General features: G+C 38.5%; 792 protein-coding genes, 20 tRNA genes, 6 rRNA genes, 14 pseudogenes and 1 riboswitch. Of the genes and pseudogenes, 470 read left to right on the top strand and 362 right to left on the bottom strand.

The window, feature by feature from the left end; all coding sequences use genetic code 11:
• The first annotated feature begins 692 nt into the window (after positions 1-692).
• From rpmH to L3V46_RS21865, 6 genes are all read left to right on the top strand, one after another.
• Positions 693-827, top strand: coding sequence for a 50S ribosomal protein L34 (gene rpmH, locus L3V46_RS21890; RefSeq protein ID WP_000831329.1), 135 nt, complete (start codon positions 693-695; stop codon positions 825-827).
• Between the two features lie 33 nt (positions 828-860).
• Positions 861-1,253 (top strand): ribonuclease P protein component, encoded by a 393-nt coding sequence (rnpA, locus tag L3V46_RS21885; protein ID WP_004718937.1) that lies wholly within the window; start codon positions 861-863, stop codon positions 1,251-1,253.
• 9 nt (positions 1,254-1,262) lie between these two features.
• The gene (gene yidD / locus L3V46_RS21880; RefSeq protein ID WP_004718939.1) at positions 1,263-1,583 is read left to right on the top strand and encodes a membrane protein insertion efficiency factor YidD; all 321 of its coding nucleotides are present in this window, start codon (positions 1,263-1,265) and stop codon (positions 1,581-1,583) included.
• 5 nt (positions 1,584-1,588) lie between these two features.
• Entirely contained in the window at positions 1,589-3,328 is a 1,740-nt protein-coding gene (gene yidC, locus L3V46_RS21875; RefSeq protein ID WP_004718941.1) for a membrane protein insertase YidC, read from the top strand.
• 89 nt (positions 3,329-3,417) lie between these two features.
• Positions 3,418-4,782 carry a tRNA uridine-5-carboxymethylaminomethyl(34) synthesis GTPase MnmE gene (gene mnmE, locus L3V46_RS21870; RefSeq protein WP_034613331.1) on the top strand — a complete coding sequence of 455 codons (1,365 nt, stop codon included), beginning with the start codon at positions 3,418-3,420 and terminating at the stop codon, positions 4,780-4,782.
• Between the two features lie 139 nt (positions 4,783-4,921).
• Positions 4,922-5,284: a NirD/YgiW/YdeI family stress tolerance protein gene (locus tag L3V46_RS21865; protein WP_004818181.1), complete on the top strand. Its 363-nt coding sequence runs from the start codon at positions 4,922-4,924 to the stop codon at positions 5,282-5,284.
• A gap of 44 nt (positions 5,285-5,328) precedes the next feature.
• Here L3V46_RS21865 and L3V46_RS21860 read toward each other — a convergent pair whose 3' ends face one another.
• Complete coding sequence (locus L3V46_RS21860) at positions 5,329-6,498, bottom strand: MFS transporter (protein WP_096735459.1); 1,170 nt, start codon at positions 6,496-6,498, stop codon at positions 5,329-5,331.
• A 161-nt stretch (positions 6,499-6,659) separates the two neighbouring features.
• A complete protein-coding gene (locus tag L3V46_RS21855) occupies positions 6,660-6,926 on the bottom strand; it encodes a metal/formaldehyde-sensitive transcriptional repressor (RefSeq protein ID WP_034613324.1) in 267 nt (88 codons plus the stop codon).
• Between the two features lie 87 nt (positions 6,927-7,013).
• Here L3V46_RS21855 and dmeF point away from each other — a divergent pair, with 87 nt between their 5' ends.
• Together dmeF and L3V46_RS21845 are read left to right on the top strand one after the other, a co-directional pair.
• Positions 7,014-7,982, top strand: coding sequence for a CDF family Co(II)/Ni(II) efflux transporter DmeF (gene dmeF, locus L3V46_RS21850; RefSeq protein ID WP_239046738.1), 969 nt, complete (start codon positions 7,014-7,016; stop codon positions 7,980-7,982).
• A 157-nt stretch (positions 7,983-8,139) separates the two neighbouring features.
• Positions 8,140-8,841, top strand: coding sequence for a DsbC family protein (locus tag L3V46_RS21845; protein ID WP_239046737.1), 702 nt, complete (start codon positions 8,140-8,142; stop codon positions 8,839-8,841).
• A 68-nt stretch (positions 8,842-8,909) separates the two neighbouring features.
• Here the strand turns inward: L3V46_RS21845 and L3V46_RS21840 are convergent, their stop codons facing one another.
• The 3 genes from L3V46_RS21840 to guaD all read right to left on the bottom strand — a co-directional run bounded on the left by L3V46_RS21840 (position 8,910) and on the right by guaD (position 11,451).
• Complete coding sequence (locus L3V46_RS21840) at positions 8,910-9,161, bottom strand: GlsB/YeaQ/YmgE family stress response membrane protein (RefSeq protein ID WP_004718955.1); 252 nt, start codon at positions 9,159-9,161, stop codon at positions 8,910-8,912.
• A 198-nt stretch (positions 9,162-9,359) separates the two neighbouring features.
• Positions 9,360-9,887: a hypoxanthine phosphoribosyltransferase gene (gene hpt, locus L3V46_RS21835; RefSeq protein ID WP_004718958.1), complete on the bottom strand. Its 528-nt coding sequence runs from the start codon at positions 9,885-9,887 to the stop codon at positions 9,360-9,362.
• Between the two features lie 232 nt (positions 9,888-10,119).
• Entirely contained in the window at positions 10,120-11,451 is a 1,332-nt protein-coding gene (gene guaD, locus L3V46_RS21830; protein WP_239046736.1) for a guanine deaminase, read from the bottom strand.
• Positions 11,452-11,694: 243 nt separating this feature from the next.
• Between guaD and L3V46_RS21825 the strand changes: the two genes are divergently transcribed.
• Positions 11,695-12,261, top strand: a complete 567-nt coding sequence (locus L3V46_RS21825; RefSeq protein WP_239046735.1) for a nucleotidyltransferase family protein — start codon at positions 11,695-11,697, stop codon at positions 12,259-12,261.
• Positions 12,262-12,446: 185 nt separating this feature from the next.
• Here L3V46_RS21825 and L3V46_RS21820 read toward each other — a convergent pair whose 3' ends face one another.
• From L3V46_RS21820 to L3V46_RS21805, 4 genes are all read right to left on the bottom strand, one after another.
• Positions 12,447-13,412, bottom strand: coding sequence for a TerC family protein (locus L3V46_RS21820; protein WP_034613310.1), 966 nt, complete (start codon positions 13,410-13,412; stop codon positions 12,447-12,449).
• Positions 13,413-13,703: 291 nt separating this feature from the next.
• Positions 13,704-14,243 (bottom strand): cysteine hydrolase family protein, encoded by a 540-nt coding sequence (locus tag L3V46_RS21815; protein WP_239046734.1) that lies wholly within the window; start codon positions 14,241-14,243, stop codon positions 13,704-13,706.
• A 191-nt stretch (positions 14,244-14,434) separates the two neighbouring features.
• A complete protein-coding gene (locus tag L3V46_RS21810; protein ID WP_171501865.1) occupies positions 14,435-14,581 on the bottom strand; it encodes a hypothetical protein in 147 nt (48 codons plus the stop codon).
• 133 nt (positions 14,582-14,714) lie between these two features.
• Complete coding sequence (locus L3V46_RS21805) at positions 14,715-15,923, bottom strand: sugar transporter (RefSeq protein ID WP_239046733.1); 1,209 nt, start codon at positions 15,921-15,923, stop codon at positions 14,715-14,717.
• A 172-nt stretch (positions 15,924-16,095) separates the two neighbouring features.
• On the opposite strand from L3V46_RS21805, the gene L3V46_RS21800 reads away from it, so the two are divergent.
• From L3V46_RS21800 to L3V46_RS21790, 3 genes are all read left to right on the top strand, one after another.
• Entirely contained in the window at positions 16,096-16,383 is a 288-nt protein-coding gene (locus tag L3V46_RS21800; protein WP_004818159.1) for a GNAT family N-acetyltransferase, read from the top strand.
• A 53-nt stretch (positions 16,384-16,436) separates the two neighbouring features.
• Entirely contained in the window at positions 16,437-16,721 is a 285-nt protein-coding gene (locus L3V46_RS21795; RefSeq protein ID WP_004718976.1) for a GNAT family N-acetyltransferase, read from the top strand.
• A gap of 62 nt (positions 16,722-16,783) precedes the next feature.
• Positions 16,784-17,161: a hypothetical protein gene (locus L3V46_RS21790; RefSeq protein WP_004818156.1), complete on the top strand. Its 378-nt coding sequence runs from the start codon at positions 16,784-16,786 to the stop codon at positions 17,159-17,161.
• A gap of 44 nt (positions 17,162-17,205) precedes the next feature.
• On the opposite strand, the gene mpl is transcribed toward L3V46_RS21790, so the two are convergent.
• Positions 17,206-18,573, bottom strand: coding sequence for a UDP-N-acetylmuramate:L-alanyl-gamma-D-glutamyl-meso-diaminopimelate ligase (gene mpl / locus L3V46_RS21785; protein ID WP_239046732.1), 1,368 nt, complete (start codon positions 18,571-18,573; stop codon positions 17,206-17,208).
• A 224-nt stretch (positions 18,574-18,797) separates the two neighbouring features.
• Between mpl and L3V46_RS21780 the strand changes: the two genes are divergently transcribed.
• The 5 genes from L3V46_RS21780 to L3V46_RS21760 all read left to right on the top strand — a co-directional run bounded on the left by L3V46_RS21780 (position 18,798) and on the right by L3V46_RS21760 (position 23,502).
• Positions 18,798-19,184, top strand: coding sequence for a hypothetical protein (locus L3V46_RS21780; RefSeq protein ID WP_239046731.1), 387 nt, complete (start codon positions 18,798-18,800; stop codon positions 19,182-19,184).
• Between the two features lie 54 nt (positions 19,185-19,238).
• Positions 19,239-19,583 carry a DMT family protein gene (locus L3V46_RS21775; protein WP_034613299.1) on the top strand — a complete coding sequence of 115 codons (345 nt, stop codon included), beginning with the start codon at positions 19,239-19,241 and terminating at the stop codon, positions 19,581-19,583.
• 282 nt (positions 19,584-19,865) lie between these two features.
• Positions 19,866-20,378: a 5-(carboxyamino)imidazole ribonucleotide mutase gene (gene purE / locus L3V46_RS21770; protein WP_004718991.1), complete on the top strand. Its 513-nt coding sequence runs from the start codon at positions 19,866-19,868 to the stop codon at positions 20,376-20,378.
• Positions 20,379-20,394: 16 nt separating this feature from the next.
• On the top strand, positions 20,395-21,516 hold the full coding sequence (locus tag L3V46_RS21765) for a 5-(carboxyamino)imidazole ribonucleotide synthase (RefSeq protein ID WP_004718994.1): 1,122 nt from the start codon (positions 20,395-20,397) through the stop codon (positions 21,514-21,516).
• A gap of 696 nt (positions 21,517-22,212) precedes the next feature.
• Positions 22,213-23,502: a lytic murein transglycosylase gene (locus L3V46_RS21760; RefSeq protein WP_239046730.1), complete on the top strand. Its 1,290-nt coding sequence runs from the start codon at positions 22,213-22,215 to the stop codon at positions 23,500-23,502.
• A 52-nt stretch (positions 23,503-23,554) separates the two neighbouring features.
• Here the strand turns inward: L3V46_RS21760 and L3V46_RS21755 are convergent, their stop codons facing one another.
• On the bottom strand, positions 23,555-23,938 hold the full coding sequence (locus tag L3V46_RS21755) for a hypothetical protein (RefSeq protein WP_154130490.1): 384 nt from the start codon (positions 23,936-23,938) through the stop codon (positions 23,555-23,557).
• Positions 23,939-24,049: 111 nt separating this feature from the next.
• A complete protein-coding gene (locus L3V46_RS21750; RefSeq protein WP_239046729.1) occupies positions 24,050-24,970 on the bottom strand; it encodes a matrixin family metalloprotease in 921 nt (306 codons plus the stop codon).
• A gap of 152 nt (positions 24,971-25,122) precedes the next feature.
• Here L3V46_RS21750 and L3V46_RS21745 point away from each other — a divergent pair, with 152 nt between their 5' ends.
• Positions 25,123-25,722, top strand: coding sequence for a hypothetical protein (locus tag L3V46_RS21745; RefSeq protein WP_239046728.1), 600 nt, complete (start codon positions 25,123-25,125; stop codon positions 25,720-25,722).
• Positions 25,723-25,731: 9 nt separating this feature from the next.
• Here L3V46_RS21745 and L3V46_RS21740 read toward each other — a convergent pair whose 3' ends face one another.
• From L3V46_RS21740 to grpE, 6 genes are all read right to left on the bottom strand, one after another.
• Positions 25,732-26,244 carry a hypothetical protein gene (locus L3V46_RS21740; protein WP_034613280.1) on the bottom strand — a complete coding sequence of 171 codons (513 nt, stop codon included), beginning with the start codon at positions 26,242-26,244 and terminating at the stop codon, positions 25,732-25,734.
• A gap of 2 nt (positions 26,245-26,246) precedes the next feature.
• A complete protein-coding gene (locus tag L3V46_RS21735; protein ID WP_239046727.1) occupies positions 26,247-26,663 on the bottom strand; it encodes a hypothetical protein in 417 nt (138 codons plus the stop codon).
• Between the two features lie 108 nt (positions 26,664-26,771).
• Positions 26,772-27,068 (bottom strand): antibiotic biosynthesis monooxygenase, encoded by a 297-nt coding sequence (locus L3V46_RS21730; RefSeq protein ID WP_056515471.1) that lies wholly within the window; start codon positions 27,066-27,068, stop codon positions 26,772-26,774.
• A 49-nt stretch (positions 27,069-27,117) separates the two neighbouring features.
• On the bottom strand, positions 27,118-27,480 hold the full coding sequence (locus tag L3V46_RS21725) for a MerR family transcriptional regulator (RefSeq protein WP_004818140.1): 363 nt from the start codon (positions 27,478-27,480) through the stop codon (positions 27,118-27,120).
• Positions 27,481-27,569: 89 nt separating this feature from the next.
• Positions 27,570-29,513, bottom strand: coding sequence for a molecular chaperone DnaK (dnaK, locus tag L3V46_RS21720; protein ID WP_004719012.1), 1,944 nt, complete (start codon positions 29,511-29,513; stop codon positions 27,570-27,572).
• A 166-nt stretch (positions 29,514-29,679) separates the two neighbouring features.
• Entirely contained in the window at positions 29,680-30,219 is a 540-nt protein-coding gene (gene grpE / locus L3V46_RS21715) for a nucleotide exchange factor GrpE (protein WP_004719014.1), read from the bottom strand.
• A gap of 826 nt (positions 30,220-31,045) precedes the next feature.
• Between grpE and L3V46_RS21710 the strand changes: the two genes are divergently transcribed.
• Entirely contained in the window at positions 31,046-31,312 is a 267-nt protein-coding gene (locus L3V46_RS21710) for a hypothetical protein (RefSeq protein WP_004818138.1), read from the top strand.
• A 188-nt stretch (positions 31,313-31,500) separates the two neighbouring features.
• On the opposite strand, the gene L3V46_RS21705 is transcribed toward L3V46_RS21710, so the two are convergent.
• Entirely contained in the window at positions 31,501-32,373 is an 873-nt protein-coding gene (locus tag L3V46_RS21705; RefSeq protein WP_239046726.1) for a LysR family transcriptional regulator, read from the bottom strand.
• A gap of 210 nt (positions 32,374-32,583) precedes the next feature.
• Here L3V46_RS21705 and L3V46_RS21700 point away from each other — a divergent pair, with 210 nt between their 5' ends.
• Together L3V46_RS21700 and L3V46_RS21695 are read left to right on the top strand one after the other, a co-directional pair.
• The gene (locus L3V46_RS21700) at positions 32,584-32,787 is read left to right on the top strand and encodes a glutathione S-transferase family protein (protein ID WP_239046725.1); all 204 of its coding nucleotides are present in this window, start codon (positions 32,584-32,586) and stop codon (positions 32,785-32,787) included.
• A gap of 23 nt (positions 32,788-32,810) precedes the next feature.
• A complete protein-coding gene (locus L3V46_RS21695) occupies positions 32,811-33,248 on the top strand; it encodes a glutathione S-transferase C-terminal domain-containing protein (protein ID WP_239046724.1) in 438 nt (145 codons plus the stop codon).
• A gap of 127 nt (positions 33,249-33,375) precedes the next feature.
• Here L3V46_RS21695 and L3V46_RS21690 read toward each other — a convergent pair whose 3' ends face one another.
• Positions 33,376-34,383, bottom strand: a complete 1,008-nt coding sequence (locus tag L3V46_RS21690) for a putative solute-binding protein (protein ID WP_209828952.1) — start codon at positions 34,381-34,383, stop codon at positions 33,376-33,378.
• 362 nt (positions 34,384-34,745) lie between these two features.
• On the opposite strand from L3V46_RS21690, the gene tauA reads away from it, so the two are divergent.
• From tauA to L3V46_RS21630, 12 genes are all read left to right on the top strand, one after another.
• Positions 34,746-35,735: a taurine ABC transporter substrate-binding protein gene (gene tauA, locus L3V46_RS21685; protein WP_004818131.1), complete on the top strand. Its 990-nt coding sequence runs from the start codon at positions 34,746-34,748 to the stop codon at positions 35,733-35,735.
• Positions 35,736-35,753: 18 nt separating this feature from the next.
• Positions 35,754-36,578 carry a taurine ABC transporter ATP-binding subunit gene (gene tauB / locus L3V46_RS21680; RefSeq protein ID WP_239046723.1) on the top strand — a complete coding sequence of 275 codons (825 nt, stop codon included), beginning with the start codon at positions 35,754-35,756 and terminating at the stop codon, positions 36,576-36,578.
• Positions 36,578-37,420, top strand: a complete 843-nt coding sequence (tauC, locus tag L3V46_RS21675; RefSeq protein ID WP_234624359.1) for a taurine ABC transporter permease TauC — start codon at positions 36,578-36,580, stop codon at positions 37,418-37,420. Before tauB ends, tauC begins: the two co-directional genes overlap by 1 nt.
• A gap of 88 nt (positions 37,421-37,508) precedes the next feature.
• Complete coding sequence (tauD, locus tag L3V46_RS21670; protein ID WP_239046722.1) at positions 37,509-38,372, top strand: taurine dioxygenase; 864 nt, start codon at positions 37,509-37,511, stop codon at positions 38,370-38,372.
• A gap of 298 nt (positions 38,373-38,670) precedes the next feature.
• Entirely contained in the window at positions 38,671-40,572 is a 1,902-nt protein-coding gene (locus L3V46_RS21665; RefSeq protein ID WP_239046721.1) for a 5'-nucleotidase C-terminal domain-containing protein, read from the top strand.
• Positions 40,573-41,106: 534 nt separating this feature from the next.
• A complete protein-coding gene (locus L3V46_RS21660) occupies positions 41,107-43,230 on the top strand; it encodes an ATP-binding protein (RefSeq protein ID WP_239046720.1) in 2,124 nt (707 codons plus the stop codon).
• A 587-nt stretch (positions 43,231-43,817) separates the two neighbouring features.
• Positions 43,818-45,356 (top strand): 16S ribosomal RNA (locus L3V46_RS21655).
• 59 nt (positions 45,357-45,415) lie between these two features.
• Positions 45,416-45,492 (top strand) — tRNA-Ile (locus tag L3V46_RS21650).
• A 72-nt stretch (positions 45,493-45,564) separates the two neighbouring features.
• Positions 45,565-45,640, top strand: a tRNA-Ala gene (locus tag L3V46_RS21645).
• Between the two features lie 337 nt (positions 45,641-45,977).
• Positions 45,978-48,868: ribosomal RNA gene (locus tag L3V46_RS21640) — 23S ribosomal RNA — on the top strand.
• A gap of 167 nt (positions 48,869-49,035) precedes the next feature.
• A 5S ribosomal RNA gene (gene rrf / locus L3V46_RS21635) occupies positions 49,036-49,150 on the top strand.
• The 16S, 23S and 5S rRNA genes sit together here with 2 tRNA genes alongside, the layout of an rRNA operon.
• A 262-nt stretch (positions 49,151-49,412) precedes the next feature.
• Complete coding sequence (locus tag L3V46_RS21630) at positions 49,413-49,745, top strand: hypothetical protein (protein WP_034618067.1); 333 nt, start codon at positions 49,413-49,415, stop codon at positions 49,743-49,745.
• Positions 49,746-50,010: 265 nt separating this feature from the next.
• Here the strand turns inward: L3V46_RS21630 and L3V46_RS21625 are convergent, their stop codons facing one another.
• Entirely contained in the window at positions 50,011-50,757 is a 747-nt protein-coding gene (locus tag L3V46_RS21625) for a TIGR04219 family outer membrane beta-barrel protein (protein ID WP_239046719.1), read from the bottom strand.
• 137 nt (positions 50,758-50,894) lie between these two features.
• Between L3V46_RS21625 and L3V46_RS21620 the strand changes: the two genes are divergently transcribed.
• The 4 genes from L3V46_RS21620 (at position 50,895) to L3V46_RS21605 (ending at position 54,932) form a co-directional block, all read left to right on the top strand.
• Entirely contained in the window at positions 50,895-52,343 is a 1,449-nt protein-coding gene (locus L3V46_RS21620) for an aldehyde dehydrogenase family protein (RefSeq protein WP_239046718.1), read from the top strand.
• Between the two features lie 59 nt (positions 52,344-52,402).
• Complete coding sequence (locus L3V46_RS21615; RefSeq protein WP_239046717.1) at positions 52,403-52,990, top strand: DUF1287 domain-containing protein; 588 nt, start codon at positions 52,403-52,405, stop codon at positions 52,988-52,990.
• 309 nt (positions 52,991-53,299) lie between these two features.
• Positions 53,300-54,778 (top strand): sodium-dependent transporter, encoded by a 1,479-nt coding sequence (locus L3V46_RS21610; RefSeq protein ID WP_034618072.1) that lies wholly within the window; start codon positions 53,300-53,302, stop codon positions 54,776-54,778.
• A gap of 10 nt (positions 54,779-54,788) precedes the next feature.
• Positions 54,789-54,932, top strand: coding sequence for a methionine/alanine import family NSS transporter small subunit (locus L3V46_RS21605; protein WP_004718897.1), 144 nt, complete (start codon positions 54,789-54,791; stop codon positions 54,930-54,932).
• A gap of 50 nt (positions 54,933-54,982) precedes the next feature.
• Here L3V46_RS21605 and rsmB read toward each other — a convergent pair whose 3' ends face one another.
• Together rsmB and fmt are read right to left on the bottom strand one after the other, a co-directional pair.
• Positions 54,983-56,290, bottom strand: coding sequence for a 16S rRNA (cytosine(967)-C(5))-methyltransferase RsmB (gene rsmB, locus L3V46_RS21600; RefSeq protein ID WP_239046716.1), 1,308 nt, complete (start codon positions 56,288-56,290; stop codon positions 54,983-54,985).
• Positions 56,287-57,246 carry a methionyl-tRNA formyltransferase gene (gene fmt, locus L3V46_RS21595; protein ID WP_239046715.1) on the bottom strand — a complete coding sequence of 320 codons (960 nt, stop codon included), beginning with the start codon at positions 57,244-57,246 and terminating at the stop codon, positions 56,287-56,289. Before fmt ends, rsmB begins: the two co-directional genes overlap by 4 nt.
• A gap of 740 nt (positions 57,247-57,986) precedes the next feature.
• Here fmt and L3V46_RS22880 point away from each other — a divergent pair.
• From L3V46_RS22880 to L3V46_RS21560, 6 genes are all read left to right on the top strand, one after another.
• The gene (locus tag L3V46_RS22880; RefSeq protein WP_343212679.1) at positions 57,987-68,864 is read left to right on the top strand and encodes an ESPR-type extended signal peptide-containing protein; all 10,878 of its coding nucleotides are present in this window, start codon (positions 57,987-57,989) and stop codon (positions 68,862-68,864) included.
• Positions 68,865-68,927: 63 nt separating this feature from the next.
• Entirely contained in the window at positions 68,928-69,722 is a 795-nt protein-coding gene (locus L3V46_RS21580; protein ID WP_239046714.1) for an OmpA family protein, read from the top strand.
• Between the two features lie 582 nt (positions 69,723-70,304).
• Positions 70,305-72,134 (top strand): dihydroxy-acid dehydratase, encoded by a 1,830-nt coding sequence (gene ilvD / locus L3V46_RS21575; protein WP_239046713.1) that lies wholly within the window; start codon positions 70,305-70,307, stop codon positions 72,132-72,134.
• Between the two features lie 248 nt (positions 72,135-72,382).
• On the top strand, positions 72,383-73,723 hold the full coding sequence (locus L3V46_RS21570; protein WP_239046712.1) for a hypothetical protein: 1,341 nt from the start codon (positions 72,383-72,385) through the stop codon (positions 73,721-73,723).
• Complete coding sequence (locus tag L3V46_RS21565; RefSeq protein WP_016539541.1) at positions 73,716-74,006, top strand: chorismate mutase; 291 nt, start codon at positions 73,716-73,718, stop codon at positions 74,004-74,006. The genes L3V46_RS21570 and L3V46_RS21565 overlap by 8 nt, the downstream gene beginning before the upstream one ends.
• Before the next feature lie 52 nt (positions 74,007-74,058).
• Entirely contained in the window at positions 74,059-74,436 is a 378-nt protein-coding gene (locus tag L3V46_RS21560) for a surface-adhesin E family protein (protein ID WP_239046711.1), read from the top strand.
• A gap of 171 nt (positions 74,437-74,607) precedes the next feature.
• Here the strand turns inward: L3V46_RS21560 and L3V46_RS21555 are convergent, their stop codons facing one another.
• Positions 74,608-76,005: a glutamine synthetase family protein gene (locus L3V46_RS21555; RefSeq protein ID WP_239046710.1), complete on the bottom strand. Its 1,398-nt coding sequence runs from the start codon at positions 76,003-76,005 to the stop codon at positions 74,608-74,610.
• A gap of 208 nt (positions 76,006-76,213) precedes the next feature.
• Here L3V46_RS21555 and L3V46_RS21550 point away from each other — a divergent pair, with 208 nt between their 5' ends.
• Entirely contained in the window at positions 76,214-76,957 is a 744-nt protein-coding gene (locus tag L3V46_RS21550; protein WP_056516994.1) for a sulfite exporter TauE/SafE family protein, read from the top strand.
• A gap of 138 nt (positions 76,958-77,095) precedes the next feature.
• On the opposite strand, the gene L3V46_RS21545 is transcribed toward L3V46_RS21550, so the two are convergent.
• On the bottom strand, positions 77,096-78,001 hold the full coding sequence (locus tag L3V46_RS21545; protein ID WP_151957662.1) for a LysR family transcriptional regulator: 906 nt from the start codon (positions 77,999-78,001) through the stop codon (positions 77,096-77,098).
• 317 nt (positions 78,002-78,318) lie between these two features.
• On the opposite strand from L3V46_RS21545, the gene L3V46_RS21540 reads away from it, so the two are divergent.
• Positions 78,319-79,008, top strand: coding sequence for an aspartate/glutamate racemase family protein (locus L3V46_RS21540; RefSeq protein ID WP_239046709.1), 690 nt, complete (start codon positions 78,319-78,321; stop codon positions 79,006-79,008).
• A gap of 72 nt (positions 79,009-79,080) precedes the next feature.
• Here L3V46_RS21540 and L3V46_RS21535 read toward each other — a convergent pair whose 3' ends face one another.
• The 4 genes from L3V46_RS21535 to ribF all read right to left on the bottom strand — a co-directional run bounded on the left by L3V46_RS21535 (position 79,081) and on the right by ribF (position 83,994).
• Positions 79,081-79,566: a peptidylprolyl isomerase gene (locus tag L3V46_RS21535; RefSeq protein WP_004818226.1), complete on the bottom strand. Its 486-nt coding sequence runs from the start codon at positions 79,564-79,566 to the stop codon at positions 79,081-79,083.
• Positions 79,559-80,098, bottom strand: a complete 540-nt coding sequence (gene lspA, locus L3V46_RS21530) for a signal peptidase II (protein WP_004718873.1) — start codon at positions 80,096-80,098, stop codon at positions 79,559-79,561. Before lspA ends, L3V46_RS21535 begins: the two co-directional genes overlap by 8 nt.
• Positions 80,091-82,931, bottom strand: a complete 2,841-nt coding sequence (gene ileS / locus L3V46_RS21525) for an isoleucine--tRNA ligase (protein ID WP_034614654.1) — start codon at positions 82,929-82,931, stop codon at positions 80,091-80,093. The genes lspA and ileS overlap by 8 nt, the downstream gene beginning before the upstream one ends.
• 61 nt (positions 82,932-82,992) lie before the next feature.
• The gene (gene ribF / locus L3V46_RS21520; protein WP_034614658.1) at positions 82,993-83,994 is read right to left on the bottom strand and encodes a riboflavin biosynthesis protein RibF; all 1,002 of its coding nucleotides are present in this window, start codon (positions 83,992-83,994) and stop codon (positions 82,993-82,995) included.
• A 207-nt stretch (positions 83,995-84,201) separates the two neighbouring features.
• On the opposite strand from ribF, the gene L3V46_RS21515 reads away from it, so the two are divergent.
• Positions 84,202-85,332, top strand: a complete 1,131-nt coding sequence (locus L3V46_RS21515; protein WP_239046708.1) for a TDT family transporter — start codon at positions 84,202-84,204, stop codon at positions 85,330-85,332.
• 181 nt (positions 85,333-85,513) lie between these two features.
• The gene (locus tag L3V46_RS21510) at positions 85,514-86,230 is read left to right on the top strand and encodes a nucleotidyltransferase domain-containing protein (RefSeq protein WP_239046804.1); all 717 of its coding nucleotides are present in this window, start codon (positions 85,514-85,516) and stop codon (positions 86,228-86,230) included.
• Positions 86,231-86,279: 49 nt separating this feature from the next.
• Here L3V46_RS21510 and L3V46_RS21505 read toward each other — a convergent pair whose 3' ends face one another.
• From L3V46_RS21505 to L3V46_RS21490, 4 genes are all read right to left on the bottom strand, one after another.
• Entirely contained in the window at positions 86,280-87,581 is a 1,302-nt protein-coding gene (locus L3V46_RS21505) for a solute carrier family 23 protein (RefSeq protein WP_004718863.1), read from the bottom strand.
• Between the two features lie 371 nt (positions 87,582-87,952).
• Positions 87,953-88,408: a hypothetical protein gene (locus L3V46_RS21500; RefSeq protein WP_239046707.1), complete on the bottom strand. Its 456-nt coding sequence runs from the start codon at positions 88,406-88,408 to the stop codon at positions 87,953-87,955.
• A gap of 12 nt (positions 88,409-88,420) precedes the next feature.
• Positions 88,421-89,725 (bottom strand): M15 family metallopeptidase, encoded by a 1,305-nt coding sequence (locus tag L3V46_RS21495; protein ID WP_239046803.1) that lies wholly within the window; start codon positions 89,723-89,725, stop codon positions 88,421-88,423.
• A 2-nt stretch (positions 89,726-89,727) separates the two neighbouring features.
• A complete protein-coding gene (locus L3V46_RS21490) occupies positions 89,728-90,159 on the bottom strand; it encodes a hypothetical protein (protein WP_004718858.1) in 432 nt (143 codons plus the stop codon).
• 63 nt (positions 90,160-90,222) lie between these two features.
• Between L3V46_RS21490 and L3V46_RS21485 the strand changes: the two genes are divergently transcribed.
• Positions 90,223-90,888 carry a hypothetical protein gene (locus L3V46_RS21485; RefSeq protein ID WP_239046706.1) on the top strand — a complete coding sequence of 222 codons (666 nt, stop codon included), beginning with the start codon at positions 90,223-90,225 and terminating at the stop codon, positions 90,886-90,888.
• Positions 90,889-90,929: 41 nt separating this feature from the next.
• Here L3V46_RS21485 and ppc read toward each other — a convergent pair whose 3' ends face one another.
• Together ppc and L3V46_RS21475 are read right to left on the bottom strand one after the other, a co-directional pair.
• Positions 90,930-93,620, bottom strand: coding sequence for a phosphoenolpyruvate carboxylase (ppc, locus tag L3V46_RS21480; RefSeq protein WP_096732458.1), 2,691 nt, complete (start codon positions 93,618-93,620; stop codon positions 90,930-90,932).
• 226 nt (positions 93,621-93,846) lie between these two features.
• Positions 93,847-94,467, bottom strand: a complete 621-nt coding sequence (locus tag L3V46_RS21475) for a TetR/AcrR family transcriptional regulator (protein WP_004818238.1) — start codon at positions 94,465-94,467, stop codon at positions 93,847-93,849.
• Positions 94,468-94,612: 145 nt separating this feature from the next.
• Here L3V46_RS21475 and L3V46_RS21470 point away from each other — a divergent pair, with 145 nt between their 5' ends.
• The 4 genes from L3V46_RS21470 (at position 94,613) to dnaJ (ending at position 100,581) form a co-directional block, all read left to right on the top strand.
• Positions 94,613-95,713: an efflux RND transporter periplasmic adaptor subunit gene (locus L3V46_RS21470; RefSeq protein ID WP_239046705.1), complete on the top strand. Its 1,101-nt coding sequence runs from the start codon at positions 94,613-94,615 to the stop codon at positions 95,711-95,713.
• Between the two features lie 2 nt (positions 95,714-95,715).
• Entirely contained in the window at positions 95,716-98,862 is a 3,147-nt protein-coding gene (locus tag L3V46_RS21465) for an efflux RND transporter permease subunit (RefSeq protein ID WP_239046704.1), read from the top strand.
• Between the two features lie 136 nt (positions 98,863-98,998).
• Positions 98,999-99,376 carry a hypothetical protein gene (locus L3V46_RS21460; RefSeq protein WP_004818242.1) on the top strand — a complete coding sequence of 126 codons (378 nt, stop codon included), beginning with the start codon at positions 98,999-99,001 and terminating at the stop codon, positions 99,374-99,376.
• A 92-nt stretch (positions 99,377-99,468) separates the two neighbouring features.
• Positions 99,469-100,581, top strand: a complete 1,113-nt coding sequence (gene dnaJ / locus L3V46_RS21455) for a molecular chaperone DnaJ (RefSeq protein ID WP_004718844.1) — start codon at positions 99,469-99,471, stop codon at positions 100,579-100,581.
• A gap of 577 nt (positions 100,582-101,158) precedes the next feature.
• Here dnaJ and L3V46_RS21450 read toward each other — a convergent pair.
• Positions 101,159-101,350, bottom strand: coding sequence for a hypothetical protein (locus L3V46_RS21450; RefSeq protein WP_096732466.1), 192 nt, complete (start codon positions 101,348-101,350; stop codon positions 101,159-101,161).
• 289 nt (positions 101,351-101,639) lie between these two features.
• Here L3V46_RS21450 and dapB point away from each other — a divergent pair, with 289 nt between their 5' ends.
• Both dapB and L3V46_RS21440 read left to right on the top strand, forming a co-directional pair.
• On the top strand, positions 101,640-102,455 hold the full coding sequence (gene dapB, locus L3V46_RS21445) for a 4-hydroxy-tetrahydrodipicolinate reductase (RefSeq protein WP_004718838.1): 816 nt from the start codon (positions 101,640-101,642) through the stop codon (positions 102,453-102,455).
• Positions 102,456-102,512: 57 nt separating this feature from the next.
• Positions 102,513-103,163: an START domain-containing protein gene (locus tag L3V46_RS21440; protein WP_096732468.1), complete on the top strand. Its 651-nt coding sequence runs from the start codon at positions 102,513-102,515 to the stop codon at positions 103,161-103,163.
• A gap of 168 nt (positions 103,164-103,331) precedes the next feature.
• On the opposite strand, the gene L3V46_RS21435 is transcribed toward L3V46_RS21440, so the two are convergent.
• Positions 103,332-104,507 carry an MFS transporter gene (locus tag L3V46_RS21435; protein WP_004818249.1) on the bottom strand — a complete coding sequence of 392 codons (1,176 nt, stop codon included), beginning with the start codon at positions 104,505-104,507 and terminating at the stop codon, positions 103,332-103,334.
• A 276-nt stretch (positions 104,508-104,783) separates the two neighbouring features.
• Positions 104,784-105,596 (bottom strand): 2,5-didehydrogluconate reductase DkgB, encoded by an 813-nt coding sequence (dkgB, locus tag L3V46_RS21430; RefSeq protein WP_239046703.1) that lies wholly within the window; start codon positions 105,594-105,596, stop codon positions 104,784-104,786.
• Positions 105,597-105,719: 123 nt separating this feature from the next.
• Between dkgB and L3V46_RS21425 the strand changes: the two genes are divergently transcribed.
• Positions 105,720-106,610, top strand: coding sequence for a LysR family transcriptional regulator (locus tag L3V46_RS21425; protein WP_004718832.1), 891 nt, complete (start codon positions 105,720-105,722; stop codon positions 106,608-106,610).
• On the opposite strand, the gene L3V46_RS21420 is transcribed toward L3V46_RS21425, so the two are convergent.
• Positions 106,570-106,977: a hypothetical protein gene (locus L3V46_RS21420; protein ID WP_239046702.1), complete on the bottom strand. Its 408-nt coding sequence runs from the start codon at positions 106,975-106,977 to the stop codon at positions 106,570-106,572. The genes L3V46_RS21425 and L3V46_RS21420 overlap by 41 nt on opposite strands.
• 110 nt (positions 106,978-107,087) lie before the next feature.
• On the opposite strand from L3V46_RS21420, the gene L3V46_RS21415 reads away from it, so the two are divergent.
• Positions 107,088-108,524 (top strand): PLP-dependent aminotransferase family protein, encoded by a 1,437-nt coding sequence (locus tag L3V46_RS21415; RefSeq protein WP_239046701.1) that lies wholly within the window; start codon positions 107,088-107,090, stop codon positions 108,522-108,524.
• A gap of 84 nt (positions 108,525-108,608) precedes the next feature.
• Here L3V46_RS21415 and L3V46_RS21410 read toward each other — a convergent pair whose 3' ends face one another.
• The 8 genes from L3V46_RS21410 to L3V46_RS21375 all read right to left on the bottom strand — a co-directional run bounded on the left by L3V46_RS21410 (position 108,609) and on the right by L3V46_RS21375 (position 113,842).
• Complete coding sequence (locus L3V46_RS21410) at positions 108,609-109,631, bottom strand: NAD(P)-dependent alcohol dehydrogenase (RefSeq protein ID WP_239046700.1); 1,023 nt, start codon at positions 109,629-109,631, stop codon at positions 108,609-108,611.
• A gap of 31 nt (positions 109,632-109,662) precedes the next feature.
• Complete coding sequence (locus tag L3V46_RS21405) at positions 109,663-110,217, bottom strand: DNA-3-methyladenine glycosylase I (RefSeq protein ID WP_004818255.1); 555 nt, start codon at positions 110,215-110,217, stop codon at positions 109,663-109,665.
• 42 nt (positions 110,218-110,259) lie between these two features.
• Positions 110,260-110,505 carry a hypothetical protein gene (locus tag L3V46_RS21400; RefSeq protein ID WP_004818256.1) on the bottom strand — a complete coding sequence of 82 codons (246 nt, stop codon included), beginning with the start codon at positions 110,503-110,505 and terminating at the stop codon, positions 110,260-110,262.
• A 30-nt stretch (positions 110,506-110,535) separates the two neighbouring features.
• Positions 110,536-111,084: a M23 family metallopeptidase gene (locus L3V46_RS21395; RefSeq protein ID WP_239046699.1), complete on the bottom strand. Its 549-nt coding sequence runs from the start codon at positions 111,082-111,084 to the stop codon at positions 110,536-110,538.
• A 76-nt stretch (positions 111,085-111,160) separates the two neighbouring features.
• Positions 111,161-112,195 carry an A/G-specific adenine glycosylase gene (gene mutY, locus L3V46_RS21390; RefSeq protein ID WP_239046698.1) on the bottom strand — a complete coding sequence of 345 codons (1,035 nt, stop codon included), beginning with the start codon at positions 112,193-112,195 and terminating at the stop codon, positions 111,161-111,163.
• 135 nt (positions 112,196-112,330) lie between these two features.
• Positions 112,331-112,699, bottom strand: coding sequence for an HIT family protein (locus tag L3V46_RS21385; protein WP_239046697.1), 369 nt, complete (start codon positions 112,697-112,699; stop codon positions 112,331-112,333).
• 63 nt (positions 112,700-112,762) lie between these two features.
• Positions 112,763-113,500: a dienelactone hydrolase family protein gene (locus tag L3V46_RS21380; RefSeq protein WP_239046696.1), complete on the bottom strand. Its 738-nt coding sequence runs from the start codon at positions 113,498-113,500 to the stop codon at positions 112,763-112,765.
• A gap of 183 nt (positions 113,501-113,683) precedes the next feature.
• Positions 113,684-113,842 carry a DUF1328 domain-containing protein gene (locus L3V46_RS21375; protein WP_004718815.1) on the bottom strand — a complete coding sequence of 53 codons (159 nt, stop codon included), beginning with the start codon at positions 113,840-113,842 and terminating at the stop codon, positions 113,684-113,686.
• A 189-nt stretch (positions 113,843-114,031) separates the two neighbouring features.
• Here L3V46_RS21375 and L3V46_RS21370 point away from each other — a divergent pair, with 189 nt between their 5' ends.
• From L3V46_RS21370 to L3V46_RS21355, 4 genes are all read left to right on the top strand, one after another.
• On the top strand, positions 114,032-114,484 hold the full coding sequence (locus L3V46_RS21370) for a YcgN family cysteine cluster protein (RefSeq protein ID WP_154130164.1): 453 nt from the start codon (positions 114,032-114,034) through the stop codon (positions 114,482-114,484).
• 83 nt (positions 114,485-114,567) lie between these two features.
• The gene (locus L3V46_RS21365; RefSeq protein ID WP_239046695.1) at positions 114,568-115,497 is read left to right on the top strand and encodes an alpha/beta hydrolase-fold protein; all 930 of its coding nucleotides are present in this window, start codon (positions 114,568-114,570) and stop codon (positions 115,495-115,497) included.
• A 70-nt stretch (positions 115,498-115,567) separates the two neighbouring features.
• The gene (locus L3V46_RS21360) at positions 115,568-116,842 is read left to right on the top strand and encodes a replication-associated recombination protein A (RefSeq protein ID WP_004718810.1); all 1,275 of its coding nucleotides are present in this window, start codon (positions 115,568-115,570) and stop codon (positions 116,840-116,842) included.
• A 144-nt stretch (positions 116,843-116,986) separates the two neighbouring features.
• Positions 116,987-119,335, top strand: coding sequence for a glycerophosphodiester phosphodiesterase family protein (locus L3V46_RS21355; protein WP_239046694.1), 2,349 nt, complete (start codon positions 116,987-116,989; stop codon positions 119,333-119,335).
• A 1-nt stretch (position 119,336) separates the two neighbouring features.
• Here the strand turns inward: L3V46_RS21355 and L3V46_RS21350 are convergent, their stop codons facing one another.
• The gene (locus tag L3V46_RS21350) at positions 119,337-119,870 is read right to left on the bottom strand and encodes a hypothetical protein (RefSeq protein ID WP_239046693.1); all 534 of its coding nucleotides are present in this window, start codon (positions 119,868-119,870) and stop codon (positions 119,337-119,339) included.
• A gap of 299 nt (positions 119,871-120,169) precedes the next feature.
• Positions 120,170-121,348: pseudogene (locus L3V46_RS21345) on the bottom strand (TonB-dependent receptor); the annotation flags it as partial.
• A gap of 59 nt (positions 121,349-121,407) precedes the next feature.
• Here L3V46_RS21345 and L3V46_RS21340 point away from each other — a divergent pair.
• Positions 121,408-122,109: an IS1-like element ISPa14 family transposase gene (locus L3V46_RS21340; protein WP_001223318.1), complete on the top strand. Its 702-nt coding sequence runs from the start codon at positions 121,408-121,410 to the stop codon at positions 122,107-122,109.
• Positions 122,110-122,135: 26 nt separating this feature from the next.
• On the opposite strand, the pseudogene L3V46_RS21335 reads toward L3V46_RS21340, so the two are convergent.
• Both L3V46_RS21335 and L3V46_RS21330 read right to left on the bottom strand, forming a co-directional pair.
• Positions 122,136-123,368, bottom strand: a pseudogene (locus L3V46_RS21335) (TonB-dependent receptor plug domain-containing protein); the annotation flags it as partial.
• Positions 123,369-123,748: 380 nt separating this feature from the next.
• The gene (locus L3V46_RS21330; RefSeq protein ID WP_004818287.1) at positions 123,749-123,937 is read right to left on the bottom strand and encodes a heavy-metal-associated domain-containing protein; all 189 of its coding nucleotides are present in this window, start codon (positions 123,935-123,937) and stop codon (positions 123,749-123,751) included.
• 238 nt (positions 123,938-124,175) lie between these two features.
• On the opposite strand from L3V46_RS21330, the gene L3V46_RS21325 reads away from it, so the two are divergent.
• Positions 124,176-124,736, top strand: coding sequence for a DUF4303 domain-containing protein (locus L3V46_RS21325; RefSeq protein ID WP_239046692.1), 561 nt, complete (start codon positions 124,176-124,178; stop codon positions 124,734-124,736).
• A 52-nt stretch (positions 124,737-124,788) separates the two neighbouring features.
• On the opposite strand, the gene purC is transcribed toward L3V46_RS21325, so the two are convergent.
• The 3 genes from purC to dapA are packed head-to-tail and all read right to left on the bottom strand — an operon-like array spanning position 124,789 to position 127,066.
• Positions 124,789-125,508, bottom strand: a complete 720-nt coding sequence (gene purC / locus L3V46_RS21320; protein ID WP_004818291.1) for a phosphoribosylaminoimidazolesuccinocarboxamide synthase — start codon at positions 125,506-125,508, stop codon at positions 124,789-124,791.
• 37 nt (positions 125,509-125,545) lie between these two features.
• A complete protein-coding gene (locus tag L3V46_RS21315; protein WP_239046691.1) occupies positions 125,546-126,154 on the bottom strand; it encodes a lipoprotein-34 precursor (NlpB) in 609 nt (202 codons plus the stop codon).
• 15 nt (positions 126,155-126,169) lie between these two features.
• Positions 126,170-127,066: a 4-hydroxy-tetrahydrodipicolinate synthase gene (gene dapA / locus L3V46_RS21310; protein WP_004718795.1), complete on the bottom strand. Its 897-nt coding sequence runs from the start codon at positions 127,064-127,066 to the stop codon at positions 126,170-126,172.
• Positions 127,067-127,551: 485 nt separating this feature from the next.
• On the opposite strand from dapA, the gene pncA reads away from it, so the two are divergent.
• Both pncA and L3V46_RS21300 read left to right on the top strand, forming a co-directional pair.
• Positions 127,552-128,187: a bifunctional nicotinamidase/pyrazinamidase gene (gene pncA, locus L3V46_RS21305; protein WP_239046690.1), complete on the top strand. Its 636-nt coding sequence runs from the start codon at positions 127,552-127,554 to the stop codon at positions 128,185-128,187.
• Positions 128,188-128,280: 93 nt separating this feature from the next.
• Positions 128,281-129,234 carry a bile acid:sodium symporter family protein gene (locus L3V46_RS21300; protein ID WP_004718792.1) on the top strand — a complete coding sequence of 318 codons (954 nt, stop codon included), beginning with the start codon at positions 128,281-128,283 and terminating at the stop codon, positions 129,232-129,234.
• A gap of 60 nt (positions 129,235-129,294) precedes the next feature.
• Here L3V46_RS21300 and L3V46_RS21295 read toward each other — a convergent pair whose 3' ends face one another.
• From L3V46_RS21295 to L3V46_RS21285, 3 genes are all read right to left on the bottom strand, one after another.
• Positions 129,295-129,765 (bottom strand): DUF523 domain-containing protein, encoded by a 471-nt coding sequence (locus L3V46_RS21295; RefSeq protein WP_239046689.1) that lies wholly within the window; start codon positions 129,763-129,765, stop codon positions 129,295-129,297.
• Positions 129,765-130,283 (bottom strand): GNAT family N-acetyltransferase, encoded by a 519-nt coding sequence (locus L3V46_RS21290; protein ID WP_239046688.1) that lies wholly within the window; start codon positions 130,281-130,283, stop codon positions 129,765-129,767. The genes L3V46_RS21295 and L3V46_RS21290 overlap by 1 nt, the downstream gene beginning before the upstream one ends.
• 322 nt (positions 130,284-130,605) lie before the next feature.
• Entirely contained in the window at positions 130,606-131,223 is a 618-nt protein-coding gene (locus L3V46_RS21285) for a nitroreductase family protein (RefSeq protein WP_239046687.1), read from the bottom strand.
• A 138-nt stretch (positions 131,224-131,361) separates the two neighbouring features.
• Here L3V46_RS21285 and L3V46_RS21280 point away from each other — a divergent pair, with 138 nt between their 5' ends.
• From L3V46_RS21280 to L3V46_RS21270, 3 genes are all read left to right on the top strand, one after another.
• The gene (locus L3V46_RS21280) at positions 131,362-131,973 is read left to right on the top strand and encodes a TetR/AcrR family transcriptional regulator (RefSeq protein ID WP_239046686.1); all 612 of its coding nucleotides are present in this window, start codon (positions 131,362-131,364) and stop codon (positions 131,971-131,973) included.
• 122 nt (positions 131,974-132,095) lie between these two features.
• A complete protein-coding gene (locus tag L3V46_RS21275; protein WP_004718783.1) occupies positions 132,096-132,365 on the top strand; it encodes a DUF4031 domain-containing protein in 270 nt (89 codons plus the stop codon).
• 140 nt (positions 132,366-132,505) lie between these two features.
• Complete coding sequence (locus L3V46_RS21270; RefSeq protein WP_004718782.1) at positions 132,506-132,826, top strand: metalloregulator ArsR/SmtB family transcription factor; 321 nt, start codon at positions 132,506-132,508, stop codon at positions 132,824-132,826.
• A 99-nt stretch (positions 132,827-132,925) separates the two neighbouring features.
• Here the strand turns inward: L3V46_RS21270 and L3V46_RS21265 are convergent, their stop codons facing one another.
• The 9 genes from L3V46_RS21265 to L3V46_RS21225 all read right to left on the bottom strand — a co-directional run bounded on the left by L3V46_RS21265 (position 132,926) and on the right by L3V46_RS21225 (position 142,707).
• On the bottom strand, positions 132,926-133,897 hold the full coding sequence (locus L3V46_RS21265; protein ID WP_239046685.1) for a cation diffusion facilitator family transporter: 972 nt from the start codon (positions 133,895-133,897) through the stop codon (positions 132,926-132,928).
• A gap of 425 nt (positions 133,898-134,322) precedes the next feature.
• Entirely contained in the window at positions 134,323-136,161 is a 1,839-nt protein-coding gene (glmS, locus tag L3V46_RS21260) for a glutamine--fructose-6-phosphate transaminase (isomerizing) (RefSeq protein WP_239046684.1), read from the bottom strand.
• Positions 136,162-136,173: 12 nt separating this feature from the next.
• Entirely contained in the window at positions 136,174-137,538 is a 1,365-nt protein-coding gene (glmU, locus tag L3V46_RS21255; protein ID WP_239046683.1) for a bifunctional UDP-N-acetylglucosamine diphosphorylase/glucosamine-1-phosphate N-acetyltransferase GlmU, read from the bottom strand.
• Between the two features lie 21 nt (positions 137,539-137,559).
• Positions 137,560-138,036, bottom strand: coding sequence for a phosphatidylglycerophosphatase A (locus L3V46_RS21250; RefSeq protein WP_239046802.1), 477 nt, complete (start codon positions 138,034-138,036; stop codon positions 137,560-137,562).
• 22 nt (positions 138,037-138,058) lie between these two features.
• On the bottom strand, positions 138,059-138,976 hold the full coding sequence (gene thiL / locus L3V46_RS21245) for a thiamine-phosphate kinase (protein ID WP_004818314.1): 918 nt from the start codon (positions 138,974-138,976) through the stop codon (positions 138,059-138,061).
• 11 nt (positions 138,977-138,987) lie between these two features.
• Positions 138,988-139,437 (bottom strand): transcription antitermination factor NusB, encoded by a 450-nt coding sequence (gene nusB, locus L3V46_RS21240; protein ID WP_004718751.1) that lies wholly within the window; start codon positions 139,435-139,437, stop codon positions 138,988-138,990.
• 3 nt (positions 139,438-139,440) lie between these two features.
• A complete protein-coding gene (ribE, locus tag L3V46_RS21235) occupies positions 139,441-139,911 on the bottom strand; it encodes a 6,7-dimethyl-8-ribityllumazine synthase (RefSeq protein ID WP_004718750.1) in 471 nt (156 codons plus the stop codon).
• Positions 139,912-140,008: 97 nt separating this feature from the next.
• Positions 140,009-141,130 carry a bifunctional 3,4-dihydroxy-2-butanone-4-phosphate synthase/GTP cyclohydrolase II gene (ribBA, locus tag L3V46_RS21230; RefSeq protein WP_004818315.1) on the bottom strand — a complete coding sequence of 374 codons (1,122 nt, stop codon included), beginning with the start codon at positions 141,128-141,130 and terminating at the stop codon, positions 140,009-140,011.
• Positions 141,131-141,420: 290 nt separating this feature from the next.
• A complete protein-coding gene (locus L3V46_RS21225) occupies positions 141,421-142,707 on the bottom strand; it encodes a hypothetical protein (protein WP_096732514.1) in 1,287 nt (428 codons plus the stop codon).
• A gap of 77 nt (positions 142,708-142,784) precedes the next feature.
• On the opposite strand from L3V46_RS21225, the gene serB reads away from it, so the two are divergent.
• The 3 genes from serB (at position 142,785) to L3V46_RS21210 (ending at position 145,446) form a co-directional block, all read left to right on the top strand.
• The gene (gene serB, locus L3V46_RS21220; protein ID WP_004718743.1) at positions 142,785-144,005 is read left to right on the top strand and encodes a phosphoserine phosphatase SerB; all 1,221 of its coding nucleotides are present in this window, start codon (positions 142,785-142,787) and stop codon (positions 144,003-144,005) included.
• Between the two features lie 430 nt (positions 144,006-144,435).
• On the top strand, positions 144,436-144,750 hold the full coding sequence (aciT, locus tag L3V46_RS21215) for a ciprofloxacin tolerance protein AciT (RefSeq protein ID WP_004818318.1): 315 nt from the start codon (positions 144,436-144,438) through the stop codon (positions 144,748-144,750).
• 216 nt (positions 144,751-144,966) lie between these two features.
• Positions 144,967-145,446, top strand: a complete 480-nt coding sequence (locus L3V46_RS21210; RefSeq protein ID WP_004718739.1) for an SCP2 sterol-binding domain-containing protein — start codon at positions 144,967-144,969, stop codon at positions 145,444-145,446.
• 94 nt (positions 145,447-145,540) lie between these two features.
• Here L3V46_RS21210 and dtd read toward each other — a convergent pair whose 3' ends face one another.
• The gene (gene dtd, locus L3V46_RS21205; RefSeq protein WP_004818319.1) at positions 145,541-145,981 is read right to left on the bottom strand and encodes a D-aminoacyl-tRNA deacylase; all 441 of its coding nucleotides are present in this window, start codon (positions 145,979-145,981) and stop codon (positions 145,541-145,543) included.
• A gap of 279 nt (positions 145,982-146,260) precedes the next feature.
• On the opposite strand from dtd, the gene pncB reads away from it, so the two are divergent.
• From pncB to asd (L3V46_RS21190), 3 genes are all read left to right on the top strand, one after another.
• Positions 146,261-147,487: a nicotinate phosphoribosyltransferase gene (gene pncB, locus L3V46_RS21200; protein WP_004718736.1), complete on the top strand. Its 1,227-nt coding sequence runs from the start codon at positions 146,261-146,263 to the stop codon at positions 147,485-147,487.
• Between the two features lie 92 nt (positions 147,488-147,579).
• Positions 147,580-148,428, top strand: a complete 849-nt coding sequence (locus tag L3V46_RS21195) for a rhodanese-like domain-containing protein (protein WP_239046682.1) — start codon at positions 147,580-147,582, stop codon at positions 148,426-148,428.
• A complete protein-coding gene (asd, locus tag L3V46_RS21190; protein ID WP_004818322.1) occupies positions 148,425-149,276 on the top strand; it encodes an archaetidylserine decarboxylase in 852 nt (283 codons plus the stop codon). The genes L3V46_RS21195 and asd (L3V46_RS21190) overlap by 4 nt, the downstream gene beginning before the upstream one ends.
• 112 nt (positions 149,277-149,388) lie before the next feature.
• On the opposite strand, the gene L3V46_RS21185 is transcribed toward asd (L3V46_RS21190), so the two are convergent.
• The 5 genes from L3V46_RS21185 to L3V46_RS21165 form a co-directional block, all read right to left on the bottom strand.
• A complete protein-coding gene (locus L3V46_RS21185) occupies positions 149,389-149,787 on the bottom strand; it encodes a hypothetical protein (protein WP_239046681.1) in 399 nt (132 codons plus the stop codon).
• 425 nt (positions 149,788-150,212) lie between these two features.
• Positions 150,213-150,647, bottom strand: a complete 435-nt coding sequence (locus L3V46_RS21180; RefSeq protein WP_239046680.1) for a hypothetical protein — start codon at positions 150,645-150,647, stop codon at positions 150,213-150,215.
• A 24-nt stretch (positions 150,648-150,671) separates the two neighbouring features.
• Positions 150,672-152,030: a phosphate regulon sensor histidine kinase PhoR gene (phoR, locus tag L3V46_RS21175; protein WP_004718725.1), complete on the bottom strand. Its 1,359-nt coding sequence runs from the start codon at positions 152,028-152,030 to the stop codon at positions 150,672-150,674.
• A gap of 25 nt (positions 152,031-152,055) precedes the next feature.
• Positions 152,056-152,766 (bottom strand): phosphate regulon transcriptional regulator PhoB, encoded by a 711-nt coding sequence (gene phoB / locus L3V46_RS21170; RefSeq protein ID WP_004718724.1) that lies wholly within the window; start codon positions 152,764-152,766, stop codon positions 152,056-152,058.
• 273 nt (positions 152,767-153,039) lie between these two features.
• Complete coding sequence (locus L3V46_RS21165) at positions 153,040-153,714, bottom strand: TetR/AcrR family transcriptional regulator (protein ID WP_004718721.1); 675 nt, start codon at positions 153,712-153,714, stop codon at positions 153,040-153,042.
• A gap of 212 nt (positions 153,715-153,926) precedes the next feature.
• Between L3V46_RS21165 and L3V46_RS21160 the strand changes: the two genes are divergently transcribed.
• From L3V46_RS21160 to L3V46_RS21150, 3 genes are all read left to right on the top strand, one after another.
• Positions 153,927-154,772: an SDR family NAD(P)-dependent oxidoreductase gene (locus tag L3V46_RS21160; RefSeq protein WP_004818325.1), complete on the top strand. Its 846-nt coding sequence runs from the start codon at positions 153,927-153,929 to the stop codon at positions 154,770-154,772.
• Between the two features lie 75 nt (positions 154,773-154,847).
• A complete protein-coding gene (locus tag L3V46_RS21155) occupies positions 154,848-155,360 on the top strand; it encodes a helix-turn-helix domain-containing protein (RefSeq protein WP_239045450.1) in 513 nt (170 codons plus the stop codon).
• The gene (locus L3V46_RS21150; RefSeq protein ID WP_239045449.1) at positions 155,357-156,202 is read left to right on the top strand and encodes an IS3 family transposase; all 846 of its coding nucleotides are present in this window, start codon (positions 155,357-155,359) and stop codon (positions 156,200-156,202) included. The genes L3V46_RS21155 and L3V46_RS21150 overlap by 4 nt, the downstream gene beginning before the upstream one ends.
• A 95-nt stretch (positions 156,203-156,297) precedes the next feature.
• Here L3V46_RS21150 and L3V46_RS21145 read toward each other — a convergent pair whose 3' ends face one another.
• Both L3V46_RS21145 and L3V46_RS21140 read right to left on the bottom strand, forming a co-directional pair.
• On the bottom strand, positions 156,298-157,665 hold the full coding sequence (locus L3V46_RS21145) for an MATE family efflux transporter (RefSeq protein ID WP_154130178.1): 1,368 nt from the start codon (positions 157,663-157,665) through the stop codon (positions 156,298-156,300).
• Between the two features lie 127 nt (positions 157,666-157,792).
• Positions 157,793-158,947, bottom strand: coding sequence for a methionine aminotransferase (locus tag L3V46_RS21140; RefSeq protein WP_239046679.1), 1,155 nt, complete (start codon positions 158,945-158,947; stop codon positions 157,793-157,795).
• A 368-nt stretch (positions 158,948-159,315) separates the two neighbouring features.
• Between L3V46_RS21140 and L3V46_RS21135 the strand changes: the two genes are divergently transcribed.
• A complete protein-coding gene (locus L3V46_RS21135) occupies positions 159,316-160,125 on the top strand; it encodes a tetratricopeptide repeat protein (RefSeq protein ID WP_239046678.1) in 810 nt (269 codons plus the stop codon).
• A gap of 338 nt (positions 160,126-160,463) precedes the next feature.
• Here L3V46_RS21135 and L3V46_RS21130 read toward each other — a convergent pair whose 3' ends face one another.
• From L3V46_RS21130 to L3V46_RS21120, 3 genes are all read right to left on the bottom strand, one after another.
• Positions 160,464-160,778: a BrnA antitoxin family protein gene (locus tag L3V46_RS21130; protein ID WP_151802410.1), complete on the bottom strand. Its 315-nt coding sequence runs from the start codon at positions 160,776-160,778 to the stop codon at positions 160,464-160,466.
• Entirely contained in the window at positions 160,765-161,052 is a 288-nt protein-coding gene (locus tag L3V46_RS21125) for a BrnT family toxin (protein ID WP_239046677.1), read from the bottom strand. The genes L3V46_RS21130 and L3V46_RS21125 overlap by 14 nt, the downstream gene beginning before the upstream one ends.
• A 274-nt stretch (positions 161,053-161,326) precedes the next feature.
• On the bottom strand, positions 161,327-162,346 hold the full coding sequence (locus L3V46_RS21120; RefSeq protein ID WP_239046676.1) for a carbon-nitrogen hydrolase family protein: 1,020 nt from the start codon (positions 162,344-162,346) through the stop codon (positions 161,327-161,329).
• Between the two features lie 248 nt (positions 162,347-162,594).
• Here L3V46_RS21120 and L3V46_RS21115 point away from each other — a divergent pair, with 248 nt between their 5' ends.
• The 3 genes from L3V46_RS21115 (at position 162,595) to L3V46_RS21105 (ending at position 165,562) form a co-directional block, all read left to right on the top strand.
• A complete protein-coding gene (locus tag L3V46_RS21115) occupies positions 162,595-163,536 on the top strand; it encodes an AraC family transcriptional regulator (protein WP_004718695.1) in 942 nt (313 codons plus the stop codon).
• Between the two features lie 352 nt (positions 163,537-163,888).
• Positions 163,889-164,647: an SIMPL domain-containing protein gene (locus tag L3V46_RS21110; protein ID WP_004718693.1), complete on the top strand. Its 759-nt coding sequence runs from the start codon at positions 163,889-163,891 to the stop codon at positions 164,645-164,647.
• Positions 164,648-164,872: 225 nt separating this feature from the next.
• On the top strand, positions 164,873-165,562 hold the full coding sequence (locus tag L3V46_RS21105) for a hypothetical protein (protein WP_239046675.1): 690 nt from the start codon (positions 164,873-164,875) through the stop codon (positions 165,560-165,562).
• A 142-nt stretch (positions 165,563-165,704) separates the two neighbouring features.
• Here the strand turns inward: L3V46_RS21105 and L3V46_RS21100 are convergent, their stop codons facing one another.
• Together L3V46_RS21100 and L3V46_RS21095 are read right to left on the bottom strand one after the other, a co-directional pair.
• Positions 165,705-167,024, bottom strand: coding sequence for a DUF445 domain-containing protein (locus L3V46_RS21100; RefSeq protein ID WP_004718689.1), 1,320 nt, complete (start codon positions 167,022-167,024; stop codon positions 165,705-165,707).
• A 28-nt stretch (positions 167,025-167,052) separates the two neighbouring features.
• The gene (locus L3V46_RS21095; protein WP_004718687.1) at positions 167,053-167,619 is read right to left on the bottom strand and encodes a hypothetical protein; all 567 of its coding nucleotides are present in this window, start codon (positions 167,617-167,619) and stop codon (positions 167,053-167,055) included.
• 239 nt (positions 167,620-167,858) lie between these two features.
• On the opposite strand from L3V46_RS21095, the gene L3V46_RS21090 reads away from it, so the two are divergent.
• A complete protein-coding gene (locus L3V46_RS21090; RefSeq protein WP_004718685.1) occupies positions 167,859-168,386 on the top strand; it encodes a dihydrofolate reductase family protein in 528 nt (175 codons plus the stop codon).
• Positions 168,387-168,485: 99 nt separating this feature from the next.
• Here the strand turns inward: L3V46_RS21090 and L3V46_RS21085 are convergent, their stop codons facing one another.
• Positions 168,486-169,025 (bottom strand): DUF924 family protein, encoded by a 540-nt coding sequence (locus tag L3V46_RS21085; RefSeq protein ID WP_004718682.1) that lies wholly within the window; start codon positions 169,023-169,025, stop codon positions 168,486-168,488.
• A gap of 210 nt (positions 169,026-169,235) precedes the next feature.
• On the opposite strand from L3V46_RS21085, the gene gshA reads away from it, so the two are divergent.
• The 3 genes from gshA (at position 169,236) to L3V46_RS21070 (ending at position 171,929) form a co-directional block, all read left to right on the top strand.
• Complete coding sequence (gshA, locus tag L3V46_RS21080) at positions 169,236-170,813, top strand: glutamate--cysteine ligase (RefSeq protein ID WP_239046674.1); 1,578 nt, start codon at positions 169,236-169,238, stop codon at positions 170,811-170,813.
• 28 nt (positions 170,814-170,841) lie between these two features.
• A complete protein-coding gene (locus L3V46_RS21075) occupies positions 170,842-171,336 on the top strand; it encodes a disulfide bond formation protein B (protein WP_004818338.1) in 495 nt (164 codons plus the stop codon).
• Between the two features lie 77 nt (positions 171,337-171,413).
• Positions 171,414-171,929: a hypothetical protein gene (locus L3V46_RS21070; protein ID WP_239046673.1), complete on the top strand. Its 516-nt coding sequence runs from the start codon at positions 171,414-171,416 to the stop codon at positions 171,927-171,929.
• Between the two features lie 36 nt (positions 171,930-171,965).
• On the opposite strand, the gene L3V46_RS21065 is transcribed toward L3V46_RS21070, so the two are convergent.
• The gene (locus tag L3V46_RS21065) at positions 171,966-173,297 is read right to left on the bottom strand and encodes an alpha/beta hydrolase (RefSeq protein WP_004818342.1); all 1,332 of its coding nucleotides are present in this window, start codon (positions 173,295-173,297) and stop codon (positions 171,966-171,968) included.
• A 243-nt stretch (positions 173,298-173,540) separates the two neighbouring features.
• Here L3V46_RS21065 and L3V46_RS21060 point away from each other — a divergent pair, with 243 nt between their 5' ends.
• The 7 genes from L3V46_RS21060 to urtE all read left to right on the top strand — a co-directional run bounded on the left by L3V46_RS21060 (position 173,541) and on the right by urtE (position 182,250).
• Entirely contained in the window at positions 173,541-174,125 is a 585-nt protein-coding gene (locus tag L3V46_RS21060; protein WP_004818343.1) for a YqiA/YcfP family alpha/beta fold hydrolase, read from the top strand.
• Positions 174,126-174,141: 16 nt separating this feature from the next.
• Positions 174,142-176,022, top strand: a complete 1,881-nt coding sequence (parE, locus tag L3V46_RS21055; protein ID WP_004718669.1) for a DNA topoisomerase IV subunit B — start codon at positions 174,142-174,144, stop codon at positions 176,020-176,022.
• Between the two features lie 576 nt (positions 176,023-176,598).
• Complete coding sequence (gene urtA / locus L3V46_RS21050; protein ID WP_034611328.1) at positions 176,599-177,888, top strand: urea ABC transporter substrate-binding protein; 1,290 nt, start codon at positions 176,599-176,601, stop codon at positions 177,886-177,888.
• 101 nt (positions 177,889-177,989) lie between these two features.
• Positions 177,990-179,630: an urea ABC transporter permease subunit UrtB gene (gene urtB, locus L3V46_RS21045; protein WP_239046672.1), complete on the top strand. Its 1,641-nt coding sequence runs from the start codon at positions 177,990-177,992 to the stop codon at positions 179,628-179,630.
• A gap of 4 nt (positions 179,631-179,634) precedes the next feature.
• Positions 179,635-180,705, top strand: a complete 1,071-nt coding sequence (gene urtC, locus L3V46_RS21040) for an urea ABC transporter permease subunit UrtC (protein ID WP_004718664.1) — start codon at positions 179,635-179,637, stop codon at positions 180,703-180,705.
• 11 nt (positions 180,706-180,716) lie between these two features.
• The gene (gene urtD / locus L3V46_RS21035) at positions 180,717-181,541 is read left to right on the top strand and encodes an urea ABC transporter ATP-binding protein UrtD (protein WP_171066887.1); all 825 of its coding nucleotides are present in this window, start codon (positions 180,717-180,719) and stop codon (positions 181,539-181,541) included.
• Positions 181,542-181,551: 10 nt separating this feature from the next.
• Positions 181,552-182,250 (top strand): urea ABC transporter ATP-binding subunit UrtE, encoded by a 699-nt coding sequence (gene urtE, locus L3V46_RS21030; protein ID WP_004818357.1) that lies wholly within the window; start codon positions 181,552-181,554, stop codon positions 182,248-182,250.
• A 107-nt stretch (positions 182,251-182,357) separates the two neighbouring features.
• Here the strand turns inward: urtE and L3V46_RS21025 are convergent, their stop codons facing one another.
• The 4 genes from L3V46_RS21025 to L3V46_RS21010 all read right to left on the bottom strand — a co-directional run bounded on the left by L3V46_RS21025 (position 182,358) and on the right by L3V46_RS21010 (position 185,330).
• Positions 182,358-183,056: a phospholipase D family protein gene (locus L3V46_RS21025; RefSeq protein WP_154129934.1), complete on the bottom strand. Its 699-nt coding sequence runs from the start codon at positions 183,054-183,056 to the stop codon at positions 182,358-182,360.
• Between the two features lie 87 nt (positions 183,057-183,143).
• Positions 183,144-183,884 carry a hypothetical protein gene (locus L3V46_RS21020; RefSeq protein ID WP_239046671.1) on the bottom strand — a complete coding sequence of 247 codons (741 nt, stop codon included), beginning with the start codon at positions 183,882-183,884 and terminating at the stop codon, positions 183,144-183,146.
• A gap of 106 nt (positions 183,885-183,990) precedes the next feature.
• Positions 183,991-184,494 carry a GNAT family N-acetyltransferase gene (locus L3V46_RS21015; protein WP_096732573.1) on the bottom strand — a complete coding sequence of 168 codons (504 nt, stop codon included), beginning with the start codon at positions 184,492-184,494 and terminating at the stop codon, positions 183,991-183,993.
• 113 nt (positions 184,495-184,607) lie between these two features.
• Positions 184,608-185,330: an outer membrane protein OmpK gene (locus L3V46_RS21010; RefSeq protein WP_239046670.1), complete on the bottom strand. Its 723-nt coding sequence runs from the start codon at positions 185,328-185,330 to the stop codon at positions 184,608-184,610.
• Between the two features lie 503 nt (positions 185,331-185,833).
• On the opposite strand from L3V46_RS21010, the gene L3V46_RS21005 reads away from it, so the two are divergent.
• The 4 genes from L3V46_RS21005 (at position 185,834) to L3V46_RS20990 (ending at position 188,534) form a co-directional block, all read left to right on the top strand.
• The gene (locus tag L3V46_RS21005; RefSeq protein WP_004718651.1) at positions 185,834-186,187 is read left to right on the top strand and encodes an HPF/RaiA family ribosome-associated protein; all 354 of its coding nucleotides are present in this window, start codon (positions 185,834-185,836) and stop codon (positions 186,185-186,187) included.
• Positions 186,188-186,382: 195 nt separating this feature from the next.
• The gene (locus L3V46_RS21000) at positions 186,383-186,925 is read left to right on the top strand and encodes an ankyrin repeat domain-containing protein (protein WP_034611217.1); all 543 of its coding nucleotides are present in this window, start codon (positions 186,383-186,385) and stop codon (positions 186,923-186,925) included.
• Positions 186,926-186,940: 15 nt separating this feature from the next.
• Complete coding sequence (locus L3V46_RS20995) at positions 186,941-187,708, top strand: transporter (RefSeq protein ID WP_004818363.1); 768 nt, start codon at positions 186,941-186,943, stop codon at positions 187,706-187,708.
• 145 nt (positions 187,709-187,853) lie between these two features.
• Positions 187,854-188,534: a glutathione S-transferase family protein gene (locus L3V46_RS20990; protein WP_239046669.1), complete on the top strand. Its 681-nt coding sequence runs from the start codon at positions 187,854-187,856 to the stop codon at positions 188,532-188,534.
• A gap of 15 nt (positions 188,535-188,549) precedes the next feature.
• On the opposite strand, the gene L3V46_RS20985 is transcribed toward L3V46_RS20990, so the two are convergent.
• From L3V46_RS20985 to L3V46_RS20975, 3 genes are all read right to left on the bottom strand, one after another.
• Positions 188,550-189,737: a GGDEF domain-containing protein gene (locus L3V46_RS20985; RefSeq protein WP_239046668.1), complete on the bottom strand. Its 1,188-nt coding sequence runs from the start codon at positions 189,735-189,737 to the stop codon at positions 188,550-188,552.
• Between the two features lie 184 nt (positions 189,738-189,921).
• On the bottom strand, positions 189,922-190,524 hold the full coding sequence (locus tag L3V46_RS20980; protein ID WP_034611229.1) for a GGDEF domain-containing protein: 603 nt from the start codon (positions 190,522-190,524) through the stop codon (positions 189,922-189,924).
• A 332-nt stretch (positions 190,525-190,856) separates the two neighbouring features.
• On the bottom strand, positions 190,857-191,771 hold the full coding sequence (locus L3V46_RS20975) for an alpha/beta hydrolase (RefSeq protein WP_004818371.1): 915 nt from the start codon (positions 191,769-191,771) through the stop codon (positions 190,857-190,859).
• Positions 191,772-191,924: 153 nt separating this feature from the next.
• On the opposite strand from L3V46_RS20975, the gene L3V46_RS20970 reads away from it, so the two are divergent.
• Positions 191,925-192,356 carry a DUF2147 domain-containing protein gene (locus L3V46_RS20970; RefSeq protein WP_034611232.1) on the top strand — a complete coding sequence of 144 codons (432 nt, stop codon included), beginning with the start codon at positions 191,925-191,927 and terminating at the stop codon, positions 192,354-192,356.
• A gap of 65 nt (positions 192,357-192,421) precedes the next feature.
• Here the strand turns inward: L3V46_RS20970 and L3V46_RS20965 are convergent, their stop codons facing one another.
• Both L3V46_RS20965 and L3V46_RS20960 read right to left on the bottom strand, forming a co-directional pair.
• Complete coding sequence (locus L3V46_RS20965) at positions 192,422-192,778, bottom strand: Spx/MgsR family RNA polymerase-binding regulatory protein (RefSeq protein WP_239046667.1); 357 nt, start codon at positions 192,776-192,778, stop codon at positions 192,422-192,424.
• Positions 192,779-193,295: 517 nt separating this feature from the next.
• Complete coding sequence (locus tag L3V46_RS20960) at positions 193,296-194,114, bottom strand: exodeoxyribonuclease III (protein ID WP_239046666.1); 819 nt, start codon at positions 194,112-194,114, stop codon at positions 193,296-193,298.
• Positions 194,115-194,154: 40 nt separating this feature from the next.
• Between L3V46_RS20960 and pyrE the strand changes: the two genes are divergently transcribed.
• Together pyrE and L3V46_RS20950 are read left to right on the top strand one after the other, a co-directional pair.
• On the top strand, positions 194,155-194,805 hold the full coding sequence (gene pyrE, locus L3V46_RS20955; RefSeq protein WP_004718641.1) for an orotate phosphoribosyltransferase: 651 nt from the start codon (positions 194,155-194,157) through the stop codon (positions 194,803-194,805).
• A 75-nt stretch (positions 194,806-194,880) separates the two neighbouring features.
• Positions 194,881-195,414: a hypothetical protein gene (locus L3V46_RS20950; protein WP_004718640.1), complete on the top strand. Its 534-nt coding sequence runs from the start codon at positions 194,881-194,883 to the stop codon at positions 195,412-195,414.
• 2 nt (positions 195,415-195,416) lie between these two features.
• Here the strand turns inward: L3V46_RS20950 and L3V46_RS20945 are convergent, their stop codons facing one another.
• Genes L3V46_RS20945 through L3V46_RS20935 form a run of 3 tightly spaced genes read right to left on the bottom strand, consistent with a single transcriptional unit; the run spans position 195,417 to position 197,086 of the window.
• Positions 195,417-196,127: a VanW family protein gene (locus L3V46_RS20945; protein ID WP_239046665.1), complete on the bottom strand. Its 711-nt coding sequence runs from the start codon at positions 196,125-196,127 to the stop codon at positions 195,417-195,419.
• A gap of 16 nt (positions 196,128-196,143) precedes the next feature.
• Positions 196,144-196,845, bottom strand: coding sequence for a class I SAM-dependent methyltransferase (locus L3V46_RS20940; protein WP_239046664.1), 702 nt, complete (start codon positions 196,843-196,845; stop codon positions 196,144-196,146).
• A gap of 40 nt (positions 196,846-196,885) precedes the next feature.
• A complete protein-coding gene (locus tag L3V46_RS20935; RefSeq protein WP_035371079.1) occupies positions 196,886-197,086 on the bottom strand; it encodes a DUF3565 domain-containing protein in 201 nt (66 codons plus the stop codon).
• A gap of 110 nt (positions 197,087-197,196) precedes the next feature.
• Between L3V46_RS20935 and gshB the strand changes: the two genes are divergently transcribed.
• From gshB to lpxC, 8 genes are all read left to right on the top strand, one after another.
• Positions 197,197-198,141, top strand: coding sequence for a glutathione synthase (gene gshB, locus L3V46_RS20930; RefSeq protein ID WP_004818384.1), 945 nt, complete (start codon positions 197,197-197,199; stop codon positions 198,139-198,141).
• Between the two features lie 305 nt (positions 198,142-198,446).
• Positions 198,447-199,544, top strand: a complete 1,098-nt coding sequence (gene murG, locus L3V46_RS20925; protein ID WP_239046663.1) for an undecaprenyldiphospho-muramoylpentapeptide beta-N-acetylglucosaminyltransferase — start codon at positions 198,447-198,449, stop codon at positions 199,542-199,544.
• A 13-nt stretch (positions 199,545-199,557) separates the two neighbouring features.
• Positions 199,558-201,006, top strand: coding sequence for a UDP-N-acetylmuramate--L-alanine ligase (murC, locus tag L3V46_RS20920; protein WP_004818388.1), 1,449 nt, complete (start codon positions 199,558-199,560; stop codon positions 201,004-201,006).
• Between the two features lie 81 nt (positions 201,007-201,087).
• Entirely contained in the window at positions 201,088-202,017 is a 930-nt protein-coding gene (locus tag L3V46_RS20915; RefSeq protein WP_004818390.1) for a D-alanine--D-alanine ligase, read from the top strand.
• Between the two features lie 4 nt (positions 202,018-202,021).
• On the top strand, positions 202,022-202,876 hold the full coding sequence (locus L3V46_RS20910) for a cell division protein FtsQ/DivIB (protein ID WP_239046662.1): 855 nt from the start codon (positions 202,022-202,024) through the stop codon (positions 202,874-202,876).
• 63 nt (positions 202,877-202,939) lie between these two features.
• Positions 202,940-204,202 (top strand): cell division protein FtsA, encoded by a 1,263-nt coding sequence (gene ftsA, locus L3V46_RS20905; RefSeq protein ID WP_004718623.1) that lies wholly within the window; start codon positions 202,940-202,942, stop codon positions 204,200-204,202.
• A 163-nt stretch (positions 204,203-204,365) separates the two neighbouring features.
• Positions 204,366-205,559 (top strand): cell division protein FtsZ, encoded by a 1,194-nt coding sequence (gene ftsZ / locus L3V46_RS20900; RefSeq protein WP_004718620.1) that lies wholly within the window; start codon positions 204,366-204,368, stop codon positions 205,557-205,559.
• 125 nt (positions 205,560-205,684) lie between these two features.
• On the top strand, positions 205,685-206,587 hold the full coding sequence (gene lpxC / locus L3V46_RS20895; protein WP_016539103.1) for a UDP-3-O-acyl-N-acetylglucosamine deacetylase: 903 nt from the start codon (positions 205,685-205,687) through the stop codon (positions 206,585-206,587).
• Positions 206,588-206,684: 97 nt separating this feature from the next.
• On the opposite strand, the gene L3V46_RS20890 is transcribed toward lpxC, so the two are convergent.
• Positions 206,685-207,134 carry a hypothetical protein gene (locus tag L3V46_RS20890; protein WP_034611264.1) on the bottom strand — a complete coding sequence of 150 codons (450 nt, stop codon included), beginning with the start codon at positions 207,132-207,134 and terminating at the stop codon, positions 206,685-206,687.
• Between the two features lie 105 nt (positions 207,135-207,239).
• Here L3V46_RS20890 and L3V46_RS20885 point away from each other — a divergent pair, with 105 nt between their 5' ends.
• From L3V46_RS20885 to L3V46_RS20835, 11 genes are all read left to right on the top strand, one after another.
• Positions 207,240-207,917 carry a M23 family metallopeptidase gene (locus L3V46_RS20885; RefSeq protein WP_004718614.1) on the top strand — a complete coding sequence of 226 codons (678 nt, stop codon included), beginning with the start codon at positions 207,240-207,242 and terminating at the stop codon, positions 207,915-207,917.
• A gap of 288 nt (positions 207,918-208,205) precedes the next feature.
• Positions 208,206-210,914 carry a pyruvate dehydrogenase (acetyl-transferring), homodimeric type gene (gene aceE / locus L3V46_RS20880; protein WP_004818397.1) on the top strand — a complete coding sequence of 903 codons (2,709 nt, stop codon included), beginning with the start codon at positions 208,206-208,208 and terminating at the stop codon, positions 210,912-210,914.
• A gap of 2 nt (positions 210,915-210,916) precedes the next feature.
• Positions 210,917-212,902: a 2-oxo acid dehydrogenase subunit E2 gene (locus L3V46_RS20875; RefSeq protein ID WP_239046801.1), complete on the top strand. Its 1,986-nt coding sequence runs from the start codon at positions 210,917-210,919 to the stop codon at positions 212,900-212,902.
• A 363-nt stretch (positions 212,903-213,265) separates the two neighbouring features.
• A riboswitch (yybP-ykoY riboswitch) is annotated at positions 213,266-213,422 on the top strand.
• Between the two features lie 89 nt (positions 213,423-213,511).
• Positions 213,512-214,090, top strand: a complete 579-nt coding sequence (locus L3V46_RS20870) for a TMEM165/GDT1 family protein (RefSeq protein WP_004818402.1) — start codon at positions 213,512-213,514, stop codon at positions 214,088-214,090.
• Positions 214,091-214,304: 214 nt separating this feature from the next.
• The gene (locus tag L3V46_RS20865; RefSeq protein ID WP_239046661.1) at positions 214,305-215,102 is read left to right on the top strand and encodes an MBL fold metallo-hydrolase; all 798 of its coding nucleotides are present in this window, start codon (positions 214,305-214,307) and stop codon (positions 215,100-215,102) included.
• Positions 215,103-215,191: 89 nt separating this feature from the next.
• A complete protein-coding gene (locus L3V46_RS20860) occupies positions 215,192-215,557 on the top strand; it encodes a YkgJ family cysteine cluster protein (protein WP_081407361.1) in 366 nt (121 codons plus the stop codon).
• 223 nt (positions 215,558-215,780) lie between these two features.
• Positions 215,781-217,247, top strand: a complete 1,467-nt coding sequence (gene guaB, locus L3V46_RS20855; protein ID WP_004718605.1) for an IMP dehydrogenase — start codon at positions 215,781-215,783, stop codon at positions 217,245-217,247.
• A 118-nt stretch (positions 217,248-217,365) separates the two neighbouring features.
• A complete protein-coding gene (gene glmM / locus L3V46_RS20850; protein ID WP_004818404.1) occupies positions 217,366-218,697 on the top strand; it encodes a phosphoglucosamine mutase in 1,332 nt (443 codons plus the stop codon).
• Positions 218,698-218,729: 32 nt separating this feature from the next.
• Entirely contained in the window at positions 218,730-219,386 is a 657-nt protein-coding gene (pdxH, locus tag L3V46_RS20845; protein WP_239046660.1) for a pyridoxamine 5'-phosphate oxidase, read from the top strand.
• Positions 219,387-221,090, top strand: a complete 1,704-nt coding sequence (gene recJ / locus L3V46_RS20840; protein ID WP_239046659.1) for a single-stranded-DNA-specific exonuclease RecJ — start codon at positions 219,387-219,389, stop codon at positions 221,088-221,090.
• Between the two features lie 268 nt (positions 221,091-221,358).
• The gene (locus tag L3V46_RS20835) at positions 221,359-221,841 is read left to right on the top strand and encodes a thioredoxin family protein (RefSeq protein ID WP_051670978.1); all 483 of its coding nucleotides are present in this window, start codon (positions 221,359-221,361) and stop codon (positions 221,839-221,841) included.
• A gap of 71 nt (positions 221,842-221,912) precedes the next feature.
• On the opposite strand, the gene L3V46_RS20830 is transcribed toward L3V46_RS20835, so the two are convergent.
• Positions 221,913-222,674: a putative porin gene (locus tag L3V46_RS20830; RefSeq protein ID WP_004718597.1), complete on the bottom strand. Its 762-nt coding sequence runs from the start codon at positions 222,672-222,674 to the stop codon at positions 221,913-221,915.
• A 377-nt stretch (positions 222,675-223,051) separates the two neighbouring features.
• Here L3V46_RS20830 and L3V46_RS20825 point away from each other — a divergent pair, with 377 nt between their 5' ends.
• The 6 genes from L3V46_RS20825 (at position 223,052) to L3V46_RS20800 (ending at position 226,719) form a co-directional block, all read left to right on the top strand.
• Positions 223,052-223,594: a PadR family transcriptional regulator gene (locus L3V46_RS20825; protein WP_034611284.1), complete on the top strand. Its 543-nt coding sequence runs from the start codon at positions 223,052-223,054 to the stop codon at positions 223,592-223,594.
• A gap of 38 nt (positions 223,595-223,632) precedes the next feature.
• Complete coding sequence (locus L3V46_RS20820) at positions 223,633-224,022, top strand: transcriptional repressor (protein ID WP_239046658.1); 390 nt, start codon at positions 223,633-223,635, stop codon at positions 224,020-224,022.
• Positions 224,023-224,331: 309 nt separating this feature from the next.
• On the top strand, positions 224,332-224,634 hold the full coding sequence (locus L3V46_RS20815) for a DUF3861 domain-containing protein (protein ID WP_004718593.1): 303 nt from the start codon (positions 224,332-224,334) through the stop codon (positions 224,632-224,634).
• Between the two features lie 52 nt (positions 224,635-224,686).
• Positions 224,687-224,950: a DUF2798 domain-containing protein gene (locus L3V46_RS20810; RefSeq protein WP_034611342.1), complete on the top strand. Its 264-nt coding sequence runs from the start codon at positions 224,687-224,689 to the stop codon at positions 224,948-224,950.
• A 265-nt stretch (positions 224,951-225,215) separates the two neighbouring features.
• Positions 225,216-226,163, top strand: coding sequence for a pirin family protein (locus L3V46_RS20805; protein ID WP_154129944.1), 948 nt, complete (start codon positions 225,216-225,218; stop codon positions 226,161-226,163).
• 157 nt (positions 226,164-226,320) lie between these two features.
• Positions 226,321-226,719 (top strand): OsmC family protein, encoded by a 399-nt coding sequence (locus tag L3V46_RS20800; protein WP_004718587.1) that lies wholly within the window; start codon positions 226,321-226,323, stop codon positions 226,717-226,719.
• A gap of 112 nt (positions 226,720-226,831) precedes the next feature.
• On the opposite strand, the gene L3V46_RS20795 is transcribed toward L3V46_RS20800, so the two are convergent.
• Complete coding sequence (locus L3V46_RS20795; RefSeq protein WP_034611292.1) at positions 226,832-227,278, bottom strand: surface-adhesin E family protein; 447 nt, start codon at positions 227,276-227,278, stop codon at positions 226,832-226,834.
• 135 nt (positions 227,279-227,413) lie between these two features.
• Between L3V46_RS20795 and L3V46_RS20790 the strand changes: the two genes are divergently transcribed.
• Positions 227,414-228,055, top strand: coding sequence for a glutathione S-transferase (locus tag L3V46_RS20790; protein WP_239046657.1), 642 nt, complete (start codon positions 227,414-227,416; stop codon positions 228,053-228,055).
• 26 nt (positions 228,056-228,081) lie between these two features.
• Entirely contained in the window at positions 228,082-228,681 is a 600-nt protein-coding gene (locus L3V46_RS20785; protein ID WP_239046656.1) for an alpha/beta hydrolase, read from the top strand.
• 41 nt (positions 228,682-228,722) lie between these two features.
• On the opposite strand, the gene dinB is transcribed toward L3V46_RS20785, so the two are convergent.
• The 3 genes from dinB to mdtD all read right to left on the bottom strand — a co-directional run bounded on the left by dinB (position 228,723) and on the right by mdtD (position 232,130).
• On the bottom strand, positions 228,723-229,778 hold the full coding sequence (dinB, locus tag L3V46_RS20780) for a DNA polymerase IV (protein ID WP_239046655.1): 1,056 nt from the start codon (positions 229,776-229,778) through the stop codon (positions 228,723-228,725).
• A 122-nt stretch (positions 229,779-229,900) separates the two neighbouring features.
• A complete protein-coding gene (locus L3V46_RS20775) occupies positions 229,901-230,659 on the bottom strand; it encodes a glycoside hydrolase family 25 protein (RefSeq protein ID WP_239046654.1) in 759 nt (252 codons plus the stop codon).
• Positions 230,660-230,738: 79 nt separating this feature from the next.
• Positions 230,739-232,130 carry a multidrug transporter subunit MdtD gene (gene mdtD / locus L3V46_RS20770; RefSeq protein ID WP_151802467.1) on the bottom strand — a complete coding sequence of 464 codons (1,392 nt, stop codon included), beginning with the start codon at positions 232,128-232,130 and terminating at the stop codon, positions 230,739-230,741.
• Between the two features lie 201 nt (positions 232,131-232,331).
• Between mdtD and L3V46_RS20765 the strand changes: the two genes are divergently transcribed.
• The gene (locus tag L3V46_RS20765) at positions 232,332-234,161 is read left to right on the top strand and encodes a choice-of-anchor I family protein (RefSeq protein WP_239046653.1); all 1,830 of its coding nucleotides are present in this window, start codon (positions 232,332-232,334) and stop codon (positions 234,159-234,161) included.
• A 155-nt stretch (positions 234,162-234,316) separates the two neighbouring features.
• Here L3V46_RS20765 and tenA read toward each other — a convergent pair whose 3' ends face one another.
• Positions 234,317-234,988, bottom strand: a complete 672-nt coding sequence (gene tenA, locus L3V46_RS20760) for a thiaminase II (RefSeq protein ID WP_004818427.1) — start codon at positions 234,986-234,988, stop codon at positions 234,317-234,319.
• Between the two features lie 234 nt (positions 234,989-235,222).
• Here tenA and L3V46_RS20755 point away from each other — a divergent pair, with 234 nt between their 5' ends.
• The 11 genes from L3V46_RS20755 (at position 235,223) to L3V46_RS20705 (ending at position 253,648) form a co-directional block, all read left to right on the top strand.
• A complete protein-coding gene (locus L3V46_RS20755) occupies positions 235,223-236,305 on the top strand; it encodes a DUF475 domain-containing protein (RefSeq protein WP_171066888.1) in 1,083 nt (360 codons plus the stop codon).
• A gap of 139 nt (positions 236,306-236,444) precedes the next feature.
• Positions 236,445-237,809: an MFS transporter gene (locus tag L3V46_RS20750; RefSeq protein ID WP_016539108.1), complete on the top strand. Its 1,365-nt coding sequence runs from the start codon at positions 236,445-236,447 to the stop codon at positions 237,807-237,809.
• A 51-nt stretch (positions 237,810-237,860) separates the two neighbouring features.
• A complete protein-coding gene (gene ssb, locus L3V46_RS20745; protein ID WP_239046652.1) occupies positions 237,861-238,460 on the top strand; it encodes a single-stranded DNA-binding protein in 600 nt (199 codons plus the stop codon).
• A 155-nt stretch (positions 238,461-238,615) separates the two neighbouring features.
• On the top strand, positions 238,616-239,842 hold the full coding sequence (locus L3V46_RS20740) for a site-specific integrase (RefSeq protein WP_234623397.1): 1,227 nt from the start codon (positions 238,616-238,618) through the stop codon (positions 239,840-239,842).
• Positions 239,835-241,391: a site-specific integrase gene (locus L3V46_RS20735; RefSeq protein ID WP_234623396.1), complete on the top strand. Its 1,557-nt coding sequence runs from the start codon at positions 239,835-239,837 to the stop codon at positions 241,389-241,391. The genes L3V46_RS20740 and L3V46_RS20735 overlap by 8 nt, the downstream gene beginning before the upstream one ends.
• Positions 241,384-243,507 (top strand): integrase, encoded by a 2,124-nt coding sequence (locus tag L3V46_RS20730; protein ID WP_234623395.1) that lies wholly within the window; start codon positions 241,384-241,386, stop codon positions 243,505-243,507. Before L3V46_RS20735 ends, L3V46_RS20730 begins: the two co-directional genes overlap by 8 nt.
• Before the next feature lies 1 nt (position 243,508).
• A complete protein-coding gene (locus L3V46_RS20725; protein WP_234623394.1) occupies positions 243,509-243,925 on the top strand; it encodes a hypothetical protein in 417 nt (138 codons plus the stop codon).
• A gap of 566 nt (positions 243,926-244,491) precedes the next feature.
• On the top strand, positions 244,492-245,100 hold the full coding sequence (locus tag L3V46_RS20720) for a hypothetical protein (RefSeq protein WP_130066764.1): 609 nt from the start codon (positions 244,492-244,494) through the stop codon (positions 245,098-245,100).
• Between the two features lie 25 nt (positions 245,101-245,125).
• A complete protein-coding gene (locus L3V46_RS20715; RefSeq protein WP_234623393.1) occupies positions 245,126-246,364 on the top strand; it encodes a tetratricopeptide repeat protein in 1,239 nt (412 codons plus the stop codon).
• Between the two features lie 364 nt (positions 246,365-246,728).
• Positions 246,729-251,738 (top strand): type ISP restriction/modification enzyme, encoded by a 5,010-nt coding sequence (locus L3V46_RS20710; RefSeq protein WP_239046651.1) that lies wholly within the window; start codon positions 246,729-246,731, stop codon positions 251,736-251,738.
• Between the two features lie 710 nt (positions 251,739-252,448).
• Positions 252,449-253,648: a reverse transcriptase domain-containing protein gene (locus L3V46_RS20705; protein ID WP_008941070.1), complete on the top strand. Its 1,200-nt coding sequence runs from the start codon at positions 252,449-252,451 to the stop codon at positions 253,646-253,648.
• Between the two features lie 8 nt (positions 253,649-253,656).
• Here the strand turns inward: L3V46_RS20705 and L3V46_RS20700 are convergent, their stop codons facing one another.
• The gene (locus tag L3V46_RS20700) at positions 253,657-254,208 is read right to left on the bottom strand and encodes a recombinase family protein (protein ID WP_008941071.1); all 552 of its coding nucleotides are present in this window, start codon (positions 254,206-254,208) and stop codon (positions 253,657-253,659) included.
• Between the two features lie 364 nt (positions 254,209-254,572).
• Positions 254,573-255,037 (bottom strand): hotdog fold domain-containing protein, encoded by a 465-nt coding sequence (locus L3V46_RS20695; RefSeq protein ID WP_034611305.1) that lies wholly within the window; start codon positions 255,035-255,037, stop codon positions 254,573-254,575.
• Positions 255,038-255,187: 150 nt separating this feature from the next.
• Between L3V46_RS20695 and L3V46_RS20690 the strand changes: the two genes are divergently transcribed.
• Complete coding sequence (locus L3V46_RS20690) at positions 255,188-255,811, top strand: TetR/AcrR family transcriptional regulator (RefSeq protein ID WP_239046650.1); 624 nt, start codon at positions 255,188-255,190, stop codon at positions 255,809-255,811.
• A 45-nt stretch (positions 255,812-255,856) separates the two neighbouring features.
• On the opposite strand, the gene L3V46_RS20685 is transcribed toward L3V46_RS20690, so the two are convergent.
• On the bottom strand, positions 255,857-256,192 hold the full coding sequence (locus L3V46_RS20685; protein WP_239046649.1) for a hypothetical protein: 336 nt from the start codon (positions 256,190-256,192) through the stop codon (positions 255,857-255,859).
• A gap of 220 nt (positions 256,193-256,412) precedes the next feature.
• On the opposite strand from L3V46_RS20685, the gene ahpC reads away from it, so the two are divergent.
• Positions 256,413-256,976 (top strand): alkyl hydroperoxide reductase subunit C, encoded by a 564-nt coding sequence (ahpC, locus tag L3V46_RS20680; protein WP_004718560.1) that lies wholly within the window; start codon positions 256,413-256,415, stop codon positions 256,974-256,976.
• 68 nt (positions 256,977-257,044) lie between these two features.
• On the opposite strand, the gene L3V46_RS20675 is transcribed toward ahpC, so the two are convergent.
• On the bottom strand, positions 257,045-257,968 hold the full coding sequence (locus L3V46_RS20675; RefSeq protein ID WP_239046648.1) for a LysR substrate-binding domain-containing protein: 924 nt from the start codon (positions 257,966-257,968) through the stop codon (positions 257,045-257,047).
• Between the two features lie 130 nt (positions 257,969-258,098).
• The gene (gene ycaC, locus L3V46_RS20670; RefSeq protein WP_239046647.1) at positions 258,099-258,725 is read right to left on the bottom strand and encodes an isochorismate family cysteine hydrolase YcaC; all 627 of its coding nucleotides are present in this window, start codon (positions 258,723-258,725) and stop codon (positions 258,099-258,101) included.
• Between the two features lie 277 nt (positions 258,726-259,002).
• Between ycaC and L3V46_RS20665 the strand changes: the two genes are divergently transcribed.
• From L3V46_RS20665 to L3V46_RS20655, 3 genes are all read left to right on the top strand, one after another.
• Positions 259,003-259,878 carry a pirin family protein gene (locus L3V46_RS20665; RefSeq protein ID WP_239046646.1) on the top strand — a complete coding sequence of 292 codons (876 nt, stop codon included), beginning with the start codon at positions 259,003-259,005 and terminating at the stop codon, positions 259,876-259,878.
• An 814-nt stretch (positions 259,879-260,692) separates the two neighbouring features.
• Positions 260,693-261,991, top strand: a complete 1,299-nt coding sequence (locus L3V46_RS20660) for an FAD-dependent oxidoreductase (RefSeq protein WP_034611315.1) — start codon at positions 260,693-260,695, stop codon at positions 261,989-261,991.
• A gap of 60 nt (positions 261,992-262,051) precedes the next feature.
• Entirely contained in the window at positions 262,052-262,870 is an 819-nt protein-coding gene (locus tag L3V46_RS20655; protein ID WP_239046645.1) for a methyltransferase domain-containing protein, read from the top strand.
• Positions 262,871-262,971: 101 nt separating this feature from the next.
• On the opposite strand, the gene L3V46_RS20650 is transcribed toward L3V46_RS20655, so the two are convergent.
• Positions 262,972-263,047 (bottom strand) — tRNA-Thr (locus tag L3V46_RS20650).
• Positions 263,048-263,377: 330 nt separating this feature from the next.
• Entirely contained in the window at positions 263,378-263,605 is a 228-nt protein-coding gene (locus L3V46_RS20645) for a hypothetical protein (protein ID WP_004718547.1), read from the bottom strand.
• Between the two features lie 282 nt (positions 263,606-263,887).
• Between L3V46_RS20645 and L3V46_RS20640 the strand changes: the two genes are divergently transcribed.
• The 3 genes from L3V46_RS20640 (at position 263,888) to L3V46_RS20630 (ending at position 266,671) form a co-directional block, all read left to right on the top strand.
• Positions 263,888-264,208, top strand: coding sequence for a hypothetical protein (locus L3V46_RS20640; RefSeq protein ID WP_239046644.1), 321 nt, complete (start codon positions 263,888-263,890; stop codon positions 264,206-264,208).
• A 137-nt stretch (positions 264,209-264,345) separates the two neighbouring features.
• Entirely contained in the window at positions 264,346-265,347 is a 1,002-nt protein-coding gene (locus L3V46_RS20635) for a Fic family protein (protein WP_239046643.1), read from the top strand.
• A gap of 235 nt (positions 265,348-265,582) precedes the next feature.
• Positions 265,583-266,671, top strand: coding sequence for a hypothetical protein (locus L3V46_RS20630; RefSeq protein ID WP_239046642.1), 1,089 nt, complete (start codon positions 265,583-265,585; stop codon positions 266,669-266,671).
• A gap of 328 nt (positions 266,672-266,999) precedes the next feature.
• Here L3V46_RS20630 and L3V46_RS20625 read toward each other — a convergent pair whose 3' ends face one another.
• Together L3V46_RS20625 and L3V46_RS20620 are read right to left on the bottom strand one after the other, a co-directional pair.
• Complete coding sequence (locus L3V46_RS20625; RefSeq protein ID WP_239046641.1) at positions 267,000-267,569, bottom strand: hypothetical protein; 570 nt, start codon at positions 267,567-267,569, stop codon at positions 267,000-267,002.
• Positions 267,570-267,618: 49 nt separating this feature from the next.
• A pseudogene (locus L3V46_RS20620) lies at positions 267,619-268,035 on the bottom strand (hypothetical protein).
• Between the two features lie 851 nt (positions 268,036-268,886).
• On the opposite strand from L3V46_RS20620, the gene L3V46_RS20615 reads away from it, so the two are divergent.
• The gene (locus L3V46_RS20615; protein WP_239046640.1) at positions 268,887-271,727 is read left to right on the top strand and encodes an SNF2-related protein; all 2,841 of its coding nucleotides are present in this window, start codon (positions 268,887-268,889) and stop codon (positions 271,725-271,727) included.
• Positions 271,728-271,764: 37 nt separating this feature from the next.
• A complete protein-coding gene (locus L3V46_RS20610; RefSeq protein ID WP_239046639.1) occupies positions 271,765-272,037 on the top strand; it encodes a hypothetical protein in 273 nt (90 codons plus the stop codon).
• Positions 272,038-272,096: 59 nt separating this feature from the next.
• On the opposite strand, the gene L3V46_RS20605 is transcribed toward L3V46_RS20610, so the two are convergent.
• Positions 272,097-274,226 carry a nuclease-related domain-containing DEAD/DEAH box helicase gene (locus L3V46_RS20605; RefSeq protein WP_239046638.1) on the bottom strand — a complete coding sequence of 710 codons (2,130 nt, stop codon included), beginning with the start codon at positions 274,224-274,226 and terminating at the stop codon, positions 272,097-272,099.
• A 191-nt stretch (positions 274,227-274,417) separates the two neighbouring features.
• Between L3V46_RS20605 and L3V46_RS20600 the strand changes: the two genes are divergently transcribed.
• From L3V46_RS20600 to L3V46_RS20590, 3 genes are all read left to right on the top strand, one after another.
• The gene (locus tag L3V46_RS20600; protein WP_239046637.1) at positions 274,418-277,537 is read left to right on the top strand and encodes a DNA methyltransferase; all 3,120 of its coding nucleotides are present in this window, start codon (positions 274,418-274,420) and stop codon (positions 277,535-277,537) included.
• A gap of 6 nt (positions 277,538-277,543) precedes the next feature.
• Positions 277,544-280,969 carry a DEAD/DEAH box helicase family protein gene (locus tag L3V46_RS20595; RefSeq protein WP_239046636.1) on the top strand — a complete coding sequence of 1,142 codons (3,426 nt, stop codon included), beginning with the start codon at positions 277,544-277,546 and terminating at the stop codon, positions 280,967-280,969.
• 68 nt (positions 280,970-281,037) lie between these two features.
• Entirely contained in the window at positions 281,038-282,927 is a 1,890-nt protein-coding gene (locus L3V46_RS20590) for a DUF262 domain-containing protein (RefSeq protein WP_239046635.1), read from the top strand.
• Between the two features lie 221 nt (positions 282,928-283,148).
• Here L3V46_RS20590 and L3V46_RS20585 read toward each other — a convergent pair.
• From L3V46_RS20585 to L3V46_RS20570, 4 genes and pseudogenes are all read right to left on the bottom strand, one after another.
• A protein-coding gene (locus L3V46_RS20585) for an IS3 family transposase (RefSeq protein WP_223235881.1) occupies positions 283,149-284,281 on the bottom strand; the annotation gives its coding sequence in 2 pieces (ribosomal slippage) (positions 283,149-284,029 and positions 284,029-284,281; 1,134 coding nt in all).
• A gap of 53 nt (positions 284,282-284,334) precedes the next feature.
• Positions 284,335-284,871: a hypothetical protein gene (locus L3V46_RS20580; protein WP_239046634.1), complete on the bottom strand. Its 537-nt coding sequence runs from the start codon at positions 284,869-284,871 to the stop codon at positions 284,335-284,337.
• 107 nt (positions 284,872-284,978) lie between these two features.
• A pseudogene (locus L3V46_RS20575) lies at positions 284,979-286,153 on the bottom strand (integrase arm-type DNA-binding domain-containing protein).
• A 126-nt stretch (positions 286,154-286,279) separates the two neighbouring features.
• Positions 286,280-286,370: transfer RNA gene (locus L3V46_RS20570), tRNA-Ser, on the bottom strand.
• Positions 286,371-286,491: 121 nt separating this feature from the next.
• Between L3V46_RS20570 and L3V46_RS20565 the strand changes: the two genes are divergently transcribed.
• The 3 genes from L3V46_RS20565 to L3V46_RS20555 all read left to right on the top strand — a co-directional run bounded on the left by L3V46_RS20565 (position 286,492) and on the right by L3V46_RS20555 (position 290,315).
• Entirely contained in the window at positions 286,492-288,372 is a 1,881-nt protein-coding gene (locus L3V46_RS20565; RefSeq protein WP_004718533.1) for a potassium transporter Kup, read from the top strand.
• A gap of 595 nt (positions 288,373-288,967) precedes the next feature.
• Positions 288,968-289,990 carry a DNA/RNA non-specific endonuclease gene (locus L3V46_RS20560; RefSeq protein ID WP_239046800.1) on the top strand — a complete coding sequence of 341 codons (1,023 nt, stop codon included), beginning with the start codon at positions 288,968-288,970 and terminating at the stop codon, positions 289,988-289,990.
• A 79-nt stretch (positions 289,991-290,069) separates the two neighbouring features.
• Positions 290,070-290,315, top strand: coding sequence for a hypothetical protein (locus L3V46_RS20555; RefSeq protein WP_151802451.1), 246 nt, complete (start codon positions 290,070-290,072; stop codon positions 290,313-290,315).
• Between the two features lie 107 nt (positions 290,316-290,422).
• On the opposite strand, the gene aqpZ is transcribed toward L3V46_RS20555, so the two are convergent.
• Positions 290,423-291,115 carry an aquaporin Z gene (gene aqpZ / locus L3V46_RS20550; RefSeq protein ID WP_004718527.1) on the bottom strand — a complete coding sequence of 231 codons (693 nt, stop codon included), beginning with the start codon at positions 291,113-291,115 and terminating at the stop codon, positions 290,423-290,425.
• Positions 291,116-291,390: 275 nt separating this feature from the next.
• Positions 291,391-292,398 carry an AraC family transcriptional regulator gene (locus tag L3V46_RS20545; protein ID WP_239046633.1) on the bottom strand — a complete coding sequence of 336 codons (1,008 nt, stop codon included), beginning with the start codon at positions 292,396-292,398 and terminating at the stop codon, positions 291,391-291,393.
• A gap of 152 nt (positions 292,399-292,550) precedes the next feature.
• On the opposite strand from L3V46_RS20545, the gene L3V46_RS20540 reads away from it, so the two are divergent.
• Positions 292,551-293,189, top strand: coding sequence for a sterol desaturase family protein (locus tag L3V46_RS20540; RefSeq protein WP_034618016.1), 639 nt, complete (start codon positions 292,551-292,553; stop codon positions 293,187-293,189).
• A gap of 378 nt (positions 293,190-293,567) precedes the next feature.
• On the opposite strand, the gene L3V46_RS20535 is transcribed toward L3V46_RS20540, so the two are convergent.
• Together L3V46_RS20535 and argH are read right to left on the bottom strand one after the other, a co-directional pair.
• Complete coding sequence (locus tag L3V46_RS20535; RefSeq protein WP_004818487.1) at positions 293,568-293,837, bottom strand: oxidative damage protection protein; 270 nt, start codon at positions 293,835-293,837, stop codon at positions 293,568-293,570.
• Between the two features lie 11 nt (positions 293,838-293,848).
• Entirely contained in the window at positions 293,849-295,279 is a 1,431-nt protein-coding gene (gene argH / locus L3V46_RS20530) for an argininosuccinate lyase (protein WP_004718519.1), read from the bottom strand.
• Here argH and L3V46_RS20525 point away from each other — a divergent pair.
• The 30 genes from L3V46_RS20525 (at position 295,270) to L3V46_RS20380 (ending at position 325,082) form a co-directional block, all read left to right on the top strand.
• On the top strand, positions 295,270-296,430 hold the full coding sequence (locus L3V46_RS20525; RefSeq protein ID WP_239046632.1) for a histidine kinase: 1,161 nt from the start codon (positions 295,270-295,272) through the stop codon (positions 296,428-296,430). The two genes, argH and L3V46_RS20525, sit on opposite strands and share 10 nt — an antisense overlap.
• Positions 296,431-296,479: 49 nt before the next feature.
• Positions 296,480-297,217: a LytTR family DNA-binding domain-containing protein gene (locus tag L3V46_RS20520; RefSeq protein WP_004818489.1), complete on the top strand. Its 738-nt coding sequence runs from the start codon at positions 296,480-296,482 to the stop codon at positions 297,215-297,217.
• A gap of 96 nt (positions 297,218-297,313) precedes the next feature.
• The gene (hemC, locus tag L3V46_RS20515; RefSeq protein WP_056517319.1) at positions 297,314-298,237 is read left to right on the top strand and encodes a hydroxymethylbilane synthase; all 924 of its coding nucleotides are present in this window, start codon (positions 297,314-297,316) and stop codon (positions 298,235-298,237) included.
• A gap of 13 nt (positions 298,238-298,250) precedes the next feature.
• Entirely contained in the window at positions 298,251-299,033 is a 783-nt protein-coding gene (locus L3V46_RS20510; RefSeq protein WP_239046631.1) for a uroporphyrinogen-III synthase, read from the top strand.
• On the top strand, positions 299,030-299,860 hold the full coding sequence (locus tag L3V46_RS20505; protein WP_004818493.1) for a hypothetical protein: 831 nt from the start codon (positions 299,030-299,032) through the stop codon (positions 299,858-299,860). Before L3V46_RS20510 ends, L3V46_RS20505 begins: the two co-directional genes overlap by 4 nt.
• Before the next feature lie 4 nt (positions 299,861-299,864).
• The gene (locus tag L3V46_RS20500; RefSeq protein WP_239046630.1) at positions 299,865-301,058 is read left to right on the top strand and encodes a tetratricopeptide repeat protein; all 1,194 of its coding nucleotides are present in this window, start codon (positions 299,865-299,867) and stop codon (positions 301,056-301,058) included.
• A 9-nt stretch (positions 301,059-301,067) separates the two neighbouring features.
• The gene (locus tag L3V46_RS20495) at positions 301,068-301,505 is read left to right on the top strand and encodes an acyl-CoA thioesterase (RefSeq protein ID WP_034617650.1); all 438 of its coding nucleotides are present in this window, start codon (positions 301,068-301,070) and stop codon (positions 301,503-301,505) included.
• Between the two features lie 225 nt (positions 301,506-301,730).
• Positions 301,731-302,057 carry an H-NS histone family protein gene (locus L3V46_RS20490; RefSeq protein WP_004718506.1) on the top strand — a complete coding sequence of 109 codons (327 nt, stop codon included), beginning with the start codon at positions 301,731-301,733 and terminating at the stop codon, positions 302,055-302,057.
• A gap of 163 nt (positions 302,058-302,220) precedes the next feature.
• Positions 302,221-302,964, top strand: a complete 744-nt coding sequence (gene gspN / locus L3V46_RS20485) for a type II secretion system protein N (RefSeq protein ID WP_056517325.1) — start codon at positions 302,221-302,223, stop codon at positions 302,962-302,964.
• Positions 302,964-303,809: a type II secretion system protein N gene (locus tag L3V46_RS20480; RefSeq protein ID WP_004818497.1), complete on the top strand. Its 846-nt coding sequence runs from the start codon at positions 302,964-302,966 to the stop codon at positions 303,807-303,809. The genes gspN and L3V46_RS20480 overlap by 1 nt, the downstream gene beginning before the upstream one ends.
• 41 nt (positions 303,810-303,850) lie before the next feature.
• Positions 303,851-306,100, top strand: a complete 2,250-nt coding sequence (gene gspD, locus L3V46_RS20475) for a type II secretion system secretin GspD (protein ID WP_239046629.1) — start codon at positions 303,851-303,853, stop codon at positions 306,098-306,100.
• Between the two features lie 184 nt (positions 306,101-306,284).
• Positions 306,285-307,007 (top strand): FHA domain-containing protein, encoded by a 723-nt coding sequence (locus L3V46_RS20470; RefSeq protein ID WP_239046628.1) that lies wholly within the window; start codon positions 306,285-306,287, stop codon positions 307,005-307,007.
• 95 nt (positions 307,008-307,102) lie between these two features.
• Positions 307,103-307,771 (top strand): HAD-IA family hydrolase, encoded by a 669-nt coding sequence (locus L3V46_RS20465; protein ID WP_239046627.1) that lies wholly within the window; start codon positions 307,103-307,105, stop codon positions 307,769-307,771.
• Between the two features lie 130 nt (positions 307,772-307,901).
• A complete protein-coding gene (trpE, locus tag L3V46_RS20460; RefSeq protein WP_239046626.1) occupies positions 307,902-309,395 on the top strand; it encodes an anthranilate synthase component I in 1,494 nt (497 codons plus the stop codon).
• A 98-nt stretch (positions 309,396-309,493) separates the two neighbouring features.
• Positions 309,494-309,569 (top strand) — tRNA-Thr (locus L3V46_RS20455).
• Positions 309,570-309,622: 53 nt separating this feature from the next.
• Positions 309,623-309,706 (top strand) — tRNA-Tyr (locus tag L3V46_RS20450).
• A 32-nt stretch (positions 309,707-309,738) separates the two neighbouring features.
• Positions 309,739-309,814: transfer RNA gene (locus L3V46_RS20445), tRNA-Gly, on the top strand.
• 11 nt (positions 309,815-309,825) lie between these two features.
• Positions 309,826-309,900 (top strand) — tRNA-Thr (locus L3V46_RS20440).
• A gap of 144 nt (positions 309,901-310,044) precedes the next feature.
• Positions 310,045-311,235, top strand: a complete 1,191-nt coding sequence (gene tuf, locus L3V46_RS20435) for an elongation factor Tu (protein ID WP_004723653.1) — start codon at positions 310,045-310,047, stop codon at positions 311,233-311,235.
• A gap of 50 nt (positions 311,236-311,285) precedes the next feature.
• Positions 311,286-311,361: transfer RNA gene (locus L3V46_RS20430), tRNA-Trp, on the top strand.
• Positions 311,362-311,435: 74 nt separating this feature from the next.
• Complete coding sequence (secE, locus tag L3V46_RS20425) at positions 311,436-311,876, top strand: preprotein translocase subunit SecE (RefSeq protein WP_004718489.1); 441 nt, start codon at positions 311,436-311,438, stop codon at positions 311,874-311,876.
• 7 nt (positions 311,877-311,883) lie between these two features.
• Positions 311,884-312,417, top strand: a complete 534-nt coding sequence (gene nusG / locus L3V46_RS20420) for a transcription termination/antitermination protein NusG (RefSeq protein WP_004718486.1) — start codon at positions 311,884-311,886, stop codon at positions 312,415-312,417.
• Positions 312,418-312,534: 117 nt separating this feature from the next.
• Positions 312,535-312,963, top strand: a complete 429-nt coding sequence (gene rplK, locus L3V46_RS20415) for a 50S ribosomal protein L11 (protein WP_004718484.1) — start codon at positions 312,535-312,537, stop codon at positions 312,961-312,963.
• Positions 312,964-312,966: 3 nt separating this feature from the next.
• A complete protein-coding gene (rplA, locus tag L3V46_RS20410) occupies positions 312,967-313,662 on the top strand; it encodes a 50S ribosomal protein L1 (RefSeq protein WP_004718482.1) in 696 nt (231 codons plus the stop codon).
• Positions 313,663-314,023: 361 nt separating this feature from the next.
• Positions 314,024-314,530: a 50S ribosomal protein L10 gene (rplJ, locus tag L3V46_RS20405; RefSeq protein ID WP_004718479.1), complete on the top strand. Its 507-nt coding sequence runs from the start codon at positions 314,024-314,026 to the stop codon at positions 314,528-314,530.
• A gap of 48 nt (positions 314,531-314,578) precedes the next feature.
• Positions 314,579-314,944, top strand: a complete 366-nt coding sequence (gene rplL / locus L3V46_RS20400; protein WP_004718477.1) for a 50S ribosomal protein L7/L12 — start codon at positions 314,579-314,581, stop codon at positions 314,942-314,944.
• A gap of 304 nt (positions 314,945-315,248) precedes the next feature.
• Complete coding sequence (rpoB, locus tag L3V46_RS20395; protein WP_239046625.1) at positions 315,249-319,337, top strand: DNA-directed RNA polymerase subunit beta; 4,089 nt, start codon at positions 315,249-315,251, stop codon at positions 319,335-319,337.
• 154 nt (positions 319,338-319,491) lie between these two features.
• Positions 319,492-323,685, top strand: a complete 4,194-nt coding sequence (gene rpoC, locus L3V46_RS20390) for a DNA-directed RNA polymerase subunit beta' (RefSeq protein WP_004718473.1) — start codon at positions 319,492-319,494, stop codon at positions 323,683-323,685.
• Between the two features lie 83 nt (positions 323,686-323,768).
• Positions 323,769-324,332, top strand: coding sequence for a hypothetical protein (locus L3V46_RS20385; RefSeq protein ID WP_239046624.1), 564 nt, complete (start codon positions 323,769-323,771; stop codon positions 324,330-324,332).
• A gap of 393 nt (positions 324,333-324,725) precedes the next feature.
• Positions 324,726-325,082, top strand: a complete 357-nt coding sequence (locus L3V46_RS20380) for a hypothetical protein (RefSeq protein WP_004718470.1) — start codon at positions 324,726-324,728, stop codon at positions 325,080-325,082.
• Between the two features lie 174 nt (positions 325,083-325,256).
• Here the strand turns inward: L3V46_RS20380 and L3V46_RS20375 are convergent, their stop codons facing one another.
• Entirely contained in the window at positions 325,257-325,745 is a 489-nt protein-coding gene (locus tag L3V46_RS20375) for a DUF4442 domain-containing protein (protein WP_004818511.1), read from the bottom strand.
• Between the two features lie 119 nt (positions 325,746-325,864).
• Between L3V46_RS20375 and L3V46_RS20370 the strand changes: the two genes are divergently transcribed.
• From L3V46_RS20370 to L3V46_RS20345, 6 genes are all read left to right on the top strand, one after another.
• Positions 325,865-326,740 (top strand): alpha/beta fold hydrolase, encoded by an 876-nt coding sequence (locus tag L3V46_RS20370; protein ID WP_034617325.1) that lies wholly within the window; start codon positions 325,865-325,867, stop codon positions 326,738-326,740.
• Between the two features lie 144 nt (positions 326,741-326,884).
• Entirely contained in the window at positions 326,885-328,303 is a 1,419-nt protein-coding gene (locus L3V46_RS20365; protein ID WP_004818515.1) for a Na+/H+ antiporter family protein, read from the top strand.
• 380 nt (positions 328,304-328,683) lie between these two features.
• Positions 328,684-329,295 carry an OmpW family outer membrane protein gene (locus tag L3V46_RS20360; protein ID WP_034617314.1) on the top strand — a complete coding sequence of 204 codons (612 nt, stop codon included), beginning with the start codon at positions 328,684-328,686 and terminating at the stop codon, positions 329,293-329,295.
• A 167-nt stretch (positions 329,296-329,462) separates the two neighbouring features.
• Complete coding sequence (locus tag L3V46_RS20355) at positions 329,463-329,804, top strand: hypothetical protein (RefSeq protein ID WP_004818519.1); 342 nt, start codon at positions 329,463-329,465, stop codon at positions 329,802-329,804.
• Between the two features lie 92 nt (positions 329,805-329,896).
• Positions 329,897-331,828 (top strand): molecular chaperone HtpG, encoded by a 1,932-nt coding sequence (gene htpG, locus L3V46_RS20350; protein ID WP_239046623.1) that lies wholly within the window; start codon positions 329,897-329,899, stop codon positions 331,826-331,828.
• A gap of 60 nt (positions 331,829-331,888) precedes the next feature.
• Positions 331,889-332,299 (top strand): hypothetical protein, encoded by a 411-nt coding sequence (locus L3V46_RS20345; protein ID WP_239046622.1) that lies wholly within the window; start codon positions 331,889-331,891, stop codon positions 332,297-332,299.
• An 81-nt stretch (positions 332,300-332,380) separates the two neighbouring features.
• Here the strand turns inward: L3V46_RS20345 and L3V46_RS20340 are convergent, their stop codons facing one another.
• Positions 332,381-333,526, bottom strand: a complete 1,146-nt coding sequence (locus tag L3V46_RS20340) for a hypothetical protein (RefSeq protein ID WP_151802248.1) — start codon at positions 333,524-333,526, stop codon at positions 332,381-332,383.
• Positions 333,527-334,698: 1,172 nt separating this feature from the next.
• Positions 334,699-335,400, bottom strand: coding sequence for a DsbA family oxidoreductase (locus tag L3V46_RS20335; protein ID WP_004818526.1), 702 nt, complete (start codon positions 335,398-335,400; stop codon positions 334,699-334,701).
• Positions 335,401-335,591: 191 nt separating this feature from the next.
• On the opposite strand from L3V46_RS20335, the gene L3V46_RS20330 reads away from it, so the two are divergent.
• Together L3V46_RS20330 and L3V46_RS20325 are read left to right on the top strand one after the other, a co-directional pair.
• Positions 335,592-336,341: a hypothetical protein gene (locus tag L3V46_RS20330; protein ID WP_239046621.1), complete on the top strand. Its 750-nt coding sequence runs from the start codon at positions 335,592-335,594 to the stop codon at positions 336,339-336,341.
• 17 nt (positions 336,342-336,358) lie between these two features.
• Positions 336,359-337,207 (top strand): DKNYY domain-containing protein, encoded by an 849-nt coding sequence (locus tag L3V46_RS20325; protein ID WP_239046620.1) that lies wholly within the window; start codon positions 336,359-336,361, stop codon positions 337,205-337,207.
• Between the two features lie 12 nt (positions 337,208-337,219).
• On the opposite strand, the gene L3V46_RS20320 is transcribed toward L3V46_RS20325, so the two are convergent.
• Positions 337,220-337,585 carry a MerR family transcriptional regulator gene (locus tag L3V46_RS20320; protein WP_239046619.1) on the bottom strand — a complete coding sequence of 122 codons (366 nt, stop codon included), beginning with the start codon at positions 337,583-337,585 and terminating at the stop codon, positions 337,220-337,222.
• Positions 337,586-337,825: 240 nt separating this feature from the next.
• On the opposite strand from L3V46_RS20320, the gene L3V46_RS20315 reads away from it, so the two are divergent.
• Positions 337,826-338,335, top strand: a complete 510-nt coding sequence (locus L3V46_RS20315; protein WP_239046618.1) for a hypothetical protein — start codon at positions 337,826-337,828, stop codon at positions 338,333-338,335.
• Between the two features lie 163 nt (positions 338,336-338,498).
• Complete coding sequence (locus L3V46_RS20310; RefSeq protein WP_239046617.1) at positions 338,499-341,375, top strand: ATP-binding protein; 2,877 nt, start codon at positions 338,499-338,501, stop codon at positions 341,373-341,375.
• Between the two features lie 54 nt (positions 341,376-341,429).
• Here L3V46_RS20310 and fadA read toward each other — a convergent pair whose 3' ends face one another.
• Positions 341,430-342,602 carry an acetyl-CoA C-acyltransferase FadA gene (gene fadA / locus L3V46_RS20305; RefSeq protein ID WP_004718442.1) on the bottom strand — a complete coding sequence of 391 codons (1,173 nt, stop codon included), beginning with the start codon at positions 342,600-342,602 and terminating at the stop codon, positions 341,430-341,432.
• A gap of 12 nt (positions 342,603-342,614) precedes the next feature.
• A complete protein-coding gene (gene fadB, locus L3V46_RS20300; RefSeq protein ID WP_004818537.1) occupies positions 342,615-344,768 on the bottom strand; it encodes a fatty acid oxidation complex subunit alpha FadB in 2,154 nt (717 codons plus the stop codon).
• 432 nt (positions 344,769-345,200) lie between these two features.
• On the opposite strand from fadB, the gene L3V46_RS20295 reads away from it, so the two are divergent.
• The 7 genes from L3V46_RS20295 to uvrC all read left to right on the top strand — a co-directional run bounded on the left by L3V46_RS20295 (position 345,201) and on the right by uvrC (position 352,143).
• The gene (locus L3V46_RS20295) at positions 345,201-346,193 is read left to right on the top strand and encodes a hypothetical protein (protein ID WP_239046616.1); all 993 of its coding nucleotides are present in this window, start codon (positions 345,201-345,203) and stop codon (positions 346,191-346,193) included.
• 226 nt (positions 346,194-346,419) lie between these two features.
• The gene (lpxO, locus tag L3V46_RS20290; RefSeq protein ID WP_239046615.1) at positions 346,420-347,364 is read left to right on the top strand and encodes a lipid A hydroxylase LpxO; all 945 of its coding nucleotides are present in this window, start codon (positions 346,420-346,422) and stop codon (positions 347,362-347,364) included.
• Positions 347,365-347,474: 110 nt separating this feature from the next.
• Positions 347,475-348,098, top strand: coding sequence for a PH domain-containing protein (locus tag L3V46_RS20285; protein ID WP_239046614.1), 624 nt, complete (start codon positions 347,475-347,477; stop codon positions 348,096-348,098).
• Positions 348,099-348,233: 135 nt separating this feature from the next.
• A complete protein-coding gene (locus L3V46_RS20280; protein ID WP_239046613.1) occupies positions 348,234-348,653 on the top strand; it encodes a PH domain-containing protein in 420 nt (139 codons plus the stop codon).
• A gap of 62 nt (positions 348,654-348,715) precedes the next feature.
• Entirely contained in the window at positions 348,716-349,213 is a 498-nt protein-coding gene (locus L3V46_RS20275) for a hypothetical protein (protein ID WP_239046612.1), read from the top strand.
• A gap of 192 nt (positions 349,214-349,405) precedes the next feature.
• Complete coding sequence (locus tag L3V46_RS20270; protein ID WP_239046611.1) at positions 349,406-350,233, top strand: hypothetical protein; 828 nt, start codon at positions 349,406-349,408, stop codon at positions 350,231-350,233.
• Positions 350,234-350,343: 110 nt separating this feature from the next.
• Positions 350,344-352,143, top strand: coding sequence for an excinuclease ABC subunit UvrC (uvrC, locus tag L3V46_RS20265; RefSeq protein WP_004818546.1), 1,800 nt, complete (start codon positions 350,344-350,346; stop codon positions 352,141-352,143).
• Positions 352,144-352,287: 144 nt separating this feature from the next.
• Here the strand turns inward: uvrC and L3V46_RS20260 are convergent, their stop codons facing one another.
• The gene (locus L3V46_RS20260; protein ID WP_239046610.1) at positions 352,288-353,130 is read right to left on the bottom strand and encodes a tetratricopeptide repeat protein; all 843 of its coding nucleotides are present in this window, start codon (positions 353,128-353,130) and stop codon (positions 352,288-352,290) included.
• Positions 353,131-353,726: 596 nt separating this feature from the next.
• On the opposite strand from L3V46_RS20260, the gene L3V46_RS20255 reads away from it, so the two are divergent.
• From L3V46_RS20255 to L3V46_RS20245, 3 genes are all read left to right on the top strand, one after another.
• Positions 353,727-354,521: a thioesterase family protein gene (locus L3V46_RS20255; RefSeq protein WP_239046799.1), complete on the top strand. Its 795-nt coding sequence runs from the start codon at positions 353,727-353,729 to the stop codon at positions 354,519-354,521.
• Between the two features lie 105 nt (positions 354,522-354,626).
• Positions 354,627-355,214: a CDP-diacylglycerol--glycerol-3-phosphate 3-phosphatidyltransferase gene (gene pgsA, locus L3V46_RS20250; RefSeq protein ID WP_004718416.1), complete on the top strand. Its 588-nt coding sequence runs from the start codon at positions 354,627-354,629 to the stop codon at positions 355,212-355,214.
• A 214-nt stretch (positions 355,215-355,428) separates the two neighbouring features.
• Positions 355,429-356,589, top strand: coding sequence for a hypothetical protein (locus L3V46_RS20245; RefSeq protein ID WP_239046609.1), 1,161 nt, complete (start codon positions 355,429-355,431; stop codon positions 356,587-356,589).
• A gap of 103 nt (positions 356,590-356,692) precedes the next feature.
• Here the strand turns inward: L3V46_RS20245 and L3V46_RS20240 are convergent, their stop codons facing one another.
• The 4 genes from L3V46_RS20240 to L3V46_RS20225 form a co-directional block, all read right to left on the bottom strand.
• Entirely contained in the window at positions 356,693-356,911 is a 219-nt protein-coding gene (locus tag L3V46_RS20240; RefSeq protein ID WP_004818550.1) for a hypothetical protein, read from the bottom strand.
• Positions 356,912-357,099: 188 nt separating this feature from the next.
• Complete coding sequence (locus L3V46_RS20235) at positions 357,100-357,729, bottom strand: hypothetical protein (protein ID WP_239046608.1); 630 nt, start codon at positions 357,727-357,729, stop codon at positions 357,100-357,102.
• A gap of 32 nt (positions 357,730-357,761) precedes the next feature.
• The gene (locus tag L3V46_RS20230; protein WP_004818553.1) at positions 357,762-358,169 is read right to left on the bottom strand and encodes a DNA polymerase III subunit chi; all 408 of its coding nucleotides are present in this window, start codon (positions 358,167-358,169) and stop codon (positions 357,762-357,764) included.
• Positions 358,162-359,610 carry a leucyl aminopeptidase gene (locus L3V46_RS20225; protein ID WP_239046607.1) on the bottom strand — a complete coding sequence of 483 codons (1,449 nt, stop codon included), beginning with the start codon at positions 359,608-359,610 and terminating at the stop codon, positions 358,162-358,164. The genes L3V46_RS20230 and L3V46_RS20225 overlap by 8 nt, the downstream gene beginning before the upstream one ends.
• A 144-nt stretch (positions 359,611-359,754) precedes the next feature.
• Here L3V46_RS20225 and lptF point away from each other — a divergent pair, with 144 nt between their 5' ends.
• The 4 genes from lptF (at position 359,755) to L3V46_RS20205 (ending at position 364,836) form a co-directional block, all read left to right on the top strand.
• Complete coding sequence (gene lptF / locus L3V46_RS20220) at positions 359,755-360,855, top strand: LPS export ABC transporter permease LptF (protein WP_034613617.1); 1,101 nt, start codon at positions 359,755-359,757, stop codon at positions 360,853-360,855.
• Positions 360,855-361,925: an LPS export ABC transporter permease LptG gene (gene lptG / locus L3V46_RS20215; RefSeq protein ID WP_004818556.1), complete on the top strand. Its 1,071-nt coding sequence runs from the start codon at positions 360,855-360,857 to the stop codon at positions 361,923-361,925. The genes lptF and lptG overlap by 1 nt, the downstream gene beginning before the upstream one ends.
• Positions 361,926-362,079: 154 nt before the next feature.
• Positions 362,080-363,627, top strand: a complete 1,548-nt coding sequence (gpmI, locus tag L3V46_RS20210) for a 2,3-bisphosphoglycerate-independent phosphoglycerate mutase (protein WP_034613550.1) — start codon at positions 362,080-362,082, stop codon at positions 363,625-363,627.
• Between the two features lie 30 nt (positions 363,628-363,657).
• Positions 363,658-364,836 carry a S41 family peptidase gene (locus L3V46_RS20205; RefSeq protein ID WP_004818558.1) on the top strand — a complete coding sequence of 393 codons (1,179 nt, stop codon included), beginning with the start codon at positions 363,658-363,660 and terminating at the stop codon, positions 364,834-364,836.
• Positions 364,837-365,042: 206 nt separating this feature from the next.
• Here L3V46_RS20205 and L3V46_RS20200 read toward each other — a convergent pair whose 3' ends face one another.
• Genes L3V46_RS20200 through L3V46_RS20190 form a run of 3 tightly spaced genes read right to left on the bottom strand, consistent with a single transcriptional unit; the run spans position 365,043 to position 368,716 of the window.
• A complete protein-coding gene (locus L3V46_RS20200; protein ID WP_239046606.1) occupies positions 365,043-366,458 on the bottom strand; it encodes a sigma-54 dependent transcriptional regulator in 1,416 nt (471 codons plus the stop codon).
• A 17-nt stretch (positions 366,459-366,475) separates the two neighbouring features.
• Entirely contained in the window at positions 366,476-368,044 is a 1,569-nt protein-coding gene (locus L3V46_RS20195) for an ATP-binding protein (RefSeq protein ID WP_239046605.1), read from the bottom strand.
• A gap of 36 nt (positions 368,045-368,080) precedes the next feature.
• Positions 368,081-368,716, bottom strand: a complete 636-nt coding sequence (locus L3V46_RS20190; protein WP_004718392.1) for a response regulator — start codon at positions 368,714-368,716, stop codon at positions 368,081-368,083.
• 232 nt (positions 368,717-368,948) lie between these two features.
• On the opposite strand from L3V46_RS20190, the gene pbpG reads away from it, so the two are divergent.
• The 3 genes from pbpG to L3V46_RS20175 all read left to right on the top strand — a co-directional run bounded on the left by pbpG (position 368,949) and on the right by L3V46_RS20175 (position 371,573).
• The gene (pbpG, locus tag L3V46_RS20185; protein ID WP_004718389.1) at positions 368,949-370,004 is read left to right on the top strand and encodes a D-alanyl-D-alanine endopeptidase PBP7/8; all 1,056 of its coding nucleotides are present in this window, start codon (positions 368,949-368,951) and stop codon (positions 370,002-370,004) included.
• A 171-nt stretch (positions 370,005-370,175) separates the two neighbouring features.
• Entirely contained in the window at positions 370,176-370,805 is a 630-nt protein-coding gene (locus L3V46_RS20180; protein ID WP_239046604.1) for a hypothetical protein, read from the top strand.
• Positions 370,806-370,814: 9 nt separating this feature from the next.
• Positions 370,815-371,573 carry a hypothetical protein gene (locus L3V46_RS20175; protein ID WP_239046603.1) on the top strand — a complete coding sequence of 253 codons (759 nt, stop codon included), beginning with the start codon at positions 370,815-370,817 and terminating at the stop codon, positions 371,571-371,573.
• A gap of 78 nt (positions 371,574-371,651) precedes the next feature.
• Here the strand turns inward: L3V46_RS20175 and thrC are convergent, their stop codons facing one another.
• The 4 genes from thrC to xerD all read right to left on the bottom strand — a co-directional run bounded on the left by thrC (position 371,652) and on the right by xerD (position 376,209).
• Complete coding sequence (gene thrC / locus L3V46_RS20170) at positions 371,652-372,791, bottom strand: threonine synthase (RefSeq protein WP_004818568.1); 1,140 nt, start codon at positions 372,789-372,791, stop codon at positions 371,652-371,654.
• 135 nt (positions 372,792-372,926) lie between these two features.
• Entirely contained in the window at positions 372,927-374,231 is a 1,305-nt protein-coding gene (locus L3V46_RS20165) for a homoserine dehydrogenase (RefSeq protein ID WP_004718385.1), read from the bottom strand.
• 125 nt (positions 374,232-374,356) lie between these two features.
• Complete coding sequence (locus L3V46_RS20160; RefSeq protein ID WP_004818569.1) at positions 374,357-375,169, bottom strand: thioredoxin fold domain-containing protein; 813 nt, start codon at positions 375,167-375,169, stop codon at positions 374,357-374,359.
• Positions 375,170-375,291: 122 nt separating this feature from the next.
• Positions 375,292-376,209: a site-specific tyrosine recombinase XerD gene (gene xerD, locus L3V46_RS20155; RefSeq protein WP_096732730.1), complete on the bottom strand. Its 918-nt coding sequence runs from the start codon at positions 376,207-376,209 to the stop codon at positions 375,292-375,294.
• A 168-nt stretch (positions 376,210-376,377) separates the two neighbouring features.
• On the opposite strand from xerD, the gene L3V46_RS20150 reads away from it, so the two are divergent.
• The 3 genes from L3V46_RS20150 to L3V46_RS20140 are packed head-to-tail and all read left to right on the top strand — an operon-like array spanning position 376,378 to position 378,787.
• Positions 376,378-376,647: a FeoA family protein gene (locus L3V46_RS20150; RefSeq protein ID WP_004718380.1), complete on the top strand. Its 270-nt coding sequence runs from the start codon at positions 376,378-376,380 to the stop codon at positions 376,645-376,647.
• Positions 376,644-378,506, top strand: coding sequence for a ferrous iron transport protein B (gene feoB, locus L3V46_RS20145; protein ID WP_034613576.1), 1,863 nt, complete (start codon positions 376,644-376,646; stop codon positions 378,504-378,506). The genes L3V46_RS20150 and feoB overlap by 4 nt, the downstream gene beginning before the upstream one ends.
• A gap of 29 nt (positions 378,507-378,535) precedes the next feature.
• Entirely contained in the window at positions 378,536-378,787 is a 252-nt protein-coding gene (locus L3V46_RS20140) for a DUF6587 family protein (RefSeq protein ID WP_239046602.1), read from the top strand.
• Between the two features lie 198 nt (positions 378,788-378,985).
• On the opposite strand, the gene L3V46_RS20135 is transcribed toward L3V46_RS20140, so the two are convergent.
• Positions 378,986-380,788, bottom strand: a complete 1,803-nt coding sequence (locus L3V46_RS20135; RefSeq protein ID WP_239046601.1) for an ABC transporter ATP-binding protein — start codon at positions 380,786-380,788, stop codon at positions 378,986-378,988.
• Positions 380,789-380,893: 105 nt separating this feature from the next.
• Positions 380,894-381,283 carry a hypothetical protein gene (locus L3V46_RS20130; protein ID WP_239046600.1) on the bottom strand — a complete coding sequence of 130 codons (390 nt, stop codon included), beginning with the start codon at positions 381,281-381,283 and terminating at the stop codon, positions 380,894-380,896.
• Positions 381,284-381,394: 111 nt separating this feature from the next.
• On the opposite strand from L3V46_RS20130, the gene L3V46_RS20125 reads away from it, so the two are divergent.
• Entirely contained in the window at positions 381,395-382,018 is a 624-nt protein-coding gene (locus L3V46_RS20125) for an alpha-ketoglutarate-dependent dioxygenase AlkB (RefSeq protein WP_239046599.1), read from the top strand.
• Here L3V46_RS20125 and L3V46_RS20120 read toward each other — a convergent pair.
• On the bottom strand, positions 382,003-382,704 hold the full coding sequence (locus tag L3V46_RS20120) for an NAD(P)H-dependent oxidoreductase (RefSeq protein ID WP_034613588.1): 702 nt from the start codon (positions 382,702-382,704) through the stop codon (positions 382,003-382,005). The two genes, L3V46_RS20125 and L3V46_RS20120, sit on opposite strands and share 16 nt — an antisense overlap.
• 314 nt (positions 382,705-383,018) lie before the next feature.
• Positions 383,019-383,807, bottom strand: coding sequence for an IclR family transcriptional regulator C-terminal domain-containing protein (locus L3V46_RS20115; protein WP_004818582.1), 789 nt, complete (start codon positions 383,805-383,807; stop codon positions 383,019-383,021).
• Between the two features lie 545 nt (positions 383,808-384,352).
• Between L3V46_RS20115 and L3V46_RS20110 the strand changes: the two genes are divergently transcribed.
• Genes L3V46_RS20110 through L3V46_RS20100 form a run of 3 tightly spaced genes read left to right on the top strand, consistent with a single transcriptional unit; the run spans position 384,353 to position 387,708 of the window.
• A complete protein-coding gene (locus tag L3V46_RS20110; RefSeq protein WP_239046598.1) occupies positions 384,353-386,437 on the top strand; it encodes an FUSC family protein in 2,085 nt (694 codons plus the stop codon).
• A 2-nt stretch (positions 386,438-386,439) separates the two neighbouring features.
• On the top strand, positions 386,440-386,646 hold the full coding sequence (locus L3V46_RS20105) for a DUF1656 domain-containing protein (protein ID WP_151957579.1): 207 nt from the start codon (positions 386,440-386,442) through the stop codon (positions 386,644-386,646).
• 51 nt (positions 386,647-386,697) lie between these two features.
• Positions 386,698-387,708 (top strand): HlyD family secretion protein, encoded by a 1,011-nt coding sequence (locus L3V46_RS20100; protein WP_034613594.1) that lies wholly within the window; start codon positions 386,698-386,700, stop codon positions 387,706-387,708.
• A 54-nt stretch (positions 387,709-387,762) separates the two neighbouring features.
• On the opposite strand, the gene L3V46_RS20095 is transcribed toward L3V46_RS20100, so the two are convergent.
• The 4 genes from L3V46_RS20095 to recN all read right to left on the bottom strand — a co-directional run bounded on the left by L3V46_RS20095 (position 387,763) and on the right by recN (position 391,459).
• Positions 387,763-388,476, bottom strand: coding sequence for an SDR family oxidoreductase (locus L3V46_RS20095; RefSeq protein WP_239046597.1), 714 nt, complete (start codon positions 388,474-388,476; stop codon positions 387,763-387,765).
• Positions 388,477-388,490: 14 nt separating this feature from the next.
• Positions 388,491-388,934 (bottom strand): Holliday junction resolvase RuvX, encoded by a 444-nt coding sequence (gene ruvX, locus L3V46_RS20090; RefSeq protein ID WP_004818593.1) that lies wholly within the window; start codon positions 388,932-388,934, stop codon positions 388,491-388,493.
• Positions 388,927-389,481, bottom strand: coding sequence for a YqgE/AlgH family protein (locus L3V46_RS20085; RefSeq protein ID WP_105714632.1), 555 nt, complete (start codon positions 389,479-389,481; stop codon positions 388,927-388,929). Before L3V46_RS20085 ends, ruvX begins: the two co-directional genes overlap by 8 nt.
• Before the next feature lie 316 nt (positions 389,482-389,797).
• Positions 389,798-391,459 (bottom strand): DNA repair protein RecN, encoded by a 1,662-nt coding sequence (recN, locus tag L3V46_RS20080; RefSeq protein WP_224964604.1) that lies wholly within the window; start codon positions 391,457-391,459, stop codon positions 389,798-389,800.
• A 530-nt stretch (positions 391,460-391,989) separates the two neighbouring features.
• On the opposite strand from recN, the gene L3V46_RS20075 reads away from it, so the two are divergent.
• The 3 genes from L3V46_RS20075 to L3V46_RS20065 all read left to right on the top strand — a co-directional run bounded on the left by L3V46_RS20075 (position 391,990) and on the right by L3V46_RS20065 (position 394,165).
• Positions 391,990-392,313: a pyrimidine/purine nucleoside phosphorylase gene (locus L3V46_RS20075; protein WP_004718357.1), complete on the top strand. Its 324-nt coding sequence runs from the start codon at positions 391,990-391,992 to the stop codon at positions 392,311-392,313.
• Between the two features lie 146 nt (positions 392,314-392,459).
• Positions 392,460-393,215, top strand: a complete 756-nt coding sequence (gene rlmB, locus L3V46_RS20070) for a 23S rRNA (guanosine(2251)-2'-O)-methyltransferase RlmB (protein WP_004818598.1) — start codon at positions 392,460-392,462, stop codon at positions 393,213-393,215.
• 38 nt (positions 393,216-393,253) lie between these two features.
• Positions 393,254-394,165, top strand: coding sequence for a DMT family transporter (locus L3V46_RS20065; RefSeq protein WP_239046596.1), 912 nt, complete (start codon positions 393,254-393,256; stop codon positions 394,163-394,165).
• 68 nt (positions 394,166-394,233) lie between these two features.
• Here L3V46_RS20065 and coaE read toward each other — a convergent pair whose 3' ends face one another.
• From coaE to pilB, 4 genes are read right to left on the bottom strand one after another with little or no spacing between them, the layout of a single operon-like run.
• Positions 394,234-394,833, bottom strand: coding sequence for a dephospho-CoA kinase (gene coaE / locus L3V46_RS20060; RefSeq protein ID WP_239046595.1), 600 nt, complete (start codon positions 394,831-394,833; stop codon positions 394,234-394,236).
• Positions 394,834-394,859: 26 nt separating this feature from the next.
• The gene (locus tag L3V46_RS20055) at positions 394,860-395,732 is read right to left on the bottom strand and encodes an A24 family peptidase (protein ID WP_239046594.1); all 873 of its coding nucleotides are present in this window, start codon (positions 395,730-395,732) and stop codon (positions 394,860-394,862) included.
• Positions 395,732-396,958 (bottom strand): type II secretion system F family protein, encoded by a 1,227-nt coding sequence (locus tag L3V46_RS20050; RefSeq protein WP_239046593.1) that lies wholly within the window; start codon positions 396,956-396,958, stop codon positions 395,732-395,734. Before L3V46_RS20050 ends, L3V46_RS20055 begins: the two co-directional genes overlap by 1 nt.
• Positions 396,959-396,985: 27 nt before the next feature.
• Entirely contained in the window at positions 396,986-398,698 is a 1,713-nt protein-coding gene (gene pilB, locus L3V46_RS20045; RefSeq protein ID WP_239046592.1) for a type IV-A pilus assembly ATPase PilB, read from the bottom strand.
• A 277-nt stretch (positions 398,699-398,975) separates the two neighbouring features.
• Between pilB and tpiA the strand changes: the two genes are divergently transcribed.
• The 14 genes and pseudogenes from tpiA (at position 398,976) to L3V46_RS19975 (ending at position 409,559) form a co-directional block, all read left to right on the top strand.
• The gene (tpiA, locus tag L3V46_RS20040) at positions 398,976-399,770 is read left to right on the top strand and encodes a triose-phosphate isomerase (protein WP_151802276.1); all 795 of its coding nucleotides are present in this window, start codon (positions 398,976-398,978) and stop codon (positions 399,768-399,770) included.
• Between the two features lie 9 nt (positions 399,771-399,779).
• The gene (gene secG / locus L3V46_RS20035) at positions 399,780-400,121 is read left to right on the top strand and encodes a preprotein translocase subunit SecG (protein ID WP_034613616.1); all 342 of its coding nucleotides are present in this window, start codon (positions 399,780-399,782) and stop codon (positions 400,119-400,121) included.
• 53 nt (positions 400,122-400,174) lie between these two features.
• Positions 400,175-400,259 (top strand) — tRNA-Leu (locus tag L3V46_RS20030).
• Between the two features lie 44 nt (positions 400,260-400,303).
• Positions 400,304-400,380: transfer RNA gene (locus L3V46_RS20025), tRNA-Met, on the top strand.
• Between the two features lie 76 nt (positions 400,381-400,456).
• A tRNA-Met gene (locus L3V46_RS20020) sits at positions 400,457-400,533 on the top strand.
• A 100-nt stretch (positions 400,534-400,633) separates the two neighbouring features.
• Positions 400,634-400,710 (top strand) — tRNA-Met (locus L3V46_RS20015).
• Positions 400,711-400,912: 202 nt separating this feature from the next.
• Positions 400,913-401,437 (top strand): ribosome maturation factor RimP, encoded by a 525-nt coding sequence (rimP, locus tag L3V46_RS20010; protein ID WP_004818614.1) that lies wholly within the window; start codon positions 400,913-400,915, stop codon positions 401,435-401,437.
• 34 nt (positions 401,438-401,471) lie between these two features.
• Positions 401,472-402,956, top strand: coding sequence for a transcription termination factor NusA (nusA, locus tag L3V46_RS20005; RefSeq protein WP_004718337.1), 1,485 nt, complete (start codon positions 401,472-401,474; stop codon positions 402,954-402,956).
• Positions 402,957-402,966: 10 nt separating this feature from the next.
• On the top strand, positions 402,967-405,675 hold the full coding sequence (gene infB / locus L3V46_RS20000; protein WP_004718332.1) for a translation initiation factor IF-2: 2,709 nt from the start codon (positions 402,967-402,969) through the stop codon (positions 405,673-405,675).
• Positions 405,675-406,070, top strand: a complete 396-nt coding sequence (locus L3V46_RS19995; protein WP_004718330.1) for a ribosome-binding factor A — start codon at positions 405,675-405,677, stop codon at positions 406,068-406,070. Before infB ends, L3V46_RS19995 begins: the two co-directional genes overlap by 1 nt.
• Before the next feature lie 317 nt (positions 406,071-406,387).
• Positions 406,388-406,978, top strand: coding sequence for a LemA family protein (locus tag L3V46_RS19990; RefSeq protein ID WP_004718326.1), 591 nt, complete (start codon positions 406,388-406,390; stop codon positions 406,976-406,978).
• Between the two features lie 82 nt (positions 406,979-407,060).
• Positions 407,061-408,179 carry a TPM domain-containing protein gene (locus L3V46_RS19985; protein WP_239046591.1) on the top strand — a complete coding sequence of 373 codons (1,119 nt, stop codon included), beginning with the start codon at positions 407,061-407,063 and terminating at the stop codon, positions 408,177-408,179.
• Positions 408,173-408,739 (top strand): TPM domain-containing protein, encoded by a 567-nt coding sequence (locus L3V46_RS19980; RefSeq protein WP_239046590.1) that lies wholly within the window; start codon positions 408,173-408,175, stop codon positions 408,737-408,739. Before L3V46_RS19985 ends, L3V46_RS19980 begins: the two co-directional genes overlap by 7 nt.
• Positions 408,740-409,043: 304 nt before the next feature.
• Positions 409,044-409,559 (top strand): annotated as a pseudogene (locus L3V46_RS19975) (hypothetical protein).
• A 17-nt stretch (positions 409,560-409,576) separates the two neighbouring features.
• Here the strand turns inward: L3V46_RS19975 and L3V46_RS19970 are convergent.
• Positions 409,577-410,198: pseudogene (locus L3V46_RS19970) on the bottom strand (HAD family hydrolase).
• A gap of 225 nt (positions 410,199-410,423) precedes the next feature.
• Here L3V46_RS19970 and L3V46_RS19965 point away from each other — a divergent pair.
• The 3 genes and pseudogenes from L3V46_RS19965 to L3V46_RS19955 all read left to right on the top strand — a co-directional run bounded on the left by L3V46_RS19965 (position 410,424) and on the right by L3V46_RS19955 (position 412,275).
• A complete protein-coding gene (locus tag L3V46_RS19965) occupies positions 410,424-410,687 on the top strand; it encodes a hypothetical protein (protein ID WP_239046589.1) in 264 nt (87 codons plus the stop codon).
• Positions 410,688-410,822: 135 nt separating this feature from the next.
• A pseudogene (locus L3V46_RS19960) lies at positions 410,823-411,189 on the top strand (hypothetical protein).
• 639 nt (positions 411,190-411,828) lie between these two features.
• Positions 411,829-412,275 carry a pilin gene (locus L3V46_RS19955; protein WP_275424527.1) on the top strand — a complete coding sequence of 149 codons (447 nt, stop codon included), beginning with the start codon at positions 411,829-411,831 and terminating at the stop codon, positions 412,273-412,275.
• Here the strand turns inward: L3V46_RS19955 and L3V46_RS19950 are convergent, their stop codons facing one another.
• The 3 genes from L3V46_RS19950 to L3V46_RS19940 all read right to left on the bottom strand — a co-directional run bounded on the left by L3V46_RS19950 (position 412,276) and on the right by L3V46_RS19940 (position 415,608).
• On the bottom strand, positions 412,276-413,727 hold the full coding sequence (locus L3V46_RS19950; protein ID WP_239046588.1) for a phosphoethanolamine transferase: 1,452 nt from the start codon (positions 413,725-413,727) through the stop codon (positions 412,276-412,278).
• Positions 413,717-414,550 carry a sulfatase-like hydrolase/transferase gene (locus tag L3V46_RS19945; RefSeq protein WP_239046587.1) on the bottom strand — a complete coding sequence of 278 codons (834 nt, stop codon included), beginning with the start codon at positions 414,548-414,550 and terminating at the stop codon, positions 413,717-413,719. Before L3V46_RS19945 ends, L3V46_RS19950 begins: the two co-directional genes overlap by 11 nt.
• 605 nt (positions 414,551-415,155) lie before the next feature.
• Positions 415,156-415,608 (bottom strand): pilin, encoded by a 453-nt coding sequence (locus tag L3V46_RS19940; RefSeq protein WP_239046586.1) that lies wholly within the window; start codon positions 415,606-415,608, stop codon positions 415,156-415,158.
• Positions 415,609-416,144: 536 nt separating this feature from the next.
• On the opposite strand from L3V46_RS19940, the gene L3V46_RS19935 reads away from it, so the two are divergent.
• Positions 416,145-417,794, top strand: a complete 1,650-nt coding sequence (locus tag L3V46_RS19935; protein ID WP_239046585.1) for an O-antigen ligase family protein — start codon at positions 416,145-416,147, stop codon at positions 417,792-417,794.
• Positions 417,795-418,166: 372 nt separating this feature from the next.
• Here L3V46_RS19935 and bfr read toward each other — a convergent pair whose 3' ends face one another.
• The 6 genes from bfr to gmk all read right to left on the bottom strand — a co-directional run bounded on the left by bfr (position 418,167) and on the right by gmk (position 423,155).
• The gene (bfr, locus tag L3V46_RS19930) at positions 418,167-418,631 is read right to left on the bottom strand and encodes a bacterioferritin (RefSeq protein WP_004818630.1); all 465 of its coding nucleotides are present in this window, start codon (positions 418,629-418,631) and stop codon (positions 418,167-418,169) included.
• A 317-nt stretch (positions 418,632-418,948) separates the two neighbouring features.
• Positions 418,949-419,143, bottom strand: a complete 195-nt coding sequence (locus L3V46_RS19925; RefSeq protein ID WP_004718308.1) for a bacterioferritin-associated ferredoxin — start codon at positions 419,141-419,143, stop codon at positions 418,949-418,951.
• A 187-nt stretch (positions 419,144-419,330) separates the two neighbouring features.
• Positions 419,331-419,714 (bottom strand): RidA family protein, encoded by a 384-nt coding sequence (locus L3V46_RS19920; RefSeq protein ID WP_004718306.1) that lies wholly within the window; start codon positions 419,712-419,714, stop codon positions 419,331-419,333.
• Between the two features lie 93 nt (positions 419,715-419,807).
• A complete protein-coding gene (locus L3V46_RS19915; RefSeq protein ID WP_056516659.1) occupies positions 419,808-421,919 on the bottom strand; it encodes an HD domain-containing protein in 2,112 nt (703 codons plus the stop codon).
• A gap of 212 nt (positions 421,920-422,131) precedes the next feature.
• On the bottom strand, positions 422,132-422,413 hold the full coding sequence (gene rpoZ / locus L3V46_RS19910) for a DNA-directed RNA polymerase subunit omega (RefSeq protein ID WP_004718302.1): 282 nt from the start codon (positions 422,411-422,413) through the stop codon (positions 422,132-422,134).
• Positions 422,414-422,534: 121 nt separating this feature from the next.
• Positions 422,535-423,155, bottom strand: coding sequence for a guanylate kinase (gmk, locus tag L3V46_RS19905; protein ID WP_034617459.1), 621 nt, complete (start codon positions 423,153-423,155; stop codon positions 422,535-422,537).
• Between the two features lie 134 nt (positions 423,156-423,289).
• Here gmk and ispH point away from each other — a divergent pair, with 134 nt between their 5' ends.
• The 12 genes from ispH (at position 423,290) to rplS (ending at position 434,577) form a co-directional block, all read left to right on the top strand.
• The gene (ispH, locus tag L3V46_RS19900) at positions 423,290-424,240 is read left to right on the top strand and encodes a 4-hydroxy-3-methylbut-2-enyl diphosphate reductase (RefSeq protein ID WP_096732771.1); all 951 of its coding nucleotides are present in this window, start codon (positions 423,290-423,292) and stop codon (positions 424,238-424,240) included.
• A gap of 141 nt (positions 424,241-424,381) precedes the next feature.
• Positions 424,382-424,930 carry a prepilin-type N-terminal cleavage/methylation domain-containing protein gene (locus L3V46_RS19895; protein ID WP_239046584.1) on the top strand — a complete coding sequence of 183 codons (549 nt, stop codon included), beginning with the start codon at positions 424,382-424,384 and terminating at the stop codon, positions 424,928-424,930.
• Positions 424,927-425,448: a type IV pilus modification protein PilV gene (gene pilV, locus L3V46_RS19890; protein WP_239046583.1), complete on the top strand. Its 522-nt coding sequence runs from the start codon at positions 424,927-424,929 to the stop codon at positions 425,446-425,448. The genes L3V46_RS19895 and pilV overlap by 4 nt, the downstream gene beginning before the upstream one ends.
• 1 nt (position 425,449) lies before the next feature.
• Positions 425,450-426,463, top strand: coding sequence for a PilW family protein (locus L3V46_RS19885; protein WP_239046582.1), 1,014 nt, complete (start codon positions 425,450-425,452; stop codon positions 426,461-426,463).
• 9 nt (positions 426,464-426,472) lie between these two features.
• A complete protein-coding gene (locus L3V46_RS19880) occupies positions 426,473-427,225 on the top strand; it encodes a pilus assembly PilX N-terminal domain-containing protein (protein ID WP_239046581.1) in 753 nt (250 codons plus the stop codon).
• A gap of 14 nt (positions 427,226-427,239) precedes the next feature.
• Positions 427,240-431,235, top strand: coding sequence for a hypothetical protein (locus tag L3V46_RS19875; RefSeq protein ID WP_239046580.1), 3,996 nt, complete (start codon positions 427,240-427,242; stop codon positions 431,233-431,235).
• Position 431,236: 1 nt separating this feature from the next.
• A complete protein-coding gene (locus tag L3V46_RS19870) occupies positions 431,237-431,746 on the top strand; it encodes a prepilin-type N-terminal cleavage/methylation domain-containing protein (protein WP_239046579.1) in 510 nt (169 codons plus the stop codon).
• Positions 431,740-432,171, top strand: a complete 432-nt coding sequence (locus L3V46_RS19865) for a type IV pilin protein (protein WP_239046578.1) — start codon at positions 431,740-431,742, stop codon at positions 432,169-432,171. The genes L3V46_RS19870 and L3V46_RS19865 overlap by 7 nt, the downstream gene beginning before the upstream one ends.
• 145 nt (positions 432,172-432,316) lie before the next feature.
• Positions 432,317-432,574 (top strand): 30S ribosomal protein S16, encoded by a 258-nt coding sequence (gene rpsP, locus L3V46_RS19860; RefSeq protein WP_004718284.1) that lies wholly within the window; start codon positions 432,317-432,319, stop codon positions 432,572-432,574.
• A gap of 27 nt (positions 432,575-432,601) precedes the next feature.
• A complete protein-coding gene (gene rimM / locus L3V46_RS19855) occupies positions 432,602-433,150 on the top strand; it encodes a ribosome maturation factor RimM (protein WP_004718282.1) in 549 nt (182 codons plus the stop codon).
• A 42-nt stretch (positions 433,151-433,192) separates the two neighbouring features.
• Positions 433,193-433,933 carry a tRNA (guanosine(37)-N1)-methyltransferase TrmD gene (gene trmD / locus L3V46_RS19850; RefSeq protein ID WP_004818651.1) on the top strand — a complete coding sequence of 247 codons (741 nt, stop codon included), beginning with the start codon at positions 433,193-433,195 and terminating at the stop codon, positions 433,931-433,933.
• A gap of 272 nt (positions 433,934-434,205) precedes the next feature.
• Positions 434,206-434,577, top strand: coding sequence for a 50S ribosomal protein L19 (gene rplS / locus L3V46_RS19845; protein ID WP_004718278.1), 372 nt, complete (start codon positions 434,206-434,208; stop codon positions 434,575-434,577).
• Positions 434,578-434,647: 70 nt separating this feature from the next.
• Here the strand turns inward: rplS and L3V46_RS19840 are convergent, their stop codons facing one another.
• From L3V46_RS19840 to L3V46_RS19830, 3 genes are all read right to left on the bottom strand, one after another.
• Positions 434,648-435,616 (bottom strand): triacylglycerol lipase, encoded by a 969-nt coding sequence (locus L3V46_RS19840; protein WP_239046577.1) that lies wholly within the window; start codon positions 435,614-435,616, stop codon positions 434,648-434,650.
• 263 nt (positions 435,617-435,879) lie between these two features.
• Positions 435,880-436,854, bottom strand: a complete 975-nt coding sequence (locus L3V46_RS19835) for a triacylglycerol lipase (protein WP_239046576.1) — start codon at positions 436,852-436,854, stop codon at positions 435,880-435,882.
• Positions 436,855-437,242: 388 nt separating this feature from the next.
• Entirely contained in the window at positions 437,243-438,277 is a 1,035-nt protein-coding gene (locus L3V46_RS19830) for a lipase secretion chaperone (RefSeq protein WP_096732792.1), read from the bottom strand.
• A 138-nt stretch (positions 438,278-438,415) separates the two neighbouring features.
• On the opposite strand from L3V46_RS19830, the gene truB reads away from it, so the two are divergent.
• The 3 genes from truB to L3V46_RS19815 all read left to right on the top strand — a co-directional run bounded on the left by truB (position 438,416) and on the right by L3V46_RS19815 (position 440,841).
• Positions 438,416-439,321, top strand: coding sequence for a tRNA pseudouridine(55) synthase TruB (truB, locus tag L3V46_RS19825; protein ID WP_239046575.1), 906 nt, complete (start codon positions 438,416-438,418; stop codon positions 439,319-439,321).
• A 126-nt stretch (positions 439,322-439,447) separates the two neighbouring features.
• Positions 439,448-440,215 (top strand): TSUP family transporter, encoded by a 768-nt coding sequence (locus tag L3V46_RS19820; RefSeq protein WP_239046574.1) that lies wholly within the window; start codon positions 439,448-439,450, stop codon positions 440,213-440,215.
• A gap of 164 nt (positions 440,216-440,379) precedes the next feature.
• The gene (locus L3V46_RS19815) at positions 440,380-440,841 is read left to right on the top strand and encodes a hemerythrin domain-containing protein (RefSeq protein WP_151801912.1); all 462 of its coding nucleotides are present in this window, start codon (positions 440,380-440,382) and stop codon (positions 440,839-440,841) included.
• 231 nt (positions 440,842-441,072) lie between these two features.
• Here the strand turns inward: L3V46_RS19815 and L3V46_RS19810 are convergent, their stop codons facing one another.
• On the bottom strand, positions 441,073-441,942 hold the full coding sequence (locus L3V46_RS19810; RefSeq protein ID WP_239046573.1) for an EamA family transporter: 870 nt from the start codon (positions 441,940-441,942) through the stop codon (positions 441,073-441,075).
• Between the two features lie 169 nt (positions 441,943-442,111).
• On the opposite strand from L3V46_RS19810, the gene L3V46_RS19805 reads away from it, so the two are divergent.
• From L3V46_RS19805 to L3V46_RS19795, 3 genes are all read left to right on the top strand, one after another.
• Complete coding sequence (locus L3V46_RS19805; protein WP_239046572.1) at positions 442,112-443,548, top strand: sel1 repeat family protein; 1,437 nt, start codon at positions 442,112-442,114, stop codon at positions 443,546-443,548.
• Positions 443,549-443,562: 14 nt separating this feature from the next.
• A complete protein-coding gene (locus tag L3V46_RS19800) occupies positions 443,563-444,282 on the top strand; it encodes a metallophosphoesterase (protein WP_239046571.1) in 720 nt (239 codons plus the stop codon).
• A 400-nt stretch (positions 444,283-444,682) separates the two neighbouring features.
• The gene (locus L3V46_RS19795; RefSeq protein ID WP_239046570.1) at positions 444,683-446,719 is read left to right on the top strand and encodes a PKD domain-containing protein; all 2,037 of its coding nucleotides are present in this window, start codon (positions 444,683-444,685) and stop codon (positions 446,717-446,719) included.
• Between the two features lie 40 nt (positions 446,720-446,759).
• Here the strand turns inward: L3V46_RS19795 and L3V46_RS19790 are convergent, their stop codons facing one another.
• Complete coding sequence (locus L3V46_RS19790; RefSeq protein WP_239046569.1) at positions 446,760-447,632, bottom strand: EamA family transporter; 873 nt, start codon at positions 447,630-447,632, stop codon at positions 446,760-446,762.
• Positions 447,633-447,905: 273 nt separating this feature from the next.
• Complete coding sequence (gene serA, locus L3V46_RS19785; protein ID WP_239046568.1) at positions 447,906-449,138, bottom strand: phosphoglycerate dehydrogenase; 1,233 nt, start codon at positions 449,136-449,138, stop codon at positions 447,906-447,908.
• Between the two features lie 372 nt (positions 449,139-449,510).
• On the opposite strand from serA, the gene L3V46_RS19780 reads away from it, so the two are divergent.
• The 5 genes from L3V46_RS19780 (at position 449,511) to L3V46_RS19760 (ending at position 454,638) form a co-directional block, all read left to right on the top strand.
• The gene (locus L3V46_RS19780) at positions 449,511-450,920 is read left to right on the top strand and encodes an FAD-binding oxidoreductase (protein ID WP_004718247.1); all 1,410 of its coding nucleotides are present in this window, start codon (positions 449,511-449,513) and stop codon (positions 450,918-450,920) included.
• A 151-nt stretch (positions 450,921-451,071) separates the two neighbouring features.
• Complete coding sequence (locus L3V46_RS19775) at positions 451,072-451,887, top strand: DUF4375 domain-containing protein (protein ID WP_239046567.1); 816 nt, start codon at positions 451,072-451,074, stop codon at positions 451,885-451,887.
• Positions 451,888-451,964: 77 nt separating this feature from the next.
• On the top strand, positions 451,965-452,336 hold the full coding sequence (locus tag L3V46_RS19770; RefSeq protein WP_166783044.1) for a hypothetical protein: 372 nt from the start codon (positions 451,965-451,967) through the stop codon (positions 452,334-452,336).
• 624 nt (positions 452,337-452,960) lie between these two features.
• The gene (locus L3V46_RS19765) at positions 452,961-453,725 is read left to right on the top strand and encodes a nucleotidyltransferase domain-containing protein (protein WP_239046566.1); all 765 of its coding nucleotides are present in this window, start codon (positions 452,961-452,963) and stop codon (positions 453,723-453,725) included.
• 31 nt (positions 453,726-453,756) lie between these two features.
• Entirely contained in the window at positions 453,757-454,638 is an 882-nt protein-coding gene (locus L3V46_RS19760; protein ID WP_239046565.1) for a pirin family protein, read from the top strand.
• Positions 454,639-454,672: 34 nt separating this feature from the next.
• On the opposite strand, the gene L3V46_RS19755 is transcribed toward L3V46_RS19760, so the two are convergent.
• Positions 454,673-455,065, bottom strand: a complete 393-nt coding sequence (locus tag L3V46_RS19755; protein WP_239046564.1) for a hypothetical protein — start codon at positions 455,063-455,065, stop codon at positions 454,673-454,675.
• A gap of 344 nt (positions 455,066-455,409) precedes the next feature.
• Between L3V46_RS19755 and L3V46_RS19750 the strand changes: the two genes are divergently transcribed.
• Positions 455,410-456,651, top strand: a complete 1,242-nt coding sequence (locus tag L3V46_RS19750) for an MFS transporter (RefSeq protein WP_004818687.1) — start codon at positions 455,410-455,412, stop codon at positions 456,649-456,651.
• Between the two features lie 63 nt (positions 456,652-456,714).
• Here the strand turns inward: L3V46_RS19750 and L3V46_RS19745 are convergent, their stop codons facing one another.
• The 3 genes from L3V46_RS19745 to yccS form a co-directional block, all read right to left on the bottom strand.
• Positions 456,715-457,002 carry a DUF3817 domain-containing protein gene (locus L3V46_RS19745; protein WP_239046563.1) on the bottom strand — a complete coding sequence of 96 codons (288 nt, stop codon included), beginning with the start codon at positions 457,000-457,002 and terminating at the stop codon, positions 456,715-456,717.
• A gap of 162 nt (positions 457,003-457,164) precedes the next feature.
• Positions 457,165-457,719: a hypothetical protein gene (locus tag L3V46_RS19740; RefSeq protein WP_239046562.1), complete on the bottom strand. Its 555-nt coding sequence runs from the start codon at positions 457,717-457,719 to the stop codon at positions 457,165-457,167.
• Positions 457,720-457,749: 30 nt separating this feature from the next.
• A complete protein-coding gene (gene yccS / locus L3V46_RS19735) occupies positions 457,750-459,900 on the bottom strand; it encodes a YccS family putative transporter (RefSeq protein ID WP_239046561.1) in 2,151 nt (716 codons plus the stop codon).
• Positions 459,901-460,084: 184 nt separating this feature from the next.
• Here yccS and L3V46_RS19730 point away from each other — a divergent pair, with 184 nt between their 5' ends.
• Positions 460,085-461,308 (top strand): DUF2252 family protein, encoded by a 1,224-nt coding sequence (locus tag L3V46_RS19730; RefSeq protein ID WP_239046560.1) that lies wholly within the window; start codon positions 460,085-460,087, stop codon positions 461,306-461,308.
• Positions 461,309-461,622: 314 nt separating this feature from the next.
• Here L3V46_RS19730 and sodC read toward each other — a convergent pair whose 3' ends face one another.
• The 3 genes from sodC to L3V46_RS19715 form a co-directional block, all read right to left on the bottom strand.
• Positions 461,623-462,177, bottom strand: a complete 555-nt coding sequence (sodC, locus tag L3V46_RS19725; RefSeq protein ID WP_004718225.1) for a superoxide dismutase family protein — start codon at positions 462,175-462,177, stop codon at positions 461,623-461,625.
• 287 nt (positions 462,178-462,464) lie between these two features.
• Complete coding sequence (locus L3V46_RS19720) at positions 462,465-463,583, bottom strand: AI-2E family transporter (protein WP_004818697.1); 1,119 nt, start codon at positions 463,581-463,583, stop codon at positions 462,465-462,467.
• A gap of 100 nt (positions 463,584-463,683) precedes the next feature.
• The gene (locus tag L3V46_RS19715) at positions 463,684-464,328 is read right to left on the bottom strand and encodes a ParA family protein (RefSeq protein WP_004718222.1); all 645 of its coding nucleotides are present in this window, start codon (positions 464,326-464,328) and stop codon (positions 463,684-463,686) included.
• A gap of 129 nt (positions 464,329-464,457) precedes the next feature.
• Here L3V46_RS19715 and L3V46_RS19710 point away from each other — a divergent pair, with 129 nt between their 5' ends.
• Entirely contained in the window at positions 464,458-464,925 is a 468-nt protein-coding gene (locus L3V46_RS19710; RefSeq protein ID WP_034615380.1) for a Holliday junction resolvase-like protein, read from the top strand.
• A gap of 217 nt (positions 464,926-465,142) precedes the next feature.
• On the opposite strand, the gene L3V46_RS19705 is transcribed toward L3V46_RS19710, so the two are convergent.
• On the bottom strand, positions 465,143-465,766 hold the full coding sequence (locus tag L3V46_RS19705) for a class I SAM-dependent methyltransferase (protein WP_004818700.1): 624 nt from the start codon (positions 465,764-465,766) through the stop codon (positions 465,143-465,145).
• A 183-nt stretch (positions 465,767-465,949) separates the two neighbouring features.
• On the opposite strand from L3V46_RS19705, the gene L3V46_RS19700 reads away from it, so the two are divergent.
• Together L3V46_RS19700 and L3V46_RS19695 are read left to right on the top strand one after the other, a co-directional pair.
• Positions 465,950-466,540 carry a hypothetical protein gene (locus L3V46_RS19700; RefSeq protein ID WP_239046559.1) on the top strand — a complete coding sequence of 197 codons (591 nt, stop codon included), beginning with the start codon at positions 465,950-465,952 and terminating at the stop codon, positions 466,538-466,540.
• Between the two features lie 79 nt (positions 466,541-466,619).
• Complete coding sequence (locus L3V46_RS19695; protein WP_239046558.1) at positions 466,620-467,027, top strand: protease inhibitor I42 family protein; 408 nt, start codon at positions 466,620-466,622, stop codon at positions 467,025-467,027.
• Positions 467,028-467,122: 95 nt separating this feature from the next.
• Here the strand turns inward: L3V46_RS19695 and L3V46_RS19690 are convergent, their stop codons facing one another.
• Positions 467,123-467,680, bottom strand: coding sequence for a hypothetical protein (locus L3V46_RS19690; RefSeq protein ID WP_004818703.1), 558 nt, complete (start codon positions 467,678-467,680; stop codon positions 467,123-467,125).
• A gap of 29 nt (positions 467,681-467,709) precedes the next feature.
• Positions 467,710-468,486 (bottom strand): class I SAM-dependent methyltransferase, encoded by a 777-nt coding sequence (locus L3V46_RS19685; RefSeq protein ID WP_239046557.1) that lies wholly within the window; start codon positions 468,484-468,486, stop codon positions 467,710-467,712.
• An 89-nt stretch (positions 468,487-468,575) separates the two neighbouring features.
• On the opposite strand from L3V46_RS19685, the gene L3V46_RS19680 reads away from it, so the two are divergent.
• On the top strand, positions 468,576-469,865 hold the full coding sequence (locus tag L3V46_RS19680) for a hypothetical protein (RefSeq protein ID WP_209828168.1): 1,290 nt from the start codon (positions 468,576-468,578) through the stop codon (positions 469,863-469,865).
• A gap of 77 nt (positions 469,866-469,942) precedes the next feature.
• Here the strand turns inward: L3V46_RS19680 and L3V46_RS19675 are convergent, their stop codons facing one another.
• The 3 genes from L3V46_RS19675 to L3V46_RS19665 all read right to left on the bottom strand — a co-directional run bounded on the left by L3V46_RS19675 (position 469,943) and on the right by L3V46_RS19665 (position 471,611).
• A complete protein-coding gene (locus L3V46_RS19675) occupies positions 469,943-470,386 on the bottom strand; it encodes a hypothetical protein (RefSeq protein WP_239046556.1) in 444 nt (147 codons plus the stop codon).
• A 121-nt stretch (positions 470,387-470,507) separates the two neighbouring features.
• The gene (locus L3V46_RS19670; RefSeq protein ID WP_239046555.1) at positions 470,508-471,086 is read right to left on the bottom strand and encodes a fatty acid desaturase; all 579 of its coding nucleotides are present in this window, start codon (positions 471,084-471,086) and stop codon (positions 470,508-470,510) included.
• Positions 471,087-471,119: 33 nt separating this feature from the next.
• Positions 471,120-471,611, bottom strand: coding sequence for a fatty acid desaturase (locus L3V46_RS19665; protein ID WP_239046554.1), 492 nt, complete (start codon positions 471,609-471,611; stop codon positions 471,120-471,122).
• An 83-nt stretch (positions 471,612-471,694) separates the two neighbouring features.
• Between L3V46_RS19665 and L3V46_RS19660 the strand changes: the two genes are divergently transcribed.
• Positions 471,695-472,393, top strand: coding sequence for a TetR/AcrR family transcriptional regulator (locus L3V46_RS19660; protein WP_004818708.1), 699 nt, complete (start codon positions 471,695-471,697; stop codon positions 472,391-472,393).
• 35 nt (positions 472,394-472,428) lie between these two features.
• Complete coding sequence (locus L3V46_RS19655; protein WP_239046553.1) at positions 472,429-473,385, top strand: 2-hydroxyacid dehydrogenase; 957 nt, start codon at positions 472,429-472,431, stop codon at positions 473,383-473,385.
• A gap of 148 nt (positions 473,386-473,533) precedes the next feature.
• Here the strand turns inward: L3V46_RS19655 and L3V46_RS19650 are convergent, their stop codons facing one another.
• On the bottom strand, positions 473,534-474,187 hold the full coding sequence (locus L3V46_RS19650) for a hypothetical protein (RefSeq protein ID WP_239046552.1): 654 nt from the start codon (positions 474,185-474,187) through the stop codon (positions 473,534-473,536).
• Positions 474,188-474,392: 205 nt separating this feature from the next.
• Positions 474,393-475,106 (bottom strand): hypothetical protein, encoded by a 714-nt coding sequence (locus L3V46_RS19645; RefSeq protein ID WP_004818715.1) that lies wholly within the window; start codon positions 475,104-475,106, stop codon positions 474,393-474,395.
• Positions 475,107-475,521: 415 nt separating this feature from the next.
• Here L3V46_RS19645 and L3V46_RS19640 point away from each other — a divergent pair, with 415 nt between their 5' ends.
• A complete protein-coding gene (locus L3V46_RS19640; protein WP_239046551.1) occupies positions 475,522-475,812 on the top strand; it encodes a hypothetical protein in 291 nt (96 codons plus the stop codon).
• A 54-nt stretch (positions 475,813-475,866) separates the two neighbouring features.
• On the opposite strand, the gene L3V46_RS19635 is transcribed toward L3V46_RS19640, so the two are convergent.
• The 7 genes from L3V46_RS19635 to L3V46_RS19605 all read right to left on the bottom strand — a co-directional run bounded on the left by L3V46_RS19635 (position 475,867) and on the right by L3V46_RS19605 (position 481,870).
• The gene (locus L3V46_RS19635; protein WP_239046550.1) at positions 475,867-476,250 is read right to left on the bottom strand and encodes a hypothetical protein; all 384 of its coding nucleotides are present in this window, start codon (positions 476,248-476,250) and stop codon (positions 475,867-475,869) included.
• A 323-nt stretch (positions 476,251-476,573) separates the two neighbouring features.
• A complete protein-coding gene (locus L3V46_RS19630; RefSeq protein WP_004718187.1) occupies positions 476,574-476,963 on the bottom strand; it encodes a hypothetical protein in 390 nt (129 codons plus the stop codon).
• 5 nt (positions 476,964-476,968) lie between these two features.
• Positions 476,969-477,562: a DUF6036 family nucleotidyltransferase gene (locus L3V46_RS19625; RefSeq protein ID WP_239046549.1), complete on the bottom strand. Its 594-nt coding sequence runs from the start codon at positions 477,560-477,562 to the stop codon at positions 476,969-476,971.
• Between the two features lie 2 nt (positions 477,563-477,564).
• Positions 477,565-479,634, bottom strand: coding sequence for a glycine--tRNA ligase subunit beta (gene glyS, locus L3V46_RS19620; RefSeq protein WP_004818723.1), 2,070 nt, complete (start codon positions 479,632-479,634; stop codon positions 477,565-477,567).
• A complete protein-coding gene (gene glyQ / locus L3V46_RS19615; protein WP_004718182.1) occupies positions 479,634-480,611 on the bottom strand; it encodes a glycine--tRNA ligase subunit alpha in 978 nt (325 codons plus the stop codon). Before glyQ ends, glyS begins: the two co-directional genes overlap by 1 nt.
• A 106-nt stretch (positions 480,612-480,717) precedes the next feature.
• Complete coding sequence (locus L3V46_RS19610) at positions 480,718-481,110, bottom strand: hypothetical protein (RefSeq protein ID WP_004818725.1); 393 nt, start codon at positions 481,108-481,110, stop codon at positions 480,718-480,720.
• Positions 481,111-481,351: 241 nt separating this feature from the next.
• Positions 481,352-481,870, bottom strand: a complete 519-nt coding sequence (locus L3V46_RS19605; RefSeq protein ID WP_004818726.1) for a 3'-5' exoribonuclease — start codon at positions 481,868-481,870, stop codon at positions 481,352-481,354.
• Positions 481,871-482,022: 152 nt separating this feature from the next.
• Between L3V46_RS19605 and L3V46_RS19600 the strand changes: the two genes are divergently transcribed.
• The 3 genes from L3V46_RS19600 to L3V46_RS19590 all read left to right on the top strand — a co-directional run bounded on the left by L3V46_RS19600 (position 482,023) and on the right by L3V46_RS19590 (position 485,586).
• Positions 482,023-483,507 carry an FAD-binding oxidoreductase gene (locus L3V46_RS19600; protein ID WP_239046548.1) on the top strand — a complete coding sequence of 495 codons (1,485 nt, stop codon included), beginning with the start codon at positions 482,023-482,025 and terminating at the stop codon, positions 483,505-483,507.
• A 439-nt stretch (positions 483,508-483,946) separates the two neighbouring features.
• Positions 483,947-484,363: a lysozyme inhibitor LprI family protein gene (locus L3V46_RS19595; protein WP_239046547.1), complete on the top strand. Its 417-nt coding sequence runs from the start codon at positions 483,947-483,949 to the stop codon at positions 484,361-484,363.
• A 122-nt stretch (positions 484,364-484,485) separates the two neighbouring features.
• Positions 484,486-485,586 (top strand): HPP family protein, encoded by a 1,101-nt coding sequence (locus L3V46_RS19590; RefSeq protein ID WP_004818732.1) that lies wholly within the window; start codon positions 484,486-484,488, stop codon positions 485,584-485,586.
• A 141-nt stretch (positions 485,587-485,727) separates the two neighbouring features.
• On the opposite strand, the gene L3V46_RS19585 is transcribed toward L3V46_RS19590, so the two are convergent.
• Positions 485,728-485,988, bottom strand: coding sequence for a PspC domain-containing protein (locus L3V46_RS19585; RefSeq protein ID WP_004818733.1), 261 nt, complete (start codon positions 485,986-485,988; stop codon positions 485,728-485,730).
• A gap of 329 nt (positions 485,989-486,317) precedes the next feature.
• Between L3V46_RS19585 and L3V46_RS19580 the strand changes: the two genes are divergently transcribed.
• Entirely contained in the window at positions 486,318-486,989 is a 672-nt protein-coding gene (locus L3V46_RS19580; RefSeq protein ID WP_239046546.1) for a hypothetical protein, read from the top strand.
• Positions 486,990-487,210: 221 nt separating this feature from the next.
• On the opposite strand, the gene L3V46_RS19575 is transcribed toward L3V46_RS19580, so the two are convergent.
• Positions 487,211-487,981 carry a TorF family putative porin gene (locus L3V46_RS19575; RefSeq protein ID WP_239046545.1) on the bottom strand — a complete coding sequence of 257 codons (771 nt, stop codon included), beginning with the start codon at positions 487,979-487,981 and terminating at the stop codon, positions 487,211-487,213.
• 608 nt (positions 487,982-488,589) lie between these two features.
• Between L3V46_RS19575 and L3V46_RS19570 the strand changes: the two genes are divergently transcribed.
• A complete protein-coding gene (locus L3V46_RS19570) occupies positions 488,590-491,565 on the top strand; it encodes a cytosine permease (protein WP_239046544.1) in 2,976 nt (991 codons plus the stop codon).
• Positions 491,566-491,969: 404 nt separating this feature from the next.
• Here L3V46_RS19570 and L3V46_RS19565 read toward each other — a convergent pair.
• From L3V46_RS19565 to L3V46_RS19540, 6 genes are all read right to left on the bottom strand, one after another.
• A tRNA-Lys gene (locus L3V46_RS19565) sits at positions 491,970-492,042 on the bottom strand.
• Between the two features lie 160 nt (positions 492,043-492,202).
• A tRNA-Lys gene (locus L3V46_RS19560) sits at positions 492,203-492,278 on the bottom strand.
• Between the two features lie 93 nt (positions 492,279-492,371).
• Positions 492,372-492,447 (bottom strand) — tRNA-Lys (locus L3V46_RS19555).
• 92 nt (positions 492,448-492,539) lie between these two features.
• A tRNA-Lys gene (locus L3V46_RS19550) sits at positions 492,540-492,615 on the bottom strand.
• Between the two features lie 195 nt (positions 492,616-492,810).
• On the bottom strand, positions 492,811-494,652 hold the full coding sequence (locus L3V46_RS19545) for a long-chain-acyl-CoA synthetase (RefSeq protein ID WP_209828139.1): 1,842 nt from the start codon (positions 494,650-494,652) through the stop codon (positions 492,811-492,813).
• 207 nt (positions 494,653-494,859) lie between these two features.
• On the bottom strand, positions 494,860-498,282 hold the full coding sequence (locus tag L3V46_RS19540) for an Rne/Rng family ribonuclease (RefSeq protein WP_239046543.1): 3,423 nt from the start codon (positions 498,280-498,282) through the stop codon (positions 494,860-494,862).
• A 769-nt stretch (positions 498,283-499,051) separates the two neighbouring features.
• Between L3V46_RS19540 and L3V46_RS19535 the strand changes: the two genes are divergently transcribed.
• From L3V46_RS19535 to L3V46_RS19520, 4 genes are all read left to right on the top strand, one after another.
• Positions 499,052-499,990, top strand: coding sequence for an RluA family pseudouridine synthase (locus tag L3V46_RS19535; protein ID WP_004718156.1), 939 nt, complete (start codon positions 499,052-499,054; stop codon positions 499,988-499,990).
• A gap of 153 nt (positions 499,991-500,143) precedes the next feature.
• On the top strand, positions 500,144-500,812 hold the full coding sequence (locus L3V46_RS19530; protein ID WP_004718155.1) for an HAD-IA family hydrolase: 669 nt from the start codon (positions 500,144-500,146) through the stop codon (positions 500,810-500,812).
• 80 nt (positions 500,813-500,892) lie between these two features.
• Positions 500,893-501,594, top strand: coding sequence for a YafY family protein (locus L3V46_RS19525; protein WP_239046542.1), 702 nt, complete (start codon positions 500,893-500,895; stop codon positions 501,592-501,594).
• Between the two features lie 58 nt (positions 501,595-501,652).
• Positions 501,653-502,258, top strand: coding sequence for a glutathione S-transferase family protein (locus L3V46_RS19520; protein ID WP_096732858.1), 606 nt, complete (start codon positions 501,653-501,655; stop codon positions 502,256-502,258).
• Positions 502,259-502,396: 138 nt separating this feature from the next.
• Here L3V46_RS19520 and L3V46_RS19515 read toward each other — a convergent pair whose 3' ends face one another.
• From L3V46_RS19515 to L3V46_RS19505, 3 genes are all read right to left on the bottom strand, one after another.
• Entirely contained in the window at positions 502,397-503,068 is a 672-nt protein-coding gene (locus L3V46_RS19515; RefSeq protein ID WP_239046541.1) for a DUF1345 domain-containing protein, read from the bottom strand.
• A 124-nt stretch (positions 503,069-503,192) separates the two neighbouring features.
• Positions 503,193-504,101, bottom strand: coding sequence for a DNA-binding transcriptional regulator HcaR (gene hcaR / locus L3V46_RS19510; RefSeq protein ID WP_034611600.1), 909 nt, complete (start codon positions 504,099-504,101; stop codon positions 503,193-503,195).
• A gap of 543 nt (positions 504,102-504,644) precedes the next feature.
• The gene (locus L3V46_RS19505; RefSeq protein WP_239046540.1) at positions 504,645-505,103 is read right to left on the bottom strand and encodes a GNAT family N-acetyltransferase; all 459 of its coding nucleotides are present in this window, start codon (positions 505,101-505,103) and stop codon (positions 504,645-504,647) included.
• Positions 505,104-505,230: 127 nt separating this feature from the next.
• Between L3V46_RS19505 and L3V46_RS19500 the strand changes: the two genes are divergently transcribed.
• The 4 genes from L3V46_RS19500 (at position 505,231) to L3V46_RS19485 (ending at position 508,581) form a co-directional block, all read left to right on the top strand.
• Positions 505,231-506,169: a cation diffusion facilitator family transporter gene (locus L3V46_RS19500; protein ID WP_004818752.1), complete on the top strand. Its 939-nt coding sequence runs from the start codon at positions 505,231-505,233 to the stop codon at positions 506,167-506,169.
• 2 nt (positions 506,170-506,171) lie between these two features.
• Positions 506,172-507,302 carry an MBL fold metallo-hydrolase gene (locus L3V46_RS19495; RefSeq protein ID WP_004718147.1) on the top strand — a complete coding sequence of 377 codons (1,131 nt, stop codon included), beginning with the start codon at positions 506,172-506,174 and terminating at the stop codon, positions 507,300-507,302.
• Positions 507,303-507,341: 39 nt separating this feature from the next.
• Complete coding sequence (locus tag L3V46_RS19490) at positions 507,342-507,866, top strand: hypothetical protein (RefSeq protein WP_239046539.1); 525 nt, start codon at positions 507,342-507,344, stop codon at positions 507,864-507,866.
• Positions 507,867-507,930: 64 nt separating this feature from the next.
• The gene (locus L3V46_RS19485) at positions 507,931-508,581 is read left to right on the top strand and encodes a hypothetical protein (RefSeq protein WP_239046538.1); all 651 of its coding nucleotides are present in this window, start codon (positions 507,931-507,933) and stop codon (positions 508,579-508,581) included.
• Positions 508,582-508,583: 2 nt separating this feature from the next.
• Here the strand turns inward: L3V46_RS19485 and L3V46_RS19480 are convergent, their stop codons facing one another.
• The 3 genes and pseudogenes from L3V46_RS19480 to L3V46_RS19470 form a co-directional block, all read right to left on the bottom strand.
• Entirely contained in the window at positions 508,584-508,982 is a 399-nt protein-coding gene (locus L3V46_RS19480; protein ID WP_034611610.1) for a DoxX-like family protein, read from the bottom strand.
• Positions 508,969-509,338, bottom strand: a pseudogene (locus L3V46_RS19475) (DCC1-like thiol-disulfide oxidoreductase family protein). The gene L3V46_RS19480 and the pseudogene L3V46_RS19475 overlap by 14 nt, the downstream one beginning before the upstream one ends.
• Before the next feature lie 103 nt (positions 509,339-509,441).
• On the bottom strand, positions 509,442-510,962 hold the full coding sequence (locus L3V46_RS19470; RefSeq protein ID WP_239046537.1) for a catalase: 1,521 nt from the start codon (positions 510,960-510,962) through the stop codon (positions 509,442-509,444).
• A 686-nt stretch (positions 510,963-511,648) separates the two neighbouring features.
• Here L3V46_RS19470 and L3V46_RS19465 point away from each other — a divergent pair.
• Together L3V46_RS19465 and L3V46_RS19460 are read left to right on the top strand one after the other, a co-directional pair.
• Positions 511,649-512,080 carry a PAAR domain-containing protein gene (locus L3V46_RS19465; RefSeq protein ID WP_209828118.1) on the top strand — a complete coding sequence of 144 codons (432 nt, stop codon included), beginning with the start codon at positions 511,649-511,651 and terminating at the stop codon, positions 512,078-512,080.
• A gap of 18 nt (positions 512,081-512,098) precedes the next feature.
• On the top strand, positions 512,099-512,584 hold the full coding sequence (locus L3V46_RS19460) for a PAAR domain-containing protein (RefSeq protein WP_239046536.1): 486 nt from the start codon (positions 512,099-512,101) through the stop codon (positions 512,582-512,584).
• A gap of 17 nt (positions 512,585-512,601) precedes the next feature.
• Here the strand turns inward: L3V46_RS19460 and L3V46_RS19455 are convergent.
• Positions 512,602-513,734 (bottom strand): IS3 family transposase gene (locus L3V46_RS19455; protein WP_223235881.1). Its coding sequence is split into 2 segments (ribosomal slippage): positions 512,602-513,482 and positions 513,482-513,734, totalling 1,134 coding nucleotides; the frame shifts between segments, so codons are not numbered across the junction.
• A 250-nt stretch (positions 513,735-513,984) separates the two neighbouring features.
• Between L3V46_RS19455 and L3V46_RS19450 the strand changes: the two genes are divergently transcribed.
• On the top strand, positions 513,985-514,527 hold the full coding sequence (locus tag L3V46_RS19450) for a hypothetical protein (protein ID WP_239046535.1): 543 nt from the start codon (positions 513,985-513,987) through the stop codon (positions 514,525-514,527).
• Between the two features lie 28 nt (positions 514,528-514,555).
• Positions 514,556-515,137 carry a hypothetical protein gene (locus L3V46_RS19445; RefSeq protein WP_239046534.1) on the top strand — a complete coding sequence of 194 codons (582 nt, stop codon included), beginning with the start codon at positions 514,556-514,558 and terminating at the stop codon, positions 515,135-515,137.
• A 616-nt stretch (positions 515,138-515,753) separates the two neighbouring features.
• On the opposite strand, the gene L3V46_RS19440 is transcribed toward L3V46_RS19445, so the two are convergent.
• The gene (locus L3V46_RS19440) at positions 515,754-516,368 is read right to left on the bottom strand and encodes a TetR/AcrR family transcriptional regulator (protein WP_239046533.1); all 615 of its coding nucleotides are present in this window, start codon (positions 516,366-516,368) and stop codon (positions 515,754-515,756) included.
• An 80-nt stretch (positions 516,369-516,448) separates the two neighbouring features.
• Between L3V46_RS19440 and L3V46_RS19435 the strand changes: the two genes are divergently transcribed.
• Positions 516,449-518,107, top strand: coding sequence for an acyl-CoA dehydrogenase family protein (locus tag L3V46_RS19435; protein WP_239046532.1), 1,659 nt, complete (start codon positions 516,449-516,451; stop codon positions 518,105-518,107).
• A 213-nt stretch (positions 518,108-518,320) separates the two neighbouring features.
• Here the strand turns inward: L3V46_RS19435 and L3V46_RS19430 are convergent, their stop codons facing one another.
• Both L3V46_RS19430 and L3V46_RS19425 read right to left on the bottom strand, forming a co-directional pair.
• Entirely contained in the window at positions 518,321-518,515 is a 195-nt protein-coding gene (locus tag L3V46_RS19430) for a hypothetical protein (RefSeq protein ID WP_004718119.1), read from the bottom strand.
• A 430-nt stretch (positions 518,516-518,945) separates the two neighbouring features.
• Positions 518,946-519,971, bottom strand: coding sequence for an OmpA family protein (locus L3V46_RS19425; RefSeq protein ID WP_239046531.1), 1,026 nt, complete (start codon positions 519,969-519,971; stop codon positions 518,946-518,948).
• 327 nt (positions 519,972-520,298) lie between these two features.
• Here L3V46_RS19425 and L3V46_RS19420 point away from each other — a divergent pair, with 327 nt between their 5' ends.
• Positions 520,299-520,487 carry a hypothetical protein gene (locus tag L3V46_RS19420; protein ID WP_239046530.1) on the top strand — a complete coding sequence of 63 codons (189 nt, stop codon included), beginning with the start codon at positions 520,299-520,301 and terminating at the stop codon, positions 520,485-520,487.
• Positions 520,488-520,518: 31 nt separating this feature from the next.
• On the opposite strand, the gene ptsP is transcribed toward L3V46_RS19420, so the two are convergent.
• Both ptsP and L3V46_RS19410 read right to left on the bottom strand, forming a co-directional pair.
• Positions 520,519-522,813, bottom strand: a complete 2,295-nt coding sequence (gene ptsP / locus L3V46_RS19415; protein WP_004718112.1) for a phosphoenolpyruvate--protein phosphotransferase — start codon at positions 522,811-522,813, stop codon at positions 520,519-520,521.
• 77 nt (positions 522,814-522,890) lie between these two features.
• Positions 522,891-523,394, bottom strand: a complete 504-nt coding sequence (locus tag L3V46_RS19410) for an RNA pyrophosphohydrolase (protein ID WP_004718109.1) — start codon at positions 523,392-523,394, stop codon at positions 522,891-522,893.
• A gap of 185 nt (positions 523,395-523,579) precedes the next feature.
• Here L3V46_RS19410 and L3V46_RS19405 point away from each other — a divergent pair, with 185 nt between their 5' ends.
• Together L3V46_RS19405 and L3V46_RS19400 are read left to right on the top strand one after the other, a co-directional pair.
• On the top strand, positions 523,580-524,230 hold the full coding sequence (locus tag L3V46_RS19405; protein ID WP_004718108.1) for an HAD family hydrolase: 651 nt from the start codon (positions 523,580-523,582) through the stop codon (positions 524,228-524,230).
• Between the two features lie 178 nt (positions 524,231-524,408).
• Complete coding sequence (locus tag L3V46_RS19400; RefSeq protein WP_004718105.1) at positions 524,409-524,651, top strand: DUF2789 domain-containing protein; 243 nt, start codon at positions 524,409-524,411, stop codon at positions 524,649-524,651.
• 118 nt (positions 524,652-524,769) lie between these two features.
• Here L3V46_RS19400 and L3V46_RS19395 read toward each other — a convergent pair whose 3' ends face one another.
• Positions 524,770-525,627, bottom strand: a complete 858-nt coding sequence (locus L3V46_RS19395) for a LysR family transcriptional regulator (RefSeq protein ID WP_004718104.1) — start codon at positions 525,625-525,627, stop codon at positions 524,770-524,772.
• A gap of 574 nt (positions 525,628-526,201) precedes the next feature.
• On the opposite strand from L3V46_RS19395, the gene L3V46_RS19390 reads away from it, so the two are divergent.
• Positions 526,202-526,687, top strand: coding sequence for a hypothetical protein (locus L3V46_RS19390; protein WP_239046529.1), 486 nt, complete (start codon positions 526,202-526,204; stop codon positions 526,685-526,687).
• A gap of 29 nt (positions 526,688-526,716) precedes the next feature.
• Here the strand turns inward: L3V46_RS19390 and L3V46_RS19385 are convergent, their stop codons facing one another.
• A complete protein-coding gene (locus L3V46_RS19385; RefSeq protein ID WP_171066891.1) occupies positions 526,717-526,965 on the bottom strand; it encodes a DUF2061 domain-containing protein in 249 nt (82 codons plus the stop codon).
• Positions 526,966-527,388: 423 nt separating this feature from the next.
• Between L3V46_RS19385 and leuC the strand changes: the two genes are divergently transcribed.
• The 4 genes from leuC to leuB all read left to right on the top strand — a co-directional run bounded on the left by leuC (position 527,389) and on the right by leuB (position 531,306).
• Positions 527,389-528,837 (top strand): 3-isopropylmalate dehydratase large subunit, encoded by a 1,449-nt coding sequence (gene leuC / locus L3V46_RS19380; protein WP_004818782.1) that lies wholly within the window; start codon positions 527,389-527,391, stop codon positions 528,835-528,837.
• A gap of 21 nt (positions 528,838-528,858) precedes the next feature.
• Positions 528,859-529,509 (top strand): 3-isopropylmalate dehydratase small subunit, encoded by a 651-nt coding sequence (leuD, locus tag L3V46_RS19375; RefSeq protein ID WP_004718096.1) that lies wholly within the window; start codon positions 528,859-528,861, stop codon positions 529,507-529,509.
• 105 nt (positions 529,510-529,614) lie between these two features.
• A complete protein-coding gene (locus L3V46_RS19370; RefSeq protein WP_004718093.1) occupies positions 529,615-530,184 on the top strand; it encodes a hypothetical protein in 570 nt (189 codons plus the stop codon).
• A 42-nt stretch (positions 530,185-530,226) separates the two neighbouring features.
• Positions 530,227-531,306, top strand: coding sequence for a 3-isopropylmalate dehydrogenase (leuB, locus tag L3V46_RS19365; protein WP_004718091.1), 1,080 nt, complete (start codon positions 530,227-530,229; stop codon positions 531,304-531,306).
• A gap of 240 nt (positions 531,307-531,546) precedes the next feature.
• Here the strand turns inward: leuB and L3V46_RS19360 are convergent, their stop codons facing one another.
• Entirely contained in the window at positions 531,547-532,248 is a 702-nt protein-coding gene (locus L3V46_RS19360; protein WP_001223318.1) for an IS1-like element ISPa14 family transposase, read from the bottom strand.
• A gap of 162 nt (positions 532,249-532,410) precedes the next feature.
• Complete coding sequence (locus L3V46_RS19355) at positions 532,411-533,883, bottom strand: amidase family protein (protein ID WP_004986488.1); 1,473 nt, start codon at positions 533,881-533,883, stop codon at positions 532,411-532,413.
• 85 nt (positions 533,884-533,968) lie between these two features.
• Between L3V46_RS19355 and L3V46_RS19350 the strand changes: the two genes are divergently transcribed.
• Positions 533,969-534,670 (top strand): IS1-like element ISPa14 family transposase, encoded by a 702-nt coding sequence (locus L3V46_RS19350; protein ID WP_001223318.1) that lies wholly within the window; start codon positions 533,969-533,971, stop codon positions 534,668-534,670.
• Positions 534,671-534,672: 2 nt separating this feature from the next.
• Here L3V46_RS19350 and L3V46_RS19345 read toward each other — a convergent pair whose 3' ends face one another.
• Positions 534,673-535,002, bottom strand: coding sequence for a hypothetical protein (locus tag L3V46_RS19345; protein ID WP_239046528.1), 330 nt, complete (start codon positions 535,000-535,002; stop codon positions 534,673-534,675).
• Between the two features lie 360 nt (positions 535,003-535,362).
• Positions 535,363-535,584 (bottom strand): translation initiation factor IF-1, encoded by a 222-nt coding sequence (gene infA, locus L3V46_RS19340; protein WP_004718087.1) that lies wholly within the window; start codon positions 535,582-535,584, stop codon positions 535,363-535,365.
• 228 nt (positions 535,585-535,812) lie between these two features.
• Between infA and L3V46_RS19335 the strand changes: the two genes are divergently transcribed.
• A complete protein-coding gene (locus L3V46_RS19335) occupies positions 535,813-536,823 on the top strand; it encodes an AraC family transcriptional regulator (RefSeq protein WP_004818793.1) in 1,011 nt (336 codons plus the stop codon).
• A gap of 86 nt (positions 536,824-536,909) precedes the next feature.
• Here the strand turns inward: L3V46_RS19335 and truA are convergent, their stop codons facing one another.
• The 5 genes from truA to asd (L3V46_RS19310) all read right to left on the bottom strand — a co-directional run bounded on the left by truA (position 536,910) and on the right by asd (L3V46_RS19310) (position 542,867).
• Complete coding sequence (gene truA, locus L3V46_RS19330; protein ID WP_004718082.1) at positions 536,910-537,707, bottom strand: tRNA pseudouridine(38-40) synthase TruA; 798 nt, start codon at positions 537,705-537,707, stop codon at positions 536,910-536,912.
• 8 nt (positions 537,708-537,715) lie between these two features.
• Positions 537,716-538,690 (bottom strand): asparaginase domain-containing protein, encoded by a 975-nt coding sequence (locus L3V46_RS19325; protein WP_239046527.1) that lies wholly within the window; start codon positions 538,688-538,690, stop codon positions 537,716-537,718.
• A gap of 48 nt (positions 538,691-538,738) precedes the next feature.
• A complete protein-coding gene (locus tag L3V46_RS19320; RefSeq protein ID WP_239046526.1) occupies positions 538,739-540,037 on the bottom strand; it encodes a hypothetical protein in 1,299 nt (432 codons plus the stop codon).
• Positions 540,038-540,083: 46 nt separating this feature from the next.
• Positions 540,084-541,586 carry a hypothetical protein gene (locus L3V46_RS19315; RefSeq protein ID WP_239046525.1) on the bottom strand — a complete coding sequence of 501 codons (1,503 nt, stop codon included), beginning with the start codon at positions 541,584-541,586 and terminating at the stop codon, positions 540,084-540,086.
• A gap of 162 nt (positions 541,587-541,748) precedes the next feature.
• Positions 541,749-542,867, bottom strand: coding sequence for an aspartate-semialdehyde dehydrogenase (asd, locus tag L3V46_RS19310; RefSeq protein ID WP_004718072.1), 1,119 nt, complete (start codon positions 542,865-542,867; stop codon positions 541,749-541,751).
• 185 nt (positions 542,868-543,052) lie between these two features.
• Between asd (L3V46_RS19310) and L3V46_RS19305 the strand changes: the two genes are divergently transcribed.
• A complete protein-coding gene (locus tag L3V46_RS19305) occupies positions 543,053-544,171 on the top strand; it encodes an endonuclease/exonuclease/phosphatase family protein (RefSeq protein WP_034611639.1) in 1,119 nt (372 codons plus the stop codon).
• 331 nt (positions 544,172-544,502) lie between these two features.
• Complete coding sequence (locus L3V46_RS19300) at positions 544,503-544,820, top strand: hypothetical protein (RefSeq protein WP_004718064.1); 318 nt, start codon at positions 544,503-544,505, stop codon at positions 544,818-544,820.
• Between the two features lie 37 nt (positions 544,821-544,857).
• On the opposite strand, the gene L3V46_RS19295 is transcribed toward L3V46_RS19300, so the two are convergent.
• Both L3V46_RS19295 and L3V46_RS19290 read right to left on the bottom strand, forming a co-directional pair.
• Positions 544,858-545,421, bottom strand: a complete 564-nt coding sequence (locus tag L3V46_RS19295) for a hypothetical protein (RefSeq protein WP_239046524.1) — start codon at positions 545,419-545,421, stop codon at positions 544,858-544,860.
• Positions 545,422-545,614: 193 nt separating this feature from the next.
• Complete coding sequence (locus L3V46_RS19290) at positions 545,615-546,550, bottom strand: lauroyl acyltransferase (RefSeq protein WP_056516890.1); 936 nt, start codon at positions 546,548-546,550, stop codon at positions 545,615-545,617.
• Between the two features lie 117 nt (positions 546,551-546,667).
• Between L3V46_RS19290 and L3V46_RS19285 the strand changes: the two genes are divergently transcribed.
• Positions 546,668-547,219, top strand: a complete 552-nt coding sequence (locus L3V46_RS19285; RefSeq protein ID WP_004718057.1) for an O-acetyl-ADP-ribose deacetylase — start codon at positions 546,668-546,670, stop codon at positions 547,217-547,219.
• Positions 547,220-547,256: 37 nt separating this feature from the next.
• Entirely contained in the window at positions 547,257-548,234 is a 978-nt protein-coding gene (locus L3V46_RS19280; RefSeq protein ID WP_004718055.1) for an acyltransferase family protein, read from the top strand.
• A 126-nt stretch (positions 548,235-548,360) separates the two neighbouring features.
• On the opposite strand, the gene L3V46_RS19275 is transcribed toward L3V46_RS19280, so the two are convergent.
• The gene (locus L3V46_RS19275) at positions 548,361-548,576 is read right to left on the bottom strand and encodes a hypothetical protein (RefSeq protein WP_224964682.1); all 216 of its coding nucleotides are present in this window, start codon (positions 548,574-548,576) and stop codon (positions 548,361-548,363) included.
• 365 nt (positions 548,577-548,941) lie between these two features.
• On the opposite strand from L3V46_RS19275, the gene L3V46_RS19270 reads away from it, so the two are divergent.
• The gene (locus tag L3V46_RS19270; protein WP_239046523.1) at positions 548,942-549,391 is read left to right on the top strand and encodes a GNAT family N-acetyltransferase; all 450 of its coding nucleotides are present in this window, start codon (positions 548,942-548,944) and stop codon (positions 549,389-549,391) included.
• Between the two features lie 121 nt (positions 549,392-549,512).
• On the opposite strand, the gene L3V46_RS19265 is transcribed toward L3V46_RS19270, so the two are convergent.
• The gene (locus L3V46_RS19265) at positions 549,513-551,423 is read right to left on the bottom strand and encodes an ATP-binding cassette domain-containing protein (protein ID WP_239046522.1); all 1,911 of its coding nucleotides are present in this window, start codon (positions 551,421-551,423) and stop codon (positions 549,513-549,515) included.
• Between the two features lie 35 nt (positions 551,424-551,458).
• On the opposite strand from L3V46_RS19265, the gene L3V46_RS19260 reads away from it, so the two are divergent.
• From L3V46_RS19260 to L3V46_RS19225, 8 genes and pseudogenes are all read left to right on the top strand, one after another.
• Entirely contained in the window at positions 551,459-551,704 is a 246-nt protein-coding gene (locus tag L3V46_RS19260; protein ID WP_239046521.1) for a SlyX family protein, read from the top strand.
• Between the two features lie 123 nt (positions 551,705-551,827).
• On the top strand, positions 551,828-552,736 hold the full coding sequence (gene mumR, locus L3V46_RS19255; protein WP_004818810.1) for a LysR family transcriptional regulator MumR: 909 nt from the start codon (positions 551,828-551,830) through the stop codon (positions 552,734-552,736).
• 331 nt (positions 552,737-553,067) lie between these two features.
• Positions 553,068-554,319, top strand: a pseudogene (locus L3V46_RS19250) (NRAMP family divalent metal transporter).
• A 35-nt stretch (positions 554,320-554,354) separates the two neighbouring features.
• A complete protein-coding gene (locus L3V46_RS19245; protein ID WP_004718041.1) occupies positions 554,355-555,113 on the top strand; it encodes a 5-oxoprolinase subunit PxpA in 759 nt (252 codons plus the stop codon).
• A 19-nt stretch (positions 555,114-555,132) separates the two neighbouring features.
• Complete coding sequence (locus tag L3V46_RS19240) at positions 555,133-555,939, top strand: putative hydro-lyase (protein ID WP_239046520.1); 807 nt, start codon at positions 555,133-555,135, stop codon at positions 555,937-555,939.
• 19 nt (positions 555,940-555,958) lie between these two features.
• Positions 555,959-557,539 (top strand): urea amidolyase family protein, encoded by a 1,581-nt coding sequence (locus tag L3V46_RS19235; protein ID WP_239046519.1) that lies wholly within the window; start codon positions 555,959-555,961, stop codon positions 557,537-557,539.
• Between the two features lies 1 nt (position 557,540).
• Complete coding sequence (locus L3V46_RS19230) at positions 557,541-559,280, top strand: biotin carboxylase N-terminal domain-containing protein (protein WP_239046518.1); 1,740 nt, start codon at positions 557,541-557,543, stop codon at positions 559,278-559,280.
• A gap of 140 nt (positions 559,281-559,420) precedes the next feature.
• Entirely contained in the window at positions 559,421-560,458 is a 1,038-nt protein-coding gene (locus tag L3V46_RS19225; protein WP_239046517.1) for a hypothetical protein, read from the top strand.
• A 105-nt stretch (positions 560,459-560,563) separates the two neighbouring features.
• Here the strand turns inward: L3V46_RS19225 and L3V46_RS19220 are convergent, their stop codons facing one another.
• Positions 560,564-561,310 carry an SDR family oxidoreductase gene (locus L3V46_RS19220; protein WP_239046516.1) on the bottom strand — a complete coding sequence of 249 codons (747 nt, stop codon included), beginning with the start codon at positions 561,308-561,310 and terminating at the stop codon, positions 560,564-560,566.
• Positions 561,311-561,458: 148 nt separating this feature from the next.
• Between L3V46_RS19220 and L3V46_RS19215 the strand changes: the two genes are divergently transcribed.
• The 5 genes from L3V46_RS19215 to L3V46_RS19195 all read left to right on the top strand — a co-directional run bounded on the left by L3V46_RS19215 (position 561,459) and on the right by L3V46_RS19195 (position 566,552).
• Entirely contained in the window at positions 561,459-561,797 is a 339-nt protein-coding gene (locus L3V46_RS19215; protein ID WP_034611662.1) for a helix-turn-helix domain-containing protein, read from the top strand.
• A 106-nt stretch (positions 561,798-561,903) separates the two neighbouring features.
• Positions 561,904-562,353, top strand: coding sequence for an ammonium transporter (locus L3V46_RS19210; protein ID WP_004718027.1), 450 nt, complete (start codon positions 561,904-561,906; stop codon positions 562,351-562,353).
• Between the two features lie 26 nt (positions 562,354-562,379).
• Positions 562,380-565,022 (top strand): type I DNA topoisomerase, encoded by a 2,643-nt coding sequence (gene topA / locus L3V46_RS19205; RefSeq protein WP_004818820.1) that lies wholly within the window; start codon positions 562,380-562,382, stop codon positions 565,020-565,022.
• Between the two features lie 70 nt (positions 565,023-565,092).
• A complete protein-coding gene (locus tag L3V46_RS19200) occupies positions 565,093-565,851 on the top strand; it encodes a hypothetical protein (RefSeq protein WP_239046515.1) in 759 nt (252 codons plus the stop codon).
• A gap of 137 nt (positions 565,852-565,988) precedes the next feature.
• Positions 565,989-566,552, top strand: coding sequence for an HdeD family acid-resistance protein (locus L3V46_RS19195; protein WP_004718021.1), 564 nt, complete (start codon positions 565,989-565,991; stop codon positions 566,550-566,552).
• A gap of 187 nt (positions 566,553-566,739) precedes the next feature.
• Here the strand turns inward: L3V46_RS19195 and L3V46_RS19190 are convergent, their stop codons facing one another.
• Positions 566,740-567,189: a carboxymuconolactone decarboxylase family protein gene (locus L3V46_RS19190; protein ID WP_034611667.1), complete on the bottom strand. Its 450-nt coding sequence runs from the start codon at positions 567,187-567,189 to the stop codon at positions 566,740-566,742.
• Between the two features lie 99 nt (positions 567,190-567,288).
• Here L3V46_RS19190 and L3V46_RS19185 point away from each other — a divergent pair, with 99 nt between their 5' ends.
• From L3V46_RS19185 to L3V46_RS19165, 5 genes and pseudogenes are all read left to right on the top strand, one after another.
• Positions 567,289-568,425 carry a glycerate kinase gene (locus tag L3V46_RS19185; RefSeq protein ID WP_034611670.1) on the top strand — a complete coding sequence of 379 codons (1,137 nt, stop codon included), beginning with the start codon at positions 567,289-567,291 and terminating at the stop codon, positions 568,423-568,425.
• A 188-nt stretch (positions 568,426-568,613) separates the two neighbouring features.
• Positions 568,614-570,491: pseudogene (locus L3V46_RS19180) on the top strand (ATP-dependent helicase); the annotation flags it as partial.
• A 200-nt stretch (positions 570,492-570,691) separates the two neighbouring features.
• Positions 570,692-570,943: an RNA-binding protein gene (locus L3V46_RS19175; RefSeq protein WP_004718014.1), complete on the top strand. Its 252-nt coding sequence runs from the start codon at positions 570,692-570,694 to the stop codon at positions 570,941-570,943.
• 222 nt (positions 570,944-571,165) lie between these two features.
• Positions 571,166-571,669 carry a DUF6586 family protein gene (locus L3V46_RS19170; protein ID WP_004718012.1) on the top strand — a complete coding sequence of 168 codons (504 nt, stop codon included), beginning with the start codon at positions 571,166-571,168 and terminating at the stop codon, positions 571,667-571,669.
• A 108-nt stretch (positions 571,670-571,777) separates the two neighbouring features.
• Positions 571,778-572,056, top strand: a complete 279-nt coding sequence (locus L3V46_RS19165) for a hypothetical protein (RefSeq protein ID WP_004718010.1) — start codon at positions 571,778-571,780, stop codon at positions 572,054-572,056.
• Between the two features lie 263 nt (positions 572,057-572,319).
• Here the strand turns inward: L3V46_RS19165 and L3V46_RS19160 are convergent, their stop codons facing one another.
• From L3V46_RS19160 to L3V46_RS19145, 4 genes are all read right to left on the bottom strand, one after another.
• The gene (locus L3V46_RS19160) at positions 572,320-574,038 is read right to left on the bottom strand and encodes a cation:proton antiporter (RefSeq protein ID WP_004718008.1); all 1,719 of its coding nucleotides are present in this window, start codon (positions 574,036-574,038) and stop codon (positions 572,320-572,322) included.
• A gap of 182 nt (positions 574,039-574,220) precedes the next feature.
• Positions 574,221-574,376 carry a 50S ribosomal protein L33 gene (gene rpmG / locus L3V46_RS19155; protein ID WP_003654787.1) on the bottom strand — a complete coding sequence of 52 codons (156 nt, stop codon included), beginning with the start codon at positions 574,374-574,376 and terminating at the stop codon, positions 574,221-574,223.
• A 12-nt stretch (positions 574,377-574,388) separates the two neighbouring features.
• Positions 574,389-574,625 (bottom strand): 50S ribosomal protein L28, encoded by a 237-nt coding sequence (gene rpmB / locus L3V46_RS19150; protein ID WP_000048256.1) that lies wholly within the window; start codon positions 574,623-574,625, stop codon positions 574,389-574,391.
• Between the two features lie 165 nt (positions 574,626-574,790).
• Positions 574,791-576,239: a coniferyl aldehyde dehydrogenase gene (locus L3V46_RS19145; RefSeq protein ID WP_239046513.1), complete on the bottom strand. Its 1,449-nt coding sequence runs from the start codon at positions 576,237-576,239 to the stop codon at positions 574,791-574,793.
• 111 nt (positions 576,240-576,350) lie between these two features.
• Between L3V46_RS19145 and L3V46_RS19140 the strand changes: the two genes are divergently transcribed.
• The 5 genes from L3V46_RS19140 (at position 576,351) to L3V46_RS19120 (ending at position 580,100) form a co-directional block, all read left to right on the top strand.
• Positions 576,351-577,043, top strand: coding sequence for a TetR/AcrR family transcriptional regulator (locus L3V46_RS19140; protein WP_034611676.1), 693 nt, complete (start codon positions 576,351-576,353; stop codon positions 577,041-577,043).
• A gap of 85 nt (positions 577,044-577,128) precedes the next feature.
• Positions 577,129-577,995, top strand: coding sequence for a formyltetrahydrofolate deformylase (purU, locus tag L3V46_RS19135; protein WP_016539263.1), 867 nt, complete (start codon positions 577,129-577,131; stop codon positions 577,993-577,995).
• Between the two features lie 221 nt (positions 577,996-578,216).
• Positions 578,217-579,041: an energy transducer TonB gene (locus L3V46_RS19130; protein WP_004818828.1), complete on the top strand. Its 825-nt coding sequence runs from the start codon at positions 578,217-578,219 to the stop codon at positions 579,039-579,041.
• A gap of 31 nt (positions 579,042-579,072) precedes the next feature.
• A complete protein-coding gene (locus tag L3V46_RS19125; protein WP_239046512.1) occupies positions 579,073-579,696 on the top strand; it encodes a MotA/TolQ/ExbB proton channel family protein in 624 nt (207 codons plus the stop codon).
• Positions 579,696-580,100: a biopolymer transporter ExbD gene (locus L3V46_RS19120; protein ID WP_004717995.1), complete on the top strand. Its 405-nt coding sequence runs from the start codon at positions 579,696-579,698 to the stop codon at positions 580,098-580,100. Before L3V46_RS19125 ends, L3V46_RS19120 begins: the two co-directional genes overlap by 1 nt.
• Positions 580,101-580,214: 114 nt before the next feature.
• Here the strand turns inward: L3V46_RS19120 and msrA are convergent, their stop codons facing one another.
• Positions 580,215-580,736, bottom strand: coding sequence for a peptide-methionine (S)-S-oxide reductase MsrA (msrA, locus tag L3V46_RS19115; RefSeq protein ID WP_004818830.1), 522 nt, complete (start codon positions 580,734-580,736; stop codon positions 580,215-580,217).
• A gap of 254 nt (positions 580,737-580,990) precedes the next feature.
• On the bottom strand, positions 580,991-581,329 hold the full coding sequence (locus L3V46_RS19110) for a TIGR01244 family sulfur transferase (RefSeq protein WP_004818831.1): 339 nt from the start codon (positions 581,327-581,329) through the stop codon (positions 580,991-580,993).
• Positions 581,330-581,455: 126 nt separating this feature from the next.
• On the opposite strand from L3V46_RS19110, the gene L3V46_RS19105 reads away from it, so the two are divergent.
• Genes L3V46_RS19105 through L3V46_RS19095 form a run of 3 tightly spaced genes read left to right on the top strand, consistent with a single transcriptional unit; the run spans position 581,456 to position 583,227 of the window.
• Positions 581,456-582,352 carry an alpha/beta hydrolase gene (locus tag L3V46_RS19105; protein WP_004717989.1) on the top strand — a complete coding sequence of 299 codons (897 nt, stop codon included), beginning with the start codon at positions 581,456-581,458 and terminating at the stop codon, positions 582,350-582,352.
• Positions 582,353-582,784 carry a thioredoxin TrxC gene (trxC, locus tag L3V46_RS19100; RefSeq protein ID WP_004818833.1) on the top strand — a complete coding sequence of 144 codons (432 nt, stop codon included), beginning with the start codon at positions 582,353-582,355 and terminating at the stop codon, positions 582,782-582,784.
• A 20-nt stretch (positions 582,785-582,804) separates the two neighbouring features.
• Positions 582,805-583,227, top strand: coding sequence for an acyl-CoA thioesterase (locus L3V46_RS19095; RefSeq protein WP_004717987.1), 423 nt, complete (start codon positions 582,805-582,807; stop codon positions 583,225-583,227).
• Between the two features lie 81 nt (positions 583,228-583,308).
• Here L3V46_RS19095 and L3V46_RS19090 read toward each other — a convergent pair whose 3' ends face one another.
• From L3V46_RS19090 to L3V46_RS19080, 3 genes are all read right to left on the bottom strand, one after another.
• The gene (locus tag L3V46_RS19090) at positions 583,309-583,830 is read right to left on the bottom strand and encodes a nuclear transport factor 2 family protein (protein ID WP_239046511.1); all 522 of its coding nucleotides are present in this window, start codon (positions 583,828-583,830) and stop codon (positions 583,309-583,311) included.
• Positions 583,831-584,001: 171 nt separating this feature from the next.
• Positions 584,002-584,505 carry a DUF4442 domain-containing protein gene (locus tag L3V46_RS19085; protein WP_004717985.1) on the bottom strand — a complete coding sequence of 168 codons (504 nt, stop codon included), beginning with the start codon at positions 584,503-584,505 and terminating at the stop codon, positions 584,002-584,004.
• A gap of 28 nt (positions 584,506-584,533) precedes the next feature.
• Positions 584,534-585,022, bottom strand: a complete 489-nt coding sequence (locus tag L3V46_RS19080; RefSeq protein WP_004717983.1) for a YajQ family cyclic di-GMP-binding protein — start codon at positions 585,020-585,022, stop codon at positions 584,534-584,536.
• Between the two features lie 91 nt (positions 585,023-585,113).
• Here L3V46_RS19080 and L3V46_RS19075 point away from each other — a divergent pair, with 91 nt between their 5' ends.
• Positions 585,114-585,428, top strand: coding sequence for a rhodanese-like domain-containing protein (locus L3V46_RS19075; protein ID WP_004717980.1), 315 nt, complete (start codon positions 585,114-585,116; stop codon positions 585,426-585,428).
• Positions 585,429-585,477: 49 nt separating this feature from the next.
• On the opposite strand, the gene mnmC is transcribed toward L3V46_RS19075, so the two are convergent.
• The 4 genes from mnmC to L3V46_RS19055 form a co-directional block, all read right to left on the bottom strand.
• Positions 585,478-587,406, bottom strand: a complete 1,929-nt coding sequence (gene mnmC, locus L3V46_RS19070; protein WP_239046510.1) for an FAD-dependent 5-carboxymethylaminomethyl-2-thiouridine(34) oxidoreductase MnmC — start codon at positions 587,404-587,406, stop codon at positions 585,478-585,480.
• A gap of 98 nt (positions 587,407-587,504) precedes the next feature.
• Positions 587,505-588,026, bottom strand: a complete 522-nt coding sequence (locus L3V46_RS19065) for a hypothetical protein (RefSeq protein ID WP_004717976.1) — start codon at positions 588,024-588,026, stop codon at positions 587,505-587,507.
• A gap of 4 nt (positions 588,027-588,030) precedes the next feature.
• Positions 588,031-588,333 (bottom strand): YciI family protein, encoded by a 303-nt coding sequence (locus L3V46_RS19060; RefSeq protein ID WP_239046509.1) that lies wholly within the window; start codon positions 588,331-588,333, stop codon positions 588,031-588,033.
• A 26-nt stretch (positions 588,334-588,359) separates the two neighbouring features.
• Complete coding sequence (locus tag L3V46_RS19055) at positions 588,360-588,974, bottom strand: inner membrane-spanning protein YciB (RefSeq protein ID WP_004717972.1); 615 nt, start codon at positions 588,972-588,974, stop codon at positions 588,360-588,362.
• Positions 588,975-589,018: 44 nt separating this feature from the next.
• Between L3V46_RS19055 and L3V46_RS19050 the strand changes: the two genes are divergently transcribed.
• On the top strand, positions 589,019-589,870 hold the full coding sequence (locus L3V46_RS19050) for a PHP domain-containing protein (protein ID WP_034611696.1): 852 nt from the start codon (positions 589,019-589,021) through the stop codon (positions 589,868-589,870).
• Between the two features lie 122 nt (positions 589,871-589,992).
• Here L3V46_RS19050 and ybeY read toward each other — a convergent pair whose 3' ends face one another.
• From ybeY to miaB, 3 genes are read right to left on the bottom strand one after another with little or no spacing between them, the layout of a single operon-like run.
• A complete protein-coding gene (ybeY, locus tag L3V46_RS19045; RefSeq protein WP_004818840.1) occupies positions 589,993-590,478 on the bottom strand; it encodes an rRNA maturation RNase YbeY in 486 nt (161 codons plus the stop codon).
• A 9-nt stretch (positions 590,479-590,487) separates the two neighbouring features.
• On the bottom strand, positions 590,488-591,597 hold the full coding sequence (locus tag L3V46_RS19040; protein WP_004717967.1) for a PhoH family protein: 1,110 nt from the start codon (positions 591,595-591,597) through the stop codon (positions 590,488-590,490).
• Between the two features lie 38 nt (positions 591,598-591,635).
• The gene (gene miaB, locus L3V46_RS19035) at positions 591,636-593,090 is read right to left on the bottom strand and encodes a tRNA (N6-isopentenyl adenosine(37)-C2)-methylthiotransferase MiaB (RefSeq protein ID WP_004717965.1); all 1,455 of its coding nucleotides are present in this window, start codon (positions 593,088-593,090) and stop codon (positions 591,636-591,638) included.
• A gap of 289 nt (positions 593,091-593,379) precedes the next feature.
• Here miaB and L3V46_RS19030 point away from each other — a divergent pair, with 289 nt between their 5' ends.
• The 4 genes from L3V46_RS19030 (at position 593,380) to L3V46_RS19015 (ending at position 597,698) form a co-directional block, all read left to right on the top strand.
• Positions 593,380-595,353, top strand: coding sequence for a lytic transglycosylase domain-containing protein (locus tag L3V46_RS19030; RefSeq protein ID WP_034611701.1), 1,974 nt, complete (start codon positions 593,380-593,382; stop codon positions 595,351-595,353).
• 38 nt (positions 595,354-595,391) lie between these two features.
• The gene (locus L3V46_RS19025; protein ID WP_004717962.1) at positions 595,392-596,051 is read left to right on the top strand and encodes a hypothetical protein; all 660 of its coding nucleotides are present in this window, start codon (positions 595,392-595,394) and stop codon (positions 596,049-596,051) included.
• Positions 596,052-596,221: 170 nt separating this feature from the next.
• Entirely contained in the window at positions 596,222-597,208 is a 987-nt protein-coding gene (locus L3V46_RS19020; RefSeq protein ID WP_004717959.1) for a malate dehydrogenase, read from the top strand.
• 235 nt (positions 597,209-597,443) lie between these two features.
• On the top strand, positions 597,444-597,698 hold the full coding sequence (locus L3V46_RS19015; protein ID WP_004818847.1) for a DUF2789 family protein: 255 nt from the start codon (positions 597,444-597,446) through the stop codon (positions 597,696-597,698).
• Positions 597,699-597,827: 129 nt separating this feature from the next.
• On the opposite strand, the gene L3V46_RS19010 is transcribed toward L3V46_RS19015, so the two are convergent.
• Positions 597,828-598,355: a hypothetical protein gene (locus L3V46_RS19010; RefSeq protein ID WP_004818848.1), complete on the bottom strand. Its 528-nt coding sequence runs from the start codon at positions 598,353-598,355 to the stop codon at positions 597,828-597,830.
• A 104-nt stretch (positions 598,356-598,459) separates the two neighbouring features.
• The gene (locus L3V46_RS19005; protein WP_239046508.1) at positions 598,460-599,062 is read right to left on the bottom strand and encodes a 2OG-Fe(II) oxygenase; all 603 of its coding nucleotides are present in this window, start codon (positions 599,060-599,062) and stop codon (positions 598,460-598,462) included.
• Between the two features lie 116 nt (positions 599,063-599,178).
• On the opposite strand from L3V46_RS19005, the gene rlmJ reads away from it, so the two are divergent.
• The 8 genes from rlmJ (at position 599,179) to rrf (L3V46_RS18965) (ending at position 607,960) form a co-directional block, all read left to right on the top strand.
• Positions 599,179-600,036 carry a 23S rRNA (adenine(2030)-N(6))-methyltransferase RlmJ gene (rlmJ, locus tag L3V46_RS19000; protein WP_004717951.1) on the top strand — a complete coding sequence of 286 codons (858 nt, stop codon included), beginning with the start codon at positions 599,179-599,181 and terminating at the stop codon, positions 600,034-600,036.
• Between the two features lie 164 nt (positions 600,037-600,200).
• Positions 600,201-601,028 (top strand): CDP-diacylglycerol--serine O-phosphatidyltransferase, encoded by an 828-nt coding sequence (gene pssA / locus L3V46_RS18995; protein WP_004717950.1) that lies wholly within the window; start codon positions 600,201-600,203, stop codon positions 601,026-601,028.
• A gap of 42 nt (positions 601,029-601,070) precedes the next feature.
• Positions 601,071-602,156 (top strand): DUF6670 family protein, encoded by a 1,086-nt coding sequence (locus L3V46_RS18990; RefSeq protein ID WP_239046507.1) that lies wholly within the window; start codon positions 601,071-601,073, stop codon positions 602,154-602,156.
• A gap of 471 nt (positions 602,157-602,627) precedes the next feature.
• Positions 602,628-604,166, top strand: a 16S ribosomal RNA gene (locus L3V46_RS18985).
• A gap of 59 nt (positions 604,167-604,225) precedes the next feature.
• Positions 604,226-604,302 (top strand) — tRNA-Ile (locus L3V46_RS18980).
• 72 nt (positions 604,303-604,374) lie between these two features.
• Positions 604,375-604,450: transfer RNA gene (locus tag L3V46_RS18975), tRNA-Ala, on the top strand.
• Between the two features lie 337 nt (positions 604,451-604,787).
• Positions 604,788-607,678, top strand: a 23S ribosomal RNA gene (locus L3V46_RS18970).
• A gap of 167 nt (positions 607,679-607,845) precedes the next feature.
• A 5S ribosomal RNA gene (gene rrf / locus L3V46_RS18965) occupies positions 607,846-607,960 on the top strand.
• Between the two features lie 146 nt (positions 607,961-608,106).
• Here the strand turns inward: rrf (L3V46_RS18965) and L3V46_RS18960 are convergent.
• Positions 608,107-609,480: a dihydrolipoyl dehydrogenase gene (locus L3V46_RS18960; protein WP_239046506.1), complete on the bottom strand. Its 1,374-nt coding sequence runs from the start codon at positions 609,478-609,480 to the stop codon at positions 608,107-608,109.
• A gap of 216 nt (positions 609,481-609,696) precedes the next feature.
• Between L3V46_RS18960 and L3V46_RS18955 the strand changes: the two genes are divergently transcribed.
• A complete protein-coding gene (locus L3V46_RS18955) occupies positions 609,697-614,154 on the top strand; it encodes an Ig-like domain-containing protein (RefSeq protein WP_239046505.1) in 4,458 nt (1,485 codons plus the stop codon).
• Between the two features lie 350 nt (positions 614,155-614,504).
• Here L3V46_RS18955 and L3V46_RS18950 read toward each other — a convergent pair whose 3' ends face one another.
• The 4 genes from L3V46_RS18950 to thyA all read right to left on the bottom strand — a co-directional run bounded on the left by L3V46_RS18950 (position 614,505) and on the right by thyA (position 617,550).
• Complete coding sequence (locus L3V46_RS18950; protein WP_239046504.1) at positions 614,505-614,945, bottom strand: META domain-containing protein; 441 nt, start codon at positions 614,943-614,945, stop codon at positions 614,505-614,507.
• A 77-nt stretch (positions 614,946-615,022) separates the two neighbouring features.
• On the bottom strand, positions 615,023-616,084 hold the full coding sequence (locus tag L3V46_RS18945; protein ID WP_239046503.1) for a DUF4105 domain-containing protein: 1,062 nt from the start codon (positions 616,082-616,084) through the stop codon (positions 615,023-615,025).
• Positions 616,085-616,115: 31 nt separating this feature from the next.
• Positions 616,116-616,628, bottom strand: a complete 513-nt coding sequence (locus tag L3V46_RS18940) for a dihydrofolate reductase (protein ID WP_105713385.1) — start codon at positions 616,626-616,628, stop codon at positions 616,116-616,118.
• A gap of 79 nt (positions 616,629-616,707) precedes the next feature.
• The gene (thyA, locus tag L3V46_RS18935) at positions 616,708-617,550 is read right to left on the bottom strand and encodes a thymidylate synthase (RefSeq protein ID WP_151801587.1); all 843 of its coding nucleotides are present in this window, start codon (positions 617,548-617,550) and stop codon (positions 616,708-616,710) included.
• Between the two features lie 174 nt (positions 617,551-617,724).
• On the opposite strand from thyA, the gene L3V46_RS18930 reads away from it, so the two are divergent.
• Together L3V46_RS18930 and L3V46_RS18925 are read left to right on the top strand one after the other, a co-directional pair.
• The gene (locus L3V46_RS18930) at positions 617,725-618,522 is read left to right on the top strand and encodes a YwqG family protein (RefSeq protein ID WP_239046502.1); all 798 of its coding nucleotides are present in this window, start codon (positions 617,725-617,727) and stop codon (positions 618,520-618,522) included.
• Between the two features lie 407 nt (positions 618,523-618,929).
• Positions 618,930-619,457, top strand: a complete 528-nt coding sequence (locus tag L3V46_RS18925) for a hypothetical protein (protein ID WP_004726489.1) — start codon at positions 618,930-618,932, stop codon at positions 619,455-619,457.
• Positions 619,458-619,565: 108 nt separating this feature from the next.
• Here L3V46_RS18925 and L3V46_RS18920 read toward each other — a convergent pair whose 3' ends face one another.
• From L3V46_RS18920 to lgt, 3 genes are all read right to left on the bottom strand, one after another.
• Positions 619,566-619,937: a hypothetical protein gene (locus L3V46_RS18920; protein ID WP_239046501.1), complete on the bottom strand. Its 372-nt coding sequence runs from the start codon at positions 619,935-619,937 to the stop codon at positions 619,566-619,568.
• Positions 619,937-620,323, bottom strand: a complete 387-nt coding sequence (locus L3V46_RS18915; RefSeq protein ID WP_034609682.1) for a hypothetical protein — start codon at positions 620,321-620,323, stop codon at positions 619,937-619,939. The genes L3V46_RS18920 and L3V46_RS18915 overlap by 1 nt, the downstream gene beginning before the upstream one ends.
• 86 nt (positions 620,324-620,409) lie before the next feature.
• Positions 620,410-621,228 (bottom strand): prolipoprotein diacylglyceryl transferase, encoded by an 819-nt coding sequence (lgt, locus tag L3V46_RS18910; RefSeq protein ID WP_034609684.1) that lies wholly within the window; start codon positions 621,226-621,228, stop codon positions 620,410-620,412.
• 94 nt (positions 621,229-621,322) lie between these two features.
• Between lgt and L3V46_RS18905 the strand changes: the two genes are divergently transcribed.
• Positions 621,323-622,105 (top strand): NRDE family protein, encoded by a 783-nt coding sequence (locus L3V46_RS18905; protein WP_239046500.1) that lies wholly within the window; start codon positions 621,323-621,325, stop codon positions 622,103-622,105.
• A gap of 50 nt (positions 622,106-622,155) precedes the next feature.
• Here the strand turns inward: L3V46_RS18905 and L3V46_RS18900 are convergent, their stop codons facing one another.
• From L3V46_RS18900 to tatA, 4 genes are all read right to left on the bottom strand, one after another.
• Positions 622,156-624,321, bottom strand: a complete 2,166-nt coding sequence (locus L3V46_RS18900; protein ID WP_239046499.1) for a PhoX family phosphatase — start codon at positions 624,319-624,321, stop codon at positions 622,156-622,158.
• A gap of 583 nt (positions 624,322-624,904) precedes the next feature.
• Entirely contained in the window at positions 624,905-625,687 is a 783-nt protein-coding gene (tatC, locus tag L3V46_RS18895) for a twin-arginine translocase subunit TatC (protein WP_239046498.1), read from the bottom strand.
• Positions 625,684-626,139, bottom strand: coding sequence for a Sec-independent protein translocase protein TatB (gene tatB / locus L3V46_RS18890; protein ID WP_239046497.1), 456 nt, complete (start codon positions 626,137-626,139; stop codon positions 625,684-625,686). Before tatB ends, tatC begins: the two co-directional genes overlap by 4 nt.
• A 17-nt stretch (positions 626,140-626,156) precedes the next feature.
• Complete coding sequence (gene tatA, locus L3V46_RS18885; RefSeq protein ID WP_004726505.1) at positions 626,157-626,381, bottom strand: Sec-independent protein translocase subunit TatA; 225 nt, start codon at positions 626,379-626,381, stop codon at positions 626,157-626,159.
• Positions 626,382-626,555: 174 nt separating this feature from the next.
• Here tatA and L3V46_RS18880 point away from each other — a divergent pair, with 174 nt between their 5' ends.
• On the top strand, positions 626,556-627,431 hold the full coding sequence (locus L3V46_RS18880; protein WP_239046496.1) for a permease: 876 nt from the start codon (positions 626,556-626,558) through the stop codon (positions 627,429-627,431).
• Between the two features lie 125 nt (positions 627,432-627,556).
• Here the strand turns inward: L3V46_RS18880 and rdgB are convergent, their stop codons facing one another.
• From rdgB to L3V46_RS18825, 11 genes are all read right to left on the bottom strand, one after another.
• A complete protein-coding gene (rdgB, locus tag L3V46_RS18875) occupies positions 627,557-628,180 on the bottom strand; it encodes an RdgB/HAM1 family non-canonical purine NTP pyrophosphatase (protein ID WP_239046495.1) in 624 nt (207 codons plus the stop codon).
• A gap of 84 nt (positions 628,181-628,264) precedes the next feature.
• Positions 628,265-628,762, bottom strand: a complete 498-nt coding sequence (locus L3V46_RS18870; protein ID WP_239046494.1) for a hypothetical protein — start codon at positions 628,760-628,762, stop codon at positions 628,265-628,267.
• Positions 628,763-628,789: 27 nt separating this feature from the next.
• Complete coding sequence (locus tag L3V46_RS18865; protein ID WP_034609728.1) at positions 628,790-629,167, bottom strand: DUF4440 domain-containing protein; 378 nt, start codon at positions 629,165-629,167, stop codon at positions 628,790-628,792.
• 72 nt (positions 629,168-629,239) lie between these two features.
• Positions 629,240-629,836, bottom strand: coding sequence for a tetratricopeptide repeat protein (locus L3V46_RS18860; protein ID WP_004726515.1), 597 nt, complete (start codon positions 629,834-629,836; stop codon positions 629,240-629,242).
• Positions 629,833-630,426 carry a methionine biosynthesis protein MetW gene (gene metW, locus L3V46_RS18855; RefSeq protein WP_004726517.1) on the bottom strand — a complete coding sequence of 198 codons (594 nt, stop codon included), beginning with the start codon at positions 630,424-630,426 and terminating at the stop codon, positions 629,833-629,835. The genes L3V46_RS18860 and metW overlap by 4 nt, the downstream gene beginning before the upstream one ends.
• On the bottom strand, positions 630,426-631,586 hold the full coding sequence (locus L3V46_RS18850; RefSeq protein WP_004726519.1) for a homoserine O-acetyltransferase: 1,161 nt from the start codon (positions 631,584-631,586) through the stop codon (positions 630,426-630,428). The genes metW and L3V46_RS18850 overlap by 1 nt, the downstream gene beginning before the upstream one ends.
• Positions 631,587-632,051: 465 nt before the next feature.
• Positions 632,052-633,749, bottom strand: a complete 1,698-nt coding sequence (gene leuA, locus L3V46_RS18845; protein WP_239046493.1) for a 2-isopropylmalate synthase — start codon at positions 633,747-633,749, stop codon at positions 632,052-632,054.
• Positions 633,750-634,027: 278 nt separating this feature from the next.
• Positions 634,028-635,128 (bottom strand): alpha-hydroxy acid oxidase, encoded by a 1,101-nt coding sequence (locus tag L3V46_RS18840; RefSeq protein WP_239046492.1) that lies wholly within the window; start codon positions 635,126-635,128, stop codon positions 634,028-634,030.
• 62 nt (positions 635,129-635,190) lie between these two features.
• Positions 635,191-635,874, bottom strand: a complete 684-nt coding sequence (locus L3V46_RS18835; protein WP_239046491.1) for a Fe2+-dependent dioxygenase — start codon at positions 635,872-635,874, stop codon at positions 635,191-635,193.
• A 72-nt stretch (positions 635,875-635,946) separates the two neighbouring features.
• Entirely contained in the window at positions 635,947-638,286 is a 2,340-nt protein-coding gene (locus tag L3V46_RS18830; protein WP_239046490.1) for a TonB-dependent receptor, read from the bottom strand.
• Between the two features lie 419 nt (positions 638,287-638,705).
• Complete coding sequence (locus tag L3V46_RS18825; protein WP_239046489.1) at positions 638,706-640,931, bottom strand: TonB-dependent siderophore receptor; 2,226 nt, start codon at positions 640,929-640,931, stop codon at positions 638,706-638,708.
• 432 nt (positions 640,932-641,363) lie between these two features.
• Between L3V46_RS18825 and tig the strand changes: the two genes are divergently transcribed.
• The 4 genes from tig to L3V46_RS18805 all read left to right on the top strand — a co-directional run bounded on the left by tig (position 641,364) and on the right by L3V46_RS18805 (position 645,757).
• Positions 641,364-642,695, top strand: a complete 1,332-nt coding sequence (tig, locus tag L3V46_RS18820) for a trigger factor (protein WP_004726530.1) — start codon at positions 641,364-641,366, stop codon at positions 642,693-642,695.
• 189 nt (positions 642,696-642,884) lie between these two features.
• Positions 642,885-643,496, top strand: coding sequence for an ATP-dependent Clp endopeptidase proteolytic subunit ClpP (gene clpP, locus L3V46_RS18815; protein ID WP_004726532.1), 612 nt, complete (start codon positions 642,885-642,887; stop codon positions 643,494-643,496).
• Between the two features lie 36 nt (positions 643,497-643,532).
• Positions 643,533-644,843, top strand: coding sequence for an ATP-dependent Clp protease ATP-binding subunit ClpX (clpX, locus tag L3V46_RS18810; RefSeq protein ID WP_034609735.1), 1,311 nt, complete (start codon positions 643,533-643,535; stop codon positions 644,841-644,843).
• Between the two features lie 164 nt (positions 644,844-645,007).
• A complete protein-coding gene (locus tag L3V46_RS18805) occupies positions 645,008-645,757 on the top strand; it encodes a DUF2846 domain-containing protein (protein ID WP_004726536.1) in 750 nt (249 codons plus the stop codon).
• Between the two features lie 59 nt (positions 645,758-645,816).
• On the opposite strand, the gene L3V46_RS18800 is transcribed toward L3V46_RS18805, so the two are convergent.
• The 4 genes from L3V46_RS18800 to L3V46_RS18785 all read right to left on the bottom strand — a co-directional run bounded on the left by L3V46_RS18800 (position 645,817) and on the right by L3V46_RS18785 (position 649,109).
• Positions 645,817-646,350: a DUF2059 domain-containing protein gene (locus L3V46_RS18800; RefSeq protein ID WP_004818905.1), complete on the bottom strand. Its 534-nt coding sequence runs from the start codon at positions 646,348-646,350 to the stop codon at positions 645,817-645,819.
• 57 nt (positions 646,351-646,407) lie between these two features.
• A complete protein-coding gene (locus L3V46_RS18795; protein WP_004818906.1) occupies positions 646,408-646,941 on the bottom strand; it encodes a DUF2059 domain-containing protein in 534 nt (177 codons plus the stop codon).
• A 10-nt stretch (positions 646,942-646,951) separates the two neighbouring features.
• The gene (locus L3V46_RS18790; RefSeq protein WP_239046488.1) at positions 646,952-647,500 is read right to left on the bottom strand and encodes a hypothetical protein; all 549 of its coding nucleotides are present in this window, start codon (positions 647,498-647,500) and stop codon (positions 646,952-646,954) included.
• Between the two features lie 82 nt (positions 647,501-647,582).
• Complete coding sequence (locus tag L3V46_RS18785) at positions 647,583-649,109, bottom strand: fumarate hydratase (RefSeq protein WP_004726542.1); 1,527 nt, start codon at positions 649,107-649,109, stop codon at positions 647,583-647,585.
• Between the two features lie 263 nt (positions 649,110-649,372).
• Between L3V46_RS18785 and L3V46_RS18780 the strand changes: the two genes are divergently transcribed.
• Both L3V46_RS18780 and L3V46_RS18775 read left to right on the top strand, forming a co-directional pair.
• Positions 649,373-649,984, top strand: coding sequence for a class I SAM-dependent methyltransferase (locus L3V46_RS18780; RefSeq protein WP_239046487.1), 612 nt, complete (start codon positions 649,373-649,375; stop codon positions 649,982-649,984).
• Between the two features lie 281 nt (positions 649,985-650,265).
• Positions 650,266-652,452 (top strand): TonB-dependent receptor, encoded by a 2,187-nt coding sequence (locus L3V46_RS18775; RefSeq protein WP_239046486.1) that lies wholly within the window; start codon positions 650,266-650,268, stop codon positions 652,450-652,452.
• A 161-nt stretch (positions 652,453-652,613) separates the two neighbouring features.
• On the opposite strand, the gene pta is transcribed toward L3V46_RS18775, so the two are convergent.
• From pta to L3V46_RS18760, 3 genes are all read right to left on the bottom strand, one after another.
• Positions 652,614-654,755 (bottom strand): phosphate acetyltransferase, encoded by a 2,142-nt coding sequence (gene pta / locus L3V46_RS18770; protein ID WP_034609754.1) that lies wholly within the window; start codon positions 654,753-654,755, stop codon positions 652,614-652,616.
• Between the two features lie 275 nt (positions 654,756-655,030).
• Positions 655,031-656,248 (bottom strand): acetate kinase, encoded by a 1,218-nt coding sequence (locus L3V46_RS18765; protein ID WP_034610100.1) that lies wholly within the window; start codon positions 656,246-656,248, stop codon positions 655,031-655,033.
• 417 nt (positions 656,249-656,665) lie between these two features.
• The gene (locus tag L3V46_RS18760) at positions 656,666-657,931 is read right to left on the bottom strand and encodes a glutamate-5-semialdehyde dehydrogenase (RefSeq protein ID WP_004818916.1); all 1,266 of its coding nucleotides are present in this window, start codon (positions 657,929-657,931) and stop codon (positions 656,666-656,668) included.
• A 303-nt stretch (positions 657,932-658,234) separates the two neighbouring features.
• Between L3V46_RS18760 and L3V46_RS18755 the strand changes: the two genes are divergently transcribed.
• Positions 658,235-659,581: an alpha/beta hydrolase gene (locus L3V46_RS18755; RefSeq protein ID WP_239046485.1), complete on the top strand. Its 1,347-nt coding sequence runs from the start codon at positions 658,235-658,237 to the stop codon at positions 659,579-659,581.
• A gap of 135 nt (positions 659,582-659,716) precedes the next feature.
• Here L3V46_RS18755 and L3V46_RS18750 read toward each other — a convergent pair whose 3' ends face one another.
• Both L3V46_RS18750 and nagZ read right to left on the bottom strand, forming a co-directional pair.
• Positions 659,717-660,562, bottom strand: a complete 846-nt coding sequence (locus L3V46_RS18750; RefSeq protein WP_239046484.1) for a class I SAM-dependent methyltransferase — start codon at positions 660,560-660,562, stop codon at positions 659,717-659,719.
• Between the two features lie 256 nt (positions 660,563-660,818).
• A complete protein-coding gene (nagZ, locus tag L3V46_RS18745) occupies positions 660,819-661,838 on the bottom strand; it encodes a beta-N-acetylhexosaminidase (RefSeq protein ID WP_004818920.1) in 1,020 nt (339 codons plus the stop codon).
• 196 nt (positions 661,839-662,034) lie between these two features.
• Here nagZ and L3V46_RS18740 point away from each other — a divergent pair, with 196 nt between their 5' ends.
• From L3V46_RS18740 to L3V46_RS18695, 10 genes are all read left to right on the top strand, one after another.
• Positions 662,035-664,218 carry a carboxy terminal-processing peptidase gene (locus L3V46_RS18740; RefSeq protein ID WP_004818923.1) on the top strand — a complete coding sequence of 728 codons (2,184 nt, stop codon included), beginning with the start codon at positions 662,035-662,037 and terminating at the stop codon, positions 664,216-664,218.
• A gap of 211 nt (positions 664,219-664,429) precedes the next feature.
• Positions 664,430-666,505, top strand: coding sequence for an EAL domain-containing protein (locus tag L3V46_RS18735; RefSeq protein WP_034609768.1), 2,076 nt, complete (start codon positions 664,430-664,432; stop codon positions 666,503-666,505).
• Positions 666,506-666,831: 326 nt separating this feature from the next.
• On the top strand, positions 666,832-668,421 hold the full coding sequence (locus L3V46_RS18730; protein ID WP_239046483.1) for a peptide chain release factor 3: 1,590 nt from the start codon (positions 666,832-666,834) through the stop codon (positions 668,419-668,421).
• Between the two features lie 140 nt (positions 668,422-668,561).
• Positions 668,562-669,329, top strand: a complete 768-nt coding sequence (locus L3V46_RS18725; RefSeq protein WP_096732983.1) for a hypothetical protein — start codon at positions 668,562-668,564, stop codon at positions 669,327-669,329.
• Positions 669,330-669,555: 226 nt separating this feature from the next.
• Entirely contained in the window at positions 669,556-670,530 is a 975-nt protein-coding gene (locus L3V46_RS18720; protein WP_239046482.1) for an RsiV family protein, read from the top strand.
• Complete coding sequence (locus tag L3V46_RS18715; protein ID WP_239046481.1) at positions 670,530-671,351, top strand: TatD family hydrolase; 822 nt, start codon at positions 670,530-670,532, stop codon at positions 671,349-671,351. Before L3V46_RS18720 ends, L3V46_RS18715 begins: the two co-directional genes overlap by 1 nt.
• Positions 671,352-671,464: 113 nt before the next feature.
• Complete coding sequence (gene acnA / locus L3V46_RS18710) at positions 671,465-674,224, top strand: aconitate hydratase AcnA (RefSeq protein ID WP_034610101.1); 2,760 nt, start codon at positions 671,465-671,467, stop codon at positions 674,222-674,224.
• A 136-nt stretch (positions 674,225-674,360) separates the two neighbouring features.
• A complete protein-coding gene (locus L3V46_RS18705; protein WP_034609779.1) occupies positions 674,361-675,122 on the top strand; it encodes a tRNA threonylcarbamoyladenosine dehydratase in 762 nt (253 codons plus the stop codon).
• A gap of 99 nt (positions 675,123-675,221) precedes the next feature.
• Complete coding sequence (locus L3V46_RS18700; protein WP_239046480.1) at positions 675,222-676,331, top strand: DUF695 domain-containing protein; 1,110 nt, start codon at positions 675,222-675,224, stop codon at positions 676,329-676,331.
• 65 nt (positions 676,332-676,396) lie between these two features.
• Positions 676,397-676,906, top strand: a complete 510-nt coding sequence (locus L3V46_RS18695; RefSeq protein WP_239046479.1) for a hypothetical protein — start codon at positions 676,397-676,399, stop codon at positions 676,904-676,906.
• A gap of 27 nt (positions 676,907-676,933) precedes the next feature.
• On the opposite strand, the gene L3V46_RS18690 is transcribed toward L3V46_RS18695, so the two are convergent.
• Complete coding sequence (locus tag L3V46_RS18690) at positions 676,934-677,071, bottom strand: hypothetical protein (RefSeq protein WP_209826904.1); 138 nt, start codon at positions 677,069-677,071, stop codon at positions 676,934-676,936.
• A gap of 103 nt (positions 677,072-677,174) precedes the next feature.
• Between L3V46_RS18690 and L3V46_RS18685 the strand changes: the two genes are divergently transcribed.
• Positions 677,175-678,065 (top strand): LysR family transcriptional regulator, encoded by an 891-nt coding sequence (locus L3V46_RS18685; protein ID WP_239046478.1) that lies wholly within the window; start codon positions 677,175-677,177, stop codon positions 678,063-678,065.
• A 78-nt stretch (positions 678,066-678,143) separates the two neighbouring features.
• Here L3V46_RS18685 and dusA read toward each other — a convergent pair whose 3' ends face one another.
• The gene (gene dusA / locus L3V46_RS18680; protein ID WP_239046477.1) at positions 678,144-679,163 is read right to left on the bottom strand and encodes a tRNA dihydrouridine(20/20a) synthase DusA; all 1,020 of its coding nucleotides are present in this window, start codon (positions 679,161-679,163) and stop codon (positions 678,144-678,146) included.
• A 117-nt stretch (positions 679,164-679,280) separates the two neighbouring features.
• Between dusA and L3V46_RS18675 the strand changes: the two genes are divergently transcribed.
• From L3V46_RS18675 to L3V46_RS18665, 3 genes are all read left to right on the top strand, one after another.
• Complete coding sequence (locus tag L3V46_RS18675) at positions 679,281-680,393, top strand: tyrosine-type recombinase/integrase (RefSeq protein ID WP_239046476.1); 1,113 nt, start codon at positions 679,281-679,283, stop codon at positions 680,391-680,393.
• Positions 680,394-680,499: 106 nt separating this feature from the next.
• On the top strand, positions 680,500-681,234 hold the full coding sequence (locus L3V46_RS18670) for a phage portal protein (protein WP_239046475.1): 735 nt from the start codon (positions 680,500-680,502) through the stop codon (positions 681,232-681,234).
• A 368-nt stretch (positions 681,235-681,602) separates the two neighbouring features.
• The gene (locus tag L3V46_RS18665; RefSeq protein ID WP_239046474.1) at positions 681,603-682,898 is read left to right on the top strand and encodes a hypothetical protein; all 1,296 of its coding nucleotides are present in this window, start codon (positions 681,603-681,605) and stop codon (positions 682,896-682,898) included.
• Positions 682,899-683,057: 159 nt separating this feature from the next.
• Here L3V46_RS18665 and L3V46_RS18660 read toward each other — a convergent pair.
• Positions 683,058-683,664, bottom strand: a pseudogene (locus L3V46_RS18660) (glutathione binding-like protein).
• A gap of 1,237 nt (positions 683,665-684,901) precedes the next feature.
• The gene (locus L3V46_RS18655; protein ID WP_239046473.1) at positions 684,902-685,657 is read right to left on the bottom strand and encodes an SDR family oxidoreductase; all 756 of its coding nucleotides are present in this window, start codon (positions 685,655-685,657) and stop codon (positions 684,902-684,904) included.
• A 123-nt stretch (positions 685,658-685,780) separates the two neighbouring features.
• Here L3V46_RS18655 and L3V46_RS18650 point away from each other — a divergent pair, with 123 nt between their 5' ends.
• Positions 685,781-686,689 carry a LysR family transcriptional regulator gene (locus L3V46_RS18650; RefSeq protein ID WP_239046472.1) on the top strand — a complete coding sequence of 303 codons (909 nt, stop codon included), beginning with the start codon at positions 685,781-685,783 and terminating at the stop codon, positions 686,687-686,689.
• A 106-nt stretch (positions 686,690-686,795) separates the two neighbouring features.
• Here the strand turns inward: L3V46_RS18650 and L3V46_RS18645 are convergent, their stop codons facing one another.
• Entirely contained in the window at positions 686,796-687,110 is a 315-nt protein-coding gene (locus L3V46_RS18645) for an AzlD domain-containing protein (protein ID WP_004723188.1), read from the bottom strand.
• Positions 687,107-687,817: an AzlC family ABC transporter permease gene (locus L3V46_RS18640; RefSeq protein WP_239046471.1), complete on the bottom strand. Its 711-nt coding sequence runs from the start codon at positions 687,815-687,817 to the stop codon at positions 687,107-687,109. Before L3V46_RS18640 ends, L3V46_RS18645 begins: the two co-directional genes overlap by 4 nt.
• A gap of 173 nt (positions 687,818-687,990) precedes the next feature.
• On the opposite strand from L3V46_RS18640, the gene L3V46_RS18635 reads away from it, so the two are divergent.
• On the top strand, positions 687,991-688,860 hold the full coding sequence (locus L3V46_RS18635) for a LysR family transcriptional regulator (RefSeq protein WP_004723184.1): 870 nt from the start codon (positions 687,991-687,993) through the stop codon (positions 688,858-688,860).
• Positions 688,861-689,074: 214 nt separating this feature from the next.
• Here L3V46_RS18635 and L3V46_RS18630 read toward each other — a convergent pair whose 3' ends face one another.
• Entirely contained in the window at positions 689,075-689,647 is a 573-nt protein-coding gene (locus L3V46_RS18630) for an HD domain-containing protein (protein ID WP_239046470.1), read from the bottom strand.
• Between the two features lie 478 nt (positions 689,648-690,125).
• On the opposite strand from L3V46_RS18630, the gene L3V46_RS18625 reads away from it, so the two are divergent.
• The gene (locus L3V46_RS18625; RefSeq protein ID WP_234622429.1) at positions 690,126-690,809 is read left to right on the top strand and encodes a cyclic nucleotide-binding domain-containing protein; all 684 of its coding nucleotides are present in this window, start codon (positions 690,126-690,128) and stop codon (positions 690,807-690,809) included.
• Positions 690,810-690,976: 167 nt separating this feature from the next.
• On the opposite strand, the gene L3V46_RS18620 is transcribed toward L3V46_RS18625, so the two are convergent.
• The 7 genes from L3V46_RS18620 to L3V46_RS18590 all read right to left on the bottom strand — a co-directional run bounded on the left by L3V46_RS18620 (position 690,977) and on the right by L3V46_RS18590 (position 697,734).
• Entirely contained in the window at positions 690,977-692,239 is a 1,263-nt protein-coding gene (locus tag L3V46_RS18620) for a mechanosensitive ion channel domain-containing protein (RefSeq protein WP_239046469.1), read from the bottom strand.
• Between the two features lie 257 nt (positions 692,240-692,496).
• On the bottom strand, positions 692,497-692,844 hold the full coding sequence (locus tag L3V46_RS18615) for a hypothetical protein (protein WP_228270444.1): 348 nt from the start codon (positions 692,842-692,844) through the stop codon (positions 692,497-692,499).
• Positions 692,845-692,984: 140 nt separating this feature from the next.
• Positions 692,985-693,401 carry a lysozyme inhibitor LprI family protein gene (locus L3V46_RS18610; RefSeq protein WP_166783124.1) on the bottom strand — a complete coding sequence of 139 codons (417 nt, stop codon included), beginning with the start codon at positions 693,399-693,401 and terminating at the stop codon, positions 692,985-692,987.
• A gap of 494 nt (positions 693,402-693,895) precedes the next feature.
• Entirely contained in the window at positions 693,896-695,086 is a 1,191-nt protein-coding gene (locus tag L3V46_RS18605) for an MFS transporter (RefSeq protein WP_239046468.1), read from the bottom strand.
• Between the two features lie 22 nt (positions 695,087-695,108).
• Positions 695,109-695,540: a RidA family protein gene (locus L3V46_RS18600; protein WP_239046467.1), complete on the bottom strand. Its 432-nt coding sequence runs from the start codon at positions 695,538-695,540 to the stop codon at positions 695,109-695,111.
• Positions 695,541-695,910: 370 nt separating this feature from the next.
• Positions 695,911-696,783 (bottom strand): LD-carboxypeptidase, encoded by an 873-nt coding sequence (locus L3V46_RS18595; RefSeq protein ID WP_239046466.1) that lies wholly within the window; start codon positions 696,781-696,783, stop codon positions 695,911-695,913.
• Between the two features lie 24 nt (positions 696,784-696,807).
• On the bottom strand, positions 696,808-697,734 hold the full coding sequence (locus L3V46_RS18590; RefSeq protein ID WP_016539572.1) for a DMT family transporter: 927 nt from the start codon (positions 697,732-697,734) through the stop codon (positions 696,808-696,810).
• 930 nt (positions 697,735-698,664) lie between these two features.
• On the opposite strand from L3V46_RS18590, the gene L3V46_RS18585 reads away from it, so the two are divergent.
• The 4 genes from L3V46_RS18585 to L3V46_RS18570 all read left to right on the top strand — a co-directional run bounded on the left by L3V46_RS18585 (position 698,665) and on the right by L3V46_RS18570 (position 702,415).
• A complete protein-coding gene (locus L3V46_RS18585) occupies positions 698,665-699,792 on the top strand; it encodes a Re/Si-specific NAD(P)(+) transhydrogenase subunit alpha (RefSeq protein ID WP_004723168.1) in 1,128 nt (375 codons plus the stop codon).
• Between the two features lie 11 nt (positions 699,793-699,803).
• Positions 699,804-700,124 carry a proton-translocating transhydrogenase family protein gene (locus tag L3V46_RS18580; protein WP_004723166.1) on the top strand — a complete coding sequence of 107 codons (321 nt, stop codon included), beginning with the start codon at positions 699,804-699,806 and terminating at the stop codon, positions 700,122-700,124.
• Between the two features lie 3 nt (positions 700,125-700,127).
• The gene (locus L3V46_RS18575; RefSeq protein ID WP_151801647.1) at positions 700,128-701,582 is read left to right on the top strand and encodes an NAD(P)(+) transhydrogenase (Re/Si-specific) subunit beta; all 1,455 of its coding nucleotides are present in this window, start codon (positions 700,128-700,130) and stop codon (positions 701,580-701,582) included.
• Between the two features lie 125 nt (positions 701,583-701,707).
• Positions 701,708-702,415, top strand: coding sequence for an FG-GAP repeat protein (locus L3V46_RS18570; RefSeq protein ID WP_239046465.1), 708 nt, complete (start codon positions 701,708-701,710; stop codon positions 702,413-702,415).
• A gap of 181 nt (positions 702,416-702,596) precedes the next feature.
• Here the strand turns inward: L3V46_RS18570 and secF are convergent, their stop codons facing one another.
• The 11 genes from secF to queA all read right to left on the bottom strand — a co-directional run bounded on the left by secF (position 702,597) and on the right by queA (position 713,968).
• Entirely contained in the window at positions 702,597-703,565 is a 969-nt protein-coding gene (gene secF / locus L3V46_RS18565; RefSeq protein ID WP_004723159.1) for a protein translocase subunit SecF, read from the bottom strand.
• Positions 703,566-703,575: 10 nt separating this feature from the next.
• Positions 703,576-705,477: a protein translocase subunit SecD gene (gene secD / locus L3V46_RS18560; protein WP_004723158.1), complete on the bottom strand. Its 1,902-nt coding sequence runs from the start codon at positions 705,475-705,477 to the stop codon at positions 703,576-703,578.
• A 53-nt stretch (positions 705,478-705,530) separates the two neighbouring features.
• Positions 705,531-705,860: a preprotein translocase subunit YajC gene (gene yajC, locus L3V46_RS18555; protein WP_004723156.1), complete on the bottom strand. Its 330-nt coding sequence runs from the start codon at positions 705,858-705,860 to the stop codon at positions 705,531-705,533.
• A gap of 134 nt (positions 705,861-705,994) precedes the next feature.
• Positions 705,995-707,125, bottom strand: a complete 1,131-nt coding sequence (gene tgt / locus L3V46_RS18550; RefSeq protein ID WP_096733032.1) for a tRNA guanosine(34) transglycosylase Tgt — start codon at positions 707,123-707,125, stop codon at positions 705,995-705,997.
• A 275-nt stretch (positions 707,126-707,400) separates the two neighbouring features.
• Positions 707,401-707,817, bottom strand: coding sequence for a hypothetical protein (locus L3V46_RS18545; protein WP_239046464.1), 417 nt, complete (start codon positions 707,815-707,817; stop codon positions 707,401-707,403).
• Positions 707,818-708,056: 239 nt separating this feature from the next.
• Positions 708,057-709,070 (bottom strand): AAA family ATPase, encoded by a 1,014-nt coding sequence (locus tag L3V46_RS18540; RefSeq protein ID WP_239046463.1) that lies wholly within the window; start codon positions 709,068-709,070, stop codon positions 708,057-708,059.
• A gap of 11 nt (positions 709,071-709,081) precedes the next feature.
• Positions 709,082-709,798 carry a nicotinamide riboside transporter PnuC gene (gene pnuC, locus L3V46_RS18535; RefSeq protein ID WP_275424524.1) on the bottom strand — a complete coding sequence of 239 codons (717 nt, stop codon included), beginning with the start codon at positions 709,796-709,798 and terminating at the stop codon, positions 709,082-709,084.
• 259 nt (positions 709,799-710,057) lie between these two features.
• The gene (locus tag L3V46_RS18530; RefSeq protein WP_004723147.1) at positions 710,058-710,627 is read right to left on the bottom strand and encodes a LemA family protein; all 570 of its coding nucleotides are present in this window, start codon (positions 710,625-710,627) and stop codon (positions 710,058-710,060) included.
• Positions 710,628-710,646: 19 nt separating this feature from the next.
• Positions 710,647-711,672 carry a hypothetical protein gene (locus L3V46_RS18525; RefSeq protein WP_239046461.1) on the bottom strand — a complete coding sequence of 342 codons (1,026 nt, stop codon included), beginning with the start codon at positions 711,670-711,672 and terminating at the stop codon, positions 710,647-710,649.
• An 88-nt stretch (positions 711,673-711,760) separates the two neighbouring features.
• Entirely contained in the window at positions 711,761-712,783 is a 1,023-nt protein-coding gene (locus L3V46_RS18520) for a hypothetical protein (RefSeq protein ID WP_239046460.1), read from the bottom strand.
• 147 nt (positions 712,784-712,930) lie between these two features.
• Positions 712,931-713,968, bottom strand: a complete 1,038-nt coding sequence (gene queA / locus L3V46_RS18515; RefSeq protein WP_239046797.1) for a tRNA preQ1(34) S-adenosylmethionine ribosyltransferase-isomerase QueA — start codon at positions 713,966-713,968, stop codon at positions 712,931-712,933.
• Between the two features lie 184 nt (positions 713,969-714,152).
• On the opposite strand from queA, the gene L3V46_RS18510 reads away from it, so the two are divergent.
• From L3V46_RS18510 to L3V46_RS18490, 5 genes are all read left to right on the top strand, one after another.
• Positions 714,153-714,239: transfer RNA gene (locus tag L3V46_RS18510), tRNA-Leu, on the top strand.
• Between the two features lie 534 nt (positions 714,240-714,773).
• Positions 714,774-715,754, top strand: coding sequence for an aspartyl/asparaginyl beta-hydroxylase domain-containing protein (locus L3V46_RS18505; RefSeq protein WP_239046459.1), 981 nt, complete (start codon positions 714,774-714,776; stop codon positions 715,752-715,754).
• Positions 715,755-716,209: 455 nt separating this feature from the next.
• The gene (locus tag L3V46_RS18500; protein WP_209826843.1) at positions 716,210-717,487 is read left to right on the top strand and encodes a HAMP domain-containing sensor histidine kinase; all 1,278 of its coding nucleotides are present in this window, start codon (positions 716,210-716,212) and stop codon (positions 717,485-717,487) included.
• Between the two features lie 138 nt (positions 717,488-717,625).
• Complete coding sequence (gene glnE, locus L3V46_RS18495) at positions 717,626-720,376, top strand: bifunctional [glutamate--ammonia ligase]-adenylyl-L-tyrosine phosphorylase/[glutamate--ammonia-ligase] adenylyltransferase (protein ID WP_239046458.1); 2,751 nt, start codon at positions 717,626-717,628, stop codon at positions 720,374-720,376.
• A 26-nt stretch (positions 720,377-720,402) separates the two neighbouring features.
• Entirely contained in the window at positions 720,403-721,329 is a 927-nt protein-coding gene (locus tag L3V46_RS18490; RefSeq protein ID WP_239046457.1) for a branched-chain amino acid transaminase, read from the top strand.
• 125 nt (positions 721,330-721,454) lie between these two features.
• On the opposite strand, the gene L3V46_RS18485 is transcribed toward L3V46_RS18490, so the two are convergent.
• Entirely contained in the window at positions 721,455-722,477 is a 1,023-nt protein-coding gene (locus L3V46_RS18485; RefSeq protein ID WP_239046456.1) for an NAD-dependent epimerase, read from the bottom strand.
• Positions 722,474-723,643 carry a nucleotide sugar dehydrogenase gene (locus tag L3V46_RS18480; protein ID WP_004819043.1) on the bottom strand — a complete coding sequence of 390 codons (1,170 nt, stop codon included), beginning with the start codon at positions 723,641-723,643 and terminating at the stop codon, positions 722,474-722,476. The genes L3V46_RS18485 and L3V46_RS18480 overlap by 4 nt, the downstream gene beginning before the upstream one ends.
• Positions 723,644-723,877: 234 nt before the next feature.
• Between L3V46_RS18480 and L3V46_RS18475 the strand changes: the two genes are divergently transcribed.
• The 7 genes from L3V46_RS18475 to L3V46_RS18445 all read left to right on the top strand — a co-directional run bounded on the left by L3V46_RS18475 (position 723,878) and on the right by L3V46_RS18445 (position 729,977).
• On the top strand, positions 723,878-724,645 hold the full coding sequence (locus tag L3V46_RS18475) for a hypothetical protein (protein ID WP_004723130.1): 768 nt from the start codon (positions 723,878-723,880) through the stop codon (positions 724,643-724,645).
• Between the two features lie 30 nt (positions 724,646-724,675).
• Positions 724,676-725,662, top strand: a complete 987-nt coding sequence (locus tag L3V46_RS18470) for a Stealth CR1 domain-containing protein (protein ID WP_096733132.1) — start codon at positions 724,676-724,678, stop codon at positions 725,660-725,662.
• 10 nt (positions 725,663-725,672) lie between these two features.
• Positions 725,673-726,431, top strand: a complete 759-nt coding sequence (locus L3V46_RS18465) for a glycosyltransferase family 25 protein (RefSeq protein WP_239046455.1) — start codon at positions 725,673-725,675, stop codon at positions 726,429-726,431.
• Positions 726,432-726,535: 104 nt separating this feature from the next.
• The gene (locus L3V46_RS18460) at positions 726,536-727,465 is read left to right on the top strand and encodes a capsular polysaccharide synthesis protein (protein ID WP_239046454.1); all 930 of its coding nucleotides are present in this window, start codon (positions 726,536-726,538) and stop codon (positions 727,463-727,465) included.
• Positions 727,466-727,523: 58 nt separating this feature from the next.
• Entirely contained in the window at positions 727,524-728,303 is a 780-nt protein-coding gene (locus tag L3V46_RS18455) for a glycosyltransferase family 25 protein (protein WP_004819051.1), read from the top strand.
• A 12-nt stretch (positions 728,304-728,315) separates the two neighbouring features.
• Positions 728,316-729,089, top strand: coding sequence for a glycosyltransferase family 25 protein (locus tag L3V46_RS18450; RefSeq protein ID WP_239046453.1), 774 nt, complete (start codon positions 728,316-728,318; stop codon positions 729,087-729,089).
• A 93-nt stretch (positions 729,090-729,182) separates the two neighbouring features.
• Positions 729,183-729,977 (top strand): glycosyltransferase family 25 protein, encoded by a 795-nt coding sequence (locus L3V46_RS18445; protein ID WP_004819056.1) that lies wholly within the window; start codon positions 729,183-729,185, stop codon positions 729,975-729,977.
• A 536-nt stretch (positions 729,978-730,513) separates the two neighbouring features.
• Here the strand turns inward: L3V46_RS18445 and L3V46_RS18440 are convergent.
• The 4 genes from L3V46_RS18440 to L3V46_RS18425 all read right to left on the bottom strand — a co-directional run bounded on the left by L3V46_RS18440 (position 730,514) and on the right by L3V46_RS18425 (position 735,512).
• On the bottom strand, positions 730,514-732,451 hold the full coding sequence (locus tag L3V46_RS18440; protein WP_239046452.1) for an acyltransferase family protein: 1,938 nt from the start codon (positions 732,449-732,451) through the stop codon (positions 730,514-730,516).
• Between the two features lie 37 nt (positions 732,452-732,488).
• Entirely contained in the window at positions 732,489-733,382 is an 894-nt protein-coding gene (locus L3V46_RS18435) for a lipopolysaccharide biosynthesis protein (RefSeq protein WP_239046796.1), read from the bottom strand.
• A gap of 77 nt (positions 733,383-733,459) precedes the next feature.
• Positions 733,460-734,344, bottom strand: a complete 885-nt coding sequence (locus L3V46_RS18430; protein WP_239046451.1) for a glycosyltransferase — start codon at positions 734,342-734,344, stop codon at positions 733,460-733,462.
• Between the two features lie 35 nt (positions 734,345-734,379).
• Positions 734,380-735,512 (bottom strand): IS3 family transposase gene (locus tag L3V46_RS18425; protein ID WP_225367773.1). Its coding sequence is split into 2 segments (ribosomal slippage): positions 734,380-735,260 and positions 735,260-735,512, totalling 1,134 coding nucleotides; the frame shifts between segments, so codons are not numbered across the junction.
• A 280-nt stretch (positions 735,513-735,792) separates the two neighbouring features.
• Between L3V46_RS18425 and L3V46_RS18420 the strand changes: the two genes are divergently transcribed.
• Positions 735,793-736,599 carry a glycosyltransferase family 25 protein gene (locus L3V46_RS18420; protein ID WP_239046450.1) on the top strand — a complete coding sequence of 269 codons (807 nt, stop codon included), beginning with the start codon at positions 735,793-735,795 and terminating at the stop codon, positions 736,597-736,599.
• A 51-nt stretch (positions 736,600-736,650) separates the two neighbouring features.
• Here the strand turns inward: L3V46_RS18420 and L3V46_RS18415 are convergent, their stop codons facing one another.
• The 4 genes from L3V46_RS18415 to L3V46_RS18400 all read right to left on the bottom strand — a co-directional run bounded on the left by L3V46_RS18415 (position 736,651) and on the right by L3V46_RS18400 (position 740,621).
• Positions 736,651-737,514: a lysophospholipid acyltransferase family protein gene (locus L3V46_RS18415; RefSeq protein WP_239046449.1), complete on the bottom strand. Its 864-nt coding sequence runs from the start codon at positions 737,512-737,514 to the stop codon at positions 736,651-736,653.
• Between the two features lie 10 nt (positions 737,515-737,524).
• The gene (locus L3V46_RS18410) at positions 737,525-737,743 is read right to left on the bottom strand and encodes a hypothetical protein (RefSeq protein ID WP_004723114.1); all 219 of its coding nucleotides are present in this window, start codon (positions 737,741-737,743) and stop codon (positions 737,525-737,527) included.
• A gap of 138 nt (positions 737,744-737,881) precedes the next feature.
• A complete protein-coding gene (aspS, locus tag L3V46_RS18405) occupies positions 737,882-739,666 on the bottom strand; it encodes an aspartate--tRNA ligase (RefSeq protein ID WP_239046448.1) in 1,785 nt (594 codons plus the stop codon).
• Positions 739,667-739,856: 190 nt separating this feature from the next.
• On the bottom strand, positions 739,857-740,621 hold the full coding sequence (locus L3V46_RS18400) for a DUF4184 family protein (protein WP_239046447.1): 765 nt from the start codon (positions 740,619-740,621) through the stop codon (positions 739,857-739,859).
• A gap of 559 nt (positions 740,622-741,180) precedes the next feature.
• Here L3V46_RS18400 and L3V46_RS18395 point away from each other — a divergent pair.
• The 4 genes from L3V46_RS18395 to L3V46_RS18380 all read left to right on the top strand — a co-directional run bounded on the left by L3V46_RS18395 (position 741,181) and on the right by L3V46_RS18380 (position 747,550).
• A complete protein-coding gene (locus L3V46_RS18395) occupies positions 741,181-742,002 on the top strand; it encodes an O-antigen ligase family protein (RefSeq protein WP_239046446.1) in 822 nt (273 codons plus the stop codon).
• A 113-nt stretch (positions 742,003-742,115) separates the two neighbouring features.
• Positions 742,116-744,206 carry a zinc piracy TonB-dependent receptor ZnuD gene (gene znuD / locus L3V46_RS18390; protein WP_239046445.1) on the top strand — a complete coding sequence of 697 codons (2,091 nt, stop codon included), beginning with the start codon at positions 742,116-742,118 and terminating at the stop codon, positions 744,204-744,206.
• Between the two features lie 396 nt (positions 744,207-744,602).
• Positions 744,603-746,066 carry a phospholipase D family protein gene (locus L3V46_RS18385; protein WP_239046444.1) on the top strand — a complete coding sequence of 488 codons (1,464 nt, stop codon included), beginning with the start codon at positions 744,603-744,605 and terminating at the stop codon, positions 746,064-746,066.
• 89 nt (positions 746,067-746,155) lie between these two features.
• Positions 746,156-747,550 carry a tetratricopeptide repeat protein gene (locus L3V46_RS18380; RefSeq protein WP_239046443.1) on the top strand — a complete coding sequence of 465 codons (1,395 nt, stop codon included), beginning with the start codon at positions 746,156-746,158 and terminating at the stop codon, positions 747,548-747,550.
• A gap of 135 nt (positions 747,551-747,685) precedes the next feature.
• On the opposite strand, the gene L3V46_RS18375 is transcribed toward L3V46_RS18380, so the two are convergent.
• The gene (locus L3V46_RS18375; protein WP_004723101.1) at positions 747,686-748,138 is read right to left on the bottom strand and encodes a hypothetical protein; all 453 of its coding nucleotides are present in this window, start codon (positions 748,136-748,138) and stop codon (positions 747,686-747,688) included.
• A 169-nt stretch (positions 748,139-748,307) separates the two neighbouring features.
• Here L3V46_RS18375 and L3V46_RS18370 point away from each other — a divergent pair, with 169 nt between their 5' ends.
• Positions 748,308-748,805, top strand: a complete 498-nt coding sequence (locus L3V46_RS18370) for an RcnB family protein (RefSeq protein WP_239046442.1) — start codon at positions 748,308-748,310, stop codon at positions 748,803-748,805.
• A gap of 153 nt (positions 748,806-748,958) precedes the next feature.
• Here L3V46_RS18370 and L3V46_RS18365 read toward each other — a convergent pair whose 3' ends face one another.
• Positions 748,959-749,453 carry a phosphate-starvation-inducible PsiE family protein gene (locus L3V46_RS18365; protein ID WP_004723097.1) on the bottom strand — a complete coding sequence of 165 codons (495 nt, stop codon included), beginning with the start codon at positions 749,451-749,453 and terminating at the stop codon, positions 748,959-748,961.
• Between the two features lie 95 nt (positions 749,454-749,548).
• Positions 749,549-750,247: an HD domain-containing protein gene (locus tag L3V46_RS18360; RefSeq protein WP_239046441.1), complete on the bottom strand. Its 699-nt coding sequence runs from the start codon at positions 750,245-750,247 to the stop codon at positions 749,549-749,551.
• Between the two features lie 129 nt (positions 750,248-750,376).
• Here L3V46_RS18360 and L3V46_RS18355 point away from each other — a divergent pair, with 129 nt between their 5' ends.
• The 3 genes from L3V46_RS18355 to L3V46_RS18345 all read left to right on the top strand — a co-directional run bounded on the left by L3V46_RS18355 (position 750,377) and on the right by L3V46_RS18345 (position 752,587).
• Positions 750,377-750,970 (top strand): TetR/AcrR family transcriptional regulator, encoded by a 594-nt coding sequence (locus tag L3V46_RS18355; RefSeq protein WP_034609951.1) that lies wholly within the window; start codon positions 750,377-750,379, stop codon positions 750,968-750,970.
• A gap of 566 nt (positions 750,971-751,536) precedes the next feature.
• Complete coding sequence (locus tag L3V46_RS18350; RefSeq protein ID WP_239046440.1) at positions 751,537-751,950, top strand: ADP-ribosylation/crystallin J1; 414 nt, start codon at positions 751,537-751,539, stop codon at positions 751,948-751,950.
• Positions 751,951-751,960: 10 nt separating this feature from the next.
• Positions 751,961-752,587, top strand: a complete 627-nt coding sequence (locus L3V46_RS18345; protein ID WP_239046439.1) for an FMN-binding negative transcriptional regulator — start codon at positions 751,961-751,963, stop codon at positions 752,585-752,587.
• 219 nt (positions 752,588-752,806) lie between these two features.
• Here L3V46_RS18345 and L3V46_RS18340 read toward each other — a convergent pair whose 3' ends face one another.
• The 4 genes from L3V46_RS18340 to L3V46_RS18325 all read right to left on the bottom strand — a co-directional run bounded on the left by L3V46_RS18340 (position 752,807) and on the right by L3V46_RS18325 (position 761,037).
• Entirely contained in the window at positions 752,807-754,588 is a 1,782-nt protein-coding gene (locus L3V46_RS18340; protein WP_004723090.1) for an acyl-CoA dehydrogenase C-terminal domain-containing protein, read from the bottom strand.
• Between the two features lie 192 nt (positions 754,589-754,780).
• On the bottom strand, positions 754,781-756,583 hold the full coding sequence (locus L3V46_RS18335) for an acyl-CoA dehydrogenase C-terminal domain-containing protein (RefSeq protein WP_096735473.1): 1,803 nt from the start codon (positions 756,581-756,583) through the stop codon (positions 754,781-754,783).
• A 1,515-nt stretch (positions 756,584-758,098) separates the two neighbouring features.
• The gene (locus L3V46_RS18330; RefSeq protein ID WP_166783149.1) at positions 758,099-759,745 is read right to left on the bottom strand and encodes an acyl-CoA synthetase; all 1,647 of its coding nucleotides are present in this window, start codon (positions 759,743-759,745) and stop codon (positions 758,099-758,101) included.
• Positions 759,746-759,981: 236 nt separating this feature from the next.
• Positions 759,982-761,037, bottom strand: coding sequence for an AraC family transcriptional regulator (locus tag L3V46_RS18325; RefSeq protein ID WP_035371711.1), 1,056 nt, complete (start codon positions 761,035-761,037; stop codon positions 759,982-759,984).
• 136 nt (positions 761,038-761,173) lie between these two features.
• Here L3V46_RS18325 and L3V46_RS18320 point away from each other — a divergent pair.
• The 9 genes and pseudogenes from L3V46_RS18320 to L3V46_RS18280 all read left to right on the top strand — a co-directional run bounded on the left by L3V46_RS18320 (position 761,174) and on the right by L3V46_RS18280 (position 770,312).
• Positions 761,174-762,928: pseudogene (locus L3V46_RS18320) on the top strand (neutral/alkaline non-lysosomal ceramidase N-terminal domain-containing protein).
• A gap of 12 nt (positions 762,929-762,940) precedes the next feature.
• Complete coding sequence (locus L3V46_RS18315) at positions 762,941-764,254, top strand: D-arabinono-1,4-lactone oxidase (protein ID WP_239046438.1); 1,314 nt, start codon at positions 762,941-762,943, stop codon at positions 764,252-764,254.
• 52 nt (positions 764,255-764,306) lie between these two features.
• Positions 764,307-765,467, top strand: a complete 1,161-nt coding sequence (locus tag L3V46_RS18310) for an alanine racemase (RefSeq protein WP_239046437.1) — start codon at positions 764,307-764,309, stop codon at positions 765,465-765,467.
• Between the two features lie 219 nt (positions 765,468-765,686).
• Complete coding sequence (gene thrS, locus L3V46_RS18305) at positions 765,687-767,609, top strand: threonine--tRNA ligase (RefSeq protein WP_004723075.1); 1,923 nt, start codon at positions 765,687-765,689, stop codon at positions 767,607-767,609.
• 5 nt (positions 767,610-767,614) lie between these two features.
• Positions 767,615-768,166 (top strand): translation initiation factor IF-3, encoded by a 552-nt coding sequence (infC, locus tag L3V46_RS18300; RefSeq protein WP_081401514.1) that lies wholly within the window; start codon positions 767,615-767,617, stop codon positions 768,164-768,166.
• A gap of 88 nt (positions 768,167-768,254) precedes the next feature.
• Positions 768,255-768,587: a hypothetical protein gene (locus L3V46_RS18295; protein WP_239046436.1), complete on the top strand. Its 333-nt coding sequence runs from the start codon at positions 768,255-768,257 to the stop codon at positions 768,585-768,587.
• A gap of 180 nt (positions 768,588-768,767) precedes the next feature.
• The gene (locus L3V46_RS18290) at positions 768,768-769,385 is read left to right on the top strand and encodes a glutathione S-transferase N-terminal domain-containing protein (RefSeq protein ID WP_004819104.1); all 618 of its coding nucleotides are present in this window, start codon (positions 768,768-768,770) and stop codon (positions 769,383-769,385) included.
• An 89-nt stretch (positions 769,386-769,474) separates the two neighbouring features.
• On the top strand, positions 769,475-769,765 hold the full coding sequence (locus L3V46_RS18285; protein ID WP_004819106.1) for a hypothetical protein: 291 nt from the start codon (positions 769,475-769,477) through the stop codon (positions 769,763-769,765).
• A gap of 121 nt (positions 769,766-769,886) precedes the next feature.
• Positions 769,887-770,312, top strand: a complete 426-nt coding sequence (locus tag L3V46_RS18280) for a YqaA family protein (RefSeq protein WP_004819108.1) — start codon at positions 769,887-769,889, stop codon at positions 770,310-770,312.
• A 98-nt stretch (positions 770,313-770,410) separates the two neighbouring features.
• On the opposite strand, the gene L3V46_RS18275 is transcribed toward L3V46_RS18280, so the two are convergent.
• Both L3V46_RS18275 and L3V46_RS18270 read right to left on the bottom strand, forming a co-directional pair.
• Entirely contained in the window at positions 770,411-771,166 is a 756-nt protein-coding gene (locus tag L3V46_RS18275) for an energy transducer TonB (RefSeq protein ID WP_239046435.1), read from the bottom strand.
• A 137-nt stretch (positions 771,167-771,303) separates the two neighbouring features.
• Positions 771,304-772,554, bottom strand: coding sequence for an MFS transporter (locus L3V46_RS18270; RefSeq protein WP_004819112.1), 1,251 nt, complete (start codon positions 772,552-772,554; stop codon positions 771,304-771,306).
• A 224-nt stretch (positions 772,555-772,778) separates the two neighbouring features.
• Between L3V46_RS18270 and rpmI the strand changes: the two genes are divergently transcribed.
• The 6 genes from rpmI to L3V46_RS18240 all read left to right on the top strand — a co-directional run bounded on the left by rpmI (position 772,779) and on the right by L3V46_RS18240 (position 775,622).
• Positions 772,779-772,973, top strand: coding sequence for a 50S ribosomal protein L35 (rpmI, locus tag L3V46_RS18265; protein WP_002054552.1), 195 nt, complete (start codon positions 772,779-772,781; stop codon positions 772,971-772,973).
• Between the two features lie 11 nt (positions 772,974-772,984).
• Positions 772,985-773,344, top strand: a complete 360-nt coding sequence (rplT, locus tag L3V46_RS18260) for a 50S ribosomal protein L20 (RefSeq protein ID WP_004723060.1) — start codon at positions 772,985-772,987, stop codon at positions 773,342-773,344.
• Between the two features lie 226 nt (positions 773,345-773,570).
• A complete protein-coding gene (locus L3V46_RS18255) occupies positions 773,571-773,948 on the top strand; it encodes a hypothetical protein (protein WP_239046434.1) in 378 nt (125 codons plus the stop codon).
• Between the two features lie 135 nt (positions 773,949-774,083).
• Entirely contained in the window at positions 774,084-774,281 is a 198-nt protein-coding gene (locus L3V46_RS18250) for a hypothetical protein (RefSeq protein WP_004723056.1), read from the top strand.
• A 98-nt stretch (positions 774,282-774,379) separates the two neighbouring features.
• Positions 774,380-774,910, top strand: coding sequence for an adenylate kinase (locus tag L3V46_RS18245; RefSeq protein WP_239046433.1), 531 nt, complete (start codon positions 774,380-774,382; stop codon positions 774,908-774,910).
• Between the two features lie 163 nt (positions 774,911-775,073).
• Positions 775,074-775,622 carry an NADAR family protein gene (locus tag L3V46_RS18240; protein WP_239046432.1) on the top strand — a complete coding sequence of 183 codons (549 nt, stop codon included), beginning with the start codon at positions 775,074-775,076 and terminating at the stop codon, positions 775,620-775,622.
• Positions 775,623-775,666: 44 nt separating this feature from the next.
• Here the strand turns inward: L3V46_RS18240 and L3V46_RS18235 are convergent, their stop codons facing one another.
• Positions 775,667-776,695 (bottom strand): hypothetical protein, encoded by a 1,029-nt coding sequence (locus L3V46_RS18235; RefSeq protein ID WP_239046431.1) that lies wholly within the window; start codon positions 776,693-776,695, stop codon positions 775,667-775,669.
• 217 nt (positions 776,696-776,912) lie between these two features.
• Between L3V46_RS18235 and pheS the strand changes: the two genes are divergently transcribed.
• From pheS to L3V46_RS18220, 3 genes are all read left to right on the top strand, one after another.
• Entirely contained in the window at positions 776,913-777,893 is a 981-nt protein-coding gene (gene pheS, locus L3V46_RS18230) for a phenylalanine--tRNA ligase subunit alpha (protein WP_004723046.1), read from the top strand.
• A 130-nt stretch (positions 777,894-778,023) separates the two neighbouring features.
• Positions 778,024-780,405, top strand: coding sequence for a phenylalanine--tRNA ligase subunit beta (pheT, locus tag L3V46_RS18225; protein WP_239046430.1), 2,382 nt, complete (start codon positions 778,024-778,026; stop codon positions 780,403-780,405).
• Positions 780,402-780,698 (top strand): integration host factor subunit alpha, encoded by a 297-nt coding sequence (locus L3V46_RS18220; protein WP_004723042.1) that lies wholly within the window; start codon positions 780,402-780,404, stop codon positions 780,696-780,698. Before pheT ends, L3V46_RS18220 begins: the two co-directional genes overlap by 4 nt.
• Before the next feature lie 557 nt (positions 780,699-781,255).
• On the opposite strand, the gene L3V46_RS18215 is transcribed toward L3V46_RS18220, so the two are convergent.
• From L3V46_RS18215 to trxA, 3 genes are all read right to left on the bottom strand, one after another.
• Positions 781,256-781,516: a hypothetical protein gene (locus L3V46_RS18215; protein WP_034609976.1), complete on the bottom strand. Its 261-nt coding sequence runs from the start codon at positions 781,514-781,516 to the stop codon at positions 781,256-781,258.
• A 380-nt stretch (positions 781,517-781,896) separates the two neighbouring features.
• Complete coding sequence (rho, locus tag L3V46_RS18210) at positions 781,897-783,165, bottom strand: transcription termination factor Rho (RefSeq protein WP_004723038.1); 1,269 nt, start codon at positions 783,163-783,165, stop codon at positions 781,897-781,899.
• A 344-nt stretch (positions 783,166-783,509) separates the two neighbouring features.
• Positions 783,510-783,836, bottom strand: a complete 327-nt coding sequence (trxA, locus tag L3V46_RS18205; protein ID WP_004723035.1) for a thioredoxin — start codon at positions 783,834-783,836, stop codon at positions 783,510-783,512.
• A gap of 292 nt (positions 783,837-784,128) precedes the next feature.
• Between trxA and ppx the strand changes: the two genes are divergently transcribed.
• From ppx to L3V46_RS18180, 5 genes are all read left to right on the top strand, one after another.
• Positions 784,129-785,649 (top strand): exopolyphosphatase, encoded by a 1,521-nt coding sequence (gene ppx / locus L3V46_RS18200; RefSeq protein WP_096733198.1) that lies wholly within the window; start codon positions 784,129-784,131, stop codon positions 785,647-785,649.
• A gap of 102 nt (positions 785,650-785,751) precedes the next feature.
• Positions 785,752-786,576, top strand: a complete 825-nt coding sequence (locus tag L3V46_RS18195) for an acetyl-CoA carboxylase carboxyltransferase subunit alpha (protein ID WP_004819131.1) — start codon at positions 785,752-785,754, stop codon at positions 786,574-786,576.
• Positions 786,513-787,892 (top strand): tRNA lysidine(34) synthetase TilS, encoded by a 1,380-nt coding sequence (gene tilS / locus L3V46_RS18190; RefSeq protein WP_239046429.1) that lies wholly within the window; start codon positions 786,513-786,515, stop codon positions 787,890-787,892. Before L3V46_RS18195 ends, tilS begins: the two co-directional genes overlap by 64 nt.
• Positions 787,889-788,719, top strand: a complete 831-nt coding sequence (gene proC / locus L3V46_RS18185; protein WP_154129544.1) for a pyrroline-5-carboxylate reductase — start codon at positions 787,889-787,891, stop codon at positions 788,717-788,719. The genes tilS and proC overlap by 4 nt, the downstream gene beginning before the upstream one ends.
• Positions 788,720-788,745: 26 nt before the next feature.
• On the top strand, positions 788,746-789,315 hold the full coding sequence (locus tag L3V46_RS18180) for a YggT family protein (protein WP_004723028.1): 570 nt from the start codon (positions 788,746-788,748) through the stop codon (positions 789,313-789,315).
• Between the two features lie 138 nt (positions 789,316-789,453).
• Here L3V46_RS18180 and polA read toward each other — a convergent pair whose 3' ends face one another.
• Positions 789,454-792,216 carry a DNA polymerase I gene (gene polA, locus L3V46_RS18175; protein ID WP_239046428.1) on the bottom strand — a complete coding sequence of 921 codons (2,763 nt, stop codon included), beginning with the start codon at positions 792,214-792,216 and terminating at the stop codon, positions 789,454-789,456.
• Positions 792,217-792,378: 162 nt separating this feature from the next.
• On the opposite strand from polA, the gene L3V46_RS18170 reads away from it, so the two are divergent.
• Positions 792,379-795,096, top strand: coding sequence for a DUF2339 domain-containing protein (locus tag L3V46_RS18170; protein ID WP_239046427.1), 2,718 nt, complete (start codon positions 792,379-792,381; stop codon positions 795,094-795,096).
• A gap of 100 nt (positions 795,097-795,196) precedes the next feature.
• Here L3V46_RS18170 and L3V46_RS18165 read toward each other — a convergent pair whose 3' ends face one another.
• Positions 795,197-796,372: an acetyl-CoA C-acyltransferase gene (locus tag L3V46_RS18165; protein WP_239046426.1), complete on the bottom strand. Its 1,176-nt coding sequence runs from the start codon at positions 796,370-796,372 to the stop codon at positions 795,197-795,199.
• 117 nt (positions 796,373-796,489) lie between these two features.
• Positions 796,490-796,912: a GspH/FimT family protein gene (locus tag L3V46_RS18160; protein ID WP_239046425.1), complete on the bottom strand. Its 423-nt coding sequence runs from the start codon at positions 796,910-796,912 to the stop codon at positions 796,490-796,492.
• A 484-nt stretch (positions 796,913-797,396) separates the two neighbouring features.
• Here L3V46_RS18160 and omp38 point away from each other — a divergent pair, with 484 nt between their 5' ends.
• From omp38 to L3V46_RS18145, 3 genes are all read left to right on the top strand, one after another.
• Positions 797,397-798,428 carry an outer membrane protein Omp38 gene (gene omp38 / locus L3V46_RS18155; RefSeq protein WP_239046424.1) on the top strand — a complete coding sequence of 344 codons (1,032 nt, stop codon included), beginning with the start codon at positions 797,397-797,399 and terminating at the stop codon, positions 798,426-798,428.
• A 117-nt stretch (positions 798,429-798,545) separates the two neighbouring features.
• Positions 798,546-799,001: an OmpA family protein gene (locus tag L3V46_RS18150; protein WP_056514835.1), complete on the top strand. Its 456-nt coding sequence runs from the start codon at positions 798,546-798,548 to the stop codon at positions 798,999-799,001.
• Positions 799,002-799,076: 75 nt separating this feature from the next.
• Positions 799,077-799,607 carry a cysteine peptidase family C39 domain-containing protein gene (locus L3V46_RS18145; protein WP_239046423.1) on the top strand — a complete coding sequence of 177 codons (531 nt, stop codon included), beginning with the start codon at positions 799,077-799,079 and terminating at the stop codon, positions 799,605-799,607.
• Between the two features lie 75 nt (positions 799,608-799,682).
• Here L3V46_RS18145 and L3V46_RS18140 read toward each other — a convergent pair whose 3' ends face one another.
• The 4 genes from L3V46_RS18140 to L3V46_RS18125 all read right to left on the bottom strand — a co-directional run bounded on the left by L3V46_RS18140 (position 799,683) and on the right by L3V46_RS18125 (position 805,223).
• Positions 799,683-800,888, bottom strand: a complete 1,206-nt coding sequence (locus tag L3V46_RS18140; RefSeq protein ID WP_034609996.1) for an RtcB family protein — start codon at positions 800,886-800,888, stop codon at positions 799,683-799,685.
• A 394-nt stretch (positions 800,889-801,282) separates the two neighbouring features.
• The gene (locus L3V46_RS18135) at positions 801,283-802,746 is read right to left on the bottom strand and encodes an amino acid permease (RefSeq protein WP_004723010.1); all 1,464 of its coding nucleotides are present in this window, start codon (positions 802,744-802,746) and stop codon (positions 801,283-801,285) included.
• A 2-nt stretch (positions 802,747-802,748) separates the two neighbouring features.
• Complete coding sequence (locus L3V46_RS18130) at positions 802,749-803,780, bottom strand: class I SAM-dependent methyltransferase (RefSeq protein ID WP_239046422.1); 1,032 nt, start codon at positions 803,778-803,780, stop codon at positions 802,749-802,751.
• Between the two features lie 69 nt (positions 803,781-803,849).
• Positions 803,850-805,223 (bottom strand): uracil-xanthine permease family protein, encoded by a 1,374-nt coding sequence (locus L3V46_RS18125; protein ID WP_004819155.1) that lies wholly within the window; start codon positions 805,221-805,223, stop codon positions 803,850-803,852.
• A gap of 174 nt (positions 805,224-805,397) precedes the next feature.
• On the opposite strand from L3V46_RS18125, the gene typA reads away from it, so the two are divergent.
• From typA to L3V46_RS18110, 3 genes are all read left to right on the top strand, one after another.
• A complete protein-coding gene (gene typA, locus L3V46_RS18120; RefSeq protein ID WP_004723004.1) occupies positions 805,398-807,233 on the top strand; it encodes a translational GTPase TypA in 1,836 nt (611 codons plus the stop codon).
• Positions 807,234-807,425: 192 nt separating this feature from the next.
• On the top strand, positions 807,426-807,857 hold the full coding sequence (gene mscL, locus L3V46_RS18115) for a large conductance mechanosensitive channel protein MscL (RefSeq protein WP_004723003.1): 432 nt from the start codon (positions 807,426-807,428) through the stop codon (positions 807,855-807,857).
• Between the two features lie 141 nt (positions 807,858-807,998).
• A complete protein-coding gene (locus tag L3V46_RS18110) occupies positions 807,999-808,637 on the top strand; it encodes a hypothetical protein (RefSeq protein ID WP_004819158.1) in 639 nt (212 codons plus the stop codon).
• Between the two features lie 255 nt (positions 808,638-808,892).
• Here L3V46_RS18110 and L3V46_RS18105 read toward each other — a convergent pair whose 3' ends face one another.
• Together L3V46_RS18105 and mutM are read right to left on the bottom strand one after the other, a co-directional pair.
• Entirely contained in the window at positions 808,893-809,177 is a 285-nt protein-coding gene (locus tag L3V46_RS18105; protein ID WP_004819160.1) for a peptidylprolyl isomerase, read from the bottom strand.
• Positions 809,174-810,025, bottom strand: coding sequence for a bifunctional DNA-formamidopyrimidine glycosylase/DNA-(apurinic or apyrimidinic site) lyase (gene mutM, locus L3V46_RS18100; protein ID WP_004722995.1), 852 nt, complete (start codon positions 810,023-810,025; stop codon positions 809,174-809,176). The genes L3V46_RS18105 and mutM overlap by 4 nt, the downstream gene beginning before the upstream one ends.
• Positions 810,026-810,414: 389 nt before the next feature.
• Between mutM and L3V46_RS18095 the strand changes: the two genes are divergently transcribed.
• The 4 genes from L3V46_RS18095 to L3V46_RS18080 all read left to right on the top strand — a co-directional run bounded on the left by L3V46_RS18095 (position 810,415) and on the right by L3V46_RS18080 (position 816,053).
• Positions 810,415-811,713: a carbohydrate porin gene (locus L3V46_RS18095; protein ID WP_034610001.1), complete on the top strand. Its 1,299-nt coding sequence runs from the start codon at positions 810,415-810,417 to the stop codon at positions 811,711-811,713.
• Between the two features lie 20 nt (positions 811,714-811,733).
• A complete protein-coding gene (locus tag L3V46_RS18090) occupies positions 811,734-813,872 on the top strand; it encodes a TonB-dependent receptor (protein WP_239046421.1) in 2,139 nt (712 codons plus the stop codon).
• A 19-nt stretch (positions 813,873-813,891) separates the two neighbouring features.
• Positions 813,892-815,019, top strand: a complete 1,128-nt coding sequence (locus tag L3V46_RS18085) for an NADH:flavin oxidoreductase/NADH oxidase (protein WP_239046420.1) — start codon at positions 813,892-813,894, stop codon at positions 815,017-815,019.
• Between the two features lie 110 nt (positions 815,020-815,129).
• Positions 815,130-816,053, top strand: coding sequence for an AEC family transporter (locus tag L3V46_RS18080; protein WP_239046419.1), 924 nt, complete (start codon positions 815,130-815,132; stop codon positions 816,051-816,053).
• Positions 816,054-816,093: 40 nt separating this feature from the next.
• Here L3V46_RS18080 and L3V46_RS18075 read toward each other — a convergent pair whose 3' ends face one another.
• From L3V46_RS18075 to L3V46_RS18055, 5 genes are all read right to left on the bottom strand, one after another.
• Positions 816,094-816,906 carry a tetratricopeptide repeat protein gene (locus L3V46_RS18075; protein WP_004722989.1) on the bottom strand — a complete coding sequence of 271 codons (813 nt, stop codon included), beginning with the start codon at positions 816,904-816,906 and terminating at the stop codon, positions 816,094-816,096.
• A 222-nt stretch (positions 816,907-817,128) separates the two neighbouring features.
• Positions 817,129-817,836, bottom strand: coding sequence for a DsbC family protein (locus tag L3V46_RS18070; RefSeq protein ID WP_239046418.1), 708 nt, complete (start codon positions 817,834-817,836; stop codon positions 817,129-817,131).
• Between the two features lie 101 nt (positions 817,837-817,937).
• A complete protein-coding gene (locus L3V46_RS18065) occupies positions 817,938-819,677 on the bottom strand; it encodes a DKNYY domain-containing protein (protein WP_239046417.1) in 1,740 nt (579 codons plus the stop codon).
• A gap of 110 nt (positions 819,678-819,787) precedes the next feature.
• Positions 819,788-820,108, bottom strand: coding sequence for a protein tyrosine phosphatase (locus tag L3V46_RS18060; RefSeq protein ID WP_239046416.1), 321 nt, complete (start codon positions 820,106-820,108; stop codon positions 819,788-819,790).
• Positions 820,105-820,362, bottom strand: a complete 258-nt coding sequence (locus L3V46_RS18055) for a hypothetical protein (protein ID WP_239046415.1) — start codon at positions 820,360-820,362, stop codon at positions 820,105-820,107. The genes L3V46_RS18060 and L3V46_RS18055 overlap by 4 nt, the downstream gene beginning before the upstream one ends.
• A gap of 175 nt (positions 820,363-820,537) precedes the next feature.
• Between L3V46_RS18055 and L3V46_RS18050 the strand changes: the two genes are divergently transcribed.
• Positions 820,538-820,783 carry a hypothetical protein gene (locus L3V46_RS18050; protein WP_004722984.1) on the top strand — a complete coding sequence of 82 codons (246 nt, stop codon included), beginning with the start codon at positions 820,538-820,540 and terminating at the stop codon, positions 820,781-820,783.
• Between the two features lie 632 nt (positions 820,784-821,415).
• The gene (locus tag L3V46_RS18045; protein ID WP_004819183.1) at positions 821,416-822,600 is read left to right on the top strand and encodes a hypothetical protein; all 1,185 of its coding nucleotides are present in this window, start codon (positions 821,416-821,418) and stop codon (positions 822,598-822,600) included.
• Positions 822,601-822,849: 249 nt separating this feature from the next.
• Here the strand turns inward: L3V46_RS18045 and L3V46_RS18040 are convergent, their stop codons facing one another.
• Positions 822,850-823,572 carry a folate-binding Fe/S cluster repair protein gene (locus L3V46_RS18040; RefSeq protein WP_096733238.1) on the bottom strand — a complete coding sequence of 241 codons (723 nt, stop codon included), beginning with the start codon at positions 823,570-823,572 and terminating at the stop codon, positions 822,850-822,852.
• 238 nt (positions 823,573-823,810) lie between these two features.
• On the opposite strand from L3V46_RS18040, the gene acnD reads away from it, so the two are divergent.
• The 9 genes from acnD to L3V46_RS17995 all read left to right on the top strand — a co-directional run bounded on the left by acnD (position 823,811) and on the right by L3V46_RS17995 (position 831,953).
• On the top strand, positions 823,811-826,417 hold the full coding sequence (acnD, locus tag L3V46_RS18035; protein WP_239046414.1) for a Fe/S-dependent 2-methylisocitrate dehydratase AcnD: 2,607 nt from the start codon (positions 823,811-823,813) through the stop codon (positions 826,415-826,417).
• A gap of 152 nt (positions 826,418-826,569) precedes the next feature.
• Positions 826,570-826,722 (top strand): hypothetical protein, encoded by a 153-nt coding sequence (locus L3V46_RS18030; RefSeq protein ID WP_239046413.1) that lies wholly within the window; start codon positions 826,570-826,572, stop codon positions 826,720-826,722.
• A 169-nt stretch (positions 826,723-826,891) separates the two neighbouring features.
• Positions 826,892-827,026, top strand: a complete 135-nt coding sequence (locus L3V46_RS18025) for a hypothetical protein (protein WP_004722968.1) — start codon at positions 826,892-826,894, stop codon at positions 827,024-827,026.
• Between the two features lie 126 nt (positions 827,027-827,152).
• Positions 827,153-827,728: a DUF4126 domain-containing protein gene (locus tag L3V46_RS18020; protein WP_056514777.1), complete on the top strand. Its 576-nt coding sequence runs from the start codon at positions 827,153-827,155 to the stop codon at positions 827,726-827,728.
• Positions 827,729-828,020: 292 nt separating this feature from the next.
• On the top strand, positions 828,021-828,224 hold the full coding sequence (locus L3V46_RS18015) for a hypothetical protein (protein WP_081407350.1): 204 nt from the start codon (positions 828,021-828,023) through the stop codon (positions 828,222-828,224).
• Positions 828,225-828,612: 388 nt separating this feature from the next.
• Positions 828,613-829,062 (top strand): hypothetical protein, encoded by a 450-nt coding sequence (locus L3V46_RS18010; protein ID WP_239046412.1) that lies wholly within the window; start codon positions 828,613-828,615, stop codon positions 829,060-829,062.
• A gap of 248 nt (positions 829,063-829,310) precedes the next feature.
• Positions 829,311-829,775 carry a hypothetical protein gene (locus L3V46_RS18005; protein WP_239046411.1) on the top strand — a complete coding sequence of 155 codons (465 nt, stop codon included), beginning with the start codon at positions 829,311-829,313 and terminating at the stop codon, positions 829,773-829,775.
• A 592-nt stretch (positions 829,776-830,367) separates the two neighbouring features.
• Positions 830,368-831,084 carry a DUF1003 domain-containing protein gene (locus tag L3V46_RS18000; protein ID WP_004819201.1) on the top strand — a complete coding sequence of 239 codons (717 nt, stop codon included), beginning with the start codon at positions 830,368-830,370 and terminating at the stop codon, positions 831,082-831,084.
• 647 nt (positions 831,085-831,731) lie between these two features.
• Complete coding sequence (locus L3V46_RS17995) at positions 831,732-831,953, top strand: hypothetical protein (RefSeq protein WP_239046410.1); 222 nt, start codon at positions 831,732-831,734, stop codon at positions 831,951-831,953.
• A 551-nt stretch (positions 831,954-832,504) separates the two neighbouring features.
• Here L3V46_RS17995 and L3V46_RS17990 read toward each other — a convergent pair.
• The 5 genes from L3V46_RS17990 to L3V46_RS17970 all read right to left on the bottom strand — a co-directional run bounded on the left by L3V46_RS17990 (position 832,505) and on the right by L3V46_RS17970 (position 836,277).
• Positions 832,505-833,038 carry a GTP-binding protein gene (locus L3V46_RS17990; RefSeq protein ID WP_239046409.1) on the bottom strand — a complete coding sequence of 178 codons (534 nt, stop codon included), beginning with the start codon at positions 833,036-833,038 and terminating at the stop codon, positions 832,505-832,507.
• A 14-nt stretch (positions 833,039-833,052) separates the two neighbouring features.
• Complete coding sequence (locus L3V46_RS17985; protein WP_239046408.1) at positions 833,053-834,024, bottom strand: hypothetical protein; 972 nt, start codon at positions 834,022-834,024, stop codon at positions 833,053-833,055.
• A 457-nt stretch (positions 834,025-834,481) separates the two neighbouring features.
• The gene (locus L3V46_RS17980) at positions 834,482-835,141 is read right to left on the bottom strand and encodes a hypothetical protein (RefSeq protein ID WP_004819206.1); all 660 of its coding nucleotides are present in this window, start codon (positions 835,139-835,141) and stop codon (positions 834,482-834,484) included.
• Between the two features lie 15 nt (positions 835,142-835,156).
• Positions 835,157-835,597 (bottom strand): ClpXP protease specificity-enhancing factor, encoded by a 441-nt coding sequence (locus L3V46_RS17975; protein WP_239046407.1) that lies wholly within the window; start codon positions 835,595-835,597, stop codon positions 835,157-835,159.
• Between the two features lie 26 nt (positions 835,598-835,623).
• The gene (locus L3V46_RS17970; protein WP_004722947.1) at positions 835,624-836,277 is read right to left on the bottom strand and encodes a glutathione S-transferase N-terminal domain-containing protein; all 654 of its coding nucleotides are present in this window, start codon (positions 836,275-836,277) and stop codon (positions 835,624-835,626) included.
• Positions 836,278-836,447: 170 nt separating this feature from the next.
• On the opposite strand from L3V46_RS17970, the pseudogene L3V46_RS17965 reads away from it, so the two are divergent.
• A pseudogene (locus L3V46_RS17965) lies at positions 836,448-836,756 on the top strand (hypothetical protein); the annotation flags it as partial.
• Between the two features lie 177 nt (positions 836,757-836,933).
• Here the strand turns inward: L3V46_RS17965 and rpsI are convergent.
• Positions 836,934-837,320: a 30S ribosomal protein S9 gene (rpsI, locus tag L3V46_RS17960; RefSeq protein WP_004647927.1), complete on the bottom strand. Its 387-nt coding sequence runs from the start codon at positions 837,318-837,320 to the stop codon at positions 836,934-836,936.
• Positions 837,321-837,332: 12 nt separating this feature from the next.
• Entirely contained in the window at positions 837,333-837,761 is a 429-nt protein-coding gene (gene rplM, locus L3V46_RS17955) for a 50S ribosomal protein L13 (protein ID WP_004722943.1), read from the bottom strand.
• 251 nt (positions 837,762-838,012) lie between these two features.
• On the opposite strand from rplM, the gene L3V46_RS17950 reads away from it, so the two are divergent.
• The 5 genes from L3V46_RS17950 (at position 838,013) to L3V46_RS17930 (ending at position 842,571) form a co-directional block, all read left to right on the top strand.
• Complete coding sequence (locus tag L3V46_RS17950; RefSeq protein ID WP_239046406.1) at positions 838,013-838,582, top strand: hypothetical protein; 570 nt, start codon at positions 838,013-838,015, stop codon at positions 838,580-838,582.
• A 424-nt stretch (positions 838,583-839,006) separates the two neighbouring features.
• Positions 839,007-839,978 (top strand): 4-hydroxythreonine-4-phosphate dehydrogenase PdxA, encoded by a 972-nt coding sequence (gene pdxA / locus L3V46_RS17945; protein WP_004819213.1) that lies wholly within the window; start codon positions 839,007-839,009, stop codon positions 839,976-839,978.
• 49 nt (positions 839,979-840,027) lie between these two features.
• Positions 840,028-840,882: a hypothetical protein gene (locus L3V46_RS17940; protein ID WP_004819215.1), complete on the top strand. Its 855-nt coding sequence runs from the start codon at positions 840,028-840,030 to the stop codon at positions 840,880-840,882.
• 27 nt (positions 840,883-840,909) lie between these two features.
• Positions 840,910-841,722, top strand: coding sequence for a 16S rRNA (adenine(1518)-N(6)/adenine(1519)-N(6))-dimethyltransferase RsmA (gene rsmA, locus L3V46_RS17935; protein WP_239046405.1), 813 nt, complete (start codon positions 840,910-840,912; stop codon positions 841,720-841,722).
• Complete coding sequence (locus tag L3V46_RS17930) at positions 841,723-842,571, top strand: symmetrical bis(5'-nucleosyl)-tetraphosphatase (protein ID WP_239046404.1); 849 nt, start codon at positions 841,723-841,725, stop codon at positions 842,569-842,571.
• 130 nt (positions 842,572-842,701) lie between these two features.
• Here the strand turns inward: L3V46_RS17930 and L3V46_RS17925 are convergent, their stop codons facing one another.
• The 5 genes from L3V46_RS17925 to hflX all read right to left on the bottom strand — a co-directional run bounded on the left by L3V46_RS17925 (position 842,702) and on the right by hflX (position 846,181).
• Entirely contained in the window at positions 842,702-843,148 is a 447-nt protein-coding gene (locus L3V46_RS17925) for a DUF2147 domain-containing protein (RefSeq protein WP_004819219.1), read from the bottom strand.
• A gap of 70 nt (positions 843,149-843,218) precedes the next feature.
• Positions 843,219-843,662: a DUF2147 domain-containing protein gene (locus L3V46_RS17920; RefSeq protein WP_004819221.1), complete on the bottom strand. Its 444-nt coding sequence runs from the start codon at positions 843,660-843,662 to the stop codon at positions 843,219-843,221.
• A gap of 94 nt (positions 843,663-843,756) precedes the next feature.
• The gene (locus L3V46_RS17915) at positions 843,757-844,425 is read right to left on the bottom strand and encodes an LrgB family protein (protein WP_004722933.1); all 669 of its coding nucleotides are present in this window, start codon (positions 844,423-844,425) and stop codon (positions 843,757-843,759) included.
• Positions 844,426-844,434: 9 nt separating this feature from the next.
• Positions 844,435-844,806, bottom strand: coding sequence for a hypothetical protein (locus tag L3V46_RS17910; protein WP_034610058.1), 372 nt, complete (start codon positions 844,804-844,806; stop codon positions 844,435-844,437).
• A gap of 43 nt (positions 844,807-844,849) precedes the next feature.
• Positions 844,850-846,181 (bottom strand): ribosome rescue GTPase HflX, encoded by a 1,332-nt coding sequence (gene hflX, locus L3V46_RS17905; protein ID WP_239046403.1) that lies wholly within the window; start codon positions 846,179-846,181, stop codon positions 844,850-844,852.
• 349 nt (positions 846,182-846,530) lie between these two features.
• Between hflX and L3V46_RS17900 the strand changes: the two genes are divergently transcribed.
• Complete coding sequence (locus tag L3V46_RS17900; protein ID WP_105713267.1) at positions 846,531-847,343, top strand: lysophospholipid acyltransferase family protein; 813 nt, start codon at positions 846,531-846,533, stop codon at positions 847,341-847,343.
• 141 nt (positions 847,344-847,484) lie between these two features.
• On the opposite strand, the gene L3V46_RS17895 is transcribed toward L3V46_RS17900, so the two are convergent.
• On the bottom strand, positions 847,485-849,113 hold the full coding sequence (locus L3V46_RS17895) for a phospholipase D family protein (protein WP_209826772.1): 1,629 nt from the start codon (positions 849,111-849,113) through the stop codon (positions 847,485-847,487).
• A gap of 162 nt (positions 849,114-849,275) precedes the next feature.
• On the opposite strand from L3V46_RS17895, the gene L3V46_RS17890 reads away from it, so the two are divergent.
• Positions 849,276-850,286: a metallophosphoesterase gene (locus L3V46_RS17890; protein ID WP_239046402.1), complete on the top strand. Its 1,011-nt coding sequence runs from the start codon at positions 849,276-849,278 to the stop codon at positions 850,284-850,286.
• Between the two features lie 16 nt (positions 850,287-850,302).
• Here L3V46_RS17890 and L3V46_RS17885 read toward each other — a convergent pair whose 3' ends face one another.
• Positions 850,303-850,884: a DUF4366 domain-containing protein gene (locus tag L3V46_RS17885; protein ID WP_239046401.1), complete on the bottom strand. Its 582-nt coding sequence runs from the start codon at positions 850,882-850,884 to the stop codon at positions 850,303-850,305.
• A 141-nt stretch (positions 850,885-851,025) separates the two neighbouring features.
• The gene (locus tag L3V46_RS17880) at positions 851,026-851,784 is read right to left on the bottom strand and encodes a ribosomal protein L7/L12 (RefSeq protein ID WP_239046400.1); all 759 of its coding nucleotides are present in this window, start codon (positions 851,782-851,784) and stop codon (positions 851,026-851,028) included.
• Positions 851,785-851,995: 211 nt separating this feature from the next.
• On the opposite strand from L3V46_RS17880, the gene L3V46_RS17875 reads away from it, so the two are divergent.
• The 4 genes from L3V46_RS17875 to L3V46_RS17860 all read left to right on the top strand — a co-directional run bounded on the left by L3V46_RS17875 (position 851,996) and on the right by L3V46_RS17860 (position 854,018).
• Entirely contained in the window at positions 851,996-852,364 is a 369-nt protein-coding gene (locus L3V46_RS17875; protein WP_004722917.1) for a ribonuclease E inhibitor RraB, read from the top strand.
• Between the two features lie 148 nt (positions 852,365-852,512).
• Entirely contained in the window at positions 852,513-852,959 is a 447-nt protein-coding gene (locus L3V46_RS17870) for an SRPBCC family protein (RefSeq protein ID WP_004722915.1), read from the top strand.
• A 248-nt stretch (positions 852,960-853,207) separates the two neighbouring features.
• The gene (locus L3V46_RS17865) at positions 853,208-853,561 is read left to right on the top strand and encodes a DUF488 family protein (protein ID WP_004722913.1); all 354 of its coding nucleotides are present in this window, start codon (positions 853,208-853,210) and stop codon (positions 853,559-853,561) included.
• A gap of 112 nt (positions 853,562-853,673) precedes the next feature.
• Positions 853,674-854,018, top strand: coding sequence for a zinc ribbon domain-containing protein YjdM (locus L3V46_RS17860; protein WP_034610071.1), 345 nt, complete (start codon positions 853,674-853,676; stop codon positions 854,016-854,018).
• Positions 854,019-854,077: 59 nt separating this feature from the next.
• Here the strand turns inward: L3V46_RS17860 and L3V46_RS17855 are convergent, their stop codons facing one another.
• Positions 854,078-854,629: a LuxR C-terminal-related transcriptional regulator gene (locus tag L3V46_RS17855; RefSeq protein WP_004722910.1), complete on the bottom strand. Its 552-nt coding sequence runs from the start codon at positions 854,627-854,629 to the stop codon at positions 854,078-854,080.
• Between the two features lie 474 nt (positions 854,630-855,103).
• Between L3V46_RS17855 and L3V46_RS17850 the strand changes: the two genes are divergently transcribed.
• The gene (locus L3V46_RS17850) at positions 855,104-856,444 is read left to right on the top strand and encodes an MFS transporter (protein ID WP_034610073.1); all 1,341 of its coding nucleotides are present in this window, start codon (positions 855,104-855,106) and stop codon (positions 856,442-856,444) included.
• A gap of 195 nt (positions 856,445-856,639) precedes the next feature.
• Complete coding sequence (locus L3V46_RS17845) at positions 856,640-858,142, top strand: CoA-acylating methylmalonate-semialdehyde dehydrogenase (RefSeq protein WP_239046399.1); 1,503 nt, start codon at positions 856,640-856,642, stop codon at positions 858,140-858,142.
• A 187-nt stretch (positions 858,143-858,329) separates the two neighbouring features.
• Here L3V46_RS17845 and L3V46_RS17840 read toward each other — a convergent pair whose 3' ends face one another.
• The 5 genes from L3V46_RS17840 to L3V46_RS17820 form a co-directional block, all read right to left on the bottom strand.
• Complete coding sequence (locus L3V46_RS17840; protein WP_034610075.1) at positions 858,330-858,746, bottom strand: biopolymer transporter ExbD; 417 nt, start codon at positions 858,744-858,746, stop codon at positions 858,330-858,332.
• Between the two features lie 19 nt (positions 858,747-858,765).
• A complete protein-coding gene (locus tag L3V46_RS17835) occupies positions 858,766-859,191 on the bottom strand; it encodes a biopolymer transporter ExbD (RefSeq protein WP_034610077.1) in 426 nt (141 codons plus the stop codon).
• Between the two features lie 14 nt (positions 859,192-859,205).
• Positions 859,206-860,072, bottom strand: coding sequence for a MotA/TolQ/ExbB proton channel family protein (locus L3V46_RS17830; RefSeq protein ID WP_239046398.1), 867 nt, complete (start codon positions 860,070-860,072; stop codon positions 859,206-859,208).
• 26 nt (positions 860,073-860,098) lie between these two features.
• Positions 860,099-860,794 carry an energy transducer TonB gene (locus L3V46_RS17825; protein ID WP_239046397.1) on the bottom strand — a complete coding sequence of 232 codons (696 nt, stop codon included), beginning with the start codon at positions 860,792-860,794 and terminating at the stop codon, positions 860,099-860,101.
• A 151-nt stretch (positions 860,795-860,945) separates the two neighbouring features.
• The gene (locus tag L3V46_RS17820) at positions 860,946-863,621 is read right to left on the bottom strand and encodes a TonB-dependent receptor (protein ID WP_239046396.1); all 2,676 of its coding nucleotides are present in this window, start codon (positions 863,619-863,621) and stop codon (positions 860,946-860,948) included.
• A 723-nt stretch (positions 863,622-864,344) separates the two neighbouring features.
• Between L3V46_RS17820 and L3V46_RS17815 the strand changes: the two genes are divergently transcribed.
• From L3V46_RS17815 to L3V46_RS17790, 6 genes are all read left to right on the top strand, one after another.
• On the top strand, positions 864,345-866,135 hold the full coding sequence (locus tag L3V46_RS17815) for an ABC transporter substrate-binding protein (protein ID WP_239046795.1): 1,791 nt from the start codon (positions 864,345-864,347) through the stop codon (positions 866,133-866,135).
• Positions 866,136-866,157: 22 nt separating this feature from the next.
• On the top strand, positions 866,158-867,963 hold the full coding sequence (locus L3V46_RS17810; protein WP_239046794.1) for an ABC transporter substrate-binding protein: 1,806 nt from the start codon (positions 866,158-866,160) through the stop codon (positions 867,961-867,963).
• 67 nt (positions 867,964-868,030) lie between these two features.
• The gene (locus L3V46_RS17805; RefSeq protein ID WP_239046395.1) at positions 868,031-870,040 is read left to right on the top strand and encodes a M3 family metallopeptidase; all 2,010 of its coding nucleotides are present in this window, start codon (positions 868,031-868,033) and stop codon (positions 870,038-870,040) included.
• 14 nt (positions 870,041-870,054) lie between these two features.
• Complete coding sequence (locus tag L3V46_RS17800; protein ID WP_004722891.1) at positions 870,055-870,993, top strand: ABC transporter permease; 939 nt, start codon at positions 870,055-870,057, stop codon at positions 870,991-870,993.
• Positions 870,994-871,001: 8 nt separating this feature from the next.
• Positions 871,002-872,141: an ABC transporter permease gene (locus L3V46_RS17795; RefSeq protein ID WP_056515294.1), complete on the top strand. Its 1,140-nt coding sequence runs from the start codon at positions 871,002-871,004 to the stop codon at positions 872,139-872,141.
• Between the two features lie 11 nt (positions 872,142-872,152).
• Positions 872,153-873,889, top strand: a complete 1,737-nt coding sequence (locus L3V46_RS17790) for an ABC transporter ATP-binding protein (RefSeq protein ID WP_239046394.1) — start codon at positions 872,153-872,155, stop codon at positions 873,887-873,889.
• Positions 873,890-874,106: 217 nt separating this feature from the next.
• Here L3V46_RS17790 and L3V46_RS17785 read toward each other — a convergent pair whose 3' ends face one another.
• The 4 genes and pseudogenes from L3V46_RS17785 to L3V46_RS17770 all read right to left on the bottom strand — a co-directional run bounded on the left by L3V46_RS17785 (position 874,107) and on the right by L3V46_RS17770 (position 877,355).
• Positions 874,107-874,541: a hypothetical protein gene (locus L3V46_RS17785; RefSeq protein WP_239046393.1), complete on the bottom strand. Its 435-nt coding sequence runs from the start codon at positions 874,539-874,541 to the stop codon at positions 874,107-874,109.
• Between the two features lie 548 nt (positions 874,542-875,089).
• Positions 875,090-875,935, bottom strand: a pseudogene (rluB, locus tag L3V46_RS17780) (23S rRNA pseudouridine(2605) synthase RluB); the annotation flags it as partial.
• A gap of 41 nt (positions 875,936-875,976) precedes the next feature.
• Positions 875,977-876,567, bottom strand: a complete 591-nt coding sequence (gene scpB / locus L3V46_RS17775) for an SMC-Scp complex subunit ScpB (protein WP_004722881.1) — start codon at positions 876,565-876,567, stop codon at positions 875,977-875,979.
• Positions 876,564-877,355 (bottom strand): ScpA family protein, encoded by a 792-nt coding sequence (locus L3V46_RS17770; RefSeq protein ID WP_004819259.1) that lies wholly within the window; start codon positions 877,353-877,355, stop codon positions 876,564-876,566. Before L3V46_RS17770 ends, scpB begins: the two co-directional genes overlap by 4 nt.
• 1,047 nt (positions 877,356-878,402) lie before the next feature.
• Here L3V46_RS17770 and L3V46_RS17765 point away from each other — a divergent pair.
• A complete protein-coding gene (locus L3V46_RS17765) occupies positions 878,403-879,713 on the top strand; it encodes an MFS transporter (protein ID WP_239046392.1) in 1,311 nt (436 codons plus the stop codon).
• Between the two features lie 519 nt (positions 879,714-880,232).
• Here L3V46_RS17765 and L3V46_RS17760 read toward each other — a convergent pair.
• Positions 880,233-880,709, bottom strand: coding sequence for a MarR family transcriptional regulator (locus L3V46_RS17760; protein ID WP_239046391.1), 477 nt, complete (start codon positions 880,707-880,709; stop codon positions 880,233-880,235).
• Between the two features lie 707 nt (positions 880,710-881,416).
• Here L3V46_RS17760 and L3V46_RS17755 point away from each other — a divergent pair.
• From L3V46_RS17755 to L3V46_RS17730, 6 genes are all read left to right on the top strand, one after another.
• Positions 881,417-882,549 (top strand): IS3 family transposase gene (locus L3V46_RS17755; protein WP_225367773.1). Its coding sequence is split into 2 segments (ribosomal slippage): positions 881,417-881,669 and positions 881,669-882,549, totalling 1,134 coding nucleotides; the frame shifts between segments, so codons are not numbered across the junction.
• Positions 882,550-882,568: 19 nt separating this feature from the next.
• The gene (locus tag L3V46_RS17750; RefSeq protein ID WP_239046793.1) at positions 882,569-883,357 is read left to right on the top strand and encodes a glucose 1-dehydrogenase; all 789 of its coding nucleotides are present in this window, start codon (positions 882,569-882,571) and stop codon (positions 883,355-883,357) included.
• 70 nt (positions 883,358-883,427) lie between these two features.
• Positions 883,428-884,210: a 2-ketocyclohexanecarboxyl-CoA hydrolase gene (gene badI / locus L3V46_RS17745; protein ID WP_239046390.1), complete on the top strand. Its 783-nt coding sequence runs from the start codon at positions 883,428-883,430 to the stop codon at positions 884,208-884,210.
• A gap of 11 nt (positions 884,211-884,221) precedes the next feature.
• Positions 884,222-885,379, top strand: a complete 1,158-nt coding sequence (aliB, locus tag L3V46_RS17740; RefSeq protein ID WP_239046389.1) for a cyclohexanecarboxyl-CoA dehydrogenase — start codon at positions 884,222-884,224, stop codon at positions 885,377-885,379.
• A 150-nt stretch (positions 885,380-885,529) separates the two neighbouring features.
• The gene (gene aliA / locus L3V46_RS17735) at positions 885,530-887,179 is read left to right on the top strand and encodes a cyclohexanecarboxylate-CoA ligase (protein WP_239046388.1); all 1,650 of its coding nucleotides are present in this window, start codon (positions 885,530-885,532) and stop codon (positions 887,177-887,179) included.
• A 139-nt stretch (positions 887,180-887,318) separates the two neighbouring features.
• A complete protein-coding gene (locus tag L3V46_RS17730; RefSeq protein WP_239046387.1) occupies positions 887,319-888,650 on the top strand; it encodes a DcaP family trimeric outer membrane transporter in 1,332 nt (443 codons plus the stop codon).
• Positions 888,651-888,939 lie beyond the last annotated feature (289 nt).

The following is an 888,939-nucleotide window of genomic DNA, read 5'->3' as shown; positions in this document are numbered from 1 at the left end:
GTGAAACCCCTTCATTCAATTTTAAATTCAAAAAAGACTATTTACCCCTACCCTGTAGGTGAAGGGGTCGCCATTCTAACCAAGTTATCCACATCTGTCATGGTTAATTCAATCTAATTCGCTCAAAAAAGCAACCTTCTGTAAATAAATTCAAATTCAAAGCAGTTGTGGATAAGGTTTTCCACAAGCTGTGGATAAATTATCACAGAAAGTTATCCACAATCCATCAAATTAATAGAAACATGGATACTCACAGGGTAAGTTATTATTATTTATCTTAAAAAAGCGGTTTTCCACAGAAAAAATGCTCCCTAATAATAATAAATATAAATTTTAAATTTGAATTTATTTATAAGGATCAGGATTTCTGTGGATAAAGCTTAAGTTATGAATTTAAATTCAAAACAACACGATTTTTAAATTTAAAATTGAGAAATTAAATTTAAATTGTGAATCAGCCTATGGATAACTTTGAGGATATATCTGTGTGTAACTCTTATTTGCATTATAAAATAATAAGTTATGCTGTGAATATATATTTTTAATAATTTATTCAATTTAATCTATATAAAGTTGTTGTCTGGGTAAAAATAAAGCGTCTATATAAAAGAAATGTGTATATTTATTGACAGAATAAAGAATGCACAATACAATCGCGAACCTTTAGAAAAGATCAATTTTGGAGTTTCGATATGAAACGTACATTCCAACCATCTGAATTAAAGCGCAAGCGTGTTCATGGTTTCCGTGCTCGTATGGCTACTAAGGCTGGTCGTCAAGTATTAGCTCGCCGTCGTGCAAAAGGCCGTCATAGTTTAACTGTTTAATTTTTTAGACAGTTGATAGACGACTTGGGTGTTATGTCTCTTTATAGTTTCAGTCCAGAGGTGAGAATCCACTGCGCTGCTGATTACAAAGATGTATTTGATGGTGCGCTTTTTAAAGTGCATCAACCCCATTTTATATTCTTAGCAAAAGTCACCGAACAGCCTAAAAGCCGTTTGGGTATTGTTGTTGCAAAGAAGAAAGTGCGCCGTGCGCATGAAAGAAATCGAATAAAACGTTTAACGCGTGAAAGTTTTCGCTTAAACCAGCAAAATATAGATTTATTGGATATTGTGGTGATGCCTAAAGTTGGTATAGAAGCAGTTCCAAATGCTGAGCTTTTTCAGCAATTACAATTTGCTTGGTTGAAATTGCAGCGCATTGTTAAAAAGCACCATAAAATAGCTCAATCTTCCCCTCAAAAATAGAGGATACCAATGATTCGTTTATTGCATTGGTTGATTCGTTTCTATCAAATTGCGATTAGTCCTCTCATTGGACCTCGTTGTCGTTATATTCCGACTTGTTCTCAATATTCGTTAGAAGCGATCCATACGCACGGCGCATTAAAAGGTAGCTGGTTAGCGACCAAACGCGTGTGTCGTTGTCATCCTTGGGGTGGGTATGGTTATGATCCTGTGCCAAAAAAAACAATTCGTTTTATTTCATTTCAGCAAATAGATTCTCAAACGCTTCATGTTCCTGTACCCTTGCGTGAACGTTTATTGAACCAAAATCACTCTAACCACTTGGGGTAATAGATATGCAACAATGGGCCAGGTTTGCAATCCTTGGGGCCATGTTAGTCACCGCATATTTGCTCATTTTGGCTTGGCAAAAAGACTATGGTCATGACAATACATCGAAGGCTGCGACACCGCAGGCTGTTGTAGCGCATGATGTGTCTGCCGATCTGCCAAAAGGTCAAGCAACTGCGGCCACTAGCGATGTTCCACAAGCAAATATAGCTGCTGCACAACAGAATACAGCTGCACCAGCCACAGCAAATCAACAATTGATTTCAGTACAAACTGACCTTTATCATCTTTGGATTAGTCCTAAAGGTGGTGATATTGTTCGTATTGAATTACTGAATCATGACAAGAGCAAAGACAGTGATCAGCCTTTTGTTATGCTTGAAAGTGATGCAAAACGTACCTATGTTGCGCAATCTGGGTTAATTGGATTGAATGGTCCGGACAGTAAGCCAGATCGTCCAAACTATGCGTTTGAAAAAACTGCTTATACTATTGCAGATGCCAAAGCAGCCAAAGACAAAGATGGCAAGACATCGCAAGTTTTAGCTGTACCAATGGTATTTAAAACAGCAGATGGCGTTGAAATCATCAAAACATTTACCTTTAAACAAGGTCAATATCCAATCGATGTAAGCTATCAGGTTGTCAACCGTAGTGCGCAAAATTGGCAAGGACAAATGTTTGGTCAAATTAAGCGTGATAACTCAGATGATCCAGGAAAAACCTCTCAAGGGATTTTTACACTTGGAACATATTTGGGGGGCGCTTGGGGTACACCTGATGAGCATTATAACAAGCTAAAATTTGCAAACTTTACTGATGAAAAACTCAACACTGAAGCAAAAGGCGGATGGGTTGCGATTGTTCAGCATTATTTTGTAAGTGCTTGGATGCCTGGTCATTTTGGCGGTCAAGAATACACAGCAAAATTGGAATCTCGTAAATCTGCAGATGGTATGAATATCATCGGATTTACTTCTCCAACCATCAATGTTCCAGCTGGAAAAGCAATGAGCATTGATGCAACGTTCTACTCAGGTCCAAAAATTCAATCTGAATTAAAAGACTTGGCTGTTGGTTTAAACCAAACTGTAGACTATGGTTGGTTATGGCCAATTGCAAAATTATTATTTGCTGGCTTACAGTTCTTCCATAATCTTGTAGGTAACTGGGGCTGGTCAATTATCTTATTGACTGTATTGGTTAAGCTTATTCTTTGGCCATTGTCGTCTAAGAGCTATCGTTCTATGGCGAAAATGCGTGTGATTGCACCTGAAATGCAACGCATGAAAGAAGAGTTTGGTGAAGACCGCATGCGTTTCTCACAAGAAATGATGGCGCTTTACAAACGTGAGCAAGTCAATCCTCTTGCAGGTTGTTTACCATTGCTGTTGCAAATGCCAATCTTCTTAGCATTGTATTGGGTATTGATGGAATCTGTAGAGCTTCGTCATGCACCATGGATGCTTTGGATTCAAGATTTATCTGCAATGGATCCTTGGTTTATTTTGCCGTTGATCATGGGTGTAACGATGTTTGTTCAACAAATGTTGAACCCACAACCTACTGATCCAATGCAAGCTAAAGTCTTCAAAATCATGCCGATCATGTTTACAGTATTTATGCTGTTCTTCCCTTCTGGCTTGGTTTTATACTGGATTGTGAACAACTCGATCACGATTCTGCAACAATGGTTTATCAACAAAAATGTTGCTAAAGCCAAAGTCGCAAGCGAAGTGGTTTAATCTTCATAGATTAAGCAATAGCTGAAAAAATCCGCTTAAGATGGTAATCTTAGGCGGATTTTTTTATTGTCAAAGTTTGAGTAATTTAGATGAGCAACCCTGTAAGCCAAACCACAATTGCAGCAATTGCGACTCCACCTGGACGTGGTGGTGTAGGTGTGATTCGTCTATCTGGTCCTAAAGCTTATGCGATTGCACAAGCTTTAACTCAAAAAGCGCTTCCCCAAGCGCGCTTTGCTGGTTTTCGTCAGTTTTTTGATGAAAAAGGTGAGGTGATGGATGAGGGCCTAGCAATTTGCTTTCCAAATCCAAACTCGTTTACTGGTGAAGATGTGGTGGAATTGCAGGGACATGGTGGTCCTGTAATTCAAAATGCACTTCTTGCACGATTGTTCGAGCTGGGTGCTATTGCCGCCAAAGCAGGCGAGTTTTCCATGCGAGCCTTTGAAAATGGCAAAATGGACTTGGTTCAAGCTGAAGCGATTGCAGATTTAATTGATGCGACTTCACAAGCCGCTGCGCGTTCTGCAGTACGTTCTTTGCAAGGTGCATTTTCCAATAAAGTGAATACCGTGTTGGAAAAACTGATTCATTTACGTTTGCATGTTGAAGCGGCGATTGATTTTCCTGAAGAGGAAATCGACTTTTTGGCAGATGGAAAAATTCTTCATCTGCTTGAAGATGTGCAGGCTTCAGTCTCTGCTGTACAACACTCTGCGCGTCAGGGGCAGTTATTACGTGAAGGTCTGCAAGTGGTGATTGCAGGTAAGCCCAATGCGGGTAAATCTTCGTTATTGAATGCCTTGGCTGGAAATGACCGTGCCATTGTTACGGATATTGCAGGAACGACGCGTGATGTACTGCATGAGAAAATTACTTTAAATGGCTTACCCATCACACTCACCGATACTGCGGGCTTACGTGAGACAGGTGATGTGGTCGAAAAAGAAGGCATTCGCCGAGCAATCAAAGAAATTGAGCAAGCGGATTTATTACTTTTGGTTTATGACCTCAGCCAAGGTGAAAATCCTTTAGCACTTGCTCAGCGCTATTTTGAAGATCATTTAGAAACTAAACGCTTGATGTTGATTGGTAACAAATGTGATTTAACTGCGCAATCACCTGAATTAAGTGATTTTCAAGGTTTTCGCCATATTAGTGTGTCGGCCAAACAGGAAATGGGCGTACAAGCGCTTATAGATGCGATTACAGCGCATGCTGGCTTCCATCCTGAAGAAGATACCTTTATTGCACGTACACGCCATTTAGACGCAATGAAGCGCACTCAGCACTATCTTGCAGAAGCACATGAGCAACTTGAGGTCTATCATGCGGGTGAACTGGTCGCTGAATCGTTACGTTTAGCACAGAATGCCTTAGCTGAGATCACAGGCGATTTTAGTGCAGATGATCTGTTAGGGGTAATTTTTGGCTCGTTCTGTATTGGAAAGTAATCCTTTACTCTAACAGCTTAAAAGCGGACATTAGTCCGCTTTTTTTGATGAAAAGTTGTGCTTTTGTAAGCTGAATTTACATCAATCTTAGAATTGTTTACTGTAAGATCAATTACATATTCAACAAAGGCTTCTTTTCATGAAAAAAACTCCTTTATTGCTTGCGATTGCTGTTTTAGTGATGACATCAAATGTTTGGGCGGGTAAAGATGATCATGTGATTATTCAAGAAGCTGCCAAAAACAAGATCACCATTGGACAAGCAATACGTGCCAATGATGAAACAGCTGTCACCTTGACGGGGACAATTGTTCGTCAAATAAAACATGAACATTATGAGCTAAAAGACAGCACGGGCACCATTGGGATCGAAGTGGATGACGATCTTATCGATTTAAAAAAGTTAAAACCGGGTACCAAAGTTAAAGTTGTGGGGGAAGTCGATACCCATCGTTATAAACCCACAGATATAGAAGTGGTTAAAATTGAGATTATTCAATAATTGCTTTTAACCAACATCTAGGCGCACAGCGCCTAGATGTTTGATCAAGCTTTAATTTTTAAATGACTGATCAATAAATAAATACATAAGATACCAATTCCTGCACAAAAGCCTAAAACACCAACCATTAAACCGAAATGATCAGATAAAAAGCCTGCGCTAATGATCGGCACAATGGTGCCAAAATAGGCAATAAACAAATAAGTGGAAACCACAGCTGCCCGATTTTCAACATTGGTCATGTGGTGAATCAATGCAAAAGCACTCAGTAACGTTAAACCATGCCCCATTCCAACCAAAACCACACTCAAAAAGAATAAGAAACTCCAATGCATGGTCATACAGATCGATAAAATAATATAGCTGGAAATCAATAAGACTAAGCCAGTATTCAATGCTTTATGCATATCAAAAGACTTTGCGATAAATTGGACGATCGCAGAAACCATTAAGATACTGGCAATGGTTGCACCACTGACCAATGGCCCATGCCAAGGAATCACATCTCGAATAAAGGAGGGTGCCAATGAGGCAAATAAACTAAATGAGCCAAAAGCACAGAATGCGGTAAAACTGGCGATATAAAACAGTTTTTTAAATTGAGCTTCTGGCAGTTGTAAGTGGGGTGCAATAGAAAATGGCTGCCTTTCAAATCTCATGGTTTTAATCGTAAATAAACTCAACAAACTGATGATTGCTGCAACAATTACGGGTAAATAAGGTGTGACAAGTGGGCGATCAGAAAATTGTGCGATTGCACCACCAATAAAAGGACCCAGTCCAAAGCCAATGACGGTAATAATTGAACTTAACTGTGCGGCATTCTGTTTATGTGAGTCAGGAATGGTATAAATCAAACCTAACATTGCAGAGGTGCTGATCAACCCAGAGGCAATACCAATGATAAAGCGCCCAAATCCAAGCAAATAGGTGGTTGATGCAAACACCGACAGTGTTAGGCCAATCACAGCAAACAATAGCCCGATTTGTAAGGTACGAATAAAACCAAAACTATTACTGCTACGTCCTAAAAATAATAATGTGGTTAAACAACCAAACATATAGGCCACGAAAATATAGGTGATCTGACTTGGGAGTAATTGCCAAAGTTGTTGATAAATTGGATATAAGGGGCTAGCGAGCGCCGTACCAATCGTACCAATACATAAGGCTAGGCTGATCATTAAAAATGAACGCCATGATTGTTGATTCATAAATATAGGACTTCAAATGCAAATGTTTTGCAGATAAAAATGCCAAACCTGTTCAATACAAAGTTCGGCATGGAAGGAATTGAGTATGGAAAGATTAAAACTTAATCAGTAAAGGGTCAATGGAAACTTGAACATTCAAGCATAGATGACTGTGAATTGAGTTATGAATAGCGTTTTAGCAGCTTTAAAAATTCTTGTAATTCAGCTTCATCCACGGCTTGAGCGTCTTTAATCACATGCTCAGTTAAATGCTGCTCAATCAATTCATTCATTAAGCCATTCACGGCACCTTTAATTGCCGCAACTTGCTGTAAAACGCTGATACATGAGCTGCTTTGATCATTCAAAGCTTCTTCAATCGCATGAATTTGTCCTTTTAGTCGTTTCACACGATTGAGGACTTTTTTATCTTGATGTAAATGACTCATAAATTAATCCGCTATTTTATATACTCCCTTATAGTATATTTTAAATTGAAATTATATACTCGGGGAGAGTATATAGGATCATGCCTCATGCAATTCAAAACCATTCAGCGAAAGCATAGCCATCAATTTGATCAAGGTAATCCTTTAGCGCAAAAGAAAATCTTATGGGCGACTATTTTGACCGGATTAATGATGATTTTTGAGATTGCGGGAGGCTGGATTTTTAATTCTATGGCCTTACTCGCAGATGGTTGGCATATGAGTTCGCATATGCTGGCATTAGGTTTGGCTTATGCTGCTTATCGAGCTGCTCGTTATTATGCGCAGGATTCTCGTTTTAGTTTTGGCACATGGAAAATTGAAATTCTTGCTGGCTATAGCAGTGCAATTCTATTAATGGTGGTGGCCTTATTTATGGCCGTCCAGTCGCTAGTGCGTTTATTCCATCCTGTACAGATTCATTATAATGAAGCGATTTTGATTGCTATTTTAGGTTTACTGGTCAATTTGGTTTGTGCATGGTTATTACACGATCATGCTGACCATCACCATCACCATCACCATCACCATCATTCACATACGCATAATGACCATCATGGACATGATTTAAATCAAAAAGCTGCGTTTTTACATGTGGTTGCAGATGCACTGACCTCTGTCTTGGCGATTATTGCTCTTTTTGCTGCAAAGTATTTGGGGTGGGATTTTTTAGATGCTGTATTGGGGATTGTTGGGGCCATTTTAGTCGGGCGTTGGTCATATGGTTTAATCAAAGAAACGGCCCAAACATTGTTAGATGCGGAAATGGATCATCCTATAGTTGAAGACGTACATGAAGTGATTGAGCGTCTAAATGTTGAAGCCCAAATAACCGATATTCATGTGTGGAAAGTGGCTAAAGGCAAATTTTCAGTGATTTTGGCGCTTGAATCCAATGATAAAAATTTAAATGCAGATCAGATACGCCACGCTTTATCTATTCATAAACAATTGGTGCATATTTCTGTTGAAATCAACAAAACCGCGATGTTTAGTTGGGTTTCACGTGAAACCTGAGCAAGAATAAAGTACAGCTTTTTTTAACAGTTCAATGTGCTGTGAATGGTAGAGAACTATTGCAAACAGAGATAAGGATCAATCACAGTTTTTAAACAAGTCAGTTGATGAATTATGCTTTAATGCATCTCAATATTTATTTTGATTTTATCGATTTATGTTAAAGCAATTTATCGCATTGAGCTTAAGTCTGGCTTTTTGTACAGCTGGTTTTGCCAGTGTTGAGACTGTGAAAGCAAAATTAGTGCAGCAGTATCCCAATGTAAAAATTAATAATCTGCAAACAACAGAAATGCAGGGTTTATATAGTGGGACCTTGGATAATCAAATTGTTTATCTCAATGAGGATGCCCAGCATTTATTTATTGGTTCAATGATTCGTTTGAAAGATCAGCATAATTTAACCAAAGATTTAGCAGTTAAAGAAAATACGATAGATTTTAAAGCATTACCTTTGAATGATGCGGTAAAAACAGTCAGGGGGAATGGAAAGCGTCAGCTTGCAATCTTTTCTGACCCAAATTGCCCATATTGCAAGACGCTTGAAGGGAATTTAGCCAAGCTCAATGATGTGACAATTTATACATTTATCTATGCCATCAAAGCACAATCGATTTTGCCATCTAAGCAAGTATGGTGTTCTGCAAATAAAGAATATGCATGGAAAAATTTGATTCAAAATGGGATTAAACCGACAGCACCAGCAAATTGTGCAACGCCAATCGAACGTAATTTGGAATTGGGTAAAAAATTAGGTTTGCATGGAACACCAGCAATTATTTTCTCAAATGGTTATAAGGTGATGGGTGCCTACCCTGCCGAAGAAATTGAGAAAATATGGAAAAATTTTGGATTATAAACAGCACTTAGAATGCTGACAGCGTAAAAAAGCACCCATCGAGGGTGCTTTTATATTGAGGAGAAAATTTAAGTACGTTTGGCAATCATGTTATAGATAAAGAGTACCACTATTGCACCAATGACTGAGGCAATAAATCCAGCTGATGCACCTTTTGGATATAGGCCGAGTAATTGACCTCCATAGGTTGCAACCAATGAACCTACAATACCGAGTGCTGTTGTTACAATGAAGCCAGCTTTGTCATCACCTGGGTGAATTGCACGTGCAATTAAACCAGCAATAAAACCAATCACAATTGCACTAATCAGTGACATCATAATCTTTCTCCTTTTTCTTTATTTTGTCGTGAGTTACTGCATCGAATTAGTTTAATAATCAAATATTCTCTAGTGAAGTAAAAGCGCTTATTTGCTACAAGTTGTTGCATTTTTGTTCACTATGAAAGCTAAAAAAATAAAAAAAGCGACCGAAGTCGCTTAACTCATTTTAGTTAAAATGATGTGGTGAGGTCTCAATTAAAGACCAATTTCCCCGATAAACGGAATATGACGGTATTTTTGATCGTAGTCTAAGCCATAGCCCACAATGAATTTATCTTCAACTTCAAAGCCCAGAAATTTCACATCTAAATCGATTTCACGGCGAGACGGTTTGCTGACTAAAGTACACAGCTCGATCGAGTTGGGATGACGTGTGCTTAAAATTTCCAATACTTTGCTTAAGGTATTGCCAGAGTCAATAATATCTTCCACGACTAAGATATCTTTACCGCGAATTTCGCCGTCTAAATCTTTGAGGATTCTGACATCACGAGAAGATGTTGTACTGCCACCATAGCTTGAAACGGTCATAAAATCGAGTTCGTGAGTCTTGCTGATTGCACGACATAAATCAGCCATAAAAATCACTGAACCACGCAATAAACCAATTAAGACAAGCTCTTTATCGCTATTGGCATAATGTGCATCAATTTTTTTACCAAGTTCCTGAACTTTTGCATGAATTTCTTCAGCAGAAATCATCACTTTCATTTCAATAGTCATGGGAAATACCTAAAAACCTAAACATCAAATTCTAAAATTAAAAAAGGTGTTGACTAGCAACACCCTAAAAGATGACATAATTTTAAAACATATCAGATCAAGATGCATCTTTTTTGACATTTGAAAATGTAAATGCCCTAATTTAAGCCGAAATGATCAATGTGCATCACGTTTTAAAACGAATGCACAAATCACAAAAACTGTACCAATCAAAATCAGTTTTTTCTTTGATTTACGCGGTTTTTGTTTGGTTTTGCTCATAAGCTTTTTGTCCATAAATATAGGTGGCTTGAATATTGCGATCATCCCCCATGGTAAATAAGGCAAATAATGCATCGTCTATGTTTTTAGCACGTTCCTGACGCAGTTGTTGTAGCGCCGTTGCTTTTAAATCTAGCACAACAAAATCGGCTTCTTTACCGATATTGAAATTGCCCAATTGCGCATCCAAATGTAACGCTTTCGCTCCACCAAGCGTTGCATGATAAAGTGATTCCATCGCCGAAAGTTTATCACCTTGGAGTTGTTGCACTTTGTAGGCTTCATTGAGGGTTTGTAATTGGCAAAAGGCTGTTCCTGCACCAATGTCAGTTCCTAAGCCGACTTTGACCTGTTTTTCCCAGGATTTTTTTAATGGGAATAAACCACTTCCCAAAAATAAGTTTGATGTCGGGCAAAATGCAATTGCTGAATCAGTTGCATGCATGCAATCCCACTCATGCTCCTCTAAATGAACACAATGTGCGAAAACAGAACGCTCTCCTGTTAAACCATAGTGGTGATAGACATCCAGATAACCTTTCTGCTCTGGGAATAAGTCTTTGACCCATGCAATTTCATTTTTATTTTCACTAAGATGGGTATGCACATATACCGTTGGATACTCTGCTTTTAACTGCCCTGCTTTTGCCAATTGCTCAGGTGTAGAGGTTGGTGCAAAACGCGGAGTAATGGCATATAGGTTACGACCTTTATCATGCCATTTTTCAATCAGTGCTTTAGAGTCAATATATGCGCTTTCAGCAGTATCTGTGAGTGCTTCAGGTGCATGACGATCCATCATGGCTTTACCTGCGATTAAACGCATCTGATGCTGTTCTGCCGCTTCAAATAAGGCATCGACTGATTGGGGATGTACCGTACAAAAAACCAGTGCTGTCGTGGTGCCATTTTTAAGTAATTCTTGGACAAAAAACTGTGCGATTTTGTCGGCATAGTTTTTATCTGCAAACTGAATTTCTGTTGGAAAAGTATAGGTATTTAACCATTCTAAAAGTTGTTCACCATATGCACCCACCATTTCTGTTTGTGGAAAATGAATATGGGTGTCAATAAAACCAGGCACAATCAGTTGTTCTGGGTAGTGATCAATTTGAATATCATCTGTCAGGTGAGACTGTGCATCTTCCCAAGGGCCAAACCATGTGATTTTGCCTTGCTCTGTGATCAGTAAACCATCTTCGATATAACGAACTTGATCTAATATTTGAGCTGCTTGAGAAACGGTATTTTTAATATCAAGAAAACGCCCACGAACCGCTGTTTTCTGTACAACACAAGACATGTAGAACCTGCAATTTATCCTTTTTTCGATTGATTGTACCTGAAATTTGTATCAGGTGCTGTATGCAGTTTTGCGCGAAAGCATTCTAAAAAATTGAATAACGTTATTTTTTATTGTTTTAGCACAGTGAAGTTTTTATCGAAATATAACTAAAATTAGCGGCTAAAGGCATATTCTATATTGTAAGTTTATTTTGATAGCAACAATCACTACAGTCTTGGAAAATGGTGAAATAAGACAACAATGGATTATAACCGACAGTTAAAACAGCTTATCTATTCATGTCCTGAATTGATGCTTCGATTACAGTATTTGCGAGATATTCATGCACATGCATATTTGAGTGCAGGTGTAATTCGTAACTTGGTATGGTCTATTTTACATCATCAGTCTTATGGATTTGATCAGATTGAAATCGATGTGATTTTCTATGATTTAAATGATCAACAAGGCCTTAAAGAGCAACGTTTGACTGAATTGTTAAAGCAAAAATTTCCCAATAATGAATGGGATGTGGTTAATCAAGCCTATGTGCATTTGTGGTATAAAACAGATGATGGAAGCTCTATCTCTCAATACCAATCCGTATTCGATGCTTTATCCGTATGGGTTGAAACGGCAACCGCAATTGCAGTACGTTTACTTGAAAATGATGATATCGAAATTATTGCGCCGTTTGGGCTAAATGATTTGTTTGAATTAAAATTGAGATGGAATAAACGTTTGGTCAGTTATCCAGTTTTTTTAGCACGGATTCAGGCTAAACAGTTTTTAACCAGATGGGAAAAGCTGCTTGTTGTGGATGATTAGGCGATCAGATTTAAATTAATCAAACCATAGTGAAGATCATACTCCAAGACAACAGATGGCTATTACAACAGATGATTATGCTGATGGATAAAGATCTCATTTCAATACTGTCCATACAATTTAAATCGTTGAATATTATTGTTGATCATAAAAAAGCCTTCCAATTGGAAGGCTTGATCTAGTGTTTATAAGGTTGTTTCATGGTGTTTTTTGCTATGGCGAATAGAGAGCCAAGCGGTAATTGCCAAGACAATCACAATAAAACCTAACGAAATCCAAATCGGCATATGGAAGACATCCAGCATTAACATTTTAAAGCCAATGAAGACTAAGATGATGCCTAGGCCATAAGGCAAGTAATGCATTTTAGACGCGGCACCCGACAATAAGAAGAACATTGCACGTAGACCTAAGATTGCCATTAAATTCGCAGTTAAGACAATAAAGGGATCACTGGTCACCGCAAAAATCGCTGGAATAGAATCGACCGCGAAAATTACATCTGAAGCTTCAACTAAAATTAAGACAAGGAATAACGGGGTTGCCCACAACACACCATTTTGACGAACAAAGAATTGAGCACCTTCTAATTTTGGGGTGATTCGCATGTGTTTACGCAACCACTTGAGAATAGCCATATCTTCGATATTGGTTTCTTCATCATCCTGTCCTTTAAGGAATTTATAGCCTGTATAAACCAAGAAAGCACCAAAGAGATAAAGCACCCAAGAGAATTCTTGAACGAACCATGCACCAATAAAAATAAAGATGGTACGTAAAATAATTGCACCTAATACACCATAGAGCAGAATTTTACGTTGTAAGCCTTGTGGAATCGCAAATGCAGCAAAGATCATCAACCAGACAAAGACATTGTCGATCGCTAATGATTTTTCAAGTAGATAACCTGCAAAGTATTCCATGACTTTGCTATTGGCAATAGAAACACCCGCGGTTTGTTGTAGATACAGCCATAAACCACCACCAAATAACGCTGCAACACTGACCCATGCAATGCTCCAGTAGGCAGCAGTTTTAATTTTGACTTCTTGCCCTTCTTTTTGTTTAAAACCTAAAAAGTCGATCAGTAGCATGACAATAACAATAGCGAAGAACGCTAGATACAGCCATGGATTGCCAATAGTTTCCATAAAACTCTCCGAATCTGGCAATCAGGCATAAAAAAACCTTGACCTGTTGCCAGATGATTAAACATCTGTGTCAACATGATCAAGGTCTTGCCTACATTTGAGTTATGTACATCAATCTCAAATGCTCAGATACCGGCTTTTTTCAAAGCGTAATGACGATATTCTGATAAAGGAGGCTACTCCCCTTGTTCAATATACTGTGTAAGAAATCTTTCATTTCTTAATATCTAGTGAGAATCGCATATTTATTTAAAATGTGCAAATTTTGAATGTATTTTTATGTAGTTTATTTTATGTACAAAATTCTGCGCTGGTTTTTAGCGCAACAAAAGCTTGATTAAGCGTTGAATTATGATGCTGAATAATACGGTCAGCATTGAGAACCTTTGAATCGATTGTGCTATGCGCATCTGAAATTAATATCACTTTATAATTTAAGTCTTTTGCCGCACGGCTTGTGCTATCGATACAAAATTCAGTTTTTAAACCACAGATGATCACTTCTTCAACATTTAAAGACTCTAATTGTTGTGCTAAATCTGTTTGGAAAAAGCAATTTGGCCGTGTTTTTTCTAAAAGGTAATCTGTATTAGGATCAATATTTAATTCAGCGATCAGTTGAGTCATTGGACTATTTGGGGCGAGTCCTGTGTCTGCTAAACCAACATGACGTATCGCAAAAATCGGAATGTGTTTAACACGCGCATATTCAATGAGCTGATTAACGTTTTTCAACAATTGCTCAGCTTGAAATGGAGGATGTTGCGCATGAAATAGACCATTTTGTAGATCAATAACCAGTAAGGCTTGTTTATTGTGATACTCAGACATGAGTTTCTCCGTAAATATTGACCAAATCACGGAGCAAAAAATAACCCCGCTCATTGGCAGGGTTGGTTTCTACATTTTATTTTAAATGTATACGTCCACACTGCCGATGCAGTGTGGTGGTTAATAATTTAAATAAAATGATTGCTTGCATTGCAGTTATTGCCTATATCGGACTTTACGTCCGCACTGGGTTAGTTGTGTCGACGGCGCAGTTCAGCTTGTGCCCACGCAATTGACTGCTTCATGTCTTGTCGTAGTGCTGTGATCTCAGATTGGGTCAAGACTCGAGGCTTTTCTGAAGTGTTCGGTTTTTCCTTGGGTGAGGTGGTCAATGCCATCGAATTGCTCCTTGATACCTACATACACCTTGACTGTTCGCACGATGTCTTTTTTGACCTTAAAGCCAAGTTAACTTTTATCAAATTAAAGTTTTTAACTCAGCATGTCACTTTAAAACTTGTAAAAAGATATTTATATTTTTTGAATAAAATCTTTACGTTGTACAAGCACTAAAGCTAACAGGGTCCCAAGAACAGCGATTATACCGCCAACGATGCCGATATGATTGAGCCCATAATTGGTGGTCACTATGCCACCAAGCAAAGCGCCACCACCAATACCCACATTGTAAAGTCCTGAATAAATCGCCATGGCGACATCAGTGGCATCAGAAGCTAAAGCCAAGGTTTTGGCTTGTTGAGCTAAGCTAAAGCAAATAATCGCCATGCCCCAAAATAAACTCAGTAGACTAAAACTGGTAAAATCAGTGCTCAGTGAAGTCAACAATAACATCGAAACAGCCAGTACAGCACTACTTAACGGTATTGGAAATTTTGGATATTTTTTGGCAAATTTACCAAATAAATAAGAGCCAAAGAAACCCGCTGCGCCATAGATTAATAATAAGGTTGTGGTTTGTGTCGAGCTAAAATGCGCAACATTCAGAGCAAAAGGTTCGATATAACTGTATGCGGTAAATTGTGCGGTAATCACAATAATGGTCAGAGCAAAAACAATTATCAGGCTTGGGCGTTTTAAAAATACCTTTAAACTACTCAGAGAACCTGAATTGACGCTTGGTAAGCGTGGTAATGTTTTGGCTAAGATGACGCAAACTATAGCCGCACCAATTGCAATCAAAGCAAAAGTATTACGCCAACCATAAGATTCACCAATCATTCGTCCAAATGGAATACCTAAAACCATCGCCAATGCCGTACCTGTGGCCAATAGCCCCAAAGCTTGAAATTCTTTACCTTTGGGTGCGACTCGCACTGCCAGTGATGCAGTGATTGACCAAAATAAAGCATGAGAAAATGCGATACCAATTCGACTGATCAAGAGTACATCGAAACTCCATGCAAAATAAGATAATGCATGACTGGCCACAAAAACCATAAATAAGATGATCAGTAAAAAGCGCCGTTCAATATTTTTGGTCAATAACATGATCGGCAATGAAATGGGTGCAACAACCCATGCATATAGAGTAATCATGATGCCAACATCAGTTGCAGGCATCGCAAAGCTTTTTCCAATGTCGCTCAGCAAAGCAACAGGAACGAATTCTGTGGTATTGAAAATAAATGCTGCGAAAGCAAGGCTAATCACACTGATCCATTGCTGGGATTCACTGGGGGCAGATTGTGGTGCTGGAGTTTGGGGAGATAAGGCAGACATGGTCAATATTAAAAGAGGTTAGTGCTAAATTTTAGGCTGAATTGTGGATAAAGTTAAGCTAAGTTTGTTGTATCAAAAATAAAACTGTCAGACAAAATTTAACAATAATTCAAATATAGTTATGGCATTTTGAATAGGCCTATAAATTTAAACGTATATAAGAGTAAATAAAATGTTAGAAATCAGACATAAAGATGATGGTAAAAAAGGTGAATTTTATATTGGTGAAGAAGGTCACCATTTGGCTGAAATGGCGTACACATGGGCGGGTGAAAATATGTTGATTATTGACCATACACTTGTAGAAGATGAATTGCGTGGTCAAAGTGTAGGTCGAAAATTATTAGATCAAGTTGTAGAGATGGCTCGCTCAAAGAATGTGAAAATTATTCCACTCTGCCCTTTTTCAAAATCAGTATTTGATAAAGATCAATCGATTCATGATGTTTTGAAATCTTAAGTTTGCTTTGCTACAGTGGGATTGTGTTATAGAACATCCATGAGAAAGAATATATGCAATTCCAACATGTAGATAATCAACAAAAAGGTGAATTTTACTTTGATAATGAACAAGGTAAGCGAATTGCTGAGATCAGTTATTTATGGCATGGTGAGCATCAGATCATTGCGAACCATACTTGGGTAGATGACTCCTTGCGTGGTCAAGGAATTGCGCGTCAGTTGTTGGATACTTTGGTTGAGTTTGCACGTGAAAAGCAGCTTAAAATTGTACCCACTTGTTCCTATGTCGAAGTCATGTTTAGACGTGATAAAAGTTTTGTCGATGTGAAAGCTTAGCTTTATTGTGTGCCCAATACTCATTGGGCCGTTCAGATTCAGATTCGGTTAGAAGATTAAACATGTTTAAAAAAATGATAATCACTGTATTGTTATTGAGCAGTTCATCGTTCAGTTTAGCAATGAGTTGTTTTGAATTAAATTTACAAACCTATAAAAAAGAGCAAGAAATACAGCCACGTTGGGAGTTGTTAGGCAAATCTAAACATCGTATTTATTTTTATTCAGCGCCCAAAAACATCTGTAAGATGAATGATACTTTTGTGCTTCAAAATGATAATGTCACGGCTTATTCAATCTATAAAGACAGAAAAAAACAACACTGGGTTTATGTGATATTTAATGATCCAAATCAAAATATAGAAGATGATCTGGTTGAAGGTTGGGTCAAGCTTAAGGATTTTAAACTTATTGAAAGTACACCCTCAGTAAATCAATAAAAAAACCCACAAAATTTTGTGGGTTTTCTACACGTTATTTCGACTTATTTTGCTTTTAATGCTGCAATCAATTTTTGATGTAATCCACCAAAACCACCATTGGACATAATCACCACAGCATCGCCCTCACCTGCTTGTGTAACAACGGTACTGATAATGTCATCCAGTGTACGAGCCACAACGGCTTTATTGGTTGCAGCGTCAATGACAGGCTGTAAATCCCAGTCCAGACCTTCAGGTTGATACCACATCACTTCATCTGCAAGACGTGCAGAATGTGCCAAGCCATCTTTATGACTGCCCATACGCATGGTGTTTGAACGTGGTTCAATAATCGCCCAAAGCTTACGCTCACCTAAACGTTTACGTGCACCTTCAAGCGTTGTATCAATCGCAGTTGGGTGATGGGCAAAGTCATCATATATCTCAATACCATTCACTGTATCAAGTAATTCCATTCGGCGTTTCACCCCACCAAAATTCGATAAGGCTTCACATGCTGTTTCAATTGAAACGCCGACATGTTCAGCTGCTGCAATGGTTGCCAAAGCATTGGCAACACTGTGTTGACCTGTCATATTCCACTTCACTTCACCTTTTACTACGCCGTGTTGAAGCACTTTAAAATGTGAACCATCCGTAGAAAGCTGTTCAGCATAAACTTCAGCATTGTTATTGGCGTCAAGTGAAGTCCTTACGACAGGTGTCCAACAACCCATTTGCAACACTTCATCGATATTGGTTTCAGTGATCGGGGCAATAATACGACCTTCACTTGGAATGGTACGGACCAAATGATGGAATTGTTTTTGAATCGCTGCTAAATCATCAAAAATATCGGCATGGTCAAATTCAAGATTATTTAAAATCGCAGTTTTTGGATGGTAATGTACGAACTTAGAGCGTTTATCAAAAAAAGCAGAGTCATATTCATCTGCTTCTACACAGAAATATTTTCCACTACCTAAACGTGCGCTTTCACTAAAGCCTAAAGGTACACCACCAATTAAAAAGCCTGGATTTAAACCTGCTTGATCCAGTACCCAAGCCAGCATTGTTGTTGTTGTGGTTTTACCATGGGTACCTGCAACACCAAGCACATGTTTACCTTGCAAAACATGGTCAGCAAGGAATTGTGGACCTGAAATATATGCTAAACCTTCATTGAGCATATATTCCACCGCATCTATACCACGCTTCATTGCATTGCCTACAATGACAAGATCTGGATGTGGTTGTAAATGACTACGGTCATAGCCTTGCATTAAGGTAATGCCAGCATTTTCGAGTTGGGTCGACATCGGTGGATAAACGTTCGCATCTGAACCGGTGACCTTATGTCCTAAATCACGCGCCAATAGCGCCAATGAACCCATAAAGGTGCCGCAAATACCCAAAATATGCAGATGCATTCGTGTTAACTCCAGTGCTTTTATAGACACATCACTTTGTTGTTGTGGTGTAGCCGTTTCATTTGATTTGAAAGCAACGATAGCAAGGGTTAAGGCGAAAAGATAGTTTTTCTTGTTACGATTTTAAAGGTGGGTTTTTATTGAAAATAATGAACTCTCACTTGGTATTTTTATTCTTCTATCAATGCTAATATCGATTGAACACTCTGAATTATCTATTAAAAATGGATATACATGATTTTATCTTTCTGCTGATTAAAAATATCGCGTATTTTATTTTTTTGCTTATTGTTTCTGCTTTGATAGCAGGCATTGCAAAAATAATATCCATACCTTTAATGGTCGCAGCTGTAATTTTAATCTTCTTCCAATATTTTGCGTTTATTTGGATGGGATACCTCAATACAAAAGACTCAAAAGATCACAAATTAAAAAATGGATTAATTTTTCATCTCATTTGGGTTGCTTTAATTGGTCTATTAAGCTCATTTTATGATGATCAATCGCTATTGAAACAAGTATTCGATACTGTATTGTTGTTTGGTACTTTGGAAATAGGCTCGCTCATTTATTATTTCAAAAAACGTAAAAATATTGCCTTAGCGCTTTAATGTTCAGACATTGAATGTTCAAAAATATATCTTGATAATTTAATTGGTATCAATATGGCTTTATCTCTCCCCCTTTTATTACTAATTATCTCCAACTGTTTTATGACCTTGGCTTGGTATGGGCATTTAAAATTCTTACATGATGCACCTCTGTGGCAAGCGATCTTGTTTGGTTGGATCATTGCCTTACTTGAATACAGCTTTATGATTCCCGCAACACGTCTATTGGCACAACATGGTTGGTCGTTGGGGCAAATGAAAATCACCCAAGAAGTGGTCACACTGTTGGTGTTTGTTCCATTTATGATTTTCTTGTTTAAACAACCATTTAAATTAGATTATTTATGGGCGGGTTTATGTTTGATGGGATGCGTGTTTTTTGTGTTTAGAAGCCAGTAGATGAGCTGTGATGATGTGAATTAAAACGGATTTCACTCAGACAGCATATTCATCTCATGTCCCAATCTTTAGCAATTTTCCTGCTGCTTATGAGTTCGAGATCATATTTATTCTCAAATCAAACGGCTTTTAGGTTGTTCCCTTAAAAAAAATTGACTTCCTACGTCTGTTAAATTTTCGTGAGATGAAAAATCAGTCTATAATAGCGAGCTTCTTGATATTCATTTAAACACTGATCACCAGTATTTAAACTTCCTTACATTCGTTTATGGAATATATGCAATGAATGCGGCCGCTGTACAAGACGCTCCTCTCGTTGGAATTATTATGGGTTCTCAATCAGACTGGGCAACTCTCGAAAACACTGCCAATATGCTGAAACAGCTTGGTGTTCCTTTTGAAGCCGAAGTAGTTTCTGCGCATCGTACGCCAGACCGCTTATTTGAATATGCTGAAACAGCACGTGAACGTGGTATTCAGGTGATTATTGCTGGTGCTGGTGGTGCAGCACATTTACCAGGAATGTGCGCAGCAAAAACAGATTTGCCTGTATTGGGTGTTCCTGTGAAATCTTCAATTTTAAATGGCGTTGATTCTTTGTTGTCTATTGTACAAATGCCTGCAGGTATTGCAGTTGGCACATTGGCAATTGGCCCTGCTGGTGCAACCAATGCAGCAATCATGGCCGCTCAAATTTTAGGTTTAACTCGCCCTGAAATTGCAAAAAATGTTGCAGATTTCCGTGCCGCTCAAACCGATAAAGTGGCAAGTAAAAATATTCCGGGTCAAGCTTAAAAACGGGACACAGGTTATGAATAAAACCATCGGTATCTTTGGTGGTGGTCAACTCGGCCGTATGATGGCGCAAGCTGCGCTCCCATTAAATATCCAATGCACATTTTTTGAAGCTGATGCGGATTGTCCATCTGCAATATTGGGACACGTTTTTAGCACTAAAGCTGAAAATGGGTTACAAGATTTTATTGCCAGTGCAGATGTTTTTAGTCTGGAATTTGAAAATACGCCATTGATTGATGTTGATGTATTAACCAAGCAAAAAGATCTGTATCCGCCACGCCAAGCTTTAGCAATCGCACAACATCGCCTTTCTGAAAAGGCTTTATTTGATGAGCTGGAAATTCCTGTTGCGCCGTATAAAGCAGTCGATTCATTGGAGACGCTTAAGCTTGCAGTGAGTGAATTAGGCTTACCAATCGTACTTAAAACTGCGACAGGTGGTTATGATGGTAAAGGTCAATTTGTACTGCGTTCAGTCGATCAAATTGATCAGGCATGGGCTGAGTTAGGACCAGCAGGATCATTAATCGCTGAAAGTTTTGTGATTTTTTCTCGTGAAGTATCAATTATTGCGGTGCGTGGTATTGATGGTGATGTAAAAACTTGGCCTTTGGCTGAAAATCATCATCACAATGGTATTCTCTCGCATTCAATAGTTCCTGCTCCAAACAGTGCTGATTTACAGCCCGTTGCGCAGGAATACATCACCCGATTGTTAAACCATTTGAACTATGTTGGTGTGTTAACACTTGAATTGTTTGTGACTGAAAAAGGCTTATATGCCAATGAGATGGCACCACGTGTGCATAACTCTGGGCATTGGTCAATTGAAGGCGCAGTATGTTCGCAATTTGAAAATCACATTCGCGCTGTGGCAGGTTTACCACTGGGTTCAACCGAAGTGGTTCGACCAACAGTGATGGTAAATATCATCGGGCAACATCCTAAATCCGAAGATGTTTTAGCGTTAAAAGGTGCACATTTACACCTTTATAATAAAACAGAACGTGAAGGTCGTAAAATTGGTCATATCACCCTGATGCCAAATGATGCTGCTGAATTAACGACTTTATGTCGTCAATTGGCGAAGATTTTACCGAATCCATTGTCATTAAGTGAAGATATGAACATTTAAGCTTGATTTTGTATGTAAAAAAAGCGGTCAAACTCTTGCCCGCTTTTTTCTACTCTGCTGTTCTGTATCATGACGCTCCCCCTATTTTATCGTTAAGCAATGACCCAAAAATGGATCATTTTCTGGGGATATAAAAACAAGAATGATGATAAAAACAGCTTCAATAAACAGAAAAACAAGCATCTATTTTTAAATTCAAAGTTCAAATTTAAAGGGTTTAGAACATTTGAATTCAAAAGTATTAACAGCAAAACCCAAAAAGTTATCCACTTTGAATTTAAATTAACTTGAAGGTGTTTTTTGAATTTAAAACTTTAAATTTAAACTTTTGCTTGCTCGAAGTGAAAATAACGACTGTGGATAAGTTTTGATTCACCAATCCAAAATCCAAATTGTGGATAAAAATAAACACTTGAGCGAGTTTTTATGGGATTGAGTGGAATTTTAAATTTAAAGCTAAGGTTGCTAAAATAATGATGTTTTTTGAATTCAAATTTGTGTGAAAGTTTTGAATTTAAAAAATGATAAGTTTGCTGGGGTGTGGATAACTATATTTAAATTCAAAACAGTGAACTGTGGGTTATGAATTTAAAATCGAAAAATGAATTCAAAATTTACGTTTTTACATCTGTCATTTTATTCACAGACTGCTATGGTATTCACATAATTTAAATTTAAAACCATTTTGTGGATATTATGCGTCATTTAACTTTGATTTGTGGATCTGTTTTGTTGGCAGCATCGCATGCCAATGCTGAATTAATCATTAACGGTCAGGCTGTATCTAGCTCACCAATCACAACAACACCGAATACAAGCTATACACCCAATTCTAATTTTCAAAGCTGTATTGCAAATTTACGTTCGCAAGCAATCAGTTCAGGTGTTAGTGGCACAACCTTTGATCGTTATACGCAAAATCTAACGCCTGATTATTCAGTCATCAGCAAACTGGATTATCAACCTGAGTTTTCAACACCGATTTGGGATTATCTTTCAGGTTTGGTCGATGAAGAGCGGGTAGAGAAAGGCCGTCAAATGCTGGCTCAGCATCGTGAAGTTTTAAACCGTGTCTCAGCAGCTTACGGCGTTCCAGCAGAAACGGTTGTTGCTGTTTGGGGCGTGGAAAGTAATTTTGGTGACATTTCAGGAAAATATCCTTTATTACAAGCGTTGGGAACTTTAAGTTGTGAAGGGCGTCGACAAGGTTATTTCCGAGGTGAATTCTTTGCCACAATGCGTATTTTACAACGAAGTGATTTACGCGAAGAACAGTTAAAAGGTTCATGGGCAGGGGCATTTGGTCATACTCAATTTATGCCTTCAACGTATGAAGAGTTGGCCGTAGATTTTGATGGTGATGGTCGACGTGACTTGGTTTCAAGTACTTCGGATGCTTTGGCATCAACAGCAAACTTTTTGAAAAAACGTGGCTGGCAAACGGGAATGCCGTGGGGCTTTGAAGTAAAAATTCCAGCTGGCGCCTCTGTAGGTGGTGAAAGTCGTCGTAATAAAAAATCGTTGAGCACTTGGGTAAATCGTGGTTTTACTCGTGTTGACGGTACTCCAATCATTCAAGGCAATTTATCCGAAGGCGCTCAGGCCGGTTTAATGATGCCTGCGGGTGCAAATGGTCCAGCATTCTTGGTGTTTAAAAACTTTGATGCAATTTATTCGTATAATGCTGCGGAAAGTTATGCACTGGCAATTGCACATTTGTCTGATCGTTTACAAGGCAAGGGCAGTTTTCAAACCGCATGGCCAACTGACGATGCAGGAACATCTCGTACAGAACGTCGAGAAATTCAAAATTACTTATTGAAAAAAGGCTATGCGATTGGCGATGCAGATGGCTTGATTGGCGATAAAACGCGTCAGGCTATTCAGCAAGAACAAGTGAAGTTAGGGTTGAGCCCAACAGGTCGAGCAGGCCAACAGATTTTAAAAGCTTTTAGAAATGAAGCTGCAAAGAATATGATGCAATAAATATTTGATCTCATTTAAAAGGTCTGCATAAGCAGACCTTTTTTTATGTGGATTATTCAATTGCGAAAGGATCAATTTTGACCGCTTCTAGGACATCTAAAATAACAGCGGTAACATCCTGTGTATGATCACGATCATTAAAAATTTCATAGGCTGTAATGGTTACGTCGGTATCACTAGGTAACTGTTTTTGTTCTTCTTCAATTAAATGTTGAATTGGCAATAAGGTCTGTTTAATTTCAAGGTGTAGAACATCTTTAAACTCGACATTGTCGTCTTCTAGTTCAATGATCTGTTCGTTGAAATAAGGCAGCAGAATCGAATGGAGATAAGGTTGAAGTTCAGTAATATCAAAAATTTCAATATCACGAGTTTGCTCAATCGTGCTGATATGATCATTTACTTCTAAAATAATATGATAATAGCTCACAGTCATCTCCTCAATTTATTGCTTCAGGGATTCACAATAACATGATTTTGCATAAAACTGATTTAAATACATAAATAAATTATGGATTTAAAATTGATAATCATCGCTAAATTTTGCTTATCGTTGTCTTGAGTTTAGCATGGCTAAATCCGCTGTGGTTAATCTAAAATTTTTCAAATCTTGTTCTTTCATCATTGGGTACATGAGTGCTTTAGGATCATTATTGTGCGCTAAGCCCAAAGCATGCCCAAGCTCATGTGCAATCGTGACACGTAAATCTTCGTCCGATGTAAATTCATAGATATTAATGGTTTTACCATCGAATACGCCTTTATCAAATTGGCGCGGTTGGAAACGACTATTAAAGTGATCCACAGATTGATTGTATTGTTGATTGACAGCGTTGAGTTGTTCAACTTGGCGATTTAATTCATAGACTTTTTGATTATAAATATCTAACTGTTGTTTGAGTTGGTTCTGCTCGATGATCAGTTGATTTTTCTGCTGATCTAACTGCAATCTTGCTGTGGCATCTAAATTTTGATGGGATTGATTAAGGGTATTGATCAGCTGATTATACTGGTCAACTTTATGTTGATAATTGGTTTTTTGCAGATCAAGCTCATCATTGGTGCGATCTAATTCAGCGTGAAGTTGCTGAATTTTTTGCTTTTCACTTTGTGTATATTGTTGGGTATTTTGCAAAATACGCAACTCTTGGTTTCTGGCGCTAGATTCCGCTTGGCGTTCGTCATAAATTAAGTTAATCGTCAGTTTGGCATGATCATCATAAACAAAGAGACTTTTCATGGTCCCTTGATGCCAAATATCCGTGGCTTGTTGTGCCAAATTTTGTACTTGCTGTTTACTGACATGAAAACGTGGATCTACCTCGCCAATACGATAACGTAAGCGAGTATCTAAAGGATGCGTGATACGATCAATGGCAGAATTATGATTCAATTGCGGATACATCATGCGCTGTATCGCAAAATAAGCAGTAAAGGCAATTACACAGAGTAGAATCCAAAAACGCATGATTGATTTAAAAATAATTGTTGTTGTGGATAATTTATCTGAAAATATAAGAATCGCAAATGCTTAAGCAAGTAAAGCTTGCGTGATCAATACAAATATTGATTTCAATTGATGATGTTTTTAGCAGTCAGCTTTAGGTGGAAAGCAGCAATATGAATGGAACGCTGATTTTAGGCTGGATTTCTCTAATCCTTGGTATCGCTTGTTTGATAAAGGCTTTCTACAGCCTATTTCTTATATTTCGATCACGTTTAGTGCTGGACTTAGCCTTAAATCAAAAAATTAAAAATTTTAAAATCAGCAAAAAGGGCGGCTATGCAATTTGGCAAGAGGGTCCATTATTTAAACTTGCACCTATGCTATTGATTCATCCACAAATCACCAATACAGATCTTCAGCAGATTGTGAAGCTATCACCTAGTATTGCAAGAGCCAGTAAAAATGGTTTTTCTCGTGCTTCAATGCTGATGTTTTATTGTGAGTTGGATGTTGGACACTATTGTTTAGAGGTACTCGAGGGTTCGTCATTAAACCCAATCGAAGATAAGATTTCTCAGACCATCACCGATCATTTATCCATGCAAAAACAAGCTGACAGTCTATATAATTTACAGATACGTGAAAGCCTGAGCAAAAAGCAAAGAATCATCATGATCATTTGCATATTTGCAGGATTACTTTTGTTGATGAAAGGATTATTTACCATCATAACGCTAAGTTTGGGCATCGCGATGGAAGGTTCATTCACTTAATCAGTTTATTTAAGCGTTAAACAGGACTTGGATATCAATAAATAAGAGAATAAAAGCAAAAACACTAAGTAATCGATTCATCCAAACAGATCTTTTTAAATAGTCAGGGCTGATATATAAAGCTTTGAATTGTAAAGGATGCAGCATGATATAGCTGATTTTCTGTTTAAATACCGGAGTGACAGATTGTTGTTGCTTTAAAACCACTTGGCGCAGAATAAAAGCATTTAGCCACCAGAGTATAAATAGAATGAGTAAAATAATGCTGATACTCAATGTTAAACGAATCCAAGCATTCTGTTCAAAATAGGCAATTTCAGTATAAAAATGGCTCATCAATACAATGCTGACCAGTAACATGGTGCGATAAAAAGTTTGCCGTGTAAATTCAAGGTGCAAAGGATGATTGAGCTTTTGTTTATCCGCTTTACTCACTATTTTCCCTGCAAAAAATGCAAAACCATGACATAGAATCTCTAAAAAGAGATATAAGCCAATGCTGATGGCAAGCGTTTTATACATGATTAATCGTGTTCAAAAATAGGTCGATATAGTGATGGAGTCACTAAAATCATCAATAAAATTCCAGAACAAACAAAGGCCAGATCGTTAAATATCGCTGCATAACTGGTCATGTAAATCCAGTGCATAAAGGGCATAAAATAAATCAGAAATATTGGGAAAAATGTATAGAGATAAGCTTTTCTTGCCCATTCTTTTTTTAAACATAAACCAAATGTGATGATGAGGATGATTAAACCTGCAATCGACATCACTCCCAATTCCCAAGCTTGCGGGTCTTGGTAAAGTGTTTTATCCAGAAGTTCTAACTCGGGTTCAGTACTGTAAATATCGATGACTGCTGCAATGATAGGCAATATAAATTGCGCTATGATCAAGCTGTAATACACTATATTGGATACAGCAGGAGAGTTTTTCATCATTTGACTCATTATTATTGTGATAATTAAGATAAAAGATTTAGTGAAGATTGGCAATTGATCAATAAGAAAAACCACTCGATGACTGGAGTGATTTTTCGAGCTTTTTTATAGCACAATATCACTGACGAAATGTTGCACCACTTCGGTTAAATCTTTGGAAAGATAGTGTTGTGTATAGGGCTGTTTAAAATGCGCATGGTAAGCCTGTTCCGAGTCGAAGCGTTCCCAAAGTAGTAAACGGGTTGGCTCTTGTTGGCATTGATGCAGTTGAAATAAGCTACATCCCGGTTCTTGTTGAAGAGTGAGCTTACATAATGCTTGTAAGGCTTCACGGGTTTCTAAGATTCTGTCTTTATCTTTAATTTTTAATTCTGCGGTGATGTAAAAACCTGAACTTAACATTGTCTACTCCTAACTCAAATCGTGAGTCAAAAATATTAACTGCTCGAGTTCACTCTAGCTCAAGCATTTTTTGTGCATATATTTCAATTTTATAGTCGACAATACTTTGTTCTTGTTTGAGTCTTTGAATTTCTTGTTTTAATTGAACGGAATGCGCAATAAGAAGTTCTTGTCTTTGTTTTAAGGTTTGTTCTCCTTGTAGCCGAAATTGGGCAAAATCTTGCATTTTTTCTAAAGGCATGCCTGTTGATTTTAAGCGTTTTACCCATTCAAGCCATTCCAGATCAAGTTTGGTATATACACGTCGTCCTGACTGATTACGATGGATATTTTTCAGTAAGCCTATTTGTTCATAATAACGAAGGGTATGGATAGAGAGTCCAGTTTTTTTAGAGATATCAGAGATAAACAAAAGTGACTCCATAGCTTTACGGATAAAAATAGATCATATAAAAAAACCGCTCAATCTCTTGAGCGGTTTTCTAAGATTAAAGTGACAAATTATTTTTTGTCATCTTTAACTTCAGTGAATTCAGCATCTACAACGCCATCATCAGCTTTTTGCTGTTGTTGACCTGCATCACCACCGAATTGGTTAGGATCGAAGCCTTCAGCGCCGCCTTGACCTTGAGCTGCTTCATAAGCACGTTGAGTGATCGGCATAATGATGTTTTGTAAAGCTTCAGTTTTTGCTTTAATCGCATCAACATCATTTTCTTTTGCAGTCACTTCTAACTCAGAAACTGCTGCTTCAATTGCAGTTTTTTCATCAGCAGTGACTTGTTCGCCAAGATCTTTCACAGCTTTGTTTGCAGAAGCAACTAAAGCATCAGCTTCGTTACGTGCTTTTGCAAGCTCTTCAAACTTACGATCTTCTTCAGCATTTGCTTCAGCATCTTTGATCATTGCTTCGATTTCAGCATCAGACAAACCAGAGTTTGCTTTGATCTGGATCGATTGTTCTTTACCAGTGCTCTTGTCTTTTGCTGATACTTTTAAGATACCATCAGCATTGATGTCGAACGATACTTCAATTTGTGGCACACCACGTGGCGCAGGTGGAATATCGCCTAATTGGAAGTTACCCAACAATTTGTTTTGTTGAGCCATTTTACGTTCACCTTGGTAAACTGAAATATCTACCGCTGGTTGGTTATCTGCTGCTGTAGAGAACACTTGAGATTTCTTCGCAGGAATCGTAGTGTTTTTCTCAATAATTGCAGTTAATACACCACCCATGGTTTCGATACCAAGTGTTAATGGTGTTACGTCAAGTAAAAGTACGTCAGTTTTGTCACCAGACAATACCGCACCTTGAATTGCCGCACCAATCGCAACAGCTTCATCCGGGTTCACATCTTTACGAGGTTCTTTACCGAAGAACTCTTGTACTTTCTGTTGAACCATTGGCATACGTGATTGACCACCAACCAAGATCACGTCAGAGATGTCAGAAGTCGAAAGACCTGCATCTTTAAGTGCGATACGGCAAGGCTCAATTGTACGCGCAACTAAATCAGCAACTAAACCTTCTAGTTTGGCACGTGTTACATTCATCACTAAGTGTTTAGGACCAGTTGCATCCGCAGTGATGTATGGCAAGTTAATTTCAGTCGAATTAGATGAAGAAAGCTCAATTTTAGCTTTTTCAGCTGCTTCTTTTAAACGTTGTAATGCAAGTGGATCTTGTTTCAAGTTGAAGTTTTGCTCTTTCTTGAACTCTTCAACCAAATAGTCGATCAATGCATTATCAAAGTCTTCACCACCAAGGAATGTATCACCATTGGTTGACAATACTTCGATTTGTTGGTCGCCATCTAAGTCAGCGATTTCAATGATTGATACGTCAAATGTACCACCACCTAAGTCATATACAGCAACTTTACGGTCGCCTTCTTTTTTGTCCATACCGAACGCAAGTGCAGCAGCAGTTGGTTCGTTAATGATACGTTTAACTTCTAGACCAGCAATACGACCAGCATCTTTTGTTGCTTGACGTTGTGCATCATTGAAGTAAGCAGGAACTGTAATAACAGCTTCTGTTACTGTTTCACCTAAATAATCTTCCGCAGTTTTTTTCATTTTTTTCAAAATTTCTGCAGAGATCTGTTGCGGTGCAAGTTTTTTGTCGTTTACTTCAACCCAAGCATCACCATTATCAGCTTTGATGATTTTGAATGGTGCAATACCGATATCTTTTTGTACTGCTTGGTCTTGATACTTACGACCAATTAAACGCTTGATTGCGAATAATGTATTCTTAGGGTTAGTCACTGCTTGACGTTTAGCAGATTGACCCACAAGAATTTCGCCATCTTTATATGCAACGATAGAAGGTGTTGTACGGGTACCTTCAGCATTTTCAATTACTTTAACTTTATCGCCTTCAAGTACAGCAACACATGAATTCGTTGTACCTAAGTCAATACCAATAATTTTAGCCATAAATCAAATTCCTCTAAATTCTTTTGAATCCCTTGTTTCCTCTTTTTGCAAAGGGGAGTTAAAAGGGATTTTCTTGTTATCCGATATGAGAGCCATTCAAAAATTTTCAAGTCATGATTTGTGAAAATTCATGAAAATATTTTTAAAAAGCTCCTATTTATTACGCTTATTGACCAACCATCACCATTGCAGGGCGAAGTAGTCGACCATTTAAGGTGTAGCCTTTTTGCAAAACTGTGCCAATTTGGTTGGCTTGTGCATTTGGGTCGATCCCGACAGCTTGATGTAAGTCCGCGTTAAAACCATTGGTTGTGTCTGCTTCAACAACACCGAATTTTTCTAAAGTGGTGAGAAGTGATTTCAAGGTCAGTTTTACACCTTCGAGTACAGGTGTTTCTTCATCACCACCTGCGAGAATCGCACGCTCAAGGTTGTCGACAGAATTTAATAATTCTTTCGCAAACTTTTCTAACACGATGTCTTTATGCTTTTCAGCATCACGTTGAATACGTTCTACACTTTTTTGTGCTTCATAAACTGCATTTGCAGTACGTGCTTTTTCGAGTTTTAAGCTCTCTTCAAGATGACTGATTTGAGCCTGTAAAGCTTCAACGGTAACTTCAACCTGTTCATTTTCAGCCTGAGTTTGCTGTTCGGCTTGCTCGTTTTGAATATCTTGGGCTTCTTGATTCTGCTCAGTTGCCATTGATTTACTCCGTTTAAATGGGTTCTTAAACATGTACAGTCCTTATCGGCAGCAGTTTTGCACTGTGTTCATTTTTGAACTGCCATGATCGTTTAATTCATTAATGAATAAGAAATGTGGGCGAGCCGCTAAAATTCAAGCAGTTTTAGACATTATTTAGTAAAATTCAGTGAAAAAAGCTGATCTAAGAGAGAAATCCCAAAATTTAAAGATATTTTTGTTGGAATAATCATCAAATCAATGATTATTTTTTTAGATTAAAAATTTAAATTTATGGGGAATTGATGCGGTTATTGCTCAAAAATGATGAGTAAATTCAAAAATTAAAATTGAATGAATAGATTAAAATACTTAATTCATATGTAAAACCGATTAAACTTATTGAAAATAAGGCTTTGCGAAAAAGCAATAATTTAATTATCATGCTCCATAGATTCTATGGCTGTAGTTTCTTTTTTTAGTTTGAACAACGTTTTCATAGCTTATCCAATCTTCTTGGGTAAGCTTTTTTTTGTCTTGTTAAAAGCCATTAACAATGTAAGTAATGCGAAACTTTTATGGTAAAAGTATATCTTTTATCAGACTGACTTTTGCCTAACCACATTAAATCCCATCAAAAAATCCAGCGAAATGAAACAAGTATAATGAAAAATAAAATCGGTCAATCTAAATCATTGATTTAATAAACTTTGCATAACTTATACGGCAACACCTTAAAAGTCTAACCAAGCTTCAACGAAGTTTGCAGAAAAAATAGCAATCATAGTCAGCACGACAACGCAGTCCTGTGTTGCCGTTTTTTGATAGAGTGATAAAGGAATTTATGATGAAAAAATCAGGTCTTATTTTTATGCTATTGGCTGGTGTTGCGGTCATGAGTACGGCGTGTACATCAAGTGAAACAACCCAAGCACCTGAAACAACCCAATCAGCACCAATGGGTTCTGCAGATCAACAGCAATCAGCACAAACTGCGACTGTAGATCCGACTCAACAAGGTACTGCTGTTGAGGGCGATGCGACGATTCAGCAATCACAACCTGCTCAAGCAACCAATGACCCAAGTTTAGTTGAACAACCTTCAGCTCAGTAAATTTTAAAATAAAAAATCAGGCAATTTATGGATGCCTCCATTGCCTGATTTTTATCAATAATTTAAGCACGATGACAAATAAATTAGAATCCAAACAATAAGTTCTTGGTTGATAAAATAAAGCCATTTTTAGCTGCGCCAACATTGAGCAGAATAAACAGACGAATATCGTCGGAAACGTCTATGCATTATAGATTCAATGTCTTGCTCAGATGCCGAAATACTGTGGACACTCGCAGTAGATGCTTTGACTCGGGATGTGTGAGAAGCCACAATTCAGTCTGGCATTCATCGAGGGTGTCGGTCAAAGCGATCAGATCTCTGCGTTGCTGGGTAAGAAATACCGGCAGTACTCCTACACCCATACCAGCGGCCACCAACTCCATGACTGTGAGAATACTGTTAACGCGATAACGGAGTACGGCTTTGGGATGATGACGTTTGCGCCAGATTACCGAAGGATGCTCAGGTAAGCCATCGTCAGGGACGATCCAGTCGACGGCAGCCTCAACTTGTTGATCGTACTCGATACGATTACTGCCATATAACGCCATTCGGATTGGAGCGATGTGTTTGCCTACGAGATGGAGTGGGGGAGTGTTGGTTGCGCGCACTGCAATGTCGGCTTCACGTCGCGTCAGGCTCGTCAGTTCATTGCCAGTATGCAACTCATACTCCAACAAGGGATGAATATTCGCGAGTTTGTGTAGTGCGGGCGCGAGCAAACCATGTAGGAGGGTATCTGTGGTGGCGATGCGCACTGTACCGGATACCTGCTCTGGTGTGAGCTGTATGGCGGAACGGGCTTGCTCTAACTGTGTTTCCACTTGCTCGGCATGTTCGGCCAGTACTTGTGCTTGTTCAGATGGTAAATATCCTGCCCGTGAGCGTTCAAATAACGGATGCCCTAAGCCACGTTCGATACGACGAATTGCACGAAAAATCGTTGAAGCATCGACGTTTAATCGTTCACCAGCTTTCGCAAGATTAGCCGTTCGTACCAAAGCCAAAATGATTTCTAGATCACGAGCTTCTAGTTTGTATTGCGATTTTGCAATCATTGCTTTCTTATTTGCCTATTTTTATTGTGATATTGCAATCATATGATGAAAGCTATGCATTGGTAAATTGGAAGTTTTTATGGCAAATACAACTTCTTGCGCTCTCTATAGTAGTGCATTGCTACATATCCATTTAAGTATTAAGTGGATAGCCGTGTTGTGGTGCAGTGATTGTTTCTTACTGAGTAATGTTGAATGGAGGAACACACAATGAGCCCCCATCTGATCTTAATCAGCCATGTGCTGTGCCCATATGTGCAACGTGCTGTGATTGTGCTCAAGGAGAAAGGAGTCTGTTTCGAACGTCGTGATGTAGATTTGGCAAACAAGCCAGACTGGTTCAAGGCGTGCTCACCTTTGGGTAAGACACCCGTACTGTTGGTCGATGATGTGCGGATTTCGAGTCGGCCGTGATCTGCGAATATTTAGAAGATACATTGACACCACGTTTACATCCCAACGATGCCTTGATCCGTGCCCAGCATCGCGCATGGATGGCGTTTGGTTCATCAATGCTCAACAGCATTGGCGCCTTCTACAATGCCAAAAATGATACGGCACTGGATGTGCAAGCCGAGTTGATTCGTGCACAACTGGTGCAGGTTGAGGCGGAACTCGTCAACGGGCCTTGGTTTGCTGGAGAACACTTCAGCCTAGTGGATGCTGTATTTGGTCCAGTATTTCGCTACTTCGATGTATTTGATCGCCTCGGTGATTTTCACTTTTTTGATGATCTACCCAAGACAAAAGCTTGGCGCACGGCGCTGGCTGAACGTGCATCAGTGCGAGAAGCTGCACATCCAGACTATCAGGTACTTCTTCGAGAGTTTCTTTGCAAGCGAGATTCGGCCTTATCACGCAGAGTTGATATGTAGTTAGGGACGTGGCGAGATGTGTCACAGCAATCGGCGCAAAAAACCAAACTAAGCTATTGCGCCGTATCTAGTTTAGAGCTCACGTGATTTATACGTAAGCTTTGACAGCAGAAATTTTGATCAGACCTTATTCACCCGCCAATGAACATTCAAAGTTGGTTCGATCTACAGTACAACGCGCCCGTTTAAGCACTGACATCATGGTCGGATCGTAAATACCTTGTCGGGTTAAATCCATACGTCCATCTCGTAACAGCTTTTGATATTTTTCAGTATCTGCTTTACTTAAATTCAAACGATATTTGGCTGGGATGCCTTCTTCTAAACGTTTGACCATACTGAATTGACGCGGAAGCTGCTTAATAAACCAGGTTCTAGAGTCATTGCCAAAAGTAGCTGGGAATTTCTGAGATCTAAACACCAGATCAGCAGTGACATTGAGCACTGGGAAATTGATTAATGCACCTTTAGAGCCAAGCCCTTTTTCCATTTCTAAGGGTTTAAAGGCATAAGCTGGTGCACCCACCATCGGTACTTCACCGGTATTAAACTTCTTAATAAAATTGGAAATATCGGACGGAACAGGAATTGCTCCGACACGTTCAACCATTGCAATTTGCGCTTTGTCATACGCCAATACGGCGAATTTCTTGCCTTTACCTTTTTCAATGGTATTGATGGCTCGATCATTTACAAAGATATAGGCAGGGCCGATTTGACCGATTCCACCAATTTCTATTTCTTCATTGTCTATCGTGGTTTTTAAGCGTTTTACATTACGCTTATCCAAGACAAAGGTAATCGCCTTGAGCGCAATGGCATTGGTTGGAACACCCCCCAACGCGTCAATTGATCCTGCGAATTTATTGTATTGGCGTGCACGCATTGTGGTGATATAGGCCGCATCACATTTACCATTTTTAAAATCTTTATCAGCAAGCTCTTCATTTTGGTAAGCAATCAGCTGGACATCGGTATGCCATGTTTTTGCAGCGAGTGCCCACTCTTCCATCATTTTATAGGATTCACCAGCTTTCCCTAATAAATCAAAAACACAGATTTCTTGTTTAGCTTGAGAGGTGCTTGATATTCCTAATAATACGATTGTAGTAAGGGCAAGAAATTCCTTTTTCATGTTATATCCTTATACTTAAAACGCGTTTTATTTATACTAAATATAGTAATTTTATTTGAATAAAAATAGAGTTTTTACTCTATTTCCGATGAACAAACCATTGAATAGCTTAATTAATGTGATTTGTTTATCTTAGCAAGATATTATTGTGATATTGTTTTGCTTATTGGTGTGGGTTTAGTGGCTCCATTAAAATCTTGTTAATTTTGATCGATCTAGAAAAATAAAATAGATTTCAAGTTTTGTTAATCAATAAAACGTATAAGTAAATCTAAAAAACGTATTTTTAATAATATACAAAAAAACCGTACCATGAACCTGATTCCCATCTCTTTTTATTTATTCTAGTCCATACATTGATCATGAAATTTCAGCAACTGATTTTGCTTTGCTCAGCTATAAGCTTATATAGCTATAGTGGTTTGGCAAATGCTCGCCCTATCGTCATTGGTTATCAAACCAACATAGAACCTGCCAAAGTTGCACAGGCTGATGGCGTATATGACAAAGTGATTGGGGAAAAATTGGATTGGCGCTTATTTAATAGTGGTGCAGAGGTTTTAACTGCATTGGCTTCTGGTTCTGTAGATATCGCACTGATTGGTTCAAGTCCGTTAGGGGCAGCTGTTGCCAATAATTTGCCCATAGAGGTGTTTTTAATTTCTACCGATCTGAAAAGTGCGGAAGCCTTAGTAGTGAGAAATGGTTCAGGCATTAATAGTCCTCAGGACTTGATTGGGAAAAAGGTGGCCACCCCATTTGCTTCGACTTCCCATTACAGTTTATTGGGGGCTTTGCAGCATTGGAATATTAAAACCAATCAAATACGGTTGTTGAACCTAAAACCAGCTGAAATTAATGCAGCATGGCGCAGAGGCGATATAGATGCAGCTTTTGTCTGGTCACCTGCACTTGCCAATATTAAGAAAACTGGCAAGGTTATGACGGATGCAGGGCAGGTTGGGCAATGGGGTTCACCTACATTTGAAGTTTGGGTAGCACGTAAAGATTTTGCACAGAAGCATCCTGAGGTCTTAACAAAGTTTTCTACAGTGACACTGAACTATTACCAATCTTATAACCAGAATAAAAGTCGTTGGACGGCCAATTCAGCTGAAGTGCAAAAAATTGCCAAAATTACCGGCGTAGATGCTCAAGATGTGCCAGCGCTTCTTGCTGGTGCCGCCTATCCAGATCGTCAGGCGCAGTTAAGCACTCAATACCTTGGTGGGCGGACCACACAAAATATTGTCAACTCAGTGAACTTTTTAAAAGCACAAGGTTTGGTGAGAAAGGTTTCTCCAAATTATCAACAGTTTATTAACACGCGTTTTATTCAAACATCGAAATAGAGATCGGAAGTATTCATCATGGCTGTATTGACTGTAGAACATGTACAAGCACAGTATCCGGGTGCTGAACAACCGGTACTGAAAGATGTGTCATTTCAGCTGGGCTCTGAGCAACTGATGGTTGCATTAGGTGCTTCAGGCAGTGGTAAAACAACCTTATTAAATTTGATTGCTGGATTTACTCAGCCACAAGCAGGCACTTTAAAACTGGATGGTGAAGCAATCATTGCACCTAGCCGAGACCGTGGTGTGGTGTTCCAAGATGATGTTTTATTGCCTTGGCAAAATGTAGAAGACAATATTGCTTTTGGTTTAGAGCTTGCAGGGGTTGATAAAAAAACACGTCAAAACCGTGCACAAGCATTGCTTAAATTGGTGAATTTAGAAGGCTTTGGTCAACGCCATATCTGGGAACTTTCAGGCGGGCAGCGTCAACGGGTTGGTTTAGCACGTGCTTTGGCTTCTGACCCTAAAATATTATTGATGGATGAGCCTTTTGGTGCTTTGGATGCCTTTATTCGTGAACAAATGCAGTGCTTATTATTAGATGTTTGGAAGAGTACGTCCAAACCTACTTTCTTAATTACCCATGACATTGAAGAAGCTGTTTTTCTGGCAACAGATCTGATTATTCTTGCACCAAATCCTGGGCGAATTGTGGAAAAGCTGGAGTTGGATTTTGCTAAACGCTATGCCAATGGCGAGCCAGCACGAAGTATTAAATCAGATCCCAAGTTTATTGAAATGCGAGAGCATGTGTTGAGTTGTGTATTCATTCAAAATAATCAGGATCAATACCATGTTGCTCAGAGCGACCAAGCTCAACTGGAAAAGGTGGAGTAATGACAGCACAATTAGACCCTAAATTGATCCCTCGTACAGTTGAATCTCAGACTGTGGCGGTGAAGGTTCCACGTGAAGTCAATATTACTTTGATCAGTAGTATCACGATCATTACTTTGATTGCAATTTGGTGGCTGGTCACCACTTTAGGCTGGATTGATGCTTTATTCTTACCATCACCAACCGCCGTGTTGCAGCGTTTCAATGATTTGTTCAGCAATGGCTATATGAGTATTAGCTTGTGGAGTCATATTGGCGCAAGTTTGGGTCGTATCGGCACAGCGTTGATTGCTGCGGTTATCACTGCGATCCCAGTGGGGATTGCGATTGGTCGCAATAAAATTGTGCGGGGTATTTTAGATCCCATCATTGAGTTTTATCGTCCGATTCCGCCGTTGGCGTATTTACCCTTGATTGTAATTTGGTGTGGTATTGGTGAATTGTCCAAGGTGCTACTGATTTATCTGGCAATTTTTGCACCGATTGTTATCGCAACAGCAACTGGTGTCCGCTCAGTCGACCAAGCCAAAATTCGTGCTGCACAGTCTTTGGGTGCAAGCCCAATGCAAATTATTAAACATGTGGTTTTACCAAGCTCTTTACCGAGCATTTTAACTGGTATCCGTATTGGTCTTGGGGTGGGATGGTCGACTTTGGTGGCAGCAGAGTTGGTTGGCGCTTCAGAAGGTTTGGGCTTTATGGTGCAATCATCTTCACAGCTTTTGGCTACAGATGTGGTGATTGTCGGGATTTTAATTATCGCTGTGATTGCCTTTATTCTGGAAATTGGTTTACGTCGTTTGCAAAAGAAATTGGTCCCTTGGGATAAGCAATCTCAGTAAGTTATTTTCGCTACACTGTTCGATAGCGTGACGCTATATTTAGTTTTAACGATGGATTTTAATACATCGTGAGATGATCGAGGAAGAAATGAACGCTGTTGTTTCAAATATTTTTAAAGTTACCCCATTAAATCCAACGATTGGTGCGCTGATTGAAGGTGTGAATTTCAATCAGCCTTTAACACCTGAACAAAAGGCTTTGATTGAAGCAGCTTTATTGAAACATCAGGTGATCTTTTTTAGAAATCAGTCGATGACTGCACAGCAACATGCGACTTTGGCACGTCAATTTGGTCAGTTACACATCCACCCAATTTACCCAAATATTCCAGAACAACCCGAAATCATGGTTTTAGATACGGAATTAAATGATTTACGGGATAATGCATTGTGGCATACCGATGTGACTTTTCTTGAAGCACCAGCAATGGGCGCAATTTTAAGTGCAAAAAAAGTCCCTGCATGGGGTGGAGATACACTTTGGTCAAGTGGAACAGCGGCGTTTGAAGCATTATCCAAGCCGATGCAAGCGATGTTATCAGGTTTAACTGCAACACATGATATTGCACGTTCATTTCCAGTAGATCGTTTTGGTGGTGATCCTGCCGAATTAGAAAAGCTAGAACAGGCTAAGAAAAAACATCCTCCGATTAGCCACCCTGTGATTCGCACTCATCCTGTCACAGGTCGTAAAGCTTTATTTGTGAGTGAAGGGTTTACCACACGAATCAATGAACTCGAAGCCAAAGAAAGCGATGCTGTTTTGAAAATGTTGTTTGAACATATTCAGAAACCAGAGTTTGTAGTGCGTTGGTCGTGGCAGGCCAATGATGTGGCATTTTGGGATAATCGTTGTACTTTCCACTATGCTGTTGATGATTACCGTCCTCAGCACCGTGTTATGAATCGAGCCACTTTGATGGGTGATAAACCTTTTTATCAAGCAGATTAAGGTTTAACTTGTCGTAAAAACCAATCAAATTTGATTGGTTTTTTATTTTTGAAACAACTGAATCTGAATACAACTTTTTGAAACTTCAATATTTAAAAAATACATTAAAGAAAAAATCATAAAATGAGCTGTTGTTCAAAGTATCGGTATGCTGTGTTTGTCGGTGTTCACAAAATAATTTGAATATTCAAGCTCTGATGAAACTTTGTTGCTGAGCAATAATGTTTAATTATTCATCAAAATTAAACAAATGATCAACATACTAGGCCATAAATATTTATTGCTTGTTGGAAATATCATGTTGATTAATAATAAAAAGCAAATCATTTTGCTGAGTGTGCTGTCTACGCTGTTGGTTGCTTGTAATGATGATAATGATCATTCAAACACTGAAAAACCAGTAGAGGCAAAAGCTTTGGAACTGAATATCTTGCATATTAATGACCATCATTCACATTTAGATGAAGAAAGCATTAAATTTAAAAGCAATGTGGGGACAGGGGATGAAGAGTTTAGTGTTGCAAGTGGTGGATTTGCACGTGTTGCCAGCTTAATTAACCAACTTGCAGTAGAAAAGAAAAATGCTTTAAAAATACATGCAGGTGACGCGATCACTGGCGATTTGTACTATAACTTAACGGATGGGAAAGCAGACGCAGATGCAATGAACACCGTTTGTTTTGATACATTTACGCCTGGTAACCATGAGTTTGATTCTAAAGATGATGGATTAAATAAATTTATTGGTTTCTTGGATCAAAGTTCTTGTAAAGACAAAACCCAAATTTTAACGGCCAATGTCAGTTTTGGTGCATCATCACCACTGTATAAAACCAACCGTATTTTGAAGTCACAAGTGTTTGAAAAAGAGGGGGTGAAATTTGCAATCATTGGTTTAACGGTTGCCAAGAAAACCAAAAACTCTTCGCAACCGAATGCTGATACATTGTTTGCAGATGAAATTGAAACAGCGCAAAAAGAAATTAATCAATATAAAGCGCAAGGCATTAAAAATATTATTCTTCAAACCCATGTGGGATATGACTTAGACCAACAGTTGGCAAAATCACTTACCGATGTGGATGTGATTATTGGGGGTGATTCACATACATTATTGGGCCCTGACAGTCTTAAAAAATATGGCATGACACCAGAAGGTGCTTATCCAACACAGCTGAGAAACAAAGATGGTCAATTGGTCTGCGTTGCACAAGCTTGGCAGTACAGTTATATCGTGGGTGATTTAAATGTGAAGTTTGACAAAAACGGGAATGTCGAAAGCTGTAGTGGGACACCACATGTACTTATTGGCAATAACTTTACCCGTACCGCCAAAGACGCAAAAGCAGTCACCGAAACTGAAAAACAAGCAATACTGACGCAATTTAAAACCGATCAAGTTCCATTTACTGTTGTAACGCCACTACAAAAGACCTTGGATGTTTTAAAACCGTATCAGGAACAAAAGAAAAAATTTGCTCAGGAAATCGTAGGTCAAGCCACAGATAATCTCTGTTCACGTCGAGTCCCTGGTACACAACGTGATATAAATCGTTCAACACTTGGCGATATCTGTAATAAGAATACCCATGTCGATCAACATGGTGGAGATATTCAACAAATCATTGCTGAAGCGTTTTTACAACAAGGAAAGACCTTCTTTGGCGCTGATATCTCATTCCAAAATGGTGGTGGTGTCCGTGAAGATGTTGCTTTAGGGGATGTGACAGTTGGTAAAATTTATAATGTCTTACCGTTCAAGAATACATTGTTGCGTTTAGATCTGACGGGTGCTGAAGTTAAAGCCACCTTAGAGGATGCAATAGATGGTGTGATTACCCAGAATAATACGGGTAGTTACCCATATACCGGTGGTATGCGTTGGAATGTTGACTTTACCAAAGACAAAGGCCAGCGTCTTAACCAAATACAAGTACGTAATGCATCTGGGCAATATGAAAATCTTGATCTCAATAAGACTTACAAAGCGATCACGATTGATTTTCTTGCCAATGGTGGTGACTACTATACCACCTTGAAAACCATTACTGGTGAGCGCCGTGTGAATGTTGGCTTAGACTATGCTGAAGCTTTCCTCAAATATGCCCAAGGTTTGGCTGGTCAGACAGGTCAAAAGAAAATTAATAAATTAGCAACGGCTGAATACAGTACCCAGCTATTTATCGATAAAGCAAAATAAACTGAAACAGACAATCAAAATCCCGCTTCGGCGGGATTTTTTCGTTGGGTCGTTGATGAAAACTGACAAAATCCTATATTGGTGATGAATAAATAATTGCAAAAATCTATGCTTAACTTTAAAATGAGCCAAAATTTAGCCACGATGGCTTAAATAATCACAATGACAAAGCTAATTTTCTTTTCACTTGCCTCAATTTGATCTTGTAACGTTGCCTTTTGACAAGATTGTTTACAACCACTGACTGGTTGCAGGATAACCATAATATCTTGATTGAACCCATCATTTTAAGCAGGGTGCTTAAAATGTGATTTGAATCAGCTGTTAAATTCAATATTCGGGAGAAAAATCATGTTGTTTAACGTATTTCTCATTTTGGGCTTTGAATAGACCCTATACATTTTTAATCGTTTAAATTAAACGAAAATAAACCTTATTTTAAAGAATATACATGTTCTGAGGGATGACTTTGCTTGCAGAAAATGCAAATTGAAAAAAGTTTAGCCTTAGTCATGAAAAGAAAAAAGTGAATATATGAACGAATATATTAATCAACCTTTTGCACAAAATATGCATCAGGTTGACGTAGCGGATTTTGCTGAAATTTCTCCGATTGTAAAACTTTGGGCTTTTCGATTTTTGGTCGAGTTAGGCGGTGCAAAAGAATTTATTTCTGATCATTGCTTTAGTCATCAATGGATTGCAAAAAAGTTAGGTTTTTCTGAAGCATTACTTGCAGATAAGTTCGATGAGCAAGCTGCTTATCAGGAACTCAACCATTTGCATAAAAATAGCCAACAGCAAAATTTATTAAATAATTTTCAGTTCAATGCTGAGTTGCAATATAACCTAAAGTTAATACAGCAATTACTGGATTTAAATGCTGTTGAAAGTACGATTTTAGGTTTTATCGTGATGTTAAACAGTGAACAACTTCTAGATGATATTGCAGATACCATCGGTGAATTGACTGCGTCTAAAACCATACGTGCTTTGGCTGTGGTTTTAGATTTGCCTTATGAAGCAATTCGGCAGGCTTTGTCTGTACAAGGGCGTTTACATCGCAGTGGCTTAATCAGTGTTCAACAACACTATCGTAATTATTTACGTGGGAAATTGAATCTGGTGTCAAACCAATTGGCCGATAAGTTATTGGTGAAAACCAATGATGTGATGGATCTGTTTGTTGGAACCATTAATAAAAGTCAGCCTGCTGAATTAACCTTACAGGATTATCCTCATTTACACACTGAATTGAATTTACTCCTAGCTTACTTAAAGCAAGTCAAAATGAGTAAGCAACAGGGGGTAAATATCTTCCTTTATGGCAGTTCAGGCACAGGAAAGACACAACTGTGTAAGACCCTTGCAGATGAAATGGCGGTGCAACTTTTTGAAATCTCCTGTGAAGATGAAGATGGTGATGCAATTTCAGCCACAGGGCGTTTATGTGCGTATCGTGCAGCGCAGTGCATTTTCGACAGTCAATCTGCTTTATTGATGTTTGATGAAGTTGAGGATGTGTTTAATGACACCGAAAATGGCGTGGGGATGAAAAGCACTGCGCAAAGTCGTAAGGCTTGGGTCAATCGTATTTTAGAGCAAAATCGTACACCAACGATTTGGGTGTCTAATTCTGATCAGCTCGATCCTGCGTTTATACGCCGTTTTGATATGGTGCTTGAAATTAAAGTGCCACCTAAAAAGCAACGCAGAAGCTTTATCGAACAACATTGTGGTCAAGAACTTAATCCTTTGTATCAGGAAGCCTTGGCCAATGTTGAGCAATTATCTCCAGCAATTTTACGCCGTAGTTATCGTGTTGCCAAAGCGGCTCAAATGCACAATGCGCATTTAGTGGTTCAGGAAAGCATGACCAAATTGGTGTCCAATACCTTAAAAGCACAGGGCCATCAAGGCATTAAATTGCAAGATAGTAATGCTTTGCCCAAGTTCTATGATCTGAACTATATCAATTGTAAGCAGAATCTTGCGGAGATCGCATCAGGTATCCAGCAACATGGTTTTGGCCGTTTATGTTTATACGGAGCATCTGGAACAGGTAAAACTGCATTTGCACGATGGTTATCTGAAACCATCAATCGACCATTACTGATTAAGCGTGGTTCAGACTTAATTTCTGCTTGGGTTGGTGAAACAGAACAGAACCTTGCTAAAGCGTTTCATGAAGCCGAAGACTTACAGGCAATTTTATTGCTGGATGAAGTAGATGGTTTATTACAAGATCGCCGCCAAGCAACCCGCTCTTGGGAAGTTTCGCAGGTAAATGAGTTTTTGGTTCAAATGGAAAGCTTTAATGGCATCGTGGTGGCGACAACCAATCGCTTTGATGAACTTGATCAAGCTGCATTACGCCGTTTCGATTTTAAAATGCATTTTGATTTTCTAAATTATGCACAGCGTTTGGCTTTATTGGAAAATGTCTGTACACAACTCAAACTTGATGTTCATGAAGCTGATATAAAAGTAAAACTGCAATCTTTAGATCGTTTAAGTGCTGGAGACTTTGCGGTGATTGTACGACAGTCCTGTTTTCATCCTTTTGAAAATGTGGGTTCTATTCTGCAGCATTTAACAGATGAAATGACTGCAAAATATAAAAGTGCACAAAGTATAGGATTTACCGCATCAAATTGATGCGGTTTTTCTTTTTGAATCCTAATTCAGTTGAATAATGCTTAGATTTTGTGATTCGAGAGTGGAAAACAAAGCATAAAAATAACTTTAATATGAAAAAAATAATGAAAAATGCTTAAAAAATAGATAAAAAGCATAAAAAAATGCTGATTTTGAGGAAAAAACGCACATCCGATAAAAAAGTTTAAAAAAAGGGGTTGTGTTGGTTAGGGAATGCTGTAGAATGCACATCCATCGGCGGTGATGTTAAATAAAACTTCTGATAAATCAGGCACTTGATTAAGTTGTTAAGATTTCGAATTGAGATTTTAAGATGAGATTGGAGTTGGGTTTGTTAGAAAAAATAATTAACATTATTGATTGACTTTTTAGAGATAGAGAGTAGTATAGCCGACCTAGCTTGATGCTGACGAAGCATTGAGAAGATCATTAAGAGAATATGAAGAACAACTTGTGTGGATTTTTACTGATTGATTGATCGAAATATTATCATTGATTGATTGGTTTAAATTACTCGAAGTTTATTTGAGAGAATTTGTCAGTACATTGATGAGCCAGAATTGTGACCTTAAGTCACTAATGATTTTTAACTGAAGAGTTTGATCATGGCTCAGATTGAACGCTGGCGGCAGGCTTAACACATGCAAGTCGAGCGGGGGATGTTGCTTCGGTAACTGACCTAGCGGCGGACGGGTGAGTAATACTTAGGAATCTGCCTATTAATGGGGGACAACATCTCGAAAGGGATGCTAATACCGCATACGCCCTACGGGGGAAAGCAGGGGATCACTTGTGACCTTGCGTTAATAGATGAGCCTAAGTCGGATTAGCTAGTTGGTGGGGTAAAGGCCTACCAAGGCGACGATCTGTAGCGGGTCTGAGAGGATGATCCGCCACACTGGGACTGAGACACGGCCCAGACTCCTACGGGAGGCAGCAGTGGGGAATATTGGACAATGGGGGGAACCCTGATCCAGCCATGCCGCGTGTGTGAAGAAGGCCTTATGGTTGTAAAGCACTTTAAGCGAGGAGGAGGCTCTCTTGGTTAATACCCAAGAAGAGTGGACGTTACTCGCAGAATAAGCACCGGCTAACTCTGTGCCAGCAGCCGCGGTAATACAGAGGGTGCGAGCGTTAATCGGATTTACTGGGCGTAAAGCGTGCGTAGGCGGCTTTTTAAGTCGGATGTGAAATCCCCGAGCTTAACTTGGGAATTGCATTCGATACTGGGAAGCTAGAGTATGGGAGAGGATGGTAGAATTCCAGGTGTAGCGGTGAAATGCGTAGAGATCTGGAGGAATACCGATGGCGAAGGCAGCCATCTGGCCTAATACTGACGCTGAGGTACGAAAGCATGGGGAGCAAACAGGATTAGATACCCTGGTAGTCCATGCCGTAAACGATGTCTACTAGCCGTTGGGGCCTTTGAGGCTTTAGTGGCGCAGCTAACGCGATAAGTAGACCGCCTGGGGAGTACGGTCGCAAGACTAAAACTCAAATGAATTGACGGGGGCCCGCACAAGCGGTGGAGCATGTGGTTTAATTCGATGCAACGCGAAGAACCTTACCTGGTCTTGACATAGTAAGAACTTTCCAGAGATGGATTGGTGCCTTCGGGAACTTACATACAGGTGCTGCATGGCTGTCGTCAGCTCGTGTCGTGAGATGTTGGGTTAAGTCCCGCAACGAGCGCAACCCTTTTCCTTATTTGCCAGCACTTCGGGTGGGAACTTTAAGGATACTGCCAGTGACAAACTGGAGGAAGGCGGGGACGACGTCAAGTCATCATGGCCCTTACGACCAGGGCTACACACGTGCTACAATGGTCGGTACAAAGGGTTGCTACCTAGCGATAGGATGCTAATCTCAAAAAGCCGATCGTAGTCCGGATTGGAGTCTGCAACTCGACTCCATGAAGTCGGAATCGCTAGTAATCGCGGATCAGAATGCCGCGGTGAATACGTTCCCGGGCCTTGTACACACCGCCCGTCACACCATGGGAGTTTGTTGCACCAGAAGTAGGTAGTCTAACCGTAAGGAGGACGCTTACCACGGTGTGGCCGATGACTGGGGTGAAGTCGTAACAAGGTAGCCGTAGGGGAACCTGCGGCTGGATCACCTCCTTAACGAAAGATTGACGATTGGTAAGAATCCACAACAAGTTGTTCTTCATTGATGTATCTGAGGGTCTGTAGCTCAGTTGGTTAGAGCACACGCTTGATAAGCGTGGGGTCACAAGTTCAAGTCTTGTCAGACCCACCAAGTCTACTGATTGAGTTTGAATGAATTTGAAGTTCAAATTACAGAAGATCAGATATATTAAGATCTTAAGCTGGGGACTTAGCTTAGTTGGTAGAGCGCCTGCTTTGCACGCAGGAGGTCAACGGTTCGACTCCGTTAGTCTCCACCACTAATTAAAGACTAAGTGATTACAGAACTTAGTAAGCCGATAGCTTATTAAGTTCTGTGATTTATCACAGTTAACTACTCGCTGACGAGGCGGTAGTGAATCATTAACAGAATATATTTGAGTTGAAATAATTGTTTAAACTCGTTTTAGTTGATGTTAGCAAGTAATTGTTAATGTTGAATGAAATGAGCACTAGCGATAAAACTGAATCAAGCGTTTTGGTATATGAATTAAATTGAAGCTGTATAGTGATTAAATTCACAGGCAACAAATAGAAGTGATTAAGTTCACATTGTTGATCCTCCTTGTAGGGATTAACGACTGTTTGGGGTTGTATAGTCAAGTAATTAAGTGCATGTGGTGGATGCCTTGGCAGTCAGAGGCGATGAAAGACGTAATAGCCTGCGATAAGCTTCGGGGAGGCGGCAAATATCCTGTGATCCGGAGATTTCTGAATGGGGAAACCCACTTACCATAAGGTAGGTATCGCATGATGAATACATAGTCATGCGAGGCGAACGAGGGGAAGTGAAACATCTCAGTACCCTTAGGAAAAGAAATCAATTGAGATTCCCTCAGTAGCGGCGAGCGAACGGGGATCAGCCCATTAAGTTATATGTGTTTTAGCGGAAAGCTCTGGGAAGTGCTACCGTAGAGGGTGATAGTCCCGTACACGAAAGGGCACATATAATGATGACGAGTAGGGCGAGGCACGTGAAACCTTGTCTGAATATGGGGGGACCATCCTCCAAGGCTAAATACTCCTGACTGACCGATAGTGAACCAGTACCGTGAGGGAAAGGCGAAAAGAACCCCTGTGAGGGGAGTGAAATAGATCCTGAAACCGCATGCATACAAGCAGTGGGAGCCGACTTGTTCGGTGACTGCGTACCTTTTGTATAATGGGTCAGCGACTTATATTCAGTAGCAAGGTTAACCGTATAGGGGAGCCGTAGAGAAATCGAGTCTTAATAGGGCGTTTAGTTGCTGGGTATAGACCCGAAACCGGGTGATCTATCCATGAGCAGGTTGAAGGTTGGGTAACACTAACTGGAGGACCGAACCCACTGTCGTTGAAAAGCCAGGGGATGACTTGTGGATAGGGGTGAAAGGCTAATCAAACTCGGTGATAGCTGGTTCTCCCCGAAAGCTATTTAGGTAGCGCCTCGGACGAATACCATAGGGGGTAGAGCACTGTTTCGGCTAGGGGGTCATCCCGACTTACCAAACCGATGCAAACTCCGAATACCTATGAGTACTATCCGGGAGACAGACTGCGGGTGCTAACGTCCGTAGTCAAGAGGAAAACAATCCAGACCGCCAGCTAAGGCCCCCAAATTATAGTTAAGTGGGAAACGATGTGGGAAGGCATAGACAGCTAGGAGGTTGGCTTAGAAGCAGCCACCCTTTAAAGAAAGCGTAATAGCTCACTAGTCGAGTCGGCCTGCGCGGAAGATGTAACGGGGCTAAAACTATATGCCGAAGCTGCGGATGTGCACTATGTGCACGTGGTAGGGGAGCGTTCTGTAAGCCGATGAAGGTGTATTGAGAAGTATGCTGGAGGTATCAGAAGTGCGAATGCTGACGTGAGTAACGACAAAACGGGTGAAAAACCCGTTCGCTGAAAGACCAAGGGTTCCAGTCCAACGTTAATCGGGGCTGGGTGAGTCGACCCCTAAGGCGAGGCCGAGAGGCGTAGTCGATGGGAAATTGGTTAATATTCCAATACTTCTGTGTAATGCGATGAGAGGACGGAGAAAGTTAAGTCAGCCTGGCGTTGGTTGTCCAGGTGAAAGGCAGTAGGCATGCATCTTAGGCAAATCCGGGGTGCTCTATGCTGAGAGCTGATAGCAAGCTAGTTTACTAGCGAAGTGGCTGATACTATGCTTCCAGGAAAAGTCTCTAAGCTTCAGTTACACAGGAATCGTACCCTAAACCGACACAGGTGGTCAGGTCGAGTAGACCAAAGCGCTTGAGAGAACTCTGCTGAAGGAACTAGGCAAAATGGTACCGTAACTTCGGGAGAAGGTACGCTGCTGACGGTGATAGGACTTGCTCCTTGAGCTATTGGCAGCCACAGAAACCAGGCCCCTGCAACTGTTTATTAAAAACATAGCACTCTGCAAACACGAAAGTGGACGTATAGGGTGTGATGCCTGCCCGGTGCTGGAAGGTTAATTGATGGGGTTAGCGTAAGCGAAGCTCTTGATCGAAGCCCCAGTAAACGGCGGCCGTAACTATAACGGTCCTAAGGTAGCGAAATTCCTTGTCGGGTAAGTTCCGACCTGCACGAATGGCATAATGATGGGGGCGCTGTCTCCAGCAGAGGCTCAGTGAAATCGAAATCGCCGTGAAGATGCGGTGTACCCGCGGCTAGACGGAAAGACCCCGTGAACCTTTACTGCAGCTTGACATTGAACTTTGATCTTACTTGTGTAGGATAGGTGGGAGGCTTTGAAGTAGTGACGCCAGTTGCTATGGAGCCATCCTTGAAATACCACCCTGGTAATATTGAGGTTCTAACTCTGTCCCGTTATCCGGGACGAGGACCATGTCTGGTGGGTAGTTTGACTGGGGCGGTCTCCTCCTAAAGAGTAACGGAGGAGTACGAAGGTGCGCTCAGCGTGGTCGGAAATCACGCGTAGAGTATAAAGGCAAAAGCGCGCTTAACTGCGAGACCCACAAGTCGAGCAGGTACGAAAGTAGGTCTTAGTGATCCGGTGGTTCTGTATGGAAGGGCCATCGCTCAACGGATAAAAGGTACTCTGGGGATAACAGGCTGATACCGCCCAAGAGTTCATATCGACGGCGGTGTTTGGCACCTCGATGTCGGCTCATCTCATCCTGGGGCTGAAGCAGGTCCCAAGGGTATGGCTGTTCGCCATTTAAAGAGGTACGCGAGCTGGGTTTAGAACGTCGTGAGACAGTTCGGTCCCTATCTACCGTGGGCGTTGGAAATTTGAGAGGATCTGCTCCTAGTACGAGAGGACCAGAGTGGACGAACCTCTGGTGTACCGGTTGTGACGCCAGTCGCATCGCCGGGTAGCTATGTTCGGAAGGGATAACCGCTGAAAGCATCTAAGCGGGAAGCCTACCTCAAGATAAGATTTCCCTAGGACTTTATGTCCTCTAAAGAGCCGTTGAAGACTACGACGTTGATAGGTTGGATGTGGAAGTGCGGTGACGCATGAAGCTGACCAATACTAATTGCTCGTGAGGCTTGACTATACAACACCCAAGCAGTTGTATATGAAGCATCATTTGATTCATAAAAGATCAAACATACTTGATTTAGTTGTAAAGCTAGTTAAACTATTCAACTCAAATGTTCTGTTAAACTCATTTGGTACGAAGTAAGGCATTTAAATAAGACCCGAACAAGTCCATAACAGTTTGCTGGCGACAATAGCAAGAGTGAACCACCTGATCCCTTCCCGAACTCAGAAGTGAAACCTCTTAGCGCTGATGGTAGTGTGGGGTTACCCATGTGAGAGTAAGTCATCGCCAGCTTTTAAATCTAAAAACACCCCGATCTCTAGCGAGAGCGGGGTGTTTTTTTATGCGTGGTGTTGATTAGCGAAATGAAACAGATCTCGTTATATTAAGCTAATTGATCACTGCTTAAGCTTATGCATTGATGAAACTGAACTGATTTTCTGTATTCCTCATCATGATCATTATTGAAGTAAGGGATATAGAAAGAGTCGAGCTATTGAACCAGCCGTTTCTTTATGCTAAAAATTAAAGTATTACGATAAAAACAGTTAATAATATGTTGATTTTCCAATTTTTCTTTACAGATTATGATGGTGAAGAGGTTTTACCCACTCAAAATCAGTATGCATCTATCGATGAAATCATAGAAATAATGCAATCTGTGTTAATCAGGCCAGAAAACTTTTTAGGGATCGTTGATAAAAATGATCGTACTTTACAGTTTATCGTTAATGATGATTATTCATTAGATGCAGATATTCCTGTTCCTGATCAAAAAGGCTCTTATACAAAAACAATAAGTTTGCATGAAGCGGTTAAACTGGTTCAAAAACAAACTGAACTGATTCAAATTGATGCTATTGAAGGAATGGCTTTTATGAAGTGGTAAGTTTTTTACTTTAATTGTTTTTAGTGTATCCAAAATAAAAAACCTCAGACATCCATGCCTGAGGTTTTTTGTATTGGTTCTGAGGTATAACTCCTGTCGTACCTTTCGCTATCCTGCGTTATTGTCCTATCTTATTCTTGTTTTAATGGAAACTTCCTGTTTCCTGATGTGTTTATAGTATTAAAATTTAGCTGTTCTGCCTATACGCATAATTCGGCAGACCATGTAAGAAAAAGCTTACATGATCATAAACGGGTATTCTCTATTAAAAATGGGCATTTAAACCAATATAAGGCCCTTTAAAATTAAACTTCATATCACGGTTATCTAAATCACTGAGTTCGATATTTAAAACACGGTAACCCACTTTGGCACCAAGATCTAAAACAATAGATTTAACAAAATCATATTGAATTTCAGCCTGAGCATCCGTGATTTTTACATCATTGACATTGGTATAAGTCGCCTCAGCTTTTGCGCTTAAACCTGTAAATGGTAGTTTTGCGCCAGCTTCTGCATAAAGGATCGGTGCATATTCATCAACATCAACATTTTGTGAAAATTGCTTTACAGTACCGTTGAGTTTAGTTGCCCCTACACCGACATCAGCTTTTACAATGTTGTCTAAGATTTCATAGTAAAGAATAAGATCTGTATGGTCTAAATCAATTTTAGTTTTAGCAAACTCATTATTAGACTCAGTTTCAGTATCTAACTTGGTATATTTTAATTTTACATTGGGAATGATTGGGATCGGGTGCTCAAAAGCAACAGAGGCTTGAATCGTGCCTTTGGTATCTAAATCATGTTTTGCGTTTAGTCCAGTATAAGGATCTAATAATAAGTTATCTGTCCCCGTTTTGTTGGATAGACTGGTTGTTTTGTGGTTGATTTGAGAATCTCCACCAATACTCCAATAACTAATATCACCTTTAAAACCAATAAAATCAGCTTGAGCAAATGAACTTAGACCTAGGGCTGCGATAAATAAGGGTAATTGAATAGATTTCATATGTCCTTCTTGATGAAATGATTTTTCATCCTATATTTTTGTTACTTAAATACATTTCAATACTGTACCAACTGAAGGCATGATATAGGGGTTTATCAAATTTTGCATTATTAAAAAGATTAAATCGAGGGTGTAGGATGAGTGATTCTATTGATCAAGCAGTGATTGAATTCCCACTTTATGTCGCCAATAAAGCGATTAAATCAGGGCAATGGCTTGAAGTTCATGATAAATTTTCGGGGAAAATTTATGCAAAAGTGGCTTTAGCGGATGCAAAAATTTTAGAAAAAGCCATCAGTGCAGCTGTGAAAGCAGAGAAAGAAATGGCTGCTTTAAAACCATTTCAGAAGCAAAAAATACTGTTACATTGTGTTCAGCGTTTTAAAGAGCTCCGTGAAGAATTAACCCAAATTTTAATTATCGAAGGTGGAAAGCCTAAACTTGCTGCAGCAGCTGAGGTTGAAAGGCTGATTAATACTTTTCAACTAGCGGCAGATGCAGTCTCCACAATTAATGATGGTCATTTAATGCCCTTGGCTGTAACGGCTGCGGCTTCTGCATATCGGGGAATGGTACAACATGTACCGATTGGTGCAGTGTCTCTGATCAGTCCATTTAATTTTCCTTTGAATTTAACAGCACATAAAATTGCACCAGCAATTGCAGCGGGTTGTCCATTTGTATTGAAACCGGCAAGTTTGACGCCAATTTCCGCATTAAAAATCGCAGAAATTTTGGCTGAAACAGATTTACCAAAAGGCGCATTTTCAATTTTGCCTTGTCCACGAGAACATGCTGATGTGTTAGTGACGGATGATCGCTTTAAGCTGCTCAGCTTTACCGGTTCTGATCAAGTGGGTTGGGATATGAAAGCACGTGCTGGTCGTAAAAAAGTAACCCTCGAATTGGGGGGGAATGCAGCTGTTTTAATTGAACCTGATACAGAAATAAGTGATGCATTGATTGATCGAGTAATTGGTGGTGCATATGGTCATGCGGGACAGGTGTGTATTAGTGTGCAACGAATTTTAGTCCATGCTGATATTTATATAGAATTTAGAAAAAAAATCTTAGCAAAATTGAAAAAATTATCTGCGGCAGATCCACATGTAGAAACCACGATAGTGGGTCCAATGATCAAAGAGGCTGAAGCGATTCGTTTAAAAAAATGGGTAGATAAAGCGGAGAAAAAGGGTGCGAAAATCTTAATTGGTGGCACTTTAAAAGGGGTTTTATTCGAGCCAACTTTGCTTGAAAATGTCGATGAATCTCTTGAAATTTATCAAAATGAAGCATTTGGCCCTGTGGCAATTTTAGAAAAATATAAAACATTTGAGAAAGGTATCGAAGTGATTAACCAAGGTCGCTTTGGTTTACAAGCTGGTGTATATACTCAAAATCTCAATAAGATGCTTTATGCATGGGATCATTTACACGTGGGCGGGGTAATTATCAATGATATACCCACCTTCAGAGTTGATAATATGCCATATGGTGGTGTGAAAGATTCGGGTTTAGGTCGTGAGGGGATCCAGTCTGCAATTGGTGATATGCAGGAAGAGCGCTTACTTGTGATCAAACAATAAGTTAATATTCTAAGGAGCTACGGCTCCTTATTTCTTTGAATTTTATATAGAGTTAAAAAATGATAATAAAATTTTTCAATTCATTCTTTTTAATGGTTTTGCTTTGCTTACAGAGTGTGCAAATTTGGGCATTTCAATCTGAAAAACTGGTAAATGATGCACGCTCTCAGATTTTGAAAACACTTTATTATGATCCTGCTTATACTCAGTTGTCTTATCCAATGGGTGATGTTCCATTGATCAAAGGTGTATGTACAGACGTGGTTATTCGCGCCTTACGCCATCAAGGTATAGATCTGCAACAACGTATTCATGAAGATATGAAAGCCAATTTTAAAAAATATCCACAAAAGTGGGGTTTAAAAGCAACCGATCGAAATATTGATCATCGACGGGTTCCAAATATCATGACCTATTTTCAGCGTCAAAGTTATCAAGTGAATGATCAAAAGTATCAAGCAGGTGATATCGTGGCATGGGATTTAGGTAAAGGCTTAACCCACATTGGTATCATTTCAAATAAAACCACAATGTTGTCAAAAACACCTTTGGTTATTCATAACATTGGTTATGGAACACGTGAAAATGACATTTTGCATGAATATAAAATCATTGGGCATTATCGTTTACCCAAGACGGTCAATTAGAAATAGGCAATTCCAAGCAAAATAGCTAAAAATTAACCATGTGCAATAAAAAGTAAAAAAAACCTGAGAAAATAGACACAAATTACAGAAAAAGCGCTGCAAAACGAGTATTGTTACAACATTAAACAGTAATTTTGTTGATGCACTTTAACCGAGAAGTTTGCAAAGTTACTGGTTTGGAATAATAACAAAGCACCCAAAAGGTGCTGTTTTATTCAAACAACAAAATTTAAAATTGGTACTTCTTTTGCTCGCAGATCACAATGAAAAAAAGCAGCATTTGAGGACATCTACAGAATTAGGTGTTTTATGACAGAATCTCGTGAAAACTGGACATCACGATCAGGTTTTATTATCGCAGCTGTTGGATCGGCTGTCGGTTTAGGTAATATTTGGCGCTTTCCCTACATTGCTTATGAAAACGGTGGTGGCGCTTTTTTAATTCCATATTTAATTGCACTTATCACGGCAGGATTGCCACTGTTATTTTTAGACTATGCGACAGGGCATAAAAGTAATACTTCACCTCCTAAAGCCTATCGTGCTTTATTTAAAGGGGGCGAAACTTTAGGTTGGTGGCAAGTCTGTGTCTGTATCATTATTGGTTTGTACTATGCCAGCGTACTGACATGGGCCGGTAGTTATGTTTATTTTTCTGTAGGTCAATTGTGGGGAAGTGATCCTGAAAACTTTTTCTTCAATACCTATTTACAAACTTCAAAATCAACAAGTTTTGATTTTCAATTTGTTGGTCATTTATTTTGGCCAATTGTAGGAATCTGGGCATTAACGTTGATCATCTTATTTGGTGGTGTGAAAAAAGGGGTTGAATTATCCAATAAAATTTTCATGCCTTTACTGTTTATTCTGTTCACGATTCTTGTTATTCAAGCGTTGCGTTTACCCGGTGCAGTTCAAGGTTTAAATGCTTTCTTTACACCAAACTGGGCAGCGATGTGGGATTATAAAGTATGGCTTGCAGCATTTGGTCATACGTTCTTTTCACTCTCTGTTGGCTTTGGGATCATGGTGACTTATGCCTCGTATCTTAAACCAAAAACCAATTTAACAGGCTCGGGCCTTATCGTTGGTTTTGCCAATGCGTCTACTGAAATCCTTGCGGGGATTGGTATCTTCGCGGCGCTGGGCTTTATGGCATTTTCAGCTGGAAAACCTGTAGACCAAGTGGTCAGTGGTGGTATCGGCTTGGCATTCATTGCTTTCCCTAAAATCATTTCTAGTTTAGGGACTGGTGCGGATTTATTCGGTTTACTGTTCTTCTCTTCTTTATTTGTTGCGGGTATTTCTTCAATGGTGAGTATCCTTGAAGTGCCGATTGCAGCGATGCAAGACAAGTTAAAATGGGGGCGTAAAAAAGCCGTAAGCATCATTGGCGGTGGTAGTGCGCTGGTTTCAATTTTCTTATTCTCTAGCGTGAACTCGATTAAACTGGTAGATATCGTCGATCACTTTATCAATAACATTGGGATTATTGGCGGTGCATTATTGTCAATCATTTCGATAGCGTGGTTTAAACGTTCAGCATTGATGGAATTACGTGATCATGTGAATCGTATTTCAACTGTGCAGCTTGGTAAAGGTTGGGATTTCACTTTAACCGTAATCACTTCTTTAATTTTGCTGGTCACTTTATCTATGACCGTTTTTAGCTTGATTAAAAATGGATACGATACCTATAGTTCTAGTATGTTGATGTTCTTTGGTTGGGGCAGTGTGATTTTCTGTGCTGTTATTGCTTTAGTCCTTAGCAAAATGAAAGATCGATAGGAGCGTCAAAATGAATACTTCTGCAATCGTGATGATGATTATTTCAATGGTATTTTTATGGGGTGGGTTGATTTTATCGATCCTACATTTGATGAAAAATCCTGAAGAACTGGATGAAGTTCTGGAAGAAGTCAAAGATCACCATACCCTTTAAACTTGAGCCAAAAAAAGCAGGCGAATGAGCCTGCTTTTTTAATGCGTTTTTTAAGCTGTTTTTTGAATTCGACAATAATAGAAACCATCACCATGATGCGCTTCAGGCAACAATTGACGACCGTGAATTTGTTCTATTCCCCAGTTTGCGTCAATCTTGATTTCTTCAGCATCTGCATGTTCAGCAAAAAATTCGACCATCTGCTGTTCATTTTCAACTTTTAGAATTGAGCAGGTAATATAAAGTAGTGTTCCGCCAACTTTAAGCTGCTGCCACATATGCTTTAAAATTTGCTTTTGCAGATCGACCACTTGCTGAATATCTGTAGATTGACGCAATAAGCGAATATCAGGATGACGACGTAGAACACCAATAGCAGAACATGGTGCATCCAATACGATGCAATCGACCAATTCTTTAGGCACCCATGTTGTAGCATCTGCTGTGATGATCTCAACTGTTGCATCAACATTTAATTCAAGGCGTTCCAAGTTTTCTGAAACACGCAATAAGCGTTTAGCATCATGATCAAGTGCGATTAATTTTTTAGGATTGAAACGTTCTAAGATATGAGCTGCTTTACCACCCGGTGCTGCACAAGCATCGATAATGACCTTGTCATCTAAGTTGGGTAACAGTGTTGCACACAATTGAGCATGTTCATCTTGAACAGAAAACCCGCCTTCTTCAAAGCCAGGTAAATGAGTAATATTGCCCGTTTGTTCCAGAACTATACCAACATCTGAAAGTGTACAAGGACGAGCATCAATCTGTTCTTCATCTAAAATATCAAGATATTCATCACGACTAATTTGACGTTCATTGACACGCAGCGTTAGTGGGGCAACTTGTTTTAAATTTTGACAGATTTCAGGGAGTAGATCAGCCCAATCTTTTTTAAGTCGTTTGAACAGCCAGCTTGGTAAACCATGGGTATTATTCAAAGCCGTTTGAAACTCAGTTGTTTCACGTGAAACACGACGAAGGATGGCATTGACCAAACCACTCATCGGTTCAAAACCTAATTGCTTCGCTGCATTGACAGTTTCTGAAATCGCCGCATGTGCAGGAATACGGGTGCATAAAATCTGGTATAAACCCAAATATAAGCAACTTTCTAGTGCCTCATTGTCTAACGGTTTTGTGAGCAAGGGTAAGGTAATTGCTTTTAAAGAATACCACTGACGTAAACAGCCCAAAGTAAGCTCATGGTATAAACCACGATCACGTTCAGAAATAATATTGATATGTTGGTTTAAAACGGAAGCCAAAGACTGTCCATTTTGAACAGCTAAAAGTGTTTTAACCACTTGTGCGCGCAAATTCAAATTTTTTGCAGATGATTGAATTTGGCTCATGCGAATATATTTCCTACTGAAAGTTTATGGCTTTGTATAATTTGTACAGGGTTAATGGCTTTGCCACCTGGCCATTGTAGGCTAGTCAGACAAATCACACCATCTCCACACAGCACATGTACACCTTGTTTGTTCATTTCGATAATGGTTCCGGGTGCTTCGCCATTGGCTGTAAGGTCTGAAATTTGAGAATTCCACACACGTAAATTATTGCTTTCATCTATTGGTGTAAATGCGACTGGCCAAGGATTGAATGCCCGAATATTACGATCAAGTTCAACTGCTGATTTAGTCCAATCAATTTGTGCTTCAGCTTTTGTGAGTTTATGTGCATATACCGTAAATTGTTCATCTTGCACTTCACGTGCATCTAAATATTGTTGTAATTTTTGTTCTGACTCTAATACCACACAAATTGCTTCAGCGCCTTGGAGCGCAAGTTTGTCATATAAAGTCGCTGAGGTTTCTTGTGCTGTGATTGGGCAAACTGTTTTAAAGATCATATCGCCTGTATCTAGTCCAGCCGCCATTTTCATGATCGTTACTCCGGTTTCAGTGTCACCCGTTGCAATGGCACGCTGAATCGGAGCAGCACCACGCCAACGTGGTAGCAAAGAACCATGAATATTTAAACAACCATAGCGCGGTGTATCTAATATGGCCTGAGGCAAAATTAAACCATAAGCCGCAACCACCAGTACATCTGCACCCAAAGCTGCTAATTCTTGTTGAGCCGTTAAGCCTTCGTCTGTTGATGCTTTGAAATGAAGTGGTTGATAGACGGGTAAGTTATTTGCGAGCGCAAGTTGTTTCACGGCTGAAGCTGTCAATTTTTGTCCACGACCTGATTTACGGTCAGGTTGAGTATACACAGCGACGATTTCGTGATCAGTTTCAATGAGTGCTGCTAAAGCAGAAGCTGCAAATTCGGGTGTACCTGCAAAAATGATCTTCAAAGGTTATGCTCAGATTAAATTTTAAATTGAATTATAGCAAACCTGATTATACGGTGGCGTTTTCAAATGAAAATACGGGTTTTTCTATGTAAAAAATAAAATACGATCAATTGTATATTTTGTTCTGATCACCTATCTGGTTTGGAAATAGTCAGAAGATGTCTTTTACAGCACTCTTAAAATTCGCGTAAATCTAAATTAACCAACATTCATTTTTAAAATAAATATCACTTTTTTATATAAAATTTTTCACTTTAAATTGATAGAAATAGGTCTTATTTTTAACTTAATCTAAACAAACAGATGATTTAGAGATTTAAACTAGAATTATTGTGACCTATTACACAATAAAAAATTGTTAACTGAATAAGCATAGGCAGTTAATCGAAATTTAACAATATGTCAAATGTAAACTAAGTCTCACATTATTTTGTTAAATGTGACAAATTTTGTCACATGCTCGATTTAAGAACAATATGTATTTAATAAATCTTAATGTTTTTTGATTGGTATATAAATTGCTGATTTATAGCTATAAAAATTAAAAAATGTATGGTTATTTTACTTTTTATTTAAAAGTTTAGACCATGTGTTTAAAAAAATAAAATAAGTGAAATATATCTCAATTTTTCTATTGCTTTAAATGTATGTAAATTGTTAAATAAAAAAAATTGTACATTTTATATGCATTATTGAGGCGAAATCAGCGGCTGTAATGCACCTCCTAAAGGAAAAGTAATATGAATAAGATCTACAAAGTGATTTGGAATGCGACTTTGTCGGCATGGGTTGCAGTTTCTGAATTGGCAAAAGGGAAAACCAAGTCTTCAAAAGTCACTGGAATTATTGGGGCAGCAACAGTTAGCTTGATGGTAGCGTTTAGTCCAGAGGCTATGGCTAACACTATAGATATGCAAGCACAAGGAAATAAAAATGATGCAGATTGCGTATCTGGTGGAAATACAACAGTTTATAAAGCTCAAACCAATGGAACAACTGGGGCGATAACCGATGGTTCTGGTACGTACTCTACTGTTGCAGGTTGTAATGCTTCGGGTGGTGGAGTACTAGGTGCAACAGCATATGGGAGCTATGCGAAGGTTACAGGAAAAGGCGGTACTGCTTTAGGACATAATACTGAAGCTGCACAATGGGCACTTGCTGCAGGTGTTGATACTAAAGCAACAGGTGAGTCAAGTGTTGCTCTGGGTTCGGGAGCTGTAGCGTCTAATACTTCATCAATAGCGATAGGTACTGATTCGGGGACTTCTGGTATTGGTGCAATTGCTATTGGACGAAATGCTCAAACATCAGCTAGTGGTAGTATTGCAATAGGTGATGGAGCTACAGCTACTGGTGGCACAACTGATATCAATTCTATTGCAATTGGTAAAGGCGCACAAAGCTGGGGACAAAGCTTTGCATTGGGGACAGGTGCTTCGGCTGATTCATTTACATTTGATATCAATGATAGCGGTGTTGCTGTTGGTGCTCAATCTGTTACTGCTGCTGGAACAACAAAAGGTACAGCAATAGGTGTAAACGCTAAAGTAACTGGTTCAACTGTTGCGGGTACGGCAATAGGCTCTAATGCCGTTGCTTCTATCGATAACAGTGTGGCGTTAGGTTCAAACTCAATAACATCAGCTATTACTGGGACAGGATTTTTAACATCGCAAGCGGCTCCAACTGTTGGAGCCGTATCAGTTGGTAATGGTACAGCAGCTGGTAACCGTCGAATTCAAAACGTAGCAGATGGTTCAGCAGCATCAGATGCTGTGACAGTTGCTCAACTAGACAAAGCTTATGATGATACAAATGGTCGTTTGGCTGGTGCTTTAGGTGTAGGTAGTGGTGCTGCATATAATGCAGCAACCAATGCATATACAGCCCCAACTAATATTGGTGGAACGGGTAAAACAACAATTGATGACGCAATTAAAGCGACTCAACGAAGTGTTACAGGTGGTTCAAATATTGTTGTTACGCCTACAACAGCTGCCGATGGTTCAATATCGTATTCAGTTGCTACAAGTGCAACACCAACATTTACAACTGTTACGACTGGAAATAGTAAGTTAGATAATACTGGCTTAACAATTACAGGCGGTCCAAGTGTTACGAGTAGTGGCATCAATGCAGCTAACACTACGATTAATAATGTTGCTAATGCCACAACAGCTGATCAAGCCGTCAATAAAGGTCAACTTGATACTGTAAGCACACAAGCAAATAAAGCCATAACATTCACTGGAAATGCTAGAAAATCGGGCGATACGACAGATATTAATCGTAAGCTTGGAGATAGTATTGCAATTAGTGGAACAGCAACAACAACTGGTACTTATAGCGGTGCGAATGTTAAAACGGTAACAGATCAGAGCGGTGCAATTGCAATACAAATAGCAGATGCTCCTAACTTTGCAGGAACAGTGACTTCTACAGGTTTGCAGGTAAATGGCGCAAGTGCTGTTACAGGAAATAGTACGATAGGTGGAACTCAGACTGTTACAGGTATAAGTAATTTAAATGGTGGGGCAAATTTAAACAGTCAAAAAATTACAAATGTTGCTGCAGGGACAGCAACAGGTGATGCCGTTAACTTTGGTCAATTAACTACAACCAATCAAAACGTAAGTAATTTGACGACAACTGTTACCAATCAAGGTAATGATATCAGCACATTAAAAGGTGGTTTTAACTTACAAACTAATGGTAAGAATAGTGGTGCGATTAAAGCGGGTGACACAGTTGATATTGGTGTAGCAACACCAGCAGACACTAACCTTACCGCAACCAAGACAGGTAACAATGTCGCATTTGCTTTAAGCAAAGACTTGAACTTAACCAGCGTTACTACAGGTAATACCGTGATTAACAACGCTGGTGTAACCGCGGATAAAGTTACTGTTGGTACTGTGGTGGTTGATAAAACGACTGGGATCAATGCGGGCGGTAAAAAGATTACCAATGTAGCGGCAGGTGATATCAGTACAGCAGCATCAACAGATGCAGTGAATGGTGGTCAATTATTTACGACTAATCAAAACGTAAGTAATTTGACGACAACTGTTACCAATCAAGGTAATCAAATCACGACCAATACATCTGATATCAGTACATTAAAAGGCGGCTTTAACTTACAAACTAATGGTAAGAACAGTGGTGCGATTAAAGCGGGTGACACGGTTGATATTGGTGTAGCTACGCCAGCGGATACCAACCTTACAGCAACTAAGACAGGTAATAATGTTGCGTTTGCTTTAAGCAAAGACTTGAACTTAACCAGCGTTACTACAGGTAACACAGTGATTAACAACGCTGGTGTAACAGCGGATAAAGTGACTGTTGGTACTGTGGTGCTTGATAAAACGACTGGGATCAATGCAGGTGGTAAAAAGATTACCAATGTAGCGGCAGGTGATACCAGTACAGCAGCATCAACAGATGCTGTGAATGGTGGCCAATTATTTACGACTAATCAAAATGTTGCGAAAAACACATCAGACATTAGTACGTTAAATACTACTGTCACTAATCAAGGTAATCAAATCACGACCAATACGTCGAATATTGCAACCAATACATCTGATATCAGCACCTTAAAAGGTGGCTTTAATTTACAAACCAACGGTAAGAATAGTGGTGCGATTAAAGCGGGAGATACGGTTGATATTGGTGTAGCTACGCCAGCGGATACCAACCTTACCGCAACCAAGACAGGTAACAATGTTGCGTTTGCTTTAAGCAAAGACTTGAATTTAACCAGTGTTACCACAGGTAATACAGTGATAAACAACGCTGGTGTAACAGCGGATAAAGTGACTGTTGGTACTGTGGTGGTTGATAAAACGACTGGGATCAATGCGGGTGGTAAAAAGATTACCAATGTAGCGGCAGGTGATATCAGTACAGCAGGATCAACAGATGCTGTGAATGGTGGTCAATTATTTACGACTAATCAAAATGTAAGTAATTTGACGACAACTGTTACCAACCAAGGTACTGATATCAGTACATTAAAAGGTGGTTTTAACTTACAAACTAACGGTAAGAACAGTGGTGCGATTAAAGCGGGTGACACGGTTGATATTGGTGTAGCTACGCCAGCGGATACTAACCTTACCGCAACCAAGACAGGTAACAATGTTGCGTTTGCTTTAAGCAAAGACTTGAACTTAACCAGCGTTACCACAGGTAATACCGTGATTAACAATGCTGGTGTAACCGCAGATAAAGTGACTGTTGGTACTGTGGTGGTTGATAAAACGACTGGAATCAATGCGGGTGGTAAAAAGATTACCAATGTAGCGGCAGGTGATATCAGCTCAGCAACATCAACAGATGCTGTGAATGGTGGTCAATTATTTACGACTAATCAAAATGTTGCGAAAAACACATCAGACATTAGTACGTTAAATACCACTGTTACCAATCAAGGTAATCAAATTACGACCAATACGTCTGATATCAGTACCTTAAAAGGTGGTTTTAACTTACAAACTAACGGTAAGAATAGTGGTGCGATTAAAGCGGGTGACACGATTGATATTGGTGTAGCTACGCCAGCGGATACCAACCTTACCGCAACCAAGACAGGTAACAATGTTGCGTTTGCTTTAAGCAAAGACTTGAACTTAACCAGCGTTACTACAGGTAATACCGTGATTAACAACACTGGTGTAACCGCGGATAAAGTGACTGTTGGTACTGTGGTGGTTGATAAAACGACTGGGATCAATGCAGGTGGTAAAAAGATTACCAATGTAGCAGCAGGTGATATCAGTACAGCAGCATCAACAGATGCTGTGAATGGTGGCCAATTATTTACGACTAATCAAAATGTTGCGAAAAACACATCAGACATTAGTACGTTAAATACCACTGTCACTAATCAAGGTAATCAAATTACGACCAATACGTCGAATATCGCAACAAATACGTCTGATATCAGTACCTTAAAAGGTGGCTTTAATTTACAAACTAACGGTAAGAATAGTGGTGCGATCAAAGCGGGCGATACGGTTGATATTGGTGTAGCAACTCCAGCGGACACCAACCTTACCGCAACCAAGACAGGTAATAATGTCGCGTTTGCTTTAAGCAAAGACTTGAACTTAACCAGCGTTACTACAGGTAATACAGTGATTAACACTGCTGGTATAACCGCAGATAAAGTGACTGTTGGCAATGTTGTTATAGATAAAACAACCAACAAGATCAGTGGTGTAGAAGCAGGAACTGATACGAAAGATGTTGTAAACAAAGGTCAATTAGATGCTTTGGCGGGACAACAAACAGTAACAGATAATTCGGCAGTGAAATACGACAACGCCACAACTAAAGATAAAGTGACTTTAGGCGGTGGCGCTACAGGTACAACGCTGACAAATGTTAAAGCGGGTGATGTTTCTGCAAACTCAACAGATGCAATCAATGGTAGTCAGCTTTATACGACAAACCAGAATGTAGCTCAGAATAGCAAAGACATTGCAACCAATACATCAAATATTGCGACCAATACATCTGACATCACGACCTTAAAAGGTGGTTTTAACTTACAAACTAACGGTCAGAATAGTGGTGCGATTAAAGCGGGTGACACGATTGATATTGGTGTAGCAACTCCAGCGGACACTAACCTTACAGCGACCAAGACAGGTAACAATGTCGCGTTTGCTTTAAGTAAAGATTTGAACTTAACCAGCGTTACTACAGGTAATACAGTGATTAACACTGCTGGTATAACCGCAGATAAAGTGACAGTTGGTAATGTTGTTATAGATAAAACAACCAACAAGATCAGTGGTGTAGAAGCAGGAACTGATGCGAAAGATGTTGTAAACAAAGGTCAATTAGATGCTTTGGCGGGACAACAAACAGCAACAGATAATTCGGCAGTGAAATACGATAACGCCACAACTAAAGATAAAGTGACTTTAGGCGGTGGCGCTGCAGGTACAACGCTGACAAATGTTAAAGCGGGTGATGTTTCTGCAAACTCAACAGATGCAATCAATGGTAGTCAGCTTTATACGACAAACCAGAATGTAGCTCAGAATAGCAAAGACATTGCAACCAATACGTCGAATATCGCAACCAATACATCTGACATCACGACCTTAAAAGGTGGCTTTAACTTACAAACCAACGGTCAGAATACTGGTGCGATCAAAGCGGGAGATACGGTTGATATTGGTGTAGCTACGCCAGCGGATACTAACCTTACCGCAACCAAGACAGGTAACAATGTTGCGTTTGCTTTAAGCAAAGACTTGAACTTAACCAGCGTTACAGTGAACGATGGAACCAATGGTACAAATGGTTCTACAGTGATCGGTAAAGATGGTATCTCGGTTAAAGATGGCTCAGGCAATACTATTGCAGGTGTAGATAACACAGCGTTGACAGTGAAAGATGGTAGTGGCAACACAGAAACCAGCATTAACAAAGCGATCAATACTCTCAATGCATCGCAAGGTGAAACTGACAAGTTTGCAGTGAAGTACGACAAGAATGCTGATGGCAGTGCAAACTATAACAACATCACATTAGCAGGTAGTGCTTCAAGTAGTACTAAAGATGCAACGACAGGCAAGATCACCACAACAGGTGGTACAAGCTTAAACAATGTTGCGAGTGCGGGTGACTACACTAAAGAGGCCAATGCGAGCAAAGGTGTTAACGCTGGTGATTTGAACAATGCAGTTGTTGACGCGACTAATGCAGCGACCAGTAAAGGCTTTGCATTACAAGCAGCAGATGGCGCTAAAGTTCAGAAGAACCTAGGCGAAGCGGTTGAAGTTGTTGGTGCAGATAGCAACATCACTACGAAGGTTGCAAATGGTCAAGTTGCGATTGAGTTAAATAAAAACCTCAATAACTTAACTGGCATTACAGTGAACGATGGCACCAATGGTACAAATGGTTCTACAGTGATCGGTAAAGATGGTATCTCGGTTAAAGATGGCTCAGGCAATACCATTGCAGGTGTAGATAACACAGCGTTGACAGTGAAAGACGGTAGTGGCAACACAGAAACCAGCATTAACAAAGCGATCAATACCCTGAATGCATCGCAAGGTGAAACTGATAAGTTTGCAGTGAAGTACGACAAGAATGCTGATGGCAGTGCAAACTATAACAACATCACATTAGCAGGTAGTGCTTCAAGTAGTACTAAAGATGCAACGACAGGCAAGATCACCACAACAGGTGGTACAAGCTTAAACAATGTTGCGAGTGCGGGTGACTACACTAAAGAGGCCAATGCGAGCAAAGGTGTTAACGCTGGTGATTTGAACAATGCAGTTGTTGACGCGACTAATGCAGCGACCAGTAAAGGCTTTGCATTACAAGCAGCAGATGGCGCTAAAGTTCAGAAGAACCTAGGCGAAGCGGTTGAAGTTGTTGGTGCAGATAGCAACATCACTACGAAGGTTGCAAATGGTCAAGTTGCGATTGAGTTAAATAAAAACCTCAATAACTTAACTGGCATTACAGTGAACGATGGCACCAATGGTACAAATGGTTCTACAGTGATCGGTAAAGATGGTATCTCGGTTAAAGATGGCTCAGGCAATACCATTGCAGGTGTAGATAACACAGCGTTGACAGTGAAAGACGGTAGTGGCAACACAGAAACCAGCATTAACAAAGCGATCAATACCCTGAATGCATCGCAAGGTGAAACTGATAAGTTTGCAGTGAAGTACGACAAGAATGCTGATGGCAGTGCAAACTATAACAACATCACATTAGCAGGTAGTGCTTCAAGTAGTACTAAAGATGCAACGACAGGCAAGATCACCACAACAGGTGGTACAAGCTTAAACAATGTTGCGAGTGCGGGTGACTACACTAAAGAGGCCAATGCGAGCAAAGGTGTTAACGCTGGTGATTTGAACAATGCAGTTGTTGACGCGACTAATGCAGCGACCAGTAAAGGCTTTGCATTACAAGCAGCAGATGGCGCTAAAGTTCAGAAGAACCTAGGCGAAGCGGTTGAAGTTGTTGGTGCAGATAGCAACATCACTACGAAGGTTGCAAATGGTCAAGTTGCGATTGAGTTAAATAAAAACCTCAATAACTTAACTGGCATTACAGTGAACGATGGCACCAATGGTACAAATGGTTCTACAGTGATCGGTAAAGATGGTATCTCGGTTAAAGATGGCTCAGGCAATACCATTGCAGGTGTAGATAACACAGCGTTGACAGTGAAAGACGGTAGTGGCAACACAGAAACCAGCATTAACAAAGCGATCAATACCCTGAATGCATCGCAAGGTGAAACTGATAAGTTTGCAGTGAAGTACGACAAGAATGCTGATGGCAGTGCAAACTATAACAACATCACATTAGCAGGTAGTGCTTCAAGTAGTACTAAAGATGCAACGACAGGCAAGATCACCACAACAGGTGGTACAAGCTTAAACAATGTTGCGAGTGCGGGTGACTACACTAAAGAGGCCAATGCGAGCAAAGGTGTTAACGCTGGTGATTTGAACAATGCAGTTGTTGACGCGACTAATGCAGCGACCAGTAAAGGCTTTGCATTACAAGCAGCAGATGGCGCTAAAGTTCAGAAGAACCTAGGCGAAGCGGTTGAAGTTGTTGGTGCAGATAGCAACATCACTACGAAGGTTGCAAATGGTCAAGTTGCGATTGAGTTAAATAAAAACCTCAATAACTTAACTGGCATTACAGTGAACGATGGCACCAATGGTACAAATGGTTCTACAGTGATCGGTAAAGATGGTATCTCGGTTAAAGATGGCTCAGGCAATACCATTGCAGGTGTAGATAACACAGCGTTGACAGTGAAAGATGGTAGTGGCAACACAGAAACCAGCATTAACAAAGCGATCAATACCCTGAATGCATCGCAAGGTGAAACTGATAAGTTTGCAGTGAAGTACGACAAAAATGCTGATGGTAGTGCAAACTATGACAACGTAACCCTTGGAGGTACAGGTGGAACCACGATCACCAACGTTAAAGCAGGCGCTATTAACGCAACATCAACTGATGCGATCAACGGTAGTCAATTGTACGATGTTGGTAATAGTCTGAAAAATGCAATTGGCGGTTTGACCACGAGAGATGCAACGACTGGCATCATTACGACAAGCAACATTGGTGGCACGGGTTCAAACACAATTGATGGTGCAATCAACAGCATTAAAGATTCAGCAACCAAAGCGAAGACCACAGTTACAGCTGGAGACAACGTTGTTGTGACTGCAGGTACCAATGCAGATGGTTCAAGTAACTATCAAGTTGCGACAGCGAAAGACGTAAACTTCGACAAAGTGACAGTAGGTAATGTTGTTGTAAATAAAGCCAGCAATACAATCGAAGGCTTAAGTAATACTGACTTAAGAGCAAGTGATTTTGCGACTAAAGGTAGAGCCGCGACTGAAGAGCAATTGAAGCAAGCTGTCACGAAAAACATCACTGAAGTTGTAGATGGTAATGGCAACAAAGTGAATATTATTGATCAAGTTGTAAATACGAAACCTGACAATAAAAACCAAGACTCATTATTCTTAACCTACGATAAGCAAGGTCAAGAAACCACAGATCGTCTGACGATTGGCCAAACAGTACAGAAGATGAATACCGATGGTATTAAGTTCTTCCATACCAATGCAGATATGTCGAAAGGTGATTTAGGTACAACCAATGACTCAAGTGCGGGTGGTTTAAACTCTACAGCGATTGGTGTAAATGCAATTGTGGCAACGGGTGCAGATAGTGCTGTTGCATTAGGTCACAATACAAAAGCTGAGGGCAAACAATCCATTGCTATTGGTCAAGGTGCTGAGGCATTAGGTACACAATCAATCAGTATTGGTACGGGCAATAAAGTGAAAGGCAACCATTCTGGTGCGATTGGTGATCCGACCATTGTTGATGGTGCGAACAGTTATTCTGTAGGTAATAATAACCAAGTGCTTACAGATGATACGTTTGTACTTGGAAACAATGTGACTAAAACAGTTGCTGGTTCAGTTGTGTTAGGCAATGGCTCAGCGGCGACAACTAGTGCAGGTGTTGCAGGTTATGCGCTGTCAGCTGCAACAAGTGCAGACAAAACAGCGATTAGCAATACAACATCAACAACTGGTGCAGTAGCAGTTGGTGATGCGGCAAGCGGTATTTATCGTCAAATTACAGGTGTTGCAGCGGGTAGCGCAGATGCTGATGCTGTAAACGTAGCGCAGTTAAAAGCTGTTGGTAACCAAGTTGTTACCACTCAAAACGCACTTGTAAATGGTTTGGGCGGTAATGCGAAGGTCAATGCTGATGGCACCATTACTGGGCCAACCTATAATGTTGCACAAGGTAATCAGTCCAATGTTGGTGATGCTTTAACAGCATTGGATAAAGCCATTGGTTCTGCAGCAACAACATCTAAAACGACTGTTTCTAATGGTCAGAATATTGTTGTGAATAAGAGCAAAAATGCTGATGGTTCAGACAACTATGAAGTATCAACAGCAAAAGATTTAACAGTTGATTCTGTGAAAGCAGGTGATACGGTTCTCAATAATGCTGGAATCTCAATTGGTAATAATGCGGTTGTGATAAACAACACAGGATTAACCATTGCCGGTGGACCAAGTGTAACGGTGGCAGGTATTAACGCGGGTAATAAAACAATTACCAACGTGGCAAATGCTGTAAATGCTACAGATGCAGTTAATAAAGGGCAGTTAGATAGCGCAATTGGCACTGTGAATAACAATGTCAATGAGCTTGCCAATAATGCCGTTAAATATGACGATGCATCAAAAGATAAGATCACACTTGGTGGTGGTACAAATGGTACAACCATTAGCAATGTAAAAGATGGTGCAGTCACTCAAGGTTCTAAAGATGCTGTAAATGGCGGTCAATTGTGGAATGTTCAGCAACAAGTTGATCAAAACTCAACGGATATCAGCAATATCAAAAATGATATTAACAATGGTACTGTCGGCTTAGTTCAACAAGCAGGTAAAGACGCAACAGTTACAGTTGCGAAAGATACTGGTGGTACAAGTGTGAGTGTGGCGGGTACAGATGGCAACCGCGTTGTGACAGGTGTTAAAGATGGCGCAGTCAATGCAACATCAAAAGATGCAGTCAACGGCAGCCAATTGAACACGACCAACCAAGCAGTTGTGAATTATCTTGGCGGTGGTGCTGGCTATGACAACATTACGGGTAGCTTCACTGCACCAACTTACAATGTAGGTGATTCTAAGTATAACAATGTCGGTGGTGCAATCGATGCATTGAACCAAGCGGATCAAGCATTGAATAGCAAAATTGACAATGTCAGCAACAAGTTAGACAACGCTTTCCGTATTACCAATAACCGGATTGATGATGTTGAGAAAAAAGCCAATGCGGGTATTGCAGCAGCAATGGCACTTGAATCAGCACCATATATTCCTGGTAAATATACCTATGCAGCAGGTGCGGCATACCATGGTGGTGAGAATGCGGTAGGTGTGACCTTACGTAAAACTGCAGACAACGGACGTTGGTCGATTACAGGTGGTGTTGCAGCAGCATCTCAAGGCGACCCAAGTGTTCGTATCGGTATCAGTGGTGTAATTGACTAAATCACGAGACAAGGAAGATCGAACGGTCTTCCTTTTTCTTCGCAAATTTTTAAGAGAGAAAAAATGAAAGCATTTAACAAAAAAATTATGTTCAGTGTATTCAGTGGTCTTGTGATGTCATTGAGTCATGCAGCTGAAGTTGAAACATCAAATACCCAAGAAATTCATTTTCCTGAAGTGAAAGACAGTTATTTAAAGCAAGTGAATCGTTATGAATATGATGACGTGGCACGTTTAGATAAAGGTTTAAGCAAAGATCAGATTCGCCATGTTTTGGGGAATCCGCAATTTTCTGAGGGCCTTTTTGCTGTTAAAACTTGGAACTATGTATTGGATGTTCGAGAGCCGAGTTCAAATCAATATAAACGTTGCCAGTTGCGCATAGACTTTGATAAGCACTACCGTTCAGAAAACTTATATTGGAAAGGTGAACAATGCCAAGGTCTGATGGCTTGGGGTATCAATAACCAATCCGCGACAGAACAAACGGCTCTATCCGCTACAGGCCAATCAGCCAGTGTTTTATTCTATTTTGATCATTCAGGTAAAAGTGGGGTAAAAAATCCTGAAGTGATTAGCAAAATTGCTGATCAAATTAAGCAAACTGATGGGAATAGCAAGATTTTTGTTGCTGGTTATACTGACCGTTTAGGTTCATTTCCGTATAACCAAAGGTTATCAGCGGCGAGAGCCAATACCGTTGTAGATTTATTGAAACAACAGGGTATTCCTGCGGATCAAATTCAATTTTCAGCAGAAAATAAAACGGATGTGTATCAGAAATGCAATGGAATGAACAAAAAAATTCAATTGGTTGAGTGTTTAGCACCTAATCGCCGAGTAAACATCACTTGGTAAAACTGAATGCATAATCAAATAAATTCAGTTTAAAAGAAGGTGTTTATTCTTCAAATAGATTGAGCTTTATTGCATGCCAACGCCCGATGAAATTCATCGGGCGTTTTAAATTATTTACTGTTCTGGTTTATTTTGAATAAATCATACATCACCAAATAATATTGATTGCCAATTTAGCCCAGCAGAAACATCAGCAACAAAACATTTTGATTAAACAGAAATAATCTGTGCAAAATGAATGAACGGGCTTCTTTTTGATGCCTTTTATAAAATAAAATTTAGTGAATTTTGTTAAATGATAAATATTTTTTATTAAAAAATAAAAAATTATTCATAGAAGTTTTGTGTTTTATCCAACACGATAGCGTTATATTAAATTCTAATGTTTTATTTATCTATAAAGCTTGTTGGAATATCAATAGACACGTCTTGTTTAAAAAAAGATCATGCTCAAGATCATTGGTTATATGCTAAGTTATAGTATGATGTGTTCATATTTCGACTGATTTATTGCTATATCAGTTTTATTTAGCCAGAGTGAATTGATATTCATTTCAAGCTCAAACAATGTTGGAAATACAAATGCCTGACTATCGTTCAAAAACATCGACACATGGAAGAAATATGGCTGGTGCACGTGGCTTATGGCGTGCAACAGGAATGAAAGATGAAGATTTTGGTAAACCGATTATTGCGGTAGTCAACTCATTTACTCAGTTTGTCCCTGGTCATGTGCATTTAAAAGACTTAGGTCAGCTGGTTGCTGAACAGATTCAAGCAGCGGGTGGTGTGGCAAAAGAATTCAATACGATTGCAGTCGATGATGGTATTGCAATGGGGCATGACGGCATGCTGTATTCATTGCCTTCGCGTGATTTGATTGCTGATTCTGTTGAATACATGGTCAATGCGCATTGTGCAGATGCCATGGTATGTATTTCTAACTGTGACAAAATCACACCAGGAATGTTAATGGCGGCAATGCGTCTAAACATTCCTGTGGTATTTGTGTCTGGCGGCCCAATGGAAGCGGGTAAAGTTAAAATCCGTGGTACAGAACATGCGATTGATCTCGTTGATGCAATGGTGGTTGCTGCTGATGATAGTTTTACCGATGAAGAAGTAAAACAATACGAGCGTTCAGCTTGCCCAACTTGTGGTTCATGTTCAGGTATGTTTACAGCCAACTCAATGAACTGTTTGACAGAAGCCCTTGGTTTATCTTTACCGGGTAATGGTTCAACTTTAGCAACCCATGCAAATCGTCAAAAATTATTTGAAAAAGCCGGTCAATTGATTGTTAAGTTGGCAAAGCGCCATTATGAACAAGATGACTACACCATATTACCGCGTTCAATTGCGACCAAAGCGTCTTATGAAAATGCGATGACGCTAGATATTGCAATGGGTGGTTCAACCAATACCGTATTGCATTTATTGGCTGCGGCACATGAAGCAGGTGTTGATTTTACCATGGACGATATTGATCGTTTATCGCGTAAAGTGCCTGTGTTGTGTAAAGTTGCCCCTGCAAAACAAGATGTCCATATGGAAGATGTCCATCGTGCAGGCGGTATCATGTCAATTCTAGGTGAATTGGATCGTGCTGGTCTATTGGATACATCAGTCTATACCGTACATGAAAATACGTTGAAAGATGCTTTAGATAAATGGGATATTATTCGTACCGAAGATCCAGAGGTTTACGAGTTCTTCCGTTCAGCACCAGGCGGTGTTCCGACTCAAACAGCATTTTCACAAAACCGTTATTATCAAACTTTAGATGGTAACCGTGAAAAAGGTGTGATCCGTAATGCTGAACATGCATTCTCTAAAGACGGTGGTTTGGCTGTACTGTACGGAAACATCGCTGTAGATGGTTGTATTGTAAAAACTGCGGGTGTAGATGATTCGATCCTGAAATTTAATGGTACGGCTCGTGTCTTTGAAAGCCAAGACGCTGCTGTAGATTCAATTCTTGGTCATGAAATCAAAGCTGGTGATGTGGTTGTCATCCGTTATGAAGGTCCACGCGGTGGTCCGGGTATGCAAGAAATGCTTTACCCAACCAGCTATCTAAAATCGAAAGGCTTAGGTAAAGAATGTGCTTTACTTACAGATGGTCGTTTCTCTGGTGGTTCTTCAGGTCTTTCCATTGGTCACGTATCGCCAGAAGCTGCTGAGGGCGGTGTTATTGGATTGGTTGAAGATGGTGATTTGATTGAAATCGATATTCCAAATCGTACAATTCATCTCGCTGTTGATGATGCAACCTTAGCTGCACGCCGTAAAGTTCAAGACCAAAAAGGTTGGCAGCCAGCTGAAGAACGTCCACGTAAGGTTTCAAAAGCATTAAAAGCTTATGCTATGCATACCACCAGTGCGTCGAAAGGTGCGGTGCGTGAAATCTAAGCGTTAAAATAAGATTCCCAAACAAAATAAAAGCACTCATGGATTGGGTGCTTTTTATTGCATTGACCTAACGATTTAAATTTTATCGAGTTTTGGGATATTGATCATTCAGATTCAAATTGTTATAAGTTTTGTTATGACTGGTTAGAATTAATTTTCTCAGCATCACCCGTGAATGAATGGTATGCTTGAGCGAGTTTCAATCAGATTTTCTTTTATTTTTCAGTGCTTATTTCGAGGCTCTACGCATGTCACTGTTACGCCGTTGGTTTGATCCAATCCGATCGAGTTGGTTTTACCAAAAGCCGATTCGTCAAGAGGTGTTATCTACGGAACAGGGACTGAGTATTTATCTGCGTTTAGATGATGTTTATAGCTATCTTGCTGTACAGCAACTGACCCAATTGGAAGATCTTTTAAGTGATGATTTAAAGCCACTTAAAGTGATTATTTCCAATACCGCAGCAGAACCCCCCAATGGCATGACCATAGAAGAATGGCGCAATTATAGTTTAGAAGACGCCAAAATCTTAGCCAATCAACATCGTTTTAGTTATGATGATGAAAAACCAGAACAACCGACTCAAGAAGCATTACAACAAGCGGAAACAATTCTTAGAAATACACCGCTAACCGGTCAAAATTTTCTTTATTTACTCGAAGATGTATTTCATATGCTGTGGCAGCAGCAGTATGGCAAATTGCGTACTTTATTCGTGATGGCCAGTCAGCATCAAAAACCGCAAAATTTTCCAGAACGCGTGTTTGGTCAAAACCCAATTTTAGAAAGCTATTTTGAATTTGGTGGACGTAAATATCATGCAGTGGATGATTTATTACGGTTAACTCGTCGTTTAAAACAACAAAAATTATTGATTGATAACCCTATTTTTCTGATCAATCACATTGAATGGCGTGAGCATTTGATGAGTGATGCAGAAGAGCTTGCTGAAATTCAGGCCATGCATCCTGAACTTGATTTATATATTGCCTTAGAAGACCCGATCAGTTGGTTATTATTGGCATATATCAAAGAAGAACTCGCAAATTATTATAATATTCAGTTGAACTTATTTCCGCTGAGTTATCACGGTCGGGACTTTTTTGATTGGAGTTTGGCGACCCGTCTTTCCAAGCGTTCAGAAGTGAAATTTACCCCGTTCTGTCGTCCGACTGCTGAAAGCACCTTAAATATGGCAAAGCTTTATTACAGCGTAGCAGAAGAGCAACGTGTAGATGTGATGTATGACATTTTACAGGCGGTTTGGACCAAGGGGCGTGATTTATCATTCAAGCCGCATTTACAGCAAATGCAACATGATTTAGGGATTGAAAATCTAACAGATATTGACGTTGAAGCTTTATTAACAGCCAACGATCAGCAATGTGCAGAGAAACATCAGCCTGATTTTCCTGTTTTAGAATTGCGTATTGAAGGAAAGCGTTACGTTTTTAATAGCCTATATCGGGTTTGGATGATTGAAAGTATTTTTAGTAATGTGTTAGAACAGAAGTATAAAGCCGAGAATGAGTTGGAACGCGCTCAACATCATATAGAAGCACAGGATGCAGAAAAAACAGATGATTAAAAAAGAGAAATGTGAATCATTAGAACAAGTACGTGATCGAATCGATCAGTTGGATCAGGAACTGATTGAGCTGATTGCAACCCGCCAATTTTATGTTGATCAAGCTGTCCGATTTAAACGTAATGTAGATGACGTACAGTCTCCAGAGCGTGTACAACAAGTGATTAATAAAGTACGTCAGAAAGCCATAGATGTTGGCACCAACCCTGATTTGGTGGAAATGCTCTATCGGGAAATGATCCAGCATTTTATCCAAAGAGAATTAAAAGAAATCCGTCCATAACGGTGATGTGATTTTAATTTTGCCCATAAAAATATTTATTTTAGAGAACGGTATGAAAAAAATTATTCTAATCTGCATCACAACAATGTTGAGTCAGTATGCACTTGCAGAAAATTGGAAATTTATTGTCAAAGATGAGGATGGTAGTTTTTATCTAGATACCGATCGTATTGTGAAAAAAGACAAAACGGTTAATTATTGGGCTAAGTTTGTTGCTGATGCAGACAGTGAAGAACTGGATATGAAAAAAGGTGACTATACACTTTCTCATAATTTAGACCAATGTGCTGATCGTACGACAAATATCACCTTGGTTGAAGATTATAAAAAAAATGGTCAATTGATCAATAGCGATCCACAAGATTCAGATCCAAGTGATATCGATGATGATGAAATTAATCTGGCATTTTTTAAAGCCGTGTGTAAATAGTTTCTAAATTGTTATTTATTTCAATACTTAAAGCATAATCAGCTTTAAGGCAATTCAGTCTAAGCTGCTTAAAATCCCTTTTATATAAAAGGGATTTTTTTATTGATCACTGTTAATTTATGGCCATCATACTATTTTAATTTAAGGCATTAGAATTTTTAAATCAGCCCTTTATATGCCCCATTCCAATTCTGCATTTGTGATTTTATTGATGACAGTTTGATATTCAAATTTTTTACATGCACACCATAATTGGATAAAATCTGAACCAAAATATTGTTTAAAGACTGCATGTTTTTCAAATAATTGCAGCGCTTCAAGCTGATGAGAGGGTAAGAAATGCTGTGAGTTAATCACTTTTACTTGTTGGATTGATTGAGGTAAATCCAGTGCTGCATGTAAGCCATGCAGTACCCCCGTCAGAATGGTTGCAACACACAAATAAGGGTTGACGTCTGCACCCGCAACACGATATCCCAAGCGTTGATTGTCCTGATCTGAACAGGGGATACGAATCGCAACATTGCGATTATTGAAGCCCCAATTGGCTTCGAGTGGAACATGATTGCCAAGTTGGAATCTACGAAATGCGTTAATATTGGGTGCTAAAATAGCCATGGATGCGGGCATTAAGTCAAGTAAACCTGCAATCACTTTATGCATGATGGGGTTTGGATTTTTCAACTGATCTATTTTAAAAAGATTGTCTTGCCATTGATTGCGTATGCTCATATGAAAGTGCATGCCACTGCCTGCTATTGCCATATTTGGTTTCGCCATAAAACTGGCTTTTAAACCATGTTGCATCGCAATTTGACGAATCATTCGTTTAATACTCATGATGTCATCACACAGTTTTAAAATGTTGTCACTGTGCTGAATATTTAATTCAAATTGTCCAGAAGCACTTTCAGCTACAACACCTGTTAAATTAATATCTTGTCGTTTTGCTTCTAATTCAATTTGTTGAATGACAGTTTGAAAATTATGCGGAGTATCGACATCGAAACATTGGGTAGAAAGCGGATCAGATTGGGGAGAAAACGGGGCATCTTGGATATTTTTAGACAAATAAAACTCGATTTCACCGGCCATCATTGGAAAATAGTGCATCTGATGCAGTGTCAATAAAATTCTTTTTAATATATTGCGAGGCTCAATCACACAATCTGAACCATCATCGGATTTCATGGTTAATAGCAGCTGGGCATGCTGATTGGGTTGATCTGCACAAGGCTTTAGACTGCCCAAGACGGGCATACATAAGCGATCGGGTTCGCCAATATATTTTCCCAGCCCACTTTCTTCAACCACTTGACCATCCAAGCTCATCGCATAAATAGACAACGGAAAATAACAGCCTTTCTGCAATTGGTGGAGGGCATTTACTTCAATACGCTTACCACGAAGATGACCATTGAGATCATGTAAGCAGATATCAATAAACTGGGTCTCTGGATAATCTTCTAAATATTGTTGAATTTCTTTGTTGAAATCATGCATGCCCTGATTTTCTAAGATCAGTGCTGTGGGGAATATTTTTGTAGAATTGGCAAGTGACATATTCATTGTGAATAAATCCAAATGGGGTAAAAAAATTATAGAAAGCTTGTTTACTCTAGTAACGTAAAATGATCGTAAATTCTTTTCTTAGATACTTAGCCAAAACACTCAACATCAAGCCTCAATCATTGCTTGAGGCTCTATCCTAAAAACAGTGATATTTCAAAACAAAGCTTTGGCGTAGCATTGCCTCAGAATATTGAGGTAAAACGACATGATGGGATTTGTAATTGGTGTATTTGCAATTGCAGGCATGATTAAAGGCACAATTGGTCTCGGCTTACCTGCCGTTTCAATGGGACTTTTAAGCCTTGTGATTAGCCCATTCCAAGCCGCAACTTTATTGATCATTCCATCTATGGTGACCAACTTTTGGCAATTGTTTGCTGAAGGTCATGTATGGCGGTTAGTTCGCCGTTTTTATCCCTTACTGTTGGGGATTATTATCGGTTCAATTTGGAGTGTTTTCCCAACTTTAGGCCACTCTAGTGGTGGTTTTCATAGTGAAGCATTACTGGGTGGAATGCTGGCATTGTATGGACTCTATGGTTTATTTTCCAAACGTATGCCAAATCTTGCACCGCATGAAAAATGGCTTTCCCCAATCATTGGATATTTAGGCGGTGCTTTAACTGTTGCCACGGGAGTGGTGGTGATTCCTGTGGTCCCTTATTTACAATCTTTGCAGTTAAAGCGTGATGATTTGGTTCAATCTCTAGGTTTAGCTTTTACCGTTTCAACATTGTGTCTTGCTGTTTTCTTACATCAAAATCCTGTTGAAGATACGCCAATTGATTATCAGTTATCTCTTATTGCTTTGGTGCCTGCATTAATAGGAATGTGGGTGGGAACAAAAATTCGTTATCGTATTCCAGAGCAAAAATTTCGTAAAGTTTTCTTCTGTGGCTTGGTGATTTTTGGCTTATATTCAGTATTGCATCAATTTGGCGTGATCTAGTCTGAGGACAAATGGTCGTGTAATGGCTCTGTCCGCACATGTGAAGCTATGACCCTCTTGGGTAAACTGAAAAAATCAAAGCAGATGATAGCGATTTAGTTAGTTTTAAAAATCAATATCAGCGTGGTGCTTAAGTCTTTAAGCTAAAATCAGTTTCGATTTTTGTGAAATTAAGAATTGGGCAAAGTGTTGATATGCTGTTGGAAGTTCATCAAAATTTTGAGCAGCCAATTGTAGTTGACGTTTTGCCCATTCACCGACTAGTTCAATTTGATCAAATGCATAGAGTTGATTGAGTCGCATTGCTGCCCGTTTGGGCATAATGGCAATGCCGACACCACTCGCAACCACTTGAGCGATCGCAGCAAAATTTGGCAATCTTAAACGATACTGAATTGCACAATTGAGCAATTTGGCTTGGTTTTCAATCGACTGCTGTAGAGAGTGATATTGCATTAAACCCACAAAGGCATAGTTCAGAGTATCGACCAGTCTGAGCTCTGTTCGCTGGCTTAATTCATGATTTGATGGACAAATCAGCACTAACGGATCATCTGAAAAGGCTAAAGTTTGTAATTGATGTGCATTAAAAAAGCTCGAAATTAAGCCGAGTTTTGCATTGCCTTTTTCAAGGGTCTGAATAATTTCATTACTTTCAGCTTCCTGTAGATCAATCTGAATATGGGGGTTTTCAACTAAATACTGAGGAAGTAATAAGGGCAGATATTCACTTTGTGCAGATGAATTACACCACAAAGTCATCTGTGTGCTTAGACCTTTTGCGAAGGGTGACATCGCTTGTTCAAGCTGTTTACTTTGTTGTATTAGACGTAAAGCCTGTTCTGCAAAAGTTTGACCTGCAATTGTGAGTTTGACCCCAGAGGCATGGCGGGTAAAAAGGCTTGTGGCATATTGTTGTTCGAGTTTTTTAATACGTTCACTGGCTGCCTGTAGTGAAATCGACGAGCGTTCTGCACCTTTGGTGAGGCTCCCTGTGTCCACGATATTGATAAACAGTTGCAAATCGAAGAAGTCTAGGCGCATGCGAATCATTAAGAGCTGAAATGAGATCAAAGTATAGCTGAATAATCATACAAATATGCGATATCGTGTAGATTGTTTCAGCGATGAGTAAGACGAGATTTAAATTGAAACAATGAAGGCTTGATCACGACGATATCGTACGATAGTCACTGGATATTTAAAGTGCTTGTATTGGAAAATATATAGGTTTGAAACATAAGTAACTTGATTGATATTGATCATATGCCTGACTTGCCCAATTTGAGTCTAAAACGCAAACCATTGATGAAATCTCAAAACACCCTAGAAAAGATGAAAATTCTAAGCGAGTAAAAAAAGTGAAAACGATTGGTTTATTAGGTGGAATGAGTTGGGAATCTACAGACTTGTACTATCAACAGCTGAATAAAAGCGTTCAACAAAAATTAGGAAAATTACACTCTGCAAAAATTGTTTTAATCAGTGTTGATTTTGCTGAGATAGAAATATTACAGCGTCAAGGTTTATGGGACGATGCAGCACTGTATTTAACAGAGAAGGCAATTCAGTTGGAGAAAGCAGGGGCAGAAGGGATTTTACTGTGTACCAATACCATGCATAAAGTTGCTTCTGCTATTGAAAGCTCGGTCTCAGTTCCATTTATTCATATCGCTGATGCAACAGCAAAAGAAGTTTTAAAACAGAATATTGGCAAAGTCGGTTTGTTAGGTACTCAATTTACCATGGAACAAGACTTCTATAAGCATCGGTTAGAAGAACAAGGCATCAATGTACTGGTGCCTAACCAAGCGCATCGACAGATGGTTCACAATATTATTTATGATGAATTGTGTTTAGGTGTGATCAAGGAAGAATCTCGTCAGAAATACATCCATATTGTTGAGCAGCTAATATTAGAGGGTGCTGAAGGCGTTATTCTGGGATGTACAGAAATTTGTATGCTCATTGGAGATACTCAGTTTTCTGTTCCGCTGTTCGATACAACGTCGATCCATGTGCAAGCTGCTGTGGATTTTGCTTTGTCTTGACCTTTTTGACGCGGGTATTTGTATTAACAAAAAAGCTCCCGAAGGAGCTTTAAATATTATATAAGCAAAGGCTTACATAATTTTCACACCTTGTTGACCCGCAGGGGTAACTTTGAAGATTTCCACTTCAAAAGTGATATTTTTACCTGCGAGTGGGTGGTTGAAATCCACTTCAGTGATGTCTTCACCGACAGTTTTAACCACGCCAAATAGACTTTGTTTGGCTTTGTCTTCAAACTCAATCATATGGCCTTCAACAGGACGTTGTTCGAATTTTACTGTATCGAATTTTTGCACATTTTCAGAATTCCACGGACCGAAAGCATCTTCTGGTGGAAGGCTAACAGTACGACGGTCACCTGCACGAAGACCAAATAAGGCTTTTTCAAAACCTGGCAATAAACTGCCATCCCCGATCACTAAGCTTACAGGCTCTTCACGGCTACGTGTGTTATCAATTTCAACACCACTTTCGATGGCAACAGAAAAATGCAGTTCTACTTTTGAGCCATCCGCAACACGCGTTTCGTCATTGGGGTTAATCATTTGTTCAGTCATTTTGCGCTTCCGCACGTTGAATACGATGCTTTTCTAAAAAGAAGGTATCAATTAACAATAAAATCGTACCGAGAGTGATCGCACTATCGGCAATGTTGAATGCAGGGAAACTACTGCCTTGGTAATGCAAATGAATAAAATCGACCACATAACCTAATGTCACCCGATCAATTAAATTCCCCAATGCACCGCCAAGAATCAATGCGATTGCAGCAGGTAAGATCAGCGTGGTTTTTGGCATACGCATGAGCCAAAAAATAAAGATGATCGATACAACGCCTGCAAGACCTGTGAATAAATAATGCTGCCAACCACCCGCATCAGACAAGAAGCTAAATGCTGCGCCGTAATTATGCAGTAATGTCCAATTTAAGAAGGGCAATACAGGTACAGGCTGAGCATAAGTCAGCTCTGCACTTGCAATGTTTTTTGTCCATTGGTCAATGATAATGGCAAGGACAGAAAGTCCAAGCCACATCAAATTATGCGGATAAAACTGCAATAAGCCCTTTTTATTTTGCGGATTAGGCATATTTTCTCTCTTCGCCTTGACCTGTAGGAAGGTTAATAATACAACGAGAACAAAGCCCTGGATGTGCATGATGTGTATTCACATCTGGAAGAACATGCCAGCAACGTGCACATTTTTCGCCTTCAGCAGCAGAAACTTTAACACGTAGGCCTTCAAGTTCTGTTGCTTCACCTTGCTCAGCATAGTCATAAACAATCGCTTGAGAGGTGATCAAGACAAAACGAAGCTCATCGCCCAATTGCTTCAAGACGTTTTGTAGGTCTGTATTTGCCCAAAGTTCAACTTTAGCAGACAGGTTACTACCAACCAATTTAGCATTACGCGCTGTCTCAATCTGTTTATTAACCGCAGATTTGACTTCAATTAAGGTTTGCCAATCCGCTTCAGAGATCAAGTTGGTGCTTGATGCCACTGGAATATCATACCAATGCGCTGTAAATACATATTTTTCAGTTTGTTCTGGAATCAATGGCCACGCTTCTTGTGCTGTAAAGCTCAAGATAGGGCTCATCCAACGAACAAAGGCTTGAACCAAATGATACAACGCAGTTTGAGCAGAATGACGTGCTGTGGAGTCTGCTTTAGTCGTGTATTGGCGGTCTTTGATGATGTCTAAGTAGAAACCACCCAAATCATTGATACAGAAACTGGTCAAAGCATTGGTGACGACATGGAAGTTCATATCTTCATAAGCTTGTTGAATGGTTTTCTGTACGTCTGCTGCACGTTGTAAGATGTATTGATCCAATGCAATCAATTGATCTACAGGTAACGCATCTGTTGATGGTTTAAAGCCATTCAAGTTTGCCAATAAGAAACGTAAAGTATTACGAATACGACGATAGCTGTCACTTACACGGCTAAAAATTTCGTTACTTGCGGCAATTTCATAACGATAATCGCTTGATGCAACATATAAACGTAAACCATCAGCACCTAACTGCTTGATGATGTCTTCAAGTGGGATAAAGTTACCCAATGATTTTGATAATTTACGACCTTTTTCATCCACGGTAAAACCATGTGTAAGCAGGGCTTTATAAGGTGCGCGCTTATGGATCGCAATCGACGTGAGCAATGAAGACTGAAACCAGCCACGATGTTGGTCAGAACCTTCAAGATATAAATCAGCTGGATCTTGCAGTTCTGCACGTTCACGCAATACTGCATAGTGCGTTGTACCTGAGTCAAACCATACATCGAGCGTGTCACGAACAGCATTGTACTGCTCAGCATCATCACCGATAAACGCTTTGGCTTCACGATTATACCAACCATCAATGCCTTCTTTTTCGATGAGCTTCGCCACATCTTCAATGAGCTCTGCGGTACGAGGGTGCAATTCATTGGTATCTTTATGTACAAAGAATGGAATCGGCACACCCCAAGTCCGTTGACGAGAGATACACCAGTCTGGGCGACCTTCAATCATTGACTTGATACGGTTTTTACCCCAATCAGGGACAAAGTCGATGTCATTTTCAATTGCATTTAAAGCATCTTGGCGTAACCCATTCGCATCCATGCTGATAAACCACTGTGGGGTTGCACGGAAGATGATTGGTGTTTTATGACGCCAGCAATGCGGGTAACTGTGCTTAATTGGCAGATGCGCCCAGAGTTTGCCAGCATCTGTTAATGCTTCAATGATTTTTGGATTGGCTTTATAAATGTGCTCGCCTGCAAAAAGAGGCGCAGTCGGTAAATATACACCATTACCACTTACAGGGTTTTCAACTTTTAAGTTATAGATTAAGCCAACTTTATAATCGTCCACACCATGTCCAGGTGCAGTATGCACAGCACCTGTACCACTGGTTGCAATGACATGTTCACCTAAAATCACAGGCACTTGGCGATCTACAATCAATGGATGTTGTAATTGTAAGTTTTCGAGCGTCGCACCGACAAAGTCAGCCAATACTTTTGGTTGTTCAAGTTTGTAACGTTCACATGCAGATTCAACTAAATCTTTGGCTAAGATTAAGTTTTGTGTGCCACGCTCAGACTGAACTTCCACCAATTGATAGGCAATATCCGCATGTAAGGCAACCGCTTGGTTCGCAGGTAATGTCCAAGGTGTCGTTGTCCAAATCACGATATCTGTTGGATTGTTAACGTTGACACCCACTTTTGCAGACAAATCAGCAAGATCTACAACACCGAAACCCACATCAATTGCATCAGATTTTTTATCTTCATATTCCACTTCTGCTTCAGCAAGTGATGATCCACAATCCATACACCAGTTCACAGGTTTTAGACCGGGTTCGATATGACCTGCTTTGGCAATTTCACCGAGCGCGCGAACAATATCTGCTTCTTGTTTGAAGTTCATGGTGAGATATGGATTATCCCAGTCTCCAAACACGCCCATACGAACAAAGTCTTTTTTCTGTAATTCGACTTGAGTATATGCATATTCACGGCAGGCTTTACGGAAAGTCGATGCGTCAACTTTTACGCCAACTTTACCGATTTTTTCTTCGACTTTGAGTTCGATTGGTAGACCATGACAGTCCCAACCTGGAACATAAGGTGCGTCAAAATCATCTAAAGTGCGACTTTTAACAATAATGTCTTTTAAAACTTTATTGACGACATGACCTAAATGCAATGAACCATTTGCATATGGAGGACCGTCATGCAGAATATATTTTTTCTTGCCAATACGCGAAGCACGAATCTGCTGATAAATGTTGTCGGCATACCACTCTTCTAACCATTTTGCTTCACGTACTGCGAGATTTGCTTTCATTGCAAATTCAGTACCTGGTAGGTTTAGCGTGGCTTTATAATCCACTGCATTTTCAGAAGTTTGCTTATCGCTCATGCAAGTTGTCATCCAATATTATCAGCACCATTGCTGACGCGTTTTACAATAAAAGTTTAAGTTAAAAAGGAAATTTGGGGGTGTTTTTGCGAAACTCAAGCAAACGCTCGACATCATCATCAATTCCCGCCTGAAGCGCTTCAAGTGATGGGTAATTTAATTCACCATGTAAATAGTCGAGGAAAGTGACTCGCATTAACAGACCATACAGATTAGCAGAAACATTTGGAAAATGTACTTCTAATCGCCATTCTGGATGTTCTTGTTTGATTGCAGGGCGTGTTCCCACATGGCCCGCACCAAATAACGCATCTGTTTGATAGCCAGCAACACCTATTTTATCGGGGTTCTCAGCTTTGACTTTCTGTGTCAATGAGGTACTTTCGCAAATAACATCGACAGCATAAATACCACTTAAACAGGGTTTATGACGGCCAAGTCGAACATTGATGGTTGGAAAATTCAAAGTACGACCAATTTGATCACCATATTGCACACGACCAATCATGCTGTATGGGCGACCCAATAATTTTGCTGCAAGTGATAAGTCACCCGCTTGGAGAACTTGGCGAATACGGGTTGAACTGACACGTTCGCCATTAAATTCAATGGTATTGAGATTGGTGACATCAAAACCATATTGTTTTAAAAATTCACTATTGCCTTGACGGTCTTTACCGAAGTGAAAATCATCACCTAAGATCAAACTTTGCGCATTGAGTTTGTTTTTTAACAGGCTTGCAAAGTTTTCAGCACTTAAGCTACGGAATTGATTATCAAATTTAGCGATAGCAATATAATCAACACCCAATTCAGATAAATATTCTACTTTTTCTCTGAGTGATGAAATCCGTGGTGGTGCTTCATAACCTTTGAAAAACTCTAAAGGTTGCGGCTCAAAAATCATCACCAAGGTTTTTAAATTTTGGGCTTCAGCCACTTCTTTGAGTTGAGAAACCATCGCCTGATGTCCCAAATGGACACCATCAAAATTGCCAATCGTCACAGCGGTTTGGGGCAATTGAAAATTTGGTGCTAAGGCATTTAGACGTAACAGCTGCATGGTTTCAAAATAAGCTTAAAATTTGAAAGGACTATATATTGCCATAATCTCACAGTTTCGTCTTTGTTGTTGTGTTTTTATCCAGAAAAAAATGACTGAGAATACTTTTATATCAGTAAAATTGATTCATTTTATGAAATTAAATCAATTTTATTTATTAAAAGATGCTTTTATAATCAATTTATCTGCTGAAATGAGGATGAAGCGATGAAAAAGCCATTTTACCAACTTGAACAAACAGGTGATGTGATTCGACAGTTTACGCCAAACTGGTTCACCATGACCATGGGAACAGGGGTTGTTGCACTAATCTTGCCTGAATTTCCGTTTGCATCTGATTTTTTATGGCAGCTGGCAACTATTTTGTGGCAGTTTAACACGCTATTGTTTACTGTATTTATCCTACTGTATGTCTTACGCTGGCTCATCTATCCTCAAGAAGCGAAGCAGATTTTTTCCCATCCCGCAATGGCACTCTTTTTAGGTGCAATTCCAATGGGGTTGGCAACGGTATTAAATGGCTTTTTAAAATATGGCATACCCATTTATGGTGATGTTGCGTTCCAAATTGCGCAGTTGTTATGGTATGTCGATGTGGTTTTAGCGGTGGGTATTGGGGTGCTGGTACCGTTTTGTATGTTCCATAAACAAGATCATCAATTGCATACAATGACTGCAATGTGGCTATTGCCAATTGTGGCCTGTGAAGTTGCAGCAACATCAGGCGGCTTACTTTTAGCGCATATGCATGCGAGTCAACAGGCAGTGGCTATTTTATTCGCCAGTTATATGCTGTGGGGGATGTCTGTATTGCCTGCTTTTGGGATTCTCACCATTCTGATGTTACGTTTGGCTGTACATCAATTGCCGAGCAAAGAGTTGGCAATTACAAGCTGGTTAGCTTTAGGGCCAATTGGTACAGGTGCATTGGCACTCTTGGTTCTAGGTGCTCAGGCTCCTCAAGTTTTGGCATTGATTCAGTTAGAAAATTTAGGTGTGTTCTTTCAAAATGCTGGGATTGTGGCAAGTTTTATTTTGCTTGGCTTTGGTGTGTGGTGGGTTGCAATCGCAATTCTAACCACACTCAAACATGCGGCAACCGAGCTACCATTTAATCTCGGTTGGTGGGGGCTAACTTTCCCACTGGGTGTATTTACCTTGGCAATATTGAGTTTAGGTCACCAATTACATCTCAGTTTTATTGTAGATACAGGCTTAGCATTTGCTGTAATTTTAATGATGTTGTGGGTGATGGTGATGAGCAAAACTTTGCGGGGAATGTATCAAGGGAATTTGTTTTTCTCTCCTTGCTTAAAGACTTTTTTAGAACGTGAATAAACAGAAAACCTTATTAATCAGTCTATAAAACAATCATTAAGAACTAATGATAAAATCGCCCAAGCCCAATTGTCTATTGATTACAGTTGGGCTTTTTTAATATTGAAATACAAAATAAATCTTATATAAGCAGTATGATGTTGGTTTGAGAAAATTTAAAAATGGATGAATGTTGCAATCAATGAGGATTCAAAAAGCATTTCAGCCCGTGCTAAAAGAGGTGATTAACGCTTTTAGTCGCAGCTTTGCCGAAGATTTACATAGTATCTATGTTTATGGCAGTGTCGCTCAAGGCATTGCAATTATCGGTCAGTCAGATTTAGACCTTTGTGTTATTTTTAAAAATAAACCTAAAAATTTAAATGAAAAGATTGCTGAAATAAGCGCAAATCTTAAGGTTTTACACCCATTTCTGCCTAAAGTTGATGTCGATATTGGTTTTCTAGACGAGGTTTTAAATAAGCATTCCTTACAAAGTTGGGGAGCATGGATCAAATTCTTTTGTCAGCATATTTATGGAGAAGATTTATCTGCACTTTTTAACGATGTTCAAATTGATCGAGATGTAATTAAGGCGATAAATAGTGGTTATGATGCTGATATACAAGGGTATTTACGCATATTAGAGGCATCTGATCAAACAGCAAAAGAATTAATCAACCTTAAAAAATCTTTAATTAAACGGATAATACGATTGCTTCCTTTGACATTGAACAATATAGAAGGATGGCCATGCAATTTAAACGATACTGTGGCACAAGCGATAGATGTATATCCTGAACAAAAAGCAGCGTTTCAATACTTGTTAAAAGAACTTGATCACCCAAATGTATCGAGTGAGACCTCTCTCCAAGAAATAAAAAACGTTTATTTGTGGATAGATGCTCACATTATATAAAAATAAAAAAAGCAGCCTTTTGGCTGCTTAAAATAGGTTAAATTTATAATTATGATTTATCTTTTAAGCTAAAGAACCAGTTGAGAATCAATGCTGCAAACGTTGCCGTACCAATACCACCCAAGTTGAAATCACCAAATTGAAGGGCAAAGTCACCCGTTCCTAAAATGATTGTTACTGCGGCAACCATCAAGTTTTTATTTTGAGAAAAATCGACTTTGTTTTCAATCCAAATCTTCGCACCCGCAATGGTAATTAAACCAAAGACCACGATTGAAGCACCTGTTAAAATCGCCGTTGGAATGGTATGAATAACTGCGCCAAATTTAGGTGAAAACCCTAAGAAAATTGCAAAAATACCCGCAATAACAAAAACAATCGTAGAATAAACACGCGTAACGGCCATTACACCAATATTTTCACCATAGGTGGTCATACCAGGTGCGCCGACACCACCAGAAAGCGTGGTTGCAATACCATCTGCAACAAAAGCTTTACCAATTTGTGGATCTAGGTTTTCGCCAGTCATGGCACTGACTGCTTTGATGTGGCCCAAGTTTTCTGCCACCAAAATTAAAGCAATCGGCGCAATAATTAACATTGCATTGAGATCAAAAACAGGTGAATGGAAAGTGGGTGTACCAAACCATGCAGCTTGTTGAATCGGCGTGAAATTAATCGGTGTTCCATTTCCCATTACATTTGCAACAATGAAATAGATCAAATAAGCCAATAACAACCCGACCAAGAGCAATAAGCGTTGTAATAGCCCTTTCGTGAATACAGCAATTGAACCCATACACAGTACAGTGACCAATGCCATCCACATATTAAAGTCATTGCCAGCGACACCTTTCACCGTAACAGGCGCAAGGTTTAAACCAATGATCATGACCACTGCACCAGTCACCACTGGTGGCATGAGCTTTTCAATCCATTTGGTCCCCGTTGCCATCACGAGCAAGCCGAACATTGCATACAACACACCACATGCCATGATCCCACCAGCAGCAACAGCTAAATTTGCATTTGGTGTACCTGTGCCTGATGCAGCATAGCCAGTTGCAGCAATCACCACCCCAATAAAGGCAAAGCTTGAACCTAGGTAACTTGGAACACGACCACCCGTAACAATAAAGAATAAGATGGTACAAATCCCTGACATTAAAATGGCAAGGTTTGGGTCAAAGCCCATTAAAAAGGGTGCGAGTACAGTTGCGCCAAACATGGCAAATGCGTGTTGAATCCCTAAAACGACACTTTGCGCAGGAGGTAAATACTCATTGGTACCGACAGGTCTTGCATCAATGCTGCCAGAATAAGGACGCCATTTGGGAAACCAGTTGGACATAAATTGAGCACTCAAAAAACAAATTGGACACATCATACGCTTTCTTTTCGAGAGTTTTAATCATTTTAGTCAAACTAAGCACTTGCATTTATTAGGGAAAATTGATGTTTTGTACCATTCGGTCAAATATTTGAATAATGTTAGTGCGTAAAATCAAAGTATTAAAAAATATAAATATAAAAAAGAAGAATAATTCAGGATTTTGTAACTGCTTAAATTTTTTCCATTCAAATTGAGATTTTTTTGCAATTGTTGATGAATTAGGCATTTTATTTGTGTGAAGTTGCTTTTAAATTAATAGCGAGTTAATTAACATTAGTCAGTGTCAGCATAATTAAATAAGATTATTAATAGTTTGATCTTAATCATCCTTAACATTGATTTAATGTGTTTTTATTCATTTTTTTCCGATATAAAATGAAATCTTCTTTTAGGCCTTGTTGTACATCTTTACCATTTAAATAATCGCTATATTTGATTTTTTTAGATTTTATCTTTGCATCATCATCTAAAAAAATGGAAAAAAAACTTTGTTTTGAACTACGCAACATTATTCTTTTTTTAAAATATATGACATCCTCGTACCCACCAAAGTTAGATTCATTATCTAATCTAGAAACAACAATACATTCTCCACCATCTGCTTTATAAAAATTAGCATATTTAGTAAGTACCACTCCATTTTCATATATAGCGGGTATTGTGATTGACTGTAATAATTTATAAGTTTTTGCTATTTCTTCACCAGTATAGAGTTTTTGTTTTGCCTCGACATTTGTGCTTATCAGAAAGAAAACTATAGTTAAAAGTCTAAAAAATATATGCAAGAGTGTCTCCTTTTAAAAAATTAATTTCTTGTAATTACTCACACCCAGTTTTAACAGCTGTGGTTTCAAGTTACGCCATGTTTTTCCATTGGGATGTAATTCAAAATGTGGGTAATCTGGCCCGTTTTTTGTTTTAAATCGACCTCCCCATACTAAGCCTAATTGCTCCCCAATTAAACCTAATGCCTTACTATCAGCTATAGACTGTTTGCCGTCTGAAAGATAAGTGATTTTACTATTTCTCACGGATACAATATCTATAGCTAAACCATATTGGTGATAGCTTTGTAATGGCCCTGCATTTGTTACACCTCCAGACAAAGAACCTTGAGCAGCAGGGCTTCTGTATCCATCTGTAATAACCCAAGTGATGCCAAGCTGTTCATATGCTGTATTTATCAATTCAATAACATAGGGTTGGTAAGTAGCATGTAACTCAGCAATTCGCGCTAAAGTCCTTTTGTAATGCTTTTCTCCTCCACATGCCTCTGGTAATAAGCCACTAGTATTGACAGGATCAGGTGCTTCCACTTCAGCCACAGGAGATTCTTCTTTGTTTTGAGAAGCATTCTGTTTTACTTTTGGTGGCGTAGACGTCTTATCTTTCTTGCTCTCAACTTTGGCTTTTGCTTGAGTGAGCCCTACTTTACGCTCATAGACTTTTAACTTTTGGTTCTCACGGAGATGATCATCGCTTAGCCCATTAAGCTTTTTAATTTCATCGACCGTATTAGCTGTAAGCTTTGCAATTAAAGTTAATGTATCTTTGTACTGAACCACAATGATCGTGGTTTTTTCTTGCTGACGAGGTTTTGTTTCTACTGGCTTAGTTTTATTTTCAGATGTTGCTGTTTTTTTGGCAGGGATTTTTAGCACTTGCCCAGGATGAATATCTGTATCACTTTTTAAATTATTTATTTTGATCAATTCTGATGTCGTTGTTTGATTATCATTCGCTATTCGAGATAAATAATCACCTTCAGCCACAATATAGGTTGATCTTAGATAAGTACCAGTTGCCACATCCTTTGTAGAAAGATTCAAGCCTTTCAGTAAAACTTTTGGGCTACGAACAATAAAAATTGTTTTTTCTCCAACCAGCTGTATTTTGACTTTAGATTGATATTCCCCAGATGTACTACTCCTGATCCTCACATCAATCATTGTGCCTATTGGTCGTTTAAACCAAACAGATTCACCACTGGTAGGAGTAACATGATCAGATATAAGAGAAGCCCCCACCCAAAGTTGATGGACTAATCCTTGAATAGGTTGTTCTAATGCATCAAGAAATTTAATATTTGCTAAGCAATCCATCATTAAACCTCTTGATCATGCTGGTCATGTGAACGGCATAGGTATTCAAACGCGTCCTCATCGTCAAGACCATCATCTACAGACACGGTCCAATCTTCTTCTGTACCAATGAGAATATCGTAGTCATCATTATGGTCCGAGCTTAGTCTTTGGGTTCGTCCATGCTGATCCAGTGTCCCTGAAACATAGGTGTTATTTTTATTATTGATGAGTTTATATTTCACATTAGAAAAATCAGTCTGGTAAAAAAGATCATAAAAATCCCATTTATTACTAAATAGAGTCTCTTCTTTTAAGATAGGAAGTGTTGGAATTTCAGCTTTAACACGACTTCCCGTTTTAAACTGATGTTGCCCGGCAAAAACTTTAAAATCATTTGGTGTTTTAATTGTTATGCCATTTTTTGAAATGATGATTTGTGAACCACCAGCCATGACTATACCATTTATTAGTTTGTTGATATTATATGTTTAGCATATCTTACAAAAATGAACAATATGACTTTTATCATTGCTATACAACTTGAGGATGGTGTAGTGGTTGCTGTAGATAACAAAAACATTCAATTAAAAGATAAAAATATCAATGATTTTGAGGAATATGACGATGTAAAGTTGTATGGGTGGGATGGCGGTGTTATCACGGGAACGGGTGAAATGTATGTCATTGATAAAGCAATAAGACTTTTTATTAATAATGCTGAATCTGATCTTAAAAAATTACCAGAATGTTTAAATATATCCAGACAAATTCGTGAAATGGAGGTTGGTCAGCATGAGCAAATCCAATCATCCAAATTGCTCTATTCAAGCTTTAGTGATTCAGGTGCAAAAATTTTTGCGGTTGAATGTGATGAAACAGGCGTTTATCGAACTCGTGAATTTCAAAATAACGATGTAATCGTTTGGTTTTTTAACCAAAATATTCAGGAAATAACGCAAGATTTAAACAACTTGTATAGCAATGCACGAAGTTATAGTTCTTTTGAGCAACAAGCAGATGGGTTTAATTATTACCTTCATCCTATTGCAGAAATTTTCTATAAACAAAGTCAAGTCGATACTTGGATGAGTAGCAGTTTTAATATTTGCTTCCAAACAAGAAACCAATGCTTTTCTGCCTATATCCATAATCAAAGAAATGAATTTATCAAGGGTCACTAAGTTGAAGGGGTACCTATGTACCCCTTCAAAGAAACTTGAACTTAACCCGTATTACGTAAACCGGCCGCAATACCAGCAATACTGACCATCAGTGCATGATCTACAGGGGTATGCTCCGCCTGACATTCAGCCAAATATGCACGACGACGCTTCATCAATTCGGCTTGTAATAAATGCAAGGGTAATAAATACGGCTTACGTACTTTCATGGCTTGATCAAGCACATCATTGGAACTTAACAGCTGCGATTCACCTTTCATCGCCAACAGGGTTTGTACTGCATCATGCAAGCGTTGACGTAATTCAGCACCAAGTACTTTTAAGTCTTCATCATCGGTAAGATGAGATTCATAATACAGTGCAATATTTGAGTCGGCTTTAGAGAGAACCATTTCCAACATATCAATTAAGGTTTGGAAATAAGGCCATTCCGTTAACATTTCATCCAATACCGCTTTTTGACCTTGATCAATCACTTGGTTGATCGCTGCGCCAGTACCCAGCCAAGCAGGAAGCATTAAACGAATTTGGGTCCAGGCAAAAACCCAAGGAATGGCACGTAAAGATTCGATCCCACCACTGACTTTACGCTTCGCAGGGCGTGAACCAAGCGGCAACATTTGTAACTCAAGCTCAGGGGTGACGGTGCGTAAATATTTAACAAAATGAGGATTTTCACGCACGGTCTGACGATATACCTGAACAGATAAATCCGTCATGCTGTGCATCAAATCTCGCCATGCTTGTTTTGGCACAGGGGGTGGTAATAATGTCGCTTCTAAGGTCGCAGCAGCATAAATTTCCAAATTTTGTAAGGCAATTTCTTCTAGACCAAATTTAAAGCGAATCATTTCACCTTGTTCAGTCACACGGATTGCACCTGAAATTGAGCCCGGCGGTTGAGAAAATAATGCTTGTTGGGTTGGTGCACCACCACGACTGATTGAACCACCACGACCATGAAACAAGGTCAGTTGAACGCCATGTTGTTTGGCAATTGCAGTCAGCTCTTCTTGCGCACGATACTGGGCCCAGTTTGCGGACATAAAACCAGCATCTTTGGCAGAATCCGAATAGCCAATCATGACTTCGTGCTTAGCTTGGATATGCTGTTTATACCAGTGCATATTGAACAGGGTACTCATGGTACTTGCCGCACCATCCAAGTCTTTCAAGGTCTCAAATAAAGGAACAACGCGTAATGGATGCTCAATTCCCGCTTCTTTTTGCAGTAACAATACCGCCAAAACATCACTTGGATATTCCGCCATTGAAATGATATAAGCACCTAAGCTTTCTTTGGGTTGTTCAGCCAAAGTACGCATGGTTGCAAAGACTTCTTGAACATCTGGGTTTTCAATCAGACTACCTGAAGGCTCATTTAAATGTTTAGGCAATAATGGGCGTTTGCTTTGTAATTCTTGCAATAAGAAGTTCTGACGCGCTTGTTCTGTCCATGTCTCAAAATTACCCAAACCGAGATATTCGGTAATTGCTGAGATGGCTTGACGATGACGGCCTGACTCTTGGCGAATATCCAGTTTAAGCAATTCAATACCAAAACAATTTACTCGATAGATAAAGTCGAGCAATTTACCATTGGCAATCTCAGGTAAATTACATGCCATCAGTGAACGATAGCAAAGTAATAACGGTTGTAATAATTCATCTTTATGGCGAATGATTAAACTGCGATCTACATCTGAATGCTGACCACGTAATTTATCTGCTAACCATTGACGGGTTGCTTTGAGGCGTTCACGGGTCGCACGCAAATATTCACGGTAAGGTTCAGGATGGCTATAACCCAAAGCTTGAAGTAGCTCATTGGAATAGGCTTCAATCGAGAGTTCCCAACGAAGATCTTCAATATCACGCACATAAAGGTCAGCCGCTTTCCAGCGTGACAACCACAAAACTTCTTGAGTAATGTTATGGGTGACATTCGGATTACCATCACGGTCACCCCCCATCCAAGATGCAAAACGAATTGGAGAAATATCCAAAGGCAAAGCTTTTGCACAATTGTCCTGAACGAGGTCATCCAATTCACGGATGAATTTTGGAACCGCATTCCATAATGTCTGTTCAATCGTGGTAAAACCCCATTTTGCTTCATCTATCGGGGTTGGGCGATGCTGACGGATTTCGTCAGTTTGCCATGCAGAACAGATCAGTTGTTTTAAATCGGTTAACACATCTGCACGTTGCTTAGGTGTCAGTTTTTGCTGATCAAAAGTAGACAGGCAATGATTAATGCCATCATATTTTTGGATTAAAGTACGACGACTGACTTCGGTTGGATGCGCCGTGAGAACCAATTCAATTTTTAATTCACAAATTTGTTTATAGAGCGTTTCTGCTGAAATTTGCTGATCTTTGAATTTGCTAAATAAATGATCCAGCACATTGGGTGATGGTGAATTTTCATCGCACTCACTTTGACGACGACTACGCACAACGTGATATTGTTCAGCAATATTGGCAAAATTTAGAAAGTGTGAAAAGGCGCGGGTGAGTGGCAGAATTTCATCATCTTTTAAATTTAAAAATAATTGTTCAAGTTGTTTTTCTGCTTCAATTTGACCATCTCGAGCGCCTTTACCTAAAGCCCGAATTTGTTCAATTTGATTAAACAAATCTTGTCCTGCATGTTCCTTTAGCGTTTCGCCTAAAAGGTTTCCGAGTAAGCGTACATCTTCACGCAGCGGAGCATCAATTTGTTGAACCATTTGTTACTCTCCAGTTCTTGTTATCTCGAATATAACGTGATTCCACCACAATCCAAGTGACTCCCTACAAAAGTATGTAAATGACTGTGCAAGAAGTCGACTTTGACTTAATTTTAATTTGGATATTTAGCTTTAGTTTTTGCCCTTTTGATATCAACAAGCCTATGCGATATGCATTGAGTATGCCTTAAACAACACTTGGGCATTATTTTGGTTTTAAATAATTTCAGTTGGCTTTATATTTCATCATAAATAAATCAATACTTTCGGTGATGATTTGTTGTTTTTCATCTTCCGTAGGAATTTGGCGGATCCCCAATAAAACCTCGTGGTGTCGAACACCCAATAATAATGACAGAATCAGGTTGATTTGTTTTTCAATGTTATCTGCTTGAATAAATTTAAGCGTGCCCGCTTGTTGGAAAAAATCTTGCCAGACTGCACACATTCTTTGATGGGAAGAATTATAAAACTGTAAAGCCAAAGGATTTTTCTCTGCGGCAAGTTCTAACAACAAATGCTCAAGTTTAATGGCTTCAGGTAGGCTAATGACAGTGAGTGCCAACTCGCACGCCTGAAAAAAATGCGCATAAAAATCACTTTGAAGATTGAGTCGTAATGGTCGAGCATCGATAGACGCTTCACAGGTTGCTTCAATGGCGCAGCAAAATAAAGTTTCTTTATCTTGAAAATGGTTATATACCGTCAGCTTTGTGACGCCTGCTTCTTTGGCAATTTGGTTCATGCTTGAACCATGATAACCCAATTTTAGAAATAGCTTTTTGGCGGCTTCCAAAATGTGTTTCCGTTTTTCTAAGTCCTTTGGACGTCCAGCGGTTGTTTGCACAATAATTTCCAAAAAAAAATAGGTTAATTACTCTATACACGATTCACAATTACTGTACCATGCAGTATATTAATTAAAAAATGAGCAAATAAATATACTCATTCTATTTTGCCCGAAAAAATGCATTTGATTAAGAGCCTTGCCTATGCGTAGTTTAAATTTAATGATCACGAGCCTATTGGTATTGTGTAGTGTAACAATAGTGGGGTGTAGCAAACCAGCACCTGAAGCGGAACAAATTCCCTTGGTGATGGTCACCCAGCCTGCAACATCACATGAAGATCAAAAAAGTTATGCGGGGGATGTTCAAGCCCGACAGCAAACAGCATTGGCATTCCGTGTCGGGGGACAAATTACAGAACGCTATGTCGATGTTGGGGCTCGTGTCAAAGTAGGGCAAGTCTTAGCAAAGCTTGATGTGAAAGATGCCCAGCTACAGTTGAACTCAGCCAAAGCACAACTTGAAAGTGCGCAATCTGCGGCCAAGGCTGCAGCAGATGAATTTAAACGCTTTCAGCAGCTCTTACCGATCAATGCTGTGAGTCGCTCACAATATGATTCAGTCAAAAATCAATATGATGCTGCCCAGGCAAGTTTAAAACAAGCCCAATCTAATTATGATGTGAGCGCCAATCAAACAGGTTATAACCAATTGATTGCCAATAAAAATGGGGTGATTACCCAACGTAATATTGAAACTGGGCAAGTGATTTCAGCAGGGCAGGCGGCGTACCAACTGGCGATTGATGGTGATCGTGAAGTGGTGATAGGTGTACCTGAACAAGCCATTGCAGAGATTAAAGTCGGTCAAAATGCATGGGTGACTTTATGGTCTAAACCTCAAAATAGATTTGCTGCCTATGTTCGAGAAATTTCTCCAGCAGCCGATCAATCACGTACATTTATGGTTAAAGTGGCTTTAAAAGAAGGGCAGTCCGCAATTCAACTTGGGCAAAGTGCGCGGGTATTCTTTAATCAAAATATTCAAAATGTATTGAGTGTGCCTTTATCTAGCGTCTCAGCAAATAATAATCAAGCCTATATTTGGGTGGTGAATCCAGACCAAACGATTGCTAAAGTTTCAGTGACTCTGGGCAGCTATGGTCGTGACAGTGTTACTGTCGTGAAAGGGTTAAATCCTGGGCAATGGGTGGTTGTAGGAGGGGTACATTTACTTCGTGAAAAGCAAAAAATAAAACCGGTAGACCGTGAAAATCGTGCTGTAACTGTTCAAAAAGGAGCATGATCATGAGTCCATTTAACGCCTTTAACTTGTCAGAATGGGCACTCAAAAATAAAGGATTAGTACTTTATTTTATGATCCTATTGGGTATTGTTGGGCTATTTTCCTATTCAAAACTCTCTCAGAGTGAAGATCCACCCTTTACTTTTAAAGTCATGGTGGTACAAACCTATTGGCCTGGTGCAACAGCTCAAGAGGTTTCTTTACAAGTTACCGATAAAATTGAAAAAGAACTGATGAGCACAGGGCTCTATGACAAGATTATGGCTTACTCGCGTCCGGGTGAGTCTATGGTCATGTTTATGGCAAAAGACTCATTAAAGTCTAACCAAATTCCAGATGTTTGGTATCAAGTGCGTAAAAAAGTAGGCGATATCAAAACACAGTTACCTTCTGGTGTTCAGGGGCCGTTCTTTAATGATGAATTTGGTGACACCTTCGGCAATATCTATGTCTTAACAGGCAAAGATTTTGATTATGCAACGTTAAAAGAATATGCAGATCGTTTACAGCTTCGCTTACAACGGGTAAAAGATGTCAGTAAAGTCAATCTGGTGGGTCTACAAGATCAAAAAATCTGGATTGAGCTTTCCAACACCAAAGCTGTGCAAATGGGCGTACCAGTTACTGCAATTCAAGAAGCCTTGGCAAAGCAAAACAGTGTGACCAGTGCAGGCTTTTTTGAAACAGGCACTGACCGTATTCAAGTGCGAGTCAGTGGTGCTTTAAAAAGTGTCGATGATTTGAAAAAAATGCCCTTGTTGGTGGGAAATCGAACCATTCAACTGGGTGATGTTGCTGACGTTTATCGTGGATTTAGTGAGCCAGCACAACCTCGCATGCGTTTTATGGGCGAGAATGGAATTGGTTTAGCGGTTTCTATGCGTAAAGGTGGTGACATCATCGCATTGGGTAAAAACCTAGAAACTGAATTTAAAACCTTACAAAAATCACTGCCTTTAGGTATGGAACTGAAAAAAGTTTCAGATCAGCCAGTGGCTGTTCAACGCAGTATTCATGAATTTGTCAAAGTTCTTGCAGAAGCGGTCATTATTGTTTTATTGGTGAGCTTTTTTTCGCTGGGTTTCCGTACAGGTTTGGTGGTGGCATTTTCAATTCCACTGGTGCTTGCGATGACTTTTGCAGGCATGAATTTATTTGATGTTGGCTTGCATAAGATTTCTCTAGGGGCCTTGATTCTGGCCTTAGGGTTATTGGTCGATGATGCCATCATTGCCGTCGAAATGATGACCATCAAAATGGAGCAAGGCTATAGCAGGATGAAGGCAGCTGGTTTTGCATGGACCAGTACCGCATTTCCGATGCTGACAGGAACATTAATTACCGCAGCAGGTTTTTTACCTATAGCTACAGCCGCATCAAGCACAGGGGAATATACCCGTTCAATTTTCCAAGTGGTGACCATTGCCTTAATTGTTTCATGGATTGCTGCTGTGGTTTTTGTTCCTTATCTAGGCGATAAGTTACTTCCAGATTTTAACAAAGTGCCACAAAAAGCACCGTGGTATCAGCGTCTTCTCGCAAGATTACGAAAGCAACCAGAACCTCAGCCCGTGATTCATCATACTGGTGAGCATTTTGATCCATATCAATCTAAATTTTATCAAAGCTTTAGAAAATTGGTGAACTGGTGTGTGACTTATAGAAAAACCGTCATTTCAATTACGGTTGGGGTTTTTGTTCTGTCTGTGGTGATGTTTAAGTTTGTACCCCAACAATTTTTCCCGTCTTCAAACCGTGCCGAAATTTTGGTCGATTTAAAATTGGAAGAAGGTGCATCACTGACTGCAACTGAAGATGCCGTGAAGAAAGTCGAGGCATTTTTATCCAAGCAAAAGGGTATTGATAATTATGTAGCTTATGTAGGAACAGGGACACCACGTTTCTATCTGCCTTTAGATCAACAGATGCCACAAGCCAGTTTTGCACAATTTGTGGTTTTAGCATCGTCACTGGATGATCGTGATGAAATTCGTAAATCCTTAGATACGCAAATTCGCCAATTATTGCCACAGGTACGTATCCGTGTCTCTTTATTAGAGAATGGTCCTCCAGTCGGCTATCCATTGCAATTTCGTGTATCGGGTGAAGACATTGCAATTGTTCGTCAGAAGGCGCAAAAAGTTGCTCAACTGGTGAGTGAAAATCCAAATACCGCAAATGTTCATTTGGACTGGGGTGAGCAAAGTAAAATCATTTCGTTGGTGATTGATCAAGACCGTGCCCGTCAAATGGGTGTGACCTCAGAAGATTTGGCGAATTTTTTAAACAGTTCAATATCGGGTGCAATTATCAATCAATATCGTGAAAAACGTGAGCTGATTGATGTTCGTATCCGCGGTGATCAGGCTGAACGTGTCAATGTTGAAGCATTATCTAGTCTTGCTGTTCCAACAAGTAAAGGCACCACTGTATCTTTGGCGCAAATCGCTACACTTCAATATAAATTTGAAGATGGTTTGATTTGGCACCGCAATCGTTTACCGACCATTACTGTACGGGCAGATATTCGGACCAAGTTACAGCCTGCAACCGTGGTCAATGAGCTGGCTGAAAAAATGGATCAGCTTCGTACAACCTTACCAAGTGGTTATTTGTTAGAAGTTGGTGGCGCGGTAGAGGAGTCGGCAAAAGGGCAAACTTCTGTAAATGCAGGGATGCCATTATTCCTTGCGGTGGTATTTACTTTGCTGATGTTGCAGTTAAAGAGTATCTCGCGCTCATTCATTGTATTTTTGACAGCGCCGCTAGGTTTAATTGGGGTGGTATTATTCCTGCTCTTATTCAATAAGCCTTTTGGTTTTGTGGCGATGCTGGGCACCATTGCATTATCTGGAATGATTATGCGTAACTCACTGATTTTGATTGATCAGATCGAACAAGATATTCGAGCTGGGCAGAATCAATGGGATGCGATTTTGGATGCTACAGTTCGTCGATTCCGTCCCATTATTCTGACCGCCTTGGCAGCGGTATTGGCCATGATTCCGCTTTCTCGGAGTATTTTCTTTGGACCAATGGCAGTGGCTATTATGGGTGGTTTAATTATTGCGACACTTTTAACGTTATTTTTCTTGCCAGCGTTGTATGCGACTTGGTTTAAGATTAAAAAAACTACAGAAAATACATAAATTGTTGAGAATATTAGGTGCGAAAAATTGAAAACTTCAATATAGTAGCACTTAATCTTTAACAGAAAATAACATAGGAAATTTTATTGCATAATAAGTAAATCGGTATGCAATAAATTTGAGGTCAAAAACACCCATGGGGCAAACAAATCCAGAACAGCATCGTAAATTTATTACGAGCTCTTATTTGTTTATGTTTCTTGCATTGTTTACGGTGATTACAGCCGTGTTGGCTTATTGGTTAGCACGTAAAGTAGCAGTGGCAGATAATGCAGAGGTATGGATACATGCGCAAGCGTTGTGGATTATGCGCAATGCTCTCATTTTTTTGATTTTGGCAGCCTTTGCTGCGCTATGGTTTATTCCGTTAATCTTTTTCTATTGGGACAGTTTCATTTGGGTAAAAGCGTGCACTGTGGCTGGTGTGGTATTTAGTGCCATTGCATGGTTATATTTACTCAATATATGGCTCAAAGGTTTTACTAAATATTTACAGAAAAAAGCTGTTTTTTAAAAAAAACTACATTTCACGCTTGTAAAAAATAACATCGCCCCCAATTTACTCTGCATAGAAGTATTATCAAATTTTGTGGAGCATCGCCAATCATGGCTAAACGTGATTATTATGAGGTTTTAGGTGTTGCTAAAACCGCTAGTGATGATGAAATTAAAAAAGCCTACCGTAAGTTGGCGATGAAGTATCATCCAGATCGTAATCCTGACAACTCAGAAGCTGAAGAAAAGTTTAAAGAATGTGCGGAAGCATATGAAATTCTTTCTGACGGTGAAAAACGTAGCATGTACGACCGTATGGGTCATAACGCCTTTGAAGGTGGTATGGGCGGCGGTGGCTTTGGTGGTGGTTTCAGCGCCGAAGACATTTTCAGTCAGTTTGGTGACATCTTCGGTGGCGCTTTTGGCGGTGGTGGCCGTGGTCAGCAACGTGCGCGTCGTGGTTCCGACCTGCGTTATGTCATGGAATTAACACTCGAAGAAGCGGTGCGAGGCGTTAAGAAAACCATTACCTTTACTGCCCCAGCACCTTGTGATGTGTGTGATGGTAAAGGTTCAAAAAATCCAAATGATGTAGAAACCTGTAAGACTTGTCATGGTGCAGGTCAAGTGCGTATGCAACAGGGCTTCTTCTCTGTTCAGCAGACATGTAGTACCTGTCGTGGACAAGGTAAAATTATTAAAAATCCATGCAGCAAATGTCATGGTTCAGGTGTATCAGATCGTCAGCAGACCCTTGAAGTTACTATTCCTGCAGGTGTTGATAATGGTGATCGCGTTCGCTTAACAGGTAAAGGTGAAGCGATCCGTGATGGTCAATCTGGTGATTTATACGTTGAAGTCGTAGTGCGTGAGCACGATATCTTCCAACGTGATGGTGCAGACTTATATATGGATGTACCTGTTAGTATCGCAGATGCTGCTTTAGGTAAAGAACTTGAAATTCCAACATTGGATGGCCGTGTCAGTTTGAAAGTGCCTGAAGGTACACAAACCGGTAAAATGTTCCGACTACGTGGTAAAGGGGTAAAACCTGTACGTAGCAGTATGCAAGGTGACTTACTTTGCCGTATTGTGGTGGAAACACCTGTACATTTGACCAGCCGCCAACGTGAGCTATTGAAAGAACTTCAAGCCACGATGGAAAGTGATGACAATAAATCGTCTCCGAAGAAAAAATCTTTCTTCGATCGTTTATTTGACTAATTGAGTTTAGACCTTTTCATTTAGCAAGCTAAACATTGAAGATGTAAAAACGGAGCAACAGATCTTGTTGCTCCGTTTTTTTATTTTGATGCTTGATCTGATGGTGATAAATCAAATTCGTTGTCATCTGGGGCCGCATCTATTGAATTATCATCTTGGGGGAGTACACCGCGGGATGTGTTGCTGGTGTCGATGATTCCGATGTTGGGGCAGGAGTGGATGTAGGCGTTGTGTCTTCGGCCCAAACGAGTGAAACAGTTGTTGTCATCACCAATCCTAAAATGATTTTTTTGAGTTGCATGGTATTTCCTTTGATATTTGCTTTTTATGATTGCATCCAAGCGCTTTTAGTTTAATAGATCTGAAAAATTTAATTTTTACTTTTTAGTTATTTTTAGCTGTAATTTAATATACATTTCAATAAATTTTTAGATGATTTAAAAAATAATATAGCTGTTAATGTTTAGCGATAAAGCTTGATTTTTATGATGATGATTACAATTGAATTGAGTTATTTTTAAAAAAGACAGGTTGAAGATATTGGACATACCTTCAACCGCTGAAAAATAGGTGCTTATTACTCGATGATCGGTGCATCAATATCTTCAACACGAACTTCTGTTTGAGGTTCAGATGCTGTGCTGCTATTGGATTGAACAAGTGTTTTTTCTTCAGTTGTTGCTGATGTTGTTGTCGGCGCTGATTCAGCCCAAACATTTGTCATCATCATGCCGAGTACTAGAGCGAAAGCCATTTTATTCGAATGCATATTGATCTCCTTATAAGCCATATTCTTTTCATTCGTGGCATGTAGTCTGCTGTGGGATTCTTGCATTTTGATGAAATAAATTTGAAAAGTTGTAAATTTTTCAAAGTTTTACCGATATATTTTATAAAATTAATCTATTTATTCGTTCAGGCTATTCCGGACCAATGAGCGCATCAGATCCCAAAGCAAGCAAAAAGATCACAGTATTTTTTTATATTGAAACGTCGTCTTAGAACCGAGTTTTGTTATAGTAGAGCCAAATTTTCAAATTCAGATTTAGGAAGATCGTATGTCAGCAGCTCCGCGCATTGGTATTGTAGGTGCAGGTGGCCGTATGGGCCGTACATTGATTCAAGCTGTACAACAAGCAGGTTTTCAACTTGCTGCTGCAGTAGAGCGCCCAGAAAGCACATTAATTGGTGCAGATGCAGGAGAGCTTGCAGGAATTGGTGCTGTGGGGATTAAAGTGGTTGGCAACTTGGAAGAGATCCTCAAAGATGTGGATGTGGTAATTGATTTTACTGCGCCTGTTGCAACTGAACATAATTTAAAACTATGCAGTGCTGCTGGTGTTGCAATGGTGATTGGTACAACTGGTTTCTCGGATCAACAAAAAGAGCTATTAAATCAATCTGCGACTCAGACACCGATTGTTTATGCGGCAAATTATTCAGTGGGTGTGAATGTTTCGATTAAATTACTTGAGCTGGCAGCTAAAGTATTTGGCGATACTGTGGATATTGAAATTATTGAAGCACATCACCGTCATAAAGTAGATGCACCATCAGGTACTGCTCTGATGATGGGTGAAGCTGTTGCTGACACACTGGGTCGTGATTTAAAGAAAGTTGCTGTCTATGGTCGTGAGGGACATACAGGTCCACGTGAACGTGAAACCATTGGCTTTGAAACGATTCGTGGTGGTGATATTGTGGGCGAACATACAGTGATGTTTATTGGCGAAGGTGAGCGTGTAGAAGTGACACACAAAGCCACGAATCGTATGAATTTTGCTGCTGGTGCTGTACGTGCAGCCGCTTGGGTTGTCGGCAAAGATGCAAAAAAATACGATATGAAAGACGTTTTAGGCTTAAATGATATTTAAGCTTAAAATCTGATGCGATAGAATTAAAACAATTAGTCAAATTTTGAACATTCAAAAATGAAAAAAACAGTGATGTTATTTGCTTGTGTAATCAGTGCTTTTGGCCTGACTACACAAGCTGCTTTACCAAGCAATGCCAAATTGAGTTTGAATAAAAATAACATTCAGGTATGGACATACAAGGATGCCAGTAATTCTGTGTTGTCTTATAAAGCTGAAACAACATTAGACGTACCGATTGATCGTGCTGTTGCTTTGGTATTGGATGTCAAAAACTCACCGAAATGGGTCCCCAATGTTGCCAAAGCTGAAGTGTTATCTCGCGATGATAAAAAAGGTGAATTCAGCATTTATATGGTTTTAGATTTTCCCTTTCCGTTAAAAGATCGTGATATGGTGGTCAAAGGAACCATGTCTAAAGATGCAAATGGCAGTATTTTTATTAAAAATTCTGCGATTCAGCAAGGTAAAGCACTGAATCCTGATTATGTGCGTTTAAAAGATTATTCAGGTGATTGGACCTTTCAAAAACTGGGTGCCAATAAAGTCAAAGTCATTACCTCTGGACACGCCAATCCAGAAGGCTCTATTCCTGCAAGCTTAACCAATATTTTGGTCGAACAGCAGCCTTATCAGATGTTGCAGAAAATGAAAACAGAATTGGCAAAGAATAAACCCTTTGCAGCTTTGCCTGATATTTTAAAATAGACGTTGTTTGATCAATAATCCTGAAGCAGACCCTATTGACGAAACAACTTTATATTCGAAAAAATAATGCTTAGCAGATCTTTCCATTTAACTATTGAAAGTAACCTTTCTTAAGGTATTGATGTAGAAAGAAAGGTTACTTGCAGTCTTTGTCACGATTGTTAATCGCTAGGCTGAATGGCTATATTGTTGTACAGGTGCTTTATTCATTTTCATTTGAATAAAAACCAGCACTAGCCCTAAAGCTGTGAGTACCGCACCTGCAATAGACACCGCAGCATAACTCATGCCCATACTCAATACTGCGCCACCAGCTGTTGCACCTAAAGCATTGCCTAAATTAAATGCCCCAATATTCACAGAGGATGCCAATCCAGGTGCTTCATGTGCAACAGACATGACACGCATCTGTAAAGGTGGGACCACTGCAAAGGCTGCTGCTCCCCAGACAATCAGTGCCAATGCTGCACCAATTTGAGTTTGAGCCAGTATAGGGAACAGCAACATGCTCACCATCAGTAACAGCAAGAAACTGGTCAATGTTTTGGTCAGTGACAAGTCTGCAAATTTCCCACCTAAGTGATTACCAATTGAAAAACCAATTCCAATCAGTACCAGCATCAAGGTAATAAACATCGGGCTTGCATGGGTGATGTTTTGTAGGCTAGGCGCAATATAGGTATAGAGGGTAAACATTGCACCTGCACTCATCACCGTGGTGAGCAATGCAAGAACCACAGGCAGCCGAGTCAGCACTTTTAATTCTGCTTTGACATCAGGACGTTGACTTGCTTTATCTTCAGGCAAGGCTTTCCATAGTGACAGCATAGTAATCACGCCGAGTAAGGCGATTGCTGCAAATGACATACGCCAGCCAATATTCTGCCCAACCCATGTGGCTAAAGGCACACCACCGATGTTGGCAATGGTGAGGCCCATAAACATGGTGGCAACTGCACTGGCTTGTTTGTCTTTAGGTACGACGCTTGTTGCAACAATGGAACCAATCCCGAAAAATACCCCATGATTGAGACTGGTCAGGATTCGAGCGGCCATTAAGCCCCAGTAATTGGGGGCAATTGCAGCAAGAATATTGCCAATGGTAAAAATAATCATGGCTAAAATAAGCGCTTTACGTCGTGGAAACCGTCCAAACCATAAGGTCATAAACGGTGCACCAATCATGACACCAAGTGCATATGCGGTGATCAGCATACCTGCGGTTGGGATTGAAATATTCAAATTTTCTGCAATTTGGGGAAGAAAACCCATAGGAGAAAATTCTGTTGTTCCTATTGCAAAAGCACCAATCGCCAATGCGAGTAAGGGAAAATTTAATTTCATGAGAAATCTCAAATATACAGCATATTGAAAATGATGGGATGTAACAGTGTTCGGTCAATCATGAGGATGGTCATTTACTTTTCAGCCGCTATTTTAATGAAGTGACAAAATAAAGCTTCGCAAGAAAATAATCTTGCGAAGCAATCTAAGTCATGATCAAAAGGGGGTAAAGCCTGTTTCGAAGCCTAGTAAGTAAAACTTAGTACCCCAACTTTGCTAATCAAAGCCTAAGCCAAGATTTGCGCTGCTTTAAACCACTTTTACTCCAGCAGTGAATTAAACATCCCACTGAGGTGCTAAGTTTTCAGGATCAACCTCACGGCCATTACGTTCCAATTGCGCGATTAATTGCATTTCTTCAGCAGATAGCTGAATCTCTTGTGCTTTTAAGTTGGCGATTAAGTTTTCACGTTTAGTCGATGACGGAATGACAGCAAAGCCTTTCTGCAATGCCCATGCCAATGCAATTTGAGCGCTAGAAGCCTGATGCTGTTTGGCAATTTCAGTTAATGTTGGGTCATTTAAAACTTTGCCATATGCCAAGGTCATATAAGAGGTCACATCAATATTTTGTGACTGTAAAAAATTCACCAACTTATCATTTTGCAAATAAGGGCTAAGTTCAATTTGGTTGGTGGCAATATTTTCAAGTCCTACAGCAGCAATGGCTTGTTGCGATAAGTCGATATTAAAGTTTGAAATTCCAATATGTTCAGTTAGGCCAAGCTTTTTCGCTTCTAACAGGTTATGTATCATTTCTGCAACAGAAATTCCTAGACTTGGCGCTGGCCAGTGAATCAAGGTTAAGTTGACTGCATCAGTACCCAGTTTCTGTAAGCTCTGTTTGAGACTTGGAATAAGTTTGTCGGCTTGATAATGATCTGTCCATATCTTTGTTGTGATAAATAAATCATCACGATGGATATGGCTTTCTGCAATGGCCTGACCGACTTCTGCTTCGTTGCCATAGATTTGGGCAGTGTCTACAGCACGATAACCAACGTCTAAGGCTGTTTTGACCGAGTCAATCACAGTTTGTCCTGTTAAACGGAAAGTACCGACACCAAATTGAGGAACGATGTTTGTCATGCTGGATTTCACTTTATTTTCTGAGATTGAGTGTATTTTGCTACTTTAATTGTTGCGGAAAAATATAGGAATATGCAAAATATTGTTGACTAGAAATCAACAATAAGCAGAGCGCTGACAGCAATGAAATCTACACTCGAAGAATTACAGGCGTTTATTAATATTGTTGATAGTGGTTCGATTGTTGCAGCAGCAACGCATCTTGAACAAACCACTTCAGGTGTAAGTCGAGCCTTGCAACGACTTGAATCTAAACTGAATGTCACTTTATTAGAGCGGACAACACGTAAACTTAAGTTGACTCAAGAGGGGCAATTATTTTTAGCAAAAGCCCGAAAAATTGTGCATGACCTCAATGAAGCAGAAGATGCTTTATTAAAATCTGACAGTGATACATCTGGGCTGATTCGCGTGGATTCCGCGACACCTTTTGTATTGCATGTGATTGCACCGTTGATGCAAGAGTTTTCTCAGTTGTATCCTGAGATAGAAATAGAGTTAAACAGTAACGATCAGATCATCGATTTATTAGAACATAAGACAGATGTTGCAATACGTTTTGGGGATCTTAATGATTCGAGCTTACATGCGCGTTTGTTATGTAAAAGCCGATTATATATCGTTGCCAGTCCTGAGTATTTAGCCACACATGGTTATCCAGCAACACCGCAAGATATTTTAAATCATACGCAAATTGGCTTTAGCAAAGTCAGCCGTTTAAATACTTGGCCGATTCGAGTCAATGGAGAAAGGCTTACTGTCAAACCAAAAATCAAAGCATCCAGTGGTGAAACTGTCCGCCAACTGTGTTTACGCGGGCATGGAATTGCGAGATTGTCTGAGTTTGAGATTTTAAAAGATATAAAGCAAGGACGCTTGATCGCTCTATTTGAAGATCAAATAGAGCTTTATGAGCAACACATCCATGCGGTGTATTATCAACAGGAACATTTACCAAAGCGTGTCCGTTTATTTATTGAGTTTTTAACGCAAAAGCTGTCAAAGTTTCGATAGTCTTTTGTGGTGGTAAATCCAGACTCAGTAAAGTTTGGCTACTGGGTTGTTGTGGATTGACCAATTGGATTTCAAAATGATCAGTTGCTGTCTGAAGGCATTTGAACTGCAAGTCTTTTTGCACTGGGATATTAATTTTCATCCGTTGATCACTACTGGTATGGTAGCGGTAGTTTCGCACAGCAGCAGTCTGATGTAGGGTGGGTTCTAGATGATCAAGCTGATACTCAGCTAAATTTTGAGTTTTTAAAAAGCCTTCAATCAAAGATTTACATACAAAATGTTGTTTCTGAGCAGCTTGATTGGCCTGCTGAGGCTGACAAGCCGTTAATCCAAAGACAATACTGATTAAAGCGATCGTTCTCATTTTTTTCTCCTTTCAAATCAATTTGTTTGTAAAAATTGGCTGTGAATGAAGCATAAATCTGTTAACTTTATAGATACAGATACAACAAATATTAAAATTTGAGTACAGATATGGCGTTTCAATATCAAACATTAGCACAACAAATTGCACAGAAAATTTATTGTGGTGAGTTGGCCGTTGGGCAACGACTCAGTTCTTTGCGAAAATTTGCAGCATTGCAAAATATTAGTCTTAATACAGCAAAGAGTTGTTATGAATTGCTTGAAGCGCAAGGCTTGATTTACGTCAAAGAAAAGTCTGGCTATTTTGTTCAATCGCAGCAAAAAGCCCCGCAGATTGCTGTACCTGACCATCCTGATTTTAAGTCGAGAGCGCGTGAGGTTTCAAATCTAGACTTACAAATTCAAATTCATGAAGCAGCAATCAATAATAAGCTGATCCATTTAGGTTCGATTCAGTTATCGCCTAATCTAGTTCCTGTAGAGGCCTTACGCCGTTCAATACAACGTGCTTTAAAGCACAGTAAACCAGAAGACTTTTTATATAATGACCGCCAAGGGCACCTTCAGTTAAGAGAGGCTTTGTCAGCACATTGGGCTGAAGATGGTTTTTATATTGCCAAAGAAGATATTTATATCAGCAATGGTTGTATGCCAGCATTGTCTGTGATGATTCAAAGCCTGAGCCAAATTGGTGACAGTGTGATTGTGCCCACACCAAACTATAATGGTCAGTTGCAATTGTTGGCGTTGCTCAAACGAAAAATTATTGAAATCCCTGCCAATACCGAAGGTTTTGATCTGGATCGTTTAGAACAAGAGATGCAAAATTCAGCTGCAAAAGTCTGTTTATTAACCGCCAATTTTCAAAACCCTTTAGGCTTCTGTTTGACTAATGCCGAGAAAGAAAAAATCGCACAGCTGGCAGCGAAGTATCAGTGTTACGTGATTGAAGATGATATTTATGCTGAATGTAGCTTTAATGCCAAACGCCCTTTACCGATTAAATATTGGGATCAACAGGGCTATGTGGTTTATTGCGGATCGGTTTCCAAGTCGTTGTCGACCTCTTATCGGGTCGGTTGGTTCTGTTTACCACAACGTTTACAGCACTTACATGCCAAGTTGATTTTACAAAATGTTTCGGTCAATACACCATTGCAATTGGGGCTTGCTGATTTGATTTATAGCCGAGCCTATCGTCAGCATTTGAGTGAGTTACGCCCTAAGTTGATGGCTCAAGTTGCGCAATATTTACAGTTTATTCAACATGCTTTTTATGGGGTAGAGATCCGTTTAAATCAACCGCAAGGAAGTTATGCCTTGTGGTTACAGTTCCCAGAGCAGATTGATAGCTTGGCGTTGTATTATTATGCACAGCAATACAGTATCAATATTGTACCAGGGATTATTTTTGGTGAGGATCACCGTTATAACAACTGTATTCGTTTAAATGCAGGCCATGAATTGTCTCAGGAAATTCAGGATGCAATTATGTTATTGGCAGATTGGGTCAGGGGTGAATTGTTAGCCAAGAGTGTGGCTTAAACTGATTTGTGAGCAAACGCATACCACGACAGGCTTATTCCATTCACGGTTCTTGATAAACCGTGATGGATGGTCAGACTTAAATTAGAAATCCGCTTTTAATACGATACGATAACGGGCTTTTCCAGAATGAAGTCGCTCCAAAGCCTCATTAATTTTTGACATTGGATAAACTTCAATTTGTGGTGCAATATTTTTGCGTGCTGCAAATTGTAATAATTGGCGCAATGCAAAAGGGGAGCCTGTTGGTGAACCAGTCACTGATTTTGCACCGCCAATCAGTGCGCCCGCAGGAATCGGCATCGGTTCGAGGACTAAACCTAGCATATGAATTGTGCCATTTGGTGCCAGTGTATTGAGATATGCTTTCCAGTCCAAACTCACATTTACCGTACACAGCAATAAATCAAATTTGCCAAGTTGCGCTTTTAAAGCATTGACATCGCGACTATTGACCACATGGTCTGCACCCATCGCTTTAAGTTCATCTGTTTTGTCCAAACTTGATGTAAAGGCAGTGATCTCACAACCCCACGCTTTGAGTATTTTAATGGCCATATGACCTAAGCCACCAATCCCAATGACACCAACATGGTGAACTGCTTGAATTTGATGTTTTAAGATTGGGTCAAAAACAGTGATACCACCACACAATAAAGGGCCAGCACTTTCAGGATTTAAATCTTCAGGAAAAGGAATAATCCACTGCCAACCTGCACGAACCTTATCTGCAAACCCGCCTGCATGACCAACGATAGTTGCAACTGAACCCCCTGAGCAAAGCACTTGTTGACCACTAACACATGGATCACAGTGCTGACAACTTTCCGCAGTCCAGCCGATACCAACACGTTGACCGACTTTTAATCCTTTCGCCTCTGAACCCAGTTGAGTGATGGTACCGATAATTTCATGACCGCCAACCACTGGAAAAACTGAATTTCCCCATTCATTGTTAATCACTGAAACATCGGAATGGCATAAACCGCAATATTCAACTTTGACTTCGACTTGATGAGGCTGTAATTCACCTGCATCAAATTGATAGGGCACAAGTGCTGCACCTGCCTCTAAGGCAGCATAAGCATGAAACGTATTATTTGACATGTGAATCCTTCCTGTTTGCTCAGTTAAACTTTTAGCGGGATATACAATCATTTTCATGGTCATTGACCATACCCACTGCTTGCATAAAGGCATAGCAAGTGGTTGGACCAACAAATTTAAAACCATTCTTTTTTAACGCTTTGGAAAGCTTTTGACTGGTTTCGGTTTGTGCAGGCGCTAATTTATAATCAGGGACATCATTGAGTTGTACTTGCTGGTCGACGAAATCCCATAACCAGTTCACCATATCAATCTCTTGAGCTTTCATGTTTTGCCATGCAATAGCATTGTCACGAATTGCCGTTAATTTCCCAATATGGCGAATCAGCCCAGCATCCTGACATTTTAGCGCAAGCTCTTGTTCAGTAAAATTGGCGATGGTTTGAATCGGGTGGTTAAAAAATTGGGCGCGATAGCTTTCACGTTTTTTTAAAACAGTAATCCAAGATAAACCCGCTTGTTGCCCCTCTAGGCAAAGCATTTCAAATAAATGCTGTTCATCTCGATTGGACTTACCCCACTCTTGATCATGATATTCAATATAAAGAGGATCATCTGAACACCAACCACAGCGTTTATTTGTCATAAAAGATCTACCATTGTTCTGATTGATTTAAGTTTTAATTGTCTAAAGTTTAAATTCGACCCATTGATCTTGTTTGTTGTCCCAATAGGAAAGTTGCGCATGTTGTAAATCTTTAAAACTTACCCAAATATCTTTACCCGCTTTGTCTGCAAAGCCAGTACTGATCATTAATGCTTCATCGGTGATTTCCATAATCCAGCCTTGATGATTTTGTCCATTGAGGGCAATTTTTTGTTGATTGCCTGATTCTGCAAATTCAACTAAACGCTCAAGCAATGCTTCTGACATGGAATATTCCTAAATTGATTCAATCTAAAATTAACGTAAATAAGGGTAGGGGTTGACTGCACCTTGGCCTTTACCCCTTAAGTATAGTCCATAGTGCAAATGCGGTGCAGTATGTCGTGCATTTCCCGTATTGCCCACATAGCCGATTAACTGACCTTTTTTAACGTAATCGCCTTCTTGTAGACCACGTTTGTGATCGTTTAGATGAGCATAATAGTGATAAACCCCACCTGGTCCGATGAGCCAAATCACTTTACCCCCCAGATTATTGCTCTTTAAGCTGGCAATCACACCTTCAGTACTACTATAAACTTTGGTTCCACGTGAAGCCATGATGTCAATTCCTTCATGTGCTCGCCCAGCACTGCGAGATGCACCCCAAGTATCTGTGAGGTTTTGTGGTTTTACTCCATCTACAGGAATTGCCAATCGGGTTGGCATTGACATTGCTTTTAGGCGGTTAATTTGAGCTTGTGGAAGCTGAGGCTTAGATGAGCTTGGCTTTTTAGGTGCAGTAGTACATGCAGTTAAAATAATGGCAAGCAAGGCCATCAAGTAATATTGGATGCTACGTGACACGAGAAATCCTTTTTTTCAAGTTTCAAAAGGGCAAATTAAAATTGAAATATGCTTCGAATACCCGTGTCTGACTATGTCATATTTTTACTGCTGAGATCAATTTTTTCATGGCTGTAGGGATGCCCATTTGTGTAGCTTTTTGTGGTGTTAACCATTCGCCCCCAAGTTCAGCCTGGAGGTATTCTTTTTGGTCTGATTCAACTCGAACAATATGCGCATTTAAAATCCATGTGAAATGGGTAAAGCTATGCGAGATTTGGACAGGTTCAACAGTTGAAATAAGTTTTAGACTTTGACAAAGCTGTTGAAACGCGAGCTCATTTTCAAAAATCGGTAAACTCCATAAGCCTCCCCATAAGCCACTGTTGGGACGCTGTTCCCATAACCATTGTTGATCTGACTCAATTAATAACACTGTGGCTGTTCTAACGGGAACAGGCTTTTTAGCTTTCTTATAAGGCAGTTCAGTTTCTAGCCCTTGTTGATGGGCTTGGCAATGTTGTTGCATAGGGCAGTATAAGCAGAGTGGCTTTTTTGGCGTACAAATGGTTGCGCCCAAATCCATAATTGCTTGGGTATAGTCGTGGTTGCGTTCAATTGGGCATAAGCTTTCTGCCAGTTGCCACATGGCTCGTTCATGGATGGGTTTACTCAGGTCATCTTCAATGGCAAAGAAACGGGCCAAAACACGTTTTACATTGCCATCCATAATGACGCCATATTGGCGTAAGCCAAGCGACATCAGTGCGCCACCAGTAGAGCGACCAATACCTGAAAGTTCCACCCATTGTTCTAAGCTTTGTGGAAAATGCCCTTGCTGGCTGACCACGCCTGCTGCTTTATGCAAATTGCGTGCACGGGCGTAGTAGCCTAATCCTGCCCAATACGGGGCAACATCATCCCATGAGGCTTTACCCAAATCATCGACAGTTGGAAAGCGTTGGATAAATTTATCAAAATATTGCAGTACAGTTTTGACTTGTGTTTGTTGCAACATAATCTCAGACACCCAAACTTTGTATGGATCATCAGCCACTTGCCACGGTAAATCATGGCGCCCGTGTTGATCAAACCAAGTCAATAGCACATCTGAAAATGAAAATTGCGACATAACAATCTAGCGTAAAAATTGGATGCTCAGTATAACCAAGATAAATTTATTGCGGAAAATTATCTTAAACTTGAGCAGCAATCTGCATAAAAAAAGACGCCAAAGCGTCTTTTCAAAAGCGTTTATAGCCACAACTTAGTTTTCGTTGACGATACCCCAACGCTTATCCAGTTTAAGCGGTTCGTTTTTATAACGTGGGATAATGTGAATATGGAAATGTTCACTTTGATCTTCACCAAACACATGACCATCATTAAAGGCGATATGGAAACCTTCAGGTTGATGGCGAATCTTAAGCTCGTTACGTGCCAGTTCCAATAAAGAGGAAAGGCTTTTACGTTCTTTCTCTGAAACCTCAAAAAAAGAAGCAATATGGCGCAAAGGAATAATCACTGAATGACCTTTAGACAAAGGGTTATGTTCAGGCAAAATTGCACCAAATTCATTTTTATCAATGATATCAAATTCTTCAAAGTCACAATAAGGACATACTTTTTCAGTCATTTCTAATCCCTCGTTTTGTTGTCTTAATCAACGTAGAACATATTTTAATTAAGCCAGAGTAGGTTAAGCCAAGGTGCGATCTAATAAATCATACATTGCTGCTAATCCTGCTTTTTCTGCTTCGGCGTTATAACCTAGATCTACGCCATTGGCTTTTGCTTTTTCATCTGCTTGTGGGTTACTAAAGCCATGTTTAGCATCTTTCAGGATGATCACTTCATATTTTACCTGAGCATGCTGCATTTCTTGTTTAAACGATTCGACATCTGCCAAAGACACCATGCTGTCTTTTTCACCATGTAGCACTAACACTTGCGCTTTAAATTTTTCTGCTTCCGCTGCTTTTTGCGCAGATAAATTTGCATGGAAAGTAATCGCAGCTTTTAAGTCAGCACCTGAGCGTGCCAAATCTAATATTACTTTACCACCATAACAGAATCCAATCGCAGCCAAACGCGTTGCATCGACTTCTGGTTGTGCTGCTAAAGCAGCCAAAGCCGCGGCTGAACGCTCAACAATGGTTTGCTCATGTTGGAAGGTTTGCATCATCCACTCATGGGCTTGAGTCGCAACAGCCGTGGTTTTTTTATCGCCATACATATCAATTGCCAGCGCAGCAAAACCATGTTGTGCCAACTCTCGAGCACGTTGTTCAGAATACTCATTTCGGCCCCACCATTCTGGACCAACAATCACACCTGCAACTGGTTGTGCGGATTCAGGCGCAGCAAAATAACCGATTAAAGTTGTTCCATCTTTTGCTTGGTATTGAATTTCACGAGTTTTGATTGCAAGAGCCATCTGTTAATCCTTGTGTATCGGCGAGAATGAGATTGATTAAAGCATAAATATATAAGATTCAAATGACTAAATTTCGAATATTTACAATAGAAATGTGAAAATTTATGAATGAAAAAGGTCGTTTTCAAATGAAAAAGAGAAGAACCCAGGTTCTTCTCTTTCATGAAAATTGATCAGGAAAAGCTAAACTTTTCCTCTCGAAATAAAACCAACAATCGCGAGGATTACCGCGACAACGAGAAGAATGACTGCGAAGTCTTTAGACATTCCCGCAACACCACCAAAACCAAATAAACTTGCGATTAAGGCGATCACAGCGAAAATAATTGCCCAACGAAACATAAGATTCATCTCCATATTTTTGTTATGTATTTTCAGTATAGGCAGAAAAATCTGAGGGACTTGTGAAGTTGTGTTTAAAAAGTGTGATTAATAAAGCAATATGTAAAGGTTTGTTCTGTTTTAAATTTTCTAATTTCTGCTTATATACTGATATAATTATTTCGCCTTAAATGACTTTAATGTTATGCCATGACCTTTGAGATCCGCCCCCAGTTTTGGAAGAATTATACACTGTCTGAGTTAAATCCGACCGAGTGGGAAGCGTTGTGCGATGGTTGTGGGTTGTGCTGTTTGGTGAAATTAGAAGATGATGACACACATGAAATAGCCTATACCAAAGTGTCTTGTAAACTCCTCGATTGTGAAACAGCACAATGTTCTGACTATCCTAATCGTTTAGATTATGTACCCGACTGTATTCAATTAAGCCCTGAAAAATTAGCCAATATTCATTGGTTACCTTCAAGTTGTGCATATCGTCGGGTGAATGAAGGTAAAAATTTACCGGCATGGCACTATCTGATCACAGGCTCAAGAAGCAATGTGATTAAAGCCAGAAAATCTGCTGCTGGGCGTTGTATCTCCGAAACAGAAGTCAATGAAGAAGAAATTGATGAATACATTGTAAGATGGGTGCGGTAAATCATTTGAATCAATTATGAATTGATAATCATTATCAAATAGTAATATGATAACCAAGCCTTCCAGTTTGATGTGTTTTTAAAATGTTTGCTTTATCTTGGTTATTCAAAAAAAGTACATTCTGTTTATGTGCAATCAGCCTGAGTTTCGGTATTCACTCTAATGTTTATGCAAAACCAGATTTGCAAGCTTTAGGGCCAAATATTGCGGAACAAGGCTCCAGTTATTATCAATTTCAAGTAAAAAATTTTCAATCCGCAGATCAACAACGGCATTATAAAGTTTGGGTCGGTATCCCTAAACACATCAATAAAAATAAGATCTTACCCGCTGTTTATATGTTAGATGGCAACTCTGCTATGGCGCGTTTAGATGAGTCACTGTTAAAAAAACTATCCGAACAAGACAGCCCCGTGTTGGTGGCTATAGGCTATCAAACCCAGTTACCGTTTGAGTCCGCTTCACGGTCTGTAGACTACACACCTGCTGATGAATCTGGAAAAGTGGCGGCTGACCCACGTAATCCTGAACGTATGGCAGGCGGAAGTGCACAATTTAGACGGGTGCTGTTTGAAAAAATTATGCCGTGGGTCAATACGCAAGTAAAACTGGATAAGCAACGTACCGCATTGTGGGGACATTCTTATGGTGGTTTATTTGTTTTAGATACCCTTTTAAATAGTCAAAGTACAGATAATAAGTTTTCACACTATTTTTCAGCCAGTCCATCTCTCACATGGGCAGATTCTCGATTACTCAAAGCCGTTGAAAAAGCCCCGCCTGAGCAACTAAAACACAAAAAATTATGGGTGATGGAGGGTGACATCATTCAGTCTACAACGAGACCAATCAGCCCAAATGCAGATCGGGATATGATTCAAAATAACCGTCAATTGGTTTTAGATTTGGCCAGTAAAGGCGTAGATGGCAAATTAATGCTTTATCCACATCTTAGTCATGGTCAAGTATTTCAGGCATCATTAATGGATGTTTTGCAGAATCGATTATTTTAAAGCTGAAAGTGCAATATTGATGATTTTCCATAGTAGACTAAGGACAGCATTCATCAATTAAAAAAGCAGTATGTCAGACACTCAAATTCCGCTTCCAGAACGTTTACGTCCACGTGATTTGTCTGAAATTATTGGGCAAGATCATTTACTCGGTGTTGCAGCACCACTCCGTCAAATGATTGATCAAGGGCATTTACCCTCGATTATTTTTTGGGGGCCGCCTGGTGTTGGAAAAACCACCATCGCATTGTTATTGGCTCAAGCAGTCGATCGTACATTTATTAGCTTATCTGCCTTAAATACAGGGGTAAAAGAGCTCCGTGAGGTGATTGCTGACAGTGGTGACTTATTAACACCGGTGGTGTTTATTGATGAAATTCATCGTTTTAATAAGTCGCAACAAGATGCCTTATTGAATGCGGTTGAAAAAGGCAAAATTACCCTGATCGGTGCGACCACTGAAAACCCTTCATTTGAAGTCAACAGTGCTTTGCTGTCTCGTTGTCAGGTGTATACCTTAAATGGATTAAGTAATGAGGCGATTCAAGAACTCATTTTACGCGCGATTCAACAAGATAAATTTTTAAAAGACCGCCATATCCAGATTGAAGAATTTGATGCCTTGGTTCAGTTTGCTGCGGGTGATGCACGTAAGGCACTTAATTTAATCGATTTAATTGCCAGTACCTTTGAGTCCGATATTGAAAATATTGTGACCAATGCGATCGTGGTCAAAGTTGCGCAACAGAACATTGCACGCTATGACAAATCAGGTGAGCAGCATTATGATCTTGTGTCTGCATTTATTAAATCTATTCGAGGTAGTGATCCTGATGCAACGTTGTATTGGATGGCACGTATGCTTAAAGGCGGTGAAGATCCGGTTTTTATCGCTCGTCGTATGTTGATCGCTGCTTCAGAAGATATTGGAAACTCAAATCCAAATGCCTTGCTTTTAGCGGGCGAATGTTTCCGCTCGGTTCAAGCGATAGGCATGCCTGAGTGTCGAATTATTTTAGGCCAATGCGCAGTTTATCTGGCAACCAGTGCAAAGAGTAACAGCACTTATTTGGCGATCAATAAAGCCTTAGAACTTGCAGAAAAAACGTCCAACCTACCTGTGCCACTCCATTTACGTAATGCACCGACCAAGCTTATGAAACAACAAGGCTATGGTGTGGATTATCTTTATCCTCATAACTACCCTGAAAATTTTGTGCTACAGGAATATTTACCACCTGAATTGAAAGGCACAAAATTATATGAGTCTGCTCGTAATAAGCGTGAAGTTGAAGGTGAGCGTTTACAGCAACGTCGTTGGCAACAAGAACAGCAGCAACAGTAGTTGTGACGTTTATTTGCTTAGGCATCTTTTAAATAGATGTTCTATTTTATATAAAGGTTTAAAATATCGGCAAAATTTAAATTAGGCTGACACCATTTTAGAAATACGCTTAATCAAAGTGCTTCTAAATGGTTTAGAAATTTTATGAAATTATCCGTTTTATCTTTTGCTGTTTTAATTTCTTTACCGATGTTGAGCCATGCTGAACTTGCAAGTAAAATTTCGACCCAAAATCAGCCTAAACTTGCTTCGCAGCAGCTTAAAACACTTTATCAACAAAGTTTTGTTCAGCAAAAAACAATCCCTCAAGGCTGGCGTATTCCTGGCAACAATGCCGGCAACGTCTATGTTGAAAATGGGATACTTCATATTGATGGTCGAGCAAATTCAGTCAGTCCGACCTCAATTTTATTACCGCAAAATCTTGAAAAACAGCAAAATTATCGCATTGATCTCGAATTTACTTTAGACCAAGCTGTCAATAACTCGCGTTGGGGCAGTGTGATTTATGATGTCACAGAAACTCAGGGGGTGATTCCAAGCAGTTATTATCAATTTACCCTCAGAACAGACACCACTGCAAAAAATGGTACGGAGTTTGGTCGGCATAAAAGTAACGGGCAGTGGGAGGTCTCTGAAACGAAAGCGTTTTCGGAGAACATCAAAGCAAATCAATGGTATAAAGCCAGCATTGTGGTGTCTGGGCAACGGGTACAACACTATTTAAACCACCAGTTAATGCAAGATGTAGAACTTGACCAAGGATCTGCCAAAGGCGGCATCGGGCTTTCAGCAACAGGCCTAGTCTTAAAAGTTAAAAATATTCAAGTCTCTGAACAAACCAGTGCGTTGCCAGACTTAGCCAATAAAGTCACCCAAGTGCAAGAAATTCAAACTAATGTTGCTTTGGCACCGACGCTGATTCAAAAAGTTAAAACTACCAGCAGTCCATTAAATTCAACCAATCAGTTATATTATCAATTAGATGCCAATTTAAACTTGCTTGATCAGACAGGGCAGGTGGTTGAAACATTACAACAATATTTGGTGAATCCGCAGCGCAATACCATTCCTGTTTTAGAAATCAAAGATCCCAAAAGCATTGAAGCCTTAAAATTACTCTCTAAATCTCACGATATGAGCGATATTACTGTATTGTCCAAAAGTGATGATTTACTCAAGTCTGCGCATCAAATTGTACCTACGCTTCGAACAGCATTAGATTTAAGTCGCGAAAATTTAAAGGAGAGTCATGTCGGTCTTTCTGAAATTATGCGTCGTACTAATCAGGCTTATGCACGCATCGTGGTTCTTCCGCATCGCCTTGCCAACAAATCGAGTGTCAGCTTTATTCAACGTCATTTAATGACAGTGTGGGTTGATACACCAGCACATGATCCACAGGATGTCGCCAGTATTTTGACTTCAGGTGTGAATGGGATTATTACAACGCAAAGTACGCTATTTGCCAGTGTCTTAAAACAATTTCCAAAAAATACTTTATTGCGTAAACCCTTTATTATTGGGCATCGTGGTGTACCCAGTTTAGAAGATGAAAATACTTTAGAAAGTGCAAAACATGCAGTTGCTTTGGGAGCAGATATTGTTGAAAACGATATTTATTTAACCAAAGACCAGCATCTTGTGGTGATGCATGATGCAACAGTGGATCGTACTACGCGTTCAACAGGTAAAATTGAAGAAATGAGCCTTGCGCAGGTTCAGCAATTAAAATCTAAAAACAAAGCTTATCCAATACCGACCCTTGCAGAATATTTCACTACATTTAAGCACAATCCAAACTTTGTACTAATGATCGAAATGAAAAGTGCCAATCCAGCATTGGTTGCAAAAATGCAGGATGAAATTAAAAAGTACCAAGTTGAAAATCAAGTCGTCACGACCTCATTTAATGCAGATCAAGTTGCGCGTGCACAGTCACAATTGTCTGAGATACCACGAGGGTTATTGGTTGGAAGTATGCCCAATAGCCGCAATACTTTAATTGCCGCCAAACAAATCAATGCCGATGTTCAGAAATATAATTCAACGTATAACCCTGCTTATCGTGCTGATTTGATCAATCTTTTAGAAACGACCAAGCACCGTGGAATCAGTTTTTGGCCTTGGGCATTGAATGATGAAACATTTAAAAAATTATATATTGCAGGGACCTACGGGATAACCACCAATTCTGCGCAACTTTATGCAAAATACATCGTTGATATTCAAGCACCAAAAAATGTCAAAGTAAAAGTTGAACAGCCAGTATTACTCAATGCGCAATTGGTTCAGCAAGATGGTGTGAAACTCAATCAACAACTCAGTAATTTTGTGGTTTTATCAGGTTCTGCAAAACATGAGATTAAAAATGGTCAGTTGAGTTTCTCTGAAAAGGGTACTGCATATGTTTTGGCTGGTTATAAATATCAGATCGATGCACAAAACTACTATCAAATCTTTTCAGCCCCTATAAAGGTCATCATCCAATAGCTTATTTTATGGCATCTGTTTGAAATGGGAGTTTTACATCTTTGGGGAAATTTGGAAAAAGTGTAAACAGCATCTGAGGATTATTCTTTAGTCCTGCACCGTCCAGATAGGTCCATTGATGTGATTGTAGTGAACGAATGGCGACCATAAATGAGGGCGATGCTGCTTGAATTTGACCCGCAACTTTCATGGTGATGGTTTTGGGTACAAAGCAAATTTCTTCATGATCTACGATATAGCTATAAAGTGGTGGCTTTGATTGTACATTGACAATTTCTACCTGTGATTTGGCAAGCAGATTTTGAGCGTATTGAAGCAACTGCTGATAAGCTTCTGCACCACCAACATAATTGATCAGAGATGGATGGGTTTTTTGTTGCATAAATGAATAATCATTTTTCTTTAAATCTTGTCCTAATTGATCTAAGTCAGGCGCAATAATTTTAGGATAATCTTGCTGACAGCTTAACTCTTCCGCCTGTGCAGGATTTAAAATGATCAAGAATAAAATGACAGCATAAATTGTTTTTATCATGTTGGATTAAATCTGAATATCGTTTGTTTTGAGTATATAAGTTTCTTAAAAAAAGTTCATCAGCAATCCAAGCTTACCGATACTCGCTCATCCAACAGGAGATTTTGTCACTCGTCTCTGTTCATCTCTGAAAAGTTAGGTAGCGTCTACGCAAATTGATTTAATTAAAATTATGAATGAAGAAAAATTATATTCTAGTCTATGTGTTTCTAAACAGGTTGAGGATATACCCAATAACGATACACATAAAAAAACCGAGTCATTCAACTCGGTTTGAAGCCCTTGGTTAACTTTAACCTCTACCACTTATAATTAATTTTGCCGTAATAGAACGCACCATTAAAGCCAAACGGTGAGAACTGGCTGTATTGCAAACTTCCGCCAGTAGGTTTGTTGATGTCATAAACATCTTTATCAGGATAAACATTGGTAATGTTGTCTCCCCCAACAGTAAATTTCCAATTGTTTAATTGGTATGTCAGTGCTAAATCCAACAGCCATTTTGCAGAAAATTTCTGATCACTGGCAGCACCTGAGTTACTGTAAGTTTCGAAGCTTCCATAACGTGTGATATTGGTATTGATACCAAAATTTCCAATTTTATAATCATTGGCTAAACTGAACTTATGTTCAGGCGTGCTTCCTGCCAATAGACCATATTGTTCACGACGATCTAAACGGGTGAGGTTGACACCCAAGGCATTTAAAATCTCAGGGTTTTTATCGACATCGGTGACTTTATTGCGATTAAAATTATAAGCCAAAGATGTAGTTAACTCGCCATAAGGCAGGTTTTGCCATTGGTAATTGGCAACTAAATCTACACCACGAGTGCGGGTATTACTGGCATTATTAAAGAAACGAACCGTGCTGAAATTGGTATCGGTAATCCCTTTAGATACCAAATAAGCGCGAACAGCGGGGCTGCTGGCATTGATATTTGAAGATAAGCTAATGCGGTCATCAATATCAATTTGGTAGGCATCCAAAGTCACATATAGGTTTTTAGTCGGGGTAAATACCAAGCCAAGGCTATAGTTCTTTGATTTTTCAGCTTTTAAGTCTTCTGCGCCGAGCAATTGTGCAACTTGTGAAGAACTTGGAAATGTTCCAGCCTCAACAAACTGTCCATTGACCAATTGCGAAGAAGTTTGGGTGAAATATTGTTGTGCCAGACTCGGTGCTCGAAAGCCTGTAGAAACTGAGCCACGTACCGCAACCTGAGGTAAAAGCTTATAACGTAATGAAAGAGATGCATTATTTGTATCCCCGAAGTCATCATATTTCTCATAACGATAGGCTGTAGATGCTGAAAGTTTTTGGGTAATATCTGTTTCTAAATCGAGATATCCTGCATAACTGTCACGTGTCCATTTCCCAGCATCTGCTTGGCGAAAGCCTGATAAACCTGAAGAACCACTTTTATAATAAGAGGCCGGATTGCCTGCTTTAATTTGATATTGTTGATTTAAATATTGGGTGGTGTTTCAAAAAGTATGCTGAAACAAAGCAGGTTGAATTTTGATAAAATAGAGAAATGCGAATAACTCTAGAAATCAAATGTCCAACCTGCCTCAGTGACAGTATAAAGAAAAATGGCATCAAAGTAGATGGGAAACAAAACTATCAGTGCAAAGACTGTAAACGTCAGTTTATTGGTGACCATGCTCTGAGCTATCTAGGATGTAATTCAGGCATTACTCGAAAAATATTACAGTTGATGGTCAGAGGTAGTGGTATACGAGATATCGCTGAAGTTGAGCGAATCAGTATCGGTAAAGTTTTACGTACTTTAACCGAATCGACCTACCAAATTCAGCCTAAACAAAGTCATTATGAGTCTCTTGAAGTTGATGAGTTTTGGACTTTTGTGGGAAATAAAAATAATAAACAATGGCTTATTTACGCCTACCATCGAGAAACAGGTGAGATTGTTGCTTATGTTTGGGGTAAAAGAGACTTAGCTACAGTTCAACGATTGAAGACAAAGCTTAAACAATTAGGTATTCACTACACCCGAATTGCAAGTGATCATTGGGACAGTTTCATAACTGCTTTTAAAAACTGCAAGCAAAGTATTGGTAAATTTTTTACTGTAGGTATTGAAGGTAATAATTGCAAAATAAGGCATCGAATTAGGCGCGGTTTTAGAAGGAGTTGTAATTTTTCAAAAAAGATTGAAAACCATTTTAAAGCTTTCGACTTAACCTTTTTTTACATCAATAATGGCTTCATTTAATGTCAGCATACTTTTTGAAACACCACCAAATATTGAGCACCAAACGCCACATTTAATGGACTTGTAAAAGCAGAGATCTCAAATTCTTTTGACAGATCAATATTATAAACAGCTTGAGTATTCTTTAACTGTCCATTATGGAATGAATTTGGTGTTGAACCTGTATCTTTGTATAGATCGACATTGATGGTTTTTGTATTTACATCATATTGGTTTAAGCCATAATTGGCTGAAACATCATAGCGCCAATCTGCGACTTCCCCACGTAAGCCTGCAACGGCACTAAAGTCATCTAATTGACCGCGAATCAGCGGTAAATAACCATTTGGAAATAATGCAGGCACATTGTTCGAGGCATTACTCAAACGATAGAATCCAGCAGTTTCTGCATTACGATGGCTATAGGTTGAAAAGCCATATAATTCAACAGTATCACTGAGATCAAAACCAGCATTAACAGAAGCTTTTACCTCATCAGATTTTGGATCACCAAAACGAAAAGTTCTTTGTCCGTATGTAGTAGCGTTTGGATCACGAAGGTCTAAACCTGCGCGATTGGTTGCTTCATTGTCCTGCCATTCACCGGAAAAAATGGCATAACCATAATTGCCCAGTTGAGTACCGCCCGAGACATAGGATTGTTTTTGTTCACCATCACCTTTGTCATAAATATCGTAGCGAATACCTGCATCACCTGTTTTAGGATCAGACTTTAAGATAATGTTGACGACACCAGCAATTGCATCTGAACCATAGCGAGCAGATGCACCTTCTCTAAGTACTTCAATACGGCTGATGGCAGAAATCGGAATGGCATTTAAATCGGTCGGTGCTGAACCACGTCCAATGGTACCCCCAAGGTTAATAAATGCCCCAGTATGGCGACGTTTGCCATTCACTAAGACCAAAACTTGATCAGGAGAAAGCCCTTTTAGTTGCACTGGGCGAACGAGTTCTGTTCCATCGACAACGGTTGGACGAGGAAAGTTAATCGAGGGGATAATTTTAGCCAGCGCCGTACCTAACTCACTTGAACCTGTACGTTCTGTCAATTCCGCTGCACTAATCACATCAATCGGTTGTAAGGAATCTGTTTTAGAACGTTTTAGCGAACGTGTACCTGTGACAACAATGGTATCAAGTGTTTTAACTTCTTGGTTGGCTGGAATCTGTTCCGCAGCATAGGCGTGTGGATACAGAAATGTAAAAACTAAGCTGGCGGTCAGGCTTAATGAATATCGTTTTGATAATGTACGCATAACTCTATTTTGTAGCTCTTTTTGTAACGGTTTGTTGTGATCATAGTGAGCTTGAGATTATTTAGAAAACAACTTTTAAAAATATAAATAGAATAAAATCTGCAAAGTGCCTTGTTATTTAAAGTGATCTCAGTTTTGAAATCTAGATTTTAGCATGCGATGTTTTATAGGAAGTTTGATGCACAATCTTTTGAAATTATTGATAAACCATATAATTTTAAACGGCTCAGTGATGAGGCGATGATATTGAATCAAGTTGATGAAATATAGTGATGATCAACAATTTACATCAGCAAAAGCCCAGTTTGATCAGTTTATATTTGCTTTAATGCAAAAGGGCTACCTTAAATTGATAGCCCTTTTCACTTTATTCAATCAGCTTAGCGTGGAGGAAAACCCGCTTCTGATAATGCGTCAACCACTTGTTGCTGTGTTGCTGTTGTTTCAACTTTAACGCTGTGACTTGGTGGATCGGCAATCACCTTGGCATTTTCATCTACAGATTGAATTGCTTTGGTTACACCACGTGCACAACCACCACAGGTCATATTTTCAATATAAAATTCCATATCTCACCCTGCTCTAAGAAGACTTAAACTTAAGATAAACCTTACCATAATTGTAAGGTCAAGTTTTAATGTTTAAAGTTTCATCGCAACGCTTTTTCAAAAATAATTTACAGTATTTTTTAAGTCGTCGATTGCTGAATTTTTTACGAATGCTAAATGCCAACATAGGCGAATGGTTTATATACAGAATTTATGCTTTGATAGTAAACTCTGCATTGAAATTGTGAATGATAAGAACATGATGATGAATAAAGAGCATTTATATTCAGTGATTTACCAAGACATTCAAGATGCTTTCGCTGAGATTCAGCAGCTTACACAAGATCAGCATTTATGTGCTATTGGTTTGGGAATGGTTGAGGATTTCTGTGGTTTCTTTTATGTAGGATGCACATTAGAACAATTAAAAACCTTTGAAGACGTCTATGAAGCGTGGTGGATTTCAGAATGGAGTTGTTCAAGTACTGCCAATAATCGTGTTCACGATGCAATCACGGCTTTGTATCAGGACTTGGGAGAGGATTATACAGATGAGCAATATAGTGAATTGCAAGCGCACTATCAAAAGACCATTATTCAAGCATTACAAGATTTAAGAATACAAGGAAAATTAAAAAACCAACACGGTGAAGAAATTATTGTCATTATTCAATATGCAGACTCCTCCGATGAAGATTTTGAGGACATCAGTTTTCCACAAATTAATCCTGAGTTTTTAGTACCTTTGTTTGAAAACCGCTTTCAGAAAAAAGCTGGTGAAAATTTATATGATTACCTATTAGAAAAATCAGCATCTTAAAATAACAAACCGAGCTAAAAAGCTCGGTTTTTGAAGAATCAGTATCTAAAAATTAGATATCTGAAAGATCTACACCAATACGAGTAGCCACTTCTTCATAAGCTTCAACAACACCACCTAAACCTTGACGGAAACGGTCTTTGTCGAGTTTTTTCTTGGTGTCTTTATCCCATAGACGGCAACCGTCTGGAGAGAATTCGTCACCCAATACGATACGGTCATGGAACACGCCAAATTCAAGTTTAAAATCAACAAGAAGCATGTTGCCTTGAGCGAATAAGTCTTTCAGCACAACATTGACTTTTTGAGTCAATTCTTTCATTTGTGCCAATTGTTCAGCATTTGCCCAACCCAATGCAATTGCTTGAGACTCGTTCACCATAGGATCGCCTAAAGCGTCATCTTTGAAGAACAATTCAAATGTTGGTGGAACAAGCTCTAAACCTTCTTCGACACCCAAACGACGGCATAATGAACCTGCAGCATAATTACGCATTACACATTCAACAGGGATCATTTGCAATTTTTTCACTAAAACTTCAGTTGGAGAAAGAAGTTTTTCGAAGTGTGTTTCAATACCAGCTGCAGCCAGTTTTTCCATGATAAAGGCATTAAAACGGTTGTTCACCTTACCTTTACGGTCTAGTTGCTCTATTTTTTCGCCATTAAATGCAGAAGCATCGTCACGGAAAACTAGAATTAGATGATCCGCGCTATCTGTTTCATAAACAGATTTCGCTTTACCAGTATAGAGCAAGGTTTGTTTTAACATGGGGGAACCTTTTGCAAAAAAAAATTGCCTAGAACGACTAGGCTGGCCAGTTTTGGTAAATCTGGGTTAATAGTTCTGCAGCTTTTTCTTTGTCTGCAAAGCTATTATCGGCGTTAAACACAGCAAGTGTGTTACTTGAACCTACAGAATTAAGCTTCAATACATAAGTTGAATTATCGATTTTTACAGTTGCCTCATTGGCATTTTTGCTTTGGCCGATAACCTTATGATTTAAGCTACTGAGGGTCGCAAGTGCGTACTGCCAAATTGTAGCAGAATTTCCATCAATTTTGATCAGTGGATTGCCATTTCCATCAGTTAAAATTTGAGGACGACCAACACTTTCAGTTGATACAGAAACTTCATCAGCAGGTGCACTGATTTGAGCAACATCTGGACGAGGAACCTCGTAACGGTTGCCTCGTTTATTTTCAAATTTTGGTGCATGCTGAAGTGCAAGAGGGTCAACAATAGGAGCTGGATACATTGGCGTTGCAGGTCTAACTGTTGAACCTTCAGGGTAGCTAAGTGGCTCTACAGTGGTCGTGTTTTTATAATCTAAAGAACCATTGCTGATTCCAAGGGAACTACAACCCGCCAAGCTTAAAGCTGAAATGGCAAGAGTTAAACCTAAACGTAATTGCATAATACTAAGCTCTTATTAAATGAGACCCACTGCTTTGAGTTCTTCACGCAGTGGTGCACGGTATTGTTCTGCTAGGGGAGTTAATGGTAAGCGAATGCCAGTACCAATTAATTCCATTTCATGAAGTGCCCATTTCACTGGAATTGGGTTCGATTCGCAAAATAGAATATTGTTTAATTTTGCAACTTGGTCATCTTTGCTTTTCGCTGTTGCAGCATCACCTGCAATTGCAGCGGCACAAAGTTCGCTCATGATTTTTGGTGCAATATTTGCTGTCACTGAAATATTGCCGTGGGCGCCTAACTGAATCAATTCACTCGCAGTCGCATCATCACCTGAATACACCACCATGTTTTTGCCTTTTAAGCCATCAATCAGCTCTTTACCACGGGGAACATCGCCAGTCGCATCTTTAATTCCTACGATTTGAGGAATATCTGCTAAACGAATCGCGGTGTCGTTGTGCAGATCTACACCAGTACGACCAGGTACGTTGTAAAGAATGATAGGTAAATCAACAGCTTCAGCAACAGCCTTATAGTGTTGGAATAAACCTTCTTGCGTTGGTTTGTTATAATAAGGGGTAACTAAAAGTGCGGCATCTGCGCCGAGTTGTTTGGCTTCTTTGGTGAGTTCAATCGCTTCGTGTGTCGAGTTTGCACCAGTACCGGCAATAATTGGAATACGTTTATTGGCAACACGGATAATTTCTTTAATTACTTCTGTGTGTTCTGCCATGCTAAGAGTAGATGCTTCGCCAGTTGTACCGACAGCAACAATACTATTAGTGCCTTGTTCTATGTGCCACTCAACGAGCTTCTCGAGACCCTTCCAATCTACGCTGCCATCTTCAAACATAGGGGTGACGATTGCGACAATTGAGCCTTGAATGGTCTGTGCTTGCTGAGTCATTTTAAAAAAATATCCTATTTTTCCATCCACATGCGTTTGAGTAAACAAGGATTGGGATGGTTGCAGTATTTTGATTTGAGCGTGAAACAATCATCTTAAAGATTGCCTAATGCTTATGCAAATTATGACTGATTCAGCGTGTCAGAACAATATGCTTTAGTCAAAGCTTGGAAATTCTTTAACAAAAGCAACAAATCACTCACATTTCCAAGCAATTTTTTTTAATTTTCAGTTTTTTATCAAACTTGAACAGCGTGCAGTTTTAATCCCAATGCTGGGTAAAATCTATTCGCGCTAGAAAACAATTTTCTATTGGGCGGCGGAGTCTCGCCGTTTAGAATCTAGCGAACCGTTCTAGATGATTTCACGATTGATTTTGATAAGACGCTCGCAAATGTAGGCTTTTTTATTGTATGTTGAGTCATCGAGTGTTTAAATTTTTACGATTAAAATAATAGTCATTTGGCCAATATAAGGGTAGGGAAATGTTGCAATCTGAGCGTAGTGCCTTGATCGTTGTTGATGTACAAAATGGTTTCACTTCAGGGGGAAATTTAGAAGTTGCTCATGCTGAGCAAATCATTCCAACCATCAATCAATTGGCACTACATTTTGACAATATCGTACTGACCCAAGATTGGCATCCTGAAAACCATATTTCATTTGTTGAGAATCATCCCAACCGTAAAGCTTATGAGCTGATTCAATTAGATTACGGCCCGCAAGTATTGTGGCCATCACACTGTGTACAAGGGAGTAAAGATGCTGAATTTCATCCTGATCTAAACATACCAACTGCACAACTGATCATTCGTAAAGGCTTTCGTTCTCAAATTGACAGCTATTCAGCCTTTATGGAAGCCGATCATAAAACAACTACAGGTTTGGCGGGCTATCTTAAAGAGCGTGGTATAGATACGGTGTATATCGTGGGGATTGCAACAGATTTCTGTGTCGCATGGACGGCCATGGATGCCGCCAAATTAGGCTTTAAAGCCTTCGTGATTTCGGACGCGACCAAAGCGATTGATTTACATGGTTCTTTACAACACGCATGGCAGGAAATGCTGGCTGTCGGTGTAAAACGCGTGATCTCAAAAGAGATTTTCAACGCAGCATAAGCATCAAGACTTGCATCATTTGAGAAATATTACTGCTTTAGAACATCTTGTTTTAAGATAAGCCGAAATCCTCAATCTGCTTGGGTAGGGACAATGTCAGCAATTTTACGTTTTAGTCAGTTTGTACAAAAAACTTTTGCCCTATGGGTTGTGGTCTTTGCTTTTATTGCCTTATGTTTTCCAGCAGCATTTGTCTGGATGAAAGCATATATTCCATGGGTTTTAGGGATTATCATGCTGGGGATGGGCATGACCATGACCGTGGACGAATTTAAGAATGTCTTGTCAAATCCCAAAGCAGTTGTGATCGGTGTCGTTGCACATTTTGTGGTGATGCCTAGTGTGGCATTCTTTCTCTGTAAAGTTTTTAATTTACCACCCGAAATTGCGGTAGGGGTAATCCTTGTCGGCTGTTGCCCCGGAGGGACAGCATCCAATGTCATCACCTATATGGCCAAAGGAAATACTGCTTTATCCGTCACATGTACATCTGTTTCAACGTTTTTAGCGCCTATTTTGACACCTGCAATATTCTATGTGTTAGCCAGCCAGTGGATTCCGATTGATGCGGGTTCAATGTTTATCGATATTCTTAAAGTGGTGATTTTTCCAATTATTTTGGGCGTGATTTTAAGAAGCCTATTTAAACAAAAGACCGAGCAATATATTCAAGTGATGCCTTTGATCTCTGTGGTTGCCATTGTAGTGATCGTGGCAGCAATTATTGCAGCCAGTAAGGCTTCAATTTTGCAATCGGGCTTGCTGATTTTGGGTGTGGTGATTTTACATAATGGTTTAGGCTTTTTATTAGGGTATTGGGCAAGTCGTCTATTCAACTTATCTTATCCTGACTCCAAAGCTGTTGCGATTGAAGTGGGAATGCAAAATTCTGGTTTAGGTGTGACCTTAGCGGCGATACATTTTGCTGCATCTCCAATAACCGCAGTGCCAAGTGCTATTTTTAGTTTATGGCATAATATTTCTGGACCTGTTTTAGCCACCTATTGGGCAGCGAAAGCCGATAAAATGGCTGAAAATAAACAATAATACTATTTTAAAATTTACGTTTCATTTAGAGAGCCTTGGCTCTCTTTTTATTTATAGTGCTTATTCATGCGCTAACTGTTTTAAAAATTCATCCTCAGTGAGCACGCTAAAGCCATGTTGTTCGAGTAGGGCTGCAGTAACCCCTTTGCCTGATATTTTATGCCCTGAAAATGATCCATCATAAATCATCTGTGAACCACAAGAAGGACTGTTGGCTTTTAAAATAATATGTGTAACTTGATGGTATTGGGCGAGTTTTAGGGTTTTTTCTGCACCTAGAATAAATTCAGCCGAAACATCATCACCATTGGCGTCTTTTACTTTGGCTTGTCCCCTTAAAACCTGATAACCATCACCACCTACGATTTCAGCAGGCTGTCGAGGTGTACTTAAGCCGCCTGAAACTTCAGGACAAATCACCACGGCTTGTTGAGTGTCTAGCAGTTGTTTAAGCTTGTCTTGTAGGCAGTTCTTGGCATCGTAGCGAACATTTTCACCTACAAGACATGCACTAATCAGATATTTTTTCATTATCTTGAGGTTAATTCGAGTTGCATTAAATCCATACCAATATCATATAAATCTGTTTTAAAGTCGATGCTTAATTTCTCTGTAAAAGCAAAATTTTGATAGAATTTTTTTGCACGGGTATTGGTTGTTAATACTTCCAAAAATACAGAAGCTTGTTGATGTTCACGTGCAATATCAATCGCATTTTGCATAAGCGCAGATGCAAAATTTTTCCCAACCGCTTCTTTACGCAAGTAAATTTTCTGTAATTCTGCACCAATAATATCTAAATGTGGTTCATATTGGTTGAGCTTTAACTTGGCATATCCAATAATTTGCGCTTGTTCATTTTCAAGCAATAACCAAATTTGATCAGGATCTTGCAGAGATTCGGACAAATTTTCTAAACTAAAATTTTGATCGAGAAAATTTTGTAGGCCTTGTTCTGACCAAAGATCAGCAAAATGTTGGCGATATGTGGTGCAGGCAAGCTGATTGAGTTGCTTGAGATGGGTTGGTGTGGCTGGATAAATTTTCATTATATTTTGGCATCAAATGACGCTTTGCTATACCTTGAATTTGTATTCAATCATGGATGAATTTCATGGGATAATCTTAGCTGATTATTCGGCTTCAGGAAGTGTGACTAGCGCTTTCCAAGAAAGATCTATTTCGCAGAGCTTTCTACTATGACCAACCAAAACCATCTTATCGCTTAGATCTTAGAAGCTGGCTTCAATCCACGCTATCGCCCATTAGACTTACCATTTCATCTCACTGTATAGCAAAAGACCACAACCAAGATTATTAGTTTAGATACGTAATATATACATTATGGTAAATGGCATCTAAGCCGTGTGATTAAATAAAATCCAGCACTTCATTAACTGGGCGACGTGGTTTTTGTGGCCAGTTTTCGGGGAGGGCTTTACCTACAGAAAGAAGTAGAAGAGGGATTTCATTATCAGATAAGGAAAATTCTTTGGTCACAGCCTGAGCATCGAAACCGATCATGGGTGTTGAGCCTAGGCCTAGTGCATGAGCTGCATAAATGAGTGCTGTCGCACCAATACTCCCAGTACGTATGGCCTCATCACGTTGACGCTGCGGTTGCTCAAAATACAGACCACGTGAAGCATTTTCTAGCACGGATAGCATTTCTGCTGGCATGATCCCAGCTTCTACTGCTGGTGTTAGACGCTCTGGCAGTATGTGGTAATCAATTAATTGACCACAAATGATGAACGTCACAGCAGCATCAGTAATTTTAGGCTGATCCCAAGCAATTTTACGTAGCCGAGCTTTGGCTTCGGCTGTGCGTACTGCAATAAAATGCCAGTTCTGGAAATTAAAAGATGTGGGTGCAGTCGTGGCGATTTTTACCAGTTCATAAATTTGCTCATCACTCAAGGTGATGCTTGGGTCGTATAGGTTAGTTGTTGTACGACTCATGATAGATTTGATAATGTCGTTAGTCATGATGATTCCTCTCATTGGGGAGCTGAACATTTTTTAATTAATTATGTATCGAACGATATAAATGTAAGTGCGGTTGCTCAAGTTGTCAATAACTTTTATATCGATTAGTATATAAGTGGGTAGAAGTAGGAGCTTTTAATGGCTAAAATGGGCCGTCCCCGTGCGTTTGACCGAGATGAGGCGATTCTACAGGCGATGCATTTGTTTTGGGAGTATGGTTATGAATCGACTTCATTAGCTTTATTAAAAGAAAAGATTGGGGGGGGGATTACAGCTCCTAGTTTTTATGCAGCTTTTGGTTCAAAAGAGAAATTGTTTCAGGAAGTCGTTGAACGTTATACAACAACTTATGGTCAGGTCAATCTCAGCTTATGGGATCAACATCTACCACCTCGTGATGCGATTGAATTGGCTTTACGACGTTCTGCCAAAATGCAGACAGAGAAAACACATCCTAAAGGATGTTTTATTGTAATTGCAGCAAATACCTGTTCACCTGAACATCAGCATGTTCAAAGCTTATTGGCTGAACAACGTGCACTTACACGAGCGGGATTTGAACAATGTATTCAACGTGCAGTTGATTCAGGTGAGCTTGTAGCCCAAACCAAGGTTGAAGCCTTTGCTGCGGTATTTAATGGTTTTCTACAAGGGATTACGGTCTTGGCTCGTGATGGTTTATCTCATCAAGTACTCCATGATGCAATCACTGAAATCATGCGGAATTGGGAAGAGCACACAACTCGTTAGGTCTTCTAAAGTCCCAATTTACTTCAGTTTTATTGACCTATTATCCATATGAGTTGTCCTTATTCATTTATGGATGAGTTTCATGGGATAATCAATCCGAAATAGGGAAAATGAATCTTGTTATGAGTGTGTATGTCGATCGCGCAAAAGTTCCTTTTAAAGGCCAAGAATGGTGTCATTTGATGGCAGATACACTGGAGGAATTACATCACTTTGCGCAAATGTTGGAAATCGATGCCCGTTTATTTCATCGCTCAGCCTCTTATCCGCATTATGATATTACCCTGCAAATGCGTGTGATGGCGATTGCTTATGGCGCAATTGATGCCGATCGAAAAACCATTATTGCTTGTGGAAAGAAGCTGAAGTTACAACTCAACCAATCTTTATAAAGAATTGGTTTTTTATTTAAGCTTGATAAAACCGAACCTCCAGAAAAAGACTTTATCGCGATTAAGTCTTGTCCTTATGAGAAGCACCAGAGTAGAATCTTTTATGATGAAAAATTATGAACAACGATTGTGATTAATATATGACTTTTAAAGACGGCTCAACAGAAATATCGCAAGACGAGATTATTATTCTGGCTGAAACTTTTCGACTTTTAGGAGATGCCTCACGTCTCAGAATTCTTTTATTCTGTATGCGTGGACCTAGTCCAGTTGGCGATATTTGTGAAGCACTCGATTTGTCGCAATCTTTGGTTAGTCATCATTTACGTTTATTACGTTCAGCACGCTTGGTGAAAAGTGAGCGTCAGGCCAAACAAGTCTTATATGAAATCGCTGATACGCATGTCAGTCATGTTTTGTCTGATATGGCAAAACATATTGCAGAAGAGCAGTGTGGTTAAATTTTCTATTTTTTAAATCGATTATTAAAAGCAAAATGTGGATGCCACAAGGCAACAATCAATGACCTTGTGGCAATTTGTGCTTGATCCATATTGATCTTAATGACTATGTCCAGCATGAGGATCAATTTTTGTCTGTTTTTCAAGGCTACAGCTGCTATCACCTTGCCAATCAATCGCGACAGTTGGATGTTCAATATCAAATTTGGTTTTTAATTCATGTTCAATTTGTTCGGTGAGTGTCTTGATATCAACACCTGCTTCAGGTTGGACATGTAATGTTGCCATTGCTCTTCCTGAAGTAATCATCCATACATGAATATGGCTAATTTTCTGAATGCCTTGAACGGATTTTAATAAGTGAGTGGTGATATCTGTTGTATTCGCATTGGCAGGCGCACCTTCTAACAAAATATGAATGGTTTGTTTAAACAAAGACCATGCACTGCGCAATACAAGTAATGATACAAGTACAGACAAAATCGGATCAATCGGTGTCCAGCCTGAGTACCAGATGACGATTGCAGCAATAATTGCAGCAACAGAACCCAATAAGTCACCCATCACGTGCAGAATTGCACCTTTGATATTTACATGATCCGTATCATCTCGTGTGAGATACCATAAAACAAAGATATTCACCAACATACCAACAATTGCGACGATAAACATCGGTCCTGCAAGTACGGGTTGAGGTGATTGAAAGCGTACAATTGCTTCATAGACGATCCATCCAACAATTCCAAACAGGGTTAGAGAATTGATCAGGCCTGCAATTACTTCAAAGCGCATATAGCCGAAAGTACGTGATTTATCCGCAGTACGACGCCCAAAGCGAAACGCTGCATATGCTAATCCTAATGCAAGTGCATCCGTCATCATATGGCCTGCATCAGCTAACAGTGCCAGTGAACCAGATATGATTCCCCCAGCAGCTTCAACAAGCATAAAACTGAAAATAATGAAGAAAGAAATCAGAATTTTTCTTTCATTTCCTGTAGTTGCTTCTGGTACATGTGCGTGGTTGTGATCACTATGGCTATTATGGGGATGATTATGATTATGTCCCATAAGGACCTCTGAATTGGATTATTTACATATGAATATATGTTCATATGTTTGTTTTGTCAAATAACTTCATGTTAATTTTTTATTGCATTGTGAATCAAAATTTCAAAAAACTGATGCCATAAGGCACTTAGGTTTAATAAAACAGAATGAAGTTTTAAAGCGGACTGATTCAGTTTCGGGCTTATCTACTTTGATGCGAAGTAAAAAAGAAGGCTATTTTTCGCTCAGGGATTTTGTCAGTTCAAATTTAGAAGGATTGTTCTGGTTGAGGTTATTTAAATTGATGTTTCTATAAAAATTAGGCATAAAAAATCCACACATTCATGCAATTTTAGCGCATGCTTTGTGTGGATTACTTAAGCTATTGATATATGTATGAAACTTAATTTATTTCATACACATATGCTCAATGAGTAACTGATTGATTATTCAACCGTAACTGATTTTGCTAAATTACGAGGTTGGTCTACATCAGTACCACGTAATACCGCAACATGATAAGACAGTAACTGTACTGGGATACTGTAAGCAATCGGCGCTAACCAAGTATTGACCGTTGGAACATAGACAACATGTTGACGATCTTTAGCCACGATACCGCTATTTTCATCTGCGAAAACAAACAGCTCACCACCACGTGCTTGGACTTCTTCCATATTGGATTTAAGTTTATCCAGCATGTCATCATTCGGTGCAAGAATCACCACAGGCATATCATTGTCGACCAATGCCAGTGGGCCATGTTTCAATTCGCCTGCAGCATAACCTTCAGCATGAATATATGAAATTTCTTTAAGTTTTAATGCACCTTCAAGCGCAATTGGGAATTCTGTACCGCGACCCAAGAACAAGCAATGCTGTTTCTCTTTAAACAGAACAGACAAACGTAAAATTTCTGTATCATTTTGTAAGGTATCCAAAATGACTTTAGGGATATGCCACAGCGCCGAAGCGATTTCATCAAGACGTTCAGCTGAAATGGTTTGCTTAACCTGACCAAGTTTAAGGGTCAATAGCATCAAAGCTGCGAGCTGTGTGGTGAACGCTTTGGTTGATGCGACCCCAATTTCAGGACCAGCCAAGGTTAATAAATGATGATTTGTTTCACGAACCATAGACGAGGTCGCGACATTACAAATCGTCATGGTGTAGATATTTAAGCCTTTTGCTTTAGCACGCTTTTGTGTATCACGTAATGCAGCCAAGGTATCTGCAGTTTCACCTGATTGGGAAATACAGACATACAAGGTGTTATCTACAATCACAGGCGAGCGATAACGGAACTCGCTGGCAATTTCGACTTGGCAAGGCAGATCAATCAGCTGTTCAAACCAATATTTTGCAATCATTCCTGCATGGTAGCTGGTACCACAAGCAAGCACCTGAATTTGCTGAACATTTTTAAAATCTATGTTTGCATTTTGTAAGAAATCTTCTCGTAGTGTATTGCCATTTAAAGCTTGAGAAATCGTTTGTTGAATTGCTTCAGGTTGCTCAAAAATTTCTTTGAGCATGTAGTGTTTATACTCACCTTTAGAGGCATTACTCACGGTTGCATCCAGCTCTTTCACTGGACGATCAACCAATTGATCATTAACAAAAACTTCAATCGTTTCACGAGTTAAACGCGCAATATCACCTTCTTCAAGATAGATAAAACGGTTGGTCACAGGCAATAGTGCCAATTGGTCTGAACTAATAAAGTTCTCACCGATACCGACACCAATGACTAAAGGTGAGCCTTCACGAACAGCAATTAATTCATCTGGGTAATCGGTATGTACAATCCCCAGTGCATAAGCGCCTTTCAGTTGAGGTACGATTTCTTCAACGGCTTTTAATAAATTTGGTGATGATTTCAGTGCTTCAGTAATTAAGTGAGCAACGACTTCAGTATCGGTTTGTGATGTAAACACATAACCCAAAGCTTCAAGATCATCTTTAAGCTCTTGGTAGTTTTCAATAATACCGTTATGTACCACTGCAACATGGCCAGAAATATGCGGATGGGCATTATTTTCAGTTGGTTTACCATGGGTTGCCCAACGAGTGTGTGCAATACCCACAGAACCTAAAATATTCGACTCTGCAACCGCACCTTCTAAATTTGCAACTTTACCGACACGACGTTCACGTAAGATTTGCCCCTGATCAACCAGTGCAACACCCGCAGAGTCATAACCACGATATTCAAGACGTTTTAGGCCTTCAATTAAAATATTTGTAATGCTTCGTTCAGCAACGCCACCAACAATACCGCACATAATAATATCCTCTTATTTCTTGACCTTTTGGGGACGTTGATAATTTTCTTTCGAAATTTGTTTTGCACGTTCAAATGCAAGACTGTTGTCTGCTACATCATGGGTAATCACTGAACCCGCACCTGTGGTTGCGCCATGACCAATTTTAATCGGTGCAACCAGTGAGTTGTTGGTTCCAATAAAGGCATTATCACCAATGATGGTTTTGTGTTTATTGGCACCATCATAATTACAGGTAATTGTACCTGCACCGATATTTGAACCCGCACCAATTTCTGCATCACCTAAATAAGTGAAATGATTGGCTTTTGAACCGAGACCAACAGAAGAGTTTTTCACTTCAACAAAGTTACCGATATGAACTTCATCTGCCAATTTTGCACCTGGACGTAGTCGTGCAAAAGGACCAATGTGTACATCTGCACCAATTACTGCATCTTCAAAAACACTATACGGTTGAACTTTGGTTCCTGCCGCAATTTGGGTATTTTTAATAATACATCCCGCACCAATTTCAACGCCATTTCCGAAAGTACATTGACCTTCAATAATCACATTAATATCAATACGAACATCAGAACCCGCCGTGAGTTGACCACGTAAATCAAAACGTGAAGGGTCCATCAAATGCACGCCTTGTTGCATCAGTAATTTAGCTTGATAGTTTTGGAATTCACGTTCTAATGCTGCAAGTTGAATACGATCATTTACGCCTTCAACCTCAAAAGCCAATTCTGGTTGAATGGATGCGATTTCCATACCATCCGCTAAAGCCATTGCTACGATATCAGTGAGGTAGTACTCGCCTTGAGCATTGTCATTGCTGAGTTTCGGTAACCATTCATGTAATTTGGCATTGCTGACACAGTAAATACCTGTGTTGATTTCTTTAATTTGACGTTGTTCATCAGAAGCATCTTTATGTTCAACAATCGCTTGGATTTTTCCATCCTTACGTACGATACGACCGTAGCCTGTAGAATCTTCAAGCGTTAATGTGACTAAACCGATGCCTGTTTGACTGGATACATCAAGCAAACGTTGTAGGGTACTTTGTTGTACGCAAGGCACATCACCAGAAAGGATCAAAGAAATGCCGTCTTGGGGTAAAACAGGTAAAGTCACTTTAACGGCATGACCCGTACCAAGTTGTTCTGTTTGCTCTACCCATTGAATATTTTCATGTGCAAATGCATTTTGAACTAGATCACCACCGTGACCAAAGATTGTAATGATATTTTTTGCTTGTAATTGTTTTGCTGTTTCAATCACATGACCGAGTAGTGGGCGTCCTGCTAACGGTTGGAGTACCTTGGGTAAACTAGAACGCATACGTGTTCCTTTACCTGCAGCAAGAATGATCACAGTTGTAGACATATCACACCTAACAGATCTGGCTTAAGCCATTTTAAAATATAAATAAATCACGATACATATTGCTGCCCAGAGGCCTGCAATAATATCGTCAAGCATGATCCCAAAGCCACCATCAACTTTTTGGTCAATGACACGAATAGGCCATGGTTTCCAGACATCAAATAAACGGAACAGTGCAAATCCAACCAGTGCCCAAATCCAATTCATTTGCCCTAAATAAATCAAAGGCAGGAAGGTGATTGATTGCCCAGCAAATTCATCCCAAACAATACGCCCATCATCATGTACATGGATAATCTCTGCGGTTTTCCCACAAATCCAAATACCGACCAATGACATGATTATGATGGCCAATATGGAGCCATAAAAACCAATTGCAAGCCAAATCGGAATAAACAAAAGCGCAAACGCTGAGCCAAATGTACCTGGTGCTTTAGGTGCTAAGCCTGAACCAAAGCCCACACCGCATAACACAATAAAGCGTTCAGCCCATGTCATACTTTTAAAGACAATCGGAGGTTTATGCAAAGTGTTGGTACCCTTGAAGTTGAAGTGGATGGTCTAAGCCATCTTTCTCAAATACAATCCCAGATTTTTGTGTAACTTGGCCGATGATTGTAGTGGTTACATTTGGTTTTAATTGCAAAAGTTTAGCATAATTTTGCATAGTTATTGTAAAGCATAACTCATAATCATCTCCGCCCGCTAAAGCATATTTCCATTGCTCATTGTCGCTGAGTTGCCTTAAAGCTGGCTGAATCGGGAGTTGATTTAAATTTATTTTTGCACCGACACCAGAGGCGTCTAAGATATGCCCGAGATCTTGAGCAAGCCCATCTGAAACATCAATCATACTGGACGCCAAGTCTTTTAACATGGCGCCTAGTTCGCAGCGCGGTGTTGGGTAATCTAGACGTTGTTGTAGTGGATGTCCTAAATGTTTTAGCCCAAAAGCGGCATCACCAATCGAGCCACTGACTACAATTAAATCATCGACTTGTGCGCCAGAACGGGTAATGGCTTTGCCTGTTTCAATCCAGCCCAGTGCGGTGACGGTAATGGTGAGATGTGGACTTTGCGTGGTATCACCACCAATTAAACGTACGCCAAATTGATCGCAACAATCATATAAACCCTGACTAAATTGTTTTAGCCAGTCATGATCAATTTGGGATAGGCTCAATGCGAGTAAAATACTGTGGGGTTTTGCACCCATTGCAGCAATATCTGACAGATTGACAGCAACAGATTTCCAGCCAATGGCATGTGGAGAAGTTTCTAAGGGAAAATGTCGACCAGCGACAAGGGTATCTGTGCAAATCACCAATTGATGATTCAAAGGCGGGGAGAGCAGAGCTGAGTCGTCACCGACGCCTAAATCAACATCAGTTTGCTGCTGACGATTAAAATAGGTCTCAATAATTGAAAACTCAGCCATGTAAAAACAACTTATTTACTTTGTTGCTTTTCTGCTTCACGCAGGCTTGTTGCTAAACGATCTAATACACCATTGATGTATTTATGACTGTCAGCACCACCAAAGTGTTTTGCCAGCTCAATGGCTTCATCGAGTACAACTCGATAAGGGACTTCAAGATGGTCTTTGAGTTCGTATGCACCTAAACGTAATGTAGCAAGTTCTACACCGTCTAATGCACTCAGTTCACGATCCAGAACAGGAACAAGTAAAGCATCCAATGCTTCATGGTTTGCGATCACGGCTGTGAGCAACTCATGATAATAGCCGAGATCCACTTTATGCATTGCGTTTTCAACACGGGTACGTGCTTCAATTTCATGCACTGGGTTGTGGCTCATTTGCCATTCATAAATCCCTTGTACAGCAAAGCGACGTGCTTTACGTTTTGCTGCATAAGTAGCTTGGAGTGTTTGCGACATGCTTTAAATTGCCTTTAACAGGTTAACCATTTCAATAGCAGTAAGGGCAGCTTCACCACCTTTATTACCTGCTTTTGTACCAGAGCGTTCAATCGCCTGTTCAATACTATCCGTAGTCAATACACCATTGATTACAGGTAGGCCAGTATCTAAACCAACTACACCTAAACCTTTGGCACATTCACCTGCAACGAAGTCGAAATGTGGCGTACTACCACGAATCACTGCGCCAAGTGCAATCACTGCATCGAATTTACCAGAAGCTGCTAGTTTTTTAGCCACAACTGGAAGTTCCCATGCGCCCGGTGCATGAACGACAGTGATATTATCGTCGCTTACACCATGACGATGCAATGTATCAATTGCACCTTCTAATAAATGTTCAACAACAAAGCTGTTAAAACGACCAACTAAAATCGCGTAACGGTCTTCGCTCGCGAGATGTAATAAACCTTCAATTCGGCGAATCGCCATGGCAACCTCGATAATTTAACAGATAAGTGGTTGTACCGACTGCTTTTATTTCCCGACTAAAAACCTAATTGAGTAATAAATGCAGTCTGATTAAAAATTATTGACCAGTTTTTTGGTCAGCAGTGATGTATTCCACCACTTCTAAATTAAAGCCTGATAATGCATTGAAACGTAATGGTGAGCTGAGAAGTTTCATCTTTTCAACACCAAGATCACGTAAAATTTGTGCACCAACACCAATTGTTTGGTATTGCTGTGAAAGTGCAGCATTTGATTTTGTTGGTTTTGGCTTACCAAGTTCTGCCAAAGCAGGGCCTAAGTCAGATAGATGACGTTGACCAATCCAGACCAAAACCCCTCGATCACTGTCGGCAATCGTTTTGAGTGCTTTATCAAGGTTCCAAGCAGGCTCACCATCTTTTTTATTGAGTTTCAATAAATCACGTACAGGATTGAAACCATGTACACGGACAGTCGTCACCCCTTGTTTTGGTTCACCTTTGACCAAAGCCAAATGAATGTCTGGATTACCAATTTCACGGTAACGGTATAAATCAAAGGTACCGTATTCAGTATCTATACTTTGTTGATCCAAACGTTCTACAGTTTGTTCATTGGTCATACGATAATGAATCAGATCAGCAATTGTACCAATTTTTAAGCCATGTTTCTCAGCAAATACTTCAAGATCTGGACGACGTGCCATCGTGCCATCTTCATTGATAATTTCACAAATCACCGATGCCGGCTCTAAACCCGCTAAACGAGATAAGTCACAGCCAGCTTCTGTATGCCCAGCACGGTGTAATACACCACCTGGTTGTGCCATCAATGGGAAGATATGTCCAGGTTGTACAATATCAGCAGGTTTGGCATGAGCAGCAACTGCAGTTTGAATTGTATGGGCACGTTCTGCGGCAGAAATACCAGTGGTAATACCATTTGCAGCTTCAATAGAAAGCGTGAAGTTTGTACTGTGTTGTGCGCCATTATGGTCGACCATTAATGGTAGATCGAGTTGCTTACAGCGGTCACGACTTAGTGTTAGGCATACAAGACCACGAGCATGGGTGATCATAAAGTTGATGTCTTCAGGGCGTACGTGTGTTGCAGCAATGACTAAATCGCCTTCATTTTCACGATCTTCGTCATCCATGAGGATAACCATTTTACCTGCACGGATATCTGCTACAAGCTCTTCAACAGTATTGAGCGGCATCAACCTTCACCTTTTTGTTCTGTCGTATGACATTTTCATTGAGTACATTCGGAGCATAGTCTAACGTGTTTTTACGTATTTTGCCTATGCTTATCATCTTCCTTTGAGATAGATAGTTATACACAAGCTTGTAGGGCAATGAAAAGAGAAGAAAATTGATTTATCGTGATTTAGTATAAAGATCAGGCACTCATTTCGAAAAAAATAAGATTAACTTATCGGAAATTGAGCGTAATAAAAGAAAAACCCTCGCACTTTAAAAAAGAGGAGGGTTAATAGATGGTAAATACTTAATTCTCTGAGATTGCTTCAGAATTCGGTGTATTTTTCTTACCTTTTAAAATCTCAGTACGAATATTTTGTGCAAGTTCAGCGCAGTCATTATTCATACCATTGATCATAAATGAGTGACGGGTCAACACATTGGTTGGATTTGGTAAGGCAACCAATTGATAACAATCACCAATATGCTTGAGTTGATCATTGCTTAAATACAATGCCATTTCTTTGGCAATTAAATGATTCACCAAGCGTTCAGCCGCTTGAGATGCATCAAGTTGCATCGCTTCTACTGAGGTGGTAACCGCACAACGTGTCTGTAACACAAAGCGCTTGTCTTCACGGTAACGTTTATACAGAACTTCTGACAATAATTGAAATACCGAACCAACCATTAATATAGATTGTGCTGCATTGGGTTTTTCAGCATCAATACTCAGGATTGCACCATTCTGATTAAATTCTTGATGAATGGTGAAATCTTTTGCATTCAATTTGAAATGCTGTGCGCAAAGTTCAATACTTTTATTCAGAAAAATCTGACATAAATTAAAATAAGGCAGTGAAACCGACTGGTTGACCGTATTCATCAGTTGTTTTGGATCATAGTACTGAATATTCAGCGCCAAAATCTCTTGGTCATTTTCCAGTGTTGTGGTTACAGGCGTTTTGGGTTCAGGTTTTGCTTTGGCTTGCGCTTGTTGTTGAGCTTGGGCAATCGCAATCGTGCGGTTGGCTTTCTCCGCTTCAAGTGCTTCAGTCAGTTGTTGAATTTCGTGTTTTAAGCGGGCTTCATTGTTGATGCGAGCCAAAAATTCACTGCGCGTTGGGCGAGCGATGGCACGGTAGGCCAACCATAAAAAGGTATGAATTAATAAGGACACTAAAATAGCCAGCCATTGGGTCCGTAAAATTTCACCAATACTTGGCTTGATCAAGGTAATTTCAATTGTGCCGACTTTTTTCTCGTTCTGTAATGCATCACGAACAAAAACTTCACCTTGACGAGTTTTTGCCATACCACTGGTTGCCAGCACTTGTTTTTTAGCATCCAGTATTCGAATCGAAGCCACGCTTGGATTGGTCGCATAGCGATTTGCCAACAGCGCCAATGACACCGTATTTGCGGGTTCGAGTTCAGATAGGCTGTCCGTGACCAATTGGCTGGTCATGAGTTGGCCTTGGCTGGCACGGTTTTCATTTAACTGATGTGTTGTTGCAACTACCAATAAAAAGGTATGAAATGCAAAACTTACAATAAGTAGGCTAGCAAATAGCCCTTGTCTTGGCGCATTCAACGTAAACTTCCAAAGCAAAAAATTTCGATTTCGATTATGATTCTTCCAATTGTTGTAGCTCAGACCCGAGTCAATTCATGCGAGAAATCATTCTTATTTCATTTTTAGGACCTGACCAACCCAATCAGTTTACTCGATTAATGCAAGTGTTGTCCGTACATTCTTTGCAAATATTAGATGTAGGACAGGCGGTCATCCATAATCAATTGACTTTAGGTATTGTAGTGTCGTCAAACGATCAAACTGCAACAGCTTTAGCCATGAAAGACATCCTTATTTTAGCACATGATATTGGTTTAACTGTTCGTTTTAAGCCGATTTCAGGCGCAGAATATGACCAATGGGTGAGTGAAGGTGGGCGCACACGTTATATCGTGACCGCTTTAGCACCAGAGCTCACAGCCGAACATCTACAAGCGGTAACCAATATTGTTTCAAGTCAAGGTTTTAACATTGAAACAGTGACGCGCTTGTCGGGTCGTCCCGAACGTAATGGACACCAAGATGGGCTGAAACGTTCATGTGTTCAATTCGGTTTGAGTGGGCAAATGCTGGATGCACAGGCGATGCGTGCCGCATGTTTACGGCTTTCTGCTGAATTAAATATTGATGTCGCGGTGCAGGAAGACAATGCCTATCGCCGTAATCGTCGCTTAGTCTGCTTCGACATGGACTCAACTTTGATTGAGCAAGAAGTGATTGACGAACTTGCTAAAGAAGCAGGGGTGGGCGATAAAGTCGCTGAAATCACTGAACGTGCAATGCAAGGGGAGTTGGATTTTCAACAAAGTTTCCGTGCACGCGTTGCGTTACTTAAAGGCCTTGATGCCACAGTATTGCCTCAAATTGCTGAACGACTAACCGTGACAGAAGGTGCCGAGCGGTTAATCTCGACACTGAAATCATTGGGTTATAAAACTGCGATTTTATCTGGTGGTTTTCAGTACTTTGCTGAATATCTACAAGAAAAATTGGGCATTGATGAAGTGCATGCCAATATCCTCGATGTTGAAAATGGTGTCGTGACAGGTGAGGTTAAAGGCCATATCGTTGATGGCGCGCGCAAGGCGTATCTATTGACTGAGTTGGCTGGGAAAATGGGGATTTCACCTGAGCAAGCGATTGCGGTTGGAGATGGTGCAAACGATTTACCGATGCTTTCAATTGCAGGGCTCGGAGTCGCATTCCGTGCGAAACCTGTGGTTCGTCAAAATGCCAATCAAGCCATTTCAAGTGTAGGTCTAGATGGTGTGCTTTATCTTTTAGGCGTGCATGATAAAGATTTGTCCCGTGCTTAAATGACATGGGTTATATTGCAGAATCATGACAAATAGCGACTTTAAGTCGCTATTTTTTATTTGAAAATGAATCACTTTGCTGCCATTCGCGCTCAATAAAACAGCTTGATAAAAATATTCGTTTTAGAACTTAAAAAAAGTTTTTCAGGGATTAAAAGCTGTGTGTATTTTTTTGTAATGACACTGCATGATTGATGGTAATTAGATTGTGAGAAAAACAGGATTCTTAAAAAATGTAATGACAAATGAATGTTGCGACAAAGTGTGTCGTTTAAGCAGAAAACAGCGCTTTCCTTCTCTTAAAAACTATACATAATGCAAAGCATAAGCTTCTATAAGGTGATTTAAGAAAAATTATAAAGCTTGAAATTGTTGTGAAACACCTATTTAAACGGTTTTTTTATAAGGCATCATTTTGACGGAGGTTGTTATGGTATCAACAACATTTGCAACATTGATTGGATTCGGTCTAATTGCTGCAGCGTTGGCTACCGTTTTCTTTTCCCCTTATCGTCATTGGTTAGGGTTTATGTTTGCAGGCATGATCTTCTGGGGCACCTTGGAAGCAATGCGTTATAGTGTACAGAACATCTTTGATATTTCGGTCGCATATAGCTATTTAACCGCGATTATGTTGGCGATGTCAGCATTGATTGCACTCTTATTGCGTGAAGACAGTCGTGCACAAAAAGCATTGGCAAATCGCCAATATATTGAACATACCCCAGTCTATGAAGATGAATAAGTTTTGAGTGAAAACTTCAGTCAATATGAACGCTAAGATAACAATAGTGACTTTAATTACACGAAAAAAATCAATTTAGACATTCCAAGGTATATCATAATGGTATACCTTTTTTTCAGTTTATACTTTGCTCTGAAAGCCATGTCTACGCAATGACAAGTTATGTTAGGATGAGCAAATTCGAATCTAATTTAAAAAACAACAGGCTTAAATGTCATGAAACTTTCTGCAATTCCAGTTGTGAAGTTACCAATCGTTGATGCAAGTACAGATCCACTGGATTTGCTTGTATTGGGTTTAGCACTTCGTATGAAACAATTGGCTCGTACCAGTCCAAAATTTATTGAATTGACCCATGACCGTCAGTTCCGTATTCAGATTGGTACCGACTTGGGCGTGGCGCGCCAAATTATTGTGAACAATGGTCAAATTGATACAGTTTCAGGTGCTGAACAAAAAGCTGATTTTGTTTTACAGTTTGCTGACAGTGAGCAAGGTGTAAAAACTTTGGTAAAAGGCGATCCAACGGCTTTTATGACGGGTATGCAAAACGGCAGCATCAAAATGGAAGGCGATTTCAGTTTGTTGGTTTGGTTTAACCAAGTGGCCAAACTGATTCCACCAAAAGTTCCAAAACCAGTAAAAGACAAAATTAAATTGGCACGCCAATTCTTAAAAGAGAAGATTGGACGCTAAGCGAATCGAAAATCTTAAAAAGCCCGATCTGATCGGGCTTTTTAAGATTTAAACATTGGTGTTAAGCTCAAGCTTTTGATTATTCAGCTTTTAATTATTCAACTTCCAAGTTAAAGGTCACAGGCCCATCATTGACCAAATGCACTTTCATATCCGCTGCGAAAATACCCGTTTCAACATTTTTAAATTGTGATCGAGCATAATCAACCAATTGTTGATACAGTGCCTGAGCTTCAGCGGGCGGCATGGCTGGCCCAAAGTCTGGACGCAAGCCTTTTTGCGTTTGTGCCATTAAGGTGAATTGAGAGACCAATAAAATCCCGCCATTGGCTTGGCTGACATTCCAGCCCATTTTGCCTTGCTCATCATCAAAGAAACGATATTTCAAAATTTTATCAATTAATTTTTGACCTTTTTCAAAATTATCTTCCTTCGCTAAGCCTAGAAAAACCAAAATTCCTTTTTGAATTTCTCCCGTGGTTTCACCATCAACAACAACTTTGGCTTCTAACACTCTTTGTAATAATGCGCGCATATAAACAATAAGACTAAAATACGATAGCACTATTCTAACAGGGAAAACCCAGCAAGATGATGCGAGTACGCTATTGGTGAAAAGTTGAGGCTATTGGTAAGTTTTTGAATAAGAATAGAATTTATAAAACTATCATGTGAGTAGATAAATTGAAAAAATAATTCTGCTGAGATTTCTGTTCAGCCTAACTGAAAATATAGTTCATCACTTATAAATGATTACGTTATCTCAGTGAAAAATATGCTTTAATAAAAACAGCATAGCGAAATTAAAATAGATATGGCGCCAATCATCCAATCCTTGCTCGATACAGATTTATATAAATTTACCATGTTACAAGTGGTGCTACATAAATTTCCTCAAACGCACAGTGTGTATCATTTTCGCTGTCGTAATCTAGATGCTACGGTTTATCCCCTGACGGATATTCTGGATGATTTGAACGAGCAGCTCGATCATCTCTGCTTACTCAAATTCCAAGAAGATGAATTGCAATATTTACGCAGTATGCGTTTTATCAAAAGTGATTTTGTCGACTATTTAGAATTATTCCAACTCAAACGCCGTTTTATTAAAGCGGGTATTGATGAACAAGGCCGTTTAGACATTTGGGTTGAAGGCCCAATGGTTCAGGCGATGATGTTTGAAATTTTTGTTCTGGCGATTGTCAATGAACTTTATTTTAGCCGGATTCGTAATGATGACATTTATGTTGAAGGTGAACGTCGTCTACAAGCCAAAGTTGAATTATTAAAGAAATTTGAACAGCAACAAGGCACTCAAGCTCCTCCATTTTTAGTCTCAGATTTTGGTACTCGTCGTCGTTATAGTCTAGATTGGCAAAGACATGTAATCCAGACCTTCCATGCAGCTGTACCCAATGTGTTTAGAGGTACCAGTAATGTCCTCTTGGCAAAAGAATTAAATATTCATCCCATTGGAACCATGGCGCATGAGTTTCTACAAGCATTCCAAGCGCTAGATGTCCGTTTAAGAGATTTTCAAAAAGCAGCTTTAGAAACATGGGTACAAGAGTATCGTGGTGATCTGGGCATTGCCTTGACTGATGTGGTCGGTATGGATGCATTCTTACAAGATTTTGATTTGTATTTTGCCAAGTTATTCGATGGCTTACGTCATGACAGTGGTGACCCATTTGAATGGGGCGATAAAGCTTATCAACACTACCGAAAACTGAAAATTGATACCAAAACCAAGATGCTAACCTTTAGTGATGGATTAGACATTGAGCGTGCGTGGGCGTTATATCAATACTTTAAAGATCGTTTTCAAGTCAGTTTTGGTATTGGTACCAATTTGACCAATGATATGGGGCAAACGCCACTCAATATTGTGTTAAAACTGGTGGAGTGTAATGGTCAATCTGTGGCGAAAATTTCAGATAGTCCCGGAAAAACCATGACGGATAACGATACTTTCTTGGCTTACTTACGACAGGTCTTTGAAATACCTGAAGTTGTCGAAGCAGTGAAAATTGATATCTGAATTTTTGCTAAAAGAATGTGAAAAATCAGCATATTGGTAAAAAACACTGTGCTAAGATCATTTGTGCTCAAGGTCTTAAAATAGAAAAACGTATGACTACATCAGCCTTTAACTTCGAATTACTCATAGAAGCAGAACAACTTGTGCCATTTTTAGGGCATGACAAAATTCGTATTGTCGATCTAAGTCGTAGCTCTGTGTATGAACAATTACATATTCCACATGCCTTACATGTTAAACCACAACTGTTGGTTCGACAGGAAGAACAAGCTTCAGGGTTATTGCCTGATGAGGACGGTTTAAAAGCGCTGATTGAGTATTTAAACATCTCTCCCGAACATCATGTTGTGGTCTACGATGATGAAGGTGGTGCTTGGGCTGGGCGTTTGATTTGGAATTTACATTGCCTTGGTTTTTATAATACTAGCCTCCTCAATGGCGGAATTCATGCATGGTTGGCAGCAGGCTACCCGACTTCGGCTGAAGCGGAAAGCTTTAGCAAAGTTGAACCCTTAGTTACTGTCAATTTACAACATCTTGATCAACACCGAATTGAATATGCCAAACTGTTGCAAAAGGTTGAACAGCAAGCGATTCAAGTTTGGGATTGTCGAACTTCAGAAGAATATACGGGACAGCGTTTGGCAGCGCGACGCGGCGGTCACATTCCAAGTGCACAACATTTTGAATGGAGTACTGCAATTAATCGTCAAAATCATTTAAAATTGCATCCTCTAGAACGCACGCAACAACGTCTAGAACAATTAGGCTTTCAATTTGACCAGCCTGTGGTGGTGTACTGTCAGTCACATCATCGTTCTGGTCTGGCTTATATCTTGGGTCGGTTATTGGATTGGAATATTCAAGCCTATGATGGTGCGTGGAGCGAGTGGGGCAATCGCCTCGATAGTCCAATTATTACTGGAGAATCACCTGCGTGAGTCTTACATCAACGTTAAAAAAACAAATTTTTATCCAAGCACAAAAAGTCATTCCGCAACAGCAACTCAGCCGTGTTGTTGGTAAAGTTGCAGCCAGTGAAAATCCAATTGTTAAAAATTTAGCGATTCAAGCATTTAAAGCACAGTACGGGATAGACCTTTCTATTGCTGAGCAAAGTGATGCTTTAAAATATAAATCATTCAATGAATTTTTTACCCGTGCTTTAAAAGACGGCGTCCGAGAAATTGACACAGATCAGACCAGTATTGTCTCTCCAGCAGATGGTGCAATTTCTCAGTTGGGTAAAATTAAAGATGGTGATGTATTTCAGGCCAAAGGCCAAAGTTTTTCTGTAGACAAACTGATTGGCGATCCGCAATTGGCTGCACCATTTATCAATGGCGAATTTGCCACGGTTTATTTGTCACCACGTGATTATCACCGTGTTCATATGCCATTTGCAGGAACGTTGACCGAAACCTTGTATATCCCAGGTGAGTTATTTTCTGTAAACCAAACGACAGCAGAGAATATTCCAGGTTTATTTGCGCGTAATGAGCGTATGGTATGTTTGTTTGATACTGAATTGGGACGTATGGCGGTTGTTCTCGTGGGTGCAATGATCGTGGCAGGAATTGAAACTGTGGCGACTGGCAAAGTAAAACCAACAGGGCGTTTAGAGTTAAACCAGCATGATTTAGCCTTAGAAAAGGGTGCTGAGCTTGGACGTTTTTATTTAGGTTCAACCGCAGTTGTATTGTTTGAACAGAATAAAATCACTTGGGATGAACAGTTTAAAGCCAATTCTATTGTGGTGATGGGTGAAGCTTTAGGGCATCAAATATAATAGAGATCAATGGATTGTTATATTTTACAAATGGTTGATTGAGTTTGACTCTGTATCACTTTGAGTAACAGAGTCAAGTTCACAAAGCCGAATAAGATTTGATGTAAGCCAGTTATAAGCGGTTCTTTTCGGCCTTAAAAGAAACGACTTTCCATTCAGAGACTCGTCCATCTTGTCCAAATTTAATCTTCCATTCCTTCCACCAGATATTGGAATAACTACACATATATTGGATCACAACACCTGGATTCATTTCTTGTCCACATTGTTCGGTTGTTATTCCCATATCGGAACGTATCCAATAAAAAAATAATTGCCCTCCATCCTTGTCAACGCCAGTCGTATAAGGCTTTCCCCATACTGGTCCGTATTTTCCTTCACGAGTGGTATTCATCATCTCATTTGCGGTTTTACCTGTTAGATCGTTATAAGAGAGTTTTGCTATGGTTGTAGCACACCCACTCAGTAATAATCCTAAAACAGCTGCAATAGAAAATTTATATTTATTCATTGTAATGTCCATTTTTGGTGTGTTGATATTTATGAATAGATTTTTATAAAAATAGCCGATGATAAAATAATGCTTAAAATCAGATATATTTCTCAATATATTTCACGAGTGTGACTTGGTCAACATTAATATAAGTAGGATTTATTTTTATAATCTAAAGTCATTTATTCAACTTGATCTCGAATTTTATGATGAAGACATACAGCACACGTCTAAGAATAGATTTTCGTTATGGCATAAGTGCTTTTTGAGGAAAACGATTTTAAAAGTTGGACATCGATTTTTTAGTATTAATTTCCAAATATACTTTTGCCGAGTCAAAGCATCTTTCCAATGGTAAATACACAAGCAGTGTGAGCTATTTGGTGGTTCTTTCTATGTAATAGCAACCTGATAAAAATGTGCGGCTAAATCTGGAATAGATTTTAGATTAATTTCGATGCATTGAAATAAGACAGCTTTAAAGCTTGTGCATCTGCTAAAGCATTGTGTGGGTTTTCAGAGGCAACATGGGTTTCGATTGGATCCTGCATCCATAACTGCATGGTCAGCGGAGGTGTTCGGATACATTTTCCTGCAGAAAGTACCAGACTACGGGTAAACAAGGCAAAGTCTTCTGGCCAATCTGCCACAATTTCAAGACTAGAATATTGAGATAAATAAAGCTGTAAGTGACTTTGAAATTGCGCTAATGAAATCGGTTTTTGATTTAAACGAGGCATGACATGGTCTTTAACCCAAGTAATTGGGTCAGCGCATTCTAAAACTTCATAAAAATGTTGATTATTCTCGTCAACCAATGCCAGTGAAATTAATTCACCGCCAAAGCCATTAAACTCACAATCTAGAAATAGTTTCATTCGAATTAATCAAAAAATCAAATATTAACCTGCAAAATCAAGGCGCTCTTTGGGGAAAACCACTCTAAAAATAGACCCCCGATTTTCTTTAGAATCAATTTCTAAATACGCATTATGTTGCATTAAAACATGCTTCACAATGGCAAGCCCTAAACCTGTTCCACCTGTTTGGCGGCTTCGTGCACTGTCTACACGATAAAAGCGTTCGGTTAAACGTGGAATATGTTTTGGGTCAATCCCGATCCCAGTATCTTCAACAGTGAAATAACCATGTTCACTGTCATCATGCCAGCCGATTGTAACAGTGCCACCTTTAGGGGTGTATTTAATCGCATTGGTGATTAAATTACTAAACGCACTGGCAAGCTCTGCATCAGAACCAATTAAGTCACAATGACTGTCGATATCTAAATTTAAAGTATGGCCATAATCGACATTGTAGGCTTGGGCATCATCAAAAAGTTGATTCATCAAATTCGGCATATCGATGATTTGATTTTTTGCGACCTGTTTATTGCCTTCCAAACGTGAAAGCAAGAGTAAGTCATTGACCAAGGCATTCATTCGACGTGTTTGCGATTGCATCTGTTCAAAGGCACGTTTCCAGCGCGGATTTAAATCTTCTTGGTCGGTAAAGGTTTCGATATAGCCACTGAGTACAGTTAGCGGAGTACGAAGTTCATGTGAAATATTGTCGACAAAGTCTTTGCGCATTTGTTCCAGATTATGTACACGTGTGACATCGTAAGCGACGAGCAATCGGCTTTCACTGCCGAAGCGTGTCAGTTTAATCTGTACATAATGCTCTTCATAAACCGAAGATTTTATTTTAATGCCATCTGGAGATTGGTCGATATTATTAAAATATTCAATAAAGCTTGGCTGGCGGATAATGGTCAAGATATTACGACCACGATCTAGCGGTTGAATGCCCAACAGTCTTTCCGCAGCAGGATTCCACCATTCAATTTGATGTAATTCATCGGTTAAAACCACAGCTTCAGCTAAAGCTATCAGTGAGGATTGAGCACGGTCAATCAATCCGACCATTTCAGCTTGAACAACCCGTTCTTGGCGTTGAGCACGATAAACATTAAAAAGCAGTGCCCCCCAAATACCTTCTAGATTGGGCGGAGAATCGTAAGGACGATTTGAAATCCACTCATTGACCAAGTATAAAGAGCGTAATTGAAACAGAAAAAAAACAGCAAAACCGATGGAAATACAAATCCAAAAATACCCTATCCCTAAACCAATAAATCCGCCAATGATGAGTAAAAAACCAAGCAGGCGTAAATCTTGTTTTGCAAACTCCCATAAGCTACTGTAACGGAATTTTTTATGTTCTCGTGCAAGATCTGGGACGGGGTAGGGTTCATACATAGAAATTTATTTACCTTGAGAATGCTTAACCTAAAGCAACATCTGCACGGGTAGAGAAGCGATAACCCGTTCCACGTACAGTTTGTACGTAGCGATCAGCACCATAAGGTTCAAGCACTTTACGTAAGCGACGGATGTGTACGTCTATGGTACGGTCTTCAATATACACGTTACCACCCCATACCTGATCAAGTAACTGGGCACGTGTATAAGCACGTTCAGGATGTGTCATAAAGAATGCCAATAAGCGGTATTCTGTTGGACCCATTTCTAAAATATTATCACTAAAACTGACACGTTGGCTTACTGGATCAAGTATTAATCCATTGGCATCAATGGTTTTTTCGCCACTGAGTGCATTGGCACGACGAAGGACAGCTTTGATACGCGAAACCAATTCACGGGTAGAGAATGGTTTGGTCATATAGTCGTCTGCACCAGCATCAAGACCTTGAACTTTATGGTCTTCTTCGCCACGTGCTGTCAACATGATGACTGGAATTTCTGCCAAATTTTCATCACGTTTTAAGCGACGACATAAGTCTACACCGCTCACACCGCCAGGCATCATCCAATCGAGTAAAATCAAAGATGGTCGTTGGTCAACAATCATTTGATGGGCTTGTTTTGCATCTTCAGCTTGCAGGCATTGAAAACCTGCCATATCCAATGAGGTATGAATCATTTCTCGAATCGGAAGTTCGTCATCGACGATTAATATATAGTCATCTTTCACAACGCAATATCCTATGTATGAACGGTGTACCGTCTTTTATTTATGACAGGCTTATTACAAAGATTAATTATGACAGTATCATTGCAAAAAGAAGATGTTGACGAATTTTTGCAAAAAAATGTGACAAATAATCGTCGATATGATGAATAATCCATGACATTTTTAAATAAATGTTCCATTTTGAGAAAAGAAATTTATTTAAACTGAACATAAAAATACGCTATTTGACAGTTTTGTGACGATTTTATGACAAGATTGTTCAGGCTAAAAAGCTTATTTAGATGAAAATGAATCAATCAGCGATATAAATACAATTTCACATGCTGAGACAATTTCTTCAAGCGATTGTTTAAATCCACCCATGACCCAGCGCACTGCAATTTGAGTCACATAGCCATTTAAACCTGTGGCAACCAAGGAAATTTCTTGTTCACTGCGTTCAATATGCGGCATCATCAGGGTAACAAAAGAGTGAATTAATCGGTCAAAACGGCCCATCGTTTCATGGATCGTGGCATGATTATGCAGTTCTTGAACCAGCATGGCATCGATATAAATAATACGCGCCACACGTGGATCATTTTTTAACATGGTAAAAATTGCAGTTAAGCCACCACGGATCATATTTTTAGGATCAGGTGCTGCTTGCATGACCCCTTGCATCACGGTTTGTTGTAATTGTTCAATCAGTTGTAGAAAGATGACTTGGAACAGTTCTTCACTTTTTTTGAAGGACTCATAAAAATAACGTTCAGTCAGCTTGGCTTCATTACAAATATCTTTGACGGTGACAGAAAAAAAGCCATGCGTACCATAAGCTTCAATCCCTGCTTCGATTAACTTTTCTCGACGTGCAAGTTTCCGCTCAGATAAGGACATGCCTTTAAATTGACGCTCTTTGGCAGCTTTATTTATAGTTTTCTTTTCAGTGGAAAGTGGCTCATTCATTGTAAAAAATTACTCGTGTCATATTTGATTGTCACAAAGAAGCGCTTATTTTAGCAATAAAAGCCATTGAAACCTATTCTAGAATTTTTGTATAAAAAAACATCGGCTAAATCATAATATAATATTGACAATAATGATTGTCAAAATTATATTGAGCAAGTGAGCTGCACATCACTCTGAATGCTTTGTGCGGGTTTAAAAAAGGATAGACAATGAAAAATTTTAAAAACAAAGTCGCTGCAATTACTGGTGCTGGCTCTGGTATGGGACAACAACTTGCTATTTTATTGGCAAAAGCAGGTTGTCATTTATCCATTAGTGATGTGAATGAAAAAGGTTTAGCTGAAACCGTTGAACTGGTTAAACCATATAATGTTCGTGTGACCTCAAAGAAAGTGAACGTTGCCAAAGTTGAAGAAATGCGAGCTTGGGCTGCGGATACGGTGCAAAATCATGGTTCTGTAAACATGATTTTTAACAATGCTGGTGTGGCTTTAGGTTCTACCGTGGAAGGTGCATCTTATGACGAACTAGAATGGATTATGGATATCAATTTCTGGGGCGTTGTATACGGAACAAAAGAATTTTTGCCTTATATCAAAAAAACAGGTGATGGGCATATCATCAACATTTCGAGCTTGTTTGGTTTAACCGCGCAACCGACCCAGTCTGCATATAATGCATCTAAATTTGCGGTACGTGGTTTTACTGAATCATTACGTCAAGAATTAGATATCGAAAAGTGTGGTGTATCAGCGCTATGTGTTCACCCAGGCGGCATTCGTACCAATATTGCAAATGATGCGCGTATGAATGACAGCTTACGTTCTTTGGGAATGAACCCTGACAAATCAGCAAAAGCATTTAATAAACTATTACGTATGCCACCAGAAGATGCTGCTCAACAGATGTTGGATGCTGTCCTAAAAGACAAACGTCGTTTACTTATTGGAAATGATGCAAAAACTTTGGATTTAATTCAGCGTATTTTACCGACTGGATATCAAAAAATTACAGGTTTTGCGACCAAGTTTAGTAAAAAGCTAGAACCAAAATAATTGATTTATAAAATGAAAAAACCGTCAAAGCTGAACTGAACCCTATAAGTTGGACACAACTTATAGGGTATTTTTATGAAATACGATTTAAAGTTTAAACAAGCAGTCATTGCTTATTATGCTCAAGGTCATTCTAGCTTATCAACAGCCAAGCATTTTTCGATTAGTGATAAGGATGTCTCTAAATGGTTGGCTCAATTCGATTTAGGTGGAATTGATGCAATAAAGCCAAAACAGAATAAGACAATTTATACAGCTGAATTTAAATATTACGTATTAAAAACTATGCAGAATGAGCGATTAAGTTTATCTAATACTGCTCTTCGTTTTGGTATTTCTTCCCCGAGTTTGATCAGTGTATGGCGTAAAATCTATCAAACCGATGGTATGCTTGGACTAGAACCAAAGTCTAAAGGAAGAGTATCCATGTCTAAAAATAAACATAAATATATTGTTGATAAACCAGATCATGAAAAAACAACTGCTGAACTTCAACGGGAACTACTCTATTTACGTGCTGAGAATGCCTACTTAAAAAAGCTCGACGCCTTGCTGAATCCACCCAAAAAGGACAACAAGCAAGGTTGATTGATCAGATGAGTACTGAGTTTGCTTTGCCATTGCTTTTAGATATTGCTGAGTTATCGAGGAGTAGTTTCTACTATCATAAAGCCAAGCTAAATGCCGTAGATAAATATGCAGAACTCAAGCAACGGATTTGCCAAATTTATGATGAGCATAAAGGTAGATATGGTTATAGACGAATCACTTTAGCCTTGAAGCAACAAGGTCTTCATCATAACCATAAATTGATTGCTAGGTTGATGAGAGGCTTTGGTTTAATTTCACTGATTCGGCGTAAAAAGTACAATGCTTACAAAGGTACATCCAATAAAATAGTCAAAAATAAACTCAAACGTAACTTTGAAGCGAAGCGACCCAATAAGCGTTGGCTGACAGATATAACCGAATTTAAAGTTGCTGATACGAAGTTATATTTATCTCCGATCTTAGACTGCTATAACAATGAGATTGTGAGCTATACACTTTCAAGACGTCCAGTATTTCAACTTGTTAAAGATATGCTTGATCAAGCCATAAGTCATTTACCAAACTCACGAAAACACAAGCTTATGCTTCATTCAGATCAAGGTTGGCATTATCAAATGAGCCAATTTAGGAGTACGCTTAAAGCGAATAAGATTAAGCAAAGTATGAGTAGAAAAGGGAATTGTTGGGACAATGCTTTGATGGAGAGTTTCTTTGGTACATTAAAATCAGAGACGATTTATCTAGAGAAACCAGAAAACATTGAGGTCTTAGAGCAACAAATTCATGATTACATCCATTACTATAACCATGAGAGAATACAAATTAAACTAAAAGGATTGAGCCCTGTTCAATTCAGAACTCAATCCAGTGTTAACTAAACTGTCCAGGATTTGGGGTTCAGTTCAAGCTGACGGTTTTTTCATTTTATACATTGTGAAATAATCTGTTGAATTAAAACTCAATATCCATTCATTTAAATTAAAATCTCAATGGTTTTCTTTTTCCAAACAAATTGATAATACAAACCTTGCATAAGACATAGACTGAAAAAGGTCAGTGCAAGCGCATACCAAATGCCTTGTAAACCAAACCACTGGCTAAATAAATAAGCACATGGAACTTCAATGAGCAGAATGGATAAAATATTAAAAATCATAGGAACAGTTACAGTTCCGCTGGCCCGCATGATTGAGGCAAAAATTGCACTTGCACCAAAAAATATAATCGACCACAGCACGATAAATAGTAATTGTTGACCCAATTCAATCACTGATGGATCTGTAATAAACAACGCCATCAAATATTTTGAACAAATATAGGCCAAGAGTACCAATGAACCTGTAATCACAATATTACTCAGCAGCGCCGTTCGCGTCACTTTTGCCAACAGCTCAGATTTCCCAGCACCAATCGCTTGAGCGGCGAAGATGGAACCCGCAATGGCAATTGACAAAGCAGGGAATTGGATATAGTTGAGCACTTGGTTGACGGCGCCATAGGCCGCTGTCGCATGTGCACCATGTTGGTTAACCAGTCCAATCACCACCAGACCTGCGACCGAGTTGGTCACCATTTGAATACCTGTCGGCACACCCAAGCGCAAAATACTGCGACTAAATTGTGGGTGATAGCGGATATGTTGGATTAACGCTGAATCTGGTCTTAAAGCATGATCTTTTTTATTCAAATAGATATAGAGGAAAGTTAAGGTCGAAATAAAGCCTAAGCCACTGGCAATCGCTGGAGCAATAATGCCAAGCTTAGGTAGACCAAAGTAACCGCCAATCAAGGCTGGGGTTACAATGACGCCCACAATGATCGTCAGACTTGAGGCCATCAAGGGTGTAGTACTATCACCCACACCACGTAAAATAGAGGTGTAGGTGATATAGATGAATAGAAAAGGGCTACTCATTAACATCCATTGAACATAGGGCAGTGCAAGATGCATGATTTTGGGATCTATACCCAAAAGCAATAGAATTTCTTTGGCAAAAAACACCCCTAAAAAGGCAATGATTGATCCACCAATCAGGGTCATAAATAACAATGCGCCAACAATGGTACGCACTTTTTCGATATCTTTGGCGCCCCACGCTTGTCCAACCAAAACAGTTGCACCTGTAGATAGACCAATCACAAAAGCCAGCAATAAAAATAGAATCGGGAAAAATACCGAAATTGCGGCAATCGCTTCTACACCGAGCATCTGTCCAACAAAAATGGTATTAATTGTTCCAGACAGATTTTGCAGAATATTGGTTAGAATCAGTGGGCCAAGGAAGATTAAAAAAACCTTCCAGAATTTGGGTTGGTGAAGCATATCGGGACGAGCTGGCATCTTTTATTCTACTGTCTATTTCGAGTGTCTTTATCTTATTGATAATATAACAAACGCTGGGTAAAAAGCCTGCGTATTTGAGTAACTCAGGCTTTAATTTTACAGAGATGATCTGTATGGGTTGGGATTAAATTTGATTTAAAATTTCACAGGCCTGAATCAAAGTTTGCTCCTTTTTAGCAAAACAAAAACGTACTAAACGTAAGTTTTCAGGAGCTTGCTTATAAAAAACAGAAACTGGAATCGCCACAATTTTATGTTCTTCCGCTAAGAATTTACACATCTCAACATCATTTAAATCTGGGCGAATTTGGCTGTAGTCAACATTTTGAAAGAATGTGCCTTGAGAGGGAATTAAACTGAATTTTGAATCCGCAATACCTGAAATAAATAGGTCACGCTTTTGCTGATAAAAGCTTGATAGCCCGTCAATATGTTCAGGATGCTGTTGCATAAAATTGGCAAGTGCCATTTGCACGGGGGCTACCCCACAGAAGTTGGCAAATTGATAAATTTGACGAAATACTTTCATGAGCTCTGGTGTCGCAATGCAATAACCTGTTTTCCAACCCGTGACATGAAAGGTTTTACCAAAAGAACCGACTACAAAACTACGATCTCTGAGTTCTGGAAATGACAATGCCGAATAATGTTTTTCGCCGTCAAAAATTAGATGTTCATAGACTTCGTCTGAAAGCACAATAATATTTTTATCTTGAATCAGTTCAATTAAATTTAGCCAGTCTTGTTTAGACCAAATCGCCCCAGTTGGATTGTGTGGAGTATTTACAATGACCATACGGGTTTTATCTGTAATCGCAGATTTGACTTGATTCCAATCTACAGAAAACTCAGGCGCATTGAGTGGGATATGAATGGCTTTACCACCGACCAATTGCACGCTCGGAGCATAACTATCATAGCTTGGATCAAAAATAATCACTTCATCATCTTGGTGGATGATGGCTTGTATTACGCTAAAAATCCCGATCGTTGCCCCCGGGGTGATGGTGATTTCGGTTATGGGATCGAGTTGTAATTGATCCCGTTTTAAAAACAGTTGAGCCAGTTGTTCTCTTAGCGCTAATAAACCATCGCCAGCTGCGTATTGGTTAAAACCGTCCAATGTAGCTTGGCTCAGTGCTTGTAGTAACGCTGGTGGTGCATCAAAGTCTGGAAAACCTTGTGACAAGTTAAGGGCGTTAAGACGATGTGCCATAGCGGTCATGATGCTAAAAATGGTGACGCCTTGTGCAGGAAGTTTGGAGTGGATTTCGATCATGACCAGACTGATTTTATAAATGCATTGGTGGCAGTTTAGCAGGTCGTTTTAAGGAGCTGAATAGGATTAAGTAATCTATTGGTTAGGGGGCGATGGGTATTCAAGGAAGATAAGGTTAGATTTTTAGATGAATGTAATTTTTTATTACAAAATATATTGGGGGAGTTAAGTTGGGATTTTGGCTTTATAGCTCCTATTATATTGATAATGAGGGTAATGTTTGACTTCGCATAACGCCCATTATGTTAAATGGGGCTAAAATCATTTTAGCTACATTGCTATTCAAAATAATGAAAAAATATAAGATGCTGTAAATGAGGATTTGATAATCACTATAACTTTATACTAAATGAGGAAAGTTAAATAAAATGAATAATCGTATTTTATATGAAAATGGAATTCAAGCATTTGATAATGGAAACATTGCCTTAGCTAACGAAATTTGGAAATCACTAGCTTTAAATGGTGATGCTGATGCTCAGATTAAAATGGGAGATTTGTATTTTCGAGATCCTGGTCTTACAAAGGATCATGCAGAAGCATTGTTTTGGTATAGAAAAGCTGCCGCGCAAAAAAATGCTCAAGGCTTACTTATGATTGGTTACTTTTTCCAACATGGATTGGGAGTAGATCAAAATTTAGATCAAGCTATTGAATGGTATAAAAAAGCTGCTGAGTTTGATAGTGCAAAAGCCTGCTTTAATCTTGGAATAATTTACAATAATCGGCTTATTAAAATGGCACCATTCACATTTGGTAATCAAGAGGATGCTTTAGAAGCTGTAGCTTGGTTTCTTACAGGTGCAGAACTTGGACACCCTGAATCACAATCTATGATAGGGCTTCAATATTGTGGAGTTGGCCATTTAAAAGAAGATTTTGGAAAAGCATTACATTGGTTACGTCTAGCTGCACCGAAAGTTCCTGAAGCTATGGGAGCATTAGCAAATCTTTATGCTCATGGAAAAGGTGTATTAGTAAATAAGAAAATTGCATTTGTTTTATATAGGTTAGCTTTTTTTAATGCAAAATATCAACAATCTGCTGCTGGTCAAAGTAGTATTAATGACTATGAGATTTTAATGGCATCAATGTCAGAAGAAGAAATTGAATTAGGCATGCAACAATATCATTCAATAAAAAATGAAAAAAATGCACTTGAGACTCTAGGTATTTAAAAGTTTTGTATAACTAATATTCCCTAAAATTAACATAATACAGCTTATACGAAATACTTAAAGTTTTCCTTTTCGCATTAATATCTTAGCAAAAGCCGTTCCAGAATTCAGTGCACTGGAACGGCTTTTGTTTGATTTTTCACGTTCCACGCTTTTTTAATCAAAATCTAAAATTATAGACAATAAAAAGTCCGACACTCTGTCAGACTTTTCGTATTAATACTAATTATAAATAATCTAAAGATTTACTAGCTATTTCACTATATCGATCACTTAAAGTCATGCTATCTCATAAATTCGATCATTACATCACTTTCAAAAATACCGATTTAAAATATTTATTGATGATTCTTTAACTCTTTTAGCATCGCATCACGAAGAATCTCATTCATACGTGTTTGATAGCCTTTCCCTTGTGCTTTAAACCATGCAAGAACATCTGCATCTAGACGAATAGAGGTTTGTTGTTTCACTGGGCGATAAAACTTCCCATGACGGGCAGCATTACTCCAGTCAGTAATTTCAGGAATATCAGAAAGGTCTATTTGTTCATCAGAGATTTTGCCTCTTGCAACTAAACGTTGGATTTCTGCTTCACGTTTGTCTTTGAACTTTTCATTAAGTTCTTCTTTTGTATATCTAACCATGCTCATATTTTCTAATCTCCGCTTTAGTGGCATCTCTAGCACTGATTAAACGAATGATTTCAGTGTCATCTTCTAGCCTAATGGTATGGGCAACCAATACAAGCAATACACCATGAATCATACCTATAGTTTGCCAACGTTCTTCACCATCAACAAACCTTTCCTGCTGTTCAATTCGTAGAGGGTCATCAAAGACTAACGTTGCAACTTCAAAGGAAATACCATGTTTACGTTGATTCTTTTGATTTTTAACCTCATCCCATTCAAAAGATTGTTTCATATAAAACATTCAAATTTGTATATACACTAATGTATCATAAAATAAGACTTGAGAGTATAATTTTTAACCAAATTTGTTAGTGATAGGCTTCAAAATAGGAGAGGAAAGAGTAGAAGTGTTTCAATATTGATTTTTGATTCTATTTTAGAGAAGCATTTTTTTAACATTTCACATAAGATCATCTATTAAAGAAAGGCTCTTATAGACCCTTCCTTTAATTAAAAATTGACCAAGATTGAGTTCGCCTTCACAACCAAAAATAGCAAATCCTCACTTATTCTCCTTCAACCTCCAATTCTGCTGTCACATCTACATTTGTTGGCTCTATAGAGGAACGTACAGCGGGTGCTGAATAAATCACGTTGGGTTTATGTTGAGCATTAAAGACCAACTGAAAAACATCTGGACGAGAATAATGCCCAACAGGATCTGCAGCATTTTTGGCAAAAATAATATGATTAAGATCAATGTCAGCGATTAACAGGCCTTCTTCATCTTCGGCAAGTGGAGTGACAAGATCACCACCATCAGGGCCATAAATTCGTGATGCACCACCACCAGTTTTTAGTAACTGTTTCTTTGTTTCATCTGTACATAAAGCGTCAATCATTTCCTGAGAAACCATCGCACAAGATGCAAGCACAAAACATTGTCCTTCAGCTGCATACAGACGTGAAGCAGCATTGTTGACTTCTGCGCCGAGTGCGGCAGTCATATCAGTATATAAGCTAAAACTAGGCCATGCTGCGATATGGATTTGTTCGTGCTGCGAATACATTGCATAACGGTTTAAGGGCTGTAAATGTTCCCAGCAGCACAGCGCCCCAATGCGACCAAGTGCAGTGTCATAGACTTGCAGAGAACTACCATCACCTTCACCAAATAAGGTGCGCTCTACATGGGTGGCTTTTAATTTTCGACGTACAGCGATGGTTTCCCCATGATGATCAATAATCCATTGGGAAATATACAGACTGCCATGATCACGCTCACTCAAGCCTAAAACCACATGCATATTATGTTTTTTTGCAGCATCCGCAATTTGTTTGGCTTGGTCACTGTTAAGCTCAAGTGAGTTGAGATGGTATTGATATACCCATGGCATATTTGCAGCGGGAGAATCTAACCATAAAAACCATGGGTAACCAGGAATCCAAGTCTCTGGAAATGCGATAAGTTCAACCCCTTTTTCTGCTGCTTCGGCAATAATTTTGATGGTTTTGTCTACGCTTCCTTGTAAGTCGAGAAATGCAGGAACCGCTTGTACACAAGCGACTTTAATTGAAGTTTTCATGAGTAATCCTTTCTCAATAACTAAGCAATATTGCACTTTTGGTTATAAAGCCAAAGATTGATCAGGGGGTATGCTGAGCAGGCACAAAAAATAGATCTATACGGAACTAAAAATCCTAATAATGATTCCAAATTTAAAAGAGATAAATTTTGCTTGATCTCAAAATTAGGGGGTGCTGAGTTGAAGGTTTACAAATTATGCTAAACGGATTAGCTTTATTGTATAAGCGTCTAAGAATAAGAGAGACAATGATGTTTAACTATGACACAAGGCGTGTCAAAAATAAGCTGCAACGTGACTATTGGCAGGATGCGATTAGTCAAGTATTTGTACCATTAACCTGTAATGTTTCTGTGCAGGATGGCTTTTTTGGTGCTTTGTCTGCAAAACATATAGGCAATATTCAACTGGTTGAAATCAAAGGCTATGGTCAACATGTTGAACGGCATGCCTCCAATATCAGACATAGTCATCATGATGAGATTTTATTTATCTTCCTGATAGAAGGCCAAATGGGTGTTCAGTATCATGGTCGTGAACAATGCCTCAGCAAAGGGCAATTTATTTTTCATGATACCCAGCAGCCGTATGATTTGTATTTGAATGGACAATTCAATCAACTAGTGCTCATGTTCCCTCGTGAACAATTTCAACAGTATTTTGGGCGACCTGATCAGTTGTGTGGTCATGCTTTTGGTGATGGGCATCCACTGAAAATTTTATTATTAAATTACGCTCATGATTTATTTTGGTTCCCTGAGCAGGCTTCAACAGAACTTCAGCAGGTGGTACTGCATAAATTTTTTGATTTACTCCGTTATGTGGTTCTTGATCAGATCAAAGACAAAACGCCTCGATCCAGTAGCCACAGCATGCTCGTACAGGTCAAGCATTTAATTCTGGAGCACTTAGACAATAGTGGGCTTAGTATTCATGATATTGCTCAAGATCTTCGTATTAGTTCGCGATATATCAGTAAACTTTTTCAACAGAATGAAACCACATTTGGCCGTTATGTGATGCAAAGTCGTCTGCAATTAGCCAAGAAGATGTTGATACAGACCAATGAACATACGCATAAAATTAATCAAATTGCCTATCAATGTGGATTTGATGATATGTCGAAATTCTCACGTGAATTTAGAAAACATTATGGTATATCACCGAGCATGATGCGTAAGATTAACTAAATAGAACTACAAAAGAGTGAGAAGTAAAATTACCGGTAAGATGGTTACTAGACTTGTTATTTTTAAGCCCACAAGTTTAAGGCCATAAGGTCAAAACTGAAATTTCATTCATGCGTTTCAGAGCAATTTTAGATGGCTTAAACGCACTTTAGCAGTGATTTTAAGCGCTGAATCAGATCATGTAAATTTCATATAATGATTAGATGAATTATTTTGATTTTTATAAGGCGTTATTAATCTTTATCAGCAATGCAAACCATAAAGCAATATTGTTTATAGGGGCAAAGTGGGTTGACTTGTTGTAGGATCCTTACTATAACTTATTTATAATAATTTTAGCGATACTAAAATAATGGAAAATAAATCAATCACATATAAAACTTTATGGGTCTTTGCACTCATTCTAAGTTTAGGATTCATTATCTCAGCAAGTGTCATGGGCTATGCACTTAAGCAGTTTAATGGTGAAAAAAATTCAATAGTGGTCAAAGGGTTGGCTGAAAAACCCATACAAGCAGATCTAGCGCGCTGGGAGATTCATCTGCAAACCAGTCGTGCTTCAGACAGTGTTTCAGCGGCCTATCAATTGTTAGATCAAGAAGTAAAAGCACTACAAGATTTCTTTGTTGAGCACGGGTTTAAGGCAACAGAAATGAAACTGGGCAATAAAAGTTCTCAACCCTATTATGAAGAAGTGAATCAAGGCGAGGGAAAATTTACCCGCGAGTTTAGAGGCTATACTGCGATGCAATCGCTAGTGATAAATAGTCGTGATATTCAAAAGATTGAGAAAGCCGCAAAAGATGCGTATTTATTAGATGAAAAAGGCATCTCCATCGAGCAAAAACCACAGTATTTGGTGTCGAATCTAGAAGAAATAAAAATGTCATTGATTGCCAATGCAACTAAAAATGCGCATAGCCGTGCCAATGAGTTTGCAAAAGTCGGTGGGGTAAAAGTCGGTGCGATGCGTTCTGCAAGTCAGGGTGCGTTTTATATTTTACCTGAAAGTGGTTCTGATGATGATAGCGATTATGGCGGTGCTTATGACAAAGCCACCATTAATAAAATTGCGCGTGTTGTCGTGACCATCAATTATGCGATTGATTAAGAAGTAATTAATCATTTAAAAGGAGTGTTAATTTATATTGTTTAAATTTATTTCGGATGGCAGAGTTTAAGTAACGCAATTTTCCATAAAAATGGTTTGAGTTTTTGTTGGGATTCAATAATTTTAAATGGAAGAAATTCAATAAAATTTATTATATAATTTTAAGCGTTAATATAACTTGACTTCTAATATTCTTTAGGTTTTTTAATATTATTTAGGTTAAAAATGAATAAAATTTATTTATTTTTTTGGGTGCTTATTTTTTCTAGTCAGATATTTGCTTTAGATAAACTACCTATGACCCATTCTGGTTTAGAAAAATTAAAAATGCAGGAAATTGGATTCGTAATTAAGAGTTTTTTACCGAACTCGAATGTTTCTCGAATAGATTGGGATTATAAATCTAATGATCAATCTATAATTTGGCTTCATAAGCCTTACCTTGAGCAACGACTTTATGACGGGTCTATAGAGTCAGTACGCAAAGGGGTTTTTAGATCTCATGTAATTGGGGTTCAGACGACTTATTTACAGGATAGAAAGTATGAGTTACCGTGGTCAGTGATTTACATAGGTAGTATAGCTAAATTTGGTATAACAGAGATCCAGTTTCATCCTAACTTACCAAACATTGATATCATCGATTCTGGTCAATGCTTTGGAGTTGAATATACAAATTGTGATTTTAATCCAATACAATCTCTAAAGAATGTTGGTGTTAATAGTAAAATGATTTGTCGAGATGATAGTGCAAGCGGTTCAAACTTTAAAAAAGTATATTTACTAACAGCAAATGGTAAAAAGCCGACTTATGCTCTTTATTCAATGAGTACTGGTTCAGGAGGTTCTACTAATGATTTTAGTCTTATATTGCAGACAACAAAAGATGATGTATGCAATTTAGTGAACGACTGAAAAATAATATACTATGATGGATTGGAGCGCTTTGCTTAATTAAGCAGAAAGTTCGGATCCATTTTTTACGTGCCACATTTATTATTTCAAGAATATTCTACGATATTAATTAGAAAGTATAAATTATCCAATTTTTATATTCTTAAATCGCAAAATCAATCACAGCACGAATCACACCTAAACTTAGACCAATAAATGCACCCACCACAACACCATTAACACGGATCATATGTAAATCACCGCCTACCTCATTTTCAATCTTGGCGATCATTTCGGTAGAGTCCCATTCATGGATACGTTGACTAATAAACTTAATCACTTTCTCACTATATTGGTCACTTAAATTGATGGCAATTCCGCTGATTCGATCATTCAGTAATTCACGTACAGACTGATTTTGCATCAAGTTTTCACCAAGCTGTTGAATGGCGATACGTAAATTCATGGCAATACCCGAGTCTGCTTTAAGCAAGTCAGATTTAACCGCATCACATAAAATCACCACAGCACCAGTAATAAAGTTGAGTACGGGTTCGCTGTCTAAAAGGGCGTTCTTGGTTTCATTTAAACTTATGCTGGCATGACTATTGTTATCTGCCAATTGCAACATAAGCTCATGTGCAGCTTCTTCAATTTTTTGACGAATAGGATGCTCCTGATCAGCAAGCATGGATTCCACTTTTTCAATTACTGAATCAATGGTGCGTTGCTCAACATCAATCCCAATCCAGCTGGCACCTTTGGCAAGGCGTGAAACACCAAGTTCTTTAAACATAGTTTGGGTAATTTCACGGGTTTTTTCAGGATGGGTCATCATCCATTCATGAGCAATATCCAGTCCACGTTGTAATACATCTTGATGGAAATCATTTTCTAAAACTGCACGCAGCATTTCACTTGCCAATTGGTTCATTCGAGTATTTCGAACCCATTGCACACTGTTGTTTTGAATAAAGCGTCCAATTTGGTCTTGCCCGACAAATTCGAAAATTTTTGGAACCGTTTGCTGAATCACATCCACCACTTGACCGTTATTTTTAGGATTGGCCAGCCATTGACCCACAGCAAAACTAAGATCAATACTTTTTAAACTACGTTCAACAATTTGTGGGGAGAGAAAATTTTCTTGGACAAATTTACCCATCGATTCCGCAATACGTGCTTTATTACGTGGAATGATTTCGGTGTGATCTTTGAGGAATTTAGGAATGGGAATTTTCCCAAAGGGATTACGAAACAACACGGTAATCGCATACCAATCGGCTAAGCCACCGACCACGCCAGCTTCAGCACCCAGCATGAGAATATGAATAAACCAAGCATACTCAGGCATCAGTTTGGCGGAAATGATCAAAGCAAACCATGCGACAACAGCCACCACCAAGGCGATGGTCGCAAAGCGTTTGCTTCGATCTAAGTTTGGAATTTCATTGAGAACTTCACTTTGTTCAATTCCGCTCATTCATTTTCCTAAATCGATTTCTGCATTTTTATTTCGTTGATGTTACCGCATCAGGCTGTGGTTGCAGTACTTGTCCTGTCGGACTAACACCATATTTTTGTCCTAAAGATTGCAAAATCAGACGAGCGTCAAATGCATCATTCGGTGATGATTTTTTATCTTTATAACATTCTATCGTATAGGAAATTTGCACAGGGTCAATGGTCACCACTTGTGGCATATCATAAAATGGGTCATTCCAGAACACTGGATGACGACGATAGCCCCAGCCATATGGATAGTAGTTTGATGATGGGTAAACTACCGCTTTACGAGGCGGTTGCTGAGTGCGATTACTTGGGTCATCTAAAACCTTGAAGTACGTAAATCCATTTAAAAGCGTGGTTTGTGCGGCTTTAACAAGATTAATTTCTTCAGCTGTCCCAAAACTCATATTGCTATTGCCTTGGAAGCTGATGCGATAGCTATGATCGTTAAGTGGAACCGTAGTGTATTGCCCAAGTTGGTCAAAGGTACGTGGTTTGCTTGGTGTTGTCGCACAACCTGTGATGGTGAGCGCCGCTGCAATAGTTAGACCAATGAGTACTTTGTTCATGTGTCTCTCCTTTCCATTCTTCTGGATGGAATTTGATGAATTTATAATCCTCAGTATATTGTTCTAAATTGATGGACTGACAATGAATTTCAAGAAGAATTTTGTTAATTCAGGATGATACCCAGCAAGATAAATGACTGTTCACGTAAAATTTAAACAATAAGCACGGTATTATGCGTATTTGATCCATGATAAAAAATAAAGACTGTTAAGAGTGAAGGCTGTTGAGAGAGGGTTAAATGAGTATTCAAATCAAAGGTTATATTGCAACAAGCGCAGATGGCTATATCGCAACACCAGATGGTTCTGTAGCCTTTTTAGCACCATTTCAAAGTATTGACTGTGGATATGATGATTTTATCCAAGATATCGATATTGTGATTATGGGGCGTAAAACCTATGAAGTGATTTGTTCTTTTGCTGAGGCGTGGCCTTATCCAAACCAGAAAGGATTTATCGTCACTTCTAATCCTGATTTAGCTTTAACTCATGCCTCGCTTTCGCGGTGGAACTTAGCTGTGGATGAACTTGTTGAGCACCTTAAACAGAATTATAACGGCAATGTCTGGATTGTCGGTGGAACACAATTGCAGAATACCTTTATTGAACAGAAGCTGCTCAATACTTTAGAAGTTTTTATCATGCCTGTTCTTCTTGGAAAGGGCATACCGCTATTTCCAAGTTTTGACTCGCATGAACAGCAGTTAAAGTCCATACATGCAGAAATGATTGAAAATACCATTATTAAACACAGCTATGTTTTCTAACGCTTGTTGTTTCTGATGGATCAGCATGCTTTGATGCGCTGGTCAAACAGCTTATGCAAAATGTTTCTGCATAAGCTGTTTAGATAAAAATAAATAGGATTAAAAATGACTATTCGGCTGTTTTAAAAATTCAATTTCTTCTGCCGTTGAGCTTCGCCCTAAAATTTGATTACGGTGAGGATAACGCCCAAAACGATCAATAATCACTTTATGCTTTTTCTCAAAATCTAAATTGAGTGGATTGCCCAGCTCTTCAAAAAGTTGTAAAGCTTGGATATGGATAATTTTTGATTCACTATGCATAAATGGCATATACAGGAATGAACGCTGTTCGGGGCTTAATTGTTGATCTAAATTCAGCTGAATTGCTTCTTGTGCTAGCGCAAGTGCCAAGGCATCTTGTGCAAAAGATTCAGCATGATCTCGATACAAATTACGCGAGAATTGATCTAAAACAATAATTTCAGCCAAGCGACCTTCTGCTGTGGCACGCCAAGTCCATAGCTCACAATGTTTGGCTTGATCCAAGGTATGTGCAAATCTTTGGTGCAAAGTTTGATCGAATGCGTCACTTTTTGCGAACCAAAATGGTTGAGTTTCTTCACTAAACCAAAAATCGATAATTTCTTGATAATTCATAGTAGTTACAATTCTTTAGTGGTAATTTTTCTATAAAATCACAAATTTTAGATGTCTTGTAGAGGTAGTTTGTGTTAAAAACTTTTCCGAAATAAAGTGAATAATTCATTTAAAACAACGATGCTTATACGTGTATATCGATAAATAACGTTATACTGCGCGCATCAAAACATTTTATTTTAAAAAATTCTTTAAGATAAGCGAGTAAGTATGAGTCAACCCGAAACGATTTCCCAATCTTTAGTACCAAATTGGGTGGATTCTACCTTATTCAGAGGCATGTTACGTGGCATCGAACGTGAAAGCCTGCGTATGCAAAGTAATGGCTTTTTATCACAGGCTGATCATCCTCAGTCTTTAGGCTCAGCCCTAACACATCCGCATATCACCACAGATTATTCAGAAGCTTTGATGGAGTTTATTACACCTCCCAAAGAAAGCATTCCTGAAGCGTTAAGCTTTTTAACAGATGTGCATGCTGTTGTGCATCGCCATTTAGAAAATGGCGAAAAGCTGTGGACTTTGTCCATGCCATGTATGCTGGATGACAAAGAAGAAAATATCCGTTTGGCACAATATGGCACATCCAATATTGGTCAATTCAAAACCTTATACCGTCATGGTCTCGGCATTCGTTATGGGCGCCGTATGCAGACGATTTCGGGTGTACATTATAATGTGTCTTTCCCAGATACGTTATTTGAACAATTACAACAACACGAAAGCAATGAAGCGCTTAAAGCATTAAGCCTGCAAGATTATCGCAGTCATCGCTATCTTGGGTTGATCCGTAACTTTATTCGTTTAACTCCTCTTGTGATGTATTTGGTAGGTGCCAGCCCTTCAGTCTGTAAATGCTTTATGACAGGCCGTGAACATCAATTGTTGCCTTTAATCAAAGGCACATTATTTCTACCTTATGCCACAGCATTGCGTATGGGGCGTTTTGGTTATCAAAATTCTGCACAAAAACAATTGGGTATTCATTACAACAATTTAGAAAGTTATGTGGCTGAATTACAAAAAGCGGTCAATTCACCTTATGCGCAGTTTAGTCATTTAGGTTTAAACGATGCCAATGGTCAGCCGATTCAAATTAATGATCACGTCTTACAAATTGAAAATGAATACTACAGCTTAGTCCGTCCAAAACAAGTGCCACAAGCAGGGGAAACGCCATCTCAGGCCTTGTCAAATCGTGGGATTGGCTATGTTGAATTACGCGCGGTAGATGTAAATCCATACAGTGCGATTGGCATCGATGAGGATACAGCAGGCTTCTTGGAAGTGGTTGCGTTGTATTGCTTACTTAAAGAAAGCCCAGATTTATGGGATGAAGAACAAGATATTATTGAGCAAAATCAGGCTGAAGTGGTCAATCGTGGTCGTGCGCCAAATGCGAAAATCATTGAAGCGGGTGTTGAATATCCATTACTTGAGTGGATTCAACAGCATGTCACCGCCATGCAACCACTTGCAGATCTACTCAACCAATCCTATGCAACAGATTTATATCGTCAAGCATTGACGGTGATGCAAACACGTATTGATGATGTGGACGAAACACTATCAGCACATGTGATTGCCGATACTGTAGAGCAAGGTGGTACATGGAATTTTGGTGGCTATATGGCCAATCAACATATTCAAAGTTACGAACAACATGTATTAAGTCCGGAAACTTTAGCGTATTTTGAGGGACTTACTCGAACATCTCTCGCAGAACAACAGCAACTTGAACAAAATACAAGTATAAGTTTCGAGGATTATCTGAGTAAATTTAGATAAAGCATTGATTAGATAATGAGGAAGTTCCATGCAATGGCGTAGTTATCGCTTCGTAAGTGGTCTTTTATTTTTGGCAAGTGTGATTGGTATGTCATTTGCGCTCTATTTAGAGCATGTACAAGGGCTTGAGCCATGTCCACTATGTGTATTTCAACGTATTGGATTGATTGGTCTAGGGCTAATTTCATTGATTGCCTTTTTGCATAACCCAAAAACAAATGTATTTAAACGCATTTATAGCGTTTTGGGTTTAGCTGCGATTTCTTGGTCAGTTGGTGTTGCCGCTCGTCATGTATGGCTACAGAATCTACCCAAAGATCAGGTCCCGAGTTGTGGTCCCGGTCTGGACTATTGGGTCAACACTTTGCCTTTAAAGGCTGTGTTTGAAAATGTGCTTAAGGGTTCTGGCGAATGTGCCATGGTCGATTGGACTTTCTTAGGACAATCTTTACCTGTTTGGTCATTACTGTTTTTCAGTGTATTGGCATTGATCAGTCTGTGGCAGTTGTTTAGAAAGTACTAATTTAAAAACATTAAGAGCCAGTCTAAACTGGCTCTTTTTTCATATAAACTTCAATTATTTATAAATCAAGCAAAATCATGAATCATAAAATAAATTTAGCCGGGATCGGCATACTGGTCTGTTTGACTACAGCACAAGTCTCTGCAAAACCAGCCAGCAAAGTGGTCAGTAAAGATGTGTCTTGTCAGTTTAAATCTAAATTTGATGACACCATTCCAGCCGATGTTTCCTATATCAAATTGGGTGCTCAGCCATTTAAAAAATTTATTGTCGATCCAGATTATTTTTCAAGTCGAATTGAAGACTGTCAATTACATGGTGGCAGATACTACGTATTGTCTGTGTCGCAGAGCCATCCTGCTAGAACGCTTGCTCAGTCGTTGATTGAGGTGACGCAATTTGATTTAACAGGCAAAAAGCTCAGCCAAAAATTTTATAATAAAGCTTGGACTTGTGAATTAAAACAAGGTTTTATTGTAAAAAATCAACGCTTATTGATCGATACCCTATGTGCAGAAAAATCAAACTTTGATGAATATGGTGACATGGTTGATCCTCAGCAGAACAAGTCTTATCAAATTGAAGTGAAATAGCAAAAAAGGCTGATTGAAGATCAGCTTTTTTTACAATTAGGTCTCAACAATCCCTTGCATACTTTCTAATTTAATCAAATATTTGCGAATTTGTTCTTCTGCCAATTCGTCATGGTGCGGATAAAACCATTTGGCAATTTGTTCCGAAACCAAAGGATGATATTGAATCTCAAGATGGTTTAAGCCATAAAACACAGCTTTATGCGATTCAGGTAATTTCAACTGAAAACGTGGGTTTGGGTGTTCACCCAAGGCACTTTTAACACTGACCAGATAGTCGCCAATCACTTTTAAGGTGCGGTTTTTGCGGTTTTCAAATTCCAAGGTACCTGCAATTAAAAAGGTATTGATATGCGACGGTAGCGGAGCTGGTTTACGGTTGTCATCCATCAAACCAATACGGGCATTGTTATGCTCCCAGTCATCATCTCGAACACTTCCATAACGCAAGTCTAAGATGCCATTACTGCGGATATTGACGATATGGCTGATCATTTTAACAATCGGGAAATTACCCACTTTCTCTTGCATGGCAAATCCGAAACGTTCTAATAACGCACCATGATGCGGAGAACCAATACAAACCAGATTCTCAACCATGTGGAACCACTGGTGCATGTTTTGTTTGCCATAGAACAGCGCACTGCGAGAAACCAAGCCACCCATACTGTGCCCAATTAAATCAATACTGGTAATGCGAGGGTTACGTTTGATTAAATCTTCTAAAAGATTTGCCAATGAGCGTCCATTGGCTGAAATTCTACGTCCAGTATTGTAGTGAAAATACAACATGGTGTTGTGATCACGTTGCGCCAAGAGTTTCTCACCAATACCGCCATTGTTACGATTGGTCCAGTCTTGATAATTCATACATAAACCGTGAGAGAAAATCACCACACGGCCAGCCAAGTCGCCTTGCTGTAATGACCCATAATGATCATAGAGCACAGGTGACAGTGCGAGCGGATTATGGGTTGCCAACAAATAATCGCCCAACACCCCATTTAAAACACTGACTAAAAAGGTCATGTGAGAGGTCAATGGCTTATCATGTAAATTTGGGAAACGTTCAATGGTTTTACGTAAAATTGGGGCAATCAGGTGGCTACCATAATTTTGCAATGCGTGATAACCAAATTGATAGAATTTATCGACAATTGGACGGGATTGGAATCGTTTGGCTTTTTGTTTACTTAAGCCAAAAATACTCAGTAACATTTCACGTTGGATCGACTGGATGAAGTCTTGAACCATGCCACTGAGTGGCGTACTCACTAACTGCGCTAAACCTTCTAATACGTCGGCCTGACTTGGAGGCGAACGATCCCACTTACAATAGGTTTCGTGTAAAGGGGTTAAGCTTGGCATTGTTATTTCCTCATCCATATTGATCTGGAACAAAGACTTTATTTTTGCTGTAGATCAATGTATAAATCCCTAGGCAATCATCTTATCTTGTTCATCCTGAACGCTATTTAAAATACCGATAATTGCGATTAAGTTTTAGTTTTTTGTCGGACAATATCCTGACATATACAAATTAAAACAATAATGTGATTTGAATCACATTAAAAACTAAAACATTGGTGGTAAAAAAGCAAACTATTTTCAATGAATATTATTTATTTACATGGTTTTAAAAGTAGTCCTTTATCAATAAAAGGGCAACAACTAGATGATTATTGTCGATGTTATTCATCGCATAGTGTGTATTTGCCTGATTTAAACCAGCATCCGCAACAGGTTTTAGATCAAATTTCAGCGCTCATTGAAAAATTGCCTGATGTTGCACTGGTGGGGAGTAGCTTTGGTGGCTTTTATGCGACACAATTGGTCGCAAAATATGGTGTGCCTGCTGTTTTAATTAATCCAGCTATGCGACCATGGCAATTGTTCAGTAACTTATTTGGAATTGAACAGATTCCCTATAAGATCAATGAACAATGGACTTTAGATCGTTTACAACTTGACTATTTGGAAGCGATTGCCGTGCCATTTGTACAAGATGCAGACAAAATACTGGTCTTATTGCAACAAGGTGATGAAGTTTTAGATTATCGTGACGCTGAACGGTATTATAGTGCAGCTCCACACACATCATTGATCATGACAGAAATGCATGGTAATCATGCGATGGAAGATTTTGCAGATAAAATACCCATGATTCTGGAATTTTTATCATACTCCGTAAAATAAAAGGAAAAAACTCAACGTGTCTCAATATACGGCCCAATCACTTGAAGTATTATCTGGTCTAGATCCTGTACGTCGCCGTCCAGGTATGTATACCGATACCACTCGTCCAAACCATTTGGCGCAAGAAGTAATTGATAATGCTGTCGATGAGGCACTTGCAGGACATGCCAATAAAATTACTGTCACGGTATATAAAGATGGTTCGTTGTCGGTCGAAGACAATGGCCGTGGTATGCCAGTCGATATTCACCCTGAATACGGACAAAGCGGGATTGAAATTATCCTGACGAAACTGCATGCAGGCGGTAAATTTAGCACCGATAACTATCAGTTTTCGGGCGGTTTGCATGGTGTAGGGATTTCCGTGGTCAATGCCTTGTCTGATCGTGTTGAGGTTGAAGTTCAACGCCACGGCAATCTTTATAAAATGGCGTTTGAACATGGTGAACCTGTTGCGCCTTTAGAGGTTTTAGAAGGCAAAGCGCCAAAACGTGCTACGGGGACAACAGTACATTTTTGGCCAGAAGCGAAATATTTTGACTCACCTAAATTTGCTTTAAAAGCGTTAAAACATAATCTCAAAGCCAAAGCAGTATTGGCTGCTGGTCTACAAATTAATTATATTGACCAGATTAATGACGAAAAAATTGAATGGCAGTTTGAAAATGGTCTCGTCGACTATTTGATGGATGAATTACAAGATCGTGAAATCATTCCAGATCCTGCCTTTGTTGCAACGGGTGAAGCTGAACGCGCCAGCGCTGAGTTTGCAATTTGCTGGAATGCTGAGGGTGGCGAACAAATTCAGGAAAGTTATGTGAATTTGATCCCAACGGCACAAGGGGGAACCCATGTAAACGGGTTACGCTCAGGTGTTACCGATGCGATGCGTGAGTTTTGTGAGTTACGTAACTTGTTGCCACGTAATCTGAAATTATCTGCTGAAGATGTTTGGGACGGGGTCAATTATATTCTGTCGCTTAAATTCCAAGAGCCACAATTCTCAGGGCAAACCAAAGAACGTCTTTCAAGCCGAGAAGCATCCAACATTGTTTTAAATATTGCCAAAGATGCTTTTGCACTCTGGTTAAATCAAAACTCTGAAGTGGCCATGCAATTGGCTGAGATTGTGATTGCGAAAGCGGGTCGCCGTTTAAAAGCAGCCAAAAAAGTTGAACGTAAAAAGATTGTTGCCGGTCCTACCTTGCCCGGAAAACTATCAGATTGTGTGGGTCATACCCTTGAAGAATCTGAACTGTTTATCGTCGAAGGTGACTCTGCCGGTGGTTCCGCAAAACAAGCCCGTGATAAAAACTTCCAAGCGATCATGCCGATTCGTGGGAAAATTTTAAATACTTGGGAAGTGTCTTCTGACGAGGTGTTGGCCTCTCAAGAAGTGCATAATATTGCGATTGCGATCGGTGTAGATCCGGGCAGTGATGATCTTTCCGAATTACGTTATGGCAAAATTTGTATCCTTGCCGATGCCGATTCAGATGGTTTACATATCGCGACCTTGCTTTGTGCACTCTTCGTCAAGCATTTCCCTGCAATGGTCGATGCTGGGCACCTATATGTTGCAATGCCACCACTGTTTCGTATCGATGATGCCAAAGATGTTTATTACGCGCTTGATAACGAAGAGTTAGAAGCTATCTTAAAGAGAGTTAAATCTAAAAACCCGCAAATTACTCGATTTAAAGGTTTGGGTGAAATGAACGCCAGTCAATTGCGTGAAACCACCTTAGATCCAAATACACGCCGTTTAGTGCAGTTGGATTTGGATGACACGCATCACACAACAGGCTTACTGGATAAATTACTTGCCAAAAAAAGGTCAGGTGATCGTAAAGACTGGTTAGAGCAAAAAGGTAATTTAGCTGATTTGAGTGTTTGATTGCTGAACTTATGCATATTTAAAAAATGATGCCCCAGTGCATCATTTTTTTTGGTACCTCTTAAATATCGCATTGATGCAAACAGAATTATATTGATCGTAATACAAATTATTTTTGTATTGCCTTTCTATTTTTTCTCCTATTCTTTTACTTCTGCTCCATCCATCTTAGGGATTGGATCATCCTGCCAAAAGCGTTTGGTGCTTTAAAGCAGAATTTATCCCGAAAGCCCTAAAAATTTAATTTTGGGTAAATTTTTTGCACTCTCATCGCTCATTTTAAACAAAAAAAATCGCACTTAATTTGACCAGTGTGGCTTTTAATCTCGCATTTTCACTTGCTAAGTGCTGGCTATATCCAGTGATGGAAAGGCATTTAATGCCTATTAATGTATCTTCACCTTATATAAAAATAATAGCAGTTAATATTTTGATTTTATTATTTTTTATCAGGAAAAATATTCAACGATAAAATCACAAATTCTCCACTTGGCATAAAAATTGAATTAAGCCTGTCAGGTAAAAGCAAAATCGCGCATTCAAAAATGCACCAAAAGGTTTGGAGAGAAAAAGATGATGTTCCAACAAAAAATGTTTTCAAAAACACTTCTCGCTGTGGCAATGATGGGGAGCATTGCGCTGACGGCTTGCTCAAAACCCGCAGATAAAACGGAAGCGAAACCCGCAGCAGAAAATAAATCGGCAACTGCTACAGGCGGTGACACAATTAAAGTAGGCATCTTGCATTCATTGTCTGGAACCATGGCAATCTCTGAAACGTCGCTTAAAGATACGGCACTGATGGCAATCAATGAAATTAATGCCAAAGGTGGGGTGATGGGGAAAAAGCTTGAGCCCGTTGTCGTCGATCCTGCATCAGACTGGCCATTATTTGCTGAAAAAGCCCGCCAGTTAATAACTCAGGACAAAGTCGCTGTCATTTTTGGCTGCTGGACTTCAGTTTCTCGTAAATCAGTGTTACCAGTTGTAGAGGAGCTCAATGGTCTGTTGTTCTATCCAGTGCAATACGAAGGCCAAGAACAGTCTAAAAATATTTTCTATACAGGCGCAGCACCTAACCAACAAGCGATTCCTGCTGTTGAATACTTGATGGGTGAAGAGGGAGGTAAGGCACAACGTTTTGTCTTATTAGGTACTGACTACGTCTACCCGCGAACCACCAACAAAATTTTACGTGCATTCTTAAAGTCTAAAGGTGTTGCCGATGCAGACATCATGGAAGAATACACACCATTTGGACACAGTAATTATCAAACCATCGTCGGCAATATTAAGAAATTCGCCGCAGGTAAAAAGACTGCGGTTATTTCCACCATCAATGGCGATTCTAACGTACCGTTCTATCGTGAATTGGGTAACCAAGGCATAAAAGCTTCGGATATTCCTGTGATGGCTTTTTCAGTCGGTGAAGAAGAATTACGCGGGATCGACACCAAACCACTGGTCGGGCATTTGGCATCTTGGAACTACTTCATGTCTGTGAAAAATCCAGTGAATACCGAATTCGTCAATAAGATGAAGCAATATGCAGTGGAATATAAGCTACCCAATGCCAGTAAATTGGTGACCAATGACCCAATGGAAGCCACCTACGTTGGTATCAATATGTGGAAACAAGCCGTTGAAAAAGCGGGAACAACGGATGTGGACAAAGTCCGTGAAGCGATGGCAGGTCAAAGCTTTAAAGCACCGTCAGGCTATACCTTAAGTATGGATGCTACTAATCATCACTTACATAAGCCAGTGATGATTGGACAAATTCGTGGTGATGGGCAATTTGATGTGGTTTACAAGAGCCCGCAACCGATCAAAGCGGAACCATGGAGCCCGTACATTCCTAAATAAAGACTTTACGACCCCAAAAGCCCGCTATATGCATAGTGGGCTTAACTGATGACTCAACTTTAAAGGTCATTGTATTTAAACAAAAATAGGGGGAGTTGCACATGTCACTTAGACTGAAACTCGCAGCACTTTTTTTTACGATCTCTCAATTATTTCTTATTCAACAGATTTTTGCTGAATCTGTGCATAGTGCGCAATCGTCATCCGCTCAGCCAGCGGCAAGTCATGATGATGCCATTCAAAAATTTGTACGTGCAGATTTTGCAAAGCGTCGAGCGATGCTGAATCAATGGCCAGCAAGTATAGACGAGCTTGATAAGCTGGTGGCCTATGTCGAAAACGACGAACTTTATACCGACAGTTCGGGCAATACCTACATCATGAAAGCTGGCGATAAACTGTTCAGTTATCCAGATGAACAGGCAATTACTGATTGGCCAGGTGATTTAAATCAAGTGACGCTGGTCAACACTTTGCATAAAGCCTTGAGCTTTGGTCAGGCGAAGATCAAGTTACAGTCCCCAGATGCATCACAGCGATTGGCTGCGATTGATATTTTGGAAAATAATTTAGATGAACTGGATATCAAGGTCATCAACCAACTTTATCTCAATGAAAAAAATAATAAAGTGAAGGCACGTTTAGCCCAGTTAAAAGCACGAATTGATTTTAATAGTCCAGATACGCTCACCAAAATTCAGGCGGTTAAAACGCTAAAAGATTCTAGTCGTCCTGATGTTCTGGCGATTATCGAACAAACGTTAACACAGCCAAACTTAAATCCAGAATTAAAGGCTGCATTGGTCAGTGCGCAAAGTAGTATTAAAACCCGTATTCAAGCCAGTGAGTGGACAGGACATGTTTTTTCAGGCCTCAGTACCGCAAGTATTTTATTGCTCGCAGCATTAGGACTGGCAATTACTTATGGCTTACTCGGTGTGATCAATATGGCACATGGCGAGTTGATCATGATCGGTGCTTATACCACTTATGTGGTGCAAAGCTTCTTTAAAACCCATATGGGTGCTTATGTGGATTGGTACCTGATTGCAGCAATTCCAGCAGCATTTTTAGTCAGTGCTTTGATTGGCATGTTGATAGAACGAACCGTGATTCGCCCGTTGTATGGCCGTCAGTTAGAAACCCTGTTGGCGACCTTTGGTGTCAGCCTTATTTTGATGCAATTGGTACGGATGATTTTTGGTGCGCAGAATGTGGAAGTATCAAATATTTCATGGCTGTCAGGCGGGATTTCGCTTACACCTAGTTTGATGCTGCCGTATAACCGTATCGCGATCATCGTCTTCACCATCGCTGTATTACTTTTACTGGTTTACCTGCTTAATAAAACCCGATTTGGTCTATTCGTCCGTGCAGTCACGCAAAACCGTCAGATGGCGCGTGCTGTCGGTATTCGCTCTGCACGAATCGATATGATGGCCTTTGGACTGGGTTCAGGACTTGCAGGGCTGGCAGGCTGTGCCTTGGCACAAGTTGGCAATGTCGGACCTGATCTAGGGCAAAACTATATTATTGATGCTTTCCTTGTGGTTGTAGTGGGTGGTGTTGGTCAGGTTTGGGGCGCTGTGCTTGCTGCATTAGGTTTAGGTGTGAGTGGAACAATTCTCGAAATTGGTATGGGTGCAGTGCTCGCCAAAATTATTCTCTTGGTTCTTGTGATTCTGTTTATTCAAAAACGCCCACAAGGTTTATTTGCTATCAAAGGTCGTTTTGTGGAGTAAGCCTATGAAAATCACATCATTACTTTCAGATAAACCCTATAGTGCAATCGCCATTGCTGTATGTTTCGCTGTGATGCTGATTCTGCCGTGGTTTCATGTGTTGCCACAAGATTCCGCTTTACACCTCTCAGCATACTGGGTGACTTTGATTGGCAAAATCATGTGTCTCGCCTTGGTTGCACTGGCTTTGGATCTGGTCTGGGGTTATGCCGGCATTCTAAGTCTGGGGCATGGGTTATATTTTGCTTTGGGTGGTTATGCTTTCGGTATGTACCTGATGCGAGAGTCAGCAGGCGAGCAATTGCCTGACTTTATGCGCTTTCTCAGTTGGACTGAGCTGCCTTGGTATTGGGTCGGAACCCAGCATTTCTTATGGGCTTTGGCTTTGGTGATTTTGGTACCAGGCGTGATTGCCTTTATCTTTGGATTCTTTGCATTTCGTTCCAAAATTAAAGGTGTGTATTTTTCGATTATCACCCAAGCCATGACTTTTGCTGCTGCACTGTTGTTTTTCCGCAATGAAACAGGTTTTGGCGGGAACAATGGCTTTACTGGATTTAAAACCATTCTTGGGATGGATATTACCTCTGCTTCTATGCGAGCAACATTGTGTTTCCTTACTGCCTTAGTGTTGTTACTCAGCTTTATCGGCTTACGTAGTTTAATGAATAAGCCTTATGGTCGAGTGTTGGGGGCAATCCGTGATAGCGAAAACCGGTTGCAATATTTAGGCTATCGCACCCTGTGGTACAAACTCTCGGCATGGGTCCTTTCAGCGGTGATTGCCGGAATTGCAGGTGCATTGTATGTCCCACAAGCAGGCATCATTAATCCAAGCGAAATGAATCCTGTGAATTCGATTGAAATGGCGGTTTGGGTTGCAGCAGGTGGTCGTGGCACATTGATTGGCCCAATTCTAGGTGCAGGTCTGATCAATGGAGTTAAAACCTATTTTACCGTTGCATATCCTGAAATATGGTTATTGATCCTTGGTGCATTATTTATCGTTGTAACCATCTTCCTCCCTAAAGGGGTGATTGGATTGCTTGAGCGTTTTAAAAAGGAGGATCACTAATGTCAGAGCTATTGTCAGATTTGGGCTTAAATTCGCAACATGGTGGTCAAATCGGTGAGGGCTATGGTCGTCCTAAAGCTGAAGGTGCTGATTTCAGTCATGGTATTGCGCTTTACTTAGAGAAAGTCAGTGTATGGTTTGATTCTTTCCGTGCTTTAAATGATTTGTCTCTTTACATTGAAGAAGGAGAGTTGCGCTGCATTATTGGACCAAATGGTGCGGGAAAAACCACATTGATGGATGTGATCACTGGTAAAACACGTCCTACCGAAGGTTCTGCCTTTTTTGGTCAAAACTATGATCTTGCCAAAATGAGTACTGAACAAATTGCAGAAGCGGGTATTGGTCGTAAGTTTCAGAAACCGACTGTATTTGAAAATTTTACAGTGATGGAAAATCTGCTCCTTGCTGCACCAAAAGACAAAACCGTAAAAAAAAGTTTTTTTAGCAAGTTGAGTCCCGATGCACAGTTGGCTTTGGATGAATCTTTGCAACAGATTCGTTTACAAGAGTTTATTCAAAAGCCTGCGGGATTGTTATCACATGGACAAAAGCAGTGGCTTGAAATTGGCATGCTGTTGATGCAACGACCTAAACTGATCTTATTGGATGAGCCTGTAGCGGGAATGACTGATGCTGAAACTGAACGCACAGCAGAGTTATGTTTGGAATTAAAAAAGAATCATACCTTGGTTGTGGTCGAGCATGATATGAGCTTTATCGACACCATCAGTGAGAAAGTTACGGTTCTGGCACAAGGCGCCATTCTTGCAGAAGGAACCTTGGCGGAAGTACAAGCCAATGAAGATGTGATTGAAAAGTATTTAGGACGTTAAGGGGAGCAACATGTTAGAAATAAAAGACGTCAATCAATTTTATGGGGGCAGTCACATTCTCCGTGATGTGACTTTAACTGCGCCGATTGGAGAGTGTTCCGTAGTTTTAGGACGGAATGGTGTGGGTAAAACCACCTTATTAAAATGTTTGATGGGAATTTTACCGATTAAGTCTGGGCAAATCTTATTGGATGGCAAAGACATTGCTAAAATGAGCCCTGAACAGCGTGTACGCGCGGGTTTAGCCTATGTTCCTCAAGGGCGTGATATTTTCTCAACCCTGACTGTAGAGGAAAATATTTTGATCGGTATGGCAAAGTTTTCAGGTGCAAAAACCCGTAAAGTCCCCGAGCATTTATATGAAATTTTTCCTGTCTTAGATGAAATGAAACATCGCCGTGGAGGAGATTTGTCTGGTGGACAGCAACAGCAATTAGCCATTGCACGTGCTTTAGCTTCCGAACCGAAAGTTTTGATTTTAGATGAGCCGACCGAAGGAATTCAGCCTTCGATTATTAAAGATATTGGTCGAGTGATTCGCAAATTGGCAGATGGAGGTGAAATGGCAATTGTACTGGTCGAGCAATTTTACGATTTTGCTGAGGAATTGGCAGATAACTATACCGTCATGGCACGTGGTCAAGTGGTAGCACAAGGCATCGGTGGAGAAATGCCTGAAAAGGGGATTCGTGATTTAGTGGCGATTTGATGGTTAATGAGGAATGAAGCTCTCAACTCATAAAATGAATAGTGAGAACTTCATTCTTTTCAAGCCTTGTATTCGATTAAGCTTAAACGAATACACATGAAAATAGTCTAGATTTCTGTATTTTCATTCCACAGAAAATAACCACCATATTGGCTCGACCTGAATTCTCCACCCACAGTTTTACCTTGTTCAGTCAAATAATGTTTACCGCCATCGTTTAAAGTTAAAAAACCTTTTGCTACAAGTTTATCTAATAATTCAGGCGTTTTAAGCTTATGTTTAGCAGCAAGTTTTGAGGAAGTTAATTTACTCGAATTCTCTAATAGCTCTTTTGAATTATCTTCTACTTCTTCTGTTTTGACTTCATCAAGAGAAATTCGAACCTCATCACTAATACGAATGATACGTTGAGCTTCTTCATAGGCATCTTTATATACGTCAGTATCATCTTCTTTATTGATTAAGATCCCCATTTCATTATTATTTACTTGGCTAAATTCATATAAATTTAAGCTGGAAATAATGCAACTTGTTTCATTTAAATAACATTTAGCATGAAGATTTTTGCAGAAACTTACTCGAACATAATCTAATTTTTGCATCCATTTAATTTCATCAGGATGTAAATCGCTTTTCCCATAAATGATCCGAATATCAATTTTTAAACGATTTTTATCCTCTAATAATTCTTTGATACGGTCATTAAGCCGAAGATAAGGGCTAATTAAAATCAGTCTTTCTTTTGCATTTTTTATCAATTCTTCTAAGAAAAAATTTGTACCGCTCGTATTTAGAAATTTTGCCATTTTTCACCCAATTATTATGTATTAAGTAAAGGATATTAAAGCATATAATACAACAAACTAAACTATTTCGAATTCCGAATCAAAATTTTATTGAAGCTCAACTTTCTGATAAGAGCCTGTTGATGAAACATTCATCCCAAAACCACAATCGGCTTGTTCATTTAATTCTTCTACTTCAATAAAATTGCCTAAAGAGGCGTTATAAGTGAAATCGATGTCAATTTGACAATTTTCAAAACGATAGCTTGCTTTCTTGGCATGAAGAGGCATTTCTGTTTCAAACTCGCCAATATTTGGACCATAAATTAGGCTTCGAGCACCCATCCATAGACCAGTGAATTGAATGAGATATTTCTGATCACGTTTTTTAACGGTGATATTGTTCCATTCGCCAAAACCTGCATAACTGGCATATTCTCCTGTTAAGTCATTGTTTGGTTTTGGTATTACTAACTTTTTTAAATTAAATTGACTGGTTTTTGTGGGTTTAATTTGAAACCACGCTCTTGCCCATAAGGGTTGATTGAGTTTGCTATACGTTAAACCCACATTATTATTGGCAATGTCGATGTCATTATCTGAAACCCGAATGCCAGTGTCTTCTTCACCCACAGACTGACAAAAAGCACTCCAAGATGCTTGTCTTTGAAACTGATCAAGCGCTTTTTTATAGTTTCTCTGGTCGTAAAATTTTTGTCCCAATTTACGATATTGACTGAGTTTGGCACAACCCTGTTTTATATTTTGTTCATCGTAGTCAGCAGCATGGCTTGCTGTATTAAGTATCAATGCAAATGGTGCCAATAGACTGATTATCATTTTATTCATCGATATTCGCTCTGAAGTTCAGCAATATTGTTTATGGTTATACAACAGATTTTAAAAAAGCGACAAAAAATTTTTACGATGGATGCTGTATAAATACTGCTCTATTTTAATCAAAATTTAATTGCATCAACACCAAATCACGCCACTTCCCAAATTTTTGTCCGACTTGTGGCATATAACCTGTTTGTTTAAATCCGAGTTGTTGGTGGAGATAAATCGAACCAGTATTTTCGTGGTCAATTGCAGCAACCATAACGTGGATATTGTGCTGTTGAGCATGTTCAATCAATTTCAGCATTAAGCGTTTGCCGAGCCCTTGTCGAGTAAATTCTGGGTCGATATAAACAGAGTGCTCAACGGTATATAGATAACCGTTGATTGCTCTAAAGCTTGCATAATCAGCATAGCCTGCAATGGCATGAGTCGCTGTTTCTTCAGCAACAAAAAGTGGAAATTGCTGTTGTTGTAATTCTAGAAACCACTGCTGGTAATCTGCGAAAGTCTTTAATTGGCTGTTCCATGTTGCTAAACCTGTTGCAATTTCATGATTATAAATACGCATAATCTCAGTTAGGTCAGAAGCTTGAGCAGGGCGGATCTGAAAATTCATGGATACAGGTCAATGGAAAATTGATAGGGGTATTCTAAAAAGAATTATTTTTAAGGGCAATAAAAAAAGCAAAACCGAAGTTTTGCTTTCTAATCAATGGATTTAGCTCAGTCTTAGAAATGATACTTGATTAAAGCACTGACATTATTTTCATCTTTGCCTGGAACACCATATTTGTTGTGCCATACAGAGTGTTCAACACCAAGATATAGACGCGTATCTGGAGAAATGTGTTTACCCGCATTCCATTTCCATTGTGTCGTCCAGTTCAACTCGCTTGAGTGAGAAACTTGATCTTTTTCTGCAGTTGACCAATCAAGGAAACCATCTACAAGGAATTCTTCAGATGCAATTTTAAATGGAATTCCATAAGTAAATGTCAATTGATAGTCATCTTCTTGGATTTCATTATTGGCACGGTAGAAATTTAATTGCGCATATTGAAAATAAGGAATGGCTAAATCAACACCAACACCGTATAGGTAGTTGTTCATGTCTTTACCACCTTCCCAAGTGGTCGCGATTAATACGTCTTTAATTGGGCCTAATTCAAGTTTTTTCCCAGAAACAGCACCTAAGCTAAGACGTGGAGAAACCTCAAAATAAGTATCCGACTGACCATCACTGTTGGTACGGTCAGCAAAAGCAAAGAAATCACCGTATTTAAGTTTTGCAGCATACTCAAAAGTGATGGTAGATTGTTTCTCATCTGGTGTTAATTCATAGTTTTCACCATAAAGACCAGTAATACTAAAATCTTGCCAAACAGGCGCAGCTTGAGCCAAAGTTGCAGTTGAAGCGATTGCGCAGATAGCCGCAATTTGTGTAAGTTTCATGAATTCTTCCTTTCCCCCAAGAAAAGCGCTTCAAGAATACAGATTCTTAAATAAAAATAAAGCGAAAATTAGATGGAATGAAAATAAATATGTAAACATCAAGAGGTGAAATGTTTTAAAACGTGAGTCGCATATTTAAAGCAAAGATTTAAAATTTATATCGATTAAAAGCCTAATAATTAAACATAGTTGATGTTTTTAGTTGGAATTAGTCATTAAAAAATCAATTAAATCATTTAATTATAAAGTAACGTAACAAGATGTCATTTTTCATATTCTTTTCATAAAAAAGTTAAAAATCTACTTGCATATTTTCCAATATGGCCTGATATTGAATGTATAAGAACACCTATCTGCAGATCGTTAAAAGTGTTCATCTTTGCAATAGAGGAGTTACGGTTCCAATTTATTGTAGGTGAAAAGCTGTCTTATACAGCAGGCGCAAAGTGTGCCGTAAATATAAGTTTTGCACTCGTTTTTTGATTAGAAAGAGGATGTTTTTTATGAATATAGAAATCCGTACAGATAAAAATATTAGAAATAGTGATCGTTTAATTACTTACGTACGCGATGAGTTAAATCAAGAATTCCAACGTCATAGCGAACGTATTACCCAGTTTTCAGTTCATATCAGTGATGAGAACGGTGACAAAGGTGGGGCGGATGATATCCAGTGTATGATTGAGGTTAAAGCAGCGGGTTTGAAGCCAGTCGTGGTAAAACATCGAGCGAAAAACATTGATCTTTCATTACACGGTGCGATAGATCGCGTAAAACGTAGCCTAGAGCACGTATTAGAAAAAATTGAAAATCCACGTGGTGGAAAACTAGAACTTGCTGATGCAGATGAAGCATGATCTGATAAAAAGCCCTTCGGGGCTTTTTTATGGTCTTCAATTTTATTGTTCTAAAAGAGTTATGGATTGTCTTCTTTGTCATAAATGAACAATAAATGCCATTTATAAAATAAAAGCGACACGATTAAAATTTTTCAAAGCTATTTTAAAAATATTCGTCATAATGCTGTATAGGAATAGAATAGTGAGATCAACATGTTATCAGCACAACAACAAGTCTTTATACAGGCTTTAGAAGATTTAGACCTTGCTCAAGTCAAACGTTTGCTTGCAGATGGATTTGATCCTAACTTTATGGAGCCTGAAAAAGGGCCAGCTGTTTCAATTTGGTCAGACGGATTGTTTAAATGGTGGGAAAAAATTTGTGATGCTTATGAAGCAGGTGATCCTTTAACAGCAGAACAAAAAGCGCAAGATTTACAACCACATTTAGATATCTTGGATGCTCTAATAAATGCCAAAGCAAATTTTTATTTGTGGGATGCTGAAGAATGCTATGGTCCATTGTGGGATGCTGCAAGCGCAGCCTGTGTACCTGCAATTGACAAGCTTTTAGATCATAAGGTTGATCCGAATACCAAAGATGAAGAAGGTAAAACCATTTTATCTTCGATCAGTGATTTGTTCTTTGATTGTGAATTTGATCAAATAGATTGGTCTCAGGCTTTACCTGAAGAGAAAGAATCTTTAGAGTTACTACGTAGTCGCGGTGCGAAAATGTCCAAAGAATTATCGTAAATTTTGAGTCTTGATATGGCAATTTTAAATAGAATCACATTAGCCCTTGCTTCGAGTCTAAGTATAAGCGCAATGGCAGCAGAATTTTCTTTTGATCGTCCTGGAACAGGTTTCGGAACAGGAATCACGCCAGTGGGTCAATTGGCTTGGGAGCAAGGTCTTCCAAGTGCGACCTATACAGAAACTAAAGTAGATGGCGCAAAAGCAAAAACTGTAACCCTTAATGGCGATATGCTGCTCCGTACTGGTTTAACCTCAAGTATGGAATTACAGTTAGGCTGGCAGGGTCCAGCTTGGACACAAACCAAATACAAAGGCATGAAAGAGGATGACTCTGGCTTAGGTGATGTTTCTATTGGGATTAAAAAAGCCATCGACTTAAAAGATGATAAATTATCTATGGCGATTTTGGCTCAAGCCTTGATTGCAACGGGCAATGATGGTTTTAGTGAAGAAGATGATATTTATAGCATCGGCACATCATTAGCTTACCAGTATAACGATTTGGTCAATACTGGAATCACCATGAACTATGCTGTGCAAGATGGGCATTGGTCAGTTACCGCTGTACCAACTGTTGGTTATAAAATTGCAGGTAATCTTTCAGGGTTCTCTGAGTTTGTTTATTCAAAAACAGAAAGCCAAGACTATAAGTATGGTCTAGGCTCTGGTTTGATCTATGCAGTCAATGAACGTACCCAACTTGATGGAAGTGTGGGTGTCGATTTGGAAGGGCGAGATCGTAGTTATAAAGCTGGTTTAGGTGTGGCATTCTTATTCTAATCAATTCAGTCTGATACATCGTCAAGGAGTAGTTGATCTACTCCTTGATTTGTTTTAAAAGCGAACATTTTTTGAAATGCTTTTAGAACAGTCTTATCTTGTGTATGCTGAGTTTAAAATAAGTAATAAATACAGGAGTATTAGAATGTTAGAACTGTTTATTGGTGATAAAAATTATTCGACGTGGTCGATGCGACCTTGGTTAGTAATTCAGCATTTCAACATTCCATTTACAGAGCATCTTATTGCTTTCGATCACTTTGATGTCGATAGCCAATTTAAACAAAGTATTTTAAAAATAAACCCAACTGGCAAAGTCCCAGCCTTAGTGGACGATGGCTTTTTAATTTGGGATTCGTTGGCGATTTGTGAATATCTGGCAGAAAAGTTTCCTGAAAAACACTTGTGGCCTCAAGATGTAAAACAACGTGCACGTGCAAGATCGATGTCCGCTGAAATGCACAGTAGTTTTATGGCTTTGCGTAGTTGTTGTGATATGAATTTAGATGCTGATTTAAAGCATATTGGGGCACAGCTTTGGCAGGAAAATTTAAAACTACAGCACGATGTAAAACGGATTGAACAATTATGGTCGGAGCGACCACATCCTGACAGTTTTTTATGTGCTGATGAATTTACGATTGTCGATGCTTTTTATGCGCCAGTTGTGATGCGTTTCATCGGTTATGGCATTGCCGTATCAGCGAACAGTCAGCGTTATATCGACAAGATATTAGCGGTCCCTGCTGTACAACAATGGATAGCAGAAGCCCATGTAGAATTTCGATTTGTAGCGTGTGAAGAGCAATATCGTAGCCAAGTTTAATCTAGTGAATACCGCTTAAGCTATTTCATTGATTTGAGCATGATAGAGCTGGACTTGATTGCGCCCGGATTGTTTGGCCCGATATAGCGCTTTGTCTGCGAGATGAATAATTTTGCTGATATTGTCATCATCATTCGAGGTGGCAATACCAAAACTGGCGGTCAGCTGAACATAATGATGATCAAGCGATTCAAGCACTTGGTTTTGAATCGCCAATCGGCAGCGTTCAGCAAGTGCTTGAGCAATGTTTAAAGAAGTTTCAGGCATGGCAATAATAAATTCTTCACCGCCATAACGAGCCACAATATCTGACTGACGAATGTGAGATGATAATAATTTGGCAACCTGACACAATGCTTCATCACCAAAATGATGCCCATATAAATCATTGATTTCTTTGAAATGATCAATATCAATCAAGATAATGGCGTAGTGGGTTTGCTTATTTTGGATATCATCAAGCTTTTCATTAAAAAAACGACGATTATATAAATTGGTCAGTGGATCCGTTTCACTGAGTTTTTTAATTAATGATTCTCTATAGCGCCACTGAGACAGCAAAATTTCACATAAAATCAAACATACAATTAAAATAGTGACTATAAAATACAACATCGTTCCCACCCAGAAGGTATTGTCATGCCGATTATTTTCCAACAGATGTTCATTAAAAATTGGAGCGTACGGAATGATGCGCCAATAGGTACAGAACATCATTGCAATATAGAACAGCAGGGCGGTACTAATTTGCAGATAAATAATTTTTCTATTGAATAAGATTAAACCCACACCAGAAATACACACGAATGCAAAAACAGTGGCTGGACTATAGATACCGACAAGAAAGCCATCAGCAAGCATTAAGATAATAAAAATACTGATGACGATATGGGGGAGGATGGTATTTGCCCATTTTTTATTCTGAAAGAAATAACAAAATGCGATCAGGAAAAAAAGCAGTAGGGTGGAGCCAGCATTGACCATAAGTTGTGAACGAATCAAGGAGATATTGACCCATTGCCAAGTTTCTGGATTGAATAAAATAAAAACTTTCCACGCAATCCATGATAAATGAAGGGCAACAGTCAGGAACAGAATCAAGATACATTTATGTAAACTGCTCCAATTCATAATGATATTTGAATCTAATTGTTGTTTCAGCTTTTGCCAGTAATGATTAAGTCCTATATTCGATACCTTCATTCATAATTATTCCAGGTTTTTTCAGTTTGCTATTCATTAAGTACTGATTAATAATTTTTTAAATTATAGTGATTAAAATTTATTAAAACAAAGAATTGTTATCATTTATTTGTTAATAAAAGAATATTTTATTATTAATATAAAATAAATAGTAGTGTAATTAATTTTTAAATATATAGCTGTTTTAAGATAAAACACCTGTACCCGTATAACAAGCTTTGCGATTGGTTTTCGCAATATATAACGCTTGGTCTGCTTGCTGCAATACCGCATTACTCATGCTGTCATGTTTAGAAACAGATGCACCACAACTTGTTTGAAGTGGAATGACTTTGTTATTGATCTTTAAATCATAATGATTCATTAAAAGTGATAGACGATTTGCGATATGATGAGCTTGATCTTGAGTAACATCACTGAGAATTAAAATGAATTCAGATTCGCTATAACGACCAACAAGATCTGTTTCACGGATATTTTGCAATAACTCTTGGGCGATTGCGGCTAAAGCCTTATGTGCGATTTTTAGAGTGTATTTATTCTTGATTTCACACCAATTATCCACACTGAGTAAAACGATACCAAAATTTGATTCAGTCTGAGGATGTAACTCTTTTAAATAGGTATTAATTGCAAACTGATTATAAATACCTGTATGTGGGTCGATTTCCAGATTATTACTGAGTTGGTTTTTATGGATTAATTTGGCAATAAAAGAATGTTTCAATACTTGATTGAATAAGGAATGAATTTTACGTCGTTTTTCTGAATAAATTTTATTACGCATAATCTAATCCATCCACACTTGGATTTTTATTGTTGATACTTAGAATGTAGCAACTTATTGGCTTAAACTCAAACTAAAGTTGAAGTAAATACTTGAAGGATATATACATAATTTTAAAAAGTGTGATTAACTTTGTAGTATAGGTTAAGAGTCTATTCGGACTGGGAAAATCCCCTAAAAATAAATCTGACAAGAAATATAGTTCCAATGAATTGTATAATTATTATTCTAGTGAATGCTCATTTTGTTTAAATGGATGATTTTATTTTTAAAGGTGAACAACAGTTTGGCTTTTAAAGCGCTTGTTGTTCACCATTTGGTCAATATTGGGATTAATCTTTATCAATTTTATGCGCGAATTCAGCAATATCTGCTAAAGATTGTTTTGCTTCATCAAACCACGGGCTAAACATTTGGAAATTATGCCACATTCCCGTATACAGCTTGTAATTGACTTGCACGCCTGCAGCTTTGGCTTTTTCTTCGAAACGTTGCGCATCTGACAACAGAATCTCTTTAGAGCCAATTTGAACTAAAGTCGGTGGCAGCCCTGCAAAATCTCCAAATATAGGCGAAAGTGGGGGTAAAGAACGATCCATGTTTTTTGGTACGTAAAAATCAATACCAGATTCAAGGGCTTCGATTGACAGTAAAGCATCATGCTTCTGATTATAGCGTAGAGATTCACCTGTTAAAGTCAGGTCTAAGAAAGGTGACATCAGGATTAAGGCGCTTGGGAGTTGTTGCTTATTTTCTTGTTTGATGCGTAGAGCGAGTGCCAAAGCCAGATTTGCACCACAGGAATCACCAGAAACAATAATATCTTTCGCTTGCACACCTTGATCTAAAAGTTGCTGATAAATATCATAAATCGCATCACCTGCTTCAGGAAATTTGCTTTCAGGTGCGAGCGGATAATCTACATGTAAAACTTGCATTTGCGTACGTGCAGCAACTTCAGATAAAAACGCGCGATGGGTTTTGATAGAACCGACAAAAAACGCTCCACCATGAATATGAAAAATCATTTGAGTCGCATGCGCTTGCGGTTTAATTTCTTCTGCCCGAATCCCCGCGATGCGCAAAGAACGAATCTGTACATCTTTACGTTGTGGAAAAACACGTGCAAGTTGTTCTATTCCAAAACGTGCAGTTGCAGGAGGAAGATTGAAACGACTTGGAAATTTGAAGCTAGATTTAAGAATAGATTCTGTAAGATATTGTTTCAGAGCTGAGTTAATCTTCATGTTCCTTCCATATTGTTAAACTTTTGACTTTATTTTTGTTGATTTATCAACATTTGTTACAAGGGTACACTATATAGTCACATTCAAGAATTGCTAATTCGACGTAAATTTTTGATACTATAAAGTGTCAATTAGACTAGGGAAAACAAAACAATGAAAAAAATTGTACTTGCATTAGGCTTATTATCAGCAACAGTTCTTGCAAATGCTGCGGATCCACTCAATGGAACAGTTTGGAAAACAATTGATGACACAACGAAACAGCCCAAAGCAATTGTGAAATTCACTGAACAAAAAAATGGAACATTGACGGCAACGATTCAAAGTATTTTAACGCCAGGTGAAGAAAACTCTTGTACCAAATGTGAAGGTGCTTACCACAATAAATCATTGAAAGGTGTGACGATTGTCAATGGTCTAAAAAATGTTGGTGGTAAAAACTATGACAATGGTACGATTCTAGATCCTAAAAATGGCAAGACCTATAAGCTCAAAGGTGAACTTGCTGGTAACCAGTTAAAGTTACGTGGTTATATGGGTATTTCTGCTTTAGGTCGCAACCAAACTTGGGTGCGTGCAAACTAAGCAGATTGATTCACTACAACAAAAAGCCTGATCTATTGATCAGGCTTTTTGTTGCTCGATGATTTTTATACTGTAAGTTTTAAAGCTTTAATTTTATCTTCATCAAAACCAATTACATATTGGCCATTTTGATCAATCACGGGGCGTTTAATTAAACTGGTGTGTGTGGTAAGCGCTTGAATCAGTGCTTGTTCACTCGACAAAGCCAGTTGTTGTTCTTGCTCACTGAGTTTTTTCCACGTTGTACCTTTTTTATTGAGTACAAGATCTTGCCCAATATGATCGAGCCATTGTTTAACCGTCTCTGCATCTATGCCTTGTTTTTTATAATCATGAAACTCATAACTCAAGCCAAGTTCAGTCAGTAAATCAAAAGCTTTTTTCATGGAGTTACAATTTTTGATTCCATAAATTTTCAACATGTCTTAACCTACTATTCAATTGTTTGATTTGACAGAAAGAGTAGCAAAATTGCCAATATGTACAGTATAAGAATAGATAAAATATTTTAAAAGACATGATTGCTGTCATCAGAATTTAACAATTTGCGCTTAATATTTTATTGAAGCGAGCAGTAGACTGGCTGATTAAATGATTTGAATCTAAAAAATAAAAAAATTGAAACTAAAGAAAATTGAAACTAAAAAAAGAGAAAACCCGCATCTAATCATCCTGATTATGCGGGTCTCATTACAACGTCCAATGTCACATCCTTGAAAAATAAATATTCAAAATACTTATTTCCTTTTCTTCCTACGGCGTCCTATCCTTTTGCTGTCATCCTGACAATGTCCCTGTGCCGTGCGTGTATAATGCGCTTGTTGATATGAAGAAAATATAAGATAACACGACAAAATTTGTAAGTTATTGCCTTGTAATCAGTGAACACTTGTTCACAAAAATGCTCAATTTTTATTTAAAAATTGAGCATTTGGCTGTTTAAATTTGATAATCAATAATCACAGGGGCATGGTCGCTATACCATTCATCTTTATAGACCCAAGCATTGACTGTGCGATCTTTCCAGTCAGGTGAGCATGCTTGATAATCAATACGCCAACCGACATTTTTCGCACGCGCTTGTCCACGATTGGACCACCAAGAATACAGTTCCGCTTCTTTACGGACTTCACGAAATGTATCGACATAGCCCAGTTCATCATAAATATGATCTAACCAAGCACGTTCATGCGGTAAGCAACCTGACGATTTTTGGTTACCTGACCAGTTTTTAATATCGATTCGTTTATGCACGATGTTGTAATCGCCACATACAATGATTGACTTATCTTCATCACGCCATTGTTTTAAAATTTTTCGATATTCTTCTAAGAAGTGATCTTTACGGGCTTGTGCTTCATCACCTGATGAGCCTGAAGGTAAATACAGCGAACAGATGTGCACAGATTTGGCTAAACCGACATCAAATTCCGCGCTAATAAAACGACCTTGGCTATCGGCAAGTTCAAAACCCAAACCATTCTGGATCGATTTAAACGGCAAGCGACTGTAAATCGCTGTACCTGCATAGCCTGATTTTTCCGCAGGGAACAGATGGGTAAACCAACCTTCGGGTTTAAATTTATCGGTCCACTGTTCATGCGTAATACGGCTTTCTTGGATACAGATCACATCTGCATCTGACTTTTCCATCCATTCAAGTAGGCCTTTAGTGACGGATGAACGTAAGCCATTTACGTTAATTGAGACAACTCTTAAAATTTTTTGATCACTTGGATAGCTACTCTTTGGTATCATGCGCAGTCATAACCTCAATGTATGAATTTTGGAGCACCTCATGTCAACGCCAGCTCAGTTTAACCCGCAAGCTTTTATCGAACTCGCATTATCACGTGGTGTGCTTAAATTTGGTGAGTTTACTTTAAAATCAGGCCGTGTGAGCCCTTATTTTTTTAATGCAGGTTTACTCAACGATGGTGAAGCATTATCGCTTTTAGCTCAAGGTTATGCAGATAAATTAACACAATGTAACAACGTTGAAGTGATCTTTGGACCTGCATACAAAGGAATTCCTTTTGTTGCCGCAACAGCTGTGGCTTTGTCACAAGTACATGGTGTAAGTGTGCCTTGGGGCTTTAACCGTAAAGAAGCCAAAGACCATGGTGAAGGCGGTGTATTGGTCGGTGCTTCAGTAGAAGGCAAAAAAGTCTGGATTATTGATGACGTGATTACAGCGGGTACCGCAATTCGTGAAGTTGTCACAATTCTTAAAAATGCAGGTGCGACAATTGCAGGCGTATTGGTTGCGCTAGATCGTCAAGAAAAAGGGCAAGGTCAATTGTCTGCCATCCAAGAAGTTCAACAAGAACTTGAGATTCCAGTGCATGCTTTAATTAGCATGAAAGACTTAATGGATTATCTTGATGCCAAAGGTGAGCAAGATGCTTTAGCAAAAATGGAAGCTTACCGTGTGAAATATGGTATATAAGTTAAAAAAAAGGATAAGATAAGGAGCATAAGCTCCTTATTTTTATGGACTATAAAGGATTAGGTGCCATTTTTAATGTTCATTCTATTGATAATCGTCGTGGTTGCTGTACTTGGCATTATGTTGGTCAAACATATCGACCAACGACGTTGGCAACGTTACCAATTTGAGCGGGATATGTTTTTTCGGCAATATCCATTTCAATGGAAAGGTTTAGAACAGTTTGAGCTGGTTTTAAATATCAACGTGCACGCCCAGAAAAAATTAATCAATGAATTGATGTTAAGAGCATCTGAGAACAGTTATATCAAGAAATCACGTATTCAACGTGAACCTGAATGTTCGAGACAACAATACTCGATTAAAGTCATGATTCAAGATTTAACCATTGGTCACTTAGAAAAGAAATATGCAGACTTATTGGGAGAAAGTTTAGATCAAACCGATTTTGAAATTGGTCGTCCAATAGAGCTGGATGCTGAAATCATTGTGTTTGAAAAAGATGATATCGAGTTGGGCTGTCGTGTCAAACTGGCCTTACCGCGTGATCCACGGACTGCACATCAATACCTGATAGAAAATAGCCAACAACAATTTCAAGAAAAATAAGCTTAATCAGCAGGTGAATTGAGCAAGTAGATACTTTGCTCAATCTGTTTTTGATCTTGCAAGGTGCGGACAATTCGATGGGTTTTAGAATCTTCGACAATAAATTTGAGAGTATATTCCTTTAAATGCTGTTGAGCGACCAAGGTGGCGACCAGTTGGTCATGTTGTCTGAAAATTTGAATCTGTAGTGCCTGATCTAAACAATTTTGAAACTGTAAGTCCTTATAGCCATACACCACAGTTGCATCACTGCCTAAGGGGGTAAAGCGTTCATGTTCTCGGTAAATATCAATCGAATGTGAATGTCGTTCTATGATGGTTAAACCCGCTTTTAACGCATTGATATAGAGCAAACAAGAAATTTGACAGATCCCACCACCCAGATCTTCTGAAATTTTTCCATTGACCAGATTACGTCCTGTTTTATAGCCATTGTTTAACGTCGGGGCTGTTACCAAATGCCAAAATGAAAAGATTTGATTTGGCTCAATGACCAAACCGTTTAAGGCTTCAATCGCAAGATCAATGTTATGGGTTTTATTTTCAAAATAATGATTTATCTTGATGCTTTGTTGGGTTGAAATTTGCTGGTCTGCTTGCCACAGTGCTTGATGTTTTAAGGCAAACTTTAGCTTCGAGAAAAGGTGTTCACGACAATACCTGCGTAATAACTGATAAAGCAGTTTCCATGATTTGGGTAAATATTGCCGCATATTCCACCTGCTTATTCTAATTGTTTACTGACGGTTGTTTTTCTAAAACGACAACCAAGTATGATGCATATTCTTTTAAAAATGAACGGCACATCAAGTTGTCTAAGCTTCTAAACAGTGGGCGTAAAATCGTTGGAATACGATGGATAGGGAAAAATAAAAAGCCCTGACTTTCAACCAGCTTCCATTGAGTGCCAAGCAGCTTTTCAATCTCTGCCAATGTCATTTGATGAGCAGCATGCCAGCTTTGTTGTTGATGCTTTACAGCTTGTCGACGTTTGGCGGAGGGGAAATCAAAAATAAGCTTGCCATTGTGTTTTAATTTTTGCTGTGCCTGATTTAGAAATTGTTGTGTGGTTGCATGGTCTTGATGCATGATCACATGAAAGCTATAAATCACCTCAAGCTGATGATTTTCGATTGGAATTTCAGTCAGAGAGCCTTCAAGAAAAATTTTATGTGGATATTTTTCTCTAGCAACTTTCAGCATTTCAGGGCTGAAATCTACACCATAATCGGCATAATCGAGTAAACGACCTGTACCACAACCGATATCCATACAATGTGTAGGTGCTGTTTTACTGAGAATGCGCTTGAGAAAAGCACGCTCTTGTTGGTCTAAATATTGCCCATAACTGTTGTTAAAACGGTTGTTATCGTAGTCGTGCGCAAGTTTGTTATAGTAATTTTTAATCTCTGAGTCAGGTTGATTCGACATTGAATAACTCTTTTTATTGACGAATAGAAACTAATTCAACTTATAAACTATTTTTTTGAAGATCACACGTTTTACACGCTAAAAACATGCCTATTTTTTCCTGCCGTCCTTGTTCTGTCAACACCCACGGGCGATTCTGCCAAGGTGGAAGATGACGCACATGTTGTTGATGCCCACACGCAAGTTCAGCAACATAATGTTGCTCCTCATCCAAATGAAATCCCACAATGGCTTGTTGCATTTCGATCATCATATTCACAATAATTGCTAAGAGTTTAGCGAAATTTCGGAAAAGTACACCAGATTCTCCGCTATACTGCATTCAATCCAAAATTTTATAAGAGCATCAATATGCGCGTACTTGTTGTGATGGATCCCATCGAAAGTGTAAACCTGAAAAAAGACTCAACAATGGCAATGTTATGGGCGGCTGCACGTCGAGGGCATGAGTTAGGCTATGCATTACAACAAGATTTATATATTGACCAAGGCAAAGCCTTTGGTTTGATTTCACCGCTTCAGGTTTTTGAAGATTACGATCACTACTATGAGTTAGGTGAAAAAGCCAAAGAGTCGCTTGCAACGTATGATGTGGTGTTGATGCGTAAAGATCCGCCTTTTGACATGAATTTTGTTTATACCACTTATATTTTGGAACAGGCAGAGCGTGAAGGGGCGTGGATTATTAACAAACCACAAAGTTTGCGTGATTGTAATGAAAAACTATTTGCGACCCAATTTCCAGACCTACAAGTACCCACTTTAGTGACTTCACAGCAAAGTCTGATTCGTGAATTCTTAAAAGAACATGGTGACGTTATTGTTAAGCCACTGGATGGTATGGGGGGAATGGGGATCTTCCGTTTATATCAAGATGGGGTCAATATTGGTTCAACCATCGAAATTTTAACTGAAAATGGCACACAACCGATTATGGCACAACGTTATATCCCTGAAATTGTAGATGGTGATAAACGTATTTTGATGATTAATGGTGAGCCTGTACCTTATTGCTTGGCCCGTATTCCTCAAAATGGTGAGGTGCGTGGGAATTTGGCAGCAGGCGGTTTGGGTGAAGCTCGTCCATTGACTGAAAATGACAAAGCCATCGCCGCCAAAGTTGGGCCATTCTTAAAAGCCAAAGGCTTGGTTTTTGTCGGATTAGATGTGATTGGAAATTATGTCACTGAAATCAATGTTACCAGTCCAACCTGTATTCGTGAAATTGATGATCAATTTGGTACTTCAATTGCAGATGATTTGTTTAATGTACTAGAAGCAGGTCAGTCAGTTTAATTTAAGCTGGAATACTGCATTCTAAATCTCAACTAAAAAATAGAGTCGTTCGCGGCTCTATTTTTTTGCTGTCGATTGGCTATAAAAATGATAAATCATCGAGAAATATAAAAAAATAACGTTTAATTCCACTTTTTTTAACGGATTAATGATAAAAGTAGTTTAAACTTTCAAATCAGTAGAAAAAAACAATGAAAGGCTTGGTGAAAAAAAGTAAATAAACTTTTCCCCATAGCGGATTGTGATTACAATTGGTTGTTTAAGATATTCGTTAAATATTTATTTTTGCATTGAAGAATTAGACCGTGACCGAACATCAGCAAAGCACACCGAAACACATCATGATGATGGCGGCAGGTACAGGTGGACATGTATTCCCTGCACTGGCAGTTGCAAAAGAATTGCAACAACAAGGCAGCCAAGTGTCTTGGTTGGCGACTCCGACAGGTATGGAAAATCGACTTTTAAAACAACATGATATTCCAATCTATCAAATTGATATTCAAGGTGTACGTGGCAATGGTATTGTACGTAAATTAGCTGCACCCTTTAAAATTTTAAAAGCAACCTTGAGCGCAATGCGCTATATGAAACAGCTCAATGTCGATGCAGTGGCTGGTTTTGGGGGGTATGTTGCGGGGCCAGGTGGTTTGGCTGCACGTTTGTTGGGTATTCCTGTGATTATTCATGAACAAAATGCAGTGGCAGGCTTTACCAATACCCAGCTTTCAAGAATTGCTAAAAAAGTCTGCGAAGCATTTCCAGATACTTTTCCGAAAAGTCAAAAAATTGTGACGACAGGTAATCCTGTACGGTCAGAAATTACCGCAATTTATAATCCTTCTTTTCGTTATAAAGAACGCGAAAACGCGGCTGAACCCTTACATATTTTAATTGTTGGCGGTTCTTTGGGTGCGCAAGCTCTGAATGAATGTGTACCTCAAGCCTTAAAACAATTTGATGTTCCATTAAAAGTATTTCATCAGTGTGGGCAAAATAAACAAGAGACCACACAGGCTTTATATGCGGATGCGCCTGCAAATATACAGGTTGAGGTTCAGCAATTTATTGAAGATATGGCACTGGCCTATAGCAACGCAGATTTAATTATTTGTCGTGCAGGTGCCTTAACGGTCACTGAAGTGGCGACGGCTGGTGTGGCGGCTGTATTTGTGCCATTACCAAGTGCGGTGGATGATCACCAAACTGCCAATGCACGATTTTTGGAGAAAACAGGTGCTGCGAAAATCTGTCCGCAGCAGAGCATGACTCCAGATTCGTTAAAGGATTTACTAACACCGTTGATGAACCGCCAATTACTGATGGAAATGGCGGTAAAAGCTCGTCAACAAGCTCAACCAGATGCAACACAACGTGTGGTTGGTTTAATTCAAGATTTGTAAGTTAGAGTTGATTATGTCTCCAACAAGCCCTGCTGATAAAGCAAAAAACCTAATTAAAATTCCAGAGATGCGCCGTATTAAACATATCCATTTTGTGGGTATCGGTGGCGCTGGGATGTGTGGTATTGCAGAAGTATTGAAAAACCAAGGCTATAAGGTTTCTGGTTCTGACATTAAGGCATCAAAAACAACAGTTCAACTTGAAGAAAACGGTATTAAAGTTTTTATTGGACATACGGCAGACAATATCAAAGGTGCAAATGTACTGGTTGTTTCTACTGCAATTGACCCTGAAAATTTAGAAGTAAAAGCAGCAATTGAAAACCGTATACCCGTAGTCCGCCGTGCAGAAATGTTGGGTGAATTGATGCGTTATCGTCATGGTATTGCGGTTGCAGGAACCCATGGTAAAACCACCACAACCAGTTTAGTGACCTGCATGTTGGCAGAAGAAAACATGGATCCAACTTATGTGATCGGTGGTCTGTTAAACCGTACCGGTGTTAATGCTGCGTTGGGTGCTAGTCGTTTCATTGTCGCAGAAGCAGACGAATCAGATGCATCATTTTTACATCTAGAACCTATGGCGGCCATTGTTACCAATATTGATGCAGATCATATGGATACCTATGGCGGTAGTTTTGATGTACTTAAAGACACCTTTATCAAATTCTTACAGAAAATGCCGTTCTATGGCTTGGCTGTAGTTTGTGGTGATGATGCCAATATTCGTGAAATCATGCCACGTATTGGTCGCCCAGTGCTGACCTATGGTTTTAATGAAGACAATGATATTCGAGCAATTGACGTTGAACAAGTTGGTATGCAGTCAAGCTTTACGGTATTGCGTAAAGGTCGTGAACCATTACGTTTAACCATTAATCTTCCAGGTTTGCATAATATTCTAAACGCACTGGCTGCGATTGGTATTGCAACAGATGAAGGTGTTTCTGATGCTGCGATCGCACGTGCCTTAGAAAGCTTTAGTGGTGTAGGTCGCCGTTTCCAAGTTCAAGGTGAGTTTGAGTTGGATGAAGGCACTGTAAAACTTGTAGATGATTATGGGCATCACCCGAAAGAAGTTGAAGCGACCATTAAAGCTGCACGTGCCAGCCATCCAGATCGTCGTTTGGTGATGATGTTCCAGCCACATCGTTATAGTCGTACTCGTGATTGTTTTGATGATTTTGTAGATGTGTTGTCACAAGTCGATCAATTGTTGTTGTTAGAAGTATATCCTGCAGGTGAGAAACCGATTGTTGGTGCAGATAGTCGTTCATTAGCTCGGAGTATTCGCCTGCGTGGTGAAGTTGAGCCGATCTTGATTGACCCAGTGGAAGGCAATTTGCAGAACGCGATACAAAAAGTGTTACAAGCGAATGACTTGTTATTAACACAAGGTGCGGGTAACGTGGGAGCAATTTCTGTAGAATTGGCTCAAAACCAACTGTATTTAAAATAATTGATTTGGCTTTGTTTAAATTTGGATTTGAATAAAGCCTCGAAATTAAATTGACTAACTTATAAGTTTAAGGATTTAAACGTGTCAAATGCTTCTAAATTCGGCAAAGTAGCGGTGTTGCTTGGTGGGAAATCTGCTGAGCGTGAGGTGTCATTAGATAGTGGTAAAGCTGTTTTAGAAGCATTATTACGTTCGGGTGTGAATGCGGAAGGCTTCGATCCACAAGAACGTAGCGTGACGGAACTTGTGGGCTATGATCGCGCATTTATTGTATTGCATGGTCGTGGTGGTGAAGACGGTCAAATCCAAGGCGCGCTAGAATGGATGAATGTACCGTATACAGGTACAGGTGTTCAGGGTTCAGCAATTGGTATGGACAAAGTTAAAACCAAACAAATCTGGCAAGGTTCAGATTTACCGACAGCACCGTATCGTATTATTTCCAAAGATTCTGATTTAACTGAAGTGATTGAAAGCCTTGGCTTACCATTAATCATTAAGCCTGTACATGAAGGTTCTAGTGTTGGTATGAGCAAGGTTGAAAAAGCGGAAGACCTTGCTGCTGCAATTGAAAAAGCCACAGTACATGATGCTGTGGTGATGGCTGAAAAATGGATCACGGGGCGTGAATATACCATTTCTTTCCTCAATGGTTTGCCATTACCCGTGATTCGTTTGCAACCACCTGCTGATGTTGCATTCTATGATTATGAAGCAAAATATAACCGTAATGACGTGGAATATGGTATTCCATGTGGTTTAAGCGAGTCAGAAGAAAAGAACTTACAAGAATTGTGTTTACGTGCCTTCCAAGCAGTCGGTGCCAGTGGTTGGGGACGGATTGATGCGATGTTAGATGAACAAGGTCATTTCTGGTTGTTAGAAGTGAATACAGTGCCTGGCATGACCAGTCACTCGCTTGTGCCTAAAGCCGCAAAAGCTGTAGGTTATAGCTTTGATGAATTGTGTGTTGCGATTTTAGCGCAAACGCTCACGGAACAAGCACACTAAGTTTATGGCTCAACTTCCTGCTTCGATGCGTCGCAAACGTGCGGCAATTACATCAATACACGATAAGCCGCCAACACGTCAGGAAAAGCTTCTCAACGTGGGAAGCTGGTTGCTTATGGTCATTGCTATTGCTGTGCTATTTGCAGGAATCTATGGTCTGTATAAAGTGATTACCGATGCTCGGGTGGCCACACTTCAAGTGGTAGGTACCACCTCACCAGTAGAGTCACAAGCGATTACACAACATTTGGCGCCTGTTGTTAAAAATAATTATTTCACCTCGGATTTAGAACAGATTCGAGATAAAGCACTAGAAGTATCATGGGTGGATCGTGTTGTGGTTTCACGGGCATGGCCAAATGGTATTCGTGTGTGGATTATGCCGCGTCATGCAATCGCACGTTGGGGAACCGGGCGATTACTGAGTGATGCTGGAGATGTCTATACAGAAGCGGTGGCGAAGAATTATTCAAACTTGCCATTGCTTCATGGGCCGCTCAGCCAATCCAAAGTGATGATGCGTCGCTATAATGAAATTAATCAATTATTTCACCCAGTCAACTTACGTTTAAAAGAGCTTTATCTCACTGAACGTATGACTTGGTTTATGCAGTTTGATTCGGGACTACGGGTGATCGTAGATCAAGATCAAACCATGAGTAAGCTACAACGTTTAAGTCATCTGGCTCAAACTGATTTGAAACCCGCTTGGTCGAATATTTCCGCCATTGATTTGCGCTACCGAAATGGTTTGGCAATTCAATGGAGAAATTCTATTTCACCAAAGATTGTGAATGGTCAATTTGTTGTAACCAGTAATGACATAAGCGTTGCAGGTGGGATGGTTGCACAGCCATAATACGTGGCTTGAAAAAGAGGCATATAGCCAAACATAAACAATGAAGATAATGGTAGCAAAGTGATGAATGAAGCTGTTCCCTCAGTTGTTGCAATTGACATTGGGACACATAAAGTTTCAGTACTGATTGGTAAAGTACATGCCCCTGATAATATTCAGGTTATTGGCATGGCAAGCGCACGCAATAAAGGAATGAATAAAGGCAAAATTGTGAGCCTTGATAAAGTCACAAATGCAATTAAACAAGCCGTTCAAGAAGCTGAAGATATGGCTGAGTGTCGTATTCATTCAGCTTGGGTTTCAATTCCAAGCACCGAATTACAAAGCCATTATGCGATTGGTCGTACACCGATTTCAAATTCAGAACATACCATTACGACAACTGAAGTGGTGCGTGCATTAGAACTTGCTAAAGCCAGTCATATGACAGCCGATCATTACTTAGCAAGTGCAGTGCCTTTAGGTTTTGAGCTGGATGATTCAAGTGAGTGGGTACAGAACCCAATCAATTTATCTGCCAATAGTATGACAGCCCATTATCAATTGATGATGATGCCAATCAGCACTATGCAGAACTTGGATCGTGCAATGAAAGGCGCCAATATTTCGGTTGAAAAAATGGTGGTGTCTTGTTTAGCAACTGCAGAAGGCAGTTTGCTGAAAGATGAAAAAGAATATGGCGTTTGTTTACTCGATATCGGTGCTGGAACGACCAATATTGCAGTCTATATTGAAGGGCATTTGGCATTAGCTCATACCATTCAATGTGGTGGTGAAAATGTCACCCGTGATATTGCCACTGTATTGCAAACCACAACCGAAGAAGCTGAACGGATTAAGTTACTGCATGGTTGTGTCGACATTCACCAAGTTAAACCGGATCATATGATTCAGTTTGAGGCAATTGATGGCCCACAAACCATTAGTCGTATTGAGTTGACTGAAATTATTATCGCACGTTATGAAGATATCTTAGGTAAAGTACGATACGAATTAGAACAACGTAGTGCACTACAAAGTTTGTATCATGGTGTGGTACTGACAGGTGATGTTTGCCAGATTGAAGGCATGGTGACATTGGCTCGTCGTATGTTGGGTATCTCTGCACACTTAGGCAATCCACCGTTACAAGTGGTGACCGATGATCAGAATTTACCATCTTTACGTCGTTCAATGTATGCTACAGCAGCAGGGTTACTTTTGTTTAGTCAAAGTGACATGCAAGAGGCGATTGAAGAACCTGAAGTTCAAGGTGGAAGACCATTCTTTGATCGGATTGTGAATGGTTGGAATGCCTTAAATAACAAATTAAAAGGTATTTTTTAGGTGTGGTTTTTTGGGGAATATTGTTAGGAAGTTGTAAGTGTTCTGTCCAATACTTGACAAGCTCTGCAATGAACAGCATCCTAAAAACAATTTTTATTATTGAAGATCAAGGCAGTATACGGGCTTAAGTGACTGCCAAATTATATTAGGAAATCTAAAGGTCATGGCCTCATTTGAATTTTTAGACGATGGACAAACCGATAACAACGGTCAAGCCCGTTTTACTGTGTTTGGTGTTGGTGGCGGCGGTGGTAATGCCGTACAACACATGGTGCAATCTGACATTAAAGGTGTGAAATTTGTTTGTGCAAATACAGACAAGCAAGCCCTTGATCGCATGAATGCGCCTTTTAAAATGCAACTTGGTGAGCAAAGCACACGTGGTTTGGGTGCCGGTGCTAATCCAGATGTAGGTCAAATTGCTGCTGAAGAAAGCCGTGAGCAAATCCGTCAACACCTTGAAGGTGCCGATATGGTATTTGTGACTGCTGGAATGGGCGGTGGTACAGGTACAGGTGCTGCGCCCGTTGTTGCTGAGATTGCTCAAGAAATGGGTATTCTTACTGTAGGTGTGGTGACAACGCCATTTAACTTTGAAGGTCGTCGTCGTCAACGTTCGGCTGAAAAAGGGATTGAAGCATTAGAACAACATGTTGATTCTTTAATTATTATACCGAACCAACGTTTACTCAGCGTTTATGGTGACATCTCTATGCAAGATGCTTACCGTAAAGCAGATGACGTGTTGCTGAATGCGGTACGGAGTATTTTTGATCTGGTTGTTCGTCCGGGTCATATTAACCTTGACTTTGCTGACTTGAAAACTGCGATGAGTACACGTGGTTATGCAATGATGGGTGAAGGGAAGAGTAGCGGTCCAGACCGTGCTGAAGAAGCGGCACGTTTGGCGATCCGTAGTCCGTTATTGGATAATGTAAATATCATGAATGCCAAAGGGGTGTTGATTAACATCACTGGTGGTGCTGATGTGACTTTACGTGAAACTGAAGTGATTACAGATGTTGTGAACCAAATTGTTGACCTTGAAGAAGGTGAAGTGTTCTTTGGTACTGTATTTGATCCAGACGCACGTGATGAAATCCGTGTCACTGTGATTGCTACAGGTTTAACACGTAATGCCAGTGATGCAACTGAAGCAAAACGCAGAACCCATATCAGCAATGTTGCGCAATCATATAGCCAACAAGCCAGCCACAACACTGTGGTTGATGAAGATGATGTTCCTGCGATCAATAAACGTCAAGAAGATGGTGCACCTGTTGCAGCACCAAGTTCAAGTGGTCGTTCTACGCCAATGAGTATTCAAGATTATTTGAAAAATCAACAGCGTAAATGATTGATAATTATTAAAAATAATTAATATCAACGAAAAAGGTAGTGAGATTCATTACCTTTTTTGTTTTTTATCAATGGCTAAATGTGCTAACGTATAGCGGATTTGAGAATGAAGACCGAATTAGCATGTTGAAACAACGTACCCTGAAGCGAGTCGTTAAAGCGAGTGGCATCGGACTACATAGCGGACAAAAAGTCATGATTAACTTTTTGCCACATGTGGCGGACGGGGGTATTGTATTTCGCCGTATCGATTTAAATCCACCTGTCGATCTGCCAGCAGATGCTATGCTGATTCAAGAAGCATTCATGTGTTCCAATTTGGTCAGTCATGAAACCAAGGTTGGCACCATTGAACATGTCACCAGTGCAATCGCTGGCTTGGGTATAGATAACCTGATTATAGAAGTGTCTGCTTCTGAAATACCAATTATGGATGGTAGTGCAGGTCCATTTATATATTTACTCATGCAGGGCGAATTAGTAGAACAAGACGCACCGAAAAAATTTATTCGGATTCTCAAACCTGTTGAAGCACTCATAGAAGATAAGCGCGCAATTTTTACCCCTCACGATGGTTTTCAAATCAACTTCACCATCGACTTTGATCATCCTGCTTTTGCAAAAGAATACCAATCGGCGACCATTGATTTTTCAACAGAAACGTTTGTCTATGAAGTCAGCGGTGCACGTACTTTTGGTTTTATGAAAGATCTTGATTATTTAAAAGCCAATAATTTAGCCTTGGGTGCGAGCTTAGATAATGCTGTTGGTTTAGATGATACCGGCGTGGTCAATGAAGAAGGTCTACGTTTTGCAGATGAGTTTGTTCGACATAAAATTTTGGATGCAGTTGGTGACCTATACCTACTTGGACATCAAATTATTGCTAAATTCGATGGCTATAAATCGGGACATGCACTGAATAATCAACTTTTACGCAATGTTAAAAGTGATCCAAGCAGCTATGAAATTGTAACATTTGATGACGAGAAGCTGTGCCCAATTCATTTTGTCAACGTGACATAAGTCTTTGTCTTTTAGGCATTGTGTTATAGTGTAACAATAAAAAGTGTGATATCTGTCATATTTTGATCAGTTTTAATCTTAATTTAATCTAATCAGTTTACTTTTTATTGCTTGCCAAACGTAGTAAAGCTTGGCTAAGCTTAGGGTCGCTCACAAAACTAGCGGCATTTTGTAACATTTCAGATGTTGCAGGTTGTATGCTTTTTACAGTTTTATGGCGTTGTGGGGGTGTTTCAGTATTGCTGTTTTGAATACGTAAACGAACTTGCAGTTTTTGTAAATCACGAAGTTCGTTGATTTGTGATAATTGAGAAATATACTGTTTTTGAAGATAACCGAGTTGACTAATCATGGCTTGATTTTCACCGGTGATGGTCAAAATACCGTATTGATAACAGACAACTCGCCAATTCTCAGGTTGAGGAAGTAGCGGTTGAATTAATTTAGTAAGTTTTTGCCATTCGGCAACTTGCTTTGTAAGAAACGATAAGTTTCCTGTTTTTAAGTGTTGTCTTGTTGGTTGAAAGACGTTTTTTGGTTCAGACATACATGGTTCCTACATATTTATGTCCTATCTTAAGCGCTCATTTCGATAGATATCAAGGATGAGATCACTCAAGAAACTTGACTAAGAACAGTTAAAGAGGTTTTTATGCATACGCGACGTATTTTATTGGCTTTTACTTTAGCAGCTTCCGCTGCAACCGCTGCATTTGCAGACTTGGTTCAATCACCAGATCGTTTAGAACAATTATCCAAGACTTTATCTCAAGGCTCTTATAATCCAGATGATTTAGATCTTCCTGCTTCAGCAAAGATGAATATTACTTTACGTAGCCAGGATGCGCCAATCGAGTTAAACAATGCAAGTATCGCTAAAAAATACGGTTCTAGCGCAAACTCTGCTTCTCGTTATACTGCAAACTCTCCATATTCTTGGTTAGTCACTCATCCTCTTCCAGATATGAAGCGTGTAAGCTCTGATTTTGGTGGTCGTACAATGGGTGGTCGTGCCGAACATCATTCTGGTTTAGATCTTTCAGCACCAAGTGGTACACCAATTTATGCAACAGGTCCTGGTATTGTAACCAAGTCTGGTTGGGGTACTGGTTATGGTCAATATGTAGAAATTAACCATGGCAATGGCTATATTACACGTTATGCGCATGCTTCACGTCTAATTGCCCGTGTGGGTGATCAGGTGAAGGCTGGTGAACATATTGCCAACGTGGGTTGTACCGGTCGTTGCACAGGCCCACATTTGCATTACGAAGTAGTGAAAGATGGTCAACGTAAAAATCCATCTTCTTACTTAGCCATGTTGCCATAACGCTAAACATTTGATTGTTGAGCTTATGACTGATGCTCTGTATGCATGGTTGAATTCGTAGTCGCGATGAATTAAATACTGTATTCAGACTATCATCAAATAAAAAATTATTTTGTATAAAAAACCGCCTTTATTGGCGGTTTTTTGTTATTTTAAGTGTTAATTAGTCAACAACTATTTAGTTGCTAAATAATCCTTACAATCTGCATTTGGCTGTAACGATAACTTAACAGGCCTAAAACATGATACATATAATATATAGAAAACTATTCAAGGAGTAAGTGGGAAATGGCGTATTATGGTGATAGCGACGCTCAGGAAACACAAGAATGGCAAGATGCCTTTGATTCAGTGCTCCAGCATATGGGTACGGATCGTGCTGCGTTTTTATTAGAAAAATTATATCAACAAGCAATTTCGAAGCATGTACCTATTCAGCGTCTAAATACCCCTTATTTAAATACCATTCCAGTTGAAGAATCTCCAGCGATGCCAGGCGACCAAGATATGGAGCGTCGTATTCGAGCATTAATTCGTTGGAATGCTTTGGCAATGGTTCTACGTGCCAATAAAACAGGTGATGACTTAGGTGGTCACTTGGCAAGTTTCGCGTCTTCAGCAACCCTATATGATGTCGGCTTTAACCATTTCTTCCGTGCCAATAGCGATAGCTTTGGTGGCGACATGATCTATTACCAAGGTCACTGCGCCCCAGGTATTTACGCACGTTCATTTTTAGAAGGCCGTTTGACCGAAGATCAATTGAGTAATTTCCGTCGTGAAGTGGGTGGTCAGGGGCTTTCAAGTTATCCTCATCCTTACTTAATGCCAGATTACTGGCAGTTCCCAACTGTTTCGATGGGCCTTGGTCCAATCATGTCAATTTATCAAGCGCATATTCAAAAGTACTTGATGAATCGTGGTTTGATCAAAGAAGAAAACCGTAAGGTTTGGGCGTATCTTGGCGATGGTGAAATGGATGAGCCAGAAAGCTTAGGTGCAATCTCGCTTGCGGGTCGCGAAAAATTAGACAACTTAATCTGGGTGGTGAACTGTAACTTACAGCGTCTAGATGGTCCTGTACGTGGTAACGGTAAAATCATTCAAGAGCTAGAGTCACTGTTCCGTGGTGCAGGCTGGCGTGTGATTAAGGTGGTCTGGGGGCGTCATTGGGATCCTTTACTGGACAAAGACACATCAGGTGCTTTAAAAGCCCGTATGGATGAAACGCTAGATGGTGAATACCAACGCTACCAAGTAAAAGGTGGCGCTTATACCCGTGAAAAATTCTTTGGTAAATACCCTGAAGCTGCGGAGTTGGTAAAAGGCTTAAGTGATGAAGATATTGATAATCTGAATCGCGGTGGTCATGACCCATACAAAGTGTATGCCGCGTATGCTGCTGCAATGACCAGCAATGGTCAACCGACTGTAATCTTAGCGAAAACAGTGAAAGGTTATGGTTTGTCTGACGAAATTGAAGCTGTCAACAAAACCCACCAAATCAAGAAAATGCAACACGATTCATTGAAATATGTACGTGACCGTTTCAATTTGCCATTCTCTGATGAGCAACTTGAAGAGCTTCCATTTTATCGTCCAGGTGAAAACTCACCTGAATTGAAATATATGAAAGCACGTCGTGAAGCTTTAGGTGGTTATTTACCTGCACGTCGTAAAGACAGTGAAGTATTGGCGATTCCTGAGATTTCAGTATTTGATGGTGTGCTTAAAGGCAGTGGTGGTAAAGAACAATCAACCACGATGGTTATGGTGCGTTTGATTGCTGCATTGTTAAAAGAAAAAGCCATTAAAGACCGTGTTGTGCCTATCGTACCTGATGAAGCACGTACCTTTGGTCTAGAAGGCATGTTCCGTCAGTTGGGTATCTATGCTGCGCATGGACAAAACTATACCCCAGAAGACCAAGAACAGCTCATGAACTATCGTGAAGCAAAAGATGGTCACATGTTGCAAGAAGGGATCAATGAAGCAGGTGCAATGAGCGCTTGGTCAGCATTGGGTACCAGTTATTCAACCAATAACTTACCAATGATTCCGATGTATATGTATTACTCAATGTTTGGTTTCCAACGTATTGGGGATATTGCATGGGCAGCGGGTGATTCTCAGGCACAAGGCTTCTTGTGTGGTGCAACAGCTGGTCGTACAACATTAAATGGTGAAGGTTTACAACACCAAGATGGTCATTCTCATATCTTGGCAGGTACGATTCCAAACTGTGTAGCGTATGATCCTTGCTTTGGTTATGAGTTAGCTGTGATTGTGCATGATGGTTTACAACGTATGTATGTGAATCAGGAACGTGTGTTCTATTACTTGACGCTCATGAATGAAAACTATGACCAACCTGCATTGCCTGAAGGTGCTGAAGAAGGCATCAAACGTGGTATGTACTTGTTCAATAAAGATGAAAAAGCCACAGTTCAGTTATTGGGTTCAGGCGTGATTCTGCGTGAAGTGATTAAAGCTGGGCAAATTTTACGTGATGAATACCAAATCCATTCCAATGTATGGAGTGTAACAAGCTTCAATGAATTGGCACGTGATGGTATGGCTGTTGAAGAATACAATCGCCTACATCCACTTGAAGACGGTAAAGAGTCTTGGGTTTCTCAGCAATTACGTGACACGGATGGTATTGTTGTTTCAGCAACAGATCATATGCGTGCCTATAGCGAACAGATCCGTGCTTATCTTCCAGATAGCCGTCCATATGTAACATTGGGTACAGATGGTTATGGTCGTTCAGATACACGCAGTAATTTGCGTAGTTACTTTGGTGTAGATGCGGCACATATTGTGGTTGCAACATTGAAAAAACTTGCTGATGAAGGTGAAGTGGATCCACGTTTGGTGAAAGATGCAATCTCTTCATTTGAACTTGATGTTGATCGTCCAGTTGCATGGTTACCGCAAGCGCACCCATCTGTACAAGAAGTTGCTGCTTATACTGAAGTGACAGAGGAGAAATAATGATGCAAGTTAAAACTCCTGATATTGGCGTTGATAAGGCCACTGTTGCAGAAATCTTGGTGAAAGTCGGGGATACCATCGCTGTTGATGACAGTATCGTTCTACTTGAGTCAGACAAAGCCTCTGTTGAAGTGCCAAGCACTTCAGCAGGCGTGGTTAAAAGTATTGCTGTTACGGAAGGTGATGAAGTTTCAGAAGGTGCTGTGTTGATCGAAGTTGAATCTGCGGATGCAACTGCGACAGAAACAGCAGCACAGCCTGCTCAAGAAGCTGCAAAAACTGAACCTGCTGTAGAAACTAAAGCTGAACCTGTGGCATCTGCTGCACCTTCAGCATCTGCGCCAGCTTCATCTCAAACAGTTGAAGTTCAAGTGCCAGATATTGGTGTTGAAAAAGCTTTGGTCGGCGAAGTTCTGGTTAAAGTGGGCGACGAAATTGCGGTAGATGACAGCATCGTTGTAGTGGAATCGGATAAAGCAACGGTTGAAGTTCCAAGCACAGTTGCTGGCACGGTTGAAAGTGTTGTGGTCAAAGAAGGCGATAATGTTAAAGAAGGTGTGGTACTGATTACAGTGAAAACTGTAGGCGCTGCAACGACTTCGGCGGCAGCACCTGCTGAAGCGCCTCAACAAGCGTCAGCAACACCAACTCAAGCTGCTGCACCAGAAGCATCAGCACCAGCCCAATCGGGTAAAGTTGAAGTTGCTGTTCCTGATCTTGGTGTAGATAAAGCAACAATTTCTGAAATCTTGGTGAGCGTAGGCGATCAAGTTGAAAAAGACCAAAGCCTTTGCGTTGCTGAGTCGGATAAAGCCTCTGTAGAAGTGCCAAGTACGGTTGCAGGTACGGTAACGGCGATCCATGTGGAATTGAATCAGTCTGTAAGCCAGGGCAGTGCTTTGGTGACGATTGAAGCACAGGGTCAGACTGCATCAGCACCGCAAGAAAAACCAGCCGCTCAAGCATCACAAGCTGCATCAGCACCAGCCGCGAAAACGACAGCATCAGCGCCAAAAGCTGAAGTGGCCGTTGCTCAAGCGGGTACTGAAAAGTTATCTAAAGCGCAACAAGCTGAAAATGCCAAAGTTTATGCTGGTCCTGCTGTGCGTAAGCTTGCGCGTGAACTGGGTGTGGTTTTATCACAAGTCGAGGCCTCTGGCCCTCATGCACGTGTGATGAAAGATGATGTTTTTGCTTTTGTTAAAGCCAAATTGACTGCACCACAAGCAGCAGCTCAAACAACTGCTGCACCAGCCGCTTCAGGTTTGCCTGCATTACCAGATTTCAGTGCATTTGGTGGTAGTGAAATTGCACCAATGACGCGTTTACAGCAAGTGTCTGTACCGCAATTGTCATTAAACAATTTTATTCCGCAAGTGACACAATTTGATTTAGCAGATATTACTGAACTAGAAGCTTGGCGCGGTGAGTTAAAAGGGAAATTTAAGCAAGATGGTATTAGCTTAACGATCCTTGCTTTTATTGCAAAAGCGGTGGCGTTCTTACTCAAAGAAGAGCCTTATTTTGCAGGTCACTTGGCAGATGATCAAAAGTCTGTGTTGTTACGTAAAGAAATTCATATGGGAATCGCTGTGGCGACACCAGATGGTTTAACTGTTCCAGTATTGCGTAATCCTGATCAAAAATCGATTAAGCAAATTGCCATTGAATTGGGTGAGTTAAGTAAAAAAGCACGTGATAAGAAACTTTCTCCGAAAGACTTACAAGGTGCAAACTTTACCATTACCAGCCTAGGTTCAATTGGTGGTACAGCATTTACGCCATTGGTGAACTGGCCGCAAGTTGCGATTTTGGGTATCTCACCTGCAACCATGCAACCGGTATGGAATGGCTCAGGTTTTGATCCAAAACTGATGTTGCCATTGTCATTGTCTTATGACCATCGTGTGATTAATGGTGCGGATGCTGCGCGATTTACCAATAAATTGACCAAGTTGTTATCAGATATTCGGAACATCTTGCTTTAAGTTTTAAATTATAGAAGACCTCGCTTTAGGCGAGGTTTTTTTATATGCATCTGATTTTGTTTTATCAATAATTTTTAAATCTGCTTTAAAGTCATCATTCAATATAGTCAATCTGTCAAAAAACTCAGGCACAAGAATATAATTTCTCCTAATTAACATTTTCAACTAAATCAATCGGCGACATCCATGTCGCCCCACGATAGGATAACCATCTAGGGTTCGAAATTAGTGAAGAAACGAAATTGGATTCATCCTCTGCGGGCATTAAAAATGTTTCGGCACGATATTTTTTGAAATTTATCTGAGCTTTAAATTTTTTAATTTTTAAAAATTGAAAATGATTGATAAAGCGTTGTAGAATAGCTGTACTTCATTGGGGAGTAGCCGCTGTTTGTCATCTGCGAGATGATAAATGGGTGATGATCAACATAATTACTCAACAGAGTATGGTCATCATAGCAAAGAACCAATTTAGCTGAAGGTGTTTACTCAGCTATCTTTTGTTGGCAAGACCTTTGATTTATCACTCCGCGTTGAATAGGCGACTATTCATATTGGCTAGCAGGAGGGGTAAGTCATCGGTAAATATTGCTAGCCAGAGACTTTGAAATGTTAAATGCCTTCCTCATCTCTTTAGTGGTTGTCGCTTTATCCGAAATGGGCGATAAAACACAACTGCTCGCATTACTTCTTGCTGCACGTTTTCGTAAACCTATTCCTATTTTATTTGCAATTTTATTAGCAACTATTGTCAATCATGGCGTATCGGCTGTGCTTGGTCAATGGATTACCACAGTCCTTAGCCCGACAGTATTACTTTGGATTGTGTCACTTGGCTTTATTGGTATGGCTGGGTGGATGTTGATTCCAGATGAATTGGATGATGAATCTGAAAGTATTAATAAATGGCAAAAATATGGGGTCTTTGGTGCAACCTTTGTATTATTCTTCCTTGCAGAAATTGGGGATAAAACCCAAATCGCCACAGTGGCACTTGCTGCACGCTTTGACAGCATCGGTTGGGTAACTCTAGGTACGACATTGGGGATTATGTTGGTCAATGCACCTGCTGTATTTATTGGCAATAAATTGGCAGATAAATTACCTATTGCTCTGATTCATAAAATTGGAGCTGCAATCTTCTTTATTATTGGTGTCGCCGCTTTAGTTCAGCATTACTTTTTTTAAGCACAATTTTCCAAGCTGATTGAACATCAATAAAGGCATCTATTTTTAAAGCTGAAAACCCAACTTAATGTTGGGTTTTTTATTATTCTGAGAATGATGACACAAATAATCTTTAAACTTAGGTTGTAGATTTATTGTAACTTTGAAGAAAACCTTATATGTTGTATGGGATAACTAAAGATTTATTTTAAAAAAAGGTTTTGGGGTTTCTGGTATGGCTTTAGATCGCACCACGTCGCAAGTTTTGTTTGATAATGGCACTCATAAATGTATAAGTTTTACCAGTTTGGTGAAAGGTGAAGGTGTACAAGCCAATCAGTTTCTTATTTTAAATAATGAACGTGCAGCAGTATTAGATCCGGGCGGTGATTTGACCTATGTGCCCCTGACCATGGAGCTTAATAAATACACCCGATTACAAAATCTAGACTATGTCATGGCATCTCACCAAGACCCCGACATCATTACTTCAATGCCACGTTGGTTGGTCTATACCGATGCCAAAGTGGTCGCATCTAAATTATGGGCACGCTTTTTACCTCATTTAAACTCAGCATTTATGAGTGACCGTATGAAGGGGGGCTGGTTAGAACGTCTGATCGAATTGCCTGACCAAGGTGGCTCTATTCCATTGGGAGAAACGCACATCATCGTAGTTCCTGCGCATTTCTTACATTCCGTTGGAAATTTCCAGTTTTACGATCCAATTTCAAAAATTTTATTCTCAGGTGATATGGGTGCATCGATTGTTGATGATGCCTCGAAACCAATTGAAGATTTTGCAATGCACATTCCAACCATGCATGGTTTTCATCAGCGCTATATGTGTACCAATCGGGTGATCCGTTTATGGGTGAAAATGGTGCGTCAAATGGATATTGAAATGATTGTGCCGCAACATGGTAAGCCGTTTATTGGTAAAGAGATGATTCATCAGTTTTTAGACTGGATCGAAAATTTACAATGCGGTGTCGATTTGATGGATGAGTCCGTGTTTACCTGTCCGCAATAAAAAATTCAAAAAAGATATTGAGTTTGAGTGCGACTTTTTTTAGGATTTTCTTGCCAAAATTTTAAATTGATAACGAGAATCTTAAAAAAATGTTGTCACAAATCTCAGCACAGGATGCGTGCTTAAGTTGCGGGGCGTGTTGCGCCTTTTTCCGAGTCTCATTTTATTGGGCAGAAGGAGAAGCCATGCCGCCAGATTATGTCGAACCTTTGACAGCCGTGTATTCTTGTATGCAGGGCACCAATCAAAAGCAACCACGTTGTGTGGCATTAAAGGGTGAGATTGGACAGCAAGTCAGCTGTAGTATGTATGAGCAACGGAGTTCTTCATGCAAACAGGTACATGCTGGGGATTCACAATGTGCAAAAGCAAGACAAGGCTATGGTTTAATTCCCCTGATCGAAATAGAAGTCGCTACACCCAGCAATGATGAAGACTTTGATCAGGTGTGTTAACGCTTCATTGGGAAAATTTAGGATATTAAGGCAGAGACTGTAAGTCGACAGTCTACTGTGGTGTTAAATCCACGATAATTTTATATTCAAAGCCCATTTTTATTTCAATAAGATACTGAAAAATAAAGTGTGATCGAGAATAAGATAAATCGGCACAATAAAAAATGAAAATTGAACGGAAATTTGTATATAATAGCTCACGGAAATTACCAGCGAGACTGTTATGTTGACCATCGTTCAAGAAGCGCTAACCTTCGATGATGTCTTATTACTCCCTGCCTATTCTACTATCCTCCCAAAAGATGTCTCTCTAAAGACACGCCTCACACGCGGCATTCAACTGAACATCCCTATGGTTTCAGCAGCAATGGATACTGTGACTGAGTCACGTATGGCGATTGCAATGGCGCAAAACGGTGGTATTGGTATTTTACATAAAAACATGGATATTTCTGCACAAGCTGCAGAAGTTCGCCGTGTAAAAAAATTCGAAGCGGGAATGGTGAAAGATCCGATTACCGTGACACCTGAAACCACGATCCGTGATTTGATGGCTATTACACAAGCCAACAACATCAGCGGTGTACCTGTCGTTAAAGATGGCAAAGTGGTTGGGATTGTAACTGGCCGAGATACTCGTTTTGTAACGAACTTGGAACAACCAGTAAGCAATATCATGACAGGGCAAGATCGTCTTGTGACTGTTCGTGAAAATGAATCGAAAGAAAATATTCAAGCATTATTGCAAAAACACCGTATTGAAAAAGTATTGGTGGTTGATGAAAGCAATGCATTAAAAGGCTTAATTACAGTTACAGATTTCCGTAAAGCGGAATCTTATCCAAATAGCTGTAAAGATGAATTAGGTCGTTTACGTGTTGGTGCTGCAGTGGGTACTGGCGCTGAAACCCCAAGTCGTGTTGAAGCTTTGGTTGAAGCCGGCGTTGATGCGATTGTAGTGGATACGGCGCATGGTCATTCTGCGGGTGTGATCGAGCGTGTACGTTGGGTGAAAGCAAACTTCCCTCAAGTTCAAGTGATTGGCGGTAATATCGCAACGGGTGATGCTGCTTTGGCATTACTTGATGCGGGTGCAGATGCGGTGAAAGTGGGTATTGGTCCTGGTTCAATCTGTACGACACGTATCGTTGCAGGTATTGGTATGCCACAAATCTCTGCAATTGACAGTGTTGCCAACGCATTGAAAGACCAAATTCCATTGATTGCTGATGGTGGTATCCGTTTCTCTGGGGATATGGCAAAAGCGATTGGTGCTGGTGCAAGCACGATTATGGTGGGTTCACTTATGGCGGGTACTGAAGAAGCGCCTGGTGAAGTTGAATTCTTCCAAGGCCGTTATTACAAAGCATACCGTGGTATGGGTTCTTTGGGTGCAATGGCTGGCGCGACGGGTTCTGCCGATCGTTATTTCCAAGACTCGAAAGCAGGCGCTGAGAAATTGGTCCCAGAAGGGATTGAAGGTCGCGTACCGTACAAAGGTCCAATGGGCAATATCGTACATCAAATGATGGGTGGTTTACGTTCATCTATGGGCTATACCGGTTCTGCAACCATTGAAGATTTACGTCAAAATGCAAAATTTGTGAAAATTACCGCTGCAGGTATGCAAGAGTCACATGTGCATGATGTAACGATTACCAAAGAAGCACCGAACTATCGTGTAGGTTAATCTTTTGTAATATTTTGATTGGAAAAAGCCGTCAGTTTATGACGGCTTTTTTATTTTGGTGTAAAGTAGTAAACCTTAAAAATTGATTGTTATACAACACATAATAAGTGGGTAAAAGATGAGTTATTTTGGAACAGACGGGATTCGTGGAAAATTTGGTGAACTCCCAATTACCCCAGAATTTGCACTTAAACTCGGATTTGCGGCAGGGAAAGTATTAAAGCAAATTAGCCCAAAATCAAAACCGATTGTGGTTTTAGGTAAAGATACTCGTTTATCGGGTTATATTCTTGAAGCAGCTTTACAGGCGGGTCTCAATGCGGCAGGTGTTTATGTACATTTGCTTGGACCCTTACCGACCCCTGCAATTGCTCATTTAACCCGCGCATTGCATGCCAACTTAGGGATCGTGATTTCTGCTTCGCATAACCCTTATTTTGATAATGGGATTAAATTCTTTTCAGATGAAGGGAAAAAGCTCCCAGATACGATTCAAGATGCGATTAATCGAGAGCTTGAGAACGATATCATCATTGAAGACACCGCAAACTTAGGTAAGAGTGTACGTGTTAAAGATGCCAATGGTCGTTATATCGAATTTTGTAAATCGACATTCCCATATCATTTCAATTTACGCCATTTAAAAATTGTGGTGGATTGCGCCAATGGTGCAGCGTATAGCGTAGGTCCAGCAGTATTTCGTGAATTAGGCGCAAAAGTTATTGCGCTTTATAACGAACCAGATGGTTTAAATATCAATAAGGATTGTGGTTCAACACATCCTGAAAATTTACAAAAAGCCGTGATTGAGCATCAAGCAGATTTAGGTATTGCTTTTGATGGCGATGCAGATCGTGTGGTTTTGGTCGACCGTTTTGGTAAATTGATTGATGGCGACCATATTCTGTATATTTTAGCAACCCAAGCATCTCAAAAACCGGCGGGTATCGTGGGTACAGTGATGAGTAACATGGCATTAGAATTGGCACTTGAAAAAGCCAAAGTGCCTTTTGTGCGTGCTAAAGTGGGTGATCGCTATGTATTGCAAAATTTAGAAGAAAACAACTGGGTAACTGGTGGCGAACCATCTGGTCATATTTTGACTTTAGACAAGAGCACAACAGGTGATGCAATTATTGCAGCCCTGCAAGTGTTAACAGTATTGGTTGAACAGAATAAATCTTTAGATGAATTGGTTGCAGATTTTAAAACTTTACCCAATGTTTTGGTTAATGTTCGCCTTGAACAAATGTTTGACCCATTTGCGGTGCCAGCATTGGTTGCCGAGTTTGATAAAGTAGAAGCCACACTTAAAGGACGTGGGCGAATTTTAATTCGTAAGTCTGGGACGGAACCGATCATCCGTGTTATGGTAGAAGGCGATAATCTGCAAGAAGTAACTGATTTGGCAAATCATTTAGCAGATGCTGTTCGTCAAAATGCGGCTTAAAATATTGTATCGTCTGTAGAAGGTTTTGCTTCATGCGTGATGTAATTAAAGACTTAAGTGAGCTTCGTCTTACTTATCAAAAAGGTGAACTACATGAGGAGCAAGTGGATGCTCATCCTCATGCGCAGTTTCTCAATTGGTTTAATTTGGCTTTAGAAGCAAAACTGCATGAACCCTATGCAATGTCGTTGGCAACCGCAAATGCACAAGGGCGTCCACATGTGCGTACTGTGTTATTGCGTGGTGCTACCGAGGCTGGTTATGATTTTTATACCAATTATGACAGTCAAAAAGGCTTAGATTTAGCTGAAAACCCTTATGCAGAATTGCTATTCTATTGGCCTGAGTTAGAACGTCAGGTTCGTGTGGGTGGTCAAGTTCAGAAAATATCTGAACAAGAATCTACTGATTATTATCATAAACGTCCGCGTGATAGCCAAATTGCAGCACATATCAGCACCCCACAAAGTGGCGTGATTGAAAGTCGTGAACATTTACAACAGCGTTTTCAAGCGTTGTATGATCAAGTGGCTGAAAAGAATGAATTGGTTAAACCCGAATTTTGGGGAGGCTATCGTTTAGAGCCGACGTATTATGAATTCTGGCAAGGTCGCCCAAATCGCTTACATGATCGCCTCACTTATGAAAAAGTCGGTGGATCTTGGACAATACAACGTTTGATGCCATAAATGCAAAAATTACAAATTAAACAACGACCTTTGATTACACGCCCTGAAAACTTTCAGGGCGTGTTACCCTTTATTGCCGAAATTTTGGCTCGTCGTGGTGTGCAATCTGAACAAGAATTAGATTTAAAACTTAAATATTTACTTGCACCAGAAATGAAAGGTTTGGAGCAAGCCATTCAAATTATTGATCAAGCCTTAGATCAAGAAAAAAAAATTGTGATTGTCGGTGATTATGATGCAGATGGTGCCACCAGTACCGCACTGATGATGCTGGCTTTACGAGAAATGGGGGCCAATGTTGAATACCTCGTTCCAGATCGTTTTAAATATGGCTATGGCCTAACCCCTAAAATTGCTGACTTGGCTTTTGAAAAATATCAGCCTGATCTATTAATTACGGTCGACAATGGAATTTCCAGTCATGCAGGTGTAGCACAAGCGCAGTCACATGGAATGCAGGTGATTATCACCGATCACCATTTAACGACCAAGGAAACGCCTCAGGCTGAAGCGGTTGTTAACCCAAATCAGTTAGGGTGCGAATTTCCAAGTAAGGCTTTGGCTGGCGTTGGCGTGGCATTTTACCTATTGGCAAAGTTAAGTAGCCATCGGGCAAAACTGGGGAAATTGGCTGCAAAAATGCCGCAATATTTGGATTTGGTTGCTTTGGGCACTTATGCCGATGTTGCCAGCCTCGACCATAACAATCGTATCTTAGTGGATGCAGGGGTTAAACGGATTCAACAGAATCAATGTCGTGCTGGGATTAGTGCCTTATTAGACATTGCAGCGCGTGATCCTGTTGAGTTAAAAGCCTCTGATTTAGGTTTTGTGTTAGGCCCTCGTCTTAATGCCGCAGGGCGTATGGAAACCATGGACATCGGTATTGAATGTCTTTTGGCAACCGATACGCAGACAGCTCACGCTTTGGCACGCCAGCTCAATGAGTTAAACTTAGAACGCCGTCAAGTTGAGTCGGAGATCAAACAAGAGGCTTTGGCAGCGCTGGAAAATCTACAGCTTGATCAAGATCATTTACCCGCAGCGCTGGTCATGTTTGAAGAGCATTGGCATCAAGGGGTGATTGGTATTGTGGCAGGCCGTTTAAAAGAGCAATTTCATCGCCCCAGTATTGTATTTGCGGCAGATAAAGATGGGATTCATATCAAAGGTTCCGCACGTTCGATTGATGGTATTCATATTCGAGACAGTATTGAAAAAGTTGCCGAGCAATATCCTGATTTGATTAGTCATTTTGGTGGGCATGCGGCGGCGGCGGGTTTGACCATTCAAAAGCAACATTTTGAAGAATTTAAACAACGTTTTACTGAGTTGGTTGCTCAATCCGATGATGCACTATTCCAAGCGGTGTTGTGGACGGATGGTGAATTACCTGCTCAGGCATTTCAGCTACAAACTGTAGATACTTTGGCGCAATTGGGACCGTGGGGGCAAAAGTTTCCTGCACCGGTATTTGAAGGGCGTTTTAAAGTCATCGATTATCGTTGGTTAAAGGAAGTGCATCTGAAATTGCGCTTAGCTTTGGAAAATGGCCAACCGATTGATGCGATTGCCTTTAATGTACGTGATAAATTCAATTTTGATCCTATGCAAGATATGGTACGTATTGTTTATGAATTGGATAAAAATCAATTTAATGGCAATGTGAGTTTGCAGTTAAGAATGCTGCATTTAGAACAGTAAATTTAGGCGAAAGAAGCGCTTATATAAGCGCTTTATCTATTTGATACCCACTATAATAGTTAATACATCTCATTTTAGAGCGCGTATAGCCTTATCTTACATTCAAAATTTAAATACATTTGTGTAGTTAAGGCCTTTCTCTGCACTGTAAAAAGTAGTGCTTCTAACTAGATTTGCGGATTAAACATCAAAGAAAATTATCTCCCTTCTTTAAGTCATAGATTAATATAGGTTTAACGCTTTTTTATGCCTAAAAGAATCTAGAAAAATGAAAATATGGATTGCAGTGCTTTTTATTCTGATTTCAAATACAGCCTTTGCAAATGTAATTAAATGGAACGAAAATAATATTAATTGGCTGTCTTATGAAAAAGGCTTACAGATTGCTGAACAAGAGAAGAAACCCATTTTATTGGTGTTTTATGCTAACTGGTGTGGCGCTTCTAAGCGATATGGAAAAGTATTTTATGATGATGAGGTTGTAAATCTTTCGAAAAAATTCATCATGATTAAGGTCGATGTGAATGAGGATGAGGATTTAAGTTTAGAGTATGGTGTGCGCTATATTCCGATGACATTATTTTTGGATAGTAAATCAAATATTCAAACTGATATACGTAGTAGTACTTCAGAGCATCCGTTTAATTTAAATGAAGAAAATCCTAATGAATTACTAAGGTTGATGAAAAAAGTACAATACAAGTTAAATGAAGTCTCGATCAAACCTAAAGTTATTTTAATGAATCATTAATTGTTGATTTATTTAATTAGTGATAAAAAAAACCGCTTATACAAGAGCGGTTTTTTAAAGTTTACCAATAATTAGAAGCGGTAAGCAGCGCGAAGACCATAGATATTATCGTCATCTTCAAAATCAACAGAACCTTCTAAGCTGATTTGTTGAGTAAAGAATTTTTTTGCACGAATTGTAAAGCTGTCTTCATCAGTACCATCGGTGCGGCTACCTGAATAAGCCAATCCGACACTGAAAGTTTTATCTAGGTATAAATCTGTACCTACGCTGTAAGCATCGGTATCACCAAAGCTTGCACCACCTTCAAAATTCATGTCATAGCGACCCACTTGAGTGACATATTTAGCACGGATAGTTGGATCTATATCATCATTAAAATCATTGTCATAGCCCGCTAAACCAACCGCAATCAAAAGACCTGGGATTGGCAAGTAACCTACTTCAGCAGAGTAAGTTGTTGTGTCTAAATCATCGACATGATCGGCCTTAGCTGTAGAGCGTCCAATAGCAGCACTTGCATAAAAATCGGTATTTGGAACGAAATATTCAATACCAACACCATAAGCTGTTACATCGTAGGCATCATAATCGATATAGCTAATCCCAGCATTTACGTTGCTTGCGCGATCTAGAAAGGCAGCTTCGTTTAATGGGTTATTTTTAACTTGAACAGGGTTAAAATAATATGTTCCATCAATAGCAAAACCAGTAGATGTATCCCCTTTATCTGGATCAACAATACCGAGTGAACCACCGATTTCAGCTTGGTATGCATGTGCAGACCCAAAAGAACTAGCAAGTAATGCAGCAAATAAAGTTTTCTTAAACATTGTGTGACCCTTTTGTTATAAAAATATTAATTTTTTGTTACAAATCGCATTGTATGTAAATTAATCTCTATGTCAAGGCTAAAGATCTGAAAATTAAAAGTTTGCTGCGCCATGACATAAAAATAATGCTTAAAAAATGGATAACTGAGTCAAGCTTTAAGCAATCCATAACAACAATAAAAATAGCCAATAGATTCGGTTTAAAGGCTTTTAATCGGTCTTTTTTATGTCTTAATTTTTTAAGATAGATCGATTCAAAATTATTTAATTCATTATTTATCAAAATATTATAATTGATTTTGTTCTATCATCTTGCATTAAGACTTATTAAGACATATCTTAATATACATAAATTAATCAATTTGAGAAAAATAAAGATGAAATCAGAGCGACATGATCATTCACAACATGATTTTGAGCATCGTGAACAGCATACCGAACGGGGCTATGGTGGACGACGAGGTCGGTTGTTTGAATCGGGTAAAATGAAGCTTTTGGTTTTACATCTGATACAGCAACAGCCAAAGCATGGTTATGAAATTATCAAAGCCATCAGTGATCTGGTCGGTGGAGGCTATACTCCAAGTTCAGGCACAATCTATCCAACCCTGACCTATCTTGAAGAAATTGGTTTTGTGCATGCTGAAAATACAGAAGGTGATCGTAAGCAATATCACATTACTGATGCTGGAAAATTACATTTAAAAGAGCAGCATGCGCATATCCAACACTTATTAGAGCGTTTAGAAACTCGACGCGAAATTCATGAAAACGACCAATATTTGGATATTCATCGTGCGATGGAAAACTTAAAAACATCATTACGCCTAAAGCTCAAGGGTAAAGATTTTGATGCGGAGCAAGTTAGACAAGTCGCTGAAAAAATTGATCAAGCTGCAGTAGAAATTGGACGTTTATAACAGTGCAATAATGGGGCAATAGAAGGTTTAGGTGAGACATGAGTATTGAGGTACAACAAAAACTGCGTCATGCAAATTTAAAAGTGACCCAAGCAAGAGTGATTGTATTCAAAGCGCTGTTGGACCAAAAAACACAACTGACAGCAAAGCAGATTTATCAGCGGTTATATGTACAAAATAAGCAGATCAGCTTATCGACCATATATCGAGTGGTGAGTGATTTAGAGAAAGTGGGTTTGATTACGCAAAATCTGCATGGCAGAGATGAAGCCAAATATGCTTTGCCTTATTTATCCGAAGTGGAGTCACTCAATATCCAATGTGCCGACCTAACCCAGATCAATAAAGCGTCTTTGATCGCTTCACTGGAACAGGTTTTTCAAGCGTTTGATATTGATGTTTTGGATATTAAATTTAGTACGACATGAGGGTCTGTTGACATTTCATAAATGGCTTGCGTTGTAGGTTAAAATTGAGCAGGCAAGGCAGGAAACGAAGAGAATAGCGAGACTATTTTCGAGGTTCATAACGTAGGCTGAGATAATTTTAGCCACAACCCTTCGGGACTAGCGTGTTTTTTGCCGCTACGTCGTTTCGAAATACTCATTTAGAATGACTAAATTTCGTATCTCGCGCCTAGTATCGTCTAAAAAACACACGTAGTCGCAAACGTAGACGAATTGTCAACAGACCCTTCATTAAACCCAGCGGTATATTTAACAAGTTAGAGAAATCTTATGAAACAACATCAATATTATGTAACTGTTCAACATCTTGCAGATGCGCAAGGTCATCCGTCAACCTACAATGAAAATATCGAATTTAATGTGGGTAATCACGATGATATTTTCCAAATCGTAGAGCGCTTAAAAGCTGCTGAATTTTTTGATGAAGAAACCACTAAAGCGTTTGCGGTAGGATTAAAACTCTTTTTAGAGGTGATGATTACCCACCGTGATCATGTGCTATTTCAAGACTTTGAACCTGCAGTTAAACAATTTATGAAAAACCTAAAGCAGAACGTCAAGAAAAATGCCTGATTTAAAACCAGAGATCAAGATCGAAAATAGACGCGATCAACATAAACCTGCCATGATTTTTGCTGGAATTCCGAAATTACCAGCAAAATATGCAGGGTGGATTATGCCGTTGATACTCTCAGCTTTGATGAGTGCGACCATTTCCATGATTAATTTATGGAAAAATGTGGGGTGGTTCGATGGATTTTTTGCAAAATGGTTTAGCGTCTGGCTATTTTCATGGATGATTGCCTTTCCCACAGTATTAATTTTTTTACCTTTGGTTCGCCGTTTCACAGGCTTATTTGTAGATCTTACGCCACCACCTTCTGCTTAATTCGATCAAGGCTTTGAAGACATCATGATGCGATGACGGGCCTATAAACATTTCAAAGTGAATATTCAACTCGGTAAAGTATTGTTCCCAGATCTTGTAATCAGAAACTGCATAACAAAAACCAAACTATTATTGTCCTATTCATGGTATTCAGCGTATTAAGATAGCTATAGGTCGATGTATATAAAACCGATAAGCTAAATAAAATGAAATTGTAGATGTTGCAATAACGTCCTGAGCTGATGGACAAATTTAGGATAACAAAATGACCAATACCAACTATACCGAGATTTCTAACTCTGATGATTGTGAAAAATATGTGAATCAGTTTATTCAAGATTTTCCAATCCGTTCAGCAGAAATAGGCAAAGGCACCGTCATTAAACGTGCATTACCCAGTCGTCAAAAACGCATGATTGGCGCATGGTGCTTTTTAGATCACGCAGGTCCAGTCGTATTTCCTCAGGGAGATGGATTGGATGTCGGACCGCACCCACATATTGGATTACAAACCTTCACTTGGATGATCGAAGGGACGATGATGCATACAGACAGCATCGGCTCTAAACAATTGATTCGTCCTAAACAAGTGAATCTGATGACGGCGGGTTATGGAATCTCCCATACAGAAGTTGCTCCCGATACTGAAACGAGAATGCATGCTGCACAGCTTTGGATTGCATTGCCTGATGATAAGATCAATATGGCACCGCAGTTTGATCATTATCCAGAATTACCCATTGTAGAGCAGGACCATATTGAATTTACAGTTTTAGTCGGTGAATTCATGAATACCAAATCTCCTGTCAAAGTGCATACGGAATTAGTCGGGATCGATTTTTTTGCAAAAGAATCAACCAAGACACGTATTCCACTGAATCCTCATTTTGAATATGGATTTATGGCATTAGAAGGTGAAGCAACAGTAAATGGTCATGATTTAAATAGTGACAATATGGTGGTGATTGAACCTGGAATTTCACAGATTGAGGTTGAATTACCAAAAGGCTCGCGTTTACTGTTGATAGGTGGTGAACCTTTTGAGTCGCCTATATTACTGTGGTGGAATCTTGTTGGCAGAACACAGGAAGAACTAAAAGCGGCTACAGAACAATGGGCAAATCAGGACGCGCGTTTTGGAACGATCCCTGATTATGATGGTCCACGTTTAGAAGCACCGGCATTCCCAGACAAGATGCGAGCATCGAAGTGATGTGCTGCATTGCGCATTGTCGATTTTTAGACAGGGATTCAAACTAAATAATTTGCGTTAAAGGCGAGCTTGCTCATCCTTTAGCGCAAGTGTTGCGTTTACAAAGTTTTATTTAAACTGGCATTCACTAAAAATTTAAAGATTCAAGGAAAATAAAATGGCAATTATTGCAAATGCAAAGGTAAAAACCTATCCAGAACCATGGTCAGGTGAGGTGGTGAGTGGAAAACATCAACTGATTACCGACAAACCAGAATCATTCGGTGGGCAAGACAAGGGCTTAGCGCCTTATGATTTTATCTGTTCAGGTTTAATTTCTTGTACCATGATTACATTGCGTATGTATGCTCAACACAAAGGTCTTGATTTGGGTGAGTTTACAGTTGAAGCTGATTTTAATGCCAATAAAGAGGGGAAAGAATGGGTCGAGCGTCGCTTGTCTTTTGCCACTCCTTTGTCTGAAGAGTTGCATCAAAAAGTGTTAGACATTTGCCAAAAAACCCCAGTGACCAAGACTTTATTACGTAGTGTGGAAATCAATACCACGATTATATAAAAACGGCTATGTAAAAGATGACCGTTGTCGCTGATCCATAAAAGATATTTTGTATAAAAACAAAATATCTTTTTTTTCTGTCATTAAGATTATACAAAGTTGCTTTTATTGATTATTTACAGGTGTTTGCATAAATTTTGTTATAGAACTTATCTTGATTCAAGGCTTTAAACTCTAAGTCGTCAAAGGAATAAAAAGCAGCCCCCGTTTCACCATCATGGCTCAAGGTAAGGTCATCAAATTTTTTCACTAATTTACTGTTTGATGTTTTTCCTGCAAAGTAGTCAGCGCCCCGAATGGCGATGGTTTTTCCTGTGCAATCTACAATAAGCTGTTTAATAACCGATTGATATGTTGCACCTTGCTCATCTTTAATAGGGTTGGCATATTTTTCATAGATGACAGCTTGCTTAAACGAATCACGAATTTTTTGATGTGCATTTACATCAATAAAGGATTCACCCTTATTCTCAAGAGATCCCAATAACATAAGCTTGGGTTGATATGCATATAGATTTGAACAAATAAAGAAGAAAATTAACGGGATAAGTGACTTCATTTTTATTCTCAGAATAATCAATATTGAATCTAGAGTATAAACAAAGTTGATAAAAAAATGATTTAAATACAGTAATAGAATTGTTGAAAAGTTGAGATCAATTTATAGTCGAAGGATAAAAACTGAGGCAATACAATGATTACATTACATCACCTAGATCAATCTCGTTCACTCCGTATTATTTGGGCTTTAGAAGAGCTGGGGCTTGAATATCAGATTAAGCACTATAAACGCTTGCCTACTTTTGCTGCACCCCCTGAGTTAAAAGCAGTTCATCCGCTTGGAAAGTCACCTGTATTGACCGATGGTGATCTAACCATTGCAGAATCTGCTGTGATTTTGGATTATCTTCAAGCAACCTATGATACAAAAAATCAGTTTAAGCCTCAGAATCCTAAAGACTTAATGCAATATAACTACTGGATGCATTATGCCGAGGGTTCTTTAATGCCTTATTTGTTGATGACCTTGGTCATGACCAATATGCCAAAACATGTTCCTTTTTTAATTCGTCCGATTGCAAAGAAAATTTCAGAAGGCGTCCGTGGCGGCTTTAGCAATCCTCGTTTAAAAGAACATGCAGCCTTTTTGGAAGCTTATTTTAGTCAACATGACTATGCCGCAGGTGAGTTTTCGTTTGCCGACATTCAAATGAGTTTTCCCATGATTGCCATGCAGCAACGAACCAAAAATAAAACCCCTCGACTGGCTGCATATGCTGAACGAATTCAGCAGCGTCCTGCTTTTCAACGCGCTAAACTAAAGAGTGATGATTAAATTTTGTATATCAAGGTGATGGGTGAATGCATTTAATTTTTTTACCAGGTGCATCGGGAAGTACAGCGTTTTGGCAACCTGTTATGCAGCAGCTTTCAGCCGATCATCAAAAAACAGTGATGGCCTATCCAAGTTTTGCTGGGCATCCAGAGCATCCGCATATTGATAGTTTTGACGATTTACAGGGCTATATTCTCGACCAAATTCAACAGCCCTGTATTGTGATTGCTCAATCTATGGGAGGGGTTTTTGCAGTTCAAGCAGCATTACAAAAACCTGAATTGATCAAAGCTTTGGTTTTGGTTGCAAGCTCTGGTGGAATTGATTTAAGCCCCTTTCAGGTTGCCGATTGGCGAGGCGATTACCAGCAAACATTTGCGGTGCCCAATTGGTTTGTCGATCATCAATCCCATTTAGATGATTTATTATACAAAATAGCGTGCCCAGTCCTGTTGCTCTGGGGCGATGCAGATCCCATTAGCCCTGTGGGCGTGGGTAAATATTTGCATGAAAAAATCCAGCATTCCAGATTGCATATCATTGAACAAGGGGAACATGATTTGGCCAATGTACACGCCAATCGAGTGGCTAGATTAATTCACGATTTTATTTCTGATATAAAGTAAAAGATTTAAGCTAAAGTCGCACATGTCTTTTTCATTTATGTTTACCATAATGACAATTGTGCTTCATCTTGCTGATCTGTCAGTTGATATAAACCCACTCCGATTAAACGGAATTGGAAATGCTCAGGAATTTGCATTTCGCTTAATAATATTTGAATGACCTGAACCATTTCTTGTTGCGATTGAAGTGCGGTTTTAAAACTTTTACTGTGCTGTAAAACCTGAAAATTCTTGAGTTTTAACTTAACGGTGACACCGCGAGCCTGCATGTGTTTTTTTTCTAAACTGAGCCAAACACGTTCAATTAAATTGTCCCAATAGATTGAACACTGTTCAAGGCTGAGATCATCATCAAATGTGGTTTCTTTGGAAATTTGCTGACGTTGTCGTTCAGCTTGTATTGGACGATCATCAATACCTTGGGCATATAAAAACAACTGTCTGCCATATTTGCCAAAATGATGGATCAGTATATTTTCTTCAATTTTTTGCAAATCCCCCAAAGTCTCTAAGTTTAAGCTTTTCAGTTTTTCCTGAGTGACTTTACCGACACCGGGAATTTTTTTCAGGGGTAAATCATGGATAAAATGTTGAACTTGGGTCGGTTTAATGATGCAAATGCCATTGGGTTTATTCCAGTCTGAGGCAATTTTGGCAAGAAATTTATTCGGTGCGACACCTGCCGAAGCCGTAAGCCCTGTTTGTTGAAAAATATCGGCTCGAATTCGTTCCGCCACTTCAGTGGCACTGGGAATATTTTGTAAATTTTCAGTGACATCTAAATAAGCTTCATCTAAAGATAAAGGTTCGATAAGCGCAGTGTATTTTTGAAAGATTTCATGAATTTTTACAGAAACATCGCGATATTTTTCAAAATTCGGTTCAATCACATAGACTTGAGGGCAGAGTTTTTTTGCCTGTGACATCGACATGGCGGAGCGTAATCCAAACTGACGCGCTGGATAGGATGCAGCAGCAATCACAGCCCGAGGATGATGTGAGGAAATCACCACAGGTAAGTGTTTTAGTTCAGGACGGTCGAGTAACTCTACAGATGCATAGAATGCATCCATGTCAATATGGATGATTTTTCTCATGAATTACACAGTGTTGAAACGCTGTGTGATTATTCTAACCGATCTTGATTTGTTTCTATTGATGAATTTGAATTTTGTAAAGAATATGCGACAGCTTATGTCATGAATGATCTTGATTACGCTTAATTCAACTTATTTTTCTGTAAAAACTGCTGCCATTGTTCTGCATCACCATAGAACACATTTAAATCGACATTTTTTTCGATGCCTTGAATTTTGCCTTGGTTGCTCTGTTGCCAAAATGTCCATGCACGTTGGTCTTTTAAATCTGGCTTATCTTTATATTCACGAATCCAAATCGGTGTATCTTTAAACTCACCTGTGAGTACCATGTTGTAAAAGATTTTAGAGGTATAAAAAATCGGTTGTTTACCATAATGCTTTTGCAATTGATCATGCATACTTTTGATGTGTTTGATTAATTGTTCTTTGGTATAGATGTTTATGCAACTGCTGTCATATTCCAAGTCCATCACAGGGGGCAAGGCATTGCTTTTATTTGGCACTGTTTTGATAAAATTTTGTGCTTGAATATCACCATCACGACATAAACGGAAGAAGTGATAAGCCCCCACACGTAGACCACGTTCACGTGCTTCTAACCAATACTGCTGAAATTTATCATCTTGATAATCGCCACCTTCAGTGGCTTTGAGATAGACAAACTGATAGTGCTGCGGGGAGATTTTTTTCCAATCAATATCACCTTGATGATGTGATACATCGAAACCTTTAATCGGATAGGCTTCAGCCAAGGCAGCATTATTATGAACAAAAAACAAAGTCCCGAGTATGACGCAGCAGAAAAGTGCGATCGCTAAAACTGAGCTATTGCGAGTGATTTTTTGCTGTTTGTGTTTTTTCGCAGCGTATTTTGACATGGTTTTTCTAAATATCCAGATGGATCAGTTTAACGTGCTTTGGTTCTAAAAAACGATGGCTGGATAAAAATTGCAACACTTAAATTTGCGCATCTTTGGGAATTTGAAAGAATATCAACGCCGTAATGATGTTAATCGCACCTAAGCAAATCAGGGTATAGTGAAATGCTTGTGTAATATGCGCTTCACTAAAATAGCCTGTAAATGCATTGAGTAGAGTACCTGCCAAAGCAATCCCAATACTCATTGATAACATCATAATCATCGATAAAAAGCTATTCCCACTACTGGCATCCTGTTGCGGGAGATCTTTAAGCGTAAGGGTATTCATGGTCACAAACTGTAATGAGTTGAGTACACCAAAAATAAAGAAATGCACTACACCTAACCATGTCGGGGTATCTGCTGTATGTAAGGCAAAACTGGCAATACATGCACCGATCAATAAGGTATTGACCAGTAGAAATGGACGATAACCAGTACGTTGTAAAATCGGGCGAATGATGGGTTTAGAAAATAATGAACCGAGTACAATTGGGGTCATCATTACCCCAGTCATAAAAGGTTCCATTTTAAATGCAACTTGGAGCATCAGCGGCAAAATAAAGGGAACCGCATTCCCACCAAAGCGCGCAAAGAAATTACCGAGTACACCAATGGTATAGATTTTATTTTTAAACAGTCGACTACGAAACAATGCATTTTTATGGGTATGGGCATGATAGGCATAGACCAATGCTGAGATTATCCCTGCGAAAAGTAAGCCTAAGCTCAGGTTTCTGGAGATTTCATTGCTGGCAATATTTTCAATCCCTAATGCCATGCCCACCATTGCGATTGCCAATAGGATAAAGCCACTGAAATCAAAGGATTTTACCGATGCTTCAGCCACATTGGGCATGGCTTTAAAGGTGACAAAAGTGCCTAAAATACCGATGGGTAAATTAATCAGAAAAATCCAGTGCCAAGAGGCATATTCGACCAACCAACCGCCTAAGATCGGGCCCATTAATGGACCGAGTAATCCCGCCAAGCTCATCAAACTCATTGCAGAAAGAAACTGCTCACGAGGGATGATTTTTAACATAGCGAGTCGCCCGACTGGAACCAGTAATGCGCCACCGATACCTTGAATAACTCGAAATACAATAAGTAGATTGAAGTCATTGGACAGTGCACAGCCCAATGAGGCAGCGGTAAAAATTACGATCGCTGCAAAGAAAATATTTCGTACCCCAAAGCGATCTGCCAACCAACCGCTTAAAGGAATACACGCAGCAACTGCCAAGACATAGCTAATCACGATGCCATGCATTTTTAATGGATTTTCTTGCAGGCTTTCTGCCATAGCAGGCAAAGCGGTATTGATAATCGTGGTATCTAAGCCTTGCATGAAAAAGCCGATCGAAACTAAAAAAACCAATAAATAGAATTTAGGTTGGAGTTTACTGTGCGATGGCGTAGTCGTCATAGAACTTAAATAATCCCATTTTGTGAATATTTTAAAACAATCATCTGACTAAATCTGTATGAAATCGTTGCTTTATATTGAATCAGGCGCGATACCCAATTGAATGTTCAAGAAATTGCCATAAAACTGTAATCTGCTTGTCATGGAACTTACACCCATGATGAATACATTAAGCCAAATTAAACAAAAAATGGGCTGTTTATGAACATAAAAGTTTCAGCATTGTGTTTAGCAATGCTTTCTGTTGGCTTAGTGGCATGTAATGATGATAATAAAACAACAGCGCCAACGGTTGAAGAAGCCACCCCTGAAAGCATTAATTTAAGCTTATTGGGGCGTTATGAAACGGGTATTTTTGCTGAAAGTGCAGCAGAGATTCCGGCATATGATGCAACAACAAAACGGGTATTTGTGGTCAATGCTAAAAAGGGTTTAGTTGATGTGTTAGATGTGTCTAAACCCGAAACACCTGTGCATATTGGTGAGCTTTCGGCCCGTGAAGCTTTAGCTGATTCAGAAGTAAATTCAGTTGCAATTAAAAATGGCATAGTGGCACTTGCTGTTCAAGCCAAGCAAAAAACAGATAAGGGGATTGTGGCTTTTTTTAATGCCAAAGATTTGAAATTGATCAGTAAAGTCGAAGTTGGTGCTTTGCCTGATATGCTGACATTTAGCCCCGATGGTAAAACTGTTTTGGTGGCAAATGAGGCTGAACCCAATGATGACTATAGTATTGATCCTGAAGGTTCAATCAGCATTATTGATATCAGCAATATTCAACGACCAACCGCCAGCCTTGCCGATTTTAAAGCATTTAATGATAAAAAAGCCGATTTGATTAAAGCGGGTGTACGTATTTTTGGTCCTAAAGCGACGGTGGCTCAGGATCTAGAACCTGAGTACATCACCATCAGCAATGATGGGAAAACCGCTTGGGCGACCTTACAAGAAAATAATGCCATTGCCAAAATTGATATCGTTGCTAAAAAAGTGACTGATATTTTTCCATTAGGTTATAAAGATCATGGACTTGCTAATAATGCGCTAGATGTCAGTGATAAAGATGGAAAAATTAATATTCAGGCTTGGCCGGGTTTGGTGGGGATGTATCAACCTGATTCAATTGCCCATTATCAAGCCAATGGGGCAAGTTATTTAGTCACAGCCAATGAAGGTGATTCACGTGAATGGTTGAAGGACTCAACTGCATATTATGCTGGAGATCAAAGTAAAGGTTTTGCAGAAGCAATTCGAATGAAGCATTTATTCAACGTCAAAGGTTTCAATAATAAAGGCGATTATCCTGCTCATTTGACCAATCTTGTTGCGGGTGTAAAAGGGGCCAAACTAGACGCCACAGTTTTTGCCTATTGTGGTGCAACAGCGACTGATCCGGGCATGTGCCGTGATGATACACAATTAGGACGTTTAAACATTGCTTGGAATATGGGTTATCAAACCAACACGGATGGCTCACCAAAATTGGATGCCAATGGATTATTGACCTATAGTAAACTTTATAGCTATGGCGCACGTTCTTTCAGTATATGGGATGCACAAGGCAAGTTAGTTTGGGATTCAGGCAGTGAATTTGAGCGTAAAGTTGCTGAGCTATTTCCAAATTACTTTAATAGTGATCATGAAGCGGCGGCTTTTGATGACCGAAGTGACAATAAAGGGCCTGAGCCTGAAGGTTTAGCGCTAGGTACGATTGGTAAAAAAACCTTTGCCTTTATCGGCTTAGAGCGCCAAAGTGGGATTATGGTATACGACATTAGTAATCCACAAAAGCCTGTGTTTATACAGTATTTTAATAATCGTACCTTTAAACAGGATCAGGTTTATAAAGATGCTAAAGGTCAGCCGATCTTAAACAAGGATGGCAAGCAGATTCTGATTGAGAAAAGTGATTTAGGTCCTGAAGGACTGACGTTTGTCTCTGCCAAAGATTCACCAAATGCAAAGCCTATGTTGATTGTGGGCAATGAAGTCAGTGGCAGTACAGCAATTTATCAGATTAATTTAAAATAGCGTTTTGATGTATTCTGTTACGAGTAAAGAGTGCTTTGGCACTCTTTTTTATTGAGACTATCCCTCAGTTTTATGAGGGATAGTTGTAGATGTAATACATGAAGTAGCTTAATTATTCATCTTTATCTACATCGTTAATTTTCAATAAAATTGTATTACTGATCTAAGCCCAACCACTGTCTTTGATGATAAGCGCTATCCCAGAACAACCACTCTAATTCAGCGCCTTTGGTATAAGCCTTATGCATTTTCTCAAGGGTATCTGCATCGCAATGTTCTGCAATACGGTCAATCGTCGCTAAAACATTTTTAACTGCTTCGTTAAACTCTTCACCCGAATAGGTATCGATCCATGCTTGATATGGATTATTGGCAATAGATTTACTCACAATATCTTTTCCAACTTCTGCATAAATCCAGAAGCAAGGCAGTAACGAAGCCAAAACCACAGGATAGCTTTCAGACCAAGCCGTCGCAGTTAAAAAAGCAGTGTAGTGATGGCAGGCAAGGGTAAGCGGGGTATTCTCAAAGTCAGCTTTGCTAATCCCAAAATCTTTCATAAATCCATCGTGTAGGCTACGTTCAACCACAATTGCTTCTTTCGCACCTTGGGTAAATTGGATGATATCGTCAGCATCAAATGCTTTTGCGCCACAGACAGCCAATGCACGACCATAAGCCACCAGATAATGCGCATCCTGAATCACATAATGACAAAATGCTTCTTTGTTTAATGAGCCTGTCGCAAGTTCTTGGTTAAATGGAAGCGCTAAAGTTTTGTTATATAAAGCAAGATTACGTTGCCATACGTCTTGAGAAAAAGACATGTCATTTTCCTATGCAATGATTCAAGTTATAAAATGATTTCAGTTTGCAAGACTATAACAACTCTAAATTGCTTTAGGTATTTGAATGCAGAAAATTCGGCTGTATTTGCATAAAAATATGACAAAGAACTTTGGATAAATGTGAAAAAGTCGTCATAATGTGCGCATTAAAAACGCGATTTTTATTTCAGTTTTCTGATTCAAAAACTATTCTCCGTAGGTCGAATTCCCATGATGAAACATTTTGGTTTCTCAATATTTTTTACGATCGTGTGTTTGGCAATCTCTGCATATTGGGGCTTTACCCATGGTCCAAATGCAGGCGTGCAAGCCATGCTCTCTGCACTGACTATTACGGCAATTCTTGCTGTTATGGAAGTGTCTCTGTCTTTTGACAATGCTGTTGTAAATGCATCTGTACTGCGTAATTGGGATCATTTCTGGAAAATGATCTTTTTAACCGTTGGTATTTTGATTGCTGTGTTTGGTATGCGATTGGTATTTCCTGTTGTGATTGTTGCAGTCACAGCGGATATGGGCATGTTTGATGTTGTGAAAATGGCATTAAATGATCCAATTCAATACTCAGAAAAATTATTGGCACATCATGCTGAAATTGCCGCTTTTGGTGGTTCATTCCTGTTATTGGTATTTTTAAACTTTTTCTTGGATGAAGGCAAAGATACCCATTGGTTTAAATGGATTGAAAAGCGTTTAGCCAACTTGGCCAATGTACCAGCAATGTCGGTATTCCTTGCTTTAGTGGCATTGCTGATTATGGCTGCAAATGTAGATGAAGCGAAACGCCTTGTGGTCACAATGGCAGGTATCTGGGGCATCGTGATTTATATTGGTGTACAAGTACTCAGTCATTTACTGGGTGGCGAGCCAGAAGTGGATGAAGACGGCAATGCTGTGGGTCATGATGCCAATGGTGCACCTACAGGTGTGATCAAAGCGGGTATTGGTGGCTTTATTTACCTAGAAGTCTTAGATGCATCATTTAGTTTTGACGGCGTGATCGGTGCGTTTGCGATTACCTCTGATGTTGTCATCATTATGCTTGGTTTGGCTATCGGTGCGATGTTTGTTCGTTCAATGACAATTTACTTGGTCGATAAAGGTACACTTGATGCCTATATCTACCTTGAGCATGGTGCGCATTATGCCATTGGTGCTTTGGCATTTATCATGATTGCAAGTGGTACAGGTTTACATGTACCTGAGGTGGTAACAGGTTTGATTGGTGTTGCCTTTATTGTTTGGGCAGTGATTGCATCGATTCAATATAACAAGCGAATTGAACAACAGAGTTAATCCTTTTTTAAGAAAAGTGATTACAATACAAGAGCACTTTAACAGTGCTCTTTTTTATGCTCAATGTTTCCACAAAGTTGCCACAATATGCGATGATGTGTTTGATAATTAGCTCGCCAGTTTTGATAAGCCAGTAGATATGATGAATCCTTTAGAACGCCGCTCGACCTTTGCATTAAGTAGTATTTTTGCTTTACGCATGTTGGGGTTGTTCATGATTATCCCTGTGTTTGCGGTGGTTGGTCAGTCTTATCAGTATGCCACACCTGCTTTGATCGGTTTAGCGGTCGGCGTCTATGGCCTCAGCCAAGCACTTCTGCAAATTCCTTTTAGCTTATGGGCAGATCGTTTTAGCCGGAAACCTTTGATTGTTTTTGGCTTACTGCTGTTTGCTTTGGGTGGTGCTGTTGCGGCAATGTCTGAAACCATTTATGGGGTCATTATTGGCCGTGCGATTGCTGGCGCTGGCGCTGTATCTGCGGTTGTTATGGCTTTGCTGGCGGATGTTACCCGTGAAGAAAATCGAACCAAAGCCATGGCTGTGATGGGCATGAGTATCGGATTGTCTTTTGTTGTGGCTTTTAGTTTAGGACCTTGGCTCACCAGTTTGGTGGGGATTTCAGGACTATTCTGGGTAACAACAATCATGGGATTATTGGCAATCCTCATGTTGTTTATGGTGCCTAAAACTACCCGTCATCATAAAAACTTTAAACAAGGTTATCTGCATCAGCTCAAACAAGTCTTAAAAATGGGCGATTTGAATCGTCTGCATGTTTCAGTTTTTGCACTGCACTTATTGCTTACCGCAATGTTTGTTTATGTACCTTCTCAATTGATCAATTTTGCTGGGATTCCTTTGGCGCAACATGGCATTGTTTACTTGCCTTTGTTGGTCATCAGTCTGTTCTTTGCATTTCCGAGCATTATTCTGGCTGAAAAATACCGTAAAATGCGCAGCATTTTTCTAACGGCAATTGCGGGAATTATCGCGGGATTAGTCGTTCTGATTTTTGGTTATGAATCCAAATATATCTTGTTGTTAGGCCTTGGATTGTTCTTTATTGCCTTTAATGTCATGGAAGCATTACTCCCTTCATGGCTGTCTAAAGCAGCACCGATTCAATCCAAAGCAACAGCGATGGGTGTTAATGCAAGTGCTCAATTTTTAGGGGCTTTTTTTGGTGGGACACTTGGTGGGCAATTAATTTTGCTCAATAATACAACAATGGGTTGGAGTGTCTTATCAGCTATTGCTATACTTTGGTTGCTCATTAGTTTTGGGCTAGCTCAACCACGATATTTAACATCAATCGTATTACGATTGCCTGAGGATAAACAAACCGATAATTGGACTTCTCAGTTGTTGTCAATTCGTGGTATTGAGGAAGTTGTGGTTATGTCTGACCAGCAAGTTGCGTATATAAAGGTTGATAAACAGCAAATTGATGATGCTGCGCGACAACATTTAACGCAGTTGTTTGGGAAAGAGGTAGCCATTTAAACATAACTCTTATAAAGTAAAACATAGAATCGAATAGGAAGATAACATCTAATGCGTGGTGTAAATAAAGTTATTTTAGTTGGTACTTTAGGTCGTGATCCTGAGACTAAAACTTTCCCAAATGGGGGTTCTCTCACTCAATTTTCAATTGCGACAAGTGAATCTTGGACAGACAAAAATTCCGGTGAAAGAAAAGAACAAACGGAATGGCATCGTATTGTATTGCACAACCGTTTAGGTGAGATTGCACAGCAGTATTTACGTAAAGGTTCAAAAGTTTATATTGAAGGTTCTTTACGTACCCGTCAGTGGACGGATCAAAATGGTCAAGAGCGCTATACCACTGAAATTCGTGGCGAACAAATGCAGATGCTTGATAATAACCGTCAACAAGGTGAAGGCACTGCTGCTGACAATGGTGGTTATAACCAACCACGTTTCAATAACAACCAGCAAGGTGGTTTTAACAACAACCAAGGCGGTGGCGGTTATGCGAATCAAGGTGGTGGTTACGGCAATGCCAATCCACAAGGTGGCTATGGCAATGGCGGAAACAATGTAAACCAAGGTTTTCAATCGCCTAAACCTGCAGCTGCACCATCAGCACCTACTGCTGCCCCTGCGGATTTGGATGATGACTTACCGTTTTGACACCTACTAGAGACCATGTTTTGTAAAGTTTATAAAATTATTCTTTATTAGCAGTTAGTTACAAAAGAAATTTACAGATACTAGAAATGGTTCTGTAAATTTTTTTACTTATATATTATGATATTTAATACTTAGATATTTTGTTAAATATAACCATGATGTCTGTTAAAAGATTTGTAATGAGTAGTGGTGAGAGATTCGCTGTTCTTTTGAATAGTGATGATGTTCCTATGACTTATCCAAATTTATATACGATCATTCATTTAAGAAATCGTGGTCTATCAATCAATACTATTACAGCTATTCTGGAAGATATTAAGTTGCTGTTTCAGTTGTTGGATAAGTTAGGAATTGACTTGGAACAAAGGATAAAAAGTAAAGATTTTTTAAAACTAAACGAAATAGAAGCTATAGTAAATTTAACCAGTTTCAATCGCAGTCGATTAAGTGGGACAGCTTCAAAAACAAAGATCATAAGTTTTCCAAAAAGTAATAACAAAGAGCGAGCTAGAGCAAAATTGGTTGTTACTCAGGACTATGTATCCAAACAATTAATATATCGGCGGTTAACTAATTTTGCTGAATATATTGGATGGTTTGAGACATATCTACATTCATCAGCAATAACAAGTACAAAACGGTTCTTAAAATCTCGTAGACCCCGCAAGTCCACGGATATTCAGTCTGAATACAAATCTTTTGATAGTGATCAATTACATAAAATTTTAAAGGCAGTTGATCCGGATAATCAGAATTGTATCTGGACTTCAGATTACATTACTTATAGAAATGAGCTGATTACCTATTTGTTTTTATATCTTGGATGCCGTAAAGGTGAATTATTAAATTTAAAAATTACAGATATAACCCTCTCTAAAGGTGGTACATCGTATCTTACTATTAAGCGTAATCCTCATGATGGAAGTGATTCTAGGCTATATCAGCCGTTGGTTAAAACTAGAAGTCGATCAATTGCAGTCAATCTAAACTTAAAGAAAAAATTAGAAACTTATATTTTAAATTATAGATCAACCATACCAAATGCAGAGCTAACTGACTTTTTGATTTTATCAAATAAAGGTCAGCCACTTTCAATCAATGCTTTAGATAAAATCTTTTATGAAATCTCTAAAGCTGTGCTATTCAATGTACATGCACACGCATTTAGACATACTTGGAATGACAAATTTTCTGAGAAATCTCAACTTTTAGTGGCAACAGGTCAAACGACTGAAGCTCAAGTTGAAAATGATCGTGCTTATCTGATGGGGTGGATACCTAACTCACAAAGTTCAAGAAGATATTCAAGACGTGCAGAGAATAAACGTGCTGTAGAGATTTGCTTAGGTATCCAAGAAAAATTTGAGGATGAAAATGAATAAATCAATTCGAACCGATAGTTTAGATAAGTCGAAAAATACTTTTACCTCATTCAAAGGTTATGAGTTTAGTATCGATGATCAGAAATGGGTATTAGATATCAATAAAACTATAGATATCTCTCGGATACGAAATTATGAGTTTTCTGTCCAATCAGATGTGGTCATGACTTTGGTTCATTTTGCTAAGTATAGTTCAAGTTCACATACAGCAAACATGTGCGAATATATTGGTAAATATTTTGATATTACAGGAGAGAATCATTTTTCAATTAAAGGTCTTTTAAATTATAAAAATTTTTATTCGGCAAAAAAAGATGAATACAAAGTAGCTATGCTACGAGTCTTTTTGAAGAAACTATATGATTTAGGTTATTCCTCAGTAGATGATGAAGTTTACGATCTAATGGATTCATGGAGATTGAGTGGCAATGAAAAAGGAGCAGCAGTCCTTTCCCTTGATCCAGATGAAGGCCCATTTAGCCCATTCGAATTTCAAACAATTATCACTAGAACCAATGAATATTTAGCAGAAAATAAGATTTCCTATTATGAGGCTGCTCTAATTCGTGTTTTTTGTGCGACTGGTAGACGACCAATCCAAATTGCAGGATTAAAGATAAAAGACTTATACGTAACGGATAAGTATAATTTTAATGATAAAAATGAAGTTCATATACTTAACATTCCGAGAGCTAAAGTTAGAGGTGGTAGTGGATTCCGATTTGCTTTTAGTGAAGTTGGAATTCGTGAAAGTATCGCTCAAATTTTATTTGAGCATATTCGGGTTCTGGAACAAACATTGAGTAATGCAATTAATCGAGAATTATTAAAACAGGAAGTTGATGAACTACCATTATTTTATGATCTTGAAAAATTAACAGAGTTAGATTGGGGCGATGAAAAGGAAATTTCGAAAATTTTACCGAATGAAATTATTCATTTGCCTACGGTTCAACTAACTCAAAAATTAAAAGATGCGGTAAGAAAGCTTGGTGTTCGTTCAAGGGAAACAGGTAAGCCAATATTTGTTAATGCTTATCGGTTTCGCTATACACTTGGAACAAATGCTGCTAGGCAAAAAGCAGGCGTGAATGTTATTGCAAAGCTGTTAGATCATCATGACACCCAGAATGCACACTGCTATGTAGAAAGTGTTCCTGAAATTGCACAACAAATTTCATCTATCATGGATGAAAGTTTACGCAAATATGCAGATGCTTTTCAGGGAAAAGTTGTAAAGGATGAGATTGAGGCTCAATCACAAATTAAAGATGCGAATAGAATTTCTTCTGTAGAACAAGATTGTGACGTTGGCTCATGTGGTACGAATCAATACTGCAATGATTATGCACCAATCGCATGTTATCTGTGTAGCAAGTTTATGCCTTGGGCAAATGCACCTCATTATTTGGTTCTAGAGCAATTAATTAAAGAGCGAGATGATCTAATTGCGATGGGTTGTAGCCTTGAAGTCGCTGCCGTGAATGACCGTACAATTATTGCCGTTCAGCAAGTTATTGATGCTTGTAAGGAGTTCAACCATGGATAATTTAATATATTTTCCATCTGACAAAATCCAATCTCCTTACTCTGAAATTAAGCGGTTTATTGATTTTGTTAAACAGTTATCAGAATTAAATAAAGATATTAAATTTGATGAGAATTATTGGAAAGGCGAAGTAAATTTTGTCAAAACGGGTATTTCATCCAAAGATAGATCACCTGAAAATCTTTTGCATCATTCAATTCTAGAATTTGCCAAAGCGTATGTTAAGTATCAACGAATTAATAATAAGTTAAAAACTCAAGATACAATTCTTTCAATCCGGGCCATAGAACAAATATGCTTAGACCGATATGGTGAAGTTGATTTAACTAAATTGGTTATTGCTGATTTTGACTTAGCTGCTGAAAATGCAAAGGAAAACTATAAAGCAAGCTCTGCTTATCATGTGGGAAGACACTTAAAGATTCTTTTAGACTTTCTCCGCCAATTAAAAATAGTTGTTTTACCAGAATGGAAAAGTCTAATTAAAAAGCCTTCTGAAAAATCAATTGTGTTAGATGATGAATCAGAGGAACATCGAGCTTCTAAACTTCCTGATGAGGATGCTATTTTTGCTCTAGCTGATATTTTCTCTCGAAAGGATTCAGAGTTGTCAGGTAGAGATATTTTTGTCACCAGTGCTGTGAGCCTGCTTCTAGCTGCGCCTGAACGAGCATCAGAGCTGTTTTTCTTAAAGCATAATTGTATCCATGAGGAAGAAGTCCAAACGGTTTCTAAGAGCAGTTTAGGGCTTGTGGCAGATGGTTCTAATATTGAGAAAGTATTAGGTATCAGGTGGTATGCACAGAAAAATTATGGGTATGACATAAAATACATTCCAAGTGTCATGATTCCAACGGTCAAACGGGCTGTTGAACGTTTGATTAAGATGTCAGAAAAGCCTAGACATTTAGCATACTTGCTTGAGACAAGCGATAAATTTCCGAGACATGAGCTTTGTCCCAAAGTGCCTGATGATCAGTTATTAAAACGTAGTGAAGTGTTGTTGGCAATGGGATTTGATGTGTCGCAATATGATGAAAGTCAAGCAAATAACAGCGGTATAAAATTTTTAAAAACTCGTGAGATTCCTATTCATGATTATTCAGTCTGCCTGAATGATTTAAATATTATGCTGCGAAAGAGACTGCCAGATGGCTTTCCTTACGTACCTTTTAAAACGGGTAATGGCGTACAGGTTAAATGGTCAGAAGCTTTATTTTGTTGTTTCGCAAACCAATTCCATCGTGATAAAGCAACTATTTTCTCAGAATTATGGATGCCTCATATTGATACTTTAAATGAAGACTTATCTCCCACCAAAAAAAAGAAGAAAGGACGTGATGAGTTAGTAAATGTTCAATCCATTTTCCAACGATGGGGATATGGTGGCTACAGTGTGTCTACACATCAATTTAGGCATCTTCTCAATACGATAGCAAATACCAATGGAATGGATAGCATGTTACTCGCTAAATGGTCAGGGCGGGCTGATATGAAGCAAAATCGAGTATATGACCATACTTCGGTTGAAGATCGTAATTATGGCTTAATTGAGATGCAGAACAATGAGGTTGGTACAGTAAATACTGATAGTACATTTACATTCCAAATAGCTACACCTCGAACTCTGCAAGAGCTAAATACCAAAACAACATTGTCTATGCACACTACTGAGTTTGGACTTTGTACACATTCTTATATTGATGAACCCTGCCTAAAGTATAGAAACTGTCTTAATTGTACAGAGCATGTCTGTATTAAGGGGGATGATGAAAAGAAAAAACGGCTTCAAGATCGACTTAGAAAAGAAAAAATCTTATGGGCAAAGGATAAGGAGGCTGTTAGTAAAAATGTTACTGGTGCAACGGTCTGGTTGCACACTAGAGAGCTTACAATTAAACGTTGTGAACAGATGATTGCTCTACTGGATGATCCGAACATTCCCGATGGAACACCTTTGAGTTTGCCCCCTTCTGAAGATGTTACACATCTCGATTTAGCGTATCAAAAAGCAGGTCGTAAACGTATCCCTGTTATTGAGAATACTCAACGTAAAAAGATCGAGGATGAACCGCATTTGCTCAGTCCTGCATTGCAAATGGATTTATGGATTTGATATGGCACAGCATTTAACCGATCATGACATCGAAAATATTGTTGAGCTTCTTGATTATTGGCCTCTAGATGAGAAATTGACTTGGGAGCGGCTATGTCAGGCCATTGAGCTACAGCTCGAACTTGTGCCTGCACCAACTCGTCAAACTTTACAGAAATATGTGCGGGTAAAGAATGCCTATGATCAATGCAAAAAACCCAAAGCTACGGAGGTTAAAAATAATTCAACACAGAAATTACCTGCTAGTTTAAAAATTGCTCAAACTAAAATTGAGGCTTTGGAAGCTAAGAATGCCAGATTGGAAAAAGAGAACGCTATGCTATTGGAACAGTTTGTAGTTTGGCAATACAACGCCCACAAGTATGGACTAAGTATTACTAAGTTAAATGAGCCGATGAGCAAGAAAAGTTCGGATTGATTTTAAGTATAAATAAGATTAATTAATCAGTGAATACTATTTTCTGACTCCGCTAAAAATCAAAGTAATTGACTGAGCGGCTGCTTAAAACTATCATTCCTTTGCTGACCTAAATTGTCAGTCGGTTTTGACAGGCCGTGGCGTATAGCGTACCTGATTCATACTTTTTCAAGTGTGGGTTTATGTGCGAAACCCTCGTGTTCCCCCTTTGCGGTAGAACGGGAGGGGGACGCTTCGTGCGTGCTGGTTCTATATGCCCAGTCTGTCAACCCCCTCTTTGTTCTACCACCATCATTTGACAGTGATTTGGTAGAACCTTTATTCGCATATAGGAATTTATCATGTCTCATTCATTTTTTCTCATCTGTGCCTCGCCACATGTTCAGCCTCATTATTTCAGACAATGGGGAATACAGAGCTAATTCTTAATTAGGTGTATTAAAAACAACATTTTTAAATAGAACAATTCATAAGGTGGATGGCTAAGTCACGCCTATAAAAAATACCTATTTTTATGTCCCCCTTGTGATTGTGAGTTATTGCATTAAACATGTGTGAGAATAACTATGACTGAATTAACGAAACCAAAAATCATTCCAATCGAAAACTACCCAAAGAAATCCAAGCTATTTTTAAAGTGTGTAGTCTTACCGATTGTGATCTTTTTAATTGTTGCCAAGATTTTTTCTTTTGGCGCTTTCGCCTATGTCTTCTTTGGCTTTGACCTATTCTGGTTTGTGATCATTTACTACCTATATCAATACGGAAATACCTACTTTGATGGGATGACCGAGCAGCTCAAACGTCAGGGTGAAACCTTTAATTATCAAAATCGTGGAGTCTGGATTAATAGCCAAGACAAGACCATCATTCTTTTTGATCAGCCTGATCAACGTTTAGTTAAATATCCTTTTGATTACATTACCTCTGTAGGTCATTACAACTTGGTCGAAGATCGCTTCAGAACCACGACTACCGTGATCAGTAACCCGATGATGGGTACACATGTTAATCAGCGTGAACATCGAACACCAATGAAGCGTGAGTTCCAAGTCAATATTGGAACACGAGATCAATTTAAACCTAACTATAGCCTTAAGGTGCTGTTCCCTTGGCGTAGTCCAAAAATGGCAAGTGAAATCCGTCAGTTACTATCGGCTGATCATTATCAATAACAACAATATATAGGATAAGAATCAGATGAAAAAAATAATGCTCAGTATTGTTATGACTACTGGTATGGTCGTAACTAGTTCAACAGTATGTGCTGAAACCAAAAAAGTGAATCTGTCAGCAGGGTTAAACTATGTTCTGTCTCAAGTAGCAATAAAGGGAGATAACAACCAAAGTAACCATAATATGGGGATGCTTTACTACCTAGGTAAAAATGGCGTACCCATAGATCATAAAAAAGCTGCTGAATGGTTCTCCAAGTCAGCCGCTAATGGTTATGCCCCATCTCAGTACGCATTATCGACCATGTATTTAAATGGAGATGGTGTGCCACAGGATGCAGAAAAAGGTATAGCCTTATTGCAAAGTGCTGCACGGCAGGGACAACCTGAAGCAGTCAAGTTATACAATACATTGCAGGCTAAAGCACAACAGCTCAATACCACTCAAACGTCATCAGTACAAACAGCCACAACGGCTATTAAATACTATAATACATCCACGCTTGAGCCTAAAAACTTTAAGCAAGTGGTACTTCCTAACCTAAATACGGATACCATTGCCCGAAGTTTTTATAAAGTGACATCATCCAGAGAAAGAAAAAAAGATGATTATTGGGGAAGTGGCAAATATTACTATGTTAATAAGCCTAGTGACTTGGACGATCTCACTGACGCTGTGATCAGTATCGCCCCTATTTTTACATACCAAAATATGCAGGGCGAAACCCGTTATTTAGTCCCTGTAGAAGTGACTTTAGCAATCGAAGGCAGGATAGAAACCTCACATACTACACGAGGTACTTTGGAATTATATCTCTTTAAAAAGTTGGGCAATGGACAATTCCAAATGGTTTCAAAAACAGCCCAAGGGGGAATTGAAAGTATCGAGGGATATGGTCGAACCTCATGGAACGCCCAAGAGTTTAAGAGGAATTTACAAGCTTTTGGAAACAATACACTAGGAAGCTACACCATTGATGGTTATTACGGTAATGGTTATGGGGAAAGCGTATGGTCACTGCTTCTGTTAAATGAAGAAAGCTATATTGTTGAACAAATGTTTGAAGAAGGAAAAGTTTCAGAACAACCAGAGTATGGCTATTCTTCAGCAATCAAAGTTAAGAAAAACGGACAGCAATTTTATCCATTCCAAATTCATTATAAGGGAAAGGATTTAAACGACAATGATCGGACGGTTACAGTAAATAAAATTGTACTTTATCAGTATGACAGTAAGAGTAAATTATATTCGAAGCAGAAATAATACTCCTAGGCTTGAATAGCTATCTAGATGATTATCCTCCTATTTCTAGGTGCTAGGAATAGGAGGAAGTTATGAGAACGAGGATACGCCAGAGAATATTCAATCAATTAGAAATGATGACGATCGTACTGACTTTTTTATTCATTTGGAAAGTATCTTTCAGGTAGATAAAGTAGGCAATAAGACTAGAAATATGCTCAACTAGCTATTTGTTTTTTTCATATAACGTTCTTATTTCGATTACTAAAAAAACTTTAAAACCTCATATTTTCAAATGCTTTATTTAAAAATATGTTAAATTCCGCATCAATACATTTTTAAATTTAAGTGATAAAAGCACTTTATAATTTGGAGCTTGGTCTGAATGTCAGCTTTAACAAATTTACTTCAATCAATTGAAACAATTAGCCTTACAAATAGAGATAAAGGTACTTCATTTGAGAATTTGATGATTCAATATTTCTTAAATGAACCTAAATATGCCGAAATTTACACAGAAGTTCTGTCTTATTCGAATTGGGTGGAAAAGTACGGTGAAGAGTTAAATATTACTGATAAACGTGACTATGGTATTGACCTGGTTGCGGTAACAATTGATGGTGAATTTCATCCAATCCAATGTAAAAATTACAACACTACAAAAATTCAGAAGAAAGATATTGATAGCTTTTTAGGTGGTTCTGGTAAATCCTATTTTACATATCGCTATATCGTAGCTTCTACGGATGATTGGACTGATAATGCCAAATCGTCTTTAGTGGATGCGCACCCACCTGTTGCGACTATTTCATTATTAGATTTAGAAGGCAGTTTAATTGACTGGTCACAGTTTAATTTTGATTCAAATGTGAGGCCTATATTTCGTAAAAAAAATAGTTTAAGAGATCATCAACGTCCCGCATTGTCAGCAGTCAAATATGGATTAGCTGAGGCAGATCGTGGCAAGCTTATTATGGCATGTGGTACGGGTAAGACCTTTACCTCTTTGCGTATTGCCGAGGAACTGGCAGGTCGTGGCAAAAATGTATTGTTTCTAGTCCCTAGTCTTGCATTACTTAGTCAAACGCTTGATGAGTGGACTCAACAAACATCATTAGGTATCCGAAGTTTTGCAGTTTGTTCTGATAGTGATGTTGGTAAGAAAAAAGATGATGACAATATTGTAGTCGGGATTAGTGACTTAAAATTCCCTGCTACAACCAATCCCCAAAGTTTAGTTAAGGCATTTCGGGCAAGAGATTTATTTAAACCGAATGAAGCGAATGAGGATATGAATGTTGTGTTCTCAACTTATCATTCTATTGATGTGATTGCAGAAGCACAAAAAGTAGGATTCCCTGAATTTGATTTAATCATTTGTGATGAAGCACACCGTACCACAGGAGCAACTTTTGAGGGAGATGATGAATCCAAGTTTGTGCGTATTCATAATAATGATTATGTACAAGGCAAGAAACGTCTATATATGACAGCTACTCCTCGTATTTATGGTGATACAGCTAAAGAAACAGAGGGTGTGACACTTTGCTCAATGGATGATAAATCGCTGTATGGCGAAGATCTATATGTCATAACATTCTCACAAGCAGTAAAAATGGACATTTTATGTGACTATAAGGTAATTGTACTTGCTGTTGAAGAAAGCCATATTAATCGTCAATTACAGGGCTTATTAAAAGACGAAAACAATTCACTAAAAGTTGATGATGCTGCAAAAATTGTTGGTTGTTGGAAAGCTCTCGCCAAACAAGGTTTATATAATCCTGACGGTACAATTGCTAAGCCAATGGAACGTGCAGTTGCTTTCTGTCAGGTAATTGAAAAAGAATATAAAGGCAAAAAACATAAAGTTAGTTCTAAGCAAATCACGGAAATGTTTAGTGCTGTTGTTGAAGCATATCAACAAGCGGAAATGGATCATTTATACAGAACAGAAGAAGATCCATATATTGATCCATCATTAAAACTTAATTGCGAAGTTAAACATGTTGATGGAGGGATGAACGCAACCGAGAAGAAAGAAAAAATCACTTGGTTGAAAGAACCAGCCCCTGAAAATACTTGTCGTATCTTGTCTAATGTGCGCTGTTTATCAGAGGGTGTAGACGTTCCGTCACTCGATGCAGTTCTTTTCCTAACACCTCGCAACTCACAGGTCGATGTTGTGCAATCTGTTGGACGTGTCATGCGTAAAGCTGATGGTAAGCAACTTGGTTATGTCATATTACCTGTAGTGATTCCTGCGGGTGTAGAGCCTGAACAGGCGTTAAATTCTAATGAAGCCTATCGTGTGGTATGGCAAGTGCTAAACGCTCTACGTGCGCATGATGACCGCTTTGATGCGATGATCAACAAGTTAGAGTTTAATGGCAAAGATGTATCTCGCATGGAAGTTATTGCAGTTGCTGATAAGGTTGTTAAAAAGACTAAAAAAGCCAAACCAAAACAAGGCGAAGGTGAAACAAACACTACAGGTTTAAGTGAAGGTAAAAAACAAAGGGCCAAAGCACAAGCCAGAGGAGGTTCGTCTATTGGTACAGCAGAAACTCCAATACCAGTTCAAGAGGAAATGGTCTTTGAAGTAGGTGAGATTGAACGTGCTTTATATGCCAAGATCGTAAAAAAATGTGGTAATCGTCATCATTGGGAAGATTGGGCAAGTGATGTAGCGAAAATTGCTAAAACTCATATCGATCGCATTCAAGCCATTCTTGAAAATCCTGCTAATACGAATGAAATTACGGCATTTAATGAATTTGCTCATGAATTACGTGATGACTTAAACAATAGCGTATCTGATGCTGAAATCATTGAAATGTTGGCACAGCACTTAATCACCAAACCAGTATTTGATGCCCTATTTAAAGATCATAGCTTTGCTGAACACAACCCAATGAGTTTAGCGATGCAAAAGGTGCTAGATGCGCTGAATGAGCATCATTTGGATAAAGAAACAGATACGCTTAACTCATTCTATGAATCAGTCAGACTGCGAGCAGAAGGCATTAATACTGCCGAGGGTAAGCAAAGCATCATCTTAACCCTATATGATTCATTCTTTAAAAATGCTTTCCCACGCATGACTGAAAAACTAGGGATTGTTTACACCCCTGTAGAGGTGGTGGACTTTATTATCCATAGTGTGAATGACGTACTCAAAAGCGAATTTGGAAAAACATTTGCTGATGACAATGTCCATGTATTAGACCCATTTACAGGGACAGGCACGTTCATTAACCGTTTGCTCCAATCAGGCTTAATCCCTTCGGATCGTTTGACCTATAAATACAAAAATGAAATCCATGCCAATGAGATTGTTTTATTAGCGTACTACATTGCTTCAATCAACATTGAAACCGTATATCACGATCAAATCAAAACCATTAATCCTGAAATGGAATACACGCCATTTGAAGGGATTTGCTTAACCGATACCTTTGAAATGTACGAAAAAGAAGATTTGGTAAGCAAGGTTTTAGTAGATAACAGTGCAAGACGTAAACGCCAAAAAGAATTGGATATTCGGGTGATAATTGGAAATCCACCATATTCAATTGGGCAATCCAGCGCAAATGATGATAATGCCAATGTAAAATATCCTTTCCTAGATAATCGTATCGAAGAAACTTACGCAAAATATTCAAAAGCAACTTTATCCAAAGGTTTATATGATTCGTATATTCGAGCATTCAGATGGGCAAGTGATCGTATTAAAGACCGTGGTGTAATCGGATTTGTAACCAATGGTGGATTTATTGAAAAATCAGCTATGGATGGTTTTAGAAAAAGTCTAATGAATGAGTTTTCTTCTCTACATATATTTAATTTGAAGGGTGATATTAGAAAAAATATGCTCAGTAAAGGGCTTGCTCAGGAAGGGCAAAATGTTTTTGGTAATGGAAGTATGGCTGGTATAGCTATTTCAATTCTTGTAAAGAATCCAAATTCTAAGCTGCAAGGTCAAATCTATTATCACAGCATAGGTAATGATCTCACACGGAATGAAAAATTAGAAAAAATTTCCGACCTAGTTAGTATCAATGGTATCTCAACGATTGATGGTTGGGTGACCATTACACCTGATACACATAATGATTGGGTAAACCAACGTGATGATAGTTTTAATGAATTTATTGAAATTGGAAATAAGAAAGTTAAAACAGCAATTAGTTTGTTTAATAATTTTTCACTGGGTGTAGCAACCAATCGTGATGCTTGGGTTTATCAATATTCACAACAAAAATTAGAAGCTAATGTTCATAAATTAATTGAATTTTATAATGCTGAAAACAATCGTATCCAACCACTACTAAAAGCTAATCCTAATAAGGATGTAGGTGAGTTAATCAATATTGATTCAACAAAAATTAGTTGGACTAGAGCTTTAAAAAATGACCTTAAAAAAGATAAAAGATTATCTTTTGAAAGAAAGTCGATTTATAGTGCTACATATAGACCATTTATCAAATCATGGATGTATTTTAATCGTAGATTAAATGAAATGGTTTTACAGATGCCTCAAATTTTTCCAACAGCAGATGCGAATAATTTAATAATTCAACTTTCAGGAATTGGAGCTAGATCAGGATTTTCAACGATAATCAGCAATAATATCTTAAGCTTAGATACAATCGAAAAAGGTCAATGCTTCCCACTCTACCTTTATGAAGAAAACACCGTAAAAGCTAATGATGCTGACTTGTTTAGCCAAGCCGATGCTCAAAACTCAGATGGTCAATATAATCGTAAAGATGCAATTAGTGATGCAGGCTTAAAGCATTTCACAGATGCTTACCCGACTGAAACGATTAGCAAGGAAGATATTTTCTACTATGTGTATGGTTTATTGCACAGTGAAGATTATCGTAGTCGTTATGCTGACAATCTTACTAAAGAATTACCTCGTATCCCTTGTGTGAACAAAGCCGAAGATTTTTGGGCGTTTTCTAAAGCGGGGCGTGACTTAGCACATTGGCATTTAAACTACGAAACTGTTGAGCCGTACAAAGCCAAATTGGACTTGGGTAATAAATCATTGAAGCATTTAGAAGATAAAGACTTCTATGTGACTAAAATGAAATTCCCGAAAAAAGACCAAAAAGATACAGTGGTTTATAACAATGCGATCACTATTCGTGGAATCCCTGTAGAGGCGTATGACTATGTGGTTAATGGTAAGTCAGCACTCGAATGGGTTATGGAGCGTCAAGGTGTTTCTACACACAAAGACAGTGGTATTGTAAACGATGCAAATGATTGGGCAATTGAAACTATGGGTGATGCTAGATACCCATTGGATTTGTTCTTGCGTGTGATTACAGTCAGCTTGGAAACAATGAAAATTGTGAGAAGTTTACCGAAGTTGGATATCTAGAAATAAAAAGCCATTTAGATTTATCTAAATGGCTTTTTACTATTTATTACAGTTCATTGTTTATTCTATGTTGCTGATATACAAATACTCTTATATATTTCAAATATCTAAATGGTCGGTTAAAACCCTACTATTGCTCACACTGTTGTAAACCATTGGTTCGCTCGACAACACAGAAATGTGCATCAGAACAGAACCATGAGGATGGACTGGCTAGTCTTATCACCGATGAGAAGAGCTATTACCATTTGAATGGATGTAACAGTCCCCTTGCTATCATTACTTGGGGGGTACTTGGCTTTTTCAAGATGGTGGGCGTGGGGCTACGGGCGGTTTGGAGAACCGATATTCTCTATATTGTCAAGTGGTTGTTTCAGTTGGTTTTGATATTCTCGTCAAAAAATTATCAGGAAAATCATGTAGTTATGTTGATAATTGTGGAGTTTTTTGTGTTGATTCTCGATGTTGTTTTATGTTATACTAATAGCAGCATTTCAAGAAAAAAGATGGCAATAAATTGCTCACACTGTTGTAAACCATTGGTTCGCTCGACAACACAGAAATGTGCATCAGAACAGAACCATGAGGATGGACTGGCTAGTCTTATCACCGATGAGAAGAGCTATTACCATTTGAATGGATGTGTCCCTTTTTAACCGTTGCGAGATAGCTTTACAAGGACGCAATGGAGAAGAAAGAGATATAAAATTATGTTTTTTAAAGACTTTGTTAAAGAAAATTTTGATGAAAAATTTAAAATTTTCAAACAAAAAAATATTAAAAATTATGATAAAAAATATCATACCAACTATGTTTCAATTAAAGAATTTGAGAATAATTTAAATGTTCAATTAGAGTCTTTAATAAAATTAATTGAAACTCAAAGCTATAGATTTCAAAAACTGTATCCTGTAATTATTGAGAATAAAAAGAATCCTAGTAAAAAGCCACGTTTAATCTGCATACCAACCGTTAGAGATCGTCTAGTGCAGATGATTTTAATTGATTACATTGCCCAGAACTTAAAACATGAGTTAGCTATACTTAAATCTAACGATTTTTCTGTTTCAGGTGTAGGTATATTTCGAGCAAGACAAAAGGCAAAAGATTTAAGAAATACAAAGCCTTTTGTTTTAAAAACAGATATTGCCTCGTTTTTTGATAATTTAGTTCGGTCAACTTTGTTAAAGGAAATACGAGAAAATATATCAACTGACATACTCTATTTGTTTGAATCCATAATTTGCTGTGATCCAAGTATTCCTCATGAATATGCAAAGACGCATAAAAAGCTAATTGAGTCTAAGATTGGGAAAGGTGTCAGACAAGGGATGCCTTTATCACCTTTACTAGCATCATTTTACTTAAATGATTTTGATAATTGGCTTATTAAGCAAAAATATAAACATGTCCGTTATGCGGATGATCTGATATTTTTTCTTGATTCCGAACAGCAGTGTAAAGATGTATTTGAATTAGTTTTCCAAGAATTGAGTAACTTAGGTTTAACACTTCCTGAAATTGATGAAAAGTCAAAAACACAGATTATTCCTGAAAAGGAAACAGTAAATTTTTTAGGATTAGACTTACGATATGAGAATTCAAAATATGACTGGTATATTCCACCTCATGTCATTGAAAATGTTAGAGATAGTCTAAGTCATCTAACGAATATCAATAGTAATATTAAAATGAAGCTAAATTTTAGTAAAACTATAACTAGGATGGAGCAGATAGTTTCAGGCTATCAGCATTGTTATAGTGACGCTGATTCCAAAAATTTAAAAGATTTTAATAATAGACTACAAATAGAAAAAGAAAACGCAATTAGTTTACTATTCCAAGGGTTAGGGATAGATATTAAGACAATACATCCCCAATATATGAAATTCTTGTTAGATAGCAACTAAGAACAATTCTAAGATTTATTCAGTGAGCTATTCAGCGTTACTCGGCTTACTCCAAAATGTTTTGCTACCTCTGTTTTAGTAATTTGAGGATCTCGTAACATAGCTTGGGCCTTTTTAATATCTTTTTTAGACATGGATGGTTTGCGCCCACCTTTACGTCCTCTTGCTCTCGCTGCATCTAAACCTGCTATGGTACGTTCACGAATTAAACTATGCTCAAATTCAGCTAATGCTCCAAAAATATGGAACACTAGCCTGCCAGTAGCAGAGGTGGTATCAATTGCCTCTGTAAGCGATTTAAAGCCTATCTCACGCTGATTTAAGTCAGTAATAATCTCGACTAAATCTTTTAATGAACGGGCAAGGCGATCAAGTTTCCAAACAACCAGAACATCACCTTTTCTTAGAGCTTTCAAGCAACTTATCAATTCAGGACGATCCTTAGTTTTTCCTGTTATCTTTTCCTGAAAAATTTGTTCACAGTCTGCCTTCTGGAGTGCATCTAATTGTGAATCTAGATTTTGGTCATGTGTACTGACCCGAGCATATCCAATAATCATAATAAAACGTACCTAAACTTTACATAGATTTATTATCGCAATTTCTTTACGTTATTTTGAATAAGAAATGTAATTCTAGGATCATGTTTTAAATGTAAAGAAAACGACCATTTAATTAACACTAATTTTATGGAGGTGTCTTTGTGACATATTAGTCGTATTGTGCAGTAAGTAGTTTTGTTAAATTTACAATAAAAAAATTGACAAAATACTTTACGTTTTACTATAATTAATTGTAATATAAGAATATATTTATTTTTAGTATATATATCCGTTTTAATTGATAAAAACGGTCAAGCTTTATCAAAACCCTTTGTGAAAACAAAGGGTTTTTTTATGAATCTCATGATTTGGTTTTAGACAATCACTTTTTCGCAGAAACCCACATGGTAATCACAGCTTTAAACACCAGATTATTTTGTGTGTCTTTGACCTCCACATTGACCAAATAATCACTGCCTTGATTCCACTGAAAATTGCGCTCAACAGGCGTGGCAATCGCAATTAAATCAGTTTCAGCCTTCTTTAGATATTCAACTGTCATCCCTTTGGGAATCCAACGATGCGTGGAAGGTACGGTTACATCGGTCATGGTTCCACCAGCAAGTTCAGCCATATTGCACATGGCAATTGCATGGACTGTACCAATATGATTGAGTACAGCACGGTGTTTTTTAATTTTAATTTCAGCATAATTCGTTTCGAGTCGTTCAAAAACAGGTGAAATACTGCTGAAATAAGGCGCTTTTAAGCATAATAATTTTGAAAATGTCCATTTGCCAGCAGGCTTATTTTTAAATCTATTCCACAGTTTTAGGGTTTGGCTCATTGTTGTATTCCTTATTTAGTTTGCAGAATATTATTTATTTTACAGAATATTATTCTAATACAGAATTAAATTCTGTTATTGGCTCGACAGACGATTTGAATCGCGTAAAATGTCATATAGAAAATGCTTAAATAAAATCAAAGGCTGTACATGAATAATCAAAGTTTGTTGGAACGTCGTTATAGTGGACGTCGTGCAGAATTAAAACGTGTGATTTTAACGGAAGCATTAGCCTGTTTTTTAGAATATGGGATTGAAACGACAACAATAGAAATGATCCGTGAACGTGCGCAAACCAGTGTGGGGGCGATTTATCACCATTTTAAAAATAAAGAAGGTTTAGTGGCAGCCCTGTATATTTTAGCCATAGAAGACCAAGCAGAACGCCGTGATCAAGCATTATTGTCTGCACAAAGTCTACAGCAGGGTATCCAAGTGATGACAGCAAGTTATATAGACTGGGTGATGGATTATCCTGATTTCGCTAGATTTTTATATACTGCCAATTTTAGTATTTCTAAAAGTACTCAACGGGATCAGCTAAAACAGCAGAATCATTTACGTAATCAGCACTTATTGGCTTGGATGAAACAACAACCAGATTATGGGGTGATCAAGAACATTCCCCATGAATTATTATTGTCATTTATGGTTGGATCGACAGAAAGTTATTGTCGGGCATGGTTGTCAGGTAAAGTGAAAGCCACGCCAAAAGTTTACCAAGCAGCATTGGCACATGCGGCTTGGTGCAGTTTAGAAAGCGTATATCAGTAACAACAAGGCTGAATAACCAAGCTTGTTAAATCATGGATGCTGTGATTAAAAAATTCGTGAGCTTTGCATATAGTGCGCTGTGACTTGATCTAAGTGATTAAGAATGGTCGCACGATCTTGAGTCTGAATTGCTGTGTCCAGTTGCTGCATATAGCCTAGCAATTGGTTTTTTGCTTTTGCCGCAAATTCAGCAGTAATGGCTTGATCTTCATAGAGTAAAACATAGTTTTTGGCAAAACCATAAATTATAAAAATCGCCGTTTTCTCAAAATCAGACTCAGAATGAGCAATTTGAGATTCACAGTTTATTTTCAGTTGTTTAAAAGCGTCTGTACCAAAAGGAAGGTTTTGGAATTGCTCCAAAAGAATTGAGAACGTCATTTTTTAAAGTCCACTCAAAAAGAAAATCTATAGAGTAAAAGGCGAAAGGTCAAGCAAAGTTTGAAATAATATTTTCGATCAAACCAAGCCAAAAGATTGGAAAAATAAATCTATAAAACCGATTATTTTTATTAAAAACTCCAGTTTTACCGATTTAATAATTTTTCGTATAGTGATTTCACAGATAAGCAATCCCTGAAACCAATTGAAGGAAGACCAAATGAGTTTGATCAATACTGAAGTTAAAGCATTTAACGCAACTGCATATAAAAATGGTGAATTTATCGAAGTGTCTGAAAAAGACTTCTTGGGTAAATGGTCTGTGGTATTTTTCTATCCTGCTGACTTTACTTTTGTCTGCCCAACAGAGTTAGGCGATCTAGCAGACAACTATGCTGAATTCCAAAAAATGGGTGTAGAAATTTATTCAGTTTCTACCGATACACACTTTACCCATAAAGCATGGCATGACAACTCAGATGAAATCAAAAAGATCCAATACCCAATGGTGGGTGATCCAACTTGGGCTTTGGCAAAAAACTTTGAAGTGTTGATAGAAGCCGAAGGCCTTGCAGATCGTGGCACTTTCGTGATTGATCCTGAAGGTAAAATTCAAATTATTGAAATCAATGCTGGTGGCATTGGACGTGATGCACAAGAATTACTGCGTAAAGTGAAAGCAGCACAATATGTGCACGCACACCCAGGTGAAGTATGTCCAGCAAAATGGAAAGAAGGCGATGCAACACTTGCACCTTCAATTGATTTGATCGGTAAAATCTAATCATTGCCTAGGATTAGAATTGAAAAACCAGAAGTTTAACTTCTGGTTTTTTTATTGTTCGCTTGGCTTTATAAAATATAACCATCGTGTTTAGGTGCATAGGCACGAATACCTTCAACTAAATCTTCAATTAATTTTTCCATGACTAAGCGTTGACCTTTGCGTGATGCGTAAACCAACTGTACAACACCGATATTGGAACACCACTCTGGTAACAGATGGATTAAACGCCCTGAAGCAATGTCTCGTTCTACCGTTAAATAGGGAAGATCAGCAATACCTAAGCCATCGAGTACCGCATAATACGCACCCATTAAGTCATTACTTTTGACCCGAGGCTGTAACGGAATATCAATTTCTTCACGTTGCTGAATATGATGTAAATGCCAATGATAGTGCTGTTTATCTGTACCTAATACAATGGTTGGAAATTCACAAAGTTCTGTGACATGTTGAATTTCACGATCGCCTAAAAGTTCAGGACTAATCACTAAACAGTGCGTGGTTTTAATCACATCTCTAACGATAATGCTGGAGTCTTCATTGCTTGAAAAGTTAGTACGAATGGCCAAATCAATATCATCATGCAGTACATCGATACGTCGACTGGTGAGTGCTAATTCAACCCGAACTTTGGGATATTTTTTTAAAAACTGATTTAGAATCGGTCGAATTTGATGTTCCATCATGACCGGTGGGCAACTAATTTTAATCAGACCCTGTAATTCAATTTCTTGTTTTAATAAGACATTCTGAGCATTATCTGCCTGTTCAATAATCTTTACACATTCCTCAAAGAATTCTTGTCCTAGTGGTGTGACTTTAAAATGCCGTGTCGAGCGTTGAATCAGAGTTACATTAAATTTGGCTTCTAAATCCAGAATACGTCGGCTCAGTTTAGACTTGGTGATATTACTGGCTTCACTCGCAGCACTAAATCCACCATGTTTTACCACCAGATAGAAATAATAGTAGTCATCAAAAGAGTGCACAGCTTCATCTCAGGTGTGTTGATGATAAAATAGTATCATTAATAGGAAAATATTTTAAAATTCGTACAAATAAAATGCACAAACAAAAGCGAGGAATGCAAGACTTACATTCCTAGCGACAACAATTATCTTATTTTTGAGAAGTATTTTGTGTGTAGCTGTTGATCAGATTACGATAGTCAGGGATATGGTTACCAAATAGCGTACCTAAACCTTCAATATCATTACGCCAATCACGATGTAGCTCACAAGAGGCACCAAACCAAGTCATTAATTGTGCACCTGCATTGCTCATACGGTCCCACGCTGAGTCACGTGTCAGCGGGTTAAATGTTCCGGAAGCATCGGTGATCACAAAGACCTCAAAGTCTTCTTCAAGGGCAGAAAGTGCCGGAAAGGCAACACAAACCTCGGTGACAACACCCGCGATAATCAGTTGTTTTTTACCTGTTGCTTTTACCGCTTTGACAAAGTCTTCATTGTCCCAAGCGTTGATTTGACCAGGGCGAGCGATATACGGCGCATCTGGAAAAAGCGCTTTTAACTCAGGGACCAGTGGACCATTGGGGCCATCTTCAAAACTGGTGGTCAGAATAGTGGGAAGGTTAAAATAGTGAGCCGCAGCAGCCAGTGCCAAAACATTGTTTTTAAACTTATCTGGGTCAATGTCGCGGACTAAAGAAAGTAATCCAGTTTGATGATCGACTAACAATACCGCAGCATCATCTTTGTTTAAACGAACGTAAGGTTTTCCCATTTTTTATATCCTTGAAGTCACTAAAATTTAAATTGTGCTTAAATACAAAACAAATTATTTTGCATCGATTTCATGTTACGTGGCTTAATCATGATAATTAAGCCTATAAACTGAGATTAATAATCTCATAAATAAGATGATTGATTGAGAACTACACTGAGCCTTGGCTGTTGAATATCCTATATTTGGGATTCAGCGTATTGGTAGATTGCTGTATTGATCACTTTAAAAAACCTAAAATGGATTCATATTAAAGCCTAGAGATAGGAGTATTGAGATGAAAAGAATTATTGGTGTATACCGCAATCAAAATATGCATTGGGTCGGTGATGGCTTTCCTGTAAAAAACTTGTTTTCTTATGATCGTTTAGGTCAAGCGATTAGTCCTTTTTTATTATTGGATTATGCAGCGCCTTATACCTTTGCACCTAGCCATGAACAGCACGGTGTAGGTTCACATCCACATCGTGGTTTTGAAACAGTGACACTCGCCTATCAAGGTGAAGTTACCCATAAAGACTCCCATGGTGGCGGTGGAACCATTAAAACAGGTGATGTGCAGTGGATGACTGCGGGCGCAGGCTTGGTTCATGAAGAATTCCATTCACATGAATTCACTGAAAAAGGTGGAATCTTTGAAATGGTTCAGCTTTGGGTGAATTTACCTGCGGCCGATAAAATGACCCAACCTAAGTATCAAGCAATTTCTGCGCAAGATATTCCTGTGATTCATTTTGATGACGATGCAGGCCACTTACGTGTGGTTGCTGGGAAATACGCTGAACAACAAGGCGCTGCTTCAACCTTTAGCCCAGTCAATGTTTGGGATGGTCAGCTTAAAGCGGGTTATGAGCAAATTATTCATGTGCCAGTTGACCACAATACTTTGGTGGTTGTACTCGAAGGTGAAATGCTACTCAATGGTACACAAAAGGTACTTGATAGCTCGATTGTCATGTTTGAAAAAGATGGAGATGCAGCAATTCAACTTGAAGCGGTGCAAGATGCTAAGTTTTTGGTCCTTACAGGTAAACCACTGAATGAGCCAATCCAAGGCTATGGTCCATTTGTAATGAATAGCAAAGAAGAAATCGTGCAAGCGTTTAACGATTTCAATAATGGCAAATTTGGTGAAATTGTAGCGGAAGCTTAGTTGATGTTGATGAAAGGTATTTGTGTATAACGGATAGCTTGCATGTCTTTAGTCTATGAGTTCAGCCATGTATGAGATATCGAGAAGTCAAAAAGCGGATTGTAAAATCCGCTTTTTTTATATTTAAAATTTTTAGCACCAAAAGGTCAGAAATTTAAAAAAAGAAAAGAGCTTTGCTCTTATCGAACAGAAGCTCTCTTACGCTGTAGTTTTTTTCTTTAGATGATTATGTCTTGTTTTGATTGGGTTGTTTTGTTATTCGCGCATCATAATTAATTAAAAATGTGAAGTAAAGCACAATATATTTCATTTGGTTAATTTATATCCGTTGTTTCAGTATTTTTTGTATGCTGTCATTTTACAAGTGATGCAATTGATCTACTTAAAAAGCAAATTCAAGGTAAAAAAAAGGATCTCTATTCCACACTATAGAGATCCTTTTTATGCTGTAGTTTCTTTTATTGTATGTGTTGTCATAATTATTTGTTTTTATTGTAAATGTGAATTATTTATCGTTTTTATGCTGTAAATAATAATTAATAAATTGGCATTTGTAAATGTTTTTTTAATAAATAGTTAAATTATCTGTATGTTTTTAACAGTATTTTTTTATATATATAAATATCAATCAAGTATAAGCAGGGTGTCGCACAAGAGCTTGGCCTAAAACCACTAAAATTAAATAAACACTGAGGAATGGAGATTTTTCCTAAAAATTTTCCAACAAAAAAAGTTAAAACTGGAACTTTTTAATACCGCGATTTAATCGGCTATAGCTCATAATAAAAAAAATGGTTACGCACGGATAATAACTTTGGATATTGCAGTGATTGGTAGTGGTATGGCTGGCCTGGCCACCGCAAGAATTCTTAAAGATGCAGGTCATAACATTACCATCTTCGAAGCATTACCTGGTCGTGGTATGGATAGTCACAGCATTGAGTTTGAAGGTGGTTTAATTGATGCACCTTTGCGCGTGATGAATCAGCATTTATGGAAAAATACACTGAGCCTTGCAACACACCTCGGCATAAAAACTTTTCCAGTGCGTACCTTTATGGCATGCAGTTGGTTATTTGAAGACAAAACAGAAACTTGGTTGACCACATCACGTACCCGTATTGGTAATTTCCCCATTATCAATAACCGTAAAGGGATTAAGCAGTATGGTTGGCGTTTAGTCAAAGGGATGTTGCAGCTTAAAACCGCCATTTCTCAATTTTTTAAATCTAAAAATCAAGACATTACCCTTGCTGATTTTATCAATCACAATGACATTGAAGAGGTATTTTGGCACGGTGCAGTAATGCCAGTGCTTTATACCATTTGCACCTGTGACCCTAAAACCATTGGTGAATGGCCTGCAAAACCGCTCTTAATCTTTTTAAAGCAATTAACCGATGGTGATGCTTTATTGCGTTTACATGGTGGAACGCCTGCTTTTGTCGATAAATTGATTGAAGGTATTGATATTCATAGCGGTTCTGAAATCACCAAAGTTGAGGAACAGGGTAATGCTGTTCTGGTTGAAAATGCACAAGGTGAGCAATTTCAATTTGACCGTGTGGTGGTTGCAACACCGACCAATAAATTAGAAAACTTTTTAAATAAACAACAATTTGCTGATGATATCGCTTTATTGCAAAAATTTAAGTTTGAGCAAGGCGAATTGGTTATGCATACCGATGCATCTGTGATGCCGCCAAATCGTAAAGATTGGGCTGTGTTGAGCTATATGATGGATCGCAAATTTACCAAACAACAATTTACGGTTTGGCTGAACTCGATTGAACCAAGTTTGGTGGGTAAATCTCCAGTGTTCCAAACATGGCGTCCTGTGACCAGTATCGATCCGAAGAAAGTCATTTCTACAGTGACCTTAACTCGTGCTGTGGTGGATTCTGAAACAGTGGCTTTAAACATCGAGTTACAAGCGCGTCATAAAGTCGCTAATCGTAAAGTATTCTATTGTGGCTCATGGTCATGTGATGGTTTGCCAATTCTTGAATCTGCGGTAACTTCTGCAATGCATATCGCAGAAATTTTTGGTGCACCATTGCCATTTGTTGGATTAAAACCTAAAGTTGAGGTGGCTCCGCAACTTGGCTATTAAAGCCCAGTGAATTCATATAAAGTTTAATGAATTCATAACTGAATAAGTGAATGATTTAAAATGAAATGGCTTCAAGTGATTCAGCAAAAACTTCCAAAACATAAATATGCAATCGATGCAAAAATGTTAGGAGATGATGCTGAGTGTGCTTGGACCAACTTAGGGTATTGGGATGAGACGACATCCTCTTACCCTCAAGCCTGTCAGCAACTTGCTGAACGACTTGCACAAGCGGTACAGCTTACACCACATGATCGGGTACTGGACTTAGGCTGTGGTCAAGGTGCCAGTTTAAAGTACTGGTTAGAACACTACCAAATTCAAGACTTAGAAGCGGTTGAGTTACAACAACAGTGTGTCGATAAAATTCAAAAACAACTCCCGCAGATTAAGGCGATTCACTGCCAATCTTTTTTAAATTTAAATGCGCTTTTCTTTACGCAACCCTTTGATGTGGTGTTGTGTATTGATGCGGCTTACCACAGCGATTTAAATTTATTTTTAAATTCAGTCGTTCCAATTTTAAATTCAAAAGGTCGTTTGGGTTTTCATACGTTGATGCTTTCAGACACAGTTTTAAATTCAAAACAAAAAATGAAATATAAATGGCTACTTAAAGCTGCTGATGTCGATTTAAAATCACTGATGACCGCGACTCAAATCAATCATGCACTGCAACAGCATGGTCTTGAGCAATCCGCGCTTGAAGATATATCCACAGCAGTATTGGCTGGCTTTAGTCAATATATTGCGACACGAGCTAAAACGGAGCGTGGAGGGTTAGATCAAATAAAAATTCAAATGACCGCAAAATTTTGTCAAAGGTTATTTGAAGAGGGTATCGTTCGATATATACAGCTCAGCGCGGTCAAAACATAATTTTTATGATTTATGATGAGATCAAGCAGATCAAAAAATTATAAGAAAATACCTAAGCCAAAAACAACAAAGCCTCACTAAAAAGCGAGGCTAAGTAAAAATGGTGCCGGCACACGGATTCGAACTGTGGACCTACTGATTACAAGTCAGTTGCTCTACCAACTGAGCTATGCCGGCAACGTGGCGAGAATTTTACAGAATATTTATAAGATTGCAAGCCAAAAAATAAACAATTGAATAATCTTTAATATTTATAGTCTTAGCGATCAGGTCTTGTTTAGAAGCTGATAATACAGTGTGCTATGAATGCTTAGATTTTTAGCGAGCAAAGGATTTTATCGCTTTTAACTTGCAGGTAGACAAAATAGTAACGGCGATTAGAGTAATGACAACTAGAGCAACGATTAGTAATCGCTTTAATCTTCCGACTAAAAAGGCTTACGGAGGGGTAAGCCTTGAGTATTTGGGGTTAAATCAATAAATCTTTATCAGTTTTGAAATATAGACTTATTTTCTCCTTAAAATATGATCCAGATCTTGTGCGCATTCTTCTAGGGTGATTGCCATATCTATTTGCATTTGGGGTTTCAATTCGTTTGCGAGTTTTCTCCATTGCTCAATCAATTGGATAGCTTTCTGAATTTTATGCTTATTTACATCTTTGGCAATAGTTGGGGTGTATCCACCACGTTTAGCATTTTTGACTTGTCTTACATAATTGGCGCTGTTATTCATTGTCACTCCCGAATAGCAGTTTTATGCTTTTAACTTGTTTGAATCGCTAATAAGTACCGCATCATGATTATCTTAAGAGAACGTTACATCTATATGATTTTTATTTTGTATTTCACCTCCTTTGAATCGTGCTAGAAGTTCTTTTCACTTGATACTAATTCAAGAAAGTTTGAATTGAAATAGTCAATTGTCTTTTTAGTTGAGTGGATATGTATCTATTTGCTTCAAAAAATAGCTCAAATATCGTATAACTAAGTTAAGCAAAAACTAGAACAATTGAGAATGAAACGATTCAGTATTTTATTATTATTGGTTTCTGTCGCACATGCTGAAGCTCCTAAAGAATGTCAGTTACTTGAACAGACCTCCGAAATGTTAATGCAGTTACGTCAAAACGGTTTATCGTTGGATGATGTTGATTTTAATCCTGAAGCATTGTCTGCAAAAGAACAGGTATTGTTAAAAGGTATGATTGACGATGCAAAGGGTGTACCGATTTATCAAATTCCTTTAACCCGACAAAAAGCCATTGATGATTTTAAACTCAAGTGGCAAGAAGTGTGTCAGTCTGCGGATATTGTGATGCCAACTGAGACGAGGTAAAGGATTTTTTTATTTCGCCTAGAGTGTCATGGTTAAATAGAGGGTGCCATTTCTGAAAGCATTCAATAGCCTATAAAAGACAAAACTTTTAGCGTTTAATCAACTGTGCTTTGTATTTACTTCTGTTTAGGAATGGCATGAAATATCAACCGCCTTATACCATCACATCAAAAATCATTCATCTGATTGCGCAGATCAGTGAGAATATAGGGCGCTTGAGTGCTTTAGAGGAAGTCCAACACAACTTAAAACTGAGAAAAGCCAATCGTATCCGAACAATTCAAGGTTCGCTTGCAATTGAAGGAAATACCCTCAGCACAGAACAGATTACTGCGATTTTGAATGGTAAAGCTGTAATTGCACCGCCTAAAGAAGTTCAAGAAGTACGTAATGCCATAAAAGCTTATGACGCATTTCAAAAATGGCAACCCAGCCAAGAAGTAGATTTATTACAAGCACACCAAATTTTAATGGCAGGCTTGATTGATGACGTTGGACAATACCGTCACGCCAATGTAGGTGTCATGGCTGGTGATCAAGTGGTGCATATGGCTCCGCCAGCGAATCAGGTTCCTCGTTTAATGGCTGATTTACTGGAATGGCTTAAAGATAGCCAAGAACACCCACTCATTCAGAGTTCGGTATTTCATTATGAGTTTGAGTTTATACATCCATTTGCTGATGGGAATGGACGTATGGGGAGACTTTGGCAAACATTGATACTTAGCCGATGGAATACTATTTTTGCAAATATTCCTGTTGAGAGTCTGATTTATCAAAATCAAAAGGCCTACTATGAGGCTTTACAAGCAAGCACAGACCGTACTGATTCTGCAGCATTTATAGAGTTTATTTTGCAGATGATTTTGGATGCGATATTGGACTCAAATAACACCGCTCAAGATAGCGATCATGTTAGCGCTCAAGTTGACGTACAAGTAAGCGACCAAGTTCAGCGTTTAATTTCAGTTATGCAGGAAAAAGAATATAGCTTGGCTGATTTGATGCAGTTATTAAATTTATCTCATCGTGCAACATTCCAAAGGAATTATCTCAATCCTGCGTTAGACGCAAACCTTATTGAACGTACCATTCCAGATAAGCCGAAAAGCCCTAAACAACGATATAGATTGAAGTGAAATGAAGAGTTTTTCTTCAAAGACAATCGATGTAATGATTTGAGGATCTATTCCGTCTTTAGTTCTAGCATTCTTGATTTCATCATCTTAGATAAGTAATCATTCGTAAGCCTTTTTGAGCAGGGTAAGTGATTGGAATAATTTGATTTTGAGTTATATGACTATCTTCTTTTTCTTATCTTATTTGAGATATATTATGTTGGATCAATAATTATTTAAATTAAGGGGATTTAAAATGATTTCTATGGAAAATAGTTTTACTATTATGATAATTGGTATTTTTTTGTTTGTAGGGCTTATTGCAATTTTGGTCATATCGTCAAATCGTTCACACAGCTTCTTAACAACAAAATTACCTAAAAAAACGAAAATAGAGTTACCACAAAAAATTAATTTCCAAGTAGATAGTAATGATAACTATGGAGTAGGGACATTTGCTTTAGATTTAATAACTGGTTTTGGTCATGGTCGTGCTAAAACTGCAAAATATAACTATGAAATTCAATATCATTCATATGCAATACATTTTAATAAGTTGATTGATTTGCAGGCCCTTATTAATGATAAGCTTAATGAATTGGGTGAGTATACTTATCTTACTATTCAAGAGTTGGATAGAAGCCAAAAATTAGTAATTAAACAAAGTAATATAATTTTAAATTATGAAGATAATAAAAAAAATGGAAATATGAAAAAAAATATTGGAGATTTAAAAATAATCACAGAAACTGAAATTAATACAGGAATGGTACTACTTCAAGGGTCTGCAATAGGTGGTTTAGCTGCTTTAGGTAGTTGGACACTTGTGTCGCTTTTTGGAGCTGCTTCAACAGGTACGGCAATATCTACTTTAAGTGGGGCAGCTGCGTATAATGCTACACTTGCTTGGTTTGGTGGTGGAGCTATTGCTGCTGGTGGTGGTGGAATGGCGGCAGGAGCAATGACACTAATTGATATTACTGGTATTTCAATATTACTTTACTGTTCTTATAAATCACACTCGAAAGCTAATGAAATTACAAGTCAAACAGAGTTATTAATTACAGAAATTGATAAGCTTCAAGATAAGAATAAGTATTTAGAAAATTTTGAAAGATCCATTCATAAAGAAATTTTTCTGGTAAAGGAAAAATTTGAAAAAATTAAAAATATTAATAATCATCTTGAAAATATACTTTATCCATATGGAGCTTTGAGTATATTTAGACGGAATATAAAAGAGTTTTTAAACCAAGATTTTTATACTGAAAAAGAATATGAAGAAATGACTCACTTATTCAATGTTGTTGATGAAACTTACAATTTTTTATCAAGAAATAAATAAATTTAGATTATATTAGTAATTCGTTAAATATATTTGAATTACTAAAATAGTATAAAAGGTTCTATGAAATTAATAAATTTCATCTTGTATAAAAATATTAAGGTTTGCTCTTTGACTTTAGTAAGATATTTTGATGGGGCTACAGGTTCTTAGCATAGTGATTGATAAGATCAATGGGAATATGAGTTGAGTTCTAAACGTACTTTTCTTTGAAATATAAAGCTCTGTTCCAACTCAGCTTAATGATGAATATTTGCGCTGATTCAATGTAAGGCATTGAGCTGAAACAGAGAAAAGGGTTTATTTACCTGTCATTATTTTAAAGAAATTATTCTTCAACAATGGCGTGGTAAGTTAATTTTCCATGTGTGGTATAAAGATAAACCTCCTTGATTTCCTGAGCAGAGCAGCCTTTTAAAACAAGATTAAACACATCTCCATAATAGGTCACTTTAGGAAATTTGACGGTCAACGGTTCTACACCAATGAGCTTACAGTTCGGATTATCTACTTCGACTTTATCAAGTACATCTTCAATTTCAGAGATGACTTTTAAACGCGTAACATCATAAACAGTTTGTCTGATGACGTTAAAGTTTGGAGAAGTGTCGATAGGGCGAAACTTAATCTCTAGTGCTTCACTTGATAACAATTTACGCTTGAGTTGAGGCGGTGGAATAACAACATTCTCAGCCCCCTTATAAATACTGTCAGGATCATAGCGATCATGAGCAATTGCAGCAGCCTCAGCTTCTTTCTCTTGCATTTCTTGATAAGAGCCAACTTGAGATTGAGCGTGAGCTGCTTCGTTTGTAAGATCAGGCGAAGACGACTCAGGTATCTGAAAACATGCTGTTAAAGTTGATACAACCGTGAGCATGATGATTAATTTTTTCATGACTAGATTTCCTTGTAATTTGAGCATGGAACATAGACAGATTTATCAATCACAGCTGGTTAAACTGAGTACGTTGAACATACTTAAGGACAGCTAAACCTTTGATATACAACCATCGATCATTAAAATTTTCGGCACGATAATCAAAGACCTAATAAGCGAAGTTATCAATATCAATTAACTTCTGTTCCTTTAATTCTTTACCTTCTCGAATAAGGGCGTTTAGATCACCGCTATAAATAAAATAACGTAATCGATCATTTTTAGGGATGAGTTGCCATTGCTTGCTTATCGCAACAAACGCATTGCAATTGATATTGCTTTCACAACGTCTGATCACGGGAGCAGAGGATGGGGTATTGATCAGTGCTATCACTTGATTCATATCCGCATGACAAAGTGAGGTTATTGAAAAACAGGCAACAACGGCACTGTATTGTAAGAATATTTTGATTTGGCTATTCATAAAAATAGAATCCTGATTCTTGTTGTTAGATATATTTTTAATTGGATGAATTAAACATCGATGTCTGATTTCAAAGGGCGTAGAAATGATTTACTGCGGTATTGGTTTATTCCATCCAGACAGTTTAACCAATAGCTAAAACAGCAACATCAACAAAAAAGCCAATGACTGTAAGTTCCAGCGAGATCTATACACCAATGATTAAAATCAGACGTGCAAAAGTCCTCTTTGCCGAAGTAAGGTAGAAATACAATTCAGCTTAGATTGATAAGATAAAATAGGAATAAAGTGAAATTTTGAAAATAAAGAAATAGTCATGGTTGACTCCTTTTGATTTAGAAAGAGCCTTACCAACTTACTGTCAAATAATGGTGGCAAGACTAGACGGGTTGACAGACTGGTACAAAAGGAAACCAGCGCACGCAAGCGTGCCCCTCCTAGCCTCACCATAGAGGTGTGACTTAAGAGAACGCACAAAACTAGAATCATGTTGTTGTGCGGCTTTTGTAAGCGGTCTGTCAAAACCGACTGGTAATGTAGGCCAGCAAGGGAAGGATAATAGTGCAGGCACTTTTAGTCAAATGTGTGGGTTGAAAGGGGGTTTTGTTGGGATAGGATGAAGGAATCTATGAAGTGAGCAATGTTGATTCAAAGAACTATGATCAATAATTTCCTAAACTAGTATGCTTAAGTGAGTCACGTATTGGTTGGGTAGCTTGGGAAGTACATTTGTGGATGGAAGGTAAGGTATAAAATCAATAATTATGGGGGCGAAAGCTTCCTTTTTTATTCTTTTCATAACGAGAATAGGTTGCTATATTCAAGTTACGTTGAAAATTGATTTTATAATAATGCTATATACTAACCACCAAATAAAATATTTTGCATGGGAAATAACTAAAAAGCGTTCACCTGCAGATGTAGATCGCTTATCACAGTCATTATTTGATGCTCAAGTCGATGTAAACCCTCATCAAATTGAAGCTGCCCTTTTTGCTTTGAATAATCCATTAAGTAAAGGTGTTGTTCTTGCTGATGAAGTTGGCTTGGGAAAAACGATTGAAGCCGCCTTAGTACTTTGTCAATATTGGGCAGAAAGGCGTCGTAATTTATTGATTATTTGCCCTGCTTCTCTGCGTAAGCAATGGGCACAAGAATTACAAGATAAATTTAATTTACCTACCCAAGTTTTGGATTTGAAGACCTGGAATATGGTACGTAAAGATGGTGTCTATGACCCGTTTAAAAATGGAAAGATTTCAATAATCTCTTATCCTTTCGCAAATCGAATGGAATATGCTTTAGCACAAACTCCATGGGATTTAGTGGTGATTGATGAAGCACATAAATTAAGAAATGCACATCGTTTAAGTAATAAAATCGGAAATAGTTTAAAACGTTCTTTGGGGGGTAAGAAAAAGTTATTATTAACAGCTACACCATTACAAAATACATTGATGGAACTGTATGGGCTTAGCACAATTATTGATGAGCATTTATTTGGCGACGAAAAAGCATTTCGTACTCGATATGTGATCGATGGAGATATTCAATCACTTAAAAAAAGAATTCAGCAATTTATGCAAAGAACATTGCGTAAAGATGTTTTGGAATATGTACCTTATACTAACCGGCATGCTTTAACTGTTCCATTTACACCTACTGATGATGAACAAAATTTATATAATTCGATTAGTGCGTACTTACAGCGTGAAGTCAGTTACGCATTTCCGCAACAACAAAAGCATTTAATATCCATTATTTTAAGAAAGCTTTTGGCATCATCTACTCCCGCTGTTATTGCAACTTTAGAGGCAATTCAAACACGTCTTCAGAAATTGTTGGAACGGCAGACTTTGGATGAAGATTGGCTGAGTAACTTTATTGTTGATGAGGATATGGATGAAGAGTTACTAGATGACGATATTGAGGATGGTGCTAATCATGAACAAATTGATACCAGTTTAATTAAATCTGAAATTGAAGAAATTGAGCGTTATATACAACAAGCTTATAAGATTAAAGACGATAGTAAAACATTTGCATTGCTTTCAGCTATTGAGCAAGGTTTTGCTCGTATGTTTGAAATGGGAGCCAAGCGCAAAGCTGTTATTTTTACTGAGTCTAAGCGGACACAAGAATACCTTATCACTTTCCTTGAGGCTCGTGGCTACAGTGGGAAAGTAATCGGATTTAATGGAAGCAATTCATCCCCTGTGAATACAGGTATTTACCAAAAATGGTTAGGTAAATATATGGGGAGTCATCAGGTTACAGGTTCTCCAGCGATTGATAGACGAACAGCGCTTATTGATTTTTTTAAAAATGATGCAGAAATATTAATTGCGACAGAAGCAGCAGCTGAAGGTGTAAATTTACAATTTTGTTCTTTAGTCATTAACTATGACTTACCTTGGAATCCACAACGTGTAGAACAACGGATTGGACGATGCCATCGATATGGACAAGAGTTTGATGTTGTAGTTGTAAACTTCTTAAATGAAAGGAATGAAGCAGATCAACGTGTATTGGAATTGTTGAAAGACAAATTTCAACTATTTGATGGTGTATTTGGTGCTTCAAATGATATTTTGGGTACAGTCGAAAGTGGAATTAATTTTGAAAAACGGATTTCTGAGATTTATGATCAGTGCCGTAGTTCAGAAGAAATTGAGCGAAGCTTTAAGCAGTTAAGGGATGAGCTTGAAGAGCAAATTAATCAAAAAATGCAGCGTACTCAAGAATTATTACTTGAGCATTTTGACGCTGATATTCATGATTTGTTAAAGATCCAAAAAGAACGAGCTGAGCTTCAGTTGGATAAGATTAGTCGTTTATTTTGGCAATCTACAAAATATATTCTTGAAAAATTTGCTAAATTTAATGATCACAATCTAAGTTTTGATTTAACTAAATCTCCAATTTTGAATGCGCCTTCTGGAAAGTATCAACTTATACGCAAAGGTGAGAGAATCCCTGAAAATACATTCATTTATCGTTTGACTCATTCCCTTGGTGAATTTGTTTTAGATAATGCCAAAGGATTACAAACACCTAAACAATTGATTCAGTTTGATTATAGTCAATATGGTCAAAAGGTAACTTTATTGGATCAGTTAAAAGGTCAGAAAGGATGGTTGTCTATAACGGTATTAAGTTTAGATTCTTTTCAAGAAGAAGAGCATATTGTAATCACAGCAATGACCGATGCAGGTAAGGTTTTGGATGTTGACCTCTGTGAGCGTTTACTACAAGTAAATGCTACGGTCTTGTGTAATACGGCAGATCAAATTCCTGATGCTTTTCAGGCTAATGTCGATAAACAATATCAAGTTGTTTTAAATCATGCATTGGAACTTAATGATGAATTTTTCAAAAAAGAACGGGATAAGTTGGATCAGTGGGCTGATGATAGTTTACTTGCGGTAGAAAAAATGCTTGAGGATGTGAAGCTAAAAATATCTAGCCTTAAAAGAGAGTCTCGAAAAGCACCTGATATTGAAACTGAAAAACGATTACAGGAAGACATACAAAAGGCTGAGAAAGAAAAACGACGAATGAGACAGCAGATTTTTGATGTTGAAGATGAAATTGCAGATAAACGTGATGCAATGATTGATGCTCTTGAACAAAGGCTGCATCGTTCAAGTAAAGCTGAAAACTTGTTTATAGTTCAATGGAAAGTTGTTTAAAATACAATTAGATTATTGAGAGTGGTGGGTGGTGAAAATGGGTATTTTGGATAAGTTACATAACTTTGCGACTAAGTGTAATGAATTGTCTTCTAAACTTGAAGAAAAAACAGCAAAGATGGCTGAAAATGCTAAAAATTATGCTGAGGAAGAAAGAGTTAAGGATTTTTATAAAATTAAAGCTGAACTAGTTGAGATTAATAAAAAGCAGAAAGAAGCAGGTATTGAAGAAACAACAATTTTTGATTTCTTTAAAGACCGTCCCAAATATGCAGATTTATTAGAGTTGGAACGAAATAAACAGAATTAAATTTTTAATTCAACTAAGAGCGAATAGAAATTCATCAATTTCTATTCGCTCTATGAGATTTAAGAAAGTTGTTTCTCAAAGAAATTTTTATATACATTGCTCGTATCTAAATCAATAATATATAAGTTATTTGCTGCTCTTGTCAGTCCAGCATAAACAATTTCAGAACTATCATTAGGTTGAATGATCAGAAAAGTGGTATCAGCTTCAAAACCTTTAAAACTATGAGTTGTTGCAATTTTCATTAAACCTGAATTGGCATTAAAATGTCTTTTTTTGAGTTTGCGAAACTCATCTAGTGCTTTTAATTTCTGTTTTGCTGCATTTTTCATATAGCTCGTTAATTTTTGGATTTCAGAGTGAATATGGTTAATATCAGATGGATGACATGACTGTAGTTTTTCTTCTAATTGAGTTTTCTTTTTTAGAAATTTTTCAACTTTGCCATCAAATTTTTTTTGAATCATTTCATATTCAAAAGGTGTCTCAAAAGTACTATCTGTTCTTTGAAATTTAAAATTATTTTGTAGATTTCTCAAAAAGTCAATTTTTGAAGAGAGGATAGTAATATCATTTGGACTAACACTTAACATTTTTAATGTCTTAAAAATAAAGTCATAGATTGCTTGAATACTATTTGCCTGAGGGATTTGTAAATACTTTTTATCTGAAAATGAAAAAGCTAGGTTTTCAATAATGTCATGCTCTAATTGGTCTGGATATTCCTTTAGAAACGTATCTTTATATGCATTACATAGATCAGCAAAAGCTTTATCATCTTGTCTATGTGAAATTTTTAAATTTTTCCAATGACCAAATCCATGTGTAACAGGATAATCCTGCTTGTTAATTAATCTATTATAAATATTTTGATTTTGATCACCAAATAAAACCATCTCCCCATCTTCTGCTAAGAAGTTGGAAATTATGATTTCTAACCACTCTACTTCAAAATCTTGAACTTCATCAATAAAAATAGTTTGGTACTTTATTGGCTTTTCATTAGCTTCTTTAAAAAGATCTGTTTTAAATACTCTTTCAAAAAAAATTTCTAAAACTAGTTTTTCATCTCGGGCATTTTTTTCAATTTCAAATAAGTCTTTACTTGAAAGACCAATAATTTCAGCATTTGATTTTTCTTGAAAGTCTAAGTCAAGAATTTCATTATTTTCAAAGTCTTCTAGATCCTCATCTTGATCACCTGATGTTGGAAATGGAATACCTAAATTATTGAGTTGGGATTTAAAAAAATAATGATAGTTGCTTATTTCAATTGATTTATTGTCAAACTCTAAATTATTAAAGCGAAATGATTTTTTAATTTTATCACGTATTAGGTTTCGAAGAGCTAAGTTATATGTCAACACTAGCACAGTACTATTGTGTCGCTTAAATGCACGAGCAGCTTTTTCGGCTAGTAATGTTGTTTTTCCGCTACCAGCAACACCTCGAATTTTCATTTTTGTATTTGGAACACTATCAAGTAATTTATTTTGATATTTATCAAATGTGTAGTAATGACCTTGTTCTTCAAAATGCTTGGGTGGAATTAAAATTTTCGTAAAATCATCGTAAATATGATCTTGAAATATTGGATTTTTTTTAAGGTTATTTATTTTTTTAATTAAACTAGAGATATCGTCTTGAGCAAACGTATTAAATCTGTCCCGTTCTAGTTGGTATTTTTTTGAATTGTATCTTTGCCCATTTGCTGAATTTATAAGTTGTTTTACTTCATTTATAGGATGGTCATAGAGTGCAGATAATCTATCTTTTGTCGTAGTATGTAAATATACAAAGCATTGAATTGTTTTATAAAAGTTAGAATTTAATATATTTGAAAAACCTAATGAGGGTATATGGAGTTCAAATAAATGCGACTTATATTTGAATGCTTGTTGCATTGGTGCGCTAGTTCTTATTTTTGGATTGTGATTTGTGCGCCAATGATTATTTTTATCAATAAAATAATTTGACATATCCCAGTCTTTGACTTCAATAATAATTGCACCATGTCCTTTTTTTAAAATTAAGAAGTCAGGACGATCTCCATCAAGATAAGGATTGAAATAAACATCAAATGTGTCATCTAATTCTTGTGCCAGTTTATTTAAAAGAAATGATTCTCCTTCAGTTGGTTTGACTGTGAGTTGATCAATAATTTCTAAACTCGGAAAAAAATTAGCCATATGATTGTTTATTTGGTGTAAATTATTAATATATAACATTTATTTTTATTTTTATCAATGATTTGGCAACTTTAAAACTGTGGTTGAACATCTAAAAATACTATAAAATACTAGCCAATTTTGCTTTTGCAAATTTAACTCGCTTCACCAGAACCTATTGATCATAAGGTTTTGAAAAATAGGAAATATTTATGAGTACTCAGTTTTCTGCACTTGTTTCTAAACTCAAAGAGATTTTTCAAATCAATCGTCCTGATTTGGATTTTGGAGTTTATCGTATTTTAAATGCACGTAGTGCAGAAATTTCAGAATTCTTGGATAAGCGTTTAAAAACTAAAGTAGAACAATATCTTGGTGAAGCAAAGTCGAGCCTTGATGAAAATGTTTTAAAAGAATTAGAAGCTGAGCTGAAAGCAGAATTTGGTAAACGTGCGTTTAATGAGCAAGGACAACTTATTGATGCTGAAGCAATTGAAAGTTCATTGGGTCAAAAATATATTGCTTTAACACAAGCTGATGTACATGAAATGACAGATCAGTCTCAAATATATAGCCATTTGCTCACATTCTTTAGTCGTTATTATGATGATGGTGATTTTATTAGCCAACGTCGCTATAAAGGTGATACCTACGCTATTCCTTACTCAGGTGAGGAAGTCATGTTGCATTGGGCGAACAAAGACCAGTACTACACCAAGTCTGGTGAGATGTTTAGCAACTATCGTTTTAAATTGAATGATGAGCGTTCAGTTTTATTTCGCTTGGTGAGTGCAGATACAGCTCGTGAAAACCGTAAAGATAATGACAAAGACCGTCGCTTTATTATTGTGACAGATCCAAAAACCTTTATTCGCATAGATAAAGAAGGTGAAGAGTTTGAGGAAACGATTGTTCCATTCTCCATTCAAAATAATGAACTGACCATTCTTTTTGAATATGTAACTTTGCCTAAAGGTTCGAAACAAGAAACATTAAATACTGAATCATTTAACAAAATTGTGAGTGCAGAAGTTTTAGCTGTTGACTGGCTAAATGATTTAGTACAGCTTGCACCAACCGAAAAAGAACCAAAACGCACAGTGTTGCAAAAGCATTTAAGTACTTATACGCAGAAGAACACAGCAGATTATTTTATTCATAAAGACTTAGGTAAATTCCTACGTCATGAGCTTGATTTTTATATTAAAAATGAAGTGATGCATTTGGATGATGTCGTGAGTACGGATCAATTTATTCAAATTGAACGCCAACTCAGTATTATCAAATGTTTGCGTCAAATTGGTTTAGAAATCATTAGTTTCTTAGCTTCGCTTGAAGACTTCCAGAAGAAACTCTGGTTAAAGAAAAAGTTTGTGGTGAGTGCTGAGTACTGTATTACTTTAGATCGAGTGGATGAGTCGTTGTATGCAGAAATTACAGACAATACAGAACAGTGGCAACAGTGGGAAGATTTAGGTTTTAAAGGTACAGATGTAGGTTGGGGAACGGTTGAATATTTAAAACTACACCAAGCTTTGATGGTGGATACTTCATTGTTTAATCCTGAATTTAAAGCAGAACTTTTAAAACGAATTGATGATTTAGACGCCCAAACTGATGGTTTGATCGTTAATAGTGATAATTTTCAAGCTCTTAATTTAATTTATAATAAATATAAACAACAGTTAAACTTTATTTATATTGATCCTCCATATAACACCGTTCATTCGAAAATTTTATATAAAAATAATTTTGAGCATTCAAGTTGGCTAACTTTGTTGAATCAATCTATTCAATCATCATTGTCATTAATTAATCCTAATTTATTCTCTTTTGGGATGGCTATTGATGATTATGAAGTTAAAAATGCACTTTCTTTAACCAGTGAATTATTCCCTTACAGTGAAATATCTCCAATAGTTATTAATCATCATCCACAGGGATCGGGAGGGCGCTTATCTAGAACTCACGAGTACTTTATTCACGCATCCCCCTCTACTGCACCTGCTTTATTAGGAAAACCTAAAGATGATGCGGAGGAAGATCGTAGCTTTATGCGAAGTGGTACAGGTGAGAATAATTTCCGTCTTGGTCGTTGGAAAAGCTTTTATGCTTTACTTGTAAATTCAGAAAATAAAATAGTTGGTACTGAGCCTCCTCCAGAGTTGGGAGCGAGTTACCCGTTAAATAATACTGTTGAGGGTTATAGAAGAATTTATCCAATTAATTCTCAAGGAGAGGAGCGAGTTTGGAGATCATCTTACCTGACAGGTAAAGCAAGAGTAGAAAATAATGAAATTTTTTTGACAGAAAGAGGATCAGTAAAGCAAAAAATTTTTCATGAAGATAAGAGAGAAGTCTTATTTAGTAATTGGACTGGAACAGAGTTCAATGCTGGTACTCAAGGTACAAATGTGCTCGATCAGCTAGGTTTATCTGGTAAGTTTGATTATCCAAAATCAGTTAAAACTTTAGAGTTGACTTTTTGGATGCAGTCATTCGGGAAGTCCAACTATACAATGATAGATTATTTCGGTGGTTCTGGTACATCTGCTCATGCTGTAATTAATAATAATCGTCAAGACTTAGAAAATCGGACTCGTAAATATATCCTTGTAGAACAAGGGGAATATTTTGATACTGTCATTAAACCACGTATTCAAAAAGTCGTGTATTCAGCAGACTGGAAAGACGGTAAACCAACCAATCCTGAGACTGGTATTAGCCACTGCTTAAAAGTTGTGAAACTTGAAAGTTATGAAGATACTTTAAATAACTTGGAATTAGTACGTAAAGGCACACAGCAAGAGCTTTTAGCAGAGCAACAAGCCTCAGCCAAAACTGAAGATCAAAATGCCTATAGTGACTATCTCATGCACTATATGCTTGAGTTAGAAAGTAAAGACTCTTTGCTTAATGTGAAAGACTTCCTAAAGCCATTTAGCTATCAAATGAATATTACTACGGATAGTGCTGGTGCTTTTGAACGTAAAACTATTGATTTGGTTGAAACCTTTAACTATCTCATTGGAATGAATGTTCAAGAAGCAGATTACCAGTTAGACAAAGGCTATGTGCAAATTACAGGCAAACTGCGTACAGGTGAGTACACGACTGTGTTATGGCGTGACTGTGACAAAATTGGTTATGCAGACCTTGATCAATTACTGGCAAAACTTAAAATTAATCCAAACGATGGTGAGTACCAACTGATTTATATCAATGGTGATCATAATGTGGCGAGTAAGTACACCACTAAAGAGGGCGAGGAAAAGCAACTTAAAGTTCGTTCAATAGAACAAACCTTCCTAAAGAATATGTTTGAGGAGTAATGAATTGTGGCAAAGGCTCCTAAAGCAAAAACTAAAGTAGTTAAAGTCAATTTCCACGAGCAATTGATTTTAAATAAATGGTTATGGTCGAAGTTTAATTCAAACCGTTTGGAAGGCATGAAACAGCAGCTTGATTATCCTCAATTTGAGGGAATCGAGCATGAAGGTGATAATGCTGGTCAAACTAAATTTTTTATTAAACTAACTGAGGATTATTATCAAAAAAATGAAATTGATAATAATGTTTTACGTCGCTATGACTTAAATATTGTTAAGCATTGGCAAAAAATCACTGAAAAACGTAATGAAATTGAAGGGCATGTTTTAAATCTCAAATATTTCCAATATCTTTCGTTGCTTTTTACAGAGTTGTATTTAGATCAATATTTTAATTATCAAGCTGAAATGCTCAATGAGCTGAATATTGAACTTGAACAATATAATGATGATCAGAAAATTGATGCAGATCAATTTCAGCAGTATTTGCCTGAAGACCTAAATAAAATTGGTTACTGGAATGCGACGGGTAGTGGTAAAACACTACTTATGCATGTCAATATTTTGCAGTATTTAGACTATTTCCAACATCAAAATGGCGATAGCACTTACCCAGACCAAATCATTTTGCTTACACCGAATGAAGGTTTGAGTGAACAGCATTTACAAGAGCTGACAGACTCTGGTTTTCAAGCAACTTTATTTGATAAGCAAAAGAGTCGTAATAGCTTGTATCGAGATGAAATTCAAATCATCGATATGAATAAGCTTAGTGATACTGATGGTGATAAAACTGTTGCGACGATGAGCTTGGAAGGTAAGAACCTTGTTTTGATCGATGAAGGGCACCGTGGTACAAGTAGTAGCGCAGGTGCTTGGATGGAGCGTCGTGATATTCTCACTAAAGATGGCTTTAGTTTCGAATATTCGGCTACCTTTGGGCAGGCAGTGAGTAAAGCAGACAATGTTTATAAACGCTTTGAAGATGCAAAAAAACAAAAAGCCAAAATGCTGTATGGTTCGACTGCCATAGGTAAGCTGACAGAAGAACAGCAAAAAAATATTCAGTTGGATGATTTAGATCAGCAAAAATACCGTCGTGAAGCGCTTAGAGAAGTCTATGCTAAAAGTATTTTGTTTGATTATTCGTATAAATACTTCTATGCAGATGGCTATGGTAAAGAAGTCAATATTCTGAACATGAAAGAATATCATGAAGATGATGAGCGTAATCTTTATCTTACAGCTTGCTTACTTTCATTTTATCAACAACAGTATCTTTTTAAAAAGAATCAGATAAAACTTGCCAAGTTTAATATTGAAAAACCACTGTGGGTTTTTGTCGGTAACAAAGTTAATGATGATGACTCTGATATTTTAACCATCGTCAAATTTTTGGCAGACTTCTTGGATTCATCACGTAAGCCTAAGGTGATCGGTTGGCTGCATGACTTAATTACTAATACATCTCGTTTGGTTGATCCTAAAGGAAACAATATTTTTGCCAATCGTTTTGCACCTTTATACGGTCAAAATGCAACTGAACTCTATCAAGATATTTTAAAATGCTTTTTCAATGCGACAACCAATCAACGTTTGAATGTAGTTCGTATTACTGCTAATAAAGGCGAGTTGCGCTTACAAGTTGGTGAAAATACACCTTTTGCTGTAATTAATGTCGGTGATGAAAAAGGCTTATATGACAATTGTGAGGAATCAAGTCAGACACATTATCTAAATGCACGTACTGATGATTTTGCGGAGTCATTATTTCCTACATTAAATAATGATGATAGTGAAACACATCTTCTGATTGGTTCTCGTAAATTTACTGAGGGATGGAGTAGCTGGCGTGTCTCGACCATGGGCTTATTGAACATGGGGACTGGTGAAGGTGCACAGATTATTCAGCTCTTTGGACGTGGTGTGCGTTTAAAAGGTGAGAATTTTTCTTTAAAAAGAACGCCAAGAGAGATTTACAGTAAAGCCGAGTTTAAAGGACAGCATTTAGATTTGATGCAAACCATTAATATTTTTGGTTTACGTGCTGACTATATGGAAAAATTCCGTGACTACTTAAATGATGAAGGAATTATCCTAAATCAAGATTTAGTTACCTTGGATTTTCCAACTAATAAAATTAACGCACCTCGCTTAAAAACACTGACCCTGAAAGATGGCTATAAAGATAATCAAGCCAATGGTTTTAAAGCTCAGTCCAAACTTTCGATGTTTAAAATTCCAAAACAATACGAAGGTAAAATTAAAAAACCTTTTGTTGTTTTGGATTTGTATCCTCGCTTGCAAGCCTTTCATACAGATAAGTCAAAGCGTCAAACAGATGTTAAAGATAAGCGTCAAGAACATGAGATTTCACCAAAAATCATGTGTATGTTTGATTTTGATGAAATTTACTTGCAACTTCAGCAATATAAGTTCCAGCGTGGATATAGCAATCTACAGTTGAATGTTGATGATTTACAAGAATTTTGTCTAAGAAATATCAAATCGTCTATGGAAGACTGGTATAAGCTTTTGGTCGATGGGTCAGAGTTGTCTAGTGATGTAGGTGGAATTAAAAAACAGCAAGCGATTTTAACGGAGCTTTTACAATCCTATATGGATAAGTTCTATCATGCGATTAAGAATGCTTATGAAGGGCAGTTTTATGAAGTTACTGAATTTAGCTTAGATGATAAAGATTTACCTGTGCAAATTTGTGAGCAATATACGCTCACAGCGAAAGAAGGTAAAAATAATGAAGCTCAAGAAGTATTTGACCGATTAGAAACTTTGAAAAAATTGGTGAGTAAAGGTGATGTTGAAAAACTGGTACCTTGGAAAGAAGACGGAAGCTTTAGAGCAATTACATTTGATCGTCATCTGTTTTATCCATTGTTGGATAAAAAGGATGAAAGTCTTCCGTTTACATGGTCGCCAATGTTATTTGATTATGCGAGTCATACTCAAAGTAGTGAGGTAAAGTTTATTGTAGATTTACAGGCTTTTATCAATACACCAGATGCCAATGAACTCTTGAAAGATCATGAACTCTATTTGTTGCGTAATGCTGATAATAAGTATCGTGGACTGGGTTTTGCTTTGGCTGGTAATTTTTACCCTGACTTTTTATTGTGGCTAGTGAACAAACAAACAGGACAGCAATATTTAACTTTAGTTGATCCTAAAGGCATCAGAAACATGAATCATGACGATGCTAAAATTGAGTTCTATAAAGAGATCAAAAATATTGAGGCTAAGCTTGAACATACTGACTTAACATTAAATAGTTTTATTCTATCTATTACGCCAATGAAGGATATTTTGAATAACTCACTTTCTGAAGATGAATTTTCTGAGAAGAATGTTTTATTTATGGTGGGTAATGGAACAGCATATCTTGAGAAAATGTTAAAAAAAATACTTCAATTATAGATTGAAGTATTCTTAATTCTTAAAAATTATAGAAAATTAATTCAATATATTGCTTCTAAGGGGGAGTTATGTCTGGACAATATGAAAAACCGTTGACGATAAAAGAAGCTGTAAATGCTATTCAATCAAATGACTTTTTATTACCTGCAATTCAGAGAAAATTTGTTTGGACAAGTAATCAAATTTGTCAGCTATTTGATTCAATCCTAAGAGGATACCCTATAAATTCCTTCATGATGTGGGAGATTACCGACTCTGAAATTAAAAAAAATTATAAATTTTATGAGTTCTTAACAAAATATTGTCAGCGGTTTAATGAGGAAAACCCTCATATTGAAATTAATGCGAGTAGTAAAAACTTTAAGGCAATTATTGATGGTCAACAAAGATTAACATCATTATATATTGGTTTATGTAGTACTTATGCTTATAAACAGCCAAGAGTATGGTGGCCAACAGCTTATGATGAAAGTTTTTTACCACCACGTAAATTGTATTTAGATTTATCTCAACCTTTAGATGATGATGAGTCAATGATGCACTATAACTTTAAATTTTTAACTGATATTCAGTTTGAACAATTGAATAACTCAGGTATTAAAAATTGGTTATGCCTGCATGATGTACTAAATATGCCTAATGTAGATTTAGCTGATGCCATATTAAAAGTAGTTTTTCCAGAGTTGGCACGTAGAAATTTATCTACAAACAGTTTTGCTTCTGAAACTCTTTTGAAATTGTATATGGCTGTTCATAAAGAACAATTGATTCATTATTTTAATGAAAAAAGTCAAGAAGTTGATCATGTATTAGACGTGTTTATTCGGACAAATAGTGGTGGGACAAAGTTAGCTTTCTCGGATTTGCTAATGTCTATTGCTGTCGCGAACTGGGATGGTGACTTCAGAAAAGAAATTGAGAATTTAACAAATTGGATTTATCAGTCACAAGATTTGGGTTTTTATATTGAGCGAGATTGGATATTAAAAACCGCACTAATGCTGATAGATGAAGATGTCCGTTTTAAAGTAAAAAATTTTACAACTGAAAGAGTACAACAAATTCAAACCCAATGGGAGCCAATAAAAGATTGCATAAAAGAAACTTTTAAACTGATTAGAAAGTTTGGGGTGAATGCTCAATCTTTAACATCTAAAAATGCTGTAATACCAATTTGCTATTATTTATATCAAAAACGTGATGAATTTGGTAAACCATTATATTTAACAATTAATGATTTATCTAAACAAACTGAGCAAAGAGACAAAATTAGCCAATGGTTCTATATGGTGCTTTTAAAAGGAGTGTTTGGTGGTCAAGCTGATTCTATTATTTCAAGTATGAGACGAGTGATTAGAACTAACTTGTTAGAGCCATACTTTCCTTTGGAAAAAATTATTAAGGCTTACGAAGCTACAAATAAAGATTTACGCTTCGATGATGCATATATTGAGAATATGCTGAATATTCAATACGGAGAAATCCGTTGCAGGGCAGTTTTACATCTGTTATTTCCAGAGTTGAAAGCAACAGAAATTTTCCATATAGATCATTTACATCCTCAAAAGCTTTTCACTAAGAAAAATATAACAAAGGTGGAAGACTTTACTGATGAACAAAAAATATTTTACATGAATGCTAATCATTGGAATTCTATTTCTAATTTACACTTATTAAATGATTCATTGAATCTTTCAAAAAGCGATCAGTCTTTAGAGGATTGGATTAAAAATAATAATAGCGGTTTTACAAATAAAGACTTACTTATTGATGATTCTATTTCACTGAGTTTTACATGTTTTGAAGACTTTTATAAAGCTAGAAGACAGGCATTAAAGCAACGGTTTGTTGAAAGAGTCTACATTCAGGATGATCAGCAAGAAACTAAGCCCGTTGATTTAGAACGGGATAATTATGATGATCTGGAAGTTGATGATGATGACTTATTAATTGCCTAGTTATTAAATTTACAATTAAGCTTTATGTAAATAAAGCTTAATTGTCTAAATTATGACGATTAAATTAATAAAGCTTTGCTAGTAATTCATATTCTTTTGAATCTTCTGTTAATGTGACCATTTCAAGATTTTTGTATCTAAATAAAGTCGGCATCTCATGAGAGGTGGTCCCACATGTTTGAACAACTAAAAGCTTATTTATAAGTGATACTCTGCTCTAGTTAAGCTACCTTATTTTGTTGTGGTAGCTGGTCATAGTAAAACTCATCTGGAGTCATTTTGTCCAGACTCGAATGAGGTCGTTTCAAATTATAAAATTCAAAATATGCGTTTAATTGCTTCTTCGCATCCAAAACATTGCTGTAGGCTTTGAGATACACCTCTTCATATTTAACGCTCCGCCATAATCGTTCAACCATCACATTATCAACCCATCGACCTTTACCATCCATACTGATTTGAATGCCATTTGATTTCAATACATCAATAAATGCATCACTGGTAAACTGACTGCCTTGGTCTGTATTAAATATTTCAGGTCGACCATATTTTTCAATAGCTTCATTTAATGTTTCTATGCAAAATGTAACCTCCATACTAATCGATACTCTATGCGCAAGTACCTTGCGGCTATGCCAATCAATCACAGCACATAAATAAACAAAGCCTTTTGCCATAGGGATATACGTTATATCCGTAGACCACACTTGATTACTGCGCTGAATAGCCAATCCTTTGAGCAGATATGGATATTTGCGGTGAGCTTGATTAGCCTGGCTTAAATTTGGTTTGCAATATAACGCATTAATGCCCATTTTCTTCATTAAAGTACGTGTATGACGTCGTCCTATATGATGTCCTTGACGATTCAACAAATCACGCATCATACGGCTACCTGCAAAAGGGTATTGCATATGTAACTCATCCATACACCGCATCAGCTTCAGATCTGATGCACTCACAGGTTTTGGGCGATAGTAATAACAACCACGGGAGACTTTCAGCAGCTGAGCTTGCTTAGATACTGAAATCTGAAGTGAGTCATCGATTAACTTTTGTGGTTGAAGCGGCCCAGTTTCTTCAACACACCTTCTAAAAAATCAATTTCTAATGCCTGCTCACCGATTTTTGCATGTAGTTTTTTTAGATCGATGGGTGGTTCTGTTGGAGCTTTTGATTGATCGAAAGCTTGCGAGGAAGCTGAAATCAGTTGATTTTTCCAGTCGATAATTTGGTTTTGATGAACATCAAATTCAGCACTCAATTCAGCAAGTGTTTTTTCTGCTTTAATCGCAGCAAGTGCTACCTTAGCTTTAAAATCATTTGAATGATTTCTTCTTGGTCTACGTGCCATAAAATACTCCATATATTGATGTTTATAACATCATTTGGGGAGCAAAATATCACTTATAAGTGTTGTTCAAATTTCCTGATCCACCTCTCATGAAACATGTCATAGAAGAAAGATACTGATTCTTTGTACATTTCTTGCTTTAATTTGGAGAAATTTGGTCTGTAGAACTCACCTGAGCCGAGTATTGGGGTGTAGAAAATCTTGATATGATTGATATGAAGACCTGGCAAATGCTGGCTAATAAAATAATTAATCATGTCCTCAAAATTGATTTCATAAAAATCAATTTCTCTATCTTCATCATAGTCATATCTAACATTAGTGATAATGAGCCATGTTTCTAAACTATATGGATGATATATATAGATATCTGCTGAAATGTATTCACCATCTTCATTTTCATAACCACCAGGCAAAGGTCTATAAAAACCATCAAAAGCATTGGTTACGAGTTGAGCTTGAGACTTTTCTGAGTCATCTGCAAAACTTCGAATAGCATCAACTGTGCTTTGATGTAATTTAAATGCTTTGTTAATTATTCCACGGCGTTCATTACTTTCTTGATTAATTTCAGCTCTAGTTTTCACCATAAGGAAGTCCTTGTAAATTTTATATTAAGTGTTATAGGGTATCCTACATTTTTATGCAAGTAGAAGAACTATTTAATTCCATAATTTTGATTTAGGTATATTGATAATCAGCTTATAGTTTTATTTCTTAGCCCATCAATAAAATCAGCCCAATCCTGCATCATTTTAGTTCTATATTGAAGGTGTTGAGCAGAGTTATAAGCCTGAGATACAGCATTACCAACCTTATGCGCCAATTGAATTTCAATTGCATCATGCATATAGCCTTGTTCATGTAAGGTTGTAGAGGCAAGTCCACGAAAACCATGTCCAGTCATTTTGCCGTTATAGCCCATTGTTCGTATTACACAGAGTAAGGCGTTACTACTCATTGGCTTAGCTGTACTGTGATTATAAAAAACGTATTGTTTATTGCCAGTAAGTGGACGTAATCCTTCAATCAGTTCAATTGCCTGTCGAGATAAAGGAACAATATGAGGTTGAGCCATCTTCATTTGATCAGCTGGAATTCTCCATAAATGATTATCAAAATCAATTTCATTCCACTCCATCATGCGAAGTTCAGCAGTGCGCACAAATGTTAAGGTTATTAACTGAATGGCAGTCTTGATCATTGGATTGCCATGATAACGATCCATACGCTCAAGAAAAGGTGGGAACTCCGAAATATCCAATCGAGCCATATGCTTCACTTTACGAGGCTTTAACGCTTCTTGAAGATGTGGAGTTGGATCATTCTCAATCAGTCCTTTACGGATTGCAAAGCGGAAAATACGTCCAGCTAAAGGAATTGAACGTTTTGCCATTTCTTGAGCACCACGAGCCTCAATTTTTTTAGCGCATATAAGTACATCTTTACCTTTGATTTGATCAATTGGCATATTGCCTAAAGCAGGGAAGAGATCTTTTTCAAATACAGACAGATCTCGTAAGTAAGTGGTTTCTTTTATGACGGCTTTACGATCTTCCATCCATTCCATAGCAAGTGTTTTAAAAAGTGTATTTTCATCTGTTTGTAATTTTTTTTGTTTCTTCGCTTCGTTGGGGCTAATCCCATCTTTCAATTTCAATCGAGCTTCATTTCTGGCACGGCGAGCTTGGGCGAGTGTCGTTTCAGGATATGTACCAATACTGAAGATATTCTCTTTTCCATTTAAATGAAACTTCATGCGCCAATGCATACCACCCGAAGGTGTAACTTCTAAATACATGCTTTTTGATCAGAATATTTCGTTTTCTTGTCTGACGGCTTTATTTTTCTAACTTGAGCATCGGTAAGCATTTTGAATGGTATCCATGCAAAGTGGGGGATTGCAATGGATGTGCTGGAATTTAATGAAACAAAAAAGGCCTAAACCCTTAAGATCTAAGCCTTTCCCAACTGCATCGGCATGCAGTTTTTCAATTTTGGCGGTGAAAGAGGGATTCGAACCCTCGATACGCTATAAACGTATACACACTTTCCAGGCGTGCTCCTTAAGCCACTCGGACACTTCACCAAGGCGAGGGATAATAACCAAAAAAAAGATTTCTGCCAAGCAACAATTGATTTAGAGCAAAAAAAATTTCACAGTGATATGATTGCGCAAAAATAGTGTCTAAATTTTTGAAGACGAATCTATGCAAAGTACTGCAAAAAAAGCCGCGTTACCTGCGATCACACTCGCAGCATTAGGGGTGGTATTTGGAGACATTGGAACCAGTCCCTTGTACGCCCTACGCCAATGTTTTCTGACTGCACACATTGCCATCACTGAAGCGACCGTGCTTGGGATCTTGTCACTGATTTTCTGGTGCATGATGCTCACCATCAGCTTTAAATACGTCACCATTATCATGCGAGCAGATAACAATGGTGAGGGTGGTATCATGTCCTTGCTGGCGCTGAACTTACGATCTAATCGTATCGCAGATAATCGCAAAATCTATTTAATTGCCTTGGGATTTATTGGTGCATCGCTGTTTTTCGGTGATGGCATTATTACCCCAGCAATTTCAGTACTTTCAGCCATTGAAGGGCTGAGTATTGCCACACCCATGTTTAATAAATGGTTGATGCCTTTGGCAATCGGGATTCTTACCGCACTGTTTCTGGTACAAAGACATGGTACGGGAACCATGGGTAAGTTTTTTGGTCCAATCACCTTAACTTGGTTTGCCTCTATCGGTTTAATCGGTATTCATAGTATTAGCCAAACCCCCTATGTCTTAAGCATGCTCAGTCCACATTGGGCACTGAACTTTATTTTTCATCAACCCTTTGTGGCCTTTTTAACCATGGGTGCGGTGATTTTGACGGTTACGGGGGGTGAAGCACTCTATGCAGATATGGGGCATTTTGGACGACTGCCGATTCGTTTAGGCTGGTTTATCATTGTGCTGCCTTGTTTGTTATTAAATTATGCAGGGCAAGGTGCGTTATTACTGCGTAATCCAAGTGCGATTGAAAACCCATTTTATTTGCTTGTACCTGAGTGGGGCTTATATCCCATGATTGCCCTAGCCACAGCGGCAGCGGTGATTGCCTCACAAGCGGTGATTACAGGTGTGTTTTCAATGGCAAACCAAGCCATTCAGCTACGTTATTTGCCAAGATTAACTGTGCATCACACTTCGGATGTGGAACAAGGTCAGATTTATTTGCCCTTTATCAACTGGATACTCTACGTTTCGATTCTTTTATTGATTGTGATTTTCCAAAACAGTGCCAATCTTGCCAATGCTTATGGTGTAGCGGTCACCATGACCATGTTATGCGATACGATTTTGATTTCAATCTTGGCATATGGCTTTTGGCGTTGGCCAAAGTGGAAAGTGGCATTGTTTGCTATCCCATTTTTAGTGATTGATAGTATTTTTATTGGGTCAACCTCATTAAAAATCATTTCAGGTGGATGGGTTCCGATCCTGATCGGTGCAATCGTATTTACTATTCTGATGACGTGGAAAACCGGGCGAGAAATTGTCTTTAACCGTTTGGAAAAAGATGCCTTGCCGTTGGATCTGTTTATTAAAAGTGTTAGTTTGAGTGATGAAACACAGTTTGTACCCGGTCAAGCGGTATTCTTAACCGGTAATCCAAATATTGTGCCTCATGCGATGTTGCACAATATCAAGCACAATAAAGTCCTGCATGAACGCAATATTATGGTAACGGTGATTACCCGTGATGTTCCTTATGTGCCAGACCAAGAAAGAATTCGTGTTGAAGTGTTAGATAAGCGCTTCCAACGGGTTTTTGTTTACTATGGCTTTAAGGATCAACCTGATATTCCAAACGCGCTTGAGTTGGCTTATAAGCAGCTTGAAGTTGAATTTGACATGATGCATATCAGTTTCTTCATCTCACGTGATCGTTTGATTCATACTGTGGGTGATGGAATGGCGCCATGGCGTGAAAAACTGTTTATTTCAATGCAACGCAATACCAGCCCAGTGAGTGATTTTTATCAAATCCCGCCAAACCGTGTGGTTGAAATGGGCAGCCAGATCGAAATCTAAATTCATATCAATCAAAAGCCAGAAGTCATTCTGGCTTTTTTTTGCCCATGGGTTTTATGGGTTGGTGTATTACATTGATTCACTTTATTTTTGGCAACGACTTCTTCTCTAACCCAGCAAGTAAGGCCTTTATCATTTGTGTTATTAAGTCTGTAAAAGTAGATAGGCTGATATTGCGCTGAGATAGTATCAAACCCTTTAGAATGCTGAGTTTGAATCGTTTTATTATTCAATCCTCCCCAGCAAATCGCGATACATCAGCATAAAACGACTCCATACGACAAACTGTGTCGCAAGGCTGTCGAACAACACTGCGCAACATGACATAATCATCTTCGCAAGTGCAATAAAGCATCTGTAAGATATTTGATTTTCTAGCATTTTTTGTGAAATAAACAATAAATTGTTACATGGAATGTTGTTTAGTTAAGCACAAATCGTAGAAGCTTTACTCGGTTGAAGGTCGACACAATATCTTTCAGTTTATTGACTTGTTAAGCTATTTAAATTCAAAAACTTAATTTGTATCAGTTTTGAGTGGATTGTTTATTTAACCTTGTTTAGGAAGCCTTTGTTGAAAAATTCAGTAGTTAAAATGGTGTTAGGTGTTGTTGCTACTGGAAGTTTTGCGATTGCGTTTGGCCAAGAGAAAATTTTTCAGTTACTGCCGTTTACCCAAAGTAGTACCAATAACTCTGCGTGTTTAAATCAGTTCTATCGAGAGCAACCACCTGTTTTAATCAAAGAAAGTTTAAAGAAAAACAGTTATCCCTTATGTTTTAATGGGTTTAATGTGATGTATTCGGGTGTTTCTAAAACACCGTTATGGACAGCAGAATATTTATCTCCACAGCGCTTAAGTCAAAAGATTAAACGTGAAGATAATTTCCATGAAGAGCCACGTGTGAACGCTACACATCGTGCATTATTATCGGATTATCGTGGTTCAGGCTATGATCGTGGTCATATGTCACCCAATGCCGATATGCCTAACAAGGAATCACAGTTCGACAGCTTTTCTTTAGCCAATATGGTGCCGCAAGCTGCTAAAAATAACCAACAAGTTTGGCGTGAGTTAGAAGAAGCAACTCGTGCGATTGTCACCAAGCAAAAGAAAGATGTCTATGTGGTCACTGGCCCAGTGTTTTCTGGCAAAAAACTAAAAACCATTGGAAAGGGTGTGATTGTTCCAACCGCGATCTATAAAGCGATTTACTTGCCTAAACACGGGATCATTGGTGCGTACTATGCGCCAAATAATGATTCACTTCAGGTTAAAGTGGTCAGCGTGTGCTATTTAGAAGAACAGTTGGGAATGAATTTATTTCCACAACTGACTGAAGAACAAAAGCGCAATACCTATAAATTGCCTTTGAACGCAAAGCAGGTCAAGGTCAATAAAGAAATTGAGTACTCACATTGGGATGCGGAAAGCCAATGTGCAGAAGAGGTCAGTCAGGATAAAATCACCGCACTGCAAAAGCAGTTCCAACCCAAAAGTGGTTCAACAGCGACATCGGATATCCAATTGCCGAAAGTCGATCCTGAAACCAAAGATGCCTTGGTTAAACAATTGGTTGAAGCGTTGTTGCAATATATTTTACAAATTTTGAAATAATTTAGCGTTGATGGTGCAGTATCTTTTGAGAATCTATTTATACTGTGAATAAGATCGAAAAAAATTGAGAAAATTAAAAATGTTTAAACCGTTTGAGAATGGCACCGAATCACATTCAATTCATGATTTAACCTTAGAAAATCAAACTGATTGTGTCAGTATTTATGGCAATTTACAGATCACCAAAGATCAAGCTGGCTTAAAAGCGGCTAAGCTTTTACAAAGCTATCTCAATGATGTTGTGGCAAGCTTAGAGAAGCAAAGTGACCTACCAGAACAGTTAGCACGTCAAAGCGAAGGTGAAATAGAGAATCCATTTCTTTAAAGAGCATATTTATTTTTAAGCCATTTTTGAATCAGTTACTTTCTAATTCATTGGTTTATATGTATAAAAAACCTGCTGTGGCAGGTTTTTTTACATTGAAAATTTATTTAGGATTGAGGCTCGTTACCCACAACCTTATAAATCAGTGCTCCAATGATTGCACCGACAATTGGCGCCACCCAGAATAACCATAATTGACTCAATGCTGCTGTTTCGGCGAATAAAGCCACAGCGGTACTTCGTGCTGGATTAACTGAAGTATTGGTGACGGGGATACTAATTAAGTGAATCAAAGTAAGTGCTAAACCGATGGCAATCGGGGCAAAGCCAGCAGGTGCACGTTTATCTGTTGAACCGAGAATAACAATTAAGAAAAAGGCGGTTAATACGATTTCAATTAACAAGGCTGAGACTAAAGAATATTTGCCAGGGGATAAATCACCAAAGCCATTGCTGGCGAATCCGCCAGTTCCTGTGAATCCCGCCTGACCTTGTACGATTAAATACAAAACAAATGCGGCCAAAATACCACCGATGACTTGAGCAATAATATAAGGCGCTAAGTCTTTGGCATTAAAACGACCACCTACCCATAAACCCACACTGACAGCAGGGTTAAAATGCCCGCCTGAGATATGCCCTAAAGCAAAAGCGCCTGTGAGTACGGTTAAACCGAATGCCAGTGCAACACCAGCAAAACCGATGCCCAGTTCTGGAAAAGCAGCGGCAAATATTGCGCTACCACATCCTCCAAACACCAGCCAAAAGGTTCCGATAAATTCTGCGAGATATTTATTCATATTGATTCCTAAATTATTTTTTTGAACGGAATGGGGTTATATGACTATTTTTAGATAGTTGATAACCGTGGGGTGGATACAACTTTTATTTTCTGTATAAAGATAATAGTCTAAAAATATGAAAATAAAATCACAAATAAAAAATATTCATATCAATATCGGCTAATGTTCTGATTTTATTTTAAAAAATTATATTTTACAGATATTTGATGCTAAAAAAATGAGTGGTGAGAATGGTGAAATATGCTGTTTCTATCTATAAATTTAATTCACAATTACTTAAATTCTCGATGCTGAATACGCCATTGTTGCGGTGTTAAGCCTGTCCATTGTTTAAACGCACGTTGGAAAGCACTTTGTTCTGAGTAACTGAGAAGCAGGGCAATTTCATGCAGACCTAAATGTGGATCTTGTAGATATTGAAAGGCCAATAATTGGCGGACATCCTGAACACGTTGTTGGTAGGTGGTGTTCTGACTTTGTAGATGACGTTGTAACTGGCGTATCGACATATTCAGTTGTTTGGCAATCGCTTCGATTTGATAATTGTTTTTTTGTAATCCCAATAAAATACTTTGTTGTAAGCGCTCATCTAACTGGGTGGCATTGGGTAAGCTTTCAAGTAAGGCTTGGGCTTGTTGCATCAGCAGTTTTTGCAGAGTTTGATCACTGCGTTTAAAAGAAATCGCAAGTGCGCTGATGGGAAAGATCAGTTCGACTTTTTCTTGTTGAAAGAGTACAGGACACTTAAAGAATGCTTGATATACCATGCTGTTTTTAGGTTGAGGATGAATAAAATTAACCTGATACAGGCTTATATCATCGGATATAAATTGTCTTAAAAACTGAATCACCACGGCCATCGCAATTTCATCAGTAATTTGAGTGGTTAAATGGGTGGGTAGATTTTCCCAACGTACCGAGATGTGCTGTTCATCATAATATTCAACTTTCAGGGGGCTTCCATCATAAATCAATCGATGAAAATCATGGTAGCGGGTGAGTGCCTCTCCAAGCGTGTCACAAGATTGTGCAATATAGGCAATGATACCAATATGTTTGGGTTGTACATACTTAGAGATGTCTAGACCCAACGCAGGGCTTTGTACTTGCGATTGAATGTCATCCAAGATTTCACGCCAAACGGTATAGTCAAAGCGTTCAACATTTTGAATCTGTTGTAATTTGGTTGAGATGTTTAGACCTTTAGCTTCACTAAAAGTATAGAGTAATTGCCCAAGCCCGCCATATATCGAGCCCGCATAGTCCTTTAATTGCATCATTTACACATCTTGTTATTGTGTGATCTACGTCAGCTGTAGTTTAAACATTATACTATTTTAATTTGTCGTAATTTGTCAATGAAAATACTTTTTGATGTCAATACCTATTTCCCAGCATGTTTTATATTCACAATAAGCAAGAGGGATTGATTATGTTAAAAGGTTTTTTAGTCGGATTGGTCGTCGCAAATGGCTTTGAATGGGTGGCGCATAACTATATTTTACATGGTCAACATCGCCCAGGAAAACCTCGGTTCAGTCCAGTACCACGCAGTATGAAATCGCATTGGGAACACCATCGTGAAGTGCGTAAACAAGATTTTCATGATGATGGCTATGTAGAAGGGATTTCAAATTGGCGAACCAAAAATGAAATCGTTTCTTTGGCGGTGGTTGCAGGTGCGGCAAGTTTGATTTTCTACCCGATTTCGAAAGGAATGGTTGCGGCATCGCTTTATAGTGCGTGTAATTATTATTATATCCATCGCCGTGCACATTTAGAGCCAGATTGGGCGATGAAGAAAATTCCTTGGCATTATGATCACCATATGAACTCGAACCAAGATGCCAACTGGTGTGTCACTAAGCCTTGGTTTGACTACCTGATGGGAACACGGGTGATTTCTTCTGCGGATCTGCAAGAGCAGAATCCTTTAGGTGTGAAACTGCCTCAGCCAATCGCAAACTGGTTATCATCCAGCATAGAAAAATATTTTCCAGCCAAATGGGTAGAGAAAAAACCGCTATTGGTTGAGGACAATACGCAAAAGCTCAATGATTCTGTGGCTTAATTTGGCTTTTTGAACGTTGTTGCTTGTTCTGATCTGTTTAAAACTGCTGTGAAATGAACTGGTTGCGTCGTGTAAAATCTATAATTTGTCGTGATTGGTCAGCGTTTTCGGTATCTTTGGTCAATATTAAGCCATGCGATCAATGTATATTGATTGCACAGCATGTACCCACTGCCATGTTTTAAGTTTTATAGGAGTCTCCAAGACTCCTTTTTTTATACGTGGGAAAAGTAAATATATATAAGATTAAATTTATAAGCACATGTGATCGCGTCATCTTGTACGATGAAGCAATAAAAAAATCCCCTGACGGGGATTGTTTAGATGTGCATAAGATGCACATCACTTTTGGATTTTTGCTTTGCGAGGCTGTGGACATTACTCAGGCTTTAAGCCTTCCGCCATTTCCAATGATTGATCATTATCCAAAAATTTTTCACGCTGTTCTTCTAAAAACTTTTTTGCATCTGGTTCAAACACGTTTAAACGTTTTTCATTGATTAACGTGGTTTGGTGTTTTAACCATTCTTGCCAAGCTTGTTTAGACACTGTGTCAAATAACACTTGACCCTTTGGACCTGGAAAGGGTGCAAAGTCTAAACCTTCTAACTCTTTTTGATATTTACGGCAAAATACTTGTCGAGTCATATCAAAACTCCTTATGCATAAAGTTTTTCTAAACGGATATAAGCGCGTTCAATGGCAGCAGCAACCTGTGCAGGCGCAGTACCACCAATATGATTACGTGCATTGACAGATGCTTCAAGGGTTAAAGCTTTTTCAAACACATCTGCTTGAATTAAATCTGAGAATTGTTGTAATTGCTCAAGGCTTAACTCAGAAAGATCTTTCGATTCTTGCACACCTAAAGCCACGGCTTTACCTACGATTTCATGTGCATCACGGAAAGCAACGCCATTTTTTACAAGGTAATCAGCCAAGTCTGTTGCGGTAGAGAAACCACGTAGCGCCGCTTCACGCATGATTTCAATATTTGGTACAAGTGCAGGAATCATATCTGCAAAAGCCATCAATGAACCACGCACTGTATCAATCGCATCAAACAAAGGTTCTTTGTCTTCTTGGTTGTCTTTGTTATAGGCCAAAGGTTGACCTTTCATGAGGGTGAGCAGACTCATTAAGTCGCCATAGACACGGCCAGTTTTACCACGAATCAGTTCAGGAACATCTGGGTTTTTCTTTTGTGGCATGATCGATGAGCCAGTACAGAAACGGTCAGGAATATTCACAAACTTAAATTGTGCAGAAGTCCAAAGAATCATTTCTTCTGACATACGTGATAAATGCATCATGATTAAAGATGCAGCAGCATTAAATTCAATTGCAAAGTCACGATCAGATACCGCATCTAAAGAATTTTCAGCAACGGCTTCAAAGTTTAACAATTCCGCAGTATACGCACGATCAATAGGATACGTTGTTCCAGCAAGCGCAGCTGAACCTAAAGGCATACGGTTGACACGTTTACGGCAGTCGATTAAACGCTCAGAGTCACGCACCAACATTTCAAACCATGCCATCAAATGATGACCAAAAGTCACAGGTTGTGCAGTCTGTAAATGGGTAAAGCCTGGCATGATGGTGTCAGTATTGTTCGCTGCTAAGCCCAAGATGCCTTTTTGTAATTTTTCCAGTAAAGTCAAAATCGCATCAATTTCGTCACGTACATATAAACGGATGTCTGTGGCAACTTGGTCATTACGGCTACGACCGGTATGCAATTTTTTACCTGCAATCCCGATACGCTGAGTTAAACGAGATTCGATATTCATGTGCACATCTTCTAAATCAATGCGCCATTCAAATTGACCTGCTTCAATTTCAGCTTTAATTGTGTTTAAACCATTGATAATGTCATCACGTTCTTGTTCTGTAAGGACACCAACTTTTGCTAACATAGTCGCATGTGCGATCGAGCCAGCAATATCTTGTTTATAAAAGCGTTGGTCAAATTGAACTGATGCAGTAAATTCAGCAACAAAGGCATCAGTAGCTTCAGAGAAACGACCGCCCCACATGCCTGAAGTTTGGGCTTGTGACGGATTAGAGGAATTAGAAGATGTGGTCATATCGGCTCAGTAGGAAAAAAAGCAGTAGAACTAAACGCAGTATAACAAATTCAGCCTCACTTGCCGAAGTAAAGCGCAATCATTCATCAATAAAATCTGGGCGCGGTTTTTATCAGTCTTATTTTTTTAGCAAAATGGGACATCGCAAGTATTTATTCGAATTATTTATTTCCAGTAATGTGTTGGCTTTTTTATTGGCACTGGCCGAAGCACAATCATGGGGCAATTTAAATCTTTGGCATGTTTTAGAATATATTTTATATATTAATTGGATATTATTGGCCTTTGCAGCTTTTCAGGATGTATTTGAAAAAAGGTTATCGCAATATACCTATTTATCTATTTCAATATTCAGTTTTATCCTTTTACTGGCGATTGTGTTGTGTACAACACTGGTTTTAAATATTATTCATTATTGGGGAACGCATTTTTCTTTACAAAATATTTCCATGCAAGACATTTCGCATAATCTTATTTTGCATGTCAGTTATGGGGTATTACTGGGCGCATTTTGTTTACGCTACTTGTATATCCGTGAACAAGCCGTATTGCAGCAAAATAGTGAATTGAATGCGCGTATTCAGGCCATGCAAGCACGTATTCATCCACATTTTTTATTTAATAGTTTAAATAGCGTGGTGAGTTTAATTGCGATTGATCCCGATAAAGCTGAACAAATGCTGATAGATTTATCCAAATTGTTTAGAGCCAGTTTTCAAGAATTAAAGCTCGTGACCTTAAAAGAAGAAATACAGTTATCTCAACAATATATTGCAATAGAGCAAATTCGTTTGGGAGATCGTTTAAATGTGGAATGGAATATTCAACAACCGCTGTTATTAGATCAGGTCAAAATTCCCTTATTAACCTTACAACCTTTAATTGAAAACAGTATTTTTCATGGGGTTGAGCAAAAGATTATCGATGCCAAGATCGGCATACTGGTTGAAATATTGCAAAATCAAGTCAACATAGTCATTACCAACCCATTTTTACAAGATAGAATAAAAGTACGAGAAGGGCATGGAATTGCTTTAGAAAATGTAAAACAGCGTCTAAAAGCACATTTTGGCGATTCTGTTTATTTTCGGAATTATGCAGGGAATGGATTATTTACAATGGTAATCCAATATCAGTATAAAAATAGATGATTGGGAAATTCATTAAAATAAAGACGATATATTTGGGTAAGGAGGAGCAATGGACATCCTGATTTGTGATGATGAACCGCTTGCAGTGGAACGCTTATCACGATTGGTGTCGCAACTTGGGCATCAGGTTATTGCAACAGCGCAACATGGTCAACAGGCATTGGAAATGGTTCAGCAGTTCGAGCCAGATGTGGTGTTGCTTGATATTCAAATGCCAGAAATGGATGGTTTAAGCTGTGCGCAGCATTTAGCACATTTTAATCCGACGCCAGCCATCGTATTTTGTACGGCATTTGATGAACATGCTTTGCAAGCCATTCAATCTCAAGCAAAAGGATATTTATTAAAACCAATTGCCAAGGATGATTTAGAAACGGTTTTGGAGAGTGTCACTAAACTGACTCAAGCTCAATTAACTCACCTAGAAAAAAAAGAACTCATGGAAGAAAAAGTGCAAAGACAGCAAATTGCTGCAAAAACCTATCGAGGTTTGGAGCTAATTCCTGTTGAAAATATTTACTATTTTTTAGCAGATCAAAAATATGTCACCGTGCGCCATAAAAATGGTAGTGTGCTTATTGATGAAACGCTCAAAGATTTAGAAACAGAGTTCGCAGATCGATTTATTCGTATTCATCGTAATGCTTTAATTTCTCTAGATTATTTAGATGGGTTGGAAATGGTGTCCTCCGGTCAGTATCAGGTACGATGCCGTGAGTTAGACGAGCGTTTGGCAGTCAGTCGTCGTCACTTACCGTTACTGCGCGAACGGATGCAGAATTTATAGTTTGATGGGAAGCTTAAATCATTTTGATAATTTACTTGCATTTTTACGATTGCAGAGTAAGTTTAGAGTGTTTAAAAGTTTGGCAAAGCTGAAATGATGAAAACCTTGAAAATAGCAACTCGCCAGAGCCCGCTCGCAATGTGGCAGGCTGAGCATATTCGTGATCGTTTAGAGCAATTACACGCGCATGTAAAAGTAGAATTGGTTACCTTTGTAACCCAAGGTGACAAAATTTTAGATACACCTTTGGCCAAGATTGGTGGTAAAGGCTTATTTGTCAAAGAATTAGAAGCTGCCTTAATGGATGGTCGTGCAGATTTAGCCGTTCATTCCATGAAAGATGTGCCGATGCAATTACCAGAAGGTTTGGAGCTTGCGGTCATTTGTGAACGTGAAGACCCTTTTGATGCTTTTGTTTCTAACCATTATGCAAAGTTTGATGATTTACCACAAGGCGCAACACTTGGTACATCGAGCTTACGCCGTAAATGTCAGATTTTAAAACAACGCCCTGATTTAAATGTGATTGATTTACGTGGCAATGTTGGAACACGCTTATCCAAGCTGGATGCAGGTCAATATGATGCCATTATCCTTGCCAGTGCAGGCTTAAAACGCTTAGAACTCTCAGATCGTATTCGTCATACACTGCCAGCAGAAATAAGCTTACCTGCGGTAGGTCAAGGCGCATTGGGTTTAGAGTGCCGCTCAGCTGATCAAGAGATTTTGGATTTAATCATGCCGTTAATGCATGTTGAAACCAATGCCTGTGTCCGTGCTGAACGTGCTTTTAATGCTTATCTAGAAGGTGGCTGCCAAGTGCCTATCGCAGGCTTTGCTACCTTGAACGATCAAACACTGTCTTTGGAAGGGCGTGTGGGAAGTGCGGACGGACAAACGCTGTTATGTAGCCAAGTCAGTGGTACGCCAGATCAAGCAGAGCAGTTAGGTGTGCAACTTGCACAAAAGCTACTTCAACAAGGTGCTGGAGAAATACTCAAAGCACTTTATCAAGCTTAGTTTTTAGGCTTCAATGCTATTTATTAATACGCGCCCCATTGATCGGGCTCAGCCATTGACCCAATGTCTGCGCCAGTCTGGTTTTGACGTGGTTGATCTGCCATTATTGGCATTAACACCACGTCCATATAACAACACATTACAACAACTTTATTTACAGCTGTTATCGACTCAAATTATTGTTGTGGTCAGTCCTACAGCTGTTCAGATTGGTATGCAATATCTTCAGCAATCGGGTCTATCACTTGCACAGATCCAACATATTCAGTGGATTGCTGTAGGTAAAAAAACTGCGCAACGACTCTTAGATTATGGGGTGGAAAGCCATGTTCCTGCGGTGGAAACATCCGAAGGCATGCTAAGCTTAGCGCTGTTTAATCAGGTAAAAGAGCTCAAGAGAATTGCGTTTTGGCGTGGTGAAGGTGGGCGTCAATTTATGATGCAACAATGCCAAGCGCGTCATATTGATGTTTTAAACTTTATTTTATATGACCGCGCATTTCCTCAACAAACTCAGGCACAATTTTTAGATTTTGTGACCAAAATTGAGCAATTTGAAAAGCCCTATTGGAGTTGTATCAGCAGTGAAGCCAGTTGGCACAATTGGCTGGCTTTGACCCGAGATCATCAAGAGATTGTGAGTGCTTGTCATTATTTAGTTTTGGGTGAGCGTTTGTATCAATTATTAAGACATGGTAAAAATGCAGCTCAGACCTGTTTGAATAGCACTCAAATTTCAAATTTAGCGCCAGAAACCATTCTACAAACCATAGTGCAGTTGCAAAGGAAGTTATGAAGAAGTTTATTTATGTCTTATTGTTGATCGCTTTAGGATGGCTCATTAAGTTGAGTTATAACTTCTATCATGTTTCACAACAGCTCAATGATATTCAACAAACACTGCATAAAAGTGAACAAAAGAATGCCAGTTTGAATGATCAATTGGTGGCAGTAAAACGACAAACAGATGAACCGACTCAAGAGGTGGCAAAGAAAACCGCTTCGATTCAAACGCCTATTGCTGGTATTCATCCTAGTGTAGTGGTTAAACAGCAACTAGAGTTGGTGCAATTTGCTATGCAACAACAACAGTTTGTGTATGCACTTGAGCATCTTACTCAGTTAAATCAATCTTTAGATCATTATGCGTTGGCAGATGCAGTAAAACAAAGCCTACATCAAACCATTGCGCAAGATATACAGAGTATTCAACACTTTGTGATTGAACGAAATGCCCAGCGAGATCAACTAGAGGCTTTACTTAAACAAGTTGATCAAGCACTCATCACTGAATTGAAAAATAATCAACTAAAACCAGATCAAGATCAGTCGCAATACTTTTGGGAAAAATGGTTTCAAGTCGATATTGTTGAAACAAACACGCCAGCATTGGCAAGCCGTAAATTTATTTTAAAAGAAGTCCAATTAAGATTATTACTGGCGCAACAATTATTAGTCAAAGGGCAAACTGCTGAATATCAAGAGATGCTGAATCAAATGATTCAACAATTAGATATATTACCCGATGCTGCTAGTCAGAAGATTAAGCAAAAAATATTAAAAATGAAGCAAACATCGCAGCCGCCGATTCCTAAGCTGAATAGCTTGGCTGTTTTGGGGTAGATCGATGAAACATATTTTTCTGATCTATGCCTTTATTAGCCTGATTATTCTGGCTGTACTGAGTGTACTGAGTTATACCGCAGGCTCGGGTTATGTCTATGTGCTCTGGCACAATATTCAAGTTCAAACCAATTTATGGTTCTTAACCTTTGCTGGCGTTGGCATCAGTTTTTTGATGCATGTGGCATGGTATTTCCTCAATCGTTATATTCGTAGAGAAAAAAGAAAACTAGAACAAGTACTGAGTTTTAGCACGTTGCACCCATTTGAACAGTTTGGTGTATTGTGGTTATTAGATGGTGAAGATGAACAAGAGCAGGTGATCCAAACGATTTTTGATCAATCTGGTTTATTAAAGCCGATTGTGCAATCCCGATTATTACTCAAACAACTGCATTATTCAGAAGCATTAAAGGCTTTAGAACACAGCTCTCCATCCGCTTTTGAATTGGCGGAAATCTTACGTATCGAAATTTATTTGGCACAACAAGACAGTCAGCAAGCCCTCACCCATTTAGAGTTTTTAAATGGACATGAGCTTTCACCGTGGCTGAATCAACTTTCAGAAAGTTATAAATTGTCCGTGCAAAAATTATGGGGACAATTCGCCCTACAATATCCGTGGCAATATTTACACTCAACTCAATTCGGACAATTAGAAACTGCGACTAAACAGCAGTGGTTAATACAGCTTTTGGGTTGTTATGACCAAGCAAGTTTTGAAGATACTGAACTATTACAGCAAAAATTTTTAGAGATAGAACCACAACTCGATCAAATGCCTTATGAGACAAAAGTGCTTTGGCTAAAAATTATTACTCGCTTGCCTGAACTTGCTCAGCAACAACAGCAGCTGGTGATTCAAATACTTAATGAAAAATTTGACCAAGATGTGTTCCACTTATGGTTCCAGCAACAGTTGCTTAGACAGAATCCAGATTATGAATATTTAGAGCAACAGATTATAAATCTTGAATCTAAATATATGAACATTCCTGTTTTTTGCTTTGCTAAATGGCATATATATATTGCAACACAGCGGGAATATGAAGCAGATCAACTTCTGTCATTATATCCAAATGATATTCTAATGAATTATTTAAGAATCAAGTCCACTTTAAATGGAAATGATGAATTAATTCAACAATTGAATTCAATTTTTGAAAAAGATAGCAATTATATTCAATTTAAAATTTGAGAACCCAGCATGAATCCATTGACACAATTCCCGATCGTTTATGAGCAAAAGGTTGCATGGGGCGATATGGACGCTTTTGGTCATGTAAATAATGTGATGTATTATCGTTATATTGAGAGTGCACGTATTGAATATTTTGATCGTTTAAATGTGTTTGACCAAGATGTTTTAACTGTGGTTGCCTCAAGTCAATGCAAATATTTAAAACCTGTATTTTATCCTGATGTGCTACATATTGGTGCGCGGGTAGAAGAAATGAGAAATAGTGCTATACGCATGCATTATGTATTATTCAGTCAGCAACAACAGCAGATTGTGGCGGACGGAGAAGCAGTTATTGTTTTTGTCGATAAAGTAGCAATGAAAAAAGCATTAATTCCCCAACAGTTGCGAAAAATTATAATTGATTTAGAAGCTACAGTGCATAATGATTTGAAAAATACATAAAAATGCCTCAATTATCATCATTATATTTAAAACATAAGACAGCATATTCTTTTGCATTCGCTTTATTTTGATGTTAAAAATAAGCGCTTTGAGGTAATTATAATAATCTTTTTGTTGTTTTATGTGTTTATTGGGGAATATATGTATTGCTTATTGGAATAAATGAAAATACTATTGCTATGAAGTTATTTTAAATAAGTATTAAGAAATTTACGTGGAGAGTTAATGATGCCTGATATTAGTAATTTATCGGTTGAAGAGTTAAGAAAGTTAACAGCTGAAGCAGAAGCTTTAATTGAAAGTAAAAAAGACCAAGCAGTTGAAGATGCCTATAATAAAATTATTGAAATTGCGCAATCTGCTGGTTTAACTTTAGAACAGTTTATTGAATACGGCGCGCAAAAGCGTAAAAAGACAACGCGTAAAGCTGTTGAGCCGCGTTACCGCAATAAAAAAGATACTTCTGAAACTTGGACTGGACGCGGTAAACAACCACGTTGGTTGGTTGCAGAAATCGAAAAAGGTGCAAAATTAGAAGATTTCTTGATCTAATCTTCATCTAAGTGTCATTCAAAGACCTTAAAATCAAAGAACCAAGCAAATCTGCTTGGTTTTTTTATACGAGTGAATTGGCGTTATGCAAAAATTATGCATAATGTATAAACAAGAGGGCATCATCTTGCATGGAAGAATAAATGAATGATGGTAAAGATGAATGAATAAAAAATCAAAACAGATCACGTGGTGGATTACTGGAGTTGTCGCTTTTTTAATTTTTGTACTTTTGCAAGTCCCTGCAACATGGCTGATTTCTAAATTTTATAAGAACAACCAAACCTTACAAAATGTCAGTGGAAATATTTGGCAAGGGCAAGCAGATTGGCGCAAGGGTAATTTACGTGGTTCCGTTTCGTGGAGAACACGCCCGTGGGATCTGATTTTATTACGTGTGGGCGCAAATGTTGAAGTGCATAGTGGGCAAACTCAGCTCAATGGGGTTGTCGGCTATGGCATTGGTAAAAAAATAATTATTAATCAGATGCAAGGTCAGATTGCACCAGAAACTTTAAAGAATATTGCAAATTGGCAGTGGCCAGCGAATGCAATTCAAATTTCAGATATGACCCTACGTTTTAAAAAAGACACTGGATTTAGTGATGTAGATGGTCAATTGCATTGGGGTGGTGGTGAGCTTCGTTATACTTTTGGACAGCGTCAAGATCAAATGAATATCCCGTCTTTAAATGCACAACTTAAAGATGAAGCGGGTAAACTGATTTTGGATATACAAGATCAACGTAGCCAGAAGATGGCCAATATCAGCATAGATCCAACCATGATGTTAGATGTGCAATTAACCCAACGCATGTTACTCAATGTGCCTTCCTATGATGGAAAGGCTGGTTTAGATACTTTTGTGATTAGTTCTAGACAACCACTCATTCAAGGTGGTTTCTAATGAATATAAAAGAACGCTTTGAAAATATTTCTTGGAAAAAAACAGAGCACCTTGCACCTGTTGTTTTATTTCTTTTAATTTTAGCATTGTGCTGGAAACTGGCTTCGATTTTTTGGTGGGTGGTTGCACCGCCACAAGTCATGCAACCAGAGCAAGTGAGTCTAGGTTCACAACAAATCCAAGTGCCCAATATTTCAAGCTTTTCATTGTTTGAGGAAGTGGGTTCTAGTGCGACTGCAGATGACAGTATTCCGATGGTCTTGCAAGGTGTAGTCGTGAGTTATCCTGCGCGTTTCTCTTCAGCGGTGATTAAAGTCAAAGAAACAGCAGATCGTTATGCGGTGGGTGATCCAATTGAGGGTACCAGTTATCAGTTATCCGAAGTATATTGGGATCATATTGTTTTAAGTCAAAATGGAAATAACAGTAAAGAGTTACGTTTTACCGGGCTGGATAGTTTGTATCAGCCTATGCCAGGGCAATCTACAGATCAAAATACCAGCCCGCCAGCAAGTAATCCTGTGCCATCGCCACAACAAAATTCAAGCCAAAATGCTTTAGGGCAGGCGATTGAGAAGATGAATGAAAATCGGGACGAATACCTAAAGAACATGGGGGTTAACGCAAGTGGCGGTCAAGGCTATGAAGTGACAGATCAGACCCCCGCAGCGCTCCGAAATAAACTGGGATTAAGATCTGGAGATCGTATTCTTTCACTCAATGGACAATCAGTAGGTCAAGGACAGAGTGATGTTCAGCTGCTAGAACAAGCAAAGCGTGATGGCAAAGTAAAAATTGAAATTAAGCGTGGTGATCAGGTGATGACCATTCAGCAAAGTTTGTAAGTGGCTAGGACTACAAATAAAATTAGGATAGATAATAAGTTATGGCTTTTTTGAATCACAATCGACCACTTTGGGCTTTAGTTGCAGCGGCACCAATGATGGTTGCGGTCAGTACAGCAGCACATGCACAGACGTGGAAAATTAACTTACGCGATGCTGATCTCACGGCTTTTATCAACGAAGTTGCAGATATTACGGGCAAAAATTTTGCGGTCGATCCCCGTGTACGTGGTAATGTCACGGTTATTTCAAATAAACCTCTAAATAAAAATGAAGTTTATGACCTATTTTTAGGGGTGCTGAATGTCAATGGTGTGGTGGCTATTCCATCGGGGAATACCATTCGCTTGGTACCAGACAGTAATGTAAAAAACTCGGGTGTACCTTATGACCCACGCAATAATGCACGTGGTGATCAGGTGGTAACACGGGTGATCTGGTTGGAAAATACCAACCCCAATGATTTGATCCCTGCATTACGTCCTTTAATGCCACAATTTGCACATTTGGCGGCCATACAAGGCACCAATGCGTTAATTGTGTCTGATCGTGCAGCGAATATTTATCAACTTGAAACCATTATTCGCAACTTGGATGGTACTGGGCAAAATGATATTGAAGCTGTTCCTTTACAACAGAGTCAAGCTGAAGAGATCATTAAGCAATTGGATGCCATGAGTTCGACAGGCGCATCGAAAGACTTTGCTGGGGCACGGGTTCGTATTATTGCTGATGCACGGACCAACCGTATTTTGATTAAAGGGGATACAGGTACGCGTAAACGTATCCGCAATATGATTGAAATGTTGGATGTGCCTTCTGCGGATCGTTTAGGCGGTCTTAAAGTCTTTAAATTAAAATATGCCAGTGCAAAGAATTTATCTGAAATTTTACAAGGCTTAGTTACTGGTCAGGCAGTCAATTCTAGTTCAAATAATTCTTCTAATAGTAGTTCTAACAACAGCAATAGCAACAGTTTTAACAATAATAACAATTCATCATCGAATACCGGCTCAAGCACTGGAAGCAGTATTTCAACACCAGCAATTAATTTAAACAGCAACTCAAATAACAATAATCAAAATAATATCACCAGTTTTAATGCCAATGGTGTGAGTATTATTGCAGATGGTGCTCAAAATGCGTTGGTGGTTAAAGCTGAGCCACAACTGATGCGCGAAATAGAAGCGGCGATCCAACAGCTTGATGTCCGTCGTCAACAAGTATTGATTGAAGCGACGATTATTGAGGTTGAGGGTAATGATACTGATCAACTCGGTGTGCAATGGGCAATGGGTGATCTAAGTAGTGGTGTGGGTTTAATTAACTTTGATAAAGTGGGTACAAGTTTAGCTAAATTGGCAGCAGGCTATCTATCAGGTGGTGCGGCTGGTTTAGGTGGTGCTGTCGGTCCAGGTGCCTCTCTTGTTTTAGGAGATTATAAAGAAGGTGCTGATGGTTCACGTAGACTATATGGTGCTGTGATTCAGGCTTTAAAAGCCAATACCAAGTCAAATTTATTATCTACGCCATCGATTGTCACAATGGATAATGAAGAAGCGTATATTGTCGTTGGGCAAAACGTTCCATTTGTTACAGGCTCAGTCAGTACTGGGACAGGGGGTACCGTCAACCCATATACATCAATTGAACGTAAGGATGTGGGGGTGACCTTAAAGGTAATTCCGCATATTGGTGAGGGTGGTTCGATTCGCTTAGAGGTAGAGCAAGAAGTCTCTGCAGTTGCTGAAAATAAAGGACAGGCAACGGATTTGGTCACCAGTAAACGCTCAATCAAGACCTCTGTGCTTGCAGATCATGGGCAAACCGTGGTGTTAGGTGGCTTGATTTCAGATGATACTGCCCATACACGCCAATCTATACCCTTCTTGGGTGATATTCCGGGCTTAGGCCGTTTATTTAGAGCGGAAGGCAAATCGAATGCTAAACGTAACTTATTGGTGTTTATCCACCCAACAATAATTGGTGATAACGCTGATATACGCCGTGTATCTCAACAGCGTTATGATCAGCTGTATAGTCTGCAATTGGCGATGGATAAAGATGGTAATTTTGCCAAACTCCCAGCCAATGTGGATGATGTTTTTCAGCAACGACTACCGATTAGCTCAACACCAAGTTCGCAGCCTAAGCTAGTACAACCGCAACCGACAGCACAACCATCAAGCCAGTATCAAAAAGTGCCTACAGGTGCCAAGACAAGTGCAGTACAAGGCAATGCGGTGACTACACCCGTTGCAGAGGAACCAAATGATATCCGTAAGCAGTAGCATTGTGGGCTTCGCGTAACAAGTGCTTCTAATCGCATGCTTTATTTGATATTTAAAATAGCTTGTTAAAGTATTGTGGTGTGTTCTGTTGTGGCGTGGGCAACATAAGGCTTGGTTTTACGCTGATTTAGCACTGTAGAAATGTCATGCTAAGATAGACTTGAATTAGAATGGGAAGATAATCATGACTTGGAAATTACAAGCAATTACAGGTGAGTTAGAAGGGCAGGAAGTCACGATTGACCGTGATATGCTGGTTGGACGCCATCAAGATGCAGACCTGTTATTACAAGCTGCGGAAATTTCACGTCGCCATGCTGCATTCTTATTAAAAGAAGATGCACTTTGGGTTCAAGATCTAAAGTCATCCAATGGTACCTTTGTGAATGATATCCGTATCGATCAAGATAAACTGTTGATGGATGGTGATATTGTTCAATTTGCCAGTGTTAAATTTAATGTACTTGCACCGGTAAAACCTGTTGTTTTGCAAACTGAACAGGCAGCGCCTGAGGTCGAAGTTCAACCGGTTGTAGTTCCAATAGAAACGCCAGTTCAACAACCTGCTGAGGCTGTGGCGACTGCTGAAATTAAACCAGCTGCCCCAGTAGAACGTACAGTGGCAGATCAGATGAATGAACAGGGCATGCCTGAGCTTTCAGAACGAGATAGCAGTGTGCAAATCAACCGTGAAGGTATGCCGTCTGGTGTAGCAATCCCTAAACCTGCGCCAATTCCAGAAGGTGTGGATATTCATGCGGCTACACAGCCAAAAGTAGAGCAGGTTAAAGCACCTGAGATTGTTGCAGAAGAACACGTCGAAACCCAGAAAAATGCAAAGTTAGGTTTGGCAACACTGGTGATTTTGATCATTTTGGCAATTATTGCATGGCTATTGTTTAAATAATTTGCGAATGCGCTACACTCAAGGCATGCAATCGCATGCCTTTGTTTTTTTGTATTTTCGTTTTTAAAAATTAAAACTCGATTTAGGTGTAAATCATGAATGTGGCAAAGCTAGACCAACGTGAACTGATTTTATTTGATTTGGATGGGACCTTGGTTGATTCAGCATTTGATTTATATCGTGCCATGAATTTAAGTCTAGCGCGTTTGAACTTACCCCAAGTCACTGAACAACAGGTTCGGGTTTGGATTGGTAAAGGCACCTCATTATTTTGTGAAAGTACATTGAAGTATTTAAAAGGTGAAGTGGATCCAGTACTGCATCAACAGCTTTTGGATACATTCTTGGAAATTTACAATGCAGAGCCTTGTGTTGATACCAAACCATTCTCTGGAATTTTAGAGTTTTTAGAATGGGGAATTGAAAACAATAAGAAATTGATTTGTGTGACCAATAAACCAGAACAGCCCGCACGAAAAATTCTAGAAGAATTGCAAATGGATCACTATTTTGTCGATGTAATAGGTGGTGATCGTTTTGAAGTGCGTAAACCACATCCAAAACCATTGTTGTATTGTGTTGAAACTTATCAGTCATCAACGGACAAAACTTTGATGATTGGCGATTCAAGTAATGATGTCGAGGCTGCACGCCGTGCAGATGTTGATTGTATTGTGGTCAGCTATGGTTATAATCACGGTGAAGATATTCAACTCTGTCAGCCACAACAAGTGGTGGATGATTTAACAGAGCTTTTGGCTTAACACCGGTATATTTAAATTGTTGCGAAAAAAGGGAAGAGGAATGAATAGCAAACGCACTTTTCGATGGCGTCACTAAGTGAAATGCAGAGACATCCATACTTAGTATTATCGAAAATAGAGAGAATTCCTGATGACAACCTTAGCGCAATTTGAACAACTAAAATCAGCGGGTTATAACCTTATCCCTGTATATCGCCAACGCTTAGCCGATACAGATACGCCATTGTCTGTATTTGCACGGTTAAAACAGCATCAACAAGCTTATCTTTTTGAATCTGTCGAAGGTGGTGAAAACTGGGCAAGATATTCAATTATTGGACTGGGTGAATCAATCGTATTTTCCTGTAATGCAGGACAGCTCACGATCAAATCGGTAGATGGCTCGATAGATACCCAGCCATGTGCAGATCCCTTTCAATATATCCGTGATTTTCAAGCGCAGTTTAAAGTACCCACCCAGCAAGATTTACCCGCGCTGCCTAATTTTACTGGCGGCTTGGTGGGTTACTTTGGTTATGACGCAGTACGTTATATTGAGCCACGGTTAAAGAATGTGCCTGAGGCGGATCCCGTTGGACTGCCAGATTTATGGATGATGTTGTCTAAAACCGTCATTGTATTTGATAACTTAAAAGATACTTTGTTTTTAATCGTACATGCAGATGTTAATGATACAGAGGCTTATACCAAGGCTCAGCAACAGCTGGATGAGATTGAGGCATTATTGGCTATGCCAATCAGCTTGGTTGCCAAAAAACATACCGCTCCGCATTTTGAGTCACTGACTGGGCATGACAAATTCCTTGAGTCAATTGAGAAAGTTAAAGAATATATCCGTGCTGGTGATGTGATGCAGGTTGTTCCTGGGCATCGTATGGTGTCGGATTTTGATGGTGAGCCTTTACAGGTTTATCGCGCATTAAGACATCTCAATCCATCACCGTATTTATTTTTGGTGCAAGGCCAGACCCTTTTAGATCAAAAGCCGTTCCATATCGTAGGTTCTTCACCGGAAATTCTTTCTCGACTCGAAAATGGAATCGCGACTGTACGTCCGCTTGCTGGTACACGCCCACGAGGAAAAACCAAAGAAGAAGATTTGGCGCTTGAAAAAGATTTGCTTTCTGATGAAAAAGAGATTGCGGAACATTTAATGCTGATTGATTTAGGCCGTAATGATGTGGGGCGTGTCTCGAAAATCGGTAAAGTGCAAGTGACTGATCAAATGGTGATCGAACGTTATTCACATGTCATGCATATTGTTTCCAATGTACAAGGTGAAGTGTTGGATGATGTCGATGCTTTGGATGTTTTTAAGGCAACTTTTCCAGCAGGCACGCTTTCAGGTGCCCCAAAGATTCGTGCAATGGAAATTATTGACGAAGTTGAGCCGGTAAAACGTGGAATTTTTGGCGGCGCAGTGGGTTATTTGGGCTGGCATGGCGAAATGGACATGTCGATTGCGATCAGAACCTGTGTTATTCGTGAAAATAAGGTCTATGTACAGGCTGGTGCAGGGTTGGTTGTCGACTCAAATCCTGAATCAGAGTGGAATGAAACCCAAATAAAAGCTCGCGCAGTGATCAAAGCGGTTGAATTATCGTCAAACGGATTGATTTTATGAGTTTTTGAGGTTTTTTTTGCAAAAAACACTTGCAAGGATTCTGAGTTTTGCTAAACTGCACACCGTTCCGATACGAAACGTACGAAACACTAAGAAACGCCGGCATAGCTCAGTTGGTAGAGCAACTGACTTGTAATCAGTAGGTCCACAGTTCGAATCCGTGTGCCGGCACCATCTTAAGGTTTTGTGTTATAATATTGAAGAACAACACTGAAAGTAAGTGTAAAGGTGAGATTCCCGAGCGGTCAAAGGGAGCAGACTGTAACTCTGCCACGAAAGTTTCGAAGGTTCGAATCCTTCTCTCACCACCATTACTTCGATAAGTGGTAATTACCAACATTAAGCGGGAGTAGCTCAGTTGGTAGAGCGGTAGCCTTCCAAGCTACATGTCGCGAGTTCGACCCTCGTCTCCCGCTCCATCGAAGATGATGCTCTTATAGCTCAGTGGTAGAGCACTCCCTTGGTAAGGGAGAGGTCTCGAGTTCAAATCTCGATAAGAGCTCCAGATACAATTTGGTAGATTATTCTACACCAGTTTCTCAAAAGCAGGCTTATTAGTCTGCTTTTCAAGTATTAGGTGTCTAGTTTTTTAGACGATTGTCGATGCTGAGTTGTTTAACTCGTGTTCGACATAAACGAGGAAGAGCAAATGGCTAAGGCTAAGTTTGAACGTAATAAGCCACACGTAAACGTGGGTACAATTGGTCACGTCGACCATGGTAAAACAACTTTAACTGCTGCAATTGCAACAATTTGTGCAAAAACTTACGGCGGTGAAGCTAAAGACTACGCAGCAATCGATTCTGCACCAGAAGAAAAAGCACGTGGTATTACAATTAATACTTCACACGTAGAATACGATTCTCCAATTCGTCACTACGCTCACGTAGACTGCCCAGGTCACGCCGATTATGTTAAAAACATGATCACTGGTGCTGCTCAGATGGACGGTGCGATCCTTGTATGTGCTGCGACTGATGGTCCAATGCCACAAACTCGTGAACACATCCTTCTTTCTCGCCAAGTAGGTGTACCTTATATTCTTGTATTCCTTAACAAGTGTGACCTTGTTGATGATGAAGAATTACTTGAATTAGTAGAAATGGAAGTTCGTGAACTTCTTTCTACTTATGACTTCCCAGGTGATGACACGCCTATCATCCGTGGTTCAGCGCTTGCTGCACTTAATGGTGATGCTGGTCAATATGGCGAATCAGCTGTACTTTCACTTGTTGAAGCGCTTGATTCTTATATCCCAGAACCAGAACGTGCTATCGATAAAGCATTCTTGATGCCAATCGAAGATGTATTCTCTATTTCTGGTCGTGGTACAGTGGTAACAGGTCGTGTAGAATCTGGTATCGTTAAAGTCGGCGAAGAAGTTGAAATCGTTGGTATCAAAGATACAGTTAAAACAACTGTAACTGGCGTAGAAATGTTCCGTAAACTTCTTGACGAAGGTCGTGCGGGCGAGAACTGTGGTGTTCTTTTACGTGGTACTAAGCGTGAAGACGTACAACGTGGTCAAGTACTTGCTAAACCAGGTACAATCAAGCCACACACTAAATTCGACGCAGAAGTATATGTACTTTCTAAAGAAGAAGGTGGTCGTCATACTCCGTTCCTTAACGGTTACCGTCCACAGTTCTACTTCCGTACAACTGACGTAACTGGCGCAATCCAATTACAAGACGGCGTTGAAATGGTTATGCCAGGTGACAACGTTGAAATGTCAGTAGAACTAATTCACCCAATCGCAATGGACCCAGGTCTACGTTTTGCGATCCGTGAAGGTGGTCGTACAGTTGGTGCTGGTGTAGTTGCTAAAGTAACTGCATAACCGCTAATATGTTTGTTCTAACCGAGAGTTTAGGCTCTCGGTTTGTTTATAGGTCAGTAGTTCAATTGGTAGAGCGTCGGTCTCCAAAACCGAATGTTGGGGGTTCGAGTCCCTCCTGACCTGCCATTTTTTAAATAAAAAACTTGATGTCGGCTAAACTGGTCATATAATAAGTCGCGAAACCTACGACGAGTACAAAAATGTCGAATGATAAATCACGTGACGCAATGGGCGGCGCGGCAATTCCTCAAAGCAACAATTCTGCTGAAATGGTGAAGACAAGTTCTCCATTTGATTTTATTTTGTGGATCATAGCATTGGCTTTATTTGGCGGTGCGTTGATGACAAATCAATATCTTCCAGCGTATTGGGCACCTGCAAATAGTGTCTGGGTGCGTATTGGGGTAATTTTAGCTTGTATCATCGTAGCTTTAGGTTTATTATACGCCACCCATCAAGGCAAAGGCTTTGTTCGTTTGCTTAAAGACTCTCGTATCGAATTGCGTCGAGTTACATGGCCTACGAAACATGAAACAGTAACCACTTCATGGCAAGTTCTCCTCGTTGTTGTAGTTGCCGCAATTATTTTGTGGTGTTTTGACTATATCATCGGTTGGTTTATGAAGTTTATTATCGGGTAAGAGAGCTATGAAACGTTGGTACATTATTCATGCCTATTCAGGTTATGAAAAACAAGTGATGCGTTCACTTAATGATCGAATCCAGCGTAGCGCTGTTGCTGATAGTTTTGGTGAAGTCCTTGTTCCTACCGAAGAAGTGGTAGAGATGAAGGATGGTAAGAAGCGTAAATCAGAGCGTAAATTCTTTCCTGGCTATGTGTTAGTCGAAATGGAAATGAATGATGAAACTTGGCACATTGTTAAAGAATGTCCAAAAGTATTAGGTTTCATCGGTGGTACAGCTGAAAAGCCAGCACCAATTACGCAAAAAGAAGCTGATGCGATTCTTGCACGTGTACACAATAAAGGTGAAGCACCTCGTCCTAAGACGATGTTTGAGCCGGGTGAAGAATTACTTGTTACTGACGGTCCATTCACAGACTTTAAAGGTGTGGTGGAAGAAGTTCAGTACGAAAAATCACGTTTAACGTTGACGATTAATGTATTTAATCGACCAACTCAAGTTGAATTGGAATTTCGCCAAGTCGAAAAAACAATTTAATTTGCACTGTTTGAAAGCGCCCGATTTGTTATGGATCGGGCATTGTTGTTGTAACGGTATCGTTACTTGAAATGTTGGGGAGCTCTAAAAGGCGTTTGTACCCAGAGGTAATTTGAAATGGCTAAGAAGATTGACGGCTATATCAAGCTGCAAGTTCCAGCTGGTAAAGCGAATCCATCTCCACCGATTGGTCCTGCACTAGGTCAACGTGGTGTTAACATCATGGCATTCTGTAAAGAATTCAATGCTGCTACACAAAAAGTTGAACAAGGTCTTCCAATTCCTGTAGTGATCACTGTGTACAACGATAAGTCGTTCACATTCATCATGAAAACTCCACCTGCTGCGATTCTTCTTAAGAAAGCTGCTGGTATCCAAAAGGGTTCTGCTGTACCAAACAAAACTAAAGTTGGTAAGTTGACTCGCGCTCAGTTAGAAGAAATTGCGACTACTAAAGAACCAGATTTAACTGGTGCTGATTTAGACGCACGTGTACGTACCATTGCTGGTTCTGCGCGTTCTATGGGCTTGGAAGTGGAGCTATAAGACATGGCAAAGTTAACTAAACGTCAAAAAGCCATTGCTGCAGCTATTGAAGCAAACAAAGTTTACACTTTGGAAGAAGCAGTACAAGTTCTTAGCAGCCTACCTGCTGCAAAATTCAAAGAATCTTTGGATGTTGCGGTAAACCTAGGTGTTGATCCTCGTAAATCTGACCAAGTTGTTCGTGGCGCGACTACACTTCCTGCAGGTACTGGTAAAACTGTACGTGTTGCTGTGTTTGCTCAAGGCGCTGCTGCTGAAGCTGCTAAAGCTGAAGGCGCGGACATCGTTGGTTTTGATGATCTTGCTGAAAGCATTCAAGCGGGTAACTTAGACTTCGACGTTGTGATTGCTGCTCCAGATGCAATGCGTGTTGTTGGTAAGTTAGGTACGATCCTTGGTCCACGTGGCTTAATGCCAAATCCTAAAGTGGGTACTGTAACTCCTGACGTAGCAACTGCAGTTAAAAATGCAAAAGCTGGTCAAGCACGTTACCGTGTAGACAAAGCGGGTATCATCCACGCTGCGATCGGTCAAGTAGGTTTCACTGCTGAAGCTGTTCGTTCAAACGTTGAAGCGCTTATCGCTGACCTTAAGAAAGCAAAACCTGCGACTTCTAAAGGTATCTACATCCAAAAGATCACTTTGAGCTCAACTATGGGTCCTGGTCTTGTTGTTGATGTACAAAACGTTTCTAAATAATTATTTTTCAATAATTATATTGCGATAAAAGAATTTTAAAGTCCTGAGTAAAATTTGAAGTGTTACTTCAAATTTTACGCAAGAAAGAGTGATGACTTCTATTGAGGTTGAGCTTTTCTTCTTGTGGATTGATAAAGCATTGCTTTGTTGATCATCAGGCGGACTTTGAATTGATAGATGTAAATTTATCAGCGTCAAAGACCTCAGGCGAGGGGAGTCTTCGGATTCGCTTCTTAAAATACCAGTCTGAGTAGACGCGGTGGTGTGATTGATTCCTCCTCCGCGTGTAAGTCAAGAGATTGATTTACGAATTGGGAGTGCAGTCCGTGGATTGCATAAATCACCGTTAGGAGGTTTTACAATGGCTCTTCTTATCGAAGACAAAAAACAGATCGTTGCGGAAGTAAATGAAGTTGCTTCTACCGCGTTTGCTGCTGTTGTTGCTGACTACCAAGGTTTAACAGTTGAACAATTGACTACACTTCGTGTTGAAGCTCGTAAGTTAGGTGTTAAGACACGTATCGTGCGTAACACTTTGGCTAAACGTGCTTTCGAAGGTACTCAATTTGATATCTTAGACGAAAACCTTGTTGGTCCAACTATTCTAGCTTTTTCAACTTCTGAAGATGACATGGGCGCAGCTGCTCGCTTGTTTGAAGAATTTGCTAAAACTAACAAAGCATTTGAACTTAAAGCTGCTGCATTTGACGGCAAACTTTATCAAGGTGCTGACGTTAGCGTTATCGCGAATCTTCCGAACCAAGAAAAAGCACTTACTATGCTTGCCAATGTTCTTCAAGCTCCTATTTCGAAATTGGGTCGCCTTATTACAGCGCTCAAAGAGAAAAACGAGTCAGAAGCTGCATAAGCTTAATAAATTTCACACACCATTCAATATCCATTTGGAGTTATTCTCATGGCTTTAACTAACGAAGAAATCTTAAACGCAGTTGCTGAAAAAACTGTTCTTGAACTTGTTGAACTTATCTCTGCTTTCGAAGAGAAATTCAACGTATCAGCTGCTGCTGTAGCTGTAGCTGCAGGTCCTGCTGCTGCTGTTGCTGAAGAGCAATCAGAATTCAATGTTGAATTGACTTCTTTCGGTGCTAACAAAGTTGCTGTAATTAAAGCAGTACGTGAAGTTACTGGTCTTGGCTTGAAAGAAGCTAAAGACTTAGTAGAAGGCGCTCCTTCAAATCTTAAAGAAGGCGTTTCTAAAGAAGAAGCTGAAGAACTTAAGAAAAAACTTGAAGAAACTGGTGCTACAGTTACTGTTAAGTAATTTCGCTAGGGGTCGAATTTTAATTTGACCCCAAAAATTGGCTGATGGCTCTTGGGTCATCAGCCTTTTTGCGTTACAATAATCGGCTCGATTTTAGATTGATTGGTAGAAAAACCATCAATTTTAAAAATAAATAAACACAATCAAACGCTTACCAATATTTTTCCATTTTAAAAATATTGCTAAGCGTTTTGTACCACTGAAATTTGCAGCATTTGTATAAAAGTGGTGGTCATATCGACCTGCGTAATTCCTTCTAAGTTCGTTCTGCAGGCGGACTTAGTTTACTTTCCGAGGACTCCAGATGGCATACTCATATACCGAAAAGAAACGGATCCGTAAGAATTTTGGTAAATTGCCCCAAGTCATGCATGCTCCGTACCTGCTCTCGATTCAAGTCGACTCGTACAGAACATTCTTGCAAGACGGCAAAACACCAAAAAATCGCGAAGATATCGGTCTCCAAGCTGCATTTCGTTCAGTTTTTCCTATTGAAAGTTATTCGGGCAATGCTGCTTTAGAATTCGTTGAGTATAGTCTTGGTAAACCAGAGTTTGATGTTCGCGAATGTATTCTTCGTGGCTCAACCTTTGCGGCACCAATGCGCGTTAAAATTCGTTTGATCATCAAAGATCGTGAAACGAAATCTATTAAAGACGTACGTGAACAAGAAGTGTACATGGGTGAAATGCCACTCATGACTGAGAATGGTACCTTTGTCATCAATGGTACTGAGCGTGTAATCGTATCTCAATTACACCGTTCACCAGGCGTATTCTTTGACCATGATAAAGGTAAAACGCATTCAAGCGGTAAAGTGCTTTATTCAGCACGTATTATTCCTTATCGTGGTTCATGGTTAGATTTTGAGTTTGATGCTAAAGATTTAGTCTTTGTACGTATTGACCGTCGTCGTAAATTGCTTGCGACTGTTGTGTTACGTGCATTGAGCTATAGCAATGAACAAATTCTGAATATGTTCTACGAAAAAGTACCTGTATATCTTGATATGGGTAGCTATCAGATTGACCTTGTGCCTGAACGTCTTCGTGGTGAAATGGCTCAATTTGATATCGTGGACAATGATGGTAAAGCCATTGTTGAACAAGGTAAACGTATTAATGCTCGCCATGTACGTCAAATGGAAGCTGCTGGTTTAACTAAACTTCCAGTTCCAGATGAATATTTGTATGAGCGTATTACTGCTGAAGATATCGTACTTAAAGACGGTGAAGTAATTACTGCTAACACTGTATTAAGTCATGAGATTTTGGTCAGAATTGCTGAAGGTGGTATTAAACAATTTAATATCCTGTTCACCAATGACATCGATCGTGGTTCTTTTGTTGCTGACACTTTACGTGCAGATACAACATCTGGTCGTGAAGAAGCACTTGTAGAAATCTACAAAGTGATGCGTCCAGGTGAGCCACCAACGAAAGAAGCAGCTGAAAACTTATTCAATAACTTATTCTTCTCTACAGAGCGCTATGATTTATCGCCTGTGGGTCGTATGAAGTTTAACCGTCGTTTGGGTCGTCCTTACGAAGTAGGTACAGATCAGAAGTCTCGTGAAGTAGAAGGTATTCTTTCTAACGATGACATCATTGATGTACTGAAAACACTGGTAGAAATTCGTAACGGTAAAGGTGAAGTCGACGATATCGATCACTTGGGTAACCGTCGCGTACGTTCTGTTGGTGAAATGACAGAAAACCAATTCCGTGTTGGTTTAGTTCGTGTTGAACGTGCTGTTAAAGAGCGTTTAAACCAAGCTGAAACAGATAACTTGTCTCCACAAGATTTGATCAATGCGAAACCAGTTGCTGCTGCAATCAAAGAATTCTTTGGTTCAAGCCAATTGTCACAGTTTATGGATCAAAACAACCCGTTGTCAGAAATTACACACAAACGTCGTGTATCTGCGCTTGGGCCTGGTGGTTTGACACGTGAACGTGCGGGCTTTGAAGTACGTGACGTACATCAAACTCACTATGGTCGTGTATGTCCAATTGAAACTCCTGAAGGACCAAACATTGGTTTGATCAACTCGCTTTCTGTTTATGCAAAAGCGAACAACTTCGGTTTCTTGGAAACACCATACCGTCGCGTTGTTGATGGTCGTGTAACAGATGATGTTGAATATTTATCTGCAATTGAAGAAGTAGGTACTGTTATTGCACAGGCCGATTCTGCATTGGATAAAGATGGACATTTAACAGAAGACTTCGTTTCAGTACGTCACCAAGGTGACTTCGTTCGTATGCCACCTGAAAAAGTGACGCATATGGATGTATCTGCTCAACAGGTTGTATCTGTCGCTGCATCACTTATTCCATTCCTTGAACACGATGATGCCAACCGTGCATTGATGGGTTCAAACATGCAACGTCAGGCTGTTCCTACATTGCTTGCTGATAAACCACTTGTGGGTACCGGCATGGAAGCAAACGTAGCGCACGACTCTGGTGTATGTGTGATCGCGAAACGTGGCGGACGCATTGAGTTTGTAGATGCATCACGTGTGGTTATTCGTGTCAACGAAGATGAAATGATCGCGGGTGAAGCAGGTGTAGATATCTACAACTTGATCAAATACACGCGTTCAAACCAAAACACATGTATTAACCAAAAAGTGCTTGTGAGCATGGGCGATAAAGTCGGCCGTGGTGACGTTCTTGCTGATGGTCCATCAACTGATGGTGGTGAATTAGCATTGGGTCAGAACATGCGTGTCGCGTTCATGACTTGGAACGGTTATAACTACGAAGACTCGATTTTATTATCTGAACGTGTGCTTCAAGAAGATCGTTTAACGTCAATTCATATTCAAGAATTATCATGTGTTGCGCGTGATACGAAGTTAGGTGCGGAAGAAATCACTGCCGATATTCCTAACGTAGGTGAAGCAGCGTTATCTAAACTTGATGAATCAGGTATTGTTTATATCGGTGCTGAAGTTGCAGCGGGTGATATTCTTGTTGGTAAAGTGACACCTAAAGGTGAAACACAATTAACCCCTGAAGAAAAATTACTTCGTGCAATCTTTGGTGAGAAAGCGGCAGACGTTAAAGATTCATCTTTACGTGTTTCTTCAAGCGTTAAAGGTACAGTCATCGACGTTCAAGTGTTTACACGTGACGGTATCGAGAAAGATGAACGTGCTCAAGCGATTGAGAAAGCGCAGCTTGATGCTTACCGTAAAGACTTGAAAGAAGAATTCAAAATCTTCGAAGAAGCTGCTCGTGAACGTATTATCCGTTTGTTAAAAGGCCAAGAGTCGAATGGCGGCGGTATGACCAAGCGCGGTGATAAGCTATCTGAAGATGTATTGTCTGGTTTAGAGCTTGTTGATCTTTTAGAAGTTCAACCAACAGATGAAGGCATCGCTGAACGCTTAACTCAAATTCAAGTGTTCTTGAAAGAGAAGAGCTACGAGATTGATGAGAAATTTGCTGAGAAAAAACGCAAACTTTCTACAGGTGATGAGCTTACAACAGGTGTCTTGAAAGTTGTTAAAGTTTACTTAGCTGTAAAACGTCGTATCCAGCCTGGTGATAAGATGGCGGGTCGTCACGGTAACAAAGGTGTTGTATCAAACATCTTGCCTGTTGAAGACATGCCGCATGACATCCATGGTGTTCCAGTTGATGTCGTACTTAACCCATTGGGTGTACCATCACGTATGAACGTGGGTCAGATTCTTGAAACTCACTTAGGTATGGCTGCAAAAGGTCTTGGCGATAAGATCGACAAGATGATGAAAGAGCAACGTACCGTTCTTGAGCTTCGTGATTTCTTAGACAAGATTTATAACAAAGTTGGTGGCGAGCAAGAAGATCTTGATAGCTTAACTGATGAAGAAATCTTGGTGTTATCAGGTAACTTGCGTAAAGGTGTTCCTTTAGCTACGCCAGTATTTGATGGTGCAGAAGAAAGTCAGATCAAAGAGTTACTTGAGCTTGGTGGTATCTCACGTACAGGTCAAACAGTATTGTATGACGGACGTACAGGTGAGCGTTTTGACCGCCCAGTAACTGTTGGTTATATGTACATGCTCAAGTTGAACCATTTGGTTGATGACAAGATGCATGCACGTTCTACTGGTTCTTATTCACTTGTAACTCAACAACCGCTTGGTGGTAAAGCACAATTCGGTGGTCAGCGTTTCGGTGAGATGGAAGTCTGGGCACTAGAAGCTTATGGTGCTGCTTATACACTTCAAGAAATGCTTACTGTGAAGTCGGATGACGTTGAAGGTCGTACTCGCATCTATAAGAACATCGTAGATGGTAACCATTATATGGATCCGGGTATGCCTGAATCGTTTAACGTATTGACCAAAGAGATCCGTTCTTTAGGTATCAACATTGAACTGAAAAATGGTGACTAAACTTCACCATTGAATCTCCCTAAATCCCTCTTTATGAAAGAGGGACTTTCCCCCTTAGAAAAAGGGGGATCAAGGGGGATTAAAATTCAGTGAAAAAACAATATTTGTGACCCAGTCGTAGCCTGAAAAGCGCTTCGACACACGGAGAAAAAAATTGAAAGACTTGCTCGATATCATGCGCAAAAAGACGGATTCAGATGGTCACGCTCCAGTAGAGTTTGACCGTATCCGTATTGGTCTTGCGTCACCAGAAATGATTAAGTCATGGTCTCACGGTGAAGTTAAAAAGCCAGAAACCATTAACTATCGTACGTTTAAACCAGAACGTGATGGTTTATTCTGTGCCAAAATCTTTGGTCCAGTAAAAGATTACGAATGCTTGTGTGGTAAATACAAGCGTATGAAATATAAAGGCGTCATTTGTGAAAAATGTGGCGTTGAAGTAACAACTGCAAAAGTTCGTCGTGAGCGTATGGGTCACATCGAGCTTGCTTCTCCAGTTGCGCATATTTGGTTCTTGAAATCATTACCAAGCCGTATCGGTTTATTACTTGATATGACTTTACGTGATATCGAACGTGTATTGTACTTCGAATCTTATGTGGTTACAGATCCTGGCATGACGCCAATGGAAAAGTACCAACTTCTTAACGATGAAGAATACTTCACTGCGTTAGAAGAACATGGTGACGAATTCAGCGCGAAAATGGGTGCAGAAGCAGTTCAAGATTTGTTGAAAGATATCGATCTTGAAGCTGAAATTTCTCGTTTACGTGAAGAAATTCCGAACACAACTTCAGAAACGAAGCTTAAAAAAGCCTCTAAACGTTTGAAGTTGATGGAAGCGTTCAAAGAGTCGAACAACAAGCCAGAATGGATGGTGATGAATGTACTTCCAGTACTTCCACCTGATCTTCGTCCGTTGGTACCGCTTGAAGGTGGTCGTTTTGCGACTTCTGACTTGAATGATCTTTATCGTCGTGTGATCAACCGTAACAACCGTTTAAAACGTCTTCTTGACCTTGCTGCACCAGACATTATCGTACGTAACGAAAAACGTATGTTACAAGAGTCTGTAGATGCGTTATTGGACAATGGTCGTCGTGGTCGTGCTATTACCGGTTCGAACAAACGTCCGCTTAAATCTTTGGCAGATATGATCAAAGGTAAGCAAGGTCGTTTCCGTCAAAACTTACTTGGTAAGCGTGTTGACTACTCTGGTCGTTCGGTAATTACTGTAGGTCCAACTTTACGTTTACACCAATGTGGTCTTCCGAAGAAAATGGCACTTGAATTATTCAAGCCGTTTATCTTTGCTAAGCTACAAGCTTCTGGCCAAGCAACAACCATTAAAGCTGCGAAGAAAATGGTTGAGCGTGAAACTCCTGAAGTTTGGGACGTTCTTGCATCTGTAATTCGTCAACATCCTGTGATGTTGAACCGTGCGCCAACACTTCACCGTTTAGGTCTTCAAGCATTTGAACCTATTCTAATTGAAGGTAAAGCGATCCGTTTACACCCACTCGTTTGTGCTGCGTTTAACGCCGACTTCGATGGTGACCAAATGGCGGTTCACGTTCCATTAACACTTGAAGCTCAATTAGAAGCTCGTGCGTTAATGATGTCGACCAACAACATCTTGTCACCTGCCAACGGTGAGCCGATCATCGTACCTTCTCAGGACGTTGTCTTGGGCTTGTATTACATCACACGTGATGCAATCAATGCCAAAGGTGAAGGCATGGTGTTTGCGGATACTCACGAAGTAAACCGTGCACTTGCAACAGGTCAAGTTGACTTACATGCGCGTGTAAAAGCACGTGTACACCAAACAGTGATTGATGAAAACGGTAACCGTGAGCATCAAACTATTGTTGTAGATACGACACCTGGTCGTTGCTTACTTTGGGAAGTTGTTCCTGAAGGTATGGATTTCCAACAAATCAACGTTGAGATGACTAAAAAGAACATCTCTAAGTTGATTAACTCTTGCTACCGTAAATTAGGTTTGAAAGATACTGTTATCTTTGCTGACCAATTGATGTACTTGGGCTTCCGTCAAGCAACCCGTTCTGGTGTTTCTGTGGGTATGGAAGACATGTTGATTCCGCCACAAAAACAAGCAATTATCGAAAAAGCAGAAGTTGAAGTTCGTGAAATTGAACAACAATTCGAGCAAGGTTTCGTAACTGCGGGTGAGCGTTACAACAAAGTTGTCGATATTTGGGCGCGTACTAACGACCAAGTTGCCAAAGCGATGATGGACAACTTGTCATTCACGACTGTTAAAAACAAACAGGGTGAAGACGAGAAGCAAAAATCATTCAACAGTATCTACATGATGTCTGACTCAGGTGCCCGTGGTTCGGCAGCTCAGATTCGTCAGCTTGCAGGTATGCGTGGTTTGATGGCGAAACCAGATGGTTCGATCATTGAGACACCGATTAAAGCAAACTTCCGTGAAGGTTTGACAGTACTTCAGTACTTCATTTCAACACATGGTGCGCGTAAAGGTTTGGCCGATACAGCACTTAAAACAGCAAACTCTGGTTACTTGACACGTCGTCTAGTCGACGTTGCGCAAGACTTGGTTATTACTGAGCCAGATTGTGGTACGCTCGAAGGTCTTGTAATGACTCCGTTCATTCAAGGTGGCGATGTCATTGAGCCATTAAGTGTACGTGTATTAGGACGTGTAACTGCTGAAGACGTGAAAAAAGCGGGTTCAGATGAAGTTGTGCTTCCACGTAACACATTGATTGACGAGAAAATTGCGGCGTATCTTGAAGATGCGGGTGTCGATGAAGTTAAAGTACGTTCAGTTGTAAACTGTGCTTCGACTTTCGGTGTATGTGCTAAATGTTATGGTCGTGACTTGGCGCGTGGTCACTTGGTGAATCCAGGTGAATCTGTCGGTGTTATGGCTGCGCAATCAATTGGTGAACCTGGTACACAGTTAACCATGCGTACATTCCACGTAGGTGGTGCTGCAAGCCGAACGTCTGCTGCAAATAGCGTACAAGTACGTAACAAAGGTACAGTTCGTTTCCATAACGTTAAAACTGTTCAACATGCCAAAGGTCACTTGGTGTCTGTTTCACGTTCAGGTGAAATCGGTATCGCTGATGATTTAGGTCGCGAACGTGAGCGTTATAAACTTCCATACGGTGCGTCTATCTTGATTAAAGATGGTCAACCTGTAGAAGGCGGCGGTATTGTTGCAACTTGGGATCCGCATACACATCCATTGGTTACAGAAGTTGCTGGTAAAGCACGCTTCAGCCAAATTTCGGATGGCGTAACTGCAACATCGAAAACTGATGATGCAACAGGTATGACCACTGTTGAAATTTTACCTGTAACAGCACGTCCTGCTTCTGGTAAAGATTTGCGTCCTGCAATCGTGTTGGATACAACCGATGGCGGCGAACAGTTCTACTTCTTGCCACAAAACACGATCGTGACTGTTCGTGATGGTGAGACGATCGGTGTTGGTGACGTTATTGGTCGTGTACCACAAGAAACTTCACGTACTCGTGATATTACCGGTGGTCTGCCGCGTGTAGCTGACTTGTTCGAAGCACGTAAGCCGAAAGAACATGCAATTCTTGCTGAAATCTCAGGTGTTGTAAGCTTTGGTAAAGAAACCAAAGGTAAGAACCGTTTAGTGATTACACCAGATGATGGCTCTGAAATTTATGAAGAGTTGATTCCAAAATGGCGTACCATTAACGTGTTTGAAGGTGAGCATGTGAACCGTGGTGAAACCATTTCTGATGGTCCACAAAACCCACATGACATCTTGCGTTTGAAAGGTGAAGTTGCATTAACCAACTACATCGTGAACGAAGTTCAAGACGTTTACCGCTTACAAGGTGTAAAAATCAACGATAAGCATATCGAAGTAATCGTTCGTCAAATGTTGCGTAAAGTTGACATTACCGACGGTGGCGATACAAGCTTTATCAAAGGCGAACAAGTGGATTACATCCGCGTTGTGGGCGAAAACCAAGCGGTATTGGCTCAGAACAAGTTCCCTGCGAAGTATGAACGTCAATTGATGGGTATTACCAAAGCATCGCTTTCTACTGACTCGTTCATCTCTGCTGCATCGTTCCAGGAAACAACACGTGTGTTAACTGAAGCGGCTGTAACAGGTAAAGAAGATGATTTACGTGGCTTGAAAGAAAACGTTGTTGTAGGTCGCTTGATTCCAGCAGGTACTGGTCTTGCATACCACTTAGAACGTCGTCGTCAAGAAGCAGAAGCTGCAGAGCATGAGCTTGTAAATGATTTCTCTGAAGTTGATCAAGCATTCTCTCAAGCTTTAAACGAAGATTCTTTCTAAGTTAAACAGCTTTTGCAATGAAGAAGACGCCTTAGGGCGTCTTTTTTTATATACTGAGTAGACCTCAGTTACAAACATTAAAAATGGCAATTAAAATTAGAAATATATGGATAGTTTTACTGGCAGTCATGTTCGTTCCCGTCTGTTTGTTGATGTTTTTACCAGCTCAGCCAGAAATGAATTGGCAGCACGATGTATTTCAATTCATCACAGAAAAATTAAAGATTCAAACGGGAAGGTTTGGTCCCTTGGCTTTTTATACGGTATCGGTGACTGCATATTTTTCGCTATTGAGCAGCATTTGGGCCGTTTTTTTATTTTGCATGATTTGGCAAGAAGAGCGTGAAACTACACTTCAAACAACGCTCCAGACAGCGCAGTTTAAGTTGTGGGATGCGGTGCTTGTAGTTGTATGTATTCTTGGGTTTATCTGGTTTAGTTTTTCGATGATGCAATGGCATTTTGCTAAACAAGATATGACCATAGGTTTAAGTCGAAATGGCTATTTATTCCAATCCTTGTATCACTATCAACTTGGCGTTGTCTTTGCTGAACTCTTTTTTATGCTTTTCTTGGTATTCAGCCAGCTGGCAATCTTGATGCTTGTTTATGCAAGTTATCGTTTTCTCAAAGAAAAATTTAAATAAAAAAATTAAGATTCAATATGAGTTATTTGATGATTAACCTATTGTTTTTAAATATTTAACTAGAAAGTGATTGCTAAAAGATAGGCTTTTTTCATAACGCCTTTTTAAAACGATAAATCAACATGAAATTTCCCTCATCCTAGCCTTCTCCCAAAGCGAGAAGGGACTTTCAATACCAATATGATTCATTAAACATGATCATCTTTTGCTTTATGAAAGCGATCTAATAATTTCTTATTAACATGAATGTTATTTAAATTAGATGGTGCATCTTTGATAATCAAAGACTACAAATGGCAACATGAAAATTTAATTTAATCCATAAATTAGTGTTTTCATAAAATCAGTCTTAATCAATTGCATTTGTAAGTTCAGATAGAAAGGATGAATAACATGAAAAAAATAGTAATGACTATGATGTGTGTGAGTTTACCTATTGTGATGCTTACAGGTTGTGAAAACATGTCAGCGAATGATAAGCGTATTGCTTCAGCGGCCCTTGGTGGTGCTGTTGGTGGCGGTGTAGGTAATCATGCAGGTAATGGCGTTGGTGCTGCTGTTGGTGCAGGCGGTGGTGCAGCTGTAGGAAGCAAAGCCAACAATGGTTCAAATCGCAATGCAACCTATAGTGGTATTGGTGCGGGTATTGGCTCAGTCCTTGGTAAGGGTGTTCTTGGCGGTGATGCTGGTGCTGCAATTGGTGGCGCGATCGGTGGTGGTGCTGGTGCTGCTATTGAGCAAAATAAGTAAGCGCCTAAACCCAAGACTCAATAAAAATAAGCGCAACGTATTAGCATTGCTGATTACGTGATGCGCTTATTTTTTTATTCCTATTTTCAAATCTAATGTAAAAGATCAGACCACTTCAGCACTCTTGTTGCATCTATTGATGTTTCGCTTTAGCAAGACTGATTTTAATCTTGTTTAGCGTTTTAAAGGGTGGGGGTTTTTACGACGGATATATACGGTTTTTTGTACCTCAGCAATTCTTAGACCAGAGTCATCAAAAATATTCACGGTATAGTTACGATAGACTGGACTATAGTTTTCAGCTAAATCTTTAACATGTTCGATTTCAATCGCATCTAAACGAATATCTGCATAAACCGTACTACGTCCAGGGGAAAGGAAATTGATGCTTGCGGTTTTATCCCAAACCATATATTTCGGACCCAGATGATGCATTAAAAGAAGCATATAAAATGGATCAACCATTGAATACAAACTACCGCCAAAGTGCACACCAACAATGTTTTGATTGCTATGTGTCAGTGGCATTTTGACCCGAACATGATAGTTTTTTAGATCAATTTTTTCGATTTCAATCCCTGCACCTTTATATGGAGAAAAATGATTCAACATAAATTTGGAAACAAATGGGATTGTCTGTAGTTTTTTGATTAGCGCATTCATGGTCAATTCTAGTTATCGATTTTTAAACCATAATAAAGAACTGAATGGAATGTGGCATTGATCCAAATGCCCTCTACTACGAAATCACAGCCAATGGTAAAACAATAAAAGGTGACTCAATGCAAGTGCAAACTTATTGGATATCCACACAAGATAAGCAAAAACTTTATGCAAAAACATGGGGTAATGCTGAAAACCCTGCATTGGTTTTGGTACATGGCTATCCTGATAATCAGGAAGTTTGGGAACCGATTATTGAACAATTGATCTCAAAATTTTACATCATTACTTATGATGTACGTGGGGCAGGACAGTCTTCTGTGCCGAAACGAATTCGTGATTATGCTTTAGCACGCTTATCTCTGGATTTAGAGTGTGTGGTAAATGAGCTACTGCCCAATCGTAATTTTCATCTTGCAGCGCATGATTGGGGCTCGATTCAGTCGTGGGAATCGGTGACTGAACCCAAATTTAAAAATCGTATTTTGTCTTATACCACCATGTCTGGACCTTGCTTAGATCATGCTGCTTTTTGGATGCGTGAACAGTTCTTGCATGAAAAGCCTAAATTTTTTAAGCAGTTATTTAAATCTTGGTATATCGTTGCATTCCAGTTACCATTTCTTGCACCGACCGTTTGGCATTTCTTTAGTCCACAACGCTGGGGCGCAATTTTAACGCAACTTGAGAAAAAGAAAGGCTTACCGTTAAACCAAAATATTGCAAAAGATGGTGAACATGGTATTGGGCTATACCGTGCTAACTTTCTTCCACGTTTAACTCGACCGCGTCAGCGTTATGCAGTATGTCCTGTACAGGCGGTTGTACTGTTAAGAGATAAATTTGTAAGCCCAGAATTGATTGATGAAGTGCCTAAATGGGCAACAGATTTTGAACGTGTAGAAGTTGATGCAAACCATTGGGCAGTACTTAGCCAACCACAAGAGATTGCACAATATATTCAAACATTTGCACTCAAAAATAGTGAGAGTTGATTCGCTTAAAGTGATGTGAGCTCTTATAAAAATAGGCCATGTTTTCACATGGCCTATTCATTTTATGACCAGTTCGACTAAATTACAGCTTCATTGTAGTGAATCTGATAAAATATCGGCTTTCAAATTTTCGTAAATTTCTCCATGAATGCTGTCGTTATTGCGATTGCCGTGATGTTTATCTTGTCACTGGCACGAGTTTCTGTTGTTTTAACATTGGTTATTTCAGCAATTATAGGTGGGTTGGTTGCAGGTTTAAGCTTGTCAGATACTGTTACAGCATTTAATGCGGGCTTAGGTGATGGTGCAGAAGTTGCCTTGGCATATGCGGTATTAGGCGCTTTCGCTTTGGCACTTTCAAAGTCAGGCTTGCCTGACTTATTGGCCTATAAACTGATCGGCTTACTCGGTATGGAAGCCACGCAGAAACAAGCAACCAAAGTAAAATTCTTATTATTGGGTATTTTACTGATTGCCGCGATTTGTTCACAAAACTTAATCCCTGTGCATATTGCGTTTATTCCTGTGCTTGTCCCACCGTTATTAAAAGTGATGAATCACTTGAAACTCGACCGTCGTGCCGCAGCATGTGTACTGACCTTAGGTTTAGTCGGCACATATATCTTCTTGCCTGTAGGCTTTGGTGCAATTTTTCTTGAACAAATTCTGATGGGAAATATCAACAAAATTGGCGCTGCTTATCATCTGCATGTTGAAAGAAGCATGATGCCTATGGGGATGGCTATTCCTGTATTGGGTATGGTGATTGGTACTTTGTTTGCCGTTTTTGTCAGTTATCGTAAACCGCGTATTTATGTTGATCGTAATGTTGCACCAATTACCACGATTGATTTAGATAAACCACTTCGTGCGGTAAATGTTGAGGTATTAAAAGCTGATGGCATTGCCTTAGAGCAAGAAGCCAAGCAAGAAGCTCCTGTGATTGCCAAGAAAACTATTCTTATGGCATTGCTGGCAATCATTTTAACCCTGATCTCTCAATTGTATTCAGGCTCAATGATTCTTGGTGGATTGGTCGGGTTCTCTGTTCTCTCTGCCGCAGGGATTTTTAAATGGCAAGAAGCGGATGATGTTTTTGTACAAGGGATGCGTATGATGGCATTGGTCGGTTTTATCATGATCTCTGCCGCGGGTTTTGCATCCGTGATGACTCATACTGGGGATATTAATCAGTTGGTCAACGGTGTTGTACATTTGATTGGTGATAATAAAGCGCTAGCTGCTTTCTTGATGTTATTTATTGGTTTATTTGTAACGATCGGAATTGGTTCATCATTTTCAAGTGTGCCTGTACTTGCAGTCATTTATGTTCCTTTATGTGTACAATTCGGCTTCTCTCCGCTTGCAACTGTTGCTCTGATTGGTACTGCGGCAGCACTAGGAGATGCGGGTTCACCAGCTTCAGATTCGACCTTGGGACCTACGGCTGGTTTGGGCGTAGATGGGCAACATGATCATATTTGGGATACGGTTGTTCCAACATTTATCCATTTTAATATTCCATTATTGGTGTTTGGTTGGATTGCTGCGATGGTTTTATAAGCCGGCATTGATCAAACATAAGGAGATTCATTAAATGATTGATGAATCTCCTTTTTTTATGGTTATTTGGTCTAAAATAACTTGTATTTGCAGGAAATTTACTATAAATATTGAGAAAATAAAATAATAGCTGTGATTTGATTTATTTAAAATAACTAACCAATAGATAATATTATCTTGATTAAAATACTTGGTTTTAATTAAATAATCTTGATTAATTAAGTTGGATTTAAAAACCAACTATATTGATATGATTAAAATAAATTTACTTATATAACAATTGTTTGAAAATATATAATAATTCTTGATTTAAATAAATGTTGCAATATTATTAATACCTATGTTTAATGTTTATTAATAACAACGCTGGGGTATTTATAATGTTAAAGCAAACTGCTCTTATTGCATTAATGGCAATTTCTTCTGCTTCATTTGCAGATTGGCAAGTCAAAGTTGGTGGTTCGGTGATTGCACCAACACAAGACACCAAAGTTGCTGGTGTTGGTACTGTGAAAGCAGACCATGAATATGCTTTTACACCTTCTGTAGAATATATCTTTGGTGAAACACCTTTCTCTGCGGAAGTTTTATTAGCGACACCAATTAGCCACGATGTGAAATTAGATGGTGAAAAAGCAGTTAACCTTAAACACTTACCACCAACTGTAACGTTTAAATATAACTTTAAAAACTCTACACGTTTTACACCGTATATTGGTGTGGGTGGTACAGCATTCCTTGCATGGGATGAGGAATCATCTGGGGCATTGGCGGGCACAAAGGTTAAAGTTAAAGATGATTTTGGTTTTGCTGGCCAAATCGGTTTTAACTTCCAACCTGCTGATGCAAAAAACTGGGGTGTTTTCTTTGATGCCCGTTATGCTCAATTAAGCCCAGAAGTGACTGTTAAAGCGGGTAATACCACTGCTGCAAAATTTGATTTAGATATTGATCCAGTTATCTATACTTTGGGTTATAGCTATAGATTCTAAGTTCGCTTTAGAATCATAAAAAACTCGGTAAATTTACCGAGTTTTTTTATTTTTACAGAGCCTTATATATTGAAACAAGAAGCAATAGAAAATCGTTATTTTTAGCTATATAAGCGCTGATTAAATCCATTTAATCTATCAGAACATCAATAAGACTTTGACATGATATGAAAAATTTAATTTTTATAATATTTGTAGGGTTAAGTAGCAGCACTATAGCCAATGCTGCAAGTTTTAATTGTGAGCATGCTCAGACCAAAAGTGAACATGCCATTTGTGAGCATCGCAGTTTAAACGATGCAGATGTCAAAATGGCGACCACCTATACCATTATCCGTAAACTCGTTCCGATGGGAACACGGGGTGTGATACAGGATCAGCAAGTGAAATGGTTACAACTGCGCAATCAATGTCAGGACAATCTACGTTGTTTAACCGATGCGTATCAAATGCGTCAGCAAAAACTAGAGATTTATATGAATCGAGTTTATCAACAAGGCCCATTTTAAAAAAAATTAAATTTGCCTATTGAAATATACTTAAACCACTCCATTTCTAATGCATTCAATAAAAAAGCGTTATGAATTTACGGAGTGATTTTATGAGTGAACAGAACGTACAACACAGTTCAAAAAAGCATAGCTTTCAAGCAGAAGTGGCTCAGCTTTTACATTTAGTGACGCATTCACTTTATTCTAACCCTGAAATTTTCCTACGCGAGCTGATTTCAAATGCTTCAGATGCATGTGATAAGTTACGTTTTGAAGGAATTAACCATCCTGAATATTATGAGAATGATCCAGACTTACATGTTCGTGTAAGCTTAGATAAAGATGCCAAAACAATCACCATCTCAGACAATGGTATTGGTTTAAGCCAACAAGAAGCCATTGATAACTTAGGGACGATTGCTAAATCGGGCACCAAAGACTTTATGTCAAAGTTATCTGGTGATCAAAAAGCAGATGCGCAATTGATTGGTCAGTTTGGTGTAGGTTTTTATTCTGGTTTTATCGTTGCTGATAAAATTACCGTTGAATCTCGTCGTGCAGGTTTAGATGCATCAGAAGGTGTACGTTGGATCAGTGGCGGTACGGGTGACTTTGAAGTTGAACAAATTGAGAAGGCTTCACGTGGAACGTCGATTATTTTGCATTTGCGTGATGATGCGCTGGATTATTTAGAATCTTATAAAGTTAAACAAATTATCAATAAATACTCTGACCATATCAGCTTACCTATCGAAATGCAGAAGGAAGTTTGGCAGGAAGAAGAAGCTGCTGAAGGTGAAGAGAAAAAACAAGGTCATTATGTTAAAACAGATGAATGGGAAGCGATTAACTCAGCAAGTGCTTTGTGGACACGTAGCAAAGGCGAAATTACTGAAGAGCAGTATGTAGAATTCTATAAGAATTTAACGCATGACTTTGATGCACCATTGGCTTGGGCACATAACCGAGTTGAAGGCAGTACTGAATATACCCAATTGCTTTATATTCCAAGTAAAGCACCAAGTAATATTTTCACGCGTGAAGCCAAAGCAGGCATTAAACTTTATGTAAAACGTGTATTTATTATGGATGATGCAGACAATCTGATTCCAAATTATCTACGTTTTGTACAAGGTGTGGTGGATAGTGCTGATCTGCCGCTTAACGTAAGCCGTGAGATTTTACAAGAAAGCCGTGATGTGAAAACCATCCGTGAAGGAAATGCACGTCGTGTATTGACAACATTGGATGCTTTAGCAAAATCAGAAGATCAGGCTGACCAAGACAAATTTAAAACCTTCTATGCTGAATTTGGTTCAGTAATCAAGGAAGGTTTAGGTGAAGACTTTGGTAATCGTGAACGTATTCTAAAACTTTTACGCTTCTCTACTTCGAATAATGATGAGGTTTCAACATCATTGGAAGCGTATAAAGCACGCATGAAAGAAGGGCAAAAAGCCATCTATTATGTGACTGCCGATAGCTTAGCGGCTGCGAAAAACTCACCACAACTCGAATTGTTCCGTAAAAAAGACATTGAAGTTTTGCTTATGGCAGACCGTGTTGATGAATGGGCGATGGAGTTTGTGCATGACTTTGATGGCACACCTATGCAAAATGTCGCAAAGGGTGCAGTCGATCTTGGTGATTTACAAGATGCAGAAGAGAAAAAAGCACTTGAAGCTGCCGCAGAACAGTTTAAACCTGTGGTTGAAAAACTCTCTGATTCATTAAAAGCTAAGACTAAAGAGGTACGCGTGACAACGCGTTTGGTGGACTCACCAGCATGTCTAGTGACCAGCGATGGTGAGCTTTCGCCGCAATTGATTCGTATGTTAAAACAAGCGGGTCAGGCTGTACCTGAATCTAAACCAATTCTGGAAATTAACCCAGAACATCCTTTAGTGAAAAAATTGGAAGGTTCGGCCCAGTTTGATGATTTAGCCAATGTAATCTTTGATCAGGCCGTAATTGCTGAGGGTGGTTTACCTGATGATCCTGCGGAATATGTAAAACGTATTAACAATTTATTGCTTAAATAAGTCGTCATTTGTTTTAACAGAGCCTATCTTAAAGATAGGCTTTTTTATCAATAAGATTAAATGAATAAATTTAAAACAATTCAATGTATAGGCTGTTCTGTATTGCTCAGTTTAGCTACAACAGTAGTGATGGCATATGAACTTCCACCTGTTGAAAAGCGCAATGCAAATACCACAGATCTTTCAGTACATAACGCCATGTTCTTACGACAAAACACACAGGCTGCTGTGATTGGTATATTGAAAAAAAATGGTCAGAAGTATGAACTTGCAGCTAGCGATGGGAAAGAGGGAATGGCGCTACCTATAGCAGTACATCCAAGTCTTAAAATAGACGATGCTTTAGTCGATAAAGAAGTTAGGGCGATTGGGCGAATGACTTACGAAACAATGTATATGCCAAATTCTAGCGACTTTGGTCCCGCTTATAGTTTTACTTTTGAATTGTTTTCAATTGCACCATTGAATTAAAAGGATATAGCAGGCGTTTTATCAACATCAGTGGATAAGTCGAAACTTATCCACAGTTCAGCTTAAAGATTCAGCTGATGTTTAAAATAGCGCTTCTAAACGGACCAAAGCACTTGGGAAATGGCTACGATCTTCACGACGATCATTAAAATAATTTAAATCGCCTTGTACGTAAAACCATTCACGCCAAACAGGTTGTCGCCAAGACACGAAAGGCCCCCAACTGTTGAGCTTAAGGTCATTATTATTATAATAACCGCCAGTATAGATACCGTAGTTAAAGCGATTGTTTTTAAAGAACTGATGTTGACGATAAGTACGGTTATCCCAAGTTAAATCATCGTCTTGTTCATCTGCATACGTCACATAGAATTGGTTAGAAATAAAGGGCTGATTGGGGCGAGCATGGGTTAGCTCTAAGTTGGTTCTCAAATAGTTTTCACTGTCGATGCCATAGCGATAAATTTGTTCCGCGTGAAAAGTAAAATCATTCCCCAGTTTCCAATCCTTTTGGGCCTTTAAACGTGCATAAATATCATCACCTGAACGAATACCAAGGTCTGCATCTAAGTCAAAAGGTAAGCGTTTAGAAAGCTGTGACCAACGTAAAGCAATCGAGCTGTTATCATCGCGAATTTGTTTACCATCCACGCGTTTATCTGGATCACCATCAGCATGATTGTTGTTGATCGCAATATTATTGGAAATTTCATCATCTAATGAATCATCACCAAACACCACACTTAAACGGTTTTCAAGTGTGGGTAATTTTACTTTTCCTCGGATACGTGGATTGACATCATAACCATCATGTTTGTTCCATTGATTATCAACAATGATCCGCAACGTTGCTGATGCTGGATGTGCTGGATCAGTTTTTCCAAACCAGTTATCCATTTTATTGGCTGTGCGGTCTGCCCAGTTGCTAATTTTTTTCTGCTTTTTGTCGGCCCAGGTTTGATCTTCTGTTGCGTCTGTAGAGGGAACAATAACCTGATCAGATTGCTCTGGGAAAATGGTCGGTGTTGAGTCAACAATTTTTGGAATATAGTTGAGCAAGCCGATCTCATTTTCTTTGGTGGTGGCTAAAGAAGGTTGCTGATCAACTTTCCCCGTTTTAGCATTCGCTTCAAGACTGCTATTTACTTCTGCAAATGCAGCGTTCCCAAAAAAACCGCCTAATATTAAGACATAAGGTAGTTTTGAGAAGATTGATATTTTATTCATATGCCCACTTCTTAAACTTTGAGTCATTCAGTTTTTAATTTTCAGTATAACTATGCCTTAAAAAAACACTGAATTTCAATGAAATCGCTATTTTAAGTACAAAAAACATAAATTTATTTAAAATGAAGCGCATTCTATCAGCGATATCGTGAATCAAAGCGTGACTTAAGCTGTTTTTGAATAGATAAGTGCTTTTATTGTACAAAGCCCAATTGTAGTAAAGCTTTTAAGCTAAAAATTCTTTTGCGTATTGAAAGTTCCTTCTCCCTCTGGGAGAAGGCTAGGATGAGGGGGATTTTATGTTGATTTCTAGTTTTAAAAAGGACTTATGAAAGAAGCCTAATATCGTCAATCTATCAAAAAATTTACACAAAAGAATATAATTTCTCTTAATTAATATTTTTAGTAAAATCAATTGAATGGAAAATTTTTTGATTATAAAAAGCTTGCAATGCCACACCTTACATTCAAAGTTTAAATCTTTTTGCGTAGGCGATGCTAAACCTTGCGCTGCAAACAAAGCTGTGCTTTGTTTTTGCTCATGGGCGAGGGGTACGTCCTATACCCCCGCCCAACAGCGACATCCCTGTCGCCCCACAATAGGATAACCATCTATGATTCAAAAGCACAAAAAACGAATTGATAACTAATAGTTTTAAAAAGCTCATACAAAAATATAAGCTTCATTTCTGATCAATCACTTGATGCAAATCACTTGTATTAATAATTAGGTGGTTTGGACTATAGCTGCCATGCACGTTTGAAAACGAGAATGAAGAAAAATTATACGCCGTTGTGGATAACTTTAATTTTATCCTCAAGGCTGATTTTATTATGGGATAAACAAAAACACCTCCAAAAAAGGAGGTGTTGTGTCTTAAAAAATAAGAAAATTAAAAAAGAAACTACAGCGCATGAATTTCGTGGGAACGAAAAATATTTACAGATCTTAGTCTAAGAAAAAGGTGATGAATAGTTCCTTTTCTGCAACGCTGTATTGCAAAAATGGCACGTAAAATTTTAAAAAATGACCCATTAAAAATAAGGCATAGAAATCATTCAATATATTTTTATGATCTGTTTACGTTGGTTTTTTAGCCAATTTCTTAAATATTATGATAGTTATTGAACCATGAAGAAATTCCTTCAAGGAATTTCTTCATTGGCTGAGTTTATTTGTTGGGAACTTCACAAGACTCATCAGCACAAACAGGGCCATCCTGTTGTTCGATTTCAGCATCATTTGCAGTTTCAAGGGCTTTTTCTAACACTTGTACAAAGACTTCACGTGGTTGAGCACCCGCTAAAGCCACACGTTGATCAAAGACAAAGAATGGAACACCTGTTACTTTTAATTGTTCATGAGCAACTTGTTCATCGAATTTTACAAAGTCAGCATATTCTTCAGAGTCTAGAACATCATCAACTTCGATCGGATTTAAACCAATACGAGATGCGACATCTTCAATTGTTTCACGCTCACCAATCGGTAGACCTTGAGTCATATAGCTATAGAAAAAAGCTTCTTCTGCTTCTGAACCTAAACCCTTACTTTGTGCAAGGTGAATGATACGATGGGCATTAAAGGTATTTCCTGAATTGGCATTTTCCCAGTTAAATTGAATGCCTTCTTCTTTCGCCATTGCTGCAATATTGCGTTGCATATCTTCAACTTCAGGGATGCTACGTCCATATTTTTGCGCAAGACGTTCAGAGTTTGAGACTTCTTGACGCGTAGGTGCTTCAGGATCAAGTTCAAAACTGTGCCAATGGACTTCAAGCTCTATACCTGCTTGTTCAGCAGCAGCTTCTAAACGTTTTTTACCGATATAGCAAAAAGGACAAACCACATCTGACCAAATATCTACGCGCATGGGAAAATCTCTACAATCTAATTCTGGATTATGATGGGGTTTGTTTGCATAAATTTAAAGTGAAACTTTTAAGCAGGCTCATTCTAAGGTTATTTAGCAAAGGTTATTTATTGTTATTTTGCATAATTAATATACAAAAAAGAGTCGCTTAGGATATTCTAAGTAATCTATAAGGATGTTCGGAGCTTGGTATGCGTCGACTTTTGATTGTTTTCGGTATCATTTTTCTGGCTGTTATTGGATTTTTCTACTATGACCATACTTCAGTAAAGAATGAAGAAGCCAATCGCCAAGCATTTGATTTGGTGATGACTGAAAAAATGCGGCAACTTTCTGAACAAGCTCAAGACCGCTCTAAACCAGTAAATATTGATATTCATGATAATCGGCTTAAGGGGGACTACAAAACCTTGTCCGAATTTTTACTCAAATATTGGGCCAAGAATATTGATACACGAAACACTTATTTAAATCAGCTCGCAGCGGCCAAATGGGATCATTTTTTAGATGTAAATCGTTTGGATGCTGACCGTAAACAGAACTATGTCGAAACAACACAGATGCTGGTGACTGTACGACAAGCGATGCAGCAATATCAGCAAAAAAATAGACAAAATAAAATTGAGGCTTTAAACGAATTAAAAAAAATAGATTTGCGCAAGGACCTCAAAAAACCATTACAGGATAAGTTCGAACAGAATGCTGAACTTGACCCTGAAAATACCTTAATCCTAAATGAGCTACAAATTTTAGGTAAAGCTGAAACTATGTTTGATCTGTTAAAAAAATATGAGTGGCAAAAGCAAGGCAATCAAATTTTGTTTAAGGAAGATGCTCAAGTGAAACAATTTAATCAGTTATTTCAGGATGTACTGAAATTGAATAGCCAAATCAATCAGAAAAAAGAGCAAAATGCTGAAGTATTAGAAGAAGCCTTGTAAATTTTAGAAGTAAATGAATGAAAAATATAAAAGTATGGCTATTTTTTGCAATATGTATACTGCTATTGCTGGGTGGAATTGGCTATGTCTACCAGACGCCAATTCTCGTTCAGCAGGATTGTAAAAGCGTTGCTTTATATCGTTATCATTTTGCTGTTTATCAAATTGACCGAGATTCCATTCTGGATGTCGATACTTATAAAAAGGTTTATGGATGGAAGCATTTTTTAGGCTTAGCCCCTATTTTATGTGCTGAACAAATTGAGTATGACCAATGTGTCGTGGAGGAAAAGCGAGCGGCTTTAAATGCTGAGCAAGAAAAACAGCAATGGACCCTTGTGCGGGACAATTTATATATCAATCCTCAACGAGAATTGGCTTTAAAGTTTCCTTATGCAAATCGTTGTAGCATATTTCTATCTGAACATGTTTTGCCTAGCAAAAGCCTGTCGATTATGGGTGAGCGTTTTTATCGACATTTGGGTTTTGGTGGTGAAGATGGACCTTCTTTGAATGACACTATAGATTTAGCGAGCTTTAAGCAGTTAAACCCTTCTAATTTGTATAAAGATAAACGGCATGTTTATCGCTACTTTAGCATGCTGGATGGGGGCAGTTTTTCTATTTTAGAGGGTGCAGATGCCAGCAGCTTTGAGTTGCTCGGAGATTGCTATGCAAAAGACAAGCACAATATTTATGAAGAACGTTTTGGCAAACTTGAGGATGCAGATTATGCAAGTTTTAAAACCAAATTTGATGCGGGATGTGTTGCACAGGATAAAAATGGCTATTGGTTTTGGAATGATCGAAAAGCTTGGAAAGATATGAATAGTGAAGAAAAAGAGCGGGTCAAAGCGCTTCAATGAGGTTGATCTCGATTAGCGCTTGGTTTCTTCAACTTTTCCTTGCACTAGAAAAGATATTAATAAGCTTTGAGATTTTTTGAGTTTGACTAATTTTTCTGAAATATGTTCTAACTCCATTTCTAATGTCTCTTTGGCAACTGGGCATAAGGTAAGTTTTTCCTCACCCAAATCGAAACATGGCAATAATAATTTAATGTCTTTTAAATGCATGCCGGCATCATTGAGAACTTTAATTTTTTGAATATCCTCAATGTTTGCTTGATTATAATCTCGATAGTGATTCGCTGTTCGTCGCGGACGAATTAATCCGAGCTCTTCATAATAACGGAGCATACGCGGGCTGACTTGAGTTATCTCAGCAACTTTAGCAAGATTCATAATCGACCTCTTATAAACTGAAACGGATCAGTTGGAAAAAATTTATCGGTGGCTCTATTCAAGCTGTTGAATGAGTAAAACCTTTTTAATCTTTATTTTAGAATTTTAACAGTATTTACCGTTTATCTGAGCTTTAGTGAATCTCGCTATAATTTGTTATAGCCTATTTAATAGACAATATTAAATCTATTGAATCATTTTATTGAATGTATAGGATGATTTATTTTTTAGGTGAAATGTATGAACTTTATCAAAGTTTCGATACTTGCAACGGCTCTTTCTGTTTGGTTACCCACTGTACAGGCAGAAGAAGTTGCCTCATTGCCTACCATTAAAGTGATGGCGGATTCTGAACTGCGTCAAGAAGCTGTAGGTGTTATTCCTTATCAAGAAGATAAGGATGTACGTAAAGCGTTACAGCATCAGATCATTAAAAAAGAGAATGAGATCCAAAATTATGTGATTGGCGATAATTTTACTGTGCTTGATATGCAGCCCAAAGCCTCTGAACCGAATATAAATCAAATTTCTTCACCATTACTCAGAGAGTATGTTTTGGCTGTGGCTGCCGGTTTGCAGTCCTCTGATCCAACGTCAGGTTTGTTTACCATGATGGAGCCACTTTCGATGGGGATGAATCGCGAGAAAGCCTTAGAAGCAGTACGTAATGGAACATTTAAGTTGAATATCGATGCTGACCGTTTAGATTTGATGTTAGGTGATAAATGGCGAAGTGGCTTACCGAAGTGATTCGTTATTTAAAATTTTGATTATTTCATTAAGCCAATCTGTTGATTGGCTTTTTGTTGATTATGAATCTAAAATTTGTGTGAAAAGAATAAGCGCCTAAATAGTGATTTAATTAGAATATTTGCTAGTATATCAACAACTTTACAATAATTGATGAATAGCTATGAGTACTAATTTAATTTCCCATTTAAAAAAGAAATGTGAAGAAGATGACAATGTAAAAATTTTACTGTCGCAATGGGAATTCGATCAAAAGCTTGTAGGTAAAGCTTTAGAGAATATTGGTGGTTTTTATCCACATTTTAGCAATCATAATGCTTCACATTCACGACAGATTTTAGTTAATATTGAACGTATTCTTGGAAACGATATTGAATTATTAAGTGCTACAGATACATGGTTAATTCTAGAAGCTGCATATTGGCATGATGCTGGAATGCTGGTTGATTCGGAAAAAGCAAAGAAAGTTCATAATGAAGAAAATTTTAAAAAAATGCTTCGAGAGATAGTACAAAATAAGAGCTCTGATTTATATGAGTTTGCTAAAGTATTTTTAAACGATAGTTGGCAAGGTGCTATAGCACTAGAAAAGCATCCATTTGATGGAGTGGAAAAATATCGTCAGTTAATTGCTGAATATTTTCGTAAGGAGCATGCGAATAGAATTGGTGATATAGTTTTAGAAGACTATAAAAATTTAGGGATTAATACGCCACGTACAGAGTTGCTACCCACAAGATTATTTCGATATTTAGGAAATATTTGTGTTGGGCATGGAATGAACTTTGACAAAATGATGGAAGTACTTCCTCGTTGCCAAACGGGGCTAGGAACAGAAGATTGTCACCCTCTATTTGTTGCTTGTCTTTTGAGATTGGGAGATTTATTTGATTTGGATGACAATCGTTTTTGCCCTGTAATGGCAAAGCAAGTTAGTAATATGCCTTCCTTAAGTAAACATCATTATGATAAGCACCTCTCTTTGAGAGAGTTTCAACTTGATAAACGAACTGTAAAGCTTGTTGCAGAATGCCCAGATGAAATGTCTTATGTAGAAACTCAAAATTGGTTTGGATGGATACGTGAAGAATTTCAGAATCAAATGTCTCAATGGAACTTAATTGTACCAGATCCAAAATTTGGTTCATTACCTACAATTGAACAATTAGATGTAAAAATTGATGGAAATAAAGAGCTTTTGAACCAAAAGCCAATGAAATTTGGTTTAGAAGAAAAAAATGCTATTCAAATTTTACAAGGTGCAAATCTGTATAAAGATATATCAAGTATTTTAAGAGAACTTATTCAAAATTCAATTGATGCAACTCAAATTAGGATTTGGTTAGAAAACCAAGAAAAATTAAAAGACTTATCTCCTCTAGATTCGGCATTTAAATCTATAATTGAAAATTACCCAATTGAAATAGACTTTTTAGAAAAATCAGATGGCTGGTATTTGTCGATAAAAGATAATGGAGTTGGTTTTAGTTTGGATGATCTAAGTTTTGTTCAAAAAATTGCAGGATCTAATAAAAACTTTTCAAGAAAAAATATAATTTCACAAATGCCAGAATGGTTAAAGCCATCAAGTTATTTTGGAATAGGATTACAAAGTGCATTTTTATTGGCTGATAAAATATCGTTTGAAACCAAAAGTTTTATCACAAATGATACTTTTAGCGTGGAAATGCATTCACCACTTAAAAAAAATAATGGTTATTGTTTTATTAAGAAGCTTCAAGGAATTTCTAGGAAATCAGGGACAAAATTGGAAGTGCCCTTAGATATAGTGAAACTTCAAAATAGCTTTTTTGTGCAGGATAATTATTTGAAAAAATTTGGTTTTATGACCCAATTTGAAGATGAAAAAAGAAATTTAGTATTCTTGGAGATTATAAAGAAAATTAAAGAAATATTCAGTCATGAATGTAATATTAAAATTAAATTTAATTCTGAAGAAGAATTAAAATTAAATGAGATTTTGATTGAAAATGAAAACATTATTGAAGATAGCAGTCTTTTTTTTGATAATTATTATTGGAATAAAAAGCTAAATATAAAGTTATTAATTAGAAAAAGAAGTAAAGCTCAGCTTAGGGGGAATCTAACATTATATTTTAAAGGGCAACTTGCTAGATTAAACTCTTATAGTACTTCATTTTACAAATTTGGTGATTTATATGATATAGGTATTGATTTTTATGGGTTAGATGCGAGTGAATGTTTGAATGTTAATCGAGATTCATGGCTTGGTAGTTTTATAGATAATTTTGAGAAATCTTTTTTTAACTTAATAATAAATGATATTATAGAGAGAAGAAATGGGTTTGAAAATATTGAAGATGAGTTTTTTAATTTAACTAATTTATTGTATGGGAGTGATTTGAATTGCATATCAAATATAAAATTTTTAACAAATAATGGCTTAATGAATATTGATGAGATTGTTGAAAATAAAATATTTTATATAACGAATGAACATTTGCCAAATTATGATCTAATTCTAGAAAAATTTAATATACAAGTTTTTTTAATAGTTAAGAATATAGAACTTTTGGATGCATTTTTAAAATTTGTATCTGGGTTCTTTTTTTATAAAGTAGAAGGTTTTAGTATTATTTCAATAGCAGGTAGAACGAGTATAATTTTTTCGAAAGATGAAATTGATGTGGGAGATGGGGTTGCTATTTATAAAATTGATGGTATTGTCAATTCTATAAAATATTTTTTAGAGACAAAGATATTAAATAAATGTGAACGTAAATATTCAAAAGAAAAATATGATGATTTAAGCTTTCCGATAAGAATCTCTAGGAATATTTTATCTAATAATTTTATTAAATTTGAATATAAAAATGAAGTCATTCTTCCTTTTTATTATTCATATGGATATATTCATTTTATTGCTTATTTAGACTATAAAAAACTAATAGATTCATCTCTAGATAAAGTTATTACAATTGATGAATATTGTAATTTTACTAGATTTTTTAAAGAAGAAATCTCGAAACTTTCAAATGTAAAATTTACAGGAGATTAATTATAAAATCCCCGCATTAAGCGGGGATTTTATATCGTGGTATTTAATTAAGAATTAAACACGTTCGATAATTGTCGCGATACCTTGACCAAGACCGATACACATTGTTGCAAGACCGATTTGAGTATCTTGTTGTTCCATCACGTTCAACAATGTCGTGGTGATACGTGCGCCAGAACAACCCAATGGGTGACCCAATGCAATCGCACCGCCGTTTAAGTTGATCTTGTCTTGCTTGTCATAGATGTTCAAGCCTTTCATTACAGAAAGACCTTGAGCAGCAAATGCTTCGTTTAACTCGATGGTTTGAATGTCTTCCATCGTTAAGCCAGCACGTTTAAGCGCTTTCTGTGTTGCAGGAACAGGACCATAACCCATGATCGCAGCATCACAGCCTGCAATCGCCATAGAGCGAATCACAGCACGTGGCTTAAGACCTAAAGCTTGAGCACGTTCAGCAGACATCAACAACATTGCTGATGCACCATCAGACAATGCAGAAGAAGTCGCAGCAGTTACAGTACCACCTTTAGGGTCAAATACTGGACGTAACGCTTTGAATGCTTCAAGGTTTGCATCTGGACGAATGACTTCGTCGATGTCGCAAAGGATTTTGAAGCCATTGGCATCATGACCTTCAACACCCACGATTTCGTTTTTGAAACGACCTTCCTGAGTTGCAGCCCAAGCGCGACGATGAGATTCAACACCAAACGCATCTTGTTCGTCACGACTAATGCCGTTCATACGACCTAACATTTCAGCAGTTAAGCCCATCATGTTAGATGCTTTCGCATAATGCTTAGATGCTTCTGGGTTAAGGTCGATGCCGTGCATCATACCAACGTGACCCATGTGCTCTACCCCACCGATGATGAATACATCACCTTGGTTGGTTGCAATTTGCGCCGCAGCAGTATGGATTGACTGCATAGAAGAACCACAGAGGCGGTTTACAGTTTGACCACCAACAGTCTTCGGTAAGTCAGCCAATAACACGATGTTACGGCCAATGTTCATACCTTGTTCTAGGGTTTGGTTAACACAACCCCAGATCAAATCTTCAACTTCATTGACATCAAACTGGTTACGAGCAACTAAAGCACGAACCAATTCAGCAGATAAGCTGTCAGCACGTACATTGCGGAACATACCGTTTTTGGTTTTACCCATTGCAGAACGTACGCCATCAACGATGACAACGTCACGTGGATTTAAAGTAGCCATTCACGTTGCTCCTTAACCGTAGAATTTTTTGTTGTTTGCAGCCATGTCACGCAACATTTGTGGCGCTTCATAAGCCTTACCTAAGTGTGCATATTTGTCGCAAAGCGCAACATATTCAGCAACACCTGTTTGGTCGATGTAACGCGCTGGACCACCACGGAATGGAGGGAAACCTACACCCATGATCATTGCCATATCTGCTTCAGAAGCAGTAGAAACAATGTTGTCCTCTAAGCAACGAACAGTCTCGTTACAGAACGCGAGCATCATACGGTCAATAATTTCTTGAGCATCAAACTCGTGCTTTTCAGTTGTTGCCATCGTTGCAACAAGCTCATACGCAGTTGGATCAATAGATTTCGCTTTCTTACCTTTACGATCAAGCTCGTATTTGTAGAAACCAATGTCATTTTTTTGACCAAGACGTTTGTTTTCGTACATGATTTCGATCGCGCCTTTATAGTCAGGCTTCATGCGGTCTGGGAAACCTTCAGCCATAACTTCAGCACCATGCACACCAGTGTCGATACCCACAACGTCGATCAAATAAGCAGGTCCCATAGGCCAGCCGAATTTTTCCATGACTTTGTCAACTTGTTGGAAGTCTGCGCCATCTTTAAGCAGAAGGTCAAACGCACCAAAGTAAGGGAACAATACACGGTTTACAAGGAAGCCAGGGCAGTCGTTTACAACGATTGGTGTTTTACCCATTTTCTGAGCAAGAACAACTGTTGTCGCAATTGCTTCTTCAGATGTTTTCTCACCACGGATCACTTCAACCAAAGGCATCATGTGAACTGGGTTAAAGAAGTGCATACCCACGAAGTTTTCAGGACGAGTCAATGCATTTGCAAGACGCGTGATTGAAATCGTAGAGGTATTTGAAGCAATGATCGTATTTTCACGAACTTTTGCTTCTGTATCACGTAACACAGCTTCCTTGATTTTAGGATTCTCTGTGACTGCTTCAATCACGATGTCAACTTCTTTAAACTCGTCATAGCTTAAAGTAGGACGGATACGTGCAAGTGTTTCACCCATTTTTGCAGGTGTCATCTTTTTACGTTCAACTTGTTTAGTCAACAAGCCATTCGCTTCAGACATACCCAAAGCAAGCTGTGGGTTACCGATGTCTTTCATGATGATTGGTGTGCCTTTGCTTGCCGCTTGGTAAGCAATACCACCACCCATAATACCCGCACCTAAAACAGCTGCTTGGTTAACAGGGTGAGCACCTTTCTCATGTTTTTTAGAGGCTTTTTTCACAACTTGGTCATTGATGAATAAACCGATCAATGCACCTGCTTGTGGTGTAATCGCAGCTTTAGCAAATGCTTCAGCTTCAATTTTTAACGCTTCATCACGTTTTTGGCTTACACCAGCTTGAAGTGAATCAAGAAGAAGTTTTGGCGCAGGGTATTGAGCAGGGTTTGCTTTCGCAAGGACCACACCTTTAGATGAGTTAAACGCCATCATTTGTTCAAGCATGTCTAATTTAACAGGCTCTAATTTTTCTTGACGTTTTGCTTTCCAGTCTAAACGACCAGAGATTGCTTGTTTAACAAGATCAATCGCAGCTTCTTGGAGTTTGTCAGCCGCAACAACTGCATCTACAGCACCGTCTTTCAGCGCAGCATCTGGACGTTTGTTTGCTGAAGTCGCGATCCACTCAACCGCATTGTCAATACCAATCAAACGGCTTAGACGAACAGTACCACCGAAACCAGGAATGATACCCAGTTTAACTTCTGGTAAGCCCACTGTTGCAGCATTTGACATTACGCGGTAGTCACATACCAAACACATTTCAAAACCGCCGCCCAATGCAATACCATTGATCGCAGCAACTTTAGGAATCTCTAGATCTTCAAAAGCGTTAAAAATCTCGTGAACAGGCATTGCCCATTCTACAATTGCACTTTCACCTTGCTTAAAATTTTCACCAAACTCAGTGATGTCTGCACCAACGATAAATGTTGATTTACCAGAGGTAACGATGAGACCTTTCACTTCACTGTTATTTTTTACAGCTTCAATAGCAGCTTTAAAGTCTTCAATCGTTGCACGGTTGAATTTGTTAACCGACTCACCTTGTAAGTCAAAGCGGAATTCTGCAATTCCGTCCGAAAGCAATTGGACGGTAATGGCATTGCCAGCGTGGATCATGCCCTGATCTCCTTTTTTGGAGGACTTCTTAAGTTGATGTTTTGAAGTGTGTATGCAATTCCCGCACACATTTCGACTTCACTAATCTTACGATAACTATATCTAAAAATAACCTAACAAGTTGTATCAAGCCGTGACGCAAGGGTCATCAATTTTTTTTGAGTAGAAGATTAAATTAAGCTTTTAAATTTTAAGAATTTTATATGTTTTTTGCATAAATATTTGAAATTTATTTATTTAATGTAAATTCCTTTGTGCCTTTCTTTACAAAAATGAATAAGAAAAACCATCCATAGTGATTCATTTTTTTTGTCATTTAGGTCAATTGGTGTGAAATTTAATTATTTGTTTAGAAAATCTTTATAATCTATTGAATGTTTTGTATTATATATGTAATATTTGCTTGGTATTTACTCAAAAAAAGAACCCGTTATGAATACACAAAACAAGAAACTCGCATTTACAGCTATTTTTTTATCCTTGTCTTTGGTTGGATGCGGTGGTGGTGGTGACTCTTCATCAGATAATTCGAAACCTTCAACAGCACAAGACAGCTTGGATAATGGAACACGCTATTACGCTGTTAATTATGAATTAGATGATGACTCTGATAACTTGACTATGGAATATTATGAGATTTTCAATAAACAGTTTAAGAGTTCTGACGCTAACAAATTTCTAGGAGAATATATATTAACAGCCAACAAATTATATACGCCACGTGAGATTGCACCGAATACAGTTGCATTAAACTCTATGACTTCATGGACCTCAACCTTAATTGGTAATGTTAAAACGGATCTTAAATTAGAAAAAGTTGATGTCTCAGGAAAAAATATTTTTGATACGGTTTTACCAGGCTATCGTAGTTTAGGTTTCGACAGTGAAAATAATTATAATGAAGCACGAAAATTATTAGCTTCATACGGCAATGATCGTTTTCCACAGGGGAGTAACTGTTATCGTTTTATCTCTCAAAAGAACAACCAAGATTATTTTAGTTTCAAGACAGATACTGAATCGAAGCGAACATTTGAAGAATTAAAAGAAGCAAGTTCTGCTTATGTTGATTTTTTAAATCAACAAGTTAAGCCATTAGACCTAACCTATCGTTATTCAAGTGGTAATTGGCAAAATGTTCCTTGGACGACTATTTATGAAACTGATACGGGCATAACCAGTGATGATTATGTGGCAGTTAAATATCAAGATAAAACATATTTGGCTAATTACGAAAGTGACATTGAATGGACGAGAGCCAAAGAAATTAAACAATGGGAAAAACTGCTAGCCATAGCCACAACAGACAAACAAAGAAGAACAGCAACGTTAAATATTGAACGGTTCAAGAATGGGTGTTTTATATATAACACGCAAGCTGCATCAGCTTTGGCTTCTTTAAGACTTATTGATTGGAATAAATAAGAAAACAACTTAGATGTCTGTCTCATAAAACTTAAACCAAATTTGTAGAAGTGACTACAAATTTGGTTTATTTTTAATAATAATTAATAAAAACATACAATTAGGTCATTATGGCTTTTTGATTTATAGGTTTGTTATAATTTGTAGAAACATTCTCACTTTTTGAGATTTAAAATTCTATCAGCACATGTTGCTTGATTAACCTGATTAATGAAAAGAGTGCTGTATGATTAAATGGATCATATTGGCGATTTTTGTGATTTCTGCTTTGTATATCCAAAATCGCGGTAAAGTGCGACATTCGTTTTATCGTCAATTTTTTGACCATTCAACGATACTCGCACCAATTAACTTTCTCATGTATATGTTTTCAAAAGTGCCGAATCAGCCGTATATCGACACACAACATTTTAAAGATTTAAAAGTGTTAGATGAAAACTGGGAAATGATTCGTGAAGAGGCGCAAGCGTTATATGCCAAAGGTGGAATTAAGGCTTCAAGTACATATGATGACTTAGGCTTTAATTCATTCTTTAAAACAGGTTGGAAACGGTTTTACCTAAAATGGTATGACTCAGCGCATCCGTCAGCAGCAGAGCTTTGCCCAAAAACAACTGAATTGCTGAAAACCTTGCCAAGTATCAAGGCAGCAATGTTTACCGAGCTTGCACCTGATAGTCGATTAGTGCGCCATCGTGATCCTTATGCAGGTTCATTGCGTTATCACTTGGGGCTCATTACGCCAAATGATGATCGTTGCTTTATTGATGTAGATGGTCAGCGTTATTCATGGCGTGATGGTGAAAGCGTGGTCTTTGATGAAACCTATATTCATTATGCTGAAAATACCACAGACCAAAATCGTATTATCTTTTTTGCTGATGTAGAGCGCCCATTAAAAACAAAATTTATGCAGCGCTTTAATCACTGGTTCGGTAAAAAAGTGATGACTGCTGCCAGCTCTCCAAATGAAGCGGGTGATCAAACTGGGGGGTTAAACAAAGTTTTTGGTTATGTGTACCAAATCCGCATTAAAGCCAAAGCCTTGAAAAAAACCAATCGTCAGTTGTATTACTTTTTAAAATGGTTCTTGATGTTAGGGATTTTCTTCCTGATTTTTATTCGACCATATATGTCACAGATCATTGCATTTTTCGAAAAAATGATTTGATTTAAAGCGCCCGTCAGGGCGTTTTTTTTAATAACAAATTTTGACTTGAGTTTAACGCTCGATTTTTTTAATTTACTTTCATAATTTATAAAAGCGCTGGAAAACACAAAATGTTTAAAAATTTAGCCTCAGAAATGATGGGTATGAGTGATATTGGAACAATTATTGAGCCACATGATTTCAATAAAACAGATATTGATGATTATATTTTTCATGAAGATAACGAGAAAATTTTCTTTGTCATCAAAAGTAAAACAGATGAATATTGCTTTACCAATGTAGCCTTTATGCATCTAGATGGTAAAAGTGCCATCAGTAAAAAACGTATGTTGTATCGCTACTTATATAAACACAACCCAATTAAAAATGTACTTTTAGAAACAGCAGGTACCGTGGATTTAGATGCTGAAATCAAGTTCCAATTAGGTGAACAGCATTTTTCTATCGATATTGATAAAAAACAAATCGAGAAAATTCGCGATCTCTATAAAGCATTATTTACGATTGGTGAAACCTGCAAAGAGATCAATCGTAAACGTAATGTATTATTACAAAGCACTGACAATGTGCAGAAAATGTTTAATTTAAGAGAGCTTAGTGAACAGGCAATTTTAAATTTACCTGAAATCATCAATCAGACTGCACAACAAGTTGAAGATTATGCCAATCAGCGTATTCGACAAATTGAGAATTATGATTTTTTTGAAATTTTTGATCGCTATTTAAAAAATTGATGTTTAGACATTTAGTCAAAAATTAAAACGCTCGAAAGGGCGTTTTTTATTATGTAAATTGATGATTTTATAGTCATATTTAACTCGAAATTCAGATAGAATAATATTTTGTATGGGGAAACTTTGAAGAGCGTGATGCAAAAATTTCATACTAAAATTGATTGGTGGATTTTAGGCTTTTTAATCGCAATGACAGGTCTACTGCTTCAATTGCTTTATACCATGTATGCAAAAGGCACTATGGTTGAATATCCTGAGCATACAGCGGTGTATATGTTAACTATTGCTGTGATTTGGTGGCCGGTTTTCAATACACGCTATATCATTGAAAATGAAGCATTGATCATTCATAGTCTATTTTTAAAATGGCATATCCCATTGAAAAATATTCAAAACATCAGCAAAACCAATAATTCGATTTCATCACCTGCCTTATCTCTAGATCGTTTGAAAATCGAATATATGAAAGATGGAAAAATCAAACAAGTCTTAGTTTCTCCAAGAGATCAACAGGCCTTTCGTCAGGCAGTAGAAGTTGGTCGTACTCAGATTTAAATAAATAGAGAATAGCGATCGTTTGTGATAAATATTTTAGAATCATCATAAAGGAATCTATTATGGGCTTTTCTCTACTGTTTATACAGATAAAAAATCAGGAGATAGTCGATGCCGATCGTGATGGACTCGCCAGATTTTTAGCGGAAAATCAATTATATGTTCATACTCAAGTAGGCAGTGGAGCATTAGTTGATCAGAATGAAAAGGCTTTAGCTTTTAATGGTTATTTGAGTGATTTATATTTAGACCCATTAGAGCAATCTGAACCTATTACAGGTGGAATATACCATGCCACGCTAAGTGAAGAAGAATGCATCTTTATTTATGATCTGTGCGTGGCTGGAAAAATGCTGATCGTCAATTCGCAAACTAATCCCATGTATATCATCCCAGCTACTAATCATGATCAACACAATATTCCCGATTTGAACGATGCTGTATGGGTGAACAGTGCAGCAGAAATGTTGCTTGTGCTTTCACAAGGCTTTAATGCATTTAAAGTCTATAAAGAGAAAGTGATGAGACAATATCATGATAAAGATCATCCTCAAGCCTGATTTTCATAAACGGTAAAATAGCTTTTTTATAGACATGAAAGATAAATGATAAGGTCTAAGCAAGGTTATAATAATGTTAATAATCAACTATATGAAAATAAAAACAGTCAAATTTGAAGCAATTTTCACTTGTGATTTTATGAAATATTGGTTAATAATGATTCAAAACAAATAGTCGAGTGAACTGCGATAATGAAAAAAACAATATTTTTTATAATCAATGCTTTAATTTTAACAGCTTGTGGTGGTGGATCGGATGATTCAAAAAGCGAATCAGATAAATTTGATACCCTATATTCATTTCAAGGTGGAGGCATTGACTTACTATTTGGAGCAAAAACTTACCATATTAATGAAAATAAAAATCTCTTGATTCAAGATGCTTCTATAGAAGAAACTTCAAAATATTATCTAACACAAAATGCGATTTCGACATTTACCCCACCACAATTAGATCAAAATACATACTTGCTGGGTGAGTCTGCAACATTTGATGGAACGAAATTACAATATTCCGTGAGTAATTATATTGCTGAACAACCTTTGGTTTTATCTTATCAATATAAGAAAATTGATGTCTCTGGGCAATTGATTACGGATGATATTTATAATCCAATCCGTCAAATGAGGAGTAGTGTGACAGGTCAGATTTTACTTGCAATCTTAGGGTTAGGTTATTCGCCAAATGAAGTATTTCCAAAAGGCTCTATTTGTTGGCAAAGTTTGTCAGCCAATAGTAATCATGAATATATTGAGTTCTTACCGTATATCATTGATGCAAAGGTATTTGCAGATTTAGAAATAGAAGCAACAGGAAATTGGAATAATGTGGCTTGGACGCGATTCAAAGACAAGGAAAACACCCTATATAGCAATGTAAAGCTCACAATAGATGGAAACGACTATCGTGGAAAATATCATCCTCAAAATGAATTTTTTTATCATAAATCTGATGAATTGGCGTGTAATTGGATGAACCGTATCGCCTATAAAGCTGCGAATCAGCCCTTTAAAAAATGAAAAATCAAGATATGTTCCAATAGAAAGCGCAAGTAATTCACTCAAGTAGACTTGAAAAATGGATGATCTAACTACATCATCCATTTATAGTCCAAAGTTAAAAGTCTACTGTGAACGAAAACGCACGTGAAAATATCGAAAAGATTCTAGCCAATATGACGACTTTACCTGGTGTGTATAAAATGCTGGGAAAAGAGGGTGAATTATTATATGTCGGAAAAGCCAAAAATCTAAAAAATCGCGTACTGAGTTATTTTGTCAAAACGATTGAACATCCGAAAACACAGGCTTTGGTTGCACGTATTTATAATATTGAAACCCTTGTCGTCCGTTCTGAAACAGAAGCTTTATTACTCGAACAGAATCTAATAAAACTGCATCGCCCACCATATAACATTATGTTGCGTGATGATAAATCCTATGTCTATATTTTTGTCTCCGCAGATAAACCTTATCCACGTATTGCTTCAGGACGGGGCAAAGGCAAACATCAAGTGGGTAAGTTTTTTGGCCCCTATCCAAGCGCTTATAATGCAAGAGATACACTGTTAGTTCTACAAAAATTATTTAATGTTCGTCAATGTGAAAACAGCTATTTTTCACAGCGTAAACGTCCTTGTCTGCAATATCAGATCAAGCGTTGTACTGCGCCTTGTGTGGGGCTGATTTCAGCCGAAGCTTATAATGAAGACGTACAAAACTCGATTCGTTTTTTAAATGGCGATACCAAAGAACTGAATCAGGAATTGATTCAAAAAATGGAACAAGCGGCAGAAAATTTAGAATTTGAGAAAGCGGTATTTTACCGTGACCGCATGGCCTTACTGCGTGATGTCCAAGCACAGCAAGCTATTTATAAAGTCAAAGGTGAAGCTGATATTCTTGCCATTGCCTATCAAGCAGGTGTGACCTGTGTACAGATCATGCATGTGCGTAATGGGAAAATGCTGGGTGGAAAAAGTTATTTTCCAGATATGTTAGATGATGATTTGGGTCAAATGCTATCTGACTTTATCGCCAATTTTTATTTTCAGGTCGCAGATGAAGTTCCTACTGAACTGATTGTCAATGTAAATGTGACAGACCGAAAAGAACTGGAAGAAGCTTTACATCAACAATTTGAAAAGAAAATTCAGATTAAACACAATGTTCGTGAAACTCGTGCTGAATGGCTTGAGTTGGCTGAGATGAATGTTCAGCATGCGATCAAAGGAAAATTAGCCAATCATTTAGAATTAAATGAGCGTTTTCATCAACTGGAACAAGTCTGTGGACGACCTGTTGATCGTATTGAATGCTTTGATATCTCCCATACTATGGGCGAAGCAACCATTGCATCATGTGTGGTTTTTGATGCAGGTGGCGCACGTAAACGCGATTATCGCCAATTTGCGATTGAAGATATTACTGGCGGTGATGATTATGCCGCAATGCGCCAAGCCTTAACACGCCGTTATAAAAAAGCCATGTTACCCGATTTATTATTGATTGATGGGGGGAAAGGGCAACTTCATATGGCGATGGAAGTTATGCAAGAGCTTGGTTTAGATGCATTTATGGTGGGTGTCTCCAAAGGTGAAGGGCGTAAACCCGGTTTAGAAACACTACATTTTACCGATGGCACGAAGATTCAGCTTCCTGAAGACCATAAAGCTCTGCATTTGATTCAACAGGTCCGTGATGAAGCACATCGCTTTGCAATCACCAAACATCGCGCTAAGCGAGATAAGCGTCGTGGAGGTTCGGTACTTGAGGCTATTCCGGGCTTGGGTCCAAAACGTCGTCGTGATTTACTGACCCATTTTGGTGGGATTCAAGGGGTACTTAAAGCTTCTGAACATGATTTAAAAAATGTTCCCGGTTTAGGCGATGTTATGGCACGAATGATTTATAAAGTGTTGCATGAATAACACTGTTATTATTCTCGATCATAAGTCGTATGCATAATTCAATTTATTGATTTTAAATAAATATTTATGCAGTCTTGGTCTTATATGTTGATATATACAAGCAGCGCTGATCGATTATTTGCAGCTATGATGCGGTAATTGCTTTCAGTGTGGTAACAACAGCGGCGGTAATGGGCAGATCTGATCAATATCAGGAAAACGTTTATTTGGATCGGCTCGGCGTTGTTCAAGCAATTCGTAATAGCAAGATGCGCGTTTAGGATCCTTGGGGATTCCATGCTCCCCCCTGCCGAAAACAAAATAGAGTTTAAATAAACTGTCTTTGCTGCCAAGAGATGCTGCTTTTTTGAAGTATTCAAGCGCAGTTGGAATATCTTTTTCTACGATTAGATAGTCCACTCCAAGAGCGTGGCCTGCATCAGCCAAGTCTTGTGATAGTGCACATTCTAGTGCTAGCCTTCCAATGGCTTTGCCACGACTTCTAATGGGCTCAGGTTGTTGTTGAAATGCACGAATAATGTTTTCGCCTGTTGCTGTTTGTCCATACTTATTCCCCATATCTGCTGCCTTGCGGAAATAGTTAAGTGCTGCCGTCTTATCTTTTTTAACACCCACACCCTGCTGGAGAAAGACACCCATTGAGTAGTAAGCGTGTGCAGACTGCATTTTCATCGCGCTTTCTACCAAATCAAGGGCTTTTCCTTCATCAACAGCTACACCGATTCCACGTGCGTAGAGGATGGAAAGGTTTAGCATTGCTTTATAGTGACCGCGTTTGGCAGCTTGCTGATAGAGACGAACCATTTCGGCATCATTGGCTGGATTATTGGCTTTCTCTAAGGCTCTTGCACGTTGAAACAAGGTATCAGACGCGTCATCGAATGCTGGGTTTTGCTCTTTGCTACAGGTAAATTGCAGTGCGTTCCAGTCTATGCTTTCAGTATTTATGGTTTTTGCTGTGTTGGTCTGTTGGCAGGCGAGGAGCATTGGAACAAGGCAAATCCCGATCCAACTTCGACAATAGTGTTTAAGCGGGTTTCGCCAAAGATTGCGTATATTCATCATAAAATCCTAAATTGATGAAGCTAAAGGGCATCCTAGATCAATATTTTTGAAGTTATCATTGGGTTGTATTTGTTATTTTAAGCGTACGTTTCTTATTTCCTGTTTGGAAATTTCTTAAAGATAAGTACGTTATACATATTGCCTTCAATCCGTTATCTGATCAAGTGAAGGGTGAAAAGTGTTCAATTTGTGCTTATCTTCTATGTGATATGTGTTGATATTCTCTGATTCTAAACAATCAGCCTCGACTCAGATCTGCTTTATTCTGCGCATAGCGCTGTTATACGAAGCACTGAAATATGAATAAATAATAGCAGGCTCAATATCCATTTAATACAATGTGTTAAAACCTTATTCTTGTTGTTGTAGACGTGAGTCAACTGGTTTGGAATATGAATGATCGCTATTGAACCTAAATCGCATTTGCAAAAACAACCATTGACGCATCAGTCACTGATCATTTTCATCTCACGTTAAATATGAAACAGTACAACAAAGATTGGAAAAATGGACAGATCATGTCATTAGAAGCGCTATTTCAGCAGATTGAACAAGAAGAGTGGATTGATATTCCTCAAGGGTGGTTGCAGGGGCGGACCATCTTTGGCGGTCTCGTTGCAGGTATGTTGGTTTATAAAGCAATTGCAACCATTCACGATCCAGTCAAAAAGTTGTTAAGTTGTAGTGTCACTTTTGTTGGGCCTGTTGAAGAAACGCCAGTGAAATTGACTACTGAAATTCTGAGACAGGGTAAGTCAGTTACCACAATTGAAGTCAGACTGTGGCAAAATGAAGCTGTGCAGAGTATTTTAATTGCAAGTTTTGGTAGCCAACGCGATTCTAAAATTCAAGTGTCTTTAGAGCCTCAAGCCCCTGATTTTCCGCCACTTGATCAGATTAATATTGTCCCTAAATATTTACCTTTTCCTGAGTGTGTAAAAAATTTCCAACTGGCTTGGATTGAAGGGGATTATCCAATGTCAGGCAGTAAGCAACCTGATTTCTCGGGTTGGTGTCGTTTTGACCCTGAGCTACATGCCAATCGAACAATGAATATCTCAGACATCATGACCTTAATGGACGTTTGGCCTCCGGGTGTATTGCCGATGTTTAAACTGGCTGCGCCTGCAAGTACACTGACTTGGCAAGTAACGTTTATCCATCCTTTACAAAATCAGTTGAATGATTGGTTTAAGTATAAAGTGATTACAGACTTTGCTGAGCATGGATATGCAACAGAACATGCCTATCTTTGGGATGAGCAAAATCGACTCATTGCGATTGCAAGACAGACGGTTACAGTATTTACCTAGTCGACAGTTTCATGTGAATCGTTTAAAGTACTAACGAAATAGAGCTTTACTCTAAATTATTATTTACCTTCATTCGGGTAAGTAGGGGACTCACTGGCGGTGTCTATGACTACAGGTCGTATCCTGAATATTCCAAATATCTTGACGCTTGCTCGAATCGCGTTAATTCCTGTTTTTTTAATTATTGCCTATTGGCCACCTGCAATTGGAGTGGCTGGACATACTGGTGGTATGACGCGTCATATTATCTTGACTGCAATTTTTGTTGTTGCAGCAGTCACAGATTGGTTTGATGGTTATCTGGCACGAACATTAAATCAAACCTCAGCTTTTGGGCGGTTTTTAGATCCAGTTGCAGATAAATTAATGGTGGCAGCAGCATTGATTGTTTTAGTGCAGTGGCAACCATCAATCACTATGGCATTTGCCGCAATTGTGATTATTTCACGTGAAATTACAGTTTCAGCACTGCGTGAATGGATGGCTGAATTAGGTGCACGTACCAATGTGGCAGTCTCCACGGTGGGTAAATATAAAACAGCCTTTCAGATGATTGCGATCACGGTGTTTTTACTGAATTGGCAGCCGCTTGAAATACTGGCTTATGCTTTGTTATATACCGCGGTCATTTTGACACTCTGGTCGATGTTTATTTATTTAAAAGCAGCGTGGCCTTATTTAAAACAGCCTTAATCTGCGCAATAAAAAGCAGTATAGAGATCAAAGCCTTTCTCTCGTGAAAGGCTTTTTTTGTGCTTGAAAGTCAGTACAATGGAAGGATTGATGAAAACAGATACAAATCGTTAAACATCATCTTGGGCTATATTGAAAATCAATCAAATTACAAGAAACACTGTAACTGGAATATTGAGAAACACGCCATTGCAGGTAAAATTAAGGAATACATATGGCAGCATTGCTCTATTTATCGAATCAAAATTTGTATTTATTGGATGGGAATAAAAGTATTACGGTTCCTTGCCAAGCCATTGACTTATATAAAAAGAATTTAGTTGAGATTCAGCAACGTAAAGATTGGAAAACCAAAGGTACAGGTGCACAGTTTATGGGAGCATCGTCACAAAATGATGAGGTGGATTTAAACCATATTTTCCCCACAGATGTTGCTCTCACTGCTGATCATAAAATGATTTATACCGCTTGTTTGCAAGAAGGCACTTCGATCAATATCAAATCATTGACAGATTTACACGAAACCGAAGGCTTAGTATTACGAAAGAATGATTTTGTGGTGCAGGACATGGCTTATGATGAATCTAAAAAGCGTTTAGCACTATCCGTTAACACCCAGGGTTATGAACGGCATATTTGTATTCTGCCTTTAGACGCCAATCGAACACAGTATTTGACCGAAGGGGATTGTCAGGATTCAAATCCATGTTTTGATCCGCGAGATACCATGCAGTTGTATTATGATTCGTGTGGTTTAGCCTATGGCGAACACCGTATTGCCTATAGCCCCAAAGAAATTTTTCATTTGGATATGGGAACAGGCGAGTTGCAAACAATCGCTTCAAATCCAAAGTTTGATTTCTTTAAACCCAAAATGGATGAGCAGGGCAATTTGTATTTTATTAAACGCCCGTATTCCCGTGATGGCGTTCACCAATCCCCGTTAACAACCTTTAAAGATATTATTTTTGCGCCTTTTAAAATTATTCGTGCGATTGTGGGGTGGTTGGATTTCTTTACTCAACGCTATACGGGTGAATCGTTAAAAACAACGTCTGGAAATAATCCAGCCAAATCGCAACATAAGTCAGAAGAAGAGTTATTCGTTGAAGGTAATTTGATTAAGGCTCAGCAAAATTTAGAACGTAATCAGAAGGCGGGCGAAAAATATCCAGGGATGATTCCAAATTCTTGGGAGTTGATCAAGATGACAGCTTCTGGTGAGATGATTGTATTAAAAAAAGGCGTGATGAGTTTTGCTTTAAAAGACAATTCTATTTTTTATTCCAATGGAAAATATTTGGTTGAAATTGATCAAAACAACAATGAGACCTTACGGGTTGAAGCCAAGCTAATTTCAAAAATTATCTGTTGAGATCCTGTGTTTCCACACTACATTTAAGATAAACCAAAGCTGAAATGAGACTTTGGTTTATTTGCGAACTTGTTTTGAGAAGGAGACAAAGTATCAGGCTTAATTAGTTTTTGATAATCGTCAAAGAGGTATGTTCAAAGCGTGATTTTAGCTTGTCCATATCAGTCAGTGAAAAAGTCCCTTTTTCAGATTCCCGAGAAAGAAATACTGAAAGCGATTGAAAATCTACACGGCTAATCAGTAAATCTTGTATAGAAACAGTCCATTTTTCACCTGAATGTAGTCGCGCAATTTGGTTCGAAATGTGGTTAAGCAGATCCATTTTATTCATCCTGATGCAAGTGATTGGAAATTTTTATCTTGAAAATAAAAACTCACTGAGTTGATCACTTAAAATATTTTTAACCTGTACACATAAGCGTTAAAGCCATCCGAGATGACTATCATGTGACATTAATATTGCATTTTCGTGACAAGTAAACGTGGATATCCGATTAAAATAAATAAACTTTATTTTTTCTCTGCCGAAAAATTCGAATTTGCCAAAATATATTCAATCTCTTCTTTTGCCGCAGTTTGTAGTTTGCTACGTAAAGCATTTAGGCTCTGTTCGATGAGCGTTTCTGCTTCTAACTCAAGACGTAAACGAACACTTTCCAACTCTGAAGTCATTTGCGCATCTGTGATGCGGAATTGCCCATTGGCATAATCTATTGCTGGATAATCAGGATTTTTAGTGTATTTTTCACTATATTCTGAAATTTCAATATCAATTTGTTGACGTAAATTTTGTAAGGTCAATTGTTGATGTTCAAACTGCTGAATTTCATCTTGTTGTAGTGCTAAATTATAGGCGTGCTGTAATGCTCGTTTTTCCGCTAAAGATTTTTCAAGCGCCAATTGTCTACGGATTCGTGCTTCTTCAATCAGCTGGGCTTTTAGCTCAGCATAGGCGTGTTCAACTTGGAGTTGCGCCACTTGCATTTGACGTTGGTCGTTACTTAACCAGTCCTGTACATTTGTTTTAGGGCTAAGAAGGTCACAGATGCGGTTGAGGTCATCTACAAAAGTTTGGCGTACCGCTTCAGGCGTATCTAACCAGCGCTTTTTAAAATCTTGACCGACATTTAATGTCACCACGCATCTCCTTGATATAAAATGAGAATGAAGAATTAAAGTTTAAATGTTTGAGGCGAAACACCCATTCGTCGATAGGCTTTATATTTCTCTCGACCAATTTGTTTTGCTGATTCAGCATTTTCAATAATTTCTATAATGTGACTAAATTGTGTCACTTGTTCAAGTGCTTGATTGTTAAAATTAAACACAATCCAGTCTAAAGACTCAGGTAATCTTGAAGAAATACAGATCGGTGCATCAATTTGATCAATTCCATGCGCAATAAAACTGGTCGGATCAAAGCTCCATAAACGTTCATCCAGTTGTTGCTGCATGTCTACATCAGGGCAATGCAACCAAACTTTGGCTGCATTTCGTAAAATTTTACGACATAAACGACAGGCACTTTCCACCTGTCGCTCAGGGCTTTTTTCAAACAAATAAAAGCTAATTTTAGCCATTCTTTTGTACACGGTTGGCGATTAATTGCATCAACAATGGCACTGGACGGCCTGTTGCACCTTTATTTGCACCAGAATTCCACGCTGTACCGGCAATGTCTAAGTGTGCCCAACGATAGTCACGGGTAAAGCGTTGTAAGAAACAGGCTGCTGTAACTGCACCAGCTTTTGGACCACCAATATTGGCAATATCGGCAAATGGCGAATCAAGTTGTTCTTGATAATCGTCATATACGGGCATACGCCATACACGGTCAAATGCAGTGTGTCCTGCTGCTGTAATTTCTTCTGCAAGTTCATCATCTGGTGTAAATAAACCTGAAACCACTGAACCTAAAGCAACCACACAAGCACCGGTCAGTGTTGCAATATCAATCACCAATGCAGGATTAAAGCGCTTAATATAAGTTAAGGTATCACAAAGGACTAAACGTCCTTCGGCATCGGTATTCAGGATTTCAACCGTTTGACCACTCATGGTGGTTACAATATCCCCTGGGCGAGTTGCATGGCCAGAAGGCATGTTTTCAGCAGCAGCAATTGCGCCAACTACATGAATCGGGAGTTTCGCTTCACAAAGTGCACGAATCGTACCCAGTACAGATGCTGAACCACACATATCAAATTTCATTTCATCCATGCCTAAGCCCGGTTTTAATGAAATACCACCTGTATCAAAAGTCACACCTTTACCTACAAGTACGATTGGTGCTTGATCAGCATTGGCTTTATATTCAAGGGTAATCACTCGTCCCGGACGATCAGAACCTTTGCTTACCGCAAGGAAAGCATGCATACCTAGATCAGCAAGTTGCTGTTCTTCAAGTACCGTTACTTGTAAAAGCTCAGGGAATTCAGCTGCTAAAGCACGTGCTTGTTCTGCTAAATATTCAGGGAAGCAAATATTAGGAGGGCAGTTACCTAAGTCACGGGCAAAGTTTTGACCTTTTTGAACAGCTTCAATAAGCGTGATCTGTTCTGTAGTCAGACTTGATTGCGTTGCAATAAATTCAATATTTTCTAAAGTAAACTCATTCTTCTTCGATTTGAATTCATCATAAGCATATGCAGCTTGCGTCAAATTTAATGCAAATAGATAATGTAACTCAGTCGGTAAAGCCGAAATATCGATACTGATTTTTTGGAATTTTTTTTGTGAAGCTTTGATAATAGTTTGTGCGATTTTTGCTAATTTCGCAGCTTTAATTTCAGAGGCTTTATCTATGCCCACTAAAGTACATTGCGTAACTTGAGTTAGCTTTCCGATAAGTGGTAGAGTTTCGTTTAAACTTGCTTTGAATTGAGTGTCTTCAATTATGCTGTTCAAATCATTGATTTTATATGTTTCTTGAGCTTGTTTAGCGTTTTCAGAATCCACCAGAATAAATAACGACTGGCTAGATGTAGACGCTGAAAATGACGTATTGATCGTAAGTTTCATGTGTTGTCTTTGTGCCTTTTGTACATTTCAAATCATTAAACCATTGAACCACTTCAAATGGTAGAATTTCAATCTAGTTTTATAATTTTAACTTCGGGTAAACTAGCGCTACATCACGATATTACCCTTATTTGGAAGATTAATTTGATTATTCGACGTTACCTTGTCAAACAAGTCGTTTCGACCTCTCTTGTGGTTGTCACATTATTGACAGTCATTATGATGGGTGGGCAATTGATTAAACGATTTGGTCAAGCTGCTATGGGGCGTGTAGATCCGAGTATTCTGTTGAGTATTATCGGTTTTCGTTTACCTGAGTTTTTGACTTTAATTCTTCCTTTGGGTTTCTTTATTGGGTTGATGCTGGTTTTTGGTCGTTTATATGTCGATCATGAAATGGCGGTACTGAACGGGAGTGGTATTAGCCGTATTCAAGTCGCCAGATTATTGATTCCACTGACTGTTATTTACTTGTGTGTACAAAGTGTCTTAATGATCTGGATGTCTCCATGGGGGATCCGTCAATATGAGCAACTGATCTCTACACAAGCGGTACGAACAGGCTTTGATTTAGTTCGGCCACGTGAGTTTATTTCTTCGGGGGCTTATACGATTTATGCAGGCTCTTTATCTGAAGATCGTAAAAATCTAAAAGATATTTTCTTTTATCAACGTGCTGAAAAAGAAGGCAAACCTGATGTCATGATTTTGGCAAAGGAAGCGACACGGATTGAAATTGCCAATGAAACCGCCAGTGTGGTCGATTTAGTCGAAGGTCGCCGTTATGAAATTTACCCAGGAACACCCAAATATAGCCAAACTGAATTCCAATCTTATCGTTTACGTTTAGAAAATAATAAAGAAGCCAAGTTTGAAAGTGATGAAGTCGAGGGGCTATCTTTTGGCAAATTGCTTGAAAATAGAAATGACCCTGTTGTGGCAAGTGAGTTGGGATGGCGCTTATTTGTTCCGTTTTCCATTATTGTCGCCTTAATGCTGGCAACTGCATTGTGTGAAGTCAGCCCAAGACAAGGTCGCTATCTCAAACTTTTCCCAGCATTATTGATTTTTGCCAGCTTAATTGTGGCACTCATGGCAATACGAACCCGTATCAGTAAAGATGAGGTGGGTGTTTGGGCATATCCTGCAGTGTTATTATTCTATGCTGTTGCTGCCGCTCTATTTTCAAGAAAGCAGAAATTAGCACCTAAGATTAAAAAGCAAATACAGCGAGTAAAATCATAATGTTAGCACGTAGAATTGTCGCAAAACATGTGACGAAAACCACCTTGCTCGCCATGTTAGGTGCGACCGCAGTCCTTGCCAGTTTGCAGATCTTGTTCACCTATTTGGGTGAGTTAAGTGATCTTAAACAAGGCTATACGGCTTGGAATGCGTTGCAATATGTTTTATGGGGCGCACCTCGTTATTTGTATGAGATTCTTCCAATTGCAGCCTTGATCGGGGCTGTATTGGGTTTAGGTTCAATGGCTTCCAACAGTGAACTGATTGTGATGCGAGCAGCGGGTATTAGCCTCTGGCGTATTGTTGGTTGGGTGATGCGTTCAGCGATGCTTTTGGTGGTGCTTTCATTTTTATTGACCCAATTCGTAATTCCCTATACCAATGAACAGGCGAAAAGTATTAAAAGCCATCGCAGTGTCGCGGCGCTTGGGGAAGTTAAAGGCTATTGGACACGTGAAGGGCAACGCTTTATTTATATTGATTATGCCAACTCGCAAGGCACGCTAAAACAAGTTCAAGTTGTCGATTTTGACGAAAATTATCGAATGAAATCATTGCTAAATTCGGAAGAAGGGCAGTTCTTCAAAGAAGGTCAATGGAATTTAAAAAACAGTGCCCAAGTCAATTTGTTGGACAATGGTCAAGCTCAAGTTGTCAATAAAAACCAACAGGATTTAGCACTCGCATTGCAACCGAAATATGTGCATATGGTGACCATCAATCCTGAGGACTTAGCCCCTACGCAGTTGTTGAGTTTTATGCAATATATGCATGAATATAGCCAAGTACCGAAGACATATCTTTTGGCTTTCTGGAAAAATATTGGTTCACCATTTGCGTTACTTGCATTGGTGTTGATTGCCTGTTCATTTATTTTTGGGCCTTTGCGCCAACAATCCATGGGTTTTCGCTTAGTCATCGCATTATTTGTTGGTTTGGGCTTCTATTACATACAAGACTTCTTGGGCTATGCGAGTTTGGTCTATGCACCATCGCCAGCTTGGTTTGTATTTTTGCCAATTGTATTGATGTTTGGTATCGGCAGTTATTTGTTGTACAGAGCAAGATAATTTGATGAATCAATTGCTTAGGTCAGTTGAATTTTAACTAGATTAGAAATTTAGATGATGGCAACCCGTTTTTGCCATGGTCTTAGCATAGAGTCTGCCGTAAAAAAACGGTAAGATGTAACGATTAATTTGTAAACAGTAAAGAGTGTAAATCATGACGGATGCAACTGCTGGCAAAATCCCTCACGTTCTAGTGATTATGGATGGTGTGGGTCATCGTGAAGCGGTCGAAGATAATGCGTTTTTAGCAGCAAAAACGCCAAATCTAACCATGATGCAAGAAAAGCATCCGCATAGTTTAATTTCAGGTTCAGGTGAAGATGTGGGTTTGCCAGATGGGCAAATGGGTAACTCAGAAGTGGGTCATATGAACTTGGGCGCTGGTCGTGTGCTGTATCAAGATTTTACCCGTATCACCAAAGACATTCGTACCGGCGATTTTTTCGAGCATGAAGTTCTGATTGATGCAGTAGAAAAAGCCAAAGCGGCAAATGGTGCATTACACATCATGGGGCTGTTGTCAGAGGGTGGTGTCCACTCTCATCAAGATCATATTATTGCGATGTGTGAGCTTGCCTTGAAACGTGGGGCAAAAGTCTATTTACATGCGTTCTTAGATGGTCGTGATACGCCACCACGAAGTGCAAAACCTTCTTTAGAAAAACTCGATGCTGTATTTGCACAATATCCAAATCAAGGGCGTATTGCCACCATGATTGGACGTTACTTTGCTATGGATCGTGATAATCGTTGGGATCGTGTGGAACAAGCTTACCGCCTGATGACTGAAGGAGAAGCTTTACGTGTTGTTGATTCAGCAGTTGAAGGTTTAGAGCAAGCTTATTCAGCCAATGAAAATGATGAATTTGTTAAAGCAACCCGTATTGGTGAAATCGCAAAAATTCAAGATGGCGACAGTGTGGTATTTATGAATTTCCGTGCTGATCGTGCCCGTGAAATTACCAAAGCCTTTGTAGAGCAAGACTTTGCTGGTTTTGAGCGTAAAGTGGTACCACATCTATCCAAATTTGTGATGTTAACGCGTTATCAAGCGACGATCGATGCACCAGTGGCGTATATGCCAGAAGGTTTAAAAAATTCAATTGGTGAATACTTATCTTCTTTAGGCAAAACGCAGTTACGTATTGCAGAAACAGAAAAATATGCCCATGTGACTTTCTTCTTTAGCGGTGGCCGTGAAGATGAATATCCAGGTGAAAAACGGATTCTAATCCCATCACCGAAAGTGGCGACTTATGATCTACAGCCAGAAATGAGCGCGCCAGAAGTCACCGACAAGCTGGTTGATGCGATCAATTCAGGCGAGTTTGACCTTTTGGTGGTGAACTATGCCAATGGCGATATGGTGGGTCATACTGGCGTGTTTGATGCAGCTGTGAAAGCAGTTGAAGCGGTTGATACAAGCCTTGGTCGTTTATATGAAGCTGTAATGGCAAAGCATGGTCACATGCTGATTACCGCTGATCATGGTAATGTCGAGCAAATGCAGGATTATGTGAGTGGTCAAGTCCATACCCAGCATACCACTGAACTTGTACCTTTCATTTATGTTGGACCAAGCTCAGCGACGATTGCTGAAGGTGGCGTTTTAGCAGATGTTGCACCGACTATTTTAAGTTTAATGCATCTCCCTGTGCCGACAGAAATGCAAGGCCGTAATCTAATTACATTGAAAGCATAAAATTATCTCTATTAAAAACTAGGTGCGTGAATGGCTCAAGCTTGGAAATATATTGCTGTATTAACAGGATTGTTGGCTTGTGGAAGCCATTCAGTTTGGGCAGCAGAAAATGCTGCCGCACTTGATTTTGATGGTGATGTCGAAGAAAGTATTGCCGAAGTGCCCATTGAATCGATTGAGCAGTTTGTGCAAATCTACGGCATCGTCAAAGATAATTATGTTCAGGAAAAACCGGATGATGTTCTGTTTCTACAGGCAATCAAAGGGCTGGTGGGTGGTTTAGATCGCTATTCACGTTATTTGAGTCCTGAAGAATATAAACAGTTAATGCAATATACGGAAAGTGACCTTGCGACTGCTGACTTTGAATTGGCTTTTGATAGTCATATTCATCAATGGAAAGTGAAGAATTTACGCGATAATTCAGACTCATTTAAACTCGGTTTAAAAAATGGCTTCACTATTTTTAAAATTGAAAATCAAGAACTTAAAAATTTAAATGCCCAACAAGTCGAAGATTTATTACATGGCTCAATTGGTTCAACTTTTCAGTTGCAACTCAATGAAAAAAGCCCAGCCATCACAGTGGTCAGAAATCGCAAATTAGAAGTGGCAGATATCGAGCCGATTATGTTGCATAATCAGGTTTTAGTTCTTAAAGTCAAAGTCTTTCAACAAGATACAGCCAATGAAATTAAACGTTTAATCGAAGAATACAGCACTCAAAAAGTAAAAGCCGTACTATTCGACCTGCGCAATAACCCCGGTGGTTTACTCTCCGCTGCTGTTGAAACGGCTGATCTGTTTTTAACTCAGGGAACAATTGTTTCTACCAAAAGTCGTTCAGAAGGCAATCAACAATTCCAAGCCTTACCCGGTGATGAGTCGTCCAATACCAAATTAGGTATTTTGATTAATGGTCGTTCAGCATCTGCCGCAGAAGTCTTTACAGCTGCAATGAAAGAGCATCAACGTGCTTGGGTCATTGGTGAAAAAAGCTATGGCAAAGGCGTTGTACAGAAGTTATTTCCATTGCCAAATGGCGCTGCATTACAAATGACGGTTTCGCATTATTATACGCCTAATGGCAATATGATTGATGGGCAGGGTATTCGCCCTAATTTGGAATATCCATGGGCTTTAGATCAAAAAGAAGAAACTTATTTAAATAATGTTGCAGATCAACTATTAAAACATCGTGATAGATAAAGTTGAATACCGAGAAGTGAATTTATAACACTGTAGCCGTTTTATGCTGCTATATCTGACATTCGGCAGTTAAATCACGTTGTGTTGGGCAAGGGGGCGATCTACCCCCTCCTTACCCAACGACGACATCTATGTCGCTATGTTGTAACCATGTAAAAAGCAAAAAATGCTTGAGTTGATATTATGATGAAGAATGGAGGCTACTTTTATTCATCATCATCGGTATCTAAACCAAACTTTTTCAAACGGTAGCGTAAAGAACGAAAGGTCATGCCCAATTTCTTCGCAGCTAAAGTGCGATTCCAATGGGTTTGATTTAATGCAGATAACAGCACTTCTTTTTCAACTTTTTCTAAATATTGCTCCAAACCTTCTTCTGGAATGTTTTGTGCTTTATTCGGCATGACGATAGGCAAGGCTTTGCTTTGCATCAGATCATGCTGTTCGACTTTGTGGACACCACGATGTGGAGCTGGTTGTAGCTGTTGAATATCAATATAGTCTTCATCACTCATGGTAATGGCTTTTTCAATGATATTGCGTAATTCACGAACATTGCCTGAGTAATGTTGTTGCAAAAGAAAAGCTTTGGCTTGTTCAGTGAAAGACTTAGTTGAAATACGCCACTCTGTACAAATTTGCTGAAGAAAATGATTGGCTAAAATTAGAATATCACAATCACGTTCGCGCAATGGTGGCAGGACAATATCCATCACATGAATTCTAAAGAACAGATCATGGCGGAATTTGCCTTGTTCAACGAATGCTTCAATGTCTTGATGTGTTGCACTGATAATACGAAAATCAACTTCGATTTCGCTATCACTGCCTAGAGGACGAATTTTCTTTTCTTGCAATGCTCGTAACAGTTTGGCTTGCATCGCCAATGACAGTTCTGCAATTTCATCTAAAAACAGGGTACCACCATTGGCAGCTTGAATAAGACCCTGTTTGTCTTGAGTTGCACCTGAAAAGCAGCCTTTTTTATGCCCAAATAGCTCACTCTCCATCAGCTCTTCAGAAATTGCACCACAATTAATCGCAACAAAAGGGCTATCACTGCGGTTGCTGAGTAGATGGATGAGGTTGGCAACAACCTCTTTGCCTGTTCCTGATTCACCCGTGATAAATACGGGTGCTTGTGACCGGGCAATTTTTTTAATCGATTCTCTTAACTTACGAATCACCTGTGAATCACCGATGAGCATTGATTCCTCAAGCGGCGCATCGCTGATCGTTTCTCTTAACTGTGGTACATGCAAAGCTTTTTGTAAAAGTTGTTGCAGATGTAATTGGTTAATCGGTTTGCTGACAAAATCAAAAGCGCCTGCTTTCAGCGAGGCAATCGCAATTTCCATATTTCCATATGCAGTTAAGACTGCAATAGGCGTTTTAGGATAATGCTGCGATACATGTTTAACCAAATCTAAACCACTGCCATCAGGGAGGTTTAAATCGGTAATACAGGCATCATATTTATATTCACTAAAAAAATATTTGGCTTGTTGTAAATGGTGTGCCATATGCGTTTTGATGCCCATCCGAGAAAGGCTCATTTGCATTAACATACATAAATCTTGTTCATCATCTACAAGTAAAACCAATGGTTGTCGTGTAGTCATATCCCCAAAAACCTAATCTAATCCATGAGTGGGCATTCGATACGGAAGCACGCCCCTTGTTGTTTTTGCTCTACGTAAATTAGTTTCGCTTGATTCGCTTCGCATATCGTCTGCGATAGGTACAATCCTAAACCAGTTCCATTGATTTCGGTACTAAAAAATGGCTGAAATAATTGCGAAAGATCTTGTTTTGTGACGCCTTTCCCATAATCAATCACATCGATATATACGTGTGATTCATTTTTAAACGTTTGCACTAAAATGTGTTCAGCATTTTGATCATTATGACGTAATGCATTACGCACTAAATTGATTAAAACTTGTCGAAGATGAGAATCATCAAAATAAATCCAAACATCAGATTGGACCTCTAATTTGATTTTTTCCTGAGCATCCCCTAAATCATGGCGTAATAAGTCATCAACAAATTCTTGAAAATTAATTTTCGATGTATGGGTCTTTTTATTTTTTGCCATATCCAAGGTATCTTTAATAATATTGTTGATACGGATGGTCTGTTTGGTAATCATTTGATTTAAAATGGTTTGTTGTTCTGGGTCACTGCTGATAAAGAGATCATTGGCCTGCGCAATGGCAGCAAGTGGATTGCGAATCTCATGGGCAATACTGGCGGACAATTGACCAAGTGCAGCAAGTTTGAGTTGTTGTACCTTTTGATTAATTTTTTGTGCATCTTCGAGGACCAAAAGCGTGAGTGCTTGATGCGGAACAATCAATTTTTGTACGCGAATATCGACTGTATACGAGGACTGATGCGATTCAAATTGGAAGCGTTCTCCATCACGTAACATGGCATCTTTTAAGATTTCATATAAGTCTGGTTGAAAGCTGGATAAATGATATTGCTCATGCGCGTAAAGTGGTGAAATACCCAAAAGTAAACAGGCAGCAGGGTTACTGACGATAATTTTGCACTTTTCATCGAGCACCAAATAACCCACTTCAATCTGTTCTAAAATATAGCGGTTAATGTTCTGTAACTTAAATAATTCAAGCGATTGATAGGTATTTAACGACTCTAAAACTTGGAAGCGATTAATTGCAATCTGCCCAATGCCATAGACCATAAAAAATAAAAAAGCCAATAAGGCACTGTTACTAATATTATTTAAATTTGAAAAATCGAAGAAGCTGCCTAAAAACTGTTGGTAAATAATCGCAATCACAGAAACCAGTGTTACGAATAGCGCTTTATTTTTACTGAGCAGAAAATTCGCGGTAAAAACGGCAATCACGAACAAAATACTGATGGCTAAATTTGGCCCATTAAGGGCAAATACTAAAGTACTTAGAAAGGGAATATCAACAATAAAAAAACCGATAAATTGCCGTCCAACCCCATGCGGGTAGAACTTGAGCAGCATCATTTGTAATGCTGCGATCAGCGTAAATGCGGTTAGAGAATAAAAATATAAGCTGGGATATTGGTAATGTACGGGTTGATGTTCAAGGGTAATCAGAAAAATAATGACTAAGCAAAAGGCAATAACCAATCTATACCCTGAATACAGTGTGCCTAGACGGTAAATTGTTTGATAAATGGGAACCGTTACCGTAGGCGACATAAATCGTACTCAAGATAAATTATTGTTTTAATCAATTTATGGCTTAATTAGACCATAACGTATCGCAAGGTGAGTGAGTTTTACATCACTATCAAGTCCTAATTTTTCAAAGATACGATAACGATAAGTATTGACTGTTTTTACACTGACAAAGAGTTTGTCAGAAATTTCTTGTGCACTGACACAATTTACTACCATCATGGCAACTTGCATTTCACGTTCTGACAGCGCGTCAAAAGGTGAGGTTTGTGTATCGGATAAATAAGAGCTTGCAAGTTGTTCAGCAATATCGGCACTAAAATACTTACCGCCTTGCATGACTTTTTTGATTGCACGAACCATTTCAGTGATCGGCGCGCCCTTGGTAATGTAACCACGAGCTCCAGCTTTCAATAATAGCGATGGATAGGGTTCTTCAGCCAAACCACTCACAGCGAGTACTTTGGTATCAGGTGCGGTTTGTAACAAACGACGGGTAGTTTCTACACCACCAATTCCAGGCATGTTGACATCCAATAAAACCACATTGGGATGTTGTTGCCTTACAATCGTAATTGCTTCTTCACCAGATTCTGCTTGCCCAATGACTTGAATATCGGTCTGATCTTCTAACATTCTGCAGATGCCGGTTCTTACTAATTCATGGTCATCTACCACTAAAACAGTAATCACTTACACCTCCTTAAATTTCTCAATATCGACATTTTTGTTACATAAAGCAAAAAAGACTTGCAAAGACATAACAAAATTGGCAATCCTATTCCTAATATCCATTCAATATTTACGCATAATACGGCGTGATTGAAATATTTGTTTTAATATAGTCACGTTTGAGTGTAAATGTAAGTCATATTTGAGGTAATTAGCAAGTTTGTGAATACCTCCTTGAGGTGAGTAAGTTATCGTGAAAAAACCAAAAAAAACGTTAATGCATGTGCTGAGTTTGTCAGTACTACTCAGTTTGAGTTCTACCGGTTTTGCTGAAATCATTATGAACTCATCGGGGGGGAGCGGACAAGCAACTGTAAATTGGTCTTCTTCAGATGCCAGCCAGTTACTCAATGGTGACTCTCTGGATGATGATGGCGAGGATATTTCTCCAAAAGGCTCAACCACCTTAACCACAACAATTCGTGCGTCAAATGCTGCACCGACAACATTGACCAATAAGTCTGTACAGATTTATGACACCAATACCTATAACAGCCAACCATCGGTAAATGCACGTGCTGCGTTGGTAATGGATGCAAAAACAGGTGAAGTCCTGTTTAGTAAAAATACCAATATGGCGTTGCCGATCGCATCAATTACCAAGTTGATGACAGCGGTGATTACCGCAGATGCTCGTCTAAATATGTCTGAAGACATCACCTTGCAACAAATCGATTTTGCGGGTGCTGGTGGTAAGAATTCAAGTTCAACTTTAAAAGTTGGCGATACCATGAATCGTGCTGAAATGTTACTTGTGGCATTGATGAAATCTGAAAATCCAGCTGCAGCGGCTTTAGCACGTACTTACCCTGGTGGTCGCCAAGCTTTTTTTGCTGCAATGAATTCAAAAGCACGTCAATTGGGCATGAACTCAACCCATTATGTTGAATCTACTGGTTTAGATCCACGTAATGTTTCTTCTGCTCGAGATTTGGGGATTTTAGTCAGTGCTGCATCGCAATATGGCTTGATCCGTCAATTTTCAACAACAGCACACTATGACTTTAATTTAGGTTATCGCGTGTTGAAATCAAATAATACCAATGCCTTAGTACGTAATGGTGGTTGGAATATTAATATTTCTAAAACGGGTTATATCAATGAAGCAGGGCGTTGCGTGGTTATGCATACCACTGTAAATAGTCGTCCAGCTGTGGTGGTGTTATTAGGTGCAAGTTCTTCTCAGGCACGTACCAATGATGCAACCAATTTATTAAATTGGGTCAGTAATTTACCGAAACGTATCTAATCGGTTTTTCACGGTACTTAACCAGCCAAATGACAAAAAGCTCTTCAATATGAAGGGCTTTTTTTATGCTTAAATTAAGCAGATCAATAAACCATGATCAATAAATTGTATTCGCTTATTTTTTAAAATGGGTTACTGTTGAGCAACAACAAGAAATGATGACCTCAGATAATGAATGCAATGCAACATGCACGGATTTCTGCCAAACGTTGGGGCGGCGAAGCAGAAGACTATTATCAAATACATGGATTTATTGATAGCACCAAAAGTTTATGCAGTGATGCCCGTCATCGAATTTTACATACATTATGGGGCGTAAATTCGGTGGTGATTCCTGTGTTTGGAGATAGCCTTCAAAATAGTGCAGGCAAGTCAATTGATATTAAAGACTTGTGTGAGCGAGATCATCTCTTGGTGGACTACCAACAGCGTTTTATTCCAACCTTAAATGATTTTGTTAATGCGATAGATGTTAAACATTTGCCTAAAAACTTTGAACAGCAACTCGAGCAGTTACATCAATATTATTTACAGGATAAAGCGCTTTCACAGCTGATGTTGTCACCTCTGGCTTTAACAGGCAAATTGCATTCTTTGTTAATCACCCACAACAGTTGGTTTATTTACGATATTTTGCCGCGTATTGGGGAATTACCTCCATTGGAAAATATTGTGTATAGCCCAGCAGATTTTTTTAATGCCATGCATTTTGAATTGTGGATGGATAATGGAATGGCAATACCTTTCAGTGCTCAAGGTCTATATCAACGAAAACAGACAATGCAATCAACAAAAAATTAGGGGATTCGTATGGCGACTTATGTGCTACGTGCAAAATACTTTGGCTATAACGATGATGTTTTTTACATCGCGGGAAATCGTATTGCCAATATTTTTGACAATAAACAACAGGCAGAAGCAACCTATAAGCAACTTGAAATTGAGAGTGCGCGTGATTTTGCTCTATATGAAGTTGAATCGCTTTTTGAAGCGGATGAGGCGCAATTAAAACAACTGGATGATTTTGTCTTTGCGCGTTGTGGTGAACATATTCTGGATGATGATGAATTATCTATGGATGTATTACCTGCAAGCTTAAATGATGAGGATACATTTGAATTTGTTCAGCTTGCCGAGATGCAAAAATTTCAGTTGATACAGTTTGATCAAGAAGTGAAATTTTATGGTTTATGGTCGATGAAAAAGCAACAATGGTTTGAAGAGCATGATGAGGGTTTTGCTGGTTTGGTTTATTCAGAAAACTCAGAAGTGCTTAGAAAGAGTGTGGGGAAAATTTTTGCTGAATATGACTATTGTTCTATTCATCTCAATGGAACCTTATCAGAACTTTCAGAGCAACCAGGATTGTTGGAAGCATTGATTGCAACTGAATCAGGTCTAAGTTATGACGAGGCTGAGCAAAAGTTAAGCATAGCTTATTCGAAACATGAAGCTTTATATGCAGTAAATCCTTTACTCAAGCAGCCTTTATTTGAAATCAAGGAAATTAGTCTTGAAGATATTCAACGTATAGAAAAGGACTTGGCAAGACAGTATAGCTATGACTAATATGAAGAATAATGTTGAGCTTGAGCATATAAAAAACCAGTTGCGCACAACTGGTTTTTTTTAGATGTGAATGCTTTATTACATATTTGAAAGAATAGAGTCTTTCACTTGATTCATTGTTGCATCAATAGACAGCATCACTGCATCTTCACATTGTTTAATTGCAGTATCAGGATCTTTTAGACCATTACCTGTCACAGTACATACAATCACAGAACCTTCAGCAATTTTCCCTGCTTTGATATCACGAATTGCACCACCGATAGATGCCGCAGAAGCAGGTTCAACAAATACACCTTCATACATCGAAAGCAGACGTTGCGCTTCTAAAATTTCTGCATCAGTTAATTCATCAAACCAGCCATTTGAGTCACGAACGACCGCTTTGGCATGATTAAAGCTTTGAGGATTACCAATACGAATTGCTGTTGCAACTGTTTCTGGGTTTTCAACAGGACCACCACGTAAGAATGGCGCAGCACCAGAAGCTTGATAACCGACCATGATCGGACGACCTTCAGGGTTTGGACCTGTAAACTTATCTGTTGCAGGGTCATAAACTACTTGTTCAAATGCTTCAACAGGTTGATTCGCAACGGCTTCGGTATAACCCATCCAATGCGCAGTGATATTACCCGCATTACCGACAGGTAAGCAGTGGTAGTCAGGCGCACGACCTAACGCTTCTACGATTTCATAAGCAATGGTCTTTTGACCCTGTAAGCGGTATGGGTTGATTGAGTTAACAATCGTTACCGGTGCTTGGTCTGCAACTTCTTTAACCAAACGCATGCCGTCATCGAAGTTGCCACGAATTTGCATAGTGATCGCGCCGTACATCATCGCTTGTGCCATTTTACCCATGGCAATTTTGCCTTCTGGGATTAACACAAATGCTTTGATACCTGCACGAGCAGCATATGCGGCGGCAGCAGCAGAGGTATTGCCTGTAGATGCACAGATAATCGCCTTAGAGCCTTCTTCTACCGCTTTGGTCACTGCCATGGTCATACCACGGTCTTTAAATGAACCTGTCGGGTTTAAACCTTCATACTTCACATAAATTTCAACATTCTTACCAATAATACCGGGAATATTGTCTAATTTAATGAGAGGCGTATTACCTTCATTTAAAGAAATAGCACGTGTAGTTTTCGATACTGGTAAGCGGTCACGATAGCGATCAACAAGTCCTGTATAGCGATTGGCATTAGACATGATGGTGTTCCAATTGTGTGTAGAGCAAATAAGATATTCTTTTAACCTCTAAGCCCCTACTTGGAGAGGCTGCACCATTCATTGAATGGCGCTTTGCAGGGTATTGCTGCAAATTTAGAGGAGTTTAAAACCCGATTAGTTATCGAGCAATTCTAAACGAATTCGTACGATTTCGCCATGGATAGCAGGTAAGGCTTGAATTTGTGCAATCGCTTCATTCATTTTCGATTCGACGATCGGATCAGTCAAAATCACGATAGGAATCAGATCTTTTAAGCGAGGTTGCTGCATGATGGCATCAATACTGATCCCCGTGCGACTTAAAATTGTTGTTACATCTGCGAGTACGCCAGTTTGGTCTTCAGCATTTAAACGCAAATAATAACCTGTGGTCATCTCATCACTCGACAAGATGTGCAAGTCGGAAAGAGCTTCAAAGGCAAGCTGAGGAATAGTACCTGAACCATCTTCTGTGTAAATGATATCACGGACAATATCAACCACATCTGCCACAACCGCAGAAGCAGTAGGGCCTGCGCCTGCACCTGCGCCATAATACAATGTAGGACCAACTGCATTGGCTTGAACTAGAACAGCATTCTTCACACCATTTACATTGGCAAGAAGTTCTTCTTCAGGAATCAGGGTTGGATGTACGCGAAGTTCGATGCCTTTGCTAGAACGACGTGCAATGCCCAAGTGTTTGATTTTATAGCCAAGCTCTTCAGCGTATTTCACATCTTGTGCAGTAATCTTGGTAATACCTTCGGTATAAACCTTATCGAACTGTAAAGGAATACCAAAGGCACATGATGCAAGAATAGTCAGCTTATGCGCAGCATCAATGCCTTCAACATCAAATGTTGGGTCTGCTTCGGCATAACCAAGTTCTTGAGCTTCTTTGAGTACGTCCGCAAAGGCACGCCCTTTTTCACTCATTTCAGTCAGAATGAAATTGCCTGTACCATTGATGATACCTGCTAGCCATTCAATTTTATTGGCTGCTAAGCCTTCACGAATGACCTTGATAATTGGAATACCACCGGCAACCGCTGCTTCAAAGGCAACTTGTACGTGGTGATCATCAGCCGCTTTAAATAGCTCATTTCCATGTTCTGCCAGTAAAGCTTTGTTTGCCGTTACCACTTGCTTGCCATGTTTAATCGCTTCCATCATGACTTCATAAGCAGGGTGGATACCGCCCATGACTTCAACGACAACATCAACATCAGGCTGGCGGACGATATCTAGCAGGTCGGCGCTCTGTTTAATGCTTGCTGGTAAATTTAGATCTGGACGTGGACGACGCGTACCTACGTGGGTAATTTCAATTTCTCGGCCGGTGCGACGTCTAATTTCAGCAGCGTTTTCTTGTAGTAGTTTAAGGGCACCACCGCCTACGGTTCCAAGACCGAGTATTGCCAGACGAACTGGTTTCACGTCACACTCCAATTATGTATATAAATTATATTAAGCTTAGATCATAGCTAAAAAATGCGCCAGACTCTAGAGTCTGACGCATCTTTATATTGAGCTATAAATAATAGTAAATTTACTGATAAAAATTATTTATTTAAACGGCTTTCAATTTCGTCAGCAGTCATATAACCGCCCAGATATTCACCCTCTGCATTGTAGATCGCAGGGGTACCATTTACACCCATTTTTAGACCTAAAGCATACAGGTCACGAACTGGATTTTTACAGCTTGCTGGTGGAAGCGCAGTACCGGCAATGGCTTGATTAAATGCAGCACTACGGTCTGCACTACACCAGATACTTTCCATCGTCGGTATAAATTGTTCACCACGTGGCCATGCGATATAACGTATTTCAATACCTTTAGCCGTGATTTCACTGATATGTTCATGAAGTTTATGGCAATAAGGACAGCTTGCATCAGTAAATACATAGATCACATGTTTAACCTTACCTTGCGCAGGGTAAACCAAGAGGTCCTTAATATTTAACTCAGCAAGATATTTCTTGTTTTCTGCAGCTTGTATTTTGTCACCAATGCTACTGAGTTTATCGCCACCTAAACGGATTACATCGCCTTGGATCAGGAATTTACCATCAGATGTTGCATAGACTGAGCTCATGCCTTCCATACTGATCCAATAAAGATTGGGCATTTCAGTCGGTTTCGCATCTAAAATTTTGGCTTTAACACCAGCCTTTTTGAAATTGGCCTGTAATGTTTGGATTAGACGTTGTTTTGCATCACGCTCAGTTAAATTCGATGCCTCACCTGTTGCAGGTGCTGTCGCAGTTAAAGTGTCATCTTTTTTTGAGTCTGGATTTTTTGAACAAGCACTCACTGCCATCGTGCTTGCAATAAGACAAGCCAACATCAATTTTGAACGATTCAATTGCATAAATAACTCTTTATGTTTCTTCAGCATGATTTGAGGGAATTAGCATAACAAAATTTTTAATAGTGTACTTTAAAACTTGATTAAGGGATGTAAATTGCCGATATACACGTCATGCTCAGCCATCAAGCACGTGGATGATATTTTTCATGCAGCTGTTGCATACGGATTTGTGCGACATGGGTATAAATTTGTGTGGTCGATAAATCACTATGCCCCAAAAGCATTTGCACCACCCGTAAGTCAGCGCCATGATTTAAAAGATGCGTTGCAAAAGCATGACGTAAGGTATGAGGTGATAGCTCAGCTTGGATCCCAGCTTGTAAGGCATAACGCTTGATGGCATACCAAAAGTTTTGACGACTCATGATGCCACCATGTTGGGTTAGAAATAGATAATCGGTAGCGGATTTATACAGTTGTGGGCGAGATTCAGTTAAATATTTTTCCACCCATTCACATGCCATACCCCCCAAAGGCACCAAACGTTCTTTATTGCCTTTACCTGTGATTCTTAAATAGCCTTGTTTTAAATTGATCAAATCTAATCTTAAATTGAGAAGCTCTGAAACACGTAAACCACAAGCATAAAGTACTTCAAACATGGCGCGATCACGCAAACCTAACGCTGTTGTGACGTCTGGTGCTTGGATCAGTGCTTCAACGTCCTGCTCCGATAAATCTTTAGGCAATGCTCGTCCGAGTTTTGGGGTTTTATGGATTGCGACAGGATTATCTAAACGAATCTTTTGTTCACGTAAAAACTTAAAAAATGAACGTAAAGCAGAAAGTGAACGGGCAATTGACCGAGGGCTTTTACCTTGTTTGGTGAGTTGAATAAGCACATCGGAGATGTCTTCATGTGTCCAATTCGGAAGGTAAGAATTTACACATTCACTACATTGAATTAAGTCCGATAAATAGGCGTTTCTTGTATGCGGACTGACCGTTTGTGCAATTAAATAGTCACGGAATCCCTGTAAAAAGCCTAGATTTTCAGGAATGGCAACAGCAGCAGGAATACGTGGTTTCTTATTTAGCATGGGCTTCGGTGGTGTTTAAAACTTATCTGTTGATGGAATGTAGACTAAAAGAAAACATAAGTCGAATATCGTATTTGAATGAGAATTGTAATCAAACCTTACTTGGTAATTATTCTCATTTGTATGTATAATAGTCTGTCTATCGTGTAAATTTTAGGGTTAATTGCTGTGCGTTTGTCAGACTTGAAAGTAAAGCAAACTGCCATTATCGCAAAGGTCAATCGCACCTCGCAAGATAATGTCAATCAGCCAGATTTAGTGGCGAGTCGTTTAGAAACTCTAGGTTTTGTGCCTGGCACACGTGTACAAGTGATCACAAAAGGTGTTTTTGGTGGTGATCCTATTCTCATTCAAATTGGTTTTACTCGATTTGCGTTACGCAAGATCGAAGCCGAAAAAATTGAAATACATCAGGCATTAGAAGGAGCTTCCGCATGAGCGAAACTTTACGTATTGCTTTAGTGGGAAATCCTAACTGCGGTAAAACTTCACTTTTCAACCATTTAACCGGTACACGTCAAAAAGTTGCCAACTATGCTGGGGTGACTGTTGAACGTAAAGTGGGTACATTTAATTTACCTTCTGGTCGTGCGGTGCGTGTTCTGGATTTGCCTGGAACGTATAGCCTCGATGCAGCCAGTCCTGATGAAGCCATTACCCGTGATGTGGTTTTGGGGAAAATTGCCGGCGAACAAGATCAGCAGGCATTTTTATGTGTGGTGGATGCAACCAACTTAAAATTACATTTGGGACTTGTGCTTGAAGTCATTGAACAAGGCAAACCGATTCTGCTTGTATTAAACATGATGGATGAAGCGCGTCGTCGTGGGATGCAGATCAATACCCAAAAATTATCACAGCGTTTAGGTATTCCCGTGGTGGAAACGGTTGCTGTGCGTAATGCAGGGATTGAAAACTTGATGGGTGCTTTGGAAAATGAAAAATTCCACACACCAAGTGCAGAACTGAGTGATGTTAAGCTTTCAGGTTCCAATCATGAAAAAATTGACCAAATCTTAAAAGATGTGGTGATTTTTTTAGATCATGAAGACAAACGTACTGATTTTCTCGATAAGATTTTTTTACACCCCGTTTTAGGACTTCTTAGCCTTGCGCTGATGATGTTTATTGTTTTCCAAGCAGTATTCGCTTGGGCAGCGCCATTTATGGATGGTATTGAAGAATTTTTTGGCTGGTTTGGTGGCTGGATTGGGCAGTTTATTACCCAACCACTACTTCACAGCTTAGTGGTCGATGGGATCATTGCAGGTGCAGGTAGTGTAGTGGTGTTCTTGCCACAGATTCTAATTCTGTTCTTCTTTATTTTGGTTTTAGAAGAGTCAGGCTATCTACCGCGTGCGGCGTTTCTACTCGATAAATTGATGTTTAAAGCAGGCTTAAGTGGTCGGGCGTTTATCCCACTGTTATCCAGTTTTGCCTGTGCGGTACCTGGGATTATGGCGACTCGAAGTATTAGTGATCCACGAGATCGTTTGGTGACGATACTGGTTGCGCCGTTAATGACATGTTCAGCGCGCTTGCCAGTGTATGCCTTGCTGATTGCTGCATTTATTCCAGCGAAAATGGTTTGGGGTTTCCTTAATCTACAAGGTTTAGTGCTCTTCGGTTTATACATGGCGGGAATTGTGAGTGCGCTCATTGTTGCGACCGTGCTGAAGTTTTTCCAGAAAGATAAATCACAACATGCTTTATTGATGGAATTACCAAGCTACCGTATCCCAGATATAAAAAGTGTATGGATTGGGTTGTTAGACCGTGCCAAGATCTTCTTAAAGCGCGTCGGTGGCATTATCTTCGCTTTATCGATTTTGTTATGGTTCTTGTGTACATTCCCTCAACCGCCAGAAGGCGCGACATTACCCGATATTGACTACTCTTTTGCCGGGATGCTGGGGCATGTGATGCACCCAATCTTTGAACCGCTTGGATTTAATTGGCAAATCTGTATTGCTTTAATTCCAGCGATGGCAGCACGTGAAGTTGTGGTTGCAGCATTGGGTACGGTTTATGCTTTATCTGCAGCGGATGATGATGCAGTCGCTCAAGGTTTATCACATCTGATCAGTCAGGGTGATTTAAGCTGGTCAGTTGCAACAGGTTTATCGTTGTTGGTGTGGTTTATCTATGCACCGCATTGTTTAGCGACATTGGCTACGGTAAAACGTGAAACAGGTTCTTGGAAAACTGTTGCTGGTATGACAGTTTATCTATTTGGTTTGGCTTATTTAATGGCTTTCCTCACTTATCAAATTGCGTCACGTTATTTTGGTCTATAAGCCAGAATCTTGAAGCAAAGGAGCTAGAGATGATTGAATTTTTGATTATTGCGGTATTGGTGATTTGGAGTGCAATTTTTGTATTTAAGAAAGTCTTCCCAAAGTCAGCGTATTCGGTGTTTTCTAAACTGGCTCAATTTTGTCAGTCGCAAGGTTGGACTCGTTTAGCCAAATGGATTCAGCCTGCGATGGTGAGTGGATGCGGTGGCGGTTGTGGTTGCAGTAGTGCTGAAACGGACAATCCTAAAAAAGTTGAAGTCCAAGCAGTAAAATGGAAATGATTAGCCTCTAAATTATTACTCTAAAAAGAAAAAAGCCATTCTAGAACATAGAGTGGCTTTTTATTTGTATGTGGGAATAGTTCATAAAAGATAATTTATCTCGTTAGCAGATAGGCATATCTTGAATGATCCAATGCTGCAGAAATCAATTTAATCAGTATGAGCTTCTGTAGGTTTATACAAAGCACTAACTAGACTTTAGCTATGGGTTTCCTCCTCGCCATCATCTTCAAAAGTTCGTGCAATTTTTTCGATATTTAAGCTTTTAGCCATCGCATCAAAAATTTCCTTATAAGCACCATCTTGATGATAAAGATCATGATGTTCACCATGCTCAACGATTTGTCCTTCTTTCATCACATAGGTGTAATCGGCATCAATAATTTGCGAAAGGCTGTGCGAGATCATAATCACAGTTCGGCCTTGTTTAATCTCATCTAAACTTTGTTTGATTTGCTCTGAAGCGATGGCATCTAAACTTGCTGTGGGCTCATCTAAAAAGATAATCGGCGGGTTTTTAAGGAACATTCGAGCAAGTGCGATTCGCTGTTGTTGTCCGCCAGACAATAGCAAGGCATCTGCTTCATAGGCATGCGGTAATTTTAAAATCTGCTCATGAATCGAGGCTTTTTTTGCAGCTGCGATGACTTCTTCATTGCTTGCATGGGGCTTACCATAACGAATATTTTCTAAAATTGAGCCTTGGAAAATATGGTTTTTTTGCAATACTAAGCCAATATTTTCTCTTAAATAGTGTGTATCGAGTTGCTCTAAATCAATCCCATCGAGTTTGATACAGCCTAAATTCGGGGCATAAAATTTATCCAGTAGGCTGATTAAGGTTGATTTTCCCGCACCTGATAAGCCCACTAAGGCTGTGATTTTATTGGGTTGAATAGTCATGTTAATCCGATGTAAGGCTTGATGACCATTTGGGTAGATAAAATCAACATTTTCCAATTCAAATTTGCCATGAATTTGAGGTTTCATTAAACCACTGGCTTCGATTTCATGATCTGCTTCTAAGATACTAAAGAAGCTTTCTGAATAGATCATTGCTGAGTTAATTTCATCATAAATACGATGCAAAGAGCGGATCGGTGCAGACACGTTATTGAACAACAATACATGGTACATGATCATCCCTATACTCATTTGTCCATCTAAAACAAAGTAAGCAGTTAAAATAATGATCAGGACTACACCAACTTGTTCGATAAAGGTTTTTAAACCATCAAAGATATAGCTGGTTTGTCGAGTTTGCATCTGATTTTCAGTCAGTGACTTTTGTAAGTTCAGTTGCTTGGTGGATTCAACAGCCTCTTTATTAAAAGATTTAATCACTGTAATTGAGTTAATAATACTCAAAATACCTTGATTCTTCTTTTCCATGTTATCGCGCAAGGCTCGACGTTTGCCAGAAAGCTTTTGTGATTGTTTAAAGGTCAGCCAAAAGTAAATTGGTACAATGATTGTTGCGACCACACCCACCCAAAAATTGGCATAATACATTAGGGCTAAAGCGATAATTGCACTGGTAAATAACGGTAAAATATCAATAAAAAAGATTTGAACCAGCCGAGTGAGCGAGCTAACTCCACGGTCGATACGGGTTTGTAATTTTCCTGCTTGGTTATTTTTCTGATCGAAAAAGGCCAATCGATAGGTAATAAACTTTTCGATAATGCCCTGAGATAAATCCTGTGAAATTAAAATTCTGAGTTTTTCACCAAATGATTTTTGCCCAAATTGAACAATTGCATTGATGACTTCTTTGGCCAATAAAACCACAGTAATGGTAATGATAATGTGCCATCCATCCGCTAGGCCTTGTCCTGCTTGGATCAGATGGTTAATGCTGTCTACAGCATATTTAAGTGTGAGGGCATTGACCTGAGCGGTGAGTGAGCCAATCAACGTTAACACTAAGGTGACGATGACAAGCCAGCGGTAGGGACGTACAAAGGGGCGTAATTTTTGAAATAATTGCCATAAATTCATAGGTTTTTGCTTTTTATCAGCTTGGTTTTAGTCTAAAGCTGAATAAACGTTGCTACAAGTGATTGCTATGTTTTGAATTGTGAAAGATTTTAATAATGTCTTACACTAGTCCAAATCTTCACGATCAAAATCCTCTTGAAATTGGTCTGCTAATTTAAATCCGAGTTCATTAAGCTTTTCAAAATACTTGAGATAGTCTTGATCTTCCATATCATATGGAAGATCATTCCATAAAAAGTGAACCAGCCATTGATACCAACGTGGTGGTGCTGGGTAACGATGCAAATAGTTGACCTTTTCAGCAAAGCTCATTTTTTGCTGACTCATCCATTCATCTAAATACATCATATGTGATTCTCCGCTTCCCATTCGCCATCCTATAGAATAAGGATGGTATTCTGGTGCAAAAATCCATGGCGGTGGGACTTCGCCATATTTGGCTAAATAGGCTTGGACGCCTTCTATATACCACTGTTCATTTGAATATTTACCCATGATATGACCTACTATTCTTCATATTAAAGTTGTTTAATTTTGATCAAAAATGACTTGTTTCATGTTAAATATTGATTCATTGTTGGATGAACCCGTAGCTCATTTTAGACCATGAATTTAGATTTATTTGAACCTGAAGCACAAGATAATTTACTGCCTTATGATGGGATAGTAAAAGACTTTGGCTTAATTTTTGATCATGAACAAAGTCAAAAATATTTAAACTATTTTCTACAGCATTTGGCTTGGCAACATGATGAAGTTTATTTGCATGGTCAATATTATAAAACTGAGCGCAAAGTGGTGTGGTATGGCGATGATGATTACCAATATCATTATTCAGGTATGGCAAAACAAGCCCATATCTGGAATCCTGCTTTATATCGACTCAAACAGCATATCGAGCAACTCACAGGGCAAACTTATAATTCCTGTTTGGCAAATTTATATGAAAATGGCTCACAAGGCGTGGGTTGGCATAGTGATGATGAGCCATCATTGGAAGCGCCCAACCACAATGTGGTGATTGCTTCATTGAGTCTAGGTGCTACTCGAAAATTCAGTTTTAAGCACAAGTGGAAAGCTAAAAAAGTAGATTTACTTTTACACAGTGGTCAGTTGATTGTGATGCAAGGGCAGACCCAACGTTATTGGAAACATACCCTCGCCAAATCCACACGAATTTTAGCGCCTCGTGTAAATTTGACTTTTCGTTACTTTTATCCAAGTGGATAAAGCTTGTCATCAAATTGTTCAAGTTTAGGAAAGTCTAATGCAGGTAAATTTTCTAAGTTATGTAAATATTGCTGATAATCAAGCAGGATTTGTTGGCGTGCTTCATTAGAAATATAGGGGACATGGTAAGCGGTAAATGGTGGCAACACGTCAAAGCCTGCATAAGCTAAAGTTCCACGTTGGATCGGCAGTAACAAGTCTTCAATTGAACCATGAATCGCATGATCACCAAACATATGTTCACGGCCACCCAAGGTAAAGCTTAACAAGGCTTTTTTCCCCACCATTCCGCCGTGGTTATAAAAACGTTTACCACCATAGAAAATACCAGAAACGAATACGCGATCAATCCAGCCTTTTAAGATGGCAGGTACAGACGTCCAATACATGGGGAAACTTAAAATCACTAAATCTGCTTTTTGTACTTTTTCAATTTCAATCTGAATGTCTGCGGCAATCTGCTTATTTTTACAAGCATGGCGTTGCTCCAAAGCATAATTCATATATTCAGGATGACTCAGTTCTGAGAAATCCTCTCGTGATGCGATTGGATTAAAATTCATGGCATACAAGTCTGAAACTTCTACTTGATGCCCTAATTTTTCCAAGACCTCTACAGCATGATCTTTCATTGCGGTTGTAAATGAAAGGGGTTCAGGGTGTGCATGGACGATGAGAATATTCATAACATTCCTTAATTAAAATTATGCATCATTGTTATTGGCTGGTTTAGATTATTCCTCAATGAAAATGATTCGCCAATTACTCTAATTATTTTTTTAATGGCTTAAAAGTAAACTCAATGGATAAAAAAATTGCACATAAAAAAGCCTATGTTTAAACACATAGGCTTCCTTACTCTGAGGAGGAATTGTTTTCGCAAAAACAATGTCCAAAAAAATCATGGATTACTGAAGAACATAATCATATTATGAGAATATAAAAACATTATCAAGAGATAAAAACATTACAAAATGTTAAATTATCAAGATGATTGCGCTTATGGGTGAAATTCAGATAATTGGTCATTGGCAGAGAGTGCTTGATAGCGTTTTTCAATCTGTGCAGCAGACTCTTGCAAGGTTTCAATTAGTTTTGGGGTGTTGACGTATTCAAAACGATTTTTTGAAGCAAGTACGGTCAATGCTAAAGGCGCTTCTTTACTTGAAAACTTCACCGGGATAGATAAACCAGAAACATTTGGATCAAGTTCACCTTGTGAAAAATAATAACCTTGTTTTTTTATTTTTTTCATTTTATTAACAAAGGTTTCTTCATTTTCAGCAAAACCAACTTCAGTTAATTGTGTTGCAAAGCGAAGGTAATATTCATGAATTTTCTGTTTAGATAAATGCGCCATGATCACTTTAGGTGAAGAGCCCATAAATACGGGACGAGGGCAACCACGACCATAAGAAAGTAAAGTTTCATCACGATACACTTCATGATGAACATCAATACAATAGTCATCATTTAAATGTGTCAGTAAACAGCAAAGCTCTGTACGTTCTGAAATTTCTTGCATAAATGGTTTGCTGATTTGAACCAATGGATCGGTGGTTCTAGAAATATAGTCCATCACAGCAATTTTAGGACCAAGGGTGTAATCGCCTGAAGTTCCATTTAAGCGTTGCAAAATATCAGCCGAAACTAATTCTTTTAAATAGCGATAGCTGGTCGGTTTAGATAAACCAAGCTCTTCACAAATCACATCGACATTAATTACTGGGCGAGACACCGAAAATAAATCCAATACGGTGAGAATTTTGCCAAAACTGGAAAGTGCCATTGATGACCTACTCAATTAGTGAGAATCAAAAAAAAATAATAATGAATGTTACTTTATAACAAATTGTTCAAGAAAAAACAGTGGAATTTGCATTGTAAATGCAAATGATTCTACATTTTTAACTTTAGTGGTTATTTTGAGAAAAAGCACTACATTTGAACACCAAAGTAAATTATATTTAGTTGTATTATCAAAATGAGATATTTTTATTGATTATTTATGTTTTTTTTGAGATTATTGCTGATATGAATATCCAATGGTGAATTTATACTTTTCTAGAAGTATAAATTTTTATCATAAATTGAGTCCTTCTCTACTCAATCGTTGTATTTGAGCAAATGCCTAAATTTGTTCTTCTATTCACATCTTTTTTAAACCACACTGTTTATTTGACTAAGCAGTGCGGTTTTTTGGTCGCTAAGAAAAGAAAATGTGATGTGTACAACAAAGCCTCATAAAAGTGGTGAATATCAGCTTCCTAGATCTTAGAGAGCTAGAGATGACAGAGAAAATCAATGAAATTGAATTTATAGTGAGTTGCTTGCATGTTACTGATCAAACCCTTATTGGCTTTTAGACCCAATAAACTCGATTGGATTTTTGCAAGCAAAACTTTCATTGCAGGAATGCTGGCACTCTATATCGCATTTGAGCTCAACCTGAGCTATCCGATTTGGGCGATTGGTACAGTCTTTGTGATTGCCAATCCTTATTCGGGCATGATGGCATCAAAAAGTATCTATCGAATTTTAGGAACCTTGATCGGAGCAATTTTTGCTATCGCAGTGATGCCTCATTTGGTTAATACCCCTTGGTTATTTACCTTTGTACTGGCAACTTGGGTGGGGATCTGTCTATATCTGTCTTTAATCGACCGATCACCACGCAGTTATGTGGTGATGTTAGCGGGTTATACCGCAGTGATTATTTGTTTTAACTCGATTTATTATATCGAGACGGTGTCCATTTTTGACATGGCAGTGGGTCGTTTCTTAGAAATCTCGTTGGGTGTGGTGTGTAGTGCTGTGGTCTCTGCCACTATATTTCCTATGCATATTGGGCCTGTGGTCGAACTCCGTGTCACTAAAACCATGCAAGACACCAAACAGGCTTTTGACTCAATTTTGTCTGATCCGGCACATACAGACAATTATACTCAGCTCTTGACCAATATCACGCGTGATACAACAGATATTCATAGTATGGCTGTGCATTTAAGTTATGAAACTTCAAAATTTAAAGGCATGACCAAACCACTCCAAGAGTTGCTACATCAAGTGACGATGTTAGTGGCTAACTTGGTCGCAATGTCAGAACGAATCAAGCAACTGGATCAAATTGATTTAACTTATCGTCCGTATCTGCTTGAGTTTCACCAAAAGATTGATGATTTTTTAGAAGGTGAGAATGCCATTCTTGAAGATGAGCTTAAGCACTTACCTGAGCATTTTGATCAAGAATTTCAAACCATCACTGAACATGCAACTGCTAAACAACAGGTGATTTTGGGCAGTCTAAAAATGGATATTCGCCATTTTATTCAAAATGTTCGTGCAGTGAAGTTTATTTGGCAATGTATGCAGCAAGGTAATCATAGCTTACCTGAATCCATTGTACCTTTAACCACAACCTATCCCAGTTTACATCGTGATTATGGCGTTGCGGTACGTGGCGGGATATCGGCATTTTTAACCACCAACATTGCCTGTGCATTTTGGATTTTAAGTGGCTGGAAAATGGGCTTTATGGTGGCAGAAATGGCCGCAATTACAGCATGTATTTTGACCTTTTTAGATGACCCTGTACCTGCGCTAAAAATATTTATCCGCTCCAGTATTTATGCCGCTATTTTGGTTTTTATTTATGCATATGGGATTTTTCCGCATATCACCGCATTTTGGGAGTTAGCCGTTGTATTAGCCCCCTTTATTATGTTCTGTGTGATGTTGTATTTACATCCACCTTTGCATGCACTGGGTTTACCACTGATTATGAGTACGATTATGGGGTTAAATCTGCAAAACCGTTATTTGATGGATCAGATCACCTTTTTTGATGCTTCGATTGCAACCGTGATTGGGCCGATTATCACGGTTTGTATCATGCAAATGGTACGTTCAATGTCCCCTGAGATGACAGTAAAACGGATGTTGGCTTTACACTATAAAGCCATGCGGGAAAGTATTGCGATGTCTTATGGGACAGGCTTTCGAATACATTTACGCAGCATGCTTGATCGTATTGGCGTGTTAAATACCAAATTGATTCAGTCAGAACAGCTCAAAATCGAAATTAACAATGCTTTGATTGAGTCGAGTGCCGCAATTGATTTAACCCGTTTGCAGGAGCTGGCCCAAAAATTGTCGCCTGAATCTACGACGACCAGTGCAATTGTTAAATTACAACGCTTACTTAACCAGTGGTTAAGCGAAAAAGCTGTAACTCAGCCTGATGATAACTTACGACAAGCATTGATTCAGCAATTTGATCAAGTCTTACAAGATGCGCAAGCGGTAGGTGATCAAGATATCCGACAGCGTATAGAAATTTCTGTGAATAATATTCGCAATAGTATTTGTCATATTCATCTGGTTGATGCACAACCTTCAACTGTTTTATTGGGAGCATAAATATGGGTGAGCTCAACATTTATGGTGTTTATGTCCCAATATTTTTAATTCAAGCAATTCTGGCATTCATCATCTGGAAAGTGGTGTGTATTGGTACAGATCGCTTGGTTGAAAAAGAATGGATTGCATTACCTGGAATTTTTAATATTTGTATCTATTTGATTTTGTTATGGTTGATTCATTGGGTATTTATTCAGATGACGACTTAGCCGCTGTAATAGAGCTGATTTACTTTTAAGTTTAATGATTGGAAAATTGAAATGAATACGTTTGATATACGTAAGGCAATCCGGCCGATATCATTGGGTATCGTGGTGATTATTGCGATATTTTGTGCGCTGCATATCTGGAATTACTACAATGCAGAACCTTGGACACGTGATGGGCGTGTCCGTGGTGATGTTATTCAAGTGTCTTCTGATATTGCTGGTTTAGTCACAGAGGTGATGGTTCAAGATAACCAAACCGTGAAAAAAGGGCAGGTGCTTTTTAAAATCGATTTAGCACGCCAAACTTTAGACGTGGAACAAGCAAAATCAGATCTTGCAAAAGCCCAGTCAGGACTGGCTGAAGCAGAAGCGGGACTTGCTGAGGCAAAAGCCAATATTGTCAAGTCAAAAGCCAATATCAATCTTGCAGATAAAAATGCACGTCGATATGCGGACCTGATGAATGGTGCGATCTCTAAACAAGAACAAGATCAAATGTTTGCTACACGAGATCAGTCCCATGCAGAGCATCAGCAATTGCAAGCTGCGGTACAACAAGCAGAAGCCAATATCAAACAACAAAAAGCTTTGATTGAAGCAGCAACCAGTAGTGTGCATTTGGCGCAATTGAATATGCAACGTTCAGAAGTGATTGCACCTGCAGATGGAACATTATCAAATTTTGATTTGCGCGCAGGGAATTATGTCAAAGTTGGGCAAGCTGTTGCCGCTTTACTTGATCGTAAACAGCTCTATGTTGTGGGATATTTTGAAGAAACCAAACTCAATAAAATACATCTAGGTGATCCTGCAACAGTACAACTCATGGGCGATTCTTTGAAATATAAAGGCCATGTTCAAGGGATTGCTTCAGGGATTGAAGACCGCGAACGAACAACTTCATCGGGTCTATTGGCCAATGTAAATCCAACATTCAGCTGGGTGCGCTTGGCCCAACGGGTACCTGTGAAAATTATTTTAGATGAAGTGCCCCATGATTCATTGGCCTTTGTCGCAGGGCGTACCGTGACAGTACATATTTTGGAAAAAGCAAAAAAATAACCAGTATCCATCATTAAACTTTGATCTTGAAGCCCATTGAAAAATGGGTTTTTTTTATAGATTTAGGTCTGCCATAGCGGGCATATTAATTTCCTTAACACAGCTGGCTTGACTGGTGGATAAGATAAATTTGATGGCAAGAATAACATCCTGTAAGGGAATTAACTCATGACCACTCTGTTGTAAAACTTCATCTACAGATGTATTCAGATCAAATTCAGTCGCTAAGTAGCCTAAATTTAATATACTCACTCCAATCTGGTCTTTACGCAAGCTTTCTCGGAGAGCGTGGACAATGCCTCTGAGGGCAAATTTGCTGGCTGAAAAGACCACTTCTTTGCCGTTATGATTATCTAGTCCCCAGGTTGAACCAATCAAGATAATTTTTGCATTTGGAGACAATCTAAGATTCTCAATCAAGGATTGAATTGCCAAAATACAGGATTGAATATTAGTATAAATTAAATTTGATATTTCAATGTCAGTACATTGTTCAAAGTCATAATCTGCTTGAAAGGCTTTTGTCTCCCAGATCCCGACATTGTAAATCAGATAATCTATAGGCTGATTTTGAATTTGATTTTTAACTACATCCCGAGCATGTTCAGGTTTTGATAAATCAGCAGAGATCCATTTGAAATGAGCAAGGTCGCACTGTGGTTGAGAACGTGAAATACCAAAAACCAGATCTTGTGTTTGAGGTACTGCGTGTAAAATAGCTTGCCCCAAGCCTTTGCTTACACCATAGATGACATAGGTTTTTGACATTTTTAATGCTCAGTTTAAGGGGTAATGCCTTCAGGGTTTCGATACCAACTTTCAATAAATAAAGCCGCTGCAATACTATCCGCTGCTAATTTCTTTGCTCGTCCTTGAGCGTGGTAATGATCGAGTTCATCTCGTGCTTCACGTGTAGTTAAGCGCTCATCGACCATTAGGGTTTCAATATTGGTTTGATGGCGTAAACGTCGTGCAAATTTGCGTGCGCGTGTGGATAATTCTGACTCGGAATCATCCATATTTAATGGTAAGCCGACCAGAAATAAATTCGGTTGATGCTGTTTGATGATCTTAAGCAATTCATCCCAATTGGGGATACCATCTTTCATTGGAAAAAGTGCAAGCGGTGTTGCACTTTCAATGATGGAGGAGCCTACAGCCATTCCCGTTTTTTGTGTACCAAAATCAAATGCAATAATCAGTTGTGGGGAATTTAAATCAGGCATGTCCAATCTCAGAAGATAACCAAGTACGATCAATCCCTATTTTACGATAAGCCGCATCCCAACGGTCGGTATAAGGCAAATTAAATACCAAATCCATATCTGAATCACAAATCAACCAATCGCCACGGGTAATTTCATCTTCAAGTTGATTCTTGCTCCAGCTGGCATAGCCCAAGGCAATTTGATAACGACCAACACCTTCATTGTGTGCAATCGCATCTAAAATATCTTTGCTGGTGGTAATACACAGGTTTTCACCCACGGCAATCGAAGAGTGCCAGGTCGGTTGTCCTGTATGAATCACAAAACCCGCTTCAGGACGCAATGGACCACCTTGTAAGACTTCATGCGGATGCACATTATCTGCTTCAATTTCTAAGTCATTCAAAAGTTCTTTGACTTGAATACCTGAAGGTCGATTGATAATAATACCTTGCGCACCATCTTCATCATGACGGGCAAGATAGATTACCGTATTGGCAAAGAAATCATCAGCAAGATCAGGTGGTGCAATCAAGCAGCGATGAGAAAGATATTGTTTTGGCACCGATATGCAACTCCTTTTCAATCCGCTTAAATATTTTTAATTGTTTAAATAAAATCTATACCTATATAAATAGCACAATTAATATCAATAGGTTGTGAATATTTTAAAAGCCTGTAAAAACAGCTCAAGTTTTTCATCAATATGTTTAAAATATAAACAAATGGTGTCTAAATAAAAATACGTATCTCTATAAAAGCGATGCAATAGGGCGAGCGAATAGATAAAAGCGCTTATATTCCAAAATAGGAATAAAAAACCAGTCGCGTGCTGACTGGTTTTTATATGGGTATTCTTTTTTATACGCTAGATTGAAGTATTAAGACGGCTGAAATTTTAATTGTCTTAATTGTTTTGCATGTTGCAAGGTGGTTTCACCAATTTCAATACCGCCTGTCATACGAGCCAATTCTAAAATAAGTTGCTCTTCTTCTAGTGCAACGATGGTACTACTTGCAGGATCTGTTTGTAGTTTTTTCACCAATAGGTGTTGATCGGACTGGGCTGCAACCTGAGCTTGGTGAGTAATACATAAAATTTGAACGTGTTGCCCTAAGCCTGCCAATAAGCGCCCGACAATTTCAGCGGTACCACCACTGATTCCGACATCAATTTCATCAAACACTAAAACTTCTGCTTCGGTTTTTTCGGCATTCATCACTTGCATGACCAATGCAATACGTGACAGTTCACCACCAGAAGCAACACGTGCCAGCGGTTGAGGTGGAATCCCTTTATTGGCAGTAAAGAGTAATTGAATAAAGCTTAAACCTTCAGCAGAAACTTGTTCCAGCGGTTCAAATTTAAATTCAAAATGTGCTTCTGGTAGCGCCAGTTGTTTGACTTGCTCAGTCAGTTGCTTGGCTAAAGGTTCAGCAGCATCACGACGAATCTGATCTAAATGTTGTGCTTTCTCTACAAACACTTGATGAGATTGTTCAACTTGCTCAGCGAGGGTTTCAGGATCTTCAAGTTGATGTAGTTGCTCTAATTCATTTTGCCATGTTTCATATTGCTGTTTGAGTTCATCGGGCTGAATACGGTATTTACGTGCCAAGCGATGAAAGACTTCGAGTTGTGTATTTAGCTCATCCATACGTTCAGGATCAAAACTTTGACGGTCTATAAACTGACGTAAATTTGCCGTTGCGTCATCAATTTCACTTTGTGCGTTGATCAATGAATTGTAAATTTCAGACAGCAGTTCACTTCGTCCAGCATGCGATTCTAAACGTCGAATAATTGAAGAAATTTCTTGGGTAATATTTTGTTCAGATTCATCGAGAACATTTAAGCTATAGCCACAGTCTTGCATGATGTGTTCATGGTGACTTAAACGATCAAATTCTTGTTCGATTTCTTTATAATCAATACGAATGACATCTTCGAGTTCTTCAAGTTGTAATTTTAAAGTGTCAATACGTTGCAGGCGATTGGCTTGTGCATCAATCGCTGCTTGATGTGTACGAATATTTTTTTGCCAAGTGCTATACGCATCCCGCACATCTTGCGCAGGCTGATAAAAATTACTATAACGATCTAACCAATGCTTTGGGTAGGGCGGTTCAAGCAGTTGTTGTTGGCTATGTTGACTGTATAGCTGTACCAAGAGGCGTCCAAGTTCTTTTAATTCAGCGAGGCTACTGGGACGACCATTGATCCATGCTTTGCTGCGACCTGTTGCAAAGATCACCCGTCTTAAATGGATTTCACCAGATTCATCATCTAATTCATGAGTGTTCAGCCAATTTGCTTCAGGACTCTGTGCTTGGTAGCTAAAAACGGCGGTAATGTCGGCTTTTTCAGCACCATAACGCACATAATTGGTATCGGTACGCTCACCTAAACAGGCTGACAACGCATCTAATAATAATGATTTACCCGCACCTGTTTCACCTGTAAGCACGTTGAACCCTTGCTCGATATCAATAGCAAGGTTATCGGCTAAAGCAAAATTGATCAGATTTAAGTGTGTCAGCATAAACGCATCCAAGCTGCGAACGGTGAAGTTCTAAGATAGTGAAGTTTTGTTGTGGTCACAAGTCAGAACGTATTCTAATACGAAGTAATTTTAAGCATTCTAAATAATTTTAATATGAAAATGTAATTTCCTTTGCTTAAGTTGCCAGTAAAAACATGAAAATAGATAAATCTTATTGAATTAAATAAAAAATGAAGCAGGTATCTAGATTTTTTATGACTGATTTTATGCAATAGACATTTGAATCTATTGATTTGTATCTTTTATCAGCCAATATTGAAACAAGACATTTCTTCAGTCTAAGTAGGAAATGAATTGATCATGCATTGGGTGGGCATTCTTGGTGACAAGTATTGTGGTTTTGGGTCTTTATTGTTAGAGAAGCTTAAGCTTTGATCTAAGCGGACTGATAAAGCAGAGCAAAAATAGAAATAGCTTAACCTTAAAAACATAGATTGATTAGTTTGCGGAGCAACATTAAACTACATCGAACATAATTTTTATAAATGCGCATTATCTGGAGAATACGCATGTCAGCTCAGTATGATCATGTATCAGTAGTTAAAAAATCTAATGTATATTTTGGCGGTTTATGTATTAGCCACACTGTGCAGTTTGAAGACGGAACCAAAAAGACTTTAGGGGTCATTCTTCCAACAGAAGAAGCTTTAACATTTGAAACACATGTGCCTGAACGCATGGAAATTATTTCTGGTGAATGTCGCGTTAAAATCGCAGACAGTGAAGAAAGTGAGTTGTTCCGCGCAGGTCAGTCATTCTATGTGCCTGGTAATAGTCGTTTTAAAATTGAAACGGATGACGTTTTAGACTACGTTTGCCATTTAGAAGGCTAATGAAAAAGCTTTGCTTAAAACAGACACTAAATTAGGCAAAGAATTTTTAAGCGAAATCGGTTAAACTAAAGCATCAAATAGAATCCTGTAAAGTTGGCTTTGCAGGATTTTTCATTTCTATCATCATGTTGTTAATGAGGTTGTTCATGGCGAAGTCCGAATATTATTATGGCGTTCATTCAGTGGAGTCATTATTGGAGTTAGAACCTGAACGTGTTTTAACCTTATTTACCTTAAAAGGTCGTGATGATCAGCGTTTACAGCGCATTCTCCAGCTTGCAGAGCCTTTTGGAATCAGTGTCCAAAAAGCAAGTCGCGATAGCTTAGAAAAGTTGGCAGGTCAACCTTTTCACCAAGGCGTGGTCGCAGCTGTTCGCCCACACCCTGTATTAAATGAAAAAGATTTAGATCAGCTTTTAGAATCAACCCAACAACCTTTATTGTTGGCTTTAGACCATATCACGGATCCGCATAATCTAGGCGCATGTATCCGTACAGCGGCAGCTATGGGTGTGGAAGCGGTGATTGTTCCGCGTGACCGTGCAGCAACATTAACGCCGACTGCACGTAAAGTTGCGGCAGGTGGGGCTGAAAAGGTGAAGTTTATTCAAGTCACCAATTTGGCGCGTACGCTTGGACAAATCAAAGAAAATTATAATGTTCGTGTGGTCGGCACTATGCTCGATGAAAAGGCGTTGCCTATTCAGAAGTTTGATTTTACAGGAACACCAGTATGTGTGGTGATGGGTGCGGAGGATACTGGATTACGTCCAATCACCCAATCGCAATGTGATCAAACTGTATTTATTCCGATGGCTGGAAACTTACAAAGTTTAAATGTAAGTGTGGCTACTGGTATGGCGTTGTATGAGGCATGTCGTCAACGTCAACAAAGTGAATGATTTAATTTAAATTATATCGGTAAGATTAGAGAAGCAACATGATGACCTCCCGTACCCAAGGCTACATGTATGTCGCCATTACAATGTGTATTTGGGGAGGCTTTACGATTACCTCAAGACTGAATGCAATTTGGCATATCAGTCCATGGGATATCACAGCATTACGCTTTTCTTTGGCATTTTGTATTCTGATGCCGATTTTAATCTATAAAAAAGACACGGCTTTTCTATTTAATAAACAACCCTTTATTTTGGCGATGATTGGCGGTGTTGCCTATTGTTTGACGTCATATACTGCATTTCACTTTGTCCCTGCAGCACATGCTGCCATTTTTTTAAATGGTTGTATTCCATTGTGTACAGCTTTGGCTGGTTTTTTACTGTATCGCCAACCATTTGATAAACATATATGGATCAGTTTAATTATCATGCTCTCTGCGATCGCTGTAATGAGTTTTTTGATGTATAGCGAAACAGGTGTTGCTTTCGGTATTGGTGATTTACTGTTTTTTATCAGTGCAATTTGGTGGGGGACTTTTACTGTATTATTGCGTCAATGGCAACTTTCCGCATGGCACGCCATGGCAGGTGTTGCGATTTGGTCGGCGATCGTTTATGTCCCAATTTATTTGTTGTTTTTGCCTAAACATTTAGATCAAGTATCTACACCCCATTTGGTCATGCAAACGTTGTTTCATGGTATTTTTGTGGTGATCATTGCGACTTTGGCTTATGTCGAAGCAATTAAACGATTAGGTGCTTTTAAAACAGGTAGTATCGTCACACTTGCGCCCTTTATTGCCGCAATTATCGCCGTACCCTTGTTAAATGAACCGATAAGCCTTGCAATGCTGTGTGGTTTGATTGGTATGGGCATTGGTGCTTTACAACCTTGGCGTTGGTTTACACATAAAGACAGTTTGCAAAAGCAGTTGGACGAGAAGAAATAGATCAAACAGGTTAAATTGATATAAAACTGATTGATAAAAATCTATTTTAAAATGATGAGACACATAATTTACTGCTGTGCCTGTTTTAGATACTGTTGATGTAAAGACTCTAATTTTGCGTATAGATGATCAATATGCCCATCATTGAGCACAATATCATCTGCTAATTTTTGCTTTTTGTTACGTGGCATTTGGGCTGCAATAATTTTTTGAATTTGTTCGATAGATTGGCCATCTCGTTGTGCAGCACGTAAGATTTGCATGTCTTCACTGGCATCAATCAATAGCGTGCGCTGGGTGAGTTCATGTTGGTTGGTCTCAAAAAGCAGGGGAGAAACCAAAATCACATAAGGACTGGTTGCTGCTTGTAATTGTCGAATAATCTCAGCGCGAATCGCAGGATGGGTAATTGATTCAAGTTGTTGTCGTGCCTGTGGGTCTTTAAAAATATGTTCTCTCAATGCACGACGATCAAGTTCACCAGTGTTTAATAGTACCCAATCCCCAAAAACCTCTTTAATTTTTTGAAGCGCGGGTTGTCCTTTTTCAACAATTTCTCTTGCAACAATATCTGCATCAACAACTGTAATCCCTTGGGTTTCAAACCATTGACTTGCTGCGGATTTACCGCTACCAATTCCACCTGTTAAACCCAAGATAAACGTCATTGCGCATTCCTAATACTGTGTTGAAATTATTGACCTAAATATACTTTCATAATTTGCTCACCCCATAAAAATGCAATCCATCCTGCAATTGCAATATAAGGACCAAAGGCAAAAGGGACATTTTCTTTACGAATCTTAAGTAAAATAATACCAATGATCGCACCCACTACAGAAGACAGTAGGATAATTAATGGTAACATCAAGGGCCCCATCCAAGCGCCAAGTGCAGCAAGAAGCTTAAAGTCACCATAGCCCATGCCTTCTTTGCCTGTCACTATTTTAAATAGATAGTAGACAATCCAAAGACACAGGAAACCAATAATATATCCCCAGATTGCAGCACTTGCTGTTGTATAGAGATGAAATGAGTTAATACCTAAACCTATTGCAGCTAAGGTTAAGGTAAAACGATCTGGGAGTAATTGAGTGTCAAAATCAATAAAAGTAAGCGTGATCAGCACCCAAGTCAGTAGCACACCAAAAACCATTTCTAAAGTGGGGCCATAAACAGCAACGACTGTTAATGAACACACCGCAGTTAAAAGCTCAACCAATGGATAACGAATACTAATCGGGTTTTGACACGAAGCGCATTTGCCTCTTAAAACCAACCAACTGATGATGGGGATATTTTGATACCAACGAATTGGGGTTTTACATTTGGGACAGGTAGAGGCTGGTTGACTGAGACTGAGCTTTTCTTCATCAATCACAATCTGTTGTGAACCTGCCAGTAATTGGCATTCTGCATGCCATTCCTGCCGCCATTCTTTTTCCATTATCTTGGGGGTGCGGTAAATGACTACATTTAAAAAACTACCAACACATAAGCCTAAAACACCAACAGTCAAATAGAGTGCTGTTGGTGATTGAATAAAATAATTTAAAAGTTCTTGCATTAAACCACTGAGCCCATTTGGAAGATTGGAAGATACATCGCAATAACTAGACCACCAACAAGTACACCTAAAACAGCCATAATTAACGGCTCCATCATCGAAGTTAAACCATCAACAGCATTGTCGACTTCATTTTCAAAGTGTGTTGCAACTTTATCTAACATCGCATCCAATGCACCAGATTCCTCCCCAATTGCGATCATTTGAATAGCCATAGATGGAAATTTATTAGTGACACGCATGGCAAAATTAAGTTGTTGCCCTGTAGCCACATCTTCACGAATTTTCATTACAGCTTGTTCATAAACCACATTATTGGTGGCACCTGCTGTTGACTCTAAAGCTTCAATTAAAGGGACCCCTGCGGCAAAAGTCGTGGCAAGTGTACGGCTATACCGTGCAATGATGGCTTTATAGACTAGATCGCCAAAAATAGGCAGCTTAAGTGCTGTTCGATCTAGAAAATCCTGAAATTTTTTACTGCGTTTTTTTGCTTCTAAAAAAGCAGCAATGACAACAGCGATAAAGATAATGAGAACAAACCAATATTTTTGCATCCAATTGGACATATTGACTACCATTTGAGTAAAAGCAGGTAAGTCTGCGCCAAAGGAACTAAATAAATCCTGAAATACCGGGACAACTTTCACCATCAGAATCATCGTGACAATGATTGCAACGACAATCACCGCCATTGGATATTTCATGGCTTTTTTAATTTTTTGCTTGAGTAGTTCGCTTTTTTCTTTATAGATTGCAACACGGTCTAACATGGTTTCTAAAGCACCAGATTGCTCACCAGATTCGACCAAAGAACAAAACAAGTTATCAAAATAACGTGGATATTTTCTTAGTGCACCTGCAAAAGTATTTCCCCCTTCAACTTCATTTTTAATCCCCAGGACAATTTCACGCATAGAGGGATTTTCTAGTCCTTCTGCAACGATTTCAAAACTTTGCACTAACGGTACGCCCGCTTTCATCATCGTGGCAAGTTGCCGAGTAAAAATGGTAATGTCTAGGGCTGAAACTCCTTTTTTTAGTAAGCCTTCAAGAATATTTTTCTTTTTTTCTCGAATGGTTTTAATGGTGATCCCTTGTTTTCGCAAGGTGACTTTGGCAAGTGCCATATTTCGAGCAGGTAGCTCGCCTTTGATTTTGATCCCTTTACGATCAACCCCGTCATAAGCAAATGTAGGCATCATTTGAGCTTTTTTAGCTGCCATCATAATTTCCTTGAATATTGATTATATTTATTCGCTGGTCACACGGTTAATTTCTTGTAAAGAAGTTAAGCCATTGATGACTTTAATTAGACCTGAACGTCTTAGATTATCAAACCCCAATTTCTCCGATGCCGCTGCAATTTGAAGTGCATTGCCATCTTCCATGATAATTTTAGAAATTTCAGGTGTTACTTTCATTACTTCGTAGATCCCGACACGACCTTTATAGCCTTCACGGCATTCACTACAGCCCACAGGTTGAAAAATTTGTAAGTCAGGATTGCTTAAGTCTTGTTCGGTAAAGCCCATTTCTAACAGACTCTGCCTAGGGATTTCAACGGGTGCTTTACAATGATTACATAAACGTCTTGCCAATCGTTGTGCAATCACAAGATTGACTGAGGTGGCAATATTAAATGAAGGTACACCCATATTACGTAAACGGGTTAATGTTTCAGGTGCACTGTTGGTATGTAGGGTAGACATCACCATATGACCCGTTTGAGCAGCCTTGATCGCAATTTCAGCAGTTTCGAGGTCTCGAATCTCACCGACCATGATAATGTCAGGATCTTGACGCAAGAATGATTTCAAGGCGACCGAAAAACTGAGACCTGCTTTAAGATTAACATTGACCTGATTAATCCCTTCCAAGTTAATTTCAACGGGATCTTCAGCGGTGGAGATATTTGAACTTTCTGTATTCAGGATATTTAAACCAGTATAGAGGGAAACGGTTTTACCTGAACCTGTGGGTCCTGTAATCAATAACATGCCTTGAGGTTTTTCTAAGGCCTCCATAAATAATGCTTTTTGTTTTTCTTCATAACCTAGTGCATCAATACCCAACATCGCACTGGAAGGATCAAGAATACGCAGTACCAATTTTTCGCCAAATAATGTCGGTAGTGAGTTCACACGAAAATCAATAGCTTTGGTTTTTGAGAGTTTTAACTTAATACGACCATCCTGTGGAACACGTTTTTCTGAAATATCCATTCGGGACATCACTTTTAAGCGCGAGGCCAAACGACTTGCTAATTGTAAGGGGGGATTGGTAATGGTTCTCAGTACACCATCTACACGATAACGCACCCGATAACTTTTTTCATAAGGTTCAAAGTGTAAATCTGATGCTCCCATACGAATCGCATCGACCAAGAGTTTATTGATATATTTAACAATAGGTGCTTCATCTTCAGCAGTATCTTCATCAATATTTGTTGGTTCGTTATCATCAGTTGCAATAATATCAACGTCAAAATCTTCATCACCAAAATTAAAGCTTTCTTCTACTGTAAAGTGCTTTTCTAAATATTTTTCTAATTTATGATGTTCAACAATAATCGGTTCAATATTCAGACCGCAGTTAAAACGAATGGCATCCAGCGCTTCTATATTGGTTGGGTCACTGGTGGCGACATATAAAATATTGCCACGTTGCAGCAATGGAATCACTTTATGTTTGCTAACTAAATTTGAATCAATAAGCTCCTTGGGCAGCATGTCAGGATTAAAGCTGTCCAGATCAAAAATAGGTTCTCCAAATTCTTGGGAGATCATTTCAGCAATGATCAGTGGCGATATATTTAATTTCTCACTAAGATAAGCAACAATACTCACTTTATTTTTTTGAGCGTTACTCAGCGCATCTTTCATTTGCTGGGCAGATAAAAAACCTTCGTCGACTAAGCGACGGATATACCCCGAGAACTTAGGTGAACCATTTTGCATAGACATCCCCAAAACACATTAAATTTCATTTTATAATTGGAATACGAAAATTATACGATGATCCTTAGAAATATCTAGAATTAAACGTATTTTTTATAGAAACATATTTGAAAATAACTTGAGCCAATCAGGCTTTTTAGCATTATCTTTGAAATAATTTATGTTTCTTTGCTTTATATTAAAGTATAACTTTAAATGAGATGACTGAATTGATAAAGAAAAAATACTTTAAAAATATAAATTCCGTGTAGAATGTGCACATTTTCGATAAAAGGTTAGATGTATGTCGGGTTCGACTATTACTCCTTGGGTTGTCGGCAATTGGAAAATGAACCCAATGCAAGCGAATTCGCAACAGCTCATTCAAGATTTAAATCAGTATTTACAACAATCACCGATTACAGAACAACAATGTCATATTGGTGTTGCGCCTATTTCTATTGCATTACTGTCTGTGCAAAAATTACTTAAAGATGCAGATTCACCAGTCAAAGTTGTCGCACAAGATCTTTCTCAAATGGCAGGCACAGGCGCTTATACCGGCGAAGTGAGTGCTGAACTACTCAAAGACAGCCAGATTGATTATGTGTTGATTGGGCACTCAGAACGTCGAGAAATTTTTGGCGATGATGTTACAAAAATTAAAGCGAAATTATCAAATGCTTTAAATGCTGGGCTTCAAGTGATTTATTGTGTAGGTGAAAGCTTAGAACAACGTGAAGCAGGGCAGGCAGAGCAAGTGGTCTTACAACAAATTTGTGATCTCGCAGCGGTTGTAAAAGCAGAGCAATGGCACAATATTGTGATTGCCTATGAACCGATTTGGGCGATTGGAACAGGTAAAACAGCTTCTCCACAAGATGCTCAGGCAATGCATGCAAAAATTCGCGAAGGTTTAACTCAAATTACGGCCCAAGCTCAACATACAGCGATTTTGTATGGCGGTAGTGTCAAACCTGAAAATGCAGTAGAGTTAGCTGCTTGTCCAGATATCAACGGTGCGCTGGTTGGTGGTGCATCACTTAATGCTGAGTCATTTTATAAAATTGCTCAAGCATTTGCTAAAACAGAAGAATAGGAGTTCAGCATGCATACATTTGTGCTGGTTGTACATATCATCTTGGCCGTTTTGATGATCGGGCTTATCCTCGTTCAACATGGTAAGGGTGCAGATGCAGGTGCATCATTTGGTGGCGGTGGTGCTGCAACAGTATTTGGTGCTTCAGGTTCTGCAAGCTTTTTAACTCGTTTAACTGCGATTCTCACGGCTTTGTTTTTTATCACCAGTTTAAGTTTGGCGGTGTTTGCTAAAAAACAAACTTCAGATGCGTATGGTTTAAAATCTGTACAGACCAGCTCTCAAACGGCACCAGCTGCACCAGCCAATACGGGTGAAACTTCACCAACTGCACCAAAAACTGGCGAATAATGCCATTTAGTTCTTTCTTTTTCTGAATGATGCGACTAGAATGCGTCACAGCTGCGGTGGTGGTGGAATTGGTAGACACGCTACCTTGAGGTGGTAGTGCTTTCGGGCGTGGGGGTTCAAGTCCCCCCTTCCGCACCAACAATGAACCAGATTGTTGGTGTTAGCAGCTGAAAAAACATTGATGCGGGATGGAGCAGTCTGGTAGCTCGTCGGGCTCATAACCCGAAGGTCGTTGGTTCAAATCCAGCTCCCGCTACCAATTTAATTAAGATGCAACTTAATTAAAGGTCATCTAAGTTGAAAAATTGAGATGATGTGTGAATTTGCAGTGTTGTTGCGGGATGGAGCAGTCTGGTAGCTCGTCGGGCTCATAACCCGAAGGTCGTTGGTTCAAATCCAGCTCCCGCTACCATTTTGATTAAGGTGCAACTTAATCAAGCAAGAAATACAATGTATCGGTTAATGATAGATTGAAAAAAATAAATTTCTTGTGTATAATTTTGCAACGCTGATGCGGGATGGAGCAGTCTGGTAGCTCGTCGGGCTCATAACCCGAAGGTCGTTGGTTCAAATCCAGCTCCCGCTACCAAGTTTCTAAAAGGGCTCACAGATAGGTGGGTCTTTTTTGCATAGTGAACTTCGGTTTACTGTGCGATAATAGGGGCGATTACGCCCTTTTTTATTGGCTATCGTGTAGTGTGGACATCAATTGGTCAAAAAGACATGCTTCACTATAGTAAGTTTGAATTAGTCCGATGAGCGATTGAATCGCACAAATATGACGAGAGTAAATGAAGCTATCAAATAAAACTCAAGCACTTCAAGATTTAATCACTCCTGCAGTGCAAGCTTGTGATGTAGAACTTTGGGGAATCGAATTTATTCCTCAAGGTAAGCGTTCTTTATTGCGTATTTATATCGACAAAGACGTTGTGGAAAATGCTGAACCAACAATCAATGAAGATGGTGAAGCAGAATTGGGTCGTGGTATTGGCGTACAAGATTGTGTACGTGTGACTCAGCAAGTCGGTGCAATATTAGATGTACATGATCCAATTTCAGGTGAATATGCTTTAGAAGTATCATCACCAGGTTGGGATCGGCCATTCTTCCAGTTGGCACAGTTAGAAAAATACATCGGACAACAAGTTGCATTGCGTTTGATTGCTGCAGTTGAAAATCGCCGTAAATTCCAAGCAAAATTAATTGCTGTAGATTTAGAAAATGAATTCATTCAAGTCGAAGTTGAAAACCAGCAAGTACTTGAGATCGATAGCAACAATATAGACAAAGCGAATTTGATCTTTCAGGATTAATCCAGAAATAGAAATCTGAATAAATAGGTGACTTATGGCTCGTGAAATTCTCACCGTCGTTGAAACGGTTAGTAATGAGAAAGGTGTAAGTCGTGAAGCAATTTTTGAAGCGCTTGAACAGGCTTTAGTTGCAGCGACGAAAAAGAAATTCTACGAAGGAACGAATTCGGAAGAAGCTCAGTTACGTGTAGAAATTGACCGTAAAACAGGTGATTACAGCACTTTCCGTCAATGGGAAGTTGTTGCTGATGAAGATCATGAAATGCCAGCATGTCAAGATGCGATTTCTGATGTTGATCCTGCTCAATGGTCAATTGGTGATATCCGTGAGTTAGAAGTACCATCAATTGATTTTGGTCGTATTGCCGCGCAGATTGCTAAACAAGTCATTGTGCAAAAAATTCGCGAAGCTGAACGTGCTTTAGTGGCGGATGCTTATGAAGCTAAAGTCGGTGAATTGATCTATGGTGAAGTGAAAAAACAAACCAAAGATGGCTTCATCATTGACTTGGGTGATAATGCAGAAGCGTATTTAGCGCGTGAAGAAATGATTCCTAAAGAAATTCTGCGCCCTAAACAGCGTATGAATGCAATTCTTTACAATGTGAACCGTGAAGGTCGTGGTGCACAGCTCTTGTTGTCACGTGCTAAACCTGAAATGCTGATTGCATTAATGAAAAAAGAAATTCCTGAAATTTCTGAAGAAATCATTGAAATTAAAGCAGCAGCGCGTCAACCAGGTGTACGTGCAAAAATTGCGGTTAAAACCAACGATCATCGTATTGATCCAGTCGGTGCATGTATTGGTATGCGTGGTACACGTATCCAAGCGGTACAGTCTGAGTTAAATGGTGAACGTATTGATGTTGTGGTGTGGTCTGATGATCCTGCTCAATATATCGCCAGTGCTTTAGAGCCTGCGGATGTATCTGGGATTGTGATTGATGAAGATGCGCGTACAGCTGACATTATTTTTGCAACCAGCGATCAACTTGCGCGAGCAATTGGTTCACAAGGTCAAAACGTCCGTTTAGCATCAGAGCTTACGGGCTATAAATTAGATATGATGCTTGAAGATGAGTACCGTGCTCGTCAACAAAATGAAGCTCAACAGTATTTAGACATGTTTGTAACACGTCTTGATATTGAAGAAGATCTTGCAATGGCTTTAGTAGAAATGGGCTTTACCTCACTTGAGGAAATCGCTTATGTACCTGCGGAAACTTTCGATGAAATCGAATTAGATGCAGATACAGTTGAATTGCTACAAAGTCGTGCAAAAGAAGCAGCTTTAGCTGATGCGTTAAAGCAACAAGAAGATATTCAGGACCCAAGTCCAGAACTTGTTGCGATGGAAGGAATGACTTCTGAAATTGCGCATGCTTTAGCGGCACGTGGTGTGGTAACAATCGATGACTTAGCTGACCAAGCAACGGATGATATTTCTGATATCGACGGTTTAGGCGCTGAGAAAGCAGGTCAATTGATTATGAAAGCACGTGAATCATGGTTTAACTAGGAGGTAATACATGACGGATAAGTCAATTCAAGAGTTAGCGGTCAGCGTAGGACTTCCTGTTGCAAAGCTCCTTGATCAGGTGCGTGAAGCTGGATTGCCACAAAAACAGGCTGAAGATAAAATTTCTACTGAACAGCAAGATGTTCTCGTGAACCATTTGAAAAAAGCGCATGGTCAAGATACGGGACAAGCAGGACAAATCACGTTGAAACGTAAAACGACAAGTACAGCTAAAGTTGCGAGTACTTCAGGTAAAGCGAAGACAATTAACGTAGAAGTTCGTAAGAAACATACGTTTACTAAGCCAGACCCTGAACAAATCAAAGCAGAAGCTTTGGCGAAAGCTCAAGCAAATGCTCAAGTGACGTCAACTCAAAAAGTACAGCAAAATACTGTAGTGAGTGGAGTTGAAAAAACTGAAAGTTCAGCGAAAGCGAATTTAGAAAAAATGCGTGCTGCTGCAAAACAGCAAACTGCTGCGAAAGAAACACCAAAAGCAGCTGTTGTTGTAAAGCGTAAATCGACCAATAAGCCGATTACCAAAGCAACCGTAAAAACCATTGAAACTCCTGAGCAGAAACGTGCACGTGAAGCTCAAGCAGCACAACTGAAAGCGACAGAAGAAGCAGCTCGTCGTAAGTCAGCAGAAGAAGCTCAACAACGTACCCTTGAGCAAATGCGTCAAATGGCGTCTAAGTATTCTTCTGATGAAACAACGACAACGATTCGTGTCGTTGATGATTCACCGTTGGCTGCTGGTTTGGTTGGTCAAGCATATGAAGATTCATTTGCAAAAGAAGACCGTGAAATCAAACGTGGTACCAATACTGCAAATACACGTTCTCCTAAAAAAGGTGGTCGTCGTGGTCAGGAAGAGCAATCTTTCAGCCATAACCCGCATAAACGTGGTTTAAAAACCAGTCAAGCCAATAAACATGGTTTTGAAAAACCAGTCAAAAAGCAAGTTTATGACGTTGAAATTGGTGAAACCATTGTTGTTGCAGATCTTGCAGCAAAAATGGCAGTTAAAGTTCGTGAAGTGATTAAATCACTCATGAAAATGGGTGAGCTTGTTACTCAGAACCAAGCCATTGAGCAAGAAATTGCAGCATTGATTGTTGAAGAAATGGGTCACAACCCAGTACGTGTATCTGATACACAAGCTGAAGATAACCTACTTGAAGCAGCAGAAGAAGCGCGTGGTGCACAAACAACACGTGCGCCAGTTGTAACGATCATGGGTCACGTTGACCATGGTAAGACATCGTTACTTGATCGTATTCGTCGTGCCAAAGTTGCACAAGGCGAAGCGGGCGGGATTACACAGCATATTGGTGCTTATCACGTTAAAACGGATAAAGGAATTATTACTTTCCTTGATACGCCTGGACATGCTGCATTTACTGCAATGCGTTCACGTGGTGCCAAAGCGACTGATATCGTGGTACTTGTTGTTGCAGCGGATGATGGTGTAATGCCACAAACTGCGGAAGCAATTGACCATGCGCGTGCTGCGGGTACTCCAATTATTGTTGCAATCAATAAAATGGATAAAGAATCAGCTGATCCAGATCGCGTGTTGAATGAATTGACAACCAAAGAAATCGTGCCTGAACAATGGGGTGGTGATGTACCAGTTGCAATGGTTTCAGCACACTCGGGTCAAGGTATCGACGAACTTCTAGATTTGATTTCAATTCAAGCTGAAATGTTAGAGTTGAAAGCGTCTGAAGAAGGTGCTGCTCAAGGTGTTGTAATTGAAGCACGTGTAGACAATAGCCGTGGTGCGGTAACGTCTATTCTGGTTCAAAACGGTACCTTGAAAGTAGGTGACTTGGTTCTTGCTGGTGCATCTTACGGCCGTGTTCGTGCGATGACCGATGAGAATGGTCAACGTATTCAATCTGCAGGTCCTTCAATTCCAGTTGAAATTTTAGGTCTTCCAGAAGCGCCAATGGCAGGTGATGAAGTTCTTGTTGTTAATGATGAGAAAAAAGCACGTGAAGTTGCCGATGCACGTATGGATCGTGAGCGTCAAAAACGTCTTGAACGTCAAAGCGCAATGCGTCTTGAGAACATCATGGCATCAATGGGCAAGAAAGATGTGCCGATTGTAAATGTTGTTCTTAAAACTGATGTACGTGGTACCTTGGAAGCGCTACATGTTGCACTTGCTGATCTTGCAACTGATGAAGTTAAAGTACGTGTCATTGGTTCAGGCGTGGGTGCAATCACTGAGTCTGATGTGACCCTTGCTGAATCTTCAGAAGCGGTACTTCTTGGCTTTAACGTGCGTGCAGACAATACCGCGCGTCAAAAAGCAGATGCAGATGGTATCGACATTCGTTACTACTCAATCATCTATCAACTTATTGATGATGTGAAAGCAGCAATGAGCGGAAAACTTGCTCCTGAACACCGTGAAACAATTCTGGGTGTTGCAGAAGTTCGTGAAGTATTCCATTCAAGTAAGTTTGGTGCTGCTGCGGGTTGTATGGTACTTGAAGGTGTATTACATCGTAATAAACCAATCCGTGTATTACGTGATGATGTTGTGGTATTCCAAGGTGAGCTTGAATCTCTTCGTCGCTATAAAGAAGTGGTTGAAGAAGTTCGTGCCGGTATGGAATGTGGTCTTGCAGTGAAAGGTTATAAAGACATCAAAGCACTTGATAAAATCGAAGTGTATGATGTTCAGTTGATTAAACGGAGTCTTTAATGGCGGGTAGTCAACGTCTTAAGCGTATGGCAGATACAGTACAACGTGAGTTGTCAGAACTGATTCGCCAAGAGCTGAAAGATCCACGCTTAGGTGGTCTGGTGACCATCTCTGCGGTGAAAGTTAGTCCAGATCTAGGTTATGCGGAAGTTTACGTTACCGTGATGGGGCGTGAACTTGGCGATGAGCAAAGTGAAGCGGCAAATAAAGAAACGTTAGATGTTTTAAACAAAGCATCTGGTTTTTTACGCCACGAATTAGGTCGTCGTATTAAAACGCGTGTAACACCGCGTTTGCGCTTTCATTATGATAAAACCAATGCCTATGGTAATTATATGTTTGGTCTAATCGCAGAAGCAGTGAAAGATTTACCTGAGCAAAAAGACGAAGAATAAAAGTAATTGAAATAAGAAGCCACCTTAGGGTGGCTTTTTTATGTCTTTTTTATGCTGAATTATAACTTGACGGATGATACGGTAGAACTGCTGTATCGGCTATCACAATCCGAAATTAATTGAAGCACGTTTAGATTATTTTCAACAATCCAAATGGTTTCGCTTTAAGGCATTTTTTGTCAATATCTATCAAACATTCAAAAATCTAATTGTTTGATCATTGGCTAGGTAGCAGAAATTAAACAAAACTTTGCCTTAAACTGTATAGAATGCAGAGATATCAACAAATACAAATAAATATCTCTGAGGAATTGGCAATGAATTCAATGAAAAAAGGTTTGGTTGCACTTACATTGGCAAGTACTTTGGCTTTTTCAGGTTGTGGCTATAACACTTTACAAGCCAAAGATGAGTCGGTAAATGCAGCATGGTCTGAAGTTGAAAACCAATATCAACGTCGCGCAGATTTGGTACCTAACCTAGTCAATGTCGTCAAAGGTTATGCAACCCATGAAGAAAAAGTTTTAACTGAAGTGACTGAGGCACGTGCCAATGTTGCAGGTTTAAAAGTAGATAAAGAAGTATTGAACGATCCTGAATTGTTTAAAAAATATCAAGAAGCACAATCACAAATGACAGGTGCATTATCTCGACTGTTAGCGGTGACAGAAAATTATCCAGATTTAAAAGCCAATGAACAATTCCGTGATTTACAGGTTCAATTGGAAGGTACGGAAAACCGTATCAGTACTGCGCGTACACGTTATGTAGAATCTGTCCAAGATTACAATACTTATGTACGTCAATTCCCTCAAGCAATGACCGCTAAAGTGATTGGTATGAAAGCCAAACCAAACTTTAGTGCTGAAGCGGGTGCATCTAAAGCGCCAACAGTTAATTTTAATTAATGATGTGATTTCATTTCACTGTCTTTAAAGCATGCTGAAAAAGATAGGCTAAGAATATTCATTGTTAAATAAAAGGTGACCTATGATTGAATGGCGAGAAAAATCAGTAATAAAAAACATGAGTACAATATTATTTGTATTTTTGGGACTGATGCTTTCTGTTCAATCGAGTGTCTGGGCTGAAACTGCGACAGCCACAGATGAGCAAGCGGCACAAGATGCGATTGTTTTGGGCAAAGTGGTACCCAATGCCAATTTACCCAATGTGATTGGTTCAAAACCACCAGATACTCAAAACCAAACGACAACTACACAACAAGTACCTCAAAGTCCCGTACAAAACGTACCCCCAGTCGCCAATGATATGGCAGAGGGTGAAACTACTCGAAATATTCCCACACTGAATCAGCCTGTCGTTGATCAAGCTAAGGTTTTATCTGCAGCTGAAAAGCAAAATTTAGAACGACAAATTCGTGATATATATCGCCAAGGCAAATCGCAAATCGGCATTATTATTGTCCCAACCACGGGGCAAGAAGGTATTTTTGATTTCGCAATGCGTGTTGCTGAGCAATGGAAGTTAGGTTCAGCAAAACAAGACAATGGTTTATTGATTGCAGTCGCAGTTAATGATCAAAAAATTCATATTGCAACAGGTTATGGTTTAGAAGGTGTACTTCCTGACATTATGGTCAGTCGAATTATACGCAATCAAATTACACCCGATTTTAAACAAGGACAATATGCTCAGGGCTTACAGGCAGGTGTCAATGAGATTGAGCGTATTTTAAATCTTGACCCTGAAATTGCCAAACAAGCCGCAGATGAGCTAAAAGCGCGGCAAACTCAAGCATTGCAAGAACAAGAGGCCAAGGATCGAACCTTAACCACTGCGATGGTGATTTTGGTGATTGGTATCTTTGCATCATTTATTGTCGGTAATCGTTTAAGTGCAGCAGTTGCGGGTGTGACAGCAACCGCTGCAGGTCTTATTTATGGTTCAGGGATTGTGATGAGTCTGGTTTTGGGTTTTGGTATATTCTTTTTGTTGATTACCTCACTGGCTCAACTGATTTTCCAAATGTTTTTATCTGGTGGTGGGCGTGGTGGAAGCAGTGGAGGGGGTGGTTTCGGTGGTGGTGGGGGTTATAGTGGCGGCGGTGGCGGTTTTGGCGGTGGAGGAGCATCAGGGTCATGGTAACAAAAACAGATACAACAGCAATTGTGACTGAACCGAAGTTACAGGAACAGGTACAACCCAGCTTAAAACGTTGGTTAAAACACGTTTTATATATGCCTGCATCGAAACGTTATTTTTCAAAGCAAGATCAACAAGTCATTGCACAAACTGTGACGCAAGCCGAAGAAGGTCATGTCGGCGAAATACAAGTGGTGATTGAGGGGCATATTCCAAGTCATCAGGCGTATCACCAAAATACTCGTTTAAGAGCACAACAATTGTTCGCTGAATTGGGCGTGTGGGATACTGAGTATAATAGTGGTGTGTTACTGTATTTAAACTTGTGTGAAAAGACAGTCGAAATTGTGATAGATCGTGGTATCCATCAAGTAACAACCCAACAAATATGGCAACAGATTTGCGATGTGATGATTTTAGAGTTAAAAAATAAAAATTATCGAACTGCTGTCATCAATGGTGTCTTAGAGATTGGTCAAATTTTAAATTTATTTTACGGTAACCAATATAGTCAGGTTGCTAATGTTAATGAGTTAACTAATAATCCAATCATTGTGAATTAATCTGGTTTTGGTGACAATAAATGTCACTTTTTTACGTATAATTACGTAAAAATATAAGCGGCAAAAAAAACTTGTAAAGCGTTAAATTCTCTCTAAAATCAAAGAGTCTCGATTGGTTGTTGATTTTTTCCACAAAAAAAACAGCCACATAAATTGCTCTAAAAGCTATAAAAATTTTTAAAACATTGGAGAAATGTAATGAAAGCTCAAAAAGGTTTTACCTTGCTTTATACTCCATAAGTGTTCATATAAAATGAACAATCCATAAGTAAGTCAATATAGACATAAAAATAATAAATTTGATATAAAGAATAAATATTAACTTTTTCTTCTCTCTGTTTTTACTCATACTCAAGAACTAGACTTAATTCAATATTTAGATATTTCATCAACTCCTCAAATTGTTTCGAATCAAAAAATCCAAACAAAACTTCAAATATTGTTAAAGCATGATCATCTAAAATTTCAATCTAATTTCGAAAACTACTCAGCGCTCTATTTACTGAAAATACATGAGGCTTTGTATTATGAAGGTTGATCTGGAACCAGTTTAGATACTTTATCAGCGATTGTTTTTAAAGATGGGCGATTGTTTGCTGCAATTTATTTTACCAAAACTAAGACGTTAAAATACTTTAGCAATGATGCGTGCTGCTCAGAACAGTTACATCCTGCGATTCAAGTTTTTGCTCAGCAGCGTGAAATTCAAAGTATTGTGTTTGCAACAGCTAGAGTAGATACAACTTTAAAATATAATCTTGGTTTGCTTTCTCAATGTGAGGCTTACATAGAAAAGATAAAGAGGGGGGAGTTAATGTGAATTCTTGAAATAATTAATTACCGAATGATATCGACTAAAACATCTGCTAACTTTTGACCATTCTTACGATCAATTAAATGTGCTGACATACCAAATTTATTTGGACCAATATAATCAGCTAAAGGTGTATCTCCGATAAACAAAACATCTTTGGCATGACATTCTAATTTATCAATTAAATATTGATAAATTTGTAACTCTAGTTTAACTGCTACAACTTCATAACTCCAAGCATAGGCATTAAGAGGAGGTAACAATGAAGAAACAACTTTTCCATATGGCATGGCTAAATTTGAGCATAATGCCAATTTAAACCCTAATTTTTTAATTCTTCCAAGGTTGATAGCGTATTTTCATACAGAATAATAGATCGTAATTCTTCGTCTAAATCACGCTCAAGCTCTTGGATAAATTGGTCTGGAATATTTGCTCCTAGTAATGTTATAAGTTCTGTAAAATTTAAACTGTGGGACATAATATATTTGACGTCATCAGGTCTAGGTTTTCGCCCATTCTCCTCAAGTCATTTCATTAAGTTTCTATATGGGGTAGGTTTTCCTCTATATTTACGAGTGTGCTAAATACATCAAAAATTATGATTGATGGCTCAATATGGACTGCTTTTATAGATGATTTCATATTTTATAACCATTTAAATTAAGTTTTACTTCTACTTAAGATTACCATAAATGCATTGCTATAAAAATTTAAGGGAGATATTGCATAACTGAAGCGATGACTCTGTATTACAGAGACAATGCGGGATTTGCACCGAATATTTTAGTGAGTAATAGTCAAAAGGAATTTATTCAAGAGCTAGAATATTAGCTACTGGTGCATTCTTATGTGTAGTTTGATGAAGGTGTGATTAATAGCTCAAGTAAGCTACTTGGTGGTGCGGGAACCTATTTGCAGTTGCAAAAAGACCGTGAGCAATTGTTGAAGGTGTTCCCGAATTGTGAGGAAACGATTAAGTGCATGAAAAAAGGTGAGATTGCTTATAAACCTAGCCTCTTTGGTGCTTGTACTAGCCCTGATTCATGCGAAAAAATTTCATTTACTGCGATTACGAGTTGTCCGGGTTTTGCCCATGCAGTATTTGATGCTGGCAGTGCTGATAAGATGTAAAAACGGTTCAGCGACTACAATGAGACGTGATACACAAGTACAAGCCAGTTTACTGTACGGGCAAATGGGCAGTGACATTATGGCTTTAAACAAAATTATTCAAAAATTAAAATGATCAATATTGATGTTTAAAATATGAGCGCATTTCATGATTATTATACTGCTTTAGAGCGTCTAAAAGTCAATAAGCCAGCAATTCTTCCGAAAGGCTCTGCAATTAATAACGACAACGTAGCAATGGAAGCTGGACATGCGTGGTTCGATTAAGAATAGCAATCACGCTGCATTAATTGATGCAATTGAGCTAGCTGCTCAGGCAGTGGGGCAAAATGTAATTTCGACGGCACAACAGATTGAACAAGCTAAAAGTAAAACTTAAGCTATGAAAAGTGATTATGAGCAGCTTAAAGAAAATTATGAAAAATTGTTAGAAAAGAGTAATCTGCTGTTGCTGGAAAATTTTGAGTTGAGGCAAAAAATAGACTTTTATGATAAAAAATGAGAAAAGGCTCCGATCCTAGAAAAAATTCTATTCTCCCAAATCACTTACTTTCTTTATTCTTTAATACGAGATCAATTTCATTTAACTGTTGATATAAATTTTACTGTCTTAAATCAAGATTAAAAATCTTCCTGAATTTTTTTAATCTCTTCTTTTATCAAATCATCTGCTTGTTTTAGAACTAAACTGCCCTGAACAAACTTATTTGCTTTTTTTAATAGCTCAAGTATGCCTTTACTGTCAAAAAAGTTGTCTTTTTGTAAGTTTGCAGTTATCAATTTTTTATGTATTTTTGATTTTGAAATTAATAATTATTATAAATCATAGTTTTGATAAATCCTTAAATTTTTCTCCTATATTTTATACAAAAGTATATTACCAATAAACTTAATGGTTGCCTTATATTTTAACTCATTAACAATAAAAAAGAAAAACTAACAAGAATTGTCATATTTTCTACTTTCTTATTCTTAAGTTTACAAAATTTGATGATGTTCTAGAATATATACTAACTTAAGTTGTCAGCAACATTGATGTAAAATATCTTATTTTCAAAGCTTCACCATATTTTATTGGTGAGTAAATTCATATCAGTATTCTTTTGGAATAATCACCCAAAATTTATGTTTGGAAATCATTATGCAGAAAGGATTTACACTGATAGAGTTAATGATCGTAGTGGTAATAATCGGTATTTTGGCATCTATAGCTATTCCTGCTTATCAGGATTATATTGCAAGAGCACAGGTGTCTGAAGCTTTAATTCTATCATCGAAATATAAAATTGCTATTAGTCAAACATATAGTCAAAGTAGCGCTTGCCCAAATTTAGCAGAATTAGGGTTATCTTCTCAAACCGATAAAGGTGGAAATTTTGTAAATTCAGTCAATACAACCACTTTCACAGGCTCTATTTGTGCTATTGAGTTGACTTTTAACAGTTCAGGGGTATCCACAGGACTTAAAGGTAAACATCTAATTATCGCTTTGACTAGTTATACTGCAGATTTAGGAGCATCTAATTGGTCGTGTACATCTTCAGATATAGCTCAAAAATATTTACCTAAAGCATGTGTTGGAATTTAGCTATTCTGCATTTTTTATCGGTTGGGTTGGCAAATCCGTATATTTATTCAGACCATTAGCATATACTTTGATGGTATTTGGAGGGACACCATCATAAAAATTACCACTGCGAGGTCTATCACTTTCCACACAAATCCAATCCTCAAAAAAACTCATAAAATTATATGCAGATTGTGAAATATCAAGTTTGTGTGTTTTAGTGAAATCACTCGAGATTTCTACAAACGGTATATCAAAATTATCCTTTGTATCTTGTCCGTGTTTTAAGGTTTTTCGATTAAGCCCATGATCAGAAAAATATACTATGCTAAAGTTTATATTTTCTCTTTTTAACTTACTGTACACATTTTCTATTAAATGATCTGTTTGATAAATAGTTGCTAAATAATCACTTAACTCTTTATCTTGGAATGAAAACCTCTTTGCATTTATTGATAATCTTTCGTTAAAAATATAATGAGATCCTCGTAAATGTAATACAATCAATTTATCTTTATTCGAGTTATCATTCAAAGCATTATAAAAGTACTTTAATAACTCATGATCATTGTGACTATCATCATCTGGTTTTCCTTTATTTAAAAAATAAATAAAATTACTATTTAAGGCTATTTTTGTATTGCTACTATCATGAAAGCCGCTCACATTTTGATTAGATAACCAGTAAGTTTTTAATCCAGATTTTTTTGCTAAAGAAATTATATCATTATTACCAATTGCTATTGTTCGATGTATTGATAAAGTTGTGTATCCAGCTGCAGAGACATAGTTTTCAACATATTTTTTATTTACTCTATCGATAAATGGCGTTGTTTTTACAGGATAACCATATAAAGACATATAGTCTTTCGAAACACTTTCACCTATTATTAAAACATATACGGTATATGTTCTGCTAGTGTTTTTTATATTATAACTGTAGTTATATATATTTTTATTTTTTAAGAAATCTAGTAATCCATTAATAGATAATTCAAAGTCACTTAACGTTTTTAAGAAATTATCCGTAGAGTATATTTTTTCATTTTTATATAAATAGTTTGTGTATGCTATTGATACAGAGATAAAAAATAAAAATATAAAAATAATTTTTTTATTAAATATAATAAATTTTGGTAAAACTGCAGAATAAAGTAGAATAAAGCAGAATAAAGCAGATTTTTTGAATCCAAGAGTTTTGATGAATTCAATTGACTCAATTGTATTTGTTTCAAATATTGATATAATGATTCCATCATTAAATCCATCATAATTTAATAGTGTATTTTTTGATAAAAACAGAATTAGTATTATTGGGAATGAAATGAAATAATAAAATAATTTGCTAAAATAAATGCAAGAGATGAGTAAAAAAATAAAAATAAAATTTAATAGAAAGTGATCATATTGTAAACTAATAATTAAGCTTAAAATAACGACTAAAAAAAAAGAAATATATTGATTATTTAGCATTTTTTACTTTAAACCTAACCCAAGCTATATCAGAGCCTTTAAAGCTAAAAAAATTATCACTAAGATTAAAAATAGGTGGTGAATGGTCACCTGCTATATAAACTTCTAAGCCCTGCATGCTTGGGTCATCTATGAGTTTTGCTAAACTTTGAAAAAACTGATATTGCAACTCATAATTATGGCAAGTTTCACTATCCACTTTTACATTTAGTGCTCTACAATCCAATCCTTTTAAAAATAAGGTATCATCATATGGTGCATGAGTATTTAATGTCATCCAATATACAAAACTTTTATCCGATGATAGGAGTTGTTTTTTTATCTCAGGAAAAATTTTCACATCACAACGTCCAGAAAATGCCTTGCAGTTTCCTGAATTTGATAATTGTTCAAAAAAATATAAATGCTGGAATCCTGCTTTTGGATACCAACTTGAACGATCATATAATATGCTCATTGCTCCATGATTGGCAGAAGTTTTATAACCAAGATTTTTTAATTGATTGGGTAAGCAGTTTCTAAATTCATTTACTGGTAAGTCTCTAAGATTAAAATTGATTGGTTGTTTTTTGCAAAGTTCTCTAAGTTCACCGGCTACAGTTGCTCCAATAAAATTAAATGAACCTTGTCGAATAAATTCAAGTTTATCTATTTTTTGGTAAATTGGTTCGAGTATTTTTTGTTGATGTTCAGGTTTAGTGGTTTCTCCCCACGACTCATTCACTATAAGTAAGATTCTCTTAGGTAAAGGGTGATGTCCCTTAATCTGCTCAAATAAAGGTTTCGTTGAATTCTCGTAGGGTGATGGTTGCAATTTTTTCATATCCCCCCGATTGCTTGAATAAAACTCGATTGTCTAAATTTAATAAAAAATAAAAGTTGGCTACCTATCCATTCACGTTCTATATGGTTATATGGTCGATCTTGTTCTAAGGGATGAATTAAATGTTTAGTAAATAATATTAAAATAATTAAGAAAATAATTAAAAAAAATCAATTTAAACTTATACTGATAACTTTCAAAAAATAATCACGAATTACAAAAAAAACTATCAAAAATACCATTACAGTTAAAAGTAATAGTGTGCGATATTGCACTGGTCCATTAAAAATAAAACTACTTAGGTAGAATAAATCTGTCAGACGTACAAATGGAAAGACCTGTAAAACCTGTAATAATAAATCGACTAAATATATAAATAAAAGAGATATAAATAATAAAATAGAACGAATTTGAGAGGGAGGAGGTAAAAAGAATCCTAATAAAAATAAGTAATCTAAGTTGACTATCGGTCTGCCTAGACCAAAATAAAACATTACAATGATAAAAAATAAGTTACAAAATACAAAATAACCAACTAATTTTATCATCTATATGTACCCTAAAAGAAAAGAGAGCCGAAGCTCTCTTTAGATTAAATATTGAAATTATACACCAGTACAAACTTTTGGTAGATATTTTTGAGCTGCACTAGAAGTACATTTCCAATCAACAGAACCGCCTGCAGCTGACGTTACTAATTCAAGTGTCAAAGTTGAGCCTTGGATTCCTGTTGAAACACCTGTTGAAGCCATTGTAGCTTTAATCGTACAACCGCCTGTAGCAGCGGAAGTACCAGCAGTCTCAACTTTAGCAACATATTTGCCTTTAATTGTTGATGCTGCTGCGATACCAGCTGTACCATTTGTTGGACAAGAGGCATCTTGAGAGTAGGTTTCAGCTACAGTAGTTTTTAAACCTGATGTTAAGCTTAAAGCTTCAGACATTTGCGAACGTGCAATATAATCTTGGTAAGCAGGAATAGCAATCGCAGCTAAAATACCGATAATAGCAACAACAATCATTAACTCGATAAGCGTAAAGCCTTTTTGAGCATTCATAACTTTTCTCCAATGTTTTAAAAATTTTTATAGCTTTATTAAGCAATTTTATGTAGCTATTGAATATCAAAAAAATCAATGGCTATCAGACACAATTAGATTCTAGTAGGAATGTAATGTTTTACAAGATTTTTATTTTTATCTATTTTTTATGTGTAATCTTGTGTAAAAAAGTGACAATTAATGTCAGTTTAATTTCCATTTGCTCGAAATAAGAAAATATTTTTTTCAGTAAGTGACTAAACTTACTTAAAAACAAATGTATTATTTATTTGTTATTGATACTGTTAGAAAGTATTGGTTCATTGAAGTATGGAGTGTATGGGAAAAGATATCTAAGGGATATTTTTCACATTGCTCTCTATTCTTCTGATTATACAGTATGTATAACATTATGATTTCATGCACTGTGAATTTTCTCCTTGAGTAATAGTCGACATATCATCTTTTAAAAGTTGATGCTAAGCATGGAAATAACTATATAGATATAAAGAACTGCGCTTATAATAGGCTCAGTTTTTCTTTTCACTTTTCCTATGCAAGCCATTCCTTATCTTCTTTCAGCCGTATTGCTTTTACTTGCGTGGCTTTTACCTATTCATAAAATGCCTTGGACAACCTTTGGTAGTGAAGCACTTACTTTTCTATCGGCTTTGGTGCTACTTAGTGCTTTTCTAAATAAAGATTTAAAAATTCCAAAACCGCAATTGCTTATATTGCCTGTATTGGCAATTCCATTGATTCAATGGGGCTTTGGCGAGATTTTGTATTTAAGCAATGCATTGCTTTGTACCGCCTATATTGCGATGTTTTGGTTGATGCCAATTGTTGGTTATAACTTGGCAGTAGGTGAAAAGGGTCAAAGAGAACAAGTCTTTAAAGTATTTAGCCTTGTGGTTTTTACGGGTGCGATGCTTTCAAGTTTTATTGCAATGACCCAGTGGTTAGGCGTAAACGAATATTTCAGACCATTGGTGAATCTGCTAAATGGCAATCGTCCCTATGCAAACTTTGCCCAGCCGAATAATCTGGCGACGTTTATGTGTATGGGGGTATTTGCATGTTTATATTTTTATGAAAAGAAAATACTGCCAAATTATATACTTGGCTCATCAACTTTTATTTTTTTATTGACCATTGCATTAACCCAATCTCGTACGGCTTGGGTGGTGTGTTTGTTCACACTGATTTATTTGACGATCAAGCAATTCGGTCAAACTAAACGCTTTGGGTTTATCAAATTACTCGCATGGTCTGGTGTGTTTATTGCGTTGATTACATGCTTGCCGATGCTGAATCAGTGGATTGCCTCTGTATCAACCCAAGATGTAGTACAAGCAAATTCAGTGGTCGAGAGAGCAACATCAGGCTATCTACGGTTAGATATGTGGAATCAAGCCTTAGTCGCGATTTTAGAAAAGCCATGGGTTGGTTATGGCTGGAATCAAACGGGGATGGCACAAATCGCCGCTTTTGATTTATACCCATCACATGAATGGTATAAAACCGCACATAATGTGATTTTGGATTTGCTGATTTGGAATGGTATTCCGATTGGTGGATTGATTATTGTTTATGTCGCATGTTGGTTGTACTGGTTAAATAAAGGCATTAAAGATGCAGTTTCAATCGCAGCGGGATTGATGGTTTGCGCCATTTTGATTCATGCTTTATTAGAATACCCAATTCACTATGCATATTTCTTACTTCCTTTAGGTTTTTTATTGGGTATCATCCAAGCACAATATCCTCGTTTGCCTACAGTGAACTTAAAGTCTTCGGTTACAGTAAGTATTATTGTGATTGGTTTGGTCTTGGTGGGGGTAATTTATCGAGACTATATTTTATATCGTCAACAAAGCGTATTTGTGAATAAGAAAACACCGTTAAGCGCATCACAGCAAGCAGTGATGAATCAGGATATTTTGTTACTGACGCAATTTAAAGAACGTGTCTGGTGGATTGACCTAAATCCATATAGCAAAATGTCGGATCAGCAGTTGCAATATATGGGGCGTATGGTGGCGAACTTAGCTTCTGCATATGATATTCAGAAATATGCACAAGTTTTGGCTTTTAATGGAAAAAAAGTTGAAGCTGAACATCAGTTATGGATTCTGAAGACACTGCATGGGCAAGAGAAATCATATCAGGATCTATTACCTGTATCTGCTGTAGGGAAATAAAATTCTTTTTTACTTTTTGCATTGTTGAATCATAGATGGTTATTCTATCGTGGGGCGACATGGATGTCGCCGTTGGGCGGGGGTACAGGACGTACCTCTCGCCTAAAAGAAGATTTTTGTTACTTTTGATCTTTCAAAAGTAAGACATCGCCTACGCAAAGCTATTTAAACTTTGAATGTAAGGTATGGCAGTGAAGCTTTATATGTTCAACCATGCTTAATGGACCAATACAAGTGATTTGATTCAGGTCATTGATCCAAAATGAAACTTATATTTTGGTGTATGCGCTTTTTGATAAGTTGACTATCGTATTTTGTATTTGAAATAAAAAATCCCCAAGTTAATTGGGGATTTTTTGTGATCTTTCAAAATTATAGTTGGCTTTGAATATAATTTTCGATACCAACACTTTCGCTTAAATCAAGTTGGGTGGTTGTCCAATCCCAAAACTCTTCCTCTTTCTCAAGAATTTCTTGAACCAGATCACGAGTCACATAATCTAAGTTGCTTTCAGCGAGTGCAACTGCTGTTTTTAATGCATCAATGTTTTCTTTTACTTTGCGTACATCACAGTTTAAAACTTCAACTGTATGCTGGCCAATGTATAGCTTGCCTAAATGTTGAAGGTTCGGTAAACCTTCCAAGAAAAGAATACGTTCAATGATCTTATCCGCATGCTTCATTTGGCGAATAGATTCTTTGTATTCAGCCGAACCAAGTTTCTCGATTCCCCAATCATTAAACATACGCGAGTGTAAAAAGTATTGGTTAATCGCAGTCAAATGATGATAAAGCACTTGATTGAGCTGATTAATTACGTCTCGATTGCCTTGCATATGGTTAAAACTCCATTCTAATTTTTTACCTTAACGTGAATTTAAACTGAGTCATTGAAATTTAATGATTAAGGTAATTTGATATGGCTCTATATTAATCAACTTTTTGCAGGGTTACGAGTAGTTTATGGAACGGCAAATGAAAATCGCAATCAAAAACAATAGGGATGTCGTTTTGGCTAAAAGAGATTGATTAAAAAACGAACCCGCTTTGAGTCGAAGCGGGGGAGGAGAATGATCTGGGGATCATTAAAAAACTTATTTATTGTCGTTATAAATCTGAACTTATTTTTATGTTTGAATTTTTTAAATCAAAACTACGCGGCAACAGAAATACGTGCTGCAATCAGCGATAGCTCTTCATTGATAATGCTTTTTGCTTCAGGAGCACAGCGACCACAGCACGTGCCTAAGTCTAATAATTCACGTACTTCACGGTAGCTCTCTGCACCATTTGCCATTGCATCTTTGATATCTTGATCTGTAATACCACGACATAAACAAACGTACATGAAACTCAACCCTAAGGTTAAATGCGATATCTAATATTATTGATAATTGTTATCATTTGTCAATGAAATTCATTTGAAATCTCATTAACCTTTATTGGCTTTTTGAATAAAAAAATACCACCTGATCGGTAGTATTTAATCTTATTTTTTAAATTATTTAAAATCAAATAATTAGTTCTGGCTGCTATTATTGAGGAATAATCACAATACCATCCATTTCAACCAATGCATTTTTAGGTAAAGAGGCAACACCTAATGCTGCACGTGCAGGATAAGGTTGAGCAAAGTATTCGCCCATGATCTGGTTGACCAATTGAAAGTTGGATAAATCGGTAAGAAAAATATTGAGCTTTGCAATATCTGCTAAAGAACCGCCTGCAGCTTCACAGACTGCTTTTAAATTATCAAAAACACGTCGAATTTGTGCTTCAATGCCTTCAACCAATTCCATGCTATATGGATCTAAGCCAATTTGCCCTGAAAGATATAATGTGTTGTCTACTAAAATGGCTTGTGAATAAGTACCAATTGCAGCAGGGGCATTTTCAGTATGGATCACTTGGCGGGACATTGATTTCTCCTTGATTTCAAATCATTTCATCATAAAGCATGAATGGCATGCAAAGTGCATCGAAGATTATCGATAAACATTACAGATCTTAATTTAGCACGCTTTTGCTTTTAGCGTTTCATTAATTGAAACTGGCATAGACATTCGACTAATACGAGGAAAACCAAATTGCATACGTAATTCGCGAATGATTTGCGCAATTTGTTTACGATTATTCACCACGATATTCACATAGGTTTTATCTTCATGAGAGCGTACTGATTCAACCCCAGTTTTTGCTTTACGACATAAGTAAATCAATTCTGAAATTTGTTCATCGGTTAAAATAAGATCAATACTCAAATAAGCATTAAAGTTCACATCTTCTTCTTCTTCCGATGTCCACTGTAAAGACATGATATTTTCAGGATGTAAATGTTGTTCGTGCAATAAGTTATGACAGCGTGCACGATGCACAATTAAACCACGACGGGATAAATGTCCTTGAATCGGATCTCCCAAGACTGGGTTACAACAGTGTGCATATTTTACATCAACACCATCTGTACCTTGGATGAGGCGGTTTGAAGCGTGTTCTTCATTGGCTTTAGAATGGGCAAATAAATGGTTGGCGACCAGTTGTGGTAGTAGATCACCTACTGCAATTTGCTCAAATAAGGTGTCTTTATCGGGTACATGGCGCCATTCTAATAAATCTTTCCAATCCGCTTCAGATAAGTCTTTGGTCGAGCGATTAAACAGTTTTAAAGCACGATTGAGCGCTTGTTGCCCCACTAGGCGTTGTTCATCTGGATCTTGATCTCGCAAGATATTTTGAATCGCACGGCGCGCTTTTTGGGTATTAATAAAGCTTAACCAGTCTGGGTTTGGTGTTGCCAATACATCGGTAATGACTTCAACCACCTGACCACTCACCAAAGGAGTTGAAAGTGGTTTAATTTCACCATTAATTTTGGCACCCACCGCATGGTTGCCTAAAAATAAACTCGCAGAATACGCAAAATCAACGGCTGTAGCACCTTGTGGTAATTCATGTAGCTGTCCATGTGGGGTGTAGACCCAGATCTTTTCTTGATGTAAATAATCAAGTAGATCACTAAATGTGGTTTTTGCACATTCACCACCGACAAGAAGATCTAAATTCTTCATTGATGCTTGAATCGCAGAGCGACAAGCTTGTGGCGCATTTTCACCGAGGACCACACCAAAGCGCGCAGCTTTACGCATCAACTCGGTTTGAATGGTTAAGGACAACGTGGTACGTTCACCTTTGAGTTTGATCATTAAAGACTGATTTCCGCCTGGTAATGGGCGACGGATATGGTCTTCATAGTCGATGACTTGGAAATTTTCACGTAAGGCATCCACCAAGCGATCACAATCCGCGATGCTTTGTAAAACAATTTCAAAAGCATGGCTATGGGTGAGCTCTTGTAAGTCGATTTCATTTTTTACAAAGTGGCGTAACAGTTCAATATTGTTGTTTTTCTTTTTGATGCGCCCTTGAATATTATAATTATTGAGCAACTCAGCTAAGTTTTGTTCCCAAACCGATTGATATTTACAGCGCTCAGGTTTGGTTTTGAGTAAATTTTCTTGTACATCATTGTACATATCGAGATCTAGGTTTTGATAGCACAGATGTTCTAAGTTATCCGCCATCTCGTTCATACCTACAAGCCGTGCCATAGGAACAAAGATATCAAAAGTTTCTTGTGCGATGCGTGCACGTTTATCTGGCCGTAAAGCACCTAGAGTCGTCATATTATGATAACGATCAGCGAGTTTGATAATAATGACACGGGGGTCTTGTAAGGTGGCTTGAAGAATTTTGCGGAAAGACGCAGCTTTATTATATTCTTTATCGCTGGAGTGACTGAGTTTGGTAACCCCATCAACCAATTCAGCCACGGTTTTACCAAATTTTTCAGTGATATCTTCTTTGGTAAAATCTGTATCTTCAATCACATCGTGTAATAAGGCTGCCATGAGCGTTTCGGCATCCATACGCATATGTGCCAAGATACAACTCACCGCAATCGGATGTAAAATATAGGGTTCACCACTTTTACGTGTAATACCATCATGCGCAATATCAGCATAATCACAAGCCACAAGTACTCGCTCGACATCACTTGGTTTTAAGTACGCGTCGATAATTACATTCAACTGTTGCTTGGATTGGCTGACCTGTTGGCCTGGCATAGAACACCTATCTTAAATTACAAATTTGAAATATTTTTCCTAATGCTTTAATGAAAAGCATATTGAGCCGCTTGTCAATTTCTAGACATCAAATATATCTATTTTTTTTAACAAATATTTTGAATTTTGTCGATTGATTGGCAAAACTTTTTGCAAAATAATTGAAATAAAAAAGCCTAGTTGAAAAACTAGGCTTTTTTCAAAGGCTTAGCTTATTGGAAAGAAAAACCTTCAAGATTAAGATTGTTTGCTGATAAAGCAAGGTCAAGACTAGACGTTTGGTAATCTTGATCACGTTGCTTCAAGATATCTTTAGTCACATGACCAATCGCAATTTCACGTAATGCAACAACAGTCGGCTTATCATTGTCCCACTCAACAGTCGGTTCAATGCCTTGACGTGCCAATTGACGCGCGCGTTTGCTTGCCACTAGTACAAGCTCAAAGCGGTTGTCCACATGGTCTAAACAATCTTCAACGGTTACGCGTGCCATAAGAATTCTCGTTTGAATACAAATTTTTTAAATAGACTGTGCAGTATAAAATGCTTTCATCATAGACTCAAGTTTTAATCGAAGCTTATTTAGAAAGCATTTAGATCATAAGTATTTAGATCTAAGATTGTGGTGTAATCAGTTTGGTAATTAAAGCCTGATGACGATTTGCCTGTTGATCTATTTTTAAGCGATTGGCATTAATAACAGATTCCAAATCATGTAACGCTTTATTGAAATCATCATTGATGATGATGTATTCAAAGTTGACATATTGTTGCATGTCTTCCACTGCACAACTTAAGCGATGTTCAATAACTTCAACAGAGTCTGTGCCACGATTTGAGAGACGTTGACGTAAATCAAACTGCGTTGGAGGAAGAATGAAAATTTGTTTAGATTCAGGAAAAAGTTTACGAACTTGCTCAGCACCTTGCCAATCGATCTCAAGTAGCACATCATGGCCTTTTGCCAATTGGTCTTTTACAGTTGCTTGCGCAGTACCATAATAATTACCAAAAACTTCTGCATACTCAATAAAACCACCTTGATTGACTTGATCAAGAAAGTTTTCTTTAGAGGTAAAATGATAATGAACACCGTCGAGTTCGCCAGGTCGCTGACCACGAGTCGTATGTGAAACTGAAACGTGTAAATTGCTCACACGCTCAAGTAGCGCTTTAACGAGAGATGTTTTGCCTGTTCCTGATGCCGCAGAAACGACAAACAATAGACCCGACATGATATTTTTCCTGATATGATAAAATATCTTCTCTATTTTAGAGTAGAGCGAAGACAAACAAAACTGTTTTTACACATTGTTTGTGTTTAATCGATAAAATATATCCAACCATTGAAGTGAGCATTGAGGGTTTTATGGAAATTGTATTGGCTAATCCGCGTGGATTTTGTGCAGGTGTAGATCGTGCAATTGCCATCGTCAATCGTGCGCTTGAATGTTTTAATCCACCTATTTATGTCCGTCATGAAGTGGTTCATAACAAATTTGTGGTTGATGATTTACGTCAGCGCGGTGCAATTTTTGTGGATGAGTTAGATGAAGTGCCTGACGATAATATTGTTATTTTTAGTGCACATGGCGTGTCAAAGGCGGTTCAACAAGAGGCAGAGCGTCGTGGTTTAAAAGTGTTTGATGCAACTTGCCCATTGGTTACCAAAGTACATATTGAGGTCACGAAATATGCACGTGAAGGAACCGAAGCAATTTTGATTGGCCATGAAGGGCACCCAGAAGTTGAAGGGACTATGGGGCAATATGATAAAAAGAATGGTGGTGAAATTTATCTGGTTGAAGATGAAGAAGATGTCGCTTCATTAACAGTACATCATCCTGAAAAAATAGCATTTGTGACCCAAACAACTTTATCTATAGATGATACGGCCAAAGTAATTGATGCTTTGCGAAATAAATTCCCTCAAATTCAAGGGCCTCGTAAAGATGATATTTGTTATGCCACGCAAAACCGCCAAGATGCTGTGCGAGATTTAGCCACACAATGTGATGTGGTGTTAGTGGTTGGCTCTCCAAACTCGTCGAATTCGAATCGTTTACGTGAGTTGGCTGAACGTATGGGGAAACATGCGTATCTGATCGATAATGCAGATGAGTTAAAGCAGGAGTGGTTTAACGTCAATCATAAGATCGGCGTTACAGCTGGGGCATCTGCACCTGAGATTTTAATTAAGCAAGTGATTCAACGGTTACAGGACTGGGGCGCGACAGCACCACAAGAGTTAAATGGTCGTGAGGAAAACATCACATTTAGTCTGCCAAAAGAGCTACGGATTCATGTAACGCAAGCTTAAATTTAAACTTTATTTTTTAAGCAGATAGCTGAGATTTCAGTTATCTGCTTTTTTATGCCTTTTATCCAACTTGTATTGGTTTTGTAAGTATTTAAGTTATGATTTTTAATAGGGTAGCGTTTTGTTGCAATGGGGGGAGCAATGCAAAAAAATCGAGGATTCACCTTAATTGAGTTGATGGTGACGATTGCTGTTTTGGCGGTTATTGCTTCTTTTGCTATACCTGCTTTTGGAAACTTGGTTGCACGTAAACAATTGGATACCATGGCTCGCGATTTGGCGCTGGTTTTTGGGGAAGCCAGAGGGCAAGCAATTTCACTTAGAAAGAATATAACAATTAAATTATCCTGTCCGATATCTAATGAAAAAATAGAATGTCCTCCTGATACAGCAACCACTCTGACATGGGTATCTAAAAAATCAGACGTCGTTTTAACAAGTGATCCCATAGATGTTGTTTTCTCGGGTATGGGGACTGCAAAGCAACGCACAAAAATGATTGATAACCCAAGTTATGATGAAAATACTGGAACCAATATGGATGTAGATCCACCAGTAAACCCAAAGAAAATAGAAGAAGTTATTCCACTTGAATTTACGCTATGTAATAGCAAAATTAAAGAAAGTCGCAAAATAACTATTGCCCAAAATGGGACAGTTGAAGGGATCTCGAAGGGGGCATGTGTATGAGTTATTCATCACAAAGAGGTATTGGGTTGGTCGAGGTGTTGGTCGCTCTCGTTATTTTAGCATTAGGTATATTGGGTTTTGCTGCTTTACAGCTAAGAGCTCTCGATGCTGCACAAGAAGCGACTGAACAAAATATTGCGATGAACACAGCACGTGATCTTGCAGAACGTATGAGGGTTAATCGTACTGCTTTGTCTGATTATAAAACTGCAATAAATAAAAAAACTACGACGGATACATGTGATGGTGTAACGGCTATTACTACACCTAAAAGCTTAGCAATTCCAAAATGCAATACTGCAAGTTTTGCTCTCCAAGATGGAGGAGAGGTGTTGGCCAAAGCAACTGAAAATGGGCAAACCATTATTGTGAATAAATGTGTAAAGAGTGAATTGAATTGTATATATGTAGCCTGGGGTAAAACGCAGATTACTGCAGATGATCTAAGTTCTTGTATTGATACAGCAACAGGAACCTATGTGGTTGATTCAAAGTGTTTAGTTTTGGAGGCATTTTAAAATGAGACTCAGGATTAAACAACAAGGTTTTACGCTATTAGAATTAATGATTTCATTAGTATTAGGCTTGCTTGTAAGTGCTATTGCATTACAACTTTTCTTTACCAGTCAAAAGAGTGCCACAGTACAGCAAGGTATGATGAATTTACAGAATTCCTCATTATTTGGGTTAGGAGGAATGATTGACTCTATTCGATTAGCAAATTTAAATTCATCTCAACCTTATATTGACGATAAAGTACTATATGGTGGCATTGTTTTGTCGGCAAATAATATCTCAAATAATCTGGGTAATGGGACTTCAAATTTTAAAATTGAGACAAATTTACTTACGCGTGGGGGAATTGGAGAATCAAATTTGGATGGTCAAAAAAGTGACCAACTGGTTATTCAATATCGTGTAAATACGGCAAATCAGTTTGATTGTGAAGGTAAAGAGTTAACGGCTATTGACTATGTTGTTGAACGATATTTTCTGCTTGAAGATAAGAATAAAAATGATCCAAACAAACCATTAGCATTGGCATGTAAAGCTGCTCGTTATACAGAGGCTACAGCAAAGACCAATACTTCACTTCCAGAACTTGCAGGGGATGAAGAAAATAAAGGTGCAATCGTTATTCCTCGAGTCGATCATTTTAGTGTGAGGTTGGGTGTGGCATACGATGGTGCAAACTCTGATTGCACGGGTATAACTCAAACAATAAAAGACAAAGATGGTAAAGATGTTAAATCAAATACTAAGCCTGATTCTCAGCTTGATTGTTTTAGTTATATGAACATTGAAGATTATCGAGCACTTACTGGTGAAAAGCCACAAATTGTTTCTGTACAGCTTGGGTTATTGGTTCGTTCAACAGATACGACGGGAAATAATAAGTTCTTCGACCTAGACCATCCGTATCATATTTTAAATGTAAATGGAAAATTGACTAAAAATGATCGTAATTCATTGTATTTACGTAGTGTCGTCACACAAACGATAGCACTAAGAAATGGCTTTGGCGTTGAGTGAGGGCAGAATATGAAAAATATCAATTTCAGAGGTTCTCAACAAGGTTCGGTATTGATTGTTGTGCTTATTATGCTTGTATTATTGACTTTAGTTGGAACATGGGCAATTCGTGGAAGTATTACTTCTTTGAAAATATCAACGAATGCTCAAGCACAAGCCTTATTAAAACAAACCAGTGATTCTGTATTTTTTACTCTAGAAAATAAGACAGATGATGAACTTGTTTTTACCAATATGCGTATTGGTGACGGGATGTTGAATTATACCCTACGTCCTGAAAATAAAGGTAAAGAACTCGTTTTCTGTATTCGTGGCGAGACTAAAGATAACTTTGCAGGAAGTCGTTTGGCAAGCGTTGTGTATTGGGATGGAACAACAATCAAAAATACTGATATGGGGACAAACGGTTATTGTCAGGTTGGGCGTTTGACTGATTTTTTAAGTGGACGAAATGCTGTATTAACTCAAGTAACTGTACGTGCTGCTGAAAATAATCAAGATTGGGAACACTTAATGGAAGGTGATGATAAAGAAAGTTCAAAAGGCACAGGAATTCAAAAGGTTACAATTACTGCAACCTCAATACTCCCGAATCTAAGTGATAGTTCCAAATCTGATATCAATAAATGTCTAAAAAACTATACCAGTTTTGTTGATAATGTAATTAAAAATGAAACAGTAACAGACTGTTTATCTTCGAAAAATGTTCCTTATAGCACTCAAGAAATGGAATATACCATGAAAGCTGTGCGTGCATCGTAATAGGAGAATAGATTATGAAAAAGTATGAAATGAAAAAATCTGACCTAGGTGCATTTGAGCAGAAAGTGCAATTGAAGAATGACTTAAATCAATTTAAGGTGGGTACAGTCTCTGCCAGTATCACAGCGTTAATTTGTGCCAGCATTCCTGCATTTGCAGCAGATTTAGAAATTTATAAAATTCCAGAAGATAACACAGGTACGGCGACATTACTGTTGATGTTAGATACGTCTGGCAGTATGGCATGGAATATGGGGAATACAAATACCGCTAGTGCTGGTTATAGTCGCCTAGACATTTTAAAGAAAGGTTTGAGAGAAGTATTAGGTGGAACACCCACATCTCCCCCAGTTGAAGATAAGGTTGTAATGGGATTATCTGATTTTAGCGGAGATACTGGACGAATTTTATTACCAGCCAAAGTATTAGGGACTGAGGTTGGAGGAACTGTAAATCGTCAAATACAGCGTTGGTATCGAATAGGTACTGGTACTAGTAGTTATAGATATGCAACTTGTACAGAGAATTACCCTGCTGGGGGGTGTAAAGTTTGGGGTGCGATGAGTACTAATAATACAAATCCAGGTACAAGTTCTGCATCAGGTAATTATGGTACAAATAGTTGTGATTTTGGTAGTAGTTGTATTGTTTATTATACAACCGCATCTAAGACGAAAACACATCGTGATGATATGTTTTCAAAAATTAGTGATTTGGTATCAGGAGGAGGGACTCCAACTCCTTATGCTTATGCAGAAGCAGCAGCCTATATGATGGGAACAAGGCCGACGACAAATATATCATTACAAAAATATTTTGTCCGTTCTAATAATAATTACAAACAATGTTCAGAGGTTTCTCCATCAGGCATTTGTATTGGAGATTGGGAGGGTTGGTATAGTGGTTTTTCTACTACAGCAAAAACAAAAGGAAATGCTAGTAGCTTAAGTGGATATTATGGTAATTATTACTGGCACGAATCTTTTTCAGGATTTGCCAATGAGTCCATTGCAGTATCAAAAAATGGTAATGTTTATAAAGCACCAGATTCTATTACAGCCCAATTAGGTAGTAGTAATGCAGCAAAAGCAAAAAAAGAGTGCAGTGGGCAAGGGATTTATTTCCTAACAGATGGTGAGCCAGAGCCAAATGGTACAGTAGCAGGTAATGATGCAGGTACAGCGTATCAGTTAATGAGTAGCACTTTAGGGAATAAAAGCAGTTTATTTAGTTGTGCAAATAGTCAGTTAGGTAAAAGAATTGGTTATAAAAATAATGCTAACTCATGGACATGTATTGGTAATTTTGCGCAAAGCTTATTAGATCCAGAAAAAAATCCGCTTGGATTAAAGATTAAAACAGCAGTCGTTGGATTCAGTTCTAGTTTTAATTCTGATACAAATTCTGATGTTCAAGATGCAAAAGATTGGGGAACAATAGGTGGGGGTAAGTGGTATGTGGGAACAAACTCACAAAGTGTCGTAGATAGTATCAATAACTTTATTAATGAAATTAGTAAAGATATTCCATCAATGAGTACAGGTTCTTCAACAGTACCCATGGATGCACTCAATCCTGAAATTATTCAAAAATATGCATATTTTCCTCAGTTTGAACCAAAAGTTGATCCAGCGGATACACGACAACTATGGTTCGGTAATTTGAAAAAGTATCATGTTGTCAATAATGGTGTCTATGCAGATGCAGCTGGAACGGCAAGCCAAGCTGTTGTTTTAAGAAGTAAATTGCAAGATTTAACTGATATTTGGGCTAAATCTGGTTTCACTTATGCTGAAAATACTCCAGTTTTTCAAAAAGGAGGAGTATTAAGTCAGTTATCATTAGGGCTTGTTACAACTACAAATGATAAAGGCGAATCAACAACAACAGCAGGTCGAAAACTTTTGACCAATTATGTTTATGATGGTTCTAAAGCAGAAGCTGAACGTATTAGCCAAAACTTCGACTTAAACCGTATTGACTATACCTATACAACTGATGCTAAAACAAAAACTGACAGCGCTGTACGTGTTAGAGGTTTAATGACATTACTTGGTTACAATATTAGCTCCAGCACAGAAACAAATGGTTTAAATCTTTCAAATGCAACAGCGAATGTACGACAAATGGGGAGTGTGTATCATTCACTTCCAGTGTTATTGACCCAAGAAGGTAAAGCTGTTGCGACAAGAAATGAAACAACGAAAAAAGTAGAAATTAGTTCAGTTGATCGTAAAGATTATGTCATGTTTGGTACTACACAAGGTTTACTCAGTATTGTTGATGCGACTACAGGGATAGAAAAATTTAGCTTTATACCGAAAGAAATGATTGAGAATCAATCAGAAACTTTCCGTGAAAATGCAGGAAATCTTGCTGGCGGTAAAAATGCACTGTACTACGGTATAGATGGAGAATGGGTAGCTCATACAGTTTATGTGACTAAATCAGATGGGACTTTAACTGTTAATGGTGCAGTTCGAGGTGTCATTGGCGGTTCTAAAGATGATGTTGAAAACCTTAATGGTAAGCAATGGGTTTATGGTGGATTACGTATGGGTGGACGTAGCTACTATTCTCTAGATTTAACTGATATTGACAGTCCTAAACTGAAATTTCATATTGACCCAACTACAGGGAAAGTTTATTCAAAAGAAAATTCCAGTGGAAAGGCTTATAAAGCTATCGAGAATATGGCGCAGAGTTGGTCTAAGCCAAAGCTGGACTACATAAACTGGAAAGGTCAACGTAAACTGGTCATGTTTGTTGGTGGTGGTTACGATGCTGGTGGTGATAAAGGCGATGGTTCATTTGCTAATGGTATCCGTACAGGTTATGCAGGATACGAACATTATAATTATGCACAAGATAATAAAAAAGGCTCAGGTGTGTATATGTTTGATGCGGATAATGGTGATCTCCTGTGGTACACAGACTCATCAACTAAAACAGCTGATACAGGTGTAGAGCACTCTACCAATGCAAGTTTAAAATATAGTGTTGCAAGTGATATTAAAACAGTCGATCGTGATAATGATGGTATTGTCGATCATATTTATTTTGGAGATCTTGCTGGTCAAGCTTTTCGTGTAGATTTTAAAAATGATGGAAATAAAGAAAGCTTTAATTCTCAAGTAAGCCAGATTTTAAATCTTCATGAAACAAATGGTACAAGCCCGCGTTTTTATATGGCACCTGTTTTTACCGCTCACCATAGTGCAGGAAAAAGAGAAGGGGCTAATATCATTGTTGTAAGTTTTGTTTCAGGAAATAAAAGCTCTCCGTTATTAGCAACAACAGATTCACCTACCTCGACAGGAAAAACAGATCCATTAGGTTTGCAATATGATGCATTATATGCAATTTATGATTATGACATCCATCCAGATGGAACCTTTTATCCACAGGAGCACATTAGTGCTAGAACTAGAGCCGACGAAACTGCAACTACAGCCTCTACAACTAGACTGAAATACATTAGTAATGAAAATGTGGTCCGTTCAGATTCTGATTCAGCTTTGGTTAAAGGTGCTCAAGCAAACTCAACTTCGGGTTGGGGGGGGTGGTATTATCCTTTTAAGAAAAAGTTTAGTGCAACACTTACAGACCGAGCGGATGCTGATGCAAGTATAATTAAAGGTTTAACACCACTTATTGCGATGGAAGGTAGTTTGTATGTCACCCAGTATGACGCCTCTAATAACGGCACTTCATCAAGCTGTGGTGCTGGTGTAAAAGGTCATAGTTTTACGCAGCGACTTTGTTTGCCAACAGGCGTATGCCCACAAAATGCGAATTATGTTTACAACTTAGGGGCAGGTATTGTTAACGTAAATGTTGGCCCTTCTGACAATAATGGTAAAAAGACAATCATTGTTCCAGATCCTGCTGATATTGGAGTAGGGTGTGTTGGAGCAGAATGCCAATCAGAGTCAAAGTTTATTACAGCAGGTGGTTCAATTAGATTCATTCCAAACCGATGGTATGAACGTTATGCTAAGGCTGAATAATATGAAAAATTATTCTGCCCAGAAGGCAACTAAAGTTAAGTTTAGTCAAGGGTTCACCTTGATTGAACTGATGGTTGTTATCGTTATTATCTCGATTTTTACTGCAATTGCAATTCCAAGTTACCAGCATTTTACGCGACGAGCTAATGTTGCTCAGGCACAACAGGAAATGCAGAAAATTGCAGAACAGTTGCAACGATATAAATCTCGAAATTTTAGTTATAAGGGCTTTAAAGGTGAGTATTTGTATTCAGGTACTTCAATATTTAATGCAACCAAACAAGAGTTAAATTTAAATTCTAAATACACGATCAATATTGTAGATAATATGACAGGTAATCCTTTATTGACAGATACCTCTGCTTTAGGGCAGGGATGGGCAATAAAAGCTGTGAGTTCAGATATAAAAAATTTTTCATTATTGCTCACAAGTGCAGGAATTCGTTGTAAAAATATTACAGCAGATAATATAACGTATAATGATTGCAATGAGGGGGGAGAAGAATGGTAAGTGAAAAAAAAAATGGATTTACACTGATAGAGTTGATGATTGTTGTAGCAATTATTGCAATTCTGGTCGCAATTGCTTATCCATCATATATCAATTATAAGATTCGAGTACATCGGACGGATGCCCAATCAGAGATGATGGCAATAGCACATAGTTTAAATCAATTCAAAATAACGAATGGAAATTATACGAATGCCACAATTAGCAAAATTTATGGTGGAACTGTAACTCCTGTTTCTGGTGAAGCGTTATATGACTTAGATTTAGAAACTACAGCTTCAACATGGACCTTAAAAGCTAAACCAAAAAATGGGACGCTAATGCAAGGCAATGGTTATATTATCTTAACAAATGATAACCTTAAATGCTGGACCAAAGGCAGCACATGCACCCCTTCTGCTACCACAAACTGGGACGGCAAATAAAAATTAAATTCAAAATTGTGGATAAATAAAATTTGATCTTTCTTTCATGACAAAGATAACGTAAAATATTGCCCTCTATGAAAGGGGTTTGAAATGTATCGATGGTCGGTACAAGGATAATCCGTAAAAACTATAAGGTTCTATCATGGTTGTAATTCGTCTAGCACGCGGTGGTGCTAAAAAACGTCCGTTCTATCAAGTAATCGTAACTGATAGCCGCAATGCGCGTGACGGTCGTTTCATCGAACGTATTGGTTTCTTTAACCCTACAGCTCAAGGTAAAGCAGAAAAACTTCGTTTAGATGCTGATCGTTTTGCTCACTGGGTTGCTCAAGGCGCTCAACCGTCTGAACGTGTTGCTTCTTTAGCTGCTCAAGCTAAGAAAGCTGCAGCTACTGCATAATTAAACCTTTAATTAGGCAGTAAGCCCATGACACCAGCACAGAATGTGCCCGAAGATCGTATTCAGATTGGACAGCTACGTTCAGCATATGGATTAAATGGGTGGCTCTGGGTCTATTCCAATACAGAACCTATGAGCAACATATTTGACTACCTCCCTTGGTACATTGAAACCAAAGCAGGTTGGCAAATTGTAGACGTAAAACGTTGGAAACCACATGGTAAAGGCTTGGTTGTTTCGTTGAAAAGTGTGAGTGATCGCACTGCAGCAGACAGCTTAGTTGGCGCGAATGTTTGGATTTCAAAATCGCAACTGCCTCAAGCAGGCGTGGACGAGTATTACTGGTCTGATTTAAAAGGTCTAATCGTATTAGGTCTGAATGAAGAAGAACAGGAAGTAAATCTTGGTCAAATCCACGAATTGTTTGAAACAGGCGCCAATGATGTCATGGTTGTTCGTGCAACAGCAGATAGCATCGATGGCGAAGAGCGAATGATTCCATGGCATAAAGATGTGGTGCAACGCGTTGATCTCGAAGCTGGTCGTATCTATGTCAATTGGGGCGTAGATTTCTAATCCGATTAGGATTGGCGCAGCAGGAAAATAGAGGAGTCTGCGATGTTTTTTGCAGTCATTACGCTTTTTCCTGAAATGTTTGAAGCGATTACAGCGTACGGAATTAGCGGGCGAGCGGCAAAGCGTGACATTGTACAAGTTCATTGTATCAATCCGCGAGAATTTGCTGAGGGTAACTACAAACGAGTGGATGAACGTCCATTTGGTGGTGGTCCTGGTATGGTGATGATGGCTGAGCCGTTGGCAAAAGCAATCCACCATGCAAAAGAGCTTGCAAAGCAAGCAGGTGCAGTTCATGTTCCTGTGGTGTATATGTCACCACAAGGGCAGACCTTAAATGAACCTGCAGTACAACAATTTGTTGAATATGACGGATTAATTGTGCTGTGTGGACGTTATGAGGGCGTTGATGAGCGTTTGATCCAAAAATATGTTGATCAGGAATGGTCGATTGGAGATTACGTGTTATCAGGTGGTGAACTCCCTGCGATGGTTTTATTGGACAGTATTATTCGACGTTTGCCGAATACCATGTCAGATGAACAATCCGCAGTGCAGGACTCATTTGTGGATGGTCTTTTAGATTGCCCACAATATACCAAGCCAGATCATTTTGAAGGGTTGGATGTTCCTGAAGTACTTAAGTCAGGGCACCATGCCAATATTGAGAAATGGCGGTTTTTGCAACGCTATCAACGCACTTTAGAACGCCGACCTGAGTTGGTGGAAAAAGTTGAGTTGACCAAGCAGCAAAAAAAATGGCTAAAAGATGAGCGAGGGTAGGCAAGCATTGATCATGTTTGTTTCAACGCACGTCAGAAGCTGTACTTCTTATCAGGAATACAACAATTCATCATTGTTGTCCTGCGGAATGTGAGTTCCATAAGAAGTCGGCTTCGAGAAAATACTTATGATTAAGTACTTATATTAGGCTCTTTATTGATCTGAATAACATCAGCAATAAAGGGAAAGATAAACGGGTTGATACGCGATTTAGCCTCTATCCCCAGCGGTTGTGCAGACCTCTTCTGTCCCGCAAAACGGAGATTCCCACAATGAGTGGTAAACATCCTTTAGTTCAAGCAATTGAAAACCAACAGTTAAAAACTGACCTCCCAACTTTTGCTCCTGGTGACACAGTTATCGTTCAAGTAAAAGTAAAAGAAGGTGATCGTGAGCGTCTTCAGGCTTTTGAAGGCGTAGTTATTGCGAAGAAAAACCGTGGCTTGAACTCTGCGTTCACAGTACGTAAAATTTCTAGCGGTGTTGGTGTTGAGCGTGTATTCCAAACTCACTCTCCAATCGTTGCTAAAATCGAAGTGAAACGTCGTGGTGACGTTCGTCGTGCTAAGCTTTATTACCTTCGTGAATTGTCTGGTAAAGCTGCGCGTATTCGTGAGAAATTACCAGCGCGTAAACAAGGTTAATTTTAACTTTGCTTTACAGCTAAAAAATGCGCCATTTGGCGCATTTTTTGTTTCTTGCTACAGTTAAAGGTTAAAGTCCATGTAGTTTTAGGCGATTGGTATGTTCACGATAGACTTGTACTGGATCTGGTGCAAAAATTGCACGCAATCCTAAAATTTGATTGACCTCATCTAAGTGATTCCAACGATAATCATCACGAATCGTTTTACCGAATTTAGCACTACATCTTGAGACTAAGCCATCATTATCACGACCTGCGTTAATTAAGAGGCTTGTGCCAAGTAGGGCAGAATCCAAGTCGAGAAGATTTGTAACGGCGGTATTGCCTGTAAATGAATAGAATTGAATCCCTTTTTCTTGATAAGCCCCTTCACCACAAGCCGTGGTACCAACGCCCATCGGGAATTTACTGTTAAATAGTGCAGAACCTTCAATGGTGAGGCTTTTCCCACCTGCCAACGCATCATGAGGAAGTTCTTTCGGGTTAAGACCTTGCGCCCAGACAATTGCTTTTGAAAATAAATTGACCACACTCACCAATGGACCTTGAAGCGGCGTGCCTTCTATACTTAAGATAACGTTTGCAACAGGGCTACCTTTTTGTGGTGAACCAACAGCAGTCACAGATGCAATTTGCATAGGCATGATGCCTGCGACATAGCGGCTGGTTGGACCACCATGCGAATGTCCAATCAGATTGACTTTTTGACTGCCGGTAATTGCCAGAATCTCTTCCACTTGCTGAGCCAATTGCTCACCACGGACTTCAGTAGAATTAAAGGGTGATACTCGCGTAGCCCATGTATTGGCGCCGTTGCGAGCCAAATCTGGTAAAATTTGATACCAGTAGTCTAATCCTAAAACATCGCCAGCACGAATAAACCCAGCCATACCGTGCACAAATACCACAGGATATTTGGTTTTTGCATAGTCCGAATTTACTTTACTGACAGTCACTTTTTGCGCATTATTAGATGCATATGCGGTTGATAATGTACTCGCCAGCAGTAGACTCGCGATAATACGTCCATATTTCATGTTGAAACTCCATCTATTTTATTATTGGGCGATTTACATACCTCAATTTTAAATGTATTGAGTGTAAAGCCTCGATTCTGATCATGTTTGCAGGAACGCAAACTTTAACTTCTTTGTTTTTTTAAATCTCATATCAAATCAGATTCTGGAATTCGAAATTCAATACGATGTTCAATATAAAATTTGAATCCAGAATCATTTACTATTCAACTATAAAATATACTGAATGAACAGTACATTTTATCGCCTCTCATCGGCAATATTTACAAGCCTTGTAATTTCAGGCGATTGGCATGTTGACGATATTGAGCAAGTGGATTCGGCGCAAAAAATAACCCACGTAGCCCTAAAACATGATTGATTTCATCCATGTGTGTTTGACGGTAATTGTCTCGAATCACTTGCCCATAATGGGTATTGCAACGATTCATCATGCCATCATTGTCTAGATTTTTATAAGACAAAGGCGCGAGTGTAGAAATGATGCCATCCATAACATCAAAAATGTTGGTGAATTGAGCTGTACCCGTCCAAGAATAATGATAAACACCGTTGGCTGTTAGTTTTTGACCATTACCACAGTCTTTGGGAATCGCAGCGCTTGGAAATTTTGCATTAAATTCAGCAGCCCCTTGTTCGCTCACACTTTGTAAAGAGTTATTTAGGCTGAGGGGGAGGGAGGGATTACCTTCGAGAAGTGTAATCACAGGTGCTAAGATATATTGACTAAAAACTGTCAGAAGCGTATTTGCACCTCGGTTACTTAAAATATCATCCGCGATCTTAGAACCTTTAATTGCCCCTGCAACAGCAGTTAAAGAAGCAACTTTTGTGGGTGCAACGATTTCAATATAACGAATTGTTGGACCACCATGACTATGTCCAATTAGATTGACTTTGGGTGAGCCAGTCAGTGCGATGACTTCATCGACTTGCTGTAAGAGCTGTTCACCACGAAGCTGTGTCGATTCCAATGGGGAGACTTGTGTCGCATAAACTTTTGCGCCATTGCGAGCTAAATCAGGGAGGATCTGATAGAAATAATCTATGCCAAAGGATGAAGGCCCTAGACGTGTGAAACCGAACATCCCATGATTAAATACAATCGGATATTTGGTTTTTGCATAGTTTGAACTGACATAACGTGGATTTACAGTTTGTAAGCCAGATGCAGATGCAGTCATCGAACTTAATCCAATGATTAAACTCAGGGCGAAAATATTGATCTTAAATTTCATATTAAAATACTCTTGTTGTTTTTAAGTGAATTGTTGATTGACATGAAGTCTATGTTGCAAGCTAAAATTTGCTTACAACCCTTATGATCTCAAGCGATTGGCATACCATCTTTATCGTTATTGCTCTAAACCAAAGGTGCAAGTTGCATTGAAATCGTGTCAATCCCGAGCAAGTTTTTAGTTTGTGTGCGTCCTCCTTATAGGTCGTTGTTAATATTATTTTCCACTTTGTATCCGCAGACTTGAAGGTATCCCTGAGTCATAAATCTACAGAGATACTTGAGTCTGGCTTGCAAACTCAAGCCATAAAACGTGCTATAACGCATAATCTAAATATTTTTGTTTTCGCTTTTTTCATCATTTTAGCGATGTGCTATGTATTTTATGGCTAATTTGCAAAGGGTAATTTGCCTCCTTGATCATGCACAGTTTCAAAAGTTTGTAATCTGAGTTGCTCTTGTTGGTTTGCAAATTGTTGTGATTTCAATTGTTCTACAGCACGCTGTTTGGCTGAATCACTCAGATTACTTTTGAGGATATTGTCACGCTCAGCAAGGTATTGATTAACTTTGCCTTTCCAATCATTTCGTTGTACATCAAGCGTTTCTAAGCGTTGTGTCGCCTCAGGTCCCACCAGATTGGTACGCATTTGACGGATCTCTTGTGCAGAACCACCACGTGCTTTGATCTCCGCTGTCAGCTTTCTTAAGTCTTCAAGTTGATTAAGTTGTTGTAAATTCTCTTTCCAGTCTTCAGGGAGTTGCTCAAAAAGTTCTTTGAGTTTCTGCGCTTTTTCAGCAGCAGATAATTTTTGATTATCCATAATTTCTAAGCGGTCTACCGTATATCGGTCATAGGTATCTTGTGTGCCAAATAAGCCTTGAATTTCATAATCCGAGAAGAATTTTTTTCTTAAGTTTTGAGTATTGACTAAAATCTGCTGATAATACTTTGCGCTTTCTTTATCTGCGGTGGGTGCTTGTAAATCGCCTAATTTACTTCTGTAATCAATATAACGTGTCCAGAGATCATTTAACTGCGATAGTAGAGGCTCTTTATAGCTGATTTTGGTATAGCTAAGAAAATCGGTTTTGATTTGCTCAATGCTTTTTTCACCATATTGGGTGATGAAATATTCAAAGCAATCTTTGGTCTGTTCATTGACAATTAAACGATTGGAGGCATCTGCACGGATTTGGCAATTAATTTGCGTGTCTTGTTGGCTTTTGCTGGCAAAGCTCAGTGCTTCGGATGCTGGAAGTTGAGTTGAAGCCAATTGCCCCATCTGTTGTTCATGTGCTTTTTCTGAAGCTGGCGGTGTTTCAGTCGATTCTGTATTGGGTTTTAGCCAAAAAATTACGGCTAAAAGAATGATCAAGAGACTACCAATGATGATTCCAATCATTTTTTTAGATAGATCCATCTAATATTCCTACTATTTTTAGATTTTTTATTGAAAAAATAATTTGCCATAGAAATCGAAATTTCAAACAGAAAATTTGTAAAAATAGACGAATGGTTTTTGCTAAAATAGCGCATTATTCTCCGTATCCAGACCAATATGTCTTCAAAAGCTCAGAAAATACCGCGTCGCCATATCAGTGGTGTTTTTTTATTGAATAAGCCTTTAGGCATAAGTTCAAATGCGGCGCTACAAAAAGTGCGATGGTTGTATCGCGCTCAAAAGGCAGGGCATACAGGGGCGCTTGATCCTTTGGCATCTGGACTTTTACCAATCTGTTTAGGTGAAGCGACTAAATTTTCACACTATCTGTTAGATTCGACCAAGCGTTACCAAACGACTGTTCAGCTCGGGCATAGTACGACCACGGGTGATGTCGAAGGCGAAGTCTTACTTGAAAAGGCCATACCTGAATTAAGTGAAGACAGTATTCAACAGGTTTTGGCGCAATTTACTGGTGATATTCAACAAGTTCCGCCAATGTATTCAGCCTTAAAAAAACAAGGCCGTCCTTTATATGAGTTGGCGCGTCAGGGAATTGAGATTGAACGTGATGCACGCCCAATTCATATTTTTGCGATTGAGCTGATTGCGTTTAATCAGCATAGCCTGACCTTGGATATTACTTGTTCTAAAGGAACGTATATTCGAGTTTTGGGTGAAGACATTGCCAAAGCATTGGGAACTTACGGGCATTTAACGTATTTAAATCGAACTCAAACAGGTCATTTTGATTTGATACCAGAATATACCATTGAACATTTGGAAAGCTTGACTGAACAAGCGCGTGAAGCCTTGTTGCTGCCTGTCTATGCACCAATTGATCATTTTCCTAAAGTTCAGGTACCTGAAGGACGTGCGGAATATTTTAGCCGCGGTATGGAAAGCAATATTGAGCATGTTGCCGAAGCTGAAGTCTTGGTTTTTGATGGTGATAAATGTTTAGGCTTGGCTGAAATTACCGATAAAAAGCGTTTAGTGCCTAAACGGGTGCTAAATCTTTAATTTGGTTTCATTGTTAGAAAATAACTCAGTTTAAATCTAAGCCTGATTAAGCCAAAGCAGGATTAAGCCAGAGCACGGTTAAGTCTCCCAGCGTTAATAGACGCCTTTAAAAGATAAGTGAATGTTATGGAATTTGATATCATCCTCAGTTTAGTATTCTTTGCCTTTTGTGCAGGGGCAATTGATGCCGCTGTTGGAGGTGGCGGACTGATTCAAATTCCTGCATTAATGGGTGCTTTACCGCATTATCCTACCGCCACAGTTTTTGGAACCAATAAACTGGCTTCGATTTGTGGAACGGCTTCGGCTGCTTTTTCATACTTAAAACAAGTCAAAATTCAGTGGAAGCTGTTGGCAGTGATTGGTATCACTGCCTTTATTAGCTCATTTGGTGGCGCTGCTTGTGTCTCACTGATCCCTCAGGAAATTTTGCGGCCATTTGTATTGTTTATGTTGATTGTGATCGCAATCTATACATTTTTTAAGAAGCAATTTGGACAAGTCCATTTTCAACAAGAAATCACGCGTAAAATGTTATTGATCGCGGGTGTTGGTGGTTTATTGATTGGCTTTTATGATGGAATATTTGGGCCAGGTACAGGTAGTTTTTTCATCTTTTATTTTATTCGTTATCTGAAAGTTGACTTCTTGCACGCATCGGCGCTTTCCAAAATTGGCAATTTCATGACCAACTTTGCCGCACTGAGTTTCTTTATTCCCACTGGAAATGTGTTATTTCAATTGGGCCTGCTGATGGCTGTTGCCAATGTGTGTGGTTCATTGGTTGGTGTGAAAATGGCACTGAAATATGGCAGTGGTTTTATTCGTATTCTATTTTTGATTTTGGTCAGCATTTTGATTTGTCGCTTGGCCTATCAAATGTTTGTCGCGTAATTTGCTAGATTCTCTGGTTAATTTTTTTTGATACAAAAAAGCTTAAATTTTGTAAGGCTTTTTTTTGATTTGTCTTCTAAGATTGTTGGTTTCTTGATCGAAAAATCACAAACCGAAGCAATGGAAGGTAAATATCAAATAGGATTATAAAAAGAGGGATTTAGATGAATATATTTGAGGCTTTGAGAGAAAGTCATATCATTCAGAAGGATTTGTCAGAACAATTAACACATACCTCAGGCGATAGTCCTGAACGAAGGAAAATTTTTAATTTATTGAAAAATGAATTATTTGCTCATGCGATTGCGGAAGATCGCTATTTTTATATTCCGTTAATGATGACGGATTCAGGTTTAAATATTACCCGTTTGGCACTGGCTGAACATCATGAGATGGATGAAATATTACAATCACTAGAACAAACAGATTTTAGCCACTCTCGCTGGTTGGTTTTGGCGAAACGATTATCTGAAATCATCGCGCATCATATTCAACAAGAAGAGCATTCTTTTTTTCAAAAAGCGCTAAAGATTTTAGATGAAAATCAAAAATTAATCTTAGCAAAGAAGTACCTATCCGAATATAAAAAGTATAAAGCAAAAGACCTTATCCGCTTGGTTGGCTAAGTCTATTGGCTTGTATTTCGTTGACTTGTCTACAAAGGCAAACTAAATAAAATTGAAGCTATAAAGTACCAAGAGAATGATGAGCAGATTGCTGAACGATATTTACTTTTTTAGTTAATGAGATGCTTCTCATTCATCATATATTTACGCTGATCTTCCTCTCTTCCTAAAGATCGCGTAAATATGGTCGAGGTTCTATATGACTGGCAGTGGGTCAGTATTGAGAATGTTTTAGTGGGTATCTGAGCTTTTCGCCGCTCTAAATGTTACCCCTACCGACGCAATCATAATGCAGATTAAAGCAACGGTTTGCCAAGCAGTAATATGTTCATTCAGTAATACCATACCTGAAATTGCGGCAAGTGCAGGAGATAGACTCGATAAAGTACCATAGCTCATTTTGCTTAATTGTTTTAAAGCAAGCAGATCTAAGGCATACGGAATTGCTGTTGCTAAAAGTGCAATCAGCAAAGCTTTGCCCCAGTACTGTGTTTGCAGCAAGGCATCTGGGTTATGTACAGCACTGATTGGCAGCATAACCAAGGCAGATAAGACGATTGCAATACTCAGTGCATGCATACCAATATTTTGTCGTACAACTTTTTGCCCAAAATAAATATAACTTGCCCAACAGACACCTGCACCCAAAGCAAAAGCAGCACCAAGATAGGAAAAATTATGTGCGGTCGCATCTTGCCAAGGCACCATCAATGCAATACCGATGATGGCAAGAAATACCCAAATATAGTCACTTTTTTGTTTAATCGAGAGCAGTGCCAAAGTCAGAGGGCCTAAAAACTCTAGTCCAACAGCAATACCTTGAGGCAATTTGCCTAAAGAGGCATAGAACAGCACATTCATCAAACAGACTGAACCACTATAATAGAGTAGCTCATTCCATCTTAGATAAGGTAAACGCTTGATAATTTTCCATGAACGGAACATTAAAATAATTAAAATAGATGCAAAACATAATCTTAAGGTCACGACGGTAATCGGATCTAAAGCCTCAAATAACTGTTTCGCAAATGAGGCACTGATCTGATAAGCCACCATAGATAAAACCATGAAGAGCACAGCAGTGAGTTGAGAGTTTGGCATATCTAAGGTGAAGAAAAATATTGCACAGATTTTAGCACTTTCTCGGATTTATTTGAGTATTTCGCGAATAGATGAATATTGATTCAACATTTCCCTTTGAGATTCAGCCGAGTCCTCTGTAAGATGGGAATGATTATACTTGCAATGGCACATGTGTTAGGAATAAAAGATGTCAGGAAACACCAATAAAACTGAAAATTTAGGCTTAAATGCGACAGAACTTTCACAAGCAGAAACTTGGTATATCGATGTACTTAAATTAGAACAACAAGGTCTTGCTCAAAATGAGCAAGACGCTCAAGCGCGTGTTGATTTGTTGGTCAATGCCTCTAATCAGAATTTTGCACCTGCAAGTACTTTGTTAGGACAGTGGCATGTTTTAGGCCGTTATGTAAATCAAAGTGTGCAGTCAGCTCTTCTTTTTTTTCAACATGCAGCAAAGCTTAATCATGCATTGGCTCATTTAGAACTTGCTTATCTTGGCTTGAACAATGCAACCGATCAACTGACAAAAGCACAAGCCCTAATGCATTTGCAACAGGCAGTTCAACTGAATCATCCAGAAGCAATTTTTGTTTATGCACAACAACAATTGTCACAGGATCCACAGTCTGCGTACTTATTACTTTTAAATAATTATTTAAAAAACCAGCATCAAAACAGCCTGAAGTTTTTTGTAGAGTTTTCAGGGTTTGATTCGATCAAAGTACAAAATGAATTGTTAAAAATTGCTGAAAAAGACCATTTTTCCTGTGCTTTATTGGCGTTTAGTTATTTAAAACAGAACAATCTTGATGCTGCTTTAAAATATGCCGATATCGCGCAAGAACATAATGATCCATTTGGCTGCTATGTTCGCGCACTTATTGAACAACAAAGTGCTAAAGCGGATGCAGCAGTTGTGCAAGAGTTTTTACTTAAAGCTGCAAAAAATGGACATATCGAATCTGCTTATTTAGCTGCAGTGACACTGTTAAAAAATTCGGAAAATGCCAAAACTGAGCAAAAGCAGAAAGAATATGCAGCACTCGCTTTTGATTTATTATCGCATGCTGCTGTTTCAGGCAATGTTCCAGCTCAATATTCTTTAGCACAGTGTTTACGCTATGGTATGGGAACTGAGAAAAATCTTGATCAAGGTATTTCTTGGTTAGAACGCGCAGCAATGCAAAACCATCCAGATGCACAGTTTGAATTGTCGATGTTATTGCCTTTAGAACATGAACATCACCTCCCATTATTAAATTCCGCTGCAGAGAAAGGCCATGTTCAGGCCATGCTGTGTATGTCGATTTTTGAGCAACGTCAAAACAATGCAGATGGGGCATTATTCTGGTTAAACAAAGCCAAAGAGTTGAAAGTTCCACGTGCTTTTTTCTTATTGGCACAAATGTATCAGGAAGGTAAGTGTGTAGAGGTTGATTTAACCCAAAGTGCAGATTTGTTTAAACAAGCAGCCGATCATGGTGATATCGACTCTTATTTTGAATTATTTAAAATTTATAAAGATGGAATCGGGGTGCGTAAAAATAAAAAAACTGCTGGCAAATATTTGGATTTAGCCAAAGAAAACCAGCATATTGAAGCAGCTTCAATTGAGTTTTAATCAAAGATTAGTCTATGTCTGAATTATCGCAACACAAGCTCGCGCATGTAGCGACCTATACCCATGAGACAGGTCGCTTGTTTGTGGTAGGCGATATACATGGTTGTTATGATTTGTTGATGCAACAGCTTGAACGGGTTCAATTTAACTTTGAAAAGGATCTATTGATTGCTGTAGGGGATATTGTTGATCGTGGTCCTGACAGTTTGAAATGTTTGCATCTGCTTGCAGAGCCTTGGTTTAAAGCTGTTTTAGGTAATCATGAAGAAATGTGCTTATTGTCGCAGATCGATCCGATGATGAAAGATATGCATGCGCATCATGGTGGAGAATGGTTTTATGCATTAAGTTCGGATCAGCAGCAACAAGTCATCGATCAATTAAACACTTTACCCATACTATTAGAAGTCATTTATCAAAATAAGAAGTATGGCTTTGTGCATGCCGATATAGATCTAAATGATTGGGATGCGTTTAAAGTTGCCACACGTTCTAAAAGTCGCGAATTGGCGTTATGGGGCAGGGGGCGAATTAAAAATAAGCGCTTTATGCGTTATTCAACGGTTGTCGGTGTAGAACAGGTTTTTCTAGGTCATACCGTGGTTGATTTTGTCACCAAGAAGCATAATTGCTATTTTCTAGATACGGGCGCTTGTTTTGGAAGTGAACTAAGCCTTGTTGAAATAGATCAAAACCGCCCGATAGAAAAACAAGTATTTGTCCTGAAGTCATGATTTGATTTCTCTATTGTTTAAATATTTTTAAGCGTTCAGACTCTTCATTGTAGTGAATTTTATATGGCTATTACTTAAATTTGATCTGTGTTGTGGAAAAAATAAGTCTTTAATTAAAAAACACATAGATATAAAAGCATCAACTATAAAATACATAAATATAAGACTTTGAAATATAATGGAAAATATTTATTTCTAATCAAAATCATTCTTTCATTTATCGATATTCAATCAAATTTTTTGTCACCACTTGCTTTGATACAGCAAGTATCAACGGTATTTGATTGAGAAAAATATTGAAATATTTTTAAAATAAAACAGCTATTATTAATAATTAATTCACAGTAATATAAATTATCGTGATGGATATCGCGAATTAAATAACAATAAGGTGACGACGATGATGAGATCGAAAAATTATATAAAATGGTTTCTTTTTGCATGTGCGAGCCTACTTTTGTTGGCTTGTAACTCCTCAACTAAATTTGAAGATAGTCTTACAGCCAAATTTCAATATAGCCCAACAGCGCCAAGTATCGGTGAAGTTGTCAAATTTGATGGAACGAAAAGTACGGTAGATCAAGCAAAGGAGGCCAATGCAATTCGTAGCTATGCTTGGAACTTTGGAGATGGTTCAAGCGGAACAGGTGCTACAGTTGAACATAGTTATACAAAAGTTGGTCAATATACCGTGAGCCTGACGATAACAGACCTAGCAGGTCGGACTGATTCAACTACACAGAAAATAGAAGTAAAACAGGGAGCAACAACGATAAACCGCGAGGTTTTAGTCTCAGCTCAAACGGTTGATGGCGCTTCGATTCCAAATACAAATATTACAATACAGGGGCAAAGTGTTAAAACAGATCAAAATGGTCATGCGACTTTGAATCTGATACTTCCTCAAAACACACAAAAAGTGGTGGCTAAATTTGAAAAACAAGGCTTTATCACGCAGTCAATTGTTTATGATGTTGCCAATTTAAAAGCAATCTCAGCAAATTTATTGGCCATTAAACAAGTTGTTCCTGTGTCTGATATCTCTGCGGCTCAAATGATTCAATCCCAAAATTTGGGTGCAAGCGTTAGTATCCCTGCCAATGCTTTTGTAAAAGCAGACGGCAGTCTTGCTACGGGCGCTGTGACTGTTGAATTTACCCCATGGGATATCACCAATCGTGATTTAAATGCAATGCCTGCCAATGGTGTAGCACGCGATGCACAAGGCAATATTGTGGATCTGATTAGTGCGGGAATGATTACAGCCACATTTAAAGATGCGGGTGGTCAGGAACTACAACTTGCAGTTGATAAAACAGCAGACCTTCAAATGAACCTGCCGATAAAGAGTATCAATAATCAACAGATGAAAGTAGGGACACAAATTCCAATGTGGTATTTTGATGAAGCGAGTGGCTTGTGGATTGAAGAGGGTATTGGGCAGGTGACGACGTCAAATCAATCACCTACAGGCCTTGCAGTACATGCAACAGTGAAGCATTTTTCAACATGGAACTGGGATTTAAAATTTGAAAATGCAGGTTCAGTCTTTGTGCAGTGTCAATCCAATGGTGAAGGGATTCCATGCAATGTGACTGCAAAAATCAGCTTAAATGATGGTTCATCCTTAACCAAATCCAACAGTATTCCTAAAGAAGGATTGACGGTGGTGAATATGCCTTCGAGTGGTTCAATTCATTGGACTGCAAAAGATTTAACAGGCACGATGCTGGGTGAAAAAACTTCGACAACCTCAGGTAATGTGATTATTGATCTTGGAAAATCAGCCACAGATCATTTTGTAAAATGTACACTACCCAATGGGACGTCTGTGGCATGTTTTGGCAAAATAAATGACCAGTTGGATTTTTCAATATCGCAAGATGGCGGTCGGTTCCTCACAGGTATAAAAGACCCAGACGGGCAGTTGGATTGGTCTGCACAAACAGCTTTAATTTTTGAGAGTAATCAGTGGGTACGTTATAAAGGTCAGCAAACTTCAGGTTTAACAGGCAATGTTAATATTATCTTGGCAGATCGTGAAGTTGTTTATGTCAGCAATCAAGGCTTGAGTTTCCCGATGGTCTGTACCAGTATGATTGAGGATCCTTTAAATGGGAGCACTGAGCCCAATGGGAACTGGGAAGTTGTTCCTGAATTAATTGGAAAGTCATGCAATATAGAAATCACGGTATATAACATAGATGGTAGCAATGAGATCTTAACCTATAATGCAATTTATGGAAAACCGATGCAAATTCAATTACCAAATCAATATTCAGGTTTTGATTCAGCAGGAAAAGGTCCTATTACTTATTTAAGTATTTATGCAAATATAGAAGACAGTAATGGTGATTTGGTTGAACGAATTGGTCTTGAACTAGAGCCAGATCCGAATAGCATGATAAAACTAATTATGGGGGCACCTGATTGGTAGGTTTTAGATGAGTGAATTGAAACCACCTTTCGAGGTGGTTTTATCCTTTATGCTGTGCTTTTTGTGTGGTTACGGTGCAACCAATTGACGCACTAATGATCGTGGCTAATGCCAACCATTGAGTCCATAACAATTGTTCATTTAAGAAAATAAATCCTGAAAATGCTGCAATTGCAGGTTCTAGGCTCATTAACGTGCCAAAGCTTAAAGCAGATAAATTTCTTAATGCAATCATTTCCAATGAAAAAGGCAAGGCACTTGCCAAGATCGCCAACGCAATAAAATAAATTAAATTTGAAGGTTCAAAAACCTGTAAAGGCATCCCAGAAAATAAGGCAATTGGCATTAAGCACAACATGCCTACAAACATCCCTAAGCATACAGTATGGTTTCCAGAAACCCCTGAAGGTCGTTGACCTGCAATAATATACAGCGCCCAGCAAGCACCAGCAGCTAAGGCAAAGGCAATACCAATAGGGTTGAGGCTTTGCTTTGCCTGATCAAATGGAAACAGTAAAACCAGTCCAAGTATCGCAAGTCCGACCCAAATAAAATCGAATTTTTGCCGTGCATGAAACAGGGCCACACTGAGCGGTCCAATAAATTCAAACGCTACGGCAATGCCGAGTGGAATACGATGAATTGATAAGTAAAATAAAGCATTCATTCCTGCAAGGGCAATACCATAACTGATGATGGATGACCATTTCACTTGTTTAAAATTGACCTGCCAAATTTTAAAAATCACGGCCAAAATCAATGAGCCGAGCAATAAACGCATAGCGGAAATGGTAAGGACTGGAAATTGATCAAATAATGTTTTTGCTAATGCGCCACTGCTTTGCATACTGATCATGGCAATGAACAATAGAACTAAAGCTTGCAGGTGTGGTGCATTTTTTAAATTTGGCATTGGTTCTGAAATTTAGAGTAAGGGCTTGGAGGAAAATCTCCGCAACAGGCTTTTTATATAAAACAATTTAGATGAAATGCTCATGTAATTTGCAAAGCTTATTGCGCTTTAGATAGTACACTGTCTTTGTAGATTAGGGTGAGAGAAGATGCTAAATAGTTTATTAATCAAATAATTTAACTTAAAAAATGCTATCGGAAAGAAGTGACAGATTTATAAATCCCATAAAAAAACCACAGGCAAATACCTGTGGTTTTTTTAGCTTAAATCGTCTTAGAACAATACGCGAACGCGGATTGTGCCTTCAACTTCATGAAGTGTATCAAGTGCTTCTTGAGATGCAGTTGCGTCTACATCCATTACCAAGTAACCGACATCACCTTTAGTCATTAATGACTGACCAGAAATGTTGATGCCATGCTCAGCGAACAGGTTGTTAATTTTAGATAACACGCCTGGCACGTTTTTATGAATGTGTAGTAAACGGTGTTTACCTTCAGTCAATGGAAGTGCGATTTCAGGGAAGTTTACTGCAGATAAAGTCATGCCTTTATCCGAATAAGCCACAAATTTTTCTGCAACTTCTAGACCGATGTTGGCTTGCGCTTCCATGGTTGAACCACCAACGTGAGGTGTTAAAATCACATTGTCTAGGCCACGAAGTGGAGAAACAAATTCTTCACCATTGGCTTTAGGTTCTTTCGGGAATACGTCAACAGCTGCACCAGCAATATGACCAGATTTAATTGCATCTGCCAAATCTTCAATAACAACACATGTACCACGTGCAGCATTGATGAAGATTGAACCTTCTTTCATTTTTGCAAATTGAGCTTTTGCAAAGAAGTTACGAGTTGAAGGAACATCGGGTACATGCAGTGTAACAACATCTGCATTTGCAAGTAGTTCGTCTAAAGAACCTACTTGACGTGCATTACCCATAGGAAGCCTAGTCACAGCATCATAATAAATGACATGCATACCCATGCTTTCAGCTAAAACTGAAAGTTGAGAACCAATAGAGCCATAACCCACGATACCTAAAGTTTTACCACGTGTTTCAAATGAACCTACCGCAGACTTGTTCCAACCACCGCGATGAGTTGAAGCAGATTTAGCAGGCACACCACGAAGTAAAAGAATTGATTCTGCAAGAACCAATTCAGCAACTGAACGAGTATTTGAGTATGGTGCGTTAAATACAGGAATACCACGAATCATGGCTGCATTTAAATTCACTTGGTTGGTTCCGATACAGAAACAACCCACTGCGATCAATTTATTCGCAGCTGCAAAGACTTCTTCAGTTAATTGTGTACGGGAACGAATACCAATGAAGTGTGCATCTTTAACCGCTTCTTTCAACGCTTCACCCTCAAGCGCAGTTTTACGGTAATCGATATTGGTATATCCGGCAGCATTTAACGTGTCGATTGCGTTTTGATGAACGCCCTCTAACAACAAGAAACGAATTTTATCTTTAGGTAGTGAAAGATGTTGGCTCATTACGGCTCCGCTACAAAGGCCAAATTTAGTCGCAATATGATACCATAGACCTTGTTCTATAGATATTTCGATTGTGACAGTACAGTGGATATTTTATCTACGATTTCTGATAAGCATTATTCAAAAATTAAATGAAATGCTAATGCATTGATTTTTATAATGCTTGAAGCACACTTTATACACAAAGTGTGGATAATGTGAATCAAATCTGTGCTTTATCCTCAGCAGTCATCTAGGTAAAATACTGCTAAAATTAGTGAAGATGCCGATTTTAGCTATAAAAAATGCTGAAAATTTTTCACAGACTGATTTAAAATCTCGAATGTTGTATAGCACAACCTCTTATTTACTTCTTGCTAGGTCCGCAAAACGATGAATGCTCCAGTAACGATAGCACCTGAATTATTGACCCAATTGACGCAAATCGTCGGTGAAAACCGAATTAAAACCGATGCTGACAGCTTAGAAAATTGGGGCAAAGACCATACTAAGCATTTTGATCCTCAGCCATCGGTCATCGTTTTCCCATCGAGCACAGAACAAGTGCAAGCAATTGTTCAATTGGCCAATCAGTTTAATGTTGCGATTACCCCATCGGGTGGCCGTACAGGTTTATCGGCAGGTGCTGTTGCTGCCAATGGTGAAATTGTCGTGAGCTTCGACAAAATGAACCAAATTTTAGAATTTTATCCAGCTGACCGTATGGTGCGTATTCAGGCGGGTGTGGTGACTGAACAGTTGCAGAACTATGCAGAAGAACAAGGGATGTATTATCCGGTTGATTTTGCTTCTGCGGGTTCATCACAATTGGGGGGCAACATTGGAACCAATGCAGGCGGAATTAAAGTGATCAAATACGGGATGACTCGTAATTGGGTACTTGGTCTGACCGTGGTGACGGGTAAAGGTGATGTATTGCGTTTAAACAAAGGCATGATTAAAAATGCTACAGGTTATGCAATGCAACATTTATTCATCGGTGGTGAAGGGACTTTAGGCTTAGTGACTGAAGCTGAAATTAAACTTGAACGCCAACCGCATGATCTACAAGTGATGGTATTGGGTGTTCCTGATTTTGATGCAATCATGCCTGTATTACATGCATTCCAAAGCAAAATTGATTTAACTGCCTTTGAGTTCTTTGGTGAACTGGCGATGCAAAAAGTTTTGGATCGTGGTCATGTACAACGTCCATTTGAAACAGAATGCCCATTCTACGTTTTACTTGAATTTGAAGCGCCGTATGAACCGATTATGGATGCTGCGATGGAAATTTTCGAGCATTGCATGGAACAAGGCTGGGTGCTTGATGGAGTGATGAGCCAAAATCTTGAACAAGTTCAAAGCTTATGGCGTTTACGTGAAGACATTTCTGAAACGATTGCCCCATTTACTCCGTATAAAAATGATATTTCAGTATTGATTACACATGTTCCTGCTTTTATTAAGGAAATTGATACAATTGTTGCTGAAAATTATCCTGATTTCGAAATCTGCTGGTTCGGCCATATTGGTGATGGAAACCTACACTTAAATATTTTAAAACCTGTGAATTTATCTAAAGATGAATTCTTTGCCAAATGTCAGGTGGTAAATAAGTATGTGTTTGAAACTGTGAAGAAATATGACGGTTCAATTTCTGCAGAGCATGGCGTAGGCATGACCAAAAAGCCTTATCTGGATTACACACGGACTGCTGAAGAAATTGAATATATGAAAGCCTTGAAGAAAGTGTTCGATCCAAATGGCATCATGAACCCAGGTAAGTTATTTGATCTGTAATGATTTAAATAGCTCGTTGTACAAGCGCTTCGAGAGAAGCGCTTTTTTATTGCCGAACAAAAGATAAAATAAAGTTACATGCTGGTCGCCATTTATTGCTGAAAATTTGTTATGTTGGTTGCGCTTAAATATTGATAAGAAACTGAAAACTATGCTCATTGATAACATTTTAATTTCTAAACAAAGTTTAGACAGTGATGATCACTATGATGTGATTATGTCCAATATTGATAGCTTAAATGGCTTATTTGAACATTATGTCGAATATGATGAAGTATCCGCAGAGGCTTTATACAGTTATTTTGTCGATTACTATCTTGCTCAAGTGAATAATGGTGGTTTTTCACAATTCGTTTATAACACGGGTTGGGATGCGTTCATGGTGAAACATGTTCGTGAAGGATTAAAAGCTATGAATGCGACTGCGCATTCGGCTCTCTTTGAGCAAAGTGCGGATTTAATCGATCAGTTTTCAGATGAGCAATTAGAACAGTTCTTAGAGGGTGAATACTTTGGTGAAAATGAGCAACGAGATATTCTCAATGCTTTTGATGACCAGTTTTATGCATTGAATGATAGTGAAGATTTGATTGAAATAAATAGTCGATGGTTAAAGCAACATCCAAAGCTACAGGTTGTCGATGAAGATCAGATTTTGGCGATTGTCGAGCAGGTTGCAGCCAAAATTCCAAATTTAGAACAACGTAAACAGCAAGCAGCGGAAAACAGCCCACGTTATTTTAAAATTATTCAAGCTTTATGCCTGCAAGCAGGTCAGGAGCTAGATCGTATTACCATTGGTGATCCATCACATGAGTATAATGGGCAAGAGATCGTTGCTTGGCATTTCCTAACCGATGCAGGGCATTTTTATATGCTGGATCTAGGTGATCAAGCCTTGATGTTTGATGAAAATGATCAAAAAATCATAGCGTTCGATGTTAGCCATATCGCAGATGAGTCATAAAGACACAGTTTTTAAATAGTGTACGTTTAAAAAGCATAGCATTATTAGGCTATGCTTTTAGTTTTAGGGTGATCAGAATGAATCGTTTGAGTTTAATTTCAGTATTTTGTTTAGTGGCTTTGTCTGGCTGTGCAACAACACAAAATTTAATGAATAAAGTAGGTGGTTCAGAGACACCATTAAGTCAGGTTTTAAATGAACGTCCTGATTTGCGTAAGGATCTCGCGACTGTTGAGTTGCGTCAGTATTTTAATAGTGTGGAATCCCCCACCGTTGCCGAGGTGAAGTTGACTGAAACAGGTTTGATGGATGATTCAGTGCGCTCAATTCGTAGTGTGTATAGCTTTAAAAATATTGATGGTCAGTGGAAACGTATAGATATGCAAAAGGAATATCAGTGTTACCGTGGTAAGAACACCAAGACATTCCAAAAGGCAAAATGTCCTTAATGATTTTTTGATTTATGCTTAAAAAATAGATAGAAATGCTGGATAAAAACGTATCAGACTTGGTACGTTTTTTTATTTGGGAAATCACAATAAATGAATATTTTAATTGTAGGTAATGGTTTTGATCTTTCGCATTTTTGACTGATATAAAAAGTTGAATATATAAAATATATAGTCAAACCACCTCATTATTCATACAAGTGATTTCCATCAAGTCATTAATCATAAATAAAGCTTATGTTTTTGTATGAACTTTTAGAAACTGTTGGTTATCAATTCATCTTTTTATCTCTGAAAAGTGAGGCATCGCCTACGCAAAGGTATTTAAACTTTGAATGTAAGGTGCGGCATTGCAAGCTTTTTATAATCAAACAATTTATTTTTTACATGTAATTGATTTAATTAAAAGTATTAATTAATAGAAATTCTATTCTTATGTCTGAGCTTTTGACAGGTTGGCTATAAAGCAAATTATAATGGTAAGTATCCGAATGAATTAAAGCGAATATTGATAAAGCTTTTGAATTAAAAACAAAGGGAAGAAAACCTTGGATTCAAAGAAAATTTAAAAAGCACTGAAATTGATGATATAAAACTTATAGATTTACCCAAAATGTGAACACAATGAACATCCGACAAGAAATTCAAAACTTATTCCAAAATCGAGATGAACATCCACTGTTTTATATCGAAAGCGGTAGTCGCTTATGGGGTATGGCAAGTCCAGACAGCGATTACGATGTGCGTGGTTTTCATCTACCCTCCAAAGCACAATATTACGATTATCGCCAACACCGTGATTTAATCGAGATCATGGATGGCGACTTTGACTTCGTTTCATTCGACTTAAATAAAATGTTTGGGCTTTTGGCAAAAAGTAATCCGACTGTCCTAGAGTGGGTGCGTGCACATATTGTCTATTTCAATCAATTTCCTGAATGGGAGAAATTTAGAGATGGCTTACTTGAACGAATAGACTATAAAGCTCTGTATTATCATTACTTGTCGCTGGCTAAAGGCGGTATGCATGTCATGCAAACTGCAGATAACTTTACCTATAAAAAAGTGTTTTATTCTATTCTTGGTCTGATGTCAGCAGAGTTGGCAACACAGCAAATTATGCCTGAACTCCTGATTACGCAGTTGTTTGATCAAATCGACGCTCATGATCACTTACGGCATTGGGCAGAAGATTATTTAGAAATCAAAAAGCAGCAGAAAGAAAAAGCGCAATTACCTGTCGCGGAACAAGCGCAAATCTTAAAACTGTTAGAAGATAAAATTGAGGCCTTAAATCTAAGGGCGATTGAACCGACCAATGATATTGAAAAATTAAAGCAATATCTCACCGAATATAGCTTTAATTTAAAACAACATTTTTATGGCTAATGCTTTTACTCAATCAGAGAATAGTGACACTATGAAAACCCTTGCCTTTATTCATCGTAATGATACCCGCTTTGCGATAGGGGATTTTTATCCTGTACTTTCTGTATTTTCACACTATGAATTAGGCAATACCGTCTCTCCCTTTCTGTTACTGGATCATTTAGGACCTGGTGTTTTAAAACCGACCAATTTACGCAAAGGGGTGAGTGAACATCCTCATCGTGGTTTTGAAACGGTTACCCTGATTTTTGCTGGTGAATTAGAACATCGTGATTCATCGGGCGGTGGCGGTATTGTTTCAGCGGGTGATGTGCAATGGATGACCGCAGCTTCAGGTGTGGAACACAAAGAGGTCTTTAGTGAGGCGTTTTCAAAAACGGGTGGTTATTTTGAAATGGTACAACTGTGGGTGAATTTACCTGCCAAAGATAAAATGAATCCACCACGTTACCAAAGTTTGCGAAAAGCCAATATTCCAGTGATTGAACTCCCGAATCGTGCTGGAACGGTACGGGTGATTGCTGGGGATTACCAAGGGCAACACGGACCAGCAAAAACGCATTCGCCACTTCAAGTTTTGGATATTGAAATCCAAGCAGGGCATAAGGTCAGATTGCCTGCAGGCGCAGGAGAAACCACACTGGTCTATTTACGAACGGGTAAGGCTCAGTTTCAAGCTGAAGATGAAATATTTGAAGAGCAAGGGCTTGCTGTGATGTCGAGTTTGGAACAAGACTTTGAAATAACGGCATTGCAACAGTGTAAATTGTTGCTGCTTACAGGCAAACCGCTTCAAGAGCCAATCAATGGGCATGGGCCATTCGTCATGAACAACTATACTGAAATTCTTGAAGCATATGACGATATTAAACGTGGCACATTTATCAAATCAACAGTGCGCGATGATGAATAAAGCAAACTGTGAGAATTACAATTCGCTTTGATAATTAATTTATCGATTGTGGTTTGTTCTTGAGTGCAATCAAGCCTTTGATCAGCAATGCAATCCCGATACCCACACATAGTCCCATTAAGAACTTGCCAAATATACCAAAGCCCAGTTCTTTATGGTTGGCTGAGCTAATTGCTTTCGCCGTATCTTCAGCCGAGGCGGTCGCATTGGCTTGACTATCCATCAATGCCACAAAGCCTGTATCTGTTTTACAGCTTCCTATGATAGTGCTTGAGTTTTCAGCATATTTATTTTGAACCAATTGTTCACATCGTGCCTGATCTTCAGCGCTAATTTTAGGTGCAGAACTGATAAAATAAAGTCCTCCACCCACCAACAATAAAATCACGCCAATAATGATCAGCGATATTGGGTTTTTATTTTTCATTTAAATTATTTATATCCGCTTATACAGCATTTAGAGTAGCTTAAGAATAATAAATGTTCAACTTTCACTGAAAATTTGTCTGTGTTAGACTAGTAAAACTTAACCCTGTGTGTACCTCTATGAGCTTTCTCATAGATTGGGTTAAGTTATAAATCTCACAAATATAGTTTCAGCAATTACTTTACCTATTGAATTAGACACCTTGTGAATACGGTGTTGAACTGCCTTTATTCAACGTAAATTCCACAATTTAATATTTATATTTCAGTGCTTGTCATTGGGCGAACGCTTATCTTTAAAAAGTAGTGTGAGCGATGCAAGCCAATAAAGATATGTAGAAAATAATGCAAAATTTAGTGCAAAAAGAACAAACTGCAAGTTTGAGTCGCGCTACGCTTATGTTTCCATTGGCGTTGGTGTTATTTGAATTTTCAGTTTATATCGGTAATGATTTGGTTCAGCCCGCGATGCTCGCAATCACCAAAGAATTTGGTGTGAGTAGTGCATGGGCACCATCATCTATGTCATTTTATCTCCTCGGCGGGGCATGCGTCGCAGGGATACTCGGACCTTTGTCTGACCGATTAGGACGTAAGAAAGTTTTATTGTCAGGTGTTGCATTCTTTGTCATCACCTGTTTATTAATTTTACTCACCCACAATATTGAAAGTTTTCTTGTTTTAAGATTCTTGCAAGGTTTTGGTTTATCTGTGATCGCAGCGGTGGGTTATGCCGCGATTCAAGAAACCTTTGAAGAGCGTGATGCCATTAAAGTCATGGCACTGATGGCAAATATTTCTTTGCTTGCCCCTTTGATTGGCCCTGTTGTCGGCGCATTCCTCATCGATCATGTGTCATGGCACTGGGGATTTATTGCGATTGCCTTTTTAGCTTTTCTGAGTTGGTTTGGTCTAAAAGCCAAGATGCCAGCACGTACAAGCAGTATTCCCAAAAAACCGTTGAGTTATATTTGGGATGATTATATGCAAGTCTTGAAAAATAAGACGTTCATGGGCATGACCCTCGGCTTGCCGATGGTGGCGATGCCTTTGATGCTATGGATCGCATTGTCTCCAGTGATGTTGGTTGAAGAACTGGGGCTCAGCAGTATGCAATATGGTCTGGCACAATTCCCTGTATTAGGTGGATTGATTCTAGGTAATATTGTGTTGATTAAAGTGATTGATCGTTTGCCACTGGGTAAAACGGTTTTAATTGGTTTACCTTTGATGCTTTTAGGTACCGCAATTGTGGTGGTCGGGATCATTTGGCGCGAATATTTTCTTCATTGCGTTATTTTAGGCATGACCTTAGTCAGCTTTGGTGAAGGAATTAGTTTTTCAGTGCTTTATCGTTTTGCCTTAATGTCATCTGAAGTTTCTAAAGGCACTGTCGCTGCTGCTGTTTCAGTATTGATGATGTTCACGTTCTTCTTTGTGATTGAACTGATTCGAATTCTGTATGAGCATTTCCATCTCTGGGCTTATGCGTTGTCATGTTTTGCGTTAATTGCTTTGTGGTTCACTATTCCACGTGGACTATTAAAAACAATTATGCAGCAACGTAAAGTAAATGGTGAGTTTTAAGCTCACTTGAGTTTCCCTCTCCTTGTAAAAGGGGAGGGAGCTTTGCTTCTTAAATAAAACAGGTTAAGGCTGTTGCAATGCTTTTAATTTATGATCAAAAACAAAAGGCCCAAAAGGTAAAATTGAAGCAATTAAACCTAAAATAAACATGTGAATTGACCACTTCTGTTTTCCACAGACAATCAATAACACTGTAAGAAAAGCAAGAAATAACACGCCATGTCCCATGCCAATATATTTCACATAAATAGGCATATCCCAAATATATTTCAAAGGCATCGCAATAAAGAGAAGAAGGAGAAAGGAAATGCCTTCAAGAAAACCAACAATACGTAAAGATTTGATATTCATGGTCACTTAGTCAAATGAGAATGAAGCTTGAGTCTAACCGAATTATCTAAACGATTTGAAAAAAATAGTAAATAAAATCGATTCATTTAAATAGATTGAAGATCGTTCTGGAGAATAAGCTTTTAGTCTCCAGACCAGATATAGCCCAATATTTAAGATCGATTATTGTAATGCTTTGATTGCTGCATCCTGCTGTTGCTGTTCAAATGCAGTGATATAAACACACCCGATATAGGTTTTATGTTCACCTTGATCTACAACGGGATTCGATTCAGCCAAAGTCAGTTTACGCAAAGATTTTTCGATTTCTTTGGTCTCAAGATCTGTTTTTACAACTTTCTCTCCTGAAAAATACGGCATATCTTTAAAGAAAGGGTTTTGCGTGATTTGAAACTTCTTAGCGAGGTCTTTGGTATTTGCATGTTTTAAAACAGCCAACATTCCACCAGAAACCAAACTGATTTGATCTGTAGTTTGACCGAATACCGTAATCGGGACTTTACTGACATAGCTATATTCTTCACCTTGTTTGATCCAGCCATTCTTTTTCAGATCATCCTCAAATTCAAAACCTAAATCATAATAATTTTTCAGTGTCTTTTTACACTCTAAAAATTGCTGTAAGTCTTGATTAAATTGAGAGTCTGCAAAAGCACTGGGCGCAGCACTGATGGTCAATGCAGAGAATAAAAACGTTAGGCAATGTCTAAGTTTCATGTGAAGCCTCTAAATGTCTGGTTATTCTTGCTATTTAATTTCTAATCGAAGTAAGGTTGTTTTTAGTTTTAACAACTCAGGTAAGGTTTCCAATAATAAACTGATTTGTTTAAGTACCAAAAGTAAATTATCTGACAAATTTTCTTGATCACTGATGTGCTGAATTTCAGTGAGCTTTGTTTCAATTAAGGCTTCATTTACAGCGGTTTGGTTAAGCAAAACATCAGTTAAGGTATGTTTGCACCATAACATCAAATCTAAAATCTGCTGATCATGTACATGTTCACGATGGCTACCTAAAGCTGAAACATAACTGAGCTGGCTATGGCTATAGACCAAGTATCGAAAGGCATTGTGAATTAAATCGGGATTTGGATTGGGTTCAGCACTTAAACTGGAAATCATCGTGGATAATTCAATCTGTGCATTATGTGCTGCTCGGCGTGCTTTACGATAATCAATACTGTTGGTGCGGCCTTGTTGATATTGTTCAACAACCGCATCGAAATAGTCTAAGGTTGCTTTACTGCTTTTCCGGATATTGTTTGAAATATCACGGAAGTTCCAGTCTGGCCAAATAAAACTGACCGCAAACCATGCGATTAAACATCCCAAGAGGGTGTCGATAATACGCGGTAAAATAATGGCATAGCCTGCGCCTTTTAAATTAAAGATTAACAAGACCATAAGCGTTGCCATTAAAGTCGCCATGGCATATTTTTTTGAGCGTAGGTAGAAAAAGTACACCCCAAAAATAATGGTAAGGAGTAATTGCCCTTCAATACTGGGGACAAAGTATAAAATGGGAATACCCAAAAGTACCCCTAATACAGTCCCTAGCGTGCGCAGTTTTAAACGACTTTTGGTGGCAAAATAACTAATTTGGCACACAAATAAACTGGTGAGTAAAATCCAATAGCCGTTTTTGGCAAAGGGTAGTAGCGAAATGGCATAGCCCACAGCAAACACAAACGCGATACGCACGGCATGGCGAAATAATGCAGAATTTGGGGTTAAATGTTGTTTAATCTTGAGCCAAAGGTCTGGTAGATCATGGATATCATCATCCAATAAATTGAGATTATCTCGATGTTGGCTATAACTTTGTTGATAATTACGTTGTTCAATACTCAGGTTAACAAATTGATCTTGCACATTTTTCAGATTGTTTAATACCAACAGTAAATTTTTTACTTCTAAATTATGTGGATTGTGTTGAATCCATTCCTGCATTGAGTTTTCTAAATGGGCTAAAGCAATATTGTTGTCTGTATGCGTTTGAAAGATTTGGCGCTTTAAAATTGCCTCGGCAAGTTGCTGGCAATTACGCGCCTGCAAACGTACATTTTTCTGAATACGATAAATTAAATCTGTGCGGCTAAAGTTCTGGTGAATCTTTTCATAGTGCAAATAATTAGACGTAACTTGTTCATGAATATCTTGGGCCAGAAAATATAAATTAAGCCAGTAAATGGTATTTTTATTGGCACGAGAGGCTTTTAATCGGGTCAGTAATGAGGCTTTGGTTTGGTTTAAGTTTTGTACCAACTGACTGTTTTGCAAAGAAAGATCATATAAAAGTTGCTCAACATTGTCGACATTATCAGGATCAAACAGTTTTGCTTTTGACATCAACAGCTCAGAAAGAAGATTAAAGCTATTGGATAAGTTGTCTTGTACAGCCTGTGTCGGTTTCAGTAGATAGAAAATGATAGAGGTCACGCCATACCATAATGTGCCCATGACAAAATAACTGGGCTGTTGATACCACTCAGTATATTCACCCAAGCCAAACATGGTATAGATTGACAAGAGCACGGTACCAAATGAAATGGTGGCGTAGCGTTGCCCCAATGCCCCCATTAAGATAAAAGCTGCGCTGGACAGAGATAAGTAAATTAAAAATAAAAGTTTATAGGGATGTAAAAAATCTAAAATACTACTGACAGTAAAAAACAGCACACAAACCAAGCCAAGATTTCTTAAACGAATACTCAGTCGGTCATCAAAATCTGTGAGTGCTGTTGCAATTGCACCAAGCGTAATTGGAACAATGAGCTGTTCATAACCTAGAAAATACAGTCCAAGCGTTGTTCCAGTTAAAACAATCAAAATCTGTAGGCAATAAATCAAAGTTGAATTTGATTTTATATTTTGAAAGATTTGCTGATAGCTATTCACAGTGTCAATTCAGTGGCTTGGGCGTTTCAATATTTTACTCGTTTCTGAAAAGGCGACACGATTTATTGCATATAGAAATGTAAAAAATAAACGGTAATATTCAACATTTTGTATACAGTTTAACCCTTACTTAAATGCTTAAAAAAACTCAGAATAAGCGATCAAATACTTAAAAATAGTAAAAATGTCAAACCAGCAAAACACTGAAATAAAACAACCTCGTTATCGCAATGCTGAATTAACAGAACGCCGTAATTTAAAAATGGCGGGTTCGATCCATGCCTATGTACGTGGCAATACGGCCAAATATTATGATTGGTTGAAGCAAGCTGAAATAAGTTCGATCCCACAGGGGCCAGCGATTTGGATTTGTGGAGATTGTCATACTGGGAATTTGGGCCCTGTTGCCAATGCTGAGGGTAAAATTGATATTGAAATTCGCGACCTAGATCAAACTGTGATTGGTAATCCTGCCAATGATGTTATCCGTTTAGGGTTATCCTTAGCCACAGCTGTGCGTAGTTCAGATTTACCTGGTGTGGTCACCGCGCAGATGATTGAAGCGTTGTATGCAGGTTATGTACATGCCTTAGCACACAACGGTCGAGGGATTGATAAATTACAGCGACCAGTACTTGTGCATAGTGCGATGCAAAAAGCACTGAAGCGAACCTGGAAAAATTTAGCAAGAGAGCGTTTAGAAGGTTTAACGCCTGAAATAACCTTGGGGAAGAAATTTTGGCCCTTATTAAAAAAAGAACATCTCGAAATTCATCGTGTTTTTAATCAGCCCGATATTCAAGACTTGGTCACAATGATTGGTCAGCGTGATCAATCCGCTCAATTGAAAGTCATCGATTCAGCATATTGGGTTAAAGGGTGCAGTTCTTTAGGCTTATTGCGCTATATCGTACTGATGGATTCATCGAATCATATTGTCAGAGATGGCAAAGGCCTGTGTTTAATGGATCTGAAAGAAGCCACAACAGCACTTGCACCACGTTATTCAAATACACCGATGCCAAAAGACAATGCGGCAAGAATTGTTGAAGGCGCAAGACATTTATCGCCATTTTTAGGGGAGCGGATGCGAGCAAGTAAGTTTTTAGATACTTCGGTTTTTATTCGAGAGTTATTGCCACAAGATTTAAAACTCGAAATAGAAGGGGTCAATGAAGTTGAAGCCAAAGACTTAGCTTTCTATTTGGCTTTTGTGGTTGGTCGTGCACATGCTCGACAGATGGATGATGTAGTACGCAATGCTTGGGTAAAAGAGCTAAAACGTAATCAATCTAAAACTATTGATGCACCATTTTGGCTATGGCGTAGTATTGTCGAATTGATGAGTGTACATGAGGCAGGTTATTTGGAACATTGCCGCCGTTATGCGCTTTCGCATCTAAAATAAACACGATGTGGATAAGCGCATACTTATCCACAATTAGGGTCTGTTGACATTTCATAAATGGCTTGCGTTGTAAGCTAAAATTGAGCAGGCAAGGCATGAAACGAAGAGAATAGCGAGACTATTTTCGAGTTTCATAACACAGGCTGAGATAATTTTAGCTACAACCCTTCGGGACTAGAGTGTTTTTTGCTGCTACGTCGTTACGAACTATTCATTTAGAATGACTAAATTTCATATTTCGTGCCTTGTATCATCTAAAAAACACACGTAGTCGCAAACATAGACGAATTGTCAACAGACCCGAATAATTTAAATTATTGAATCACACCACAGGCAATTCGATCACCGCCGCCACCCAGTGGTTTTGGATGGTCTGAATAATTATCGCCACCCGCATGAATCATAATAGCTAAGCCTTGAATATCGGCCAGTTTTAGACGTGGTGCAATTAATGTTGTTTTGGCATTACCATTTGAATCTACATTAAGTACAGGTAAATCGCCCATATGCCCATCATTCGGAGTGCCATGACCAGTTTTTTGTGGATTGAAATGACCACCCGCAGCTAAAGCCGCGCCCATTTTTCCGTCTTTTTCAGCGGGGGCACATGAGCCTTTTTCATGAATATGGAAACCATGATAACCAGAAGGTAATTGGCTAAGTTGGGTGTTGATGGTTAAACCATTTGGAGAATCTTGCAAGCTCACTGTACCAATTTTTGCACCAATGCCTTGTGCAGAGACCGCATGCATATCCACTGTTTGTAGTGGTGTTTTAAGCTTAGGTTTGACCGTTGTTGTACTACATGCCGCTGTAAAAAGTGCGATACATGTACAAAGTATAGAAGTTTTAAAGAAAGTAGATGTCATCGAACGCATCCAAAGTATTTGATTATGATTAGTCACTATTCAAACAAAGCACGGCCTGATAAACAATGTGAATTAAATGTCTGATTGTATGAATTTATTTAACAGTAAATTTGATTGGCATTGATTATGCTGACTAAAAATAAATAAACAAAATAATCAGCAAAATAATTACGCAGAATATCTGCGATATAAGATCGCTATACAAGGTATATTCGCCAATTAAAGCTTATTGGCGAATATACGATTTACCCATATTGAAATTTTAATTGTCACTTGCCTGGATTGGGCTAAGGTTTTGTGGGCTGATCATCATCAATGTCATAGGCCATCGTGGCATCTGGCATTAGGATTTCTGGCTCAGTGGTTTCATGTAACCACTCACGCCAAATGGCCAAAAGAATTGCAAGAATGACAGGACCAATAAACAGTCCAACCAGCCCAAAACTTGCCAATCCACCAAGTACACCAAACATGATCAACAAGAACGGAATCTTGGTTGCACCTGAAATAACCAAAGGTCGAATCACATTATCAGCAGTACTGACAATACAAACACCCCAAGCCATTACACCGATTGCTTCCATGGTTTGACCTTGTGAAAACAGCCATAATGAAACTGCACCATAAGCAACAGGAGGGCCAAATGGAATCAGTGCCATCAAGAAAGTCACAATGGTGAGTACCATTGGATTTGGAACACCCGCAACAAAATAACTTACACCAGCAAGAAATGCTTGAGCAACCGCAGTTAAACCAACACCATAAACCACAGCACGGGTTGTTTCAGAAATGGTGTCAAGATAATGGTGAATACGTGGGCCAATTAACATTTGTAAGGCTTTACTGACTTGTTCCAAAATGGTTTGACCATCTCGATAGAAGAAGAATAAAGACATGATTGCAAAACCTAGCTTAACCAGATTTTTGGTAATTTCGTTCAAGACGAATTTACCATAGTTCATATGGCCTTGAATCCACAGACCAATGGTTTGCGAAAGGCTGGTAGGATCAGCATTAATTTCACGTACAGTACGGCTGACTTCTTTGCCAATGATGGGAAGTTCACGGATAAAGTCTGGAACAGTCAAATGACCTGAAGATAATTGGCGTTGTAGGTCGAAATAAAGATTTCGTCCTTCATGTTGTAAAATAAAAATGGCAAAAGTCAGTGGAATTCCAACCACCAAAACCACCAGCGTAATCATCAGTGATGCACTGAGGGTTGGTCGATTCGAACCAAACATTCTTAATATGCGTTTGTACATTGGCCAAGTCATATAGGCAATAATACATGCCCATAACACAGGTACAATGAAGTATTTGAGAATATCGTAACCTAAAAAAATAAGGATAAACAATAATCCAAACAATAAGATACGTTGTAAGTTCGAAGTGAAATCTTGCACGAATTACTCTAAAAATTGTGAGTGATTGACTCAATATTAACTGAAAAATAAAGTGTGGCAAATTTTAACCGTACTTTATCTGATCTTTCTTGAATTGGTTTTAGAACCAATCGCTTGGATCGTCTATTAAAGCATCAAGTAAGGGTTGCCATTGTTCTTGAATGGTTAAAAAGTTCTTTTGGGTTTTATCAAAAACGTTTAAACCTTGCATCGCCAATTGGCTATAGGCAGTACGTTCGGATATCCATGCAACAGGTTTTTGTTCGATTTTATCAAAGAATTGCTGAATATCTTTCGAGCTTGAGCTGTTGGCTTTCATTCGATTGGCAACCAGATATACAGAAACTTTGCCTTTACGGATTTTTTTAATGTCTTGGATGTGTTTAAGGAAACGTCGGGTACTGTCGATATCAAAAAATGAGGGTTGTAGCGGAGTGACTACAGCATGGCATTCACTAATCAATTGCTCAGCATGTTCACCAGTTAAAGCACCTGGTGCATCAATCACTAAATAATCTAAGTTTTTAGGTGCATCTCCAATTGATTTTTCATGACGCCAATCCAGACTTTGAATTGTTGCTGCAGTGTCAGGACGTTGCTTTAACCATTGCAGTGCAGATTTTTGTCCATCTGCATCAGCCAAGGCCACTTTATAGCCTTTTTGTGCAAGCGCCGTCGCTAATGTTATTGCTGTAATCGTTTTCCCACAACCGCCTTTTAAATTTGCAACAAGTATTGTTTTCATGATTGATCAATTAAGTCTGTAAGCTAACCTTCACCTTACTTTAGCATTAATTTTTAGCATATAGGTTATACATGACAAAACTTTAGTAGTTGTTTACATTGTGCAAGATATCGAGTTAGAGGAAAAAGCATGTCCATCTGGATGGCGATGTTAATTGGTGCATGTATTGGCATCGTTTTAACCACAATCGTGTTATCAAGTACGCGTAATGGCAAAATCAAAGCAGAGTATGAGCAATATATTGCTGAGTTGGAATTGGAGCATCAGCAGACTTTAGCAAGCGCGCAAAAGCGTAGTGTAAATACCAGTCGTGCTGTGTTGAAAGGCAAGATGGCGGAACAACTGGCACCAATCATGCCTGAGTTTCGTTATTTACCCAGTGATGCCAAGTTCTTAGGGGATCCTATTGATTATGTCGTGTTTGATGGTTATACCGATTTTCGAGATGGTGAAGGTTTGGCTGAAGATATTGAAGTGGTGCTGATTGATATTAAGAGTGGTGGGGCACGTTTGACCAAAGGGCAACAAGCGATTGCTCAAGCAATTCAAGACGGGCGAGTCCGCTTTGAAACGATTCGGATTGATTTTGAAGATTAGAAGGTTGAAGTGTTATTGCATCGAGTGTGTAGATTTTTAGCCTAAATCAAAAACCAAGGTCCTTTTCGACTTTGCTTTAGATCAAGTGAAAAGGACACTGTTTTTAAATTGTGAGTGAAAGTCGAAACGATCTTGTTTTTAACGGGGATTGAGTGAGGTTAAAATTTCTCTATCAAATTTTCTATTAAATTTATCTATTCTCTTCAATGGCGAAAGCTTAGAGCTTGTGTGCTCTGGCCATAAACATACGTCGTCCAATTTTTGGCAGATCCTCAGCATCAAAATAATATTTTTCAGAAAACTTAAAATTGGCGTTTAAAAGTTCAAGTTCGATATTACGGTTTAAGTGACACCCGTCAGCAATGACTTTTTGTATAGGTGTTAAAAGATCTTGCAGTTTTTTTAAAGTGTTATTGTCATGATATTGAACGTGTTCAATTAGATGCAGTGTTCCTTGAGGCTTTAAAACACGATGAATTTCTTGAATGGCTTTGTCTAAATTGGCAATGCTACACATGGTCCATGTACTGACAATATTTTCGACTGAATGATCTGCAAAAGGCAGCTTTTCTGCGCTGGCTTGAATGTGTTGTACATGAAAGGGCGCATCAAATACCCGTTTTTGAGCAAGTTGATAGACATCTCGGTTTGGCTCAAGCGCATACACTTGATCAACCTCTTGGTAAAATGGCAGGTTTAAACCCGTACCAAAACCGATTTCTAAGACTTCACCTCGAACTTTTCCAAGTAATTCTGCACGTCCATCCATCATGCTGGGTGTTTGCATCACTTGATTGAGCAAATGCGGGAAAATACGTTGTTGGTAAAATTTATAAATCATCATTGTATGCAATTATAGGAATATAAGCTAAATTCTAACCAAAGCCTGCTTTGAATATAAGACAAAAATAGGACGAAATCTCTGTATTTTGTTACCGAAACTCGATTTTTATTTTAAGTTTTTATATTAATACTAGGATTATAGATTTTGTACAGTTTTTAAGTGTGGTTTGAGGAGCATGATATGAGTAAAAAGTTAATCTGTGCAGCGTTGATGGCACTGAGTGCTTTTCAGGTCTATGCCTTTCAATCTACTGATTCTTCTAAAGTTTCAAAAGCCAACCCAGCATTTAATATTGCCAATGGTTTAGCACCAATCGACCAACATCAGAAAATTTCCGTTTTGGAACCCTTTCATGGTGAATTTCGGATCCTCGGTTCAAAAGAATATAAGGATGATGAGCAAGCAAAATTTTCCCCAATTGATTATGCAGTAACTCGTGGTTTATTTACTGAGCCTGAAATTGCCCGTCAGATTTCGATCAATCAATATGATCGTTTCTTAAATTGGAAAATGGCTCGACCACCAATTCCTGCTCAATTGGCAACTCAATTGGTCAGTAATATGCATATTATTCCCGCTAACCCTGAAATTGCTCAAAAAATCAAACAGGTAAAGCGTGGTGATTTAGTTCGTTTAACTGGTGATTTGGTTCAAGTGAATGATAAAGATTTGGTGTGGAAATCTGCTTTGGATTGGAATGGTGTCGGTGATGGGGCGTGTAAACTGATTCGGGTAAATTCTATTCAGTGGTTGGAAAAGCAAAATATCTAAATTCAAATTGAGCCACATCAGAGAAGATGATAAGGTTTGCTATAATTTTAGCCAGTTTGAATCATAAAGAGTGTGATAAATGAAAGGTTTAGTGGGTTTTACTTTGTTGGTTTGCAGTTTGGGCTTCGTCGCTTGTCAAAGTTCAAGTCCTACAGTGGAAGGTAAAACACATGAGTATACATTGAAACAAAAGTGCCCAACTTTGATGGATATGAAAGTGGGTGAAGTGCTTGTATTCAATGCACCTGAAAACCCAAGCACAGGTTACCAATGGCAGTTATTACAACCACTTAAAATATTTAAAACAGAAGAAACCTATTTGCAAAATGATAATGAAGAGGGAGCAGTGGGTGTCGGTGGCACCAAGACTTTCCGTTTTAAAGCTGAAAAACCAGGACAAGATTATATTGAATTGGTGCACGTTCGTTCATGGGAATCTTCAAAACAACCTGATCAACAATGGCGTTGTCGTATTCGGGTTGCTTAGGATTTCACTTTAATTGTACTGGTTCAAACATGATCAGCGATTCTTCTCTTGTGCCATTTGATCTGGCACAAGAGAAGATTAAAGCATTAGTTTTTTTATTTTTTATCGGTTAATTGTTTCCAATGATCAAGTTGCTCATCAGCGCTTAACATTTCTCCCATACCTTTGACTGCATCACTTGGATTTTTCAGTTCACCATCTGCAGATTGCTTTTTCTCATCATAGACTTTGGCTTGATTTTCCCAATATTGATAGCGTAACCCTTGAATATAGCGTCCTTGTTCGGTTTTTAGATCCAGTTGTTTAAGCATATTCAGCGCAGATTCAATGCCATCACGTTTGAGCTGACGATCTATTTCTTCGGTAAGAGTGCCATCTGTTGCACGTTTTTTTAGGTCAGCTTCTAAAGCATTATTATTTTCGGTAAATTTCTGATCATACTCTTCAAGTAATGCGATATCGTGAGCATCGTCGGGTGTACTTGGAAAGCTTTTAATCGGTTTGGTTTTCAATTGATCCATGATCTCTTGAGAGGCATCTTTAGGTTCAGATGAATTGTTTTGCTGTGGGCTATCTTTAGGAGAACATGCTGCCATGAAAACGACGGATGTAAGTAAACCTGAAAGGAGTAAAGGGCGAAGTATTAAATTCATGATAAACATTCCTCATTAAAGCGTTTCGATTAGCGCAGTTTCCTAAAGTTATAAACATAGGTGACATAAGGGAAGTCTATTTCATCTTGCGCATGTTTACCCGTATATTCCAAGACAATATGTTCGAATTTGTGTTTCAGCGCGAGTTGCTGTTGTTCTGGCATCGCTGCAATAAAACTGGTGGATAATAAGCGCTTGCTGACCACATTTTCCACGGTTCCAGTTTGTACTTGTGAAAAGACTTTGGCTGTTTCAAGTTGGAATAAAAATTGATTTTCAAACGCCAATTTCCATTGCCCACTATGGTAACGTGGTGTGTCTCCTTCGATCGTTGCGAGCAGATCTGCCAATGCTTTAACCCAATCTATCGTCTCATCGCGCTGGTTCCAGACCAAACCAAGATGACCCTCATGTTTTAAAATGTGGTGAATTTCATTCAAGGTTTCAATATTGGCAAACCAGTGAAATGACTGCGCGCACAAAACAGCATCAATACTTTCAGATTCTAACGGAATTTGATCACTCTTTGCTTGAAGCGTTTGTACATCAGGATGTACTATTTTCAATTGTTCCAACATTTCTGTGACGGGCTCGACAGCAATAATATTGGGCGTTGCTTGTTTGAGGTAAGGGAGAAATTTTCCAGTACCTGCACCTAAGTCAACAACGCTTGAATCTGGGCCTAGGGCTAAATCTTCTTTTAACCATTTGACCACGTCTTGTGGATAATTGGGTCTGACTTGCTGATAAAGTTCAGCAGCAGTACTGAAGCCTTTTTGAGCAGCAGGATGTAGGGAATGTGTCATATTTTGCGCTTTTTTATCTGACTAGACTCTATAAAATATGACACTTGAAGCAATCAATAGGCAAGTGCCTATTTATTTAATTTCAGCCAATGATAGAGCTAGTGCTCGGTGTGCGAATGGATAAGCAAATAATTTTTGAAGATGATCATATTAGAGCAATCTATTTACAAGGCGATTCTGACACTTTAGTCCTGTCATTTGGTGACTTGATTTCTAGAGCTAAAGGACTTTCCATCAATGCTGAAAAGTCTTTGATGAAATATAACTATGCCGTGGTCGGGATTATGCCAAAACAGAAGTCTTGGTTTCCTGCGTCAAGTATGGCTGCATTGTTAGAGTATCTAGATCCCATTTTAAAACAATTTAAAAATATCGTGGGTTATGGCGGTTCAATGGGTGGCTATGCGGCAATCAAATATGCCAAAGCTTTAAAAATGAATCGAGTGGTCGCCATGGTTCCACAATATTCAATCGATCCTTTAGAAGTTGAGGACAAGCGTTATACAGATTTCTATGATGCTGAATTAAATGCGGATATGCGTATTCAGGCACAAGATATCGTTGCAGACTGTGAATACATCATTGTTTATGACCCTTATTTTGAAAATGATAAAGAACATTATTTAAAAATTAAGCCATTGATCCCTCAGTTGCATACGTTACATTTACCGTATACTGGTCATGATGCGATTGCAGTTTTAGCCAACTCTGCGTTACTACATGATTTTATTGAACGTGAATACGATCAAACTTATTTTTATAAGCAGATTCGTGAAGTAAAGAAAAACAGCAAATTTTATTATCGAAGTGTGATTGCTCACTTATTGGGGACACATAACGAGGCTTTGGGTAAAATTCTAAAAGGTACAGATATCCAACTGGATAGTACTTTCTTTGATGCCAGTTTAAAGCAGACCATTACGCGTATTTTATTAACCAATAAACGAGTAGATGAGCAAGATTTGCAGAAACTGGGTATTCAAGTCAATTTTGCTTTTGAAGATAAAACGCAGCTACAAGACAGTTTTGGCAATATTTTAGTATTTAACGTGATCACGCAAAAGCTAGAAAGCTATGATCAACAAGTGATTGATGTGAATGGAAAATACATTATTCCATTGCATGTTGAAAACAATGGTTTGGCACAAGTCGAGATCAAAAAGCAGACCTATTTGATTTGTATGAATGATCGCCGTGTGACCAAATTATTTAAGCAAGATGAAGCGTTATCTTTGGATATGAATCCAATTGTAATTAAAAAAACCACTGACTTTTATGTATTGACCTATAAAAACTTTTATATGAGTTGCGATATTCAAGGTTTGGTGAGTTTTGATGATGAAAGCTTAAATGAGTTTTGCCACTTTAAGGTTGCTTAAAGTCAGCGGTTGAGCTGAAACACCATTTGGTGTCTAACGATTTCACATTTGAGCCATTTAAATAGACAGATACGGCTTTAGTTACATTGCTTTAAATAGGCGATTGGAAATAAAGCGGTATATTTTTTAAATTCATTTTGAACGTCTAAATCACTGACTTTATAGACTTCGCTGGAATGTTGATAAACATCAGTCACTGCTGCCAGAGAACCTTCTTCACCGTCTTTATAATGATAACGGAAGGTTTTTTGCGTGGCATGGAGCAGTTTTTGCTTCATGGGGGGGTGATGAAGGAAGGTATAATTAAACACACGATTTTCCATTTCCAAATAATATCGAGCTTGAATACGGCAACCCTGATTTAATTTAATCAGTTTAAATTCATTTCCCTCAGAACTTCTAAACTCAGCTTCGTCTAAGTTATTTATTGATTGTAAAACATATACTTTTGCATAGACTGGCGAATATAAGCTAAAACCAAGCAGAGCGAGCATAAGTGACGGATAAGCTGTCCAATTCATTGTAAGGTCTTTTTGTTGATTGTTTAACTCACTATAAGGCGTAATCAGGTGTTTTAAAATATAAAAGATCCATGCCAGAGGTCTCTATCAACTCATAAGACGAAGATACCAGTTATCAAGTTTAGAACCTACGATTCGCTCGTTTAAACGTCCCAAAGTCATTAAAACGGACCCCATTTTCTTGCATCACTGGATAGCAGTCTTGAGCAATGGCTTGACGAATATAAAATGGATCACGTACAACAAAATGGTGAATGGCATGTGTGCCAGCAAAATTAAAACAAAAGGCCTGTAAAGGTTTCATCCGCCAATCTGTCCAAACCTGACATTGCTGAACGATATTGCCATCTTCAACATCGCCATAATAATGCATATTGGAACTGGTAAAATGTAGACTTAAGGTGCGTAAGAAGTTTGGTGCTGCAATGCTAACGGCATAAAACTTTGTAGTTTTGTCTGCAAGTCTCCATAAGCTATTTTTAGGTTGCGCTATGCCTGTGGCTTTCATTGCTAATTTGGCAGCATTGATCAATAAGAAACCATGCCATAGGGCATAATGAATATGTCCAAAGGGTGCATAACTCGCAGAAAGCTTTGCTTTTAATTTGAGTTTATCTGCTTGGGATAAATGCTTTTGCGCATGAATATAACGTTTGGTGGTTTTCATCATGGTGATGGGGCGTAAATAGATTGCTAGCATATTGTCACCAGTCATCAGCAAACGTTTTAAGCCCTATTGATCACCATTGTTAATCCCACGTTCTTCTAAGTCTGTTTTAGTGCCCGATGATTTATGATGATGTAAATGTACCTCGCGACGTATCCACGGGTTCACGGTACTTGGACGAAAGGCATAAACGGCTGCCAACATGGCATCATTGATTTTTTTGTTTTTACGGTAATACATTTTGTGAATAAGATCATGCTCTAGTTCATGTAAGAGCGACATCCAAAATGCAGAAAGCGGAATTGCCACATACCAAGGCATTTTCCCTCGAGTGTATTGTGTTATATTGAAAATAATCCCTGTTACAGCTGTTACAAGGATGGCTAGGCCAATTTGGTCTTGGTGCTGAACCAGCCAAGGATGACGTTCACGTAATTGATTTCCAGCTTCCAAAATTGTTTTACGAATTCGGTGGCTACGTTGTTCATCTTCTGGATCAGCAAAAAGTTTAGTTTTGCTTTGTATGGACATTTGTACATCGGAAAGGGGTAAATTCATCTTCGGTTTCCTCTATATTTTTGTAGTACGACAAGGAAGTTTTTTAAAACCAACATTTGTTGGTTTTTATGAGAGATTATCTGATGATTAAAATAACGTCAACGTCAGTTTTAAAAAAAATGACGAAAAAGGTGAGCCAACCAAAACAAGAACGTTCCCAAAAAAGAATGGATAAGATGCTGGCAACCACGCAAGAGTTACTGTTATCCATTGGAATTGAAAAGATTTCGATTCCTGAAATTGCCAATGCATCTGGCGTTCCGCGGACCAGTATTTATCAATTCTTTCCGACGAAATACGATATTTTTCGTCATATTGCACTGACGCATTTAAACGATTTAGTCAAACAACTCGGACAGGCTGCTGTTCGAGTGTTGACGGAAAATCCAAATGCAGCCATAGAAGTATACGGACAGCTACTCTCTGAAAGTATGATTCGTACCACTGCCAAATATTTTAATGAATCTGAAACGGCAAGCTTGTTGATTTTAAGTGGACCTTTTACCCGGCAAGCTTATTTGGAATACCAAATAGAATTAAAAAAGGTCAGCCATGGTGTCCGAAAAGCACTTGAAATGATTAACGTCGATGAATATGTACCACAGGAGCCAGATACATTGACGATTTTAATGGAATTGGTTTTTACTTGTATGAAGCATGGTTATTACAACGAAAGCTATATTTCTGAAGCCATTATTCAAGAGGCCTACCGTATGACCAATGCATACTTATTGGCTTTAAAGAATAATTCTTTTGGTTTTCCAGAAGCATCTGCTTCGTAAGTGTAAAACTGGCGCTCTATCATTAAGGAAAAGCAATGAAAGCTGTATTTTTAGATTATGAATCTTTAGATAAACAGGATTTGGATTTTAGTCTGTTAAGCGCAGCTTTTGATGACTTAATACTTTATCCATCGACCACAGCAGAACAAGTTCTAGCACGGATTCAAGATGTAGACGTGGTGATCAGCAATAAAGTGATTGTGAATGCTGAGGCGATGGAACAATGTAAAAATTTAAAATTGATTTTGATTTCGGCCACGGGGACCAACAATATTGATTTAGATTTTGCGCGATCAAAAGGTATTGTGGTGTGTAATTGTCAGGGCTATGGCACTTCTGCAGTTGCCCAACATACACTGACGTTAATGTTGGCATTAGCAACATCTTTACTTAAATATGAGTATGCAGTTAAACAAGGCGAATGGAACAAGTCGCCAATTTTCTGCTTACTGGATTTTCCAATTGTCGAATTATCTGGAAAAACCCTTGGCATCATTGGTTATGGTGAGCTTGGTCAAGCGGTTGCCAAGTTGGCAGAAGCTTTTGGAATGAAAATTTTGGTCGCATCATTACCCAATCGACCAACGCATAAGGATCGAACACCTTTTGCCGAATTGCTTGCGCAAGTCGATTTTCTTTCTCTGCATTGTCCTCTAACAGAGGAAACACGTGATTTAATTGATACTCAAGCCTTTGATAAAATGAAAAATTCTGCTTTCTTAATCAATTGTGCGCGTGGTGGTATCGTTAATGAACAGGCTTTAGCAGACGCATTAAGACAAGGCAAAATTGCAGGTGCGGCAACAGATGTACTTTCTGTTGAACCGCCGACACAAGGTAATGTTTTACTTGCACAAGATATTCCAAACCTGATTATCACACCGCATAGTGCGTGGGGCAGTGTTGATGCACGTCAACGTATTGTGAATCAAATGCTTGAAAATTTTGAGGCATTTAAGCAGGGTAAAGCGATTCGTCAGGTGAATGGCTAAAGGGCCGAGTTAAAAGCACAATGAAAAAAGGCGCAATTAAAAGGCATCGTTAAAAAAGTACAGTTAAACAGCTATATGTGTTTACTGCTATCAGCTTACATGGGTAGCGCAAGGTGTGGAGATCAACGGATTAAGTGTGTTTAGCTGCTTATCTTGGTACACCAACCTCATCATCTGTTGAGCTTTGTGTATTGGTTGAGTTGGTGTCTTTTGAGCCTGTGGTATTGGCGTTGACATCATGCTCTTGGTTCTCGATTGGTAACGACTGTTTTTTAATTTCAGGTTCTTCTTGCGCATTGTTGGGTAATTGATTTTGAACTGTGGGTTGAACAGGTTGTGTGGTGATCGGCGTATTTTGAACGTTTGTTGTCGTTGCAGCAGTTACAGTATTCGCCGTATTGGGTGTGGTCGAAGATTGGCTTAAACTGCCTTGTTCAATCGGTACATTTAAACTGGTTTTACCCATTACTCGATCTTTGGTTTGCTCAACCTTTTTTACCGCAGTATCTATGCCTTGGCGGGTACTATCACGAGCCTCAGTGGCTTTTTCAGTGGTATATTTTTTGGTATTTTCAATGGTTTCATCCAAAGACGGTTTAATTTTTTGAATCCCTTTTTCGGTCGCATCACCTACTTTTTCAGCGGTATTCTGTACAGCTTCACCGGTCTTATGTGCCAATACTTTAAAAATATTTGGATTGTCGCCATATGGCTGGGTTTGATTTTGAGTATTGGTTTGCGCATAGAGTGATGGTGTTGCAAGTATTGCAGTGATCACACATAGACTTTTGATCATCTTCATGATGTTTTGATCCCTTTATGATGATTGTAGCGATTCGCTCAGTGCTAATTGGGATTATGATACTGTTTTATTTAGATAAAAAGTAAAATGGAAAGAAAAATCCTACAGCAAGAAAACATATGTATACATTGCATACCAAATTGCTGGCAGATGTATAAGAAAAGCTCACCTAAGTGAGCTTTTCTAAATGGGCATTAAATTTAAATTATTTTGTAGCAACTTTAGCGTCTGTAGATACGGCGACTTTAGCGCTACCTACTGGTGTTTTCACATGGGTTTGTGAATTTACTTTTGCACCTGTATTTGCTGGTTTAGGTTTAACTAAATCCTTGGTTTTCTGCCAAGTTTTACTTGTTGCTGATTTGGTTTTGTCTTTTACTTTAACAGCTGCTTCTTTGGTGTTATGACCCGCTTCAGAACTTAGTTTTTTGGTATTTTCCCACGCACCTTTCGTCGCAACTTTACCTTTGTCTATGCCTGTTTCCACACCTGTCCCGACTTTATCAGCAGCATGTTTAGTGCCGTCCCATGCATCTTTAGATACATCACGGGTTTTATCGACACCTTTTTCCACACCTGTCCCGACTTTATCAGCAACATTTTTAGTGCCATCCCATGCATCTTTAGATACATCACGGGTTTTATCGACACCTTTTTCAATACCTGTACCTACTTTAGCAGCAGTATTCTTGGTGCCATCCCAAGCGTCTTTAGACACATCACGGGTTTTATCAACACCTTTTTCAATTCCATTACCCACTTTGTCTGCTGTGTTATGGATACCTTGACCAATGTTGCTTAGAATGCCTCCATTGGTTCCGACTTCAGCAGAAGCATTTGCACTTACATCTGTATTGGCAAAAAGAGGAGAGCTGGCAAGAAGTGCTGTGGCGATCACTGTTGTTTTAAGCATTTTCATAATTAGTTTTATCCTGTACCTGAATGAGTTCAAGCTTGAGTGTTGCCTATAATAATGTGAAATATGTATAAAAATAGTCTTTGAGATAAAACAGCAACAGCTTATCTACAGAGTTTTAACAATAGTGTAAGAATTGTGAATGAATGTTACGGCCAGATGTGTTTGGGGGACTTGAGCGTTTTTACTTTTTAAATTCTGATGCTTATAAGAATATGCGAATGATGATAAAAGCATTTTCTGTAAGAATTTCTAGCTTGTTATTAAAACAAAAACGACATAAGCTTTGGGTTAAATTGTTGATTTAATCATCATAATGAAAAATATAATAATCTTGATATTTCTCATCTTTATATTGAGTTTAAAACCCAGTTTTGCCTGCGGCTGTGGTGATGAGTTGTCTTCCAGGCATCAAATAATGAGTTGGATTGTGATGGGCGTGGTTTTTTTAATTTATTTGATTCCAAGCCTTTATTTTGCAAAATATTTTAAGAAATATCAGCTATCTATTGGACATTTGATTTTGTCTCATGTGCTGATGATTGCGATGCTCTATGCAATGATGAATTCGTTTAAATTGGGTTTAAATCAAATTTATTATTGGTTTAATCATTACCTCCCAAATAGTTTCATATTTGCTGTGATTGGACTCATTGGCGTCCTTGTTTGGATTTATCCCGTGATTTATGTGGCTAAAAGAGCGAAATGATTGTGCATGTTAGCGCTTTTAGCCTCAACAACGTATCAAAGTGAAGTGTTGAGGTTAATTACATTTTTCCAGATTTGATGTTTTAAAGTTGTTTTTAAGTGAGTTGAAGTTTTTAAGCTTTTCAGCATCTTTTGGATCAAAAACAGTTTGTTTATTTTCGACTTCAGCATCTACATTTGAAAATGCAGAGATGAGCTGCTCACCTTTAAAAATCCAATGTTCTGTGGCTTTTCCTGTTTCAAAGTTGCCAGTAAATTCGATGACACAGTTGTCTGTTTGTTTGATGAGTTTGGCAAGGTTATGTTTTGTGCTTGGTTCAGCAGAGATATTTTTATGTTGTTCTAAAACAGTTGGAGCGTTTGGATTGGTGGGTGTAGTTGAGCAGGCTGTGAGGACGATCGCGATTAAAGGTACAGATAATAATATTTTAGAATTCATATGCTTTTGATCTTAAACTTAACTTGATCAATTGAGTCTATACAATGTATTGGGAATATTTAGTTTTAGATTGTTAATTTTTATTGTTATGTTTTCATTTATTTATGCGTTTTGGAAAGCGGAGACTAAAAATAAACCCGCTCGAAAGCGGGTTATAATTTATGTTTCTACTTAGTGCTGTAACACCGAAATATCCGCAACACTTATAAAAAATCGTATAACTGCATAAGTAGACTTAAACAATTTGCTCCCAACGCTGTATCCCGTGATTCTCAAAGAACGTATTCGTCACCTAATGTAAAAGAGGAAACAGCGAATGATTTTCACCCATGCTCTTGATGATAATGGCGTGTTTGGAGTGTGAGTAATTGTGATTTTAAATGATTTAAATCTTCATCTAAACCAAATCTTTGCGCTAAAGGATCAACCAAGTGGCTTGAGTCAAGATGAGTGGTCTGTAAAGACAAATCATTTGAAAAAGACTTTAACTGTTGTCTACGGGATACGCTAGAACATGAATAGCGTCTAAATTTTTCAAGTAAGAAAACTAAACGGCGTGTTTCAAGCGTACTTAGATTATTTGTTATAGAAGGTAAAAGCTCTGAATAGAGTAAAGCCTCAGCAACTGGTTTCACTTCACTAAATGTTGCCGATGATAATGGTTGTTTTAACAACGTATTTAAAGCGTGTTCAAACTCTACCTGATTCATCATATGAGTTAGCCTCTTAACTCCGAAAGGATTGACACGATATATTGAATATTCGAGTGTAATTGTTCAGGAGTCGCATAGTACATTTCAGCATTATTCGCTGATTTTTTAAACGCTTCAAGAGAAAACTTACCATTAAGGTATAATTCTTTGATGTCTTCGATATCTCTATCAGATAAACGAGCAAGTTTTGAAATGGCTAAATCTAAACCAGATACTAAATAAACTTCAACAATACGATTGGCAACTAATGGAATCGCTCTTTCAGGATAGTCAGGGTCGACAGATGCAAGGCTGGTGTTAAAACTACGATCAAACTCTAAATTAGTTTCAAGATTATTATCATCTAAATATTCAACGTTATTATTTTCTAAAAACACAACTATATCGTGTTTCTTTAATTGCTGGATTGCTTGAATTTCAGCATCTATATCATTGCTACCACGAGCATTGGTATGAATATGAAATGCACAACCACCAAAAATAAATGCTTTTACAGCACCATGCGGTAAATTCTTATGATTTTTTAATATGTAATTCTCAAGCTCTTGAAAGAGCTTGAGAATAGCGATAGTAATTGGAGAATTACTATAGATCGTCATACTTAGTGCTGTAACACCGAAATATCCGCAACGCTTGTAAACAAGTCGCGTAACTGTGCAAGTAAACGTAAACGGTTTGCTTTGAGTTCTGCATCATCTGCCATAACCATCACATTCTCAAAGAATGCATCAATCGGTGCACGAAGCGCAGCCAACTTAGAAAGTGCAGTGGTGTAGTCTTTCGCGTCCAAAAGTGGTTGAACCGCAGGTTTGATATTTTGAATCTCGGTATAAAGCGCCTTTTCAGCATCTTCAAGCAATTTAGCTTCAACAATCTCACCTGTAGGTGCAGCTTCTTTTGCCAAGATATTGGCAACACGCTTATTGGCAGCAGCTAAAGCAGCAGCTTCTGGCAAGTTACGGAAATGATTTACCGCTGTCACACGCTTATCAAAATCAAGTGGAGATTTTGGAGAAAGTGCTTGAACAGCCTGAATCACATCAACGGCAACGCCTTGGTCTTCGTACTTAGCACGGTAACGACCTTCAAGGAATGCGACAGCATCGGCTAAAGTCTTCGTATGATCTTTCAATACATCGCCATAAGCAGCCAAAGCAAGCTTGATCAGTTCTTCAATCGAAACATCAAGATTATTTTCAGTCACCAAACGCAAGATACCAATCGCAGAACGACGTAAAGCAAATGGATCTTTCGAACCCGTCGGTGCTTGACCAATCCCGAAAATACCTGTGAGGGTATCTAAACGATCAGCAAGGGCAATGGTTGTACCTGTTTTCGTTTTTGGTAGCACATCGCCAGCAAACTTAGGTAAATATTGCTCACCTAAAGCTTCAGCAACTTCATCATTTTCGCCTTCAATACGTGCATAATAAGTTCCCGCGATTCCTTGAAGTTCAGGGAATTCACCGACTAACTCTGAAGTTAAGTCACATTTTGCAAGCAGTGCAGCTTTTTCAGCATCAGTAGGATTTGCAGCCGTGATTGCAGATAACGCCACAGCCAATTTTGCAATACGTTCAGACTTGTTCCAAAGTGTGCCCAATTGTGCTTGGAAGACCATATTGGCTAATTTTTCTTTACGAGAAGCAAGCGGTTGCTTTTGGTCTTGTAAGAAGAAAAACTCTGCATCAGATAAACGAGGACGTACAACTTTTTCATTACCCTCAATGATTTGAGTTGGATCTTTAGACTCAATATTGGAAACAGTAATGAAATAAGGCTGTAATTTATGTGCTGCATTGACCAAACAGAAATACTTCTGGTTGTCTTGCATCGTGGTAATCAAAGCTTCTTGAGGTACAGCAAGGAAACGTTCTTCAAAGCTTGCACGTAACGCAACAGGCCATTCAACCAATGCAGTCACTTCATCACGTAGGTCAGCAGGAACGATGGCAATCGCATTGACTTCATCAGCCAAAGCTTTAACTTGTTGGTCAATGATCGCTTGACGCTCTTCAAAAGAAGCCACGACATGTGCTGCTTTTAATTTCGGTAAATAATCATCTGAATTTGTTAATGAAATTGCTTCAGGGGCATGGAAACGATGACCATAGGTCAGATTACCCGCTTTATGATCCTGAATCGTTGCATCAATCACATCATTGTCTTTTAACAAGACGACCCATTTCACTGGACGAACAAATTCAGTACGGCTTGCCGCAGAACGCATACGTTTTGCGATGGGTAGATTATCCAGTGCTGTTTGTAAAATTTGTGGAAGTAAAGCGTCAAGACTTTGACCTTTCACATCTTTTAAATAACAAACTTTTTCAACTTTACCTGCTTGGAAAGTTGATACTTGGTCCGCAGTAATGCCTTGACCACGCATAAAGCCTTCTAAGGCTTTGGTTGGTTTGCCTTCTGCATCATAAGCAGCTTGTAGGGCAGGGCCATCAAAACGCTTTTGAGTGTCTGCTTGTGCACCATCAACATTGACAATTTTTAATGCTAAACGACGTGGTGCTGCATAAGCTTCAATTGAATCAAATGCCAAACCTGCGTCTTTTAAACCTTTAACCGTTTCAGCTTGTAACGCATCACGTAAGGTCTTTAAGCTTTTAGGCGGTAATTCTTCACAGCCAAGTTCGAATAAAACTGTATGTTTAGACATTATTTATTCTCCTCAGCTTTTGCTTCTGCTTCAACTTGTGCCTTTAACTGTGCAAGCACTTCGTCACGTAAATGCGGTTCAGCCATTGGGAAACCGAGTTTGGCACGAGCAGCCACATAGCTTTGTGCAATAGAGCGTGCCAAAGTACGCACACGTAAAATATAACGTTGACGCTCAGTGACAGAAATAGCACCACGTGCATCGAGTAAGTTAAAGCTGTGTGATGCTTTGATGACTTGCTCATATGCTGGAAGTGGAAGTTCCGCTTCCATTAAACGGGTTGCTTCAGCTTCATAAAAATCGAAGAGTTCAAACATTTTTTCAACGTTGGCATATTCAAAGTTATAAGTTGATTGCTCTACTTCATTTTGATGGAACACATCACCGTAGGTGACTGTACCAAATTGACCTTTGGTCCAAACCAAGTCATAAACTGAATCAACACCTTGCAAGTACATTGCCAGACGTTCAAGACCGTAAGTGATTTCACCTGTGACTGGGTAGCATTCGACCCCACCAACTTGTTGGAAGTAAGTAAACTGAGTCACTTCCATACCGTTTAACCACACTTCCCAACCTAAGCCCCAAGCGCCCAATGTTGGAGATTCCCAGTTGTCTTCTACAAAACGAATGTCATGTGTAAGCGTGTCAATACCAATCGCTTCTAAAGAGTCTAGATACAGTTGTTGGATATTGTCAGGGTTGGGTTTAAGCACCACTTGGAATTGATAGTAGTGTTGTAAACGGTTTGGGTTTTCGCCATAACGACCGTCTTTAGGACGACGTGAGGGTTGAACGTATGCTGCGTTCCATGTTTCTGGCCCAAGTGCACGTAAGAATGTTGCAGTGTGGAATGTCCCTGCGCCCATTTCCATATCGTAAGGCTGTAATACCACACAACCTTGTTCAGCCCAGTAGTTTTGTAAGGCAAGAATTAAGCCTTGGAATGTATCAATATGCGATATGGCGCGACTCATGCAGCATCCACTATAAGTATTAGAAAAAATTGGTTCTAAGTATAAGGATTTTGGGGAGGTGTGGCAAAGGTTAGTCTATAAATATTGATTCTTATCGTAGATCAACTTATGTACATTTTTTCAGATTTTCTTTTGAGATAAAACTTTTCATTTCTTTGGCCTCTTTTCTTATTTTCATTTCCTCAATGTGCTCTTCAATTTTTGCATCTGGAGCATCGCTATTGATTACGGGTTCCGAGCTTGAATTTTCAGATATTAAAATGAGATCGTCCCTAAAAAAAGCCCAATCTTTTTCTATTGTTGGTGTATTTTTAGAAGTGGTTTTTGCTTTTAAGATGCAGATTTTATCTTTTTTAATCAGCGTAAGTTCAAGTGTGCTTGATGGTTCGCCCGTCATTGCAATTTGCTTTGTTTCTAAAATTACGGGTTCATTTGATGTACTACATGCAGCAAGGAAAAACGAAGAAGTTAAAATGATGAAATGGGTTATTTTGTTCATTCGTAAAAATTAAATAAGTTAAATTATATATTTGATATTAACATAAAAAAATTATATTCATGAACTTTATAAAGGTAAATGGCGCTGCAAAAACTGAATGTCGGAAGTTCATCATGACGATGTCACAATGCTTTATTCAATGTTAAGTAAGTGAATTATTTAGAAATCATAGGGGCGAATTTAGAGGGTGATAAAATGCACAAGATCATTATTGGGCTGTAGCAAAATTAGAAAAGACCAATCAAAACTTAATCTTCAATCCATAGTCCTTTTTCATTGCCAATAACGCTTCTGCATTGCCTTTGGCATCGTCAACAGGGTTATGGGTATGTGCTGTTTTACGCAAATGCTTAAAACTTAGAACGCTATCTTTGACCAGTCCTTTATACAAGCTGCCTAAATTTTGTGAACTAAATCCAAAGGGATTATTGCCAGTAAAATGATGAAAATACCAACAGACAAACATCCAGTCAAAACCATTATTATCACTAATAAAGATAGGGCGATCTTTACTGACTTTACTCACCCACTTGGCAAAGTCTTTCATAACATGCTCAGGATTGTTAAAGCTTAAGGTTTCTTCACGACTAAAGCCTGAAACTGCGAGCGCTTGAGGAATATAATTTTCGGAAATTGGTTTAAGTAAACCGTAGAATTGTTGATGTAAATGATCTTCGACCAACACTGCACCTAGCGCAATCATTGAGTAATCACCGGGAATTGGGCCATCTGCTTCGATGTCCACCATAATATAAGCCATATATTCTCCTTATTTTAAGATATTGTTTTTATGCTGGAAGTCATTATAAATGATGATTTTGATCGCTGACAAACTTTATCGGTATTTTGCTTTTTTAATATTTATAGCTTATAAATTATTGAATAAATTTAAAACATTTTAAATCATTCATTATGCAAAAAGCACAGAAAAACAAACTTTGGCTAAGCCTTCTCCTTATTCTATTAGCGGTTATTTCTATTCCTGCGATTCATCTTTTTAAAACAAAAATCAATGAGCAACAGGGAATTGAGCATATTCCTATAGGCTATCGGGATGATGCCAGTCATCTTAATTTGACAAAAGTGCATAAAATTGTCGATGTAGAAAGTACACCCGAAGCGATTCAACAACAACTTAAAACTTTGCTTAAATATGCAAGTGAACATCATCTAAAAGTTTCGATTGCGGGGGCTAAGCACAGTATGGGTGGGCATACGATTTACCCTGATGGTATTGCACTGAATATGCTGCCCTATAACCATATGAGCTTTGATGAGAAGAGCAATATTCTCACGATTGGCTCGGGTGCAACATGGGAAGAGGCCCTTCAGTATTTAGACCGCTATGGTAAATCAATTGCAGTGATGCAATCTTTTAGTAATTTCTCGATTGGCGGTTCGATCAGTGTCAATGGGCATGGTTGGCAAAAGAATTCACCCCCGATTTCATCCAGTGTTGAGTCATTTACCTTGATGAATGCACAGGGAGAGATTGTAAAATGTAGTCGTACAGAACATCCTGAACTGTTTAAATTGGTGATTGGTGGCTATGGATTATTTGGCATTATTCTCGATGTAAAATTAAAAGTTGTAGATAATGTCGCTTTAACATTCCAATCAATTTCAGTTTTACCTGAAGACTATGTAAACGCGTACCAAAAGATTGTCAGCAATAATCCAGATGTACAATTTGCTTATGGTCGGTTACGTATTTCAGATAAGCATTTTTTACAGCAGGCAACCTTAAACTATTTTGAAAAAATTGATAAAAAACCCTTAGCATTGTCACAACAACAAAGTAAAAACGCTGAAACTAAGCGGATTGTGTTTCGTGGTTCTGTCGATAGTGAATACGGCAAACGACTACGCTGGGATCTAGAAAGTAGCCTGAATTCAGTATCGCCTTATGCGACGTTTAGTCGCAATGAAATTCTCAGTGAAGATGCCGCCTTGATTGAAAATAAAGATATCCATTCAACCGATCTATTGCATGAATATTTTATTCCAAAGCAGCACTTGGCTCAGTTTATTCAAGATCTCAAGCCTGTTTTAAAAACGAAAAAAGTGGATCTACTCAATATCACGATTCGTGAAGTTGAACATGATCATGATGCATTTATGAATTATGCCCGAAAGGATGTTTTTGGCTTGGTGTTTCTGTTTAATCAAAAGAAGACCGCACAACAAGAGCAGGATATGCAACAACTGACTCAGCAATTGGTTGATATTACACTTAAAAACCAAGGCACATTTTATTTGCCTTATCGTTTACATGTAAGTCGCGACAAGATGCGTTTAGCCTATCCGCAAACGGACGCCTTTTTTAGTTTGAAGAAAAAATATGATCCAGAGGAGATTTTTAGTAATCAGTTTTATCTACATTATCGTGAGTCGTGAATGATGGTCTGGAGAATACTTTTAACAAAACCCAATAACAGCACCCTGCAAATACAGAAATTGCATAAAAAAACCAATCGCTCAATAGTTTCCATAGCGGTGTAGGCAATGACCCAGTAAAAACCAGATAGCCAATGATGCTGACAATTAACCACATCAACAGTGAGCCGGCGAAAATACTGAAAAAATTAAGCCAATATTGATGTGCAAGCCAAAGTGAAATGACATAAGCAATTGGAATGACAAGAATGCAATAAATCAGATAAACGATTAGGCTGATACCAAATATTGTGAGTAAAGACTGTATATCATATTGATGATTCATAAAAAGAAAAAACGCGATCAATAGGATTAAGCTCAGACTGGGTGCTAAAAACAAAGCCTTTAAAATCGATTTATTGCTATATTGAGCCATGATCAAAACAACAAAGGAATAAATATGATAAGAGCATGCACAATCATGATGGTTTTATCTACAACTATTTGTTCAATATCGGCTTATGCAGAACAGAGTGCTGCTTCACCCGATGTATATAACCAATGTGTTGAACAAACCATCGAAAAACTGGCTTTAGGCAACATCAACAATGCCGTGGTTGAATCATGTAGTAACCAGAGAAGGGCATATTATGAAAAAGAAATTGTCAAAGTTCTCGATCAGATCAAAAAACAGAGTCAGATAAACCATCAGCCAGAACGTTATAACGACATCATGAAATCACAACGCTTATGGAAAGCTTATGTTGATCAGGAGTGCCAAAATGCTGGAAGTTATATTGGTTCACCCATGTATGCGTTTTGCCCAATGCGAGAATATGGGAAAAGACTTGATCAATTGACTGAATATGCCCAGTGAAAAATCAGTAAATGAGAAATATCAGCGAAAAATTTATCCATTTAAGATAGATAATAAATATATCTTATAACCACAACATCGTATAATTCACACTTTAAACCGTGTTAAAGCGCAGGACTGTCGTGTTTCATACGCAACTTGAATGGTTAAATACCTTAAAACCCAATTTTAAAGTTTTACCGCTAAAAGATCGTTTAGTCTGTGGTGTTGGTGCACTGCTTGGATTAGCAGTGTCATCATTGATCAGTTGGTATGTACTCGGTGGATTTAATGCGTGGTATATCGCACCGATGGGCGCGTCCTCAGTATTGCTTTTTGCTGTACCCGCAAGCCCTTTAGCACAACCTTGGAATATGGTGGTGGGGAATACCATCGCAGGTTTAGTCGGCGTGACTTGTGCCATCTTTATTTCCAATCCAACCGAGGCATTTAGTGTTGCTGTTGCATTGTCGATATTCTTGATGATGAGTACAGATTCATTGCATCCGCCAAGTGGCGCAGTGGCGATTACTGCCGTATTGGGTGGTGCATCTATTCACCAGTTGGGTTATCAATTTATCTTTTACCCAGTATTACTCAATTCAGTCTTGCTGCTGGTGATTGCGATCATTTTTAATCGTATGTTGGGAAAGCAATATCCACAAGCTGCACAGCTTAATACACGTTCGAAGGATCCAACCCCGACACAGAAAGTCACCATTCAACCGCAAGATATTCAAGATGTGTTAGAGCAACAGACACAGCTTTTAGATATTAGTGAATATGATTTACAAAAAATCATTTTAGAAGCACAAGCAAAGGCCAATGCAAGGGCAGTACATCAATACCTTTGCCAAGATATTATGAGCAAAGATGTGCTGAGCTTGGATGAACAAGATGATATTCACCAAGCTTTAGATAAGTTTAAACATGTGAATTTGATGAGTTTGCCCGTGCTCAATGCTGATCGGGAATTGGTTGGCACATTGGCATTGTATGAAATTGTAGAGTGGTTTAAACGCGCTGCCGATGCGCGTGCCCCTTGGGAACATTTGGTCAAACAAATTATGAATCGACAAGTGGTCACTGTACAGCCGACACAACCGATTCAAGACTTAGTGCCTTATTTCGTTGAACGCTCTTTTAATTATATCCCTGTGGTTGATCATCAAAAAATGGTCGGGATCATTAGTCGCGCAGATATGATCGCAGCACTACAGCAACAACTCAATAATTCACAATGATACTGTTTAAAAATAAAACCGTTTAAAAATAAAACCGTTTAAAAATGAAGCTGTATAAAAATGATGCGGCATAAAAAAAGCTACAGCAGTTTGGGGGAACTGTTGTAGCTGAAAAGGGTCATATCTTTAAATCGAAGTCAATTAATGGGTTTTCTCTTCATAAATAGTTCGTACAGGGCGTTCATAGCTTTGCGGTTCATTTAACTGCAAGTTTTGTTTTGGCATAATTAACCAAAGCACCAAATACACCAGAATACCTGGAAAAGCTGCACTCAAACATGAAACAATTACGAAAATAATTCGTAGTAATGTGACATTCCAACCAAAACGTTCAGCAATACCGCCCATTACACCGGCGATCATATTGTGTCGGCTTGAACGATATAAACCAGAATTGGCCATTTAAATCTCCTTAAAGTTATTCATCATCATTCATGATTAAAAAATTAAAAATGAATTCATATAAGTAAATAGTGGCGTTTCTGTTTGATTCTTCAAGTGAATCACCAATTAAAATTGTTAAGACTGTGTAACAACGCCAGTTAAATCATTCAAAATAATGTAAAAAGTGTCCAATCCGATCTAGGTGGCGGTGGTGATAAATATGTTTTTTATACTTTTGTAAAAAATACAGCGTTAAGATTTCGAGAAACGGCACAACGCAATAAGATATAGATATACACATTGATTTTTGATGTGTCTGGCACGGTGCAATTGGGTTATTTGGATTTATGTATTTAACTTTTCATAAAGTAATTTTTTTTAGAATTTTAGGCATCAGTATTTGTACAGTACTGAGTGCTTGCGATTCCTCAAAATCAAATGATAAACAACAAGGTGCATCTGACACACAAAATTCATCCAGCGAACTTGCTTTGCAACAAACGCCACCACGTGCCAATGCAAGTGAAGGGAAAAAACTGACCGATCTCGCGGGTCAAGCCACCTTGCCTGCAATGGTAGAAATGAAAGGGCAAGGCCAGCAAAGTGACGTGGTTTCCACAAAAGCTGAGGCATTTGTAGGACGTTATCATGTACAAATGAGTTGTGAAGATCCTTTTGCCAAGTGCGAAAAAGGCAATGCGGAGTTTATTATTAACTTACTCCCAGACGGTACTGCACATCGTACCTTTGTGTATATGGGTAAAATGACCTATGAAAATAGTGATATAAAACCGAACCGTGGTTATCAAAAAAATACTTGGGCCTATGATGAAGTAAATCATGAAATTGTGATTAATCGAATTGAAGGTATTCAGTTCTATTACAACGTGGACGCACAAAATGACTTGGTGATGGATATTGATAAAATAGTCAATGGCACTGAAGAAAATCGACTTTATTTTAGTCAACACCATACTGCACCAACAAAAGCTTATGTGTTAAAGAAATTTGATAATTAATGAAATTAGTAGTTAAAAAATTAGTAGTTAAAAAATTGGTAGCTAGAAAAATTGATAATTAAACAATCTGGTGGGGCTTTAGGGTATAACCCACCAGAATGACACCTTTAAAATTTAAAGTTTTGAAATGAATGATCATCTCAGAAAGCATTTTTTAAATTGAACAAATCTTTAAAAACCAGATAGTAGTTAAACATTGTGTATCGTTTAAAAATGCAATATTAAAACGCTTTGGTTAAACTAAAAATTGCACCGTTTGCTACTGTACGTTTTTCACTTTTAGAGAGCTGATCGGTATTCAAATTGGTACCAACCGCAGATAACTCCGCAGTTAAACCTTCAAGTGTTTTAAATTGATAATTCACCCCAAGCTTCCAATCGACGTAATTGTCGGCATCAACATCAATCAATGCACCTTTATCTTGGATGATGGAATAACCAATACTTGACGTCAGACCAAAACCTGTTTCTGCCAATGGTACTGAATAGCCTAGGGTGAAGTTCCATGCATCACCTGCAAACCCAATATAGTCATCACTATAATTAATATTGGTGAGGAGGCTATCTTTAACCAAAAATACGTTATCAATGGTTAAACGTGCAGAAAACTCATGCCATGCCCAATCTGACCAACCCGGATAGCTAAATCGGTTATAGCTTAAATCTAGAGTTGGTTTAATCTGTTCAAAAAAAATGAATTTAGTGTTATAGCCAATATATGAGGTAAACTCAAAATGTGGTGATGTTGAACCACCGAAGTCCGTATTGGCCGCAAAGATTCCGCCGTATAAACCAGAATCATGTGACAGTACAAAGGTCCCTTGTACTGCAGGATCATTACGAGATTGGGATAGACCACGGAAACGGTAGTCCGTTGTCAGTGCAGCAGAACCACTTAAGCTAAGACCTGATGAATGTCCCGTTTCTGTGGCCACAGCAGAATGAGTCGCCATTGTTGTCAGCATTACCGATAAAATTACTGGTTTAATCATATTGATTTCCTTTTCGTAAAAATTTGGATTATTCCAAAATCCTTTTTTATGTCGATCAACGACGCATTTTTGTTTTTGTTATCTTAAGTAGTGATGTTATAAAGAGATAATAGAATATTCAGAACACATGCCTCAAAAAATCTGAATCGCTTGGGTATAACGATGACTTTTATCCAATTGAGTTAAATTTTTTTAATGATTATTTATGTAATTATTTTTTAATAAAAAATTCTTTTGAACGATAAATTACTTTTTTAACCCTAGATCAATGATCTGCTTTTCACCCATCGTTTTTATTCAATTCAAGTGGTACCCAAGCTGATGTATAGGTCGATATTGAATATCGAACAAATACAGGCCTGAGATAATTTTTCCTTTAATTTGTTCGTGATTATTCTGACCTCAATATTTTTAACATATTAGATGGTCTTTATTTGAAATTTTAAGGTGATTTCGCAAATGATTTTGATCTCTTTACGATTGAGTAACTATGCTATTCAGTCCTTTTTAGTCTTACTTTAAAAAAACTAAAGGCTTGATACTGAATATAAAAATTTAAGCCGATCCTAAGATTGGTTATAACTTTTTTATTTATGGAATGGATTCCTATGTCTATCACAACTATGGAAAGTAGTACGATTCAGGCAATTCCTGAAAATCAACGTCACGGTAACGCACGCGATCTATTTACGATCTGGTTTGGCTCAAACATTATGTTATTGACAATGTTTACCGGCTCATTGGCAGTTACAGTTTTTAATCTGAGTTTCTTTTCCGCCTTAATGGCATTGGTTTTAGGCAATCTTGTTGGTGCGATTTTTGTCGCACTGCATTCTGCGCAAGGCCCACAACTTGCAGTGCCACAAATGATTCAGACACGCGGGCAATTTGGTTTCTATGGGGCTTTGCTTGTTGTTGGCGTCGTGGTGATTATGTACTTGGGTTTTTATGCATCCAATTTGGTGGTTGGTGGTGAAGCGCTACATACAATTTATCAGCCGATTTCCAAGGTACAAGGCATTACGATTATTGCGATTGGGAGTCTGATTGCAGTTATTTTTGGTTATAAACTCATTCATAAATACACCCAAATCCTTGCGGTACTTTCAGGTTTAATGCTGCTTGCTGCTTTTATTCGTGTATTTAGTTCGCAATACTTCCCCCAAGATTTCTTTCAGCTGGGAACGTTTTCAAGCATTGGCTTTATGGGAACCTTATCCATTGCCGCATTATGGCAGTTGGCTTATGCCCCGTATGTATCAGATTATTCCCGCTATTTGCCTAAAGCGACTGGGGCAAAAACTGCATTTTGGGCAAGCTATTGGGGCTGTTCACTCGGCTCACTGATTTCAATGATCTTGGGCTTAACTGTTGCTCGTGCCTATAGTGGTGACTTTATTCAAGGCTTAATTTACTTAACCGGGTCCGGTCTATTCAGTACCGCTTTGATTATCGTCTTTTCTCTCGGGATTGCTGCCACAAACTCGATGAATTTGTACTGTGGTACTTTATCGAGCATCACTATTCTACAAACGATTTTTCACCGTTGGTCACCGCGAGTGCTTGCCAGAACCATAGTGGCATTAAGCTTATTTAGTGTGGCGATGTTCTTATCTGTTTCAAGTTCGGAAAGCTTTGTCGAGAGTTATGTCAATTTTATTCTCTTGCTCATGTGTGTACTGATTCCATGGACAGCCATCAACCTCATCGATTATTACTTTATCCATCATACTGAATATGATGTGCCATCTTTCTTTAAACCGGATGGTGGGATTTATGGTTACTTCAATTGGCCTGCATTAATCTGTTATGTGATTGGGATTTTGATTCAGATTCCATTTTTATCTACACCGCTGTATGTTGGTCCGCTTGCTAAATTATTGGGTGAAGTGGATATCTCATGGGCGGTTGGTTTACTGGTGGTTAGCCCATTGTATTATGTTGTGGCAATGTTATATAAACGCACATTACCTGAAATAGACAATCAACAATTACAGCAACATAGCTATGATTATGTCATCGTTGGCGCGGGTTCGGCGGGGAGTGTGATTGCTAATCGACTAAGTGAAGACCCTAATACCCGTGTCTGTTTGATAGAAGCAGGCGCTGCTGATAATTCGCCACGCATTCAGATTCCAGCAGGAACGATCACGTTATATAAGAGTAAAAAATACAGCTGGAATTTCTTTTCTACCCCACAGAAACGTTTGAATAATCGTCAAATCCATGCCCCACGTGGCAAAATGGTCGGCGGTTCAAGTTCAATGAACAGTATGATTTATATTCGCGGAAATGCCTCTGATTATGACAATTGGGAAGCGAAAGGTTGTGCTGGATGGGGCTGGAAAGAGGTTTTACCCTTCTTTAAACGTTCTGAAAAAAATGTCATTCAGCAAGACTTGGCTTTTCATGGTGTTGAGGGCGAGTTGTTTGTTGATCATCCGAAAGATCCGAACCCATTATCTAAACTCTTTATCCAAGCTGCTACTTTGCTCAATCTAAAAGAGAATCAAGATTTTAATGCTGCATCAAGCGAAGGTGTGGGGATATATGATGTGACTCAACGTGATGGTCAGCGTCTATCCAGCTTTAAAGCATTCGTTCAGCCAATATTGACACGTTCAAACCTTACAGTGGTGACTGAATGCGAGGTTGAGCGTATTCATCATAGTGAGGGGCAAGTACACTCGATTCATGTGCAACGACAAGGACAAAATTTTGATATCAGAATCAATAAAGAGTTAATCCTCTCAGCTGGTGCTTTTGTTTCGCCGTTATTATTGATGAAATCTGGTATTGGTCCGAAATCTGAGTTGGAACACGCCGGTATTGAATGCAAGGTTGATTTACCTGGGGTCGGTAAAAACTTGCAAGAGCATATTGATGGTTTGGTGACCGTTAGAACAAATAGCTCAAAAACACTGGGTTTTTCTGTTGGGGCTTTGGCATCTATACTGCCCGCACCATTCCAGTATGCACTCAAAAGAAAAGGCTGGTTGACCACCAACTATGTAGAAGCAGGGGGCTTTGCAAAAACACCACTGGCAACAGATTTACCGGATGTGCAATTTCACTTTGTTCCGGGGTATCGGAGTCATCGTGGTCGTCTGTTTGAATGGGGGCATGGCTATGCAATCCACACCTGTGTTTTAAGACCAAAGAGCATTGGTGAAATACGTGTGAATGCCCAAAAGCAGATCGAGATTGATTATAACTTCCTTGAAAAAGAACAAGATATGCACGTGCTGATCGAAGGAATTAAACTGGCACAGCGTATTTTAAAACAAGATGTATTTAAGGCGTTCAATGGTCAAGAAATCTTACCCGGACCTGATGTTAAAACTGATGCAGATTATCAAGCTTATGTTCGTGAATATGCTGCAACCGTATTTCATCCTGTGGGAACATGTAAGATGGGGATTGATGCAATGAGTGTGGTCAATCCAAAGCTTAAAGTCGTTGGTTTTAATAATCTGCGTATCGCTGATGCATCCATTATGCCTGATCTTGTTTCAGGCAATACCAATGCGCCATGTATTATGATTGGTGAACGTGCCGCAGATTTTATCCTTCAACAGCAATAACCCACTGGGTAAATTTCCGTGGATTGTTTTAATTGAGTAGTCATACGCATAATTAAACCGTGCGCAATCTTGGTTATTGGGCACGGTTTTATATTGTTTGGGAGGGGGAATGTTATGACTCGTCAAGCAGGGGAGTATTATCTTGCTAGCGATGATTTGGTATTTACTCGTTCGACAAGAAGAATAAAAGCTTTTTAGCTATTCAGTTCGGTCGTGTCATCTGATTGTGATTGTTGGCTTGGTTGTTTTAAGCTAAAACCGACTAAGATCTCAGTCGATATTTGAGTATTGATGCTTCGCCATCATTGAAGGATAAAACAATCCGTTTGATTAGAATGTGCAGTTATCAGAAAAATAATTCAACTGAGCTTATTTAAAGGGGGGTAAATGACTTAAAAATCTGATGGGTTGTGTGGGGTTCGAACCCACGACCAATAGATTAAGAGTCTACTGCTCTACCAACTGAGCTAACAACCCTGAACTTGTTTAAAACATGATTAAACCAGAACAAAAGATGAAGCAAAATTTCGAGAATGGCGAAGCATCTAATAAAGATGTTTGGTCTTGGTCGGAACGTTTGCAGGTTTCGTTTCTATTGTAGTACTTTAACTGTACAGAAAGAAGCCCTAAGAAAGAATGGTGGGTCGTCCGCGATTCGAACGCGGGACCAACGGATTAAAAGTCCGCTGCTCTACCAGCTGAGCTAACGACCCTGAGCGAGATGTGTAAAGCGCGCTGCTTTACCCGATATCAGTGAAAATCGAGAATTTTCTATCGGTATCTATTTACAGGTTGAAACATGAAGATGGTGGGTCGTCCGCGATTCGAACGCGGGACCAACGGATTAAAAGTCCGCTGCTCTACCAGCTGAGCTAACGACCCTGAGCAAGGATGTGTAAAGCGCTGCTTTACTCGATATTTGTGAAAATTGAGAATTTTCTATCGCTATCCATTTACAGGTCAAAACAATTAAGTGGTGGGTCGTCCGCGATTCGAACGCGGGACCAACGGATTAAAAGTCCGCTGCTCTACCAGCTGAGCTAACGACCCTGAACCTTCATCCAAGCTAGGCTTGAATGTGTAGTGCAAGAAAACTAAAAAGTTTTTAAACACCACTTTGTTTTGATGGAGCGTATTTTAGCAAGATATTGATAGAGCGCAAGTAAAAATTAAGAAAGTTTGCAACGTTCGGTTATAAATAACACAAAATGGACTAAAAAAGCCCTGAAATCAGGGCTTTTAGCTTTAGAAGCGGTATTTATAAGCTTCAATATTGGCAAAAACTTCCGCAGTGACATCACAATAGGCATTGGCACTTGGCAGTAAAACCAATAAACGATCAGAGGTTTTTTCAGGATTAAAGGCTTGTTCCTTTAATTTATTTTTCTGATATTTAAATGTACCCGTCGTTTCTACAATTTGCTGGATACGTAAAAATACCGGAACAGCATAGGCTGGTAAGTTCTTTTTAAACTCGGCTGCAAGTTGGCTTAGATCTTGTTCAGTCAGTTCTTCCCCATCATGTAAAGTAATGGCAGCCATACCTGCTCGACCATTGGTATTTGGAATTTCAACGCCGTAAACCACAGCTTCTGTGATTTTAGGGTATTCACTACAAATATTTTCAACTTCGGTGGTTGAAACATTTTCACCTTTCCAGCGGAAAGTATCGCCAAGGCGATCGACAAATTGCGCGTGTCGGAAACCAATATCACGAACCAAGTCACCAGTAATAAAGTAAGAATCGCCCTTTTTAAAAACATCTTTCATGATCACTGACTTGTTCTTTTCCGGGTCTGTATAACCATCAAAAGGGGAGCGCTTGGTGATTTTACCAATCAATAAGCCCACTTCACCTTTTTTGACCTTTTGACATGCACCATGACTGTCACGGATTGCTTCATTTTTTTCTTTATCGAACTGGACGATGGCATAAGGTGTAGGTGAGAAGCCAACAGTATTGTTAAAATTAAAAACATTACTGAAGCCTACATTTCCTTCACTAGAGGCATAAAGTTCTAAAATTTCTTCGATACCAAAGCGTTCTTTAAACTTGCCCCAAATATTTGGACGCATACCATTACCGATCATTTTGGTGACACGGTGCGTATGATCAAGTTCTGAAGCAGGTGCATCCATAAGGTAGCGGCAAAGTTCACCAACATATCCAATCGCTGACGCATTAAATTTTTTGACATCAGACCAGAATGCAGAGGTAGAGAATTTACGACGGATTGCTAAGGCTGAACCCCCTGCAATAGCACCACACCAGCACACCACCATACCTGTTGCATGGTAAAGCGGTAAAGTGCAGTACATCACATCATCTTCACCTAAGTTTAAGACATGACCATATGTTCCATATGCCAAGGTCCAACGACTGTTGGTAAAGACCACAGCTTTAGGTAAACCTGTTGTGCCAGAGGTATAGATATAAAACAAGCCATCTTTCCCTTTGACACTTTGTGTGGTCGAAGGATTGAATTTTGGAAATTGTTGAATTTTTTCAGCAAGATTGATAAAGCCTTGAGGTGCTGTACCCGGGTCTTGCGTTGTATTTTGATCTGCAAACCAATGGATGCGGTCTTGAGCAATGTTTAAGTCTTGACGAATCTCATCTACCGCAGCACGGCATTCTTCACCGACGATCACCGCAACAGGATTGACCAAATTGATACTATGCGTCAGGACTTTACCTGTCTGTGAGGTATTGACTAAAGCTGTTGTTACGCCAATTTTTGCCAGTGCAATCACGGTCGCAATCAACTCAGGACGATTTTCGATCATCACGGTGATCGCATCGCCTTTTTTTATGCCAATAGAAAGATAAAAGTGTGCAATTTGATTGGCCCAGTTATTCAGTTCTTTATAACTATAGCGTTGATCTTCAAATAGTAACGCATCACCATAAGGATTGCGTTTTACAGCACGTTCAAAAGCAAGACCTAGCCCAGCAGGCGTATTGGGTGTTCTGATATAAGCTTGTTTAAGTCCAGTCAGGATATTGGGAAGCTTATTGATGAGCTGTGGTAAGCGCTCTGCGACATCAGTAAATCCGATGAGATCGGCCTGTGTTGTTTGACTCATATCAATCCTATTTATTTTTCGTAATCCAATACAATTTTTAGAGTGTCATTGACTCACATTACATTTGTCTTTTTAATCGTATAAGACTAGTGCAATCAACCTAATCTGACAAATGTCCTGATAATCTCTTCAAAATAGCAAAAAAACCTAGCCATCGAAATGACTAGGTTCTCTTTAATCGCTACATTTTAAGCAAATTTTTAAAAATTACTCATCCGCTGGTGGTGTCGCTTTTTTTGGCGGGCGACCACGAGGGCGACGAGGGCGGGCAGGTTTTTCATCTGTTGCCACATTGTCTGCCTTTTGGGTATCTTCATCTACAGCAGCTTCAGCAGTCGTATCTAAAGCAAGCGATTGTTGTGGCTTTTTCGCCTTTTCAGTTGCAACAACTGCTTTCTCAGCTGACTTAGCCGGGGCTGCTTTAACCACTTGAACTTCCGCAGGTGCTGTTTCAACTGTCGTTTCTACAGGCGTTTCAGCTTGCACTTCTTCTGCTTGAGTAACCACAGGTGCTGCTTCAACTGGACTTGCTTGAGTCTCAGTTTTCACTTCTTCTGGTTGTTGCTCAAGTTCAGCTTGATGCTCTTGCTTTGCTTGTACAGCCGCTTGTTTTGCTAAACGACGACGTTCACGAGGATCATTCGCTACACGGCGATCATTCTCAGGCTTCGGTGGTGTTAAGTCTAAAACATCAGCAGGTTGTGCTTCTGGTGCTGCTTTAGAGATAGCAACATCACGTGTTACAGGCTGCTTGCTTTGTACATCGGTCTTTTCTACCACAGTTAAGGTCGCTGAATATTCTTCAGTAAACTTAACCAAAGCACGATTGAATGTTGGAATTAACCCAAACTGTTCAATCAGTACCGCACAGTCATCACCATAGACATGACGAATCAACGTTCCCACTGTGTACTGATTTAATGTCGGTACTTGAGATGGTGCGATTTTAGGCGTTGCCGCTTTTGCTTGAGCAGCGTCACGTTGTTGACGGCGTTTTTGGCGCGGGTCATTGCTGGCACGTTGCACAGGCTGTTCTGCTTGAACCTCTGCTGCTGCAGGTGCTTTTGCTTCAGTCGTTACAGCCTGACTTTCTACAGCCGGTGCAGTAGCTGGTTGAGCATCTACAGTGCGAGGTGCTTTAGCAACAGTTTCAGCTTTTTCATTGCGATCATGACGCTTCGGCTTGTTGCTTGCTGGCGCAGCAACTTGTTGCGGGTTTAATGCGACAATTTCACTTTGAGCTTGATCAAGGTTAACCACTAAAGCTGTTTCAAGTGCTGCATGCTTCGGGGTGTCAATGAGTTCAACCTTAGGTTGTTTCTCTTGAGGTTGATTATGCTCTACAGGCGCATTGTTGTTTGGCGCTTGTTGTTGCTCATCATTAAACACGCTGCTATCGCGATGACGATTTGGGCGGTTTGGACGTTGCTGATGGTTACGATCACGACGTGGAACAGCTTGTTCAGCATGGTTCGTGTCAGCATTTTGATCATGCTGTTGACGTGGCTGCTTTTGCTGACGACGTTGATCACGTTGTTCCTGACGCTGTTCTTGGCGTTGCTCTTGACGAGGCACCTGAACCACTTCTTCAATCACTTGATGTTGATCAGTGTTTTGTTCGCGTGACTCTTTGTGCTTGTTGCGATTTTTGTTTTTATTGTTGTTGTTACGCGGAGCTCGTTCTTCTTTCTCGCCCTGTTTTTCATATTCACGCGGTTCTTGTTTTTGAACAGGTGCATGTGAAAGATAAGCATTGGTTTCAGCAACAACTTGAGCTTCAATTGCAGCTGGCGCGCTATTGCTATTCACTTGGCCAAATTGACCACGGCTTACAGCACCACCATTAATCATTTGTTCAATGGCTGCAGCTGCATTGTTTGCAGTACGTGATTGGTCAACAGTTGCTGCTTGTTTTTGTACAAACAGATTTTCTAACCAAGCACATGGGCTAGAAGCTGGTTGAGCAACTTGTGCTTGAACCGCTTGCTGAGCTTTTTGAGCTTGAGCAGGTTGTTGCTTTCTGTTTTGCTTATTGTTTTGTGCTTGAGCTGGCGCAGCATTGTGTTGCGTTTGCTCTTCTTCTAAATGCCATTCAGATGACTCATATCCCAATTCTTTTTCGCTTGAACGGGTAGCTTCAGTACGTTCATAGCTAGTTGGCGCAAAACCTTCTGGGTTATATGAGATTTCGTAATGTGGTGTTTCTAAATGTGGATGTGGCAGTACAGTAACACGCACATTTGACGTTTGTTCTAAGTAAACCAGACTGTGACGCTTTTCATTCAATAAGAATGCTGCAATTTCAACAGGCACTTCAACTTGAACTTCACCTTGACGTTCACGTAATGCAATCTCTTCAACTTTACGCATAATTGAAAGAGAAAGAGAACGTAGATCACGTACCATACCTGTGCCATGACAGCGAGGGCATACATAACCTGTAGCTTCTTCAAGAGATGGGCGTAAGCGTTGACGGCTCATTTCCATTAAACCAAAACGTGATAATTGACCGAACTGGATACGGGCACGATCACTTTGTGTCGCTTCACGAAGTTTAGCTTCAACCATACGTTGGTTGCGTTCTTTGGTCATATCGATAAAGTCGATCACCACCAAACCACCAATATCACGTAAACGTAATTGGCGAGCAATTTCTTCAGCTGCTTCTAAGTTGGTGCTAAGCGCAGTTTCTTCTACATCATGTCCGCGTGTTGATTTCGCCGAGTTGATGTCGATTGAAACCAGTGCTTCAGTTTGGTCGATTACAATTGAACCGCCTGAAGGAAGTTTAACTTCACGTTCATAAGCTGTTTGAATTTGACTTTCAATACCAAAATGCGCGAATAACGGTTCATTTAACGTATAGGTTTTTAACTTATCCAATTGATTTGGCATTACCGCTTTAACAAAGTTATAGGCTTCGTTATAGGCTTGCTCTGAGTCAATTAAAATTTCTGCAACATCATCACGTAAATAGTCACGGATAGCACGCGTCACCACACCAGCTTCTTGATGAACAAGCATTGGTGATGGACCAGAGTTTGCTGTACCTTGGATTTGTGCCCACAGGTCTAACAAATGTTGAAGATCAAGTTGCAGTTCTTCTTGTGAACGGCCAATCCCTGCTGTACGAACGATTACGCTCATACCACGTGGGGTATTTAATGACGCCAACATTTCTTTAAGTTCTTCACGAACTGAACCCGAAATTTGACGGCTAATACCACCACCTTTTGGGTTGTTCGGCATCAAGACTAAATAGCGACCAGCAAGGGAAATATAAGTTGAAAGTGCAGCGCCTTTGTTGCCACGCTCTTCTTTTTCAACTTGAACCAAAAGTTCAGTGCCTTCAGTGATGAGTTCACGAATATTTGATGTTTGGCGAGGGTCTGCCTTGTAGTAAGTATTGGCAATTTCGCGCATCGACAAGAAACCTTGACGACCCGCACCATACTCTACAAATACAGCTTCTAAAGAAGGCTCTACGCGAGTGACATGGCCTTTATAGATATTGGCTTTCTTTTGTTCACGTGTACGGTTTTCTAAATCGAAATCGTAAAGACGGTGACCAGTGATGAGTGCAACGCGAACTTCTTCGGCATGTGTTGCATTAATCAACATACGTTTCATGGGTGTAACACCTAATAGTGATTCACACCAACAACTCGCTATCTTTTTTAAGTGAAGCGAACATCTAAAATATTGGATCAATGCTCAAATCACGGATACATCCAATATGATCTGAGTAGTTTACCCACTTGTTTTGAGCAAGGTTGGGTTTGATGCCTGTATTGATGCTGCAATACTTCTTTAATCTTTGCACGATTAAAGTTTTGAGCTCTTCACTGGCACTTAAGTGGTGCATTGGATGACTGATTTGATTCGTCTTTCACTATCACATTGCTCGAAGAGCATCTCAACTTTTGTGAGAGCGTCTTGATACGGAATTATCATCGTACCTTTACAAATTGTGCAGTTCCAATGCCTCAAACACTTATGTCCTGAATAACACTCTACAGCGACTTGCCTGATGTGTATCAGTTTATGTTTAAAAACCAACGTCTGGGTTGGCGACATATATTTTTAAACAAACTGATTTCTGTACTTTAAGTACAATTAAACGCAACAGTTTGTCTTTTTGCCGATATAATAAAGCCTTCGGCGTCGGCATATTCTTTTGGGACCTTTCCGCATCTGTCGTGAATTTTATCGTTTGTGTCACGCTTTCATTTTTAAAAAAGGGTGGCACTAAATTTCACTTACGGTGGTATCCGTGCGCTGACTATAGCAAACCTTGAATCATCTGCCTATGGGCTATATGCTTATTTTGTATGAAAAGCATAGTCTAAATGATCAGTTTTTAATCAAATTTTAGTTTTTTATTGGATCACCTAACTGTATGAATTCTACGCAACAATGGCAAAATGTAACTTGGTTTGAAGTAGACGAGCATCAAGAAGGCCAGCGCATCGATAATTTCTTATTTACTCGCCTGAAAGGTGTGCCGAAAAGCCGTATTTATCGTTTAATTCGTGAAGGTCAAGTGCGCGTCAATAAAAAGCGTATAAAAGCAGAAACTAAGCTAGCGATTGGCGATCAAATCCGTGTTGCACCTATTCGCTTTGAGCAAAAAGACGAAACTGATGCACCTGTATCCGATAAGGTTGCACAAAGCTTACTCAGCCGTGTGGTGTATGAGGATGAAGGTTTATTGGTGGTCAACAAGCCGTCTGGAATTGCCGTACATGGTGGAAGCGGTGTGGCATATGGCTTAATTGAAGGCTTACGCGCGGCAACAGGTAAAAAATATTTGGAGTTGATTCATCGTATTGACCGCGATACTTCGGGTCTGGTGATGGTGAGTAAAAAACGCAGCACATTGAAGGCGCTACAAGATATGTTGCGTGAGCATAAAATTAAAAAAACCTATGCTGCGATTGTTAAAGGTCAAGTGAGTTTAGATCAACAGTTGATTAATCAACCTTTATTGCGCTATGAACTGTCCAATGGTGAACGTCGTGTACGTGTCTCAGAAGAAGGTAAAGAATCTAAGACACAATGGAAAGTTGCCGAGCGCTTTATGCATGCGACACTGGTCTATGCTTCTCCACTGTCAGGCCGTACCCATCAAATTCGTGTGCATGGTTTAAGTATTGGTCATCCTTTAGTGGGTGACGATAAGTATGGTCATGAAACAGAGTATCGTGGACCCAAAGCTCGTCGATTGAGCCTACATGCAATGCGCCTTGAAATTCCTGGTTATCCTGTGATTGAAGCGCCTTTACCTGAAGATATGCAAAGCTTGGTTGCGCAGTTAAGAGCACAAAAGAAAGATTGATTCGATCTCGCTGCTCACTTTATCTTTTACACAAAGGGAACTTGTTTTATGAAAAGTTCCCTTTGTGTTTAAAAATGCGTTAGCTTGTCATGTAAAGGGCATAAGATCTAAACATTAGTCATGCGTAAACTGAGCAAATATTGGAAATAATTCATGCAAAAACCTGTAGAACTTATCATTTTTGATTGGGATGGCACTTTATTTGATTCAGTTGGGCAAATTGTGGCGAGTTTATTGGTTGCTGCAGAAGCCTTTGACCAACCGTTAACAGCTGATGCTGCGAAAAGTATTATTGGTTTGGGTTTACCTGAAGTTGCTCAAGTGTTATTTCCAAAAGTTCCCGAGTTACACACTGAAATTTTGAAATGCTATGGCGATCATTATGTTGAGCATTCCAAAGATGATTTGTGGTTCGCTGGTGTCTCTGAAATGTTGCATGATTTAAAAAATCAAAATATCAAATTGGCAGTTGCAACAGGGAAGAGCCGTCGTGGTTTAGATCGTGTTTTGGCTCAGACCCAGAGTCAGGATTTATTTGAGATCACCCGTGCAGCGAGCGAAACCAAATCCAAACCAGATCCATTGATGTTGGCTGAAATTTTAGATTACACTGGAATTTCGGCGGAGCAAGCCATTATGGTGGGTGATACATCTTATGACTTAGAAATGGCACAGAACATTGCCATGCCACGTGTTGGGGTGAGTTATGGGGTACATGCGATTGATGTATTACAGCGTTTTAATCCGCTGACGATCGCGGATAACGTCGATCATTTACATCAGTTTTTAACTCAACAGCTTAAGGCGAGTGAAGTTGCTTAGATGCTGTTTTTACGCTGTTTGCAGATTGCCCTCAGCGTAAACTTAGATAAAACCAAAGAGATATAATAAGAAAATTGACCATGAGCCGTTCTATTCGATTACTCACTTTATTACAACTTTTACGTGAACAGCGTTATCCCATTACCGCGCAATGCTTAGCAGAACATTTGGAAATTAGTGTCCGAAGTGTTTATCGGGATATTGAAAGTTTACGTGACCAAGGTGTCAATATTGAGGGCTGTGCGGGCTTAGGATTTCAGCTAAAAGAAAACTTTTTACTGCCTCCGATGAGTTTGGATGAAACGGAAGTCGAAGCAGTGTTCTTGGCATTGCATTGGTTAAGGTCAGTGCCAGATCCAGCATTAAAAAATGCTGCACATTCAGTTTTGGCCAAACTCAATGCGGTATTGCCCAAGAATAAACAAGAACTGATTGATGAAACCATGCTTCGGTCTATCAACCATTGGCTTGTGGTTGATGAAAAAGTTGTCGAACAAGTACGTCTAGCAATTCGTTATCAGGTCAAGATAGAAGTGCATTATTTAGATGAAAAACAAAATATCTCTAGCCGTATGCTTTGGCCTTTTGTCTTAGGGTATTTCAATGACAAAATGTTGTTGGCTGCATGGTGTGAATTACGTGAGGATTTTCGAAATTTTCGTTTAGATCGGATTCAAAAATTAACTGTGACCGAAATCATTTACCCAGAGTTTAAGCGCCATCTTTTTCAGGCATGGTGGCAAAAAGAGCTGCAAAAAAAATCCATGCTCAAAAGCTCCTGACAAAAACTGACACAGCCGCCCTTTATATTCAATACACCACTATAAAGGAATGGAAAAAATGGGCTTAAAACTATATAGCAACGCGCAGTCTAGAGGTCTTGTTATTGAATGGTTACTGATCGAACTGGGTGCTGAATTTGAAAAAATTGAGTTGGCTTATCACACTGAAATGAAGTCGGAGTCTTATCTAAAGATTAACCCATTTGGCAAAGTACCCACCTTAGTCGATGGCGATGTGGTGATTTACGAAATGCCTGCAATTTGCGCCTATTTGGCAGATAAGTTTTTTGATCAAGGACTTGCACCAGCATTGGATGATCCAAAACGTGGCTTGTATTTCCGTTGGTTATTCTTTGCTGCTGGACCGTGGGATGCAGCCACGACGGATCGCGCATTAAAAGTTGAGATTACCGACGAGCAAAAAATGCATATTGGCTATGGAAACTTTCAGGACACCTATACGGCTTTAATTCAGGGCTTGGAGCAGGCTCAACCTTATCTATGTGGTGAGCAATTTACGGTAGCCGATGTGTTTGTTGGTTCCATGCTATTTTGGCAATTGAAGATGGCAGAGATTGAAAGCCATCCTGCAATTGAAAAATATCTTAATTCAATCAAAAGCCGAAAAAACTTAAGAAATAATCAAGCACTTTTTAGCGACTAAATCATCAAGACGATGCAAACTTAGCATGATCTCGTGCTGGGTTTGCATTGAGGTTTTTTAGTCACATTCAAGCGCAGAAAAATGATAAAAAGCTTTGGAGATTGGCTTTTGGTGTTAATCCCTCTATTTTTACTTCAGTTAAATAAAACCTGCGGCAACATTAATACAGATCGCCAAAATCGTCGTGTTAAATCCATACGCCAAAAGGATATGGAGAATATTTAAAACGCGCATCGAACGAGATGTAATCGATACATCTGCTGTTTGTGCAGAAGTACCAATGACATAACTAAAATACAAAAACTCAGGGTAAGTTGGTTTAGGTGTTTTTGGAAAGTCCAATCCACCATCCTGATGATTCTCCACTGCCAAGTAAAAGTCATGTGCATAGTGAATAGCAAAAATAGTATGCATAAATAACCATGCAAAAATGATGGTTAAAATTGCTAAGGCGATATGTCCTGCTTTAACTCCAGTCACATCGGGCAAATGTGCCAATTCAATAATAATGGCAATAAAACACATGATGAGTGAGAGCACAACCAACAGCAAAATGATCCATTTGCTGGCATCCTGCTGCTGAGCACGCTTTAAAATATGCGCTTGATTGGTTGCCCAAAGCATTTTTAGGGTCAGGATTAAGTAGACCAGAGTGGCAATATTCCAGCTGAATAATAAATTGGTTGACCACTGCCAGTTTGTACTCAAAGACATCCCCATATACACAACTGCTGTAAGGAGAAAACTAATAAAGAAATATGGACGAGACAGAATACCTGATCGAAGTTGGTGAAATGCACGTCCTACCATGATGAACACCGCCTGAATTAAAAAATGATGGATATTTAAGCAAATAAAATGAGCATTAAGTTCGATTGGTTTAAGTCGTCATATTAAAAAATAAGCTTATGCTCTATGTCTTGTCGCAGCGGTCTTATTCTTGCTCTAAACGATTGATATCCAGATAAAATACCTTGGTTAATAGTTCAATGAATTTTTGTATTGCAACAGAGCCAGCACTTTTTCGATAACTTACATACAAGTCTAGATAGGGAAGCTCAATCTCTAAAGGTCGAATGACAGTGTTATTGTTGATTAATGGCGCAATATAACTTGGCAAAATTGTACAGCCTAAGCCCGCTCCAACTGAGTTAATATTCAATGAAATATTGTCAGCTTTTTGGACGATATTCAATTCAATATGATTGTGTTTGGCAAACTCTAAAATGGTGTTGTGCAAAGTCGTGGATTGTTCTTCAGCAGGAATTATAAAATCGATCCCATTGAGCGCTTTAACAGGGATACGTTCATACTTGGCTAAAGGGTGATCTTTGGGTAAAACAAAAATTAACGGCTCACGGAGCACAAATTTACTTTCGATTTCATCATTATGAAAATTGTGCCTGCTAAAGCTGATATCTAGCTCACCCTTTTTCAATGCGCGCATTTGTTCAAGGTTATTTAAGCTTAATAACTCAATTTTTAGCTCAGGATTTTGTACCCTTAAATTCGGTAAGATATAAGGGAAAATCTTTATTTCGGCCACGGGTACAAACCCAATTCTTAACAATAGCTGTCTGGCTTTGGAGACCTGTCTTGCCATAGCAACAGCCTTATCGGCTTGTGCTAAAGTTAAGCGTGCTTGCTCCAGAAAAACAGCACCTTCTTCAGTAAGTTCAACTTTACGCTTGGTCCGATTTAACAGCCGAACACCGACATCTTCTTCAAGATCTTTGATCTGCTGGCTGAGTGAGGGTTGTGCTGTATAAAGTCTCAATGCTGCTTTGCTAAAGTTGAGTTCTTCAGCCACAGTAATGAAGTATCTCAGATGTCGTAATTCCATATAACGCGTCCAAAGAATAATCCAAAAAATGTCTTACTAAGATTTTCAAAGAGTATAATCTATAAACAACTGTCAGGTGAAGACGATTATAGTATTTAGAAAATAAATGAACTTTTCAAAATCATTGTTATTTTAATATAGAAAATAACATGGTGAATAATTGATAAAATATCTTAATTAAAACAAAAAAAATTCGCTAATCTCTAGCCTAGAAGCCATCATCTGTACAAAGTTGCATCAATTTATCTATAGCCCTTACTTGTCATAAGCGTACTTTCAGGAATGGAAAAATTGATATCGATGTCTTAATTGATGTATCTCGTCATCAATCTATAGTGATCCAAATTTATATGAAGGAACACTTGAAAAGTGCTTGATTGCACTGGTTTAAGTTGTTGCAATCTGTCTGATAAACATGATCATGCTGAGGATTACTAGAACCGACTTGCAGATAGGGGGCAAGATCGGTTTCGTCGTCATGGATAGTCAGCTTGATCTGGGTGTTTATGATGATGTTTTTGATATCGCTCTATCTCAAAACACTTAGATGGAAGGCTTCTTTAGTTTCAAATGCAAAATTGGAAATGGATTACCTTCAGCATCAAGTTCCGAACGCGCAATTTGTTGGAAGTTATGTTTCTTATAAAACTCCAAAGCACGAATATTTTGTTCGTTGACATCTACCTCATGCACACCTAACTCAAGGGCTTTTTGAATGAGCATGGAACCGATACCTTGATCAAAAAATTTAGGGTCAATAAATAACATTTCAATCTTTTGATAAGCCAGCCCCATAAACCCAACGATTTGACCTTCACGTTCCACATGAAACAATCGCACATGATCAAAATAATGATGCTGAATGATGAGCGTTTTAATTTGTAAGATATGTTGTTCGTTTAAAAAGTCATGAGTCGCACGTACAGAAGCTTCCCAAATTTTTAATAATTGTGGATGAGACTGCGACGGAGTATTTAGAATATTGGTTAAATTGGATTCCATAAAAGATTCACTCAATTGTGAAAAGCAACAAAAAATAAAGAAAAATCACAGATAGTTTCGCTAATATGAAGCAGGACAGATATAAAAATCAAATTGATGTATTTGATGATAAAAAACAGGACAATAAATGTCAGATTCCAACAAAATTGTTGTATATGCAGCACTTTTGGGCAATTTAGCCATTGCTCTGGTTAAGTTTGTTGCGGCTTATATTACAAATAGTTCGGCAATGCTCAGCGAGGCGGTCCATTCTGTCGTAGACACTTTAAATGAAATCTTATTGCTGTATGGTTTAAAAAAATCACAGCAGCCTGCAAATTATCATCACCCCTTTGGTTATGGGCGAGAGTTATATTTCTGGGCCTTTATTGTCGCATTGTTGGTTTTTGCTTTAGGTGCTGTGGTTTCAATTTATCAGGGTATTCAACATATTCGTCATCCAGAAGTTATACAATCCCCATTGGTCAATTATGTGGTACTCGGGTTTGCGCTGCTTTGTGAAGGCACTTCATGGTTTATTGCGTTGAAAACATTTAAAAAGACCAAAGGTCAAATGGGATATTTTGAAGCTTTTCGTCGCAGTAAAGATCCGACAACCTTTACAGTTTTATTTGAAGACTCAGCAGCTTTAATTGGCTTAATCATTGCATTGCTGGGAATATTTTGTGCTCAGCAGTTTAATTTACCCGTTTTAGATGGTGTGGCTTCGGTACTGATTGGTGTTGTCTTAGCCATCTCAGCCCTGCTTTTGGCAAGGGAAACCAAAGGGTTGTTGATGGGTGAAACAGCAGATCCAAAACTACGTCATAATGTATTGAAAATTGCTCAGGAAGATCCTGCCGTATATTCAGCAAATGGCGTACTGACTGAACAAATGGGTGCACATCAGGTGATTGCTTCTTTAAGCTTAGAGTTTAAAGATAGTTTAACTTCAGATGATATCGAAGCCTGTGTGAACAGAATTGAAGCAAAGATTAAAAGTATTCATCCCGAAATCGTGGCATTATTCGTGAAGCCACAAACACAGCAAGTATGGCTTGAAAGAATGAAAGGGCGTTTAGAGTAATCATGTCGAAACAAGAGCCAATGGTCCGTCTTGAAGATACAACGGTACAAGACAACACAATGCAAAATAAGACTGTTCCATCTCAGCAAGTTCAACAATTGCATTATCGAATTGATACTGAAAATTGTCTGTCACATACATGGTATAAACCTGTATTTAGTGTGATTGGTTCAAATCAGCATAATGGTGAACGGTTCTTTAATGAAATACGTAAACCACAAGGGCGTAGCCGTTGGGATTTGATGAAATGGCTGGGTACCCGAAAATCATATACTTGGAATGTGGATACTCAAAAAGAATCATCAGAATTCTATGCGGCAAAACGTGTATTACCTCAGAATCGACCAGATGCTGATGAGCATGATTGGCAAATCTGGTTTGTGAGTCATGCGACTGTACTGGTTCAAATTGGTCCCTATAACTTTTTAACTGATCCTGTTTGGGCCGATTATGTTAGTCCGAAACATGGGCGTGGACCAAAACGGGTGATTCCTGCTGGAATTGCTTTAGAGCAATTGCCAGAGATTCATGCAGTTTTACTCAGTCATAATCACTATGACCATATGGATTTAGCCTCTTTAAGATGGCTACACAACAAATTTGCTATGCCAATCTATACAGGTTTGGGCAATGCCTGTTACTTGCCTAAAGAGTTCCATGTGATTGAGATGGACTGGTGGCAATCTGCATTATTTAAAAACTTAAAAATTATTTATACCCCTGCACAGCATGGTTCGGGTCGTGGTTTACGTGATCAGAATATTGCATTGTGGGGTGGTTTTTCTGTGGTATCGCAACATGGTCATTTCTTCTTTGCTGGCGATACAGGGTATTCACCGCATTTTAAAGAAATTCAAAAACGTTTAGGCTCACCGCGAATTGCGTTATTGCCAATCGGTGCGTATGAACCAAGAGCGTTAATGAAATATATGCACATGAATCCACAAGATGCTTTTCAGGCGCATTTAGATTTACAAGCCAAACGCTCTTTGGCAATTCATTACCGTACTTTCCAATTGACGGATGAAGCGCGGGAACAGCCTGAGCAGGATTTACAAAAGGCCATGAAGAATTCATCAAAAATGGTTAATCCATTCTACTGTATCCGTGAAGGTCGTAAATTGGTGGTGTAGTGGGCCCTTATTGAGCCATAAAAATTGAGAACACTAAAAATGATAAAAATCTTATCCAGTACTTTGTTATTTTGTTTGGTGATGACTTCAGTCGCTGCAAAATCTATAGACCTAACTCAAGCGGCTAAGGCGGATTGTGTTTCAAATGCGCCTTGTGCTGATGGAGATCAAATGACTATGGCAACAGCCGAAGATAGTCCAGCAGCAGATGATACAGAGAGTATTAAACCTCTCAATGAAAAATATGATTTGGAAACGGGTGATGAATGGAAATTAATTCATCAAAATTCAAATACTCAATTTTTTGAAAGTATCACCACAATATCTGATGGTAATCAGCTTATTCAAGCTTGGGTTAAAAGTGTGAACCCAAAAAGACAATACACGATTAATTATTATCAAGTATTGTGTAAGGATCGGACATTTACACGACTTGAGCAGTTTAAAAGTCAGGACGATAAAAACTATAAACTGGTTAAAAAGGTCGAGCATTATCGTCAAACACAACCTTTTAGTCAGGCCGGTGAAATACTTCCAGTTTTGCAAAAGCTGTGTCAGGATTAGGGTGTATTTACCCAAACTAAAAAATAGTGTTGATTCCTGATTGAAAAATCAAGGGAGATGAATAATGAAAATAATCCAAACTTTATTGATGTTACTGGCATTATCCAGTACAGCTTTTGCTGAGACTCAAAATATACAAATTAATCAAAATAATTTTGAGTTGAAAACAGTGATGAATGAAGAAGAAGCTGATTCTTTACGTAAAGATATTGAATTATATCGAAATAATCAAAAGTTGCTCACGCATACAATTTATTCAACCACGGGTGACTGTAGTATTCTCCAGATTGAATTGGGTGATTATGAGATCAAAGAAAACAATATTATTTTTTATAGCTACTGGGCTTCGGGTGATCGGCAGGGACTCTGGACCTATCCTTATGGTGTGCGTAAACAAACCTATACTGTGGATGCAAAGGGTAAAGTGAAATTAGTCAGTGCTGTACTATATGTTGAAGATATTTTGGGTGATCCGCTTAGCACAAACCCAGATGAGGAATACCTTCAATTTTTGCATACCGCTCCAAAAACCAAGCAACAACAACGTGCACTGAGTGAATATATTCAAACCATGCAAAGTGATTATAAAGGTCGATTTGTGCATGGACAGGAACGGGCGCGCTTAATTCAAGAAGTGAAAAGCAAACTTGCCAAGCAAATTGCCACTGAAACCAAAGGATGGAAAGAGCAGTTTGGTACAAATGTGCGAATGTAAGTTTATTCGGCTTTTTGAGCATTGAGAAGTTGAATTGCGACAATAGACAGTGCAGCCATTGCGGTATTCATGATGAAAGGATTAAAACCCTGCGCAAAATAGTGTGGATAAACGATCGCGACAACCAGTAAAAACAACAGCATCGCGATGATATTTAAATAATGCAGAAGCTTTGATTGTCTAAAAATAAGAAATAATCCACCAAATATTATTTCTCCAAATCCTGAGAGTTCAATAAGTCTAGGAATGGGCAACAATTGAATCCCTGTAAATTGCCAAAATTGTTGCTCTTCGATGACTTTATATATGATTTTAGGGATGAGCCCCTGATAGAACCATAAGACAGCCAGTGAAATATGAATGGTCAATAGGGCATTCTGAAGTGCTTTAAAATTTTGCATCAATGCTATGTTCCAAGAAATGTTTTTTATTTTCAGATGAAGGTAGTAAACACTGTTTAGTTGTACCAAATAAACGATAGCGATTTAAAGCGACTCGGCGGTATAGAAAATCTCGGATAAATTTGGGTATCCCATAACCCATTTTTGATCACCAACATGCTATCAAATTGCTCTGTGGGCATTTGGTAATGTCTTAAGATGTCTTGCCCTAAAGGTGATTGCACCGAAGTTAATTTAAATTGTGCCTGTGTATCATATTTGATTAAAAACTTTGCCCAGCCATTACATAACACACAGATTTCATCAAATAAAATGATGTCATGTTGTTGAATTATCGCTTCAATTTTCTGTTGCATGGCTTTACTCGCGATTGGGAGTTTCTTCAATATAGTGTATTTACACAAAATAAAAAACCGCCCGAAGGCGGTTTCTATTGAATGACTTTATATTGAGCTAGGCTTATTGAAAACCAGGATGACCTTTACCAGGATCGCTATCGCGTGCAGCTTGTGCATCTGCAACAGTTAAGCCCAAGGCTTTTGCCACGCCTTCACCATAGGCGGGGTCACATGCATAACAGTTACGGATATGACGATACTTAATAAAATCAAGTGCATCACCCATCGCACCCGCCGTATTATCAAACAGTGCTTGTTTTTGCGTATCATTCATTAAATTGAATAAAGCGCGTGGTTGGCTGAAATAATCCGAATCATCTTGGCGGAAATCCCAATGATCTGCATCACCACTGATTTTTAATGGTGGTTCTTTAAACTGAGCTTGTTCCTGCCATTGGCTAAAACTATTCGGTTCATAGTGTGGTAAACCGCCATAGTTTGCATCGACACGACCTTGACCATCACGGTGATTAGAATGAACAGGGCAACGTGCAGCATTGACAGGAATTTGTTGATAATTCACACCCAAACGGTAGCGTTGAGCATCGGCATAGTTAAATAATCGCGCTTGCAACATACGGTCAGGTGAAACACTGATACCTGGAACTAAGTTACTTGGTGCGAAAGCCGATTGCTCTACATCAAGGAAGAAGTTTTCAGGATTTTTATTCAGCTCAAACTCACCCACATCAATCAGTGGATAATCTGCATGAGGCCAAACTTTGGTCAGGTCAAATGGATGATAAGGGACTTTTTCTGCATCTGTTTCAGGCATGACTTGAATTTGGAGCTTCCATTTTGGGAAGTTACCATTTTCAATCGAATCAAATAAATCACGTTGATTACTTTCGCGGTCTTTAGCAACAACCGCTTCCGCTTCAGCATCGGTTAAATTTTCAATGCCTTGTTGGGTGCGGAAATGAAATTTGACCCAAAAACGTTCATTGTTTGCATTGATAAAGCTGTACGTATGACTACCAAAACCATGCATATGGCGGAAGCTTTTTGGAATACCACGATCAGACATCACAATTGTCACCTGATGCAAAGCTTCAGGTAATAACGTCCAAAAATCCCAGTTGTTGGTTGCACTACGTAGATTGGTTTTAGGGTCGCGTTTTACGGCTTTATTTAAATCTGGGAATTTACGTGGATCACGCATGAAAAAGACGGGAGTGTTGTTTCCAACGAGATCCCAGTTACCTTCTTCGGTATAGAACTTAAGTGCAAAGCCTCGAATATCGCGTTCTGCATCTGCTGCACCACGTTCACCAGCTACAGTGGTGAAGCGTGCAAACATTTCTGTTTGTTTACCAATCTGTGAGAAGATTTTAGCGCGTGTGTACTGGGTAATATCGTGAGTTACGGTAAATGTACCAAAAGCACCTGAACCTTTTGCATGCATTCTGCGCTCAGGAATCACCTCGCGTACAAAGTTGGCCAGTTTCTCGTTTAACCATAAATCTTGTGCCAGTAGAGGACCACGTGCGCCTGCCGTTAAACTATTTTGGTTGTCTACAACAGGTGCGCCAAAAGCCGTTGTCAGGTGGGTTACAGGACATTTTTTTGAGTCTTGGCTCATTCTATTTCTCCATTTTTAATTAATCATGTATTCATTTTTGAATAGATGGAATAGATAAAGAATATTCGCTATTACATGACATTAACCGTAATTGAAAAACCAATATAGTGAACAATTGTTAAATCTAATTGATCTAAAAATAAATGATTTGTCATTTATTTTTAGAAACAACTTACCGGTCTTTATCTGCTTTAAAATACTGTTGTTTAAGGAAGAGCGAGCAATGTTTTAAAGCGATAACTTTACTTTAGAGTGATTTTTTATATTTGTGAAATTGATAAAAATATTATTATTGATTTGTTTTAGCGATTAATGGGGGAACATAACTTTGCGTGGTGTGAAGTAAGTGATTTTATATAAAACTGCTTGAGCGCATTTTTTACGACGCTGAAAGCCTATATAGAAAGTTTTGAGTAGATAGATCTAGTTTTTTATTAAATTTCGTATAAACTATACTGTGTTTATTTACTACAATGTATATTAAATTTTATTTAACTATTTTTACTAATATAAACAAACATATGTATCTAAAAATTAAATGCCTCCCTCTCTAAGTTGCAAGGGTTAGAGGTTTTTTACTAAAACAAGAATTTATTTGCCAAATATTCTCAATTTTATCATTCGAAATATGGCTCAACTATTTTCTTTTTATAAAACAAACAACAAGATAAGTATGGAGTGTAACCATGAATCATAAGCTTTTTTTATCGCAACTTTCTCAAGATGAGATATTGAAATTGTCTACTGACGAAATTCAACAGCGTATATTGGCTGAACAAGAATTTATAAATAAACAACCTCATAAGAATTTTTTAGCAGCAACACATGGCTCCAAAACTAAAAATGGTGGGTTAGTTAAAGCAAGAATTAATCAACGAGTGAAAGCAGAAGACCACCTTATTGCAGCAGTAGGGGATGAAGCCATTTATCAAGATGGTTCACGCTCTAAAATCATTTCAGGTGCTGGTGAGGAAGGAAAAATCGAAGGTTTTGAGGTAGCGCTTGTTGGAAGCCGTTTGGAAAATGGTGATGAAATTATCGAAAGTCTACAATCAAGTTTTGTATTCCGTTTATATGCGGATCGAGCAATTCCTAAAGACTTTTTGAATCATGATTAATTTCTAAAGGGGAAAATCATGGCTAAAGGTTTTGCGATAGATCACTCTATGACTGATCATGGTGGAATTATTAGGGCAACTCAAATGAGCGCTTCTCAAATGGGGAGCTTGTTTTTAGTTGCTGGTGATGGGCATTTTTGTCCTAAATGTAAGTGTTGGTCGAAAATTATTAAAAGTCACGATCATATTATTTTTGATGGTAAAGCTGTTGCTTATGTTGGTGATCAACTCACTTGTGGGGCAAAAATTTTACCAAAGCAGGATCATGTTGTGGGGGATAGTCAGGGTTCTAGTTTACGTTCCCTTGCTTCTAATTTTCAGCATACTAACTCTCAACAAAATTTAACTAATAACTTAGTAGTTGGTAGTTATAACATGATCTTTCTTCTTAAAGATGGTCAAAATAAACTTCTAACTAAAATGCCTTACACATATGAAGTTGATGGTATATCTAAAATAGAGAGGTGGTCCCACATGTTTGAACAACTAAAAGCTTATTTATAAGTGATACTCTGCTCTAGTTAAGCTACCTTATTTTGTTGTGGTAGCTGGTCATAGTAAAACTCATCTGGAGTCATTTTGTCCAGACTCGAATGAGGTCGTTTCAAATTATAAAATTCAAAATATGCGTTTAATTGCTTCTTCGCATCCAAAACATTGCTGTAGGCTTTGAGATACACCTCTTCATATTTAACGCTCCGCCATAATCGTTCAACCATCACATTATCAACCCATCGACCTTTACCATCCATACTGATTTGAATGCCATTTGATTTCAATACATCAATAAATGCATCACTGGTAAACTGACTGCCTTGGTCTGTATTAAATATTTCAGGTCGACCATATTTTTCAATAGCTTCATTTAATGTTTCTATGCAAAATGTAACCTCCATACTAATCGATACTCTATGCGCAAGTACCTTGCGGCTATGCCAATCAATCACAGCACATAAATAAACAAAGCCTTTTGCCATAGGGATATACGTTATATCCGTAGACCACACTTGATTACTGCGCTGAATAGCCAATCCTTTGAGCAGATATGGATATTTGCGGTGAGCTTGATTAGCCTGGCTTAAATTTGGTTTGCAATATAACGCATTAATGCCCATTTTCTTCATTAAAGTACGTGTATGACGTCGTCCTATATGATGTCCTTGACGATTCAACAAATCACGCATCATACGGCTACCTGCAAAAGGGTATTGCATATGTAACTCATCCATACACCGCATCAGCTTCAGATCTGATGCACTCACAGGTTTTGGGCGATAGTAATAACAACCACGGGAGACTTTCAGCAGCTGAGCTTGCTTAGATACTGAAATCTGAAGTGAGTCATCGATTAACTTTTGTGGTTGAAGCGGCCCAGTTTCTTCAACACACCTTCTAAAAAATCAATTTCTAATGCCTGCTCACCGATTTTTGCATGTAGTTTTTTTAGATCGATGGGTGGTTCTGTTGGAGCTTTTGATTGATCGAAAGCTTGCGAGGAAGCTGAAATCAGTTGATTTTTCCAGTCGATAATTTGGTTTTGATGAACATCAAATTCAGCACTCAATTCAGCAAGTGTTTTTTCTGCTTTAATCGCAGCAAGTGCTACCTTAGCTTTAAAATCATTTGAATGATTTCTTCTTGGTCTACGTGCCATAAAATACTCCATATATTGATGTTTATAACATCATTTGGGGAGCAAAATATCACTTATAAGTGTTGTTCAAATTTCCTGATCCACCTCTGTTATTAAGGTCTATATTGGCAATAATTTAAACAATGCAAATGATCACGGTAACGTATTAATTGCAACGGCTAAGAGCAACTTAACATCGAATGCAATAACTGAAGGAAAAACAAATAGATTAAAAAAGCCTTGGAAGATATCAGACACATTACGACAAGCTATGATTAAAGCTGAAGGGGCTATACCAAGAGAATATCCCTCTCCTGAAGGTGGGAATAATACAATTGGAATTGGGCATAAAATTAAAGACTCAGAAATAAAAAATGGTCGATTTAAAGCTGGTGGTGAATACCCACAACCACTATCAATGGAACAGATGCTTAAACTGAAAGATGAAGATGTTGGTCTAAATGGTGGCAACACTCTCAACCAGATAGTCAATGTTCCTCTGCATCAATATGAAATGGATGCAATTATTGACCTCTGTTTTAATGGAGGAAAAGGTGCATTGTCTGGCACAGCATCAACTTTATACGATGAAAATGGTAATAAACAGCCTGCTGGCACAAATAAGGTTGCATTAGTTGATTTACTAAATAGTGGAAAATATAGTGAAGTACCTAAATATTTAAGAAACCATTTCAATACATCAAACAGGATGTGGTCTCGAGGAGTTCAAAATCGTAGAAATATGGACGCTAGAATGTTTGTAAATGCACAGAATGGCTACATCATGCTCAATGATGCACCAAAAAAGAAATAATTCAGACCTACTTTTTGCGGAAATTTATATGCGTAAAATTAAATTATTTTTTCTATGTATAGCATGCTATCTTACGGCACTTCATGTCTATGCAGAAGAATTACAATACATTAGTGATGGAAGAATCCATTATTATTGCAATGATAAAAAATCAAATTTCTATTTTTCTGCTAAACAACAAGGATCATTTTTAAAAGATTTTAAAGAATATAATATTGATGTGGATTCATTATTGATTAGTAAAGAAGATTCCGAGGGAAACATTACACGATTAGGAAGCAAAAAATCTATACACCAATGTGGGGCTATAAAATTAGTTGTTGAAAGTGGCTTCTATAATGCCAATACTCAGGGAATGTTAGGCTTACTAGATTATCCTCTTATGTCTATTTCTATCAATGGTAAAAGAGTATTTGATAAAAATCCTTTAAATTTATGTGCTTCCAGTGGTTCACGCGCGATATGTCCAACTGATTTTTCTGTGCAATCTATAGAGATAATCAAAGTTTCTCGTGATTTATATCAAGTAACATTCACAAAAGCCTTGCCTGTGAATAATGGTGATAGTTTTAAGTTAAAAAAAGAAATTATAAAGTTAAAAGCCAAATAAGATCTTCACTCAATTATCTTATATTCCAAAATCCATGCCTTAATTTTGCTTAAGTTGGGTTTTATATATGCAAAATAACAGTTTATCCAACTGGTTTATTTAAATAATTTCCACTGAAAAACAGCCCAACCAATAAGGTCTATGTAAGTAACATTATCACAATAAATGCAATATAAAGCATTGATAAAAATAAAATATTACGATTCCATGCCATTCCTAAATTACGGTAATGTAGATCTGCATTTTCCTCAGTATTTGAACTAAGGTATGCGAGAGAAAGCCCGATTAAACTAATACAGGTACAGAGAAAAGCAGCACTTACAAACAAAAGTTCATATAGTGGTCTTTCACAAATATTAGTAAATTTACAAGACTGACTTGCTATATAAATAGAATAAAAAATGCTTGCCGCAATAATAAAAATATTAAGTATTGCGCAATAGTAAGATGAACGACTAAGTTTTGATGATTCTCTGTTAATTTGTTCTGGCTCTTTCATTTTTTTCAAGAAGTTTAAACGAGACTAGACTGGCTTATTTTATTACTTTTTTAAAGAAAGCGTTCTTTCATAGGCAAGATATTATTTAAAAACCAACATACTAGGCGTTATGTAAAATTAAAGTAACTTGATGAGCAGCTGAACCATATCAGCCTCCAAAACTTTCCAATCCTTAAACTCAGGTTCAATCAACAATGTCTGCGAGACAAAACCATAGCAAATTCGTTGTACATTTAGACTCATCTGTTTAAGTTGTTCATCATCCTGAATAAAAGGTTTCAGCATGTTTTGCCACATCTCTACCATCATGGCATAACTTTTTTGATATGTTTCAATACTGGAAACCTGTCGTTCTAATAAGAAAGACTGGGCCCATAAAAATTGTTGTGCTTGAATTTGCTCAAGTTGAAAATGAATGATTTGCTGTAAATAGCTTTGAAAATCTGATTTTGTGGATAAGTCATACACGCTTTGTGCATAACTTTTTAAGACTTCTGCATTGCTTTTTACATGTTGGTGAATAGTTAAAGCAATCAAATCTTCCTTTTTAGAAAAATACTCATAGAACGTCCCTAAACCCACACCAGCAAGATCGGTAATTTCACGAATGGTAATTTTATTGGCAGGATGGTCATGTAAAAGCCGAACAAAACTTTCCATCAACGCTTCTTGCGTGATACGTGCCCTTGATTGGCGGGGTTTACGACGCACATTGATTGCAGGTAAAGCCATAAAAATAATCCGAACATCCTTGAAGGTATTTTCTTCTATACTGAATGCAATTGGTAAAAACAACAAGACAGGAATTCAGGATGAACACAGCAGAGAATTGGCAAACACATGAAATCAGCAATCAGTTTGACGAACTGCAAAATTATAATTTATTGACTACAGATCAAGTCTTACAAGAAATTTTGCAACGTTATGGCAGTCAGGATCAGCAACGCCTAACTGAGTTTTCAAAGATTGCGGGTTCTACTGAATATTATGAATATGCCGATTTGGCCAATCGACATACTCCTGAATTACATAGTTTTGATGCTCGTGGTCGCCGTAAAGATTTTCTAGAATTTCATCCTGCATGGCATAAATGGATGCGGCTAAATCGACAATTTGACACACACGCACATCCATTTAATCATTCACAATCAAGTTCAAAATGGGTCGATTGGGCGGCTCGATTTTTCCTGAGTGGACAAGTCGAGTGTGGCAATCTATGCCCTAATTCTATGACGCTAGGTAGTATTCCCTTAATTCAAAATGAACCTGAGTTGTGGGCAAAAGTTGGTGAAAAGCTCTTATCGACTGAATACGATGAACGTGACATTCCGATTTCTCAGAAAAAATCAATTTGGTTAGGTATGGGGATGACGGAAAAGCAGGGCGGGTCAGATGTGCGCGCCAACGAAACACGGGCTGTTCCTGTAGCTGAGTCAGGACGTGGGCAAGCATATTTACTGACAGGGCATAAATGGTTCTTTTCTGCACCAATGTGTGATGCACATTTAGTCGTGGCAAAAACTGAACAAGATGGATTGGCCTGCTTTTTTGTACCACGTTGGCTGGAAGATGGGACAAAAAATCCGGTTCAAGTACAACGACTCAAAGATAAAGTGGGTAATCGCAGTAATTCAAGCTCAGAAGTTGAATTTAAAAATGCTTGGGGCATTATGATCGGTGAAGCTGGGCGCGGGATTCCCACGATTATTGAAATGGCAAACTATACACGTTTGACCTGTTCAGTCGGTTCAAGTGCGATGTTACGTCAGGCTTTGGTGCAATGTATTGCCTATACCCGTCAGCGTAAGGCCTTTGGTAAACATTTGGCGGAACAACCGTTGATGCAAGCGGTATTGGCGGATTTAGCCTTGGAAACAGAAGCAGCCATGCAATTGAGTTTTCATCTTGCGCATTGCTATGAGAGTGATGATGAATTATCTCTGGCATGGAGACGAATCATGACGCCCGCTGCAAAGTTCTGGGTGTGTAAGCGTACTGTGGAGTTGACGGGTGAGATGATGGAAGTCTTCGGTGGCAATGGTTATGTCGATACAGGAATCATGGCGCGTATTTTTAAAGAAGCCCCTGTAAATACTATTTGGGAAGGCTCTGGTAATGTGATGTGTTTGGATGTATTACGTGCAATTCAACGTGACCGTGAATCAATTGAAGTCTTATTTAAATCATTTGCACAAGTTGCAGCTCAAGATTCAATTTTACAAGATGAATTACAAGCTTTATTTAAATTATTTAGTGGCTTACAAGCAGATGAATTGCAATTTATGGCACGTAGCTTAGTCAGTCGCTTGGTCATCTTGGCACAGGCTATCTTACTGAAACAACATGCACCAGATTTTGTTGCGGATGCTTTTATTGCAACACGTTATAGTGCGTTTTATGGATGCGTGGTCGGAATGTTAGATGCACAAGCTGTAGATGTAAAACGCTTGTTAGATAGAGCTTTAGCTTAATCCCTTCGAAAATGCAAAAAGCGGCATTATGTAAATAATGCCGCTTTTTTTAAGCCACTTTTATCAAAGTTCAAGCTTAGGATGTGTAATCGAAATTACTTTTGTTTTTTAAGCTTTTTTTTGAGCTTTTTCAATTTACCTTCGTGTTTGGATATTTTTTCCAAACGTGCTTTGATTTTCTGTTTTAAAGATTTAACTTGCTTAGACATCATGTTACTCCTTAGTCTGAGTATCCGTTGGCTGATGTTTTTTGATAAAACTACGGATAAATTTTCTTAACTCACGTGCTGCACTGGTATCCATCGTTTCACAGAGTTGTAAAAACTGGTCACGCTCAGCACTGTTAATGCGAATTAAGAGTTGCCCATCTTTTTTATTCACCTTTGTCTTTTTGGGTAATTCAGCCATGACGTATTTATCCCCAAAGGTGATAATCAAAAAAATGTATATACAATATATATGCATTTTTTGAATTCGGCAAATTTATATTGTTGAAAATATTTAATATTTTTGTTTTTTATTGAAAGCTGTTGTAATTAAGCTTTTATTTCTGTAAATAAGTTGTTGTTATCGCAGTTTTTATCTTTTGATAAAAATTTGTTTATGAGCAGAAGAATCAACAGTAGATTACAAGCGGATGCTTTTATTAAAACACCTTATAGTGTGTTTTATGGACGAGTGGCTGAAATGTTAGATGTGCAAGCTGTGGATGTAAAACGATTGCTAGATAGAGTTTTACTGAGTACATCGTGTATGTAGTGAGTGAGCTATTTTTAAAAGAAAACCCATTTATTTATAATGGGTTTTCTTTGTTCATTGAACTCAGCATTTCACAGAATTAATTAGATTTAATCAGCTCAACTCTACGATTTAAAGCTTTACCGTCTTCAGTTGAATTATCCGCAATAGGGTGTGTATCTCCCAAGCCTTTGGCTGTTAAACGGCTTTGTTGAATTCCAGTATTATTGGTTAAAGCCTTAACAACAGCATTTGCACGTTGTTCTGAAAGCGTTTGATTATGTTTGGTATCACCTGAATTATCTGTATGACCATTAATACTCAATTTGAGTTCAGGGTTGTTTTTTAGCAGTTGAATGACTTGTTCAATTTGGGGTTGAGAGTCAGGCAAAATATTCGCTTGATCCGTGGCAAAGTTAACATCAATATTGACTTTATTGTCCTTATCCAAAGCTGTTTTGAGTTGGTCTGAACTTAATGCTTTAGCTGTAATTTCAACAGGTTTAGTTTCTGCGACGAATAGGCCAGCATGTCCATTCCCTGTCTGTGTCAATTGGAACCAAATATTTTTATTCGCTTGACGTATCACAAAGGTCTGTGTCGGGTTATTAAAAACATCTCCCAATCCTGCAACATAATCGACTTGGAATTTTTGTGGGATCTTTTCTAATTCTTGTTGAGGAATTTTACTCTGGGTAATTTGTTTGCCACCCAATTGCTGGATTACATTTTCCAAATTACGTTGCAATTCTAAAAAACTTCCTTCTTTATAATTTTCATTTTGTTGAATGGCTGCACTATATAATTGACCTTCAACATTTTCGATATGTTGACCTGTCCAAAATGGTATTTTCTCAAAATTTACGCTTGTTGCTTCGTGAAACTGATAGCCATTTGGCAAAGAAATATATGGAAACTGACCGAGTGTAATATTTGAAATTGGAATCTTGGAGAGATCAAAAGTGTTCTCTGTAGATTCAGTTTTCACAATTTCAGATGGTACAGAACTCGCACTTGATTCAGTTGTTATGACTTCCGCTTTCTCAGGTTTACTACATGCGATTAAACCAAGTGTAGGAATAACCAATAATAGTAGAAAACTCGATAATTTCTTTTGATTGAACACATGATCCTCCAGTTCTAACTCATTACCCTATATTTTATTGAGCATATTTATATTCAAATTTCTTTAAATACTATAGATAACAATACTCATGAATTACATGAAGTTTTCAATCTGATTTGTAAAATTTTAATTAAATTAAAGATGATCTTCTGATGATTAAAATCAATTTGAGATAAATCTGCAAATTTGCCTTGATGTAATAGGTAAAAAGAGTGCAATAGAAAATAGTCACAAACTTGATCAATACAAATACTTGTATTCTACACAAAAAAGCGTAATATCAGATTCCCACTGATCAAGTGGTATACAGCAAAATAGGTAAAGAAAATGGCAAAGAAAAAAACAATGCCAGAGGTTGTGATTCACAACTTTGTGGCCAAACACATGCATGAAGTCAACAAAAGCCAAGTGTTTGTAGATCGTAAAAAGAATGCAAAACGTGGTTATGATAAACACAAAAAAGGTCGATATTCTGATGATTATCGGCCTTTTTTGTGGACTGCAATTTTTGCTTGAATAATTATAAAAATCTAATAAAAATAAACAATTAAATATTGACTAGACGATTCGATTTCACCATATCAGCCAAACCATGATGCTTAAAGTAATACTCCATCCAGCTCTTGACCATGAGTGGGTTATTCATCGCAATCACTTCTTCTAATAGCTTTTGTGCATCTGTCATTGATACATGACAAATCGCTTTACGCACACGCAGAATATTACTTGAACTCATCGACAAGGTATTGAATCCCATTGCCATAAGTAAGATAGCTGAGAGTGGGTCGCCTGCCATTTCTCCACAAATACTGATCGGTTTTTCATACTTATGACATTCTTGAACCAAACGCGTTAAAGCACGGAGTACAGAAGGGTGGAAGTGTGAATAAACACTGGATACACGTGGATTATTACGATCAACTGCCAATAAATATTGAATCAAGTCATTTGAACCGACTGAGAAGAAATCGACCAATTCAGCAAATTCACCAATTTGTAAAAGTACACTCGGTACTTCAACCATAATCCCGATTTTCGGTTTGGCGAAGTTAACTTGCTCTTCTTCTTGAACCGCAATCCAGTCACGTTCCAGTAAGTAAAGTGCTTCTTCTACTTCACTGACACTGGTGACCATTGGCAATAAAATATGCAGATTGTTTAAGCCGATACTGGCTTTTAACATTGCTCGGATTTGTGAGGAAAAGATTTCAGGGTGATCAAGGGTAAAACGAATGCCACGCCATCCTAAAGCTGAGTTTTCTTCCTCAATTTGGAAATATGGCAGGTCTTTATCCGCACCAATATCAAGTGTACGCATCACCACAGGTTTGTTGGCAAAGTGACTCAGCTGTTGACGATAAATCGCACGCTGTTCTTCTTCGCCCGGGAAGCGTTCACGCAGCATAAATGGAATTTCAGAACGATAAAGCCCTACGCCTTTTGCACCACGTTGAACCCCACGTACCACATCAATCATCAGACCAGTATTTACATACAGCTTTACAGCAACACCATCAGGTGTAATGGCATCTTTGGTTTCGTATTGCTTTAAATCTTTGGCAATTTGTTCTTCTTCTTTTTGGATCTCTTTATAACGTGTACGTAAACGACGTGGTGGATTGACAAAAACCCGGCCTTGATAAGCATCGACAATCATTTCAACATCATCAAGCGTATTTACCGGCAGCTCAGTAACACCCACCACAGTTGGAATACCGAGAGCACGGGCGACAATCACCATGTGTGAGTTGGCAGCCCCTTCAGAGGTTACAATCGCGGCGATTTTATCTACAGGAAGCTCAACCAAAGCAGCAGTGCTGATCTCATCTCCAATTAAAATACTTTCAGAGGTGATCTCTTTATGGCTGGTATCACCTTCTTGTAATGCTGCTAGGATTCGGCGTCCAAGGTCTTTTAAATCAGATACACGTTCACGTAAATAGTCATCTTCCATTTGTGCAAAAAGCGCAACATGGCGTTCAATCACATTTTTAACTGCACCTTGCGCCCAGCTTCCATCTCGAATAATTTCTTTAATTTCAGCAGGTAGGGCATTTTCATCCAACATACGTAAGAACACGCTAAATAAAGCACGTTCCTCCGCCATGAGTGAATCTTGCATTTTGTCATCAAGCGATTGAATTTCATTGCGTACAGACGCAATAGCTTGGTCTAAAAGCTTAAGTTCTTCACTGATATCATCCGCATCACGGTCTGGAACTGAAGCTAAATCTGCCGGAGGGTAAAGGATGATGGCACGCCCAAGTGCAATGCCGCCTGCACCAGATGAACCTTGGAAGGTCTTGTAGTTAGATGAATTGCTGGGTTTACGGAAAACATCAATATTACCCACTGCATGTGCATGAGCAATTACCCCAGAGAGTTGCGCACATAAGGTCACCAGAAATGATTCTGCTGCCTCGCTAAAATCTTGAGGTTCGGTGTTCTGAACCACCATCACGCCCATCACTTTGCGGCGATACATGACTGGAACACCAAGGAACGAGTTATAGATCTCTTCCCCTGTCTCGGGGAAGTAGGCAAACCGTTCATGTTTAAACGCATTGTCTAAGTTGACAATCTCTTCACGTTGCCCCACTAAACCAACCAAACCCTCGCCAAGTTGTAAGGAAACTGTCCCTACAGATTCTTGGTTTAAGCCTTTGGTTGCCATGAGTACATAACGTTGGTTACGTTCATCTAAAAGGTAAATAGAGCAAACATCAACATGCATGGCTTCGGAAACTTGATTAACCATGATTTCCAAAGAATCATGCAAACTGACTGACGCATTGATCTCTTGTACAATACGTCTTAATGTGTCCAGTTGCATGTTCGACATGGATGTATGCTCCTAATTTAAGCTATGTTTTAAAGCGACTTCATCAGTATTATTTATAACAGTACTACCTTGAAAAATCATTCATATTTTGAAGAAATTTCAGCTGTATATTGCGGCATTCGCATACATAACTCCATCATCGCTTTACGATAAACATCTCGTTTAAAATTCACCACTTGTCCAAGCGGGTACCAGTAACTAACCCATTGCCATTGATCAAACTCCGGCGGGTCAGAGAGATTCAACTGAATATGTTTCGTTGAAGCTGTGAGTTTCAGTAAAAACCATTTTTGCTTTTGTCCAATACAAATCGGATCGGAATCCGAGCGAATGTATCGAAGCGGCAAACGATAATGCAACCAGTCATCTGTCTGGGCAATAATTTGGACATGTTCGGGTAGGAGCCCAACTTCTTCTCGTAGTTCTCTAAATAGAGCTTGCTCAGGAGTCTCTCCAAACTGGATACCTCCTTGAGGAAATTGCCAAGCATTGTGTCCAATGCGTTTTGCCCATAAAACTTGTCCAATATCGTTTGCCAAAATGATCCCGACGTTGGGTCGGAAACCTTCTGAGTCGATCATTTGGCTACCTAAAATTTGTTAATTTCATTTGACTTTATATATGGGGACATACACTCTTTTGTCCAACTCGATTAAAGTCAAAGTAATAATGTTTTAAAATTGCTATGATCTTAACGAATTTCTATCGACTAGCGGTGATAGATTTACAATTTTTTTCTTAAATTTCAGTTTAAACGAGTATTTTCATGGAATTGGCGCTGTTTGACTTAGATCACACCTTATTAAATACAGATTCTGACCATTCTTGGGGAGAGTTCTTAGTCAATGAAGGCTTGGTCGATCCAGTCCGACATCGTGCGATGAATGATCAGTTTTATGAAGACTATAAAGCAGGCAAGCTTGATCCAATTGCTTATAATGAATTTGTCTTTGAGTTTCTTACTCAACACGATAATGATTATTTAACTGAATTACATCAGTTGTTTATGCAAAAAGTGATTCGTCCACAAATGCGTCCAGCTGGTTTTGCCGCGATTCAAAAACATAAAGATTTAGGCCATGCGTTGGTTGGTATTACGGCAACTTCAGATTTTATTACAGCACCTATTTTCCGTGAATTTGGTATCAGCGAAATTATTGCGACCAATGCTGAAATAAAAGATGGGAAATACACGGGGAAAGTGATCAATATTCCATGTTACCAAAAAGGTAAATTGGCACGTTTGGATCAATGGCTCGATGGTCGTACTGTCACTGAATCATGGGCTTATTCAGATTCGATTAATGACCGTTTTTTATTGGAATATGCTGACCATGCGATTGCAGTAAATCCTGATGATCGTCTTGAGCATCTGGCAAAAGAACAGGGTTGGGATATCCAAGATTGGTCGATTTGAGCTGGGCTGATTATTGTGATTTAAAGCAGTGTTGATCACTGCTTTTTTATGGCTTGATTGTTTTGTCAAGAATGAGAAGTTTTGTAAATATTTTTATAAATGAAGATTTTGTACTTCATTTATAGTGTAAAAATGCTATGTTGATTTGAGCACTTTTAAAACTGACGGAGATTATATAATGAGCCAGACACGTCCAAGAATGACCAATTTATTTGAACAACTCGGCTTGGATTCTAGCGAAGAAGCAATTCAAAGTTTTATTGAAAATCACCAGTTGGATGCAGATACTCTAATTACAGACGCATCTTATTGGAGTGAGGGACAACGTCAGTTTCTTGCTGAAAAAATTAAATCTGATGGTGAATGGGCATTAGTGGTTGATCAGTTAAATGAGTCTCTACATGAAGACTCAGTAAAGTAAAAAGTTGTGCAATGAAGACTTTATAAGGGAATGAAGGGAAAGATAACTACGACTATCCCTGTGTAATATGTAAATCCCTTATCTTGAGTAACAAGATAAGGGATTTTGATTGTAGGGATTATTTCATCATCTCAATCAATTCCTGCACAGCTCTAGACTGGGTACGTCCAGGATGCCAAACCATACCCAATTGGCGGTTCATTTCAAAACGAATATCAAGTTGTTGTAAGTCTTGATTTAACAAGGTTTTAGGTAGAACAGACCAGCCTAAACCAATGGAAACCAACATCCGAATAGATTCAAGCGGATTATTGCTCATGGTAATTTTTGGCTTTAAACCTTTCTTTTCAAATTCTGCCAAGGTGATTTGACTGGTATAAGTCTGTGCTGCTGGTAATAAGCTTGGGTATTCGATCAGATCTTCAAGCTTAAGGTTCTTTTTTTGTGCCAAAGGATGAAAGGGTGCAACCACGAATACCAAAGGATCATTCCAAATCGTGATATAACGCAAACGCTCATCACCTTGTGGCGGAAGGGTTAAAAATGCCAGTTCTAAATCCCCAGCAAGCACTTGTTCATGCGCTTGTTCAGAGTCTACAAAATGTACATCTAGTTTGACTTCAGGAAAGTGCTGTACATATTTTTTTAAATGCTGTGGTAAATGGTGTAGGCCAATATGGTGACTGGTGCCAATCTTGAGTTTTCCTCGAACTTCACCTTGCTCATGACTCAGGGTATGGTGAATATCTCCCAATTCATTTAACCAGTTTTTTACTTTAGGTAATAATGAATGCGCTGCATGTGTGGCTTGAACACCACGACCTGCAGACTCAAAAAGTTTGACGCCGAAATATTCTTCTAAGCTATGTATGCGTTTGGTGACAGCTGGCTGAGTAATAAACAGATGTTCTGCTGCCATAGAAATCGAACCAGTTTCCATAACTTTGACAAAGGCTTCAAAAGCAGCGAGATTCATAATATTTCCATCCATAAAGAATTTTTATGCGTAATTCATTATTTAGAAAATTTAAGAATTAATCAAAGTAATTTTCAAATTTTTTTATTTTTAGCAAAGTGATTGGTTCTATTCGTGCTTTGGAAAAATTTTAATACAACTTTTTACTGTACAATTTAAGCAAAGCTCATTTATATTCAGCGCATAAAAACAACAAAAGGAAAGCTATTTGAATCAACCAACAAACACCACCATTCACTATTTTCAACAACATACTAGAAATACCTTCTCTAAAACTTGGCTTCGATTTTTTACCACGATACTGATATTTTCTGCTCTAGGCTTAATCTTTGTATATTTTTTCAATATCTATTTCCCCATCATTATCATCGCTATTCTCAGCATAATTTGGTTGAAGCTTCGGTTAAATCGCCTAAGAAAAATGCAAGAGTTGGAGAATTTTAAATTTCCAAATCGTATTTGGCTTGCTTTTAAACAAAGACATCCAAACATTCGACAATCTTCTTATCCATTGATTGAAGAGGGTTTTAAAGACTATTTAGCAATTCATTTGTGGCGTAGGGGAGCTTATGCAATGCCTTCACACTCAGTGGATGCGTTATGGCATATATTGATTGAAGAATTTGATGACTTTTATCAGTCCATGAGCCAACGTTTTTTAGGTTATGAACTGATTCATAAACCGCATGATTTACAAGTAACAGAATCACAGCGAGCTGCTCAAAGACAGCAATTGTTCAATACTTGGCATGGGGCATGTGCTTTACATGGATTGAATCCACAAAACACGCAGGTCTTACCTCGAATTTTTCAGGTTGATGCCCATGTTCGATGGGAGCGGGGTTTAATTTTTAGCTTACCATTTATGATGACAATGTATAGCCAAATGACAAGTTCAACTTCAGATTTTCCACAGGCTTCTGCAACATCGTCATGTTCTTCTAGCTCATGTTCAGGATCAAGTTCATCCAGTGATTCGAGCCATTCACATAGTACAAGTTCTGATTCATCTTCCTCTTGTAGTAGTTGTAGCAGCTGTGGAGGAGGCGGTGGTGATTAGCAGCTCCAGCCACAGAAAATACATCTGATTTAGATTTTAATTTCAGTGCTTTGTGCTGCCTTTTGGTCTCGTTTATTCCAAGCCTTTTCATGGAAAAAGAATGCAAATGCTTGTACAGTCGGTTCAAGTAAACTTAATGTCACAGCCATCCAAAAATTACCAGTCACTGCATAAGCAACCAGCATTGCTACTGTGATATGCATGATGTAATAGCTTAAGGTTTTTTTGAAAACACGTTGATTGCTTTGTAGGAAATTTTGGATACTCGCCATGAGAATCACCACTTATTAATTCAATAGTTAAATAATAATCATTATCAATTGCAATGTAAAAAGGTTTTTTTGATTAATGTTGATTGGATAAAGCGATATTTTATTCTTTATACATTGCATCGTGATTGTTGATATAGGAATTATTGAGTTCTTTTTAAATCATGGATTTGCTTAATTTATGGTTTAGGACGTACATTTATTGGTTTAAGCTCTATTTTTTCTTGATGATTAAGCCAAGTGCTTTTAAAGTCATTGAAAATATATCATTGATTTAAATACTTTATAAAGGTGATTTTAGGAGCATTTATTTGAATAAAATTAATTCCAAAAAGTTTTTAAATTAATAAAAATGATAAATTAGATTTATGTAAAAACGTGGTTATAATTGAGTGAATGAAAGAATTACCCAGTCCAGTGGAGCATTTCGACATGGCAGGCGAAAACCAAAAAGCAAAAACAGAATCAGTAAAAACTTTGTATGACAAATTGTGGGATGACCATCTTGTAACACAACGTGATGATGGTTCAGCATTACTTTATATCGACCGTCATTTATTGCATGAAGTGACTTCTCCACAAGCATTCGAAGGCTTACAACTTGCTGGGCGTAAACCTTGGCGTTTAAGTGCTAACGTTGCAACACCTGACCATAATGTTCCTACATCAACCAAAGAGCGTTCAGAAGGGATTGCTGGGATTGAAGATGATACTTCTCGTATCCAAGTTCAGACCTTAGACGATAACTGTAAAACCTTTAATGTAGTGCAGTTTGACATTAACGATGTGCGTCAAGGTATTGCACATGTCGTTGGACCAGAACAAGGTTTAACTTTACCGGGTATGACGGTGGTATGTGGTGACTCGCATACAGCGACACATGGCGCATTCGGTTGTTTGGCACACGGGATCGGAACGTCAGAAGTTGAACATGTATTGGCAACACAATGCTTAGTACAGAAGAAAATGAAAAACATGTTGGTGCGTGTTGATGGAACATTAGGTCAAGGCGTTACACCAAAAGACGTGGTTTTGGCAATTATTGGTAAAATCGGAACGGCTGGCGGTACTGGGCATGCGATTGAATTTGGTGGTCAAGTATTCCGTGATATGTCGATTGAAGGGCGTATGACTGTGTGCAATATGGCAATCGAAGGCGGTGCGCGTGTTGGTATGGTTGCTGTCGATGACAAAACGATTGAATATGTTAAAGATCGTCCTTATGCACCAACAGGTCAACAGTGGGATGCGGCAGTCGCGTATTGGAATACTTTACATTCTGATGAAGATGCACATTTTGATACGATCGTGGTTTTAAATGGTGAAGAAATTGAACCACAAGTGTCTTGGGGCACTTCTCCTGAGATGGTGATTCCTGTATCTCAAGCAGTTCCAACTTTGGAACAGGCCAAAGATGATGTACAGCGTAATGACTGGACCCGTGCGTATCAATATATGGGTTTAAATGCAGGTCAGGCATTGGCTGATATTCAATTAGACCGCGTATTCATTGGTTCTTGCACCAACTCACGTATTGAAGATATTCGTGCTGCTGCAGAAGTGGCAAAAGGTAAAAAAGTAGCGTCTAGTATTAAGCAGGCCATGGTTGTTCCAGGCTCTGGTTTAGTGAAACAACAAGCGGAAGCGGAAGGTTTAGATAAAATCTTGATCGAAGCTGGTTTTGAGTGGCGTGAGCCAGGTTGTTCAATGTGTTTGGCGATGAATGCTGACAAGTTACAACCGGGTGAACATTGTGCGTCGACTTCAAATCGTAACTTTGAAGGCCGTCAGGGCAATGGTGGACGTACTCACCTTGTCAGTCCAGCAATGGCAGCTGCGGCAGCAATTGCAGGTCACTTTGTTGATGTACGTTCATTCTAATCAGGCTTAAGGAGCAAAGAGATGAAAGCTTATACCGTTGAACAGGGTATTGTTGCACCCTTAGACCGTGCCAATGTAGATACCGACTTAATCATTCCAAAACAGTTTTTAAAATCAATTAAACGCACTGGTTTTGGTGATAACTTATTTGATGAATTACGTTATTTAGATGAAGGTTATCCAGGGCAGGACAATTCTAAACGTCCGAAGAATCCTGATTTTATTTTGAATCAGCCACGTTACCAAGCGGCATCTGTACTTATTTCTCGTGCCAATTTTGGTTGCGGTTCAAGCCGTGAACATGCGCCTTGGGCATTGGAAGAGTATGGTTTTCGCACAGTGATTGCACCAAGCTATGCTGATATCTTTTTCAATAACAGTTTTAAAAATGGCATGTTGCCAGTGATTTTACCTGAATCTGTTGTTGATCAATTATTTAAAGAATGTGCTGCTCAGGAAGGCTATCAATTAACCATTGATTTAGAAGCTCAAGAAGTCCGTACACCAAGTGGTGAAGCTTTTAAATTTGAAGTCGATCCATTTCGTAAACACTGTTTATTGAATGGCTTGGATGATATTGGTTTGACTTTACAGGCTGCGGATGAAATTCGTGCTTATGAAGAAAAAACCAAACAATCACGCCCTTGGGTATTTGCTGAAATTCAAGGTTAATTTTCAGCGAACATTTTACACATAGCGTGAATGCCTAACTCTTGCTAACATGCGAGTATAACAAAATGAATGTTGACTCAGTGAAGTGAGGGTTGGGGTTGAGCAATGACTAAGTTTTTGAGTTGCAGTGTTTTAATCGGTTTAACAAGCTTTATGCTTAGTGCATGTCAATCCACTCAAATGGTTGATTTAATGCGTATCAAGCAAGCTGAAAATAAACATGTCAGCCAAAATTCGGTTTCTGTCTATTGTTCAGGTGCAGAGCATTGTGAATTTGCGCGCTTAAATGATGTGATTATCATGGATGAACGTGCACAACGTGCCAATCGTAGCGCCATTCAAAAGGGTTATCTCAAATTAACGGGTGAGCCTTTAGATCAAAATGGTGTTTATTTAACGATTCCACCTCAGCAATATGAGATGGTGATTCGATTCTATCCAATCACTAAACAGCATGCTGAAGTTTTCCATGTTATTCATGATTTTAAAGCAAATCAAAAATACACATTTAAGATGTATCGCTTAAGGTCACAGGGTTCAGGAAGTTTACTGAATGTTTCTTCACCGACACCGCTATGTGTCGATATGATTCAAGAAAAACGGACAATTCGCCGTTTTTGTCGCCCGCATAATGCGGTGACTGGCGTGAGCGAATTTGTTGAACAGAAGATTTAATCTCACATCAGTATAGATACTGAAAAATAAATGGAACTACAAATGTCTAAACAAATTTTGATTTTGGCAGGTGATGGTATCGGTCCTGAGATCGTTGCTGCTGCTGAAAAAGTACTGACACGTGTCAATGATAAATTTAATTTAGGTTTAACATGGGAACAGGGTTTGTTAGGGGGCGCAGCAATTGATGCACATGGTGAACCTTATCCAGCTGTAACAGCGGAGCAAGCGAAAAAAGCAGATGCAATTTTACTGGGTGCTGTAGGCGGTCCAAAATGGGATAATATTGAACGTTCAATTCGTCCAGAACGTGGCTTATTGAAAATTCGTAGTGAATTAAATCTATTTGCTAACTTACGCCCTGCAATCCTTTATCCGCAATTGGCGGATGCGTCTAGTCTTAAACCAGAGATTGTTTCTGGGTTAGATATCCTTATTGTTCGTGAACTGACGGGTGGCATCTACTTTGGTCAACCACGTGGTATTCGTGAACTCGAAAATGGTGAGAAGCAAGGTTATAACACTGACGTTTATTCAGAGTCTGAAATTAAACGTATCGCAAAAGTTGCTTTTGAAATGGCAAACTTACGCGGTGGTAAAGTTTGTTCAGTGGATAAAGCCAACGTGCTTGAAGTGACTGAGCTTTGGAAGCAGACAGTGACTGCACTTAAAGAACAACAATACCCAAATATTCAACTTTCACATATGTACGTCGATAATGCAGCAATGCAATTGGTTCGTGCGCCAAAACAGTTTGATGTGATTGTGACAGGGAACTTGTTTGGTGACATTCTTTCCGATGAAGCAGCAATGCTAACCGGCTCTATTGGTATGCTTCCATCTGCCTCTTTAGATGAGAATGGCAAAGGTATGTATGAACCTTGTCATGGTTCTGCTCCTGACATTGCTGGGCAAAACGTTGCCAATCCACTTGCTACCATTCTTTCTGTGGCAATGATGCTACGCTACACCTTCCGTGAAGAAGTGGCTGCAAAAGCCATTGAGGATGCTGTAGGGCAAGTTTTAGACCAAGGCTTGCGTACTGGCGATATTATGTCTGATGGCATGCGTAAAGTTGGTACGGCTGAAATGGGTGAAGCTGTCGTTGCAGCGATTGCTTAAATACCTGTTTTAAATGCTTGGTAATAAAAAACACAGCTTAAGCTGTGTTTTTTATTGTTAAATTTTAGCTTTTGATAAAAGTCTATCCATTTTCTCGCCATTATAGCGATGGGTATTAGATTCACTTTAAAACAGCTAACAAGCTCGACCTAAATACTCAACAGATTCAGCAACACCATTTTTTAATAGAAAAATGACTTTACAATTAAAATTGGTGGTGTTTCAAAAAGTATGCTGACATTAAATGAAGCCATTATTGATGTAAAAAAAGGTTAAGTCGAAAGCTTTAAAATGGTTTTCAATCTTTTTTGAAAAATTACAACTCCTTCTAAAACCGCGCCTAATTCGATGCCTTATTTTGCAATTATTACCTTCAATACCTACAGTAAAAAATTTACCAATACTTTGCTTGCAGTTTTTAAAAGCAGTTATGAAACTGTCCCAATGATCACTTGCAATTCGGGTGTAGTGAATACCTAATTGTTTAAGCTTTGTCTTCAATCGTTGAACTGTAGCTAAGTCTCTTTTACCCCAAACATAAGCAACAATCTCACCTGTTTCTCGATGGTAGGCGTAAATAAGCCATTGTTTATTATTTTTATTTCCCACAAAAGTCCAAAACTCATCAACTTCAAGAGACTCATAATGACTTTGTTTAGGCTGAATTTGGTAGGTCGATTCGGTTAAAGTACGTAAAACTTTACCGATACTGATTCGCTCAACTTCAGCGATATCTCGTATACCACTACCTCTGACCATCAACTGTAATATTTTTCGAGTAATGCCTGAATTACATCCTAGATAGCTCAGAGCATGGTCACCAATAAACTGACGTTTACAGTCTTTGCACTGATAGTTTTGTTTCCCATCTACTTTGATGCCATTTTTCTTTATACTGTCACTGAGGCAGGTTGGACATTTGATTTCTAGAGTTATTCGCATTTCTCTATTTTATCAAAATTCAACCTGCTTTGTTTCAGCATACTTTTTGAAACACCACCAAATGGTTTAGTTCATAACTGTGTTAAAACAACAAAACATCGTCAATCAATTGATTTCTAGTCGGTGAAAGACTGTTAAATTACGCTATGATGGATAGTGCAACTAAAAATCCAAAGGCGGTTTTTGGAATCCATCCGTAATTTGTGCAAGCAGTTCAGCAAATTTAATGGTGACTTTGTCTGCATACGGTTGTCCCAATATTTGAATATTGACTGGTAGATTGTCCTCAGATAAGCCTATCGGTGCAGAGGTTGATGGCAACCCAAATACAGTTGCTGGCGAAATCCATTTGAATAACTCAAGATAGAAACGTTTTCTTCCATCGACTTGTAGCGTGCGAAACATCAAAGGTTCTTTATGATTGTGTTCAAACGCTAGAGTCAAAATAGGTGGGCAAATAATGACGTCGTATTCTGCAAAAATTTCAAGACATTTTTGCTTGATATGCAATGACTCTTCATATTTGGCAAGCCATTCTGCATGACTCAGGTTAGCACCTTGTGTAAATCCATAGGCCAAAGGCGGAATGCCTGCTTTACCATTAAGTAATTTGATTAATGGCGTAGATGCCGACATGGACAATCGACTTAGTTTAGGATCTGCAAAAGTCATTTGGCTGATCAATCGAGTGGCGTAGGATTTAAATATTTCATCAAAATCCCAATTTTTTGGACGACCTACATCCACGTTAACCTTGGCAGTTTGCAGGGTTTGCAAAAGTTGATCGTATTTTTTCTTTAGGCGTGAATCGATTGGACACGATTCATCATCCATCCAGAATAATACTTTAAACTCTTGAATGGTTTGTTTTTCAGATTCCTTGAGTTTAAAAGCTCTAAAGTCATCCGCATTTGGCTCGACTAAAACATCTAATAATAAACTTAAGTCCCGTGCTGAACGAGCCATTGGACCAATGACGGCAAGGTCAGGTTGGGATAACTCGTCCTCGTAATTCATGATGTGTCCTCTGAAATCAATCAATCCATAGGTGGATTTATGACCATAGACACCACAAAAATGTGCTGGTGTTCGAATAGAACCACCAATATCACTACCAAGCTCAATCGGTGTAAATCCCGATGCTAGTGCCGCAGCAGAACCACCTGATGAGCCGCCTGTTGTGAGATTTAAATTCCATGGATTATTGGCAGTACCATAAAATTTGTTGTAGGTTTGAATATCTGCACATTTAAAGGGTACATTGGTTTTTGCAAAAGGAATGGCTCCAGCACCGACCAATTTATTGACCGAAACAGCATTTTCGGTGGGGACATAGTGTTGGAATTCTGGATTGCCATCGGTACACGGCATGCCTTTCACTTTAAAGGCATCTTTGATGGTCATCGGAATGCCATGTAATTTACCAAGTGGGGCTTGTCGCTTGATGGCGAGGTCAGCCTGATCTGCTAAAATCCTTGCATTGTCATAATCAAATGCAACACAACTATTGATGTGTTTGTTGTATTTATTAATCCGTTCAATCTGTGATTCCAGCAATTCACGGCTACTGATTTGTCCATTTTGGATGGATTGTACTAACGCAGTTGCATCATCATAAACAAAATCTTTTGGCATTTTCTTTGCTTCCTATCAAACAATTCGGTGGTGTTTCAAAAAGTATGCTGAAACAAAGCAGGTTGAATTTTGATAAAATAGAGAAATGCGAATAACTCTAGAAATCAAATGTCCAACCTGCCTCAGTGACAGTATAAAGAAAAATGGCATCAAAGTAGATGGGAAACAAAACTATCAGTGCAAAGACTGTAAACGTCAGTTTATTGGTGACCATGCTCTGAGCTATCTAGGATGTAATTCAGGCATTACTCGAAAAATATTACAGTTGATGGTCAGAGGTAGTGGTATACGAGATATCGCTGAAGTTGAGCGAATCAGTATCGGTAAAGTTTTACGTACTTTAACCGAATCGACCTACCAAATTCAGCCTAAACAAAGTCATTATGAGTCTCTTGAAGTTGATGAGTTTTGGACTTTTGTGGGAAATAAAAATAATAAACAATGGCTTATTTACGCCTACCATCGAGAAACAGGTGAGATTGTTGCTTATGTTTGGGGTAAAAGAGACTTAGCTACAGTTCAACGATTGAAGACAAAGCTTAAACAATTAGGTATTCACTACACCCGAATTGCAAGTGATCATTGGGACAGTTTCATAACTGCTTTTAAAAACTGCAAGCAAAGTATTGGTAAATTTTTTACTGTAGGTATTGAAGGTAATAATTGCAAAATAAGGCATCGAATTAGGCGCGGTTTTAGAAGGAGTTGTAATTTTTCAAAAAAGATTGAAAACCATTTTAAAGCTTTCGACTTAACCTTTTTTTACATCAATAATGGCTTCATTTAATGTCAGCATACTTTTTGAAACACCACCTTAAAATTAATGTTATAGCTTGGTGTGGCAATGGCAATCGTAGAGCCTACAATCGCATTGCTTCCTGCCATAGGGATATTGATTTGTCTAAGAATGGTATAGCTTAAGGTGTTACTGGTGGTTTGAATTTTATCACTCACCTTATATCCCAAAGCCCGAAAATTTAGGGTACTTTGAATTTCAGCACTGGTTTTACCAATAAATTGCTGTAAATATTGATCTAAATTTGCAGGTCGGGTGTTTAAGCTTTTACATCCAACAAGTGCAACAGATGGCAATAAAAACATACATACATGTATTTTCATAAGTTTCACCTAATCCATAGTTAACTTAATTTAGAAATGATTTCTATTCAGTATAATAAATATACAGCCATATGTATGTAGCTTGGTTGCAGAGCAAACCAAGTGGTATAGATTTTACTAAAAAAGCGTCAAATAGACAGGACTGGTGAAGCCGTGAAAAGATCAGTTGTATTAAAATTTAGAACAAATTAGTGCTATCAACTTTGAAGTAAATGGATTACAAGTGATAAATAGGTATAGGAAACAGATTTTAATGTGTCAGATGTATAGTTGCCAGACGATAAAAGATCGTAAGCAGGAGGGTAAATCTTGTGGATAATGAAAAAGCCACCTAAAAGTGGCTTTTGCTTACACTAAAACTTAGCGTGCACGATATGTAATACGACCTTTTGTTAAGTCATATGGAGTCATTTCAACTTTTACATTATCGCCTGTTAAAATACGAATATAGTGTTTACGCATTTTACCAGAAATGTGAGCAATCACTTCGTGACCGTTTTCTAAACGCACACGGAACATAGTATTAGGAAGCGTTTCGGTGACAACGCCTTCGAACTCGATAAGTTCCTCTTTATTGGCCATAGCCTACCTGATGATCAAATTGGAAAGGCGCAAATTATAGGCAATTTTTTGCAGAAAGACAAGAATATTCGGCATTACAAGGCGGTAGATGACTTGAAAATAAGCGAACATATTGTTAAACAATTTCTACAAAAAAAAGCGGATAAATATTGTCAGTTTGGTCAATCGACTGTAATCTAAATTAAATGTTTTAAGTATAAATGAATAACATACAAGGAAGGGCACTGCGTGAGTCAGCTAACTGATGCTTCGGTTGTTTTACGATTAGGCTATCAAGCGATCCGTCGTGCAGGATTGCCGACAGAAGAAATATTATCAAAGGCTGGGGTAGCATTGGGTCAGGTTGACCAAAATGCTCGAACACCGTTGAATGCACAATTTGCATTTTGGGTCGCTGCGGAGGAAGTCAGTAATGATCCAGATATTGGTTTACACCTCGGAGAGCACTTGCCACTGTATCGTGGGCAAGTAATCGAACACTTGTTTATTTCAAGTGAAAACTTTGGCGAAGGCTTAAAGCGTGCTTTGGCTTATCAACGTTTAATTAGCGATGCATTTCATGCCAAATTGATCATTGATGACGATGGACGTTGTTATTTAACCAATGGTGAGCAGCCTTGGGGTGAGAACATCGTCAATCGTCATTTTTCAGAATGTGCTATTTCAGGGATTTTACGCTTCTTTAAATTTATCACTGAAGGACGTTTTGAACCGATTTACATCGATTTTAATTTCACCAATGGTGCTTCTGATGGTGAGTATTATCGTGTTTATGGTTGTCCTGTCAGTTTAGGGCAAAAAGAGACGCGTCTTTATTTTGATCCTTCAATTTTAGAATATCCATTGTGGCAAGCGGAACCTGAGTTATTGCAATTGCATGAACAACTTGCAATTGAAAAACTGCAAGAGCTTGCACGTTATGATTTGGTGGGTGAAGTACGTCGTGCGATAGGCTCCACTTTGGAAAGTGGTGAAACAACCCTTGAAACTGTTGCTGCACAACTCAGCATTACCCCGCGTCGTTTACGTACACAGCTTTCGGAAGCCAATACCAGCTTTCAACAAATTCTTTCAGATTATCGTTGTCGCTTAGCCAAGAAATTATTGGCCAATACCACTGAAAGTGTTGAGCGTATTGTTTATTTGACTGGATTCTCTGAGCCAAGTACTTTTTACCGCGCATTTAAACGCTGGACCAATGAAACGCCTGTGGAATATAGAAAGCGTAAACAGCGTTAAGTCGTATGTTGCGGGAAATGAACTGAACAGTTTTAATATAAAAAATCCTTCTATTGAGAAGGATTTTTTATATGTAGCCGCAAAAATTATTCAGGCATATTTAACCAGTGTGGTCCTAACGGTGGTTGAGGCAATTCAAATTGTTCTGGGTAATCTGCATGAATAAAATAAAGTCCATCTGGTGGTGCGGTGATTCCTGCCGCTTTACGATCTTGTGCCGCAAAAATTTCATCAATATGATCCACTTCATATAGACCTTGGCCAATCTCAAGTAAGCAGCCCATGATATTACGTACCATGTGGTGTAAGAAGCCATCTGCCTGAATATCGAGAACTAGATAGTTGCCATGGCGAATTAAGCGACAATGTTTGACATGACGTACAGGTTGATTGGACTGACATGCCGCAGCACGGAAGCTTTCAAAATTATGCGTACCTTGAAATTTTTGCGCCGCTTCAATCATCTTATCCACATCGAGTGGATAATAGGCATGTGTCACTTGTTTATGTAACAGGGCTGGGCGATTTGCCGATTGATAGACCACATAACGATAACGACGTGCCTTTGCCTTAAAGCGTGCATGGAAATCGTTATCCATTTCTTTAATCCATTGGATTGAAATGTCTTTGGGCAATTGACTATTTGAACCCATTAACCAGCCACGTATAGGGCGAATCGCATTGGTGTCGAAGTGGGCCACCATATTGGTCGCATGGACACCCGCGTCAGTACGACCTGCACCATGTAAAATAATGGGCTCGTCGGCAATTTTACTGAGCACCTTTTCCATGGTTTCCTGAATACTACGTACGCCAGGCTGTTGAGTTTGCCAACCTTTATATCGCATGCCACAAAACTCAATACCAATTGCAAAACGTTGCATAAATACCTCTATTCAGGATGATCATACCAATGGTCATGCCATTGTTCCGAAGAGGGGTATTGTAAATAAATTTTAACAATTTTGGCATAAAGATCTGCTTGGCTCAATGCATCACTGACTAAAATTTTTGAATCTTTGATCCATTGGCTAATTGCATAGCGTTGATCCATGCCGCCTAGAGGCACTTGAGTCGATAAAATGATTTGGCAGCCATTTTCCTGCAAGCTTTTAATTTTTTGGATAATGCCCGCATTTACGGCTAAATTACCTACCCCATAAGCTTGAATGATTAAGAAATGCGGAGCCTGTTTAGAGAAAATTTCCAGATTATGTTCAAACTGTAATATTTCAGTCGGCACCATCATCCAATTGACGATATTGAGCGATTTGGCTTTTTCGATATGTGAAAGTTGTACCTGAATGACGGAATGATCTACCGCTATTTGCTGTTCGGCTTTGAGTCCTTTAAATGCATCTAAAGCAGTGCTATGGGCTTTTAATGTGGTTCTTGCATGAATCACTTGATGGTAGAAAGCCAAATACACGCCTACAGGAAGTCGAGTGACGGCATCCAGTGCGGTATTTAAATTATCCAGCGCATCGGTGAACTCTCGAGTATTGTCCCCTTGAATATTGAGCAGTGGGTATTGGCTTCCAGTAAGGACGACATGACAGGACTCAGCTAAAAAGCGAGATAAGGTCGCTGCAGCATAACTGAGTGTATCTGTACCATGAATAATGACAAAGTGTTGGAAATTTTGGAGTTGTAGGCTTTGTATTTGTTGAATCAGCATAAGCCAGTCAATGGCTGTACATGCACTACTGTCTTTGATACTGGGCGCCTTAAAGCACTCAATTTTAAACTGAGGTGCTAAGACCTTTTTGAGTTGTGGAATAAACTCAGCATCAGGCATCGGCGCTAAAGGCTCGCCAATACAGCCAAAAGTTCCACCCATGTAAATTAAAGCAATTTTTTTGTTCATAATAAAAAAGCAGCCATTCATGACTGCTTTATCTTAAGACGAATAGATTTAAGAAGCTATTTGATTGAGTAAATTTTGTGATTGTTGGCGTTGTTCAGCGGTATACGCTGCTTCATTTTGTGAGAGTAGCTCACGAACGGAAGCATATGCACCCAAATTTAGATATTGTTGAGCAAGGTCTAAATTTAATTGAACTTCATTCACTTGAGCCAGCTCAGGGAATGAATGGAGTAATGGGTCGTTTGCATCTATGGCCAGACTGGTTTCAGCTTCACTAGGCGTTTCAAGGCTAAGTGTTGCTGTACTATGCACTTGCTCAACTGTTTCAGGTTTTGGATCTAAATCAAAACTAAAAGTAGGTTGTGTCTCTGGTTCAGTAGACGTGAGTTTAAATTCAAACTCACGTACTGGTGTGCTTTCTTCAGTAGCTACTGGCATAATCGGTTCAGCAAAATCAAGTTTGAATTCTGGTGCGATTTCAACTTCTGCTGCTTTTTCAACTGGAATTGCTGTAGGTTCATTTGCTGTAAACGTGAACTCTAACGGCTTAACAGTTTCAGTTTTAATTTCTGGGGCAGGAGGAACTACTTCAAAAGAAAGCTCAGGTGTTGTTGTTGGCGCTTTTTCAGGTGCAGGATCTAAATTAAATTCTAAAGGCTGAACAGGTTGTTGCGGTGTCTCAACTTTCTGCTCAACAAGCGTTGAATGATCGAATTCTAGCGCATCGACTTGTGCCAGATTTTGCGTTTCGGTTTTAGATACAGCGGGTTGTGAAATTGTTTCTGTATTTCCAATCAAGGCATCAAAGGCAGCTGTATTTTTGCTTTCTGGCACGACAGGGCTTGAGGGTTCAAAAGCAATCGATTCAACTGGGTGATCAGCTTGATTGGCTTTTCGTCGTTCTTCGGCTTGAATGACGATTTCGTCTAAGCCCAATGAACGAATATGATTAATCAACTGATTCACTGCAAATTCATCTTTTTGTGCCAGATGCACATCTAAAAGATAAAGATAAAGTTCATGTTGAGCATTGTCTTGGTTTAAAACTTGATTGATTTTTGCTTCAGCAGAGAAATAGTTTTTCTCAGCAATCAGCTTTTCAATATTAGTTTTTAATTCAGGGCTTAATGGTTTTGTTGCTTGTTTAACAATAACTTCATCTTCAACAACAGTGGTCTGTTGTTTTTTTGAGGTACGCGCAGTGCGTGCAACATTTTTCTTTGACGTCTTTTTATTGTTACTTTTTTTGTTATTGGTACTGGCGCTCTCTTTATTGGCATCCTCTCGTTTTTTGAGCACGATCGCCACGACCAAGAGTAGAACAAATGGAATCACATACAACAACATTTTATTTCCCCTTCATTGAGCACAATGAATCAATATTTTGAATATCCTAACTATTTGGTTTTTTTGCATTCTGCTGTTGTAATTGCTGTTGCAATTGAGCGAGCTGAGCATTTAATAATTGAATTCGCTGATTCTTTTGTTGTAAACCTGCTGCAAGTTGGTTCACATTCTTCTGTAATTTAACCGTTTTTTCACGAGAAGTCATAACTTTTGTAGATAATTCAGTAGTGGTCTGATTCAACTGTGTATTTTGCTTTCCTTGACTCTGAGCAGCGGGTTGTTCATTGTCTGCGACTAAACTCATTTCTGCTTGGTCTAAACGATATTTGGCAGAACCCGATTGCTTTTTGGCAATTTCAGGTGCAGCCGTTGCAACTTTATTTTTGCTTTGTGGTATTTGACGATAGCTGGCTGCAAGATTGAGTGCAGCACCACGACGAATACGGTTTACATCACCTTGAATAAACGCATTGGCATTATTTGCTTTAATTTGTCGCATCACTTCTGGAACGCTTTGATTAGTTTCTGCTGCAATCCGAGAAGCAATTTTCCACAGTGACTCATTGGCCTGAACAATATGCTTAGGTTGTTTATCTAATGCTTTATGGGCTTTTTCTTGTTTAAGCGCTTTTTGTGACTCCGCTTTCGATTTCTCTACGCGAGACTCATTCGATTTTGCTTGCTTGGTCTCAGCTTTGGAATCTTTTGGCTTTTGTGATTCTGCTTTTTGCTCGTCTAATTTAGCGGGTGGGGTCTGAGCTTTTGCTGATTGCACTGGTGCTTTTTCGGCTGGTGGCTGAGGCACTTGTTGTATAGTTACTGTCGGTGTTTGTGGCGTATTCTGAGCACTGCTTTGATGATTGCTTTGAAGACTCGGAGTATTGGTTGTAGCCGCAGGCGGTGTGTTTGTCGCAACTGTGGTTGGTTTTTGTTCTGTTTTGAGTGCTGGTGGTGCAATCACATTAATTGCTAAAGTACCAGCTGAATCCGTTGTCGTCGTTGCTTTGGTTGCCATAGCTGGTGGAGTTACGACTTCTGGCGTTGTCACGTGGTATTGCGTGCTGGTTGGTAAATTTAATGCAATATCTTTTTCACTGACGATGATTTGAGGTGTCAGAGGCTTTTCTTTGACTAAAGCATTGCTCATTGGAGCAGGGACGTTGCTACGCCCACGGGTCAATGGGGCTTTGACTTGTTGAATATGGGTCGCACTCCCTTCTTTGACTTTTAATAATATATTTAATTCAGATTCAACAATCGGACGAGAAGAGGTAATCACAATCACCCCAGTGCCATCTCCGGAACGACGAGTATAAAAATTTAAATGTCCAGGTGCTTGCGTGGAAATACCAATATTTTGAATATCATCTGCATCGGCTAATCCGACTTCTATTTTTTCATTTGGATTTGCATTACTAAACTTCATTTCAGCATAAAGCAGATCACCAGACCCTGATTGAACTTGAATCGGGTCTATTGTAATCGCACTCACCGCTTGCGACGTCATGATGGCTAAAATGGCAATTTTTAATTTGTTATATACAGTCATCTCTATCCATTGCTCTGACAAAGTTCAAGGCATCCCCATAATACAATATTTAGCTGTAGTCTATATGTAAAATATTAACATTAGAGTTACATAAATATAGTTACATAAAAAAGCCGATCAAGATAGATCGGCTTTTTCATTGTTTATGAGTTTTTTGTGACTTTAAGCATTTTTATAGTCGATTAAGATACGTAACATACGACGTAAAGGCTCAGCAGCACCCCAAAGTAATTGGTCACCTACAGTGAATGCGCCTAAATACTCTTTACCCATATTTAATTTACGTAAACGACCTACTGGCACAGATAGAGTTCCTGTTACAGCGACTGGAGTAAGATCCGTCATTGATGCATCACGTGTATTTGGAACCACTTTTGCCCATTGGTTAGACTGACGAATCATGTCCTCAATCTCATCAAGCGGAACATCTTTTTTCAATTTCAATGTTAAGGCTTGAGAGTGACAACGCATTGCACCAATACGTACACAGTGACCATCAATTGGAACAATCTGAGCATTACCTAAGATCTTGTTGGTTTCAACTTGACCTTTCCACTCTTCTTTAGATTGACCGCTTTCAAGTTGCTTATCAATATAAGGGATCAACGAACCCGCTAAAGGCACACCGAAGTTTGCTTTCGGGAAACCTTCGCCACGTTGTAATTCGGCAATTCGGCTGTCGATGTCTAAAATCGCAGAACGTGGATCATCTAACAAGTCTTGAGTATTGTTATATAAATACCCCATACCTGTGATCAGCTCACGCATGTTTTGCGCGCCAGCACCTGAAGCGGCTTGATACGTCATCGCCGTCATCCATTCCACCAAATTGTGTTGGAACAGTGAACCCATGCCCATCAACATCAAAGAAACCGTACAGTTACCGCCAACAAATGTTTTAATACCATTGACCAAACCGTCTTTGATAACATTTAAGTTGACTGGGTCGAGTACGATGATTGCTTCATCATCCATACGCAATGTAGAAGCTGCATCGATCCAATAGCCTTTCCAACCTTCAGCTTTTAGCTGAGGAAAGACTTCTGATGTATAGTCGCCACCTTGACAGGTAATAATGACATCCATTTGCTTCAGACTGGTAATGTCCGTCGCTTCCATAAGTGCTGGAGCAGTTTTACCACCAAAAGCAGGCGATTCACCACCTGCGTTACTGGTAGAGAAATAGAATGGCTCAAAATGAGCAAAATCATTCTCTTCAACCATACGTTGCATAAGGACAGAACCAACCATCCCGCGCCAACCGACCAGACCTACTTTCATGTCACTTTGCCTCGGTGCGTTAAAAAATAAAAGGGGGTTTGAGTGTATCAAAAGAGTGTGTAACTGCAATAGCATACACAATGAAAACACAACTATATTGTGCAATATATCTTGTTTATGATACATGCAAAATTGATATTAATTTATGAATCATTCAAAAATTAAGAATATAAGAGTGACAAAATATGATCTGGATAGAAGTACTTGCGTTGATCGTGATTTGGCTAAGTTTCTGGTCACTGATTCCCCGTGATGAATGGTGGTTTAGAGGTGCTGATTTTCCACGCTTGCAGATATTATTTGTTGGTTTGATTGCCTTGGTCTTGATGTTGTTTTGGACAGCGCCGTGGGACTTGGCTCGTGAAGTGATTTTATTTTTATTGATAGCTGCCTTAGCTTTTCAATTAAAGATGGTTTTGCCTTATACCTTCATTTGGAAGAAACAAGTCAAACAGGTGAGCAAAGATCAGCTTAATCCTGATCAGCAAATTTCAGTGATTGTGTCGAATGTGCTGACACCAAATGATCAATATCACTTATTGCTTGAGCAAATTGAACAGCACCAGCCAGATATTGTTTTGACACTTGAAACTGATCAAACTTGGCAAAATGAATTGGCTCAAATTGAAAAAGATTATCCTTATCGTGTGGCTATACCTTTAGACAATCTCTATGGGATGCATTTGTATAGCAAACTCAAGTTGGTCGATACAGAGGTTAAATTTATTCTCAGTGATGAAATTCCGTCTATTCATACCACGGTGATTTTACCATCTGGGCAAGCGGTGCAACTGTATTGTTTACATCCCAAACCACCAAGCCCAACAGAAGCCAAAGACTCGACTTTACGTGATGCTGAATTGCTTATTGTGGGGGATCAGATCAAAGACTTGGATGAGAGCTGTATTGTTATGGGCGATTTAAACGATGTTGCTTGGTCACGCACAACGCGTTTATTTCAGCGTATCAGTGGTTTGCTTGATCCACGTGTGGGACGCAGATATATCAACACCTTCCATGCTGACTATAAATTTTTGAGATGGTCTTTGGATCATTTATTTCACAGTACAGATTTTGCTTTAGTACATATGCAGCGGCTGCCTCATGTGGGTTCAGATCATTTTCCGATTTATGTGGTATTACAAACAGGGCGTATTTTTGAGCAAACTCAAGAAGAGTTAGAGCAAACCGATGCAGATGAAAGGGAAGCGCAAGAGGCAATTCAGGAAGGGATTGAAAAAGCAGAGAAAGAGGAGAAGTTGGTGACTGATGAAATTGCACAAAGTTATAAAGCTGGAACCTGATTGTCTGACAAAAAAATTAAAAAATGGCTGATTTTTGTAAGCAATTACTTACATGGATTTAGGCCCTAAGCGGATAGCATGCAAAGCATATTCGTTTTAATCTTTACTTATCGACACAGGGAATGAGAACGGAAAATCTCACTAAGGAAGACGAAGTCGATGGAGCAATCATCAAGGATTTGATGTTGGAATGGATAACCAAGAAAATAAGAATAAGATGTGAAAGCACAACCTCATGAACCCGAGTTTTGCAGGATGCAGAACTCGGGTTATGCTTTATTTATGGTATATAATTTAGAATAGACAAAATTGAAAATAAAAAAGAGTGGCTATGTTTCTCGCAAAAGTTCAAGAATTCGCTTCAAGTCTTAAACATTTTACTGGTTTAAGTAGTGATGCTTTATTTATCTATGCAGGTTTAATCATCTATTTTATTGTTGCTGCAATTCATAAAAGGCAACTTAAATCAAATCTTGCGATTATCGCCACAGTGGTGTTTGCCTTTGTAATTGAAATCTTTAATGCACGCGCAGATATTTTTGGTAGAGGCTATTGGCGTATTTGGGAAAGTATCCATAGCATAGTCAATATGATTTTTTGGCCTTATGTGATTTGGGCGATGGCACGTTTTCGGGTATGGAAAGGTTAGGTCTTTCTACTTAACCCGCTTATGATTCAGATTGTTTTTATTTTCCATAATGTTGATTTAAGGCGTCCATTTCAGCAGAAATTTTTTGTTGAAGCGCCATTGAACGTTTACCAAGTTGCTTAAATTCATCACTGGGTACATTTGCATTAAAATCTGGGGCTGTTGAAAGCGTATACATTTTCTGACTGGTGATTAAATTATCAATCATCTGTGTGCGTAGACTTTGTACTTCACTACTTTTTAAATTTAATGCCATGATTTGTTGTTGAGTTTTCGCTTGTATATCATTGGCTTTGAGTAAAATCTGCTGGCGCTTTTCAGGTTGGAGCGCAGCTGATTGAAGCTCCGCTCTTAATTGAAGTGCTTGGGTATTTGCGTGATTGACGATCTGATTAAGTTGAGCCAAGTCTGTTGTAATCTCTGTTGCGTTGGCTGTACTCAGTTCAGTCGCTTTGCTTTTCCAATTGCCTTGAGTTGTTGCACTAGACGTAGTTTCTGAGGTTTTGTTTTGGGCGATATCTGCTTTTTGCTCAGAACATGCGGCAAACATCAAACAGGAACTGATCAAACATGAAAAAAGAACTTTATTGGTGATATTCATTGTTTTATTTTCCTTAAATTTGAATGTATTCCGCTTATTATTGATAAATCTTAATTCGCTTTGTTTGATCAAAAAAGTGGGCATGTGTAACTAGACACAGTTCGCCATGAACGATGCTATTTAGACGCGAGATGACCAAAATAAAAAAGGAGATATTTTATATCTCCTGATTGTTAAAACAAAACACTTAAACTTAATAGATTTTCTCGTAGCCTTTTGGACGTGTTTTAAAGCGACGATGAAACCACATATATTGTGTCGGTGCGATCCGCAGTTGATTTTCAATGATTTTATTGACACGAATCGCATCATCCATTTCATCTTCACTGGGTAATGGATCAACAGCAGGTTCAATAAGCACATGATATTTTGGATCTTTGATATCACCATCACGATAAAAATACAGTGGGATTGCGACAGCTTTTGATATTTTCAATAAACGTCGATGCGCTGTTACTGTTGCAGCGGGCGTACCAAAAAAGGGTGCCATCACCCCTTGTTTTAATCCAAAATCCTGATCTGGACTATACCAAATCGCATCACCTTCTTTCAGATGGCGAATCAATCCACGCATATCATCATGATCAATCTGCGCTTTATAAATCGTTGCACGACAACGATAAATCAGCATATCGAGTAAAGGATTATTCTGCGGGCGATACACCACATCAGGTTCAAAAAATTGTGCGCATAAATAACCACCAGCATCAAGCATGGTGCTATGGGTGCCGAGTAACAGTATGCCTTGACCATTTTGTTTGGCCTGTTGGATATGCTCTAGCCCTTGAATGCTGACGCGGTTTTTAAACCATTGTGGTGAGTACCATGCATTTAAGGTTTCAAAGACCCCGACCATTTGATCAACAAAGACTTGTCTTGAATTATCGATGACTTGTTCAGGCGACCATTCTGGAAAGCAGACTTCTAAATTACGTGTTGTTGTTTCACGACGCGATTTCAGTCGGTCAAAGGCAATATTGCCCAACAATGTTGCTAAGCGATACTGAATTGCCCAAGGCAAAATTGCGAGCATCATCAAAAATACAATCGCAATCCAGATTCCCCAATATTTCGGATGTAAAAATGCCCAATAAAATTTTCCAGGCTCGTATTGATGCTTTTTACTCATAGCAGTTTTGTAAATTTTGGGGAAGTTAAAACTGAAAGGAGTGTAGCATGAAGCGGTTTAAAGAAGAAAATTCAAGATGTCATTCACTCTCATTGAGGATACGCAAGGAAGCATGACGTGAAAATAATTCGGTTAATTCAAGGTGATATTACAGTTCAAAAGGTGGATGTAATTGTAAATGCCGCCAATACCTCGTTACTTGGCGGTGGTGGTGTGGATGGTGCAATTCATCGAAAAGGTGGTTCTGCTATTTTGGAGGATTGTCAAAAGATCCGAGCCAGACAGGGTGGTTGTGCAATTGGTGAAGCAGTGATTACCACAGCGGGGTTGTTGCCCTGTAATTATGTGATTCATACCGTGGGCCCCACTTGGCAAGATGGACAGCATGCTGAAAATGAACTGCTTGAGAAAGCCTATCTCAATAGTTTAAGACTCGCTGAGCAACATCAGCTAAAAACACTGGCATTTCCGAATATTTCAACAGGGATTTATCGTTTTCCCAAATCAGAGGCAGCATTTATCGCCATAAACAGCGTGACTAAGTTTTTAACCCAGACGAACAACTTAGAGGAAGTCAGTTTCGTGTGTTTTGATTTGGAAAATTTTAAAATCTATCGCCAGTATCTTGCTGAGATTGATCAAAAGCAAGTGCATGTTTTAGGTATATAATCGCAGTTATTCACTGACTATTTTAGACAACCTTACGATGAGAGATACCTACTTAGACAGTTGTAAGGCAACGCTGATATTTCTTGTGGTGCTCGGGCATTTTCTAGAACGTATGATCGGTTGGAAAGATCCGATTGATCATGTCTTATTAGGTACGATTTATTTTGTACATATGCCTGCTTTTATCTTTATTTCGGGCATGTTGTTTAAAGACAGTAAATGGTTTAAGAATATTCTATTTTTTGTTGCGCTCTATTTACCCTTTCAAATTCTATTTCCTGCATTTGATGCCATCTGGTCAGGTAAATTTCAGCTCAATTGGAATGTGTTTGAACGACCTTATTGGATCTTATGGTATCTGTTGGGCATGATGGTATGGACAACGCTTAGCCATTTTTTGATAAAAACAAAATTTGCACTGCTGATTGCACTGATTCTTGCTTTATGTGTCGGCTTAAGCCCATGGAACAATTACCAATACTCAATCGGCAGAATTTTTAGCTTCTTTCCATTTTTTATTGTGGGTGCACTTTATGGCAAAACCATTGTCGAGAAAATTCAGCAATTTAAATTCACTCAAATTTTAGCTGGATTCATCGTGATGGGTATTGCAAGCTTGGTGTATTTCACCCAAATCAACCCATTTTGGTTATATGGCAGTTTAAGTTATCAGCAACTTAAGGTAAGTATGTTGGATGGTACGTGGATCAGAATAGGCTGTCTTTTGATGTCGAGTTTGGGTATTTTCGCGATGTTTGCATGGACAAAATTATTGAATATTGGCTGTGTGCAACTTGGAAAAAACACCTTGGCGGTGTATTTGCTACATGGTTTTGTGGTGATGTTGATTGCACGTTATTGGCAACTGGATTTTAATATTTTTGTGGAAATTGGGATTTGTATTGGTTTATCTGTATTGACTTGCTGGATGTTACAACAGCAATTTTTTGATATTTTATTAAGAAAATTATCTTTATGGTTAATCAAACCTGTTGAAAAATTCGGTTTAAAGTAGCGAATGGATTTGAAGCGATCCAGAGCATTCGCTGAAAATTTAAAAGCTACACTGTTGGTGTAGCTTTTAAGCATGAGGATCATAATTTTATAAAGCGACAGTTTTAAAACAACGTTTTAAAGTGGATTATTTGGTTGCTGCTTTACCCTCTACTTTTTTTGCTGTTGCTGATTTTTGTGCAGCGGCATGGTGTTTTTGGCTATGACCAGCTTTATGTTGTTTTTGCATTTGATGGGTTTTAACCGCTTGAGTCGAATGCTGTGCTGGAGTTGCTGCCATTGCCGAACCTGCGAAAATTGCTGTGGTGAATGCTGCAACAAGTAATGATGTAACTTTTTTCATGATCATATTCTCACTAAATAATTCGAGATCTGAACTAGATTCGATAATCATATCTTGGTGAATTTGTATGGAAACATCATGAAGTGCTTGTAGCGAAATTCAGTATAAATGAAATGATCATTGGTAAGATGAGTGGGGAATGGTAAGTGCTTTGATTTTTTAAGTTTTATTTAATTTTAATCAGTAAAGTATTGCCGTCATTTTAACTTGTACTAAGCCATTTAAATAAGTGCGTTTATTTTCAAAAATGAAAGAGTTTGTTATATATCATTTCAAGTATTATTTAGATAACGAAATGCTGATTACAGACTTAAGTTTAGCATTTTGATCTTTTACTGCTACTCCACTATTGAAATGTCCCTCACATGAATAAAACAATCAGAAGAGCAACCACAAAGGACTTAATTGCAATTACCCAATTGATTGCGCCTTTTATTGATGAATTTGCAATTAATGACAGTGGGCGACAACTGTTTTGCGTAAGTATGATTGAAAAAATGCTTGAGAATCCTGAAATTCACTATTTTGTTTATAGCGATCATCAGCAGATGATCGGTGTTATTGCGTATAAGAATCCTGCCCATTTGGTTCATTTCTTTATATCGAAAGAGAAGCAAGCTCAGGGAATTGGCCGAACAATGTGGAACTTTATCTTGCAGGAGGTGCAAAAGTCTGGTGTTTCAGTATTTACGGTAAATTCAAGCTGTAATGCACAACCTGTTTATGAACGATTTGGCTTTGTGGTGAAAGATGAAACCATTGAAAATCATGGGTTACGTTATGTTCCAATGTCTTTAAATCTGGTTAATACATAAAGCTGAAAATATGTCTTGTATATTTATAAGATAATTGATCAATGTTGTTGGTTTCAATATCGGCAGGCTCAATAAAAACTCCGCATATTTGCGGAGTTTTTATTTAAAGATTTTAGAAGAATTAACCTTTGGTCATTTCTTCTAATGCATCCCAACGCTCCATTTTTTCAAGCAGCTGTTCATCAATCTCACCAAGTCGTTGCGACGCTTTGGTGGCTGCATCTGCATCAGTCACAAACCAAGAACCATCAGCAAGTTTTGCAGTCAGTTCAGCTTGTTCTTTTTCCAAAGCTTCAATTTCTGCGGGTAACTGTTCTAAAGCGCGTTGATCTTTATAACTCAATTTCACTTTTTTAACGGCTGGTTCAGCAGGTGTCGTAGCAGCTTCCGCTTTAGCAATGGCTTTTTTTACATCACTTTTCTGATCGACAACACGTTGATCTGGACGTTGTTCTAAATAGTCTTGATAGCCACCAATGTACTCATCGATATTGCCTTTACCATCAAATACCCAAGTTGATGTCACAACATTGTCCATAAATGCACGGTCATGTGAGATCAATAACAAAGTCCCTTTATAATCACTCAACATCTCTTCGAGTAATTCTAAAGTCACCATGTCTAAGTCATTGGTTGGCTCATCCATCACAATAAGGTTAGACGGTTTAAGCAATAACTTCGCCAAAAGGATACGGTTACGCTCACCACCTGAAAGTGCTTTTACTGGAGTACGCGCGCGTTCAGGCGAGAATAAAAAGTCCTGTAAATAGCTGTAGATATGACGGCGACCACCATTAACATCGACAAAGTCTGAGCCTTCAGACACGTTGGCCATTACTGATTTTTCAAGATCTAGCGCATTACGTAATTGGTCAAAATAAGCCACTTCAAGCTGTGTACCTGTTTTTACCGAACCGCCATGTTCAAGTTCACCTAAAATGGCTTTAATCAATGTGGTTTTACCTACACCATTATCACCGACTAAACCAATACGGTCGCCACGCAGTACTAACGCAGAGAAATCTTTAATAATTGGTGCATTATCACCAAAAGCCACACTTAAGTGTTCAATATCAAAGACCAATTTACCTGAACGATTTGCCTCTTGAGTCGCCATGCTCACTTTACCTTGTTGTGAGCGACGTGCTTTAGATTGTTCACGTAAATCTTTTAATGCACGTACACGACCTTCGTTACGGGTACGACGTGCTTTGATCCCTTGACGAATCCAAGTTTCCTCTTCAGCCAAGCGTTTATCAAACAGTGCATTCTGCTTTTCTTCAGCTTCCATTTGCTGTGCTTTTAGGTCGAGGTAGCGTGAGTAGTTACCTTCATAACTACGTAACACACCACGATCTAACTCCACAATACGTGTCGCAATACTGTCAACAAAAGCACGGTCATGGGAAATAAATAACAGGGTGAGATTGTTTTGATCGAGTAAGAATTTCTCTAGCCATTCAATACTTTCTACGTCCAAATGGTTGGTTGGTTCGTCAAGTAATAAAACGTCAGGTTGCGTCAACAATGCACGTGCTAAAAGTACACGGCGTTTACGCCCGCCTGATAAATCAGCTAAATCCGCTTCAGGATCTAAGCCCATTTTGCTCAAGATAGAATTTACTTTGGTTTCTAAGGCCCAACCATCGAGCAAATCCAGCTTATGTTGTAGGTTGCCCATACGATCACAAGCTTCCATATCACCTAATACACAAGCATCGCTGGCTTCGTGGTATTCTTTTAGGACGAGCGCGGCTTCTCCTGCACCTTCGGCAACAATATCTGCAACTTTACCCGAATCCATCGGTACATCCTGAGCAAGCATAGAAATCGTAATACCATTTTGTAATGCAATTTCACCTTGATCAGGCAATAAACTTCCCTCAATCAGTTTGAGTAAAGTAGACTTACCTTCACCGTTACGACCAATCAGACAGACTCGTTCGCCTCGTTCTAAATTGAAGTTTGCGCCATCGAGCAGGGCAGGTCCACCAAACGCAAGTTGGACATCCCTTATAGTAATATAGGCCATACGGTTTCCTAAACATCCCACACTGAGGACTAAAAATGACTAAACATAAAAATATTGATGATCAGGCGTCATTTTCCGCACCCATAGAAGATTTGCAAGTCCGAATTGCATTTTTAGATGATTTAGTCGAACAATTAAATGATCAAGTGGCGCAACAAAGCTTGGAAATCGCTGATTTAAAAAAACAAATGCAGTTAATTTACCAACGTGTAGAATCTGCTGATTTGTCAGAAGGTATTGCAGCATTTGACCCAATGACCAATCGTCCTCCGCATTATTGATGCAACGGATGTGAAATATGAGTGGCTGAGGTGTGCTGAATCAGGTGTAAATTCACACATAGCAGTGATATTGGCAAAGGATTTGCATAACGCAAGCGCTAAATTTGTGGGTTAAGATGGATTATGAACTTAAAAAACCTCGAAGCATTTTATTGGGTGGTGACCTTAAACAGTTTTAATAAAGCCGCAACAAAGCTTCAAACGACACAGCCTGCAATTTCTCAAAAAATTACTGCGATTGAAAATGATCTCGGTTTTAAAGTGCTGGATCGCAGTTCTCGTCAAATCAAAGCCACGCATAAGGGCATGACCTTATTTAAATATGCTGAAAAGTTTATGCGACTGGAAACAGACTTGGTGGCTGAACTCACAGAAAGTCAGTATTTAACAGGAACGATTCGTTTGGGGGTTTCAGAAACGATTGTACATACTTGGCTAGTGGAGTATATGGAGCAAGTCCAGCAAGAGTTTCCCAAAGTTTCCATCGAAATCGTAGTGAATTTAACTCCAGATTTACAAGAAGGTGTACGCATCGGTGATTTGGATATGGCGTTTTTACTGGGACCAACTTTGCCTTTTGAATGTATAGAACGTTCATTGTGTGATTTTGAATTAAGCTTTCTAGCATCACCTTCATTTAAAGGTGGAATCGGGCAGATGTCATTGCGGACATTGATGTCGCATACCATTTTAACCTATCCAAGAATTACCTATCCTTATAAAGAGCTCAAAGCCAAAATGAAAGAACAGAAGATCGATGAACCACTATCCATCACAAGTTATTCATTGGTCACATTATTACGTTTAGCTGAACAAGGTTTAGGGATTGCAGTGGTACCTAAACTAACGGCAATCAAAGAAATTTTAGATGGGCGACTTGAAATTCTAGATACGCCAATCCAACTAAAGACATTCCACTTTACCGCAATCTATACACAAGGCAATAACACCGCATTAAAAGAAAAGTTGACGGATTTAGCGGTTTTAACTTCGGAAAATGCCATGAAAAAACTGAATAATAAAATTAGATAATGAACAATAAAACGGCATTTTATGCAGCTTTGGTTTTGATTTAAAAATTGCAAAAATATGAAATATTGATAATGAGAACTTATAGAAACTGATAAACATTCATTATTAAATGATTTTAAAAATAATAAAAACATATAAATTCAATACCTTATGTTTAATGAATTTTGGATAAAGTCTTATTGTGACTGACCTTCGCCTATGCTTTTATTTGAAATACAGATTTGGTTCAGCATAACCAGAAAATCTTAAAAGTTTAAAGGATTAAAGAATTTCGTATTTTAGAAAAATAGATGTTCTTTGTTTCACTTGAAATAGCGTTGATTAAGCTCAAATGGATGAGGAACGCCTACATGTCTTTATTGAAATCTTCTTTTTTGTCTGACCGTCAATGGGCAATTGTTGCATCTATCTTTATGATGGCAACGTCTGCGATGGGACCAGGTTTTCTAACTCAAACCGCTGTATTTACAGTGAAATTAGGTGCTGCATTTGGCTTTGCAATCCTAGTTTCGATCATTATTGATTATGTTGTTCAGCAAAACATTTGGCGTGTTGTTACCTTAACGCAAATGCGCGCTTCTGATATTGCCAATAAAGCCTTACCAGGGAGTGGTTACTTACTCGCATTTCTGGTCATTTTAGGTGGGTTTTTCTTTAGTATCGGTAACATTGCAGGTGCTGCACTGGGCTTAAATGCACTCTTTGGGTTGGATACCAAGGTCGGCGGCGTGCTGAGTGGTGCTTTGGCGATTCTGATTTTTGCCTCCAGAAAAGCCACACTAGCGATGGACAAGAGCATGATTATTTTGGGGTTACTCAAAATCGTTTTGATCGTGATCGTTGCATTTATTGTCATGCCACCTGTGGGGCAAGCCGTTCAACAAACTTTTGCACCTGATCAAATTGATTTCGCCATCATTACAACCATTGTTGGCGGTACAGTGGGCGGTTATATCTGCTACGCAGGCGCGCATCGCTTATTGGACAAAGGTGCTGTAGGACCAGAAAATATTGATGAAGTGGCCAGAGCCGCAACCAAAGGTATTGTGGTGGTCGGGATCATGCGTTATGTATTGTTCTTGGCATTCTTAGGGGTTGTGGTCAGCGGCGCAAATATCGATTTAGCAAGTCACGATGCCAACCCAGCTGCGCAAGCATTCCAATATGCTGCGGGTACATTTGGTTTTAAACTGTTTGGCTTGATTTTTTGGGCAGCGGGAATCAGTAGCACAATTGGTGCAGCCTATACATCTGTTTCATTTATGTCCGCATTTAAAAAGAACTTAACCACTAAACATACCAACTACCTCACCATTAGCTTTATTTCTTTAGCCTTGTTGCTTTACGTGATTCTAGGTGCAACACCTGCGGGCTTACTGATCTTTGTGGGTGGTTTTAATGGTTTGGTATTACCAATTGGTTTAACGATTTTTGTCTATGTTGCGGCATGTCGTAAAGACATGATGGGTAATTATAATTATCCAAAATGGTTACTGGTTTTGGGTGTATTAACCTGCTTACTCACATGGTGGATGGGTTATATGTCATTTACGACAGTATTTAATTACCTCACCAAGCTCTAATCAACTTCACACTCAATTGAAAAGGAATGATCACAATGTATGTCGATTTAAATAGTGACTTGGGTGAAAGTTTTGGCTCGTGGAAAATGGGCAATGATGAGCAAATTTTACCTGTTGTCAGTAGCGCCAATATTGCCTGTGGCTTTCATGCAGGTGATCCGTTGGGAATATTGAAAACGCTTCAACAAGCAGTGAAATTAGATGTCACGATTGGTGCACATGTTTCCTACCCAGATTTGGTTGGTTTTGGTCGCCGTAATATGGATCTGTCTCAAGACGAGCTGATCGCGGATGTGCTCTATCAAATTTCGGCGCTTGATGGTTTGGCAAAAGTTGCTGGTTCAAAAGTGCAATATGTCAAGCCGCATGGGGCGTTGTATAACACCATTGCCAAAGATTCTGTACAAGCCGAGGCTGTGATTGAAGCTATTAAAATGTATAACCCTGCATTGGTACTGGTTGCTTTGGCTGGGTCAAATTTGGTTGCACAAGCACGTCAGGCAGGTCTAAAAGTGGTTTCAGAAGCCTTTGCTGATCGTGCTTATAACCGCGATGGCTCACTGGTTTCACGCCGTTTGGAAGGTGCTGTTTTGCATGATGCTGAGTTTGTGGCAAAACGTGTGGTTGCGATGTTAAAAAATGGTGGGGTTGAGTCAATTGATGGCGTATTTACCCCAATTCAAGCCGATACGATTTGTTTGCATGGTGATACCGCAGGTGCACTAGAAATGTCCGCAGCGATTAAAGCTGAGCTGTTAACAAACGACATTCAAGTTCGTTCATTTTGTGCATAAAACAATAAGGACAAGACACATGTTTAAAGAGATTAAAGTCGATCCAGTTCAGCTAAAAGCTGCATTGGATGCGCGACAACAAATTCGTGCAGGTTTTGACCAACCTACAGCAGGAATGGCTGCTGGGATGACCCAAGTGAATATGATTTCTGTACCTAAAGACTGGGCATATGATTTCTTGTTGTACGCACAGCGTAATCCGCAAAGCTGCCCTGTATTAGATGTTTTGGAAGAAGGCGTATACCACTCTCGATTGGCTACTGACTCAGATATTCGCACTGACTTTCCACGATATCGTGTCTGGAAAGACGGTGAAATGGTTGATGAGCTCACTGATGCGAGTGAGCTTTATAACACGCATCCTGATTTAGTGACTTTTTTAATTGGCTGTAGTTTCTCCTTTGAAACAGCTTTGCAAGAAGCGGGGATTGAAGTACGTCATATCCATGACAAGACCAATGTACCGATGTATTTGAGTAATATCGAATGCCTTTCTGCTGGACGTATTTCAGGAAATATGGTGGTTTCTATGCGCCCCATTCCTGCCCATCAAATAGCTGAGGCTGTGAAAATTACGGCGCGTATGCCGAGTGTTCATGGTGCTCCCGTACATATTGGGCATCCTGAAAGTCTGGGCATACGTGACATCAATCAGCCAGATTTTGGTGATGCCTCACGTATTGAACAGGGTGAAATTCCAGTATTTTGGGCATGTGGTGTAACGCCTCAAGCTGCAATCATGAATTCGAAAATCCCATTTGCCATTAGCCATGCACCAGGACATATGTTGATTACAGACATACCTGATCGTGCGTGGCTGCGTTAAGACAAGAAAGGATCAGTAAATGCGATTTTTATCGGTAAATTCCGACAGTTTCTTGATTGAACTTTCCAGTTTAGAAGAAACTTTGGCGTTATACAGTAAATTGCAAAATTTACACTTGAATGGAATCAAAGATTTAATTCCTGCTGCAAAAACAATTTTAATTTGTTTTAACGAAATTAAGACTGACTTTAAAACCTTGAGTGTTTTGATTGGTACTTTAAATCTTGATTCAGGTTTTGATCGCAATACGCAGGAAGTGATTATTCCGATTCGTTACGATGGTGAAGATTTAGCACAAGTGGCGGAACTGCAAGGCCTCTCTATAGCCGATCTGATTTTAAAACATCATCAAAGCACTTGGGACGTTGCCTTTATTGGCTTTGCTCCAGGTTTTGCTTATATGAGTAGCCTTGATCTACCCTTTACAGACGTTCCTCGTCTAAAAACACCGCGTAAAAAAATTCCATCAGGTTCACTTGGACTTGCTGGACAATACTCGGGAATTTATCCAAAAGATAGTCCGGGTGGCTGGCAATTGATTGGAACAACTTCAGAAAAAATGTGGGATTTGGAGCGTCAAAATCCTGCGCTTTTACGACCAGGAATGCGGGTGCATTTTGAGGATATAACCCATCATCCTGTATCTGTAGATGTGCCCAAGCAAATCACACCATGGCAAGATTTAACTTTAAAACACCCCCTATTCAAAATCACGGCATCTGGCTTGCAAGTTTCGATTCAAGATGAAGGCCGTTTTCAGCACAGCAATATCGGTGTGGGTACAGCAGGGGCGATGGATGTCGCTTCGATGCATTGTGCCAATCGAATCGTAGGGAATCCAATGGATACGCCTGTGATTGAGGTGTTAAATGGTGGTTTAAAAGCAGTCATGCAAAATTCAGCTGTCATTAGCGTGGCAGGTGCAATTTCCAATATCCATGTGAAATTTGCAGATGGTCAAAAAGCAGATTTTGACAGCTATCAGGCGATTGCACTGGATGAGGGAGATGAATTTCAAATTCAAACACCGAGCGCAGGGTTACGCAATTACCTTGCGGTTCGTGGTGGTTTGGATATTCAACCCGTTTTAAATAGCTGTTCTTTTGACAGTTTAGCCATTCTTGGTCCAGCCCCTTTAAAAACGGGTGATGTCATTTACCAAGGTCAAGTCGTCCCATCCAATATCAGCATCAACGAAGTGCCAAAATCCAATCTCCCGTCCCTTGGCGATACGATTGAACTTGATATTGTGATGGGGCCTCGAACGGATTGGTTTGAGCAAAGCAGTATTGAAAAACTGTGCAATCAAGCATGGTTAGTCACCAATGAAAGTAATCGAGTGGGATTACGTTTATCTGGGAAAGCGCCCTTAACACGTAAGATTTGCCATGAATTGGAAAGCGAAGGCACATGTATTGGTGCTTTGCAGATTCCACCCAATGGTCAACCTGTATTGTTTATGAATGATCACCCATTAACTGGTGGTTATCCTGTGATTGCTTCGGTTGCCAAGCATCATTGGGATTTGGTGGCACAAATACCTGCGGATTGCCATATCAAATTTAGAAAAATCGCCGAATTTGTAGATATCGAGAACTAAGATGAACCAGCAAAAATATGTAAATGAAAAATTATTGATTGCCAATCGTGGTGAAATTGCTGTGCGTATTATCCATGCTTGTCGTGATATGGGCATTGCTTCTGTGGCAATGTATGCAGATGACGATATCGGCAGTTTACATGTCGAACTTGCAGATGAGGCATGGGGTTTGGTTGGTGCAACCGCAAAAGAAACCTATTTAAATATTGATGCCATTATTGATATTGCTAAAAAATCAAAAGCCACCATGGTGCATCCTGGTTATGGTTTTTTATCGGAACGGGCTGAATTTGCACAAGCTGTGATTGATGCAGGCTTGAAGTGGGTAGGCCCATCTCCTGAAGCAATTACCAAGTTGGGTGATAAAATTGAAGCACGTAAAATCGCTGCTTCAGTGGGTGCCCCTTTGGTACAAGGCACACAAGACCCATTGAATAATGCAGATGAGGCTTTAGCCTTTGCAAAACAATATGGCTTGCCTATTGCAATTAAGGCGGCATTTGGTGGTGGTGGTCGTGGTTTAAAAGTGGTTTGGAAGCTTGAAGAAGTGAAAGAACTCTATGACTCTGCTGTCCGTGAAGCAAAAGCGGCCTTTGGCCGTGGCGAATGCTTTGTTGAGCAGTACTTAGACAATCCTCGTCATGTGGAAGCGCAAGTGATAGCCGACCTGCATGGGAATGTGGTGGTCTTAGGTACGCGCGATTGTTCTTTACAGCGTCGTAATCAAAAATTAGTTGAGGAATCTCCAGCACCATTTATCATTGACGAGATTTACCAAGAGATTTTAACTTCAGCAAAAAATATTTGTCAGGCTGCTCAGTATGTTGGAGCAGGGACAGTCGAGTATTTATTGAGTCAAAACGGGACGCTATCATTTTTAGAAGTCAATACACGTTTGCAAGTTGAACATCCTGTGACCGAAGAAACAGCGCGCGTTGATTTGGTGGTTGAGCAAATTCAGGTGGCTTTGGGCGAAGAGTTATCGATCAAAGAAACCCCTAAAGCACAAGGTCATGCCATTGAGTTTCGTATCAATGCAGAAGACCCTAGTCGTGGTTTTATTCCAGCATTTGGTACACTAAGTTTATTTGAAGCACCTTTTGGTCATGGTGTGCGTGTCGATACTGGCGTGCGCACAGGCTCTCTGGTTTCCAGCCATTTCGATTCTTTAATGGCAAAGCTGATTGTGACGGGGGAAACGCGTGAAATCGCAATACGCCGCGCAAAACGTGCTTTAAAGCAGTTTAAAATTGAGGGGGTGGCTTCAGTTTTAGATTTTCATCGTGCCGTGCTGAATGAGCCTGATTTTACCGACGAATTTAAAGTACATACGCGTTGGATTGAAAATGACTTTAAACAAGACTTAAAATCAACTCGACGTGCGATTCCTCAGCATCAACAAGCGATGGTTTTAAGCTATATCGAAATTGATGGGAAATTACACCGTCTAGGCCTACCTGCAGGAATGTTTGCTCAAGGTGCAGTTCAGGTGGAGCAACAACCAGCGCAAAGCACAGAGTTAGCACTTCAACCTGAGCACTTACAAGCGCCTATTAACGGGGCCATCATTGCATGGAAAGTCCAAACCGGAGAGCAAGTGAGTGCAGGGCAAGTTGTGGCAATTATGGAAGCCATGAAAATGGAAGTTCAAGTTTTGGCACATCAAAGTGGTCAAATTGAATTGCTGAAAGAAGTCGGGAGCACGTGTCAGGCTGATCAAGTGATTGCAACCATCCAATAATATTTATCTTTAAAATCTAAAGCTTATATATTTAAGTCAGATGGAATTGGGAATTTAGGATTAAATTTCCAATTTTATTTGACCTTTTGTTGAAAGCTGGTTGTAATGCTTGCCACTGTTCAGTTGCAAACTTTTTGACCATGCCGAATAAAGCTGTTCTTCTCGATCTTGAAAATAATATGCCTACAGCCAAAATGCTGCGGGAGATTATTGAACATTACCCAACACTCTATCTTTTCAATTGTACGGGGCAATTCCAGTACTCACTGGAAGATTTAACTGAATTTTCAGACTGGGTGAGCAGTGGTCAGGTGGTGATTTTAGAAGTACCGAATGCATCTGAAAAAGAATATGAATATGCAGTTGTGGTGGGGCAATTATTGGCATTATTAGAGCCAGAGATGCAGATTGAGGTCATTTCTGCGATGCCAAGTTGTTCCTTATTGTTGGATCTGATGCGTAGTGCTGATCTAGCGTGTAGTTTTATTCAAGTCGAATCAACGTTGGAACGTCAACGCAACAAGTACTCGATACCTAGTCTACAAACCATTCAAAATAAGCCGTATTTGCAAATGGTTAAAAAGTATTGCGATGCCTTGGGAGAGATGACAGGCAAACCGAATACCATTGAAAAATTAAAGAATTCTATTGTGAATATTTTACAAGTTGTGCCAGAAAAAGCTCAGCATCTGGTCGGCATGTTAATCAATTTAAAAATTGTCAAACGCTTTGATGATCAGGTGGCTTATCGTAAAAAAGTCTTGAAACAATGGACAAGTCTTGACATCGGCAAGCCTGTTTTAGCACACCCAGTTGAGACTGAATCCGCAGCACAACCCAATATCAAACTTGAAAAAATTGATCAAATTTTAGAAAAATTACGTGTTGATTCAGATCAGGTGTTACAGGAAATGGATCAGCAAGACTCAGTGGGTGCAGTACACCAGGTTTTGTTTAAAAACTTTGCCAAAATAGATCCAGTGCAAATTGAAGTTATTCATAAATTGAATAATTTAAAAACCGATAAACCTAAAGATATTTATGAGTTGCGTGATTTATTGGAGCAAATGTTTCCAAAATCAGATATCCGTTTATTGCTTAAAGAGTTGATTGAAAAAGGCTATATTTATTGGAATGGTCATGAAGTTGTTTATAGTCATGAAATGTATTTAAATTAGGGCGATTTTTAAGCTGCCCAGAGCAACATAAAAAAGCGCTTAGATTTGAATATTTAGCGCTTTTTTATTAAGCCATACACTATAGTTTTATAACTTTGCTTATGCTTATAAATTTGCTACGCCACCATCGACTAAAAGTTCGCTACCGACAATAAATCTAGCTTCATCAGAAGCAAGATAAATAAAGGCATTGGCAATTTCGACTGGATCCGCCAACCTTTGAATTGGCACAAGATTTTCAATACTGGCTTTGAGCTGTTCAACTTCAGCGGGTGTGCTCGCAACTTTGTTGAGGGCAGGGGTTAAGGTTGGCCCTGGTGAAAGTAAGTTAAATCGTATTTGCTGAGCTAAAAGCTCTCTAGATAAGGTTTTGACCAAAGAGCGTAAGGCGATTTTTGAAGCGGCATAAACGCTACTTTTCTCTAAGGCGATATGAATACTGGTCGAACCACATAAAATCACTGAAGCATGGGGCTTGATCATTGGAAGTAAGCGTTGTATCAGGAAAAATGGACCTTTTACATTGGTATCGAAAATCGCATCGAATTGTTCAACGGTCCATTGTCCAAATGCTTCATGGCTAACATTGCCTGCATTGATATAAATCACATCGAATTTAATGGATAATTGTTGCATTTTTTCAATGAAATGATCTTGTGATATTAAGCTTGAGTGATCACATTGGATGCCCAAACTTTGGCTGCCGAATTGTTCTTGTGTTTGTACAATTTGATCTGGATTTCGGCCAGTAAACACAACAAAAGCTCCTTCTTCTATTGCACGTTGTGCTGCTGCAAAACCGATTCCACTGGTTGCGCCAGTAATTAAAACCGTTTTATCCTTTAATCGCATATTTTTCACTAAAATGTCTACAAACTCTTATATTGTGAAAATTTATTTGCCAAAGTAAGTACTTACCAATTGGTGACTTAGTCGTTGTTTGGTTTGAAATAGACTAAACTCAAAGGCTATAAAATGTAGCTTTATGTAAGGTGGAAAAATGACAACACTGCAATATGAGCAAAATTGTTCGATTATGCGATTTGTTGGATTATTTTCGGGAAAATGGGTATTGCCAATTGTCTATCATCTTATTGAAGCACAGCATCCTGTTCGATTTAGCCAATTACAGAAGGCTTTAGCGCCAATTCCACAAAAAGAGTTGTCGAAACATTTAAAACTACTGGAGCAACACCAACTTATAACCAAGCAGATTTACCCAGAAGTACCGCCTAGAGTGGAATATCAAATTACCGAATTAGGACAAACGCTGCAAAGTGCTATTCAGTCATTGGGAAGCTGGATGGAGCTTTATGAAAAAAATATGAATGAAAAATAAGAAATTAAACTGACCTCAAAATCAGTAATTGGCGGTAATTTTAATTTTAAACTTGCGTTTTATATTCAGCTTATGCAACTCTAATATAGGAATTAAAAGGTGAACTATGGAACACACTGGTCTTTGGGTTGCGCTCGTTATTATTGTTTTTGTATTGGGCTCAATTTTTGGCTTACGCGTAAGCCCTAGAGAAAAAGCATTAGGTTTAATGCGAGAGAAAGCACGCAAGATGGGCTTACACCCACGTTTAGTGGCTGCACCAGAGTGGACGAAAATCCCGATGGCAACAGAGTCTCGTGCGAGTATGGTGGCTTATTATAGTGTACTGATTCCAGATGCACGCTTAGCTTTGATGCGCGCCCGTGTAGAAGAGCAAAAGCTTCAAGTGGTCCTCGGTGATGAGAAATTTAAAGATTTTCCCATTGCATTAAAAGGGATTTATGCTATTGATATGCAGGCCAACTGTGTAGGGCTTTATTGGGATGAAGAATCTGACCTCAGAGCAACACAGCTTGATGATATGAAGGCATATTTACTTAAATTGGCTGAAATTTAACTTAATAATAGGAACAGTGGTTTATTATGGCGAACGCTCCTCGGTCCACATCCAAAAGCACAACAGCAAATTCTCCTGATGCTGGGAAAAAACGTGCATTAGTGATTGTGGAGTCGCCTGCAAAAGCGAAAACGATTAATAAATATTTAGGCTCAAATTACATTGTGAAGTCTTCGGTAGGTCATGTTCGTGATTTACCTACAGGTGGTTCAAGTAAATCGACAGAAAAAAAGCCTGCAACGCGTACCAAGTTGACGGATGAACAGAAGGCTGAAAAAGCACAATCCGCTTTAGTCAATCGTATGGGTGTCGATCCTGAGCATGGTTGGAAAGCTAAATATGAAGTGCTTCCCGGCAAAGAACATGTGGTCGCTGAACTCAAAAAACTAGCCAAAGATGCAGATGAAATCTATCTCGCAACGGATTTGGATAGAGAAGGAGAAGCGATTGCGTGGCATTTAAGAGAAGTGATTGGCGGTGATGATAGCCGTTACCATCGTGTCGTCTTTAACGAGATTACCAAAAATGCCATTCAAGAAGCATTTAAGCAACCTACACGTCTAGATTTAAACCGTGTGAATGCGCAACAGGCACGTCGTTTTCTCGACCGCGTGGTGGGCTTTATGGTTTCACCACTACTGTGGGAAAAGATTGCGCGTGGTCTCTCTGCAGGGCGTGTACAGTCGGTTGCAGTAAAATTGGTGGTCGAGCGTGAGCGTGAGATTCGTGCCTTTATTCCTGAAGAATACTGGCAAGTTTTTGCAGACACTCATTCTGCAAAAGATGAAATTCGTTTAGAAGCAGTCAAACAAGGCGGCAAAACATTAAAATTACAAAATAAAGCGCAAACAGATGCTTTATTGAAAATTTTAAAAGATGCTGAATATAAAGTTGCAACACGTGAAGATAAGCCAACGAAGGTCAATCCAAGTGCGCCTTATATCACTTCAACCTTGCAACAAGCTGCAAGTACTCGTTTAGGTTTTTCAGTAAAGAAAACCATGATGCTTGCACAGCGCTTATATGAAGCTGGTTTTATTACTTATATGCGTACTGACTCAACATTCTTGAGTGATGATGCTGTCAGTATGGTGCGTAATCATATTGAAACTGAATTTGGTGCGAAGTACTTACCTGCTAAAGCAAATCGTTATGGGAATAAAGCCAATGCGCAAGAAGCCCATGAAGCGATTCGTCCTTCCAATGTTGCCTTAAAAGGCGATAGTTTGGCAGGTGTTGAGCGTGATGCACAACGTTTATATGATTTGATCTGGCGTCAATTTGTTGCATGTCAAATGACCCCAGCAGAGTATTTATCCTCAACGATTTTGGTTGATGCGAATGGTGTAGAACTCAAAGCCAAAGGTCGTACTTTAGTTTTTGATGGTTTTACCAAAGTGCGTGGTCAGAACAAGTCTGATGATGATGTTTTATTACCAGCAGTCAAAGTGGGTGAAATTCTCAAACTTGAGAAACTTGATCCTTCTCAACACTTTACTAAACCACCTGCACGTTTTACTGAAGCATCTTTAGTAAAAGAGTTGGAAAAACGTGGAATCGGTCGCCCATCGACTTATGCTGCGATTATTTCGACGATTCAAGATCGTGGTTATGTCAAACTCGACAATCGCCGTCTTTTTGCAGAGAAGATGGGCGAAATTGTTACCGATCGTCTAGACGAGAACTTCAATAACCTGATGAATTATGCATTTACTGCAGATTTGGAAGGTCAATTGGATAAAGTTGCAGATGGTGAACGTAATTGGAAAGAACTGTTAGATAGTTTCTATGGTGATTTTAAAAAGCGTTTAACCACAGCACAGGGCGAAAACGGCATGCGCCGTAATCAACCTGTAGAAGTTGAAGCTGTTCACTGTAAAGAATGTGAACGCCCGATGCAGATTCGTACAGGCACGACGGGTGTCTTCCTTGGCTGTTCTGGTTATAACTTACCACCAAAAGAACGCTGTAAAGGGACGTTGAATTTAACACCAGTTGAGTCGTTGGCTATACTTTCTGATGATGACAGTGCTGAAACTGCTGATTTGATGTCGAAAAAACGTTGTCCAGTGTGTGGTACTGCAATGGACAGCTATGTGATTGATGGTGGTCGCAAGTTACATATTTGTGGAAATAACCCGGATTGTGATGGTTATGAGCTGGAAGAAGGCGAGTTCAAAATCAAGGGTTATGATGGTCCAACCATTCCATGTGATAAATGTGATGGCGAGATGCAGTTGAAAACGGGTCGTTTTGGTCCATATTTCGCTTGTATGAGTTGTGACAATACCCGTAAAGTTTTGAAAAATGGTCAGCCAGCGCCACCTCGTGTCGACCCAATCAAAATGGAACATTTACGTTCAGTCAAACATGATGATTACTTTGTTCTACGTGATGGAGCAGCGGGTTTATTCTTGGCGGCAAGCAAATTCCCTAAAGTTCGTGAAACACGTGCACCGAAGGTTGCGGAGTTACGTTCAGTTGCAGATCAACTTGATCCTAAGTATCAATTTATCTTGCAAGCACCTGATCAAGATCCAGATGGTAATCCAACATTGGTTAAGTTTAGCCGTAAAAACCAAGCACAATATATTGGTTCAGAAACTCCAGAAGGTAAACAAACCAAATGGTCTTTGGTCTACCAAGATGGAAAATGGGTAGAAGCTTAATCCATAAATATTTAAAAATGCTGGCCTAGGTCAGCATTTTTATTGCGATTAAAAATTGAGAATATATTCAATGTGGAAAAAGATTCGAGTTGGTATTTTACTGGTCATTCTGCTGATTGTTGCAGTGAACGCATGGCGTGATATGAACCAAGATTGGAGCAAGCCAATCGTTGTTTTATTACATCCAATCAATGCAGATGGTCAACGCTCCACATCAGCCTATATTCAGCAAATTTCAACAGATGATCTTGAGGAAATTGAACATTATTTAGGTTTGCAGTCTCAAGCATTTCGTGGGCAACCGATTTCGTTTCATTTTCAGCTTGGACGTGAGTTAAATACCTTACCACCTAAGTTTCCAGAATCAGGCCGTATCTTGGATACAGTTTTGTGGAGTTTAAAATTTAGATTTTATGCATGGAAACAGCATCAAGGCGAAGATGGCTCACCATCGGTGACCCTGTATTTAAATTATTATGATCCCAAGTTGCAGAAAGTATTGAAACACTCTACTGCATTGGAGCGTGGGCGTATTGGCTCTGTGAATCTATTTGCATCACGAAAGCAAAGTTCGAGCAATAAAGTCGTTCTTGTACATGAGTTATTGCATACCTTTGGTGCAAAAGACAAATATGATTTTATAACGGGGCAGCCACTCTATCCGACGGGCTATGCCAATCCTGAACAACAACCACGTTATCCACAACAACGTGCAGAAATTATGGGCGGCTATATTGCGCTTTCAGAAAGTAAAAGCAAAACACCTGAAGATCTAGAAGATACCATGATCAGTCGACTCACTGCACAAGAAATGGGTTGGGTGAAGTAGCGTATAGAGCTGTGCTGTTTATTGCTTAGATTCTGCTCAAACAAAGCTTTATTCTGGTATAGATGCAGATTTTATACAGACAAACACCTGAATTAGATCAACAATAAAATGAATGAATAACAACCAAGAGAAGAATTATGCGTACTGTAGGAAATGATTTAGTTCGTCATCAACTCCATGAAAACCGTAAATGGTATCTTCTGCTTGGAGCTTTATTGGTGATCTTTGGATTAGTGCTATTGGCTTCACTGGGTATGGCAACATTGACGGTTGTTGCATTGTTTGGTGCTTTAATGATGATCGGTGGGGTTTTACACCTGATTGCAGCATTTAAAATTTTTGATGGTGGCTTCCGCTGGCTTTGGGCGTTGTTTGGTGTGTTGTATATCGCAGCGGGTTATTATGCGTTTAAATCTCCGATTACCACTGCAGTGGTATTAACCAATTTACTGGCAATTGCTTTATTGATTGGCGGTTTTATTCGTATTTTTAATGCGTTTATGTTGAAACCAATGTCTGGATGGGGCTGGACATTATTTTCAGGGCTTTTAACCTTGGCAACAGGTGCAATTATTCTGGCATCACCAGATTCTCCTTTTTGGGTACTCGGATTATTTTTAGGTGTGGATATTTTATTCCAAGGAGTCAACTATCTCACCTTTGCTGCGGCAATTAAACAAATCCCACCTGCGAGTCATTAAGGTTTCATTTAATGTTTTAAATCATATGTGCTTTTAACAAAACGCCTGATCAATGAGATCAGGCGTTTTGTATTTTGGTGTAAATTTTTATGCAACTAGAACAGTATTCAGTTAAATCTTATCTCAATTAACACTCCTAAAAAGCGAGGTGTTGCCTAGATAAATGATTTAAGCGTAGAAACTCAGCTTATTTCGCGACTTTATACTGGCTGGAAATGGCGATACGGTTCCATGTGTTGATTACAATCGCAACCCATTCAATCGCCGTGATTTCATCACTGGATAAATGCTGTGCAGCTTGTTCATAAGCGCTATCTGGAAAATGTTGATTGGCAATTAAAGTGATCTCTTCAATTAAAATTAAAGCCGCTCGTTCTTTTTCAGTAAAGTATTCACTTTCACGCCAAGCACTAATCAACGCAATACGATCCGTTGACTCGCCCGCTTTAATTGCATCTTGGGTATGCATACGAACACAGAAAGCACATTGGTTAATTTGCGAGGCTCTTAATTTGAGCAAATGAGAGAATCCAACATCAAGCCCAGCTTGCTGAACTTTTTGCATAGATAAATTTTCAAGCTCGATGACCGTTTTATATAGTTCTGGGGCAGTCTTACCAAGGTTTACACGTTGCATAGTTGTCATTTCTTTAGTCTTAATTATGAATTTATTAGTTTATCTATACTCGAAAAATCGTTATGTTAATTTTTGAATCTCACCAAAATACATTTGCTCATGTCTAAAGTTTTTGTTCTTGCGCCTGACTCATTTAAAGAAAGTATGACAGCCGAACAAGCCTGTTTTGCAATGCAACGAGGCATTGAAAAAGTCATTGCTGATGCACAGTTTATTCATGTACCTATGGCAGATGGTGGCGAGGGAACAGTCGATGCTTTGGTCGCTGCACGAAGTGGTCGTAAAGTATATGTTGAGGTCGCTGGTCCATTGGCTCAGCAACGAATATCGACCTATTGGGGATTAATTGATGACGGTCAAACAGCTGTTATAGAAATGGCGCTGGCAAACGGTATTCATCTGATCGAGAAGTCTCAACGTAATCCTTTAGTGACGTCAACTCTGGGTACAGGGGAAATGATCAAAGCCGCTTTGGATTTGGGTGTTGGTAAAATCATTATTGGTCTGGGTGGTAGTGTTACCAATGATGCTGGTGCCGGGATGGCACAGGCTTTAGGGGCAAAATTTTTAGATGAAAACAACCATCCTGTAGACGTGGGTGGTGGGCAGCTTCAGCAGATCAAAAGCATTGATATTTCACAACTCGATGCGCGTTTAAAAGCGACTGAGATTATTATTGCCAGTGATGTAAACAATCCATTATGCGGTCCAAATGGAGCTTCTTTTATTTTTGCACCACAGAAAGGAGCAACCGCTGAGATGGTTAGGATCTTAGATCAAAACCTTGATCATTTTGCTGCGTTGGTGAAACAACAGTTGAATGTTGATGTTGCAAATCTACAGGGTGCTGGTGCTGCAGGCGGTTTGGGCTTTGGACTTATGGCTTTTACAGGAGCAAAAATACGCTCTGGTGTGGAAATCGTGATTAAAGAAACCCGACTTGAGGAAAAAATTGCCCAAGCAGATTATGTGTTTACTGGCGAGGGTGGTATTGATTTTCAAACCAAGTTTGGCAAAACACCTTTTGGGGTAGCGCAAGTTGCCAAGCAGTTGAATAAACCTGTGATTGCTTTTGCAGGGCATATCGGTGAAGGCGTCGAGGAGCTTTATGCCGAAGGCTTTAGTGCAATTTTTGGTATTGTTGATGGTGCATGTGATTTAGCAACAGCATTAAAGCATGGTGAGCAAAATTTAGAACGCTGTTGTGAGAGTGTGGCACGGTTGTTAAGACTATAAGGCGGTTTTTATTGTCGAAGCTCCCCCTTTAATCTCTGCTTGGGACGATAAATTTTATTGTCTTGAATTTTTCTTCATTGGTATGTCCTGATTTAAGCGTCAATTCACGACTTGATTCTTGGGTTAAAATGCATAATTTCACTATAGCTCTGCTAAACTAGCAGCCATCCATAAAATGATGAGTGAAAATGAGTTTAGCCAACCTGATTGATGAATTAAACCCTCAACAAAAACAAGCTGCTACGACTGAAACAAAACATAGTCTAGTTCTTGCTGGGGCAGGTTGTGGCAAAACCAAAACCATTGTGGCACGAGCTGCATATCTCATTGATCAAGGCATTCCTGCCAATCAAATCCAAATTTTGACATTTACCCGCCGTTCTGCCAGTGAGATTGTAGCGCGGGTAGAGCTTGCTTTAGGTGATCAGGCCAAAGGGTTACGTGCATCTACATTTCATACCTTTTGCATGTATTTACTTAGACGTGTGCCAAAAGCTTTTGGATTGGATCAATTTTCGATTATAGATCGTGATGATCAATTGATGTTGTTCCGTTTGATTCGTGGAAAGGATGATAAAAAGAATCCCAACGCCTTACCCAAACCACAACAGCTTTGTGATTTATATTCCTTTGCACGTAATACTCGGCAAAAACTAAGTTTGGCTTTAGAAAAGCAACTGCCTGAGTTTTTAGACGATAAAGATCAAATCGCAGAAATCATGAAAGAGTACGAAATCCGTAAGCGGGCACGTAGTTTTCTAGATTACGATGATATTCTCGCCGTGGTTGCGTCTGCTTTGGCACAGTCCGATGGTTTAGCGGATTATGTTGCGGGCTTATGTCAGTACATGCTGGTTGATGAAATGCAAGATACCAATCCTCTACAGTGGGCGATTCTTGAACCATTAAAAGATAAAACATCACTGTTCTGCGTGGGGGACGATGCACAGTCGATTTATGGTTTTCGTGGTGCGGATTTTGAAAATATCCACCATTTTAAAGAGCGTGTGCCAGATGCAGAGATTTTCAAATTAGAAAAAAATTATCGCTCTACTCAAGAAATTTTAGATTTTTCAAACTGGTTACTCGATCAAAGTTCGATTCATTACGATAAAAAACTTGAAGCTTATCGTGGTGATGGCATTAAACCGCGAATGCATGTTTTTCCAAATGAGTTTGATGAAGCAAAATGGATCGCGATCGACATCAAAGAACGGCATTTATTGGAAGGTTCAGCTTGGAATGACCACATGGTGTTGGTGCGTTCAGCCTTTGCTGCACGGCATATCGAGGCTGCTTTTATCCAAGCCAATGTTCCCTACCGATTTATTGGAGGGATGAAGTTACTTGAAACAGCACATGTTAAAGACTTACTGAGCTTATTGCGTGTTATTGCCAATCCATTGGATGATATTGCGTGGATGCGGTTTTTAACCTTATGGAATGGCGTGGGTGATGTTGGTGCGAGTAAGCTGGCGCAACAACTCTTACTTGATGCAGATATTGAAAAAATTACAGAAAAATTAGAAAAGTTTGGGCGTATTCCTGACAATACCTTGCTGATTATGAAGCAAATGAGTGTGCTAAAAACTGAAGTTGAAGCCTGTGTAAAACTCGGTGTAGAGGCTATTCTCAATCAGCTTGAAGAAAATTATGCCAAAAAAGATTGGCATAAACGGGTGGGGGATTTTGATCTGGTCAAGCAATTGGCGTCTAAACATACCCAACTGAGCGAGTTCTTAGAAGAATATGTACTTGACCCTGTTTCAATCAGTGAAATTGAGCGTCAGTCGCAAGATGATGTGGTGACTTTAATTACCATCCATTCTGCTAAAGGCACAGAACAAAAGGTTTGCTATGTGGCAAATGTCTCTGCGGGGCAATACCCAAATGCACGTGCACAAGGCAATTTCGATGAAGTTGAAGAAGAGCGCCGTGTACTTTATGTGGCTTTAACACGCGCGCAAAATGAACTTATTCTAACCAAACAAAATTTAAGTTTTTGGGCACATACGCAAACAGATGAACAAGGTCGTAAGATTGAAAGTTATTTTCTCAATGATTTAACTCGAAATTTATGTAGCACAGAAACCCACTATAGACAGCGAGAGCAAACTGTAAAAAGTGCCTTAATCGAACGTCGGGCGATTAATTTAGATTTTGGTATAGATCTAGATTAAACTATAGCAATCGTTTTTCATTCAAAAAGTAGGTAGGCGAGTGCTTTTTGATGTTTTTTGCCTCGTTTATATTTTAAGGTTGTGAGATGAAAATTTTAGTTCGTAATTTAGAACGTACTGTAACTGAAGCTGAATTGTTAGAGTTATTTAAGCAATACGGTACAGTAGATACTTGTACTTTAGTACTTGATGCGGCAACAGGTAAATCGAAAGGTTTTGCTTTTGTTGAAATGCCACATGGTAGAGAAGCAGTTAAAGCGATTAAAGGTTTAAATACCTTGCGCTTACATGGTCATGGAATTCGTGTAAAAGCAGCGGAAGATAAGCCAGAAGCATAATTGGCAGATAGTCTAAGGAGCATTTATTGCTCCTTTTTTTTATTTTAGTATTTAAATAATCTCGTCAAACCATGATAAAAATAAAAACTTAAATTGATATTCTTGCAAAAACGAGCGCTATCTATTTTATTGACATACAACATGGATAAAATTCATTGTGATTTTTGTTCAATAAAGATTAAGCTAAGACTGTAAAGAATGCCAAAATCTTAGGGAACTTCCATGTCACGTGTAGCTCGCTTTCATGCAGACCGTACCAATCAAAAACTTTATTTTGCTCGTCTTGCATGTATGCAGGGAGAACAAACTGAAAATGTTCAACAAGCTCAAGCACATCGTGAAGCAGCAGTATTTCATTTACATGGCGCGGTTTTAGCATTTCTGCAAGAGTTGGTACGTTATTACCGTTTAAATGATTTTTCCCCAACCTTAAAGTCAATCGAAGAAAATATGGCGGCTAAAGGACAGGTCTCACCAGAAGTTTTAGTGATGCAAAAATTAGCCAAAGAAGGATTTATTGCTGAACTCAAAAGAGCGTATCGACTTTGTCAATATGCACCTGAACCAAGTGCACCAGAACCAGAGGATGAAACATCATCAAACTTAATTATCAAAGTGACGCAAACACCTCAAGCTTGGTTGCCTGATACAAAGATTTTAAGAGAGTGGCACCGAGATTTATCGCAACTTATTGATGGTTTTCGTAATGAAATGGTTGAATTCTGATCTTTTTGATCAGATATACTTGAAATTTTGTTTTAAATGACTATATAAAATATCTACAAGATGCAAAGTGCATTCAGCACCTTGCCCCATGTTGAGCATGGAGGATTTATGTCTATCGAACAGTTAAAAGAGTTATTTGGAAATCAGGAAGCTATTTTGGAGTTGGTACAGCTCGAAAGTGGGGAGCTGGCACTGCGTAATGCAGGTTCTGAAAAAGAGCCATTGGTCACTATTCAATTTAATGAAGAAGTGAAAGCACTACTGGGTGATCAAACACCAGCGATTGCACAACAGATGATTCAGGCTGCATTATTTGCGTTACTTGAAAAACAGGCAGATGAATGGCATGCTGAAGTTGTTGATGAACAACCAAAATTTATGAGCTAGTGATTTCATTTATTCTAGAATAAATACAATAAACGCACTTTCGAGTGCGTTTTTCTTTGTAGGCAAATAACCTGACATACGCAAATGGCGTCAAATTCTAGAAGTTTTAAATCTTTTGTTAGATGGGGTGATGATCCCCCATCCAACATGGTTATCGATACCATTACATAATGGAAGCATCACGACTTTCCAAGGTCTACAAAGAACAGTCGTGTGGTTTTAGCTGCCTTTTAAAAGATCTACGTTTTAAAAATGAGCCGAATTCAATGTGTTGGTTCATGATGATGAGCAATTTGGATCTGGTTTAAAATATGATTACTCATGTTTTTCGCCATTTCCTCTTTTGCATAATAGACTTCACCGACATTGTCTTTACGGATCACTTCAGCTTCTTCTTTATTTTCAGCACAGACTAACACTTGAATTTCTGGATTAAGCAGCTTGGCTGTATCGACAATTTTATGAATATCTACAATATCCATCGGTGAAATCACCAATAGTCGTGCATGTTGGATATGGGCTTGAATCAATACACTGGGTTCAGTTGCTCGGCCAGAAACTGCAGCGATGCCTTTTTCACGCAAATTTTCTACAATTTCACGGTTTTCTTCAGCGATGACCACTTTGATGCCATCATCCATCAATGTTTTGGTAATACGACGTCCGACTTCACCATGACCAACGATCACCACTTGATCACGTAAATAGGCTTGATCAACTTCATCTGGAAGCATTGCCAATGGATCACCGCTACGCTCAAGTAAGCGCGCCAAATGCGAACGTTCACGGATCCAGTTTTGCACAGGTTCGATCGCTGAAAATAGAAATGAATTGAGGGTAATAGAAAATAAAGCACCCGCTAAGATTAAGTTTTGCGCTTCAGGGCTAAGTAATCCAAGTGACAAACCCAAGGTTGCCAGAATAAAGGAGAACTCTCCAATTTGTGCCAAACTGGCGCCGACTGTTAATGCTGTATTGATGGGATAACGGAAAAATAACACCAATGCCATGGCAGCCAGCGTCTTACCAATCATAATAATGGCAATGACTGCTAAAATATGCAGAGGCTGTTCCACAATAATACGTGGATCAAATAACATCCCGACAGAAACGAAGAACAAAATCGAGAAAATTTCGCGTAAAGGCAAGGTTTCTTCTTCTGCACGATGACTAAAATCTGACTCTTTAACCACCATTCCGGCAAAGAACGCTCCAAGTGCCATAGAAACGCCGAAGATTGCGTATGAGCCATAGGCGATTGAAACTGCTGCTGCGACTACGGTTAAAGTAAAAAGCTCTCTAGAGCCTAAACGTGCCACATATTGCATAATCATTGGCACAAGACGTTTGCCAATGATGAGCATAAAGGCGATAAAACCTGTTACTTTTAGCAGGGTAATGCCAAGTGTTAACCAGATGTTTTGATCAGATTCATGTCCTGCAATAGGATGTCCGCCTAAAAGTACGGCTGTTGCAGGCAGTAGAACCAAGACTAAAACCATGACCAGATCTTCGACCAGCAACCAGCCAACGGCAATCTTACCATTCACAGAGTTAAGCAGTCCCTTGTCACCTAATGCTTTGAGTAAAACCACCGTACTTGCACAGGATAAACTTAAGCCAAAGACCAGTGCAGAGCCAAAGCTCCAGCCCCAAAAGATGGAGACTGCCATACCCAGTAATGTCGCAACTGCGATTTGTAAAATTGCACCAGGAAGGGCAATTTTTCGGACTTGCATTAAATCGTTAAGGGAAAAATGCATCCCGACACCGAACATCAAGAACATGACGCCTAATTCAGCAAGCTGATTGGCCAGCGCGATGTCTGCAACAACACCTGGGGTATTGGGACTGATGATAATTCCCGCAATTAAATAACCAATCAAAGGTGGCAGGCGTAATCGTGCAGCGATATAGCCAAAGATCAGGGCTATACCAAAACCAACTGCAAGTAAAATAATCAGATCTACATCATGAGGCACTAAATACTCCTTAAATCTTCAGGAGAAATCATTCAAAAAATCATTTCTTAAGGTAATGACTTTGTATAAAGCCATATAAAATGCACAATCAGTGCCAAATTCGCTAAAGAGTTTAACAAGTCGAAGAAAAAAAAGGCAAAAAAAACGACCCAAATGGATCGTATTTTTTAAGAAAACTAAAATTATTTAATTTTAGCTTCTTTGAAGATTACGTGTTGACGGATTTTTGGATCAAATTTTTTGATTTCCATTTTTTCCGGCATAGTACGTTTGTTCTTAGTAGTGGTATAGAAATAACCTGTACCAGCAGTAGAAACTAAGCGAATTTTATCACGCATGGTTCAGACTCCTTAGATCTTTTGACCTTGAGCACGAAGGTCAGCAACAACCTTTTCAATGCCCAATTTGTCGATAATACGCATACCTTTAGTGGTTAGACGAAGACGTACAAAACGTTTTTCGCTTTCTAACCAGAAACGGTGGTGATGCAGGTTCGGCTCGAACCGGCGTTTAGTTTTGTTGTTGGCGTGTGAGACGTTGTTACCAACGACTGGACGCTTGCCGGTAACTTGGCAAACCTTAGACATGGTGTAACTCCATTGATTTAGCCAACAGCAAATCTGTATGGCCAGTCAAAATAAAACGGATTGAATTCATTCAAGGGGCGTTTTATACCAAAATTCCGCTTAAAAGACAAGCGGAATTCGTCAAAACGCAACATGATCTAATTTGATAGATCATGCCTTGATCAGTTAGCGTAAGAAAGTTTTCTCTAAAATCTTATTTAGGGCTTTGTCATAAGGCGCTAATATGAATTTTAAGCTAAATAGCTTAGGAATAGACATTACTGAACGCTCATGTGATAAACCAAAGAAACCTTCTGGGCCATGATATTTGCCCATGCCAGATGCACCAACGCCACCAAATGGTAAATCGTCTTGTGCGACATGAGTAACTACGGCATTTTGACCGAAATGCCCAGAATGGGTACGTTGAGAAACGTATTCTGCGCGGGCATTGTCAAAGTCGAAATAGTATAAAGCAAGTGGACGCGGTCTGCCATTAATAAAGTCAATTACATCGTCAATTTGATCATATTCCATAATTGGAAGAACTGGACCAAAGATTTCATTCTTCATAATGTCCATTGTCGGTAGAACACCTGTTAAGAATGTTGGGGCAATTTTACGTACACTCGCTAATTCCTCATTTTGGGGATTGATTTCAATCAACTCAGCACCTTGTTGACGTGCATCCTCTAAATAACCTTGAACACGGTTGTACTGCTTATCGTTGATAATGCTGGTGTAATCTTGATTATCACGAATCGTCGGGTACATTGTTGTTGCAGCTTGTTTAAAGCTTTCAATAAACTCGGCAGTTTTTCCTCGAGGTAGGAACATATAGTCTGGTGCTACACAGGTTTGACCAGAGTTCCATAATTTACCAAAAGCAATACGTTCAGCGACCAGATTGAGATCACTTGAAGGGTGTACGATTACAGGTGATTTACCACCAAGCTCAAGAATAACAGGCACTAGATTTTCGGAAGCAGCAGACATCACGGTTTTACCGACATTGGTAGAGCCAGTAAAAATGATTTTATCGAATGCTAAATGTGAAAATGCATCGGAAATTTGACCACCACCATTCACCACCGCAACCAATTCTTGTGGAAATGCTTCTGAGAGTGCATTTTCAAGTACGAAGCCAAAATTAGAAGATGAACTTGAAATTTTAAGTATTGCGTGATTTCCAGCAGCCAGTGCACAAATCAGTGGGCCAACAGAAAGCAATAATGGATAGTTCCATGGTGCAATAATTCCAATCACACCTAAAGGCTGATACTGCACCCAAGCTTTGGCTGGTTGGTGTAAGATAGACACATGGCGCTTAGATGGTTTCATCCATGCTGTTAAATGCTTGCTATAATATTTAATTTGTTCTAAACATGTGAGTAGTTCACCAATTTTAGTTTCGCTGATTGAACGATTGCCGTAGTCTTGATTGATTGCTTCTGCAAATTGATCTTGGTATTTTACCAGAACTTTCTTTAAGCGAGCTAAACGTTCAATACGTTCCTTTGCTGTAGGAACAGGGTAGCGTTGATAAGCGACTTTCTGTTGTTCAAGAATGTCATGCATACGTTGAACTTCAGGTGAGTAAGAAGTCATTGAATTTGTTTTTGTATGACTGTTCATGACAAACACCATTTACGAATAGGTTAATATAATATAATTTTTAGAGTAAATACTCTAAATAGTCAAGTCACTTTATGTTAGCTTGTGCTAACGGTTAAAAATGGTAATAGGATGTCGAGCTCCAAAACTTTGAAAACGAAAGACCGAATTTTGCAGATTAGTCTGCAACTTTTTAATGAGCGCGGCGAACGTGCAGTTACAACGAATCATATTGCAGCAGAGCTTGGGATCAGTCCTGGAAATTTGTATTATCATTTTCGAAACAAACAAGAAATCATCAAAGAATTGATGGAACAATACCAAAAAGAAACTTTAGATATGCTGTCATTACCCGATGACCGTGGAGTCAATGCGAATGATAAAATCCGTTATTTCCAAGTTTTAAGCAGTCAGCTATGGGAATATCGCTTTCTACATCGTGATGTTTATCATTTAATTGAAAATAACGACGACTTTAGAAAAATTTATCCTCGCTTTGCTGGCAAGGTGATGCAACAAGGGCAAAAAATTTATCATGCCTTTGTTGAAGCAGGGCTGATGCAGATGACACCTTCTGAAATTGAAGCACTTATCATCAATATTTGGATTGTCCTGACCAACTGGACAAACTTCTTATATATGTCTGGGCATTTAAGTGATTCCAACCATTTAGATGAAAAATGGATTTGGCAAGCATTGCGCCAGATGGTGTTTTTAGAAGGTCCTTATTTACGTGGTGAAAGTCGTGAAACCTATGAACGTTTGCTAGAAAGCTTCGGTTCTTCGGAATTATTTGCCAGTTTATCTGCGGTAAAACGCGATTGATGCTGAATCAAGATTGAAAGCTGATGAAAAAGCGTTAAAATATTCGGCTGTTTTTTAAATTAACTTATAAGTGATATCCATCAACATGAACATGACTACTGCCAACACAGCACGTCTACTGATTACTTGTGAAGACAAGCCAGGAATCGTGCAAGCTGTATCGAGCTTTTTGTATCATCAGGGCGCGAACATTACTGCGCTTGATCAATACGCAACTGAAGCTCAGGGCGGGCGTTATTTTATGCGTGTTGAGTTTGAACTTGATCATTTGCAATCCCGTCGTGAGAGTCTCATTCAAACTTTCGCAACCAATGTGGCTGAACGCTATAGTATGCATTGGCGTTTGGCTTTGGTGAGTGACATTAAAAAAGTCGGTATTTTGGTGTCTAAAGTTGACCATGCTTTGCTTGAGTTGTTGTGGCGTCATTCACGTGGTGGCTTACCTTGTGAAATTACTCAAGTGGTTTCAAACCATGAAGACTTACGCGAATCAGTAGAAAACTTTGGTATTCCTTTCTATGTGGTTCCTGTCAACAAAGAAAATAAACGTGAAGCCTATACAAAGATCGATGAGTTAATGCAAGGGAATGATTTATTGGTTCTCGCGCGTTATATGCAAATTCTCGATGAAGAGTTTGTACAAAAGTGGGAAATGAAAGTGATCAATATTCATCACTCATTTTTACCTGCTTTTGTGGGGGCAAATCCATATAAACAGGCTTATGAAAAAGGCGTTAAATTGATTGGCGCAACAGCGCATTATGTGACGGCTGATCTGGATCAAGGTCCAATCATTGAGCAAGATGTAGAACGAGTAAACCACGATTTTACTGTGGATCAACTGCGTGAATTAGGCCAAGACGTTGAACGTAACGTACTTGCTAGAGCGGTAAAATGGCATCTAGAAGACCGTATTATTGTCGATGGCAATAAGACTGTTGTTTTTCAATAACATGTGAATATTCATTTAATATGAGTCGTAAAAAAGGATGCTTTATGCATCCTTTTTTTATTTTTAATTTGTAAAATCGATTAAAAACATTGAAAAACCAGTTGCAAATGAAAACACTTCTCATTTATCATTGTTGCACTTTAATTGTTCTATCCGATGAGCTTAATCTACAAACTGAATAATTTTTTGTAGTTTGCTCAATTTTAGGTATTTAGATTCTTATGAGTCAGTCTTCCATTGCACCACTTCAAACGCCACCACCGATGAAGAAAAAAGTCCTTGCTGCAGTGTTAGCAGTTGTTGTCGGGCACGTAGGTGTGTTGTGGGGGGTAAGTCATATGAAACCATTTGAACTGCCTCAAATAAAGAAAGAACCTTTAAAAATCAAATTTTTAAAGTTAAAAGAAGATGTTCCACCGCCGCCACCTCCTCCATCTGAACCCATCAAACCTAAAGTTCAACCGAAACCTATAGAGAAGAAAGTTGAGCCTAAACCTGTGGTTAAGCCAAAAATCATTGAGCAGAAAAAACCTGTAGAAAATGATGATCGAGCAAGAAAGCTTGAAGAACAAAAGCGTTTAGAAGAGCAACAGAAGCAGGATAAGGCACGTCAAGATGAGCAAAAACGTCAAGATGATCAGAAGCGTGCGGAACAGCAGAAACGTGAACAAGATGAACGTGATCGTCAAAAACGTGAGCAAGATGAGCGCGATCGTCAACGTCGTGATCAAGAGCAAAGAAACACGCCGCGTAATGTAAATGAAGGTCAGGTGTCTTGGAGCCGTAGTCCACGTATCGCAAAAGAGCAATTACTTAAACTGATGTCTCCAGAAGATGGAACAAAGGTTGTGAATCTAGAAATTACTGCGGATGCGGGCGGAAATATTACCAATGTTCGTATTCTTCAATCTAGTGGTAATTCAAGTTTAGATAGTTATGTTGTTAAGCAGACTCAATCTGCAAAATTTAAAGCTTATAGAGAAAATGGTGCGGGTGTACCATTTAAAATTAGGCAAGATTTTGCATTGTCGGTCTCTAAAAAGTAAATAATTTTTTTAAGAATTAGGAAATGTGCATATGAACTTTTCAGTTTATTGGCAACATGCTGATGCGGTCAGTAAGACACTGTATTTCGTGTTATTGGCAATGTCTATTGCAACGTGGACTGTGTTCATTTTGCGTATTCTAGGCACGCGTCAACTCAAGCAGGTTGCTCAGGATCACCTTGCTCAGGCTTTAAAAGCATTAAAAGCCAAGCTTGTGCCATTAAGCTTTGATCAACGTAAAGCGGTTGCAGAACAAGCGTTACTACGTCAAATCTCAGCAGAAAAGGCCAATGCTGAAAAAGGTGTTTCAGTTTTAGGAACGATTGCTTCACTTGCACCATTTGTTGGTTTATTTGGTACAGTATGGGGAATCTTCCATGCACTTGTTGCTGTAGGTAAAAGTGGTCAAGCAGGTTTAGCTCAAGTTGCAACGCCAGTTGGTGAGGCATTGATCATGACCGGTCTAGGTCTTGCTGTTGCGATTCCAGCGGTATTGGCATATAACATTTGCGTACGTTTTAACCGTACATTGTCAAATGAGTTGCAAGATCAAGCACATGGTTTGTTAATTGATACGATGTTACAACAAGATTCTTCAACGCAAAAAGTTGAATCTGAATCTACCAATAAAGGTTTAGTTGGAGGTCAAGCTTAATGGCTTTTCAATTGGGAGAAGACAACGATTCTGGCATGAATGAGATGAACCTCATTCCGCTGATCGATATTATGTTGGTATTGATGATCATCTTCTTGGTGACAGCCACCGTTGCTAACCCATCGATACCATTAACTTTACCAAAGACCACTGCTGAAGTAATCGCGCCTCCACCTGAAGCAATTACCATCAGTATCAATCAGAATGGCGATGTGGCTTGGAATGATAAAGTCATCACTTTAGATGAATTGGCTAAACGATTTGATGAAGAAGGTCAAAAGCCAGTAAAACCAGCTGTACAGTTGAGAGCGGATAAAGAATCTCGCTATGATACCGTTGCACAAGTGATGTCTCGTGCAAGTGAAGCAGGATTAAATGATCTTGCCTTTATGAGTGATAATTAATTTAAACAATTACAAATATTTTAAAACCTCCTTTTAAGGAGGTTTTTTTATGTTGATATTTTAACTATTGGGTTACTTCACTTTTGTTGCATAAAGTGAACTATTTCAGTGATCTTAGTCTTTTAAAAGATCTTGAAATTGGCTATGGAGTTTGAGTAATTTTGGCGGAATGGCAAAATTACAATAACCTTGCGCAGGATTACGGGCAAAGAAGTTTTGATGATATTCTTCGGCAGGATGGAAGGTAGGTGCTGGACTGAGTTCAGTCACAATATTTAAGCCATCTGCTTTGAGCTGCTCAATAAATTGTTCAGATTCAAGTTTTTGCTGTTCATTGAAGTAATAAATCACTGAACGATATTGTGTTCCAATATCATTACCTTGACGGTTTAATGTAGTTGGATCATGAATTGCAAAAAAAACCGTGAGTAATTGTTGATAATTGATTTGTTGTTCATCAAATTCAATCAAAATCACTTCAGCATGATTGGTATCCCCATTACAAATTGCTTCATAAGTTGGATTGGGAGTATGCCCGCCAGCATAACCACTGACAACGTGATTGACACCTTTGAGTTGTAAAAATACGGCTTCGGTACACCAAAAGCAGCCACCACCAAATAGAGCCTGTTGCATGTGAAGATCCCTTTATTTTTAAATTATAGAAAAGACGAAACGATGCCAAAGATCATATCGTGAACTTGCTTAGTTTGTCATATAACCATTTAAGCATAGGTACAATACCTGTTTGATTCACTAAACAGATCTGTTTAAATTGTTGCAAAATTTTAAAAGTGCAATCTATTCGAATTGCTGTTAGAAACTTAAGCTTTTCTATTTAAGGTGAACCAAAAGACATTCAATAGAATGCCTTCTATATTCATGAGAATTTATTCGTCGTCTAATAAATCCATTTGTTTTGCAATTTGATAGAGGTTATTTGAACGGTTACCTGTACGACAAAACATGAGTACTGGTTTTGGAAGCTCGTTAAAGCGGTTGGCAAAGGTTCTGACATCAACTTCTGTGATTTGACCAGCAACGACAGGTAGAAATACATAGTCCAAACCTGCAGCACGTGCAGCTTCTTCTATTTGAGCACTTGTAGGCTGTTCCGTTCCGCCTTCCAAATCAGGACGATTATTCATTACAGACTTAAAGCCTTTTTCTGCCACTTGAGCAATATGTTCTGGACCAATTTGACCAGCAAAACCAACATTTTCACTCATTTCGTCACTCCTATATGATTTAAAATCCAATATGCTATATATAATAGCATTAAGCTCAGAACTGAGTTTGAACGATAAAAGATTTATAAAAGAAATATCTATAAAAGATAACGCAATGGAGTGTGTATGTACGCATATACAGTTGAACCACTATATATTCCCATTGGACAAGAAGTCATAGCGGCGGATTTTTATCGACCTAAAAATCTAAAAAAACCTGCTGTTATTATTATGGCTCATGGATTTGCATGTTTAAGACAATTTAAGTTGGTGAGCTATGCGCAAAAAATTGCACAGGCAGGCTATGCGGTTGTACTGTTTGATTATCGTTTTTGGGGAGGAAGTACAGGCTTTCCTCGTGAACTGATTTCATTGCAAAATCAGTTGGATGATTGGAAAACTGTGGTCAGTTATGTTGCAACACAAAAGAAAATTAATCCAAAAAAAATAGTGCTTTGGGGGACCTCTTTGAGTGGCGGCTATGTACTTAGTCTTGCAAGTGAGCTAAAAAGTGTCCAAGCCATTATGGTGCAAGTGCCTTATGTGGATGGGGCAGAAACTGCAAAATTGTTTCCAATTCAACAGTTACCCAAGGCATTAAAAATATCCAGTCAAGATTATATGGGGGCAAAAGTTGGCATGCTTCCACGAACCTTACCTGTGGTACACCCCTTTGATTTATGCTTTATTCCGACCAAAGATAGTTATAACGGCTATATGTCGATTGTAAATCCAGACTATTTTTGGAGTGGGGAAGTTCCAGCACGGGTATTTTTTAATTTAATTCGTTTTAGACCAATTCAGACTGTCAGAAGTATTAATATTCCTGTGCTATTTATTGCAGCTAAAAAAGACAGTTTTATCCCGATTGAATCTAGTCGGGAAACGGCGACAAATATTGCACCTTTTGTACAATATCATGAATGGGATATGGCGCATTTTGATATTTATCATGGGAAATGGTTGGAAAAATCAATTTTGACCCAATTAGAGTTTTTACATCAACATATTGGAGTGAGCTAGATGATTATTGTATGTCCATCATGTGGCGCAAAAAACCGAGTTCCCGAAGATAAATTAAATGCTCAACCCACTTGTGGTCAATGTCATCAAAATTTGATTACACTTGCTCCTATTGAGTTAAATGAACAAAATTTCAGTAACTTTGTCAGCCATAGTGATTTGCCAATTATGATTGATTTATGGGCAGAGTGGTGTGGTCCTTGTAAAATGATGGCACCGCATTTTGCTGAAGTTGCAAAAAATAACCCTCATGTGGTTTTTGCTAAAATTGATACTGAGGCGAATCCACGGTTAAGTAGTGCATTTAATATTCGCAGCATTCCAACCTTGGTTTTAATGAATAAAACTACGGAAGTTGCTAGAATAAGTGGTGCGTTACGTGCTAACCAATTACAAGAATGGTTAGATCAACAATTGAATGCCCATAAGTAATTCACGGGCTCGGAGTTATTGTGTCAGATTCTCATGTAAAACCTGAAGGTACACTGTCTTTACAAACCATCGCAATGCCAGCAGATACAAACTGGAGTGGTGATGTTTTTGGTGGTTGGATTGTTTCACAAATGGATTTGGCTGGTGCAATTCATGCAGAACGCTTTAGTAAAGGGCGTTGTGCAACGATTTCGATTAATCAGATGACTTTTCTTGTTCCTGTAAAAGTGGGGGATGTGATCAGTTGTTATACCAAGCTTTTAAAGGTCGGTAATACATCGATTCAAATGCAGATCGAAGTTTGGGATAGTCATGACAGTTCTCGTGCTGCTAAACGTGTGACTGCAGGTGTATTTACCTTTGTCGCTGTAGATGTTGCGGGAAATAAACGCCAAATTCCTGAAGATGTAAAGCAGAAGTATTTAGCTTCGCAAAGTGCTTAAATGCTCAAGATCAAAAAATCCCAACATTGTTTGGGATTTTTTATGGAATAGGCGCTTAGATCGTTTGATTTAAATATTGTGTTAAAACATGGTATTGCTGTTGGCGCTTGATTCTGGAACAGCTTGTTGTACATCCCAGTGTTCAACAATTTTTCCATTTTCGACTCTAAAGATATCGACAATTGCAACACCGCGATCTTGTGGATTTTGAGCTGAATGAACGTGTAAAAATACTAAATTTCCTTCTGCGACAGCACGTTTGATTACACTTTTTGCTTCAGGATTTTTTTGGAAATACTGGGTAAAGTGATTTACAAAGGGCGCTTTACCATCTGGAACACGCGGATTGTGTTGAATATATTGGTCACCAATATAACGATCTGCATATGCTTTAACTTGATGCTTTTGAAATACACCTTCATAAAAATCAGTCACAATGGCTTTATTTTGTTGCGCTTGTTGGGTGATTGAATTCACTGCTAATGTGTTGTCCGTTGCAGCAGTAGCAACTTGATTGGAATTTTGGGCACATGCAGTGAGAAACAAAATAGGGCTTAGAATGAGGCTGAGTGCAATAATTTTTCTTGGCGTAGCTGATCGCATGGTTATCCTCTATAGTTCAAGTCTCAATAGTTCAAGATGGTGGTGGAAATAACACCATCTTGATGAGTAAGTAAGCATGAATATAGTGAATAATCGTCACTCATTATTTGTACTTTGGTAAATTTTATACTAACTAAACAGTAAGTTTTATTTACATTTGCAGATTTGTATTTATTTCTTTTTTAGGCGTTCTTTTGACACCCAAGCCCACACCATTTGGCATTCGACAGGCTCTTTGCCAGACTCATCCATAATGGTGACTGGAACCAGCGTTTCACCTTTTTCAGAGCTTTGCATTTCTAAAATTTGTTCTTTGCTCAATGTCGCTGTTGCTGTCATATCACCTTTAGACGGTCGTTTATATTCAATATGCATGCTTTTGATCAATACAATTGAACTATCAGGAACATTCATACCTGTGACAAAGCCTGTTGCTGTTTCAGCAATCAGTGCCATTGCAACAGCGTGTAATTGTCCAATATGGTTTTGCATAGCACGGTGGTTTTTAATTTCCACCACAACTTTTGAATGACTGACTTCTAGGTACTTAATATTGGCTGTGCCCACCATAGGCACAACTCGACCAAACGCCTTACTCCAGAGCGTACTACGAATGCCTTTAGGGAATTTAGAAGTCGCTTTCACAAGTTTAGATAAACGGTTGGTCTGAGTCATGTCTTAACCTATAGTGTTGCTAAAGACCTTAGTCTTTGAAGTTATTAAATTGTAAAGGTACACCGAATTGTTGTTCTTTTAAAAATGCCATAACTTGCTGTAATGTATCGCGCTTTTTATCAGTTACACGTATCTTGTCACCTTGGATAGAAGATTGCACTTTGACACCACTTTCTTTAATGGCTTTATTAATTTTTTTTGCGGTATCTGAGTCAAGTCCATCTTTAAGCTTGATCACTTGCACAATATTTTTACCTGAAGCCGTCATTTTTTGTGGATCAAGGGCTTGAATATCGATTTTACGTTTAAAGAAATGATTTTCAAGCATGCTATAGACTTGTTCACACTGGAAATCACTTTCAGTTGAAATTTTAATTTCTTTGGCTTTTTCATTAATTTCGATTGAAACGTCCTGACCACGGAAGTCAAAGCGTGTCGCAATTTCTTTTTGTGTGTTTTGAACAGCATGATTTACTTCAAAAATCTCTAATTCTGAAACAATATCGAAAGATGGCATAGTTTAGACCTTTACAAATGGAAAGAATATCTGAGATGCTAGGGATGTTTTCTTCATTTGCCAAGTGTTGTTTACATCAAAGGAGTGCACAATGATCCGTAAATTAGAAATTACAACATTTGAGTTCCCAGAAAATGCAGTTATCTGGGATGTTCGTGATGCAAAAGCCTTTGCCGAAGGCCATGTAAAAGGGGCTGTAAATCAGCCTATAGATGGTTTAAGTGCTGAGAGCTTGACTCAAGTGAATTCGGATCAGTCCATTTACATTTTATGTGGTGGTGGAAGTAAAGCGCCTCGAGCTGCTGAAAAATTAGAGAGTTTAGATGATTCTCGTGATTACGTTGTACTTATGGGGGGAACACGTGCAGCACGTGATGCAGGTCTCCCATTAGAACAGGGTTCGTAAAAAAGCGCCGAAAGGCGCTTTTTTATTACACATAATCAATAAAAAAGAATCATGATTGAATCGGTTTAAAATAAGGTTTTTTGGCTTTTACTTTCTTTTGAAAGCGGTTTGGATTTAGTTTTTGCAATAAATTTTGAGGAATTGGGCAAGCTTGATTAAGGGCCAAAGCCACCAAGATTTCACTACATAAGGGCGCAAATAAAAAACCTTTAGAGCCCAGCCCAGAAAATGTATAAACCTCTTTCTCAGCTTCAACTTTTCCCAGTAATGGAAAATAGTCCAGACTTTGAGCTCGTACAGAAGCACGCCCGTGCCATTCATCTACTTTGCAGAGTGATTCTGCGTATTGTGGAAACACACTGTGGATAAGTTCATAGTTATGCACATGGTCTTCAAGCAAAACTTCAGTGTCATCACGATTGGGATAAAAAGAAGCACCTAAAATCAAATGCTGCTCATCAAGCTGCATGCAGTAGCCACCATAACTGTAGGCATATTGCGGATCTAATCGGTGTTTAGCATTGTTGAGCCAACTGACTTGTCCACGGATCGGTTTGAGTATTGGGAACTGCTCAAAAAAAGCATGGCTTTCCTTGGCACAACAGACAATCACATGATCAAAATCACCAAGATCTGCGTGCTGGCTATTTTGTAGTGTTAATTGATGATAATTCGATTGAACAATACTATGAATGTGAGCATGTTTAAATTGAATCAGTGGATGTTCAAGGATTTGGTCTTTGAGTTGCTGGGGATAAATTGAACCCGCTTGAGTGAGCTGTAAACTCTCAAGTGTAGTTTGTGGCTCTAAAGCATCTGCTGTTTGAGCTTTGAGTAAACCTTGAGGATATTGTGCTGCTAAATCCAATAAATGTTCAGCATTTTTTTGTGCTAATTGTTGAACGGCAATAGGACGAAAAGCCTGAAATTTTGGATAGTGCTGTAGGGCGTGTTGCCAAGCCAAGGTCATTAAATGTTCCGAACTTTGCTCGATAGGGCATAGTTTCGGATTTAATAAGGCCAGAGGGTTACCAGAAGCACCTGCTAAAGGCGCTGATTGGTCGTAAATCGTAACTTGATGTCCTCTTTGGGCAAATCCCCATGCGCAGCTTAAACCTGCAATTCCAGCACCAATGATGGCAATGTGGCGTTGATTTAAATTATTTTGAGTTTTCCGTATTTTTTTTTGAATGTTTTGCGCTGCAAGGTCCATTGACTGCGATTGATTTTCTTCGACTGCTTGCTCAGATGGATTCCAAATGGCTTTTAGCATTTCACGTTTATGACCAAAACCACGCGGCCGTGAAATAGTGATTCCATGCTGTTTTAGACCCCGTTTAAGCACACCTGCTACGCTAAATGAGGCAAAAGTTGTTCCAAAATCTGACAGTCTAACAATATTGTTTAAAACTTTGTCTTCCCACATGTCTGGATTACAAGAGGGTGCAAATCCATCTAAAAACCATGCGTTAACTTGTTGGGCTTTTACCATTGCAGGAAATACATCATGTGCATCACCTAACCAGAGATCAATTGAAAAACGCGCTTCTGGAAAGCTTAAACGGTGACAACCAGCGATGGGCAATGGATAGTGTTGAATCAACTGATCAGAAAATTGTTGAAGTTCAGTCCAGACCTTTAACGCACGGGTTAAATCCTGTTTAGACAAGGGGAACTTCTCTACACTGATCACATGTAAGTGGCTATGATTATCTGGACGAACATTGTGCCAAAGTTGCCACAATGCCAAAATATTTAATCCTGTACCAAAGCCAGTTTCACCAACACAGAAGTATTCAAAATCATCTAAATCTGCAAGTCGTGTTGAAAGATCATTACCATTCAAAAATACGTGTCGGGTTTCAAGTAACCCGTTGTCTTTAGAAAAATAGACATCACCAAATTGTTTGGAAATTGGAACTTCAATTCCATCAATACATTGCCAGTCTAAATCGGCAGTTTGAATGGCATTTGACAAAGCAGATTACCTTTTGATAATTAAAATGAAAAAACCTGACATTTCGCAGTATCAGGTTATGGCGTGAAACTTTTTAAGCATAATGTCGAAGCAGTGGCTTACCACTGACGACGACGTTTGGTATAGATATAGCTTGCGATTAAAAAGCCAAGTAAAACACCAACAGCAATGGTCGCAGCACCATATAAGAACATTTGCGCACTTTGTTCACTTTGTAGAACTTGAACTTGTACACCCAGATTGTCATTTTTGAGTTGTAATTCTTGGTTCTGTGAAAGGGCTTCTAAATTGGCCTTTTCAAGTTGCTGTAAACGTGTTGCTTGGTCTTTAACCAAAGCTTTAGCTTTGGCATCTTGAGATGCTTTTTCTTTGCTAATTTGTTCAGCTGTTAACGGTTTATTTTCTTGTGCTTGCGCCTGTGTTTGGGTACTGGAATTTGCGCCTGCTACAGCAGGAATAATACTCGGTTTTGGCGGTGCAACAGGTTGGGCCGCCTGAGTAGGCGCTGCCGTCGTTGCTTGAGTCGCTGAAGATTGAGTAGGCTCAGCCGATACAACAGGTGATAAAAGTACAAAAGAACTTAAAGTCAGGCTAAGTAAGCTTTGGACGACAACGCGCATTATGTTATCCCTTAGGCAATGCTTTATTGAATGGTTTAACATCAATATGACTATAAATCCCTTCTTTTAAGAAAGGTTCTTCTTTTAACCATTCATCCAAAGCTTCACGGCTGTCAAAATCGAGAATTAAAGTACTGCCATAAAAACCTGCTTGTGGATTTTCACGATCAATCGGTATCGCGCCAGCCACGATGACACGGCCTTCAGCATCTAACTTCTCGAGTCGAGCTAAATGTTGTGGGCGTACAGCAAGACGTTTTTCTACTGTACCTGCTTGATCTGTACACGTAATTACAAATAATGGCATGATATTTCTCGATTTTCTAAAACACTTTATTCATCGGTAGATTTAAAGTGTTTTCGTAATATAACAAACTGGATAATAATAAAGGAAAACATGACGATCATGTCACCAAATGCTGTAAATTCACCCCAATATTTTCCACCTGCAAATAAAAATGCGAAGAAAATATGTAAACAAGACATGACAATGAACATTGCAGCCCATGCAAAGTTTAGATTTTTCCAGCCTTTTTCAGTCAGGTTTAAAACAGGACCAAATAATCTTTGAATGAGTGGCTTCTTTTCTTTACCAAAATAGGGAGAGAGTAAGAACGCGCCAGCAAAGGCTAAATTCAAAATTGCAGCTTTCAGGCGAATATAGAAGTCATCACTCAACATTAAGGTGATTCCGCCAAAAATGACGGTCATAAACAAAACAAACCATTGTTGTTTATCCAGACGGAATTTTTGGAAAATGAATAACGCACCATAGACCACAAGCATTGAAATAATCAGACCTGTAGTTGCAACAAGAATGTTGTTGTTATTTACACCACCTGCTGAGCCGATCAATTGTAATAATGGATGATCGGTGTTTTTAGGATCAACCGTTTTGTATAAATAAAAGAAAATTATGAGGGGCACAAAGTCTAAAAGTGCTTTCATGTTAAAGTATCTAGTCTGTTCAGGTTGATGGGATAGTATAAAAGATGCAAGGCATAGATTTACATACTCACAGTAATATTTCTGATGGGACTCTGACGCCAGAGTTATTGGTTCAAGCTGCCATCGAGAAAAGCATACATACACTTGCATTGACGGACCACGATAGCATGGATGGCTTAATACAAGCTGAACAATTTGCAAAAAATCAACCAATTCAAATCATTTCAGGTGTAGAAATCTCTAGTCAATGGTCCAGACCAGAGACTAAAAAAAGTTATGGTGTACATATTGTTGCGCTCAATATGCAAAATCCTGAACCATTACAACAGCTTTTAACGCAACAGAAGAAAATTCGTGCTGAGCGAGCTAAGCAAATCTGTGATTTGCTAATTCCTTTGATTCATCAGGATATTTATGCAGAAGTTGTGGCAAAGGTAGATGGTGAACCTGATCGGATTACTCGGACGCATATTGCCAAGACCCTTGTAGAAAAGGGTTTTGTTCAGCGCGCACAGCAGGCATTTGATAAATACATTAAGGAAGGTAAAAAAGCCTATGTGAAATTTGATGGTTTAGGTTTAGCAGAAACCATTCAAGTGATTCATGAGAGTCAAGGTTTTGCAGTATTGGCACATCCAACACGTTATGATCTATCAGCAACAAATACCCGTTATTTAATTGAAATCTTTGCACAATATGGTGGTGATGCTGTTGAGCTTCCACCCGCAATGGAACCCGCTTCAACACGACAAATGGTCGATCGAATGATTGCTGAACACGGTTTAAAAGTCTCTGTGGGGAGTGATTTCCATGGTGACAATATGCCTTGGATTAAATTAGGCAATATTCCACGTGTCAAAGAAGGGCAAGTTGGGATTTGGGAGAGTTTCCGATAATACACCATGATGATGTATTCAAATACTTAGATTTTGAATGAGATCAGTTTTTTGAAAGGCATCTCATTTGAATGAAACAAAAAATCCCTCTAGAGCAGAGGGATTTGGAGTTGATTATAAAATCAACTTTCTTTAACAGTATAAGGGTTTTCAAAGCCTAGTTTTTTCAAGATTTCAATTTCGAGTGCTTCCATTTCTTCAGCATCATCATCAGAAGTTTCATGGTCATACCCCATTAAATGTAAGGTGCCATGAACCAGCATATGAGTGAAATGCTCAATCGGTGTTTTTTGTTGTTCAATCGACTCTTGTAAAACCACGGGGATGCAAATGACTAAATCACCGATGGGTAATGCATCGAGCATGGGTAAAACTTCTTCTGGAATCTCACTTGGAAAAGACAATACATTGGTGGGTTTGTCTTTTTCACGATATTCAAAATTTAATTTGTGACTTTCATCTTCATCAACACACGCAATTCCGATTTCACAATCTTGGTCTACATCAATATGACGTAGTGTTGTTTCAATGACTTTTTTTACATAGACACGCTTGAGCACCAATTCTGGTGCTTCAAACGCTTGTTGTAACGATAAGCTAAGTTTCAAAAACAGTCCTTAAACATTTTCCTGATTTGCAGCAGTATGTTCCTCATGTTGAGCATCTGCGGCAGAATCATTTTCAGAAATTAAGGCTTCTTGACGTGCTTTACGTTCTGCACGTGCTTCAGCACTTAAACGGTATTGTTCACTGTCCCATCCTTCATAAGCCTCTACAATTTTTTGTACCAGCTGGTGACGAACGACATCACGGGAATGGAAGCGAGTGATGTGAATTTCTTTGATCTTTTCGATAATACGCAATGCGTGAGCAAGACCAGACTGTTGCCCGCGTGGTAAATCGACCTGTGTAATATCCCCAGTGATCACTGCACGAGAACCAAAACCTAAACGGGTCAAAAACATCTTCATCTGTTCAGGGGTGGTGTTTTGTGCTTCATCGAGAATTACAAAGGAATGATTTAATGTACGACCACGCATATAAGCAAGTGGTGCAACTTCAATCACTTGGCGCTCAATCAGTTTTGCAACTTTTTCAAAGCCAAGCATTTCATACAATGCATCATAAAGCGGGCGTAGATATGGGTCGATCTTTTGGCTTAAATCGCCCGGCAAGAAACCGAGTTTTTCCCCAGCTTCAACAGCAGGGCGAACCAAAAGGATACGTTGAATTTCATTACGTTCTAGCATATCTACCGCAGCAGCGACTGCAAGATAGGTTTTACCTGTACCTGCAGGGCCGATTCCGAAAGAAATATCGCTTTGTAGAATACGTTGTACATAACGTTTTTGATTGGCACCACGAGGGTTGATTCGACCTTTACGCGTTTGCAACCAGACATCATCTAAACCGGTATGCTCATTGTCTGAAAGGTCGTCTTGTAACTCACGGTCAGTTTGGCTGCCTTGAATCATCAAATGAATCGTATCAGCACTGATTTGCTGAGAGAGTTCAGCTTCTGCATGCAAACGCTGCAATAAACCTTCAGCTCTCTCAACTGCTTCTAAATCACCATCGATATAGAAGTTATCGTTGCGATGAGAAATGTTGACATTTAAACGTTGTTCGATTTGTTTCAGATGACCGTTATAAGCACCTAACATGCTTTTTAAACGTTCAACTGAAATACCTGGAAAAGCTACTGTACGTCGAATCGCTGCAGTCAAGAGATATCCTTTTTTAAAGTAAAGTCTATACCCTTACATTACGCCACGTCAGGCTCAAGATTCAAGAGTTCTCCATAAACTAAATTTAGGGTCTTAATCTCTGTAACCTCAATCTCTGCAAAGCGTCCGACCCAAGAGGCGTCACCTACAAATGTTACTAAACGTGTATTGTCAGCTGTACCGACCAATAAATTTGGATCTTTATTGGAAACATTTTCAACCAGTACACGTTGAATGGTGCCTAACATCGCATCGGTTTTACGAATACTTGATTGCTTAATCCAGTGTTGAACTTTGGCTAAGCGTTCTTTCTTGACTGCATCAGAGGTGTCATCAGGTAATTCAGACGCTGGTGTGCCAGGACGTTTTGAATAAACAAAACTATAAGAATGATCAAAGTCTAAATCTTGGATAAACTGATAGGTTTCTTCAAAATGTGCATCAGTTTCACCAGGGAAGCCGATGATAAAATCTGAAGATAAATGCATATCTGGACGAGCTTTACGCAGTTTGGCAATTTTTTCGATATAGACATCAATGGTGTGGTTACGCTTCATCGCTTGTAACACATCATTTGAGCCACTTTGTACTGGTAAATGCAGATGTGAAACCATTTGTGGCAGGTCACGGTAGCATTGAATTAAATCTTCATTAAATTCGAGCGGATGTGATGTTGTATAACGTAAACGACCGATTCCTGGAATTTCTGCAACCAAACGTAATAAATCTGCAAAGGTACAAATTTCACCTTCAAAAGTTTCACCACGATAGCCATTTACATTTTGTCCTAAAAGGCTAATTTCGCGAACGCCTTTTTCAGCCAAACCAGCGATTTCTGCCAAGACATCATCCAAAGGACGAGAAACTTCTTCACCGCGAGTATAGGGAACCACACAGAAAGAACAGTATTTCGAGCAACCTTCCATAATTGAAACAAACGCTTTGTAACCTTCAACACGCGGTTCAGGTAAAAAGTCGAATTTTTCAATATCAGGGAATGAAATATCTACAAGTTTAATTTTGTCTTTCTTCGGCTTTTCAATTTGCTCAACATGCTGATCCAGCATTTGTGGTAAACGGTGCAAGGTTTGAGGGCCAAAAACCATATCGACATACGGTGCACGTTTTTGAATATTGTCGCCTTCTTGAGAAGCAACACATCCACCAACACCGATGACGAGATCAGGATTTTTTTCTTTTAATTTGCGCCAGCGACCCAGCTCAGAAAATACTTTTTCTTGGGCTTTTTCTCGAATTGAGCAGGTATTCATTAACAGGATATCTGCGTCACTTGGATCTTTGGTTAAAATGTAACCGTGTGAGTCGCCTAAAAGATCTGCCATACGATGACTGTCATACTCATTCATCTGACACCCTTGCGTTTCGATATACAGTTTTTTTACTGCACCGTCGGCTGGGGTGTGCTGTGGCTGGGTTACAGTGTTTTCTGAGGCAGCTTTGGCACCATTGGGAATGAAGGTTTGAACCGTCATGGAGGCGTCTTTCCTATGAATAAAGGGAATTTTGAATGTGTACTAAGCCTGCTATTTTAACAGACTCATAAAAGGCGCGCCATTTTATAGCATTTAGAGTGAACTCAGGAAAATATTTAGCGGCTATTGCCATTTATTGGATTGTAGGGCATTGAAAATGAAAATTATGAAGAAAAAATAGAGAACAATATTAATGATGAATCATAAGGTTACATAACACAACAGTAGAAATGGATTAGAATAATTAAACTAGGCACAAATAAGTGCATCAGTATGTTAAAGGCACATCATGCAGGTTGAGAGAAAAACGGTGTTAAAGCAGCAACTTAAGCAAAATAAATTAAAACTTTACCTTTTAGGAACAGTTGCATGTACAAGCCTGCAAGTGGCTCATGCTGCTGAAGAGCAGTTTAATGATGCTTTACGCAATGCAAATAATCCAAGTGCTTTAGAACAATATCGTTCTTCAATGCAAAATGATGCTTTGGGCTATTATCCTGAGTATTGGTCACTGAATTCAAATCTCGCTTTTCAACCTTCTGCAAATATTATTAGCTTTGCGCAACGTTATCCTCAATCGGCGATGGCGGAAAAGTTGGCTGCGGATTATGTCGAAGAAAAGGTTAAACAAGCAGATTACGCCAGCGCGCAACCTGTATTGCAATATGTCTCTAATCCAGATCAAGCAGAACGTTGTGCCGTTGCTCAAGTTCGTGCGAAAACTGGTGACGTTTTGGTCTATGCTGAATTTAAAGATGTTTGGTTGGCAACCAATTCTCAACCTGAGTCATGTAATGGTTTAGGCCGCATGATGCTTAGTAGCCCACTCATGACTGCTCAAGATCGTCAACAACGATTATATGCACAACTGAGAGCAGGGCAGTCTGGTCTAGCCATCGCTACCGCACAAACGATTGGCGTTAATTTATCGTTAACCCAATTGAACCAAATCCAAGCGAATCCATTAAATTATTTATGGTCTGCACCAAAAAATAATGTAGAAGATTATGCTTATTTGGTTTATGCATTGGGTCGTGCGGCAGATACGGATTTAACCAGCGCTTTGCAGTCGGTACCTAAGTTGGTTCAGGGTGTACCAGCGGATGTGCAAAAATATATTTATCGTACTGTCGGTTATATCGGCGGAACGACCGTTATGAAAAATAATTTTAATCGTGAAGTACTGCAAAATTTTGATGCAAGCTATGGTGCGCCATTCAGTGCAGAAGAAGCAGAAGTTTATGCACGACAAGCCATTCGATTTGGGGCTTGGGAAAGTGTGATTCGTGCAATAGACAGTATGAGCGTGACACAAAAGCAAGAAGACCGTTGGCAATACTGGTTGGCACGTGCTTCAGAACAACGCAATGATGCACAATCTAAAAGAACCGCCAAAGATATCTATCAACGATTGGCAATGTCGGGTGATGATTATCATAATTTGCTTGCCAAAGATCATTTGGGGCAAAAATATAATGATAGCCCTGCCAGAGAACAGCCTTCAACTGATGATCAGCAACGCTTAAATAGCGATATTCATTTCCGTCGTGCATTTACTTTGCGAAATATTAATGCGCCTGCGACTTATACCAATAGGGAATGGAACTGGGCGGTACGTCAGGCATACTTAAAACATGATGATGGGTTACTGCTTGCTGCGGCAAAACGTGCAACTGATATGGGCTGGTATGATCGTGCAATTTATGCGGCAGAACGTACTGAGAAAAAACATAACTATGTTTATCGTTATGCCACACCTCATCAGTCGTTGGTGGTGAGTCATAGCCGTAATGCGGGTATTGATCCTGCTTGGGCCTATGGTTTAATGCGCCAAGAAAGCCGTTTTGTAACTGCTGCTCGCTCACATGTTGGTGCAGGTGGTTTGATGCAAATCATGCCAGGCACTGCAAAGTTGGTGGCAAAACAAATGGGTGAAACTTATAATCCTGCTGCGCTCAGTGATGCCAATACCAATATTCGCTATGGTACTTTCTATCTGTCGATGATTCATGGTCAATTAAGCAGTAATCCTGTCTTGGCAACCGCAGGGTATAATGCAGGGCCAAATCGCGCGAAACGTTGGCAGCCAGATTATCAAAATCTTTCAGCAGATCAATATACAGAATCTATTCCTCTGAATGAAACACGTGACTATGTCAAAAATGTGATGACCAATGCAGCACATTATGGAATCTTGTTGGGACAAGGGCCTCAAGCGATTGAGAGTCGTATGCCTGTTATTCCAACCCGTGTTTCACAATAAAACTATTTGGACTTGGATGAAACTTTGTTGGTAAATCAATGATTTTCAAAATTTTGCGTAAATTGAAACAATCTTGCTTAGCATGGAGCTTATGCTTTGCGGGATTGTTTGGGCTCAATGTGCAGTTACATGCTGCACCGCAATTACAAGGCTATGTCATGCAAGTCCAGTTGACACCTGCTGTCTGTGCACTTGATTCTTCAAAACAAAAGCAACGCAAATGTCTCGAAGGTTATTCATTGACCATCACAGGTCTGTTGCCTGAAACGACAGAGCGGAATTGCACCACCAATACATCTGCAAGTTTGACCCCTTTACAAGCTAAGGTGGTTGCACGGGTAATGCCTGAGGAAAATGCACGTATTCAATTGTGGCGTAGCGTGGGTGGCTGTGTTCCAATGAATGCGAGTCAATATTTTAGAACTGTGATTAATTTAGCAGATCGTTTGAAAATTCCTGCAGATTTAACCAGCTCTGAAAACAAGAATGTGCAACATAATGCGTTAAAAACTCAATTTGTTAGATTAAACCCGGGAATGAATAACGACAGTATCCGTTTTACTTGTCAAAGTTCATCATCAAACCCAGTGTTAACCGAGGTTCAAGTGTGTTATCGGGTCAATGGTCAGTATAAACAATGTTCAAATCACATTGTTTCAAACTGCCCAAATACATTCTCGATCAAAGGGACTTATTAGTTCTTCTGAGGAATTTTATTTATATTTCCTATCATACTTTTGTTGAAAAGCATTCTCTTTTACATGCAACTGTTAAAGGATTGGAGTACAATCTTTGCCGTTTATGATAATTCGATTAAAACGGATTTAACCGTTTAATCACATTAACGATCCTCATTGGAGATAATTACATGAAGCAACCTGTTCGCGTTGCCGTTACTGGCGCAGCTGGTCAAATCGGTTACAGCTTATTATTCCGTATCGCTAGCGGTGAAATGCTTGGTAAAGACCAACCCGTTATTTTGCAATTGTTAGAAGTTCCATTTGAGAAAGCTCAAGCTGCGCTTAAAGGCGTAATGATGGAATTAGATGACTGTGCTTTCCCATTATTGGCTGGCATGATCGGTACTGATGATCCAAAAGTTGCATTTAAAGATGCTGACTACGCGTTATTGGTTGGTTCACGTCCACGCGGTCCTGGTATGGAACGTGCTGACTTGTTGAAAGTGAACGGTGAAATCTTCATTGGTCAAGGTCAAGCACTTAACGAAGTTGCGAGCCGTGACGTTAAAGTACTTGTTGTAGGTAACCCTGCAAATACAAATGCTTATATCGCAATGAAATCTGCTCCAGATCTTCCAGCGAAAAACTTTACAGCAATGTTACGTCTTGACCACAACCGTGCATTGACTCAAATTGCTCAAAAAGCGGGCGTTGCTGTAGCGGATATCAAAAACCTTACAGTTTGGGGTAACCACTCTCCAACAATGTATGCGGACTACCGTTTTGCAACTGCAAATGGCGTAAGCTTAAAAGACAAAATCAACGATGCTGATTGGAACGCAAACGTATTCCTTCCAACTGTTGGTAAACGTGGTGCTGCAATCATTGAAGCGCGTGGTCTTTCTTCTGCTGCTTCTGCTGCAAATGCTGCGATCGATCATATGCGTGATTGGGCACTTGGCACCAATGGCGAATGGGTAACAATGGGTATTCCTTCTGACGGTTCTTATGGAATTCCTGAAGGTGTGATGTACGGTGTTCCTGTAATTTGTGAAAATGGCGAATACACTCGTGTTGAAGGCTTAGAAATTGATGCATTCAGCCGTGAACGTATGGACAAAACTCTTCAAGAACTTGAAGAAGAGCGCGCAGCTATTGCTGATATGCTTAAATAATTAAAATTTAATCTGTTAAAGATTAATTTTGAAAAAAGCACTCTATTTAGAGTGCTTTTTTTTATGGTTCAAATCAAACATCCAGAAAAAAGATAATTGATGTTAAGCCAACATTTGTTTGTTTTTTAATCACAAATTGAAACAAGAAAATTAAAATCTAGACTATCTTTTAAAATTATTTTCTTATAAGTTAATTGAATAAAAGATGACAAATAAATTTATATAAGGAGGCAATATGCTCAGGACGAACACACCATCCTTAGAATTACTATTTTCTCAACTTGGTTTGGCAAATAGTCCCGCAGCAATTGAGCTATATGTACGCACTCATCAATTGCCAGCAAATCTTTCATTACATGAAGCGCCGTTTTGGAATAAATCTCAACGTGACTTATTAATTAGTCACTTGATACAAGATGATGATTGGGCAATTTGGATTGACGAGTTAAACCAACAATTACATCTAGATGCGTATAAGCTAACAGCCTAATGATTTAGTTTCCCCCAGAGCAACAAAAAAGATGGCCGTTATGGCCATCTTTTCTATTTTGTATCGATCAAATTAGTATTGATCAAAACGAATAACAAATTGAGTCATTTTGAATGAGCATAGCACTGATCAATGTAATTTAGACTGAATCATTTGACTAAACCAAGCTTCATTGCGAACAGGTCTAAATGCAGTGTGTTGTTGCAGTAAGGTTAAATCAAAATCAGTTGTCTTGATATATTTACTCAGCCAGTGACGAGTTAATGCAAATTCATTTTTACTCACAGATGCATAAGCCAACATAAAGTAAATATCAGCATGATGATGTTGTGCCAATGGTTTTAAAATTTGCTGCGTAATCAAGGCATAACGTGATTCTTTGGTCAATTCAAAGTAAATCATATAGGCTTTGGCCAAATGCAAAGAAAGCTGAATGTAGACTGACATTGGCATTTCTTCATATTCAAATCGTGCAGTTTCAAGTAAAACAATGGCTTCTTGCAAGAAATGGATTTGTTCCTGCTTTGAATGACTTTGAGTGACCAGCTGTAAGCGTAAGTCCCCACGTTCAAGTGCAAGTTCAGGTGTATTGCCTGACAAATACAATTGATCTGTTTCCCCAATGCGCGAGATGATTTGTTTTGTATTATCAAACATGTGCTGAATCCTCTGAATTTATGAAGAGTATTATGAGGTCTATTTCAATAATTTAAAGCTTGCCCTATAGAGATACAGCGTTGCAAATTTGAAAACTGAGTATATTACAACACTGTATTGTCGCTTCTTAGCCATGCGGTAATTGATAATCGCTGATGTTTGGCTTCTAGCACTTCATGTAATAAATCACTTTGGAACATGGCAATACGATTAGGCTGGGGATCTATTGTATGCCAAACATTATTTTTATCCTGTAAGTGTAACTTTCCACCCCAGTCATCCTGCCATTCTTGGTGTAGATAATACACCGTAGAAATCATACGGCCATTTTTACCTTGCGGATTATCGCGATGAAGTGCATAGAATTCACCTGCGTTATAGCAGGCAAAATGTGCTTCTACATCCTGAATACCTAAATAAAATGAGTAGTTTAAAATTTGCGAGAGTTGTTTGAGTGCATCAATATGCTGTTGTGCGATCGTGAGCTCTTCATTGATCCACAAGATATGGTCGCTGCGAATATTGCTGATCACACCATTTTGAATTGCTGCTTCACGAAAGCGATTTAAATTTGAAGTACATTCTGCAACCAGTTGAAGTCCATATTCAGCGGAGTAAGCATGATCAATAATGGTAAATCCACGTTGATCTAAATCATCAAGAATTTGATCAACATTCCATGACTTTGGGAGTAGCAGCGCTTCCATAAATTACCAAAAAATAGTGCAATAAAGATATGTTGTTATATTAGAACAAACGATGGACAGTGAAGAAATATTTTTTCGTGTTAAAATGATTATTGAACTCAGGAATTAATCGAAACATGAATTACCGTCACCATTTCCATGCAGGCAACTTTGCCGATGTCATGAAACATGTGTTATTGCTGCAACTTTTGACACGTCTAAATACTAAAGACAAACCATATCGCTATATAGATACACATGGTGGTGCAGGTAAATATGATTTATCTACTTCTGAAGCACAAAAATCAGGTGAATTCTTAACCGGTATTCATCGTCTGGTTAAGCTGGATGAGTCGATTAAACGTAATGCGCCTGAAGGTGTAAAACAATATCTTAAAATTGTTGAAGATATGCGTGCAGGTTCAGGTAAAGGCGCTTATCCAGGTTCACCGTGGTTTGCACTTGAAGGCATGCGTGATATTGATAAAGCGACTATTTTTGAAATGCAGCGTGATGTGTTTCAACAACTGTATTTTAATATTCGCGATAAACGTGCGGGTTTACATGAGCGTGATGCTTATGAAGGTCTTTTGGGGGTTATTCCTCCAAAAGAAAAACGTGGTTTGGTGATGATCGACCCACCTTATGAATTAGAACGTAAAGACTTCCCGCAATTGGTTGAGTTGATTGCCACTGCACATAAAAAATGGCCAACAGGCGTATTTGCCATTTGGTATCCAATTAAAGACCGTGCCATGATTGATCGTTTTGAAAAGAAAATGATGAAAACAGGGATTCGCCGTCAGTTGGTCTGTGAAGTTTGTGTTTGGCCAGATGACACACCAGTCGGGTTGAATGGTTGTGGTTTATTGGTGATTAACCCACCTTGGAAATTCTCTAACGATGCTGATGAGGCATTGCAATGGTTGTTCCCACATTTACGTATGAGTGAAAATGGTGGACATGCTGCTGTTCGCTGGTTAGTGGGTGAATAATCCATTCGATTGGATATCAACAGAAACATGAACGATGGTGTGAATTACAAATTAAGACGAAATACATTGAGTAATTCACATCAATTTCACTTAAAAATGAATGTGATAAAATATTTAAGTGAGATATCAACAGCTCTATAAGAGCCATAGATAGGATTCAAAAAATGACAAATATAAATAAACCAGAAAGCCCAAACTCTTCTAATCAAGACCATGGATTTGATGGCATTACTTTTGAAGTGGAAGAAGAAGAGCATACCCATGAAGGGCAGAAGGTCAAACGTCGCGGAATCTATTTGTGGCCTAACCTGATTACAACATCTGCGTTGTTATCTGGCTTTTACTCGATCATTGCCAGTATGAATGGTGACTTCACTCAAGCCGTTTATGCGATATTCCTTGCAGCACTATTTGATGGTTTAGATGGTCGTGTTGCTCGTGCAATTGGTGCACAAAGTGCTTTTGGTGAACAATTCGATTCTCTTTCAGATCTCTTGGCATTTGGTGTTGCGCCAGCAATTTTGATGTATAGCTGGAGTTTGCATGATCTAGGGCGGATTGGCTTGGCTGCTTGTTTTGTTTATACCGCATGTGCTGCATTTCGTTTAGCCCGCTTTAATGTACAAATTGGTGTGGTCGATAAGCGTTATTTCATCGGTGTGGCAAGCCCATTAGCAGCAATTATTATTATTGCATGGGTATGGGTTGGACAAGATTTTACCTATATTTTTGATTTAAAAGATGTTGCGATTCAAGCGACCAATGCATTTGTTATCATTGCAGTAGGTTTGTTGATGATTTCAAATATCAAATATTATTCTTTTAAAACAGTAGACCGTAAACGTGTTCCATTCTTTGTATTGCCTATAGCAGTTTTTATCCTTGCAGCAATCACTTATAATATTCCTGTAGGGATTTTAGTCATTTCGATTATCTATGCGATTTCTGGTTTTGTGACAACATTCTTAGCGAGAAAGAATACTGTTGAATAAAATGTAAAAAGATAAAAAGATAAAAAGGTAAGGGGGCTTGATATGCGGTTGTTTCAAGATTTCTTAGATCAGTCTAAACAGCTGAATCAAGCTCAAAAGCCTATAGAACTTTGCTGTCATCCCCCACAAGACAGATATAAAATTATTCATCAAAAATTAGTGCTTGCCAATTTACCTGCACCGTTGCATTACCTCAATTTTTTTAGTTTGATTGGACAGCCCAATAGTCCTGTTTTTTGCAATAACAATGAAATCTCAACAACTGCTTTAGATACAGCAACCTTACTGGTCAGCTCCAGCCCCCATATGGTGGGACAATTAAACTCATATTCAATTCAGCATGAATGCCAATTTCACCTTGATGAAAATAGCAATGTGACCTATACATTTGGTCAAAAAGAAAAAGTGTTTGGAAAAATTCCTGATTTTACTGTTCAAAGACAGGATGACGAATTGAGTGTGAATTTAAGCATTACGACAATGCCTTTAATTTCTCATTTTATTCATTTGAAATTTGGATTTGCACAGCACTGGTCTTTGGTTGCGCATTGTAAAGGGACAATTCAATACAAAGATCAAAATTACGAAATTGAACAAAATGCTGTTTTTGAATATATGAAAACAGTGAATTTCCCTTATCTACCTTATGCGCTGTATACATATCAATTGATTCAAGTGAATGATGATCTACAGATTATTTTTATGCATAGTCGTGATCAGATGAATAATATTTTACATTCACGTATCTATATTCGAGATATTCAAAACAATGAAACAAAAATGCTTGATCGACAGGTCTGTTTCAATATTCATCGGGTGTTCCCTAAAGTCACAACAGTAAATCATCAGGAGATGTATTTACCACGCGAGTTTGAATGGCAATATCAAGATGAAAATACCAAAATTGATATTCAAGCTCAAAGCCGTGGTGATTATAAATTTGGCTTAGCTGCAGGTTATGTTGGAAGTTTTGTTTATCAACTACATCTCAATGATGAATACTATCAAGGTGAGGGTGGTTACTGTGAATATATAGATTGCCGCCCTTTAAAATGGCAGGAAATAGATAAAGACAATAAATTATCAAATAAATCGAGCAGTCCTGTGCTGATCATGCTTAAAAAATAGACCAAAAAACAGAAATAAGGCCAATTTAGAAGAATAAATAAGCAAGTGATAGATAAAATGAAAAATAATTAAAAAAAGGGGTTGTGTTGGGTAAGGAATGCTGTAGAATGCACATCCATCGGCGGTGATGTTAAATAAAACTTCTGATAAATCAGGCACTTGATTAAGTTGTTAAGATTTCGAATTGAGATTTTAAGATGAGATTGGAGTTGGGTTTGTTAGAAAAAATAATTAACATTATTGATTGACTTTTTAGAGATAGAGAGTAGTATAGCCGACCTAGCTTGATGCTGACGAAGCATTGAGAAGATCATTAAGAGAATATGAAGAACAACTTGTGTGGATTTTTACTGATTGATTGATCGAAATATTATCATTGATTGATTGGTTTAAATTACTCGAAGTTTATTTGAGAGAATTTGTCAGTACATTGATGAGCCAGAATTGTGACCTTAAGTCACTAATGATTTTTAACTGAAGAGTTTGATCATGGCTCAGATTGAACGCTGGCGGCAGGCTTAACACATGCAAGTCGAGCGGGGGATGTTGCTTCGGTAACTGACCTAGCGGCGGACGGGTGAGTAATACTTAGGAATCTGCCTATTAATGGGGGACAACATCTCGAAAGGGATGCTAATACCGCATACGCCCTACGGGGGAAAGCAGGGGATCACTTGTGACCTTGCGTTAATAGATGAGCCTAAGTCGGATTAGCTAGTTGGTGGGGTAAAGGCCTACCAAGGCGACGATCTGTAGCGGGTCTGAGAGGATGATCCGCCACACTGGGACTGAGACACGGCCCAGACTCCTACGGGAGGCAGCAGTGGGGAATATTGGACAATGGGGGGAACCCTGATCCAGCCATGCCGCGTGTGTGAAGAAGGCCTTATGGTTGTAAAGCACTTTAAGCGAGGAGGAGGCTCTCTTGGTTAATACCCAAGAAGAGTGGACGTTACTCGCAGAATAAGCACCGGCTAACTCTGTGCCAGCAGCCGCGGTAATACAGAGGGTGCGAGCGTTAATCGGATTTACTGGGCGTAAAGCGTGCGTAGGCGGCTTTTTAAGTCGGATGTGAAATCCCCGAGCTTAACTTGGGAATTGCATTCGATACTGGGAAGCTAGAGTATGGGAGAGGATGGTAGAATTCCAGGTGTAGCGGTGAAATGCGTAGAGATCTGGAGGAATACCGATGGCGAAGGCAGCCATCTGGCCTAATACTGACGCTGAGGTACGAAAGCATGGGGAGCAAACAGGATTAGATACCCTGGTAGTCCATGCCGTAAACGATGTCTACTAGCCGTTGGGGCCTTTGAGGCTTTAGTGGCGCAGCTAACGCGATAAGTAGACCGCCTGGGGAGTACGGTCGCAAGACTAAAACTCAAATGAATTGACGGGGGCCCGCACAAGCGGTGGAGCATGTGGTTTAATTCGATGCAACGCGAAGAACCTTACCTGGTCTTGACATAGTAAGAACTTTCCAGAGATGGATTGGTGCCTTCGGGAACTTACATACAGGTGCTGCATGGCTGTCGTCAGCTCGTGTCGTGAGATGTTGGGTTAAGTCCCGCAACGAGCGCAACCCTTTTCCTTATTTGCCAGCACTTCGGGTGGGAACTTTAAGGATACTGCCAGTGACAAACTGGAGGAAGGCGGGGACGACGTCAAGTCATCATGGCCCTTACGACCAGGGCTACACACGTGCTACAATGGTCGGTACAAAGGGTTGCTACCTAGCGATAGGATGCTAATCTCAAAAAGCCGATCGTAGTCCGGATTGGAGTCTGCAACTCGACTCCATGAAGTCGGAATCGCTAGTAATCGCGGATCAGAATGCCGCGGTGAATACGTTCCCGGGCCTTGTACACACCGCCCGTCACACCATGGGAGTTTGTTGCACCAGAAGTAGGTAGTCTAACCGTAAGGAGGACGCTTACCACGGTGTGGCCGATGACTGGGGTGAAGTCGTAACAAGGTAGCCGTAGGGGAACCTGCGGCTGGATCACCTCCTTAACGAAAGATTGACGATTGGTAAGAATCCACAACAAGTTGTTCTTCATTGATGTATCTGAGGGTCTGTAGCTCAGTTGGTTAGAGCACACGCTTGATAAGCGTGGGGTCACAAGTTCAAGTCTTGTCAGACCCACCAAGTCTACTGATTGAGTTTGAATGAATTTGAAGTTCAAATTACAGAAGATCAGATATATTAAGATCTTAAGCTGGGGACTTAGCTTAGTTGGTAGAGCGCCTGCTTTGCACGCAGGAGGTCAACGGTTCGACTCCGTTAGTCTCCACCACTAATTAAAGACTAAGTGATTACAGAACTTAGTAAGCCGATAGCTTATTAAGTTCTGTGATTTATCACAGTTAACTACTCGCTGACGAGGCGGTAGTGAATCATTAACAGAATATATTTGAGTTGAAATAATTGTTTAAACTCGTTTTAGTTGATGTTAGCAAGTAATTGTTAATGTTGAATGAAATGAGCACTAGCGATAAAACTGAATCAAGCGTTTTGGTATATGAATTAAATTGAAGCTGTATAGTGATTAAATTCACAGGCAACAAATAGAAGTGATTAAGTTCACATTGTTGATCCTCCTTGTAGGGATTAACGACTGTTTGGGGTTGTATAGTCAAGTAATTAAGTGCATGTGGTGGATGCCTTGGCAGTCAGAGGCGATGAAAGACGTAATAGCCTGCGATAAGCTTCGGGGAGGCGGCAAATATCCTGTGATCCGGAGATTTCTGAATGGGGAAACCCACTTACCATAAGGTAGGTATCGCATGATGAATACATAGTCATGCGAGGCGAACGAGGGGAAGTGAAACATCTCAGTACCCTTAGGAAAAGAAATCAATTGAGATTCCCTCAGTAGCGGCGAGCGAACGGGGATCAGCCCATTAAGTTATATGTGTTTTAGCGGAAAGCTCTGGGAAGTGCTACCGTAGAGGGTGATAGTCCCGTACACGAAAGGGCACATATAATGATGACGAGTAGGGCGAGGCACGTGAAACCTTGTCTGAATATGGGGGGACCATCCTCCAAGGCTAAATACTCCTGACTGACCGATAGTGAACCAGTACCGTGAGGGAAAGGCGAAAAGAACCCCTGTGAGGGGAGTGAAATAGATCCTGAAACCGCATGCATACAAGCAGTGGGAGCCGACTTGTTCGGTGACTGCGTACCTTTTGTATAATGGGTCAGCGACTTATATTCAGTAGCAAGGTTAACCGTATAGGGGAGCCGTAGAGAAATCGAGTCTTAATAGGGCGTTTAGTTGCTGGGTATAGACCCGAAACCGGGTGATCTATCCATGAGCAGGTTGAAGGTTGGGTAACACTAACTGGAGGACCGAACCCACTGTCGTTGAAAAGCCAGGGGATGACTTGTGGATAGGGGTGAAAGGCTAATCAAACTCGGTGATAGCTGGTTCTCCCCGAAAGCTATTTAGGTAGCGCCTCGGACGAATACCATAGGGGGTAGAGCACTGTTTCGGCTAGGGGGTCATCCCGACTTACCAAACCGATGCAAACTCCGAATACCTATGAGTACTATCCGGGAGACAGACTGCGGGTGCTAACGTCCGTAGTCAAGAGGAAAACAATCCAGACCGCCAGCTAAGGCCCCCAAATTATAGTTAAGTGGGAAACGATGTGGGAAGGCATAGACAGCTAGGAGGTTGGCTTAGAAGCAGCCACCCTTTAAAGAAAGCGTAATAGCTCACTAGTCGAGTCGGCCTGCGCGGAAGATGTAACGGGGCTAAAACTATATGCCGAAGCTGCGGATGTGCACTATGTGCACGTGGTAGGGGAGCGTTCTGTAAGCCGATGAAGGTGTATTGAGAAGTATGCTGGAGGTATCAGAAGTGCGAATGCTGACGTGAGTAACGACAAAACGGGTGAAAAACCCGTTCGCTGAAAGACCAAGGGTTCCAGTCCAACGTTAATCGGGGCTGGGTGAGTCGACCCCTAAGGCGAGGCCGAGAGGCGTAGTCGATGGGAAATTGGTTAATATTCCAATACTTCTGTGTAATGCGATGAGAGGACGGAGAAAGTTAAGTCAGCCTGGCGTTGGTTGTCCAGGTGAAAGGCAGTAGGCATGCATCTTAGGCAAATCCGGGGTGCTCTATGCTGAGAGCTGATAGCAAGCTAGTTTACTAGCGAAGTGGCTGATACTATGCTTCCAGGAAAAGTCTCTAAGCTTCAGTTACACAGGAATCGTACCCTAAACCGACACAGGTGGTCAGGTCGAGTAGACCAAAGCGCTTGAGAGAACTCTGCTGAAGGAACTAGGCAAAATGGTACCGTAACTTCGGGAGAAGGTACGCTGCTGACGGTGATAGGACTTGCTCCTTGAGCTATTGGCAGCCACAGAAACCAGGCCCCTGCAACTGTTTATTAAAAACATAGCACTCTGCAAACACGAAAGTGGACGTATAGGGTGTGATGCCTGCCCGGTGCTGGAAGGTTAATTGATGGGGTTAGCGTAAGCGAAGCTCTTGATCGAAGCCCCAGTAAACGGCGGCCGTAACTATAACGGTCCTAAGGTAGCGAAATTCCTTGTCGGGTAAGTTCCGACCTGCACGAATGGCATAATGATGGGGGCGCTGTCTCCAGCAGAGGCTCAGTGAAATCGAAATCGCCGTGAAGATGCGGTGTACCCGCGGCTAGACGGAAAGACCCCGTGAACCTTTACTGCAGCTTGACATTGAACTTTGATCTTACTTGTGTAGGATAGGTGGGAGGCTTTGAAGTAGTGACGCCAGTTGCTATGGAGCCATCCTTGAAATACCACCCTGGTAATATTGAGGTTCTAACTCTGTCCCGTTATCCGGGACGAGGACCATGTCTGGTGGGTAGTTTGACTGGGGCGGTCTCCTCCTAAAGAGTAACGGAGGAGTACGAAGGTGCGCTCAGCGTGGTCGGAAATCACGCGTAGAGTATAAAGGCAAAAGCGCGCTTAACTGCGAGACCCACAAGTCGAGCAGGTACGAAAGTAGGTCTTAGTGATCCGGTGGTTCTGTATGGAAGGGCCATCGCTCAACGGATAAAAGGTACTCTGGGGATAACAGGCTGATACCGCCCAAGAGTTCATATCGACGGCGGTGTTTGGCACCTCGATGTCGGCTCATCTCATCCTGGGGCTGAAGCAGGTCCCAAGGGTATGGCTGTTCGCCATTTAAAGAGGTACGCGAGCTGGGTTTAGAACGTCGTGAGACAGTTCGGTCCCTATCTACCGTGGGCGTTGGAAATTTGAGAGGATCTGCTCCTAGTACGAGAGGACCAGAGTGGACGAACCTCTGGTGTACCGGTTGTGACGCCAGTCGCATCGCCGGGTAGCTATGTTCGGAAGGGATAACCGCTGAAAGCATCTAAGCGGGAAGCCTACCTCAAGATAAGATTTCCCTAGGACTTTATGTCCTCTAAAGAGCCGTTGAAGACTACGACGTTGATAGGTTGGATGTGGAAGTGCGGTGACGCATGAAGCTGACCAATACTAATTGCTCGTGAGGCTTGACTATACAACACCCAAGCAGTTGTATATGAAGCATCATTTGATTCATAAAAGATCAAACATACTTGATTTAGTTGTAAAGCTAGTTAAACTATTCAACTCAAATGTTCTGTTAAACTCATTTGGTACGAAGTAAGGCATTTAAATAAGACCCGAACAAGTCCATAACAGTTTGCTGGCGACAATAGCAAGAGTGAACCACCTGATCCCTTCCCGAACTCAGAAGTGAAACCTCTTAGCGCTGATGGTAGTGTGGGGTTACCCATGTGAGAGTAAGTCATCGCCAGCTTTTAAATCTAAAAACACCCCGTTCTTTAACGAGAGCGGGGTGTTTTTTTATGGGTGGTGTTTATTAGCGAAATGAAAAGAAAACTGCGAAAGGAAATATAAAAGCTCCATTCTTTAAAATAGAGCTTAATTTGATAGGTAAAAACGTTATTTAAGTTGTCTTCGGGCATGTTTTAATGCTGTTCTTAAGCCTTCTTCCAAGGTTGGATGATAAAAAGGTTTTGCTAATATCTCATCAATTGTCAGCTGTTCTGCAATGATCCAAGAGAGTAAGTGGGTCATATGTTCGGCAGACTCAACAAAAAGCTCAGCACCTAAGAGTTTTCTGCTTTGCTGATCTACATAAACTTCAACAGCACCTTTATTTTTACCTAAAACCAATGCACGACCTTGCTTTTCATAAGAAGCAAAACCTGTAACAAATATTGTGTCTGATTTTGACAACGTGGCAAAGTTTTGCCCAGCAATCCCCATTTCTGGACTACAGAACACAATACCTAAAGGGGATAGGTTATTTAAGTTGTGTATATTGGGAAAATTTAAACAACTTGAAACGACATTTCTTCCTTCATTTGCAGCCTCATGTTGTAAAGGCGTTTGGGTAAAAGCATCGCCAATAATAAATATTGGAAAATCAGCCAGTTGTTTAGTGGTGGGATGAACTGGTAATTGTTTTAAATCTGAGAATGACTGATCAATGTTTTCGAGGGACAAGGTTAATAAGTGTGTAACACGACCAGTCGCATTTAAAATATAGTCAACCTGTATGGCTTTAGATTCATTATTTTCGATAAATGATATTTCAACACCATTTTTAATATCTTGGATTGAATCAGGTAAAACTTCAAATTTAATATTAAGTTCTTTGGATAACTCTGCTTGTGCGATTTCTTGTAAATTAGGGCTACTAAGTACCCCCACTTTTTTGCTTCTTGCAAAAACAGTCGTATTTACGCCTAAGCGGTGCATCGCTTGAGCTAATTCGATTGCAATCACACCACTCCCGATCACGGCAATAGACTTAGGCAGTGTCTCAAGCTCAAATACTTCATCTGAAGTAATCAGTTTATTGCCTATTTTATTTTTCCAATCTTGGTTATAGGTCGGTGTTGAACCTACAGCAAGAATAAATGATTTAGATTGATAATGTTTTCCATCGACCTCAACCGTATTTGCATTTACAAATTTAGCTTCGCCATCAATTTTATGCGCAGTTTCCCAACTTTCTACATCTTTTAGCGTCGCACGAGCAAAGCGGTCACGTAAATTTCTGACATGTTGCATAACTTGACGTGTATCGATCTCTGCTTTTACCTCTAAAGCGACTTCTTTGGCATTTTGAATGTCATACATCCGATTTGCAGTTGAAATGAGAACTTTACTTGGCATACAGCCAACACGGACACAGGTTGTATCCCATGGACCTTTATTGATAATCAGTATGTTAGATGTATATTTGATTGCTTCTTTATATGCACTAATACCCGCAGTTCCTGCGCCAATGATGATGATGTCGTACATATCTTCTCCTCATTTAATTATATTGCAAGAAATATCAATTAAAGATTTAATAGCAATTTATAAAAAATATTCATATAAAGAGTGTCGTCAAATTATATTTTTTCAATATATCACAAGTATTAGATTGAAAAGTTTTGTAGATTTGAGTACATTTCGTGTAAAAGCCATAAAAGTATTTTTAGGGCAAAACTTATACTAAATACAATGGATGAAATTATGATTTACTTAACAAAATTTAAAGAATTAGGGGTTAAAGCAACAGTTCTGGCGTCCTCATTAGCTTTAGTGGCGTGTGGCGGCGGTGGAGGTGGTGGATATTATGGGGATGATAAGAATAATGGTGGAACAGGTACAGGAAATGGTGGTAATGGTTCAACCACGGATACTAAAAAAGTTGTAGAAAGTTTGGGGCTTTCGCTACAAGATGCTGAAGCTAAACCAATTGATGTTGCTTATGACAATTCTAAAGTCTTAATTTCAGTTCAAGCCTTGAACAGTGATAAAGGTGGTGTTGCTGCTAAACTGGTAAATTTATCGATTGCAGATAGTGAAAAATTAGGTGTAACAAGTAAGAGTTCTCAAGTAACGACTGGTGATGATGGTGTTGCGGTATTTGAATTAAATATTCCTACACTGAATGCGAATTCTGGAAAAGTACAGCTGACTGCAACTGTAGATGGAACAACAATTAAACAGGTTTATACCCTTAATATTAAAAAAACAAGCACGATTCAAAGTGAATATAATCTTAAAATCCAACAGGGAGTTGTGCTTAATTTACCAAAAGGTTCAGCTTCTATTACTGCCCAAGTCACAGATAAAAATGGTGGTGTAAAAGCGAATCAATCTGTATCTTTAGCTTTACCTGCTGAAATGCAAGGTAAATTTTCGATTACAAATGGTTCTACCTTAAAAACAGATGAGCTAGGCAAAGCAACTTTTAATATTACTGCGAATAGTGATTTAACGGCAGCTGACATTGCTCAACTTGTATTAACCTCGTCAAGTTTAGATTTTAAATTAGTGGATGAGTTTAAAGCTGAGAGCCAAGCAAAAGCATCAATTACTTTTAAAGATGTTTCTCAAATTGTTCAAAAATTAGAAATTGTTACTCAAGATAGCCCTATCGTTGCACAAGGTGGAACGACGCAAGTTACTGTTGTTGCAAAAAATAGTGATGGTAATCTTTTAACCAATAAAAAAGTAAAATTATCTTTTACAGATAGTAGTGCTGTATATGGTGTAACGATTGATCAGGCAGAAGTGACAACTGATGCGAAAGGCTATGCAGTATTTACCCTTAAATCTGCATCATCGTATCCGATTGCCTTATCTCAACAAGGAATTAACTTAAAAGCGACCTATAGTGATTCCGCAGATATTTTTGCAACAGCAACAGTTAAAGTGACAACTGCTGATACTGGAGCATCAAACCAGCAGGCACTTCAACGTCTTGAAATTGCATCTTCGTATCAGATTAATGCAAAAAATGATTCGATTACCATTACAGTCAAAGGAATTAATAATAAAGGTGAAGCCGCGACTCAAGGTAAGGTCAAACTGAGCCTAAATGCTGAAGCGAATTCTAATGGTGTTACTTTTGATGGAAGTGCAGAACAGGAATTTAAAACAGGTTATGTCACTTACACCTTAAAAACCAATGCTAAAACGCCGGCAGCTGTTGAAGCTTTAGTTGCGGCAGGTATTACTGCAACATTTACCACCGATAATAATGTAACGAACAGCATTAAGATTACAGTAGAAGATGAAGCGAAGTCAGAGGAAGCATTAAGTTATCTTGCAATAGACCCGATTAATGTGGCCTATGATTACACTAAGGATCAAACCATTGTAGTCAAAGTGAAAGCTACAGGTGTAAAAGGTAGTGCATTAAAAGGAGAGACTGTTAATTTAGGATTTTCAACGGCATATTCAGTTTCAGAGTTGCAAAGCCTAGGATTAAGTCTATCCAGTTCTGCGGATGCACTTACGGATGCAACAGGTTATGCAACCTTTACCTATCAGTATAAAGCAAGTGGAAGTCCAACCCAAAAAGCATTAGTTGAGAATGGTTTAGGCCTCATTGCTAAACCAACCAATGGAGTTGGCGCGGCAAGTACAGTCAATCTCAATTTCAAAGCACCAACAGCTCAAGGTGAAATTGATTTAGATCACTTGAATATTGATATGTTGGGTAGCCTCATTTTAACAGCAAATAACGAACAAACATTCGATGTAACCGTTAATGCGTTGGGTACAGATGGTAAGGCGCTGGCGAATCAAAAAGTGTCTATCGGGCTAAATGATGCAGCGACAAGTAATGGAGCGAGCCTCGCTACGGCGGCAACACTTACAACGAATGCCCAAGGTCAAGCAACGTTTAAGATTAAGGTGAAAGCCAATAATATAAGTGAGTTGGCAAACTTGGTTGCAAATGGCCTTACCGTGGCTGTAAAAGGAGTACGTACCGATGGCTCTGCTTATACCGTTACACGTAAAGTTGAGATCTCTCAACCTGTGGTTATCATTCCAGATTTGGCTGCGTTAAGTCTGAGCTATGATGTTCAAACCGTTTCTGTATTGGGTGGAGAAGTCCGTGTTAAAGTAATTGCTAAAGATGAGAATGGAACAATTATTCCAAATACATCTGTCGCGATTGCATTATCAAGTTTAGCGGGTTCTCGAGTTTCATTGTCAGACTCCAATTTAACAACAAATAGTAAGGGTGAAGCTGAATTTACCATTAGAGTTGCTGAAGGTGCTTATGATGCGAGCTTAATCAAGAATGGCATCACGTTTGCTGTTGTGGGTACAAATCGTAATAATGGTGATCGTATTCAGCAGACGGGTTCGATTCAGGTTGCTATCCCTCAAGATTCTGTAAACTTGCGTTTAACTGCTGATAAAAAAGAATTAGAGTTTGGCAAAAGTTATCAAGTTCAAGTTGCAGTTAAAGATGAATTGGGTGCTAATACAGGCTATCCTGTAAATTTAGCTTTAAATAAAGAAGCTTATGATGCAGGAATTCGTTTAAGTAATGATTCGCTAGTCACAGCAGCAAATGGTCAAACACAGATTACGATTACGATTCCAAAAGATATTCCAAGTGCTGCTAAACAAGCATTAATTGATTTAGGTTCTAAAGCAATTCAAATCAAAGGTACGATTAAAAATCCGAAGGGTGTTGATGTTGTATCTACCTTAGAATTTAGTGTTTTTGAGGCAGTGAATCCAAATCATTTAACTATAGATTCTTCTAAGGCAAGTTTAAGTGTTGCTGGTGATAAAACAATTGTTAAAGTGCAATTGCTTGATAACAATGGTCTTCCTGTTAGAGATGAAGATGTAACCTTAGCGGCGAATAATTCTGCGACATTGATTATTGGAACACCAGGAGATGGACACCCAACAAATACAAGTAAACCACAGACTGTAAAAACTGACTCAAATGGTAATGCTTTCTTCTCTGTGGAAGTGGATGGTAATACTGCTGATGGAGACTTGTTATTGGCAAGTGGTATTGAACTCACAGCAAGTAATACCAATACAAATGGTGCCTTAACAACACAGATTTATCGTTTAACGGCATTTAAACCTTCACCAACAGCACCTCAACCTGCGCGTTATAATTTACGAATCGAGTCGAATAAAGCAACACTAAATGTGCGTAATGATCTAGCAAATGTTACGGTGACTTTAGTCGATCAAAATGGTGGCGGTGTTGCGAATAAATATGTCAACTTGAATATCAAAGATTTTGTTCGAAATGGTGTAATTATTGTTGGTGCATCTGGTTTAACAACCGACCAAAATGGACAAGCAGTATTTAAAGTTAAGGTTGATGAAAGTGCACGTAATGCGACATATACTGCAGCAGCATTTGATGCTGATGATTTAAATTTAACAGCGACATTCAGTGAAGTTGGGTATTTAGACGCAACTCAAATTTCACGTATTGATGTTGTGCAGTCAGTTGTGCAGAATCCAGTTGCATCAATTGTCATCGGTGTTAATCCTACAGAAACGGGATCTTCAAATGACGGTGTGTACTACACGAAAAATTTATCAGTAAGTGTTGTCGATTTTGATGGTAAGCCGTTAGCGAATCAAAAAGTGGAAATGGATATTAATCCAACTAATTATGTTAAAGGTCGTTACATTTGGGCGTTAGCACCTGTGCCTGGCTCTGATCCAGTATTAAAATGGGTTGGACCTGGTAGTGGTTATTATAACTTGAACAATCCAAATATTTATTTAAGTAATGGTATTCCAATGAACAATAATGGAACGCCAGCAGATACGACTGATGACTTTCCTGCATTAACAACAATCAATTCAGCACATAGTTGTGCTGTAACCGCGCCATATAGTGCAATTACCAATAATGAAGTAAACAGCATTCCAGTTAAAGTACCAACATTCTTAGGACAAGGGGCTACGGCAACGTATACAACGGATGCTGAAGGGAAATTTGATTTTGTGATTCGTTATCCGAAGATTTATGCTCAATGGCTTAATGTACAAATTGGCGCATCATCACAAGTTGCGACATTACCATTTAGAACGACATATAATTTAGGGCTCGCTTCAGTTGCATCTGATTACAGTACTGATGGGACATACGGACCAAATTTAAACAGTCCTTATGGTATCAATACGACTACATGCCCATAATTCTTATTGATCAAAAAACAGCGCTTCGGCGCTGTTTTTTTATTTAACAGATGTTCCCATACTTACCCCAACCGTAGGTCTTACATTCATTGAACTACATGCAGATAGAAGTAGACATGAGATCAAGATAAGGCCAATAACTTTCATAGAAATATCCAAATTTTAAGTTGTTGTTATTCTAATCCTAATGATAAGACAGCGTGTGTAGTAAAATTATTGTCTTTCATTGATTGAGTTAAAAAATTTTATTCAATTTCATTGTTGGTATTAGATTTTATAATTGGAGGTGTTTAAAAGCCTAACGTTTTAAGCTTTTAAACAGGAGTATACAAATAAGTGATTCGGTGATGTTATGGCGTTGTAAATTGCAAAACACGATTCCCATATTGATCGACTAACTTTAACGTTTTGTCATAGACTTGATAACCTTTCACCTTATTGAGTGCTTCAGTATAGTCAGCCGCGAGTTTCATAGTGTCCTGACAATACATCCGAGTAGAGCCGAGTTGCCCTAAGGTTAAGTGCTGTCCTTTGATGGCGTATGCACCCATAATACGATTACAACCATCTGCACCACTTACCCGTAAATCTGAACCAAATTGAATATTTGGTACGTTGTGAGCATTTGACGTTGCTTTATATTCTGTTGCACCAATATGCGTAAGTGTCCAATTTTTGTTTTGCAACAAACTTAAATTTTGGCTTTGTTGATCGGCGCTTGGTGTAGATGCACATCCAGAAAACAAGAGCGTTGCTGTGATGAATGTGGTTGCGAGTATGGATTTAAACATGCGTATTCTCCTAATTTTAATGATTATATAAACAAAATTGAGTTAAACCATAAAGACGAGCTGACTAAAGCTATACATTATTGAGCATGTTCATCAGGTAAACCAAAACGAATCACTTTAGAAAAGTTATCACTATTTTGATATTTAAACTGAGCATATTCAGCTGTTCTTGGATTGATATGTGCTTTTTTATACCATTCTTTGATTGACCATTGATGATTTAATGCACCCAAATCATAAAGATAATTGGGTAAATAACCTGAAGCCAATAAACGATAATCTGTTGGTAATTTTTCAGGGGAAATCGCCTGAACCATATCAAAAACCAAAGTTGTACAGTTACTGGTTAGGGTGTTGTACCACTTTGGATGTTCTGCCAAAGCGGAAGATTTCAAAAGATACTCTTCAAATAATGCTTTGGTTTCTGCTTTTGGTAGTTGAATCGGGAAAAAATAAACCTGCTCACCTCGAATATTACTCCGTGTATAAACAATATCTTTTTCATCTGCAGCGATTAGACTTAGCTCAAACTGTCTAAAAAACCCACCAATTGCAGAAAAGTTTTCATTTTTTTCTTTCCGAATTTCAATGGAAAAAACGAGTGGGCGCTGATTTAAAAAATCAAAGCTAACCAAGGTATGGGCAATCTGTGGTCCCATCCAATAAGAGGTGATGATATTGACGCCTGTAATCTCATCTAAGTTGTAGCTTCTGGTTTCCCAGCGTTCGTCATATTGATCAGGGGAGTGCCAATTAAAGTTACGGACATTATGAATCGTGACAAGATTACCTTGCTGCTCGTAAGTAAAAATTCTGGAAACTTCTGGACTCCATTGACGATCTTGTTGCGCAGGAATATTAAAGTACCAGACTAAGCTGACAATAAAGGCGATGATATAGATCAAACAGTCAGTTTTTCGGCTAAATATATTTTTAGTAAAATAGATCCCAAGAATACTCAGTGCAAAAATAATCCAAATAGGGATGATGATATAACTGAAAATCTTTCCTAAGGGGTGTTGAATCCAAATCGCGAAACAAAACCACAGGCTGCTCAATACCACAAATAAGCTAAACAAGGAATGGATTATCCCCATTCCAAGTGTATGCAGTATTGATCTTGCTTTTAAGCTATCCATAAGCCACTATTTTTATTCATAAAGTTCAGTGCTATTTTCGGTATGTTGCAAACTCAAAAGCAATAGCTGTTTTGTCATCAACATGTGACTCGCTCGCAACTTTTTTAAATTCCGTTGGAATTTCAGGATAATACGCATCACCTTGTACATCGAGCTCAATGTGGGTGAGCTCTAAACGATCGGCAATGTGCATGGTTTGTTTAAAAATTTCACCACCACCAATGATAAAGATACTGGCAGGTTTTTCTGATGCCAATACATCAGGAATCGCTTGTTCCAAAGCAGCATCTATACTATGGGCCGTTTTAACCCCAGCAAAACTCCAATCCTGATCACGGGTAATTACCCAATTGACACGTTTAGGTAATGCACGTCCCATCGATTCAAGCGTTTTACGTCCCATCACCACAACACCACCTTGGGTGATTTCTTTGAAGTGCTTAAGGTCTGCTGAAATATGCCATGGAAGATCGTTCGCTTTACCAATGCAGCGTTGTTGATCCATTGCAACGACATGCACAATTTCAAAGTTTTTAAATGTCATAATGAATTCGCTTATTATCCATTGGAAAATTTTCCCTCCTATTGCAAGGAGGGAATAAGGAAAGACTGAATTAAAATATTTAAACAGCTACAGGTGCTTTAATTGCAGGATGTGACTCATAACCTGTAATTTCAATATCTTCAAATTTAAAGTCAAAAATATCCTTAATTTCAGGATTTAACTTGAGTTGGCACAGTGGTAAGGGCTCACGTGTTAACTGAAGTTTTGCTTGTTCAAAATGGTTAACATATAAATGTGTATCACCGCCAGTCCAGACAAAATCACCTACGCCTAAACCACAAACTTGAGCAACCATATGAGTCAGTAGAGCATAGCTGGCAATATTAAATGGCACCCCTAAGAAAACATCTGCACTACGTTGATAAAGTTGGCAAGACAACTTTCCATCCTGAACAAAAAATTGGAATAAAGTGTGGCATGGCGGTAAGGCAACTTTACCTGCTTCATTTGGGTTCCAGCCAGACACAATCAAACGACGTGAGTTTGGATTGGTCTTGATTTCATTGACCAACCAACTGATTTGGTCAAAACCATCATTTTCAAACAAACCATTGTCTTTTTGCGTTGCGCCAAAGTTACGCCATTGATGACCATAGACTGGGCCCAATTCCCCTTCAGGGCGTCCAAAACGGGCAGTCTGCTCAGCGGTAGACCATTCATCCCAAATCGAAACTTTATTGTCTTTAAGATATTGAACGTTGGTGTCGCCTTTTAGGAACCACAGCAGTTCAATCACAATGGAGCGGAAATGAACTTTTTTAGTGGTTAGTAGCGGAAACCCTTTTGACAAGTCAAAACGCATTTGATGACCAAATACAGAACGAGTACCTGTACCAGTACGATCACCTTTGTCACCGCCATCGTCTAGGATATGTTGTAGAAGGTCTAAATACGCTTTCATATAGTGTCCAATTTGGGGCGTCTATACGACATAAATGACAGATTATGTCGCATGATTACCCATTCGTAATGTTTCTGAATAGCTTCAGAGTTTATACTAATCTGAGTTTCTTTTTAAGCTAGATTATTTTCTGTTTTGCATCCATCTAACAGCTAAAACTAAGAGTATTTGAAAATGAGTATAAATTTGAATGAGCTCCCAGCATGTTTACAGCCATATAAAACGCAAATTATTGCGACAAAAAAAGACAGTATAGAAATATCATTAGTGCCGACTGAAAATTTACAGATTTGGCAAAGCAAAGTGGGTGGAGATCCCTATTTACCTGTAGGAAAGCAATATCCGCAGAGTGCGGAGGGGGATGACCTACAATTATTGGCGCAGATCAATTTTGCAGAAGTGCCAGAAAATCAACATTATCCAAAATCTGGAATTTTACAGTTTTTTATCAATCCGCATGATGATTTATATGGTCTCAATTTTGATGATCAAAAAAAGCAAGATGGCTTTCGCGTGGTTTTTTATGACAAGATTGAGCAAGATCTTGCACTTTTACAAAGTGATTTTCCAAGTTTTGCTGAGGACGATATTTATAGTCCTATCGCAGGGCAGTCTGCGATTCAGTTTGAGAAGGCAGAAAGCTATATTGATATGAATAATTTTGATTTTGCTCAAAAAGTCACAGACCCTTATGAAAGAGAAGATGAGGAAGAGTTTTGTGATGAGTACAGTGAAGTTTTTTCTGCAAGCGGTCATCGTTTAGGGGGATATCCATTTTTTACTCAATCTGATCCGCGTGAATACAATGAATCTATTCAAGATTATATTTTGCTGTTGCAGATTGATACAGGTGAAGCTGAAGGTATTGAGATCATGTGGGGCGACTCAGGTGTAGGGAACTTCTTTATTCATCCTGATGATCTTGAAAAAAGAGATTTCTCTAAAGTGGTGTATAACTGGGATTGTTATTAAGCACCGACGGCATAATTTCTAAAAAGCTGATGTTGATAACGTCAGCTTTTTATTGAAAAAATCTTTCTTTGGCATACGATTTTGCTGAATTCATAAAACAAAAGTGTGACTCAATTGACAGTTTAATATGTTGATTAGATTAAGAAAATATTTTAATGATACGGCCGAGCAAACTTTTATTGATTAATTTTTAAACAAACAAACCCAGATGATGAATTGTGTAATGTCAGCAGTTTCAGTAGCTTGAGGCGTTACAAATGAGATTTATTAACACTTACATATTTTTTTACATGTTTTAAGTCTACATTTTAAGAATTGCTGATTACTATTCATGGCTTGTGAAAAGTTGTTATTGGTTTAAACAAGGTGGTTTGAATCAATTCAAAAGGGCAGTTTGAGGACAATGCATGATTTACGACCACAATGTTAATATGAATGAATACGTGAATCCCACGGTTCATATTCAGATTCGATCGGAAAATCAAAATAATAATTTTCGACCAGATGAATACTTAAAAAATAAAGCATTTGAAACTTTTAAAAATCAAACTGAAGCATTTAAGAAAGAAAGCTTAATCGATATTAGCAAATTTACTGAAAAACTTGTCAGTATGTCACGTAGTACTACTGCACATCGTTGTGCAAGATATGTGCGTATAGCGCTTGAATCAGCCGGTGCGCGTTTTTCTGATCATCCTGTTGCCGCTTCAGATTGGGGTTCGACTTTAACTGAGATTGGTTATAAGCAAATCCGTCCTGACTTCGATAATCCTCAAGAAGGTGATATTTATATCATCAACAGTACCAGTCGCCATCGTTATGGTCATATTGCTGGATTTACAGGTTCTCAATGGGTTTCTGATTTTAGACAACGTAGTTACGATGTGTATAAAGACCCAAATGTAACCTATGAATATTATCGTCTAGCTGCTTAGTTTCACAGTCAAAAGCATTTAATCTATTACGGATTAAAAGATAAAAAAGGAAGCTTTTGGAATGAAAGGCTTCCTTTTTTATTGCAATGCTTTTTTACTACAACACCTTTAGTCAAAACGTTTTGCGCGATTTTGATAAATTGACACGATAAATAGACCCAATGCAGCAAAGCCAATGGCTTGAATCGAGGTCAATACTTTATGTTGTGTGGGTAAAAAAGCCATTAAAAGCATAAGTGCAAGCAATGGGTAGATTGAAAATAAAATTTTAAAACCTTGAGCATAGACATTCTGTTGAGCAATTTTTAGCCCCAGCATTCCTAATAAATGCGTAGAGATTCCAATTGCTAAACATATCACGGTAAACGTTGGACTTAACTTCTCAATCGTGGCGCAATAATAAATTATCACACAGGTTAAGATTGAGATGATCACTTTCATTTCACGGCTACAGCGCGCTGAATACCAAAAATCTAACATTATTTAGACGCTTGTTCAGATGAATTTTTATTGAGTAGCGAGAGTGGTGAAAAAATACAAACTGCTAGGGCCATAAAACCAATACCTTGAGCGCCTGGGATTAAAATTTCACCATTGTTCATATTTTTAAAAACCAATGCCAAAACTAAAGCCAGTGGAATCCAGGTCAATAAACGATAAAGAAATCCTGTTGGACGTTGGGCTGCAAAATGAACCTTACAGTAACGACAAATCAGAAAAATAATACCTGTACCTGCAAAAAGTAAAATATTATCAGGGGTTAGAGGCTGGTACCAATATAGTCCAATAGTGACCAGTGCCAATAAAATAAGGAAAATGAGCTTCTTTGCAACCGAGACTTTAGGATCAAACCAAAATTCAAGCATAGTGATTTCGTTTAAATTGAATAATGATAATTTAGCATAAAAAAGGTGAAGCTTAGCTTCACCTTTTTAAACTTAGCCCATAAGGCTTAAGTATTTTTTTGTGGACCCCAGTCAAAAATTTTCTTTTGGTAAGCGTACCAAATTAACCACAATCCAATCAGAATCATTGGGAATGAGAGGATTTGACCTTTGGTCATCCAGCCAAACAGAATATAACCTTGATCTGCATCAGGTTCACGGAAGAATTCCATAAAGAATCGAGCACAGCCATAACCCATTAGAAAAATTGCAGATACGGCATAACGTGGGCGTGGTTTAGCACTATAGAACCATAGAATAAGGAACAGCAGCAGTCCTTCACACAGCGCTTGATAGAGCTGAGATGGATGACGAACCAAATGTAGTGGATCAGTCGGGAAGATCATACCTAGCGCAAAGTTAGGGTCAGAAACTTGGCGGCCATATAATTCACCACCAATGAAGTTACCAATTCGACCAAACATCAAGCCCGTCGGTACACAGGGTGCAATGAAGTCCAGTGTTTCAAACCAAGTTTTCTTATATTTATGACACCACAAAAGCATGGCGATCATTACGCCAAGGAAGCCCCCGTGGAAACTCATACCACCAGTCCAGACTTTAAATAGCCAGATAGGATCTGCTAAAAATTTGCCAAACTCGTAAAATAAGACATAACCAACACGACCACCGAGTACAACCCCAAGTGCGCCATAGAACACCAGATCTGAAACCATTTCAGAGTTCCAGTCAGCACGTTGTTTGGCACGATAAGTGGCAAGGCCCCAAGCACATAAAAATGCCAAGAGATACATCAGCCCATACCAATGGACGTTGAGTGGACCCAGTGATATTGCAACTGGGTCAATATTCGGGTAGGTAAGCATTCCCAATCCTTGATTTTCTATTTTGCACAGATTTTAGCTGAAACATATTAAAAATGTTGTACATTCAATGTGTAAACTTCATGGAATGTATTTTATGTGTATTGTGGCATTGGCTTGGCAAGTTTTGGATGATTTACCTGTTTGTTTAATTTCAAATCGTGACGAATTCTACCACCGTCCAAGCACTCAATTACAGTCGTGGTCGAACAGTCCGATTATTGCAGGGCAAGATTTGCAATCCGGCGGAACATGGATGGGGGTCACACCACAGGGACGTTGGGCAGTGATTACCAATTATCGTGATGGTACTGATAAACAAACTTATCCCACTACACGTGGCTATTTGATTCAAGCTTTTTTAGCGTCAGATCAAACACCGATTCGTTTTGCACAAGCACTGGAAAAACAGCAAAGAGATTATGCGGGTTTTAACTTATTTGTGGGTGATCGACAGCAAGCTGTTTATATGAGTAATCGTGGTGAAGCCCCACAAGTATTATCCCAAGGTGTATTTGTTGTTTCAAATGGCTTGATGTCAGACGATTGGGAAAAAACTAAGCATTTACGTAAACGCTTTACCCAAGAATTTTTACCCATGCTGCAAGTTCCTGCTATCCCTGAACAAGATCTACAATTCGCTGTTTGGGATATTTTAGAAGATGAACGAAAAATTATTCCTGATTTATTACCCAATACTGGAATTAATCCTGAAATGGAAGCGTTGTTGTCTTCAACATTTATTCAAAGTCCAATTTATGGCACACGCTGTTCCAACTTTTTAAGAATAAGCAGTACGCAGATTGATTGGATCGAAAAAACACAACAAGGTGAACATATGGGCGAGTTAGTCGAGATTAAGCGCGCTATTGAAAAATAAAAAGCCATAGCAACTTTCGTCACTATGGCTTTAAAAAAAAATTTAGTTGATTAGCCAGCAATTACACCGCCATCTTTACGAGTAATGACGACCGTTGCAGAACGTGGGCGAGCGGTCTTATTGCTTGGATCTTTTTGTGAGGCAGGCCAGTTACTTGATGGCTTATCAAAGCTAGGTGAGTCTTCACCTGGATGCTGAACATTGATAAAAATGGCTTTGTAGTCGGGTGTCATGGTGACACCTGTGATTTCACATTGTTTTGGACCTGTTAGGAAGCGACGCAGGTTTTCATCAGTGACTTGTTTACCCACGATCGTTTCTTGCCCAGCAGATGTTATTACTTTTGCACCATCACCGACTTTACCAGGCAGTGCAGCAAGCATCATACAGTTGGTGGTATCTGTATAAGCACCATCATCGGTTTGAATCCAAAGGACACCACGTGGGTCAAACCACATACCATCTGGTGAAGATAAATCATTGTTATCATTTAACCCCGATAAGTTGATGTTACTGGCCATTTTTGCTTCGGCACCAAAGAGGTAGATATCCCAAGTAAAGCTTTCAGCTGTGGTTTTATTATCTTTTTCATGGAAGCGGATAATATGACCATTTACATTGCCTTTACCGCCTTCTGGGTCGCTATAGTTTCGTGGATTTGCGGCATCTAATGCATGTGCTGTACCACGGTTCGAGTTATTGGTTAGGGTGACATAGACTTCACCATTCTCTGGGTTCACCGCAACCCATTCTGGACGATCCATTTTGGTGGCTTTGACCGAATCACCGGCTAAACGTGCAAAAGTAGTGACATCGGCTTGAGATCTAAAAGGATAGACTGTATTGCTATCATTTAAACCATTTTTACCGTATGCCAATTCAATCCATTTACCTGTACCATCATTATTGAACTGCGCAACATATAACTTGCCACTGTTCATATATTTATCGCCAGCGCGATAGCCACCATTGACATCTTTTGCATCCCACTTCGCATCAGATACAAATTTGTAGATATACTCGCCACGTGAGTCATCGCCCATATAGAAGGCCAGATTTTCCCCTTCGATTAAACGGCTTGAGCGACAGTCTTCATGTGCAAAGCGACCTAAAGATGTCCGTTTAACGGGGTTTGAACGACTATCGAACGGATCGATTTCAACAATCCAACCAAAGGTATTTGCGCCGTTGCGATAATCTTTGTCTGCTGAGTCAGCGGTAATTGAAGCATTCCAACGGTCATATAAGTCTTGGCTCTCGATAGCCCCAATCGCAGTTTCCCAGCCATAACGTGAGCTGGCACCATCTTTTAAACCATAGCGATTCAGTGCGATGATTTCAGCCGCACTACGTTTTGCATCGTCACCTTTATTACGCACAAAGTATCCAATAAAGTTTTCTTCTGTGGTGAGGTAAGTCCCCCAAGGTGTATAACCATTACCACAGTTATTATGTGTGCCACGTGTTTGCTTTGCTGAGCTTGAGTATTTGGTTTTCACCAAGTCTGAACCCGCAACTGTACCTGCAAAGTCCATGACTGTTGATGCTGTAATACGGCGATTAAATGGAGAGCTTTTTACAATCTCTACTTTTTGTGTAGTTGCATCTTTCTTTAATTCAATGACGGAAACACCGTGTGCATTGACTTCACGAATCACTTCATCTTCTGGGCGACGACCATTTACTTTTGTCGCACCTTTAGGATGTAAGAAGGTTTGATTAATGTATTCATGGTTCATGACCAGTAAGCCACGGTTTGAGGCTTTCGCATCATATTTAGAGCTATTGGAATTTAAGCCAAAATAGCTCATACCATCATGACAATCGCCTGAACGCGCTGTAAAGCTGACCCCTGAAGGAACATTGTTATCATCCCAGTCAGGGATAGTCTGTGTTAATGGATCACCTAAAGCATAAAGCACATTTGCTTCATAACCAGCAGGAACAGTGACGATGTCATTGAGGTTTTTTGCAACAGGGTTAAAGGTGAATTTTTCTGGTTTTTTAACGGTCGTTGTTGGGGTTGAGTTATTGTCATCGTCGTCATTACAACCGACTAGGCTCGATGCTAAAGCGAGAGCCGCTGCACCGCTTGCTGTTTTTGTAATTAAACTACGACGAGAAATCCGTTGTTCTAAAATGTCACGGAAATGCGTGTTATTCGAAGTATTGTTATCTAACTCTTGATTTTCATGATATGGCGTGAGGTCTGTCATACGATTCCCTTTGGCTTTAAGTCTTGATTAAATGTGATTTTGATTCAGCTTAAAAACATACAGAACAAATGTGTAAGATCTCTTACTCTTATATTTAATATTGGTTAAATTTAATATTATTTTAAGAAAGTAATAGGATTGTCATATTTGTATTTAGATAATTACTGTGCTGTTCACTTTCTATAAAAAATAGGTTGTGACTGATTAAGCCTGATATGTATTTGGTGAATTGAATAAACAGGATTAACTTTTAGTTGTTTTTAAAATAGGGATGTTTCATAAAGAGATTTTAAGAATAGACTTCTTTTATAAACGCTTATTTAAAGCATAGATCAACATAAAATCCCCCTCATCCTAAGCTTCTCCCGAGGGGAGAAGGAACTTTCAATACCAATATGATTCACTCAACATGATCATTTTTCGACTTGTGCAATAGATCTAATGTATTTGAATAAAAGGGCAGAGGATTAAGCGATAGACTTGTTTTTATAATTTTTTCTAAAAAAGAGTTTAACATGCTTAAAAATAAAAAATGACCTCAAAAGAAGTCATTTAAATATTAAAAGCTTTTTTATTTTGATCCTTAAGCATCTACAGTTTTACGTTTTTCAATCACTTTACCCAGCAATAAACCCAGCTCAAATAGCATCCACATTGGAATTGCGAGCATGATCATTGAAATCGCATCTGGAGGGGTAATAAACATAGATACGAAGAAACATCCCACCACGATAAAGCGGCGCTTTTCAGCCAATGTTTGAGTGGTGACCAAGCCAACTAAAATTAACACTAAAGTAATGATCGGAATTTCAAAGGTTACGCCAAAGACCAAGAATAATTTTAGGCAGAAGCTTAAATAACTATTGATATCGGTCATTGGCGCGACGGTTTCTGGTGAAACACTGATAAAGAAATGTAGGATGGATGGCAATGCAATAAAATAAGCAAAAGCAATCCCTGAATAAAACAGCACAATACTGCCAAACAACAATGGAAATGCTAGATTTTTTTCTTTTTCGTATAATGCTGGTTTAATAAACGCCCAAAGTTGATAGATGATAAAGGGCATCGCCAACATCAGCGCAATAAAGAAGTTTAACTTAAACGGCGCCATGAAGGTTGCTGTAACATCAGTTGCAATCATGGTTGAGGTTGCAGGTAATTGTTTTCTGAGTGGTTCTGATAGCGCAATATAGGTCTTATTGGCAAATGGCAATAAACAAAAAAATATAGTGATGAGCGCGCCAACAATTTTAAATAAATGCTTACGTAACACCATCAAGTGTTGAGTAATCGGCATCGCATCTAAAGGCGGCGTCTCGGTAGACGAGGCATCATGTACTTGTGGTGCTAATGAGTCGCTCATACAGCCACCTTCAATTGCGGTACTTCTTTAACAAGAACAATTTGTGGTCGAGTTACAGTACAGTTTTGTTTATCTAACCAAGTCTTTGACATATAAATAGTGGGAACCGTAATATCAAGTTTATGATAAGTCGTATGAATTTTTTTATTGTCTGTTATTGCGAGATGACTTTCTTGTTCTACAGCAATCTTTTGTTGTTGTAACTCCTGCATCTGAGCCTGCATTTTTTGTTCAAGTTCTTGAATTTTTTGCATCTCTTGTTGCATTTGTTCTCTAAATTCAGAAAGACGTAATTCACGGTCGATGTCATTTTGGACACTACTAATTGCACGTTTAAATTTGCTATACCATTTGGCAGCAAAACGCGCAGCTTCAGGAAGTTTATCTGGTCCCAATACCAAGAGAGCAATGATCCCAAACACTAACAGTTCTGAAAATCCAACATCTAACATGATCTACGCCTCACCGATTAGTGTTTTACTGTAGAGTTCACATCAGTATTGCTAGTTTGATGTTCTAGTGTACGCGTTTCAGTCAGTGAAGCAGTTGTTGCCTCTTCTTCTTTAATCGATTTCTTAAAATCTTTTACGGCACCACCAACATCTTTACCTAAGTTTTTTAGCTTTGATGTACCAAATAGTAGAATCACAACGATTGCAAAAATAAGTACATGCCAAATCGATAATCCAGCCATAGTTTTAACTCCTATTTATTAACAGCTATAACAACAGTTATCCATGACAAAAAAGTGACACTAATATTTCAATTTAAAGACAGACAATATTTATAAATTATTTTGATATGTTCAACGTCATCTATATTTGGAAAATGCTAGTATGTTCATGATTTGAGAATAAGGTGTTGTATTGTGGCTTTGTTATTTCCAGTTTTATCATTTATCTGTGGGCTGATACTGGCGAATAGCAAATTTTCAGTAAACTTAAAATCATTTATGTCTTTGCTGCTGGCTCGCTTATTTATCCCGATTGTGATTATTTACAATATGGTATTTTATAAATCGGGCAGTATTGCTTTAATTTTATTTGCTTTTTTCTCATGCTTTACGCTTTTCTTTATTTATCTCACGCTGTCTAAAGATCGTTTAGCTTCTTTGTGTTTTAGCTATACCAATATGGCATGGCTCGGCTTTCCAATTGCTTTGGCTATATTTGGCCCAGACAATAGTATGCTGATGATACCGCTCTATATTGGGGTTTCAATTTTTGGAAACTCTTGGGCTGTGACTTCGGTGAGCTCAGCTCCACTATCCAAACGATTGCTTATCAAAAAAGTACTGCAATCGCCACCTGTGATTGCCTTGATCATTGCCGGGCTTTTACGTTGCTTTGATGTGCAACAGTTTCAGACAAATGATTGGATTAATTGGATTTATACTCTGGCTAAATGGAGTATGAGTTTTACCGGTATGTGTGTATTGGGAATGTGGTTAAGAAAAACCAAAGTCCATATCGAGGATTTATTGTCCAGTACTAAGCTTGCAATATTAAAGTTAGTTTGTGGTGTTGTATTGTGCAGTCTGGCTTATTTCTTTTTACCGGTTCCACAGATCCATCAATATATTGGGGTGATGTTTTTACTGTTTTGTTTACCGCCTGCCGCCAATATTGTCGCATTGGAAACCCACTATCAAGGCACTGGCGTTTCAGCAAAATATATTGCTTCGGGAACAATAGTCAGTTGTGTGGTATGTGTTTTATATGGTGCGTTGATTCATTTTTTATAGTTTTATCGGTTTATTTCGCTTCGTTTTAGATAAGCTTTAGCGAGACTCATCGTATTCCTCCTTTGCTCAAAGGCGAGGAGGAATCTAACAAAATCGTATGATTTTAAACGGCTGGTTTTAACTGCTTATTTCAAGCTTGCTTTAAACAATTGCATCGCCTGACCACGATGGCTAATTTTGTTCTTTTCTGCTTTACTCATTTCTGCGCTTGAAATATTTAGCTCAGGTAACCAGAACAGTGGGTCATAACCGAAGCCATTTTCACCTCGAGCTTGTTCGAGTACTTCACCTTGCCAGATCCCTTGGTAGATTTGTGGTAAAGGGTCATCTGCATGTTCAACCAATGCCAATACACATACGAACATTGCTTCAATCGCTTGATCGTCTTGGCGTAAAGGCTTAAGGTTTTCCAGCAATTTTGTATTATTGGCTGCATCATCGCCATGTTCACCTGCATAACGTGCAGAGTAAATTCCAGGTGCTCCACCTAATACAGGAACGCAAATACCAGAATCATCTGCAATCGCAGGTTTACCTGAAATACGGCTTGCATGACGTGCTTTGATAATTGCATTTTCAATAAAGCTTAAGCCATCTTCAATCGCGTCTTCGATATTCAGTCGACCTTGAGGAATCACTTCAACGGGTAAAGCCAATTCAGCAAACAATTTTTCAAATTCAGCAATTTTGCCTTTGTTATTGCTTGCGAGTACCAGTGTTACTTGTGATAACCAATCTTTTGATGACATGATGCAGACTCAAAATTTAAAATTGAGTTATTTTAACTTAATCTGTGTCATAAAATATGGCTAAATTCTCTTGTCCTCTACGCTTTACTGGATGTGTTTTGCTTTTGCACTAATGCGTTTGTCCAATTCTTGTTTTAAATCGAGAACATCCTCATTTTTCATAAAACCTAGTCCAACATTGAGTTTCTGTTTGCTGTTATCTTTCATGATAAAAAGTAAATAGTATTGTCGATCAAGTAAGGTTTTTTTTAGCTCAACTTCATAGATCTCTGGTATTTTAATGTGTTTTTTAATTATCACTCGACCTTTAAAATCAATGCTTTTAATCATGTCTTGGGAGAGGGTTAAAATAGGACGTTGATTGTTAAACATCTGAATAGCTTTATTACTGAAAAAATAAGCAATGAAACCCAATGGCGTAACAAGAAATAGCGAAAAGAGACTTTTTAAGCCGTTCTTCCATTCAAACATTTCCAAGATCAAAAGCACGGTCGCAGCCCAAAAGGGGCAGGCCAAAATTCCAGCAAAAATCGCCAAAGGAATCATTTGTTTGCGTGAAGCATAATATTTTTTCTTTTGCATATCTTTCCATACATAGAAGAACTCGATTTACTTCTCAAAAGCACAAGTGGTGCCTTGATGGAAAATCATTTGCCATATACCGTGATCATTCATAACCCAAATTGAACTGCGTAAAGCCACATTGTATTGAGCTTGAGTTGCCACATTGATTTGATGGCTTTGATAGGTCAGTAAAACGCTATGATCAGATAACGACTGAACTTGAAAATCCTGTGCTTGAATGATGTCGCTATCTGTATCGTTTAAAAGTGCTTCAATCATTTGGGCTTTATGCACAATCCACCCTGATTTGGTAATTTCTTTAAAATCTGGATGTAACCGTTGATCAAGTATTTGAAAGTTTTGACGATCACGATGATGCAACCCGCATTCATATTGAATTAATTGTTTGAATAGGTCTTGCATTGTTAACAGACCCTAAATTGGTAGTAGTAAAAAAAGCACCCGAAGGTGCTTTTATGATCGATGAGAATCAAATTATTGAGCTTGAATCCATTGATCTGCACGTTGTGTTGCAGTACGAATTTGGTCTTGAGTTAAGTTAGCAGCCAAAGCAGTTTTTTTGGTTTGCGACATGTTAATCACTTTATTGTCTAACATACCATCACGTGTAGAAAGCTCATACCACTGATAAGCGCCCATGTAGTTTTTCTTTTGCTCTTCCATCACCGCAAGATTAAAGCTTGCACGGTTATCGCCGTGGCTTGCTGCTTTTTCAAAGTATTGACGCGCAGATGTTTCGCTTTTAGAAACGCCTAAACCATCAGCATACATACGACCAACATTTAATTGAGCCGCAGAAATACCTTGGTCAGCCGCAGCTTTAAACCATGTAAATGCTTGTTTCAGGTCTTTAGATACACCGCCAGTACCAGCCTGGAAATGTGTTGCTAAATAAAATTGTGCAGCAGGTTGGCCAGCTTTGGCTGCTTTTTGCAAATCTGTCACATTCATATGTGCATATTGCGCTGCCATTGCTGATACAGATTGTTGTTGCTGCGGTACATAGTCCGCATGGGCTTGAATACTCACTAGCCCAAAAAATAACGTACTGCCTAATAATAATTTCTTCATAGAGCGCTCACTCGATAAATAGCGACTTCGCCGAACAAATTCGGTATGGCTTTACTTAAAAAGCTACCTTGTTGGTTCCCATTTACAGCGAGTCGATCAATAATTTGAATCTGATTTTCAGCACATAATGCTTCAAAATCACGAAAGGTGCATAAGTGGATATTAGGTGTATTGTACCACATATACGGTAAGGCATCAGAAACAGGCATCTTGCCTTTCAGTGCAAGGAAAGACCGTGTTTTCCAATACGCAAAGTTAGGAAACGTAATAATTGCTTGTTTCCCCACACGCACCATATCGCGCAGAAGCACATCAGGTGCATCTACAGCCTGCAAAGCTTGTGCCATAACCACATAGTCAAAAGACTGGTCGGCAAAGCGTCCCAAACCGAGGTTTAAGTCTTGTTGTATAATATTTAACCCTTTGCTGACGGCAATTGCAATCTTTTCTTGATCGATTTCTAGCCCGTAAGCATGAATTTGCTGTTTTTTGCTCATTTGTGACAATAATTCGCCATCACCACAACCCAAATCGAGCACACTTGCACCAGCATTGATCCATTTTTCTGCAAGCTGTTGGTCAATACGCATTACAAAGCCTCCTTAGGTGTTGAATTAAGGTGTTCAATACCACCTAAAAATGCACGTAAGGATTTGACGTACAAGGGGATAGGAAATAGGAATGAGTCATGGCCCTGCTCAGCATCAATATCCAAATAACTCACAGGCTTTTGATTGGTAATCAAGGCATTAACAATCTCTTGCGAACGTTCTGGGCTAAAACGCCAGTCTGTTGTAAATGACACCACTAAAAAGCGGCATTTGGTATTAGATAGGGCTTTCGTCAGTGACTGTTCATATTCACGTGATGGATCGAAATAATCCAGGGCTTTGGTCATGATCAGATAAGTATTGGCATCAAAGTTACGGCTGAATTGTTCGCCTTGATAACGCAGATAGCTTTCAACTTGGAACTCAACATCGAAACCATACATAAACTTGCCTGATTTTAAATCACGGCCAAATTTTTGTTTCATTGCTTCTTCAGAGAGGTAGGTAATATGACCCACCATACGTGCCAAAATTAAGCCACGTTTTGGATAACTATCGAGTTCTAAATAACGGCCATTGTGAAAATCTGGATCAGATAAAATAGACTGACGCGCTACTTCGTTAAATGCAATATTTTGTGCGGAAAGTTTTGGTGCGCTGGCAATGATGACACATTTTTGTAAACGGTCAGGATAATCCACTGACCATTGTAAAGCCTGCATGCCACCTAAAGAACCACCAATGATTGAATACCAAACATCTATCCCTAAGCGGTCAGAGAGGAGGGCTTGGGTTTTAACCCAATCACGTACAGTCACTAATGGAAAGTCGGGACCGTATGGGCGATTTTCATTTTCAGGGTTAGGTGAAGTGGGTCCCGTTGAGCCACTACAACCTCCAATATTGTTGAGTGCGACCACGAAAAACTTCGAGGTATCAATGGCTTTACCCGGCCCAATACATGCATCCCACCAGCCTGTTTTTTTATCGTCTTCATGGTGATAGCCAGCCGCATGATGATGCCCTGAAAGTGCATGGCAAATCAAAATTCCATTTGATTTATCTGCATTGAGCTCACCATAGGTTTCCACCATGATTTCATAGCGTGGCAATACTCGACCACACTCAAGCTCTAACGGTTCTTCAAATTCAAACTTTTGTGGAGTAACGAGCCCCACTGAATCAGCTGGAAAAGACACTGGAAATGTTCACCTTAAAATTTTAGAAGGTCGATAAATTACGGATATTAGAGATATCTAAGTCATCTGTATGGCTAATAAATTAATGATATTCCATGGTTTTCACAATAGCTTTTATCATTAAAGTTCACTTCAGGATGAGTGATAATGTCGAGTAGAGTCACAATGAGTGTTTTGACTTTGCTGAAGCTCAACGTATTCTTCTTTCGAAAAAAATAAAAAGCTTAAGCTTTATAAGAGAGCGATCTTGTCAAACTTTGCTTCTCATCGCCAAACGTGTTCACTACTCGCCAACACCAGTCTGACCTCAAACAATCATGGATGAAATTTCCACGTCTCTTTTTATCTTTAAATTATTTTTAAAAGATATAAAGCTGTTTGAAGAGATTGCTTGATAACATCAATAAATAAAAGAAAGGATACCACTAGGGGGCATCCTTTCTAAAGTCTTTTAATTGATATCGCTTATACAGCAGCAGCGATCACTTGTTCAGTACTTAAAACACCTTGGTCAATTAAACGATTGGTTGCCGCAATGATTGCTTCAATTGAAGAGGTGACGATATTGTCATGTACACCAGCACCGAATGCAGATTTACCAGTACCTTGAACTTGAAGTTCGATCAATGCCAACGCTTTTGCATGTGCGCCTGAACTGATACTGCGTTCTTCGTAGTTTAAGACATCAATTGGTAATTGAAGTGCATTTAAAATCGCAGAAATTGGACCATTCCCTTCACCACGTAAGCGCTGAGTTTCACCATTGATGACCACATCAAGCTCAATCACTTGGCTACCATTTTCATCTGACAATCTATAATTTTTCGCTGAATAATGTGCATCTTTTGCAGCAACATAGGTGTCTTTAAACAAGGTCCAAATTTGTTGAGCTGAAACTTCAACGCCTTCTTCATCTGCAACTTGTTGAACAATTTGTGAGAATTCAATCTGTAAGCGACGAGGTAAAACCACGTTATAGTTTGACTCTAATAAGTAGGCAATACCGCCTTTACCCGACTGTGAGTTGACACGGATCACTGCATCATAATCACGACCTAAGTCTTTAGGGTCGATCGGTAAATAAGGCATATCCCAAATTTCTTCGTCTTTTTGGAACTCAAAGCCTTTTTTAATTGCATCTTGGTGAGAACCAGAGAAAGCAGTAAAAACCAAATCACCAGCATATGGGTGACGTGGATGTACAGGTAAACCAGTACATTCTTCTATTGTGGCAATAATTTCATTAATGTTTGAGAAATCTAACTCACATGCTACACCTTGTGTGTACATGTTTAATGCAATTGCAGCAACGTCTACGTTACCAGTACGTTCACCATTCCCAAATACACAACCTTCAACACGATCAGCACCAGCCATGATCGCTAACTCAGATGCTGCAATACCACAACCACGGTCATTGTGACAATGTACTGAAATAATCACACCATCACGACGTTGCAAATTACGATGCATCCATTCGATTTGGTCGGCATAGACATGCGGACCTGAAACCTCAACAGTTGCAGGTAAATTTAAAATGACTTTATTGTCAGGTGATGCTTCCCAAATTTCAGTCACTGCATCACAGACATCTTTAGCAACTTCTAATTCTGTTGCTGTAAAACATTCTGGGCTGTACTGAAAAATAAATTCAGTTTCAGGCTGTTTTGCTGCATATTCTTTTACTTTGCTTGCTGCATTGATGGCCAATTTTTTTGCACCATTGACATCAACATTCAATACTTTTTTACGGAAAGTGGGTGAGTTCGAGTTATAGATATGCACAATGGCACGTTTCGCACCTTGTAAGGCTTCAAAGGTACGTGCAATTAAATGATCACGCGCTTGCACCAAGACTTCGATATAAACGTCATCTGGAATATGACCTTCTTCAATCAACTTACGAGTGAAATCAAAATCAACTTGTGATGCTGAAGGAAAGCCAATTTCAATATGTTTAAAGCCGATTTTGACCAACATTTCGAACATTTTGAATTTTTGTTCAATATTCATCGGCTCGAAAATCGCTTGGTTACCATCACGAAGGTCGGTACTCATCCAAATTGGCGCTTTATTGATTTCGTTATTTGGCCATTGACGGTCAGGCAAGTCTACACGTTGGTACATGCGACGATATTTTTTACTTGGATCAGCCAACATCATGAGGGAACTCCTTGTGTAGTTGTTGTTGCTCGTCTCTTGGGTAAAGGCAACTTACTACAAATATAGATTGTGTCTATCTGTTCAATTTACAAGTGTTTTTAAGATGAAAACACAGTAAATTTTCATAAACTTATACGTGGGTAGCACGAGATAAATCTAAACACTGATAACTTACAAATGGTTTAACTTGAGATTAATTCTAAAACAATTATCTTGGAAATAATTTCCTTAATTTGCATAAAAAATATCAGTTGAGAGAAAATTTTCCTTTGAATGACTTAATCTTGAAAAATATATTCTTGATTGATTTCTTTTACGGTAGCAGTTCCCATTAATGCCATGGTAATTTCAAATTCTTCCTTTAAAATTTTAATTACATGGGCGACACCTAAAGCACCAGCAACAGAGAGCCCGTAGATCGCAGGACGGCCAATCAGCACCGCAGATGCGCCTAATGCCAATGCTTTAAATATATCGGTACCACGACGGATTCCACCATCCAAAAGCAAAGGAAAATCATGAGGAACAACTGCCTTAATTTTTGCTAAGGCGATCAGTGGGGAAATACTCGTATTGAGTACTCGTCCGCCATGATTAGAAACGATTAAGCCTTTTACGCCGATTTCGACTGCTTTTTTTGCATCGAGTGGATGTAGCACACCCTTTAAAATTACAGGCAAATGGCTATGGGCAATTATAAATTCGATATCTGCCCATTTGGGTGCAATTTGCATTAAACCGTTGAATACAGGATGTTGATGCTCAGAAATTTCGGGCAGGGGAATGTGGGTGGGTGTATGGGGGTGTTGCATGCCTTCTGGCAATTGAAAATTCACCCGACGTTCACGATCACGAATCCCTGTATGCGGTGAATCTACTGTAATCACAAGTGCTTTAAAATTTTGTTGTTCTGCGAGTCGAACTAAGGCCAATGATTTTTCACGATCACCTTGCCAATACAGTTGGAACCATTTCAGCGGGTTTTCTTGTTTTAAACTTCGCATATCGGTATTGGTGAAAGTGCTCAGTACAATATTACTTCCTAAAACTTCGGCTGCCAGTGCAGCCGCAGCTTCGCCCTCTGGGTGGAACAATTGTTGATGTCCAATCGGTGCAAGAAAAATTGGATGAGGAAAATTTTGTCCTAAAATCTCACATTCGGTCGAGCCTTGAGTTAAGTCATTGAGCAGTCTTGGAATCAGTTGAATATTTTTAAATTGTTGTAAGTTTTCTTGAACACTTTGCTCATCCATCGCTCCACCTTGCAAATAGTGCCAAGTGTTTTCAGGCAGATGCTGTTCTGCTTGTTTCTCGTAATCCGCAATGGTCTGTAAATATGCTGGAATTTGAGTGAGTGGTGCTTGGATTTTTTTACTCATTTATTGATTGTCCAAATTTATACAAAACACTTTCGTTACAATAATGACTTGCAAGCTAAAATTTATAAATCACTCCATTCGCGTAGGAGGTTGTGATAGATCCCCGTAAGACTGATCACTTGCTCATGTGTAGCAGATAGCTCGATGGTCAGCTTTTGAATATTTTGATCTAAGTCAAAGAGAATTCGTCGTTGCGCATCGGACGATACAAAGCTTTGTACCCAAAAGAACGAGGCAATACGTGCACCTTCAGTGACTGGGTTGACCTGATGTAAACTGGTAGAAGAATAGACAATTGCATCGCCAGCTGGAAGTTTTACTTCTTGTGTACCAAAAGTGTCTTCGATCACCAGTTCACCGCCATCATATTCATCGGGATTGGTGAGAAAAACAGTGCAAGACACATCTGTCCTTAAGTACTGATTGAGTTGAGGATGGCGACGGATAGCATTATCAACATGCATCCCAAAATTTCCACCGTGTTGATAACAATTAAACAGCGGAGGTAAAAATGTTTTTGGAAGTGCGGCACTAAAGAACAAAGGATTTGCGTTGGCAGCATTTTGAATGATTTGTCCAAGCTCTAATGCTTGTTGAGAATCTTGAGCCAGTTGTAAATTATTTTTTAAATGCGCAGATTGATAGCCTGTTGTTGCTTTTCCATCTGTCCACTCTGCTTGAGAAAGTGTCTGACGACAATGATTCAGTTCATCCAGACTGAGTAAATTTGGAATATGTAAAATCATGATTTTCTTCCCCAAAAAAGAAACAGCGCCTGATGAATCAGACGCTGAATTTTAACATAGATTGATTAAATCTTAGAACTTATAGTTGATGTTGAATACGCCTTTGCGACCCTCACCAGGCATTGCCCAACCATTGTTGCGGATATGAGTATAGTACTTCTCATCACTTAAGTTTTGCCCCAATAATTGGAAACTTAAATCTTTGTTGTAGCTGTAGGTTACAGAAGCATTGTGAATCACATAATCTTCAGACTTGACCTGCGGCACAAGATTATTCGTCGCTGAACGTGTGCTTAAATACATTTCACCTTGATAGGTTAAGCCATAGCCAGCTTGCCACTGATCATTGAATTGATACGTTGTCCATAAGCTGCCTGAAACTTTAGGCACATTGACCAACTTGTCACCTTTTTGGAAGTCAATATTCGGCGAACCATTGACTTTAGTTTGGTCATATTCTCCTTCCATATAAGCAGCACTAGCGGTGATGTTCCATTTTGGTGTAATTTCACCCGCTAAACCAAGTTCAACACCTTGGACATAGTTTTTACCATCTAATTTTGCATCTGGTTGTCCAGGTATATCATTGGTTACACGGACTTTATCTTGTTCATTGCGAAATACTGCGGCAGACACTAAGAAGTTAGGATTTGCTTGCCATTTTGCCCCCACTTCATAGGCAACTGCATTCTCAGGGTCTGTATTGCAAGAATTTGCTGTGATTGCATTGTTGGTAATAGTTTGAGAACAGCCACCACTTGCAGTATTTTGTACCGGCTTTTGAGCATTAGCATAAGACAAATAAAGACTGGTTGCTGGTGTTGGTTTAAATGTCAAACCAGCATTATAGGAAATTAAATTATCAGACTGTTTATAGTTTTGACCACGAGTTACCGCTGCATTAGTTGTTGAAATAGTATCTGAACGATATTGACCGTCAGTATAATCATTACGCACACCAAGGTTAAGTAACCATTGTTCACCAAACTTTAAAGTATCAAACAAATACGCTGAATAAACATTTAAGTAGCCTTCAGCAACACCTGTTTTACGGAAATTTGTTGGACCATGCCAAAAGTTATCTGGATTGTACACATCCATGTAAAGCGGGTTAGTAATAGAACTACCTGCTGATGAACCATTTGAATTATATAAATAGCCAGCTGTAGTAATCGCATAGTCCTCACGACTAAAGCCTACGCCTGCAACAAGAGCATGATCTATAACCCCAGTTTTAAATTGCACATTGATGTTGGTGTCATTGGCAAATTGCTTATTATGGGTATCACGATAATAACCACGTGGACCAGAAATATAATATGAACCCTTTGGAACAGTAAGCGTAGTTGTACCAGAAGTTACATTACAATTTTTATATCCAGTTTGGTTGGTATTGGTCAGTGCTGTTGGTGATGTGCCATCTGCTAAACAAAATGTTCCTTGTGGTGCAGAAACAGTTGCTTTTTGTTGAATATCACTATAACGAGTAATGGAGTTCAGTTTTGCGTTGGGACTGATCTCGCTTTCTACTTTAAATGTGACAACCTGATTTTCAATATCTTGTTGATCTAAGTTGCTATAGCCATAGTTATTTTTATCTGAAATCCCTTTGACAGGTTTGCCATTATAATAAGGAACGCCGTACTGTGGATCATTTTCATCTTTTTGATATAAGTAAGATAAAGTTGCCTTAGTCGTATCACTGATTCCAAAAGTAACCGATGGCGCAATTCCCCAACGTTTCATTTCTTCATCACGACCCGCATAGGTGTTTTGATGCCCCATTACATTTAAACGAAATGCTAAATCTTCATCTACAACTTTATTAAAATCACCTGTAAAGCGTTTATAGCTATCTGAACCAAAACCTAAAGTAACTTCATTGCTGTCACGATTCTTAGGCGTTTTAGAGACTAAATTGACACCACCACTGATTTGTCCTACACCATTTTCAACAGAATTCGCACCTTTGATGATTTCAACAGCTTCATAGTTGAATAAATCAGAACGGTTGGTTAATGCTGCATCACGTAAGCCATCGACAGTTGTGTTATAGGTTGCATCATAACCCCGTAGGTTGATTTTATCGCCATAACCACCACCACCTTCGCCAGCACCAAAACTAATGCCTGGAGTTGTTGCAAGGGCTTGTTGTAGTGAAAGTAAGCCTTGATCTTTGAGAGCTTTTTCCGTGATGACCTGAACGGTTTTAGCTGTATCTAAAATGGTTTCTGTACGTTTAGTTGAAGATGTTTTTGCTGCTAAATATGCAGTATTTTGTTCTGCTCGAGCTTGAATCGTTGGGAGTTGTACTGTTGTATCTTCAGTTGCTGCAAAAGCTAGGTTGGGTAAAGCAATTGCAAGTGCAACTGTTTTAACTTTTTTGTTTTTTACAGAATATTTTTGAGCCATTTTTTGCGTCCATCGCAGGTTGTATCAAACTTACCCAATACTGCTCAGGAAACTTCATGACGCAATAATGGAGAAATTGTTAAGGTATGTAACCGGTGTTGCGAATTCTAATGATAATTATTTTCATTCACAATAAATATAAATGATTATTCATACGGAAAAACTGTTTAATCTATTAAAGATAATTAAAGAAAACTATAGGGGATATGATTGATGAAGTTTGATCATATTGCTGAAATTTAAAGTATTTTTAATGAATGGTAAAAAGTAACTATTGGAAATTATAGAATTATTTTTTAGTAAGTATTAATAACGACGGAAGTTATCTTCAATAAAAGACACAACGAGCTAAATTGTAGGTAAAAAAATGGCCCCTATGAAAAGGAGCCATTTCACTTTAATTTTTAAAGTATTAACTATTAATATTTAAAGTTAATTGATAAGACAGCATTACGACCTTCAGCTTCTGTTGCATAGTGAGATGCATAAGCTTTAGTAAAATAACGCTTGTCTGAAAGGTTGTTTACATTAAGCTGTAAATCAACATTTTTGTTGACGTTGTAGCGAGCCATTGCATCATAACGTACATAACCTGATACATACTTAGTATTGGCAGCATCACCATAGACTTTGTCCATACCTAATGCCCCAGCACCAACAGTTAACTGTGGAAGAACTTGATAGGTTGTCCAAAGTGTTGCAGAGTTTTTAGGTACGTTAGGAAGTTGTTTGCCTTTCGCTGGGTTAGGGTATGTACATGTTCCAGCACGATTACATGACGGACCAGGGTTGGTCATTTCACTGTCTAGATAAGAGTATCCAGCCGTAATATCCCATTTGTCTGTAATTTTACCTGTAGCACTAAGCTCAACACCATCAACTTTACTTTCACCACCGTTGGTGTAGGTACCAGCATCTAATTGGATACGAGTATTTTGTTTTTCTGTACGGAATACAGCAGCTGTCAAGTTTAAGCGATCATTGAAGAGGTCCCATTTAGTTCCAACTTCATAAGTACGCGCTTCTTCTGGCTTTAAGTCCATATAAGCTTGTCCGATCGCTTCTGAACCATCACCACCATCAACACCCACTGGGTTAGCTGATGTAGCATAGCTTGCATAGATCGAACCATTTTTCATAGGTTTATATGTCAAACCAGCTTGGTAAGTAAAAAAGTCTTTATTATTTTCTAGTTTAGCGCCTGTTGCATTCGTCACTTGTTCAGTGTCAAATTTGTCCCAACGAACACCTAGGTCAAGTAGCCATTGTGGATTAAATTCAATATTGTCAAGCAAATAAACTGATGTAACTTTTGTTGTAGTTGTGGTGGTATTACGATTGGCAACTGCTGAACCTAACCATTCTTCTTTCGAATTTGGATTTGTTAAAGACGTACACCATGCATCATTGATTTTACAATCGCTGTTGAAACCACCAGTTGTAGTACCTGTATAACCTGGATAAGTAGTTGTATAGCTACCTTTATCTGATTTTTGATCACTATATTCTGCACCAACATTAAACTTATGCTTAATTGCACCAGTGTTAAATTTACCAGTCAATGCAAGTTGATCTGTGAAAATATCTGTGTCAGTAATACGTGAGTTAATACGACGCCAAACTTTATCATTTAGGACATTACCTTTTGAGTCATCTGGTTGAGTCCAAAGATAATCATTCGTTGACTTGTTATACACTGCAGTATTGGTAATGGTTAAATTGTCAGTTAAATCATGTTCTAATTTAATTGTACCAATTTGGTTTTCTTGTTTTTGAAAATCACGATCATGTAAACCATAGTAAATGCCTTGTTTAACATCTACAGGCTTACCAAAAGTTGCTTTTTTCGAAGCATCATAATTATATGGCACACCCGAATCAGGTGTATCATCTGACTTTAAGTAGTAATAACTTAACGTTGCACGAGTCGCAGTGTCTAAGCCAAAAGTAATACTTGGTGCAATACCAGCACGTTTATATTCTGCGCCGTCATGTTGGCCCGCTTTCTCATTTTGGTGTCCCATTAGTGCAATACGAGCAGCAATACCATTACCAAAATCTTTATTACCATCTAGGGTAATACGTTGGTAGTTATCTGTACCACCCGCAACAGAACCCTCTAAAGCATCGCCTTTTTTAGCGACTTTAGAAATCATGTTTACACTACCACCAACTGATCCAGCACCACCAAGTGAAGATGCTGACCCTTTAATAACTTCTACTTGTTCTACTGCAAACATTTCACGGTTTTGTGAAGTGGAATTACGCACACCATCCACAAACATAGAACTTTCAGAGTTATAACCACGAATAAATGGACGATCACCATTTGGGTTACCACCTTCACCAGCGCCAAGGGTAATTCCTGGAACTGTACGAAGTGCATCTGCAAGTGTTGTTACTTGAGTATCTTGAATCAGTTGTTTTGAAATAACAGATACAGATTTAGGTGTATCCAAAAGTGGCGCAACAAATTTTGTATTGGCAGACTGATCTACTTTTAAACCTTGTTCAGTCGTTGCTTGTGCTTTAATTGTTGGTAGTTTTGCGATTTCGTCTTGAGCGATGGCTGACGTTGCAATAACTGAAAGAGATGAAACGATTGCTGTAGTAACAATCTTTTTGCGTGATTTGATAAAAGACATACTTAAACTCACTAAGAGTAGTGCAAATTTGTATGCGAATAATAATGATTCTTATTGTTTATTTCATCTGTTTGAAATTGAATTTGTCGATGGTTTTAAATGTTTATGATGAGAAAATGAATTAAAAATGCATTGAAATTTCACTTAACTTTTTGAATTTTATTTATTTAATTTTATTTCTAGATATTTCAAAATGTAAATAAATTTATTCTAATGTCACTAAAGTATTTGAATTTGGTAAATTCATATAAAAATACAAAATTTTTATTTTGTCATTGAGCCGAAGATAATTTATTAAAAAAAGCGTCACAATGAGAAAATCTGTGACCGAAATAAAATGATTTACACAGGTGTTTTGTATATATTCAAATGTTGTCATATAATGTGGCACTTTTTGAAAAACTGTAATTATTAAATTCTATCGAGGAAGCCATGCAAGTAACTTCTGAAGCGGTTTCGGGCGTTGCCCGTCGTTTAAATGTATCTGTACCGACGAGCCGTATTAACGAGCAGTTTGAAGCTCGCTTGAAACGCACTGCCAAAACTGTGAAGATCAACGGCTTCCGTCAAGGTAAAGTGCCAGTAAACGTTGTACGTCGTGAATACGGCGCTGGTATTTACCAAGAAGTTGTAAACGACATCATTCGTGACACAGTATTTGAAGCAATTCAACAAGAAAAAATCAACGCTGTTGGTATGCCAAACATCGACAAAGTTGAAAACAAAGATGATGCTTTAGTTTATCAAGCTACAGTTGAAGTTTATCCTGAAGTTGAAGCTAAATTTGAAGGTCTTGAAGTATCACGTAAATCATCTGAAGTAACAGATAAAGACGTTGATGCAATGCTTGAAAATCTTCAAAAGCAACGCGCTGAATGGACTGAAACTAAAGGCATGGCTAAAAAAGACATGCAAGTAACTTTCGATTTTGAAGGTACTGTTGATGGTGAGAAGTTTGAAGGCGGTGCTGCTGAAGACTTTAAACTTGTTTTAGGTTCTGGTCGTATGATCCCTGGCTTCGAAGACGGTATCGTTGGTATGAAGAAAGGCGAAGAGAAAGTGATTGATGTAACTTTCCCTGAAGACTACCAAGCTGAAAACTTAGCAGGTAAAGCGGCTCAATTCAAAATCACAGTTAAACTTGTTGAAAAACAAAAACTTCCTGAAATTGATGCTGAATTCCTTAAAATCTTCGGTTTAACTGAAGAAGAAGGCGTTGAGAAATTAAAAGCTGACGTTCGCAAAAACATGGAACGTGAAGTAAAAAATGGCCTACGTAACCAAGTAAAAGGTGCAACCTTTGATGCACTTGTTGCTGCAAATGACGTAGAAGTTCCTGAATCTATGTTGGCTCAAGAAATTGACCGTCAACGTCAACAAATGATTCAACAATTTACTCAACAGTTTGGTGCTCAAGGTGCTAAAGCATTTGACAGCAGCATGCTTCCTGATGAATTGTTCAAAGAACAAGCTGAAAAAGCAGTTAAACTTGGTGTATTGGTAAGCAAAGTATTGGCTGACGCTAAACTTGAAGTAGACCAATCACGTGTTGATGCTTATATCGAAGATATGGCTTCTTCTTATGAAGATCCGACTGAAGTGATCGAATATTTCAAAACTGATAAGCAACAACGTGCTCAAATCGAAGGCGTAGTGTTAGAAGATCAAGTTGTTGATCATATCTTAGCTGCTGCTAAAGTAACTGATGAAGTTGTTAGCTATCAAGATTTGTTAAAAGAGCAACAAGCGCGCCAACAAGGCTAAGTTGTTTGATCTAAAAAAAGGCGCTTTGGCGCCTTTTTTTATGAGCTTAAACATGGATTTAATCATTCCATTCACAATACTTATGCAAAAAATATCTGATATTAAGTTGGGAATATTTTGCATTTTCAGCAATTATCCCTCATATTGTGAACATGAGTGAAGTAACAAGAATTCAGGAATAAATAACGTATGTATGTTCCATCAATTGAAAGCGCTTTGGTGCCAGTAGTCGTAGAACAATCTTCACGTGGTGAGCGTTCTTTCGATATTTTTTCACGTCTTTTACGTGAACGTGTGATTTTTTTAACTGGTGAAGTTGAAGACAACATGGCGAATCTTATTGTCGCGCAAATGTTGTTTTTAGAAGCTGAAAATCCAGATAAAGATATCCATTTATATATCAATTCACCTGGTGGTTCAGTGACTGCGGGTATGGCAATTTACGATACGATGCAATTTATTAAGCCTGATGTAGTGACCTATTGTATGGGTCAAGCTGCATCTATGGGGGCTTTCTTATTAAATGCTGGTGCAAAAGGTAAGCGTTATTGCTTGGAAAATGCGCGTGTGATGATTCACCAACCATTGGGTGGTTTCCGTGGTCAAGCATCGGATATTGAAATTCATGCACGTGAAATTTTATTCATCAAAGAACGTTTAAATCGTTTAATGGCTGAACATAGTGGTCAAGATTACGAAACTGTCGCTAAAGATACAGATCGTGATAATTTTATGACTGCACAGCAAGCAAAAGAATATGGTTTAGTGGATCAGGTATTAAGTAAACGACCTCAAGACTAAACATTTATAGATAAGATTTAAGAATTTGGAGTGAAAATGTCCGATCTTCCTCAAGGACAAAAGCATTGTTCATTTTGCGGTAAAACGCAGTCTGAAGTCGGTAAGCTGATCGCAGGCGAGGACGCATATATTTGTAATGAATGCGTGGATGTGTGCTTAGACTTAGTGCAAACGAGTCAACAGGTGGAAACAGGCGATTGGGCAACACGTCCATTGCCAAAACCACATGAAATTCGTGCGGCTTTGGACCAGTATGTAATTGGTCAAGACACAGCAAAGAAAACACTTTCAGTTGCAGTGTATAACCATTACAAACGTTTAAAAGTATCACAAACAGGGCATAAGCCTAAAGATGCCGTTGAAATTGCTAAAAGTAATATTTTGCTGATTGGACCAACAGGTTCAGGTAAAACATTGCTGGCACAGACACTTGCGCGTTTGCTTGATGTACCTTTTGCAATGGCTGATGCAACAACTTTGACCGAAGCTGGTTATGTTGGTGAAGATGTTGAAAACATTATTCAGAAACTTTTGCAAAAAGCGGATTACGATGTAGAAAAAGCACAAAAGGGCATTATCTACATTGATGAAATTGACAAGATTACCCGTAAATCTGAAAACCCTTCAATTACACGTGATGTGTCTGGTGAGGGCGTGCAACAAGCATTGTTGAAAATGATTGAAGGTACGGTTGCGTCAATTCCGCCTCAAGGTGGACGTAAACATCCACAACAAGAGTTTATTCAAGTTGATACTGCAAATATCTTGTTTATCTGTGGTGGTGCGTTCTCTGGTCTTGAAAAAGTTGTTCAACAACGTCAAGAAAAAGGTGGCATTGGTTTCACGGCAGACGTAAAGAATAAAGACGATAGTAAAAAAGTATCTGAATTATTCCGTCAAGTTGAAGCCGCAGATTTGGTGAAATTTGGTTTAATTCCAGAATTCATTGGTCGTTTACCTGTGATTGCAACACTTGAAGAGCTTGATCAAGAAGCCTTGATGCAGATTTTAACAGAACCCAAAAATGCATTAACGCGTCAGTATCAATATCTTTTTGAGATGGAAAATGTAGACCTTCTTTTTGAAGACTCTGCTTTACGTGCGATCGCAAAAAAAGCGTTAGAGCGTAATACAGGTGCGCGTGGTCTGCGTTCTATTTTAGAAAATGTATTGCTTGAAACCATGTATGACTTACCAAGTCGTTCAGACATTGGTACTGTGATTATCAATGAAGCGGTGATTAATGATAAAGCTGCACCAGAGTTCAAATCTGAACGTCAACCAAAGCATGAAAATACTGAAGTTGAAAAAGTAGATTTGAAGGTATTGGATACAAAATCAGCTTAAAAGCTGGATTCTGATACATCCTCAGTGCAATTCATCTGAAACGTGCGAGTAGCTTGACTATTTGCACGTTTTTTATTTTTAAATGGTCATTGAAATGTTAAGCTGGCTGTAGACAATAGGGTTTATTAAAAACGAAAATAAAAAATACGCGGTGAGGGAAAATCATGCGTTACATCGGTCTAGTCGTTTTGATCAGTTGTGGGTTGGCAGCTTGTCAAAGTCATCAATCTGTTGAACAGCAACCTGCAAAAGTTGTTTCAACTTTAGATCCAATCGATTTCAAAAAAGAAGATTCGTTGGTTCATGAAAAGCTTGAACAATATAAAGTTGCATCATTTTCTACCGGGTCTTGGGTCAATCAAAAACCTGGGCAATACTTTAAGCTGGTTAAACCACAGAATCCTCAAGCTGCAATTGTTTATTTTTATCGACCAGACAGTCGTTGGAATAGACAAGAAATTATTCCAAACAATTTTTTTCTGAATGGTAAGAAAATTCCAAGCTTGATCAGTAATCATTATTACTGGATTGAACTGGCTGAAGGTGACTATAAATTAAGTCTCAGTCGCCCATTAACGGTTTTTCATTTCCAGAAACCCAAAGTTGCTTACTTCTCAGTGGAAGCTGGCGGGCAATATTTTGTCAAATATGAAGAAGAAAAATTTCGCGGTGGACCCAATGGTGAAGCAGGGTTATTACGTGTAGGGCCTTTAATGCAAATGCCTACCCGACAAGGACTCAAAGAAATTGCAATGACTCAACTGAAAACTCCAGGCCTTAATTTCGTGGCTGAAGTGACTGCAGATGGTCGTGTGATCAAACCTAAAGAAAAAATCAAAGGTGAGCCATACAAAGTGAGTGATGATGTGCATTTGGGGCAGCAGTTTAAACTTTGGAACCCAATGACTTGGTGATCTATCGCTAGAGATGCTTGATATAGAAAAGAGAGCGAGGCTCTCTTTTCTTATTTGTTTTATTGAGTATTTGCGGCCTTTTTTAAAGCATCTAGTTTTTTAGTCACTTCTTTAAAGTCTTCAGATGCGTTTTGTACACTTTTAATCAGTTGGCTGTTCATGACTTTCATGGTTTCTTGAGCAACTTGAGGTGTTTTTTTCAGAATCGACTGTCCAATTGCACTTGAATAAAAATCAATTTGAGCTTGAACTTCTTCAGCACTGTATATGTCTTTATAAATCTTAAGATAAACAGGTTTGATTTGATCCCAAGCAATGGTTTTTTTACTTTGCTCATACATTTTGTCAGCAAGCTCATTGGCGACAATTTGTTCTTGTGGGTTGAGCTGATCTTTTTTTACCGTCATTTGAATGATTTGGTAAGCTTGTTGATCCAACTGAGGGCGAATTTGTTGTATGGTTTCTTGTAGCAGTTCATCAATATTCATGACTTTTAATAATTGTTGAACTTGTTGGTCTGAAGCGGGCGCTGCAAAAGCAAAATTTGTGCTGATACATGCGCTTGCAAGTAGTAAGTGTTGGAGTAATTTCATAAAATACCTATATAAGTTCTGGTTGTAATTCACATCATAAAATGGTTGAGTAAAAGCTTATTCAACTTGAAGAATTGGCTTTAAAATCGTTTCCATTTTTTCTTTCAGGGCTTTTTGATTTTCTACTTTTAGCATTTTTTCTTGAGAAAACTTTGCGGTTTCTTGCATGACTTCTGTCATAAGCGTGTTCATCTTTTGATTGATGGATTGTCCAATCGGTGTACTTAAAAAAGCGATATTGGCTTGAACTTCTTCTTCAGTAAAGGTCTTTTTAAATAATGATTTAAACATGTTGAGATATTCTGGGTCAGTCACCAGCTGCTGTTGAATATCACTATACAATGCACTAATTTGTAGTGCTGCATTTTGCTGATCGATATTCAATGTTTGAGCCCCCGTCACTTGGCGAACAAGTGCTTCTGCTTGATCGTCAAAGTAGGGTTGCATATCACGAGTACTTTGTTTGAAAATCTCTGAGATATTGGAGAGTTGCATCAATTTGTCGACACTTTTATCTGTTGCTGGAGATGCAAAACTTGACATTGTGATACAGCATAAACTTAAAGTTAAAACGAACTGCTTAATTTTCATAGGTTTTCCATTATTTATTTTCATCTAAATGATGCAGTTGCTGAATAATTTCTCCAATTTTATTGCGATATTGTTGGATAAATTGAGGGTCATTGACTGCCTTACGAATAGCTGCATTGCTTTCTAGGAATATTTCTGTGTCAATATTGGCAAGTTTTGTGTACAGCTCTTGGCTCGACGTTGTGTCATGCTGTGAGAGCATATCAATTTCTTGAGAACTTAACGATTCTAAAAGAATTTGTTTGGTTTGGGCGATAAATTGTGGATCTCGGAGAATATTTTCTGGTATTGCCTGATAAATCTCTACAATTTGAGGGATGATTTGTTTTTCTTTATCAGTGAGTTCTATTGTACTTGATCCGTTTTTGATTAGATTTTCTGCTTGATTTTGATAAATCCTTTTTGCACTTTCATTGTATTGTAGGCGCCATATTTGATTGGTAATGATACCTGATGCTAGTTGGTCAGCGGCGTCACTATCAGTGTTTGAAGCAAAACTTTGAATAGAGATCAAGCATACAAATAACCCAGAAAAAATAATATATTTTATAAAGTTCATGATCTGACTCAAAATAAAAAGCACTCTAATCATAGAGTGCTTTTTAAGTGATGCTCAAGCTTAATCTAAGCTTTAGATCAGATTATTGTGCAACAGCATCAACCACTGGGATTTTACCAATTTTGGCTTGCCAGATTTTAGGTGCAGTCGCATGAATAGAAGTACCATTGACATCAACTGCAACAGATACAGGCATGTCTTGTACTTTAAATTTATAAATAGCTTCCATCCCTAAGTCAGCAAATGCAACAACTTCTGCTTCACGAATGGCTTTAGATACTAAATAAGCAGCACCACCAACAGCCATCAAATAAGTTGCTTTATTGTCTTTGATCGCTTCAACAGCAGCAGGGCCACGATCCGCTTTACCGATCATACCGAACAAGCCAGTCGCTTCAAGGACTTGACGTGTGAACTTATCCATACGTGTTGCTGTTGTTGGACCAGCAGGGCCTACAACTTCATCACCGACTGGATCTACAGGTCCCACGTAGTAAATGAATTTACCTTTGAGATCTACAGGTAACTGTTCGCCTTTATTCAACATGTCAACCATGCGTTTATGCGCAGCATCACGACCTGTATAGATGGTACCGTTCAATAATAATGTATCGCCCGGTTGCCATGAATTCATTTCTTCCTGTGTGATATTGTCTAAGTCAACACGTTTAGATGTTGACGTATCCCAAGTCACTTCAGGGTAATCTGAAAGTAAAGGCGCTTGAATATGTGCAATACCTGAACCGTCTAACTGGAAATGAGCGTGACGAGTTGCAGCACAGTTTGGAATCATACCGACTGGTTTACCAGCAGCATGGCAAGGGTAGTCTTTGATCTTGATATCAAGCACTGTGGTTAGACCACCAAGACCTTGCGCACCGATACCCAATGCATTTACTTTTTCAAAGATTTCAATACGCAGTTCTTCAATTTGGTTCTGTGGACCACGGCGAAGTAACTCGTCCATATTGATTTCTTCCATGAGCGATTCTTTCGCAAGCATCATGGCTTTTTCAGCAGTACCACCAATACCAATACCGAGCATTCCTGGAGGACACCAACCCGCACCCATCGTTGGTACAGTTTTAAGTACCCAATCTACGATCGAGTCAGAAGGGTTAAGCATTGCCAGTTTAGATTTATTCTCTGAACCACCACCTTTCGCTGCAACAGTAATATCGACTTTATTGCCTGGAACGAGTTTGTAGTGAATTACAGCAGGTGTATTGTCTTTGGTATTTTTACGACCAAAAGCAGGATCTGCTAAAACTGAAGCGCGGAGTACGTTACTATTTTCTAAATAACCTTGGCGTACACCTTCATTGATCGCATCATCTAAGCTCATGGTTAAATCAAATTTAACATCTAAGCCCACGTCAACAAATACGTTAACAATACCAGTATCTTGACAGATTGGACGATGACCTTCTGCACACATACGTGAATTAATTAAGATTTGTGCAATTGCATCCTTTGCAGCTTGGTTCTCTTCACGATCATAAGCACGGCTCATCGCTTGGATAAAGTCTTGTGGATGATAGTACGAAATGAACTGAAGCGCGTCCTTGACCGATGTGATCAAGTCATCTTGTTTGATAATAGTTGTCATATCAAAAATCTCTTGAGCGGGCTGTTAGCTAGCGGGCTAAATTATACGTGATATTGCTTGTTTTGTGGTGGCTTAGATCTAATTTCAGCCTAAAGTTTTATGATTTTATTTAAGAAACTCAGCTTATATTTTGATTGATCAAGTCAACTTTTCTACTTTTTATATAAATGATGATAAAGCCGTATTGAAATAAATTTCAGATTTTACAGGGTGAAAAGCTCTATACTCTATTGAGTCAAAAGCTTGGGCTAAATAACAACAACATGGAAAACTATACGCATCTTGCGGAAAATATTATTGAAATTTATACAAAGCATGCTCGTGCATGGACTGAATTACGCGGGGAATTTCTTTATGAAAAAGCGTGGTTGGATCGCTTTTTAGCTTTAATTCCCGCTCACTCCCATATTCTTGACTTGGGTTGTGGTTCAGCAAAGCCAATTGCAGCTTATTTGATTGAGCAAGCAAATACTGTGACAGGTGTTGATAGTTCTGATGTGATGATTGAAATGGCAAAACAGAATTTTTCTGAGCACACTTGGATTTTAGCTGATATGCGAACTGTAAATTTAAATCGCAAGTTTGATGCAATACTCGCTTGGGATAGCTTTTTTCATCTTACACCACAAGATCAGCGAGATATGTTTGAGATTTTTAATCAATATACAAAAACTGGCGCTGCTTTAATGTTTACCAGTGGACCATCACAGGGTGAAGTGGTTGGAGAGATGTTTGGTGATGCGCTGTATCATGCGAGCTTATCATCCGCTGAGTATCATGAACTATTTAAAAAATATAATTTTGAAGTGATAAAGATGATTGCTGAAGATCGTGATTGTACTGGGCATACTGTTTGGTTAGCCAAGAGAATATAAAATACCTAGATGAAAATAAATTAAGCAATAAATACAAAAATATCTAAAAATTTTAATATTCTCAAATTAAGAGATTCATATATTTTAATTGTGGGTATTGAAGTTATTTTTTAGTTTAATTTCTAAATAAGTAAAAGTAATCTTAGCTAATTTAATGCACTTTTCATGTTTTATTTTTTCACCTATCATTATTTTGTAGTTAAATTAGCGTGTTATTGTAAATTTTAGTGAAAAATCATATTATAATGATAATAATTCTCATTGTTTTTCTTGGTGCAATAATGCCTTTTGTTAAAAAAAGCTTAACTTTAATGATGCTGTCGACGGGAGGACTTTTCGTTTCCTCTTTAACATTTGCAAATACAGATAGCAGTGAAGAACAGAAAAAAAGCACAGCAACGCTTCCCACCATTGTCATTGAAGCAATGAATGATGGTGACCCAATAAAAACATATGTGGACTATAAACAAGCCAATGTTACGAGAAATGGTTTAGATAAAAAAGATATACCACAAACGATTGATACAATTGATGTTTCTAAATATAAGCTGTATGGCGCAAATGATCTGAGTGTTATGTTACAAGGCACGCCGGGCGTTTCAACCAGTTATGATATGCGTGGTGATGGTATTATGCTGCGAGGGTTTAGTGCGGATTCTGGAGATATCTATCGTGATGGCGTGCGTGAAAGTGGACAGATACGTCGCAGTACCGCCAATGTTGAACGAATTGAAATTTTAAAAGGTCCTGCATCTGTATTATATGGCCGTAGTGGCGGTGGTGGTGTGATCAATATGGTCACCAAATATGCAAATTTTGATTCGGGAAGCTCAGTTGGGGCATACGTGGGTTCTTATGATAATGTTGGCGGAACGCTTGATATTAATAAAGTGCTTAATGATAACTGGGCTGTACGTTTGGTTGGTGAAAAGTCCGATACCAATAGTTTCCGTTCTGATATCGGTGCCAATGAGGAAATGATTTCTCCAAGTGTGACTTATCGTAGTGATGATGAAAAACTACTTTGGACGACCGAATTTACTTACGACAATATACATCGAGTTCCTGATCGTGGTCCTTCCTATGAGAACTTGCCTGCTGGGACTTCAATTAAGATGGGGTTTGCTCAATCTGGGGATTATGTAGAAGATATTCTTCAAACAATGCGTACAGATGTTAAATATGAATTTGCGCCAAATTGGAAATTTCATTGGGGCTTAAGTCATCGTGAGTCGGAACAAAATTTTGATCATTTTTATTTAGGCTCTATGTGTACTGCAGATGTGAAGCCAACGAATACAAATAAAGGATGTTATAAAGGTTACGTCAATCAAATTTATTATTGGCAGCAAACAACCAATAAAACCACAACCAATACTTGGGATATAACTGGTGAGTTTAATACTGGGGCGATTAAACATAATGTTCTAGTCGGTACTGACTGGTCTTATGAACAGCGAGAACCTTTACTATCAAATAAAAACAAGGATGGATCATTGATTTATGGATTTGTGAATCCACTAACAGGTGATCGTTTTAGTAACCGTGGCACAGGGCATATTACGACCTCTCACAATTATAATGAAGGAACAAATTATGCGCTTTTCCTTCAGGATCTCATTAGCTTTAATGATCAGTTTAAAATGATGTTAGGTGGGCGATATGATTACTATGAGTCAAAAACCACAAATAAATTAGAGAGTTCAACATCATACCGACAATCACGTGCAGTTAAAGATGAGACATTTAGCCCAAATGTAGGTTTTGTATGGCAACCCGTCCCTGAACAAAGTCTATACGCATCTTATAGTCGAAGTTTTTCACCCTTTGGCGGCAATATGGGCGTCAATGTTATAAATGCAACAGATGATCTAAGTGCATTTAATTATGAGCCGCAATATCTTGATCAATATGAAGTGGGTATAAAAAGTGATTGGCTGGATTCTAAGCTAAACACACAATTATCTGTATTCAATATTAAAAAACATAATATCCGCGCACGTAAAGATCCAGATGATAATAACTCGCCTTATGTTGTTGTTGGTGAAAATGAATCTAAAGGATTAGAGTTTAGTTTTATTGGTCAGGCACTGAATAATATTTATGTTCGAGGTGGCTATGGTTATACAGATGCCAAAATTACTAAACATGATTTAAGACCTGAATTGGTTGATAATAATTTACGCAATGTTTCCAAGCATACAGGCAATTTGTTTGTACGTTATCTTCCTACCGAAAAAATTTATGGCGAGGTTGGTGCAACCTATATGGGGGATTATTATACTTCTGATGAAAATACCACCAAAATGCCAGATTGGACTCGTATCGATGCTGCAATTGGTTATAAAGATGATAAATGGGGGGCGACGATTGCTGTGAATAATTTAACAGATAAAGAATATTGGCGTTCAAACGCTATGCCAGGTACTCCGCGTAATTATTTATTTCGCGTGAACTATTTCTTCTAAGCTTTAATCTCATTGAAAATAAAGCTGTCTAATACCCATGATAGCAATTGAATCGATGGGGATATCAGTATCATAAAGACTGATTTATGAATTTTTCGTCAGTACATTAAATAAACCACCCAATTGATTTGGGTGGTTTTTTTATGTCTAGTAGATCAGCATTAATGTGCAGCTTGTTGTTCTGACTGAATCGCCGTTAATGCAATGGTAAAGACAATATCATCTACCAATGCACCACGCGACAAGTCATTTACAGGTTTATTTAAACCTTGCAGCATTGGACCAACACTGACCACATTAGCAGAGCGTTGAACTGCTTTATAGGTGGTATTGCCTGTATTGAGGTCTGGGAAGATAAACACATTGGCACGCCCAGCAACTTGAGAGTCTGGTGCTTTAGAGCGTCCAACACTTTCAACAGATGCAGCATCATATTGTAAAGGGCCATCAATCAGTAAATCTGGACGACGTTGTTTGGCAATTTCCGTGGCTTTTGCAACTTTTTCAACTTCCGCACCTGCACCTGAAGTACCGGTTGAATAGGAAATCATGGCAATACGTGGGTCAATACCAAATGCTTTTGCCGAATCTGCAGATTGAATTGCAATCTCTGCCAATTGCTCAGCATCTGGATCAGGGTTGATCGCGCAATCACCATATACATAAACTTCGTCTGGTAACAGCATAAAGAAGATTGAAGAGACCAAGGAGTATTCTGGTGCAGTTTTGATCAGCTGGAATGCAGGGCGCACTGTATTGGCGGTGGTGTGCACAGCACCAGAAACCAGTCCATCGACTTGATCAAGTGCCAGCATCATCGTACCGAGTACTACAGTATCTTGCAGTTGCTCACGTGCTTGTAATTCGTTGAGTTTACCTTTGCGTAATTCAACCATTTGGGTCACGTAGTTTTCACGGATCAGATCTGGATCAATAATTTCTAAATCCACAGGGAGTTCAATATTACGTGCTTTGGCGACTTCAAGTACCGCTTCAGGCTTTGCTAACAATACACATTGTGCAATACCACGAGATTGACAAATTGCTGCGGCTTGAATGGTACGCGGCTCATCACCTTCAGGCAGTACAATACGTTTTTTTGCAGCAATCGATTTTTGTACCAATTCATGACGGAATGCAGAAGGAGATAAACGGGGTTTATAGTCACCATTCAACATTTGGGTCAACCATTCTGGATCAATATGGCTTGAAACGAATCGGGTCACTTGATCGGCACGTTCAGTATCATCCACAGGAATTTCATTGCTTAAATTGGCAAGTTGCTGTGCTGTTTCAAAGGTACTGAGTGGTGTGTGTAAAATCGGTAGACCATTTTTAATTGCAGACTGGCAGAACTCTAAAACCAATGGATTTGGCTCATGGTGTTCAGTTAAAACTAAACCTGCGAGTGGAATGCCATTGCTGGTGGCTAAACTACTCGCCAATAACACATCAATACGATCAGAAGCACTGATAATCAGTTCGCCTGCAACGAATTTTTGTAGTTCATGTTCAATATTTGAAGCAATTAAGCTGCTGTGCAATACACGGCGTGTGTTGGCTTTGCCCTGATTAATCCACGTGGCTTGAATTTGTTTTGCTAAGTCTGAGATGCGAGGCACACTCAAGGTGTCACTGAATGGAACTAAGCCAATAATTGGAAATGTTGCTGAGCCGATGTGTGCATGAGTTTTTTGAATTTCAGTTTTAAATTTTTCAGTATCTGCAACTAAACGTAAGCTTGGATCAATGGTCACCGGAATTTGTGCAGATTCTGCAGGTAGACCACGGGTACGCATAAACAGTACGCCTGCATTACGCGATGATGATGCACCACCAAAATTACGTACTTGTGCTTCAACTTTTTCAGCAGTTTGTTCTGGTTTTTCGATATTAGCATTGCTGACAAAGATAACTTTGGCATCCAAAGCTTGCGCCAAAGAGGCATTTAAATCACTGGCAAAAGCATCACGTGCAGTAGGGACTAAGCCTTCTACAATCACAATGTCATGGGACTTTGCAATTTGGCGTTGTAAGCTGACCGCTTCTTCAAGGAGCTCATCTGTTTCACCATCATTGAGCTGTTGTGTGATTTTTGCATAAGCTATCGGTTCAACCGTATCTAATTTTGAGATATGACGGTAAAGCGCAGTGGTGCGGTCTGGTTCAGCGATTAATTCTTGTGAAAATGGTTTTACAAAGCCTGCTTTAACGCCTTGGCATTCCAATGCATAGACTAAACCTAAACACGCAGACGTTAAACCTACGCCTTCCCCAGTTGGAACCAATAAAATTGTTTTCATAGACGATTCTTTAATCAGTAAAAATATGTGAATTCATGGATAAATTGAAGATGAATATCTCAAATCATCTGCTTCACTCAACATCTTTTTGGTGGTGTATACAGTGATCGCAAAACGATATTCATCTACAAGGCTGGTTTATATATTTATGCCAGCTTAAGCGATTACAAAACAGCTTTATATCAAAATCTGGTCAAGATCAATTGTAATAACGAGCTTGAGTATGCTGCTATTTCAATAGGTATACCCAAAGCTCGTTCAAAACTTACGACAGCTTAAGCTGTCGCAATATCAGATTCAGGCTTTTTTGCGGCCTGTTGTACCTCGTGTTCTACAACATGAACAGTTTCTTTAGCAATACGACCTTCTTCATCGGTTGGTATGACCCAAATTTGAGGACCTGTTCCAGCATCAATTCGACCTTCTGTACCACGTTTTAAACCATCATTCTGTTCTTTGCTGAGGTTGAAACCGAAGTGCGGTAAGTAAGCAATGGTTTTTTCACGAATATAGGCAGAGTTTTCACCAATACCGCCAGTAAAGAATAAACCATCGATACGCGGTAAACCGCAACTTAATGCCGCAAGTGATTTGGCTAAACGATAACAGAATACTTCAATCGCCAAAGTCGCATCTTCATTGCCTTGTTCTGAGGCTTCAATCAAGGTGCGCATATCATTTGAAAGATCTGATAAGCCCAGTAAGCCTGATTCACTGTTCAGCATTTTATCAATTTTATAGATGTCCCAGCCCAGATTTGAAGCAAGGAAGCTATGAATACTTGGATCAACATCACCACTACGAGTACCCATGACCACACCTTCAAGCGGAGTCAGTCCCATGGAGGTATCGACACTTTGACCATTCCAGATAGCGCAAGTTGAGCTACCATTGCCTAAGTGTGCTGTTAACCAACCGCCATGTTTGTAGCTACCCGCAAGTTCAGAACCACGTTCAGAAACATAGGCATGACTGGTGCCATGGAAACCATAACGACGAACATTGTGTTGTGTATACAGGAACTTTGGTAAAGCATAACGATATGCATGTGCAGGCATGGTTTGATGGAATGCTGTATCAAATACTGCAACTTGCGGTAATTCAGGGAATAGGCGCATTGTCGCATCGATACCGACTAAATGAGCAGGGTTATGCAGCGGTGCAAGTGGTGTTGCTTCACGAATTTTTTCTACAATTTCAGGCGTCAATAACTCAGCTTTGGTTAAGGTACCGCCATGAACAACACGGTGTCCAATGGCTTGAGGTTTATACTGTGATAAACGACCTAAGATGGTTTCTAAAGCTTTTTCATGGTCTGCATAGGGAATTGAAAGCTCAAGCGGTTGATTGCCTGCCGTGATTCCTTTAATACGTGCATCAGCAGAGCCTAGGTTTTCTGCTAAACCAAAGATTCGATCTTCACGACGTTCAGAAACAAGCGCATATTTGATTGATGAAGATCCGCAGTTAATTACTAATACTGATGTAGACACGTTTGAATACCCGAAATTATAATTTAAAAAAGTCATCCTGATTGATCTGATTATGCTTGTTTATAAAGGGCAAATTAGATCAGCAGTCATGTTGTACCATGTGTAGTTTTTTTGTCCTAGATAGACTTTAGGTGATTAGACTTTTGGACTATCGACCTGATATTGATTAATAATTAATATTTATCAATTGATTGTTAAAAATTATCACTCATTGTTGTTTTAATCTATCTGCATTATATAGTTTCTTGTAAATAATCTTGTCCTATTCAAAGGCAAACTTTGCGTCTTTCTAAAAGACAAATACATATTTTTTATCAAAATTTTAAATTGATTGATGTTTATTACGGTGCATTAAAAATAAAAAACTCAGCACTTATGTTTGAGATAAATGCTGAGTCGAGTTATTCAAGCTTGGAATCAATGACGAATTTGACCATCGCCTAAAACAATCCATTTTTGCGAGGTTAAACCTTCAAGACCGACTGGACCACGGGCATGAATTTTATCGGTAGAAATACCAATTTCAGCACCTAAACCGTATTCAAAACCATCAGCAAAACGAGTCGAAGCATTGACCATGACTGAACTTGAATCTACACGGGTCAAGAATTGACGCGCTAAGCTAAAGTTTTCAGTGATGATTGCATCGGTATGATGTGAGCCATATTTGTTAATATGTTGAATGGCTTCTTCAATTCCAGTCACAATTTTCACTGCCAAGATTGGACCTAGATATTCTTCATACCAATCTTCTTCACTGGCTGGTTTTACAGTATTGCCTAAGATTTTTTGAACATTGATACAGCCACGTAATTCAACGTTTTTTTCTGCATAAAGCTCAGCGATACGGGGTAAAAACTCTTCCGCAATTTTTTCATCAACCAACAATGTTTCCATTGCATTACACACACCATAACGATGTGTTTTTGAGTTTAATGCGATAGGAAGTGCTTTATGTAGATCCGCCTGCGCCTCAACAAAAACATGGCAGTTCCCATCGAGATGTTTAATCACAGGAATGGTTGCTTCATTGGTAATGCGTTCAATCAAGCCTTTACCGCCACGAGGTACGATGACATCGACATACTCAGACATGGTAATCAATTGACCCACGGCAGCACGGTCAGTGGTGTTAATCACTTGTACACAAGTTTCAGGTAAGCCCGCTGCTTTTAAACCATGTTGAATGGCTTCAGCAATTGCTTGATTTGAATTCAATGCCTCAGAACCACCACGTAAAATGATGGCATTGCCAGATTTTAACGCAAGTGAGGCGGCTTCAAGGGTAACATTTGGGCGTGATTCATAAATCATGCCGACCACACCTAAAGGCACGCGCATTTTACCAATCTGAATACCCGTTGGACGGAAAGCAAGATCCGTGATTTCACCAATCGGATCGACAAGGCTGATGACATCTTTTAAGCCTTGTAACATTCCTTTAAAGCGTGTGGGGTTGAGTTCTAAACGATCAAGTAAAGCACTATCCAATTGATTGTCACGACCTTTGCTCATGTCAATTTGGTTGGCGGCCAAGATTTGCGGTTGACTATTTTCCAAAGCAGTATAAATCGCAGATAAGGCATTATTTTTTGCAAGTGTAGTTGCGCCTGCCAAGACACTAGCGGCTTGGCGTGCTTGCTTCCCTACAGTTTGCATATACTGTTCAATTGAGTCTTGCATAGCAGTTTATTTGATCATTAAAAATTTCCCTTTGATAGTAGCAGTCTAAGTAAAGCCAAGGAAGTATTTCACTGAAATAAACTTATTTTGCAGCGTTGAAGCGTTAAATATCTTGCAAAATCTTTTGCCATTTAAACTGGATAAACGGTCAATTTAGCGATTGCGTATAAATCACACATCTGTAAGAATGAAACAATAAGGACATTGATGTGATACAGAATTCATACGTATCACGAATTTGAAAGAATAATGCGGGTCAAAATCTTGCATATTAAAAGAATAAAGCAAGGATGGAGGAAGGATATGAATTCCATTATCCAAATGGACACAGAATCACACCAATCTTTATCAAGCTTTGGTTTTTTCGACATATACCACAAAAACAGTTTTAAGCAGGAGCCAAGAACAACTTGGATTGATGGCTGGAAAATTGAGTATATGGCGATCGCAGATCCACGAACAATTCACAATACACCGATTGTGATTGTGGGCGGAGCGTTCCAAAACTTTAACTCATATAAGTATTGTGTTGAGCAGTTCTTTGAAAGTGGCCCAGTCATTTTGATTGATTTGCCCTCTATGGGCGCCAATCAACAAATCACCAATATCGACTCGGGTTTATCTGCGGGGACATTAGAATTACCTGATCTTTCTCGTATGTTGGGACAGTGGCTTGATATTGTCGCGATTGAAAAGGTTGCCGTGGTGGGGATTTCTTTAGGTTCTGTGATTGCTTCATTTTTTGTTGATCAACGCCCTGAACTGGTCGAAAAAATGATCTTGATGGGGGTGATGCAAGAAACTCGTAAAAGCTGGCGCATGTTGTTAGAAGAATCATTGATGTTGATGAAAGAACAACGTATGGGCGAGTTTGGTCAGGCCGTGATTTTGTATTTAGTCAATCATGCCAAGCTCGATAAAACGCGTATGTCGCCCACAGCCAAAAGATTATTCTTTAAGCAAATGGCTGAATTTTCAAATACTGAACAAGAACGTTATGAAATCAATTGTAATCGTCTATTGCGGTTAAGCCATGTACCGGTTCCTCAAGTGAATACACTGGTGGCATGTGGTCAATACGACAGTTTTACCTTACCGCATGAAAATGCAAACTTTGCTTTGCAATGCCCAGATATGCAGTTTGCAATGATTGCCAATGCCGATCATGTTCCTCAATTACAACGCCGTAAAGAAACCATGACTTTATTCACCACTTACTTAAAAGGTGGGTCGATCCAAGGGCTGGATGGGATTGTCAATTTCACACGGGAACAAATGCAGCATATCGAGCGTCGTGGTGAAAATCGTATTCAAGTACTTGATCCACATCGTCAGTTGACACATCGCCATTCAAATAAAGTGATTCAGGTTGATGTGGTTGATTTAAATTACTTTGGTTTATTGATGCGTCTTGATCATCAACAAGATTTAGCTTTTGTAAATCAACATACCCGTGATTTGGCTTTAAATTTGAGTGATGATGAAGGTGAGTTTGCGATTGAATGTTTGATTTTTGAAACCTCCGCATCTGGTGTTCGCGCACTATTTAAGCATGGTAGCTTTGAAAATGCAGATCGCTTATTACGGTTTATTGCACGCCAGACCCAAGCAGTGCAGTTATGTATAGCGCAAGAAGGCGCAGTAGCTTAAGCCTTTGATATATTGATCTGTTAAAAAAACCAGTCTTTTGACTGGTTTTTTTATTTCTTAGAATTGAAGTATTTAAATCTCGAAGTGTTTATGTTTCGAAGGATTTAAGTCTCGAAATCTCAATACATGATTGCTTTAGCGTTGTGCATCAATCATCCACACCAAATCACCTAGATGCTCTTCAGCATTGTATTCAGTTGAATCTGTATTGAAATAGACACGGGGCTGAATCACTTCAACTTTTTGAAAACCAGCTTGGTAGATAAAATTTCTGACTTGTTCTGGTGTGACAAAGTGAAAAGTAAAAGCACTTCGTGACATGACTTTTAACAGCTTGCTGCTGTTCCAAATCACTTTTGCCAATTTGTTTTTTACTGGTTCAGGGTAAAGGTCGGTGAGATAATGCAGACTGTTAAAGTCTTGCCCATAATGGGCAATCGATTGAATCAATTGTTGTAACAGTTCTTTGGTGAAGTAGTTAATTAAACCTTCACTGATCACGACGAGTGGTCGTTGTGGATCAAATACATCAAAGGCTTTTTTAAAATCCGCTGTAAATAAGTCGACAGACAACACATCTGGGCTCTTGTGATCAATTTGCTTAAGCGCCGCTTGCTTGGTTTTTGCCATATCGGGTAAATCTAATTCACGATAATCAATCAAGGGATAATGTTGTCTAAACCACCAGCCTCTGGGTGACAGTCCAGCGGCTATTTCCAGTACTTGTAAGTCTGGAGACTGTTCAATCAGTTCAGCTAAACGTTCATCCAACATGGTATGACGTTGCTTGAGTGTGGTACGCATACTGCCACCGACGTATTTTTCTCCCCAACTTTCTATTGGGTGGGCAATCATAGCCAAAGTTTTACCTTTGGATGTGGCAAATAAGGGATGAGAAATGCCCATTTGATACCAAATATAGCCTGTGTAATGGGCTGTAAATGAAATATGGCGGTGCTTGGAAAGTTGCTGGTCTGACATAGTTATCCTTAACTTTTATTTTTTCTAATGGGTCATGATGAAAAGCAATTAAAACACGACTAAAAATTTAATTTTGCTTCGTCGTCTTTTTTGATCCTTTGTAACCCTCCTATTGAAAGGAGAATAGCTTAAATCTCTTTAATCATTAAAGGCTTATTAATCATTAAAGGCATAAGACCCCCCCATTGATCATCAAGAGGGGGCAGCAAAATTAAGTCATCTAGCGCAATATCCTATGGATAGCTCTCTATTGGTTTTAAAGTGAATTTTTAAATTCTTCAATGACTTTTTTGACAGCTTGCCATTCATTTCCAAGATCAAATGTTTCATCAATACTGATCTGTGGAATTTTACCACGCATACGTTCTAAACGTGCTTGATTCGGCAAAGGTAGGTTTTCGATCCCAGCCAATGCAATACATGCCGATTCACGGTTATTACACACCAAGCCCATATCACAACCTGCTTCGAGGGCAGCACGGATACGTGCATCTGCTCCGCCTGCAACACAAGCTGCTTGCATGCTTAAATCATCCGAGAACAGCACACCATCAAATTGAAGCTCTTGGCGTAAAATCGTTTGAATCCAGTAAGGTGAAAAACCTGCAGGATTTGGATCTACTTTTTCATAAATCACATGTGCAGGCATCAGTGCATCCAGCTGGGTTTGTAGCTGAATAAAGCTTTGCATATCCTTGTTATAAATGTCTTGGTATTCACGTGGATCAATTGCTGCAGCAACATGAGAATCTGCTTTCACAGAACCATGCCCAGGAAAGTGTTTTCCTGTGGTTGCCATACCCGCACGTTGCATTCCTTTCATAAATGCGCTGGCAAGCGGCACAATATCTTGTACATTTTTTGCAAAGGCACGATCGCCAATCACATCACTAATGTCATTCAGATCTAAAACAGGTGCAAAACTAAAATCAATCCCCACTGCAAGTACTTCAATTGCCATGAGCCAACCACATTGTTCAGCCAGAGTTAAGGCTTTTTCAGGTTGAGTTAAGTAAAGCTCACCAAAATGCCCCATGGCTGGTAGTAGGGTAAAGCCTTGTTTTAGGCGTTGTACTCGTCCACCTTCTTGATCAACGGCAATAAGAATGTCGGGGCGAATTTGGCGCATATGATCGGTTAAAGCGCGAACTTGAGCAGGTGATTCTATATTTCTTGAAAATAAAATCATGCCACCGACTTGCGGAGTTTGTAATAGTTCAATATCTTCTTGAGTAAGTTCTGTGCCTGCAATATCAAGCATCAATGCGCCGATCATAGGAATCCACGGTTGTATTTATATAAACTGGGAAACAATACCCGATTTCTGCAATGATTTGCTACACTTACTCAGTACAGATTATGCTAAAACTACACAACATAAACAGATAAAGTCGTTTAAGATATTGAAACTGTTGAGTTCAGATTGAAAAACGATATAGAAATTGGAAAACCCAAGGAAGTATTAAGAATTTATGAAAATTCAAACTCTCGCTTGCGCTATAGCACTTGCAACAGGTGGTTTATTCTTTACCCATACCATCAATCAGGCAATGGCGGAAACCAATGCTACAAACGTGTCTCAATCGATTCATCCTTCACAAGATCAAGCCTTAGTGACACGTCAACTTGCAACATTGATTGACCGTCAGCATTATTTGAATATGCGTTTAGATGCAAATACATCAAATCGTATTCTCGACATGTATATTGATAGCCTTGACCCAGAGCACACCTTATTTTTAGCTTCAGAAATTGAACAATATAAAAAGCAATATGGTGCAACACTCGGCGCAAAATTAAAAGCAGGCGATTTGTCTGGACCATTTGCGATTCATGCGCATTATCGTGCACGTTTAAAAGAATTCTATGAATTTGAATTGGCTGAACTTAAAAAGACCCAGAACTTAAATCAGCCAAATGAATTTATTGATGCAGATCGTGAGAAAGCTGAATTCTTTGCCAGCAAAGCCGAGTTGCAAAACTATTGGCGTAAGATGCTGGTGTCGCAATTAATCAATCTCACTATTGCTAAGCAAGAAGATCAAGCCAAACAAAAAGCATTGAAAGATGATCCAACATTGGCCAATGGTCAGGATTTGGCAGCATCAGAAGATCTTACACCGGTTCAAACACTCACCAAGCGGTATACCCGCCAACTAGAGCGTATTGGACGAACCAAGAGTGATGATGTACTGGAACGTATCCTCAATGCAATGACCTTGACCTACGATCCGCACAGCAATTATTTCCCACCTGTTGATGCTATGGAGTTGAATCGTCAAACCACCTTACAACTTGAAGGTATTGGTGTTTCGATTCGTCCTGAGCGTGGTAATGAAGACTATACCAAGATTGAAACCATTGTAGATGGTGGGCCGGCAAGTAAGACCGGACAGGTTAAATCTGGTGATCGCATTATTGGTGTTGCGCAAGATGGCAATAAAATGGTCGATGTGATTGGTTGGCCAAGTTCTGAAATTGTCGGCTTGATTCGTGGTAAACGTGGCACCAAGGTGTCAGTGAAATTGTTGGCTGCAGGCGCTTCTATGAGCCAAGCACGAGTTGTGACCATTACTCGTGATGTGATTCAAGAAGAAGATGCGGGTGTGCGTTCACGTACTGTAGAGCTGACACGTGATGGTAAAAAACATAAGTTTGGTGTTTTAGAAATCCCATCTTTCTATCTGAACTATCGTGCACGTCGTGCAGGGACCGAATACCGTTCTGTTTCAGAAGATACCAATAAAGCATTGAAGTCACTTGCAGCACAAAATGTTGAAGGGATTATTATTGATTTGCGTAATAACCCAGGTGGTTCTTTAGAAGAAGTTGCCAAAATGATTGGGCAAGTGATTAAAGAAGGCCCAGTGGTTCAAATCCGTGATGGTAACGGCAATGTGAGCGTGTTTGAAGACACCGACGGTGGTGCGCAAACCTATGCTGGACCTTTGGCTGTTTTGGTTAACTTGGCATCGGCTTCTGCCAGTGAAATTTATTCTGCTGCCTTACAAGATTACGATCGTGCGGTAATTTTAGGAAGTACGACCACGGGTAAAGGGACTGCGCAAGTTCAATTGGATAGTCTTGCTTATGGTCAAGCAACCTTAACGCAACGTAAATTCTACCGTGTGACTGGTGGCAGCACCCAAAACAAAGGTGTGATTCCAGATATCAAACTGGTGGATATTTATGATGAAGAGTTTGGTGAGCGTAAAGCTAAAAATGCTTTGAAATGGGATACGATTCCAACTGCGCCGTTTAAACGTGAAGGATCAATTCAACCCTATGTGGCACAGCTTGGTGAAAAATCAAAAGTTCGTGCGGCAGGTGATCCACAGTTCCAATACCTAGAGACACGTAAAGCGATTGCTCAAGAAACCAAAGATCAGAAACGTATCTCTTTAGATATTGATAAACGTAAAGCAGATTTAGTGGCACTTGAAGCAAGAACATTGGCTGCGGAGAATAAGCGTCGCACTGAAACAGGATTAAAGCCATATTCAAACTGGGAAAGTTACCAAGCAAGTTTGGATGCATTGGCTGAATCAAGAGCGAAAATGAAGGTAAACCAACGTCCGGCATTGCCAGAGGAAGAGACCTTTGTGAATGAGGCTGCCAATGTTCTGTTAGATTTGGCACATCTAACAAGTAAATAACTAAAAATTCTATTTAGGTAAAATAAAAAAGCATATCTCGGATATGCTTTTTTTATTTCGATTCAAAAAATAACTTGACGTTCAATAGGATAGTGATATTTTAAGTAAAACGAACGTTCTTTAAAAAAAGGTGAACCTTCTCGCAATTTTGCGTTGTATATATAGAGGTTGCTTATAACAAAAATAGGTTCATTACTGGAAGTAAATTTTTATGAGTTATATGAGTTATGATAGTAATCTCGTAATAGGTTCTGCATGTATTGCAGTTATCATCTGTTACGTAGCTATTTCATTAGAACAACTCATATTTACCCAACATACCCCTCGTCTACAGAAAATTATCTTGTGTTTAAGTGGCATGGTTTTTGGCTTCGCCATTTGGGCAATGCACTTTGTCGGGATGTTGGCTTGTGATCTACCGCAAGGTTATTCCTTTGATTTAACATTAACTGTGATCTCCTATATTATTGCGGCCATGGCTTCGACTTTTGCGATTTGGCTCACCACTCAAGAGACTTTGCCAATTGTACGGTTGATTTTAGGTGGCGTGTTGATGGGACTGGGAATTTCTGGAATGCACTATATCGGCATGCTGGGGCTAGATATTCCAAATCAACAAGTTGATTATGATGTTATTTTGGTGATGCTCTCTGTCATCATCGCGATTAGTGGTTCAGGATTGTCTTTCTGGCTCGCATTTAAATATAAGAACTCTTTTAATCATAAGATGCTTTATAAAATTGCTGTATCGATCATGATCGCACTCAGTATTGTGGGAATGCATTATATCGGTATGGCAGCAGCAACGATCTCATCGGTGCATGACAATCATTTTGGAAGTCAACTACACGAAGGGCAAGGTATTTTATTGTTTACCATTATTTTTGTAGCGAGTTTAATACTTGTCTCTGCTTTTTGTGTGGCGATTTTAGAACGAAGATTAGAAGAACGTAGTTTACAGTTATTACAAGCCAATAAAGAGCTTGAAGACTTAGCACTTCAAGATAATCTGACTAAACTTCCAAACCGATTATTTCTCGTTGAATACACCGATGCTTTATTTTTAGATTATAAGGACATACAGTCTAAAATTGCTTTTATTTATATTGATTTAGACCGCTTTAAATCTGTTAACGACGCATTTGGTCATCATATCGGTGATGAGCTTTTGGTTAAACTCGCCCAGCGTTTATATCCGTTACTTAAGGATGGGCAAAGACTCACTCGTATTGGTGGAGATGAGTTCATTCTGATTCTGGAAGATTCTAATCGTAATGAAGCTGAAGAGATTGCCGAATTGTTCTTACAAAAAATACAAGATGGTTTTCAAATCTCAGGTAAAGAAATTAATATTTCTGCCAGTATTGGCATCGTATTTTTCCCCGACCATGGGCAGAACCTACAAGATTTATTGATCAATGCTGACTCCGCCATGATGCAATCTAAAGAGCAGGGGCGTAATACTTTTAGTGTTTATAGCAGTTCTTTAGACCAACAACACCAAAGCCGTAGTCAATCTAAACTCATCAATGATTTATATAAAGCAGTCGAAGAACAACAATTTATTCTATTTTATCAACCTAAATTTACAGCGGACTACCAAATTTGTGGGGTAGAAGCTTTAATCCGTTGGAAGCATCCAACCCTAGGCTTATTAGCCCCGAGTATGTTTATTGATGGTGCTGAGCAAACCGGTCTGATTATTCGTATGGGCTATTGGGCCTTAGAGAAAGCATGTAAGCAAATTCAAGAATGGGAAGATAAAAAATATGCTTTTGGTCCCATCGCCGTAAATCTTTCAGCAGTACAATTTGAACATAAACATTTGATCGAAACTTTAGAAAAATTGATTCAAAAATACCACGTCAAAAATGGTAATTTAATTATTGAAATTACTGAATCTACAGCGATGCATCATATAGATGACAGTATTCAAACCTTTGAGAAATTAAGAAATTTAGGTATCCGACTGGCAATTGATGATTTTGGAACGGGGCATTCGAGTTTCTTGTATTTAAAAGATTTACCAGTAGATGAATTAAAAATAGATCGAGAATTTATCCGTAATTTGTGTGAAGGTTCAAAAGAACAAATCATTTTAGAAAGTATTATTCATTTGGCGATTCGTTTGGGTCTGGTGGTGACGGCAGAAGGCGTTGAAACTGAACAGCAGGCGCAGATTCTTAAACGTTTAGGTTGCCAGCAATTACAAGGTTATTTGTTAGGCATGCCGTTACCTGTAGACCGTTTGGAAACCAATTATAGTATGGTTAAAGCCATACCTTAGATATAAAAATATTCAGCCAGCTAAAGACCTACCGCGATCATTCAAATGAGGTTTAAGCTGAGCATAATCGCGTTTTACTTAACCATCGCCACTGTATATTGAGATCTACGTTGATCTTTAAAACCATTTGCTTGTCGTCTGTATCGCTCATCCTCTTTCTGGAATTTTTGCGATGTCTGTGCGATCAAAGTGCTTAATGATATAGCAACAATCGTTAAAACGACGCTAAATCTGATACAATATCGCCAATTTTTGAATTCCCATTTTCCAGTTCAAGTACATATTTATAAATGTGTACATAACTGTGTACATATTGTAGATTTTTTATGTTTAAAGATGAATTAGCGGCGCAAGTCGCTCAGCGACGTACCTTCGCTATTATTTCCCACCCCGATGCTGGTAAAACCACAATGACAGAAAAACTGTTGTTGTGGGGTAAAGCAATCCAAGTTGCAGGTATGGTTAAAAGTCGAAAGTCAGACCGTTCTGCGACATCTGATTGGATGGAAATGGAAAAAGAGCGTGGTATTTCGATTACCACCTCAGTCATGCAGTTCCCTTATAAAAATCATGTCATCAATTTACTTGATACACCAGGACATGAAGACTTTTCTGAAGATACTTATCGTACTTTAACTGCCGTTGACTCAGCATTGATGGTGATTGATGGTGCAAAAGGGGTCGAGGAACGGACCATCAAATTGATGGAAGTGTGTCGTATGCGCGATACCCCGATCATTTCTTTCGTCAACAAAATGGACCGTGAAATCCGTGAGCCATTAGAATTGCTTGATGAAATTGAAAACGTGCTTAAAATCCGTTGTGTGCCGATTACTTGGCCATTGGGTATGGGGCGTGACTTCGCTGGCGTATATAACATCATTGAAAATAAGCTTTATGTATATAAAGCGGGTTTTGGTTCGACCATTACAGATATTGAAATTCGTGATGGCTATGACTATCCAGACATTCGTGAAAAAGTCGGTGATCTGGCCTTTGCTTCATTTGAAGAGTCTTTAGAGTTGGTGCAAATGGCGAATGATCCGCTAGATCCAGCGGAGTTTTTAGCAGGTCGTCAAACACCAGTATTGTTTGGTACAGCGTTAGGTAACTTTGCGGTTGACCATGTATTAAATGCATTTATTCAGTGGGCACCACAACCAAAAGCGCATCCAACACATGAACGTACTGTTGAAGCAACGGAAGAAAGCTTCAGTGGATTTGTATTTAAAATCCAAGCCAATATGGACCCAAAACACCGTGACCGTATTGCCTTCATGCGTATCTGTTCAGGTAAGTATGAGAAAGGTTTAAAGATGAATCATGTGCGCATTGGTAAAGATGTGCGTATCAGCGATGCATTGACATTCCTTGCGGGTGAACGTGAGCAACTTGAAGAAGCTTGGCCTGGCGATATCATTGGTTTACATAACCACGGTACGATCCAGATTGGTGATACATTCACTTCAGGTGAAAAACTTCATTTTACGGGGATTCCACACTTTGCACCTGAAATGTTCCGCCGTGTACGTTTAAAAGATCCATTGAAATCGAAACAATTGCAAAAGGGTTTAAAAGAGCTTTCAGAAGAAGGTGCAACGCAGGTGTTTATGCCGCAAATCAACAATGACTTGATTGTTGGGGCTGTAGGTGTACTTCAGTTTGATGTGGTGGCGTATCGTTTGAAAGAAGAATACAAAGTAGATTGTATTTATGAGCCAGTGAACATCAACACAGTACGTTGGGTTTCTTGTGATGATGAAAAGAAATTTAATGAATTTAAGAAAAAGGCACATGACCAACTTTCTGTCGATGGTGGTGGGCATTTAACTTATCTCGCACCAAGCCGAGTAAATCTACAATTAATGCAAGAGCGTTATCCAGATATTCAATTCCGTTCTACACGTGAGCATTAAGTTCAGCTAACTTATTGCAAAATGTAAAAACAGCTTCCTTGTGAAGCTGTTTTTGTATCAAAATACAATGCTTTTTGTCCAAAGGGATTTATGCAGTGCAATTTTCAAAAAAAATAATTTCAGTGCTTTGCTTAAGTACAATGGTTTTGGTTGCATGTGATTCTAAAAAAGATCAGGACAAAGATGGTTCTGTATTACAACCCAAACAAGAAGCCGCTGAAGTTTTACCCTATTTAAATATTCAAGAAACCAAAGCTGATTATGCCTTACCGTTTTGTGAAAAGAACAATTGCATTGAAATTGATATTCAAACCATTAAAACCCAAGACAATTGGTTAAATCAGTGGATTGCAAATAGTCAGTCCAACGTGATTCAGGCACAGATTGGTTTAAAACAGAATATGACCTTACAACAGGCCATTAATGCTTTTGTCAAAAAGTCAGATACTTGGCAAGAAGAATTCCCGAAAAATAAAGCCTTTGAACTGCATATGCAAACGCGTATGGCTTCACAACGTAATCAGTATGTTTTGTTGCAAGTTTCAGTCAATAGTTTACAAGCGGATGTCAGTATCAAAGAACGACAATACTTTTTTGTTGCTGACCGGAAATTGAAGAAAAGCTTAAGTATTTTAGATGTGATTGATGCCAAACATCAGAATCAACTGAATACTTGGGTCCAAGAAAAATATGCAGAATGGTTGGAAAAGCAAAATAGCGATGTGAAAAAGAATGCGCCTAAAAAGTTATATTGGGGGCAAGCCGATTGGTTCTTTGATGGTGAAGGTGTTGGCTTACATTATCGCGCCAATGAAATTGTCGAAGATGGTACCCAGCTGGATATTTATTTGAGCAAAGAACAGACGCAAAAAATACTCAAGCCTGAAGTGTATCAACGCATGTTCTAAGGAGTATCCTGATCATTCTGCCAATTTTAGCGGGATTCTAAAGCAGAGCGGTTAAGATGATTGGTCCTTGTTGAATTGACTCAGCAATCAATAAACTAGGGCCACGTATTGCAATAACGCTTCAATTTTCATACAAATTTTGATTGAGGATTTGTATAGAGAAGAATAGGCTAATGAATATAGAGATTAAAAAATCTTGGCTTGATTCGTTGGATAGGTTTGTGAAATGTTAAATCAAAAAAGTACTTTAGCGCTTTCAATTCTGGTGATCACTTTAGGGCTAACTGCATGTCAAAAATCTGACTCGAAAAAAGCAGAACCAACAGTTGATCAAAGTGCTGCATCTCAAGTGCCTGATACATCAATGTTATTACAGGGCGATACAGAAAAAGTAAAATTGACACTACCTGAGTGTAATGGCAATACATGCCCTGAGTTTTCTATAGAAAGACTAAAAAGTAATCAGGCTTTTGTTGATGAAACGATTGATCAAGCGATTCTTGATAATCTGGATAAAATGCTGGATATCGCGCAATTGAGTAAAGCAAAAAAAGATGCAGATCAGCAGCAAACGGCTTCACAAGCTTCAGCAAGTGAGGTGCAAGCCAATAAAACCCCTGTTCAGCAATTGCAAGAGCGGGTGCAACCCTATGCAAATTCATTCCTTGAGATGGATAAAGAGCTTAAAACATTAGGGGCAAGTGGCCAGATCACGATTAGTTTAAGTCCTAAAATTTTAAACTCAGATAAACCTTTAGCGACGGTGGTATTAAATACCAGTAGTTATTTAGGCGGTGCACATGGGGCATCTGCGCAAACCTATTTTAACTTTGATTTGGTGAGTAAAAAACAAGTTGGCTTGGATCAAATCATTGAAGCCAATCAAAAAGTTAAATTTGAAAAATTGGCACATGATGCATTTAAAACTTGGGTTATCGATTCAAAACTTGCTGAAAGCGTCAATGAATATGAACAGGCGTGGAAGTTTACATTATCAGACAATTTCTATTTGGGTAAACAAGGTCTGATTTTACAATATGGTGAATATGATATAGGGCCTTATGTTGTTGGCTTACCGCGTTTGATGATTCCTTACGATCAGTTAAAAGGCGTGCTGAAAAGTCAATATTTCCCAGCGGAGATGCAAGTTGATCAGCCAAGCAGCTCTACACCTGTTGCAAGTGGTAAAGCGAAATCCTAATGCCTTGGTCTTTGTTTGATACGCATACGCATTTTGATGTTGCTGATTTTGATCTGGATCGGGAACAATTAGCGTATCAAGCAAAAAAGGTAGGTGTAGAACATTTGATTTTGATTGGGTTTCTATATGAACGCTTTCAAGATTTGATTGACACTCAGCAATTTTTAAATCAGCTAGATAATGCGCCCCGTAGCCATCTTGCGCCGGGGTTGCATCCCTTTTATATCGAACAACACCGTCTAGAGCATTTAAATGCTTTGGAAAATATACTGAAAACTGAAGCGTGTATTGCGGTTGGTGAAATCGGCTTAGACACGTTTCTTAAACAGCATAAACAAGCTGAAATTTTTCAAAAACAACAAGATTTTTTTTCAGCCCAAATTGAACTTGCCCAACAATACGATAAACCCATTCTTCTACATATTCGTAAGTCACATGCTGACGTGCTTGCAATGTTGAAACAGCACCAGTTTAAACATGGTGGTATTGCACATGCTTTTAGTGGCGGGATAGAGGAAGCAAAAGCCTTTATTAAATTAGGCTTTAAACTGGGTGTCACAGGACAAATCACCAATCCAAATGCCAAAAAACTGCATGCAGTTGTACAAGCGGTTGGTGCAGAACATTTAGTGCTAGAAACCGATTGCCCAGATATGACACCACTGTGTTGCCAGACGTCTGACCAGCAGCATACCCGTAATACACCAGTGAACTTGCCATTTGTCTTGGCAGGTTTAGCAGAAAGTTTGGCAATGGATCAAGTAACGCTGGCAGGGATGTTGTGGAAAAATTCACATGAATGCTTACATATAGCGATGTAAATTTGAATAAAAATAACCAATCAACAACACCTAAAATAAATATTTGTCTTAGATTTAAAGAAGTACTCCAAGTAGCCAATAAGAAAGTTAACGCCAAGCTGGAGGTTCAACCAATGGCAAAATATGGTCATATCAATCGTTTAAATTCTCTACAAGACCTAACTGTAGGGGATACAAGATATAAAATTTTTAATTTAAAACAGGTTCAAGCGAGTTTAGGTGATATTTCAAAATTGCCTAAATCACTCAAAGTATTATTGGAAAATTTACTTAGATTTGAAGATGATCAAACCGTGAGGCAAAGCGATATTCAGGCGATTGTCGATTGGCAAAAAAATAAAACTTCAGATCAAGAAATCCAATATCGCCCTGCACGGGTCTTGATGCAAGATTTTACCGGTGTACCTGCTGTGGTAGATTTGGCTGCGATGCGTGCAGCTGTACAGAAAGCCAATAAAGATCCCAATTTAATTAACCCTTTATCTCCAGTGGATTTGGTCATTGACCACTCTGTGATGGTGGATCACTTTGGGACAGATCATGCCTTCGATGAGAACGTCGAAATTGAGATGCAACGTAATGGAGAACGTTATCAATTCCTCCGTTGGGGGCAGTCTTCTTTTGATAATTTTAGTGTGGTACCGCCCGGAACAGGGATTTGCCATCAAGTTAATTTAGAATACCTAGCTCAAGCAGTGTGGCTGGGTGAAAGTGATGGCGAGGTATTTGCCTTTCCCGATACCTTAGTCGGTACAGATTCACACACCACAATGATCAATGGTTTAGGTGTATTAGGTTGGGGTGTGGGGGGAATTGAAGCCGAAGCGGCCATGCTTGGGCAACCGATTTCAATGCTGATTCCAGAAGTGATTGGTTTTAAATTGACAGGGAAATTGCGTGAAGGGATTACCGCAACGGATTTGGTTTTAACCATTACTCAGATGCTACGTAAAAAAGGCGTGGTGGGTAAATTTGTTGAATTTTATGGTGATGGGTTGGCATTTTTACCGCTTGCAGACCGAGCAACCATTGCCAATATGGCACCCGAATATGGTGCAACATGCGGCTTTTTCCCGATTGATGAAATCACTCTAGGCTATATGCGTTTAACGGGTCGTAAAGAAGACCGTATTGCATTGGTTGAGGCTTATTGTAAAGAACAAGGTCTATGGCGTCATACCGGGGATGAACCTGTATTTACCGATGTGCTTGCTTTGGATATGGGAACCGTTGAAGCAAGTGTTGCTGGCCCGAAACGTCCGCAAGATCGAGTGGCATTGCCTGATATTCCACAAACTTTTAGTGCCTTAATGGCGCTAGATCTTAAGCCAGCTAAAGGTGAAGAAAAAGAACGTTTAGCCAATGAAGGTGGTGCGGGTACAGCAATTGATTCAAAACAGTCTGCTTTACAAAATGAAGAGCCGCATTGTGTGATTGACGGTAAGCGCTACCCATTGACAGATGGTGATGTGGTGATTTCTGCGATTACTTCATGTACCAATACCTCTAATCCAAGTGTGATGTTGGCTGCGGGTTTGTTGGCAAAGAAAGCCATCGAAAAAGGCATTCAACGTAAGCCATGGGTGAAAAGCTCTCTAGCACCAGGCTCTAAAGTGGTAACCGATTATTTAGAAGCAGCAGGGCTATTACCTTATTTGGACCAGTTGGGCTATAACCTCGTTGGTTATGGCTGTACCACATGTATTGGTAATTCTGGACCTTTACCTAAACCGATTGAAGACGCTATTCAGTGCCATGACTTGAATGTTGCATCGGTACTTTCAGGCAACCGAAACTTTGAAGGGCGGGTACATCCACTGGTAAAAACCAATTGGCTTGCATCACCGCCTTTGGTGGTTGCGTTTGGTTTATTGGGTACCATTCGTAGTGACATTACCAGCACAGCATTAGGGCACGATCAACAAGGTCAACCAGTATATCTCAAAGACATTTGGCCGAGTCAAATCGAGATTGATGAGGTGCTGCAAAAAGTTAATACAGCGATGTTCCATAAAGAATATGCGGCAGTTTTTGATGGTGATGAAAAATGGCAAGCAATTCAAATCCCTGATTCTGAAACCTATGAATGGGATGAAAACTCAACGTATATTCGTCATCCTCCATTCTTTGACGGTATTGATCAACCCGCGAAACCAATTAAAGATATTCTCAATGCAAATATCTTGGCCGTTCTTGGTGACTCAGTCACAACAGATCATATTTCTCCAGCGGGGAATATCAAGAAAGACAGTCCAGCAGGTCGTTATCTAGAAGCACAAGGTGTCGATCAAAAGGACTTTAACTCTTATGGATCTCGTCGTGGTAATCATGAAGTGATGATGCGAGGTACCTTTGCCAATATTCGTATTAAGAATGAAATGCTCAATGGCGAAGAGGGTGGCAATACCCTCTATATCCCGACAGATGAGAAGTTAGCCATTTACGATGCTGCGATGAAGTATCAGCAAGATGGTACGCCATTGGTCATCATTGCAGGTAAGGAATATGGTACAGGCTCATCACGTGACTGGGCGGCGAAAGGCACCAATCTTTTAGGAGTAAAAGCGGTGATTACTGAAAGCTTTGAACGAATCCATCGTTCAAATCTGGTTGGTATGGGGGTTTTACCTTTGCAATTTGTAGATGGTCAAACCCGTCAATCACTCAACTTAACTGGGCATGAGCAACTTTCGATTTATGGACTTTCTGATGACATACAACCACATGAAAGTTTAGATGTGGAGGTTAAACGTGTCGATGGTTCAATAGATCGTTTCAAAGTGTTATGCCGTATTGATACTTTGAATGAAGTGGAATACTTTAAAGCAGGTGGTATCTTGCATTATGTACTGCGTAATTTAATCGCTTCATAGCCTAATCAATAAATCACGATATATTTCAGTTCTCCAAGCCCTGTATAAAATGCAGGGCTTTTTTTATTGTGTTGGAGCAAGACACACTGTCGATAAATGAGTAAAATAGCGAGGTATTTTTGAGTTGATACTAGACATGACTGAACTTTTCCAAAATGATGAATATGAGCGCCGTTTTGCAGGCGTAGCCAAAATTTATGGAGAAGAGACATTCAATCACTATGAAAAAAGTCATGTCATGGTGATCGGTATTGGTGGGGTCGGCTCATGGGCAGTCGAAGCCTTAGCACGTACAGGGATTGGTGAGTTAACACTGGTCGATATGGATTCAGTGGCTGCTTCAAATATCAACCGACAATTGCCTGCAATGACCTCTACTTTAGGTCATGAGAAAATTGAAGTCATGGCGGAACGTTGCCGTTCAATTAATCCTCGGATCAAGATCAATTTGATTGATGATTATCTCAGCCCTGACAATGTGAAAGAAATTTTAGAAAATGTTCCCGATATTATTCTAGATTGCATCGATGACGTTAAAGCAAAATTTGCACTTATGTTACATTGTCGTTTTAATAAAATTCCTTTGATTGTTTCGGGTGGGGCTGGTGGTAAGCTTGATCCTCTAAAAATTCGTGTTGCTGATTTATCTAAAACAGAACAAGATCCGATGCTTGCAAAATTACGGAGTCAGTTGCGCGCCAAAGGCATTTGTAAGAAACCAAAAGAAAAATTTGGCATTACTTGTGTGTATTCAATTGATAATCCTTTTTCCAGCGCTGATGTATGTGCGAGTGCAGGCTTGCGCTGTGGTGGATATGGCTCGGCTGTGGTGGTGACTTCTAGTTTTGCGATGGTCGCCGTTGCAGAAGTGTTGAAAAAGTTAGATCGGATCAAATAAGCGCTTGGTATTTTTAAGTAAAAGTTTAGATGCATTTAAAAATCATAAAAATTCAGTTAAATTAATCTGAAATAAACGTAATAACAGAGAACAATCAAAATGAGTTTTTTCAAAAAGTTATTTAGAAAGAAAGAACAACAAATACAAATCAATCGAAACCGCTATGCTGAATTTTGGCAATGGTTTGAGCAGCATCAACAGGATTTCCATCGTATTGTGGATGAGTTAAATCAAGATACCATTCAGGCAGATTTCTTTGATAAATTATCGCCTGAATTGGCCAAAGTTCATGGTGGAATTTTTTTCCTTACCGGGATGCTTGACCCACAAACAGCTGAATTGATTTTAACGCCAGATGGTGTTGTGGCGAACATTGTGTTTGTCGAGGAATTGGTGGCAGCAGCCCCTGAAATTCCCGGCTGGAAATTTACCGCACTTAAACCCGCAAGTGATATTGAGCAAACCAGTATTGGTATGCATGGTCATGAGTTTAGTCAAAAAACGCTATCATTTTATTTAAAAGACCATGAAGAATATCCAGATGAAACTGATCTGGTGGTTGTGCATGATCAATATAATGAAGCTCAAAAAGCTGAATTCTTACAAGCAGTTTATATCTTTTTGGATAATTATTTGGGTGAATATGATTCGATCACAAAGCTAGATCAAGTTTCGCTACAATTCAGACAAGATGCTGAAAATGAATTAATGCCTATCGATCGTTTAAAGAATATTTTAATTTTAAAGAACAGTGAAATTTCTCGCTTAGACAAAATAACCCGTTCAAGTACTGATGAAGATGAATATATCAGTTTGGAGGGGGAGACCAATGAAGGTTTGCCTTTGGTGGCGATCTTAAACAGTACACTTTTAACATGGGATCAAAAGGCTTCTCATCCGTGGATACTGCTGGTAGAAATACCTTATGCTGGCCAGAATTCAAGTGGTATGCCGTCTGCAACAGATTATGAGTTGCTTAACGCGATTGAAGAAGAATTATTAGATGAGCTCAAGGATTTTGAGGGGTATTTAAATATTGGACGAGAAACCGGTAATAACTTAAGAACCATGTATTTTGCTTGTAAAGAGTTTAGAAAACCCGCCAAAGTTATAGATCAGGTGGTTGAAAAATATCAGAACAATTTTGAAATCGATGTCAGCCTATTTAAAGATAAATATTGGCGTTGTTTAAATAAGTTTGGTCGTTAACTATGCTGAAAAGTCGCTTGAAATGCGCTATAGCATTCAGACCATAAACATGGACAGCTTAGAGAATGAAGCGGCTTTTTAATCGACCTATCCCCGATCTTAAAATAAGCATATTGGCGATCCTACTGATTGGCGGAATTGCATATTATCTTTATTCAACGGTTCGTCATTTTCAGGCGGTCAACCAATTGGATGAAGCTAAAACAATAATGCGTGATATACAGAACTTGCTGGGTTGGTCAATCCTTCAACCTCAAGCGGATGCAATTCAAGTCTGTAATTTGCAAAATATCCAACAGATCAGCAAACAAGAAGAGTTTCAAAAGATCAAGCAACTGCTGGGCTGGGAGGTCAATATTCAACAACACAGCAAATATGTTGAAAGTATAAAAGTATATGCTGCGCCTGATTTACACGGCTGTATTATACGTGCTCATTTTCGAAAAGACGCCTTTGTGAGTGATGAGCTTGCTGGTAAGTATATTACTTACCAATATGATTTTAAAAAAAGCACCACAACATGCGTCACCAATATAAAAAAGTATGCTTTAGTGAAATCTTGCACGCGTTTGTAAAAAACATACTTTATCTGTTCCACTTAATCAGTCCTGTAAATAAATAAACTCAGGCTGTTGGGGCGATTTACCTGTTTGTTTTGCGATAAAACCATCATAAAGATTGAGTAAAACAACAGCGCAAATAATACAAATAAAAACCAGTAATTGTTTGGATATGCTCATACTATTTCTCTCTGATCTAAGTCGCTTTAAGTAAAGTCTAGTGAAATCAAACAATCTAATCTAATATAGAAAAAAGCAGGATTGATCTAATTTTGAGATGAATATGGCGACATTCAAACAATTTAATTATTTGATTAGAATCGTAGAGGAAGGTGGTTTTATTGCAGCTTCTGAAAAGCTGTTTATTGCCCAATCAGCTTTAAGTCGTCAGATCAAGCTTTTAGAGGATGAAGTAGGATTTGAAATTTTTGACCGCAGTGATAAAAAAATAAAACTCACTCAAGCAGGGCAGTTCTTTTATGCTCAAATTAAAAATAATTTACTGAACTTAGATCATATTATTGAAAATGCTAAAGATATTGCAAATGGACAAAATCGACTCATTAAAATTGCACACTCAAGTAGCATTAGCATGAGCTTAGAAAAAGTCAAAGTATTTGATCAAACCGCAAAGCATCTCAATGTTAATTTCGAGATCAACACCTTGTCATCTGAAGACCAAATTCTTGCACTGATGAAAGGAAATATTGATGTTGGTTTTATTCGCCCACCTGTTTTAAATCGCTTAGATGAGTTATATGCAACGACACTCTACCCTGAGCCCTTATACGTTGCACTTCATCAAAATCATATACTCGCTTCAGAACGCAGTATTAAAATCCAACAGTTAAAGCATGAAAATTTTGTTTCTACACCACATGCGGAACGGGGCGGATTAAGTTACTTGGTTGCAAACCTTTGCCTAAGTGCTGGTTTTTCTCCAAAGAAAGCGGCGGTTCAGTCCCGTAAAGTTTCACAATTACAATTAGTGGCTGCTGAAATTGGAATTTGTATTGTTCCTGAAGAATTTAGGCATATTCTGCCTAAACAGGTACGACTGATTGCTTTGGATGCTGAAAATGCATGGTCTGATGTTGTGATGGTCTGGAGTAAAAATGCAGATGGTATCATTCAGCGATGTACTGAATACATGATCAAACAGTTTCAACGATGATCTTTAAAGACCATCGTTTGATTGAAAAGATAGCTGTGGATTAAGACTGTATTGAATCGTAGAAATTTTCAGTCGTGATCAGACAGACTGTTCACGAATATAATCTTCTGTACGCTTCATGGCTTCTTTAATATTGATAATGGCATTTTCAACATCTGCAAATGTTTTGGCATTACCGCCACTTAAAGCCTGACGCCATTTACGAGCACCGGGAAGATTTTGGAATAAGCCTAAAATATGGCGTGTAATAATCGATAGAGGTGCGCCTTCTTGCATACGTTTGGCAATATAAGGCAGCATTTGATCGATAATATCAAAGCGATCAGGTAAATCTAAATTCCAAAGTTGACCTAATTCTGCCAAGAGGTAAGGATTGTGATAAGCCTCACGACCAATCATGACCCCATCAACATGCTTTAAATGTGTTTGCGTTTCAGCAAAAGTCTTAACCCCACCATTGATCTCGATCAGCAAATCAGGACGCTCTTGTTTTAAACGATACACATCTTCGTAGCGTAGTGGTGGAACATCGCGGTTTTCTTTTGGTGATAAGCCTTGAAGCAGAGCAATACGGGCATGTACGATAAAATTATCACACCCAGTTTTCGCAACGGTATCGACAAAATGGAGCATCTCTTCATAAGATTGCATGTCATCTATACCGATACGGTGTTTTACAGTAACTGGAATATCAACTGCATTACGCATTTCAGCAATACATTCTGCAACCAAGTCAGGCTCTGCCATTAAGCAGGCACCAATCTTATTGTTTTGTACGCGGTCACTTGGACAGCCCACATTTAAATTGATTTCGTCATAACCCCAGTCTTGCGCCATTTTGCTACAAGTTGCAAGATCTTTCGGATTTGAACCACCGAGCTGTAGAACAATTGGATGTTCTTCATGGTTATAGTCCAAATGACGATTTGCTCCACCGTAGATGATGGCACCTGTAGTGACCATTTCTGTATAGAGGATAATATTGGGGTTAAACAAACGTGCAAAGAAACGATAGTCACGAGTTGTCCAATCCATCATAGGCGCAACGGATATTCTCGGAAGCCCTGATATATCTACGTTTTGTTTTAAATCAGCCATTTAAATACCTATTGGAAACTGCAACATTCATGCACATTTAGCAACTTTCTAGCGTTTATTGTATATAACTGCAACTATACTGCTACTAAATTTTTTCATTTAAAAAATAGTAGCAAAATGGGCTATATCACAGAGCTAAAGTCAAAGACTAAAGGTACTCGCTATAAAGCAGTTATAAAAATTCGGAAGAAAGGAGTAGATTTTTTCGAGACTGAAACTTTCAGCACTCGTGCACTTGCGAAAAATTGGATTAAAAAAATTGAAGACAAATTAGAAAAGAATCCAGAGCTTTTGTCAAATAATAAACTGTCTCCCTCTATGTCACTTGGTAGCGCAATTTCAAAATATACGTTGGAAGTAACAGATTATGGTAGGACGAAAAAATCAACTCTTTTACAGATTCAAAAATTTGATATTGCAGATCAGCCCTTAAATAATTTAAAACGATCAGACTTTGGAGATCATGCACAACGAAGGGCCCAAGGTTATAGCAATCATAGTTATGAATTAAAGCCTGTAGTTGGAGCAACAATTAACTTTGAATTCCAGTACATAAAATCTGTTTTAGATTATGCAGATCTAGTATGGGGGATAGAAATTGATCTTCATGAATATGAAAAAGCTGTAAAAGGATTACGAAAAGCTCGAATTATTGGTGACTCAGTAGAGCGTAATAGATTACCAACATCAACAGAGCTTCAGGACCTTACTACTACCAGTTACTACAAATTTAACTATGGTAGTCGTTATGTTGGTGCACCAATGTACTTGGTAATTTGGTTAAGTATATATACTGACCGGAGATTGAATGAATTAGTCCGTTTAAAAGTGAATGATTACGATCAAGAGCATAAAAAATGGTTTATCGAAGGTATAAAACATCCAAACGGATCAAAAGGTAATGATAAATGGTTTGTTATTTCTGAGTTTGCAGAATTAATTATAATAGAATTATTAAAGCCTGAAGTCAGAAAACAGCTGTTACAACGTGGTGGTGATGAACAATATTTAATCCCATTTGAAACAGATGCAATTGATAAAAACTGGCGTAGACTTCGTGATTTACTTGAAATTGTTGATTTACATTTTCATGATCTTAGGCATGAAGCAGCTACACGTTTGGCAGAACAAGGTAAAACAATTCCTCAGATTCAACAATTTACTTTACATGATGATTGGAACAGCTTACGAATATATGTGAATTTAGACATAATTAGAAAAAAGTATTAGATTTTTCTGAGGCAATTGAAGTTGCTATTAGTACTCCAATTGGAAAAATTAAAGCCCCTAAGTAGGGGCTTTATTAACTTTTAGAATTTAAGTTGAATTGTGAAAATTGAGACTTCTACTGACCTTTGCAAACTGCTATGCACATATCAAAAGAAATCGATTTAATGGAATTGTTGGAATTGGATCTAGACCAGCACTCAATATTCGTCGTGGTTTAGATTTATCCAGTTATTACCAACTTGATTGGGATCAAACCAATAATTATCAATTTGCGCCACAGGATATAATTCATGTTTATGAATCCGATATTGGTCAAGAAATTTACGGTGTGCCCAATTATTTGAGTAGTGTTAATGCGATTTTATTAAACGAAGCAGCAACGCTATTCCGTCGTCGTTATTATAAGAATGGTGCACACGCAGGTTTTATTTTACACATGACAGATGCACTGCAAAGTCAGCAAGATGTTGATGATTTGGAGGATTCACTGGAAAACTCAAAAGGGGTAGGGAACTTTAAGAACTTACTTGTTTATACATCTGGTGGAACGAAGGATGGTGTTAAAGTTATTCCATTGGCTGAAGTTGCGGCTAAGGATGAATTTTATAATATTAAAATTGCCAGTCGTGATGATCAACTTGCAGGGCATCGCATACCTCCTCAACTCATTGGAGTTGTTCCACAAAATGTAGGGGCCTTTGGTGATGTTGAAAAAGTAGCTAAAGTTTTTTATTACAATGAGATTGTGTATTACCAAAACTTGCTGAAACAGATTAATGAGCGATTAGGTATTGAAGTGATTCGTTTCAAAAATTATGAGCTTTTATTACCTAGTAAGTAGTTAAATTTTTTACATGTAGATATTTTTGGCATAAAAAAGCCCAACATCCTGTTGGGCTTTTTTATGTATTTGATGCGTTGGTCTGACTCCTGCCGTACCTTTACATTCCTTGTTATTCTTGTCTCGAGCCTCCTGCTCACTATGTGTCCATGATAAGAAACTGAATGAGATTAGTATATTGGCAAAAATCATTGAATATATCTAAAAACTAGTAAGAAGATTACAAGTCTGATTTTTAGTATTTTATTGATGTGATAAAAAAAATTACATAAGAATTTATTGAGGGTAGAATACATAATGTATTGAAAGTAAACGTGATTTTTTACAATAATGACGTATTAATTAAAACTTATTTTAGGAATATTCAAATGCTTATAAAGCACGAACATAGTTTTTTATTTATTGAAGATTTTTGTGAAGAAATCTTATTAGAGAAACAAGGTTTGAAAAACCTTGTTAATAATTATAAATTTCAGTTTTATTTGGACTGGATTCAACATCTTGATGATTTAAGTAATTTTGAAATTGAAAGTATATTACGTGGTGAAGAAGATGCTAAATATTATTTTAATATTTTAATGTATAAAAAAGCTTTTATAGATTTTATTTTAGGTATAAAAAAAATAATCAGGGAAGAAGATATTTTTTTTAAAAATCTTGTGCTTGTTTTGCAGTGTGATGAAGATTATAGTAATCCGGATAATCAAAAAAGTCTTGTATTGATAAGTGATATTTATAGTTTAGAGTCTAAGTATTTTAGTATTTTGGGATTAGAAGGGGATGAAGATTTTTTGAAAGTAAAAAATAAAATAAATAAAATTTATAATAATTTTACAAGAAAATATTTTATACATAAGCATGCTAAGAATGTTGATCAAGTATTAACAGGAGTTAAATTGGAAAATGAACAAATATTTGATCAGGAATTGTATATAAAATCAGATAAAAAAACAGTTTATTTGGATACAAATATTTTTAGTAGAATCTTGGAGAAAAGTGAAATAAGAGAAAAAATAATTCTATCAAAATATAAATTTCAATATTGTTATAGTGCTTATTTATTAGAGGATAAGGTTAAACAAAATATTCTTTTTACAAATAAGGTTTTTAATTCAATTAGTGAAATTACAGATAACGTAATGATTTCTTCAGGTGGAAAATATCCACAATTAGAAATGACTTTTGCAGTAGAAGATCCTAAATCTGTTTTTAATCGAGTTAAACTCTGGTTATTTCAAACACAAAGTGCTGAAGATAATCAATTTAATTGCATGATATTAGATAGGATTATTTACAAAAAAAATGTAAAAGCAAAATTTTTTAATGTTCAAGAAATGATAAATTATCTTACTAATCCAGATGATAATTTAAAAATATTAGCTGATTCATTATGTGCATCAAGTGCTTTTGATAAAGATGTATCAACTAACGAAAAAATTTCAGCCTTATTAAAAATATTAAATGTACTAGAATTTAAGATAGATAAAAAAAGGCAAAAAATAATTAGTTCGTTTCAAGATGAAGAGCATTTAAGGGTAGCCCATATAGCTGATTATTTTATTACAGATGATGATAATTTGAGTAGTCGTGCTGAAGTTATTTACAAAATTTGTGAATGTGAAACAAAAGTTATTTTATTCAAAAATTTCTTAGAAAACTTATAAAATTTATTAAAAATTAACATAATAAAGCTTTTGCGAAATAAAAATGGGAGACTTAGGCTCCCATTTTTATCTATCTTTTTAAAGTTAAAGTTAAAGTTAAAGTTAAAGTTAAAGTTAAAGTTAAAGTTAAAGTTAAAGTTAAAGTTTCTTAATTTAAATTTAAAGATTTTCTATTTTAACAGCATTTTTCCAACTATATAGTTTTGTTAAACCATCGACATAAAGTCTAATGTTTGGATAGTTTTTGGTCTGATTTAGTTGAAAAATTATACTATTTAATGCGAAGTCCATCATAAAGTTGGCACCAGTTAAACGTTCTGCAACGAAGTATTTTTTATCTTTTAAATAGTCATCTAAAAAACTATACACTTTATCAAATTCTACTTGGGCATAATTTTCTAAAAATACTAATTTAGTACCATGCTGGTTTTCAAAAGAATTAAACATTTTTACTAAGTAGGGCATCATTGCCGAACTTTCTGAAAAATGAATCCACTATAAATAGTCGATATAATCTGAAAATAGTCGATATAATCTGAAAATAGTCGATATAATCTGAAGCCTCAATTTCAGGTGCTAACTGAGACGCTAATTGAAGACTTAATAATTCAACAATTGCACCAGACTCAATAATTATTTTTTCATTCCATTCAATTATTGGGGATTTACCTAATGGGTGAATAACTTTTAAAGATTCTGGTGCTAAATGAGTGATTGAATCTCGATAATATTTTTTTAATTCATATGGTTGTTTAATTTCTTCCAATAATCATAGAATGCGAAAAGAACGTGACTGGTCTAAATGGTGTAATGTAATTAAATCAATTTCTAACTTTTGAAAATTTAATGAGTTGATTATAGATTAAACTCATATTAAACGTGAAATACTAAGTTTTATAAATTTTCTTTAAGTTAATTTTATATATCAAAAATTTTCGAGCTAAGCCAAATGCAGTCTCCTCTCCCACCTGCCCACTTACTAAATATCTCGTTTTTGATGCATGCAGAAATCAAGTGTAAAGCTTATATTTTAAAGGCTTTCAGGTGTTTTAATGAATTGATTTTGATACAAAGTGATGCGATTTGATGCAAAGAGAAAGGGCATCGAATAATGTGAGGTATTTTACTGTTTTTATAAGTCCAAAAATAAAAGTCCAATTTAGGTTGCCAAGCTTTAAAGTGATATATAAGTTATTAATATTTAATTAAATAGTTGGTAACTTTTATAAGGTTACTTCGGGTTACCAAGACAATTAAAAAATCAATTAATTATTAATAATCATAATGTTAACAGGTTACTGTTGGTAACCTAAAAAACGGGTTACTGGTAACTCGAAAGTAACCTAAAAGTAACTTTTATAAATAGTATATAATCTTAATATATTCATATAGATAAATGTATATATTGATTTTGGTAACTAAAGTAACCTGTTTTTTTATGACCTGAAATTTTGAGATAAGGGAACTAATATATTTAAATTCTGATTCAAGTTTAGGTATATTTTTGAATATATTGTTTGTGAATCTTTTATACATATAGCCGTATGATGCTTATTTATTTAATTTTGGTCGAAAAAAAAATCACTTACATAAGTGATTGATTTATAGAAATACTGATTAATATGATGAGATTCTAAGGTTGTCCAATTTAGTCGTCCAATGGATTTTTTTACAACTAAATATCTACTATATAAAAAGAAAATTATCTAAGATATTAATAAATAACAAATATTATTATTGTTCTATCCAATCCATCATCGGAGCGACCGAAATACGAGGCGTTAAAGATTGGAGCTCAGACATACAGTCAACCTGAAAAAGATAGAAAAAAAGTAAGTGCGGATTATACGTGCTTTATTTTAAAATCAATAGCCATACTCAAAAGATAGAATTTGTAAAAATAATGAATATTAATTTTTTATATTTGCTTAGAACCCTGATATGGCAGAGCTATATGAAATTTGCATAACTCCACCAATATGTTAAAGCTGTGCGAGTTAAAACTACAACATCATACCACCAGAGGCTTCAATTCTCTGACCTGTGATCCAGTCAAATCCTTCACTAAAAATTGCAGCGATTGCTTTTCCAACATCATCCGCTTCACCAACACGGCCTAATGCAGTGATAGATGCGATCATCCCCTGAACTTGTTCACTATTGCGGACGGCACCGTCTCTAAAATCAGTCGCAATAGCACCGGGCGCAATCGTGTTGACACGAATCCCTTTGGAGGCGAATTCTTTTGCCATATAACGTGTCATGACTTCTACAGCGCCTTTTGCCATTGCGTATGCAGCTGACCCAGGCATAGAAAAGCGTGTTAGGCCAGAGGATATATTTACAATATGACCGCCATTTTCAATGAGTGGTAGCAATTTTTGGGTGAGAAAAAATGGACCTTTCACATGGATATTGAGCATATCATCTAGATCATCAATACTAGTTTCTTCAATACTCGTATGTAAACCTGTCCCCGCATTATTGAGTAGGTAGTCAAAACTTTCACGACCAAATTGCTCTTTTAATACGAAACTCAAGCTTTTTACCAAATCATCAAATAATGTGATATCTCGAATATCAGATTGAATGGCAAATGCGTTTTGACCTTTTTCTTTAATCTTCTCAACCACGTCTAGGGCGGCTTTTTCATTGCGATGATAAGTCAAAATGATGTCAATATTTTGCTCAGCGAGTTTAAGCGCTGCATCTCGACCTATTCCACGACTCCCTCCGGTGATGAATGCGATTTTATTCATGTACTGACCTCATATTATGCTGATTAATTGTTGATGAAATTAAAGTACAGGAATTAATTATCTTGATAAATATAAGTAATCAGATAAGACTGTTCATAAATAATGAACAATTAGAGGTGATGTATGGATAAGATTGAGACGATGAAACGTTTTATCGCTGTTGTACAAAATGGTAGCTTTACCCGTGCTTCAGAACAGTTAAAGATTCCTAAGTCAGCAATCTCTATGTCAATCACTAAGCTTGAAGATCATTTAAAAACTCGTTTACTTTATCGGAATACAAGACAAGTTTCTCTTTCAGAAGCAGGTCAGCGCTATTATGTCGAATGCTTAAGATTATTGGATGAGCTAGAAGGCTTAGATAATCAATTTCAACAACAAAGTGAAGAACTCAGTGGTGTGATTAACATCGATATGCCTAGTCGGTTTTTTTCTAGCGTGCTGGCTCCCCATCTACCTGCATGGTTTCAACAATATCCTAAAACACAGATTAAACTTCTTGGGGTTGATTATCGTATTGATCCTATCAAGGAACGAGTAGATTGCGTAATCCGTGGAGGTCAGCTTGAAAACAGTAATTTAATAGGACGCCATTTGGGTATTATGGAAATGGTTAATTGTATTAGTCCCAACTATGCGGAACATTACGGTATACCAACATCATTAGAGGATCTTAAAAATCATTATATTGTTGATTATTCGCATGCGGACACCCAGTCGCAAAATGCTTTTGAATACAATCAAAATAATCAAACCTACCTTGTACCAACTCCGAGTCTAATCAGTGTCGGCACAACGGATGCCTATTTAGCTGCAGGTTTAAATGGACTAGGGATTATTCAAACTCCCAGAATTGGTGTTAGACAACAATTGGCAAATGGTGACCTTATTGAAATATTAACAGCATTTACCAGTGCACCGATGTCTTTGTCGGTTTTATATGAATCGAGAAATAATCAACCCCGCAGACTAAGTGAGTTCATTAATTGGTTGATTCTTTTATTCAAAAAAATGAATCACAATACACTGTAGTTTCACTAAATGAACCCGATGTTGCTTATAAGCAATGTGTAGTCATTGCTCAATTTTGTTTAGGTTTAATATAGCCAAAGGCAGCTTCTTTGAGCTCCCTATCATTTCATACAAAATACTGACGGAATAATGCTGCTGCCAATATTCCTGCTGCAATCGCCAACAGTGGTTTTTTAAGCAGTAGCATAACGATCAATGTTGTCAGTAACGCCAAACGAGCGCCATGATCACCTTCAACCGCAATAGGGGCCAAAAGTGCAACCAGTACAGATCCCGACATTGCATTAATGAATCGTTGCACACGATCGCTAATAGGTACATAAGACATAATTAAAACACCACCCCAGCGAGTGGCTAATGTCACAATGGCCATAATAAAAATAATAATTAATGGATAAGTGGTGCTAATCTCTAGGTTCATAGCTGTTTCTCTTTCCAGAAAATTCCGACAATTCCGCCAAATAAGGCACCCACAACGACATGACTATTTTCTGGTAAGTACCAATAAGCCAATAATGAGCTACAGGCTGCGATTGTCCAGATGATGAGTATTCTGAGGTTTTTTTGTCCACCGACAACCATCGCCAGTAGAAAACAAGCCATGACCATATCTAATCCCAGCAATGCAGGATGATGAATGACATTACCAAAATAGAAACCCAGTCCTGTGCCTAAAACCCACGCGAGCCAAAGCGCAAGGCCCCCTCCAAACAATAAGCCCATCCCTGATTCATCACGATTAAATGCTTGTAGTGAGAGTGCCCAATTGGCATCAGAAATAACCAGCAAGATACTGTATCGTTTGATGGGAGGCAGGTGCCGTAACCAAGGATAAAGAGATGCGCCCATTAAAAGATGCCGAGCATTGATAAAGAAAACTGTGACTATTAAGGGAATCAGTGATATTTGCGCGCCCCATAGTTCTAAAGTCGCAAATTGAGATGCTCCTGCAAAAACAAAGCTACTCATTAACATGCTAGAGCTATTGTCTAGTCCTGTTTGCGTTGCAGCTAAGCCGAAAGCAGCCCCAAAAATCACCACGAAAGATGAAATTGGAAGAAGGCTTTTAAAGCCTGACCAAACTTGGGAATAACTTAAACTGTAAATATCTGGGTCAACATTCGACAAAATAATTTCCTTATCTTTTTAAATTTTCTACTGAGCTATATACCTAATGATCGCTGATGAAAATTAGGGGAAATTTCCTTCTTTTCTTAATGAATTATGGACTTAGAAAGTTAAAATGAAAAGCGCATAATTCTTGCATATACTATTCGTAAATCGAATAATTTAGGATAATCATGAATCTACAAAATCTACAGATTGATTGGTTAAAATGTTTTGTCGCAGTTGTTGATACAGGTTCTCTTTCAAATGCAGCACCTGAGCTATACCGTTCACAGTCCGCTGTCAGTATGCAGTTAAAAAAATTGGAAGGCGCTTTAAAATGCCAACTTTTAATTCGAACGCATAGACAAATTCAACTTACTTCTGAAGGGCAACTTCTTTTAGGTTATGCAAGACGGATACTTGATCTACATCATGAAACACAAATGGCTTTTAATGGAGAAGAGTTAACCGGTCGGATTAGACTTGGCGTACCCGATGATTATGCTGCTAAATATTTAACGCCAGTGCTTAAGCGTTTTGCACCACGTTATAGCGGCGTTGAAATAGAATTTATTTGTGAACAATCGACTTCATTGATCCCACGTATAGAAAATGGCGAGATTGATTTAGCATTGATTTCAAGGGATAACCCCCGTCAAGGCACTTTATTGTTTCATGAGCCAATGGTGTGGGTAGGTTCTCCCCAATTTGAATTATGGCGTGAAGATCCGATACCGATTGCTGTTTATGAGAGTACCAGTTTAGCCAAAAAAAGTGCGATCAATTCGCTCGCATTGCAAGGTCGTCGTTATCGTGTAGTTTATAATAGTTCAAGTTTAATCGGGCAAATTGCAGCAGTTGAAAGTGGTTTAGCCGTCGCAGTTTTCACACAATGTAGCGCGCCTCAGCATTTAGAAATTTTAGGAGCAGAGCACGGACTAGGCCCATTAGCACCCATGGAAGCATCTGTATATAGAAGTAGAGCCTCGCTTAATTCAAAAGCGGTCGATCATTTATATGAACTCTTAATTAAAACATTAAGGCAATCCATTACCTATTAAGCAGATTTTAATCAGATCTTCCACAGGAATTTAAAAACCTATATATATGATTTGTATAAAAATTAATTTTTAAGTGCTTGCCAATATTTGGACAGAGTTTGGGAGTGTGCTAGAAATTTAAAAGGCCCTTGAAACGCAATAAAAGAGATATGTTTTAGTTAAAAATCTTTCTTATTACAACCAAGCCCATGACTAGAACATGGGCTTTTTATCTCTATTTACTGTTATTAATTTTTTGCATTGTTTCTGTATCCATGAGGGCACGGATACTTTTAAATAATGGATGTTTATCTGTATATTTTTCACCATAGCTAAGATTAAACTCATAATCAAAATCATCAGGATTAATTCCTTGATTATGCTGTAAAATTGTTTCTAACTTATCTAAAGCCTTTACTGCAACAGCTTCTTGCGTTAGACCTGCTTCATATTCTTCCCATAATTCAAGTATGGCGTTTCTTAGGGGAGCATCTAGGGATTGAGTAAGTAATAATAGATCGTTACGTTCTTGAACGTCTTTATCTGGATGGTTTTTCTTTTCAGTCGCTGGAACATCACCATTGATTGTCTCGCCTAAATCATGAACAAGACACATCTTTAAAACCTTTGAAAAGTCTAGATATTTTAATTCATCTTCAAATACAAGAGCTAACAGGGCAAGCCTCCATGTATGCTCGGCTGTACTTTCAATTCTGCCTTTAGAGGTATGAGAGGAACGCATTATATTTTTCAGGTTTTCAGCCTCTTTCAAAAAGAGTAGACGACCTTTAATAATGTCAGTATTCATTTCAGTTTCTTATTCCTATCAAAATTATAGATTTTTACTTTTAATAAGCTCAATAAATGCTTTTTAAAGTAATCTGTTTTGATTCTGGTTACTACGAGAGCAGCTACAGGCTTATGTATTAAATAGAAGCAATCAATAACATAATGTCCAGATGACTTTTCGCTAACATCTTCAATTTAGGCGTATGCGTTGATCGCCGCATTGCAAATTCATCATCCGAAGTCATTTTATATGGATCAGTAAGGGGCTCATCGTGACACAACTTTGGCTATTGGAGTGGTCTACAGCTTATGCTTCAAGATAAATTAAAAAAAGGACAGATGACCTTTTTTTATATTGATCGTAAAATACCTTGTCTCAAGAGGATAGCTTGGGTTTATGTCACTGTTTATTACCTATTATCTAGGCTCAGTATAGGTTTAAAATATTGATAAAGACTCTGAAAATATAGATAGTTTTGAATGAAGAGCAGTAAAAGATGAGGACTATTAGTAATGATGAATTAATACAGAATTATATCGATGAGTTTTCTTTATCGCGTTATTTTTCTCCAATATTATTAGAAAATTTCTTATTAAAACAAATAGAAGCAGGTGAGTTTCTGCTTGCACAAGGAAGCTCGCTAAGTAGCCTCTATTTACTTGTGAATGGAAAATTACAAGTAGAACATTACCAAAAAGATGGGAGTTGTGCAGTATTCTCTATTGAAAGGGCTTTTTCCGTGATTGGTGATTTAGAGCTTTTTTTAGATAGAGATATAGGTACAGTAAGTACGGTGACTGCGATTTCAAAAGCGGATATTCTCGAGATATCTCTGAGCAAAATTGAGCAATATGCGTTTAACGATCCAGCTTTTCTACGTTTTATCTGCTCTCATCTTAGTCAAAAATTATATGCTTCTACTCAACTGCTAACAAATGCAACGCTTCCAGCATTTATAAAAGTACGTAAATATTTAGCAATTAGGGCGGAAATGGAAGGGAGTATGATTCACTTGGAAAAACGTGATTCTATTGCTGCTATGTTAGGAATTTCGACCAGACAACTAAATCGGATTTTTAAAGATTTATCAGACTTAAACATCATTCAGTTTAAAAATAAAACGTTAAAAATTTTGGATAGTGACTATCTCGCTGAAATAGAACCGATAGATCTTTTATAATTAGATAGCGGTGAAATAAATATAGAATTATGTTCAAGATATTTAGTAAAGGTTTTAGCCGTCAGTTTATGCTTTGAATTGATTATGGAGGACGCTATGAACCTTCTTTTTTCATTGCAAGCAAGCCCATGGTTATCGCATGGGCTTTTTTGATGTAAATGAACAACTCAGGACAGAAGTTCCGAGCTACTTTCAGCGTGTTTTGACAATGAGCGTAAATCTGAACCAGAAGGCGCTTGATAAATCTTGAGCCCAAACTCAGGAATAATTGCCATCAGATGGTCAAATATATCGGACTGGATTGCCTCATAATCATTCCATACCGTTGTATTGGCAAATGCATAGATTTCCAGCGGTAATCCCTCACTTGTCGGCTGTAACTGACGGATAATTAGGGATTGGTTTTTAGCAATACCAGCATGTTGCTTTAGGTAGAACTCGACATAGGCCCGAAATGTTCCAATATTGGTCAGGCGGCGCTGGTTATAGATTGACTGATCTTCAAACTGTTGATTAAAGCTGTCCAATTCAGATTGTTTATTATCCAAATACTGATCCAGTAACAGGAAAGCTTTTAATTTCTGTTGTTCTTCATGGGTAATAAAATGAATGCTGGTTTGATCAATAAAGATTGAGCGCTTGATTCGTCTCGCCCCCAACAATTTCATCCCACGCCAGTTTTTAAAGGTGTCCGTCACCAACTTATTGGTGGGAATTGTGGTAAAGGTTTTATCAAAATTCTGTACGGTAATGGTATGTAAGGACATATCAATCACATCACCATCTGCATTTAATGTTGGCATTTCAATCCAGTCACCGATACGAACCATATCGTAGGAAGAGATTTGCACCGATGCCACCAAGGACAGAATCGTATTTTGAAAAACCAGTAACAATACTGCTGCCATCGCACCAAAACCAGCAAGCAGGGTAAAAACATCTTTCTTTAAGAAGGTACCTAAGATCAGCAGACCACAAACGATAAACAAAATCAGTTTGATCAGTTGAAGATAGCCTTTGATGGGCTTATTCAGTGATTTTGGATTACGTTGATAAAGCAGATTAAAGACATTTAAAAGTTCGCTGATGGCCAGTGCAATAGTTAGGAAGATAAACGCCTGTGCAGCCATTTGTATCAGGCCAACCGCTTTTAAGGACAAATGTGGAACTGTGGTAATACCATTTAAAATAACGATGGCAGGAACAATATTCGCCACTCTGCGGATAACACTATGCTGGGAAAAAATTTCACTGTGTGCAAACTTCATTTTTGAAATAAGTTTACGTATCCCACGAACAACGACTTGTTTTGCAATATAATTTGCGACAAAGGCGAAAAAAATTAGAATGGATAATGATGTTAGCATCTCTATCCATGGATACTGATCAGACCATTCCTGAATATTCTTTAAGAAGGCAAATTTATCCAAAAGTACAACCTCAAAATAGCAGATACGCTATTGTATTGATTGTGAATGACAATAATTTATAAAAATACTTTTTAGCTACATTCGGGCATCAATTACTTACTCAACAAGATTGACAGACTCTCAGAAAGTCTAAGTGAGTATGTGAAGATAAGTATGCAACCGTTGGGCATAGATAAGCCCAGTTTCACGGATCACAATATGCCAATCAACAGTACTTTATTGAATACGATGGGATGCTAAGTTTTAATTTGTGAGACTCAATAGTGGCTGATTTTATCCGCAAGATTGGCAATACGGTTCAGACGGCAAGACTGTGCATCTAACATTTGTCCTTGTCCTTCGGTTTTCGGATCCCAATTACAATACTTGTCGGTGTTTTCCCACCATGCTGCGATTTCATCCATCTGCCGGTCTTTTTTCACACTGTCTGGACGACTGATGATTTTGGCAAAGGCCTGTTGAACGCGGTTCTTATGTTGAGCATATTCTTGGTCCATACAGCTTTGCATTTCAAATGTTACTGCACCGCTTTGCTTGATACATTGGCCATAACTGCTGCTTAATTTGGCATGAATATAAGAATCATCTGGAAGGGGACGAGACATTTCATCATCGGCAAAAGCTACAAAAGGAAGAAGAGAGATGAACAGCAATGTAGTAGTTTTAAATTTTTTCATATATTTGACCTTTAGTTTTATCTTGATCTCGATGTTCGTTCTTGAATATCTCTATGCTTTGATTCGCATTATTGAAGTAAATTCAGATAGCGTTGCAATTGTGCAGTGCGGCCTGCGATACGCTGTATATCATTAAGTTCAGTTTGCAAGTTGTCTGGCTGTGATTGACCATACAGCGTTGTTTCCAGTTCAGCATCACTTTGACGTGATTGTAGCCAAATGCGTTGTGATGCAACCAGTTTTGTTTTCTGGGTAGCACTCAAATGCGATTGTAATTTTTTATAGGTACTATTCAATCGTGCATCTTGACGTTCAGCCTCATCTTTTAGACAAGTTGCCTGTTCTATAATACCTTGGGCACTGTTGTCACAGTTTATAAAAGCTTGGCTTAATAAGTTTTCATTTCCTATTGGTGCTGCGAAGACCAAGCTTGAAAAAGTACATAAAAAACTGATCGGTAAGCATGCTAATCGTATTTTTTTCATAAGGGATAAACTCTTGATTGATCTATCAGGATGAATGTTGACTGTTGTGCGAGCTGAATAAAACCTTGCTTGAGTATCGTCAATCACGCTTTAGCAAAGACAAGCAGGGGTATCATTTGGACCAAAGTGTATCAACTTTAAATTTGAATAATCATGGATATTTGGATGTTTTTTCCAAAAAAAATAGATTGTCCTGTACAAATTTCTTTAAAGCTCTGAGATTTGTCTTCCGTATAATTACTGCTCCTCAACTGTTTATTCATATAGCTTTAAGAGAGTAACCCGCATATCCATTTAAATTGTGTACATCGCATTTTTTGGAATTTTATCGCAGACTATTGATGTGAATATATTATGATCAGTTTTTTGACACAATAGTTACAGTGAATATTATTCAAATAGAATGATTTGGGTATCCGTATTTTTATTAAAATAATCAGTCTCTTAAAAAATCAAAATCCCTCAAATTTGAGAGATTTTGATTTTAGAATGCTTTAAATGGTCTGTGCTCTATTGAGATATAGACGATCTAGCAGAGAAAATAGTGCAGAACCCATAACCAAACATACACCAACAAGACAAGTCATGGTCCAACCTCCATGATGCCATGCATAAACCCCTAAAGCGGAACCACATGCACCACCTGTGAAATAGGCTGTCATATAGATAGAGTTAATCCGAGATTTGGCATCTGGGCGTAAACGGAAAATGATATTTTGATTGCTGGTATGAACCACAGCGAGTCCAAAGCTAATCAGGCCATACCCTAAAATATAACTGGTGAGGTACTTTCCACCGAAATAAAGCAATGCCCAACTGATGATCATCAACGCTACCCCAATCCATGTCAGGATACTGGTATGTCCACGGTCTGCGATTTTACCAATTTTTGCAGTGGCTAAAGCACCAAATACCCCAATGATCGTTGCAACACCAACCAAAACATCAGGTAATTTAAACGGTTCAGAAGTCAGTAAAACAGCAATCGTTGAAAATAAAATACTCATGGCTGCAAATGCAAAGCCACCAATAATTGCACGATAGACTAAACGACGTTCTTCTTTTAACAACACACCCATTGAGTAGAAAATTTTGCCATAACTCATTTTAAACACAGGTACATGTGGCAAACGTTTTTTCAATAAATAGGCAAGAATCAACATTAATACCGCACTGACAAAGTAAATCAGTTTCCAGTTAAACAGGTTAGATAACAAACCGGCAAGACTGGTGGAAAGCAATAACCCGACTAAAAGCCCACTCATTAAAAAGCCAACAACTTCACCTGTTTTTTCAGGTTTAACTGCCATCGTTGCAAGAGGGATTAAAACCTGAGCCGCAACTGAAAATAGACCTGTAATAATTGTGCCAACCCAAAGCATGGGTAAATTGACAGCAAAAGCACACATCAATAAACCAATCGCGGCACAAAACATTAACCAAGGAATAAATTTGATTTTATTGACAATATCACCCATGGGCACAATGAATAAAAGACCAAGTGCATAAGACACTTGGGCAAAGGTCACTGTAAGTGCCACCTGTGATTCTGGCATGTTGAAATAGAGTTGAATCGAGTGAATCAGCGGCTGACTATAATAGTTTGCTCCTGCGCATAAACCGCAGGCAATCGCCATCAGCCAAAGTAATGCTTTATTTTGGCTAATATCGAGTTGAGCATTCATAAAAATATCCTAGTTCTTGGAGTTACATACAATAGGCAGTTGCTTCAATTTCAATGAGCATTCCTTGTAAAGCAAGACACGGGACAGGAATCAGTGTACACGCAGGGAAAGGTTGATCTTTCCAAAGTTGTTGCATTTCCTGAATTAAAAACTGATGTTTTTTGGCACTGTGATCGACCACAAGCACTCTTAAAACAGCAATATCCAATAATAATGCATCAGCCGCTTGTAGGGCATGTTGCAGATTGACAAAAGCTTGATGAACTTGTTGTGCAAAATCTTGGGATAATTGTCCTTGTTGGTTTTCACCACCTTGTCCAGATATATGCAAAATACGCAAATAATGGCGTACTTCAGCCACATGACTATACGCAAATGCTGTTGGATTATAAAGTGTATTTGGGTTAATCATCTGGAACGATTTGATTTGCGCGGATTCTGATCTGGAATGCATGGATGGCTCTTTTGATTGACTGGAAATTTCCGACAGTATCAAAGCTCAAGTTAACTTAAGGTCAAGTGAAAATGCCAAGAAAAAACCGAAGCAACTGATCGTATTTATGAATGAACAATCAAGGGGCTGTTAAACAAGAAAACCGTCATATAGAAAAGTGATCAGAAGAAGCACGATGCAAGTAAAGTATTGCTCAGGATTAAAAGTATATAGGTTGGTTATCTTTGCTTTGATGCTCTTAGGAAATCCCAGTAAGCACTGACTAGGATTTCGTAGAGGCCTATCTTAAGCAAGTTATTGGCTATTTTTATATTCAATGCGCTGAAATAGCCCTGTACTAAAATAACCCAGTCATTAAATAACCTAGCCGTTAAATAATGAGTTGTGAATCTACAATCTTGCCCGTTTTCCCTAACCAAAATGGACGGTTGACTTCACCATGACCAAACCAGTCACATTGGTAAAGTGGGATGTGCAGTGGATCGAGATGTTCTTTCACAATCTCAACAATACTTTGCGGGACATTTTTTTGTGGGCATTGATAAAAATCACCCAAGACCAAAGCCTTTAAGTTTGAAGTATCAATACTTTGTAGGAGTTGAGTCAATGAGCGTTCAATTCGATAATAGGGTTCGCCTACATCTTCAATCAGTAAAACACTCGGCTGATTCAGTTTTAAGGCAGACGGTGTGCCTTGTAAAGTACACAGTACAGTAAGATTTCCGCCTAAGATTTTAACATCTTCAATGTGCTGATCTTGAGCAAAACCATTTGCGCTGGATAAGGGATAATGACCATGTTGGTTTATATCCGCGGATAACAGGCTGATGGTTTTTAAAGCATCATATGACAGGGGGCTATTGTCTAAATTTTTAACGGCAATTTCCTGAAATACAGGCGCATGTAAAGATTGTCCATGATGCATCGCGATATAGTTTAATAACACGGTGGTATCTGAATAACCAATAATGGGTTTATTTAAAATCCACTCATCTAAAAATGGCAATAACATTGCAGCGCCAGTACCACCACGGCCACACCAAATTGCATCAATGTTTGGATCTAAACATGCCTGTTTTAAATCTTGAATACGTTGATCAACTGTACCTGCCAAATAGCGATGTTGTGAAAATACATGTTCACCCAAACTGACTGTATGACCTAACTGTTCCAAATGCGACTGTGCCAACTGGATATTTTCAACATCTACACAGGCACTCGGCGATACAATTTTAAAATGCATATTCCTTCCAGGTTTCTGCACAATTTAGTGTGCAAGTTTCTTTTTAGACAAAGTAATCATCATGACACCGATGATATTCAGTAAACAACCAAACCATTGTATCGCATTCATATGCTCACCGAGCAAAGCCACAGCCAAAATAATGGTTAGGATCGGGCCAATCGAACCAATCATAGCTGCTTGTGCAGCACCTAAACGAGAAATACTTTGCGCGACCAAAATCGTCGGTAAAACCGTCACCAATAAGCCTAAGGCGATACCATACCAAATGACTTGTATCGGAAGTTGAGTAAGCAGTTGAATCGGCTGGGGTGTTGCAATGATAAAATGGGTTAGCGTACCAAAACATGCAATGCTTAATGCCAAACCAGTGTAATTCCATGAACCAAATTTTTGAATTAAACGTGGGGTCATGAGTAAGTACGTCGCAAAACAAACCGCACTGGCAAAGACTAAACTCACGCCTAGCCAGAAATTTCCTTCATGCGGTACTGTGCTTTGCTCTTGCAGCATCACAATCACTGTACCACCATAGCTTAATGCAATCGCTAGTATGGTTCTAAAGTTGAGTTTTTGCTTATAAATAAAGCTTGTGGCAATCACTGTCAGTGTTGGATAGAGAAATAAAATAATACGTTCTAACGAAGCACTGATATACATCAGACCAGCGAAGTCGAGCCAACTTGAAAGATAATAGCCCATCAAACCTGCAGCAACCAATAAGGCCCAGTCTTTTCCTGTCATATTTTTATTATGATGGCGATTGAACCAACACAGTAAAAGGAAAAAAGGCAGGGCACTTGCCATTCGCAATGCCATAAGCACGGTGCTGTCAACCAATGGCGATAATGCGTAAGCTTGTTTAATAAAAATAGCTTTGGTACTAAATAAGAAAGCCGCACCAAGTGCGAAAATCGAACCGAGTTGGGTACTGGATAAAGAAAGTTTCATGAATTTGACTGCATTGACGATGTCGCTATACGACATGTAAATTTGAACAAGCAGTATAAATGTTGTTTTCAATCAGTGGAAATACAAAAAAAGAATGAATTGGCGCAATAAAAGGAATATAAAACACACTTGCTTACTTCTTTTTGTGTGGATTTAAGTAGCATTTAAATAGATTGAAATAAAAATTGTATAAAAATCAACCTTGAAATCCTTGTTTATAAACTGCTCAAATTCAATATGCTATTTTTTGCACAAAAAAGGTGCAACATCGTAATGGTTGGTTCAAGCTGTTCGAGTATTATTAACTGACAAAATGGCAAATAAAAAAAAACTAAAATTTTTTGTAATTGCTTTAGACTCAGTTCTAGGGTAATTCTAATGGTTATTCCAAGTACTTTTTTTTATTAATGAAATTAAAAAATGTAATAAAAACCGACTTACATTTTTGACGGAAAAAATGATAGAAAAGGCCAATATAAGCTGATAAAAAAACCATGTAATTTGTCAGAAAGGTCAATAGGGATGTTGGTTTTTGTGCTAAATCTATTGTTTTATGGAGTATTTAAACAGCAAGCTGGAATGCTTAAAAGTGAATCATACTGCTGTAAATGCCAATCAGTAGGGTAGGGCGAGCAGCCTAAAATATGCTAATAAGCTTAAAAAAACATCGTTTTTAAAAATTGGAGACAGGATATGTCAAAAAAACTGAGCAGGATAATACGAGAAAAATACAATAAATTGAATATAGGGTATGTCGCACAATTATATTTATGAATCATCAGTTCAAAATATGGGTATTTATTAAATAAATATTGGGTGGTATTTTAAAAAAGTTCAATTAGAATCCAAAAATTCATAACAACGCATCTGGGGGAAACATCGGGTTATTTACGATGTTTACTTGAAGAAAAATTAGCTTGAGGAACGCTCATGCAGATTGGAATCCCAAAAGAATCTGTCGTCGGTGAAAACCGCGTAGCCGCTACGCCAGAGACAGTAAAAAAGTTGATTAGTGCTGGTCATAGTATTGTCATTGAACGAGGCGCTGGTAAAAAAGCGGCTTATATTGACAGTGCTTATGAACAAGTCGGCGCTAAAATTACAGATGATGCCTATACAGGTAGTCAAATTATTTTGAAAGTTCGTGCACCACAAGGTGAGGAAATTCAAAAGCTTGCCGCTGGAACAGCTGTGGTAGCAATGTTTGACCCATACCGTAATACTGAACTTGACCAATTTGCGTCACAACAAGTGTCTGCATTTGCGTTAGAGCTTTTGCCACGAACACTGTCTCGTGCGCAAAATATGGATGTATTGTCTTCTCAAGCCAACCTTGCAGGTTATAAGTCAGTGTTATTGGCCGCTGCGGAATATCAACGCATGTTCCCAATGCTGATGACTGCTGCAGGTACTGTGAAACCCGCTCGTATCGTGATTATGGGTGTGGGTGTCGCAGGTCTTCAAGCCATTGCAACTGCAAAACGCTTAGGCGCAGTTGTTGAAGCAACAGATTTACGTCCAACTGCACGTGACCAAGTCGAATCGCTTGGTGGTAAGTGGTTAGATGTACCGATGTCTGATGAAGAAAAACAAAAAGCTGCCGATGCCGCTAAAAATGGTTATGGCTGGATGCCAGGCGAGCAATATATTCAAGACCAAGCCATCATCGTAGATAAAGCCGTGTCAAATGCTGACATCGTGATTACTACTGCGTTGTTGCCAGGTCGTGATGCGCCTCGCTTAATCAAAGCTGAAACTGTTGCCAAAATGAAACCGGGTTCAATCATCCTAGATATGGCGGTTGAATCAGGCGGCAATGTTGAAGGTTCTAAGAATGGTGAAAATGTTGTCACTGACAATGGCGTGACGATTTTAGGCATTCCAAATATTCCTTCTACAGTATCGACAGAAGCTTCGGCACTGTATGCACGTAATGTTTTCAATTTCGTAGAAACTTTGTTTGATCAAGAAAAAAACTTTGCCATCAATCAACAAGACGAAATTCAAAAAGCACTTCTAGTAACTCATGGCGGTCAAGTACTGCTGAAGCGTGGTTAAGGAGAGTCATCATGGTTGAAACTATTACTATTTTCGTCTTAGCCATCTTTGTTGGTTACTACGTGGTTTGGGGTGTAACACCTGCATTGCATACGCCGTTAATGGCAGTAACCAATGCATTGTCCTCAATTATCGTTGTGGGTGCGATGATACAAACAGTTGGAATTCCTGGTGTTGTAGACGCAAGTGTACAATTCCAATCCGTGAATGTTGTTAGTGTACTTGGTGCAATTGCAGTGTTCTTGGCAAGTATTAACATTTTTGGTGGCTTCGCAGTGACTGCACGTATGCTTGAAATGTTTAAGCCAAAACAAAAGAAAAAAGAGGGCTAATCTATGGAATTTATTCGAGAATATGCGGATTGGTTCTACCTTGTAGGTGCGGTCCTTTTCATCTTAACCTTACGTGGTCTTTCAGGTCCTAAAACTGCGATTGCTGGTAACCGTTACGGTATGATTGCCATGGCGATTGCAGTAATCACCACATTCTTTGTCGCAGATCATCCTGTTGTATGGATGATTGGTGGTGCAATGGTGTTGGGTGCAATTGTCGGTATTGCGCGTGCACGTACAGTTCCAATGACCCAAATGCCAGAAACAGTGGCATTGATGCACTCACTTGTTGGTTTGGCTGCGGTATTAATTGCAATTGCTGCAATTTTACATAATAACCAACTGACTGCTTTGTTTGCACAAAACGAATCTGCTTTAACCGCTGCTGGTGTACAGCATGCGCATATGAGTAAAGTTCATTTATTTGAATTATTTGTCGGTTGTTTCGTTGGTGCGATTACCTTTACTGCATCTGTATTTGCTTATGGTAAGTTAGCTGCAAAGAAATGGGCAAAAACCATTTCAGGTGCTTGGGTTAAACCTGTTCAAGCGATCATTTTTCTGGCTATGCTGGCGTGTGGTGTGTACTTCTTTACTACAGGCAATATGCAAGCATTCTGGGCGATGACTGCACTGGCATTGGCATTTGGTTGGGTTTGGATTGCACCAGTTGGTGGCGGTGATATGCCAGTGGTGGTTTCACTACTGAACTCATTCTCTGGTTGGGCTGCGGCAGGTATTGGTTTCACACTTGAAAACAACATGCTAATTGTTGCGGGTTCTCTGGTGGGTTCATCAGGTGCAATTCTGTCTTACATCATGTGTAAAGCAATGAACCGTTCAATCATCAATGTATTGTTTGGTGGTGCGATGGGTGGTACGGCTGTAGCATCGGTTGATAAAGGTGAGCAAGTTCAACGTAATTACCGTTCTGGTTCTGCGGATGATGCGGGCTTCTTGATGTCAAATGCAGACAGCGTTGTGATTGTACCGGGTTATGGTATGGCGCAAGGTCGTGCACAAAACGCAGTGAAAGAATTGTGTGAAATCTTGAAAGAACAAGGTGTAACGGTTCGTTTTGCAATCCATCCAGTTGCGGGTCGTATGCCTGGTCATATGAATGTATTGTTGGCGGAAGCTGATGTTGCATATGAAGACATCTTGGAAATGGACGAGATCAACTCTGATTTCCCAGCGACTGATGTTGTACTGGTAATTGGTGCGAATGACGTGGTTAACCCAGCAGCTAAAGATGATCCAAGTTCACCAATTTATGGTATGCCGATTCTTGAAGCACATAAAGCACGTACCATTATGGTGATCAAGCGCTCTATGGCAACAGGTTATGCAGGTTTAGACAATGACTTATTCTACAATGACAAAACCATGATGATTTTTGGTGATGCCAAGAAAGTTGTTGAAGAGATGACAAAAGCAATCAATGGTGGTGGGCACTAAGCCGCTATCGGATTAAATCCACCCCAAGCCTCCTTTGATAAAGGAGGGAGCCTAACCGCCTTCGGGCGGTTTTTTATTTAAGCAATTTTAATGCTATGATTTTGATAAAATTGACTGAATAAAAAATGATGAATCAACCATTTAAAATAATCTGTAACAGCTTAGGCATCTATCTGGCATTTTCCTTGTCTATAACGCATGCACAAGTTTTTGAAATTCAAGATGGCTCTAAACACTATGATGCCGTAATTGACATTGCATGTGAAAAAGATGAATGTGGGGCTAAGGCTGAAGTAAAACTATTAAAAAAGGGCAGTAAAGCGGTATTTCAAGCATTTCACTCTGATGAATTGACCATGTATTTGGATGAAAAGTTTAAACCGAGTGTTAATGTTATACAGCTTTATGGCGAACAAAGTCCTTTGATTTTTGATGATTTTAACTTCGATGGAACAGAAGACCTCGCGATTAGAAACGGCAATTATGGTTCTTATGGCGGTCCTGTGTATGACATTTATGTATTTAATCAAAGCAAGAATAAATTTGTTTTAAGTCAGGAACTGTCTGCACTCACTCAAGAAAATTTAGGTATGTTCGAGCTAGACAAAAAGCGCAAACGTATCATCACCTTTAATAAAAGTGGCTGTTGCTACCATATTCGTTCTGAGTATCAAGTTGTACCTAGAAAAGGTTTATTGCTGGTTCGAGAGTTTATTGAGGATGCTACTTTACCACAAGGTGATCAAGTTGAAGTCACAGATCGTAATTTGATTAATGGAAAATGGAAGGAAAAGACCAAGTATTATCCAACTGCAAAATATTATGCTCAGTAGTCACAATTTACCTCGTATACCTATTTTGTATTGATATCGCTATATGATGTAAATCAGCAGATGCTGAATTGTGGGATAGCGTAAGGTTTTATGAATAGAACAACTTCTTTGCGTTGTGATGTTAAATTTTAAGCATAAAAAAGCTCATCCAAAGATGAGCTTTTTTAATTAAAACTGAAACTTAATGAGGAATATGCTCTTCATCTTCGAATTCAGGTTTAACTTGTACGATAAAGTCTTGACGGTTAAGACCACGCCACAATGCAAATGCAGTACCAATATAGATTGAAGAATACGTACCCACAAATACACCAATAAACATGGCAACTGAGAACCAGTGTAAGCCATCACCACCCAAGAACATCATTGCAAGTACAACCAGCAATAATGTCATCGAAGTATGAATGGTACGTTTTAAGGTTTCAGTTAAGGCAATATTCACAATTTCTAACGGTGTCGCGCCACGAATCTTACGGAAGTTTTCACGGATACGATCCGATACAACAATGTTATCGTTTAACGAGAAGCCGATTAAGGCAAGAATAGCCGCTAAAACAGTAAGGTCAAATGGCCATTGCATCATTGCAAAAATACCAATCGTTACGATCACATCGTGCAGTAATGAAAGCACTGCACCAACTGCAAGTTTAAACTCGAAGCGAATGGTCACGTAGATCAGCATAAGTAGCATTGCAAGCGCTACAGCACCTGCAGAGCGTAAATATAGCTCATTACCGACTTGACCACCGACAGAGTCAACTTTGTGAACAACAGCAGTGTTATTCGGCAATTGAACCGCTTTGGTGATGGTATTGCTTAAGTCTTCAACTTTAAGGTCTTGCGCAGGCATACGTACAATTAAGTCTTTGTTTGAACCTAATGTTTGTACAACTGCATCTTTAAAGCCAGCTTTATCCAAATTCGAAATCACGTCTGCTGGTTTTGCCGCATATTGATAGTTCAATTCTGCAGAAACACCACCAGTAAAATCTAAACCAAGATTTAAGCCTTTGGTTGCAATAAAGAAGATACTTGCAATGGTCAAAAGGATTGAGATGATTGCCGCTGGTTTGGCAATCTTCATGAAATTAATTACATGCTCATCATCAGGGCGACCATATTTCTTTTTCGGTTGAGTCACATCAGTCATCTTCGATCTCCTATATGCTCAACTTATTCAAGTTACGTTTTCTGCCATATACCAATTGAACAATTGCACGTGTTACTGTAATTGCAGTAAACATTGAGCAAATAATACCAATCATCAGCGTTACAGCGAAGCCTTTGATTGGACCCGTACCAATTGCAAACAGAATAAATGCAACCAAGAATGTGGTTAAGTTTGAGTCGAGAATGGTGTTATAGGCTCGATCATAACCGGCAATAATGGCCTGTTTGGGCGAGGCGCCCCAGCGCATTTCTTCTCGTATTCGCTCACAGATCAGTACGTTGGCATCGACCGCCATACCAATGGTGATTACGATACCTGCAATACCTGGCAAGGTCAGTGAAGCCCCGATCCAAGACATGATGGTGAGAAGCATTGCCAAGTTAATCACTAATGCTACATCAGCAATTAAACCAAATAGACGGAAGAACACGATCATCCAGATTGCAACAAGCAGGAAGCCAACTTGAGTTGATAATACGCCTTTGTCGATGTTCTCTTGCCCCAAACTTGGACCAACAACTCGTTCTTCTACAAAGTACATTGGTGCAGCTAAAGCACCAGCACGTAACATCAATGCAAGTTCAGCCGCTTCTTGAGGAGAATCTAAACCAGTAATACGGAAAGATGAACCTAAAACCGCTTGAATATTTGCAGCATTGATTACCACAGATTCAGTATATGGGGTACGAACTTCTGTCATTGCACCTGTAACTGGATCAGCAACAGAGGTGATTTTTTGTTTATTTTCAATAAACAAAACCGCCATACGTTTGCCAACAGCAGTACGGGTTGCATCTGACATCAACTTACCACCAGCAGTATCTAAAGTAATATTTACTTCAGCGCCACCACTATCTTGGCTAAAACCACTTGATGCATTTTGTACACGTTCACCCGTAAGGATACGGCTGCGATTTAATAATAGTTCACGACCACTGTCCAAAGATTCGTAAGCAAAAACTTCAGTACCAGGCGGTAAAGGTTGACCATTATATTTACCTGTGAAACGGTCAATATATTGATCATTTAAATCAGACACTAAACGGAATTCAAGGTTTGCAGTACGCCCCAAGACACGTTTAGCTTCGGCAGTGTCTTGTACACCAGGCAATTCAACCACAATACGGTTGCTACCTTGGCTTTGTACCAATGCTTCAGCTACACCTAACTCATTAATACGGTTACGTAAAGTGGTTAAGTTTTGGTTGAGTGCATAAGATTGAATATCTTGCTTGGTCGCATCGTTATAGGTCAACTTAAGCGTAGAACCTGTATCCGTTGCTAAAGCTTGTTGATTGAACTTATTCCCATCACGACGTAAAAAGTCCATTACCGCTGCACGGTCATCATTATTTGCAAACTGAATCGTAATGGTATTGTTGTTCAATGAAAGACTATTAAATTTAATCTTATTGTCACGGAACTCACGACGTAAGTCTGTTGCTGAAGTTTCCATACGTTGTGCAATAGCTTTGTCCATATCTACTTCAAGTAAGAAATGAACACCACCACGTAAGTCCAAACCAAGCTTCATTGGTTTAGCGCCAATTTTTTGCAACCACTCAGGTGTGGTTGGTGCAAGGTTTAATGCAACGGTATAGTTCTCACCCAAACCTTTGCTGAGGACATCTTTTGCTTTTAACTGTGCTTCAGACGTATTTAAACGCAGAAGGGCAGCATTGTTGGTGAAGGTATTATCATGACTGCTAATATTTTCACTTTTTAAAATTTGCTCTGCTTTTTGTATGACAGACTGATCAATTGTGGTACCAGCCTTGGCACCAGAAATTTGAACAGCAGGTTCGTCAGGATACAAACTCGGCAGCGCATATAATGTACTGATCACTAGTACCACTAGAATCAATATATATTTCCATGCAGGGTAACGCATTCGCTTTCTTCTTAAAATGAAAAAGTCGTGCTAAGTGCACGACCGTTTTATGATTAAAGGTTATTTAATGTGCCTTCAGGGAGTACTGAAATAACACTTGCACGTTGAACTTTGACTTCATTTCCTTTGCTTAATTCAACCACTGCAAAGTCGCCATCAATTTTTAGGATACGACCCATTAAGCCGCCTGCAAAGACAATTTCACTGCCAACACCTAAGCTTTCGATTAAAGTACGGTGTTCTTTTGCACGTTTTGCTTGAGGACGCCAGATGAGAAAATAAAAGATTGCAACAAATACTACAATCATCAATATGTTTGCCATCATGCCTGGGCCTTGTGCAGGCGCTGCTGCAGCGTGAGCAGAAGAAATAAATAAGCTCATTCTAATTTCCTAATGTTAAAAATTATCTGCCATTTTCATGGCTTTTAAATTGACTTGTTCAGCAATTTACCTTGTCTTGGGTTTCAGCGCAAATACTGTTGAATTAATCTTCAATTCAACTTTATATTGGGGCATTAGTCAGCAGGACAAGGAGGAACTTCTAAACCGCGACGTTGATAGAAATCAGTCACGTATTCATCAAAAGTTCCCTGATCTAAAGCATCACGAATATCTTGGGTAAAACGTTGGTAATAACGTAAATTATGGATAGTGCCCAACATTGAACCGAGCATTTCACCGCATTTTTCCAAATGGAATAAATAAGCACGGGTGAAGTTGGTACAGGTATAACAGTCGCAATGTGGATCCAGTGGACTTTGATCATGACGATATTGGCTGTTACGAATTCGAACGAGACCATCGGTAACAAAATAATGACCATTACGTGCATTTCGAGTTGGCATGACGCAGTCGAACATATCAACACCGCGACGAATTGCTTCAACGATATCTTCTGGTTTACCCACACCCATCAAATAACGTGGTTTATCTTCTGGCATTTTTACAGGCAGATAATCCAAAACTTTGATCATTTCTTCTTTTGGTTCACCGACAGATAAACCACCAATCGCAAAGCCATCAAAATCAATTTCTTTAAGACCGTTTAAAGACTCTTCACGAAGGTCTTCATACATTCCGCCTTGAATGATTCCAAACAATGCGTTTCTATTTTTTAAAACATCGTGATGTTGAGTTTTACAACGCTTTGCCCAACGTAATGACAGTTGAAGCGATTTCTGTGCTTCTTCATGGGTTGCTGGATATGGCGTACATTCATCAAAAATCATCACAATATCTGAGTTCAATGTATGTTGAATATCCATTGAAATTTCAGGAGATAAAAAGACTTTTGAACCATCAATAGGTGAGCGGAAAGTCACCCCTTCTTCTTTGATTTTACGCATAGCACCCAGACTGAAGACTTGGAAGCCGCCTGAATCAGTAAGAATCGGTTTGCCCCATTTCATAAACTCATGCAAACCGCCGTGTTCACGGATAACATCTAGTCCAGGACGTAAATAAAGATGGAAGGTATTGCCTAAAATAATTTGTGCTTTGATGTCTTCGATATCGCGTGGCAACATGCCTTTAACTGTGCCATAAGTTCCCACAGGCATGAACACAGGTGTTTCAATCACACCATGTTCTAAAGTTAAACGACCACGACGAGCACGCCCCGACTGACCTAATTTTTCAAACTTCATAAATAACCTAAATCTGGCGAAAAAACAGTTCGCTGATTGATAATTGCAAAAGGGGGCTATTTTCCCTGATTTTATGGTCGAATACCAGTCATGTTGTTTTTCATAATGTTAAATTTAAAATTATTGATTTAGCGCCTTGAACATCAATAGGTTGATAGGAGAATCATTTTTTTATCGTTGAATAATTATTGTTTGAATATCAAGGTATTATTTTTATGCAGCTCAAAAGCGAATAGTGGTTCACTTTTGAGCTTAGATTTGGACAAGATAGAAAATTAGTCTTTTGCCTTACGACCGATAATGATCAAGGCGATAATTCCCAGAATCATGATGAATATTCCATAATGATTCCAAAAATTACGTTGCATTTTATTTTCTTGGTATTCAGGGTTTTTACTTAAGGTTGAAATGACATCATCAGGTAATTCATAAAACGTATCTGGTTCTGCATCAGTCATACCGACCAAGGTGCAGTCCCATGTTTTGACATCTGTCCATAAGATCCCAAAGTGACTACATTTATACCCTGCATTTAAACTTTTAAGATCTTCATATTGACTTAACACCTCTTGTGGAAATGGGCCAACCTTAAACATTTCATCGCCTGTATTGAAAACTAACAGGCCTTTCGCTTGAGCAGGGGCTTGCCAAAGAAAACACAGACATAACATCATGAATAATTTTTTTAACATTAGATTTACTCCAATCTTTAGATTGTCTTTTTATTAAGTTGATCATTTTAAGTTGATCGTTTTGTTCTAAAAATAGTCATTTTTTAGCGGTCTGAAAATATCAGAAAATGATCAAAATGTCATTTTTTTATGTTGAAAATAAACAGGATTATGACTGAATTTTTTATTTAAATTCCACATGGTGATTTAGGTGATATGTTCCGAGTCAAATATACTCAATCACCATAATCGATTCCTGTTCATGGCTTAAAAGCTGATCCAAAAAAATTATTGAATTTATCAAACTGATTTAGCACTTGTTCAACCTTGGCAATCCGTTGTTCTAAACTTCCTGTTAAAGCAATGTATGGAATCCGACGTTGTTTGAGATCCGCAATAATTTGCTGATGAAAAATAGCTCTTTTTTGTGGGCCGCTACGATCCCAAGTGTCGTCATAAGCAATATCATCTTCACACAAGAAAAATAAGTCATAGCGTTGTGCATTTTCGAGTGCAAGTTGTTTGAGATGTTCTGGTAATCGTCCATGATAATCCATACAAAACATCGCTGTGGTTATCGCGTTGGTATCTACAAATAAATAACGGTTTGCATCTAAAGTGGCCTGATCTTCATAGGCGATATGACGATCTGCAATAATGTTGAAATCCTCAAAACCGATACGACGATCAACTTGGTGAGTTTCCCAATATTCACGCCCATATTCTGGGGCAAAAGTTGTTGCATACTTTTTCGCAAGTGCTTCAACCAAGGTAGACTTGCCTGTAGACATTGCACCGACAAAGACGACTTTGCTAATTAAATCTGCATAGACACAGTTGGGAATAAATTTTCGATTTTGAAAGGCATTTGCTCGAATCATTGTAGCGGAGATCGGCACCTGTAAACGTGACTCATCCACTCTACGATCAATTGCATTGAGTGCTATGCTCACATGCTCACCATAAAATTCACTACTATAAAAATGCGAAATTTTCACACCATTGAGCTTTTGAATGATGTAATTTTCTTGTTCTATTTCAAACGCCCGATCATTGGAATAACCCTCAGGCCCATCCCATGCTTCAATTACATGAATTTGAGGAAATAAATCACGGATCCATTGGGCGCGAATGTTTAAGGGGATGCTTGTAATTGAACTTTGATAGATCAATACATACAGCTCATCCACCTCTTGTAATGCTGTTTCAAATACATGCACATGACCTGCATGTAAGGGCGCATATTTACCGAGTGTGAGTCCGATTTTTTTCATAGTTTTTAAATTCAATAGGATGAGTTTGAATAGTTTTGTGCCAGTTTGTTCCAGTTATAGTAGCCATAGATGGCATTGATCAGAAAGGCCGACCACATCAATAACATCATTGCACCATCACCACTCCCATCAATGGTCCGGATCGCCCACATTAAAATACTGAAGATATTTAAAGTAATATAGAACCACCATTGTTCTTTAAAACGCAGCAGCATCAAAATCGTTGCTGTGATTGCAAGAATATTGGTGGTTGCATCGATATAAGGCGTATTTTGAGTGGCAACTTGGGCAAGCAGATAACCGAGTATCGCAATACAACCTATATTGCTCAGGATGATCAAAATCAAATAAGCCTGCCGAAGGGTATAGGCCTGTTGTAATTGTTTTTCTTTGGTATGTTGCTGCCAAAGTAGCATGCCGATCAAAGCGGTTGGGACAAAGAATAAGAGATTCAGTCCCATTTCGCCATAAAGCCCGTTGTTATAGCAAATCCATGCATAAGCACAGCTATTAAATAAACCAAAACTATAATTGAGAATATTGCCTTTTGCTGCTAATACCACACAGAGAATTCCGCTGAGTAATACCACGAAATTAAACCATGTATCGTGTTGAACTAAGGTAATGATACAGCCGATGAAAATAAAACTAAAAAGCCAAACAATTTCAAATACATTCCAGTTTTTGAAAAGAAGGCGAAAGGGAGGGGTGGAAAAGATTTTCAACATAGGGTTGGTAATTCTAAGTAATGCTGTTGGTGTTATTTGCTGGTAATTTATACCCGATTTAAATCCTACAGACGATTTGAAATTTTAGTTTAATCGCATGCAAGGACTGGACTGTTGCCCATTGTTTTTTACCAAGCCTGTTGATAAATCCATTGTGATTATTTGTTTTTTACGTATTTATTCAAGTGATGTTTGATTAAAGAACCTTCCCAATATTTCTTTGGGAAGGATGGGTTTTTCCAATAATATAGAGTAAAGCTTAGTTAAAATTAGGCTTGTAATCAAAATTCTGAGTAACCACATTGTCGGAAAATGGACGAATTGTTTTCTTTGCCAAAGTAATGGTATTGATCATATTGTTTGGGAAAATTTCGATGGTGTTATTAAATTCTTCAACATTACGGTTAAAGATGGTGATTGCTGCACCGACATTTTCATTTTGTTCTTGAATATCATCCATCATTTTTGCATACAAAGTATCCGCTTTGAGTTCAGGATAATTTTCAACCACCACATTTAAACTTTTCATTAAATCTTGATTGAGTTTTTCAACATGTTGTAGTTGAGAAACATCGGTATTGTTTAGATTTAGATTCAAAATTTGCTGACGTAACTCGGTCACTTTTTCCAAAGTTGATTTTTCAAATTGTGTATATTGTGCCAAAGTTTGCTCTAAAGTTTCCAGTGTTTTTACTTTCTGGCGTTCAAAGTTGGCAACTTCAGCCCATGCGCGTTGTGTCGCATTGAAATAACGCACAATGTTATTTCTGACCAGAATACCCCAAACGATCAGAACAATAAAAATCCCAATAAATATGATTAAACCCATTTTGATTATTCCTTTTGATTTATGAAATCAAGTTTAGCATGCACTGTTTAAATTTTTCATATTCAGGCATGGTTAATGTTCTTAAATGTCCACGAAGTGCTGAAATATCCTGAAGCTTTTGTTTTTTACGACGAATGCGAAAGAGATCTTGATCTCCCATATAGCACAGCATATTTTCTTCAAAATGATAAACAATATCACCTGAATAGTGTTGAAAAAAATCACTTAATTTTAAGGTGATACTTGGACTAATGGTACGGGCAAGTTGATGTTGATCATAGCCAAAAATATATAAATTTTGACTGACCAGAATATCCGCAGTTTTCCATATTTGGGTATAGGGCGGAATAAATTCATGATGTTTATTACTGGCGGCAAAGCCGAGGGCGGGTAATTGAAAAATAAAAGCACCCCATTGGTTTTTACGAGTTTCCTTAATTATCTGTTTTTCACCCTGGGTATTGGGCAGTGAAAACTCATCGACATAATGATACTGAAATAACATCACATGATGTTCTTGTTCACCATCAAACCATTTGGTGGATGCAAATTGTTCAATCTCATTCAACACATTGCCTTGCGAAAACAACGGAAAACTTTGTTTTAACTTGCTCATGACCAAAAAGCTATTGCTTGTTGTGGAGATATGACTTGGGGTTTTATTAAAATCTAATTCGTAGCGGAGAAACATCATGCGCTGTTCTAAAAAATTGATGACTTCATCAATTGGATCGCTTTGCTCATAAATTAAATAAGCGCCAAAACAGCATAACAAGGCTGCTAATAGACTCAGTGGGTAGGGAATATAGTGATGAATCAGCCAACCAAAAATTGCAGTCAGTACCCCAATCATAAACAGCAGTCTGGGGATGAGGTTATGAAAAAATAACTCTCTACATTCTCCCCACGGATGTAAGCCATCTAAAATATCTTGTGCAGATTGAGCCTGTTGTCCAATTTCCCAAAGCCGAGCGATATTGCGCATCACATGTTTATTTTTTCTTGTGCGTAGGTGAAGTAATCGCTCAACGGTTTCTATAGGCATGGCAAATAATCATGATTGAAGTCTATTAAAGTTCGAATTCCAGATTGATCAGTATGCGATAAATTATTGTATCGACAAAGTAAATTGTTTATTTTTCAACTTTATTTGTCCCATAATGAGGCTGGACTTCTTGTAGAATCGTGATCAGTGAATCTTTTAACTGTTCATAATCAGGCATGTTCATACTTTCAAGTTGTGCAGCCAAATCATAGACAGTTTGAACTTTATCGACTTGCATCTGCGCTTTGGTAATATCCGTTTTAAACAGCCAGCACAAAGAAGGGCGCTGGGCTTTAACATAAAAATCACCTTTAAAATAAGCCATGGCTTGATCAAGCATTAATACATGATTTGGTGTAAAAAATTTGGCAAGTCGCATTTCATTTGTACCACTTAATTGGTACTGATTGTCGAAACGAATATCCCCACTCGACCATTTTACCCCAAGGCGGCAGGCTCGATTTTGTTTAGATGAAATACTGATACCTTGAGCAGGGAAGTTTTCTAGAATGATCCCCCATAAATCATAATGACGATATTCAGTCTTTTTTTTGCCTTCTGAATCACGCGTTTCGACTTCATCCACATAATGATAATTAAACAGCATATATGGATAGTTGATGCCGTTGACCTGCCAAGCGCCATAAATGCAATGACCAATGGTATTTTCATGATCCCCTAAACCAAATAATGGGAAATTATAGGGAGACTCAATATTTTCATCAAAGGCATTGGGATAGAAGCGAATTTGATATTTTGCTTCTAGGTTCTTTTGATGAGCATCTTCAACCAATTGATTGAGGGCTTTTGTCGAAGTGCGCTTATAGAAAGCAAAAGCCACACTCGCACCCGCAACCAGTAAGAGTATCGGGTGGGTAAAAATAGCCAGTACAAATAAACCAATCGCGATCGCGATAAAAAGCCAAAACGTATAATTTTGAATAGACAGACTCGGATCATCTTGCCAATTCTTTAAACTTGCAATGATCTGTTCAAAATCCTGATTTGACGAGAGTAACTGATTGATCGCATGGATATTGTGCTGAGTCTTGCCATTGTTGGCGTGTTGTTGACTAAAGGCATTTTGAATTTTTGTGAGTAAATCATTCATCTTTATTCATTATTGTAGCAAGTGCTTAGATGCCTGATTGTAACGAAAAAATGATTTTGAATGCAAAGCGTGGTGTTTAAACCACACTTTGCATATTGGTATGCTGACTAAGCAATAACTTTTAAATACATTGTGCTTTGTTAGACCTTAGCCATTTGCATTTTCAATCAACATTGCATCGCCATAACTAAAGAAACGATATTTGCTTGCAACAGCATGTTGATATGCATTCATAATATTGTCACGGTTAGATAATGCAGATACCAACATTAACAAGGTAGATTCTGGTAAATGAAAGTTGGTGATCAAGCGATCAACCACACAGAATTGATACCCAGGATAAATAAAGATTTGTGTATCACCTGTCCACGCGGCAATTTTTCCACCAGATGCTTGTGCTGCACTTTCTAAAGCGCGTGTTGCTGTTGTTCCAACGGCAATCACTTTGTTGCCACGTGCTTTGGTTTCTTGAATCAATTTTGCGGTTGCTTCAGGCACATCACACCATTCACTATGCATGATGTGATTTTCGATCTGATCTGTACGTACGGGTAAAAATGTTCCAGCACCCACATGCAAGGTTACAAACGCTTTATTTACGCCTTTTTGCTCTAATTTTTCTAATAGGGCTTGGTCAAAGTGCAAACTTGCTGTCGGTGCTGCTACGCTGGCCAATTTGGTTGGATCGTTAAACACGGTTTGATAGCGTTCTGTGTCAATGGCTTCTGCTTCACGATTAAAGTAAGGCGGAATAGGCAATTGTCCATATAAATCTAAAACTTGCAAAATAGGCTGTGAAAACTCCACCACAAATAAGTTTTCATGACGGCCTGTTACTGTCACTTTGACTTCATCTTTGCCAATAAATAATTCAGCACCTGCTTTAGGCGAATTGCTGGCTTTGATATGACAATGTGCAATGGTCTGATCAAAAATACGTTCAACCAAAACTTCAATAGCACCCCCTGAGGCGCGTTTACCTTTTAAACGTGCTTTCATCACTTTGGTATCATTGAGTACCAATAAATCGCCTTCATTGAATAAATCAAAAACATCGGTGAAGTGAAGATCTTGGTATGAACCATCTGCATTGAGATGTAAAAGGCGAGAAGCGCTACGTGCTTCAAGTGGGTAGCGCGCAATGAGTTCGTCGGGAAGTTCGAAATTAAAATCGGAGAGTTGCATCATGAGGAAGAAAAACTGACATTTGGGATTTAAAAACTGCCGCTAGTATAGTCGTTTTTCAAATTAATGGCTGAAATTGATGTTTTATAATCCAAAAAAACCAGATCTGCCTTAAAATTAAACAAATGTGAAAACTTGTCGTTGACAAGAAAATGAAACGCGCTATTATACGCACACAACCTCTCCCGAGGTGGTGAAATTGGTAGACGCGGTGGACTCAAAATCCACTGTCAGCGATGACGTGTCGGTTCGAGTCCGACCCTCGGGACCATATATTATGGAAAGCCTTCAAGCATATTTAGACTTGAGGGCTTTTTTATTGTTTGAAATTACTGCTATCAGAACTTAAGAAACCATATAAGAACGCGAGTGCTTAAAAAGAAAAAACTGATTCTGATCACTATGGATCAATTAATAGATTGGCATTTAAATGATGGTTTCGATGTTTAATTAAAATTACGTAATTTTTAGAGTTCCATCGATCCCTCTTTAATGAAGCATTTTTATAATTAATATCAGCATGCGATAAATAGTATCTGATCACTTAACAATGACAGTTAATATTTTTAATTTCAATTATTTAAAACTTAACCAAAGGTGTACATATTTCTTGCCTATAGGAAAATTAATTAGTTATAGTTAAAAGTATTTTAAATAATTTGAAAATATTTTATTTTTCCCGCTATTTTGAAAAATAACTAAATGATCTCAGTGCGGCTTATCTAGTAAAGAAGATTGGTTTTATTTAAGGAAAATCAAGGACACACCATGAGGATACAGAAATCATAATCGGAGTAAAATTATAATGAATCTAAGTATTATGATCATCATTGGTTTAATCGTGTATTCGATAGCAGCCATGACTTATGTATACCGTTGGCGAGGAAAAGCACGTTATGACTCACTCTCACAATATTTAAGAAAAAGCTGGCCTATATTTGCACCATTTAATTGTGTTCTTTATATAACGACACGCAGCTTTGCAAAAAAGCCAATATTAGATGCTGATTTTTTGGAAAATATTGAAGTGCTTAGAGCCAATTGGGCAATTATTAGAGATGAGGCTATAGCATTAGAGTCATCAGGTGTGTTTGAAGTGATCAAGACACCCGGAGCAGACGGTTATTATGATGTTGGTTTTCGCACTTTTTACAAACGTGGTTGGAGTAAATTTTACTTAAAATGGTATGGAACAACGCATGTTTCCGCGCAAAGATTATGTCCCAAGACATTGGCATTACTTAATCAAGTCCCTGCTATTCGCGGTGCCATGTTTTCACTGTTACCAGCAGGCTCTGAACTGAGCTTACACGCTGATCCTATCGGTAGTAGTTTTAGATACCATCTCGGTTTGCTGACGCCTAACGCTGAAAATTGCCAAATTAATATTGATGGGCAAACCCGTACTTGGTTTGATGGTAAAGATTTTGTCTTTGATGAAACCTATCCTCATTTTGCATATAACACAGCAAATTCAGCGCGTTTAATTCTGATGTGTGATGTTGATCGTCCGATGAACCTATTTGGACAAATTTTTAACAGTGCTTATCGTATTCTTGTCAAAGGTACCGTTGTTCCAAACACTTATGAAGATAAAAGAGGGGTGTATAGTGCGATTTTTAAATTTTTTGCGCCATTTAGACAGTATTCAATACAATTCCGTGAAAAGCATTTCAAGACGTATAAAATACTCAAATTCATTTTAAATTTAACGCTGCTATCTCTGATTTTTATGCTCTTGTATGGTGTGGTTTATTTATTTGAAATGCTCTTTTTAATGAATTAAAAATAACGTATTTTCTCACTCATTTAAGGGATATCCTTGCTCTGGTTGATGCCGAATTTTACTATTTTGTCTTTTGATCTTTGCTAGTTCTACATCCCTAAGCTTGGCTATAGACGCCAATAGGTTGATATCTGATTCATGAATTAGATCACCATGTTTTAAAGTATAGGCCTTTATAAAACGCTTCGTTTTTTCTATTTAAATCATAAAAATATATAAAGCTATAACTGATTACTTATGTTGAAAAAAATGTGAAATTTATCGAAACTTTCACCCCATTGTTTTTATTTGGTTGTATTGCTGTTATATTGTTTTATGTGAACATTTGTAAGTGCTCTTCCAAGGCTGTATTTTGCATTCTGTCTTAAGTTTTGATGTATTTGGAAGAAATTGATATTTAAAAGTGGGCGATTTAAATAACTAACGTGTTAACTGAAAGTGCAAATGAGGTAAACATGAAATTAGAATTCTTAGAAGCTCATCAGACCGAACAGCTCAGTGCTTGTCGACTATCGCTGATTTTAGGGGTCTATACCTCAAATAATAAAATTGAACGCTATTTACGTGTAGCGCGTGCCGTTCTCAATGTCGAAAATGCTTTTTTTACTTTTCATAATGAGCCTTATATTTGGGTTGCAAATGAAAATGGTGATTTCAAAGCTGCGTCAGTTCCGCATAAATTGAGTTTATCGCCGTATTTTGGCAATCAGCTCATCGTTTCAGAAACCCATAAAAATTATGAAAAATTCTCACAATATATGGCTGAAATTGGAATAAAACACCAACGCTTATTGTGCTATGACTTTAAGCTAGAAGATGATGATTCTATTGCACATGTTTATTTTTATGATGATAAAGATACAAGATTTACAAGCAAACAGCAGGCTTTATTAGAAGAACTTAGCTCAGGTTTGGTGACGATTTTAGCGCGTAAATCTGAATCTCAAGATTATTATGAGTTATATGAACAAGAACGTGCTTTAAATTTTAGTAAGACCAAGTTTTTCCAAGTCATTGCACATGATTTACGTGCGCCGTTTCATGGGTTAATTGGCTTTTCGGATGTTTTAGCAAACGAACGAGAAACATTAACTGATGATGGTATACAGGATATTGCAGATTATCTGCATGATACCTTGCAATCAACTTATTCCCTACTTGAAAACTTGCTCAATTGGGCGATGGCAGAAGGTGGGCGCTTTGTTTATCACCCAATTAATTTTAAATTAAAACAGACCACAAAGATCGTTTACGATGTGCTTAAGCCTTTGGCAGTCAATAAAAATATACAACTGATTGAAAATGTTGCTGAGGATTTAAGCGTTTTTGCAGATATGAATATGGTGACCTCGGTCATTCAAAATCTGGTTTCAAATGCCTTAAAATTTACCCGTACTGATGGTTCTGGAAAAGTTTCCATTGTTGCGCACCCAGTAGGGAAAAATATAGAAATTATTATTCATGATACTGGTTTGGGAATGACGCAGTCGCAAATTGAACAACTGTTTGAACCACAGATTAAAGCCAGTATAAAAGGCACCATTGGCGAACGAGGAACAGGTTTAGGGCTGGTTCTATGTAAACGATTTGTGGATCTCAATCATGGAAAAATCTCTGTAAGCTCTAAAACAGGTGAGGGAACGACTTTTATTGTTGCGTTACCCGCTGCAAAAAACACCCATCAAACTTTGGTTTGTCCTGAAATCAAGCAAGATAAAATAAAAATTTCATAATTCTATATTTGAATAATTTAGCTTGATTGTGACTGGTGGTTTTTTGAGCTTTGTTTTTTAAGAAAAGTACAAAAACCTCCCTAAATGTAAAGCAAACTGCTATAAATAACTTGATAAAACATAAGTACAGGCTTTTCAATGAACATTGAGCAATTGCAAAAAACATTACATGCAAGTCAGTATGCAGAACAAGTATTAAGTCTACATCAAGCCACTTTAGAACATGATTATGCAATTGATCAATTTCAACAATCGCTCAGTACTGCACAAATTCAACAACTCGTTTATGATCATTTAGTCAATATACAAGATGAAAATACGTGGATGAAAGTCTTACGTATTCTTCGTGCGCGCTTAATGTTTCGCTGGATTTGGCAAGATGCCAACCAACTCACCAATGTGGTGAAGTTGACAAGAGAACTGTCTGATTTTGCAGATGCCTGTATCGTTGCAGCAAAAGATTTTGCCCGAATTCCTTTGCTGGCAAAACATGGCGAACCGATGGGGTATAACGGTAAGATTCAAGATTTGATCGTCATTGGGATGGGCAAGCTTGGGGCACAAGAGCTGAACTTATCTAGTGATATTGACCTGATTTTTGCCTTTGATGAACAAGGTGAAAGCAATGGGCGTAAGTGTATTGATGTACAGCAATTTTGCATTTTGTGGGGGCAAAAACTGATCTATTTATTGGATCATATTACCGCAGATGGTTTTGTATTTCGTGTGGATATGCGTTTACGTCCTTGGGGGGATGGTTCAGCATTGGCAATAAGTCATGTGGCTTTAGAAAAATATTTAAGCCAGCATGGGCGTGAGTGGGAACGTTATGCATGGATTAAGGCACGTATTATCACGGGTGGGCAAGACGGTGATAGTTTATTGGACATGACCCGCCCATTCGTTTTTCGTAAATATGTAGATTACACCGCTTTTGAAGCCATGCGTGAAATGAAAGCCATGATTGAACGAGAGGTGGCTCGGCGTAACATTGCAGATGATATTAAGCTGGGCGCTGGTGGTATTCGTGAAGTTGAATTTATTGTGCAGGTTTTTCAGCTGATTTATGGCGGAGCAAAATTAGAATTACAAGACCGCCAATGCCTTGTTAGCCTAAAACATTTGGGTGAGGCAGGCTTACTCGATCATCAATCCGTTGAGGATCTTGAAGATGCCTATCTATTCTTACGACGTGTAGAGCATGCTATTCAAGCTTTGAATGACCAGCAAACACAATCTTTACCGACAGAGCCTGAACTTCGTCAGCGAATAATTGATACCTTGGGTTTTGATGATTGGGATGCTTTTATTGATTTTCTCAACCAAAAGCGCAGCAAAGTGACTTTTCAATTTGAGCATTTGATTAAAGAAAAAGGGCTAGATTCTCCGATTGAAAGTTTTAGTCAGCTGGAAAGCCAACTCAATGAGATCTTAGACAGTAATGCACAAAATCTGATTCATGAGTTTTGGTATGGTCATGCAATCAAGAAACTGCCTGCTAAAGCTGTACAGCGTTTAAAAGAATTTTGGCCGCATTTGGTTGAGGCAGTTTTACAGTCGAATAGCCCGCAAGTGGCTTTAATGCGATTGATGCCGCTGGTCGAATCTGTAATGCGCCGTACTGTGTATTTGGTGATGCTGATTGAAAGCAAAGGGGCGCTGCAACGTTTGGTCAAAATGGCGACAGTCAGTCCATGGATTTGTGAGGAATTGACACATTATCCAGTTCTGCTGGATGAGTTTTTATCCATGGATTTTGAACTGCCTCGACGAGATTATTTGGAAGACTCACTACGCCAACAATTACTGCGTATTGAAATAGATCAAGTTGAAGATCAAATGCGAGTATTGCGCTTATTTAAAAAATCTAATGTGCTGACGGTTGCCGCAAGCGATGTACTAGCAGAAAGCCCGTTGATGAAAGTTTCGGATGCTTTAACGGATATTGCAGAAGTTTCTGTAATCGCGACATTAAATTTGGCTTATCAGACGGTTGCCAAGCGTCATGGTTATCCTGTCGACGCAGAAGGCTTACGCTGTTCATTAGACCACATGGCCTATGCTGTGATTGGTTATGGCAAAGTAGGCGGCATTGAACTGGGCTATGGTTCAGACCTCGATCTGGTTTTTATTCATTATATGGATGAGCAAGCAGATACCGATGGTCAAAAGGCCATTAGCGGTTTTGAATTTGCCATGCGTGTTGCGCAAAAATTTATGTCTCTGATGACCACACAAACTTTAGATGGTCGAGTCTATGAAATTGATACCCGTTTGCGCCCATCTGGTGAAGCAGGCTTATTGGTCACCAGTTTAAAAGCATTTGAACAGTACCAACTCAAAAGTGCCTGGTTGTGGGAACATCAAGCAATTGTTCGCGCACGCTCAATCGCAGGTGAGCAAAGCCTAAGAGCAAAATTTGAAGAATTGCGTTGCAGGGTTCTCACATTACCAAGAGAAGAGGAAACGGTTCGCAAAGAAGTCTTGAACATGCGTCAGAAGATGAAAGATCATTTGGGTTCCTCAAAAGATCAGAAAAAAGATGGAATTTTTCATCTAAAACAGGATGCAGGTGGTATCGTTGACATCGAATTTATGGCACAGTATGTCGTATTAGCCTGGAGTGGGACGAATCCTGATCTCGCCCATTATTCCGACAACGTACGAATCCTTGAAGATGCCGCAAAGGCAGGTTGCTTATCCAGCGACGATGTATCCGCATTGATTCAAGCTTATCTCAGTGAACGCGCCGAGAGCCACCGTTTGGCACTTGCAAATCATAATATGCAAGTGAGTGCTGCGGATTGGCACGATACCCGAGAGGTCGTTTGCAAGTTATGGCAAAGATTAATTGATCCAACAGCGAGTTTCGCTTTGGAAAGTGAATAATTGTGTAAAAATTTGGAGTGTGCGCCATGAATTTGGCTGATCGTGATGGTTTTATTTGGCAAGATGGACAAATGGTTGATTGGCGTGAAGCTAAAATTCACGTCTTAACTCATACATTACATTATAGTATGGGTGTTTTTGAGGGTGTCCGTGCTTATGAAACACCTAACGGTACTGCGATTTTCCGTCTCCAAGACCATACAAAACGTTTGTTAAATTCTGCAAAAATTTATCAAATGAAAATTCCATTTGATCAAGCAACTCTTGAACAAGCTCAAATTGATGTTGTCCGTGAAAATAAATTGGCGTCATGCTATTTACGCCCAATTATTTTCATTGGTTCGGAAAAATTAGGTATCGCTGCAACGGATAATACCATTCATGCGACAGTTGCTGCATGGAGCTGGGGTGCTTACCTTGGCGATGAAGCAATGGCGAAAGGTATTCGTGTTAAAACCTCATCATTTACCCACCATCACCCTAACGTGACCATGTGTAAAGCCAAGGCTTCAGGTAACTATACTTTGTCTATTCTTGCACACCAAGAAGTGGCACATTCTGGTTATGATGAAGCAATGCTTATGGATCCTCAAGGGTATGTATGCCAAGGTTCAGGTGAAAATGTATTCTTAGTCAAAGATGGTGTATTACATACACCAGATATTGCTGGCGGTGCATTGGATGGGATTACGCGTCAAACGATTATCACCATTGCGAAAGATATGGGTATTGAAGTTGTTGAACGTCGTATTACCCGTGATGAATTCTATATTGGTGATGAAGCATTCTTTACTGGGACTGCTGCTGAAGTGACGCCGATCCGTGAATATGATGATCGTGAAATTGGTTCAGGCGCTCGTGGTCCGATTACTGAGAAGATTCAAAAAGCATTCTTTGATGCTGTTCAAGGTAAAGATCCAAAATATGCACATTGGCTGACTTATGTAAAATAAGTGGCTGAATGCTAAAAAAGGATTCCTAGAGGAATCCTTTTTTTGTGCTTAGATTTGAGTATTGAAACAATTGAAAGAAAAATTCAAATGCTAAAATTAAGCTTTAAACTGAACAATACTATTGATTAAACCTGATAAAAATCTCGATACCAATCTACGAATTGCTTGACACCATCATCAACAGATACCGATGGTTTGTATCCGACCATCTGTTCTAAAGCACTGCTATCCGCAAAAGTATCCGGCACATCGCCCGGTTGTAATGGAAGTAATTCTAAAATTGCTTCTTTGCCTAAAGCTTTTTCAATGGCATGAATATATTCAATCAATTTTACTGGATTGTTATTGCCGATATTGAAAATACGGAAAGGCGCATAACTGGTCGATGGATCAGGGTTTTTGCTGTCCCAGTTTGGATCAGGTTGTGCAATTTGATCACTTGAACGAATCACACCTTCCACAATATCTGAAATAAAAGTGAAGTCACGGGTATGGTTGCCGTGATTGAACACAGGAATAGACTTGTTTTCAATAATGTTCTTGGTGAACTTAAACAAAGCCATGTCTGGACGGCCCCAAGGACCATAGACAGTAAAAAAGCGTAAGCCTGTTGTTGGTAAATTGAAGAGATGGCTATAACTGTGCGCCATGAGTTCATTGGCACGTTTGGTTGCCGCATAGAACTGTACAGGATGGTTAACACCATGTTTTTCACTAAATGGCATGGTGGTATTCGCACCATAAACACTACTGGTACTGGCATAGGTTAAATGTGGCGTTTTGGCATAACGGCATGCTTCAATAATATTGGTAAAGCCAATTAAATTACTTTCGACATAGCTCAATGGATTTTCTAATGAGTAACGGACACCAGCTTGTGCAGCCAAATGAATCACCCGATCAAATTGATGATCTTGAAAACATTGATCAACGATTGCTTTATCAGCAAGATTGGCATGAATAAAAGTGAACGTTTGCTGGGTTTGTGCCGCCGTATCTTTGAGAACTGCTAATCGGGCTTGTTTTAATGCGGGGTCATAATAATCATTCATATTGTCAAAGCCGACAACATCATCACCACGTTCTAAAAGTTTTTTTGCAACATTGAAGCCAATAAAACCTGCTGCACCTGTGACGAGGACTTTCATTCATCTGCTCCGAAAATATCTCGTGTATAGACTTTATCTAATACATCACTTAAGTCATTAGAAACCCGATTAGCAATAATCACATCACTTTGTTGTTTAAATTGTTCTAAATCATTGACGACTTTGGATTTAAAGAACTCATCTTCTTGTAAAGTCGGTTCATAGACAATCACTTCAATTCCCTTGGCTTTGATGCGTTTCATCACACCTTGGATTGCGGACGCTCTAAAATTATCTGAACCACTTTTCATCACTAGGCGATAAATACCAACTTTATTGGGGTTACGTGCAATCACCGAGTCTGCGATAAAGTCTTTACGCGTACTATTTGAGTCAACAATGGCTTGAATCAAATTACTTGGAACGTGATTATAGTTAGCTAAAAGTTGTTTGGTGTCTTTCGGTAGGCAATAGCCACCATAACCAAATGACGGATTGTTATAGTGATTACCAATACGTTGATCTAGACAAACACCATCAATAATTTGATGAGTATCTAAGCCAAAAATTTGCGCATAGGTATCCAGTTCATTGAAATAGGCAACGCGCATAGCGAGATAGGTATTGGCAAATAACTTAATTGCTTCAGCTTCAGTTGCGTCGGTAAATAAAACAGGGCTATCCTTTTTGATGGCGCCTTCGATCAATAAGTCAGCAAACAGTTTTGCGCGATCAGATTTTTCCCCAACAATAATTCGGGAAGGGTACAAATTGTCATGCAATGCCTTTCCTTCACGTAAAAATTCTGGAGAAAAGATAATATTTTCAGTGTGGAGTTTTTCTTTTAAGCTCTTGGTAAAGCCGACAGGGACAGTTGATTTAATCACCATCACTGCATTGGGGTTGACCTCTAAAACTTGTTGAACGACGCTTTCGACACTTTGCGTATTAAAATAATTGGTTTTGGTGTCGTAATCCGTTGGGGTCGCAATAATCACAAAATCTGCATTGCGATAAGCTGCTTGATAATCTGTCGTGGCTGTAAAATTTAATGATTTTTCTTTTAAAAATAATGAAATATCCACATCTTGAATGGGCGATATTTTATTGTTGAGCAAGTTAACCTTAGATTCTAAAATATCTACTGCAACAACTTCATGATGTTGTGCAAATATCATTGAGTTGGATAAGCCAACGTAACCTGTTCCAGCGACTGCTATTTTCATAAAAACCTAATATAGAAAATGTGCTTGCAAAAGTTGTATTCAATTTCACTGAGATTTCATTTAAAGATTGCTCAATAAAATATCGAACAATTAAAACCACTATGATCAATGTAAATTGTTAACGCATCATAGCATATTCTCATGAAACAAATTGTTCAGCATATGCAATCGAATACAGTAACTTGGCGATGGTAATGGTATGATATGGGGATTGCTCAGGTGGAAGATTGATGCATGCAGGTCAATGAATCAAATTTACAGTCGAATTTAGTTGAATCAGAACAGAATATCGTTTTGTGTATGAAGTGGGGCAGCAAATATGGTGCTGATTATGTCAATCGCCTATATAACATGGTCAAACGACATACCACAATTGATTTCCAAATGGTCTGTTTGACTGACCGTACAGAAGGTATTAATCCAGAGGTTCAATGCTTTCCAATTCCGCCGTTAGCATTGCCTGAAGGAAGTCCTGAACGTGGATGGAATAAGTTATCGACTTTTGAACCTGACTTATATGGTTTAAAAGGCAATTTATTATTTTTAGATCTTGATGTGGTCATTGTAGACAATATTGATGACTTCTTTAGCTATCCGGGTGAATTCCTCATTATTCACGACTGGAAACGTCCTTGGCGTGTGACTGGCAATAGTTCAGTTTATCGTTTTAAGTTAGGTACTTTTCCTGACATCTTGCCTTATTTTCGTGAAAACTTTAAAGAAATTAGTCATAAATTTCGAAATGAACAAGAATATCTGTCTTGGTATGTCGATCAGCAGCAAAAACTCAGTTACTGGCCAAAAGATTGGTGTAAGAGTTATAAATACCATTGTTTGCAAAAGTTACCGCTTGCTTATTTTAAACCACCAGTTAAGCCACAAGATGCCAAAATTATTATTTTCCATGGGGAAATTAATCCACCTGATGCCGTGACTGGAGGTGGGGGTAAATGGTACCGCTATGTGTTGCCTTCAGACTGGATTAAAGACGCTTGGCAATAATTTTATTTAGATGATTTGAGAACAATATAGATGCAAAACCTTGATATCGTAATTGCTTGGGTCGATGGCAATGATGTTGAGTTAAAACGTAAACGTCAGCAATATCTCACTGGTGGTGATGCCTCAGATGCTGTGAGCGATACACGTTTTGCCAGTAATGATGAGATCTATTACAACATTGCATCTATATTGAAGTATGTGCCTTTTTGCCGTCATATTTTCATTGTTACAGATAATCAGCAGCCTGAGTTTTTAAATGAATTTGTAGCGCAAGGTCTTTGTGATGCAAACAAAATTCGTGTCGTTGATCATCGTGAGATTTTTGCTGGTTATACGCAATTTCTACCTACGTTTAACACTCGGTCAATTGAAAGCATGTTATGGAATATCAACGGGCTTTCAGATTACTTCATCTACTTAAATGATGACTTCTTTTTTAATTCACCCGCTCAAATTGAAGATTTTCTTGAGAGCGATAAAATCGTCACCTATGGGCACTGGAAAAGTTGTTTTAGTTACAAGGCCAAGCTGAAATACCGTCAATTTTTAAATCGTAATTTTAATAAACCGATTCAACCCGGTCATGTGATCGCACAAATGCTGGGTGCTGATATTTTAGGATTTAAAGAGTTTTTTGAAATCCATCATTATCCACACTGTGTTGATCGTAAAATTTTAAGTGAATACTTATTGCATCATCCAGACCTACTAGAAACACAGATTAAATATAAGTTTAGAAGTGTCGAACAATTAAATCCGATTTCATTGATGAATCATTTAAAGATTCAAAAAAATGAAGCTGTTTTAAAGCCTGATTTAGCTTTGGCTTATTTGAAGAATGCTGAAAGTTTAACTGAGTTCGTAGAAGCATTGAATCAAGACAATATTAAATATGGTTGTATCCAAAGTTTAGATCAACTGAATTCTGAGAATGCTGCACAGGTACGTCGTAAAATGATCGATAAATTATATGATTATTTGCCTAAATCAGTAATTTCAGCCAAAGTTTTATCGTAGGAAGCCAATCATGAAAGTTAAAACATATCTGATCAATTTAGATGGTAGTGATGAGCGGCTTGCTCGCGCAACAGAACAGTTACAGGCGGTAAACTGGGAGTTTGAGCGTTTTTCTGCTTATGATGGCCGTGGCAAAGACTTGTCATCTTTTCAGGATTATGATGATGCGTTAACGCAGCAAACTTTAGGAAGACGTTTACTCAATTCAGAACTGGGTTGTTATCTCAGTCATTATGGCTGCGCTCAGAAATTTTTAGCAAGTGATGCGGATTATCTTGTTGTCTTAGAAGATGATATGAAAATTACAGCTGATTTCAAACAATCTATGGATCAAGTTTTAGCTTATTTAGATCGCCATCAAGCGCTAGATTGGTACTTGGTGAATTTAGCGGCAAAGAAGAAAAAGTTAGCCAAAGATATTACTCAGTTAGGTGACTATTCATTGTGGCATGCTTATTATTTTCCTATTCGTGGTTTGGGTTTAATCTGGTCACGTAAAGGTGCTGAAGCGTTTATTGCACAAGGCAAAACAATCGCCATGCCTGTTGATATCTTTTTTCAAACTTGGCTGAGTAAGAATGGAAAAGGATTAGGTGTTTGGCCTGCTTTTGTTCGCCCAGCAGGTCTAGATAGCGATATTTTAGGTACAATTGCAACACAAGGAATATCTCGTAAAGAGAAAGAAAATCGTGACCATTCTTATGGTTTTAAAAAGCAAAAACGTATGTGGCGTGATCGGATGTATGCATTTAAACATCTTTATTTTTAAGTGTACAAAGATGTTCTAGTAAATGACGTAATGAATATTTTAAATACTGTATAGTTTAAATTTTATTGGTTCTGCTTTTTTGTAAAAAATATTGGATTTTTTATATGAAAATTTTTAAAAAATTATTTTATTTAGCTAAATTTCATATGATGTACTATTACAAAATTAGACATACCAATCAAAAAATTGATAACGATGCAGGACAACTGATTTTTAATCCTGTTGCTACACCCATTGAATTACCTAAAAAGATATGGATGTATTGGGAAGGTGATTTTCCTGAGTTTGTTGAAAAATGTATTCAAAATACTCAAGCAAAAAATCCATCTTATCAAGTATGTGTACTTAATCCTGAAAATGTCAGTCAGTATAGTGATATTGATTTCTCTTTATTGACGAATGCAACGCCTCAACAAAAGGCTGATTTACTCAGATTTGATCTGTTATATCGGCATGGTGGAATTTGGTTAGATGCCAGTATTATTGTCTATGAAAACCTAGACTGGATTTCTGAGTTGATGCAAAAGAATCAGACAGAATGTTTTTCATATTATCGTAAAAAAAATACCACACAGATCGATTATCCAGTATTGGAAAATTGGTTGTTGGCAACTGTTCAAAATAATGTTTTTTTTAAATATTGGTATGATGAATTATATTTAGCAATTCAGCAAACACCCAAACGCTATGTAGAAAATATTCGAAATACCCAAGAAAACAGCAAAGAATTTTTTCAAAGAATCGGTAATTTAGAATATTTAGTCGCCTATGTTGCTTGTCAAAAAGTACTTAGACAATCTTTCCCGAGTATTACGTTAATTAATTGCGATGAAAATGCTTTGTTTTATCAAGTGAAAAATCAGTGGATCAAAGAAAAAATTTTAATTGATTTTGCTATTAATTACCCTCCAACCGAGGCGCCTAGATTGTTAAAACTCGCAGGAAAAGAACGAAAAACACTCAGTCATTACTTCTCAAAAAAAATGTATTTTAAAGATAGTTTCCTCGATATTTCTTACAAAGTATGTAAGTAAGGATGATTGCTAGACAAAAAAATAGTAAAATAGATCTATTGCTTATAGTCACATCTCTATGAAAAAAATCGTTATTAGCCTATCGACAGCACTTGAACGTAGACAACATATATTGAGTGAGTTTGGGAAAAAAAATGTAGCTTTTGATTTTTTTGATGCTTTAACGCCAGAGCCTGCTGCTATTTTTGCCCAAGCGCTTGATTTAAATATTGATGAGCAAGCTTTAACCAAAGGTGAGGTTGCTTGTTTTATGAGTCACGCCTATTTATGGAAACAAATGGTTGATGAAAATACCCCGTATATGGCGATATTTGAAGACGATATTTATTTAGGCGAAGACGTCAATGAATTTCTTTCTGATAGTCAATGGATAGATCCAAGTTGGCATCTTATAAAATTAGAAGAATTTACACATAGGACTGCTTTAGGAAAAAAAGTAAAATTTTTTAACGATTTTAATGATAGAGCTATTTTTCAATTAAAGAGTAAAAACCTAGGTACTGCTGGCTATATATTGTCTTTAGACGGTGCAAAAACATTGTTGGGCTACATTCAAACACTAGATAAGTTAATTGCCTTAGATCACTTAATGTTTGAATGTGTGATCACAGAAAATATTTTTTCTGTATATCAAATGAAACCAGCGTTATGTATCCAGGATGTAACCCTGTATTCATGCAAAGATAGTGTTCGGTTTGCAAGCCATTTATATAAAGAGCGTTTGCTGAGAAGAAAATATAATAAGAAGAAGGGGGTAGATAAAATTATTTTAGAACTCTATCGTATATTGCATCAGCTAAAAAGTATCCTATTTTTTAAGTCGGTAGGTTTTAAATAAATAGAGTAATTTATGAAAAGTTTCGTTATTAGCTTAAAATCAGCAAAAGACCGTAGAGCTCATATTCTTCAGCAATTTGACGACAAAGATATTCCTTTTTCTTTTTTTGATGCGATTGAGCCTGATTCAATTGTAACCCAAGCAGAAAAAATTAATTTGACACTTTGTCAAAGTGATTTAAGTCAAAATGAATTGGCGTGTTTATTGAGTCATGTTTCACTTTGGCAAAAAGCAATCGATGAAAAAATCCCAGCAATCGCAATTTTTGAAGATGATATTCATCTCAGCCAAGATGCTGAATTGTTTTTAAAAGACTCAAATTGGTTAAGTCATGATATTGTGAAAACTGAAAAAGCCTACGCTAAAGTGGTTTTAGATTTAGATAAAACTAAGGTTTTTAACAATAAGAACTTTTTTTTAAGAAGATTGAGAAAAGCTCATCTGGGTGCTGCAGGTTATATTTTGTCTTACAACGGTGCGATTGAGCTTGTTGAATACTTAAAAAAGCAAGACGTTTTTGACCATGTCGATCAAATGATCTTTAGAAAGTATATTTCGGAACGGAAATTAGGGGTTTATCAATTAACACCTGCATTATGTATTCAAGATTATATATTGAACCCCAATGAGCAAAAATTTACGACAAGCCTTCAATGGCGAGATCAAGTTGTATCTAAACCGACAGGACTGCAAAAAGTTTTGCGAGAAGTCAGTCGGGTCTTTATTCAACTTGCTGACCTCCCGTTTAAAACCAAACTCCAATTTATTAGAAGATCTAAAGATTAATTTATTTAAAATCAATAAATTGAATAGCATGATGGTTTTATAATCGCTTAATTGTTGTATCATTATTTTTGCACTCATCGAGATGGTTTTTCAGTGAATTTTGTTATTAGTTTAGATTCGGCTCTTGATAGAAGACAGCATATTTATTCAGAGTTTAAAAAGCATTCTGTACCATTTAGTTTTTTTGATGCGGTTACACCTGCAACAACCATAGAAAATGCGAAAAGTGTAGGGATTGAATTAACTCGCACAGGTGTCTTAACACAAGGTGAGGTGGCTTGCCTTTTAAGTCATGTATTGCTATGGAAAAAAATTGTCGAACAAAACTTGGAATATATGGCAATTTTTGAAGATGATGTGCATTTTGGAGAAAACCTACAAAAATTTATTGATGATTTTTCATGGATTCCTAAAAATATACATCTTATAAAATTAGAAGCCTTTGATAAAAAAGTGGATCTCTCATTTTTTCCAACAGCTTTAATCAATGATAGGGCATTGTATCAACTTAAAGCGAAGCATCTCGGTGGAGCTGGTTATATCTTATCAAGAGAAGCTGCAGAATATTTTCTGGCATCTATTCGTAATATGCCTGAGTTAGTTCCAGTTGATCACATATTATTTGGTTGTCATGTGAAATATACAAAGTATAAGGCTTATCAAATGGTGCCAGCAATTTGTGTTCAGGATTTTTATTTACATAAGAAATATGACAATTTTCCGAGTCATTTAGAGAATGAGCGTGCTATTCGCCACGAATCTGACAGGATTGAACAACATCGGCAGAAAGAAGCAATGTCTATACTCAGTAAAATTCAAAGAGAAGTTTTACGATTATTTCATCAAATTTTCAAACTATCGGCATATCGATCTATAAAATTTAAATGAATTTAATTTTCATTGTTGCATCAAAATCATCGGCCACTTGAATTTGTCTAGAACTGTTGAGGAAAAGAGATAGCGTCTTGGATATTTTTATAATAACGCTCTGTATTCGCCAGTTTTAGCATTTCTTTAGAACAAGACAGGATATAAGATGCAGTATCTTTACCAGACTATAATCTAGGCATAAGTAAAATTTAGGACTTAAAGCATATTTTGGAGTGCAAGTTGCACTGATGATTGCAAAAATAAATAGTTTGTGTCATTAGCATTGTGTATTGATTTAATTTTAGACTATTTATACGAATGAGGCTCATCCTCTAACTTTCTAAATTTTTTATAACAGGATCAATACGGCCAGACTCTTTTGAAAAATGATCAAGAGATCGACTGAAAATACTTGATTTCAGGTTTTGAAACAATATTTTAGTTCAGGATTTATTTTTAAATCAGAAGTTAATTAAATCAAGATCAAAAATAAGCTTTGATCTTATTTACAAAATCAAAGCTTATTAGGACGCATAACAGCGTTGGCATAAAAGCTATGGTTCGTCTGAAGAAGATAAAAACTGTTTCAGTACTTTATATTTAGCCTGTTGAGTAAAGTACTCTTCAGATGATAATGAACCAAAAACAGATAAGTGGCGACCATCCAAAGAATAGGGAATACTTTCTTTTGCCATATGATTTGGTTTAAATAAATCAGCTTGAGTGAGCAATAACGTATTTGGATAGCGCTGAGTCATGTCTGTGATGTGCTGTAGTGCAATTCTTTGCTGTTTCGCTTTAACATTATCAAAATAATTATTGAGATTGAAATTTCGATGTAACCACAATGATCTTTTGTATAAAAGGCTAATGTTTGCATCAAAGGCATAAGGCTCGGACATCACAATAACTTTCTTATGAGATTGATTGGCGAGCTTTAGCAAATTCTCAAAGCTCTGTTCTTGATGCTGTTGTACAATATCGGACCAGCGACCTGCAAATATTAATACATTGTATTGATCTATATTGTTTTTTAAGTAGTCTCGGTTCAGCATGCATTGCTGGTAGGCAGTAGAGTTTTTGTCCCCTGTAAATTGTTTATCTATACTCGGATAACACCAATTTGTAGTAATTGCATGGATATTTAAGTTGAGTTCTTTGCCAAGATAATGCCAAAAGGGAATATTATGCCCTGCAAAAGAATCGCCAAATAAAAGCACGGGTTGAGCATCAACTTGCTTCGATCCAATATGACATTCAAGACCTTTTTGACCCACCTTAAGACTGTGATCGTCTTTAATATTATAAAAACACCAGCCATTGGAAACTTTTGGCATTTCAAGTTTTTCATTGTGTTTTAAATATAGAGAATCTGCGCGACTTTTTACACCATCCTTGTTGATGTATGAATAGAGCATAGATGCAGAAATAAGAAGAATAAAGAATAGTGAATAGCAGTAATATATCTTGATATTGACTAAATATTTTCTTGAGCTCTCAATATATTTATAGCTTAACCAACCTAAGATAAAAGAGATTAGAATCGCTAGACTAATATTGACGAAGTTTTTTTCAAAGAAAAAATATCCCAGTAAAAAGGCAACAGGCCAATGCCACAAATAAATAGAGTAAGAGGCACTGCCTATATTTTGAATTAATTTAAATTTGGTGAAAATTGAATTTTGCTGATTGGCAATAAGAATCAACATCGTTCCAACTACAGGAACTAATGCGTTATAACTTGGCCATATTGTATCTTGACCAAACAGAACTAAACTGAGCACAATGCATGAGAAACCAGCAATTTCAAAAAAATACTTTATCGGTTGGGTTGGTGTATACGTTCTAAAATAATAATAAGCCAAGCCACCAGCAAGCAATTCCCAAGCACGAGAGCTGAGCTTAAAAAAAGCATAGATGGAGTCTTTAGATGAGATATAAATCGAAAAGCTTAAAGATGAAATACATAATAAGATTAAAAATATCCCTAAGAATTTTTTATTTTGAATAATTTTAAAATATAAATAAACAAGAATAGGAAATAATATATAAAATTGCCATTCTACTGATAAAGACCAAGTATGCAGTAAGGCTTTATCATGTGAGCTTACAGCAAAATAATCACCTGCTTGACGATAATATAAGTCATTGGATAAAAAACTTAGACTATATTTTGCATCTTTAGCAAATAGCTTAAAATCTTCTGGGATGAAAAAAAACCATCCACAAACCGTCATAGCCAATACGACAAAAAATAGTGCAGGAAAAATCCGTGTGATTCGCGCTAAATAAAAGTTTATAAAAGAGAAACTGTTTCTTTCAAGGTTCTCAATAATAATTTTGGTCATTAGATAACCAGAAATAACAAAGAAAACATCGACGCCTAAAAAACCAGCAGAAAATCCTGAAACCCCGAAATGGAACAGAACGACAAGTATTACGGCATAGGCGCGGAGCCCATTGATATCATCACGAAAATTTTTGGTTTGCATATTGAAAACGAATTAGGAGCTAAGGTGAATCCAAGTTTTATAAAAGCTTTGGATCTAATTTCTCGAACGACTCTATCGCACTCTTAAGTGAAAGATTGTAAACTTTAATATTCTGCTTGCTTAAAAAGTGCGAGGCAGCGTCAAATGCTGGAAATATTTCAGTTAAGTATTGATTGAGCATTGTCGGCTGTTTGTTGGTACTCTTTTCATAAAAACGTGGCTGATTAAAGTTATTCATGTCTAAACCGGCCAAATAAATTTCTTGATAAGATAGGGCATAAACAATCTGTAAAGCAACATATGGCACTGTGAAATAGTCAAAAATGGAATCATGGATATGCTGAGAAAATCCTTTATTTCCTTCTAAGTAAAAATAGTTTTGGTGAGGGTTGATGGTAATACGTGGCCCTAAAAATCGTTCAACTTTACCTTCTGTAATCGTTTCAATGACTTTAATTTGGCATTTAATTTGATCAGGATGAATTTTTCTGAAAATTATATCAAGACAGCGGGGTGTGGTGAAAAAAGTACATTGGCTCTGAAGTACTTTGAGCACTAAATCAAAACGGTTTTGAGTAAAATTATGATCGATAATGACATAATATTTAAATTGAACGTGATCTAATGAAATTGATCCATTAACACCTATATAATCAATATCTTGCTTTTGAAATACGTCTGCTGGATATTTCTGAATAGAGGGTCCTGTTGCAATCAACATGCTTTTTTTACAAGCACTTGTTGGCATGACTGAATTATCGACAACAAGTTTCTTGCGAAAATAAATCTGATCAATTCCACCAAATTTATTTCTTTTTACAGAATAATAAGGCCAGTATCTGCGATTATGTCGGTATGTTTTAGGGTGGCTATGTTTATAAATTAATTTATATATATTTCTTAAAATAAAATTTGAAAACAGCAATTGAATCGATTGTGGTACTTTATAGTTCATATAGCGTCGTAATGAGAAAATGAGTGAAGATGGAAAATTGTCTATTCGACAATTTATCCATCTAAAGTGAATGTAGATTTTTTAAATTTAGCTTTAATTTTACGTATTTGCTTGTTCAACCAATTGGTTTCTTGATCTGGACGAGTCACTTTATTACCGTGGTAATTAATTTGACTTGCTTTTGAAAAAGTTCCAAAAGGTTCAATTAAATAATTTTCAGGTCTATATCCCAGCTCCAGTGCTTCTGCATAGTATTGATCAAATAATTCAACTAAATCTTGACGAGGATGAGGCATAATTTTGCCATCAAACCAATGCTTTTGATTCATTTCAGCAAGACGTGGAATCGCATACTTATGACTAAATTGAGTTCCCATGTCTGAATAATGTAATACTTTAATTTGTTCGATCGCTAAATCTTCACCATCAATATTGTTGTAAGAATCTTGGTAAGGTTCAACTAACTGAGGCTTTTCTTTGATAAGACGCATTAAATTCTTATGACTTTCCGGATTGTTACGGATCTCATCAAGTGGTGGGAGATATTGTTTAGCTTTTTCACAATCCCACACGCAAGTACATAAACGTGCTGAACTTTTCCCACCTTTCGCAATAACAATTGCATCATTATTCATCGGGTGTGACCAAAGTTCTGCAATATCACAGAGCACGATTACATCTGCATCCATATAAATCGCACGGCCTTTGAAGTCACATAACTCAGGTATTGCCCAGCGGAAACCTGAAAAAGGTGTTGCCCACTTTTCTGTAGACCATCCTTTACCTGTGTCTTGATTGCTGTACCATGGACTATTTATGTCATGACTAAGTTGCATCCAAATAATTTCAACATTATGCTGTGTATGTTTACGAACACTGTGTTCTAATACCATAAGTTGTTCAAGGTCACAGAGAGGTGGTCCCACATGTTTGAACAACTAAAAGCTTATTTATAAGTGATACTCTGCTCTAGTTAAGCTACCTTATTTTGTTGTGGTAGCTGGTCATAGTAAAACTCATCTGGAGTCATTTTGTCCAGACTCGAATGAGGTCGTTTCAAATTATAAAATTCAAAATATGCGTTTAATTGCTTCTTCGCATCCAAAACATTGCTGTAGGCTTTGAGATACACCTCTTCATATTTAACGCTCCGCCATAATCGTTCAACCATCACATTATCAACCCATCGACCTTTACCATCCATGCTGATTTGGATGTCATTTGATTTCAATACATCAATAAATGCATCACTGGTAAACTGACTGCCTTGGTCTGTATTAAATATTTCAGGTCGACCATATTTTTCAATAGCTTCATTTAATGTTTCTATGCAAAATGTAACCTCCATACTAATCGATACTCTATGCGCAAGTACCTTGCGGCTATGCCAATCAATCACAGCACATAAATAAACAAAGCCTTTTGCCATAGGGATATACGTTATATCCGTAGACCACACTTGATTACTGCGCTGAATAGCCAATCCTTTGAGCAGATATGGATATTTGCGGTGAGCTTGATTAGCCTGGCTTAAATTTGGTTTGCAATATAACGCATTAATGCCCATTTTCTTCATTAAAGTACGTGTATGACGTCGTCCTATATGATGTCCTTGACGATTCAACAAATCACGCATCATACGGCTACCTGCAAAAGGGTATTGCATATGTAACTCATCCATACACCGCATCAGCTTCAGATCTGATGCACTCACAGGTTTTGGGCGATAGTAATAACAACCACGGGAGACTTTCAGCAGCTGAGCTTGCTTAGATACTGAAATCTGAAGTGAGTCATCGATTAACTTTTGTGGTTGAAGCGGCCCAGTTTCTTCAACACACCTTCTAAAAAATCAATTTCTAATGCCTGCTCACCGATTTTTGCATGTAGTTTTTTTAGATCGATGGGTGGTTCTGTTGGAGCTTTTGATTGATCGAAAGCTTGCGAGGAAGCTGAAATCAGTTGATTTTTCCAGTCGATAATTTGGTTTTGATGAACATCAAATTCAGCACTCAATTCAGCAAGTGTTTTTTCTGCTTTAATCGCAGCAAGTGCTACCTTAGCTTTAAAATCATTTGAATGATTTCTTCTTGGTCTACGTGCCATAAAATACTCCATATATTGATGTTTATAACATCATTTGGGGAGCAAAATATCACTTATAAGTGTTGTTCAAATTTCCTGATCCACCTCTCAGTTATTGGGATCGCAACCTACAAAAATTTTAATGTTTTCAGTAATCATTATTTATAGCCCCTAAAATCACATTTATTAGAGTGGTGCCATATAGTATATCGCTAAATGCGATTAAATTAAATGAACATTAATCTTTATCGTGGAGTCGATCTCAAAATTAAATTTATAAGTAATTGTTGTAAGAGTTTTTATGAAAAATTTTGTTATTAGTTTATCAGCGGCTCAAGAGCGCCGTAAGCATATCGATGCTGAATTTGCAAAACAAGAAGTAGATTTTGAATTTTTTGATGCGATTACACCTGCGAATATAGATATCGCGACATCTCAACTTGGTATGGTCGGGTATACAACAAATTTACATCAAAATGAAGTGAGTTGCTTACTCAGTCACATGCTGTTGTGGAAAAAGGCCATAGATGAGCAACTTGATTATATTGTAATTTTTGAAGATGATATTTATTTAGGTGAGCATGCAAAAGATTTTTTATTGGATGATGCATGGATTCCAAAAGAATGCTCAGTGATCAAGTTGGAAGTCTTTTATAAAAAAATTGGTGTGGCGTTAAAACAACAAAACCTTTCAGCTCCCAACGCTCGTAAGCTATTGTTATTACGCGAGGCGCATATGGGGTGTGGTGGTTATATCTTATCCCTAGATGTAGCAAAAAAATTACTCAGTTTTATCGTTGAATCAAAAGTATTGATTCCAGTCGATCACTTTTTATTTAGAGAGTGCCCTGAGCTTGAAGTGTACCAACTTAGCCCGGCATTATGTATTCAAGATATGATCTTGAGGAGAGGTAATACACAATTTCCTAGTGCCTTAGAGGACGTGAGAAACCTCAGAAAAGGTAAGTCTCTAAAAAAAGAAAACTTGAAATTCAGTGCTAAATTGAAAAAAGAATGTTCACGAATTTTTAGAAAAATTCAAAAAATGTTGATTACGCTGACAAAGTTTAGACAGGGTATTCGGGTTGTGAAAATAAAATTCCGTTAAAATTTAATATTTAAATATGATTTTGAGTATTGATTAGTGGTAAGAATTTGCTTATTTATACAAATTCCTACCACCCTCTAACTTCCTAAATCGTTTATAACCCCATAAATACTGTTCAGGAGCGATGTTAATCATTCGCTCCATTTCTTTGTTCAAGGTATCGACAGAAAGCTGTAAATCTTTAGAATTAATATCTTGAGATAGTGCCGTAAAATGTATATCAAAACCTGAGAAATCAGGGCGACGAACACAGGTTAAACCCACAACTGAACATTGGGTTTTTGCAGCAAGCTTTGAAAGCAAAGTTGAAGAAAATGCTTTTTGCCCATAAAACTCAGAATAAATACCACCAGACTCTTTGGGAATATGGTCGGGAAGGATGGCTGTAAACCCACCTTGTTTTAAATGTTTAAATAACGCACGTACACCAGTATCATCAGTGGGTACTAGTGTTGCATTTAAGCGTTGGCGAGACTCTAGCATAAACTGATCTAAGTCTTTATTTCGACTCGGCTTATACATGATAACGGGATGAGTATGTTGATTGATCCACGCATTCATGAGTTCCCACGCCCCAAAATGAGGGACCACACCAATACTACCATTGGGATTCTTTAATGCATTGAGAAAAATCTCAGGATTATAGACCTGTTTAATTTGTGCTAAGGCGAACTCTGGAGAAGATCCCCAAATTTTAATTGACTCTGCATAAGTCATACATTGACTTTTTAAACTGGCTTTAATCAGTTGATTACGTTGTTGTTCATCAAGCTCAGGATATGCCGCAGTTAAATTCAATTCAGTGGTGCGTTTTGCTGAAGAATTACTCATAAACAATAAATTCCCGACACCTCTAGCAATACTTTGTATCATACCTAGAGGTAATCGAGAGAAAGTTTTAAGTAGCTTATACATTTAATGAATATTAGTCGCGGTCAGCATTGCCTTTCAACACCAAGTAAATCAGTGCTGAAATAATAAAGAAACCAGCAATAAAACTGCTCATGCTGAAATATAAAATACGTTGATAAGTATCTAAATTAAACAACTGATGGCTTAGGATATAACGCATAAATCCCCATTGAACCACTGAAAATACAATGATAATAATTGTATGACGAAGTACATTAGGTCGCATAGCCATAGGTTTTCACCTCAAAAGTTAACAGCGATAGTATGCCATTTATGAGAACTTATCTCAATTAGAACCTATCGAAATAAAATACATACGCAAAACAGAAAACCCTGCATAGCGCAGGGTTTTCGATCAAACAGCTAAAAATTATTTAGCTTCTTCAGCTTTCGGTTTTTCGCGTAAACGAATACCCAAGTCACGCAATTGATTTGGTTCAACTGGCGCAGGTGCTTGAGTTAATGGACACTCAGCCGTTTTAGTTTTCGGGAAAGCAATCACGTCACGGATAGATGATGAACCTGTCATCAACATTACTAAACGGTCTAAACCGAATGCTAAACCACCATGAGGAGGCGCACCGAATTTTAAAGCATTTAATAAGAAACTGAATTTTTCTTCAGCTTCTTCTTCGCCAATACCTAAAGCTTCAAAAATGGCTTTTTGCATTTCTAAAGTATAGATACGCAATGAACCACCACCGATTTCAGTACCATTCAATACCATATCGTAAGCAACAGAAAGTGCTGCACCTGGATTGCTTTTCACTTCTTCAACACTTGATTTTGGCAGTGTGAACGGATGGTGAACAGAGGTCCATTTACCATCATCAGTTTCTTCGAACATTGGGAAATCAACCACCCAAAGTGGCGCCCACTCGGTTGTTGACATATTCATGTCGTGACCGATCTTGATACGTAAAGCACCCATTGCATCATTTACAACTTTGGCTTTATCGGCACCAAAGAATACGATGTCGCCATTTTCAGCACCAACACGCTTTAACAAATCAAGCACGATTGGTTCGATGAATTTAACGATAGGTGATTGAAGACCTTCGATACCTTTTTCAAGTTCATTGACTTTAATATAAGCCAAGCCTTTCGCGCCATAAATTCCAACGAATTTAGTGTATTCATCAATTTGGCTACGTGGCAGTGAACCTGCTCCTGGTACACGAAGTGCAACAATACGGCCTTTAGGATCTTTTGCTGGGCCGGCAAATACTTTGAACTCAACGTCCTGCATCATGTCAGCAACGTCTACAAGTTTCAAAGGGATACGTAAGTCTGGTTTGTCAGATGCATAATCACGCATAGCATCTGCATAAGTCATACGTTGGAATTTGTCGAATTTTACGCCAAGAAGTTCATTGAACATCTTAATGGTCATGCCTTCCATCAAATCCATAATATCGTCATCGTTTAAGAACGATGTTTCGATGTCGATTTGAGTAAATTCTGGTTGACGATCTGCACGTAAATCTTCATCACGGAAACATTTTGCGATTTGGTAATAACGGTCTACACCACCAACCATCAACAATTGTTTAAATAGTTGTGGTGATTGCGGAAGTGCATAAAAGCTACCATTTGAAACACGGCTAGGTACTAAATAGTCACGCGCGCCTTCAGGTGTTGCACGTGTCAAGATTGGTGTTTCAACATCCAAGAAGCCATGTTCATCTAAGTAGTTACGAATTAACGTGGTTACTTTAGAACGGAAACGTAAGCGATCAATCATTTCTGGACGACGAATATCGAGGAAACGATATTTCAGACGGATTTCTTCAGAAATATTGACATTTTCATCATTCAATGGGAATGGTGGAGTTTCAGATGCAGCAAGAACTTCGATTTCTTTACCTAAAACTTCGATTTGACCACTCACCATATTGGCATTTTCGGTGCCTTCATAGCGACGACGTACACGTCCTACAATTTTTAATACATATTCTGAACGTGCTTTATCCGCAGTTGCAAATGCTTCTGGGGTATCTGGATCGATGACGACTTGAACGAGACCATCACGATCACGCATATCAAGGAAAATCACCCCACCGTGGTCACGGCGACGATGTACCCAGCCGCAAAGCGTTACAGTCTGGTCAATTTGAGCTTCGGTTAAAGAACCGCAATAATGAGTTCGCATCATAGCGTTAAAAATCCAACTATATGGGTTAAGGAAGCGAGTACGTAAACAGCGCATCGCCTAAAAATGTAATGTGAGATTATGCCTCTTTGAGCGGTGAGTCACAAGGACTTGGGGCAAAAACTAGCATGTTGCCGAATAAATTTAAGCTGATTTTGATAAAGTTTCAGTGAATGAAACGGCAAATAGAGCATCATTCAAAATATTTTTTATAATTCAAATAATGAAACAATAGGCAACCTAAAGTGAAACAAAGGATTGAGCCTTGGGTAAAAAATTTCATAAACAAACCAATCAGCACATATAGATCAGTGTCTTGTGGAACGAAGCCTGTACTTTTGGCAATATACACATAATATAAGCAACCACTAAAAAATGAGCTTACAAATAAGCTTATACAGAAAAAATTTACTTTAGGATTGCGTATTTGACTGGCTCTATATTTAAAAAAGTAATGCAAGCCCATCCACATTAAAAACGGTAAAGCCGCAGCAGAACAGCCGATTTGTAGGACTTTATGCATTGGATAAATACGATCAAATATACTGACAGGTTGCGCTAAAAATTCTTTAAAAGCGAAAGTTCGAAAATCTAAATGGGTTAAACCATCCCAAATAATATGGGTTGCTGTACCTAAGATAATCGCCAATACCATCCAAATTAGAAATTGAAAAAAAGTTGAAAAAGAAGCAATGTTTAATGGTTTTTGAATGCCTAAAAACTTAAATAATAATGGGCGATATAAGCTATACCAAAGTAAACAGAACAGCAATCCTACCAATAAATCTGGATAGATAATTCCTTTAAACTGATGATTTAAATAAATTTCAGTTTTAACTAATACTCTATACAAATCTGGTGTCATTGTGCCAATCGCGAGTGCTGCAATCGGCAAGCGATTTCCTGAAAGTTTGGACAAAGGTGGCGCTAAAACAGCATGTGAAAGTGTAAAGGGCATTGAAAATAGGTTATTAAAACTTATATTAGGAAATTATTCGTTAATTTGTTGTTTACATCAATGAATTAAATGTAATTTCAAAGTAGAATATTACAAAAAACTGAGTAGATCTAAAGTGTCAATGTTTGAAAGTTATTCTTTGATGATAAAAAATAATAAATTTATTTTTTTAATATCTATCCTTTTTGTTATTGTATTTACGCATTATATTTTTAATGATAATTTTCGGCATTGGAATATTTCAATTGTTTTAATTTTACTTTTTACCTATTTTGGGATTAAAGGGGAAGTTATAAAACCAAATTTTTATCTGATTGCATTTTGTTGTATTGGTTTTATTAGTACTACTGTATTAAATCAGTCACTTTTTCGACTTGATTCAGTTCCGCATAATCTATTGAGTACGTATAAGCATATTATTAACCAGTATATTTGGTTTATTCCATTCATTTTTTTACCGACAATTTATTATAAAAGTAATTTTAATGCCGAGTGTTTTTATCGAATATTGTTTTTTATATTGTTTTTGTTGACCCCTTACTTATTGTATTGGGGGGTAATGTTACAGTTTGATCGCGGCCTGTTTAGTATTTTCTTTAATCCAGTGATTAGTTATGATATCGGCTTTATTTCGCTCACAATACTTTTGCTATGTTATTCATTTTATTTAAAAGGTAAACAATCTTATTTATATTTGGTGACCAGCTTACTCTGTATGTTTCTTTTAATCCTTCATGGCACTAGAGGAGCATGGCTGGGGTTGCTATTTGTATTGGGCTTTTTAGTTCTTTTCTATACTAAAACTCAATTAAAAAAAATCATTTTGATGCTGGGTTTGGTTGTTTGTTTTATTGGCATAAATATGGCTATACCAAACTCACCACTGCTAAAAAGAGTTGAAAACTTTCAATCTGATTCACTCAATATTCGTAATAATAATTATCAAAATAGTTCGGGAATTAGATTATTCCTTTGGAATAATTCTGTGGAAATGTTTAAAACCTCACCTTTCACAGGAATCGGGATGTATGAAATAGAAGCTGATAATTGCCGTTTATATAAACGAGGCGATTTACCACATTGTTTTCAGCACATGCATAGCATCTACTTCCATGAATTAGCAGCAAATGGTTTGATTGGATTTATTGGTTTATTGATGACATTTTTGACTGCTTTGGTTTTTTTTATAAAGCATATCTTTGCTAAAAATTTGCTAATTCAAAACTTAGCAATCACTGGTACAGTGTTCGTAATCTATTATATGTGTAGCGGTCTTACGGAATATTATTTATTTTTTCAAAATACGACCTATGTGTTCTATTGGGTGACTGCTTCTCTTATGAGCTTTATTTTGATTAATAAGCTTATGAAAACAAAATAAATTTAATTTTAAATGCAAAGGAAATCAGTTTTGATTTCCTTTTTTTATTGCAAAAATATTGAAATGTTATAATATAACATAATTCAAAAATATTGAGCTTTGAGAGCAATCGCATGTCCTTTACCAAAAGTGCCCTAACACTTTCCATTTCTGCAGTTATTTCAACTTCTATTTGGGCTGAAGATCAAACCAATACTGAAAAAAATCCACAACAATTAGAAACCATTACCGTTGTTGGACATCCCTTGGTCCGTTCAAGTCAAGATTTTGGCGTTGCAGATGAAACTGTTTCACGTGAAAAATTACAACAGGCGGGCACGACTTTAGGTGAAGCACTCAAAGATGAATTAGGAGTCTATTCCAATACCTTTGGGGCGGGTTCTAGTCGCCCTGTAATTCGTGGGCAAGAGGGGGCGCGGGTTAAAGTGACTCAGAATGCAACAGAGACAATGGATGTTTCAAGCTTATCACCCGATCATGCCGTCACTGTAGATCCGCAGCTGGCACAAAAAATTGAAGTCATTCGAGGACCGTCAACATTATTATATGGGGCTGGGTCTGTGGGTGGCTTAGTCAATGTGGTTGACAGCAAGATTCCGACAGCGATGCCTGAAAATGGTTATGAAGGCAATGTTGGTCTGCGTTATAACACGGGCAACGACGAAAAAATGGCACATGCTGGGGTGACTGTTGGTTTAGGTTCAAATGTTGCATTACGTGTAGAAGGTTTAAAACGTGACGCCAATGATTACATTACCCCGAACTATATCGTAACAGAAGAGCATGGTGATCATGCACATAGTACGAAAGAGCGTCGAGTTGGCAATACATTTTCAGAGTCTGAAAATGTAAATGTGGGCTTATCTTGGATTGGTGAACGTGGTTTTGCAGGTGTGTCTTATAGCAATCGCCAAGATCAATACGGTTTACCTGGGCATAGCCATGAATATGAGTCATGCCATTTACATGGTTTATCACTGCATTGTGGTGGGCACGATGATGATCATTCTGGTCATGATCATGGTGAAGAAGACCATGATCATGCTGAAGCAGGGCCATGGATTGATATGAAAACAGAACGTTATGATTTCCGTTCTGAGCTCAATGAACCTTTTGCAGGCTTTAAAAAACTTCGTGCACAAGCAAGTTATACCGACTATCAACATGATGAAATTGAAGGAAGTACAGCAATGACAACCTTCAAGAGCAAAGGGTATGAAGGTCGTGTTGAGTTGTTACACAATCCGATTGCTGCTTGGGAAGGTGTGTGGGGTGTTCAAGTCAGCCAGCAAAAATTAGATATCACAGGTGAAGAAGCGGTTCTTGCACCAAATAAAACCCAAAAATATAGTGTATTTGGCTTAGAGCATCGCCAATTTGGTGATTTTCATGTGGAATTAGGGACTCGTTTTGATCATCAAACAGTCGATGTCGATTCAGATCAAAAAGACTTTGATGGTAATGCATTCTCATATTCTGGTGCTGTGAATTGGGCATTTGCACCAAATTACACGCTCTCTTTAACAGGTTCTCATCAAGAGCGATTGCCTTTAGCACAAGAACTTTATGCTGATGGAAAGCATTACGCGACCAACACCTATGAATTGGGCAATCAAGACTTAAATAAAGAGAAGTCAAATAATGTGGAATTAGGTCTTCATTATGACAATGACAAGTTGAGCTATCATGTACATGTCTATCAAAATTGGTTTGATAACTACATTTATGCCAAAACTTTGGATCAATACGAAAACTTCCGTTTGATCAAATATAGTCAAGATAAAGCCAAGTTCTATGGGACAGAAGGTGAAGTCGCTTATCAGTGGAATGATGTGTATAAAACCAGTCTGTTTGGTGACTATGTACGTGGGAAAATTGAAGATGAAAATGCACCGCGTGTTCCTGCTGGTCGTTTAGGCGCTCGTGTAAATGCTGAGTTTGATGAGCGTTGGTCTGGTTCAGCAGAATATTCACATGTGTTTAATCAAGATAAATTTGCGTCTTATGAACAAGAAACCAAAGGTTATAACATGGTGAACCTAGGCGTTGCTTATCAGTATCCTTTGGCCAACAAACAAGAAGCGAAAGTATTCTTTAAAGCCAACAACCTGTTGGACGAGAAGATTTATGAACACACTTCTTTCTTATCGAATATTCCACAAATTGGACGTAACTTTGTCATAGGTATGGACTATAAGTTCTAATTATTTGCAATCATTCACCAAATCGTTATTGAAAAATAAAGGAATTCGACCTAGGCTCTAAGGGTCTGCCAATACTTCATCTGTATTTGCGACAACGAGTGTTTTTTAGAGGATACAAGGCATGAGCTATGAAATTTAGTGATCTAAATGAGTAGGTCATAACGATGTAGCATCAAAAAACACTCTAGTCGTCTCTGCTGCGCCTTGCGCTGCAAACAAAGCAGTGCTTTGTTTTTTGCTCAGGGTTGTGGTTAAAATTATCTCAAACATCGTTATGAAACTTGAAAATAGTCTCGCTATTCTCTTCATTTCATGCCTCGTTTGCTCAATTTTAGCCGACAACGCAAGTTATATATGAAATGTTGACAGACCCTAAATTGGTCTAGGTCTTTTCTTATGCGTATCTTCAATAAAATTCAAAACAAACTGAATTGGTCAAAACGTCGTTATTTCGGCATTATTATCGGCATATTGGCCTTAGGATATCTCTCATCTGCGATTTATCATGTTTATAAACCGCTTCCTAAAGGGCTGAATTTTACCGGACCATTGCGTCACGCCAATGTAAAATTTATTGCCGATGAAACCTATATTGATGCGCAAGGGAAACAACAACTTGATCAACATATCTTTGATCAGGTGTTACAGCTGATTAAGCAAGCCAAGACCACCATTGTGATTGATATGTTTCTATTTAACAGTGAAGTTGGCGATTCTAAAGTTCAACAACGAGAATTAACCAAGCAATTAACCCAAGCCTTGATTAATGAAAAAATTGTAAACCCAAGCTTAGAAATTAAATTTATTACCGATCCAATCAATTCTGTTTATGGTGGAATTCAGCCTGAACAATATCGTCAATTACGTTTAGGCGGTATTGACGTGATTGAAACGAATTTAACACCACTCCGCGCATCTAATCCTACTTGGTCTGGGATATGGTATTTATGCTGTCAGGATATTGGCAATAACCCAAATAAAGGCTGGCTGAATAATCCATTTGGTAAAGAAAAAATTACAGTCCGCAGTTATTTAAATTTATTTAATTTTAAAGCCAATCATCGTAAAACCATTGTGGTCGATACAGCGGAAGGTTGGAAAACCATCGTCACATCTGCCAATCCTCATGATGGTAGCTCACGTCACTCCAATATCGCATTAATGGTTGATGGTGCAACTGCAACAGATATTTTAAATACCGAACAAACTGTCGCTCATATGTCGGGAGGTGATACGCCTTTTGTTGCATTTGGCAAACTACCTGAAAATCCAAATGATCCTCAGGTTCAAGTACTCACTGAAAAAGCAATTTATGATGCGGTCTTAAACATGTTGGCGTCAGCAAAAGCCAATGATCAAATTGATTTAGCCATGTTCTATTTGTCAGAGCGCCGAATTGTTCAAGGTTTAGTTGCAGCCAAGCAACGTGGGGTGAAATTACGTATTTTGCTTGATCCGAATAAAGATGCATTTGGTCGTCAAAAAAATGGTATCCCAAACCGTCAAGTGGCTTCAGAGTTAAATGACGCAGGAATTGATGTACGTTGGTGTAATACCCAAGGTGAGCAGTGCCATAGTAAGATGATCGTAAAGCATAATGCGCAATCTGCGGAAATGATTTTAGGTTCAGCCAATTTTACCGCACGTAATTTAAAAAATTATAATTTGGAAACTGATTTACGCGTGGTTGGCAATCCACAACAACAAGTCTTTATCGATGCTGAACAGTATTTTAATACGGCTTGGTCAAACTTAAATGGTCGTCAAATGAGTGTGGATTACAGCAAATACGCTGATGAATCAAAACTTAAATACGGGGTTTACCGTTTTATGGAATGGAGTGGTTTGTCGACGTTTTGATTTATTAAAAAAATATGTATCGAAATAAATAGATTTCGGTACATAATTTAAAGCTTGGTAGATTTTTTAATAACAAAGCTGAGCTTTAAATGAAAACATTACAAACATCATTTTTAAAATCATTATTTACACTGAGTCTGTTTATTTCACCATTAAGTTTTGCAGAGAATGCTTTGGTCACTCAAGCAAAAACATTGCAAACAGGTAGTCCAACGGTCTTAATCAATATTGACAAAGCCATTCAATTATTCAGACAAGCTGCAGATCAAGGTGATGCAGAGGCTTATTTTCTACTTTCAAAATATTATTCTAATTCAGCAGATTATCGTTTTTTACCTGAAAATAGTCATTTATATAAACAGCTGCGTTTGGAAGCGGCTCAACGTGGTAATTTTGACGCATATTTATCATTAGATTTAGAAGCGGGTATCGCTGAAGGTTTTGGTATTTCTAATGATATCAGACAAAAACTAACAAAAATTCGTCCACAAATTTTAAAACTTGCTGAACAAGGTGATGTTGAAGCCATACGTACATTCGTGCTTGCATTAGACCAAGGGACTGAGAATTACAGTGATGAACAGTGTCAATGGTTATATAAAGCAGTACAGCAGGGGGATTTATTAAGGGCGGGGTATAGTATCCAAAATTGCTCAGAAAATATTCTAAAAAAAATAGGTGCCAAGACGAAAGCTGCGTATGAAAAGGACCATAAAGACAGTGATTTAGCTCATTTTCAAATGCTTCAGAAACTTTCTAATCAAGGTGATATTGGAGCAAAAATAAAATTACTTGAAAATTATGCTGCTGACTCATATTTATCAGAGAAGGATATTAAACTGCTTGAAAATGGAATTTTAGCACATTATGAAAAACAAGCTTCCAAAGGGGCAAGTGATGCGTATTTGATGCTTGCATTAAAAAAAGATGCTGATAAAGATAAGCAGAATTTGTATCTAAAAGCTGCGCAATTAAATAATCATGTGGCATTAACAGAACTTGGATCTGACTATTTATGGTCAGATGATGAAAAACAAATAGATATTAATAAAGGTTTAATTTATTTAAAAAAAGCTGCAGCACAAAACGATCCTGATGCAATAAATTATCTCGGTGTTTGGTACTATAACGAAGAAAATGAAGGCTATGATGAAGCACTTGCGCAAAAATATTTTAAACAAGCTGCTCAACTAGGATCTGTCAATGCAATGGATAATTTGGCACGCATCGAAGATGAACCAGAAGATTATCGTTGGGCTGTTTTAGCTTATGAAAATGGATCATCTGAAGAAGATACGCAAAGTAAAGCCCTAGAAGCGTATCAAACAGGCAAGGGCACAACTAAAAATCCGATCAAAGCGAGAAATCTAAAAACATATATTCAAATGCGAGCCCAGTTCAACAATAATTTAGGTGGCTTGATTGAAAGCGCCAATAATGATGCTGAACGTACTGAAACTGAATCTAAGAACCGAAAAAGATAAACTCAGTTCTTCAACCTTAGTGTTGATCAGTTAAGCATTTTTAAAACCGCCCCCTTCCAAGTAAGTAAGCTATGCTTGTAGCTGCGAAGGGGGCGGTTAACGAATTGAAATGTGTGCTTAGCTGTCGCTTTCTATTTAGTTTTTTGGATTTGGTGGCACTAACTCATCCAAATCTTTATTTGAAATATGATCTAACTCATGTAAATCAGTTTTGATTTTCCATTTACTTTCATCATCTACGGGTTTTGGTAAACGTGCCTCTAACCAGTCACACACCACATCGGGCGAAAAATCTGCATGGTTACATTGAATCACCCAAGCTAAAAATTGTTTCGCTTCACCATTCATATACGGAGGAGGAGAAACGGGTAAAAACTGAGTCGGAAGACGTTCATTTTTAGAAATATAATTTAGAACGTGACCAAGTTCTTGTACAGTTTGCCACGCTAAAGGATGGTCAATATTGATTTGAAATTTAAACCACCATGCTTGTTTGCCATCTGAACCATAGCTATCAATAAATGCTTCTTGCACACTTGGGATTTTGCAAAAAAATTGATGTAAACGGTCAAAGCTCAGTTCAGCCACAATACAGCACTCATCAGATTAAAATTATATTTTATCAGATTGATGTCAGAATTTACCCAAGTTGATGTATAAACAATAAAGAAGATTAAATTTTGACTGTAATTCATCCATTATTTATCTTGAATGATATATTAAGCTGTTGTGTATACGTTCAAGTTTGGAGGTTGAAATGAAACAGATACTCAGTTTAAGTGTCTTGATGTTGATGCTTTCAGTAACTTCAACAATGACATGGGCAGACGCTAAAGATTGGGCGAATTATCGCAGTGTTGAGCGGCCTCAAAAGAAATATCCAACAACGACCTATAAGTATACAGATCAATATGGCCGCCAAATGTCACAGGAGATTCCTGTTCGACCTCAATACCAGCATCCCTATCCAACGTACCCAAGTTATCCGAATAGGCCCTATCCGCATCCAAATGGCCCACATCCAAGTTATCCACCACAAAATGGTGTGACGATTATTTATAATCACCAGTTTCCAACACGGACGGAGTATTCAGGTAGCAGTTATGGTTATGTAAATGGTGAGGGTGGTCATATAGAAAGCTCACAATATACCTTAATTAGTGATTGGCGACGTTATGGATTACCTGACCCACAGGTTGGTATGCATTGGATTTTCCAGAATGGTCGTTATTTACAAGTGCCCAATGAGCGCTGAATGTGATTTAAAAGCAGCAAAATGATCAATAGCAATGTATTAAATTTTCAACACAATAAAAAAGTCCCTTCTCCACTTTGTCTTACACTTTAATATAGTATTACTTTGATTTTGCTTAGGGAGAAGGGCAAGCGTATGAATCAAGACAAGAGACTAAGCTAGTTCATCATCTTCTGGTCGTGGTGTTTTGCCATGAGGTAATGATTTTTCAGTATGCTTATCGCGAATGACAGAAGGATATGTCCAAGACGCATATCTCACGATCAAAATTGCAATAGCTAAAATTAAAACAGATCCTGTGATAATCACTAAATCCATATCTGCTTTATGGTCATGCTGAATATCTGAAATTAGTAATCGCGTGAGTGCGGTGATTGCGATATAAATTAAGAAACGTACAGGCATGTGGTTGGTCTTAAAATAGATCCCCACCATTGCACCTAATTCCAAATAGATGAATAACAATAAAATATCGTCAATACTGGCATATTGTTTTACGGTTAAGATTTCAATAATTGTATGTACCGCTGACCAAGCGATCATACAGCCAATGATAAACAGCGCAATATAATGAAATGCTTCTACTGCAATATTGCCCAATTTATCGAGGAGGTTTTCTATTTTTTCTATACGTGGATCTTTATTCATAACATCCTCCATTTGCCTGTGTTATTTATGATTAAACACTATGCAAATTTCATGCACATGAAAGAGAACAAGGCTATTCTTTTCACTTGCTTAGATTAATACTTATTCAATGGGTTAGACTTAACCATCCTTATAAAGGCGGATTGCATGAACCCAGCTCGACTATCAGAATGGTGAACGTTTTGCATTGTTTCCATAATTTCTGTTAGAAAGTGATCTCTTGGATGCTTTGCAAGAATTTCTTTTTGATGAATTGGAGATATTTTAAATAATCGTTTACCCGTTACATCTAAAAAAGCACCTTGATTAATATACGTTGCGATATCACTAAAATCTTTAGTTAATACCATCGGGTTGAGATGAGCTGCAATTGCTTCAAAAATAATATCTTTTACAACCTGACTCGCTTCAGCTTTATCAAGTAATAAATCAGCTTGTTCAGCGCCATAAACCGCAAAGCAACCACATTGTGCATGATGTATATGTGGGGAAGTTAATCCAAGATCATGAAGTAAGGAAGCCAAGTAGAGTATTTCGAGATCGATATGCACCTGATCAGTAGAAGCGAGTAAATGTCCCCAATGATAGGTCCGAATGCAATGTTGTAATAAAGCTGGTGAGTACAATTGTTCAACATCTTTAAATATTTTTGAAATTAATTGGCTGTTAGGAATCAACAATTGATTGGTCTTTAGCAGGTCAGATTGTTTAAATTTGAGCTTTTCAAATACTAAAGATAATTCTGATTTAACAATCATATTTATGATTTGAATTTTTTCCCATTGAGTTAACAAACCATTTGATTTTTTTGCCCATTGATATTTGCCTATAGAATTCATTATTCTTCTCTTAATTTATTTTAGAATGATCATTCTAAAATTAAAATCTCTAAGAGTAAATATCAATTTGATAGGATATTAAAAATGGCAGGGCGTCCAAAAGTCTTTGATAAAGAACGAGCAATTCGTTTGGCGAAAGATATATTCTGGAAAAATGGATACGAATGCTCTTCTATGGCCGATCTTATGAGCGGACTTAATTCATCAGCAGCAAGTATTTATGCTGCATTTGGGTCAAAAGAACAATTGTTTCGGGAAGTCATAACCTATTATGACCAACATGAGGGAGGCTTCATTGAACAATCTTTAAAACAACAAAGTTTACTTTCATCAGTTGAATCCATGTTTAATCAAGCTATTGATATTTTTACGCAAGAAAATGGTCGGGGATGTTTGATACAGGTCTGTTCAATGGAATGCTCAGAGCGTGATATAAAAAGAGTAATTTGGTTAAAAGAGCTTCGCCAAGCTAAACATCAAAAAATAAAAGCCAGATTTATACATTCACAGCAACAGGGGGAAATACCACCCGACATTCAGGCAGATGACTGGGGTGAGTATTACGCGACTTTATTACAAGGAATTGCTATACAGGCAAGGGATGGGGTGAGTAAGGCACAATTATTAGCATGTGCTGAGCAATCAATTAATGTATTAAAACAAATGGTTATTCAATAATCTTATAAAAAAATTGAATTCGCACATTTTTTTAAAGATGAGTTGAATATGCAAACGCTAAATGATCGGGTGTTTAGAGGTTTTATTTCAGCTGATGATGAGATTAAGCTTGATTGGTAAGCTAATTTTAGCTGCAATTCATAATTACTTCTTATCGGTTTTGATTTTAGCAATAGAGGCATTTAAAGCAGGCAAGAGATGTTGGATGAAGTAATGGGTCTAAGTTCATCGTTTTTTAGTTATGCTCTTTTGCACAGGACAATGATTTCTTCAGTATGGTTATCACGAATAACTGAAGGATCTATTTAGGATATTCACAGACATCTTATTGGTCTAAAAATAGAGAAGCCTCTATCGCCCCTAATTCTAAATAGAGCAATAACAATAAATCCAATACTGGCATATGCGTGCGCTATTTATAATTAAACACTATGCAAATTTCATGCACATGAAAAAAAAGTGAAATATTTATAGTGAATAAATCACAACGATTTAATTAAGAAATTGATCATTTCCTTTGATTAGGCTATAGATAGATTATTTTCAATACAATTAAAGGAATAACAATGTATTTGTACCGACCAATTGGGCTTTTTGAATATCAATTGATTGAAAAGAGTGGCTTTAAAAATTTCCCACCAAGATTATATTGGCAACCTATTTTCTATCCTGTTTTAAATCAGAAATATGCTGAAAAAATTGCTTTGGACTGGAATACCAAAGATCAAGCAAGTGGTTATATTGGTTATGTCACTCGTTTTGAACTGAGTGATGAATATCTGGCTCAGTTTGAAATACATACGGTTGGTGATGACTTTTGTCAGGAGTTATGGATTCCCGCTGAGCGACTAGACGAGTTTAATCAGCAAATTATAGGGAAAATTGAAGTGGTTAATATTTTTAAAGGTGAAGCCTTTACTGAAAATGCTGAATTACCTGAAATATTTAAAACCAGCCCAGATGGCTCGAAAGAGTATTAGGAAATAAAACATGTATCTTCCTACTCATTTTAAACAAGAGAATCTCCCTGAACTTTTCGATTTAATTGAAAAGAATCCATTGGGAAGTTTGATGGTTATCTATGATGGTGAAATTGAAGCGAATCATATTCCTTTTGAATTGGATCGTTCAGCTGGCAAGTCTGGATTGTTACGTGGGCATATCGCCAAAGCCAATCCTTTATTGAACGTGTTAGAACAGGTTCAATCGGCTTATGTGATTTTCCATGCTGAACAAAGTTATATTTCACCGAATTGGTATCCCGGAAAATTTGAGCATCATCGGGAAGTACCGACATGGAACTATCGTGTTGTGCATGTGAAGGGAACAATTCGAAAAATAGATGATGAAAAATATTTGCGGGGTATTTTGGCGCGATTGACTCGACAACATGAAGCACCACAGGCGCTACCTTGGAAAATGGGAGATGCGCCCAATGATTATATCGAAGAGCAACTAGAAAAAATTGTGGCGATTGAAATCGAAATAGATTCAATCGTAGGGAAATTTAAAGTCAGTCAAAATCGCAGTCCTGTGGATGCCACAAGTGCGGCAAATGCTTTGCAAAACCAATCTCCAGAGATGGCTGAATCGATTCGGAAGTTTTATCCAAGGTAATACTCTACGATGCTACTTGATTTATGTTGCGATCAACTTTTATAGCCACACGATATAATTGCACCATCCTTGATTTTAAGATGCATAGAAAAGCAAACCTAACGGCTTTATGACATTCAAGAGATATAGATCAGTAGGTGTTCTAAAAAAGCATCAGTTGCAAATAAAAAACGCCCGAATCATCGGGCGTTTTATGTCTTATTTCAATTGATGATGAAATTAAGCCTGATTCGTAAAATAATCTTCGCTGAAATTCATAATAACTTCTGCACCTGCTTTGATTTTAGCGACACGTGCATTTAAATCAGGCAAGAGGCGTTGAATGAAATAATGAGTCAATGCAAGTTTGTCTTGGTAGAATTGACCTTGCTTATTTTTTGCAGCATTGGCAATACGAGCAAACATATATGAGAAGCTTAATAAGCCAACAACATGCAGATACTCTACTGCCGCAGCATTTGCGAAATCAGCATTTTCTTTTGCACGTTCTAAAATATGCTGCGTAATCATATCGACTTCAGTTGCAATATCTAAAGTCGCATCTTTAATGAAGTTTAAGTCTGTATCTAGACCATTAGCAAAATCACGGATCTCTTCAATATATTCAGCAATGAACTCACCGTTACATTTAATTGTTTTACGACCAATTAAATCTTGTGACTGAACGCCGTTGGTGCCTTCATAGATTTGTGCGATACGTAAGTCACGAACGCACTGTTCCATGCCCCATTCACGAATATAGCCATGACCACCAAACACCATTTGCGCATCGATTGCAGCATTAAACGCGGTGTCTGTTAAATAGGCTTTGGCAATTGGCGTCAATAATGCAACACGATTATTTGCCTTCGCTACAGCTTCAGGATCGGTTGAAAATTTAGTAATGTCGAGTTGTTGACCAACATAGACTGCAAATGCACGAGAAGCTTCATTGTTGGCACGTGCATTGAGTAACATACGACGTACATCACCATGTACAAGGATGCTGTCAGCAGGTTTGTTTGGAGATTTAACGCCTGTTGCACTACGGCCTTGTACGCGATCAGTCGCATATTGTGCTGCATTTTGGTATGCATATTCAGAAGCGCCTAGGCCTTGAATACCCATAGACAAACGTTCGTAATTCATCATCACGAACATAGCTGCAAGCCCTTCATTTTCTTTACCAACAAGGAAACCTTTGGCTGCATCAAAGTTCATGACACATGTTGCAGACGCTTTGATCCCCATTTTGTGTTCAATTGAACCAGGACCAGCTGTATTACGTTCGCCCAATGAGCCATCAGCATTGACGAGGAATTTAGGCACGATAAAGAGTGAGATACCACGTGAACCCGCAGGCGCATCAGGTGTTTTTGCTAAAACAAGGTGAATGATGTTGTCAGCAAGATCGTGGTCACCACCAGTAATAAAGATTTTAGTACCAGTAATGTTATACGTACCATCTTGATTAGGTTCAGCTTTAGTTTTGATGATCCCTAAATCTGTACCTGCATGAGGTTCAGTTAAACACATCGTACCAGACCATTCACCTGAATAGATTTTAGGTAAATAGGTTTCTTTCTGTTCTTGAGATGCATAGCTGTTTAACGCCATACCCGCACCAACAGAGAGAAGCGGGTAGAGCATGAATGATGGGTTGGTAGCAAATAACATTTCATCTGCAAGTACAGTCAGCATTTTTGGCATTGCTTGACCGCCCCATTCCTCTTCAGCACCTAGGCCAATCCAACCGCCTTCAGCGTATTGTTGGAATGCTTCTTTAAAACCAGCAGGTGTCGTGACTTTGCCATTTTCATAATGAGCGCCTTCTTCATCACCTGTACGGTTTAAAGGAAGCGTAACATTTTGTGCAAATTTAGCCATTTCTTCTAAAATTGCTTCAGCCGTTGCTGCATCAACATGTGCAAGCTTTTCGTTGGCTTGCCAGAATTGCTCTGCATTGAAAACGTCATTCAGAATGAATTTCATATCTGCAAGTGGCGCATTATAAATTGGCATGTTCGTTCACCTGTTTATTGTTTGAATCTGTAGACTTAGATCAGTTTAACCAACAAGCATGTATGTTGTTAGATGGTCTAAGTAAATAACGCTCTATTTATAAAGAAAAAGGACTGCCAAAGCTATGACCGTCCTTTCTCTATTTCTGCACTCTTGAGTACAGTTTTTTAAATACCTAGCTCGGCATTCTACTTAGAATGCAAAGTCTTCAGCATCTAGTGACATCAATGGATCTAAGCCACCCGCGATCACATCAACATGTGAACGAACGCGTGGTAAGATTTTCTTGAAGTAGAAACGAGCAGTCTTAATTTTTGCATTATAGAAGCCAGTTTCAGTAGAGCCTTCAGCAAGTTTTTGTTGAGCAACAAGCGCCATGCGAGCCCATAAGAATGCAAGCGTTACATAACCAGAGAAGTATAGGTAGTCAACCGCAGCTGCGCCTACTTCATCTGGATTTTGCATAGCTTTCATACCGATTTGCATGGTTAAATCACCCCACTCTTTGTTAAGAGCAGCAAGTGGTTCAACAAATTCTTTCAGGTCAGCATTGTCTTTGTTTGCTTCTGCAAATTTATGGATGATCTTGGTGAAGTCTTTCAACATTGCACCTTGCGTACCCAATACTTTACGGCCTAACAAATCAAGTGCTTGGATTTCAGTTGTACCTTCGTATAAGCAAGAGATACGCGTATCACGTACAATTTGCTCCATACCGTGTTCAGAAATAAAGCCGTGACCACCAAATACTTGTACACCATGCTTCGCTGATTCAGAACCTGTTTCAGTTAAGAATGCTTTTGCAATCGGTGTTAATAATGACAAGATATTGTCGGCAAATTTACGATCTTCTTCAGTAACACCTTGCTCTACGATATCTGCATATTGAGATAAGAAGTAAACCAATGCACGACCACCTTCAGCAAAGGCTTTTTGTGTCATCAACATGTTACGTACAGCTGGGTGAACAATGATTGGATCAGCTTCTTTCTCTGGTGCTTTAGGACCAGAAAGTGAACGCATTGCCAAACGATCTTTCGCATATGCAAGTGCACCTTGGAAAGATGATTCAGACGCTGTTAAACCTTGAACAGCAGTACCAATACGTGCAGTGTTCATGAAGGTAAACATTGCATGTAAACCACGGTTTTCAGGTCCAATCAAGAAACCTTTTGCGTTATCAAAATTGATCACACAAGTTGCGTTACCGTGGATACCCATTTTGTGTTCGATTGAACCACAACGAACTGCATTACGGTCTGCAATAGAGCCATCTGCATTTACATTGAACTTAGGTACGATGAATAACGAGATACCTTTAGTGCCTTTAGGAGCACCTGGTAAACGCGCCAAAACGATGTGAACGATGTTGTCCGCCATATCGTGTTCACCAGCAGAGATAAAGATTTTCTCGCCAGAGATTGCATAGCTACCATCTGCTTGTGGCTCAGCTTTAGAACGGATAATGCCTAAGTCAGAACCTGCATGAGATTCTGTTAAGCACATAGTACCAGTCCATTCACCTGAAACAAGTTTAGGTAAATATGTTGCTTTTTGCTCAGCAGAACCATGATGCTCGATTGTACGAACCGCACCATGTGAAAGACCAGGGTACATACCCCATGCCCAGTTTGCTGCACCTACCATTTCGGAAATAGCTGTTGCTAAAGAACCAGGTAAACCTTGACCGCCATGTTCTTCTGGAACTGAAAGAGAAGGGAAGCCTAATTCTACATATTTGTCATAGGCTGCTTTAAAGCCTGTAGGTGTAGTGACTACACCATCATTCCATTTACAGCCTTCACTGTCACCGATTTGGTTAAGTGGAGATAATTCATTTTCACAGAAATCCGCGCCAGCTTCTAAATATTGATCAATCAATTCACGGCTTACGGTTTCTTGGAATGCAGGGAGTTTCGCGTAATGTTCTTCAGCATTTAATAATTCATGCAAAACGAAGTGCATATCACGTAAGGGTGCTTTGTATTGTGGCATATCGGTTTCCTCAATACTGGTTAAACCAGATTTATAATCTTCATAAATACGACGTGTGTCTTCTATGACACATATTTGTTCCGCTACATCGTGCAACATCTTATAGTGACGTACAAGTATTTCATGGTTATTTCTCTGTGACTGTAAAGTCAAAAAAAAAAGGCTTGAAAGCTGTAAGTGCATTGAGTGTAAACACTTTTCATTGAAAAATAAGGATACAAATAGTCAAAATCGTAAAAACTTGTGTCCAATGAAATGCCAGTCAAAATATGACGGAAATGCCATTTATATTTCTAAAATGTAGCGAAAAGATTGAAGTGTAGACTTGATCTTGGATGAGACGTGATTGGATGTGTGGTTAAAACTACAGATATTGAGAATGTTTTTAGTGTTTAAATGCAATATGACTCTAAATGATTTAAACCAATAGACGCACTGCATACTTTTTAATGATGATATTTTTATGGCAATCACTCGCCCCAAAGCCGATCCACAATGTCTTCTACCGAATATTCAAAGTATCGTCCTGTTTGATCTTTATTGCGTTGAAACAATTGATGCTTAAATGCTTTAAAATTGAGTTTTAAAAAGTTATAGAAATACCCGCCTGAGAAAATGGTGCGGAGGTAAAAACATTGATGAATTCATTTGCATGTTGAGTATGAAAATCTGAGCTTTTAATCCGCTGGACGATTTCAGTAAGTTCTTGTTTTGAAATATTGTGGATGATTTTAGGCTCAGGTAGGCAAATATCAAAGCTTAAATTTTCGATGCCTTCGGCTTCCCACCACTCCCAAAGATCATATTGAGAAATGTCTTTACTGGTAATTTCTGTGAGCTTTTCACTGAGTTTTTGATATTCAAGCGAATCTTCATCACCAAACTCATCGCAATAGTTTAGGGTCTGTTGCTATTTCATAAATGGCTTGCGTTGTAGGTTAAAATTGAGCAGGCAAGGCATGAAACGAAGAGAATAGCGAGACTATTTTCGAGTTTCATAACGAAGGCTGAGATAATTTTAGCCACAACCCTTCGGGACTAGCGTGTTTTTTGCCGCTACGTCGTTACGAACTACTCATTTAGAATGACTAAATTTCGTATTTCGCGCCTAGTATCGCCTAAAAAACACACGTAGTCGCAAACATAGACGAATTGTCAATAGACCCTAGGCAATTAGCAATCAATTTGAGTACGAGCGGGTAATGTTGTTGTGCTGTTTCAAAATCGGGTTCTATTTCTGTACGAAGTTTATTCATCGTTTGCTATGTTTAAATGATCAAAAAGTTTTAATGGTGCTATCAATAAGCGACAAGAAAAGCATAATTTCTAAAATGAAGTCGAGAAATGAGAAATTAACGTTTTAAGCCTATTTTCACCCATTTACCGCTCTCTTTCACCAATTTATCTCACTCTTTCATCAATTTACCTTACTCGCCAGTATGACCTTCTAAATAAAAACAGTCATTTATTTTTACTGGGAAGAGGAAGGTAAATTGGATCATTCAAACAGGTAGACTAATTAAATTCACCCACTGAGCGCTCTTTTGCCCAGTCACGTAAGATAAATTTTTGTAATTTACCTGTCGATGTTTTTGGAATCTCACAAATCACTACACTTTTAGGGACTTTAAAGCGTGCCAAATGCTGTTTGCAGAATTCAATCACCTCTTCAGGTGTGGTTTCTGCACCTTGTTTAAGTTCTATAAAGGCACAAGGAACTTCTTGCCAACGTGGATCGGGTTGCGCAACCACTGCCGCAGTCATAATTGCAGGATGAGTATAAAGAACCTCTTCAACTTCTAAAGATGAGATATTTTCACCACCTGAAATAATGATGTCTTTTGAACGGTCCATAATTTTTGCATAACCATCGGGCTGGCAAACCGCTAAATCACCAGTATGAAACCAGCCACCTTTAAAGGCTTCTTCTGTGGCTTTGGTATTTTTTAAATAACCTTTCATGACAATGTTGCCACGGAACATAATTTCTCCCATGGTCTTGCCATCATTAGGCACAGGTTGCATCGTTTCAGCATCCAACACACGCATACCATCTTGTAATGGATAAGGTACACCTTGGCGCGAGTGTAATTGTGCTTGCTCTTGAATAGACAGGTCACTCCAACCTGCTTGAGATGCACATAATGCAGAAGGGCCATAAGTTTCAGTGAGACCATAGACATGATTGACTTGAATACCAATATGATGCATTCCTTCAATAATTGCTGCAGGCGGTGCAGCACCAGCCACCATTACTTCTACATGATGTTCAAATTTAATTTGTTGTTCTTTCGGGGTGTTGATCAACATCGATAAGACAATCGGTGCACCACAGAAATAGTCAACTTTGTATTGATCAATAAGTTGATAAACCAACTCAGGATCAATTTTACGTAAGCAGATATTGGTACCGCCATTGGCTGCAACAGTCCAAGCAAAACACCAACCATTGCAATGGAATAGCGGAAGTGTCCATAAATATTTACAACGTGGTGTCATACCACAGGCGATGATATTACTGGCTGCATTGATATAAGCACCACGATGGTGATAAACCACACCTTTCGGATTGCCTGTAGTGCCAGAGGTATAATTTAGACTAATCGCATCCCATTCATCCTGAGGTAAATGCCACTCAAAATCTGCATCACCACTTTTCAGCCAATCCTCATATTCAATTTGACCAATACGTGCTGTAGCATCATTGTTTTCGTATTCCTCATCTGCAACATCAATGATATAGATCTGTTGAGCAATAAGCGCTACCGCTTCTTTAGCCAAAGCCGCAAACTCAGGGTCAACCAAAAGAACTTTGGTTTCAGCATGCTCTAACATAAACGCAATGGTTTTGGCATCTAAACGAGTATTCAGCGTATTTAAAACAGCACCAGCCATAGGGACTGCAAAATGCGCTTCGACCATCGCAGGGATATTGGGTAAAAGAACAGAAACGGTATCGTTTTTTTGAATCCCCAGATTTTGTAATTGATGGGCAAATTGACGACAACGGGTATAGGTGTCACGCCAAGAGATATGACGAGCACCATGTACAATCGCATCTTGATTTGGATAAATGTAGGCTGCACGCTCTAGATAACGTAAAGGTGATAATGCTACAAAGTTTGCAGGGGTTCGTGGTAATTGATCATAGGCACTGACCATGTTTAGCTCCATCTATATTTGTTCTAATTTCCGTGTTTAAAAGATATGCATAAGCCTGTCAGAATTCATTTAGGCTTTAGTCGAGTACTCCAGCTAAATATGCATCGTTATACATCTTTACCCTTATTTAAATATTTTTTGGAATATTTAATTTATTGAATTAAATTAATATTTTGTAAGCTTAATATAAATATTAACCCTGATTTTATGCAGAATCTTATTTCAAACCACGTCATTCAAATACGAATAACTGAACCCAACAGTTTCGCTTTTTTGTATTCCGTTGGCGAAGATCCAGTCCATTTTTTAAACGCACGACGAAATTCTCTTAACTCACTAAAACCAAGATTGAAACTGATTTCACTCATCGATTGATTTTCTTCAATCCACTGTTTGGCTTTTTTTTCTAACACTTGTTGCTTTAATAACTGAAAATTTAGCCCTTCATTGAGTAGTAAACGCCGTAAATGGCGTTCGCTAAAATGAAAATATTGCGCTGCTTGTTGCATATCAAAGCGTTCAGGTAGATGGCTTTCAACCAAATGTGCTAACACTTTTGCCAAACTGTGTTGATTCATTTGATCAAATTGTTTTAAAGCTTGATCACAAATCAGAATTGCACTTTGATAATTGACAGGACTATAGTTTTTGAGGCTTCTCGACAAGAGTGTTTTGTTAAATCGGATGACATTTTTAGCCGTTTTAAAATAAATTGGACAATTGAAAATTCTTTGATAATCATTGATATATGCTGAATGATCATAGCTCAGTTCCAAGCTGATTAACTCATAGCTATGGTCTAGCATCATATTGACACAGGTAATAATACTGGCAAAAACTTCATCACAGAAAAATGCTTTTAGCTCACCACAGTTACTTCGCTCAGAAAGTTCAATTTCACAATAATCATCAACAAGATTGACGGTTAAATCTAAGACACTGCCTGAAATGGGATGATAGTGCAGTGCGGTCTCCAATGCTTCAGCCACCGTTTTACAGGCTTGCATGGCAAAGCCCAAAATACCAATTGAAATCTGACCTTCACTACTGCCCAGCAATAAACCTAAATTTTGTTGCTGGGTATCTTTAACTGCGAGATGAATAACCTCACAGAGTTCTGAAAAACCAACAAAACCATGCCCTTGGCGAATTTGTTCCAAGTCTAAATTTTGTGCTGCGAACCAATTGTCATATTGCCAGTGTTGTTGTTCTGCATAATGAACCAAACTCGTCAGTATCATTGGTGGAATATAAAATTGAGTATTGGCAATTTCCTTTTGCTGCAAGCTCATAAAGTCCGCTTCGCCCCCCATATTATTGTTGCTTTTACCCTAGTTGGTATCGCATATTTTTGATTAAGATTCAATCTACTTCTGGTATTCGCTGATATAAATTCGCTGACATAAAAAAGATAAAGGATGACTGCATATGTTTATGGTGGGTTGGGATAAACAAGAAATAAACATTCAGCCACAAGGTTATGCCATGTTTGGTTATGGTATGTGGTCGCATCGTGCTTATCAAAAACGTACAGCATTGTTTGCTCGTACATTCACTATCCGTCGTTTAGCTTTAGAACAACCCATTATTTTTTGTTGTCTGGATTTTGGTTGTATTACTTATGCGATCCGTAGTGGTGTTGTTGAGCGCTTAAAACAACAATTAGCTGAGCAATTTAATGAACAGTATTTGGTCTTGATGGCAACTCATACTCATTCTGGCCCTGGCGGTTGTGCTTATGAAGTTCTATACAATATGCCGACCCCAGGTTTTGTTCCAGAGCATGTCGAAGCTGTAGTAAATGCGGTCATGCTCAGTATTTCCAATGCCTTAGACACTGAAAAAGAAACTGAACTTCGTTATCAAAGTTGCCAATTTCCTCATGATATTCCAGTGGCATGGAATCGATCATTGCAGGCATATAATCGTAACCCCGATGTGATTCAAAGAACCGAAGTAGAAACCCATCTCGCCTTAAACCGTGAAATGCAATTAATCGGTTTTTACCGTGATGATCAATTATGTTCCTTTATTTCATTATTTGGAGTACATGCAACCTGTTTGAGTAGTCAACTCAAAGCACATGATGGTGACAATAAAGGCTATGCTGCGGCGATAAGTGAACATTATCTATTAACACAAAATATTCCAAACCCTGTTGCCATTTTCGCACAAGCAACGGCAGGAGATGTATCGCCACATTTTCATGGTCCCAAACAAGATGCAATTCGCAAGAAAATTAAGGGTGAAAGAGAATATCAATATGCTGAACAAAATGGGCGTTATCAAAGTGAAATTGCGATTAAAGCACTGACTATACCGCTTGGAAAAAATACCAACAATGCGATGGAAGCATGTTTACTCCAAGGCAGTATCGATGCTGTTTTATCCTATGTAGATCTGAGTCAAGTCGATGTGCCAAGTGAATTTAGTCAGGGGATCCAAGGTGCTAAAACCAGTGCCGCTTGTCATGGTGTCGGCTTCTTTGGGGGAACGCCTATAGATGGTAAGGGAACACCTACAGCAATTCTTAAAGTAATGTCATTACTCGCTAAGCGAGTACGTAAGCAACGTTTAGCAAAGTCGAATTCTCTGCAGTACAGCAAATATAAAGCGCTCTATGACTCACAATTTCCGAAAGAGATTGTTTTATAAAGTCCGGATAATCAGTTGCTGGGTAAAAGTTTAGATTTTTCACCAAGCATTTTTGATCCTTTAATTGCAGAAATGAATCGCCAAGTTAAAGCCGGTGCCATTCAAGACAGCCCACTGGTTCCAAGTGTTATTCCGCTACAGATTATCCAAATTGGTCAATTGGCTTTGATTTGTTGCCCTGGAGAAATTACCACAACAGCAGGGCAACGTGTAATTCAGACTGTGGCAAAACAGTTCTCAACGCATCATGGTATTTCAAAGGTTGGTTTGGTGTCTTATTGCAATGATTATATGGGCTATATCACCACCAATGAAGAATATCAGCAACAAGCTTATGAAGGTGCACATACTTTATATGGTCAATGGACACATGCGGCAATTCAGTACAAATTTCAGCAATTGGCAACGCAGTTGAGTCTAGATAAATCTCAACGAGAATATGACCAAATCACACGCCCCGCAGCGATTCCACCACACGAAATAGAAAAAAGAACAAATCACGGCAATTTAAAAACGGCTGTACGCTAAAGGATGAGCATTATGAATCAATTGATTAATCAAGCACCGAACAAGCACAAATTAAATCAGCAAAAATGGAACAATTGGTCTGGCTATCAACAGTCTCTCCCTGAGCAGATTTTAAAGCCTGACAGTCTTGATGAGTTAAAACACATTGTCCAAACCCAAGCAAAGATTCGAGTGGTGGGAGCAGGGCATTCATTTACACCTTTGGTGAGTACCGATGCAACATTGCTGTCTTTGGATGGTCTTTCTGGTGTGGATCAAGTCAATACTGAATTTGCCCAAGCCAGTATTTGGGCAGGAACACGATTATTTAATTTAGGGCTATATTTAGAACCGATGCAGCAGTCTTTAATGCAACAGGGTGATATTGACCAGCAAAGTTTAGCTGGTGCTGTTTCAACGGGAACACATGGTACAGGTGTGGGCTTACATTGTATTTCAGGTTATGTGCAAGCATTTGAATTACTCACAGCATCAGGAGAAATTCTTCATTGTAATCGCCATGAAAATCCAGATATTTTTGCAGCAGGACGAGTGTCTTTAGGGAGTTTAGGGATTTTGACTAAAATCACCATGCAGAATAAACCACGCTATAAACTTAAAGAGCAAGTTAGACTGTGTGCGGTCAAAGACTTTATTCAAAATATTGACCAATGGAAAGCACAACATCGGCATATCGAGTGTTTTGCATTTTCTCATGCAGATAAATTGATTTTAAAAACTTTAGATATTACTGAAGATGAGGTTCAACCACGCACTGAATCATGGCCATCTGAGGATACGTTATTAACCTTATGTTGCGAGTTAACCAAATCTTTTCCGGCATTGAATCCAAAACTACAAAAGCTCTTAGGCGTTTTTATTAAGCCAAGCACATTTGTTGATTGGTCAGGCAAGATTTTCCCGACACCGCGTGAAACGAAATTTAATGAAATGGAATATCAGGTTCCAGTTGAATTGGGGGTGGAATGTTTGCAAGCTGTTCTAGCAGCGCTAAAAAACTCAAAAGCACAAACCTTTTTCCCTGTGGAGTTTCGATTTGTCAAAGGTGATGATATTTGGTTGAGTCCGTTTTATCAGCGGGACTCTATTTCCATCTCAGTACACCAATATCATAAGCAAGCACCTAGACAATTATTTGATGAAGTTGAGTCGATTTTGCAACATTATCAAGGGCGACCACATTGGGGAAAAATGCATAGTATGACAGCAACACAACTTAAAACTTTATACCCTAAGTGGGATGCGTTTATGCAGTTGCGAGAACGACTTGATCCAAGCAGAAAGTTTTTAAATCCTTATTTAGAAAAGCTATTCTTATCTGAATAATGGATAAAATTAAGTGAATGGGTAAAACTAAAATAGACCATAAAGGTAGACTATGAACAACTTTTTTGAGCAATTAAATCGTGATTTAAAACAGTCAAATGGTGCATTACCTCGGTTAATTGTTGATGATCAGGCGCTTGAACAAAATCTACAGTACGTTGCCAAAAAGCTTAAATATGGAAGCCATTTGCAACCACGTATCGTGGTAAAGTCTTTGGCATGCTTAGCATTATTAAAAACCATTAGTCTAAAGCTTTCGACTCAACGGTTTATGGTGTTTCATATGCCACAGCTTTTGCCAATCCTTGAGAACTTTTCGGATGTAGATGTGTTGTTTGGGAAACCGATGCCTGTGAGTATAGTTCAGCATTTTTATGCGATGAATCAAAATTGCAGACAAGCCGATATACAATGGTTAATTGATTCTAAAGCACGTTTATTACAGTATCTTGAGGTCGCAAAACAGTTTAGTTTAAAGCTTAAAATTAATATTGAAATTGATGTGGGTTTGCATCGCGGTGGTGTTCGTTCCGATTTTGCACTCATCGAAATATTAAGATTGATTGAGCAAAATCCTGAGCATTTAGCACTTGCTGGCTTGATGGGCTATGATGCCCATGTGACGAAGCTGCCTTCAGTGATTAAAAAGATTGATGTCGCGTATCGAGAGTCACAAGACATTTATCAAAATTATAAAAATATTATTCAACAGCAATTTCCACATTTATGGCGAGCTGATCTTTGTTTTAATGGTGGTGGTAGCCCTACATTTTACCTCCACGTGGAGCAAAGTGTGTGTAATGATCTTTCTTTTGGCTCGATGTTGCTTAAACCAAGTGACTTTGACAGTGAAGGGTTAAGTGTTTTACAAGCTGCGCTATGGATTTCAACCCCTGTTTTAAAAGTGCTGCCATTTACCCAGTTACCTGGATTAGAAGTTTTAGATAAATTACCACATAGCTCTAAAGCCTTATTTGTTTATGGTGGATATTGGATGGCACATTATGTTTATCCGCGAGGGATTCATCCGCATGCACTTTATGGACGGAGTACCAATCAGGAAATGGTTAATGTGCCTAAAAATACTGAAATAGCTGTTGATGATTTTGTATTTTTAAGACCGACACAAAGCGAAGCGATTATTCCTCAATTTCATAAGTTATATTGTTATAAAAATCGAGATTTTGAAGCGTGGGAAACCTTTAGAGAGTAATGCGCCAAAAAGAGGAAGTTGATGGATAATCAAAAGTACAATTTAAATCAGAATAAAGAATAATTTTAAGACAAAGGTTTATAAATATGCTGTAAAGGTGTAAAATTCGACACACTTTTATTTTGTTCCACCGATTTTATCTTGAGGATCTTCCTCGATCATAATCTCGCGGTGACATGCTCCATTGTACGGGGCATCACTCCTTAAGGATTTTTAAATATGCCTATTATCACATTGCCAAATGGCGATCAAAAAAGTTTTGATCAAGCCGTTTCCGTTATGGAAGTTGCTCAAAGTATTGGACCTGGACTGGCTAAAAATACAGTTGCTGGGAAAGTAAATGGTCGCTTAGTCGATGCAAGTGATTTAATTACCGAAGACTCAACCTTACAAATCATCACTCCAAAAGATCAAGACGGTGTAGAAATTATTCGTCACTCTTGTGCACACTTGGTGGGTCATGCGGTAAAACAACTCTTCCCTGAAGCAAAAATGGTGATTGGCCCTGTCATTGAAGAAGGTTTCTACTATGACATCTGGATGCCTCGTCCATTTACTTTAGATGATATGGCTGCAATCGAAGCGCGCATGAAAAAGCTCATCGATCAAGATTATGACGTCATTAAAAAAATGACACCTCGTGATGATGTGATTGCTGAGTTCACTGCACGTGGTGAAGATTATAAGTTACGTTTGATTGCTGACATGCCTGAAGAAACTCAAATGGGCTTGTACTATCATCAAGATTATTTAGATATGTGTCGTGGTCCACACGTACCAAATACTAAATTTTTAAAGTCATTCAAATTGACTAAAATCTCTGGCGCTTACTGGCGCGGTGATGCCAAGAATGAACAATTACAGCGTATTTATGGTACTGCTTGGGCAGACAAAAAAGAATTAGCAGCGTATATCAAGCGTATTGAAGAAGCTGAAAAGCGTGACCATCGTAAAATTGGTAAAGCTTTAGATTTGTTCCATATGCAAGAAGAAGCACCAGGTATGGTGTTTTGGCATGCCAATGGTTGGACGATCTACCAAGTGCTTGAACAATACATGCGTAAAGTTCAACAGGACAATGGCTACCAAGAGATTAAAACACCACAAATTGTAGATTTCACTTTGTGGGAAAAATCGGGTCATGCTGCTAACTATGCAGAAAATATGTTTACGACACATTCAGAAAGTCGTAACTATGCGGTAAAACCAATGAACTGCCCATGTCACGTTCAAGTGTTTAACCAAGGTTTAAAGTCTTACCGTGATCTTCCAATTCGTTTGGCAGAGTTTGGTTCATGCCATCGTAATGAGCCATCAGGTTCGTTACACGGGATTATGCGTGTACGTGGCTTTACTCAAGATGATGCACATATTTTCTGTACAACTGAACAAATTGGTAAAGAAGTTGCAGACTTTATTAAACTGACTTTAGATGTTTATAAAGATTTTGGCTTTGAAGAAGTTCAAATGAAATTGTCTACACGTCCTGAAAAACGTGTGGGTGCTGATGAACTTTGGGATGTTGCAGAGAAATCTTTAGCAGATGCTTTAGATGCTGCAAATCTTAAATGGGAAGAACAACCTGGTGAAGGTGCTTTCTACGGTCCGAAGATTGAATTTTCATTAAAAGACTGTTTAGGACGTATCTGGCAGTGCGGTACAATCCAGTGTGATTTTAACTTACCGTTACGTTTAGACGCTTCATATGTAACAGAAGATAACGATCGTGACCATCCTGTGATGTTACATCGTGCAATTCTTGGCAGTTTTGAGCGTTTTATTGGTATACTAATTGAACACTACGCAGGCTTTATGCCACCATGGTTGGCTCCAATCCAAACATGTGTCATGAATATTACGGATTCTCAAGCGGAAGCTTGTGAGCAAGTCGTCGCAAAACTCAAAGAAAATGGAATTCGAGCAATTTCAGACTTGAGAAATGAGAAAATCGGCTTTAAGATTCGTGAGCGTACACTAGAGCGTATTCCATACCTATTGGTACTTGGAGATCGAGAAGTAGAGGAAGGGACTGTGAATGTTCGTACTCGCTCTGGAAAAAATTTAGGTACTATGTCAATAGACGCATTTATTGACCTAGTGAAAGCAGCCGTAGCCGAACGCGGCCGGTATATTGTGGAGTAAGAAAGATTAAACAGCCTGACCGTAACCAACAACAAGGTGCTAAAAGTAATCGTCCTGCATTAAATGATGAGATCAAAGCGAAAGATGTGCGTCTCGTTGCTGCAGATGGAGAGCAAAAAGGCATCGTTTCACTTGCTGAAGCTTTGCGTGCTGCTGAAGAAGTTGATCTTGATCTTGTTGAGATCGTGGCGAATGCAGAGCCACCTGTTTGTAAAATCATGGATTTCAACAAACATTTATTTGACTTGAAGCAAAAGCAAAAAGATGCGAAAAAGAAACAGCATCAAGTTCAAGTGAAAGAAATTAAGTTGCGCCCTGGTACAGACGTTGGTGATTACAATGTTAAGTTGCGTGCTATTCTGAAGTTTCTTGAAGAAGGCAACAAAGTCAAAATTACTCTACGTTTCCGTGGTCGTGAAATGGCTCACCAACAGTTGGGTCTTGCACAATTGCAAAAAATTGAAGCAGACGTAGCAGAGTTTGGTATTGTTGAACAAGCACCAAAAATGGAAGGCCGTCAAATGGGTATGTTACTTGGACCTAAAAAGAAAAAGTAATTATTCATCTGTTAAAAAAGCACTGCATTAAGCAGTGCTTTTTTACGTTAAAATGCAGGTGAATTAATCTGAATCGAGCGGAGTTGATATGTCATCTACTCAAAATTCAAATGCGCTATCGAGTATTAACCAAAAAATTATTCAAGCATGTGATGTGTTGCCTGTGGTTAAATTAAAGGATGGTAGTGCTGTACAAACGGGCACAGTGGCAACCATGTTGCATAATATCAATCTGTATAACTCAGGTTTAAGAGGAGAGATTGAACAAGAACTGATCCTCGCGATCCCTACTTTAGTGAAAGTTGGTTTATTTGACTTATTTAGTCCAGATGAATGGATATTGGGAAACAATGCAGGTCGTAAATTTGTAGGTGAAAAAGCCAAAGCATATTTAGATGCAATTGCTGAGGTAGATATTTGAAATTAGTATCATAATATGAGAACGTACTGTATTTAATAAAATGCAATAACATAATTTTAGAATAGATTATTAGAATAATCTCTTTTTATAGCATACTGAATCAAGCCAATTCATGTTATAAAAGTAAACGATTAACGCAATAAAATTCAGAAAATACGTGAAAACGAAGAAGGATGAAATATGATTGATCTCTATTATTGGGGTACTCCCAATGGTCATAAAATTACCATTGCACTTGAAGAAATGGGTTTGGATTATCAGATTTTTCCCATCAACATCTTAGAGAATGACCAGTTCCAGCCCGATTTTCTTCGTATCTCACCGAACAATAAAATCCCCGCGATTGTCGATCAAGATGGTCCAAATGGTGAGCCGATCTCAGTGTTTGAATCAGGCGCAATCTTGCAATATCTTGGCCGTAAAACAGGACTGTATTATCCAAGCGATGAGCAAGATCGTGTTGAAGTTGAACAATGGTTAATGTGGCAAATGGGTGGGCTAGGGCCGATGTTAGGGCAAAACCATCATTTTGGTAAATTTGCCAAAGAAAAGATTCCTTATGCAATTGATCGTTATGTTACGGAAACTCAACGTTTGTATGGTGTTTTGAATAAGCAGCTCATTGGACAAAAATATGTGGCTGGTGAATATTCGATTGCAGATATGGCCATTTTACCGTGGGTATTACGCTATGAGTGGCAGCAAATAGCGCTAGATGATTATCCTTATGTTAAAGAATATATTGAGCGTTTAACTGCACGTCCAGCGATACAAAGAGCGCTATCAATCAAAGTGTAAAATGTATTTTATGTTAAGATGAGAAACCACGTAACGTGGTTTTTTATTTTTTAAATGATCGATTTTTGGATGGTTGGTAGGCTTTAGTTATGAAAGATTTCTTTTTGAACTTTACGAAAATATTAGAAGCAAATCCAAAAATCTACTGGAGCATTATTGTTGGTATTGCCGGTTGTTTAATGCTCTATATTGCGGAAATTGTGCATATCCAAAATATTTTAGAGCAATTAAATGGCCAAGCGTCAGCACTGATTAGAAGTGTGATCGACCCGATTGCGCAACGTTATCAGTGGTCTCGGATTATCTTTATGTTATTGGCGATCATTTGGGCGCATTTTCAATATCGTAAAACCAAAAAAGCATTGAACTTATCATCATGATGTTGTGAGCTATAGAAAGTAAGTGGAGTGATGGATTGTAGCTCTGATTGCTCTTATGTCCGTGCACTTATGTCTATGATCCCTAATAAACTCAAATCCAAACAAAATTTGCATATGTGATATGGCTTATCTCCTCTTATTTCTTTCCGCATTTGGTGCAGCGACGCTATTACCTTTACAGTCAGAAGCTGTATTGGTTGGGCTACTAGTACAAACACAACATTCTGCGTATTTACTGCTTGCTGTTGCAACGATTGGCAATGTTTTAGGTTCATGCGTGAATTGGTATTTGGGACTCAAAATCGAGCAGTTTAAAGATAAGAAATGGTTTCCTGTTTCTGAAAAAAATATGCTTAAAGCGGAAAAAATATATCAAAAGTATGGCTTTTGGTCTTTGTTATTAAGCTGGACCCCAATTATTGGAGATCCAATCACACTTATTGCAGGGCTAATGAAAGAGAACTTTTGGCGTTTTCTTTTGATTGTGACCATTGCAAAAGGTGGTCGGTATGCTTTTATCTATTTGGTGTATATCGGATTATTTTAATAAAAAGTTAGGGGCTGTTGGTAAGCCATTTATGAAATGTCAACAGACCCTAAAGACACAAAACTATCTTTAACCTTAAAAGACGCATCTTGATGAATTTATTTACATTCATTGACTTTAAATTGAATCGCATCATTGAAGCTGGATTGTTTATAGATCCATAAAGTACGATAAGAACGTTTTACATTGATTGATGCATGCTCTACGGCTGCAAGTACTTGTTGATCAAGTGCATTAATACCAGAACGTTGAGTTAGCTTAACTTGGGTAATTTCACCTTGCTTATTGGCTTTAAATTTAAACTTTACTGTGCGATCTTTATTTTTTAATAGCGATTGATCCAGTGCAAGTTGTGGTTGTTTTAAATAAACAAAAGCAACCGACTTATCGAGTTGTTGTTTGTTCCAATTTTTTGAATTAAAGCTATATGTACATTGCTTAGCGCGCTGAACATGATCCGTTGCATTCTCTAGTGTTAAGGTAAATGTTTGATAACCGACTAAAGCAATGGCTTTTCCATTTTTTGAATAGGGTTTTACTTTTGCATTTTCCACAGCATCTACAAGTTTCTGATCCAATGCACGGATGCCTGTACTCTCTTGGATATCGGCCTCTGTGACTTCACCAGTATTATTGGCTTTTACTCGAATGATTGCTGAACGATCTTGATCTTTTAATTCAGTGATTTGATAGTGAATTTGAGGAAATTTGACCCATTGTATACGTGTAGTCAAATGTTGAGGATCATTTTGTTCAGATTGCTCCCCTTTGACCTTTATTGTTGGAAGTTTATCCGCACTATAGCTATAGGTTGAAAGGCACAATAAACAAGTGGTAAAAAGAGCTTTATTCATAGGTTTGGCAATCCATGCGGTTTAATACGCATGAGAGTAGTTTAATTGCGCAAAGTATTTATCGAATTTTGTATTCTCGCAATAGAAAATGCACCCGAAGGTGCATTTTTTTACTGTTTTTTATTCTGTAAAAGGTATTATTCTTGACCTTTGGTGATGTCTACTTTGAATAAATCCGAGGTTTTTACCCAACTTATTGCGACGACAGCCAAGGTCATACATCCACCAAATACAGTGGCTGTGATCGTTCCTAGATATTTTGCAGCCAGCCCAGATTCAAATGCGCCCAATTCATTACTCGATGAAACAAACATCCCATTCACCGCAGCGACACGGCCACGCATATTTTCAGGTGGGTAAACTTGCAAAATGGTTTGGCGTACAACCACTGAGATACTGTCACAAGCACCAGTCATAGCCAAAGCAAACAAAGAGAGCCAGACGTTGCTTGAGAATGCAAAGATAATGGTAAACACCCCAAAACCAGCAACGGCAATCAACATATTTCGCCAAGCATGATGTGTAGGTGGAAATTTGGTTAAAGCGATCATGGTTATTAACGCACCAATAGAGGGGGCCGCACGTAAATAACCTAAACCTTCAGGTCCAACTTTTAGAATATCTTCTGCAAAAATTGGCAGTAGGGCAATCACACCACCAAACAGCACTGAAACCAAATCTAAAGATATGGCCCACAGTACAATTTTGGTTTTCCAAATAAAGCGAAAGCCTTCACTTAAACTGTCCCAAAGATTGTCTTGTTCCATGGTAGGAAAAGTACGCTTCTTTAATAAGTTAATCAGACAGAAGCAAATAAATAAAAGTACCGCTACCGAGAGTAAGCTGTTTTCACGACCGATTCCTGCCAGCATAAAACCACCTAGCATTGGGCCAATAATGACGCCACTTTGCCATCCAATCGTGGTCCATGTTGCACCATTGGCATACAGTTCACGAGGAATTAAAAATGGTTTTAATGAGGTTGCTGATGGATTATAGAAACCTCGGATGGTACCCAATCCAAAAATAACCGCATAAATCCCCCAAGACAGTGTAGTCACACCAATTTGCCCATGATCATAACTGTGAAATAACCACCAAAGCACCAATGGCAAAGGGAAGGAGAAAAATAAGCAAACTTTCATAATGGTTTGCTTATTCAACTTGTCTGCAAAATAGCCGCCCCAAAGCGACAGGGCAATAAACGGGATTGCTTCTGCTAGTCCAATCAGACCCAAGGTAAGCGGGTCTTTGGTAATTTGATAGAGTGAATAGGCAACAATAATTTCTTGAATTAAAATTGCGAGTGTTAAACAAAATTGATTGATGGTAACAATTGAGAAATCTCGATAGCGAAGCGCAGCAAAAGCATCCTGTGCAGGGGTCATAACTGTCCAGTTTTATCATGATGTGATGATTATAAAGATTTCATCCTGATTTTTCTTATAAAACTAGGTGAAATTTACATCGAAAATTACATTGGGGAATTGTGAAATTGTTGGATGTTTTGCTTTTGTTTTGTACAGAGATGATTTAGAATACTGCCTCCCTTACCTGCAGGTCGTTGTCGCAATGGTGCGAACGTACCGAACAGGTGTTTAAAGAGGTTGTTATGGCTAAGTTAAAAACTCGCCGTGGTGCAGCTAAGCGTTTCAAAGCGACTGCTAACGGTTTCAAGCGTAAACAAGCGTTCAAACGCCACATTTTGACCAAAAAATCTGCTAAACGTATTCGTCAATTGCGCGGTTGTGTCATGGTTCACGTAAGTGACATGAATTCAGTTCGTCGTATGTGCCCATACATCTAAGGAGATTATAAATGGCTCGTGTAAAACGTGGTGTACAGGCTCATCGCCGTCATAAAAAAATTCTTGCTCGTGCTAAAGGTTACTATGGCGCGCGTTCACGTGTTTATCGTGTAGCGTTCCAAGCAGTAATTAAAGCAGGTCAATACGCTTACCGTGACCGTCGTCAAAAGAAACGTCAATTCCGTGCTTTATGGATTGCGCGTATCAATGCTGGTGCTCGTCAAAATGGTTTGTCGTACAGCCGTATGATCGATGGCTTGAAAAAAGCTCAAGTGATCATCGACCGTCGCGTACTTGCTGACATCGCTATGCATGACTCAGTTGCATTTGCTGCTTTAGCTGAAAAAGCTAAAGGCGCATTAGCAGCTTAATCATCTTCGATGATTAAAAAAGACCGCTTTTATAGCGGTCTTTTTTATGCCTAAAAATTTATTTTCAAACTATTGCGGGAACTTTTCGAGATGAGTTTCTATTGAGTTTGATTGTTCGAATACAGCACTAATCAGTAAAATTTGTGTTGAAGTAAAATCTGTCATTATGGTTGCTCTAACTATTTTGTTATGGCATTGAATTGACCAAATTATAGAATCTAGTCTTATGCGTAAACAATATCACTTTCGCCAAGTTGGTGAAGACACTTATATTTGGGATGTGCATCATCTGGTTGAACTAAGCCAAGACTTCCCAATCCATGAAGTTCTATTATCCGATATACAAGAACTCAATGAAGCGTATTGGTTTCCAGATACACATCCAACAACACAGCAAATGATTGAACATTTTCAACTGATACAACAGGCAGATCTAAGTTATCCAATTATTCTATCTGCTGATGGCAGAGTGATGGATGGTATGCATCGTGTGGCAAAAGCAAAATTACTCGATCATCTCACGATTAAAGCCGTCAGGTTTGAAATTACACCACCAGCAAATTTTATCAATATTGATGAGGATGATTTGGATTATGCTGATTGAGCAGGCCATCCGAATGATTTAAACATTCAAATAACTTTGCATACACATTACACAATATCAACGTGAAAACATTATTGTTTTAGAAATAGCTCGCATAGAGTAGAACAACTAATAATAGAAAATGATGGAGTGGGTATGCGTGTTGAGATTGAAGGTTTACAACAAGGTGCAATTGAAGTTGAGTTGCAACTACTACCCAGAGTTGGGGAAGTTTTAAAAGTGATGTATGGTGCAGATGCTGAAGTTAAAGGTGAAGTAACAGCAGTTGAACACTATATCAATCAACATGCAAATGAACATAAAGTGATACTCAGCATACGACCCGTATTTTGATATAGATCAGCTAAAATGATTGAATCATGATTGGGTTGTTAGGTGATCTAAAGTAGCTTATTTGGCTACTTTTTTATTTTTAGAGAGTTCTTAGATTTATGAAACGGATCAATGTCGTGGGGACTTCTGCGTCAGGAAAAACAACATTTTCAATACGATTAGCTCAAAAATTAAAGCTCACCTACATTGAATTGGATGATTTATTCTGGCTGGATGATTGGCAAGAGTCTACCGATACTGCATTTTTTCAGAAAATTCAGGCCAAACTAGATCAAGCTAAATCTGGTTTTGTCATAGATGGTAATTATACGCGAACCACGCAGATCAAATGGCGAGATATTGATACTGTAATTTGGTTGGATATTCCTTTTTATATCAATCTTTACCAATCCATAAAACGAGCTGTTCGTCGTGCTGTTTTTAGACACAGACTTTGGGAGAGTTCAAATAATCGTGAAAGTTTTAGTAAAATGTTTAGTCGTGACTCGATTATTTGGTGGATGATTAAAACGCATCAAAAAAATCGTCAGCAATATATAACGATGATGAATGATCCTCAATATTCACATATTCGATTTATCCATTTAAAATCGCGAAAAGATATTGATCAATTTTTGAGTTTAATTTAAATCCTTTATAAGTTAGGATAAATTTTGAAAAACATAACAATACGTGTCGAATATTTTATGAAAAATTAGGGGGAAATGTACTTGGAGAAGAGATTCTTTCTGATTATGGTGATGGCATAACAGAAGTATTATATCAGTGGGATATTAATCATAGGACAATAAAATGAGTGACTCTCAATTTTTAACAACTTTACAAGAACAAGTAAAGAACGGGCAAAAGCATAGTTATTTGTGTTTTTGGGGGCATAGTCAAAAGATTTCTGGAAAAATAGATAAGAGCTGTTTAAGTCAATGGTTTCCCGCAAAATTTGAAATTGATGGTGTCAATTATCAAAGTACAGAACAATACATGATGGCTCAGAAAGCCAAACTATTTAATGACGAAGATATCTTTCAGAAAATTTTACATACAGATGATCCTAAGAAAATAAAAGCATTAGGTCGTTTGGTCAAAAATTATCAAGATGAGATTTGGATTGCTCATCGTTATGAAATTGTGATTCAAGGTAATTTGGCTAAGTTTTCTCAAGACAGTGATCTTAAAGCCTTTCTACTGAGTACCTCAGATCAAATCATCGTTGAAGCTTCGCCTGTAGATCAAATTTGGGGGATTGGACTTGCAACAGATCATGTTAATGCGACAAATCCAAACGCATGGCAAGGTTTAAATCTTTTGGGTTTTGCCTTAATGGAAGTGAGAAAGCAACTTTAAAGTTGCTTTCTTTTTAAGATTCATTTTATCAAATAGATAAGACATTATAGTCCAAAATAATAAGCCGCAAGGCAGATTAAAATGGTCACAATAATTAATGCAAAAACACCTGTTTTACCTGGCTTATGCTCAGGATTTACTTTGCTGTTAAACGCTTGACGCTGCTCGGTTTTGATATTGTCATGCGTGTCAAAGGGCGAGGCAATTTGTTTTGGTGTTAAGCGTGCAGATTTATAATGATTTGCAACTTTAACGATAAATTTTGATTTTAAATCTTCAACTTTTTGGAGGAAATGGCGCAAATTCATTTGTTCTTCAGGGCTCATGATTTGCTCATTTTCATCATAGGGATGCTTTAATTTTGTAGAAATAAAGCTTTCTAATGCATCGATACGACAGAAGGTTTCATGTGCGTAATCAGCTTGATAGTCAGTGGGTAACAGCGCAAGTTTAAGGCTTGAATCCTCGGTCGTGTATAGCGTTTCATCTAATCCATAATAAGGTAAATCTTTATTTACAGGTTCTGGAAAACCTTTGGCATATTGGGTATCAAACAATTCATTGTCTGTATAAATTTGAATATCATCCCAATTCGGTTGAACTAAATCTTGTTCAATCCGTTTAATCAATTTTGTATTGAGATCATAGCGCCAAAAAATCTCGGTACGTAAATTGGGGCGTTGTTGCTCAGGCGCTTCATAATCATTGTCTGCGCTATACCATTCTGCCAATTCTTTACCAAAAATCCATGCAGTTTTCTTTTGTTGATCATGGCTAACAATAAAGTGGGGGATGGCTAACAGTTCAACATTGGCATTTGGATTTTGTTCATCATTTAAAATGCTCGCGCTATGTAAGCTGAGTCGATACACGCCTTGTTTTTTTAGCCCTTCAAGCCAAATCTGAAAATGCTGTGCCAATAGGTGCTGGTTGGTTAAATCACGGAAGCCAAAAGCATGCTGATTAAAAATGGCATGATTGACCCAACGAGAAAAACTGATCCCTTGAGTGAGATACTCATTGCCATAAGTGACGAGTGTAAGTTGACGTTTCCAGATTTGATCGAGTGCCATTTTTTATAGATCTCAGCGACAGTAAATCCATTTTATACTTTTTATAAATCAAAGTTCTAGCATTTCAACAGGAATCAAACAGGGAAATATACAAATTATTTAGAATAAGTTGTGACTAATCGTATTTTTTGTAAAGCGGAAACTTCATTCAACTGCATAAAAACTGTTAGAATATAGAGTTATATTATTTTTCTAAAATATTGCTTTGAGAGTTACTATGTCACTGGAAGCCCTGACCACTGAAGCGCTCGCTGCGATTGCAGCAGCTCAAGACCTGACTACACTCGACCAAGTACGAGTGCAATTTACAGGGAAAAAAAGCCAGCTTGCGGAACAATCTAAGGCACTTGGCAAAATGGACCCTGAAGAGCGTAAAGTTCAGGGCGCTGCAATTCATGCAGTACGTGAAGCGATCAGTGCAGCATTGACTGAACGCCAAACTGAATTACAGAAAGCTGAATTAGAATTAAAGCTAGCAAGTGAAACAATTGATATTACTTTGCCAGGACGTGGGCAAGCTGTAGGAAGTATTCATCCCGTTACTCAGGTTCAAGAACGTATTTGTCAATTCTTTACCAAAGCGGGTTTTACTGTTGCGACAGGGCCAGAAGTTGAAGATGATTATCACAACTTTGAAGCATTGAATATTCCAGGACATCATCCTGCACGTGCGATGCATGATACGTTTTATTTTGATGCAAACCATTTACTACGTACCCATACATCAGGTGTACAAGTACGCACAATGGAAAACTCGCAACCACCGATTCGTATCGTTTGTCCGGGGCGTGTTTATCGTTGTGACTCAGATCAAACCCATTCTCCAATGTTCCATCAAATCGAAGGTTTATACGTTGCTGAAAATACCAGCTTCGCAGAATTAAAAGGTTTGTTGATTAATCTGCTAAATGAATTTTTTGAGAAAGATTTAAAAGTACGCTTCCGTCCGTCTTATTTCCCATTCACTGAGCCAAGTGCTGAGGTGGATATTATGGATGAGCGTGGTCGTTGGTTAGAGGTTTTGGGTTGCGGTATGGTGCATCCAAATGTTCTACAAGCTGCGGGTATTGATCCTGAAAAATATAAAGGCTTTGCATTTGGTCTCGGTGTAGAGCGTTTCGCAATGTTGCGTTATGGCATCAATGATTTGCGTATGTTCTACCAAAACGATGTGCGTTTTTTACGCCAATTTGCTTAACAAATTTATACCTCTCCCTGACCTCTCCAAAAAGGAGAGGGGATGTCCAAGATAATGAGACGAAGGGTTCTGCCTCTTTTTAAAGGGGAGTCAGAGAGGAATTCATAGATATTGAATATAGGTTTTAGAAATGAAAATTAGCGAAAATTGGCTTCGCACATGGGTCAACCCTGCAATTGATAGCGATACTTTGTCTGATCAACTGACCATGTTGGGACTTGAGGTTGATGAACTGGTTCCCGCAGCTAAACCATTTACAGGTGTGGTGATTGGTGAAGTTTTAACTGTTGTACAGCATCCTGATGCAGATCGTTTACGTGTCACCACAGTGAATATTGGTTCGGGTGAATCTTTGCAAATCGTATGTGGCGCACCAAATGTATGCGTTGGGATGAAAATGCCAGTTGCAACCATTGGTGCGGTGCTTCCGGGAGATTTTAAAATTAAAAAAGGCAAACTTCGTGGTGTTGAATCACAAGGGATGCTGTGCGGTGCTTCAGAAATTGACCTTGAAGATAAAATTGATGGTCTGTTAGAACTTCCTGCAGATGCACCAGTAGGCACAAATATTCGAGAATATTTAAATCTTGATGATCATGTGGTTGATATCAGTATCACGCCAAACCGTGGTGACTGTTTCAGTATTCGTGGAGTGGCACGTGAAATTGGGGTAATTAACCAATTGCCTGTAACAGCACCTGAAATTCAAGAGGTTGCGGCTACGATTGCTGATCAGAAGCAAGTTGTTGTGACAACGGATGGTTGCCCTCGTTACTTAGGTCGTGTAATTAAAAATGTAAATACCAAAGCAGCTACGCCTGCATGGATGGAGCAAGCTTTAGCACGTTCAGGTATTCGTCAACACAGTATTCTTGTTGATATTACCAACTATGTGCTTATGGAACTTGGTCAGCCGTTACATGCGTTTGATGGTGGTCAGGTTCAAGGTTCAGTGCATGTGCGTCAGGCAAGTGCAAATGAAAAGCTTGTTTTGTTAAATGAACAAGAAATTGAATTGACTGAAGATGTTATGGTGATTGCAGATGATGTAAAAGCATTGGCGATCGCAGGCATCATGGGTGGTTTGTCCTCATCTGTAACAGATGAAACCACTGAGATTTTCCTTGAATCTGCATTCTTTGCACCATTACATATCGCAGGGCGTGCACGTCGTTATGGTTTGCATACAGATGCGTCACAACGTTATGAACGTGGTGTGGACTTTGAATTGCCTATGATCGCAATGCAACGCGCTTCACAATTGATTCAAACTCTTGCAGGTGGTGATTTCGGTCCAATTACCGTATCTGAAAAAACTGAATTGTTGCCTAAACGTGAAGTAATTGAGTTGAATCAAGCACAAGTGGATCAATTGCTGGGTTATCAAGTTCCTACTGCATTTATTACAGATGCGTTGCAACGTTTAGGTTGTGCTGTGACTGTAACAGCTGAAGGTGAATGGACTGTTGTACCACCTTCACATCGTTACGATATGGCAATTTATCAAGATTTAATTGAAGAAGTTGCGCGTATACATGGTTATGACAATATTCAAATTAGTCTACCTGTGATTGATGTAAAACTTGCTAAGCATCAGGATCAATTTGAACTGACTCAGTTACGTCAAACTTTAGTAACACTGGGTTATCAAGAGGCGATTAGTTTTAGTTTTGCAGATTTAAAACTTGAAAAACAATTGAATTCACAAGTAAATCCATTGGCGCTTGCAAATCCGATTTCAAGTGATTTGGCGGTCATGCGTTCAACTTTACTTTCAAGCTTAATTCCGTGTGTTCAGTACAATATCAATCGTCAACAAAGTCGTGTGCGTTTCTTTGAGCTAGGGCTACGTTTTGATTATCAAAACGCGAAAAGTATAGAAGATTTGAAACAGATTCCAACTTTGGCTATGATTGCTGTAGGATCAAAACAAATTGAATCTTGGCATGGAAAAGCTCAAGTTATGGATTTCTTTGATCTCAAAGGCGAGGTCGAAGAAATTTTAGCAGCTGGACGTGTTCAAGTTGAATATGTTCGTTCTGATCGTGAATGGTTACATCCAGGTCAGTCTGCGGAAATTCTCGTGGATGGAAAATCAGTAGGTTATTTAGGTCGTCTACATCCATCTTTGGAAAATGCACTGGATTTGAGCACAACTTGGATCGCAGAGCTCGACCAATCGGCTGTTTTGCAAACTTATGTATCTAATTTTACAGAATTATCACGATTTCCATCGGTTAGACGTGATATTGCGCTTGTAATTAGTGATAAGATTAATGTTAGTGAAATTCAGCAACTTATCGAAAAAACGGGTGGAGAGCTTTTAGACTCTACTTGGTTATTTGATGTGTATACAGGGCAAGGTGTTGAACAAGGTAAACGCTCTTTAGCATTTGCATTGTTATGGCAACATCCATCACGTACACTCGAAGATGCTGAGATTAAATCCGGTATGGATCATATTATTCAAGTGTTAGAAGACACTTATCAAGCGACATTGAGGGCCTCATGACAGCATTAACAAAAGCAGAAATGGCTGATCATTTAAGTGAGCTTACGAGTTTAAACCGTCGTGAAGCAAAACAAATGGTCGAGTTGTTCTTTGACGAGATTAGCCAAGCATTAATTGCAGGCGAACAAGTCAAACTTTCAGGTTTCGGAAATTTTGAACTACGTGACAAACGTCAACGTCCAGGTCGAAATCCTAAAACTGGAGAAGAGATTCCAATCTCAGCACGTCGAGTTGTAACATTCCGTGCAGGTCAAAAATTTAGACAACGTGTGGGTACAGAACAAGAAGATTAATCGGCAATTTGTGTGTCGTAAGATGAAAGCTCTGTAATCTAAAAGTTTTGTAAGATAAAAACCCTGAGTAATCTGCTTGGGGTTTTTTATTGCCAGAAATAAACATCATTTGGATTCGATTAACTAATTTTTGCTGTAATCACAGTGATAAGACTGGAATATCGCTTTTTTATCCCAATACCCAAAGATCAAATGGGTTTATGTGCGTGAGGTTTGGTTAAAAAACAGAGTAGTGAGAGATAGTGTAATTGTTGGGTAAAAGTGAGACCCTTATGCGGGATAAATTTATTTTAAGAAAATTCTTAGCATCTTTATAAAAATGCAAATAAGTAAACCTATTCTAGTATTGGTTAAGATGATCCAATACGCTTGCAATTTTAACGGTTGATAAGCAAAGTAAAATAGAGTGGTATAGTTTTGTACTTATTGGATTTACGGGTTCAGTAGCGAAGGGTGATACAGCTTGTTTATGATTATTTAAACTTTAAAGTAAAAAACAAAGCAAAAAAAAGAGAACCTAAAAGGTTCTCTTTTCTTGATAATAATCTAAGCGATTATTATTGAGCAGCTGAAGCAGCAGCAGAAGCGTCTGCAGCAGCAGCAGTAGCATCAGATGCAGCAGCAGTAGCGTCAGCAGCAGCATCAGTAGCAGATGCAGCAGCAGCGTCAACAGCAGCAGTAGCTTCAGAAGCAGCTTCTACAGCTTGAGAAGCAGCAGCGTTTGCATCAGCAGCAGCTTCTTCAGTTTTTTTAGCACAACCAACGAAAGCTAAAGTAGTAGCAACTGCAGCAGCAATAGCGATTTTTTTGAATAACATGGCATCACTCTCATAAATTTAATAGAGACAAAAAACCCAAGTTAGCCTGTTTTTTGCTTTTTGCATGAGCAGTCTAACTGGTATGCGAATATGCTATCACTGCGCATTTTGAATTGCTACTGTTTATCTTAAAAAAACTGACCAAATTGATGAAAAAATGATGGTTTTTTAACAGTATTTTACAATCAAGTTGCGTTTTTAGATTGGTTTATTGATAAATAAGTTATTAATAAATATAAAAAATCTTGATGAATAATTTTTATATTCAAATATTTGCAATATCGTGTAACGTTGAAACTCGATGATTGTATATTTATGTAAATAATGTCAACCAAATAAAAAGGCTACTCTTAGAGTAGCCTTTTTAAGTATTTATGGAATTAGTTGGCAGCTTTGCGCTTCATTTGATCAAAGAAATCATCATTGGTTTTGGTTTCTTTCATGCGATCCAACAAGAATTCCATCGCCACTAACTCATCCATAGGATGAAGAAGTTTACGAAGAATCCATACTTTACGTAGGTTTTCTTCGCTCATGAGACGCTCTTCACGACGCGTACCTGACTTTTTGATATTCATTGCTGGGAAGACGCGTTTTTCAGCAATACGGCGATCAAGGATGATTTCTTGGTTACCTGTACCTTTGAATTCTTCGTAGATCACTTCATCCATTTTACTGCCTGTTTCAATCAATGCAGTCGAAATAATGGTAAGAGAACCGCCTTCTTCAATATTACGTGCAGCACCAAAGAAACGTTTAGGACGTTCTAAGGCATGGGCATCAACACCACCGGTAAGTACCTTACCAGATGAAGGAACAACAGTGTTATAAGCACGGGCTAAACGCGTGATGGAGTCAAGTAAGATCACAACATCTTTTTTGTGCTCTACCAGACGTTTGGCTTTTTCAATCACCATTTCAGCAACTTGTACATGGCGAGCTGGAGATTCATCAAAGGTTGAAGCAACAACTTCACCACGCACAGTACGTTCCATTTCTGTCACTTCTTCAGGACGCTCGTCGATCAGAAGAACAATCAAGAAACATTCAGGATTGTTACGTACAATAGATTGGGCAATGTTCTGTAATAACATCGTTTTACCCGCTTTTGGCGGTGCTACGATAATTGAACGTTGACCTTTACCGATGGGTGCAACCAAGTCCACAACACGCGCTGTCAAATCTTCAGAAGAACCGTTACCCAGTTCCATAACCAATTGCTCAGTTGGGAAAAGCGGTGTGAGGTTTTCAAATAAAATTTTATTGCGTGAGTTTTCAGGGGTGTCATAGTTAATTTGATTAACTTTTAATAATGCAAAGTAACGTTCACCTTCTTTAGGTGGGCGAATCGTACCTGTAATCGTATCACCAGTTCGTAGATTAAAACGACGAATTTGTGAAGGACTAACATAGATATCATCCGGACCTGCAAGATAAGAACCTGCAGCGGAGCGTAAAAAGCCGAAACCATCAGACAAAATTTCAAGAACACCATCACCAAAAATTTCTTCGCCATTCATTGCATGGCGTTTGAGGATGGCAAAAATGATGTCTTGCTTACGGTTACGAGCCATTCCTTCAAGGCCCATAAACTCAGCAATTTTAATGAGTTCGCCGATCGGTTTTTTCTTGAGTTCAGTTAAATTCATAAATGGTCAGATTGAATAAGGATGTGTGGAACACAGATAAAGAGAAAAGAAGCAAAAGTCGCCAGCAGTGTAATAGGTGAGTTGAAATTGTATAGACACAAAAACAAACTCAGAATCTATGTAGTTCTTTCGAGGAGAAATATGTAAAACAATTTCTGTTGCCGAACGGCGATCTTATGTGTTGTCCTTTAAGAAACAGGAAGAGAATCCTAATGTTCCTTGAGCATGGAATATAAGTTAGATCAACAAGTTTGTCAAATTATAGTCGAAAAAAAATACGCTAGAAAATCAAGCGTATTTCTCATTTTCCTAGATTTATACAAATAATGTATAAATTCAGCAAATTAAATATTTTCTTCAATGAATGCCGTTAATTTAGATTTTGGCACTGCACCAATTTGTTGAGCAACAACTTCACCATTTTTAAACATCAATAATGCTGGAATGTTACGAATGTTGTAGTTGACCGCAGTTGCTTCACACGCAGTTACATCAACTTTAACGATTTTAACTTTACCTTCAAATTCAGTTGAAAGTACTTCAAGGACTGGTGCAATCGCTTTACACGGTGCACACCAGCCTGCCCAGAAATCTACGATTACAGGGATATCAGATTGAAGTACATCTGCATCAAAGTTGTCATCAGTGGTATTTACGATATTGCCAGACATGGATTTTGCTCCAAAATATTTTAAAGATGAATCTATCTATGGATATAAGTATTACATAGTCATCTTTAACAATGTAGGGGGATACTTAAATTTTCATTCTAATTTGTGAGTTTGTCCAATTGATGCTCACGATATTTACAATCGGATCTTTAGAAAAAGCAATGAAACTGTCACATAATTGTCATATATGCTGAAAAAATAATGACTCATCAAATTGTCTAAATAAATGGCTTTTAAAAAGCGTGTATGTGAATTAATCTAAGCAGCAATTCAGTATGAGTTTGTATAAATAATGTCTGATTTTTTGATTGATGAAGAATTACTTGCTGCGATTGATATGGGGTCAAATAGTTTCCATTTGGCAATTGCTCGTGTGGATCATGGTGAAGTTAAGAAAGTTGCTTCTATGTCAGAAAAGGTTCAGCTTGCAGCTGGATTAGATGAAAATAAAAACTTAACTGAAGCTGCACAGCAACGAGGCTTGGCTTGCTTAGCGCGTTTTGTTGGGCGTTTAAGTTCAGTACAGCCGACTCGACTCAGAATTGTTGCGACAAATGCGCTGCGTCAAGCGAAAAATGGGCATGAATTTATTCAAAAAGCAGCGGAGATCTTGCCAAAACCCATTGAAATTATTGCGGGACGAGAAGAAGCCCGACTCATTTACTTGGGTGTTTCACATACCATGGCCAATAGTGGTCGACGTTTGGTGATCGATATTGGTGGTGGATCTACTGAACTGATTATTGGTGAAGAGTTCGAGCCGATTCATACCGAATCTTTACAGATGGGCTGTGTGGCCTTTACTAAAGCCTATTTTGCCGATGGTGATATTAACAACAAAGCTTTTGATAAAGCTGTGGTTGCGGCGCGTAAAGAATTATCTTCGATTGCAAATACCTATAAAGCTGCGGGCTGGGATACTGTGGTCGGTTCTAGTGGAACCATCAAAGCATGTCGCCAAATTGCGGTCAATATGGGCTGGAGTGATGAGCAAGAGAATCTGACTCGTGAAGGTTTAGAAAAATTAAAAGACAAATTACTGAAATTTAAAAATATTTCAGATATGGAATTTGATGGTTTAAAAGAAGATCGCCGAGCAGTATTACCTGCGGGTTTAGCGATCCTTTATGCTGTGTTTGAAGTCTTGAATATTGATAAATTGGTGTATTCAGATGGGGCATTACGTGAAGGTGTAATGTATGACTTGCTCGGCCGTTTCCAACATGAAGATATTCGCGATCGCAGTGTACAGGCGATGATGGGACGCTATGGCGCAGATGCAAAACAGGCTGAGCGCGTGGTTGAAACAGCACAACATTTGTTTAATGCTGTTGCCAGTACACTTAACTTAAACAGTGATGATAGTGATCTGTTGCGTCGAGCTGCTTATTTACATGAGATCGGTTTAGCCATTAGCCATAGTGGTTATCAAAAGCACAGTGCTTACTTATTACAACATTCAGACATCCCCGGTTTTTCGCAAATTGATCAAAATCATTTGTCACATTTGGTCGCTCATCACCGTCGTAAATTACGCGTAGATGCCAAATTAGACGTGTTAAAAGTGGGCGGCAACAAGCTTGTGTACTTGTGTTTGTTGCTTCGTCTTGCAGTTTTACTGAATCATAGTCGTAGCGATGAGATGCTTCCTGCCATTGAATTGACGGTAGAGAATGAGCAACAATGGCAACTCAGCGTTTCTGGTGATGCCAAACAATGGCCATTGCTGGTTGCAGATTTGCATGATGAGCAAGTGCAATTTAAGCATTGGGACATTGAATTGAATATTCAGTCGGAACAGTTTATCGATTAACTTAAAGGTTTGGTGATGATAGAGTGATCAATCATTTTATATCACTTAAACCTAAACTTCCGATGCGTAATCCATCGGTGAATTAGGGATAATACTCGACTTATGAAAAATAAAGCTGCTCAATCTCAAGCTTGGAAAACGGTTCAAATTGCACGTCACCCTGAGCGTCCGCAATTTTTGGATTACGTAGGCGAAATCTTTACTGAATTTGATACCTTGCATGGTGATCGTTTATACGGTGATGATGGTGCAATGGTGGGTGGATTGGCCCGTTTTAACGGTCAACCTGTAATGGTTGTGGGTCAACACCGTGGTCGTAGCACGCGTGAAAAATTACAGCATAACTTTGGGATGTGTAATCCTGAAGGATACCGAAAGTCGCAACGCTTACTTGATATGGCGGAACGCTTTAATCTTCCTGTGTTTACCTTTGTTGACACCATGGGAGCATACCCGGGTATTGGTGCTGAAGAGCGTGGTCAAGCAGAAGCAATTGCAACCAGCTTGGCGCAACTTTCAAGCCTTAAAGTGCCAGTCATTGCAACAGTTTTAGGTGAAGGTGGTTCTGGTGGTGCTTTGGGCATCGGTGTTGCAGATCGCGTTATTATGCTGTCACACAGTATTTACTCTGTGATTTCACCTGAAGGTTGTGCTTCTATTCTCTGGAAAACTGCAGATAAAGCAGAACAAGCCAGTGAAGCACTTGCATTAACTGCTGACAAGCTCAAAGAAATTGGTATTGTTGAATATGTGGTTGATGAAGGTGAGGGTGCTCATTTACATCCTTTTGAGGTTATGGAAAAACTCAAGGATGTGTTAAAACAAGCGCTTGATGAATTACAGCCAATGACTGCGGAAGAACGATGCGAAGCACGTTATCAACGTTTAATGAAGTTTGGCAGCGACAATTTAGGTCTTGCTTCTTAAAACAGTATTCTCAATTTCCTGAAAATACCCGTTTCTTAATCGGATGTAGTGGTGGTATGGATTCCATGCTGTTGCTACATCTGATGGCACAACTTTTTCCCAAGCAAATTCGTGCAATTTATGTCAATCATCAACTGCAAAAAGTCAGTGATGTCTGGGCTGATTTTGTTGCTCAACAATGCACAGCGCTGAATATTCCTTATATTCTTCAGTCGGTTCAAGTCGCTCAAGGCAATCTTGAGAATCAAGCACGTCAAGCACGTTATCAAGCCTATTTACAGCATATCGATGAAAATGAGGTACTGGTTCTTGCACATCATCAGCAAGATCAGGCTGAAACGTTAATGTTGCGTTTGTTGTCAGGTGCTGGGGTTACAGGTCTATCTGCGATGCAATCCATCGATCAGCGCGATCAATTGCTGATTTGGCGACCTTTACTTGATACTTCCCGTGAGCAGATTTGCCAATGGGTTGAGCAACTGCAAATTGATTATGTGGATGATCCTTCCAATTTAGATATACATTATGACCGTGCATGGTGTAGACATGAACTTTGGCATATTTTGCAAAGTCGTTATCCTAAAATGCAGCAAGCATTGGCACGTACCAGCTATTTAATGCAAGATGCTGATGAAATTCTCAATGAGGTGGTACAACAGGATTTAAGCTTTTGTGGTCATCCTGCACAATTGGATTTAGCCAAATTGGCCTCTCTTTCCCCTGCTAGACAGCGGCAACTTCTCTCTATGTGGATGAAAGGTGAGGGGACATATCGCCCAGCCTTGGACATGGTGCAAAGGCTACAAGATGAAGTAATTGAGTCTAAAACAGATGCGCAAGCTGCTTTACATTGGAATCATTTTTATTATTTACGTTATCAAAATCAGTTGTATCGAATTGAACAAAACCAATATTTAGCATCAAAATCTAAACAATTGCCTCAAGAACAGGAAGTTCAATTTCAGCTTCATCAACAACTACAATTCACATCTGGTGTGTTTCAGATCGAAAGCTCTAAAATGGGCCTGGCTTTTGCATTATTCAATCATAAGCTAACATTAAAGCCGCGTTTGGGTGGTGAAAAAATTCATCTTTATGGCAGAGTCGGTGCTTGGCCTTTGAAAAAAGCCATTCAAGAAGCACATATTTTTCCGTGGATGCGTCATACAATTCAAATATTAAGTGTAGATAATGTTATGCTTGGGGTGTTTACACCAAATGGTTTTTGGTTGGCGCAATCTGAATATTGTGAAGTGGGTGGCTGGCAACCAAATTTAATCTCTGAGTTAAAAACTAAGGTCGAGCGTGATTCATGAGTGCAGCGTTAAATTGTAATATTACTTTCATTGGTGGTGGGAATATGGCACAAGCCCTAATCGGTGGCTTGTTGAGTCGTGGATTACCTGCAACACGTATTACAGTTTCTGACCCCTTTGAAAATATTCGACAATTGCTACAAGAAAAAGATGTTCATGTGACTGATGATAATATCGCAGCAATTAAAAATGCCGATATTGTTGTTTTTGCTGTAAAACCTCAAGTTTTGGGTGGGGTGCTTAAACCTTTAAAAGGTTTACTCGAAGATAAATTATTGATCTCAATTGTTGCTGGTGCTGAAATTAAAACGATTTCAGACTTAACCGACAGTGAGCGTGTTGTTCGTGTTATGCCGAATACTCCTGCTTTGGTTCAAACTGGTGCACATGGTATGTTTGCGAAACCAGAGGTCAGTGCTAAAGACCGCGAATTGGCAACACAAGTACTTGCTGCGACAGGTTTAACGCTTTGGGTGAGTTCTGAAGCTCAAATTGATGCTGTAACTGCTGTTTCTGGTTCAGGTCCTGCATATTTCTTCTATATGATGGAAAGCATGATTCGTGCTGGAAAAAATATGGGTTTAGATGAAAAGGTTGCGACTGCTTTAACTTTACAAACAGCACTTGGTGCAGCACAAATGGCAATTACCAGCTCAAATGCACCTTCAGAATTGCGTAAAAATGTGACTTCTCCAAACGGCACTACACAAGCTGCTTTAGAAGTATTTGATCGTGCTCAAATTTCTCAAAATATTCAGACAGCTTTAGCTGCTGCGCAGAAGCGTAGTCAGGAACTGGCTCAAGAATTAAGTGACAGCATTAAATAATTATTGATTTTTAGGAACGTTCCAGTATGGGTGCAAATTCTGCGCAAATTTTTGGCATTATTATTAACGTAGCGATTTTGCTCGTATTCTTTCGTTTTTTAATGCAATTGGCCATGGTGAGTCCATACAATCCAGTGGTGATGTCGACAGTTAAAGCGACAAAAATTGTGGATATGTTTGGGCGAATTTTTCCGCCTTTGGCCAAAGGGCGAGTAAATACAGCTGCATTAGTTTTGCTGGTGGTGTTATATCTGCTTAAAATTTTTGGAATGATGTACTTGCAAGGTGCAATACCCAATAGTCCTGTGCATTTGATCATTTTAACTTTTGTGACCATGATCCAAGACCTGATTCGTTTTTGTCGCTATTTAATTTTTGCGACTATTATTCTCAGTTGGGTAGTGATGTTTACTCAGTCAAGATCACCTTATATTGAAGTGATTCAAGAGCTTGCTGAACCGTTATTGGCGCCGTTCCGTCGTATCATGCCAAATATGGGAATGATTGATCTTTCTCCAATTTTAGCGATTTTGGCATTGATCATTGCTGAAAAAGTTATGGATTATGCTGCGATTGCATTGCTAACAGGTCTTTAATTCACCGGTTTAAATAGCAAAAGGACTCAATAGAGTCCTTTTTTTGTGCATGTTAAAAAATATAACATTGAGTAATTTTCAACAAAAGATGACCGCTCCCTAACCCTGTTCTAGAAAGTTAGGGAACGTTTCAAAGGCTTAATGTGCTTCACCCCAATTCTTACCTTGACCGACTTCAACAACTAAAGGTACTGATAAGGTGACGACTTTTTGCATTACATCTTTAATCTGTGCAGCCAATTGATCTGCAACAGCCTCATCAACTTCAAACACTAATTCATCGTGTACTTGAAGTAAAAGTTTGGCCTGATCTTGGGGTAAGATTTTATTAACTTCAATCATCGCCATTTTAATGATTTCAGCCGCAGAGCCTTGGAGTGGGGCATTAATCGCAGCACGCTCCGCACCTTTACGCACCATCATATTTCGAGCGTCAATATCGGGTGTATATAAACGACGACCAGTAATGGTTTCTACAAAACCTTGTTCCAATGCCACTTGGCGGGTACGTTGCATATACTCATAAATACCCGGATAACGGTGGAAGTATTGCTTAATATAGTTTTGCGATTCTTCACGAGTAAAGCCCAGTTGACGAATCAAACCAAACTCAGACATGCCGTACAATAAACCAAAGTTAACGGCTTTGGCTTGGCGGCGTTGATCAGAGGTCACATTTTCCAGCGCGACACCCAAGACCTCAGATGCTGTACGACGGTGTACATCTTGCCCATTTTGAAAGGCGTCAACCAAAGCATCATCTTGTGAGAAATGCGCCATTAAACGTAATTCAATTTGTGAATAATCGGCTGCCAAAAGTACACGCCCTTGAGGTGCAATAAAGGCTTTACGAATCTGACGACCAATTTCTTCACGTATCGGAATGTTCTGTAGATTTGGATCGGTTGAAGACAAGCGTCCCGTTGCTGTTAAGGCTTGATGGTAACTGGTATGTACGCGATGGGTATCGGGATTGGCTTGTTTGACTAGGGCTTCAGTATAGGTACTTCTAAGCTTGGTTAAACCACGATACTCAATGATCAGTTCAGTAATTGGATGATCGATTTTTTCTAAAACCGCTTCAGAAGTACTGTATTGTCCCGTTGCAGTTTTTTTGCCACCTTTTAAACCTAATTTTTCAAATAAAACTTCACCGACTTGTTTGGGTGAACCGACATTAAAAGATTCGCCAGCGATTTCGATAATTTGATTTTCAAGATTTTGAATGGTATTGGCAAAGTCCACACTGAGCTGATCCAAGAAGCTTAGATCAAGTTCAATCCCATTTTCTTCCATGGTCGCCAAAACACTGGCTACTGGCATTTCAATGTGATGTAAGATATTGATCAGTTCAGGGATTTCTTTCAGCTTACGTTCTAAAACTTCATAAAGACGGTAGGTGACATGCGCATCTTCTGCGGCATAATGTCCAGCGATTTCAATCTCGATTTGATTAAAGGTCTTTTGTTTTGCACCTTTACCAGCAACTTGTTCAAAAGTCGTGGTTAAATGGCTCAGATAAACGCGCGCAACATCATCCATACCATGGCGTGTTGTCACTGCATTCAAGACATAAGAGGCTAACATGGTATCAAAATACCAGCCTTGTAAATGGATACCGTGATTTTCAAAAATATGTGCATCATATTTTAAATGATGTCCAATTTTTTCAACACTTGGATCTTCAAGAATCGGTTTGATTTGCTGAATAATCGTATCACGATTGAGTTGCTCAGGAGCACCTTCATAATCATGTGCCAATGGGATGTAATAAGCATCATTGGCATCAAAAGCCACTGAAAAACCGACCATTTCAGCGATACGGTAATCTAAACTTGTGGTTTCAGTGTCAATTGCAAAACGCTTTTCTGTGCTTAAGCGCTGGAAGAGCTTATCCCATGCTTCTTGACTTAAAACAGTATGATAAGTGGCTTCACCAAGACGGTCATCAACACTCGAACTTGTTGCTTGATCTGTAATTTCACTTTCAACAGGCTGCTCAGTTTTGCCAATACTTTGTGTTGTTTGTTTATAGGCTGAGCTATTTGGATTATTGGGATGATCTAGCGATTGTAATTGATTACGGAATTCAAGTTCAGTATACAAGTTGCGTAATGCTTCAACATCAGGTTCACACAGCTTTAAATCATCATAGCTCAAGCTTAAATCGAGATCGATAACAATACTTGCCAATTGATGATCAAGTGCAATCCCTTCAACATTGTCTTTTAAACTTTGTCCAACTTTTCCTTTGATATTGTCAACATTTTCTAAAATGCCAGCAATCGTGCCATATTCATTTAACAGCTTAGCAGCCGTTTTTGCACCAACACCAGGTACACCACGAATACCATCAGAGGCATCACCCATCAAGGTTAAATAATCAATAATTTGATCTGGACGGACGCCAAATTTTTCGATTACACCGTCGACATCCATCGGTTTGTCTTTAAAACTGTCTTCGAGGGTCACTTTATCCGTGACCAACTGCGCCATGTCTTTATCACCCGTAGAAATTAAGACTTGATGACCAGCTTTTTCAGCACGTTTTGCCAAGGTTCCAATAATGTCATCCGCTTCAGCACCTGGAAGCGTATGTAATGGAATACCTAAAGCACGAATCAAGGCATGCAAATAAGGGATTTGTTGTGATAATTCTTCTGGCATGCTTGGGCGGTCACCTTTATATATCGGTGACAGTACATGGCGGAAAGTGGGTTCAGGTGTGTCAAAAATAACCGCCATATGTGTTGGTTGCACACGACGCATCAGTTTTTGAATTGCAGAAATTGCCCCGCGAATCGCATTGGTCTGTAATCCAGTTGATGTGGTTAAAGGTGGGAGTGCATGAAAAGCACGAAATAAAAAGTATGACCCATCGACCAATACAAATGGTGGCATTGATATTTTCCTAATTCAAATAACCGCTTTATTGTACGTGATTTTTTGCGCTTGCGAAGATGCAACAGTCATCCTTGTGTTACTGAATATCTGATGAATTCACATAATCATCAGGCAAGGCTGTTGTATCATCGAGTTACTCAGGATCGAGAAAGATGAAATATGCTCAAAGGGCAGAGTGAAATTCGCATCATTTGGTTAATGATGCTGATCATTATCGCAGTCAGTGCATGGTTTTTGGATGCACGGATATTGACCTACATCTGTGGTTTGGCATTTGTCATGAGTGTGATGCAGTATGTGGATGCGATTCAAGATCCATTGCAAAAGATCGCGCAACAGACACGGGTTCCACTGCAAAGCACCTCGAAAGTGCCATTATATGTCTCTTCGATTATTGCTGTTGTAGGTTTAACACTGCATTTGAGTTGGATGGTGGGTTTAGGTCTAACTGCTTGGATTTTCTTTTTCTTACGCTGGTTACGCCGTTTAGAGCGCTATTTGAGCCAAGTTCAATTGCAAATTCAACACTTGAATTTATCAGAACAACAATCTCCAGATTTAAAGCATCCATCATCTATTCAACAAAACATCGGCACGTCACAAGATTCGTCTCTAAACTTAATGGGGCAAATTCGCCAATGGATTTTTCAAGGCAATCCTGTTTTGAAAGTTGCAATCTTGGTTTTGGTGATTGGTATTGTGTTATTGCTGCGTTTTGCCACAGAGCATTGGCAATTAAGTTTAGCCGTCAAACTTTCAATCGTTGCCTTGTCCAGTGGTGCAATCACCGCGTTGGGTGTGTTGCTACAAAATAAAAATCGCAGTTTTGCCTTGGCAATAGAGGGCTTGGGGCTGGCAGGATTATTTTTAACTTTATTCTTTGCCTACTACAACCAGGTGATTCCGAGTCTTTATCTAGCAAGTTTGTGTTTTGCTGTAATTATGGCACTGACACTGAGTTTAAGTTTAAAGCAGCAAAGCGTGGAATTGGCATTGATGGCCGTGCTTATTGCTTATATTGCGCCATTTACGTTGCCTGTGCGAAATGCAACGGTAGCAGAACTGATGGCTTATTATTTAGTGATTAACATTGCGATTGCTATACTCAGTACCTTAAGACCTTGGAAATATTTAAATCAGATCGGTTTTTTAGTGACTGTAATCATTGGTGGTGGTTATGCGTTCTATCATGGCTATAGTCAAGAAAAACAATCACTCACGATACTTATTCTTGCACATCTTGCAGTATTCATTTGGCTTGGTTTTCGATTCAGTCAATTGATCGCCAAACAGGATCTTGAGCAATTTAAACTGAAACCCAGTTTAGATGTTGCGTTGATTTTTGGTGCACCGATTATTGGCTATTTATTCTTATATTTAATGTATTTTCACCAAGAACTGATTCTTGCTGGTTTTAGCTTGGGTTTTGCTGTGGTGTTTGCAGGGATTTATCAGCTCTCAAAACGTAACCAATCTATTCAACTGATTTGTCAAAGTTATTTTAGTTTAGCATTGATTTTTATTGCTTTAATTCCACCAATTCTTCTGCATGGTCAGTGGAGTGTAGTGGGTTGGGCTGTTGAAGGCCTCTGTATTTTTGGCTTTGCTTTATATCGACAATCGGTGATCAGTCGTTATATGGCGATTGCCTTGTTGATTGTTGCAGGCTGTTCAAGCCTTTATTACTTGTTTGAATTGCCTGATTTTCCAACCACGATGTATTGGTGCTTAAGTTTAAGCTATATCGCCGTGGTGTTATTGGCAAATAGCCGTGATGATTTTCGCAAACAGATCAGTTCAGTAACGACCTTGTTTTTAAGCCTGCTGATGATTTCTGCAACCACGATGATTCTTGCATTATTGCTTGATCACTTAGAGGGAGAAAATCGATACATTTACAGTGTATTGATTGTGGTTATTGCTTATCTGTTTATGAATGAGTTGATGTTATGGCTAAAGGCCAGATCAACATGGTTGATTCCAAAATGGATTGGGGTAATTCCCGTCTATGTATTTACACTCATTTTATTGCTGGATATTAGTAAAAATGGCATGTTGCTATGGACCAGTGATATTGACCGATGGGGTATCGCAGTTTCAGGTTTAGTGCTAGCGACAGTCTGGTTAAGACCTGCAAAAGGGCTACAGTTTGAAAGTGAATGGCTCAGTTTAGGTGTTTTAATCAGTTTAAGTCTAAGCAGTCTTAGCCTAATTGCAACGATGCCTTATATCAGCGTGGTCATTTTACCTTTAGTGTTTTGTGGATGGTGCTTCTTTCAGAAAAACTCAGAATGGACAATGTTTTGGCAAACGCGCAGCAGTTTGTTACTAATGTTGATTTGGATGATTTGTTCTCAGCTATTTTCACAGCAAGCATTTCAAGGATATTTATTACCAATCTTAAATCCATTTGATTTGGTCAGTATCGCCATGTTAATTGGTTTTTTCTGGATGCTGAACCTTCAATTTAACCACAGTTTAAAGCCAGGTATTGACCATGGAATACTTGCTGTACTGTGTGTTTTAAGTTTGTTATGGCTGAGTAGCTATATCATTCTAAGAGCCTTACATGTGTATTTTGCTACACCTTATAACCAACTGAGTCTTTGGCAAGATGCCACTGCGCAACTGAGCCTAACCTTACTTTGGGTGAGTTTAGCCTTTATTGCGATGAGCTTTGCTAGCCGTAAGTTATTACGTCCTTTATGGATTTTAGGGGGGAGTATTTTAGTGATTGTCACCTTAAAATTGGTACTGTTTGATTTATCTCATATTGGAACGTTAACGCGTGTGATTTCTTTCTTGGGCGCGGGTTTTGTGATGCTGATTATTGCTTATATTGCCCCCATTCCAGAGCAGAAAAATTTAAATCCTTAATTATGAATTGAGCGATATTTAAGTTGTTAAAGTGAAAGCAAAATAAAAGAGGCGTCTACCAACTCGTAGACGCCTCTTTTTAATTCAAGGATTGAAATGCTTAAAGAATTTCAATCGCTACAGCAGTTGCCTCACCACCACCAATACAAAGCGCAGCAATACCTTTTTTACCACCCGTACGTTTTAAAGCATGAATCAAGGTCAGGATGATGCGTGAGCCTGTAGAACCAACAGGATGTCCGAGGGCGCATGCACCACCATGAATATTGACTTTTTCAGCGTCCAATTTAAATTCATCGATAGGGCACATGGTAACCATAGCAAATGCTTCATTGATTTCCCATAAGTCAACATCTTGAACATCCCAACTGGTTTTATTCAGTACCTTTTGGATTGCACCTACTGGGGCGATGGTAAATTCAGAGGGGTGTTGTGAGTTTGAAGCATAGGCAACAATTTTTGCTAAAGGTTGAAGACCTTTTGCATTAGCATGATCCGCAGAGGTTAAAACCAGCGCAGATGCGCCATCCGAAATTGAACTGGCATTGGCTGCAGTGATCGTTCCATCTTTGGCAAACGCAGGGCGTAAGCTAGGAATTTTGTCGATATTGGCATTAAATGGTTGTTCATCTTGATCGATAACAACATCGCCTTTACGGCTTGAAACTGTGACAGAAACGATTTCGTCTTTAAACCAACCTTCAGTAATGGCTTTTTGTGCGCGTTGTAAAGAACGAATCGCAAAATCATCCATCTGTTGGCGTGTATAGCCTTTGCTATTTGCCATATCTTGGGCAAAAGAACCCATTAAACGACCTGTTTCAGCATCTTCTAGGCCATCAAAGAACATATGGTCTTTTACTTCGCCATGGCCCATACGATAGCCGCTACGTGCTTTTGGCAAAAGATAAGGTGCGTTGGTCATCGATTCCATACCGCCAGCAACAATCACATCTGCTGAACCTGCTTTGATTACATCCGCAGCCTGCATGACTGCTTTCATGCCTGAACCACACAATTTGTTAATGGTTACAGCACCAGTTGAATCAGGTAAACCAGCTTTGCGCATCGCTTGGCGTGCCGGGCCTTGTTTTAAACCCGCAGGTAAAACACACCCCATAATGACTTCTTGTACATCATTTGGTTGTAAGCCCGCACGGGCAATGGCTTCTTTAATCGTCGCAGCACCTAGTTCTGGCGCAGTCAAACTGGTCAGGCTTCCTTGAAAACCACCCATAGCTGTACGTGCACCATTCACAATTACGATGTCAGTCATTGTTTTAATCTCCAAATGATTATTCTGTGAATATATCCAAAACCTAAGCAGTATATAAAAAATAGTATAAGAATAAAGTCTCGCGATTGAATATATGCTGACCGTAGAGAACAGTTTTTAACATTCAGGTGGTGGTCCTAAATTTATCGCGCCCATTCGTCCGATTTTGTAGCGCTTATTATTTTCTGCATCATATTGGCTACAATAATAGAAACTTCCAGGTGAACCTCTGGGTAAACCTGTATCACCTTGTAAAGTCAATACATCTCTACTACTGGCACTTCCCACCCAAGTCAGCTTGCCATATTTAATTTTATTTTCAGTTTTGAGGAGTATGTGATCATCGTCATCAATCTGCTTGTTTTTATTTTTGTCTGTAAAAATAAGTAATCCTTTGTTCCATTTATCTTTTTCACATCGAATTAAATCTTCAGATGAGCAAATCACTACAGTGGTATGTCGAACTAAAGCTTGACTTCTTGCATAAGAAACATGCTGTTGAATATGTGTGGAAATGATTCTAATCTCTTGTTTTTGCATCCAATTGTGATAATGGGGCAAACAGATTAAGCAGATAATTGTAAGAATACAAATAGTGGTAATAAGCTCGAACAAGGTAAGACCTCGCGCTTTACAATAAAAATACATCTTTGGGTCTTCTGTTAAGTCTTGTTTTTTATTTGAAAAATAATGATTTTTCTATTAAATTTAATTGAAATGTTAACGTAGTAAAATATTTATTACTATCAGTTTCTTTTACTGCTAAAATGCACGTAGCAAAAAGATAAGCGATCCACGCAAAAAAATTGAGTAAAAAGTTACCGAATTACAACGGAAATTGTAAGTAATTTTGTCAATAATTTACTTGATTAAAGTTATCAAGCACTTGGAAAAAGCCTCAAGTGTTTGTATGATTCAACGTGAGTAGCTTAAAAATAATACTGGGGTATTAAAATTTATCTCAGGATAGCCAATAAATTTTAGGCTAAGCTTGAACAACAATTGTTATCTCTGGAGGATATCCATGAAATTGAGTCGTATCGCACTTGCTATGCTTGTTGCCGCTCCATTCGCTGCTGCTAATGCTGGTGTAACTGTTACACCTTTACTACTTGGTTACACTTTCCAAGACTCTCAACACAACAATGGTGGTAATAAAGGCGAGTTAACTAACGGCCCTGAATTACAAGACGATTTATTCGTTGGTGCTGCACTTGGTGTAGAACTTACTCCATGGTTAGGTTTTGAAGCTGAATATAACCAAGTTAAAGGTGATCTTGACGGTACTGGCGTAGCTGGTTCTGAATACAAGCAAACTCAAATCAACGGTAACTTTTATGCTACTTCTGATTTGATCACTAAAAACTATGACAGCAAAATCAAACCGTATGTATTGTTAGGTGCTGGTCATTACAAGTATAAACTTGATGACATGTCTTACCATAACAACGAAGAAGGTACTTTAGGTAATGCTGGTGTTGGTGCTTTCTGGCGCTTAAACGATGCTTTATCTCTTCGTACTGAAGCTCGTGGTACTTATAACTTTGACGAAAAATTCTGGAACTATACTGCTCTTGCAGGTCTTAACGTAGTTCTTGGTGGTCACTTGAAGCCTGCTGCTCCTGTAGTAGAAGTTGCTCCAGTGGTTCCAGTTGCTCCAACTCCAGTTGAACCAGCTCCACAAGTTCTTACTGAAGATTTGAACATGGAACTTCGTGTGTTCTTTGATACAAACAAATCAAACATCAAAGATCAATACAAGCCAGAAGTTGCTAAAGTTGCTGATGCGTTAACTACATTCCCGAATGCGACTGCTCGTATTGAAGGTCATACAGATAACACTGGTCCACGTAAGTTAAACGAACGTTTATCTTTAGCTCGTGCTAACTCTGTTAAATCAGCGCTTGTAAGCGAGTACAACATCGATGCATCTCGTTTGTCTACTCAAGGTTTCGCTTGGGATCAACCGATTGCTGACAACAAAACTAAAGAAGGTCGTGCTATGAACCGTCGTGTATTCGCGACAATCACTGGTAGCCGTACTGTAACTAAATAATCCTTTATTTAGTGAATAAAAAAGCGACTCAATTGAGTCGCTTTTTTATTTAAAGTCCTTATAATTCTAGAATATCTAAATAAAATTGAATCAGAATTTAATAATTACAGGTTAACGATGAAATATATCATTTTAGGACTGGTGCTCATGGCATTAAATGCCTGTACGTCGACACCAATAAATTCAAATCGTGTTTCAATCCAAAAACAATATCCAAATGAAGTGAAGTCATTGAAAAATGGGCTGTCCATATATTTTCAACCGAAATCGACAGACATTGAAGCTGAGTATAAACCTGCTTTATCTGTTGCCTCACAATTATTGAAAGACAATAAAAATTTTGTTCTTTACATTGAAGGTCATACAGACAGTACTGGTTCTTTGGCTGCAAATAATAAAGTTTCTTTAACACGCGCAAATATTGTCAAAGATTTTCTCTTAAACGAATATCAGGTTAATCCAGAGCAATTGATTACGCTCGGTTTAGGACCAACCAAGCCAATTGCTGATAATAAAACAGCTGAAGGTAGAGTGAAAAATAGGCGAGTAACGGTGACTTTAAAAATTAAGTAATTTCGATAAAGCCTCTCAATTTGATCTTACAGCGTTATAATTGTTGATTGTGATTTCTACAAGTTTGAAAATTGAATGAGTGTGCAACTGCCTAAAGCCTTATTAGACCTCGAATCAAATTGCGGAATTTTTGCTGTTTGGATGTTATTGCAAAATTACTCAATTCAGTTAGATATTCAACAGCTGGTTAAACTTTGTCATCACGATGCAGAGGATGGCACTTTTACGATTGGCCTAGCGATTGGGTTAAAAAAAATAGGTTTTGATCTGTCTTTTTATACAGATGAAGACTTAAATATTCATGAAAAAGAAATCGTCCGTTATCAAGACGCGAAGAAGTTAGGGTTGCAGATTAGTCCAGCGCTAAGCTATCAAGAAATTCAAGTCTATATTGAACAAGGGTGTAATATCATTGTTTTTTATGACACTTTAGAAGGCGTTGGAAATCATTCGTTGGTTTATTCGATAAATGATCAGGAAATTTGTTTCTATGATAATTTTGATGCCATGCCGAAAGCTGTCTTTGAACAACAGCGGTTAGCTGAAGGAATTTGTCAACAAGCAATTGTGATTGATCCTTATATTCAATCTGTACGTTATTGTTAATCCAATTAAAAATGTGAATCTCAGTAAATCGAAATTTACTGAGATTCATGATCAAAATTGAGGGTTATTTTAGCTTTAGCCTTTAATACACAATACTTGTTTCAGTGTGTGGACCACATCAATCAAATCATTTTGATTGGCCATAACTTGATGAATATCCTTGTAGGCACTTGGAATCTCATCAACCACACCTTTATCTTTACGGCACTCAACGCCTACTGTTTGTGCAATCAAATCTTGCTGATTAAACAAGTGTTTGGCTTTAGAGCGACTCATTTTACGTCCTGCGCCATGTGAACATGAACAAAACGAATCTGGATTACCTTTGCCTTTAACGATAAAAGATTGCGCGCCCATTGAACCAGGGATAATCCCATATTCATCGAGCCCTGCACGAATTGCACCTTTACGTGTAACAAAGACGTCTTCACCAAAGTGAAGTTCTTTCTGTACATAATTATGATGACAGTTAATCGCTTCTTTGGTCATTTGAAAACTTGGTAATAAAGGGCGAATCGCTTCTAAAATTAAACGCATCATTTCACGTCGGTTTTCAAAAGCATATTCTTGTGCCCATTCTACAGCTTCTACATAATCATCAAAATTCGTCGAACCTTCTGCAAAGTAGCTCAAGTCTTTATCAGGCACGTGACCAAAACGATGTTGCGCTTCTTTCTTAGCACGTTCGATAAAGTAAGTGCCAATCACATTACCTAAGCCACGACTACCTGAATGTAGCATGACCCAGATATCATCATTTTCATCAATACACAGTTCAATAAAGTGATTACCACCACCTAAAGTTCCGAGTTGCTTTTGCCATGTAACATCAAAACTGCGTAACATGCGTTTTAAAGCAGGGTGTTTGTCTGTAATACGCTGGAGCTTTTTGTCTAAGGGCGAAAGCGTTGAAGCCTTTGCTTTGATTTGTTTGTGCATTTCAAAACCGACAGGTACTTTTCTTTCAATAGCATTGCGTAAAGTACTTAAATTATCGGGCAGCTGAGATGCTTTTAGACTAAGTCTTAATGCATTCATACCACAACCAATATCCACGCCAACAGCAGCAGGAATGATGGCATTCTTGGTGGGAATAACACTTCCCACAGTTGCGCCTTTACCCAAATGTACATCTGGCATGACTGCGATATGTGAATGAATAAATTGCAATTGTGCCATTTTTCGCAGTTGGGTTAGGCTTTCTTCATCCACATCTTTTGTATAAATTTTTACAGGAACGCCATATTCTGCTTTGGCGTTTAAAATCATTTGTATGCTCATTTTTTTTCTCGAAGCAAATTTTTTATTGTCCGAAGGCGGTTACAACACTATTGTCAAAGCAATGATCGATTCAAATTTTAAAGACAATAAAAAACCTAGCGAATGCTAGGTTTGACTGACATTCGGACACTTTGATTAATTCAGTGCCCGTGAGTAGACGACTGCTTAATCTTAATTTAAAGTTTTCTCAAGTTGGTGCATGTCGTACTCCTCTACTTTTTGATTTAAAATCAAAGGTGAAAATTCTGGTTGGAAATGATCCAATGGGCGTTATTCTATAAAGAAAAAAAACTTTGTCAATGAAACATAGCAAATTAATTTTTAATTCACGTTGAATTGCTGTTATAAAAAACAATAAAGCAGCTAAAAAGCTGCTTTATTTACATCAAGTGATTTACTCTTTTTCGACTTGAATGGGTTGTACATCCATCTGATCATAAGCGATCAATTTAGATTTGTGTTTCCACTTATAGCCAAGCCAGATAACAAGAAACAGCGGAATACTAATATACGTAGACAAGACACTCATCCATTTTCCATCAAGCACAGCTTCTGCATTTTGGCCAAGTATAATGATGGCACAAAGAATAAAGGCAAACCATGGACCAAAAGGGAAGAATTTTGCACGATACGCAAGATCTTCAAGTTTATAGCCTTGAGCCAAATAACCTTTACGGAAACGATAATGTGAGATTGCGATACCTAACCAGACAATAAAACCGCACATACCTGACATGTTTAACAGCCACGTAAACACGACACTTTCACCAATAAAGGTGGTTAAGAAACACAGTGCCGCAATTGCCGTTGTTGCATACAGTGCATTCATAGGTACACCGCGAAGATCGAGTTTAGAGAAAACTCGTGGCGCTTTACCTTCACGTGCCATATCAAACAACATACGTGTTGATGAATACATACCTGAGTTACCTGCAGACATAATTGCAGTCAAAATCACGGCATTCATTAAGCCTGCTGCAAATGCTAAACCTGCTTTTTCATATAACAGGGTAAATGGTGACAGGGTAATGTTTCCATCACCTTCCGCAGCAAGTGCAAGGTTTGGATCTGTATACGCAACCAATGTACCAATGATAAAAATACACAAGATATAAAATAAGAGAATACGCCAAAAAATTTGTTTAATAGCGATTGGAATGGTTTTTTTCGGATCTTTAGATTCACCTGCTGCAACACCGACCATCTCTGTCCCTTGGAACGAGAATCCAGCGATCATGGCCACACCGACTAAGGCTTGAAAGCCACCAACAAATGGCGCTTCACCAACGGTCCAATTCTTGGTAATTGAATCTGTTGGATCTAACATGATTTTACCAATCATGAATAAGCCAATGACAATAAAGAAGATGATGGCAATCACTTTAACCAGTGAAAATAAAAATTCACTTTCACCAAAGCCTTTTACAGTTAAGGCATTGATACAGAAGATAATCGCAAGGAATAGCGCACTCCACCAAAAGCCGGGGATGTCTGGAAACCAAAACTTCATGATGAATTGAACGGCAACCAATTCAAATGCAACGGTAATGGCCCAGTTATACCAGTAGTTCCAACCGAGTGCGAAACCAAAACCTTCTTCTACATACTTATTACCATAGGTAAAGAATGCGCCTGATGTTGGATTGTGGGTTGCAAGTTCACCTAAACTGGTCATCAAGAAATAAATCATGATACCAATCAGGACATAAGCAAGTAATGCACCACCAGGTCCAGCAGTGGCAATCGTTTGACCAGAAGCAAGGAATAGCCCTGTACCAATAGAACCGCCAATGGCGATCATGTTTAAATGTCGTGCTCCAAGCTTACGCTGGAGTTGAGGATGATCTGTTTCGCTCATCGTTATTCCTTACTACTTTTTTGAGTGTTGGCGAACAGCACTTTAAAGCCTTGTTGATCTGCTTTAGTCGTACATTGACTAAAACTCTGCTCAATGAGTAATGGGTAATTTAGGAAGCGGTTTGCCACAATCCATAATTCACCACCTGATTTTAAATGTCGTCTCGCAGTTTTACATAACGTTTCACTGGCATTGTAATCTGTTTGAATACCTTGGTGAAATGGAGGGTTACTCACAATGGCGTGTAAGAACAATGGCGCATCTTCAATCCCTGTGACTGCTTTTATTTCAAGTTGTTCTAAAGGTAAATTATTTTTTTCAAAAGTCATTTGCGTTGATGCTAAAGCAAAAGCATCGACATCTAAAGCAAAAATACGATTTTTCGGATTAAGTTTACTCAGATAAGCACTGATGACACCTGCACCACAACCAAAGTCCGCAATCTTACCAGACGTCACTTGTTTGAGATAAGGTAAAAGCACTGCAGTTCCAATATCTAGACGATTTTGGCTAAATACACCAGGGAGTGCACAAATGCTAAGTTCTCCAGCAGGTGTTGGAAGATTATAGACTTGCGCCCATTCTGCTAATGGCTTTGCTATCACGGTTTTATCTGTGGTGAGTTGCCACATTTGACAATGACGTGCGCTATCAAGCTTGATGGCTCTACCATAAGGCTGGAGTTGTTTTGCAGCACGTTCTACACCACCTTTTTTCTCTCCAACTAAGAAAATCGAAGCACCAACGGCTAAACGACTGACTAAGTTGTGCAAGATATAGTTGAGTAGCTCTTTTGATTTTGGAACAAAAACAACAGCTTGATCAAATTCAGCTTCTGGCAGATCAGTACCAAAATGTACCTTTGCCTGCTGATTTTGAAAATATTGAAACTCATTGTAATTCCAAGTCCAAATGCTTGCTTCGATGTTATGAGCTAAATTTGAAAGTAGATCATCCGTTGCTGCATTTACAAATAGCACGCGTCCAGAAAGGTAGTCATGCTGTCGAATGACAACTTCGCTTTTTGGCTCCATATTCACCATCCATCAATAAAAATTAGCGCAATGCCCAGTCTAAGCTGGGCATTATAAAGAATAGATTTATTATTTTTTAGTTTCGGGTAAAACTAAATTCAAAATTAATGCAGCTAGCCCGCCAGTTGCGACACCAGAACTAAAAATATTACGCGGTAATTCTGGCAAATGTTCCAAAATTTGAGGAACTTGTGCAACCCCTAGGCCGAGACCCAAAGAGATTGCAATAATCAATAACGCACGACGGTCTAGTTGAATTCCCGATAAAATGTTAATGCCTGAAGCAGCAACTGCACCAAACATTACCATAACCGCACCACCTAGTACCGCTTGCGGTACTGCCTGAATGATACCAGCAACAGCAGGGAATAATCCCAGAATGATGAGCAGGATTGCAATCCAAATCCCAACAAAACGACTTGCAACACCCGTCAACTGAATTACACCGTTATTTTGTGCAAAGACAGAACTTGGGAATGTGTTGAAGATCCCTGCAAGGAAAGAGTTGGCACCATTGACCAATACGCCACCTTTAATTCGTTCCATCCACACTGGGCCATCTACAGGCTGATTTGAAATTTTAGAGGTTGCGGTGACATCGCCAATTGCTTCTAAAGACGTGACAAGATAAATAAACGCCATAGGAATAAATAAGCTCCATGAGAAGCTAATTCCAAAATGCATTGGTGTCGGGATTTGAATCAATGGGGCATCTTTTAAACCAGAAAAATCCAAATAGCCCATAAAACCCGCAAGAATATAGCCAATCACTAAAGCAATCAGAATTGCAGAACTTTTCACCCAAACCACTTTGAAGCGATTGAGAAGGACGATAATTGCCAACACTGTACATGACATGATGAGATTGTCGGCACTGGCAAATGTATGACTTTCCATAGCTTGGTAGCCGCCGCCCATGCTGATTAAACCTTCTTTAATTAAGGTTAAACCAATCAACAGCACCACAATCCCTGTAACCAAGGGGGTGATCAGTTTTTTTACCCAAGGTAAAATACGCGAAACACCCATTTCAATAAATGAGCCAGCAATGACCACACCAAAAATAGATGCCATAACCGCTTCTACTGGTGTGCCCGCAGCAACCATGGCAGAACCAATCCCAATCATTGGACCTATAAAGTTAAAGCTTGTGCCTTGGACAATCAGGAGGCCTGCACCAAAGGGTCCAATTTTTTTACATTGTAAGAATGTTGCCACCCCAGAAATCACCAATGACATGGAAAGAATCATATTGGTATCTTGAGGAGAAACACCTAAAGCTAAACAAATCAGTAAACCGGGTGTTACAATTGGAACAATAATCGCAAGTAAATGTTGCAAAGCCGCAAAAAAAGCGATGAGTGGTTTTGGGCGATCATCTAGACCATAAACAAGATCAATTTGAGCCTGTTTCTGATTGGGAGAGGGGTTAGAATTGGACATGGCACAGCAATTGGAAGTGGCAAGATGGCGCTATTCTAATCGCTTTACACACTATTACAAAATAAAAAGCCTGCTGTTGTGAAAAAAACTTGTAACTGTCAATAAACTGTCACTACTAAAAGTTAAGATTTTTCTGTATAATTTGCCCTCAAATTTAAAGCGTATCGAATTTACATGTCTGATATTAAAACTCTCCGTAATATTGCCATCATCGCGCACGTCGACCATGGTAAAACGACTCTTGTCGACAAACTTTTACAACAATCAGGTGCACTCGGTGACCGCGCGGGTGAGATTGAGCGTGTTATGGATTCGAATGCGCTTGAGTCTGAACGCGGTATTACCATTCTTGCAAAAAACACTGCAATCAAATGGTTAGACAAGCGTACAAATACTGAATACCGCATCAACATCGTCGACACCCCAGGACATGCTGACTTTGGTGGTGAAGTTGAACGTGTAATGTCTATGGTTGACTGCGTACTTCTTCTTGTCGATTCACAAGAAGGCCCAATGCCACAAACTCGCTTTGTAACACAAAAAGCGTTTGCTCGTGGTTTGAAGCCAATTGTTATCATCAACAAAGTAGATAAGCCAAGTGCTCGTCCAGACTGGGTAATCGATCAAGTATTTGATTTGTTCGATAACTTAGGCGGTAGTGATGAACAGTTAGACTTCCCAATCGTATATGCTTCTGGCTTACGTGGTGTTGCTGGTCCTTCTCCTGAAGAATTAGCGGAAGATATGACACCGTTGTTCGAAACAATCGTAGATATCGTTGAACCACCAGCAGTTGATATTGATGGTCCATTCCAAATGCAAATTTCATCACTTGACTATAATAGTTTCGTGGGTGTAATTGGTGTTGGCCGTATTCAACGTGGTTCAGTAAAAACCAATACACCAGTGACTGTGATCGATAAAGATGGCAAGACACGTAACGGTCGTATCTTAAAAATTATGGGTTACCATGGTTTAGAGCGTGTAGATGTAGATTCTGCTCAAGCGGGTGATATCGTATGTATCACTGGTTTAGATGCATTGAACATTTCTGACACAATCTGTGATCCTAAAAATGTTGAAGCATTACCGGCATTGTCTGTAGATGAACCTACAGTTTCGATGACATTCCAAGTAAACAACTCACCGTTTGCTGGTAAAGAAGGTAAGTTTGTAACTTCACGTAATATCCGTGAGCGTTTAGATCGCGAATTGATCCATAACGTTGCTTTACGTGTTGAAGATACTGACAGTCCAGACCGTTTCAAAGTTTCTGGTCGTGGTGAGCTTCACCTTTCAGTATTGATTGAAACAATGCGTCGTGAAGGCTTCGAGATGGGTGTTTCTCGTCCGCAAGTGATCATGAAAGAAGTTGATGGCGAAACTCAAGAACCATACGAAAACGTTACTTTTGATGTTGAAGAACAACATCAGGGTTCTGTTATGGAACAAATGGGTAACCGTAAAGGTGAGTTGACCAATATGGAAGTTGACGGTAAAGGCCGTATCCGTATTGAAGCAACTGTTCCATCACGTGGTTTGATTGGCTTCCGTTCTGAATTCTTAACCATTACCTCTGGTACTGGTATCATGACTTCAAGCTTCTCGCATTACGGTACAGCTAAACAAGGTGCAGTTGCGAAACGTCAAAACGGTGTGTTGATCTCTATGGTTAACGGTACTTGCTTAGCGTTTGCATTGTTCACTTTACAAGACCGTGGTCGTCTATTTGCTGAACCACAGTTAGAAGTTTATGAAGGTATGATCGTAGGTATGAACTCTCGTTCAGACGACATGACTGTGAACCCAACCAAAGCGAAACAGTTAACTAACATGCGTGCATCTGGTACAGATGAAGCGTTAACGTTAACACCTGCAATCAAATTCACGCTTGAACAAGCATTAGAATTTATTGAAGATGACGAATTAGTTGAAGTAACACCTAAATCAGTTCGTATTCGTAAAAAATTCTTAACTGAAAATGAACGTAAACGTGCTTCACGTGGCTAAGCGTTCAAACTGGAAATAATTTAATTTCTAGAAAAAAACCGCAATTTTTTAATAAATTGCGGTTTTTTTATATAAATGTAAAAGGATATTGGTTTTTAATAAAAAGCGAGTAAATTAGGCGGAAATATATGTTGAAACATAATGTATACTTCGTCACATAAAAAATACGCAAAATCGGCGTGGAGTTAAAGTATGAGTATTCTTTCAGAGTTCAGAGAATTTGCCATTAAAGGCAATATGATGGATTTGGCAATTGGTGTCATCATTGGTGGTGCTTTCAATAAAATTATCGACTCATTAGTTAAAGACGTGATTATGCCTTTAATCACAGTGATTACGGGTGGTGGTGTTGATTTTACTCAAAAATTTGTCGTACTTGGCGATAACCCAAATAACCTTTCATCATTGGATGAATTGACCAAAGCTGGGATTAACGTACTAACTTATGGTAATTTCATCACAATTGTATTGAACTTCCTGATCTTAATGTGGGTGGTTTTCTTGTTGGTTAAATTCCTCAATAAAATCCGTAAACCTGCTGAAGAAGCTCCAGCTGCTACACCAGAAGATATTGCATTACTGCGTGAAATTCGTGATGAATTAAAGAAACGCCCTGAAGCTTAATCTTCATTAAATTGATTCAAATTACAGTATTTTAATATGTCTAGAGCCTGATAAAGCTATTAAATCATTGTAAAAGAGTTGAATGAAACGGTACGATCAAGTACCGTTTTTTATGCAAGCAAGAAAATAGAGATGGGGCTGATGAAAAAAAACATAGGGATTATGGCAATACTTATCAGTTTGTATGCATGTTCAGAGCATCCAAAAGAGCAGCAATCCGCTGATACTCAAACATCTACGCAAGCGGACCAAAGCCGACCTGCTAGTGGTTTAACTTTTAATGAAATGCCAAATGAAGATACCCGCTACGTCACTATAGAAACTGACTCGGTAGATGAAAATGAAACATTACTGTTAGCACTACAAACACGTTTATTAAAAGCCAATTTTGAGTTTATAGAAAAAGACAGTGGTAGCTCTTGGTCCGAAAATGATTGTTCTCTGAATAGGGTGATTCAAGTAAAAGGTGAGGGCATCCGCTCTTATAAGGCAATCAGTAAAGTTAAGTTAGGTGATGAAAAACAATATCGCCCAGATTTTGTTTTGCTGGTTTTTGCTTTTAAGGATGAACAGCTTGCTGAGCAAAGTTTTCAAATGCTTAAGTCTGCTGTCTATTCAGCTGGGGGTTACTGTAATGGTAAATCTCCTGAAACCATCGTTAGAAATGGTAATGAAATATTTTACTTTACCACTCGGGAAGAAGCATTTAGATCATATATTGATGATTATGCGAAGTTTATCCATGAATTTAAATCTGAGCAAATTGATTCAAAAATATAGAAGGGTTTGAATTAAAGAGAACAGCTCAGATTTTTATTGTTTTGTTGTCTTTAATAAGCAATAAGTTTTAAAGCAAACATTAACATCCTTGTCATTGTGCTACGTGATAGATACACCTTGTATGCCTGAATGATCTAAAAGCAAAAGTATTTTAATTTAGCTTCAGTGATGGTGGTTGTTGTGACTCTAATTTGAACATTGCTGATAAATAGTGGAACATTTCTCAATGTCTCCAAAAGAATGTAAATCTTTAAACTAAAAATCCATGCGAAATTTAATTTCAACCAAGTGAAAGCCGAATTGGCTTTTTACTGGACCATGAAGTACACGTTCAGCAGCGGTAAATACCAGTTTATCAATCACAGGAACAAGCTGTCCTTTTTTTACTTCACCCAGTTCACCACCACGTTTTGCTGAATTACATGTGGAATGCTGTTTGGCCACTTTGGCAAAATCAGCGCCATCATGGATCTTCTTCTTAAGTTGTTCAGCCAAGTCCTTATCTTTGACGAGAATATGTCGAACGATTGCAGTTTTCATTTACTTTTTCCTCGTGGTTTTTGTGGGATGCTCTTCGCGATCTTTAATGGCTGGCATTGTGGGCAAAACACACTGGCTCTTTGTCCTAACTTTAAATTTTCTAAAGTGGTTTCACAGTTAATACACATCTCACCCGCACGACCATAAGCCAATAAGGTCTGCTGAAAGTAACCATTCTCACCCATGGCATTGCTATAATCTCTTAAGGTTGAACCACCCAAATCAATCGCTTGCTTTAAAATTCGTTTAATTTCGATGACCAATTTTTGAATTTGCGCTTTCGTCAAACTCGAAGCAGGCTGTGCAGGGTGAATCCCTAAATTAAATAAGCTTTCGGTTGCATAAATATTGCCTACACCCACAACAATATGATTATCCATGATTGCAACTTTTGTGCCGACATTTTTATTTTTAAACTTTTCTGCTAAATATTCGGCATGAAATTCATCACTCAATGGTTCAGGTCCTAAAGTATCAATCAATTTTGTTTGGCTTTCCTCATTCAGCCAAATGATACAACCAAAACGTCGAGGGTCATGATAGCGCAGCTGTGTGTCTTCAAACTGAATGATTAGATGGTCATGCTTTCTAAGTGCTTCATGTTCATCACAGATTCTAAAACTACCTGACATACCTAAATGCCATAACATGCTATGGGTTTCAAACTCTGCCAAAATGTATTTTGAACGACGCGTTAAGCGAACGAGTTTTTGACCTTGAAGTTGTTGAATATCTTCGGGAATAGGCCAGCGTAACCGTGACTCACGCACTTGAACATGAAGAACTTTCTGGTCGATCAGGGGGAGTAAACTGGTTTTTGTTGTTTCAACTTCAGGTAATTCAGGCATGCACTTGTCACATTGGTGTGAGGACTGAATATTGTATGCAAGAATTGCATTGCGTTAAAGGGCGGTTGTGTTGAGCCTACGACTTTAGGTTAAAATTATGGATATGATCGATAAATAAGATTGAACTATTATTTCTAAGTGATTGTTATCTAAAATAAAGTTTATTAATAAAATAAAGTTTTCCAATTGATAAAAAATATCTGATAGTTATATGTAAAAAAATGTGTAAATTTCTAGTGAATTGTTTACTGAAATAATTCTTTTTATCTCGATATTTCAGGAAAAATAGTCATTTTAAAGCTGGAACTTTCTATTAAATTTAGACGGTTAAAGTGATTGAGAGTTGACTGGTTTATCTTTATTCGTTTTGTTCCTGATTAGGCTTTCCCATGAAAAAAATTGCTTATCCTTTATTGGCAATCTCTGCATGTAGCATGATGTCTTTTGCATCAGCTGAAGATGCGTTTAATTTACACGGCTCAACCATGACGGGTGATTGGAATGGGAGTCGGACTGAACTTGCAGAAAAGGGAATCAAATTTGATGGCACCATTGCCATGGACAGTTCATATCTCGCTGATGGTGGTTATGATGCACATCAAGCGCCAACATTTGCGACACAATTCGGACTGGGTACAACCTTAGATATGGGGAAACTGGCGGGTTGGAATGATGTGACTATTCGTGCTTTAGTTACAGCACGTCAAGGTGAAAGTACTTCACTCAGAGGTATTCAAGCACCAGATGCACCACAATGGGCAAACTCGCAAGCCAATTGGGGACGTGGTAATTCGGGGAGCCGTCTCAGCGAATTATATATAGAAAAGAATTTTAAGGATCAAGGACTAAGTCTGCGTTTAGGTCGTATGGGTTTAGGTACTGAATTCAATACCATGGCTTGTGATTTCCAAGGCAATGCCTTTTGTGCAGCACAGATGGGGAAATGGCAAGGTAAGCTTTGGTATAACACACCCGTCTCACAATGGGGCGCACGCTTAAAATATCACATCAATCCTGAACTATTTGCACAAGTGGGGGTGTTTGAATACAACCCTGATAATGCTTTAGAGCGACAAGGCTGGAATTTGGATACAAAGCATGCCGATGGTGTCAATATTCTTTCTGAAGTAGTGTGGTCACCTAAGCAGGGTGTGAATAATTTACCAGGCAGTTATCGTATTGGTACGCTTTACAATACTGCTGATGAGGCTAAAAATCAGTACGATGTGGGCTATAAAGCAGGAACTAAGGCTGAAGATCGTACATATGGCGGTTGGATTGCGTTTGAGCAGCAATTGACTTCAACTGGAGAGGGGAAACGTGGTTTACACAGTTTTGGTAACTTCACCATTCATGATCGTACGACGACAGCCGTAAATGATTCACAGCAACTTGGTCTAAAATACTATGGTCTGTTTGATGGTCAGCCAAACGATATTCTTGGTTTAGCGGTAAATCGGGTACATTTGAACGATCGGTATACTAATTATGTGAATGGTGCTCGTTTAGGAACAAATTTAAGACAGTTGAATGAAGATGCAGAGTATAATGTTGAGTTGAATTACTCATATTACCCTGCCAAATGGTTCATGCTTCGTCCTTTAGTGCAGTATGTGGTACATCCTGGTGCAACCAATCAGGTGGACAATGCGTTTGTCGTTGGCTTGGGGTCTAAAATTATTTTTTAATACCACCCGAGGACACCTTTATGCAAAGAGTGAAACATCTAAAAATTAATACAACACTACTTTGCTTAACGGTATGTATCACACAGAGCTTATATGCTGAAGTGGAATCTCAAGATTCCATTCAGCAAAATTCTACCCAGCAACTTCCAACCATTAAAATTGAAGCAACACGCTCTGATACCAGCATATTAAACACCCCAGCATCGGTATATAGAATCGATCAACAACAGAATCAAAATAATATTGGGGTAAACCTCACTGAAACACTCAAAGGAATTCCGGGTTTACAGCTCAATAATCGTGAGAATTATGCCCAAGACTTACAACTGTCTATGCGCGGATTTGGCGCACGTTCAACTTTTGGGGTCCGTGGGATTCGTCTTTATGTCGATGGGATTCCTGCGACGATGCCAGACGGACAAGGCCAAACTTCAAATATTGATTTAACGAGCTTAGATCATATTGAAGTGCTTGGTGGGCCCTTTTCATCACTGTATGGAAACTCCTCTGGGGGGACTATTCTCACCACAACCAAAGAAGGAACAGGGCGTGATTCGGTCGAGTTAGGATATTCAGGTGGCAGTAATAATAAAGGCCGCGCTGACATTACCTTACAAGGTGGTGCAGATAAAACCAATGAACCGAGCTATGTGATCAGTTCTTCTTATTTTGATACCGATGGTTATCGGGATCATAGTGCCGCAAGAAAAGTGTTGAGCAATGCCAAACTCACGTGGGACTTAGATGATGGTTCTAAGATCAATTGGCTGATCAATCATGTAGATATTTCCGCTGATGATCCACAAGGTTTGACTCGTGAGCAATGGAAGCAAAATCCTAAACAGGTCAATGACAGTAAAAACATCTATGACGTTCGTAAAGATATTAACCAAACACAGACAGGTATCAATTGGACTAAGCCCCTGAATGATCAACAAGAGCTTTATAGTATGGCTTATATTGGTCATCGTGAAGTGACTCAATACCAGTCTATTCCAAGTTCTGCTCAAAAGAATCCACGTCATGCAGGTGGAGTGATTGATTTCGAACGAGATTTTTATGGTGCTGATTTACGTTGGACTGGCAAAGACTTGTTACCGAATACACGGATCAGTGCAGGCTTGGCTTATGATGCGATGAATGAAGATCGTCAAGGGTATGAGAATTTTAATGCCAAGGGCGAATATGGGGTAAAAGGCAACTTACGCCGTGATGAACGAAATACTTTATGGAATTTAGATCCATATTTACAGGCAGCTTGGCAATTTTTGCCGACTGTACGTCTAGATACAGGATTACGCTATAGCAATGTCCATTATGAGTCGAAAGATCACTACATCATTGGTTTGAATGGCGATGACAGCGGTCAAACCGATTATCAAAAACTGCTCCCATCAGCTGCCTTTACTTGGGAAGTTACTCCAGACCTTAGTACTTATATCAGTTATGCCAAAGGCTTTGAAACACCAACCTTTACCGAAATGGCCTATCCAACAGAAGGAACGGCAGGGATTAACTTTGCGCTTAAACCTTCAACCAGTGATAATTATGAACTTGGTTTAAAAGCACAAAATCGTCTAGGTAATTTTACCGCCGCAGTTTTCCAAAGTAATACTCAAGATGACATCGTTTCTGCGGGAACACTCAATGGACGTGCAACCTATCAAAATGCAGATAAAACACTACGCCAAGGGGTAGAGCTGTCTTGGAATAAAAAGTTGTGGAAAAATTTAACGGCTCAAGCCAGTTATAGTTTCCTTGATGCAACATTTGATGCAGACATTCCCAACACAGATCCTAAAAAAGTTATCCAAAGTGGCAATTACATTCCCGGAATTGCAAAAAACCAAGCCTTTGTATCTTTCGGCTGGTTGCCTGAGCAGGGCTTTAATGCAGGTGTCGATGTTCGATATATGGATAAAATCTATGTAGACGATCTCAATACAGATACTGCACCAAGTTATACAGTAACCAGTATGAATGTCGGTTATATCTGGAAAAACAACGATTGGAAAGTACGTAGTTTTGCTCGAGTCGATAATTTATTCGATAAAAATTATGTCGGTTCAGTCATTGTGAATGATGGTAATAGTCGATTCTTTGAACCTGCTGATGGTATTAACTGGAGTGCAGGACTCAGTGTCACCAAACAGTTCTAATTCATTGGGAAAATAATTTATGTCTGCTCAACCAAAGTTATTTGAATCTATTCAATTTGGTTCACTCTCCCTCAGCAATAAAATTATTATTGCGCCAATGTGTCAATATTCGGCAACAGATCAGGGTGAAGTGACCTATTGGCATGAACAGCAATGGGCAAGTTACGCTTTGTCAGGCGCGAGCTTATGTATTATTGAAGCAACAGCGGTTCAAGCCGAAGGGCGGATCAGTTATGCCGATGTGGGACTTTGGAATGATACACAACGAGATCAAATCAAAGCTTTACTCAATAAGGTAAAAAGCATTGCTCCAACACCTTTTGCTATTCAGCTTGCGCATGCAGGTCGTAAAGCTTCGACTGAAAAGCCTTGGTTGGTCAAGCAGGGGAAAGGTCAGATTGCGCCCGATCATGAACATGGATGGCAAACTGTATCAGCCAGTGATATTGCTTTTAGCCCGAATGATATTGCCCCGCATGAATTAACCATTGATGAAATTAAAATAATTATTCAAGACTTTGCGCAAGCGGCGATTCGTGGAGTAGATGCTGGTTTTTCACTGATTGAAATTCATGCAGCGCATGGGTATTTACTGCATCAATTTATGTCGCCATTGTCTAACCACCGAACTGATGAATATGGTGGAAGTTTTGAAAATCGTATTCGTTTTACATTAGAAGTTTTTCAAGCCATTCGAGCAGTTGTACCAACTGACTACCCAGTAGGTGTACGTATTTCTGCAACCGACTGGATGGATGCAGAAAATAGCTGGAATGTTGAATCAAGCATTGGCTTATCAAAAGCTTTAGCGCAACTTGGTGCTGCTTATATCCATGTATCCTCTGCGGGATTACATATTCAACAAGATATTAAAGTGGGTGCAAATTACCAAGTGCCTTTTGCAAATGCGATTAAAAAACAGGTGAATATTCCTGTCATTGCGGTGGGCTTAATTACCGAAGCTGAACAAGCTGAACAGATCCTTCAACAAGGCGAAGCAGATGCAATTGCATTGGCAAGAGCGATTTTATATGACCCACGCTGGCCTTGGCATGCCGCAGCAAAATTGGGTGCGAAAATCTCGATTGCACCACAATATTTACGTTGTCAGCCGCACGGAATCAAAGATTTGTTCTCAGCATATTGATGGCATAACAGTTTTGATTCACTCATTATTCTTTAAACGTATTTAAACTGAATAAAGATATATTCTAGGATATATCTTTATTTGTATGATCTGGAAAAGGAACGGCTTGAATGATTTTTTCAGTAATTTTTCCAGTATTTTTCCTGTTATTTTTGGGTTTTATATCTGTCAAAATCCAATTGATCTCTAAAGAGCAAATTACTGCAATTGGTGCTTTTGTAATCAAAATTGCATTACCTGCTTTATTACTTCATGCACTGGCTGCAAAAGATTTACATGAGATTTGGTATCCTGCTTATTTCTTTGTTTATGCAGGGGTTACTTTTACTCTATTTATGTTGGCCTTTATTTTAGGGCAAAAGCTTTTTAACAATCATTTTACCCATGCTTCTGTGTTTTCACTTGGCGCATCAATGTCCAATACCGGGTTACTGGGCGCAGCAATTTTGACTTTGCTGATGGGTAGTGAAGCCATGATTTATATTTCACTGATTGTGATCATTGAAAGCGTATTTCTTGTACCGCTGATGTTAACCTTGGCAGAAATAGGGCGACAAAGACAAGCCAATTTAGCCGCCATTTTAAAAACAACATTTCTGACTTTATTTAAAAATCCATTGTTCTTGTCAGTGATGATTGGCATGAGCTGTGCGATCTTCGAAATTCAAATTCCACATGTATTAGACCAAGTATTTGCCTTGTTAGGTCAGACTGCCTCACCTTTAGCGTTATTTATTATTGGTGGTGGGATGGTTGGGATTACGATTCAATCACTTAATCTACAAACTATTTATTTGGTGGTTTCTAAAAATATCTGTATGCCGATATTGGTTTATTTAGGCTTGACTCATTTAACCGATTTGGATCAAAAGATGATTTATGCAGGTACCTTGATTGCCGCTTTGCCTATGCCTTCTATATTTGGAATTTTTGGGCAAGTCTATGGTTTAAATGAAAAAGCACTGACACCTTTGATGATAAGTACTTTACTGAGTTTTATTGTAGTGAGTGTTTTGATTGGTATTTGGTGGTAAAAAAATACTCTCTTGCGAGAGTATTTTTTTTAAGAGCTGCTTATTTTTTTGCTGGTGCTTTGGGAGCAGGTGTTTTGCCTTTTTCAGCAATCAGTTTGTTTACAACATCCAAAGATTCTTTTGCCTTAGGTACATTATTTTTAGCAAGTTCTGAGAAAATCTTTTGTGCTTCTGGCAGATTTTGATCAATGATATTGCCATTGGTCAGCATATTTCCGACAGCCATTAATGCTGGGATATATCCTTTTTTAGCTAAATCTTGGATTGATTTTAAACCTTGATTGACTGCGGCTGCATTCTTCTTCTTTAAACCATCGGTGATGTCATACAACGCTTTCGCATGAATTGCAGGTGCAAAATCTTTTTTCACTAAAGGATCAAGTTTTTGTAAGCCAAGTTTGTCAGATGCGGGTGTGCCTTCAGCAAATAATAAAACCGCAAGTTCCACTGTAGCATCATCAAATCCTTGAGCAGAGGACTTTTCTAAGTATTCACGAACTTTCTTTTCATCTTTGGCTAAGCCCAATTGACCTACCGCATAGCTTTGCGCCAAGACATAACTTGCAACTGGATAGCCTTTTGCTGAAGCATCTTGATAATATTTCAAAGCTTTCTTATCGTCTTTGGTTGTGCCTTGTCCTGTTTGGGTTAAATAGCCTAAGTTATATAAGGCTTGTGCATTGCCAGCTTTTGCAAGACGTTCAAGTTCTTGATAGGCCGCAGGATAGTTTTTTGCTTGAATCAGCTCTTGTGCTTTGACAAATGCAGGGTCAACGTTACTTTTAGCTGTATCTGCTGCAAATGCAGAAATACATGAAAAGCTGAGTAGTGTAGCGAATAGAATTTTTTTCATTTTGACGATATACCTTGTTTTAATTTCAACATAATTCCATTTATGGTGTGAGAACATTGTTGAGGACGTTTTTATCATAATTTGAAAATTATAAATGTAAACATGCCTATTGTATAAGTTAGTGTATTTAAATTTTAATTTATTTATAAATAAGAAAGAATTAAGGATATTTTAACAACATTAAAGCCTAGAGAAATTTTTTATTCTCTAGGCTGTGGGCTGTTATTTTACTGCTTTGAGGAGTAATTCAATTTCGCCTGCCTCACGTGCGCCTGAAATACGGGTGCCATCTTGTAAGAAGAATGTCGGTGTACCATCGACTTCGAGTGATTTTGCTAAAGCAATGTTTTTCTCAATTGGGGTCGTACATGACTTGTTTGAAGTCGGTTGTTTCTTGTCAATTAAATAGTCTTCCCACGCTTGGTACTGGTTTTTAGAGCACCAGATTTGCTGTGAAATACTTTCAGCATTTAGATGTAAACGGGTAATTGGGTATAAAAATAAGTAAACGGTTAAGTTGTCGATATTTTTTAATTCTTTTTCAAGATGTTGGCAATATGGACAGTCAGGATCACTAAATACGTAGATTACACGTTCACCTTTACCTTTGACATGCTTAATGGCTTGTTTCAACGGTAATGATTTTACATCAATACTTTTTAGGGCTTGCATACGTTCTTCGGTCAGGTTTTTTTGTTCTTTAAGATCAATTAAATTGCCGACAAAGAAATATTTTGCTTCTTCATTGGTATAAACAATACGTCCACCCATATAGACTTCATAAACATCTTTAATTGGTGAGTTTTGTACCGATTTCACCTGAATCTCAGGATATTTGGTTTTTAAGTTTTGCTGCAAAGTTTGAATATCTGCATGTGCAGAAGAAAAGGTAAAAAGACCCAAAGTTAGAAGAGATAACCAGATTTTCATGTTAAAGCTCAAAATAATAATGTGGATATTGTGCACTCAATACTGATCAAAAATATATTGAGATCATGTAATTGCCAATGCGATATTTAGTTGGTACCACGCTAACTTCGTATTGTATTCTGGATACCATGGCGTGTTAACTCATTTCTGAGTTGTTGGATATATTGATTTAATTCTACTTGTGAGTCACTCCGTAAACGTAATTGCGTACTAAAATTAAAGATTCTGCTACGTTTCCCATTGCGTTGTAAAATTTGAAAGTGCCCAAGATAACCTCCATTAGCCGTAGTCATACGGGTACTAAATTCAACACATGTGATCTGATCTAAAGGATAAGAGGTCATCATCAAATTACTGACGATCAGTTTATGATTGCGTATATAAAATGGGGCAAAATTTAAATTAAACCGTTTAAATATCCACATCAGCATACTAAAAATTGCTACGAAAATGATCGGAACAAATAAGCCCCAATATTTGTCTGAGCGGTTAGTTGTCTCTACTTCGAGCAATTCTGTGTGTTTGGCTTCAACCATCTTTTGCTCATCAATCCATTGTCGAATATCGTCAGTGCGTGGTTGAGTTCTCAGTAAATTTTGAATCGTTTGTGGGTCACGAATACGATAAATCGTGGCCTTGACCAGTTGGCTATTTCCCAACTGATCAAAATAGTAAAATGCATTGCCATTTTTCCATACAGTGCCATAGTTGTAATTTACATCTCCAAGTTTTTGCCATGTGGAATGAAGTGGTTCAGCTAATTTTAGAATATGGGTAGATTTGGAAGAGGCTGATCCTTTATTGCTGCGATATTCACTGGCTTGCAGATAGAGTAGTTGTGTGCCATCAGAAAAAATCAGCGGTGCGATTTCTTTAAATGCTTTGCCTAAAAATGGACTATCACCTGCGCGACGCATTTTTTTCTTATTCAGATCAAAATAATAAATCCCCGTGTCGTTATAAAACAAAGCATGGTTAATATGATCGCCATGTTCGCTTAATAGATGATAAGGCGCGTATTGGGGATCAAAGGCAAATTCGTTGACATAGACCATACCATCGACAGGATTGAGTAAATAATATTGGTTATTTAAACCGTCTATTTCAATACTATAAAGTTTTCCATTGTCTTTTAAATCGAGCAAAGTGTTGTTGTAGTAGACGTTTTTTCCATCCGCTCGATAGGCATAGTTACGTTCACCTAATACAAGTTTGAGTTGTTCTGGATTGGCTTCAGAAAGCAATTTCCCTTGAAAATAGGTGAATGTCCCATTACTTGCCGTATCATTTTCGGAATTAACACGATAAGGCCAGTTACCTCGTTCAAGTTTAAAATAGGGGTAGAGATAGCTTTGTGGTTTTGAGCCTAGAGCAAAATTTTGTTGCATGATTTGCCACACTTCTCGAAGCGCAGCTAAATCCTTATTTCGTTCGGTGGAGGGGGAGCAATACCAAGTGTCTTTTCCAGCAGTAAAATAACCATCGCCAATGGTCTTCACCTGTTGAGGTTGCACACCTTTTAGGATGATATTGCCACAATAGACATGTAGTTTATCTGCACCTAGTTGTCGGTATTGGTAATTATCATTGGGTAAATAAAAACTTTGAACATCTGCTTCTGGGATCAAATAATCACCATTGCTGGGTACAGCGGCATAGATTTTGTTGTTATATTTTTGAAATATCCCAAGTTTTTCTGTAGTCGCAGTAAAAGGAATCTCATCTGAATTTGAGTCAGAAAATCTAAATATAAAACTAAAGCTGAACAGAAGCGCGCATATCACCAAGATAAGCGTGAAGGTTTTAAGGATAGAAAATACTTTTAGTGGATTCTGCATCATTTATTTTATTGTTAAATATTGATCGGGTTGAGTTATGGCAATTTAAGGTTGTTTTGTCATCATTTTGATTATGAATTGGTCATACTGATTGATGGCAAGGTCTTTAGCATTTAAGGCAAATAGGGTTGCATAGCCTCTGTTAAAATTTCAATTAACTCTTCATCCAGATAGTGATAATCGTCTGGAATATCCAACACCATGACTTTTTTATGTTGTAACTGGTTGGGGAATTTCTCTTTGATATTTTGTTTATGTTTTTGCTCCATGACAAAAATCATATCTGCCCAGGCAATATCTTTGGCAGAAATACGATGTTTGGCGTGTTTACTTGTTCCAGCGGAACGTGTGGAAATGCCATAGCCCACTGCAAAGACACGCTCGGCAGTGGGGCTACGCCATTGGTTACGACTACAAATAAAAAGGGTATTCAATCAGCAGTCTTCCAAAAATCATATTGTGCTTGTTTTCGTCTTTTGGCAGAAGAAATACGTGGATATTCAATTCTTAATTGTTTCGAGCGAGATCTTTTTAACGATCTGTTCCAAAGTAATTTCCAGTCTTTTTCTGGTTTCCAAAGGGTTGAAGTATGTCTGCAATCTCGACCACGGTGTAAATAATTTACCTTACGTCTCCAAGCGCGATTGCGGTTTAATTCATTTTCAAAATATTGTTGTGTAATGTCCATAGATAAAACTCATGAGTTGATCGGGTTCAGCAGCCGCGATAACACATGATTGGGCTATTTTATAAGTATTTATCTGTGTAAACAAGCCGAATGATTTTGATAATGTTTATTTAGGGCCATTTTAAATGCAATGAAAAGGGTATAATTCTGGCTAAATAGAACGTGTGAGTAGACAATGTTTATTAAAGGCATTAGACGTAATTATGACAAAGTCAGCCAAGATGACAGTATTGCCGATGAAGATAAGATAGACGCCTTACTGATCAAACTGGGTGGTGAGTTTCTTGTCAGTAAGGATGACCGTGTTTATATTTTTGAAAAAGATGGTCAAACGGCCAAGTTTGATGCAAAACATGCACGGGCATTTCACTTTAAAGATTATTTGTGTAAAGACATGAATAAATTATTCCATGGGTTTTAGGGGGCTGTTGATATTTCATAAATGGCTTGCGTTGTAGGTTAAAATTGAGCAGGCAAGGCATGAAACGAAGAGAATAGCGAGACTATTTTCGAGTTTCATAACGAAGGCTGAGATAATTTTAGCCACAACCCTTCGGGACTAGCGTGTTTTTTGCCGCTACGTCGTTACGAACTACTCATTTAGAATGACTAAATTTTGTATTTCGTGCCTAGTATCGCCTAAAAAACACACGTAGTCGCAAACATAGACGAATTGTCAACAGACCCTAATACTCCTTGAAAATTAGTGAACTGTTCAATTGGGCTATAAAAATACTTTAAGCATTTGGATGGGCCCTCTACCGATGTATTGATGGTGGTTAGGGCTTTCTAAAGTAATAATTTTTGATGTTGTCATTGTTTATTTTCTTAGTTCTGTTTTTTGATGCGCTGTGTGCCATAAAACGAGAGTGAATGCATTAATCCACTACAACAATACTTTCGGCGTTTGGCTAAAAACAATATAAGATAATGGCTTGTATCTGGATGGTCTTTGTATTTTTCTAGCAAAATTATTTGACTATATACTCGTGCTTCAAGTTATATAATATAAAAAAGAAGGCTGTTTTTGCTAAGATTAATCGAGACGTATCTATGATGAAAGTACTGTCAATCTTATTCATAAGTTTAGTTTGTTCAATGGGGATTTTAGCCCAACAGCCAAATCTTGTGCCTCATCAGGTAAACTTAAAAAATGGGAAGCGCTTTTCTTTAAATCTTCCAGCAAATTACGAAATTATTCCAGCGGCTGAGGGCTTAAAGCGAGTTCGTTTTTTTAGTAAAGCTCCCGATGGCAGAATGTTTGTAACAGATATGCACGATTTGACTGATAATAAAAAAGGCATCGTTTATATTTTGGATGAATGGAACCCTGAAACGGGAAAATTCGGCAAAATTATTCCTTATATGACGGGGTTGAAGAATCCTAATTCAGTTCAATTTTATACAGACTCTTCAGGACAAGATTGGTTGTATTTAGCGGAAACTAATCAACTGACCCGACGAAAATTTACCAAAGGTGAAATTAAACCAACCGATAAAGCCGAAGTTTTAGTGACTTTTCCTGACTACGGTTTAAGTTATAAATATGGTGGTTGGCATCTAACGCGAACAATTGCTGTGGGTGGGAATGGGAAAATTTACGTTTCTGTCGGCTCAAGTTGCAATGCTTGTACCGAGAAAGAAAAAGTTCGGGCAACAGTATTAGAAATGAATCCCGATGGTTCGCAACAAAAGATTTTTGCTACAGGTTTACGCAACGCAGTCGGTTTGAAATGGGTTGGTAATTTTTTATTTGCCACCAATCAAGGTGTGGATCATTTGGGTAAAAATAAGCCTGATGAAACTTTTTATGCACTCAAACGTGATGCAGATTATGGCTGGGCTTCATGTTATTCGTCGAATGGTAAAATTTTGGCAGATCCAAAATTTAAACGTCCGTCAGGTTGCAAAAATGTATTGCCTCCTTATGCCTATTTCCCTGCGCATTCATCTGCACTTGGTTTTGACTATTTTGATCATCCCAATACAGATGACACCATCAAAAATTCTTTTTTAGTTGCTTTACATGGTTCTACCGATGCCACAATTGGTCATGGTTATAAAATTGTGATTATGCGTAAAGGGCAAAAACTACAGACGTTTATGGATGGTTTTTTAGTGGGCAAAAATGTCTATGGTCGCCCTTGTGATATTTATCGAGTAGATGAAAATTCATTTTATTTTTCTGATGATAAGAGTGGTGTGATTTATTATGTTCGGCAAAAAGCATCTTCCTAAATTTTCAACTTTTCTAAAAATTTAGGAGTTAGTAAAAAGAGCATGGCTGGGATACAAAATTCAGGTGAAAGTAAAAATATAAATTGTCGATAAATCTTTGGAAGCCGTACTAGATTAGCAAAGTATTCATCTATGAAAATGAAGCTAACCTATTACTATTGTTAAAGTTGTTGTAATTGACTTAATCATTTAATTCTCTTAATAAACCTACAAGGTTGTAGGTTTATTATTGTAATCAACTTTGAGAAATTACTGCGGTCTCGCCACATCACCACTTAAGCTTTCAGGTAATGCTAAAACAGTCACATCTAACTCTTCTAAAGCATCAGGACGGGCAACTACAAGCGCAATATAACCATTTTCAAATGCTGCACTGTTTACTACTTGAACACCTTTATTCAATTGTTCAGCTTGAGCAGGGGCAGGACCTGTACCTTGAATGACATGTAACCATGCTTTTGGTTTTGCCTTAAACCAGAGGCGTGCAATCACTTCCTGACCAAGATAACAGCCTTTGTCATAATTGATTCCTTCACGTTGGTGTAAGCGTAATTCTTGTGGTTGAAATACATGTTCAATTGCTTGATTTATATAAGCTTGACCAGTTTGAATTGCAGCAATTTCCCATACTGAAATATCGGTTTCTGTAGCAGAAAAATCTGTCGTTGAGCCGTTCAATGTTGGAAAAACTCGTCCAGTTTCTTCAAGCTTCATTTTAGAAAAAGCGCCGTATTTTTTAATATGTTTGGCAAATTCTTCAGCTTGATCTTGAGTCGTAACAATTTCTAAATGTTCAGGATTAATTTTTTTAAGCCATAAGCCAAAATGGATACGACCTTTAAGATCACAAATCGCAGTGTATTGGGTGATATTTTCCGCCAAAGCTTCAACGTTTACAGTCACTTGACCTTGTAGAAATTTGATTGCATCAACACCAATCAAGGTAAATGAGGAGAAAGCTAGATCGCTCATGAATTGCTCGCTTATCTTAAATCTAATACTAAAGAATTAATCTTATTTTCCGCTATTTTTCAAAAAAAAGCAGTTTTAGTGCAAATATTTTAATGAAGTTGTTACTAAATATTTCTAAAACCCCTGTTTTTATATCTAAGTTTATGAAATATAAACGATTTGGGAAATGGGTTTTCGACAGTGTACTATGCCAATCATTAGACACGCAGTACAAAATGATGCAAGAGGCACAAAACTAATGAATAACAACTATCGTAAACCACTGCAAGGTACCCAGCTCGAATACTTCGATGTGCGTCAAGCCGTAGAAGATATCCAGCAAGGCGCATATGCAAAACTTCCATACACTTCAAAAGTGTTGGCTGAACAGCTGGTACGTCGTTGTGATCCAGATATTCTCGAACAGTCTTTAAAAGAACTGATTAACCGTAAACAAGACCATGATTTCCCTTGGTATCCAGCACGTGTGGTATGTCACGATATCCTTGGACAGACGGCATTAGTCGACCTTGCAGGTTTGCGTGATGCGATTGCAGACCAAGGCGGTGACCCTGCTAAAGTTAATCCTGTTGTACCAACACAGTTGATCGTTGACCACTCTCTAGCAGTGGAATACGGTGGCTTTGACCCAGATGCATTTGAAAAAAACCGTGCTGTAGAAGACCGTCGTAATGAAGATCGTTTTCACTTTATTGAATGGACCAAAACAGCATTTGAAAATGTCGATGTGATCCCAGCTGGTAACGGCATCATGCACCAAATCAACTTGGAGAAAATGTCTCCAGTGATTCAAAACCGCGAAGGTATCGCATTTCCAGATACTTGCGTTGGTACGGATTCACATACGCCACATACAGATGCACTGGGTGTAATTTCTATCGGTGTTGGTGGTTTGGAAGCTGAAAATGTCATGCTTGGTCGTGCATCTTGGATGCGTCTTCCAGACATAATCGGTGTGGAATTGGTGGGACAGCGTAAAGCTGGTATCACGGCAACAGATATCGTTTTAGCACTTACAGAATTCTTGCGTAAAGAACGTGTAGTGGGTGCATATTTAGAATTCTTTGGTGAAGGTGCGGACAGTATGTCTGTAGGAGATCGTGCAACGATTTCCAATATGACTCCAGAATATGGCGCAACTGCGGCAATGTTCTATATCGACCAGAACACCATTGATTATTTAACCTTGACTGGTCGTGAATCAGACCAAATCAAATTGGTGGAAAGTTATGCCAAAGAAATTGGTCTTTGGGCATCGGATATGCAACAAGCAGAATATCCTCGCGTACTTCGTTTCGATCTTTCAACGGTAACACGTAATATTGCAGGTCCATCAAACCCACATGCACGTGTATCAACAGCAGATTTAAAAGAGAAAGGCATTGCAGGCGTAGTTGAAAACCGTACTGATGGTTTAATGCCTGATGGTGCAATCATTATTGCCGCGATTACCTCTTGTACCAATACATCAAATCCTCGTAATACCGTTGCCGCGGGTTTATTGGCACGTAAAGCAAATGAATTGGGCTTAGTACGTAAACCTTGGGTGAAATCATCATTTGCACCAGGTTCTAAAGCTGCTGCACTTTACCTTGAAGAAGCTGGTGTACTGGAAGATTTAGAAAAGCTTGGTTTTGGTATCGTGGCCTATGCATGCACGACGTGTAACGGTATGTCTGGTGCTTTAGATCCAAAGATTCAGCAAGAAATTATTGACCGTGATTTATATGCCACTGCGGTACTTTCAGGTAACCGTAACTTTGATGGTCGTATCCATCCTTATGCAAAACAAGCATTCTTGGCTTCACCGCCTTTGGTGGTGGCTTATGCAATTGCGGGCACAATTCGTTTTGATATTGAAACGGATTCATTGGGCAATGACAAAGACGGTAATCCAATTTACCTAAAAGATGTTTGGCCATCGGATGCTGAAATTGATGCGTTGGTTAAACAATCTGTAAAACCTGAACAGTTCCGTAAAGTGTATATCCCGATGTTTGATTTGGGGGTGACAGAAAAATCAGAAAGCCCGTTATACGATTGGCGTCCGCAAAGTACTTATATCCGTCGTCCGCCGTATTGGGAAGGGGCTTTGGCTGCACCACGTACATTGTCAAATATGCGTCCGCTTGCGATCTTACCTGACAACATTACCACGGATCATTTATCACCATCGAATGCAATTATGATGGATTCGGCAGCAGGCGAATATCTGCATAAAATGGGTGTTCCTGAAGAAGACTTTAACTCGTATGCAACGCATCGTGGTGACCATTTGACCGCGCAACGTGCAACTTTTGCCAACCCAAAACTGTTTAATGAAATGGTGGTTCGTTCTGACGGTACCATCAAACAAGGTTCTAAAGCGCGTGTTGAGCCAGAAGGCGAAGTGATGCGTATGTGGGAAGCGATTGAGATTTATATGAATCGTAAGCAACCACTAATCATCATTGCTGGTAAGGACTATGGTCAAGGCTCTAGCCGTGACTGGGCTGCAAAAGGTGTTCGTCTTGCTGGGGTTGAAGCGATTGTGGCTGAAGGCTTTGAACGTATCCACCGTACTAACCTTGTTGGTATGGGCGTGTTACCACTTGAGTTTAAAGCGGGCACCGACCGTAAAACCTTAAAGCTTGATGGTACTGAGCTGTATAGCGTGATTGGTAATATTGCACCACGTACAGACTTAACCTTGGTGATTGAACGTGCCACGGTTGATGGTAAAAATGAAGTGATTGAAGTTCCTGTAACTTGTCGTTTGGATACTGAAGAAGAAGTGCATGTGTATGAAGCGGGTGGGGTATTACAACGCTTTGCACAGGATTTCTTGGAAGTGCAAGTGGCTTGATTGAGTTCTATTCTTTAAATCCTCCCCAACCCTCCTTTGAAAAAGGAGGGAGTTCTTCTCTTTTAAAAAGAAGATTAATTGAGGATTAAAAGTAATTGATAGTGTTGTAAAAAAGCCCTACTGTTAAGTGGGGTTTTTATTTGGGGAATAAAATGTCTTTATTACGAAAAACTCAAAGTGATACAGTAAATTCTGATGAATCAATCACAGCTGAGCGCCTTTTAAATGCATTGTCACAGATGCCTGATGATTTTTATGAGGAAGAAAGAACAGATGAGCCACCTCAAGAAAGAGAAGAGCTTTAAATGGTTTGCGCTATTTAATGATTAAGCAGTAGCTCTCAAAACGATAAATTTCTCTTTTGAAATCATTTCTTGCAAAAATGACACCATCATTTTTAGAAATAGACAGTAGACATACATCAAAATATGGCTATACTTTATTCACCATTTCTAAAACCTATGGAGAACAAAAATGGTTACTGCTGGCGAAAAACCCGGAACAGGCTTCTATTTTTGTGTCCAATGCGGACATCGCACTTACTTAGAAATTGGTACAGATCGTTTACCCCAGTGTACCAAATGCCTTGGCAATCAATTTAAAAAATAAGATTGCTAAGCCGCACAGATAAAACAGATACTCCCTGTTTTAAGCAAAAGCCCTATCCAGTGATAGGGCTTTTTGTTAATTTAATAATAGTTCAAAAGATAACGAGAAAAAGGCAGATAAATCATTATGGAAACAATCCTGAGTTTATGTATTGGCATTGGTTTAAGTGCCGCCTGCGGTTTTCGTGTATTTGTACCGTTATTGGTGATGAGTGTTGCATCACTGATGGGTTGGTTTGAGCCAATGAAAGGTTTTGAGTGGTTAGCGATACCATCGGTATGTATTGGTTTAGCTGTCGCAACCATTTGTGAAATTGGCGCGTACTATATTCCTTGGGTCGACAATGCTTTAGATACTATTGCCACGCCAGCAGCGATGGTGGCTGGAACATTGACCACCATGGCAGTCAGTACAGGTGAAATGTCACAGTTTGCTAGTTGGGCGGCTGCGATTATCGTTGGTGGTGGTACAGCAACAGCTGTACAAATGGGCACGGTTGCGGTTCGTGGTGTATCTACTGCAACGACAGGCGGAATAGCCAATCCTTTGGTGTCTACAGGTGAGTGGATTGGGGCAATCGTGGTATCGGTATTATCGCTTATCGTTCCTGTATTAGTGGTGGTGGTTGGTATTATCTTGATGGTGGTAGCGGTTCGCTGGTTAAGAAAGAAAAAGCAAGAAAGCGTTGTTCATCCATTGTAGTTAGTGTGTTAAAGCACTTTTGAAGCAATTGTTTATCAAGATCTAAAGAGGATGATGACTCAATTCAATTGGGTTGAGTCATTAAATTGGATTAAGTGTTTTCTGTTTTTTGACATAGAAAGTTGATTCACTCTAAATTGAATACAAAGACAAATTTCCCCCAACAATAAATCAATTAAAGAGAGATTGATTTTTGCATCATAAAGGCATACTTTTATTATGGGATTTATAAAAACATTATCTTTATGGATTTAATCTCAAAGTCTTTTTAAGAGTATTGGGGGAAACTTTTATGATGGACAAATTTATTATCAATGTAAATGCGCAAGCCAATGGTGTATATGAAGTACATAATGCAAGCAAAGCTTGTGAGCATTTACCTAAGGCGGAAAATCAAAATCTACTGGGTTTTTTTGCGACAAGTGAGTTGGCAATTAAGCGAGCAAAGATGAATTGGCCTCGTGAAAAAATTAAGGGATGTGTTTGCTGTTGTTAAGCAGCTGATAGCCTTTAACCATCACCAATTTTACCTGCTGTTCCATCTTTATGTGGTGAAACAACATAATATTAAAAATGATAGAACGTATATCTATTCAATTGAAATGTATATTTTAAACGTCAATCGTTTGAAGTCACGACGAAAGCTTATACTGACTCATTTTTTAAATAACTTGAGAATTGAAAGATGCTGATACTTTTTACTGGTTGATATAAAAATAGAAAAATTAATAAAAACTTCATCAATAAATAATCTGATTTTTGTGATGAGTGTTTGATAAAAAGTAATAAATTTTAATGATTTAACATAAATATTTGTTTTAAAACAAAGATATAAATGCTATTAATAGCTCATAATATAAACATCACATGGATAGGTGAGAACAATGAGAAAGTTCGAGGTCGAGATCAATTTGCCTGCGCAAGATATCGTGTCATTTGAGGCAGAGGACATTGAGCAAATTCGTGCAAAATTTTATGCGATTAATTGGCGCCGTTTATTTCTGACACAGGGACAAGTTGAAAATTCTGATATTTCCTTTGCTGTACAGGACACGGAGACAGAACTTTATTTACATATCCAGTTAAATACACACTCGAGTAAAGCAGACCCTGTTTTTCAGATCGATAGCAATATCCAAGTGATTGTTGAAAGTAAGGAATTTTTGGGATTTTTAACGCGCAAAAAGAAATATGATGTGGTGTATAAAAACTTAAACCAAGCGCAAGTTTCAGAACAGCTCAGCTTATTCCTAAATGGTCAAATCGAAGAGATGACAGAACAATATCGACAATTGATGCATAAAAAAATGCTGCAAGAGCATCGTTTGGCATAATGACTAGAGATCGACATCTTTTATAAAAAGTAAGGAAGCTTGAGCTTCCTTATTGATCTGTAAAAAAAGAATAAACGGGCTTGATTGTTTGACCAAGAGATAAAATAAACTTAGTGCATATAAAAATTAAATATAGTGATAAATTTTACAATTTGTAATTTAAAATCAATGATTAATTTATAATTTTTTGATTGGAGTCGCTATTAATTTTAAAGAGTGTTGTTACACTACAAATAGATTTTAAGGGTATGCGTTATAAAATAATGAACAAGTTTGAAATTCAAATTCAGTATCCTAATCACACCGATGAGCGTGAGATGGAGCAAGAGAGCTTAGACATTGCTGAGATATTGGCGAAGTTTGAAAGTATCAGTTGGCGCCGTCAACGCGTTTTGCAATTACAATTGGATGGTCGAAACACTATTTTTACAGTGTTGAACTCAGTGTCAGAAGCATTTTTAAAAATTACATTAAATGCTTATGCAAAAAGTGAGGATTTTGAATTTAAGATAGAAAGTAATATCAAATTGATTTTTCAACAACGTGAATTATTTGGCTTGATGACACGGAAAAATAAAGAAGTATTTGCAATCAAACACAGTACGCTTGAACAGGTAAAAGCGAGTTTAACCGCATTTTTAAATCAGGATACCCAAGGCTTGGAAGATATTTTGCGTGATAGTAAAACAACCTCGCTAAAAGATGCGTCTTAAGTTAGTAGATTAAAGCGTGTGATCATTTAAATAGAATAACTAAAATGCAAATTTATAAATTAAATTTGCATTTTTTTTAGAATTTATGCAATAAAAAATCATTAAATAAGCTTTATTGAAAATTTTTCTTTATTAAGTAACTTTTAAAGGAAAATTTTCCTAAAAAATAAAAAAATTAATCTATCTTAGGAAAATAATCCCGAGTCGATTTGGCTAATATTTATCTCAAGGATGTAAGGGATCGAAAAGAGTAGATTGCTGCCAGTTGCGTACAACGTGAGTGCAGTACTTACCCACAAGGTCTCGATTCGGCTTAGGACGCTATAAACCATAAGTTTATAGGCAATAGGATTAAAACTTACCAAGTTTTAATAGTTGAAGTAAACCAGAGTTGTTTTCCCACTCATCCTGAAAAATTCGATAAAAATAATGTGAAAATCTCAAATAAAACTCATCAATTAAGCCTATTCAAAACATCAGAAAAATAGATCAAAGCAAAATGATTTCATCACAGCATCACATTAAAATAAGTTCTATACTTTATTCAAATAATGACAGATATTGAAACCAAACAATGATAAAGAGTAGTGCAATGAATGATAAAAATGAAAATCATATTTGCTTAATATGTAATCAAACTTTTTCACATGCGAATGTTGTTCCGCTCGGGGCTATACGTAAGGTTATTACTGAAGAAATTGCACGAGATTTTCCCAATTGGTCTGCGCAGGATTATATTTGTAAAGCAGATTTAACCAAATATCGTATGCAGTATGTGCAATCTTTGCTTCAATCGGAGCAGGGGGAGGTGTCAAACCTAGAGTATGAAGTGCTTAATAGTATGCAACAGCATGAATTAATAACAAAAAATACTGAAACACAACTCGAAAAAAAATGGACCATTGGGGAAAGGCTCGCAGATAAAATTGCGACTTTTGGCGGAAGTTGGACGTTTTTAATTTGTTTTATGCTTTTTTTAGTTGTTTGGATTTTATTAAACACAGTTGTGATCGTAAAACAACCTGCTGATCCTTATCCTTTTATTCTATTAAATCTTATTTTATCTTGTCTTGCTGCAGTACAAGCACCAATTATTATGATGAGCCAAAACCGTCAAGAAGCCAAAGATCGCTTACGCTCCCAAAATGATTATCAAGTCAATTTGAAAGCTGAATTAGAAATCCGTCATTTGCATGAAAAAATAGATCATTTACTCATTCATCAGTGGGATAAACTGGCAAAAATTCAGGAAATTCAATTGGATTTATTATCGGAAATGAATAAAAGAGAAATAAAAAAAGACGAGTGAAAGATTAAAAATACAGAAAAAGCTTTTGAGCGTTACGGCTCTTTGGGGTTTGCATCTTTGTTGATAAGAACAGAAATATATTCTCGATTTTTTAAATTAGTTTGCAATAAAAAATCATTTTGGAAATATAAAAGATAAAAAATCCTGAGATTGTGTTTGATTGCGGGAAATAATTCTAAATTTCACGAGAAAATCTTAATCTTAGGGAAATAATCCCGAGCCGATTTCGTTAATATTTATCTCAAGGATGTAAGGGATCGAAAAGAGTAGATTGCTACCAGTTACGTACAACGTGAGTGTAGTACTTACCCACAAGGTCTCGATTCGGCTTAGGACGCTATAAATCAAAAGTTTATAGGCAATAGGATTAAAACTTACAAAGTTTTAATAGTTGAAGTAAACCAGAGTTGTTTTCCCGCTCATCCTGAAAAATTCGATAAAAACTATATTTTACAATTCCATTTATTTGATCTGATTAACTTACCGACAAAGCAATTAAGAAATTACCTATAAGAAGCTAAAAATCATCATATTCAAAACTTTACTTTATTGCATATTTTAACTATAAGTGACTCATTGACGTCTAAATTCGATTATTAAAATTAATTAAAACATCGATTTAATTGGATTTTTGAAGTGTTGTTGTTTTGGGTTCTGCAATTCAAGCTGAGGACTACGCAAAACGACTTAGAAATAGTTTCTTATTTAGTGGCTTGAAGCAAAAATTCGGTATCAATTTTAGTATGGGAATCCGTATTTACAATGAATTACCTGACAATGTCGATGATGCAACACATCAGGCAGGTTTATTGATGTATCAGTCTAAAGCACAAAGTAAGTCACAAACAACAATTCATGCAATCTTATAGACAGTAGCCTTACAAACAGTAATAAGGCTAAAGATTTTATTCCTTTATGCTATCAAGTGGATTCGGTTTATTTCCCCATTGCTTAAATAGCGGCTTTAAATATAGTTAACCTCTCAAAAAACGCATACACAAGAATATAATTTTAATTAATTAATGTTTTTAATTAATTAAATAAATTATATGAAAAAAATCAATTGCTTAATTATAAAAAAGCTTGCAATGCCACACCTTAAATTCAACGTTTAAATCCCTTTGCGTAGGCGATGCCTCACTTTTCAGAGATGAAAAGTGACAAAAATCTTTTGTTTGGCGAGGGGTACGTCCTGTACCCCCGCCCAACGGCGACATCCATGTCGCCCCGCAGTAGGATAACTATCTAGGATTCAAAAGTACAAAAAATCAATTGATAACCAAAATTTCATATAAAACATAAGCTTGATTTCTGATCAATGACTTGATAGATATCACTTATATGAATAATTAACTGGTTTAAATATAGTGACTTTTGAGTATCCGAATACACTTCCAGTAAGCGGATACATATCAATAGTCTATAAATATTTTACTTCTAATGTGGTGATTAAGGTCTCTAAGAGCAATAACACATCAGTTTTCTTGCGTGCATCAATAAAAAACACAGGTAAATTTAAATTACGTTCCATCAACCATTGACGGTATTGGTGCGTTGGCTTATTCATATCATCATCGATATGGGTGACTCCAATCACAATGTTTTCACCATATTGTTTAAAAATATTGAGGTAATATTCCAGTTCATCTAAGGGGGTTGCTAAGCTATGATCAATCAACAGAATCGTACCAATCGCGCCTTTGCATATCACGCCCCACATAAAGTCAAAGCGACCTTGTCCTGGTGTGCCATACAGCCCAACTTTACTGCCATCATCTAGCGTTACTTCGCCATAATCGATTCCCACGGTTGTGTTTAGTTTTTTATGGCTACGATCATCGGTGTTAAATGCTTCTGTTGCTAATACAGGTACTTCTGATAATGATTTAATTGCTTCAGTTTTACCTGCCCCCATTGAACCTGCAAAAACAATTTTATATTTCTGAATAATCATCGTGTATTTATCCCTTAAAATTTAAATCGACTTTTTAATTTGTTAAAAAAGCTTTTTAAAATCCCTTTTTCTTCCGTTTGCTCAGTATTACTTGGTGTTTTATCAAATAGACTTTCTTTTGCTGAAATCAGTTCAGCGTTATGGATGGCTAGATTCGCAGCAACAAAGTGCTGCACGGTTGCGACTGGAAGGTTGAGTTTGTCTGAGACATGTTGGATCTCAGCCCCAGAAATAAAGCATGCACTTAGTTGTAACAGTAATTTCTTATCCAACTCATTGGGCTGAATCCAGAATTTGAGACGATAATATTTATCAGCCGCAGGTACGGTGATTAAATTGGGATTTTTCCAAATTAGGTTAAATAACCAATTTTCTAAGTTGAATTGTCGTTTACGAGAAACTTTTATAAAGTCCGCAGTGACTGCCGCAGTGTAGTGTATCGAGCGATCTGTTTGGTATTCTTCACGGGTGGCTTCTAGCCATGCCAAATGCGCATGATGGTCGATAATCGCAATCGTGCCGAGATGATCATTTAAAATGACTTTGCGACTGTCGTGATAGAAAAGCGCTGCAAAAAAATCAATTTCTTTGATTTCAAGCTGATCCTCAGCTTCATCATCGGGAACTTGGCTAAGTTCCAACTGTTCTGTTTCGGTCTTATGCAGTAATTTGATATTGACCCAGTTTTTCAATGTGAATTCGTCATAAATCGGGATGCAGAGTAAATTGTCTTCTGCACTTTCTTTATGCTCACTATGTTTTGAAATTTTTAAATAAGGAATATTTTTATTTTGGATAATATTCTGGATATTATTATTTTCAAAAAACTGCTCATTGATCAAAATACAATTTATATTTTGATCTGAAACACTTGTCCAATTTATACCAATATTGGTTGGTAAAATTTTTCTAAGTCTTATTTTAAGATCGTCAGAGGTGGTTAAACCTAAGCCTGAAATTGCGATATTGATACATTGATTGTTCATAATATCACTTATCTAATATTAAAAAATTAAAGTGTAAACTGTTTTTTAACGGTCGTAGTTAGTTTAAGTTAACGCTAGATTTGTTCTTTTTCCAGTAAAATCATTTTTTTAATGTTTAATTGCTTGGCATTTAATCAGTATATTTCTTACATTATTATCCTCCTGTGTAAACTGTTAATTTTTCTTAAAGTTTAGAGAGTTTCATAGCTTTAAATTAACATTAGTTATTATAAAAAATCTATCTCAAAGTTAAATAAATTGCTTAGTTATTTTTATCAATAAAAGCTTAACTTAATAGTGATTTGAATATTTATTATGATTGTGCATATTTTATCATTTATAATATTATTACTGTGATTTTAATCACGTGAAATGATTAAAATTACTTAAGTATTTTTTACATGAAAAAAAGCGATCATTTTGATCGCTTTTTATAAATTTTAATTATCAAACTAAATTAAGCAAAAAGCTTCGTTGCTGCTTCAAAAAGAATATACAAAACCACAAGTGCCACCACAGGTTCTGCAATTTTAGCCCAAGTTGGGTTTGCCGTTTCGGTTACTACGACGTCTTGATGATCTGTATGAAGATCTGCTTTTTGAACATTGACCATTTGATTAAACTCCTTCATCGTTTCATCTAATGATATCTCTTCTTCGGGTACAGGTTGAGAGCCAATCAGTTCAGTTAGTTCGTTTGTTGACCAAACCCAATCTTTCGCCTGACCTGATAGGTGCTCAATTTGCCCAATCACCAATTCTCGAAGACCTCGCTTACCTAAACTTCCCGCTGTTTCAAGTTGCTTTAATTCAGCAAGCTGTAGTTCAAGAATTTCCGTTGTTGCTGGTTCAAGTATAGATTTATCTAAACTGGATTTATTCTGAGTAGAGGTGGTGAGATGTCGAGAAATTTCTTGGCTGTATAACTGATCTTGCGAAAGAATTTCTTGATACAACGCATCATCATCTTTACGCCATAGCGTAATGAGTTTACCCAACGTTAAAGCATTGAGTTCTTCAATATGTGCTATACGTTGAGCAGGCTCTAATTGAGATAATAGCTGAGGCTTTTGAATCTTTATCTGCTCAGCAAAGTATTGTACGAGATCAAAAGCCATTCAGTTCTCCTTGTTCTATTCTAAAATTCTTAAACTTGGTTTTTTCTTTGGTGTCTCAGTTTTAGTTTCTACTTCTTCACTAGTATTTGATTCTAAAACATCTTCATCTATTTGCACATTGGCATATTCATCTGGATCAAAGAATAATCCTTGTCCATTTTCGCGTGCATACAAGCCTAATACCGCATTTATAGGTACATAGATATCTTTAGATGCACCACTAAAACGAGCAGAGAAGGTAATTGCCTCATTGGTCATATTTAACATATGCACAGAATGTGGTGCGATGTTCAATACAATTTGCCCATCTTGTACAAATTGTTGTGGTACATCGGTATAGGGTTTGGTTGCGTCAACAAGTAAGTATGGCGTTAAATTGTTGTCGCAAATCCATTCATATATTGCGCGTGCAAGGTATGGTCGAGTTGGGGTTAAGTTCAATTCTTGTTCAGACATTAAAAAGTACTCTATTGATTTGCGATCTAGAATTTTGCCAGAAATTCACTATATCTGTTTTTCTCTTTAAAAGTCATCGACTTTAAAAAAGCTGGGCGGCTAAAAATCCGTTGGCAATATAATAAAATTGGACGAGATTGCTGTTTCGGTAATTCAATTCCCATATGTTTTAACCGTATGAAAATTGGCGCTAACATGCAATCTAAAATTGTAAAGTTTTCAGACATAAAATAAGGATAATGTTGAAAAAGTGGGGTAAGGGATACCAAAGTATCTTTTAATTGTTTTTGTGCATTCTTTTTTGCAGCTTCATTAAGTGTATCTGGGTGGCGTAGCATAATATCTGCAAGTTTCAGCCAATCTTGTTCAAAGCGCCAAATATACTGTCTTTGTTCTGCGCGTGGTGCTGGGGCATCCGCATAGAGTTTGTTTTGTCGATAACGGTCATCTAAGTATTCAGAAATAATACTGGTATTAAACAGCTTTAAATCATTTTCAATCAGCATAGGCAGTTGATTATATGGATTTAAACTGGCTAAATCTTCGTCATCTTCTTCGACAATGATTAAGGTGTGTTTAATTTGTTTTTCTGCAAGAAGAAATCTAATCCAATGTGAACGAAAGTCATCCTCGTGGCTATACAACGTAATCCCTTGTTGAGGTGCATTTTCGACAGGCATATTCCAAAAACTAAGTGAAGTGAATAGAGTAGAATACTAAAAATAGACAATAAAATCATCTTAACTTTAATAAGCTTATGGTGGGTATTGCTATCAAATAGATAGAAAACAAGGATAAACCTATGAATTTAATAAATAAGCACAGTAAATTGGCGTTGGCATTGCTATTGATGATGGGCATTTCAAATACATATGCAAAGAAGCAATCTGTAGATGCGCAAGTACAAGAGGCTGCCGCTGAAGCAATCGAAGCTGCTGGTGCGGAAGTGGCTGGAGCAGGGGCCTTATGTCGCGCAGATGAGGCTTGTGATGTTGCATCTGACGCTTCTGAAGATGAAATGTATGGAGGGATCGAGCAAGAATACGTTGTAAAGGGTTGTAAGGTGACGATCTATAACGATGGACCCGTGAAAATGGTCAATGTAAAGACCAATAAGCCGTGTAATGCACCGATTCCGAAAGATCATAAGTTTTCTAAGGAAACTCGAACTTATCAGGAAAATGGCTGTACGATTACAGAATCAAAAGCTGCCGATGGGATTTCTGACGCTGTCATGGACTGTTCTAAACGAGATAAAACAAAATAACTTCGAATAGTTACCCCATAAAAAAACCTCGGCAAATGCCGAGGTTTTTTGTCCGATTCGGTAAACGAATTAACGTTTAGAGAATTGAGGACGTTTACGAGCTTTACGTAAACCAAGTTTCTTACGTTCAACTTCACGAGCATCACGAGTAACGAAACCAGCTTGACGAAGAGCAGGTTTTAAAGTCTCGTCAGAAGCGATCAATGCACGAGTAATACCGTGACGGATAGCGCCTGCTTGACCACCAATACCACCACCAGCAACAGTGATGTAAAGGTCAAATTTTTCAGTAACTTCTAAAAGCTCAAGTGGTTGACGAACAACCATACGAGCAGTTTCACGACCGAAATACTGTTCAAGAGTGCGGTTGTTGATTACGAGTTTACCAGTACCAGCTGATAGGAAAACACGTGCAGTTGCGGTCTTACGGCGACCTGTACCATAGTTAGTAGCCATGTGCTGTATCCCTTAGATGTCCAAAACTTGTGGCTGTTGAGCAGTATGAGGATGCTCAGTACCAGCGTACACTTTCATTTTCTTGATCATCGCGTAACCAAGAGGACCTTTTGGCAACATGCCTTTTACAGCACGTTCGAAGATTTCTTCTGGTTTGTGAGCAACTAATTTTTCGAAATTAGTTTCACGAATACCACCAGGGAAACCAGTGTGGCGATAGTATTTCTTATCAAGTGATTTTTTACCAGTCACTTGTACTTGTTCAGCATTGATCACAACGATGTAGTCACCAGTGTCAACGTGAGGCGTATAAGAAGTTTTGTGTTTACCGCGTAAACGACGAGCGATTTCAGTCGCAAGGCGACCTAAAGTTTTGCCAGAAGCATCAACAACATACCAGTCGTGTTGAACTTCAGCTGGCTTAGCGCTGAGAGTTTTCATTAAACCACTACCTATTATAGTTGGTTTGGACTATGGAATCTGTCCAAACAAAAAGGAGTGCGAATTCTATCTGAAAAGAGTTAGAGTCGCAATTGAAATATTGAATTTCAAGCGCATCATTATATGGATAAACGGACCCAAAAGCAAAGCTTAGTTTGGATAAAATGTTGTAAGGTTTTCTGATTTATATTGGAATTGTGACGGGATTCATGAATAATTAAAGTGATATAAAGAAAATAAGTCAGGCAAAAATGAAAATAATAAATTCAATAAAATTCGTTCTACTGCTATTCGGCGTAGGCAACTTAAACCTCTGTTTTGCTCAAGCGGATTTGCTGGATCAGCAAGTCCAGTTCAATCAAATGAATCCAAAGAACATACTAGAAAATGAAAAAGCATGGGAAAATGAAAAAATAAAACAAGCAGGAAAAACCAAGGAAGAAAAAGCAGCAAGAAAACAACAGCGAGAAGAACTGGAGACGATCCTGGATGCCAAATGGATGACGGTCGATTTTAGTGAGGAAATTCAATCCGCATATCCTTGCCAAGCGGTTGGACTGCTTATTCAAACGCAACACATCCCGATTGGTGAAGAAGTCGATGCGGTTGTGCAATGGAAGGATGATGACGATAAAAGCCGAAGTGGCGAATATACAGTCTATGGAAAAGTTGAACCTGACCATCGAGTCAGAATAATCTTTGATCAACATATTGACCCAGCCAAGTGTGGGAAAGAGGTTGAATCGATGTTTGATTTCTCTGAGATTGATCAAGAGCAAGCTCAACCAGAAACTCGTCCAGCGACTAAAAGTCAGCTTTAAGCATTCTATTTAAGATGTGATATTCAATCCGTTAATTTTTATAGAATGAATTGCTAAAAGAATCGTCATCGAATAGATAACTTTTGACTTAGATGAGAATGATGAAAATATGTAGGGCGGTATAGTCTTGGAAAGGATATTTCTTTTAGACTTTAAGCTTAAGTTGTAATCGTGCTAATTTTATTGCTGATTTACAGCATAAGTAATGTATTTTTATATATATTTTTCATTATAAATTTCAGCTTTCTAAAACTGAAATACAAAAAATGTTTATAATTGAGTCGCATAGTTTTCTTGAGAAATTGTTTTTGGTTTATTTTTTACATGTTTCCGTTATATTCGATATAAAAATGAACTTGAATTGGAAATGATAATTTAGAACCGATGTATACTATCTATGCAAGGTCTGTTAAAAGAGTTCTAGATGCTTCCTTTATATATAACCAGTGGTGAGCCTGCTGGCATTGGCCCAGATATTTGTTTAGATTTGGCAGATCGTATTGATGATCGTCCAGTTGTTGTATTGGCTGATATCAATATGTTGAGGGATCGTGCCAAAATTTTAAACAAAAGCGTTCAGCTTATTGAGTATCAAGGGCAGAGGGAGTGTTTGGCTCAAGGTCAGCTCTATGTGGAACATGTTCCTTTAGCCGTGGATGTTGTTTTAGGGACGTTAAACTCGCAAAACTCTGCATATGTGATCGAACAATTACGCCGAACTGCATACTATGCCATGCAAGGACTCAGTGTTGGTGTTGCTACAGCGCCAGTACAAAAGTCAATTATCAATGACGCAGGGATCCACTTCAGCGGTCATACGGAATATTACCAAGAGTTTGCTGGTGTGGAACGTGTGGTCATGATGCTTGCAACAAAAACCTTAAGAGTCGCTTTAGTGACCACGCATTTACCGCTGCGTGACGTTGCAGATGCCATTACCAAACAGCGTCTCCATCAGGTGATTGATATTCTTATTCATGATTTAAAAACAAAATTTAAAATTAATCATCCGCGTATTTTGGTGTGTGGCTTAAACCCGCATGCTGGAGAGGGTGGCTACTTAGGTCATGAAGAAATTGATACGATCAATCCAGTGCTTGAAAGTTATCGAGCGCAAGGTATAGACATGAGTTTAAGTATGCCTGCTGATACTTTATTTACTGTGGATCATTTAAAAGGTACTGATGCTGTTTTGGCGATGTATCACGATCAGGGTTTACCTGTGTTAAAATCGCAGGGATTTGGCGAAGCCATTAATATTACTTTGGGTTTACCTTTTATTCGTACTTCAGTAGATCATGGCACTGCGCTCTCCCTTGCCGGTACAGGCCTTGCAAAAAGTTCAAGTTTGCATGTCGCTGTCGATTTAGCGCTTGATCTCGCTCGCTCGAATTAACTTTATTGAATAATAATTATTTAAATTTCAAACAAATGGAAAATGAGTAATGTCAATCATTAAGCATAAGAACAACCATATAAAACCACAATCCATGAAGCGTTGCATAAAAAATAGCATAGCGGCTGTATTGATCGCCTCTATGCTATCTGCTTGCTCGAACCTTGCAATGGATCACAGTGTATGTGATTTACGGGTTTTGTCACTGCAAATTCCAAGACAGTCACAAGATGTTGTGCAATATGCTGGTTCACTCACTGTAGATAATTTAAAGAACAGCCAAGAAAAATTTAATCAAGCATTGGCAATGGTGCATAAAAAATATGCGAATCATAGTGGCATGGATAAAATGCTTAAAGACGGAGAAGCAATCAATGCTAATATTGATCTTTTGGTAAAGCATAAAAGTAGTATAATTGCCATACAAGACCTCAATATCATCATTCAAGACACTATTCTTGATATTCAAGCTGAATACAATCTGTTAACGGATCAAATGATTCGAGCAAATTATCCCTCAGCTCAAGTCATCATCTCGAAAAATCAAGCTTCTATTGCTGATCGTTTTGCACGTTCAATGAAGAAAATATCTGAAGGTGATGAAAACGTTGTCTATAATATCGAAGATTTTTGGTCTGACCTTGATACATTTGATACTTATCTTCAAGCACAGCTTAAAGGTAATGCCGAATTAGGTATTGAACGTGTTAAAGATGCAGAGATGCGTCAGAGCTTACAATCAATTCAAGAAGATTATGCGAAGATCTTAGATCATCATGAGGCACTCGACCTGCTTAAAAAACGAGATACCTTAGTTGCTATATATCAAGCAACAAGGGAAAATTTAACTAAATCTGATGAAATCTTTAATAGCCTAAGCAAGTTAGAGTCGAATACGCAATAGTGGTCATCAATCAATGTGGAGAATTTTATGTATCAAATTAATGCCCTAAACCCTAAAGATGAAGGGCATCATACGCGTAAGCGTTTTGGACAAAACTTCTTACATGACCAACGTGTGATTGCCAAAATTGTTCGTTCTGTTGCCCCGCGATCAGGGGAAAATATTGTTGAAATTGGACCAGGTTTAGCTGCTTTAACTTCACCTTTAAATGGTGAATGTGATGCTTTGACAGTGCTAGAACTGGATCGTGACTTGGCAGCAGGCTTGCTGGGTCGAGTACCACATCCTGAACGCCTCACCATCATTGAAACTGATGCGTTAAAATATGATTTTACTGAATTATTTCAGGAAGGCCGTCCTTTACGTGTGGTCGGAAACCTACCTTATAATATTTCAACGCCTTTGCTTTTCCATCTCTTAGAATTTGGTGACAAAGTCAAAGACATGCATTTTATGTTGCAAAAAGAAGTGGTTGATCGTATTACCGCATCTCCAAACACCAAAGAATATGGGCGTTTGTCGGTGATGATTCAATACTTCTGCAAACCTACTTTCTTGTTTGAAGTGCCACCGGGATCATTCAATCCACCACCAAAAGTAACATCTGCGGTATTCCGTTTAGAACCTTATGCGACTAAACCAATTGTTGCTAAAAGTGAAAAAGCCTTGGCTCGTTTGGTATCGCATGTGTTTACCCAACGCCGAAAAACATTACGTAATAGCTTAAAAGGTATGTTGGTTGAAGATGGTTTTGAAAATGCTGGTGTAGATCCAATGGCACGCCCAGAAACCTTAACATTGGCTCAGTTTGTTGCATTATCTGACCAAATGGTGGCTTAAATGGCGCTGGAAAAAGTCAGATATAATTATGTGATTGGTGATGTACAAGGGTGTTTTGAAGCACTGAAAGCACTACTCAAAGAAATCCAGTTCGATGCTGATCAAGATTTTATTTGGTTTGCGGGCGATTTAATCGCGCGTGGTGAAAATTCAGTGGGTGCATTACGCTTTATCAAAAAATTATGCGAACAAGGCAATGCTGCGACAGTCCTTGGCAATCATGATTTAAATCTACTGGCGGTTGCACGTGGGATCAAAAAACTCAAAGAAAAAGACCAGATTGATGATGTTATTCATGCTTTAGAAAGTGATGAATTGGTTGATTGGTTGCGTAAACAGCCTTTGTGTTTATTTCCCAATGAAAAGACGATTTTGACCCATGCGGGTATCCCGAATATTTGGGATGCGGAAAAGACTGCCGCGTTGGCCAAAGAAGTAGAAGCAGTCTTAGCGCATGATGACTTTGCTGTGCTGGATTCATTTCTAAAAGAGATGTATGGCACTGAGCCAGATTTATGGGCAGATGATTTACAAGGTCATGCTCGCTTACGCTGTATTACCAATTATTTAACCCGTATGCGCCTGACTGATGCACAAGGTCGTTTAGAGTTTAGTTTTAAAGATGCTTTAGATGAGCCGATGCCAGCAGGTTTTCAGCCATGGTTTAAGTTTGAATCACAGACAGCAAAAACTCATCAGATCGTTTTTGGACATTGGGCAGCGTTGCAAGGTGAGCGCATCAATGCGCAAATCCAAAATGTAGATGGTGGCTGTGTTTGGGGGCATCACCTGCTGGCTTATCGACTAGAAGATCAAAAACTTTTTAGTGTCGATAATCCTGTTTTTTGATATGAATAAAGCCACAACATGTGGCTTTTATTTTGGGCAATATCACGAGATTCAAGCATAGTGTCAATGCGCCATTTTCAATGATTTTAATCTTTTAAATGGCGAATTTATCTATCAATTAAAAAGCAAATTATTCTTGTCGAATCCATGTCTGACTTCGACCAATCAGCGAAATACCAAGATAGCCACGTAAGGTCAGGCGGTTTCCACTTGCATTTAAGCGGGCTTTGCCATGATAAATTTTTCCTCCGCGAGGATCCAGAACTTCACCACCAATATAGCTGTTTGGGTTGTTTGGATCAGCTTTTAACTTTTGTAAGATGGTTAAGCCAATAATGGGTTTATTGGTAAAGGGTGCGGGGCAATTGCGACATTGTGTTAAAGCAGCTTCGCCGGGTGCAGGAAAATCTTTAATGATTTTCCCGACATAAGTATCATCTTTTAGTTTCTCGATTTGAATATGTGCACGAACATAACCTGTTTTATCATCAACAGTGCGCCATGTGCCAGTGATGTCAGCTGCATGTGTCCAGCTGATCATTCCCAGTAGCATACAACTGAAAATTCCTTTTTTCATAAGCATACCTATTTTCTTTTAAGTTTAAATGTTGTGATAAGTTTAAATGTTGTGATCAGTGAATAAGACCTTATTCACGAATCCAAGTTTGACTACGACCAAGTGCAGACACTCCCACATAACCTCTTAACATTAAGCGATTACCGTTTGAGTTGAGTTTGGCTTTCATGGAATAAATTTTACCTGTAAGTGGGTCAATAATTTTTCCACCAACATAATCTTCTTCACTGGTTTGTTTGAGATTTTTAAGAACATCCATACCTAAAATGGGTTTATTGGTATAAGGCGCTGGACAGTCTATACAGGTTTCTTTTGGAGTATAACCAGGACGTGGGGTAATTTTGATGATTTTACCGGTATATGTGCCATTGGCTTCTTTGCGTATTTCAAGCACAGCTTTAGATGAGCCAGTTTTATCATCGATATTTTTCCAAGTACCAGTGATATCTTTTGCCATACTGCTACAGCTTAAAACAGAAAATAATGTCCCTAAGATGAACTTATTAAACCTCATTTATTGATTCCTTATCAAAATGGGGGAAAGAATAGTTCATCTTAAGCTGAATAATTACTCTAGGCAATCATGTGAAAAGTAAACTAAATCACATTTATTTTATAAAAAGTATGAAGGTTGGCAACCAGATGGCTGTGAACACCGCATTTACTGCCATTCCAAAGGCTGCATAACGACCTGCAACTGCGCCACGTTGCCAAGCTTGGGCCGTTCCGATGGCATGTGCAGCCAGTCCTAAAGCCAAGCCAGACGCGCGTTCATCATTAATATTACGTAAAATAATCGATGAAAATGCGGCCCCAATCACGCCTGATAAAATGACGATCAAAATCACTAATGTGACTGGTGAGTGCAATAAAGTTGCAATATTGATTGCAATTGGCGTAGTCACGGCACGTGTAGCAAAGGCCATAATGGTCGGTTCCGACATATGCAGTAAATAAGCCAAGCTCATGGGTAATGCGACAGCACTGATACTGGCAAACACCAAGATCCCGACAACAGATTTCAGTGGTAAATCATCATAACGCATTGCCGCTAATGGAATAGCCAAGGCCACAGTGACATAACCGAGTAGGTGGCTAAATAGACCATTCATATCAGTATTGTATTTTTCATAAGGAATTTTAAAGATCATTAAAATTCCAATCACAAAAAACATGCCAATGACCAGAAGCGGAATTTGAGGAAAGCGTTTATTAATTGGTTTCGCCGCCAAATAGGCAATTAGCGTGATTAAAAACCCAGTGAGTACACTTAACATATCAGCCTCCTATAGCCACTTCTTCGCCATTTTTGCATAAATCCAGAGTGGAATCAGTGTGCTGACAAACATCACAACCAGAAATAAGGGGATCTCTTTTCCCATACTGACCAGCATGATTAATGAACCCGCACATATCGGTAGGAAAGCAAAGCCACTTTCTCTCATTAATTTATTATTGGTATCGACCAAACGAGCAGGGATTTTTTTGAATCTACGCCATAAAACCAGCACAAACAGTAGGCTGAGTAGACCTGTTAAATTGCCCAATTCAGGATGATTAAATTGTGACATCACCAACACAGAAGCTTCACGAAAGAAGATGATAAGTCCTATTGTGAAGATCCATGCTTGCCAATCGATACCTTTTAACTGATCCATGTGTGTTTATTTATAAAAATTGATCTTTCACGTTTTAACCGATTTAGCGCTTTATTTCAAACTCTTCTAACGGCCTTTTAAATTGTTCTGCCTTATTGCCAAGGATTTCAACGAGCGGTAAATGTGCCTGATTGATGAGCTGTTCCAGTTTTTGTGGTGCCATGGCAACCACCAATTGTAAGTTGCCTTCATCATCATAATGTTCAGATTCGATGACATTAAGATCGTAAAGTTGATTTTTTAACTTGCCATAAGCGGGTTTTAATTGTAGTTCAAAACGTTGAATTTGGCCCATCAAACATTCATGTACCGCTTTACGTAACAAGTCTAAGCCTTGTTGTGTATGGGCTGAAACATAAACACGCTCAGGTTGGTGCGGTTTGGCATAAACGATTTTGGCTTCTTCTCCGCTTTGATCGATCTTGTTATAGACTCTTAATATTGGAACATCTGCGCCAATTTCATTTAACACCGTTTCTACGGCATCAATCTGTTCCATAACATCTGGACTACTCGAATCGATGATATGTAACAGTAAAGTGGCTTCTAAAGTTTCTTCCAAAGTTGCCTTAAAGGATTCGACTAAAGAATGAGCGAGATTGCGCACAAAACCAACAGTGTCTGCAAGAACAAGCGTGCCAATACCATCCCAATCTAAACGGCGTAAGGTTGGATCGAGTGTGGCAAATAATTGATCAGCTGCATAAACATCACTATTTGCCAAAATATTAAAAAGTGTTGATTTGCCTGCGTTGGTATAACCGACCAAAGATACAGTTGGAATATTGGCTTTTTGGCGCGCAGCACGGCCTTGAATACGTGTTTTTCGGACTTTTTCCAGACGATCTTTGAGCTGTTCCGTACGGATGCGTAATAGACGTCGATCTGTTTCAAGTAAGGTTTCACCAGGTCCACGTAGACCAATACCGCCTTTTTGACTGTCCAAATTGCTACGGCTGTGGACTAAACGTGAAGAAAGATGATCTAACTGAGCCAATTCAACTTGCAGCTTACCTTCATGGGTACGGGCACGCTGCGCAAAAATATCCAGAATCAAACCCGTACGGTCAATCACACGACATTTTAAAATACGTTCTAAATTACGTTCCTGAGCGGGTGACAGTGCTTGGTCGAAAATAACCAACTCCACTTCATCTGCCTCAACTTGTGCAGCAATTTCTTCTGCTTTACCTGAACCAATAAAGAATTTAGGATCGGGTTTAATCCGTTGTACGCTTAAATGCTCTAATATATCCGCGCCCGCAGATTTAGCCAGTAATCGAAATTCTTCTGCATCAAGATCTTCTAAGATTTGAACATTCACACTGACTAAAATGGTTTTTTCACCACCTTGATTTTGATCAAAGTATTCCACAGATTGTAAAACTCAGACATTAGATTAGAAAAATCATTCTAAAGGATATTCTGTGTTAAATCCTAAGCTGTATGCAAAGTATTGCAATAAAATTATAAATATATGAATTTATTGTGAAATCTTAATTTGGATTTTCCTGTTATGTTAACGGGGGAGTTAAAATTTAGTAAAAATCCATAGCTGCTTGATGGCGCGTAATTTTTGCCACAATTTAGCGTTGAGCTGATTTGGCTATTCATTTCGCACAGTAAATCAATGTTGTTGTCTTTAATGATGAATGCAAGTTGATTTAGATATGTATACAATAGTGTCAGTTTAATATGACATACATTTTGTTTAGTGAATATCTATGACTCAACAACAAGCAATCAAAAAGTCAAAATCATCGAAATTAAGTGCTTTATCTAAAGTCTTTTTGTACAGTAAAAAACTGGTATCAGGAACATCTGCTGTTGCAGAAGGCTTTTATCTGGTTTACCGCCATCAACTCTATAAAGATCCGAATAATCCTAAAAATACCCGTTATGTTCAGTATTTTTGTCGCCGTTTAAGTGAAGTATTTAATGTCGACGTGCGTGTACATGGCGATATTCCGCGTGAACCAGCATTGTGGGTGAGTAATCATATTTCATGGTTGGATATCGCTGTTTTAGGTTCAGGGGCACGGGTATTCTTTTTAGCGAAAGCTGAAATTGAAAAATGGCCAGTTTTTGGCAATTTGGCTAAAGGTGGTGGAACCTTATTTATTAAACGTGGTTCAGGGGATTCGGTGCGTATCCGAGAGCAAATCGCTGAGTTCTTAAGTAAAGATATTCCAGTGTTGTTTTTCCCTGAAGCAACCACCACAGATGGTTCAAAAGTTAAAAAAGTACATGGTCGGATCTTAGGTGCGGCAATCGAAGCCAAGAAACCCGTACAAGTCTGTGTGATTTGCTATGTAAATCAACATGGGCAATTAGATACCGTAGTGCCTTTTATTGGCGAAACCACATTTGTCGAACATGTCCAAGCTGTGCTGGAAATGCCAAAGGTTGTGGCGCATCTCAAAACCTTTCCGGCGATTGCAACAGAAGGGCATACTGTTGAAAGTCTGACGCAACAAGTGCAATTGATGATGCAAAAAGGTTTGGAAGATCTACAGAAAGAAGTCTTGCAGGGCTAAGCTTTGCTAAGGATCAAAAGCTTTTAGATCGTTTTAAGTAGAAGCGAAACTAGTTATGTCTCTGTGGTAAATGAGTATGATCTTTTAAGCGTGCATCATTTACCACATGAGATGATGATCATTTAAGGCAAAATGATCAGCTTACATAAAGCCCTCAATCGGTAACCAAGAAATCACCTTAATTCCTGCTTTTTGCCACCACTTCATTTTTGGCTCTTTTCTTAAAGTGACAATGCCTTGAGGCGTTTCTTTGAGCCAATTGATTTTATTCTGTGAATCTAAAACCAGCTTATAAGCATATTTTTTTAAATTATCATCCATAGTTTTATGTACGGCAATCGCCAACGGTGGACTGTTGATAATGACCCCAATCTCAGTATTTAAGTTAGCTGAACGTGGGTCGAAATTAAATGAGCCAATAAACACTTGTTTATTATCTACAGCCATCAGTTTGGCATGCAAACTAGAACGGCTTAAGCCTTTTAAGCTAACTTTGGCTTTCTTTGAGATTTCTTCTGAATTGGCATAGAGGTTTTCTTCAGAAACGGCAGGCAGAAACTCATAAAGCTCGACCCCATTTTTTAATAAGTTATCTCGATATTTTGCATAAAATGCATGCACCAACGCGACATCATTGGCTTTAAATGAATTGGTCAGGACACGTACTTTAACGCCCTCATCTGCCAACTCGACCAGTTTCTTTGCACCTTTTTTTTGCGGAACAAAATAAGCAGAAATCAGATCAACATTTTGAGTCGGGATATCTAAGCGTTTCACCATTTGAAAGTTAAGATGTTGTTCTTTTTTGGCCTTGGCCTGAATTTTATCTGGGGCATCTTTGACCACTTCTGCTTTGACCCAATCCAGTTGAATATTATGATTGAGCCATTGATCAAAAGCATGGGTGCGATTACTTAAATTCAAATAATTTTGAACGGTAATTTCTTGGTAATGGTGGGTCAATTGTTCTTTTAGACTGTCATAACGTAAGGTGTAGGTACTGTGATTGACAATATTTCTCACCGGATAAGCGTAGCTATGATTCCAGTATTCATCAAAGGAGTGGGTAATATCATCTACCGCTTGCCCCACCAACATCACATCTACATCTGAAAATTGGTAATTGTCACTGACGTTATAATATTGATTACTCATATTACGTCCACCAATTAATGAAATTTGATTGTCAGCAGTAAAGGTCTTGTTATGCATGCGACGATTGATACGTTTTAAATCCAGCACCATGTCTATGGGGCGAATACTTCTAAAACGGTAAGGGTTAAATAGTTTTACTTCAATGTTTGGGTGTTGATCTAAGGCGAGATAAACCCCTTCCATTTGTTTAGCATTATTATCATCAATCAGTAAACGAACTTTAACACCGCGATCTGCGGCTTCAATAATTTTGTATAAAGCCAATGAGCCAATTTTGTCATTGTCCCAAATGTAATATTGCAAATCTAACGTTTTTTGTGCTTTTTCAATCAAATTGATGCGTGCTGCGATCGCTTCTAGCGGATCATAAAGCACGTGATAACCGGTTAACTCTGGGTTTTGCGCTTTTAATGGAGAAATAATTTGCGCCAAAGGAGTGTCTTTGGTTTCTATATCGTAGGCATATTCGGGTTTAATATTTTCTTGTCGAGGAAGGGTTGAACAGGCAGAAAGGCTGAGTAATAGGCAAGAACCAATCATCACCCAAAATTTTGACACATGGTGATTGTGAGCTTTTTGCTGTAATTGGGTATTACGATTGATCGTTCTTTGCATAATATTTTCTAAGATTTCTCAGAGCTAGAGTATAATTGCCTGAGGATATATTGACAATTCGTCGATGTTTGCCGAAATGCAATCCATTTATGAAATGCCAATGTAGCCTTTTCAAAAGATAAATAAAGAGATGACAAGTACACGCGACTTGCGAGATCGAATATGTTTCCAACCCTAACTGTTACATCAATTTTTTATCTCTGCTTCATTGTGCTTGCGGTATGGGGAGTAAGCCAAGCCTGGTTAAGTCAATCTAGAACTGAAACGATCCATCCTTTTAAGTCTTTCGTCCATTTACTGGCATTCTACCTGTCTTATTTATTAATTCCGTTGTTATTTTTTAGCATTTATGCAGGATATATCGGAAAATTCTCATTACATGAAAGTATTTTTATTTTCTTACTCAGTGCGTTGTTGATTTATGCACGCTTTATTGAACCACATCGGGTTCATGTTCAGCATATACAATATTCGTTGGGGCAGGAGAAAACTTTTACTCAACCGATTAAAGTTGCGTTGCTTGCAGATTTACACATTGGTCTGTTTTCTGGACATGAGCGTCAGCTTAAAACAATTGTCAAAAAAATTAATTTGGCTCAACCCGATTTTGTCGTGGTTGCAGGGGATTGGACCTATGAACCTGAAAATAAATTGGTTGAAGAACTGGCGATTTTAAAACAGATCGAAGCTCCGGTTTATTCAGTAAATGGTAATCATGATGAGCAGTATCCAGGACCACCAATTCAAGCCTTATTGGCCAGTGCCTTAGAGGCCAATAACGTGATGGATATTGAAGGTAAAATTGTTGAATTTGATGATTTTCGCTTAATCGGTGTCGGGGACTTATGGGCAGGCAAGGCGGATATGCGTTATATGCCCGATTTACCTCAAGACAAACCGTGGTTAATTTTGTCACATAACCCCGATACGGTAGATATGGTGCCACAGTTGCCTACACGTCCGTTGATGCTGTCAGGGCATACTCATGGTGGGCAAGTTGAATTGCCGTGGTTGACCAGTTATGTAATGAAAAAAGTTTCTATTCTCGGTCATAAACGAGGCTTGTATCAGCATGAAAATGCCGATGTATTTGTCAGTGTCGGTACCGGTATGGTGGGTGTGCCTTTTCGGTTTAGAGTACCACCAACCATTGATATTATTGAGCTGCGTTAATTTTCGTACTGATCAATCATGTTTTAAAATAGTAAAAGGCTGCAATCCCAATCAAAACAAGAAACCCAATCAATAGCAGCATGCTGCTGGATTTATTCTGATGACTCAAGTCTTCTACCCCTGAGGTTTGAACCGAAGCGTGAGTTGGGCTTGTTGAATCATAAGATGAAGACTTTGCTTGTGATGAGGTATTTTGCGTCTGTCCTTGCATAAAATTTTCGGCAAATTTGGATAAAGCATCTGGTTGAGTCAAATCGATTTGGAATTGTTTTTTGATCTCTTGCCAGTCGGGATGTTGATCATTGATTTCAATGGTCTTACCATCCTGATTGGTCATTTTCACCGTACTTGATGAAAAGTTGAATTCAAAAGCGTTGCTTTCATTTTTTATATTCGGCATTTCGCCCGATAAAATTTGAGGGTTTGCTTTAAAAGCCTGAAGCGCATCTGATGATTCGTATAGGATGCGGACTAAATTTTTTGCTGCGGTTGGATCTAGTTGAAGTTGTGCAATAAGAAATTGCTCAGCTTGTTCTGTTTGATGGTGTTCAAGCAGATCAAGCAATGTTTGTAATTGTGTTTGATTCAATTGGTACATACGCACCTCGAATAATTTAAATGATGAGAACAATAGCGTTTAGTTGAATGGCTTTCTTTTAACTGTTTTAAACTTTATTCGTCATCTTGCATTGCATATTCAATCTTATTGCCATGTTAAATTTTATCGCGGTGTTGCATCTCATTGCTTGATAAAAAATTGATAGGCAATCACAGCAACAATCGCAATCACAACAAGCATAACAATAGGTAAGCCTTTTTTCTTGGTTTGATCTTCAATACCGACAGGTTGCGTTGTCACGCTGGATGGGCGGGGAATTGACTGAACATTATGTGTCGAATTGACAGCGCTATCAGGTGCTTTGGCTTTCATTGCAGCAATGTAGGCAGCAGCCGAATCATATGTTTCACCTTGCGAAAAATGACGCATAATTTCATCCCAGTCAGGATGATGTTCATCAATCAACACTTTTTGATGATCTTGATATAACACATAGATTTCACCAGTTTCAAAATTCGACTGAATTGCTTTATAGCGAGGATGCTGACTGTCATAAAAATCATCATCGAACTGAAACTGATTGATTGCTAAATTAGGATTTTCAGTGAGCTGTTCTACAAAGTCTTTGGCATCTTTTAGCCCAAGGTTTGAATGTTCCATGACCAGTTTAATCGCTTCAATTTTACGATTTTGTTGGATCAGGGCAAGAATGTCTTGTTGAGGAATTTGCAAGTGTATATCACGGGAACTATCACTTTGAGCTGTATCTGCAAATGCGAAGTTGTATGCGTTTTCTGTCAGATTTTCTACATAATCCTTGGCTTCTTTCAAGCCTAAATCTGAATGGTCTTTGACCCATTTAACTGCTTCAACTTTACGACCTTGTTGAATCAGTAACAGAATTTCTTGTCGTTGTTGTGGGTTAAAGTTTGGCATCATGCACCTTTCATTATTGGTTTAATCATCAATGAATATAGATCAACAATAGATATGAGTTTTTATTAATCATAGAATTAATTCAATTTTTATTACAAATTGATGCCAAATAAAAGTAGTAATTTGTGTGCGAATAGGCAATATTTTAAAACTGTCATAAAACTTTGCTATTGTAAAAGTCATAATATTTATAACCTTAAAAGAGGGCTTGGCCATGACTCGTGATTTTGAAAAATTCCCAGAAGATGATAACGGTAATCTACTTTGGCAAATGCACGAAGATGGTGATGATTTAGAAGAGGTACATGAAATCGAGTTTTCTGTGTATTTTAAAACACAAGAACTCGCTGAAAAATGTGCAATCTATCTTTTACACGAAGAGCAAAAAATTTCACTGTATTTGGATGAAGAAGTGCAACCCAATGAATGGGTGATTACGGTATATGTTCATCTGATTCCAGACTACGAAGATGTTGTTGATTTAGAGCAATGGTTTAGTAAAATTGCTGAGCAGTTTGAAGGTGAATATGATGGTTGGGGATGTACAACCTATATATTTGATGATGAAGACGATGAAGAATAACAGTCTTTAGATGACGCATATTGTTTTAAAAGCATATCCTTGTTGATATGCTTTTTTTTAAGTTTCAGACTACTCAAACCATACAAATGAAAGCTTTGTACAGCGCTAAACTTGATTTTCAACAACAATAATAGTCAAGGAAATGAGTATGAGTAATACGGTAAAGTTACATCGCGTTTTTAGTGCACCACCAGAGCGAGTCTATAAAGCTTTCTTAGACCCAGATGCAATTGTAAAGTGGATGCCTCCACATGGTTTTACAGCAAAACTTCATCAAATGGATGCAACGGTTGGTGGTTCTTATCGAATGTCATTTACCAATTTCTCTACAGGTACAATCCATTCATTTGGTGGAACTTATGCAGAGCTGATTCCCAACCAACGCATACGATATTTTGATCGATTTGATAATCCTGAACTCGCTGGCGAAATTGAAGTAATCATTGAAATAAAAGGTGTGCTTGTCGGAACGGAAGTCAATATTACCCAGTCAGGTATTCCTAAAGTGATTCCTGTTGAGGCTTGTTATTTGGGATGGCAAGAGTCTTTGCAATTACTTGGTCTCTTGGTCAATCCAACAATTCCAGATCAATAAACTCGCGTGAGTGACCTATAAACTATCGCTATAGATCTGCTTTGGTATTTATATCATTCATCTATCATCCATTAAACGGGCAATACAATTCAATCATTGATTGCCTGAGTAAGCACCAAGCCTCGCCTATGTTTGCAGGCTAAGCTGTGATGGGGGACAATGTGTTTTTATTCCCACATTGTCACTTTACACAACCATATTTCTCATCATTTGGAATAATTTTAGAATAACTTCGGTTCGGAATAACAATGACGATTTATAGCAAACGAATTTATGATGCGGTTTCAGAAACAGATGGTCAACGAATTTTGGTTGATCGTTTGTGGCCACGTGGTATTAAAAAAGATGATGCTAAGATTGACTTATGGCCGAAAGAAATTACCCCGTCCAATGAACTCAGAAAATGGTATCACGAGGATAGCGAAAACCGTTGGGATGAGTTTCAACAACGTTATCGCGTTGAATTATCACAGGTTACAGTACAATTAGAAGAGCTGCGGAAACTTATAGCACAAGGTCCTATAACCTTATTAACGGCGGCCAAAAATCAAGGGCGAAATCATGTCAGTGTTTTGTTGGATGTTCTAAATCATAAAGCCTAGTTTTATTGATCGCGGTTGATTTTAAATTATTCCTTATATTTATTATGGTTTTTAAGTTGATGAAAAATCTTAAAATGCTATGATTGTGATTTGAACCGAAGTTGAGCTTATTATGTCTTTGCCACATTGTCCAAAATGTAATTCAGAATATACCTATCAAGATAGCGATTTATTGATTTGCCCAGAATGTAGTTATGAATGGAAAGATGGCGAGCAAGTAACAGCAGATGACAGCGTGACGATTAAAGATGCTGTTGGCAATATCTTGGCAGATGGCGATTCAGTGACAGTGATTAAAGACTTAAAAATTAAAGGTTCTTCTGCAGTGGTTAAGGTAGGAACCAAAGTCAAAAGTATTCGTTTACTGGTAGACAGTAATGATGGGCATGATATTGATTGTAAAATTGATGGTATTGGTCCCATGAAGTTAAAGTCAGAATTTGTGAAAAAAGCTTAATTTTTTTGAGGTTCATCAATGATCACAGCAATTCAACTGTGATCATTTTTTTGTCTATATCATTTTTCTCGAATGATAATTTTTGAGGTTAGTTCTGCTTTGGAGCGAACGCCCAACTTTTTCATTAAATTTGCTTTATGTACTTCTATGGTCCGATGCGACAGCTCTAATTTTCGTGCAATTTCTTTACAGGTAAATCCATTGACAATCAATTGGGTAATTTCTGATTCACGTTTAGTCAATTTTTGCTTAGAAGACAGCACCTGATCTTTACGTTCAAAATGCCAGACCATCAATTTAAAGGGATCTTCAGGTGTTAAGGTTTGCCCATGGGTATGTGTCCAAAAGATTTCGCCATTTTTGTGCTGCATAAAGCGCTGATCAGAATAATAATGGCTTTTTTTTAACAATAAGCTTTGCAATGCATCATTCCCGACCTTTTCATAATCCTCAAGGCTAGGAAAAATTTTGACTATGGATTGCTCAATTAATTCACCACGCTCATAGCCAAACAGATTGGCAAATGCAGCATTCATTTCCATCATGTGTCGATAACTTAATACAACAATCGGTGCAGGGCTAAAATCAAATGCGATTTTATTATAGTTCATAATAAGCATCCTTACTTAGTATAATAATGAATATAACGTGATAGCGAGAAATAACAAGTATTCGATCGTTGATTTTTTATAATATGATGAAAACTAAATAGATTATTTTTGTGTTGTTATGCATATAAATTTAGTGTTTTGAATAGTTTGTAATGGATCACATTTTTTATATTTAACTTTAGTCTATATTGGTAGGTTTTTGTATAAGTGATTGTATTTGATTTATTTATTGAATTTTAAAAACTACTTAAGTAATTAAGGGTGTTGACTGAAAAAAGCAATTGATTCACATTGATGATAAGAAGCACTCAGGTTATTTAGAATTTTTTATCAGGATAAATCAATATTAATCTTGGCTTCTTATTTTAAGTTATTTGTGTAAAAAGAATTAGATCACCTTAATAAATATAATCAGGATGGATTATCTCTAAGGTGATGAATGGATGACAATACTAAGAATTGGGCGAGGTAGCGATGGAGCATATACAAGGATCAGGTCCTCAACAACCGAAAAAGTCTTCACACCGTCTGGCAGGTATCTCCAGCATGGTTGGAACGACAATCGAGTGGTACGACTTTTTTATTTACGGCGCAGCCGCAGCATTAATTTTCAATAAACTGTTTTTCCCCAATCTTGATCCATTAACAGGTGTCTTGGCTGCGTTTGCCACATACGCCGTTGGCTTTATTGGACGTCCGTTGGGAGGCATTATCTTTGGTCATTTTGGAGACAAAATTGGTCGAAAAACCATGCTGCTAACCACATTGATTATGATGGGGATTCCTACCGTTTTAATTGGTCTATTGCCAACCTATGAAAGTATTGGATATTGGGCGACATTTTTTCTGGTGATTTTGCGTTTTGTTCAAGGTATGGCAATGGGCGGCGAGTGGGGTGGTGCCGTGTTGATGGCTGTGGAGCATGCTCCTGAAGGCGGTAAAGGCTTTTGGGGAAGTTTGCCTCAAGCAAGTGCTGGTGGTGGTTTAATGTTGGCCTCGATCGCATTGGGTTTGGTTTCACTTTTACCCGAAGCAAGTCTATTTAGTTGGGGCTGGCGTCTGCCTTTCCTTGCCAGCATTTTATTATTAGGTGTGGGTTGGTATATCCGTGTCAAAGTGCCTGAGTCACCAGATTTTGAAAAAGTAAAACAACAAGCACAAGAAGTTAAAGTTCCAGCAATGCAGGTCTTTAAAAATCATCCACGCGAATTACTCACGATTATCTTTGCCCGTGCTGCTGAAAATGCATGGTTCTATATTGCCTCTACTTTTGCCTTAGCCTACACCACAACCAAGTTGGGTATTCCTCGCCAAGACATTTTGTTTGCAACGATTTGTGGTGCAGGCTTAATCATGGTGATGACGCCATTATGTGGACATCTATCCGACAAAGTTGGGCAGCGTAATATGTTTATGTTTGGTCTAGTGGTCCTTGCATTGTATTGCTATCCGTTCTTTAGCATGTTGGATACCAAGGATCCAGTCTTGGTATGGACCGCAATTGTTTTAGCAATCGGCGTGGTGTTTCCAATCATGTATGCGCCACAGTCTCAGTTATTTGCTCGACAGTTTCCTGCCGAAATTCGCTACAGTGGCATCTCGATTTCAGTTCAATTCGCAGGTGTATTAGGCGGTGGACTTGCGCCATTGATCGCCACCAAACTCCTAAGTATTGGCAATGGTAGCCCGCATTTGATTATTACCTACATCATGAGCATGGCGATTTTCGCAATCTTCTGTAGCTTCTTTATGAAGCGTGATGATCTTAGCCCCGCGAGACAACGTAAATCAGTGAAAAGCAAATTGTCTGTTTAATGCAAAGCAGTGATTCAAAGCACAGCATTGCAATCAATCATTCAATTTACCACGCTTAATTTTCAGGAATGAATATGAATATTTCCTTTATTGGCCTTGGGAATATGGGGCTTTCTCGCCAAAGTGGTCATGGAAAGACTGTCTTCAGTAGCATTTTAAATTTAGTTTCAGTCGCAACGTGAAGGAAAAATCAGGATGAACACTTTGATCGGACATTATATTTCAGGCCGTCATATCACAGAAACTCAACATTCAGGCCCAGTATTTAATCCCTCTACAGGTGAAGAAATTGCGCGTTGTGCTTATGGCGATGCAACCGTGATTGATACTGCCGTGAAAGCCGCGACATCAGCAAATGCAAAAAAATGGGCAAAAGCTTCACATGCTACACGCTTGCAAGTTCTGTTTAAATTACGTGAATTAATGATTGCCAAAACAGCTGAATTAGCAGAAATCATTGGTCGTGAACATGGCAAAACCATTGCCGATGCAATCGGTGAAATTGGCCGTGCGATTGAAGGAATTGAATTTGCCTGTAATGCACCGCAGATTACAAAGGGTGAATATGCACGTAATGTTGCTGGCGACATCGATGTGTTTTCTGTACGGGTTCCTGTGGGTGTGGTGGGCTGTATTACCCCGTTTAATTTTCCCATCATGATTCCTGCTGTCATGATGGCCATGGCTGTTTCCGTGGGGAATTCAATAGTTTGGAAACCGTCTGAAAAAGTGCCTTCGGCTGCATTATTTTTTGCAGAGTTATGGAAAGAAGCGGGTCTCCCAGACGATGTATTTAATGTTGTACAAGGGGATAAAACAGCAGTCGATGCATTACTTGAACATCCTGAAATCGCAGCTGTGAGCTTTGTGGGTTCTACCCAGATTGGTGAATATGTTTACCAAAAAGGCACCTCACATAACAAACGTGTTGCAGCATTTACTGGCGGGAAAAATCACATGGTGGTGATGCCTGATGCCGATCTTGAAGCGGCTGCAAATGCCTTTGTTTCAGCGGGGTTTGGTTCAGCCAGCCAGCGTTGTATGGCGGTATCACTGCTGATTCCCGTAGGTGCTGAAACGGCAGATCACTTACGCCAACGTATCGTAGAAAAAATCAAAGCATTGAAAGTTGGCGCATACAATGATCCGACTGCAGATTTTGGTGCGGTGATTAGTGCGCAATCGCAACAATCTGTTTTAAAGGCAATTGATCAATGTATTGCAGATGGTGCTGAGTTGGTGGTGGATGGTCGTGATTTTAAACATCCAGAGTATTCCAACGGCTATTATATTGGTCCGACTTTATTTGATTATCTCTCTATGGATATGGATTTTTATCAACAAGAAGTTTTTGGTCCAGCGCGAGGAATTTTACGCGTCAATAGTTTAGATGAGGCAATTGCTGTGACCAATAGCCATGAATATGGCAATGGTTCGGTGATTTTTACCCGTGATGGAAAGTCAGCACACCGCTTCTTTATGGAGGTTGAGTCGGGCATGATTGGTGTTAATGTGCCAGTACCACTCCCAGTGAGTTATTTTAACTTTGGTGGTTTGCGACGTTCAAAATTTGGTGAGTCGCATTTATATGGTCCAGATGCCGCTCGTTTCTATACCAAGTTAAAATCTGTTTCACAAAAATGGCCTGATCCTGAACAACAAGATCAAGCCATTTCTTTGGCATTTAAAATCACCTAATTGATTCCATATCGATGATTAGCCAGCAGATGCTGGCTTTTTTAGCTGTGAGTGAAAGTCAGATATATTGAGTGTTGTGTTCTTTATAATGTTGCGCTATGAATAAACAATTTAGAAACATTGCATAGATCAAGGCCTCAAAGCTGCAAGTCGATTGCACTGTGCAGCTTTGTTCATCCCTTAAATATTATTGGCTTGCTGCAATTCCGATTTTTTTAACATTTAATCGTTGTGCGGCTGCCATCACCATTGCCACATCCTTATATTCAGTCAGTTTATCGGGTTGCACTTTAATCGGATCTTGATCTGATTTCTGTGCAACACCCGCAAATAAAACTTCTAGCGCTTGTTTATTTTCAACAGCTTGATCATTCCAAAAGATTTTACCTTGAGGGTCAATACGTAAGGTGACTGGCTCAGGTGGCTTCTCATCGGTCGGTGGTGGTGCGCCATTGGGCAAGTCAATATTGATCGCATTATTTGGAATTGGAATGGTGATAATAAACATAATCAACAACACCAACATCACATCAATAAGTGGTGTCATATTGACATCTAACATTACATCATCATCGTCTTTATTGGCACCTACATTCATACCCATAAACTGTTCCTTTTTTCGATTATGGTGCGGCAACAGGTGTCGTGACAAACGCGATTTTGCCGATACCTGCTTGCTTAGTAGCACTAATGACTTCATCAATCGCTTCAAATTTTGTCACTTGATCACCACGAATATGTACCTCTGGCTGTGGGCGTTTTGCTGCCTCAGCCTGTAAACGATTGATCAGTGTATTTTTATCTGCGATATACTTTTCGTTCCAAAAAATATCCCCCGCTTTATTGACCGCGATTTGTACATTAATCGGCTTGGTGACATACGGTGTATTTTTTTCCTCAGGCAACTTGACTGGAACCGTGTGAATGGCAACGGGGACGGTGATTAAAAATATAATCAGCAGAACCAGCATAATATCCACCAAAGGTGTGGTGTTAATCGCAGAAATTACATCATCTTCGTCACTGCCTGAATTGACTGTCATGCTCATAATAGATACCTCATTTATTTCGCATCACTACTGTTTTTGATCTCGCCACTGAGTAGAACAGTATGTAAGTCAGAACCAAAAGTACGTACATTATCCAATACTGCTTTATTACGGCGGGTGAGCCAGTTATAACCAAGTACCGCAGGCACGGCTACAGCAAGACCGATTGCCGTCATGATCAGTGCTTCACCGACAGGGCCAGCAACTTTATCAATAGAGGCCTGACCCGAAATACCAATTGCAGTAAGTGCATGATAGATTCCCCAAACTGTACCAAACAAACCAACGAATGGTGCGGTAGAACCGACGGTTGCAAGAAATGCTAAACCACCACTTAAATGACTTTGAATTTTATCAATTGCACGTTGAATCGACATTGTGACCCAAGTATTAAAGTCGATACGCTCAAGTAGGTTTCCGCCATGTTTTTTGGTTGAGTTAATGCCTTTTTCAGCAATAAAACGATAAGCACTTGCTTCGCCTAGTGTTCCCGCAGCGCCGTCAATTGATGCAGCATCCCAAAATTTGGCTTCAACTTCTTTACCTTGACGCTTAATTTTTGCCTGCTGAATAAACTTGGTCACCATGATGTACCACGTTCCAATCGACATCAGGACCAAGATAAATAAGGTTGATTTAGCCACAATATCACCTTCGCGCCATAGTGCTTCTAAACCGTAAGGGTTGTGAACAGTTTGTGTTGTTGCTGGTTTAGGTGGTGGTGTATGCGTTTCACTGGTTGCTGTATTGGTTGTCGTTACAGTCGCAGGCGTTGCAGTGGTTTCTTCTGCAAATACACTAGATACAGGCAGCAGGGTGCTTGCAGTTAAAATTCCAACAGAAGCAAATAGTCGTACAGATTTCAGCGTTTTATTCATCATTTATCTCCAAATTTTTATTTAATTGATTACTGCAATACAAATTCATAAGGTATGTCATACCAAGAATCTTGAGGTTCACCATTCTTTAACGCAGGTTTAAACGTACATAAGCTATAAGCTTTCGCAGCTGCTTTATCTAAGCTTTTACTCCCACTCGATTTTTTAACTTTGGCCTCTTTAACTTTTCCATCACTACCCACAAATACCGAAATAAGAACTTCACCTTGCTCTTCATTTTGTAAAGCTTCACGCGTGTACTCGGGTGTTTTACAACCCGCTTCTCCACTCGATACACCGCGAGTTTCACCTGCTGGTTTGGGTTTTGCAGGTTCAGGTTTTGCTGTTGTTTCTGGCTTTGGCGTCGGTGTCGGCTCAGGACTTTCTGAGGTTTTTGGCGTTGGTGTAGGTTTAGCCGTCTGCTTTGGTGTTGCTGTAGGTTTTTCCATTGGTTTTTCAGTCGGCTTTGGCTCTGGTGTTTTCAACACTTTCTCCACCAACTTTGGCAGTTCTGGTGGCTTTTCAATGGGTTTTGGTTTTTCTGGTTCAGTTTTTTTGTCCTGAATAATCAGTAATTCAACAGGTTCATCCGCTGGTTTTTCAACTGTCTTGGATAAACCCGTAATCAAGCCATAGAGAATGATTAGATGCAGTAAGATGACTGCTCCAATCCCGATCAGGCGTTTGGAAGAATTATTTTCTAATTCTGAAAAATTCTTGCCCATTGCTACTCCTGAAATGAGAGACAAACAATAAATAGTAAAAGAGAGACGATAAAAAAATTCTGTTCAATTCTTTTGTTTGGCTAAGTGAATGAATCAATTTCGCAAACACCATGACTTGATTAGGCCTAGACAATGTTTGCGAAATGCCCAATTAGAATTTGTAAGTTGCTCTGACGTAATATGCGCGACCGGTTGGGTCTGCATAACTAGAGTCATAACCGTATTGGAAGTTATCAGTCACGTTGGACGCAGGCGGATCTTGGTCAAAGATATTTTTGATCCCACCAGTGAGTTCTAAGTTCTTGAATCCGCTATAAGTGCCCGCAATGTTATACAGGATGTAGTCGCTAACTCGATGGTTATCATATTTTGCTTCACCAATAGAATTTGAGTCTTTATAACCACGGCTAAACTGTTGTTCAAAGATCATTTTCCAGTTGTCGTAACTCCAATTGACATTGGCAACATGTTTCCAGCGGGAATAGACTTGTTGGTTATAATAGCTACCTGCACGACTGATCCATTCACCGCCTTTCTCTTCTTGTTTGTCATATTTAATGACATAGGTCCCATCAATACCAAAACCAAAACGCCCTGTTTTAGTCACAGGCGTAAGATAGTTCAAACTTAAATCAACCCCTTGAGTTTTAATCCCACCCATATTGATCAAAGTGGTACTCACATATTTGATTCGTCCATCTGCATCTCGGACAAATAAGCTTGAATATTTACTTGGGTCAGCAAAAATAATTGAATCGGTAATCGTATCAATCAGATTGTCTACTTTGATGTTGTAATAATCTGCTGTAAATACCAGATTTTTGATTGGCTCAAACACAAGTCCAGCAGTATAAGATGTTGACTCTTCAGCTTTTAAGTCGGGATTTCCACCTTGCATACGTTTAAATTGAACATTACATTCAGTTTGGTATTGAGGTGAAGTTGCAGCACCACCGGGGCAGAGCACAGGGTCATTGTATTTTGAACCTGTAAAGGTCTGGCTTTGAGGTGAGTTGATGTCATATAAGCTAGGTGCACGGAAACCTGTGCTGTATGAGGTACGGAACATTAATTGCTTTAACGGTTCCCAACGTAAAGCAACTTTTGGATTGAAGGTATCGCCAAAATCACTATAGTCATCATAACGTGCTGCAAGCTGCGCTTCTAAATTGGCTAAAATCGGGATATGTAATTCAGTGAATACCGCAGAGATATCTCGATCACCCTTACTCACAGGTTTATCTGGATCTATACCGCTGCCAGGTACTTGTCTGACGATCTCAGCATTAATTTTTTGATCCCAATTTTGTTTGGTAAAACTACCACCTAAGGCAAATCCAACATCACCCGCAGGTAGTGTATAGATTGGACGAGATACAGTGACATCAAAAGAGGTTGAGTCTAAGCTGGCTTTATTGGTATCTCCATTGACTTCAAAAGATTTCCAAATATTAGCATCAGCGGAAGGGCCAAATGGATTGAGTGAACCGTCATTTAAAGCAGCTTGAACTTTACTTTGATTGAGGTAACCCGCATTAAAGCTATCGGTTGCTTCACTTTTTGCATAGGTTAAACCTGCATTGATATCCCAACCATAAGCTTCACCCTCAATTCCTGCAAATGCACGATGTGAGTCATTGGTTGTTTTGCCTGAACGGTTGCCACCTTGTGAACGCAGATAGAGTTGTAAATCTCCATCGCTGAGTCCAGTCACTGCAGGAACAATGCCTTTGCCAGGATAATATTGACTTGTCGAGGGTAAGGTGACTGAACGGCTATATACATCAGGCGCAATCGAAGTGGTAACTTCGTTACGCGAGAAGATATATTCTCCAATCAGATTAAATTTATCTGAAAGTTTAAAGGTTGCGCGGCCAAGTGCTGAAATTGTTTCAACTTCTGGGGTAATCCCAATCAGTGCTTGGGTATTGAGATAACATAACCCACCATCGGCAGCGACATTTGGTGTGTTATTACAATTTGTATTGCCATATGGATTTGCCAAAATATTGTTTTTGGGATCAAAAATATTTGCTGGGAAGGCATTTGCTGAGCTGGCATCTAGGCCGAGCTCAGGAATTACACCACCACGGCGACTGATCTTGCGGTCTTTTGCCATGATATTGTTGGTTCTACGATAATCGACTACACCATAAACATTAAAGCCCTGTTCATCCAGATTGCCATAACCCCCAAAGATGGAAATATCTTGTTTATCACCACCACTGGCTTCGGGTTGAGTTGCCCCCACACTGATGTTGAGACCTTCAAAAGATTTTTTAGTTATAAAATTGATGACACCACCAATTGCATCGGCGCCATAAACCGCAGATGCACCGTCACGGAGAACTTCGATACGTTCAACCATTGCCATTGGAATAATATTGAGGTTGGTGGTTGATGTACTAAACGGGCTATAAGCCAGACGACGACCATTCAATAAGACCAAAGTTTTATCTGTGCCTAATCCACGTAAATTGGCTGATGAACCCTCGGTATTACTTGCACCCACATTTTGAGAGGTAGAAAAACCAGCTTGGTTGGAACTGACTTTGGTCAGTGCTTCTTCGACAGTGGTTACCCCTTGTTTGGCTAGATCTTCACCTTTAATAATGGTAATGGGGGAAGCACTTTGAGCTGCAACCCCTTTAATTGAAGACCCTGTAACGGTGACTTTGGCTACTTTTATTGGCTGTGTTGTTTCTTCAGTTTCTGCTGCATGCGCTAGCGATAGGCACATCATACTTAGACTAAGCGTACTTAATTTTAGTAACGTTTTCCCCATCGTTGGCGATCCCAAAGTGCAAACATTTTTGTTTACTTTCATATTTTCAGACATCCATTTTTTTTTGTACTTAGCGATATTGCTGCATTGCTTTCTAGCAATTCAAGTGCCAACTATCTAATTATATGTTTTAAAAATATACAAAAAAATGATAAGAATTTACGTGACTAGTGTTTAATCTCCTTATTCATCCGTGACTTGATAGTAGAAAAATAAGTTTGGAAGTCGCCCTGATTAATGTTAATACAATATGAAGATGTGATTAAAAAATACTCAATAGACTTTAGTTTTTCTTTATATTTGGTTGTTAATTAAAGAGTTTAACTATATTTAATGAGTGGTATAACTATTAATTATGGTTTTATTTTTGCTATTAATTATTTTAAATCAAAAGATTAAATGAATATTTATAGTGTTTGATAAAATAAGTGATCAATTTTGGAACGTGTGTGTACTTAAATTGTGCATTATGAGTAGTTCTGATAAATGATATCTGAATTTAATATTTAGATTGGCGCTGAAGATGACGATAGGATGTCAGTCACAGATAATCATTGAATAAATGTGATTTTATTACGGTAAAAATAAACAAAATTTAGAAGGGGTAAGTGTAGTGGCATGATATTCGCTTTGTATTTAATACTGTTATATCGTTCAATTTTTCACTATTGTTAATTTAACGTTCTGGTTCAGCACCAAAGCAGCAATCGACAGGATGATGGTGCTGCCAGTATTCTGTTTAAATAATTTGATGAATAAAAATACATAGGTGTGAATTTGGAATCCAAGCTTTTACAATTTGCGTTGTTGGTCGGTGCAATGGGTTGTGGGGAAATGGCGATTGCGAAAACGCCGGCACAACCGAATAAAATCCTGAATTTGGCTTTTGAAGCACCAGATGATGGTTTTGATATGGTGAAAACCTATAATTTCTACAGTGGAAATATTGCAGAGGCGATATTTGAACCCTTACTCAAATATGATTATCTGGCTCGTCCCGTGGTACTGGTACCCAATACGGCACAAGCATTGCCAAAAATAGAACAAGAGGGCAAGGTCTATACTTTTAAAATTCAGCCTGGCATTTATTTTACCGATGATCCTGCGTTCAAAGGCAAACGACGTGAGCTGACTGCCCAAGATTATATTTATTCGATTCAACGTGTGAGTGATCCGAAAAACCATTCGCCTACCTATTCTTTTATTGATGGCAAAATCCAAGGCTTAGAGCAAGTGGTTGCCAATGCGAAAAAGACAGGCAAGTTTAATTATGATGCGCCCATTTCAGGGCTTAAAGCTTTAGACAAATACACCCTACAATTTACCTTAACCCGTGCAGATTATAATTTTCCTTATATTTTGGCCTATGTCACTTTTAGCGGAACAGCGCGTGAAGTTGTTGAGTTTTATGGTGATCGTATCGGGCAGCATCCTGTAGGTACAGGCGCTTATCAACTGAGTAAATACGTACCACGCAGTAAAATTGAGCTGGTGGCAAACCCTGACTATCGTGGCTTTATTTGGAATTATAAATCGACAGGTACGGCATGGGATAACCAACTTGTCAAAGAGATGTCGGGTAAAAAAATGCCCCAAGTCGGTAAGGTTGTCGTGAGTATTATTGAGGAAGAACAGTCAAGGTGGTTGGCATTTAAGTCAGGTCAATTGGATTTTGACAAATTAACTTCAAATGCGGTTCCACAGGCTTTAAACGGCACACAATTAAAACCAGAACTTAAACAGCAGGGCATTCAACATTTTCCCAATAAAGACCCTGAAATCACCTATACCATGTTCAATATGAAAGATCCGATTGTGGGGGGCTATAGTCTAGACAAAATAGCACTACGCCGTGCCATTACCTTGGCATATAACCAACAGGAAGCGATTAAGCAACTTTATAAAGGTCAAGCGGTTAGAGCTGAAATGTTGGTGCCAGATGGGGTGCAAGGGCACAATGCTCAATATAGAAGTAGTGTTGCCTATAACCCGTTATTGGCCAATAAATTACTGGATCGATTTGGTTATAAGAAAGGTAAAGATGGTTATCGAACTTTACCCAACGGGAAGCCATTTACCCTGAAATATAATACTGAAAATAGCTCAAGCTCAGTCATTCATTCTGAGTTATGGAAGAAAAACTTAGATGCTATTGGGGTGCGTGTTGAATTTAAGGTCAGTAATTTTGCCGATAATTTAAAAGAAGCCATGCAATGTAAACATATGATTTGGGGTGGGGCATGGATTGCTGATTTTCCTGAAGGAGAAAATTTTGCTCAGTTGCTTTATGGTCCAAACTCAGGCAAAGGAAATTTAAGTTGCTATCAATCCAAAGCTTATGATGCACTGTATCAGCAAGCGTTAACTTTACCGCCACAACAACGAACGCCATTTTATGAAAAAATCAGTCGGCAGATAGAGGCAGATAACCCTTGGATTATTCATAGTACCCGTATTCGCAATTGGCTGTTGCAACCACAAGTTCAAGGCTATAAAGCACATCCAATGATCAATACCGTTTGGCAATACCTTGATGTTCAGCCAGTTAAAAAATAACCAGATGAAGTTGAATAAAATGATGAAGGATGATTTAAAGCAAAAGTTAAAGCAGATTGGGGTCAGTGCATTCTTGGGCGGTATGCTCATGACAGGCACGATGAGTGTATTTGCCAAAAGCCCAGCGGATCCAAATAAAGTTTTACGTTATGTTTTCCCCGTTGCAGAAACGGGTTTTGATCCAGCAGGCACCCAAGATCTTTATTCTGCGCATGTACATAATTCAATATTTGAAGGTTTATATACCTACGATTATTTAGCAACACCCGCCAAATTAGTCCCCCGTACCGCGGTGAGCCTGCCTGAAGTCAGTGCTGATGGTTTAACCTATACCTTTAAAATTCAAAAAGGAATTTATTTTGCCAAAGATCCTGTATTTAAAGGCAAAGCCCGTGAATTAACCGCGCAAGACTATGTTTATTCTTATAAACGGTTGTTAGACCCAAGTTTGCATTCGCCCAATAGTTGGTTGTTTGATGACAAAATTCTAGGCATGGACAAAGTGCTTGAGCAAGCTAAAAAAACAGGCAAGTTTAATTATGATCTACCTGTTGCAGGGCTTCAGGCCACAGATCGTTATACCTTGGTGATTAAACTAAAACAAGTTGATCAAAACTTCCCAATGCTGTTGGCACATCAACCAGCTGGTGCAGTGGCACGAGAAGTGATTGAACATTATCGAGATCGGTCTGGTTTTGCCATGGCCCATCCTGTCGGAACAGGTCCCTATGTCTTGGCAAAATGGACACCTGGCTCACGGATTATCCTGAAAGCCAATCCAGATTATCGTGGTTATGTTTGGGATTTCAAAGCATCCACGCCAGAAGATCAAAAAATTGTCGATGCGATGAAAGGCAAAAAAATGCCGCAAATCGGTGTGGTCGATATTCAAGTGATGGAAGAATCACAATCACGCTGGTTATCATTTAGTAAAGATGAAACTGACTTATTTGTGTTGGATGGTGATCTCAGTGTTCAAGCCATCCAAGACGGTCAGCTTAAACCCGAACTTGCTAAAAAAGGTATTCAACTTTCCCGTATTGCCGATCCTTCAATTGATTATTATTACTGGAATATGCAAAACCCTGTTGTTGGTGGTTTGAGTAAAGAAAAAATTGCTTTACGCCGTGCCATGGCAATGGCCTTTTCACCTGATAATCAAATTAAGATTTTGATGAAGGGTGATGCACAACGCTTACAATTCCCCATCCCTTATGGGGTGATTGGGCATGATCCAAACTATAAAACCAGTATTCCTTATTCCGTCAAAGCGGCCAATCTATTGTTAGATCGTTATCATTATAAGGTTGCTGCCGATGGCTGGCGTACCTTGCCGAATGGCAAACCCTTGCTGATCGAATTAACTGTTTATGGAAATAGCACACGTAGTCAGCAAAGTGCTGAATTTTGGAAAAAGACTTTAGACAATATCAAGGTCAAAATGACCACCAAATCCTTGCCTTTTGCGGAAGGTTTAAAAGCTGAAAAACAATGTAAAACCATGTTTAAGGGATCAGCTTGGATTGCCGACTATCCCGATGCAGATAACTTTATGCAGCTGTTTTATGGAAAGAATATCCATGCAACCAATAGTGCATGTATGAAAATTCCTGAATATGATCGCTTATATGAACAAACCCAAAAATTGAAACCGGGTCCTGAGCGTGATGCTTTATATCATAAGATGGCGCGAATATTAGAAGTGTATATGCCAGTACAAATGGCATCGACGCGTTATCGCAATGCTTTGGCGCAACCGCGTGTCATCGGCTTTAAAAAGCATCCGATTATTCCATCGGAATGGATGTATTTTGATATGAAAAAATAACCTCTATCAAAAGCTTAAAAATAAACAGATTGAAATTTGAAAATGAATAAATGAAAGATTGGAGAAAATGAAAATGAAGCGATTTAAATTAACCACACTCTGTATGTTGTCAATGGGTATGGGGCAATGGGCCTTTGCAGAAACCGAACGCAGTACTTTACCCAAGTTTCAGGCCAAAGATATCCCGGCCCAATGTGATGCAAAAATTGCAGACGTTAAAACCAAGTTGGCTGAATTTGCCAAAGTTAAACTCAAAAATAATGCACCTGCTGGAGCAGTACTGGCAAAGTGGGATCAAATTTTTGCAGAGTTTGAAGATTTTTATGGGCCGATTAATTTAGCCAGTAATGTTGACCCAAGTGCAGATTTACGTAAAGCCGCAGAAGATTGTGAAGTTAAAATCAGTCAGTTTCAAACTGAAGTGTATCAAGATGGAAAGCTTTATCAGCAAATTAAAAAAACCAAAGCCAGTGATGAGATTGACCGTAAATATCGCCAAGATATTTTAGATGGTTTTGAAGATACAGGGGTACAACTGCCCGCAGAAAAACAAGCACGTTTAAAAGTGATTTTAGATGAATTGACCAAGATTCAACAAGAATATGCCCGCAACATTCGAGACAATCCTGAAAAATTAGAATTTACCCCAGCCGAGCTAAAGGGCTTACCAGAAAGCTATATTGCCAATCTAAAGAAAAATGAAAAAGGCAATTACCTGTTGGGTTTTGACTACCCAGAATACCGTCCTTTTATGGAATTAGCAGACAATGATGATGCACGTAAACGCTATCAAATTGCTTATACCCGCCGTGGTACTGAAAAGAATTTAGTGTTGCTTAAACAAGCGATTGATTTACGGCATGAACTTGCACAATTATTTGGTAAAGCCAGTTATGCCGATTGGGCATTGAAAAATCGTATGGCCAAGAATCCTGAAACGGTCAATAAATTCCTCAATGAGGTACATAGTACGGTTGCGCCATTAGAGAAAAAAGAAGTGCAAACACTGCGTGAATTTAAAGCCAAGACCTTAAATATCCCAGTGGAAAAAGCGGAAATTAACCGTTGGAGTGAGGGCTATTGGAGCGAAAAATTACGTCAAGAAAAGTACAAAATTGACCAAGAAAAAATGCGTGAATATTTCCCGACCCAAGCATCACAAGATTGGTTATTTGCAATTTCATCAAATCTATATGGGATTGAATTTAAGCCTGCCAAGGTTGATGTCTGGCAAGATGAAGTTGAATATTACGATGTCACAGATCGGAAAACAGGTCAGCTTTTAGGTGGTTTATATATCGATAAATTTCCACGTGAAGGAAAGTATGGTCATGCAGCGGTGTGGGGCGTTAAGGGTGGTAGTACCCTGACCCAGCGTAAACCGATTTCAGCCTTAGTCACCAACTTTAACCGCAAAGGTTTAAACAGTGATGAACTGGAAACTTTTGTGCATGAGTTTGGACATGCCTTACATGGAATTTTGTCAAACACCCGTTACGCCTCGCAATCTGGTACCTCAGTCGAGCGAGATTTTGTTGAAGCGCCTTCACAAATGTATGAAGAATGGGCACGTCGTAAAGAAACGCTGTCGACTTTAGCCGATTATTGCAAACCAGCCTGTCCACGTGTCGATGATGAATTGATTGGCAAATTAAAAGCCGTTAAAAACTATGGTCGTGGCTTGTTCTATTCTCGTCAAACCTTATACGCACAATACGATATGGCACTGCATACCGCAGATGCTTTAAAAACCCAGCCTTTAGAGGTATGGAAAAAACTCGAAAACCAAACCGCCTTAGGGTATGTACCAACCACAGAATTCCCAGGACAATTTGGTCATATTATGGGCGGATATCAAGTCGGCTATTATGGCTATATGTGGTCAGAAGTGATGGCCTTAGACATGCTTTCTGCTTTTGGCGATAACTTAAATAATCCAGAGGTTGGAGCACGTTATCGTAAAGCGATTTTGTCACAAGGTGGACAAAAGAAAGCAGAGCAGCTGGTGGTTGATTTCTTGGGCAGAGAACCGGATAACAAGGCATTCTTTCAAGAAATTGCCGGTCAACGTGATTAAAAGGAATTAGAACTATGCTGGCATATATCACGCGCCGTATATGGCAAATGATTCCGACCATGTTGGGAGTCGTGTTGCTGATTTTCTTTCTATTTAACTGGGTGGGCGGAGATCCTGCTTATATCCTTGCTGGAAAAATGGCAAACCCTGAACAGATTGAAAATATTCGTCAGCAACTTGGGGTAGATCAACCATATTATGTCCAATTGTGGATTTTTATTAAGCAAATCCTGACTTTTGATTATGGCAATAGCTGGAGTACTGGGGAATCGGTTTCAAACATTATCCTGACCCGTTTAGGTCCATCACTGACCATCATTATTCCACTGACAATTTTACAAACCGTGATTTCAATCATTCTGGCTTTGGCTGTTGCTTCAGTACGTGGTTCATTGACGGATCGTATGGTGATGTTGTTATGTACCATTGGGATGTCGATCAGTATTTTGGTCTATATCATCGTATTTCAATACGGTCTTGCCTATAAGCTGGGATGGTTTCCGGTACAAGGTTGGAGCGATAGTCTCAGTGAAAATCTATTGCAATACGCACTATTGCCAATCTTAATCATGTTGGTGGTGAGTATTGCACCGACTTTACGTCTATACCGTAGCTTTGTCTTGGATGAAGTCAATCAGGACTATGTCCGTACTGCACGGGCAAAAGGGGTCGGTGAGGGACGTATCTTAGGTGTACATGTACTGCGTAATGCATCTATTCCGATTATTACTGACGTGATGTCGAGCCTGCCAGCGTTGTTGATTGGGGCATTTTTAATTGAGCGATTTTTTGGTATTCCGGGGATTGGGCGAGAAGTCATTATTGCAGTAGAACGAAGCGACTTTCCAGTGATTAAGGCAATCACGGTCTATGTTGCCGCTGCGACCATGATTTTTAACCTGATTGCTGATTTGATTTATAAAGTGGTTGATCCACGCGTACAGTTGAAGTAGGTGGGATGATGCTCGGAATTTTATCGAAAAAAGTAGACGCCCAAGAACAACAGACTTCTCCCGGTTTATGGCGATTGGCGATGCGACGTTTAAAAGCAGATCGTATTGCTATGCTGTCGCTATTGGTGTTGCTGTGTTATTTCATCATATTGGTACTCTCCATGACGGGTGTGATTGCATCAAATTGGAATAAAGAAGTAGCCGTGAGTTATGCGCCACCTACATTTATCGGGGCAGATCAAAATACACAAGATTCTGCAAAGAAAGCCGCAACTGTAGAGGCCTTACCTGAAAATCCTGTTGATCCTTTAAAAGATGTGATCAAAGAGTTAAATACTGAAATTGCAACAGAACAAGCTTCAGGTGGCGCGATTGACTACTACGGTATTCAAGATCCGCTTGCAGAAGATATGAAAGCCATTGATCAGCAATTGGGTGGGCATTTACTTGATCAGCAAAGTGAACTCAAACAAACCTTGCCTTTTGGTGCGGATAAATGGGGACAGGATGTTGTACTCAAAACCATTAAAGGCGCAGAAACGTCAATTATTGTGGGCTTAATCTCGGCGTTATTGGCCGTGGTTATCGGTACATTCTTAGGGGCAATCGCTGGTTATTTTGGTGGTTGGGTCGACGATGTTCTAAACTGGTTTTATAACATTTTTACCTCGATACCTTATCTATTGTTGGTATTGGCGATTGCCGCTGTATTGCAACAAAAGGGCATTCTTTCCATTGTTTTAATTCTTGGATTAACAGGTTGGACTGGGGTATTTCGTTTAATTCGTGCTGAATATATGAAACATAATTCACGCGAGTATGTGCTGGCAGCCAAAGCGATTGGTGTCAGTAATACCCGACGGATGTTTGTGCATATTTTCCCTAATGTAAGCCATATTGCTTTGGTTCAGATGTCGATCTTGGTGGTTGCATTTATTAAGTCTGAAGTGATTTTAAGCTTCTTGGGCTTTGGTGTACCTGTGGGGGTGGTGTCATGGGGCAGTATGTTGAATGAAGCGCAAAGTGAGCTGATTTTAGGTAAATGGTGGCAATTGGTGGCAGCCTCAGTAGCCATGGCCGTGCTTGTGACCGCATTTTCAATGTTTACAGATGCATTACGTGATGCATTAGACCCTAAACTAAAATAAGGAGCTTAAAGATGTCAGAACAACAAGCGACACCTCCTGTGCTACTCAGTGTTGAAAATCTGAGTGTGAGTTTTAAGGGTGAAAATAAGCAATTTATTGAAACCGTAAAAGGTATTTCATTTCAGATTCCTGCCAATACCACCGTGGCTTTGGTTGGGGAATCTGGCAGTGGCAAATCAGTAACTTCATTGGCAACCATGGGTTTATTACCCAAAGGCCAATCCCGTATTGCTGAAAACAGTAAAATTATTTTTGAAGGCAAAGATTTACTCAGTTTAAGCAGTAAACAAATGCGTGCAATATGTGGTAAAGACATTGCTATGATTTTTCAGGAACCAATGTCGTCACTTAATCCTGTGTTTACAGTGGGTGATCAAATTGCTGAAATTATGCGTATTCATTTAAATATGGGGCGTAAACAAGCACGACAACGCACTTTAGAATTACTCACTGAAGTGGGGATTCCATCCCCTGAAAGCAAGATTGATGCTTACCCCAGTCAACTGTCTGGTGGTCAACAGCAACGGGTCATGATTGCCATGGCAATCGCCTGTGAACCGAAATTACTGATTGCCGATGAACCGACTACTGCATTAGATGTCACCATCCAAAAACAAATATTAGATTTGTTGGAGGCTTTACGTAAGCGCCGTCAAATGTCGATGTTGTTTATTACCCATGACTTGGCATTGGTGAGTGAAATTGCCGATGAAGTGATTGTGATGCGTCATGGTGAAATTCGTGAACAAGGTTTCGCAAAAGCTGTTTTAGAACAGCCACAAGATGCCTATACCAAAGCATTATTATTATGCCGTCCACAACTTTCTCATCGTCCATATCGCTTACCGGTCATTAGTGATTTTATGCAAGCCCAAGATGCACCTGTGACTGAGGTGGTGAGTTTGCCTGAGGTGGATTTTGCGGAGCGCAAGCGCGGCCTTGTTGGCGGTGAAGAAATTATTTTAGATGTGCGTGATTTAAAAAAATCATTTTTTAGCCGTAAAGGATTGTTTGGCAAAGATGAATTTCAAGCAGTCAAAGGGGCATCTTTCCAACTGGCGAAAGGGAAGACTTTAGGGCTCGTGGGGGAGTCAGGCTCAGGTAAAACCACCATTGGTTTATTGTTGATGCGTTTGCAACAAGCTTCTGGCGGCCAAGCTTTATTTCAAGGTAAAGATATTTTGGCAATGTCTGAAAAAGAGTTTGCCCAGTATCAACGTAAGATTCAGATTATCTTTCAGAATCCCTATGCCTCACTTAATCCGCGTTTTACCGTGGGGCAAATTTTGATGGAGCCGATGCAAGTTCATAAAATTGGTGCAAATGATAATGAACGTAAAAAGATGGCTTTGGAATTACTGGAAAGAGTGAGCTTACCTACGCAAGCTTTTGATCGTTATCCACATGAGTTTTCTGGGGGGCAACGCCAACGTATTGCAATCGCACGCTGTTTAACCTTAAAACCTGAAATTTTAATCTGTGATGAATCAGTCTCGGCACTTGATGTATCGGTTCAAGCACAAGTCCTAAACTTACTTCAAGATCTGCAAGATGAATTTGGCTTAAGTTATATTTTTATTTCACATGATTTATCTGTGGTGAAATATATTTCGGATCAAATTATGGTGATGAACCACGGTGATATCGTTGAAATTGCTAATTCGGATGAGTTATATCAGTCGCCACAACATGACTATACCAAACGCTTACTGAGTTCAATTCCACAAGGAAGCAGACAGGTGGTTTAGATTTTTGCTATGTGAGAGCTGCTGGATTCAGTTGCTGTCAGTCCGTTAAGGGTTTTAAATCTTCCTCTTTGCGAAGTTGATACTTCTCACCTTTGAAAAAGGAGGGGGTTTTACTAAAGTTAATTAATTTAGTCTCAGCTAGCTCTCCCTTTTTTTCGAAGTGGGAGAGCTACAGTTGTAGTGGCGTAAGGAGTATTTTTATTGATATATAACACGATTAAACTGATGCGTTTTGTTTAGGATAAATATACTTGCGATAGATAGGCATAAGAATAGGCAATAATAAAAAATGAAATAGGCTGGTTGCACAACTGATTAGAATAAAAGTGATTATATCGGGTGGTGAGTAAATCAGTATTATTACGCCATAGACTGGAATAACAATCGGTAAGATTGAACAGACTGTATAGCTAAGAAATGGTCTGCGAATGGCTGTTTCTGAGCAAAGTAAATAGGCATAGCTCCACATCCATAGGCCATAAATTAAGCATAAAATGACAACCTGAAAAAGTGGATAACCATAATCCTGTGGTTTCTTTCTAAGAAAATTGATCAGATACTCTGAATAAAACAGCCCTTGATATGCTATCGATATAGACGCAATAAACCAGATAAGAAATAAGGGAATGAGGATCAGGTATTTTTTATTCATATTGTTATTACCATATTAAGATCATATTGCTTAAAGGGTTTTGCTCTGTTTTGTTTACAGCACAAGCTGAGGCATAGCCTACAGGAATATATTTAAACCTTAATGCATGATGTAGCGCATAGTTTAAACGAAAAAAAGCCACTATTTAAAAATAGTGGCTTTTGCTCTTTAAGTCTATTTAGAACTTAGAACTTTTTAAAACCTTTTGTCACAACAAACGGTTTTTTCTTTTCAGGTTGTTCACTACGTTCTTGGCGATCTGAACGATCTAGACGCTCGTTTGGATTATAACGACCTTCTGAACGATTACGGTTTTGTTGATTGCCATAACGGTTTTCAGAACGGTTGCTATTAAAACTATTGCCACGGTTGTCAGCACGGTCATTGTTGTAGCTGTTGCCACCAGAACGTGCTTTATTAAAGCGGTTTTCAGAGCGTTCATTGCGATTGTCAGTACGATTTTCAGTGCGGTTTTGACCATATTGGTTTGCACTTGGCTGAGCGTCACGACGATCATTTTGATGGTTGTGAGCTTCTTCACCTTCGCTATCACGACGTTGTTGACGCAGGAACCCACCGCGACGCGCAGCCATAGGTTTGTCTTGCATACGTTCAGTACGACGTTTTGCCATACCAAATAAACCTGTGCCTTGACGTGGTTTCAGTTCAACAGCTTTGGTTAAATTATCGATATCAGTTTTATCAAGTTCCATCCAACGACCTGTACGAAGTTCACGAGGCAAAATCACAGTACCGTAACGAGTACGGAGCAAGCGACTTACTTTTAGACCTTGTGATTCAAAAATACGGCGAACCTCACGGTTACGACCTTCTTTTACAACGACTTGGTACCAGCGATTGATCCCTTCACCACCAATTTCAGAGAAAGATTCAAATTTTGCTGGACCATCATCTAAAACAACGCCATTTGTCATGTTGTTTTTGAGTTGAGGCGTTACTTCACCCATGACTCGAACCGCATATTCACGTTCGATTTCATTTGAGGGATGCATTAAACGATTGGCAAGTTCACCATCATTTGTAAAAAGTAATAAACCTGTTGAGTTGATATCTAGACGACCCACCATTACCCAACGGTCATTGGAAATCGGGGGTAAATGATCAAACACAGTCGGGCGAGATTCTGGATCATTACGAGAACAGATTTCACCTTCAGGTTTGTAGTAAATCAATACACGACGACGAATTTCGTCTTCAATTTGGAACTGAACTTTACGACCATCGATGCGAAGCTCATCACCTGGTTCAATACGTTCGCCCACTTGAGCAACCTGCCCATTGACACTTACACGACCAGCGGCAATGACCTCTTCCATATAACGGCGAGAGCCCAAACCCACTCGTGCGAGTACCTTTTGCAATTTTTCACTCATGACAGCATAACCTTAGAAATAATCATCAACAGTGCACCTATTTAAGACTTGGCAGCTTGCGCATCCAAAATCATAAAAGCTTCCTTGGCATCCTGTAGGGGAGGCAATTGATCTAAAGACACTAGACCAAAAGCATTTAAAAATTGTGGCGTTGTCACTAACAACGCGGGTCTACCTGGGAGTTCTCGGTAACCAGATTCTTTAATCCAGTTCCAATCAAACAAAGTCCTGAGTATTTGACTATTATTTGTAACCCCTCGTATTTGCTCAATATCAGCACGGGTTACTGGCTGATGATAAGCGATCACTGCAACTGTTTCTAACAGTGACGGCGATAATCGAGTTGGTCGATCTGGCCAAACTTGCGCAATCACGTTGCGGTATTTTGCCCGCACTTGAAAACGATAACCTTGAGCTGTTTCGACAAGTTCGATTGAACGACCATGTTGTAACACAGACAATTGCTGTAAATACTGTTGCAACTGTTGTTTAGAATACTGATTTTGAAATGCTTCTTTTAAGCGAGCAAGCGATACAGGGGCATCACTTGCAAAGATAATCGCTTCAAGTTGCATCAGAACTTCGTGATGTAATTCATCAACATTAAAGGCATTATTTTGATCAATGGTCATGCCGTTGCTCCTTGAATTGCAAGCGGGGCCTCAACACCAGAAGAAATAATTTGGACTTTTTGCTGACGGGTCAGCTCCAAGATTGCCATAAATGTAACCACCATGCCCATTCGACCTTGGTTTGGCTTGAGTAATTCTTGGAAACTGAGAACTTCTCCAGATTCAATCATATATTCGATATAAGCAATGCGTTCTTCAAGTAATACAGGTTCTTGTTCAATCTTATGGGTTATGGGTTCAGGGCGGTTAAAAATGCAATACAAGGCATCTTTTAACATCTCAACGTCATAACCTTCATACACTTTTGGAATATGACCAATCGCAACATGGGTCGCAAAAGTATCTCGGTCTAAAACAGGCATCTGGCCTAAACGTTCAGCTGCTTTTTTAATCCGTAAATAGGTCTCTAAGCGATCGATTAATTCCTGTTTTGGATCTTTTTCAATATGAATAGTTTTTGGTTTTGGCAATAACAAGCGAGATTTTAAATCTGCCAATAATGCTGCCATCACCATATAGTCAGCGGTTAACTCGATATTTAACGATTTCATACCGTCCATATAAGACAAGTATTGTGTTGCAATCGGAGCAATATCTAACTGTAAAAGATCGAAACCATTTTTTTGAATCAGATAAATTAAAAAGTCGAGTGGTCCTTCGAAATGTTCAAGCAGAATTTCGAATGCAGCAGGAGGAATATATAAATCCTCTGGAATTTCTTCTTGCCATTCATCCAATACACGGATGTTGGAAATGGATTCCATAGGATGCTGAGTTGCTTGAGTCATTACAGTTTATTAGCCACGCGAATTTTCAAAGGCATGTTTTATTCGTGTTACCACTCAATAGGTACAATAGGAGAGGGTGGTGACGAATTACAAAAAGATATTTGGCTTATTTTAATGGAAAAGTTAAGAGGAATACATTGTTTAATTATAAAAACCATAAAAAAACCTGAAAATAAATAGGGAATATTTCGTTTTGTGATGATTGAAATCAACTAAGCTACTCATTTTTATTGTAAATTTTTATATATTTTCAAGAAAAAATTTATCCATATTTTAATCGCATAATGTGAAGTGGATCAACTTTATATGCTGGGTGGGTTTGAATTGTTAGATTTTTTTACCTTCAATCCATTCTTTGCAAAATGATACTGACTCTATTATTGCATGCTTAAAATTATAATTTTGCCCAAAATATTATGATGTTATTTAGTTGATTTTGGATATAACTGGATGGCGTATAAACATCTCAGCGAAATCGTTTAAGACTATAAATATGAAAAAAATTAGTGATGAATGAGTAAATAATTTTGTTTTCAAATATATGCGGATTTTAAGTGATTAAAATCTTTGAATAGTTGACTTTTACCTAACAGCCCCACAATAGAAAAACTTAAATGGTCAATCTAAATAATATTTTTGATCTTCATTCCTTCTCAATTTCCTAATCCAAGAAAAAAGCCCAATAGCAACCAACACAATACGGCGCAACACATTGGGCAATTACATTCATTACGCTCATGCGCCAGCTTCTTTAGTTGGCATATTAAAATCATGGTTTTATCTGTTTTACGTCAATATGTGTATTTAATTTTAATGTGAGTTTATTTAAGTCATTTATTTTAATTGGTTTAAATAATTATTTATGTAAATATATTGACATAAATTGGTGCTTAAATTAATCTGCTTCTGACTGATGAAAAGTAGAAAGATTACACGGACTTTTGAATTTCGCTCAGGGAATATGAGTGATATCGCGATTGAGAATAAGGGAAAGCGATTTTACAACTCATAAATTTAGAAGAATTAAAATGATCAAGGAGTTGACGCATGAAGAATGTAGATATGCAAGAAATTGCAAGTGAAGCAAAGTTTAATCGCTTCCATGCAAAGGTGTTGATCTGGTGTTTGGTGATTATTATTTTAGATGGATATGACATTGCTGTTTCTGGCGCAGCCTTACCTCCAATCATGGAACAAATGGGCGTAAGTGCTTCAACTGCTGGATTTATGATGAGTTCTGCATTATTTGGAATGATGTTCGGTGCAATGCTTTTTGGTAGTTTGGCCGATAAAATTGGTCGCCGTTTAAGCATTGTAATATGTGTTTTTTTATTTAGTGTTTTTACTGCAGTCGCTGGTTTAGCTAAAGATCCTATTACTTTTAGTATTATTCGTTTTATTGCTGGTTTAGGGATTGGTGGTGTAATGCCGAATGTCGTTGCGCAAATGACGGAGTATTCCCCGAAGAAAATACGTAATTTGATGACTTCATTAATGTTTTCTGGTTATGCAGTCGGTGGTATTTTAGCCGCAGTTTTAGGTAAGCAGTTCATTGTAGAGTTTGGCTGGCAAGTTGTTTTTTATGCTGCAGCCATTCCTGTTGTATTAATCCCTTTTATATGGAAATCAATGCCAGAGTCACTCAGTTATTTAACTAAAAACAATAAAGAAGGTGAATTGAAAAAACTTGTAGTACAAATTGCACCGCATTTCCAAATCGATAGTGACACAAAATTTGTGAATGAAAACAACATCAACAGTACTAAGCCCTCTATGGGACTATTATTTAGTGATGGGCGAGCATTGAGTACGCTCATGTTTTGGGTGGCATTCTTTACATGTTTATTTATGGTTTACGCTTTAAGTACATGGTTAACCAAGCTAATGGCAATGTCTGGTTATTCCCTTGGCTCAGCCCTTACTTTTGTTATTGCTTTGAATATGGGGGCAATTATTGGGGCGGTTGGTGGCGGGTGGTTGGCGGACCGTTTTCATATTAAATGGGTTTTAGTCATCATGTATGGTTTGGGGAGTATTTTCCTGTATTTCATGACCTTGCCAATGTCGTTAAATATGCTGTATTTCACTATTGCTACTGTAGGGGCATGCTCAACGGGTGCACAAATTGTTGCTTATTCTTATTGTGGACAATTTTATCCGAGCGCTATTCGTTCAACAGGAATTGGTATGGCCTCTGGCGTGGGGCGATTAGGGGCGATTGGAGCACCCTTATTAATTGGTTTGATTGTGTCCTTAAATTTGCCTATTCAACAAAATTTTATGGTGATTGCTTTGGCAGGATTGATTGGTGCAGTTGCTTTGTCACTCATTAATCATCAACGTTCAAGTTTGTCTTAGATCAGAAATGGATATTGAATTGCTAGAAAAATTAAGGAAAGGTATTCATATTTTTATTACTACAAAATATGAGGTTTTTACCAGTTTCGTTCTTTAATTGGAACCAATAATTGGATTGGTTCTAGCAGTATTCTCATTGATTGACTCATTTTGTACAAAAGTAGAAATATTTAGCATGTTAATACCACTGGCGAAATTTTTGGTTCATTTTGTTTAACTAAACCTGATTCAGGTTCTTATACTGCACCTTTAAAAACAGTGCAATTAAAGCGGGTAATGATTATATTTTAAATGCAAGCAAGTGCTTTATTACCAATGTGTTGCTTGCGATGACGTTTACCTTGATGGTGCGGATCAATTCCGAAATCAACACTATCAATGATATTTAGGTATTCGAGTTAAAGTTGATACTTCTGGTTTAGTTTTAGGTAAAATTGATAAAAAATGAGCCCAAAAAAGGCTCATTTTTAAATCATTTAAATGAAGATATAACCATTTTTTTAATTGCTGCTCAATATTTCAGGGTTCAATTTTAATGCTTTTTAGACCATCATTGAGTTTATTTAAAAGGTGGATCAATGTGATGACGTCATCAAAGGCAATTTTGTCTAAAGCCTGTCCATAAAAATTAAAAAAATTATCTTGTAATTTATCCCATGCTTTCAAACCGTCAGAAGTAAGTGCGACAGTTTTCGCACGTCTGTCATTTTCATTGATGATACGTTCCACTAAGCCATTGCGTTCTAAGCGTTTTAAAACAGCATCTAAATTCTGACGGCTCACGCCAAGATATTCAGTCAAATCTGAAAAAGACATCCCTGATTTTACATGTGGTCGAGATAAAGCACCAAGCACAGCCCAATGCACAGGTGAAATACCGAGTTCATTTGAGCACTGTCGGTCTAAGCTATTACCAACCTGAAACAGTCTGAAAAAGAGTCTATTGTGGGCTGAATATAAGGATTGATCATAATTTTTGGGTACAGAATTACTCATTATAAAGACCAACCTGAAGAGAAACGCGAGTAAATAATAAAGAGTATACCTTATGGGTATTGATCATAACACTAATTCCTTTTCCCTGTAATGCTCAAAAGTTTATACGGTTTTCTTATAATTGATTTAAAAATCAATTGTTTATATTTTTTTAAATCAATCTTTATGACTTCTTTCAATCCGTTCTGCATGTTTGAAATATCTCTCATTAAAGCATTTAAAAAATAAATTTAAAATGCCCTGCGATCAAGCGTTTTACATCAACGCACTTAAGATTGAATTGAAAAAAAGTCGAGTCAGATTGCTATAGGCGAATGATATAAAGCGTTAAAGACACGCATTCAGTAAAATTTAATTTTTCCCTAATGAAGTTCACCATTTAAAGTGAAAAATAAGAGCAGTCGTTATTTTATGTCAATGTATTTGATTTTTGTTTATTTTAATAATTTGATAATTATGGATAAAATATTTTATTAAATTTAAATTATGTAAATATATTGACATAAAAAGATTATAATTCTATTGTGTTTTAAATAGTCGCTAAATTAAAAAATAGCCATCCAAATTAGATACGAATAGATGTAGGGATAGGTAAATGAAAGGATTAAAAAATAAAGTAAGAGGTGGATCAGGAAATTTGAACAACACTTATAAGTGATATTTTGCTCCCCAAATGATGTTATAAACATCAATATATGGAGTATTTTATGGCACGTAGACCAAGAAGAAATCATTCAAATGATTTTAAAGCTAAGGTAGCACTTGCTGCGATTAAAGCAGAAAAAACACTTGCTGAATTGAGTGCTGAATTTGATGTTCATCAAAACCAAATTATCGACTGGAAAAATCAACTGATTTCAGCTTCCTCGCAAGCTTTCGATCAATCAAAAGCTCCAACAGAACCACCCATCGATCTAAAAAAACTACATGCAAAAATCGGTGAGCAGGCATTAGAAATTGATTTTTTAGAAGGTGTGTTGAAGAAACTGGGCCGCTTCAACCACAAAAGTTAATCGATGACTCACTTCAGATTTCAGTATCTAAGCAAGCTCAGCTGCTGAAAGTCTCCCGTGGTTGTTATTACTATCGCCCAAAACCTGTGAGTGCATCAGATCTGAAGCTGATGCGGTGTATGGATGAGTTACATATGCAATACCCTTTTGCAGGTAGCCGTATGATGCGTGATTTGTTGAATCGTCAAGGACATCATATAGGACGACGTCATACACGTACTTTAATGAAGAAAATGGGCATTAATGCGTTATATTGCAAACCAAATTTAAGCCAGGCTAATCAAGCTCACCGCAAATATCCATATCTGCTCAAAGGATTGGCTATTCAGCGCAGTAATCAAGTGTGGTCTACGGATATAACGTATATCCCTATGGCAAAAGGCTTTGTTTATTTATGTGCTGTGATTGATTGGCATAGCCGCAAGGTACTTGCGCATAGAGTATCGATTAGTATGGAGGTTACATTTTGCATAGAAACATTAAATGAAGCTATTGAAAAATATGGTCGACCTGAAATATTTAATACAGACCAAGGCAGTCAGTTTACCAGTGATGCATTTATTGATGTATTGAAATCAAATGACATCCAAATCAGCATGGATGGTAAAGGTCGATGGGTTGATAATGTGATGGTTGAACGATTATGGCGGAGCGTTAAATATGAAGAGGTGTATCTCAAAGCCTACAGCAATGTTTTGGATGCGAAGAAGCAATTAAACGCATATTTTGAATTTTATAATTTGAAACGACCTCATTCGAGTCTGGACAAAATGACTCCAGATGAGTTTTACTATGACCAGCTACCACAACAAAATAAGGTAGCTTAACTAGAGCAGAGTATCACTTATAAATAAGCTTTTAGTTGTTCAAACATGTGGGACCACCTCTGTAGTCATTGTTACGGGTGGTGCAGGTGGAATTGGTTCTGCAACATGTCGACGTCTTGCAGAAGAAGGCGCTAAAGTTGCGATCTTTGATATGAATATTGAAGCTGCAGAAAAATTGGCAGCCGAGATTAATAACCGAAATGGTCAAGCTTTGGCTGTCCAATGTGATATTACCCATAGCGATAAAGTTGAACAGGCCGTACAGAGAATAGAAGTCGCGTTTGGACCTGTAGATGGTTTAGTCAATAACGCTGGCTGGGATATTTTTAAACCTTTTATCAAAAGTAATCCGCAAGAATGGAACAAACTGATCCAGATCAATCTAATCGGAATGCTAAATATGCACTTTGCCATATTAAAAGGCATGGTAGAACGCAATGCTGGAAGTATTGTCAATATCGCATCTGATGCAGCACGCGTCGGTTCCTCTGGTGAAGCTGTATATGCCGCATGTAAAGGTGGAATGGTTTCATTTTCTAAAACACTGGCGCGTGAACATTCTCGTAACAACATAAAAATTAATGTGATTTGCCCAGGGCCTACTGATACCGCTTTGCTTGCTGATGTGACTGACGGTGCTTTAAATCCAGAAAAACTACGTGCAGCCTTTATACGTGCAATTCCACTTGGCCGTTTGGGACAGCCAGAGGATTTGGCATCTTCAATTGCATTTTTCTTAAGTGATGATGCCAGTTTTATTACTGGGCAAGTATTAAGTGTCTCTGGTGGCTTAACCATGACGGGTTAAAGACCGGTCAGCAATAAGCATAAAGAATGATTAAAGCTAAACAGATAAAAGTGAACAGGAAGTGAGCAAAATGAATTTCGAAGATATTTTATATGACGTCAAAAATGGTGTGGCATGGATTACGATCAACCGCCCAGAAAAAATGAATGCTTTTCGTGGTCAAACTTGCGATGAAATGATTCGTGCTTTGAATAAGGCAGGTTATGACCGTGATATTGGCGCCATTGTATTAGCTGGAGCTGGTGAAAAAGCTTTTTGTACTGGTGGGGATCAGTCTGCTCATCATGGAAATTATGATGGTCGCGGGACCATTGGTTTACCGGTGGAAGAGTTGCATAGTGCGATCCGCGATGTACCTAAACCCGTTATTGCACGTGTTCAGGGCTATGCGATTGGTGGGGGAAATGTATTGGCTACTATTTGTGACCTTACGATTTGTTCCGATAAAGCAATTTTTGGTCAGGTTGGTCCTAAAATGGGCTCTGTTGACCCAGGATATGGAACCACTTTCCTTGCGCGAGTGGTCGGGGAGAAGAAAGCTCGTGAAATCTGGTATATGTGCCGCCGTTATACCGGTCAAGAAGCTGTTGATATTGGTTTAGCAAATAAATGTGTATCGGCTGAGCAGTTGGATGCTGAAGTGCAAGCATGGGGGGAAGAGCTTTGTGAACGCAGCCCAACAGCATTAGCTATTGCCAAACGTAGCTTTAATATGGATACCGCACATCAGGCAGGTATTGCAGGGATGGGCATGTACGCCCTGAAATTGTATTACGACACAGAAGAATCTCATGAAGGCGTAAATGCGCTTAAAGAAAAACGTAAACCTGAATTCCGTAAGTACTATAAGTAAGGAGCTAGGGTATGAGTAAAAATCCTTATATCAACGAAGAGTTAGAATTCTTAGCTGAAACTGCTGAAAAGTTTGCACAAAAATTTATTGCACCCAGCTATTTAGAGCGTGATCAGCGTCGAAGCTTTGATCGTGACTTGGTAAAAAAAATGGGTGAAATGGGATTTATAGCGCCAGAGTTACCCGAGCAATATGGCGGTCAAGGGATGGGGCGTCTAGCTGCAGGGATTATTCATGAAGCTATTGCTAAAGCAGATTTGAGTTTTTCATATATTAATTTACTGGCTTCTTTAAATGGTCAGATTTTAGCTGAATATGGACAACCTGAAGTGGTTGGCCCTTGGCTGAAAAAATTAACTGCTGGAGAGGCAATTTTTTCTATTGGTTTAACTGAACCGCGTGGTGGTTCCGATGCCGCCAATTTACGCTTAAAAATTGAATGCGATGGTGATATGTATGTTTTAAATGGAGAAAAAACCTCTATTTCTGCAGCTGATCAAGCCGATGCTTCAGTGGTGTTTGGGCGTACAGGGAGTGTTGAATCTGGAGCACATGGTGTAACTGCGCTGTTCGTTCCAATGGATTTGTCTGGTATTACGACAACACGTTTTGATTGTCATGGACAGCGTGCGATTGGTCGAGGGTCAATATTTTTCGATAACGTGCGTGTACCAGTCAATCACCGTCTCGGTGATGAAAACAAGGGATTTGTACAAGTTATGCAAGGCTTTGATTTTTCAAGAGCTTTGATCGGTTTGCAAGTTTTAGCCGTTGCCCGCGTATCTCTAGAGGAAGCGTGGGAATATGCTGCTCAGCGTGAAGCTTTTGGTAAACCACTGACTGCGTTCCAAGGCGTATCTCAGCCACTGGCTGATTATGAGACACAAATTGAAGCAGCACGCTTATTGTGTTTACAAACATTGTGGTTGAAAGACAACCACCTTCCTCATACTTCTGAAGCTGCGATGTGCAAATGGTGGGGGCCTAAATTGGCTTATGATGTTGTGCATCAATGTTTGTTGACCTTTGGTCATGCAGGCTATGACCGTGGAGTAATGGAACAACGGTTACGTGATGTTTTAGGTTTCCAAATTGGTGACGGAACAGCACAAATTATGAAAACAATTATTGCTCGACATAAAGTAGGTCGTAAAGCAGTCCCTGTCTAATGTGAATGTATCACGACCATTCGTAATGAATATTTTAAATTTCTCAAGCATTTAATTGAGTAATCAGGAGGGTTTGCATCAGTCATTGGATGAATGACATCTATTGGGATTCAACAGAAAGAAAATAGGACAATAATTTGGAGTTATAAAATGGATTTCGATGCGGTTCTTTTATCCCCACGTAGGGAAAAAATGTTGCAACAAGGTTATTGGTTAAATAAAACCATTCTTCACTCATTGAATGAAGCGGTATATCAATACCCTGATCAGGTTGCATTGGTTAGTTATAAAACTGAAGATAAAACTGAAAAAAGTTTTACCTATCAAGAAATGCTACATACAGTCAATAAAATTTCATTAGGTTTAAAACGTTTAGGGATTCAAAAACAAGATGTGGTGTCTTGCCAATTACCCAATTGGTGGGAGTTCACTTTATTGTACATTGCTTGTCGCTCTATAGGCGCTGTTTTGAATCCGCTAATGCCCATTTTTAGAGAGCGAGAGCTTTCATTTATATTGAAGCATACTGAAAGTAAGATCCTCATTGTACCTAAAGTTTTTCGTAAGTTTGACCATGAAAAACTCGCCTATCAATTACAGAAAAATATTGAAAGTCTAGAACACGTGGTCGTCATTGGTGGAGATGGAGAGAATAGTTTTGAAGCGTTGTTATTAAATCACGGACTGGAGAATGACTCAGCAAGTGTAAATACACTCGATGATGCCTCTATCACTGCTGACGATATTGCTCAACTTATATTTACGTCTGGTACTACAGGAGAACCTAAAGGCGTAATGCATACCGAGAATACCTTATTTTTCATCATTATAGAGTATGCTAAACGGTTGCATCTCAACAAAGACGATGTGATTTTAATGGGGTCTCCAATGGCACATCAAACGGGCTTTATGTATGGTTTGATTATGCCTCTACTCATAAAAGCAAAAGTAGTATTACAGGATGTTTGGGATGTAAACACTGCAATTGATTTGATTCATAAGCATGAAGTTACATTTACCATGGCTTCTACGCCATTTTTAAATGATTTATCTGAAGCCGTATTAGACACTCAGCAATCTTTAGACAGTCTGAAGATATTTCTATGCGCGGGTGCGCCTATTCCAAGCACGTTGGTGCAAAAAGCACGTAAAAATATGGGTGTTAAAGTAATTTCAGCTTGGGGAATGACTGAGTGTGGAGCTGTAACAACGACTTGCCCCGAAGATGATGACGAACGTTCATTCAATACGGATGGAATTCCACTTCCTGGTGTGGAGGTTAAGATTGTGGATGATCAGGGCGAGGTATTACCACCACATCAATCAGGTACGCTTATGATTCGTAGTTGTTCGAATTTTGGTGGGTATCTAAAACGGCCACATTTAAATGAAACCGATGAAAATGATTGGTTCGATACAGGTGATATCGCATATCTGGATGAACAAGGCTATATCCGAATTGCTGGTCGTAAAAAAGATGTGATTATTCGAGGTGGTGAAAAAATTCCTGTTGCCGAAATTGAATCATTGATCTATTTACATCCCGATATTGCTATGGTCGCCTTAGTCCCTTATCCAGATGAAAGAATGGGCGAAAAAGCCTGTGCAATTGTGAAGTTAAAAGAAGGTGCTGCTCAAATTGAGCTAAAGGACCTAGTTGATTTCTTGAAAAAACATAATCTAGCCAACCAATATTTGCCAGAGCGTTTGGAAGTGTGGGATGACATACCAATGACACCTTCGGGCAAAATTCAAAAATTTAAACTTCGTGATTTATTGCAACAAAACACAAAAGCATAAAAAGCGTTAGGTTTAAATGTTAATAAAAATATTCTTAGGATAAGTAGGTTTGTGAATACTTATGAATAGAAATACTGATTAGAAAAGATGATTTCAAAACAAGAATATTGAAAGTTTTTATTTTAAATGGAGTTTAAAAATGAAAATGGATGCAAATATTTTAGTGAAGGTTTCACTCACTTTATCGATTTTAATGATGGCAATTCCAAGCTATGCAGAAATGACTTTAGAGCAACAAGTTAAGCATCTGCAACAACAAGTGCAGGAATTACAAGCGCTCATGCAACAGCAAAAACAGACCAGTGAAAAAATTTCTGCCGAACTTCCAAAACTAAAAGAAAATATATCAGAAAAATCAGTTGTTAAAGCTGATCAGAGGCAATTGATGACAAAAGCAGGGGCTGAGTTTGAATTGTATGGAAATGTCCGTGCGGATGCGATTTATCAGTTCAAAGGACCAAGTACCATGTATAACTATATTAATAGTGTGCCTTTAGAAGGGAGTGTAAATGAAGTAAATAATTCGAATAAATTTCAAAGTACTTTAAATGCTACGCGATTAGGTCTTAATTTTAAGACGCCAAAAATTGGTGATCATCATGTTGGTGGTAAAATCGAATTGGATTTTTTTGGAGGAGCAGGCCGAGATGCTTTCCGTATTCGTCAAGCATATTTAACTTATGATCGCTGGTTAATTGGCCAAACTTGGTCAAACTTCAATGCCGTTGAGTATTTTCCTGAAACTGTGGATGCCGCTTTATCTGTGGGTGGATCTTTAACGCGGATTCCGCAAGTAAAATACAGTTACCCCGTGAATAAAAATATGAATCTTGCATTTAGTTTAGAAGATCCTAAAGCTGAAACTGTAACAACTCCGGGAAATCAACAATTTACCACCGATGCTCAGGCGAAGTTAAAACTGCCTTCAGCAGTAGCTCGTTTGAACTATAAATTTGATAATGGCTCTGCCTTTTCAGGGCGGACCTTTTTAACCCAAAAAGCCACAGGTCATGAAAATAATGACGATTTCTTGGCATGGGGCGTGGCACTGGGTGGAAAATATCAATTGGCAGAGAATACGCTGATTCGGTTTGATTATAACCACATCAAAGGTGATACCAAGAATATTCTTTGGTCAAATTATGCCTATGTGTTTGATACCCATGGCAATATGAAACCAAATGAATTTGATACACTCAGTTTGGGATTAACTAAGCACATTACTCCTAAAATACGTTCTACTTTAGGGCTGGGGTATATGCGAGCCAATGATAATAGTAGTTTTGCTAATTTAGTGCGTAATGATTTAACTCAAAATAAAGCGTTAAAAGAAGGTTGGATCAATTTATTTTATAATCCAATTAAACCTATTAATTTGGGGGTGGAATATATGTATGGTGAACGTAAAACCTTTGCAGATCAGAAAGGTATTGATAACCGCCTAAACTTTACAGCGATTTATGATTTTTAGAGAAGGCATCATACAATTTATGTGTTAAAACTTCTTCATTTTACATACGGTTAAAGTGAAGAAGCTCATTATATTGGGCTGCTTTCATAAGTCCTTTTTTCAACTATAAATCAACATAAAAGCCCCTCATCCTAGCCTTCTCCCGCAGGGAGAAGGAACTTTCAAGACCCATATGACTCACTCCGCATGATCATTTTTCATGTATGAAAGAAATATCGTCTCAAACATTAAGAAAATTATGGATGGCTTTTAAAAAATCTCTGCCTCACAATCCATTTATTCATGTTGC

The sequence above is a fragment of the Acinetobacter sp. AG3 genome, assembly GCF_022343575.1.
In the GTDB taxonomy this organism is placed as follows: Bacteria; Pseudomonadota; Gammaproteobacteria; order Pseudomonadales; family Moraxellaceae; genus Acinetobacter; species Acinetobacter guillouiae.
This window is presented reverse-complemented; position numbering and strand designations above follow the sequence as displayed.

Coding starts and splice junctions, on each gene's coding strand:
- rpmH (WP_000831329.1), top strand. CDS start 693: ATGAAACGTACATTCCAACCATCTGAATTAAAGCGCAAGCGTGTTCAT.
- rnpA (WP_004718937.1), top strand. CDS start 861: ATGTCTCTTTATAGTTTCAGTCCAGAGGTGAGAATCCACTGCGCTGCT.
- yidD (WP_004718939.1), top strand. CDS start 1,263: ATGATTCGTTTATTGCATTGGTTGATTCGTTTCTATCAAATTGCGATT.
- yidC (WP_004718941.1), top strand. CDS start 1,589: ATGCAACAATGGGCCAGGTTTGCAATCCTTGGGGCCATGTTAGTCACC.
- mnmE (WP_034613331.1), top strand. CDS start 3,418: ATGAGCAACCCTGTAAGCCAAACCACAATTGCAGCAATTGCGACTCCA.
- L3V46_RS21865 (WP_004818181.1), top strand. CDS start 4,922: ATGAAAAAAACTCCTTTATTGCTTGCGATTGCTGTTTTAGTGATGACA.
- L3V46_RS21860 (WP_096735459.1), bottom strand. CDS start 6,498: ATGAATCAACAATCATGGCGTTCATTTTTAATGATCAGCCTAGCCTTA.
- L3V46_RS21855 (WP_034613324.1), bottom strand. CDS start 6,926: ATGAGTCATTTACATCAAGATAAAAAAGTCCTCAATCGTGTGAAACGA.
- dmeF (WP_239046738.1), top strand. CDS start 7,014: ATGCAATTCAAAACCATTCAGCGAAAGCATAGCCATCAATTTGATCAA.
- L3V46_RS21845 (WP_239046737.1), top strand. CDS start 8,140: ATGTTAAAGCAATTTATCGCATTGAGCTTAAGTCTGGCTTTTTGTACA.
- L3V46_RS21840 (WP_004718955.1), bottom strand. CDS start 9,161: ATGATGTCACTGATTAGTGCAATTGTGATTGGTTTTATTGCTGGTTTA.
- hpt (WP_004718958.1), bottom strand. CDS start 9,887: ATGACTATTGAAATGAAAGTGATGATTTCTGCTGAAGAAATTCATGCA.
- guaD (WP_239046736.1), bottom strand. CDS start 11,451: ATGTCTTGTGTTGTACAGAAAACAGCGGTTCGTGGGCGTTTTCTTGAT.
- L3V46_RS21825 (WP_239046735.1), top strand. CDS start 11,695: ATGGATTATAACCGACAGTTAAAACAGCTTATCTATTCATGTCCTGAA.
- L3V46_RS21820 (WP_034613310.1), bottom strand. CDS start 13,412: ATGGAAACTATTGGCAATCCATGGCTGTATCTAGCGTTCTTCGCTATT.
- L3V46_RS21815 (WP_239046734.1), bottom strand. CDS start 14,243: ATGTCTGAGTATCACAATAAACAAGCCTTACTGGTTATTGATCTACAA.
- L3V46_RS21810 (WP_171501865.1), bottom strand. CDS start 14,581: ATGGCATTGACCACCTCACCCAAGGAAAAACCGAACACTTCAGAAAAG.
- L3V46_RS21805 (WP_239046733.1), bottom strand. CDS start 15,923: ATGTCTGCCTTATCTCCCCAAACTCCAGCACCACAATCTGCCCCCAGT.
- L3V46_RS21800 (WP_004818159.1), top strand. CDS start 16,096: ATGTTAGAAATCAGACATAAAGATGATGGTAAAAAAGGTGAATTTTAT.
- L3V46_RS21795 (WP_004718976.1), top strand. CDS start 16,437: ATGCAATTCCAACATGTAGATAATCAACAAAAAGGTGAATTTTACTTT.
- L3V46_RS21790 (WP_004818156.1), top strand. CDS start 16,784: ATGTTTAAAAAAATGATAATCACTGTATTGTTATTGAGCAGTTCATCG.
- mpl (WP_239046732.1), bottom strand. CDS start 18,573: ATGCATCTGCATATTTTGGGTATTTGCGGCACCTTTATGGGTTCATTG.
- L3V46_RS21780 (WP_239046731.1), top strand. CDS start 18,798: ATGGATATACATGATTTTATCTTTCTGCTGATTAAAAATATCGCGTAT.
- L3V46_RS21775 (WP_034613299.1), top strand. CDS start 19,239: ATGGCTTTATCTCTCCCCCTTTTATTACTAATTATCTCCAACTGTTTT.
- purE (WP_004718991.1), top strand. CDS start 19,866: ATGAATGCGGCCGCTGTACAAGACGCTCCTCTCGTTGGAATTATTATG.
- L3V46_RS21765 (WP_004718994.1), top strand. CDS start 20,395: ATGAATAAAACCATCGGTATCTTTGGTGGTGGTCAACTCGGCCGTATG.
- L3V46_RS21760 (WP_239046730.1), top strand. CDS start 22,213: ATGCGTCATTTAACTTTGATTTGTGGATCTGTTTTGTTGGCAGCATCG.
- L3V46_RS21755 (WP_154130490.1), bottom strand. CDS start 23,938: ATGACTGTGAGCTATTATCATATTATTTTAGAAGTAAATGATCATATC.
- L3V46_RS21750 (WP_239046729.1), bottom strand. CDS start 24,970: ATGCGTTTTTGGATTCTACTCTGTGTAATTGCCTTTACTGCTTATTTT.
- L3V46_RS21745 (WP_239046728.1), top strand. CDS start 25,123: ATGAATGGAACGCTGATTTTAGGCTGGATTTCTCTAATCCTTGGTATC.
- L3V46_RS21740 (WP_034613280.1), bottom strand. CDS start 26,244: ATGTATAAAACGCTTGCCATCAGCATTGGCTTATATCTCTTTTTAGAG.
- L3V46_RS21735 (WP_239046727.1), bottom strand. CDS start 26,663: ATGAAAAACTCTCCTGCTGTATCCAATATAGTGTATTACAGCTTGATC.
- L3V46_RS21730 (WP_056515471.1), bottom strand. CDS start 27,068: ATGTTAAGTTCAGGTTTTTACATCACCGCAGAATTAAAAATTAAAGAT.
- dnaK (WP_004719012.1), bottom strand. CDS start 29,513: ATGGCTAAAATTATTGGTATTGACTTAGGTACAACGAATTCATGTGTT.
- grpE (WP_004719014.1), bottom strand. CDS start 30,219: ATGGCAACTGAGCAGAATCAAGAAGCCCAAGATATTCAAAACGAGCAA.
- L3V46_RS21710 (WP_004818138.1), top strand. CDS start 31,046: ATGAAAAAATCAGGTCTTATTTTTATGCTATTGGCTGGTGTTGCGGTC.
- L3V46_RS21705 (WP_239046726.1), bottom strand. CDS start 32,373: ATGATTGCAAAATCGCAATACAAACTAGAAGCTCGTGATCTAGAAATC.
- L3V46_RS21700 (WP_239046725.1), top strand. CDS start 32,584: ATGAGCCCCCATCTGATCTTAATCAGCCATGTGCTGTGCCCATATGTG.
- L3V46_RS21690 (WP_209828952.1), bottom strand. CDS start 34,383: ATGAAAAAGGAATTTCTTGCCCTTACTACAATCGTATTATTAGGAATA.
- tauA (WP_004818131.1), top strand. CDS start 34,746: ATGAAATTTCAGCAACTGATTTTGCTTTGCTCAGCTATAAGCTTATAT.
- tauB (WP_239046723.1), top strand. CDS start 35,754: ATGGCTGTATTGACTGTAGAACATGTACAAGCACAGTATCCGGGTGCT.
- tauC (WP_234624359.1), top strand. CDS start 36,578: ATGACAGCACAATTAGACCCTAAATTGATCCCTCGTACAGTTGAATCT.
- tauD (WP_239046722.1), top strand. CDS start 37,509: ATGAACGCTGTTGTTTCAAATATTTTTAAAGTTACCCCATTAAATCCA.
- L3V46_RS21665 (WP_239046721.1), top strand. CDS start 38,671: ATGTTGATTAATAATAAAAAGCAAATCATTTTGCTGAGTGTGCTGTCT.
- L3V46_RS21660 (WP_239046720.1), top strand. CDS start 41,107: ATGAACGAATATATTAATCAACCTTTTGCACAAAATATGCATCAGGTT.
- L3V46_RS21630 (WP_034618067.1), top strand. CDS start 49,413: ATGTTGATTTTCCAATTTTTCTTTACAGATTATGATGGTGAAGAGGTT.
- L3V46_RS21625 (WP_239046719.1), bottom strand. CDS start 50,757: ATGAAATCTATTCAATTACCCTTATTTATCGCAGCCCTAGGTCTAAGT.
- L3V46_RS21620 (WP_239046718.1), top strand. CDS start 50,895: ATGAGTGATTCTATTGATCAAGCAGTGATTGAATTCCCACTTTATGTC.
- L3V46_RS21615 (WP_239046717.1), top strand. CDS start 52,403: ATGATAATAAAATTTTTCAATTCATTCTTTTTAATGGTTTTGCTTTGC.
- L3V46_RS21610 (WP_034618072.1), top strand. CDS start 53,300: ATGACAGAATCTCGTGAAAACTGGACATCACGATCAGGTTTTATTATC.
- L3V46_RS21605 (WP_004718897.1), top strand. CDS start 54,789: ATGAATACTTCTGCAATCGTGATGATGATTATTTCAATGGTATTTTTA.
- rsmB (WP_239046716.1), bottom strand. CDS start 56,290: ATGAGCCAAATTCAATCATCTGCAAAAAATTTGAATTTGCGCGCACAA.
- L3V46_RS22880 (WP_343212679.1), top strand. CDS start 57,987: ATGAATAAGATCTACAAAGTGATTTGGAATGCGACTTTGTCGGCATGG.
- L3V46_RS21580 (WP_239046714.1), top strand. CDS start 68,928: ATGAAAGCATTTAACAAAAAAATTATGTTCAGTGTATTCAGTGGTCTT.
- ilvD (WP_239046713.1), top strand. CDS start 70,305: ATGCCTGACTATCGTTCAAAAACATCGACACATGGAAGAAATATGGCT.
- L3V46_RS21570 (WP_239046712.1), top strand. CDS start 72,383: ATGTCACTGTTACGCCGTTGGTTTGATCCAATCCGATCGAGTTGGTTT.
- L3V46_RS21565 (WP_016539541.1), top strand. CDS start 73,716: ATGATTAAAAAAGAGAAATGTGAATCATTAGAACAAGTACGTGATCGA.
- L3V46_RS21560 (WP_239046711.1), top strand. CDS start 74,059: ATGAAAAAAATTATTCTAATCTGCATCACAACAATGTTGAGTCAGTAT.
- L3V46_RS21555 (WP_239046710.1), bottom strand. CDS start 76,005: ATGAATATGTCACTTGCCAATTCTACAAAAATATTCCCCACAGCACTG.
- L3V46_RS21550 (WP_056516994.1), top strand. CDS start 76,214: ATGATGGGATTTGTAATTGGTGTATTTGCAATTGCAGGCATGATTAAA.
- L3V46_RS21545 (WP_151957662.1), bottom strand. CDS start 78,001: ATGCGCCTAGACTTCTTCGATTTGCAACTGTTTATCAATATCGTGGAC.
- L3V46_RS21535 (WP_004818226.1), bottom strand. CDS start 79,566: ATGACTGAACAAATGATTAACCCCAATGACGAAACGCGTGTTGCGGAT.
- lspA (WP_004718873.1), bottom strand. CDS start 80,098: ATGCCTAATCCGCAAAATAAAAAGGGCTTATTGCAGTTTTATCCGCAT.
- ileS (WP_034614654.1), bottom strand. CDS start 82,931: ATGAGCGATAAGCAAACTTCTGAAAATGCAGTGGATTATAAAGCCACG.
- ribF (WP_034614658.1), bottom strand. CDS start 83,994: ATGCAGCTGTTACGTCTAAATGCCTTAGCACCAAATTTTCAATTGCCC.
- L3V46_RS21515 (WP_239046708.1), top strand. CDS start 84,202: ATGAAAAAGCCATTTTACCAACTTGAACAAACAGGTGATGTGATTCGA.
- L3V46_RS21510 (WP_239046804.1), top strand. CDS start 85,514: ATGAGGATTCAAAAAGCATTTCAGCCCGTGCTAAAAGAGGTGATTAAC.
- L3V46_RS21505 (WP_004718863.1), bottom strand. CDS start 87,581: ATGTCCAACTGGTTTCCCAAATGGCGTCCTTATTCTGGCAGCATTGAT.
- L3V46_RS21495 (WP_239046803.1), bottom strand. CDS start 89,725: ATGGATTGCTTAGCAAATATTAAATTTCTTGATGCATTAGAACAACCT.
- L3V46_RS21490 (WP_004718858.1), bottom strand. CDS start 90,159: ATGGCTGGTGGTTCACAAATCATCATTTCAAAAAATGGCATAACAATT.
- L3V46_RS21485 (WP_239046706.1), top strand. CDS start 90,223: ATGACTTTTATCATTGCTATACAACTTGAGGATGGTGTAGTGGTTGCT.
- ppc (WP_096732458.1), bottom strand. CDS start 93,620: ATGGTTCAACAAATTGATGCTCCGCTGCGTGAAGATGTACGCTTACTC.
- L3V46_RS21470 (WP_239046705.1), top strand. CDS start 94,613: ATGCGTAGTTTAAATTTAATGATCACGAGCCTATTGGTATTGTGTAGT.
- L3V46_RS21465 (WP_239046704.1), top strand. CDS start 95,716: ATGAGTCCATTTAACGCCTTTAACTTGTCAGAATGGGCACTCAAAAAT.
- L3V46_RS21460 (WP_004818242.1), top strand. CDS start 98,999: ATGGGGCAAACAAATCCAGAACAGCATCGTAAATTTATTACGAGCTCT.
- dnaJ (WP_004718844.1), top strand. CDS start 99,469: ATGGCTAAACGTGATTATTATGAGGTTTTAGGTGTTGCTAAAACCGCT.
- L3V46_RS21450 (WP_096732466.1), bottom strand. CDS start 101,350: ATGCATTCGAATAAAATGGCTTTCGCTCTAGTACTCGGCATGATGATG.
- dapB (WP_004718838.1), top strand. CDS start 101,640: ATGTCAGCAGCTCCGCGCATTGGTATTGTAGGTGCAGGTGGCCGTATG.
- L3V46_RS21440 (WP_096732468.1), top strand. CDS start 102,513: ATGAAAAAAACAGTGATGTTATTTGCTTGTGTAATCAGTGCTTTTGGC.
- L3V46_RS21435 (WP_004818249.1), bottom strand. CDS start 104,507: ATGAAATTAAATTTTCCCTTACTCGCATTGGCGATTGGTGCTTTTGCA.
- dkgB (WP_239046703.1), bottom strand. CDS start 105,596: ATGACAAACATCGTTCCTCAATTTGGTGTCGGTACTTTCCGTTTAACA.
- L3V46_RS21425 (WP_004718832.1), top strand. CDS start 105,720: ATGAAATCTACACTCGAAGAATTACAGGCGTTTATTAATATTGTTGAT.
- L3V46_RS21420 (WP_239046702.1), bottom strand. CDS start 106,977: ATGAGAACGATCGCTTTAATCAGTATTGTCTTTGGATTAACGGCTTGT.
- L3V46_RS21415 (WP_239046701.1), top strand. CDS start 107,088: ATGGCGTTTCAATATCAAACATTAGCACAACAAATTGCACAGAAAATT.
- L3V46_RS21410 (WP_239046700.1), bottom strand. CDS start 109,631: ATGTCAAATAATACGTTTCATGCTTATGCTGCCTTAGAGGCAGGTGCA.
- L3V46_RS21405 (WP_004818255.1), bottom strand. CDS start 110,217: ATGACAAATAAACGCTGTGGTTGGTGTTCAGATGATCCTCTTTATATT.
- L3V46_RS21400 (WP_004818256.1), bottom strand. CDS start 110,505: ATGTCAGAAGCATTGCTTGAGCGTTTAGTTGAATTTGCAGAATCAGGC.
- mutY (WP_239046698.1), bottom strand. CDS start 112,195: ATGTCGCAATTTTCATTTTCAGATGTGCTATTGACTTGGTTTGATCAA.
- L3V46_RS21385 (WP_239046697.1), bottom strand. CDS start 112,699: ATGACTGAAAAAGTATGTCCTTATTGTGACTTTGAAGAATTTGATATC.
- L3V46_RS21380 (WP_239046696.1), bottom strand. CDS start 113,500: ATGGCTCTTGCAATCAAAACTCGTGAAATTCAATACCAAGCAAAAGAT.
- L3V46_RS21375 (WP_004718815.1), bottom strand. CDS start 113,842: ATGTTTCGTTGGGCAATTATTTTCGCTGTGATCGCCTTAATCGCAAGT.
- L3V46_RS21370 (WP_154130164.1), top strand. CDS start 114,032: ATGACCTTTGAGATCCGCCCCCAGTTTTGGAAGAATTATACACTGTCT.
- L3V46_RS21365 (WP_239046695.1), top strand. CDS start 114,568: ATGTTTGCTTTATCTTGGTTATTCAAAAAAAGTACATTCTGTTTATGT.
- L3V46_RS21360 (WP_004718810.1), top strand. CDS start 115,568: ATGTCAGACACTCAAATTCCGCTTCCAGAACGTTTACGTCCACGTGAT.
- L3V46_RS21355 (WP_239046694.1), top strand. CDS start 116,987: ATGAAATTATCCGTTTTATCTTTTGCTGTTTTAATTTCTTTACCGATG.
- L3V46_RS21350 (WP_239046693.1), bottom strand. CDS start 119,870: ATGATAAAAACAATTTATGCTGTCATTTTATTCTTGATCATTTTAAAT.
- L3V46_RS21340 (WP_001223318.1), top strand. CDS start 121,408: ATGCGAATAACTCTAGAAATCAAATGTCCAACCTGCCTCAGTGACAGT.
- L3V46_RS21330 (WP_004818287.1), bottom strand. CDS start 123,937: ATGGAATTTTATATTGAAAATATGACCTGTGGTGGTTGTGCACGTGGT.
- L3V46_RS21325 (WP_239046692.1), top strand. CDS start 124,176: ATGATGATGAATAAAGAGCATTTATATTCAGTGATTTACCAAGACATT.
- purC (WP_004818291.1), bottom strand. CDS start 125,508: ATGTTAAAACAAACCTTGCTCTATACTGGTAAAGCGAAATCTGTTTAT.
- L3V46_RS21315 (WP_239046691.1), bottom strand. CDS start 126,154: ATGCAATTACGTTTAGGTTTAACTCTTGCCATTTCAGCTTTAAGCTTG.
- dapA (WP_004718795.1), bottom strand. CDS start 127,066: ATGACTCAGCAAGCACAGACCATTCAAGGCTCAATTGTCGCAATCGTC.
- pncA (WP_239046690.1), top strand. CDS start 127,552: ATGTTGCAATCTGAGCGTAGTGCCTTGATCGTTGTTGATGTACAAAAT.
- L3V46_RS21300 (WP_004718792.1), top strand. CDS start 128,281: ATGTCAGCAATTTTACGTTTTAGTCAGTTTGTACAAAAAACTTTTGCC.
- L3V46_RS21295 (WP_239046689.1), bottom strand. CDS start 129,765: ATGAAAAAATATCTGATTAGTGCATGTCTTGTAGGTGAAAATGTTCGC.
- L3V46_RS21290 (WP_239046688.1), bottom strand. CDS start 130,283: ATGAAAATTTATCCAGCCACACCAACCCATCTCAAGCAACTCAATCAG.
- L3V46_RS21285 (WP_239046687.1), bottom strand. CDS start 131,223: ATGACTAACGACATTATCAAATCTATCATGAGTCGTACAACAACTAAC.
- L3V46_RS21280 (WP_239046686.1), top strand. CDS start 131,362: ATGGCTAAAATGGGCCGTCCCCGTGCGTTTGACCGAGATGAGGCGATT.
- L3V46_RS21275 (WP_004718783.1), top strand. CDS start 132,096: ATGAGTGTGTATGTCGATCGCGCAAAAGTTCCTTTTAAAGGCCAAGAA.
- L3V46_RS21270 (WP_004718782.1), top strand. CDS start 132,506: ATGACTTTTAAAGACGGCTCAACAGAAATATCGCAAGACGAGATTATT.
- L3V46_RS21265 (WP_239046685.1), bottom strand. CDS start 133,897: ATGGGACATAATCATAATCATCCCCATAATAGCCATAGTGATCACAAC.
- glmS (WP_239046684.1), bottom strand. CDS start 136,161: ATGTGCGGTATTGTTGGTGGCGTTGCTGAACGAAGCATTACAAATATT.
- glmU (WP_239046683.1), bottom strand. CDS start 137,538: ATGTCTACAACTGTGATCATTCTTGCTGCAGGTAAAGGAACACGTATG.
- L3V46_RS21250 (WP_239046802.1), bottom strand. CDS start 138,036: ATGACATGGGCTGAACGCTTTATTGTGTTATGCGGTGTGGGCTTTGGT.
- thiL (WP_004818314.1), bottom strand. CDS start 138,976: ATGGCTGAGTTTTCAATTATTGAGACCTATTTTAATCGTCAGCAGCAA.
- nusB (WP_004718751.1), bottom strand. CDS start 139,437: ATGTCGCAAACACTCCAAGCTACTTATGCAGCAAAACGTAAAGCACGT.
- ribE (WP_004718750.1), bottom strand. CDS start 139,911: ATGGCGATTCGCCGAATTGAAGGTTTATTACATCTCGCGAGCGAAGAC.
- ribBA (WP_004818315.1), bottom strand. CDS start 141,130: ATGCCGCTCAATACTGTTGAAGAGCTTGTAGCAGATATCCGTGCAGGT.
- serB (WP_004718743.1), top strand. CDS start 142,785: ATGCGAGAAATCATTCTTATTTCATTTTTAGGACCTGACCAACCCAAT.
- aciT (WP_004818318.1), top strand. CDS start 144,436: ATGGTATCAACAACATTTGCAACATTGATTGGATTCGGTCTAATTGCT.
- L3V46_RS21210 (WP_004718739.1), top strand. CDS start 144,967: ATGAAACTTTCTGCAATTCCAGTTGTGAAGTTACCAATCGTTGATGCA.
- dtd (WP_004818319.1), bottom strand. CDS start 145,981: ATGCGCGCATTATTACAAAGAGTGTTAGAAGCCAAAGTTGTTGTTGAT.
- pncB (WP_004718736.1), top strand. CDS start 146,261: ATGGCGCCAATCATCCAATCCTTGCTCGATACAGATTTATATAAATTT.
- L3V46_RS21195 (WP_239046682.1), top strand. CDS start 147,580: ATGACTACATCAGCCTTTAACTTCGAATTACTCATAGAAGCAGAACAA.
- L3V46_RS21185 (WP_239046681.1), bottom strand. CDS start 149,787: ATGAATAAATATAAATTTTCTATTGCAGCTGTTTTAGGATTATTACTG.
- L3V46_RS21180 (WP_239046680.1), bottom strand. CDS start 150,647: ATGAAACTATTTCTAGATTGTGAGTTTAATGGCTTTGGCGGTGAATTA.
- phoR (WP_004718725.1), bottom strand. CDS start 152,030: ATGTATGAACCCTACCCCGTCCCAGATCTTGCACGAGAACATAAAAAA.
- L3V46_RS21165 (WP_004718721.1), bottom strand. CDS start 153,714: ATGAATGAGCCACTTTCCACTGAAAAGAAAACTATAAATAAAGCTGCC.
- L3V46_RS21160 (WP_004818325.1), top strand. CDS start 153,927: ATGAAAAATTTTAAAAACAAAGTCGCTGCAATTACTGGTGCTGGCTCT.
- L3V46_RS21155 (WP_239045450.1), top strand. CDS start 154,848: ATGAAATACGATTTAAAGTTTAAACAAGCAGTCATTGCTTATTATGCT.
- L3V46_RS21145 (WP_154130178.1), bottom strand. CDS start 157,665: ATGCCAGCTCGTCCCGATATGCTTCACCAACCCAAATTCTGGAAGGTT.
- L3V46_RS21140 (WP_239046679.1), bottom strand. CDS start 158,947: ATGATCGAAATCCACTCCAAACTTCCTGCACAAGGCGTCACCATTTTT.
- L3V46_RS21135 (WP_239046678.1), top strand. CDS start 159,316: ATGAATAATCGTATTTTATATGAAAATGGAATTCAAGCATTTGATAAT.
- L3V46_RS21130 (WP_151802410.1), bottom strand. CDS start 160,778: ATGAGCATGGTTAGATATACAAAAGAAGAACTTAATGAAAAGTTCAAA.
- L3V46_RS21125 (WP_239046677.1), bottom strand. CDS start 161,052: ATGAAACAATCTTTTGAATGGGATGAGGTTAAAAATCAAAAGAATCAA.
- L3V46_RS21120 (WP_239046676.1), bottom strand. CDS start 162,346: ATGAAAACTTCAATTAAAGTCGCTTGTGTACAAGCGGTTCCTGCATTT.
- L3V46_RS21115 (WP_004718695.1), top strand. CDS start 162,595: ATGATGTTTAACTATGACACAAGGCGTGTCAAAAATAAGCTGCAACGT.
- L3V46_RS21110 (WP_004718693.1), top strand. CDS start 163,889: ATGGAAAATAAATCAATCACATATAAAACTTTATGGGTCTTTGCACTC.
- L3V46_RS21105 (WP_239046675.1), top strand. CDS start 164,873: ATGAATAAAATTTATTTATTTTTTTGGGTGCTTATTTTTTCTAGTCAG.
- L3V46_RS21100 (WP_004718689.1), bottom strand. CDS start 167,024: ATGAGCGGAATTGAACAAAGTGAAGTTCTCAATGAAATTCCAAACTTA.
- L3V46_RS21095 (WP_004718687.1), bottom strand. CDS start 167,619: ATGAACAAAGTACTCATTGGTCTAACTATTGCAGCGGCGCTCACCATC.
- L3V46_RS21090 (WP_004718685.1), top strand. CDS start 167,859: ATGAGTATTCAAATCAAAGGTTATATTGCAACAAGCGCAGATGGCTAT.
- L3V46_RS21085 (WP_004718682.1), bottom strand. CDS start 169,025: ATGAATTATCAAGAAATTATCGATTTTTGGTTTAGTGAAGAAACTCAA.
- gshA (WP_239046674.1), top strand. CDS start 169,236: ATGAGTCAACCCGAAACGATTTCCCAATCTTTAGTACCAAATTGGGTG.
- L3V46_RS21075 (WP_004818338.1), top strand. CDS start 170,842: ATGCAATGGCGTAGTTATCGCTTCGTAAGTGGTCTTTTATTTTTGGCA.
- L3V46_RS21070 (WP_239046673.1), top strand. CDS start 171,414: ATGAATCATAAAATAAATTTAGCCGGGATCGGCATACTGGTCTGTTTG.
- L3V46_RS21065 (WP_004818342.1), bottom strand. CDS start 173,297: ATGCCAAGCTTAACCCCTTTACACGAAACCTATTGTAAGTGGGATCGT.
- L3V46_RS21060 (WP_004818343.1), top strand. CDS start 173,541: ATGAATATTATTTATTTACATGGTTTTAAAAGTAGTCCTTTATCAATA.
- urtA (WP_034611328.1), top strand. CDS start 176,599: ATGTTCCAACAAAAAATGTTTTCAAAAACACTTCTCGCTGTGGCAATG.
- urtB (WP_239046672.1), top strand. CDS start 177,990: ATGTCACTTAGACTGAAACTCGCAGCACTTTTTTTTACGATCTCTCAA.
- urtC (WP_004718664.1), top strand. CDS start 179,635: ATGAAAATCACATCATTACTTTCAGATAAACCCTATAGTGCAATCGCC.
- urtE (WP_004818357.1), top strand. CDS start 181,552: ATGTTAGAAATAAAAGACGTCAATCAATTTTATGGGGGCAGTCACATT.
- L3V46_RS21025 (WP_154129934.1), bottom strand. CDS start 183,056: ATGGCAAAATTTCTAAATACGAGCGGTACAAATTTTTTCTTAGAAGAA.
- L3V46_RS21020 (WP_239046671.1), bottom strand. CDS start 183,884: ATGAATAAAATGATAATCAGTCTATTGGCACCATTTGCATTGATACTT.
- L3V46_RS21015 (WP_096732573.1), bottom strand. CDS start 184,494: ATGAATTTTCAGATCCGCCCTGCTCAAGCTTCTGACCTAACTGAGATT.
- L3V46_RS21010 (WP_239046670.1), bottom strand. CDS start 185,330: ATGAAACTTACACAAATTGCGGCTATCTGCGCAATCGCTTCAACTGCA.
- L3V46_RS21005 (WP_004718651.1), top strand. CDS start 185,834: ATGAATATAGAAATCCGTACAGATAAAAATATTAGAAATAGTGATCGT.
- L3V46_RS21000 (WP_034611217.1), top strand. CDS start 186,383: ATGTTATCAGCACAACAACAAGTCTTTATACAGGCTTTAGAAGATTTA.
- L3V46_RS20995 (WP_004818363.1), top strand. CDS start 186,941: ATGGCAATTTTAAATAGAATCACATTAGCCCTTGCTTCGAGTCTAAGT.
- L3V46_RS20990 (WP_239046669.1), top strand. CDS start 187,854: ATGTTAGAACTGTTTATTGGTGATAAAAATTATTCGACGTGGTCGATG.
- L3V46_RS20985 (WP_239046668.1), bottom strand. CDS start 189,737: ATGAAGGTATCGAATATAGGACTTAATCATTACTGGCAAAAGCTGAAA.
- L3V46_RS20980 (WP_034611229.1), bottom strand. CDS start 190,524: ATGCGTAATAAAATTTATTCAGAAAAACGACGTAAAATTCATTCCTTA.
- L3V46_RS20975 (WP_004818371.1), bottom strand. CDS start 191,771: ATGAAGATTAACTCAGCTCTGAAACAATATCTTACAGAATCTATTCTT.
- L3V46_RS20970 (WP_034611232.1), top strand. CDS start 191,925: ATGAAAAAAATTGTACTTGCATTAGGCTTATTATCAGCAACAGTTCTT.
- L3V46_RS20965 (WP_239046667.1), bottom strand. CDS start 192,778: ATGTTGAAAATTTATGGAATCAAAAATTGTAACTCCATGAAAAAAGCT.
- L3V46_RS20960 (WP_239046666.1), bottom strand. CDS start 194,114: ATGATACCAAAGAGTAGCTATCCAAGTGATCAAAAAATTTTAAGAGTT.
- pyrE (WP_004718641.1), top strand. CDS start 194,155: ATGTCAACGCCAGCTCAGTTTAACCCGCAAGCTTTTATCGAACTCGCA.
- L3V46_RS20950 (WP_004718640.1), top strand. CDS start 194,881: ATGTTCATTCTATTGATAATCGTCGTGGTTGCTGTACTTGGCATTATG.
- L3V46_RS20945 (WP_239046665.1), bottom strand. CDS start 196,127: ATGCGGCAATATTTACCCAAATCATGGAAACTGCTTTATCAGTTATTA.
- L3V46_RS20940 (WP_239046664.1), bottom strand. CDS start 196,845: ATGTCGAATCAACCTGACTCAGAGATTAAAAATTACTATAACAAACTT.
- L3V46_RS20935 (WP_035371079.1), bottom strand. CDS start 197,086: ATGCAACAAGCCATTGTGGGATTTCATTTGGATGAGGAGCAACATTAT.
- gshB (WP_004818384.1), top strand. CDS start 197,197: ATGCGCGTACTTGTTGTGATGGATCCCATCGAAAGTGTAAACCTGAAA.
- murC (WP_004818388.1), top strand. CDS start 199,558: ATGTCTCCAACAAGCCCTGCTGATAAAGCAAAAAACCTAATTAAAATT.
- L3V46_RS20910 (WP_239046662.1), top strand. CDS start 202,022: ATGGCTCAACTTCCTGCTTCGATGCGTCGCAAACGTGCGGCAATTACA.
- ftsA (WP_004718623.1), top strand. CDS start 202,940: ATGAATGAAGCTGTTCCCTCAGTTGTTGCAATTGACATTGGGACACAT.
- ftsZ (WP_004718620.1), top strand. CDS start 204,366: ATGGCCTCATTTGAATTTTTAGACGATGGACAAACCGATAACAACGGT.
- lpxC (WP_016539103.1), top strand. CDS start 205,685: ATGTTGAAACAACGTACCCTGAAGCGAGTCGTTAAAGCGAGTGGCATC.
- L3V46_RS20890 (WP_034611264.1), bottom strand. CDS start 207,134: ATGTCTGAACCAAAAAACGTCTTTCAACCAACAAGACAACACTTAAAA.
- L3V46_RS20885 (WP_004718614.1), top strand. CDS start 207,240: ATGCATACGCGACGTATTTTATTGGCTTTTACTTTAGCAGCTTCCGCT.
- aceE (WP_004818397.1), top strand. CDS start 208,206: ATGGCGTATTATGGTGATAGCGACGCTCAGGAAACACAAGAATGGCAA.
- L3V46_RS20875 (WP_239046801.1), top strand. CDS start 210,917: ATGCAAGTTAAAACTCCTGATATTGGCGTTGATAAGGCCACTGTTGCA.
- L3V46_RS20870 (WP_004818402.1), top strand. CDS start 213,512: ATGTTAAATGCCTTCCTCATCTCTTTAGTGGTTGTCGCTTTATCCGAA.
- L3V46_RS20865 (WP_239046661.1), top strand. CDS start 214,305: ATGGCTTTAGATCGCACCACGTCGCAAGTTTTGTTTGATAATGGCACT.
- L3V46_RS20860 (WP_081407361.1), top strand. CDS start 215,192: ATGTTGTCACAAATCTCAGCACAGGATGCGTGCTTAAGTTGCGGGGCG.
- guaB (WP_004718605.1), top strand. CDS start 215,781: ATGTTGACCATCGTTCAAGAAGCGCTAACCTTCGATGATGTCTTATTA.
- glmM (WP_004818404.1), top strand. CDS start 217,366: ATGAGTTATTTTGGAACAGACGGGATTCGTGGAAAATTTGGTGAACTC.
- pdxH (WP_239046660.1), top strand. CDS start 218,730: ATGCGTGATGTAATTAAAGACTTAAGTGAGCTTCGTCTTACTTATCAA.
- recJ (WP_239046659.1), top strand. CDS start 219,387: ATGCAAAAATTACAAATTAAACAACGACCTTTGATTACACGCCCTGAA.
- L3V46_RS20835 (WP_051670978.1), top strand. CDS start 221,359: ATGAAAATATGGATTGCAGTGCTTTTTATTCTGATTTCAAATACAGCC.
- L3V46_RS20830 (WP_004718597.1), bottom strand. CDS start 222,674: ATGTTTAAGAAAACTTTATTTGCTGCATTACTTGCTAGTTCTTTTGGG.
- L3V46_RS20825 (WP_034611284.1), top strand. CDS start 223,052: ATGAAATCAGAGCGACATGATCATTCACAACATGATTTTGAGCATCGT.
- L3V46_RS20820 (WP_239046658.1), top strand. CDS start 223,633: ATGAGTATTGAGGTACAACAAAAACTGCGTCATGCAAATTTAAAAGTG.
- L3V46_RS20815 (WP_004718593.1), top strand. CDS start 224,332: ATGAAACAACATCAATATTATGTAACTGTTCAACATCTTGCAGATGCG.
- L3V46_RS20810 (WP_034611342.1), top strand. CDS start 224,687: ATGATTTTTGCTGGAATTCCGAAATTACCAGCAAAATATGCAGGGTGG.
- L3V46_RS20805 (WP_154129944.1), top strand. CDS start 225,216: ATGACCAATACCAACTATACCGAGATTTCTAACTCTGATGATTGTGAA.
- L3V46_RS20800 (WP_004718587.1), top strand. CDS start 226,321: ATGGCAATTATTGCAAATGCAAAGGTAAAAACCTATCCAGAACCATGG.
- L3V46_RS20795 (WP_034611292.1), bottom strand. CDS start 227,278: ATGAAGTCACTTATCCCGTTAATTTTCTTCTTTATTTGTTCAAATCTA.
- L3V46_RS20790 (WP_239046657.1), top strand. CDS start 227,414: ATGATTACATTACATCACCTAGATCAATCTCGTTCACTCCGTATTATT.
- L3V46_RS20785 (WP_239046656.1), top strand. CDS start 228,082: ATGCATTTAATTTTTTTACCAGGTGCATCGGGAAGTACAGCGTTTTGG.
- dinB (WP_239046655.1), bottom strand. CDS start 229,778: ATGAGAAAAATCATCCATATTGACATGGATGCATTCTATGCATCTGTA.
- L3V46_RS20775 (WP_239046654.1), bottom strand. CDS start 230,659: ATGTCAAAATACGCTGCGAAAAAACACAAACAGCAAAAAATCACTCGC.
- mdtD (WP_151802467.1), bottom strand. CDS start 232,130: ATGACGACTACGCCATCGCACAGTAAACTCCAACCTAAATTCTATTTA.
- L3V46_RS20765 (WP_239046653.1), top strand. CDS start 232,332: ATGAACATAAAAGTTTCAGCATTGTGTTTAGCAATGCTTTCTGTTGGC.
- tenA (WP_004818427.1), bottom strand. CDS start 234,988: ATGTCTTTTTCTCAAGACGTATGGCAACGTAATCTTGCTTTATATAAC.
- L3V46_RS20755 (WP_171066888.1), top strand. CDS start 235,223: ATGAAACATTTTGGTTTCTCAATATTTTTTACGATCGTGTGTTTGGCA.
- L3V46_RS20750 (WP_016539108.1), top strand. CDS start 236,445: ATGATGAATCCTTTAGAACGCCGCTCGACCTTTGCATTAAGTAGTATT.
- ssb (WP_239046652.1), top strand. CDS start 237,861: ATGCGTGGTGTAAATAAAGTTATTTTAGTTGGTACTTTAGGTCGTGAT.
- L3V46_RS20740 (WP_234623397.1), top strand. CDS start 238,616: ATGATGTCTGTTAAAAGATTTGTAATGAGTAGTGGTGAGAGATTCGCT.
- L3V46_RS20735 (WP_234623396.1), top strand. CDS start 239,835: ATGAATAAATCAATTCGAACCGATAGTTTAGATAAGTCGAAAAATACT.
- L3V46_RS20730 (WP_234623395.1), top strand. CDS start 241,384: ATGGATAATTTAATATATTTTCCATCTGACAAAATCCAATCTCCTTAC.
- L3V46_RS20725 (WP_234623394.1), top strand. CDS start 243,509: ATGGCACAGCATTTAACCGATCATGACATCGAAAATATTGTTGAGCTT.
- L3V46_RS20720 (WP_130066764.1), top strand. CDS start 244,492: ATGACTGAATTAACGAAACCAAAAATCATTCCAATCGAAAACTACCCA.
- L3V46_RS20715 (WP_234623393.1), top strand. CDS start 245,126: ATGAAAAAAATAATGCTCAGTATTGTTATGACTACTGGTATGGTCGTA.
- L3V46_RS20710 (WP_239046651.1), top strand. CDS start 246,729: ATGTCAGCTTTAACAAATTTACTTCAATCAATTGAAACAATTAGCCTT.
- L3V46_RS20705 (WP_008941070.1), top strand. CDS start 252,449: ATGTTTTTTAAAGACTTTGTTAAAGAAAATTTTGATGAAAAATTTAAA.
- L3V46_RS20700 (WP_008941071.1), bottom strand. CDS start 254,208: ATGATTATTGGATATGCTCGGGTCAGTACACATGACCAAAATCTAGAT.
- L3V46_RS20695 (WP_034611305.1), bottom strand. CDS start 255,037: ATGAGCCAAACCCTAAAACTGTGGAATAGATTTAAAAATAAGCCTGCT.
- L3V46_RS20690 (WP_239046650.1), top strand. CDS start 255,188: ATGAATAATCAAAGTTTGTTGGAACGTCGTTATAGTGGACGTCGTGCA.
- L3V46_RS20685 (WP_239046649.1), bottom strand. CDS start 256,192: ATGACGTTCTCAATTCTTTTGGAGCAATTCCAAAACCTTCCTTTTGGT.
- ahpC (WP_004718560.1), top strand. CDS start 256,413: ATGAGTTTGATCAATACTGAAGTTAAAGCATTTAACGCAACTGCATAT.
- ycaC (WP_239046647.1), bottom strand. CDS start 258,725: ATGGGAAAACCTTACGTTCGTTTAAACAAAGATGATGCTGCGGTATTG.
- L3V46_RS20665 (WP_239046646.1), top strand. CDS start 259,003: ATGAAAAGAATTATTGGTGTATACCGCAATCAAAATATGCATTGGGTC.
- L3V46_RS20655 (WP_239046645.1), top strand. CDS start 262,052: ATGAAATGGCTTCAAGTGATTCAGCAAAAACTTCCAAAACATAAATAT.
- L3V46_RS20645 (WP_004718547.1), bottom strand. CDS start 263,605: ATGAATAACAGCGCCAATTATGTAAGACAAGTCAAAAATGCTAAACGT.
- L3V46_RS20640 (WP_239046644.1), top strand. CDS start 263,888: ATGAAACGATTCAGTATTTTATTATTATTGGTTTCTGTCGCACATGCT.
- L3V46_RS20635 (WP_239046643.1), top strand. CDS start 264,346: ATGAAATATCAACCGCCTTATACCATCACATCAAAAATCATTCATCTG.
- L3V46_RS20630 (WP_239046642.1), top strand. CDS start 265,583: ATGATTTCTATGGAAAATAGTTTTACTATTATGATAATTGGTATTTTT.
- L3V46_RS20625 (WP_239046641.1), bottom strand. CDS start 267,569: ATGAAAAAATTAATCATCATGCTCACGGTTGTATCAACTTTAACAGCA.
- L3V46_RS20615 (WP_239046640.1), top strand. CDS start 268,887: ATGCTATATACTAACCACCAAATAAAATATTTTGCATGGGAAATAACT.
- L3V46_RS20610 (WP_239046639.1), top strand. CDS start 271,765: ATGGGTATTTTGGATAAGTTACATAACTTTGCGACTAAGTGTAATGAA.
- L3V46_RS20605 (WP_239046638.1), bottom strand. CDS start 274,226: ATGGCTAATTTTTTTCCGAGTTTAGAAATTATTGATCAACTCACAGTC.
- L3V46_RS20600 (WP_239046637.1), top strand. CDS start 274,418: ATGAGTACTCAGTTTTCTGCACTTGTTTCTAAACTCAAAGAGATTTTT.
- L3V46_RS20590 (WP_239046635.1), top strand. CDS start 281,038: ATGTCTGGACAATATGAAAAACCGTTGACGATAAAAGAAGCTGTAAAT.
- L3V46_RS20580 (WP_239046634.1), bottom strand. CDS start 284,871: ATGGTGAAAACTAGAGCTGAAATTAATCAAGAAAGTAATGAACGCCGT.
- L3V46_RS20565 (WP_004718533.1), top strand. CDS start 286,492: ATGCAAAGTACTGCAAAAAAAGCCGCGTTACCTGCGATCACACTCGCA.
- L3V46_RS20560 (WP_239046800.1), top strand. CDS start 288,968: ATGGTGTTAGGTGTTGTTGCTACTGGAAGTTTTGCGATTGCGTTTGGC.
- L3V46_RS20555 (WP_151802451.1), top strand. CDS start 290,070: ATGTTTAAACCGTTTGAGAATGGCACCGAATCACATTCAATTCATGAT.
- aqpZ (WP_004718527.1), bottom strand. CDS start 291,115: ATGAATAAATATCTCGCAGAATTTATCGGAACCTTTTGGCTGGTGTTT.
- L3V46_RS20545 (WP_239046633.1), bottom strand. CDS start 292,398: ATGATGCAATTAAAGGACTATGCGGGCTCGATATATGGCGGGCTTGGG.
- L3V46_RS20540 (WP_034618016.1), top strand. CDS start 292,551: ATGTTAAAAGGTTTTTTAGTCGGATTGGTCGTCGCAAATGGCTTTGAA.
- L3V46_RS20535 (WP_004818487.1), bottom strand. CDS start 293,837: ATGACTCGACAAGTATTTTGCCGTAAATATCAAAAAGAGTTAGAAGGT.
- L3V46_RS20525 (WP_239046632.1), top strand. CDS start 295,270: ATGTGGTCATATCGGCTCAGTAGGAAAAAAAGCAGTAGAACTAAACGC.
- argH (WP_004718519.1), bottom strand. CDS start 295,279: ATGACCACATCTTCTAATTCCTCTAATCCGTCACAAGCCCAAACTTCA.
- L3V46_RS20520 (WP_004818489.1), top strand. CDS start 296,480: ATGGACATCCTGATTTGTGATGATGAACCGCTTGCAGTGGAACGCTTA.
- hemC (WP_056517319.1), top strand. CDS start 297,314: ATGAAAACCTTGAAAATAGCAACTCGCCAGAGCCCGCTCGCAATGTGG.
- L3V46_RS20510 (WP_239046631.1), top strand. CDS start 298,251: ATGCTATTTATTAATACGCGCCCCATTGATCGGGCTCAGCCATTGACC.
- L3V46_RS20505 (WP_004818493.1), top strand. CDS start 299,030: ATGAAGAAGTTTATTTATGTCTTATTGTTGATCGCTTTAGGATGGCTC.
- L3V46_RS20500 (WP_239046630.1), top strand. CDS start 299,865: ATGAAACATATTTTTCTGATCTATGCCTTTATTAGCCTGATTATTCTG.
- L3V46_RS20495 (WP_034617650.1), top strand. CDS start 301,068: ATGAATCCATTGACACAATTCCCGATCGTTTATGAGCAAAAGGTTGCA.
- L3V46_RS20490 (WP_004718506.1), top strand. CDS start 301,731: ATGATGCCTGATATTAGTAATTTATCGGTTGAAGAGTTAAGAAAGTTA.
- gspN (WP_056517325.1), top strand. CDS start 302,221: ATGAATAAAAAATCAAAACAGATCACGTGGTGGATTACTGGAGTTGTC.
- L3V46_RS20480 (WP_004818497.1), top strand. CDS start 302,964: ATGAATATAAAAGAACGCTTTGAAAATATTTCTTGGAAAAAAACAGAG.
- gspD (WP_239046629.1), top strand. CDS start 303,851: ATGGCTTTTTTGAATCACAATCGACCACTTTGGGCTTTAGTTGCAGCG.
- L3V46_RS20470 (WP_239046628.1), top strand. CDS start 306,285: ATGACTTGGAAATTACAAGCAATTACAGGTGAGTTAGAAGGGCAGGAA.
- L3V46_RS20465 (WP_239046627.1), top strand. CDS start 307,103: ATGAATGTGGCAAAGCTAGACCAACGTGAACTGATTTTATTTGATTTG.
- trpE (WP_239046626.1), top strand. CDS start 307,902: ATGACAACCTTAGCGCAATTTGAACAACTAAAATCAGCGGGTTATAAC.
- tuf (WP_004723653.1), top strand. CDS start 310,045: ATGGCTAAGGCTAAGTTTGAACGTAATAAGCCACACGTAAACGTGGGT.
- secE (WP_004718489.1), top strand. CDS start 311,436: ATGTCGAATGATAAATCACGTGACGCAATGGGCGGCGCGGCAATTCCT.
- nusG (WP_004718486.1), top strand. CDS start 311,884: ATGAAACGTTGGTACATTATTCATGCCTATTCAGGTTATGAAAAACAA.
- rplK (WP_004718484.1), top strand. CDS start 312,535: ATGGCTAAGAAGATTGACGGCTATATCAAGCTGCAAGTTCCAGCTGGT.
- rplA (WP_004718482.1), top strand. CDS start 312,967: ATGGCAAAGTTAACTAAACGTCAAAAAGCCATTGCTGCAGCTATTGAA.
- rplJ (WP_004718479.1), top strand. CDS start 314,024: ATGGCTCTTCTTATCGAAGACAAAAAACAGATCGTTGCGGAAGTAAAT.
- rplL (WP_004718477.1), top strand. CDS start 314,579: ATGGCTTTAACTAACGAAGAAATCTTAAACGCAGTTGCTGAAAAAACT.
- rpoB (WP_239046625.1), top strand. CDS start 315,249: ATGGCATACTCATATACCGAAAAGAAACGGATCCGTAAGAATTTTGGT.
- L3V46_RS20385 (WP_239046624.1), top strand. CDS start 323,769: ATGGCAATTAAAATTAGAAATATATGGATAGTTTTACTGGCAGTCATG.
- L3V46_RS20380 (WP_004718470.1), top strand. CDS start 324,726: ATGAAAAAAATAGTAATGACTATGATGTGTGTGAGTTTACCTATTGTG.
- L3V46_RS20375 (WP_004818511.1), bottom strand. CDS start 325,745: ATGAATGCGCTAATCAAAAAACTACAGACAATCCCATTTGTTTCCAAA.
- L3V46_RS20370 (WP_034617325.1), top strand. CDS start 325,865: ATGCAAGTGCAAACTTATTGGATATCCACACAAGATAAGCAAAAACTT.
- L3V46_RS20365 (WP_004818515.1), top strand. CDS start 326,885: ATGAATGCTGTCGTTATTGCGATTGCCGTGATGTTTATCTTGTCACTG.
- L3V46_RS20360 (WP_034617314.1), top strand. CDS start 328,684: ATGTTAAAGCAAACTGCTCTTATTGCATTAATGGCAATTTCTTCTGCT.
- L3V46_RS20355 (WP_004818519.1), top strand. CDS start 329,463: ATGAAAAATTTAATTTTTATAATATTTGTAGGGTTAAGTAGCAGCACT.
- htpG (WP_239046623.1), top strand. CDS start 329,897: ATGAGTGAACAGAACGTACAACACAGTTCAAAAAAGCATAGCTTTCAA.
- L3V46_RS20345 (WP_239046622.1), top strand. CDS start 331,889: ATGAATAAATTTAAAACAATTCAATGTATAGGCTGTTCTGTATTGCTC.
- L3V46_RS20340 (WP_151802248.1), bottom strand. CDS start 333,526: ATGAATAAAATATCAATCTTCTCAAAACTACCTTATGTCTTAATATTA.
- L3V46_RS20335 (WP_004818526.1), bottom strand. CDS start 335,400: ATGCGCGTAGATATTTGGTCAGATGTGGTTTGTCCTTTTTGCTATATC.
- L3V46_RS20330 (WP_239046621.1), top strand. CDS start 335,592: ATGCGTCGACTTTTGATTGTTTTCGGTATCATTTTTCTGGCTGTTATT.
- L3V46_RS20325 (WP_239046620.1), top strand. CDS start 336,359: ATGAAAAATATAAAAGTATGGCTATTTTTTGCAATATGTATACTGCTA.
- L3V46_RS20320 (WP_239046619.1), bottom strand. CDS start 337,585: ATGAATCTTGCTAAAGTTGCTGAGATAACTCAAGTCAGCCCGCGTATG.
- L3V46_RS20315 (WP_239046618.1), top strand. CDS start 337,826: ATGAACTTTATCAAAGTTTCGATACTTGCAACGGCTCTTTCTGTTTGG.
- L3V46_RS20310 (WP_239046617.1), top strand. CDS start 338,499: ATGAGTACTAATTTAATTTCCCATTTAAAAAAGAAATGTGAAGAAGAT.
- fadA (WP_004718442.1), bottom strand. CDS start 342,602: ATGGCTACTTTAAATCCACGTGACGTTGTCATCGTTGATGGCGTACGT.
- fadB (WP_004818537.1), bottom strand. CDS start 344,768: ATGATCCACGCTGGCAATGCCATTACCGTCCAATTGCTTTCGGACGGA.
- L3V46_RS20295 (WP_239046616.1), top strand. CDS start 345,201: ATGAATACACAAAACAAGAAACTCGCATTTACAGCTATTTTTTTATCC.
- lpxO (WP_239046615.1), top strand. CDS start 346,420: ATGATTAAATGGATCATATTGGCGATTTTTGTGATTTCTGCTTTGTAT.
- L3V46_RS20285 (WP_239046614.1), top strand. CDS start 347,475: ATGTTTAAAAATTTAGCCTCAGAAATGATGGGTATGAGTGATATTGGA.
- L3V46_RS20280 (WP_239046613.1), top strand. CDS start 348,234: ATGCAAAAATTTCATACTAAAATTGATTGGTGGATTTTAGGCTTTTTA.
- L3V46_RS20275 (WP_239046612.1), top strand. CDS start 348,716: ATGGGCTTTTCTCTACTGTTTATACAGATAAAAAATCAGGAGATAGTC.
- L3V46_RS20270 (WP_239046611.1), top strand. CDS start 349,406: ATGAAAAAAACAATATTTTTTATAATCAATGCTTTAATTTTAACAGCT.
- L3V46_RS20260 (WP_239046610.1), bottom strand. CDS start 353,130: ATGCTCCTCGCCTGCCAACAGACCAACACAGCAAAAACCATAAATACT.
- L3V46_RS20255 (WP_239046799.1), top strand. CDS start 353,727: ATGTCATTAGAAGCGCTATTTCAGCAGATTGAACAAGAAGAGTGGATT.
- pgsA (WP_004718416.1), top strand. CDS start 354,627: ATGACTACAGGTCGTATCCTGAATATTCCAAATATCTTGACGCTTGCT.
- L3V46_RS20245 (WP_239046609.1), top strand. CDS start 355,429: ATGGCAGCATTGCTCTATTTATCGAATCAAAATTTGTATTTATTGGAT.
- L3V46_RS20240 (WP_004818550.1), bottom strand. CDS start 356,911: ATGGATCTGCTTAACCACATTTCGAACCAAATTGCGCGACTACATTCA.
- L3V46_RS20230 (WP_004818553.1), bottom strand. CDS start 358,169: ATGGCTAAAATTAGCTTTTATTTGTTTGAAAAAAGCCCTGAGCGACAG.
- L3V46_RS20225 (WP_239046607.1), bottom strand. CDS start 359,610: ATGAAACTTACGATCAATACGTCATTTTCAGCGTCTACATCTAGCCAG.
- lptG (WP_004818556.1), top strand. CDS start 360,855: ATGTTAGCACGTAGAATTGTCGCAAAACATGTGACGAAAACCACCTTG.
- gpmI (WP_034613550.1), top strand. CDS start 362,080: ATGACGGATGCAACTGCTGGCAAAATCCCTCACGTTCTAGTGATTATG.
- L3V46_RS20205 (WP_004818558.1), top strand. CDS start 363,658: ATGGCTCAAGCTTGGAAATATATTGCTGTATTAACAGGATTGTTGGCT.
- L3V46_RS20200 (WP_239046606.1), bottom strand. CDS start 366,458: ATGACTACACGACAACCATTGGTTTTACTTGTAGATGATGAACAAGAT.
- L3V46_RS20195 (WP_239046605.1), bottom strand. CDS start 368,044: ATGTCGCCTACGGTAACGGTTCCCATTTATCAAACAATTTACCGTCTA.
- L3V46_RS20180 (WP_239046604.1), top strand. CDS start 370,176: ATGAATGCAATGCAACATGCACGGATTTCTGCCAAACGTTGGGGCGGC.
- L3V46_RS20175 (WP_239046603.1), top strand. CDS start 370,815: ATGGCGACTTATGTGCTACGTGCAAAATACTTTGGCTATAACGATGAT.
- thrC (WP_004818568.1), bottom strand. CDS start 372,791: ATGTCTAATGCCAATCGCTATACAGGACTTGTTGATCGCTATCGTGAC.
- L3V46_RS20160 (WP_004818569.1), bottom strand. CDS start 375,169: ATGCAATTGAATCGTTCAAAATTGATGTTGGCTTGTCTTATTGCAAGC.
- xerD (WP_096732730.1), bottom strand. CDS start 376,209: ATGCTAAATAAGAAACCACGTATTCCTGCTGCTGTTGCCATTCCTGAA.
- feoB (WP_034613576.1), top strand. CDS start 376,644: ATGAGCGAAACTTTACGTATTGCTTTAGTGGGAAATCCTAACTGCGGT.
- L3V46_RS20140 (WP_239046602.1), top strand. CDS start 378,536: ATGATTGAATTTTTGATTATTGCGGTATTGGTGATTTGGAGTGCAATT.
- L3V46_RS20135 (WP_239046601.1), bottom strand. CDS start 380,788: ATGAATTTATGGCAATTATTTCAAAAATTACGCCCCTTTGTACGTCCC.
- L3V46_RS20130 (WP_239046600.1), bottom strand. CDS start 381,283: ATGGGTAAATATTCAAATGAACAGTGGTATATAGAAGGCGTCCAAGCC.
- L3V46_RS20125 (WP_239046599.1), top strand. CDS start 381,395: ATGAATTTAGATTTATTTGAACCTGAAGCACAAGATAATTTACTGCCT.
- L3V46_RS20120 (WP_034613588.1), bottom strand. CDS start 382,704: ATGAATATTCTCATCGTCCATGCACACCCTGAACCCCTTTCATTTACA.
- L3V46_RS20115 (WP_004818582.1), bottom strand. CDS start 383,807: ATGGCACTTTCCAGTTTTGGCAAAATTCTCACCGTATTGGATTTATTT.
- L3V46_RS20110 (WP_239046598.1), top strand. CDS start 384,353: ATGTTACTGATCAAACCCTTATTGGCTTTTAGACCCAATAAACTCGAT.
- L3V46_RS20105 (WP_151957579.1), top strand. CDS start 386,440: ATGGGTGAGCTCAACATTTATGGTGTTTATGTCCCAATATTTTTAATT.
- L3V46_RS20100 (WP_034613594.1), top strand. CDS start 386,698: ATGAATACGTTTGATATACGTAAGGCAATCCGGCCGATATCATTGGGT.
- L3V46_RS20095 (WP_239046597.1), bottom strand. CDS start 388,476: ATGTCAAAAACCTATGTCATCTATGGTGTAAGCAAAGGCTTGGGGCAA.
- ruvX (WP_004818593.1), bottom strand. CDS start 388,934: ATGCCTGATTTAAATTCCCCACAACTGATTATTGCATTTGATTTTGGT.
- recN (WP_224964604.1), bottom strand. CDS start 391,459: ATGCTGACACACTTAAATCTGATCAATTTTGCTTTAGCCGATAACCTT.
- L3V46_RS20075 (WP_004718357.1), top strand. CDS start 391,990: ATGTCAGCTCAGTATGATCATGTATCAGTAGTTAAAAAATCTAATGTA.
- rlmB (WP_004818598.1), top strand. CDS start 392,460: ATGGCGAAGTCCGAATATTATTATGGCGTTCATTCAGTGGAGTCATTA.
- L3V46_RS20065 (WP_239046596.1), top strand. CDS start 393,254: ATGATGACCTCCCGTACCCAAGGCTACATGTATGTCGCCATTACAATG.
- coaE (WP_239046595.1), bottom strand. CDS start 394,833: ATGACGTTTATCTTGGGTTTAACAGGTGGAATTGGTAGCGGTAAATCC.
- L3V46_RS20055 (WP_239046594.1), bottom strand. CDS start 395,732: ATGCAAGAACTTTTAAATTATTTTATTCAATCACCAACAGCACTCTAT.
- L3V46_RS20050 (WP_239046593.1), bottom strand. CDS start 396,958: ATGGCAGCTAAAAAAGCTCAAATGATGCCTACATTTGCTTATGACGGG.
- pilB (WP_239046592.1), bottom strand. CDS start 398,698: ATGTCTATGCAAAATGGTTCACCTAAGTTCTCGGGGTATATCCGTCGC.
- tpiA (WP_151802276.1), top strand. CDS start 398,976: ATGTCGGGTTCGACTATTACTCCTTGGGTTGTCGGCAATTGGAAAATG.
- secG (WP_034613616.1), top strand. CDS start 399,780: ATGCATACATTTGTGCTGGTTGTACATATCATCTTGGCCGTTTTGATG.
- rimP (WP_004818614.1), top strand. CDS start 400,913: ATGAAGCTATCAAATAAAACTCAAGCACTTCAAGATTTAATCACTCCT.
- nusA (WP_004718337.1), top strand. CDS start 401,472: ATGGCTCGTGAAATTCTCACCGTCGTTGAAACGGTTAGTAATGAGAAA.
- infB (WP_004718332.1), top strand. CDS start 402,967: ATGACGGATAAGTCAATTCAAGAGTTAGCGGTCAGCGTAGGACTTCCT.
- L3V46_RS19995 (WP_004718330.1), top strand. CDS start 405,675: ATGGCGGGTAGTCAACGTCTTAAGCGTATGGCAGATACAGTACAACGT.
- L3V46_RS19990 (WP_004718326.1), top strand. CDS start 406,388: ATGAATTCAATGAAAAAAGGTTTGGTTGCACTTACATTGGCAAGTACT.
- L3V46_RS19985 (WP_239046591.1), top strand. CDS start 407,061: ATGATTGAATGGCGAGAAAAATCAGTAATAAAAAACATGAGTACAATA.
- L3V46_RS19980 (WP_239046590.1), top strand. CDS start 408,173: ATGGTAACAAAAACAGATACAACAGCAATTGTGACTGAACCGAAGTTA.
- L3V46_RS19955 (WP_275424527.1), top strand. CDS start 411,829: ATGCAGAAAGGATTTACACTGATAGAGTTAATGATCGTAGTGGTAATA.
- L3V46_RS19950 (WP_239046588.1), bottom strand. CDS start 413,727: ATGCTAAATAATCAATATATTTCTTTTTTTTTAGTCGTTATTTTAAGC.
- L3V46_RS19945 (WP_239046587.1), bottom strand. CDS start 414,550: ATGAAAAAATTGCAACCATCACCCTACGAGAATTCAACGAAACCTTTA.
- L3V46_RS19940 (WP_239046586.1), bottom strand. CDS start 415,608: ATGAATGCTCAAAAAGGCTTTACGCTTATCGAGTTAATGATTGTTGTT.
- L3V46_RS19935 (WP_239046585.1), top strand. CDS start 416,145: ATGCAAGCCATTCCTTATCTTCTTTCAGCCGTATTGCTTTTACTTGCG.
- bfr (WP_004818630.1), bottom strand. CDS start 418,631: ATGCAAGGCAATCGAGACGTAATTAATCAGCTCAATCAAGTGCTTTAT.
- L3V46_RS19925 (WP_004718308.1), bottom strand. CDS start 419,143: ATGTACGTTTGTTTATGTCGTGGTATTACAGATCAAGATATCAAAGAT.
- L3V46_RS19920 (WP_004718306.1), bottom strand. CDS start 419,714: ATGTCCCGCCAAGTGATCCATACTGAAAATGCCCCTGCTGCAATTGGT.
- L3V46_RS19915 (WP_056516659.1), bottom strand. CDS start 421,919: ATGCCAGGCCAACAGGTCAGCCAATCCAAGCAACAGTTGAATGTAATT.
- rpoZ (WP_004718302.1), bottom strand. CDS start 422,413: ATGGCACGCGTAACCGTTGAAGATTGTTTAGACCATGTGGACAACCGC.
- gmk (WP_034617459.1), bottom strand. CDS start 423,155: ATGTCGGGTCTATTGTTTGTCGTTTCTGCGGCATCAGGAACAGGCAAA.
- ispH (WP_096732771.1), top strand. CDS start 423,290: ATGGAAATTGTATTGGCTAATCCGCGTGGATTTTGTGCAGGTGTAGAT.
- L3V46_RS19895 (WP_239046584.1), top strand. CDS start 424,382: ATGCAAAAAAATCGAGGATTCACCTTAATTGAGTTGATGGTGACGATT.
- pilV (WP_239046583.1), top strand. CDS start 424,927: ATGAGTTATTCATCACAAAGAGGTATTGGGTTGGTCGAGGTGTTGGTC.
- L3V46_RS19885 (WP_239046582.1), top strand. CDS start 425,450: ATGAGACTCAGGATTAAACAACAAGGTTTTACGCTATTAGAATTAATG.
- L3V46_RS19880 (WP_239046581.1), top strand. CDS start 426,473: ATGAAAAATATCAATTTCAGAGGTTCTCAACAAGGTTCGGTATTGATT.
- L3V46_RS19875 (WP_239046580.1), top strand. CDS start 427,240: ATGAAAAAGTATGAAATGAAAAAATCTGACCTAGGTGCATTTGAGCAG.
- L3V46_RS19870 (WP_239046579.1), top strand. CDS start 431,237: ATGAAAAATTATTCTGCCCAGAAGGCAACTAAAGTTAAGTTTAGTCAA.
- L3V46_RS19865 (WP_239046578.1), top strand. CDS start 431,740: ATGGTAAGTGAAAAAAAAAATGGATTTACACTGATAGAGTTGATGATT.
- rpsP (WP_004718284.1), top strand. CDS start 432,317: ATGGTTGTAATTCGTCTAGCACGCGGTGGTGCTAAAAAACGTCCGTTC.
- rimM (WP_004718282.1), top strand. CDS start 432,602: ATGACACCAGCACAGAATGTGCCCGAAGATCGTATTCAGATTGGACAG.
- trmD (WP_004818651.1), top strand. CDS start 433,193: ATGTTTTTTGCAGTCATTACGCTTTTTCCTGAAATGTTTGAAGCGATT.
- rplS (WP_004718278.1), top strand. CDS start 434,206: ATGAGTGGTAAACATCCTTTAGTTCAAGCAATTGAAAACCAACAGTTA.
- L3V46_RS19840 (WP_239046577.1), bottom strand. CDS start 435,616: ATGAAATATGGACGTATTATCGCGAGTCTACTGCTGGCGAGTACATTA.
- L3V46_RS19835 (WP_239046576.1), bottom strand. CDS start 436,854: ATGAAATTTAAGATCAATATTTTCGCCCTGAGTTTAATCATTGGATTA.
- L3V46_RS19830 (WP_096732792.1), bottom strand. CDS start 438,277: ATGGATCTATCTAAAAAAATGATTGGAATCATCATTGGTAGTCTCTTG.
- truB (WP_239046575.1), top strand. CDS start 438,416: ATGTCTTCAAAAGCTCAGAAAATACCGCGTCGCCATATCAGTGGTGTT.
- L3V46_RS19820 (WP_239046574.1), top strand. CDS start 439,448: ATGGAATTTGATATCATCCTCAGTTTAGTATTCTTTGCCTTTTGTGCA.
- L3V46_RS19815 (WP_151801912.1), top strand. CDS start 440,380: ATGAATATATTTGAGGCTTTGAGAGAAAGTCATATCATTCAGAAGGAT.
- L3V46_RS19810 (WP_239046573.1), bottom strand. CDS start 441,942: ATGCCAAACTCTCAACTCACTGCTGTGCTCTTCATGGTTTTATCTATG.
- L3V46_RS19805 (WP_239046572.1), top strand. CDS start 442,112: ATGTCAGGAAACACCAATAAAACTGAAAATTTAGGCTTAAATGCGACA.
- L3V46_RS19800 (WP_239046571.1), top strand. CDS start 443,563: ATGTCTGAATTATCGCAACACAAGCTCGCGCATGTAGCGACCTATACC.
- L3V46_RS19795 (WP_239046570.1), top strand. CDS start 444,683: ATGATGAGATCGAAAAATTATATAAAATGGTTTCTTTTTGCATGTGCG.
- L3V46_RS19790 (WP_239046569.1), bottom strand. CDS start 447,632: ATGCCAAATTTAAAAAATGCACCACACCTGCAAGCTTTAGTTCTATTG.
- serA (WP_239046568.1), bottom strand. CDS start 449,138: ATGAGCCAACATCTTTCACTACCTAAAGATAAAATTCGTTTCTTGTTG.
- L3V46_RS19780 (WP_004718247.1), top strand. CDS start 449,511: ATGAATGCTCCAGTAACGATAGCACCTGAATTATTGACCCAATTGACG.
- L3V46_RS19775 (WP_239046567.1), top strand. CDS start 451,072: ATGCTCATTGATAACATTTTAATTTCTAAACAAAGTTTAGACAGTGAT.
- L3V46_RS19770 (WP_166783044.1), top strand. CDS start 451,965: ATGAATCGTTTGAGTTTAATTTCAGTATTTTGTTTAGTGGCTTTGTCT.
- L3V46_RS19765 (WP_239046566.1), top strand. CDS start 452,961: ATGAACATCCGACAAGAAATTCAAAACTTATTCCAAAATCGAGATGAA.
- L3V46_RS19760 (WP_239046565.1), top strand. CDS start 453,757: ATGAAAACCCTTGCCTTTATTCATCGTAATGATACCCGCTTTGCGATA.
- L3V46_RS19755 (WP_239046564.1), bottom strand. CDS start 455,065: ATGAAAAATAAAAACCCAATATCGCTGATCATTATTGGCGTGATTTTA.
- L3V46_RS19750 (WP_004818687.1), top strand. CDS start 455,410: ATGCAAAATTTAGTGCAAAAAGAACAAACTGCAAGTTTGAGTCGCGCT.
- L3V46_RS19745 (WP_239046563.1), bottom strand. CDS start 457,002: ATGAATATCAAATCTTTACGTATTGTTGGTTTTCTTGAAGGCATTTCC.
- L3V46_RS19740 (WP_239046562.1), bottom strand. CDS start 457,719: ATGAAACTTAGACATTGCCTAACGTTTTTATTCTCTGCATTGACCATC.
- L3V46_RS19730 (WP_239046560.1), top strand. CDS start 460,085: ATGTCAAACCAGCAAAACACTGAAATAAAACAACCTCGTTATCGCAAT.
- sodC (WP_004718225.1), bottom strand. CDS start 462,177: ATGACATCTACTTTCTTTAAAACTTCTATACTTTGTACATGTATCGCA.
- L3V46_RS19715 (WP_004718222.1), bottom strand. CDS start 464,328: ATGAAAACAATACTTGTTGCAAATTTAAAAGGCGGTTGTGGGAAAACG.
- L3V46_RS19710 (WP_034615380.1), top strand. CDS start 464,458: ATGTCCATCTGGATGGCGATGTTAATTGGTGCATGTATTGGCATCGTT.
- L3V46_RS19705 (WP_004818700.1), bottom strand. CDS start 465,766: ATGATTTATAAATTTTACCAACAACGTATTTTCCCGCATTTGCTCAAT.
- L3V46_RS19700 (WP_239046559.1), top strand. CDS start 465,950: ATGAGTAAAAAGTTAATCTGTGCAGCGTTGATGGCACTGAGTGCTTTT.
- L3V46_RS19695 (WP_239046558.1), top strand. CDS start 466,620: ATGAAAGGTTTAGTGGGTTTTACTTTGTTGGTTTGCAGTTTGGGCTTC.
- L3V46_RS19690 (WP_004818703.1), bottom strand. CDS start 467,680: ATGAATTTAATACTTCGCCCTTTACTCCTTTCAGGTTTACTTACATCC.
- L3V46_RS19685 (WP_239046557.1), bottom strand. CDS start 468,486: ATGACACATTCCCTACATCCTGCTGCTCAAAAAGGCTTCAGTACTGCT.
- L3V46_RS19680 (WP_209828168.1), top strand. CDS start 468,576: ATGATAGAGCTAGTGCTCGGTGTGCGAATGGATAAGCAAATAATTTTT.
- L3V46_RS19675 (WP_239046556.1), bottom strand. CDS start 470,386: ATGAATTGGACAGCTTATCCGTCACTTATGCTCGCTCTGCTTGGTTTT.
- L3V46_RS19670 (WP_239046555.1), bottom strand. CDS start 471,086: ATGCTAGCAATCTATTTACGCCCCATCACCATGATGAAAACCACCAAA.
- L3V46_RS19665 (WP_239046554.1), bottom strand. CDS start 471,611: ATGAATTTACCCCTTTCCGATGTACAAATGTCCATACAAAGCAAAACT.
- L3V46_RS19660 (WP_004818708.1), top strand. CDS start 471,695: ATGATTAAAATAACGTCAACGTCAGTTTTAAAAAAAATGACGAAAAAG.
- L3V46_RS19655 (WP_239046553.1), top strand. CDS start 472,429: ATGAAAGCTGTATTTTTAGATTATGAATCTTTAGATAAACAGGATTTG.
- L3V46_RS19650 (WP_239046552.1), bottom strand. CDS start 474,187: ATGAAGATGATCAAAAGTCTATGTGTGATCACTGCAATACTTGCAACA.
- L3V46_RS19645 (WP_004818715.1), bottom strand. CDS start 475,106: ATGAAAATGCTTAAAACAACAGTGATCGCCACAGCACTTCTTGCCAGC.
- L3V46_RS19640 (WP_239046551.1), top strand. CDS start 475,522: ATGAGTTGGATTGTGATGGGCGTGGTTTTTTTAATTTATTTGATTCCA.
- L3V46_RS19635 (WP_239046550.1), bottom strand. CDS start 476,250: ATGAATTCTAAAATATTATTATCTGTACCTTTAATCGCGATCGTCCTC.
- L3V46_RS19630 (WP_004718187.1), bottom strand. CDS start 476,963: ATGATGAATCAGGTAGAGTTTGAACACGCTTTAAATACGTTGTTAAAA.
- L3V46_RS19625 (WP_239046549.1), bottom strand. CDS start 477,562: ATGACGATCTATAGTAATTCTCCAATTACTATCGCTATTCTCAAGCTC.
- glyS (WP_004818723.1), bottom strand. CDS start 479,634: ATGTCTAAACATACAGTTTTATTCGAACTTGGCTGTGAAGAATTACCG.
- glyQ (WP_004718182.1), bottom strand. CDS start 480,611: ATGAGTCGCGCCATATCGCATATTGATACATTCCAAGGCTTAATTCTT.
- L3V46_RS19610 (WP_004818725.1), bottom strand. CDS start 481,110: ATGAACAAAATAACCCATTTCATCATTTTAACTTCTTCGTTTTTCCTT.
- L3V46_RS19605 (WP_004818726.1), bottom strand. CDS start 481,870: ATGGCTTATATTATGGTGGACATCGAAGCAGATGGCCCAATTCCCGGT.
- L3V46_RS19600 (WP_239046548.1), top strand. CDS start 482,023: ATGCAAAAAGCACAGAAAAACAAACTTTGGCTAAGCCTTCTCCTTATT.
- L3V46_RS19595 (WP_239046547.1), top strand. CDS start 483,947: ATGATAAGAGCATGCACAATCATGATGGTTTTATCTACAACTATTTGT.
- L3V46_RS19585 (WP_004818733.1), bottom strand. CDS start 485,988: ATGGCCAATTCTGGTTTATATCGTTCAAGCCGACACAATATGATCGCC.
- L3V46_RS19580 (WP_239046546.1), top strand. CDS start 486,318: ATGTATTTAACTTTTCATAAAGTAATTTTTTTTAGAATTTTAGGCATC.
- L3V46_RS19575 (WP_239046545.1), bottom strand. CDS start 487,981: ATGATTAAACCAGTAATTTTATCGGTAATGCTGACAACAATGGCGACT.
- L3V46_RS19570 (WP_239046544.1), top strand. CDS start 488,590: ATGTCTATCACAACTATGGAAAGTAGTACGATTCAGGCAATTCCTGAA.
- L3V46_RS19545 (WP_209828139.1), bottom strand. CDS start 494,652: ATGAGTCAAACAACACAGGCCGATCTCATCGGATTTACTGATGTCGCA.
- L3V46_RS19540 (WP_239046543.1), bottom strand. CDS start 498,282: ATGAAACGTATGTTGATTAATGCAACACATGCCGAAGAAGTTCGCGTT.
- L3V46_RS19535 (WP_004718156.1), top strand. CDS start 499,052: ATGAATTCTACGCAACAATGGCAAAATGTAACTTGGTTTGAAGTAGAC.
- L3V46_RS19530 (WP_004718155.1), top strand. CDS start 500,144: ATGCAAAAACCTGTAGAACTTATCATTTTTGATTGGGATGGCACTTTA.
- L3V46_RS19525 (WP_239046542.1), top strand. CDS start 500,893: ATGAGCCGTTCTATTCGATTACTCACTTTATTACAACTTTTACGTGAA.
- L3V46_RS19520 (WP_096732858.1), top strand. CDS start 501,653: ATGGGCTTAAAACTATATAGCAACGCGCAGTCTAGAGGTCTTGTTATT.
- L3V46_RS19515 (WP_239046541.1), bottom strand. CDS start 503,068: ATGGTAGGACGTGCATTTCACCAACTTCGATCAGGTATTCTGTCTCGT.
- hcaR (WP_034611600.1), bottom strand. CDS start 504,101: ATGGAATTACGACATCTGAGATACTTCATTACTGTGGCTGAAGAACTC.
- L3V46_RS19505 (WP_239046540.1), bottom strand. CDS start 505,103: ATGGAATCCAATTTAACCAATATTCTAAATACTCCGTCGCAGTCTCAT.
- L3V46_RS19500 (WP_004818752.1), top strand. CDS start 505,231: ATGTCAGATTCCAACAAAATTGTTGTATATGCAGCACTTTTGGGCAAT.
- L3V46_RS19495 (WP_004718147.1), top strand. CDS start 506,172: ATGTCGAAACAAGAGCCAATGGTCCGTCTTGAAGATACAACGGTACAA.
- L3V46_RS19490 (WP_239046539.1), top strand. CDS start 507,342: ATGATAAAAATCTTATCCAGTACTTTGTTATTTTGTTTGGTGATGACT.
- L3V46_RS19485 (WP_239046538.1), top strand. CDS start 507,931: ATGAAAATAATCCAAACTTTATTGATGTTACTGGCATTATCCAGTACA.
- L3V46_RS19480 (WP_034611610.1), bottom strand. CDS start 508,982: ATGCAAAATTTTAAAGCACTTCAGAATGCCCTATTGACCATTCATATT.
- L3V46_RS19470 (WP_239046537.1), bottom strand. CDS start 510,962: ATGAGCCAAGACTCAAAAAAATGTCCTGTAACCCACCTGACAACGGCT.
- L3V46_RS19465 (WP_209828118.1), top strand. CDS start 511,649: ATGAATCATAAGCTTTTTTTATCGCAACTTTCTCAAGATGAGATATTG.
- L3V46_RS19460 (WP_239046536.1), top strand. CDS start 512,099: ATGGCTAAAGGTTTTGCGATAGATCACTCTATGACTGATCATGGTGGA.
- L3V46_RS19450 (WP_239046535.1), top strand. CDS start 513,985: ATGATTAAAGCTGAAGGGGCTATACCAAGAGAATATCCCTCTCCTGAA.
- L3V46_RS19445 (WP_239046534.1), top strand. CDS start 514,556: ATGCGTAAAATTAAATTATTTTTTCTATGTATAGCATGCTATCTTACG.
- L3V46_RS19440 (WP_239046533.1), bottom strand. CDS start 516,368: ATGGCTTTACCTGCAATCAATGTGCGTCGTAAACCCCGCCAATCAAGG.
- L3V46_RS19435 (WP_239046532.1), top strand. CDS start 516,449: ATGAACACAGCAGAGAATTGGCAAACACATGAAATCAGCAATCAGTTT.
- L3V46_RS19430 (WP_004718119.1), bottom strand. CDS start 518,515: ATGGCTGAATTACCCAAAAAGACAAAGGTGAATAAAAAAGATGGGCAA.
- L3V46_RS19420 (WP_239046530.1), top strand. CDS start 520,299: ATGGCAAAGAAAAAAACAATGCCAGAGGTTGTGATTCACAACTTTGTG.
- ptsP (WP_004718112.1), bottom strand. CDS start 522,813: ATGTCGAACATGCAACTGGACACATTAAGACGTATTGTACAAGAGATC.
- L3V46_RS19410 (WP_004718109.1), bottom strand. CDS start 523,394: ATGATCGACTCAGAAGGTTTCCGACCCAACGTCGGGATCATTTTGGCA.
- L3V46_RS19405 (WP_004718108.1), top strand. CDS start 523,580: ATGGAATTGGCGCTGTTTGACTTAGATCACACCTTATTAAATACAGAT.
- L3V46_RS19400 (WP_004718105.1), top strand. CDS start 524,409: ATGAGCCAGACACGTCCAAGAATGACCAATTTATTTGAACAACTCGGC.
- L3V46_RS19395 (WP_004718104.1), bottom strand. CDS start 525,627: ATGAATCTCGCTGCTTTTGAAGCCTTTGTCAAAGTTATGGAAACTGGT.
- L3V46_RS19390 (WP_239046529.1), top strand. CDS start 526,202: ATGCCTTCACACTCAGTGGATGCGTTATGGCATATATTGATTGAAGAA.
- leuC (WP_004818782.1), top strand. CDS start 527,389: ATGGCAGGCGAAAACCAAAAAGCAAAAACAGAATCAGTAAAAACTTTG.
- leuD (WP_004718096.1), top strand. CDS start 528,859: ATGAAAGCTTATACCGTTGAACAGGGTATTGTTGCACCCTTAGACCGT.
- L3V46_RS19370 (WP_004718093.1), top strand. CDS start 529,615: ATGACTAAGTTTTTGAGTTGCAGTGTTTTAATCGGTTTAACAAGCTTT.
- leuB (WP_004718091.1), top strand. CDS start 530,227: ATGTCTAAACAAATTTTGATTTTGGCAGGTGATGGTATCGGTCCTGAG.
- L3V46_RS19360 (WP_001223318.1), bottom strand. CDS start 532,248: ATGCGAATAACTCTAGAAATCAAATGTCCAACCTGCCTCAGTGACAGT.
- L3V46_RS19355 (WP_004986488.1), bottom strand. CDS start 533,883: ATGCCAAAAGATTTTGTTTATGATGATGCAACTGCGTTAGTACAATCC.
- L3V46_RS19350 (WP_001223318.1), top strand. CDS start 533,969: ATGCGAATAACTCTAGAAATCAAATGTCCAACCTGCCTCAGTGACAGT.
- L3V46_RS19345 (WP_239046528.1), bottom strand. CDS start 535,002: ATGAAAATACATGTATGTATGTTTTTATTGCCATCTGTTGCACTTGTT.
- infA (WP_004718087.1), bottom strand. CDS start 535,584: ATGGCCAATAAAGAGGAACTTATCGAGTTCGAAGGCGTTGTCACCGAA.
- truA (WP_004718082.1), bottom strand. CDS start 537,707: ATGCAACGTTTTGCAATTGGTATTGAGTTTTGTGGCATGCGATATAAA.
- L3V46_RS19325 (WP_239046527.1), bottom strand. CDS start 538,690: ATGAACAAAAAAATTGCTTTAATTTACATGGGTGGAACTTTTGGCTGT.
- L3V46_RS19320 (WP_239046526.1), bottom strand. CDS start 540,037: ATGTTGTTGTATGTGATTCCATTTGTTCTACTCTTGGTCGTGGCGATC.
- L3V46_RS19315 (WP_239046525.1), bottom strand. CDS start 541,586: ATGACTGTATATAACAAATTAAAAATTGCCATTTTAGCCATCATGACG.
- asd (WP_004718072.1), bottom strand. CDS start 542,867: ATGAAAGTAGGTCTGGTCGGTTGGCGCGGGATGGTTGGTTCTGTCCTT.
- L3V46_RS19305 (WP_034611639.1), top strand. CDS start 543,053: ATGATCTGGATAGAAGTACTTGCGTTGATCGTGATTTGGCTAAGTTTC.
- L3V46_RS19300 (WP_004718064.1), top strand. CDS start 544,503: ATGTTTCTCGCAAAAGTTCAAGAATTCGCTTCAAGTCTTAAACATTTT.
- L3V46_RS19295 (WP_239046524.1), bottom strand. CDS start 545,421: ATGAATATCACCAATAAAGTTCTTTTTTCATGTTTGATCAGTTCCTGT.
- L3V46_RS19290 (WP_056516890.1), bottom strand. CDS start 546,550: ATGAGTAAAAAGCATCAATACGAGCCTGGAAAATTTTATTGGGCATTT.
- L3V46_RS19280 (WP_004718055.1), top strand. CDS start 547,257: ATGAGAGATACCTACTTAGACAGTTGTAAGGCAACGCTGATATTTCTT.
- L3V46_RS19275 (WP_224964682.1), bottom strand. CDS start 548,576: ATGAAAAAAGTTACATCATTACTTGTTGCAGCATTCACCACAGCAATT.
- L3V46_RS19270 (WP_239046523.1), top strand. CDS start 548,942: ATGAATAAAACAATCAGAAGAGCAACCACAAAGGACTTAATTGCAATT.
- L3V46_RS19265 (WP_239046522.1), bottom strand. CDS start 551,423: ATGGCCTATATTACTATAAGGGATGTCCAACTTGCGTTTGGTGGACCT.
- L3V46_RS19260 (WP_239046521.1), top strand. CDS start 551,459: ATGACTAAACATAAAAATATTGATGATCAGGCGTCATTTTCCGCACCC.
- mumR (WP_004818810.1), top strand. CDS start 551,828: ATGAACTTAAAAAACCTCGAAGCATTTTATTGGGTGGTGACCTTAAAC.
- L3V46_RS19245 (WP_004718041.1), top strand. CDS start 554,355: ATGTATGTCGATTTAAATAGTGACTTGGGTGAAAGTTTTGGCTCGTGG.
- L3V46_RS19240 (WP_239046520.1), top strand. CDS start 555,133: ATGTTTAAAGAGATTAAAGTCGATCCAGTTCAGCTAAAAGCTGCATTG.
- L3V46_RS19235 (WP_239046519.1), top strand. CDS start 555,959: ATGCGATTTTTATCGGTAAATTCCGACAGTTTCTTGATTGAACTTTCC.
- L3V46_RS19230 (WP_239046518.1), top strand. CDS start 557,541: ATGAACCAGCAAAAATATGTAAATGAAAAATTATTGATTGCCAATCGT.
- L3V46_RS19225 (WP_239046517.1), top strand. CDS start 559,421: ATGCCGAATAAAGCTGTTCTTCTCGATCTTGAAAATAATATGCCTACA.
- L3V46_RS19220 (WP_239046516.1), bottom strand. CDS start 561,310: ATGCGATTAAAGGATAAAACGGTTTTAATTACTGGCGCAACCAGTGGA.
- L3V46_RS19215 (WP_034611662.1), top strand. CDS start 561,459: ATGACAACACTGCAATATGAGCAAAATTGTTCGATTATGCGATTTGTT.
- L3V46_RS19210 (WP_004718027.1), top strand. CDS start 561,904: ATGGAACACACTGGTCTTTGGGTTGCGCTCGTTATTATTGTTTTTGTA.
- topA (WP_004818820.1), top strand. CDS start 562,380: ATGGCGAACGCTCCTCGGTCCACATCCAAAAGCACAACAGCAAATTCT.
- L3V46_RS19200 (WP_239046515.1), top strand. CDS start 565,093: ATGTGGAAAAAGATTCGAGTTGGTATTTTACTGGTCATTCTGCTGATT.
- L3V46_RS19195 (WP_004718021.1), top strand. CDS start 565,989: ATGCGTACTGTAGGAAATGATTTAGTTCGTCATCAACTCCATGAAAAC.
- L3V46_RS19190 (WP_034611667.1), bottom strand. CDS start 567,189: ATGCAACGTGTAAACCTTGGTAAGACTGCCCCAGAACTATATAAAACG.
- L3V46_RS19185 (WP_034611670.1), top strand. CDS start 567,289: ATGTCTAAAGTTTTTGTTCTTGCGCCTGACTCATTTAAAGAAAGTATG.
- L3V46_RS19175 (WP_004718014.1), top strand. CDS start 570,692: ATGAAAATTTTAGTTCGTAATTTAGAACGTACTGTAACTGAAGCTGAA.
- L3V46_RS19170 (WP_004718012.1), top strand. CDS start 571,166: ATGTCACGTGTAGCTCGCTTTCATGCAGACCGTACCAATCAAAAACTT.
- L3V46_RS19165 (WP_004718010.1), top strand. CDS start 571,778: ATGTCTATCGAACAGTTAAAAGAGTTATTTGGAAATCAGGAAGCTATT.
- rpmG (WP_003654787.1), bottom strand. CDS start 574,376: ATGCGTGATAAAATTCGCTTAGTTTCTACTGCTGGTACAGGTTATTTC.
- rpmB (WP_000048256.1), bottom strand. CDS start 574,625: ATGTCTAAGGTTTGCCAAGTTACCGGCAAGCGTCCAGTCGTTGGTAAC.
- L3V46_RS19145 (WP_239046513.1), bottom strand. CDS start 576,239: ATGAACAGTCATACAAAAACAAATTCAATGACTTCTTACTCACCTGAA.
- L3V46_RS19140 (WP_034611676.1), top strand. CDS start 576,351: ATGTCGAGCTCCAAAACTTTGAAAACGAAAGACCGAATTTTGCAGATT.
- purU (WP_016539263.1), top strand. CDS start 577,129: ATGAACATGACTACTGCCAACACAGCACGTCTACTGATTACTTGTGAA.
- L3V46_RS19130 (WP_004818828.1), top strand. CDS start 578,217: ATGAGTCAGTCTTCCATTGCACCACTTCAAACGCCACCACCGATGAAG.
- L3V46_RS19125 (WP_239046512.1), top strand. CDS start 579,073: ATGAACTTTTCAGTTTATTGGCAACATGCTGATGCGGTCAGTAAGACA.
- L3V46_RS19120 (WP_004717995.1), top strand. CDS start 579,696: ATGGCTTTTCAATTGGGAGAAGACAACGATTCTGGCATGAATGAGATG.
- msrA (WP_004818830.1), bottom strand. CDS start 580,736: ATGCAACAGGCTCTATTTGGTGGTGGCTGCTTTTGGTGTACCGAAGCC.
- L3V46_RS19110 (WP_004818831.1), bottom strand. CDS start 581,329: ATGAGTGAAAATGTTGGTTTTGCTGGTCAAATTGGTCCAGAACATATT.
- L3V46_RS19105 (WP_004717989.1), top strand. CDS start 581,456: ATGTACGCATATACAGTTGAACCACTATATATTCCCATTGGACAAGAA.
- trxC (WP_004818833.1), top strand. CDS start 582,353: ATGATTATTGTATGTCCATCATGTGGCGCAAAAAACCGAGTTCCCGAA.
- L3V46_RS19090 (WP_239046511.1), bottom strand. CDS start 583,830: ATGCGATCAGCTACGCCAAGAAAAATTATTGCACTCAGCCTCATTCTA.
- L3V46_RS19085 (WP_004717985.1), bottom strand. CDS start 584,505: ATGACTCAGACCAACCGTTTATCTAAACTTGTGAAAGCGACTTCTAAA.
- L3V46_RS19080 (WP_004717983.1), bottom strand. CDS start 585,022: ATGCCATCTTTCGATATTGTTTCAGAATTAGAGATTTTTGAAGTAAAT.
- L3V46_RS19075 (WP_004717980.1), top strand. CDS start 585,114: ATGATCCGTAAATTAGAAATTACAACATTTGAGTTCCCAGAAAATGCA.
- L3V46_RS19065 (WP_004717976.1), bottom strand. CDS start 588,026: ATGCGCGTTGTCGTCCAAAGCTTACTTAGCCTGACTTTAAGTTCTTTT.
- L3V46_RS19060 (WP_239046509.1), bottom strand. CDS start 588,333: ATGCCATTATTTGTAATTACGTGTACAGATCAAGCAGGTACAGTAGAA.
- L3V46_RS19055 (WP_004717972.1), bottom strand. CDS start 588,974: ATGAAAGCACTTTTAGACTTTGTGCCCCTCATAATTTTCTTTTATTTA.
- L3V46_RS19050 (WP_034611696.1), top strand. CDS start 589,019: ATGCAAGGCATAGATTTACATACTCACAGTAATATTTCTGATGGGACT.
- miaB (WP_004717965.1), bottom strand. CDS start 593,090: ATGACGGTTCAAACCTTCATTCCCAATGGTGCCAAAGCTGCCTCAGAA.
- L3V46_RS19030 (WP_034611701.1), top strand. CDS start 593,380: ATGCAGGTTGAGAGAAAAACGGTGTTAAAGCAGCAACTTAAGCAAAAT.
- L3V46_RS19025 (WP_004717962.1), top strand. CDS start 595,392: ATGATTTTCAAAATTTTGCGTAAATTGAAACAATCTTGCTTAGCATGG.
- L3V46_RS19020 (WP_004717959.1), top strand. CDS start 596,222: ATGAAGCAACCTGTTCGCGTTGCCGTTACTGGCGCAGCTGGTCAAATC.
- L3V46_RS19015 (WP_004818847.1), top strand. CDS start 597,444: ATGCTCAGGACGAACACACCATCCTTAGAATTACTATTTTCTCAACTT.
- L3V46_RS19010 (WP_004818848.1), bottom strand. CDS start 598,355: ATGTTTGATAATACAAAACAAATCATCTCGCGCATTGGGGAAACAGAT.
- L3V46_RS19005 (WP_239046508.1), bottom strand. CDS start 599,062: ATGGAAGCGCTGCTACTCCCAAAGTCATGGAATGTTGATCAAATTCTT.
- rlmJ (WP_004717951.1), top strand. CDS start 599,179: ATGAATTACCGTCACCATTTCCATGCAGGCAACTTTGCCGATGTCATG.
- pssA (WP_004717950.1), top strand. CDS start 600,201: ATGACAAATATAAATAAACCAGAAAGCCCAAACTCTTCTAATCAAGAC.
- L3V46_RS18990 (WP_239046507.1), top strand. CDS start 601,071: ATGCGGTTGTTTCAAGATTTCTTAGATCAGTCTAAACAGCTGAATCAA.
- L3V46_RS18960 (WP_239046506.1), bottom strand. CDS start 609,480: ATGTACGACATCATCATCATTGGCGCAGGAACTGCGGGTATTAGTGCA.
- L3V46_RS18955 (WP_239046505.1), top strand. CDS start 609,697: ATGATTTACTTAACAAAATTTAAAGAATTAGGGGTTAAAGCAACAGTT.
- L3V46_RS18950 (WP_239046504.1), bottom strand. CDS start 614,945: ATGTTTAAATCCATACTCGCAACCACATTCATCACAGCAACGCTCTTG.
- L3V46_RS18945 (WP_239046503.1), bottom strand. CDS start 616,084: ATGGATAGCTTAAAAGCAAGATCAATACTGCATACACTTGGAATGGGG.
- L3V46_RS18940 (WP_105713385.1), bottom strand. CDS start 616,628: ATGACATTTAAAAACTTTGAAATTGTGCATGTCGTTGCAATGGATCAA.
- thyA (WP_151801587.1), bottom strand. CDS start 617,550: ATGAAAGCGTATTTAGACCTTCTACAACATATCCTAGACGATGGCGGT.
- L3V46_RS18930 (WP_239046502.1), top strand. CDS start 617,725: ATGAGTATAAATTTGAATGAGCTCCCAGCATGTTTACAGCCATATAAA.
- L3V46_RS18925 (WP_004726489.1), top strand. CDS start 618,930: ATGATTTACGACCACAATGTTAATATGAATGAATACGTGAATCCCACG.
- L3V46_RS18920 (WP_239046501.1), bottom strand. CDS start 619,937: ATGTTAGATTTTTGGTATTCAGCGCGCTGTAGCCGTGAAATGAAAGTG.
- L3V46_RS18915 (WP_034609682.1), bottom strand. CDS start 620,323: ATGCTTGAATTTTGGTTTGATCCTAAAGTCTCGGTTGCAAAGAAGCTC.
- lgt (WP_034609684.1), bottom strand. CDS start 621,228: ATGCTTACCTACCCGAATATTGACCCAGTTGCAATATCACTGGGTCCA.
- L3V46_RS18905 (WP_239046500.1), top strand. CDS start 621,323: ATGTGTATTGTGGCATTGGCTTGGCAAGTTTTGGATGATTTACCTGTT.
- L3V46_RS18900 (WP_239046499.1), bottom strand. CDS start 624,321: ATGACAGACCTCACGCCATATCATGAAAATCAAGAGTTAGATAACAAT.
- tatC (WP_239046498.1), bottom strand. CDS start 625,687: ATGAGCGACTCATTAGCACCACAAGTACATGATGCCTCGTCTACCGAG.
- tatB (WP_239046497.1), bottom strand. CDS start 626,139: ATGTTAGATGTTGGATTTTCAGAACTGTTAGTGTTTGGGATCATTGCT.
- tatA (WP_004726505.1), bottom strand. CDS start 626,381: ATGGCTGGATTATCGATTTGGCATGTACTTATTTTTGCAATCGTTGTG.
- rdgB (WP_239046495.1), bottom strand. CDS start 628,180: ATGTCATCAAAAGATTGGTTATCACAAGTAACACTGGTACTCGCAAGC.
- L3V46_RS18870 (WP_239046494.1), bottom strand. CDS start 628,762: ATGCAAAAGAAAAAATATTATGCTTCACGCAAACAAATGATTCCTTTG.
- L3V46_RS18865 (WP_034609728.1), bottom strand. CDS start 629,167: ATGCAAGACCTATTCAAACAATTAATTCAATATGAATGCGGGTTGCAT.
- L3V46_RS18860 (WP_004726515.1), bottom strand. CDS start 629,836: ATGAAGAAATTATTATTAGGCAGTACGTTATTTTTTGGGCTAGTGAGT.
- metW (WP_004726517.1), bottom strand. CDS start 630,426: ATGCGTATTGACCAACAGCTTGCAGAAAAATGGATCAATGCTGGTGCA.
- leuA (WP_239046493.1), bottom strand. CDS start 633,749: ATGATGTTGGCTGATCCAAGTAAAAAATATCGTCGCATGTACCAACGT.
- L3V46_RS18840 (WP_239046492.1), bottom strand. CDS start 635,128: ATGAGTAAAAAAATCCAAGCACCACTCACTCAAATTCCAGCATATTTA.
- L3V46_RS18835 (WP_239046491.1), bottom strand. CDS start 635,874: ATGATTTTACATATTCCAAATTTACTCAGTCTGGATGAACTGAATCAT.
- L3V46_RS18830 (WP_239046490.1), bottom strand. CDS start 638,286: ATGGCTCAAAAATATTCTGTAAAAAACAAAAAAGTTAAAACAGTTGCA.
- L3V46_RS18825 (WP_239046489.1), bottom strand. CDS start 640,931: ATGTCTTTTATCAAATCACGCAAAAAGATTGTTACTACAGCAATCGTT.
- tig (WP_004726530.1), top strand. CDS start 641,364: ATGCAAGTAACTTCTGAAGCGGTTTCGGGCGTTGCCCGTCGTTTAAAT.
- clpP (WP_004726532.1), top strand. CDS start 642,885: ATGTATGTTCCATCAATTGAAAGCGCTTTGGTGCCAGTAGTCGTAGAA.
- clpX (WP_034609735.1), top strand. CDS start 643,533: ATGTCCGATCTTCCTCAAGGACAAAAGCATTGTTCATTTTGCGGTAAA.
- L3V46_RS18805 (WP_004726536.1), top strand. CDS start 645,008: ATGCGTTACATCGGTCTAGTCGTTTTGATCAGTTGTGGGTTGGCAGCT.
- L3V46_RS18800 (WP_004818905.1), bottom strand. CDS start 646,350: ATGAAATTACTCCAACACTTACTACTTGCAAGCGCATGTATCAGCACA.
- L3V46_RS18795 (WP_004818906.1), bottom strand. CDS start 646,941: ATGAAAATTAAGCAGTTCGTTTTAACTTTAAGTTTATGCTGTATCACA.
- L3V46_RS18790 (WP_239046488.1), bottom strand. CDS start 647,500: ATGAACTTTATAAAATATATTATTTTTTCTGGGTTATTTGTATGCTTG.
- L3V46_RS18785 (WP_004726542.1), bottom strand. CDS start 649,109: ATGACAACTATTATCAAACAAGATGACTTGATCACATCGGTCAAGGAC.
- L3V46_RS18780 (WP_239046487.1), top strand. CDS start 649,373: ATGGAAAACTATACGCATCTTGCGGAAAATATTATTGAAATTTATACA.
- L3V46_RS18775 (WP_239046486.1), top strand. CDS start 650,266: ATGCCTTTTGTTAAAAAAAGCTTAACTTTAATGATGCTGTCGACGGGA.
- pta (WP_034609754.1), bottom strand. CDS start 654,755: ATGAAAACAATTTTATTGGTTCCAACTGGGGAAGGCGTAGGTTTAACG.
- L3V46_RS18760 (WP_004818916.1), bottom strand. CDS start 657,931: ATGCAAGACTCAATTGAACAGTATATGCAAACTGTAGGGAAGCAAGCA.
- L3V46_RS18755 (WP_239046485.1), top strand. CDS start 658,235: ATGAATTCCATTATCCAAATGGACACAGAATCACACCAATCTTTATCA.
- L3V46_RS18750 (WP_239046484.1), bottom strand. CDS start 660,562: ATGTCAGACCAGCAACTTTCCAAGCACCGCCATATTTCATTTACAGCC.
- nagZ (WP_004818920.1), bottom strand. CDS start 661,838: ATGATCGGCGCATTGATGCTTGATATTGCAGGCACAGAACTTACTCAA.
- L3V46_RS18740 (WP_004818923.1), top strand. CDS start 662,035: ATGAAAATTCAAACTCTCGCTTGCGCTATAGCACTTGCAACAGGTGGT.
- L3V46_RS18735 (WP_034609768.1), top strand. CDS start 664,430: ATGAGTTATATGAGTTATGATAGTAATCTCGTAATAGGTTCTGCATGT.
- L3V46_RS18730 (WP_239046483.1), top strand. CDS start 666,832: ATGTTTAAAGATGAATTAGCGGCGCAAGTCGCTCAGCGACGTACCTTC.
- L3V46_RS18725 (WP_096732983.1), top strand. CDS start 668,562: ATGGTTTTGGTTGCATGTGATTCTAAAAAAGATCAGGACAAAGATGGT.
- L3V46_RS18720 (WP_239046482.1), top strand. CDS start 669,556: ATGTTAAATCAAAAAAGTACTTTAGCGCTTTCAATTCTGGTGATCACT.
- L3V46_RS18715 (WP_239046481.1), top strand. CDS start 670,530: ATGCCTTGGTCTTTGTTTGATACGCATACGCATTTTGATGTTGCTGAT.
- acnA (WP_034610101.1), top strand. CDS start 671,465: ATGGCAAAATATGGTCATATCAATCGTTTAAATTCTCTACAAGACCTA.
- L3V46_RS18705 (WP_034609779.1), top strand. CDS start 674,361: ATGACTGAACTTTTCCAAAATGATGAATATGAGCGCCGTTTTGCAGGC.
- L3V46_RS18700 (WP_239046480.1), top strand. CDS start 675,222: ATGAGTTTTTTCAAAAAGTTATTTAGAAAGAAAGAACAACAAATACAA.
- L3V46_RS18695 (WP_239046479.1), top strand. CDS start 676,397: ATGAAGCGGCTTTTTAATCGACCTATCCCCGATCTTAAAATAAGCATA.
- L3V46_RS18690 (WP_209826904.1), bottom strand. CDS start 677,071: ATGAGCATATCCAAACAATTACTGGTTTTTATTTGTATTATTTGCGCT.
- L3V46_RS18685 (WP_239046478.1), top strand. CDS start 677,175: ATGGCGACATTCAAACAATTTAATTATTTGATTAGAATCGTAGAGGAA.
- dusA (WP_239046477.1), bottom strand. CDS start 679,163: ATGGCTGATTTAAAACAAAACGTAGATATATCAGGGCTTCCGAGAATA.
- L3V46_RS18675 (WP_239046476.1), top strand. CDS start 679,281: ATGGGCTATATCACAGAGCTAAAGTCAAAGACTAAAGGTACTCGCTAT.
- L3V46_RS18665 (WP_239046474.1), top strand. CDS start 681,603: ATGCTTATAAAGCACGAACATAGTTTTTTATTTATTGAAGATTTTTGT.
- L3V46_RS18655 (WP_239046473.1), bottom strand. CDS start 685,657: ATGAATAAAATCGCATTCATCACCGGAGGGAGTCGTGGAATAGGTCGA.
- L3V46_RS18650 (WP_239046472.1), top strand. CDS start 685,781: ATGGATAAGATTGAGACGATGAAACGTTTTATCGCTGTTGTACAAAAT.
- L3V46_RS18645 (WP_004723188.1), bottom strand. CDS start 687,110: ATGAACCTAGAGATTAGCACCACTTATCCATTAATTATTATTTTTATT.
- L3V46_RS18635 (WP_004723184.1), top strand. CDS start 687,991: ATGAATCTACAAAATCTACAGATTGATTGGTTAAAATGTTTTGTCGCA.
- L3V46_RS18630 (WP_239046470.1), bottom strand. CDS start 689,647: ATGAATACTGACATTATTAAAGGTCGTCTACTCTTTTTGAAAGAGGCT.
- L3V46_RS18625 (WP_234622429.1), top strand. CDS start 690,126: ATGAGGACTATTAGTAATGATGAATTAATACAGAATTATATCGATGAG.
- L3V46_RS18615 (WP_228270444.1), bottom strand. CDS start 692,844: ATGTCTCGTCCCCTTCCAGATGATTCTTATATTCATGCCAAATTAAGC.
- L3V46_RS18610 (WP_166783124.1), bottom strand. CDS start 693,401: ATGAAAAAAATACGATTAGCATGCTTACCGATCAGTTTTTTATGTACT.
- L3V46_RS18605 (WP_239046468.1), bottom strand. CDS start 695,086: ATGAATGCTCAACTCGATATTAGCCAAAATAAAGCATTACTTTGGCTG.
- L3V46_RS18600 (WP_239046467.1), bottom strand. CDS start 695,540: ATGCATTCCAGATCAGAATCCGCGCAAATCAAATCGTTCCAGATGATT.
- L3V46_RS18595 (WP_239046466.1), bottom strand. CDS start 696,783: ATGCATTTTAAAATTGTATCGCCGAGTGCCTGTGTAGATGTTGAAAAT.
- L3V46_RS18590 (WP_016539572.1), bottom strand. CDS start 697,734: ATGAAACTTTCTTTATCCAGTACCCAACTCGGTTCGATTTTCGCACTT.
- L3V46_RS18585 (WP_004723168.1), top strand. CDS start 698,665: ATGCAGATTGGAATCCCAAAAGAATCTGTCGTCGGTGAAAACCGCGTA.
- L3V46_RS18580 (WP_004723166.1), top strand. CDS start 699,804: ATGGTTGAAACTATTACTATTTTCGTCTTAGCCATCTTTGTTGGTTAC.
- L3V46_RS18575 (WP_151801647.1), top strand. CDS start 700,128: ATGGAATTTATTCGAGAATATGCGGATTGGTTCTACCTTGTAGGTGCG.
- L3V46_RS18570 (WP_239046465.1), top strand. CDS start 701,708: ATGATGAATCAACCATTTAAAATAATCTGTAACAGCTTAGGCATCTAT.
- secF (WP_004723159.1), bottom strand. CDS start 703,565: ATGACTGATGTGACTCAACCGAAAAAGAAATATGGTCGCCCTGATGAT.
- secD (WP_004723158.1), bottom strand. CDS start 705,477: ATGCGTTACCCTGCATGGAAATATATATTGATTCTAGTGGTACTAGTG.
- yajC (WP_004723156.1), bottom strand. CDS start 705,860: ATGAGCTTATTTATTTCTTCTGCTCACGCTGCAGCAGCGCCTGCACAA.
- tgt (WP_096733032.1), bottom strand. CDS start 707,125: ATGAAGTTTGAAAAATTAGGTCAGTCGGGGCGTGCTCGTCGTGGTCGT.
- L3V46_RS18545 (WP_239046464.1), bottom strand. CDS start 707,817: ATGTTAAAAAAATTATTCATGATGTTATGTCTGTGTTTTCTTTGGCAA.
- L3V46_RS18540 (WP_239046463.1), bottom strand. CDS start 709,070: ATGAAAAAAATCGGACTCACACTCGGTAAATATGCGCCCTTACATGCA.
- pnuC (WP_275424524.1), bottom strand. CDS start 709,798: ATGTTGAAAATCTTTTCCACCCCTCCCTTTCGCCTTCTTTTCAAAAAC.
- L3V46_RS18530 (WP_004723147.1), bottom strand. CDS start 710,627: ATGGGTTTAATCATATTTATTGGGATTTTTATTGTTCTGATCGTTTGG.
- L3V46_RS18525 (WP_239046461.1), bottom strand. CDS start 711,672: ATGCCTATAGAAACCGTTGAGCGATTACTTCACCTACGCACAAGAAAA.
- L3V46_RS18520 (WP_239046460.1), bottom strand. CDS start 712,783: ATGAATGATTTACTCACAAAAATTCAAAATGCCTTTAGTCAACAACAC.
- queA (WP_239046797.1), bottom strand. CDS start 713,968: ATGCAACTCTCCGATTTTAATTTCGAACTTCCCGACGAACTCATTGCG.
- L3V46_RS18505 (WP_239046459.1), top strand. CDS start 714,774: ATGAATCTAAGTATTATGATCATCATTGGTTTAATCGTGTATTCGATA.
- L3V46_RS18500 (WP_209826843.1), top strand. CDS start 716,210: ATGAAATTAGAATTCTTAGAAGCTCATCAGACCGAACAGCTCAGTGCT.
- glnE (WP_239046458.1), top strand. CDS start 717,626: ATGAACATTGAGCAATTGCAAAAAACATTACATGCAAGTCAGTATGCA.
- L3V46_RS18490 (WP_239046457.1), top strand. CDS start 720,403: ATGAATTTGGCTGATCGTGATGGTTTTATTTGGCAAGATGGACAAATG.
- L3V46_RS18485 (WP_239046456.1), bottom strand. CDS start 722,477: ATGAAAGTCCTCGTCACAGGTGCAGCAGGTTTTATTGGCTTCAATGTT.
- L3V46_RS18480 (WP_004819043.1), bottom strand. CDS start 723,643: ATGAAAATAGCAGTCGCTGGAACAGGTTACGTTGGCTTATCCAACTCA.
- L3V46_RS18475 (WP_004723130.1), top strand. CDS start 723,878: ATGCAGGTCAATGAATCAAATTTACAGTCGAATTTAGTTGAATCAGAA.
- L3V46_RS18470 (WP_096733132.1), top strand. CDS start 724,676: ATGCAAAACCTTGATATCGTAATTGCTTGGGTCGATGGCAATGATGTT.
- L3V46_RS18465 (WP_239046455.1), top strand. CDS start 725,673: ATGAAAGTTAAAACATATCTGATCAATTTAGATGGTAGTGATGAGCGG.
- L3V46_RS18460 (WP_239046454.1), top strand. CDS start 726,536: ATGAAAATTTTTAAAAAATTATTTTATTTAGCTAAATTTCATATGATG.
- L3V46_RS18455 (WP_004819051.1), top strand. CDS start 727,524: ATGAAAAAAATCGTTATTAGCCTATCGACAGCACTTGAACGTAGACAA.
- L3V46_RS18450 (WP_239046453.1), top strand. CDS start 728,316: ATGAAAAGTTTCGTTATTAGCTTAAAATCAGCAAAAGACCGTAGAGCT.
- L3V46_RS18440 (WP_239046452.1), bottom strand. CDS start 732,451: ATGCAAACCAAAAATTTTCGTGATGATATCAATGGGCTCCGCGCCTAT.
- L3V46_RS18420 (WP_239046450.1), top strand. CDS start 735,793: ATGAAAAATTTTGTTATTAGTTTATCAGCGGCTCAAGAGCGCCGTAAG.
- L3V46_RS18415 (WP_239046449.1), bottom strand. CDS start 737,514: ATGTATAAGCTACTTAAAACTTTCTCTCGATTACCTCTAGGTATGATA.
- L3V46_RS18410 (WP_004723114.1), bottom strand. CDS start 737,743: ATGGCTATGCGACCTAATGTACTTCGTCATACAATTATTATCATTGTA.
- aspS (WP_239046448.1), bottom strand. CDS start 739,666: ATGATGCGAACTCATTATTGCGGTTCTTTAACCGAAGCTCAAATTGAC.
- L3V46_RS18400 (WP_239046447.1), bottom strand. CDS start 740,621: ATGCCCTTTACACTTTCACATGCTGTTTTAGCGCCACCTTTGTCCAAA.
- L3V46_RS18395 (WP_239046446.1), top strand. CDS start 741,181: ATGTTACAGTTTGATCGCGGCCTGTTTAGTATTTTCTTTAATCCAGTG.
- znuD (WP_239046445.1), top strand. CDS start 742,116: ATGTCCTTTACCAAAAGTGCCCTAACACTTTCCATTTCTGCAGTTATT.
- L3V46_RS18385 (WP_239046444.1), top strand. CDS start 744,603: ATGCGTATCTTCAATAAAATTCAAAACAAACTGAATTGGTCAAAACGT.
- L3V46_RS18380 (WP_239046443.1), top strand. CDS start 746,156: ATGAAAACATTACAAACATCATTTTTAAAATCATTATTTACACTGAGT.
- L3V46_RS18370 (WP_239046442.1), top strand. CDS start 748,308: ATGAAACAGATACTCAGTTTAAGTGTCTTGATGTTGATGCTTTCAGTA.
- L3V46_RS18365 (WP_004723097.1), bottom strand. CDS start 749,453: ATGAATAAAGATCCACGTATAGAAAAAATAGAAAACCTCCTCGATAAA.
- L3V46_RS18355 (WP_034609951.1), top strand. CDS start 750,377: ATGGCAGGGCGTCCAAAAGTCTTTGATAAAGAACGAGCAATTCGTTTG.
- L3V46_RS18350 (WP_239046440.1), top strand. CDS start 751,537: ATGTATTTGTACCGACCAATTGGGCTTTTTGAATATCAATTGATTGAA.
- L3V46_RS18345 (WP_239046439.1), top strand. CDS start 751,961: ATGTATCTTCCTACTCATTTTAAACAAGAGAATCTCCCTGAACTTTTC.
- L3V46_RS18340 (WP_004723090.1), bottom strand. CDS start 754,588: ATGCCAATTTATAATGCGCCACTTGCAGATATGAAATTCATTCTGAAT.
- L3V46_RS18335 (WP_096735473.1), bottom strand. CDS start 756,583: ATGCCACAATACAAAGCACCCTTACGTGATATGCACTTCGTTTTGCAT.
- L3V46_RS18330 (WP_166783149.1), bottom strand. CDS start 759,745: ATGGTCAGTGCCTATGATCAATTACCACGAACCCCTGCAAACTTTGTA.
- L3V46_RS18325 (WP_035371711.1), bottom strand. CDS start 761,037: ATGAGCTTGCAGCAAAAGGAAATTGCCAATACTCAATTTTATATTCCA.
- L3V46_RS18315 (WP_239046438.1), top strand. CDS start 762,941: ATGAATCAATTGATTAATCAAGCACCGAACAAGCACAAATTAAATCAG.
- L3V46_RS18310 (WP_239046437.1), top strand. CDS start 764,307: ATGAACAACTTTTTTGAGCAATTAAATCGTGATTTAAAACAGTCAAAT.
- thrS (WP_004723075.1), top strand. CDS start 765,687: ATGCCTATTATCACATTGCCAAATGGCGATCAAAAAAGTTTTGATCAA.
- L3V46_RS18295 (WP_239046436.1), top strand. CDS start 768,255: ATGTCATCTACTCAAAATTCAAATGCGCTATCGAGTATTAACCAAAAA.
- L3V46_RS18290 (WP_004819104.1), top strand. CDS start 768,768: ATGATTGATCTCTATTATTGGGGTACTCCCAATGGTCATAAAATTACC.
- L3V46_RS18285 (WP_004819106.1), top strand. CDS start 769,475: ATGAAAGATTTCTTTTTGAACTTTACGAAAATATTAGAAGCAAATCCA.
- L3V46_RS18280 (WP_004819108.1), top strand. CDS start 769,887: ATGGCTTATCTCCTCTTATTTCTTTCCGCATTTGGTGCAGCGACGCTA.
- L3V46_RS18275 (WP_239046435.1), bottom strand. CDS start 771,166: ATGAATAAAGCTCTTTTTACCACTTGTTTATTGTGCCTTTCAACCTAT.
- L3V46_RS18270 (WP_004819112.1), bottom strand. CDS start 772,554: ATGACCCCTGCACAGGATGCTTTTGCTGCGCTTCGCTATCGAGATTTC.
- rpmI (WP_002054552.1), top strand. CDS start 772,779: ATGGCTAAGTTAAAAACTCGCCGTGGTGCAGCTAAGCGTTTCAAAGCG.
- rplT (WP_004723060.1), top strand. CDS start 772,985: ATGGCTCGTGTAAAACGTGGTGTACAGGCTCATCGCCGTCATAAAAAA.
- L3V46_RS18255 (WP_239046434.1), top strand. CDS start 773,571: ATGCGTAAACAATATCACTTTCGCCAAGTTGGTGAAGACACTTATATT.
- L3V46_RS18250 (WP_004723056.1), top strand. CDS start 774,084: ATGCGTGTTGAGATTGAAGGTTTACAACAAGGTGCAATTGAAGTTGAG.
- L3V46_RS18245 (WP_239046433.1), top strand. CDS start 774,380: ATGAAACGGATCAATGTCGTGGGGACTTCTGCGTCAGGAAAAACAACA.
- L3V46_RS18240 (WP_239046432.1), top strand. CDS start 775,074: ATGAGTGACTCTCAATTTTTAACAACTTTACAAGAACAAGTAAAGAAC.
- L3V46_RS18235 (WP_239046431.1), bottom strand. CDS start 776,695: ATGGCACTCGATCAAATCTGGAAACGTCAACTTACACTCGTCACTTAT.
- pheS (WP_004723046.1), top strand. CDS start 776,913: ATGTCACTGGAAGCCCTGACCACTGAAGCGCTCGCTGCGATTGCAGCA.
- pheT (WP_239046430.1), top strand. CDS start 778,024: ATGAAAATTAGCGAAAATTGGCTTCGCACATGGGTCAACCCTGCAATT.
- L3V46_RS18220 (WP_004723042.1), top strand. CDS start 780,402: ATGACAGCATTAACAAAAGCAGAAATGGCTGATCATTTAAGTGAGCTT.
- L3V46_RS18215 (WP_034609976.1), bottom strand. CDS start 781,516: ATGTTATTCAAAAAAATCGCTATTGCTGCTGCAGTTGCTACTACTTTA.
- rho (WP_004723038.1), bottom strand. CDS start 783,165: ATGAATTTAACTGAACTCAAGAAAAAACCGATCGGCGAACTCATTAAA.
- trxA (WP_004723035.1), bottom strand. CDS start 783,836: ATGTCTGGCAATATCGTAAATACCACTGATGACAACTTTGATGCAGAT.
- ppx (WP_096733198.1), top strand. CDS start 784,129: ATGTCTGATTTTTTGATTGATGAAGAATTACTTGCTGCGATTGATATG.
- L3V46_RS18195 (WP_004819131.1), top strand. CDS start 785,752: ATGAAAAATAAAGCTGCTCAATCTCAAGCTTGGAAAACGGTTCAAATT.
- tilS (WP_239046429.1), top strand. CDS start 786,513: ATGCGAAGCACGTTATCAACGTTTAATGAAGTTTGGCAGCGACAATTT.
- proC (WP_154129544.1), top strand. CDS start 787,889: ATGAGTGCAGCGTTAAATTGTAATATTACTTTCATTGGTGGTGGGAAT.
- L3V46_RS18180 (WP_004723028.1), top strand. CDS start 788,746: ATGGGTGCAAATTCTGCGCAAATTTTTGGCATTATTATTAACGTAGCG.
- polA (WP_239046428.1), bottom strand. CDS start 792,216: ATGCCACCATTTGTATTGGTCGATGGGTCATACTTTTTATTTCGTGCT.
- L3V46_RS18170 (WP_239046427.1), top strand. CDS start 792,379: ATGCTCAAAGGGCAGAGTGAAATTCGCATCATTTGGTTAATGATGCTG.
- L3V46_RS18165 (WP_239046426.1), bottom strand. CDS start 796,372: ATGACTGACATCGTAATTGTGAATGGTGCACGTACAGCTATGGGTGGT.
- L3V46_RS18160 (WP_239046425.1), bottom strand. CDS start 796,912: ATGCAAAAACAAGAGATTAGAATCATTTCCACACATATTCAACAGCAT.
- omp38 (WP_239046424.1), top strand. CDS start 797,397: ATGAAATTGAGTCGTATCGCACTTGCTATGCTTGTTGCCGCTCCATTC.
- L3V46_RS18150 (WP_056514835.1), top strand. CDS start 798,546: ATGAAATATATCATTTTAGGACTGGTGCTCATGGCATTAAATGCCTGT.
- L3V46_RS18145 (WP_239046423.1), top strand. CDS start 799,077: ATGAGTGTGCAACTGCCTAAAGCCTTATTAGACCTCGAATCAAATTGC.
- L3V46_RS18140 (WP_034609996.1), bottom strand. CDS start 800,888: ATGAGCATACAAATGATTTTAAACGCCAAAGCAGAATATGGCGTTCCT.
- L3V46_RS18135 (WP_004723010.1), bottom strand. CDS start 802,746: ATGAGCGAAACAGATCATCCTCAACTCCAGCGTAAGCTTGGAGCACGA.
- L3V46_RS18130 (WP_239046422.1), bottom strand. CDS start 803,780: ATGGAGCCAAAAAGCGAAGTTGTCATTCGACAGCATGACTACCTTTCT.
- L3V46_RS18125 (WP_004819155.1), bottom strand. CDS start 805,223: ATGTCCAATTCTAACCCCTCTCCCAATCAGAAACAGGCTCAAATTGAT.
- typA (WP_004723004.1), top strand. CDS start 805,398: ATGTCTGATATTAAAACTCTCCGTAATATTGCCATCATCGCGCACGTC.
- mscL (WP_004723003.1), top strand. CDS start 807,426: ATGAGTATTCTTTCAGAGTTCAGAGAATTTGCCATTAAAGGCAATATG.
- L3V46_RS18110 (WP_004819158.1), top strand. CDS start 807,999: ATGAAAAAAAACATAGGGATTATGGCAATACTTATCAGTTTGTATGCA.
- L3V46_RS18105 (WP_004819160.1), bottom strand. CDS start 809,177: ATGAAAACTGCAATCGTTCGACATATTCTCGTCAAAGATAAGGACTTG.
- mutM (WP_004722995.1), bottom strand. CDS start 810,025: ATGCCTGAATTACCTGAAGTTGAAACAACAAAAACCAGTTTACTCCCC.
- L3V46_RS18095 (WP_034610001.1), top strand. CDS start 810,415: ATGAAAAAAATTGCTTATCCTTTATTGGCAATCTCTGCATGTAGCATG.
- L3V46_RS18090 (WP_239046421.1), top strand. CDS start 811,734: ATGCAAAGAGTGAAACATCTAAAAATTAATACAACACTACTTTGCTTA.
- L3V46_RS18085 (WP_239046420.1), top strand. CDS start 813,892: ATGTCTGCTCAACCAAAGTTATTTGAATCTATTCAATTTGGTTCACTC.
- L3V46_RS18080 (WP_239046419.1), top strand. CDS start 815,130: ATGATTTTTTCAGTAATTTTTCCAGTATTTTTCCTGTTATTTTTGGGT.
- L3V46_RS18075 (WP_004722989.1), bottom strand. CDS start 816,906: ATGAAAAAAATTCTATTCGCTACACTACTCAGCTTTTCATGTATTTCT.
- L3V46_RS18070 (WP_239046418.1), bottom strand. CDS start 817,836: ATGAAAATCTGGTTATCTCTTCTAACTTTGGGTCTTTTTACCTTTTCT.
- L3V46_RS18065 (WP_239046417.1), bottom strand. CDS start 819,677: ATGATGCAGAATCCACTAAAAGTATTTTCTATCCTTAAAACCTTCACG.
- L3V46_RS18055 (WP_239046415.1), bottom strand. CDS start 820,362: ATGGACATTACACAACAATATTTTGAAAATGAATTAAACCGCAATCGC.
- L3V46_RS18050 (WP_004722984.1), top strand. CDS start 820,538: ATGTTTATTAAAGGCATTAGACGTAATTATGACAAAGTCAGCCAAGAT.
- L3V46_RS18045 (WP_004819183.1), top strand. CDS start 821,416: ATGATGAAAGTACTGTCAATCTTATTCATAAGTTTAGTTTGTTCAATG.
- L3V46_RS18040 (WP_096733238.1), bottom strand. CDS start 823,572: ATGAGCGATCTAGCTTTCTCCTCATTTACCTTGATTGGTGTTGATGCA.
- acnD (WP_239046414.1), top strand. CDS start 823,811: ATGAATAACAACTATCGTAAACCACTGCAAGGTACCCAGCTCGAATAC.
- L3V46_RS18030 (WP_239046413.1), top strand. CDS start 826,570: ATGTCTTTATTACGAAAAACTCAAAGTGATACAGTAAATTCTGATGAA.
- L3V46_RS18025 (WP_004722968.1), top strand. CDS start 826,892: ATGGTTACTGCTGGCGAAAAACCCGGAACAGGCTTCTATTTTTGTGTC.
- L3V46_RS18020 (WP_056514777.1), top strand. CDS start 827,153: ATGGAAACAATCCTGAGTTTATGTATTGGCATTGGTTTAAGTGCCGCC.
- L3V46_RS18015 (WP_081407350.1), top strand. CDS start 828,021: ATGATGGACAAATTTATTATCAATGTAAATGCGCAAGCCAATGGTGTA.
- L3V46_RS18010 (WP_239046412.1), top strand. CDS start 828,613: ATGAGAAAGTTCGAGGTCGAGATCAATTTGCCTGCGCAAGATATCGTG.
- L3V46_RS18005 (WP_239046411.1), top strand. CDS start 829,311: ATGCGTTATAAAATAATGAACAAGTTTGAAATTCAAATTCAGTATCCT.
- L3V46_RS18000 (WP_004819201.1), top strand. CDS start 830,368: ATGAATGATAAAAATGAAAATCATATTTGCTTAATATGTAATCAAACT.
- L3V46_RS17990 (WP_239046409.1), bottom strand. CDS start 833,038: ATGATTATTCAGAAATATAAAATTGTTTTTGCAGGTTCAATGGGGGCA.
- L3V46_RS17985 (WP_239046408.1), bottom strand. CDS start 834,024: ATGAACAATCAATGTATCAATATCGCAATTTCAGGCTTAGGTTTAACC.
- L3V46_RS17980 (WP_004819206.1), bottom strand. CDS start 835,141: ATGGCTTTTGATCTCGTACAATACTTTGCTGAGCAGATAAAGATTCAA.
- L3V46_RS17975 (WP_239046407.1), bottom strand. CDS start 835,597: ATGTCTGAACAAGAATTGAACTTAACCCCAACTCGACCATACCTTGCA.
- L3V46_RS17970 (WP_004722947.1), bottom strand. CDS start 836,277: ATGCCTGTCGAAAATGCACCTCAACAAGGGATTACGTTGTATAGCCAC.
- rpsI (WP_004647927.1), bottom strand. CDS start 837,320: ATGGCTACTAACTATGGTACAGGTCGCCGTAAGACCGCAACTGCACGT.
- rplM (WP_004722943.1), bottom strand. CDS start 837,761: ATGAAAACTCTCAGCGCTAAGCCAGCTGAAGTTCAACACGACTGGTAT.
- L3V46_RS17950 (WP_239046406.1), top strand. CDS start 838,013: ATGAAAATAATAAATTCAATAAAATTCGTTCTACTGCTATTCGGCGTA.
- pdxA (WP_004819213.1), top strand. CDS start 839,007: ATGCTTCCTTTATATATAACCAGTGGTGAGCCTGCTGGCATTGGCCCA.
- L3V46_RS17940 (WP_004819215.1), top strand. CDS start 840,028: ATGTCAATCATTAAGCATAAGAACAACCATATAAAACCACAATCCATG.
- rsmA (WP_239046405.1), top strand. CDS start 840,910: ATGTATCAAATTAATGCCCTAAACCCTAAAGATGAAGGGCATCATACG.
- L3V46_RS17930 (WP_239046404.1), top strand. CDS start 841,723: ATGGCGCTGGAAAAAGTCAGATATAATTATGTGATTGGTGATGTACAA.
- L3V46_RS17925 (WP_004819219.1), bottom strand. CDS start 843,148: ATGAAAAAAGGAATTTTCAGTTGTATGCTACTGGGAATGATCAGCTGG.
- L3V46_RS17920 (WP_004819221.1), bottom strand. CDS start 843,662: ATGAGGTTTAATAAGTTCATCTTAGGGACATTATTTTCTGTTTTAAGC.
- L3V46_RS17915 (WP_004722933.1), bottom strand. CDS start 844,425: ATGTTAAGTGTACTCACTGGGTTTTTAATCACGCTAATTGCCTATTTG.
- L3V46_RS17910 (WP_034610058.1), bottom strand. CDS start 844,806: ATGGATCAGTTAAAAGGTATCGATTGGCAAGCATGGATCTTCACAATA.
- L3V46_RS17900 (WP_105713267.1), top strand. CDS start 846,531: ATGACTCAACAACAAGCAATCAAAAAGTCAAAATCATCGAAATTAAGT.
- L3V46_RS17895 (WP_209826772.1), bottom strand. CDS start 849,113: ATGCAAAGAACGATCAATCGTAATACCCAATTACAGCAAAAAGCTCAC.
- L3V46_RS17890 (WP_239046402.1), top strand. CDS start 849,276: ATGTTTCCAACCCTAACTGTTACATCAATTTTTTATCTCTGCTTCATT.
- L3V46_RS17885 (WP_239046401.1), bottom strand. CDS start 850,884: ATGTACCAATTGAATCAAACACAATTACAAACATTGCTTGATCTGCTT.
- L3V46_RS17880 (WP_239046400.1), bottom strand. CDS start 851,784: ATGATGCCAAACTTTAACCCACAACAACGACAAGAAATTCTGTTACTG.
- L3V46_RS17875 (WP_004722917.1), top strand. CDS start 851,996: ATGACTCGTGATTTTGAAAAATTCCCAGAAGATGATAACGGTAATCTA.
- L3V46_RS17870 (WP_004722915.1), top strand. CDS start 852,513: ATGAGTAATACGGTAAAGTTACATCGCGTTTTTAGTGCACCACCAGAG.
- L3V46_RS17865 (WP_004722913.1), top strand. CDS start 853,208: ATGACGATTTATAGCAAACGAATTTATGATGCGGTTTCAGAAACAGAT.
- L3V46_RS17860 (WP_034610071.1), top strand. CDS start 853,674: ATGTCTTTGCCACATTGTCCAAAATGTAATTCAGAATATACCTATCAA.
- L3V46_RS17855 (WP_004722910.1), bottom strand. CDS start 854,629: ATGAACTATAATAAAATCGCATTTGATTTTAGCCCTGCACCGATTGTT.
- L3V46_RS17850 (WP_034610073.1), top strand. CDS start 855,104: ATGGAGCATATACAAGGATCAGGTCCTCAACAACCGAAAAAGTCTTCA.
- L3V46_RS17845 (WP_239046399.1), top strand. CDS start 856,640: ATGAACACTTTGATCGGACATTATATTTCAGGCCGTCATATCACAGAA.
- L3V46_RS17840 (WP_034610075.1), bottom strand. CDS start 858,746: ATGGGTATGAATGTAGGTGCCAATAAAGACGATGATGATGTAATGTTA.
- L3V46_RS17835 (WP_034610077.1), bottom strand. CDS start 859,191: ATGAGCATGACAGTCAATTCAGGCAGTGACGAAGATGATGTAATTTCT.
- L3V46_RS17830 (WP_239046398.1), bottom strand. CDS start 860,072: ATGATGAATAAAACGCTGAAATCTGTACGACTATTTGCTTCTGTTGGA.
- L3V46_RS17825 (WP_239046397.1), bottom strand. CDS start 860,794: ATGGGCAAGAATTTTTCAGAATTAGAAAATAATTCTTCCAAACGCCTG.
- L3V46_RS17820 (WP_239046396.1), bottom strand. CDS start 863,621: ATGAAAGTAAACAAAAATGTTTGCACTTTGGGATCGCCAACGATGGGG.
- L3V46_RS17810 (WP_239046794.1), top strand. CDS start 866,158: ATGAAGGATGATTTAAAGCAAAAGTTAAAGCAGATTGGGGTCAGTGCA.
- L3V46_RS17805 (WP_239046395.1), top strand. CDS start 868,031: ATGAAAATGAAGCGATTTAAATTAACCACACTCTGTATGTTGTCAATG.
- L3V46_RS17800 (WP_004722891.1), top strand. CDS start 870,055: ATGCTGGCATATATCACGCGCCGTATATGGCAAATGATTCCGACCATG.
- L3V46_RS17795 (WP_056515294.1), top strand. CDS start 871,002: ATGCTCGGAATTTTATCGAAAAAAGTAGACGCCCAAGAACAACAGACT.
- L3V46_RS17790 (WP_239046394.1), top strand. CDS start 872,153: ATGTCAGAACAACAAGCGACACCTCCTGTGCTACTCAGTGTTGAAAAT.
- L3V46_RS17785 (WP_239046393.1), bottom strand. CDS start 874,541: ATGAATAAAAAATACCTGATCCTCATTCCCTTATTTCTTATCTGGTTT.
- scpB (WP_004722881.1), bottom strand. CDS start 876,567: ATGACCATTGATCAAAATAATGCCTTTAATGTTGATGAATTACATCAC.
- L3V46_RS17770 (WP_004819259.1), bottom strand. CDS start 877,355: ATGACTCAAGCAACTCAGCATCCTATGGAATCCATTTCCAACATCCGT.
- L3V46_RS17765 (WP_239046392.1), top strand. CDS start 878,403: ATGAAGAATGTAGATATGCAAGAAATTGCAAGTGAAGCAAAGTTTAAT.
- L3V46_RS17760 (WP_239046391.1), bottom strand. CDS start 880,709: ATGAGTAATTCTGTACCCAAAAATTATGATCAATCCTTATATTCAGCC.
- badI (WP_239046390.1), top strand. CDS start 883,428: ATGAATTTCGAAGATATTTTATATGACGTCAAAAATGGTGTGGCATGG.
- aliB (WP_239046389.1), top strand. CDS start 884,222: ATGAGTAAAAATCCTTATATCAACGAAGAGTTAGAATTCTTAGCTGAA.
- aliA (WP_239046388.1), top strand. CDS start 885,530: ATGGATTTCGATGCGGTTCTTTTATCCCCACGTAGGGAAAAAATGTTG.
- L3V46_RS17730 (WP_239046387.1), top strand. CDS start 887,319: ATGAAAATGGATGCAAATATTTTAGTGAAGGTTTCACTCACTTTATCG.